The 922746-nt window shown below is 70.9% G+C and carries 780 protein-coding genes, 7 tRNA genes, 3 rRNA genes, 12 pseudogenes and 3 riboswitches (2 of these 805 only partly in view); of the genes and pseudogenes, 311 read left to right on the top strand and 491 right to left on the bottom strand.

The window, feature by feature from the left end; genetic code table 11:
• The 3 genes and pseudogenes from STRVI_RS47680 to STRVI_RS10785 all read right to left on the bottom strand — a co-directional run.
• Window positions 1-198, bottom strand: a pseudogene (locus STRVI_RS47680) (tetratricopeptide repeat protein); its annotated part reaches 14 nt to the left of the window's first position; the annotation flags it as partial.
• A gap of 467 nt (window positions 199-665) precedes the next feature.
• Entirely contained in the window at window positions 666-1475 is an 810-nt protein-coding gene (locus STRVI_RS10790; protein WP_014055678.1) for a polysaccharide deacetylase family protein, read from the bottom strand.
• A gap of 82 nt (window positions 1476-1557) precedes the next feature.
• A complete protein-coding gene (locus STRVI_RS10785; RefSeq protein WP_014055677.1) occupies window positions 1558-3042 on the bottom strand; it encodes an MGDG synthase family glycosyltransferase in 1485 nt (494 codons plus the stop codon).
• Window positions 3043-3271: 229 nt separating this feature from the next.
• Between STRVI_RS10785 and STRVI_RS10780 the strand changes: the two genes are divergently transcribed.
• Both STRVI_RS10780 and STRVI_RS10775 read left to right on the top strand, forming a co-directional pair.
• Window positions 3272-3670 (top strand): BlaI/MecI/CopY family transcriptional regulator, encoded by a 399-nt coding sequence (locus STRVI_RS10780; protein ID WP_014055676.1) that lies wholly within the window; start codon window positions 3272-3274, stop codon window positions 3668-3670.
• A gap of 5 nt (window positions 3671-3675) precedes the next feature.
• Window positions 3676-4752, top strand: coding sequence for a M56 family metallopeptidase (locus STRVI_RS10775; RefSeq protein WP_014055675.1), 1077 nt, complete (start codon window positions 3676-3678; stop codon window positions 4750-4752).
• On the opposite strand, the gene STRVI_RS10770 is transcribed toward STRVI_RS10775, so the two are convergent.
• Window positions 4648-5364, bottom strand: a complete 717-nt coding sequence (locus tag STRVI_RS10770; RefSeq protein ID WP_014055674.1) for a phosphatase PAP2 family protein — start codon at window positions 5362-5364, stop codon at window positions 4648-4650. The two genes, STRVI_RS10775 and STRVI_RS10770, sit on opposite strands and share 105 nt — an antisense overlap.
• Window positions 5365-5597: 233 nt before the next feature.
• Here STRVI_RS10770 and STRVI_RS10765 point away from each other — a divergent pair, with 233 nt between their 5' ends.
• Window positions 5598-6290: a DedA family protein gene (locus STRVI_RS10765; RefSeq protein WP_014055673.1), complete on the top strand. Its 693-nt coding sequence runs from the start codon at window positions 5598-5600 to the stop codon at window positions 6288-6290.
• Window positions 6291-6633: 343 nt separating this feature from the next.
• On the opposite strand, the gene STRVI_RS10760 is transcribed toward STRVI_RS10765, so the two are convergent.
• The 12 genes from STRVI_RS10760 to STRVI_RS10705 all read right to left on the bottom strand — a co-directional run bounded on the left by STRVI_RS10760 (window position 6634) and on the right by STRVI_RS10705 (window position 17943).
• Window positions 6634-7119 carry a hypothetical protein gene (locus tag STRVI_RS10760; protein ID WP_208949131.1) on the bottom strand — a complete coding sequence of 162 codons (486 nt, stop codon included), beginning with the start codon at window positions 7117-7119 and terminating at the stop codon, window positions 6634-6636.
• 200 nt (window positions 7120-7319) lie between these two features.
• Window positions 7320-8474, bottom strand: coding sequence for an ROK family glucokinase (locus STRVI_RS10755; protein WP_014055671.1), 1155 nt, complete (start codon window positions 8472-8474; stop codon window positions 7320-7322).
• A gap of 226 nt (window positions 8475-8700) precedes the next feature.
• The gene (locus STRVI_RS10750) at window positions 8701-9540 is read right to left on the bottom strand and encodes an ATP-binding cassette domain-containing protein (protein ID WP_014055670.1); all 840 of its coding nucleotides are present in this window, start codon (window positions 9538-9540) and stop codon (window positions 8701-8703) included.
• A complete protein-coding gene (locus tag STRVI_RS10745) occupies window positions 9537-10586 on the bottom strand; it encodes an ABC transporter permease (protein WP_014055669.1) in 1050 nt (349 codons plus the stop codon). Before STRVI_RS10745 ends, STRVI_RS10750 begins: the two co-directional genes overlap by 4 nt.
• On the bottom strand, window positions 10583-11572 hold the full coding sequence (locus tag STRVI_RS10740; protein WP_014055668.1) for a sugar ABC transporter substrate-binding protein: 990 nt from the start codon (window positions 11570-11572) through the stop codon (window positions 10583-10585). The genes STRVI_RS10745 and STRVI_RS10740 overlap by 4 nt, the downstream gene beginning before the upstream one ends.
• A 285-nt stretch (window positions 11573-11857) precedes the next feature.
• On the bottom strand, window positions 11858-12625 hold the full coding sequence (locus tag STRVI_RS10735; RefSeq protein ID WP_014055667.1) for a GntR family transcriptional regulator: 768 nt from the start codon (window positions 12623-12625) through the stop codon (window positions 11858-11860).
• Window positions 12626-12753: 128 nt separating this feature from the next.
• On the bottom strand, window positions 12754-13383 hold the full coding sequence (locus STRVI_RS46235) for an HAAS signaling domain-containing protein (protein ID WP_014055666.1): 630 nt from the start codon (window positions 13381-13383) through the stop codon (window positions 12754-12756).
• A gap of 130 nt (window positions 13384-13513) precedes the next feature.
• A complete protein-coding gene (locus STRVI_RS46230) occupies window positions 13514-14203 on the bottom strand; it encodes a TetR/AcrR family transcriptional regulator (protein WP_014055665.1) in 690 nt (229 codons plus the stop codon).
• A gap of 131 nt (window positions 14204-14334) precedes the next feature.
• A complete protein-coding gene (locus STRVI_RS10720; RefSeq protein ID WP_014055664.1) occupies window positions 14335-15183 on the bottom strand; it encodes a transporter substrate-binding domain-containing protein in 849 nt (282 codons plus the stop codon).
• A 257-nt stretch (window positions 15184-15440) separates the two neighbouring features.
• Window positions 15441-16094, bottom strand: a complete 654-nt coding sequence (locus STRVI_RS10715) for a bifunctional 4-hydroxy-2-oxoglutarate aldolase/2-dehydro-3-deoxy-phosphogluconate aldolase (RefSeq protein ID WP_014055663.1) — start codon at window positions 16092-16094, stop codon at window positions 15441-15443.
• 209 nt (window positions 16095-16303) lie between these two features.
• On the bottom strand, window positions 16304-17272 hold the full coding sequence (locus STRVI_RS10710; RefSeq protein WP_043235726.1) for a sugar kinase: 969 nt from the start codon (window positions 17270-17272) through the stop codon (window positions 16304-16306).
• A gap of 242 nt (window positions 17273-17514) precedes the next feature.
• Window positions 17515-17943 (bottom strand): ribonuclease, encoded by a 429-nt coding sequence (locus STRVI_RS10705; protein WP_014055661.1) that lies wholly within the window; start codon window positions 17941-17943, stop codon window positions 17515-17517.
• 189 nt (window positions 17944-18132) lie between these two features.
• Here STRVI_RS10705 and STRVI_RS10700 point away from each other — a divergent pair, with 189 nt between their 5' ends.
• A complete protein-coding gene (locus STRVI_RS10700) occupies window positions 18133-18810 on the top strand; it encodes a helix-turn-helix domain-containing protein (protein ID WP_014055660.1) in 678 nt (225 codons plus the stop codon).
• A 17-nt stretch (window positions 18811-18827) separates the two neighbouring features.
• Entirely contained in the window at window positions 18828-19010 is a 183-nt protein-coding gene (locus STRVI_RS10695) for a DUF6126 family protein (protein ID WP_150112886.1), read from the top strand.
• Window positions 19011-19035: 25 nt separating this feature from the next.
• On the opposite strand, the gene STRVI_RS10690 is transcribed toward STRVI_RS10695, so the two are convergent.
• A complete protein-coding gene (locus tag STRVI_RS10690; RefSeq protein ID WP_014055658.1) occupies window positions 19036-19875 on the bottom strand; it encodes an AIM24 family protein in 840 nt (279 codons plus the stop codon).
• Window positions 19876-20088: 213 nt separating this feature from the next.
• Between STRVI_RS10690 and STRVI_RS56350 the strand changes: the two genes are divergently transcribed.
• Together STRVI_RS56350 and STRVI_RS55915 are read left to right on the top strand one after the other, a co-directional pair.
• Window positions 20089-20307 (top strand): helix-turn-helix domain-containing protein, encoded by a 219-nt coding sequence (locus STRVI_RS56350; protein ID WP_435532580.1) that lies wholly within the window; start codon window positions 20089-20091, stop codon window positions 20305-20307.
• Window positions 20204-20425: pseudogene (locus STRVI_RS55915) on the top strand (DUF4158 domain-containing protein); the annotation flags it as partial. The gene STRVI_RS56350 and the pseudogene STRVI_RS55915, both read left to right, overlap by 104 nt.
• 140 nt (window positions 20426-20565) lie before the next feature.
• Here STRVI_RS55915 and STRVI_RS10685 read toward each other — a convergent pair.
• Both STRVI_RS10685 and STRVI_RS10680 read right to left on the bottom strand, forming a co-directional pair.
• Window positions 20566-21189, bottom strand: a complete 624-nt coding sequence (locus tag STRVI_RS10685) for an NADPH-dependent F420 reductase (protein WP_014055657.1) — start codon at window positions 21187-21189, stop codon at window positions 20566-20568.
• A 32-nt stretch (window positions 21190-21221) separates the two neighbouring features.
• Window positions 21222-21956, bottom strand: a complete 735-nt coding sequence (locus STRVI_RS10680; protein ID WP_014055656.1) for an SDR family NAD(P)-dependent oxidoreductase — start codon at window positions 21954-21956, stop codon at window positions 21222-21224.
• A gap of 144 nt (window positions 21957-22100) precedes the next feature.
• On the opposite strand from STRVI_RS10680, the gene STRVI_RS10675 reads away from it, so the two are divergent.
• The 3 genes from STRVI_RS10675 to STRVI_RS56345 all read left to right on the top strand — a co-directional run bounded on the left by STRVI_RS10675 (window position 22101) and on the right by STRVI_RS56345 (window position 23392).
• Window positions 22101-22712, top strand: coding sequence for a TetR/AcrR family transcriptional regulator (locus STRVI_RS10675; protein ID WP_014055655.1), 612 nt, complete (start codon window positions 22101-22103; stop codon window positions 22710-22712).
• Window positions 22709-22954 carry a hypothetical protein gene (locus STRVI_RS52030; RefSeq protein WP_014055654.1) on the top strand — a complete coding sequence of 82 codons (246 nt, stop codon included), beginning with the start codon at window positions 22709-22711 and terminating at the stop codon, window positions 22952-22954. Before STRVI_RS10675 ends, STRVI_RS52030 begins: the two co-directional genes overlap by 4 nt.
• 84 nt (window positions 22955-23038) lie before the next feature.
• On the top strand, window positions 23039-23392 hold the full coding sequence (locus STRVI_RS56345; RefSeq protein WP_435532613.1) for a helix-turn-helix domain-containing protein: 354 nt from the start codon (window positions 23039-23041) through the stop codon (window positions 23390-23392).
• Window positions 23393-23793: 401 nt separating this feature from the next.
• Here STRVI_RS56345 and STRVI_RS10670 read toward each other — a convergent pair whose 3' ends face one another.
• The gene (locus STRVI_RS10670) at window positions 23794-24009 is read right to left on the bottom strand and encodes an EF-hand domain-containing protein (protein ID WP_435532612.1); all 216 of its coding nucleotides are present in this window, start codon (window positions 24007-24009) and stop codon (window positions 23794-23796) included.
• A gap of 45 nt (window positions 24010-24054) precedes the next feature.
• Window positions 24055-25347, bottom strand: coding sequence for a helix-turn-helix domain-containing protein (locus tag STRVI_RS10665; RefSeq protein ID WP_014055652.1), 1293 nt, complete (start codon window positions 25345-25347; stop codon window positions 24055-24057).
• A 157-nt stretch (window positions 25348-25504) separates the two neighbouring features.
• On the opposite strand from STRVI_RS10665, the gene STRVI_RS10660 reads away from it, so the two are divergent.
• From STRVI_RS10660 to STRVI_RS47665, 5 genes are all read left to right on the top strand, one after another.
• Window positions 25505-26293, top strand: a complete 789-nt coding sequence (locus STRVI_RS10660; RefSeq protein ID WP_014055651.1) for a GNAT family N-acetyltransferase — start codon at window positions 25505-25507, stop codon at window positions 26291-26293.
• 112 nt (window positions 26294-26405) lie between these two features.
• Complete coding sequence (locus tag STRVI_RS10655) at window positions 26406-27194, top strand: MerR family transcriptional regulator (protein ID WP_043238419.1); 789 nt, start codon at window positions 26406-26408, stop codon at window positions 27192-27194.
• Window positions 27195-27291: 97 nt separating this feature from the next.
• Window positions 27292-27915, top strand: coding sequence for a TetR/AcrR family transcriptional regulator (locus tag STRVI_RS10650; protein ID WP_043235723.1), 624 nt, complete (start codon window positions 27292-27294; stop codon window positions 27913-27915).
• 51 nt (window positions 27916-27966) lie between these two features.
• Entirely contained in the window at window positions 27967-28824 is an 858-nt protein-coding gene (locus STRVI_RS10645) for an SDR family oxidoreductase (protein ID WP_014055648.1), read from the top strand.
• 16 nt (window positions 28825-28840) lie between these two features.
• Window positions 28841-29772, top strand: a protein-coding gene (locus STRVI_RS47665) for an IS5 family transposase (RefSeq protein ID WP_435532579.1) whose coding sequence is annotated in 2 segments (ribosomal slippage) — window positions 28841-29206 and window positions 29209-29772 — 930 coding nt in all. Because the reading frame shifts where the segments join, the coding sequence is not laid out codon by codon here.
• A gap of 15 nt (window positions 29773-29787) precedes the next feature.
• Here STRVI_RS47665 and alc read toward each other — a convergent pair.
• Together alc and allB are read right to left on the bottom strand one after the other, a co-directional pair.
• A complete protein-coding gene (gene alc, locus STRVI_RS10635; protein ID WP_014055647.1) occupies window positions 29788-30933 on the bottom strand; it encodes an allantoicase in 1146 nt (381 codons plus the stop codon).
• On the bottom strand, window positions 30930-32291 hold the full coding sequence (allB, locus tag STRVI_RS10630; RefSeq protein WP_014055646.1) for an allantoinase AllB: 1362 nt from the start codon (window positions 32289-32291) through the stop codon (window positions 30930-30932). Before allB ends, alc begins: the two co-directional genes overlap by 4 nt.
• A 273-nt stretch (window positions 32292-32564) precedes the next feature.
• Here allB and STRVI_RS10625 point away from each other — a divergent pair, with 273 nt between their 5' ends.
• Entirely contained in the window at window positions 32565-33395 is an 831-nt protein-coding gene (locus tag STRVI_RS10625) for an IclR family transcriptional regulator (protein WP_014055645.1), read from the top strand.
• A gap of 240 nt (window positions 33396-33635) precedes the next feature.
• Here the strand turns inward: STRVI_RS10625 and STRVI_RS10620 are convergent, their stop codons facing one another.
• Complete coding sequence (locus tag STRVI_RS10620) at window positions 33636-33953, bottom strand: DUF5955 family protein (RefSeq protein ID WP_043235715.1); 318 nt, start codon at window positions 33951-33953, stop codon at window positions 33636-33638.
• 273 nt (window positions 33954-34226) lie between these two features.
• Between STRVI_RS10620 and STRVI_RS10615 the strand changes: the two genes are divergently transcribed.
• Together STRVI_RS10615 and aceB are read left to right on the top strand one after the other, a co-directional pair.
• The gene (locus STRVI_RS10615) at window positions 34227-34835 is read left to right on the top strand and encodes a nucleotidyltransferase family protein (protein ID WP_014055643.1); all 609 of its coding nucleotides are present in this window, start codon (window positions 34227-34229) and stop codon (window positions 34833-34835) included.
• Window positions 34836-34962: 127 nt separating this feature from the next.
• Window positions 34963-36582, top strand: coding sequence for a malate synthase A (gene aceB, locus STRVI_RS10610; protein ID WP_014055642.1), 1620 nt, complete (start codon window positions 34963-34965; stop codon window positions 36580-36582).
• A 63-nt stretch (window positions 36583-36645) separates the two neighbouring features.
• Here the strand turns inward: aceB and STRVI_RS10605 are convergent, their stop codons facing one another.
• The 7 genes from STRVI_RS10605 to STRVI_RS10575 form a co-directional block, all read right to left on the bottom strand.
• The gene (locus STRVI_RS10605) at window positions 36646-38496 is read right to left on the bottom strand and encodes an alpha-L-fucosidase (protein ID WP_014055641.1); all 1851 of its coding nucleotides are present in this window, start codon (window positions 38494-38496) and stop codon (window positions 36646-36648) included.
• Between the two features lie 170 nt (window positions 38497-38666).
• Complete coding sequence (locus STRVI_RS10600) at window positions 38667-40037, bottom strand: 8-oxoguanine deaminase (RefSeq protein ID WP_014055640.1); 1371 nt, start codon at window positions 40035-40037, stop codon at window positions 38667-38669.
• Between the two features lie 79 nt (window positions 40038-40116).
• Complete coding sequence (pucL, locus tag STRVI_RS10595) at window positions 40117-40998, bottom strand: factor-independent urate hydroxylase (RefSeq protein WP_014055639.1); 882 nt, start codon at window positions 40996-40998, stop codon at window positions 40117-40119.
• A 5-nt stretch (window positions 40999-41003) separates the two neighbouring features.
• Window positions 41004-41342 (bottom strand): hydroxyisourate hydrolase, encoded by a 339-nt coding sequence (gene uraH, locus STRVI_RS10590; protein ID WP_014055638.1) that lies wholly within the window; start codon window positions 41340-41342, stop codon window positions 41004-41006.
• The gene (gene uraD, locus STRVI_RS10585) at window positions 41342-41872 is read right to left on the bottom strand and encodes a 2-oxo-4-hydroxy-4-carboxy-5-ureidoimidazoline decarboxylase (RefSeq protein ID WP_014055637.1); all 531 of its coding nucleotides are present in this window, start codon (window positions 41870-41872) and stop codon (window positions 41342-41344) included. The genes uraH and uraD overlap by 1 nt, the downstream gene beginning before the upstream one ends.
• Window positions 41873-41945: 73 nt before the next feature.
• Complete coding sequence (locus STRVI_RS10580; protein WP_014055636.1) at window positions 41946-42317, bottom strand: helix-turn-helix domain-containing protein; 372 nt, start codon at window positions 42315-42317, stop codon at window positions 41946-41948.
• Window positions 42314-42565: a hypothetical protein gene (locus tag STRVI_RS10575; protein WP_014055635.1), complete on the bottom strand. Its 252-nt coding sequence runs from the start codon at window positions 42563-42565 to the stop codon at window positions 42314-42316. The genes STRVI_RS10580 and STRVI_RS10575 overlap by 4 nt, the downstream gene beginning before the upstream one ends.
• A 136-nt stretch (window positions 42566-42701) precedes the next feature.
• Between STRVI_RS10575 and STRVI_RS10570 the strand changes: the two genes are divergently transcribed.
• Window positions 42702-43292, top strand: coding sequence for a hypothetical protein (locus STRVI_RS10570; RefSeq protein ID WP_014055634.1), 591 nt, complete (start codon window positions 42702-42704; stop codon window positions 43290-43292).
• A gap of 104 nt (window positions 43293-43396) precedes the next feature.
• Window positions 43397-44158, top strand: a complete 762-nt coding sequence (locus STRVI_RS10565) for a neutral zinc metallopeptidase (protein ID WP_014055633.1) — start codon at window positions 43397-43399, stop codon at window positions 44156-44158.
• A 116-nt stretch (window positions 44159-44274) separates the two neighbouring features.
• On the opposite strand, the gene STRVI_RS10560 is transcribed toward STRVI_RS10565, so the two are convergent.
• Entirely contained in the window at window positions 44275-45999 is a 1725-nt protein-coding gene (locus STRVI_RS10560) for an AMP-binding protein (protein WP_014055632.1), read from the bottom strand.
• A 73-nt stretch (window positions 46000-46072) separates the two neighbouring features.
• Window positions 46073-47803, bottom strand: a complete 1731-nt coding sequence (locus STRVI_RS10555) for an AMP-binding protein (RefSeq protein ID WP_014055631.1) — start codon at window positions 47801-47803, stop codon at window positions 46073-46075.
• Between the two features lie 100 nt (window positions 47804-47903).
• On the opposite strand from STRVI_RS10555, the gene STRVI_RS10550 reads away from it, so the two are divergent.
• The 3 genes from STRVI_RS10550 (at window position 47904) to STRVI_RS10540 (ending at window position 51541) form a co-directional block, all read left to right on the top strand.
• Window positions 47904-48812, top strand: coding sequence for a helix-turn-helix transcriptional regulator (locus tag STRVI_RS10550; protein ID WP_014055630.1), 909 nt, complete (start codon window positions 47904-47906; stop codon window positions 48810-48812).
• A gap of 498 nt (window positions 48813-49310) precedes the next feature.
• Complete coding sequence (locus tag STRVI_RS10545; RefSeq protein ID WP_014055628.1) at window positions 49311-50498, top strand: magnesium and cobalt transport protein CorA; 1188 nt, start codon at window positions 49311-49313, stop codon at window positions 50496-50498.
• 149 nt (window positions 50499-50647) lie between these two features.
• Window positions 50648-51541: a phosphatidylinositol-specific phospholipase C gene (locus STRVI_RS10540; RefSeq protein ID WP_014055627.1), complete on the top strand. Its 894-nt coding sequence runs from the start codon at window positions 50648-50650 to the stop codon at window positions 51539-51541.
• A 10-nt stretch (window positions 51542-51551) separates the two neighbouring features.
• Here STRVI_RS10540 and STRVI_RS55910 read toward each other — a convergent pair whose 3' ends face one another.
• The 5 genes from STRVI_RS55910 to STRVI_RS10505 form a co-directional block, all read right to left on the bottom strand.
• On the bottom strand, window positions 51552-53216 hold the full coding sequence (locus tag STRVI_RS55910; RefSeq protein WP_014055626.1) for a glycoside hydrolase family 6 protein: 1665 nt from the start codon (window positions 53214-53216) through the stop codon (window positions 51552-51554).
• A gap of 174 nt (window positions 53217-53390) precedes the next feature.
• The gene (locus tag STRVI_RS10525) at window positions 53391-54542 is read right to left on the bottom strand and encodes an XdhC family protein (protein WP_014055625.1); all 1152 of its coding nucleotides are present in this window, start codon (window positions 54540-54542) and stop codon (window positions 53391-53393) included.
• A gap of 81 nt (window positions 54543-54623) precedes the next feature.
• The gene (gene pucD, locus STRVI_RS10520) at window positions 54624-57020 is read right to left on the bottom strand and encodes a xanthine dehydrogenase subunit D (RefSeq protein ID WP_014055624.1); all 2397 of its coding nucleotides are present in this window, start codon (window positions 57018-57020) and stop codon (window positions 54624-54626) included.
• A 2-nt stretch (window positions 57021-57022) separates the two neighbouring features.
• Window positions 57023-57844, bottom strand: coding sequence for a 2Fe-2S iron-sulfur cluster-binding protein (locus tag STRVI_RS56340; RefSeq protein WP_014055623.1), 822 nt, complete (start codon window positions 57842-57844; stop codon window positions 57023-57025).
• Entirely contained in the window at window positions 57835-58725 is an 891-nt protein-coding gene (locus tag STRVI_RS10505) for an FAD binding domain-containing protein (RefSeq protein ID WP_014055622.1), read from the bottom strand. The genes STRVI_RS56340 and STRVI_RS10505 overlap by 10 nt, the downstream gene beginning before the upstream one ends.
• Window positions 58726-58959: 234 nt before the next feature.
• Between STRVI_RS10505 and STRVI_RS10500 the strand changes: the two genes are divergently transcribed.
• Window positions 58960-60738, top strand: coding sequence for a PucR family transcriptional regulator ligand-binding domain-containing protein (locus STRVI_RS10500; protein WP_014055621.1), 1779 nt, complete (start codon window positions 58960-58962; stop codon window positions 60736-60738).
• Between the two features lie 120 nt (window positions 60739-60858).
• Complete coding sequence (locus STRVI_RS10495; RefSeq protein WP_014055620.1) at window positions 60859-61740, top strand: hypothetical protein; 882 nt, start codon at window positions 60859-60861, stop codon at window positions 61738-61740.
• 102 nt (window positions 61741-61842) lie between these two features.
• Here STRVI_RS10495 and STRVI_RS10490 read toward each other — a convergent pair whose 3' ends face one another.
• A complete protein-coding gene (locus STRVI_RS10490) occupies window positions 61843-62505 on the bottom strand; it encodes a GntR family transcriptional regulator (RefSeq protein ID WP_251982880.1) in 663 nt (220 codons plus the stop codon).
• Between the two features lie 372 nt (window positions 62506-62877).
• Here STRVI_RS10490 and STRVI_RS10485 point away from each other — a divergent pair, with 372 nt between their 5' ends.
• On the top strand, window positions 62878-64038 hold the full coding sequence (locus STRVI_RS10485) for a DUF2637 domain-containing protein (RefSeq protein ID WP_014055618.1): 1161 nt from the start codon (window positions 62878-62880) through the stop codon (window positions 64036-64038).
• 117 nt (window positions 64039-64155) lie between these two features.
• Here STRVI_RS10485 and STRVI_RS10480 read toward each other — a convergent pair whose 3' ends face one another.
• The gene (locus tag STRVI_RS10480; RefSeq protein WP_014055617.1) at window positions 64156-64572 is read right to left on the bottom strand and encodes an ATP-binding protein; all 417 of its coding nucleotides are present in this window, start codon (window positions 64570-64572) and stop codon (window positions 64156-64158) included.
• A 241-nt stretch (window positions 64573-64813) separates the two neighbouring features.
• Here STRVI_RS10480 and STRVI_RS10475 point away from each other — a divergent pair, with 241 nt between their 5' ends.
• Complete coding sequence (locus tag STRVI_RS10475) at window positions 64814-67975, top strand: alpha-mannosidase (protein ID WP_014055616.1); 3162 nt, start codon at window positions 64814-64816, stop codon at window positions 67973-67975.
• Window positions 67976-68074: 99 nt separating this feature from the next.
• Here the strand turns inward: STRVI_RS10475 and STRVI_RS10470 are convergent, their stop codons facing one another.
• The 3 genes from STRVI_RS10470 to STRVI_RS10460 form a co-directional block, all read right to left on the bottom strand.
• A complete protein-coding gene (locus STRVI_RS10470; RefSeq protein ID WP_014055615.1) occupies window positions 68075-69817 on the bottom strand; it encodes a pyruvate dehydrogenase in 1743 nt (580 codons plus the stop codon).
• A gap of 89 nt (window positions 69818-69906) precedes the next feature.
• The gene (locus tag STRVI_RS55905; RefSeq protein ID WP_050993648.1) at window positions 69907-70968 is read right to left on the bottom strand and encodes a protein phosphatase 2C domain-containing protein; all 1062 of its coding nucleotides are present in this window, start codon (window positions 70966-70968) and stop codon (window positions 69907-69909) included.
• A 1088-nt stretch (window positions 70969-72056) separates the two neighbouring features.
• The gene (locus STRVI_RS10460; protein ID WP_014055613.1) at window positions 72057-73508 is read right to left on the bottom strand and encodes a dihydrolipoyl dehydrogenase family protein; all 1452 of its coding nucleotides are present in this window, start codon (window positions 73506-73508) and stop codon (window positions 72057-72059) included.
• Between the two features lie 175 nt (window positions 73509-73683).
• On the opposite strand from STRVI_RS10460, the gene STRVI_RS10455 reads away from it, so the two are divergent.
• Window positions 73684-74082: a PPOX class F420-dependent oxidoreductase gene (locus tag STRVI_RS10455; RefSeq protein WP_014055612.1), complete on the top strand. Its 399-nt coding sequence runs from the start codon at window positions 73684-73686 to the stop codon at window positions 74080-74082.
• Window positions 74083-74094: 12 nt separating this feature from the next.
• On the opposite strand, the gene rsgA is transcribed toward STRVI_RS10455, so the two are convergent.
• The 4 genes from rsgA to STRVI_RS10435 all read right to left on the bottom strand — a co-directional run bounded on the left by rsgA (window position 74095) and on the right by STRVI_RS10435 (window position 78866).
• On the bottom strand, window positions 74095-75204 hold the full coding sequence (gene rsgA / locus STRVI_RS10450; protein ID WP_014055611.1) for a ribosome small subunit-dependent GTPase A: 1110 nt from the start codon (window positions 75202-75204) through the stop codon (window positions 74095-74097).
• Between the two features lie 226 nt (window positions 75205-75430).
• Complete coding sequence (locus tag STRVI_RS10445) at window positions 75431-76783, bottom strand: YihY/virulence factor BrkB family protein (RefSeq protein WP_014055610.1); 1353 nt, start codon at window positions 76781-76783, stop codon at window positions 75431-75433.
• Between the two features lie 171 nt (window positions 76784-76954).
• Window positions 76955-77509, bottom strand: coding sequence for a hypothetical protein (locus STRVI_RS10440; protein WP_043238389.1), 555 nt, complete (start codon window positions 77507-77509; stop codon window positions 76955-76957).
• Window positions 77510-77702: 193 nt separating this feature from the next.
• Complete coding sequence (locus STRVI_RS10435) at window positions 77703-78866, bottom strand: helix-turn-helix domain-containing protein (protein WP_014055608.1); 1164 nt, start codon at window positions 78864-78866, stop codon at window positions 77703-77705.
• A 72-nt stretch (window positions 78867-78938) separates the two neighbouring features.
• Here STRVI_RS10435 and STRVI_RS10430 point away from each other — a divergent pair, with 72 nt between their 5' ends.
• From STRVI_RS10430 to STRVI_RS10385, 12 genes are all read left to right on the top strand, one after another.
• Complete coding sequence (locus tag STRVI_RS10430; protein WP_014055607.1) at window positions 78939-79472, top strand: GNAT family N-acetyltransferase; 534 nt, start codon at window positions 78939-78941, stop codon at window positions 79470-79472.
• Between the two features lie 92 nt (window positions 79473-79564).
• Window positions 79565-79648 (top strand): putative leader peptide, encoded by an 84-nt coding sequence (locus STRVI_RS55900; protein WP_309471194.1) that lies wholly within the window; start codon window positions 79565-79567, stop codon window positions 79646-79648.
• Window positions 79649-79874: 226 nt separating this feature from the next.
• Window positions 79875-81569 carry a nitrite/sulfite reductase gene (locus STRVI_RS10425; RefSeq protein ID WP_014055606.1) on the top strand — a complete coding sequence of 565 codons (1695 nt, stop codon included), beginning with the start codon at window positions 79875-79877 and terminating at the stop codon, window positions 81567-81569.
• A gap of 117 nt (window positions 81570-81686) precedes the next feature.
• Window positions 81687-81872, top strand: coding sequence for a hypothetical protein (locus tag STRVI_RS47650; RefSeq protein ID WP_014055605.1), 186 nt, complete (start codon window positions 81687-81689; stop codon window positions 81870-81872).
• A complete protein-coding gene (locus tag STRVI_RS10420; RefSeq protein ID WP_014055604.1) occupies window positions 81869-82567 on the top strand; it encodes a phosphoadenylyl-sulfate reductase in 699 nt (232 codons plus the stop codon). Before STRVI_RS47650 ends, STRVI_RS10420 begins: the two co-directional genes overlap by 4 nt.
• Window positions 82549-83139, top strand: a complete 591-nt coding sequence (cysC, locus tag STRVI_RS10415; protein ID WP_208522971.1) for an adenylyl-sulfate kinase — start codon at window positions 82549-82551, stop codon at window positions 83137-83139. Before STRVI_RS10420 ends, cysC begins: the two co-directional genes overlap by 19 nt.
• 130 nt (window positions 83140-83269) lie before the next feature.
• Window positions 83270-84208 carry a sulfate adenylyltransferase subunit CysD gene (gene cysD, locus STRVI_RS10410; protein ID WP_014055602.1) on the top strand — a complete coding sequence of 313 codons (939 nt, stop codon included), beginning with the start codon at window positions 83270-83272 and terminating at the stop codon, window positions 84206-84208.
• A 1-nt stretch (window position 84209) separates the two neighbouring features.
• Window positions 84210-85589: a sulfate adenylyltransferase subunit 1 gene (locus tag STRVI_RS10405; RefSeq protein WP_014055601.1), complete on the top strand. Its 1380-nt coding sequence runs from the start codon at window positions 84210-84212 to the stop codon at window positions 85587-85589.
• Between the two features lie 281 nt (window positions 85590-85870).
• Window positions 85871-86932: an ABC transporter substrate-binding protein gene (locus tag STRVI_RS10400; protein WP_078505701.1), complete on the top strand. Its 1062-nt coding sequence runs from the start codon at window positions 85871-85873 to the stop codon at window positions 86930-86932.
• 67 nt (window positions 86933-86999) lie between these two features.
• On the top strand, window positions 87000-87824 hold the full coding sequence (locus tag STRVI_RS10395) for an ABC transporter ATP-binding protein (protein WP_014055599.1): 825 nt from the start codon (window positions 87000-87002) through the stop codon (window positions 87822-87824).
• 58 nt (window positions 87825-87882) lie between these two features.
• Complete coding sequence (locus tag STRVI_RS10390; RefSeq protein ID WP_043238374.1) at window positions 87883-88791, top strand: ABC transporter permease; 909 nt, start codon at window positions 87883-87885, stop codon at window positions 88789-88791.
• Between the two features lie 85 nt (window positions 88792-88876).
• Window positions 88877-89629: a sirohydrochlorin chelatase gene (locus STRVI_RS10385; RefSeq protein WP_014055597.1), complete on the top strand. Its 753-nt coding sequence runs from the start codon at window positions 88877-88879 to the stop codon at window positions 89627-89629.
• Between the two features lie 16 nt (window positions 89630-89645).
• Here the strand turns inward: STRVI_RS10385 and STRVI_RS10380 are convergent, their stop codons facing one another.
• Entirely contained in the window at window positions 89646-89972 is a 327-nt protein-coding gene (locus STRVI_RS10380; protein WP_014055596.1) for a hypothetical protein, read from the bottom strand.
• Window positions 89973-90203: 231 nt separating this feature from the next.
• Between STRVI_RS10380 and STRVI_RS10375 the strand changes: the two genes are divergently transcribed.
• Window positions 90204-91055 carry a helix-turn-helix domain-containing protein gene (locus STRVI_RS10375; protein ID WP_014055595.1) on the top strand — a complete coding sequence of 284 codons (852 nt, stop codon included), beginning with the start codon at window positions 90204-90206 and terminating at the stop codon, window positions 91053-91055.
• An 11-nt stretch (window positions 91056-91066) separates the two neighbouring features.
• Window positions 91067-91270, top strand: coding sequence for a DUF397 domain-containing protein (locus tag STRVI_RS47645; RefSeq protein ID WP_014055594.1), 204 nt, complete (start codon window positions 91067-91069; stop codon window positions 91268-91270).
• Window positions 91271-91291: 21 nt separating this feature from the next.
• Here the strand turns inward: STRVI_RS47645 and STRVI_RS10370 are convergent, their stop codons facing one another.
• Together STRVI_RS10370 and STRVI_RS10365 are read right to left on the bottom strand one after the other, a co-directional pair.
• The gene (locus tag STRVI_RS10370; RefSeq protein WP_014055593.1) at window positions 91292-92425 is read right to left on the bottom strand and encodes a wHTH domain-containing protein; all 1134 of its coding nucleotides are present in this window, start codon (window positions 92423-92425) and stop codon (window positions 91292-91294) included.
• A 62-nt stretch (window positions 92426-92487) separates the two neighbouring features.
• A complete protein-coding gene (locus STRVI_RS10365) occupies window positions 92488-93435 on the bottom strand; it encodes an STM4015 family protein (protein ID WP_251982879.1) in 948 nt (315 codons plus the stop codon).
• Window positions 93436-93634: 199 nt separating this feature from the next.
• On the opposite strand from STRVI_RS10365, the gene STRVI_RS10360 reads away from it, so the two are divergent.
• Together STRVI_RS10360 and STRVI_RS10355 are read left to right on the top strand one after the other, a co-directional pair.
• A complete protein-coding gene (locus tag STRVI_RS10360; protein WP_014055591.1) occupies window positions 93635-95188 on the top strand; it encodes a phosphodiester glycosidase family protein in 1554 nt (517 codons plus the stop codon).
• Between the two features lie 150 nt (window positions 95189-95338).
• Window positions 95339-95926, top strand: a complete 588-nt coding sequence (locus STRVI_RS10355) for a Uma2 family endonuclease (RefSeq protein ID WP_014055590.1) — start codon at window positions 95339-95341, stop codon at window positions 95924-95926.
• 155 nt (window positions 95927-96081) lie between these two features.
• Here the strand turns inward: STRVI_RS10355 and STRVI_RS10350 are convergent, their stop codons facing one another.
• A complete protein-coding gene (locus STRVI_RS10350; protein WP_014055589.1) occupies window positions 96082-97302 on the bottom strand; it encodes a S8 family peptidase in 1221 nt (406 codons plus the stop codon).
• A 373-nt stretch (window positions 97303-97675) separates the two neighbouring features.
• Between STRVI_RS10350 and STRVI_RS10345 the strand changes: the two genes are divergently transcribed.
• From STRVI_RS10345 to erm, 3 genes are all read left to right on the top strand, one after another.
• On the top strand, window positions 97676-99955 hold the full coding sequence (locus STRVI_RS10345; RefSeq protein ID WP_014055588.1) for an MMPL family transporter: 2280 nt from the start codon (window positions 97676-97678) through the stop codon (window positions 99953-99955).
• 208 nt (window positions 99956-100163) lie between these two features.
• Entirely contained in the window at window positions 100164-100325 is a 162-nt protein-coding gene (locus tag STRVI_RS52560) for a hypothetical protein (RefSeq protein WP_014055587.1), read from the top strand.
• A 194-nt stretch (window positions 100326-100519) separates the two neighbouring features.
• On the top strand, window positions 100520-101413 hold the full coding sequence (erm, locus tag STRVI_RS47040) for an ErmE/ErmH/ErmO/ErmR family 23S rRNA (adenine(2058)-N(6))-methyltransferase (protein ID WP_014055586.1): 894 nt from the start codon (window positions 100520-100522) through the stop codon (window positions 101411-101413).
• Here the strand turns inward: erm and STRVI_RS10335 are convergent.
• The 4 genes from STRVI_RS10335 to STRVI_RS10320 all read right to left on the bottom strand — a co-directional run bounded on the left by STRVI_RS10335 (window position 101317) and on the right by STRVI_RS10320 (window position 105708).
• Window positions 101317-102330 carry a CDP-alcohol phosphatidyltransferase family protein gene (locus STRVI_RS10335; RefSeq protein ID WP_014055585.1) on the bottom strand — a complete coding sequence of 338 codons (1014 nt, stop codon included), beginning with the start codon at window positions 102328-102330 and terminating at the stop codon, window positions 101317-101319. The genes erm and STRVI_RS10335 overlap by 97 nt on opposite strands.
• Before the next feature lie 281 nt (window positions 102331-102611).
• Window positions 102612-103916, bottom strand: coding sequence for an ABC transporter substrate-binding protein (locus STRVI_RS10330; protein WP_014055584.1), 1305 nt, complete (start codon window positions 103914-103916; stop codon window positions 102612-102614).
• Window positions 103916-104767, bottom strand: a complete 852-nt coding sequence (locus STRVI_RS10325) for a carbohydrate ABC transporter permease (RefSeq protein WP_014055583.1) — start codon at window positions 104765-104767, stop codon at window positions 103916-103918. Before STRVI_RS10325 ends, STRVI_RS10330 begins: the two co-directional genes overlap by 1 nt.
• Window positions 104764-105708, bottom strand: a complete 945-nt coding sequence (locus STRVI_RS10320) for a carbohydrate ABC transporter permease (RefSeq protein ID WP_014055582.1) — start codon at window positions 105706-105708, stop codon at window positions 104764-104766. Before STRVI_RS10320 ends, STRVI_RS10325 begins: the two co-directional genes overlap by 4 nt.
• 206 nt (window positions 105709-105914) lie before the next feature.
• Here STRVI_RS10320 and STRVI_RS10315 point away from each other — a divergent pair, with 206 nt between their 5' ends.
• Window positions 105915-106814 carry a phosphotransferase enzyme family protein gene (locus tag STRVI_RS10315; protein WP_043238370.1) on the top strand — a complete coding sequence of 300 codons (900 nt, stop codon included), beginning with the start codon at window positions 105915-105917 and terminating at the stop codon, window positions 106812-106814.
• 505 nt (window positions 106815-107319) lie between these two features.
• Here the strand turns inward: STRVI_RS10315 and STRVI_RS10310 are convergent.
• Window positions 107320-107922, bottom strand: coding sequence for a TIGR03086 family metal-binding protein (locus STRVI_RS10310; protein WP_014055580.1), 603 nt, complete (start codon window positions 107920-107922; stop codon window positions 107320-107322).
• Window positions 107923-108047: 125 nt separating this feature from the next.
• On the bottom strand, window positions 108048-108770 hold the full coding sequence (locus tag STRVI_RS10305; protein WP_014055579.1) for a 3'-5' exonuclease: 723 nt from the start codon (window positions 108768-108770) through the stop codon (window positions 108048-108050).
• Window positions 108771-108990: 220 nt separating this feature from the next.
• Here STRVI_RS10305 and STRVI_RS10300 point away from each other — a divergent pair, with 220 nt between their 5' ends.
• Window positions 108991-109704 (top strand): FadR/GntR family transcriptional regulator, encoded by a 714-nt coding sequence (locus STRVI_RS10300; RefSeq protein WP_014055578.1) that lies wholly within the window; start codon window positions 108991-108993, stop codon window positions 109702-109704.
• Window positions 109701-110531: an ABC transporter ATP-binding protein gene (locus STRVI_RS10295; RefSeq protein ID WP_014055577.1), complete on the top strand. Its 831-nt coding sequence runs from the start codon at window positions 109701-109703 to the stop codon at window positions 110529-110531. Before STRVI_RS10300 ends, STRVI_RS10295 begins: the two co-directional genes overlap by 4 nt.
• 36 nt (window positions 110532-110567) lie before the next feature.
• Here STRVI_RS10295 and STRVI_RS10290 read toward each other — a convergent pair whose 3' ends face one another.
• From STRVI_RS10290 to STRVI_RS10280, 3 genes are all read right to left on the bottom strand, one after another.
• Window positions 110568-111815 (bottom strand): SAV2148 family HEPN domain-containing protein, encoded by a 1248-nt coding sequence (locus tag STRVI_RS10290; RefSeq protein ID WP_014055576.1) that lies wholly within the window; start codon window positions 111813-111815, stop codon window positions 110568-110570.
• An 89-nt stretch (window positions 111816-111904) separates the two neighbouring features.
• Window positions 111905-113236, bottom strand: coding sequence for a copper amine oxidase (locus tag STRVI_RS10285; protein ID WP_014055575.1), 1332 nt, complete (start codon window positions 113234-113236; stop codon window positions 111905-111907).
• 65 nt (window positions 113237-113301) lie between these two features.
• Complete coding sequence (locus STRVI_RS10280) at window positions 113302-114096, bottom strand: hypothetical protein (RefSeq protein ID WP_014055574.1); 795 nt, start codon at window positions 114094-114096, stop codon at window positions 113302-113304.
• A 241-nt stretch (window positions 114097-114337) separates the two neighbouring features.
• On the opposite strand from STRVI_RS10280, the gene glgX (STRVI_RS10275) reads away from it, so the two are divergent.
• Window positions 114338-116482, top strand: a complete 2145-nt coding sequence (gene glgX / locus STRVI_RS10275) for a glycogen debranching protein GlgX (RefSeq protein ID WP_014055573.1) — start codon at window positions 114338-114340, stop codon at window positions 116480-116482.
• Between the two features lie 31 nt (window positions 116483-116513).
• On the opposite strand, the gene STRVI_RS10270 is transcribed toward glgX (STRVI_RS10275), so the two are convergent.
• Window positions 116514-116894 (bottom strand): winged helix-turn-helix transcriptional regulator, encoded by a 381-nt coding sequence (locus STRVI_RS10270; RefSeq protein ID WP_014055572.1) that lies wholly within the window; start codon window positions 116892-116894, stop codon window positions 116514-116516.
• A gap of 77 nt (window positions 116895-116971) precedes the next feature.
• On the opposite strand from STRVI_RS10270, the gene STRVI_RS10265 reads away from it, so the two are divergent.
• The 5 genes from STRVI_RS10265 (at window position 116972) to treZ (ending at window position 124891) form a co-directional block, all read left to right on the top strand.
• Window positions 116972-117904 carry an NADP-dependent oxidoreductase gene (locus tag STRVI_RS10265; RefSeq protein WP_014055571.1) on the top strand — a complete coding sequence of 311 codons (933 nt, stop codon included), beginning with the start codon at window positions 116972-116974 and terminating at the stop codon, window positions 117902-117904.
• A gap of 175 nt (window positions 117905-118079) precedes the next feature.
• Complete coding sequence (gene treY / locus STRVI_RS10260; protein WP_014055570.1) at window positions 118080-120539, top strand: malto-oligosyltrehalose synthase; 2460 nt, start codon at window positions 118080-118082, stop codon at window positions 120537-120539.
• A gap of 182 nt (window positions 120540-120721) precedes the next feature.
• On the top strand, window positions 120722-121831 hold the full coding sequence (locus STRVI_RS10255) for a lytic polysaccharide monooxygenase (protein ID WP_014055569.1): 1110 nt from the start codon (window positions 120722-120724) through the stop codon (window positions 121829-121831).
• Window positions 121832-122142: 311 nt separating this feature from the next.
• On the top strand, window positions 122143-123051 hold the full coding sequence (locus STRVI_RS10250; RefSeq protein ID WP_014055568.1) for a GNAT family N-acetyltransferase: 909 nt from the start codon (window positions 122143-122145) through the stop codon (window positions 123049-123051).
• Between the two features lie 79 nt (window positions 123052-123130).
• A complete protein-coding gene (gene treZ, locus STRVI_RS10245) occupies window positions 123131-124891 on the top strand; it encodes a malto-oligosyltrehalose trehalohydrolase (protein ID WP_014055567.1) in 1761 nt (586 codons plus the stop codon).
• A gap of 64 nt (window positions 124892-124955) precedes the next feature.
• On the opposite strand, the gene msrB is transcribed toward treZ, so the two are convergent.
• From msrB to STRVI_RS10225, 4 genes are all read right to left on the bottom strand, one after another.
• Window positions 124956-125363, bottom strand: a complete 408-nt coding sequence (gene msrB / locus STRVI_RS10240) for a peptide-methionine (R)-S-oxide reductase MsrB (RefSeq protein WP_014055566.1) — start codon at window positions 125361-125363, stop codon at window positions 124956-124958.
• A gap of 14 nt (window positions 125364-125377) precedes the next feature.
• A complete protein-coding gene (gene murC, locus STRVI_RS10235; protein ID WP_014055565.1) occupies window positions 125378-126802 on the bottom strand; it encodes a UDP-N-acetylmuramate--L-alanine ligase in 1425 nt (474 codons plus the stop codon).
• A 98-nt stretch (window positions 126803-126900) separates the two neighbouring features.
• Complete coding sequence (locus STRVI_RS10230; RefSeq protein ID WP_043235701.1) at window positions 126901-127377, bottom strand: hypothetical protein; 477 nt, start codon at window positions 127375-127377, stop codon at window positions 126901-126903.
• 75 nt (window positions 127378-127452) lie between these two features.
• The gene (locus STRVI_RS10225) at window positions 127453-128307 is read right to left on the bottom strand and encodes a pyrimidine reductase family protein (RefSeq protein WP_014055563.1); all 855 of its coding nucleotides are present in this window, start codon (window positions 128305-128307) and stop codon (window positions 127453-127455) included.
• A gap of 67 nt (window positions 128308-128374) precedes the next feature.
• Here STRVI_RS10225 and zapE point away from each other — a divergent pair, with 67 nt between their 5' ends.
• Window positions 128375-129484 carry a cell division protein ZapE gene (zapE, locus tag STRVI_RS10220; RefSeq protein ID WP_043235699.1) on the top strand — a complete coding sequence of 370 codons (1110 nt, stop codon included), beginning with the start codon at window positions 128375-128377 and terminating at the stop codon, window positions 129482-129484.
• 148 nt (window positions 129485-129632) lie between these two features.
• Here the strand turns inward: zapE and STRVI_RS10215 are convergent, their stop codons facing one another.
• From STRVI_RS10215 to STRVI_RS50505, 3 genes and pseudogenes are all read right to left on the bottom strand, one after another.
• Window positions 129633-129839 (bottom strand): hypothetical protein, encoded by a 207-nt coding sequence (locus STRVI_RS10215; protein WP_435532611.1) that lies wholly within the window; start codon window positions 129837-129839, stop codon window positions 129633-129635.
• 46 nt (window positions 129840-129885) lie between these two features.
• Entirely contained in the window at window positions 129886-130554 is a 669-nt protein-coding gene (locus STRVI_RS10210; RefSeq protein ID WP_014055559.1) for a hypothetical protein, read from the bottom strand.
• Window positions 130555-131416: 862 nt separating this feature from the next.
• Window positions 131417-131981, bottom strand: a pseudogene (locus tag STRVI_RS50505) (ABC transporter ATP-binding protein); the annotation flags it as partial.
• A 67-nt stretch (window positions 131982-132048) separates the two neighbouring features.
• Between STRVI_RS50505 and STRVI_RS10200 the strand changes: the two are divergent.
• Together STRVI_RS10200 and STRVI_RS10195 are read left to right on the top strand one after the other, a co-directional pair.
• Window positions 132049-132897 carry a peptidyl-tRNA hydrolase gene (locus STRVI_RS10200; protein WP_014055557.1) on the top strand — a complete coding sequence of 283 codons (849 nt, stop codon included), beginning with the start codon at window positions 132049-132051 and terminating at the stop codon, window positions 132895-132897.
• 295 nt (window positions 132898-133192) lie between these two features.
• Complete coding sequence (locus STRVI_RS10195; RefSeq protein WP_014055556.1) at window positions 133193-133741, top strand: MepB family protein; 549 nt, start codon at window positions 133193-133195, stop codon at window positions 133739-133741.
• A 73-nt stretch (window positions 133742-133814) separates the two neighbouring features.
• Here STRVI_RS10195 and STRVI_RS10190 read toward each other — a convergent pair whose 3' ends face one another.
• Window positions 133815-134729 (bottom strand): class I SAM-dependent methyltransferase, encoded by a 915-nt coding sequence (locus tag STRVI_RS10190; protein ID WP_014055555.1) that lies wholly within the window; start codon window positions 134727-134729, stop codon window positions 133815-133817.
• A gap of 264 nt (window positions 134730-134993) precedes the next feature.
• Between STRVI_RS10190 and STRVI_RS10185 the strand changes: the two genes are divergently transcribed.
• Complete coding sequence (locus tag STRVI_RS10185) at window positions 134994-136046, top strand: NAD-dependent epimerase/dehydratase family protein (RefSeq protein WP_043235694.1); 1053 nt, start codon at window positions 134994-134996, stop codon at window positions 136044-136046.
• Between the two features lie 542 nt (window positions 136047-136588).
• On the opposite strand, the gene STRVI_RS10180 is transcribed toward STRVI_RS10185, so the two are convergent.
• On the bottom strand, window positions 136589-137701 hold the full coding sequence (locus STRVI_RS10180; protein ID WP_014055553.1) for a sensor histidine kinase: 1113 nt from the start codon (window positions 137699-137701) through the stop codon (window positions 136589-136591).
• Window positions 137694-138518, bottom strand: a complete 825-nt coding sequence (locus STRVI_RS10175; protein ID WP_014055552.1) for a response regulator transcription factor — start codon at window positions 138516-138518, stop codon at window positions 137694-137696. Before STRVI_RS10175 ends, STRVI_RS10180 begins: the two co-directional genes overlap by 8 nt.
• Window positions 138519-138634: 116 nt before the next feature.
• Here STRVI_RS10175 and STRVI_RS10170 point away from each other — a divergent pair, with 116 nt between their 5' ends.
• The 4 genes and pseudogenes from STRVI_RS10170 to STRVI_RS56335 form a co-directional block, all read left to right on the top strand.
• Entirely contained in the window at window positions 138635-139357 is a 723-nt protein-coding gene (locus STRVI_RS10170; RefSeq protein ID WP_014055551.1) for a glycosyltransferase family 2 protein, read from the top strand.
• A 104-nt stretch (window positions 139358-139461) separates the two neighbouring features.
• The gene (locus STRVI_RS10165) at window positions 139462-140133 is read left to right on the top strand and encodes a TIGR04282 family arsenosugar biosynthesis glycosyltransferase (protein WP_251982877.1); all 672 of its coding nucleotides are present in this window, start codon (window positions 139462-139464) and stop codon (window positions 140131-140133) included.
• A complete protein-coding gene (locus tag STRVI_RS10160) occupies window positions 140130-140918 on the top strand; it encodes a class I SAM-dependent methyltransferase (RefSeq protein ID WP_014055549.1) in 789 nt (262 codons plus the stop codon). Before STRVI_RS10165 ends, STRVI_RS10160 begins: the two co-directional genes overlap by 4 nt.
• A 294-nt stretch (window positions 140919-141212) precedes the next feature.
• Window positions 141213-141998, top strand: a pseudogene (locus STRVI_RS56335) (glycosyltransferase 87 family protein); the annotation flags it as partial.
• Between the two features lie 649 nt (window positions 141999-142647).
• Here STRVI_RS56335 and STRVI_RS55895 read toward each other — a convergent pair.
• Window positions 142648-143214: a hypothetical protein gene (locus tag STRVI_RS55895; protein WP_014055547.1), complete on the bottom strand. Its 567-nt coding sequence runs from the start codon at window positions 143212-143214 to the stop codon at window positions 142648-142650.
• Between the two features lie 68 nt (window positions 143215-143282).
• Window positions 143283-144575 carry a molybdopterin-dependent oxidoreductase gene (locus STRVI_RS10145; RefSeq protein ID WP_014055546.1) on the bottom strand — a complete coding sequence of 431 codons (1293 nt, stop codon included), beginning with the start codon at window positions 144573-144575 and terminating at the stop codon, window positions 143283-143285.
• 153 nt (window positions 144576-144728) lie between these two features.
• On the opposite strand from STRVI_RS10145, the gene STRVI_RS10140 reads away from it, so the two are divergent.
• Together STRVI_RS10140 and STRVI_RS10135 are read left to right on the top strand one after the other, a co-directional pair.
• Window positions 144729-146126, top strand: coding sequence for a hypothetical protein (locus STRVI_RS10140; protein ID WP_014055545.1), 1398 nt, complete (start codon window positions 144729-144731; stop codon window positions 146124-146126).
• Window positions 146127-146256: 130 nt separating this feature from the next.
• Complete coding sequence (locus tag STRVI_RS10135; RefSeq protein ID WP_050993646.1) at window positions 146257-147546, top strand: hypothetical protein; 1290 nt, start codon at window positions 146257-146259, stop codon at window positions 147544-147546.
• Window positions 147547-147614: 68 nt separating this feature from the next.
• On the opposite strand, the gene STRVI_RS10130 is transcribed toward STRVI_RS10135, so the two are convergent.
• Complete coding sequence (locus STRVI_RS10130; RefSeq protein WP_251982580.1) at window positions 147615-149669, bottom strand: transglycosylase domain-containing protein; 2055 nt, start codon at window positions 149667-149669, stop codon at window positions 147615-147617.
• A gap of 350 nt (window positions 149670-150019) precedes the next feature.
• Here STRVI_RS10130 and STRVI_RS10125 point away from each other — a divergent pair, with 350 nt between their 5' ends.
• The 5 genes from STRVI_RS10125 to STRVI_RS10110 all read left to right on the top strand — a co-directional run bounded on the left by STRVI_RS10125 (window position 150020) and on the right by STRVI_RS10110 (window position 155642).
• Window positions 150020-151345 carry a DUF692 domain-containing protein gene (locus tag STRVI_RS10125; protein ID WP_014055542.1) on the top strand — a complete coding sequence of 442 codons (1326 nt, stop codon included), beginning with the start codon at window positions 150020-150022 and terminating at the stop codon, window positions 151343-151345.
• The gene (locus tag STRVI_RS10120) at window positions 151342-152322 is read left to right on the top strand and encodes a TIGR04222 domain-containing membrane protein (RefSeq protein ID WP_014055541.1); all 981 of its coding nucleotides are present in this window, start codon (window positions 151342-151344) and stop codon (window positions 152320-152322) included. The genes STRVI_RS10125 and STRVI_RS10120 overlap by 4 nt, the downstream gene beginning before the upstream one ends.
• A 282-nt stretch (window positions 152323-152604) precedes the next feature.
• Entirely contained in the window at window positions 152605-152841 is a 237-nt protein-coding gene (locus STRVI_RS47630) for a zinc ribbon domain-containing protein (RefSeq protein ID WP_435532610.1), read from the top strand.
• Window positions 152842-152905: 64 nt separating this feature from the next.
• On the top strand, window positions 152906-153712 hold the full coding sequence (locus STRVI_RS10115) for a TIGR04222 domain-containing membrane protein (protein WP_014055540.1): 807 nt from the start codon (window positions 152906-152908) through the stop codon (window positions 153710-153712).
• An 85-nt stretch (window positions 153713-153797) separates the two neighbouring features.
• Window positions 153798-155642, top strand: coding sequence for an alpha/beta hydrolase (locus STRVI_RS10110; protein WP_014055539.1), 1845 nt, complete (start codon window positions 153798-153800; stop codon window positions 155640-155642).
• 100 nt (window positions 155643-155742) lie between these two features.
• Here the strand turns inward: STRVI_RS10110 and hemQ are convergent, their stop codons facing one another.
• The 3 genes from hemQ to STRVI_RS10095 are packed head-to-tail and all read right to left on the bottom strand — an operon-like array spanning window position 155743 to window position 159888.
• Window positions 155743-156459, bottom strand: coding sequence for a hydrogen peroxide-dependent heme synthase (hemQ, locus tag STRVI_RS10105; RefSeq protein WP_014055538.1), 717 nt, complete (start codon window positions 156457-156459; stop codon window positions 155743-155745).
• A gap of 4 nt (window positions 156460-156463) precedes the next feature.
• A complete protein-coding gene (gene hemG, locus STRVI_RS10100; RefSeq protein ID WP_014055537.1) occupies window positions 156464-157963 on the bottom strand; it encodes a protoporphyrinogen oxidase in 1500 nt (499 codons plus the stop codon).
• Window positions 157960-159888, bottom strand: a complete 1929-nt coding sequence (locus STRVI_RS10095) for an IclR family transcriptional regulator domain-containing protein (protein ID WP_063644232.1) — start codon at window positions 159886-159888, stop codon at window positions 157960-157962. The genes hemG and STRVI_RS10095 overlap by 4 nt, the downstream gene beginning before the upstream one ends.
• An 80-nt stretch (window positions 159889-159968) precedes the next feature.
• On the opposite strand from STRVI_RS10095, the gene STRVI_RS10085 reads away from it, so the two are divergent.
• From STRVI_RS10085 to STRVI_RS10070, 4 genes are all read left to right on the top strand, one after another.
• Window positions 159969-161150, top strand: coding sequence for a 4-hydroxybenzoate 3-monooxygenase (locus STRVI_RS10085; RefSeq protein WP_014055535.1), 1182 nt, complete (start codon window positions 159969-159971; stop codon window positions 161148-161150).
• A gap of 23 nt (window positions 161151-161173) precedes the next feature.
• On the top strand, window positions 161174-161986 hold the full coding sequence (locus tag STRVI_RS10080) for an IclR family transcriptional regulator (protein ID WP_251982579.1): 813 nt from the start codon (window positions 161174-161176) through the stop codon (window positions 161984-161986).
• Between the two features lie 107 nt (window positions 161987-162093).
• Window positions 162094-163545, top strand: coding sequence for an MFS transporter (locus tag STRVI_RS10075; RefSeq protein WP_014055533.1), 1452 nt, complete (start codon window positions 162094-162096; stop codon window positions 163543-163545).
• Between the two features lie 43 nt (window positions 163546-163588).
• Window positions 163589-164986, top strand: coding sequence for an FAD-dependent oxidoreductase (locus STRVI_RS10070; RefSeq protein WP_014055532.1), 1398 nt, complete (start codon window positions 163589-163591; stop codon window positions 164984-164986).
• Between the two features lie 263 nt (window positions 164987-165249).
• On the opposite strand, the gene STRVI_RS10065 is transcribed toward STRVI_RS10070, so the two are convergent.
• Together STRVI_RS10065 and hemE (STRVI_RS10060) are read right to left on the bottom strand one after the other, a co-directional pair.
• Window positions 165250-166788, bottom strand: a complete 1539-nt coding sequence (locus STRVI_RS10065; RefSeq protein WP_106685642.1) for a hypothetical protein — start codon at window positions 166786-166788, stop codon at window positions 165250-165252.
• Between the two features lie 43 nt (window positions 166789-166831).
• Window positions 166832-167938 carry a uroporphyrinogen decarboxylase gene (gene hemE / locus STRVI_RS10060; RefSeq protein WP_014055530.1) on the bottom strand — a complete coding sequence of 369 codons (1107 nt, stop codon included), beginning with the start codon at window positions 167936-167938 and terminating at the stop codon, window positions 166832-166834.
• Between the two features lie 91 nt (window positions 167939-168029).
• Between hemE (STRVI_RS10060) and STRVI_RS10055 the strand changes: the two genes are divergently transcribed.
• From STRVI_RS10055 to STRVI_RS10035, 5 genes are all read left to right on the top strand, one after another.
• A complete protein-coding gene (locus tag STRVI_RS10055) occupies window positions 168030-168758 on the top strand; it encodes a DUF3000 domain-containing protein (RefSeq protein ID WP_014055529.1) in 729 nt (242 codons plus the stop codon).
• A 584-nt stretch (window positions 168759-169342) separates the two neighbouring features.
• A complete protein-coding gene (locus tag STRVI_RS10050) occupies window positions 169343-170002 on the top strand; it encodes a response regulator transcription factor (RefSeq protein WP_014055528.1) in 660 nt (219 codons plus the stop codon).
• Window positions 170003-170115: 113 nt separating this feature from the next.
• Window positions 170116-171393, top strand: a complete 1278-nt coding sequence (locus tag STRVI_RS10045; protein ID WP_014055527.1) for an HRDC domain-containing protein — start codon at window positions 170116-170118, stop codon at window positions 171391-171393.
• A 168-nt stretch (window positions 171394-171561) separates the two neighbouring features.
• A complete protein-coding gene (locus tag STRVI_RS10040) occupies window positions 171562-172779 on the top strand; it encodes a thiolase family protein (protein ID WP_014055526.1) in 1218 nt (405 codons plus the stop codon).
• Window positions 172776-174905 carry a 3-hydroxyacyl-CoA dehydrogenase NAD-binding domain-containing protein gene (locus STRVI_RS10035; protein ID WP_014055525.1) on the top strand — a complete coding sequence of 710 codons (2130 nt, stop codon included), beginning with the start codon at window positions 172776-172778 and terminating at the stop codon, window positions 174903-174905. The genes STRVI_RS10040 and STRVI_RS10035 overlap by 4 nt, the downstream gene beginning before the upstream one ends.
• 97 nt (window positions 174906-175002) lie before the next feature.
• Here the strand turns inward: STRVI_RS10035 and STRVI_RS10030 are convergent, their stop codons facing one another.
• Window positions 175003-176049: a hypothetical protein gene (locus STRVI_RS10030; RefSeq protein ID WP_014055524.1), complete on the bottom strand. Its 1047-nt coding sequence runs from the start codon at window positions 176047-176049 to the stop codon at window positions 175003-175005.
• 69 nt (window positions 176050-176118) lie between these two features.
• Here STRVI_RS10030 and STRVI_RS10025 point away from each other — a divergent pair, with 69 nt between their 5' ends.
• Window positions 176119-176526 (top strand): hypothetical protein, encoded by a 408-nt coding sequence (locus tag STRVI_RS10025; RefSeq protein WP_014055523.1) that lies wholly within the window; start codon window positions 176119-176121, stop codon window positions 176524-176526.
• A gap of 6 nt (window positions 176527-176532) precedes the next feature.
• Here the strand turns inward: STRVI_RS10025 and STRVI_RS10020 are convergent, their stop codons facing one another.
• From STRVI_RS10020 to ngcE, 9 genes are all read right to left on the bottom strand, one after another.
• Window positions 176533-178104 carry an amino acid permease gene (locus tag STRVI_RS10020; RefSeq protein ID WP_014055522.1) on the bottom strand — a complete coding sequence of 524 codons (1572 nt, stop codon included), beginning with the start codon at window positions 178102-178104 and terminating at the stop codon, window positions 176533-176535.
• A gap of 192 nt (window positions 178105-178296) precedes the next feature.
• Window positions 178297-180258, bottom strand: a complete 1962-nt coding sequence (gene dxs, locus STRVI_RS10015; RefSeq protein ID WP_014055521.1) for a 1-deoxy-D-xylulose-5-phosphate synthase — start codon at window positions 180256-180258, stop codon at window positions 178297-178299.
• 171 nt (window positions 180259-180429) lie between these two features.
• Window positions 180430-181746, bottom strand: a complete 1317-nt coding sequence (locus tag STRVI_RS10010; protein ID WP_014055520.1) for a sugar ABC transporter permease — start codon at window positions 181744-181746, stop codon at window positions 180430-180432.
• Complete coding sequence (locus STRVI_RS10005; protein WP_014055519.1) at window positions 181743-182522, bottom strand: ATP-binding cassette domain-containing protein; 780 nt, start codon at window positions 182520-182522, stop codon at window positions 181743-181745. Before STRVI_RS10005 ends, STRVI_RS10010 begins: the two co-directional genes overlap by 4 nt.
• A 130-nt stretch (window positions 182523-182652) precedes the next feature.
• Window positions 182653-183753, bottom strand: coding sequence for a substrate-binding domain-containing protein (locus STRVI_RS10000; RefSeq protein ID WP_014055518.1), 1101 nt, complete (start codon window positions 183751-183753; stop codon window positions 182653-182655).
• A gap of 216 nt (window positions 183754-183969) precedes the next feature.
• Entirely contained in the window at window positions 183970-185169 is a 1200-nt protein-coding gene (locus tag STRVI_RS09995; protein ID WP_043238350.1) for an ROK family transcriptional regulator, read from the bottom strand.
• Between the two features lie 245 nt (window positions 185170-185414).
• On the bottom strand, window positions 185415-186362 hold the full coding sequence (locus STRVI_RS09990; protein WP_014055516.1) for a carbohydrate ABC transporter permease: 948 nt from the start codon (window positions 186360-186362) through the stop codon (window positions 185415-185417).
• Window positions 186363-186423: 61 nt separating this feature from the next.
• Entirely contained in the window at window positions 186424-187341 is a 918-nt protein-coding gene (locus STRVI_RS09985; protein ID WP_014055515.1) for a carbohydrate ABC transporter permease, read from the bottom strand.
• A gap of 58 nt (window positions 187342-187399) precedes the next feature.
• On the bottom strand, window positions 187400-188836 hold the full coding sequence (ngcE, locus tag STRVI_RS09980) for an N-acetylglucosamine/diacetylchitobiose ABC transporter substrate-binding protein (protein WP_014055514.1): 1437 nt from the start codon (window positions 188834-188836) through the stop codon (window positions 187400-187402).
• A gap of 343 nt (window positions 188837-189179) precedes the next feature.
• Here ngcE and STRVI_RS09975 point away from each other — a divergent pair, with 343 nt between their 5' ends.
• From STRVI_RS09975 to STRVI_RS09960, 4 genes are all read left to right on the top strand, one after another.
• Entirely contained in the window at window positions 189180-189701 is a 522-nt protein-coding gene (locus STRVI_RS09975; protein WP_106685641.1) for a PT domain-containing protein, read from the top strand.
• Window positions 189702-189971: 270 nt separating this feature from the next.
• Window positions 189972-193832: a GH92 family glycosyl hydrolase gene (locus STRVI_RS09970; protein WP_043235679.1), complete on the top strand. Its 3861-nt coding sequence runs from the start codon at window positions 189972-189974 to the stop codon at window positions 193830-193832.
• Between the two features lie 546 nt (window positions 193833-194378).
• Window positions 194379-194675, top strand: coding sequence for a Scr1 family TA system antitoxin-like transcriptional regulator (locus tag STRVI_RS09965; RefSeq protein WP_208949129.1), 297 nt, complete (start codon window positions 194379-194381; stop codon window positions 194673-194675).
• Window positions 194676-194687: 12 nt separating this feature from the next.
• Window positions 194688-194951, top strand: a complete 264-nt coding sequence (locus STRVI_RS09960) for a DUF397 domain-containing protein (RefSeq protein ID WP_014055511.1) — start codon at window positions 194688-194690, stop codon at window positions 194949-194951.
• Here STRVI_RS09960 and STRVI_RS09955 read toward each other — a convergent pair.
• Window positions 194935-195312, bottom strand: a complete 378-nt coding sequence (locus STRVI_RS09955) for a winged helix-turn-helix transcriptional regulator (RefSeq protein ID WP_014055510.1) — start codon at window positions 195310-195312, stop codon at window positions 194935-194937. The two genes, STRVI_RS09960 and STRVI_RS09955, sit on opposite strands and share 17 nt — an antisense overlap.
• Window positions 195313-195410: 98 nt before the next feature.
• Between STRVI_RS09955 and STRVI_RS09950 the strand changes: the two genes are divergently transcribed.
• On the top strand, window positions 195411-196256 hold the full coding sequence (locus STRVI_RS09950) for an NAD(P)H-binding protein (protein WP_014055509.1): 846 nt from the start codon (window positions 195411-195413) through the stop codon (window positions 196254-196256).
• A gap of 23 nt (window positions 196257-196279) precedes the next feature.
• Window positions 196280-197050 (top strand): PIG-L deacetylase family protein, encoded by a 771-nt coding sequence (locus STRVI_RS09945; protein WP_014055508.1) that lies wholly within the window; start codon window positions 196280-196282, stop codon window positions 197048-197050.
• Here STRVI_RS09945 and STRVI_RS09940 read toward each other — a convergent pair.
• From STRVI_RS09940 to STRVI_RS09930, 3 genes are all read right to left on the bottom strand, one after another.
• Window positions 197047-197511 carry a hypothetical protein gene (locus tag STRVI_RS09940; protein WP_014055507.1) on the bottom strand — a complete coding sequence of 155 codons (465 nt, stop codon included), beginning with the start codon at window positions 197509-197511 and terminating at the stop codon, window positions 197047-197049. The two genes, STRVI_RS09945 and STRVI_RS09940, sit on opposite strands and share 4 nt — an antisense overlap.
• Window positions 197511-198368, bottom strand: a complete 858-nt coding sequence (locus tag STRVI_RS09935) for a hypothetical protein (protein WP_014055506.1) — start codon at window positions 198366-198368, stop codon at window positions 197511-197513. The genes STRVI_RS09940 and STRVI_RS09935 overlap by 1 nt, the downstream gene beginning before the upstream one ends.
• A 115-nt stretch (window positions 198369-198483) precedes the next feature.
• Window positions 198484-201765 carry a GH92 family glycosyl hydrolase gene (locus tag STRVI_RS09930; protein ID WP_014055505.1) on the bottom strand — a complete coding sequence of 1094 codons (3282 nt, stop codon included), beginning with the start codon at window positions 201763-201765 and terminating at the stop codon, window positions 198484-198486.
• A 231-nt stretch (window positions 201766-201996) separates the two neighbouring features.
• On the opposite strand from STRVI_RS09930, the gene STRVI_RS09925 reads away from it, so the two are divergent.
• Window positions 201997-202878 carry a GNAT family N-acetyltransferase gene (locus STRVI_RS09925; protein ID WP_014055504.1) on the top strand — a complete coding sequence of 294 codons (882 nt, stop codon included), beginning with the start codon at window positions 201997-201999 and terminating at the stop codon, window positions 202876-202878.
• Window positions 202879-202990: 112 nt separating this feature from the next.
• Here the strand turns inward: STRVI_RS09925 and acnA are convergent, their stop codons facing one another.
• The gene (gene acnA, locus STRVI_RS09920) at window positions 202991-205738 is read right to left on the bottom strand and encodes an aconitate hydratase AcnA (RefSeq protein WP_014055503.1); all 2748 of its coding nucleotides are present in this window, start codon (window positions 205736-205738) and stop codon (window positions 202991-202993) included.
• 400 nt (window positions 205739-206138) lie between these two features.
• Here acnA and STRVI_RS09915 point away from each other — a divergent pair, with 400 nt between their 5' ends.
• The 6 genes from STRVI_RS09915 to STRVI_RS09890 all read left to right on the top strand — a co-directional run bounded on the left by STRVI_RS09915 (window position 206139) and on the right by STRVI_RS09890 (window position 214015).
• Entirely contained in the window at window positions 206139-207014 is an 876-nt protein-coding gene (locus STRVI_RS09915) for an aminoglycoside phosphotransferase family protein (RefSeq protein WP_043238341.1), read from the top strand.
• A gap of 282 nt (window positions 207015-207296) precedes the next feature.
• Window positions 207297-208196 carry a LysR family transcriptional regulator gene (locus tag STRVI_RS09910; protein ID WP_014055501.1) on the top strand — a complete coding sequence of 300 codons (900 nt, stop codon included), beginning with the start codon at window positions 207297-207299 and terminating at the stop codon, window positions 208194-208196.
• A 178-nt stretch (window positions 208197-208374) separates the two neighbouring features.
• A complete protein-coding gene (locus STRVI_RS09905; RefSeq protein WP_014055500.1) occupies window positions 208375-209904 on the top strand; it encodes a helix-turn-helix domain-containing protein in 1530 nt (509 codons plus the stop codon).
• A 317-nt stretch (window positions 209905-210221) separates the two neighbouring features.
• The gene (locus STRVI_RS09900) at window positions 210222-211337 is read left to right on the top strand and encodes an EstA family serine hydrolase (protein WP_014055499.1); all 1116 of its coding nucleotides are present in this window, start codon (window positions 210222-210224) and stop codon (window positions 211335-211337) included.
• A gap of 458 nt (window positions 211338-211795) precedes the next feature.
• Complete coding sequence (locus STRVI_RS09895; protein ID WP_043235677.1) at window positions 211796-212302, top strand: hypothetical protein; 507 nt, start codon at window positions 211796-211798, stop codon at window positions 212300-212302.
• 93 nt (window positions 212303-212395) lie between these two features.
• Window positions 212396-214015: a multicopper oxidase family protein gene (locus STRVI_RS09890; protein ID WP_014055497.1), complete on the top strand. Its 1620-nt coding sequence runs from the start codon at window positions 212396-212398 to the stop codon at window positions 214013-214015.
• A gap of 95 nt (window positions 214016-214110) precedes the next feature.
• Here the strand turns inward: STRVI_RS09890 and STRVI_RS09885 are convergent, their stop codons facing one another.
• The 4 genes from STRVI_RS09885 to STRVI_RS09870 all read right to left on the bottom strand — a co-directional run bounded on the left by STRVI_RS09885 (window position 214111) and on the right by STRVI_RS09870 (window position 217481).
• Entirely contained in the window at window positions 214111-214737 is a 627-nt protein-coding gene (locus STRVI_RS09885; RefSeq protein WP_014055496.1) for a DUF305 domain-containing protein, read from the bottom strand.
• Window positions 214738-215032: 295 nt separating this feature from the next.
• Window positions 215033-215344, bottom strand: a complete 312-nt coding sequence (locus STRVI_RS09880; RefSeq protein WP_043235676.1) for a hypothetical protein — start codon at window positions 215342-215344, stop codon at window positions 215033-215035.
• An 86-nt stretch (window positions 215345-215430) separates the two neighbouring features.
• Window positions 215431-216636 (bottom strand): permease, encoded by a 1206-nt coding sequence (locus STRVI_RS09875; RefSeq protein WP_014055495.1) that lies wholly within the window; start codon window positions 216634-216636, stop codon window positions 215431-215433.
• Window positions 216637-216764: 128 nt separating this feature from the next.
• A complete protein-coding gene (locus STRVI_RS09870; protein WP_014055494.1) occupies window positions 216765-217481 on the bottom strand; it encodes a hypothetical protein in 717 nt (238 codons plus the stop codon).
• A gap of 808 nt (window positions 217482-218289) precedes the next feature.
• Here STRVI_RS09870 and STRVI_RS09860 point away from each other — a divergent pair.
• Both STRVI_RS09860 and STRVI_RS09855 read left to right on the top strand, forming a co-directional pair.
• Window positions 218290-219444, top strand: a complete 1155-nt coding sequence (locus tag STRVI_RS09860; protein WP_014055492.1) for a PLP-dependent cysteine synthase family protein — start codon at window positions 218290-218292, stop codon at window positions 219442-219444.
• Window positions 219441-220691, top strand: a complete 1251-nt coding sequence (locus tag STRVI_RS09855) for an MFS transporter (RefSeq protein WP_014055491.1) — start codon at window positions 219441-219443, stop codon at window positions 220689-220691. The genes STRVI_RS09860 and STRVI_RS09855 overlap by 4 nt, the downstream gene beginning before the upstream one ends.
• Window positions 220692-221154: 463 nt before the next feature.
• Here the strand turns inward: STRVI_RS09855 and STRVI_RS09850 are convergent, their stop codons facing one another.
• Entirely contained in the window at window positions 221155-222096 is a 942-nt protein-coding gene (locus tag STRVI_RS09850; RefSeq protein WP_014055490.1) for a LysR family transcriptional regulator, read from the bottom strand.
• Between the two features lie 183 nt (window positions 222097-222279).
• On the opposite strand from STRVI_RS09850, the gene STRVI_RS09845 reads away from it, so the two are divergent.
• A complete protein-coding gene (locus STRVI_RS09845; RefSeq protein ID WP_014055489.1) occupies window positions 222280-222903 on the top strand; it encodes an NADPH-dependent F420 reductase in 624 nt (207 codons plus the stop codon).
• Between the two features lie 119 nt (window positions 222904-223022).
• Here STRVI_RS09845 and STRVI_RS09840 read toward each other — a convergent pair whose 3' ends face one another.
• Entirely contained in the window at window positions 223023-223601 is a 579-nt protein-coding gene (locus tag STRVI_RS09840) for a TetR/AcrR family transcriptional regulator (protein ID WP_014055488.1), read from the bottom strand.
• An 86-nt stretch (window positions 223602-223687) separates the two neighbouring features.
• On the opposite strand from STRVI_RS09840, the gene STRVI_RS09835 reads away from it, so the two are divergent.
• The gene (locus STRVI_RS09835) at window positions 223688-224569 is read left to right on the top strand and encodes an SDR family oxidoreductase (RefSeq protein ID WP_014055487.1); all 882 of its coding nucleotides are present in this window, start codon (window positions 223688-223690) and stop codon (window positions 224567-224569) included.
• Window positions 224570-224658: 89 nt separating this feature from the next.
• Here the strand turns inward: STRVI_RS09835 and STRVI_RS09830 are convergent, their stop codons facing one another.
• Window positions 224659-225249: a TetR/AcrR family transcriptional regulator gene (locus STRVI_RS09830; protein ID WP_014055486.1), complete on the bottom strand. Its 591-nt coding sequence runs from the start codon at window positions 225247-225249 to the stop codon at window positions 224659-224661.
• Window positions 225250-225420: 171 nt separating this feature from the next.
• Here STRVI_RS09830 and STRVI_RS09825 point away from each other — a divergent pair, with 171 nt between their 5' ends.
• The 4 genes from STRVI_RS09825 (at window position 225421) to STRVI_RS09810 (ending at window position 229148) form a co-directional block, all read left to right on the top strand.
• Entirely contained in the window at window positions 225421-226365 is a 945-nt protein-coding gene (locus STRVI_RS09825) for an alpha/beta hydrolase family protein (RefSeq protein ID WP_043238333.1), read from the top strand.
• A 218-nt stretch (window positions 226366-226583) separates the two neighbouring features.
• Window positions 226584-227444 carry a helix-turn-helix domain-containing protein gene (locus STRVI_RS09820; protein ID WP_014055484.1) on the top strand — a complete coding sequence of 287 codons (861 nt, stop codon included), beginning with the start codon at window positions 226584-226586 and terminating at the stop codon, window positions 227442-227444.
• Window positions 227445-227543: 99 nt separating this feature from the next.
• Complete coding sequence (locus tag STRVI_RS09815) at window positions 227544-228380, top strand: oxidoreductase (RefSeq protein WP_014055483.1); 837 nt, start codon at window positions 227544-227546, stop codon at window positions 228378-228380.
• Window positions 228381-228509: 129 nt separating this feature from the next.
• The gene (locus STRVI_RS09810) at window positions 228510-229148 is read left to right on the top strand and encodes a hypothetical protein (protein WP_043235675.1); all 639 of its coding nucleotides are present in this window, start codon (window positions 228510-228512) and stop codon (window positions 229146-229148) included.
• 68 nt (window positions 229149-229216) lie between these two features.
• On the opposite strand, the gene STRVI_RS09805 is transcribed toward STRVI_RS09810, so the two are convergent.
• Entirely contained in the window at window positions 229217-230149 is a 933-nt protein-coding gene (locus tag STRVI_RS09805; RefSeq protein ID WP_014055481.1) for an NAD-dependent epimerase/dehydratase family protein, read from the bottom strand.
• Window positions 230150-230578: 429 nt separating this feature from the next.
• On the opposite strand from STRVI_RS09805, the gene STRVI_RS09800 reads away from it, so the two are divergent.
• The 13 genes and pseudogenes from STRVI_RS09800 to STRVI_RS54105 form a co-directional block, all read left to right on the top strand.
• Complete coding sequence (locus STRVI_RS09800; RefSeq protein WP_106685857.1) at window positions 230579-232606, top strand: glycoside hydrolase family 27 protein; 2028 nt, start codon at window positions 230579-230581, stop codon at window positions 232604-232606.
• A 117-nt stretch (window positions 232607-232723) separates the two neighbouring features.
• Window positions 232724-234013, top strand: coding sequence for an ABC transporter substrate-binding protein (locus STRVI_RS09795; protein ID WP_014055479.1), 1290 nt, complete (start codon window positions 232724-232726; stop codon window positions 234011-234013).
• Between the two features lies 1 nt (window position 234014).
• Entirely contained in the window at window positions 234015-234950 is a 936-nt protein-coding gene (locus STRVI_RS09790; RefSeq protein WP_014055478.1) for a carbohydrate ABC transporter permease, read from the top strand.
• Window positions 234950-235798 (top strand): carbohydrate ABC transporter permease, encoded by an 849-nt coding sequence (locus STRVI_RS09785; protein ID WP_014055477.1) that lies wholly within the window; start codon window positions 234950-234952, stop codon window positions 235796-235798. The genes STRVI_RS09790 and STRVI_RS09785 overlap by 1 nt, the downstream gene beginning before the upstream one ends.
• Window positions 235795-237885 (top strand): alpha-galactosidase, encoded by a 2091-nt coding sequence (locus tag STRVI_RS09780; protein WP_014055476.1) that lies wholly within the window; start codon window positions 235795-235797, stop codon window positions 237883-237885. The genes STRVI_RS09785 and STRVI_RS09780 overlap by 4 nt, the downstream gene beginning before the upstream one ends.
• Window positions 237886-237945: 60 nt before the next feature.
• Window positions 237946-238716, top strand: a complete 771-nt coding sequence (locus STRVI_RS09775; RefSeq protein ID WP_014055475.1) for an SDR family NAD(P)-dependent oxidoreductase — start codon at window positions 237946-237948, stop codon at window positions 238714-238716.
• 37 nt (window positions 238717-238753) lie between these two features.
• Window positions 238754-239494, top strand: coding sequence for a FadR/GntR family transcriptional regulator (locus tag STRVI_RS09770; protein WP_014055474.1), 741 nt, complete (start codon window positions 238754-238756; stop codon window positions 239492-239494).
• Window positions 239491-240636, top strand: coding sequence for a galactonate dehydratase (dgoD, locus tag STRVI_RS09765; protein WP_014055473.1), 1146 nt, complete (start codon window positions 239491-239493; stop codon window positions 240634-240636). Before STRVI_RS09770 ends, dgoD begins: the two co-directional genes overlap by 4 nt.
• Complete coding sequence (locus STRVI_RS09760; RefSeq protein ID WP_014055472.1) at window positions 240633-241451, top strand: hypothetical protein; 819 nt, start codon at window positions 240633-240635, stop codon at window positions 241449-241451. Before dgoD ends, STRVI_RS09760 begins: the two co-directional genes overlap by 4 nt.
• A gap of 30 nt (window positions 241452-241481) precedes the next feature.
• Window positions 241482-242114: a bifunctional 4-hydroxy-2-oxoglutarate aldolase/2-dehydro-3-deoxy-phosphogluconate aldolase gene (locus STRVI_RS09755; RefSeq protein ID WP_014055471.1), complete on the top strand. Its 633-nt coding sequence runs from the start codon at window positions 241482-241484 to the stop codon at window positions 242112-242114.
• Complete coding sequence (locus STRVI_RS09750; RefSeq protein WP_014055470.1) at window positions 242111-243010, top strand: SMP-30/gluconolactonase/LRE family protein; 900 nt, start codon at window positions 242111-242113, stop codon at window positions 243008-243010. The genes STRVI_RS09755 and STRVI_RS09750 overlap by 4 nt, the downstream gene beginning before the upstream one ends.
• Window positions 243007-244041 (top strand): sugar kinase, encoded by a 1035-nt coding sequence (locus tag STRVI_RS09745; RefSeq protein WP_014055469.1) that lies wholly within the window; start codon window positions 243007-243009, stop codon window positions 244039-244041. The genes STRVI_RS09750 and STRVI_RS09745 overlap by 4 nt, the downstream gene beginning before the upstream one ends.
• A gap of 245 nt (window positions 244042-244286) precedes the next feature.
• Window positions 244287-244796: pseudogene (locus tag STRVI_RS54105) on the top strand (ATP-binding protein); the annotation flags it as partial.
• A gap of 73 nt (window positions 244797-244869) precedes the next feature.
• On the opposite strand, the gene argF reads toward STRVI_RS54105, so the two are convergent.
• The 6 genes from argF to STRVI_RS09710 all read right to left on the bottom strand — a co-directional run bounded on the left by argF (window position 244870) and on the right by STRVI_RS09710 (window position 253029).
• Window positions 244870-245874 carry an ornithine carbamoyltransferase gene (argF, locus tag STRVI_RS09735; protein ID WP_014055467.1) on the bottom strand — a complete coding sequence of 335 codons (1005 nt, stop codon included), beginning with the start codon at window positions 245872-245874 and terminating at the stop codon, window positions 244870-244872.
• Between the two features lie 188 nt (window positions 245875-246062).
• Window positions 246063-247292 carry an arginine deiminase gene (locus STRVI_RS09730; RefSeq protein WP_014055466.1) on the bottom strand — a complete coding sequence of 410 codons (1230 nt, stop codon included), beginning with the start codon at window positions 247290-247292 and terminating at the stop codon, window positions 246063-246065.
• A 143-nt stretch (window positions 247293-247435) separates the two neighbouring features.
• Window positions 247436-248224 carry a hypothetical protein gene (locus STRVI_RS09725; protein ID WP_014055465.1) on the bottom strand — a complete coding sequence of 263 codons (789 nt, stop codon included), beginning with the start codon at window positions 248222-248224 and terminating at the stop codon, window positions 247436-247438.
• A 14-nt stretch (window positions 248225-248238) separates the two neighbouring features.
• A complete protein-coding gene (locus STRVI_RS09720; RefSeq protein WP_014055464.1) occupies window positions 248239-250437 on the bottom strand; it encodes a hypothetical protein in 2199 nt (732 codons plus the stop codon).
• Between the two features lie 263 nt (window positions 250438-250700).
• Window positions 250701-251444: a Crp/Fnr family transcriptional regulator gene (locus STRVI_RS09715; RefSeq protein WP_014055463.1), complete on the bottom strand. Its 744-nt coding sequence runs from the start codon at window positions 251442-251444 to the stop codon at window positions 250701-250703.
• An 85-nt stretch (window positions 251445-251529) separates the two neighbouring features.
• Window positions 251530-253029 (bottom strand): MFS transporter, encoded by a 1500-nt coding sequence (locus tag STRVI_RS09710; RefSeq protein ID WP_014055462.1) that lies wholly within the window; start codon window positions 253027-253029, stop codon window positions 251530-251532.
• Between the two features lie 54 nt (window positions 253030-253083).
• Between STRVI_RS09710 and STRVI_RS09705 the strand changes: the two genes are divergently transcribed.
• On the top strand, window positions 253084-254091 hold the full coding sequence (locus STRVI_RS09705; protein ID WP_014055461.1) for a GlxA family transcriptional regulator: 1008 nt from the start codon (window positions 253084-253086) through the stop codon (window positions 254089-254091).
• Between the two features lie 232 nt (window positions 254092-254323).
• On the opposite strand, the gene STRVI_RS09700 is transcribed toward STRVI_RS09705, so the two are convergent.
• The 7 genes from STRVI_RS09700 to STRVI_RS09670 all read right to left on the bottom strand — a co-directional run bounded on the left by STRVI_RS09700 (window position 254324) and on the right by STRVI_RS09670 (window position 262865).
• Entirely contained in the window at window positions 254324-256948 is a 2625-nt protein-coding gene (locus STRVI_RS09700) for a polynucleotide kinase-phosphatase (protein WP_014055460.1), read from the bottom strand.
• The gene (locus STRVI_RS09695; RefSeq protein WP_043235672.1) at window positions 256945-258534 is read right to left on the bottom strand and encodes a 3' terminal RNA ribose 2'-O-methyltransferase Hen1; all 1590 of its coding nucleotides are present in this window, start codon (window positions 258532-258534) and stop codon (window positions 256945-256947) included. Before STRVI_RS09695 ends, STRVI_RS09700 begins: the two co-directional genes overlap by 4 nt.
• A gap of 33 nt (window positions 258535-258567) precedes the next feature.
• Complete coding sequence (gene mmuM / locus STRVI_RS09690; RefSeq protein WP_014055458.1) at window positions 258568-259557, bottom strand: homocysteine S-methyltransferase; 990 nt, start codon at window positions 259555-259557, stop codon at window positions 258568-258570.
• Window positions 259558-259580: 23 nt separating this feature from the next.
• Window positions 259581-260504, bottom strand: coding sequence for an LLM class F420-dependent oxidoreductase (locus tag STRVI_RS09685; protein WP_014055457.1), 924 nt, complete (start codon window positions 260502-260504; stop codon window positions 259581-259583).
• A gap of 18 nt (window positions 260505-260522) precedes the next feature.
• Complete coding sequence (locus STRVI_RS09680; protein ID WP_014055456.1) at window positions 260523-261008, bottom strand: DUF6099 family protein; 486 nt, start codon at window positions 261006-261008, stop codon at window positions 260523-260525.
• A gap of 305 nt (window positions 261009-261313) precedes the next feature.
• Complete coding sequence (locus tag STRVI_RS09675; protein WP_043238325.1) at window positions 261314-261637, bottom strand: nucleotide pyrophosphohydrolase; 324 nt, start codon at window positions 261635-261637, stop codon at window positions 261314-261316.
• Window positions 261638-261707: 70 nt separating this feature from the next.
• A complete protein-coding gene (locus tag STRVI_RS09670; RefSeq protein ID WP_014055454.1) occupies window positions 261708-262865 on the bottom strand; it encodes a hypothetical protein in 1158 nt (385 codons plus the stop codon).
• Between the two features lie 147 nt (window positions 262866-263012).
• On the opposite strand from STRVI_RS09670, the gene STRVI_RS09665 reads away from it, so the two are divergent.
• From STRVI_RS09665 to STRVI_RS09655, 3 genes are all read left to right on the top strand, one after another.
• Complete coding sequence (locus tag STRVI_RS09665; protein WP_014055453.1) at window positions 263013-263546, top strand: hypothetical protein; 534 nt, start codon at window positions 263013-263015, stop codon at window positions 263544-263546.
• Between the two features lie 370 nt (window positions 263547-263916).
• Window positions 263917-266082, top strand: coding sequence for an MMPL family transporter (locus STRVI_RS09660; RefSeq protein WP_014055452.1), 2166 nt, complete (start codon window positions 263917-263919; stop codon window positions 266080-266082).
• A 141-nt stretch (window positions 266083-266223) separates the two neighbouring features.
• Entirely contained in the window at window positions 266224-267165 is a 942-nt protein-coding gene (locus STRVI_RS09655) for a hypothetical protein (protein ID WP_014055451.1), read from the top strand.
• Between the two features lie 317 nt (window positions 267166-267482).
• Here STRVI_RS09655 and STRVI_RS09650 read toward each other — a convergent pair whose 3' ends face one another.
• From STRVI_RS09650 to STRVI_RS09575, 16 genes and pseudogenes are all read right to left on the bottom strand, one after another.
• The gene (locus STRVI_RS09650) at window positions 267483-269096 is read right to left on the bottom strand and encodes a glycoside hydrolase family 13 protein (RefSeq protein WP_014055450.1); all 1614 of its coding nucleotides are present in this window, start codon (window positions 269094-269096) and stop codon (window positions 267483-267485) included.
• Complete coding sequence (locus STRVI_RS09645) at window positions 269093-270319, bottom strand: Gfo/Idh/MocA family protein (RefSeq protein ID WP_014055449.1); 1227 nt, start codon at window positions 270317-270319, stop codon at window positions 269093-269095. Before STRVI_RS09645 ends, STRVI_RS09650 begins: the two co-directional genes overlap by 4 nt.
• Window positions 270316-271392 carry a glycoside hydrolase family 130 protein gene (locus tag STRVI_RS09640; protein ID WP_014055448.1) on the bottom strand — a complete coding sequence of 359 codons (1077 nt, stop codon included), beginning with the start codon at window positions 271390-271392 and terminating at the stop codon, window positions 270316-270318. The genes STRVI_RS09645 and STRVI_RS09640 overlap by 4 nt, the downstream gene beginning before the upstream one ends.
• A gap of 8 nt (window positions 271393-271400) precedes the next feature.
• Complete coding sequence (locus tag STRVI_RS09635; RefSeq protein WP_014055447.1) at window positions 271401-272315, bottom strand: carbohydrate ABC transporter permease; 915 nt, start codon at window positions 272313-272315, stop codon at window positions 271401-271403.
• Between the two features lies 1 nt (window position 272316).
• Window positions 272317-273255, bottom strand: coding sequence for a carbohydrate ABC transporter permease (locus STRVI_RS09630; RefSeq protein WP_014055446.1), 939 nt, complete (start codon window positions 273253-273255; stop codon window positions 272317-272319).
• The gene (locus tag STRVI_RS09625) at window positions 273252-274550 is read right to left on the bottom strand and encodes an extracellular solute-binding protein (RefSeq protein WP_014055445.1); all 1299 of its coding nucleotides are present in this window, start codon (window positions 274548-274550) and stop codon (window positions 273252-273254) included. Before STRVI_RS09625 ends, STRVI_RS09630 begins: the two co-directional genes overlap by 4 nt.
• Before the next feature lie 83 nt (window positions 274551-274633).
• On the bottom strand, window positions 274634-275653 hold the full coding sequence (locus tag STRVI_RS09620) for a LacI family DNA-binding transcriptional regulator (RefSeq protein ID WP_014055444.1): 1020 nt from the start codon (window positions 275651-275653) through the stop codon (window positions 274634-274636).
• 542 nt (window positions 275654-276195) lie between these two features.
• Window positions 276196-276711 carry a hypothetical protein gene (locus STRVI_RS09615; protein ID WP_043235668.1) on the bottom strand — a complete coding sequence of 172 codons (516 nt, stop codon included), beginning with the start codon at window positions 276709-276711 and terminating at the stop codon, window positions 276196-276198.
• 118 nt (window positions 276712-276829) lie between these two features.
• Window positions 276830-278083 carry a COG4705 family protein gene (locus STRVI_RS09610; RefSeq protein ID WP_014055443.1) on the bottom strand — a complete coding sequence of 418 codons (1254 nt, stop codon included), beginning with the start codon at window positions 278081-278083 and terminating at the stop codon, window positions 276830-276832.
• An 818-nt stretch (window positions 278084-278901) separates the two neighbouring features.
• Window positions 278902-279225 (bottom strand): hypothetical protein, encoded by a 324-nt coding sequence (locus tag STRVI_RS52555; protein ID WP_043235666.1) that lies wholly within the window; start codon window positions 279223-279225, stop codon window positions 278902-278904.
• Window positions 279226-279531: 306 nt separating this feature from the next.
• The gene (locus STRVI_RS09600) at window positions 279532-280200 is read right to left on the bottom strand and encodes a response regulator (protein ID WP_014055442.1); all 669 of its coding nucleotides are present in this window, start codon (window positions 280198-280200) and stop codon (window positions 279532-279534) included.
• Window positions 280197-281495 (bottom strand): sensor histidine kinase, encoded by a 1299-nt coding sequence (locus STRVI_RS09595; RefSeq protein WP_014055441.1) that lies wholly within the window; start codon window positions 281493-281495, stop codon window positions 280197-280199. The genes STRVI_RS09600 and STRVI_RS09595 overlap by 4 nt, the downstream gene beginning before the upstream one ends.
• Before the next feature lie 28 nt (window positions 281496-281523).
• Window positions 281524-282363, bottom strand: a complete 840-nt coding sequence (locus tag STRVI_RS09590) for an ABC transporter permease (protein ID WP_014055440.1) — start codon at window positions 282361-282363, stop codon at window positions 281524-281526.
• Window positions 282360-283304, bottom strand: a complete 945-nt coding sequence (locus STRVI_RS09585) for an ABC transporter ATP-binding protein (RefSeq protein ID WP_014055439.1) — start codon at window positions 283302-283304, stop codon at window positions 282360-282362. Before STRVI_RS09585 ends, STRVI_RS09590 begins: the two co-directional genes overlap by 4 nt.
• Before the next feature lie 440 nt (window positions 283305-283744).
• Window positions 283745-284560, bottom strand: a pseudogene (locus STRVI_RS09580) (M48 family metalloprotease); the annotation flags it as partial.
• Window positions 284557-284929: pseudogene (locus tag STRVI_RS09575) on the bottom strand (BlaI/MecI/CopY family transcriptional regulator). The pseudogenes STRVI_RS09575 and STRVI_RS09580, both read right to left, overlap by 4 nt.
• A 185-nt stretch (window positions 284930-285114) precedes the next feature.
• On the opposite strand from STRVI_RS09575, the gene STRVI_RS09570 reads away from it, so the two are divergent.
• Complete coding sequence (locus tag STRVI_RS09570; protein ID WP_014055437.1) at window positions 285115-285777, top strand: response regulator transcription factor; 663 nt, start codon at window positions 285115-285117, stop codon at window positions 285775-285777.
• Window positions 285774-287153: a sensor histidine kinase gene (locus STRVI_RS09565; protein WP_014055436.1), complete on the top strand. Its 1380-nt coding sequence runs from the start codon at window positions 285774-285776 to the stop codon at window positions 287151-287153. The genes STRVI_RS09570 and STRVI_RS09565 overlap by 4 nt, the downstream gene beginning before the upstream one ends.
• Before the next feature lie 28 nt (window positions 287154-287181).
• On the opposite strand, the gene STRVI_RS47035 is transcribed toward STRVI_RS09565, so the two are convergent.
• From STRVI_RS47035 to STRVI_RS09520, 9 genes are all read right to left on the bottom strand, one after another.
• Complete coding sequence (locus STRVI_RS47035; RefSeq protein WP_050993645.1) at window positions 287182-287382, bottom strand: hypothetical protein; 201 nt, start codon at window positions 287380-287382, stop codon at window positions 287182-287184.
• 514 nt (window positions 287383-287896) lie between these two features.
• Window positions 287897-289240: a class I SAM-dependent RNA methyltransferase gene (locus tag STRVI_RS09555; protein WP_014055435.1), complete on the bottom strand. Its 1344-nt coding sequence runs from the start codon at window positions 289238-289240 to the stop codon at window positions 287897-287899.
• A gap of 125 nt (window positions 289241-289365) precedes the next feature.
• On the bottom strand, window positions 289366-291465 hold the full coding sequence (locus tag STRVI_RS09550) for an APC family permease (RefSeq protein ID WP_014055434.1): 2100 nt from the start codon (window positions 291463-291465) through the stop codon (window positions 289366-289368).
• Between the two features lie 88 nt (window positions 291466-291553).
• Entirely contained in the window at window positions 291554-292669 is a 1116-nt protein-coding gene (locus STRVI_RS09545; RefSeq protein ID WP_014055433.1) for a cytochrome P450 family protein, read from the bottom strand.
• Entirely contained in the window at window positions 292651-294123 is a 1473-nt protein-coding gene (locus STRVI_RS54100; protein WP_014055432.1) for a cytochrome P450, read from the bottom strand. Before STRVI_RS54100 ends, STRVI_RS09545 begins: the two co-directional genes overlap by 19 nt.
• The gene (locus tag STRVI_RS09535) at window positions 294120-294734 is read right to left on the bottom strand and encodes a GTP-binding protein (protein WP_014055431.1); all 615 of its coding nucleotides are present in this window, start codon (window positions 294732-294734) and stop codon (window positions 294120-294122) included. Before STRVI_RS09535 ends, STRVI_RS54100 begins: the two co-directional genes overlap by 4 nt.
• The gene (locus STRVI_RS09530; RefSeq protein WP_014055430.1) at window positions 294712-295068 is read right to left on the bottom strand and encodes a DUF742 domain-containing protein; all 357 of its coding nucleotides are present in this window, start codon (window positions 295066-295068) and stop codon (window positions 294712-294714) included. The genes STRVI_RS09535 and STRVI_RS09530 overlap by 23 nt, the downstream gene beginning before the upstream one ends.
• Window positions 295065-295493, bottom strand: coding sequence for a roadblock/LC7 domain-containing protein (locus STRVI_RS09525; protein WP_014055429.1), 429 nt, complete (start codon window positions 295491-295493; stop codon window positions 295065-295067). The genes STRVI_RS09530 and STRVI_RS09525 overlap by 4 nt, the downstream gene beginning before the upstream one ends.
• Window positions 295490-297001, bottom strand: coding sequence for an ATP-binding protein (locus tag STRVI_RS09520; protein ID WP_014055428.1), 1512 nt, complete (start codon window positions 296999-297001; stop codon window positions 295490-295492). The genes STRVI_RS09525 and STRVI_RS09520 overlap by 4 nt, the downstream gene beginning before the upstream one ends.
• A gap of 632 nt (window positions 297002-297633) precedes the next feature.
• On the opposite strand from STRVI_RS09520, the gene STRVI_RS09515 reads away from it, so the two are divergent.
• A complete protein-coding gene (locus STRVI_RS09515; protein WP_014055426.1) occupies window positions 297634-298302 on the top strand; it encodes a potassium channel family protein in 669 nt (222 codons plus the stop codon).
• Entirely contained in the window at window positions 298299-298976 is a 678-nt protein-coding gene (locus STRVI_RS09510; RefSeq protein WP_014055425.1) for a potassium channel family protein, read from the top strand. Before STRVI_RS09515 ends, STRVI_RS09510 begins: the two co-directional genes overlap by 4 nt.
• Window positions 298977-299094: 118 nt before the next feature.
• Here STRVI_RS09510 and STRVI_RS09505 read toward each other — a convergent pair whose 3' ends face one another.
• The 8 genes from STRVI_RS09505 to STRVI_RS09470 form a co-directional block, all read right to left on the bottom strand.
• Complete coding sequence (locus tag STRVI_RS09505) at window positions 299095-299907, bottom strand: DUF3159 domain-containing protein (RefSeq protein WP_014055424.1); 813 nt, start codon at window positions 299905-299907, stop codon at window positions 299095-299097.
• Between the two features lie 3 nt (window positions 299908-299910).
• Window positions 299911-300339, bottom strand: a complete 429-nt coding sequence (locus STRVI_RS09500; protein ID WP_014055423.1) for an OB-fold nucleic acid binding domain-containing protein — start codon at window positions 300337-300339, stop codon at window positions 299911-299913.
• 63 nt (window positions 300340-300402) lie between these two features.
• Window positions 300403-301086, bottom strand: coding sequence for a response regulator (locus STRVI_RS09495; protein ID WP_014055422.1), 684 nt, complete (start codon window positions 301084-301086; stop codon window positions 300403-300405).
• Window positions 301083-303695 (bottom strand): sensor histidine kinase, encoded by a 2613-nt coding sequence (locus tag STRVI_RS09490; RefSeq protein WP_014055421.1) that lies wholly within the window; start codon window positions 303693-303695, stop codon window positions 301083-301085. Before STRVI_RS09490 ends, STRVI_RS09495 begins: the two co-directional genes overlap by 4 nt.
• Before the next feature lie 622 nt (window positions 303696-304317).
• Window positions 304318-305202 (bottom strand): hypothetical protein, encoded by an 885-nt coding sequence (locus tag STRVI_RS09485; RefSeq protein WP_014055420.1) that lies wholly within the window; start codon window positions 305200-305202, stop codon window positions 304318-304320.
• A 227-nt stretch (window positions 305203-305429) separates the two neighbouring features.
• On the bottom strand, window positions 305430-306215 hold the full coding sequence (locus tag STRVI_RS09480) for a DUF3710 domain-containing protein (protein ID WP_014055419.1): 786 nt from the start codon (window positions 306213-306215) through the stop codon (window positions 305430-305432).
• A gap of 1 nt (window position 306216) precedes the next feature.
• On the bottom strand, window positions 306217-306732 hold the full coding sequence (gene dut / locus STRVI_RS09475; protein ID WP_014055418.1) for a dUTP diphosphatase: 516 nt from the start codon (window positions 306730-306732) through the stop codon (window positions 306217-306219).
• On the bottom strand, window positions 306729-307310 hold the full coding sequence (locus tag STRVI_RS09470) for a hotdog fold domain-containing protein (RefSeq protein ID WP_043235657.1): 582 nt from the start codon (window positions 307308-307310) through the stop codon (window positions 306729-306731). The genes dut and STRVI_RS09470 overlap by 4 nt, the downstream gene beginning before the upstream one ends.
• Window positions 307311-307369: 59 nt before the next feature.
• On the opposite strand from STRVI_RS09470, the gene STRVI_RS09465 reads away from it, so the two are divergent.
• The gene (locus STRVI_RS09465) at window positions 307370-307816 is read left to right on the top strand and encodes a DUF3093 domain-containing protein (RefSeq protein ID WP_014055416.1); all 447 of its coding nucleotides are present in this window, start codon (window positions 307370-307372) and stop codon (window positions 307814-307816) included.
• A gap of 18 nt (window positions 307817-307834) precedes the next feature.
• On the opposite strand, the gene STRVI_RS09460 is transcribed toward STRVI_RS09465, so the two are convergent.
• From STRVI_RS09460 to STRVI_RS09445, 4 genes are all read right to left on the bottom strand, one after another.
• Window positions 307835-308536 carry a hypothetical protein gene (locus STRVI_RS09460; RefSeq protein ID WP_014055415.1) on the bottom strand — a complete coding sequence of 234 codons (702 nt, stop codon included), beginning with the start codon at window positions 308534-308536 and terminating at the stop codon, window positions 307835-307837.
• Window positions 308537-308550: 14 nt separating this feature from the next.
• Window positions 308551-308853 (bottom strand): DUF4193 domain-containing protein, encoded by a 303-nt coding sequence (locus STRVI_RS09455; protein WP_009714537.1) that lies wholly within the window; start codon window positions 308851-308853, stop codon window positions 308551-308553.
• 406 nt (window positions 308854-309259) lie between these two features.
• The gene (locus STRVI_RS09450; protein WP_014055414.1) at window positions 309260-310507 is read right to left on the bottom strand and encodes a sensor histidine kinase; all 1248 of its coding nucleotides are present in this window, start codon (window positions 310505-310507) and stop codon (window positions 309260-309262) included.
• Between the two features lie 6 nt (window positions 310508-310513).
• Complete coding sequence (locus STRVI_RS09445; protein ID WP_014055413.1) at window positions 310514-311167, bottom strand: response regulator transcription factor; 654 nt, start codon at window positions 311165-311167, stop codon at window positions 310514-310516.
• Between the two features lie 359 nt (window positions 311168-311526).
• Between STRVI_RS09445 and STRVI_RS52550 the strand changes: the two genes are divergently transcribed.
• The gene (locus STRVI_RS52550) at window positions 311527-311700 is read left to right on the top strand and encodes a hypothetical protein (RefSeq protein WP_014055412.1); all 174 of its coding nucleotides are present in this window, start codon (window positions 311527-311529) and stop codon (window positions 311698-311700) included.
• A 192-nt stretch (window positions 311701-311892) separates the two neighbouring features.
• Here the strand turns inward: STRVI_RS52550 and STRVI_RS09440 are convergent, their stop codons facing one another.
• Both STRVI_RS09440 and STRVI_RS09435 read right to left on the bottom strand, forming a co-directional pair.
• Window positions 311893-312693, bottom strand: a complete 801-nt coding sequence (locus STRVI_RS09440; protein WP_014055411.1) for an inositol monophosphatase family protein — start codon at window positions 312691-312693, stop codon at window positions 311893-311895.
• A gap of 55 nt (window positions 312694-312748) precedes the next feature.
• The gene (locus STRVI_RS09435) at window positions 312749-313900 is read right to left on the bottom strand and encodes a ferrochelatase (RefSeq protein WP_014055410.1); all 1152 of its coding nucleotides are present in this window, start codon (window positions 313898-313900) and stop codon (window positions 312749-312751) included.
• Between the two features lie 118 nt (window positions 313901-314018).
• Between STRVI_RS09435 and STRVI_RS09430 the strand changes: the two genes are divergently transcribed.
• Both STRVI_RS09430 and STRVI_RS09425 read left to right on the top strand, forming a co-directional pair.
• Window positions 314019-315275: an MFS transporter gene (locus STRVI_RS09430; protein ID WP_014055409.1), complete on the top strand. Its 1257-nt coding sequence runs from the start codon at window positions 314019-314021 to the stop codon at window positions 315273-315275.
• A complete protein-coding gene (locus STRVI_RS09425; RefSeq protein WP_014055408.1) occupies window positions 315229-316554 on the top strand; it encodes a D-arabinono-1,4-lactone oxidase in 1326 nt (441 codons plus the stop codon). The genes STRVI_RS09430 and STRVI_RS09425 overlap by 47 nt, the downstream gene beginning before the upstream one ends.
• 4 nt (window positions 316555-316558) lie before the next feature.
• On the opposite strand, the gene STRVI_RS09420 is transcribed toward STRVI_RS09425, so the two are convergent.
• A complete protein-coding gene (locus tag STRVI_RS09420) occupies window positions 316559-317392 on the bottom strand; it encodes a hypothetical protein (RefSeq protein WP_014055407.1) in 834 nt (277 codons plus the stop codon).
• Between the two features lie 356 nt (window positions 317393-317748).
• On the opposite strand from STRVI_RS09420, the gene sepH reads away from it, so the two are divergent.
• The gene (gene sepH / locus STRVI_RS09415) at window positions 317749-318831 is read left to right on the top strand and encodes a septation protein SepH (protein WP_078505186.1); all 1083 of its coding nucleotides are present in this window, start codon (window positions 317749-317751) and stop codon (window positions 318829-318831) included.
• Window positions 318832-318921: 90 nt separating this feature from the next.
• Here sepH and STRVI_RS09410 read toward each other — a convergent pair whose 3' ends face one another.
• Window positions 318922-319758 carry a sulfurtransferase gene (locus STRVI_RS09410; RefSeq protein WP_014055405.1) on the bottom strand — a complete coding sequence of 279 codons (837 nt, stop codon included), beginning with the start codon at window positions 319756-319758 and terminating at the stop codon, window positions 318922-318924.
• Between the two features lie 287 nt (window positions 319759-320045).
• Between STRVI_RS09410 and STRVI_RS09405 the strand changes: the two genes are divergently transcribed.
• Window positions 320046-320819, top strand: coding sequence for a VOC family protein (locus STRVI_RS09405; RefSeq protein WP_014055404.1), 774 nt, complete (start codon window positions 320046-320048; stop codon window positions 320817-320819).
• Between the two features lie 55 nt (window positions 320820-320874).
• Here the strand turns inward: STRVI_RS09405 and STRVI_RS09400 are convergent, their stop codons facing one another.
• The 4 genes from STRVI_RS09400 to STRVI_RS09385 all read right to left on the bottom strand — a co-directional run bounded on the left by STRVI_RS09400 (window position 320875) and on the right by STRVI_RS09385 (window position 326351).
• Complete coding sequence (locus STRVI_RS09400; RefSeq protein ID WP_014055403.1) at window positions 320875-321519, bottom strand: thymidine kinase; 645 nt, start codon at window positions 321517-321519, stop codon at window positions 320875-320877.
• 43 nt (window positions 321520-321562) lie between these two features.
• Window positions 321563-322804 (bottom strand): alkaline phosphatase family protein, encoded by a 1242-nt coding sequence (locus tag STRVI_RS09395; RefSeq protein WP_014055402.1) that lies wholly within the window; start codon window positions 322802-322804, stop codon window positions 321563-321565.
• A complete protein-coding gene (locus STRVI_RS09390) occupies window positions 322804-323400 on the bottom strand; it encodes a DUF5998 family protein (protein ID WP_014055401.1) in 597 nt (198 codons plus the stop codon). Before STRVI_RS09390 ends, STRVI_RS09395 begins: the two co-directional genes overlap by 1 nt.
• 62 nt (window positions 323401-323462) lie before the next feature.
• Complete coding sequence (locus tag STRVI_RS09385) at window positions 323463-326351, bottom strand: bifunctional acetate--CoA ligase family protein/GNAT family N-acetyltransferase (RefSeq protein WP_050993913.1); 2889 nt, start codon at window positions 326349-326351, stop codon at window positions 323463-323465.
• Window positions 326352-326541: 190 nt separating this feature from the next.
• On the opposite strand from STRVI_RS09385, the gene STRVI_RS09380 reads away from it, so the two are divergent.
• On the top strand, window positions 326542-326823 hold the full coding sequence (locus STRVI_RS09380) for an HPr family phosphocarrier protein (RefSeq protein WP_014055399.1): 282 nt from the start codon (window positions 326542-326544) through the stop codon (window positions 326821-326823).
• Window positions 326824-327016: 193 nt separating this feature from the next.
• Here the strand turns inward: STRVI_RS09380 and STRVI_RS09375 are convergent, their stop codons facing one another.
• From STRVI_RS09375 to STRVI_RS09360, 4 genes are all read right to left on the bottom strand, one after another.
• Complete coding sequence (locus tag STRVI_RS09375) at window positions 327017-327772, bottom strand: GntR family transcriptional regulator (protein ID WP_050993644.1); 756 nt, start codon at window positions 327770-327772, stop codon at window positions 327017-327019.
• 247 nt (window positions 327773-328019) lie between these two features.
• Entirely contained in the window at window positions 328020-328814 is a 795-nt protein-coding gene (locus STRVI_RS09370; RefSeq protein WP_014055397.1) for a M23 family metallopeptidase, read from the bottom strand.
• A gap of 14 nt (window positions 328815-328828) precedes the next feature.
• Window positions 328829-328992: riboswitch (cyclic di-AMP (ydaO/yuaA leader) on the bottom strand.
• Between the two features lie 289 nt (window positions 328993-329281).
• The gene (locus STRVI_RS09365) at window positions 329282-330664 is read right to left on the bottom strand and encodes a M16 family metallopeptidase (protein ID WP_043238307.1); all 1383 of its coding nucleotides are present in this window, start codon (window positions 330662-330664) and stop codon (window positions 329282-329284) included.
• A gap of 20 nt (window positions 330665-330684) precedes the next feature.
• Window positions 330685-332055 (bottom strand): M16 family metallopeptidase, encoded by a 1371-nt coding sequence (locus STRVI_RS09360; RefSeq protein WP_014055395.1) that lies wholly within the window; start codon window positions 332053-332055, stop codon window positions 330685-330687.
• A 313-nt stretch (window positions 332056-332368) separates the two neighbouring features.
• On the opposite strand from STRVI_RS09360, the gene STRVI_RS09355 reads away from it, so the two are divergent.
• Complete coding sequence (locus tag STRVI_RS09355; protein WP_014055394.1) at window positions 332369-334822, top strand: DNA gyrase/topoisomerase IV subunit A; 2454 nt, start codon at window positions 332369-332371, stop codon at window positions 334820-334822.
• Window positions 334823-335054: 232 nt separating this feature from the next.
• Here the strand turns inward: STRVI_RS09355 and STRVI_RS09350 are convergent, their stop codons facing one another.
• Window positions 335055-335459 carry a sel1 repeat family protein gene (locus STRVI_RS09350; protein ID WP_014055393.1) on the bottom strand — a complete coding sequence of 135 codons (405 nt, stop codon included), beginning with the start codon at window positions 335457-335459 and terminating at the stop codon, window positions 335055-335057.
• A gap of 223 nt (window positions 335460-335682) precedes the next feature.
• Here STRVI_RS09350 and STRVI_RS09345 point away from each other — a divergent pair, with 223 nt between their 5' ends.
• The 3 genes from STRVI_RS09345 to STRVI_RS09335 all read left to right on the top strand — a co-directional run bounded on the left by STRVI_RS09345 (window position 335683) and on the right by STRVI_RS09335 (window position 339172).
• Window positions 335683-336657, top strand: coding sequence for a sucrase ferredoxin (locus STRVI_RS09345; protein ID WP_014055392.1), 975 nt, complete (start codon window positions 335683-335685; stop codon window positions 336655-336657).
• A gap of 146 nt (window positions 336658-336803) precedes the next feature.
• Window positions 336804-338474: an ATP-binding protein gene (locus tag STRVI_RS09340; RefSeq protein WP_078505184.1), complete on the top strand. Its 1671-nt coding sequence runs from the start codon at window positions 336804-336806 to the stop codon at window positions 338472-338474.
• A complete protein-coding gene (locus STRVI_RS09335; protein ID WP_014055390.1) occupies window positions 338471-339172 on the top strand; it encodes a response regulator in 702 nt (233 codons plus the stop codon). The genes STRVI_RS09340 and STRVI_RS09335 overlap by 4 nt, the downstream gene beginning before the upstream one ends.
• A gap of 22 nt (window positions 339173-339194) precedes the next feature.
• Here the strand turns inward: STRVI_RS09335 and STRVI_RS09330 are convergent, their stop codons facing one another.
• The 3 genes from STRVI_RS09330 to STRVI_RS09320 form a co-directional block, all read right to left on the bottom strand.
• Window positions 339195-340820 carry a solute symporter family protein gene (locus tag STRVI_RS09330; protein ID WP_014055389.1) on the bottom strand — a complete coding sequence of 542 codons (1626 nt, stop codon included), beginning with the start codon at window positions 340818-340820 and terminating at the stop codon, window positions 339195-339197.
• The gene (locus tag STRVI_RS09325; protein WP_014055388.1) at window positions 340817-341269 is read right to left on the bottom strand and encodes a DUF485 domain-containing protein; all 453 of its coding nucleotides are present in this window, start codon (window positions 341267-341269) and stop codon (window positions 340817-340819) included. Before STRVI_RS09325 ends, STRVI_RS09330 begins: the two co-directional genes overlap by 4 nt.
• 220 nt (window positions 341270-341489) lie before the next feature.
• Window positions 341490-343613 carry a DNA gyrase/topoisomerase IV subunit B gene (locus STRVI_RS09320; protein WP_014055387.1) on the bottom strand — a complete coding sequence of 708 codons (2124 nt, stop codon included), beginning with the start codon at window positions 343611-343613 and terminating at the stop codon, window positions 341490-341492.
• A gap of 441 nt (window positions 343614-344054) precedes the next feature.
• Between STRVI_RS09320 and STRVI_RS09315 the strand changes: the two genes are divergently transcribed.
• Window positions 344055-344285: a DUF7455 domain-containing protein gene (locus STRVI_RS09315; RefSeq protein WP_014055386.1), complete on the top strand. Its 231-nt coding sequence runs from the start codon at window positions 344055-344057 to the stop codon at window positions 344283-344285.
• A 164-nt stretch (window positions 344286-344449) separates the two neighbouring features.
• Here STRVI_RS09315 and STRVI_RS09310 read toward each other — a convergent pair whose 3' ends face one another.
• From STRVI_RS09310 to STRVI_RS09285, 6 genes are all read right to left on the bottom strand, one after another.
• The gene (locus STRVI_RS09310) at window positions 344450-345280 is read right to left on the bottom strand and encodes a S1 family peptidase (RefSeq protein WP_014055385.1); all 831 of its coding nucleotides are present in this window, start codon (window positions 345278-345280) and stop codon (window positions 344450-344452) included.
• Window positions 345281-345454: 174 nt separating this feature from the next.
• Complete coding sequence (locus tag STRVI_RS09305; RefSeq protein WP_208949127.1) at window positions 345455-347020, bottom strand: RNA polymerase sigma factor; 1566 nt, start codon at window positions 347018-347020, stop codon at window positions 345455-345457.
• 467 nt (window positions 347021-347487) lie between these two features.
• Window positions 347488-348441, bottom strand: a complete 954-nt coding sequence (locus tag STRVI_RS09300) for a FadR/GntR family transcriptional regulator (protein ID WP_014055383.1) — start codon at window positions 348439-348441, stop codon at window positions 347488-347490.
• A gap of 183 nt (window positions 348442-348624) precedes the next feature.
• Entirely contained in the window at window positions 348625-350832 is a 2208-nt protein-coding gene (locus STRVI_RS09295; RefSeq protein ID WP_014055382.1) for an ATP-binding cassette domain-containing protein, read from the bottom strand.
• A gap of 130 nt (window positions 350833-350962) precedes the next feature.
• Window positions 350963-351724, bottom strand: coding sequence for an NUDIX hydrolase (locus tag STRVI_RS09290; protein WP_014055381.1), 762 nt, complete (start codon window positions 351722-351724; stop codon window positions 350963-350965).
• Between the two features lie 257 nt (window positions 351725-351981).
• Window positions 351982-353514: a DUF4192 domain-containing protein gene (locus STRVI_RS09285; protein ID WP_014055380.1), complete on the bottom strand. Its 1533-nt coding sequence runs from the start codon at window positions 353512-353514 to the stop codon at window positions 351982-351984.
• A gap of 110 nt (window positions 353515-353624) precedes the next feature.
• On the opposite strand from STRVI_RS09285, the gene STRVI_RS09280 reads away from it, so the two are divergent.
• Both STRVI_RS09280 and STRVI_RS09275 read left to right on the top strand, forming a co-directional pair.
• Window positions 353625-355790, top strand: coding sequence for a RecQ family ATP-dependent DNA helicase (locus STRVI_RS09280; protein ID WP_014055379.1), 2166 nt, complete (start codon window positions 353625-353627; stop codon window positions 355788-355790).
• Window positions 355791-356028: 238 nt separating this feature from the next.
• Window positions 356029-356646 (top strand): hypothetical protein, encoded by a 618-nt coding sequence (locus STRVI_RS09275; protein ID WP_014055378.1) that lies wholly within the window; start codon window positions 356029-356031, stop codon window positions 356644-356646.
• Window positions 356647-356751: 105 nt separating this feature from the next.
• Here STRVI_RS09275 and STRVI_RS47030 read toward each other — a convergent pair whose 3' ends face one another.
• From STRVI_RS47030 to STRVI_RS09255, 4 genes are all read right to left on the bottom strand, one after another.
• Window positions 356752-357411 carry a hypothetical protein gene (locus tag STRVI_RS47030; RefSeq protein WP_063644228.1) on the bottom strand — a complete coding sequence of 220 codons (660 nt, stop codon included), beginning with the start codon at window positions 357409-357411 and terminating at the stop codon, window positions 356752-356754.
• A 68-nt stretch (window positions 357412-357479) separates the two neighbouring features.
• Window positions 357480-358181: a ribonuclease HII gene (locus STRVI_RS09265; protein ID WP_014055376.1), complete on the bottom strand. Its 702-nt coding sequence runs from the start codon at window positions 358179-358181 to the stop codon at window positions 357480-357482.
• Between the two features lie 190 nt (window positions 358182-358371).
• Entirely contained in the window at window positions 358372-359265 is an 894-nt protein-coding gene (locus STRVI_RS09260) for an ADP-ribosylglycohydrolase family protein (RefSeq protein WP_014055375.1), read from the bottom strand.
• Between the two features lie 11 nt (window positions 359266-359276).
• Window positions 359277-359936, bottom strand: coding sequence for a histidine phosphatase family protein (locus STRVI_RS09255; RefSeq protein WP_014055374.1), 660 nt, complete (start codon window positions 359934-359936; stop codon window positions 359277-359279).
• 71 nt (window positions 359937-360007) lie between these two features.
• Between STRVI_RS09255 and STRVI_RS09250 the strand changes: the two genes are divergently transcribed.
• The gene (locus STRVI_RS09250) at window positions 360008-360922 is read left to right on the top strand and encodes an IS982 family transposase (protein ID WP_014055373.1); all 915 of its coding nucleotides are present in this window, start codon (window positions 360008-360010) and stop codon (window positions 360920-360922) included.
• An 18-nt stretch (window positions 360923-360940) separates the two neighbouring features.
• On the opposite strand, the gene STRVI_RS09245 is transcribed toward STRVI_RS09250, so the two are convergent.
• A complete protein-coding gene (locus STRVI_RS09245; RefSeq protein WP_014055372.1) occupies window positions 360941-362587 on the bottom strand; it encodes an ABC-F family ATP-binding cassette domain-containing protein in 1647 nt (548 codons plus the stop codon).
• 121 nt (window positions 362588-362708) lie between these two features.
• Between STRVI_RS09245 and STRVI_RS09240 the strand changes: the two genes are divergently transcribed.
• A complete protein-coding gene (locus STRVI_RS09240) occupies window positions 362709-363335 on the top strand; it encodes a TetR/AcrR family transcriptional regulator (RefSeq protein WP_014055371.1) in 627 nt (208 codons plus the stop codon).
• 95 nt (window positions 363336-363430) lie between these two features.
• On the opposite strand, the gene STRVI_RS09235 is transcribed toward STRVI_RS09240, so the two are convergent.
• The 3 genes from STRVI_RS09235 to nrdR all read right to left on the bottom strand — a co-directional run bounded on the left by STRVI_RS09235 (window position 363431) and on the right by nrdR (window position 367693).
• On the bottom strand, window positions 363431-364039 hold the full coding sequence (locus STRVI_RS09235; RefSeq protein WP_014055370.1) for a YdbC family protein: 609 nt from the start codon (window positions 364037-364039) through the stop codon (window positions 363431-363433).
• A gap of 156 nt (window positions 364040-364195) precedes the next feature.
• Window positions 364196-367057, bottom strand: a complete 2862-nt coding sequence (locus STRVI_RS09230; RefSeq protein WP_014055369.1) for a vitamin B12-dependent ribonucleotide reductase — start codon at window positions 367055-367057, stop codon at window positions 364196-364198.
• A 114-nt stretch (window positions 367058-367171) separates the two neighbouring features.
• Window positions 367172-367693, bottom strand: coding sequence for a transcriptional regulator NrdR (nrdR, locus tag STRVI_RS09225; protein WP_014055368.1), 522 nt, complete (start codon window positions 367691-367693; stop codon window positions 367172-367174).
• A gap of 442 nt (window positions 367694-368135) precedes the next feature.
• On the opposite strand from nrdR, the gene lexA reads away from it, so the two are divergent.
• Window positions 368136-368939, top strand: a complete 804-nt coding sequence (gene lexA / locus STRVI_RS09220; protein WP_014055367.1) for a transcriptional repressor LexA — start codon at window positions 368136-368138, stop codon at window positions 368937-368939.
• A 182-nt stretch (window positions 368940-369121) separates the two neighbouring features.
• Here the strand turns inward: lexA and STRVI_RS09215 are convergent, their stop codons facing one another.
• From STRVI_RS09215 to STRVI_RS09200, 4 genes are all read right to left on the bottom strand, one after another.
• Window positions 369122-371122: an ATP-dependent DNA helicase gene (locus tag STRVI_RS09215; RefSeq protein ID WP_014055366.1), complete on the bottom strand. Its 2001-nt coding sequence runs from the start codon at window positions 371120-371122 to the stop codon at window positions 369122-369124.
• 238 nt (window positions 371123-371360) lie between these two features.
• A complete protein-coding gene (locus STRVI_RS09210) occupies window positions 371361-372059 on the bottom strand; it encodes a GNAT family N-acetyltransferase (RefSeq protein ID WP_014055365.1) in 699 nt (232 codons plus the stop codon).
• A 77-nt stretch (window positions 372060-372136) separates the two neighbouring features.
• Window positions 372137-374050, bottom strand: a complete 1914-nt coding sequence (locus tag STRVI_RS09205; RefSeq protein WP_014055364.1) for an IucA/IucC family protein — start codon at window positions 374048-374050, stop codon at window positions 372137-372139.
• 687 nt (window positions 374051-374737) lie between these two features.
• Window positions 374738-376399 carry a diaminobutyrate--2-oxoglutarate transaminase family protein gene (locus STRVI_RS09200; RefSeq protein ID WP_050993911.1) on the bottom strand — a complete coding sequence of 554 codons (1662 nt, stop codon included), beginning with the start codon at window positions 376397-376399 and terminating at the stop codon, window positions 374738-374740.
• Between the two features lie 260 nt (window positions 376400-376659).
• On the opposite strand from STRVI_RS09200, the gene STRVI_RS09195 reads away from it, so the two are divergent.
• Window positions 376660-377832 carry a trypsin-like serine peptidase gene (locus STRVI_RS09195; protein ID WP_014055362.1) on the top strand — a complete coding sequence of 391 codons (1173 nt, stop codon included), beginning with the start codon at window positions 376660-376662 and terminating at the stop codon, window positions 377830-377832.
• A gap of 134 nt (window positions 377833-377966) precedes the next feature.
• Here STRVI_RS09195 and hflX read toward each other — a convergent pair whose 3' ends face one another.
• The 6 genes from hflX to miaA all read right to left on the bottom strand — a co-directional run bounded on the left by hflX (window position 377967) and on the right by miaA (window position 386238).
• Entirely contained in the window at window positions 377967-379469 is a 1503-nt protein-coding gene (gene hflX, locus STRVI_RS09190; RefSeq protein ID WP_014055361.1) for a GTPase HflX, read from the bottom strand.
• Between the two features lie 120 nt (window positions 379470-379589).
• A complete protein-coding gene (locus STRVI_RS09185; protein ID WP_050993643.1) occupies window positions 379590-381170 on the bottom strand; it encodes a M1 family metallopeptidase in 1581 nt (526 codons plus the stop codon).
• 85 nt (window positions 381171-381255) lie between these two features.
• A complete protein-coding gene (locus STRVI_RS09180; RefSeq protein ID WP_014055359.1) occupies window positions 381256-383481 on the bottom strand; it encodes a RelA/SpoT family protein in 2226 nt (741 codons plus the stop codon).
• 137 nt (window positions 383482-383618) lie between these two features.
• Window positions 383619-384551 carry a diaminopimelate epimerase gene (gene dapF / locus STRVI_RS09175; protein WP_014055358.1) on the bottom strand — a complete coding sequence of 311 codons (933 nt, stop codon included), beginning with the start codon at window positions 384549-384551 and terminating at the stop codon, window positions 383619-383621.
• Between the two features lie 142 nt (window positions 384552-384693).
• Window positions 384694-385191 carry a hypothetical protein gene (locus tag STRVI_RS09170; RefSeq protein ID WP_014055357.1) on the bottom strand — a complete coding sequence of 166 codons (498 nt, stop codon included), beginning with the start codon at window positions 385189-385191 and terminating at the stop codon, window positions 384694-384696.
• Between the two features lie 108 nt (window positions 385192-385299).
• On the bottom strand, window positions 385300-386238 hold the full coding sequence (gene miaA / locus STRVI_RS09165) for a tRNA (adenosine(37)-N6)-dimethylallyltransferase MiaA (protein ID WP_014055356.1): 939 nt from the start codon (window positions 386236-386238) through the stop codon (window positions 385300-385302).
• Between the two features lie 219 nt (window positions 386239-386457).
• On the opposite strand from miaA, the gene STRVI_RS09160 reads away from it, so the two are divergent.
• A complete protein-coding gene (locus STRVI_RS09160) occupies window positions 386458-386682 on the top strand; it encodes a hypothetical protein (RefSeq protein ID WP_043238294.1) in 225 nt (74 codons plus the stop codon).
• Between the two features lie 24 nt (window positions 386683-386706).
• On the top strand, window positions 386707-386949 hold the full coding sequence (locus STRVI_RS09155; RefSeq protein WP_014055354.1) for an antitoxin: 243 nt from the start codon (window positions 386707-386709) through the stop codon (window positions 386947-386949).
• A gap of 112 nt (window positions 386950-387061) precedes the next feature.
• Here the strand turns inward: STRVI_RS09155 and STRVI_RS09150 are convergent, their stop codons facing one another.
• The gene (locus STRVI_RS09150; RefSeq protein WP_014055353.1) at window positions 387062-387826 is read right to left on the bottom strand and encodes a class III extradiol dioxygenase subunit B-like domain-containing protein; all 765 of its coding nucleotides are present in this window, start codon (window positions 387824-387826) and stop codon (window positions 387062-387064) included.
• A gap of 22 nt (window positions 387827-387848) precedes the next feature.
• Window positions 387849-389300: a tRNA (N6-isopentenyl adenosine(37)-C2)-methylthiotransferase MiaB gene (miaB, locus tag STRVI_RS09145; RefSeq protein WP_251982874.1), complete on the bottom strand. Its 1452-nt coding sequence runs from the start codon at window positions 389298-389300 to the stop codon at window positions 387849-387851.
• A gap of 182 nt (window positions 389301-389482) precedes the next feature.
• On the opposite strand from miaB, the gene STRVI_RS09140 reads away from it, so the two are divergent.
• From STRVI_RS09140 to STRVI_RS09130, 3 genes are all read left to right on the top strand, one after another.
• Window positions 389483-390205: an IclR family transcriptional regulator gene (locus STRVI_RS09140; RefSeq protein ID WP_043235638.1), complete on the top strand. Its 723-nt coding sequence runs from the start codon at window positions 389483-389485 to the stop codon at window positions 390203-390205.
• 68 nt (window positions 390206-390273) lie between these two features.
• Complete coding sequence (locus STRVI_RS09135; protein ID WP_014055350.1) at window positions 390274-391263, top strand: TAXI family TRAP transporter solute-binding subunit; 990 nt, start codon at window positions 390274-390276, stop codon at window positions 391261-391263.
• A gap of 66 nt (window positions 391264-391329) precedes the next feature.
• A complete protein-coding gene (locus tag STRVI_RS09130) occupies window positions 391330-391932 on the top strand; it encodes a class I SAM-dependent methyltransferase (RefSeq protein WP_014055349.1) in 603 nt (200 codons plus the stop codon).
• A 60-nt stretch (window positions 391933-391992) separates the two neighbouring features.
• Here STRVI_RS09130 and STRVI_RS09125 read toward each other — a convergent pair whose 3' ends face one another.
• Window positions 391993-393444: a sensor histidine kinase gene (locus STRVI_RS09125; protein WP_014055348.1), complete on the bottom strand. Its 1452-nt coding sequence runs from the start codon at window positions 393442-393444 to the stop codon at window positions 391993-391995.
• 18 nt (window positions 393445-393462) lie between these two features.
• Window positions 393463-394173, bottom strand: coding sequence for a response regulator transcription factor (locus STRVI_RS09120; RefSeq protein ID WP_014055347.1), 711 nt, complete (start codon window positions 394171-394173; stop codon window positions 393463-393465).
• Between the two features lie 306 nt (window positions 394174-394479).
• Between STRVI_RS09120 and STRVI_RS09115 the strand changes: the two genes are divergently transcribed.
• The 8 genes from STRVI_RS09115 to STRVI_RS09085 all read left to right on the top strand — a co-directional run bounded on the left by STRVI_RS09115 (window position 394480) and on the right by STRVI_RS09085 (window position 401142).
• Window positions 394480-395256: an amino acid ABC transporter ATP-binding protein gene (locus STRVI_RS09115; protein ID WP_014055346.1), complete on the top strand. Its 777-nt coding sequence runs from the start codon at window positions 394480-394482 to the stop codon at window positions 395254-395256.
• A gap of 89 nt (window positions 395257-395345) precedes the next feature.
• Window positions 395346-396257 (top strand): glutamate ABC transporter substrate-binding protein, encoded by a 912-nt coding sequence (locus tag STRVI_RS09110; protein ID WP_014055345.1) that lies wholly within the window; start codon window positions 395346-395348, stop codon window positions 396255-396257.
• A gap of 73 nt (window positions 396258-396330) precedes the next feature.
• Entirely contained in the window at window positions 396331-396978 is a 648-nt protein-coding gene (locus tag STRVI_RS09105) for an amino acid ABC transporter permease (protein WP_014055344.1), read from the top strand.
• Window positions 396975-397919 (top strand): amino acid ABC transporter permease, encoded by a 945-nt coding sequence (locus STRVI_RS09100; RefSeq protein ID WP_014055343.1) that lies wholly within the window; start codon window positions 396975-396977, stop codon window positions 397917-397919. Before STRVI_RS09105 ends, STRVI_RS09100 begins: the two co-directional genes overlap by 4 nt.
• A gap of 234 nt (window positions 397920-398153) precedes the next feature.
• The gene (locus STRVI_RS09095; RefSeq protein WP_014055342.1) at window positions 398154-399875 is read left to right on the top strand and encodes an FAD-dependent monooxygenase; all 1722 of its coding nucleotides are present in this window, start codon (window positions 398154-398156) and stop codon (window positions 399873-399875) included.
• A 147-nt stretch (window positions 399876-400022) separates the two neighbouring features.
• Complete coding sequence (locus tag STRVI_RS55885) at window positions 400023-400112, top strand: putative leader peptide (protein WP_309471148.1); 90 nt, start codon at window positions 400023-400025, stop codon at window positions 400110-400112.
• Window positions 400113-400207: 95 nt separating this feature from the next.
• Window positions 400208-400750: a cysteine dioxygenase gene (locus STRVI_RS09090; RefSeq protein ID WP_050993909.1), complete on the top strand. Its 543-nt coding sequence runs from the start codon at window positions 400208-400210 to the stop codon at window positions 400748-400750.
• Entirely contained in the window at window positions 400747-401142 is a 396-nt protein-coding gene (locus STRVI_RS09085; RefSeq protein ID WP_014055340.1) for a rhodanese-like domain-containing protein, read from the top strand. Before STRVI_RS09090 ends, STRVI_RS09085 begins: the two co-directional genes overlap by 4 nt.
• 154 nt (window positions 401143-401296) lie before the next feature.
• Here STRVI_RS09085 and recX read toward each other — a convergent pair whose 3' ends face one another.
• The 4 genes from recX to STRVI_RS09065 form a co-directional block, all read right to left on the bottom strand.
• A complete protein-coding gene (gene recX, locus STRVI_RS09080; RefSeq protein WP_014055339.1) occupies window positions 401297-401908 on the bottom strand; it encodes a recombination regulator RecX in 612 nt (203 codons plus the stop codon).
• A 3-nt stretch (window positions 401909-401911) separates the two neighbouring features.
• Window positions 401912-403051, bottom strand: a complete 1140-nt coding sequence (gene recA, locus STRVI_RS09075) for a recombinase RecA (protein WP_014055338.1) — start codon at window positions 403049-403051, stop codon at window positions 401912-401914.
• 136 nt (window positions 403052-403187) lie between these two features.
• Window positions 403188-404393, bottom strand: coding sequence for an AI-2E family transporter (locus STRVI_RS09070; RefSeq protein WP_014055337.1), 1206 nt, complete (start codon window positions 404391-404393; stop codon window positions 403188-403190).
• A gap of 80 nt (window positions 404394-404473) precedes the next feature.
• Window positions 404474-404668, bottom strand: a complete 195-nt coding sequence (locus STRVI_RS09065) for a DUF3046 domain-containing protein (protein WP_014055336.1) — start codon at window positions 404666-404668, stop codon at window positions 404474-404476.
• Window positions 404669-404747: 79 nt separating this feature from the next.
• Here STRVI_RS09065 and STRVI_RS09060 point away from each other — a divergent pair, with 79 nt between their 5' ends.
• Window positions 404748-405734 (top strand): hypothetical protein, encoded by a 987-nt coding sequence (locus STRVI_RS09060; RefSeq protein ID WP_014055335.1) that lies wholly within the window; start codon window positions 404748-404750, stop codon window positions 405732-405734.
• Window positions 405735-405798: 64 nt separating this feature from the next.
• Here the strand turns inward: STRVI_RS09060 and STRVI_RS09055 are convergent, their stop codons facing one another.
• From STRVI_RS09055 to STRVI_RS49935, 3 genes are read right to left on the bottom strand one after another with little or no spacing between them, the layout of a single operon-like run.
• Window positions 405799-406101: an AzlD domain-containing protein gene (locus tag STRVI_RS09055; protein ID WP_014055334.1), complete on the bottom strand. Its 303-nt coding sequence runs from the start codon at window positions 406099-406101 to the stop codon at window positions 405799-405801.
• Complete coding sequence (locus tag STRVI_RS49940; RefSeq protein WP_050993642.1) at window positions 406098-406811, bottom strand: AzlC family ABC transporter permease; 714 nt, start codon at window positions 406809-406811, stop codon at window positions 406098-406100. The genes STRVI_RS09055 and STRVI_RS49940 overlap by 4 nt, the downstream gene beginning before the upstream one ends.
• 28 nt (window positions 406812-406839) lie before the next feature.
• The gene (locus STRVI_RS49935) at window positions 406840-407691 is read right to left on the bottom strand and encodes an AraC family transcriptional regulator (protein WP_014055332.1); all 852 of its coding nucleotides are present in this window, start codon (window positions 407689-407691) and stop codon (window positions 406840-406842) included.
• Window positions 407692-407772: 81 nt separating this feature from the next.
• Here STRVI_RS49935 and STRVI_RS09040 point away from each other — a divergent pair, with 81 nt between their 5' ends.
• Window positions 407773-412437 carry an ATP-dependent helicase gene (locus STRVI_RS09040; protein ID WP_043235633.1) on the top strand — a complete coding sequence of 1555 codons (4665 nt, stop codon included), beginning with the start codon at window positions 407773-407775 and terminating at the stop codon, window positions 412435-412437.
• 122 nt (window positions 412438-412559) lie between these two features.
• A complete protein-coding gene (locus STRVI_RS09035; RefSeq protein WP_043238279.1) occupies window positions 412560-413366 on the top strand; it encodes an Fpg/Nei family DNA glycosylase in 807 nt (268 codons plus the stop codon).
• On the opposite strand, the gene STRVI_RS54095 is transcribed toward STRVI_RS09035, so the two are convergent.
• The 10 genes from STRVI_RS54095 to STRVI_RS08990 form a co-directional block, all read right to left on the bottom strand.
• On the bottom strand, window positions 413300-413599 hold the full coding sequence (locus STRVI_RS54095; RefSeq protein ID WP_014055329.1) for a hypothetical protein: 300 nt from the start codon (window positions 413597-413599) through the stop codon (window positions 413300-413302). The two genes, STRVI_RS09035 and STRVI_RS54095, sit on opposite strands and share 67 nt — an antisense overlap.
• A gap of 348 nt (window positions 413600-413947) precedes the next feature.
• A complete protein-coding gene (locus tag STRVI_RS09030) occupies window positions 413948-414430 on the bottom strand; it encodes a Dps family protein (RefSeq protein ID WP_014055328.1) in 483 nt (160 codons plus the stop codon).
• Window positions 414431-414569: 139 nt separating this feature from the next.
• Window positions 414570-414956, bottom strand: coding sequence for a helix-turn-helix domain-containing protein (locus tag STRVI_RS09025; protein WP_014055327.1), 387 nt, complete (start codon window positions 414954-414956; stop codon window positions 414570-414572).
• A 109-nt stretch (window positions 414957-415065) separates the two neighbouring features.
• Complete coding sequence (locus STRVI_RS09020) at window positions 415066-415584, bottom strand: CinA family protein (RefSeq protein ID WP_014055326.1); 519 nt, start codon at window positions 415582-415584, stop codon at window positions 415066-415068.
• On the bottom strand, window positions 415581-416213 hold the full coding sequence (gene pgsA / locus STRVI_RS09015) for a CDP-diacylglycerol--glycerol-3-phosphate 3-phosphatidyltransferase (RefSeq protein WP_014055325.1): 633 nt from the start codon (window positions 416211-416213) through the stop codon (window positions 415581-415583). Before pgsA ends, STRVI_RS09020 begins: the two co-directional genes overlap by 4 nt.
• Window positions 416210-417706 carry a 30S ribosomal protein S12 methylthiotransferase RimO gene (gene rimO, locus STRVI_RS09010; protein ID WP_014055324.1) on the bottom strand — a complete coding sequence of 499 codons (1497 nt, stop codon included), beginning with the start codon at window positions 417704-417706 and terminating at the stop codon, window positions 416210-416212. Before rimO ends, pgsA begins: the two co-directional genes overlap by 4 nt.
• Before the next feature lie 63 nt (window positions 417707-417769).
• Entirely contained in the window at window positions 417770-418600 is an 831-nt protein-coding gene (locus STRVI_RS09005) for a helix-turn-helix domain-containing protein (protein ID WP_014055323.1), read from the bottom strand.
• Window positions 418601-418789: 189 nt separating this feature from the next.
• Window positions 418790-421612, bottom strand: a complete 2823-nt coding sequence (locus STRVI_RS09000; protein WP_043238277.1) for a DNA translocase FtsK — start codon at window positions 421610-421612, stop codon at window positions 418790-418792.
• 176 nt (window positions 421613-421788) lie between these two features.
• Entirely contained in the window at window positions 421789-422466 is a 678-nt protein-coding gene (locus STRVI_RS08995) for a response regulator (RefSeq protein WP_014055321.1), read from the bottom strand.
• Between the two features lie 274 nt (window positions 422467-422740).
• Window positions 422741-428296, bottom strand: coding sequence for a HAMP domain-containing protein (locus STRVI_RS08990; RefSeq protein ID WP_014055320.1), 5556 nt, complete (start codon window positions 428294-428296; stop codon window positions 422741-422743).
• A 212-nt stretch (window positions 428297-428508) separates the two neighbouring features.
• Between STRVI_RS08990 and STRVI_RS08985 the strand changes: the two genes are divergently transcribed.
• Window positions 428509-431175: a SpoIIE family protein phosphatase gene (locus tag STRVI_RS08985; protein WP_014055319.1), complete on the top strand. Its 2667-nt coding sequence runs from the start codon at window positions 428509-428511 to the stop codon at window positions 431173-431175.
• Window positions 431176-431263: 88 nt separating this feature from the next.
• Here STRVI_RS08985 and STRVI_RS08980 read toward each other — a convergent pair.
• The 8 genes from STRVI_RS08980 to thyX form a co-directional block, all read right to left on the bottom strand.
• Window positions 431264-431336: transfer RNA gene (locus STRVI_RS08980), tRNA-Thr, on the bottom strand.
• Between the two features lie 61 nt (window positions 431337-431397).
• Window positions 431398-432105 carry a DegT/DnrJ/EryC1/StrS family aminotransferase gene (locus STRVI_RS08975; protein WP_014055318.1) on the bottom strand — a complete coding sequence of 236 codons (708 nt, stop codon included), beginning with the start codon at window positions 432103-432105 and terminating at the stop codon, window positions 431398-431400.
• A gap of 96 nt (window positions 432106-432201) precedes the next feature.
• A 5S ribosomal RNA gene (rrf, locus tag STRVI_RS08970) occupies window positions 432202-432318 on the bottom strand.
• A gap of 94 nt (window positions 432319-432412) precedes the next feature.
• A 23S ribosomal RNA gene (locus tag STRVI_RS08965) occupies window positions 432413-435531 on the bottom strand.
• A gap of 288 nt (window positions 435532-435819) precedes the next feature.
• Window positions 435820-437346 (bottom strand): 16S ribosomal RNA (locus STRVI_RS08960).
• The 16S, 23S and 5S rRNA genes sit together here, the layout of an rRNA operon.
• A 509-nt stretch (window positions 437347-437855) precedes the next feature.
• Window positions 437856-439541 carry a ribonuclease J gene (locus STRVI_RS08955; RefSeq protein WP_014055317.1) on the bottom strand — a complete coding sequence of 562 codons (1686 nt, stop codon included), beginning with the start codon at window positions 439539-439541 and terminating at the stop codon, window positions 437856-437858.
• 124 nt (window positions 439542-439665) lie between these two features.
• Complete coding sequence (dapA, locus tag STRVI_RS08950) at window positions 439666-440565, bottom strand: 4-hydroxy-tetrahydrodipicolinate synthase (RefSeq protein WP_014055316.1); 900 nt, start codon at window positions 440563-440565, stop codon at window positions 439666-439668.
• A 197-nt stretch (window positions 440566-440762) separates the two neighbouring features.
• Window positions 440763-441503, bottom strand: a complete 741-nt coding sequence (thyX, locus tag STRVI_RS08945; RefSeq protein WP_043235624.1) for an FAD-dependent thymidylate synthase — start codon at window positions 441501-441503, stop codon at window positions 440763-440765.
• A gap of 178 nt (window positions 441504-441681) precedes the next feature.
• Between thyX and STRVI_RS08940 the strand changes: the two genes are divergently transcribed.
• Both STRVI_RS08940 and STRVI_RS08935 read left to right on the top strand, forming a co-directional pair.
• Window positions 441682-441924, top strand: coding sequence for a hypothetical protein (locus tag STRVI_RS08940; RefSeq protein WP_014055314.1), 243 nt, complete (start codon window positions 441682-441684; stop codon window positions 441922-441924).
• Between the two features lie 65 nt (window positions 441925-441989).
• Window positions 441990-442541 carry a PH domain-containing protein gene (locus STRVI_RS08935; RefSeq protein ID WP_014055313.1) on the top strand — a complete coding sequence of 184 codons (552 nt, stop codon included), beginning with the start codon at window positions 441990-441992 and terminating at the stop codon, window positions 442539-442541.
• Window positions 442542-442568: 27 nt separating this feature from the next.
• Here STRVI_RS08935 and STRVI_RS08930 read toward each other — a convergent pair whose 3' ends face one another.
• The 10 genes from STRVI_RS08930 to eccD all read right to left on the bottom strand — a co-directional run bounded on the left by STRVI_RS08930 (window position 442569) and on the right by eccD (window position 458822).
• Window positions 442569-443030 carry a tetratricopeptide repeat protein gene (locus STRVI_RS08930; RefSeq protein WP_014055312.1) on the bottom strand — a complete coding sequence of 154 codons (462 nt, stop codon included), beginning with the start codon at window positions 443028-443030 and terminating at the stop codon, window positions 442569-442571.
• Between the two features lie 10 nt (window positions 443031-443040).
• Complete coding sequence (dapB, locus tag STRVI_RS08925; protein ID WP_014055311.1) at window positions 443041-443793, bottom strand: 4-hydroxy-tetrahydrodipicolinate reductase; 753 nt, start codon at window positions 443791-443793, stop codon at window positions 443041-443043.
• 39 nt (window positions 443794-443832) lie between these two features.
• Window positions 443833-445212: a M16 family metallopeptidase gene (locus STRVI_RS08920; RefSeq protein ID WP_014055310.1), complete on the bottom strand. Its 1380-nt coding sequence runs from the start codon at window positions 445210-445212 to the stop codon at window positions 443833-443835.
• On the bottom strand, window positions 445209-447467 hold the full coding sequence (locus STRVI_RS08915) for a polyribonucleotide nucleotidyltransferase (protein ID WP_014055309.1): 2259 nt from the start codon (window positions 447465-447467) through the stop codon (window positions 445209-445211). The genes STRVI_RS08920 and STRVI_RS08915 overlap by 4 nt, the downstream gene beginning before the upstream one ends.
• Window positions 447468-447860: 393 nt before the next feature.
• Window positions 447861-448148, bottom strand: a complete 288-nt coding sequence (gene rpsO / locus STRVI_RS08910; RefSeq protein WP_014055308.1) for a 30S ribosomal protein S15 — start codon at window positions 448146-448148, stop codon at window positions 447861-447863.
• Window positions 448149-448378: 230 nt separating this feature from the next.
• Window positions 448379-450436, bottom strand: a complete 2058-nt coding sequence (locus tag STRVI_RS08905) for a protein kinase domain-containing protein (protein ID WP_014055307.1) — start codon at window positions 450434-450436, stop codon at window positions 448379-448381.
• A 78-nt stretch (window positions 450437-450514) separates the two neighbouring features.
• Window positions 450515-452704, bottom strand: a complete 2190-nt coding sequence (locus tag STRVI_RS08900) for a protein kinase domain-containing protein (RefSeq protein ID WP_014055306.1) — start codon at window positions 452702-452704, stop codon at window positions 450515-450517.
• An 11-nt stretch (window positions 452705-452715) separates the two neighbouring features.
• Window positions 452716-454842, bottom strand: coding sequence for a PQQ-binding-like beta-propeller repeat protein (locus tag STRVI_RS08895; protein ID WP_014055305.1), 2127 nt, complete (start codon window positions 454840-454842; stop codon window positions 452716-452718).
• Window positions 454843-454865: 23 nt separating this feature from the next.
• On the bottom strand, window positions 454866-457298 hold the full coding sequence (locus STRVI_RS46200) for a PQQ-binding-like beta-propeller repeat protein (protein ID WP_014055304.1): 2433 nt from the start codon (window positions 457296-457298) through the stop codon (window positions 454866-454868).
• Between the two features lie 66 nt (window positions 457299-457364).
• Window positions 457365-458822, bottom strand: a complete 1458-nt coding sequence (gene eccD, locus STRVI_RS08885) for a type VII secretion integral membrane protein EccD (protein ID WP_014055303.1) — start codon at window positions 458820-458822, stop codon at window positions 457365-457367.
• A gap of 174 nt (window positions 458823-458996) precedes the next feature.
• Here eccD and STRVI_RS08880 point away from each other — a divergent pair, with 174 nt between their 5' ends.
• The 4 genes from STRVI_RS08880 (at window position 458997) to STRVI_RS52025 (ending at window position 466463) form a co-directional block, all read left to right on the top strand.
• Window positions 458997-462944, top strand: coding sequence for a type VII secretion protein EccC (locus STRVI_RS08880; protein ID WP_014055302.1), 3948 nt, complete (start codon window positions 458997-458999; stop codon window positions 462942-462944).
• A 94-nt stretch (window positions 462945-463038) separates the two neighbouring features.
• Window positions 463039-463512 (top strand): hypothetical protein, encoded by a 474-nt coding sequence (locus tag STRVI_RS08875; RefSeq protein WP_014055301.1) that lies wholly within the window; start codon window positions 463039-463041, stop codon window positions 463510-463512.
• Between the two features lie 12 nt (window positions 463513-463524).
• Window positions 463525-465744 carry a hypothetical protein gene (locus STRVI_RS08870; protein WP_014055300.1) on the top strand — a complete coding sequence of 740 codons (2220 nt, stop codon included), beginning with the start codon at window positions 463525-463527 and terminating at the stop codon, window positions 465742-465744.
• A gap of 32 nt (window positions 465745-465776) precedes the next feature.
• Window positions 465777-466463 carry a hypothetical protein gene (locus STRVI_RS52025; RefSeq protein WP_150112884.1) on the top strand — a complete coding sequence of 229 codons (687 nt, stop codon included), beginning with the start codon at window positions 465777-465779 and terminating at the stop codon, window positions 466461-466463.
• 1967 nt (window positions 466464-468430) lie between these two features.
• Here the strand turns inward: STRVI_RS52025 and STRVI_RS08865 are convergent.
• Entirely contained in the window at window positions 468431-469477 is a 1047-nt protein-coding gene (locus STRVI_RS08865; protein ID WP_167543197.1) for an IS630 family transposase, read from the bottom strand.
• 359 nt (window positions 469478-469836) lie between these two features.
• Between STRVI_RS08865 and STRVI_RS08860 the strand changes: the two genes are divergently transcribed.
• From STRVI_RS08860 to STRVI_RS52020, 3 genes are read left to right on the top strand one after another with little or no spacing between them, the layout of a single operon-like run.
• Window positions 469837-470259, top strand: a complete 423-nt coding sequence (locus tag STRVI_RS08860; protein ID WP_014055295.1) for a hypothetical protein — start codon at window positions 469837-469839, stop codon at window positions 470257-470259.
• A 15-nt stretch (window positions 470260-470274) separates the two neighbouring features.
• Entirely contained in the window at window positions 470275-472572 is a 2298-nt protein-coding gene (locus STRVI_RS08855; RefSeq protein ID WP_014055294.1) for a DUF6571 family protein, read from the top strand.
• Window positions 472573-472598: 26 nt separating this feature from the next.
• On the top strand, window positions 472599-473243 hold the full coding sequence (locus STRVI_RS52020) for a hypothetical protein (protein WP_014055293.1): 645 nt from the start codon (window positions 472599-472601) through the stop codon (window positions 473241-473243).
• A gap of 202 nt (window positions 473244-473445) precedes the next feature.
• On the opposite strand, the gene STRVI_RS08850 is transcribed toward STRVI_RS52020, so the two are convergent.
• The 9 genes from STRVI_RS08850 to eccB all read right to left on the bottom strand — a co-directional run bounded on the left by STRVI_RS08850 (window position 473446) and on the right by eccB (window position 484260).
• Window positions 473446-473757: a WXG100 family type VII secretion target gene (locus STRVI_RS08850; RefSeq protein WP_014055292.1), complete on the bottom strand. Its 312-nt coding sequence runs from the start codon at window positions 473755-473757 to the stop codon at window positions 473446-473448.
• 77 nt (window positions 473758-473834) lie between these two features.
• A complete protein-coding gene (locus STRVI_RS08845) occupies window positions 473835-474209 on the bottom strand; it encodes a WXG100 family type VII secretion target (protein WP_014055291.1) in 375 nt (124 codons plus the stop codon).
• Window positions 474210-474334: 125 nt separating this feature from the next.
• Window positions 474335-475591: a S8 family serine peptidase gene (locus STRVI_RS08840; protein ID WP_014055290.1), complete on the bottom strand. Its 1257-nt coding sequence runs from the start codon at window positions 475589-475591 to the stop codon at window positions 474335-474337.
• Between the two features lie 1618 nt (window positions 475592-477209).
• Window positions 477210-477671, bottom strand: coding sequence for a hypothetical protein (locus STRVI_RS08835; protein WP_014055288.1), 462 nt, complete (start codon window positions 477669-477671; stop codon window positions 477210-477212).
• Window positions 477672-478417: 746 nt separating this feature from the next.
• Window positions 478418-478903 carry a hypothetical protein gene (locus tag STRVI_RS08830; RefSeq protein ID WP_050993640.1) on the bottom strand — a complete coding sequence of 162 codons (486 nt, stop codon included), beginning with the start codon at window positions 478901-478903 and terminating at the stop codon, window positions 478418-478420.
• Between the two features lie 88 nt (window positions 478904-478991).
• Complete coding sequence (locus STRVI_RS08825) at window positions 478992-480839, bottom strand: alpha/beta hydrolase (protein WP_014055286.1); 1848 nt, start codon at window positions 480837-480839, stop codon at window positions 478992-478994.
• 7 nt (window positions 480840-480846) lie between these two features.
• Complete coding sequence (locus STRVI_RS08820; protein ID WP_014055285.1) at window positions 480847-481311, bottom strand: hypothetical protein; 465 nt, start codon at window positions 481309-481311, stop codon at window positions 480847-480849.
• An 81-nt stretch (window positions 481312-481392) separates the two neighbouring features.
• Entirely contained in the window at window positions 481393-482676 is a 1284-nt protein-coding gene (gene mycP / locus STRVI_RS08815; protein WP_014055284.1) for a type VII secretion-associated serine protease mycosin, read from the bottom strand.
• Between the two features lie 21 nt (window positions 482677-482697).
• Window positions 482698-484260 (bottom strand): type VII secretion protein EccB, encoded by a 1563-nt coding sequence (gene eccB / locus STRVI_RS08810; RefSeq protein ID WP_014055283.1) that lies wholly within the window; start codon window positions 484258-484260, stop codon window positions 482698-482700.
• Between the two features lie 90 nt (window positions 484261-484350).
• Here eccB and STRVI_RS52545 point away from each other — a divergent pair, with 90 nt between their 5' ends.
• The 4 genes from STRVI_RS52545 (at window position 484351) to STRVI_RS08795 (ending at window position 486920) form a co-directional block, all read left to right on the top strand.
• Window positions 484351-484530: a hypothetical protein gene (locus STRVI_RS52545; RefSeq protein ID WP_167543180.1), complete on the top strand. Its 180-nt coding sequence runs from the start codon at window positions 484351-484353 to the stop codon at window positions 484528-484530.
• A complete protein-coding gene (gene eccE / locus STRVI_RS08805; protein ID WP_078505181.1) occupies window positions 484445-485788 on the top strand; it encodes a type VII secretion protein EccE in 1344 nt (447 codons plus the stop codon). The genes STRVI_RS52545 and eccE overlap by 86 nt, the downstream gene beginning before the upstream one ends.
• Window positions 485788-486594 carry a hypothetical protein gene (locus tag STRVI_RS08800; RefSeq protein ID WP_014055281.1) on the top strand — a complete coding sequence of 269 codons (807 nt, stop codon included), beginning with the start codon at window positions 485788-485790 and terminating at the stop codon, window positions 486592-486594. Before eccE ends, STRVI_RS08800 begins: the two co-directional genes overlap by 1 nt.
• A gap of 95 nt (window positions 486595-486689) precedes the next feature.
• Window positions 486690-486920: a DUF397 domain-containing protein gene (locus STRVI_RS08795; protein WP_014055280.1), complete on the top strand. Its 231-nt coding sequence runs from the start codon at window positions 486690-486692 to the stop codon at window positions 486918-486920.
• A 70-nt stretch (window positions 486921-486990) separates the two neighbouring features.
• Here STRVI_RS08795 and STRVI_RS08790 read toward each other — a convergent pair whose 3' ends face one another.
• Entirely contained in the window at window positions 486991-488541 is a 1551-nt protein-coding gene (locus STRVI_RS08790) for a PQQ-binding-like beta-propeller repeat protein (RefSeq protein ID WP_123060278.1), read from the bottom strand.
• 662 nt (window positions 488542-489203) lie between these two features.
• Here STRVI_RS08790 and STRVI_RS08785 point away from each other — a divergent pair.
• Window positions 489204-492581 carry an SCO5717 family growth-regulating ATPase gene (locus STRVI_RS08785; RefSeq protein WP_014055278.1) on the top strand — a complete coding sequence of 1126 codons (3378 nt, stop codon included), beginning with the start codon at window positions 489204-489206 and terminating at the stop codon, window positions 492579-492581.
• Window positions 492582-492712: 131 nt separating this feature from the next.
• Here STRVI_RS08785 and STRVI_RS08780 read toward each other — a convergent pair whose 3' ends face one another.
• From STRVI_RS08780 to rimP, 8 genes are all read right to left on the bottom strand, one after another.
• Window positions 492713-493669 (bottom strand): bifunctional riboflavin kinase/FAD synthetase, encoded by a 957-nt coding sequence (locus STRVI_RS08780; protein ID WP_014055277.1) that lies wholly within the window; start codon window positions 493667-493669, stop codon window positions 492713-492715.
• A gap of 209 nt (window positions 493670-493878) precedes the next feature.
• Window positions 493879-494817, bottom strand: coding sequence for a tRNA pseudouridine(55) synthase TruB (gene truB / locus STRVI_RS08775; protein ID WP_014055276.1), 939 nt, complete (start codon window positions 494815-494817; stop codon window positions 493879-493881).
• Entirely contained in the window at window positions 494814-495329 is a 516-nt protein-coding gene (gene rbfA, locus STRVI_RS08770; RefSeq protein WP_014055275.1) for a 30S ribosome-binding factor RbfA, read from the bottom strand. The genes truB and rbfA overlap by 4 nt, the downstream gene beginning before the upstream one ends.
• Before the next feature lie 69 nt (window positions 495330-495398).
• A complete protein-coding gene (locus STRVI_RS08765) occupies window positions 495399-495695 on the bottom strand; it encodes a DUF503 domain-containing protein (protein ID WP_014055274.1) in 297 nt (98 codons plus the stop codon).
• Window positions 495696-495819: 124 nt separating this feature from the next.
• Window positions 495820-498981 carry a translation initiation factor IF-2 gene (gene infB, locus STRVI_RS47600; protein WP_014055273.1) on the bottom strand — a complete coding sequence of 1054 codons (3162 nt, stop codon included), beginning with the start codon at window positions 498979-498981 and terminating at the stop codon, window positions 495820-495822.
• A 158-nt stretch (window positions 498982-499139) separates the two neighbouring features.
• Window positions 499140-499427, bottom strand: coding sequence for a YlxR family protein (locus tag STRVI_RS47595; protein WP_014055272.1), 288 nt, complete (start codon window positions 499425-499427; stop codon window positions 499140-499142).
• Window positions 499428-499524: 97 nt separating this feature from the next.
• Window positions 499525-500517, bottom strand: a complete 993-nt coding sequence (gene nusA, locus STRVI_RS08750; RefSeq protein WP_014055271.1) for a transcription termination factor NusA — start codon at window positions 500515-500517, stop codon at window positions 499525-499527.
• 2 nt (window positions 500518-500519) lie between these two features.
• Entirely contained in the window at window positions 500520-501044 is a 525-nt protein-coding gene (gene rimP / locus STRVI_RS08745) for a ribosome maturation factor RimP (protein WP_014055270.1), read from the bottom strand.
• Between the two features lie 233 nt (window positions 501045-501277).
• Between rimP and STRVI_RS08740 the strand changes: the two genes are divergently transcribed.
• From STRVI_RS08740 to STRVI_RS08730, 3 genes are read left to right on the top strand one after another with little or no spacing between them, the layout of a single operon-like run.
• Complete coding sequence (locus STRVI_RS08740) at window positions 501278-501841, top strand: hypothetical protein (RefSeq protein ID WP_014055269.1); 564 nt, start codon at window positions 501278-501280, stop codon at window positions 501839-501841.
• Window positions 501842-501874: 33 nt separating this feature from the next.
• Complete coding sequence (locus STRVI_RS08735) at window positions 501875-502378, top strand: ferritin-like domain-containing protein (protein ID WP_014055268.1); 504 nt, start codon at window positions 501875-501877, stop codon at window positions 502376-502378.
• A gap of 49 nt (window positions 502379-502427) precedes the next feature.
• On the top strand, window positions 502428-503372 hold the full coding sequence (locus tag STRVI_RS08730; RefSeq protein WP_050993638.1) for an aminoglycoside phosphotransferase family protein: 945 nt from the start codon (window positions 502428-502430) through the stop codon (window positions 503370-503372).
• A gap of 522 nt (window positions 503373-503894) precedes the next feature.
• On the opposite strand, the gene STRVI_RS08725 is transcribed toward STRVI_RS08730, so the two are convergent.
• From STRVI_RS08725 to STRVI_RS08695, 7 genes are all read right to left on the bottom strand, one after another.
• Window positions 503895-505616 carry a proline--tRNA ligase gene (locus tag STRVI_RS08725; protein WP_014055266.1) on the bottom strand — a complete coding sequence of 574 codons (1722 nt, stop codon included), beginning with the start codon at window positions 505614-505616 and terminating at the stop codon, window positions 503895-503897.
• 305 nt (window positions 505617-505921) lie between these two features.
• The gene (locus tag STRVI_RS08720; protein WP_014055265.1) at window positions 505922-506488 is read right to left on the bottom strand and encodes a GNAT family N-acetyltransferase; all 567 of its coding nucleotides are present in this window, start codon (window positions 506486-506488) and stop codon (window positions 505922-505924) included.
• Window positions 506489-506513: 25 nt separating this feature from the next.
• Window positions 506514-507359 carry a GNAT family N-acetyltransferase gene (locus STRVI_RS08715; RefSeq protein ID WP_014055264.1) on the bottom strand — a complete coding sequence of 282 codons (846 nt, stop codon included), beginning with the start codon at window positions 507357-507359 and terminating at the stop codon, window positions 506514-506516.
• Window positions 507360-507607: 248 nt separating this feature from the next.
• Window positions 507608-508762 (bottom strand): flavodoxin-dependent (E)-4-hydroxy-3-methylbut-2-enyl-diphosphate synthase, encoded by a 1155-nt coding sequence (gene ispG / locus STRVI_RS08710; protein ID WP_014055263.1) that lies wholly within the window; start codon window positions 508760-508762, stop codon window positions 507608-507610.
• 141 nt (window positions 508763-508903) lie between these two features.
• Entirely contained in the window at window positions 508904-510205 is a 1302-nt protein-coding gene (locus tag STRVI_RS08705) for a M50 family metallopeptidase (protein ID WP_014055262.1), read from the bottom strand.
• The gene (dxr, locus tag STRVI_RS08700) at window positions 510202-511464 is read right to left on the bottom strand and encodes a 1-deoxy-D-xylulose-5-phosphate reductoisomerase (RefSeq protein ID WP_014055261.1); all 1263 of its coding nucleotides are present in this window, start codon (window positions 511462-511464) and stop codon (window positions 510202-510204) included. Before dxr ends, STRVI_RS08705 begins: the two co-directional genes overlap by 4 nt.
• A 132-nt stretch (window positions 511465-511596) precedes the next feature.
• Window positions 511597-513531, bottom strand: a complete 1935-nt coding sequence (locus STRVI_RS08695; RefSeq protein ID WP_014055260.1) for an acyl-CoA dehydrogenase family protein — start codon at window positions 513529-513531, stop codon at window positions 511597-511599.
• A gap of 322 nt (window positions 513532-513853) precedes the next feature.
• Between STRVI_RS08695 and STRVI_RS08690 the strand changes: the two genes are divergently transcribed.
• A complete protein-coding gene (locus STRVI_RS08690; RefSeq protein WP_014055259.1) occupies window positions 513854-514870 on the top strand; it encodes a LacI family DNA-binding transcriptional regulator in 1017 nt (338 codons plus the stop codon).
• A gap of 60 nt (window positions 514871-514930) precedes the next feature.
• Here STRVI_RS08690 and STRVI_RS08685 read toward each other — a convergent pair whose 3' ends face one another.
• The 5 genes from STRVI_RS08685 to STRVI_RS08665 are packed head-to-tail and all read right to left on the bottom strand — an operon-like array spanning window position 514931 to window position 521376.
• The gene (locus tag STRVI_RS08685; RefSeq protein ID WP_014055258.1) at window positions 514931-515632 is read right to left on the bottom strand and encodes a glycoside hydrolase family 12 protein; all 702 of its coding nucleotides are present in this window, start codon (window positions 515630-515632) and stop codon (window positions 514931-514933) included.
• Entirely contained in the window at window positions 515602-517662 is a 2061-nt protein-coding gene (locus tag STRVI_RS08680) for a beta-galactosidase (protein WP_014055257.1), read from the bottom strand. Before STRVI_RS08680 ends, STRVI_RS08685 begins: the two co-directional genes overlap by 31 nt.
• Window positions 517663-517706: 44 nt before the next feature.
• Window positions 517707-518669, bottom strand: coding sequence for a carbohydrate ABC transporter permease (locus tag STRVI_RS08675; RefSeq protein ID WP_014055256.1), 963 nt, complete (start codon window positions 518667-518669; stop codon window positions 517707-517709).
• Entirely contained in the window at window positions 518666-519694 is a 1029-nt protein-coding gene (locus STRVI_RS08670; RefSeq protein ID WP_014055255.1) for an ABC transporter permease, read from the bottom strand. Before STRVI_RS08670 ends, STRVI_RS08675 begins: the two co-directional genes overlap by 4 nt.
• Window positions 519694-521376 (bottom strand): extracellular solute-binding protein, encoded by a 1683-nt coding sequence (locus STRVI_RS08665; RefSeq protein WP_014055254.1) that lies wholly within the window; start codon window positions 521374-521376, stop codon window positions 519694-519696. Before STRVI_RS08665 ends, STRVI_RS08670 begins: the two co-directional genes overlap by 1 nt.
• 292 nt (window positions 521377-521668) lie before the next feature.
• On the opposite strand from STRVI_RS08665, the gene STRVI_RS08660 reads away from it, so the two are divergent.
• Window positions 521669-524617 (top strand): glycoside hydrolase family 3 C-terminal domain-containing protein, encoded by a 2949-nt coding sequence (locus tag STRVI_RS08660; RefSeq protein ID WP_014055253.1) that lies wholly within the window; start codon window positions 521669-521671, stop codon window positions 524615-524617.
• A 78-nt stretch (window positions 524618-524695) separates the two neighbouring features.
• Here the strand turns inward: STRVI_RS08660 and STRVI_RS08655 are convergent, their stop codons facing one another.
• The 3 genes from STRVI_RS08655 to STRVI_RS08645 form a co-directional block, all read right to left on the bottom strand.
• Window positions 524696-526156, bottom strand: a complete 1461-nt coding sequence (locus tag STRVI_RS08655) for an aldehyde dehydrogenase family protein (RefSeq protein WP_014055252.1) — start codon at window positions 526154-526156, stop codon at window positions 524696-524698.
• Between the two features lie 238 nt (window positions 526157-526394).
• Complete coding sequence (locus tag STRVI_RS08650; protein ID WP_014055251.1) at window positions 526395-528158, bottom strand: PucR family transcriptional regulator; 1764 nt, start codon at window positions 528156-528158, stop codon at window positions 526395-526397.
• A gap of 207 nt (window positions 528159-528365) precedes the next feature.
• Window positions 528366-530465, bottom strand: a complete 2100-nt coding sequence (locus STRVI_RS08645; RefSeq protein ID WP_014055250.1) for an ATP-binding protein — start codon at window positions 530463-530465, stop codon at window positions 528366-528368.
• 643 nt (window positions 530466-531108) lie between these two features.
• On the opposite strand from STRVI_RS08645, the gene gabT reads away from it, so the two are divergent.
• Entirely contained in the window at window positions 531109-532458 is a 1350-nt protein-coding gene (gabT, locus tag STRVI_RS08640) for a 4-aminobutyrate--2-oxoglutarate transaminase (RefSeq protein ID WP_043235606.1), read from the top strand.
• Window positions 532459-532716: 258 nt separating this feature from the next.
• Window positions 532717-533463, top strand: a complete 747-nt coding sequence (locus STRVI_RS08635; protein ID WP_014055248.1) for a phosphatase PAP2 family protein — start codon at window positions 532717-532719, stop codon at window positions 533461-533463.
• 68 nt (window positions 533464-533531) lie between these two features.
• Here the strand turns inward: STRVI_RS08635 and STRVI_RS08630 are convergent, their stop codons facing one another.
• The 8 genes from STRVI_RS08630 to STRVI_RS08595 all read right to left on the bottom strand — a co-directional run bounded on the left by STRVI_RS08630 (window position 533532) and on the right by STRVI_RS08595 (window position 542643).
• Window positions 533532-534980 (bottom strand): NAD(P)/FAD-dependent oxidoreductase, encoded by a 1449-nt coding sequence (locus tag STRVI_RS08630; protein ID WP_014055247.1) that lies wholly within the window; start codon window positions 534978-534980, stop codon window positions 533532-533534.
• A 5-nt stretch (window positions 534981-534985) separates the two neighbouring features.
• On the bottom strand, window positions 534986-535783 hold the full coding sequence (locus tag STRVI_RS08625) for an ABC transporter permease (RefSeq protein WP_014055246.1): 798 nt from the start codon (window positions 535781-535783) through the stop codon (window positions 534986-534988).
• A complete protein-coding gene (locus STRVI_RS08620) occupies window positions 535780-536850 on the bottom strand; it encodes an ABC transporter permease (protein WP_014055245.1) in 1071 nt (356 codons plus the stop codon). Before STRVI_RS08620 ends, STRVI_RS08625 begins: the two co-directional genes overlap by 4 nt.
• Complete coding sequence (locus tag STRVI_RS08615) at window positions 536847-538010, bottom strand: ABC transporter ATP-binding protein (RefSeq protein WP_014055244.1); 1164 nt, start codon at window positions 538008-538010, stop codon at window positions 536847-536849. The genes STRVI_RS08620 and STRVI_RS08615 overlap by 4 nt, the downstream gene beginning before the upstream one ends.
• A gap of 20 nt (window positions 538011-538030) precedes the next feature.
• Complete coding sequence (locus tag STRVI_RS08610; RefSeq protein WP_014055243.1) at window positions 538031-539281, bottom strand: polyamine ABC transporter substrate-binding protein; 1251 nt, start codon at window positions 539279-539281, stop codon at window positions 538031-538033.
• A gap of 80 nt (window positions 539282-539361) precedes the next feature.
• Window positions 539362-540882, bottom strand: a complete 1521-nt coding sequence (locus tag STRVI_RS08605) for a gamma-aminobutyraldehyde dehydrogenase (protein ID WP_014055242.1) — start codon at window positions 540880-540882, stop codon at window positions 539362-539364.
• A 267-nt stretch (window positions 540883-541149) separates the two neighbouring features.
• Window positions 541150-541572 (bottom strand): DUF4190 domain-containing protein, encoded by a 423-nt coding sequence (locus STRVI_RS08600; protein WP_014055241.1) that lies wholly within the window; start codon window positions 541570-541572, stop codon window positions 541150-541152.
• A 153-nt stretch (window positions 541573-541725) separates the two neighbouring features.
• Window positions 541726-542643 carry a DUF4190 domain-containing protein gene (locus STRVI_RS08595; protein WP_014055240.1) on the bottom strand — a complete coding sequence of 306 codons (918 nt, stop codon included), beginning with the start codon at window positions 542641-542643 and terminating at the stop codon, window positions 541726-541728.
• Between the two features lie 112 nt (window positions 542644-542755).
• On the opposite strand from STRVI_RS08595, the gene STRVI_RS08590 reads away from it, so the two are divergent.
• Both STRVI_RS08590 and STRVI_RS08585 read left to right on the top strand, forming a co-directional pair.
• Entirely contained in the window at window positions 542756-543778 is a 1023-nt protein-coding gene (locus tag STRVI_RS08590) for an adenosine deaminase (RefSeq protein ID WP_014055239.1), read from the top strand.
• On the top strand, window positions 543775-544464 hold the full coding sequence (locus STRVI_RS08585) for a glycerophosphodiester phosphodiesterase (RefSeq protein WP_014055238.1): 690 nt from the start codon (window positions 543775-543777) through the stop codon (window positions 544462-544464). The genes STRVI_RS08590 and STRVI_RS08585 overlap by 4 nt, the downstream gene beginning before the upstream one ends.
• A 46-nt stretch (window positions 544465-544510) precedes the next feature.
• On the opposite strand, the gene STRVI_RS52540 is transcribed toward STRVI_RS08585, so the two are convergent.
• Window positions 544511-545755, bottom strand: coding sequence for a hypothetical protein (locus STRVI_RS52540; RefSeq protein WP_014055237.1), 1245 nt, complete (start codon window positions 545753-545755; stop codon window positions 544511-544513).
• Window positions 545756-545853: 98 nt separating this feature from the next.
• Complete coding sequence (locus STRVI_RS08575) at window positions 545854-547305, bottom strand: gamma-aminobutyraldehyde dehydrogenase (RefSeq protein WP_014055236.1); 1452 nt, start codon at window positions 547303-547305, stop codon at window positions 545854-545856.
• A 178-nt stretch (window positions 547306-547483) separates the two neighbouring features.
• On the opposite strand from STRVI_RS08575, the gene STRVI_RS08570 reads away from it, so the two are divergent.
• Both STRVI_RS08570 and STRVI_RS08565 read left to right on the top strand, forming a co-directional pair.
• Window positions 547484-547954: an Lrp/AsnC family transcriptional regulator gene (locus STRVI_RS08570; protein WP_043235601.1), complete on the top strand. Its 471-nt coding sequence runs from the start codon at window positions 547484-547486 to the stop codon at window positions 547952-547954.
• 2 nt (window positions 547955-547956) lie between these two features.
• On the top strand, window positions 547957-549318 hold the full coding sequence (locus tag STRVI_RS08565; protein ID WP_014055234.1) for an aspartate aminotransferase family protein: 1362 nt from the start codon (window positions 547957-547959) through the stop codon (window positions 549316-549318).
• Between the two features lie 157 nt (window positions 549319-549475).
• On the opposite strand, the gene STRVI_RS08560 is transcribed toward STRVI_RS08565, so the two are convergent.
• A complete protein-coding gene (locus tag STRVI_RS08560; protein ID WP_014055233.1) occupies window positions 549476-551020 on the bottom strand; it encodes a PucR family transcriptional regulator in 1545 nt (514 codons plus the stop codon).
• A 268-nt stretch (window positions 551021-551288) separates the two neighbouring features.
• On the opposite strand from STRVI_RS08560, the gene STRVI_RS08555 reads away from it, so the two are divergent.
• The 5 genes from STRVI_RS08555 (at window position 551289) to STRVI_RS08535 (ending at window position 557860) form a co-directional block, all read left to right on the top strand.
• Window positions 551289-552761, top strand: a complete 1473-nt coding sequence (locus tag STRVI_RS08555) for a sodium:solute symporter (protein WP_014055232.1) — start codon at window positions 551289-551291, stop codon at window positions 552759-552761.
• 88 nt (window positions 552762-552849) lie between these two features.
• Window positions 552850-554526 (top strand): thiamine pyrophosphate-binding protein, encoded by a 1677-nt coding sequence (locus STRVI_RS08550; protein WP_014055231.1) that lies wholly within the window; start codon window positions 552850-552852, stop codon window positions 554524-554526.
• A gap of 170 nt (window positions 554527-554696) precedes the next feature.
• Window positions 554697-555422: an ABC transporter ATP-binding protein gene (locus STRVI_RS08545; protein ID WP_014055230.1), complete on the top strand. Its 726-nt coding sequence runs from the start codon at window positions 554697-554699 to the stop codon at window positions 555420-555422.
• Window positions 555404-556657: a hypothetical protein gene (locus tag STRVI_RS08540; protein ID WP_014055229.1), complete on the top strand. Its 1254-nt coding sequence runs from the start codon at window positions 555404-555406 to the stop codon at window positions 556655-556657. The genes STRVI_RS08545 and STRVI_RS08540 overlap by 19 nt, the downstream gene beginning before the upstream one ends.
• Before the next feature lie 105 nt (window positions 556658-556762).
• Complete coding sequence (locus tag STRVI_RS08535; protein WP_014055228.1) at window positions 556763-557860, top strand: LOG family protein; 1098 nt, start codon at window positions 556763-556765, stop codon at window positions 557858-557860.
• Between the two features lie 72 nt (window positions 557861-557932).
• On the opposite strand, the gene STRVI_RS08530 is transcribed toward STRVI_RS08535, so the two are convergent.
• The 6 genes from STRVI_RS08530 to STRVI_RS08505 form a co-directional block, all read right to left on the bottom strand.
• Window positions 557933-558970: an ABC transporter ATP-binding protein gene (locus STRVI_RS08530; RefSeq protein ID WP_014055227.1), complete on the bottom strand. Its 1038-nt coding sequence runs from the start codon at window positions 558968-558970 to the stop codon at window positions 557933-557935.
• Window positions 558971-560584, bottom strand: coding sequence for an ABC transporter permease (locus STRVI_RS08525; protein ID WP_043235598.1), 1614 nt, complete (start codon window positions 560582-560584; stop codon window positions 558971-558973).
• A 95-nt stretch (window positions 560585-560679) separates the two neighbouring features.
• Entirely contained in the window at window positions 560680-561753 is a 1074-nt protein-coding gene (locus tag STRVI_RS08520; protein WP_014055225.1) for a thiamine ABC transporter substrate-binding protein, read from the bottom strand.
• Window positions 561749-561853: riboswitch (TPP riboswitch) on the bottom strand. Its footprint overlaps the gene before it by 5 nt.
• Window positions 561854-561926: 73 nt before the next feature.
• Entirely contained in the window at window positions 561927-563033 is a 1107-nt protein-coding gene (gene rlmN, locus STRVI_RS08515; protein ID WP_014055224.1) for a 23S rRNA (adenine(2503)-C(2))-methyltransferase RlmN, read from the bottom strand.
• Between the two features lie 587 nt (window positions 563034-563620).
• The gene (locus tag STRVI_RS08510) at window positions 563621-564298 is read right to left on the bottom strand and encodes a YdcF family protein (protein ID WP_014055223.1); all 678 of its coding nucleotides are present in this window, start codon (window positions 564296-564298) and stop codon (window positions 563621-563623) included.
• 12 nt (window positions 564299-564310) lie between these two features.
• Window positions 564311-565120 carry a GntR family transcriptional regulator gene (locus STRVI_RS08505; protein ID WP_014055222.1) on the bottom strand — a complete coding sequence of 270 codons (810 nt, stop codon included), beginning with the start codon at window positions 565118-565120 and terminating at the stop codon, window positions 564311-564313.
• A 162-nt stretch (window positions 565121-565282) separates the two neighbouring features.
• On the opposite strand from STRVI_RS08505, the gene STRVI_RS08500 reads away from it, so the two are divergent.
• The 13 genes from STRVI_RS08500 to STRVI_RS08440 all read left to right on the top strand — a co-directional run bounded on the left by STRVI_RS08500 (window position 565283) and on the right by STRVI_RS08440 (window position 572245).
• Complete coding sequence (locus tag STRVI_RS08500; RefSeq protein ID WP_014055221.1) at window positions 565283-565612, top strand: SCO3933 family regulatory protein; 330 nt, start codon at window positions 565283-565285, stop codon at window positions 565610-565612.
• A gap of 3 nt (window positions 565613-565615) precedes the next feature.
• Window positions 565616-566998 carry an FtsK/SpoIIIE domain-containing protein gene (locus STRVI_RS08495; RefSeq protein ID WP_014055220.1) on the top strand — a complete coding sequence of 461 codons (1383 nt, stop codon included), beginning with the start codon at window positions 565616-565618 and terminating at the stop codon, window positions 566996-566998.
• An 82-nt stretch (window positions 566999-567080) separates the two neighbouring features.
• Window positions 567081-567275, top strand: a complete 195-nt coding sequence (locus tag STRVI_RS08490; protein ID WP_014055219.1) for a hypothetical protein — start codon at window positions 567081-567083, stop codon at window positions 567273-567275.
• 77 nt (window positions 567276-567352) lie between these two features.
• Entirely contained in the window at window positions 567353-568012 is a 660-nt protein-coding gene (locus STRVI_RS08485; RefSeq protein ID WP_014055218.1) for a DUF2637 domain-containing protein, read from the top strand.
• A 13-nt stretch (window positions 568013-568025) separates the two neighbouring features.
• Window positions 568026-568205: a hypothetical protein gene (locus tag STRVI_RS08480; protein WP_014055217.1), complete on the top strand. Its 180-nt coding sequence runs from the start codon at window positions 568026-568028 to the stop codon at window positions 568203-568205.
• A gap of 2 nt (window positions 568206-568207) precedes the next feature.
• On the top strand, window positions 568208-568390 hold the full coding sequence (locus STRVI_RS08475) for a mobile element transfer protein (protein ID WP_014055216.1): 183 nt from the start codon (window positions 568208-568210) through the stop codon (window positions 568388-568390).
• 20 nt (window positions 568391-568410) lie between these two features.
• Entirely contained in the window at window positions 568411-568683 is a 273-nt protein-coding gene (locus tag STRVI_RS08470) for a hypothetical protein (protein ID WP_014055215.1), read from the top strand.
• 3 nt (window positions 568684-568686) lie between these two features.
• Window positions 568687-568935 carry a hypothetical protein gene (locus STRVI_RS08465; protein WP_014055214.1) on the top strand — a complete coding sequence of 83 codons (249 nt, stop codon included), beginning with the start codon at window positions 568687-568689 and terminating at the stop codon, window positions 568933-568935.
• Between the two features lie 92 nt (window positions 568936-569027).
• Window positions 569028-569213 carry a hypothetical protein gene (locus tag STRVI_RS08460; protein ID WP_014055213.1) on the top strand — a complete coding sequence of 62 codons (186 nt, stop codon included), beginning with the start codon at window positions 569028-569030 and terminating at the stop codon, window positions 569211-569213.
• A gap of 5 nt (window positions 569214-569218) precedes the next feature.
• The gene (locus STRVI_RS08455; RefSeq protein ID WP_014055212.1) at window positions 569219-569419 is read left to right on the top strand and encodes a hypothetical protein; all 201 of its coding nucleotides are present in this window, start codon (window positions 569219-569221) and stop codon (window positions 569417-569419) included.
• Window positions 569416-570816 carry a replication initiator protein RepSA gene (gene repSA / locus STRVI_RS08450; RefSeq protein ID WP_014055211.1) on the top strand — a complete coding sequence of 467 codons (1401 nt, stop codon included), beginning with the start codon at window positions 569416-569418 and terminating at the stop codon, window positions 570814-570816. Before STRVI_RS08455 ends, repSA begins: the two co-directional genes overlap by 4 nt.
• Window positions 570813-571010 (top strand): helix-turn-helix transcriptional regulator, encoded by a 198-nt coding sequence (locus STRVI_RS08445; RefSeq protein WP_014055210.1) that lies wholly within the window; start codon window positions 570813-570815, stop codon window positions 571008-571010. The genes repSA and STRVI_RS08445 overlap by 4 nt, the downstream gene beginning before the upstream one ends.
• On the top strand, window positions 571010-572245 hold the full coding sequence (locus tag STRVI_RS08440; RefSeq protein ID WP_014055209.1) for a tyrosine-type recombinase/integrase: 1236 nt from the start codon (window positions 571010-571012) through the stop codon (window positions 572243-572245). Before STRVI_RS08445 ends, STRVI_RS08440 begins: the two co-directional genes overlap by 1 nt.
• Before the next feature lie 180 nt (window positions 572246-572425).
• On the opposite strand, the gene STRVI_RS08435 is transcribed toward STRVI_RS08440, so the two are convergent.
• The 5 genes from STRVI_RS08435 to rpsB all read right to left on the bottom strand — a co-directional run bounded on the left by STRVI_RS08435 (window position 572426) and on the right by rpsB (window position 577127).
• Window positions 572426-573604 carry a phosphatidate cytidylyltransferase gene (locus STRVI_RS08435; RefSeq protein WP_014055208.1) on the bottom strand — a complete coding sequence of 393 codons (1179 nt, stop codon included), beginning with the start codon at window positions 573602-573604 and terminating at the stop codon, window positions 572426-572428.
• Entirely contained in the window at window positions 573604-574161 is a 558-nt protein-coding gene (frr, locus tag STRVI_RS08430) for a ribosome recycling factor (protein WP_014055207.1), read from the bottom strand. Before frr ends, STRVI_RS08435 begins: the two co-directional genes overlap by 1 nt.
• Before the next feature lie 104 nt (window positions 574162-574265).
• Complete coding sequence (pyrH, locus tag STRVI_RS08425) at window positions 574266-575048, bottom strand: UMP kinase (protein WP_014055206.1); 783 nt, start codon at window positions 575046-575048, stop codon at window positions 574266-574268.
• A gap of 155 nt (window positions 575049-575203) precedes the next feature.
• Window positions 575204-576040: a translation elongation factor Ts gene (gene tsf / locus STRVI_RS08420; protein ID WP_014055205.1), complete on the bottom strand. Its 837-nt coding sequence runs from the start codon at window positions 576038-576040 to the stop codon at window positions 575204-575206.
• Between the two features lie 109 nt (window positions 576041-576149).
• On the bottom strand, window positions 576150-577127 hold the full coding sequence (rpsB, locus tag STRVI_RS08415; RefSeq protein ID WP_014055204.1) for a 30S ribosomal protein S2: 978 nt from the start codon (window positions 577125-577127) through the stop codon (window positions 576150-576152).
• Window positions 577128-577441: 314 nt separating this feature from the next.
• Between rpsB and STRVI_RS47585 the strand changes: the two are divergent.
• A pseudogene (locus STRVI_RS47585) lies at window positions 577442-578008 on the top strand (peptidoglycan DD-metalloendopeptidase family protein); the annotation flags it as partial.
• A 276-nt stretch (window positions 578009-578284) separates the two neighbouring features.
• Here STRVI_RS47585 and STRVI_RS08410 read toward each other — a convergent pair.
• From STRVI_RS08410 to proS, 18 genes and pseudogenes are all read right to left on the bottom strand, one after another.
• The gene (locus STRVI_RS08410; protein WP_014055203.1) at window positions 578285-578824 is read right to left on the bottom strand and encodes a TetR/AcrR family transcriptional regulator; all 540 of its coding nucleotides are present in this window, start codon (window positions 578822-578824) and stop codon (window positions 578285-578287) included.
• 93 nt (window positions 578825-578917) lie between these two features.
• On the bottom strand, window positions 578918-579751 hold the full coding sequence (whiG, locus tag STRVI_RS08405) for an RNA polymerase sigma factor WhiG (protein WP_014055202.1): 834 nt from the start codon (window positions 579749-579751) through the stop codon (window positions 578918-578920).
• A gap of 129 nt (window positions 579752-579880) precedes the next feature.
• Window positions 579881-581281, bottom strand: coding sequence for a DNA-processing protein DprA (gene dprA, locus STRVI_RS08400; protein ID WP_014055201.1), 1401 nt, complete (start codon window positions 581279-581281; stop codon window positions 579881-579883).
• Window positions 581281-582903: a YifB family Mg chelatase-like AAA ATPase gene (locus STRVI_RS08395; protein ID WP_014055200.1), complete on the bottom strand. Its 1623-nt coding sequence runs from the start codon at window positions 582901-582903 to the stop codon at window positions 581281-581283. Before STRVI_RS08395 ends, dprA begins: the two co-directional genes overlap by 1 nt.
• Window positions 582903-583262 (bottom strand): YraN family protein, encoded by a 360-nt coding sequence (locus tag STRVI_RS08390; protein ID WP_014055199.1) that lies wholly within the window; start codon window positions 583260-583262, stop codon window positions 582903-582905. Before STRVI_RS08390 ends, STRVI_RS08395 begins: the two co-directional genes overlap by 1 nt.
• A 93-nt stretch (window positions 583263-583355) precedes the next feature.
• The gene (locus tag STRVI_RS08385) at window positions 583356-583664 is read right to left on the bottom strand and encodes a DUF2469 domain-containing protein (protein WP_004944840.1); all 309 of its coding nucleotides are present in this window, start codon (window positions 583662-583664) and stop codon (window positions 583356-583358) included.
• 39 nt (window positions 583665-583703) lie between these two features.
• Window positions 583704-584234 (bottom strand): NUDIX hydrolase, encoded by a 531-nt coding sequence (locus STRVI_RS08380; RefSeq protein ID WP_014055198.1) that lies wholly within the window; start codon window positions 584232-584234, stop codon window positions 583704-583706.
• On the bottom strand, window positions 584227-584997 hold the full coding sequence (gene lepB, locus STRVI_RS08375; RefSeq protein ID WP_014055197.1) for a signal peptidase I: 771 nt from the start codon (window positions 584995-584997) through the stop codon (window positions 584227-584229). The genes STRVI_RS08380 and lepB (STRVI_RS08375) overlap by 8 nt, the downstream gene beginning before the upstream one ends.
• Window positions 584998-585093: 96 nt before the next feature.
• A complete protein-coding gene (gene lepB / locus STRVI_RS08370; protein WP_435532609.1) occupies window positions 585094-586182 on the bottom strand; it encodes a signal peptidase I in 1089 nt (362 codons plus the stop codon).
• Window positions 586100-587167 (bottom strand): annotated as a pseudogene (lepB, locus tag STRVI_RS08365) (signal peptidase I); the annotation flags it as partial. The gene lepB (STRVI_RS08370) and the pseudogene lepB (STRVI_RS08365), both read right to left, overlap by 83 nt.
• Window positions 587160-587996 (bottom strand): signal peptidase I, encoded by an 837-nt coding sequence (gene lepB / locus STRVI_RS08360; RefSeq protein WP_014055194.1) that lies wholly within the window; start codon window positions 587994-587996, stop codon window positions 587160-587162. The gene lepB (STRVI_RS08360) and the pseudogene lepB (STRVI_RS08365), both read right to left, overlap by 8 nt.
• Window positions 587997-588068: 72 nt before the next feature.
• Window positions 588069-588419: a 50S ribosomal protein L19 gene (gene rplS / locus STRVI_RS08355; protein ID WP_014055193.1), complete on the bottom strand. Its 351-nt coding sequence runs from the start codon at window positions 588417-588419 to the stop codon at window positions 588069-588071.
• Between the two features lie 132 nt (window positions 588420-588551).
• Window positions 588552-589382: a tRNA (guanosine(37)-N1)-methyltransferase TrmD gene (gene trmD, locus STRVI_RS08350; RefSeq protein ID WP_014055192.1), complete on the bottom strand. Its 831-nt coding sequence runs from the start codon at window positions 589380-589382 to the stop codon at window positions 588552-588554.
• Complete coding sequence (rimM, locus tag STRVI_RS08345) at window positions 589379-590026, bottom strand: ribosome maturation factor RimM (protein WP_014055191.1); 648 nt, start codon at window positions 590024-590026, stop codon at window positions 589379-589381. The genes trmD and rimM overlap by 4 nt, the downstream gene beginning before the upstream one ends.
• A gap of 81 nt (window positions 590027-590107) precedes the next feature.
• Window positions 590108-590347 (bottom strand): RNA-binding protein, encoded by a 240-nt coding sequence (locus STRVI_RS08340; RefSeq protein ID WP_003980229.1) that lies wholly within the window; start codon window positions 590345-590347, stop codon window positions 590108-590110.
• A gap of 2 nt (window positions 590348-590349) precedes the next feature.
• A complete protein-coding gene (rpsP, locus tag STRVI_RS08335; protein WP_014055190.1) occupies window positions 590350-590793 on the bottom strand; it encodes a 30S ribosomal protein S16 in 444 nt (147 codons plus the stop codon).
• A 155-nt stretch (window positions 590794-590948) separates the two neighbouring features.
• On the bottom strand, window positions 590949-591542 hold the full coding sequence (locus STRVI_RS08330) for a hypothetical protein (protein WP_014055189.1): 594 nt from the start codon (window positions 591540-591542) through the stop codon (window positions 590949-590951).
• Window positions 591543-591701: 159 nt separating this feature from the next.
• Window positions 591702-593117, bottom strand: coding sequence for a proline--tRNA ligase (gene proS, locus STRVI_RS08325; RefSeq protein ID WP_014055188.1), 1416 nt, complete (start codon window positions 593115-593117; stop codon window positions 591702-591704).
• Between the two features lie 307 nt (window positions 593118-593424).
• On the opposite strand from proS, the gene STRVI_RS08320 reads away from it, so the two are divergent.
• Window positions 593425-594321 (top strand): methyltransferase type 11, encoded by an 897-nt coding sequence (locus tag STRVI_RS08320; RefSeq protein ID WP_014055187.1) that lies wholly within the window; start codon window positions 593425-593427, stop codon window positions 594319-594321.
• 117 nt (window positions 594322-594438) lie between these two features.
• On the opposite strand, the gene ffh is transcribed toward STRVI_RS08320, so the two are convergent.
• The 5 genes from ffh to nsdA all read right to left on the bottom strand — a co-directional run bounded on the left by ffh (window position 594439) and on the right by nsdA (window position 602297).
• Window positions 594439-595983, bottom strand: a complete 1545-nt coding sequence (ffh, locus tag STRVI_RS08315; protein WP_014055186.1) for a signal recognition particle protein — start codon at window positions 595981-595983, stop codon at window positions 594439-594441.
• Between the two features lie 254 nt (window positions 595984-596237).
• A complete protein-coding gene (locus STRVI_RS08310) occupies window positions 596238-598853 on the bottom strand; it encodes a [protein-PII] uridylyltransferase (protein ID WP_014055185.1) in 2616 nt (871 codons plus the stop codon).
• Window positions 598854-598953: 100 nt separating this feature from the next.
• Window positions 598954-599292 carry a P-II family nitrogen regulator gene (locus STRVI_RS08305; protein WP_014055184.1) on the bottom strand — a complete coding sequence of 113 codons (339 nt, stop codon included), beginning with the start codon at window positions 599290-599292 and terminating at the stop codon, window positions 598954-598956.
• The gene (locus STRVI_RS08300; RefSeq protein ID WP_014055183.1) at window positions 599289-600575 is read right to left on the bottom strand and encodes an ammonium transporter; all 1287 of its coding nucleotides are present in this window, start codon (window positions 600573-600575) and stop codon (window positions 599289-599291) included. Before STRVI_RS08300 ends, STRVI_RS08305 begins: the two co-directional genes overlap by 4 nt.
• Before the next feature lie 207 nt (window positions 600576-600782).
• On the bottom strand, window positions 600783-602297 hold the full coding sequence (gene nsdA / locus STRVI_RS08295) for a transcriptional repressor NsdA (RefSeq protein WP_014055182.1): 1515 nt from the start codon (window positions 602295-602297) through the stop codon (window positions 600783-600785).
• A 451-nt stretch (window positions 602298-602748) separates the two neighbouring features.
• Between nsdA and STRVI_RS08290 the strand changes: the two genes are divergently transcribed.
• Window positions 602749-603420: a bifunctional DNA primase/polymerase gene (locus STRVI_RS08290; RefSeq protein ID WP_014055181.1), complete on the top strand. Its 672-nt coding sequence runs from the start codon at window positions 602749-602751 to the stop codon at window positions 603418-603420.
• Window positions 603421-603758: 338 nt separating this feature from the next.
• Here the strand turns inward: STRVI_RS08290 and ftsY are convergent, their stop codons facing one another.
• From ftsY to STRVI_RS08265, 5 genes are all read right to left on the bottom strand, one after another.
• Window positions 603759-604979, bottom strand: coding sequence for a signal recognition particle-docking protein FtsY (gene ftsY, locus STRVI_RS08285; RefSeq protein WP_043235588.1), 1221 nt, complete (start codon window positions 604977-604979; stop codon window positions 603759-603761).
• A 35-nt stretch (window positions 604980-605014) separates the two neighbouring features.
• Window positions 605015-605665 carry a response regulator gene (locus STRVI_RS08280; protein ID WP_014055179.1) on the bottom strand — a complete coding sequence of 217 codons (651 nt, stop codon included), beginning with the start codon at window positions 605663-605665 and terminating at the stop codon, window positions 605015-605017.
• Window positions 605666-606191: 526 nt separating this feature from the next.
• A complete protein-coding gene (locus STRVI_RS55510; RefSeq protein ID WP_106685638.1) occupies window positions 606192-608324 on the bottom strand; it encodes a sensor histidine kinase in 2133 nt (710 codons plus the stop codon).
• Between the two features lies 1 nt (window position 608325).
• Window positions 608326-608634, bottom strand: a complete 309-nt coding sequence (locus tag STRVI_RS08270; protein WP_014055177.1) for a hypothetical protein — start codon at window positions 608632-608634, stop codon at window positions 608326-608328.
• 136 nt (window positions 608635-608770) lie between these two features.
• Window positions 608771-609169: a hypothetical protein gene (locus STRVI_RS08265; RefSeq protein WP_014055176.1), complete on the bottom strand. Its 399-nt coding sequence runs from the start codon at window positions 609167-609169 to the stop codon at window positions 608771-608773.
• Between the two features lie 203 nt (window positions 609170-609372).
• Here STRVI_RS08265 and STRVI_RS08260 point away from each other — a divergent pair, with 203 nt between their 5' ends.
• Window positions 609373-610359 (top strand): LLM class flavin-dependent oxidoreductase, encoded by a 987-nt coding sequence (locus tag STRVI_RS08260; protein WP_014055175.1) that lies wholly within the window; start codon window positions 609373-609375, stop codon window positions 610357-610359.
• A gap of 42 nt (window positions 610360-610401) precedes the next feature.
• Here STRVI_RS08260 and STRVI_RS08255 read toward each other — a convergent pair whose 3' ends face one another.
• The 4 genes from STRVI_RS08255 to STRVI_RS08240 all read right to left on the bottom strand — a co-directional run bounded on the left by STRVI_RS08255 (window position 610402) and on the right by STRVI_RS08240 (window position 617669).
• The gene (locus STRVI_RS08255) at window positions 610402-611820 is read right to left on the bottom strand and encodes a sugar porter family MFS transporter (protein ID WP_014055174.1); all 1419 of its coding nucleotides are present in this window, start codon (window positions 611818-611820) and stop codon (window positions 610402-610404) included.
• 216 nt (window positions 611821-612036) lie between these two features.
• Window positions 612037-616554: an AAA family ATPase gene (locus tag STRVI_RS08250; protein WP_014055173.1), complete on the bottom strand. Its 4518-nt coding sequence runs from the start codon at window positions 616552-616554 to the stop codon at window positions 612037-612039.
• Window positions 616555-616805: 251 nt separating this feature from the next.
• Window positions 616806-617015, bottom strand: a complete 210-nt coding sequence (locus STRVI_RS08245) for a hypothetical protein (protein ID WP_014055172.1) — start codon at window positions 617013-617015, stop codon at window positions 616806-616808.
• A gap of 372 nt (window positions 617016-617387) precedes the next feature.
• A complete protein-coding gene (locus STRVI_RS08240; RefSeq protein ID WP_014055171.1) occupies window positions 617388-617669 on the bottom strand; it encodes an acylphosphatase in 282 nt (93 codons plus the stop codon).
• A gap of 191 nt (window positions 617670-617860) precedes the next feature.
• Between STRVI_RS08240 and STRVI_RS08235 the strand changes: the two genes are divergently transcribed.
• Together STRVI_RS08235 and STRVI_RS08230 are read left to right on the top strand one after the other, a co-directional pair.
• A complete protein-coding gene (locus STRVI_RS08235; RefSeq protein WP_014055170.1) occupies window positions 617861-618778 on the top strand; it encodes a CAP domain-containing protein in 918 nt (305 codons plus the stop codon).
• A gap of 146 nt (window positions 618779-618924) precedes the next feature.
• A complete protein-coding gene (locus STRVI_RS08230; RefSeq protein ID WP_014055169.1) occupies window positions 618925-619398 on the top strand; it encodes a winged helix-turn-helix transcriptional regulator in 474 nt (157 codons plus the stop codon).
• Here the strand turns inward: STRVI_RS08230 and mutM are convergent.
• From mutM to STRVI_RS08185, 9 genes are all read right to left on the bottom strand, one after another.
• Entirely contained in the window at window positions 619314-620246 is a 933-nt protein-coding gene (gene mutM, locus STRVI_RS08225) for a bifunctional DNA-formamidopyrimidine glycosylase/DNA-(apurinic or apyrimidinic site) lyase (RefSeq protein ID WP_014055168.1), read from the bottom strand. The genes STRVI_RS08230 and mutM overlap by 85 nt on opposite strands.
• Before the next feature lie 121 nt (window positions 620247-620367).
• A complete protein-coding gene (rnc, locus tag STRVI_RS08220; protein ID WP_014055167.1) occupies window positions 620368-621204 on the bottom strand; it encodes a ribonuclease III in 837 nt (278 codons plus the stop codon).
• A 19-nt stretch (window positions 621205-621223) separates the two neighbouring features.
• Window positions 621224-621397, bottom strand: coding sequence for a 50S ribosomal protein L32 (rpmF, locus tag STRVI_RS08215; RefSeq protein ID WP_009714764.1), 174 nt, complete (start codon window positions 621395-621397; stop codon window positions 621224-621226).
• A 2-nt stretch (window positions 621398-621399) separates the two neighbouring features.
• Entirely contained in the window at window positions 621400-622023 is a 624-nt protein-coding gene (locus STRVI_RS08210; protein WP_078505175.1) for a YceD family protein, read from the bottom strand.
• A 168-nt stretch (window positions 622024-622191) separates the two neighbouring features.
• Window positions 622192-623331, bottom strand: a complete 1140-nt coding sequence (locus STRVI_RS08205) for a hypothetical protein (RefSeq protein WP_014055165.1) — start codon at window positions 623329-623331, stop codon at window positions 622192-622194.
• 107 nt (window positions 623332-623438) lie between these two features.
• The gene (coaD, locus tag STRVI_RS08200; protein ID WP_014055164.1) at window positions 623439-623948 is read right to left on the bottom strand and encodes a pantetheine-phosphate adenylyltransferase; all 510 of its coding nucleotides are present in this window, start codon (window positions 623946-623948) and stop codon (window positions 623439-623441) included.
• Window positions 623945-624532: a 16S rRNA (guanine(966)-N(2))-methyltransferase RsmD gene (gene rsmD / locus STRVI_RS08195; protein ID WP_014055163.1), complete on the bottom strand. Its 588-nt coding sequence runs from the start codon at window positions 624530-624532 to the stop codon at window positions 623945-623947. Before rsmD ends, coaD begins: the two co-directional genes overlap by 4 nt.
• A 186-nt stretch (window positions 624533-624718) precedes the next feature.
• Window positions 624719-626878 (bottom strand): ATP-dependent DNA helicase RecG, encoded by a 2160-nt coding sequence (gene recG, locus STRVI_RS08190; protein ID WP_050993907.1) that lies wholly within the window; start codon window positions 626876-626878, stop codon window positions 624719-624721.
• A gap of 128 nt (window positions 626879-627006) precedes the next feature.
• Window positions 627007-628788, bottom strand: coding sequence for a DAK2 domain-containing protein (locus tag STRVI_RS08185; RefSeq protein WP_014055161.1), 1782 nt, complete (start codon window positions 628786-628788; stop codon window positions 627007-627009).
• 265 nt (window positions 628789-629053) lie between these two features.
• Here STRVI_RS08185 and rpmB point away from each other — a divergent pair.
• A pseudogene (gene rpmB / locus STRVI_RS56330) lies at window positions 629054-629164 on the top strand (50S ribosomal protein L28); the annotation flags it as partial.
• A gap of 184 nt (window positions 629165-629348) precedes the next feature.
• Here the strand turns inward: rpmB and thiD are convergent.
• Together thiD and STRVI_RS08170 are read right to left on the bottom strand one after the other, a co-directional pair.
• The gene (gene thiD, locus STRVI_RS08175; protein WP_014055160.1) at window positions 629349-630179 is read right to left on the bottom strand and encodes a bifunctional hydroxymethylpyrimidine kinase/phosphomethylpyrimidine kinase; all 831 of its coding nucleotides are present in this window, start codon (window positions 630177-630179) and stop codon (window positions 629349-629351) included.
• A gap of 161 nt (window positions 630180-630340) precedes the next feature.
• Entirely contained in the window at window positions 630341-631309 is a 969-nt protein-coding gene (locus tag STRVI_RS08170; RefSeq protein WP_014055159.1) for a thiamine-phosphate kinase, read from the bottom strand.
• 137 nt (window positions 631310-631446) lie between these two features.
• Between STRVI_RS08170 and STRVI_RS08165 the strand changes: the two genes are divergently transcribed.
• A complete protein-coding gene (locus STRVI_RS08165; RefSeq protein WP_014055158.1) occupies window positions 631447-631680 on the top strand; it encodes an Lrp/AsnC family transcriptional regulator in 234 nt (77 codons plus the stop codon).
• Between the two features lie 20 nt (window positions 631681-631700).
• A complete protein-coding gene (locus STRVI_RS08160) occupies window positions 631701-632198 on the top strand; it encodes a DUF3515 domain-containing protein (RefSeq protein WP_043235581.1) in 498 nt (165 codons plus the stop codon).
• 11 nt (window positions 632199-632209) lie between these two features.
• Here the strand turns inward: STRVI_RS08160 and STRVI_RS08155 are convergent, their stop codons facing one another.
• The 3 genes from STRVI_RS08155 to STRVI_RS08145 are packed head-to-tail and all read right to left on the bottom strand — an operon-like array spanning window position 632210 to window position 635173.
• Complete coding sequence (locus tag STRVI_RS08155) at window positions 632210-633382, bottom strand: D-alanine--D-alanine ligase family protein (RefSeq protein ID WP_014055156.1); 1173 nt, start codon at window positions 633380-633382, stop codon at window positions 632210-632212.
• A gap of 34 nt (window positions 633383-633416) precedes the next feature.
• Entirely contained in the window at window positions 633417-634418 is a 1002-nt protein-coding gene (locus STRVI_RS08150; protein WP_014055155.1) for an NAD(P)H-dependent glycerol-3-phosphate dehydrogenase, read from the bottom strand.
• Window positions 634415-635173, bottom strand: coding sequence for a lysophospholipid acyltransferase family protein (locus STRVI_RS08145; RefSeq protein WP_043235577.1), 759 nt, complete (start codon window positions 635171-635173; stop codon window positions 634415-634417). Before STRVI_RS08145 ends, STRVI_RS08150 begins: the two co-directional genes overlap by 4 nt.
• A 171-nt stretch (window positions 635174-635344) precedes the next feature.
• Here STRVI_RS08145 and cofC point away from each other — a divergent pair.
• Window positions 635345-635959, top strand: a pseudogene (cofC, locus tag STRVI_RS08140) (2-phospho-L-lactate guanylyltransferase); the annotation flags it as partial.
• Window positions 635960-636262: 303 nt separating this feature from the next.
• Here cofC and STRVI_RS08135 read toward each other — a convergent pair.
• The 4 genes from STRVI_RS08135 to leuC form a co-directional block, all read right to left on the bottom strand.
• Window positions 636263-636835, bottom strand: a complete 573-nt coding sequence (locus STRVI_RS08135) for an HU family DNA-binding protein (RefSeq protein WP_014055152.1) — start codon at window positions 636833-636835, stop codon at window positions 636263-636265.
• A 125-nt stretch (window positions 636836-636960) separates the two neighbouring features.
• Complete coding sequence (locus STRVI_RS08130; protein ID WP_014055151.1) at window positions 636961-637206, bottom strand: hypothetical protein; 246 nt, start codon at window positions 637204-637206, stop codon at window positions 636961-636963.
• Between the two features lie 124 nt (window positions 637207-637330).
• Window positions 637331-637924 carry a 3-isopropylmalate dehydratase small subunit gene (gene leuD / locus STRVI_RS08125; RefSeq protein ID WP_014055150.1) on the bottom strand — a complete coding sequence of 198 codons (594 nt, stop codon included), beginning with the start codon at window positions 637922-637924 and terminating at the stop codon, window positions 637331-637333.
• A gap of 6 nt (window positions 637925-637930) precedes the next feature.
• Complete coding sequence (gene leuC, locus STRVI_RS08120) at window positions 637931-639361, bottom strand: 3-isopropylmalate dehydratase large subunit (protein ID WP_014055149.1); 1431 nt, start codon at window positions 639359-639361, stop codon at window positions 637931-637933.
• A 142-nt stretch (window positions 639362-639503) separates the two neighbouring features.
• Between leuC and ndgR the strand changes: the two genes are divergently transcribed.
• The gene (gene ndgR / locus STRVI_RS08115; protein WP_014055148.1) at window positions 639504-640220 is read left to right on the top strand and encodes an IclR family transcriptional regulator NdgR; all 717 of its coding nucleotides are present in this window, start codon (window positions 639504-639506) and stop codon (window positions 640218-640220) included.
• Between the two features lie 21 nt (window positions 640221-640241).
• Here ndgR and STRVI_RS08110 read toward each other — a convergent pair whose 3' ends face one another.
• On the bottom strand, window positions 640242-640727 hold the full coding sequence (locus tag STRVI_RS08110; RefSeq protein ID WP_014055147.1) for a DUF4188 domain-containing protein: 486 nt from the start codon (window positions 640725-640727) through the stop codon (window positions 640242-640244).
• Window positions 640728-640797: 70 nt separating this feature from the next.
• Here STRVI_RS08110 and STRVI_RS08105 point away from each other — a divergent pair, with 70 nt between their 5' ends.
• Complete coding sequence (locus STRVI_RS08105) at window positions 640798-641439, top strand: MerR family transcriptional regulator (RefSeq protein WP_014055146.1); 642 nt, start codon at window positions 640798-640800, stop codon at window positions 641437-641439.
• Window positions 641440-641516: 77 nt separating this feature from the next.
• Here the strand turns inward: STRVI_RS08105 and STRVI_RS08100 are convergent.
• The 8 genes from STRVI_RS08100 to STRVI_RS08065 all read right to left on the bottom strand — a co-directional run bounded on the left by STRVI_RS08100 (window position 641517) and on the right by STRVI_RS08065 (window position 644789).
• Window positions 641517-641592: transfer RNA gene (locus STRVI_RS08100), tRNA-Glu, on the bottom strand.
• A 37-nt stretch (window positions 641593-641629) separates the two neighbouring features.
• Window positions 641630-641701, bottom strand: a tRNA-Gln gene (locus STRVI_RS08095).
• Window positions 641702-641714: 13 nt separating this feature from the next.
• Window positions 641715-641787, bottom strand: a tRNA-Glu gene (locus STRVI_RS08090).
• Window positions 641788-641818: 31 nt separating this feature from the next.
• Window positions 641819-641891, bottom strand: a tRNA-Glu gene (locus STRVI_RS08085).
• Window positions 641892-641941: 50 nt separating this feature from the next.
• Window positions 641942-642013 (bottom strand) — tRNA-Gln (locus tag STRVI_RS08080).
• A gap of 167 nt (window positions 642014-642180) precedes the next feature.
• Window positions 642181-643668 carry a glutamate--tRNA ligase gene (gltX, locus tag STRVI_RS08075; protein ID WP_014055145.1) on the bottom strand — a complete coding sequence of 496 codons (1488 nt, stop codon included), beginning with the start codon at window positions 643666-643668 and terminating at the stop codon, window positions 642181-642183.
• A complete protein-coding gene (locus STRVI_RS08070) occupies window positions 643661-644452 on the bottom strand; it encodes a fumarylacetoacetate hydrolase family protein (RefSeq protein ID WP_014055144.1) in 792 nt (263 codons plus the stop codon). The genes gltX and STRVI_RS08070 overlap by 8 nt, the downstream gene beginning before the upstream one ends.
• Before the next feature lie 121 nt (window positions 644453-644573).
• Window positions 644574-644789 (bottom strand): hypothetical protein, encoded by a 216-nt coding sequence (locus STRVI_RS08065; protein WP_014055143.1) that lies wholly within the window; start codon window positions 644787-644789, stop codon window positions 644574-644576.
• A gap of 590 nt (window positions 644790-645379) precedes the next feature.
• On the opposite strand from STRVI_RS08065, the gene STRVI_RS08060 reads away from it, so the two are divergent.
• From STRVI_RS08060 to STRVI_RS08025, 8 genes are all read left to right on the top strand, one after another.
• On the top strand, window positions 645380-649345 hold the full coding sequence (locus STRVI_RS08060) for a sensor histidine kinase (RefSeq protein WP_014055142.1): 3966 nt from the start codon (window positions 645380-645382) through the stop codon (window positions 649343-649345).
• A gap of 9 nt (window positions 649346-649354) precedes the next feature.
• Entirely contained in the window at window positions 649355-649768 is a 414-nt protein-coding gene (locus tag STRVI_RS08055; protein ID WP_043235574.1) for a roadblock/LC7 domain-containing protein, read from the top strand.
• A gap of 105 nt (window positions 649769-649873) precedes the next feature.
• Window positions 649874-650284 (top strand): DUF742 domain-containing protein, encoded by a 411-nt coding sequence (locus STRVI_RS08050; RefSeq protein WP_014055140.1) that lies wholly within the window; start codon window positions 649874-649876, stop codon window positions 650282-650284.
• On the top strand, window positions 650265-650849 hold the full coding sequence (locus STRVI_RS08045; RefSeq protein ID WP_014055139.1) for a GTP-binding protein: 585 nt from the start codon (window positions 650265-650267) through the stop codon (window positions 650847-650849). Before STRVI_RS08050 ends, STRVI_RS08045 begins: the two co-directional genes overlap by 20 nt.
• Window positions 650850-651182: 333 nt before the next feature.
• Window positions 651183-654215, top strand: coding sequence for a nitrate- and nitrite sensing domain-containing protein (locus STRVI_RS08040; RefSeq protein ID WP_078505171.1), 3033 nt, complete (start codon window positions 651183-651185; stop codon window positions 654213-654215).
• Between the two features lie 10 nt (window positions 654216-654225).
• Window positions 654226-654639, top strand: a complete 414-nt coding sequence (locus STRVI_RS08035; protein WP_020868201.1) for a roadblock/LC7 domain-containing protein — start codon at window positions 654226-654228, stop codon at window positions 654637-654639.
• Window positions 654640-654721: 82 nt separating this feature from the next.
• The gene (locus STRVI_RS47025) at window positions 654722-655384 is read left to right on the top strand and encodes a DUF742 domain-containing protein (protein WP_014055136.1); all 663 of its coding nucleotides are present in this window, start codon (window positions 654722-654724) and stop codon (window positions 655382-655384) included.
• Window positions 655365-655943, top strand: a complete 579-nt coding sequence (locus STRVI_RS08025) for a GTP-binding protein (protein WP_014055135.1) — start codon at window positions 655365-655367, stop codon at window positions 655941-655943. Before STRVI_RS47025 ends, STRVI_RS08025 begins: the two co-directional genes overlap by 20 nt.
• Window positions 655944-656106: 163 nt before the next feature.
• Here STRVI_RS08025 and STRVI_RS08020 read toward each other — a convergent pair whose 3' ends face one another.
• The 5 genes from STRVI_RS08020 to STRVI_RS08000 form a co-directional block, all read right to left on the bottom strand.
• Window positions 656107-656346 (bottom strand): acyl-CoA carboxylase subunit epsilon, encoded by a 240-nt coding sequence (locus tag STRVI_RS08020; RefSeq protein WP_014055134.1) that lies wholly within the window; start codon window positions 656344-656346, stop codon window positions 656107-656109.
• 56 nt (window positions 656347-656402) lie between these two features.
• Entirely contained in the window at window positions 656403-657986 is a 1584-nt protein-coding gene (locus tag STRVI_RS08015) for an acyl-CoA carboxylase subunit beta (protein WP_014055133.1), read from the bottom strand.
• A 332-nt stretch (window positions 657987-658318) separates the two neighbouring features.
• Window positions 658319-659917: a citramalate synthase gene (cimA, locus tag STRVI_RS08010; RefSeq protein ID WP_014055132.1), complete on the bottom strand. Its 1599-nt coding sequence runs from the start codon at window positions 659915-659917 to the stop codon at window positions 658319-658321.
• A gap of 346 nt (window positions 659918-660263) precedes the next feature.
• Window positions 660264-661349: a branched-chain amino acid aminotransferase gene (locus STRVI_RS08005; protein WP_014055131.1), complete on the bottom strand. Its 1086-nt coding sequence runs from the start codon at window positions 661347-661349 to the stop codon at window positions 660264-660266.
• Window positions 661350-661549: 200 nt separating this feature from the next.
• Window positions 661550-662593 carry a 3-isopropylmalate dehydrogenase gene (locus STRVI_RS08000; protein WP_014055130.1) on the bottom strand — a complete coding sequence of 348 codons (1044 nt, stop codon included), beginning with the start codon at window positions 662591-662593 and terminating at the stop codon, window positions 661550-661552.
• Between the two features lie 128 nt (window positions 662594-662721).
• Here STRVI_RS08000 and STRVI_RS07995 point away from each other — a divergent pair, with 128 nt between their 5' ends.
• On the top strand, window positions 662722-664305 hold the full coding sequence (locus STRVI_RS07995) for a purple acid phosphatase family protein (protein ID WP_014055129.1): 1584 nt from the start codon (window positions 662722-662724) through the stop codon (window positions 664303-664305).
• Here STRVI_RS07995 and STRVI_RS55505 read toward each other — a convergent pair.
• The 3 genes from STRVI_RS55505 to STRVI_RS07985 form a co-directional block, all read right to left on the bottom strand.
• The gene (locus STRVI_RS55505) at window positions 664299-664421 is read right to left on the bottom strand and encodes a hypothetical protein (protein ID WP_014055128.1); all 123 of its coding nucleotides are present in this window, start codon (window positions 664419-664421) and stop codon (window positions 664299-664301) included. The two genes, STRVI_RS07995 and STRVI_RS55505, sit on opposite strands and share 7 nt — an antisense overlap.
• Before the next feature lie 542 nt (window positions 664422-664963).
• The gene (gene pruA, locus STRVI_RS07990) at window positions 664964-666595 is read right to left on the bottom strand and encodes an L-glutamate gamma-semialdehyde dehydrogenase (protein WP_014055127.1); all 1632 of its coding nucleotides are present in this window, start codon (window positions 666593-666595) and stop codon (window positions 664964-664966) included.
• A gap of 56 nt (window positions 666596-666651) precedes the next feature.
• Window positions 666652-667578 carry a proline dehydrogenase family protein gene (locus STRVI_RS07985; protein ID WP_014055126.1) on the bottom strand — a complete coding sequence of 309 codons (927 nt, stop codon included), beginning with the start codon at window positions 667576-667578 and terminating at the stop codon, window positions 666652-666654.
• Between the two features lie 164 nt (window positions 667579-667742).
• On the opposite strand from STRVI_RS07985, the gene STRVI_RS07980 reads away from it, so the two are divergent.
• Window positions 667743-668984, top strand: coding sequence for a PucR family transcriptional regulator (locus STRVI_RS07980; protein ID WP_014055125.1), 1242 nt, complete (start codon window positions 667743-667745; stop codon window positions 668982-668984).
• Window positions 668985-669056: 72 nt separating this feature from the next.
• Here the strand turns inward: STRVI_RS07980 and STRVI_RS52535 are convergent, their stop codons facing one another.
• The gene (locus tag STRVI_RS52535; RefSeq protein WP_167543196.1) at window positions 669057-669221 is read right to left on the bottom strand and encodes a hypothetical protein; all 165 of its coding nucleotides are present in this window, start codon (window positions 669219-669221) and stop codon (window positions 669057-669059) included.
• 160 nt (window positions 669222-669381) lie between these two features.
• On the bottom strand, window positions 669382-669564 hold the full coding sequence (locus STRVI_RS07975; protein ID WP_086019619.1) for a hypothetical protein: 183 nt from the start codon (window positions 669562-669564) through the stop codon (window positions 669382-669384).
• Between STRVI_RS07975 and STRVI_RS47580 the strand changes: the two genes are divergently transcribed.
• Window positions 669557-669721, top strand: a complete 165-nt coding sequence (locus tag STRVI_RS47580) for an alpha-L-fucosidase C-terminal domain-containing protein (RefSeq protein WP_086019618.1) — start codon at window positions 669557-669559, stop codon at window positions 669719-669721. The genes STRVI_RS07975 and STRVI_RS47580 overlap by 8 nt on opposite strands.
• 128 nt (window positions 669722-669849) lie before the next feature.
• Here the strand turns inward: STRVI_RS47580 and STRVI_RS07970 are convergent, their stop codons facing one another.
• Window positions 669850-670539, bottom strand: coding sequence for a TetR/AcrR family transcriptional regulator (locus STRVI_RS07970; protein ID WP_106685637.1), 690 nt, complete (start codon window positions 670537-670539; stop codon window positions 669850-669852).
• Between the two features lie 96 nt (window positions 670540-670635).
• Between STRVI_RS07970 and STRVI_RS07965 the strand changes: the two genes are divergently transcribed.
• Both STRVI_RS07965 and STRVI_RS07960 read left to right on the top strand, forming a co-directional pair.
• The gene (locus STRVI_RS07965) at window positions 670636-672354 is read left to right on the top strand and encodes an MFS transporter (protein WP_014055121.1); all 1719 of its coding nucleotides are present in this window, start codon (window positions 670636-670638) and stop codon (window positions 672352-672354) included.
• Window positions 672355-672574: 220 nt separating this feature from the next.
• Entirely contained in the window at window positions 672575-673534 is a 960-nt protein-coding gene (locus STRVI_RS07960) for a glycoside hydrolase family 6 protein (RefSeq protein ID WP_014055120.1), read from the top strand.
• 16 nt (window positions 673535-673550) lie between these two features.
• Here STRVI_RS07960 and STRVI_RS07955 read toward each other — a convergent pair whose 3' ends face one another.
• The 3 genes from STRVI_RS07955 to STRVI_RS07940 all read right to left on the bottom strand — a co-directional run bounded on the left by STRVI_RS07955 (window position 673551) and on the right by STRVI_RS07940 (window position 675863).
• Window positions 673551-674135: a Uma2 family endonuclease gene (locus STRVI_RS07955; protein ID WP_014055119.1), complete on the bottom strand. Its 585-nt coding sequence runs from the start codon at window positions 674133-674135 to the stop codon at window positions 673551-673553.
• A gap of 129 nt (window positions 674136-674264) precedes the next feature.
• Window positions 674265-675196 (bottom strand): IS5 family transposase gene (locus STRVI_RS47575; RefSeq protein ID WP_435532578.1). Its coding sequence is split into 2 segments (ribosomal slippage): window positions 674265-674816 and window positions 674819-675196, totalling 930 coding nucleotides; the frame shifts between segments, so codons are not numbered across the junction.
• Between the two features lie 52 nt (window positions 675197-675248).
• Complete coding sequence (locus STRVI_RS07940) at window positions 675249-675863, bottom strand: TetR/AcrR family transcriptional regulator (RefSeq protein ID WP_014055118.1); 615 nt, start codon at window positions 675861-675863, stop codon at window positions 675249-675251.
• 71 nt (window positions 675864-675934) lie between these two features.
• Between STRVI_RS07940 and STRVI_RS07935 the strand changes: the two genes are divergently transcribed.
• Window positions 675935-676504 carry a peroxiredoxin-like family protein gene (locus STRVI_RS07935; protein ID WP_014055117.1) on the top strand — a complete coding sequence of 190 codons (570 nt, stop codon included), beginning with the start codon at window positions 675935-675937 and terminating at the stop codon, window positions 676502-676504.
• Between the two features lie 65 nt (window positions 676505-676569).
• Here the strand turns inward: STRVI_RS07935 and STRVI_RS07930 are convergent, their stop codons facing one another.
• The 8 genes from STRVI_RS07930 to STRVI_RS07895 form a co-directional block, all read right to left on the bottom strand.
• The gene (locus STRVI_RS07930) at window positions 676570-678060 is read right to left on the bottom strand and encodes an MFS transporter (RefSeq protein WP_014055116.1); all 1491 of its coding nucleotides are present in this window, start codon (window positions 678058-678060) and stop codon (window positions 676570-676572) included.
• 44 nt (window positions 678061-678104) lie between these two features.
• Window positions 678105-678839 (bottom strand): TetR/AcrR family transcriptional regulator, encoded by a 735-nt coding sequence (locus STRVI_RS07925; protein WP_014055115.1) that lies wholly within the window; start codon window positions 678837-678839, stop codon window positions 678105-678107.
• Between the two features lie 210 nt (window positions 678840-679049).
• A complete protein-coding gene (serA, locus tag STRVI_RS07920) occupies window positions 679050-680651 on the bottom strand; it encodes a phosphoglycerate dehydrogenase (RefSeq protein ID WP_014055114.1) in 1602 nt (533 codons plus the stop codon).
• Window positions 680652-680923: 272 nt separating this feature from the next.
• Window positions 680924-681922: a ketol-acid reductoisomerase gene (ilvC, locus tag STRVI_RS07915; protein WP_014055113.1), complete on the bottom strand. Its 999-nt coding sequence runs from the start codon at window positions 681920-681922 to the stop codon at window positions 680924-680926.
• 132 nt (window positions 681923-682054) lie between these two features.
• Window positions 682055-682579, bottom strand: coding sequence for an acetolactate synthase small subunit (ilvN, locus tag STRVI_RS07910; protein WP_014055112.1), 525 nt, complete (start codon window positions 682577-682579; stop codon window positions 682055-682057).
• A gap of 34 nt (window positions 682580-682613) precedes the next feature.
• Window positions 682614-684464, bottom strand: a complete 1851-nt coding sequence (locus STRVI_RS07905) for an acetolactate synthase large subunit (protein WP_043235556.1) — start codon at window positions 684462-684464, stop codon at window positions 682614-682616.
• Between the two features lie 229 nt (window positions 684465-684693).
• A complete protein-coding gene (locus STRVI_RS07900) occupies window positions 684694-687606 on the bottom strand; it encodes a putative bifunctional diguanylate cyclase/phosphodiesterase (protein ID WP_014055110.1) in 2913 nt (970 codons plus the stop codon).
• Between the two features lie 355 nt (window positions 687607-687961).
• Window positions 687962-688888 (bottom strand): 2-hydroxyacid dehydrogenase, encoded by a 927-nt coding sequence (locus STRVI_RS07895; RefSeq protein ID WP_050993636.1) that lies wholly within the window; start codon window positions 688886-688888, stop codon window positions 687962-687964.
• 148 nt (window positions 688889-689036) lie between these two features.
• Here STRVI_RS07895 and STRVI_RS07890 point away from each other — a divergent pair, with 148 nt between their 5' ends.
• From STRVI_RS07890 to STRVI_RS52530, 3 genes are all read left to right on the top strand, one after another.
• A complete protein-coding gene (locus STRVI_RS07890) occupies window positions 689037-690035 on the top strand; it encodes an aldo/keto reductase (protein WP_014055108.1) in 999 nt (332 codons plus the stop codon).
• A gap of 192 nt (window positions 690036-690227) precedes the next feature.
• Window positions 690228-691403: a PQQ-dependent sugar dehydrogenase gene (locus STRVI_RS07885; protein WP_014055107.1), complete on the top strand. Its 1176-nt coding sequence runs from the start codon at window positions 690228-690230 to the stop codon at window positions 691401-691403.
• Between the two features lie 144 nt (window positions 691404-691547).
• The gene (locus tag STRVI_RS52530) at window positions 691548-691715 is read left to right on the top strand and encodes a DUF6191 domain-containing protein (protein WP_014055106.1); all 168 of its coding nucleotides are present in this window, start codon (window positions 691548-691550) and stop codon (window positions 691713-691715) included.
• Window positions 691716-691928: 213 nt separating this feature from the next.
• Here the strand turns inward: STRVI_RS52530 and STRVI_RS07880 are convergent, their stop codons facing one another.
• From STRVI_RS07880 to STRVI_RS07870, 3 genes are all read right to left on the bottom strand, one after another.
• Window positions 691929-695075: a helix-turn-helix transcriptional regulator gene (locus tag STRVI_RS07880; protein WP_043235551.1), complete on the bottom strand. Its 3147-nt coding sequence runs from the start codon at window positions 695073-695075 to the stop codon at window positions 691929-691931.
• Between the two features lie 127 nt (window positions 695076-695202).
• Window positions 695203-695436, bottom strand: a complete 234-nt coding sequence (locus tag STRVI_RS07875; protein WP_043235549.1) for a hypothetical protein — start codon at window positions 695434-695436, stop codon at window positions 695203-695205.
• Window positions 695437-695583: 147 nt separating this feature from the next.
• Window positions 695584-697848 carry an MMPL family transporter gene (locus STRVI_RS07870; protein WP_014055104.1) on the bottom strand — a complete coding sequence of 755 codons (2265 nt, stop codon included), beginning with the start codon at window positions 697846-697848 and terminating at the stop codon, window positions 695584-695586.
• Between the two features lie 128 nt (window positions 697849-697976).
• Between STRVI_RS07870 and STRVI_RS07865 the strand changes: the two genes are divergently transcribed.
• Window positions 697977-699467, top strand: coding sequence for a M81 family metallopeptidase (locus STRVI_RS07865; RefSeq protein WP_014055103.1), 1491 nt, complete (start codon window positions 697977-697979; stop codon window positions 699465-699467).
• A gap of 220 nt (window positions 699468-699687) precedes the next feature.
• Here STRVI_RS07865 and gatB read toward each other — a convergent pair whose 3' ends face one another.
• The 9 genes from gatB to STRVI_RS07820 all read right to left on the bottom strand — a co-directional run bounded on the left by gatB (window position 699688) and on the right by STRVI_RS07820 (window position 710735).
• Window positions 699688-701193: an Asp-tRNA(Asn)/Glu-tRNA(Gln) amidotransferase subunit GatB gene (gene gatB, locus STRVI_RS07860; RefSeq protein ID WP_014055102.1), complete on the bottom strand. Its 1506-nt coding sequence runs from the start codon at window positions 701191-701193 to the stop codon at window positions 699688-699690.
• A 15-nt stretch (window positions 701194-701208) separates the two neighbouring features.
• The gene (locus STRVI_RS07855) at window positions 701209-701448 is read right to left on the bottom strand and encodes a hypothetical protein (RefSeq protein ID WP_014055101.1); all 240 of its coding nucleotides are present in this window, start codon (window positions 701446-701448) and stop codon (window positions 701209-701211) included.
• Window positions 701449-701536: 88 nt separating this feature from the next.
• Window positions 701537-703030, bottom strand: coding sequence for an Asp-tRNA(Asn)/Glu-tRNA(Gln) amidotransferase subunit GatA (gene gatA / locus STRVI_RS07850; protein ID WP_014055100.1), 1494 nt, complete (start codon window positions 703028-703030; stop codon window positions 701537-701539).
• A 5-nt stretch (window positions 703031-703035) separates the two neighbouring features.
• Entirely contained in the window at window positions 703036-703332 is a 297-nt protein-coding gene (gatC, locus tag STRVI_RS07845) for an Asp-tRNA(Asn)/Glu-tRNA(Gln) amidotransferase subunit GatC (protein WP_014055099.1), read from the bottom strand.
• Window positions 703333-703547: 215 nt separating this feature from the next.
• Window positions 703548-705656 (bottom strand): putative bifunctional diguanylate cyclase/phosphodiesterase, encoded by a 2109-nt coding sequence (locus STRVI_RS07840; protein WP_014055098.1) that lies wholly within the window; start codon window positions 705654-705656, stop codon window positions 703548-703550.
• A 291-nt stretch (window positions 705657-705947) separates the two neighbouring features.
• Window positions 705948-708146 (bottom strand): NAD-dependent DNA ligase LigA, encoded by a 2199-nt coding sequence (gene ligA, locus STRVI_RS07835; protein WP_014055097.1) that lies wholly within the window; start codon window positions 708144-708146, stop codon window positions 705948-705950.
• Window positions 708147-708161: 15 nt separating this feature from the next.
• The gene (locus STRVI_RS07830) at window positions 708162-709115 is read right to left on the bottom strand and encodes a methionine synthase (protein ID WP_086019675.1); all 954 of its coding nucleotides are present in this window, start codon (window positions 709113-709115) and stop codon (window positions 708162-708164) included.
• A 287-nt stretch (window positions 709116-709402) separates the two neighbouring features.
• Window positions 709403-710092, bottom strand: a complete 690-nt coding sequence (locus tag STRVI_RS07825) for an SDR family oxidoreductase (RefSeq protein ID WP_014055095.1) — start codon at window positions 710090-710092, stop codon at window positions 709403-709405.
• A gap of 166 nt (window positions 710093-710258) precedes the next feature.
• The gene (locus STRVI_RS07820) at window positions 710259-710735 is read right to left on the bottom strand and encodes an ATP-binding protein (RefSeq protein ID WP_014055094.1); all 477 of its coding nucleotides are present in this window, start codon (window positions 710733-710735) and stop codon (window positions 710259-710261) included.
• 223 nt (window positions 710736-710958) lie between these two features.
• Between STRVI_RS07820 and STRVI_RS07815 the strand changes: the two genes are divergently transcribed.
• Both STRVI_RS07815 and STRVI_RS07810 read left to right on the top strand, forming a co-directional pair.
• Window positions 710959-711813 (top strand): helix-turn-helix domain-containing protein, encoded by an 855-nt coding sequence (locus STRVI_RS07815; RefSeq protein ID WP_043235545.1) that lies wholly within the window; start codon window positions 710959-710961, stop codon window positions 711811-711813.
• A 12-nt stretch (window positions 711814-711825) separates the two neighbouring features.
• On the top strand, window positions 711826-712023 hold the full coding sequence (locus STRVI_RS07810; protein ID WP_014055092.1) for a DUF397 domain-containing protein: 198 nt from the start codon (window positions 711826-711828) through the stop codon (window positions 712021-712023).
• 27 nt (window positions 712024-712050) lie between these two features.
• Here STRVI_RS07810 and tgmC read toward each other — a convergent pair whose 3' ends face one another.
• From tgmC to STRVI_RS07785, 5 genes are all read right to left on the bottom strand, one after another.
• Complete coding sequence (gene tgmC, locus STRVI_RS07805; RefSeq protein WP_014055091.1) at window positions 712051-713187, bottom strand: ATP-grasp peptide maturase system methyltransferase; 1137 nt, start codon at window positions 713185-713187, stop codon at window positions 712051-712053.
• On the bottom strand, window positions 713177-714148 hold the full coding sequence (gene tgmB / locus STRVI_RS47565; protein ID WP_014055090.1) for an ATP-grasp ribosomal peptide maturase: 972 nt from the start codon (window positions 714146-714148) through the stop codon (window positions 713177-713179). The genes tgmC and tgmB overlap by 11 nt, the downstream gene beginning before the upstream one ends.
• Window positions 714145-714357 (bottom strand): putative ATP-grasp-modified RiPP, encoded by a 213-nt coding sequence (locus STRVI_RS07795; RefSeq protein WP_050993905.1) that lies wholly within the window; start codon window positions 714355-714357, stop codon window positions 714145-714147. Before STRVI_RS07795 ends, tgmB begins: the two co-directional genes overlap by 4 nt.
• 349 nt (window positions 714358-714706) lie before the next feature.
• Entirely contained in the window at window positions 714707-715234 is a 528-nt protein-coding gene (locus tag STRVI_RS07790) for a TIGR00730 family Rossman fold protein (protein ID WP_014055088.1), read from the bottom strand.
• A gap of 418 nt (window positions 715235-715652) precedes the next feature.
• Window positions 715653-716888: a glycosyltransferase gene (locus tag STRVI_RS07785; RefSeq protein ID WP_014055087.1), complete on the bottom strand. Its 1236-nt coding sequence runs from the start codon at window positions 716886-716888 to the stop codon at window positions 715653-715655.
• 98 nt (window positions 716889-716986) lie between these two features.
• On the opposite strand from STRVI_RS07785, the gene STRVI_RS07780 reads away from it, so the two are divergent.
• On the top strand, window positions 716987-718030 hold the full coding sequence (locus tag STRVI_RS07780) for a MerR family transcriptional regulator (protein ID WP_014055086.1): 1044 nt from the start codon (window positions 716987-716989) through the stop codon (window positions 718028-718030).
• An 86-nt stretch (window positions 718031-718116) separates the two neighbouring features.
• Here STRVI_RS07780 and STRVI_RS07775 read toward each other — a convergent pair whose 3' ends face one another.
• The 3 genes from STRVI_RS07775 to STRVI_RS07765 all read right to left on the bottom strand — a co-directional run bounded on the left by STRVI_RS07775 (window position 718117) and on the right by STRVI_RS07765 (window position 722137).
• Window positions 718117-719850 carry a glycine/sarcosine N-methyltransferase gene (locus STRVI_RS07775; RefSeq protein ID WP_106685635.1) on the bottom strand — a complete coding sequence of 578 codons (1734 nt, stop codon included), beginning with the start codon at window positions 719848-719850 and terminating at the stop codon, window positions 718117-718119.
• A 152-nt stretch (window positions 719851-720002) separates the two neighbouring features.
• Window positions 720003-721154, bottom strand: coding sequence for a tRNA 2-thiouridine(34) synthase MnmA (gene mnmA, locus STRVI_RS07770; RefSeq protein WP_014055084.1), 1152 nt, complete (start codon window positions 721152-721154; stop codon window positions 720003-720005).
• Window positions 721155-721225: 71 nt separating this feature from the next.
• A complete protein-coding gene (locus STRVI_RS07765; RefSeq protein WP_014055083.1) occupies window positions 721226-722137 on the bottom strand; it encodes a TIGR03619 family F420-dependent LLM class oxidoreductase in 912 nt (303 codons plus the stop codon).
• A gap of 218 nt (window positions 722138-722355) precedes the next feature.
• On the opposite strand from STRVI_RS07765, the gene STRVI_RS07760 reads away from it, so the two are divergent.
• Window positions 722356-723033 (top strand): N-acetylmuramoyl-L-alanine amidase, encoded by a 678-nt coding sequence (locus STRVI_RS07760; protein WP_043235542.1) that lies wholly within the window; start codon window positions 722356-722358, stop codon window positions 723031-723033.
• A 19-nt stretch (window positions 723034-723052) separates the two neighbouring features.
• On the opposite strand, the gene STRVI_RS07755 is transcribed toward STRVI_RS07760, so the two are convergent.
• Together STRVI_RS07755 and STRVI_RS07750 are read right to left on the bottom strand one after the other, a co-directional pair.
• A complete protein-coding gene (locus STRVI_RS07755) occupies window positions 723053-724405 on the bottom strand; it encodes a hypothetical protein (protein ID WP_014055081.1) in 1353 nt (450 codons plus the stop codon).
• 208 nt (window positions 724406-724613) lie between these two features.
• Window positions 724614-725783, bottom strand: a complete 1170-nt coding sequence (locus STRVI_RS07750) for a cysteine desulfurase family protein (protein ID WP_014055080.1) — start codon at window positions 725781-725783, stop codon at window positions 724614-724616.
• Window positions 725784-725928: 145 nt separating this feature from the next.
• On the opposite strand from STRVI_RS07750, the gene STRVI_RS07745 reads away from it, so the two are divergent.
• Window positions 725929-726789, top strand: a complete 861-nt coding sequence (locus STRVI_RS07745; RefSeq protein ID WP_014055079.1) for an alpha/beta fold hydrolase — start codon at window positions 725929-725931, stop codon at window positions 726787-726789.
• Between the two features lie 174 nt (window positions 726790-726963).
• Here the strand turns inward: STRVI_RS07745 and STRVI_RS07740 are convergent, their stop codons facing one another.
• The 11 genes from STRVI_RS07740 to STRVI_RS07690 form a co-directional block, all read right to left on the bottom strand.
• Entirely contained in the window at window positions 726964-727842 is an 879-nt protein-coding gene (locus tag STRVI_RS07740) for an SRPBCC family protein (RefSeq protein WP_014055078.1), read from the bottom strand.
• Complete coding sequence (locus tag STRVI_RS07735) at window positions 727839-728240, bottom strand: ArsR/SmtB family transcription factor (RefSeq protein WP_014055077.1); 402 nt, start codon at window positions 728238-728240, stop codon at window positions 727839-727841. The genes STRVI_RS07740 and STRVI_RS07735 overlap by 4 nt, the downstream gene beginning before the upstream one ends.
• Window positions 728241-728313: 73 nt before the next feature.
• Window positions 728314-728973 carry a trimeric intracellular cation channel family protein gene (locus tag STRVI_RS07730; protein ID WP_014055076.1) on the bottom strand — a complete coding sequence of 220 codons (660 nt, stop codon included), beginning with the start codon at window positions 728971-728973 and terminating at the stop codon, window positions 728314-728316.
• A gap of 52 nt (window positions 728974-729025) precedes the next feature.
• Complete coding sequence (locus tag STRVI_RS07725; RefSeq protein WP_014055075.1) at window positions 729026-730102, bottom strand: ABC transporter ATP-binding protein; 1077 nt, start codon at window positions 730100-730102, stop codon at window positions 729026-729028.
• 20 nt (window positions 730103-730122) lie between these two features.
• A complete protein-coding gene (locus STRVI_RS07720; RefSeq protein WP_014055074.1) occupies window positions 730123-731265 on the bottom strand; it encodes an ABC transporter ATP-binding protein in 1143 nt (380 codons plus the stop codon).
• A complete protein-coding gene (locus tag STRVI_RS07715; protein ID WP_043238179.1) occupies window positions 731262-732260 on the bottom strand; it encodes an ABC transporter permease in 999 nt (332 codons plus the stop codon). The genes STRVI_RS07720 and STRVI_RS07715 overlap by 4 nt, the downstream gene beginning before the upstream one ends.
• A gap of 135 nt (window positions 732261-732395) precedes the next feature.
• Window positions 732396-734156: an ABC transporter substrate-binding protein gene (locus tag STRVI_RS07710; protein ID WP_014055072.1), complete on the bottom strand. Its 1761-nt coding sequence runs from the start codon at window positions 734154-734156 to the stop codon at window positions 732396-732398.
• A 134-nt stretch (window positions 734157-734290) separates the two neighbouring features.
• Window positions 734291-735295 carry an ABC transporter permease gene (locus STRVI_RS07705; RefSeq protein ID WP_014055071.1) on the bottom strand — a complete coding sequence of 335 codons (1005 nt, stop codon included), beginning with the start codon at window positions 735293-735295 and terminating at the stop codon, window positions 734291-734293.
• Between the two features lie 459 nt (window positions 735296-735754).
• Window positions 735755-736549: an enhanced serine sensitivity protein SseB C-terminal domain-containing protein gene (locus STRVI_RS07700; protein ID WP_014055070.1), complete on the bottom strand. Its 795-nt coding sequence runs from the start codon at window positions 736547-736549 to the stop codon at window positions 735755-735757.
• A 113-nt stretch (window positions 736550-736662) separates the two neighbouring features.
• Complete coding sequence (locus STRVI_RS07695) at window positions 736663-737469, bottom strand: enhanced serine sensitivity protein SseB (protein WP_014055069.1); 807 nt, start codon at window positions 737467-737469, stop codon at window positions 736663-736665.
• A gap of 281 nt (window positions 737470-737750) precedes the next feature.
• Window positions 737751-738452: an AAA family ATPase gene (locus STRVI_RS07690; RefSeq protein WP_014055068.1), complete on the bottom strand. Its 702-nt coding sequence runs from the start codon at window positions 738450-738452 to the stop codon at window positions 737751-737753.
• Window positions 738453-738621: 169 nt separating this feature from the next.
• Window positions 738622-738732, top strand: a riboswitch (glycine riboswitch).
• A gap of 169 nt (window positions 738733-738901) precedes the next feature.
• On the opposite strand from STRVI_RS07690, the gene gcvT reads away from it, so the two are divergent.
• The 4 genes from gcvT to STRVI_RS07670 all read left to right on the top strand — a co-directional run bounded on the left by gcvT (window position 738902) and on the right by STRVI_RS07670 (window position 743503).
• The gene (gcvT, locus tag STRVI_RS07685) at window positions 738902-740029 is read left to right on the top strand and encodes a glycine cleavage system aminomethyltransferase GcvT (RefSeq protein WP_014055067.1); all 1128 of its coding nucleotides are present in this window, start codon (window positions 738902-738904) and stop codon (window positions 740027-740029) included.
• A 280-nt stretch (window positions 740030-740309) separates the two neighbouring features.
• Window positions 740310-740690, top strand: a complete 381-nt coding sequence (gcvH, locus tag STRVI_RS07680; RefSeq protein WP_014055066.1) for a glycine cleavage system protein GcvH — start codon at window positions 740310-740312, stop codon at window positions 740688-740690.
• A gap of 25 nt (window positions 740691-740715) precedes the next feature.
• Window positions 740716-741981 carry a serine hydroxymethyltransferase gene (gene glyA / locus STRVI_RS07675; protein ID WP_014055065.1) on the top strand — a complete coding sequence of 422 codons (1266 nt, stop codon included), beginning with the start codon at window positions 740716-740718 and terminating at the stop codon, window positions 741979-741981.
• A gap of 139 nt (window positions 741982-742120) precedes the next feature.
• Window positions 742121-743503: an L-serine ammonia-lyase gene (locus tag STRVI_RS07670; protein WP_014055064.1), complete on the top strand. Its 1383-nt coding sequence runs from the start codon at window positions 742121-742123 to the stop codon at window positions 743501-743503.
• 169 nt (window positions 743504-743672) lie between these two features.
• Here the strand turns inward: STRVI_RS07670 and STRVI_RS07665 are convergent, their stop codons facing one another.
• Window positions 743673-743867, bottom strand: a complete 195-nt coding sequence (locus STRVI_RS07665) for a DUF2795 domain-containing protein (protein ID WP_014055063.1) — start codon at window positions 743865-743867, stop codon at window positions 743673-743675.
• A 167-nt stretch (window positions 743868-744034) separates the two neighbouring features.
• Here STRVI_RS07665 and STRVI_RS07660 point away from each other — a divergent pair, with 167 nt between their 5' ends.
• Entirely contained in the window at window positions 744035-744616 is a 582-nt protein-coding gene (locus STRVI_RS07660; protein ID WP_014055062.1) for a hemerythrin domain-containing protein, read from the top strand.
• Window positions 744617-744802: 186 nt separating this feature from the next.
• Window positions 744803-745378: a DsbA family protein gene (locus tag STRVI_RS07655; RefSeq protein ID WP_014055061.1), complete on the top strand. Its 576-nt coding sequence runs from the start codon at window positions 744803-744805 to the stop codon at window positions 745376-745378.
• A gap of 221 nt (window positions 745379-745599) precedes the next feature.
• Here the strand turns inward: STRVI_RS07655 and STRVI_RS07650 are convergent, their stop codons facing one another.
• Together STRVI_RS07650 and STRVI_RS07645 are read right to left on the bottom strand one after the other, a co-directional pair.
• The gene (locus STRVI_RS07650; protein ID WP_014055060.1) at window positions 745600-747279 is read right to left on the bottom strand and encodes a DEAD/DEAH box helicase; all 1680 of its coding nucleotides are present in this window, start codon (window positions 747277-747279) and stop codon (window positions 745600-745602) included.
• Between the two features lie 14 nt (window positions 747280-747293).
• Complete coding sequence (locus STRVI_RS07645) at window positions 747294-747671, bottom strand: DUF2267 domain-containing protein (protein WP_014055059.1); 378 nt, start codon at window positions 747669-747671, stop codon at window positions 747294-747296.
• A gap of 177 nt (window positions 747672-747848) precedes the next feature.
• Here STRVI_RS07645 and STRVI_RS47560 point away from each other — a divergent pair.
• The 3 genes and pseudogenes from STRVI_RS47560 to STRVI_RS07635 all read left to right on the top strand — a co-directional run.
• Window positions 747849-748021 (top strand): annotated as a pseudogene (locus STRVI_RS47560) (L-serine ammonia-lyase, iron-sulfur-dependent, subunit alpha); the annotation flags it as partial.
• Between the two features lie 131 nt (window positions 748022-748152).
• The gene (locus tag STRVI_RS07640; RefSeq protein WP_014055058.1) at window positions 748153-748710 is read left to right on the top strand and encodes a carboxymuconolactone decarboxylase family protein; all 558 of its coding nucleotides are present in this window, start codon (window positions 748153-748155) and stop codon (window positions 748708-748710) included.
• Window positions 748707-749600 (top strand): RNA polymerase sigma-70 factor, encoded by an 894-nt coding sequence (locus tag STRVI_RS07635; protein ID WP_014055057.1) that lies wholly within the window; start codon window positions 748707-748709, stop codon window positions 749598-749600. Before STRVI_RS07640 ends, STRVI_RS07635 begins: the two co-directional genes overlap by 4 nt.
• Here STRVI_RS07635 and STRVI_RS07630 read toward each other — a convergent pair.
• On the bottom strand, window positions 749591-750157 hold the full coding sequence (locus STRVI_RS07630) for a Uma2 family endonuclease (RefSeq protein ID WP_014055056.1): 567 nt from the start codon (window positions 750155-750157) through the stop codon (window positions 749591-749593). The two genes, STRVI_RS07635 and STRVI_RS07630, sit on opposite strands and share 10 nt — an antisense overlap.
• Before the next feature lie 192 nt (window positions 750158-750349).
• On the opposite strand from STRVI_RS07630, the gene STRVI_RS07625 reads away from it, so the two are divergent.
• Entirely contained in the window at window positions 750350-755518 is a 5169-nt protein-coding gene (locus STRVI_RS07625; RefSeq protein ID WP_150112883.1) for a DUF6531 domain-containing protein, read from the top strand.
• Window positions 755487-755768, top strand: coding sequence for a DNA-binding protein (locus tag STRVI_RS07620; RefSeq protein ID WP_251982572.1), 282 nt, complete (start codon window positions 755487-755489; stop codon window positions 755766-755768). Before STRVI_RS07625 ends, STRVI_RS07620 begins: the two co-directional genes overlap by 32 nt.
• On the opposite strand, the gene STRVI_RS47555 is transcribed toward STRVI_RS07620, so the two are convergent.
• Window positions 755755-755994 carry a DUF397 domain-containing protein gene (locus tag STRVI_RS47555; protein ID WP_014055053.1) on the bottom strand — a complete coding sequence of 80 codons (240 nt, stop codon included), beginning with the start codon at window positions 755992-755994 and terminating at the stop codon, window positions 755755-755757. The two genes, STRVI_RS07620 and STRVI_RS47555, sit on opposite strands and share 14 nt — an antisense overlap.
• Complete coding sequence (locus STRVI_RS07615) at window positions 755991-756815, bottom strand: helix-turn-helix domain-containing protein (RefSeq protein WP_014055052.1); 825 nt, start codon at window positions 756813-756815, stop codon at window positions 755991-755993. The genes STRVI_RS47555 and STRVI_RS07615 overlap by 4 nt, the downstream gene beginning before the upstream one ends.
• A 133-nt stretch (window positions 756816-756948) precedes the next feature.
• Here STRVI_RS07615 and STRVI_RS52015 point away from each other — a divergent pair, with 133 nt between their 5' ends.
• The 8 genes from STRVI_RS52015 (at window position 756949) to STRVI_RS07590 (ending at window position 761887) form a co-directional block, all read left to right on the top strand.
• On the top strand, window positions 756949-757188 hold the full coding sequence (locus tag STRVI_RS52015) for a hypothetical protein (protein ID WP_014055051.1): 240 nt from the start codon (window positions 756949-756951) through the stop codon (window positions 757186-757188).
• Window positions 757189-757191: 3 nt separating this feature from the next.
• Window positions 757192-757353: a hypothetical protein gene (locus STRVI_RS52525; protein WP_014055050.1), complete on the top strand. Its 162-nt coding sequence runs from the start codon at window positions 757192-757194 to the stop codon at window positions 757351-757353.
• The gene (locus tag STRVI_RS07610) at window positions 757350-757613 is read left to right on the top strand and encodes a hypothetical protein (RefSeq protein ID WP_014055049.1); all 264 of its coding nucleotides are present in this window, start codon (window positions 757350-757352) and stop codon (window positions 757611-757613) included. Before STRVI_RS52525 ends, STRVI_RS07610 begins: the two co-directional genes overlap by 4 nt.
• A 40-nt stretch (window positions 757614-757653) precedes the next feature.
• A complete protein-coding gene (locus tag STRVI_RS52010; protein WP_150112882.1) occupies window positions 757654-758109 on the top strand; it encodes a hypothetical protein in 456 nt (151 codons plus the stop codon).
• 261 nt (window positions 758110-758370) lie between these two features.
• Window positions 758371-759771: a hypothetical protein gene (locus STRVI_RS07605; protein WP_014055048.1), complete on the top strand. Its 1401-nt coding sequence runs from the start codon at window positions 758371-758373 to the stop codon at window positions 759769-759771.
• A gap of 17 nt (window positions 759772-759788) precedes the next feature.
• Entirely contained in the window at window positions 759789-760625 is an 837-nt protein-coding gene (locus STRVI_RS07600; protein ID WP_014055047.1) for a YhjD/YihY/BrkB family envelope integrity protein, read from the top strand.
• A 238-nt stretch (window positions 760626-760863) separates the two neighbouring features.
• Window positions 760864-761532 (top strand): glycoside hydrolase family 25 protein, encoded by a 669-nt coding sequence (locus tag STRVI_RS07595; protein ID WP_014055046.1) that lies wholly within the window; start codon window positions 760864-760866, stop codon window positions 761530-761532.
• A 46-nt stretch (window positions 761533-761578) separates the two neighbouring features.
• Entirely contained in the window at window positions 761579-761887 is a 309-nt protein-coding gene (locus STRVI_RS07590; RefSeq protein ID WP_014055045.1) for a hypothetical protein, read from the top strand.
• Window positions 761888-761970: 83 nt separating this feature from the next.
• Here the strand turns inward: STRVI_RS07590 and STRVI_RS07585 are convergent, their stop codons facing one another.
• The 5 genes from STRVI_RS07585 to STRVI_RS07565 all read right to left on the bottom strand — a co-directional run bounded on the left by STRVI_RS07585 (window position 761971) and on the right by STRVI_RS07565 (window position 766325).
• Window positions 761971-762201, bottom strand: coding sequence for an EF-hand domain-containing protein (locus STRVI_RS07585; protein WP_014055044.1), 231 nt, complete (start codon window positions 762199-762201; stop codon window positions 761971-761973).
• Window positions 762202-762356: 155 nt separating this feature from the next.
• Window positions 762357-762983, bottom strand: coding sequence for an N-acetylmuramoyl-L-alanine amidase (locus tag STRVI_RS07580; RefSeq protein WP_014055043.1), 627 nt, complete (start codon window positions 762981-762983; stop codon window positions 762357-762359).
• A 440-nt stretch (window positions 762984-763423) separates the two neighbouring features.
• Window positions 763424-763927 (bottom strand): ATP-binding protein, encoded by a 504-nt coding sequence (locus STRVI_RS07575; RefSeq protein ID WP_043235534.1) that lies wholly within the window; start codon window positions 763925-763927, stop codon window positions 763424-763426.
• Between the two features lie 277 nt (window positions 763928-764204).
• Window positions 764205-764972, bottom strand: coding sequence for an enoyl-CoA hydratase/isomerase family protein (locus STRVI_RS07570; RefSeq protein WP_014055041.1), 768 nt, complete (start codon window positions 764970-764972; stop codon window positions 764205-764207).
• 135 nt (window positions 764973-765107) lie between these two features.
• Window positions 765108-766325 (bottom strand): L,D-transpeptidase, encoded by a 1218-nt coding sequence (locus tag STRVI_RS07565; protein WP_050993902.1) that lies wholly within the window; start codon window positions 766323-766325, stop codon window positions 765108-765110.
• Window positions 766326-766676: 351 nt separating this feature from the next.
• On the opposite strand from STRVI_RS07565, the gene glgX (STRVI_RS07560) reads away from it, so the two are divergent.
• Genes glgX (STRVI_RS07560) through STRVI_RS07550 form a run of 3 tightly spaced genes read left to right on the top strand, consistent with a single transcriptional unit; the run spans window position 766677 to window position 772805 of the window.
• Window positions 766677-769004 (top strand): glycogen debranching protein GlgX, encoded by a 2328-nt coding sequence (gene glgX / locus STRVI_RS07560; RefSeq protein WP_014055039.1) that lies wholly within the window; start codon window positions 766677-766679, stop codon window positions 769002-769004.
• Window positions 769005-769038: 34 nt separating this feature from the next.
• The gene (locus tag STRVI_RS07555) at window positions 769039-770937 is read left to right on the top strand and encodes an ABC transporter ATP-binding protein (RefSeq protein WP_014055038.1); all 1899 of its coding nucleotides are present in this window, start codon (window positions 769039-769041) and stop codon (window positions 770935-770937) included.
• The gene (locus tag STRVI_RS07550; RefSeq protein ID WP_014055037.1) at window positions 770934-772805 is read left to right on the top strand and encodes an ABC transporter ATP-binding protein; all 1872 of its coding nucleotides are present in this window, start codon (window positions 770934-770936) and stop codon (window positions 772803-772805) included. Before STRVI_RS07555 ends, STRVI_RS07550 begins: the two co-directional genes overlap by 4 nt.
• Before the next feature lie 247 nt (window positions 772806-773052).
• Here the strand turns inward: STRVI_RS07550 and hemE (STRVI_RS07545) are convergent, their stop codons facing one another.
• Window positions 773053-774207, bottom strand: a complete 1155-nt coding sequence (gene hemE, locus STRVI_RS07545) for a uroporphyrinogen decarboxylase (protein ID WP_014055036.1) — start codon at window positions 774205-774207, stop codon at window positions 773053-773055.
• A gap of 363 nt (window positions 774208-774570) precedes the next feature.
• Between hemE (STRVI_RS07545) and STRVI_RS07540 the strand changes: the two genes are divergently transcribed.
• Window positions 774571-774807, top strand: coding sequence for a hypothetical protein (locus STRVI_RS07540; RefSeq protein ID WP_014055035.1), 237 nt, complete (start codon window positions 774571-774573; stop codon window positions 774805-774807).
• A gap of 487 nt (window positions 774808-775294) precedes the next feature.
• On the opposite strand, the gene STRVI_RS07530 is transcribed toward STRVI_RS07540, so the two are convergent.
• Complete coding sequence (locus STRVI_RS07530; protein WP_014055034.1) at window positions 775295-775885, bottom strand: TetR/AcrR family transcriptional regulator; 591 nt, start codon at window positions 775883-775885, stop codon at window positions 775295-775297.
• 303 nt (window positions 775886-776188) lie between these two features.
• Here STRVI_RS07530 and STRVI_RS07525 point away from each other — a divergent pair, with 303 nt between their 5' ends.
• Window positions 776189-777127, top strand: coding sequence for an alpha/beta fold hydrolase (locus STRVI_RS07525; RefSeq protein ID WP_014055033.1), 939 nt, complete (start codon window positions 776189-776191; stop codon window positions 777125-777127).
• A gap of 575 nt (window positions 777128-777702) precedes the next feature.
• On the opposite strand, the gene STRVI_RS07520 is transcribed toward STRVI_RS07525, so the two are convergent.
• The 3 genes from STRVI_RS07520 to STRVI_RS07510 all read right to left on the bottom strand — a co-directional run bounded on the left by STRVI_RS07520 (window position 777703) and on the right by STRVI_RS07510 (window position 781235).
• Complete coding sequence (locus STRVI_RS07520) at window positions 777703-778482, bottom strand: AroM family protein (RefSeq protein ID WP_251982571.1); 780 nt, start codon at window positions 778480-778482, stop codon at window positions 777703-777705.
• Window positions 778483-778507: 25 nt separating this feature from the next.
• Window positions 778508-780211: a membrane protein gene (locus STRVI_RS07515; protein ID WP_014055031.1), complete on the bottom strand. Its 1704-nt coding sequence runs from the start codon at window positions 780209-780211 to the stop codon at window positions 778508-778510.
• Window positions 780212-780272: 61 nt separating this feature from the next.
• On the bottom strand, window positions 780273-781235 hold the full coding sequence (locus STRVI_RS07510) for a DUF1177 domain-containing protein (RefSeq protein ID WP_014055030.1): 963 nt from the start codon (window positions 781233-781235) through the stop codon (window positions 780273-780275).
• 360 nt (window positions 781236-781595) lie between these two features.
• On the opposite strand from STRVI_RS07510, the gene STRVI_RS07505 reads away from it, so the two are divergent.
• Together STRVI_RS07505 and pepE are read left to right on the top strand one after the other, a co-directional pair.
• Window positions 781596-782399, top strand: coding sequence for an IclR family transcriptional regulator (locus tag STRVI_RS07505; RefSeq protein ID WP_014055029.1), 804 nt, complete (start codon window positions 781596-781598; stop codon window positions 782397-782399).
• Between the two features lie 130 nt (window positions 782400-782529).
• The gene (pepE, locus tag STRVI_RS07500) at window positions 782530-783267 is read left to right on the top strand and encodes a dipeptidase PepE (protein ID WP_014055028.1); all 738 of its coding nucleotides are present in this window, start codon (window positions 782530-782532) and stop codon (window positions 783265-783267) included.
• A gap of 17 nt (window positions 783268-783284) precedes the next feature.
• On the opposite strand, the gene STRVI_RS07495 is transcribed toward pepE, so the two are convergent.
• Window positions 783285-783809 (bottom strand): DinB family protein, encoded by a 525-nt coding sequence (locus STRVI_RS07495; RefSeq protein ID WP_043238163.1) that lies wholly within the window; start codon window positions 783807-783809, stop codon window positions 783285-783287.
• Window positions 783810-784288: 479 nt separating this feature from the next.
• Between STRVI_RS07495 and STRVI_RS07490 the strand changes: the two genes are divergently transcribed.
• The 3 genes from STRVI_RS07490 to STRVI_RS07480 all read left to right on the top strand — a co-directional run bounded on the left by STRVI_RS07490 (window position 784289) and on the right by STRVI_RS07480 (window position 790341).
• The gene (locus STRVI_RS07490) at window positions 784289-786517 is read left to right on the top strand and encodes a M4 family metallopeptidase (RefSeq protein WP_043235528.1); all 2229 of its coding nucleotides are present in this window, start codon (window positions 784289-784291) and stop codon (window positions 786515-786517) included.
• A 336-nt stretch (window positions 786518-786853) separates the two neighbouring features.
• Window positions 786854-788485 carry a M4 family metallopeptidase gene (locus tag STRVI_RS07485; protein ID WP_043238161.1) on the top strand — a complete coding sequence of 544 codons (1632 nt, stop codon included), beginning with the start codon at window positions 786854-786856 and terminating at the stop codon, window positions 788483-788485.
• 146 nt (window positions 788486-788631) lie between these two features.
• Entirely contained in the window at window positions 788632-790341 is a 1710-nt protein-coding gene (locus STRVI_RS07480) for a M4 family metallopeptidase (RefSeq protein WP_014055024.1), read from the top strand.
• A gap of 85 nt (window positions 790342-790426) precedes the next feature.
• Here the strand turns inward: STRVI_RS07480 and STRVI_RS07475 are convergent, their stop codons facing one another.
• From STRVI_RS07475 to glgP, 11 genes are all read right to left on the bottom strand, one after another.
• Window positions 790427-791980 carry a phosphate ABC transporter substrate-binding protein gene (locus STRVI_RS07475; RefSeq protein WP_014055023.1) on the bottom strand — a complete coding sequence of 518 codons (1554 nt, stop codon included), beginning with the start codon at window positions 791978-791980 and terminating at the stop codon, window positions 790427-790429.
• A gap of 163 nt (window positions 791981-792143) precedes the next feature.
• The gene (locus STRVI_RS07470) at window positions 792144-792575 is read right to left on the bottom strand and encodes a nitroreductase/quinone reductase family protein (protein WP_014055022.1); all 432 of its coding nucleotides are present in this window, start codon (window positions 792573-792575) and stop codon (window positions 792144-792146) included.
• A 171-nt stretch (window positions 792576-792746) separates the two neighbouring features.
• The gene (locus STRVI_RS07465) at window positions 792747-794225 is read right to left on the bottom strand and encodes an aldehyde dehydrogenase family protein (RefSeq protein WP_014055021.1); all 1479 of its coding nucleotides are present in this window, start codon (window positions 794223-794225) and stop codon (window positions 792747-792749) included.
• A 464-nt stretch (window positions 794226-794689) separates the two neighbouring features.
• Window positions 794690-794887 carry a hypothetical protein gene (locus tag STRVI_RS07460; protein WP_078505686.1) on the bottom strand — a complete coding sequence of 66 codons (198 nt, stop codon included), beginning with the start codon at window positions 794885-794887 and terminating at the stop codon, window positions 794690-794692.
• Window positions 794888-794999: 112 nt separating this feature from the next.
• Window positions 795000-795416: a hypothetical protein gene (locus tag STRVI_RS07455; RefSeq protein WP_014055019.1), complete on the bottom strand. Its 417-nt coding sequence runs from the start codon at window positions 795414-795416 to the stop codon at window positions 795000-795002.
• A gap of 308 nt (window positions 795417-795724) precedes the next feature.
• Window positions 795725-795904, bottom strand: coding sequence for a hypothetical protein (locus STRVI_RS07450; protein ID WP_014055017.1), 180 nt, complete (start codon window positions 795902-795904; stop codon window positions 795725-795727).
• A 223-nt stretch (window positions 795905-796127) separates the two neighbouring features.
• The gene (locus STRVI_RS07445; protein ID WP_014055016.1) at window positions 796128-796976 is read right to left on the bottom strand and encodes a helix-turn-helix domain-containing protein; all 849 of its coding nucleotides are present in this window, start codon (window positions 796974-796976) and stop codon (window positions 796128-796130) included.
• Between the two features lie 15 nt (window positions 796977-796991).
• On the bottom strand, window positions 796992-797507 hold the full coding sequence (locus STRVI_RS07440; RefSeq protein ID WP_014055015.1) for a DUF6879 family protein: 516 nt from the start codon (window positions 797505-797507) through the stop codon (window positions 796992-796994).
• Window positions 797488-797754, bottom strand: a complete 267-nt coding sequence (locus tag STRVI_RS07435) for a hypothetical protein (RefSeq protein WP_014055014.1) — start codon at window positions 797752-797754, stop codon at window positions 797488-797490. Before STRVI_RS07435 ends, STRVI_RS07440 begins: the two co-directional genes overlap by 20 nt.
• 160 nt (window positions 797755-797914) lie before the next feature.
• Window positions 797915-798070 carry a hypothetical protein gene (locus STRVI_RS52520; RefSeq protein WP_014055013.1) on the bottom strand — a complete coding sequence of 52 codons (156 nt, stop codon included), beginning with the start codon at window positions 798068-798070 and terminating at the stop codon, window positions 797915-797917.
• Between the two features lie 267 nt (window positions 798071-798337).
• Window positions 798338-801016, bottom strand: coding sequence for an alpha-glucan family phosphorylase (glgP, locus tag STRVI_RS07430; RefSeq protein ID WP_014055012.1), 2679 nt, complete (start codon window positions 801014-801016; stop codon window positions 798338-798340).
• A gap of 234 nt (window positions 801017-801250) precedes the next feature.
• Here glgP and STRVI_RS07425 point away from each other — a divergent pair, with 234 nt between their 5' ends.
• The 7 genes from STRVI_RS07425 to glgB all read left to right on the top strand — a co-directional run bounded on the left by STRVI_RS07425 (window position 801251) and on the right by glgB (window position 814583).
• On the top strand, window positions 801251-803092 hold the full coding sequence (locus STRVI_RS07425) for a rhamnogalacturonan lyase (RefSeq protein WP_043238151.1): 1842 nt from the start codon (window positions 801251-801253) through the stop codon (window positions 803090-803092).
• Window positions 803093-803149: 57 nt separating this feature from the next.
• Window positions 803150-803944: a pectate lyase gene (locus STRVI_RS07420; protein WP_014055010.1), complete on the top strand. Its 795-nt coding sequence runs from the start codon at window positions 803150-803152 to the stop codon at window positions 803942-803944.
• A 310-nt stretch (window positions 803945-804254) separates the two neighbouring features.
• Entirely contained in the window at window positions 804255-805487 is a 1233-nt protein-coding gene (locus STRVI_RS07415; RefSeq protein WP_014055009.1) for a S8 family peptidase, read from the top strand.
• 280 nt (window positions 805488-805767) lie between these two features.
• Window positions 805768-807762 carry an alpha-1,4-glucan--maltose-1-phosphate maltosyltransferase gene (locus STRVI_RS07410; protein ID WP_014055008.1) on the top strand — a complete coding sequence of 665 codons (1995 nt, stop codon included), beginning with the start codon at window positions 805768-805770 and terminating at the stop codon, window positions 807760-807762.
• Window positions 807759-809495: a maltose alpha-D-glucosyltransferase gene (treS, locus tag STRVI_RS07405; RefSeq protein WP_014055007.1), complete on the top strand. Its 1737-nt coding sequence runs from the start codon at window positions 807759-807761 to the stop codon at window positions 809493-809495. The genes STRVI_RS07410 and treS overlap by 4 nt, the downstream gene beginning before the upstream one ends.
• A gap of 321 nt (window positions 809496-809816) precedes the next feature.
• Complete coding sequence (locus STRVI_RS07400; protein ID WP_014055006.1) at window positions 809817-811379, top strand: maltokinase N-terminal cap-like domain-containing protein; 1563 nt, start codon at window positions 809817-809819, stop codon at window positions 811377-811379.
• 159 nt (window positions 811380-811538) lie between these two features.
• Complete coding sequence (gene glgB / locus STRVI_RS07395; RefSeq protein ID WP_014055005.1) at window positions 811539-814583, top strand: 1,4-alpha-glucan branching enzyme; 3045 nt, start codon at window positions 811539-811541, stop codon at window positions 814581-814583.
• A gap of 61 nt (window positions 814584-814644) precedes the next feature.
• Here glgB and STRVI_RS55500 read toward each other — a convergent pair whose 3' ends face one another.
• Window positions 814645-817893 carry an AfsR/SARP family transcriptional regulator gene (locus tag STRVI_RS55500; RefSeq protein WP_106685632.1) on the bottom strand — a complete coding sequence of 1083 codons (3249 nt, stop codon included), beginning with the start codon at window positions 817891-817893 and terminating at the stop codon, window positions 814645-814647.
• Window positions 817894-818166: 273 nt separating this feature from the next.
• Here STRVI_RS55500 and STRVI_RS07385 point away from each other — a divergent pair, with 273 nt between their 5' ends.
• A complete protein-coding gene (locus STRVI_RS07385; protein ID WP_014055002.1) occupies window positions 818167-818361 on the top strand; it encodes a hypothetical protein in 195 nt (64 codons plus the stop codon).
• 324 nt (window positions 818362-818685) lie between these two features.
• On the opposite strand, the gene STRVI_RS07380 is transcribed toward STRVI_RS07385, so the two are convergent.
• Window positions 818686-820125: a C4-dicarboxylate transporter DctA gene (locus STRVI_RS07380; RefSeq protein ID WP_014055001.1), complete on the bottom strand. Its 1440-nt coding sequence runs from the start codon at window positions 820123-820125 to the stop codon at window positions 818686-818688.
• Window positions 820126-820288: 163 nt separating this feature from the next.
• Here STRVI_RS07380 and STRVI_RS07375 point away from each other — a divergent pair, with 163 nt between their 5' ends.
• Together STRVI_RS07375 and STRVI_RS07370 are read left to right on the top strand one after the other, a co-directional pair.
• Complete coding sequence (locus STRVI_RS07375) at window positions 820289-821911, top strand: sensor histidine kinase (protein ID WP_043238141.1); 1623 nt, start codon at window positions 820289-820291, stop codon at window positions 821909-821911.
• A 796-nt stretch (window positions 821912-822707) separates the two neighbouring features.
• Window positions 822708-823415, top strand: coding sequence for a response regulator (locus tag STRVI_RS07370; RefSeq protein ID WP_014054998.1), 708 nt, complete (start codon window positions 822708-822710; stop codon window positions 823413-823415).
• Here the strand turns inward: STRVI_RS07370 and STRVI_RS07365 are convergent.
• Window positions 823412-823918, bottom strand: coding sequence for a winged helix-turn-helix transcriptional regulator (locus STRVI_RS07365; protein ID WP_014054997.1), 507 nt, complete (start codon window positions 823916-823918; stop codon window positions 823412-823414). The genes STRVI_RS07370 and STRVI_RS07365 overlap by 4 nt on opposite strands.
• A gap of 98 nt (window positions 823919-824016) precedes the next feature.
• Here STRVI_RS07365 and STRVI_RS07360 point away from each other — a divergent pair, with 98 nt between their 5' ends.
• The 4 genes from STRVI_RS07360 to STRVI_RS07345 all read left to right on the top strand — a co-directional run bounded on the left by STRVI_RS07360 (window position 824017) and on the right by STRVI_RS07345 (window position 828376).
• Complete coding sequence (locus tag STRVI_RS07360; RefSeq protein ID WP_014054996.1) at window positions 824017-824661, top strand: dihydrofolate reductase family protein; 645 nt, start codon at window positions 824017-824019, stop codon at window positions 824659-824661.
• Window positions 824662-824887: 226 nt separating this feature from the next.
• Entirely contained in the window at window positions 824888-825886 is a 999-nt protein-coding gene (locus STRVI_RS07355) for a chitinase (protein ID WP_014054995.1), read from the top strand.
• Between the two features lie 183 nt (window positions 825887-826069).
• A complete protein-coding gene (locus STRVI_RS07350) occupies window positions 826070-827446 on the top strand; it encodes an extracellular solute-binding protein (RefSeq protein WP_014054994.1) in 1377 nt (458 codons plus the stop codon).
• 12 nt (window positions 827447-827458) lie between these two features.
• Window positions 827459-828376, top strand: a complete 918-nt coding sequence (locus tag STRVI_RS07345; RefSeq protein WP_014054993.1) for a carbohydrate ABC transporter permease — start codon at window positions 827459-827461, stop codon at window positions 828374-828376.
• Window positions 828377-828766: 390 nt separating this feature from the next.
• Here STRVI_RS07345 and STRVI_RS07340 read toward each other — a convergent pair whose 3' ends face one another.
• Entirely contained in the window at window positions 828767-829591 is an 825-nt protein-coding gene (locus STRVI_RS07340; RefSeq protein WP_014054992.1) for a TetR/AcrR family transcriptional regulator, read from the bottom strand.
• Between the two features lie 87 nt (window positions 829592-829678).
• Here STRVI_RS07340 and STRVI_RS07335 point away from each other — a divergent pair, with 87 nt between their 5' ends.
• Window positions 829679-830584, top strand: a complete 906-nt coding sequence (locus STRVI_RS07335; RefSeq protein ID WP_014054991.1) for an NmrA family NAD(P)-binding protein — start codon at window positions 829679-829681, stop codon at window positions 830582-830584.
• Between the two features lie 64 nt (window positions 830585-830648).
• On the opposite strand, the gene STRVI_RS07330 is transcribed toward STRVI_RS07335, so the two are convergent.
• From STRVI_RS07330 to STRVI_RS07300, 7 genes are all read right to left on the bottom strand, one after another.
• Window positions 830649-831026, bottom strand: coding sequence for a hypothetical protein (locus STRVI_RS07330; protein WP_251982570.1), 378 nt, complete (start codon window positions 831024-831026; stop codon window positions 830649-830651).
• A 221-nt stretch (window positions 831027-831247) separates the two neighbouring features.
• Window positions 831248-832333: a CU044_5270 family protein gene (locus tag STRVI_RS07325; RefSeq protein WP_014054989.1), complete on the bottom strand. Its 1086-nt coding sequence runs from the start codon at window positions 832331-832333 to the stop codon at window positions 831248-831250.
• A complete protein-coding gene (locus tag STRVI_RS07320) occupies window positions 832333-832974 on the bottom strand; it encodes an RNA polymerase sigma factor (RefSeq protein ID WP_043235522.1) in 642 nt (213 codons plus the stop codon). Before STRVI_RS07320 ends, STRVI_RS07325 begins: the two co-directional genes overlap by 1 nt.
• 46 nt (window positions 832975-833020) lie before the next feature.
• The gene (locus tag STRVI_RS07315; protein WP_014054987.1) at window positions 833021-833206 is read right to left on the bottom strand and encodes a DUF397 domain-containing protein; all 186 of its coding nucleotides are present in this window, start codon (window positions 833204-833206) and stop codon (window positions 833021-833023) included.
• Between the two features lie 3 nt (window positions 833207-833209).
• Window positions 833210-833392 carry a DUF397 domain-containing protein gene (locus STRVI_RS07310; RefSeq protein WP_014054986.1) on the bottom strand — a complete coding sequence of 61 codons (183 nt, stop codon included), beginning with the start codon at window positions 833390-833392 and terminating at the stop codon, window positions 833210-833212.
• A gap of 3 nt (window positions 833393-833395) precedes the next feature.
• Window positions 833396-833578, bottom strand: coding sequence for a DUF397 domain-containing protein (locus tag STRVI_RS07305; protein ID WP_014054985.1), 183 nt, complete (start codon window positions 833576-833578; stop codon window positions 833396-833398).
• A gap of 2 nt (window positions 833579-833580) precedes the next feature.
• Complete coding sequence (locus STRVI_RS07300) at window positions 833581-834444, bottom strand: helix-turn-helix domain-containing protein (protein WP_014054984.1); 864 nt, start codon at window positions 834442-834444, stop codon at window positions 833581-833583.
• A gap of 189 nt (window positions 834445-834633) precedes the next feature.
• On the opposite strand from STRVI_RS07300, the gene STRVI_RS07295 reads away from it, so the two are divergent.
• Genes STRVI_RS07295 through STRVI_RS07285 form a run of 3 tightly spaced genes read left to right on the top strand, consistent with a single transcriptional unit; the run spans window position 834634 to window position 837256 of the window.
• A complete protein-coding gene (locus STRVI_RS07295) occupies window positions 834634-835092 on the top strand; it encodes an ATP-binding protein (protein ID WP_014054983.1) in 459 nt (152 codons plus the stop codon).
• Window positions 835093-835150: 58 nt separating this feature from the next.
• Window positions 835151-835768: a TetR family transcriptional regulator gene (locus STRVI_RS07290; protein ID WP_014054982.1), complete on the top strand. Its 618-nt coding sequence runs from the start codon at window positions 835151-835153 to the stop codon at window positions 835766-835768.
• A 33-nt stretch (window positions 835769-835801) separates the two neighbouring features.
• Window positions 835802-837256: an FAD-dependent monooxygenase gene (locus tag STRVI_RS07285; RefSeq protein ID WP_014054981.1), complete on the top strand. Its 1455-nt coding sequence runs from the start codon at window positions 835802-835804 to the stop codon at window positions 837254-837256.
• An 18-nt stretch (window positions 837257-837274) separates the two neighbouring features.
• Here STRVI_RS07285 and STRVI_RS07280 read toward each other — a convergent pair whose 3' ends face one another.
• Entirely contained in the window at window positions 837275-838072 is a 798-nt protein-coding gene (locus STRVI_RS07280; RefSeq protein WP_014054980.1) for a methyltransferase domain-containing protein, read from the bottom strand.
• A gap of 143 nt (window positions 838073-838215) precedes the next feature.
• Between STRVI_RS07280 and STRVI_RS07275 the strand changes: the two genes are divergently transcribed.
• Complete coding sequence (locus tag STRVI_RS07275) at window positions 838216-840348, top strand: glycosyltransferase (protein WP_014054979.1); 2133 nt, start codon at window positions 838216-838218, stop codon at window positions 840346-840348.
• 144 nt (window positions 840349-840492) lie between these two features.
• Here STRVI_RS07275 and STRVI_RS07270 read toward each other — a convergent pair whose 3' ends face one another.
• On the bottom strand, window positions 840493-841701 hold the full coding sequence (locus tag STRVI_RS07270; protein ID WP_014054978.1) for an RNA-guided endonuclease InsQ/TnpB family protein: 1209 nt from the start codon (window positions 841699-841701) through the stop codon (window positions 840493-840495).
• Window positions 841702-841859: 158 nt separating this feature from the next.
• Here STRVI_RS07270 and STRVI_RS07265 point away from each other — a divergent pair, with 158 nt between their 5' ends.
• Window positions 841860-843137 (top strand): LCP family protein, encoded by a 1278-nt coding sequence (locus tag STRVI_RS07265; RefSeq protein WP_014054977.1) that lies wholly within the window; start codon window positions 841860-841862, stop codon window positions 843135-843137.
• A gap of 142 nt (window positions 843138-843279) precedes the next feature.
• On the top strand, window positions 843280-844173 hold the full coding sequence (locus STRVI_RS07260) for a carbohydrate ABC transporter permease (RefSeq protein ID WP_014054976.1): 894 nt from the start codon (window positions 843280-843282) through the stop codon (window positions 844171-844173).
• Between the two features lie 682 nt (window positions 844174-844855).
• Here STRVI_RS07260 and STRVI_RS07255 read toward each other — a convergent pair.
• The 3 genes from STRVI_RS07255 to STRVI_RS07245 all read right to left on the bottom strand — a co-directional run bounded on the left by STRVI_RS07255 (window position 844856) and on the right by STRVI_RS07245 (window position 848523).
• Window positions 844856-846007, bottom strand: a complete 1152-nt coding sequence (locus STRVI_RS07255; RefSeq protein ID WP_014054975.1) for a hypothetical protein — start codon at window positions 846005-846007, stop codon at window positions 844856-844858.
• The gene (locus tag STRVI_RS07250; protein WP_014054974.1) at window positions 845998-847344 is read right to left on the bottom strand and encodes a hypothetical protein; all 1347 of its coding nucleotides are present in this window, start codon (window positions 847342-847344) and stop codon (window positions 845998-846000) included. Before STRVI_RS07250 ends, STRVI_RS07255 begins: the two co-directional genes overlap by 10 nt.
• Window positions 847345-847497: 153 nt before the next feature.
• On the bottom strand, window positions 847498-848523 hold the full coding sequence (locus STRVI_RS07245) for an ATP-dependent 6-phosphofructokinase (protein ID WP_014054973.1): 1026 nt from the start codon (window positions 848521-848523) through the stop codon (window positions 847498-847500).
• Window positions 848524-848732: 209 nt separating this feature from the next.
• Here STRVI_RS07245 and pta point away from each other — a divergent pair, with 209 nt between their 5' ends.
• From pta to pyk, 3 genes are all read left to right on the top strand, one after another.
• Window positions 848733-850859: a phosphate acetyltransferase gene (pta, locus tag STRVI_RS07240; protein ID WP_014054972.1), complete on the top strand. Its 2127-nt coding sequence runs from the start codon at window positions 848733-848735 to the stop codon at window positions 850857-850859.
• Window positions 850856-852001, top strand: coding sequence for an acetate kinase (locus STRVI_RS07235; protein WP_014054971.1), 1146 nt, complete (start codon window positions 850856-850858; stop codon window positions 851999-852001). The genes pta and STRVI_RS07235 overlap by 4 nt, the downstream gene beginning before the upstream one ends.
• A gap of 72 nt (window positions 852002-852073) precedes the next feature.
• Window positions 852074-853501 (top strand): pyruvate kinase, encoded by a 1428-nt coding sequence (gene pyk, locus STRVI_RS07230; protein WP_014054970.1) that lies wholly within the window; start codon window positions 852074-852076, stop codon window positions 853499-853501.
• 111 nt (window positions 853502-853612) lie between these two features.
• Here the strand turns inward: pyk and STRVI_RS07225 are convergent, their stop codons facing one another.
• The 4 genes from STRVI_RS07225 to STRVI_RS07210 all read right to left on the bottom strand — a co-directional run bounded on the left by STRVI_RS07225 (window position 853613) and on the right by STRVI_RS07210 (window position 857782).
• On the bottom strand, window positions 853613-854986 hold the full coding sequence (locus STRVI_RS07225) for a hypothetical protein (RefSeq protein WP_014054969.1): 1374 nt from the start codon (window positions 854984-854986) through the stop codon (window positions 853613-853615).
• Window positions 854964-855494, bottom strand: a complete 531-nt coding sequence (locus STRVI_RS07220) for a DUF6114 domain-containing protein (RefSeq protein ID WP_014054968.1) — start codon at window positions 855492-855494, stop codon at window positions 854964-854966. The genes STRVI_RS07225 and STRVI_RS07220 overlap by 23 nt, the downstream gene beginning before the upstream one ends.
• Before the next feature lie 136 nt (window positions 855495-855630).
• Window positions 855631-856248, bottom strand: a complete 618-nt coding sequence (locus STRVI_RS07215) for a DUF6230 family protein (RefSeq protein ID WP_014054967.1) — start codon at window positions 856246-856248, stop codon at window positions 855631-855633.
• A gap of 562 nt (window positions 856249-856810) precedes the next feature.
• Complete coding sequence (locus tag STRVI_RS07210; RefSeq protein WP_014054966.1) at window positions 856811-857782, bottom strand: tetratricopeptide repeat protein; 972 nt, start codon at window positions 857780-857782, stop codon at window positions 856811-856813.
• A gap of 137 nt (window positions 857783-857919) precedes the next feature.
• Here STRVI_RS07210 and STRVI_RS07205 point away from each other — a divergent pair, with 137 nt between their 5' ends.
• Window positions 857920-858594 carry a TetR/AcrR family transcriptional regulator gene (locus tag STRVI_RS07205; protein ID WP_014054965.1) on the top strand — a complete coding sequence of 225 codons (675 nt, stop codon included), beginning with the start codon at window positions 857920-857922 and terminating at the stop codon, window positions 858592-858594.
• Here the strand turns inward: STRVI_RS07205 and STRVI_RS07200 are convergent.
• The 4 genes from STRVI_RS07200 to STRVI_RS07185 form a co-directional block, all read right to left on the bottom strand.
• Entirely contained in the window at window positions 858570-860306 is a 1737-nt protein-coding gene (locus STRVI_RS07200) for an acyl-CoA mutase large subunit family protein (protein WP_014054964.1), read from the bottom strand. The genes STRVI_RS07205 and STRVI_RS07200 overlap by 25 nt on opposite strands.
• Window positions 860307-860456: 150 nt before the next feature.
• On the bottom strand, window positions 860457-860789 hold the full coding sequence (locus tag STRVI_RS07195) for a DUF3817 domain-containing protein (protein WP_014054963.1): 333 nt from the start codon (window positions 860787-860789) through the stop codon (window positions 860457-860459).
• A gap of 54 nt (window positions 860790-860843) precedes the next feature.
• Window positions 860844-861353, bottom strand: coding sequence for a MarR family winged helix-turn-helix transcriptional regulator (locus STRVI_RS07190; RefSeq protein WP_014054962.1), 510 nt, complete (start codon window positions 861351-861353; stop codon window positions 860844-860846).
• 43 nt (window positions 861354-861396) lie between these two features.
• Window positions 861397-862725 carry an MFS transporter gene (locus STRVI_RS07185; protein ID WP_014054961.1) on the bottom strand — a complete coding sequence of 443 codons (1329 nt, stop codon included), beginning with the start codon at window positions 862723-862725 and terminating at the stop codon, window positions 861397-861399.
• An 80-nt stretch (window positions 862726-862805) separates the two neighbouring features.
• Here STRVI_RS07185 and STRVI_RS07180 point away from each other — a divergent pair, with 80 nt between their 5' ends.
• Entirely contained in the window at window positions 862806-863795 is a 990-nt protein-coding gene (locus STRVI_RS07180; RefSeq protein WP_014054960.1) for an ArsR/SmtB family transcription factor, read from the top strand.
• A 15-nt stretch (window positions 863796-863810) separates the two neighbouring features.
• Here the strand turns inward: STRVI_RS07180 and STRVI_RS07175 are convergent, their stop codons facing one another.
• On the bottom strand, window positions 863811-864104 hold the full coding sequence (locus STRVI_RS07175) for an MTH1187 family thiamine-binding protein (RefSeq protein WP_014054959.1): 294 nt from the start codon (window positions 864102-864104) through the stop codon (window positions 863811-863813).
• On the bottom strand, window positions 864101-864445 hold the full coding sequence (locus STRVI_RS07170) for a DUF3817 domain-containing protein (RefSeq protein WP_014054958.1): 345 nt from the start codon (window positions 864443-864445) through the stop codon (window positions 864101-864103). The genes STRVI_RS07175 and STRVI_RS07170 overlap by 4 nt, the downstream gene beginning before the upstream one ends.
• Window positions 864446-864616: 171 nt before the next feature.
• Here STRVI_RS07170 and STRVI_RS07165 point away from each other — a divergent pair, with 171 nt between their 5' ends.
• The 4 genes from STRVI_RS07165 to STRVI_RS07150 all read left to right on the top strand — a co-directional run bounded on the left by STRVI_RS07165 (window position 864617) and on the right by STRVI_RS07150 (window position 867153).
• The gene (locus tag STRVI_RS07165) at window positions 864617-865255 is read left to right on the top strand and encodes an AIM24 family protein (RefSeq protein ID WP_078505155.1); all 639 of its coding nucleotides are present in this window, start codon (window positions 864617-864619) and stop codon (window positions 865253-865255) included.
• Window positions 865255-865905, top strand: coding sequence for an AIM24 family protein (locus STRVI_RS07160; RefSeq protein WP_014054956.1), 651 nt, complete (start codon window positions 865255-865257; stop codon window positions 865903-865905). The genes STRVI_RS07165 and STRVI_RS07160 overlap by 1 nt, the downstream gene beginning before the upstream one ends.
• Entirely contained in the window at window positions 865902-866582 is a 681-nt protein-coding gene (locus STRVI_RS07155) for an AIM24 family protein (RefSeq protein WP_014054955.1), read from the top strand. The genes STRVI_RS07160 and STRVI_RS07155 overlap by 4 nt, the downstream gene beginning before the upstream one ends.
• A 94-nt stretch (window positions 866583-866676) precedes the next feature.
• Window positions 866677-867153, top strand: a complete 477-nt coding sequence (locus STRVI_RS07150) for a MarR family winged helix-turn-helix transcriptional regulator (RefSeq protein ID WP_014054954.1) — start codon at window positions 866677-866679, stop codon at window positions 867151-867153.
• Between the two features lie 555 nt (window positions 867154-867708).
• Here STRVI_RS07150 and meaB read toward each other — a convergent pair.
• Together meaB and STRVI_RS07140 are read right to left on the bottom strand one after the other, a co-directional pair.
• Window positions 867709-868668, bottom strand: a complete 960-nt coding sequence (gene meaB / locus STRVI_RS07145; protein WP_014054953.1) for a methylmalonyl Co-A mutase-associated GTPase MeaB — start codon at window positions 868666-868668, stop codon at window positions 867709-867711.
• Between the two features lie 159 nt (window positions 868669-868827).
• A complete protein-coding gene (locus STRVI_RS07140; RefSeq protein ID WP_043235512.1) occupies window positions 868828-870006 on the bottom strand; it encodes an acetyl-CoA C-acetyltransferase in 1179 nt (392 codons plus the stop codon).
• A gap of 157 nt (window positions 870007-870163) precedes the next feature.
• Here STRVI_RS07140 and mce point away from each other — a divergent pair, with 157 nt between their 5' ends.
• From mce to STRVI_RS07110, 6 genes are all read left to right on the top strand, one after another.
• Window positions 870164-870616: a methylmalonyl-CoA epimerase gene (gene mce, locus STRVI_RS07135; RefSeq protein ID WP_014054951.1), complete on the top strand. Its 453-nt coding sequence runs from the start codon at window positions 870164-870166 to the stop codon at window positions 870614-870616.
• A 248-nt stretch (window positions 870617-870864) separates the two neighbouring features.
• Window positions 870865-874893, top strand: coding sequence for a polarized growth protein Scy (gene scy / locus STRVI_RS07130; protein ID WP_014054950.1), 4029 nt, complete (start codon window positions 870865-870867; stop codon window positions 874891-874893).
• 240 nt (window positions 874894-875133) lie between these two features.
• Window positions 875134-876072, top strand: a complete 939-nt coding sequence (locus tag STRVI_RS07125; RefSeq protein WP_014054949.1) for a cellulose-binding protein — start codon at window positions 875134-875136, stop codon at window positions 876070-876072.
• 355 nt (window positions 876073-876427) lie between these two features.
• Window positions 876428-877393, top strand: a complete 966-nt coding sequence (locus STRVI_RS07120; protein ID WP_014054948.1) for a hypothetical protein — start codon at window positions 876428-876430, stop codon at window positions 877391-877393.
• Between the two features lie 82 nt (window positions 877394-877475).
• Window positions 877476-878729 (top strand): ABC transporter ATP-binding protein, encoded by a 1254-nt coding sequence (locus STRVI_RS07115; protein ID WP_014054947.1) that lies wholly within the window; start codon window positions 877476-877478, stop codon window positions 878727-878729.
• Complete coding sequence (locus STRVI_RS07110; RefSeq protein WP_014054946.1) at window positions 878726-879724, top strand: ABC transporter permease subunit; 999 nt, start codon at window positions 878726-878728, stop codon at window positions 879722-879724. The genes STRVI_RS07115 and STRVI_RS07110 overlap by 4 nt, the downstream gene beginning before the upstream one ends.
• A gap of 62 nt (window positions 879725-879786) precedes the next feature.
• Here the strand turns inward: STRVI_RS07110 and STRVI_RS07105 are convergent, their stop codons facing one another.
• Window positions 879787-880104, bottom strand: a complete 318-nt coding sequence (locus tag STRVI_RS07105) for a hypothetical protein (protein ID WP_014054945.1) — start codon at window positions 880102-880104, stop codon at window positions 879787-879789.
• A 208-nt stretch (window positions 880105-880312) separates the two neighbouring features.
• Between STRVI_RS07105 and STRVI_RS07100 the strand changes: the two genes are divergently transcribed.
• Window positions 880313-881353, top strand: a complete 1041-nt coding sequence (locus tag STRVI_RS07100) for an LLM class flavin-dependent oxidoreductase (RefSeq protein ID WP_014054944.1) — start codon at window positions 880313-880315, stop codon at window positions 881351-881353.
• A 37-nt stretch (window positions 881354-881390) separates the two neighbouring features.
• Here STRVI_RS07100 and STRVI_RS07095 read toward each other — a convergent pair whose 3' ends face one another.
• Window positions 881391-881783: an SCO5389 family protein gene (locus STRVI_RS07095; RefSeq protein WP_014054943.1), complete on the bottom strand. Its 393-nt coding sequence runs from the start codon at window positions 881781-881783 to the stop codon at window positions 881391-881393.
• A 211-nt stretch (window positions 881784-881994) separates the two neighbouring features.
• On the opposite strand from STRVI_RS07095, the gene nucS reads away from it, so the two are divergent.
• Window positions 881995-882657, top strand: a complete 663-nt coding sequence (gene nucS, locus STRVI_RS07090) for an endonuclease NucS (protein WP_014054942.1) — start codon at window positions 881995-881997, stop codon at window positions 882655-882657.
• 174 nt (window positions 882658-882831) lie between these two features.
• On the opposite strand, the gene STRVI_RS07085 is transcribed toward nucS, so the two are convergent.
• The 4 genes from STRVI_RS07085 to STRVI_RS07070 all read right to left on the bottom strand — a co-directional run bounded on the left by STRVI_RS07085 (window position 882832) and on the right by STRVI_RS07070 (window position 887741).
• Window positions 882832-885465: an ATP-binding protein gene (locus STRVI_RS07085; protein WP_014054941.1), complete on the bottom strand. Its 2634-nt coding sequence runs from the start codon at window positions 885463-885465 to the stop codon at window positions 882832-882834.
• 209 nt (window positions 885466-885674) lie between these two features.
• Entirely contained in the window at window positions 885675-885998 is a 324-nt protein-coding gene (locus STRVI_RS07080; protein WP_014054940.1) for an STAS domain-containing protein, read from the bottom strand.
• A 155-nt stretch (window positions 885999-886153) separates the two neighbouring features.
• Window positions 886154-887002, bottom strand: coding sequence for a 3-hydroxyacyl-CoA dehydrogenase family protein (locus STRVI_RS07075; protein WP_014054939.1), 849 nt, complete (start codon window positions 887000-887002; stop codon window positions 886154-886156).
• 97 nt (window positions 887003-887099) lie between these two features.
• Complete coding sequence (locus tag STRVI_RS07070) at window positions 887100-887741, bottom strand: TetR/AcrR family transcriptional regulator (RefSeq protein WP_014054938.1); 642 nt, start codon at window positions 887739-887741, stop codon at window positions 887100-887102.
• An 80-nt stretch (window positions 887742-887821) separates the two neighbouring features.
• On the opposite strand from STRVI_RS07070, the gene STRVI_RS07065 reads away from it, so the two are divergent.
• From STRVI_RS07065 to STRVI_RS07055, 3 genes are read left to right on the top strand one after another with little or no spacing between them, the layout of a single operon-like run.
• Window positions 887822-888604 carry an ABC transporter ATP-binding protein gene (locus STRVI_RS07065; protein WP_014054937.1) on the top strand — a complete coding sequence of 261 codons (783 nt, stop codon included), beginning with the start codon at window positions 887822-887824 and terminating at the stop codon, window positions 888602-888604.
• A 56-nt stretch (window positions 888605-888660) separates the two neighbouring features.
• Window positions 888661-889416, top strand: a complete 756-nt coding sequence (locus tag STRVI_RS07060) for an ABC transporter permease (RefSeq protein WP_014054936.1) — start codon at window positions 888661-888663, stop codon at window positions 889414-889416.
• Between the two features lie 23 nt (window positions 889417-889439).
• Window positions 889440-890012, top strand: coding sequence for a cob(I)yrinic acid a,c-diamide adenosyltransferase (locus tag STRVI_RS07055; protein WP_014054935.1), 573 nt, complete (start codon window positions 889440-889442; stop codon window positions 890010-890012).
• A gap of 96 nt (window positions 890013-890108) precedes the next feature.
• Here STRVI_RS07055 and STRVI_RS07050 read toward each other — a convergent pair whose 3' ends face one another.
• Complete coding sequence (locus tag STRVI_RS07050) at window positions 890109-890660, bottom strand: hypothetical protein (RefSeq protein WP_014054934.1); 552 nt, start codon at window positions 890658-890660, stop codon at window positions 890109-890111.
• Window positions 890661-890830: 170 nt separating this feature from the next.
• Between STRVI_RS07050 and STRVI_RS07045 the strand changes: the two genes are divergently transcribed.
• Window positions 890831-892045: a sensor histidine kinase gene (locus STRVI_RS07045; protein ID WP_043238118.1), complete on the top strand. Its 1215-nt coding sequence runs from the start codon at window positions 890831-890833 to the stop codon at window positions 892043-892045.
• Complete coding sequence (locus STRVI_RS07040) at window positions 892042-892749, top strand: response regulator transcription factor (protein WP_050993634.1); 708 nt, start codon at window positions 892042-892044, stop codon at window positions 892747-892749. The genes STRVI_RS07045 and STRVI_RS07040 overlap by 4 nt, the downstream gene beginning before the upstream one ends.
• Window positions 892750-892956: 207 nt before the next feature.
• Here STRVI_RS07040 and STRVI_RS07035 read toward each other — a convergent pair whose 3' ends face one another.
• The 25 genes from STRVI_RS07035 to STRVI_RS06915 all read right to left on the bottom strand — a co-directional run bounded on the left by STRVI_RS07035 (window position 892957) and on the right by STRVI_RS06915 (window position 919422).
• The gene (locus STRVI_RS07035) at window positions 892957-893406 is read right to left on the bottom strand and encodes a DUF2550 domain-containing protein (RefSeq protein ID WP_014054931.1); all 450 of its coding nucleotides are present in this window, start codon (window positions 893404-893406) and stop codon (window positions 892957-892959) included.
• Between the two features lie 118 nt (window positions 893407-893524).
• On the bottom strand, window positions 893525-893902 hold the full coding sequence (locus STRVI_RS07030) for a F0F1 ATP synthase subunit epsilon (RefSeq protein ID WP_014054930.1): 378 nt from the start codon (window positions 893900-893902) through the stop codon (window positions 893525-893527).
• A gap of 111 nt (window positions 893903-894013) precedes the next feature.
• Window positions 894014-895459, bottom strand: a complete 1446-nt coding sequence (gene atpD, locus STRVI_RS07025) for a F0F1 ATP synthase subunit beta (RefSeq protein ID WP_014054929.1) — start codon at window positions 895457-895459, stop codon at window positions 894014-894016.
• Window positions 895460-895463: 4 nt separating this feature from the next.
• Window positions 895464-896378, bottom strand: a complete 915-nt coding sequence (locus STRVI_RS07020; RefSeq protein ID WP_014054928.1) for a F0F1 ATP synthase subunit gamma — start codon at window positions 896376-896378, stop codon at window positions 895464-895466.
• 4 nt (window positions 896379-896382) lie between these two features.
• Entirely contained in the window at window positions 896383-897954 is a 1572-nt protein-coding gene (gene atpA, locus STRVI_RS07015) for a F0F1 ATP synthase subunit alpha (RefSeq protein WP_014054927.1), read from the bottom strand.
• Between the two features lie 111 nt (window positions 897955-898065).
• Window positions 898066-898881, bottom strand: a complete 816-nt coding sequence (locus tag STRVI_RS07010) for a F0F1 ATP synthase subunit delta (protein WP_014054926.1) — start codon at window positions 898879-898881, stop codon at window positions 898066-898068.
• A complete protein-coding gene (locus STRVI_RS07005; protein ID WP_014054925.1) occupies window positions 898878-899441 on the bottom strand; it encodes a F0F1 ATP synthase subunit B in 564 nt (187 codons plus the stop codon). The genes STRVI_RS07010 and STRVI_RS07005 overlap by 4 nt, the downstream gene beginning before the upstream one ends.
• A 38-nt stretch (window positions 899442-899479) precedes the next feature.
• On the bottom strand, window positions 899480-899722 hold the full coding sequence (gene atpE / locus STRVI_RS07000) for an ATP synthase F0 subunit C (RefSeq protein ID WP_014054924.1): 243 nt from the start codon (window positions 899720-899722) through the stop codon (window positions 899480-899482).
• 77 nt (window positions 899723-899799) lie between these two features.
• Entirely contained in the window at window positions 899800-900609 is an 810-nt protein-coding gene (gene atpB, locus STRVI_RS06995) for a F0F1 ATP synthase subunit A (RefSeq protein ID WP_014054923.1), read from the bottom strand.
• Window positions 900610-900873: 264 nt separating this feature from the next.
• Window positions 900874-901329, bottom strand: coding sequence for a hypothetical protein (locus STRVI_RS06990; protein WP_014054922.1), 456 nt, complete (start codon window positions 901327-901329; stop codon window positions 900874-900876).
• 291 nt (window positions 901330-901620) lie between these two features.
• Window positions 901621-903054 (bottom strand): MraY family glycosyltransferase, encoded by a 1434-nt coding sequence (locus tag STRVI_RS06985; RefSeq protein ID WP_078505151.1) that lies wholly within the window; start codon window positions 903052-903054, stop codon window positions 901621-901623.
• Between the two features lie 63 nt (window positions 903055-903117).
• Window positions 903118-904407, bottom strand: coding sequence for a serine hydroxymethyltransferase (gene glyA / locus STRVI_RS06980; RefSeq protein WP_014054920.1), 1290 nt, complete (start codon window positions 904405-904407; stop codon window positions 903118-903120).
• 136 nt (window positions 904408-904543) lie between these two features.
• Window positions 904544-905203 (bottom strand): low molecular weight phosphatase family protein, encoded by a 660-nt coding sequence (locus STRVI_RS06975; protein ID WP_014054919.1) that lies wholly within the window; start codon window positions 905201-905203, stop codon window positions 904544-904546.
• Window positions 905200-905847, bottom strand: a complete 648-nt coding sequence (locus STRVI_RS06970) for an L-threonylcarbamoyladenylate synthase (protein ID WP_014054918.1) — start codon at window positions 905845-905847, stop codon at window positions 905200-905202. The genes STRVI_RS06975 and STRVI_RS06970 overlap by 4 nt, the downstream gene beginning before the upstream one ends.
• Window positions 905848-905896: 49 nt before the next feature.
• Window positions 905897-906742, bottom strand: coding sequence for a peptide chain release factor N(5)-glutamine methyltransferase (gene prmC / locus STRVI_RS06965; RefSeq protein WP_014054917.1), 846 nt, complete (start codon window positions 906740-906742; stop codon window positions 905897-905899).
• Between the two features lie 54 nt (window positions 906743-906796).
• Window positions 906797-907876 carry a peptide chain release factor 1 gene (gene prfA, locus STRVI_RS06960; protein ID WP_014054916.1) on the bottom strand — a complete coding sequence of 360 codons (1080 nt, stop codon included), beginning with the start codon at window positions 907874-907876 and terminating at the stop codon, window positions 906797-906799.
• A 129-nt stretch (window positions 907877-908005) separates the two neighbouring features.
• Complete coding sequence (gene rpmE, locus STRVI_RS06955) at window positions 908006-908230, bottom strand: 50S ribosomal protein L31 (protein WP_014054915.1); 225 nt, start codon at window positions 908228-908230, stop codon at window positions 908006-908008.
• A gap of 146 nt (window positions 908231-908376) precedes the next feature.
• On the bottom strand, window positions 908377-909501 hold the full coding sequence (locus tag STRVI_RS06950; RefSeq protein ID WP_014054914.1) for an LCP family protein: 1125 nt from the start codon (window positions 909499-909501) through the stop codon (window positions 908377-908379).
• Window positions 909502-909890: 389 nt separating this feature from the next.
• A complete protein-coding gene (gene rho / locus STRVI_RS06945; RefSeq protein WP_014054913.1) occupies window positions 909891-912053 on the bottom strand; it encodes a transcription termination factor Rho in 2163 nt (720 codons plus the stop codon).
• Window positions 912054-912455: 402 nt separating this feature from the next.
• A complete protein-coding gene (gene thrB / locus STRVI_RS06940; RefSeq protein ID WP_014054912.1) occupies window positions 912456-913370 on the bottom strand; it encodes a homoserine kinase in 915 nt (304 codons plus the stop codon).
• Between the two features lie 401 nt (window positions 913371-913771).
• Window positions 913772-914860 (bottom strand): threonine synthase, encoded by a 1089-nt coding sequence (thrC, locus tag STRVI_RS06935; protein WP_043235503.1) that lies wholly within the window; start codon window positions 914858-914860, stop codon window positions 913772-913774.
• Between the two features lie 89 nt (window positions 914861-914949).
• Window positions 914950-916242 carry a homoserine dehydrogenase gene (locus tag STRVI_RS06930; RefSeq protein WP_043235501.1) on the bottom strand — a complete coding sequence of 431 codons (1293 nt, stop codon included), beginning with the start codon at window positions 916240-916242 and terminating at the stop codon, window positions 914950-914952.
• Between the two features lie 111 nt (window positions 916243-916353).
• Complete coding sequence (lysA, locus tag STRVI_RS06925) at window positions 916354-917745, bottom strand: diaminopimelate decarboxylase (protein WP_014054909.1); 1392 nt, start codon at window positions 917743-917745, stop codon at window positions 916354-916356.
• Between the two features lie 45 nt (window positions 917746-917790).
• On the bottom strand, window positions 917791-918816 hold the full coding sequence (gene nrtL / locus STRVI_RS06920) for an ArgS-related anticodon-binding protein NrtL (protein WP_014054908.1): 1026 nt from the start codon (window positions 918814-918816) through the stop codon (window positions 917791-917793).
• Between the two features lie 174 nt (window positions 918817-918990).
• Window positions 918991-919422: a response regulator gene (locus STRVI_RS06915; protein ID WP_251982569.1), complete on the bottom strand. Its 432-nt coding sequence runs from the start codon at window positions 919420-919422 to the stop codon at window positions 918991-918993.
• A gap of 213 nt (window positions 919423-919635) precedes the next feature.
• Between STRVI_RS06915 and STRVI_RS06910 the strand changes: the two genes are divergently transcribed.
• From STRVI_RS06910 to STRVI_RS06900, 3 genes are all read left to right on the top strand, one after another.
• A tRNA-Arg gene (locus STRVI_RS06910) sits at window positions 919636-919707 on the top strand.
• Between the two features lie 207 nt (window positions 919708-919914).
• Window positions 919915-920178 carry a hypothetical protein gene (locus STRVI_RS06905; RefSeq protein ID WP_014054906.1) on the top strand — a complete coding sequence of 88 codons (264 nt, stop codon included), beginning with the start codon at window positions 919915-919917 and terminating at the stop codon, window positions 920176-920178.
• Complete coding sequence (locus STRVI_RS06900; protein WP_014054905.1) at window positions 920175-920588, top strand: PIN domain-containing protein; 414 nt, start codon at window positions 920175-920177, stop codon at window positions 920586-920588. Before STRVI_RS06905 ends, STRVI_RS06900 begins: the two co-directional genes overlap by 4 nt.
• 322 nt (window positions 920589-920910) lie before the next feature.
• Here STRVI_RS06900 and STRVI_RS06895 read toward each other — a convergent pair whose 3' ends face one another.
• Window positions 920911-921963: a beta family protein gene (locus tag STRVI_RS06895; RefSeq protein ID WP_014054904.1), complete on the bottom strand. Its 1053-nt coding sequence runs from the start codon at window positions 921961-921963 to the stop codon at window positions 920911-920913.
• 382 nt (window positions 921964-922345) lie between these two features.
• A protein-coding gene (locus tag STRVI_RS06890) for an ATP-binding protein (RefSeq protein ID WP_014054903.1) crosses the window boundary here: on the bottom strand, window positions 922346-922746 show its 3' end. 1927 nt of this gene lie beyond the right edge of the window; the window shows 401 of its 2328 coding nt (coding positions 1928-2328); its start codon lies beyond the right edge, outside the window — the gene reads right to left on this strand; it ends in the stop codon at window positions 922346-922348.

The raw sequence follows: 922746 nt of genomic DNA, 5'->3' as shown, positions 1-922746 counted from the left end.
GTCCCTGTTGGACCTGGACGGCGCCGAGGTAGCCGAGGGTCACGCTGTGGGTGCGGGCGTATCGCTGGCGGCGGGTGGCGACGCTGCGCTGGAAGTGGATCTCCGCGTCCAGCGGCTACCCATGTCGCGCAGGGCGCGGGCGGTCTCGTGGGCCAGGGAGGCTTCCTGGAAGAAGCCCACGCGGCTGGGTGCGTCATCGTCGACCACGAGGCCCCGGACGGACGCCTTCGCCCTGCCCGGACTGCCCGGCCGTGTCGTCGTCTCCACCGGGATGCTCCACACCCTGGACTGGACGCCACCGAGCACGACATCCTGCTCGCCCACGAACGCGCCCACCTCGCGGCCCACCACCACGCCTTCGTCGCCCTGGCCCAACTGGGCGCTGCCGCCTACCCCCTGCTACGCCCGCTCGCCACCGCCGTCACCTGCGCCATCGAACGCGCGAATGGTGCTGCCGATCCCGTAGACGTCGTGGATCAGGAAGGAGATCTCCACTGGGCCGGCTCCTGCCTTTCCTTCGTCTACGAGACGTGTGCGCCGCGATGGGATGGCACGGCGGTGCGCACCGTGGGTCTGTCGGGGCGGGTGACGCCGGAGGTCGCAGGCTGGTCGACCGGGTGGCCGGGGCGCGGAACCGGTGGTGACGGACATGGTGTCCAGCCGGATCAGCGGCCCGCGCGGCGGGAAGCGGCCGGTCGGTGTACTGGCCGCAGGACCGGCCAGGGCGTCGTGGGGGAGGCTCGTATGCCGTGGTCGCTCAGCGGGCCGACGCGCAGGCCGTACTCCTCGCAGGTGTCCAGGAGGCGGGGCAGTGCGCCGAGGGTGTTGTGCCAGGAGCCGGGGGCGGAGGTGCAGTCGGAGTCGTGGAGGAGGATCGTGCCGCCGCCGTCGAGGTCGGCCGTGACGGTGCGGTGGACGGAGTCCGGGGTCGCCCGGGAGGTCCAGTCCTCGCCCCAGCAGGTCCACAGCATGGGGGTGAGGCCGAGGCGGCGGGCGGACAGGTGCGCGCCGGTGGTCATCACCCCGTACGGCGGCCGGAAGAGCAGCGGCGGCCGTCCGGTGATGTCGCCGACGCTGTCGCGGGCGCGAGCGAGATCGTCGTAGGTGGAGCGCGGGCCGCGCAGCAGCAGCGGCCGGTGCGCCCAGCCGTGGATGGCGATCTCGTGCCCGGCGGCGGCCATCTCCCTTACCAGGCCCGGCGTACGGGAGGCGGCGGAGCCCAGCAGGAAGAAGGTGGCGCGGATCCCGCGCTCCTCCAGCAGGCGCAGGAAGAACGGGGTGGACAGCGGGTCGGGACCGTCGTCGAAGGTCAGGGCGACGTGGTCGGCGCGGCCGCGTCCGGACAGGCGCGGCATGAGGCGGTTGCGCAGCGGCCCGAAGGTGTAGACGACCGGGGCGGCGTACGCGATAGCGAGCGCGGGCAGCGCGGCACAGGCGAGAGCACGGCTCGTACGGGCGAGGCGGGCTGTGGTCATCGGAGCAGGTCCTGCCCCGACAAGGCCGGGCAGACGGCGGTATGGGCTCTGCGGGCAAGACGGGGCGTATGGGGCGTGGTCATCAGAACAGGTCCTCCACCGACGAGGCCAGGGCGGCGAGGTCCGGGCGGTGGCCCCCGTGGTCAAGGCTGTGGCCGATGACCTGCCGGACGCTGCCGCCGCTGTGCGTGGCGGCGATGCCGGTGCCCACGGCGGTGCCCCACAGCGCGGTGGCCAGGGCGCCGGTGACGACGAGCCGTCGTGCGGCGCGGCGGCTGCGCCGGACGGACAGGCGGCGGGACGGCGGCGGAGTGTCGCCGGCATCTGGGGCGGCGGCGCCGCACGCCCGGAGGATGGCCGCCACCGGTCCGCTGTCCGGGGCGGTGGCGAACAGCGCGAGACCGGCGGCGCGCCGGCTCTCGCCGAGCGGGCCGTCCAGCAGCTCGGTCAAGACCGGCTTGAGGTCGGCGGGTTCGCGTACCCAGGTGGCGAGGCCCGCGTCGTGCAGGGCGGCGGCGTTGGTATGGCCGTGGCCGGGTATGCAGCCGTAGCTGGCCACCGGCAGACCGGCGGCGAACGCTTCCAGCGAGGTGAGCCCGCCCGCGTTCTGGACGAGGACGTCGGCGGCGTGCATGAGGCCGGGCATGTCCTTCACCCAGCCGTAGGCGTGCTCGATGCCGGCCGCCCGCAGCCGCCCGGCCAGGGTTTCGTTGCGACCGCAGACCACCACCGGCACCGCGGCGCCGGTGGCCCGGATCTCGCAGGCCACCTGCTGGATGGGGCCGACGCCCCAGGACCCGGCGACCAGCAGGGCCAGCGGCGCCGTCGGGGGCAGTCCGAAGCGGGCGCGTGCCTGCTGCCGCTCCCGGTCGGTGGCGGGCTTGAAGCGCGGGGCCACGACCGGCCCGGTCGCCAGGACGCGGGCGGCACCGCGGGCGCGGGCCTGCGCGGCGGGTATGTCGTGGGCGGCGAGGTGGAAGTCGACGCCCGCGGCGACCCAGAGGGGGTGCACGGAGAAGTCGGTGAGGTAGGTGATTGCCGGGACGGCGAGCCGGCCTCTGAGCCGCAGTGCTCCGAGGACCTGGCTGGCGCCGAAGTAGGTGGACACCACCGCTCGGGTGTCCGCGCGCAGCGCCTGAAGGGTCCGCCGCTCCGCGCTGCGCAGCAGGGCGCGCGCCCCCGGGCCGCTGCCCCCGGCGCGCTCGGTGGCGGCGTAGATCCGCTGGTAGGCGCCCGGCGCGTGGGTCAGTATCCGGTGGTAGCCGGCGCTGATCGCCCGGCCGAGGCGGGCCGGCAGCAGGTCGAGGAAGTCGAGCCGGTCCACTGCGTAGCCGGAGGCGCAGAGGCGGTCGGCGAGTTCGGCGGCGGCGCCGTCGTGCCCGGCCCCGACACTCGCGGAGATGATCACGATCCGCCCGCCCGGGCCCGCTCGCCGGGCACCCGGGACGACGCCGCCGGTCGCGCCGGGGTCCACCGGGCCACCGGGCGACGAAAGTCCCGGGAATTCCGAGAGGTCAGCCGGGCCGCCGAGGGACGACAGCTCCACCGAGCCGCTGTGGTACCACACGAGCGATCAGCCTCCAGGACGTCGACGAGCGCACCTCATGCGCTCGGACGGCGCGGGGCGGAAGCCAAACTCTACAACATGTAGTAGTTCGTGGAGTGGTCGATGCGGCCACTCTTCTACAAGGGGTAGTAGATTTGGTGGCCGCCGAGTGGCTACCGGAGCTACCGGAGCTACCGGAGCTACCGGAGCTACCGGCGGCGAATCGGAACTCGGCCGAGGAGTGTGACGGATGGGTGGCGAAGACCGCGGTGGAACCGACGGCCGCAGGCGGGCGCCCGGAGAGCTGGAGAGCGGCGTGCTCGCGGCGCTGTGGGCGGCGGACGGCCCGCTGACGGCGGCGCAGGTCAACGAGCGGCTGCCCGGCGACCTGGCGTACACCACGGTGCTGACGATCCTGTCCCGGCTGCTGGACAAGGGCCTGGTGACCCGGCACAAGGCGGCCCGCGGCTACGCCTTCGCGCCGGCCCGGGACGAGGCCACCCACACAGCCGGGCAGATGCGCTCGCTCCTGGAGCACGGCTCGGACCGCGAGGCGGTGCTGTCGCGGTTCGTCGACGAGCTGTCGGCGGACGACGAGCGGCTGCTGCAGCGGCTGCTGGGCGATCACGGCGAGCACAGGGAGCCGTGAAGCGGATGCGGTTCAGCGTCTACATCCCCTTCGTGGTCAGCGCGCTGCTCGCCGTGCTCGCCCCCTGGGCGGCGCGCCACCTGCCGCCCCGCCCGGCGGCCTGGGCCCTGACCTGCGCCGTGCTGGTCATGGCCGGGGGATGGGTGGGGGCGCTGGCGCTGCTCGCGTTCACCCGGGTCGGGCAGATACCGGAGGTCGCCGAGCAGGGACCCTGGTCCGTCACCGCGCTGCGGGCCGAGAACCCCGTACGGTCGGCCGTGGCCGTGGTCTGCGGCCTCGCCCTGACCGGGAGCGCCCTCTGCTTCGGCATCGCCGCCCGCAGACATCTGCGGGACCTGCTGATGGCGCGGCGGCACTGCAGGCGGCTGCCCGCCGGTGAGCTCGCCGTGATCGACGACCCGGTGCCGGAGGCGTACGCGCTGCCCGGGACCCCCGGCCGGATCGTGGTATCCAGCGGCATGCTGCGCGCCCTCGACGGCGCGGAGCGCCAGGCCCTGCTGGCCCACGAACGCGCCCATCTGCGCTACCGCCACCACGCCTTCCAGATCGCCTGGCGCCTCGCGGCGGCCGTGAACCCGCTACTGCGTCCCCTCGCCACGGCCGGCGCGTTCGTCCTGGAACGCTGGGCGGACGAGGAGGCCGCGGCCGCGACCGGTGACCGTGCGGTGGTCGCCCGCGCCGTCGCCCGCGCGGCGCTCGCCGCCAACGGCGACCGCCGCCACCGCGGGGTGCTGGCCGCCGACGGTGGTCCGGTCCCGCGCCGGGTCAAGGCCCTGCTCGCCCCGGCCCTCCGCCCCCGGCGCCTGCCGCTGATCGCGGGCGGCCTGCTGCTGGCACTGTGCTGCGGCAGCCTGGTGGAGGCCGCCGTGGAGACGGACGAGATGTTCGCGAGCGCGATGTACCCGCACTGCCCATCGGCTCACCACGGGCCGCACGAGCCGTTCACCGATCGCACAGTCGCCCGGACGGCCGCCCGGTCAGGCGACCGGCTCGACGTGTCGCTCGCCGCCCGCCACGACTGCCGGGCCGGGCACCGGGCCGAAGAGCGCGAGATACGGCACCAGGTGCAGGCGGGGCAGTAGCCAGGCGTGCCACAGGCCGGTGAGGCAGAGGATGGCCGCACCGCTGATGAGTACGGAGCCGAGCACGTCGGTGGGATAGTGCGCCCCGATGTAGAGGCGGGAGAAGGCAATGACCGCCACGATCACGACGGCCGCGACGCCGACGGGCCGCTGCCGGTGGGAACCGCGGGCCAGGAAGTACGCGGCGGTCACCGCCGAGACGGTGAAGGCGACATGGCCGCTGGGGAAGCTGTTCGAACCGATCTCGGGGTCCAGGGAGTAGACCGCCGGGGGCCGGTTGCGGGCGACGACCAGCTTGCCGATCTCCGAGGCGTTCCAGCCGACCGCGACCACCAGGAAGGTGGACACGGCGGAGACCGGGCGGTGCCGGACGAACAGAAGCCACCCGCACCACAGCGCCAGCATCACCAGGCCGCCGACCGGCGAGGCTACGTAGCTGACGCCCAGCATCACCGAGTTGAGCCACCCGGTGCGGGTGTCGGTCTGGATCGTGCGGTCCGCGGCCAGGTCGTGCGGCTGGATCAGCGAGGTGTGCGCGGCGACCAGGCCCAGGGCGATCGCGGCCAGGAACAGCAGGACGGACAGGCGCGGCCAGTGGCGCACATGAGGCATGAGGAGACGTCCCTTTCTCGGTCGGCATGGTGATGCCGTAAAGAGGCCACCGCACGACGAGCGGATGACGTACTCACGACGCCCGGGTGACGGAACGGCAACCTCCATCGAATCTACTACACCTTGTAGAGTTACGTGTGTCGCCGCTGTCCGCCGGCGGCCGGGACGAGAACCCGGCGCAGATCCAGGAGAGTGGACGGAGACGGAGACGGAGACGAAAGGGAGGTGGGCGGATGCACGCCATCACCGATTGGCTCGGCGGGCTGTCCGGACCGGTGATCTACGCGGTCGTGGCCGCCCTGGTCTTCGCCGAGGACGCCCTGTTCTTCGGCTTCGTCCTGCCCGGCGAGACCGCCGTGGTGATCGGTGGCGTCCTGGCCAGTCAGGGCAGGGCCGAGGTGTGGTGGCTCGCGCCGGCCGTCGTCCTCGCCGCGATCGTCGGCGACAGCGTCGGATACGAGGTCGGGCGCCACGCTGGTCCCCGCATCCTCGCCACCCGCCCACTGCGCCGCCACGCCGCGCGCGTCGGCAGGGCGCAGGAGCTGATCCGCCGCCGTGGCCCCGCGGCGGTCTTCTTCGGCCGTTTCATCGCGTTCTTCCGCGCGATGATGCCCGCGCTGGCCGGCGTCTCCCGTATGCCCTACCGCCGCTTCCTGCTCTTCAACGCCCTGGGTGGCCTGGTCTGGGGCGTCGGCTTCACCCTGCTCGGCTACTTCGCAGGCACCGCCTACAGCCGCGTCGAGGGCCTGGTTGGCAGGGGCGTCGCCGTGGCGCTGGCCGCAGCCGTCGTGGCCGCGCTGGCGGTGTGGCACGTGCGCCGACGCCGCAGTGTCGACGCTCCCGTGGACGGCCGGAGTGACGCCCCCGCGAGTGGCCGGACCGACGCTACCGCACGTGATCAGAGCGCCCCTGAGGACGACCGCTGACCGCGTCGGGAGCGCCGTATCTCCGCCGCCGGCGGCAGAAGCGAGACCGCGACGATCACGGCGACCAGGGACAGCAGGTACTGGTCGACGGGGGCGGTCGCCAGGCGCCGATGAGCTTCCGACTGAGACAGAGGTCATGCGCAACGGCGCCCCGGCGGGCGGCGGCGAGGGCGCCGGCTGCTGCCGGACGGCACCTACGCGGGATGGCTGGACGAGAGCATCGCGTGGCGCGGTGCGTGAGAGCGGCGCTGAGGGTATGCCAGGTGGTGCCCAGCGACGGCCCCGAGGACGAGCAGGGGGCCCGTCCTCGGGGCCGTCGTGATGCACCCAGGATGTGATGGACCTACGGGGTGACTGTGGAGACCACGTAAACCTTGGGATGCGCCGGATTGTCGAACTTGACCGTGATCCTCAACTTGGGTTGCGGATCCTTCTGCTTGAACTCCATTCCGGCCCAGTCGTGACCAGCCTCCCCGACCTGCCAGCCGACCTTCTTCGCCTGGGCGCCGGTGATGGTCACCTTGCCCTTGTCCAGGGCGGAGCGGCCGGTGCCGATCCGGTGCAGGAAGGAGTCGAGTCCGTCGCTGGACGTGACGAACTGCACGTACAGCGAGCTGACCTTCCAGGAGTTGGTCTCGTAGAAACCGACCTTCTTGGACTGCGGCGGCACCGGCACGTCGTATATGCGCCGCTGCACCCGGGTCGGATAGCCCGCGCTGAGGCCCTTGGCCGACGCCGCCTCCGCCTTCTCCTCACCGCCGTTGCGGCTCTGGATGGCGGAGATCACCAGATAGCCCGCCGGGATCGCGATCAGCAGGAAGACGATCACGGCCCTGAGCCAGCGACGGGACGGGCGGCCGCCACCGGGCGTGGACCCACCGGACATTGACCCGCCAGGCGCGGACCCACCGGACGTGGGCCCAGCAGGCGCGGACCCACCGGACGTGGGCCCACCGGACGTCGGCCCGTCGGGGTGCCTGCCGTCGGCGGCGGGGGGCGTCGGGGCGCCGGGGCGCTGCTCGGCGGCGGTCATTCGCGGCCTGCCTGACCCCGCGGCGCCAGCCGCAGCGGGGAGGAGGACCCGGCGCGCTCGTACCGCTCGACGCGGCGGCGGTTGGCGCGGCGGAAGCGGCGGGCCACCAGCCGGGCGAGGTCGGCGGCGCCGACCATCCCGGCCTCGGGGCCCAACTGCGCCTTGACGATCCGGGCTTCCGGCCGGTACCCGCGGCCGGTGAGGGTGCGCCGGAAGGCGTCCCGGGCGGGGCCGATCAGCAGGTCGTCGGCGGCGCTGACGCCTCCGCCGATGACGAAGCAGGAGGGGTCGAGGGCGGCGGCGAGATTGGCGATGCCGACGCCGAGCCACTGGCCGATGTCCTGGAGCAGTTCGACACACATGGCGTCGCCCTGCCGGGCCAGCTCGGTGATCAGCGGCCCGGTGATCTCCTGGATGTTGCCGCCGACCCGGTCGGTGATCCCGTAGGCGACCGGCGATTCGGCGGCGGCCAGTTCGCGGGCCTCGCGGACGAGGGCGTTGCCGGAGCTGTACTGCTCCCAGCAGCCGCGGTTGCCACAGGGGCAGCGGTGGCCGGCCGGGACGACCTGCATATGGCCGAACTCCCCCGCGACGCCGTACTTGCCGCGCTTGACCTGGCCGTCCTCCAGGATCGCGCCGCCGATTCCGGTGCCGAGGGTGATCATGACGAGATGGTCCTCGCCGCGTCCGGCGCCGAACCGCCACTCCGCCCACGCGGCCGCGTTGGCGTCGTTGTCGACCATGACCGGGACGTCGAGCCGCTCCGCGAGCCGGTCGCGCAGCGGTTCGTTGCGCCAGGACAGATGCGGGGCGAAGAGCACCCGGTTGCGGTCGGCGTCCACCCAGCCCGCGGCGCCGATGCCCACGGCGTGCACATCGTGCCGGTCGGAGAGGTCCAGCACCAGTTCGGTGATGGTGTCCTCGACGACCTTGGGGCTCTTGGACTTGTCCGGGGTCTCGGTGCGCAGCTTCTCGAGGATGATGCCGTCGGCGTCGACCACCCCTGCCATCACCTTGGTGCCGCCGATGTCGATGCCGACCGTGGGCACCCGGGGCGCGCTGAGATGCGAGCGGCGCTCACGGGTGCCGACGGTCCGCAATACGGTGGCCCGGGCCGAGCCCCGGTGCACTCGTTCGCGGTAGATGCTCATCGGCCGGCCCCCTCGCCGGTGTGGGGGGTGCGGTCGCTGCGGGTACGTGCTCGCAAGAGTTCGTCGTCCCTGCGGGGGTATCGGGAGGCCGCTCGGCCTCGGGTGCGTCGGTCGTGGCGGGTGGGGCCCGCCGTGCGATTGTGCCTCACCCGTGCCTCACGCCGCATGGTGAGCCTACGGCCCGCGGCCCGCGGAGGTGCCGGAACACGGCCGTCGGCCCGGCCGCTCAGCCCTTGGCGACCCCTTCCGAGAGATCGGGGGCGGGGGTGCGGGCCAGCTCATGGCTGAGCTGTTCCAGCTCGCTGCCACCCGCCATCTGCCGGGTGAGCTCCTCCAGCGCGATCTCGTCCTTGGCGTGGCTGCCCGCCATGGCGCCGCGCTTGAGCAGCACGAAACGGTCGCCGACGAGATAGGCGTGGTGCGGGTTGTGGGTGATGAGGACCACGCCGAGGCCCGCGTCCCGGGCGGCCGCGACGTACTTGAGCACGACCCCGGACTGCTTGACGCCCAGCGCCGCCGTCGGCTCGTCCAGGATCAGCACCTTCGCGCCGAAGTGGACGGCGCGGGCAATGGCCACGCACTGGCGCTGACCGCCGGAGAGGGTGCCGATGGGCTGGTCGACGTCGCGCAGATCGATGCCCATGCGCAGCAGTTCGCGGTGGGTCGTGGCGCGCATCGCCTCCACGTCCAGGCGCCGGAGCGGTCCGCGGCCCTTGTGGATCTCGGAGCCGAGGAAGAAGTTCCGCCACACCGGCATCATCGGGACCACGGCGAGGTCCTGGTAGACCGTGGCGATCCCGCGGTCGAGGGCCTCGCGCGGGGAGCCGAGCCGGGTCTCCTCCCCCTCGATGGCGAAGGTGCCGCCGTCGTGCTGGTGCAGCCCCGCGACGATCTTGATGAGGGTGGACTTGCCCGCGCCGTTGTCCCCGAGGACGCAGGTGATCTCCCCGGCGTGCACCTCCAGGGAGACGCCGTCCAGGGCCTGGACGTTGCCGTAGTACTTGCTGATGTCGCTGAGCGCGACCAGAGCCGTTCGGGACGCCCGAGATGTCTGGGACGTACTCATTTGCTCTCCTCCGCCCGCTTGCGGACCCACCAGTTGAGCAGCGTGGCGAGCAGCAGCATCGCCCCGAGGAAGAACTTGAACCAGTCGGCGCCCCACTGCGCGTAGACGATGCCCTTGTTGGTCATGCCGAAGATGAACGCGCCGACGGCCGCGCCGACCGCCGAACCGTAGCCGCCGGTCAGCAGGCAGCCGCCGATGACGGCGGCGATGATGTAGAGCAGCTCATTGCCCACGCCCTCGCCGGACTGGACGACGTCGTAGTTGAACAGCAGATGCTGGCCGGAGATCCAGGCGGCCAGCGCGACGCCCAGATAGAGGCCGATCTTGGTGCGCTCCACCGGTACGCCGACCGCGCGGGCCGCCTCCTTGGCGCCGCCCACCGCGAAGATCCAGTTCCCGGCGCGGGTGCGCAGCAGGATCCAGGTGGCGAGCGCGATCAGGGCGAACCACCACAGGACGGTGATCTGCACCTCGACGTCCCCGATGGTCAGATGCGAGGCGAAGACCTTATGGGCGGAGGGGAAGCCCTCCATGTCGGCGATGCTCTTGGTGGAGACGGTGTCGCTGATCAGCTTGGTGAAGCCGAGGTTGCAGCCCTGGAGGATCAGAAAGGTGCCGAGCGTGATGATGAAGCTCGGCAGATTGGTACGGACCAGCAGATAGCCGTTGAAGAAGCCGATCGCGAGGGTGGCCAGCAGGGACACCCCGGCGCCGACCCATACGTTCGCCGTCATCTGGTACGAGAACATCGACGAGATCAGCGCCGAGCTGGTCACCAGGACGCCGGTCGACAGATCGAACTCCCCGCCGATCATCAGCAGCGCGACCGGCACCGCCATGATCCCGATGGTCGAGGACGCGTACAGCACGGTGCTGAAGCTGGACCACTGGAGGAAGGCGTCGGCGACGACCGAGAAGAAGACGAAGACGGCGACGGCGCCGACGACCGCGCCCAGCTCCGGCCGCCCCGCGAGCCGGCGCGGCAGCGAGCCGCGCACCGGCGGCCGGCTCGCGAGCTCTTCGACGGGCGGTGCCTCCGCGCTCATCGGGTGCCCCGCTTCGTGTACGACGCGAGCTCGGCGGCGTCGTCCTTGGTGATGATCTGCGGTCCGGTCAGCACCGGCTTGCCGCCGCCGAGCACATCGGCGTTGTAGCGGTTGAGCCACAGCAGATCCACGGCCTCATAGCCCTGCAGATACGGCTGCTGGTCCACGGCGAAGCCGAGTGTGCCGTCCTGGAGCGCCGCGGCGACCTTGGCGTTGAGGTCGAAGGTGTCGATCTCGGCCTTGCTGCCCGCCTGGTCGGCGGCCTTGGCGGCGGTGTCCGCGAAGGGGGCGCCGAGGGTGAGCACGGTGTCGATGCCCTTGTCCGACTGGAGCTTGGCCTCGATCGAGGACTGCACATCGGGCATGTTGGTGCCCTCGACGTAGATCTTCTCCATCTTGCCGTCGAAGGTCTTGGCCGCGCCGTCGCAGCGCTGCTCATGGCCGACGTTGCCCTGCTCGTGGAGCACGCACAGGGCCTTCTTGCGGCCCCGCTTGTTGAGCTCGTCGCCGACCGCCTCGCCCGCGATGGTCTCGTCCTGGCCGACGTGGGTGAGCGCGCCGAACGCCTTGGACACCTCGGAGCCGGAGTTGACGGTGATCACCGGTATCCCGGCCTTCCGCGCCTTCTTCACCACGGCCTTCATGGCGTCGGGCTTGGCGAGGGTGACGATCAGACCGTCGACCTTCTGGTCGATGTAGGACTGGACGAGCTGGGACTGCTCCTTGCCCTCCTCGTTGTGGGCGTAGAGGAACCGGATGTTGTCCTTGACCGCGGCCTGCTTGGCGCCGCTCTGGACGATGTCCCAGAAGGTGTCGCCGTCGCCGGAGTGGGTGACCATCGCGAAGGTCCACTTCGGGGTGTTGACCGCCGCCCGCCCCCCGGCGGCCGCCTCCCTCGCGGCCCGCTCCTCGGCACGCTTGCCGCCCGTACTGCTGCAGCCCGCCAACGCCGTACCCAGCACCGCCGCCAGCACGGCGGCGGTCATCGCACGTGCCCCTCTCCGCACCTTCGCCACGAAGACCCGCCCTTCTCACTGTGTGTTCGTCCCGCTGTCACCTTCGCGGCCGGGTCCGGCATGATCGGGCCCGGCCGCCGCCAAGTATCCGTCACCGGCCCTCGCCGGGGCTTCCGGGGTGCTCGGCGGCGCCGCGTACGGTGAAACCCGTGGCGGGCCCGGTGCCCGTCCGGCTGGAGGACTTGTAGCGGCGGATACGGGACACGTCAAGAACAGCGGCCGGGTGCGACGGGCTTGTACGGCGGGAGGAAGGGCTCAGGGGCGCACGAGGAGCTGGAACTCGAAGGCGTAGCGCGAGGCCCGGTAGGTGTGCGAGCCGAACTCCACGGCCCGGCCGGTGTCGTCGTAGGTCGTCCGCTCCATCGTCAGCAGCGGCGCACCCTCCGGCTCCCCGAGCTGCTCCCCCTCCTCGGCGGTGGCCGCGCGGGCGCCGACCGCCTGGCGGGCGCTGTGCAGGGTGATCCCGGCCGCGCGCATCAGCCGGTAGAGCCCGGTGTCCTCCAGCTCGGCGCTGTCCAGCTTGAGCAGGCCCACGGGGAGGTGGTTGCGCAGATGGGCCATGGGCTCGCCGTGCGCCAGCCGCAGCCGCTCGATCAGCACCACCTCGGCACCCTCGGAGATGCCGAGCGCGGCGGCGACCTGGGCGGTCGCGAGCTCGGTCGTGTTCCGCAGCACCTGGGTGGCGGGGCGCTGACCGGCCGCCTCCAGGTCGTCGTAGAGGCTGCTCAGCTCCAGCGGGCGCTTGACCTGGCTGTGCACCACCTGCGTGCCCACGCCCCGGCGGCGCACCAGCAGCCCCTTGTCGACGAGCGACGAAATGGCCTGCCGGACGGTGGGGCGGGACAGCCCGAGCCGCCCGGCCAGCTCGATCTCATTGCCCAGCAGGCTGCCGGGCGCCAGCCGCCCCTGCTCGATCGCCGCCTCGAGCTGCTGGGAAAGCTGGAAATACAGCGGGACCGGACTGCTGCGGTCCACGCTGAGCTGGAGCGCCTCGGCCCCGCCCGAAGAGTCTTCTTCCTCCATAGCCACGGGGCGAGGGTATCCGGATGAGCACATGACGGGAAGTCGTGAAGTTCGATTGTCCGGACAAACTACGCACAGTCGACCCACCGGGGCCGACAACGCTGTCAGCTACGGGGCCGTCCTGCCTCCTACGGGGCCTGCTCGCGCAGCCGGGCGGCGGACCGGGCCAGCCGTATGGCGCCGGCCACCGGCAGGGCGAGCGCTATCAGGAGGGAGGCCACGAACGCGGGGGCGCTGATCCCGTCGAACGCCAGGGAGAGGGCGGCCGCCAGCACCGGCACCGACACCAGCGGCGACAGGACGAACAGGGTGGCCTGCCGCTTCTCGCGCCGCGCCCACGGCGCGGACCGCCACAGCCGGACGAGCGCGCCGAAGGCGGCGACCAGCCCCAGCGGTATCCCCACGCCCGGGACCAGGCACAGCGGCACGGGCAGCACGGCGAGGCCGAGCGTCAGCCAGGTGCCGCCGGGGTTCTCCGGCTCGGGGGGAATGCTGCCGGACTCCTCGGCCAGCGCGTCCGCCGCGATCTCCTCCGGGGTTCCGATCCAGTCGAGCGCCCGCCGAACGCGCTCATCGCTGATCGCCGGGCCGCCGTCCGCGGCGGGATCCTCGGTGCGGTCGTCCGCCAGCGCCGCCGCGATCTCCTCGCGCAGATCCTCGAGCAGTTCCTCCCGCCACGCGGCGGGAAGCGCCGCGGTACGCCGCTCGACCGAGGCCAGAAAGGTCCGCACGAGGGGGTGGCTGAGGGGACTGCTCATATCGTCTCTCCGGATGCGAGGAAACGTTCACCGGTCCGGGCCATTACAACCGGCATCCGTCAGCGTGTAGCACCCGCGCAAGGGCCGCGCCCGAATTCGCGCAAATGCGCATCCCGCTGCGGGCGACAGGCTAGTAGGCGGCCCTGTCACCCCCGCTGTGGGTCATGGCCCGGTCCAGTTCGGCACCGGTGAGCCCGGCGGGGAGCGGGGCGGTGTCGGAGCGGGCGCGCAGCCCGTCCAGGACGAGCGCGGCGATGCGGCGGGCGGCTCGATCCCAGGCGTCGGGCGGGAGTTGGGCACGGGCGAGCGTCGCCACGGTGACGACGAGGTCGGCGGCGGTGGCATCGGGCCGGATCGAGCCGTCGTCGATGCCCCGCTTCAGGACCGCGTCCAACGACCGGGAGATCCGCGGGCCGAGGGGGGCGGCCCCGTTCTGCGGATACGGGCCGAGGGGAGCGGCTCCGTTCTGCGGACGCGGGCCGGGGACGCTGAGCAACGGCAGGGCGAGATGGCTGCGTTCGGCGAGGAGCCGGTCCAGGAAACCGGCCAGCGCGTCCAGCGGTGGCGCCGCGCCGGCCTCGGCCTCCTGGGCGAGGTCGGCCACGAGCTGGTGGGCGCGGTGGACGACGGCCGCGTATAACTCGTCGCGGTCGGCGAAGTTCCGGTACAGCGTGGCGATGCCGACCCCGGCCTCGCGCGCCACCACGTCCAACGGCACGGCGGGCCCATCGCGGAGCAGGACCCGCTCGGCCGCGTCGAGGAGGGCGGCGCGGTTGGCAACGGCGTCCGAGCGGCGGCGCAAGGGCTGGGCGGGACTCATGGGGCCATCTTCCCGCTCCGGGCACCATGGGAGGGCGGCGGACGCAAGAGTCCTACGGCGATGCCCAGATTTTCAGCCGTCGGTCGTCCGCCGCCGCGTCACCGCCCTCACGCCTTCACCGCCTCACCGCCTCACCGCCTCAACCATTCGTCCTCGTACTTCTTGTACGTACCGTCGTGGGTGGCCAGATGGACCCACTGGTCGACGTACTCCGTGAACTGCGCATCGCCGCGCGGCAGGGCGTACGCCTTCTCGGAGAAGGAGAACGGCTCGTCGGGGTGGACCGCGCACAGCTCCGGGTGGATCGCGGACTGGTAGCGGGTCTCGCTGGCGTCCGTCATCATCACATCGGCGCGGCCCGCGATGATCTCGTCGAAGATCGTGGTGTTGTCCGGATGGACGGTGAGAGTGGCCCGTTTGACATGCGCCCGGGCGAACTCCTCATTGGTGCCACCCGGGTTGACCACCACCCGCACGCCCGGCCGGTCGATGTCCTCCAGCGTGCGGTACCTGGCCTTGTCCTCGCAGCGCACGATCGGCGTCTTGCCGTCGGTGAGATACGGCTCGCTGAAGGACGCCTTACGGGCGCGGGCCAGGGTCACCGACACCCCGCCCATGCCCACGTCGCAGCGTCCGGCGGCGAGGTCGTCCACCAGGGTGGCCCAGGTGGTGGGCACGAACGCCGGTTTGGCGTCCAGGCTCTTGGCGAGGTCCCCGGCCATCTTGATGTCGATGCCGGTGTAGGCGCCGGACTTGGGGTCGCGATGGCTGAAAGGCCGGTAGTCGCCCGTGGTGCACACCCGCAGCACCCCGCGCTCGGGCACCCGGTCGAGCAGGGTGCCGCGCTGCGGCCGGGCGCGGTCGGCGGCGGACGCCCGCGGCGACTCGGGCTTGGACGTGGAGCCGACGGCCAGCGCCGAACCGGCGGCGGTGGCGGCGAGCACGGCGGCGAGGGCGGACAGCGTGACGGTACGTCTCACGGCACCTCCTGGGCGCGAGCGGGCGGCCGGTACGAGCCGCATGATCACAGCGCGCTCAGGGTGGCAGAACTCCCGCCCCACGGGAAGCGGTTGACCGCCCGCTGGGATGCGCGGGCGTACGGGCCACGCACCGCCATTCGTACGGCCCGCGCACGGCGGTCAGTACGACCCGGGCGCTCCCGTCCGTACGGCCCGCGCACAGCGGTCAGTACAGCCCGCGCCCCGCCGTCCGTACAGCCCGCGCACAGCGGTTCAGTTCAGTACAGCTCTGGCGCCGAGTCCAGCGGTGGTGCCACATCCGCGAGACGGGCCAGCAGCTCGGCGGCGCGCTTGCCCACGGTGTCCCGGTCGCCCTCGGACAGCGCCGAGCCCATTCCGCAGGCGACGGCCCCGGCCGCGATCCAGTCCGGGGCCTCGGCCGGCGTCACCCCGCCGGTGGGGACGACGGCGGCCTGCGGCAGCGCGGCCCGTACGTCGCTGACCCATCGGGGCCCGTAGGCGGAGGCGGGGAAGAGCTTCAGGGCGTCCGCGCCCAGCTCCATCGCGTGCACCGCCTCGGTGGGCGTGGCCACGCCGGGGAAGACCGGCAGACCGTAGCGGTGGCCGGTGCGGATGACCTCGGGGTCCAGGCTCGGCGAGACGAGGAAGCGGGCCCCCGCGTCCACCGCCATCCGGGCCGAGGCGGCGTCGAGCACCGTGCCCGCGCCGATCACCGCGTCATCGCCGACCTCCCGGATCAGTGTGGTGACCGCCTCCAGGGCGAAGGGCGTGGTCAGCGAGATCTCCAGGCTGGTGATACCGGCGGAGAGCAGACTGTCCGCCGTGGCATGGGCGTGGTCGTAGCTGTCGCTACGGACGATGGCGAGAACGCGCTGCGCGAGCGCGGCCCGGGTGATCTCCCAGCGGTACACGGCGGTCGCCGCCTTCCTCTCCCAAGTGCTGCTGGCGATGCCGCCCCGGATTGCCTCCGGGATATGCGGCGATTTCAGTGTGCGGTGGACGATGTGCGGTGCTGTGATGCGCTTGGTGGATCGATATCTGGCTTGTCGGTGTTACCGGCGCTGTCCGCGCTGCCCCCGTTATCGGTGTTGCCTGTGTTGCCTGCGCTGTCCGGGTCGGCTCAGCGGTATACCGCGTCCCCGCCCTTGGGCAGCTCGGCGAGCGCCCGGTCCCGCGCGGCGGCGGTGGGCAGCCCGTCCGTATCGGTGGCGGCCTGGACGACGAGGGCGGCCACGCACACCGCCTCGGCGAGCGCCTGGTGCTCGTGCAGCCCGCGCAGGCGGGCCGACAGATAGCCGGCCGCGAAGCCGTCACCGGCCCCGATCGGGTCGACGACCGGCACCGCGTGGGGCGCCTGGTCCCAGCCGCCGTCCGCGGTGAGGACGGTCGAGGAGTGGTCGGCGCGCTTGATCACGACCTCGTCGGCGCCGCCGCGCAGCAGCTCCCGCGCGGCCTCGTCGGCGGGTTGGGCGGTCAGCAGCTCCAACTCGTCCTCGCCCGCGAGGACGATGTCGGCGTCGCGCAGCAACGGACCCGCCGTCTGGGCCCACTGCGCCGCGCCGCCCAGCTTGTGCCGTACGTTCGGATCGAAGGACACCTTGGCCCCGGCCGCACGGGCCAGCTCCACCAGCCGCCGGCTCGCGGCCGCCGCGGTCGGCGAGAGCATCGGTGTGATCCCGGACAGATGCAGCAGCCGGGTGCCTTCGAGGGCCTCGGGGCGTATCTGCTCGGGCGTCAGCCGGGAGGCGGCGGATCCCATGCGGTAGTACTGCACATCGATGGCGCGGTGCGCATGGCTGTCCCGCATCAGCAGCCCGGTGGGGGCATGGTCGTCCACGATCGCGTGGGCGACGTCCACACAGTCGGCGCGCAGCTCGCGCAGCACCGCCTCCCCCGCGGGGTCGGCGCCGACCCGGCCGAGCCAGCGCACGCCGTGGCCGAGCCGGGCGAGGCCCACGGCCACATTGGACTCGGCCCCCGCCACCGACCGGCGGAAATGCACGGCCCGGTCCAGCGGGACCCCGGGCTCGGCGAGCAGCAGGAGCATCGCCTCCCCGCACGTGACCACTTCCGGACCGTTCGCCACCATGCCTCCCCGCACGTCCGCTGCTAACCGAGACGGTATCGGGAAGCAACGACAATGACCCGCGCGGGGTTCCCGGGGCGGTGACCGTTATCGGGACTGCGGTGGCGCGGCGGCGGGGCGGAGGGCGGGTCTGAGGGCAGGGCCGAGGGCAGGGCTGAGGGCGGGCGCGGACAGCACTGCGGCCGCTGCCCTGGTGAGGGGCAGCGGCCGCGCTGCGGGGGGTGGCGGTCTTCGGTCGGGCCGCGTCAGCAGCCGCGGTCGACCAGGTCGAACGAGGCGTAGTGGTCCGAGGTGTAGTAGTCCTCGTCCGTCTGCTTACCGGCGACGATGCGCCGGGCGCCACGGTCGCCGGAGCCCGGGGTGATCACGGTGTACTCGTGGTAGTAACCGGAGGACTGGGACGGAAGGACGCCTTCACGGTTCTGGAAGACGTTGCCGTCCTGGGGGAACGGGTAGGGGCCACCCTGCTCGATCAGGTCCAGGGTGTCATGGGCCTGGGACGGCAGATCCGAGTAGCAGATGTCGCCGACGGCCGCGATGACCTGCGACGACACAACGGTGTGCGAGGCCGCCGGGGCCACAGCGGTGGCCGCCGTGGCCGTACCGCCGATGATCAGCGTCGAGACGAGGGCGCCGAGGGCACCGATGCGAGCGATCCGTGGGGGGATTGTCATAGACATAGCATGACGCGCGTAGACGCTGTCGTGTCAATGCCAAGTGACCGCCGTTCGCCGGGAGTTCACAAGAACTGCGCGAAGCGCCAGAGGAGGTAACGAAAGCGCAACCTCCCGCCCGCATCGCCAGCTTATTGCCTCTCAGGCAAATCTTTTGCCCGAGAGGTCAGGTCTGGTTATACCGGAGACATGCACCCGCTCCCCCACGGGCCCGACGAGGGGCCCACGGACGGACCGGCCGACGGTCACCCCGGCGGACCGTCCGCCGAGCTGCCCACCGTCGCTCCCCGCCTGCGCGACCTGCGGCGGCGCAGCGGTCTGACGCTCGAGGCCGCCGCCCATCGCGTCGGGCTCTCACCCGCGCATCTGTCACGGCTGGAGACGGGCCGCCGCCAGCCCTCGCTCCCGATGCTGCTGACCCTGGCCCGTACCTACGGAACCACGGTATCCGACCTGCTCGGCGAGGAGACCTCGGAACGGGACCCGGTCGTGCGGGCCGACCGCATGGAGGCGCAGGAGGCGGGCGGCTGGACCTACTGGCAGGCCGGCGGCTCCGGCCGGGCCATGCAGGCGCTGCGGCTGCATGTGCCGGAGCGCTCCGGCGCCCAGGAGGGCCTGGTGCGGGTCCACCCCGGCGAGGAGTGGCTCTACGTGCTGGGGGGCCGGCTGCGGCTGACCCTCGGCGAAACCGTACACACCCTCTCCCCGGGCGACGCGGCCCATTTCGACTCGCTCACCCCGCACCGCATCGCCGCCGCCTCGCCCGGCGGCGTGGATCTGCTCTTCGTCCACACGCTGCTGCAGAGCGGCGCGGCCGAGCTGTGCCTCGGCGACGCCGCTCACCGAGGAAGGCCCGGTACGCCATGAAGGAGGACGGGAACGACATGACCGCGAACCAGATGAGCGCGAGCGACACCCGGACGGACCCGCCGGCCCGTGCCCGGACCGGCCCCAACGAGGAGGACCGGGCGCCGATGAGCTTCACGGTCCGGGTCTTCATCTACCTCGTGGGCGTCCACTTCATCGCCGCTTTCCTCTTCTTCCTCTTCTACGTCGCGGGCGGGTAAGCGGGGGGCAAGGCCCAGGGGCGCGTCACCCCGCGTGGGTGGAGAACATCCCGCCCGTCGGCCCCTGCTTGTCGCCGCCCTGCGCCTTCTTCAGGGCGTTCGCCAGCCCCTCGATGGTGAGCGACTGCAGGATCACCCGCCCATTGCCCTCCAGCGTGGCCAGCGACAGCCCCTCGCCGCCGAAGACCGCGTTCATCAGCCCCTGGCGGTTGAGCCCGCCGATGCGCTCCACGCCGTAGCGGATGCCTTCCTCGAAGGCCACGATGCAGCCCGTGTCGACCTCGATCCGGCCGCCGAAATCGGCCGGATTCAGGTCGATGAAGTTGCCCGCACCACAGATGATCACGGTGCCGTGCCCGGTGAACTTCTCCAGGATGAATCCCTCGCCGCCGCTGCGCCCGGTCTTCCCGCCCTGGAAGGCGATCCCGAACTCCACGGTGGATTCGGCCGCCACGAAGGCGTCCTTCTCCGCGAACCACGCCCGTGCCCCGTCCAGCTCCAGCGCCCGCATTTCACCGGGCAGCACCCCCGCGAAGCCGACGGTGCCCTCGCCGCCGGTGGCGGTGAAGTACTGGAACGCCAGCGACTCCCCGGCCAGCGCCCGCTGCCCCACCTGCATGGCGGTGCCCATGGCCTGGCGCAGCATCCCGCCCATCCCGCCGCCCCCGGCACCCCCGGCGCTCCCGCCACTGCCCCCGGCGGCCTGACCGCCGCCCCCGCCGGGCCCGGACAGCCGGGTCTCCATCGTCACGTTCGCCGTCTTGAACAGGAACTTCCCGGCCTCGCAGTAGACGGTCTGCCCCGGCTGCAGGGTGCAGACCGCCATCTGCATGGCGTTGCCGACGATCTCTTGCCGCAGGGTCACAGCCGATCTCCTCGAAGGTCGTATCAGGCACGTCGGTTCGTGTCGGTCGCATCGCTCGCGTCCGTCCCGTCCGTCGCACCCGTTGATGCCAGATGGTGTCAGGTGATGTCGTAACCAGACATCCGGGTCAACGTCCGACCCGGATGTCCGGGTTCCGGGAGCTTGGCACAATGCCGGTCGTGGTCCGGCCCCGGGGGCGATGCTGAAGGGAGCATGGCAATGAACACCAGTGCTGCGACGACGGCCCGCACGATGTGGGCCCTCTTCGAGCCGATCCACGCGGTCGCGTACTTCGCACCGGAGGCCGAGGCCGCGTACGAGGGCGGCGGTGGACTATCTCGGATCGCTGGTGCAGGTCGATCCGGCCCTGTTCGCCGGCTATTCCTGGACTGGCCGGACTATCAAGTACCACCGTGCCCAGATCCGCAGTGAGTACGGGACCCGCGGCCCGACCGAGGCTGACGAAGAGCGGTGGGCGCAGTGGCCGGCCGAGGAAATATGCCCGACAGAAACGAACCGGGAACGGCTGGCCAGCGCCCTGCGCAGCCGCTGCCGGAGTGAGAAAGTCGAGCCGCCGGCCGCCGGGCAGGTAGACCGGATCGTGGCCTCAGGCTGCCGGCAGTTTGATGACGCTTTCACCGCGGTGACTCTGCATTGGCGAGTCCTTTCGGTGATCCGTCAACCGTTTGCTCAGACGGGAAGTTCGGTGATGCTGAGGGCGAAGTCCAAGTTCCCCACCCCGTGGTTGGCGAGGCCCACCGTGACCACGCCCGCTCCTTCCAGCCAGTGCGCCATTTTCAGGCCGCCGACGTCCAGCGGGCGCAGCCCGAGGCTCTCGATGAACGCCTCCACACTTGCCTTGGCCTGCGCATTATCGCCGGCGATGAAGACGTCGGGCCGACCCTTTTCCAGGACATGACGGAAGATGGTGTTGAACGCCTTCACCACGCTGGCGCCGGCCGGGGCCGCCTTGGCGACCTCCTGCGCGATCGAGGTCTCCTCGCGGTGGGCCAGCCCGTCGAACGTGGCATTGAAGGGATTGCTGATGTCGACGATGACCTTGCCCGCGAGAGCGTCTCCGTACTGGGCGACGACCGGCACGACACCGTCGTACAACAGGGCCACGATGACGATGTCCCCGGCCGGGGCGGTGCCCCATTCTCCCGTCGTGGCGCCGCCGCCGAGAGCCTTGGCCAGATCAGCCGCCTTGGACTGATCGCGGCCCATGACCTCGACGGTGTTGCCGCCCGCCACCGCCCGCGCGCCGATGGTGCGGGCCATGTTTCCGGTGCCGATGATGCTGATGTTGCTCATGAGATGTCCTGCCCTGGTTGTGGTTCTTCGGTTCAGATGGCGGTGGTGCCGCCGTCGGCGACGAGTTCCATGCCGTTGACGTAGCTGGAGTCGTCGGAGGCGAGGAAGAGGGCGGCGGTGGCGATTTCGTCGGGGCGGCCCATCTGGCCGCGGGGGATGAGGGACTCGAACTGGCGCTTGGTGGCCTCGTCGAAGAGTTCTTCCTGCTTGGCGGTGGCGACCTGGCCGGGGGTCAGGACGTTGACGCGGATGCGGCGGTCCTTGAGCTCGTTGAGCCAGACGCGGGCCCAGGCCTGCTGGACGGCCTTGCTGCCGGCGTAGACGCTCCAGCCGGGGAAGGCGCCGAGAGAGGCGTTGGAGCCGGTCATGAGGATGGAGCCGCCGTCGTTGAAGAGCGGGAGGGCCTTCTGGACGGTGAACAGGGTGCCGCGGGCGTTGAGGTAGAACGCGGCGTCGAAGTGGGCCTCGGTGATCTCGCCGAGCGGGGCGGGCTCGCCCCCGCCGGCGCTGGCCCACAGCACGTCGAGGCTTCCCTTCTCCCGCTTGACGGTGTCGTACAGACGGTCCAGGTCGTCCAGGTCGGCGGCGTCGCCCTGGACGCCGGTGACGTTGCGGCCGATCTGCCTCACGGCCTCGTCCAGGGCCTCCTGGCGGCGGCCGGTGATGAAGACGTGCGCTCCCTCGTCGACGAACAGCTTCGCGCCGGCCAGCGCCATGCCGGTGGTGCCGCCGGTGATGACCGCGACCTTGCCGTCAAGCTTTCCCATAGTCGTTCCCTTGGGTCGGTGGTGCCGTGTGTACCTGGGGTGACGGTGTTAAGTACACCGCTCTGTGTGCTTACGGTACTGGGCGGGCGGCCGGGGCGCAAACTATGTACACCGGTCGTTACCAAGCTGGGGTACCATGGACCCATGACGGAGTTGGAGAAGGGCCCCACGGGCCGCCGCCGCGGCCGGGGCGCCCGCGAGCGCATCGTCAGCGCGTCCCAGCAACTGTTCCGCGAGCAGGGCATCAACCGCACCGGCATGGACCAGCTTTGCGCGGCGGCCCAGGTGTCCAAGCGCACGGCCTACCAGCACTTCACCGGCAAGGACGAACTCGTCGCCGATTACCTGCGCCGGTTCGACCCCTCCGTTCTGTCCGGCGTGTTCGACCGCACCGACCTCACGCCCCGCGAACGGCTCCTCGCCGCCTTCGACGTCCCCCCCACCACCCCCCTGTGCCCCTACATCGCCGCCGCCGTCGAACTCCACGACCCCCAGCACCCCGCATCCCAGTACGCACGCGACTACAAGAAAGCCGTCGCCGCGCGGCTCGCCGACACCGCCCGCGAAGCCGGCGCCGCCGACCCTGAACAGCTCGGCGAGCAGCTCGCGCTGCTCATCGACGGCGCCGCGGCCCGCACCCGGGTCCTCAACGCCGACGCCTTCCCCACCGCCGCCGCCATCGCCGCCGTCCTCATCGACAACGCCATCCCCGCCACGGCCGGCGATGACCGGCGACGGGAGGAAGTGTCAAGTTGACTTGGCACTCCGCGGCCGGGCTGGACGCGCTGCCGGTCGCGCGGCTGCATCCGCTGGTACGCGACACCAGCCGCCCGGCACCTGGCCCGGACCCGCCGGCTTTTACGGAACTGGTCGCCCGCCCGCTGAAGGCCGCAGCAGAAGCCGCCGGGGAGACCAGCGAGCCCCGAGGACTTCAGGAGTTCGAGGCCGTCATCCCTGCCCAGGACGCAGACGCGCCGCCGGTTCGAACAGACGGCTGATCACATAAGTCCGTACGCGGTGGCGCATGAAGAACTCGTACGCAGCCGGGAGGTCCTGAAGATGCGGGCAGCCAACACGTCCGGCTGAAACCCGCCGTCGGGATCAGTCTCCTCCGGATCGGCCTCCGTTCCGCCGTCGACCTCCCCCGCACCGAACTCCAGCCCCACCGCGGCTGGACCGACCAGGAGTGGGACGCCGCCACACGGCGCCTGACCGACCGCGACCTGCTCACCCCGGACGGCACCGCGACGCAGGCCGGACGCGAGCTGATCCGCACGGCCGAGACCGCTACGGACCAAGCGGCGGAACGCCCCTGGCGCCCGCTGACCCCCGAGCAGGTGGCAACCCTGACCCGCCTCCTCACCCCCCTGAGCACCGCCTGCGCCGCAGCCCTGCGCTTCCCCAACCCGATCGGGTTCCCGAAGCCGACAGGGTGAGCGGTCACGCCAGGGGCGGCACCCCGCGCGTCCCGGGCAAGAATGCCGACGGGTACTGGCCGCTCCCTGGATCTCCGAGAGCCACGGAGGGGCCACGACGGGGGCGTCCGGGTGGCCGGAAGCTCATAGTCGGCGGTCAGCTTCTCCAGTGACGCGGCATCACCGTTCTCCGGGCCCACGCCCACGACCGCCCAACCGTCCAACCGCCCAACCGTCCAGGGTCAGGCCGATGTTCTGCCAACCGGACGGCGCGAACTACTCCTCACAGAACGGTATTTGGGCCTGTGCTGTTGCTCGCCACCTTGGTCACCAATACTGTCATCGCTTGGCCCTCAGGCCGCCAGGCTGGCGCCTCCGCCACCGCCCCGGCGCCGCGCGCGGGGTGACCGGAATGCCCGTGGTCAGTCCGCGCCGCCCTGCATCGGGGCCCAGAACTCCTCGAACGACATCGTGCCGTCGCCGTCCATGTCGAGTACGTCGATGAATTGTTGCGCCTGCTCGTCGGTGAGGTGCTCGCCGCGCAGCTCGGCGACGACCTGCTGGTATTCCTTGGCGGTTATCTGCCCGTCGGCATCGAGGTCGTATGCGTCAAAGGCCTTGCGCGCGGCCGCTTTCATGTCCACCACGTGGTTTCGCCCTTCCTTGTTGGATGTTGTGCGATGTTACTGCGCACTGATCGCCTGCAGCACGCCGAAGCGGGACGCGCGCCGGGCCGGCCAGATGGCTGCCAGGACAGACGACCAGGCGGTGGCCGACCGTCGAAACCGGGAACTCCCCCGATAGTTCAGAAGGGCACGCCCGCCCGCTTGGCCAGCTTGGGTAAGGCGCGGGTTGCTGCGGCGGTGCAGCGAGGTCAGCACGCGCATCAGCTCTTGGCTGGTCGGATGGACACGGGCCATCTCCGGCGCGACGTCCCAAGCCGCTGCGAGCGATTCGAGAGCCCCGTCACGGTCCCCCAGGGCGAGCTTTGACCTGCTGATGTTCATGTGCAGCGGGCCAACGCGCGTGGCCGGAAGCGTCACCCCACCCCGGATCAGGTCATCCGCCGTGTTGAGCGACTCGCGGTAGTCCTCCATGTCAGAGGCTGTCGAAATGACATGCACAGCGGTGTTCTCGGGCCCGAAGTGGATGCCATGGTCCTCGACGTCCTCAGGGAACTCCTCGGCCGCCTGCCAAGCTGCGGCTATGTGCCGTTCGGCGGTTGCCTTGTCCTTGATCCGACCGGCCAGCGTCAGCCCACGCAGGTGCAGGATACCCAGGCCATAGGCGCGGTCATGGCCTCGCAAGCTCGACTCGGCCTCGACAACGGCGCGGTCCACAATGGCCAACCCGCCTGCGAAGTCTCCGGAGTTCAGGAAGGCTCCGGCCTCGTCCCGGGCGGCCACCGTGGCCGCGATGGGGTGCGCACGCTCGGCGGCCAGCCGCTGTTTCATGACGGCCAGCTCGGCGAGGTGCATCCAGCGGTGTCGGGCGGCCAGCCAGTAGACCACCGAATACGTGTCGGCGACACGGGTCCAGGCGTCGGGCGACTGGGTGGCGTGCGCGTAGTTGGTCACGCCGGCCAGCACGCCCGGGAGCTTCCGCAACACCGCCGACAGCTCGGTCCGATAGCGATGCTCGTTCAGTGCGGCCAGCTCGCGCGGAAGGTCCTCAGGGTGTGACGGCGGCGTGTCGGGGATGTCGAACCGCCGAATGACGTAATTGAGGGTGGCAAGGCTCTTCTCGTCGGTGCGCTCGATGGGGGCCGTGCCCAGCAGCTCATCCAGCGTCAAACCCATGGCCTGAGCAAGAGCGGCGGCAATGCCCTGGGTCAGTGCGCGGTCGCCCACCTCGATCTTGCTGAGCAGCGAAACCGACACGCCCGCACGCCGGGCAAGAGCAACTTGGCTGAAGCCGCGCGCCTTACGGCAGACGGCCACATTCGCACCTGGTCCGGGAATCTTGGTCACGCTCATGGTGTGCGTCTTCCCCACTCGACTGGCGTTACCTCTGATCCATCTGGCTGGGCAAGCCCGGCCGAGCGCCTCTCACGTTCCACATGATCATTCACGTCGGCGGGGAACAGGAGAAACCCAGTGGTGCGATTGCCCTCCCCATGCTGGAGTGAGCGGAATGAACCATGAAGAAGTACTTGCCTTGTTCGACCGCCAGTTGAGGCGCGACGCGCACGCCGACGGCCGCGGAACCCGTGTCGAGCGTGACGGCGACGTCGTGCGGCAGGTCGGCGCGGATCACGACTGGAACGGCGTCCTCTGGTCCGACCTCGACCAGAGCACCGCGGATGCGGCGATCAGAGCCCAGATGCGGTACTTCGCCACGCTTGGGCGCGAGTTCGAATGGAAGGCATACGCCCACGACCGACCCGGTGACCTCGGGAGGCGGCTGAAGTCGGCCGGGTTCACGCCCGAGCCGCAGGAGGCAGTGATGGTCGCGCCGGTCCGGGACCTGCCCACCGACACCGCACTGCCCGAAGGTGTCCACCTACGTCCGGTGACCGACACCGCCGGGGTGGACCTCGTGGCGGCCGTCCACGAACAGGCCTTCGGCGTCAGCAGCGCCCGCCTGCGGCAGCGGCTGCTCACCCAGCTCGCCCAGAGCTCCGAAACCATCAGCATGGTCGTCGCGATGGCCGGCGACCTGCCCGTGTGCGCGGCGCGGATGGAACTGAACCCGGGCACCGACTTCGCCGGTCTGTGGGGCGGCGGCACCGTGACCGCCTGGCGAGGCCGGGGCATCTACCGTGCTCTGGTCGCCCACCGCGCTCGGACCGCCGCCGACCTCGGCTACCGCTACCTTCAAGTCGACGCCACCGACGAGAGCCGCCCCATCCTGCAACGACTCGGGTTCACCGTTCTGAGCACCACGACTCCATACATCTACGATCCCCACCGCGAGGCGTAACCCGAGGAGGCGGCTGCCGGAGGCACCCGGCGAACCTTCGTTGAATCCGCCGGAACGGGGTGGTGCCTGAGGGCTTGAACCTCTCGTTGCGGCCGGTTCTAGCGTGGGCGGCGTGATCGGAAAGGACGCCACCGGAGATCGGTGGAGCATCGGTGAGCTGGCGCGGGCGAGTGGAGTGACCGTGCGGGCGCTGCGGCATTACGACGAGGTGGGGCTGGTCCGGGCGAGTGGGCGGACCGGGGCCGGGCACCGTCGGTATGCGGCGGAGGATCTGCGGCGCCTGTACCGGGTGCGGGCGTTGCGCGGGTTGGGGCTGTCCCTGGAGGAGATCGGCGACGCGCTCGCGGCCTCCGCGGACGGTCCTGAGGCGCTGCGTGCGTCGCTCGCCGGGCAGTTGGACCGGCTCACCGCGCAGGCCGAGCGGATTCAGCAGCTCAGCGAGCGGATTCGCGGGATGCTGCGGCAGCTCGACGGGGCGTCGATACCCGATCCGGACCAGTTCATGACGGCCTTGGAGATGATGTCGATGCTGGACGGCTATTTCACCCAGGAACAACGCGATGAGCTCGCCCGGCGCAGGAGCACGCTTGGGCCCGAGGCGGTCGAGGCGGCCAAGAGCGAGTGGGCCGGGCTCGTGGAGGCGTTGCTGGAGCATATGGAGGCCGGGACTCCGGTGGATGACGCGGACGTACGGGAGCTTGTGCGGCGCTGGGACGCGGTGGGCGAGTCCTTCCACGGCGGCGGTGAGCGGGCCCGGGCGGAGACCAAGGCGGCGGCCCGGCGCATGTGGCAGGACCACCGCGAAGAGCTCAGCGGCCGACTGCCCTGGCCCGGCGAGCGGATGGCCGAGTTGGTCGGTTATGTGGAGCGGGTGCGGGAGGCCCGTCGGGCAGGGAGCTAGAGCCTGTCTCGTCGATCAAGCGAGCCCGAGTTGCCGGAGACCGTATTCCGAGCTACTTTCGATACGAAACCGTAGCGTATCGAAAGTAGGAGTAGGCGTGGCACGCGCATCGAGTGGCTCACGAAATGGCGGCACAGCGCGGCCACCCGTCATGGGTCGGCCGCGCGACACTAGCCGTGACCTGACCATTCTTGACGCGACGCTGTCGCTGCTGACCGAGGTGGGCTACGAGCAGCTGTCCATGGAGGCGGTCGCGAGTCGTTCCGGGGCGGCGAAGACGACGATCTACCGTCGCTATCGCGACAAGGCCGCGCTGGTCGCGGCGGCCGTCGAGCACCGCTCGCAGGCCACGCCTCCCGGGCCTGTGGCGGGTGATCTTCGAGGAGATCTCCTCGGGCTCGTCAGCTGGCTGGCTCGGCAGATCGCCGAGCAGGAGATCGGCCTGCTGGGGGCGCTGTTCGCCGGGATGCGCAGTGACGCGCGGCTCGCGGAGGAGATGCGTCGCATTCTGCGTCGGGATGAGGCGGCGATGACCGACGAGCCGCTGCGCAAGGCGATCCGGCACGGCGAACAGCTGTCTCCCCGGGCTGCCGAGCTCTTCGCCGAGGTGGCACCGGCCGTGATCGTCCACCGCATCGTGATCGCGGGTGAGCCGTGCGATGAACCGTTCATCGAGCACCTCGTGGACGACATCCTTCTGCCGCTCCTGCGCGGTCACTGACACCAGCCCCGCATGCGCCCGGCGCACTGCGGGAACGAAAGGAACACCTCCATGATCGTCGTCACCGGAGCGACGGGCGCGCTGAACGGCGCCACCGTCGAGCACCTTCTCAAGCGCGTGCCCGCGGAGCAGATCGGCGTCAGCGTCCGCGATGTCGCCAAGGCGCAGCACTTCGCCGACCGCGGCGTGCGGGTACGCCAGGGTTCCTACGAGGACCCGGCGGCGCTGCGGCACTCCTTCGAGGGCGCTGAGCAGGTTCTGCTCGTCTCCTCCAACGATCCGCATGCCGATGCGGTCGCGCTGCACCGCGTCGGCATCAAGGCCGCCGTCGCAGCCGGAGCCCAGCGCATCCTTTACACCAGCCACCAGGGCGCCAGCGCCGACAGTCCTTTCCACCCGGCGCGCGACCACGCCGCCACCGAGCAGCTTCTGGCCGACTCGGGTGTTGCGTGGACGGCGCTGCGCAACGGCTTCTACGCCCACAGCCTTGCCTGGCTGCTGGGCCCGTGGCAGCAGACCGGCACGATCACGGCCCCGGCCGACGGACCGGTCTCCTGGACCGACCGGGCAGATGTCGCCGAAGCGGCAGCGGTCATCCTGGCCGGTGACCGGGCCTTCGACGGCCCGGTCACGCTCACCGCCCGTCAGGCCGTGACGTTCGACGACGTCGCCGCCATGGCCTCGAAGACCGCCGGCCGTGAGATCAATCGCGTCACGATGGACGACGAGGCTTGGATCGCAGACAAGGTCGCCGCGGGTACTCCGGAGGCGATGGCGCGGATGACGCTCACCACCTTCCAGGCCGCCCGGCAAGGCCGCTTCGCGGGAGTCGATCCGCTGCTCGCCGAGCTGCTGGGCCGGGAACCCCGCACTGTCACCGACCAACTCGCGGACGCGAACGCCGCGTGAAAGAGAGGCCAGGGGCGTGCTCAACAGGGGGGATCTCACCGATGAGGAGTGGGCAGTGCTGGAGCCTTTGCTGCCCAGGAGCGACAACCGCTGCGGCCGGTGGCGGGACCACCGACAGGTGATCAACGGAATCATCCACCGCCTGAGCACCGGCTGTCAGTGGCGTCAGCTGCCCGCTCGCTTCGGCCCGTGGCAGACCATTCACAAACGCCACATGCTCTGGTCGGCCGACGGAACCTGGGAACGACTGCTCCAGCACGTCCAGGCCGTCGCCGACACAGTGGGGGAGATCGACTGGAACATCAACGTCGACTCCACCTCCATTCGAGCCCATCAGCACGCCGCCGGCGCCCCGACAGATCCGCCACCAGCACCTCCTGGCACCTCAAAGGGGGCCCCACAAAGATCAGTTCACATGCGCGTGCACATACGCCTGTGCCTGGCGGAGGCGGCGCCGCCGACGAAGCTCTCGGTCGTTCCCGCGGTGGGCTGACCACGAAGATCCACCTGAGCGCAGACGGCCGATGCCGTCCGCTCTCCCTGGTCCTCACGCCCGGGCAACGAGCGGACTGCACACAATTCGAGGCCGTCATGGACAAGATCCGCGTTCCCCGGCTCGGCGCGGGCCGACCGCGGCGACTGCCGGACAGTGTCGGCGCCGATAAGGCATACAGCAACAGCCTGATCCGCTCTTACCTACGACGACGCGGCATCCGACACGTGATCCCGGAGAAGAGCGACTCCAGAACCGCCCGCCGGCGCAGAGGTTCGGACGGCGGCCGACCACCGGGCTTCGACAAGACCCGGTACAAAGCCAGGAACACGGTCGAACGAGCGATCAACAAGATCAAGCAGTTCCGAGCCGTCGCCACCCGCTATGACAAGCGCCGATACGTCTACCTCGGCACTGTCACGGCCGCCGCCCTCCTGATCTGGCTCCGCTCGTGATCGACGAGACAGGCTCTAGCCGCTCAGCTCCGTATGGCGGGAGGCGAGCCGCTGCGCGCCGTGTTCGGTCGGCGTCCCGAGCAGCCGCAGCCGGGCGACGCCGCCGTCCGGGTAGATGTCGATGCGGACGTGGGTCACCGGCGGGGCCGCGTCGAGGACGAAGCGGTGGACCGTATCGGGCTGGAGGCGGGTGCGGGGCAGGAGTTCGGTCCAGGACGGGGAGGTGTGGTCGGCCGGGTCCGCGCCGGAGGTGGCGTCGAGGCCGTACAGCGCCGCCCAGCCCGGTGCGTTGCCCTTGTAGCAGCCGGTGTCGATCTCCACGGCGCGCAGCGACGCCTGGGCGGTGAGGCGGTAGCGGACCCAGTCGTGGCCCGTGTCGCGGCGGCGGCGAGTCTCCCAGCCCTCGTCCATCTTGTGGGAGCGGCCGGGCTGGATGGAGTTGGCGGGCGGGGAGTAGAAGCGGTCGGAGGCGTCCTCGGCCGCGCCGCCGTGTTCCAGCGCCACCACGTCGAAGGTGCCGAGGGCGGTGAGCCACGCCGGGTCGGGGGCGACCTCGCCGTGGACGCGGAGGCGGGCGATGCCGCCGTCGGGGTGCTGCCCCAGGCGGAGGTGGGTGAAGCGGCGGCCCACGGAGACCGGGAAGCCGTTGGCCGCGTGGCCGCCGATCCGCGTATGGGGGACGAGTTCCGTCCATACGACGTCGTCGGCGAGGAGTTCCTCGGGGGACGGGGTGCCCTCCACCGCCGTCGCCTCGACGCTCACCGCCCGCGGGTAGTTGCCGCGGAAGTGGGCGGTGTCGACGACGATGCCGTGGACGATCCCGGGCGCGCCGAGGCGGATCAGGGCCCAGTCGTGGTCGTCCTCGGCCGGATGCGGGGTGTCGGCGGAGGCTCCGCGCCGCCGCCGGGTCTCCCAGCCGTCCATGACCTTGCCCTTGTGGCCGAAGGCGGCGGGGTCGAAGTGCGGGGGTTCGGGCTTCAGCAGATTCTCGCGGTCGGCGAAGAACTCGTCGTTGGCCGCGACCACGCTTCCGCCGAGCCGCCGGTCGGCCAGGTCCACGAGGTGGGTGAAGGGGAGGTCGGCGGTCCGGTAGTCGGCGTACGGATCGCCACCGCCGTACGGGGCGGCGTCGCCGGTGAAGCGGGGGATCGGCGCGGTCATGTGCGGGGCTGCCTTTCCAGGAGTCGGCCGGTGGGTTCGCTCGTCGCGCCACGGTCGGCGATCGCGCCATGGTCGGCGATCTTCCGGCCGCGCAGCCAGGTGGACCGTACGACGCCGAAGAGTGTTCTGCCCGCGTAGGCGGTGACCTGGTTGCGGTGGTGGAGGGCGGCGGGGTCGACGGTGAAGGTCTCGTCGGGGGCGAGGACCGCGAAGTCGGCGTCGCGGCCGGCCTCGATGGCGCCCTTACGGTCGAGACCGACGAGCGCGGCGGGGCCGGTGGACATCCAGCGGGCCACGTCGTGGAGGGTGTGGCCGCGCCGCCGGGCCGCCGTCCAGACGGCGGGGAGGCCGAGCTGGAGCGAGGAGATGCCGCCCCAGGCCCGCCCGAAGTCGTCCACCTTGAGGTCGGCCGTACAGGGCGAGTGGTCGGAGACGACGCAGTCGATCTCCCCGGCCGCCAGGCCCGCCCACAGCGCGTCCTGGTTGGCGGCCTCCCTTATGGGCGGACAGCATTTGAACTCCGTGGCGCCGTCGGGGACTTCCTCGGCGGTGAGGGTCAGGAAGTGCGGGCAGGTCTCCACGGTGATCCGGACGCCCTTACGGCGGGCGTCGGCGATCAGCGGCAGCGCGTCGGCGGACGAGAGGTGCAGGACGTGGACGCGGGCGTCCAGCTCGTGGGCGAGAGCGATGAGGCCCGCGATGGCCTCGTTCTCGGCGGCGCGCGGGCGGGAGGCCAGGAAGTCGGCGTAGCGGGGGCCGGTGGGCGGTGGGGCGCCGTCGATGAGGCGGGCATCCTCGGCGTGGACGATCAGCAGTCCGCCGAAGCCCGCGATCTCGCGGAGGGCGGTCCGGAGCTGGCCGGGGGCGAGCGGCGGAAACTCGTCCACACCGGAGGGGAGCAGAAACGCCTTGAAGCCGAGGACGCCCGCGTCGTGCAGCGGCCGCAGCTCGGGGGCGTTCCCGGGCACGGCGCCGCCCCAGAACCCGATGTCGACATGGGCCGACCGCCGGGCGACGGCCCGTTTGACCTCCAGGGCCGGGACGGTGGTGGTCGGCGGGACGCTGTTGAGCGGCATGTCGACGAGGGTGGTGACGCCGCCGGCCGCGGCGGCGCGGGTGGCCGAGCCGAACCCCTCCCAGGCGGTGCGGCCGGGGTCGTTGACATGGACGTGGGTGTCGACGAGGCCGGGGAGCAGGACCTCGTCGCCGAGGTCCTCGACCCTCGCGCCGTCCGGGTCCGGGGTGTCGTACGGCCCGACGGCCACGATGCGGCCGTCGGCGACGGACACGGAAGCCGCACGCGGGCCGTCCGGTGTGACCACCCTGGCCGAGCGCAGCACCAGCTCCACGTCGGGCACCGATACCCTCCTCGCCTCCACCCTCGCCGATTCCGCTTCCGCTTCCGCTTCCGCGAAACGGAATCAACTTTTCGTTGAATGATTCACTCGGTGGACGGCCCGGTCAAGACCCCCTGGCCGGTGCTCCACACCCGCCTGACCAGCCCGGCACACCCACCTGGCCGGTCCGGCACACCCGCTGTGACCGGCGCGGACCGTCAGTGCAAGGCCGCTGTGAGGGTCGCCGGGGACCGGTAGGCTGCCCGTGGCCGGTCGGCAGCGGATCGTCACCGTATGCGGGCCGGTGCCGACCGCTGTGAAAGGAACACCGACGTGCCGTCCGCCGAGTCCAAGACCGCCGCCACCACCGCAGGATCCGGTGGCGTCCAGTCCCTGGAGCGCGCCTTCGACCTGCTGGAGCGGATGGCCGACGCCGGGGGCGAGGTCGGGCTGAGCGAGCTCTCCACCAGCAGCGGGCTGCCGCTGCCCACCATTCACCGGCTGATGCGCACGCTGGTGGCCTGCGGCTATGTCCGCCAGCAGCCCAACCGCCGCTATGCCCTCGGGCCCCGGCTGATCCGGCTCGGCGAGAGCTCGGCCCGGCTGCTGGGCACCTGGGCACGGCCGTATCTGGCGCGGCTGGTGGAGGAGACCGGCGAGACCGCGAACATGGCACTGCTGGACGGCGATGAGGTGGTGTACGTGGCGCAGGTGCCCTCACGCCACTCGATGCGGATGTTCACCGAGGTCGGGCGGCGGGTGCTGCCCCACACCACGGGCGTCGGCAAGGCGCTGCTGGCGAGCACGCCCCCCGAGGAGGTGCGCGCCCTGCTGGCCCGTACCGGCATGCCCGCGGTGACCGAGAAGACGATCACCTCGCCGGACGGGTTCCTCGACGCGCTGCGGCAGGTCCACGAGCTGGGCTACGCGGTGGACGACAACGAGCAGGAGATGGGCGTGCGCTGCCTCGCGGTCCCGGTGCCCGACTCCCCCGCACCGGCGGCCATCTCCATCTCGGGCCCGGCGGGCCGGGTGACGGACGAGGCCACACAGAGAATCGTGCCGATCCTCAAGGAGGTCGCGGTCGAGCTGTCGGGGGCGCTGGCCAGCACGGGTTCCGCCTGACGGCGGAGGGGACCGGCGGGTGGACCACCGGTCGGCTTGGCTCGATGAGGAATGGCCTGCACGGGCCGGGTACGGCCTTCGCGGGGCGCACGGGACGGAGTGCGGCGTCAGCCCGGCCAGAAGCACCGCCGACCGGCCGGGCGTCGCTCGACGCACGCGTCCCATCGCCCGGCGAAGGGCCACTGGAAGCGGGCCACCGAGGCGTGCGGCGCCACCGGGCGGGCCACGGGCTCCCCCGGCTCAGTCTCGCCCTCTGCCCGGCTGCGGCACGTTGTTGAACTGGTCGATCGCCGCGCGGACGCCCGTCAGGGCGGAGCCCAGCGCGCTGACCGAGCCCAGCGCGCCCGCGATGAGCAGCAGCGAGCGGCGCAGGCGGTGCAGCTCCGGTGCGCCGGTGCGGGCCATGGCATCGAGCGCGGCCAGCTCGTCGTCCGCGATCGCCCGGTCCGGTAGTTCCGCCGGGTGGGCGGCGAGATCACGCCTGAGCCGGGCCACGGCACGGCGCAGCTCGGCCGCCCTCGGATCGTCATCGGTGCCCGCCACTCGCCTGGCTTCCACGACTGCGGCGCCCTCCACTGACAAGGCACCGGGTTCACCCCAGAGCCTCGCGCCATCGTTGGCCAACACTGCCCTTCGCCCCCTCGCGCCCTCTCGCACAGCCTGCCCCCTTCCCGCATGGCCGCCCCAACCCTCCACCTCGCGTGGATTCGGACACAAGGGGCCGCGGATCAGTTAACGCCACTCAGTGCACGACGCGCTATACGGAGAGCGAAAATCAGACCGGCTGGGATGAAGCCCCCGCACGGCCCCCAGGTGCGGTAAGCAGGGCCCATGGATCGCACAACGGATGACTCCGCGCAGGTCGCCGGGATCGTGCTGGCGGCAGGGGGCGGCCGGCGGCTGGGCGGGCGCCCCAAAGCCCTTTTGACGCATCGGGGGCGGCCGCTGGTGGAGCACGCCGCGCGGGCGCTGCGCGAGGGCGGCTGCGCGCCCGTGCACATCGTGCTGGGCGCCGCGGCCGAGACCGTACGGGCACGGGCCCGGCTGCCCGGATACGTCCTGGTCGACAATCCCGACTGGGAGCAGGGCATGGGCTCCTCGCTGCGGGCCGGGCTCGGCTCACTGGCCGGTACGGGGGCGGGGGCGGCGCTGATCGCGCTGGTGGACCAGCCGGGGATCGGCGCCGAGGCCGTGGCGCGGGTGGTGGCCGCGTATCGCTCGCCGTCGACCCTGGTGGTGGCCGCGTACGGCGGGGAGCGGGGGCATCCGGTGCTGTTCGGCGCGGACCGGTGGGCGGATATCACGGCGAGTGCGGAGGGCGACCGGGGGGCACGCGCCTATCTGCGGGCGCATCAGTCCGCGATCACGCTCGTCGACTGCTCGGATATCGCCCGTACGGACGACATCGACACCCCCGAGGACTTGACGCTGCTGGAATGAGACATCGAGGGGGGCGACGGACGCGGCGTGCAACAGAAGATTGAACTTCCACCATGAGAAACTTATTATCCACAAGGCAAAATCACTGCGAGCGTCCCGCTGAGACTCGTCTAAGGAGTGACAGCCCATGTCCGCACCAGCGCCTTCCCCGCTGGCCATCGTCGACGCCGAACCGCTGGAGCGTCAGGGGGAGGTGCTGACCGACGCGGCCCTGACCTTCCTGGCCGAGCTCCACCACCGCTTCACCCCGCGCCGGGACGAGCTGCTCGCGCGCCGCGCGGAGCGCCGCGCCGAGATCGCCCGCACCAGCACCCTGGACTTCCTCCCGGAGACCGCCCACATCCGCGACGACCCCGACTGGCGCGTCGCCCCCGCCCCGCCCGCTCTCGAGGACCGGCGGGTGGAGATCACCGGGCCCACCGACCGCAAGATGACCATCAACGCCCTCAACTCGGGCGCCAAGGTCTGGCTCGCCGACTTCGAGGACGCCTCCGCCCCCACCTGGGCGAATGTGATCGGCGGCCAGCTCAATCTGATCGACGCCTATGAGCGCCGGATCGACTTCACCTCCCCCGAGGGCAAGAGCTACGCGCTGCGGCCCGACGATGTGCTGGCCACCGTCGTCACCCGGCCGCGCGGCTGGCATCTCGACGAGCGCCATCTGCGGGCCGCCGACGGCCGCCCCGTCCCCGGCGCTCTCGTCGACTTCGGGCTGTACTTCTTCCACAACGCCCGCCGGCTGCTCGCCCAGGGCAAGGGGCCGTACTTCTACCTCCCCAAGACCGAGTCGCATCTCGAGGCCCGCCTCTGGAACGACGTCTTCGTCTTCGCACAGGACCATCTCTCGCTTCCGCAAGGGACGATCCGCGCCACCGTTCTGATCGAGACGATCACGGCGGCGTACGAGATGGACGAGATCCTCTACGAGCTCCGCGACCACGCCTCCGGGCTCAACGCGGGCCGCTGGGACTATCTCTTCTCCATCGTCAAGAACTTCCGCGACGGCGGCCCCGGTTTCGTCCTGCCGGACCGCAACGCGATCACGATGACCGCCCCGTTCATGCGCGCCTACACCGAACTGCTCGTCCGCACCTGCCACAAGCGCGGCGCGCACGCGGTCGGCGGCATGGCGGCCTTCATCCCCTCGCGCCGCGACCCCGAGGTCAACACGGTCGCGTTCGACAAGGTCAAGGCCGACAAGGACCGTGAGGCAGGCGACGGTTTCGACGGCTCCTGGGTCGCCCATCCGGATCTGGTCCCGGTCGCCCGCGCCTCCTTCGACGCGGTCCTCGGCGACCGGCCGCACCAGAAGGACCGGCTGCGCGAGGACGTCCGGGTCACCGCGGCCGAACTGATCGACGTCGCGTCGCTCGACGCCAGGCCCACGCATGACGGCCTGCGCAACGCCGTGCAGGTCGGCACCCGCTATATCGAGGCTTGGCTGCGCGGCCTCGGCGCCGTCGCGATCTTCAACCTGATGGAGGACGCGGCCACCGCCGAGATCTCCCGCTCCCAGATCTGGCAGTGGGTCAACGCGGGGGTGGTCTTCGAGAACGGCGAGAAGGCCACCGCCGATCTTGTCCGTAAGGTCGCCGCCGAGGAGCTGGCGGCGATCCGCGAGGAGGTCGGCGAGGACGCCTTCGCCGCGGGCAGGTGGAGCCAGGCGCACGATCTGCTGCTGAGGGTCGCGCTGGACGCGGACTACACGGAGTTCCTGACGCTGCCCGCGTACGAACTGCTGGGCTGACCCGGTCCGTTCGGCCGCGAGGGCCCCGGACCGTACGGGTACGGTCCGGGGCCCCGGCTGCCGCTACGACGTGTAGAGCTGGGAGCGCGGCACGATCTGCTGGGGCACGCTGGGGCTGGACCACAGCAACTTCATATGGGCCTCACCGGTCTGCTCGGTGTACTCGATCTTGATGGCGTGCTTGGCTCCGGCGCGCAGCGCGACGGTCGCCTTGTCGACCTGTGGTTCATGCGGGGTGGTGTTGTCGATGACCAGACGGCCGTCGATCCACACCCGCGCGGTGTCGTCGGAAACGGTCGTGAGCGTGTACGTCTCGCTGTGGCGGGGCTGGAGGAAGCCGGTCCAGCGGACGCCGAAGTGGTCGGCGGGCACATCGGCGGCCGGGGAGCCGGCAAACCTCCAGATGTGGTTGACGGCCGGGTCGGTCCGGGTGACGGCCGGCGGCCCGGTGAAGGTCTCATTGGCGAAGACCTCCTCCCGCAGCCCCTCGCCCCGGCCCTGGGGCGCGGCCGGGGCCGGTTTCACCGTCAGCTCGATCACCGAGGCGGTGGGGTCGGCCGGTCCGCCGGAGGGGGTGAGATCGAAACCGTCGCCCGCCTTGGCCACCTCGACCCGCTGTCCGCTGCCCAGCACCCGGGCGCCGGTCACCGTGAACGGCGCCCTGGCGGTGAGGTGGAGGGGCTGCCCCGCGGCGGGCCAGGAGGTGACGGACGCGTACAGCCGGTCGCCCGACCGGCTCACCGCGCCCCAGGACGGCTCGTCGACCAGCCCGGTGGCCCCGGCCCCGTACACCGCGCGGCCCTGGCCGGAGGTCCGCAGCCAGGAGCCGATCTCGCGCAGCCGGTCGACGGAGGGCTGGGGAACGCGGCCCAGTTTGTCGGGGCCGACATTGAGGAGGTAATTGCCGCCGCGGCTCGCGATATCGAGGAGATTGCGGGTGAGGGTGGCGGGCGACTTCCAGTCCTGGTCGTATGTGGCGAATCCCCAGTGGCCGTTGAGGGTCATGCAGCTCTCCCACAACTGCCCGGCGACGGGCGCGTCCGGGATTTCCTGCTCGGGCGTTCCGTAGTCGCCGTCGACCACGCGGCGTTTGCCGACCCGGTTGTTGGTGATCAGATCGGGGTCGAGCCCGTGCAGATACGTCTGCAGCCGCTCGCCGTCCTGCGCCGACCAGGTGTTGGTGGGGTTGTCCGCGTCCCATTCCCCGTCGAACCAGAGCAGCGCCGGATGGTAGCTGTCGACCAGCTCCTTGAGCTGGGCGTACATCCGCTTCTCATAGCGGGGGAAAGTGGCGGGGTCGGCGAAGTCGGGGTCGTGCCAGTCCCAGATCGAGTAGTAGAAGCCGAGTTTGATCCCGGCGGCGTCCGCGGCGGACTTCAACTCGGCCAGAATGTCGCGCCGTTGATCGAAGGAGGAGTGGTCGCGCAGATTCCAGGTGTTCTGCTTGGTCGGCCACATCGCGTATCCGTCGTGGTGCTTGGAGGTGATGACGATATAGCGCTGCCCGGCGTCCTTGGCCGCCTTCACGACGGCCTTGGCGTCGAAGGACGCGGGGTTGAAGTCCTGCGCGGCGTCCTCGTACTCGCTCATCGGGATCTGGCAGTTTCGCTTGATCCACTCGGCGTCGCGGCAGACGGTTCCGTCCGCCCGCTGGTATTGGCCCTCGAGCTGGGAGTAGGCGCCGAAGTGGATGAACATTCCGAAGCGGTCCTGCCGCCACCAGCCGGTGCGGTCGGAGGTGAACGGATCGTCGGTCGCGTAGTCGGTGCCGGGTCCGGGCTCCCGCGCTGCCGTCGGCGCCGCCGGCGCCGCGGTGGCGGCGGAAGGGCCGCTGAGGATCGTCGCCAGCACCATGCCGAGCAGAAGGCTGAGCGCTCGGAGAGGGATGACGGCCCGTCGTCTGGACGTGCGCATGGCGGCTCCTGTGCTCATGGGTGGTCGGACAGGAGGGCTGGCCAGCCGCGTACGGCAACCTAGAACCGTAAAGATGGGATGTCAACGGGGCCCGGACGTACTGATGGGCCGCCGGTGGCCGTCAGAAGCGGCTCGTCACGGCGACCCATCCGATGAATCGGCGCGCGCGTTCAGTCGTCCGCCGCGATACGGGCCAGACGTCGCGCCTCGGCGCGCGCCTCCCGCGCGATCTCGTCCTCGTCCACGGTGAGCAGCCGCCCCGACTCCACCACCGCGGCGCCGTTCACCAGCGACAGGGTCACCGGGGCGGGGGCGCCGAGGACGAGGGCCGCGACCGGGTCGGCGATCGACGAATGGCCAAGGCCGTCCAGCTTCCACAGCACCAGGTCGGCCAGTTTGCCCGGCTCCAGCGAGCCGATCTCGTCCTGGCGGCCGAGCACCCGCGCACCGCCGTAGGTGCCGAGGCGCAGCGCCTGGCGGACGTTCAGCGCCTTCTCGCGGTGGCCGCCGAGCCGGTTGACCAGCAGCGCGTTGCGCAGTTCGGTGTGCAGCTCACCGGATTCGTTGGAGGCGGTGCCGTCCACGCCGAGGCCGACCGGTACGTCCGCGGCGAGCAGATCGGGGACGCGGGCGATCCCGGCGGCGAGCCGGGCGTTGGACGAGGGGCAGTGGGCCACCCCGGTGCCGGTCCGGGCGAACGTCTGGATGTCGGTGTCGCTCATGTGGACGCAGTGAGCCATCCACACGTCCTCGCCCAGCCAGCCGGTGGACTCGAAGTAGTCGGTCGGCCCCATCCCGAACCGCTCCTGGCAGAACTTCTCCTCCTCCACCGTCTCCGAGCCGTGGGTGTGCAGCCGTACGCCCTTGCGGCGGGCCAGCACCGCGGCCTCGCGGAGCAGTTCGGTGGAGACGGAGAACGGCGAGCAGGGCGCGACCGCGATCCGCAGCATGGCGTCGAACCCCGGGTCGTGGTGGGTGTCGATGGCCTTCTCGGTGGCGGCCAGCGCGTCCTCGGTGGACTCCACGGCGAAGTCCGGCGGCAGCCCGCCGTCGGAGGTGCCGAGGTCCATGGAGCCGCGGGCGGCGGTGAACCGCACGCCCAGCTCGCGCGCCGCGCGGATCTCGGCGTCCAGCAGATCGCCGGTGCCGCACGGAAAGACGTAGTGGTGGTCCATGGCGGTGGTGACCCCGCCGCGCACCATCATCGCGAGCGAACCGCGGGCCGCCGCGTGGACCATCGGCTCGTCTATCCGCGACCAGAGGGGATAGAGCGCGACCAGCCAGTCGAAGAGGTTGCTGTCCTGGGCCAGGCCGCGGGTGAGCCACTGGTAGAAGTGGTGATGGGTGTTGACCAGGCCCGGGGTGACCAGATGCCCCGTACCGTCGACCCGGCGGACGACGCCCTCCAGCCGCTGCGGCGCGCGCCCCTCGCCCACCGACTCGATGCGGTTGCCGGCGACGACGACATGGCCGGACGCGTACTCGGTGTCCTGTGCGTCCACGGTGGCGACGGCGCAGTTCTCGATGACGATGCGGTGCACGGAGCGTGGCCCTTCCGTCGGGTGGGTCGATGGGGATCCGGTCAGTCGGTGGGCAGCCGGTCAGTCGGTGGAGATCCGGTCAGTCGGTGGGGATCCGGGGCTCGGCGCCGTCCCGCAGCACGGTGGCCTCGATGAGCCCGTACGGCCGGTCGGCGGCGAAGTAGACCTCGTTGTCGTTGGTGAGGCCGAACGGTTCCAGATCGACCAGGAAGTGGTGCTTGTTGGGCAGCGAGAGCCGTATCTCCTCGACCTCGGGGCGGCGCTCGATGACCCGCGCGCCCATCTCGTAGAGCGTCTGCTGGAGCGAGAGGGAGTAGGTCTCGGCGAACGCGCTCAGAAGCTGGCCGCGCGCCTCCTCGTGGCCGTGGTCCCAGTCCGGCATCGGCTGGGTGTCAGCGCTCCAGCCGTAGCGCCAGCGGGCGTGCACATCGGTGGCCAGGACGCGGTCGCGGGTCTCCTCGAGGGTGGTGTACCGGTCCTTGACATAGCCCCAGAACTCGGAGTCCGTGGTGTTCAGGACGGTGAGGCCGGTGAGCCCGGAGACCACCTCCCAGCGCTCGCCGTCGTAGGCGATCTGGGCGGTACGGACCTCCTGGCCGCGGCGGACGAAGGAGTGCGCGGCGCCCCCGGCCGCCTGGATCCGCTCCCAGGCGTACTCCTCGACGCGGATGCGGGCGCGGTGGATGGTCTCCTGGCCGGTGACGAAGTGGCGGGCCAGCCGGATGCCGAACTCCTCGGCCGTGTCGATGCCGTGCTCCTTGGCGAAGGCGTACACGGTGTTCTTGGTGGCGTCGGTCGTCAGGACGTTGGCGTTGCTGCCGGAGAGGTGGACCGCGTCCATCTCTCCGGACAGCGCCACCGAGACATTGAGGTCCTTGAGGTGGTGCACGGCGCCGTCGCGCACCACCCGCACGACGCGGGTTTCGGCTTTGCCGTACTGGTTCGGGCCGAGCGTGGGCATGGGTGCTAGCTCCCTCGGTAGACGGAGTAGCCGAACGGGGTGAGCAGCAGCGGTACGTGGTAGTGCTCGCCCGGCTCGACGGCGAAGGCGACCACGACCTCCGGGAAGAAGGCGTGGGTCAGATACGGCCCGGTCTCGAAGCGCAGCCGTGCGTGGGTGGTGCCCTCGGGGAGGTCGGGCAGATCCTTGCAGCGCCCGTCGGCGTCGGTGAGGGAGTCGGCGTGCGCCGTCCACTGCGCTCCGGGCCCGGAGCGGACGGACAGCTCGACGACCACGCCCACCGCGGGGCGGCCGATGCTGGTGTCCAGGATGTGCGTGGACACGGAGGTGGTGCCGCCGGCCATCACCGCTCTCCTTCCGCCGGGGCCCGCGGGGCCCGAAGGGTTTCCGTCAGCCGGGTCAGCCGGATGCGGTTGATCTTTCCCAGTTCGGTGCGGACGATCTCGCGCTCGGTGTCGGCGTCATGGTGGATCCGCTCGCGCAGTGCCGCCAGCATCTCCTCGCCGGTGCGGCCGGTGGCACAGATCAGGAAGACATGGCCGTGCCGCTCCTGGTACGCGAGGTTCAGCTCCAGCAGCTCGGCGCGCTCCGCATCCCGTACCCCGCGCTGCTCGCGGGCCGAGGCGGCGTCGCCCGGTGCCGGCCGCCCGATGGGCGGATGCGCGGCCATCGCCTCGGCGAGGTCGGCGGCGGTCAGCCCGGCCATGGCCGCGTCGGCGGCGTCGAGCAGCTCCCCGACCGTGGCGTACGGCCGCCCGCCCGCGACCGCGGCGCCCCAGGCCCGGCCGGCGCACACCTCGTGCAGCAGCCCGGCGGCGTCGCGGTCGTCCACCGCGTTGAACCGGGCCAGCCCCGGCGGAGCACTGGAAGTCACTCTCGCAAGCTAGGAGGCGCCCTCGCCGGGCGTCAACACTTTGTTGAAAAATGCGCGGAATGGCGGGGTGCGGTCAGTCCCCGTTCTTCTCACGGTTGAGGTAGTTGTAGACGGTGAAGCGGCTCACGCCGAGGGCTCCGGCGACCGTTTCGACGCCGTGGCGCACCGAGAAGGCGCCGCGCTGTTCGAGGTGGCGGACGACGGACTGCTTGGTCTTGCGGTCGAGGGCCGAGAGCGGCACGCCATGGCGGCGCTGGAGGTCGGCGAGGATGTGGTCGAGCGAGTCCGAGATATGCGGCAGCCTTACGGCGACCACCGGGCGGCCCTCCCAGGAGAGCACCACATCGTCGCCCCGGGCCCGGTCCGGGGCGATCATCTCGCCGCCCATGGCGTCCACGAGCGGCCGCACCGCGGCGGCGAAGGGGTGGTCGGCGGGTACGCTCACGCCTCGCCCTCCCCGATCACGTTGACCTGGAGCGAAATCCGGGTGGCACCGGCTTCGAGGGAACTGCGCAGCAGCCGGTCGACGGCCGCCAGCACCGCCTCCGCCCCGCCTTCCGCGGTGTTGCCGAAGGGGCCGACGTCGACGGCGTCCAGCGGGGCGGCCTGGACGGTCTCGCGGGCCGCGACGGCGTGCGGTGGCACCTCGTCGAGGTCGAACGGTTCGGTGGTGAACTCAACCCTCAATCTCACGTCGCAAACCTACTGCGTCAGCCGTAACACGGCGCCCCGGTCGCGGGGGACAGAACGCCCAAGTACCTCGCCGCGGCCGCCCGCTTCGGGGAGCATGGACGCATACCGCATCCGCCCCCGTCCACGGAGCGCCCCGATGACAGACAACGTGCCGGTGCGTTGTCCCGCGTGCCGTCGCGAGCAGCCGTTCACGCCGCCCACCTTCCCCTGTTCATGCGGCGCGCCGGTCACCCTGCCGGTCCTCCGCGACGGCACCCCGGAGGAGGTCGGCCACCGCACCTGGGAGAACCTCTGGGTGGCGGTGAACTGCCCGTCCTGCGGCCACCGGGGCCACTGGCCGCAGCCGGAACTGGGCTGCGACTGCGGCGCGGTGGTCCGCGTCCCCGTCGCCGCCGCGCTGTATCTGAAGTGGCTCGGCTTCCACAGCCTGCGGCCCTCGGAGGACCGGGCCGCGTCCGGGGTGGACCTCTACGGGACGGGCGTCGTCGCCCAGGTCGATCCGACCACCCGCCCCACCGGGCTGCGGGACATCGAATGCCTGTGGCTGAACGGGCTCCAGAAGTCGGCCATGAGCGTCTTCTTCTCGCTCGCGGGCTATGCGCGGGAGGCGCGGGCGCGCGCCGACGCGCTCCATCTGCCGCTGTTCATCATGGACCTCACCGGCACCCCACAGCCCGTCAACGACCCGGCGGACGTACTGATCCGGATGGGTCCGCCGGACGGCTGACCCCGGTCGGCTCTTGCGCTCATGACCGGGGAACGCTTCCGATTGAGGCACCGCCCTCCACCGTTCTCCCGTCCCATCCGCTCGACCGGCCGGAGGCCGAAACGATGGCTCTTCCGTGGCACCCGAGATCATGGGCTCCGCTCGTCGCCGTCCTGACCCTGCTGCTGGTGACCGGCTGCGGGGGCGGCGATGTGCCGCCGCCCACGGTGGAGAGCTCCTCGGCCGCACCCGGGCCCCCGTCCGGCGCCACACCGGGCACGCCCACCCCGCTCACCAGCCCTGAGGTCACCGACGACGGAAAGGGTGTGGAGGAGGACATCGACGCGGCGGTCTCCGTCACCACCACCTACTGGCAGACCCACTGGCCCGAGCTGTTCACCGGCGGCTACCACCCGCCCACGATCCTGGGGACCTACGACGGCGACACCCCCGGTACGCCGGTGTGCGGCAGCGAGCCGCTCCCCGACGACAACGCCGTCTACTGCCCGGACGGCGACTACATAGCGTGGGACATGGACCTGATGCGCTGGGGCCATGCGCGGGGCGACGCCTGGGTCTATCTGGTGATCGCCCATGAGTGGGGCCACGCCGTCCAGAACCGTCTGGACGCGGGCCTGGTCGACCTCGCCCGTGAGCTGCAGGCCGACTGCCTGGCCGGGGCGGTCCTCTTCGGCGCCGCCCAGGACGGGACGCTGACCTTCGAGGAGGGTGATACCGAGGAGTTGGCGGACGCCCTGACCGCACTCGCCGACAGGACCCCGTGGACCGACGTCTCCGACCACGGCGACGCCTCCCAGCGGGTCTCCTACTTCAGCCGCGGCGCGCGATCCGGGGTGAAGTCGTGCCTGCCGAACGTCGTCCGGTGACGGGCGGGGTGTGGGCCCCTGCTGTAGCGGGGTGTGGGCCCCTGCTGTAGCGGGGTGTGGGCCCCTGCTGTGGCGGGGGTGTGGGCCCCTGCTGTAGTAGAGGGGCCCGCAACTCATCAGCTCGGCGCGGTCTGCGGCTCGGCCCGCTCGACCAGCGCTTCCGATCCGGCCGGACCGGCCTCGGAACGGGTCTCGGGCAGCAGCTCCCGGGCGGCCGCCTCACGCAGCTCGACCTTGCGGACCTTGCCGCTGACCGTCATCGGAAAGCCGTCCATGAGACGCAGATAGCGGGGGACCTTGTAGTGGGCGAGGCGGCCCCGGCAGAAGCGGGCGAGCTCGTCGCGGGTGAGGGTCTTGGCGCCCTCGCGCAGGATGACGCAGGCCAGGACCTCCTCGCCGTACTTCTCGTCCGGTACGCCGACGACCTGCACATCCGCCACCTTGGGGTGGGTGTGCAGAAACTCCTCGATCTCCCGCGGATAGACGTTCTCCCCACCGCGGACGATCATGTCCTTGATCCGGCCGACGATCTGGACGTATCCCTCGCCGTCCATCACCGCGAGGTCGCCGGTGTGCATCCAGCGCGCCGAGTCGATCGCCTCGGCGGTCCGCTCGGGCTCCTGCCAGTAGCCGAGCATCACCGAGTAGCCGCGGGTGCACAGCTCGCCGCGGGTGCCGCGGGGCACGGTCGCCCCGGTCACCGGGTCGACGATCTTGACCTCGATATGCGGCAGCACCCGGCCGACCGTCGAGGTGCGGCGGACGAGGTCGTCGTCGGGCCGGGTCTGGGCGGAGACCGGTGAGGTCTCGGTCATGCCGTAGCAGATGGACACCTCGGCCATGTGCATCTCGGCGACCACCCGCCGCATCACCTCCACCGGGCAGGGCGATCCGGCCATGATCCCGGTGCGCAGCGAGCTGAGGTCGAAGGTGGCGAAGTCCGGCAGGGCCAGCTCGGCGATGAACATGGTGGGGACGCCGTACAGCGAGGTGCAGCGCTCCCGTTCGACGGCGGCCAGGGTGGCGACGGGGTCGAAGGTGCCGGCGGGGATGACCACGCAGGCGCCGTGGCTGGTGGCCGCGAGGTTGCCCATCACCATGCCGAAGCAGTGGTAGAAGGGCACCGGCACGCAGATCCGGTCCTCGGCGGTGTAGCGGACCGTCTCCCCCACGAAGAAGCCGTTGTTGAGGATGTTGTGGTGGGAGAGGGTGGCGCCCTTGGGGAAGCCGGTGGTGCCGGAGGTGTACTGGATGTTGACCGCGTCGTCGCAGCTGATCAGGGCCTCACGCTCGGCGAGCCGCTCGGGTGCCACACCGGCCCCGGCGCGCACCAGCCCGTCCCAGGTCCGGTCGCCGATGTAGATGACATCGCGCAGCGAGGAGCAGGCCGATCGCACCTGCTCGACCATCCGCCGGTAGTCGCTGGTCTTGTGCTCGATGGAGGAGACCAGGACCGAGATTCCGGCCTGCTGGAGTACGTACCGCAACTCATGGACGCGGTATGCGGGGTTGATATTGACCATGATGGCGCCGATGCGGGCGGTGGCGTACTGCAACAGCACCCATTCGGGGCAGTTGATGGCCCAGATGCCGACCCGGTCGCCCTTGGCGACCCCCTTGGCCATCAGCCCGAGCGCGACCTCCTCGACCGACCTGCCGAACTCGGCGTAGGTCCAGCGGCGGCCGGAGGGGACGTCGACGAGCGCCTCGCGGTCGCCGTACAGCTCGACGGCCCGGGCCAGATTGGCGCCGATGGTGTCGCCGAGCAGCGGGAGGTCCCCGACTCCGCTGGTGTAGGAGAGCCCCGCTGGGCTTGGTGGGTCAGGCGTGAGGTCGGTCATGGGAGCTCCTTGGGTTCACGTTCACGTACGCCTTCACGTTCGTGCGGGTGGGTCATCATATGAGCGTCAGTCATCAGATCTCCTCATAAAACTCGATACCGCCACCCTGTGCCGTGCGTTCACGTAGCTCGATCCGGCGAATCTTTCCGGAAACCGTCTTGGGGAGGTCGGCGAACTCCAATCGGCGGATCCGCTTGTACGGTGCGAGCACCGCCCGGGAGTGCGCGAACAGCGCCTTCGCGGTGTCCGGGCCGGGCTCCCAGCCCTCCGCCAGCACGATGTACGCCTTCGGCACGGCCAGCCGCAGCGCGTCGGGGGCCGGGACGACGGCGGCCTCGGCGACCGCCTCGTGCTCCAGCAGCGCGCTCTCCAGCTCGAACGGCGAGATCTTGTAGTCGGACGCCTTGAAGACGTCGTCGGCGCGGCCGATGTAGGTGATGTAGCCGTCCGCGTCGCGCGATCCGATGTCCCCGGTGCGGTAGTAACCGCCCGCGGTGGCCTCGGCGGTGCGCTCCCCGTCGCCCTCGTAGCCGGTCATCAGGCCGACGGGACGGCCCTCGGGGCCGGTGAGGTCGAGGCAGATCTCGCCCTCCTCGCCAAGCCGGCCGGTCACCGGATCCAGCAGGACGACCCGGAACCCGGGGGTCGGCCGTCCCATCGAGCCGGGCTTGAGCGGCTGTCCGGGGGTGTTGGCCACCTGAACGGCGGTCTCGGTCTGGCCGAAGCCGTCCCGGATGGTCACCCCCCAGGCGCGCCGCACATGCTCGATGACCTCGGGGTTGAGGGGCTCGCCCGCGGCGAGGGCCTCCCGGGGCGGGGTGCGGAGCTGGGTGAGATCGGCCTGGATGAGCATCCGCCAGACGGTGGGCGGGGCGCAGAAGGTGGTGATGCCACAGCGGTCCATCTCGGCCATCAGGCGGGTGGCGTCGAAGCGCGTGTAGTTGTGGACGAAGACGGTGGCCTCGGCGTTCCAGGGGGCGAAGAGATTGGACCAGGCGTGCTTGGCCCATCCGGGCGAGGAGATGTTGAGGTGGACATCACCCGGCCTGACCCCGATCCAGTACATCGTCGCCAGATGCCCGATGGGATACGAGATGTGGGTGTGCTCGACCAGCTTGGGGCGGGCGGTGGTGCCGGAGGTGAAGTAGAGCATCAGGGGGTCGGTGGCCAGGGTCGGCCCGTCGGGGACGAAGGGCTCGTCGTCCTCCGCGCCGTCCCCGGTACCGCCCGCCGTGGGGTCCACCGTGATGCCCGCGGTCCCGGCGTCCTCGTAGGCGAGCCAGCCCTCGGGCGCGCCGCCGACCGCGATCCGGATGTAGTCGCCCGGCACCTCCGCGAACTTGCCGGTGTCCGGGCCCCGCACGACCACATACGCCGCCCGGCCGCGCTCGATGCGGTCAGCGAGGTCGAGCGGGCCGAGCAGCGGGGTGGCGGGGATGACGACGGCGCGCAGCTTCATCGCGGCCAGCGCGGTCTCCCACAGCTCGACCTGGTTGCCGAGCATGACCACGATGCGGTCACCGGCCCGGACGCCGCGCTCGCGCAGCCAGTTCGCGGCCCGGTTGGAGCGGCGGCGCAGCTCCTCGAAGGTCAGCCGGATCTCGCTGCCGTCCTCCTCGACGATGTGCAGGGCGGTGCGGTCGCCGCTGCGCCCGGCGATCCCGTCGAACCAGTCCAGGGCCCAGTTGAACCGCTCCGGGCGTGGCCAGCCGAACCCTTCGTACGCCGCCGCGTAGTCCTCCCGGTGGTCGAGCAGGAAGTCCCGTGCCTCGCGGAAGTCGTGAGCCGGATTCGTTGCTGTCACTTGTCCTCCTGAATGGCGTACCGCTCGCTAGCATCGTGCGACGGGTGATCTGAGTCTCACTACCCCCGGACGGGGGTGGCGCTGAAAACGGGAGGTGGCCGTGACGGGATCGGCCGGGGCCGTCGACGTTCAGAGCACGCTGCAGCGGATGCGCCGGCGCGGCGGGCTGCCCGTCGCGTTCGGCGGGCTGTTCTCGGGCGCACGGCAGTTCCGGATCTCGGAACTCACCGGCACCACGACCAACTCCCTGCGGGGTCTGGCCATCACACCCGGCAACGGCCTCGGCGGCAAGGTCCTCACCATGTCCCGGCCGATCTCGGTGGCTGACTACCCCACCTCACGGGCGATCAGCCATGAGTACGACGCGGCGGTGGGCGCGGAGGGGCTGCGCTCGATGCTCGCGGTGCCGGTGGTGGTGCGCGGGCGGGTGCGCGGGGTGCTGTACGGCGCGCTGCGCCAGCCGCTGGTGCTCGGCGACCGGGCGCTGACCGCGGCCGTGGAGTCGGCGCGCGAACTGGAACGCGTACTGGAGAGCGAACTGGCCCAGGAGCTGGCGGTGCGGGAGGAGGCGCAGCGGCTGCTGACGGAGGCGCGCCAGCGCCGGGGACAGCCGCCGGGACCGCAGTGGGAGCCGTCGGCGGAGGAGACCGAGGTGTGGGAGGAGGTGCGCGAGGCCCACGGCGATCTGCGGGCCCTGGCGCACCGGGTGCCCGACCGCGAGCTGCGCGAGGAGATACTCACCGCCTGCTCCCGGCTGGCCAGGGCCTCATCGGGGCGCGGCAGGCATCGGGAGCACCGGAACGGGGGTGGCGGGGTGGAGCTGTCGCCGCGCGAGGTGGACGTGCTGGCGTGTGTGGCCTCGGGGGCCACGAATTCGACGGCGGCGGAGCGGCTGGGGTTGCGGCCGGAGACGGTCAAGAGCTATCTGCGGTCGTCCATGCGGAAGTTGGGGGCCCACACCCGTCTCCACGCGGTGGTCGAGGCTCGCCGTGCGGGGCTTCTGCCGTAGGGCGGCCCCTCCGGGTCCCCCTGCGAAAAACGCTCTCCCTTCGCGCTGCCCCCGGCCGCCGCCGACCGGGCGCAGCCCGGCGCGCTGCCGCCGGAGCTCGGCCCGGCCGGGACCGCGACCACGTCAAGCTTGACCGTGGCGTCGGCCACGGCGGGGTCGAGGAGGCCGGGAGAGCCGGGGTAGTGGCCGGAGTAGGGGTCGGCCGGGGGATAGCCGGGGTAGTGGCCGGAGTAGGGGTCGGCCGGGCGGGCAGGAAGAGCACCGCGAAGCAACCTTTGCATCGCCCACCGCTCCCCCGGGACACACCACGGTCATATGGGGCGATATCCTGCACTGAGGTCAGTGCTCGCGACAGGAGGAGAGGTCCATGGACAGTGAGCCTCCCAGTCGTATGCCGCGAGGTGCCGCTCCGGCCCGGACGCGCTGAGCGCGCTGCCCGGCTCGGCCCGGAGGTGGCGCCCGTCCGAGCCCGAGCCCGCTATCCGTAAAGGACCCCCTATGTCCGAGCGCCGCCGCACCCCCCGCTCCACGAGGCGGTACCCCTGGCTGCGCCCCGGCGGGGCGAAGCGGGCCGACGCCGCCCCGCGCCCCGCCCCGGCGCCCCCGGGCCCGCCGCGCGACGAGCAGCGGACCGCCGCCGATGGGACGCCGCGTGAGCCGGACGAGCGCAGCGTGGTGGACGCCGCCGTGTACCGCGACGGCCGCCGCGTCGGCACCCCCGGCACCCTGGCCGCCACCTACCGGCGGCTGCGCGAGGAGACGGGCGCGATGGCGTGGATCGGGCTGTACCGGCCGAGCGAGGCGGAGCTGCTCTCGCTGGCCGAGGAGTTCGATCTGCACAAGCTGGCCATCGAGGACGCGCTGGAGGCCCATCAGCGGCCCAAGCTGGAGCGCTACGGCGAGACGCTCTTCGTGGTGCTGCGCGCCGCCCGCTATCTCGACGCGCCCGAGGAGGTCGACTTCGGCGAGCTGCATGTCTTCGTGGGCCCCGACTTCGTCATCACCGTCCGGCACGGCGCCGCCCCGGACCTTTCCGCGGTGCGCGGCCGGATGGAGTCCACCCCCGAACTGCTGGCGCTGGGCCCCGAGGCCGTGCTGTACGCGATCCTCGACGCGGCCGTGGACGGCTACGCCCCGGTGGTGGCGGGGGTGCAGAACGACATCGACGAGATCGAGACCGAGGTCTTCCGCGGCGACCCCGAGGTGTCGCGGCGCATCTATGAACTCTCCCGCGAGATGGTCGAGTTCCAGCGCGCCACCCGTCCCCTGGTCGGGATGTTGCACGGGCTGATGGCGGGTTTCGACAAATACGGCACCGACGAGGAGCTGCAGCGCTATCTGCGGGACGTCGCCGACCACGTCACCCACACCAGCGAGCGCGTGGACGGCTTCCGCTCGGCCCTCACCGACATCCTCGCCGTCAACGCCACTCTGGTGACCCAGCAGCAGAACGCCGAGATGCGGGCGCTGGCCGAGGCGGGCTTCGAGCAGAACGAGGAGGTCAAGAAGATCTCCGCATGGGCGGCGATTCTGTTCGCGCCCACGCTGGTCGGCACCATCTACGGAATGAACTTCACCCATATGCCCGAGCTGGACTGGGTGTGGGGATATCCGTTCGCGATCGTGCTGATGGCGGTGGTCTGCGTCAGCCTGTACGTCATCTTCAAGCGCCGCGGCTGGCTCTGACGGCGCCACAACTCTCCGGCTGGATCGGCGATTCAAGGGAATTCCTCGATTGAATCGTTGATTCAGCCGCTTTCCGTAGCCCCTCCCCCTCGTTTGTGCTTCGATGCCGTGCGGCACGGCACGGGCAGGCAAGCGACGGGAGTACGTGTATGGACCGGCGAGGGTTCCTCAGGGGCGCGGCCGCGCTGTCCACCGCGGGGCTGGTCACCGCCGTCGGCGGTACCGCGACGGCCACGGCGGAGGCGCCGCCCCGGCTGCTGGCCGCCCAGGACTGGCTGTCGGCCATCGCCGACGCCACTCCGGTCCAGCGGCTGACCCTGCCCGGCACCCACGACTCCGGCGCCCGCTTCGGCGGCCCGTGGACCGAGTGCCAGAACACCACCATCGCCGACCAGCTCAGCAGCGGCATCCGCTTCCTGGACGTCCGCTGCCGTGCCTTCGAGAACGCCTTCCCCATCCACCACGGCGCCTTCTACCAGAACCTCAACTTCGACGATGTGCTCGGCGCCTGCCGCTCCTTCCTCTCCGCGCATCCGTCGGAGACCGTGCTGATGCGGGTCAAGCAGGAGTACTCGGAGGAGAGCGCCGCGGAGTTCCGCCGGATCTTCGACATCTATCTGGACGACAAGGGCTGGCGCTCGCTGTTCCGCCTGGACAACACCCTCCCCACCCTGGGCCAGGCCCGGGGCAGGGTGGTGCTGCTCGCCGACTCGGACAACATGCCGGGGGTGCGGTACGGCGACGGGGGGCTCTTCGACATCCAGGACGACTACATGGCGGAGCCCTTCGGCAAGTACCCGAAGATCGAGGCGCAGTTCCGCAAGGCGGCGGCCCAGCCCGGCAAGCTCTTCATGAACTATGTCTCCACCGCCGCCCTGCTGCCGCCCCGCTCCAACGCGGACCAGCTGAACCCGCAGGTGAAGTCGTTCCTGGAGGGCGCCGAGGCCCAGGGCTGGACCGGGCTCGGGATCGTTCCGATGGACTTCCCGAACACCGCGTCCGGCCTGGTCGACGCCCTCGTCCGGCACAATCCGGCGGGCTGACCGCCGAGCGTCAGCGGCCGGGGGACCGGCGGAAGACCTTGACCGACGGTTCCGCGTAGCGGACCAGCTCCAGCGCCTGCTCGGGGAACCACTCCCCCGCGTCGGGGTTGACGGTCCCGCGCACCGGGTCAAAGGGCCCGTCGGTGCCGCGCAGGCACCGCCCGTCCGACTCGCCGGGCGTCTTCACCCACAGCGCGGCGTCCAGCAGTGCGTCGCCCGTGCGGGTGGTGGGGCGCCTGCCCAGGCCCCGCGCCGGCGGGTTGCACCACGACTGCGCGTCGGTGTGCGCCCCGGCCCTGGGGGCCCACGGGCCCTGGCCGTTGCGGCTGGTGTCGGTGACGAAGTGCTTCATACCGCCCGGGTCGTCCGGCACATGGGCGTGCAGCCAGCGGCGGGCGTGCCGCCGCGACCAGCTCTGGTCGGCGCAGTCCTCGGGGTCCCCGCCCTCGTCGGCGTAGGCGAGGCAGGAGGAGACCAGCCGGCCGTACCAGGCGCTGTCGGGGTCGGTCTGGTAGTGGGAGACGTTGAGGGCGAAGCCGGTGGCGCGGTCGATCCCGGCCTTGAGGAGACGGGGCACGATGCTGCTGACGGAGTGCCAGCCGGCGTGGCCCGCGTCCAGGTAGACCGAGGTGTTGCCGAGCGCGGTAAGGCTGTCGACCGCGTAGTTGATCTCGGAGTAGCGGGCGGCGGTCTCCTGGTCCTCGACCACCGGGGTGTCCAGGTCGCCCACGTCCTCGAGGTCGGGGGTCATGGGGTCGGGCCTGGGGAGCGGGGGCAGCTCGGGGAGGGTGCCGGGCTGCTCGGTGGAGGGCTCGGGGGCGGGGCTCTGGGACGCGGAGGGCTCGAGGCCGGCGGGCTCCTGGGCCTCGGCGGGCTTGGGCGCCGGGGTCTCGTAGGCGGGGAGTCGCGGGTCGGGGGACTGGGCGTCCGGGGACTGCGCGTCCGGAGACTGCGCGGCGTCCTGGCCGGTGCCCTGGGCGTCCGATGCGGCGGGCGGGGCCGTTGAGGCGCCGGGGTCGGGCAGCGGGGGCAGATCGGTGGACGGTGCCTCGGCGGCGGGCTGTTGCTCGACGGCCGTCTGCTGCTCGGCGGCGAGTTGCTCCTCGGCGGGCTGCTCCTCGACGGGCTGCTCCTCGACGGCGGTCTGATCGGCGTTGGATTCGTCGGCGCAGTCGGAGGGCAGCAGCGCCAGCGAATCGGGTTCGAGGACGATGAGCACCTTACGGCCGCCGATACCCTCGGCGACGGCGTCGATCCACGCCTCGTACGCGGCGAGGTCGTCCGCTCCCCCGCTCGAGTAGCTGCCGCAGTCACGGCCCGGGATGTTGTAGAGGGCGAGGACCGGCAGCTTCCCCTGCACGTCGGCGCTCCGCGTCGTCCTGCGGACCAGCCGCTCGATCCGCTCCGGGCTCTCGTCGCCGTACCAGACCGCCTGCGGCGTCCGCACCATGGCAAGGAGTCCGGCGGAGTCGCGGAAGTCGCCCCGCCAGGCGAGCCGGGCCACCTGGCGGTAGGAGTCCCGGTCGGGGGGAGGGGCGTAGAGGCGGGCGATGCGGGAGGAATCGTCGTCGTCCTCCCGCGCGGCCGCGCTCACCACGGGGCTGATCAGCAGGGGCAGGGTGGCCGCGGCCACGACGGCCGTCGACACGGTGAGAATCTTGCGTCTCTTACGCACGTGCGCACTCCAGGGGGCGGCAGGACCAAGGTCGTTTTCTGACTCTCACTCAGAAACCGGCGCCCGGCAAGAGAAGCCTCCGCCAGGTGGCGGAGGGTTTTTCCCGCTCAGGAGTGGCCTTATGTCAGACGATCCTTCTGTTATCTGATCCGATGTCAGGTGATATCGGTGACGTCAGGCGACCGAGCCGATCCGGTCCGAGGCCGCCCGGGTGTCGTGGTGGATCGGGGTCCGGGCACCCGTCAGCGGCGTTCCGCTGCCGCCCCGCCGGTTCGCGACGATCTCGCCCGCGATGGACAGCGCCGTCTCCTCGGGCGTACGTGCGCCGAGGTCGAGCCCGATCGGGGAGCGCAGCAGGGCCAGCTCCGGCTCGCCCACCCCGGCCTCGCGCAGCCGCCGCAGCCGGTCCCGGTGGGTGCGAGCCGAGCCCATGGCGCCGACGTACGCCACGGGCAGCCGCAGCGCCCGCTCCAGCAGCGGCACATCGAACTTCGGGTCGTGGGTGAGCACGCACAGCACCGTGCGGGCGTCCACCTCGGTCTTCTCCAGATAGCGGTGCGGCCAGTCGACGACCACCTCGTCGGCGTCCGGGAAGCGGAGCGCGGTCGCGAAGACCGGGCGGGCGTCGCAGACCGTGACGTGGTAATTCAGGAACTTCCCTATCCGCACGAGCGCGCTCGCGAAGTCCACCGCCCCGAAGACGATCATGCGCGGCGGCGGCACGCTGGCCTCGGCGAGCAGGGTGACGGGCCGCCCGCAGCGGCTTCCCTCGGCGCCGATGACCACGGTCGCGGTGCGCCCGGCGTCCAGCAGGGCGCGGGCCTCCGCGGCCGCCGTACGGTCCAGCTCGGGGTGGCCGCCCAGGGTGCCGTCCCAGCCGCCGTCCGGGCGGACGAGCAGGGCGCGGCCCAGCAGCTCGGGCGGGCCGTCCACGATCCGGGCCAGCGCCGCCGTCCGGCCCTCGGCGGCGGCGGACGCGGCGGCGGCGAGCACCGGGCGCACCCGGCGGTCGGCCGCCGGGGCCGGGGTGACCAGCACATCGATGACTCCGCCGCAGGTCAGGCCGACCGCGAAGGCGTCCTCGTCGGAGTAGCCGAAGGTCTCCCGTACGGTCTCGCCGGTGCGCAGCGCCTCCTGGCACAGCTCGTACACCGCGCCCTCGACACAGCCGCCGGACACGCTGCCGACCGCCGTGCCCTCGGCGTCCACGGCGAGCGCGGCCCCGGGCTGCCGGGGCGCGCTGCCGCCCACGGAGACCACGGTGGCCACCGCGAAGTCCCGGCCCTCCTCGCACCAGCGGTGCAGCTCGGCGGCGATGTCCAGCATGGTGATCAGCTCCTTGGGCGGCGCATCGGTACGCGGCACATCGATATCCGGAACAACGCACTCGGCTCCCGATATCTGCCCTCAGGTACCCGTCAGGTGCTCCGGGCGCACGGGCACGCGCTTCAGAGGCAGGCCCGTCGCCGCGCGGATGGCGGCGACGACGGCCGGGGTCGAGGAGAGCGTGGGCGCCTCGCCGACGCCGCGCAGCCCGTACGGGGCGTTGTCGTCGGCCAGCTCCAGCACGTCCACCGGCATGGCCGGGGTGTCCAGGATGGTGGGGATCAGATAGTCCGTGAAGGACGGATTGCGGACCCGCGCCCCGTCCGCCGAGACGACGATCTCCTCCATCACCGCGAGCCCGAGCCCCTGCGTGGAACCGCCCTGGATCTGCCCGACCACCGACAGCGGGTTGATCGCCTTGCCCACGTCCTGCGCGGCCGCCAGCTCGACCACCTTGACCAGCCCCAGCTCGGTGTCGACCTCGACGACCGCGCGATGGGCGCAGAAGGAGTACTGCACATGGCCGAAGCCCTGGCCGGTACGGAGATCGAACGGCTCGGTCGGCCGGTGCCGGAACTCCCGCTCCAGGTCGATCGCCTCGTCGCCGAGGATCCCGGCGAGGTCGCCGATCACCTCACCGCCGTCGGTGACCACCTTGCCGTCCGCCAGCCGCAGCCGGGCGGGCTCCGCCCAGGCGGGGTGGGAGGCGCCGAACCGCTCGCGGCCGCGCCGCAGCACCTCCTCCCGGGCCGCCTCGCAGGTGTGCTTGACGGCGCCGCCCGTCATATACGTCTGGCGGGAGGCGGAGGTGGAGCCGGCCGAGCCGACCCGGGTGTCGGCCGGGTGGATGGTGACCTGGTCGACGCCCAGCTCGGTGCGGGCGATCTGGGCGTGCACGGTGACTCCGCCCTGGCCGACCTCGGCCATCGCGGTGTGCACCAGGGCGACCGGCTCGCCACCGATCACTTCCAGCCGGATCCGGGCGGTGGAGTAGTCGTCGAAGCCCTCGGAGAAGCCGACGTTCTTGATGCCGACCGCATAGCCCACCCCGCGTACTACGGCCTCGCCGTGGGTGGTGTTGGACAGCCCGCCCGGCAGGGCCCGTACGTCCACGGGGCCGCCCGCCGCCTCCCACCCGCGCTCGGGCGGCATCGGCAGCGCCTTGACCCGGCGCAGCAGCTCGGCGACCGGGGCCGGGGAGTCGACGAGCTGTCCTGTGGGCATGGTGGCGCCCTGGGACATGGCGTTGCGCTGCCGGAACTCCACCGGATCCAGGCCGAGTTCGGCCGCCACCGCGTCCATCTGCGCCTCGTAGGCGAAGCACGCCTGGACGGCGCCGAAGCCGCGCATCGCCCCGCAGGGCGGGTTGTTGGAGTAGAGCGCGATGGCCTCGACGTCGACGTTCTCGACGACGTAGGGGCCGATCGACAGGGAGGCGGCGTTGCCGACGACCGCCGGGGAGGAGGAGGCGTACGCCCCGCCGTCCAGGACGATGCGGCACTGGACGTAGAGCAGCGTGCCGTCGCGGCTCGCGCCGTGTTCATAGGTGAGCGTGGCGGGGTGGCGGTGGACATGGCCGAAAAAGGATTCGTACCGGTTGTAGACGATCTTGACGGGCTTTCCGGTGCGCAGCGCCAGCAGACAGGCGTGCGCCTGCATCGACAGGTCCTCGCGCGCGCCGAACGCCCCGCCCACCCCCGACAGCGTCAGCCGCACCTTGTCGGCGGGCAGCCCGAGGACCGGGGCGAGCTGATCGCGGTCGACATGCAGCCACTGGGTGGCGATGTAGAGGTCCACACCGCCGTCCTCGGCGGGCACCGCGAGCCCCGACTCCGGGCCGAGGAACGCCTGGTCCTGCATGCCCACCTCGTAGTCCCGGCGGACCACCACATCGGCGCGGGCCCGGGCGGCGGCGACATCGCCGCGCAGGACGGGCTGGCGGTGCACGATGTTCGGGTGCGGGGCGTGGGCGGCGTAGTGGTCCCGGCGGCCGGGGTGGAGCAGCGGCGCGCCCGGCGCGGTGGCGGTGGCCTCGTCGACGACCAGCGGCAGCTCCTCGTACTCCACCGCGATCCGGGCGGCGGCGCGGCGGGCGGTCTCGGGGTGGTCGGCGGCGACGATGGCGACGGGCTCGCCGTGGTAGCGGACCCGGTCCTCCGCGAGCACGGGCTGGTCGTGGATCTCCAGGCCGTAGTGGGTCTCGGCGGGCAGATCGTCATGGGTCATGACGGCGTACACGCCGGGCAGGGCGAGCGCCTCGGCGGTGTCGATGGACCTGATCGCGGCGTGGGCGTACGGGCTGCGGAGGGTGAAGCCCCACAGCATGTCCTCGTGCCACAGATCCGAGGAGTACGCGAACTCGCCGGTCACCTTGAGGGTGCCGTCGGGGCGCAGGGTGGACTCGCCGATCGTCCCCCTGGTGGCGCCGGTGGCCTGGTTGAGGGCGGTAGGGGCACTGGCGGTGCGGTCGGCTGCCATGGTCAGACCGCCTTCCCGGTGCGGGCGGCCGCGAGCCGGACCGCGTCGAGGATCATCTCGTAGCCGGTGCAGCGGCAGAGGTTGCCGGAGAGCGCCTCGCGGATATCGGCGTCGGAGGGGTCGGGGGTGCGCTCCAGCAGCTCATCGGCGGCCACGAGCAGCCCGGGGGTGCAGAAGCCGCACTGGACGGCGCCGGCGTCGATGAACGCCTGCTGGACGGGGGCCAGCGGGGCGACCTGCCCGGGGCGGGATGGTTCGGGGCGGGATGGTTCGGGGCGGGATGGCTCGGGGCGGGATGGCTCGGGGCGGGATGGTTCGGGCGGCCGGGGACGGACGGCCTCGGGCCCTACGGGGTGGCCGACCTCGGGCTTCCCCGGGTGGGCTGCCTCGGGCTCTGCGGGGCGGCCCGGCCCAGGCTCCCCGGAGCGGACGGCCTCGGGCTCTACGGGGTGGCCCGGCCCGGGCTCCCCGGAGCGGACGGCATCCGGCTCCGCGGGACGGACCTCGGGCTCCCCGGAGCGGCCCGTCCGGGGCTCCCCAGGGCGAACGGCCCCAGCCGCATAGGCGGACCGCTGCCGGGCGTGGTCCGCGAGTCCCTCGACGGTGACCACTTCGCGGCCCTCGGCCTGCCCCGCCGCCACCAGACAGGCGCATACCGGCACCCCGTCGAGGCGGACCGTGCAGGAACCGCATTCGCCCTGCTCACAGGCGTTCTTCGAACCGGGAAGCCCCATCCGCTCGCGCAGCACGTACAGCAGGGACTCGCCCTCCCAGACGTCATCGGCCTCGTACGGCCGCCCGTTGACCGTGATGTTCACGCGCACTGTGCGGTCCTCCCGTCTCCCTCGCGATACGCCTCCCAGGTCCAGCCGAGCGTGCGGCGCGCCATGACCCCCACCGCGTGGCGGCGGTAGGCGGCACTGCCGCGTACGTCGTCGATCGGGCGGCACGCCCCGGCGCACAGCTCGGCGAACCGCCGGGCGGTCGACGGGTCGAGGGGCGCCCCGCTGTCCCAGAAGCCGCCCTCCTCGAGCGCCGCGCCCAGGAACTCCTCGGCCTCATGGGCCCGTACGGGCGTGGGCGCGGCCGATCCGATGCCGGTGCGCACGGTGCGGGTGCGCGGATGGAGCGCGACGGCGAAGGCGCAGACCGCGATCACCATGGCGTTCCGGGTGCCGACCTTGGAGAACTGCTGCGGACCGTCCGCCTTCTGGATGTGCACCGCCCGGATCAGCTCATCGGGCTCCAGGGCATGGCGCTTGACCCCGGTGAAGAACTCCTCGACGGGAATCCGCCGGGTGCCGCGCACCGACGCCGCCTCCACCTCGGCCCCGGCCGCCAGCAGCGCGGGATGCGCGTCCCCGGCGGGCGAGGCGGCGCCGAGGTTGCCGCCGACGGTGCCGCGGTTGCGGATCTGCGGTGAGCCGACGGTGTTCGCGGCGAGCGCCAGCCCCGGCAGCTCGGTCCGCAGCTCCTCGATGATCCGGGTGTACGGGACGCCCGCGCCCAGCCGGACCGTACGGTCGGTGGCCTCCCATTCGGCCAGTTCGGCGACGCGGGTCAGATCGAGCAGATACTCGGGCCGCCGGTGATCGAAGTTGATCTCGACCATCACATCGGTGCCGCCCGCGATGGGCACGGCGGTGGGGTGCTCGGCCTTCGCGGCGAGCGCCTCCTCCCAGCCGGCGGGGCGCAGGAAGTCCATGGGTCTCTCTTCTCGAATCGTCGGCGTCGCCGTCGGCAGGCGGGAGCCCCCTCCCAGAACTCTGCACGCGACTCAACGCCAGTAGACCGAGGTGTGGGCCACATGGTGCAGTCACCGAAGACATGAAGCAATTGGCTGGCCAGTGGGCGGGTCTTGTAGATTCGAACGAACGGCGGGGCCCCGAAACCTCGCGGTATTCGACCGGCAACACGGAACAAGATCGGCTGGCATCCCATGCGGCTGCGCGCACTGCTGGAGAACGACACCCTGGGCCTGCGCCTGCTCGGTGGCGCGAGCGAGCTGGACCGTACCGTACGCGGCGTCATGACCACCGATCTGCGCGACCCCAGCCGCTATCTCTCGGGCGGTGAACTCGTGCTGACCGGGCTCGCGTGGCGGCGCGAGCCGGAGGACTCCGAGCGGTTCGTCCGCATCCTCGCGGCGGCCGGGGTGGCGGGGCTGGCGGCGGGCGAGGCGGAGCTGGGCGCCGTGCCCGAGGATCTGGTGCTGGCCTGCGGACGGCATCGGCTGCCGCTGTTCTCCGTGGTCGAGGACGTCGCGTTCGCCACCATCACCGAGCATGTGGTGCGCCAGGTCTCCGGTGAGCGGGCCGGGGATCTGGCGGCGGTCGTCGACCGGCACCGGCGGCTGATGACGTCCGGGCCCGCGGGCGGCGGCCCCGAGGTGGCCCTGGACCTGCTCCGCTCGGACCTGGACCTGACCGCGTGGGTGCTCTCCCCCACCGGCCGCCGGATCGCCGGGCCCACCGCCGCCGGAGCGGCAGCGGAGCCGCCCGCGGCGGTCCGCGCCCAGCTTGCGGGCGAGCATCTGGCCGCCCAGCACGACGGGCGGCGCGGCCCGCACCGGATGACCGCCGCGGACGGCATGACGTACTCCCTCTTCCCCATCCACAGCGGGGAGACGGGCGACGAGGTCCGCGAGACCGTGCTGTCCGACTGGCTGCTGGTGGTCGGCGCGGACGCCGACGAATGGCCCGAGGAACGGCTGGATCTGCTCTATGGGGTCACCCAGCTCATCGCCGTCGAGCGCGACCGGCGGAACGCGTCGCGCACCGTGCGGCGCAGGCTCGCCCAGGAAGTGCTGGAGCTGGTCCAGACGGGCGCGCCGCCCGCCGAGATCGCGGCCCGGCTGCGGGTGGCCGCCCCGGTGCTGCTGCCAGGGCTCGGCACGGCGCCGCACTGGCAGGTGGTGGTGGCCCGGGTGGAGTGGGGCGTCACGGCGGAGGCGGAGCACGGCGCGGACGGCGGGGCGCGTGAGAGTGCGGTGCGGGACGGCGCCGCGAGAGAGGGCTTTACGCGGGACGGCGGGGCCGTCCTCGGCGCCCGGGCCGCCCAGTCGCTGCTGGAGGAGATCCTGGTCGACCCGGCCGCGCCCGGGCCGGAGCTCTCGGACCGCATCGCCGTGGCGCACACCGGCGAGGAGGCGGTGGCACTGGTCCCCCTCCCGGCGCTCACCGACGGCCCGTCGGAGGGCGGCGGCATGGACCACGCCGCGGAGGGGCTGTATGCCGACGCGCTGCTCACCGCCGTCCGGGAGCCGCTCTCCCGCGGTCTGGACGGCGACGGCCGGCTGACCCTCGGCGTCAGCGCCGCCGTCCACTCCGCCGACGGGCTGCGCGGCGCCCTGGAGGAGGCCCGGCACGCCCGGCGCGTCGCCGCCGCACGCCCCGGGCGGGTCTGCGCGGCCGGGCACCAGGAGCTGGCCTCGCACGTACTGCTGCTCCCCTTCGTCCCGGACGATGTGCGGCGTGCCTTCACCGCCCGGCTGCTGGACCCGCTGCGCGAGTACGACCGGCGCCACCGGGCCGAGCTGATCCCGACCCTGGAGGCGTTCCTGGACTGCGACGGCTCCTGGACGCGCTGTGCCTCCCGGCTGCATCTGCACGTCAACACGCTGCGCTACCGGATCGGCCGGATCGAGCAACTGACCGGGCGCGAGCTGTCCCGCCTGGAGGACAAGCTGGACTTCTTCCTCGCGCTGCGCATGAGCTGACGCCCGGCGGGGCGTGACCGCGGCCCGGGGACACGCCCGGGCGCGTGACAACGCGTCATCACTCTTGCCAGGGGTTTGTGAATTGATTCACACCAACCTCTTGGCCGGGCGCGCGCATTCATGCTGAGATTCGCCCACAGCTTCCGGCTCGATGGCGCGCTTGGGGAGGGCAATGTGGCGGACACCGCCATGTCACCACCTGGATCGTCCGATCCTCATTCCGAGGTACAGGCGGGGCGCGGGCTCGACCCGCTCGTGGACGACCCACTCGACACGGCGGTGTGGCGGCTGCGTTCGCGCGGCTGCTGGAAGGACGCCGCCGAACTGCTCACCCCGCATGCGGTGGACGACGCCGGCGCCGCGCTCAAGCGCAGCGCCGTCCTGATCGAACGGTGCATGTACACCTCGGCGGGCTGGGACGCGGCCGATGACGCCCTGCGGGCGGCGGAGGCGCTCGCGCTCACCGACACCGAGCGGGGCGCGACCGCGTGCGAACGCGGCTATCTGGCGTACGCGTCCACGCTGCTCGGGGTGCGGGACCGGGCGGACGAGGCGCGGACCGCGCTCGGCCGCGCCGCCGCGCTGCTCTCACCGGGCTCCCCGATCCGGCCGTTGCTGGACTTCCGGCGCGGGCTGATCTCCCAGCACCTCGCCCACAACCCGACCGGCGCCCTGGCCGCCTTCCAGCGCGCCCACGCGGGCGCGGCGGCCCACGGCGACACCCTGCTGCGCTCGTTCACCTGGCGGCATCTGGCCGCCATGGCGGAGGGGGACGGCGATCTGGCGGAAGCGCGCCACGGCTTCGCCGAGTCGCTGCGGATCCGTGAGGAGCTGGGCTATCTGGTCGGCATCGGCCCGGCCCTGGCCGCCCTGGCCGACATCGAACCCGACCCCGACGAGGCCACCCGCCTGCGCACCGAAGCGGCCCGCCTGGTCCGCCTGCTGGGCGGCGTCCCCGTCTGGCTCGCGGAACAGCTCACCCCGGCGGACACCGCCGACTGACCCGCACCGGCTCGCCCCGGGGCATGCGCCCTGGGGCGGGCGGCCCGGCGAAGGCAGTGGTGGGCACGGGCCGGGGCGCGGGGGCCTGCGCCCCCACAGCCCTCAGACCGTCGGGACGAAGTGGGCCCGGGTGAGGGATTCGACCGTGTCGAGGTCGCGGGCGGCCAAGGCGTCGAGGAGGGCCATGTGCTCCTCCGCGTCGGCGAGGAGGTCGGCGGTGCGGGTCGTCCGGCCGCAGGCCAGCGGCCACTGGGCACGGCGGTGCAGATCGTCGGCGACGATCACGAGCTGCTGGTTTCCGGCCAGTCCGAGCACGGTCTGGTGGAAGGTGCGGTCCGACTCCAGGTAGGCGGCCCGGTCGCCGGTCATGGCGGCAGCCGCCGTCGCCTCGGCGAAGGGCCGCAGCCCGGCCCAGCGCTCGGGCGCGATGGCCTCCGCCAGGCCGAGCATCACCGGGACCTCCAGCAGCGCCCGCACCTCGGCCAGCTCGGCCAGATCGCGCTCGCTGCGGCGGGAGACCCTGAAGCCCCGGTTCGGCACCACCTCGACGGCGCCCTCGCCCGCGAGCTGCTGCATGGCCTCCCGTACGGGGGTGGGAGAGACGCCGAAGCGCTCGGCGAGGACCGGGGCGGAGTACACCTCGCCCGGGATCAGCTCACCGCCGGCCAACGCCTCCCGCAGGGCGTCCAGGATCTGGCCGCGCACCGAGTGGCGGCGCGGAGACCTGCGTGCCGCGGGCGCGCCACAGGAGGGCGGCGGCTCCATCGCCACCTGTGCTTCGGACTGCTCCACTCCGGTCCTCCTGACATCCCATCGAACGATATGCGGAGGCCGCGCCCGGGCAAAGCCCGTAAACATCAATTAAGGTGGCGGTAACGTTACGCCTCGTACACGGACAGTACGCCGACGGCAAGCCGATCGGTCGGATTACCCGCGATCGGGTTCCGTGAATAGAATCAAGCCGCTTGCACAGCGCGAGTGTTCGGATCGCATCGCACCTATCCGCGTGTCCCCCCGCCTACTTGGCGGCCTCTTGTCCCAAAACCGCTCGAGGCCCGGCAGGATTCCGCCAGGATGTCGCGCGCGGTAGGCCGTACTGCGGCCGGAAGTTCATGGAAGCCAATCAAGGGGCACCGGATGAGACTGACCGACATATCGCTGGTTCTGCCAGTCGTCGTGGCGCTCGCCGGCGTCGTGGGGGCGGCGGTTGTCCTCGCGCGCGGCCGACGGAAGAAGGACGAGAGCGCCATCACCGACTCCTGGGAGCGCAGCGAAGAGCGTCGGCGCCGTAAGGAGGCCGTCTACGGGATGGCCGCCTATGTCCTGTTGTTCTGCTGCGCCGGGGTGGCCGCGGCGCTCTCCTTCCAGGGCCTGGTGGGCTTCGGGCGGGAGAACCTCGCGCTGACCAACGGCTGGGAGTACCTGGTGCCGTTCGGTCTCGACGGCGCGGCGATGTTCTGCTCGGTGCTGGCGGTGCGGGAGGCCAGCCACGGTGACGCGGCGCTCGGCTCGCGCATGCTGGTGTGGCTGTTCGCGGGTGCGGCGGCCTGGTTCAACTGGGTGCACGCGCCGCGCGGCATGGGCCACGCGGGCGCCCCGCAGTTCTTCGCGGGCATGTCGCTCTCGGCGGCGGTCCTCTTCGACCGGGCCCTGAAGCAGACCCGCCGGGCGGCGCTGCGCGAGCAGGGCCTGGTGCCGCGGCCGCTGCCGCAGATCCGCGTCGTCCGCTGGCTGCGCGCTCCGCGCGAGACCTTCGCCGCATGGTCGCTGATGCTGCTCGAGGGCGTGCGGACGCTGGACGAGGCGGTCGAGGAGGTCCGCGAGGACCGGCGCGAGAAGGAGCACAACCGCACCCGCCGGCGCGACCAGGAGAAGCTGGACCGGGCCCGGATCCGGGCGATCAACCGGCAGCACCGGATGTGGGGCCGTCGTGGCGGCCGTCAGGTGGAGGTCACCGCCGCCACCGCGCAGCCCGCGCAGCTCAGTTCGGAGCCCGCCATAGGCGAGAAGGTGCTGGAGACCGCCGGGGCCCCGGACCAGGGTCAGCTCTCCGCCGCCTCCGCCCGGCCCGCCCTGCGGTCCGCGGGTGGCGCCGAGGCCGGGCTCGGCGACCTGGACCGCGACCGGAACAGGGACCGCGACCGGGATTTCAGCTTCGGCTTCGGTGAGAAGGACAAGGACTCCGAGGCCGGCCGTCCCCACACCATCGACCTCACGGCCGAGGACGACACGCTCACGATCCCGCGGCTGGACTCCCTCGAGGAGAAGCTCGCGCAGATCGAGCGCGCCTTCGGCTGAGCGGGCGGCCGGGGCGGGGACGCGTGTCCCCGCCCGCCGCTCGGCGGCTCCGTAACCACACGCCCAACGCGCCGGCGTGTCCGGCACATCGCACGCCCGACGCGCCGCGGCGCGCGGCTACGGAACGCCTTCCGCTTCGAGTTCGAACCACAAGACCTTGCCCACCCCGTGCGCCCGCACGCCCCAGGCCTCCGCGAGCGTATGCACCAGCAGCAGTCCGCGCCCGGATGTGCTGTCCTCCGCGGGCCGGTCGCGCAGCGTCGGGTGCCGGGACACGAAATCCCGCACCTCCACCCGTAATCGTCCGGTGACGCGCGCGCCCGGCCCGTCCCCCAGCGAGGCCGCGATCTGTGCGCCACGGCCGGTGTGCACCAGTGCGTTGGTCACCAGCTCGCTCGTGAGCAGCTCGGCGAGGTCGGCCCGGCCGGGCCTGCCCCAGTGCCGCAGCAGCTCGCGCAGCTCCGCGCGGACCTGCGCCACCAACGCGAGATCGTCGTGCGCCAATCGTCTGGTCAGGACCGGGCCACGCTCCACCGGAACAGCCTCCGCGGCCTTCGGCCGCGCATCCGGCCGACCGTGCCCGGGCAGCCGGCCCGGCCGTACAGGCTGACGCTTCATCCTCCCCCGCCCCGGCCGCCCCGAGGCGGCGGCCAGCGTCGAATGTCGTCGAACACGCTCACGGAAATGCATGCCCGGGTGTTGCCATCCACACACCGAGGGAAATGCTGGGAGTGATCCGCTGAGTGATCCACCGAGCTCGAGCCGAGGAGCCGTGATGCACGACGACCGACCATTGGTGGAGGGCCGCCTGGAGCGCGCGCTGCGCCAGTTCATCAGGCCCGCCCAGTACACGGCCCGGGTGCCGCTGACCCTCTCCGCGTGGCGCACCCCCGGTGAGCCGGTGCCGGTCGCGGAGGCGCTGGCCGGCACCTACGAGTCGTTCACCACCGGCACGGACTGGGGCAGTCCGTGGTCTACCTGGTGGTTCCGGCTGGAGGGCAGCGTGCCCAAGGAGTGGGCGGGGCGGCGGGTGGAGGCCGTCATCGACCCGGGCTTCACCGACGACGCCCCGGGGTTCCAGGCCGAGGGGCTGGTGTACGACGCGGAGGGCGTGCCGATCAAGGGCATCCATCCGCGCAACCGCCATATCCCGGTCGCGGCCCCCGCGGCCGGCGGCGAGCCCGTACGGCTGCTGCTGGAGGCCGCCGCCAACCCGTCCGTGCTGCGCGACGGTTTCATCCCGACCCGGCTCGGCGATGTGCTGACCGCCGGGGAGGAGCCGCTGTACCGCTTCGCCTCGGCGGAGCTGGCCGTCCTCGACGAGACCGTCTGGCATCTCATCCTGGACATCGAGGTGTTGTCGGAGCTGATGGGCGAGCTGCCGGCGGACCGGCCGCGCCGCCATGAGATCCTGCGCGCCCTGGAGAACGCGCTGGACGCGCTCGATCTGCACGATGTCCCCGGCACCGCGGCCGCCGCCCGTGCCGAGCTGACCGACGCGCTCAGCCGTCCCGCGCACTCCAGCGCGCACCGGGTCTCGGCCGCCGGGCACGCCCATATCGACTCGGCGTGGCTGTGGCCGCTGCGCGAGACGGTGCGCAAGGCGTCCCGCACCTTCGCCAATGTCACCGCGCTCGCGGGCGAGTACCCGGAGCTGGTCTTCGCCTGCTCGCAGGCGCAGCAGTACGCCTGGGTCAAGGAGCACCAGCCGCATATCTGGGAGCGGATCAAGAAGGCGGTGGCGGACGGCACCTGGGCTCCGGTGGGCTCGATGTGGGTCGAGTCGGACGCCAATATGCCCGGCGGCGAGGCGCTGGCCCGGCAGATCGTGCACGGCAAGCGGTTCTTCCTGGAGGAGCTGGGGGTGGACACCGAGGAGATCTGGCTGCCGGACTCCTTCGGCTACACGGCCGCCTTCCCGCAGCTCGCCAAGTTGGCGGGGGTGAAGTGGTTCCTCACCCAGAAGCTGTCGTGGAACCAGGTCAACAAGATGCCGCACCACACCTTCTGGTGGGAGGGCATCGACGGCACCCGGGTCTTCACCCACTTCCCTCCGGTGGACACCTACAACGCCCGGTTCAGCGCCTCCGAACTCGCCCACGCCGAGCGGAACTTCGCCGACAAGGGACTGGCCACGCGCTCGCTGGTGCCCTTCGGCTTCGGCGACGGCGGTGGCGGCCCGACCCGCGAGATGATGGAGAAGGCGCGGCGGCTCGCCTCCCTGGAGGGCTCGCCGACCGTCGAGATCCAGCCACCTTCGGCGTTCTTCACGGAGGCCGAGCGGGAGTACGGGGCCAAGGCACCGGTGTGGTCGGGCGAGCTGTATCTGGAGCTGCACCGGGCCACGTACACCACCCAGGCCAAGACCAAGCAGGGCAACCGGCGCAGTGAGCATCTGCTGCGGGAGGCCGAGCTGTGGGCCACGGCCGCCGCGCTGCACTCGCCCGGCTACGCCTATCCGTACGACGACCTGGACCGGATCTGGAAGACGGTGCTGCTGCACCAGTTCCACGACATCCTGCCCGGCTCGTCGATCGCCTGGGTGCACCGCGAGGCGCGGGACAGTTATGAGCGGGCGCGCGCCGAGCTGGCGGGGATCGTCGCGGCGGCGGTGGCGGCGCTGGGAGGTGACGGGCCCGCCGTGCTCAACGCCTCGCCGTACGAGCGCGAGGAGATCGCCGTCCTGGACGCGGAGACGGCGGCCGCCCTGCCGTCCGGGGCCCCGGTCCAGCCGCTGGGCGACGGCCGTACGGCGGTCGCGGTGCGGGTCGCCGGGCTGGGCGCGGCACCGCTGGGCGCCGCCCCGCAGGCAGCGGCGGCCACCACCACCGGCGCACCCCATGGGGCACCGCCGGTGACCGCGCTGAGCGACGGTCGGTCCATCGTCCTCGACAACGACCGGCTGCGGGTGACCATCGACGCCGAGGGGCTGCTCACCTCGGTGCTGGACCTGGACGCGAGCCGTGAGGTGCTGGCCCCGGGCGCCCGCGGCAACCTCCTCCAGCTCCACCCCGACCACCCCAACCACTGGGACGCCTGGGACATCGACCGGCACTACCGCCGCAGCCACACCGATCTGACCGACGCCGAGTCCGTCGAGCTGATCGAGTCCGGTCCGCTGCGCGCCACGGTCCGGGTCATACGGTCCTTCGGCGCCTCGCGCATCACCCAGGAGCTGACGCTGGCCGCGGGCGACCGGCGCCTCGACATCGCCACGGAGGTGGACTGGCAGGAGTCGGAGAAGGTCCTCAAGGCGGCGTTCCCGCTGGACATCCACGCCCAGGTGTCCACCGCGGAGATCCAGTTCGGCCATGTGGACCGCGCCACCCACACCAACACCAGTTGGGACGCGGCCCGGTTCGAGATCTGCGCGCACCGCTGGCTGCGGGTCGCCGAGCCCGGCTACGGGGCGGCGGTGCTCAACGACTCGACGTACGGCCACGATGTGACCCGTACGGCGCACGACACGGACGACGGCGAGGTGCTGGGCACCACCGTGCGGCTCACCCTGCTGCGCGCCCCGCACAGCCCCGACCCGGAGACCGACCTGGGCGTCCACCACTTCCGCTACGCCCTGCTGCCGGGCGCGGGCGTCGCGGAGGCGGTCGCCGAGGGGCTCGCCCTCAACCTGCCGCTGCGCGCCCTGCCCGCCGGACCGGCCGAGCGGGCGCCGCTGGTGTCGGTGGACAACCCCGCGATCACGGTCGAGTCGGTCAAGCTCGCCGAGGACCGCAGCGGCGATGTGGTGGTGCGGCTGTACGAGTCCCACGGCGGCCGGGCGGCGGGCACGCTGGTCACCGGCTTCCCGGTGCTCGGGGCGGATGTGACGGATCTGCTGGAGCGTCCGTTGCACGAGGCGGCCACGGGACCGGGCGGGCTGACGCTGGCCCTGCGCCCGCACCAGATCCTCACGCTCCGGCTGCGGCCGGTGCGGTGAGGGGCTGACGCAGGGGCCGGGGCCGGGCGGCGGTCAGTGAACGGCTGACCGCCGCCCGGCCCACGGCCTGGAGCCCGGAGGCTGAACCCTGGAGCTGGATCAGGGGCGCGGCACGTTGCGGAGGTTCGAGCGGGCCATCTGGACCATCCTGCCGACGCCCCCGTCCAGCACCATCTTGCTGGCCGAGAGCGCGAAGCCGGTCACCATCTCCGCCTTGATCTTGGGCGGGATGGACAGCGCGTTGGGGTCCGTGACGATGTCCAGCAGCGCGGGCCCCTTGTGGCTCAGTGCGGCGCGCAGCGCGGACCGCAGGTGCTTGGGCTTCTCCACCCGCTCGCCGTACACCCCGGCGGCGCGGGCGATCTGGGCGAAGTCGGGGTTGTGGTAGCCGGTGCCGTGTGCGGGCAGGCCCGAGACCAGCATCTCCAACTCGACCATGCCCAGCGCGGAGTTGTTGAAGAGGATCACCTTCACCGGCAGGTCGTACTGGACGAGGGTGAGGAAGTCGCCCATCAGCATGGTGAATCCGCCGTCGCCGGACATCGAGACCACCTGGCGGCGGCGGTCCAGGAACTGGGCGCCGATCGCCTGCGGCAGCGCGTTGGCCATCGAGCCATGGGTGAAGGAGCCGATCACCCGGCGGCGGCCGTTGGGGGACAGATAGCGCGCGGCCCACACATTGCACATCCCGGTGTCGACGGTGAAGATCGCGTCGTCGGCGGCCTCCTCGTCCAGCACCGAGGCCACGTACTCCGGGTGGATCGGGATGTGCTTGTCCACCCTGCGGGTGTACGCCTTGACCACGCCCTCCAGCGCGTCGGCGTGCTTCTTCAGCATGCGGCCGAGGAAGCGGCGGTCGCTCTTCGGGCGCACCTTCGGCGTCAGACAGCTCAGCGTCTCGCGGACATCGCCCCAGACGGCCAGGTCCAGCTTGGAGCGGCGGCCCAGATGTTCGGCGCGGACGTCCACCTGCACGGTCCGCACATCGTCGGGCAGGAAGGCGCCGTACGGGAAGTCGGTGCCCAGCAGGATCAGCAGATCGCATTCGTGGGTGGCCTCGTAGGCCGCGCCGTAGCCGAGCAGACCGCTCATGCCGACGTCGTACGGGTTGTCGTACTGGATCCACTCCTTACCGCGCAGGGCGTGCCCCACCGGCGCCTTCACCAGCTCGGCGAAGGCCATCACCTCGTCATGCGCCCCGGCGCAGCCCCGGCCGCAGAAGAGCGTCACCCGCTCCGCCTCGTTGACCATGCGGGCCAGCCGGTCGATCTCCGCGTCGCCCGGGCGCACGGTGGGCCGGGAGGTCACCAGGGCGTGCTCCTCGGCGCGCTCGGGCGCCGGGCGGGCGGCGATGTCGCCGGGGAGGGCGACCACGCTGACCCCGCTGCGGCCGATCGCGTGCTGGACGGCGGTCTGCAGCACGCGCGGCATCTGCTGGGGGTTGGAGATCATCTCGCAGTAGTGGCTGCACTCCTGGAACAGCCGCTCGGGATGGGTCTCCTGGAAGTAGCTGGTGCCGATCTCGCTGCTGGGGATGTGCGAGGCGAGGGCGATGACCGGGGCCATGGAGCGGTGGGCGTCGTAGAGCCCGTTGAGCAGATGGACATGCCCGGGGCCGCAGGAGCCCGCGCAAGCGGCGAGGGACCCGGTGAGCTGCGCCTCGGCACCGGCGGCGAAAGCTGCGGTCTCCTCGTGCCGCACCTGGATCCACTCGATCGCGGCATTGCGGCGGATCGCGTCCACCACGGGGTTGAGGCTGTCGCCGACCACCCCGTACATCCGCCGCACGCCGGCGCGCACCAGGATGTCCACGTATTGCTCCGCCACGGTCTGCTTGGCCATCGCGCGCCCTCATCCCTTTCGTCCCGGGTCGGCGGGATCGGTGACGCTCGTCCGGTCACCATTCGTCCATCAACCCATGGACGGCGCGCTTACGCCTCCCAGACGGCGGCCGCCGTACGGTCGTCGGCGTATCCCTTCACCCCCGTCTGGGTGTCGGCGAGGAACGCGGCGAGGCCCGGCGCCTCCGCGGTGTCCCAGCGTTCGGCCAAGCGGTCGGCGAGGGCTGCCTCACCGCGCAGGGGTTCGGCGAGGCCCGCGCTGCACAGCAGAAGGGTGTCACCCGGTCGGGCGACGGAGGCGCGGAAACGGAAGGGGCCGTGGGCGGGGGCGGGATCTTGGTCGGGGCCGGGGTCGGGGCTGGGGCTGGGCTCGGCGGATGAGGGATCGGCCTGCGCGTAAGGCGGTTGGGGCGGGAGGGGTGGTTGGGGCGGTTGCTGGGCGGGTGGGCGGCCGCCGCCGTAGCCGAGGACGGGGCCGCCCACGGTGTCCCGCTCGCCCCCGGCCGGTTCCAGGTCCTGCCAGACGCCGTCCCGCAGCCGGAACAGCCCGCCGTCGCCGACGCCGAAGAACACCCGGGTACGGCAGGCCGGATGCGCCGGGAGCAGCAGACAGCGGACCGACGCGGTGTGGTCGGCGGGAGCGAGGCCGCGTACGGTCGCGCCGGCGCGCAGGCGCCCGTAGGCGCGGTCGGTGAGCCGGTGCAGCCCGGAGCTGAGCGCGCCGCGGTTGGCGGTGTGGATGTCCTCCGTCAGCCGGGCCTGATTGCGGCCGACCGCCGCGGCGATCCACTCGCACAGCTCGCGTGCCACCCGGTGCGCCCCCGGCACCGCGGGCTGCCCGCTCGCCATGGCCACCAGGACGAGGGCACTGTCCCCGATCCCGAACCGCACCGCGAGCAGCGCGTCCCGCCGCGACTCGCCCCGGTAACGGGCCGAGTCGCCGCGCAGCGAGGCCGCCCGGAGCGTCAGCGTGCCGTAGCGGGCGCCCTCCAGCACGGTGTCGGGGACCAGGTCCCGAAGCTCCTCGGAGTCGACGACGGGAAGTGTGGTCGGCTCGGCCTCGTACGTGGGCGGCTCGTCGCCGACATACGAGGCTGCCGCGGCCCGCCAGGGCCGCGAGGGGTCGGGGTGGAGGTCGGGCCGGCGCGGCACGGAAGCCCGGGCGCCACGTGGAGGCGGTGGAGGGACCGGAGCCCCAGGACGCCCGGGCGCGCTCCCCGGACCGGAGCGTCCGGGCGCGTCCCCTGAACCGGTACGGCCGGGTGCGCCTCCGGGGCCGGAGCGTCCAGGCGCGTCCCCCGAACCGGTACGTCCCGGTGCGCCCCCTGAACCCGCGTCACCCTGTGGGTCACCGGCTCCCGCGCGGCCCTGCGAGGGCAATGCGGCACCGGAACCCGCGCCGCCCCATGCGGCGCCCGGGCCCGTACGTCCCGGCGCGGCACCGGAACCCGCGTCGCCACCCTGTGTTGCGCCGGACCCTGTGCCGCTCTGGGAGGGCGGGGCCGCTCCTGAGCCCACATCGCCCCCTCGCCCGGCACCGGACCCCGCACCGCCCTGGGAAGGCGATACAGCGCCGGGACCCTCGTCGCCCTGCGCGGACCCCGAACCCGCACCGCCCCAAGCCGCACCCGAGCCCGTACGTCCCGGCGCGGCACCGGAACCCGCACCCTGCGTTGCGGCGCCGGAACCCGCACCGCCCCGAGAGGGCGGGGTCGCACCGGACCGCGCAGCGTCCCCTCGCGCGGGGCCAGGCCCCGCCTCTCCACGGAAAGGCGATGCGGCACCGGGCTCCTCGTCGGTGGGAGATCGCCACCCCTGCGGGCCACCTCCCGTGTCGGCGTCGGGGCCCGGGGCGGCGTCGCCCGGTTCCCCCGTCCGCGGGCCCCAGGGGGCGCCCGCGGCCGGTCTCTGGTTGCCGGCGTCCTCGGCGCCGGCGAGTGTGCGGGAGGCCGAATCGAACCGGTCGTCCACGGAGTCCGGGGCCGCAGCGGGCCCCGCGTCGGCACGCTGTGGGTCGTACAACTCGCCCCACCAGTCGTCCTCATGACGGCGTCGGTCGCCCTGCTGGCTCATCCCCACATTGTCCACAGGGAGGCTCCACGGGAACACCACGCGATGACCGGCACGAGGCCCGCCCAAGACCCCCTCAAGCCCTGCGGGACGCGCCGCCGGGGAGGCGGGGCGGAGCTCAAGAGCTCAAGGAAGGACGGATCCTCGGCTCCGGCCCCCGCCCCGCCCCCTCAACCCCGGTATGCCTCCAGGAGCCGCAGCCAGACCTCGCTGATCGTGGGGAACGACGGCACCGCATGCCACAGCCGCTCGATGGGGACCTCGCCAGCGATGGCGATCGTCGCCGAGTGGAGCAGTTCGCTGACCCCAAGCCCGACGAACGTGATGCCGATCGGATGGCCCCGGTCCAGGTCGACGACCATACGGGCCTGGCCGCGGTAGCCGTCCGCGTACAGCACCGCGCCCTCGACCTGGCCCATGTCGACGTCGACGACGCGGATGCGGCGGCCCTCGGCCTCGGCCTGCTCGGCGGTCAGTCCGACCGCGGCGACCTCCGGGTCGGTGAAGACGACCTGCGGTACGGCCGCCTCGTCCGCGGTGGTCGCGTACTCGCCCCAGCGGCCCGTGTCCAACTGCGCGACGCCCCGCGCGCGTGCCCCGATCGCCGCGCCCGCGATCCGAGCCTGGTATTTGCCCTGGTGGGTGAGGAGCGCCCGGTGGTTGACGTCTCCCACTCCGTACAGCCAGCCGTCCGGTACGTCCCGCACCCGGCAGGTCTCGTCGACCGTCAGCCAGCCGCCCGGTTCGAGGCCCACCGTCTCCAGGCCCAGGTCATCGGTGTGCGGGGTGCGCCCGGTGGCGAACAGCGCCTCGTCCGCCTCGAGCCGTTCCCCGCTCTCCAGGGTCACCGTGACCGGTCCGTCCGTCCCGCCCGACCGGGCGAGGCCCTTCACCGACGTACCGGTGCGGACCTCGGCCCCGGCCTCCCGCAGCGTCTCGGCCACCAGCTCGCCCGCGAACGGCTCGATCCGCTCCAGCAGCCCGGAGCCGCGCACCAGCACGGTGACGCGAGAGCCGAGGCCGTTCCAGGCCGTGGCCATCTCGCAGGCCACCACACCGCCGCCCACGATGATCAGCCGCTCCGGCACCGAGGAGGAGCTGGTGGCCTCCCGGCTGGTCCAGGGGTGGACGTCGGCGATCCCGGGCAGGTCGGGCAGCGAGGCCCGGGTTCCGGTGCAGACGGCCACGGCGTGCCGGGCGGTGAGGATCCGCTCCTCGCCGCCGGATCCGTCCGGCGGCGTCACCGCGACCCGCTTCGGCCCGACCAGCCGCCCGTGGCCGCGCACCAGGTCGATTCCGGCCGACTCCAGCCAGGGGAGCGCACCGTCGTCCTTCCAGTTGCCGACCTGCTTGTCGCGGTAGGCGAAGACATCGGCCGCCGCCAGCGCTCCGCCGACCGCCTGCCGCAACCCCGGCACCTTGCGCGCCTCGGCTCGCGCGAGCACCGGGCGCAGCAGCGCCTTACTGGGGACGCAGGCCCAGTACGAACACTCACCGCCGACCAGTTCACGCTCCACGATCGCCGTGGAGAGCCCGGCCGCGCGGGTCCGGTCGGCCACGTTCTCGCCGACCGGGCCCGCGCCCAGCACGATGACGTCGTACTCGTCCCTGGCCTGGTTCATCGCAACTCGCTCTCTCGTTCCGTATCACCGTCTCAGGGTCATCGTGGCGTCGAGTTACCGCGCACAGCCACCCGAACCGGTGTTTCGGTCGTGCGCTCTTGGCGCAGGTGGTGCCGGTCCCGCGGCTCATGCGCACCGGTCGCGGGCACGCGACAGTGCGCGCGACAGTGATCGCATGACTGTTTTCACGGAACCCGAGGCCGGCTACCTCAGATCGCAGCGGATCGGCCGGCTGGCCACCGTGGACGCGGACGGCCAGCCGCAGGCGAACCCGGTGGCGTTCTTCCTCAACGAGGACGGCACGGTCGACATCGGCGGCCTCGCCATGGGCAGGACGAAGAAGTGGCGCAACACCGGGACGCATCCGAAGGTGGCGCTGGTCGTCGACAGCCTGGTCAGCGAGCGGCCGTGGATGGTGTGCGGGGTGGAGATCCGCGGGGAGGCGGAGCGGCGCATCGGGCCGCATGACCTCGGCGCCCAGTTGAGCGACGAGGTCATCCGGATCCATCCGCGCTGGGTGTACAGCTGGGGCCTGGAGGACGTGCCCGGGGCCACGAGCCGGGCCGTGAGCTGACCCCACGGACCGCTACGGCTTGCGCATCGGTCCGCGCTTGCGCTCCATCATGTGGCGGCCGAGCGCCTGCCGCTGCTTCCAGTCGCGCCGCTTCTCGGCTCGCAGCCGCGCGTCCGTACGGGCCGCGAGCCGCTCGTTCTCCCGCAGCAGTTTGCGGTAGCTCTCCAGCCGCCGCTCCGGCAGCGAGCCGTCGTCGATCGCGGCGAGCACCGCGCACCCCGGCTCGACCTCGTGTGCGCAGTCGGGGAAGCGGCACCGCTCGGCGAGCTCCTCGATCTCGGCGAACGCCCGTGCGACACCGCCCTCGGCGTCCCACATCCCCACCCCGCGCAGCCCCGGGGTGTCGATCAGCACCCCGCCCGAGGGCAGGGGCAGCAGATCGCGGGTGGTCGTGGTGTGCCGGCCCTTGCCGTCGCTGTCACGGATCGCGTGTACGTCCTGGACGGCCGCGCCCACCAGCGCGTTCGCCAGCGTGGACTTGCCCGCGCCGGACTGGCCGAGCAGCACCGAGGTGCCGGGGGCGAGCAGGGCGCCGAGCTCCTCCAGCCCCTCCCCCGTGGCGGAGCTGACCGGCAGCACCCGCACACCGGGCGCCGCCGTCTCGGTGTCGGACACCAGATGGCCCAGGGTGTCCGGATCGGGCACCAGATCGGCCTTGGTGAGGACGAGCAGCGGCTGGGCGCCGCTCTCCCAGGCCAGTGCGGTGAACCGCTCCACCCGGCCCAGGTCGAGTTCGGCGGCGAGGGAGACGGCGATGACGGCGTAGTCGGCGTTGGCCGCCAGCACCTGGCCGTCCGAGCGCTTCGAGGAGGTGGACCGTACGAGGGCGGTACGGCGCGGCAGCAGCGTCCGGACGTGGCGCGGATCGCCCTCGGCGTCCACGGCGGCCCAGTCGCCGGTGCACACGATCCGCATCGGATCGCGCGGCGTCACCAGCTCGGTGTCCGCCCGTACGGTGCCCAGGGGCGTGACGAGATCGCACCGGCCACGGTCCACGCGGAGCACCCGCCCGGGCATCAGGTCCTGCGCGGCGTACGGGGCGAACGCGTCCGCCCAGCCGTCGTCCCAGCCATAGGCGGTGAGAGCCTGCGAAGACGCGGAGTCGGAGGAAGTGTTGAACACGGAGGAAACCCTTCGAAGAGCGGCCTCCGAAGAGGTGTCAGCCGGAGGCCGCAGGGGTGGGAATGAGGAACTCCTGAACGCGAGCAGCGCTCGCCACCGTGACCGTCATCAATGTCCTCACCTCCTGATTTCCTCAACGCGCAACAACACGGGCCAACACGGAACGGGGGAACCGTAGCCCAGCCCCGCGCGGGGGCGCCATCCATTTTCCGGCGGGGTGGGCGCGTCAGCGCACCGGGTGGTCGTCGTCCGCCGCGGTGCTGTCCGTGGCGCCGCCCGAGCCGTCCGCCGCGGACCGTACGTCCGGACGCCTCGGTGCTTGCCGGGGCGTCCGGGGCTCGCCGGACGCCTTCCCCGGGGGCTGCTCGGCGGGCTTCCCGGCCGACGTCTCCGAGGGCTTGCCCGGGGACTTCCCCGACGGCTTCCCGGCGGCCTTCTCCGCCGCCTCGCGCTTGGCGTGCAGCCGGGAGCGTATGTCCCCGTGCGGCAGGAACTGGGCCCAGCGCTCGGGGAACTCCGACGGCGGGGTGATCTCCGCCGCGCCGTCGTCCGCCGTGCGCTGGTCCTTCGCCCGCAGCCGGGCCGTCTCCTCCCGGGCGCGGGCGGCGCGCTCCGCACGCCCGGCGGCCGTGGCCACCGAGGGCCAGACCCGGTCGATCGCGGCGTTGACCGCCGCCCCGACCAGCACCGCGAAGGCGGACACCCCGATCCACAGCAGCACCGCGACGGGTGCGGCCAGCGAGCCGTAGATCGTCGGGCCCTCGACCGTATGGACCAGGTAGATCCGCAGCAGAAAGCTCCCCAGCACCCACATCGCGAGGGCCACCAGCGCCCCGGGGATGTCCTCCCGCCACGGCGAGCGCACCGGCACGGACACGTGGTAGAGCGTGGTGAGGAAGGCGATGGACAGCACCATCACCACGGGCCAGTACAGGATCCGTACGGGGTCCCCGCTGGACGGCAGCAGGCCCACCACCGCCTCAGGACCGATCACCATCAGCGGCAGCGCCACCGCCCCGACCAGGAGCGCCACCAGATAGAGCAGGAACGACAGCAGCCGGGTCTTGACGATCCCGCGCCGCCCCTCCAGCCCGTACATGATGGTGATGGTGTCCACGAACACGTTCACCGCGCGGGAGCCGGACCACAGGGCGATGGCGAAGCCGATCGAGATCACATCGGGGCGGCCGCCCTTGATGACATCGTCCAGCAGCGGCCGGGCGATCTCCTTGACGCCCCGGTCGGACAGCACGGTCGCGGAGGCGTCGAGGATGTTCTGCCGGATGGTGGCCACCGTGTCGGTGCTGGTCCACGCGTCGAAATAGCCGAGCAGCCCGATCAGACCGAGGAGCAGCGGCGGCAGCGACAGCAGGGTGAAGAAGGCCGCTTCGGCGGCGAGCCCGGTGACCCGGTACTCCATGCAGGAATCGACGGTGTCCTTCAGCAGCAGCCAGGCCATCCTGCGCTTGGACACATTGCGGTACAGGGCGCGGGCCTTGCGGAGCCGGCCGGACGGCTTCGGTGTTTCTTCTGCTGGCTGCACCTTCTCACCGTATCGGGCATGTTCACCGCCGCTCATCCGGTGAGCAGGCGGAACCTTCGGCAAAGGCGTCGGCGGAGGGGATGCCGCGCCGACTCGGCACCACCCTCCGCCCGCCGGGCCCACTGTCCGTGCCGGATACAGCCATGCGCAAAGGTTGCGCCGCGTTGCAGCCGTCCGGACGGCCGGTGAGAGCGTGGCGGCCGCGGGTCAGCAGCCTCCGCAGTTGTAGTAGGTCACGTCCCAGTGGTTGCTCTCGCGCGCGTAGATGTTGCCCGAGCCGGACTTGTACTGCTGGGCGCCGTCACCCGGGCGCGGGCCGATGTTGGTGAAGGTGCCGGTGATGTAGTTGCTGAGGCAGCTCGTGGGGCTGAAGTCCAGCTTGTAGCCGTTCCAGTGGCTGTACGTACCGGAGGCGTGCCCGGTCTCCGTGCCGCCGGTGATGGTCAGCGCGCAGCCGGTGGCCCCCTTCAGGGTGATGGCACCCTGCACGGTGGTCAGGTTGATCTGCTCGAACGAGGTGCAGGTGGAGTTGTTGCGGTCCGAGCAGCCCCCGCTGGAGGTCCAGGAGATCCCGGCGCCGCGCAGCCGGTTCGCCGCGTCGGATTGGCTGAGCTTGGTCACCGCGGCGGCGGAGGGGGCGTCGGCGGCCACGGGGGCGCTGGGGGCGGCCACCGCGCTCTGGGCGGTGAGAACGCCGGTGGCGGCGAGGACCGCGCCGCCGAGCAGGGCGCCGAGTCTGATCCGGGTGCTGGTCACAGCCATGGTCGTCTTCGTCTCCTTCATTTGCGGATCCGTGGGCCGTCTGGGACGGCGGCAGCACGATCCCAGCCCTCCCGGTCGGACGGGCGACCGACCGGGGAAATCGGGACAGCGGGATCGGAAACCGTCCGCGACCTGCGAAGACGGCGGGCGCTGGGATGGCCGTTGGGATGCCGGGCGGCGCGGCGGGCGGCGATCAGCGCCCCTTGGCGCCCTGGACCCCCTTCGATCCGGCGCGATAGGCGCGGTCGCAGGCTTTCCAGGCGCTGAAGTCATGGGTGAGCGCCCACAGCCGATGGGCCGCCCGGATGTTCCAGTCCGGGTCCAGCGCCTGCTCCCGGGTGCCGCCCAGCTTGCGCAGGGTGCCGTCGTAGAGCTGGAAGACGCCCCAGTTCCGGGTGGCGTTGGAGTTGGGCAGGGTGTAGAGGGGATCGAGGTACGAGGCGCAGTCCGCGATGCCGACCGCGCGCTCGGGGTCCTCGGTGAAGACCTCGCGGATGCGCCGGGTGACCCGCTCGGGCGTCCAGGTGTCGAGCGGCTTCCCCTCGTTCTCGTAGAGCGCCCGCTTCGTCCGCTCGTCCACTGATCCGTTCGCCGTCAGCCCGCTGCGGAGCTGGAACACCACGACCCGCATCTGGGTGGCCGGTCCGAAGGCCCCGTCGATGTCGAGCTCGCCGCCCGCGCGGGCGAGCAGCGACTGGAGCTCATGCACACACGCGTCCGCCTGCCCCATGCTCACCACGACCGGACAGCGGGAGGACAGCAGCAGCCGATCGTCCGAGGACCCGTCCGAGCCGTCCGAGGACGTCAGCGCCTTCCCTGCTAACAGCACCACGGCCGCCCCGGCGGTGAGCACGGCCAGGGCGAGCACGGCGATCAGTGGCCGACGGCGCCACGGCGGCGGGTCGGCCCCGGGTTCCGGGGCAGGGGCCGGGGCCGGGACAGAAGCCGATACCAGGGCCAACCTCTCCGGCTCCGGCTCCGCCCCCGCCCCCGTCTCGGCATCCAACGCCGCCCCCGTCTCGACCCGTGAGACGGCAGGGATGGCAGACCCGGCGGGCCCCGTCGGAGCAGCGGATACGGCGGCCGGGGCGCGGGAGACGTCCCGTTTGCGTTCGGCGTCGGCAAGCACCCAGCGCCGGTGCAGCTCCAGCAGCTCCTCGCCGCTGGCCCCGCACACCTTGCCGAAGCGCGCGATCAGCTCGTAGTCGCCGGGCACGCTCGTCCCCGAGCAGTAGCGGTGCAGCGCCGAGCCGCTCACCCCGCTGCGGGCCGCCAGCGCCGCGTAGCTGCGGTTCGTTCTGCCCTTGAGCTCGCGCAACAGCTCCGCGAACTCCTCCACGTCCCCGGTCCCGGACACCCCGTCCCCGCCCTCCCCGCTTGAGCGATACCCGTCAAGGCGAGTCAACGGCGTCCATGGTTATCTGTCCAGATGAGCATCACCGTGACCACCTGGCACCTGGAGCAGACCACGCCCTCGGATCTCAGCCCGGCGGAGGAGCCGCCCGCCACGGCGGGGGTGCGGATCGCCCGGGCCGAGGTGCCGAGCCCGGAGTTCGGCCACTTCCTCTTCACCTCGGTGGGCTCGGACGTGTCGTGGACCGACCGGCTGCTGTGGTCGCGCGAGGCGTGGGAGGAGCATCTGTACCGGCCCGGTGTGGAGACGTGGGTGGCGTACGAGCGCGGGACCCCGGCCGGGTACATCGAGCTGGAGGGCCAGGACGAGGGCGTGGTGGAGATCGTGTACTTCGGTCTGCTGCCCGCCTTCCGGGGCCGCCGGATCGGTGGGCATCTGCTGACCTGGGGGACCTCCCGCGCCTGGGACATGGCGGAGCGCTGGCCGGACCGGGTGCCGACCAAGCGGGTGTGGCTGCACACCTGCAGCAAGGACGGACCGTACGCGCTGGACAACTACCGGCGCCGGGGCTTTCGGGTCTTCGACGTCAAGACCGCGGACGAGGAGTGACCAACACCACAACGTCTTGCGATGCGAGACAGATTCGTCCGCATAGTGGATAAAGGTGGACTCGCCAGAGACCACCATGCGACGCTTCCATCATGTCTCGAGCTGGAATTGCCTTGGTGAGTCGACGCCACGTCGACCTCGGCCGCATGTCCAGCGCCATTTGTCCGGCGGGCTGACCCGCACCTCACAGGGCTCTGAAGCCCCGGGCAGCACCACCGCATCCCCCGCACCCCTCGCCGCCCCCGACGACGTGGGCGAGCACGCACGCCTCGACACCTCCCCGCCGCATCTCGCACCGGCCACCGCCGTACACCCTGCCCGCCTCCGCACGCGCAGGTCAGACGGTGCGCGCCGATGTACCACCCCGCCGCACCAGAGTCGCTCAGAAGGACACACACCGCCATGGCTGCCACCCCGGAACGCGCAAGCGCAACGCCCCGCCGCAAGGCCGGACGCCACCGCGGCGAAGGCCAGTGGGCCGCGGGGCACTTCACCCCCCTCAACGGCAATGAGCAGACCAAGAAGGACGACGACGGTCTCAATGTGCGGACACGCATTGAGACGATCTACGCCCATCAGGGATTCGACTCCATCGACGGCGCCGATCTGCGCGGCCGGATGCGCTGGTGGGGTCTGTACACCCAGCGCAAGCCCGGGATCGACGGCGGCAAGACCGCGATCCTGGAGCCGGAGGAGCTGGACGACGAGCACTTCATGATGCGCGTCCGGATCGACGGCGGCCGGCTGACCACCGAGCAGCTCCGGGTCGTCGGCGAGATCTCGGAGGAGTTCGCGCGCGGCACCGCGGACATCACCGACCGGCAGAACGTCCAGTACCACTGGATCCGGATCGAGGACGTGCCCGAGATCTGGAAGCGCCTGGAAGCCGTCGGGCTGTCCACCACCGAGGCGTGCGGCGACACCCCGCGCGTGATCGTCGGCTCGCCGGTCGCCGGGATCGCCGAGGACGAGATCATCGACGGCACCTCCGCCATCGACGAGATCCACCGTCGCTACATCGGCAGCAAGGAGTTCTCCAACCTGCCGCGCAAGTTCAAGACCGCGATCTCCGGGTCCCCGGTGCTCGATGTGGTGCACGAGATCAACGACGTCGCGTTCGTCGGGGTGCGCCACCCCGAGCACGGCCCCGGTTTCGACCTGTGGGTCGGCGGCGGCCTCTCCACCAACCCCAAGATCGGCGTCCGGCTCGGCGCCTGGGTGCCGCTGGAGGACGTCCCGGAGGTCTGGGCCGGGGTCGTCTCGATCTTCCGCGACTACGGCTACCGGCGGCTGCGCACCCGCGCCCGGCTGAAGTTCCTGGTCGCCGACTGGGGCCCCGAGAAGTTCCGCCAGGTGCTGGAGGACGAGTACCTGAAGCGCCCGCTGTCCGACGGACCGGCGCCCGAGGAGCCCGTCCAGCGGTGGCGCGACCACATCGGCGTCCACCGCCAGCGGGACGGCCGCTACTACGTGGGCTTCGCGCCGCGCGTCGGCCGGGTGGACGGGGCGACCCTCACCAAGATCGCCGACCTGGCCGAGGCGCATGGCTCCGGGCGGCTGACCACCACCGTCGAGCAGAAGATGATCGTGCTCGATGTGACCGAGGACCAGGTGGAGTCGCTGGTCGCGGGGCTGGAGGCGCTGGACCTCCAGGTCAAGCCGTCCCCGTTCCGGCGCGGCACGATGGCCTGCACCGGGATCGAGTTCTGCAAGCTGGCGATCGTCGAGACCAAGGGGCGTGGCTCCTCGCTCATCGATGAGCTGGAGCGCCGGCTGCCCGAGTTCGACGAGCCGATCACCATCAACCTCAACGGCTGCCCGAACGCCTGCGCCCGTATCCAGGTCGCGGACATCGGTCTCAAGGGCCAGTTGGTCATGGACGACAACGGCGAGCAGGTCGAGGGCTACCAGGTGCACCTGGGCGGCGCCCTGGGCCTGGAGCCGGGCTTCGGCCGCAAGGTGCGCGGGCTGAAGGTCACCGCCGCCGAGCTCCCGGACTATGTGGAGCGGCTGCTTCAGCGCTTCCAGGAGGAGCGCGAGGACGGCGAGCGCTTCGCCACCTGGGCGGCACGGGCCAGTGAGGAGGCTCTCAAATGAGCGTGTCCCGGCGCGCTGCGCAGGCTGGACCGAGGAGCCGCGCAGCGACGAAGGAGCGGGCAGTGACGAGGGAAGCCTGCGCATCGGAGCGCGCCGGGACTGAGCGGGAGGCACGCGGTGAGTGAGCGTGCCGCGCCGTTCTACTGCCCTTACTGCGGGGACGAGGATCTGCGTCCTTCGGAGGAGGGACATGGCGCGTGGGAATGCGCGTCCTGCAATCGAGCGTTCCGCCTGTCGTTCCTCGGGCTGCTGGCCAAGGGCCTGCGGCGCGACCCGATCGATGAAGGGGACACGGCGATATGACCCGGCTTGCGCACACCGACCTCGAGGGGCTCGCCGAGAAGGCGGGCCACGACCTCGAGGACGCCCCCGCGCTGGAGATCCTGCGCTGGGCGGCGGACACCTTCGGATCGCGTTTCTGCGTCACCTCCTCGATGGAGGACGCGGTGGTGGCACATCTCGCCTCCCGCGCCTTCCCCGGTGTCGATGTGGTCTTCCTCGACACCGGCTACCACTTCCCGGAGACCATCGGCACCCGTGACGCGGTGGCCGCGGTGATGGATGTCAACGTCATCACCCTGACCCCCCGTCAGACGGTCGCCGAGCAGGACGCCGAGTACGGTCCCCGGCTGCATGACCGCGACCCCGACCTGTGCTGCGCGCTGCGCAAGGTCCAGCCCCTCGAGGAGGGGTTGGAGGAGTATGACGCCTGGGCCACGGGATTGCGCCGGGACGAATCGCCAACCCGCGCCAACACCCCGGTCGTTGGCTGGGACGCGCGTCGCCGTAAGGTGAAGATCTCCCCGATCGCCCGCTGGACCCAAGCGGATGTCGACGCCTACATCGCCGAGCACGGTGTGCTGACCAACCCCCTGCTGATGGACGGCTATCCGTCGGTAGGCTGCGCGCCCTGCACCCGCCGGGTTCTGGAGGGCGAGGACATCCGGTCCGGCCGCTGGGCGGGGAGCAATAAAACCGAATGCGGGCTGCACGGCTGATGGCTGTCGACCAGGAGAACGAGATGAGCGCCCCCACGACCACCGGTGCCACGGTGTGGCTGACCGGTCTGCCGAGCGCGGGAAAGACCACGATCGCCTATGCGCTGGCCGAGCGGCTGCGTGGCGAGGGCCGCCGGGTGGAGGTGCTCGACGGTGACGAGATCCGCGAGTTCCTCTCCTCGGGGCTCGGTTTCTCCCGCGAGGACCGGCACACCAACGTCCAGCGCATCGGCTTCGTCGCCGAGCTGCTCGCCTCCCACGGCGTCACGGTGCTGGTGCCGGTCATCGCGCCGTACGTGGACAGCCGCGAGGCGGTGCGCAAGCGCCACCAGCGCGAGGGCACCCCGTATCTGGAGGTGCATGTCGCCACGTCGGTGGAGGTGTGCTCGGAGCGGGATGTGAAGGGGCTGTACGCGAAGCAGGCCGCGGGCGAGATCTCGGGACTGACCGGTGTGGACGACCCCTACGAGGCCCCTGCCGACCCGGATCTGCGCATCGAAACCCACAGGAACAGCGTGCAGGAGTCGGCGGCCGAGGTGCGGTTGCTGTTGAGTGAACGGGGACTGCTGTGAGCCACGCACGCGCGGCCATCGCATCGCGGGCCATGGCGCTCCCCGCACCCGGGGGCCCTGCCCACGGCGAGGAATCCGCCGATATGACGGGAAGCTACTACCGCAGCCGAGCGAACGAAAGGGGCGCGGCATGACGACCGTGACGGCGATCGACGCGGAAGAGGGCGCGGGCCTGTACGCGCTCGCGCACTTGGACGCGCTGGAGTCCGAGGCGGTGCACATCTTCCGTGAGGTGGCGGGTGAGTTCGAGCGGCCGGTGATCCTGTTCTCCGGTGGCAAGGACTCCATCGTCATGCTCCATCTCGCGCTCAAGGCGTTCGCCCCGGCGGCGGTGCCGTTCTCACTGCTGCACGTGGACACCGGCCACAACTTCCCCGAGGTCATCGAGTACCGGGACAACACGGTCGACCGGCACGGCCTGCGGCTGCATGTGGCCTCGGTCCAGGAGTTCATCGACGACGGCCGGCTGCGCGAGCGCCCGGACGGGACCCGTAATCCGCTGCAGACCGTCCCGCTGCTGGACACCATCGAGAAGAACCGCTTCGACGCGGTCTTCGGCGGTGGACGCCGGGACGAGGAGAAGGCCCGCGCCAAGGAGCGGGTGTTCTCCCTCCGGGACGAGTTCGGCGGCTGGGACCCGCGGCGGCAGCGCCCGGAGCTGTGGCAGCTCTACAACGGCCGCCACTCCCCCGGTGAGCATGTCCGGGTCTTCCCGCTCTCCAACTGGACCGAGCTGGACGTGTGGCAGTACATCGCCCGCGAGAAGATCGACCTGCCGCAGATCTACTACGCACATGAGCGCGAGGTCTTCCGGCGCGGTGGCATGTGGCTGGCGCCCGGTGAGTGGGGCGGTCCGAAGGACGACGAGACCGTGGAGCGGCGCATGGTGCGCTACCGCACCGTGGGCGACATGTCCTGCACCGGTGCCGTCGAATCGGACGCGGTGACCATTGAGCAGGTCATCGATGAGATAGCCGCCTCCCGGCTGACCGAGCGGGGTGCGACCCGCGCCGACGACAAGCTGTCGGAGGCCGCGATGGAGGACCGCAAGCGCGAGGGGTACTTCTAAGATGACGAGCAATCTGACGTCCGAGGAGCAGGCCGCCGCGGCCGCCGTGGAACGGTCCGCGGCCACCTCGCAACTGCGGTTCGCCACCGCGGGTTCGGTGGACGACGGCAAGTCCACCCTGGTCGGGCGGCTGCTGCACGACTCCAAGTCGGTACTGGCCGATCAGCTCGAGGCCGTGGCGCACGCCTCGCGCAGCCGTGGCCAGGAGGCGCCGGACCTGGCGCTGCTGACGGACGGGCTGCGCGCGGAGCGGGAGCAGGGCATCACCATCGATGTCGCCTACCGCTACTTCGCCACTCCCAAGCGGCGGTTCATCCTCGCCGACACCCCCGGCCATGTGCAGTACACCCGCAACATGGTCACCGGCGCCTCCACCGCCGAGCTCGCGGTCGTCCTGGTGGACGCGCGCAACGGCGTGGTGGAGCAGACCCGGCGGCATGCCGCGGTCGCCGCCCTGCTGCGGGTCCCGCATGTGGTCCTCGCCGTCAACAAGATGGACCTGGTGGACTACGCGGAGCCGGTCTTCGCGGCCATCGCCGCGGAGTTCACGACCTACGCGGCCTCGCTGGGCGTCCCGGAGATCACGGCCATCCCGATCTCGGCGCTCGCCGGGGACAATGTGGTGACCCCGTCGGCGAACATGGACTGGTACGGCGGCCCGACCGTGCTGGAGCACCTGGAGACCGTGCCGGTGGGCACCGATCCGTCCCAGGACCCGGCGCGTTTCCCGGTGCAGTACGTGATCCGTCCGCAGACCACCGAGCACCCCGACTACCGCGGCTACGCGGGCCAGATCGCCTCCGGTGTGCTGCGTGTCGGCGACGCCGTCACCGTGCTGCCGTCCGGCCGGACGAGCACCGTCACCGGGATCGACGCGCTGGGCGCGATGGTGGACGTGGCGTGGGCGCCGCAGTCGGTGACCGTCACGCTCGCCGACGACCTGGACATCTCGCGCGGGGATCTGATCGCGCCGAGCGACCACGCCCCGGAGACCACCCAGGACGTCGAGGCCACCGTCTGCCATCTGCACGACCGTCCGCTGCGGGTGGGCGACCGGGTGCTGCTCAAGCACACCACCCGCACGATGAAGGCGATCATCAAGGACATTCCGTCGCGGCTGACGCTGGCCGATCTGTCGCACCACCCGGCGCCGGGTGAGCTGGCCGCCAATGACATCGGCCGGGTCGTGCTCCGTACGTCCGAGCCGCTGGCGCTGGACGCGTACGAGGACTCGCGGCGGACCGGTTCCTTCCTGCTGATCGACCCGGCCGACGGCACCACGCTGACCGCCGGGATGGCGGGCGACTCCTTCGCGGCGTCGGCCGACGGCGCCGAGGCGGCGCGGGACGACGAGGGATGGGCGTCTGACGATGGCCGGTGAGGTGTTCTCGACGTTCGCCAAGGAGGGCGGCCGCGTAGGCAGCGGGGCGCTCGGCAGCGGTCAGGGCGGGGTCGGACGATGTGCGCGCTGACGCCGCAGTCCGCCCCTGTCCAGCACCGCCGCCGAAAACCGTCTGATCTGCCGGGCGTCCTCTGACGCAGCCCCGGCCCGTCGAGAGGAACACCTCCGTGTCGTCTGCCGAGCGCCTGCTCCCCCCGCGACCAGCCAAGCCCGCCCGCCACACCCGGATCCTGGCGGCGGCGGCCGTCCTTCCCCTGCTGATGGGCGCGCTGGGCGCCTGCGGCTACGGCTCGCAGAAGAAGACCGGCGACCAGGGCTCCTCGGCCCTTCCCGCGGCCGGCGGTGAGAAGATCGACGGTCTGGACAAGGTGAAGGTCGGCTACTTCGCCAACCTCACCCACGCCACCGCGCTGGTCGGCCTGCGCAAGGGCGGCCAGATCCAGCAGGAGCTGCACGGCACGAAGGTGTCGCCGTTCGTCTTCAACGCCGGTCCGTCCGAGATCGAGGCGCTCAACGCGGGCTCCATCGACATCGGCTGGATCGGCCCCTCGCCGGCCATCAACGGCTATGTGAAGTCGCACGGCTCCAACCTCAGGATCATCTCCGGGTCGGTCTCCGGCGGCGTCAAGCTGGTGGTCAACCCGAAGAAGATCAAGACGCTCGACGACGTCAAGGGCAAGAAGATCGCCACCCCGCAGCTCGGCAACACCCAGGACGTGGCCTTCCTCAACTGGGCCGCGAGCAAGGGCTGGAACGTCGACGCCCAGAGCGGCAAGGGCGATGTGTCGGTGGTCCGCTCCGACAACAAGGTCACCCCCGACGCGTACAAGTCCGGTGCCGTCGACGGCGCGTGGGTGCCCGAGCCGACCGCGTCCAAGCTGGTCGCCGACGGCGGCAAGGTGCTGCTGGACGAGTCCTCGCTGTGGCCGGACAAGAAGTTCGTGATCACGAATGTGATCGTCCGGCAGGAGTTCCTCAAGGAGCACCCGAAGGTCGTCGAGGCCGTGCTGCGCGGCTCGGTGAGGACCAACGCCTTCATCAAGGCCAACCCCGAGCAGGCGAAGAACGCGGCCAACGCGGCGCTCAAGGAAGAGACCGGCAAACCGCTGCCCGCCGAGGTGATCGACCCGGCGTGGAAGTCCATCCAGGCCATCGACGACCCCCTGGCCTCGACGCTGCACACCGAGGCGGACCACGCGGTCCAGGCGGGTCTTCTGGAGAAGCCCGACCTCAAGGGCATCTACGACCTGGCCCCCCTGAACAAGGTCCTCAAGGCCGAGGGCAAGCCGACCGTCTCCGACGCGGGTCTCGGCGTCAAGTAGCCGCCCGTCCGTCCCCGTACGCACGGTACGCACGTACGCATGCACCCATCCATCAGGAGGTGACCGGATGTCCCCGGCGCTGACCACCGAGAAGGACGACCGGGCGGGCACCGCGGCGGCGGGCTCACCCGGCCCCGCCGACACCGCCGGATCCGTATCGATCGCCCACGTCCACAAGTCCTTCGGCCGTCCCGGAGCGGCCCAGGCCGTACTCGAGGACATCAACCTTCAGGTGCGGCCCGGGGAGTTCGTCTGCATTCTGGGCGCTTCCGGCTGCGGTAAGTCGACCCTGCTCAATCTGATCGCCGGCTTGGACAAGACATCCGCGGGGGCCATCGAGGTCCTCGGCGGCCGGCCCGCCCTGATGTTCCAGGAGCACGCCCTGTTCCCGTGGCTGACCGCGGGGAAGAACATCGAGCTGGCGCTGCGGCTGCGCGGGGTGCCGCGCGCGGAGCGCAGGCCGCAGGCCGAGCGGCTGCTGGAGCTGGTGCGGCTCGGCGGCGCCTACGGCAAGCGGGTGCACGAGCTCTCCGGCGGTATGCGGCAGCGCGTGGCGCTGGCCCGTGCGCTGGCGCAGGACTCCAGCGTGCTGCTGATGGACGAGCCGTTCGCCGCGCTCGACGCCATCACCCGCGATGTGCTGCACGAGGAGCTGACCCGGATCTGGAGCGAGACCGGCGTCTCGGTGCTGTTCGTGACCCACAACGTCCGCGAGGCCGTGCGGCTGGCCGAGCGCGTGGTGCTGCTGTCCTCCCGGCCGGGGCGGGTCGTCCGCGAGTGGACGGTGGACATTCCGCAGCCGCGCCGCATCGAGGACGCATCCGTCGCCGACCTGTCCGTTGAGATCACCGAAGAACTGCGTGGGGAGATCCGCCGCCATGGCCAGAGTTAAGACCACCCGCGGCACCGCGGTCGACGAAGCCGACGGCGGCAGCGGCGGCGGGCAGTCCATGGAGAAGTCCGTGGCGAAGTCCACGGCGAAGACGAGTACGGGCAACGCCCAGGACCTGGCGGGCCTGGAGGCCGGTCTGGACGCCCTGGACGCCGTGCAGATCAAGCGCGTCTCACCGGTCGAGGTGCTGGTCCAGAAGGTGCTGCCGCCCATCGTGGCCGTGGCCGTCGTCCTGGCCCTGTGGAAGGTGCTCGTCGTCGCGAAGGTCACCGACGACTACAAGCTGCCCGACCCGGGACTGGTCTGGGACGCGCTGCGCCGGCTCTGGCTGCAGGGCGAGCTGTTCGACATCGTCTGGACCAGCGTCTCGCGCGGTCTGTTCGGCTTCCTCATCGCGCTGGTGATCGCGACCCCGCTGGGGCTGATCGTCGCCCGGGTGAAGTTCATCCGCGCCGCTCTCGGCCCGATCCTGTCCGGGCTGCAGTCGCTGCCCTCGGTCGCCTGGGTGCCGCCCGCGGTGATCTGGCTGGGCCTGAACGACCAGATGATGTACACCGTCATCCTGCTGGGCGCGGTCCCCTCCATCGCCAACGGGCTGGTGGCCGGCATCGACCAGGTGCCCCCGCTCTTCCTGCGGGCCGGACGCACCCTCGGCGCCCGCGGTCTGGTCAGCGCCCGGCACATCCTGCTGCCCGCCGCGCTGCCGGGCTACGTCGCCGGGCTCAAGCAGGGCTGGGCCTTCTCCTGGCGCTCGCTGATGGCCGCCGAGATCATCGCCAAGTCCCCGGACCTGGGCCTGGGGCTCGGCCAGTACCTGGAGAACCAGCGCAACAACTCCGATATGGCGGGGGTGCTCCTCGGCATCCTCATGATCCTCCTCGTCGGCATCGCCATCGAGCTGCTGATCTTCGCCCCGATCGAGCGCCGGGTGCTGCGCAGCCGCGGCCTGCTGGCGAGCGCCCGCTGACCAGAGAGCACCGACCGCGAAGCACTGACCGCGAAGCACTGACCGCAAAACCGCCGAACGGAAAGCCACGGAACGGAAAGCCACCATGTCTGCCCCGACCCTGCTGATCATCGCCCACGGCAGCCGCGACCCCCGCCATGCGGCGACCGTCGACGCGCTGCGCGCGCGGGTGCGGTCGCAGCGGCCGGGGCTGCGGGTGGAGGCGGCGTTCCTGGAGTTCAACGCCCCGCGCGTACCGCAGGTGCTGGCCCGGCTCGCCGCGGAGGACGCCACCGAGGTGATCGCCCTCCCGCTGCTGCTGACCCGCGCCTTCCACGCGAAGACCGACATCCCGGCGGTGCTGCGCGAGGCCACGGCCCGCCACCCCCGCCTGTCCGTCCGCCAGGCCGAGGTCCTGGGCCCGTCCCCGCTGCTCATGGACGCCCTGGAACGCCGTCTGCACGAGGCGGGACTGCGCTCCGCCGACCGCCCCTCGACCGGGATCGTCCTGGCCTCGGCGGGCTCCACCGACCCGGAGGCGATCGCGGTGATCGCTGAAATCGCGCGGGAGTGGCGGCACACCGGATGGTGCGCCGTGCGACCCGCGTTCGCCTCCGCCTCTCTTCCCCGCACCGAGGACGCCGTCCGCGCCCTGCGCGCGGACGGCGTCGCCCGGGTGGCCGTGGCCCCCTACGTCATCGCCCCCGGCCGCCTCCCCGACCGCATCGCCCACGGCGCGCAGGCGGCAGGCGCCGACCTCCTGGCCCCTGTCCTGGGCCCCGCCCCGGAACTGGCCCGCCTCCTGCTGTGCCGCTACGACGAGGCGCGCGGGGCGGGCCGGGTGCTGCTCAGCGCCTGAGATCTCCCTGAGGCGCTCAAGCGGCCTCGTCATGGTCGAGCACCGCGCTCCCGGCCCGGCTGAGCCACGCCAGCCTTGCCGTCACGCCGTCCTCACCAGCGCCGCGCATGAACCATCGAAGAGCGCGCTCCGGCGAGTTGAGGACCATCTGTCCGGTGCCGTCGGCCGTGATCACATGGACGGGACCCTCACCGAAGGCGATTCCCCACGCCACGACGCACCCATCTTTCAGGCCAGGCCGCACCTCGCACTCGTGGACGACGGCGAAGATTCTGGGCGCGATGGCGAGGACGAGGTCGCAGAGTTCCTTGTCGAAGAGTTCTGGGGAGTGTGGTGTCTGCATGTGGGCCTCCGGGAGGTGTCGGTACCGCCGTTCGACCACACCGTTCTTCGCCGCAGGCAGGGGCGTGGAGGGGCAGTAGGCTTCGGCTGCCGCTCATCGCTACGTGATAAGCGCGTCACGTAAAGTACGCCACAAAGTTGTGCCCGCCACAACTTTGTGGCGGGCATTGGGGGCCGATGGAGCTACAGGGCGAACGTCTGTCGGGTTATCGAGAAGTCGGAGGCAACGGGCATGGCAGTGAGGAGTCGGCCCACGGCACGCCAGGAGCGGCTGGGAACCGAACTGCGCAAGATGCGTGAAGCGGCGGGCTTGACCGCCCGAGAAGCGGCCGAACGGGTCGGAACAACCTCGGCCCAGATGAGCCATGTGGAGGCGGGACGGGCGGGCGTCAGCGAGGAACGGCTGCGCGGAATGGCGACGCATTACGCCTGTCTCGACGGCGCACTGATCGACGAGTTGGTCGCCATGGCCGCGGAACGCGGCAAGGGGTGGTGGGAGGAGTACCGGGGGACCCTCGCGCACGCAGCCCTGGATCTCGCCGAACTGGAGCATCGATGTCGCCGTTTGCGCACCTTCCAGGGTGTCTACATCCCTGGGCTTCTCCAGGTGGACAACTACACGCGTGCTCTTATGGCGTACGGGGTTCCCCAGCCGTCACCACGCCAGTTGGAGGCGCTGGTCGCCTTCCGTATGCGACGGCGGGAGGTGCTCGACAATGGATCGCCTCCCGCATATGAAGCAGTCATTCATGAAGCCGCCCTGCGGACACTCGTCGCCAACCGGGACGTCGCACGCCAACAACTCGCCTTCATACTGGAACAGGGCGAGCGCCCCGGCGTCAACGTCCGGGTGGTTCCGTTCGATGTCGACGGGTTCGGCGGCGCCGGGACCCCCGTGCTGTACGCATACGGCTCGGTGCCGAGGCTGGACACCGTACATATCGATGTGCCGCACGGCCCTATCCTGCTGGATGCGGAGTCACAGCTCGCGCGGTATCGCGCATTCCTCGACAAGGCCCTGACGTTCTCCCTGTCGGCGGAAAAGTCTCAGGACTTCATCCACACCATCATGCGGCAATTGTGAAGGGCAGGACCATGGAAAATCCGGCGCCATGGCGGAAGTCGTCGTTCTCCGGGCCTGGTGAGACCAACGACTGCGTTGAAGTCGCCGCGGCGGGCGGTGGGATACGGATTCGCGAAAGCGACACCCCCGCCGACATCCTCACCACCACACCGGGCCGACTCGGAACGTTCATACGCGCCATCAAGGCGGGGGCGCTCGACCACCTCGGGCGGTAGCCACGAGGTGGTGTCAGCACATCACCGGCGCAGCATGCCGCACACCTCCGGGTAGTCCACCTCATCGGGCAGCCGATAGCCCAGGGCGGCCAGGCGCGAGGCGACGTCCGCCGGGCTTCGTCCGGTCAGGCTCGCGCTGCGCAGCACGTGTTCCAGGTGGACGCCGTCCAGGAACGAACGGTCGACCGTCTCCAGGAGCCGGATGTCCGCCACGTCCGCGACGGCGGGCAGCTTCGCGTTCTCGTGCAGCCAATGCCCCAGTGCGTTCAGCCTCTTGGCGATGTCCGCGGGGCTGCGTCCCGTGGCGAGCGCCGCGCGCAGGATGTGCCACAGCCGCACCCCCACGACGTTGTTCCGCTCCAGCCAGGGGGCGCGGCCGTCGAGTTCCTCGCTGAGGATGCGCAGGTCATCCGGCTCCCGGGTGTCCGGCGCGTCGTTCGGGCGGGAGCGGCCCAGCTCCGCCAAGCGGGACACGATGTCCGCCGGGCGGCGGCCGGTCTCCTGCGCGAGGACGAGGAGCGGCTCACGGGGGTCCTGGAGGAGGCGCTCGTCCCCGGGCTCGGGGACGTACGGCAGCCGGATGCCGAGCGCGATGAGGCGCGTGGCGACGGTGTGCGGGTTGCACCGCAGTGTCCCGGCCACCTGGAGCACATGCCGGCTCGACGCCTCCGCGCCCCAGTCCAGCCAGTCGCCCTCGCCTCCGGGCTCGGTGCGGATCAGCACGATGTCCCGGGTGTCCGGGGTTTCGGGCAGCGGATGGTCGGCCGGGGCCGGGCAGCCAAAGGCGGTCAGCCGCCGTGCGGCCTCGGCGGGGCTCCGGCCCTGCCGCCCCGCCGAGGCGAGCAGATTCCGCAGCGACACGGGCTTGCCCACCTCGAGCCAGGAGAGGTTGGACGTATCCGCCTTGAGCAGCAGGGCGTCCCCCGGGTCCACCGTGAGGGGCAGCGGGGTGGCGGGAAGCTCGATGTCGTCATAGCCGAGTTCGGTCAGCCGCGAGACGATGGCGGCGGGGCTGCGCCCCAACGTGGCTGCGGCGTACAGGACATGCCCGTAGGGCACCCGCCGGTCGGGCTTGACGTAGGAGCCGTCACGTCCGACGCGCAGACGGGTGATCCGGCGGTCCTCCGGGTCCTGGGGTTCAGTGCTGTTCGCCATGGTGGGCCTTTCGGGAGCGGTGCGGACGGGAGGGCGGGTACGGCGAGGATCGGGCCGGTGGGTCATTCGGCCACCGCGATATAACGGCCGCTTCCCTCGTGCTCCTCGTCGGCGTCCCCCCAGCCGTCGTCCTCCTCCTCTTGCCTCCCGTACAGGTTCACCCGGACCCCCGCGGGCTCCAGCGCGGTCCATATCCGCAGCATCATGGCGTCGCTGAGGAAGTGGTGCGAGAGGTCGAGTTCATGGAGGTGGGTGAGCGGCTGCCCGTGCAGCAGCGCCTCCGCGCCCGCGTCGGAGAGCGTACCCATGGACAGGCTCAGCGAGGTGAGCCGCGGCACAACCGGTGCGGAAGCCAGCGCGGCGGCCATCTCGTCCTGGATGGGGCTGTTCTGCAGCCCCAGGTGGCGCAGAGCGGGTTTGCGCTCGCCCGCGAGGAGCGGAGCGAGCTGCTCGACGGTGGTGCCGCCCCCGTAATCCTCGTCTCCCAGCCACAGCTCCAGCCGCTCCAGCGAGGGCAGGTCGGCGGCGGCGATGTTCTCCGCCGCCTCGGGAGGCAGCCCACCGGACTCGATCCGCAGCGCCCGCAGCCCCGCGTGCCCCGTCACGGGGAAGTCCAGCCCCTCCCCTCCGCGGACGACCAGCTCGCGCAGACCGGGGAACGCTTCCAGGAGCGGTGCGAGATCGGGCTGGTAGATGCTGGAGATCATCTCCTGGTCGCCCTCGATGTCGCTGAGGAAGAGCGCCTCGAGACCGGTCAGCCGGGAGCTCAGGTCGATGAACGCCTGGTGCGGCAGGTAGTCCACGCCATGGCCGATGACCAGCGCCCGCACCTTCTCCAGCTCCACCGTGCCGGTGAAACGGTCCCAGTAGTCCTCAGGGTTCTCGTCGGTCGAGTACGGCCCGGTCTCGAGCCGCCAGGCGACGGAGGCGGCGTCGGGCAGCAGCGTGGCGGGGGTATACGGCGGAACGGTCAGCACCGGTAACCCGTGGAAATTCTGGGCGTGTTGCACATACGACAAGGGGAGGCTCCCGAGGCTCCGTGTCCGACAGTTGGTGCGCCATGTTCTATCAGCACCCTCCGACACGGCCGTCGCCGCCGCTTCCCCCCGACCGTTCGCCCGGCCGTTCCCCCCGCCGTTCACCGTACGTTCCGCGGGCCGCCCACCTTGTGTGTCGGCGCGGCCCACGGGCGGCGCTGGACTTCCGCTCATGCGCAACGAAGAGAGCACCGCCCGCCGTCGCCTCGGCCTCCGGATGGGGGCCGCACTGGGGGCCGCCGTCGTGGTCGCGGTCATCCAACCCCCGGCGCCGGCGGCGCCGGACGCCGGATCCTGGACGACGGAGACGGTGGCCCCGGGGGTGCGGGTGCGGGCCGGGGTTCTTCAGGACGCGGACGCCAAGCCGGTCTGGACGGTCACCGTGCAGGCGCCCGGCTCCGCGCCACTGGGCGACCGGTCCTGGGCGGACGCCACGGCGGGGCGGCTTCGCGACGCCGGGTTCGAGCCCCGGGTCGAGCGCGTGGTGTGGCCCGCCTACGCCGATACACCGCACGGCACCATGGGGTGGCGGGTGCGGGTGGGCTCGTACGCGGCCTCCGGCGAGGCGCAGGGCACGCGCGAGAAGGTCGCCGCGGCCGGGTTCACGGCGGGGGCGGAGTGGACCGGCTACGACGCGCAGCAGCCCGCCGACCAGGAGAGCGTCCATGTGGCGGTGATCGACCCGGCCCGGTTCACCGGCACCGTTGCGGCCACCCATGACAGCAGCGTGGCGGACCGCGAGACGACCTCGTCCGTCGCCGCGAAGCGCCACTCCCTGATCGCCGTCAACGGTGGCTTCTTCGTCACCTCCGACGCCGATGGCGTCCAGGGCACGATGGCCGGAATCTCCGCGTACGACGGGGAGCTGGAGTCGATGGCCGCCGGTTCGCGGGCCGCGCTGGTCCTCGCGGACGGCGGCCGGCACGCCCGTATCGCCAATCTGACCAGCACGGTCACCGCGCGGGCTGGGTCGTCCACGTATGCGGTGCAGGGCATCAACCGGGTGCCCGGCAAGGTGCGCAACTGCGGCCGCCCCGGGGCCACTCCGACCGAGCTGCCCCGGCAGGATCTGACCTGTTCCAAGGCCGACGACCTGGTGAAGTTCACCCCCGGGTTCCGCGCCGAACTGCCCACCGGGCCCGGCACCCAGGTCGTGCTCGACGCCGACGGCCGGGTGGTCTCCACCGGCCCGCGCGGCGGCACGGTCCCGGCCGGGGGCTCCGTGCTCCAGGGCATCGGCGCCGCGTCCGACTGGCTGACGGCCCACGCCCGGCGGGGCGAGCGGATCGCGCTGGAGGAGGTCGTCCGGGACACCTCCGGCCGCCGGGTCCGGCTCGACTCCGACGACAGCATCGTCAGCGCCGCCCCCACTCTGGTGAAGGACGGCCGTATCGCCGTCGACGCCGCCACCGAGGGCACCCTCGACCCGAAGAACCGCTCCTTCGGCTACGCCTGGTCGAATGTGCGGCAGCCCCGCACGATGGCCGGGCTCGACAAGAAGGGGCGGCTGATCCTGGCCACGGTGGACGGTCGGCAGCCTGGTGTGAGCGAGGGCTTCACCCTCGAGGAGGCCGCCCACTTCATGCACTCCCAGGGCGCCGTCCAGGCCCTCAACCTGGACGGCGGCGGCTCCACCGCCATGGCGGTGAACGGCAAGCTCGCCAACATCACCTCCGACGCGACGGGCGAACGCGCGGTGGGCGACACGGTCCAGGTACTGCCGTAGCGGGACCGGGCCGTCACCGGTCGGTGTTCGACTCACCCCTGTGGGTGATGCTCATGCTTTCGACCGCGAGCCCACGGTTCGGGCTGGAAGTCTCGGGGATCGGCCGTGCCGGATGGCACGCTGAGCCGAGAAAGACCGGGAGTCACAGCCATGAGCGTCACCAAGACGCGAATCGACGATCACGTGGGCCCCTGGACGGTCGAGGACGTCCTCGCGCTTCCGGCGCACCCAGCGCGGGCTCGTTACGAGCTTGTGGACGGTGTTCTCTTCATATCCCCCGCCCCCGGCTTGGCCCACCAAATCGTGTCTTCCGCGCTCCGCGGCCGGATCGACGCCGGCTCAACTCGCTCCGGCGCGCGCTTTCTGACCGCAGGGGCGGTGATGGTGGCAAACGATTCAAGGCTGTTCATCCCCGACATTGCCGTTGTCGACCGGGCTGTCGTCTCGCGCCACACGCTGGCTGCGCCGCTCGAGGCCATGCTGCTGTTCGGAGAGATCGTCTCGCCGTTCAGCCGAGCGGCCGACCGCATCCTCAAGCCCGCCCTCTACGCCCAGGCGAAGGTGCCCGCCTATTGGCGGGTCGAGATGGAACCGGATCTGTGCGTGGTGGTGCACGCACTGGACGGGGACACCTACCGCGAGGCTGCCACCATCACGGGCAAGGCTTCCGTCGACGTCGCCGGAGAGTTCACCGTCGAGCTGGATCTCGATGCCGTGCGCCGCGAGTTGGAAGGCTGACGCCGGGTCCTGACACACCGGTCACCTCGGCCACCTCGGTGGAAGCCAGACACGAACCGCGTCCAGCACGGCCCCAGGGGCGCAACCGGCTGCCCGGCTGCGCCCCTGGGGCTGATCACTTCACCTGCACGAGCCCTGCTGAGCCCTACTTGGGCTTACTCAACGACCTTCAGCAGCTTGTTCGGCGTGCCGTCGCCCGGGTTGGAGATCTTGTCGGCGGTCGCGCCGTCCGTCAGCGCCTTCGCCACGTCGGCCGGCTTGGCGTCCTGGTGGCCGCTGAGGTAGACGGCGGCGGCGCCCACGACGTGCGGGGTGGCCATCGACGTACCGGAGATGGTGTTGGTCGCGCCGTCGTCGGTGTTCCAGTCGGAGGTGATGTCCGAGCCGGGGGCGTAGATGTCGACGATCGAGCCGTAGTTGGAGAAGTCGGACTGCTCGTCCTGGTCGGTGCTGGAGGCGACCGTGATCGCGTCCTTCACCCGGGCGGGAGAGCTCTGGCTGGCGTCCGAGGACTCGTTGCCCGCCGCCACGGCGAAGGTGACACCGGAGTCGATGGCCTTCTGCACGGCGGCGTCGAGGGCCTCGTCGGGGGTGCCGCCCAGGCTCATGTTGGCGACGGACGGGCCCTGGTGGTGCTCGGTGACCCAGTCGATGCCCGCGACGACCTGCTCGGTGGTGCCCGAGCCCTGGTCGTCCAGGACGCGCACCGCGACGACCTTGGCCTTCTTGGCGACGCCGTGCTCGGCTCCGGCGATGGTGCCGGCCACGTGGGTGCCGTGGCCGTTGCCGTCGTCGGCGCTGTCGTCGTTGTCGACCGCGTCGAAGCCGGACGTGGCCCGGCCCCCGAAGTCCTTGTGGCTGGTGCGGACACCGGTGTCGATGACGTAGGCGGTGACGCCCTCACCCGCGCTGTCCGGGTAGTTGTACGCCTTGTCGCCCTGGGTGTCTTCCTGGTCGATCCGGTCCAGGCCCCACGACGGCGGGTTCTCCTGAGTGCCCTTGATCGTGTAGCGGTGGTTCTGGACCACCTTGGCGACCGACGGGTCGGCGGCCAGCCGCTTGGCCTCGGTGTCGCTCAGCCCGCTGGCCGAGAAGCCGTTGATGGCGGAGTCGTAGGTGCGGCTCAGCTTGCCGCCGTAACTCTCGGCGAGGTCCTTGCCCTCGGCGGCGGCCTTGACGGCCTTGCCGCCCTTGAGCATGACGATGTAGCTGCCGTCCACGGCGCTCTTCGACTGGGTGCCGTAGACGGTGCCCTCTGCGGGCTTCGCGGTGGCGGCCCCGGCCGGAACGGCCACGAAGACACCGGCGGTGACGGCGGTCGCGGCGGCTACGGCGAGGCCGAGTCGACGCGCGTTGCGCTGCTTGTGAACTGCCATGACGAGGGTTCCTCCTCGTGCGGTTGTGGGGGGTGATCCGCACCGGGATCGCGGTGTCGGATCCCGTAAGTGCGAAAGAGCCGGAGTGTGTTGGGGCCACTCCGGTTCTGACACGACCATGACCGATGAGTACGGGGCAATTCAAGATCCCCGGCGATGTGTGACATAGGCAACGTGCGCGCGTCAATCGCAACGTCAACGCCCTTTATGTGTGAGGGGCTTGGATCGGGAAGGTAGGGCTGTCCCCCCTTCCTCGGATGGAGGGAACCACCGGAGGGTTCACCGGTCAGCAGGATGGGTCGGCCCGCCGCCGCGGCCTAGCGTCGTCCACGAGTGGCGGGGACCGTCCGCCACCAGGGCATAAGGGGATGTCGTGGCGGACACAGGCCGCTTGGAGAGGCCGCGCGGGATAGCCGCCCGCGCGGGCAGTTGGAGCGCCCGTCACCGATGGGCGGCGGTCGGGGGCTGGGTGCTGCTGGTCATCCTCGCCCTGGCCGTCGGCTCGATGACGGGCCGGGTGGATGTGACGGACAGCGAGCAGGTTCCCGGCGAGTCCGGGCGCGTCTCGACGATTCTCGACGAGGCGGGCATTGACGCCGCAGCCGGGGAAACCGTCCTGATCCAGGCGAAGGGCGGCGGGCTCACCGCGAACGACCCGGCCTTCCACAAGGCGGTCGACGCGGTGGTCGCCGGCGTACGCGACACCGGCCAGGTGACCGCCCTCCGCTCCCCGTACGAGACGAAGACCATCTCCGCCGACCGGCGCTCCGCCCTGGTGCAGTTCGAGATGCGCGGCGACCCGGAGAAGGCGTCGGAGCACATCCAGCCGGTCCTGGACGCGGTGGGCGAGGCGCAGGACCGCCACCAGGACCTGCGGATCGAGGAGTTCGGCGACGCCAGCGGCCAGAAGGCGTTCGACGACGCGTTCGGCGACGACTTCACCCAGGCCGAGTTCTCCGCGCTGCCGGTGGCCCTGGGCATTCTGCTGATCGTCTTCGGTGCGCTGGTGGCCGCCCTGCTGCCGGTCGTGCTCGCCATGACGGCGTTCCTGGCCACCACCGGTCTGGTGGCGGTGGTCAGCCACTGGGTGCATATGAGCGACACCGCCAACTCCGTGATGCTGCTGGTGGGGCTGGCCGTCGGCGTCGACTACTGCCTGTTCTACCTGCGCCGGGAGCGTGAGGAGCGCGCCGCCGGACGGGACGCGCAGACCGCGCTGCGGATCGCGGCGGCCACCTCCGGCCGCGCCGTCCTGGTCTCCGGTGTCACGGTGATCGTGGCGATGGCGGGCATGCTCTTCACCGGGATCGCGGAGTTCAAGGCGATGGGGCTCGCCACCTTGATGGTGGTGGCGGTGGCGATGGTCGGCTCGGTGACGGTGCTGCCCGCGCTGCTCTCGCTGCTCGGTGAGCGGGTGGAGAAGGGCCGGTTGCCGTTCCTGGCCCGCGCCAAGCGGCGCGGTGGCAGCGAGAGCCGGGTCTGGCGCACCGTGCTCGGCCCGGTGCTGCGCCGCCCCAAGCTGTCGCTGGCCCTCGCCAGTGGCGCCCTGATCGTGCTGGCCGTCCCCGCCGTGGGGATGAACACCGCGAACCTCACCCTGGACCAGGAGTTCGGCGACCGGCTGCCGGTCGTGACCGCGTACAACCACATCGACGAGGCGTTCCCGGGCGGGTCCGACCCGGCCAAGGTCGTGGTGAAGGCGGACGACATCGACGCGGCGCCGGTACGCGACGCCCTCGCCCGGTTCCGTACCGAGGCCGTGGCGAAGGGCGCCTCCAAGGGCCCGGTCGAGGTGACCGTCCACCGGAAGCAGAACGTGGCCGTGGTGGAGGTCCCGCTGATCGGCGGCTCGGACGAGGGCAAGGCCGAGCGGAGCCTGAATGTGCTGCGGGACGAGGTGCGCCCGGCGACGCTCGGCGCGGTGGACGGGGTGGACGCCCCCATCGGCGGTTCGACCGCATCCTCCAAGGACTTCAACGACAAGCTCGGCTCGGCCGTCCCCCCGGTCTTCGCCTTCGTGGTGGTCTTCGCCTTCCTGCTGATGCTGATGTCCTTCCGGTCGCTCACCATCGCCGTGACCTCCATCGTGCTCAACCTGCTGTCGGTGGGCGCCGCGTACGGCATCCTCACCGCGGTCTTCCAGCACGGCTGGGGCGCGGGGCTGGTGGGCGCGGAGGGCGTGGGCGCGATCGTCTCGTGGCTGCCACTGTTCCTCTTCGTGATCCTTTTCGGGCTGAGCATGGACTACCACGTCTTCGTGGTCTCCCGGATCCGCGAGGCGCGCCTGGCCGGGCGTAACACCAAGGACGCGGTGGTGCACGGTGTGGTCACCACGGCGGGCGTGGTCACCAGCGCCGCCGTCATCATGGTCGCGGTCTTCTCCATCTTCGGCACGCTGTCGATGCAGTCCATGAAGCAGATGGGCGTGGGCCTGGCGGCCGCGGTCCTCATCGACGCCACCGTCATCCGGGGGGTGCTCCTCCCGGCCGCGATGCTGCTGCTCGGCGAGCGCAACTGGTACCTGCCGAAGTGGCTGCGGTGGCTCCCGGACCTCGCCCACGACGAGCCCGCCCCGGCCCAGCGGCCGACCTCCCTGGTGGGTGCCCCCGCGAGGCCGGACGCGGACGACCGGCCCCGGCACGCCAGGGTCTGACCGCTCCAGGCGCCCGCGCAACCGCGCAGTCGCGCACCCGCCAACCGGCCACATGGTCTTCGGACCGTGTGGCCGGTTCGGCGTCTTGAGGAGTCGAGGGTGGAAAAAGGCGTTGCGACTGGTCGTACCCGGTCCCTACGGTGCGGGGATACGGCGGAGATCCGCATACGCGACGTTTCGCGTACGCGCGCACGGAAGGAGCACACCGATGGGCGGCAGTCCCGGCATCGGCGTGTTCACCCGCGTCAACACCCGCGGCTGTGCCCGGGTGGCGTGTGCGCGCGTCTCGCCTTCGCTTACCCGCCGCCCGCGGCGCGGCCCCGGTGCCCTGGCCGGCCCGGACGCGCCCGGTGTCTCCATGAGTCTGTGAGCGGCCCGAGCCGCTGACTCGCCCGGTTTCCGATCGTCTCCCGCGGTGAGCCGATTTCTCGCTGTGAGCTGATCCCTTACCCCCACGCGCCCTCGGCCAGGGCCCCGCCAGTCCAGGAATCACTCGTTCCGGGACGGGCGGCAGGGCCCGTTCCGCGCTGCTGCCGCCCGCCCGGCTCCGAAAGGACCGTGGCCGTGGCCCGCAATCGACACCAACTCCCTACCCCACGCCGCACCGAACGCGACCGCGCGAGGCGCGCGTACGGGCAGAACTTCCTCGTCGACCCGGGCGCCGTCGCCCGCGTCGTACGCGCCGCCCGCCCCGGGCCCGGCGATCTCCTGGTGGAGGTCGGCGCGGGCAAGGGGGTGCTCACCGAGGCGCTGGCTCCGCGCTGCCGTGAGCTGATCAGCTATGAGATCGACCGGCATCTGATCCCGGGGCTGCGGGAGCGGCTCGCCCGGTATCCGCAGGTCCGGGTGGTGCACCAGGACTTCCTGGACGCGGCGCCGCCGCGCGAGCCGTTCGCCCTGGTCGGCAACGTGCCCTACGCCCGTACCGCCGAGATCGTGGCCTGGGCGCTGCGGGCGGCGCCCCGTCTGACCTCCGCGACGCTGCTCACGCAGGCGGAGTACGCCCGTAAGCGCACCGGGGACTACGGCCGTTGGTCCCTGCTGACCGTACGGTCCTGGCCGGAGGTCGAGTGGCGGCTGTGCGGGCGGGTGGCGCGTGCCGCGTTCCGGCCGGTGCCCGCGGTCGACGGCGGGATCCTGCGGCTGACCCGGCGGCCGCGCCCGCTGCTCACCGATCCGGTGGCCCGGTCCGCCTACGCGGACCTGGTCGAGCTGGGCTTCACCGGGCTCGGCGGCTCGCTCCACGCGTCACTGCGCCGGATCTGTCCCGCCCGCGCACTCGACCGGGCGTTCCGGGCGGCCGGGCTGGGGCGGGAGGTGGTGGTGGCGTATGTGTCGCCGGAGCAGTGGCTGGTCCTGGCTCAGGAGCTGACCGAGGTGGTGGCTCGAAGGGGTTCCGCCGTCTCGAAGGAGTTGATGGTGCGGGTGAAGTCCCGAGTGGACAGCAGCAATTTGTAGATGATGGCCAGCTCGAAGACGAGCAGCAGCGCACCCGATATGACGGTCGTCGCCACCACCGCGTCGACGGCCGGGCCGATGATGAACACGCCCATCTGGAACTCGATGCCGCTGATGAGATGAGCGCGGATGCGGTGGCGCAGCAGGAAGTTCCGGCACCGGACCCACCACGGGAAGCGGCGCCGGAACTCCTGGTGCAGATCAACGACGGCGGGGCGGCTACGCTGGGCCGCCGTGGCCTCCAGGGGCGCCGTGTCAGCCGCCGTGGTCTCCAGGGGCGCCACCGGCTCCAACGGAGCCACCGTGTCGCGGTCCGTCTCCAGATCGGCCTCGGGGTTCTCCCGCAGCAGGTCCTCCATGAAGGCCAACTCGGCCTGGTTCTCGGCCTTGCGGGCCGCCCGCATCCGGGCCTTGATCTGCTTGCGCATCCCATGCCGGATCTTGAAGATCTCCAGCGAGTCGATGTAGCGCAGCGAGTCCAGGGACGCGACGGCCAGCGCCAGCCACAGATACAGGACGTCGTCGGTGCGCGCGTACTGGCCGCCCATCAGGGCGACCGAGCAGACCAGCACCCGGATCCGGTCGAAGACGAAGTCCAGCCAGGCCCCGAAGACCGAGCCGGTGCCGGTCAGCCGGGCCAGCTTGCCGTCCATGCAGTCGAAGATGAAGCTCACGTGGTAGAGCACGGCCCCGAGCAGCAGCCATCTCCAGTCGCCCTGAGCGAAGCACGCGGCGGAGCCGAGGCCCACCAGGAAGGCACCCCAGGTGAGCTGGTTGGGGGTGGCCCGGGTGTGCCTGGCGGTCCAGCGGACCAGCGGTGTGGCCACCGGGTCCACGAGCATGACGGTCCACCACGCGTCTCGCTTCTTCTCGGTGATCCGGCGGACCTCGGCGAGCGGCGGTATGTCTCGGGGCATGGGAAATCTTCCTGGCGTTCGAAAGGAGTTCACCTGAAGATAAGAATCTGTTAAGAGAAGAGACAAGACCGGGCAAGGACAACCTTTGCCGAGGGGTAACGGTCTGCTGGGGGGACCGGGTCCATGGCACGGCCAGGTGCGCCGGACGGCGAGGCCGTCACGGCGACCGGCCGACGCCTGTCGGATCCCAACTCCGGGCAGGATTTTGCCCGTTGGGAGCAGGTCCTCTACTGGTGACGGGTCCTGCCACCGGGAGCAGGACCTACCGCCGGTGGCGGCTCCTATCGCTGGTAGCGGGCGAGCACCAGATTGCCGTCCTCGACCAGCCGCTTCCGTAGCTCCCCCATCCCGATCGCCCCGCTGTAGTACTCCTGCAGCGCCGGGGTGGCCACCTTGTCCTTCCACTCCGGATAGCCGCGCACGGACTGGGCGGGCGCCGGGCGCAGCCGTCCGGCCAGGGCTGCGCCGGTGGCCCAGCCGTGCCGGCGGGTGTGCAGGGCGGGGTCGCGGAGTGCGGTCAGGCCCGTGGGGAGCATCCAGTCGCCCCGGGCGAGCCGCACCATATGCGGTGGGCGCAGGAAGAAGTCGATGAAGCGGGCCGCCTCCCGCTGGTACGGGCTGTCGGCGGCGATGGACAGCGTCTGGGGGCTTACCCCCTGCCGCTGGTCGCCGCCGGGCCCGGCCGGGGACGGCAGTACGGTCCAGGCGAAGCCCTTGGGCGCCTGCTGCACGATCTGCTGGCGGTAGGAGAAACCTAGGGGCACCATCGCGTACTTCCCGCCGAAGAAGCCGGGGAGGGTGTCCGAGCCGCCCATGCCGAGGGTGGTCCGCGCGGCGCTGCGGTCGCCGCCCAACTGGTCGTGGATGACGCGGGGCACCCGCTGGTCGGCGGCGTCGAACCGGACGGTGACCTTGCCGTCCGCGCCCCGGTGGAAGACCTTGCCGCCGGTGGAGAGGGAGAGGTTGAGGGTCGCGGAGACGGGCTCCTTGAGCGGCCAGGCCACGCCGTACGTCCCGTCGCGGGTCAGCTCCTTGGCGGCGTCCTCGAACTCGGCCCAGCTCCAGGGCCGTTCGGGGGTGGGAATCCGCACCCGGGACCGCTCCAGCAGGCCGCGGTTGGCGATGAGCACGCGCGGTTCCTGGAGGAACGGCACACCGTGGATGCCACCGGCGAAGGTGGCGGTCTGCCAGGTCTGGGGCGGGATCTCGTCCTTGAGCCGCTGGGGCAGCAGGTCGGTGAGATCGGCGAGATAGCCGCCGTAGGCGAAGTCGGCGAGGTCGTCGGTGGCGTCGTGGATGATGTCGGGCGCCTCACCGCCCTCGAAGGAGGTGAGCAGTTGGTCGTGGACGCTGTCCCAACTGCCCTGGACGTAGTCGACCCTGATGTCGGGATGGGTCGCGTTCCACTCCGCCACCAACTGCTTGTTGGCCTCGATGGATTCCTGCTGCCAGGCCAGGGACTGGAAGCGGAGGGTGATCCGGCCGTCGGACGCCCGCCGCCGTCCCGGCGCGCAGGCGGAGAGCAGGGTCCCGGCGGCGGACAGTGTCCCGGCGGCGGACGCGGCCAGCAGCGTCCGGCGGCGCATCAGTGCTTCACCGCCCCGGCCAGGGTGCCGCTGGTGATCCGGCGCTGGATGACCGCGAACAGCACGAGCGAGGGCAGCGTCGCCAGCAGTGAGGCGGCGGCGAGCGGGCCGAGGTCGGCGACGCCTTCGGTGCCGATGAAGTGCGTGAGGATGACCGGCATCGTCTGTTTCTGCGGGGACTTGAGCAGGACGAGCGCGAAGAAGAACTCGTTCCAGGCGGTGATGAAGGCGAAGAGGGCGGTGGCCACGATGCCGGGGGCCAGCAGCGGCATGGTCACCGAGATCAGCGTCCGCAGTCTGCTCGCGCCGTCCACGGCCGCGGCCTCCTCCAGCTCGCGCGGTACGGCCCGGGCGTACCCGGCCAGCATCCACAGGGCGAACGGCAGGGACCACACCACGTACACCATGATCAGCCCGGAGAGGGAGTCGATCAGGCGGACCTCCTTGAGCACCAGGAACAGCGGGATGATCACCAGGACGAAGGGGAACGCCTGGCTGACCACGATCCAGCCGGTGGCCGCCCGGGACAGCGGGGAGCGGTGGTGCCGGGCCATCACATACGCCATCGGGGTGGCGATGACGACGGTGATGGCCGCGGCGGCGAGAGAGGCGATCAGGCTGTTCCCGGCGGACCGCAGCAGCGGCTGCTCGTCGAACGCCTGGCGGAAGTTGTCGAGGGTGGGGTGGTCGGGGATCCAGCCGGGGTGGAGGCTCGCCAGCTCGCGCGGCGGTTTGAACGCGGTGGAGACCAGCCACAGCAGCGGGAAGGCGAGGAAGATCAAATAGCCGAGGAGGGCGAGGTACTGGCCGGTGCGGGCCGCGCGGCGCCGGGCGGTGAGGCGAGTATTCATGCGTCGTCGTCTCCCTTCAACCGGGCCACGAGATGGACGGCCAGCAGGATGGAGACCACCGCCACCAGTACACAGCCCATCGCCGCCGCGTAGCCGAACTGGCCGTAGCGGAACGCTTCTTCATAGGCGAAGAGCATCGGCAGCCGGGTCCGGCCGCCGGGTCCGCCGCCCGTCAGGACGTAGACCAGCGCGAAGGAGTTGACGTTCCAGATGAAGCTGAGGGCGCTGATGGCGAGGGCGATGGGTCTGATGGCGGGCCAGGTGACGGTGCAAAAGCGGCGCCAGGCACCGGCGCCGTCCATGGCGGCGGCCTCGTGCAGTTCGCGCGGGACGTTGGAGAGACCGGCCAGCAGGGTGACCGTGACCTGCGGAAGGCGTGCCCAGATGCCGACCACGACGACTGCGGGCAGGGCGGTGGACAGGCTGCCGAGCCAGTCGCGGTGGGTACCGAGCGTCTCGTTGAGCAGCCCCGCGTCGGGGTGGTAGACCAGCCGCCACATGATGCCGACCACGACCTCCGGCATCGCCCAGGGAACGATCGCGAGCGCCCGCGACAGCCAGCGGAACCGCAGGTTCTGATTGAGCAGCAGCGCGAGTCCGAGCGCGAGCAGGAACTGCGGTACGGAGACGGCGACCGCCCACACCAGGCCGATCCGGAAGGACTCCCAGAAGAGGGTGTCGCGCAGCAGGTCCTGGAAGTTGAGCAGCCCGATCCACTGGGTGGGGTCGGTGCGGCCCGCCTGGGAGTCGGTGAAGGCGAGCACGATGCCGTAGAGCAGCGGGCCGACGCTGAGCAGGAGGATCGGGATCAGCGCGGGCAGCACCAGGAACCACGCCCGGTGGCCGCTCCCCGCACGGCCCGAACCCTTGCCGGGGGCGGCCGACGGGGGTGGGGCGGAGCCCTGGTCCGAGCGCGCCGAGGCGGCGGTCACGGGTATCACGGCAGGGCCTCCTTCGGACGCGGTGGGAGGGCGGTCCGGTGGGAGAGCCCACGTCATCGTGCGGAGGGCGGACGGTGCAGTCAAGCGGTGCACCTGCGGCAGCCGATGCGAGACTTGGGCGGGCGGACTGGGGGACTGGGGGACGACCGGGACGTGGGCGGGCTGGACGACGAGGAGTGAGGGGTGTGGCGGTGGCGGATCTCGCCCTGACGGAGGAACGGGCGCGGGCGGTGCTCTCGGCCGCGCTGCCGCCCTACCGGGCCGGTACGGCGGAGGCCCGGCTGCTGGCCCTCGGTGAGAACGCCGTCTTCGCCCTCGACAGCCTCTCCCTGGTGGTCCGGATCAGCCGCGATCTGGAGGTGTGGGACCGGGCCGCCCGGGAGCTGAGGATCGCCGACTGGCTCGCCCGGGAAGGGCTCCCCGCGGTCCGTCCCGACCGGCGCTTCGGCTCCGAGCAGCCGCTTCCGTTCGCCAACCATCTCGTCACGTACTGGCAGCGGCTTCCCGACCCCGTACGCCCCGCCGGGCCGCGCGACCTCGCGGAGCTGCTGCGGATGGTGCACGCGCTGCCCGACCCGCCCGCCGATCCGGCACCGCTCCCGCTGCCGCGCCGCGATCTGCTGGGCGGGATCGAGCGCTGGCTGCGGCTGGCCGGGGACGCGATCGATCCGGCGGACGCGGCCTATCTGCGCGCCCGCCGGGACGACTTCGCGACCGCCGTCGAGGAACTGACCCCGCGGCTCACCCCCGGCCCGATCCACGGCGACGCGCTGCCGCGCAATGTGCACATCGGCCCGGACGGCCCCGTGCTGGTGGACCTGGAGACCTTCTCGCACGATCTGCGCGAGCACGATCTGGTGGTGATGGCGCTGTCCCGGGACCGCTATGGGCTCGGGGCGGAGGCATACGACGCGTTCGTGGCGGAGTACGGCTGGGACGTCCGGGAGTGGCCCGGCTGCGCGGTGCTGCGCGGCGCGCGGGAGACGGCGAGCTGCGCCTGGGTCGCCCAGCACGCCCCGGGCAACCCGGCGGCCCGCGCCGAATTCACCCGCCGCATCGCCTCCCTACGGGAGGACGACCCGACGGTGCGCTGGCACACGTTCTGACCGACCGGCTCCAGCTCAGCGCCACCACGCGCGACACGGCGCGGGCCGACCCGGCGCGGGCCGACCTGGCGGGCGCCCCGCCGTGCGGGCCGGTACGAGCGGCTTTCCGGCCGTGCCCCGACCGACCACCGAAGACCCCCGCGCAGACCCGACCGACCACCGAGGCGACCCCCGCACAGGCCCGGACGAGCGGGCCAGGACAACCACCGAGCGACCCAACGCGCCCGCCCGGACGGGCGAGCCCGCACGCCACGCCGAGGCCGCCCCGCTCAGGCCCGGACGAGCGGCTCCGGACGGCCCGCTCGTCCGGGCCAACGCCCAGGCCCGGACGAGCGGGCCCTGGCAGGCCGGCCCGGCCGACCCGGCGTGCGGTTCTCGCTTGTCAGGCTCGCCACTTGGGGCGCCGGACGGCTCCGGACGGCCCGCCGTCCGGGCCAACGCCAGGTTCCCGACGAGCGGGCCCTGACAGGCCCGCCCCGCCGACGCGCCGTGCCGTTCTCCCCTGTCAGGCTTGCCACTTGGGGTCGCGGCCGCTGAGGGCGACCGCGCGGTCCAGTGGCGGGGCGTCGTCCGGGACGGAGACCATGGGGCCGAACGCGCCGTCCGGGCGCTGCTCGTCCGGGAACGCCGACAGCCATCCGATGATGGCCTCGGCGCTGCGGGGATCGCAGTCGTAGGGCTGGCCGGTGGCGCGGGCGAGATCCCAGCCGTGGATCAGCAGCTCGTCCAGCGCCACGACGCCCATCATCTGGGCGGGCATGGTGACGCCCCCGGCCTCCGTGGTGCCCTGCCAGGCGGACGGCTCGCGCCAGGCCGCGGTCAGCGCGTCGAGCCGGCGCGGCAGCTCCTGCCGCCACTCGGGGTCAAGGCGCTCCGCCGCCCCCTCCCCTGGGGCGGGGTCGTCCGGGCCCGCCGGGGCCGTGGTCTTCTCGGCGGCGTGGCGCATGCCGATGGCGAATCCCAAGAAGTGGTCGAGCAGATCTCCCACGGAGTAGCTGCCACACGGTGTGGGCGCGGTGAGCTGCTCGTCCGAGACGCCGCTGAACAGCGCCGTCACCCGGTTGACGGTGGGTGCGAAGTCGATCATGGTGGTCTGGTCGTCGGTCACGGTCGGTTTCTCCTCATCGAGTCCGTGGTGCCCTCAGTGCCCCTTACCCATACGGACCGGCCGGGGGCGGGAAACTCATCGGTGCGGCGCGCTCCGCTCTCCGCCGGGCGGGCGCCGCCACCCCACTACCCCATCACCGCGCCGGCCTCCCGCAGGGGCCAGCCGCCGTCCACGACCGCGTCCGGGGTGCCCTTGCGGCGCAGCCAGGACTGGAAGTCGGCCGCCCAGCCCGCGTACCACCCCACCTGCTTGCGGTGGAGGTCCCACAGCTCGAGCCCGGCCACCTCGCGGTGGCGCTCGGCGAGCGCGCAGGCGACCCGCACCGCCGCCAGCGCGTCCGCACCGGCGTCATGGGCTCGGTCGTGCACCACCCCGTACTCCCCGCAGACCGCCTCCAGCGTGCGCTTGCCCTTGCGATAGCGGTCGACCGCGCGATCTATCGTGTACGGATCCACCACGGGGCCGGTCTCCGCGCCCTCCAACCGCTCGCTCAGCGGGCGCAGCCCGTGCCGCCCCAACTCGGCGGCGAGCAGGCTGAGATCGAACGCCGCGTTGTACGCCACCACCGGGGCGCCGGCGCGCCAGTGGGCCACCAGCACCTCGGCGACCTCCTCGACCACCTCACGCGCGGACCGGCCCTCCGCCGCCGCCCGCTCATTGGTGATGCCGTGGACCGCCACGGCGCCGTCGGGGATGGGCACTTGGGGATCGGCCAGCCACTCGCGCCGCCCTATCGGCTCCCCGTCCCTCACCTCGACCACGGCTGCCGTCACGATCCGTGACGTCCGCGGATCGGTGCCCGTCGTCTCCAGATCGAATCCGATCAGCAGCCCCCGATGCCAGCCCATGACCGCCCCTCCCTTTGTCGTACTTCCCCCAGGTGTGCACCACCTTCCCACGCACCACTGACAACGACGGGTGAGCCGGACGCCCGGGGCTTCCAGGGCCTCCAGGGCTTCCGGCCCGGTGAGTCACGGCCCGGTCAGCCACGGCAAGTCCTCAGACGTCTGAGGACTCTGTGTTAGAGTCCCGCCGTCCTCGGAAGATCGTTCAGGAAGGCGCGGCGCGGTGGCGGAGACGGCACGGTTGCGGCACGGGCCCGTGGTGCCGCGGGTCGAGAGCGCCCTGCGCGCGATGCTCGCGGAGGGCCGCTGGCGGTCCGGTGAGCGGCTGCCCAACGAGGTGGCGCTCGCCGCCGAACTGGGCGTGGGCCGCTCCTCGGTGCGGGAGGCCGTACGGCTGCTGGCCCATGACGGGCTGGTGGAGGTGCGCCATGGCTCGGGCACCTACGCCGCCGAGCCCCCGGCCCCGGCCCCCGCCGCGGACGGCGACATGCGGCGGCTCCTGCGCCGGGCCCGGCTGCGGGAGGTGTACGAGGTGCGCCGCGCCCTCGAAGTCGAGGCCGCCCGGCTGGCCGCCGGGCGCCTGCGCCCCGAGGACATCGGACGGCTGCGGGACCAGCTCGCGCTGCGCGAGGAGCGGACCGGAGGCGATCCGGCCGCCTTCGTGGACGCCGATCTGGCCTTCCACCGGGCCGTGGTGGAGCTGTCCGGGAACCCCGTGCTGCTCGGCCTCTTCACCTCCGTCCTGCCGGTGCTGCGCACGGCGCTGGTGGAGATGGTCAGCTACGAGACGGCACTGCCCGATGTGTCGTGCGCCCACGCCGAGCTGCTGGACGGGCTGGCGCGCGGGGACGCCGACGCCGCGATCGCGGCCACGGTCTCCCATCTCGAGGCCGTCATGGAACTCTTCGACAGCGAAAAGGAGGTGGCGGCCCCGTGACCGCCCCGGCCGTCCCCGTACTCAGGCTCAGCGATGTGGATGTGGTGCGCGACGGCACCCCGCTGCTGCGCTCGATCTCGCTCACCGTCCACCAGGGCGAGCACTGGGCGCTGCTCGGCTCCAACGGCGCGGGCATGTCCACTCTGCTCAGCCTCGCGGGCGCGCTGGTGCATCCGACGCACGGCACGGTGGAGGTCCTCGGCCGCACGCTGGGGCGGGTGGATCTGCGGGAGCTGCGGTCGTTCGTGGGCCATGTCGACCCCCGGCATCCGCTGCGCTCCCCGCTGCGGGTGCGGGACGTGGTGCTCACCGGGCTGACCAACACCGTGGAGCCGGTCCCCCGCCGCCACACCACCCCCGAGCAGCGGGAGCGGGCCGACCGGCTGCTGACCACCCTCGGCATGGGCGGGAAGCTGGACGCGCGCTGGCCGACCCTGTCGCAGGGCCAGCGCGGCCGAGTCCTGATCGCCCGGGCGCTGATGCCCCTCCCCCGGCTGCTGCTGCTCGACGAACCGGCCACCGGCCTGGACCTGGCCGCCCGTGAGCAGTTGCTGGAGAGCCTGGACACCCTGCGCCGGGAACACCCCGGACTGGCCACCGTCCTGGTGACCCACCACCTGGAGGAGCTGCCCGCCAGTACCACCCACGCGATGCTGCTGCGGGAGGGCGAGTGCCTGAGCGCGGGGGAGGTCGACGCGGTCCTGACCACCGACGCCATCAGCAAGTGCTTCGACCACCCGGTGCACATCAGCCGCACCGACGGCCGCTGGGCCGCCCGGGCGCTGCGGCCGCCGTACCAGAGCACCACCGACCGGCCGGTTCGGTAACAACGGCCAGTCGGGTCAGGACACCGGGCCGTAGGCTCAGGACACCGGCCGGGAGTCCGCCCAGACGCTTTCGAACTCCTCGCGGTAGGTGCCGAAGAGCCCGCCCTCGCCCTCTTGGCCCGCGCCCTCGCGGACGACGTCGCTGCCCCGCCCGCCGCCGCGCAGCACCAGGACCGGGGCCTCCATGCCCCGGGCCTTGCGCAGATACGGCTGGACGACCGCGAGGCCGTCCGCGCCGTCGCCGTTGACCAGGTAGGCGGTGAAGCGGGGGGTCTCGTCGAAGACATGGATCTCGAACGCGTCCGGGTCCCGCAGCCGGGCGCGCACCCGCCGCATATGGAGGATGTTCATCTCCACCGAGCGGCTCATCTCGCCCTTCTTGAGGCCCAGTTCGCGCTCCCGGCGCCGTACCGCGCTGCTCGCCGGGTTGAGGAAGAGCAGCCGGGCCCGGCAGCCGGATTCGGCCAGCCGGACCAGCCGGCGGCCCGAGTAGTTCTGGACCAGGAGGTTGAGTCCGATGCCGACGGCGTCGAGGCGGCGGGCGTTGCCGAAGAGGTCCTCGGCGGGGAGCTGGCGCTGCAGCCGCACCCGGTCGGGGTGGACGCCCACGACATCGGCGTAGCGGTCGCCGACGAGGTCCTCGACGGCGTCGATGGGCAGCCGGTCGGCGGAGGGGGAGCCGGTGCCGCTGCCGAGGATCTCCAGCAGCCGGGCGGAGGCGCGTTCGGCCTGGGCGAGGACCGTCACGGACAGGGCGCGGTTGCGGGAGACCACATTGCGGGCGACCTCCAGCTCGTCCAGGGCCAGCTCCACCTCGCGGCGGTCGTCGAGGTACGGCTCGAAGCACGGCCAGTGCTGGACGAGGAGCTCCCGCAACTGCGGCAGGGTCAGAAAGCTGACGACATTGTCGTCGGCGGGGTCGAGCAGATAGCCCTTGCGCCGGCTCACCTCCCGGACCGCGACCGCCCGCTGCACCCACTCCTGCCCGGCGGGGCCGGCGGCGGCGATGACCCAGTCCTCGCCGTGGACCGGTGCGTAGATGGGCCGCAGTACGGCGTTGACGACCGCGCGCAGCCGCTGTTCCACGAGGTTGAGCCAGATATAGGCCCGCCCGGCCCGGCGTGCGCGTGTGCGCACCTCGCTCCAGGCGTCGGCGCCCCAGTCCAGTTCCGCTCCGATCTCCATCGGCCGCACCAGGGACACTGCGCCGGGAGGTGTGTCGGTGGAGCCGTCACCCCCGGGACCTCCGTCACCGGGGGGCAGCTCCAGCCCGCCCGAGCTCACCTGTGCACCGCCTTCCGCCCCCGTCCAACGATCACCGCAGACTACTGCGCTGGCGGGGGCGGTGCGACACTCAGGTGCTGCCTATCGGGTCAACGTTCCTCTTCTGTATGGCCGTTGTGTCCGGACAGTGCAGGAGGCGTGAGGGGATTCATAGCGGTGACGTCGCGCGGGGAGAGCTGGAAGCCCTGCCAGTGCAGCGGCATGGGTTCCTGGTCCTCATCCCGGGCGATGTGATGGAACCCGATGTTGACCCATACGATCGGGTGTTTGAGGGTCTGGCCATTGACCCACTTGTCGACGCTCTTGCCCGCCCCGGCGCCGCAGTTGCGCAGGTTGTTGCTGGCGAACTGCTCACACTTGTTGTACTCGGTGAAGTAGACGTCGTGTTTAGTGAAACTACGGCCCTGGTACTTGGTGGTGTGCCCGGGGACGATCTCGTAGCTGCGCGGATGGCCGTCCTTGTTCTTGCCCGCCGAGCTGACCACGCGCCACCACCGCGCCGGCGCCGCGTCGCCCGCCAGCTCCTTGGTGACCTTGGTGCGGGTGGTCTTGGTCTTCGGGATCCGCCCCGAGGTCGCGGTGGTCTTCGAGTCGTACTGCTCGACCTTGCTCTTGGACGAGCCGTCGAGCCCGAAGTTCAGCCGCCAGAAGACGTTGTGGGCGTGGCTGGTGGCGTAGTCCTTGGCGCCCTTGCCGATGGGCCAGCCGCGGCCGTCGCCCGCGTCGTAGTCCATCGGGGACATCGTGCCGGTGGCGCCGACCTGCATGGTCATGGTGCCGTCACCGGCGAACCGCCACTCGGTGATGTACTCGTACCAGCCCACCTGGTTGACGGTGTACACCAGCAGGTCCTTGCCCTGGAGCTGGTAGACCTTGTTGCCCTCGCCGCCTCCGAAGCCCCCCGTGCCCATGCGGTAGGCGTGGCCGCGGGCCCGGGTGGTGGCGCACAGGCCCTTCACATTCGGGTGCTCGGGGTCCCAGGCGTCGGGCACCCGCACGGTCTTGATGGTGCCGCCGGGGCATTCGGCCGGGTCGAGCTGCTGCAGCCCCTGCGCGAAGCCCTGCCCGGTGAGGTCGTCGTACTCATTGCTGCCGTCGTCGTACGGCACATGGATCTGGCCCAGCTTGGCCGAGGTCAGCACCTTGATCGGGGCGCTTTCGCCCTTGGGCTGGTACGAGACCTTGTCGAGCACCAGCCCGGCCTTGCTCTCGTAGTGCCAGCACATCCGCCAGGTGGTGCCGCCGTCCAGCTTCTGCTCGATTCTGTACGGGGTGCTGCAATCCGCCGCGGCCGGACTCTGCGGGGCCGCCTGGGCGGTGCCGACCGGCCCGGCGGCGACCGCCACGGTGCCGAGCAGCGCCGAGGCGCCGATGGCCGCCGCGACCCGGGCACGGGCGCGGCGGAGCCTGCTTTCAGGCATGGGGAGACTCCTGTGATGAAGGTGAGGCGTAGGGGTGTGCGCTGCGCCGGTGCCTGGCACGCAACTCAGCTCAGCTTGGCTACCTTGCGGGCGCTCAGGTCGATCACCATCTGCCGGGTGTCGATCCACGGGCCGTTCACCACCCGGGTGAACAGCCGTACGCAGCGGTGCGCGCCGCAGTCCCCGACCGAGGCCGGACCGGGGTTGCCCTCGCCCGCGCGGTAGACGAAGCCGGTGACGGTGAGCTGGTCCGGGCGGGTCAGCGCCTTGCCCGTGGCGTCCTTGAAGTCCTTCTTCAGCCCCTCGCCCAGCTTGTCGTCCATCAGCAGCCGCGCGGCCTCCATCACCTCGTCGCGGTTGGGCGGCGGCTGGACCCCGTGCTGGGTGTCGGTGCTGGTCACCTTGGAGCTGCCGAGGTCGACCGTCTTGGTGACGTAGGTGTCGTCCTTGTAGTCGTAGTACGTGACGTCGGCGCGGCGCGGCGCGTCGGCGGCGCCCACCTCGTCGGGGCCGAGCTCCGCGAGGTCGGTGGAGAGCCGCTCGGGGCCCTTGGCGCCCTTGACGTCCTCGCTGCTCAGCCGGAAACCGCCGCCGCCCGTGAGGGTCTGGGCACGCTTCATCTCATCGTCGGTCAGTGGATCGCGGCCGGTGCCGGTACGGCCCTGCTCGGGCGCGTCCTCCACCACACCGGGAAGCTGGCGGGCCGCCTGGCCCTGCTCCGCCGCCGAGCCCTGGGGTCCCCCACCCGAGCCCTCTTTGCCGGACGCGCTCCCCGGGAGCGTCACCCCGATCAGGACCGCCGTGGCAGTGGCCGCCACGGCCGCGCCGGCCACCACCTTGCCCAGGTGGCGGTGCATCATCTTGCGCACATCCTCCCCCAATCCCCCCTGTCATCACATCGGACCGCATAGCGGGATACGCGTACGCGGAGGTCACCCGGTAGGACGAACCGATATGGCCGTAGGTTGCCTCCCTTTTGAGGAAGTTCTGTTGAAAGAGCGGATGGGTCCGGCCAGTTGGGCAAGGATGCAGGGTCGGTCAGGTTCCGTCCGGTGCCTGGGGTGCTCGCGGCCCCCGGAGAAGAAGTGGAAGAGTCGACGTATGCAGGTCTGGCCGGGACAGGCTTACCCCCTTGGCGCCACGTACGACGGCGCCGGAACCAACTTCGCGGTGTTCTCCGAGGCCGCTGTCCGCATCGAGCTGTGCCTCCTGCACGACGACGGCTCGGAGACGGCGGTCGAGCTGCGGGAGTCCGACGCGTTCGTGCGCCACGCCTATCTGCCGGGGATCATGCCGGGGCAGCGCTACGGCTTCCGGGCCCACGGCCCGTACGAGCCGGAGTCCGGCCATCGCTGCAATTCCGCCAAGCTGCTGCTGGATCCGTACGCCAAGGCGATCAGCGGGCGTATCGGCTGGGGCGAGGAGGTCTACGGCTACCACTTCGGGCGGCCCGACAAGCGCAATGACCTCGACTCCGCCCCGCACACCATGGCGTCGGTCGTGGTCAATCCGTACTTCGACTGGGGCGACGACCGCCCGCCGCGCACCGACTACCACCGCACGGTCATCTACGAGGCGCATGTCAAGGGGCTGACCATGCGCCATCCCCGGCTGCCGGAGGAGCTGCGCGGGACGTACGCGGCGCTCGCCCATCCGGCGATCATCGAACATCTGACGGAGCTGGGCGTCACCACGCTGGAGCTGATGCCCGTGCACCAGTTCGTCCACGACCACCGGCTGGCCGACGAGGGCCTTGCCAACTACTGGGGCTACAACACCATCGGCTTCTTCGCCCCGCACAACGCCTACGCCTCCTGGGGCGACCGGGGCCAGCAGGTGCTGGAGTTCAAATCGGCCGTCCGGGCGCTGCACCAGGCGGGCATCGAGGTCATCCTGGACGTGGTCTACAACCACACGGCCGAGGGCAACCACCTGGGCCCCACGCTCTCCTTCCGGGGCCTGGACAACGCCTCGTACTACCGGCTGACCGAGGACCGCCGGTACTACATGGACACCACCGGCACCGGGAACTCCCTGCTGATGCGCTCCCCGCACGTACTCCAGCTCATCATGGACTCGCTGCGCTACTGGGTGACCGAGATGCATGTGGACGGCTTCCGCTTCGATCTGGCGGCGACGCTGGCCCGGCAGTTCCACGAGGTGGACCGGCTGTCGTCGTTCTTCGACCTGGTCCAGCAGGACCCGGTGGTGAGCCAGGTGAAGCTGATCGCCGAGCCCTGGGACGTCGGCGAGGGCGGCTATCAGGTCGGCAACTTCCCGCCCCTGTGGACCGAATGGAACGGCAAATTCCGGGACACCGTGCGGGACCTGTGGCGCGGTGAGCCGAGGACACTGGCCGAATTCGCCTCCCGGCTGACCGGCTCCTCCGACCTCTACCAGGGCGACGGGCGGCGCCCGCTGGCCTCGGTCAACTTCGTCACCTGCCATGATGGCTTCACCCTGCGCGATCTGGTGAGCTACGACGAGAAGCACAACGAGGCCAACGGCGAATCCAACCAGGACGGCGAGAGCTACAACCGGTCCTGGAACTGCGGGGTCGAGGGCGAGACCGACGATCCGGCGGTGCGGACATTGCGCGAGCGCCAGATGCGCAACTTCGTGGCGACCCTGATGCTCTCCCAGGGCGTGCCGATGCTCAGCCACGGTGACGAGTTCGGGCGCACCCAGGGCGGCAACAACAACGCGTACTGCCAGGACAACGAGGTGTCCTGGGTGCGGTGGCCGGACCATGTCAAGGGGCAGGACGGCGAGTGGGAGGACCGCTCGGCGCTGGAGCTGCTGCGCTTCACCCGCTCGCTGGTGTGGCTGCGCCGCGACCATCCGGTCTTCCGGCGCCGCCGCTTCTTCCACGGACGGCCGGTGGAGGGCACCCACGACGAGCTGTCGGACATCGCCTGGTTCACCCATGAGGGCGAGGAGATGATCCCGCGCGACTGGCAGGCGGCGCATGCCAAATCCCTCGCGGTCTTCCTCAACGGCAGCGCGATCTCCGAACCGGGGGTGCGCGGTGAGCGGATCACCGATGACTCGTTTCTGCTGCTGTTCAACGCGCACCATGAGCCGCTGGACTTCGTCGTGCCCATCGACCACGGCAAGCAGTGGCAGGTCATCGTGGACACGGCGGTGCCGGAGGGCGTGGAGCCGGGCAGCGGGGCGAAAGTGGCGGCGGGCGATGTGCTGACCCTGGTGGACCGCAGCCTGATGGTGCTGCAGCGGCCGGCCTGAGAAGGGGATACGCAGGGCCCTGGCGGGGGCCTCAGTCGCTGTGGGTGACCGGCTCGGGATCGGCGTCGAGCGCATCGAGCACCGCGTCGCCGTTCGCCCTCGCCCACTCGGTCAGCATGTGGATCGGATCGATCAGCGTCGCCCCGAGCGGGGTGAGCTCGTACTCGACGCGGGGCGGCACCTCGGCGTAGGCGTGGCGGCGGATGAGTCCGTGCGCCTCGAGCCGTCGGAGCGTCTGGGTGAGCATCTTGCGGGAGATGCCGCCGATCAGCTCGATCAGCTCGCCATGGCGCACCGGGCCCCTGCTGAGGCCGTAGAGCACGACCGCCGTCCACTTGTCGGCGATCAGCTCGACCGTCAGACGCGCCGGACAGTCGGCGAGAAAGGGATCACCGGGACCGAAACCGCTCATGGCGCCAAAGGTACCTGCTGGTTCCTATCGGAAACCTAGCCTGGGTTTTCTCCCCCCCTTTCCAAGCCAGGAGAGTCATGCGAGTCATCACCCAGCAGACGCTCGGCGGTCCCGAGGTGCTCACCATCGTGGACGCGCCCGAGCCCCAGCCCCTCCCGACCGAGGTTCTCGTCCGCGTCAAGGCGATCGGGCTGAACCCGCTGGAGGCGCTCCTGCGCGCCGGCGAGTTCCCCCCGCTGCTCGGCCGGCCGCCGTTCATCCTCGGCTGGGACATCAGCGGCGTGGTCGAGGAGGGGCCGCTGACGTATCGGTTCAGGCCTGGCGACGAGGTGTTCGGGATGCCGCTGTTCCCGCGGGCGGCGAGCGCGTACGCCGAGGTCGTGTCGGCGCCGGCGCTGCACCTGGCACCCAAGCCCGCGTCGCTCTCGCACATCGAGGCGTCGGCGCTGCCGGTCGTCGGGCTGACGGCGTGGCAGGGCCTCGTCGACCTCGGCGGCGTGACCGAGGGCGACCGCGTCCTGGTCCACGGCGGTGGTGGCGGGGTCGGCCACGTCGCGATCCAGATCGCGAAAGCGCTCGGCGCGCATGTGATCGCGACCGCCGGCGGGAGCAAGCGGAAGTTCGTCGAGGGGGTCGGCGCCGACGAGGTGATCGACTACACGGCGGTCGACTTCACCGAGGCGGTCCGCGACATCGACGTCGTGCTCGACACGATCGGCGGCGACACCGTCGAACGGTCCCTCGAAGTACTCCGCCCGGGCGGTCACCTGGTGACGGCGGTCGCCGAGGAGGATTCGGAGCTCGTCGCCAGGTACGAGGCGGCCGGCATGCGCTTCAGCGGCATCGCGGTCGACCCCGACCCGGTCGCCCTGCGAGGTCTCGTCGAACTCGTCGAACAGGGCAGGCTCCGGGTCCACGTACAGGAGACGTTCCCGTTCGAGCGCGTCGCCGACGCGCACCGGCTGCTCGACGGCGGTCACCTCCAGGGCAAGCTCGTCCTCACCATCTGATCCCGTCGTGGGGCCTCGCGTGCGCGAGGCCCCACTGATGTACGGCTGGTGAACCTCCCGCCTGTGGCGACCCGGCAAGCGTTGATGCCCGGGTCGCCCCCGCCCGGGGCCGGGGGCGCGTCCGTTCGGGTGCGCGGAGCTCTGATGGGGCGCGCCGGGTGGGTACGTACGTTCCATGACGGCTGACCCCGGCACACCCACCGCCACCTATCGCCTCCAGCTCCAGCCCGCCTTCCCGTTCGCGGCGGCGGAGCGAGCGGTGCCGTATCTGGCCTCGCTCGGCGTCTCCCATCTGCATCTGTCCCCCGTGCTGGAGGCGGTGCCCGGCTCCACCCACGGCTATGACGTGGTGGACCACTCCACCGTCCGGGCCGACCTGGGCGGCGAGGAGGGGCTGCGCGCACTCGCCCGTACGGCGCGGGCGCACGGCCTCGGGCTGATCGTCGACATCGTCCCGAACCATATGGCCGCCCCCGCCCCCGAGCGGCTCAACGGCCCGCTGTGGGAGGTGCTGCGGGACGGGCCGGAGTCGCCGTACGCGCGGTGGTTCGACATCGACTGGCCGGCCCAGGGCGGCAAGGTGCTGCTGCCGGTGCTCGGCGGTCCGCTCGGCGAGGAGTGGGAGCGGCTGCGGGTCGAGGACGGGGCGCTGCGCTACTACGACCACGCCTTCCCCCTGCGGCCCGGCACCGAGGGACTGCCGCTCGCCGAGCTGCTGGACGCCCAGTGGTACCGGCTCGGCTGGTGGCGGCTGGCCCGCACCGAGCTCAACTACCGGCGCTTCTTCACCATCTCCGAGCTGATCGCGGTGCGGGTGGAGGATCCCGAGGTCTTCGACGCCACCCACGCCACGCTGCTGGAGCTGATGCGGGACGGGGTCGTGGACGGGCTGCGGATCGACCATCCGGACGGGCTCGCCGATCCGGCGGGCTATCTGCGGCGGCTGGACCGGGCGGTGCGGGCGGCGACGGGCGAGACGAGGGACGGGGCCGGCGGGGGCGGCCGGTGGACCGCGTCGGAAGGCGGGGCCGGCCGGTGGACGGTGGTCGAGAAGATCCTCGCCCGGGACGAGCGGCTCCCCGAAACCTGGCCGGTCGCCGGGACCACCGGCTATGACGCGCTGCACCACATCGACGGGCTCTTCGTCGACCCGGACGGGCTGGCGAAGCTGACCGTCCTCTATCGCGCCTTCGCCGCTCCCCCGGCCGACCTGGGCGGCGACTGGCCCACGACGGTCCGCCGCGCCGCCCGCGAGGTGGTCACGCATGAGCTGGCCGCCGAGGTGGCACGGCTGACACGCACCGCCTCCCGTCTCTGCGCGGCCGACCCCCGGCTGCGCGACCACGCGCCCTGGGCGCTGCGCACCGCGATCCGCGAGCTGCTGGTGCGGCTGCCCGTCTACCGTCCGTACGCCTCCGTGGGCGGCCCGCCCGCGACGGACGCCGACGCGGTGATGCTGCGCTCGGCGGCGGCGGGCGCCCGGGAGGCGTTCACGGTGGAGCAGGAGGCCCGGGTGGTGCGGGTCGTCCGGGACGCGGCGCTGGGCAGGCTCGGGGACGGCCCGGACCATCGCGACTTCTGCGCCCGCTTCGCCCAGACGGCGGCCGCGCTGCGCGCCAAGTCGGTGGAGGACACCGCCTTCTACCGCTACGCCCCGCTGCTGTCGGCCGCCGAGGTGGGCGGCGATCCGGGGCGGCCGGCCGTGGCCCCCGAGGAGTTCCACGCCTTCGCCGCCGGGCGCCTGAGGGACTGGCCCGCCACCGGCACGGTGCTGTCCACGCATGACACCAAGCGCAGCGCGGACGCCCGGGCCCGGCTCGCGGCGCTCACCGAATGCCCGGGCTGGTGGGGGCGGATGGTGGCGGAGCTGACCCGCTCGGCCCCCGCCCCCGATCCGCAGCTCGCCTGGACGGCGTGGCAGACCGCGCTCGCGCTGGGCCACGGGGACGCCGCACGGCTGGTGCCGGCCGTGCTCAAGGGGGTGCGCGAGGCGAGGCTGCGGACGACCTGGACGGAGCAGAACGCGGCGTACGAGGAGGAGGTGACCGCCTTCCTGGAGGCCGGGCCGTGTGCGGCCGACCCGTCGGTGTGGACCGCGATCGGCGCCGAACTCGACGGACCGGCGCGGGCCAACGCGCTCGGCGCCGCCCTGCTGCAGCTCACCATGCCGGGCGTCCCGGACCTCTATATGGGCACCGAACACCTCTATACGGCCCTGGTCGACCCGGACAACCGCCGCCCGCCCGAGCTCGGCGGCGAGCCGGAGGCGCGGGGCCTCTCCGCCGAGAAGCTGCTGCTGACCAGGGCCGCGCTGCGGCTGCGCCGGGAGCGTCCGGAGTGGTTCGGCCCGGGGAGCGGCTATGCGCCGCTGACCGCCGAGGGGGCTTCGGCGGCGCACTGCGTGGCCTTCGTACGGGCGGACGCCGGGGCCGGGAACGAGGGCGGGGGCGGGGCGGTCACCGTCGTCACCCGGCTGTCGCGGCGGCTGGCGGAGGCGGGCGGCTGGGGCGCCACCCGGCTGCCGCTGCCACCGGGCCGCTGGCGGGACCTGCTGAGCGGGCGGACGGCCGAGGGGACCGAAGCGCTGGACGAGCTGCTGTCCGGGCTTCCGGTGGCGCTGCTGGTCCGTAGCTGACGGTCCCGGGGGCGCCGGGCGCAGCGGGCCGCCGTCCCTCCTGACGCCCCGCCAGAAACTCGCCGCGTTCACGTGCTGAAGCATTTACAGGTGGACGGGGGCGCGCTACGTTCACCAAGCAATTGGGAGCGCTCCCACACCGACGGTTCCTGACCCGTTCACGTCGAAGGGAAACATGCGCAATGCCTCGACGATTACTTGCTCTCGCCATGTCCGCACGCCCACCGGGCCCGTCCCGTGCGCGCAGGTCCGCAATTCTGGTCCTGCTCTCGGTCCTGCCCGCCCTGGGCCTCGTCTTCTTCTCCTCGGGCGGCGCTTCCGCGCACGGCGCGCCGATGGCGCCGGGCAGCCGCACCTATCTCTGCTGGAAGTACAGCCTGTCCTCGACCGGTGAGGTCAAGCCGACCAACCCGGCGTGCAAGGCCGCGTACGACAAGAGCGGTGCGACGCCCTTCTACAACTGGTTCGCGGTGCTCCGCTCGGACGGCGCGGGCCGCACCAAGGGGTTCATCCCGGACGGCAAGCTGTGCAGCGGCGCGGCCACCGTCTATGACTTCTCCGGGTTCGACGTGGGCAGCAAGGACTGGCCGGTGACCCATCTGACGGCCGGCAAGTCGATGCAGTTCTCGTACAACGCCTGGGCCGCGCACCCGGGGTCGTTCCGCAGCTATGTCACCAAGGCCCCGATCGACCCGACCAAGCCGCTCACCTGGAACGACCTGGAGGACCAGCCGTTCAACACGGTGACGGACCCGCCGCTGTCCGGTCAGGTCGGCACGGTCGACGGCAAGTACACCTGGACGGCCAATCTGCCCTCCGGCAAGAGCGGGCGCCACATCATCTACACCGTGTGGACGCGCTCGGACAGCCAGGAGACCTTCTATAGCTGCTCCGACGTGGTCTTCGACGGCGGCAACGGTGAGGTGACGGTCCCCGGCGCCGGCGGCGGGGGCAGCGACCCCACGGACCCGCCGGGCAACCCGCCGACGGCCTCCTGCTCCGCCGCCCAGAAGGTGACCAGCACCTGGAACGGCGGCTACCAGGCCGAGATGAGGGTCACCAACTCCGGTGCCACGCCCATCTCCTCGTGGATGGTCGACTGGACGGTGCCGTCCGGGCAGCGGATCGACAGCGTCTGGAACGGCAAGCTGTCCGCCACCGGTTCCTCGGCATCGGTCACCAACGCCGACTGGAACGGTTCACTGGCCGCCGGGGCGTCGACGACGTTCGGCTATACGGCCGGTGGCGGCTCTCCGGACACGGCGGCCGCGCCGATCTGCATGGTGCACTAGTCTGCCTCTCACACCAGTCCACGCAGGTGCTCCGACCCGCTCATTGATCTGTCAGGTGCACCTCATCCCATGCCGGTCTGCCGCCCCTTCCCCCTCGCGGGCGGCAGACCGGCCCCCGGAAAAATGGCGTGGACACAGCGGCATCGGCGGCCATAGAGTGCGGGCACGCCCTGAAACGAGGAAGGAGGCGAGAGCAATGGACATCACGACGTATCCGCGCTCCCGCCCCCTGTCCGCCGGGCGTATTCGCGTCTGATCCCCATCGATCAGGCGTCCGACCGGGAGCGCATCACTTTCCTGGAAGGAATCCCATGACCGATCTGGTCATCCGTCCTCTCATCGAGGACGACGCTCATCTGTTCCACACCCTGCGGGTCCCCCCGCTCGTCGGCCGGGGCTTCCTCGGCCACACCTACGCCACCGTCGGCCAGGGCGGCGAATACCGCCCCGAGTGGACCTGGGTGGCGCTGCGCGAGGAGCGGGTCGTGGCCCGCGCCGCGTGGTGGGCCGGGCCCGAGGACACCGCGCCGATCGCCCTGGACTGGTTCGACTTCGCCGACGGCGAGGCCGACGCCGCCGCCGAACTGCTGCGCACCGCACCGCTGCACACCGAGTACAGTCTGCTGGCCCCGCCCGGCTGGCGCGATCAGCCCGAGCTGCGGGCCGCCGCCCAGGCCCGTATCGACGCCGCCGTGGCGGGCGGGCTCGTCCCCCTGGTCGAGCGCTACCGCTATGAGTGGACCCCGGAGTGCGGACTGCCCGAGCGCCCGGGGCGGCTGGAGTTCCGGCCGGAGCCCGATGACGCGGCGATCGAGGACGCGCTGCGCCGCATCATGCCGGACACCCTCGACGCGCACGACCGGCGCGCCATCGCCCGGGGAGGTGTCGATGCCGCGGTGCGGGAGCTCATGGACATCCTCGCCTGGTTCCCGTCGCCGCGCGAGTGGTGGCGGCTGGCCTGGACGCCCGAAGGGGAGCTGGTCGGCATCCAGGTGCCCGCGCGCAATCCCCATGGGCCCTGCGTGGGCTACATAGGGGTGGTCGCCGAGCAGCGCGGCCACGGCTACGCGTACGACCTGCTCGTGGAGTGCACCCACGATCTGGTGGAGCAGGGCGCCACGAAGATCGCGGCGGCGACTGACCAGCCCAACCTCCCCATGGCCGCGCACTTCGCCAGGGCGGGGTATCCCGTCACACAGGAGCGCATCGACCTCATCTGACCGGTGTCGCCCTGCTGCGCCGCCGGCGCCGCGTCCCGCAGCATGGTCGGGGACCGTCGGTCGAGGTGAGGAGACGCCAGTGCTGTTCGAGGTGTGGGCGCCGCACGCCGGGCGGGTCGGGCTCCATGTGGACGGGCGTGACCGCCCCATGGAGCCCGACCCGGGCCGCGAGGGGTGGTGGCGGGCCGAGGCCGAGGCCGGACACGGGACGCGGTACGGCTTCGCGCTGGACGACGGCCCGCCGCTCCCCGATCCGCGCTCCCGCCGCCAGCCGGACGGCCCCGAGGGGCTGAGCGCGGTGGTCGACCACTCCCGTTTCCGCTGGGAGCGGGAGTGGTTCGGGCGGCCGCTGCCGGGCGCGGTCCTCTACGAGCTGCACCTCGGCACCTTCACCCATGAGGGCACCTTCGAGGCGGCGGCCGAACGGCTTCCGCATCTGGCCGAGTTGGGCGTCACGCATGTGGAGCTGATGCCCGTCTGCCCGTTCCCCGGGACCCATGGCTGGGGGTACGACGGCGTGGCGCCCTGGGCGGTGCACGAGCCGTACGGCGGGCCGGAGGGGCTGGCGCGGTTCGTGGACGCCGCGCACGGGCACGGCCTCGGGGTGGTCCTCGACGTGGTCCACAACCATCTGGGCCCCTCCGGCAACCACCTCCCGGCCTTCGGCCCGTACTTCACCGAAACCCACCACACCCCCTGGGGCGCGGCGGTCAACCTCGACGCGCCCGGCTCCGACGAGGTGCGCGCGTACTTCACCGGCAGCGCGCTCGCCTGGCTGCGCGACTTCCGCCTGGACGGGCTGCGGCTGGACGCGGTGCACGCGCTGCGCGACAACCGGGCCCGGCACTTCCTGGCCGAGCTGTCGGCCGCCGTGGACGCGCTGGCCGCCCGCACCGGCCGCCCGCTGTTCCTCATCGGCGAGTCGGATCTCAACGATCCGCGCACCACCACCCCGCGCGAGGCGGGCGGCCATGGGCTGCACGCGCAGTGGAACGACGACTTCCATCACGCCCTGCACACCTTTCTCACCGGTGAGCGGCAGGGCTACTACGCCGACTTCGCAGCCGAGGGGCCAGGAGCCCTGGTCAAGACGCTGATGGGCGGCTTCTTCCACGACGGCACCCATTCGACGTTCCGGGGCCGCCGCCACGGCACTCCGCTCACGCCCCACACCACCCCCGCGCACCGGCTGCTCGGCTACGCCCAGACGCATGACCAGGTCGGCAACCGGGCGGTCGGCGACCGGCTCGCCGCCCGGCTCTCCCCCGGGCTGCTGGCCTGCGCGGCGACCGTGGTGCTGTGCGCGCCCTTCACCCCCATGCTCTTCATGGGCGAGGAGTGGGGCGCCCGCACGCCCTGGCAGTACTTCACCGACCACCAGGATCCGGAGCTGGCCGAGGCGGTACGGTCCGGCCGCCGCAGGGAGTTCGCCGCCCACGGCTGGGCGGAGGGGGACATCCCCGACCCCCAGGACCCGGCCACCCGGCTGCGGTCCTGCCTCGACTGGCGGGAGGCGGAGCGGGAGCCGCACCGGGCGCTGCTCGACTGGTACCGCCGGCTGATCGCGCTGCGCCGCGCCGAACCGGCCCTGACCGACCCCACCTGGGCGTATACGGGTCTGTCCACCGGTTCGGACGGCTGCTTCAGCTTTCAGCGCGGCCCGCTGCGGGTCCTGCTCAACCCGGGCGACCGGCCGGTCGAGACCTGGTTGGGGCCCCGGACCGGCGAGGTCACCGAGGTGGTCGCCGCCTGGCGGCGGATCGAGCTCCCGGGCCCGGACGGCATGCTGAGGCTGCCGCCCGAGACCGCCGCCGTGCTGCGGCTCGGGCCGAGGCCGTGAGGCTTGGGCCGAGGCCCTGAGACTCGGGCCCGAGTGCCGGAGGCTCGGGCGGAGGCCCGGAGGCTCAGCCCTCCTCGGGGGTCAGCCGCAGCGAGATGGAGTTGATGCAGTAGCGCTGGTCGGTCGGGGTGGGGTAGCCCTCGCCCGCGAAGACATGGCCGAGGTGCGAACCGCAGCGGGTGCACCGCACCTCGGTGCGGGCCATGCCGTGCGAGCGGTCCTCCAGCAGCTCGACGGCCGAGCTCTCCGCCGGGTCGTAGAACGACGGCCAGCCGCAGTGGCTCTCGAATTTCGTCTCCGAGCGGAAGAGCTCGGCCCCGCACGCCCGGCAGGAGTAGACGCCGACCGTCTTGGAATCGGTGTACTCACCGGTGAAGGCACGCTCGGTACCGGCTTCCCGCAGCACGTGGTACTCCTGCGGCGTCAGCTCGGCGCGCCACTGCTCCTCCGGCTTGTCGATCTCGTACGCCATGGGGACGGACCTCCTCAGTTCTCCGGGCTCTGCAGACGGGCGAGAATCTCCGGACCGAGATCGGTCACATCGCCCGCGCCCATGGTGAGAACAAGGTCACCGGGCTTGGCCATTCCGGCGATCAGCTCGGGCACCGCATTCCGGTCGTGTTCGGCGGTCACATCCGCCCCGTGGCGGGCCGCGGCGTCGATGACCAGGCCGCTGGTGATACCCGGGACCGGGTCCTCGCGGGCGGGGTAGATGTCCAGGACCACGGAGGCGTCGGCGAGCGCGAGCGCCTCGCCCATCTCGGTGCCCAGCTCCTGGGTGCGGCTGAACAGATGCGGCTGGAAGACCACCAGCACCCGGCCCTCCCCGGCGCCGCCGCGGATCGCCTCGAGGTCCGCGGCGATCTCGGTGGGGTGGTGGGCGTAGGAGTCGATCACCTGCACCCCGGCCGCGGTGCCCTTGAGCTGCAGCCGCCGCTTGACGCCCGTGTACGAGGCGAGGGCGGGGGCCAGCTCGCCGGCCGGGACGCCGAGGGCGGCGCCCGCGGTGAGGGCGGCGACGGCGTTGAGCGCGTAGTGGCGGCCGGGGACGGAGACGGTGAAGGTGATCTCCGCGCCGCCCAGCGACTCCGCGAGCCGGACGGTGACCTCGCTGGTCAGCCCGTGCGGCTCGATGGCCAGGACCCGTACGTCGGCGCTCTCGTCCTCGCCGTAGGTGAGCACCCGCGGCGGCTCCTCGCCCCCGCTGACCCGGGCGGTCAGCTCACGGGCGCCGGACTGGTCGGCGGAGATCACCAGCGCGCCGCCGGACCGGATCCGGCCGACGAAGGTCTCGAACGACGCGTAGATCTCGTCCATCGAGGCGTAGTTGGCGTGGTGGTCGAGCTCCACATTGAGGATGATCGCCACCTCGGGCGCGTACTTGTGGAAGCTGCGGTCGCTCTCGTCGGCCTCGGCGACGAAGATCTCGCCGTCGCCGTGGCGGGCGCTGGAGCCGGGGGCGTCCAGATCGCCGCCGATGACGTACGACGGGTCCAGGCCCAGGGTGCGCAGCGAGACGGCCAGCATCGAGGTCGTGGTCGTCTTGCCGTGGGTGCCCGCGACCGCGATCGGCCGGGAGCCGTCCATCAGCGCGGCGAGCGCGTCGGAGCGGTGCACCACCGCGATGCCGCGCTCGTGCGCCGTGACCAGTTCGAGGTTGTCGGCGCGGATGGCGCTGGAGACGACGACGCCGGTGGCGTCGGCGGCGATGTTCCCGGCGGCGTGGCCGATGTGCACCGTCGCGCCGAGCTCGCGCAGCGCCCCGACGATCGGCGAGTCCTTGGTGTCGCTGCCCGAGACCCGTGCGCCGCGCATGGCGAGGACCTTCGCCACGCCCGACATCCCGGCGCCGCCGATGCCGATGAAGTGCGGTCGATCCAGCGCGTCGGAGGCGGTGCCGGCCGGTGCCATGTACGGGTCTCCCCTGGTTCTCGGTGTGTGCTGTCGGCCCGATTCTCGCACCCCCCGCGGCCCGCCCCGCCGATGGCCGCGGGGACCCGCGCCGCCGCTCAGCCGCCGGCCGTGGTCTCTTCCTCGTCCACCGCGTGCGAGAAGAGCTTCAGCACCGGGACCCCCACCTTGTGGCGCGCCCGCGAGGCCCAGTCCCGGTGGAAGAACTCCTCCACGAAGTGCGGGGCGGTGAGCACGATCACCTCATCGGCCCGGGTCTCCTCCACGACACCGCGCAGCACCTCCAGCGGACGGCGCTGGACGACCTGGCCCCGGGCCCGGTTCCCGGCCGCCTCGAGCGCCGCCACCGAGTGGGTCAGCGCCTGCTCGGCGGGCTCCAGCGCCTCCCTGCCCTCCGGCTCCTCCCCCTCCTGGCTGGCCTGCTCCAGCTCGCCGAGGGCGATGTCGTCGATCGCGCGCAGCAGCCGGTCCTTGCTGCCCCGGGGCTGCATCAGGACGACGAAGGAGACCGGGTCATCGCCGTGCAAGGTGGTGACGAATTCCACGTCGGCGGGGGTCAGGGGCTTCTCAATCATCAATACGCTCGTGAACACGGCGGATGCCCTTCTCCTTCGCGATCCTTTTCGCGGGTTTACGGATGCTTTTATCAGTTATTGGTAAATCCGACGGTAGCGGGTGAAAAGAAACCCGGCTTCCTCCAGGACGGAATCGAGAGTGAACTGTTCCGGTTCCCCCAGTTCGGCTCCGTCCATGATCCGCTTCGCGTCGCCCGCGGTGACCAGGGGGGCCACCGCCAGACACAGTTCGTCCAGCACCCCTGCCGCCGCGAACTGCGCCAGCAGCGTGGGGCCGCCCTCGGTGAGCAGCCGGGTGTGGCCGAGCTCCGCGAGCGCTGTCACGACCGCCGCCGCGTCGACCCGTCCGGACGGCCCCGCCCCGGCGAAGACCACCTCGGCGCCCGCGGCGCGGGCCCGCTCGATCCGCTCCGCCGCGGCCGCCGCGCCCGTGATCACGACCGTCGGGACCAGCGGCTCGGTGAACAGCGGCATCGAGAAGTCCAGGTCCAGGCTCGCACTCACGACGGCGATCGCGGGCGCGGGCGCCTGCCCGAGCGCCGCCCGCCGCTCGGCGAACGCCTCACGGGCGCGCGCCGGGCGGTAGCCCTCCAGGCGCACGGTCCCGGCGCCCACCACCACGGCGTCGGCGAGCCCGCGCAGCACCCCGAAGATCCGCATATCGGCGTCGGAGGACAGGGGCTTGGACCGCCCGTCGTGATGCGCCGCCCCGTCCAGCGAGGACACCATGTTGGCCCGCAGGAAGGCGCCCGAGGGGCCGTGCGGCGGCTCCGGATACGCATAGGCGTCGGCCAGTTCGTCGAGGCCCCATTCACGGTCTTCGGCTGCGCGCTCTCCCGCTGCGTGGTCTTCGGCTTCACGCTCTCCGGCGGTCGTTTCGGCTGGGCTGTCGGCAGACGTTCGGGCAGGCACGGGGAACAGGCGTCGCATAGGCCGCAGTGTGACATGCCTCCCCCTCGGACAGTGCTCGGGTGAAGAGCGACTACCCTCGATATCCGTGTCTGCACCAACCACCGCATCCGGCTCGGCAGGCCGCATAGCCGCCGAAGCCCCCGCCGCTCTCACCGCCCGTGCGCCGCAGGTTCCCGCGGAACGCCTGGTCGCCGAGATGGTGCCGCCTCCCCGCTTCGCCACCGTGAGCTTCGACAACTACATCACCGACCCCGGCCAGCCCAGCCAGGCCGAGGCGGTCGAGGCGCTGCGAGCCTTCGCCGGACGACTCGACGGCGGGGCGGGCGCGAAGGGCGGCCGCCGCAGGCACTGGTTCCGCCGGGAGACCAAGCCCGCGGCGAGCGGCGGCCCGCGCGGGATGTACCTCGACGGCGGCTACGGCGTCGGCAAGACCCATCTGCTGGCCTCCCTGTGGCACGCCACCCCGGCCGCCCCCGAGCTGAAGGCGTTCGGCACCTTCGTGGAGCTGACCAACCTGGTGGGCGCGCTCGGCTTCCAGCAGACCGTGCAGACCCTGAGCGGCCACCGGCTGCTGTGCATCGACGAGTTCGAGCTGGACGACCCGGGCGACACCGTCCTGGTCTCCACGCTGCTGGGCAAGCTGGTCGAGGCGGGCGTGGCGCTCGCCGCGACGTCCAACACGCTGCCCGGCAAGCTGGGCGAGGGCCGGTTCGCCGCGGCCGACTTCCTGCGCGAGATCCAGGGGCTGTCCGCCCACTTCCGTACGCTGCGCATCGACGGCGAGGACTACCGCCACCGCGGTCTGCCCGCGGCCCCGGCCCCGCACTCCGACGAGACGGTCACCCGGGCGGCGCGCCACATACCCGGCGCCTCCCTGGACGACTTCCCCGCCCTGCTGGACCATCTGTCCCGGGTGCATCCGAGCCGCTACGGCGCGATGTGCGACGGCGTCCAGGCCGTCTGCCTGACCGCGGTCGGCCCGATACCCGACCAGTCGACCGCGCTGCGGCTGGTGGTGCTGGCCGACCGGCTCTACGACCGCGAGGTGCCGGTGCTGGCCTCCGGGGTGCCGTTCGACCAGCTCTTCAGCGAGGAGATGCTGAACGGCGGCTACCGGAAGAAGTACTTCCGGGCGATATCCCGGCTCACGGCCCTCGCCCGGGACGCGAAGGGGCTGGCCGACGCCGCGTCGTAGGGACGAGGAGGGAAGCAGCCCGCCCGCGTTTGCCTCATTCCCAGGGACGCCGCCCCCTGGGCCCCGGGGTCCGGGGCGGAGCCCCGGTTGGGGAAGGGGCGGCGCGGGGAACAGCCGGCCGCCGGCTGCAAGATCCGCCGGACACCTCCTAGCCGGAGCAGGCGGTGCGCTGGGCCTCCTGCCACTCGCAGACGGGGCACAGCGTCGCTCCTGGGCGCGAGACGGGGTGCTCGGTGGGCTCACCGCACAGCACGCAGTCCGCGTACGGCGGGCCCTCGGGGAGGTCTTTACGGTCGTCATTGACCGGTCGATCGTTCACGGCCCGGCGGTCGTCCACGACTCGTCGATCATCCACGGCCCGGCGGCCGGCCCCGGCTCCTCGCTCGTCCATGACCCGAACCCTACGACCGGCGGGAGCTCAGCGCGCAGACCAGCGCGGTCGCCCCGGCGGCGACCGCGGCGGTCAGGGCCAAGGGCAGCAGGGGCATCGTCACGGTGCCGCTGTGCGAGCCGTCGACCAGCCCCGAGACGGCGGCGTTCGCGGGCGAGGCACCGGCCACCGACACCAGTAGCGCAGCGAGCATGGTGACCGGGATCGCCCAGCCGGGGCGGCGCAGCAGCGGCCGGTTGCACAGCGCGCCGACGGCCGTGCCGAGCAGGGCGCACGCGACCGCGGCGAGCAGCCCGGCGACGGTCGCCTCCGGCACGGGGACCTCATGCTGGTGGTCCGCGCTGTGCGGATCACTGACCGCCGCGACGAGCAGCGTCCCAGGGGTGCCGAGCAGCAGCGCCGCGCCCAGCGCGGTCAGCACAGCGGCGAGATGCACCCGGGCCGGTCCGACCGCCGCCGAGGCGCAGTCGCGCGCCGCGGCGGGCTCCTGGGTGACACACACCCGCACCAGCCAGGCGGCGATGGGCAACAGCGCGGCGGCGGCGTAGCCGAGCGAGTCGAGGATCGGCTGCCCGGACTGCACCCCGATCCCCAGGAACGCGCCGTAGAGCAGTAACGGCGGCAGCCAGCGGTGCGAGCGGGCCAGCAGGGCCGCCTGATAGCGCAGCAGCGCGGTCATGCCTTCTCCTTCGGCCCTTCGGCGGGCCCGTGAAGCGCTTCGGTGGACTCCTGGGGCGTCTTGTTGCGTTCCTTGGGTCCTTCGGTGCGCTCGTGAGGCGCTTCGGCGGGCTCGCGAGGAAACTCGGCGGGCTCGCGAGGCGCCTCGGTGAGGTCGTAAGGCTCCTCGGTGGGCTCGCTAGGCGCCCCGGCGGACCTGTGAGGCGCTTCGGCGGGTTCCTGCGGCGCTTCGACGAGCTCCTGGGGGTCGCCGACGGTCGTCACCGCGCGGATGTGCCACGGCGGGTCAGCGGTCAGGAGGGTACGGAGCAGGGCGTCGGAGTGGGCGGCGCCGACCGTCAGGCGTACGACCCGGCCCGCCGGACCGGCGGGCGCGCTCCCGCCCCCATACGCGGCGGCCCCGTACTCGCGCACAGCCCCGCCCGGGAGCCCGACGGGCAGCTCGATGCCGGGCGCTCCCTCGGCCTCCACCCGGATCGATGCTTCGGCCGGGGCCGTGGACTGCCCCGGCCGCCTCCCGGCGGAGGACGGCCGTTCACCACCCGAAGCCGACGGGCCGGGCACGGCCGGGCCGTACTCACACACCGCCCCGCCCGGGAGCCCGACGGGCAGCTCCGCCCCGGGCACTCCCTCGGCCTCCACCCCCACCCATGCGACGGCCGGGGCCGTGGACTGCCCCGGCCGCCTCCCGGCGGAGGACGGCCGTTCACCACCCGAAGCCAACGGGCCGGGCACGGCCGGGGTGTGCGCGCGTCCGCCCGGTGGCGCGGGTTCCCGGCCGGGTGGAACCGCTGTCCCCGGTGCCTCGCTGGTGTCCGTGTCCACCGGCACCAGCCGGGTCTCGGCGACGCGCAGGACCCGGCCCGGGGCCCCGGCGAGGCGGCGTGGGTCGTGGTCGACGAAGACGACCGCGCCGCCCTCGGCCACGCGCTCGGCGACCGCCGTGTCCAGCACCCCGCGCGCGGCCTGGTCGAGGCCGGTCCACGCCTCGTCCAGGACCAGCAGCCCGGGGGCGGCCAGCAGCGCCTGTGCCACGGCGATCTTCTGGCTGGTGCCCTTGGACAGCTCGGCGAGCGGGGTGCCGGCGTATCCGTCCGCACCGAACCGCTCCAGCCACTCCCCCGCCCCGCGCGCCGCCGCGGCGCGGGACAGCCCGTGGATCCGGCCCAGGTGGGTGAGGTAGCCGAGGGCGGAGAACGGCAGCTCGGCCGGGAATCGCTCGGGGACGTAGGCCGTGGCCGGGCGGCCGGTGATCCGGCCCGTGCTGGGGGCATCGATCCCGGCGAGCAGCCGCAGCAGCGTGGACTTACCGCTGCCGTTGCGCCCCTCGACTCGGGTCAGCGAACCCGGCGGCACCTCGAGATCGACACCGCGCAGCACCCAGGGCCCGCCCAGCCCGTAGCGGCGGCCGACTCCTCGCAGTCTCATGCTGGTTGAGCATAGGCGCGGTGGCCGGGCCCGGCGGCCGCCGCCGCGGTCCTGGCACACTTGGCGCGTGACCAGCACCGACGCCAGCGCCGAAGTCAACAGCGAGACCGGCACCGAGACCAGCACCGAGACCAGCCCCCGGGCAACCGCTCACCACGGCACCGGATCCGGCGCCGGCAGCAGCCCCTTCCGGCACTCCGGGACCGACCGGGACGCCGCGCCGCAGTTCGTCCTGCCTCTGGTGGTCCGGATCGAGAAGGCCGCGCCCCCGGCGCGCACGGACGCCCTGGAGACGGCGGCGCGCGCCGTGCTGGTGCTGCTGTCGGACGAGCGGGCGACGGCCGCGGACGGCGAGTGGGCCCAGGCCGTACGGGACTGGCAGGACGCCCGGATCCGCAAGGTCGTACGGCGAGCGCGCGGCGCGGAGTGGCGGCGCACGGGCGAGCTGCCGGGCATTACGGTCATGGGCCGGGCGCCCGCCGCGACCGCTGCCGAGGACGGGCCGCCGCCGGCCGCCGAGGTGCGGGTGTTCCCGCCGGTGCCGCTGGACGGCTGGCCCAAGGAGCTCGCCAAGCTCCAGGTCTCCGGCACCGACCTGGACGACCCCGGGCCGCCGCCCGCCCCCGACCTCACCGGTCCGGTGCTGTGGCTGAGCCCCCATGTGGAGATGTCCGCGGGCAAGGCGATGGCCCAGGCCGGGCACGGCGCGCAGTTGGCCTGGTGGGAGCTGGACGACGCGACGCGGGCGGCCTGGCGCGAGGCCGGGTTCCCGCTTGCGGTGCGTACGGCGTCGGCCGAGCGGTGGGACGAGCTCACCACGAGCGGGCTGCCGGTGGTGCGCGACGCGGGGTTCACGGAGATCGCACCGGGATCCTGCACGGTGGTGGCGGACCACCCGGCACTGCGGCGACCGTAAGGCCGTCGCGCGGAGCCGGGGTCGCTTGCGCGCGGAGCCGGGGTTCCTTGCGCGCGGGGGCAAATCCCTGCGGCGCCGGGGGCTAGCCTCCGCGGGACCGCGGAATCCCGTCTCACGTGCCGTCCCGCCCATGCGCCGTCCCGCGTGCCGTACGACGGCCGCTGGCGGCGCCTGCCCTGCGTCGCCTCCCTCCCCGAACCGCGTTGGCGGATCCCGCCACGCCGGACGTGGTGCATGCGTTTGAGCCACCACGGGCACCAGCGGCGTGCGCTGGACGTGATGGCAGGATGAGGCAATGGTGACGAATCAGCCGTGGGCAGAGCTCCACTGTGATCTCTTGGCGGCGCGGACATGGGTGTACGACCCGGGCGGTTTTGCCTGCTCACAGCCGGTTCCCGAGCCTGAGAGCGCCGAGTACGCGGCTCACGGGTTCACGCTCGACGGGCTCTCGGTCAGGTTCCGTGTGGCCAAGACCACCCCGACGAAGGTTGGCCAGTTCGTCACCGTCTGGCAGCGGTCCGCGGAGGGGCCGATCCGGCCCTTCGACGCCGACGACGGGGTAGACCTCATCGTCATCAGCAGCCGCGACAGCGGCCACTTCGGGCAGTTCGTGTTCCCGAGCGAGGTGCTGTGCGAGCGCGGGATCATGTCCCGGAACGGCTCCGCCGGGAAGCGAGGGTTCCGCGTCTACCCGCCGTGGGTGACCACGACCAATCGCCAGGCGCGCACCACTCAGGCGTGGCAGGTGAACTACTTCCTGCCCCTCGGCGAGGACGGCCTTGAGGACGGGCTTGAGGACGGGCTTGTCGACCTGACGCGCGCCCGCGCCCTCTACCACGCGTAGATCCGGGAACCACCCGGCGCCGCGGCGGCCGTAAGGCCGTCCGCCGCGCCGGGGCTCCTCCCGCTCCCAGCGGCTATCGCTTGCGGCGGCGAATCGCGCGGGTGACGACCGGCGGGAGCACATCGGCGGCGAGCCGCCGGACCGCCGTGGGGCGGCGGCTCGGCGCGGCGACGGACGCCGGTGCGGTGGGCGCGGAGCGCTGCTCGCGGGCGGGGTCGCGCGGCTCGTCGGCGTAGCGGGACGTGGGCGGCGTCGGGTTCGCGGGCTTCCCCGAGAACCGCAGCACCCTGCGGCCCGCGATCTCCTGCACGCTGGTGTGCATCCCCTTGCGCCACTCCTCGTCCGCGAGCAGCTCGTCCTGGATCGGCTCCGGGTCGCCCCAGGTGCCGTAGAGCTTCTGCGTGGTCAGGCAGATGGGCCGCAGGCCCCGGGTGAACACCGCCTCCCAGGTCGCAGCGGCCACCCCGGGGGTGTGCTCGGAGCGGAAGTCGTCGAGGACGACGAGACCGCCGGGCACCAGCGTGCTGTGCGCGGTGCCGATGTCGCCCGCCACATGCTCGTACAGGTGCGAGGCGTCCACGTGGATGAAGCGGCAGGTGTCCGCGCCGACGTGGTCGGGCACGACGGAGGTCGGGCCCTGGATGACGACCGGCAGCTCGTCCCAGAAGGCCAGGTAGTTCTGCTCGAATGCGGTGCGGGTCAACGTGGAGTACGACTTGCGTGCCTCCGCCGCGTTCTTCTCGTCCGGCGCGTCCGCGTCGAAGAGGTCACAGACCGTGAACCGCTCGTTCGCCCGCAGATACGCGGCGGTGAAGATGGCGCTCTTGCCCATGTAGGCGCCCATCTCCATCAGGTCCCCGTGCTGCCCGAGGCGCTCCTGGCGGGTCAGAAAGCGGTCGAACAGTACTTGGTCAAGGCTGGGGAACCAGCCCTTGACGTCATTGAGGCTGCGGGGACGCTGGGCCGCGGGGGCGGTGGTGACCGTCATGTGGCTCTCTGTTCGTCGATGGCGGCGGTCCGGAGAGACGTGTCCGGTAATCGTGTCCGGGAGCCCCTGGGGAAAGGATCGTCGGGGACGGGGTCGGGGTCCCGGGGGACGCGAGTGGCCGCCACGGTCGCAGTGAAAGGCAACGCGGGACCGTCTCTCTTGTGACCATTTTGTGACCACGCCTTCTCCGGAAGGTCTTACGGAGCGGTGACGGAACGGCGCGGGGGCGGCCCCCGGCGCCCGCTCGGGCCTAGCGTCGTCCCCATGCGTGTACTCGTCACCGGAGGTGCGGGCTTCATCGGCTCGCATATCGTCACCGCCCTCACCGAGCACGGCCATGAGCCGGTCGTCCTCGATGCCCTGCTCCCGGCCGCTCATCCGACGCCGCCCACGGTGGACGGGGAGTGGATCCACGCCGATGTGCGGGACCGGGAGGCGGTGGTCGCGGCGCTGCGCGGCGTGGACGCCGTATGCCACCAGGCGGCGATGGTCGGTCTCGGCAAGGACTTCGCGGACGCCCCGGCCTATGTGGGCTGCAACGACCTGGGCACCGCGGTGCTGCTGGCGGCGATGGCGGAGCGCGGGGTGCGCGAACTGGTGCTGGCCGGGTCGATGGTCGTCTACGGGGAGGGCCGCTACGACTGTCCCCGGCACGGCCGGGTCCGTCCCGGTCCGCGCGCCGAGGCGGATCTCGCGGCGGGCCGCTTCGACCCCCGCTGCCCCGAGTGCGGCACATCGCTGCGGCCCGGCAAAGTGGAGGAGGACGCACCGGTCGATCCACGCAATGTGTACGCGACGACGAAGCTGGCCCAGGAGCATCTGGCGGCGGCCTGGGCCCGGTCGGTGGGCGGCCGCGCGGTGTCGCTGCGCTACCACAATGTGTACGGGCCGGGGATGCCGCGCGACACCCCCTACGCGGGGGTCGCCTCCTTCTTCCGCTCCGCGCTGGCGCGCGGCGAGGCGCCCATGGTCTTCGAGGACGGCGGCCAGCGCCGGGACTTTGTCCATGTCCGGGACGTGGCCGCGGCCAATGTCGCCGCCCTGGAGGCGGCGCCGGAGGTGGTGGCCCCGTCCACGCTGACCGCGTACAACACCGGCAGCGACGACCCCCATACGGTGGGCGAGATGGCCGCGGCCCTGGCCACGGCGTTCGGCGGCCCGGCGCCCGTGGTGACGGGCGGGTACCGGCTGGGCGACGTACGGCATATCACCGCGTCGTCGCGGCGGATCCGCGAGGCCCTGGGCTGGCGCGCGGCGATCTCCTTCACGGAGGGCATGACCGCGTTCGCCCGCGCCCCACAGCGCGCGGGGGTCTGAGGGGCGGTGGGGGCCCTGACAGCGGCCTGGGGGCGGCGGCCTGAGGGCGGAGCCCTGACGGCGGGAGCCCTGACGGCGGGAGCCCTGACAGCGGCCTGAGAGCGGAGCCCTGACGGCGGCCAGAGGGGACGGGCGCCCAGGCCACGGCGCCCGAGAAGCGGGAGCCCTGACAGCGGCCTAAGGGCGGAGCTCTGACGGCGGCCTGAGGGCGGAGCCCTGACAGCGGCCCGAGGGGACGGGTGCCCAGGCCACGGCGCCCGAGAAGCGGGAGCCCTGACAGCGGCCTGAGGGCGGAGCCCTGGTGGCCTGAGGACGGCGGAGCCGCCCAGGCCACGGCAGCCTGAGAAGCGGGCGCCCTGACGGCGCCCTGAGGGGACGGGCGCCCAGCTCACGGCAGCCCGAGTGGCCGGGGCGCTGACGTGACGGCGGCCTTAGGGGAGGAGCCGCCTCGCGTGACGGCGATCCGAGGGGCCGAGTCGCTCAGGTGACTGCGGGCCCAGGGCCGAGTCGCTCAGGTCGCTGCGGCCCCAGGGCCGAGTCGCTCAGGTGACGGCGGCGGGGAGGCGGACCTCGAAGCGGCAGCCGCCGTCGACGTTGCGGACCGCCGCCTGGCCGTCGTGGGCCTCGACGATGCCACGGACGATGGCGAGGCCCAGACCGGCGCCCGCCGGGGGTGTGCGGGCGTTGCTGCCGCGCCAGCCGGTGTCGAAGACGCGCGGAAGGTCCTCCTCCGGGATCCCGCCGCAGCCGTCGGTGACCGACAGCACGACCGTGTCCGCCACCCGCTCGGCGGTCACCGCGACCGTGCCGTCCGCCGGGGTGCGGCGGACCGCGTTGACAAGCAGGTTTCCGAGCACACGGGTCATCTCCTTGCCGTCGACCTCCACCGGGACGGGGTCCACGCGGTCGCCGATCAACTGGACGCCCAGCTCGCGGGCGAGCGGATCGACCCCGGCGAGTGCGTCGCCGATCAGGTCGTAGACGGAGATCCGGGTGGGGCTGAGGGAGAGCGCCCCGGCGTGGATGCGGGAGAGCTCGAAGAGGTCGCCGACCATCGTGTTCAGCCGCTCCACCTCGGTGCGGATCCGGCGGAGGTAGCGGTCCGGGTCCGGGGCCACCCCGTCCTCCAGCGCTTCGGACATCGCGCGCAGCCCCGCCAGCGGGGTGCGCAGATCGTGGGATATCCAGGCGACCAGCTCCCGGCGGGAGGACTCCAGGGCGCGCTCACGCTCGCGGGAGGCGGCCAGCTTGGCGCTGGTGGCGGCCAGTTCGCGGCCGAGCGCGGCGAGTTCGGCGGTGGCCTGGCCGTCGGGGGCGGCGAAGCTCCCGCCGTCCCCGAAGGAGCGGGCGGCGAGGGCCAGCGCGTTGCTGCGCGCCACCACCCAGCGGCCCAGCAGCAGCGCGGTGACCAGGGACACCACGGCGGCCATGGCGCAGACGGTGGTGACCACCGTCAGGTCGTGCGGGGACAGGAACATCGCCCAGGCGACGGCCAGCGTCCCGGTGAGCATCGCCGTGACCGCGACGGCGGCGACCACGGCGAGGGACACCGCGACCGAACGGCCGCGCACCAGCCGCAGCGCCAGCGCGCCCAGCAGACCGGCCGCCGCCGCGCCGAGGAAGGCGAACGCCGCCATGAGGAACACATCACGCATCGGAACCCGCCCCCCGCCCGTCGCCGTCCCGTCGCCCCTCGTCCCGTCGCGCCTCGCCCCCTGGGCCGTCGTCCGGTGGCCCCTCGTCGTCGGCCTCGGGCGGGGCGTCGAAGCGGTAGCCGATGCCCCAGACGGTCTGGATGAGCCGGGGCGCGGCGGGATCGTCCTCGACCTTTCCGCGCAGCCGCCGCACATGGACGGTGACGGTGGACAGATCCCCGAAGTCCCAGCCCCAGACCTCGCGCATCAGCTCCTCGCGGGTGAAGGCCACCCCCGGGTGGCGCAGCAGAAAGGACAGCAGGTCGAACTCGCGCACCGTCAGGGCGAGTTCCCGGCCGTCCCGGGTGGCGCGCCGGGCCAGGGCATCGAGGGTGATCCCGGCGCGGTGCGCCACACCGCCCGGGGCGGGGGCGGACGAGCCGGGGACCTGCGGACCGGTCCGGCCGCGGCGCAGCACAGACTCCACGCGCAGCACCAGCTCCCGTGGGCTGAACGGCTTGGTGACGTAGTCGTCCGCGCCGATCTCCAGGCCGAGGATCCGGTCCTCCTCGTCGCCGCGCGCGGTGAGCATGATGACCGGCACCGGGCCCCTGCCCCGGAGCGCGCGGCACACCTCCAGCCCGTCCATACCGGGCAGCATCAGGTCGAGGACGACCAGGTCCGGCCAGCGGGCGGCGGCGCGGGCGAGCGCCCCGGGGCCGTCGGCTGCCTGGTCCACGGCGAATCCGGCCCGGCCGAGGTACCCGGCGACGACCTCGGCCACGGTCGGATCGTCGTCCACGACGAGCACGCGGGTGGGAGACGGGGTCTGCTGCATGCCCCACAGCGTGACACCAGGTCCGGCGCCAGGATGCGGCAGGGAGCCCGCGGACCGGGCGACGTCCGTGTTTCGTAAGAACCTGAAGCCCGAAATGTCGCTTTCTCCTTCGTAGTGTGGTGCAGGTGACAAACTCGACCACCCCCTGTGCGGACGTCGTCCTGCCCTGTCTGGACGAAGCCGCCGCCCTGCCCTGGGTGCTGGCCCGCATCCCGGCCGGCTGGCGCGCCATCGTCGTCGACAACGGCTCCACGGACGGCTCGGCCACGATCGCCCGCGCCCACGGCGCCACCGTCGTGCATGAACCGCGCCGTGGCTTCGGCGCCGCCTGCCATGCCGGGCTCCTCGCCGCCGAGGCCGACATCGTCTGCTTCTGCGACTGCGACGCCTCGCTCGACCCCGGCCTGCTCACCGCCTTCGTGCGGACCGTCGCGGAAGGCGGCGCCGACCTCGTGCTGGGCCGGCGACGTCCCCAGGAACGGGGGGCCTGGCCGATGCACGCCCGGCTCGGCAATATCGCGCTGACCCGCATGCTGCGCCGGCGCACCGGCCTCACGCTCGGCGACCTCGGCCCACTGCGGGCCGCGCGGCGCGAACCGCTGCTCGCCCTCGGCCTCACCGACCGCCGCAGCGGCTACCCGCTGCAGATGGTCGTGCGGGCCGCGGACGCGGGATGGCGGGTCGAGGAGCGGGAGGTGCCGTACCGGCCGCGCACCGGGAAGTCGAAGGTCACCGGCACCTGGCGGGGGACCTGGCACGCGGTGCGCGATATGCGCGCCGTGCTGCGCCAGCCGCCGGTGGCCCACGACCTGGCCGCCGCCACGAGGGCCGCACGGTGAGCGCCGCGCCACGCGAGGGTGCGAACGCGGCGGAGGCCCCCTCGGCTCCCGACCGCCCCGGCTCCGGACCCGATGCCGCCGATGGGCCCGTCCCCGGTGCGGATATCCATGCGGACACCGGCTCCCGGCCTGCCCACGAGGACGGGACGACGCTGCTCATCATCGCCAAGGAACCGGTGCCCGGGCGGGTGAAGACCAGGCTCACTCCCCCGTACACCCCCGCCGAGGCCGCCTCGCTCGCCGAGGCATGCCTCGCCGACACGCTGCACGCCGCGCTCGCCATGCCCGCCCGCCGCAGGGTCCTGGTGCTCGACGGGCACCCCGGGCCGTGGCTGCCACCGGGATTCGAGGTGGTGCCGCAGTGCGACGGCGGTCTGGACGAACGGCTCGCCGCGGCCTTCGCCACCTGCCGGGGCGCCGCCCTGCTGATCGGCATGGACACCCCGCAGGTGACCCCCGCTCTGCTCGCCCCCGCGCTGGGCCCGAACGGCTGGCACGACTGCGACGCCTGGTTCGGCCCGGCCGCCGACGGTGGCTTCTGGGCCTTGGGCCTCGCGCAACCGGACCCCGGGCTGCTGCGGGGCGTGCCGATGTCCACCGCCACCACCGGTGCCGCACAGCGGCGCCGGCTGACGGACGCGGGGCTGCGGGTGCGCGACCTGCCGATGCTGCGCGACGTGGATACGGCGGAGGATGCCGCACGCGTGGCGGCCGACGTCCCGGACGGGCGGTTCGCCCGGACCCTCGCCCGGCTGTCCCGGACCACCGCCCGATGAGCGCGGCGGAGACGGTGCGAGACGGATCCGTACACGACGGACTGGTGAAAGACCGGTCCGTACACGACGGATCGGTACGAGACGGGCCGGTACGTGAGCGGACTCCCGCTCGCCGTGCGGCGGCCGCCTGGCACGCCGACCCCTATGTCCGGGCGCTGCACGCGGGCCGAGGTCCGCTGTTCCTGCGCCGAACCGACGGCTGGATGCTGCCCTTGGACGTCGAACGCTGGTGTGCGGACGCCGACGCGGCCGACCGGACCGTGCTCCGGCGCTGCCAGGGCCCGGCCCTCGACATCGGCTGCGGACCCGGTCGGCTGGTGGCCGCACTGGCCCTGCGCGGCCGTCCCTGTCTGGGCATCGACGTCAGCCAGGCCGCGGTCGCCCGAACGGTCCGTGCGGGCGGGCCCGCGCTGTGCCGCTCGGTCTTCGAACCGCTGCCCGGCGAGGGACGCTGGGGCACGGCACTGCTGATCGACGGCAACATCGGCATCGGCGGCGATCCGCAGGCACTCCTCGCGCGCGTCGCTCAACTCATAGCCCCCGAAGGGCTGCTGCTCGTGGAGGCCGCGACCGTGGATGTGGACGAGCGGGTGCGGGTGCGCGTGGACGACGGCCGGGGCGACGTGGGAACGGCCTTCCCCTGGGCCCGGGTCGGCGTCCCGGCACTGCTGCACCACGCGCGCGCGGTGGGCTGGAACCCGGTCGAGCAGTGGACCGCGCGGGACCGGAGCTTTGTGTCGCTGCGCCGCACACCGCCCCCGCCCCGGTCCGCCACGGAGCGCTGAGCCGTGCCCGCATCGCTGCGCGGCCTGCTGCGGCCCGGCCGACTCGCCCGATGGACCGGCCGGGTGCCTGATCAGCGCTCCGGCCCGGGCCCCCGCCCAACGGCCCGCGACCGCCTCGCACCACCGCCTGACAGCACGGACGAGCCGCGCCCGACAGAGCGCCCCACCCGGGCCTCGCGGGCGCGGACCGCCCACCCGTGGATCACCCCGCTCGCGCTGGCCACGCTGCTCGGCTCGCTGGTCGCCGTCCTGGCCCTGACCTTCCGCAGGGACGACTTCCACACCGCGCCCGGCATGCTCTCCCGCTGGTACGCCCTCGCCTGGGTGCTGTTCGCCGCGGCGGCATGGACGGTCCGCCGCCTGGGCGCCCGCCACGCCGCCGTCTTCGTGCTCGTGGGGAGCGCCGCGGTCGCCGCCACGGGCCTGCTCGGGCCGCCGCGCACCAGCACCGACGCCTACCGCTACGCCTGGGACGGACGGGTGCAGGCCGCGGGCATATCCCCCTATGACCACGCGCCCGAGGACCCCGCGCTCGCTTCGCTGCGCGACCGCTGGCTCTTCCCGAAGGGCCCCGCCTGCCATGGCCCCGACCGCGCCCCCGTCCGCCCCGCGCCCGGCGCCCGCCCGAGCGCCAATCCGGCGCCCGACCACATGCGCGGCACCTCCGACCACACGCGCGGCGCCTCCGGCCCCGCCGAGCCGCAGTGCACCCGCCTCAATCGCCCCGCGGTCCATACGATCTATCCTCCCGTCGCAGAGGGCTATTTCCTGCTTGTACACCGCTCGGCGCCGTCAGGTTCCACTCTCCTCCCCCTGCAGACCGGCGGCGCGCTGCTGTCCGTCGCCACCACCGCCGTGCTGCTCGCCGCGGCACGCCGCCGCCCCGATCCCCGCCTCGCGACCGCCCGCGCGGCGCTGTGGGCCTGGTGCCCGGCCGTGCCGGTGGAGGCGGTGAACAACGCCCATGTCGACGCGCTGGGCGTGCTGTTGACCGTCGCGGGCCTGGTCGCCGTCCCCCGCCGCCGCGCCCTGGGCGGCGTGCTGCTCGGCGCGGCGATCGCGGCCAAGCTGCTGCCCGCCGTGACCCTGCCGGGTGCGCTCTCCGGCATCCTCACCACGAACCCCATGAACCCCAAGACCCCCAAAGCCCCCAAAGTCCCCAAGGCCCCTGAAAACGCCGGGAGTCCCCCCTCACCGACCGCCCGGATCCGCCGCGCGGCGGCAGCGGCGGTGCGCCCTGCCGCCGCGATCCTGCTTCCCGCCGCGGCCGTGGTCGCGCTCGGCTACCTCCCGTACATCCTGCTCTCGCGCTCCTCCGTGCTCGGCTATCTCACCGGCTATGTGGCCGAGGAGGGGTACGAGACGGGCTCCACCGCCTCGGACGACAAGAACCGCTACGCGCTGCTGCGTCTGCTCCACCCCGCCCCGGAGAGCTGGGCCCTGCCGGTGGTCGCCGCCGTCCTGCTCGTGGTCGTCGCCTGGGTGTTGCTGCGCGGCGATCCCGGCCGGCCCTGGCGCGGCGCGCTGGTGGTGACCGGGACCGCGTTCCTGCTGATGACGCCCGGCTATCCCTGGTACGCGCTGCTGGTGGTGGCACTGGTGGCCCTCGACGGGCGCTGGGAGTGGCTCGGCCTGCCGCTCGCGGGAGTTGCCCAGTATGTGACGGCCCGTGCGGTCGACGACGGCGCGTGGGTCGGAACGCTGGGGTACGCGGTCGCCGGTGCGGCAATCATGACCGGCTGGGCCGTGCGGGCCCTGCGGGCGGCTTCCGCTCCCCCGCCGCCGGGGCCCCACGCCGAGGCCCCGGGCGGCGGCGCCACACCCGGATCGCCACCCGGATCGCCAGCCATACGGCCGAGGCGCCGAAGAGTCCCGCGGTGATCAGCAGCCATCGCGGCCAGAAGACGTCGGCGCTCAGCCCGGTCGCGTGCTCGTAGCGGCGCGCCTGCCGGCCGAGGATCAGCGGGAACCACACCAGCATGAGCAGCCCGGAGAGGAAGACGGGCACCCGCACATGGTTGATCCACCGCGCCGCGGCCGGGAGCACGGCGCCCACGGCACGGTCGGCGAGCGCGTACAGCGGAAGCAGCACCAGGTCATGGAGGAGGGCGGCACCGACGATCCACAGCACGATCCCGAACCAGTCGCCGCTCAGCAGCCTGACCCCCGCGTAGCCGGTCAGCGCGAACGAGCACAGCAGCAGCACCAGCCGCAGCGGTGACTCCCTTTCCAGCCGCCGCAGCCCGAAGCGGTGGAGGACGGCCCGCGGCCCGAAGCGGCGCATCACGGCCTTCATACGGTCTCCTCGAAGCCCCTTCATACGGTCTCCCCGAGGCCCCCTCATGCGGCCTCGCCCAAGCCCCTTCACGCGGTCTCCTCGAAGTTCCCGAAGGTCAGCCGGCCGACCCACTTGGTGTTGTGCACACCCGGGGCCCCGGGCACGATCACCCGCGCCGGATAGCCGTGGTCCGGCGACAGATCCGCGCCGTTGACCTTCAGGGCCAGCAGCGAGCGGGGGTCGCGCACCTGGACGTCGCTCAGCACGACGCGGCGGAAGGAGCCGTGCCGCTGCACCGACTCCACCAGAACCCTCGGTGGCCGGTCGGCATGCCCCACCAGCGCGGCGAGGTCGGCCAGCCGCACCCCGTCCCACCGCTGGTCGGATGTGGACCACCCCTCCACGCAGGCGATGGGCAGCGCCGCGCCGTGTCGCGGCAGCCGCAGCAGTCGCTCCCGGGTGAGGACGGTCTCGCGGCCCGTCGCGCCCCGCACCACCAGCCGCCAGTCGGGCCCGATGTCGCGGGCGCGGACACCGACGGCCATGGCGGTCTTGTTGATCTGGAAGCCGTTGGGCCCCGACCCCGGGTTGCGGCCGTGCGGCGCGAGCACGGCGGTCTCGCGCAGCGGGCCGCCGATGCTCTGACCGGCCGTCACCACCAGCAGCGCGAACGAGCCGGTGCCGACCATGGCGAGCGCGCCCCGCCGTGACATGGTGGGCGCGGCCGGTTGCGGGCTGACCAGGCCGGTCTCGTCCGGCGGCTCCGGCTTGGTGTCCGAGGCACGGGTGCGCAGCTCGGCCCGTAGATCGCGGCTGCGCAGCGCCCGCACCATGACCGGTACCCGCAGCGCCACATGGACCACGAGGGCGGCCATGAAGATCCACGCCCCGTAGAAGTGCAGCGGGTAGAAGGACCCGGGGAAGATGTAGTCCAACTGGACGTTGAGCACCCCGGTCGCGAACTCGAACAGCCCGCCGCCGACCAGCGCCAGCAGCGAGAGCCGCTCCAGCCCGTGCCCCACCGACCGCACCGGCGGCCAGGTGAACAGCTTGGGGATGACCGACCACAGCTTGGCCAGCAGCACGGGGACGAGCACGATCCCGAGGGTGACGTGCACGCCCTGGTTGACGCGGTAGAGCCAGGAGGGGTTGGTCGGCCAGGTGAAGAGATAGAACCCGAGCAGCCCCTTGTCCGGGGTCTGGTCGTTGACCGGGGACAGATTCGGGTTGTAGGCGGCGTACGACAGCAGCCCGGTCACAAACAGCACGGGCAGGCCGAAGAGCAGGACCAGGCCGAGGACAGAGGTCAGCCAGGGGCCGCGCAGCGGGCTTCGCCACAGGGCGCGGCGGTCACGGTGGGTACGGGGAGGGTGGCTCATGGCATGACCGTAGGGCGGCCGCGCCGCGTTCCGGCGCCTTGAGCCCATGACGAAACGGTGACGTCACCCGCCCCGGCCACGAGGATCTGACGGTCCGGTGACGGCGCGCGGCGCGGCGGCCCGGACGCGCTCTCCGCGACGTAGCGTGACGTCGTGAAACTCCCTCTCCACAGCGGCATCGACACCCGGGCCATCGAGAACGAGAAGCGGACCGGCCGCCGCCGGGACGTGCTCGCCGCCGCTGCCGCCGCCGTGCTCTTCGCCGTCGCCGCCGTCGTCGGCACGCTGCTCCAGCGGGCCGATCACTCGCTGTACGTCGACTGGGCGCCGCTGTACGCCGACTGGCTGCCCCATGTGGGCCCCGGCACGCCCGCCGCCCTGGCCGTGGCCGCCGCGGTCGTCGTCCACGGCCCCCGGCTGGCGGTGCGGCTGCCGTGGCGCGGGCTGCTGGGGGCCGTCTGGGCGGCGTCCATGGCCTGGATCTGGTCACTGGCGCTGGTCGACGGATGGCAGCGGGGGGTGGCGGGGCGGCTGACCGCGCGCCACGAATATCTGCGCGGTGTCGACCGGTTCCACGACATCGGCGCGGCCCTGCGCGGCTTCACCGGCCACATCCTGCTCACCCAGCCCGACCACTGGCCCGCCCATATCGCGGGCCATCCGCCGGGCGCCGTGCTCACCTTCGTGGGCCTGGACCGGCTGGGCCTGGGCGGCGGCGGGTGGGCGGGGGCCTTCTGCATCACGGTGGGCGGCTCGGCGGCGGTCGCGATCCTGGTGACGCTGCGCGCCCTGGGGCAGGAGCGGGCGGCGCGCGCTGCCGCCCCGTTCCTGGTCCTGGCGCCCGGGGCGGTCTGGGTGGGCGCCTCCGCGGACGGCTATTTCGCGGCCGTCGCGGCCTGGGGGCTCGCGCTGCTGGCGCTCGCGGCGACGCGTACGGTCCGGGCGCCCGGGGCGGTCGCGTTCGGCTCCGGGCTGCTGCTGGGGCTGACGGCCTATCTCTCCTACGGGCTGACGTTGCTGGCGCTGCCCGCCGCCGCCGTGCTCCTGCTCGCCCGTACCGCCCGGCCGCTGCCCTTCGCGCTGATCGGGGCGGCGGTGGTGGCCGGTGCGTTCACGCTGGCCGGCTTCCAGTGGTGGGAGGGGTACTCGCTGCTGGTCGAGCGCTACTACCAGGGCGTGGCCTCGGACCGCCCGTACGCGTACTGGGTCTGGGCCAACCTGGCCGTCGCGACGGTGGTCGCCGGTCCGGCCTGTGTCGCGGGCGCGCGGCGCATGCTGTCGGCGGTGCCGGACACCGTAAGGCGGTTGCGCCCGGGCGGTCCGGGCGCCCCGGACGGGCTGGTGGTGCTGACCTTCGCCGTGCTGTTCGCGCTCGTCGTGGCCGATCTGTCCGGGATGAGCAAGGCCGAGACGGAGCGGATCTGGCTTCCCTTCCTGGTCTGGCTGCTGCCCACCGCCGCACTGCTGCCCGCCGTTGATCGTCGCCGCTGGCTCGCGGCCCAGGCGTGTCTCGGACTGATCGTCAACCACCTGCTTTTGACCGGTTGGTGAGGAGACCGATGTGAAGGGCACGTGATACTTCTGTGATACTGAGGGGGACGTACATCTGTACTGTTGCCAGGGGGCGGGACCCGTGAAGGCGCTGAAGATCGTGAAAGCGTTGAAGGCTTTAAACAAAGCGTTGAAGGCTTTAAACGCGAAGAACGCCTATGGCGTGGCCGCGCCCATAGGCGCGCTCACGGCCGTGGCCGTCGTGGTGGCGCTGCTGATAGCCCTGACCTCGCCGGGGGACGCGGGCGGCACACAGGGCGGGGACCTCCCCGCCGCCGCGGCGTCTCCCAAGTCGGACCGGGTCCCCAGGGAGCCCAAGAAGAAGGACAAGTACGCCCATTGGGACGGCAAGGTCAAGGTGCTCGGGGACGGCTCCACGTCCTACACCGGACCGCAGCCCCATCAGCTCAAGCCCCAGAAGCTCAAACCCGGCGAGAAGCCGCCGCAGTTCGTGGTCTTCTCCTGGGACGGCGCGCTGGAGAACGACGACCATCTCTTCTCCCGCTTCCGACAGGTGGCCAAGGAGAGCGACGCCACGATGACGTTCTTCCTGAGCGGCATGTATCTGCTGCCCAAGGCGAAGAGCGACCTCTACCGGCCGCCCCAGCACAAGCCTGGCTCGGCCGCCATATCCTTCCCCACCGACGAGCACATCAGGGAGACCCTGGAGCAGCTCAGCGGGGCCTGGCAGGACGGCAACGAGATCGGCTCCCACTTCAACGGCCACTTCTGCGGCGCCAAGGGCGGGCAGGACTGGTCCACCGAGGAGTGGAAAAGCGAAACGGAGCAGGCGTACTCCTTTGTGAAGCACTGGAAGACCAACACCGGCTTCACCGACATCAAGCCGCTGCCGTTCGACTACGACGTGGAGCTGGCGGGCGGGCGCGCGCCGTGCCTGGAGGGCCAGAAGACGCTGATCCCGGCCATCAAATCCCTCGGCTGGCGCTATGACGCGAGTTCCCCGGGCGACTTCCAGCTCTGGCCGTCCAAGATCGATGGGATCTGGAACTTCCCGCTGCAGCTCGTGCCGTACCCGGAGAGCGAGAAGCAGGTCCTCTCGATGGACTTCAACTTCCTCTTCAACCAGTCCGGTGACAGCACCGAGGGCGATCCGGCGAAGTATGCGGAGTGGGAGCGGCTGACCCGCGAGGGCTACCTGAACGGCTTCGAACGGGCCTACAACGGCAGCCGGGCGCCGCTGTTCATCGGCAACCACTTCGAGACCTGGAACGGTGGCATCTATATGCAGGCCATCGAGGACGTGATGCGGAGCGTCTGCCGCCGCGACGGGGTGCGGTGCGTGTCGTTCAAGCAGCTCGCCGACTGGCTGGACGCCCAGGACCCGAAGGTCCTGGCGAAGCTGCGGATGCTGGACCCGGCGGAATCGCCGGACTGGTCCACGTACACCAAGACCAAGTAGCGGCGGAAGCGGTCCTGTTGCCGGGCTTCCGCCAGGGCGTACTCCGCCGGGGCCTGTTCCGCCGGGGCTTATTCCGCCGCCCGGTCCGTCATATAGCTCTTCCAGATGTCCAGGGGGTAGGTGTCGCCCGAGGTGTCGGTGGCTTCCCCGCCCATCCCCTTGAGCGGCATCAGCTCCTGTGTCTTGGGGTCCACCCGGGACAGCGAGACCGCCGTCGACAGCTTCTTGGTGTAGCCGACGAACCAGGCGGAGTTGCCGTCCTGCGCCGTGCCCGCCTTACCGGCCACTTCACCACCGGCCGCGGCGGCTCCGCGCGCCGCGCCGTCCGGGCTCTGGACGGCGCCCCGCAGCGCCTCGTCCACCTGCGCCGCGACCGCCGGGCTGAAGGCCCGCTTGGCGCTGTCCTTGCGCAGTTCGAGCCGCTGCCCGCCGTGGGTGAGCCCGCTCACCGAGTACGGCGCGTAGTGGGTGCCCTCGGCGGCGAACGTCCCGTAGGCGCTGGCCATACGGATCGAGCTGGGCGTCGCGGTGCCGAGCGAGAACGCGGGCACCCGCGCGCCGAAGCTGCTGGGCAGCAGCCCCGCGTCGACGGACGCCTGCCGGACCCGGTCCAGGCCGACGTCCATGCCCAGTTGGATCATCGGGGTGTTGATGGACCGCACGATCGCCTGGCGCAGGGAGACCTGCCCATAGGAGGCGTCACCGTCGTTGCCGGCCCGCACGATCTTGCCGCCGCGGTCCCAGTACGGCCCCTCGGGCGTATGCACCGCGATCTTGTTGTCGCCGTCGTAGAGCGTCGAGGGGGTCACGGGCGTCCGCTCCCCGTTGCGCTTCAGCAGAACGCCGTCGCGCAGCGCGGCGGCGTAGACGAAGGGGGTGAAGGAGGTGCCGGCCGGGACGTTGGAGGCGTTCGCGTCGTTGAATCCCTGCTCGAGATAGCCGGGGCCGCCGTACAGCGCGCGTATCGCGCCGCCGGGGGCCACCGAGGCGGCGCCGATCCGCACATGGCGGTCCTCGGGGCGCTGCTCGGGATCGAGCGTGTCCCGGGTCTTCTTCACCGCCTTGGCGAGCGCCTGGACCTTCGGCTTCTCGAAGGTGGTGTGAATCTGATAGCCGCCCAGGTCGAAATCGGCGTCGGATATCTCGGTATGGGAGCTCACATACGCCTTGGCCGTCTCCACCAGATAGCCGACCTGACCGGTGAGCCCGGCCGGCTTGGGCGGCGCCTTCGGCTCGGGGAAGGACGTATAGCGCGCCCGCTCGGACCGGGAGAGCTTTCCGATGTCGACCATCCGGTCCAGCACCCACTTCCAGCGGTCGACGGCCCGCTTGTGGTTCTTGGAGCTGAGCGTCGGATCGAATGTCCCGGCGCCCTTGAGCAGCGAGGCGAGCAACGCGCCCTCGCTCGCGTTGAGTTCCGAGACGTCCTTGCCGTAGTACGCGTACGCCGCCCGTTGAATGCCGTAACTGCCGCGCCCGAACCAACTGGTGTTCAGATAACGCTGAAGGATCTCCCGCTTGGTCATCCGGTCGTCCAGCTTGATGGCCATGAACATCTCGGTGAGCTTGCGGGAAAATGTCTGGCGCTGATTCAGATAGGCATTCTTCACATACTGCTGGGTGATGGTGGATCCGCCCTGCGTCTCACCGCCCGTCACCATCCGCGTCACGGCCCGCATCAGCCCGCTCGGGGACACTCCGCTGTCGGAGTAGAAACTGGCGTTCTCGGCGGCGAGCACCGCCCACTGGACCTCCTGCGGCACCTTGCCCAGCGGCACCTCCTGCCGGTTGACCGGACCGGTGCGAGCCATCTCGGTGCCGTCGGCCCAGTAGTAGACGTTGTCCTGCTGGGTGGCGAAGTCGTTCAGGTTCTTGGGGATGTCGGTCTGCAGATACACATAGCTCAGCAGACCGGTCAGACTGCCGAGGAAGAACAGGAAGAGCAGGGTGATCTGACGCCACGTCGGCACCCATCGCCCCACACCACGCCGCCCCGCCCGGGGGTAGTCCAGCCGGACCCGCGCGGCCGCCCAACGGCGCAGCCGCATCCCCCGGCTCCCCGAGGACGGCTTTCGGCGGTGCTTGCGGTGCTTCCCCATGGCGTTGTCACTGCTGCCCAGCACGTGTTTCCCCCACGCTCGCTCCGCGCGCGGGCGCGGCACAAAGGTGTGATCTTCCATCCCCCCGGACCAGACCGATCCTATTTTCCCCTCCGAACATCTGTCGCCACAGAGCCCCAATTTTTTGTAACAGTGACCATATTCAGCGACACCACCCACCCGGTGACCTTTCGCACCGTCCGGACCACCCCTGGCCGACGCCCCCGCGTACGCCCCTCGGCGTGATGCTGCGAAGCTCAAATGAAGCTCTGAACCACGGGGCCGGGGGATTCGTCCTCCTTCTGCGGGGTTATGACCCCGGCACGCGAGAACAACACCGCGGGGGACGCGGTACGGAACGAGGAGGGGGAGCCATGGTGCGCCTCGGTACCGGAATCGGCTGGCGACCGGAGATCGCCGACGACATCGCGCGGCTGCCCGGCATCGACTGGGTGGAAGTGGTGGCGGAGAACATCTGCCCCGACCATGTGCCGGACGCGCTCCGGCGGCTGCGCGAGCACGGGACCACGGTGGTCCCGCACGGGGTGTCGCTCGGCCTCGGGGGAGCCGAGCGGCCCGACCCCGGCCGCCTCCGGGCACTGGCCGAGCGCGCCGAGGCGCTGGGCTCGCCGCTGGTCACCGAGCACATCGCGTTCGTCAGGGCCGGGGGGCCGCTGACCGCGTCACCGGCCATCGAGGCCGGGCATCTGCTACCGGTACCGCGGACCCGAGACGCGCTGGACGTGCTGTGCGAGAACGTGCGCATCGCACAGGACGCGCTGCCGGTGCCACTCGCGGTGGAGAACATCGCGGCGTTGATCTCCTGGCCCGGGGAGGAGATGACCGAGGGCCAGTTCCTGGCCGAGCTCGTCGAGCGCACGGGGGTCCGGCTGCTCATCGACGTGGCCAATCTGCACACCAACCACGTCAACCGGGGCGAGGACCCGGCCAAGGCGCTGGACGAGCTGCCCACGTCGGCGATCGCCTACGTCCATGTGGCGGGCGGGGTCGAGAAGGACGGGGTGTGGCACGACAGCCATGCCCATCCGGTGACCCAGCCGGTGCTCGACGTCCTCGCCGAACTGTGCGCGCGTACGGCACCGCCCGGCGTACTGCTGGAGCGCGACGAGGACTTTCCGGCGGCGGGGGAACTGGCGGGCGAGCTGGACGCGATCCGTGGGGTGACGGCGGCGGGGATCGCGGAAGAGGCTGCCGCGCAGCCGACGACCTCGGCCCCGGTAAGGCCCTCCGCCGTGTACGAGGCTCCCGCGCCGGACGCCGTCCGTGAGCGGCTGGCGCTCGCCCAGACCTCGCTGCTGTCCGCGCTGGTCGGGGGCACCCCGCCGCCCGAGGGCTTCGACCGGCGGCGGCTGCGGGTGCAGAGCGCGGCGCTGACGGCCAAGCGGGCGTCCGTGGTCGCCAAGGTGGCCCCGGAGCTGCCGGAGATCCTGGGCACCGGCTACCGCCCGGCGTTCGCGCGGTACGCCGACGGCCGCCCGATGACCGGCGGCTACCGCCGCGACGCGCTGGCGTTCGCCGAGCATCTGCTGGCGGACACCCGGCCCGACGACCCGGCCGCCCGGCGCCGTCTGACGCTGTGGTGGCAGGAACGGTCCGGGCCCGCGCCCCTGGCGTCCCATCCGGCGGCACGGCTGGCCCGCCGGGTCCGGCTCGCACTGAGCGGGCGGCGAGCGGCATGAGCGCGACGGTGATCCTGGTCTACGTGGCCGTCGCGCTGTCGTCGGTGGTGCTCATCACCGGCACGGTCCGGGCCCGGCGCCGGGAGGCCATGGGGCCGGTGGACGCCCGGGCGTACGACCTGCTGGAGGCCGCGTTCCTGGCGGGCGGGCCGGGTCGGATGGCGGACACGGTGATCAGCACGATGTACACGGACGGGCGGCTGGCGATCGGCGACCCCGGAGTGGTCTCGGTGCGGCAGCCGATCGCGCGCGGCCCGGTCGAGGAGGACCTGCTGCGGCTGTGCGCCCACTCCCCGCACGGCGCCCTGAAGTGGCTGCGCCGGGAGTTGATGCGCAGTGCGGCGGTGCAGGCGATCGGCGACCGGCTGGCGGGACGCGGGCTGATGGTGCGGCCGGACGCCCTCCGGTTCTGGCGGCGCGCGGCACGGGCGCAGAACACGCTCTGCGCGCTGGGCATCTTCCTGGGCATCATGATGAGCGTCGGCTCCATGGCCGACGACGGATTTCCGCTGATCTTCGCGATCGCCCCCGCGCTCTTCACCGGCTTCCTCATCGGCGGAATCTGCGCCGGTGCGGCCAAGCGCCGACTGACCGCCGCCGGGAAGCGGGCGCTGGCGGCGTACCGGAGGGAGTCGGGGATCGGCCTACGGCGGCACGCCCTGACCATCGGCCAACCGGCGACGGCCCCCGTCGCGGTCGTCGTCGCGCTGACCGGGGCGGCCACCCTGACGGAGGATCCACTGCTGCGGAAGCAACTGCTGGACGCGCAGAAGGTGCCGGGCGGTTCGGGGTCCTCGACCGACTCCGGGTCGTCGGGCACCTCGGACTCCGGCGGCGGATCGTGGTGCGGAGGGGGCGGCTCCGGCTGCGGAGGCTCCTCCTGCGGCGGCTCGTCCTGCGGCGGAGGCGGGGGGTCGTCGTGCGGCGGCTCCTCGGGGTCGAGCTGCGGCGGGGGCGGAGGCTGCGGAGGCGGCTGAGCCGCCACGCCAAGGACTGGGTTGCCGCCACGAGGACCGGCAGGCCGGCATGACCAGGGGGGTCCGGCTGGCGGATCGCGCGCGACCGGTCACGGTCCCTGATCAACGCGAGTCTCGCCCGAGCGAGCTGCGCGTCCGGGCGAGTCGTTCATCAGGTTCCTCCGTGGATACTCCGCCGTTCACGGCAGAAGAGAGGAAACGGACTCCTGCGGAGCAGGGTGAGGAGCGGGATTTCGCCGCCAGGGCGAAAGACCGGTCGACCGCTTCTTCCCCTCCTCCAGGCTGTGCTCCGCCTGCGGCGCCCTCGCCGGGGCGATGCCGCTGCACGTCCGCACCTGGACGTGTGGCTGCGGCGCCACCCACGACCGTGACGTGAACGCCGCGAAGAACCTTCTGGTTGCCGGACGGGCAGTGTCGGCCTGTGGAGCCGGTGTAAGACCTCAACGGAGAACTCCGGGCGGGCAGTCGGCGACGAAGCAGGAAATCCACGGGGCGACCCGTGGAATCTCCCGCCTTTAGGCAGGAGAGCGTCAAATCGTGAAAACCGTGGCGCGACGGTGGTCGGGTCCAGTAGAACTCGGCCATGTTGTGGGTCCTTTTCCTGCTCGTCGCGTGGGGCGCGGCAGTCGTCAGTTGCACGCGTCTGTGCCTTGCGGCGGTCGCCGCCGCTCAGCCGATGGATCCTGATCCGGCGGCGGATGCGAAGGGCCTGAGCCTGTACGAGGCGGCGTTTCTGTCCGGCGGTCCGCGGCGGGTGGGCGAGCTGGTCCTCGTCACGATGTACCGCGAGCGCCGGCTGCTGCTCGCCCACACCGGCTGGGTCACCGTCGTGGTCCCGGACGGGCGGGACGAGCTGGAGCGGTCCGTGATCACCGCGATAGGGCCGGAGGGCCAGTCCCCGGTGCGGCCGGTGCGGGCCGCGCTCGCCGCCGCCGCCCCGGTGCGGGCGCTGGGCGACCGGCTGGTGGCGGCGGGACTCGCGGTGCCCGCCTCGGCGCGTACGAATGTGGCGGTCGCGGTGCGGCATGTGCGGGCGGCCTGCGCGCTGGTCCTGGCGACGGCGGCCGCCGCGCTGCTGCTGGTGCCGCCCGCGGCCGGGCGCGGTCCGGTGGCCTCGTGGTTCATGCTGCCGCTGCTGCTGACGGTGAGCTGTCTGCTGATCGCCCGGGTCGAGGCGCATCCGTACTCGCGGTGGGCCTCCCCCGCCGGTCAGCGGCTGCTGGGCCGGATCGACGTGCCCCCGCGGCGGACCCTCGCCCAGCGCTCCGGCGGCGGTCCGGACGGCGATGACGACGCCGGCGAGGTGCTCACCGCGCTCGCGGTGCACGGCACCGTCGCCCTCCCCGACCGGGCGCTGCGCGCGGCACTGAAGGGGCATTGGGGTCATTGACCCCGACACCGCGGCCCGGTGCTTTACATGGTCATCCGCCGCGCCAAATATCCCTTTCATCGCGCGATGCACGAAGGGATGGCCAGTGAGAGCAGCAGCGCTGTACGGCATCCTCGGCCCGCTGTCCCTGTCGCTGGCCATGAGCGCGCTGCTCGCGACGCCCGCCACCGGCCGCCCGCTCGCCGCGTCCACCGCCCGCGCCGCCGCGACGGCCACCGCGTCCAACCGGTCCGCCACGGCCCCGGCCGGTGCGGCGGGCGCGCCCCTCACGACCCCGGCCTCCCCCACCGCCCGTTCGGCCTCCGCCGCGCCCGTCGCCACCGCCGCACCCGCCTGGAGCGCCTGGTCCGGCTCGCCCGCCACGGCCGCCGCCCCGCCCGGTGACGCGGCCGCGGCCCGCGGGGTGGCGCTCGCCGCCCGGCGCGCGGCCGAGCGGGGCATCGCCTTCCGCCGCTGCCCCCGCGCCGAGGCCCTGGCCGCCCCCATCACCTGCGGAAAGGTCTCCGTCCCGCTCGACTACGCCCGTCCCCGCGGCAAGCACATCGCCCTCACCGTCAGCCGGATCCGGGCCACCGGCCCCAAGGCACGGCGTCAGGGGGCGCTGGTCTACAACCCCGGCGGACCGGGCGCCTCCGGTATGGCGTTCCCCGAGTACGCGGCCGAGGCCGCCTTCCGCCGCCTGGCCGCCGCCTACGACTTCGTCGGCTACGCCCCACGGGGCGTGGGCCGTTCAGCCCCGCTGTCCTGCCAGCGGCCGGCGGCCTACGCCAAGGCGCCGACCAGCTCCCCGCCGCACCCCACCGCCGCCTTCAAACGGCGGCTGGTGGCGCGGGCCCGCGCCTACGTGCGGGGCTGTGTGCGCCGCGCGGGCCGCGCCCTCGCGCACTACACGACGCTGAACAACGCCCGCGATCTCGAGGTGCTGCGCGCGGCGCTGGGCCGGCGGCGGCTCACCTTCGTGGGCGCCTCGTACGGCACGTACTACGGGGCCGTCTACGCCACGCTCTTCCCGGGGCGGGTGCGCCGGATGGTCTTCGACAGCGTGGTCAACCCCGCCCCCTGGCGGATCTGGTACCGCGACAACCTCGACCAGTCGGTGGCCTTCGAGCGGCGCTGGCGGGACTGGCGCCGCTGGGTCGCCCGGCACCACACCGTCTACCATCTGGGCACCACCGCGGACCGGGTGTTCGCCTCGTACGAGAAGGCGCGGCGGCGGGTGGGGCACAAGCCGGCGGGCGGGGTCGTCGGCACCGCCCAGCTCCAGAGCGCGTTCCTGCGGACCGGTTACAACGACGCTTACTGGGATCCGGCCGCCCGGGCGCTGGCCGCCTATCTGCACGGTGACCCCGAGCCGCTGATCGCGCTCGCCGCGCCCGATCCGGCACAGGCGGCCGACGACGAGAACGGCAACGCCGTCTACACCGCCGTGGAGTGCAACGACGCGCCCTGGCCGCGCACCTGGGCCGCCTGGAACCGCGACAACACCGCCCTCGCCCGCCGCGCGCCCTTCGAGACGTGGGACAACGTGGCGATGAACCTGCCGTGCGCCTTCTGGCCGCTGAAGCCCGGCCGCCCGCTCGACGTGGGGAACTTGGAGGCGGTGGGCCCCCGGACGGGGCGGGTCGCGCTGCCGCCGGTGCTGCTGCTCTCAGCGGAGCGGGACGCGGCCACCCCGTACGCGGGGGCGAAGGAGCTGTGGCACCGGCTGCCCGGCTCTTCGCTGGTGACCGAGCGGAAGGCGGGCACCCACGGGGTGTGGGGCGGGCCGAACGACTGCGTCAACCGCCATGTGGACACGTATCTGCTGACCGGGAGGACGCCGGGCCGGTCCGCCTCGTGCGCCCCGCGCCCGGAGCCCGCACCGCTTCCGGCCCCGGCCCCGCTGCCCGAGTCGGGCAAGCAGCCGGCCGCGATCCCGGGCACGCCGTAAGAGGCCGCGACAGGTGAGCGGGGCGCGTACGGGACGACCGTAAGGCCGTCCCGACCGCCATAAGCGCCCTGAGCGCCCTAAGGGGACCGCCGTAAGAGCGTCAGGCGAGACCGGCGACGAGCTCGGAGACCGCCTTGCGCCGCCCGGTGTAGAACGGCACCTCCTCGCGCACATGGCGACGCGCCTCGGAGGCGCGCAGATGGCGCATCAGGTCGACGATCCGGTGCAGCTCGTCGGCCTCGAAGGCCAGGATCCACTCGTAGTCGCCGAGCGAGAAGGACGCGACCGTGTTGGCGCGCACATCGGGGTAGCCGCGCGCCATCTTGCCGTGGTCCGCGAGCATCCGGCGGCGGTCCTCGTCGGGCAGCAGGTACCAGTCGTAGGAGCGGACGAACGGGTACACGCTGACGTAGTCGCGCGCGTTCTCGTCCGCGAGGAACGCCGGGACGTGGGCCTTGTTGAACTCGGCCGGGCGGTGCAGCGCCATGTTGGACCACACCGGCTCCAGGGCGCGCCCCAGCCGGGTGCGGCGGAAGAGGTTGTACGCCTCCTGGAGGGCGTCGGAGGTCTCCGAGTGCCACCAGATCATGACGTCCGCGTCGGCGCGCAGCCCGGACACGTCGTAGGTGCCGCGCACGGTGACGTCCTTGGCGGCGAGCTGGGAGAAGAGCTCCTCGACCTCGTCGGCGTAGCCGGTGCGGTCCTCCGGCAGCACATCGCGCAGCCGGAACACCGACCACAGGGTGTAGCGGATGACCTCGTTGAGGTCCTTGGCCTTCTTACCGGCGTTGGGAGTCTTCTCAGGTGCAGCAGTCATGGCCCTATTCTCGCTCTCCGGCTCCGGAGCCCGGCTCCAGGGTGGCCGCCAGGGCGCCCAGCAGCTCGTCGGCCGCCTTACGGGCGCTGCCCACGCACGCCGGGATGCCCACCCCGTCGTAGAGCGCGCCGCACACCCCCAGCCCCGGCACCTTGGCGATCTCGGCGCGGATGCGGGCCACCCGGTCGAGATGGCCCACCGGGTACTGCGGAAGTCCGCCGTCCCAGCGGTCCACCCGGCTCGCGACAGGCTTGGCCGTCAGGCCGACGGCCTCGCCGAGATCGGCGAGCGACATCCTTACCAGGTCGGCGTCGTCCCGCTTCAGATCCACCTCGTCGTCAAACCGCCCGATCGAGGTACGCAGCACGAAGAGATCGGGCCCGGCGTCCCGCAGCCAGCCCCATTTGCGGCTGGAGAACGTCGCCGCCTTGATCGTCCGGCCGTCGACCGGCGGCACCAGGAAGCCGCTCCGTTCGGCGAGCGCGTCCACGCCGGTGAGCGCGTCCCGCCGGAAGGCCATGGTGACCAGCGCCATCGAGGCGTAGTCGACGGTGGCCAGCTCGGTGGAGGCGGCCGGGGCGGCGGCGGCCAGCAGCCGGGCGGCGGCGGGCGCGGGGACCGCCAGCACCACGGCGTCGGCCGTCACCACCGGCGGGCCGTCCGTGCCGTCCGTGCCGTCCGTTCCGGCCGTGCCGTCCACGGCGAGGGTCCAGCCGTCGGCGGTGCGCCGCAGCTCCCGTACGGCCGCCCGGGTGCGGATCTCGCCGCCCGCGGCCCGTACGGCGTCGGCGACCGCGAGCGGCAGCCGGCCGATCCCGCCGTCGATGCCCATGAACACCGGGCCGTCCTGCCGTCGCGCGGCGCGCTCGGCCAGCTCCCGGACGCCGTCGGTCAGCGGGCCGCCGGAGCGGGCCACCTCGAAGAGGGTGGGGACCGAGGCGCGCATCGAGGTGCGGTACACATCGCCCGCGTACACCCCGCCCAGCAACGGTTCGACCAGCCGGTCCACGACCTCGCGGCCGAGTCGCGCCGCGAGGTACTCGCCGAGCGCCACGTCCTCGCCGACCGGTGTCGGCGGCAGCTCCCGGTCGCGGGCGATCCGGGCCAGCCCGTCCTCCGAGATCACCCCGGACGCGGCCAGCGGCGCCAGATCACCGGGGACGCCCATCACATGCCCCTTGGGCATCGGGCGCAGCCCGCCGCGCGTCCAGAGGGAGGCGGTCGCGGTCGCGGGCGGCTGCAGCCGGTCGCCGAGGCCCACGGCGCGCGCCAGCTCGACGCCTTCCGGGCGGCGGGCGAGCATCGACTCGGCCCCGAGGTCGACCGGTACCCCCTCGATCTCCCCCGCGCGCAGCTTGCCGCCGAGCCGTCCCGACGCCTCCAGGAGCGTCACCCGCGCCCCGCCGTCCAGCAGCCGGTGAGCCGCCGCGAGGCCCGCGATTCCGCCGCCGATGACCACGACATGGCCGGTGCGTCCCGTCCCCGGGGTGTTCGCCGCTCTCATGCCCCCACTCTCTCACCCGCCCCCAGGGCGTGATGTGCCGAGGCCGTCGCCAGATCGGCCTCGATCCGGGCCGCGGTGGCGCGCAGCGCCGGGAGGAGTTCGCGGCGGGCGCCCTCGGCGGTGCCGCGGCCGGCGTGGGTCGCCACGTTGAGCGCGGCCACCACTCGTCCGCGCGCGTCCCTTACGGGCACGGCGAGCGACCGCAGCCCCTCCTCCAGCTCCTGGTCGACCAGGGCGTGCCCCTCCGCCGCCGCGCGCTCCACGACCTGCGCCAGCTCGGGCACGCCGGTCACGGTGTGCCGGGTCAGCGGCCGGGGCCGCACTCCGGCGAGATGGGCGGCACGGGCGTCGGCGTCCAGGCCCGCGAGCAGCACCCGGCCCATGGAGGTCGCGTAGGCGGGGAAGCGGGTGCCGATGGTGATGTTGACGCTCATGATGCGGACGGTGGGGACGCGCGCGATATAGCGGATGTCGCCGCCGTCCAGGACGGCCAGGGAGGCCGACTCATGGACGGTGCGGACCAGTTCGCGCATATGCGGCTTGGCGATGTCGGTGAAGCCGAGCTCGGCGAGGGGGGCGTAGCCGAGCTCCAGCACGCGCGGCAGCGGGCGGAAGGTCCGGCCGTCGGCCTCCACGTACCCCAGCTCGACGAGGGTCAGCAGCGAGCGCCGGGCGGTGGCCCGCGCCAGCCCGGTGGCCTCCGCGACGGCGCTGAGCGTCATTCCCCCGCCCCGGCCGCCGCCCTGCCCCGCGCCGCCGCCCTGCCCCGCGCCGACGACGCCGGGCCTCCTGGCCTCGGTGGCGCCGGACGCGCCTCGCGCCGCGTCCTCCACCGCGCGGGACTCACCCTGGCCCGCGCCCTCCGGTCCGCCCAGGGCCCGCAGCACGGCCAAGCCGCGCGCGAGCGACTGCAGAAAACCCGCTCCCAGCTCTCGCTTGGCCAGCCGCGCGGGGTCCTCGCCCACGGCGGCCGATGCCGCGTCCGCGAGGGCTTCGCCCGCCACGGGCGGCTCTCCCCCACGGTGCGGGCCCGGAGCCGAGCCGCATGTGCTGACCGCGCCCGCAACCGAAACAGCCGAGGCGCCCGAAGCACCGAGCCGACGCCGCGGCGCCGCCAAAGCCGCCTCCATCGCCGCGACTTCGGCACCGAGCGGCCCCAGCACCGCCGCCCGCAGCGAGTCCACGTCATGGCGGCTGGTGTGGCTGACCACGTTGACCGCGCAGGCGATCCGGCCCGAGGCGTCCCGTACCGGAACGGACACCGCCACCAGGCCCGGCTCGATGAGCTGGTCGTCGGTGGCCCAGCCGTCGCGGGCGGCCTCCTTGACGCGGGCCTCGAAGTCGCCGCCGGAGGCGGGCCGGTGGCGCGGCGGGACGGCGGGGAAGGAGGTGTCCAGGGGGTCCTCGGCGCGGCGGGCGCGCCAGGCGGCCCAGCCGGATCCGGTCCACTCGGCGGCGAAAAGCGCGCCGGGGGAGCAGCGCTCGGCGGGCAGCAGATCGCCGATACGGAAGGCGAGGGACATGGTGCGGCGGCGGGTCGTCTGGACGACGAAGCGCACCCCGTCGCCGTCGGGGACGGCGACCGAGACCGACTCGTCGAGCCCGTCCGCGAGCCGCTCGGCGAACGGGCCGAGGGCGGCGGGCAGTCCGCTCGCGGCCAGATACGCGTTGCCCAGCTCCATCAGCCGGACCGACAGGCCGATGTCGCGCCCGTCGAGCGTCACGTATCCGAGCTGTTCGAGGGTGCCCACCACGCGGTCGACCACGGACCGGGCGAGCCCCGTGCCGCGGACGAGATCGCCGGGGCGGACCGTCGTCCACCCCTCGTGCGCGGCCAGCCGGGTCAGCTCGCGCAGCACGGCGAGGCCGCGCTCGAGAGGCCCGACGGGGCCATTGACAGGTGGTGGCACCGGGCTGAGACTCATCACCAGCCAATTATGAACGAAGTTTCACTCAGCGAACAAGTAGCGAGCCGCATGGACCACCACAGCGAGGGGACGATGTGATGCGCACGACCGTCGGCATCATCGGCGGCGGGCCCGCCGGGCTGCTGCTCGCCCGTCTGCTGCACCGCGCCGGGATCGACTGCGTGGTGCTGGAGAGCCGCGACCGGGCGTACGCCGAGCGGCGCCAGCGGGCCGGGATCCTGGAGCAGGGCACCGTGGATGTGCTGCGGGAGTGCGGCGCCGGCGGGCGCCTGGACCGCGAGGGGCTGCCCCACCAGGGCATCGAGCTGCGCTTCGAGGGCCGCGGCCACCGCGTGGACTTCCCCTCCGCCACCGGCGGCAAGTCGGTGATGGTCTACGCCCAGACCGAGATCGTCAAGGATCTGATCGCGCTTCAGCTCGAGGAGCCGGGCGGTCCGCCGCTGCTGTTCGAGGCCGAGGCGCTGGCCATCGAGAAGCCGGACTCCGCCGCGCCCGTCATCCGCTTCCGCCACCAAGGCCGCGAGCAGACCCTGAGCTGCGACTACGTGGCGGGCTGCGACGGCTTCCACGGCATCGCCCGGCGTGCGCTCCCCGCCGACCGGGTCCGCGCCTTCGAGCACACCTACCCCTACTCCTGGCTCGGTGTGCTGGCCGATGTGGCGCCGTCCTGCGAGGAGTTGATCTACGCCCGCCATCAGCGCGGCTTCGCCCTGCACAGCATGCGCTCCCCCCAGGTCTCCCGGCTCTACCTCCAGGTGCCGAACGACACCGATCCGGGCGACTGGTCCCATGAGCGGATCTGGGACGAGCTGTCGGCCCGCTTCGCGCTCGACGGGGACTGGACCCTGGAGCGCGGCCCGATCACCGCCACCTCGCTCACCCCGATGCGCAGCTTCGTCCAGGAGCCGATGCGCCACGGGCGGCTCTTCCTGGCGGGCGACGCGGCGCATATCGTGCCGCCCACCGGCGCCAAGGGACTCAATCTGGCCGTCACCGACGTGATCACGCTGGCCCGTGCGCTGACCCACCACCAGGAGACCGGTTCGGCCGAGCTGCTGGACGGCTATTCGCAGACCTGTCTGCGCCGGGTGTGGCAGGCCGAGCGGTTCTCGTACTTCATGACGGACACGCTCCACCGCCGCCCGGACGAGAGCCCGTTCGAGGACCGGGTGCGGCTCGCGCGGCTGGAGCGGATCGCCTCCTCCCCCACCGCCTCCGCCGAACTCGCCGAGAACTACGTCGGCCTCCCGCTGTCATGACGGCCCCGGGCCCGCTCACCCCCATGAGCCCACCGGGCCCCCGCACCCCCGGCAGCCCGGACGCGGGCCGCTCGGTGGCGGGCCGGATGCTGGCGGTCCTCGACGCGTTCGACGCCTCGCACCGCTCGCTGTCCCTCACCGCCCTCGCCCGGCGCGCCGGGCTGCCGCTGGCCACCGCGCACCGGCTGGTCGCCTCGCTCACCCGCTGGGGCGCCCTGGAGCGCGACGCCACCGGGGCGTACCACATCGGGCTGCGGCTGGGGGAGGTGGCGACGCTCTCGCCGCGCGGGGTCGGGGTGCGCGAGGCGGCGCTGCCGTTCATGGAGGACCTGTACGAGGCCACCCACGAGAACGTCCAGCTCGCCGTGCGGGACGGCCTGGAGGTGGTCTATGTCGAGCTGATCTCGGGACACTCGGCGGTCCAGGTCCGCACCCGGGTCGGCAGCCGCTGGCCGCTGCACGCGACCGGCGTCGGTCTTGTGCTGCTCGCGTACGGGCCGCCACGGCTGTACGAGCGGCTGTGCGCCCGCCCGCTGCGCCGCTACACCGAAATGACCATCCAGGACCCGCACCGGCTGCGGGCCACCCTCGCCGAGGTGCGGCGCACCGGGATCGCGGTCAGCGACCGGCAGATCACCATGGACGGGCTGTCCATCGCCGCCCCGGTGCGCGGACCGCGCGGGGAGGTGGTGGCCTCGCTGTCGGTGGTGGTGCCGGCCGCGGAGGGGCGGGCCCCGGGGCTGATCCCGGCCGTACGGGTCGCCGCCCACGGCATCTCCCGTACCCTCGCCGCCGCCCTGGGGCAAGAGCCCGTCGCGGAGGCTTCCGGTCGGTGAAAGACCCACGAGCGCGCCTTGCCGAGGCCGATATCGGGCCACATTCTGTGTGGCACATACCGAGCCGCCGAGCCCGAACGCCCAGGCCCGAAGGGGGACATGGAGACATGCCCGAAGTGACCGCAGAGCCCACCGCGCAGGGGCGGGAGGCGCCCCGGGGCGGCTGGCAGCCGTACCACACCCTGTGGGCCATGCTGCTGGGCGGCTGGCTCTTCTCGTACGCCGACCGCACCATCACCGGCCCGGTCGTCACCTGGCTGATCGAGCACGACCACGCCATGCTGGGCTCCGCCAGCCATCCGCACGCGCTCGGCGGCCTGATCGGCAGCCTCTTCTTCGCGGGCTACATGCTGACCCAGTTCCCCGGCGGCTATCTCGGCGACCGCTTCGGGCACCGCACCATGCTCGCGGTCTCGCTGCTGTGGGCGGGGGTCGCGACCCTCGCCAGCGGCCTGATGACCGGGCTGATCGCCTTCGTCGTGCTAAGGGTGCTCACCGGCCTCGGCGAGGGCGTCTTCTACTCCAACGACCGCTCGCTGATCGCCCAGCGCACCCCGCCCGCCAAGGCAGGTCTGGGCATGGGCGTCGCCATCACCGGACTGGCCATCGGGCTGACGATCGCGACCATCAGCGCGCCGTATCTGATCGACTGGGGCGGGGAGGTGCTCGGCGAGGAGGACGCCTGGCGGATGCCGTTCCTGGTGCTGGGCGGTGCGACGCTCGCGTTCGGCTGGATCACGGCGGTGTATATGCGCCGGATCGGCGGTCCGCTCAAGGCCACCGGCTCCACTCTGCGGCTGCTGGGGACCTCGGCGGTGCTGTGCGCCGCGGTCATGGCGGTCTATCTGATCGCCGACGGGGCGGGGATGCCGAGCTGGGGCGTGGCCGTCCTGGAGTGCGTGCTGGCGTTCCTGCTCATCGGGGCGATCTTCGCCCGGCGGAGCAGCAAGCTGGGCTCGGTCTCCCGGAACCGCAATGTGCTGCTGCTCAGCTTCGCCTTCATCGCGGTCATGTGGAATCTGTGGTTCTTCAGCTTCTGGTCGGTGTCGATCGTCGCGGACGCCGCCCACAGCTCGTTCCAGAACGCCGCGCTGGTGGCCACCTTCAACGCGGGCGCGGGCATCCTCGGCTTCCCGGCCGGGGGCCGGCTCTCGGACCGGGCGAAGGCCCGGGGCTGGGGCCGGCGGCCGCTGCTGATCGCGTTCACCGTGGTCCAGGGCGTGCTGGTGCTGGTGTTCGCCGCCTATCTGCAGACCAATGAGAAGCCCTCCCTCTGGGTGATGTCCATCCTGCTCTTCGTGACCAGCCTGTTCTTCAACGCCCTCCAGCCGATGGCGCACGCGCTGCTCAACGATGTGGTCGACGCGGCCGAACGCGGCGCGGCCTTCGGCCTGTTCAACCTGGTCGGGGAGATCGGCGCGGTGGTCAGCCCGGCCCTCAGCGGCACCCTCTTCGACCACTACGGAAGCTGGACGCACGCGGTCTACATCGACGGCGCGCTGATGCTCGCCAGCGCGGGGCTGTATGTGCTGATCCGGGAGAACACCTCGCGCGCATAGGTTGGTCCTCTAAAGCCGGACATCCAGTGGCGGAGGGGCATACATGGCGGCGGCACGACGCATGGTGGTCATCGGAGGCGACGCGGCGGGCATGTCCGCCGCGTCGCAGGCGCGCAGGCTCAAGAGCCGGAGCGAGCTGGAGATCCTCGCCTTCGAGCGCGGCCAGTTCACCTCGTACTCGGCCTGCGGCATCCCGTACTGGGTCGGCGGGGTGGTGGACGGCCCCGACAAGCTGGTCGCCCGTACGCCCGAGACCCACCAGGGCCGCGGGATCGACGTACGGACGCACACCGAGGTCGTCGAGATCGACCTCGCCGGGCAGCGGGTCCTGGCGCGGGACGTCGACCCGCGAGGTGCGGGCGACGAGCGCTGGCACGGCTTCGACGACCTGGTCATCGCGACCGGCGCCCAGCCGCGCCGCCCCGACATGCCCGGGATAGACGCCCCCGGCGTCCACGGGGTGCAGACCCTGGACCACGGGCGGGCGCTGCTGGAGACCCTGGAGTCCACCCGGGTCGAGCGCGCGGTCGTGATCGGCGCCGGATACATCGGGGTGGAGATGGCCGAGGCGCTCATCCAGCGCGGCTGCCAGGTCACCGTCCTGGAGCGCGGTGAACAGCCGATGTCCACGCTCGACCCCGACATGGGGCGGCTGGTGCGCGACGCGATGACGGGGCTCGGCATCGACACCGTGACCGGCGCCGAGGTCACCGAGGTGATCACCGGCGAGGACGGCCGGGTGCGGGCCGTGGCCACCAAGGTCAGCGAATACCCCGCCGACCTCGTGATCCTGGGCCTCGGAGTGGCCCCCGAGACCGGGCTCGCCCAGCAGGCGGGGCTTCCGGTGGGCCCCTACGGCGGGCTGCTGACCGATCTGGCCATGCGGGTGCGCGGTCACGACAACATCTGGGCGGGCGGCGACTGCGTGGAGGTCCTCGACCTGGTCTCCGGCCGCACCCGGCACATTCCGCTGGGCACCCACGCCAATAAGCACGGCCAGGTCATCGGCGCCAATGTGGGCGGCGACTACGCGACCTTCCCCGGTGTCGTCGGCACGGCGGTCAGCAAGGTCTGCGATCTGGAGATCGCCCGCACCGGACTGCTGGAGGCCGAAGCCGCCGCCGTGGGGCTGAAGTTCGAGGCGGTCACCATCGAGTCGACCAGCCGGGCCGGGTACTACCCGGGCAGCCGGCCGATGACGGTGAAGATGCTCGCCGAGCAGCGCACAGGACGGCTGCTCGGCACCCAGATCGTCGGCCGAGAGGGCGCGGGCAAGCGGGTCGACATCGCGGCGGTCGCACTGACCGTCCGGATGACGGTGGAGCAGATGACGGCACTGGACCTGGGCTACGCCCCGCCGTTCTCCCCGGTGTGGGACCCGGTACTGGTGGCGGCACGCAAGGCGGCGGGGACCGTGAAAAGCAGCCTCTCCGGCGCTTGAGGAGCTGAAACCAGCCCGACCGGCGCCTGAGGAGCGAGGTCCGGGACGCCGGAGCCGAAACCAGCCCCACCGGCACTTGAAGAGCCAGGTCCCGGACACCGGAGCCGAAACCAGCCCCTCCGGCGTTTGAGGAGCGGGGTCCGGGGCGGAGCCCCGGTTGTGGGAAGGGGCGGGTAGGGGAAAGCCCGCCGCAGGCGCGCTCCCCGTACGCCTGCGTCAGGTCCGGCAACGAGTCGCGGGGCGCCGCGGCCCCGGGTCACCGATCAGTTCGCGCCGTCGATGACCCGGAGCGCGCCCCGCACCCGCTGGGCCACATGCCGAGGGCAGCTCCACGCCCCGGAGTCGAACGGCCGCTCGGGCGTGTCGTACTCCCCGGGCGCGTACAGATGGTTGAGATGAGCGCCGTAAGGGTCCTCGTGGAAGCCGAAGTGACGGCGCCCGACCAGCTCGGTCAGCACGTCCCAGGGATGCGCGTCCCCATGCGGGCAGGGCTCGGCCGCCGGGGCGGCCGCCGGGGCGGTCCGCACCGCGCCGAGGATCGCCCGCAGATCCCGGTGGACGGCCTCGGGCGGGGGCTCCTCGCCAGAGGTCACCGACCAGCAGGCGACCAGCAGCAGCACCAGCCGCTCGCGCGGATCGGCCGGGCCCGCCGCGAACCGCCGCGCCGCCCACAGCCCGGCGTCCTCCGCGGCCTGTCCGTCTCGGCAGTGGAAGCGCACGGCGTGGGTGAGCCGTTCGACGTCGAGCCGTCCGTCGGGACGCAGCAGCACCTCGTCCAGATGGGCGGTGTCCCGGAGGCCGAACAGCCGCTCCCGGCCGGTCCGCAGATGGTCCAGCGCCTCGCGGGCGATCGCGGCGAGGAAGGCCGGGCACAGCCACGCCTCCAGCGGCGCCGTCTCCAGCTCCTCCCGGTGCCAGTGGCGGTAGACGCCCCGGCCGCCGGGGCTGAGCAGATGGATGCCCACGGTGGCCTGCTCCGCGGTGTCCCGGCCGACCTCGGGGTGGTCGCCCTCGCCGTGCGCGCAGGACGCGTCGCCGAGGCCGGGCAGCACCGCCTCCAGGGCGTCCACCATGGTGTCCAGGACCCGCCGGTCGCGGATCCGGCCGCTGGCGGCGTACCAGCAGGCGGCGTGCAGGACGACCACGAGCCCGGCGCGGTGATAGCCCAGGGGGTTGGCGACCAGGTTCCTGGCGTAGGCGGACAGCTCCTGGCCGGGGTCGACGGCCGCGCTCGGGTAGTCCCAGACGATCGAGCGCAGATCCTCGGCGCGGCGCGCGTCGCGGGCCGGGAGCCGGGGCGGGATGCCGCCCACGCTGCCGGGGGCGATGATGTCCACGGCGACCCGCGCGTACCCGGCGATGTCGCGCGGGCACAGCCACTGCCCCTTGGTCGCGTCGTCCTCCCAGTCGGGGTCCTCGTCCTCGGTCAACCCGTTGGTGAGCAGCGGCAGATCGTCCACGAAATGGTCGATCCGGTCGTCCAGATCGCTCTCGTAAGGATGCGTCCGATGGGCGCAGGGCAGGTCACGCAGCCGCCGGTCGGTGGCGTGGAGAGCTTCCAGGGCCGCCGCCGCGACGTCCTTACGGGAGAACCGGCCGATGTACGCGGCCATCATGACCAGCCCGAGCGTCCAGGCGTACGCCTCCTCGCCCGCGGGGTCGGCCGCCAGCCGCCTGGCACAGTCCAGGACCGCCCGGTCCGCGTCGCCGCCATAGGTCTCGTGGAGTATGCCGTCCCAGTCGTCGACGAAATGGACACACTCTGGCGAATCTGACAGCGCGGTGGCGGGCATGTCGGTCATGCCCCTCACGACGCCACGGGAGGCACGCGGGTTCCCGCTTGGTTCAGACCTTCACAGAAGGTGCGCGCGATGCGCTCCTTGTGTGCACATACTCCACAAGGCGGGTCAGCGCGTCCGGGTCGGTGCTGGGCAGCACGCCATGGCCGAGGTTGAAGATGTGCCCCTCCAGCCCCCGGGCGGCCTCCAGCACCTCCTCCGCCTTGGCCTCCACAGCCGTACGCGGGGCGAAGAGCACGGCGGGGTCGAGATTGCCCTGGAGCGCCTTGCCGGGGCCGACCCGCCGGGCGGCCTCGTTCAACGGCACCCGCCAGTCGACGCCGACGACATCCGCGCCCGCCTCGCCGAGCAGTCCGAGCAACTCACCGGTGCCCACCCCGAAGTGGATGCGCGGCACCCCGTATCCGGCGACGGCGTCGAAGACCTTCTTGGAGGCGGGCAGCACGCTGCGGCGGTAGTCGGCGGGGGCGAGGGCGCCCACCCAGGAGTCGAAGAGCTGGACGGCCGAGGCGCCCGCCTCGATCTGGACCTTGAGGAAGGCGGCGGTGATGTCGGCGAGCCGGTCGAGCAGCGCGGCCCACAGCGCCGGGTCGCCGTACATGAGCGCCTTGGTGTGCTCGTGGTTGCGCGAGGGGCCACCCTCGATCAGATAGCTGGCGAGCGTGAAGGGGGCGCCCGCGAAGCCGATGAGCGGGGTCGCGCCGAGCTCGCCGACGAGCGCCCCGATGGCCTCGGTGACGTACTTCACATCGTCCGGATCGAGCGGACGCAGCCGCTCCAGATCGGCCCGGGTGCGGATCGGCCGCTCGACGACCGGCCCGACCCCGGGCTTGATGTCGAGGTCGATGCCGATGGCCTTGAGCGGCACGACGATGTCGCTGAAGTAGACGGCCGCGTCCACCCGGTGGCGGCGCACCGGCTGCAGCGTGATCTCGGTGACCAGGTCGGGCCGCATGCAGGACTCGAGCATCGCGGTGCCCTCGCGCAACTTGCGGTACTCCGGAAGCGAGCGCCCCGCCTGCCGCATGAACCACACCGGCGTATGAGACACCGGCTCCCGACGGCAGGCCCGCATGAAGGCCGAATCGGCTGTGGCACGAGCCGCGGCGCGGCCGGTCTGCTGCTGGCCCGAGGGCCGCTCATTGGCGCTCATGCCCCAAATCTTCGCACGGGCCGAACGAGTGACCCGCCAACCCGGGTGTTCCTCCCCGGTTAGGGCCCTCACTGCGCCTAGTCTTCCGGGCATGGCAGCGGTTCAAGGACACCTCTCGAACGGTGCTGACGGCCCTGACGGCACGGAAGCAGGCGGTGAGGACACCCCTCCCGCCTTCCGGCATGCCGTCGCCGCGCTGAGCGGTGTGCGGGTACGGCCCGAGGTGGAGCTCGATCCGACCCCACCCCCGCGTCGGCTCGCACCCTACTCGTACGCGCTGGAGGCGGTGGTCACCGGCGCGTCGGACGACGAGGAGCTGGCCGAGGGGCGGCTGATCCTTCTGCACGACCCGGCCGGGCACGACTCCTGGCGCGGCACCTTCCGCCTGGTCACCCTGGTCCACGCGGATCTGGAGCCGGAGATCGCGGCGGATCCGCTGCTGCCGGAGGTGTGCTGGTCCTGGCTCACCGGCGCACTGGAGGCCCGCGGTCTGCCGTACGGGCAGCCCAGCGGCACGGTCACCCGGGCGAGTTCGCACTACTTCGGCGCGATGGGCGAACGGGAGCCGTCGACCCGGATCGAGATCCGCGCCTCGTGGACCCCGGCCGCCCACCCGGCCCCCGAACCGGCCCGCGCCGGCCCACGGCGCCCGGAGTCCGTGGAAGAGGGCGCAGGCGAACCGCTGGGCGTGCCGGACACCGCGGGGCATCTGGCCGCGTGGTGCGACCTCCTGTGCCAGATCGCGGGCCTGCCCCCGGCAGGGGCCGCGGAGGCGGGGGTCGTCTCACTGCCCCAACGGCGGGGTCCCCAGGCCCGCTGACGTTCCGGATGCTGGGTCGTCCCGCCGGGGTGGCCCCCCTTGCGTCACCCCGGTAAGCCCAAGGACGCCGCAGCGCACAAGGCGGCTCGGGTCTTCCGACCCGGGCCACCTCCCTACGGCAACCCGGTAAGCCGATGGGCGCCGTAGAGCACCGGGTGGCTCGGGCCTTCCGGCCCGGCCCCCCCCTGCGACAACCCGGTAAGCCGAAGGGCGCCGCAACGTATCCGGGCGCATGGTCCGACCGGCCGGGGGCACCTCCCAGCGGTAGCCGGGGGCGAGCCGAAGGGGCGCGTCGCTGTCGAAAGGGAGAGCGCGCGCAGGGAGCGAGGGCTGCGATCGATGTGCGGCTCCGCCGCGTGAGCGACCGAGCACGGTCGACCGTCGACAGGGGGCACCTCCCAGCGGTAGCCGGCGGAGACGAGGCGCCCCGGAGGCGAACCGAGCCTCAAAAAGACCAGAGCTGGTCGATCAGTCGTCCTAATTGCCCGAATTGTTACTCACCAAATCGTGATCATTCCCTAAAGCCAGGCCGTATCGGTGCCGAAGGACGTGATGACCCGTCCCACAACTCCCCAGGAGGCCTGGTGTCTGTTCTCCTCGAGCAACCGTCCAGCCTGGTCGCCTACCGCCCGAACAAGCCGACGGCCATGGTCGTCGTCGCCGACCCCCGCGTACGTTCCACCGTCACCCGCCACCTCTGGGCCCTCGGAGTGCGCGACGTCATCGAGGCGTCGTCCATCGCCGAAGCCCGTCCCCGCATCGGAAATCCGCGCGACATCTGCGTCGCCGATGTCCACCTTCCCGACGGCTCCGGCCTCACCCTGCTCTCCGAGACCCGCGCCGCGGGCTGGCCCAATGGGCTGGCCCTGTCCGCCGCCGATGACATCGGCGCCGTAAGGAACGCGCTGGCCGGCGGCGTCAAGGGCTATGTCGTCACCGGCACCCGCACCAACCTCGGCATCCCGGGCCGTCCCGGCACCGCCCCGCTCGGCGCCGCCGCCCGGATGCACCGCCGCCCGCCGGGCGCCCCCGGCCACCCCGGCGGCTACCGGGAGCTGTCGGGCCGCGAGGTCGAGGTACTGAGGCTGGTTGCGGAGGGCCAGTCCAACAAGGCCATCGGCGTCTCGATGGGCCTGTCCGCCCTCACCGTCAAGAGTCACCTCGCCCGGATCGCCCGCAAGCTGGGCACCGGGGACCGGGCCGGCATGGTCGCGGTCGCACTGCGCACCGGGATCATCCACTGAGCCGTATCGCCCGCCCGGCCGTCGCGCCTCTCCCCACCATCCCCGCGCCCGTCGACGGAACGTTCCGTCGACGGGCGCCCTGCGTACTCTCCGCACACAGCTACCCTTGACAGGTGACCGACGCCCAAGAGACCGCAGCAGAGACGACACTGCGAACCACCGGGGGCGCTCCTCCGGACGACCTCCCCCCGGCGCCGGTCCCCTTGCTGGAGCCGCGCGAGGGCATCCCGCCCGTCACCGCGGACGCGGACGCGCTCGCCGAGGTCATCGCGACCTTCGCCGCGGGCCACGGCCCGGTGGCCGTCGACGCCGAGCGCGCCTCCGGCTACCGCTACGGACAGCGGGCCTATCTGGTCCAGCTGCGCCGGGCCGGAGCGGGGACCGCACTGATCGACCCCGTCGGCTGCCCCGACCTCTCCGGTCTGGGCGCCGCGATCGCCGACGCCGAATGGGTCCTGCACGCGGCGACCCAGGATCTGCCCTGTCTGCGGGACATAGGCATGATCCCCGCCCGGATCTTCGACACCGAACTCGCGGGCCGGCTGGCCGGATTCGCCCGGGTGGGGCTCGGCGCCATGGTCGAGAACATCCTCGGATACGCCCTGGAGAAGGGCCACTCCGCCGTCGACTGGTCGACCCGCCCGCTGCCCGAGCCCTGGCTGCACTACGCCGCGCTCGATGTCGAGCTGCTGGTCGACCTGCGCGACGCGCTGGAGGAGGAGCTGGAGCGGCAGAGCAAGCTGGAGTGGGCGCATCAGGAGTTCGCGGCCATCGCCGCGGCCCCGCCCGCCCCGCCGCGCAAGGACCCCTGGCGGCGGACGTCGGGGATGCACAAGGTCCGGCGGCGCCGGCAGATGGCCGTGGTGCGCGAGCTGTGGACGGCCCGGGACCGGATCGCCCAGCGCCGCGATGTCTCGCCGGGCAAGGTGCTGGGCGACGCGGCCATCGTCGAGGCCGCGCTGGCCCTGCCCGCGAACGCCCGGGCACTGGCCGCGCTGAACGGTTTCGGCCACCGGATGAACCGGCGCCAGCTGGAGCAGTGGCAGGCCGCGGTGGACCGGGCGCGGGAGCTGCCCGAGGCCGACCTCCCCCAGCCGGGCCAGCCGGTGACCGGTCCGCCCCCGCCGCGGGCGTGGGCCGACAAGGACCCGGCCGCGGCGGCGCGGCTCTCCGCGGCGCGCGCGGCCGTCACCCAACTGGCCGAAGGGCTGAATCTTCCGCAGGAGAACCTGATCGCCCCGGACACCGTCCGGCGGCTGTGCTGGGAGCCGCCCGCCGAGCCGACGACGGATGCGGTCGCCTCCGTTCTCGCAGGTCACGGCGCCCGTCCCTGGCAGATCGACCAGGTGACCCCAGTGCTCGCGGCCGCCTTGCTGGCGACCCCGGCATGATGTGACGCGCGTGGACCGGCGGCGGGCGCCGCCGGCCCGCGGCTGTGACCTTCAACCCTCCGGTCGTGGGGACTGGGCAGCTTGGTTACTCATAAGTAGCATGAGGCTGTGAGGCGCGCCCCGGGCGTGCCCGCAGCAGTGCCATCCCGCACCTGGAGGAGAGCCAACGTGCCTCGTACCGCTAGGGACGTCGTCTTCGTCGACGGCGTCCGGACCCCATTCGGCAAGGCGGGCCCGAAGGGCATCTACCATGAGACCCGCGCCGACGACATGGTCGTCAAGTGCATCCGGGAGCTGCTGCGCCGCAACCCGGATCTGCCGCCGGAGCGCATCGACGAGGTGGCCATCGCCGCGACGACGCAGATCGGCGACCAGGGCCTGACCATCGGCCGCACCGCGGGCATCCTGGCCGGGCTGCCCCAGTCGGTCCCCGGCTACGCCATCGACCGGATGTGTGCCGGTGCGATGACGGCCGTGACGACCACCGCGGGCTCCATCGCCTTCGGCGCCTATGACGCCGTCGTCGCGGGCGGCGTCGAGCACATGGGCCGTCACCCCATGGGCGAGGCGGTGGACCCCAACCCCCGCTTCGTCTCGGAGAAGCTGGTCGACGAGTCGGCCCTGTTCATGGGCATGACGGCGGAGAACCTCCACGACCGGCTGCCGCACATCACCAAGGCGCGCGCCGACGAGTTCGCGGTGCGCAGCCAGGAGAAGGCCGCCAAGGCGTACGCCAACGGGAAGATCCAGCAGGACCTGGTGCCGGTCTCGGTGCGCCGCACCTCCCCCGAGGGCGGCGAGGTGGGCTGGGGCCTGGCGACCGCGGATGAGCCGATGCGCCCGGGCACCACGCTGGAGGGCCTGGCCTCGCTGAAGACCCCGTTCCGCCCGCACGGCCGGATCACGGCCGGTAACTCCGCGGGGCTCAACGACGGCGCCACCGCCTCGCTGCTCGCCTCCGAGGACTTCGCCCAGGAGCTGGGCCTGCCGGTGCGGATGCGCCTGGTCTCCTTCGCCTTCGCGGGCGTCGAGCCCGAGGTGATGGGCTACGGCCCGGTCCCGGCGACCAAGAAGGCGCTCGCCAAGGCCGGTCTGTCGATCGAGGACATCGGCCTGTTCGAGATCAACGAGGCGTTCGCCGTCCAGGTCCTGTCGTTCCTGGACCACTACGGCATCGCCGACGACGATGCGCGCGTCAACCAGTACGGCGGCGCCATCGCCTTCGGCCATCCGCTGGCCTCCTCCGGTGTCCGGCTGATGACGCAGCTGGCGCGGCAGTTCGAGGAGCAGCCGGAGGTCCGCTACGGCATCACCACGATGTGCATCGGCTTCGGCATGGGTGGCACCGTGATCTGGGAGAACCCGCACTTCGAGGGGAACAAGTGACCAACACCGCAGAGCTTCTCAAGGGGGCGGCAGAGCTGTTCCCGGGCGAGGTCGTGACGCAGGCGCACGTCCGCCACCTCGATCTCCCCCAGGGCGCGGGCCGCTTCGCGCTCATCACGCTGGACAACGGCCTGGATCACACCAAGCCCACCACCTTCGGCCCGGCCTCGCTCGCCAACCTCGACACGGCGATCGACCAGGTCGAGAAGGAGGCGGCGGACGGCGAGATCACCGGTGTCGGCATCACCGGCAAGCCGTTCATCTTCGCCGTGGGCGCCGACCTCAAGGGCGTGGAGCTGCTGAAGCGCCATGAGGACGCGCTGGCCATCGGCAAGGGCGGCCATGACGTCTTCAAGCGGCTGTCCTCGCTCGCCGTGCCCACCTTCGCGTACTACAACGGCGCGGCGATGGGCGGCGGGGTCGAGGTCGGGCTGCACTGCGCCTACCGCACCGTCTCCGCGGCGCTGCCGGCCTTCTCGCTGCCCGAGGTGTTCCTGGGCCTCGTCCCCGGCTGGGGCGGCTGCACCCTGCTGCCGAACCTGATCGGCGCCGACCGCGCGGTCTCGGTCATCATCGAGAACTCCCTCAACCAGAACAAGCAGCTCAAGGGCGAGCAGGTCTATGAGCTCGGGATCGCGGACGCGATCTTCGAGGGCGCGGACTTCCTCGAGCAGTCGCTGATCTGGACCGCCTCCGTCCTCAAGGGCGAGATCGAGGTCGTACGGCCCGAGATCGACCGCGGCGACGCCTGGCACGAGGCCGTGGTGCGCGGCCGTGCCATCGCCGACGGCAAGGTGCACGGGGCGGCCCCGGCCGCCTACCGCGCGCTGGAGATCATCGACGCCGCGCGCAACGGCGACCTCGCCCGCGGCTACGAGGCCGAGGAGAACGCGCTCGCCGACCTGATCATGGGCAGTGAGCTGCGCAGCGGCATCTACGCCTTCAACCTGGTGCAGAAGCGCGGCAAGCGCCCGGCCGGCGCCCCGGACAAGTCGCTGGCGCGCCCGGTCTCCAAGGTGGGCGTCGTGGGCGCGGGTCTGATGGCCTCGCAGTTGGCCCTGCTGTTCGTGCGGCGTCTGGAGGTGCCGGTCGTCCTGACCGACATCGACCAGGAGCGGGTCGACAAGGGCGTGGGCTATGTCCACGGCGAGATCGACAAGCTGCTGCTCAAGGGCCGGATCAACCAGGACAAGGCCAATCGCCTCAAGGCCGCGGTGACCGGTTCGCTGGACAAGGCCGCCGCCTTCGGTGACGCCGACTTCGTCATCGAGGCCGTCTTCGAGGAGATGGGCGTCAAGCAGAAGGTGTTCGCCGAGGTCGAGGCGGTCGTGCCGGAGCACGCCATCCTCGCCACCAACACCTCCTCGCTGTCGGTGTCCGAGATGGCGTCCCAGCTCAAGCATCCCGAGCGGGTCGTGGGCTTCCACTTCTTCAACCCGGTCGCGATCCTGCCGCTGCTGGAGATCGTCCGCGGTGAGAAGACCGATGACGCGGCGCTGGCCACCGCCTTCGGCGTGGCCAAGAAGCTGAAGAAGACCGCCGTCCTGGTCAAGGACGCCCCGGCGTTCGTGGTCAACCGCATCCTGACCCGCTTCATGGGCGAGATCCAGAACGTCATCGACGAGGGCACCCCGGTCGACGCCGCCGAGCGCGCCATCGAGCCGCTGGGCCTGCCGATGTCCCCGCTGGTGCTGCTGGAGCTGGTCGGCCCGGCGATCGGCCTGCATGTCTCCGAGACGCTGCACGGCGCGTTCCCGGACCGCTTCACGGTCTCGGAGAACCTCCGGCGCGTGGTCGAGGCGGGCAAGCGCGGCTTCTACGTCCACGATTCCGGTAAGCCGGAGCTGGACCCGGAGGTCGCCGCGCTGCTCCAGCAGGGCGACACCGTCCTCACCGAGGAGCAGGTGCGCACCCGGGTGCTGGACGCCGTCGCGCAGGAGATCGGCCTGATGCTCCAGGAGGGCATCGTCGCCGAGGCGCAGGACATCGACCTGTGCCTGATCACCGGTGCGGGCTGGCCCTTCCACCTGGGCGGCATCACGCCGTACCTGGACCGCGAAGGCGTCTCGGAGCGAGTGAACGGGAAGGCGTTCCTGGCCCCGGGCGTGGCGAGCGTCCCGGCGTAACGCGACAGTGGTCCGGCCGAGCGCCGGGCGGGCCGAGGAATCGGTCCCGCCCGGCGCTCGTGCCGTTTCCGGCCCTTCAGCGGGGCCGGCGGGCCGCTCAGCCGCTTCCCACGCGGTTCCAGGCCCTCAGGGCCAGCCCGCCCTCGTCGGTCTTCTGACGGGCCACCAGGAGCCGTCCGTCCATTCCCAGGGCGGCCAGCACCACCCGGCCCTGCCCGTCCAGCGCCAGCGCCGGGTTGTGGGCGCCCTGCTCGCCCGAGGGCGTCCACCACACCCCCGCCGCCTCGTCCTCGCTGGGGTGGGCGGCGACCGCCAGCCGCCCGGCGTCCTGGTGGGCCAGGACGGTGCAGTCGTGACCGTCCACCACGGCGCGCACCGCGGCGACCGGGCCGGTGCCCGTCGACCCGCCCAGCGGCGCGGGGGCCGGGGCGCCCGGCCGCCAGGCCAGGAGCTCGCCGCTGTCGGCGTCGCGCCAGTAGTGAGTGAGGGTGCCGGGGCTGGTCTCCACCACGGCCGCCGAATCCGGCCGGGCGTCGGCGGGGACGTCCTCGCCCCGCTTCGGGGCGGCGCCGGGCTTGGGCTGGTACCAGCGCAGCGCGGCGCCCTTCCCGGCCGGTGCGAGCAGTTCGAGCCGGCCGTCGGCGGTCGCGGCCGCCGACAGTCCGCCCAGCACATCCGTGCCCTTCCAGTCGGTCCAGCGCTCCCAGGTCCCCTTGGGGTCCTGCCGCCGCGCGCTCACCCCGCCCCCGGCGTTGCGGACGAAGACGCGCAGGGCGCCGGAGGAGTCCACCGCCATGGCGGGCGCGCTGGTCCGCTCGGCCTTGCGGGGGTCCTTCGGATGCGGGGTGCCCAGCGAGTGCCACGCCGTCAGCGGGCGGCCGGTCTGGAACTGGATGGCGTGGACGATGTCGACGCGCGCCGGCTCGCCGGTGCCGCCCGGCCGGCGCCGAAGCCCCACCAGATGGGCGTACCCCTCCGTGCTCTGAGCGACGGTCAGACTGACCAGGCCGGGGGCCTCGATCAGCCAGGGGCCCGTCCACTCCGGCCCTGCGGGCCGGTCTTCCGTCCAGCGCGCCACACCGCCCGCCACCAGTGCATAGGCCGTGAGCCTGTCGTCCTTGCCGCGGAGCAACCGCAACGCCATGGCCCGCTGCCAACCTTCCCCGAGTTGGTCCACCTGATCGAACGACGTCCATAGTAATTTGCCTGGACTATGGATGGACTTGTGGTGGTCGATGCCGCCAACGTGATCGGTTCGGTCCCCGACGGCTGGTGGCGTGACCGCCGCGGCGCCGCCGAACGGCTCCGCGACCGGCTGGCCGTCCTCGCCAGGACCGGGCTCCCCGACCGCCCGGGTGTGCCCGGCTGGGCCACCCGCCCTCCGGTGGACATCGTGATGGTGGTCGAGGGCGCGGCGCGGGGCATCGAGCCGGTGGAGGGCGTACGGGTGGAGAACGCGCCGGGCAGCGGCGACGACCACATCGTGAAGGTGGTGGCGGCCCGTGACGAGGGCCGCCCGTGCCTGGTGGTGACGGCGGACCAGGAGCTGCGGGCGCGGGTCACCGCGCTGGGCGCGCAGGTGACGGGCCCCCGGACGGTCCGCCCCGACCGCTCGTCCTAGGCCGGGTCAGGCGGCTCCCCGCGGGCCCTGCTCCGTACGCGTCCCCACCTCGGTCACCCTGCTGTGGCGGCGCCCGTACAGGAAGTAGACGACGAGGCCGATGGCCATCCACACCGCGAACCGCAGCCAGGTCTCGGCGGGCAGATTGAGCATCAGCCACAGCGAGGCGGCCACCGACGCGATCGGCAGCACCGGCACCCATGGCGTACGGAAGGCGCGGGGCAGATCGGGCCGGGTGCGGCGGAGGATCAGAACGCCGAGCGCGACGACGACGAAGGCGAAGAGCGTGCCGATGTTCACCAGGGCCGCGAGCTGGGAGATGCTGGTGAACCCGGCGACGACGGCGATGAGCGTGCCGAGAAGGATCGTCGAGCGGTAGGGCGTGCGGAAGCGCGGGTGCACCCGGGAGAAGACCCTGGGCAGCAGCCCGTCCCGGCTCATCGCGAAGAACACCCGGCTCTGGCCGAGCAGCAGGATCATGCACACCGTGGTGAGCCCTACCGCGGCGCCGAAGCTGATGACGCCCGCGTAGAAGGGGTGTCCGGTGGCCTTGAAGGCGTCGGCGAGCGGGGCGTCCACCGTCAGCCGGGTGTACTTCTGCATCCCGGTGACCACGATCGACACGGCGACGTAGAGCACGGTGCAGATGAGGAGCGAGCCGAGGATGCCCCGGGGCATGTCCCGCTGGGGGTTCCTGGTCTCCTCCGCCGCGGTCGCCACCACGTCGAAGCCGATGAAGGCGAAGAAGACCACGGCGGCGGCGGTGAAGATGCCCTCGACGCCGAAGGTCGTCGGCTGGTAGCCGAACATCAGCTGGATCAGCGGCGCGGTGAGTCCCGAGCCCGAGAGCGTGCCCTTGGCCTCGGGGATGAAGGGGTGGTAGTTGGCCGGGTCGATGAAGAAGGAACCCGCGATGATGACCAGCAGCACCACGGTCACCTTCACCCCGACCACCACCGAGGTGACGCGCGCCGACAGCTTCATCCCGAGGACGAGGATCCCGGTGAGCGCCAGCACCAGCGCGGCGGCGAGCACGTCGAAGGAGAAGCCGTGCGCCGCGTCGGGCCCGGACAGGGCGGCGGGCAGCTCCCAGCCGACGTTGGCCAGCAGCGAGCGGACGTAGCCGGCCCAGCCGACCGCGACCACGGCCGTGCCGAGCGCGAACTCCAGCACCAGGTCCCAGCCGATGGTCCAGGCGGGCAGCTCGCCCAGCGAGGCGTACGAGAAGGTGTACGCGGACCCGGCCACCGGCAGGGTCGAGGCGAACTCGGCGTAGCAGAGGGCGGCCAGCGCGCAGACGATGCCCGCGACGACGAAGGCGAGGGCGGTCGCGGGGCCCGCCTGCTCTTTGGCGACGGCCCCGGTGAGGACGAAGATGCCGGTCCCGATGATCACACCGACGCCGAAGACCGTGAGGTCCAGGGCGGACAGGGACCGGGTGAGGGCGTGCTCGGGCTCCTCGGTGTCCTTGATGGACTGTTCGATCGACTTCGTCCGCAGATAGTCCGGCCGGTCCTTACGGCCGGTATCGCCACCAGTGCCGCCGCCGGAGCGGCCCTCGGGTTCCCGCTCGCTCACCGATGCCACCTCCACGCCTGCCCGTGCCCCGTGGGCGCCCATGGTTCTGGCAACCGGGCGGGAGGGAGGTGCGCACACCCGAAGCCCCGGCCGATTCACCCGATGGGGGCGGGCCCGGGGGACGCACGCTGGGCCGGTCGGAGCAGGAGGCTCCGGCCGGCCCGGGCGGAAAGGGGGCGGCGGCCCGGTGGCTCAGTCGCGCACCGGCTCGGCCGTCGCCGACCGGGTCACATCGGCGCCGGAGCCCGCGTCCGCGGACTCGCTCCCGTAGCGGCCGCCGATCCTGGAGACCAGCCCGGTGACCTGGCGGGCGATGTCCGGTGCGGTCAGCCCGATCTCCGCCATGACCTCCTTACGGGAGGCATGGTCGAGGAAGCGCGGCGGGATACCGAAGTCGCGCACCGGCATGTCGACGCCCGAGTCGCGCAGCGCCTGGGCCACGGCGGAGCCCACACCGCCGACCCGGCTGTTGTCCTCGACGGTGACGACGACGCGGTGGCGCTCGGCGAGGGCGGGCAGCTCCTCGTCGACCGGCTTGACCCAGCGAGGGTCGACCACCGTAGTGGAAATCCCCTGTTTGTCGAGAAGGCCGGCGATCTCCAGACACATCGGGGCCAGCGCGCCCACCGAGACCAGCAGCACATCGGGCCGCTCACAGTCGGCCGCCGCGGGCTCCCGCAGCACATCCATGCCACCGATGCTGCCGACGGCCGCGACCGCCGGGCCCACCGCGCCCTTGGAGTAGCGCACCACGGTCGGCGCGTCCGCCACCTCCACGGCCTCGCGCAACTGGGCGCGGACCTGGTCGGCGTCGCGCGGGGCGGCGATCCGCAGACCCGGGACGACCTGCAGGAGCGACATGTCCCACATGCCGTTGTGCGAGGCCCCGTCGGTGCCGGTGATACCGGCGCGGTCCAGCACGAAGGTCACCCCGCACTTGTGCAGGGCCACATCCATCAGGACCTGGTCGAAGGCGCGGTTGAGGAAGGTGGCGTAGACGGCGAAGACCGGGTGGAGTCCGCCGGTGGCGAGCCCGGCCGCCGAGACGGCCGCGTGCTGCTCGGCGATGCCCACGTCGTAGACCCGCTCCGGGAAGCGCTTGGCGAACTCGGTGAGCCCCACCGGGTGCAGCATGGCCGCCGTGATCGCGACGATGTCCTCGCGCTCCTCGCCGAGCTTGACCATCTCCTCGCCGAAGACCGAGGTCCAGTCGGCACCGGAGGCCGAGATCGGCAGCCCGGTGTCCGGGTGGATCTTGCCGACGGCGTGGAAGCGGTCCGCCTCGTCCTGCAGGGCGGGCTGGTAGCCGCGGCCCTTCTCGGTGAGACAGTGCACGATGACCGGGCCGCCGAAACGCTTCGCCCGCTGCAGCGCCGACTCCAGCGCCTCGATGTCATGGCCGTTGATCGGGCCGACGTACTTCAGCCCCAGGTCCTCGAACATGCCCTGTGGGGTGATGAAGTCCTTCAGCCCCTTCTTGGCCCCGTGCAGCGTCTCGTACAGCGGCCTGCCGACGACCGGGGTGCGCTCCAGCAGGTCCTTGCCGCGGGCCAGGAAGCGCTCATAGCCGTCGGTGGTCCGGAGGGTGGCGAGATGGTTGGCCAGGCCGCCGATGGTCGGGCCGTAGGAGCGCTCGTTGTCGTTGACGACGATGACCAGCGGGCGGTTCTTGGCGGCGGCGATGTTGTTGAGCGCCTCCCAGGCCATACCGCCGGTCAGCGCGCCGTCGCCGATCACGGCGACCACGTGGTCCTGCTTGCCTAGCAGCTCATTGGCCTTGGCGAGGCCCTCGGCCCAGCCGAGGACGGTCGAGGCGTGGCTGTTCTCGATGACGTCGTGCTCGGACTCGGACCGCGAGGGATAACCGGACAAACCACCCTTGCTCTTGAGCTTGGAGAAGTCCTGGCGGCCGGTGAGCAGCTTGTGGACGTACGACTGGTGCCCGGTGTCCAGCAGCACCTTGTCCCGGGGCGACTCGAAGACCCGGTGCAGGGCGATGGTCAGCTCCACCACGCCGAGATTGGGGCCGAGATGGCCACCGGTCTTGGAGACGGCGTCGACGAGGAAGGAGCGGATCTCCGCGGCCAGCTGGTCCAGCTCCTCCGGAGTGAGCCGGTCCAGATCGCGCGGTCCCGTGATGCGGGTCAGCAGCACCCGTGCCTCCTTGCTTCGAGCGTCTCCATGGAGCTTGCCAGTCCGCCCGAGTCTAATGTTCCGCCCTCCGGCGCAGACCTCCCCCCATGCGATGTCCGTCACGCGTGTTCTTTTCAGACAGCCGCCCGGCGCCTCCGTGGAGGCACCGGGCGGCCGGGTGAGACGTGCGGGTCAGCCGCGACCCGCGGACCGTTGTGTCCTGCGCGACACCGAGTCGATGACGACGGCGGCCAGCAGCACGCCACCGGTGATCATGTACTGGACGGAGTTCGCGACGCCCAGCAGGTTCATCCCCGACGAGATCGAGCCGATGACCAGCATGCCGAGCAGCGCCGACCAGACCGAGCCCCGGCCGCCGAAGAGGCTGGTGCCGCCGATGACCGCGGCCGCGATGGCCTCCATCAGCAGGTTGCCGGTGCCGGCCTGCTGGCTGGCGGAGCCGATCCGGGAGGCGATCATGATGCCGCCGAAGGCGGCCATCAGCCCGGCCAGCGAGTAGACCGAGATCCGGATCGCGACGACGTTGATGCCCGCGCGGCGGGCGGCCTCGACGCTGCCGCCCAGGGCGATCACCTTGCGCCCGTAGGCGGTGCGCCGGACCACGAAGTCGAGGATCACCAGGACCGCCACGAAGATCACCAGGGCGAGGGGCAGGCCCTTGTACTCGTTCAGCCGCCAGGCCGCGGTGAAGGCGATCACCGCGAGCACGCCGGTGCGGACCAGGATCTCGCTCAGCGGCCGCGAGGGCACGCCGACCGCCTTACGGCGCCTGCTGTCCAGGAACTGGGCGAGGAAGAAGCCCGCCGTCGCCAGCGCGGCCACCCCGTACGCGGCGATGAGCTGGCTGAAGTAGTGGGCGGTGAGATCCCGCACGAAGCTGTCGTCCGCGATGCTGATGGTGCCGGTGGTGCCGAGCACCTGGAGCATCAGACCGTTCCAGGCCAGCAGACCGGCCAAGGTCACCACGAAGGCCGGGACGCCTATCTTGGCGAAGAAGAAGCCGTGCAGCGCGCCGAGCACCGCGCCGCTGGCGAGCGCGGCGAGCACCGCGATCCCCTCGGGCACGCCCTCGTTGACGTTGAGCACCGCCAAAGTGGCCGCGGCCAGACCGCTGAGCGAGCCGACGGACAGATCGATCTCACCGAGCAGCAGCACGAAGACGATCCCGACCGAGATCATGCCGGTGCCGCCGAGCAGGATGGAGAGGTCGGAGAGGTTCTTGGGCGAGAGGAAGGCGCTGTCCTTCCACTGGAAGACCGCCCAGATGATGGCGATGCCGACGATGACCGGGACCGCGCCCAGATCGCCGCTGCGCATCTTCCGGCCGAACTCCGCCAGATAGCCCTTGAACCCCTCCTGACGGACCAGCAGCCGGGGGTCGACGACAGTGACCGCGTCCTTGGCGACGGGGTTGACGTCGGCCGGGCCGCTCGCCTTGTTGCCGCCGTTCGACGCGCCGCCGTTGCTCTTGTCGACGTTCGTGGTCACTTCGCGACCTCCCCGCTACGCGCCTTGCGACGGGTCACGGCGTTGTCCGTGGCGCCGGTGATGGCGGAAATGATCTCTTCCTGAGAGGTGGTCTTCACATCGAAGATGCCGTTGTTACGGCCCAGCCGCAGCACCGCGACGCGGTCCGCGACGGCCTTGACGTCGGCCATGTTGTGGCTGATGAGGATGACGGCGAGGCCGCGGTCGCGCAGCCGCTCGACCAGGTCGAGGACCTGCGCGGTCTGCTCGACACCGAGAGCGGCGGTCGGCTCGTCCAGGATCACCAGCTTGGGCTCGCCGAGCATCGAACGGGCGATGGCGACGGTCTGCCGCTGGCCACCCGAGAGCGAGGCGATCGGGATCCGCACACTGGGGATGCGGATCGACAGGGTCTGCAGCAGCTCACGGGAGCGCCGCTCCATCTCGACCTCGTCGAGCACCCCGGCGCGCAGGATCTCGCGGCCGAGGAAGAGGTTGCCGACGACGTCGATGTTGTCGCAGAGGGCGAGGTCCTGGTAGACGGTCGCGATGCCCAGCTCCTGGGCGTCGTGCGGCCGGGTGACCTGGACGGACTTGCCCTGCCACTCGATGACGCCTTCGTCGGCGGGGCCGACTCCGGCGATGGACTTGACGAGGGTCGACTTGCCGGCGCCGTTGTCGCCCACCAGGGCGACGACTTCACCGGCGTGGACCTCCAGATCGATGTCGGTGAGCGCCTGGACGGCGCCGAACCGCTTGGAGATCCCGCGCAACGCCAACACGGGTCCGTTCGGCACGATGGCCAGCTCCGTTCCGGGCAGGGAGATCCCTGCTGTGTGACGGAGGGGAGAGCGCGCTCTCCCCTCGGTTGGGGGGTGTGTCAGGGGGCGGGCGGGCCGTCCGCGGAGGACGGACGGCCCCGCGCCGCTACTTCAGACCGGCCGCGTCGCACGCCGCCTTGTACTTGGCGGTGCAGATCTGGGCGACCGTGTAGTTCCCGTCCTTGACGACGGTGTCCTTGATGTTCTTCTTGGTCAGCGAGATCGGGGTGATCAGCGTCGCCGGGATGTGCTTGGTGGTCGGGCTGTCGACCGTGTTGGACTCGTTGACCTTCTCGCCGCGGCCGAGCGCGATGGCCATCTCCGCGGCGGCGGCGGCCTCGTCCAGGTAGGACTTGTAGACGCTCATGTACTGCTCACCGGTGACGACCCGGCGCACACCCTCGAGTTCGGCGTCCTGGCCGGTGACCGGGGGCAGCGGGTTGAAGCCGCCGCTCTTGAGCGCGGTGATCGCGCCGCCCGCCATGCTGTCGTTGGCCGAGTAGACGCCGACGATGTTCTTCTTGCCGAGGGAGGAGATGGCGCCCGTCATGGCCTCGTTGGCTTTGTCCGCGAGCCAGCGGTCGATGTCGTACGACTTGCCGACGTTCACCTTGCCCTTGAGGACGGACATCGCGCCCTTCTTGAACAGGGCGGCGTTGGGGTCGGCCTCCCAGCCGTTGAGCATCACGACCTTGCCGCTCTTGGCCTTGTCGCCCAGCGCCTCGAGCAGCGCCTGGCCCTGGACCTTGCCGACCGTCTCGTTGTCGAACGAGGTGTACGCGGAGACCGGGCCCTCGGCCAGCCGGTCGTAGGCGACGACGGGGATCCCGTCCTCGTCGGCCTTCCTGACCGAGGAGGCTATGGACTTGGAGTCCACCGAGTCGAGGATGATCGCGTCGACCTTCTTGGTGATCATCGAGTCGACCTGCTGCTGCTGAACCGACGTATCCGACTTGGCGTTGACGTAAAGGATCTTGCACTCCGCGCAGAGCGCCTTGACCTTCTTGGTGAGGTATGGCCGGTCGAAGTTCTCGTATCTGGCCGTCTGGTCCTCGGGCAGCAAGAGCCCGATCGTGAGCGGACCGGTCTTCTTCTTCTCGTCCTTCTTGCCGCTGTCGGCCTCCTTCGCCGAACCACAGGCGGCGAGGGCTACGGTCATCGACACGACAGAAGCAGCGAGAGCGACGCGACGCATCGTTGCGTTCATTTGGGGGTGACCTCCCTGACGAGGCCGCGTCATTGCGGCCGAGGTGGCTGGAAGTCAACTCGGCCGCCCGCATGGCGTCAAGAAGTAAATCCTTAACGAGATGGCAACGGTGCCATTCGTTATCTGAGTGAACGCAGCCGGACAGGCCGGATAGACGGAGCGTGACCGGACAAAGCCGCTCAGGTGAGACCGGATCCAACGGCCGCGATCCGGCGGTCAGGTGAGGGCCGGAGCCCCCGCCGAGAGCGCACCGTCCAGCAGCGTCGAATCTCCCATCTCGCTGAGCACCAGCGCCAGCGCGCCCAGCACCTCGGCCCGGCCGCCGAGCGCCCCGGGCATCACCGAGAGCTGATGGGCCGCGCTGGGGATCGCGTACCGCGCGACCGACTCCCGGATCGGGCCCAGCACCAGCTCCCCCGCCTCGGCGAGCTGACCGCCCAGCACCATCCGGCTCGGATTGATCAGATTGCAGAGGTTGGCCACTCCGCTGCCGATGTGCCGGCCGACATCCCCGATCACCCGCCGGCAGCCGGGGTCGCCCTCGCGGGCCAACTGCACCATGCGCTCCACGGTGAGATCCGCGCCATGGCTGGATTGCAGCAGCGGCAGCACATAGCGGGCCGCGGTGAAGGTCTCCAGACAGCCGCGGTTGCCGCAGCGGCACACCGGGCCCGACTCGTCGAGGGTGATATGGCCGATCTCGCCCGCCGTACCGCCGGGGCCGCGGTAGATATTCCCGCTGATCACCAGCCCCGCGCCGACACCGTCGGCGACCTTGATGTACGCGAGGTCGGCGACCCCGCGGCCGGAGCCCCAGACCAGCTCGCCGAGCGCACCGAGGTTGGCGTCGTTGTCCACATGCACCGGCACCCCGAGCCGCTGCGCCAGGTCATCGCGCGGATTGGTGCCCGCCCAGCCCGGCAGGATCGCGGTCGAGCCCAGCGTGCCGGTCTCCACATCGATCGGGGCGGGCACCCCGAGGCCGACGCCGACCACCTTGTCCTGGCTGAGCCCGCTGGCCGTGATCAACCTGCTGACCAGTTGCTCCGCCCGGTCCAGCCCCTGTGCGGAGGAGGCGTCCACATCCAGCGGCTCGGCCTCCTCGGCCAGCACCTGATGGGCGAGGTTGCCGATGGCGACGCGCAGATGTGTATGGCCGAAATCCACCCCTACGACGATGCCCGCGTCGCCGCTGAGCGAGACGCTGCGCGCCCGGCGGCCGCCCGCCGAGGTGGGGGTGACCTCGACCGTTCCGCCGTCCTTGAGCTCACGCACGATGTTGGAGACGGTGGCGGCGGACAGCCCGGTGGACCGGGCGATCTCCGCCTGGGTCAGCGAGCCCGCAATCCGCACCGCACGGACCACCCGCTCGAGATTGGCCCGGTGCAGCGACGACTGCGATCCCGGAGTCTCCACGCCCATCCACTCCCGCCTTCGCGGACGGCACGACGGCCGCTCCGCCGGCCGGGCCGCAACAGTGAGGCCCAGCGGTGTCTCCAACATGTGAACTCTAAGCTGAGCCGCCACGGTTGTCCCACGTCAAGTCCCTGACCGCCGCGGGACGCCCGGCGGCACCTTCTGAGCAGCCCACAGCACACGGCCCCCGTCCTTTCCGTGCGGCGGAAAGGACGGGGGCCGTGAATAGCGTTCTCCGGCCGCCCCTATTTGAGCGCGCCGGCAGTCAGGCCCGCCTGGACCTGCCGCTGGAAGAGGATATAGACGCCGAGCACCGGAAGCATCGCCAGCACCAGACCGGCGAAAAGCGCGGACCAGTCGCCCTTGTACTGCTGGCTGGCCGCGAGCTGCACAAGACCCTGGGTGAGCACCCGCTTGTCCTCATCGGTGTTGAGCACCGTGGGCAGCATGTACTGGTTCCACTGGCCGAGGAAGTTGAAGATCCCGACGCTGATCAGGCCGGGCTTCGCCATCGGCAGCATGACCTGGAAGAACGTACGGGTATGGGACGCCCCGTCGATCAGAGCCGCCTCCGCGACCGAGGACGGCAGCGTCTTGAAGAACGAGGTGAGGAAGAAGACCGTGAACGGCAGCGAATAGGCGATATAGACCAGAATGAGCCCATGGAAGGTGTTGAGCAGGCTCATGTTCTTCATCACGAAGAACAGCGGCACCAGCGCCAGGATGATGGGAAAACTCATCCCGCCGACGAACATGAAATAGATGAATCGCTTTCCCGGGAATTCAAAGCGAGCCAGGATGTATGCCGCCATCGAGCCCAGCAGCATCGTCCCGATCAGGGAGCAGCCCACGACCAGGATCGTATTGAGGAAGAAGTCGCCGATGTTCGACTTGCTCCAGGCCCGGGTCCAGTTGTCGAAGTGCAGGGCGGAGGGCAGGCCCCAGGGCGAGGTGAAGATCTGCTTGTCGGTCTTGAGGGAGCTCATCACCGCCCACAGCAGCGGCAGGGTGACGAGCAGCCCCCAGACCACCAGAATGCCGTGCGAGAAGACGTTGAGGACCTTGCCCTCGCTGCCGACCCGGCCCTCGGGGGTGAAGCCCGGCGGCGGCTGCTTGCGGACGGGCCCGGCGGGCGGCGCCTCGTCCTCCTTGGTGACGCCCGGGAGTTCCGAGGGCTCTGCGTGCGAGGTCACTGTGGTACCCCCAGATCGGCGGTCGGGCGGCGGTGGCCGGGTGCGGTCGGTGTGATCGGCATCAGTACTCCAGCCGCTCGCGCCGGCCGAGCCTGGTCACGATGACCGCGAAGATCAGGGTGACGATGAGCATCGCGACGCCGATCGTGGTGGCCCGTCCGGCCTGCCCGTCGTGGAAGGTCTTGGTGTAGACGTAGTAGCCCATGACCTGCGTGGAGTCGGCGGGGCCGCCCGGCCCCACGGTCATGATCTGCACCACGGCGAACGCGTCGAGCGCGATGATGCCCATATAGATCCAGCCGGTCTGGACCGTGTCCCACAGCAGCGGCAGGGTGATCTTGAAGAAGGTCTTGATCCGGTTGGCCCCGTCGAGCAGCGCCGCCTCGTAGAAGTCCCTCGGGATGGAGCTCATCCCGGCGGAGAAGAGGACGACGTAGAAGCCGACGTTGCTCCAGACCATCACCGCCATCAGGCACCACAGCGCCAGCTTCGGATCGGACAGCCAGCCCTGCTGGAGCGAATCCAGGCCGATTCCGCCGAGGAAGGCGTTGATCGCCCCGTTGCGCGGGTTGTAGGTGAACTGGAACAGCAGGGCGACGATCGCGATCGACAGCACCTGCGGAAAGAAATAGATCACCTTGTACAGGCTCGACCCGCTCACCCCGGAGATCGCCGAGTTCTTCCTCCCTCGGCCGCCCACATTGAGCATGAAGGCGAAAAAGAGCCCGAGGCCGAGCGTCACCAGCGGCACCACCAGCAGCAGCACGACATTGTGTCCGACCGCTTTCCAGAAGAGGTCGTCATGCAGCAGCCAGTTGTAGTTCTTGAACCCGACCATCTTGTAGTCGGAGCTCAGCCCGGTCCAGTCCGTGAAGGAGTAGTAGATGGCCTGGACGAACGGCGAGATCACGAAGACCGCGTAAAGGATCACCGGCAGGGCCAGGAACCCCGCGATGAACCGGTACTTCCCATGCTGCATTTCTACCGACCTCGGTCTTCCCCTACGGATAATGCCGCCGGCGACGCGTGGAGCCGCATCAGACGTGCTTGTACTTCTTGACGGCGTCGTCCTTGGCCGTTTCATCGGCGAACTTCTGGCACTTCTTGATCGTCTCGGCGGGGGTCATCCGGCCCGCCATCATCTCGCCGAGCGCGCCGACGCCGATCTGCTGCTTCTGCAGCGTCACGTACCAGTCCTGGAGCCGCGGGTTGACCACGTTCTTGCCCGCCTTGGTCAGCGCCTCCTGCGCCGACGCCAGGCCCGGCGGCAGGCTGAGGCCCTCGGTGCCGCCGTTGAGGGAGGAGAGCGAGGAGACCTGCTTGACGAAGTTCTTGGTGGACTTCTCACCGAGCATGATCCGCAGCAGCTCCATGCCGCCCTGGGGGTTCTTGGCCGACTTCGGGACGATGAAGGGCTCACCGCCGGAGGCCCACAGGGTGCCGAACGGCAGCTTGTCGCTCTTGTCCAGGCTGGAGGGCGCGGCCACCGCCATCTGGAAGTCCTTCGGCGTGGTCTTCTTCGCCTCGTTCTCCACCCAGGAGCCGTTGGGGATGAACAGCGCCTTGCCCTGGTTCCACGCGGTCTGGGACTCGATGTGGCTGAGGCCGGGGGTGCCCTTGAGGATGTAGCCCTTCTTGTAGAGCTCGTAGTACGCCTCGAAGGCGGCCTTGACGGCCGGGTGCTTCCAGGCGTTCGGCTCCAGGTTGTCGATCGAGTCCAGGACGTCCCGGCCGCCGATCTTGGCGATGAAGGGGTAGAGGCTGAACGGCAGGTAGTAGGGGAACTTGCCGGGGTAGGTCCAGCCCGCGATCCCCTTCTTCTTCGCCGCCTCGCAGACCTTGAGCATGTCGTCCCAGGTCTCGGGGTACTCCATGTCGAGCTTGGCGAGATTGCTCTTGGAGTACCAGACGCCGTAGACGGTGTAGGCGTAGTAGAGGATCCACACCGGCTTGCCGTCGAACTGGCCCATCTCCACGACACCGGGGCGCAGGGTCTCGCGCACCGTCTTGTTCGGGTCGTCGAGGGAGGGCGCGTCCAGCAGCGGGGTGAGGTCGGTGAGCTGGTTCTTCCCGACCAGGGTGCCCATGTCCATCTGCTCGGCGCCGGAGTTGTCGACGAGGTCCGGCGGGGTGCCGCCGTTGAAGCGCGGCTGGAGCACGGTCTGGATCTTCTGGGTGGCCGCGTGCTTGACCTTGCCCTTGGTCTTCGGGAAGGCCGCGGCGTACTCCGCCTCGGCGTCCTTGGCGTACTGCTGCCCGAAGCCGCCGTCGAAGATGACGACGTCGAGCGCGGCGCCCTCATTGACGGCGAGCGGGTTCTTGGCGCTCTTCTTGCCCTTGTCGACCTTCTTGGCGGCGTCGTCACCGCCACTGGCACAGGCGGACAGCGCGCTCATCGCGGGCACGGAGATCAATCCGAGCGCCGCCGAGCGCTTGATCAGATCGCGACGGCCGACATCTGAGGTGGATCCCATGCTCAAGTCCTCGCCTTCGTCAGGACTCAGGCGGTGTAACGGTTTCCCGTACATACTCGCCTCCGGCGAGGGGCCCGACACCGCGGGTCAGTTGAAGCGTCAAGCGGAGTATTGCTGGGTGTGCGCCGGGGAGTGCGGAGGACCCGCCGAGGCCCCTCCGATATGGGCCGCGGTGCGGCCTTCCCCCCTGGGGCGACAGGTATAGTCCACTGGGCCTCATATGGGCAAGATCGAGAGGTCATCGGGTATCAGTCTTTCCCGAGTTGAGACCTGCCCGACATACCGTAGGTGGGGACAGTCCGTGCGGCACGCCGCCGTGCGCGCTCCCCGAAAGGCGGTTCCCGTGTCCCGGAAGCAGCTCACCCTCGCCACCAGCATTGTCGTGACCGCGACACTCGCGATCACCGCGGGGTGCGGCTCCGGCAAAGGGGGCTCGTCCGCCGGGGACAGCAAGGGCGGCGCGGCGATAGGCAAGGGCATGGCCCAACTGCCGGTGGAGCCCACCCAGGCGCCGACCGAGGAGCCCACCGACGACCCGTATGACGAGCCGTCGGACTCCCCCACCGGCGGCTCCGGCCTGATCACCCCGGACGCCAAGATGGGAACGTGCGGATGGGGTTCGGACGGCAAGCCCTACGCCAATGTGAAGATCAGCAACTCCGGCTCCAGCACGGCCTACTACTCGCTGCTGGTCGGCTTCGTCGACAGCTCCGGCAAGGCCGTGACCACCGGGGTGGAGTCCGACGCGGCCGTGGCGGGCGGCGCCGACAAGACCATCAAGGTCACCGGGCTCAAGGCGGACAGCTCCCACACCGCGAAGAAGTGCCGGCTCTCGCTCGCCACCAAGTCCGACAGCGCCGGCTGAGTCCGGCAGCGGCTAGTGAAGCCGACTGCGGCAGGTGAGTCCGACTACGGCGGCTGACGACGTACCAGAAGCAGCCCCATCGGGCGCGCCGAAACGCCCCCATGGATGCGGGCCGTACCACCGATGGTGGTACGGCCCGTGTCGTACCGTCCGCCGGGCGCAGCCGAATTGGCGGTTGTCCGCATCCTTGACACCACCCTCCCCCTGCCTCCCTACTTATCTCTGCCCGACCCAGAGGACAACGTTGTCAGACTCGTTGAGAGGCTGCGTATGCGACAGAGACGACCACAGAGACGATGGCGTGGGATCGGACGGACGGCCCCCCTGGTGGCGGCCGTCCTGCTGGCGGTGACGGCCCAGGGCGGTGCGGTCGCCGCACCCGCCGGCCCGGCCTCCGCGCACCACGCCGACCGCACCTTCGCCTCGTCCTTCGAGTCGGGCGACCCCCAGCCCGACTGGCGCAACACGGTCGAGACCGGACCCGACGGCAAGAAGAAGGCGTCCGGGGTGGACGGAGGCTACTCCTCCGGGATTCCCGGCAATGTCACCGACAAGGTCACCGAGGTCCGGGCGAGCGGGGAGAACACCGAAGGCGGGGAGATCAAGGAGAACCTCGTCGACGGCGAGCTCACCAGCAAGTGGCTGGCCTTCGACACCACCACCGCCTGGCTCGAGTTCGATCTGAGCGAGCCGGTGAAGGCCGTCCGCTACGCCCTCACCTCCGCCAATGACGCCCCCGGCCGGGACCCGAAGGACTGGACCCTCAAGGGCTCGGCCAACGGCTCCGACTGGACGACGCTGGACACCCGTAAGGACGAGACGTTCTCCTCGCGCCAGCAGACGCGGGAGTTCTCTTATGGCGGCGCCACGGCGTACCAGCACCTCCGGCTGGAGATCACCCGCAACGCCGGGGACGACCTCATCCAGCTCGCCGAGGTGCAGTTCGCGACCGGCGACACCACGCCGCCCGCGCCTTCCGACATGCGCACCCAGATCGACCGCGGCCCGACCGGCTCCCCCACCGCCAAGGCCAACGCGGGCTTCACCGGCACCCATGCCCTGCGCTACGCGGGCACCCACAAGCCGGACGGCCGGGCGTACTCGTACAACAAGGTCTTCGACGTCGACACGGCCGTCACCCGGGACACCCGGCTGTCCTACCGGATCTTCCCGTCGATGCCCGAGACCGATCTCAACTACCCGGCCACCCATGTCTCGGTCGATCTCGCCTTCACCGACGGCACTTATCTGAGCGATCTGCCCGGCGCGGTCGACCAGCACGGTGCCCGGATGAGCCCGCAGGGCCAGGCCGACTCCAAGACGCTCTACGTCAACCAGTGGAACAACAAGGAGTCGCGGATCGGCGCGGTCGCCGCGGGCAAGACGGTCGACCGGATACTCGTGGCGTACGACTCCCCCAAGGGCCCCGCGCAGTTCCGCGGCTGGGTGGACGACGTCTCGATCGCCCCCAAGGCGCCCGAGAAGCCGCTCGAGCATCTGTCGGACTATGCGCTGACCACCCGCGGCACCAACTCCAGCGGCAGCTTCTCGCGCGGCAACAACTTCCCGGCCGCCGCCGTCCCCAACGGCTTCAACTTCTGGACTCCGGTGACCAACGCGGGCTCCGCCGACTGGCTCTACCAGTACGCCCGCGCCAACAACGCCGACAACCTCCCCACCATCCAGGCGTTCAGCGCGAGCCATGAGCCCAGCCCCTGGATGGGCGACCGGCAGACCTTCCAGGTGATGCCGTCCGGTGCGACCGGCACCCCCGACGCCGGGCGCACCTCGCGCGCGCTCCCCTTCCGCCATGAGAAGGAGACCGCCCGGCCGTATTACTACGGGGTGACCTTCGAGAACGGCCTCAAGGCGGAGATGGCGCCCACCGATCACGCCGCGGCGATGCGCTTCACCTATCCGGGTGAGGACGCGAGCGTCCTCTTCGACAACGTCACGGGCGACGGCGGGCTGACCCTCGACGCCGAGCACGGCGTCGTCACCGGCTACTCCGACGTCAAGAGCGGACTGTCCACCGGCGCCACCCGGATGTTCGTCTACGGCGTCTTCGACACCCCGGTGAGCGCGAGCGGCAAGCTGGACGGAGGCGGCGGCAAGGATGTCACCGGCTACTTCCGCTTCAAGCCGGGGAAGGACCGGACCGTCACGCTCCGGCTCGCCACCTCGCTGATAGGCGTCGACCAGGCGAAGGCCAACCTCGACCGGGAGCTGCCCGCGTCGAGGTCGTTCGGGCAGGTCAAGCAGGCCGCACAGGCGGAATGGGACAACATCCTGGGGCGGATCGAGGTCGAGGGCGCGGACCGCGGCCAGCTCACCACGCTCTACTCCAGCCTCTACCGGCTGTACCTCTATCCCAATTCCGCTTTCGAGAACACGGGGACGGCGGCGAAGCCCCGTCCCCAGTACGCGAGCGCCTTCTCGCCGGGCACCGGGGAGAACACCCCGACCCACACCGGCGCGAAGATCGTCGACGGCAAGGTGTACGTCAACAACGGCTTCTGGGACACCTACCGCACCACCTGGCCCGCCTACTCGCTGCTCACCCCCAAGCGGGCGGGCACGATGGTCGACGGCTTCGTACAGCAGTACAAGGACGGCGGCTGGATCTCCCGCTGGTCCTCACCGGGCTACGCCGATCTGATGACCGGCACCAGCTCGGACGTGGCCTTCGCCGACGCGTATCTGAAGGGCGTGCGGTTCGACGCCGAGGCGGCGTACGAGGCGGCGCTGAAGAACGCCACCGCCGTGCCGCCCTCGTCGGGCGTCGGCCGTAAGGGCATGGCCAGCTCGCCCTTCCTCGGCTACACGAGCACCGAGACCCATGAGGGGCTGTCCTGGGCGCTGGAGGGCTATCTCAACGACTTCGGCCTCGCGAATATGGGCAAGGCGCTCTACGCGAAGACGAAGAAGGCCCGCTACAAGGAGGAGTCCGAGTACTTCCTGCACCGTGCGCAGGGCTATGTCTCGCTCTTCGACGACAAGGCCGGCTTCTTCCAGGGCAAGGACGCGGCGGGTAAGTGGCGCGTGCCCTCCGACAAGTACGACCCCCGGATCTGGGGCTACGACTACACCGAGACCAACGGCTGGGGCTACGCCTTCACCGCGCCCCAGGACAGCCGGGGCCTGGCCAACCTCTACGGCGGCCGGGCGGGCCTGGCCAAGAAGCTGGACACCTATTTCTCCACCCCGGAGACCGCCTCCCCCGAGTTCGCCGGTTCCTACGGCGGCGTCATCCATGAGATGACCGAGGCGCGGGACGTCCGCATGGGCAACTACGGCCACAGCAACCAGGTCGCCCACCATGTGACGTACATGTACGACGCGGCGGGCCAGCCGTGGAAGACCCAGGAGAAGGTGCGCGAGGTGCTCTCCCGCCTCTACACCGGCAGCGAGATCGGCCAGGGCTACCACGGCGACGAGGACAACGGCGAGCAGTCGGCCTGGTACATCTTCAGCTCGCTGGGCTTCTATCCGCTGGTGATGGGCGGCTCCGAGTACGCGGTCGGATCGCCGCAGTTCACCAAGGCCACGGTGCATCTGGAGAACGGCCGCGATCTGGTCATCAAGGCCCCGCGCAACAGCCGGGAGAACGTGTACGTCCAGGGCCTGAAGGTCAACGGCAAGGCGTGGAACTCCACCGCCCTGCCGCACGACATCCTCGCCCGCGGCGGCACGCTGGAGTTCGCGATGGGCGCCAAGCCGTCGGCCTGGGGCACGGGGAAGAACGCCGCGCCGTCCTCCATCACCAAGGACGACAAGGTGCCCACCCCGCGCCACGACCTGACGGTGCCGAGCGGCGGCACGGCCCTCCTGGACAACACCTCGGGCACCGAGGCCACCTTCGATTCGGTGAACCTCCCGGTCACGGCGGCGGGCCGCGCGGTCCAGTACACCCTGACCTCATCCGACCGGAGCAAGGCCCCGACCGGATGGGTGCTCCAGGGCTCGCACGACGGCGAGAAGTGGCGGGACCTGGACCGAAGGTCGGGAGAATCCTTCACCTGGGACAAGCAGACCCGCGTCTTCTCGGTGCGCACGCCCGGTACGTACGAGCACTACCGCCTGGTGCCGGACGACAAGTCGACACTGGCGGAGGTGGAACTGCTGAGCTGAGGTCAGCTGACCGGTTCGGCGAGAAACGCGGGCCGTGGCCGCCACTTCCGGCGGCCACGGCCCGCGTGCTGTGCGAGCGGGCGTGTGTTGTGCGGTGGGGGTCGGGCACGGCCCGTGTGCGGTGCGTGCGGGCACGGCCCGCCGTGCGGTGGGGTCGGGCACGTGTCGTTGGGCGTGCGGGCCGGGCGAGCGCGCACCGTCGGACGGTACGCGGCGCGGCTGTCTGCCCCACCGTCTCGCGCCTTCGGCGCCATTGAGCATGGGCAGCGGGGTGAGCGGCCCAGCGCCATCGCCGGCTGACGGCCGGTGGGAGGCGGGCACCGGTGGCGCATGAGGCCGGTGGGGGCGGTACCTTTCGCGCGGCCTCAGCGCGGGGAGGGCTGACCCTCCCGATACCCCTCTCAGAAGCGTTTGACAAATTGTTTGCGCTAGATCAAATATCTCGGAGCCCGAGGTCGCGGCCCGGCACTCAGGCCGCTTCGGCCCGCTCGAACCCGGGCGCGGCGAGGGCGGCGGACCATACGATCCGCGCGGTGAGGTTCCACGGTGGCCCGTGAACAGCTTCAGCACCTGATCGCGATGGGCGAGCGGGAGAACATCACCATCGTGGTAATTCCGTTCGGCGCTGGGCCTTTCCCCGGCTCCGGTCAGTCGGTCGACTACCTCGGGGGCTCAGTACCGCAGCTGGATACCGTCCAGCTCGACTCAGACCATGGCAACCAGTTGCTCGACGCAGAGGCGCATCTCGTCAACTTCCGGAGCGTGCTGGACCGTATGGAGAGCTACACCCTCGAGCCGAAGGCGTCCAGGGACCTCATCCACCGCATCGTGCAGAGCACCTGAGAGGAAACCAACGTGCCCGCCTGGCAGAAGTCCTCGTACAGCGCCCAAGGTTCCAACTGCATCTACGTCGCGAAGGTGCCCGCTGACTGGCAGAAGTCGTCCTACAGCCACGAGGGATCCAACTGCGTCTACATCGCCGCTCCCGCCCCCCGCGCCATCGCGCTCCGGGAGAGCGACGAGCCGGACGTCATCCTCACCACCTCCCCCGCCGCCCTCGGCACCTTCATACGCGCGGCGAAGGCCGGCGCGTTCGACCGCCTCATCGGGGACCGGTAGTGGCGGCTTCCGCGCCGTCGTAGTGCAGCCGGGCCCGCTCGACCCGGGGCAGATTCTCCACCGACCAGGTCGCGAGCGATGCGAACAGCGGCCCCAGGCCGCGGCCCAGCTCACTGATCTCGTACTCCACCCGGGGCGGAACCTCCGGGTGGTAGGTGCGCCGCACCAGCCCATCGCGCTCCAGTTGGCGGAGCCGCTGGGTCAGCACCTTCGGCGTGATCGTGCCGATCCGGCGTTGCAGCTCCACGAAGCGTTGACGGCCGTGCTCATGCAGCGTCCAGAGGATGGGTGTGGTCCATCGGCTGAAGACGATGTCCACCACAGGGGCGATCGGACATGGCTGTTCTGGTTCCTCGGACATAGTCACTTTCCTCTAGGTACCTACTATCCCCACGATGCTAGCTTCACCGTGCTGCGCGGCCAGGACAAGGTCCGTCACTGTGAGATGGGGAGCTGCACATGATCGTGGTAACCGGAGCGAACGGGAATGTGGGTCGGCCGCTGGTGGAGACGCTCGCCGCAGCCGGCGAGCGGGTGACGGCGGTTTCGCGACGGCCCACCGGCACGGAGTTGCCGGAGGGGGTACGTCACCATCGGGCCGATCTGGCCGACCCAGGGAGTCTGCGGCCCGCATTGGAGGGGGCCGACGCGCTGTTCCTGCTCTTCGCGGGCGAGTTGCTGGCCGGAACCGCACCGACCGGCGAACTTCTGGACACCGCCCGGTCTGCGGGCGTACGGCGTGTGGTCCTGCTCTCCTCCCAGGCCGCCGGGACGCGTCCGGACGCGGTGTCACACGCCCCCATGCGGGCGTTCGAGGACGCCGTGCGGCGGGCGGGTCTTGACCGGACGATCCTGCGGCCCGGGGGCTTCGCCTCGAACGCCTTCGCCTGGGCCGAACCCGTCCGTAAGGAGCGCGTGATCGCGGCGCCCTTCCCCGACGTCGCACTGCCGGTCGTGGACCCCGCGGACATCGCGGAGGTCGCGGCCGTGGCACTGCGGGAGCCGGGCCATGCGGGGCGTACGTACGAGCTCACCGGCCCCGCTCCGATCTCCCCACGCGGACAGGCGGACGCGATCGCCGACGCGCTGGGCGAGCCCGTACGGTTCACCGAGCTGAGCCGGGAGCAGGCGCGGGCGCAGATGCTGGGGTTCATGCCGGAGCCCGTCGCGGACGGCACCCTCGACATCCTGGGCGAGCCGACGGCCGACGAACAGCGGGTGAGCCCCGATGTCGAGCGGGTCCTTGGCCGTCCGCCGCGTCCCTTCGCCGATTGGGCAATCCGCACCATCGCGGCCTTCCGCTGATCCGGGAATGCCAGGATGGGCGGATGGCCACCGTCCTGGCATTCCACGCCCACCCCGACGACGAGGCGCTGCTGACCGGGGGCACACTCGCCCGGCTCGCCGATGAGGGCCACCGGGTGGTGCTCGTGGTCGCCACGGACGGCCACACGGACGCTGCCCCGCAGGACCGCGAGCCGCCTCGTATGCACGAACTGCGGAAGAGCGCGTGCGTGCTCGGCGTCGACCGCGTCGTCCACCTCGGCTACGCGGACAGCGGTCACGGCCCGCTCTTCTATGCAGACCCGCCGGACCGCTCCCGCTTCGCGCGGGCGGACACGGAGGAGGCGGCGGAACGGCTGGCGGCGATCCTGTACGAAGAGGACGCGGCGATGCTGCTCACGTACGACGCCAACGGCGGCTACGGCCACCGCGACCACATCAAGGTCCACGAGGTCGGCCGCCGCGCCGCCGAACTGGCCAAGACGCCGAGGGTGTTGGAGGCCACGCTGCCCCGCGACGCCGTCGAACGCCTGCTACGCCTCGTACGACTCCTGCGCATCCCCCTGCGCCATGACCCCGCCGAGCTGACCACCCGCTTCAGCGCCCGCTCGGCCATCACCCACCGCTACGACGTACACCGCTACGCCCGCCAGAAGCAGGCGGCCCTGGCCGCCCACCACTCCCAGGTGAACGACGCGGGCCGCATGAATCCCGTCGTGCGGAGGATGTTCCGGCTGCCTGCCCCGCTCTTCGGCCTGCTGCTGGGCCGGGAGTGGTACATCGACGCCTCCCCCTCCCGGTCCTCTCAGCGCTAATCTCCGACGAACAGCTCCTCCGCGGAGGAGGCGGTCACGGCACGGTCCAGCCAGGTGCCGAGGACATCCATGTCCTTGCACGACTCGATGCGCTTACGGGTCTCGGCAGTGACTTCAAGCCTCCGTTGGCCAAGGATCCGCAAGGTGTCCTCGGCCCGGCTCTCGATCCGAACGTCAGTGAAGGCTCGCTGGCCGATGTTGGAACAGTAGAAGAGATTGGGCTGCACGTCGATCAAGCGACACAGGTTCTCAGCGGAAGACACCGTCAGGGCTCCATCCAGCCAGTCCCCGAGCAGCTCCAGGTCGGTGCACAACTGAATGCGTTCGCGAGCCATGCCAACAACCTGAAAGCCCCGCTGATTGAGGACCCGCACAATATTTTCGGTGCGGCTCTCGGCCCGAACCTTGGCGAAGGCTCGCTGGGAGTGCTCGGAGCGGAAGAAGTTCAGTAACGCGGACATCAGTCGAACAAATCCTCCGCACGAGAGACGGTCGCGGCCCGGTCCAGCCAAGTACCGAGGACATTCATGTCCTTGCACGACTCGATGCGCTCACGCGTCTCAGCAGTGATCTCAAGCCCCCGAGCCTTGAAAAACCGCAGGAGAGCGTCTGCGCGCACCTCTGCGAAGGCGTGCTGGGCTTGCTGGGAACGGAAGTAGTTCATCAGCGCGGGCATCAGGTCTCTCCAGATCTCTCGTGCCGGGGTGTTTCCGAGACCGGCTTCAACGAGCTCGGCGTAGATGGTCCCCTGACCGGGGTCAAGGGTGCTGATTGTGGTCGCAAGCACCTTCAGTATGGCATCGATGTTTTCGCTTCTACTGTGCGTAATCGCGGAGAAGACAGCGATCGGAATATCCCGGGCCACCTCTTTCTCATCCGTGACAACGGGGACGTTGCCAGGACCGAGAACGAGGGGGCGGACCGTCATGGACGGGCAGTCGGGGATGCCGAGAGTGATCGGACGGGCGGCCCAGCGGGCCGTGGACTCGTCCGGGCAGAGTACGATCAGCACCGGTTGGTGACCGAACTTCGCGTGCATGTACGAGAGGTAGTAGGCCCAGGCCGCGGGCTTCTTCGGATCTCTTCTGCTCTGCGACTCGATGGCGAATAAATACGTGCCCTCGCCCTTGGTCTCGACCTGGAGCAGGGTGTCCACGCGTCTCTCGACGGGCGCGATCTCGGTGAGGTCGGGGCTGACGACGAACGTCTTGCTCGTGTCCGGGAACGGGACGCCGAGCAGTTGTCTGAGCGCCCGGACAATGGCCCCGGCGTCCTCCTGGAAAATCCGGTGGAGGGCTTCGTGTGAGGAACTGACCATGCGAAGGACATTAAGGAAGCTGGGGCAAATGCCTTGGGCAAATGCCTTGGGCAAATGCCCCAGCTTCACTCGATCGCATGGCGCGACCCTTGACATTGACGGCAGAATTTTCTGCTCAGCCGCGGGCGATCGTGAAGACGTGGAGATCGGCGTTGTCGGGCAAGGTGACGCTCTTGACCGTCTTGCCCTCGGGCGCCCGGAACGCCTTCGTGGCGAAGATGTACGCGTCCACCACGTCCTTGTCGCCGCCGCTGATGTTGCGGTAGTCGGTCTTGGCGAGGGTCACGTTGCCGTACTGGACCGTTCCGCCGCCGCCTCCCACCGTCCAGTCGGTGAAGGCCAGCTCGGTGGTGTCCGTGCTGCCGTCGGTGTAGGTGACCTTGGCGGTGGCCTGCTGGTTGCCGTTGACGGCGCTGCCGATGAAGGAGAGGCCGGTGGACGGGGGGAGGGTGATGGTCTGGCCGGTGGTGGAGGCGTTGTCGGGGCGGCCGGGTGGGGAGGCGGGCCAGGTGTACTCCAGGCCCTGGGTGGTTCCCTTGGCGCCCGGTGCGAGGCCGGCGGTGGCGAGGGCCTGGCGGGAGTAGCTCCAGCCGCCGCCGTCGTAGTCGCCCTCGTCGTGCTCGCCGTCGTCGTCGGTCGCGCCGGTGTTGTTGTACGCGGCGAGCAGGGTGCCGGGGGCGGCGACGGTCAGCGTGATCGGCTGGACGACCTTGGTGTTCTCGCTGGTCACCGTCACCTTCGCGTCGTAGAAGCCCTCGGCCGTGTCCTTCCCCGCGCGCAGGGAGATCTCCGCCGTGCCATCCGGGCCGACCGTCCCGGAGGCGGGCGAGGCGGTGAGGCCGTCGGGGGCGTCGGTGGTGAAGCGCACCTCGGGGCGGTCGCCCTCGCCGACCGGGACGGCGGCCACCTTCACGGTCAGGCTCTCGCCCGGGGCGAGCGTGCCCGTGGTCGGACCGACCCCGATCTGGTACGGCTGCTCGCCGTCGCGGAAGGAGGGCGGCGCGTCGGACGGGGACGCGCCCCAGGCGCGGTCGGGGGCGTCGGACAGGGTGTAGTCCAGCGTGCCGCCGTGCCGTACGAAGGACTCCGGCAGCCAGGGGCGGTCGCTCCCCCGCCCGTTCACCTTCAGCGACTGGACGTACGGGGCGTCGGGCGCGGCCTGCGGGGCGCGGATGGAGATGTCCCGGGCGCCGCGGTCGATCTCGATCCGCGGGAAGAGGGGCGAGGCCAGGACCAGTTCGGCGCGGGAGGGCACCTGCGGGTACATGCCGAGGGCGGAGAAGACGTACCACGAGGACATCTCGCCGAGGTCGTCGTTGCCGGGGATGCCGTCGGGCTTCGTGGTCCACAGCTGACGCATCGCGGCGCGCACGGTCTCCTGGGTCTTGTACGGCTGCCCGGCGTACGCGTAGAGATAGGGGACGTTGATCGACGGCTCGTTGTCCAGCTCGGACTTCTCGCCGCCCGCCCCGGTGAGCGCCCAGCCGCCGTCGGCGTCGTGGAAGAAGGCGTCCAGACGCTTGATCGCGGCGTCCTTACCGCCCATCGCGGCGAAGAGACCGGCGGGGTTGTGCGGGACCATCCAGGTGTACTGGGCGCTGGTGCCCTCGACGAAGCCGTTGCCGGTGGCCGGGGTGAAGCCGGTGACCCAACTGCCGTCGGCCTTACGGTTGGCGATATAGCCGCCGGTTTCCGGGTCGGCGGCGGCGTTGAAGTTGTTCTGCCACCACTGGGCGCGGTGCGCGAAGGTGTCGGCGGTGTCCTTACGGCCCGCGGCCCGCGCCAACTGAGAGAGGGCGAAGTCCGCGCCGGACATCTCCAGGGTCTCGGCCGCGCCGCCCCAGGCGTTGGAGACGGACGGCATGTAGTGCAGCTTGAGGTACTTGTCGAGGGAGGGCCGCTGGCCTGCCGACATGATGGGCTTGCCCGCCGGGCTGAGGTCCTTCTCCGTCGGCACGGTGGCCGCCTTGAGAAGCGAGTCGAGCGCGGCGTCGAGGTCGAAGTCGCCGCCGCCGAAGGCCCGGATCCCGGCGAGGGCGGCGGCCGACGGATCGCCGTTCATCACATGCGTCCCCGAGGCGCCCTGGAGCCAGCGGTCCCAGACGCCGCCGTTCTGCTGGGCCAGGTTCAGCAGGGACTGGGCGATGTCGGAGCCCGCCTCCGGCTCCAGCAGGGTGAGCAGTTGGAGCTGGGAGCGGTAGATGTCCCAGCCGGAGAAGGTGCCGTACTGGGCCCGGTGGCCCCGGCTCACCCGGTGCACCTCACCGTCGCTGCCCCGGTAGCGGCCGTCGGTGTCGCTGATGACGTTGGGGTGCAGCAGGGAGTGGTAGAGCGCGGTGTAGAAGGCGGTGCGGTCCGCGTCCGCTCCGCCGCCGACCCGGATGGCGGAGAGCTGCCGCCGCCAGGCGTCGTACGCCGCGGTGCGCACCTGGTCGAAGCCGCGCCGCGGCGGATTCTCGGCGGCGAGGTTGGCCCGGGCGCCCTTGTCGCCGACGTAGCTGATGCCGACCTTGACGCCCACCCGCCGGGTGCCCGGGGCGAATTGGAGATAGCCGCCGGAGCCCTTCCCCGCCACCGGGCGGCCGTCGGTGCCAAAGCCGCCGGAGCCGCCCTCGGCGCTGGTCGTGCCGGGCCGCAGCGTGCCGTCCTGCCAGGTGCCCTGGGCGGTGAACGCGGTGTCGAAGACCGCGGTGAAGTGCAGGGTGTAGTAGCTGCGCCGCCCCTCGGGGTCGAGATAGCCGCAGAAGTTGCCGCCGGTGACCGAGCCGGAGACGGTGCGGTGCGCCGGGTCGATGGTGAGATCGGCGTCGCTGCTGCCGACCTCGGAGGAGGAGGTGCGGATCAGCAGGGAGGCGGTCTTGTCCGCGGGGTAGCTGAAGCGGGCCGAGCCGGTACGGGCGGTGGCGGTCAGCTCCGCGCCGGCGCCGGAGGCGAGGGAGACCTTGTAGCGGCCGGGTTCGGCGGTCTCGTCGGAGTGGCTGAAGTCGGAGGCGTAGACCTGGTCCTTGGTGTCGGCGGCGGGTGAGGAGGTGACCTCGCCCACGTGGGGGAAGAAGGGGATGTCCCCCGCGCCGCCCGCACAGCCGGTACCGGACATATGGGTGAGGCTGAAGCCGCGCACGCGGGTGGCGTCGTAGTGGTAGCCGCCGGGCGCGGCGGTGCGGGTGGCGTCGCCGCGGGTGTTCTCCGGGCTCCACGACAGCATGCCGAAGGGGGCGACGGCGCCGGGGAAGGTGTTGCCGCCGGCCGAGCTGCCGATCAGCGGATCGACGTACGCCGCCGGGTCCTTGACCAGCGTCGGCGGCGGGGCGGCCGACGCGGGCGCGCCGGCCGCGGTGGCGAGGAGCCCCGCGGTCAGGGCCGCGGCCGCCAGGGCGGCCAGGGGTCTTGAGGGCATTGCGGTCCCACCTTGTCGGAAGGGCCGCGATCACCGGGTCGAACAAGCCGAGGGGACCGTACCGCACGGGGGCCGTCGGCCGTAAGAGTGCGCGAACGGTCTTGACAGGGACACCCGGTTGGCGGCGTACTGATCGTTAAAGCCATGCTGACAACGTTGTCGCGTTCGCCGGTCGAGCAAGCCGCTTCCGCGTACCGACAATCCCCTCACCGGACGCGCCATCATGGACTCATGATCCTCCGCCAGCTACGCGACACCGACGAGGACGCCGAGGCCGCCTGGGAGGTGGTGGCCGCCGCCTTCGGGGACGCCGCCGCCCTCGCGGGCAAGGACGGCCTGCCGCCGGGATACGTCGCCGAGATCCACGACCGGCACCGGCATCTCGCCCGTACCGACCCGGGCGGCTGCTGGATCGCCCTGGACGACGCCGGGATGCCGCTCGGCGTGGCGCTGTCCGCGCGGCGCGAGGGCACCTGGGGGCTCGCGCTGCTCGCGGTGCTGCCCCGGGCCCAACGGCAGGGCGTGGGCCGTGAGTTGCTGGCCGCCGCGCTGCTGTACGGACGGGGCTGCCTGCGCGGCATCATCTGCGGCTCCGAGGATCCGCGCGCGGCGAGCACCTACCGGCGTGCGGGATTCGCGCTGCATCCGGCGATGCGGCTGCACGGCACCGTCGGACCGGAGACCAAGGAGCGGCTGTCCCCGCCCGACGGCGCCGTCCACGAGGGCGTGGCCCGCCACCGGGACCTGCTGGACTCGGTGGACCGCCGCACCCGGGGCGGCGCGCACGGCGCCGACCACGAACTGCTGGTGCGCCAGCGGCGGCTGCTGGTCGTGGACGACCTGGCGGGCAGCGGCTACTGCTACGTCGCCGACGACGGCAAGGTCGAGCTGCTGGCCGCGACCTCGCGACGGCTGGCGAAGCGGCTGCTGACAGTGGCGCTGCTGTGCCTTCCGGAGGGCACCGACGCCCGGGTCGCGGCGCTGACGGCCGAGCAGCAGTGGGCGGTGGACGTGGGGCTCGAGGCCGGGCTCGAGCTGTCCACCAGCGGCTATGTATGTCTGCGGGGGATGCCGCCGCCGACGCCGTACATCCCCTCCGGGACGTTTCTCTGAACCACTGCTCCGACCGCGACATGCGAGCGGGCCGCACCCCACACCGGGGTGCGGCCCGTCGCCGCTGCCGTAAGGCCCGTAAGACGCTGCCGTAAGGCGCCGTAAGCCGTGCTTACTTGCGGATCAGCGAGCGCAGCACGTACTGCATGATGCCGCCGTTGCGGTAGTAGTCCGCCTCGCCGGGGGTGTCGATGCGCACCTTGGCGTCGAACGCAACTTCCCCTCCGCGGTCGTCCCTGGCCTTGACCTTGACCGTCTCCGGGATACCGCCCTCGTTGAGCGCGGTGACGCCGGTGATGTGATAAGTCTCCTCGCCGGTCAGGCCCAGCGACTCGGCCGTGGCGCCCTCGGGGAACTGGAGCGGCAGGACGCCCATGCCGATGAGGTTCGAGCGGTGGATGCGCTCGTACGACTCGGCGACGACGGCCTTGACGCCGAGCAGCGCGGTGCCCTTCGCGGCCCAGTCGCGGGACGAGCCGGAGCCGTACTCCTTGCCCGCCAGGATGACCAGCGGGGTCCCGGCGGCCTGGTAGTTCTGCGACGCGTCGTAGATGAAGGAGACCGGGGCTTCCCCGTCACCTTCGGCGGCCCGGGTGAAGTCGCGGGTGAAGCCGCCCTCGGTGCCGGGCGCGATCTGGTTGCGCAGCCGGATGTTGGCGAAGGTGCCGCGGATCATGACCTCGTGGTTGCCTCGGCGCGAGCCGTAGGAGTTGAAGTCACGACGCTCGACACCGTGCTCGGTGAGGTACTTGCCGGCCGGGGTGTCGGCCTTGATCGCACCGGCCGGGGAGATGTGGTCGGTGGTGACCGAGTCGCCCAGCTTGGCCAGCACCCGGGCGGCGGCGATGTCCTCGACCGGGGCCGGGTCCATCGTCAGACCCTCGAAGTACGGAGGCTTGCGGACGTAGGTGGACTCCGGGTCCCACTCGAAGGTGTTGCCGGTCGGCACCGGAAGCGCCTGCCACTGGGCGTCACCGGCGAAGACGTCGGCGTAGCTGGTGTTGAACATCTCCTGGCCGATCGAGGAGGCCACGACCTCCTCGACCTCCTTCTCGGAGGGCCAGATGTCCTTCAGGTGGACCGGGTTGCCGTCCTGGTCGATGCCCAGGGCGTCCTTGGTGATGTCCACCTTCATGGAGCCGGCGATGGCGTAGGCGACGACCAGCGGCGGGGACGCCAGGTAGTTCATCTTGACGTCGGGGTTGATCCGGCCCTCGAAGTTGCGGTTGCCGGAGAGCACCGAGGTGACGGCCAGGTCGGCCTCGTTGACCGCCTTGGAGACCTCCTCCGGCAGCGGGCCGGAGTTGCCGATGCAGGTGGTGCAGCCGTAGCCGACGAGGTTGAAGCCCAGCTTGTCGAGGTACGGGGTGAGCCCGGCGCGGTCGTAGTAGTCCATGACGACCTTGGACCCGGGGGCCAGGGTGGTCTTGACCCACGGCTTGCGGGTGAGGCCCTTCTCGACGGCCTTCTTGGCCACCAGGGCGGCCGCGACCATCACATACGGGTTGGAGGTGTTGGTGCACGAGGTGATCGCGGCGACGGTGACGGCGCCGTGGTCGATCTCGTACTGCGAGCCGTCGGGGGCGATCACCGCGGTCGGCTTGGTGGGCACGCCGTTGGAGACGGCCGGGGCGTCGGAGGCCGGGAAGGACTCGATACCCGCCTCGTCCAGGTCGGCCACCGGGGCGTAGGCGCGGACGTCCTGGGCGAACTTCTCGGCGGCCTCGGACAGGACGATGCGGTCCTGCGGGCGCTTGGGGCCGGCGATCGACGGGACGACCGTCGCCAGGTCCAGCTCCAGCTTCTCGGAGAACTCCGGCTCGGCGGCCGGGTCCAGCCACAGGCCCTGCTCCTTGGCGTACGCCTCGACGAGCGCGAGCTGCTGCTCGCTGCGGCCGGTGAGCTTCAGGTAGTTGATGGTCTCGCCGTCGATGGGGAAGATCGCGGCGGTGGAGCCGAACTCCGGCGACATGTTGCCGATGGTGGCGCGGTTGGCGAGCGGGATGGAGGAGACGCCCTCGCCGTAGAACTCGACGAACTTGCCGACGACGCCATGCTTGCGCAGCATCTCGGTGATGGTGAGCACGAGGTCGGTCGCGGTGGTGCCGGTCGGCAGCGAGCCGGTGAGCTTGAAGCCGACGACGCGCGGGATCAGCATCGAGACCGGCTGGCCCAGCATCGCGGCCTCGGCCTCGATGCCGCCGACGCCCCAGCCCAGCACACCGAGGCCGTTGACCATGGTGGTGTGGGAGTCGGTGCCGACCAGGGTGTCCGGGTACGCCTGGCCGCCCCGGACCATGACGGTGCGGGCCAGGTGCTCGATGTTGACCTGGTGGACGATGCCGGTGCCGGGCGGGACGACCTTGAACTCGTCGAAGGCGGTCTGGCCCCAGCGCAGGAACTGGTAGCGCTCCTTGTTGCGGCCGTACTCCAGCTCGACGTTCTGCGCGAACGCGTCGTTGGTGCCGAACTTGTCCGCGATGACGGAGTGGTCGATGACCAGCTCGGCCGGAGCCAGCGGGTTGATCTTCGCCGGGTCGCCGCCGAGCTCCTTGACGGCCTCACGCATGGTGGCGAGGTCCACCACACACGGCACACCGGTGAAGTCCTGCATGATCACGCGGGCCGGCGTGAACTGGATCTCCTGGCTGGGCTGGGCCTGCGAGTCCCAGTTGCTCAGGGCGCTGATGTGGTCGGCGGTGATGTTCGCGCCGTCCTCGGTGCGGAGCAGGTTCTCCAGCAGAACCTTCAGGCTGTATGGAAGCCGGGCCGACCCCTCGACCTTGTCCAGCCTGAAGATCTCGTACGATTCGTCGCCCACCTGCAGGGTGCTGCGGGCGTCGAAGCTGTTCGCCGACACGACAGTCTCCTTCATGCATGATTTCGCGCGTACCACCGCAATGCTGCCGTCACATGCCCGCGCCGATCCGCTAAGGTATGGCTAAGTTAGGTAAGCCTTACCGGCACGGGTGCGGCGATGCGTCTTCCAGCAGGTATCTCGATGTCGAGATAACTCTAATACATCGCCCCGGCGCGGTCATGCCCTGCCCGGGTGCGAGCGCGTCCCCGGGTCGGATCATGGGTGCTCACCGGCCGTCCCGACTCATCAAAGGTTGAGCTTTGTCATCGAAGATCGGTGACCGCGAGGTTCGTCTCATCGAAGGTTGCGTGCCGCTGAGGCGTGACTGGCTCGGGAGACATGGCTGACGGCCGAGGCCGGGAGCGGCAGACTGGCCCGGGTGAAGCGACTATCGGTGGATGTGGACAGCGTCACTACGCGGCTGGTTCATCGATTCGGTCCACAGGTTGCCGAATGGTGCGCTGACACGCCGAACCTGATTGCACGGTCGGCGTCCCGTTGGGACCTTTCCCTCGGTGCATCCCTCCCGGACGGTGCTTCGTCGGTCGCGTTGCGGTGCCAATGGCCTGACGGCACGCCCGCGGTGCTGAAGCTCAGTCCGGATCGGGCCCTTCTGGTCGAGCAGGGCGGAATGTTGGGGTGGTTCGCTGCCTCGGGCCGGGTGCCCGCTGTGCTGGCCGTCGACGAGGACGCCGGCGCAATGGTGTTGGAAGAGGTCGTGCCCGGAACGCCGGCGGAGGACATGCCTGCTGCTTCGCTTCCCGAGCAGTGGTCGGATCTGCTCGCCGCGTTGCACGGGGTCGCTCCGCCGCCGCGGCCGTCGCGTGTGCTGCGCGGCCGGTGCGAGGAGGCCTTCGCTCGTGTCGGTAGGCGGCTGTCCGAGCCTGCGATCAGCGCACGTATCGATGTCACCGCGTGGGACAGGGCCATCCAGCGGTGTGAGCGGCTGCTGGACACGGAAGCGACAACCGTGTTGCTCCACGGTGACCTGCACCTGGGCAACGTGCTCGACGGTGGCGCGGAGCGCGGCCTGATGGCCATCGATCCGAAGGCATGTGTGGGTGATCCGTGCTTCGACGCTGTGGACTACGTCGTGGCCGGCGCCGGGCTGGAGGGCGTCGAGACCCGCTGCGCGCGCGTGGCGGCGGCGTGCGGGCTCGATGGCGACCGGCTCCACGCCTGGAGCCAGGTGATCGCCCCGTTCGCGGCCATCGCCCACCTCGGTAACGGTGGTGAGGGGCCGGTGATCGATGAACTGCTCGCGTTGGCCCGGTGAGAACACCTGGACGAGACCGCTCAGCCTTCGACGAGACAGGACACCGACCGGATGCGAGCGCGTCCCCGGGTCGGATCATGGGTGCTCACCGGCGTTCACCGGTAAGGGTGACCGTCGGCCGTAAGGGCCCCGGATGGCGGCGTTCCGCGTTAGACCTGAGGCCATGAGCATGTGCGCGGACGCGACCGACGGCCCCGGAACGGACGACGGCCGGACCCGAACCGGCCCCGGTCACCTCCGAGTTCGGAACTGAGCCACCCCGGCCCCCGCGATACTGCTGCCATGGACCCGCACCTGCTCCGCACGTTCGTCTCCGTGGCCCGCTGCGGATCCTTCTCCGACGCAGCCCATGAGCTGGGCTTCACCCCGGCAGCCGTCTCCGAGCACATCGCGTCCCTCGAAGCGGATCTGCGCACCTCACTGCTGACCCGGCGGCCGGTCATGCTCACCAGCGCGGGCGCACGGCTGCTGGAACACGCCGGTCCGCTGCTGCTGCGGCTGGACGCGGCGCGGGCCGATGTCGAGCGGCTGTCGGGGTCCGGCGCCGCCCGGCTGGTGGTGGGGGCCTCGCCGCTGGCGATGACCCCGAGAATCGCCGCGGCCCTGGATCGGGTGCGCCAGGCGCATCCGGCCATCCGGGCCTCGCTGCGGATCCTCGGCCGCCGGGAGATCCCGGCGGCGGTGGCGTCCGGGGCGCTGGACCTGGGGCTGGTCGACGGCCCGACCACCCCCGCCGACGCCCTGCCGCTGCCCGAGGTGGGTCCGCTCACCGCCATCACCGTCGCGGAGGCCCCGCTGGTGGTGGCCCTGCCCACCGGCCACCCGCTGGCCCGCCGGCTCGGCCTGCGGCTGGCCGACCTCGCCGACGCCCAGTGGCTGGACGCCCCGGACGCCGCCATGCCCCTCGCCCAGTTGCGCGCGATGAGCCGGAGCGGCGGCTTCCGCGCCTCGCTGACGTACGAGGGCACCGATGTACGCGGCCTCGTCACCCTCACCGCCGCGGGCCACGGCCTGGCCCTCCTCCCCCACCCGGCCACCAAGGGCGCCCCCGGCATCGTCACGGCCCCCCTGATCGCCCCCCGCCTGGTCCACCGCACCGAACTCCTCCACGGCCCCGCGGTCGACGGCCCGGCCCGGACGCTGGCGGCGGTGGTGACGGGGGATCGTCACCGGTACGGGTGATCCGCGAGACGGATCCCCACCACGCCGGATATCGGCTGCGATCCTCGCATCCCGATACCCGAGGCGGGCGGCTGACCGGAATGGCACTCGCCATCGAGAGGAACCCACCCGAATGGCCGTCACTCCTTCCGCCTCCCTGGCCGCGTGCGCATCTCATATGTGAGATAGCTTCTTCTGCATGACTGACGACTACCTCTCACGTATCGGCAAGCTCATCCGTGACGCCCGCCAACACCGAGGCTGGACCCAGTCCCAGCTCGCGGAGGCGCTCGGCACCAGCCAGAGTGCGGTCAACCGCATTGAGCGGGGAAACCAGAACATCAGCCTTGAGATGATCGCCAGGATCGGCGAGGCCCTGGACAGTGAGATCGTCTCCCTCGGCTACGCGGGCCCGATGCATCTTCGGGTGGTCGGCGGTCGCCGTCTGTCCGGTGCCATCGACGTCAAGACGAGCAAGAACGCGTGTGTGGCGCTGCTGTGCGCCACGCTGCTCAACGCGGGCCGTACGACACTGCGGAGAGTCGCCAGGATCGAGGAGGTCTACCGGATCCTCGAGGTCCTGGGCAGCATCGGCGTACGCACCCGCTGGGTCAACGACGGCGCCGATCTGGAGATCGTGCCGCCCGCCGAGTTGGACCTCGAGGCCATGGACACCGAGGCCGCCCGCCGGACGCGCAGCGTCATCATGTTCCTCGGTCCGCTGCTGCACCGGATGAACCACTTCCGGATTCCCTACGCGGGCGGTTGTGACCTCGGCACCCGTACCGTTCAGCCACATATGACCGCCTTGCGGCACTTCGGCCTCGAAGTGACCGCCACCGACGGGATGTACCACTCCGCGGTCGATCGCTCGGTCGCCCCCACCCGCGCCATCGTGCTGACCGAACGGGGCGACACCGTCACCGAGAACGCGCTGCTGGCGGCGGCCCGGCACGACGGCGTCACGGTGATCCGCAACGCCTCGTCCAACTACATGGTCCAGGATCTCTGCTTCTTCCTGGAGGAGTTGGGCGTCAAGGTCGAGGGCGTGGGCACCACGACGCTGACCGTCCACGGCGTCGCTCACATCGACCGCGATGTGGACTACTCGCCCTCCGAGGACCCGGTCGAGGCGATGAGCCTGCTGGCCGCCGCCGTCATCACCGAGTCGGAGCTGACGATCCGTCGGGTGCCGGTGGAGTTCCTGGAGATCGAGCTGGCCGTCCTGGAGGAGATGGGGCTGGACCACGAGCGCGGCCGGGAGTACGCGGCGGACAACGGCCGCACCCGGCTGGTCGATCTGATCGTGCGGCCGTCCAAGCTGCAGGCCCCCATCGACAAGATCCACCCGATGCCGTTCCCCGGCGTCAACATCGACAACGTGCCCTTCTTCGCGGCGATCGCGGCCGTCGCCCAGGGCTCGACGCTGATCCACGACTGGGTCTACGACAACCGCGCGATCTACCTCACCGAGCTCAACCGGCTCGGCGCCCACGTCAAACTCCTCGACCCGCACCGCGTCCTGGTCGAGGGCCCGACCCGCTGGCGCTCCGCCGAGATGATGTGCCCACCCGCCCTGCGCCCCGCCGTGGTCGTCCTGCTGGCGATGATGGCCGCGCCGGGCACGTCGGTCCTGCGCAACGTGTACGTCATCAACCGGGGTTACGAGGACCTGGCCGAGCGGCTGAACTCGATCGGCGCCCAGATCGAGACGTTCCGCGACATTTGATAAGCGAATGCCGCCGCACCCCGACTGACCCGCGGTGTAGCGGAGCAGGAAGGGGTGCGGCGGCGTCTCTGGGACTTCTCAGGAACTTTGGGCCCGCAGCGGGCTACGGGCTACGCTCCACGAGCTCTGCCGACCGGCCCGAGCGAATCGACCCCTTGCGCCTCAACGACCAGGCGTTTCCTCTTGCCTCAACCTTGCTGGCTGGATACCCCCTAGGGGTATTCTTCTGCTGTTTCAGGAGCGCATCCCTGAGGGAACGGCAAGTTGTCCGAGCTACTCGGCTGACAGCTACCTGATCAGAGATAGAGGCGGACGCAATGAACGTTGAGGGTTTCGCTGAGGACGGGTATGACGCGGTGCGTCAGGTCTTCCAGCGGCTAGTGGACAGCGGCCTGGAAACAGGGGCAGGCGTATCGGTCTGGCGGGAGGGCCGCGAGGTCGTACGGCTGAACGCGGGGTGGGTTGATGCCGGACGGAGCCGTCCCTGGCGTGGCGACACGCTGGTCCAGCCATACTCGCTGTCCAAGTCGTTCGTCACGCTCGCCGCCCTGGTGGCGGTTCGCGACGGTGCGCTGGCACTGGACGAGCCGATCGCCAGGTACTGGAGCGAGTACGGGGTCCGGGGCAAGGAGCGGACCACCCTCCGTCATGTGCTCACACACCGGGCGGGTCAGCCGCGCTTCGGACCCGAAGCCGCAGGTCTTGAACTGCTGGATGACAGCGGGCTGCGGGTAAGCCTGGCACAGGCGGCGCCGGAGTACGTTCCCGGGGCATCACTCGGGGAACACGCGCTGACCTACGGCCACCTGGTCGACGGCATCCTGCGCGCGGGCGCCGGGGCAACGCTGGGAGAGATATTCAACGATACGGTGCGGCCCGCACTGAACCTCGACGCCTGGTTCGGCGTGCCGGATCACGCACTGAACCGCGTCGCCGACCTGGAGTACGCGGACCCGAACTGGCCGCAGCTACTCCACGCGGCACCGTGGCTTCAGATCCCCGCCGGAGCCCTGGACACGGAGCGGGTCAACTCCCGGGCCTGGCGGCAATCGGTCTTCGGAGCAGTCAACCTGCACACGACCGCGACGGCAATGGCTGCGTTCTTCTCCCATCTCACCAACGAGGACGGACCGGTACGAGAACTGCTCGGGCCTAGGCTGCACACCGAGCTCCTCGCCTCCCAAGTCACTGACTACGACGAGGTCTTCGGCACTGAGATCACCTGGACACTGGGCTTCGTACGCGACAAGGGCAAGATCGCCAAAGGTGGGATCGGCGGCTCCGTGGCCTGGTGGTCACTCCGGCATCACCACGCCTGCGCCTACCTGACGCGCCGATTGGACGATCACTCCCGGGCCGCCGAAATCGCCGCAGCCCTGGGCGACGACCTGACCGTGGTGGGCGAAGATTCGGCATTCGAGCCGCGCCCGTAGAGTCACTGCGCGGGGACGTGATGCGACGGTGAGGTCTTCGACCACGTGGCTTTGTCCACGAGAACCGGGGACTTCGGGAGGCACTGCGCCCGTGGCGGGAGAAGCTCCCTGACGTGCGAGTGGTGGACGAAACCATCTTCAACAGTGCTGCTCGCGCCGTGGTGTGCACGGCTCCGGGCTCCCGGTCGTCGGCCGTAGGCCACATCACCGCACCCCGGGGCCGGCCATTCGGACCCGTAGCTCATGCTGCCATTCACCATGCGGTGTGTCCGGTCGTTCTCGTCGCTCACGACTGATCCTGCGGCCCCATGGGTGGCGTCCTCGGGACACCGCCACATCCAGCTACTGCGGGGATGCTCCTACGCGGCGGGCTGCGCTCCCGCATCGGGTCGAAGGGAGGGGTGTGCGGTGACCTACCCCCCACGGGTATATTAGCGGTCCGCTGCCAGGGAGCCTAGGTGGAAGCGATGACCGTGTGGAAAGTCCGGCTGACCCGCACCCATAGTGGTGCCGTCCGCTGGGCTCGCGCTGCCGCCGTCGCCCTGTTCATGGTGATCGCCGTCCTGGTACACCACCAGGCGATCTCGGTGATGACCTCGACTTCGCCGGATGCTTCGCGTGCGATGGCCGCCATGGCCATGCCTATGGACGCCGCCGAGCACGAGGCCCACAGGGAGGCCGCGCCGGCCGCCACCGACGCTCCGGCGGGCCCTGCGGCTCCGCGGACGCAACTCCAGGCCAATCCGGTCATGTATGGGGACGGGAAGATGGCCTGCGGTGGTATGGGCGTCGAGCACTGTTCCGCCTCCAGTGTCGACACGCTCAAGCTCACGGCGCCGCCTGCGATGTCGTACGGCGAACGCGACGCCGCCTCGCACGCAGCCGTCTCCGAGCGCGGTGCCTCCGGCACGGCGGAGCGCGCACCGCCTGACGTTCTCTCTCTCCTTTCTCGTTTGCGCATTTAGGCCGCGCCCCGTGGCTTCCCCGTCCAGCAGTGGCGCGAGGAGCCATGTCCGCATGTGACCTGAATGGCATATCGAGACAAGGACACCACCTCTGTGAACAGCATCAATCGCCGATCCATCCTGCTGGCCGGCCTGGGGGCGGCCGGTACCGGTGCGCTCGCCGCCTGCAACAACGCCTCCGGCTCCGCCGGTACCCCCGGCCTGGTCAGTCCCTCTGGTTCAGCGGTCACTCGCGTGGAGAAGAAGCGCTCGTCCACTGGCAAGGTGATGAAGCGAAGCCTGACCGCCACACCCGTCAGGCTCGACCTGGGCGGCGGGGTCATGGCCAGGACCTGGGCCTTCGACGGGCAGGCCCCGGGTAAGGAGATCCGCCTTACGGCCGGGGATATCTTGGCCGCCGAGCTGAACAATCAGCTGCCGGGCAAGACCATCACATCCATTCACTGGCACGGCCTCGCCCTGCGCAACGACATGGACGGCGTCCCCCCGGCCACCCAACAGGCGGTCCGCGCCGGATCGGCCTTCGCCTACCGCTTCATCGCCGACGCACCCGGCACGTACTTCTTCCACCCCCACGTCGGCGTCCAACTCGACCGCGGCCTGCACGCCCCGCTGATCGTCGAGGACCCGAAGGAACCGTTGTCCTACGACGATGAGTGGGTCGTCGTCCTCGACGACTGGCTCGATGGCGTCACCGGCACCCCGGACGAGGCATTCGCGGAGCTCAAGCAGGGTATGGGCGGGATGGACCACGGCGGTATGGGCGGTATGGGCGGCAGCAGCCCCGGCCCTGAAAGCTCGGGTGGCCACGATATGGGCGGCATGGACATGAGCCCGTCGCCGTCTCCCTCGGACTCCACCGGCGGTATGTCGATGAAGTTCATGCTCATGGGCGCCGACAGTGAACTCCTCGGTGGCGACGCGGGGGATGTGAAGTACCCCTACCACCTGATCAACGGAAGGGTTCCGCAGGACCCGGACGTCTACACTGGCAAGCCGGGCAAGCGCGTACGGCTGCGGATCGTCAACGCGGGCTCGGACACCGCGTACCGGGTGGCGCTGGGCGGTCACAAGCTGACCGTCACCCACACGGACGGGTACCCCGTCGAGCGCCATCAGACTGACGCGCTGCTGATCGGCATGGGGGAGCGCTACGACGTCCTGGTCACCCTCGATGACGGTGTCTTCCCCCTGGTCGCGCTGGCCGAGGGCAAGAAGGCGAGCGCCATGGCGCTGATCCGCACTGGCTCGGGCAGCAAGCCGTCCCCGACCGTCCGGCCCAAGGAACTGGACGGCCTGATCACGAGCGCGTCCCAACTGCGCGCCGCCGATGATGTGCGGCTGTCGCCGAAGAAGACGGACCGGGTCCACCGCATCGACCTGACCGGCGGTATGGACAAGTACAACTGGGCCATCAACGGTAAGAGGTTCGACATGAACAACCCGGATGCGAGTCCGCTGCATGTCGAGGCGGGCCAGCGGGTGCGGCTGGACTTCGTCAACACCACCGACATGTGGCATCCCATGCATCTCCATGGCCACACCTACCAACTCGGCAGCACCGGGCCGCGCAAGGACACCACCATCGTGCTGCCCAAGAAGAAGGTGTCCGTCGTCTTCGACGCGGACAACCCCGGCCAATGGCTGTTGCACTGCCACAACGCCTACCACGGCGAGGCGGGGATGATGGCCCTGGTGGCCTACCAATCCTGACCGCGCCCGTCTGCCCGCAGGGACGGGTCCGCCGGAGGGCGGGCTCGTCCAGAGGCCACGCAGTGGGGGCGATCAGCGGCCCCGGCGGCTCGGGGTCAGCTCGTCCGGAGCATCTTCCGCATCTGGGCGATTTCAGCGGTCTGGGTGATGACGATGCGGTTGGCGAGTGCCTTGGCCGGACCGTAGGAACCGTGCTTTTTCTCGGCTTTGGCCATCTGGACCGCGCCTTCGTGGTGCTTGATCATCATGGTCAGGAACATGGTGTCGAAGGACTTGCCGGAGGCGCGGTTCAGTGCGTGCATCTCCTTCTTGTTCATCATGCCTGCCATGCCCGAGGGATGGCCGTGGCGCATGGCGTACCTGCCTCGTGGGACCTTTTCACCCCAGGCATTCAGCCAGCCGGCCATGGTCCGGATCTCTGGTGCCTGCTCCTTCTTGATCTTCACCGCGAGGGCCTTGACATCACTGGAGGAGGCGCGTGTCCGGGCCATTTCCGCCATCGCGATCGCCTGGCGGTGGTGCAGGATCATCGTCTGGGCGAACGTGACGTCGGCCTGATTGTGTTTGTCGGCGTGGGTTTCCACTTCGGCGGATGCAGTGGCGCCGAGAGTGGCAGTGGCCCCGGTGGTGTGGTAGCCGCCGAAGGCGGACACGAGAAGCGCGGCCGCCGCTGTAGCAGCCACCAGCGCGGCGCGAAGGGGGAGGGAACGGGCTGCCTTCATGATCGGAAACCTCCTGCTCTGGCTGACGGAAAGTGCAGGGACCGGGCGAGTACCCGTGCAGCCGGTTCAGCATCGTGCGCCACTGAATCCCGCAGGCCGAGTCGTCGCCACTCGCTCCGTCCCATAGGCGAAGAATCCCCAGGCCACGCCTGCCAGAGCGGATATCGGGGTCATCGTCTGGAGCACTATCGGGCTCCCGCTCATGGCATTCACCGAAAGGGGAAGTACGATGCCGCTCAGGGTTCACAGACGGAGGCGGCCGCGGTGCGAAGATGCGGCGAGCTGGAGCAGGCGATCATTCTCCCACCACCGTCGGCGCACCGGCTCCACCGAGCTGTCCGCCCTGCTGTACCGCGGCGACCACATCGCCCCGGCGCAGCAGCGGCTCACCGAACTGTTCACGGGCCTGCTGGCCGACGGGGAGGTGCGGGGCGGCCTCCCGCCCGACGAGCTGGCGGCGTACTGCCCGTACGCCCTCACCGCCACTGCCGACTTGCCCTCCACGACCGCTGCCCACCAACCAGCCCGGCTGCGCGATCGCGCCGGTCGACTCGGACGACCCGCTCGCGGTGAGTTCGCCGATGCGGTCCGCCCGCGGGGCCGGCACCGAGGAGAGCTCGGCGTGTCCGCGGTGTCTCGCGGATCGGCCCCGGGCGGATGCCTCCCCCGCGGGTGGAGGCCGCCTCTTCCTCTTCAGTGGTGGTGCCCGCCGTGGGCGTCACCCGTTTCGTGCGGGTGCTGCGTGTGGCCTGGGTGGTCGTGACCGGTGTCGGGTGAGCCACCCATCATGCGGAGCATGGACAGCCCGCCGGTCCGCACGAAGCGCACGAGGAGGGCTGCGGCCAGGGTGAGGAAGGCGATGTTGAGCCAGGTGGTGTAGTTCCAGCTGATGCCTTCCATGGGGATTTTCGCATCGGTCTGGTCCGGGATCAGGCCGAGGCCGTCGAAGGCGAACTCGACGATATATCCGGCGATGACCATCGCGAGGTAGAAGGTGCCGAGGAGGAAGGCGGCCGTCTTGGCGCCGTAGTACTTCCGGTAGATGTTGAGGATCGGCAGGATCAGCAGGTCGGCGAAGATGAACGCCACGACGCCGCCGAAGCTGATGCCTCCCTTCCACAGCACTACCGCGAGCGGCACGTTGCCGATGGAACAGACGAACGAGGCGATGGCCACCAGCGGGCCGACGAGCGGGCCCCACAGCTTGGACGCGAGTGGGTGGCTGTCGAAGAAGAAGGTGCGCCAGAACGAGTCGGGTACCCAGGCGGCGATGGCACCGGCGATGAGCAGGCCGACCACCAGGTCTCGCAGGATCGCCGCCCACTCCATGACGAAGACGTGCGCGGTCGAGGTCAAGCCTTCCCGGGAGAACAGGCGCCGGGTGAAGGAGCCTTCCCGGTGGACGGACATGTCCATCGTTGCGTGGCCCTCCATCGAGCCGGCCAGGCCCCGTTCTGCCTGCTCCCGTGCCTGGCGCACCAGTTTGTCGCGCAGGAACAGCCGGAACAGGACGGCCAGCATGATGATCATGATGGGGCCGCCGATAAACTCGGCGGCGGTGAACTGCCACCCCATCAGCAGGGCCAGGATCACGCCGAGTTCGACGACGAGGTTGGTGGAGGCGATCTCGAAGGCCATCGCGGCGGTGAAGTTCGCGCCCTTACGGAACAGCGAGCGGGCCAGCGCGACCGCCGCGTACGAGCAGGACGAGGAGGCGGCTCCCAGCCCCGCGGCGACGGCGAGGGTGCGGGGCCGGTCGTCACCGAGCAGGGCGACGATGGTGGATTTGCGGACCACGGCCTGGACGACGGCGGACAGGGCGAAGCCCAGGATCAGGGCCCAGGTGATCTCCCAGGTCATGGACCCGGCGATCGACAGTGCGTGCAGTACGGCGTGCATCTGTGCAGGCTTCCTGCCCAAGCGCGACGTAACCCGAGGGACGCGCCTTCTTTGGGGTGCGGGTTCGTCGGGCCGGGGTTAAGGTCGCCGCCTCTGGCCCAGGCGCCTGTATCCACCCTGGGGTGTACCTACCTGTCCACCTTGGGGCCGATTCGCTCTCCGCCGCGTATCCGCTGGAGTAACACCGTGGCTGCCACGCTGCCCCGCGTTTGTTCCAGCCCGGCCGAGAAACCGCTCCCGCCGACGGGAACGGCTGACGCCGTCGGCGCCTTCGCCGGCATGGAGCCCGAGCAGCCCGCCGCGCTCCTGGAGCTGAAGGCCGCGGCCCCGGGCGCCGAGCCGGTCGGCCCGGGCCCGACGGCGACCGAGAGCGCGGCGCCCAGTACGGCCACCTCCTCCCCCACCGCCGCGACGGGACCGGACGCCTCGGCGGCCGCCAAGGACACGGCAGCCGATGGGGAGACGGGGGCGACGGAGCGCGCCGCACCGGACATCCCGCCGTGCACCGATCCGCCCGCCCCGGTGTCGGCAGCCGTGCCGGCCACCGTGTGCGCCGGGGACACATAGGCGGACTGCCGCGGTCCGGGGGCGGAGGCGTCGCAGGACTGCGAGGCGTCCCCGTCGTGATGCTCGTCGGCACCCAGGCCGGTCGCTACGGCGGCCGGCGTCAGATCACACGTGTGCTCCCTCACGACGGCGGCACGCTGCCGGCAGCCGTCCGAGGGCGGCCAGGTGTGAGGGCCCTGGGCTGAGGTCGCGTGCAGCAGCGCGAAGAAGGCGAGCAGAACGACGGCGCCCAGGCTGCGGCACGCCGCGAGCCTGGCGGGGCTGGTCGTCTGCCGCATCTGATCTCCTCGCGCTTTCTGCCAGAAAACCCGCGCGGAAGGTCCCGCGCACTTCGAATGGACCCATCTACCGACCAATTCACCTGTTGCGGTGACCGGTGACATGCAGCGCCCCCGCTCCCCCTTGCTCGGCACGGCCACAGGTGAGCCTCGGCAGGCGCTGAGGCCCACCCGGCCGCAATCCGGACCCTTCACCTCACGAGCACTTTATGTGCATGATCGATTACTGTTTGTCATGATGAGGGTTTGGTCGGCACGCCATGAGCGCCGCCCCGTGCCATGGTCCGGGGCGGCGCTCATGGTGCTCCTGGCCGTACTCGTGCACGTGCTGGCCTGCGCCCACGGTCCCGCCCCTGCGGGCAGCGTCCGCGCGGATGCCATCGTCGCCGTCTCCAGTGCGTCCTGCGGACAGTCGGCGGCGTCGGACGGCGACTCGTCGACTGTCAGAGACCTGGACCCCACCCAGGGCGGCGGATCGCATTGCCGGAACCTGGACCAGCCAACAACCCAGCCGCCGCGTGACATCACGTTCACCACAGCGGCCCACCTTCTGCTTCCGGCCGAACGGGCCGACTCGCTGCCCGGTCCCGCGGGTGACCAACCATCGCGGTACGCGACTTCCCCACCCATCTCCGTCCAACAGGAGCGTGCGCGACTGGGCGTGTGGCGGACCTGATCGGCCCCCTGAGCCGCAGCCTCGGACGGCACCCGCATGCCCCGGGGCGTGACGGCTCCCGATCTGTCCACCTCCTTCCACCACTCAACGGCCGGCATCCCCTGACACCGCCGACCGCGGGAGAAGCACGCCATGAACCGGACAACCCCCACAGCAAGCCGCACCTCACCGGCCCAACTGCTGGCCGATACCAAGCGCCCCCTGCACACCCCGGCCGGACTGGTCGGCGACACCCCCATCCTGTGGATCGGAACCCCCTTCACCGCCGCCGGACGCGGCTTCTGGACCAAGCTCGAAGGCCACAACCCCGGTGGCATCAAGGACCGCACGGCCCTGCACATGGTCCGCGCGGCCCGCGAGCGCGGGCAACTGCTGCCCGACGCCCCCATCATCGAGTCCACCTCCGGCACTCTCGGCCTCGGCCTGACCCTGGCCGGCTCGACCTACGGCCACCCGGTCACCGTCGTCACCGACCCCGGCATGGAACCCCTGATGACCGGCCTGCTCACGGCGTACGGCGCCGAGGTGGACCTGGTCGACACACCGCATCCCACCGGGGGCTGGCAGGAATCCCGCCGCCAACGGGTCGAGGAGCTCCTCGCCGCGCACCCGGATGCCTGGTGCCCGGACCAGTACAACAACCCCGACAATGTGGCCGCCTACGCCCCGCTGGCCCACGAACTCGTCGCCCAGCTCGGACGCATCGACACCCTGGTCGTCTCCGTCGGCACCGGCGGCCACTCCGCAGGGATCGCCTCCGTCCTGCGTGGCTTCTTCCGCCGCCTGCGAGTGGTCGGCGTGGACACCACCGGCTCGACGATCTTCGGCCAGCCCCCGGCGAACCGCCTGATGCGCGGGCTGGGCAGCAGCATCTACCCCCGCAACGTCGCCTACGACCTCTTCGACGAGGTCCACTGGGTCGCCGCCCCCGAAGCGGTGTGGGCCTGCCGCCGCCTGGCCCGCGACCACTACGCCACCGGCGGCTGGAGCGTCGGCGCCGTCGCGCTCGTCGCCCGCTGGCTGGCCCGCACCCTGCCCGCCGAGGACCGCATCGTCGCGGTCTTCCCCGACGGCCCGCAGAGGTATGTCGGCACCGTCTTCGACGACACGTACTGCCGCGACCACGGCCTGCTGGGCCACCTGCCCCCCGACGACCCGGACGAAATCGCCCACTCCGGCGACAGGATCGTGACCCGCTGGACGCGCTGCACCCACGTCACCGACCCCCTCACCCCAGCCCACCGATCCGACACCGACACCGCTGGCCTGGCAGGAGCCGCAGGATGAAGGCCCTGTGGCGGCAGACCCGCTCCTTCCCGCGCACCGCGCAGCTGTTGATGGCCAACCAGTTCGCCATCAACCTCGCCTTCTACATGCTCATGCCCTACCTGGCCGCCCACCTCGCCGACGGACTCGGCCTGGCGGCCTGGGCGGTCGGGCTCGTCCTGGGCGTGCGCAACTTCTCCCAGCAGGGCATGTTCCTCATCGGGGGCACCATCGCCGATCGCTTCGGCTACAAGGCCCCGATCATGGCCGGATGCCTGCTGCGCACCGTGGGCTTCGGCCTGCTTGGCTGGATCGACAACCTCCCCGCACTGATCGCCGCCTCCGCGGCCACCGGTTTGGCGGGGGCCCTGTTCAACCCGGCCGTCCGCGCCTACCTCGCCTCCGAGGTCGGTGAGCGACGTGTGGACGCGTTCGCCACCTTCAACGTCTACTACCAGTCCGGCATGCTGCTCGGCCCGGTCGTCGGACTGGCCCTGCTGGCCGCCGACTTCCGCCTCGTGTGCACGGTCGCCGCCGCGATCTTCGCCGTCCTGACCGTCCTGCAGGCACGGTCACTGCCCGCCCGCGGCAGCGCCACCACCGACTCCGCGCCGGACAACGTGCTGGCCCAATGGCGCACTGTGGTGGCCAACCGGCCCTTCCTCCTCTTCGCCACCGCGATGATCGGTTCCTACGTTCTGACCTTCCAGGTCTACCTGGCCCTGCCTCTGGCCGCGAGCAACGCGCTGGGCACCAGAGGGACTTGGGTCACCAGCGGGCTGTTCGTCGTCTCGGCGGCAGTCGCCATCGTCGGACAGCTCAGGCTCACCGGCTGGGCGAAGAAGCGCTGGACCCCCGCCCAGGCACTGGTCCGCGGGCTGACCGCGATGGGGCTCGCCTTCCTGCCCCTGACCCTCTCATCATCTGGAGGCACCGTCGCAGTACTTACCTCCCTCGTGGCAGCGGTGGCGCTGCTCGCGGCCGGCAGTGCCGTGGTCTACCCCTTCGAGATGGACACCGTCGTCACGCTCTCCGGCAACCGCCTCGTCGCCACGCACTACGGCCTGTACAACACCGTCTCCGGCCTCGGGATCACCCTCGGCAACCTCGCTACCGGAGCCCTCTGGGATTTCGCCGAGGACCACGCCGCTCTCTGGGTGGTCTGGTGTGTTCTGACCGCCACGGGACTGACGTGCGCGGCATCCGTCACGGCGCTCGCCCGTAGCGGGCGACTGAGCGTCCGGGAACCGCAACTCGCCGCTGCCTGAGCCGGCCGGTCGGGAAGGCCGGCCCGACGGGTCGGCCTTCCGCGAAGCGGCCCGGCTCGCGCAAGGGAACGACGGCGCAGCCGCCCGGGCATGCACCAGCCCGCACCGCACCGGCACCCGCACCCGCACCCGCACCCGCACCCGCTACCAAGAGCCGAAAGAGTGTCTGTCGGCGCCGGGAGTTCCCTGGGACTCTTCTGGGACTTCCGGCTGCATCAACGGGTACCAGCGCGAAACAACTGAAAGACAATGTGCGCAGGTCAGCCACCTACAACGGTCCATCGCAGCAGGTCACCGCGCTCGCTGGTCTCCTCCGCGACATCTGAGGCCGCCTCTGCCGCCGCACCCTGCCTGACCTGCGAGGAAGCACGTCGGGAGGAGGTGCGGCGGCAGCCGTGGGACTTTCCTGTCGAAGATGAGCCGGAGATGAACTCGCCTGCTGGGGTTGGTCGCGCCGCGATGGTCAGGAAGACGGCCCTGGCGTCCTAGCCGGCGCGCCACCCTCCACGAGCTGAGTCCGCACGCCGCGAGGCACACGCACGCCGTGACTGCGCAGATTGCCGATGAATCGTGCGACGAGCGGATCCGGTTCTCCGGACGTCACCGCCACCAACTGCCTGACCCACCGCGGCGAGAACGGCCGCACGGCGCCCGGAAAGCCGTCGCTGACCGCGCTCACGGGGCATACGGCGATTCCCAGACCGGCGGCCGCGAGCTGTGGTGCGGCGGTGGTCACCGATGTCCTCATCACCGTCTCCAGGCGGACTCCGGCGCGGGCGAAGGACTGGTCGAGCCAGGCGCTGAGGCCGTTGTCCGGTGCGAAGTGAACGAGCGGCGCCCCTTCAAGATCCTCAAGGCGTACGGCCGGTTGCCGGGCCAGCGGGTGGCTGCTGGGCGTCGCCAGCACGATCTCTTCCTCGGCGACGGCAGTGATCGTGAAGCGGTCGGACGAGGGAGTGGGCAACAGGGCGACATCGGCTTCGTCGGAGTCGACGAGGCCGAGTGCCTCGTCCATCGACGTGGACTCGCGCAGGGTGATCGCCACGTCCGGGTAGCGGCGGTCCCACTGGCGAATGACCGGGGCGAGCAGCGCCACGCTGAGGCTCTGCGCGCTGACCAGCCGCAGCACTCCTCCGGCCGCCTGTCCCGCCGCACGTGCCGACCGCACCGCGGAGGTGGCCGCCTCGATCGCCCGTCTGGCATCCGCGACGGCGGCACGCCCCGCGGGAGTGAGCTTGACCCCCCGGGGTTCGCGTCGAAGCAGGATCGTTCCGGCCTCGCGTTCCAGGGAGGCGATCTGGTGAGAGACAGCGGGCTGCGACGAATGCAGCAGCAGGGCGGCCTGCGTGATCGATCCGGAGTCCGCGACCGCGACAAGGCACTCCAACGCCCGAAGGGTAGCCATATATCAATCTTATCGCAGGGGGCTAAAGCATGAATGACCTCGATGTAATCGCCCTCCTCCGGCATGAGAAAAATCTATGGCAACGCGCATTTTTATCGATGATCCGACGGGAAGGACCCGCACCGCCCTGGCTGTTGGAAGCGGCACAAGTACCCAACAGCAGCAAGGAAAAGAGCACTCACCATGAGCGACATCAGCATCATCGGCCTGGGCCACATGGCCCGCGTTCTCGGCGCCCGCGCGCTCGATGGCGGCAACGCCGTCGAGCTCATCGGCCGCGACGCGGTCAAGACCGCCGACGTGGTCGGCGCGCTCGGCCGCGGCGCCACCGCGGGGAAGATCGGCGCCGCCCCGGCCGGAGACATCGTGATCCTCGCCGTGCCCGCCACCAGCGCCGCGCCGGTCGTCAGCCGCTACGGGGGCGCACTGGCCGACAAGGTCATCGTCGACATCACCAACCCTTTCAACCCCACTGCCACCGGGCTGGTCACCCCCGACGGCACCTCCCTCGCGCAGCAGATCGCCGAGGCCGCCCCCGCGAGCGCCCAGGTCGTCAAGGCGTTCAACACCGTCTTCGGCCATGTCCTGGCCGAGGACCGCCCGCTGGACGTGTTCATGGCCGGCGACGACGCGCAGGCCAAGGCGAGCCTGGCAGCGTTCATCGAGAGCATCGGACTACGCCCCCTGGACACCGGCGACCTGAAGATGGCGCAGTGGCTGGAGGGAGCGGGCCTGCTGATGATGGGCCTGGGCCGCCATGGCGTGGGGAACTACGGCTTCTCGCTCGGCGTCAGCCTTCCCGGCTGAGTGCGCCTGCGCCCGCCGCTGCCGTACATCCGGCGCGTGACGCCATCCCGGCCTGCCAGGCTTCCGTCCACCAGGCCGGGATGGCGGGCAGGACAAACACCGTGAGGCTGTCCGTCCGGTCAGCCCAGCGACGCGCTCGCCGCACGCAGTTCGTCCAGGGCCGCCAGGGCGTACCCGGCGAGCTCGTCCTTGCCGTCACGGTCGCCCTCTGACCATTCGGCGTACCCCCGCTTGAAGGCGAGAAGGCCCAGCTCGCCCGCGAGAGCCGCGGTCGGATCGGGTACGCCGCGGGCGACCAGAGCGGTTGTCATCGCGGCCGCCAGGCTGACGCTTTTGAGGGCGTCACGCTCTTGAAGCTCGGTGCTGGAGGCGACAGCCGCCTTCAGACGAGGGGCGAAGTCCCGATTGGTGGGGCCCATCGCGGTCGAGGCGCGCTCGAGACCGGCACCGACCGCCTCCAGCGGGCTGGCGCCGTCGGGCGCCTCGGCGATCCCCTCGGCCAGCAGCCGACTCAGCGTCTCCTGTCCGGCCACCAGCAGCTCGCGCTTATCGGGGAAGTGCCGGAAGAACGTGCTTTTGGTGACCCCGGCGCGCTCGGCGATCTGCGCGACCGTCGTGGCGTCGTACCCCTGCTCGGTGAACAGGTCGACCGCGGCCACGACGAGGCGTTCGCGCGCCCCTGGTTCCCACCTGCCCATGGGCACATCATAGGCGATGGGACTCTTGTCCCATCACTCGGCTATAGTGATGGGACAAGAGTCCCATCACTCGCGGGAGAATTTCCATGCGCGTCTTTGTCACCGGCGGCACCGGCCTGATCGGGTCCGCCGTCGTCGCCGAGCTGCTCGGCAGCGGCCATACCGTCCTCGCGCTCGCCCGCTCCGACGCGTCCGCACTGGCCGCCGAGGCGGCCGGCGCCGAGCCGCTCCGAGGAGCTCTCGCCGACCTGGACATCCTTCGCACCGGCGCGGCGCAGGCCGACGGGGTGATCCACCTCGCCTTCGCCAACGACTTCAGCAGCCCCGACGCCCTGGCGCAGGCGGTCGCCGAGGAGAGTGCCGCCATCGCGGCCCTCGGCGAGGAGCTCGTCGGCAGCGACCGGCCCTTCGTCACCGTCTCGGGTACGCCCTATGTGCCGGGCCGCGTCTCCGCCGAGACCGACCCCCCGATGACCGATGGGCCGGTCGGTGGTCGCGGTCGCGCGGTCACGGCAGCCCTGGGCCTGGCCTCGCATGGGGTCCGGAGCACGGCCGTACGCCTGCCGCGCACGGTCCACAACCAGGGCACCGGCGGGTTCGCCGGTTTGCTGACCGACATCGCACGCCGGACCGGTGTATCCGGTTACCCAGGAGACGGCGCACAGCGTTGGCCGGCCGTGCACGCACTCGACACGGCGGTCCTCTTCCGGCTCGCCCTGGAGCGGGCGCCGGCCGGTAGCTCCTGGCACGCCGTGGCCGACGAGGGCGACTCGGTGCGTGATATCGCCGCGGTCATCGGCCGACGGCTGGACATGCCGGTCAAGTCGGTGTCATCGCAGACCTACGGCCCGCTCGGCCCGATCTTCGCGACCGACCAGCCCTCGTCCAGCACCCACACCCGACAGGAGCTCGGCTGGGAGCCGAAGCACCCGTCCCTTCTGGAGGACCTGGAGAACATCCAGCCCTGACCGGCGGCCGGGAAGACCGGCCGGACCCGCTGCCGGTGCTCGCGCCGGCAGCGGAAGACCCTCCCCTCCGGACCGCGGTGACCCGGCCGCTACCTCCGGCATCCGTCGAGCAGCAGCCGAATGGTGAGGCGCGCGTCGTACTTCGGATCGACCCTCTCTCCGCCCGCGCAGATGTCGCCGATCGCGCGGATCAACTGGTAGGGGGAGATGTCGGCCGTGACCTCGCCCGCGTCCCGGGCGGCGCTGAGGATGTCGGCGAGAGCCGGCACGAGGCGCTCGATGAACAGCGCGTGCAGGGCGGTGAAGCCCTCGGGGTCGTTGCGCATGGCGGCGGCGAGCCCGTGCTTGGTCGCCAGGAAATCCACGAAGAGCTCCACCCATTGGCGCAGCGCGGCGAACGGTGACGTCGCCGCCGCAAGCAGGGTGGGCCCGGCTTCGGCACAGGTGTCGACCTGGTGCCGATACACGGCCACGACGAGATCCGCGCGCGTGGGGAAGTGCCGGTAGATCGTGCCCATGCCGACGCCCGCCGCGGCGGCGATCCGGCGTACCGGCGCGTCCACTCCGTCCGTGACGAACACCGCCGCCGCGGCATCGAGCAGAGCCCTCTCGTTCCGCCGGGCGTCCGCGCGCTTGGCGGAGCTCGGGGTGGTCGACAACGGCTTGTCGCCTTCACTCACGGGGCGCTCCTGTCCTACGACCGCGCTTGCCAACCGGAACACCGCTCCGTATATTCGGAACGTCGCTCCGCTTAACCGCGTATCCGGTGGCTCATGTCGTCGGACCTGCGCCGGCGACGCATGTATTCCCCCATGGACACGGCGCTCATCGCAACCGAAAGGCAGCTCCACATGCCCGCACCCGACACGGCCGCCCCGCGCGCCGTTCCCGTATCGACCACTGCGATCATCAGCGTCAAGCCGGTCGTCCTGCCCGCACCAGAGCGCGGCGACGACCTGCGGGTGCGGGTGTCAGCTCCTGTCTCGGGCAGCGACCTGGCGGTCGTCGTCCTCGCCCATGGCTTCGGCCTGTCGATGTCCTCGTACGACCCGCTGGTCGACTTCTGGGCCGCCAACGGCTTCGTCGTGCTCCAGCCCACATTCCTCGATTCGCTGACCCTCGGCATCACTCCCGCCGACCCGCGGTACTCCGACATCTGGCGCATCCGGGTCCAGGACGTCGAGCGCGTACTCGACGAACTCGACCGCATCGTCGCCGCGGTCCCCGGCCTCGGTGACCGCGTCGACAGCGACCGCATCGCCGTCGCGGGACACTCCTGGGGCGGACAGACCGTCAGCATGCTGCTCGGCGCGCGCGTTGTCGGCGCGGACGGGCAGCCCGGTCCCGACAAGACCGATACTCGGGTGAAGGCGGGCGTGCTGCTCGCTACGACCGGCATCGGCGGCGACGCCTTGACGCCGTTCGCCGCCGAGAACTTCTCCTTCATGAGCCCTGACTTCGACCGCCTGACCACCCCGGCTCTCGTGATCGCGGGCGACCACGACCAGTCCCTCCTCTCGACTCGCGGCCCCGACTGGTTCACCGACGTGTACAGGTACAGCCCCGGGGCCCAGAGCCTGCTCACCCTGTTCGGGGCCGAGCACTCGCTCGGCGGGATCCAGGCTTACGGCGCCAAGGACACCACGGACGAGAGCCCCGAGCGCGTCGCTCTGATCCAGAAGGCTTCGTGGGCCTACCTCCGCAGCGCTCTCGGGATCGACGACAGGGATTGGAAGCAGGTGCAGACCGAGGTCGCGGAGGCCGCCGACCCGATCGGACGCATCGACGACAAGTAGACCCACCATCGACGACGGCCGCCGCACAGGATGACTTGTGCGGCGGCCGTACGTGTCGAGTGGGTGCCATCGACCCCGTAAGGGGGAGGCATAACAAATACGCAGGTCAAAGCCCGGGCGAGGGTGGGAGTGGCGGGGCCACCCAGACGATGAGTGCGCCGCCTAGCCTGGGGAGGGTCAGGGCATGACGGCGAGACCTCTTCGAAGGGGGTGACGTGATGGCGGAGCGCGGGATCGCTCCCCGGCTGGGGGAGTATCTGCGGGCTCGTCGGGCGCTGGTGCGGCCGGAGGACCACGGGATGCCGGCCGGGACGCGTCGTACCCCCGGCCTACGGCGTGAAGAGGTCGCCATGCTGGCAGGGGTCAGCACGGACTACTACGTCCGGTTGGAACAGGGACGGGACCGGCATCCGTCACTCCAGGTCATCGAGGCGTTGGCCGGTGCGTTGCGGTTGGAGGACGAGGCGGCGGCGTATCTGCGCCGGCTGGCCGCCCCGGGCACCTCGCGCCGCTCCCGGCGGGCCTGTCCGCAGGAGTACGCGTCTCCTGGCCTGGTCGGGCTGATGGATGCCTGGCCCGGTACGCCGGCGCTGGTCTACGGGCGCTATATGGATCTCCTCGCGGTCAACGCGCTCGGCGAGGCGCTGTTCTGCTGGCTGGAGGAGGAGACCAACCTGCTGCGTGCCATCTTCCTCAAGCCGCAGGCCCGTACCTTCTACCGGGACTGGGCGAGGATCGCCGAGGGATGTGTGGCGGCGCTGCGCGCGGCCGGCACCGATCCCGAGGACGCCCGGCTGGCCGAACTGGTGGAGGAACTGTCGGTCGCGAGCCCCGACTTCGCCCGGCTGTGGGGCCGCCACGAGGTCAGGGCCAAGAGGGCCCGGACCAAGCACTTCGACCACCCGGTCGTCGGTGAGCTGTCGCTGCGCTTCGAGAACCTGTCCGTCGCCGACGCCCCCGGGCAGCACCTGGTGGTCTATCACGCCGATCCGGACAGCCCCGCGGAACATGCCCTGGCGCTGCTGGGCAGCTATGCCGCCACATTCGCCGGCGATCCGGCAGTCCACCCGGACCGGTGACGCGGGCCCGCGAGGGCCGTCTTTGCAGGGTTGAGCGAGGCCGAACGAGGTCCGCTCCGAGAGAACCTCACCCGAGAATTCCACCTTTTGGGAGCATTCATGTCTGTTTGGTTTATCACCGGTGCCTCGCGTGGCTTCGGCCGGGAGCTGACCGCCGCCGCGCTCGCCCATGGGGACCAAGTGGTCGCGGCCGCCCGCGATCCGCAAGCGGTCGTCGAGGCCCTGCCCGGGGCAGCCGACTCGCTACTGGCCGTACCGCTCGACGTCACCGACCAGGAGCAGGCCGCCGCGGCCGCCGCCGCGGGCATCGAGCGTTTCGGCAGGATCGACGTGCTGGTCAACAACGCCGGTTACGGGCTGTTCGGCGCCGTCGAGGAGATCTCCGACGCCGAGGCGCGGGGGCTGTTCGACACCAACGTTTTCGGCCTGCTCAACGTCACACGCGCCGTGCTGCCGACACTGCGCGCGCAGTCGGCCGGCCGTATCGTCAACATCGGTTCGAGCGCCGGGTTCGCCGCCGGTCTGGGCCGGGGCCTGTACGGTGCCTCCAAGTTCGCCGTCGAGGCGATCAGCGAGGCGCTGCGCGACGAGCTGGCCCCCTGGGGCATCCACACGACCGTCGTCGAACCCGGGGCGTTTCGTACCGAGTTCCGCTCTGCGCGCAGCATGCGCCGGGCAAGCGGCCCCCTTCCGGCCTACGCCGATGCGGTCGGCACGTTCCTGACCGCGGTGGACGCCGGCGACGGCAACCAGCCCGGGGATCCCGCCAAGGCCGCCGCCGCCATCCTGCGACTGGCCACCGAGCCGGAACCCCCGCTCCGACTGCAGTTGGGCAGCGACTGCGTGTCTCTGGTCGAGGGCAAGCTCGGCTTCGTCGCCAAGGAACTGGACCAGTGGCGCGAGTGGGCCCTGTCCACCGACTTCCGCTCCGCGTAGCAGGGGCCTACAGGGGCCTACTCCCCCAGCGACGCGGCGGCGCCGGCCAGCAGCCAGTCGAGGCCGAGCTCGAAGCTCGCCTCGGGGGTCGTCGTTGTACAGCAACTCGCTGAAACCCGTGTCGGCGAGGTGGGGCAGCTCGCCGGCGTCGATCTGGGTCTGGACGAACGCAGTGGTGGCGTCGCGGCGGGCGGTGTTCACCGCGGCCGTGGCGCGGCGCCGAATCCCGCCGGACAACTCGGCCATGACATGGCCGAACGTGAACGTACCGACCGCAAGGATGAGCGCGCGCCGAACGGCACTGTCGGCGTTGAGCTCGCGAACCGCGGCAGCGGACTCTGGCGAGCAGTTGCCTCCGGGGCAGTCGCCGGTGCCGACACCGGACGCGCCACGGCTGCCGCGATCGCCGCGTCCTGTGCAGCGAACGGGGACGCGGCAAGCTGGACAGCCGCCGCAGCAGCGGCCGCGTACGCTGCCCACGTTGCCGCGGATGCCATCAAGGCGGCCGGCGCCCTTACGGCCGCGTACGCGACGGTGCACGATGTCGCGGCAGGCATCGCCGCCGCGCACACAGCCGCCGCCGCAGGAGCCGTCGCGTACGCCGCGGCCGTGGCCGCGGCGCGCGGCGCCTACGCGGCGGATACCGTTTCCGACCCCTCCTTTGTGGCCTTCTCGGCGTTTGCCGAGCACCCCGCCGATCACCACTATCAAGCCCAAAACGCGGTATTGCTCGAGTTGATCGGCGAGTCGACAGGAACGCGTACCTGACCGTCGATGCGTATGGGGCCGGCCTTCACCCATTCGATGGGTGAAGGCGCCGCCCTACGCCCGCAGTTTCACGCGCCGTCGGCGGCCACCGAGTTCTCGACGGCGTCCAGACCGGTGGCATGGGAAACCAGGGGCTGGTAATCGAGTTCGGCCACGGCCTTGTCCGTCCGCAGAGTGCACGACTGTCCGAGGAACCACCGGGCGGGAACGGGGACCTCGTGGGCGGCGGTCTCGGCGTCCAGGTCGGGGATCGGCGTATCGACGCCATAGATCCCGAACAGCGTCTCCATGAACTCGCGCAGGATGACACGGTGCTGATCGGTGACGAAGTACGCCTGGCCCGGCCGGCCGCGCTGCCATCCGAGGATGAGTCCGTCGACGGCGTTGTCGACAAAGGTGACGTCGGTCGTGTGCCGGCCTCCGTCGATCCAGGCGAACTGTCCCGCCCTCGCCGCGGCCACCAGGCCCTCGATGAGGATGCTGCCGGGCCCCCAGACGAACCGGGGGCGGATCGACACCGTGGCGAAGCCGGGGGCGTTCGCGTCGAGCACGATCTTCTCGGCGGCGGCCTTTGTCGCGCAGTAGGCGGCTTGTGAGTCCGGTCGCAGCGGCGCGGTTTCATCCACGTCAACGAGCGGGTCGCCGGCCAGGAGGGCCGCCTCGCTCCCGCAGTGGACGAACCGAGGAACCCGCGCGAAGCGGGCCGCCTCGACGGCCGCCTGGGTGCCGCGGACCGACACAAGTTCATGACGCGCACGGTCAGCGGTGATATCCGTCTCGGCAGCGAGGTGGAACACCACGTCGCTGCCCGTCACCTGGTTCCGCCACGTGGCCGGGGCGGTCAACTCGCCGTGCACAGGCTCCGCGCCGAGCGCGGACACCTTCGCGGCCGACGCCTCGCTTCTGACCAGAACACGAACCGTATGCCCCTCGTCGAGGAGCCGGCGTACCAGCACCTGGCCGATGAACCCCGAACCGCCCGTGATGAACGCCTGTGCCATGAGCCTCTCCTTCGCCTCGTGTGAGCCTCCTCGCTCGCCTTGGGCGAGAAGGTGTCGTGGGTTGCAGCGATCAGGGCCCTCAAGGTCTTCCCTCAACAGCATTTATGTTTCGAAGGTCTGCGATAGAAGCTGTGGATGGCTTCACTTCGGGTACGGCAGCGGCTCCCAGAAGGCCGATGCTCACCGGAGGGCTGTTTGAATAAATTAGGAATAATTCTTGACAGGGTTTCGGCCGCGGGCCACAGTCTTCGCCGTGACGCCGTCGACGCCCGTCCCAGGGCGGCCGCGTCATGTCTCCTCCTGCTTCCCAACCCTTCGGAGAGGCACGTGTCTTCACACCCGCCCGCGCACAGACCCCGCCACCGAACGCTCACCCGCGGCGCCGTCGCGACCGCGATCGCCCTGGTCCTGGCCACGACCGCGGCTCCCATGGCCTTGGCCGCCCCCGCCGTGGACCAGGGGGCGCCCGACTACTACGACAGCGGGCTTGCCCCGACGCCCCATATGGGGTGGAACACCTACTACGGGCTGGGGGCGCCCACCGAGAAAGAGGTGCGCGCGGTCGCCGACCGGCTGGTCAGCAGCGGCCTGCGCGACAGCGGATACGACATCGTGTGGCTGGACGGCGGCTGGCAGGCCGATGACCCCCGGGACGCGCGGGGACGGTTGGCGGCCCACCCGGAGCGGTTCCCCTCCGGTATCCCGGCCCTCGTCTCCTACCTGCATCAACGCGGTCTGCGGGCCGGGATCTACACCGACGCGGGCACCTACGACGGTGGCAAGAGCTGCGGCCTCGGCAGCCGTGGCCACTACACCGAGGACGCACGGCAGTTCGCCCACTGGAAGATCGACGCGATCAAGGTCGACTTCCTGTGCGGCATCGGCGAGAAGCTCGACCCGGGCCCGGCGTTCAAGGAGTTCAGCGACGCGGTCGCGACGTCCGGACGCCGGATGCTGCTGAACCTGTGCAACCCGCTCACCGACGACTGGGGCCTGCCGCACACCCCCGAGCAGGACGCGCACAACACCTACGCCTACGCCCCGACGACCGGGGACTCCTGGCGCACCGGCACCGATATCGCCTGGGGCACTCCGAGCCCCGGCCAGTGGCCCAATGTGCTGCGCAACATGGACGCCAACGCCTGGCACCCCGAGGCCCAGGGGCCCGGCCACTACAACGACCCGGACTATCTGATCCCGATGCGCCGCATGACCGACGGGTCGTACGAGCTGACGGAGGAGGAGTCCACCACGCAGTTCGTGATGTGGGCGGAGATGGGTTCGCCGCTCGTGCTGGGCTCCGACCCGCGCACCCTTTCCGACTCGATGCTCCGGACGCTGCGCAACCCGGAGATCATCGCCGTCGACCAGGACCCGCTGGCCGTCCAGGGCGTGCGGGTGGCCACCGACTCCGTCGGCGATGTCTACAGCAAGGTCCTCTCGGGTCACGGCCGGCGTGCGGTCGTCCTGCTCAACCGCTCGGACCGGCCCGTCGAGCGCACCGTGAACTTCTCCGATGTGGCGCTGGGCGGCGCGGTCGCGGTCCGTGACCTGCGGACGCGTGCCGACCGCGGGACGCACACCGGGTCGTACACCGTCGAGGTACCGGCGCATGGCACCGCGTTCCTCAGGCTCACCGGTGAGGACGCCCTTCCCGGCGCCGACCTGGGCGCGAAGGCCACGGCGAGCCCGGCCGTGGTACGTGACGGCGACGCGCTGACCACGTTCTTCCGGGGGCCCGGCGGCTCGCTCGTCCAGCAGTCGGATGGCAGGACGCGCGACCTCGGCGGCCCGGCGCACGGGAAGATCCTCGGCCAGCCCGCCGCGTACGCCTCGGCGGGCGGGCGGATCGACGTCTTCGTGCGGGGTGCCGACTCCCGGGCGTACCGGCGGGTGTTCTCGGAGGGACGCTGGGGCGCCTGGCAGGACCTCGGCGGGAAGCTGACCGACGCGCCCTCCGTCGCCTTCGCCGATCCCGACCACTGGACGCTGTTCGCGCGCGGCGCCGACGGGCGGATCGGGCAGCGGGGGCCGTCGGCCGGCTGGTCGTCGCTCGGGGCGCCGGGCGATCGGCCGACGTACGGCAGGCCGTCGGCCGTCGTGGATGCGCAGGGCCGCCTTCATCTGGCCGTGCGCACCGCTGCCGACGAGGTGTGGACGCGGTCGCGGGATGCCTCCGGGCAGTGGTCGGCGTGGAGTTCGCTCGGCGGGACCGTCAGCGGCAGTCCGACGCTGGTCGCCGTCGGCGACGCGGTGGTGCTGTTCGCGCGGGGCGGCGACTACACGCTCTGGCAGCAGCGGTACGAGAACGGCGGCTGGCAGGGGTGGAGCAAGCGGCAGGAGTTCCCCGGCGCCGCGTTCGACGGTGCGCTCGGGGCGGTCGCGGGCCGCGACGGTGTGATCGACGCCGTGTACCGCGGGGTCGACGGTTCGGTGCACCGAACCCAATTCAAATAAATTAGGTATTAATCTTGACGTGGTGCGAGCGCCACGCGAACCTGGATCCGCCGCGAGCGGGGGCCCGGCGGGCAGCAAGCAGCCGGGCCCGCCGGGTGGGTCCACAAGGAGCACTCCATGACGAACCAACACCCCGGCCGACGACTGCTTCTCGCCGGCCTCGGCGCCGCCGGGACCACAGCGCTGCTCAGCGGCTGTGTCACCGCCGGCTCCTCCGGCAAGGGTTCCTCCGGGGGCGGCGCGGTGACCCTCCAGTCCAACCTGTCCGCCCCGCAGGCGAAGGCGGCCATGGAGGACCTCGCCGCCGCCTACGCCAAGCAGGGCTCAGGGCGGGCGAGCCTCAACACGGTCGCCGCGGAGACCTTCCGCACCCAGCTTCCGACGTATCTGACCTCGGCCAATCCGCCGGACGTCCTCACCTGGTACCCCGGCTCGGTGGCGGAGGCCTACGCCAAGAAGAAGCTGCTGCTCGACCTCAGCGACGTATGGGCCTCGCCCGATCTCAAGCGCTACTCCTCGGCGCTGAACAAGCTGTGCACCGCGGCCTCCGGCAAGAAGGTCTTCGTCCCCACCACCTACTACTGGTGGGGCATGTTCTACCGGAAGTCCAACTTCGCCAAGTGGGGCGTGCGCGAGCCGAAGAGCTGGGACGACTTCCTGGATCTGTGCGACAAGCTCAAGGCCAAGGGCGTCGCCCCGATCGGCCTGGGCGCGGGCGGCAACACCACCTGGGTGGCGTCCGCCTGGTTCGACTACCTGAACATACGGATCAACGGCGCCCCCTACCACCGCGAACTCCTCGCCGGGAAGCACCGCTTCGACGACCCCGAGGTGCACAAGGTCTTCGACCGCTGGCGGGAGGTGCTGCCGTACTTCGACCCCAACGGCACCGCCGTGGCCTTCCAGGACGCCACGACCGCTCTGCTCAACGGCCGCAGCGGCATGATGCTCATCGGCACCTTCTTCGCCGACGCGGTGCCGAAGAACGCCCTCGACGACATCGACTTCTTCCGCTTCCCGGTCATCGACCCCAAGGTCCCGCTCGCCGAGGAGGCGCCCACCGACGGGTACTTCGCCAGCGCCCGCACCGGACGCCGGGACGAGGTCCTGGACCTGCTGCGCTACCTCGCCACGGCCGAGGCGCAGGAGATCTACATCAAGGGCTCCTCGGGCACCGCCCTGCCCTGCCACCCCGATGCCAAGGACGCCGGGACGCCGCTGGTGAAGAAGGGCCGTAAGCACATCGAGGAGGCCGCCGAGATCACCCAGTTCTTCAACCGCGACTCCAGCGACGCGCTGCAGCCCGCGACGGATACCGCGCTGACCAAGTTCATCGCCAAGCCGAAGAGCGTCGGGTCGATCCTCACCGACTGGCAGCGTGACGCCGAGAAGATCTGGCGGGCCTGACGTGGCCGTCCTCACCGCCCCCGAACGCACCTCCCCGGCCCCGCCGCCGCCCCGCGGCAGGCGGGCCCGGGGCCCTGGGCGCACACCCCCGCTGGTGCTCGCCTTCCTGCTCGTCCCGCTGCTCGCCGAGGCCGTCTGGGTCTTCTGGCCCGCGCTCCAGGGCTTCTACCTCGCCCTGACCAACTGGGACGGCGTCTCGGCGCCCGAGTTCGTGGGCCTCGGCAACTTCCGCGAGATGGCCCACGACGAGGTCTTCCGCACCGCCGCCGTCGACACCGTGCTGTGGCTGGTGCTGTTCGGCGGACTGTCCGCGCTCCTCGGCCTCGGGGCGGCCCTCCTCCTCCAGCAGGAGCGCCGCGGCGTCGGTTTCTACCGCGCCGCCCTGTTCCTGCCGGTCGTGTTCTCCCTGGTCGCCACCGCCCTCGTCTGGCAGGCCATCTACCAGCCCGACGGCGTCCTGAACCAGCTCCTGGAGTCGGTCGGCCTCGACAGCCTGCGCCACGCCTGGCTCGCCGATCAGGACACCGCCCTGTACGCGGTGATCGTGCCCGCGCTGTGGCGCCAGGTCGGCTATGTGATGGTGCTGTACCTCGCCGGGCTCAAGGGCATCGACCCGGCCCTGTACGAGGCGGCCAAGGTCGACGGCGCCGGGCCCTGGCAGCGCTTCCGCTATGTGACGCTGCCTCAGTTGCGCGGCGTCAACGCCGTCGTCCTGTCCGTGATCATCATCGACTCGCTGCGCTCCTTCGACGTCGTGTGGTCGCTGACCCGGGGCGGTCCCTACCACTCGTCCGAACTGCTGAGCACCTACATGTACTCCACCGCTTTCCAGTCCCTGCGGCTGGGATACGGCTCCGCGCTGGCGGTCGTCATCTTCGTCCTGGCCTTCGGCGTCATCGCCTCCTACCTCGTGCGCGCCTTCCGGGAGGCCGACTGATGTCCGCCACCTCCACCGCAGTGCGCCGCAAGCGCGCCGCGACCGCCGGATTCCACCTGGGCGCCGGTGCGCTGGCCGTCCTGTGGCTGCTGCCCATCGCCCTGGTCCTGGTGACCAGCCTGCGCTCCTTCGACGACATCGCCGTCCATGGCCTGGGCAGTTGGCCCCGCTCCTTCACCCTCGGCAACTTCCGTCAGGCCTGGGTCGACGGCGGCCAGCAGCGGGCCCTGATCAACAGCCTGGTCGTCACCGTTCCGTGCGTGCTGGTGACGCTGACCCTGGCCGCCATGGCCGCGTTCGCGCTCAGCCGCTACGAGGTGCCCTTCCGCCGTTCCCTGTTGCTGCTCATGCTCGGTGGCAACCTGCTCCCGCCGCAGATCCTGCTCATTCCCGTCTCCAAGCTGAGCGAGCTGATGGGCGTCTACGACACGCTCCCCGCGCTCATCGGGGTGCAGATCGGCTTCGGCATCGGCTTCTACGTCTTCGTCCTGCACGGGTTCATGCGGGCGATCCCGGTCGAGATCCAGCAGGCCGCCGTCATCGACGGCGCCGGTCCCTGGCAGCTCTTCTGGCGGATCATCCTGCCGCTCACCCGCCCGGCGCTGGCCGCGCTCAGCGCGCTGTCCTTCACCTGGATCTTCAACGATCTGCTGTGGGCGATCACCGTGCTGCGCAGCGACAGCAAGATGCCCATCACCGGCGCCCTGATCGGGCTGCAGGGCCAGTTCGTGTCGATGTGGAACGTGATCGCGGCCGGGTCCGTCATCGCCGCGGCGCCCACCGTGGCCGTCTTCCTCCGGTTCCAGCGCCACTTCGTGGCCGGGCTCAACCTCGGGGCGGTGAAATGACGTCGTACCAGCGCTGGACCCTGCGCACCGAGCAGACCTGCTACACCGTCCGCCTCTCCCCCGACGGCCCGTGGGCCGAACTCGACGCGTGGGGGCCGCCCGGCGTCGAGACCGGCCCGTCCGCGCTGGACTGGTCGAGGCGCACCCACTTCATCACGCCCGCCGATGCCGCGCCCGCCGAGTATCTGCCGTACGGGCTGCGGCCGTTCACCGGGGCCGACCTGGTGGCGGGGCGCCCGGGTGCGGAGCGGGGAGTGTGGTGGGAGTTCGAGGGCGCCGAGGAGGGGCCGGGGACCCTGCGGCTCACCTTCACCGACGGCCTGCTCGGCCTGCGTACGGTCCTGTGCTACGCCACGGTGCCCGGCACCGACGTGATCCACCGCTGGACCGAGCTCACCTGCACGGGCGAGGCGGAGCTGCGGCTGGAGCGGTTCGACTCGGCCGCCGTGAACGTCCCCGTCACCGCCGGTGCCCGGCTGACGTACCTCACCGGCCAGTGGTCGCAGGAATTCCAGCGCACCCAACTCACCCTGACCAGAGGCGCGTTCACCATGGGCAGCAGCCAGGGCGTGCCCGGACACGCCTACGCGCCCTGGCTCGCGGTCCAGGACGCCGCGGAACCCGGGGACCCTCCCGCCTATGGCGTGGCCCTGGAGTGGCCCGGCAACTGGCACCTCACCGCGGAGGCCGAACCGGGCGGCGCCGTGCGCGTACGCGCCGGCCGCGTACCGCACGAGGGGCTGGTGCGCCTGACACCCGGCGACACCCTCACCACGCCGCGCCTCGCCTGCGCCTTCAGCGCCGAAGGGCTCGACGGGCTGTCCCGCGTCTGGCACCGCTACGAACGTCATCTGACCGGCGAGCGGCTGCACCGCCCCCGCAAGGTCCTCTACAACTCCTGGGAGGCCACCACCTTCGACGTCGACGCGGCGGCGCAGCTCGAACTGGCGAAGACGGCGGCGGACATCGGGGCCGAGCTGTTCGTCGTGGACGACGGATGGTTCACCGGCCGTGCCGACGACACCGGTGGGCTGGGCGACTGGTATCCGGACCCGGCGGCCTTCCCGTCCGGCTTCGACCGGTTCGTGGCCGACGTACGCGCGCTGGGCCTGGACTTCGGCCTGTGGATCGAGCCGGAGGCCGTCAGCCCCGGCAGCAGGCTGTACGCCGACCACCCCGACTGGGTGTACCGGATCGACGGCCGTCCCGCCCGCCTGGTGCGCCACCAGCTCCTGCTCGACCTGGGCCGGACCGACGTCCAGGACTTCGTCATCGCCACCCTCGACCGGCTGCTGACCGGCCATGACATCAGCTACCTCAAGTGGGACATGAACCGGCCGCCGACCGAGCGCGGCCGCCCCGGCGCCGGTCCCGCCGACCGTCTCGACCTGGACGCCCAGCACGTCGCCGGCTATCTGCGCGTCCTGGACCATCTGCGCACCGCCCACCCCCGGGTCACCGTCGAGGGGTGCGCGGGCGGCGGCGGGCGCATCGACCACGCGACCCTCGCCCGCACCGACGTGGTCTGGCCCAGCGACAACACCGCGCCCCTGGACCGGCTGGCCGTCCAGTACGGCTTCCTGCACGCCCATGCCCCGCATCTGATGAGCTCATGGGTCACCGACGCCCCCGGCGTCTTCGACCCCCGTCCGCGCAGCCTCGCCTTCCGCTTCGTGGGCGCCATGTGCGGCGTCCTCGGCATCGGCGCCGACCTGCGCCGGTGGGACGCCGGGCAGCGGGCGGAGGCCGCCTGTTGGATCGCCCGCTACAAGGAGGTGCGCGATGTCGTCCACCTCGGCGAGGCCCGGCTCCTGGGCAGCCCGCTGGACGCCACCTGCGGCGTCCAGTACGACGGCCCGGACGCGCGTACCGTCGTCGCCGCGCTCGGCACCGGCCGCCTGGACGGATCCCCGCTCGTCCCGGGGCGCCCGGCCCGGCTCCGGCTGCGCGGCCTCGACCCGGCCGCCCGCTACCGGGACGCCGCGTCGGCGACCACGTACAGCGGCGCCCATCTGCTCCACTACGGGCTGCCGTTCACGTGGAGCGCCGACCACGACGCGGAACTGGTGGTGCTGACACGGCAGTAGACCGCCGACCGTCCTATGCCCGCCCCCGCCCGCAGTACAGCGAAGGAGCCCGAACCCCCGATGGAACAGTCCCGCCGGTACGGTGACCGCTTCACCGCCCGCACGGCCGTGGTCACCGGAGCCGCCTCCGGCATCGGTGCCGCCACCGCCGAACGCCTCGCCCAGGAGGGCGCCGCCGTCGTGCTCGCCGACATCTCCGAGGAGCGCGGCGCGGCGGTCGCCGAGCGGATCGGCGAGGACGGCGGCCGCGCCCGCTTCGTGGCCGCCGACGTCTCCGCGGAGGAGGACTGGGCGCGGATCGCGGCCGCCGCGCGCGGCTTCGGCCCCGTCGACCTGCTCGTCAGCAATGCCTACACGGTCGACGTCACCCCCGCCCATGAAACGTCGCTGGACTCCTGGCAGCGGCAGCTCTCCGTCAACCTCACCGGCGCCTTCCTGGGATTCAAGGCCGTCCTGGACGATCTGCGCGCCCGCCGCGGAGCCGTCGTCCTGACCTCGTCCGTCCACGCCCACAAGGGCATCCCCGGCCACCCCGCCTACGCGGCCTCCAAGGGGGCGCTGCTGTCGCTGTGCGGGCAGCTCGCCGTCGAGTACGGGCCCGAGGTGCGGGTCAACGCCGTTCTGCCCGGCCCGATCCTGACGGCGGCCTGGGACCGGGTGTCCCCCGAGGACCGCGCGCGCAGCGTCGCCGAAACCGCGGCGGGCCGTTTCGGCACCCCGGAGGAGGTGGCCGCGGCCATCGCCTTCCTGGGCTCCCATGAGGCCGCCTACATCACCGGTGCGAGTCTTGTCGTGGACGGCGGCTGGAGCGTCGTCAAGTCCTCCGCATGACCACCGCGATCAGCTCGCAGCAGAAAGGCACTACGACATGACGCCCTACGCCCGTCGCGGCGTGCACGGCCAGACCGTGGAGGCCCTCGCCCGCCGCATCCTGGGCGGCGAGATCCCCGAAGGAGCCACCCTGGACCTGGTCGCCCTGCAGAGCGAACTGGACGTCAGCCTCACCGCCCTGCGCGAGTCGCTGAAGGTACTGGCCGCCAAGGGGATGGTCGACGCCCGTCAGAAGCGCGGCACCTTCGTACGGAACCGCTCGGACTGGAATCTGCTCGACGCCGACGTGCTGCGCTGGCAGTTCCACAGCGACCGCACCACCGACGCCGACCGCGCGCTGCTGCGCAACCTCGCCGAGGTGCGCTCCATCATCGAACCGGCGGCCGTACGCCTGGCCGCCGAGCGGCGCACCGACGCCGACCTCGCCGCCCTGGACGCCGCCGTGGACGCGATGGGGGCGGGCGGCTCCGACGCGGCCCACGCGGTGGAGGCCGACCTCGCCTTCCACCGGGCCCTGCTCGTCGCCACCCACAACGAACTCCTCGAACGCATGGAGATGGTGATCGAGTCGGGCCTCGCCCACCGCGACCGCATCGTGCACAGCTCCCCCCACAGCCAGGACCCCGTACCCGCCCACCGCGCCGTCCTGGACGCCGTGCGCGCCCAGGACCCGCACGCCGCCGAGGCCGCCATGCGGGCTCTGCTCGACCAGGCAGGCCGCGACCTGGACCGGGTCGGCGGCTCCGACAACGACATGGAAAGGCCCTCTGGCCAGTGAAGATCACCCGTATCGAGACCTTCGCCGTGCCGCCACGCTGGCTGTTCTGCCGTGTCGAGACCGACGACGGCGTGGTCGGCTGGGGCGAGCCCGTCGTCGAGGGGCGCGCCGAGGTGGTACGCGCCGCCGTCGGCGTCCTCGCCGAGTACCTGATCGGCAAGGATCCGCTGCGTATCCAGGACCACTGGCAGGTGCTCACCAAGGGCGGCTTCTACCGCGGCGGACCCGTGCTGTCCAGCGCCGTCGCCGGACTCGACCAGGCCCTGTGGGACATCGCCGGCAAGACCTACGGCGCCCCGGTGCACGCCCTGCTGGGCGGCCCCGTGCGCGACCGGGTCCGGGTGTACGCCTGGGTCGGCGGCGACGAGCCCGCCGAGCTGTCCGAGCAGATCACCGCGCAGGTCGAGGCGGGCTTCACGGCGGTGAAGATGAACGGCGCCGGGGCGACCTCTCCGGTGGCCACCGCGGCCGAGACCGCCGCGGTCGTCGACCGCGTGGCCGCCGCCCGCGAGGTCCTCGGCCCGGACCGCGACGTGGCCGTCGACTTCCACGGACGCTTCACCGCCGCCAGCTCCCGCCGCGTCCTGGCCGAACTGGGCCCCCTCCACCCGCTGTTCGTGGAGGAACCCGTCGTCCCCGAGCACAGCCATCTGCTCCCCGGCCTGGTCGCCGCGACCCCGGTGCCCCTGGCCACCGGTGAACGGCTCTACGGACGCACGGAGTTCCTGCCCGTCCTCGCCGCCGGTATCGCCGTCGCGCAGCCCGATCTGTCCCATGCGGGCGGCATCTCCGAGGTGCACCGCATCGCCTCGCTCGCCGAGACCTACGGCGCCCAGCTCGCCCCGCACTGCCCGCTCGGCCCCATCGCGCTGGCGGCCAGCCTCCAGGTCGCGTTCGCGACACCGAACTTCCTGATACAGGAGCAGAGCCGCGGCATCCACTACAACAAGGACGCCGATCTGCTGTCCTACCTCGTCGACACCGAGCCGTTCCGCTTCGTGAACGGCCATGCGCCCCGCGGCGACGCCCCGGGCCTGGGCATCACCATCGACGAGGCGGCCGTACGCGAGGCCGACCGCACCGGTCACACCTGGCGCAACCCGGTCTGGCGGCACCCCGACGGCTCCTTCGCGGAGTGGTGACGACGGTGCTGGAGATCGTCACCGACCCCGCGCACGGCGGCCGCTGGACCTCGCTGCGCGCCGGGGACCGCGAATGGCTGTGGCAGGGCACGGCGGCCGGACGGGACCAGGTGTCCCCCGGGGACGCCTTCGTGGACGCGGGCGGCCTGGAGGAGTGCGTCCCCACCGTCCGCGGCGCCCCCGACCACGGCGACGCCTGGTCACGTCCCTGGAAGCGCGACGGGGACACGGACACCGTCCACTGCGACCGGTTCGCGCTGCGGCGCACGATCCGCGGGACGGCCGACGGTGCGGAGGCCGACTACGTCCTGCACGCCGACCCGGGCTTTCCCTTCGTCTGGGCCGCCCACGCGCTGCTCGATCTGTCTCCCCGGGCGTCCCTGCGCCTGCGCGACGGGGCGCCCGCCCGGCTCTTCCCGGAGGCCGCACCGCTGCTGGACCGGCCCTGGCCGAACGGGGCGCCGTGGGTGGAGGGTGACTGGCCCACGCCCCTCGGCCTGCCCCTGGACCGGTTCGGACCGGACGACGGCACCGCGGTCGGCGCGGTCGTGGATGCCTCTCGCGCCTGCGTCCACGACGGCACGGGCCGCCTGGCCTTCGCGCTCGAGGCCGACGGGCAGCCGCTGTCCATCGCCGTATGGCGCAACCTCGGCGGTTTCCCCGCCGAACACCCCTATCGCAGCACCGGAGTCGAGCCGATGCTCGGCCGTGTCTTCGACCTCGCCGACGCGGGTCCCGGCGATGCCGCGCGCGTGCCCGCGTCGGGCGAGGTGCGCTGGCGGCTCACGCTCGGCGCGGCCTGCCGCTGCCCCTGAATCCGCCCGTTTCTACGAGGAGTTCCCCCTGTGGACCTGCGAGCCGCCCTGGCCGCCCACCGACTGGTCGCCGTCGTGCGCGGCGACGACCCCGAGGCCGCGCTGCGCACCGTACTGGCCCTGGCCGACGAGGGCATCGAGCTGATCGAGGTGTCGCTGTCCGGCACGGACGCCCTGACCGTCATCGAGCGGGCCCGCGAGGCCCTCGGCCCCGACCGCCCCCTCGGCGCGGGCACCGTGCTCACCGCCGAGGAGGCCCACGCCGTCCACCGGGCGGGCGCCGACTTCGCCGTCACTCCCGGCCTGGGCGAAGGGATGTCCGCCGCACGCGAGCTGGGCCTGCCGGTCCTGGCGGGGGTCATGACACCGAGCGAAGTCATCGCCGCACGGGCGCTCGGCGCCGAGGCGCTGAAGATCTTCCCGGCCGCCCAGGCGGGCGGCCCCGGCTATCTCAAGGCCCTGCGGGGTCCGTTTCCGCACGAGCCGTTCGTACCGGTCGGCGGCGTGGACGAAGCCGCGGCCCGCGCCTACCTGGCCGCCGGGGCGACCGCGGTCGGCATCGGCTCGCCGCTCGTCGGCGACGCCGCCGACGGCGGCAGCACGGCCGCCCTGCGCGAACGCGCCCGCGCCTTCCGGACGGCCGTCCAGGAGGCCACAGCGTGACCGAGGATCCGCGCCCGACCCGCCCCGACCGCCTGGACCTCGGCGAGGGCATCCGCTGGACCGGCGTAGCCCTCGTCCTCGTCGACATCCTTGAGGGCCGCCTGCTGACGGCCCCTCAGGACCCCACCGCGCCCCTGCGGACGCTGGCCGAGCTGCCCGTCCCCCTGGGCGCGGTGGCGCCCGTGGCGGACCGGCCCGGCACCTGGATCGCCGCCGCGGGCACCGGGATCTGCCTGCTCGGCCCCGACTCCGCCACCACCTGGTTGGCGCAGCCCGAGGCGGCTGCCCGCCCCGCCCGGCGCATGAACGACGGCACCGCCGACCCGTCCGGCAGGTTCTGGGCGGGCAGCATGGCCTACGACGCCGACGAGGACGCGGGCTCCCTCCACCGGGTGGACCACGACGGCACGGTCACCCGGGTCCTCGACGGCATCACGGTGCCGAACGGGCCCGCGTTCACGGCCGACGGACGCGCCATGTATCTGGCCGACAGCGCCCGGGGCGTCGTCCGGCGCTACCCCGTCGACCCGGCGACGGGCGGCCTCGGCACACCGACGACGTTCGTCACGGTGGACGGCGGCAGCCCCGACGGAATGGTCGTCGACGACGAGGGTGGCGTGTGGATCGCCGTCTGGGGCACCGGGACGGTGCGCCGGTACCGGCCGGACGGCGCACTCGACCGCACGCTGCGGCTGCCCGCCGCCCAGCCCGCCGGAGTCTGCCTCCAGGGCGATGTCCTGCACATCACCACGGCCCGGGTCGGCCTCACCCGGCCGGGCCCCGACGACGGCGCCCTGTTCGCGGTCCGGGTCGAGGTGCCGGGCCCTCCGGCGGCCGTCTATCGCCCGCACCCGGGTGCCGGGCCCGAGCCGGCACCGATACAGGCGCGCGCATGACGGCCCCATGGCGCCCGGCGGCCGGACCGGTGGTCTGCGTCGGCGAGACGATGGCCGCGCTGGCCCCCGAACCGCCCGACTCCGTGGAAACCGGCGAGAGCCTGCGGCTGTCGGTGGCGGGCGCGGAGTCCAACGTGGCGATGTACCTCGCGGACCTGGGCCGTGCCGCCGTATGGCTCTCGGCCCTCGGCGACGACCCGTTCGGCCGGCGGGTGCGTACCGCCGTGGCCGCGGCGGGCGTCGATGTCTCGGGCGTACGGTCCGATCCGAACCGGCCGACGGGCCTGCTCGTGAAGGACCCGGGGCCCACGGGCACCCGCGTCCACTACTACCGGCGCGGTTCGGCGGCCTCGGCGCTGGGGCCCGGCATCCTGGACGATCCGCGACTCGGGTCGGCGGCGCTCCTCCACCTCACGGGCGTGACCCCCGCGCTCTCCCCGTCCTGCGCCGCCCTGGTGGAACGGGCGCTCGCCGCCCCCGCGCCCGACCGCCCGTACGCCATCAGCTTCGACGTCAACCACCGCCCGGCGCTGTGGCCGGACGGCACGGCCGCCACGGTCCTCCGCGACCTGGCCGACCGCGCCGACATCGTCTTCGTCGGCCTCGACGAGGCGCAGCACCTGTGGGGCGCGGACCTCGACGCGGGCGGCGTCCGCACGCTGCTGCCGCGTCCACGCCTGCTCGTCGTCAAGGACGGCGGACGGTCGGCGACCGCCTTCGGCGACGGGTCACAGGTCACGGTGGCGGCCCTGCGCACGGAGGTGGTGGAGCCCGTCGGCGCGGGGGACGCCTTCGCCGCCGGTTTCCTGGCGGGGCTGCTGCGCGACGGGGACCTGACCTCGGCGCTGCGACTCGGCCACATCACGGCCGCGTCCGCGCTCAGGGTGATCGGGGATCACGGCCCGCTGCCGGACTCCGCCACGGTCGAGCGGCTGCTCGGGCTCACCGAACGGGCCTGGGTGGAGCGGAACATCCCCGAGCGCGCGGGGCATACGCCTCCGGCACGGCGAGGGTCGATTCATCCATCCTGATCTCTTCCCGTCACGGCGTGGGTGCGCAGGGCGCTCCATGGTTCACCCCGGCCCGTGGGGCCCCTCCCGAGGAGATCAGCGCGGGAGGCTCATGAGGCCGGGACGCCGACGCTCCCGGGCAGAAAGCAGGGCGGCGAGATCGGGTGTTTTCTGCGGAAACAACCGATATGGAGCAAACGCCCCCACCAGGCCCTAGGTCCCGCCAAGAGTGGTCCACGGCCCCTTCCGGCACTATCGTCCGCTTCATACCGTCAAGGGCCGCGGTACTCCGTTTCACGCCGACCGACTGGACCCCTTCCGTGCCCGATCCCTCCCACGCCGCCACCTGGCGCTTCGCCCTGCCGCACACGACGGCCGCCGTACCGCTGGCGCGCGCGCTGATCCGGAACACCCTGGCCGACATCGGGGCACCCGTGGACGGCGACACGGCGGAGCTGCTGACGGCCGAGCTGGTGGCCAACGCGGTGCGGCACACGGAGGGCGACGAGCCGATAGAGCTGGTGGTGGAGCTGGTGCCGACCGGCGGCTGGCAGGTCGAGGTGCACGACCAGGACCCGAATCCGCCCGGCGGGCTGGACTCGCTGGGGCGCCACGAAGGACCCAAGAGACCCGACAGCCTTGCCGAGGGCGGGCGCGGGCTGCTGCTGATCCGGACCCTCAGCGCGGACGCGGGCTACCGGCCGACCCCCTACGGCAAGGCCGTCTGGTTCATCCTTCCGCCCACGGGAGGCCCGGCGGAAGGCCCCACGGAGGGCCCGGCGGAGCGCGCCGCGGAAGGCCCGGCGGAGCGCGCCACGGAAGGCCCTACGGAGCGCGCCGCGGAAGGCCCTACGGAGCGCTGAGGGTCGCGACCAGCACCGCCTTGATCGTGTGCATCCGGTTCTCCGCCTCGTCGAAGACCACGGAGTGCTCGGACTCGAAGACCTCGTCGGTGACCTCCAGCTCGGTCAGCCCGTGCCGCTCGTGGATCTCCCGGCCGACGTCGGTGCCCAGGTCATGGAAGGCCGGCAGGCAGTGCAGGAACTTCACGGCGTCGTTGCCCGTCGCGCGCAGCACGTCCATCGTCACCGCGTACGGCCCGAGCAGCGCTATCCGCTCGTCCCACACCTCCTTGGGCTCACCCATGGACACCCACACATCGGTGGCGACGAAGTCCGCGCCGCGCACGCCCTCCTCGACGTTCTCGGTGAGCGAGATCCGGGCGCCGGTGGACGTGGCGAGCTGGCGCGCCAGCTCCACGATGGTGTTGTCGGGCCACAGCAGGCTGGGCGCGACGATACGGACGTCCATGCCCAGCAGGGCGCCGGTGACGAGGTAGGAGTTGCCCATGTTGTACCGGGCGTCGCCGAGGTAGGCGTAGGTGATCTGTTCCAGTGGCTTGTCGCTGTGCTCGCTCATGGTCAGCACGTCGGCGAGCATCTGGGTGGGGTGCCACTCGTCGGTGAGGCCGTTGTAGACGGGCACCCCGGCGTGCGCGGCGAGCTCCTCGACGACGCCCTGGCCGTGGCCCCGGTACTCGATCGCGTCGTACATCCGGCCGAGCACCCGCGCCGTGTCCTTGACCGACTCCTTGTGACCGATCTGCGAGCCGACCGGATCGAGATAGGTCGTGGAGGCGCCCTGGTCGGCGGCCGCGACCTCGAAGGCGCAGCGGGTACGGGTGGAGGTCTTCTCGAAGACCAGGGCGATGTTCTTGCCCCTCAGCCGCCACTCCTCGGTGCCCGCGCGCTTGGCCGCCTTCAGCTCGGCGGCGAGCTCGATCAGACGGCGGAACTCGTCGGCGGTGAAGTCCAGCTCCTTGAGGAAGTGGCGGCCGGTGAGGTCAATCGCCATAAGAGTGGCTCCTAGGTCACGGCGAACACGGCGGATCAGGGGCTACGGCGATGGCGCCGCGGCCAGGAACCATGGAAGCATATACGATCCTCTGCATATATACGGAGACCGGGGGGTGAACCCCGGCATTACGGTTCGCCAGCTCGCGTTACGGGTCCGCGGGCTCGCCTACGGGTCCGCGGGCTCGTCTACGGCTCGACGGGGTCCCGCTCGACCGGACAGCTCATGCACCGCGGCCCGCCCCGGCCCCGGCCCAGCTCGCTGCCCGGAATGTCGATGACCTCGATCCCACACTTGCGCAGATAGGTGTTGGTCGTCGCGTTCCGCTCGTAGGCGACCACCACGCCCGGCTCGACCGCGAGCACATTGCAACCGTCGTCCCACTGCTCACGCTCCGCCGCGTGGACGTCCTGGGTCGCCGTGAGCACGCGGATGGAGTCCAGGCCGAGGGCCGCGGCTATCGCGCGGTGCATATGCTCCGGCGGATGGTCGGTGACCTTGAGGTCCTTGCTGCCCGCGCCCGGCTCGATGGTGTACGAGCGGAGCATCCCCAGCCCCGCGTACTGCGTGAAGGTGTCCCCGTCCACCATGGTCATCACGGTGTCCAGATGCATGAACGCCCGACCCTTGGGCATGTCGAGCGCCACGATCGTCCGGGCCGAACCGGCCTCGAAGAGCCGGTGCGCGATCATCTCCACCGCCTGCGGAGTGGTCCGCTCGCTCATCCCGATCAGCACCGCGCCCTTGCCGAGCACCAGCACATCACCGCCCTCGATGGTCGAGGGATACGCGGCCTGCCCCTCCGACCAGACGTGGAAGTCCTCCTTGGCGAAGAGGGGGTGATGGCGGTAGACGGCCTCGTAGTGCACCGTCTCGTGCCAGCGGGCGGGCCAGCGCATCGCGTTGATCGACACCCCGTCGTACACCCACGCGGAGGCGTCCCGGGTGAAGAGATGGTTCGGCAGCGGGTTGACCAGGAAGTCATCGGGCTCCATGGCGTGGAACCGGACGGAGACCGGCTCCGGGTACCGCCCCAGATACTCCCGCTTGGTCATGCCGCCGATCAGCGCCTCGGTCAGCTCGGGGGCGCTCAGCTCGTCGAAGGCGGCGCGCAGATGGTCGGTGGCCAGGGGACCGTACTCCTTCTCGTCGAAGACGCGGTCCAGCACCAGCGCCCGCGCCTCCGGCAGGCCCAGGCTCTCGGTGAGCAGATCCCCGAAGAGATGGACCTCGACCCCGCGGTCGCGCAGGACGTCGGCGAAGCCGTCGTGCTCCTGGCGGGCGCGGCGCACCCACAGGACGTCGTCGAAGAGGAGGGCGTCCTTGTTGGTGGGTGTGAGCCGCTTGAGCTCCAGGTCGGGGCGGTGCAGTATGACGCGGCGCAGCCGCCCGGCCTCGGAGTCGACATGGAATCCCATGTCCCCATCTTCGCCGCTCGCGGCCCGTTCCGAACGCCCGGCGACACGGATCACTCGCACTGATCGCGACGGCCACCGCGGTTCCGCCACGGTTCCGCCACGGTTCCGCCACGCGGGGCGGGCCCGCCGTCGGCGGCGGGCGGCTATCCGGCCGCGATCACCACGATCAGCACCAGGGCGACCGCGATGAACCCCAGCAGCGCGGAGACCCAGAGCTGGCCGGGCTTCAGATCGAGCCCGCCGCCGTCGTCGGTGCCCCCGCGCCGCCACCGTCGCCGTGCCTCGCGCCGGGTGGCACGGGCCGCCGTCTCCTCGCGCTCCAGGCACTCCTCGGCCACGCCGCCGAACAGCGCCTTCCAGCCCTTCTCGCCGAACCCCGTCATCTGCCGGGTGCCGACGATCCGGCGCACCACCTCACGGCCCGCGCCGTCGGCGGCCGCCCACAGGCCGGGCAGGACGCATGCCATCAGCTCCGGCACCGCGCCGCGCTGCGCGTACGGGCGGACCAGCCCCTCGTACAGCATCAGCGCGTTGCGCACCCGCAGCCGGCGGCCGGGGTCCGCGGCCGGTCCGTCCGCACCGCCCTGGGCGCGGGGCGGCGGGTCGAGATAGAGCTGGGCGAGCAGCACCTTCTCGCAGACCGCGTCCGCCAGCTCCGGTCCGCGCTCGGGCGCGCGGCGCACCAGCTCGACCACGACGCGAGTGGCCCGCTCGGCGGGCAGCCCCTCGTCCAGCGCGCTCAGCAGCAGGCCGTCATCGGCCCCCCGCAGGGCCGCGGGCAGGTCGTCCCCGCCATGGCGCAGCGCCTCGCGCAGCATCCGCGCCCCGGTGACCGAGACTCGGCGAACCCCCGCGCCCGCCGTCCTCGCCCGCTCCGCCGTGGTGTCGTCCGTGGTCTCCGTGTTTGTCGGGTCCTCTGTCTCTTTCACCATCGATGTCTCTCTCCTCACAGCGCCTCCAGCACCTCCCGTATCCGCGTGGCCGCCGCGGCGTCGAGCGGCTCGTCGCCGTCCTGCGCCAGCCTCGGCAGAAAGCCGCACAACACCGTCAGTTGCCGCTCATCGCCGGCCGCCCGCCGGATCCAGCCGACCAGCGCGTCCTCGGCCGCCCCGGCCGATCTGGCCCAGGTCAGCGCGGCCCGCAGCAGCTCGGCCAGCCGCGGCGCGCACCCCGGATGGGCCGCCAGCACCGCCGTGGCCAGCGGCCAGGCGGCGTACGGCTCCAGCTCCGGCACCTCGCACAGGCCCCACAGATGCGAGGTGCGGGTGGTGACCGCGCGCAACACCGTGAGCAGCGCCAGGTCCCGGCGGGGCCGCCGGGTGTCGCGCAGCCAGCGGGTGAGCGCGGTCAGTACGGTCTCCGGTTCGGTCCCGGCCAGCAGCCGCAGCACGCTGCAGGAGGTGGTGCGGCCGTCGTCGGCGCAGGCGATCCGGCCGAGTTCCTCCAGGGACGCCACGATGGAGCCGGCCGCCAGGCCGTAGCCGTGGGCGAGCGCGGCGGTCTCGCGCTCCCGCTCGTCGTCGCCGCGCGCCCAGTCCCGCAGCAGCCCGTTCACGGCGGGACGCACCTCCGGGGCGCGGGACGCCTCGGCGAGTGCGGTGGCCGCCGCCATCCGCTGCACCGGGCTGTCGGTACGGGCCAGTGGCAGCGCCAGCTCGACCAGGCCGTAGAGGTAGTCGCGGGCACACAGCACCCCCGCGGCGACCGCCGCGCGCACCCACACCTGGGGGCGCGGATCGTCGCACAGCCCGCGCAGCCAACGGGCCATCGGGCCGCGGAGGTTGTGGTGGGCGTCCCAGGACTCGTGGAGCACGGCGAGCGCCAGCCGCCGCCCCTCGAACCACACCGCGCGCACGGGCACCGACGCGTCCCCGAGGTCCTCCACCCCGTCGCCGTGGACCGCGCGCGCCGTGGCGAGCGAGGCCCCGGGGCGGGCGGCGAACAGCGGGCGCCCTGGCGCGTACTGCGGATCGAGTGTGACGGCCAGTTCCCAGGCCAGCAGTTCGGCGGCCTCCGCCATGAGGCTGTGCGCCGAGCCGTTGAAGACGGCGAGCGCGATCCGCAGCGCGGCGGCGCGCAGCGCGGGCAGCGCGGCGGGCAGGATGCCGGAGCGCCCGGCGTCCACGAACCACGCACGGGCCTGGTCCGGGGCGAACGACCGGCAGTGCTCCAGCAGCCGCTCCTCGGACAGCCTGCCCTCGGCGTGCGCGGCCAGCAGGCCCGCGAGCCGGGCGGCCTCGCCGGGCCGCGGCCCGTCCAGGCCGAGCGCCTCGGCCAGTTCGGGGCGCCGGGCGGTGGCGCGGGCCGTCTCCAGCAACCCCGTGGGGCGGTCGGCGAGCAGCTCGCTGAGGTGGCGGTCGAGAACGTCGGCGGCGGCCGGGGGCTCGTACGGCACGGCGTGGCGGCGGGCGCGCAGCAGCCGGTCGGCGGCCGGGCCGCCCGCGACCAGGACGACGCAGAACGCCTCATGCCCGGCGAAGTGGGCGCGCAGCCGGTCCAGCAGGGGCTCGACCGCGAAGTCCGGCTGATCGGCGGGGAGTTCGAGGAGATAGCCGTGGCCCCGCTCGGTCTTCTCCACGCCGAATGCCCCGTGGGGGATGCCGGAACCGTGTGGAATGCCGGGCCCGAACGGGAGGCCGGACTCATGCGGGGCGCCGGACCCGTGTGGGATACCGGGCCCGTACGGAATACCGGGCCCGAGCGGGAGGCCGGACAAGTGTGGGAGGCCGAGCCCGTGCGGAATGCCGGATCCCAGCCGGGAGACCCCGCCGCCGGCCAGCTCGGACAATTCGGCGAGGAGGGCGAGCCCGGTCCACGCGCGGCCGGTGCCGGGTTCGCCGCACAGCGCCAGCAGGCCCGTGCGCCGCAGATGGCCGCGCATCGCGGCATAGCCGGGGGCGGTCCGGTAGAGCCGCCGCAGCCGGTCCAACTCCTCGCGGGGCACCGGGCCTTCGGGGAGGGGGTACGGAGCCGGTTCGGCGCACAGCCGGGCCGGGCCGACGGCGATACGCAGATGGGCGCGCGCCTCGCGCGCCGTGCGGGCGCCGCCCGGCTGGCCCGCCCCGTCCAGCGGGCCGCTCTTGGGGATGTCCAGCCGTCGTACCCGCGACTCCGCCGGGGCGTCGACGTCTTCCGATGCGCTCATCGCCCGCCGTCCTTCATGCCGTGGCCCCCGATTCCCGCTGTGGTGATGGTGGTGGGATGCCGGTGAATGCCCGAAGCGGGCGGCGGGGTTTCTCCCCCTGCCCGCCCCGCCGCCCTTCTCCGGTGCGGGGCACTGGGCCGTGCGCACCCCCGTCGCTCACGGTCCCGCGCCCTTTGTGCCACTCCAGGGTCGCCGGGGAACGGCGGGGCGGCTGTAGCCGTTTACACAGTCGCGGAGAACGCGTGGGAAGTGCGCGCCCGCGCTCAGTCGCGGGGGCAGTCGCGGGGGTCGGTAGCGGGGCGCGCCGGGATGTGCTCCCCCGCCGCGCGTCCCTCGGCCAGCAGCCGCAGCAGTGCGATGTCCATCACCACGAAGCGGCGCGAGGCGGTCCGGACGACGCCCTGGCCGCGCAGCAGCCGCAGCGCCTTGGCGACCGCCTCCCGGGTCGAGCCCACCGCGGCCGCGATGTCGTGCTGGGGCAGCGGCAGATCGACGGTGATCGCCCCGTCGGCGGCGGGGTGGCCGGTGCGCTCGGCGAGTTCGACGAGCCGGGCCGCCAGCCGCTGCAGCACCTTCTCCGAGGCGAGTGAGCGCCGCTCCCCGTCGGAGCTGCGCAGCCGGGAGCTGAACTGACGCATGATCAGCACAGTCGCGACGGGACGTGCGGCCAGATAGGCCCGGAACCGGTCGCCGGAGACCACCACCGCCTCCATCCGGCCGAGCGCGGTGACGGTGGCGCTGCGCGAGCCGTGGTCCACCGCGGCCTGATCGCCCACGACCTCGCCCGCCCCGCGCAGCGCCAGGATCAGCCGCACCCCGCGCTCGGTCTCCACCGAGATGGTGGCCCAGCCGGAGGTGATCGCCACGACGAAGGTCGTACGGTCGTGCTCGCGCAGCACGACCTCGCCGGGGGCGTAGGCCCGGGGTGTGCCAAGGGCGAGCAGTGCGCGCCGGTCGTCGGCCGGAAGGGCGTGCAGGAAGGGCCGTCCGTCCTCGAAAAGGCTCATCCGCCCTCCCCGCTCAGCTCGTCGTCGTCAGGCCTGCGGAGAACCCAGGGACCGGTCAGCACGCTAGGCAGCCGGCACGGGCACGTCAATGGTGCCGTAGCGGGTCCGTGCCGGATCCGCCGCTCTCCCCGGGATCGGCCCGAACTCCCGTACGCAAAGCGGCGCCCGCGACGGCAGCGAGCGCGGCGGTCACCGCCGTGAAAACCCACCCGGCACGCAACGCGTCCAGCCCCGGCCGTGCGGCGCCACCGGTGATCACGACCAGCGCCGCGACGCCCAGGGCCGAACCGCCCTGCCTGGACATCATGAGCACCCCGGAGCCGAGGGAGAGCTGACGGGCCGGAAGCAGTCCGGCGGCCGAGAACATCACCGGCTGGTAGAGCCCCGCGCCGATCCCGGTGAGCACCAGCCCGGGCATGAACTCCACGGCGTAGTGGGCACCGTCGCCGCCCGCGAGGAGCAGCCACCACACCGGCCCCGCGGCGAAGCACAGCCCGCCCACGACGGCCGTGGTCCGCTCCCCCAGCGCCCGGACGATCCGCCCCGACAGCATCGACACCACCAGGACGGCGAGCGGCCAGGGCGTGACGGCAAGGCCCGCCCGGGCCGAGGACCACCCCCACGCCCCGGTGAACAGCAGGGTCGCGGCGAGGATCGAGGCGGCGTAGGCGAGGAAGTAGCTGAGCAGCCCGAGCGTGGCGGCGGTGAAGGCACGGGTCCGGAACAGCGCGGGGTCCACCACCGGATCCGGATGGCGGCGTACGTGCGCCACGGCCAGGGCGCCCGTGATCAGGCCGACGGCGAGGAAGCCGAGGGTGGCCGGGGCGCCGTAGCCCCAGTCCGCGGCCTCGACGCAGGCGGTGGTGAGGGCCCCGGTGCCGAGCAGGACGAGCAGCGTGCCCAGCGGATCGAGGCGGCGGCGCTCACCGGGGACGGGGCCGGTACGGACGGGGCCGGTACGCGGCAGCAGCCGCAGCCCGGCCACCCATGCCAGCAGCACCACGGGCGGATTGACGAGGAAGATCCAGCGCCAGTCGAAGGCGGCCAGCAGACCGCCCGCCACCGGCCCCGCACTCGCCGCGACCGCGCTCACCGCCGTCCAGACGCCGACGGCCGTGGCCCGTTCGCGCGGCGGGAAGGCGGGCAGGGCGAGCGAGAGGGAGGTGGGCACCAGGACGGCCGCCGCCACGCCCTGCACCACGCGCGCCGCGATCAGCGTGCCGAGCCCGGGGGCGGCTCCACAGGCGACCGAGGCGAGGCCGAACAGCGCGATGCCGGTCAGGAACGAGCGGCGCCCGCCGATCGCGTCGGCCAGCCGACCGGCCGGGACCAGCAGCGCCGCGAGCACGATGGTGTAGGCGTTGAGCACCCAGGACAGCTCGGCGGTGGTCGCGGAGCGGAAGTCCGCGCCGATCGCGGGGAAGGCGATGTTGACCGCGATCATGTCGAGCACGGCGAGGAACTGGGCCGCCGATGCGACGGCGAGGATCAGCCAGCGCCGACGGCCGGGGGTGGGGGCGGGGGCCGGATCGGGGGTGGCCGCGGGCACACCGCTCCCCTGGGCCTTCGAGGAAGGGATCGTCATGCCCGTCCAGCATCGGCCCCGGGGCAGGACGGGACGAGTGGCAGGAGTGACAGCATGCGCTACATTTCTGCCATGCGGTCCATAGCCCTCGCCGTCACCCCGGGCATGCCGATCTTCGACCTGGCGGTGCCCTGCCATGTCTTCGGCACCGATCGCCCCGGGCTCCCCGTCCCCTGGTACGAGCTGCGGGTCTGTGCGATCGGACCGGGCGGTACGGAGGCCGGTGACCCGGTCGCCACCCGTTCGTGGTTCGCCGCCCACACCCCGTACGGCACCGAGGAGCTGATCACCGCGGACACGGTGATCGTCCCGGCCTCGGCCGATGTGCGCGGCGATCCGCCCGACGAGCTGATCGCCGCGCTGCGCGAGGCTCATCGGCGCGGTGCCCGCATCGTGTCGCTGTGCTCGGGCGCGTTCACCCTCGCCGCGACCGGACTTCTCGACGGCCGTACGGCGGCCACCCACTGGATGTACGCGGCGCTGTTCGCCGAGCGCTATCCGGCCGTACGGCTCGATCCGTCCGTGCTCTATGTCGACCACGGCGATGTGCTGACCGGGGCGGGGTCCACGGCCTGTATCGACGTCTGTCTCCATCTGGTGCGCGAGGACTACGGCACCGAGGCGGCCAACACCCTGGCCCGGCAGCTCGTCGCACCCGCCCACCGGCCCGGCGGCCAGGCCCAGTACATCGAGGCGCCGCTGCCGGAGCGCACCGACGACTCGCTCGCCCCGCTGCTGCACTGGGCCGCCGAGCGGCTGCATGAGCCGCTGGCCGTCGCCGACCTCGCCCGCCGCGCCCACACCAGCCCGCGCACCCTGGCCCGCCGCTTCCACGCCGCCACGGGCACGACGCCGCTGCGCTGGCTGCAGGGCCAGCGGATCGCGCGCGCCCGGGAGCTGCTGGAGGGCGGCGATCTGCCGGTGGACCGGATCGCGGAGCTGTGCGGGCTGGGGACGGCGGCCAATCTGCGCCGCCACTTCACCCGTGCGGTGGGGGTGCCGCCGCACGACTACCGCCGTGCGTTCCGGGCCCGGGAGGCCCGGGCACCCTCGGCCGTCTGAGCCCCGGCGGCCGGGCCCCGGAGCCTGGGCCGCCAGGCCCCACGGGATGTGCGGCGGACCATGCGGGGCTTCGCCCCTGGACCCCGGGGTCTGGGGCGAAGTCCCGCCTTCCAGCCCCTCCGGCGTTTGAGGAGCGGGGTCTGGGGCGGAGCCCCAGTTGAGGGAAGGGGCGGGGAGGGGAGTAGCCCGCCGCAGGCGTCAAGATCCGCCGGACACCCCTGGACCGTCGTCACTACAACCGTGGGTCCACCGGTTCCGACTCCAGCGCGAGCACCGCGAACACCGCCTCGTGGACGCGCCACAGGGGCTCGCCCTCCGCCAGCCGGTCCAGCGCCTCCAGCCCGAGCGCGTACTCCCGCAGGGCGAGCGAGCGCTTGTGGCCGAGATGGCGCACCCGCAGCCGGTCCAGGTTCTCCGGGCGGGTGTACTCCGGGCCGTAGATGATCCGCAGATACTCGCGGCCCCGGCACTTCACGCCCGGCTGGACCAGCCGGCCGTCGCCCTTGCGGACAAAGCCCTGGAGGGGCTTGACCACCATGCCCTCGCCGCCCGCCGCCGTCAGGTCCAGCCACCACCGCACGCCCTCGGCGACCGACGCCTCGTCCTCGGTGTCGACGATCAGCCGCCGGGTGGGGGCCAGCAGCCGGGCGCCGTGGCCGTCGGCGGCCGGCTTCTCGGCGTCGATCATCCGGTCGACCAGGGCGAGCTGCTGATCATGGGGCAGCGCGGTGGCGAGGTTACGGCCCTGGACGGCCAGGATCTGGAACGGCGCCATCCGGATACCGTCCGGCCCGTCGACCGGCCAGCAGTAGCGCCGGTAGGCGTCGGTGAACGCGGCCGCGTCCGACGCCCGTTCACGCTGCTTGCCAAGGAGGGCGGACACCTCCACACCGCGCGCCTCCGCCCCCTCCAGCGCCGCGAGAACGCCGGGGAAGACGGCACGGGAGGCGGCGCCCACCGCCGCGTACTGGTTGCGCAGCAGCCCCTCGGCCTTGAGCGACCACGGCATCAACTCGGCGTCCAGCAGCAGCCAGTCGGTGTCCAGCTCCTGCCACAGCCCGGAGTCCTCGAGGGAGCGGCTCAGCACGCGCAGCACGGTCTCGGTGAGCTGGACGTCGTCGAAGAACGGGCGTCCGGTACGGGTGTGGATCGTGCCCGAGGCGCCGTCCGGCGCGCCGAAGCGCTCCCGTGCGAGGTCCGCGTCACGGCAGACCAGCGCCACCGCGCGGGAGCCCATGTGCTTCTCCTCGCAGATCACCTGGCGCACCCCGTCCGCGCGGTAGGCGGCGAACGCCTCCGCCGGGTGTTCGAGGAAGCCTCCGTCGGCGGCTCCGCCGCCGGTCCCCTCCTTGGAGGTGGCGGTCGGCGCCATGGTGGGCGGGAGGTAGCCGAGCAGCCGGGGGTCGACCGCGAAACGGCTCATGACCTCCAGCGCCGCCGCCGCGTTCTCCTCCTTGACCGCGATCCGGCCCATATGGCGGGTCTCGACGATACGGCGGCCCCGCACATCGGCCAGGTCGAGCGGGCGGCCGTCGGCGCCTCCGGGGGCCTCGGTGGTCAGCGGTTTGACCGGTTCGTACCAGACCCGCTCGGCCGAGACGTCCACCAACTCGCGCTCCGGCCAGCGCAGCGCGGTCATCCGGCCGCCGAAGACACAGCCGGTGTCGAGGCAGATGGTGTTGTTGAGCCAGGAGGCGCGAGGGGTGGGGGTGTGGCCGTAGACGACGGCGGCCCGGCCACGGTAGTCCTCGGCCCACGGATAGCGCACCGGCAGCCCGAACTCATCGGTCTCCCCGGTCGTCTCCCCGTACAGGGCGTGCGAACGGACCCGGCCGGAGGTGCGGCCGTGGTACTTCTCGGGCAGCCCGGCGTGACACACCACCAGCGCCCCGCCATCCAGTACGTAGTGGCTGACCAGCGACTCGATGAACTCCCGCACCCGCTCGACGAAGTCCGGGTCCGCCGTGTGCTCCCGGTCCAACTGCTCCACGGTCTCGGCGAGGCCGTGGGTGACCCGCACCTTACGACCCTTGAGATAGCGGCCGAGCTTGTTCTCATGGTTGCCGGGCACGCACAGGGCCGCGCCGGAGGCGACCATGCCCATCACCAGGCGCAGCACCCCGGGGCTGTCGGGGCCGCGATCGACGAGGTCGCCGACGAAGACCGCCGTACGGCCCTCGGGGTGGGCGGCGTCGACCGGGCGGCCGGACTCGTCGCGGCGCAGGGCGTAGCCCAGCTTGCCCAGCAGGGTCTCCAGCTCGGAGCGGCAGCCGTGGATGTCGCCGATGATGTCGAACGGGCCGGTGAGATGGCGCAGATCGTTGTAGCGGCGCTCGGTGACGACCTCCGCGGCCTCGACCTCCTCGACGCCACGCAGGATATGCACCTTGCGGAACCCCTCGCGCTCCAGGGACTTCAGGGAGCGGCGCAGCTCACGGCGCTGGCGGGGGATGACATGGTCGGGCATCCCGGCGCGGTCGGGGCGCTGGGCGTTGCGCCGGGCGCACTCGCCCTCGGGGATGTCGAGGACGATCGCCACGGGCAGGACGTCATGCTCGCGGGCGAGCCCGATCAGGCTGCGGCGGGACTCGCTGCGGACGTTGGTGGCGTCGACGACGGTCAGCCGGCCGGCGGCCAGCCGCTTGTCCACGATGTAGTGCAGCACGTCGAAGGCGTCGGGAGTGGCGCTCTGGTCGTTCTCGTCGTCGGCGACCAGCCCCCGGCAGACGTCGGAGGAGACGATCTGGGTGGGCCGGAAGTGGTGCCGGGCGAAGGTGGACTTGCCGGAGCCGGTGGTGCCGACGAACACCACCAGGGACAGGTCGGGCACGCCGATCGGGCGCTTCTCCTCGGTCATGCTGCTGCCTCCTTCGTCGTGATCGCGGTGCGGTCGCCGCTCCGGCTGTCCGTGCCGTCGCCGCCGCCCTCGGCGGCCAGGCGGAAGAGCGCGAGCTGGGTGGGCGGGCCGACCTCGGGGTCCTCGGGGCCGACGGGGCGGAACTCCACCGCGTAGCCATGCCGCTCGGCGACCTGCTCCGCCCAGGCCCGGAACTCCTCGCGCGTCCACTCGAAGCGGTGGTCGCCATGGCGCATCCGCCCGGCGGGCAGGGTCTCCCAGCGCACGTTGTACTCCACGTTGGGCGTGGTCACCACGACGGCCTTGGGCCGTGCGGCGCCGAACACCGCATGCTCCAGGGCGGGCAGCCGAGGCGGATCCACATGCTCGATCACCTCGCTGAGCACCGCCGCGTCATATCCGGCGAGCCGGGAGTCGGTGTAGGTGAGGGCGCCCTGGGTCAGCTTCAGCCGGGCCGACGACTGCCGCTCGACCGTGCCGGTGTCCAGCCCCGGACGGTCCGGCCCCGGGCGGTCCAGCCGCAGCCTCCGTGCCGCCTCGTTGAGCGCGCGCATCGACACATCGACGCCCACGATCTCGGTGAACCGCGCCTCCTTCAGCAGCGCGCCCAGCAACTGCCCCTGGCCGCAGCCCAGATCGAGCACCCTGGCCGCCCCGGCCCCGCGCAGGGCGTCGAGTATCGCCTCCCGCCGCCGTACCGCCAGCGGCACCGGCCGCTGCTCGGAACCCGCTTCGTCGTCCTCCTCCAGCGACTCGGCCGCCGGTTCGCCGATGGCGTTGTCGACGGCGTTGTCGATCTCCTCCGCCTCGGTGTCGTCGGCCTCGGCGAGCCGTGCCAGCTCCAGCCGCTCCAGCGCGCTGCGCGTCAGCGACCAGCGCCGGGCCAGATAGCGGTTGGTGATCAGCCGCTGCTCGGGGTGGCGCTCCAGCCAGCCCTCGCCGGAGCGCAGCAGCTTGTCCACCTCGTCCGGGGCGACCCAGTAGTGCTTGGCGTCGTCGAGCACGGGCAGCAGCACATACAGATGGCGCAGGGCGTCCGCCAGCCGCAGCTCGCCCTCCAGCACCAGCCGTACGTACCGCGATTCGCCCCAGCGCGGGAACCCCTCGTCCAGCGCCACCGGCTCGGCCGTCACCGCCCAGCCCAGCGGTGCGAAGAGCCGCTCGACCAGGGCGGCGCCGCCGCGGGCGGGCAGCGCGGGCACCTCGATCCGCAGCGGCAGCGCCTGCTCCGGCAGCTCGGGCCGGGCCTTGCACTGGCCCCTGAGCGCACTGGAGAAGACCGCGCTCAGCGCGACCGCCAGCAGTGAGGAGGCGGCGTACGGGCGGTCGTTGACGTACTGCGCGAGCGCGGAGTCGGGAGCGCCGCCCCGGCCCTTGCCGCGGCCCCGCCGCACCAGCGCCACGGGATCCACTTCCAACAGCAGCGCCGCGGTGCAGCGTTCGGCGGTCGCCTCGGGATAGAGGACATGCGCGGTGCCGTAGGAGGTCGAGAACCGCTGCGCCTTGTCGGGGTGCTTGTGCAGCAGAAACCCGAGGTCGGTCGCGGGGCGCTCGGCGGTGCCGGTGGTGGTTATCGTCAAGAACACCCGTCCGAGTATCGCCCGGTGCCCCTCCCTCACCTAATGGTTTCTCACCACGGCGGCCAGCTCCGCGATCCGCTCCGGCCCCACCCGGCAGCAGCCACCGATGAGCCGCGCCCCCGCGTCCCGCCATGCCTTCACCCGCCCCGGGTCGAAGGTCGCCCGGCCGCGCCAGCTCCGTGCCGTGGCATCCCACTCCTCTCCGCTGTTCGGATAGACCACCACCGGCTTGCCGGTGATGTCGGCCGCGATCTCCACTGCCCGGTCGGCGTCGCCCGGCTCGCAGCAGTTGACGCCCACGGCGATCACCTGGTCGACCCCCGCGGCCAGGGCGAACGCCTCCCTCAGGGGCTGCCCGGCCCGGGTGGTCTCCCCCGCGATGCTGTAGGAGAGCCATACCGGCACCCCGCATCCCTCGACGGCGCTCAGCAGTGCCGCGGCCTCATCGGCGTCCGGCACCGTCTCCAGCGCCAGCACATCGGGCCCGGCCGCGGCCAGCGCCTCGATCCTCGGCCGGTGGAACCGCACCAGCTCGGCCACGCTCAGTCCGTACCGCCCGCGGTACTCGCTGCCGTCCGCCAGCATCGCCCCGTAGGGCCCGACGGAGGCGGCGACCCACACCGGCTCCGCGGCCCGGTCGTCCGCGGCCCGGTCGCCGCCCACGGCCCGGTCGCCCGCGGCCTGGTCACGGGCCGTCGCGCGCTCGGTGGCCGCCCGCTCGGCCCCCGTGCGCGCCAGCTCGACACTGCGCCTCAGCAGCGCGGTGGCCTGCTCGTGGCCCACGCCCCGGTGGGCGAAACCCTCGTAGGTGGCCTGATAGCTGCTGGTGATGAGCACCCGTGCGCCCGCCCGTGCGTAGGCGGTGTGGGCCGCCTCGATCTGCCCCGGGTCATCGGCCAGCAGCCGGGCCGACCACAGCTCGTCGGAGAGATCGCAGCCCTGTGCCTCCAGTTGGTTGGACAACCCGCCGTCGAGGACGAGCGGTCCGCGCTCCAACGCGGTGGCCAAGGGCGTGCGGGTTACGGACATCACGGGTGCTCCTGGTGGTTCGCTCAGCCCAACTGGGCCTGGACCTGCGAGGAAATCAGCTCCAGGTGGTCGAGGTCCTCAAGGTCCAGCATCTGGAGGTACATCCGGGAGGCGCCCGCCTCCGCGTAGCGGCCGATCTTGTCGACGACCTCGGCCGGGGAGCCCGCCAGCCCGTTCTCCTTCAGCTCCTCGACCTCCCGGCCGATCGCCGCGGCCCGCCGGGCGACCTCGGCGTCGTCCTTGCCCACGCAGGCCACGAGCGCGCTGGAGTACACCAGGTCGTCGCCCTTGCGGCCGGCGGCCTCGGCCGCCTTCCGCACCCGGCCGAACTGGCGCTCACTGTCCTCGACCGAGGCGAACGGCATATTGAACTCGTCCGCGTACTGGGCGGCCAGCCGCGGCGTACGCGTCGCCCCCTGGCCGCCGATCAGCACCGGCACCTTGCTCTGCGCGGGCTTGGGCAGCGCCGGGGAGTCCACCAGTTGGTAGTGGGCACCGTCATAGCCGAAGGTCTCGCCGACCGGGGTCTGCCACAGCCCGGTGACGATGGCCAACTGCTCCTCCAGCCGGGCGAACTTCTCCTTGGGGAAGGGGATCCCATAGGCCCGGTGCTCCTCCTCGAACCAGCCCGCGCCCAGGCCCAGCTCGACTCGTCCACCCGACATCTGGTCGACCTGAGCGACCTGGATCGCCAGCACACCGGGCAGCCGGAAGGTGGCGGCGGTCATCAGCGTGCCCAGCCGGATCCGCCGGGTCTCGCGGGCCAGCCCGGCCAGGGTGATCCAGGCGTCGGAGGGGCCCGGGAGGCCGTCGACGCTCCCCATGCGCAGATAGTGGTCGGACCGGAAAAAGGCGTCGAATCCGAGGTCCTCGGTGGCCTTGGCGACGGTGAGCAGAGTGTCGTAGGTCGCCCCCTGCTGGGGCTCGGTGAAGATGCGAAGATCCATGACCCCCATCCTGCCTCTTCACGCGGCACCACCCCACTCCCCGCCCCACTCGCGGAATGTGAGATGCCGGAGCATCCCGTGCACCCGGTCCCGGGCCTCGTCCGCCGCGTCGATCGCCTCCACGCACTGCCAGTACAGCGCCTCCTCCTCCGTATTGGCGGCGACCCCGACCAGCGCGAACCCCGCCTCCGCGAGCAGATCTCCGAGCGCCAGCAGCACCTCTCTCGGATCGCGCACCTCCGAGAGCTGTGCGGCCCGTAAACCGCCGCCGCGCAGCGCGGGGTGGTGCAGCGCCGGGTGGAACAGGGCGCCGCGCGCCCGCCCGCCCGCCTCGCACAGACCGCGCGCCTCCGCTCGCGCGGCCGCCGGGCCGCTCACCACGAAATAACCGCCGACCGCCTCGGCCAGCGCTTGAACCTGCCAGGCTTCGGCCACGATGTCGTGCACGCCCCCGGCCTTCGCCAGGGCGTGCCGGGTGACACCGATCAGCCGCATAGCGTCCATTCCCCGCACCCCTCTCAACGGACTTCCGAGCCCGTCACTCCTCCACTACCCAGAGTGATAACTAACAGGCCGAAAAGCTAGGGGAATTCAGGAATCTGTTGACAACAGTTGCGGTGTGGATAACTTTCTCACCACGGAGAGTGACGAAGCGGAGGGTTAGGGGGCCTGTGGGCCATCCGAGATCACGGTTCACCACCAGAGCGCCCGTTCACCGTCATAGTCCCCCGTTCACCGCCAGACCCCCCATTCACCGCCAAAGCCCGCGTTCGCGGTCAGCGCCCGTCCGCGGTCAGCCCCGCGCGCGGTCAGCGCCCTCCGCTCACCGGAAACCGCCCCTCGTTCCGGTCGATCTTCGCCGAGAGCGCCGCGAGCGCGTCGATCCCCAGCACCTCGCAGAACTGGAGCAGATACGCCAGCACATCGGCGACCTCGTCCTCGACCCGGGCGGCCTTGCCCTCGTCCTCCATCACCCGCGCCGACTGCTCCGGCGTCAGCCACTGGAAGATCTCCACCAGCTCCGACGCCTCGACGCTCAGCGCCGCCGCGAGGTTCTTGGGGGTGTGGTACTGCTGCCAGTCGCGCGCCGCCGCGAAGGCGGCCAGCCTGCGCTGCAGCGCCGCCACATCCAGGCCGTCGGTTCGTCCGTCGGTTCGTCCGTCGGTTCGTCCGTCGGTTCGTCCGTCGGTTCGTCGCTCGCTCTCATAGGACTCGCTCACGCCCCAGGTCTACCATCGTGACGGGCGCGTCCCCGACCGCCCCCGTCACGTCCCCCACCGTCCCGACGAGCCGGATGTGCCCCCGTGCGCACATCCGGGCCGCCACCCCCAGGAGCTCCCGCGCCTGCCGCCGGTCCAGACACCGGTCGAAACCGTCGGCCAGCACGGTCAGCACCTGCCGCGCGGGGAGCACATCGGCCGCCGGGTCCACGGCCAGCACACCGGGCCCGGTCAGCAGCACGAGGGCGAGCGCGAGATACCGCAACTCGCCGTCGCCCAGCCGCTCCACGGGCATCGCGCCGAGCTCCCCCTGCTCGACCAGGGCCCGCACCACCCCGTCCGCATGCCCCTCGGTGACCAGGCCCTCCACCGGCCCGACGCACCCCGCCCGGACCGCCGCGACCAGCGCCGCATGGCGCGTACCGCACTCCCGGCTGGTCCGCCGCAGCACCGCCGCCAGGTTCTCGCAGCAGCCGCGCAGCCGCCCGTCCCTCGGCACCGCCGGCGCCCGCATCCGCTCCGGCCGCGGATCGCAGGGGAAGACCGAGCGCAGCGCGATGACCACCTGCTCGGCGGCGGCCAGTGCGAGCCGCTGCCCCTCCGTCGTGCCCGCGACCCGCAGCGGCAGCAGCGAGGTCGCCAGCCGGTCGTCGGGCAGCGGGGCGCGGGTCACCGCGACCGCGCCCGCCGTATGCCAGGCGGCCTGGACACAGCGCCGCCCCGGGTCGCGCAGCGCCGTCTCCAGCAGCGTCTCCCCCGCCCCCGTCATCCGCTCGCCCACGATGCGCAGTTCGGGCTCGGCCTGTACGGCGACGTCGAGCCGCACGGGCCCGACCGGGCCGTCCACGGTGCAGCCGATACGGAACCCGCGCCGCCCCTGCCGGTCCGGCCGTGCCCGGCGCGGGATGTACGCGGCCGGGTCGCGGAACACCTCCGCGAGCCGGGCGCCGCCCGCGAGCCGGGCGAGCGCCGCATACGCCTCCAGCACCCCGGACTTACCGCTGCCGCTCGGACCGGAGATCAGGGTCAGCGGGCCCAGCGAGAAGGCGGCGCGGCGGTGGGTCTTGAAGGCCGACAGCCTCAACTCGGAGACGATGGGCCGCAGTTCGGTCCTGGCGGGCAGGAGCCCGGATGCGCTCATGCTCCGGAACATATCTCTGGCACATACCGCTGAACCGTTACGCCTTCCGTATCTTCCTACCATCGGGGGATACCCGCGGTGGCCCATGATGACCAAGGGGCGGCGGATGGCCAGAGATCGGGGAGTTGAGGACGGGATGGGGGGGCCATGACTGACAGCACGTTCTGGATCGCGGCCCTCACCGGCGGCACCGCCGTCCTGGCCAGTTGGGTCACCAGCCGCGGCAACACCCGGGCCGCCCGGATCCAGGCGGACACCGCGGTGCTCGCCCAGCGCGCGGAGCGGCTGCGCGACAGCAGGCGCGGCGCGTATCTCGATCTGATCGAACAGACCCACAGCATCGGCGAGTTGTACTGGGAGATCGCCGCCGTCCAGCGAGCCGCCGAGGCGGGGCGCCGCCCCGCCCTCGTGGACGAGTTGGACGAATTGGCCGAGCGCGAACGCGACGAGTACGGCAAGCTGCGCCGCTGTGTGCGCGTGGTCGAGCTGGAGGGCCCGGCCGCCGCGGCCACCGCCGCGAACGCGCTGCAGAAGGCCACCGGCCCGTTCCACCGCGCCCTGGGCGCGATGCGCTCCGGCGAGCCGGAGGGGCCGCAGCGCTTCCACGACGCCTTCCGCCCGTTCTGGCAGGCCCTTACGGACTTCGTCGAGGCCGCGAAGACGGCCCTCCACGAGCCGTAGCGGGGCGCCTCGACGAGCCGTAGCAGGGTGCCTCGGCGAGGCGCGGCGGGTGGCTTGTCAGGAAGCGGACGGCGCGGGAGGCGGGGTGCCCGCGGCGGGCCGCCACACACCCCAATTTTGTCAGCAACATGTCAGTCCGCACCACTTCACGGCTCGACCGCACACCGACACCGGAGACTCGTACGGTGGCCGTCAGCCCGGGGCTCGAGAGGTGCCATCAGCACGGATGCTGATACTCGGGCCGCTCCCCTAAACCCTTTGGCGGAGCCGCCCTCAGCCCCCAGGTCGATTTCCACGGGGACCCATGGTGCGGCCGGAACAGCTGTCCTAGCGTGCCCTTTACTGGAACCTTAAATCCCTAAGGAGCGTCATGTTCGGGCGAATAGGACGGTTTTCCGTCCACCGTCCATGGCTGGTCGTCGCGTTGTGGGTCATCGCGGCGGTCGGCCTGGCCATCCTGGCCCCACCGCTGAAGTCCAGCACCGACCAGGCCGATTTCCTGCCGTCGCACTACGAATCGGTGCGGGTGACCAAGCTCCAGGAGCAGGCGTTCCCGCAGCACGAGAGCGCCGCCGCCATCCTGGTCTACCAGCGGTCGGACGGCGGAAAGCTCTCCGATGCCGACAAGGCCGCCGTCACCAAGGCGACCGCGGGGTTCCAGGACGAGAAGTACAAGACCTTCAAGTCCGTGGTGACCACACCCGAGGCCGTCTCCAAGGACGGCAAGCTGGCGCTGGCCAACGTGTACTTGACCAAGAAGGACATCTACAACGAGGACACCCAGCAGTCGATCAAGGACCTGCGCGCGGACCGCGACAAGCTGCTGAAGGGCACCTCGCTCAAGGTCGACGTCACCGGTCCGGCGGCTTCCGCCCTCGATGCCACCCAGTCCTCGGGTGACACCGACGCCATGATCATGATGGCCACCCTGGTCCTGATCATCGTGCTGCTCGGCGCCATCTTCCGCAGTCCGCTCATCGCGCTGATGCCCGTGTTGATGATCCTGGTGATGTTCATCATGGCCCAGGGTCTGATCGCCACCGCCAGCGACTGGTTCGGGCTCGAGGCCGACAGCAGCGTGTCCGCGATCCTGATCGTGGTGCTGTTCGGCGTCGGCACGGACTACATGCTGTTCCTGCTGTTCCGCTACCGCGAACACCTCCGCCAGGGCCAGCAGCCCAAGGAGGCCCTGGTCGACGCGGTCACCCGGGTCGGCGAAACCATCGCCTCGGCGGCCGGTGCGGTCATCGTGGCCTTCCTCGCCCTGGTGCTGTCGACGATGGGCAGCATGCGCGCCATGGGGCCCTCGCTGGCGATCTCCGTCGCGGTGACGCTGGTCGCGGCCCTCACTCTGGTGCCGGCGGTGTTCTCGCTGCTGGGAACGAAGGCGTTCTGGCCGTCCAAGGCGTGGAAGAAGGCTCCCCGCAACCGGCTCGCCAACGGCGTCGGCTCCCTGGTGTCGCGCCGTCCCGGGCTGATCGCCGCGGTGTCCGCCGGTGTGCTGGCGGCCCTCGCGGTGGGCGCGCTCGGCTTCAAGGCCGAGTTCGACACCGAGAGTTCGCTCCCCAAGGACCTGGAGTCCGTCCAGGCCATGGCGGAGCTGCAGAAGAGCTTCTCGGCCGGCGAGTCCGACCCGAGCCTGGTGTACGTCCAGTCGAACGGCGACAAGCTGGACCCCGCGGCGCTGACCGGGTTCCGGCAGAAGCTGACGGCGGTCGAGGGCGTCGGCGAGGTCTCCCCCGCCGTGCTCAACCCCAAGGGCGACGTGGCCCAGTTCAGCGTGGTGCTCAAGTACCGGCCCGCCTCCGAGAAGGCCATCGAGCTGGTCGCCGGGGAGCTGCGGGACACCGCGCACGGCTCCACGCCCGAGGGCACCAAGGCCCTGGTGGGCGGGTCCACCGCGGTGCTGGCCGACATCGAGGACGCGGTCAACCACGACTACCGGCTGGTGTTCCCGGTCGCGGGCCTGGCCATCATGCTGATCCTCGGCCTGCTGCTGCGCAGCGTGGTGGCGCCGCTGTATCTGATGCTCGCCGTCGGCCTCGGCTTCGCCGCGACCCTGGGTTCCACGGTCTGGCTGTTCCAGAACGTCCGGGGCGAGAACGGCCTGCTCTTCATGCTGCCGATCATCGTCTATCTGTTCGTGGTGGCGATCGGCACGGACTACAACATCCTCATGGTGGCCCGGCTGCGGGAAGAGGTCAGAAAGGGCAAGACGCCGGCCGAGGCGGCCCGGCTCGCGGTGGCCCAGTCGGCGCCGACGATCGGTTCGGCCGCCATCATCCTGGCGGGCACCTTCGGTGTGCTGATGCTGGCCAGCAACAGCATGCTCCAGCAGATGGGCTTCGCCGTGGCCTTCGGCATCCTGCTCACCGCGTTCATCATGGCGCTGCTGCTGGTGCCGACGGTGACCGCGATGCTCGGCTCCAAGGCGTGGTGGCCCAACCACCGCCACGACTCCCCCGACACGTCCGGCGCCGTTGGCCCCGGGCGGGCCGAGGAGCCCGATGCGGCGGGCGAGACCGTACGGGTGTGATCTGACGCTCCCTCGGACACCCGAACGGCGCGGTGGCCCTTCGCGACATCGTCGCGGAGGGCCACCGGTGCGAGAGGCGGTCCCCGACGCCGAGCGCGACGCACCGAAGAAGCTGATCGCAGCGCGCAGAAGGGCAGCTCGATGGACCGGTGGGACCGGGTAGGGCGGCTGGCCGCGTACGGGGGCGCCGCCGCCATGGCCCCGTATACCGTGATCAAGGTGTCGTGGGTGGTCGGCTCGCTGCTCGGACTGGCGCCGGTCGGGGCCGGGTTCGGGCTCGCCGAGTGGGTGGTGCTCAACACCGTGACGGTCGGCATGGCGGCCGTCGGGATCGCTCTCGGGCTGGCGCTGGCCCGGCCGTGGGGGATGCGGCTGCCCGGGGTGCCGGTGGTGCTCTGCGCCTGGGTCGGCGCGGGGTTCCTGGTGTCGATGCTGCCGTACGCGCTGGTCGACTCGCTGCTGTCGGAGCCGGACACCTCCGGGGGCGACAGCGACCCGAAGATGCCCGGCTGGGAGGCGGCGCTGATCCAGTTCGGCTTCATCGGCATGGGCCTGGGCCTCACCCTCGCGCTCCCCGCCTATCTGCGCAGGCGCTGGCCGGAGGCGTTCACCGGCCGGGGCGGCGGGCCCTCACCGCTCGGCCGGGCGGCCGCGGCCCTCGGTGCCGCCGTCGGGCTGATGTGGCTGTACTGGGCGGCGGGTGGCACCGCCGGGCTCGCCCACCCCGACGAGGGCCGCGCCACCTGGCACCTGCTGTGCGGCATCTGCGGCACATGGGCGCTGGTCGCCGCGTTCGCGGTGGCACGACCGGGCCGCGAAGGACCCGGACGGCTCCCCCGCTGGCTGCCGTCGGTCCTCGGCTGGCTCGGCTCGGGCTCGCTGTTCGCGTGGAGCGGCTGGAAGCTGCCCCTCACGCTGTACGTCGCGCTCGCGGCGCCCCCGGACGTCGTGCTCCCCGAGCGGCTGGGCCTCGCGATCGCCCTGCACCTGTGCGCCGTCGTGGCGGGCGGCGCCATGATGTGGACGCTCACCCGGGGCCCGTCCCGGACCGGCCCGGAAGTGGCCGCCGCCCCGCTCGGCTGATGCCGCGCGGGCGCGCCGAGGCCGGGGCCTCCCGCCTCAGCGCCCCTCGCGCGTGGGCTCCAGCACCGCCACGCACTCCACGCGGTGCGTCACCGAAAACCCGCCGCATGCAGCACGAGTGGAAGAAACAGCAGGTCAGATGGTATCTCTTGGCCCTTCGGGCCAGCTGTCCGGACCTCGGAGCGTCGCACGAGCGTCCCGACCGAGGGGTGAGCCGGCCTCCGGCGACGAGACCCGGCCGACGGTGGGCGTGTGAACGGTGCCGCGCACCCCGTAGGGCCGTCACGAGTGCGGACAGGGCGGTGCGCGACGCGGGGTCAGCGGGCACGGCCATCTTCGTGGTGCCGTGGAACGGCGGTGTCGAGGAGCCACAGGGCGGTGTCGGGCGGGAGCGCGTGGCCGTCGAGGGGGCCGCTGGCCAGTACGGGACGGCCCGGTACGCCGAGCGCGGCCCAGGACAGCGATCGGTTCCCGAGGTTGACGACGCAGGCGAGTGCGCCACGCCGGAAGGCGAGGTGCGGATCGCCGACTGCCGAGTACCAGTGGGGCGGGGCCGTCGGCTCGGGCGCGGGGTGGGCGCGGCGCAGCCGGAGGGCGGTGCGGTACAGGGCGAGCGTCGAGGCGGGGTCCTGTTCCTGGGCGGCCACGGTGTACCGTGCCCAGTCGTCCGGCTGCGGCAACCAGGTGTGTTCGGCGCCGGCGGTGGTGAAGCCGTACGGGGCTCGGTCGCCGGACCAGGGCAGCGGTACGCGGGAGCCGTCGCGGCCCCGCTCGGTGTGTCCGGAGCGTTCCCACAGCGGGTCGCGGATGCGGTCGTCGGGGACGACGGCCTGCGGCAGGCCGAGTTCCTCGCCCTGGTAGAGGTAGGCGGAGCCGGGCAGCGCGAGCATGAGCAGGGCCGCCGCGCGGGCGCGGCCCAGGGAGCCGAGGCGGGTCACCGGTCGAACCGCGTCGTGGCTGGAGAGCAGCCAGGTGACCGATCCGCCGCCGGGGGCGGACAGCGAGGCGTCGATGACGCGGCGCAGCTCCGCCGGATCCCAGGCGGCTTCCAGGAAGGCGAAGTTGAAAGCCTGGTGCATCTCGCCGGGCCGGATGTAGCGGGCCAGCCTGTCGGGATCGAACACGGCGGACTCGGCGACCATCACCCTGTCGTGCGGCGGTACCGCGCCGGGCGGCGCCGGGTGGGTGTCCAGCAGGGCACGCCACTCGCGGTACAGGGGGTGCAGTTCGTCCTGGTCGTAGTACGGCATGAGATGGTTGCGCAGCGGGTCCCGGTGCTGTCCGGGTCCGGCGTCGGGCAGGCCCTCGGCCTTGAACAAGGCGTGCGCCACGTCGACGCGGAAGCCGTCCACGCCTCGGTCCAGCCAGTACCGCAGAATGTCGGTGAAGGCGGAACGAACCCCTGGGTCACGCCAGTTGAGGTCGGGCTGTTGGGGAGCGTGCAGGTGGCAGTACCACTCGCCGTCGCCCACCCGGGTCCAGGCGGGTCCGCCGAAGGCCGACTGCCAGTCATTGGGCGGGAGCGCACCGGACCGGCCGCGTCCGGCGCGGAACAGGTAGCGTCCGCGCGCGGCGGAGCCGGGTCCTGCCGCCAGCGCCTCCTGGAACCAGGGGTGCTGGTCGGAGGTGTGGTTCGGCACGAGGTCGACAATGAGCTTCAGACCCAGTTCGTGGGCGCGGTCGGTGAGCCGGTCGAAGTCCTCGGGGGTACCGAGGTCCGCGGCGACGCCGGTGTGGTCGGCGATGTCGTATCCGCCGTCGACGAGCGGTGACGGGTAGAACGGCGTGATCCACACGGCGTCCGCGCCCAGTTCCGCGATATGGCCGAGCCGCGCGGCCGCCCCGGCGAGGTCGCCGGTCCCGTCGTCGTCCGAGTCGGCGAAGGCGCGCGGGTACAACTCGTAGCAGACGGTGTCCTGCCACCAGCTCATGAGGGCTCCCGGACATGCAGTCCGGCGCCGGGGCCGGGTACGGGCTGTTCGGTGCCGGTGTCGGCGGCCAGCGTGGCGGCCTCGGCGACGGCGACGGCGCTGAGACCGGCGAGCGCGTCGGCGACGGGTGTGCCGCCGTCGCGGGCGACGCGGACCAGGTCGGCGACGGCGGCGCGGACGCTTTCGCGGTAGACGTACGGCTTGCGTGCCTCGCCGCCGAGGTCGAGCACGGCGCGGACATGGTGCGGTACGACGCGTTGCTCTCCGCGCCCGCGCACCGGACCGGAGGCGCCCGCATCGCGTTCGACGACGACCGAGACGCGCTCGCCACCGTGCGGGCGGAACCCTGCCACGTGCAGCAACGCGGCGGCCCGCGCGGGCAGTCGCTCCCAGACCTCGGCACCGTCCTCGTCGGTCCACGCCGAGATCTCGGCGCGCACCGGGATCCAGCCGTCGATCCTGGTTTCGGCGAACCCGTGGTCCAGGCGCATGAGCTGGCGTTCGCAGCGGTGTGCGTGAGTGAAGGAGTGGAGGTGGGAGGCGAGGACGCCGCCCGGGTGGAGGACATCGGCGCTGACCATGTCGACCGGTCCGCCGGGCCTTCGGACGGCGGTCGCGCGCACGCTGAGCGGGTCGGAGCCCAGCAGGGCACGGGCCGCGTCGAAGAAGTGCACGCCGTGCTCGACGAAGATGCCGCCGCTGTGTGCACGGTCCCAGAACCAGTGATCGGGGCCGAGGTCCTGGTCGGAGGCGTCGTTCTCGAACAGGAACCGGCGCGGGGGCGCGAGCAGTCCTTGGGCGGTGAGCCGTTCGACGGCCCGCAGCAGCGGGTTGTAGCGCAGCACGTGGTCGACGACGAGGGCCCGGCCCGCGCGCTCGGCCTCGCGGACCACGGCATCGGCGTCCCGCGCCGTGGTGGCGAGTGGTTTCTCGCAGAGCACGTGACGGCCGGCGCGCAGCGCGGCCGTGGCCATGGCGGCGTGCGCGGCCGGCGGTGTGGCGATGGCGACAGCCGCCACGTCCTCGCGCTCCAGCAGTTCCTCCAGGGAGCCGAGCGCGGGGACGCCGTGCCGTTCGCCGAGCGCCCTCGCCCGTACCGGGTCGGGGTCGGCGACGGCGGCCGGGCGTAGCCCGGGCAGGTCGGCCACGGCGTCCAGGACATACGCCCCGAAGCCGCCGCACCCGACCAGACCGAGGCCGAGCGAGGCCGGCGCGGAGGTCATGCCGTGCGCTCCAGGAGGGCGACGCCGATCTGCGCGTCGGCCATGCCGTAGAACACGTACCGCTGCCCGTCGATCTCCTCGATGGCGGTCGGGAAGACGACGTTGGGGACGGTGCCGGTGCGCTCCTCCTCGGTCTCGGGTGCCATGAGCGGCTCCTCGGAGCGGGCGAGGACCTTCGCGGGGTCGGCCGGGTCGAGGATCATGGCGCCGGCCGCGTAGGACACCTTCTGGTTCTGGGCGAAGGGGTCTTCGATATGGCCGGAGACGCCGTGGTGGATGAGCAGCCAGCCCTCGGGCACGCGGATCGGGGCGGGGCCGGCGCCGATCTTGAGTTCCTCCCAGGGGTGCGCGGACAGTGCGACGAGGCGGTGGGCGCGCGGGCGGGCCAGGGCGCGGATGTCGGTCTCGACCTCGGCGACGGGCACGTACGAGATCCAGATGCCGGGCCGTTCGTCGGTGATCCCGGCGGGCAGGTGGACGCCCTCGCCGGGCCGGAACCAGCCGAGGTCCCACATGGGACGGTGCAGCATCGCGTAGGCGGGTTCGCCATCGGGCCCGGGCACGGGCTCCGGGAAGTGGACGACGTCCTTGTTCGGGAAGAGGTTCAGGTCGGTGTCGAGGTCGGGCTGGTAGGCGAAGTGGATCGGGCCGAGCCGGGTCCACTCGGTCAGATCCTCGGACACGGCGAGCGCCGGCTTCGGGCCGAGCGGTCCGTAGGCGACGTAGGACATGACGTGCTTGCCGAGCGAGGGAATCCAGGTGACGCGCGGATCCTCGACACCGGCGTTGCGCTTTCCGCGCTCCCAGCCCTCGTCGGGGGCGAGGACGACGCCGCGCCGCTCGACGCCGCTGGGAACGCCGTCGGTGAAGGTGACCTCGGCGAGGCCGACGCGAGAGACGTTGCCCTTAGCGACGAGTCGCGGCAGCAGGTGCAGGCGCCCGTTGGGAGTGCGCCCCGACGCCGGGTTGAGGACTCCTTCGGCCTCGTTGGCCTCGCCGGGCAGCGGAGACATGATCATGCCTTTGCGTACCAGGCGATAGGGGATGCGCGAGGCGGCGCTGGTGGTGCTCATGGGGGGAATCAGCCCTTTACTCCGGAGTCGATGTCGGTCGAGGTGAAGTGGCGCTGGAAGAGGAGGAACAGGGCCACTGCCGGGGCGGCCAGCACACAGGCGCCGGCCAGCAGGGCTCCGGTCGGGTTGGCGACCGTGCCCTGAAGGTTGGACAGGAAGCTGGCCAGGGAGACGGCCAGCGGCTGCTTGTCGGCGTCCTTCGTGACGAGGAACGGCCAGAGGAACTCGTTCCACGGGCCGATGAAGGTGAGCAGCGTCGCGGTGAGTACGGCGGGCCGGGCCATCGGCAGCGCGACCTTCCACAGAATGCGCAGTTCCCCCGCACCATCGAGGCGGGCGGCCTCGAAGAGGGACTGCGGCATCTGGAGGAAGAACTGCCGGAACAGGAATACGGCCGTCGAGTTGATCGCGAACGGCAGGATCATCCCGATGTAGTTGTCCCCGAGCCCGTAGTCGCGGACCACGAGAACGTAGAGCGGAAGGGTCAGGAGCTGGAAGGGCACCATCTGCACGAGCAGCAGCGAGGCGAACACGGTGCCGCGGCCGCGGAAGTGCAGCTGGGCGAGCGCGTATCCGGCGAGCACTCCGAAGACCAGGGTGCACAGCAGGACGCCGACGGTCATGATCCCGGAGCTGAGCAGCGAACGGCCCAGCGAGATCGCCCCGTTGACCGCCGTGTAGTTGCTGCCGGTGAGCCCGCCGGGCACGGCGGAGGACAGGTCTCCGGTCGTCGTCTTCCGCAGGGAGCCAACGATCATGTAATAGAAGGGGAAGAGGAAGACGACCGCACCGAGTGCGAGCAGGATGTACGTGCCGGCCGTTCCCCAGGAACCGCGCGCGCCGGCGGGCTGGGGGTGGTCCGCGGCGCCCGTGGTCGCGCTGTCCGTTATCGCGCGGTCCGTGGTCGGGGTGGAGGCGATCATGTCAGTTGCCCCTCTCGGTGAACTTGCGGGCGGCCAGCGAGACGGCGAGGACGAAGCCCACCAGCACCACGCCGAGCGCGGCAGCGAAGTCCGGATGGCCCTGCTCGATGCCCTTCTGGTACATGAGCAGGACGGGCGAGGTGGAGGCGTGGTCGGGCCCGCCGCCGCCGGTCAGCAGGTAGGGCTCGCTGAACAGGTTGGCGCCCGTGATGATCGCGTAGATGACGACGAGGGTCGTCGCGGGCCGCACCCCGGGCACCGTGACCGAGAAGAACCGCCGTACCCGGCCGGCTCCGTCGACGGAGGCTGCCTCGTACAGGTCCTTGCCGACGTTCTGGAGCGCGGCGAGGTACAGCATCACGAAGAAGCCGAGCTGCTTCCAGGTGACGAACAGGGCGATCATCGGCATCGCGAGGTGCGAGTTGACCAGCCACGAGGGGTCCGGAGCGTACGAGCCGAGAAGGTGGTTGACGAACCCGTCCGTACCGAACAGGAATTGCCACACGGCGACCAGTGCGACGCTCGCCGTGATGTACGGCAGGTAGTAGGCGGCGCGGAAGAAAATGCGGAAACGTATCTTCGCGTTGAGCGCGGAGGCCAGGACGAGCGCCAGGAACACCGTCAGCGGCACGTTGATCACGAGAAAGACGACGATGTTCAGGAAGGCGCGGCCCACCACCGGATCGGTGAACACATCCCGGTAGTTGGCCAGTCCCACCCACGGTGAGTCGATATGTGTGCCGGGAGCGGTGAAGTAGAAGCGGTGGACGGAGATCCACAGTGTGTACCCCAGCGGGACCGCGAACACGACGACGAGGAACAGCACGTACGGGGTCACGAACAGAGCGCCGGTCGCGGAGCGGAATCGTCCGTGGCGCGCGGCCGCACCCTCGCGAGGCGTGTGGTTCCCGCTGGTGGCGGTGAGGGCGGAGTCGGTCATGACGGGTCTCCGTACTCGTCGAGCAGCTTGGTGATCTTGTCGGAGGCCCTGCGCAGCGCGGCATCCGTGGAGCCGTCACCGAAGACGACGGACTTGGTCCACTCGGCGCGGAACGCCTGCCAGATATCGATGGAGCCCGGTACGTTCGGGACCTCGACGACATGCTCGGCCTGCCCGGCGAACGCCTTGTACAGGGGCTTCTTCGCGAACAAGGCCGGGTAGCGCGCGGTCAGGTCCTCGCGCATCGGCATCTGCCCGGTGGCGTCGAGGAACGACCCGTCCTGCTTGGCGGAGGTGGCGAACTTCAGCAGGTCCCAGGCGGTGGCCCGGTTGCGGCAGGCGCTGAACATCGCGGCGGACTTCTCGTCGCTGAAGGAGTACGTGTCCTTTGGCGACTTTCCGGCGGCGGTCGGTACCGGGGCCACCCCGATGTCGACACTGTCCTTGTAGGCGGAGACGGCCCATGGGCCGACGGTGGCCATGGCGGCCTTTCCGTCGTTCACGGCGTCACCGGGGTAGAGCTCCTGCGGGGCGAGCTTCTCGGCGTACAGCGTGCGCCAGAACGCGGCGGCCCGACGGCCGGCCGTCGAGTCGAACTGCGCTTCGCCGTCCTCGATGAGCCGTTTGCCGCCGCTCTCCGCGGCGAACGCGGGGTAGAAGTCGAGCCAGGACTGGAAGAACTCGCTGCTGGGCGCCGGCCAGATCGCGGCTTTCGCGGCGCCGCTGCGCACGAGGGTGCGGGAGGTCTCCAGAAACTGGCCGTAGGTCGCCAGTCGCGGGTGCTCGGGGTCGAGCCCGGCCTTCTTGAAGATCTTCTTGTTGTAGAGGATCATCACTGGGTTGCTCTTCCACGGCAGTTGATAGAACTCGCCGTCCTGCGACCTGTACTGCTCGGTGAGGGCGCCGCCGCGCTTGTGGATGTAGGCGTCACCGTCCGGGAAGTCACTGAGCGACACGAGGCCGTTCTGCTTCTCGAAGGTCGGCACCGAGGCAGGCGCGGTGTTGAAGACCAGACAGGCGCTGGTCCCCGCGATGATCGAGGCGCTGATGGCCTCTTCGGAGGTCTTGCCCGCCGGGATCTGCTGGGCCGTGACGTGCTGGCCCGGATGACTCTTGTTCCAGGCCTCGACCATGCTCTTCCCCCAGGCCACTTCCTGGGCGTTGTTCGACAGCCAGATCGTGATGGGACCGCGGGCCTTCGCGGCGGTCTCCGGGTCGACGGGCGACCGGCCACAGGCGGTGGCGGCACCCGCCAGAGCGAGCACCAGCAGCGAGTACGCTGTTCTCCTCAGCATGAAGACTCTCCGAACTGTTCACGCCCGGCCTCGTCGCCGGACGGGAATTCCTTGCCGCGCCTCGACGGCCCCGCGCCCCGTTGTCAGGGACGGGGCGCCGGCCCGATCGAGGCGCGGGGGATGAATTCGGCGGGCGGCAGCACGACGTGTGCCACCTCCTCACCTGCGAGCACCCGGTCCAATGTCCGGGCCGCCGCCTCTCCCCAGCCCCGCGCGTCGGCGCGGGCGGAGGACAGCGGGGGGTGGGTGTAGCGGGTGAGCGGGTTGTCGTCGTAGCCGACCACCGAGAGACGTTCCGGTACCGGAACGCCGAGTTCTTGGGCCACCGACAGCCCGGCCGTCGCGGCCAGGTCGTTTCCGTAGACGATCGCGGTGGGCGGCTCGGCCAGCAACAGCAGTTCGCGGGTGGCCCGCGCGCCGCCCTCCGCCGTGAAGCCGCCGGGCAGCACGGGGCCTCCGGGCAGTCCGAGGTCGCGCAGCGTCTCCTCCCAGGCCGACCGGCGCCGGTGCGCGTGGCGGAACTCCTGGGGGCCCTCGACGTGCGCGATACGGCGGTGGCCGAGCTCGGCGAGGCAACGTACCGCGTCGACGTAAGCGGGCCGGTCGTCGAGGCTCACCGAGGTCAGCCCGTCGCTCCACTCGCTCTGTCCGACCACGACGGCCGGCAGGCCGAGCCGGTGGGTCAGAGCGGGACGCGGGTCGTCGTGCCGCAGGTCGGTGAGGAGCACGCCGTCCACCCGGCGGTCGGCAGCGAGCCGTTCGTACACGGACTGCTCACGCTCCGGAGTGGTGAGGTGCACCATCAGCCCGTCGCCTCGCTCGCCCAGGGCCACTTCGACGCCCGCGATGAACGCAGGGAAGAACAGGTCGGCGCCGATCAGGTCGGGTTCGCGGGCGAGCACCAGTCCGAAGGCACCGGCCTTGCCGAGGGACAGGGCCCGGGCCGGGCGGCTCGGCGTCCAGCCGAGTTCCGCCGCGGCGGTCAGGATGCGCTCCTTGGTCTCCTCGGCGATCCCGGGCCGGTCGTTCAGCGCGAACGAGACGGAGGTGCGTGAGACACCGGCACGTCGTGCGACGTCGGCGATGGTGGGCCTGCGAGCCATGGCACCTTCCGTTCTCCGCGTTCCCTGGGGCCGACGAACCAGCTGTTCAAACCGGTTTAGTGGCCGACTGGCGTTCACTAAACCGGTTTGTGACGCGAGCGTCAATGGGTCGGAGTGCGTATTCCGGATCACTTCCGCCAGGAGGTGGTCGTCCGGTCGTGTGCGCGGGCGGCCCGGCGCAGGCACCTGCCGCCCACCGCGATCCCTCGCGGCATCCTCCCGTCGGCCCGCAGGCGTCGGGCGGGCTGTCGGCCGCTCGGTCCGGCACATCGCGTCGGCCTGAGTCGGAACCCGGCGGACCGGTGGCATCGCACGGGGCCTGGTGGCGGCCCGTGAAGGAGTCGCGGCGCGCGCCGAGCCTGGACCGGCTGCGGAGCGTCGGCCACCCACTTTCTGATCGCCAGCGGCGAGGTGGTACCGGTCCGCACCTCGTCTGAAGAGCACGGATCGGGCCAACGGCGGCGCGAGAACGACCGGCGTCCTGACACATCGTCCAACGCAGCGTCGGTCGAGCGTCAGCAGTCCGCCCCGTCCCGGCCGAGTCAGGGCACCGCCTCCGCCGTTCCTCGGGTCGCCCCACAAGAACACAGGTCAGACGCGTGATCGGGGCTCGGACCAGGTTTCACGTCATGCGGTCCTGGAAACAGGTCGACCCCACTCGCCGGAAACCTGAAGAACGAGAAAAGCCGCAGGTCACATGGACTTACGGGAAGGCTTGAGCGCAGGAGCCCCGCTTTCAGGGCCCCGGCCTCCACGTTGTCGTAGCCGAGGTACTCGCCGAGCTGGACGTAGGGGGTTTTGACCGACTGCTCCATCGCCTTGCGCAGGGTGATGTAACCCCGCTTCGTGGACACGTCGTTGCGCTGGTGCAGGAGCTCCGTGGGGTCGTTCGAGTCCAACAGCTCCCCGCCCTGCTGGTTCTTGATGGTGATGCCGTCGTCGCCGTTGAACTTCGAGGCCGGGGTGATCGGTGAGGCCGACTGCCCTGGGGAGAGGACTGCGCCGTGATCGAGGGCGGCGGCCAGGTCGACGGGTGTGAAGGTGGAGCCGACCGGCACACCCGTCGCATCCGCGTTGAGTAAGTCGCACTCGCAAAGCTCAGGCAACCGCCCCAACCAGGAATGTCGGCTGCCCCGGCGCCGGGGACGCGTCGGGGCAATCCGTCATGGTGGTTGGCTAACCGAGTGAGGTGAGGAGGGTGTTGAGCGCCTTGGCCTCGGTGGCCTTGTCGGGGCTCGGTGCCCGTAGCGCCGTCAGGACCTGGTCGATTTCGCTGTCGAGGAAGTGCCAGGACTGCCCGCTCTTGGGCTCAAGGGCGGACTGGTCGTCGTCCCAGGCAGTCTCGAGGTCGGTCACGCGGGTGGTCGCGGCCGACTGGTTGCCCGCCTTGAGCTTTGCCAGGGTGTCAGCCGCGATCGTGCGGAACTTCGCGATCTCGGCCGGCGGGAACGGCGACGTCGCCTGCTTCGGGGTGAGGTGGGCGGTTACAGGTGCGGGGGCGTCATCCTCACTGGCCGCGGCCGCGTGGGGCTGGTGGTGTGCCCAGACGAGAAGCGCCGCAGTCGCGACCGCTACGACGGCGTAGTAACCGAGCATGATCCGCTCACGCGCCGGGTCCGCCGCTCGTGGGGTCTGAGTGCGTTCGTCGGTCTCGATGACATCGCTGCGGCTGATCGTGAGGTACACGACCGTAGCGAGGATCGCACCCAGGAAGATCACGCTGGTGATCGCAGTGCCGAGACCAAGGCCGCCGTCGCCCCTGGGCGAGCCGAGCCAGTCGCCGAGGTTGGCACCGAGCGGACGGGTGAGGATGTAGGCCAGCCAGAAGGAGAGCACCGCGTTGGCGCCGAGGCGCCAACCGAGAATGATCGCGACGATCAACCCGAGAGGCAGGAACACGGAGACACCGGCGGTCCAGCCGGTCAGCTCCAGGGTCCAGTCGCCGGTCGCGGTGCCGAGGGCGAAAGTGACCAGGACCGCGAGCCAGTAGAAGAGTTCACGGGGACGGGTGATGATGGTGTGGACCGACAGGGTCCGCTCGCGGGCGTACCAGATCCCGAAGACAACGGCCAGGAGGCCGGCGAACACGCTACTGCTCAGCGCGAGGGGAACGCCCTGGCTGTCGGTGAGGATGTCCGTGTAGAGGGTGCCGGTCACACTCACCACCACGACGGTGAGCCAGTACACGAACGGGACGTAGCGCTTGGTGGTGAGTTGCCAGCCCATGACGCCTGCCAGAACTGCTGTGAAGATCAATGCCGTGTTGATCAGGCCGACACCGAGGTTCATGTTGATCCAGTCGGCGAAGCTCTCACCGACCGTGGTGCACAGGATCTTGATGATCCAGAACCAGATCGTGACCTCGGGAACCTTGTTCAGCATCTGCTTGGCAGGCGTCCGAAGGTTCTCGGACGTCGTCTCAGTTGTCATGTAATCCTCGCATGGAACGGCAGCACGAAGGGGCGTCCCTCGCGTCCGCGTAACGGTAATTGTCTGGAAATGCATGGCCAAGCGCCGTCCGGAATTCGCAGGACTTCGGCATGACTTCGATTGCTCGTCAATCCTGTTCAGGCAGCGCCGCCAAGGGCGTTTTCCGGGAGAGGATTCACCCTGCTGGAATGACCTCCTATTTCGCTTCGAGCCCCGGCCAGCAAGATCAGCCAGAATTCCGTGAACTTCGTCCCGGAATTCAACCTGCGCAGCGCTTGAATTTGCGTCGCCCGATCCCTCCGTGCGACTTCCCGTCCTGGCCGCACAGCGGCTCTCTCGGCACTTCCCCTTCGAGAGCCGGAGAAGTGGTGCGAGCCCGGCAGGGCCGGTTGTTCGCCGGCTCGCTCCTGGTCTCGCTGGTGGGTGCGCGCCTCCGGAACCACCGGACTGCCAGACGTTTCGTCGGTCATAGTGCCCGACGGTGCCAGCTGGAACCTGAACACATCCTGACTGTCACCGTGTGTATCACTCGCCCCACTCGTACATCACGAGCAGCACGGCTCCATGTACACACGCACCCTTTCTCCATGACGGTCGTCCGTTCCTCTCGCCGCCCCCGCGACGGAAGAAGACCGCCTTGCACGCAACGACCCCTACCCGAGCGCCGTCCGAACGCGTGACCGCCGGCTTCGGCGCCGACTGGCCAGGCTCCCGATCCGAGCCCTCGCCAATGCCGTCACTCGCAGGTGTTGCGTCGTCAAACTCGGCTGTGAGCGCGGCCGGAGCTGATGGGAGGAACCACGGGCCTGGCTGGTGGCTCAGGCCATGGGTCCCGACGCGTGCTCCGGTTCGGCAGCATCCCTGCGGGTGCGGAGAGGTAGATGACCAGTCCGAGGATGACCGCCAGGAACAGAGCGCTGGTCACGACGGCGCCCAGGCCCCACCCAGGTGCCCACCGCGGCGAGGCAGGCGAGCACCAGCCACTCCCCGTCCGCGGCGGCCAGCCGGTCGGTGCCGCTGTCCAGCGTGGCCCGGTGCGCGACGACCATCCCTCCGGCGGCGGCGAGCGCCACCAGGGTGATTCCCAGCCGGACGTACAGGCGCCGACCCACGGTGATCGGCAAGCTCTCGGCCGCGGTCACAACAGTCACCTTCCCTGTGACCGCTGACCTGGCTGACGTAGACGGTCTCGTCCCAGCCGAGACCGAGATCCGGCCGTACGAGAACGAGCTGCGCGAGCGTGAAGGCTGCCGCGACCGCCCCGAGCCGGAACTCGCCCGGAGGGCGCCGAGGCCGGACGGCCCGCTTCGGGAGGTCGGTGCGAAGAACACCGGTCGTGGTGGCGTTCGATCCGCCGGCCATCTTGCACCTCTTGCCGTCGCACACCACGGAATCGACTCCTGGGCTAGAGGCGGGTGAGAAGACGTCTTGGCGGTGCTGCCTTCCGTTCAGCCGGCACCGGGGCGGGCAAGTCCCCGGTCGTAGGCGAAGATCACCGCCTGGATGCGGTCGCGGGCGCCGATCTTGGCAAGGACCCGGCCGACGTGTGTCTTCACGGTGGACTCAGCCACTACGAAGCGGGCGGCGATCTCGCCGTTGGTCCAGCCCTTGCCGATGGCGACGAGGATCTCGCGCTCGCGTTCGGTGAGAGAGGCCACTCGCGGGTCCTCGCCCGGGTCACCCCTTCTGGCCGGCACGTGCCTGGCGTACTCGTCCAGGATGCGGCGGGTGAGGGCCGGCGCGATCACCGCGTCGCCCCCGGCAACCGCGTGGATCCCGGCGAGGAGTTCCTCCGGGCGCGCGTCCTTGAGCAGGAAGCCGCTGGCTCCGGCCCGCAGGGCGGCATGCACATACTCGTCGACGTCGAAGGTGGTCAGCACGAGGACACTGGAACGCCCCCCGGTCTCGGCGATCCGGCGCGTCGCCTCGATGCCGTCCATGCCGGGCATCCGTACGTCCATCAGCACGACGTCGGGGCGCAGTTCGGCGGTCTTGCGGACGGCCTCGGCGCCGCTCCCGGCCTCGCCGACCACCTCCGTCTCGGGGATGGAGTCGAGCAGCACCCGAAAGCCGTAGCGTTGCAGCTGCTGGTCATCTACGACGAGCACCGTGGTCACCGGGTGCCTCCCTGAGGTGTCAGGTCGAGGGCGGCCTCCACGACCCATCCTCCGTCGGCCGCAGGTCCGGCGCTCACGGTCCCTCCGTACAGTGCCGCTCGTTCGCGCATGCCCACCAGTCCGTGTCCTTCCTCGTTCCATGGTCCGGTGTGTCCGGCCGGGCCGTTGTCCCGGATCCGGATGACGAGCCGTTCGTCCCTGACGACCGACAGGGTCACCCGGGTGCCGGCACCGGCGTGTTTCAGGGTGTTGGTCAGGGCTTCCTGGACGATGCGGTAGACCGCCAGCTGTACCCCCCGGTCCAGGGCGTCCACCTCGCCGACGGTCCGGTAGACGATCTCCAGGCCGGCGGTGCGTACGCCGTCGCACAGCGTCTCGATGTCCGCGAGGCCGGGCTGGGGGCTGAGTTCAGGTGTCCGGCGGGCACCGTCCGATGCCTCGCGCAGGACGCCGAGCACGCGGCGCAGCTCGCCCAGGGCCGTCCTGCCGGTGTCGCCGATGAGCTGGAGGGCCTCCTTGCCGCGTTCGGGAGCCGTGTCCGTGGCGTAGGAACCGGCGTCGGCGAGGGTGATGATGACGGCCAGGTTGTGGCCGACGATGTCGTGCATCTCGCGGGCCACCCGGGCACGTTCCGTGGCGGTCGCGAGTCTGATGCGCTGGTCGCGTTCCGTCTCCAGCCGGGCCGCCCGCTCCCGCAGCCCGGCGAGCTGCGCCCGCCGGGTCCGGACCATCAGACCGACTGCCAGGGCCGCGGTCGCCGTGCTCAGCAGGAAGAACAGGGCGTCCCAGACCGACACGGCCGGCGAGACGCGCACCGCGACCAGCACCATCCCCGACGCCATGACCGCGCAGGCCCACGGCAGTCGGCGCAGTTGCCCGTGCAAGGCCAGGCTGTACAGGGCGATGAACAGGGCGACGTCCGCGCGCAGCGCGGCACCCATCGACCACTGCAGGACGAACACGACGGCGATGGCGACGAAGGCCGCCATGGGCCGACGCCGCCGCCACAGCAGCGGCAGCACCAGACCGGCCTGCAGGGCCAGCATGGCCGCCAGGGGGAGCTGGACGAAGGCGAAGTGGAACCTGTGCGGGCCGTCGCCGTCCCCCTCCCCCGCGTCGCCGTGGTCCAGCAGGTCCGGCAGACAGAACATGAGGAAGACCAGCGCCGTCACGGCAGTGTCCAGCATCCACGGATGGGCGCGGTCCGCCTGCCGCAGCCGCTGGCCGGCCCGGGCGAGCCGGGCGGCCAGCGGTCCGGTTCCGCCGACGTCCGCGGCGGAGGTGGTCGTCGTCAAGGTGGTCACCTGCTCATGGTGCGGGTCGTCAGACGTCGCTGCGCACCAGCCGGTACGCCGCTCCCACCAGCGCGAGCGCCGTCCAGCCGAGGAAGACCAGCAGTCCGGCACCCGGCGACAGGGTCGTGGAGTCGTGCGTGAGGGCGAACACCGACTCGCCCGCGTTCGACGGCAGGTAGGGGCTGACGCCGTCCTGCCAGGAGCTGGGCAGCAGGGAGATCAGTCCCGGGATCAGCATGAGGGTGGCGACCAGTACCGAGATGCCGCCGGCCACTGACCGCAGCAGGGCACCGAGGGCGGTGCCGATGACGCCGACCAGGCCGAGGTAGAGCCCGGCGCCCAGCAGGCTCCGTACGACTCCGGTGTGCGTCAGGCTCATCGCGGCGGGTGTGCCGGAGACGATCGAGCCGCCGAACCCGAAGGCGATGAACGCGCCGAGGGTGCCGACGATCAGCGCGACCAGCCCGAACACGGCCGCCTTGGACCACAGCACGGGCAGTCGGCGCGGCACGGCCGCGAGCGTGGAGCGGATCATGCCGGTGGAGTACTCCCCCGCCGTGACCAGCACACCGAGCACGCCGAGGGCGAGCTGGGCGAAGTTGGTGCCGAAGAGGGACAGGCTCACGGCCGTCGCGGTGGCGAAGTCACGGTCCTGGTGCGCGGAGCCGATGCCGGACTTGTAGTGGTTCGCGGCGATCAGACCGAAGGCGATGAGGAAGAGCAGGCCGAGGCCCAGGGTGATCCAGGTCGATCGGAGTGACCACAGCTTGGCCCACTCCGAGGCCACCACGCGCCGTCCGGTCACCCGGTAGGCGGGACGGGCGGGAGCTGCCGGGGGCGTCTCGACAGTCGTGGTGAAGGTACTCATGCGTTGCTCCCGACGGGCTCAGGGGTCTCGACGGTCGTGGAGCCGTGGTACTCCACGGCATCCCTGGTCAGGTTCATGAACGCCTCCTCCAACGACACCGTCCGCGCCGTCAGTTCGAACAGCGCGATCCCGTGCTCGGCCGCCTTCAGACCGATCTCACGGGCACTCAGCCCGGTCACCTGAAGCTCCTCGGAGCCGGACCGGCCCGTGATCTCGACGCCGGGACCGGCCAGTACCTCCCGCAGCCGTGCCGCCTCCTGGGTAGCAATCTGCACCGTGTCGCCGCCGGCCTCCCGGACGAGGTCTCCCACGGTGGTATCGGCCAGCAGCCGCCCGCGCCCCGCGATGATCAGGTGATCCGCGACCAGGGCCATCTCGCTCATCAGATGTGACGACACGAACACGGTCCGGCCCTCTTCGGCGAGGGCCTTCAGCAGGTTGCGGATCCAGAGCACCCCCTCCGGGTCCAGCCCGTTGACCGGCTCGTCCAGCATGACCGTCTGCGGATCGCCCAGGAGCGCCGCCGCGATCCCCAGCCGCTGGCCCATCCCGAGGGAGAAGGCGCCGGCCCGCTTCTTGGCCACACTGCCCAGTCCCGCCAGCTCGATGACCTCGTGGACCCGGCGGCGCGGAATGCCGTGGGTCAGCGCGAGTGCCAGCAGGTGGTTGTAGGCGGAGCGGCCCGGGTGGATCGACTTCGCCTCCAGAAGCGCTCCTACCTCCTGCAGCGGCGCCTGGTGGCGGGCGTAACGGCGGCCGTTCACGGTGACGGAGCCGCTGGTCGGGGCGTCGAGCCCGACGATCATGCGCATGGTTGTGGACTTCCCCGCGCCGTTGGGGCCCAGGAAGCCGGTCACCGTGCCCGGCTTCACGTCGAAGTCCAGCCCGTCGACGGCCGTCTTCTCGCCGTACCGCTTGGTCAGCTGCTGCGCCTCGATCATCCGTGTTCTCCCTGTGGGGCTCGGGCGTCCGTCGCTTCCGACGCCTCACCGGCCACGCTAAGAGCCGCGCCAGCCGATCCCGTGGTACCAGGAGCCTGAACCACGCCGTCCGCGTGGTACCGCGGTACTACGCGGCTACCTGCGGTGCCTTGCGTGGTCGCCGGCTCCGCGGTCGTCGCAGCAGGCGTCGTCGGGCCGCTGCGGACGGTGCCCCGCCCATGCCGCGCCCGGTGCTCCGGCGTCCGCCGGGCACTGGGCCCGCTCCGCGCTGTCGACCAGGTTCTCGCTGTCGGAGGCGGCGCTGGCGGCCGGCGCAGCACAGGGTGAGCAGGAGGGCGCCCGCCACGAAGGGCAGGGTGCGGCGCGGGGGAGGCGGGGCCGGCAGGGCCCGCACCCGCTGGGGCACGGCTCCGCCGGTCGCGGCCAGGGCTGCCGGCCGCGCTTGGTCGAGGGCGTCTCACGGCGGGGCCGAGGAGGGCGGCGACGCGTTGCGGAACCGGGCCCGTCGTCGCTGCGGGTGCGAAGTCCGGGCGAGTGGTCGGGGAGGCGTGGCCGGCCAGGGCGGCGCGTGCGATGGCGGTGGCGATCAGACGCCGGTCCCCGACGGCGGTGGCGGCGGCCTCGTCGGCGTCCCGCTCGGCGGCGAGCCGGATGATCTCGCGCACTCGGCGCAGGGCCGGGTGGCAGTGAGCGGCGAGTTCCGCGGCGGCCAGGAAGTAGTGGTGGCCAGCCCCCCGGTTGTGGGCCCGTTCATGGGCGAAAAGGGCCTCGCGTTCGGCAGGTCCCAGGCTGCGCAGCATCGCGGTGGTGACGACGATGCGGTGGGGCCGTCCGGGCAGGGCATAGGCGTCCGGGTGGGGCGAGTCGACGACGCAGAGGTCACCGGCGTCCGGGCGGCGGCCGGCCTGCGTCCGGGCGGCGCGGTAAGCGCGGGTCTGCCGGAAGGCCGAGCGTACGAGGGTCATGACGCCGAGGGCGAGCACTCCCGTGGCCGCCGACGCCGCGGGAACGACGACGAAGTCGGAGGGCGTGCGCAAGGGGTGGATGAGTTCACCGAGGGCGGCGAAGGCGGGGAGCTTGAGCAGTCCGGTCAGGACCAGCGCTCTGAGGGCGGCGACGCAGGTTCCCGCCAGTGCCAGTGCCGAGGCGGCCAGGATCCACAGCGCGGTGGCGGGGGCGAGACGGTCGAGAGTCCGGCGGGCCGGCGCCGGCGCGAGGAAGGGCAGGATCAGCGGTACGAACAGGACGGCGGTCATCGCTCGTCACCATCCAGGAGCCGGCGCAGGACCTCCTCGTCGCCCGGGCCGAGCTGGGCGACGAAGCGGGCCAGGACCATCCGCCGGTCGGCATCCAGGTCTGGTTCGGTGTGCATTCGCCGGGCGGTCAGGCCGGGAGCGTCCTGCACCGGGAAGTAGGCGAAGCCGCGCCCCAGCCGCTCACGGCCGACGATGCCCCTCTCGTGCAGACGGGTCAGGATCGTCGCCACGGTCGTGCGTGCCAGGCCGCTGCCGAGTTCGGCCTGCACCCGCCCGGGCGTGAGCGGGGCCCCCGGCGGCCCACAGTGCGGCCATGACGGCCGCTTCGAGGTCGCCGGCCGGCCGCCTCTCGTCCCTCGAGTCGGTCATGGGAACCCTCACTCCACGATCGTCTACAGTCGAGTAGACCGTCTACTGCATTGTAGTCACCGGCCGAATGTCTCCGCCGCGGTGCATCCGGCGGCCCACGCGGACGGACACAGCGCGCGGAGGGAAATAGCCGTCGGATGCGGCGGGCAGCCGGACGGACACGACACGCGAACCGAGGGAGGACCATGCGGCAGACGATCCTGGTCGTCGAGGACGATCACGCCCTGCGTGACGTGCTGGTGCGCGGGCTGCGCGACGAGGACTTCGACACCGTCCCGGCGCCGGACGGCGCCACCGCCCTGCGGCCGGCCACCGCCGGCATCTCCGCCGCCGTGCTCGACATCGGGCTCCCCGACGCGGACGGACGGGACGTGTGCCAGGCGATGCGCGCGAACGGCTTCCTCTCTCCCGTCATCTTCCCGACCGCCCATCACCGGCTCACCGACCGGCTGTCCGGGTTCTCGGCCGGAGGCGACGACTATCTGCCCAAGCCGTTCCATCTCGCCGAACTCGCGGCCCGCCTGCGGGCAGCTCTGAAGCGGGCCGCGCCGCCGCCGGTCGCCACGGCGGGAGACCTGGTACTGGACGCCGTCCGGCACACGGTCGCTGTCCGGGGCACCCGGGTCGATCCGACGCCGACCGAGTTCCGTCTGCTGGCCGCGCTCATGACCACTCCCGGCGCCGTCGTGCGCCGCCGCGAACTGGTCCGGGCGGCCTGGCCCGAAGGGGCCCAGGTCAGCGACAACACCCTCGACCAGTACTTGATCAGGCTGCGCCGCAAACTCCGCGAGGCGGGCAGCGACCGGACGATCGGCACGGCGCGCGGCATCGGCCACCGCCTGTCATGAGCGAGGTCCGCCACCGGCCGCGCCCCGCCGCGACCGCCCTCCTTCACCGTCTGGCGCCCAGCACGCTGCGCGGCCGGCTCTCACTCGTGGCGCTCGTCACGGCCACGCTGCTGATGCTGGTCCTCACCGTCGCCTTCAACACCGTGGCCCAGCACCGCCTCCAGCACCAGGCGGACGACGAACTCCGCACCCGCGCCGCCGCCGTCGCGACGACCGTCGACACCAGCGGGACGACCGTACGCGTCCTGGAGACCTCGCACGACGACCTCCTCGACGCCAACGTGTGGATCTACTCCGGCCGACGCCTGCTCGAAGCTCCGCCGGCCGCCGGGGCCCTGACCCGCTTCGCCCACACACTCGCCGGGCACGGCGGCCGGCGGTGCGCCACCGTCGACGTGCGGGGCCCCCTCCGGTTGTGTTCCCAGCCGGTCCCCGGTGAGAAGAACGAGGCCACGGTGGTCACCGCGCTGGACCTCTCGCCCTACCGGAGCTCGGCCGACACCCTGCTCCTGGGATCGCTCGTCCTGGACGCCGTCATGCTCGCCTGCACCTACGCCCTGACCCGGCTCGCGGTCGGCCGCGCGCTGCGCCCCGTCCGTACGATGACCGACCAGGCCACCCAGTGGAGCGCCGTGGCCTCCGAGGAACGCTTCGGGAGTATGCGCCACCCTGACGAACTCGCCCGCCTCGGTACGTCGTTGGACGCCATCCTGGACCGTATCCGCACCCTGCTGCGCCACGAGCGGCAGCTCACCGGAGAACTCTCGCACGAGCTGCGCACACCGTTGAGCCGGATCATCGCCGAACTCGACTGGTGGCGGACCCGCCCCCGCACAGCCGACCAGACCCACGCCACCCACCAGGTCATCGCGGATGCCGCCGAGTCCATGCGCACGATCTGCGACACGCTCCTGGAGGACGCCCGCAACGGCACACTCACCGCTCCCGGCACCGTGGAGGTCCTGCCCACGCTGCGCCGCCTCACCGAAGCCCTCGACGTGCCGGACCACGTGACGCTCACCACCGGCGGCCCTCCCCTTGTGGCCGGAGTCCCGCCCGCCCTCCTCGAACGCATCGTCAGCCCGCTCCTCGCCAACGCCTGCCGCTACGCACACACCAGCGTCGCCGTCCGTGCCTACTCCGCCCCCGACGGCGTCCGCGTCGACGTCATCGACGACGGACCCGGCGTACCACCCTCGTTCGCCGGACAGCTCTTCGAGCCCGGTCGACGTGCGGATCCCGGCGACGGGCACGCCGGAGCGGGCCTGGGGCTGCCGCTGGCGCGACGTCTCGCCCGCTCCGCCGGCGGCGAGGTGGCCAACGACCCCGGGCACACGCCCGGGGCACGCTTCGTGGTCAGCCTGCCTGCCGGGTGACGACAGACCCGCTCGGCGCTCTGCCGTGTCACGGCATGGGGTCGTGCTGGACGTCCTTGCGGGAGACGGCCAGATAGCCTACGAAGCCGAAAATGGCCACCGTCCAGGACAGCGTGACCGGCCCCAGGCCGAGAGCGAGCCCGCCCCGTCCCCGGCCGACCGCCATCCAGTCGGCGACGGAGGCGCCGAGCGGGCGGGTGATGACGTGGGCGGCCCAGAAGGCGGCCACCGCGTTCAGGCTGCCCCAGAGTGAGCGATCGCGGGACCGGCGATCGCGACGCCGTACACAACGGCGGACCCCAGGTAGCCGAGGCCGATCGTGGCGGGCGCAGCGTCTCCCGGCTGATCCCCAGATCCTTGCCGATGCCCTCGAAGGTGTCGCTCGGGTCCGACAGGGCGGTGTCGGCGAGCCCGGCCCCGGGCCCGCCGTGCCGCGTGGCAACAGGCGAAAGGTCATTCGCTCGGGTCAGCGACCATCAGCCAGTCATCGCGGCAGGTCACCGCGCTCGCTGGTCTCTTCCGCGACATCTGACCAACAGGACTCGGTAGGTCTGCGCTCAGCGTCGCCTACCCTCGGCATCCCATCGATTTACGCCCCCCTGACAAGGTCTGACCTACCCGAACAGGTTGCCTGACAGACCATCAGAACGAGCGTCAAATGAGCGTCACGAGCGTCATTCCAGCGTCAGGATATCGCCCGTAACGCCCACACCGCACATCATGCACACGCGCAAAACCGCAGGTCAGGAGCCCTTAGCGGCCGGTTCAAGCACCGCCACGCACTCCACATGGTGGGTGACCGGGAAGAGGTCGAAGGCACGCGTGCGACGCGGAGAGTAGCCCTCCTCGCGGAAGTACTTCAGGTCGCGGGCGAGTGCCGCCGGGTCGCAGGCGACGTAGGCGATGCGGCGGGCGCCCAGGGCCGCGAGGCGGGTCACCGTCTCCTTGCCCGCGCCCGCGCGGGGCGGGTCCAGGACGATGAGGTCGGCCTCGGTGATCCCGGTGCGGGGCAGCACCTGCTCGACCTTGCCGTGCTCGATGCGGACGCGCTCCAGGTCCTGGAGGTTGTGCCGGGCGTCCTCGACCGAGCGCTTGCTGGATTCGATGCCCAGCACCGCGCCGCGCTCCCCCACCCGCTCGGCGATCGCGCCCGCGAAGAGGCCGACTCCGCAGTACAGATCGAGGGCCGTTTCGCCCTGGCGGGGCATCAGGCCCTGCATGACGGCCTCGACCAGGACGTCCGCCGCCTTGGGGTGGACCTGCCAGAAACCGGCCTCGCCGACCCGCCACGTGCGGCCCGCCGCGCGCTCGCGGACGAAGGGGCGGCCGTGGACGCGGTGCACCAGACGGGTCCGGTCACGGCCGCGGGACTCGCTGACCCGCAGCACCGAGACCGGCCGGTCCAGCTCGACGATGGGCAGCCGGCCGCCGGGGCGCGGGGTGAGGACGACCTGACGGTCGGAGGAGCCGGTGGCGGCGATGGCCTCCACGCTGGCGATCTGGGGCCATTCGCGCTTCTCGACGCCGAGTTCGGTGACGCCGGGGGCGGCGATCAGGCAGTGGTCGACCGGCTCGACCTCGTGCGAGCGGTGGCGGCGCAGTCCGGGCCGGCCCTGCTCGTCCACCGCGTACTGCACCCGGGTGCGCCAGGCCGGGACCTCGCCGCGGGCCACCTTGTCGCCGGGCGCGGGCTCGACCGTGCCGTCCCAGCCCGCCTCCTCGGGGGTGAGCCCCGCCAGCCGGGCGAGCTGCTCGGTGATCACCTCGGCCTTCAGCCTGCGCTGGGCGCCGGGGGCCGCGTGCTGCCAGTCGCAGCCGCCGCATTTGCCGGGGCCGGCGAACGGGCACGGCGCCTCGACCCGGTCCTTGGAGGCGTCCAGCACCCGCACCGCGTCGGCGCGCAGGAAGCGCGCGCCCTCCTCGCCCTCGGTCACCCGGGCGATGACCCGCTCACCGGGCAGCGCGTGCCGGACGAAGAGCACCTGGCCCTCGCCGGTCCGGGCGATGCAGTGGCCGCCGTGCGCCACCGGGCCGACCTCGACCTCGTACTCCTCGCCGACCAGCGATGCCTTGGGTTCACTTTGCATGGCGGGTTCAGGCTCCAGAGGGGGTGAGGGGGCGCGGTGGGACAACAGCCCACCAGTCTACGTCGCGCTCGCCCTCGCCCCGTCACGCCCTGATGCCCCGGGCCCGCGGGCCTGCGGGCCCACCGTCAGGGAACCTGCGAGGTGACGCCCGGCTTCTCGCCCTTGGGCCCCTTCTCGCCCTTCTCGCCCTTCTCCCGCTTGGCCGGGATCACCGGGCCGCGCCGCACCGCCCCCGGGGCGTTCCACTCGGCCCGCTTGCGCGCCCGCTTCCGGGCCAGCTCGGAGGAGTCCAACTGCCACGGCACGGAGGTGACCATGACGCCCGGGGTGAACAGCAGCCGCCCCTTGAGCCGCAGCGCGCTCTGGTTGTGCAGCAGATGCTCGTACCAGTGGCCGACCACGTACTCGGGGATGAAGACGGAGACCACATCGCGCGGGCTCTCCCGGCGCAGGCCCTTGACGTAGTCGATGACCGGCCGGGTGATCTCGCGGTAGGGCGAGTCGAGGATCTTCAGCGGCACATCGATGCCGCGCTCCTGCCACACCCGCTGCAGCGCCTTCGTCTCGGCGGGGTCCACGTTGATACTCAGCGCCTCCAGCCGGTGCGAGCGCATCAGCTTGGCGTAGGCCAGGGCGCGCAGCGTCGGCTTGTGGACCTTGGAGACCAGTACCAGGGAGTGCACCCGGGAGGGGCGCACCTCCTCCTCGTCGAGCTGTTCGGTGGCCGCCGCGAGCTCCTCGGAGACGCCGTCGTAGTGGCGCCTGATGGCCGTCATGGTGACGTAGAAGATGACCATGCCGAGCAGGGCGACCCAGGCGCCGTGGGTGAACTTCGTCAGCAGCACCACGACCAGCACCAGGCCGGTGAAGAAGGCCCCGAAGGTGTTGATCGCGCGGGCGCGGACCATCCGGCGGCGGGCGTTCGGGTCCCGCTCGGTCGCCAGGTGGCGGTTCCAGTGCCGCACCATGCCGGTCTGGCTGAGGGTGAAGGAGACGAAGACGCCGACGATGTAGAGCTGGATCAGCCGGGTGGAGTCGGCCCCGTAGAGGTAGACCAGGACCGCGGCGGCCGAGGCGAGCAGCACGATGCCGTTGGAGAAGGCGAGCCGGTCGCCGCGGGTGTGGAGCTGGCGGGGCAGATAGCGGTCCTGGGCCAGGATCGAGCCGAGCAGCGGGAAGCCGTTGTACGCGGTGTTGGCGGCCAGGAACAGCACCAGCGCGGTGGCCGCGGCCAGCACCACGAAGAAGAACGAGCCGTCGCCGAAGACCGCGGCCGCGACCTGCGAGATCACCGGGTTCTGGGTGTAGTCGGCGCCGAGCGGGGTGCCGTTCTTCAGCAGGTCCTGCGCGGGGTTCTCGGCCATCTTGACGTTGGTCACCAGGGCCAGCGTGATGATGCCGACGAACATGGTCACGGCGAGGCCGCCCATCAGCGCCAGCGTCGTCGCCGCGTTACGGCTCTTGGGCTTGCGGAAGGCGGGCACGCCGTTGCTGATCGCCTCGACGCCGGTCAGGGCGGCGCAGCCGTCGGAGAACGCGCGCAGCAGCAGGAAGATCAGCGCGAAGCCGGCCAGCCCGGTCTGCTCGGCGTGGACCTCGAAGCCCGCGGTGGGGGCCTTCATGTCGTCACCCAGGACCAGCCCGCGGTAGGCGCCCCAAAGGATCATCACGAAGACGCCGCCGACGAAGACATAGGTGGGGATCGCGAAGAGCTTGCCCGACTCCCGTACGCCCCGCAGGTTCATGAGCGTCAGCAGCAGGATGATCCCGACCGCGCACAGCGTCTTGTGCTCGACGACGAAGGGGACGGCCGAACCGAGGTTCTCCACACCGGAGGAGATCGACACCGCCACCGTGAGGACGTAGTCGACCAGCAGGGCGCTGGCAACGGTCAGACCCGCCTTGGGGCCGAGGTTGGTGGTGGCGACCTCGTAGTCACCACCCCCGCTGGGGTACGCGTGCACGTTCTGGCGGTACGAGGCGACCACCGTGAACATCAGCACGACGATGGCGATCGTGATCCACGGGCTGTAGTGGTAGGCCGACGCACCCGCCACGGACAGAACGATCATCACCTGCCCCGGCGCATACGCGACGGAGGACAGGGGGTCGGAGGCGAAGACGGGGAGCGCGATGCGCTTGGGGAGGAGAGTCTCCCCCAGCTTGTCGCTGCGCAGGGCCCGCCCGATCAGGACCCGTTTCGGGAGGTCGGTCAGTTTGGACACGCAGAGGATCGTAAGGGGTAGCCCGGGCCCCCGCCCACCCGCCCACCCCCGGGAAAAGGGGCGGGCGGGAGCAGGGCGCCGGAGGCGATCAGGCCAGGCGCGCGGGCAGCGTGCGGTGGCCGTTGGAGATGAACGACTCCACCGGCTCCAGCGGCTCCTTTTCGGACGCGAGCGTGAGCCCGGGGAAGCGGTCGAAGAGCGCCGGGAGCGCGATCGCGGCCTCCAGCCGGCCCAGCGGGGCGCCGACGCACAGATGGACGCCGTGGCCGAACGCCAGATGGCTCTTGAGCCGCCGGGTGACGTCGAAGCGGTCCGCGTCCGCGCCGTGCACCTCCGGGTCGCGTCCGGCGGCCGCGTAGGCGGCCAGGATCGCGTCGCCCTTGTGCAGCACCACGCCGCCGTCCAGCTCGATGTCCTCCACGGCGTAGCGCAGCGGCAGGTTGGCGACCGGGGCGGAGTGGCGCAGCGTCTCCTCGATCACGTCCTCCCAGGTGGCCCGCCCGGCCCGGACGTGCTCGAGCTGCTCGGGCCGGGTGAGCAGCGCGTGGATGGCGTTGTCCAGCAGGTTGACGGTGGTCTCGTGACCGGCCGAGAGGAACAGGGCGAGGGTGTCGGTCAGCTCCTTCTCGCTGAGCTTGGAGCCGCTCTCCTCGTCCCGCACCGCGATCAGCCCGCTGGTCAGGTCGTCGCCGGGCCGCTCGCGCTTGGTAGCCACCAGCTCGCCGAGGACGGCGTACATCTCGTTGAAGGTGGCGGTGACCTCCTCCGGGGAGGCGGAGGTGTGGAAGATGCTGTCCACGACCCGGCGCATCCGCTCGCGCAGGTTCTCGTCGTCGAGCCCGAACAGCTCGGAGATCACCTGGATCGGCAGCGGGTACGCGTACGCCTCGCGCAGGTCGACCACCTCGCCCGGCGCGGCGGCCAGGTCGTCCAGGAGCGTGGTGCAGATCTCCTCGACGCGCGGCCGCAGGGCGGCGGTGCGCCGGGCGGTGAACGCCTTGGAGACCAGGGTGCGCAGCCGCCGGTGGTCACCGCCGTAGGCCGTGAACATGTTCTCGACGGCGACCCAGGTGATCAGCGGCCACTCGGGCGTGATCTCACCGTTGATCCACGCGGGCCAGTGCTGCCGGGGGTCCTTGGAGACCCGGGGGTCGGTCAGCAGCTCCTTCAGGGTCCGCTGGCGGGTTATTGCCCACGCCACCACGCCGTCAGGAAGCTCAACAAGCGTCGCCTCGCCGCCTGCGGCGACTCGGGCTGCCTCTCCGGCGATGTCGCGGCCGGCGGGGTCGAGGACGATGGGACGGGGTTCCATTGGCTGACTCCAGAGGTCTCGTCGAATCGGACCGGCTCGGACACGGACGCCGCGAACGGCTCGTTCACGGCCACCGCTTGGGCGGGGAAGCGCACCGGCAGGGCGGCCAGGGCGCGGGCGAAGGGCCCGGTCCGCCAGGTCAGCCGCTCGACGGGAACCGCCAGCTCCATGTCCGGGAGGCGGTCCAGGAGCCGCTCGATGGCCACGGAGGCGATCACCCGGGCGGGCCGCTCGGCGGGGCAGCGGTGGGCGCCCGCGCTCCAGGCCAGGTGGGCCCGGTTGCCGGACCGGCGCTCGGAGGCCATGGCCGCCTCGTGGTTGGCCGCGGCGTAGCTGATGAGCACCGGTTCGCCCTTGCGCAGCCGTACGCCCGCCACGTCGCAGTCGTACCGGGGGAACCGGGTGCCGTAGTTGGCCATCGGCGGGTCGTTCCACAGGACCTCGTCCAGGGCGTCCTCGACGGGCATGCTGCCGCCGGACAGCTCACCGGCGAAGCGGTCGTCCGACAGCAGCAGGCGCAGCGCGTTGGCGATCAGGTTCTGCTGGGGGTCGGTACCGGCCGCCATCAGCAGGATCATCTGCTGCATCAGCTCGTCGTCGGTGAGCTGCGAGGGATGCGCGATCAGCCAGGAGGTGACGTCGGCGGAGAGCTTCCGGCGCTTGTCCGCCAGCAGGCCGGAGATCCAGTGGAGCAGCTCGTCGTTGGCCGCCGCCGCCTCCTCGCCGCTGTCGAAGAGCTTCATCATCGTCTCGACCAGCTTCGGCCCGTCCGCGGGGCGTGCGCCGAAGAGCTGGTTGAAGACCAGCAGCGGGAGCACCGACGCGTACTCGGTGATCAGGTCGGCCTCGCCCCGGGAGGCGAAGGCGTCGATCAGCGTCTCGGCGCTGCGCTCGACGTACTCGCTGAGAGCGTGCGGATCCACCCGGTCCAGGCTGTCGGTGATCGCCCCGCGCAGCCGGGCGTGTGCCTCCCCGTCGCTGAACAGCGCGTTCGGCCGGTACATCATCATCGGGGCGACCGGGTTGTCCGGCCCCACGGTCCCGTCCTGCATCGCTTGCCAGCCGCGCGGGTCCTTGGCGAACCGCTCGGTGTCGCGCAGGATCTCCAGGCCGAGCGGGTAGCTGGTGACCAGCGAGGCGTACACCCCCGGCGTCAGCTCGACCGGTGCGATCGGCCCATGGGTGGCGCGCATCCGCGCGTAGGTGCCGTGCGGGTCGGCGGCGAACTCGGGGCTGTACATCGGTACGGCCGCGCTGTGCCCGGTGCCGCCCGCGGCCTCGGCGGGGCCCGCGTGCGCGGGGCAGCCCGGTGGGGGAACGGGGCCGGCGGCTGGACGGTTGGTCACACAATCTCCTGAGAACTACCGGTCTGGCGGGCCTGTAGATATTGGACGAGGGCGATCAGCGCGTGGGTGGAGGAGATCCGGTCCCGGGCGTCGCAGGTCACCAGGGGGGTTTCCGGAAGCAGATCGAGGGCCTCCCTGACCTCCGGCTCCGCGAAGCGGGGAGAGCCCTCGAACTGGTTGACGGCGACGGCGTACGGCAGTCCGTGCTCCTCCAGGACGGCCATCACCGGGAAGGACTGCTCCAGCCGCCGGGTGTCGGCCAGGACGAGCGCGCCCAGCGCCCCGTTCGTCATGTCCCGCCACAGCCGGGTGAAGCGCTGCTGTCCCGGCGCGCCGAACAGATAGAGCACCAGGGAGTCGCTGAGGGTGAGCCGGCCGAAGTCCATGGCGACGGTGGTGGTCGTCTTGTCCTCGGTACCCCGAAGGTCGTCGATGAGCGCACCGGCCTGGGTCATCGTCTCCTCGGTGCGCAGCGGCCGGATCTCTGACAGCGAGCCCACATAGGTCGTCTTGCCGACGGCGAAGTGTCCGACGACCAGGATCTTCGCCGCCACCCGCACCGTGTTGGGCAGGTAGACCGCCTTGTCGTCAGAGGCGAGCGCGGAGTCCATCGAGCACCTCCTGCAGAAGCTGGGTGTCGGGAACATCGGCGGCGGGGATCGGGGACCGGGTGGAGACGTGGCCGCTGTCCACGAGGTCGCCGAGCAGGACCTTGGTGACGCTGACGGGCAGCTCCAGGTACCCGGAGACCTCGGCCACTGAGAGCGCGCCGCCCAGGCACAGCTCCATGACCCGCCGCTTCTCGGGGCCGAGCCCGGTGAGCGGCCGGTCGGGGTGGGCCATGACCAAGGTCACCAGGTCGAAGGTGTTGCGAGTCGGGTAGGCACGGCCGTCGGTGACCACATACGGCCGCACCAACCCTCGTTCGCGCCGCCCCGGACTCATGCGTGGCTGCCGATCCCCTGCCGCGGGAGGCCCTGCCGCGGCGGGCTGGTGAGCTCCTTGCCGAGCCGGTCGACCAGCTTCTGCATCCGGTAGCTGACCGCCTCCATGTCCACGGCCTCGGTGGCCGAGACCGCCAGATACGCGCCGGGTCCGGCGGCGATCAGGAAGACGTACCCGCCGACGAACTCGACCAGCGTCTGCTGCCAGGGCGTCTCGTGCGGATCACAGAACTCGGAGGTGGAACGGCTGATCGACTGCAGCCCGGAGAGTGCGGCGGCCTGGCGCTCGGCCTCGTCGCGGGCGATGCCCTCGGAGTACGCCCGCAGCATCCCGTCCGCGGAGAGCAGGATCGCGTGCCGTGCCTCCGGCATCTTGACGACCTCGTCGAGCATCCAGCCGAGCTCGTTGTTGAGATGCTCGTTCATGCCTGGCGATTCCCTTCGTCATGGTGAGGGGCGGAGTCCTGGGTGTCGGCACGGCCGGAGCGGGTGCCGCGCGCGAACGCGCCCAACCGCGAGGCGGTTTCCTCCGCCGAACGCGCGCGGTGCGCGCCGGTGTCGTCGGATTCGTCGGCGCCGGTCCGCCCGGCCCCCATGGACCAGTCGGCGGTCGGCGGGGTGGCGGCGGCCTGCCGGCGGCGGCGCTTGGGCAGTCCGCCCTGCGTGGTGCCGTACACGCGGGTGGCCTCGTCGTCGCCCAGGGACGGCTGGGGCGCCGGAGCGGGCGCCGGTGCCGGGGCGGGCGCCGGTGCCGGGGCGGGCGCCGGAGGCTGGGCCTGGGGCGGGATCTGGGCCCGGGGCGGGGTCTGGGCCTCGGCCGGAGCGGCATGCGCCTGCCGCGCTCTTCCGGGACCGCGGGTGCGGCGGGAGGGCAGGGTGTGCAGCGGCTCGGCGCCCTCGGGGTCGTGCGCCGCGGTGCCCGGCCGTCCGTCGGGGTCGATATGGGTGAGCAGCTCACTCGGGAGGAACAGCACGGCGCGCACACCGCCGTACGGGGACCGGGTGTCCACCGAGACGCTGAAGCCGTACCGCACGGCCAGCAGGCCCACCACGGCGAAGCCGAACTGCGGCGGGTCGCCGAGCCGGGAGACGTCCACGGCGCGCTGGCCGGAGAGCAGGGCGGCGGCTCGCTGGACCTCCAGGCCGTCCATGCCCACACCGGCGTCGTCGATCACGATGCAGGCCCCGTTGTGCACCGGCTGGAGGCTGACCTCCACGGAGGTGTTGGGCTGCGAGTGGCGGGCGGCGTTGTCCAGTAGCTCGGCGACCGCGAGCACGACGGGCTCCACGGCCCGGCTCACCACGGCGACGTCGATCAGGGCGTGCACCTGCACCCGCTGGTAGTCGCGGATGCGCGACTTGGAGCCGCGGACGACATCGGTCAGCGAGGAGGCCAGCCGCTGACGGCCGGGCCAGGAACCGCAGAGCACGGCGATGGCCTGGGCGCGCCGGCCGAACTGGGCGTTGGCGTGGTCGATCTCCAGCAGGTCCCGCAGCACATCGGGGTTGTCGTGCCGCTCCTGCATCTCGGAGATGGACACCTGCTGCTCGTTGGCGAGTCCCTGGACGGCTCGCATGGACGCCTTGAGCGCCGCCTTGGCGGAGGCGTCGGCGCGCGTCTGTGCCTTGTCCACCGCGCGGGTGAACTGTTCCATGACGGCGTGCAGGCTCTGGGCGAAGGCCGTACCGGCCAGTTTCTCGTCCCGCAGGCCCGGCAGCGGGCCGGGCTGGCTCAGCGCATCGGCGATCGAGGGGAGCCGTACGTCGACGAGGTGCTGCACCTCCTCGTCACGGGACCGCAGGCTGTCCTCGAGAGTGGCGTTGCGCCTGCGGACTCCGGCGGTGATCTGCCGCTGGCGGATCAGAAGCACCAGGACGACGAGAAGCGCGGCGGCCAGACACCAGCTCACCGCCTCCGTTATGTGATCAGTCATCAGGAACCTCGTGCAGAAGAACGCGGGCGCGGAAGGAACGATTCAGAGCCCTGATGTCCCGTCCGGAAACGGAATACGCGATCATCTTAGCCATGTCGTGACCTAGTATCCGACGCCCGTGACAAAGTTCGAACCAGCGGCATCCGCTCGGCATTTGTCATGTGGTTTCGGTGAAGGTCCGGGATCTCAGGCAAAGATGAAGGGTCGCGACCACCGATGAAGCGCCGTAACCCGGGCCCACCGTAGTGGTCGAGGCTGATCACCAACAGCCTTTTCACTCCGCGTCCGCAACCGGAAATGATCGTTGCCCTTCCCTGTCCTTTCCCTACCCCTTCCCTCCCGGCACGTCTGCGATCACCTCCGACCGCCTCTCCGCATCGCCGATCATCGCGGGAACTTTCCCGCTATGTCGTACGTCACCACGTTCATCTCCCGGCCGTCGCGCGCGGACGGGGGAGCGGGCCGCCGGTACGGATACGGTGGGGACAGGTGCCACGGCGGCCGACTCCCGTCGTCCCCGGGCACCGGCATCGGGGTCCCGCCCCGCTGTCGCCCCGTAGGTCCTGGAAGGAAGATGTGAGCAGGGTGTTTGCGCAGGTCGGCACGGTCATCTGGAGTGCGGGGTAAGACGCATGCATATCGTGATCATGGGCTGTGGCCGGGTGGGCGCGGCCCTCGCCCAGACCCTGGAGCAACAGGGGCACACGGTCGCGGTCGTCGACCAGGACCCCACCGCCTTCCGCCGCCTGGGTGCGGGCTTCGGCGGGCGCCGGGTGACCGGCGTCGGCTTCGACCAGGACACCCTGCGCGAGGCGGGCATCGAGGAGGCCGGGGCCTTCGCCGCGGTGAGCAGCGGCGACAACTCCAACATCATCGCGGCCCGGGTGGCCCGCGAGATGTTCGGAGTGGAGAACGTGGCGGCCCGTATCTACGACCCCCGCCGCGCCGAGGTCTACCAGCGCCTCGGCATCCCGACCGTGGCCACGGTGCGCTGGACCGCCGACCAGATGCTGCGGCGGCTGCTGCCGTCCGGCGCGGAGCCGCATTGGCGGGACCCCAGCGGCGGGGTGCAGCTCGCCGAGGTGCACATCTCCCCCTCATGGGTGGGCCACAAGGTCAGCGTGCTCGAGGAGGAGACCGGAGTGCGGGTCGCGTTCCTCACCCGGCTCGGCGAGGCGATGCTGCCGACCTCCGGGACGGTGCTGCAGGAGGGCGACCTGGTGCATGTGATGATGCGCACCGACGAGGTGGAGAAGGTCGAGGCAGCCTTCGAAAAGGGGCCTGAGGAGGCGAATCGATGAGGGTTGCCATTGCGGGTGCGGGCGCCGTGGGGCGTTCCATCGCGAGCGAGCTGCTGGAGAACGGGCACGAGGTGCTCCTCATCGACAAGGCGCCGACCGCCATCTCGGTGGAGCGGGTGCCGCAGGCCGAGTGGCTGCTGGCCGACGCGTGCGAGATCACCTCTCTGGACGAGGCGGCGCTGCAGCGCTGCAACGTGGTCATCGCGGCCACCGGTGACGACAAGGTCAACCTGGTCGTCTCGCTGCTCGCCAAGACCGAGTACGGGGTGCCCCGGGTGGTCGCCCGGGTCAACAACCCCAAGAACGAGTGGCTGTTCAACGAGGCATGGGGCGTCGATGTCGCCGTCTCCACCCCGCGTCTGATGTCGGCGCTGGTCGAGGAGGCGGTGAGCGTCGGCGATCTGGTGCGGCTGCTCCGCTTCAGCCACGGCGACGCCAATCTGGTGGAGCTGACGCTGCCGCCGGAGGCGGCGCTGGTGGGCACCCGGGTCGGCGATGTGGAGTGGCCGGAGGACACCACGCTGGTCACCATCATCCGCGGCACCCGCGTGCTGACCCCGAACAAGGACGATGTGCTGGAGGCCGGTGACGAGCTGCTGTTCGTCGCGGCACAGGCACGCGAGGAGCAGCTCGAGCAGTTGCTGTCCGTCCAGCGCCAGGGCGCCACGGGCTAGGACGCCACGGCTAGGACACCACGGGCTAGGACGCCACCACGGGCAAAGACCGCGGCCCGGGCTCTCCATACGGGGAGCCCGGGCCGCGGTCTCAGTGGCCTGGGTGGCCTGGGTGGCCTCAGTGCCGGGGCGGCTGCCGGTCGGCCGAATCGGTACGGGCCTCGGACACGATCTGGTCGGTCCACTCCGAGAGCACCGGATCGGCGGCCTTGCCGACCTGGGACTTCCGCTCCCGCTCGGCCTTCTCCTCCGCCTCCATCTCCGCGATCACGTCGATCGGCGGCGGGGCCTTGGCGAGGAAGATCCAGGTCAGATAGACACAGAGCAGGAACGGCGGAATGCCGAGCGCGACCTTGACCCAGCCGAGCTGGGTGGCGTCCCCCCACCAGTAGAGCGGGAACAGCACCGCCGACTTGGCCAGCAGGATCAGCCCCCACGCCCAGGTGGACCGGGTGTAGGCGCGGAACCGGCCGGGGTTACGGGTACGCCAGGAGAGGTTCTCCTTCAGCATCGGCCCGAGCAGCACCCCGATCAGCGGAAAACGGAAGATCGCCGAGAGAATGTAGGCGATCGCCAGGCCCAGGGTGTAGAGCATGCCCGGCAGATAGAAGTTCTTCGCGTCGCCGGACATCATCGCGAAGATCGCGCCGAACGCGACCCCGAACACCCCGCTGAAGGCGTGCTTCAGCGTCTCCTTCCGCACCAGCCGGGTGACCGCGAGCAGCACGGTGAGACCGAGCGCGGCGATCGCGGCGAGATGGATGTCGCGGTTGATCGTGTACAGCAGGACGAAGACCAGACCGGGGACGGTGGTGTCCACCATGCCCCGCACCCCGCCGAACGCCTCCAGGAGCGCGGTGTCCGCCGCCGCCCTGCTGTCGGCGGCGGCGCTTCGGTGCCCGGTCGGGGTCGTCTTGTCGTCTGGCGTCACCGGCTACTCCTGTCCGAGCGGTCGGAGTTCGTACTTCGGATTGAACAGCACCCGGCGCCCATGGCTCATGGAGATCCGGCCCGAGGCGATCAGCTTGCGCCCCGGTTCTATCCCGATGATGGAGCGACGGCCCAGCCACACCACGTCCAGCGCGGCGGTGCCGTCGAAGAGCTCCGCCTCCAGAGCGGGAACTCCGGCCCGCGGTCTGAGCGTCACCGTACGCAGCGTGCCCGTCACCTTGACGATCTGACGGTCGCCGCAGTCGCCGATCTTGGTGCAGCCCGCGGCCTCCGCGTCCTGCTGCAGCTCGGCGGAGTGCAGTTCCTCCTGGGAGCTCGACAGCCGGTCCAGCATCCGCCGGAACCGGCCGACCGGTTTGTCGGACCTGACTCCCCTGTCGGCCCCGTCGGAGGGGTGGGGTACGGAACTCATACGGCCAGCGTACCGGTGCACAGGCGCCGAAACGCCGTCCCCGCACTCATCGCCCGACCCCGCTCATCGCTCGAACCGGTAGCCCATCCCCGGCTCGGTGACGAAGTGGCGCGGATGCGAGGGGTCGGCCTCCAGCTTGCGGCGCAACTGCGCCATATAGACCCGCAGGTAGTTGCTCTCGGTGCCGTACGAGGGGCCCCAGACCTCCTGCAATAGCTGCTTCTGGCTGACCAGGCGGCCGGCGTTGCGCACCAGGACCTCCAGCAGATGCCATTCGGTGGGAGTCAGCCGCACATCACGGCCATCGCGATGGGCCTTCTTGGCGGCCAGGTCGACGGTGAACGTGTCGGTCTCCACCACCACCGAGTCGTCCGGCTGCCCGGCGGGCTCGGCGCGGCGGACGGCCGCGCGCAGCCGGGCGAGGAGCTCGTCCATGCCGAACGGCTTGGTGACGTAGTCGTCCGCCCCCGCGTCGAGGGCCTCGACCTTCTCGTCCGAGGTCTGACGGGCGGAGAGCACCAGGATCGGCACCCGGGTCCAGCCCCGGAGCCCCTTGATCACCTCCACCCCGTCCATATCGGGCAGGCCGAGGTCGAGCACGATCACATCGGGATGGCGGGCGGCGGCGAGCCGGAGCGCGGTGGCGCCGTCCCCGGCGGCGTCGACCTCGTACTTGCGCGCCTTCAGGTTGATCACGAGGGCGCGTACGATCTGCGGCTCGTCGTCGACCACGAGCACCCGGTTCATGTGGCGGGCCTGCCTTTCCGTGTCGTTGTGCCTGACGTGGAGCCGACCTGGACCGGGAGGCCGGGGTCGGCCGGCGGGCGGCCGGCGGCGACGCGCAGCGTGAGCACCATGGTCATTCCGCCGCCGGGGGTGTCCTCCGCGGTCAGCCGGCCGTCCATGGCCTCGGCGAAGCCGCGGGCGACGGCGAGCCCGAGGCCCACCCCGGCGCCGCGCGGGGCGTCCCCGTACCGCTGGAAGGGCTCGAAGATGCGGTCCTTCTCGCTGTCCGGCACGCCCGGGCCGCCGTCGGCCACGCGCAGCTCCACACGGTCGCCGAGGGCGCTCGCGGAGACCAGCACGGGGTGGTCCGGCGGGCTGTACTTCACCGCGTTCTCGACGATGTTGGCGACGCCGCGCTCCAGCAGCCCGGGGTCGACCGCGACCATCGGCAGTTCCTCGGGGATGTCGAGGGTGACCTTGGCCATGGGGACGCCGACGAGCGCCATCGGCACCACCTCGTCCAGGTCGATCTCCCGGATGAGCGGGGTGACGGTGCCGGTCTGCAGCCGGGACATGTCCAGGAGGTTGCCCACCAGATGGTCCAGCCGGTCGGCGCCGTCCTCGATGCCCTCCAGCAGCTCGGCCTCGTCCTCCTCCGACCAGGCGACGTCATCGGAGCGCAGGGAGCTCACGGCCGCCTTGATGGCCGCGAGCGGGGTGCGCAGATCGTGGCTGACGGCGGCGAGCAGCGCGGTGCGGATGCGGTTCCCCTCGGCCAGCTCACGGGCCTGCCCGGCCTGCTGCGCCAGCCGCTGCCGGTCGAGGACGACGGCGGCCTGGGCGGCGAAGGCGGCGAGCACCCGGCGGTCCTCGGCGGGCAGGACCCGGCCGGAGAGCGCGAGCGCCATATGGTCGCCGACCGGCATGTCCACCTCCGCGTCCTCGGGCCGTTCGGGCGCCGGGGTGCCGTCGTGGCTGCCGACGCTGCCCGCACAGGTCCACGGGGCGACATCGCTCTCCCGCTCCAGCAGCGCCACCGAGTCCATGGCGAACGTCTCGCGGACCCGCTCCAGCAGCGCCTCCAGGCTGGTCTCGCCGCGCAGCACGCTGCCCGCGAGGAACGACAGTATCTCGGACTCGGCTCGCAGCCGGGCGGCCTGGTGGGTGCGGCGGGCGGCGAGGTCGACCACGGAGGCCACACAGACGGCGACCGCCACGAAGATCGCTATGGCGACGATGTTCTCGGGGTCGGCGATGGTCAGGGTGTGGGTGGGCGGGGTGAAGTAGTAGTTGAGCAGCAGCGATCCGACGGCCGCCGAGGCGAGGGCGGGCACCATGCCGCCCAGCAGGGCGGCCAGCACATTGAGGAACAGGAAGAGCAGCACCTGGTTGGCGAAGCCGGGCCCGGCCTCGGAGGCGAGGGTGGCGCCGGTGCCGGTGAGCAGCAGCGTGAGCAGGGCCGGTCCGGCCACCCCGACCACCCAGCCCGCGATCAGCCGGGAACGGCCGAGCCGGGCGCCGCGCGCGACCGGCAGCCCGCGGCCCTTGGCGACCTCGTCATGGGTGACGATGTGGACGTCCAGGTCGGGCCCGGAGTCACGGGCGACCATGGTGCCCACCCCGGGTCCGAAGACGTACTGCCAGGTCTTGCGGCGGCTGGAGCCGAGCACGATCTGGGTCGCGTTGACACCGCGGGCGAACTCCAGCAGCGCCCCCGGGATGTCCTCCCCAATGACGTGGTGGAAGGTGCCGCCCAGGTCCTCCACGAGGGTGCGCTGGACCGCCAGCTCCTTGGGGGAGGCCGAGGTCAGGCCGTCGCTGCGGGCGATGTAGACGGCGAGGATCTCGCTGCCGGAGCCCTTGGCGGCCATCCGGGCGGCGCGACGGATCAGCGTCCGCCCCTCCGGGCCGCCGGTCAGCCCGACGACGATGCGCTCACGCGCCTGCCAGGTGGAGCGGATGGAGTGCTCGTCGCGGTACTGCTGGAGGTATTCGTCGACCCGGTCGGCGGTCCACAGCAGGGCCAGCTCGCGCAGTGCGGTCAGGTTCCCGGGCCGGAAGTAGTTCGACAGCGCGGCGTCGACCTTGTCGGGCGCGTAGATGTTGCCGTGGGCCATGCGGCGGCGCAGCGCCTGGGGCGACATGTCGATCAGTTCGATCTGGTCGGCCCGGCGCACCACCTCGTCCGGGAGGGTCTCCCGCTGGCGCACCCCCGTGATCGACTCCACCACGTCGCCCAGCGACTCCAGGTGCTGGATGTTGACGGTGGAGACGACGTCGATGCCCGCGCGCAGCAGCTCCTCGACGTCCTGCCAGCGCTTTTCGTTGCGGGAGCCGGGCACGTTGGTGTGGGCCAGCTCGTCGACGAGCGCGATGGCGGGGCGGCGCGCCAGCACCGCGTCCACCTCCATCTCGGTGAAGGTGCTCCCCCGGTACTCCAGCTCCCGGCGGGGCACCTCCTCGAGCCCGTGCATCATCACCTGGGTACGGCGACGGCCGTGGTGCTCCACGAAGCCGACCACGAGGTCCGCGCCCCGCTCGACCCGGCGATGCCCCTCGGACAGCATCGCGTACGTCTTGCCCACGCCCGGTGCCGCACCGAGGTAGATCCGCAACTTTCCGCGTCCCATACCCCTATTTTCCCTGTTGGACGGCGCCTGAGCTCATGGCGGGCTGCCAGCGGGCGATGCTTGTAGAGCAAACCCCGTCCCCGGCCGGACCGGCCGTTCCTTGACGGCTCCCTTACGGTCGTCGGCGCCGTCTTGACGCGCCTTTGACGCCCGGCCGTCCAACCGTTCCTGGGCAGTGAGCGGGAGTGAGTCCGCTCACTGGCACGCCCCGAACGGTCTTGGGCGCACTGGTCGTCCGCTTTCGCGTCCCGGGCGGCGACACGGATCGCGTCCGTGGTCCGAGCCGGGCGGGCGGAGTCCCTCACGACCTGGCCATGTGGATACGGCCAGAAGCGACGGGGAGGCCCTGAACCATCTCTCCGGTGGAGCAGGGGCCCCGCACACTGGCACCGCACCCGGCGTCCCAGATCGCACAGCCACGCCAACCCGACCCCACCGTGGCGCCACAAGGCCAGAAGCCGACCATCACACGATCGAGCTGAACGGGCCTTACGCACGCTCCCGGACGAGCACTTGCCAACCCCCGGCGAACCCATGCGAAAAGCCGGTGGGCCGTACTCCGCAGAGAAGAGTACGGCCCACCGGCAGACGCTCACCTCGGGCCGGGCCGTGCGCCGTCGGCTCAGCCGGATGTGAGCGAGCAGCCCGCCAGGGCGTCGAGACCGGAGGGGGCGGTCGAGCCCTGGCGGGAGAAGGAGAGTTCGATGCGGTCGATCGTGGAGGCCCGCTTGTCCTTCAGCGGGCCGAGGATGGCGTTCTGCACGAAGTTGGGGCCGCCTTCGCCCTGGCTCGTGCCGAGCCGCTTGCCGGCCTCGTCGAGCTGCGTCTGGAGCAGCGCGAGATTGCGGTCCACCTCGGCCTGGGCGGCGGCCGGTACGCCGCTGATCTTCGAGGCGACGTCCGGGCAGTTGATCGTCTGGCCGGAGCCCGCGTCGGCTCCGCCGCCCTGCTCGGCTCCGGAGCCCTGCTCGGCTCCTCCGCCCGCGGGCTCGGACGCCGCGGCGGTCGGGGTCGCCCCGCTGTCCGCCTCGCCGCCCGCGCCGGTGCCGGAGCCCGCTCCCGCCTCACCGCCCGAGAGGGTGCACTCGGCGAGGGCGTCCAGCCCGGCCGGCTTCTCGGCGCGCCGTCCGATGGAGATCGCGATGCGGTCCAGGGTGGACTTCCGCTTGTCCGCCAGGGGGCCGAGGATGGCGTTCTGCACGAAGTTGGGGCCGCCCTCGCCCTGGCTCGTGCCGAGCCGCTTGTCGGCCTCCGCCAGCTGCGTGTCCAGCAGGGCGAGGTTGCGGTCCACCTCGGCCTTGGCCTCCGCCGGGATCTCCGGGAGGGAACCGGCGACCGCGGGGCAGCTGATGGTCTGGGCGGCCTTGGTCGACGCATCGGCGTCGCCGCTGCCGTCGTCCTGATCGGCCATGGCGGCTCCCACCACGACGGCCGCACAGGTGATACCGCCGATCGCACCGGAGACGAGGATTCTCCGGCGGTGCAGTAACGGAAGGCCACGCGACATCTGATCACTCACCTCGTTGAGGTCGGACAGGGGGTGTGTCTCGCGACGCGCCCTCTCCCCCTCGGAGCGTCACAAGGTCTCGCGCCCATGAGTACGGCCGGTGCGGCGAGTGTGTTCACCGTGTCGCGCGAAATCCCCGAAGCGACCTTCCGAAAAACGCCGAAGGGACCCGGGGGCCCTGCCCCGGGCCCCTTCGGGCCTTGTCTGCTGCCGTGCGCGACGGCGGCTCAGCGAACCTCGGAAATCTCCGGGCCGCGCTGGAGCCGGTCGGCGCCGCCCGCGAACCGCGAGCCCTGCGCCTCGTCCTGCTGCACCCCGTCGGGCACCATCTGCGCGTCGTCCGGCAGCTTGAGGACGATCGGGTCGCGCGGGGCCATCGGGCCCTCGCCGCGCACCACGACCGTGTCCCGGAAGATCGCCTCCAGGAGACTGCCGGTCTCGGGCTGCACCGCTCCCTGCCCGGAGATCACACCGCGCAGGAACCAGCGGGGCCCGTCCACGCCGACGAAGCGGACCACCTGCACGCCGTTCTTGCCGTCCGGGAGCTGCACCGGGACCTGGGCGCGCAGCTCCCAGCCGAGCGGGCCCTCGACCTCGTCGACGACCCCGCCCTGCTGGGTGATGCCGGTGGCGATCTCGTCGCGCACCTCGCCCCAGATGCCTTCCTTCTTGGGCGCTGCGAAGCCCTGGAGCTGCACGGCGCTGTCCCGCAGCACCACGGTCGCGGCGACGATCGCGTCCCCCGCGACCTCCACCCGCAGCTCCATGCCCTCGACGCCGGGTACGAACAGACCACCGAGGTCCACCCGGCCCTCGCCGGGCTCGCGCACCTCGGATGCGTCCCAGGGGCCCTCGGGGCGCGGGGCCGGCGGCAGGCTCACCCGGCCGGCCTCCACGGGTGCGGCGGTGTCCTCAGCGCCGTCCGCCTCCTCCGCGTCCTCGGCCAACTCGTCGGAGGTGACGTCGAGCGACTCGACGTCCTCCTTGCTGCGCTTGCGGCGACGTCCGAACACGTCATCGTCCTTCCCGGTCGGAACCGACCGAAGCGAATCCATTCCCACCCGTTGTGCCGTCCACGGCGGCATGACCGCCGGTGGACCCGAAGCCCCCTTCGGCCCGCGCCGACCCGGGAAGCTCCGCCACCTCCTGGAAGCGCACCTTCTCGACCTGCTGGACGACCAATTGGGCGATCCGGTCGAAGCGCTCGAACCGCACGCTCTCGCGCGGGTCCAGATTGACCACGATCACCTTGATCTCTCCACGGTACCCGGCATCGATGGTCCCCGGGGCATTCACCATGGCTACGCCGCAGCGCGCGGCAAGTCCGGACCGTGGATGCACGAAGGCGGCATACCCCTCCGGGAGCGCGATAGACACTCCGGTGGGCAGAACCGCGCGCTCCCCCGGAGCCAGCTCGGCCGCCTCGGTGGTGACCAGATCGGCCCCCGCGTCGCCGGGGTGGGCGTACCCGGGGAGCGGCACCTCGGGGTCCATCCTGCGGATCAGCACGTCGACGGGCAGCGGACTCATGGGTTCACCTCGAAAGCGCGCGCGACCTTCACCTGATCCGGATCGGCGAGCGCCGCGTCGATCTCCTCCGCCCGGCCGTTCTCGATGAAGTGCTCGACCCGCACCTCTATGAAGAGGGCCTGCGCCCGCACCGCGACGGGGCCGTCCGGAGCGCCGAGCCGGCCCGTGGCCGAGCAGTAGACCTTCCGGCCGTGCACGGCGGTCACCCGTGCCTCCAGATGCAGCTCGGTGCCGACCGGCACGGGCCGTACGAAGTCTGTCTCCAGCCGCCCGGTCACCGTGATCGCCCGCTGCAGCCAGTTGAGCGCCCCGAGCGTCTCGTCCAGCGCCGCGGCCAGCGCCCCGCCGTGGGCCAGACCCGGCGCGCCCTGGTGGCCGCTGCGCACCGTGAACTCGGCGGTGACGCTCACGCCCTCGCCCGCCCGCGCGATCAGCCCCAGGCCCCCCGGCTGATCGCCGCAGCCGAAGCACTGGTCGTAGTGCACGCCGAGGGGCTTCCCGGGCGCGGGCGCGTCGGGATGGCGCACGGGTGCCGTGGCGCCCTCCGGCGGCGTCAGCCCTGTCGTTCGTCCAGTCACAACGGCTGACCTTACCCGCGAGAACAGTCCGGTTCGGCGGCCATGCCAAGCTGATACGCATGCAGCCTTACGAAGAACGCCTCAGCGCGCCCCGTTCCTGGTGGTTCATCGCCGTTCTGATCGGGGTCTCGGTGGGGTTGATCATGCTGCCGTTCGGCACTCTGCCGATGCTCGGCGGTCTGATCGGCGGTGCGGCGCTGGCCTGCGTCGCGGTGAGTTCGTACGGGTCGGCCCGGGTGCGCGTGGTGGCGGACTCACTGGTGGCCGGCGAGGCGCGGATCCCGGTGTCGGCCCTGGGGACCCCGCAGGTGCTGGACGCCGCCGAGACGGCGGCCTGGCGGACCTACAAGGCCGATCCGCGGGCGTTCATGCTGCTGCGCAGCTACATCCCGACCGCGCTGCGGGTGGAAGTCACCGATCCGGAGGACCCGACACCGTATGTGTATGTGTCCACACGGAATCCGGAGGCGCTGGCCGCCGCGCTCACGGCCGTGCAACCCGCCTGAGCGGGGCGCGCGAAGGGCCTATCTCTCCAGGGCCAGTGGGAGGTCCCAGGGGATCTGCTGGGCCCGCAGATCCTTGCGGACCTTGCGCGCGAGCTTCTTGGTGTCGCGCCGGTTCATCGCGGCTCCCACGGCCGCGCCGACCATGAAGGGCGTCAGGACCGGCATGTTCCGGAAGCTGCGTCTGAGGACCTGCTGCCGTAGCTCGCGCTTCATCTGGACGCCCAGGGCCGCGTTGACGCTCACCGGCTGGGCGACGTCGATGCCGCGCTCCTCGGCCCAGCAGCCGACATACGCGATGGCGCGCTGACGCACCGTGCCGGGCGCCCGCACTCCGTAGACCTCGTGCAGCTCGGCGATCAGCTTGAACTCTATGGAGGCCACGCCGACGATCTCGGCGGCCAGCTCGGTGGGCATGGCGGGCGGGGCCGGCAGCATCGCCGCTGCACCGACGCCCGCGCCCACTGTGGCGGTGCCGCCCGCGGCACCGGCCACCAGCTTGTCCGCGAGCTCTTCGGGGCCGAGCCCCGGGAACTGCTCGCGCAGGGTCGCGAGATCGCGGACCGGGATGCGTGGAGCATTCGCCATGATCCGGTCGGCGACCGCGTAGACCCCCGCTCTCGCGCGCTCACCGCCTCTTCGCACTCCGCGCCCGAGGTTGGTCGCGAGCGAGGCCATCCGACCTCGCTCGGCCTCGTCCACGTCGTCGTGCTCCGCCTCCACGCCGACCCCGCGGCTCAGGCCGCGCAGTCGCGGCAGATCGGCTGGCCGTTCTTGGTCTCGGCGGCCAGCTGGCTGCGGTGGTGCACGAGGAAGCAGCTCATGCACGTGAACTCGTCCGCCTGGCGAGGCAGCACCCGGACGGACAGCTCCTCATTGGAGAGGTCCGCACCGGGCAGCTCGAGTCCCTCGGCCTGCTCGAACTCGTCGACGTCGACGGTGGACGCCGACTTGTCATTTCGCCGGGCCTTCAGTTCCTCGATGCTGTCCTCGTTGACGTCATCGTCGGTCTTGCGTGGGGTGTCGTAGTCCGTTGCCATGTCGCTCTCCCCCTCTGGGTGTCTGTGGTGTCTCAGCGCACGTAACGCGTGAGAGGCCGGACTTGTGCCCGACCCGAGGCGGAGATTTTGCCTCACATCAAGGTCTGTTACTCAATCGACACCCAACCGCACCCCTGACGAGGTGATCGGGTTGGATGGCCATCGGGACCGTACACGGTCCGAAGGTCGCACTCGCACGCGCCATGACGTGTACTTCCCGTGATGACGGTCCCCGAAAACCCGGATTTTCCCGGCTTTCCGTCAACCGCGACGATCACGCAGAGTATATGGCCGGAAAATCGCCCATGTGATCGATCACACAGCCTACCCCGGGTGGGCGGATCACGAAAATTCCGCCCAAAGCGAACACCTCCCGGGCAGGCCCCCGGCCTCGGGATTCCCGACGTCAGACCGGGAGCACCACCCGCATCACCAGGCCACCTCCCTCACGCGGCTCCGCCGCGATCCTGCCGCCGTGGGCGCGCGCCACAGACCGCGCGATCGACAGCCCGAGGCCGACGCCCTTGTCGCTGCCGGTGCGCTCGGTACGGAGCCTGCGGAAGGGTTCGAAAATATTGTCCATCTCGTAGGCCGGGACGACCGGACCTGTGTTCGCCACCACCAGCACGGCCTGACCCGGCCGGCTCTCGGTGGTGACCTCCACCCAGCCATCCTCCGTGATGTTGTACCGCACCGCGTTCTGGACGAGGTTCAGCGCGATCCGCTCGAGCAGCACTCCGTTGCCCTGGACCACCGCCGGAGCGCGCTGTCCGCGCAGCTCCACGCCCTTGCCCTCGGCCTCAGCCCGGACCTGCTCCATCGCCTGGGAGGCCACCTCGGCGAGATCCACCGGCTTACGGTCGACGATCTCGTTGTCGCTGCGGGCCAGCAGCAGCAGGCCCTCCACGAGCTGCTCGCTGCGCTCGTTGGTGGCCAGCAGGGTCTTGCCGAGCTGGACCAGCTCCGGGGACGCCTGCGGGTCCGAGAGCTGCACCTCCAGCAGGGTGCGGTTGATCGCCAGCGGGGTGCGCAGCTCGTGCGAGGCGTTGGCGACGAACCGCTGCTGGGCGGTGAACGCCCGGTCCAGGCGCTCCAGCATCTCGTCGAAGGTGTCGGCGAGCTCCTTGAGCTCATCGTCCGGGCCGTCCAGCTCGATCCGGCGGGACAGGTCCGAGCCCGCCACCTGGCGCGCGGTGCGGGTGATCCGGCCGAGCGGCGAGAGCACCCGCCCGGCCATCGCGTAGCCGAAGGCGAAGGCGATCACGGACAGGCCCAGGAGGGCTATCAGGGAGCGGCGCAGCAGCCCGTCCAGGGCGAGCTGGCGCTGCTCCTTCATGCAGGTGTTCAGGACCGCGTTGAACTGGTCCGGGCTGCTCTGGCCGATGATCTCGGGGCAGGTGTTGTTGGTCGGCTGGACACTGCCGCCGACCAGTTTGAACGGCAGCTCGTTGCCGACGTGCAGGGCCTGGGCGGCCAGCAGGTAGATGATCGTCAGCAGCACCACCCCGGCGATCAGGAACATCCCGCCGTACAGCAGGGTGAGCCGTATCCGGATCGTCGGGCGCAGCCAGGGGTTGGGGCGCGAGGCGCCCTGGGGGTCCCAGCTCGGCTTGGGCGGTGCCGTCGGCGGCAGCGGGGTCGGAGTCGTCGCCATGCCGGATCAGATCCGGTAACCCGAGCCGGGGACGGTGACGATCACCGCGGGCTCGCCCAGCTTGCGGCGCAGGGTCATCACGGTCACCCGCACCACGTTGGTGAACGGGTCGGTGTTCTCGTCCCAGGCCTTCTCCAGCAGCTGCTCCGCGGAGACCACGGCGCCCTCACTGCGCATGAGCACCTCCAGGACCGCGAACTCCTTCGGCGCCAGCTGGATCTCTTTGCCGTCCCGGAACACCTCGCGGCGGTTGGGGTCCAGCTTGATCCCGGCGCGCTCCAGGACGGGCGGCAGGGCCACGGTCGTCCGGCGGCCGAGCGCCCGCACACGCGCGATCAGTTCGCTGAAGGCGAAGGGCTTGGGCAGATAGTCGTCCGCGCCGATCTCCAGGCCCTCCACGCGGTCGCTGACGTCGCCGGAGGCGGTGAGCATCAGGACCCGGGTGGGGATGCCGAGTTCGACGATCTTGCGGCAGACGTCATCGCCGTGCACGAGGGGCAGGTCCCGGTCGAGGACGACGACGTCGTAGTCGTTGACGGCGATGCGCTCCAAGGCGGCGGCTCCGTCATACACGACGTCGACGGCCATGGCCTCCCGGCGTAGTCCGGTGGCCACCGCATCGGCGAGCAGCTGCTCGTCCTCGACGACGAGTACGCGCACGTCGTTAGTCCTTCCTTGATTGCCGCACTGGGCATGATCTCGCCAAACTCGATGAGTGTTCGGCGCCTCCATCCTGCCTCGAAGTCTCATAAACCGGCGGTAAGAGGGATCGCCTCGGGATCCCTCAGCCCGATCATGGACGCGGTGGTGTGGGCGGCAGCGGCCGGAACGCCGAATTCAGATTCTTTCGGGGCCCCGAGGTTTCCGCTCAGGACGGGGTGGGGAGGACGACTGCACACCCGCGATCACGCCTTGTCTCCGGCATCCCTCACTGTCATTGCCGTCGGCAAGGGCCACGCACGTGATCGTCCCGCCGTCGGCACACCCCCGTGCCACCGACCCACGACGAGGGGGCGCACATGGACGCGTTCACCGCAGGCATTCTGCAGCGCATAGAGAACACCAAGACCGATCTCATTCGCGCCCGTGAGACGGGCGACGACTTTCTTGTGGACGTGGAGCAGTCGGAGCTGGAAGACCTCCGTCGCCTCGCCGCCGAGCACGGTGTCGAAGTAAGCGCCTCGTTTGCTTGATCCCTTGTGGATTCCGGACCCGATCCAGATCCGGATTCCCTCCAGGTAGCCGATTCTTATTTACCTCCGGATGGTGATCCAGAAAACCTCCGGTAACCACGCCGAAGCGCCCCGGTGTCCTCGTGACTCCGGGGCGTTTCCGTGTGTCTGGGCGGGGGTGTGGACCGGGGGCGTGTGGCCCCGGGGGCGGGATCAGTCGTGCCAGGCGCCCAGGTCGTCCAGAAGCCCCCGCAGCGGCTCGAAAAGGCCGGGGGCGGCGGCAATGGTCAGCTCCGTGGAGGCAGGGACGCCAGGCCGCCCTCCGGTGAGCGCGCCCGCCTCGCGCGCTATGAGCGCACCGGCCCCGAAGTCCCAGGGGTTGAGCCCGCGCTCGTAGTAGCCGTTGAGCCGGCCGCAGGCCACATCGCACAGGTCGATGGCGGCCGATCCGCCGCGCCGGATGTCCCGCACCCGCGGCAACACATCGTTGAGCACCCTGGCCTGCCCGATGCGGCGCTCGCGCACATACCCGAAGCCGGTGCCGATCAGCGACTCCTCCAGCGGAGCCGCGGGGCGGCAGTACACCGGCTCCCCGTTCAGCCGGGCGCCCCGGCCCAGGACCGCCTGAAAGGTCTCGCCGCGCATCGGGGCGGTCACCACCCCGACGACCGTCTCGCCGTCCTGCTCGGCGGCGATGCTGACCGCCCACGACGGCAGGCCGTAGAGGTAGTTCACCGTGCCGTCGAGCGGGTCGATCACCCAGCGCACCCCGCTGGTGCCCTCGGTGTCGGCGCCCTCCTCCCCGAGTACGCCGTCCTGCGGGCGGCGGCGCGCGAGGAGGTCGGTGATCAGCTTCTCGGCGGCGATGTCCATCTCGGTGACGACGTCGATCGGGCTGGTCTTGGTGGCCGCCACCCCGAGGTCGGCCGGGCGGCCGTCGCGCAGCAGGTCCCCCGCGCCACGGGCGGCCTCCAGTGCCGTCTCGAGGAGTTTGGTCAAGAGCGGGTCGGTCATGGTGCTCCTTAGCGGATTGCCCGGATGGGCAGCGGCGGTGGCGGGGCGGGCACGCTCAGTCCGAGCCCGCGGCGGCGGGGCGCGGCGCGCGGGCCGGACAGCAGCCCACCGGGCACATGTCATGGCTCGGGCCGAGGGCGCCCAGGGCGCAGCGCTCCGGGGCGGCCGCGGCCCGGTCCTCGGCGAAGCGCTCGGTGGCCGCGCGCTCCAGCACCAGATCGCGCACGCCCGCGGCGAACCGCGGATCGGCGCCGACGGTCGAGGCGCGGGAGACCGGCAGACCGAGCTCGGCGGCCTTGGCCGTGGCCTCGGTGTCGAGGTCGTACTTGACCTCCATATGGTCCGAGACGAAGCCGATCGGGACCATGGCGACGGCGGGCACGCCCTCGCCGTGCAGCTCCTCCAGGTGATCGCAGATGTCCGGCTCCAGCCAGGGGATGTGCGGCGCACCGCTGCGCGACTGGTAGACCAGCCGCCAGGGGTGCTCGACGCCGGTCTCCTCGCGCACCGCGTCGGCGATCAGCCGGGCCACATCGAGGTGCTGGGCGACATACGCGCCCCCCTCCCCGTCCTCCGTGTGCGCCTCCACCGGGCCCGAGGTGTCGGCGGCGGCGGTCGGGATGGAGTGCGTGGTGAAGGCGAGATGGGCCCCGGCGCGACGCTCCTCGGGCAGCTCGGCGAGGGCGGCCAGCGTGGCGTCCACCATGGGCCGCACGAAGCCGGGGTGGTTGAAGTAGTGCCGCAGCCTGTCGACGCGCGGCAGCGGAAGCCCCTCGCCCTCCAGGGCGGCCAGCGCGTCCGCGAGGTTCTCGCGGTACTGGCGGCAGCCGGAGTACGAGGCGTAGGCGCTGGTGGCCAGCACCAGGATGCGGCGGTGGCCGTCGGCGGCCATCTCGCGCAGGGTGTCGGTCAGATACGGCGCCCAGTTGCGATTGCCCCAGTAGACCGGCAGGTCCAGGCCGTGCTCGGCGAAGTCCTTGCGCAGCGCGTGCAGCAACTCGCGGTTCTGCGCGTTGATCGGGCTGACCCCGCCGAAGAGGAAGTAATGCCGGCCGACCTCCTTCAGCCGCTCGCGCGGGATGCCCCGCCCGCGCGTGACGTTCTCCAGGAACGGCACGACGTCCTCGGGGCCTTCCGGCCCGCCGAAGGAGAGCAACAGCAGTGCGTCATAGGGGGCGGGGGAAGGCTGTACTGACTGATCCGGCATGCTTCCGATCCTGCCACCAGCCGCTGACAGGCGGGAAACGGCCCTGCGCGCACCAGGGACATGCCCGTAATCTGTATCAGCTCGTACGATCCTTACCCTGCTCACGGCGGAGCCTGCCTTGCCCAGTACCAGCCCCTATCGTGCGATCTTCGCCGCCCCCGGAACCAAGGGGTTCTCCGCGGCCGGCTTCCTCGGGCGGATGACGCTGTCCATGGCGGGCATCGGCGTGGTCACCATGGTCTCCGAACTCACCGGCCGGTACGGGCTGGCGGGCGCCCTGTCGGCCATGCTGGCGCTCTCCGCCGCCTCCATCGGCCCGCAGATATCCCGGCTGGTCGACCGGCACGGACAGCGCCGGGTGCTGCGCCCGGCGACCCTCGTGGCGCTCACCGCCGTCTGCGGACTGCTGCTGAGCGCGCACCGGGGCTGGCCGGACTGGACGCTGTTCGTCTTCGCCGCCGGGGCCGGCTGTGTGCCCAGTGTGGGCTCCATGGTGCGGGCCCGCTGGGCGGCGATCTACGGGGACTCCCCGCGCGAGCTGCACGCCGCGTACGCCTGGGAGTCGATCGTCGACGAGGTCTGCTTCATCCTCGGGCCGGTCATCTCGATCGGACTGTCCACCACCTGGTTCCCGGAGGCGGGCCCGCTGCTTGCCGCCTGCTTCCTGGCGGCCGGGGTCTTCTCGCTGACCGCGCAGCGGGCCACCGAGCCCGTACCGCATCCGCGCGGGCAGCACACCGGCCGTTCGGCGCTGCGCTCGCGCGGGCTCCAGGTGCTGGTGGTCACCTTCGTGGCGACCGGCGCCATCTTCGGGGCGATCGACGTGGTGACGGTGGCCTTCGCCGAGGACGAGGGCCACAAGGGCGCGGCGAGCCTGGTCCTGGCGGTGTACGCGCTGGGCTCCTGTCTCGCGGGCGCGGTCTTCGGGCTGCTGCGGCTGAGCGGATCGGCATCCCGTCGTTGGTTGTGGGGTATTTGTGCGATCGCCGTGAGTATGATCCCGCTCCAACTGGTCGGGAACCTGCCGTTCCTGGCCGTGGCGCTCTTCGTCGCGGGCCTGGCCATCGCACCCACGATGGTCACCACCATGGCCCTCGTCGAACGCCACGTACCACGCGCGCATCTGACCGAGGGGATGACCTGGGTGAGCACCGGGCTCGCGGTCGGGGTGGCGCTCGGCTCGTCGGCCGCCGGATGGGTGGTGGACGCGGCCGGCGCCCGGGCGGGGTACGCGGTGCCGGCCGTGGCCGGGGTGTTCGCGGCGGCGGTGGCGTTCCTCGGGTACCGCCGGCTCCGGCCGGCGCCACAGCGGGAGGGGTCGGGTGCGGATGGCCGTCAAGACCATGAAGACCGTACGGAGCAGCGTGTGGCGTAACTGGGCGGGGAATGTGACGGCCCGCCCGGTGCGGAGCGTCGCGCCGTCGTCCACTCAGGAGCTCGCCGAGGTGGTCCGCCGGGCGGCGGCGGAGGGGCTGAAGGTGAAGGCGGTGGGCTCCGGGCACTCCTTCACCACCACGGCCGCCACCGACGGGCTGCTGATACGCCCCGACCGCATGGCGGGCGTGCGCGGGCTGGACCGCGAGGCGGGGACCGTGACCGTCGCGGCCGGCACCCCGCTTTGGCAGCTCAACGAGACGCTGTCGGCCCATGGGCTGTCGCTGGCCAATATGGGCGACATCATGGAGCAGACCGTGGCCGGGGCGACCGCCACCGGCACTCACGGCACCGGCCGGGACAGCGCCTCGATCGCCGCCCAGATCAAGGGCCTGGAGCTGGTGACGGCGGACGGTTCGGTGCTGCGCTGCTCGGCGGAGGAGAACCCGGAGATCTTCGCGGCCGCCCGGATCGGGCTCGGCGCGCTCGGCGTGGTCAGCGCGATCACCTTCGCCGTGGAACCGGAGTTCCTGCTCACCGCGCGCGAGGAACCGATGCCCTTCGACCGCGTCATGGCCGATTTCGAAAGGCTCGTGACCGAGAACGAGCACTTCGAGTTCTACTGGTTCCCGCACACCGGCAACTGCAACACCAAGCGCAACAACCGCAGCACCGGCCCTGCCGCCCCGGTGGGCCGGGTCAGCGGCTGGGTGGACGACGAGCTGCTGTCCAACGGCATCTTCCAGGTGGCCTGTTCGGTGGGCCGGGCGGTCCCCGCCACCATCCCCGGAATCGCCAAAATCTCCAGCCGCGCCCTCTCTGCCCGGACCTACACGGACATCCCTTACAAAGTCTTCACCTCTCCGCGCCGAGTGCGCTTCCTGGAGATGGAGTACGCCGTGCCGCGCGAGGCCGCGGTCACCGTGCTGCGCGAGCTCAAATCGACCGTCGACCGGTCCGGACTGCGGGTCAGCTTCCCGGTGGAGGTGCGCACCGCGCCCGCCGACGACATCACGCTGTCCACCGCCTCCGGGCGCGAGACCGCGTACATCGCCGTCCATCTGTACCGGGGCACCCCGCACCGGGCGTACTTCACGGCGGCCGAGCAGATCATGATCGCCCACGGCGGCCGTCCGCACTGGGGCAAGCTGCACAGCCGCGACGCCGGCTACCTGTCCGGGGTCTATCCGCGGTTCGGGGAGTTCACGGCGGTACGCGACCGGCTGGACCCGGACCGGCTGTTCTCCAACGACTATCTGCGGCGGGTGCTGGGCGACTGACGCGTCACGGCCCGTCGGTGGCGCCGGGCGTGGGCGTGGCATCACCGGAACCATCCGTTCCGCTCTCCGTGGCACCGCCGGACGGGGTCCGGGACGGGCCGGGGGTGGCGGGCGCGGAGGTGCCGGGCGCGGCCGTGCCACCGGTGCCGCCCTCGGGGCCGGAGCCCTTGCCGGACCCGGACGTTCCGGACGAACCGGGCGTCGGTGCGGTCGACGCGTCGGCCGCGCCGTCCCCGCGGGAGGTGCGCGGGGACGGTGTCGGATCGCCGCCACCCCAGGAGGCGCCGGGGTTCCGGGACGGGGCGGCCGGGCCGCGGCGCGAGGGGCCGGGGGTGGACTGCGACCCGGAGGAGCCGCTCACGCCGTCGCTGACGGTGGTTCCGCTCCGGCTCTCCCCCCAGACGTTGGACACCGGGCCTCCGGAGTACATCTCGATCCCCGTGATGACGCTCATGGCGGTGACGAAGACCGCCAGCGCCCCGAGGACGTGGCGCCGCCTCCCGCGCAGCCGGGTGCCGTGCGTGGTCGGCTCGCCGTACTCGTCGGCCGCCCCCTTCCGCCGGAGCGTGACGGGCCCGGCGGGCCGCCGGGGCACCGTCTGGACCCGCACCTCCTTGATCTGCTCACCGGTGCGGTGGAACAGGTGCTGGAAGACGGTGCCGCCCGCGGTCGCCACCACGCTCATCACACCGGCGCCCAGGATCGTCCCGTAGACGCCCAGTTTGGAGGCGAGGACCGCGGCGGCGATGGCCGCCAGCGCGCTGCCGGCCACATGGGCCACGCTCAGCTCGATCCGTCCGCTTTTGTGTTGTCGGTCGCCGTCGGCGTTGCCGTGCATCTACCGCCTCGCTTGGACATTCGTTCCAGCCTGCAGGGAGAAGTGACCGATAAACGAAGCAGATCGTTCCGATTCTGTCGTTTCTGTGAAACTTGCCACCCAAATTGGGCCTTACTTCGAAGGATTCAGGCTCCGGTCCCCCTTCCGGCCATGAACTCGGCTGGCGTGCCGCTCCACCCGAGCGGCCCGAATGGAGTACTGTGGCGAGCCCTGGCCCCGCTTTCCCGTCCGGCCGCCCGGACCCAGCGGGAGGGGTCAGAAGGCGGCAACCAACCGGCCCGGGCAACTCGGCAAAGTTGTGGCAGGCTGCACCCGGGCAGGCCACACTCGTCTAGCGGGAGAGCAGCGACGCAACCGTGACGTCGGCAGGCACCACCCGGGAGGTTCCCATGCCCGAACTGCGTGTCGTGGCCGTCAGCAACGACGGCACACGGCTGGTGCTCAAGGCTGCGGACAGCACGGAGTACACGCTTCCCATCGACGAGCGACTGCGCGCCGCGGTGCGCAATGACCGCGCTCGGCTCGGCCAGATCGAGATCGAGGTCGAGAGCCATCTGCGGCCCCGTGACATCCAGGCCCGTATACGTGCCGGCGCCACCGCCGAAGAGGTCGCGCAGATGGCGGGCATCCCTGTCGATCGCGTGCGGCGCTTCGAGGGCCCGGTGCTCGCGGAGCGCGCCTTCATGGCCGAGCGCGCCCGTAAGACTCCCGTGCGCCGCCCCGGCGAGAACACCGGACCGCAGCTCGGCGAGGCCGTAGCGGAGCGGCTGCTGCTGCGCGGCGCCGAGAAGGACACCACGCAGTGGGACTCCTGGCGGCGCGACGACGGCACCTGGGAGGTGCTGCTGGTCTACCGGGTCGCCGGTGAGCCGCACTCGGCGAGCTGGACCTACGACCCGCCCCGGCGGCTGGTCCAGGCGGTGGACGACGAGGCGCGGGCGCTGATCGGCGAGGCCGACGACACGCCCGAGCCCAGCTTCCCGTTCGTGCCGCGGATCGCCCGGCTGCCGCGGGACCGGGATCGGGACCGCGACCGGCCGTCGTCCGAGCGCTTCGACGACGACTCCCCGGCGGCCACGCCCGCGTCCGCCTCGCTGGACGACGGTCTCGGTGAGCGGGACTCGCTCACCAGCCTGCTGGAGGCCGTGCCCAACTTCCGGGGCGACATGGTCGTGCCGGAGGCGCCGGTCGCGTCGGCCGCTCCGCCGGAGGAGCCCGACGAGGAGCCGGAGGCCGTCGAGCCGCCCGCCTCCGCGGCGAGCGCGGGTTCGGCGTACGCGGATGTGCTGATGCCGCGTTCGGTGGCGGGCCACCGCGACCGGCTGACCGGTACGACGGACCGGCAGGCGGAGGCGGACGGCGTCCGCCCGGGCCGCCGGGCCGCGGTGCCGAGCTGGGACGAGATCGTCTTCGGCACCCGCCGCAAGAAGCAGGAGTAGCAGCGGAGGAAGCCGCCGGCCGCACCACGGCCGGCGGCGGCCGATCCGGGCCCTGCCACCGCACGCCGGCGGCAGGGCCCGGCGGCGTGTTCAGCCCCGCTCGGGGCCGGTGGCCACCGGACGGCCGCCGTCCGAGGACCATTCGCTCCAGGAACCGACGTACAGGGCCGCCGGAACGCCCGCGACGGCCAGCGCCAGGACCTGGTGCGCGGCCGAGACCCCGGAGCCGCAGTACACCCCGACCTCGGCGTCCTCGGTGGCGCCCAGGGCCGCGAACCGCTCGGCCAGCCGGTCGGCGGGCAGGAAGTGACCGTCGGCGGTGACGTTCTCCACCGTGGGGGCGGAGACCGCGCCCGGGATATGGCCGCCGACGGGGTCGATGGGCTCGACCTCGCCCCGGTAGCGCTCGCCCGCGCGCGCGTCCAGCAGCACCCCGCGCCGCGCGAGCGACGCCGCATCGTCCGCCTCCAGCAGTGGCATGGCCCCTGGCCGCGGGACGAAGTCGCCCTCGGTCGCGTCCGGTTCATCGGTGGACAGGGCGCCGCCGACCGCCGTCCAGGCGGGCAGACCTCCGTCGAGCACCCTGACGGACGGATGCCCCGCCCAGCGCAGCAGCCACCACGCGCGCGCCGCGGCCCACCCCTGTCCGCCGTCGTACGCCACTACGCGCCGGTCCTGGCTCACTCCGGCCCGGCGCATCGCGACCGCGAACGCGGAAAGATCGGGCAGGGGGTGGCGGCCGGTCTTTCCGGGCGGGGCCGCGAGTTCGGTGTCGAGATCGACGTAGACGGCACCGGGCAGATGCCCCGCCTCGTATGCGGGGCGGCCAGGCGGCCCGCCGAGTTGCCAGCGCACATCGAGCAGGAGCGGAGGCTGCTCCTCCGCCAGCTCACTCATGAGATCGGATGCGGTGATGATGGCATGCATAGGAACCATCCTTGCGTAGATATCTCTGCGTCGATTGGACCACCCGGTCACCCGGTGTATGGCTGGGTGACACCAGACCGCAATGAAGCCGAAACGGACATGCGGTAGTAATTCAGACATTCTGCTGCGGGGCACGGCGAATTGCGGTTCCGCCAGGGCGCCATGTGCGACAGGTGGTGAAAACATCGGTCGGGCCCCCCGCATCAGCACCTCCGCACGACCGCCCCGCGCCGCCGACCGGCCCGGGGCCGCATGTCCACCACGATGGTCCGAGGAGAGATTGACGTATGACCGAGGCAGCGACTCGGCGCACACCGGGCACGCCCTGCTGGACGAGTCTGATGGTGCACAGCCTTGCCGCGACACAGGACTTCTACCACTCCCTGTTCGGCTGGGAGTTCACACCGGGCCCACAGCAGCTCGGCGCGTACGTCCGCGCGGTCCAGGGCGGCCGGCCGGTCGCCGGGTTGAGCGAGCTGCCTCCGGAACGCCATTTGCCCGTGGCCTGGACGACCTATCTGGCGTCCGACGACGCCGATGAGACCGCCGAGATGATCCGCGCCTGTGGCGGCACCGTGGCGGTGGGCCCGCTGGACGCCGACGAGGCCGGCCGGACGCTGATCGCCGCCGACCCCGAGGGCGCGGTGTTCGGGGTGTGGCAGGAGTCCACGTACACGGCGGAGGAGACCGGGGCGCCGGGCACCCCGGTCTGGCACGAGCTGCTGACCCGCGAGGGCACCGGGGTCCACAAGTTCTACCGGATGGTCTTCGGCTACCAGGCGGAGACGACGGCCGGGGAGGAGCCCGGCTGCCGCACCCTGCATCTGGACGGCCGGCCGGTCTGCGCGATCCAGAGCGTGGGCGACGCCCTGCCGCGCGACCGGGGCCCGTACTGGATGACGCACTTCGCGGTGGAGGATGTGGACGACACGGTGCGCCGGGTGACCGAGCTGGGCGGTCAGTTGGTGCGGCCGCCGTCGCGGGGAGCGACCGGCCACCGGGCCACGGTGCGGGACCCGGAAGGCGCCGCCTTCACCGTCGTACGGCGCGCCGAGGGATAGCCGGGAGCGCCGGCCGGAGGGCCAGGTGCTGAGGGGCTGATCAGCAGGGCACCCCTCAGTCGACGGGCAGCACATCCGGCGACAGGGCGGCGGCGCGCGCTCCGGCGGCCGTCACCCGGCGCCGGTGGTGACGTCGGCACAGCACCTCGTAACCGACCTCGCTCTCCGGCCGGTTGACGTCGCCCACGACGACCTGGGCGCCCTCGACGACCATCTGGCCGCCGACGGTACGGGCGTTGTGCGTCGCCCGGGCGCCGCACCAGCACAGCGCCTCCACCTGCAGCACCTCCACCCGGTCGGCGAGCTCCACCAGGCGCTGGGAGCCGGGGAAGAGCTTGCTGCGGAAGTCGGTGGTGATGCCGAAGGCGAAGACGTCCAGCTCCAGGTCGTCGACCACCCGGGCGAGTTGGTCGATCTGCGGCGGAATCAGGAACTGCGCCTCGTCCACGATGACGTAGTCGACCCGGCCCCCGGCGGTCAGCGCCTGGACCACATGGTCGTAGAAGTCCAGGTCGTCGGCGACCTCGACCGCCTCGGTGGCAAGACCCAGCCGGGAGGAGAGCTTGCCCTCGCCCGCCCGGTCGTCCCGGGTGTAGATCATGCCCTGGAGCCCTCGCGCCGAGCGGTTGTGCTGGATCTGCAGAGCGAGGGTGCTCTTTCCGCAGTCCATCGTTCCGGAAAAGAACACCAGCTCGGGCATGGGGAAGCGGAGCCTTTCGTAGGGCGGGGGTGAACGGGGGTGCTCAGGAGCGTACTTCGAGGAGCGGCACCAACTGCTCCACGGGGGTCATCGAACCGTGCAGCCCGACCATGGCGGACTCCTTCGGCTCGGTGTGCGAGGCGACGATCGCGACGTCGTCGCATGCGGCGGCCACGATATCGCCGATCCGCCGGTAGACCCGGTCGTCGACGCCCTTACCGCCGCCATCGGCACCGCCGGGCCCGCCGAACCAGCCCGCCTCGATGGCCTCGTCACGGCCGGCCACCCACATCCGCTCCCCCAGCACCTCACGCCAGACGGCCAGCACATCGCCCGCGGCGCCGGGGACGGCGTACACATGGCGGGCGCGGCCCTCGCCGCCCAGCAGCGAGACGCCCGCGCGCAGCTCCCAGTCCTCGTCGAAGTCGATGCGCGACTCCGGGTCGAAGGGGATGTCGATCATGCCGTGGTCGGCGGTGACATAGAGCGCCGAGCGGGGCGGGAGCTGTTCGGCGAGCCGCTGGGCGAGCCCGTCGACATAGCGGAGCTGACCACGCCACTCGGGCGAGTCCACGCCGAAGCGGTGCCCCTTGCCGTCCACCTCGCTGTAGTACGTGTAGACGAGCGAGCGGCCCGCGGCGCCGAGTTGCTCGGCCGCGAGGTCCATCCGCTCCTCACCGGTGAGCCGCCCGTGGAAGGTGCCGCCGCTCAGCGCGATCTTGGTGAGCGGGGTCTCGGCGAACGTCGGCGCGGAGACCTGGCAGGTGTGCACGCCCGCGGCGTCCGCGAGCTGGAAGACGGTCGGATACGGCTGCCAGGCGTGCGGATCCGTCCAGGGCTGCCAGCGCAACTGGTTCATCAGTTTGCCGGTGCCGGGGTCCCGCACCGTATAGCCGGGCAGGCCGTGGGCGCCGGGAGGCAGGCCGGTGCCCACCGAGGCGAGCGAGGTCGCGGTGGTGGACGGGAAGCCCGCGGTGAGCGGCTGCCCGGCACCGCCCAGCGAACTGGGCAGCAGCGAGGTCAGGAAGGGCGCCTCGCCGGGGTGGGCGCGCAGCAGCTCCCAGCCGAGGCCGTCGACCAGGAAGACGCAGACGCGGTCGGCGGGTGCGAGCGCCAGACCGGAGGAGAGCCCGGGGACCTCCTGGCCCGCGGCGACGGCGGGCAGCAGATCGGCGAGCGAGCCGGTGCCGTACTTCGGCAGGGGGGCGGAGCGGGGGTCGAGCGGGGTGGGCTCTGGCCAGAAGGAGGCGGCGGAGGGCAGCGGGCCGGTGGCGGAGCCGGACATCAGCGGCCGGTGTCCGGCGTGGCCGTGGTGGCCTCGGAGAGCGCCTGGGCGAAGGCCAGGGTCTGGCGGACGGTGTCGGGGCCGTCCCCCGCCTCGCTGACGCGCAGGCTGAGGTCGTCGGCGGTGGACGAGCCCGTGTAGCCGTGGTCGGCCTCGCAGTTGGGGTCGCCGCAGGCGGCGGGCTCCAGGTCGAGACGGCTGACGGCCCCCCAGCCGATGGTCAGCACCACCTCGCGGGGCAGCGTGCCCGGCGTGTACGACTCGGGGTTGGCCACGACCCGGCTGAGCACGACCGAGGAGATCCGCTGGAGCTTCACGGACTCGGTGGAGGTGGTGGCGTACGGCGACGGGGAGGTGCCGTCCGCGGCCTGCTCGTCGGTGTGGCTGACGATGAAGCGGTTCCCGGTGAGGACCAGGACCGTGACATGGCGGCGGACCTCGTTGGCGTCGAAGGTGGTCTCCTGATGGACCAGGTACGACACGATGGGCTCACCACCCACGGCGGCCTCCACCGCTTCGGCCACGAGTGCCGGGTAATAGCCGCTGCGCTCGATCGCCGCGCGCAGCCCCTGGGTCGTCGTACCGGTCTTCGCCATGTGCACCATCCTACGGGGCCGCGCCGACACCGGCGCCGGTGCCCGCCAAGGCGCCGGACGACTCAGTAGGCGGGCATGTGGCGGGGGCCCAGGTCGGTGCGCGGGGGCGGCGGGGCGAGCCGCGCCGAGGCGCCGAGCACGGAGAGGCCCTGCTGGGCGACGACGACGGGTTCGAGGTCGACGGCGACCATCTCGGGTTGGTCGTCCACCAGGCGGGACACCCGCAGCAGCAGTTCCTCCAGGGCCGCGGTGTCCACGGGCTTGGAGCCGCGCCAGCCGAACAGCAGCGGCGCGGTCCGGATGGACCGGATCAGCTCGGCGGCGTCCCGGCCGGTGACGGGGACGAGGCCGTGGGCGGTGTCGCCGAGCAGTTCGGAGGGGGCGCCGGCGAGCCCGAAGGAGAGCACGGCCCCGGCGGCGGGGTCGATGGCGGCCCGTACGACGGTGTCCACGCCGCGTGGCGCCATTCGCTGCACGACCAGCCCCAGTTCCTCGGGCCGGCCCAGGTAGTCGGTCAACTCGGCGTAGGCCCGGCGCAGTTCCGTCTCGCTGCCCAGCTCCAGCCGGACCCCGCCCAGGTCGGCGCGGTGGCGCAGATGGGCGGCGGTGGGCTTGAGCGCGACCGGGAAGCCGAGCCGCTCGGCGGCCCGCACGGCGGCGTCGGGGCCGGGCGCGGGGAGGGCGGGCAGCACGCTGACGCCGTAGCGGGCCAGGAGGCGCTGGGTGTCGGCGGCGGACAGCTCGACACCGAGGCCCGCGTCGTCGCCGGTTCCGCTGCCCGTGGCTTCGCCGGTCCCGCCGCCCTCACCGTCGCCGGGCCCGCCGCCCGCGCCGTCGCCCCCGGTGCCGTCGGCCGGGGCGAGCAGCACCTGGATGTCCGCGGCCGCACCCGCCTCGTCGATGTCGTCGTACTCGGGGACCCGCCCGGGCTCGGCGGCCTCCTGCCGCCAGTGCGCGTACCGCACGGCCTCGGCGAGCGCGCGCACGGCCCGCTCGGCGGCGGGGTAGGCGGGGATCCGGCGGGTGCCCGGGGCGGGCTCGCCGCCGGTGCCGGCCAGGGCCTCCGCGAGCTCCTGGATCTCCAGGTGGACCACCGCCACCGGCTTGGCCGGACCGGGCCCGGAAGCCTGGGCCGCCTCTCTTACGGCCGTCGCGAGGGCCTCCGCGCTGCCCTCGCCATCCCCGGGGCCGGCATTCCCGTCGCCGACCGAGGGGATGGCGGTGACGACGACGGCGTCGCAGGCGTCGTCGATAAGGGCCTCGGTCAGGGCGCGCCGGAAGTCGTCCGGGGCGGCGGCCGTGGTCAGGTCGCGGGGCGGCAGCGGGCGGAGCCCCTCGGTCAGGCAGGCGTCGTAGGTGATCAGGCCGAGCGACTCGGAGTTGCCGAGGATGGCGACGCGCGGACCGGCGGGCAGCGGCTGGGAGGCGAGCAGCACCCCGGTGTCGGCGAGTTCGGTGACGGTGTCGACCCGGATGACGCCCGCCTGCCGCAGCAGATCGGAGACGGTGGCGTCCGGGATCTGTGTGGTGGGCACGGCATGGCCGGTGGGGGCACTGCCGGTGTGGCGGGCGCCCTTGACGACGACCACCGGTTTGACGGCGGCGGTGCGCCGGGCGAGCCGGGTGAACTTGCGGGGATTGCCGATCGACTCCAGGTACATCAGGACGACGTCGGTGCGCGGATCGTCGTACCAGTACTGGAGGAGGTCGTTGCCCGAGACGTCGGCGCGGTTCCCCGCGGATACGAAGGTCGATATCCCCGCGATTCCGGCGAGGCTCGCCAGCCCGGCGCCGCGCCGGTGCAGCCCGGACAGCAGCGCGATGCCGATCGCCCCGGACTGGGTGAACAGGCCCAGCCGGCCGGGGTTGGGCAGTTGCGGGGACAGCGAGGCGTTCAGCCGGACGCCCTCGGCGGTGTTGCTGACGCCGAAGGCGTTGGGGCCGATGACGCGCATGCCGTACGACCGGGCCTGGCGGACGAGGTCGCGCTGCCGGTCGCGGCCCTCGCTCCCGCTCTCGGCGTATCCGGCGGAGAGCACGACGAGGCCCTGGACGCCGTGCTCGCCGCATTCGGCCACGACGGCGGGCACCCGCTCGGCGGGGACGGCGACGACGGCCAGGTCCACGGGCTCCTCTATGGCGCGCAGCGAGCGGTGGGCCGGGACGCCCTCGGGCTCCAGGTGCGCCATGTCGTCGGGGAAGGCGTGGTTGACGGCGTGGACGCGTCCCGTGAAGCCACCGTCCAGGAGGTTGCGCAGCACGGTGCGGCCGACGCCGCCGGGCGTGCGGCTGGTGCCGATGACGGCGACGGAGCCGGGCGCGAGCAGCCGCTGGACGGAGCGGGCCTCGGCCCGCTGCTCGCGGGCGCGCATGACGGCCAGGGAGCGGTCGGTGGGTTCGAGGTCGAATTCGAGGCGGACGACGCCGTCCTCGAAGCTGCGCTTCTGGGTATAGCCCGCGTCCGTGAACACCTTGATCATCTTGGTGTTGGCGGGCAGCACCTCGGCGGCGAACCGGCGGATGTCCCGCTCGCGCGCGACGGCGGCGATGTGTTCGAGGAGCGCGGAGGCCACCCCGCGGCCCTGGTGGGCGTCCTGGACGAGGAAGGCGACCTCGGCCTCGTCGGCGGGGGCCGCGGCCGGCATCCCCCGTCCGTCGATGCGGTCGTACCGCACGGTGGCGATGAACTCATCCCCCACGATGGCCGCCAGACCCACCCGGTCGACGTAGTCGTGGTGGGTGAAGCGGTGGACGTCGCGGTCGGAGAGGCGGGGGTAGGGCGCGAAGAAGCGGTAGTACTTCGACTCGTCCGAGACCCGCTCGTAGAAGCTGACCAGCCGTTGGGCGTCATCTGGGGTGATGGGACGGATCTGTGCCGTGCCGCCGTCCCGGAGCACCACATCGGCTTCCCAGTGGGTCGGGTAGGCGTGACGGTCCGACGGGCTCCGCATGGGGCCCAGGGTACGGGCCGGCCCGGTCCGGATGGTGGACACCCTTGCGTCGGGCCCAAGTGTCGAGGGAAGGTCCGTATCGGGCCAGTCCGGGCATGCCCGGGCCCACTCGGACATCGGCCGGGTGAATCCGGACACCGTATGATTTTGGTCTAGACAACAGCACCCGTCACACCTGAAGGGCAACACCATGGCTGAGCGCCGCGTCACCATCGGCTGGGCCGAGGGCCTGCACGCCCGCCCTGCGTCGATCTTCGTCCGGGCGGCCACCGCCGCAGGCGTCCCCATCACGATCGCCAAGGGCGACGGCACCCCGGTCAACGCCGCCTCCATGCTGGCCGTGCTGGGCCTCGGCGCCCAGGGCGGCGAGGAGGTCGTCCTCGCCTCCGACACGGACGATGCCGAGGTCGCGCTCGACCGGCTGGCGAAGCTCGTGGCGGAGGGCCTCGAGGAGCTTCCCGAGACCGTCTGATCCCCCTCTGATCCACCTGTGATTCCCGTGTGATTCCCGCGTGAATCAAGGATTCGGCACGGCGGGGCCGCGGTGACCATTACGGCCACCGCGGCCCCGCTGTTTTTCCGTTTCCACCCCGATCCGGAAGAGCGAGAACCGGGCGCCGCGAAAGCACGCAGAGAATTCCCGAGAGTTGTATACGGGATCGCTGTTAATTCCGGCCGCTCGCCGTGTTTACGGAATGTTTCGAAGCCCTCACCGGGATCGGGCGGCGCAGCCGGTATTCCGCCAGCGCGCGCTCGGTGTGCGCCGCGGCGAGCGCCCGCGCCCGGTCGGCGTCGCCGCGCGCCACCGCGTTCACCAGCGCACCGTGCTCCGCCCAGGACTCCACGGCCCGCGCGGCCGGGTCGGGGCGCCGGGCGCTCCCGGGCGGTACGGGCTGCGGCGCGGGAGCGGGCGCGTACACCCACGCGGTCTTGCGGCGCAGTTGGACGAGCATGGCGGCCAGGCTCGGGCTGCCGGACGCCTGGGCGAGCGTCTCGTGGAACCAGTCGCCCAGCGGCGGCAGCTCGCCGAGACGGCCGTGCTGGGCCCGCTCCCGGCCGAGCCGGACCAGCCCGCGCAACACCTTCAGATGGGCCTCGGTACGGCGCTGTGCGGCCCGTGCGGCGCCCAACGGCTCCAGCAGCGCCCGGATGTCCAGCAGATCGGCCGCCTCGCGCTCGGAGGGCTGGGCGACGCAGGCCCCCGCATGCCGCCGGGTCGTCACGAAGCCCTCGGACTCCAGGGTGCGCAGGGCCTCGCGGACCGGCACCCGCGAGACACCGTAGCGCCGGGCGAGAAGTTCCTCGGTGAGCCTGCTGCCGGGCTGATATGTGCCGGAGACGATGTCGTCGCGAATCGCCGTGCACACCGCATGCGCCGAAATCCGGCGACCGCCCTGGACCGCGGTCGTATCCCCGCTCATTTCCGGTCCCACATTGTCGAACCTCCGCCTTAACGCCCGCGAAACGCATCCATGGAACGCGCGTTGAACGACTCTATTCCAATCGGACGTCATTTCCGATGGCGGAGTGCATTTCATGGATATTTTTTGGTCAGCGGGCGGCGGCACGCCGAAGGCCCCGTCCGGTGGACGGGGCCTTCTCGGATTCTCGCGGGACCGCGGCGTGCGCGGCGTCTCGCGGGGTCGGACGTCCGCGGAGTCCGCGAGGTCAGACGTTGACGCCGTGCGAGCGCAGATACGCCAGGGGGTCGATGTCCGAGCCGTAGTCCGGGCTGGTGCGGGCCTCGAAGTGCAGATGCGGTCCGGTGACGTTGCCGGTGGCGCCCGACAGGCCGATCTGCTGGCCGGGGGTGACCTTCTGGCCGACCGAGACGCTGATGGACGACAGGTGGCCGTACTGGGTGTAGGTGCCGTCGTTCATCTTGATGACGACGTTGTTGCCGTAGGAGCCGCCCCAGCCCGCCTCGACGATCTCGCCCATGCCCACGGAGTGCACGGAGGTGCCGGAGGAGGCGTGGAAGTCGATGCCGGTGTGGCTGCCGGAGGACCACAGTCCGCTGGCCGCCTGGTAGCCGGTGGAGACGTAGGAGCCGGTGATCGGCGTCTCGAAGGTGTTGAGGCGCTTGCGCTCGGCCTCGCGCGCCGCGCGCTCCTTGGCCTCGCGCTCGGCTTTGGCCCTCTTCGCCGTGGCCTCCGCCTTTCTGGCGGCCTCCTGGCGGGCGATCGCCTCCGCCTTGGCCTTGGCGGCGGCCTGCTCGGCGGCGGTCTCCTGGGACTGCGCCTGGGCCTCGATCTGGTCCGCGATCCCGTCGCCGATCACGATCGCCTGGGTCAGACCGGCCTGCTGGGGGCTGGGGCCCGTGTCGGCCGCGAACGCCTGTCCGGTGATCCCGGCGACGACGCCCGAGGCGACGGTGGTGATGCCCACGACGTTCGCGCCGGTGCGGACGTTGACCTTGGTGGTGCGGCGGTGTTTCCCGGTGGCAGTGCGGGTGGACGCCATGCTGAGGCGCACTCCTTTCCTTCCTTCTCGCCTACCGGGTTAGCTGACGGGTTCGGAGCAGGAAGGTCTCCTACGGACTCCTCCCCCGGCCGGGGAAGGCGCCCGATTCACCCCTGGGGACGTGTGGGTCCCCGGCTCCCCTGGCTCGCGCCGTACGGGGACTCGGCGATGACTGTCCGTGCCGCGGGTGCGGCGGGTTGCTGGCGAACAGCCGGACTGACGCTAAACGGGCCCGCTTTCGATCACCAAACGGTTCCGGTTTTTTGTTGCTCTCCCCACAAACCAAACAAGCTGTCACTCCCGCAAATCGGGCATGAAGGAAGGACCCCGGCACCCTTATGGGGCCAGGGTCCTTCCGCTGTGAGCTCGTTGAGCGGACCGGCTGCCGGATCGTCAGCGGACCCGGATCGTCAGTGAGCCGGCCGGATCACCGGTTCTTGGTCCGGATCCGGCCAACTCCGGGCGGCTCAGCCCGAGATGACGCTCACCTCGCCGATGCCCAGCGCCCGGACCGGCTCCTCGATCGCCGAGGCGTCCCCGACCAGCACCGTGACCAGCCGGTCCGCCGGGAAGGCGGACACCACCGCGGCGGTCGCCTCCACCGTGCCGGTCTCCGCGAGGCGGGCGTACAACTGCGCCTGGAAATCGTCCGGAAGGTGCTGCTCGACCTGGTCGGCGAGAGTGCCCGCGACGGACGCCGCCGTCTCGTACTTCAGCGGGGCGACGCCCACCAGGTTCTGCACCGCGACATCGCGCTCCTCGTCGGTGAGCCCCTCCTCCTTCAGCGTGCGCAGCACCTTCCAGAGGTCCTCCAGCGCGGGCCCGGTGACCTCGGTGGCCACCGAGCCGCTGATCGCGAGCATCGCGGCGCCCGCGGAGCCGCCCGAGGGCGCCGGGGGCGCGGAGCGCAGCACCTGGCCGAAGGCGCGCACCCCGTAGGTGTAGCCCTTCTCCTCGCGCAGCACACGGTCGAGGCGGGAGGTGAGGGTGCCGCCGAGGCAGTACGTGCCGAGCACCTGCGCGGGCCAGATCCGGTCGTGGCGGTCGGCGCCGACGCGCCCGATGAGCAACTGGGTCTGCACCGCACCCGGCCGGTCGACGATCACCACACGGCCGAGGTCGTCCGCGACGATCGGGGGAACCGTGCGCGGCGCGCCCGCCCCGCCCGTCCAGGCGCCCAGGGTGTCGGCGAGGGCCCCGTCGAGGTCGACCCCGGTGAGGTCGCCCACGATGACGGCGGTGGCGGTGGAGGGGCGGACATGCGCCTCGTAGAAGGCCCGCACGGCCGCGGCGTCGATGCCCTCGATGGTCTCCTGGGTGCCCTGGCGCGGCCGGGACATCCGCGACTCGGCCGGGAAGAGGGCCGCGGAGAGGGCCATCGAGGCGCGGCGGGCCGGGTTGGCCAGCTCATGGGGGATCTCGTCCAGCCGGTTGCGCACCAGCCGCTCGACCTCGCCGTCCGGGAAGGCGGGGGCACGCAGGGCGTCGGCCAGCAGCCCGAGCGCCTTGGGCAGCCGGGAGACCGGGACCTCCAGGGAGACGCGGAGGCCGGGGTGGTCGGCATGCGCGTCCAGCGTGGCGCCGCAGCGCTCGAGCTCGGCGGCGAACTCCTCGGCGTCGTGCTTGTCGGTGCCCTCCGACAGGGCGCGCGCCATGATCGTGGCGACGCCTTCGATCCCGGCCGGCTCGGCGTCCAGCGGCGCCTCCAGATTGATCTCGACGGCGACGACCTGCTGGCCGGGGCGGTGGCAGCGCAGCACCGTAAGGCCGTTGGGCAGCTCACCGCGCTCGGGGGCCGGGAACGCCCACAGCTTGGGCGCGCCGCCCTTGGGCTGCGGGTGGAAGGTCATGGTCGCGGTGACGGCGTCGCTCACTGGGCCGCCTCCCCTTCTGCGTCGGTCTCGGCGGCTTCGGCGGTGTCGGCTGCGTCCTCGGCGCCCTGGACGGGCTCGTAGACCAGCACGGCGCGGTTGTCGGGGCGCAGCCGCGCCGCGGCCACGGCCCGCACCTCCTCGGCGGTGATGTCGAGCACCCGCTCCACGGCGGTCAGCGCCAACTGCGGGTCGCCGAAGAGCACGGCGTACCGGCAGAGCTCGTCGGCCCGGCCGCCGACCGTGGCCAGCCGGTCCAGCCACTCGCGCTCGATCTGCGCCTGCGCCCGCTCCATCTCCTGCGGGGTCGGCCCCTCCTCGGCGAAGCGGGCCAGCTCCTCGTCGACGGCGGTCTCGATGGCCGGCACCTCGACACCGCCGGAGGTCTTCACGTCCAGCCAGCCCAGCGAGGGGGCGCCGGACAGCCGCAGCAGGCCGAATCCGGCGGCCACGGCGGTGCGGTCGCGGCGCACCAGGCGGTTGTGGAGCCGGGAGGACTCCCCGCCGCCGAGGACGGTCAGCGCCAGATCGGCGGCGTCCGCCTCACGGGTGCCGTCGTGCGGCAGCCGGTAGGCGGCCATCAGGGCGCGGGCCGGGACCTCCTCCTCCACGACCTCGCGAAGCTGGTCGCCGATCACCTCCGGGAGCGTGCCGTCGCGGGGCGGCCGCTTGCCGTCGTGCGAGGGGATGGAGCCGAAGTACTTCTCGATCCAGGCGAGCGTCTGCTCGGGGTCGATGTCGCCCACGATCGACAGCACGGCGTTGTTCGGGGCGTAGTAGGTGCGGAAGAACTCCCGCGCGTCCTCCAGGGAAGCCGCGTCCAGGTCGGCCATGGAGCCGATCGGGGTGTGGTGGTACGGGTGGCCCTCGGGGTACGCCATGGAGACGAGCTTCTCGAAGGCGGTGCCGTACGGGACGTTGTCGTACCGCTGGCGGCGCTCGTTCTTGACGACGTCGCGCTGGTTCTCCAGGCTCTCCTCGTCCAGCGCGGTCAGGAGGGACCCCATCCGGTCGGCCTCCAGCCACAGGGCGAGCTCGACCTGGTGGGCGGGCATGGTCTCGAAGTAATTGGTGCGCTCGAAGCTGGTCGTGCCGTTGAGCGAGCCGCCGGCCCCCTGCACCAGCTCGAAGTGGCCGTTGCCGGTCACCTGCGCCGAGCCCTGGAACATCAGGTGCTCGAAGAGGTGAGCCAGGCCGGTGCGCCCCTTGACCTCATGGCGCGAGCCGACGTCGTACCACAGACAGACCGCGGCGACCGGGGTCAGATGGTCCTCGGAGAGCACCACGCGCAGGCCATTGGCCAGGCGGTGCTCGGTCGCTTTCAGGCCGCCGGAGCCGGCCTGCTGCGTGGCCGTGTGACCCATGGGCATGTACGTCCCTTCGATCGCGTGATGGAGCGCGTGCCAGCCGCATGCGCAGCGCTTCTGTCACTGTATGCAAGGGGACGGACATCTGGCGAAGTTCCGGTCCGTTCCCGTCCTCCCAAGCTGCCGCGAACCGTTTCCGCAGCCCCTCGGGCGCCGCACATCGCCCTTCGAGGGGCCGTCACACGGGGTTGCCGGACCCGGTTTCGGGACCCGCTCCGGGCCTTGCGACCCCGGGCCGTTCCACACTTGTCGGCGGCCCGGGCCACAATGGTCCGCGTCAGATCCCGCATCGGCAGTTGAAGGAGCCGCAAGCGCGATGGCCCGCCGCAGCACGAAGACCCCGCCGCCGGACGACTTCGAGGAGCGCATCCTCGACATCGACGTCGTCGACGAGATGCAGGGCTCCTACCTCGAGTACGCCTACTCGGTCATCTACTCGCGCGCGCTGCCCGACGCCCGTGACGGGCTGAAGCCCGTGCACCGCCGCATCCTCTACCAGATGAACGAGATGGGGCTGCGCCCCGAGCGCGGCTTCGTCAAGTGCGCCCGCGTCGTCGGCGAGGTGATGGGAAAGCTCCATCCGCACGGCGACGCGTCGATCTATGACGCGCTGGTGCGCATGGCGCAGCCGTTCTCCATGCGCCTGCCGATGGTCGACGGCCACGGGAACTTCGGCTCCCTGGGCAACGACGACCCGCCCGCCGCGATGCGGTACACCGAGTGCCGCATGGCGTCGGCGAGCTCGCTGATGACGGAGTCGATCGACGAGGAAACGGTCGACTTCTCCCCGAATTACGACGGCAGTGAGCAGGAGCCGGTCACCCTCCCCGCCGCCTATCCGAACCTGCTGGTCAACGGCACGTCCGGGATCGCGGTCGGCATGGCGACCAATATGCCGCCGCACAACCTTGGCGAGGTCATCGCCGCCGCCCGCCATCTCATCAGGCACCCGGGCGCGGACCTCGACACCCTGATGCGCCATGTGCCGGGCCCCGACCTGCCCACCGGCGGCCGGATCGTCGGCATGAGCGGCGTCCGGGACGCGTACGAGACCGGGCGCGGCACCTTCAAGATCCGCGCCACGGTGGCCGTGGAGGACGTGACGGCCCGCCGTAAGGGCCTCGTCGTCACTGAGCTGCCCTTCGCCGTGGGACCCGAGAAGGTCATCTCCAAGATCAAGGACCTGGTCGGCGCGAAGAAGCTGCAGGGCATCGCGGACGTCAAGGACCTCACCGACCGCGAGCACGGGCTGCGGCTGGTCATCGAGATCAAGAACGGCTTCAACCCCGAGGCCGTGCTGGAGCAGCTCTACAAGCTCACGCCGATGGAGGAGTCCTTCGGCATCAACAACGTGGCGCTGGTGGACGGCCAGCCGCTCACGCTGGGGCTGAAGGAGCTGCTGGAGGTCTATCTCGACCACCGCTTCAACGTGGTCCGGCGGCGCAGCGAGTTCCGCCGCACCAAGCGGCGCAACCGGCTGCACCTGGTCGAGGGCCTGCTGGTGGCCCTCCTCGACATCGACGAGGTCATCCGCCTCATCCGGCAGAGCGACAACGCGGCGGAGGCCAAGCGGTCCCTCATCCAGCGCTTCGGCCTCTCCGAGGTCCAGACGCAGTACATCCTGGACACTCCGCTGCGCAGGCTGACCAAGTTCGACCGGCTGGAGCTGGAATCGGAGCGCGACCGGCTCAACACCGAGATCGAGGAGCTGACCCGGATCCTCGACTCCGACGCCGAGCTGCGCAAGCTGGTCTCCGGCGAACTGGCCGCGGTGGCCAAGAAGTTCGGCACCCCGCGCCGCACGGTGCTGCTGGAGTCGTCGAACGCACCGGTGACCGCGGTGCCGCTGGAGGTCGCGGACGACCCCTGCCGGGTGCTGCTGTCCTCCACCGGGCTGCTGGCCCGTACCGCCGACGGCGAGCCGTTCCCGGTCGAGGGGAAGGCCAAGCGCGCCAAGCACGATGTGATCCTCTCGGCGGTCCCGGCGACGGCCCGGGGATCCGTGGGGGCGGTGACCTCGACCGGGCGGCTGCTGCGGCTCACGGTGATCGACCTCCCGATGCTCCCGGAGTCGGCCGGGCCGCCCAATCTGGCGGGCGGAGCGCCCATCGCCGAGTTCCTCTCCCTGGAGGAGGGCGAGGAGCTGATCTGCCTCACCACCCTGGACGAGTCCTCACCGGGGCTCGCGATCGGCACGGAGCAGGGCGTCGTCAAGCGCGTGGTTCCCGACTACCCAGCCAACAAGGACGAGTTGGAGGTCATCGGCCTCAAGGAGGGCGACCGGATCGTGGGCGCGGTGGAGCTGCGCACCGGCGAGGAGGATCTGGTCTTCATCACCGACGACGCCCAGTTGCTGCGCTACGCGGCGAGCCAGGTGCGGCCGCAGGGCCGCGCCGCGGGCGGCATGGCGGGCGTCAAGCTCGCCTCCGGCGCCAAGGTGATCTCGTTCACGGCCGTCGACCCGGCGAGCGACGCGGTGGTCTTCACGATCGCGGGCTCGAGCGGCACGCTCGATGACTCGGTGCAGCAGTCGGCAAAGCTCACCCCCTTCGACCAGTACCCGCGCAAGGGCCGGGCCACGGGCGGGGTGCGCTGTCATCGGTTCCTGAAGGGCGAGGACATCCTGGTCCTGGCCTGGGCGGGTGCGACCCCGGCCCGCGCGGCGGGGGCGAACGGCACCCCGGCGGCGCTGCCGGAGATCGACCCGCGCCGGGACGGCTCGGGTGAGCCGCTCGCCAAGCCGGTGACGGTGGTGGCCGGGCCGGTGTAGCCCGGCACGAGCAGGACGAGCGCGCAGCAGGGGCGCGGCACCGCGAGGGTGCCGCGCCCCTTGCCGTTCACCGGCCCCTGCGGCCTTCGCGGGCACCCTCACCGTTCACAGGCCCCCGCGGCGTTCACGGGCCACCGCGCCGTTCACTCCCCCGGCCCCGGCGCCCTGGGACGGCGGAAGGCTTGCGGAAGGCCCCGACCCTCGCGGACGGCGGAAGGCCGCGGCACACCTTTCAGTGGCCGCTGCCGTTGCGCCGGGCACGCAACTGCCGGAGGGCGAGGCGCGCACCGGCGTGGCCACGGTCCGCCGCCCGCCGGAAGTGCCGCTCCGCCTCGCCCAGTTCACCATGGTCCAGATGGACGGTGCCGAGCACCACCATGGCCGAGAGGTCACCCGTCGCGGCGGCCTTGCCGAGCCAGTGGACCGCCTCGGCGTACGCGCCCCGCTCGCCCAGCCCGATGCCGTAGACGGTCATCCCCCGCGGATCACCGGCCTCGGCCGCCTTACGGGCGAGCGATTCGGGAATCGGCCGCCCCTCGTCGTAGGCCGCCCGCACCATCGCCCTCAGCCCGGGGTCCAGCGAGCGCGCCCCGCGTCTCCCCCGGCGCCTGCGCCACCGCGCCCATAAACCGCCCATATCCGCCCCCTCCGCCCCCGAAGCGCCATTGTCGCGCCCGGCTCCCACTCCATGGAACGGCAGGCACGCGGCGGGATGCGGACTGCCGCCCTCCGCCGCATGCGGACCGTAAGGCGCCCATGCGGCTCCCGCCGCTCGTTCTTCCGGGGGCTCCGGTACGCACACGGCGCGCGCTCACGGCTCCGGTGCGCACGATCGATCAAGAGAGGTTAGGCTTACCTTCGTGAGCACGTGCGCGACCGCTTCCCGCGACCTGTCCGAGCCGCTCGCCGGGACGGCGGCCACCGCCCCCACCTGGCTGCTGGTGGAACAGCCCGGGCCCTGGGGCACCGAGGCCCTCACCGCCAGCAGGCTCGACAGGGCCCTCGGACGCGCGCTGGAGCGCGCCGCCGAGGGCACCGGTGTACGGGTCGCGCTGATCCGCCGCCCCGGCCGTCACGCCGATCTGCACACCGGCGCCCGGCACCGGGTGTTCGTGGCCCACACCCGGCCCGGCCGTTCCTGGATCCGTACCACCGCCCTGGACGACCCCGCAGGGCTGCTCGGCCTGGACTTCACCGCGCTGGGCGCGGGCGACCCCGACGGGCTCACCCTGAGCCCCCACGACCCCGCGGCCTGGGAGGAGTACACCGGCGATCCGCTGGTGCTGGTGTGCACCAACGGCAAGCGCGACCGCTGCTGCGCCCTCCTCGGCCGCCCGCTGGCCGGTGAGCTGGCCGCCTCCGGTGTCCACGGCACCTGGGAGATCACCCATATCGGCGGCCATCGCTTCTCCCCCACTCTCGTCGTGCTGCCGCACGGCTACACCTACGGCCGTGCCACCGCGCAAGGCGTCAAGGACGTCATCGAGGCACTGCGGCAGGGCCGGGTGGTCACCGAGGGCTGCCGTGGCCGCTCCGCCTGGGAGCGCCCCGGCCAGGCGGCGGAGCTGGCCGTCCGCGAGCTGACCGGCGAGGACGGGGCGGACGCGCTGACCGTCGCAGGGACCGAGGGCGAGGCCCCGGTCTGGTCCGTGACCGTCGCGCACCGCGACGGCCGGGCCTGGCGGGTGAGCGTCGCCCAGGTCGCCGCGGCGCCGCCGCGGCCGGAGAGCTGCGGCTTGCCCCTGGGCTCCCCGGCCCGGATGGAGGTCGTCGGGATCCGGGCCGCCCGGCAGCCCGCGCATGGCGTCCGGGCGATGGCCGCCGGCCGTCTCTGAGCCCACGCCCCGCCCCCGTCGCACACTCCGAGATCGCCGCCCCTCTCTCGGAAAACCCATGCCACCCCGGGATCGCCGCTCCCCGGCCCCCTTCACCGGGTCCTGACGCGACTCCTCCGGCCCGCCCTTGGTTACCCTTCGTTGCCATGAGCGCCGCGATACCGCCGGGGCCGGCAGCCACGGCCACAAGGTGGCGCATCGGCTGGCCCCGACGCGTCTTCTCCCAGGTCCTGCTGATGCAGCTGGCCATCGCCACGGGTGTCACCGTGCTCGCGACCGGCCTCTTCCTCGCGCCGCTCAGCGACCACCTCGACGACCAGGCCATGCACCGCGCCCTCGCCATAGCCCAGACCACGGCCGCCGAGCCCCGGCTGGCCGAGGCGCTCCAGCACACCCGGCCCACCGCCGACGGCCCCGTGCAGACCGAGGCGGAGCGCATCCGCCGGGCGACCGGCGCCGAATACGTCGTGATCATGGATCGGCGTGGGGTGCGCTGGTCACATACCTCCCCGGGCGAGATCGGGAAGCATGTCTCCACCGACCCCACCGACGCCATAGAGGGCCGGGAGATCATGGAGATCGACGAGGGCACCCTCGGCCGCTCGGCCCGCGGCAAGGTGCCGCTGCGCGCCGAGGCAGGCCAAATCGTGGGCGCCGTCTCGGTGGGCATCGCCTACGAGAGCGTGCGCGCCCGGCTCGTCGCCTCGGTCCCGGAGATGCTCGCCTACGCGGGCGGCGCGCTCGCCGTCGGCGCCCTGGCGGCGTATGTGGTCGCCCGCCGGCTCCAGCGACGCACCCATGACCTGGCCTTCTCCGATATCTCCGCGCTGCTCGCCGAGCGCGAGGCGATGCTGCACGGCATCCGGGAAGGCGTCGTCGCCCTCGACGCCCACGGCCGCATCCGGCTGATCAACGACGAGGCGCAGCGGCTGCTGGACCTGTGTCCCGAGGACACCGGTCAGTCCCTGGAGGCGGTGCTCGCCCCGGGCCGTACGACCGATGTGCTGTCCGGCCGGGTCACCGGCGCCGATCTGCTGACCGTCAGCGGCGGCCGGGTGCTGGTCGCCAACCGGATGCCGACGGACGACGGCGGTGCGGTGGTCACTCTCCGCGACCGCACCGAACTGGAGCGGCTGGGCCGCGAGCTGGACGGCACCCGGGGGCTGATCGACGCCCTGCGGGCGCAGGACCATGAGCACGCCAACCGGATGCACACCCTCCTGGGCCTGCTCGAACTCGAACTGCACGACGAGGCGATGGAGTTCATCACCGAGGCGATCGGGGTGCACCGGGCCACCGCCGAGCAGGTCACCGAGCGGGTGCACGATCCGCTGCTGGCCTCCCTGCTGGTCGGCAAGGCCACGGTCGCCACCGAACGCGGGGTCTCGCTGTCCGTCGCCGAGGACAGCCTGCTGCCCAACCGGCTGGTGGACCCGCCGGGGCTGGTGACGATCGTCGGCAATCTCATCGACAACGCCCTGGACGCGGCGGTCGGTTCACGGGAGCCGCACGTCGAGGTGGAGCTGTGCGCGGACGACCGTACGGTGCTGCTGCGGGTCTCCGACACCGGCCCCGGGATCCCCGCCGACCGGCGCGATGTGGTCTTCACCGAGGGCTGGTCGACCAAGGAGCCGCCCGCGCACGGCAAGCGCGGCATAGGGCTCGCGCTGGTCCGCCGTCTGGCCGGACGCCAGGGTGGCAGCGTCCGCGTGTCCGACCGTGAGGGCGGGGGCGCGGAGTTCACCGTCGTCCTCCCCGAGGCGCTGACCGAACAGCCGGCCGGGGCGCCGCTGACCGCGACAGGAGAGCCGCGATGACCCTTGGATCCGGACCGGGCGGGCTTCTGGAGGTGCTGGTCGTGGACGACGACATCCGGGTGGCCCGGGTCAACGCCGCGTACGTCGCGAAGATGGCCGGTTTCCGCGTCGCGGGGCAGTCGCACTCCGCCGCCGAGGCGCTGGCCGTCCTGGAGACCACCCCCGTCGACCTGGTGCTGCTCGACCACTATCTGCCGGATGAGACGGGGCTGTCCCTGGTGCGGCGGCTGCGGCAGCTCGGCCACCACACCGACATCATCATGGTGACCGCGGCCCGCGATATCGCGACCGTCCAGGCGGCGATGCGCCATGGTGCGCTGCAGTACCTGGTCAAGCCCTTCACCTTCGCGGGGCTGCGCGCCAAGTTGGAGGGGTACGCGGCGCTGCGCCGCGCGCTGGAGGGCGACGGCGAGGCCGGGCAGGACCAGGTGGACCGGATCTTCGGCGCCCTCGGCGGCGCCTCGGCCGGCCCCGCGGAGCTGCCCAAGGGCCACTCGGTGCTCACCGCAGATCTCGTACGGGAGGTGCTGCGGGGCGCCGAGGGCCCGCTGTCGGCGCAGGAGGTGGCCGAGCGCTCCTCGCTCAGCCGACAGACCGCACAGCGCTATCTGAAGCTGCTGGAGCGCACGGGGCGGGTGCGGCTCAGCCTGAAATACGGCGAGACCGGCCGCCCCGAGCACCGGTATGTGTGGGTCTGAACCCTGCCCTCACCCCTGCCCGTCAGGCCGCACCCGCCCCGGTGAGGGCCCGCACCTCCGTCTCGGCGTGCTTGGCGGCATGGCCGGGAACGTCCGCGGGCGCGGGCGAGGTGACCGTCCCGAGCCAGCCCGCGAGGAACCCGAGGGGCACCGAGACCAGGCCCGGGTTCTGCAGCGGGAAGAGGTGGAAGTCCACCCCCGAGAAGATCGCGTCCGGGCCACCGGAGACCACCGGGGAGAGCACCACCAGGACCACCGCCGGAAGCAGCCCCCCGTAGACGGACCACACCGCGCCACGCGCGGTGAACCGCCGCCAGAACAGCGAGTACAGCAGCACCGGGAGGTTCGCCGACGCGGCGGCGGCGAACGCGAGCCCCACCAGGAACGCCACATTGAGGTCGTCGGCGAGCAGCCCGAGCCCGATCGCGACCGCCCCGATGCCCACCGCGGCGATCCGCGCCACCACCACCTCGCCGCGCGGTGTGCGGCCCGCCCGTCGGCTCAGCGAGCCATACAGGTCATGGGCGACGGAGGCCGAGGAGGCGAGGGTGATCCCGGCGACGACGGCGAGGATGGTGGCGAAGGCGATGGCGGCGACGACCGCGAACAGCACCGTGCCCCCGGTCGATCCGGCGCCGCCGCCGAGGTCGAGCGCGAGCAGCGGAACGGCCGTGTTCCCGGCCGCGTTGGAGGCCCGTACGGCGTCGGTGCCCAGCACGGCGGCCGCGCCGAAGCCGAGCACGATCGTCATCAGGTAGAAGCCGCCGATCAGCCCGATGGACCAGATCACCGAGCGGCGGGCGGCGCGGGCGGTGGGCACGGTGCAGAAGCGCGAGAGGATGTGCGGCAGCCCGGCGGTGCCCAGCACCAGGGCCAGGCCGAGGCTCATGAAGTCCAGCCGGGCGGTCCAGCCACCGCCGTAGGTCCAGCCACCGCCGTAGGCGAGCCCGGGGGCGAGGAAGTCCACGCCGTGCCCGCTGTTGTGCGCCGCGGTGCTGAGCAGGGCGTCGAGATCGCCGCGGAAGCGGATGAGGACCAAGGCGGTCAGCGCGATCGCCCCGCCCATCAGCAGCACGGCCTTCACGATCTGGATCCAGGTCGTGGCCCGCATCCCGCCCAGCGCCACGAAGACCACCATCAGGGTGCCCACGCCGATCACCGTCCAGGCGCGGGCCCGGCCGCCCGTCTCCCCGATCAGCAGGGCGACCAGACTGCCCGCGCCGACCATCTGGGCCACGAGATAGAGCACACAGACCGTGACCGACGAGACGCCCGCGGCGATCCGGACCGGGCGCTCCCGCATCCGGGCGGCCAGCACATCGGCCAGAGTGAACCGGCCGCAGTTGCGGACGAGTTCGGCCACCAGCAGCAGGACCACCAGCCAGGCCACGAAGAAGCCCACGCAGTAGAGCACCCCGTCGTAGCCGAAGAGCGCGATGAGTCCGGAGATGCCGAGGAAGGACGCGGCGGACATGTAGTCACCCGCGATGGCGAAGCCGTTCTCCATCGGGGAGAACAGCCGCCCGCCCGTGTAGAACTCCTCCGGCGAGCCGTGCCGTCGGCGCCCCGCCCAGGTGGTGATCCCCAAGGTGGCCGCCACGAAAACGCCGAAGAGCAGCAGCGCCAGGCTCTGCTGATCGCCGGTCACCGGCCGCGCCCCCGCATCATCTCCTGCGTCACCCAGCGGAGTTCGAGCGCGACCCGGTCCCGGCGCAGCCGGGCGTGCCGGGCGTACGCCCAGGTCAGCAGGAAGGTGGTGGCGAACTGCCCGAGCCCCGCGACCATCGCCACATTGAGCGTGCCCACGACCGGGCGGGCCATCAGACCGGGGGCGGTGGTCGCCGCGACGACATACGCGAGGTACCAGAGGAGGAACGCGGCGACCGCCGGGAACACGAACCGGCGGTAGCGCCGGCGCACCTCCTGGAAGGCGGCGCTGCCGTGCACCTCCGTGTAGACCTCCCGGGCGGCGGGCGGACGCGCGCGCCGAGCTCCGCTGTCCGTGTCGTCCGGCTCGCCCCAGCCGGACGTGAGCGTGTCGTACCACGGATCTTCCACCCGCGCCGCTCCCGTATCGCGAGCGTTGTGCATGTCCACCCCGAACACTCCTTGTTCACTGCCGCATTCGCCGCGTGACCAAGGATGGGCAGATCAGAAAGATCCAGGACCCTTCAATACCGGACGTTCACCCCATCAGGTGACTCAGGTGATGAACAGCCCGGAATCGGCACTCCAGGAGCGGGCCGGGCGGGAAAACGCCGACGGGGCCTCCCGGGTGGGAGACCCCGCCGAACCGGCCGTGGCGACGGGCCGGGCGTCAGACGTCGATGCGCGACCGGTCCAGGGTCGCCGCCGAGTTGGTGATGAACTCCTTACGGGGCGCGACCTCATTGCCCATGAGCAGGTCGAAGGCGCGCTCGGCGGCCTCCAGGTCGCTGATGTTGATACGCCGCAGGGTGCGGTGGCGCGGGTCCATGGTGGTCTCCGCGAGCTGGTCGGCGTCCATCTCGCCCAGACCCTTGTAGCGCTGGATGCCGTCCTTGTAGCGGACCTCGCGGCGCTGGAGGTCCAGCAGCGTCTCCTGGAGCTCCTGGTCGGAGTAGGTGTAGATGTACTTGCTCTGCCCCCGCTTGGGGTTCACCAGCTCCACCCGGTGCAGCGGCGGCACCGCCGAGAAGACCCGTCCCTGTTCGACCATCGGCCGCATATAGCGCTGGAAGAGGGTCAGCAGCAGACAGCGGATGTGCGCGCCGTCGACATCGGCGTCGGCGAGGAAGATCACCTTGCCGTAGCGCGCCTGGTCGATGTCGAAGGTCCGGCCCGATCCGGCCCCTATCACCTGGATGATCGCGCCGCACTCGACGTTCTTGAGCATGTCCGAGATCGACGACTTCTGCACATTCAGGATCTTGCCGCGGATCGGCAGCAGCGCCTGGAACTCGGAGTTCCGGGCCAGCTTGGCCGTACCCAGCGCCGAGTCCCCCTCGACGATGAACAGCTCGCTGCGGCCCACGTCGTCGCTGCGGCAGTCGGCCAGCTTCGCGGGCAGCGAGGAGGACTCCAGCGCGGTCTTACGGCGCTGTGCCTCCTTGTGCTGGCGGGCCGCGATGCGCGTACGGGCCGCGGCCACGACCTTCTCCAGGACGGCCCGGGCCTGCTGCTTGGCATCCCGCTTGGGGGAGGTCAGGAACTCCTTGAGCTCCTTGGAGACCACATTGGCCACGATCCGGGATGCCGCCGAGGTGCCCAGCACCTCCTTGGTCTGGCCCTCGAACTGCGGCTCGGCCAGCCGGACGGTCACCACCGCCGTCAGGCCCTCCATGGCGTCGTCCTTGACGACGTCGTCCTCGGCGACGCGCAGCAGCTTGGCGGAGCGCAGGGCCTCGTTGACGGTCCTGGCGATCGCGCGCTCGAAGCCGGCGACATGGGTGCCGCCCTTGGGGGTCGCGATGATGTTGACGAACGACTTCACGGTCGCGTCGTATCCGGTGCCCCACCGCAGCGCGATGTCGACGCCCAGGTCGCGGGTGACCTCGGTCGGCGTCATATGGCCGCGCTCGTCGAGGACCGGCACGGTCTCCTTGAAGGTGCCGTGGCCGGACAGCCGCAGCACATCGCAGACAGCCTTGTCCTGGGCGAGGTACTCGCAGAACTCGCTGATCCCCCCGTCGTAGCGGAAGGTCTCCTCGACCGGCCCCTCCCGCCCCTCCAGGGCCCGCTCGTCCCGGACGACCAGGGTCAGCCCCGGCACCAGGAACGCGGTCTGCCGGGCGCGGGCGTACAGCGTCTCCAGGGAGAGCTTGGCGTCCTTGAGGAAGATCTGGCGATCCGCCCAGTAGCGGATGCGGGTGCCGGTGCGGGTCTTGGGGACCCTCTTGCCCTTGAGGAGGCCGCTGGACGGGTCGAACGGGGCGTCCGGCCCGGATTCGGTGAAGATCCCGGGGACGCCGCGGCGGAAGCTGATCGCGTGGGTCTTGGCGTCCCGGTCCACCTCCACGTCGAGACGGGCGGACAGCGCGTTCACCACGGAGGCGCCGACGCCGTGCAGACCGCCGGAGGCGGCGTACGAGCCGCCGCCGAACTTTCCGCCGGCGTGCAGCTTGGTCATCACGACCTCGACGCCGGACAGCCCCGTCTTGGGCTCGACGTCCACCGGGATCCCCCGGCCGTTGTCGCGCACCTCCACAGAGCCGTCGTCGTGGAGGATCACCTCGATGTGATCGCAGAAGCCGCCCAGGGCCTCGTCCACCGAGTTGTCGATGATCTCCCAGAGGCAGTGGCTGAGTCCACGGCTGTCGGTCGAGCCGATGTACATGCCAGGGCGCTTGCGCACTGCCTCGAGCCCCTCGAGGACGAGAAGGTGCCGCGCGGTGTAGTTGGAGCCGCCCCGGTCTGCTCCGGTCAGCAGCGCAGTGGACGGCACGGACGTATCGGCGGTCACGCGGTTCGCTCCTCGCTGAATTTCTGGTTGGCCCAGCTGTGGGCACGATGGTGGCATGGTCGCCCGTCAGAGCGTACCGAGGCCTGATAGAGCCTTTGTGCCGCCACCCGTTGAAACGTCCATGCTAGTCGCACCGGCCACTGTTTCGCTCGTACGTTCGATACCTGGCGGGGGTGACGCGCACATCACGTTCCCTTTCAGGCATGAACCATTTAGGCTCCGGGCACGTCATCATTCACAACCGGCAACCCAGCCGGGAGCGTGAACCAGACAAACGACTCGATACACCAAAGCTAGGCAATACGGCTCATTCGCCGCCAAACGTCACCATCCGGCCTACTCAGAAGCAATTTTTGGGAAAAAGCCACGAGCGGGAACGATTTCAGGCTGGTTGGATGTTGACCCTGGTACGACAGCTCGTCGAGCTAGAGAAGAGGCGACGTGACTACTGTTCTGACCCCCGCGAGCCCGTTGACGGCCGCTGACCGCTGCGACCGCTGCGGCGCCCAGGCGTACCTGCGCGTGGTGCTGATCAGCGGTGGTGAACTGCTCTTCTGTGCCCATCACGGGCGCAAGTTCGAGCCGGAACTCAAGAAGATCGCCGCGGAAATACAGGACGAGACCGAGCGGCTCACCGCAGATCCGGCGTCCGCGTCCGACGACGAACACTGAGGCCTCACACCCACGACGACGAGCGACGCCGGCCCAGGGCCGGATCCCGGGCGGTCTGCCCCCGAGTGGGGCGGCCGCCCACGCTCGTTTCGTGGGTCCGTCCGCACAACCCCACGGGCCCTCCGGGGCTCCCTCCGCATTCATCGCCACCACGGGACTCCAGCTCAGCCATGGGCCGCCACCAGATCGGCCACCGCCGAGATCCTCGTATAGACCCCGGGCCGCCCCGCCACCGCGCATCCGCTGCCCCAGGACACCAGGCCCACCAGCCGCCCCCGGGCGACCAGCGGCCCCCCGCTGTCCCCCTGACAGGCGTCCCGGCCCCCGTCCGGCAGCCCCGCGCAGACCATGGACCGCGGGTCGTAGTCCCCCTCCGCGTTGCCCGGATAGGCGCGCTCACAGACCGTGTCGGCCAGCACCTGCACGGACGCCGTGCGCAGCGCCGACGCATAGCTGCCATCGCCCTGCGTATCCCCCCAGCCGTACACCGCGGCCTTTTCCCCCGGCCGGTACGCCCGGTCGCCGCTGCCCGCCATGGGGATGGTGTAGGCCGCCGGCACCGCGACCCCCAGGGTGAGCACCGCGATGTCCCCGGCCCTGTTGTCGCCCTCGTACTCCGGATTGACCCACACCCGCGCCGTCGGGTACTCCACCCCGTCGCTCTTCCGCAGGTCATTGCGGCCGACGATCACCCTGAGGTCCTTGACCTGCCGCCAGTCCATGCCGAGCACCCCACGGCTCAGACAGTGGGCCGCCGTGACGACCGTCGTGGGCCCCACCACCGCCCCGCCGCAGAACTGGCCCGACCTCTTCTCCCCGAAGAGCGCACGGCTGGCCAGGGCCACCGTCCAGGGCGCCTCGACCATACGGGCCGGATGCCCGCCGATCACTACACGGTCGGCCGTCGCCGGAGCGGGCGCGGTGAGCACCATCGCGAGCGCGGCGGCCAGCGGCACCACCAGGACGACGAGGAGCGGGCGGAGCGACGTACGCATGCAGCCTCCTGACCATACGGAGCGTCTCGCACACTCAGAGTTACCCCCTGTGTCGCAAACCGCATCCCGAGTGGGCCAAGCGGGGAACATGGCGCCGCGCAGCGCGAAGGCCGGGCCCCTCGATGGGCCCGGCCTTCGCGCCGTACCGCTTCGGTTATGAGGCGGCGGTCCGCATCAGTCCAGGTAGTCGCGGAGGACCTGGGAGCGGGACGGGTGGCGCAGCTTCGACATCGTCTTGGACTCGATCTGACGGATGCGCTCACGCGTCACGCCGTAGACCTTGCCGATCTCGTCGAGGGTCTTCGGCTGGCCGTCGGTGAGGCCGAAGCGCATCGAGACCACGCCCGCCTCACGCTCGCTGAGCGTGTCGAGCACGGAGTGCAGCTGCTCCTGCAGCAGGGTGAAGCTGACCGCGTCGGCCGGGACGACCGCCTCGGAGTCCTCGATGAGGTCACCGAACTCGCTGTCGCCGTCCTCGCCAAGGGGGGTGTGCAGCGAGATCGGCTCACGGCCGTACTTCTGGACCTCGATGACCTTCTCGGGGGTCATGTCGAGCTCCTTGGCCAGCTCCTCCGGGGTGGGCTCACGGCCCAGGTCCTGGAGCATCTGGCGCTGGACGCGCGCCAGCTTGTTGATGACCTCGACCATATGCACCGGGATACGGATGGTGCGGGCCTGGTCGGCCATGGCGCGGGTGATCGCCTGACGGATCCACCAGGTGGCATACGTGGAGAACTTGTAGCCCTTGGTGTAGTCGAACTTCTCGACGGCGCGGATCAGACCGAGGTTGCCCTCCTGGATGAGGTCCAGGAAGAGCATGCCACGGCCCGTGTAGCGCTTGGCCAGGGAGACCACCAGACGGAGGTTGGCCTCCAGGAGGTGGTTCTTCGCGCGGCGGCCGTCCTCGGCGATGATCTCCAGCTCGCGCTTGAGCTTGGGGGCCAGCTTGTCCGAGTTGGCGAGCTTGTCCTCGGCGAACAGGCCGGCCTCGATGCGCTTGGCGAGCTCGACCTCCTGCTCGGCGTTGAGCAGCGGGACCTTGCCGATCTGCTTGAGGTAGTCCTTGACCGGGTCGGCCGTGGCACCGGCCGCGGCGACCTGCTGGGCAGGGGCGTCGTCCTCGTCGTCGTCGGAGAGCACGAAGCCCGCGTTCTCGGGCTCGGCCTCGGCGCCCTCGGGACCGGGCTTGCCCGGTGCGGCCTCCTCGATGACCTCGTCGGTCTCGAGAAGCTCGTCGGTGACGTCCTTCTTGCCGGTGGTCTTCTTCGCGACCGTCTTCTTGGCGGCGGCGGTGGTCTTCTTGGCGACCGTCTTCTTGGCCGTGGCCTTCTTGGCGGCGGCCTTCTTCGCGGGGGACGCGGCCTCATCGGCCGGGATATCGCCGGCGTCCGCCGATGGGATGGCCGGGGCTGCGGGGGCCTTCTTGGCGGTGACCGTCTTGGCCGCGACAGCCTTGGTGGCGGTGCGCTTTGCCGGGCTCTTCGCTGCGACGCTCTTACGGGTGCGCTTGGGCGCTTCTGCGGCACTGACCATCAGCGTCACACCCTCCTCGTCGAGGATCTGGTTGAGGCTGCGCAGTACGTTCTTCCACTGGGTTGGCGGAATCTGGTCAGCCTCGAAGGCCCGGCGCACATCGTCGCCTGCGATCTGCCCCTCAGCCTTTCCCCGCTCGATGAGCGCCATGACAGACTCCGACTCGGCGATCTCCGGCGGGAGCGTACGGGATGTGCTGGCCGACACGAACAACCTCTCGGAACGTTGGAAACGGCTTCCGGCTCAGTCCGGTGGGGACCGGAGCCGACGACCGCCGGCAGGGATGAACCGACGGCGCGGGCGGAGTGCGGAGGAGTACAGCGGTACGAGCGACATCCGTATTCCCTCCGCGGCTGCCACCTCTTTAATCATCGCGCTACCCCAAAGAGCGTTACGCCCAATACTCGTGGCCCGAGTCACACCCCATAACGGTCTTAATGCCCATCCAACGGGACAGAAAACTCCCGGTCGCGCACCGATGGGAGTCATACGGTGCCGACCGATCGGCCGCGCCGCGCCGCCGAACCCGCGGCGCGGGATCCGGCGACGCCCTCTCGTACGCCGTACGGCATCCATCGGGCCGGCACTCGCCGCCTACCGACACCGCCTTGCCGTACGTCGTACGCGGCACGCTCCGGACGCCCGGGGATCCGGGCACCGGACGCGCCGACGGATCAGTGCTCGCGCGGCGCGGGCACCCCGACCTCGGCATGATCGAGATCCGGGTGGACGGTCAGCAGCTGGCGCATCGCCGCCTCGGACGCCGCGGCGTCGCCCTCGCCGATCGCCTCGACGATCCGGCGGTGGTGGGTGACTCCCGCCTCGGTGAGACGGTCGCAGGCGGAGACGGGCGCCCCGGAGACGTGGAGCGAGGCGGCGACGATGCCCGCCAGGTGCTCCAGCATCCGGTTGCCCCCGACCTGCAGCAGCAGCCCGTGGAACTCGGCGTCGGCGCGGGAGAAGGTGAGGGTGTCACCCTGTGTCAGCGCATGGGTCATGATCTCGACCATGTCGGCCAGCCGCTGCTGCACCTCCTCGCGGCCGTGCCCGGCGGCGAGCCGGGCGGCCAGCGGCTCGATGGTCCAGCGCAGCTCGCACAGCTCGCGGCGCTGGTCGTCGCGCTGTGGGCCGAACGCGCGCCACTCGATGATGTCCGGATCCAGCAGATTCCAGTCGCTGACCGGGCGGACCCGGGTGCCCACATTGGGGCGGGCGCTGACCAGGCCCTTGGCCTCGAGGACGCGCAGCGACTCCCGTACGACGGTGCGGGAGACCTCGAAGCGCTGTCCGATCTCCTCGGGGACGAGCGGACGGTCCGCACCCAGGTCGCCGGAGACGATCATCTGGCCCAGCTGCTGTACGAGTTGGCCGTGCAGCCCGCGGCCCCGGTTGCCGGCCGCGCGTCGGCCCACCCGGCCGATCTCTGCCTCGGCGCCGTCCCAGGAGGAGGGGACGCTGCCGCGGCCGGAGCCGGGGGCGTCGGCGTAGGAGTAGCGGTCAAGCTCGCCCGAACCGGCCAGGCCGGAGTCGGCGGGGCGAGCCGCGGTCATCGTGGTGTGCGCAAGGGTACTCACGCATCCTTTGTCGGCGACGCCTCGGAAGCCCTTGAGGTCTTTGGTGAAAAGCACACGAAAGGGTGATCGCCCATTACCTCATAATTGACGCTCAATCGGACAGAAAGAAGCATGCTGCGGGGAGTTGCGAGCAGTTCGCGCTATGGGTGTGCGAATCCACTTCGGGCCTGGTCCACTGGATCCGCACGGGCCTGGCGACCGGCGGGCCGGGCCTGGCCGCCCGGCCCGGGGTTGGTTCTACTGGCGGGTGCTCCTGCCGCGCAGGCCGGTGAGGGCGTAGGCACACAGCAGGACGGCGACCGACAACATCAGGGCCTGTCCGACCGGTTGGGAGGCGAGCCGCAGCGCGACCGCCAGCCCTCGGTCGATCATGGACGGCGGCCGGTCCAGCGTCGCCGCGCGCAGCCGGTGCGGCAGCATGACCAGCGATCGCAGCGACGGATCCTCCGCCGCACGCTGGACGACGGGCACCGCGAGGATCGGCACGGCGAGCAGGGTGGCCAGCCCGAGGGCGGTGGACCGGAAGACTCCGGCGGCGAGCAGCCCGGCCCACGACGAGCCGATGGTCAGCCCGAAGACGCCGACCACCAACTCCGGCCAGTCGCCCGGCAGCGGTACCGCGTTGCCGCCGACGAGCAGCAGGAGCGCCGCGCTGTCGAGCACGATGACGCCGAGCGACAGCAGGAGGGCACCGGCCGCGCAGACCGCGAATTTGGCGGCCAGCAGCCCCAGCCGTCGGGGCACGGCGTCCCGGGTCGCGGCCAGTGCCGGAAAGCGGAACTCGTCCCCGAAGGCGAGGGCTCCCAGCAGGCCGGCCGCGATGGCGACGGGAGGCAGCGGCAGGTCGGCGGGCCAGCCGGTGAGCCGGTGCAGCTCGCCGACGCCACCCGCCCGGGCGAGCAGCACGGAGGCGAGGAGGGAGGCGATGATGGCGGCGACGCCGATCAGCCAGCCGGTCCGTACGCCGGTGGTGCGGCGCAGCTCGTAGCGCATCGGCCAGGCGGGGCCGGGGAAGCGGAGCTTGGGGAGCAGGCGCAGCGGGGGCGCCTCGGAGTCGCGGGCGCGGGCGCCCGCGGAGGTGCCCGGGCCCAGATCTGCGGTCTCCTCGACCAGCCGGTGGACCACGATGCCGTGGCGGTAGGCGGTCTCCCCGACGGAGGCGGGGGACAGGCCGTAGACGGAGATGTGGGTCTCGTCGTCCCGCACCACGGAGAACGGGTCGGCGGGCGCGGCGACCGGCACCTCCTCGGCCTTGATCCCGGCCACGGCCCCGGTCCGCGCGGCGGCCGCATCGGCGTCGGCAGCGGGGGCGGGCACAGAGGCGGCGGGGACAGGGGCGGGGGCAGGGACGGGGGCAGCCTTCTTCGCCTTGCCCGACTTGGCTGCCTTGCCATCCGACTTGGCCGCCTTGTGGTCCGGCTTGGGCGCCTTGCCCTCCGGCTGGACCGCCCTGCCGTCGGCCGCGGCCTCCGCGGTGGCCTTCTTCGCCTCGGCCCCGACAGCGGCGCCCCGGGCAGCGGGCTGGGCCTTCCTGACCTTGCGCCAGATCGCCCTCTTCCTGACCTTGGGGCCGGCACCCTCGCCCTTGGCGGCGTCGACCCCTTCGGCGACGTCGGACGGGGCGGCGTCTGCCTTTGCCGCCTCGGCCTTGGCCGCGAGCCCGGCCGCGGCCCGGGCCTCCTCCTCCGCCTTGGCCTCGGCCAGCTGACGGGCGGCCTGGACCTCCTCCTCCAGGACGGCGGCGAGCCGGCCGACGAGCGGGGAGTGGACCACGACACGGGGGCGCAGCCGGGTCTGGGCGAACTCGTCCACCGGCTGATCGGCCACCAGCCGGCCCGACTCCAGGGTGAGCACCTGGTCCGCGACGCGGATGGCATCCTCGGCGTCCTCGGTGGCGACGAGGACGGCGCCACCCTGGGCGGCGAATTGGCGCAGCAGCCCGTAGAGCCAGGCGGTCTCCCGGGCCGACAGGCCCCGTGCGGGCTCGTCGAGCACCAGGGTGTGCGGATCCCCGAGAAGAGCGATGGCGATCCCGAGACGACGCTCCGCCCCGGTCGACAGATCACCGAGACGCTCGTCCGCCAGATCGGTGAGGCCGACCACGTCGAGCACCACGTCGGCGCGTGCGGCGGGCACCCCGGCCGCGGCACCGAGCATCCTCAGATGCCCCCGCACGGTGCGGCCTGGGTGACCGGGGACGTCCTCGAGGAGAACGCCGATCTCATGAGCCGGGCGCCGGATGCGGTGCAGGGGGCGGCCCCGGAAGAAGGCGGAGCCATGGCCCCGGTCGAGCTGCAGCAGAAGCCGCAGCGCGGTGGTCTTGCCCGCGCCTGGGCCGCCGAGCAGTGCGGTGACCCGGCCCGCCGGGGCCTCGAAGGTGAGGTCGTCGACAACGGGCGGCTGGTTGCGGCGGGGGGTGCTGGTCAGTCCGGTGGCCTGGATCATGGCTTCTCCCGCGGGGCATGGAACCGCTCGATGGCACGTGGGGACTGGTGGCGTACCGGAGCACGTTAACCCGCTATGTCCTATTTCTTCGGGACATAGCTCTCCCGTGGATTCGTCGTGTCATGGCTCGTCACACCTCGGGACGGAGCATGGGCGGATTGAGCAGCGTCGCTCCTCCGGCCCGGAACAGCTGGGCGGGACGGCCGCCCTGACGGGTCGTCGTACCGCCCGTGGGCACCAGGAAGCCCGGGGTGCCGGTGACCTTGCGGTGGAAGTTGCGCGGGTCCAGGGCCACGCCCCATACCGCCTCGTACACCCGGCGCAGCTCGCCGACCGTGAACTCCTGCGGGCAGAAGGCAGTGGCCAGCGAGGAGTACTCGATCTTGGAGCGGGCGCGCTCGACCCCGTCCGCGAGGATGCGGGCATGGTCGAAGGCGAGCGGGGCGGCCAGATCGCCGTCGCGACCGAAGGCCCCGTCCTGGTCGAGCAGCGATCCGACCGGGGCCCAGCGCACGCTGTGCGCGTCGCCTCCGGCCCGGGGCGCGGGCAGATCGGGTGCCAGCGCGAGGTGCGCCACGCTGACCACGCGCATGCGGGGGTCCCGCTTCGGATCGCCGTATGTGGCGAGCTGCTCGAGATGGGCGGCGTTCGGAGGGACCGGAAGCGTGGGGTCATGGGCGAGCAGCCCGGTCTCCTCGGCCAGCTCCCTGGCAGCGGCGGCGGCGAGATCCTCATCGGCCCGCACGAAACCGCCGGGTAGCGCCCATCGCCCCTTGAAGGGCGCCTCTCCGCGTCGGACGGCCAGCGCACACAGCGAATGCCGCCGCACGGTGAGCACGACCAGATCAACGGTGACGGCGAACGCCGGAAAGGCCGACGGGTCGTAGGGCATGACGCGATCATAGTCGTCTGCCTGACGATAATCAGGCCCTTGAGCATGATCACCAATGTTCGGGAAATCGCTCTCTCAAGCGCTCGCCTGCACGAATCCCGCACCTCCTTCCGAACGCCTCCGAGCCGCCCCACGCCCCGGACCACCACACCCCGGACCACCCCACCGGCCGTCCACCGGCCGTCCACCCCAGGCCCCGCTCCAGGGCTCCCCTCGTCGCGTCTGGCCCCCGCCCCACGGCTCCCCCGGGGCCCGGGTCAGCGGCGGCTGCGCGTCCCCCGCCCACCGGTCCGGCGCCGGGCGCGCGGCCGCCCTTCCGGACGACGCCTGCCACTCGGCGTGCCCGCCCCGGCCGGGCCGCTCTTCCCACCCGGGCCCACCGTCCCGCCCGGCCACTCCCGTGCAGACTCTCGCTCTTCCTTGGCTTCTGCTTCAGCCAGTTCCTCCGCCTCCGCCGACTCCTCCGCCTCCTCCGCCTCCGCCAGCTCCTCCATCTCTGCCGGCTCCTCTGCTTCCGCAAGGGTGGCCCGCTCGGCGGGCTCAGCCGAGTCGACCTGTCCGGCCGTCTCCAACGGCTCGGCGTCCGCCGGGTCGCCGAGCCTCTCCAACTCCGCGTGCACTGCCGCGTGCACAGCGCGGTCGGCACGCTCGGCGCGGTCGGCCCCGTCGGAGTCCTCCCGACGCAGGCACTGGCGCAGCAGCTTCGGATGGACCCCCTCATTGCACGCCTGGTGCAGCAGCCTGGCGAAGAGATAGTCGGGATCGACCCGCAGGGCACGACCGAGCGCCACTCGTGCCGTGAGCTCATCACCCGCCGACCAGGCGACCCACCCCGCCAGGGTGAGCGGCGCCGCCGCATGTTCCCCGTACGAGCCGACGCAGCGACGGGCCAGCGCGCGCCACAGCCGCAGCGCCGCGTCGGCGTCCACTTCCTCCATCCATCCGGCCGCCCGGTCCCGGGTCCGTCGGTCCTGCAGCCCGATGATCACCGCGGCCGCCTCCTGATCGTCGAGCAGCCGGTCATCGTGGAGATCGGCCGCACACGCGTCGGCGGCCGACGGCGCGGACTGGAAGCTGTCCAGCATGCGGCCCACCAGACCGAGGGTTTGCGTACACACCGTCGTGGACTCAGCACCGTCCAGAATCCTTGGCACGAGCTCGGCCCCGGCCGCGTCCAGCGCCCGCTCCTGCCCGTCGGCCCGGGGTGCGCCGAGCGGGGCGAGCCTGGCCTCCATCTCGCGCAGCGAGCCGCGCACCTGGACCCCCGCGAACGTCGCCGCCGCGGCCATGACCGAGGTGCCGGGCAGGGCGAGCGGAACGCCTTCCGGCGGGCAGCAGCGCCGGTCGGGACAGACATAGGACCAGAACCGGCCGCCGGAGATGCACAGCGCCTCGAACACCGGCACCTCCAACCCGCCGCACGCGGTGCGCAGCCGCTGCGCGAGTGGCCGCAGCCGCTCCATCGCCTCCTCCCTCGACTCGCCCTCGGCCGGCTCCTGGCACAGGAACAGCACGACCCCGTCCGGCCGCCCGCCACGCCGCTCGCTGCCGCTGATCAGGCATTCGGCGAGCTGGTCGCAGACTTCGGGCCACTCCTCCGGGATCCGGGGAATGCCGAGCCTCAGCCTCCCGCCGAACCGGCCGCGGGAGCCGTGCAGCGCGATCATCACGATGCTGTCGTCAGGCTGAAAACCCAGGACATAGGGCAGGGCGTCGGCGAGCTCGGCCGGGCTGCGGAGGGTGACCTGCTCTTCGCCGGGCAGGCCGGCCGCTTCGTTGTGTCGAGTCATGGCCCGACGGTCCCTCAGCCCCGTCGGCCCCGCCACCCCTGTGGATAACGTTATCCACAGGCTGCCGGGACCATTGGCGCGATGTCGGCGGGATCGGGTTGCATGGGGGCATGAGCGACGAAGATCTGCGTACCTCGGCCGACCGCGTCCTGGCCCGCCTCGTAGGGGATACCACCGGCTCCGCCCGGCTCCGGGAGGATCAATGGCGGGCGATCGAGGCGCTGGTCGCCGAGCGCCGCCGTGCGCTCGTCGTGCAGCGCACCGGCTGGGGCAAGTCGGCGGTGTATTTCGTCGCCACCGCGCTGCTGCGCGAGCGCGGCAGCGGTCCGACCGTGATCGTCTCCCCGCTGCTCGCGCTGATGCGCAACCAGGTCGAGGCCGCCGCGCGCGCCGGTATCCAGGCCCGCACCATCAATTCCGCCAACACCGAGGAGTGGGACACCATCCAGGCGGAGGTGGCCGAGGGCGGGGTGGATGTGCTGCTGGTGAGCCCTGAGCGGCTCAACAACCCCGATTTCCGCGACCAGGTGCTGCCACAGCTGGCCGCCGCCACCGGCCTGCTGGTCGTCGACGAGGCGCACTGCATCTCCGACTGGGGCCATGACTTCCGGCCCGACTACCGCAGGCTGCGCACCATGCTCGCCGATCTGCCCCAGGGCGTGCCCGTGCTCGCCACGACCGCGACCGCGAACGCACGGGTCACGGCCGATGTGGCCGAGCAGTTGGGCACCGGTGAAGGGACCGGGCGGGCGCTGGTGCTGCGCGGGCCGCTGGACCGGGAGAGCCTGCGGCTGGGCGTGCTGCCGCTGCCGGACGCCGCGCATCGGCTCGCCTGGCTCGCCGAGCACCTCGATGAGCTGCCGGGCTCCGGGATCATCTACACCCTCACCGTCGCCGCGGCCGAGGAAGTGACCGCGTTCCTGCGCCAGCGCGGCCACACCGTCGCCTCCTACACCGGCAAGACGGAGAACGCGGATCGCCAGCAGGCCGAGGAGGACCTGCTGGCCAACCGGGTCAAGGCGCTGGTCGCCACCTCCGCGCTGGGCATGGGCTTCGACAAGCCGGACCTCGGCTTCGTGGTGCATCTCGGTTCGCCGTCCTCCCCCATCGCCTACTACCAGCAGGTCGGGCGCGCCGGGCGCGGTGTGGAGCACGCCGAGGTGCTGCTCCTGCCCGGCCGCGAGGACGAGGCGATCTGGCGGTATTTCGCTTCGCTCGCCTTCCCGCCCGAGGAGCAGGTGCGCCGCACCCTCGAGGTGCTGGCGGCGTCGGACCGGCCGGTGTCCCTGCCCGCGCTCGAGCCCCGGGTCGAGCTGCGGCGGTCGCGTCTGGAGATCATGCTCAAGGTGCTCGATGTGGACGGCGCGGTGCGGCGTGTGCGTGGCGGCTGGACCGCGACCGGGCAGCCCTGGGCGTATGACGCGGAGCGGTATGCGTGGGTGGCGCGCCAGCGGGAGGCCGAGCAGCAGGCCATGCGGGAGTACGCCTCGACGGGCGACTGCCGGATGGAGTTCCTGCGGCGGCAGTTGGACGATGATAAGGCGGCGCCCTGTGGCCGCTGTGACAACTGCGCGGGGGCCCGGTTCACCACCGAGGTGTCCGACGCCTCGCTGGACGCGGCGCGCGGCGAGCTGGGGCGGCCCGGTGTCGAGGTGGAGCCGCGCCGGATGTGGCCGACCGGGCTGCCCACGGTGGGCGTCGATCTCAAGGGCCGCATTCCGGCGGATGAGCAGGCCGCCCCGGGCCGGGCCCTGGGCCGTCTCTCCGATATCGGCTGGGGAAACCGGCTCCGGCCACTGCTGGGCCCGCAGAGCCCGGACGCCCCGGTGCCCGACGATGTGGCCGGTGCGGTGGTGACGGTGCTCGCCGACTGGGCCAAGGGCCCCGGCGGCTGGGCCTCGGGCGCGCCGGACGCCGCGGACCGCCCGGTGGGCGTGGTCACCGTCGCCTCGCGCACCCGCCCACAGCTGATCCGGACACTCGGCGAACGGATCGCCACCGTCGGCCGGTTGCCGCTGCTCGGGAGCGTCGCGTACCACGACGGCGAATTCGACACCCGGGTGCCGCGCACCAACAGCGCCCAGCGGCTGCGAGCGCTGCACGGCGCGCTGACCGTGCCTCCCCCGCTGGCCGCGGCCCTTGCCGAGGCGGGTGGGCCGGTGCTGCTGGTGGACGACATGGCGGACACCGGCTGGACCTTGGCCGTCGCCTCCCGGCTGCTCCGCCGGGCCGGAGCGGCCGGAGTGTTTCCGCTGGTCCTGGCCGTGCAGGGGTAGGGGCGGCCGGGGCCGCGGCGGGGCCGCGGCGGGGCATGAACCGGTCAGGAATATAGAACGCACATCCAGGTAAAACGGTCAGTGGGGCCAACTGCTCATTGCCGCACGCGGGCGCGACCGCGAGAATTGTCCGCAGCTCCCCGCCCCCGGTCCGTCCGTGGTCCGACGGGGCTGTGTCGTGGCCCGCGCCCGTGCCCGACCCTTCGCACGGACCGTGGGCGCAGACGAAGGGAGGACCGTGACCTTCGGCTTCGCTCCGCCACCGTCCGCCGATTCCGTTTCCCGGGTCGGCCGGATGCTCCAGCCCGCCGAGTGGGCGGCAGCGGGGATCCCGCTGCTGCGCAATCCACGCGAGGTGGTCACCGGACTGCACAGCCGCCACCTGCCGACCCCTTCGACCGTCGTCGTCGCGGTCCTCGATCCGGACGAACGGCTCACGGCGAGCGCCTCGTTCGTCCGCCGCACCGCCGCCGTCGACGGCTGGGACTTCCGGAACGCGCTGCTGGCGCAGTTGCGCCGGGTGATCCCACACGATCTGCGGCGCCGCACACCGATCCGCACCGCCGTGCTGCTCTACTGCCGCGAGGGCGAGAGCCGGTGGACGGACGAGGACGGCGCCTGGATGTGGGGGTTGCGCGACGCCTGCACTCTGCACGGCCTGCGCTGCGGCGCCTACATCACGCTGACGCGTGACGGATGGCGGGTCCTCGGCGAGGGGCGGGGCGGCCGTCGGCCGCACTCCGCTTCGCTGCCCACCGAGTTGGACGTGGCCATCGAGGGCGACGGCGACCCGAAGGCGCTGCCGCGGCCCCACCTCGGAGCGCGCACGGCGCTGAGCCACTCCGCCGCCGTCTGACCGGTCGCGGGACGCCCGTGGCCACCACCGTCCGTCCGGACGCCGGACAGCTCCGCCACGGGGGACAGAGCCTGCCGGACACCGGGCGTTCGGGGACGTGCGGCCTCAGGCGCCCGGACCGATGAGGGCGTTGATGCGCTTCGGGTCGCCGCAGACGATCAGCAGCATCCCGGCACGGCCCATCGCCTCGGGCAGCGCACGGGCCACGGCGTCGTTCGCACCGCCGTTGACGGCGACGACCACGACCGGGCGGCCCTTGACGCGGTCGGCATCCGCACCGGCGTAGAAGACATCGTCTCCGGCATCGTGCTGCGCCCAGTACGACGCCTCGCCGAAGGACAACTCATGCGCCGCCCACGGATGCTCCTCCCCGGTGGTCAGCACCAGGATGTCAGCGGGGGCCCGGCCGGAATCCAGCAGCAGATCGACCGCCTCGTCCGCCGCGTCCAGCGCGCCGTCCACCGTGGCGGGGATCAGCTGGAGCTGGGGACCGGCCTTCGCGGCGGCGGGTGCGGCCTTGGCAGCCGAAGCCGCCGGGGCGGTCGGCAGGGGCTTCGTCGCATCACTCGTGGTGCGCTGCGACTGAGCCGACGAGGTTCCGGCGGAGCCACGGTTGGGACCGGGGCTTCCGGGCCGCCGCGGTGCGGGCCGGGGGCCGGGACCAGGGACAGGACGAGGGGTCGGCGCGGTGCGGCCTGCGGCCGGTGTCGCGCGGGGACCCGGGACACTCTCGTGAATCTGAGGCTCCTCGGGGATGAGAGGCATGGGCTGATGTCTATCAAACGTCGGTGCGAGTCGCATCGGCGGGTGGCGGTTTTGACCGCTTGGTCTGCTCAGAAGTCGAAGCCGAGTTGGCCTTCGTCCTCCAGCCCGACCGGTTCGGGGGTGCTGCGGACCCGCTTCAGGTGCCGCCAGCGAGGCAGCCCGTCCATATAGGCCCAGGACAGCCGGTGGTGGGGCGTGGGCCCCAGTTCCCGCAGGGCGGCGCGGTGCACGGGGGACGGATATCCGGCGTTGTCCTCGAAGCAGAAGTCCATGTGCTCGGCTCCCAGTTCGGCCATCATCGCATCCCGGCGCACCTTGGCGATCACCGAGGCGGCGGCGACGGACACACAGGACTGATCGCCCTTGATGACCGTACGGACCGCCCAGGGAGTGCCGAGGTAGTCGTGCTTCCCGTCCAGGATCACCGCGTCCGGCCGGACCGGCAGCGCGTCCAGCGCACGCGTGGCGGCGAGCCGGAGGGCGGCCGTCATCCCCAGGCCGTCGATCTCCTCGGGAGAGGAGTGCCCCAGGGCGTGCGCGGTGACCCACGAGTGCAACTCCTGGGCCAGGGTCGTGCGCTTCTTGGGGCTCAGCAGCTTGGAGTCGGTGAGCCCGGTCGGCGGACGGCGCAGACCGGTGACCGCCGCGCAGACCGTCACCGGACCGGCCCATGCCCCGCGCCCGACCTCGTCGATACCGACGACGATCTTGGCTCCCGTCGTGGCGCGAAGCGAGCGCTCGACACTGTGGGTGGGCGGTTCATATGCCATGGCGAGGACAACCTTACGCCGCTCTTACCTGCGTTCGGAACCCGGATCCTCGGCAGCGGTCCCCGGCTCCTCCGGGCGGCCCCGTCCCCGATGAATCGGGTGGCCGATTCGCCTCAACACGGCGCGGCGGAGGGCCGGTTCGCCGGTGGGGCAAACCGGGCGACACACCGCATCACGCCCGTGGGAGGGGTCAGTCGGCCCGCACCGGGACCCACTCCGGCAGCGCCTCGGTGCGGTCCTGCCAGTCGGCGGGCGGCGCACCGGCGGCAGCGGCCGCGACCACTCCCCCGACGATGGCGCAGGTGGTGTCCACGTCCCCGCCGGCCGAGGCCGTCCGCCAGAACGCCTCCTCGAAGGAGCCCAGGTGGCGGGCGGCCGCCCACAGGGCGAACGGCACGGTGTCATGGGCGCTGGTGCGCCGGCCGCAGCCGAGCACCGCGGCGACGGTCCCGGCGTCCGCGTAGTCGAGCATGTCGCGGGCGCGGCGCAGCCCCGCCTGGACCGCGCTGCGCGGCACCACCTCGACCACCCGGTCCAGCAGCTCCTCCGGCCCGCCGTGGCCCGCCGGATCCGCCACCATCGCCGCGGCCGCGGCCACCGCCATGGCTCCCGCCACGGCCTCACGGTGCTGATGCGTGGTGTACGCAGAGATCTCCGCCTGATGCGTCGCCTGCTCCACATCGCCCGCGTACCAGGCGCCCAGCGGGGCGATCCGCATGGCGGCGCCGTTCCCCCACGACCCCTGCCCCTCGAACAGCCCGGCGGCCAGGTCACGCCAGTCGCCGCCCTCCCTGATCAAGCGGAGCATCCGGTTCACGGCGGGGCCGTAGCCCCGGTCGAAATCATGGTGGTCGGCGAAGGACCGGGCGAGATGGTCCTGGTCGATCCGGCCGTGGTTCACCAGGACGGCCAGGATCGAACAGGCCATCTCGGTGTCGTCGGTCCACTGCCAGGGCTCGGGCGGCAGCTCGCGGCGCTTGAGGAACGGATAGTTGGCGGGGACGAAGAACTGGGAACCAAGGGCGTCGCCCACGGCCAGCCCGCGCAGACTCCGAAGAGCCCGATGGAAACGGTCAGCGGTCATCGCTGCGCACTCTAACCGGTGCGGCCGTAGGGCTTGGGGGTGCACCAGCGTTCAAAGGGCCGGTCCAGGTGGTAGCGCCCGTCGGAGCTGAGCAGCAGGGCCCGTGATTCGCCGTTGCCGGGGTTCGACAGCGACTCGAATTCGGCGACGTTCCAGTGCAGCCACCGCATGCAGAACAGCCTCATGGTCAGCCCATGGGTCACCAGCAGGACGTTCGGCGGATGTGCCGGGTCCTGGAAGCTGCGCCACAGGCTCTCCAGGAACGCGTCCACCCGGTCGTAGACGTCGGCGCCCGACTCACCCTGCGCGAACCGGTAGAAGAAGTGTCCGTAGGCGTCGCGGTACGCCATCTGTTTGCGCACGTCCTCGCGGTCCTGCCAGTTTCCCCAGTCCTGCTCCCGCAGCCGCGGCTCCTCCCTGACCCGGGTGCGCGTGGGGTCGAGATCGAGCAGCCTCAGGGTCTGGTGGGTGCGGCGGTACGGCGACACATAGATCGACACGCGCTCGTCGCCGAAAGCGGCGCGCAGCCGCTCGCCCGCCTCCGTCGCCTGCCGACGCCCGGTCTCGGTCAGCTTCAGGGCATGGTCGGGCACCCTTTCGTACACCGAGTCATCAACATTCCCCTCTGATTCTCCGTGCCGCAGGAGGACGATGCGCCGGGGTCGTGCCATGGCGCCACCCTAGATGATCGATTCCAAGGGGTGCCTGCGGAGACGAGAGCGAGGGCATCCAAGATCGTTTTGTGACGAACAACCTGGACACCCTCGCGACAGCACTCTATGCGACGACCGACGATCTGCTGAAGGAGCGTCCGGACTTGGCGCCGTGGCGGCCGGCCGTGGGGATCGCGCCGCAGCTGACCGACGCCGAGCTGGTCACACTTGCGATGATGCAGGCCATGCTCGGTTTCACCTCCGAGGCCAGGTGGCTCCGGCATGCCCGGGCCCACCTGCGCCACCTCTTCCCGTATCTGCCGCAGCAACCCGGCTACAACAAGCGGCTGCGCAAAGCCGCCGACCTGCTCCGCCGGATCACCCGGATGCTGGCCACCAGCACCTCAGTGTGGAACGACGACGTATGGACCGTGGACTCCACACCCGTGGAATGCGGCCGCTCGCGGGAGACCGTCAAACGCTCCGACCTGGCCGGATGGGCCCAGTACGGCTACTGCGCCAGCCACAGCCGCTTCTTCTGGGGCCTGCGCCTCCACCTGGTGTGCACCCTCCAGGGCCTGCCCGTCGCCTTCGCCCTGACCGGAGCCAAAGCCGACGGACGCGAAACACTGCTGGACCTGCTCGCGGCCGAACCGGACCTCCTCGCCGCCCGGCCCGGCCAGACACTGATCGGCGACAAGCACTACTTCGGCCGCACCTTCGAACAGGAACTCGCCCGGCAGGGCATCCAGTTGCTACGGCCGACCCGCAAGGGCGAACGGCAGCGGCCCGGCGGAACCCTGTTCAAGCCGTTGCGGCAGGTCATCGAGTCGGTCAACGAGACCTTCAAGGGGCAACTCGACCTCGAACAGCACCGAGGGCGCACGCCTGGAGGTGTCATCGCCCGCGTCATGCAGCGAATACTCGCGCTGACCGCCGTGATCTGGCACAACGATCACACCGGACGAGCCACCCTCCGTTCGCTCACCTCGTACGATCACTGACCCCTTGGAATCGATCATCTAGATCGAGGCCGCGGCCGGTGCCGCATCCCCCTCCTCGGCCATGAACCGGCCTCCTCGTATTTCGCACCGGCGCCCGGTGAAGCGGCTGCGCAGCAGCCGGTCGTGCGACACCACCACCAGCGCCCCGGTCCACTGGGCCAGCGCCTCCTCCAGCTCCTCCACCAGGCCGAGGGCGAGATGGTTGGTCGGCTCGTCGAGCAGCAGCAGATCGGCGGGGCGGGCCAGCAGCCGGGCGAGCGCGAGCCGGCGGCGCTGGCCCGCAGAGAGCGATCCCACCGGGACGTGGAGATCATCCGTGCGGAACAGTCCGTACGACAGCAGAAGGACGCCCTGCTCCTCCGGTGTCCCCGGCAGCCCACGGCCGAAGGCCGACAGCAGCCGCTCCCGGGGCCTGGCAACCGGTATCTCCTGGGCGAGATAGCCGATCCCGCCCCGGCGGATCGCCCGGCCCGCATCGGGTGTCTCCCATCCCGCCATGACCCGCAGCAGCGTGGATTTGCCCGCGCCGTTGGCACCGTGGACGAGCAGTCTCTCCCCGGCCGCCACAGTGAGCCGGTCGACCGCCAGCCGCTCCCCCACGCGGATGTCGTGGAGGTCGATGAGCACACCGTCCGCCGTACCCGCGGCGGGGAGCGCAGAGAACCGCAGCGGCTCCGGCGGGCGCGGCACCGGGTCCTCCTGGAGTCTGCGCAGCCTCTCCCTGGCGTTGCGCACCCTGCTGGACACCGAGGACTGCACACGCCCCTTGTCCCGGTCGTAGGCCAGCTTGTTGCCGTCCTTCATGCCGCGGCCCGGGGCGACCCGCCGTGCGACGGTGGTGGCGGCCGCCGCCAGCGCGGCCGTCTCCGCGCACCACTCCTCGTACGCCTGCTCCCACCGGCGGCGCGCGGCGGTCTGCTCGGCGACGAATCCGCCGTACCCCCCGCCGTACCGCACCAGGGTGCGCCGGTCGGCGTCCACCTCGACGATCGCGGTCGCCACCCGCTCCAGGAAGACCCGGTCGTGGGAGACCGCGAGGACGGTGCCCGAATGCCCCCGCAGCGCCTCCTCCAGCCAGCTGAGCGCGGCACCGTCGAGGTGGTTCGTCGGCTCGTCCAGCAACATCACCTCGGGAGCGGCGGCGATCAGGCAGGCGAGCCCGAGCCGGGCCTGCTCACCGCCCGACAGACTGCCCAGCCGCCGCTCGTACCCGATGCCACCGAGCCCCAGGCCGTGCAGTGCCTTCTCCACCCGGGCGTCCGCCTCATAGCCGCCACGGGCCTCGAAGGCGGTCAGCAGATCGCCGTACGCTGCGAGCGCGTCGGGGGCGCCGCCGCCGAGATCCGCCTCCAGCTCGCGCAGCCCGCGCTCCATGGCGCGCACCTCGGCAAGGGCGGCGTCCACCGCGTCGCGCACCGTGTGGTCCGGGGGCAGCTCGGGCGTCTGGCCGAGGTGACCGATGCCGCCGTCGGCCACCGTCGCCACAGCACCATCGTCCGGTGACTCGCTCCCGGCCAGCAACCACAGGAGGGTGGACTTGCCCGCTCCGTTCTCCCCCACGATGCCGATCCGCTCCCCGGGCCGGACCGCGAAGGACACGTCGTCGAGCAGCAGCCGGTCGCCCCGGGACAGCGTGACGCCGCGGAGTGAGATCTGCGTGGGCACAGGGGCGTACCTCCAAGCACGCGAGCACGTGGGCCATCCGGGCCGCACGCTCCAAACACAACTACAGTTGCGTTACCCTCACTCTGGCACAGGAAACCCGCTAACACAACTGGAGTTGCACTTGTCGGCAGAGAGCGCCGCCCCGACACCGGGCACCGTCCGCCCCGGCGGGCGCACCGCGCGCACCCGCTCGGCGGTGCGCGACGCTGTGCTCACCGGCCTCGCCGAGCACGGCTATCCCGGTCTGACCGTGGAGTACGTGGCCGAGCGCTCCGGCATCCACAAGACGACCGTCTACCGGCGCTGGGGCAGCGTCGAGGGGCTTGTGGCGGACGCGCTCGACCTCGCGGGCGAGGACGCCTGGACACCACCCGACACCGGAAACCTGGAGGGCGATCTGCGCGCCCTCGCCCGCGAGGTGACCGAGACCTTCGGCAGCGCGCCGGCCGCCGCCGCGCCGACCGCCTTCATCGCGGCCGCGTTCCAGTCCGAGCGCGCGGCCGAGGCGCTGCGCGACTTCTACACCGAGCGTTTCACCCGCTGCGAATCCGTGGTGCGGCGGGCCGTCGACCGTGGTGAGGCCCCGTCCGGCACCGACGCCGCGGCGATCGTACGCGCCGTCTCCGCACCCCTGTTCTTCCGGGCGCTCATCACCCGTGAGCCCATCGATACGCCGCTCGCCGACCAGACGGCGGCCGCTGTCGCCGCCGCGGTCCGGGCCGGGGCGTATTCCCCCGCCCGCCGGTGATCAGGGCCGCCTCCTGAGCGAAGGCCTGCCTCCTGAGCCCATAGCCGCCCTTGAGCGGAGGACGGCCGCTCCCCGGCCGAGGGCTCGTCCCGCCCTCACACCACCGTCCAGGCGGGCTCGACCCGTACGACATCGCCGGCGATCGCCGCCACATCCGCTTCCGTCTGCGCGCGCAGGCCGAGCCGCTCGACCCGCTCCACGCGGTACTTCCCGTGCTCGGCCGCCGAGTCCCACATCGACAGCACCAGGAACTCGTTCCCCGGCGCCTCGCCGAACACCCCGCGCAGCATCCCGGGCGACCCCGCCATGGCCGGATTCCACACCTTCTCCTGCACCAGCGTGAAGTGATCCACCCGGTCGGGGCGCACACGGCAGTGCGCGACGCGCACCACGTCCGCGTCGGAGAACCGCGGCTCGAAGCCGACCTTCACATCGAATCGGTGCTCGAACAGCCGGACTTGCATATCCCGGTACGTGCCCGACTGCGCGGCCGCCAGCCGGTCGTGCGAACGCGCCATAAAGGAGTCGTAGAACGCCCGGCTCTCCCAGAACGCGAAGACATGCGCCACATCCGGACGCCCCCGGCTCCAGCCACCGCCCTGCCCCCGGAATCCCGGTTCGCCGGGCAACCCCGCCCACTTCCGCTGCCCCCGCTCGAAACCCGGGCGGTCCACCACGGTGCAGCGAATCCACTTGACCAGCACCGCGCCATCCTACGGCCGCGCGGTGGCCCCCATCACATACCGGAGAGTCCGCCCCCGGTTCGGCATCGCACCGCACGACGCCCGGAGACGACGGCGGCGGGGCGCGAGCCCGAAGGCCCGCGCCCCGCCGCGGATGTCATCCGTAAGGATCTGCGATCAGCTGCAGCCGCTCGTCGAACCGCAGCCCTCGCACAGGTAGCAGCTGCCCGCGCGGCGCATCTTGGTGCCGCAGGAGAAGCAGAGCGGCGCGTCCGCGTTCATCCCCAGCTGGATCTCGACCAGTTCCGTCGAGCTGTGGGCCTCCCTCGCCGACTCGGTCGTGGTCCGCGGCTGGGACGTGCTGCTCTTCTGAGCCTCCACATGGCGCGGCGCCGACTGGGCCAGGCCCTCGACGTCCATCTCGTCGTCGTTGGGCTCATAGGACCCCGTCTCCAAGTGGCGCTGGCGCTCCTCGGCGGAGTGGATGCCGAGCGCCGAACGGGTCTCGAAGGGCAGGAAGTCCAGCGCCAGCCGACGGAAGATGTAGTCGACGATCGACTGCGCCATCCGCAGGTCCGGGTCGTCCGTCATACCGGCCGGCTCGAAGCGCATGTTGGTGAACTTCGAGACGTAGGTCTCCAGCGGCACGCCGTACTGCAGACCGACCGACACGGCGATCGAGAAGGCGTCCATCATGCCCGCCAGGGTCGAGCCCTGCTTGGACATCTTCAGGAAGACCTCACCGAGACCGTCGTCCGGGTAGGAGTTGGCGGTCATGTAGCCCTCGGCGCCGCCCACTGTGAAGGAGGTGGTGATGCCGGGACGGCCCTTGGGGAGCCGCTTGCGGACCGGGCGGTACTCGACGACCTTCTCGACCTCGGGCTCGGCCTGTGCCTTCTCCTCCTTCTTCTTGGCGGAGAGCGGCTGGCCGACCTTGCAGTTGTCGCGGTAGATCGCCAGCGCCTTGATGCCGAGCTTCCAGCCCTCGAAGTAGATCTCCTCGATCTCCTCGACGGTGGCCGACTCCGGCATGTTGACCGTCTTGGAGATCGCGCCGGACAGGAACGGCTGGGCGGCCGCCATCATCCGCACATGCCCCATCGGCGAGATGGATCGCTCGCCCATCGCGCAGTCGAAGACCTCGTAGTGCTCGGGCTTCAGCCCCGGCGCGTCGATCACATTGCCGTGGTCGGCGATGTGGGCGACGATCGCCTCGACCTGCTCCTCCTGGTAGCCGAGCCGCTTGAGCGCCTTGGGGACCGTGTTGTTCACGATCTGCATGGAGCCGCCGCCGACCAGCTTCTTGAACTTGACCAGGGCCAGGTCCGGTTCGACGCCCGTGGTGTCGCAGTCCATCATCAGGCCGATGGTGCCGGTCGGCGCGAGCACCGACGCCTGGGCGTTGCGGAAGCCGCTCTTCTCGCCGAGGCGCAGCACGTCCTGCCATGCCTCGGTGGCCGCGGCCCAGACCGGGGCGTCCAGGTCGTCCATGCGCTTGGCGATGGCGTTGGCGTCCGAGTGCTGCTTCATGACGCGCTTGTGGGCGTCCGCGTTACGGGCGTAGCCGTCGTACGGGCCGACCACGGCGGCGAGCTCCGCGGAGCGCTTGTACGAGGTGCCGGTCATCAGGGAGGTGATGGCTCCGGCCAGGGCCCGGCCGCCGTCGCTGTCGTAGGCGTGGCCGGTGGCCATCAGCAGGGCGCCCAGGTTGGCGTAGCCGATGCCCAGCTGGCGGAAGGCGCGGGTGGTCTCGCCGATCTTCTCGGTCGGGAAGTCCGCGAAGCAGATGGAGATGTCCATCGCGGTGATGACCAGCTCGACGACCTTGGCGAAGCGCTCGGCGTCGAAGCGCTGGTTGCCCGCGTCGTCGTCCTGAAGGAACTTCATCAGGTTGAGCGAGGCGAGGTTGCACGAGGAGTTGTCCAGGTGCATGTACTCGCTGCACGGGTTGGAGGCGGTGATCCGGCCCGACTCCGGCGAGGTGTGCCAGTGGTTGATGGTGTCGTCGTACTGGATGCCCGGGTCGGCGCAGGCCCAGGCCGCCTCGGCCATCTTGCGGAAGAGGGACTTGGCGTCGACCTCTTCGATGGGCTCACCGGTCAGCCGGCTGCGCAGCCCGAACGAGGAGCCGGACTCCACCGCCTTCATGAACGTGTCGTTCACGCGGACGGAGTTGTTGGCGTTCTGGTACTGGACGGACGTGATGTCGTCGCCGCCCAGGTCCATGTCGAAGCCCGCGTCGCGCAGGGCGCGGATCTTCTCCTCCTCCTTGACCTTCGTCTCGATGAACGCCTCGACATCCGGGTGATCGACGTCGAGCACGACCATCTTGGCGGCCCGGCGGGTGGCGCCGCCCGACTTGATCGTTCCGGCGGAGGCATCGGCGCCGCGCATGAAGGAGACGGGGCCGGAGGCGTTGCCGCCCGAGGACAGGAGCTCCTTGGAGGAGCGGATACGCGAGAGGTTCAGGCCGGCGCCGGAGCCGCCCTTAAAGATCATCCCCTCTTCCTTGTACCAGTCCAGGATCGACTCCATCGAGTCGTCCACGGAAAGGATGAAGCAGGCGCTGACCTGCTGCGGCTGCTTGGTTCCGACGTTGAACCAGACAGGCGAGTTGAAGCTGAAGACCTGGTGCAGCAGCGCGTAGGTGAGCTCGTGGTCGAAGATCTCGGCGTCCGCGGGCGAGGCGAAGTAGCCATTGTCCTCACCGGCCTTGCGGTAGCTGCGCACCACGCGGTCGATGAGCTGCTTAAGGCTCGCCTCGCGCTCGGGGGAACCCACCGCGCCACGGAAGTACTTGCTCGTGACGATGTTGACCGCGTTCACCGACCAGAAGTCGGGGAACTCCACGCCGCGCTGCTCGAAGTTGACCGAACCGTCGCGCCAGTTGGTCATGACGACGTCACGACGCTCCCAGACCACCTCGTCGTACGGATGCACGCCGGGGTTGGTGTGGATGCGCTCGATGCGCAGACCCTTGTTCGCCTTGCTTCCCTTGGAGCGGGAGCCTCGTGCCGGGCCGCTCGTCGTCTCTGTCATTCCGCCTCCCTGGTACGGGCGAAAACGCCCTGATGTGCCCATTTCTTCCCCAGGCACGTATCTGTCTTTCACCCGGATGCGGCAAGCGCCCCGGGTAGGTGTGTGGGTCGCCGGTCAGTCGGCGGCGACGGCCGGCGCGGGGGCCTCCGCGGCCCCGTCGGCGCCGGACCCGCGGTCGTGCGCGGGAGGCCGTTGCTGGTCACGCAGCTCCGCCACGGCCGCCTCGAAGTCCTCGAGGGAGTCGAAGGCGCGGTAGACGGAGGCGAAGCGGAGGTAGGCGACGAGGTCGAGCTTCTGGAGCGGGCCGAGTATGGCGAGCCCGACGTCATGGGTGGACAGCTCGGCGCTGCCGGTGGCCCGGACCGCCTCCTCCACCTGCTGACCGAGCTTGGCGAGGGCGTCCTCGGTGACCGGACGACCCTGGCACGCCTTGCGCACCCCGGAGATGACCTTGTCGCGGCTGAAGGGCTCGGTGACCCCGCTGCGCTTGATCACCATCAGCGACGCGGTCTCCACGGTCGTGAAGCGACGCGAGCAGTCGGGGCACTGGCGGCGCCTGCGGATCGAGCAGCCGTCGTCGGTGGTGCGGCTGTCGACGACACGGCTGTCGGGGTGCCTGCAGAAGGGGCAGTGCATGACTCCGAACCCTCCCTCACCCTCAAGAACGGCGCATGCCTGAACATGCCTGACTAGCCCCGACCGGGCCGGGAGGCCTGCCGGGACGGCCACAAGCATAGGCGAAAACCTTGGCAGCGAATCCACCAGGGACCACAACTTGTGGGTGGCTTGCATCCATCAAACCACTAGATCTGGTGGCTGGCACTCAACCGAGCCGGATGGCGTGTCCTGGCTGGGGAGCAGGCACGAGACTACGCGAGCCCCACGCGTCCCGGATTCACGGGGGTCGGGATGCAAGACTGGGGCCGCCCCCACGGCGGCCGGATCAAACGGCCCATACACCTATCCCTGTGATCACGTCAGCCCATCTGCGAAATTTCACTCGAACGTGTGTTTGGCGCAACCTTTCGAAAGCAACTACCGTTGTCCAACTAGGGAGAACATCTCGAGAGGGGCCGTCGTGACCACCACCGCAGAGAGCGCCACCGTTACCGCCCAGGAGCGCTCCCAGAGCCGACTCGAACAGACACACGCGATGAACCAGACCCACCCGATGAACGACGACGCCACGAATCCGGAAGGACAGAAGCCCCCGCGCTCACTACCAGGGCGACCTCCAGGCATCCGGGCGGACAGCTCAGGGCTGACCGACCGGCAGCGGCGCGTCATCGAGGTCATTCGCGACTCTGTGCAGCGGCGCGGTTACCCGCCGTCCATGCGGGAGATCGGCCAGGCGGTGGGCCTCTCCAGCACCTCGTCCGTCGCCCATCAGCTGATGGCCCTGGAGCGGAAGGGCTTTCTGCGGCGCGACCCCCATCGGCCCCGGGCCTATGAAGTCCGCGGCTCCGACCAGCCCAGCGCCCAGCCCACGGACACCGCAGGCAAGCCCGCCGCCTCCTATGTGCCGCTGGTCGGCCGGATCGCGGCCGGTGGGCCGATCCTCGCCGAGGAGTCGGTCGAGGATGTCTTCCCGCTCCCCCGACAGTTGGTCGGCGACGGTGAGCTCTTCGTGCTGAAGGTGGTCGGCGATTCCATGATCGAAGCCGCCATCTGCGACGGGGACTGGGTGACGGTGCGCCGTCAGCCCGTCGCCGAGAACGGTGACATCGTCGCCGCGATGCTCGACGGCGAGGCCACGGTGAAGCGCTTCAAGCGTGAGGACGGCCATGTGTGGCTGCTCCCGCACAACGCCGCCTACCAGCCGATTCCCGGCGACGAGGCCACCATTCTGGGCAAGGTGGTCGCGGTGCTGCGGCGCGTCTGAGCGCACCGGATCGAGGCGCGCCCTGAGCGTGCCCCACGACCGGGCCCCGGGACCACTGCGCCGGTTCCGGGGCCCTGCTGTATGTGGCGACGATCGGGGCTCCGTCGGGGCCCCCGTCGCATGTGGCGACCGTGGCGGCCTTGGGGCGCGACGCCCCGCCAGGCCGCCTGGTCCTGGGCCCGCTAGGACCCCTGGGCCTTGGCCGCCGCGTCGATGGCGGCCAGCGAGCGGCGCACCTGGTTGCGGTCGGTCGTGTACCAGAAGTCCGGCATGGACTTGCGGAGGAACGAGCCGTAGCGGGCCCGCTCGACCCGCGGATCCAGGACGGCGACGATGCCCCGGTCGTCCGAAGCCCGCACGAGCCGGCCCGCGCCCTGGGCCATCAGCAGCGCGGCATGGGTCGCGGCGACGGCCATGAAGCCATTGCCCCCGGCCTCCTCCACCGCCTTCTGGCGGGCACTCATCAGAGGGTCGTCGGGGCGGGGGAAGGGCACCCGGTCCATCACCACCAACTGACAGCTGGGCCCCGGCACATCGACGCCCTGCCAGAGGGACAGCGTCCCGAACAGGCAGGTCCGGGCGTCGGCGGCGAAGGCACGGATCAGCTCGCCCAGCGTCTCCTCGCCCTGGAGGAGGATGGGCGCATCGAGACGCCCGCGCAGCTCCTCCGCGGCCGCCTGGGCGGCGCGCATGGACGAGAACAGCCCGAGCGTGCGCCCGCCCGCGGCCTCGACCAGCTCGGCGAGCTCATCGAGCATATCGTCGCGGCTGCCGTCGCGGCCGGGCTGGGCGAGATGCTTGGCGACGTAGAGGATCCCCTGCTTCGAGTAGTCGAAGGGCGAGCCGACGTCGAGGCCCTGCCAGCGCGGCGCGGTCTCCTCGCCGCCCTCCGGATCCTGCGGGCTCTCGGGGGCGAGACCGAGTGAGGCCGCCACCCCGTTGAAATCCCCGCCCAGCTTGAGCGTGGCGGAGGTGAGGACGACGGACCGGTCCTCGAACAGCTTCTCGCGCAGCAGCCCCGACACGGAGAGCGGGGCGACCCGCAGCGAGGCACCGAAGCGGTCGTGCCGCTCGTACCAGACCACGTCGTACTCGGAGCCCTCGACGATCCGCTCGGCCACCTGGTGGATGTTCTCCACGGAGCCCAGGGCCTGCTTGCGGATCGCGTCCTCGTCCTTGACCGAGGCGTCCCGCGTGGCGCCGAGCGCCGAGATCACCGTGCGGGCCGCGTCGCGCAGCGCCATCAGCGCATAGCCGAGGTCCTCGGGGATCTTCTCGAGGCGGCCGGGCAGCGCGAGCTCCATCAGCCGCTCGAAGCCCTCCGAGGCAGTCTGGAGGGCGTCCGCCGCCTGTTCGTTGACCAGCTTCGCGGCGCGCCGCACAGCGCGGTTGACCTGACCGGGGGTGAGCTCCCCGCTGGCGACGCCGGTCACCCGGGAGACCAGCTCATGGGCCTCGTCGACGATCAGCACCTCATGGCTGGGCAGCACGGGGGCGCCCTCGATGGCGTCGATGGCGAGCAGCGCGTGATTGGTGACGACGACATCGGCGAGCTTGGCCCGCTCACGGGCGGCCTCGGCGAAGCACTCCGCGCCATAGGCGCATTTGGACGCGCCGAGGCACTCCCGGGAGGTGACCGACACCTGGGACCAGGCGCGGTCCGAGACACCGGGGCTCAGATCGTCCCGATCGCCCGTCTCCGTCTCGTCCGACCAGTCGCGCAACCGCAGCAGGTCCTTGCCGAGCTTGCTGGTGGGCGTGGCGGCCTCGAACGGGTCGAAGAGGCCGGCTTCATCGGCGTCCTCCTGCGGGACGCCCTCGTGGAGCCGGTGCAGGCACAGATAGTTGGAGCGGCCCTTGAGCATGGCGAACTCGGGGCGGCGGCGCAGCAGCGGGTGCAGGGCCTCCACGGTGCGGGGCAGGTCTCGCTCGACGAGCTGCCGCTGCAGGGCGAGGGTCGCCGTGGCGACGACGACACGCTCGCCGTGGGCGAGGGCGGGCACCAGATAGCCGAGGGACTTGCCGGTGCCGGTCCCGGCCTGAACCAGCAGGTGGGAGCTGTCGTCGATCGCCTCCGCCACGGCTTGGGCCATGGCGGTCTGACCAGGGCGCTCGGTGCCGCCGACGGTGGTTACGGCGGCGTGCAGCAGATCGGCGAGTGGAGGCGAGGACGATTCAGTCATAGGGCTGCCAGCCTACGGGGCGGCACCGACATCACTCCCGTCGGTGTGGTCGGTGACGGACGGTTTCGGCGAGCGCGGGGCTGGGGCGAATCCTCTTTTCCTGGGACGGACGGCCCCCGCTTTCGTGGGACGGCCGTCCTCGCTTCGTGGGAACCGGGACCGGGCGAGCGGTGTATCAACAGTGAAGGCTCGCATCGAAGCAGGCACATCACCGGGGGGCACGGATGGTCGCGGAGGTTCACAGGACGTGTCGCAGGGCACGGTCGCGCAGCATCAGCGCGGCGCGTTTACCGGGGAGTTCGACTTCCGCGGAGAAGCGGAATCCGGCGCCGAGGAAGGCGGCGACGGAGGGGGTGTTGCGAAGATCCGGTTCGGCCACGACGCGGGTGCAGGACGGACGGTGTTCGAGGACGAGGTCGGCGGCGGCGCGGAGCAGGATCGTCCCCAGGCCACGGCCACGATCGCCGACCCGGCCGATGAGCAGGTGGATACCCGTGTCGTGCGGCCGGGCCGGGTAGTACCGCGCGAGCGGGTCCAGATCGGCGCGGTACACCTCCCAATAGCTCATCGGGGCGCCGTCCAGGACGCCCAGACAGGGCACGCTGCGGCCATCGCCGTCGAGCTGATCCCCGAGGTGGCTCGCGGTGGTCTCATCAGGGCCGTCAAGCTCCCAGAAGGCGGCGACGGAGGGGTCGTTCATCCATTGGGCGATGAGCCGCAGATCGCGCCCGATGCGGACCGGGATGAGCTGGAAAGTACCCAACGGGGTGCTGGTGGGCCGCCATTCGACGATGCGGTCGAGCAGATCCGCCCGACCGTCGGCCTCCCGTCCGGTGGAGTCCAGGTCGATGAGTCGCGCGATGTCCTCTTCCTGGCGCAGCCGCATGTCGATGGTGTCGTCGGTGCTGGAGCTTGTACTGGAGTCGGTGTGCGGCACGGCGACGCTCTCCTCTCAAGGGGCTCGGCACGTCGTGCGGGACGTGAGGGTGAGGGGCGTGATCGCGGGTCGCGGAGTCAAGCCATGGGGGTGACAGCCGGGATGCCGAAAGGAGAGACGGAAGTGACGAGGGGGTTGGCGATGGTCACATAGACGGACTGGGTGTCCACCGGTCCCACGAGCTCGTCCAGGCCGCGCAGCCGCGTGAGCAGATTTGCCTTGCAGCGCAGGGTGGGCGTCTCCAGGAGCCGGGCGGGAAGCGGTGAGCGGGTCCTGCCGGGGCCGGACGCGGCCTCAGTGAGAAAGCGGCGGAACGCGGCCAGCAGGACGCGCTCGTCGACGAGTCGCTGGGCCCCGAAGGCGCCGATCATTCCGAGGACGTTGTTGACACCCAGGTAGTAGGCGAACCGCTCGTCGGTGACCTCGTCGGGGACGAAGGTGTCGCTGCGGCCGCCGATGCCGGGCAGCCGGCGCTGGAGTTCGGCGTGCCGGGACGCGCGGAAGTAGTAGCCCTGGTTGTCCCGGTAGCGGCCGCCGATCGGCCAGCCGTCGGGGTCCAGCAGCACCAGGGTGTTCTGCTGGTGCGCCTCGAGCGCGATACCGGCTTCTCCGTCCAGCCAGAGCATGGGGCGTACGACCGTGTGCAGATAGCGAAGGAACCACTCCGCGCCGACGGCCGCGGTGGAACGGCCGGTGCGAGCGGCGAGCCGGGCGACGAGGTGGGCGAGCCGGGAGCGCATCACCGGCTGTCCGCGCCAGGGGCGCAGCGCGAGGAGTCCGGCGACGCAGACTGCGTCGTCGCCGGGGCCGAACGGGTTGTGCCGGATGACGACGTCGAGGCCGGTGACGGGTTCGCCATCCGGTCCGTCGACGGCGAGCCAGGCCGGGTCCCGGACGATGTCGAAGCCCGGGAATCCGGGGAAGGCCGCCCGCCACTGCTCGGCAAGTCCGCTGCGGAGCAGCCGGTGCACCTCTACACCGCGGCGGAGTTCCTTACGGAGGTTCTCACGACGGGAGTTGGTGATCCGCAGAGCGAGGGAGAGTTTCAGCATGGCAGGAGCACCGGGCCGGTAGACGGTGCGGACCGAAGAGGTGGGGTGCCAGTGTCCGCCGGACGGCCCGAGGTCGTGCAACAGGCCGGAGTCGAAGAGCGCGGCGGCGTCCGGGCGGTGCCGGATCTCGCGAGCCTGCCAGGGGTGCAGCGGCAAGGGGACGGTTCCGTCGGGCAGTTGGAGGCCGCTGCCCGCCAGGGAGAGGGCGAGCCGCTCGGCAGGCACGGTCCGGCCGCGCTCCGTCCAAGCCGACTCGCAGGCCAGCACGGACCGGGCGACCGCGATCCAGTGAAGGGGGAAGGAGCCACGCGATTCCGGTGAGCAGACGGTGGATTCGCTGTCGGAGAGACCCTCGCGGCTCTTCGGCGTGGGATGCAGAGGGTGACCGAAGAGGAGGGACTGTTCCGCGTTGAGAAACGGGGTGCTCGTGCCGGGATCGGCGGGCGCCGCACGGCGGTGGGCGAGGAACATGGCGGTGCGTCGTACGGAGTCCGCGACACGGCCGACAAGTTCGGTGGCGTCCGCGTCGGGGTCGTCCCGCCGTGCGCCGTACGCCGCCTCGCGGGTGAGCAGGGCCGCGAGGGTCACCGCCCCGACGGCGGGCGCGTCGTGGGGGCCGTGCTCCAGCAGCGGCGGGCCGAAGCGGTGCCAGCCGGTGGGCGACCAATAGCGCACGGGGACGAGGAGGACGGTTCCGCTGGCGGCGAGGGGGATACGCAGGGTGTCCCCGTCGGGGCGCGCGAGGCCGCTCTCGCGTACCCAGCAGCGCAGCAGGTTCTCGACGGCCGCACCGTCCGCCGCGATCTGCGGGTCGGGGTCGTCGAGCGGATCCACGCCGACCACACGGGCACGGTCGGCGGGCGCTTCATGGCTGTCGCGGTCCTGCCGGGGAAGGGCCATCGCGGGGAGGGGCGGCCCCTGGGCGGGCAGTTGCGGCACGGACGGCTCCTCCGCCGATGGCTCTGGGACGAAGGGCTGAGGTGCTCTCGCTCCCGCACTCGCTCCCGCACTCCCTTCCGCCGCGCTGACGAAGGGCGCCGTGGCGGGCGGCACCGTCAGGGGCAGTGGCTCCGCCGCAGGGGGTGGTGGCACCGCCGCCGGGAATGGTGGCACCGACGCCGGGGGAAGTGGCCCTGTCGCCGCGCGTGATGGCACCGCCGACGTAGGTGGCGCCGACGGGGGTGGAACCGCCGCCGAGGGTGCCGACACTGCCGCCAGGGGTGGTGGCACCGCGGCGGGGGTTGGTGGCGGTGCTGGGGGCTCCGTCTGGTCTCCGGCGGACGTCATGGCGTTGGACGGTGCCCTGACCGTCGGGACCGCTGCGGGCGGGGCAGGAGGGGCGGGCGGTCTGGTCGTCCCGGCCGGGGGAGGCGCTGTGTGGGGCGGGTGCGGGAGGGGCGGCGGCGGGGGGCCGGGGTGGGCGGAGTCGCCGGAGTCGATCAGGGCGCCGGGCACGGGCTGCGGTCGGGGAGACAACGGGGCTCCCTCGGGGGTGTGCGGCATGGTGGGTGTGGCGCGGGCATCACGGCGTTCACGTCCTGGGCCCGGCGCCTGCCTCCTTCGGTGGTGCGATGGCGGTGCGGTCGTACGGTGCGGGTCACGTGCGGTCGTACGGTGCGGGGCACGTCAGCGGCGGTTTCCGGCGGTCGGTGGGGCGAACGGGGCAGTGGCGGGTGGGAGTTCACCGGAGGGGGTTCCGGAGGTGCGGATCGCCGCGTCCAGGGCGTCGGCGAGCCGGTCCAGAACAGCCTCTGTCTGCTCGTCGGTGATGGTGAGTGGAGGGAGGAGGCGGATCACCGCGTTGTGGCGTCCGCCGAGTTCGACGATGAGCCCACGCCGCAGGCACTCCTGCTGGACCGCCGCCGCGAGCGCGGGAGCGGCGGGCAGAGCCGCCGTACGCGCGACACCGGCGTACGACGCTCCCCCACCCAGGGCTCCGCACGCATCCCCGCCGTCGGCACCCGTCAGCCAGGCTCCTTCGCACGGGGTCACTTCGCCCGGGGCCGCCTCACTCTGGGATGTCCCGTACGGGGTTGCGCCGCCCGGGATCCCCTCCCAGTCGGCGTGCGCGACGGGCCCGACCCTCGCTGCGAACCCGGCATGCCCGGCCTCGGCGTTGGCCCCCGCCTCCGCGGTGGGCTCCGCTTCCGCGATGGGCAGGGCCTCGGGGGCGACCAGTTCCAGGCCGATCATGAGGCCGCGGCCGCGTACCTCCCCGATCTGCGGGCGCCCGGCGGCGAATCGGCGCAGCCGCTGCAGCATCCGTCCGCCGACGACCGCCGCCCGCTGGGCGAGGTGGTTCTCCCGGACGTACGCGAGGGTCGCCGTGCCCGCGGCCATCGCAAGCTGGTTGCCGCGGAAGGTGCCCGCGTGGGCTCCGGGGGGCCAGACGTCGAGCTCCTCCCGGTAGACCACGACGGCCAACGGCAGGCCCCCGCCGATGGCCTTCGACAGCACCATCACATCGGGCACCACCCCGCTGTGGTCGACCGCCCAGAAGGCCCCGGTGCGCCCGACGCCGGTCTGCACCTCGTCCGCGATGAGCGGGATGGAGCGGGCCGCGGTGATCTCGCGCATCCGTCGCAGCCAGCCGTCCGGTGCCGGGATCACCCCGCCCTCGCCCTGCACGGGTTCGAGGATCATCCCGGCCGGGTCGGGCGCACCGCCCTTCGGGTCGTCGAGCAGCTTCTCGGCCCAGCGCGCGGAGAGTTCGGCACCGCGCTCCCCGCCGACCCCGAACGGGCAGCGGTAGTCATACGGAAAGGGCAGCCGGGTCACACCGGCCGCCGGGGCCCCACTTGAGGCGGCCAGCGCACCGGCCGTCATCCCGTGGTGGGCCCCGGAGAAGGCGAGCAGGCCATCGCGCCCCGTGGCGGTCCGCACCAGCTTGAGCGCGGCCTCGACCGCGTCCGTGCCCGCCGGTCCGCAGAACTGCACCCGCGCGCGGGCGGCGAGTCCGGGCGGAAGAGTCGCGAACAGTTCATCCGTGAAGGCGTCCTTGACCGGTGTGGCCAAATCCAGGACCTGCAGGGGCGCTTCCGAGTCCAGAACGGCCCGGATCGCGTCGAGCACCACCGGGTGGTTGTGCCCCAGGGCCAGCGCCCCGGCCCCGGAGAGGCAGTCGAGATAGCGGCGGCCGTCGGCCCCTTCGACCGTCATTCCCCGGGCGCGCACCGGAACGATGGGCAGCGCCCGGGCATAGGTGCGGGCGGCCGACTCACGCAGCGCCTGGCGCCGCAGAATTCCCTGGGTGGCGCCACCGTCGTCGGAGACGGCGGACAAGGCCATCGGCGGGAGCTGGGTCACGGCCACGAGTCTCGGTCCTCCTGCTGCTGAACACCCTCCGGCTGTCCCCCGTACGTACCAACGACGCGTGACGCTCTGGATCACGGGCTGAGCGAAGATCCTTGCGGCCGGGAACCAAGGACCCGCTCGCAGCCGTCGTAGGCGGCACCGGCATAGTGGGATACCACCCCATTGCCGGGGCGGTGCATGACAATTCCACATAGGCCGTAGAGCAGATCAGTACCTCAGGGGGAGTTCCGCCCATGCCATCCTCACGCCGACCCGCACTCGCCGTGGCCGCCATAGCCTCGGTTCTGGCGCTCACCGCCACCGCGTGCGATTCCTCGGACGACAACACCGACGCCAGGCCGACTGCGTCGTCGGAGCAGGGCGTGGACGACATCAAGCTGCCCGACAACCTCAACGACAAGTTGAAGAACCTCGGCATCGATCTGGACCAGTGGAAGAACGGTGCCTGGAACAAGTGGGACCGGGGTGACTGGCTGCGCGAGGCCGGTGACTTCATCAACCCGATCATCAAGGGTCTGTGGAAGCCGGACCGGATGCGTGACGCGCAGGAACCCGACAAGCCGGTCGACGACAGCGACATCGCGGACGACCAGGGTGTGACCGACCCCGATCCGCAGCCTGTCCCGGCCAAGGAGGTCACCAGCCCCTACAGCTCCAAGGTCCCCTACGCGGGCAAGGTCTTCTTCGACGGCCCCGAGGGTTCGATGGTCTGCTCCGCGACCGTGGTCGAGGACCCGGCGCACCCCGGCAAGTCCAACCTGGTGTGGACGGCGGGCCACTGCGTCCACGCGGGCAAGGGCGGCGGCTGGTACAAGAACCTGATGTTCGTCCCCTCCTACAACGACGCGGGCAAGTCGCAGGCGGAGCTGGAGAACGCCACCAAGGAGGAGCTGGCTCCCAAGGGCGTCTGGTGGGCCGACTGGGCGCAGACCTCCTCGCAGTGGATCGACAGGGGCGCGGCCGTGGGCGGCAAGGGCGCTCCGTACGACTTCGCGGTGATGCATGTGAAGCCGGAGGTCAGCGGCGGCAAGTCGCTCGAGGAGATGGTGGGCGGCGCGCTGCCGGTCGACTTCAACGCCCCGGCGGTCAAGTCCATCGACGAGATCACGGCCACCGGCTACCCGGCCGCCCCGCCGTTCGACGGCCAGAAGATGAACCAGTGCGCGGACAAGCCGGGCCGGCTCTCCCTGGACGCCAAGCAGCCCACGATGTACCGCATCGGCTGCACCATGACCGCGGGTTCCTCCGGCGGTGGCTGGGTCGCCGAGGGCGCGGACGGCAAGCCCGCGCTGGTGTCCAACACCTCGATCGGCCCGTCCAACGCGACCTGGCTGGCGGGCCCGCACCTGGGCCCCGAGGCAAAGGGCGTCTACAACGCGGTCAGCAAGAAGTTCGCGAGCCAGTGACCGGCTGAGCCGGTAGCCGTCAGGCACCACAACGGCGAGGGCCCGCCCCCGGAAGTCCGGGGGCGGGCCCTCGCCTTATGCCTGTCGTGCCCTCGCCGTGTGACCGTCGTGCCTTCGCCGTGTGCCGGTCGTGGCTAGTGCTGTCCGGCGGCCGCGGCCGGGACGAAACGCCGCAGCTCCGCCGCGAGCTCCTCGTGCACCCGCGCCTTGAGCAGGGTGCCCTCGGGGGTGTGCTCCTCGGAGAGCACCTCACCCTCGACGTGGGTGCGCGCGACCAGCTTGCCGTGGGTGTACGGCAGCAGGACCTCGATCTCGACCTGGGGCCGGGGCAGCTCCTCGTCGATCACCGCGAGCAGCTCGTCGATGCCCAGTCCGCTGCGGGCCGACACCGCCATGGCGCGCCGCTCCATGCGCAGCAGCCGCTGCACGACCAGCGGATCGGCCAGATCCGCCTTGTTGATCACGACGATCTCGGGCACATCGACCGCGCCCACATCGCGGATCACCTCGCGCACGGCAGCCAGCTGCTCCTCCGGCGCCGGATGCGAGCCGTCCACCACATGGACGATCAGATCGGCATCGCCGACCTCCTCCATCGTGGAGCGGAACGCCTCCACCAGGTGGTGCGGCAGGTGCCGGACGAACCCGACGGTGTCCGCCAGTGTGTACAGCCGCCCGCTGGGGGTCTCGGCCCGGCGCACGGTCGGGTCCAGGGTGGCGAACAGTGCGTTCTCCACCAGGACGCCCGCACCGGTGAGCCGGTTGAGCAGCGATGACTTGCCCGCGTTGGTGTATCCGGCGATGGCGACGGAGGGGACCTTGTGGCGCCGACGCTCCTGCCGCTTGATGTCACGGCCGGTCTTCATCTCGGCGATCTCGCGGCGCATCTTCGCCATCTTCTCGCGGATGCGGCGCCGGTCCGTCTCGATCTTGGTCTCACCGGGACCACGGGTGGCCATACCGCCGCCCGAGGATCCGGAGCCACCGCCACCCATCTGCCGGGACAGCGACTGACCCCAGCCTCGCAGCCGCGGCAGCATGTACTGCATCTGGGCGAGCGAGACCTGCGCCTTGCCCTCTCGGGACTTGGCGTGCTGGGCGAAGATGTCGAGGATCAGGGCGGTCCGGTCGACCACCTTGACCTTGACGACGTCCTCGAGATGGATCAGCTGGCCGGGGCTCAGCTCACCGTCGCAGACCACGGTGTCGGCACCGGACTCGACCACGATGTCGCGCAGTTCCTCGGCCTTGCCGGAGCCGATGTAGGTGGCGGGATCCGGCTTGTTGCGCCGCTGGATCACGCCGTCGAGCACCAGGGCACCGGCGGTCTCGGCGAGCGCGGCCAGCTCCGCCAGGGAGTTCTCCGCGTCCTGCGCCGTGCCGGAGGTCCATACACCGACCAGGACCACGCGCTCCAGGCGCAGCTGCCGGTATTCGACCTCGGTGATGTCCTCGAGCTCGGTGGACAGCCCCACCACACGCCGCAGCGCGGCACGGTCGGAGCGGTCGTACTGGTCGCCGTCACGCTCCTCGTCGATCTCGTGACTCCAGGCGACGTCCTCTTCCATCAGGGCGTCGGCCCGAAGGCTCTCGGCGGGTCGCTGCCGGTCCTGCGGAAGGGAAGAGGAGTGGGTCAAAGGAATCCTTACGTCGTGGAATACCGTCACCTTCGACAACGCGTGGCGGGCCCGCGGGATTCCCCGCCGGGGCCGGCCGCGACGCCGACTCCTCGATGGTCGCACGCGGCGGCCGGGCCGTCACCCTGGTTTCACGGCCCATGGCACCGCGTAACGCACCGCATGCCGCCCCGCCCGGGCGCCCGGCAGCGCGGCACCCTTCGTGCTCTCTTTCGCCGTCGGCCGCCAGTCGGGGTGTCCCGGCATCGGCGGCGTCTTCTTGCCGTACAGCCAGGGGTGGAGGAATCCGCTCAGATCGCGCCCCGCCACCTGGGAGGCCAACCGGATGAAATCGGCGGTCGAGGCCACTCCGTCGCGGTGGCGGAGCACCCATTCCCGCTCCAGCCGGTCGAAGGCGGTCCGGCCGATCCGCTGCCGCAGCGCGTACAGCACCAGCGCGCTGCCGTCGTAGACGACCGGGCGGAAGATGCCGATCTGCTGGTCGGAGTCGGCGGGCTTGGGGGCCGCGGGCGGCCCTCCCTCGGCCCGCCAGGCGTCGGACTGCTCGTACGCCTTGCGCATCCGCCGCTTCAGGCTCGCCTTACCGCGCTCATCGGCGTACAGCGCCTCGTACCAGGTGGCGTGGCCCTCGTTGAGCCATAGATCGGACCAGCGGCGCGGGCTGACGCTGTCGCCGAACCACTGGTGCGCCAGCTCATGCACCATGATCGATTCGATGTACCACCGGGGTAGCTGCTCGCTGGTGAACAGATCGCGCTCGAAGAGGGAGAGCGTCTGTGTCTCCAGTTCGAAGCCGGTGGTGGCGTGGGCGATCAGGACGCCGTAGTTCTCGAAGGGGTAGCGCCCGGCCTTCTTCTCCATCCAGGCAAGCTGTCCGGGAGTGCGCGCGAGCCACTTCTCCAGCCGTGCGCGGTCCGCCGCGGGTACGACGTCGCGCACCGGCAGCCCGTGCGGCCCGGTGCGGCGCGGCACGGCGGAGCGGCCGATGGAGATCTGCGCCAGTTCGGTGGCCATGGGATGGGCGAGGCGGTACGTCCAGGTGGTCCGCGATCCCTTGCGGACGCGCTGTCCGGGAAGTCCGCCCGCGACGACCGTAAGGCTCTTCGGTGCGGTGATCCGGAAGGTGAAGCGGGCCTTGTCGGCGGGGTGGTCGTTGCAGGGGAAGACCCGGTGGGCGGCGTTGGCCTGGTTGGCCATGACCAGCCCGTCGCCGGTACGGACCCAGCCGCCGTTGGCGCCGCCCCGCGGATCGCTGGTGTGGTGGACGGTGACCCGGAAGGCGGCGCCCTTACGGAGCGGGGTGGGCGGCGTGACCACCAGGTCCTCACCGGCCGTCACGAACCGGGCCCGCGCTCCGTCGACCCGCACCGAGTCCACGACGCCCTGGGCGAAGTCGAGGTTGACGGTGCGCAGGGGGGCGGTGGCGCGGGCGTCGATCGTGGTGACGGCGTCGAGCGGCCGGTCCTGACGGCGGTAGTCGAACGCGATGTCGTACGCCGTGACGTCGTACCCGGGGTTGCCGAGCTCCGGGAAGAGCGGGTCGCCGATGCCCAGGGGCCCAGGGTGCGTGGACGATACCGGCCCCGCGGCGGAGGAGGGGCCGACCGCGAGGAAGACCGCGGCCATGGCCGCGGCCACCAGCGCGGTCCTGCGGCGCCCGGTGCGCGGCGGCCAGGGGCGGCGCCCCGAAGAAAACGTCATGCCCTACGGCTACCAGCGCCCCGGCGCCGGCGCAGTCGCTCCCGGCTTTGATCCACCCAAAGGAGTTCAGGCGGCCCGGCTGCGTTCAGGAGCGCGCCGCGGCCATGCTGCGGCCCTCGCGTGTCACGTCGTAGACCCCGGGGACGTTGCGCATGGCCCGCATCAGCGTCGGCAGCCGGCCCGCGTCGGGCAACTGGAGCGTGTAGGTGTGCCGGACCCGCTGCTCACGGGGCGGTTCGACGGCGGCCGCGACCACCTCCGCGCCCTCGGCTGCGATGGCCTCGGTGAGATCCGCGAGCAGATGCGGCCTGCTGAACGCCTCCGCGAAGAGGGTCACGCGATAGTCGCCGCCCCCGTCCCCGTCGTCCTCGTCAGCCCAGCGCACCGCGACGGCCGTGCGCCCGGCCGCGGTCATCCGCGCCACCCCGGGGCAGCGCTCGCGGTGCACGGTGACGGCTCCGCCGCGGACCGCGAAGCCGGTGACCGCGTCGGGCGGCACGGGGGTGCAGCAGCGGGCCAGCCGTACGGTCGCGCCGGGTCGGTCGACGACGATGCCCGCCTCGGGGCGGACCGCCCCGGCCGCGGGGCCGGCGGTTTCGCCGCCCTGCGAAGCCTGCGAGCCCTGCGCGTCCTGTCCGTCCTGGCCGTCCTGGCCGGAGAGGGTGGAGGCGGACTCCGCCCCCGGCTCCTGGACCGCGTCCCGGGACTCGTGCTGGGCGGGCTGCGGCGCCGGGTGGGCGGCCAGCCAGCGGTTGATGGCGATGCGGGCGGCCGGGGTGCGGGCGTGGTCGAGCCACTCCGGCGAGGGGCCGTGCGAGGCGGCGTCCCGGGTGTCGCCGGCCATCAGGAGCTGCAGGGTGTCGCCGTCGCGCAGCACCGTGCTCAGGGTCGCGATCCGGCCGTTGACCCGGGCGCCGATACAGGAGTGCGCGTCCTCGCCGTACAGGGCGTACGCGGCGTCCACACAGCTCGCGCCCGCGGGCAGGCCGAGCGTCCCGCCGTCGGAGCGGAAGACCGTGATCTCCCGGTCCTGGGCGAGGTCGTCGCGGAGCGAGGTCCAGAAGAGGTCGGGGTCGGGGGTGGCGCTCTGCCAGTCGAGCAGCCGGGACAGCCAGCCGGGACGGGTCGGGTCGGCCCGCTCGCCCTCGGGGGCGTCGGCGCCCTCCGTCGGGGTGTACGGATTGCCGAGGGCGATCACTCCGGCCTCCGCGACCCGGTGCATCTGATGGGTGCGGATGAGGACCTCGGTGACCTCGCCGTCCCGCCCGGCCATGGCCGTGTGCAGCGACTGGTAGAGGTTGAACTTGGGGACCGCGATGAAGTCCTTGAACTCCGAGATCACCGGGGTGAAGCAGGTGTGCAGCTCGCCCAGGACCGCGTAGCAGTCCGCGTCGTCGGAGACGAGGACGAGGAGGCGGCCGAGGTCGGCGCCGGTCAGCTCGCCGCGCTTGAGCCCGACCCGGTGGACGGAGACGAAGTGCCGCGGCCGGACCAGGACTTCGGCGGTGATGCCGGCCTCGTGCAGCACGCCCCGAACGTCCTCGGCGGCGCGGGCCAGCGGGTCGGGGCGCCCGGCGTGGGCCTGGAGGAGCTCGCGGGTCCGCGCGTACTCCTCGGGATGGAGGATGGCGAAGACCAGGTCCTCCAGCTCGGTCTTGAGCGCCTGCACCCCGAGCCGCTCGGCGAGCGGGATCAGCACATCGCGGGTGACCTTGGCGATGCGGACCTGTTTCTCGGGGCGCATCACGCCGAGGGTGCGCATGTTGTGCAGCCGGTCGGCGAGTTTGATCGACATCACCCGGACGTCGTTGCCCGTGGCGACGAGCATCTTGCGGAAGGTCTCGGGCTCGGCCGCCGCGCCGTAGTCGACCTTCTCCAACTTGGTGACGCCGTCGACGAGATAGCGGACCTCCTCGCCGAACTCCTCCCCCACCTGATCGAGGGTCACCTCGGTGTCCTCGACGGTGTCGTGGAGCAGCGAGGCCGTCAATGTCGTGGTCTCGGCGCCCAGTTCGGCGAGGATCAGCGTGACGGCCAGCGGATGGGTGATGTACGGCTCACCGCTCTTGCGCATCTGGCCGCGGTGGGAGGACTCAGCCAGGACATACGCCTTGCGGAGCACATCCAGATCGGCTCCGGGATGGTGTGCGCGGTGGACCTTGGCCACATGCTCGATCGCGTCCGGCAGCCGGCCGCGGGAGGCCGGCCCCAGCAAGGCTGCCCGGCTGAACCTGCGGAGATTGCGCAGGTCGATGCGGGGGAGACCGCGCCTGCGGCCGAACGGGGCCTGGTCGGTGGCCTCTGCGCTCATGGGCAACCTCCGGCGGCGTCGAGCGTCAACCGGCGTGGGTACTCCCCCGGGGCCGGTGCTTGATGCTATCGAGCCCATCACGCACGGCCGACCGGCTCTCGCCCAGAGTGAAACGGATCACCCATTCGAGGGAAGTGTCAGCCGAGGTCCGTGCGCAGCCAAGCGGGATCCAGTTCCCCCTCGGCCACGATCACGGCAGGGCCGGTCATCTCCACCGTACCGTCCGGCCGTTCACTGATCACAAGGCGCCCTCCCGGGACGTCCACCGTGTAGGTGACGGGGTGGCCGGTGACCGCCGGGTCGGCCCCGTCACGGCGCGCGGCGGCCACCATCACGGCGCAGGCGCCGGTGCCGCAGGAGCGGGTCTCACCGGAGCCGCGCTCATGCACGCGCATCGCGACATGGCGCGGTCCGCGGTCGACGACGAACTCGACATTGGTGCCGTGGGGGTACGCGGAGGCGGGGCGCACGGCGGGGGCCGCGAGCAGATCACCGGCCTGGGCAAGATCGTCGACGAAGGCGACCGCGTGCGGGTTGCCCATGTTCACGTTGCGCGCGGGCCAGCTCTGCTCACCCACCGTGACCGTCATCTCCGCCTCGGGGCCGGGCCCGGGCAGCGTGGCCTCGCCCATCACCACGGTGATCGGGCCGTCGGGCCCCGCCGTGGCCTCGCCCGGCTGTGCGGCGTCACCGACGTCCTTGGCGATGTGGACCCGGCGTACTCCGGCCCGGGTGGCGACCGCGAGATCGCCCGCTTCGGCGAGACCGGCCCGCTGCAGATACCGGGCGAAGACGCGGACTCCGTTGCCGCACATCTCGGCGATGCTGCCGTCGCTGTTGCGGTAGTCCATGAACCACTCGGCCTGGTCGGCCATGGCCCGCGCCTCGGGGTGTGCCGAGGACCGCACGACGCGGATCAGCCCGTCACCGCCGATACCGGCACGGCGGTCGCAGATCCGGGCGACGGCGGCCGCGGACAGCTCCAGGCTGCCGTCCAGGTCGGGGACGATGACGAAGTCGTTCTCGGTGCCGTGACCCTTGAGGAAGGACAGCCGTGGTGCGGTGCTCATCCCTCGATCCTACGGGGCACCGCGTGCGCCGTCCCTCCGTGCCCGGGCCGTCGGCGCCGGGCGGGCCGCACGGCCGCCACGAACGCACCGCCGCGAGGCGCGTGCCGGGCGCCGTAAGGCCGCGAGGATCCGCCGCAGGGGCCTAGCGGAGGCGGGCCACTCGCCAGAAGGTGAGGGCGGCCAGCAGGGCCACGATCACCACGTAGAGGACGACGAAGCGCCAGTCCGGGCGGCGTCCGGAGCCTCTGGGGGGAAGGCCCGGCCAGGTGTAGCCCACCCGGCGGGCGGCCATCAGGCCCCAGCCCGCCGCGCAGCAGCTCAGCAGCAGACCGAGCATGGCCACGACCGCCCCTCCGTCGCCGAACTCGAAGGCGAGCGGGAAGGCGAACATCAGCGAGCCGAGGATGGCGAGGCCGACGATCGGCGCGATCTGCCAGATCCGGAGCCGGCGCGGCGGGCGCAGCTCCCGGAAGGACTCCCCGGAGATGGATCCCGCGGCGTGCGGGTCCGCGGAGCCGTCATCGAGGACCGGTGCGCCGGTCTCGTGGAGCGCTCCGGTCTCATCGGGGCCGTCGGGGGTCAGCGGCCCCGCGTCTCCGTGCGGCGATTGCTGCGATGCGTCGCGAGGGCCGGCCTCCATCGCCACACGCCCTCCCAACTCCAGACACCACGGCACGATCGGAGCTTGATGATGGCATGCCCGCCGGGGCCCGAATGACGAGCTGAGCGTCCCGATGCCATGACGTGATCAGGCTGTGACCGCCCGTTCAACCAAGGCGAGCGCGCTCGCCAGGAGTTCCCCTCTGCGGTCGGCGGCTCCGCTCAGCCAGTGGACCCGGGGATCACGGCGGAACCAGGAATCCTGGCGGCGCGCGAACCGCTTGGTGGCGCGCACGGTTTCGGCCCTCGCCTCTCCCTCGGTGCACTCCTCCGCGAGCGCGGCGAGCACTTGCTGATAGCCGAGGGCGCGGGAGGCGGTACGGCCGGAGCGCAGCCCGGCGGCCTCCAGCAGGCGGACCTCCTCGACCAGCCCCGCGTCCCACATCCGGTCCACCCGCAGGGCGATCCGCTCGTCCAGCTCGGGCCGCTCGACGTCGACGCCGATCTGGAGCGTGTCGTAGACCGCCTCATGCCCGGGCAGATTGGCGGTGAAGGGGCGGCCCGTGATCTCGATGACCTCCAGCGCCCGGACCACCCTGCGGCCGTTGCTGGGCAGGATCGCACGGGCCGCCTCGGGGTCGGCGGCGCCGAGCCGGGCGTGCAGGGCCCCGGAGCCGCGCTCCTCCAGCTCGGCCTCGAGCCGGGCCCGGACGGCGGGGTCGGTGCCCGGGAACTCGAGCGCGTCGATGGCCCCGCGGATGTAGAGGCCGGATCCGCCGACCAGGACGGGGGTGCGGCCCTCGTCGAGCAGGCGGTCCATCTCGGCGCGGGCCAGCCGCTGGTACTCGGCGACGCTCGCGGTCTGGGTGACGTCCCAGATGTCCAGCAGCCGGTGTGGCACCCCCTGCCGCTCGTCCTCCGTCAGCTTGGCGGTGCCGATGTCCATGCCCCGGTAGAGCTGCATGGAGTCGGCGTTGACGACCTCGCCGTCGAGATGTCTGGCGAGCGCGACGCCCAGATCGGACTTTCCGGCCGCGGTGGGGCCGACGACGGCGATGACTCGCGGCGGGTGGCCTGCAGTATTCACCCGGCCAGTCTCGCAAACGCCGGGGGCCTCCTCGAATGAGCGACGTGACGAGGCACTGCCGGGTTCGTTGCCCGCTTGCGAGGTTCCGGAGGCCGGTTCACGGAATCGGCCTCCGCGCGCGGCGCAAGGGAACGCTCCGAGCGGCACGGGATTTCGCCCGCACGAGTAAGGTATGGAGTAGATATGGGCGTGTTTTCCAGGTTTCGTCGCGATCGTCATGTGCCGAAAGAGGCGAGCCGCTCGTCCGAGAAGGCACCGTCCACACAGGACGCCCAGGTCACGGCCGACGCCATGACGGCTGAGGCCGCGTCCGGGACAGGCGACGGGGCTGAGATCGCGCGGAGCGGGAAGGAGAACCCGGCGGGTGAAGGCGCCGGGATCCCCAGGCAGCAGTCCGCCGCCGAGGCGGCCGACAGTGAGACCGGTGAGAGCGCCCGCACATAGGCAGCCGACGAGGGTAGGTGGCACATGGGCCTGATGGACAATCTCAAGGCCAAGGCCGGTGAGATGAAGGGCAAGGCCGGCAGCCTTGCGCAGCAGCACGAGGCCAGGATCGAGCGGGGCCTGGAGAAGGCGGCCAAGACGGTCGACACCAGGACCAAGGGCAAGTACAGCGCCAAGATCGAGACTGGCAGGGGCAAGGCGAAGGGCGCTCTCAACCGCCTCTCGCACATGGACGAGGACAAGCCCAAGCGCAAGCGCAACGAATAAGGCCGGCCAGGCCAGGACGGCGCCCAGGACGGGGGCGGGCGACGCCGGGCCCCGACCGGCCGGCCCCGCCGGTACGCGGCCGTGGAGCGGACGTTCCACGGCCGCGAGCGGTCTATGAAGACCAGCTCGCCACGAAATACCCCACCCCGTACGGCGCTTCGTCATACCGCAACTCCCCCTTCAGGGGCGCCCCCTCGGCCGACCCCGCGAGCACCTGCAGCGGCGCGCGGCCCGCCGCCTTGAGCTCGTACGCCAACTCCTCGTCGAGCGCGGCCAGCGCCCCGGTGTCGGCGGCCGCCAGCGCCCGCGCCACCTCGGCGTCGAACGGGGCCGCCCGCTCGTCGAGATAGCCCGGCGCCTTCAGCGTGCGGCATGCGGTGCCGTCGCCCATCACCAGCAACGCGATCCGCTCCGCCCGCCCGGCGAGCTCCCTTCCAACTTCAATACACCGCTCGGCCGCGAGAGGTTCCCCCACACCCAGCCCCTCGACGGGCACCGCCGGGTCCCACCCCGCGTGCTCCAGCAGCCAGGCGGCGACCGCCAGCGACAGTGGCAGCGAGGACGCAAGCGGGGGCGAGGGGCTCCGCCCCGCGGCATCGTCGCCGACGGACACCCCGTCCGGCGGCGACGCGGCCAGCCGCACATCCAGCTCCACGCCGAAGCCGCGGAACGATCCGGCCGCGCCCTGCGCATGCGGTCCGCGCCCGGCACGCTCGGCCGGCCCCACCACGATCAGGCGCTCCGGACGCGCCGCCGCGACGGCGCGGACGGCCTCGGCGCATGCCGCACGCAGTCCGTCCAGCTCGGGAGCGGCTCCGGCGGCGACCTCGGGCACCAGCAGCGGCGGACACGGGCAGACGGCGGCGGCGATCAGCATGATCGTCAGCCTAGCCGTGCGCTCAGTCGCAGCCGCAGCCCGCGGTGGGCGTGGCCGGCAGCGGCGGCGGGGCGCCCACCGTCGGCAGGCCCAGCATCACACCCGCGGGCTTCTTCTCCCCGGCTGCGTTCCGCCGTTCCCAGGCGTCTCCGGCGCGGGTGCGCCGCACACCCCGGGCCGGGCTCTCGGCCAGCAGATGGTGTGGGGCGGCGTAGGTGATGTCGACGGTGACGACGTCGCCGGGGCGCACCGGCTCCTCGGGGCGCGCGAAGTGCACCAGGCGGTTGTCGGCGGCGCGGCCGGACAGCCGCCGCGTGGCGTCGTCCTTACGGCCTTCACCCTCGGCGACCAGCACCTCCAGCGTGCGTCCGATCTGCTTCTTGTTCTCCTCCCAGGAGATCTCCTCCTGGAGGGCGACCAGCCGCTCGTAGCGCTCCTGGACAACCGCCTTGGGCACCTGCCCGTCCATCTCGGCGGCGGGCGTCCCGGGCCGCTTGGAGTACTGGAAGGTGAACGCCTGGGCGAAGCGCGCCTCGCGCACCACGTGCAGCGTCTGCTCGAAGTCCTCCTCCGTCTCACCGGGGAAGCCGACGATGATGTCGGTCGAGATGGCGGCGTCCGGCATCGCGGCGCGCACCTTCTCGATGATGCCGAGGTAGCGCTCCTGCCGGTACGAGCGGCGCATCGCCTTGAGCACGGTGTCCGAGCCGGACTGCAGCGGCATGTGCAGCTGCGGCATCACGTTCTCCGTCTCCGCCATGGCGGAGATCACGTCGTCGGTGAAGTCGCGCGGATGCGGCGAGGTGAACCGGACCCGCTCCAGGCCCTCGACCTTCCCGCAGGCGCGCAGCAGCTTGCTGAACGCCTCGCGGTCGCCGATGTCGGAGCCGTACGCGTTCACGTTCTGGCCGAGCAGGGTGATCTCGGTGACGCCCTCGGCCACCAGGGTCTCCACTTCGGCGAGGATGTCGCCGGGGCGGCGGTCCTTCTCCTTGCCGCGCAGCGCCGGGACGATGCAGAAGGTGCAGGTGTTGTTGCAGCCGACCGAGATGGAGACCCACGCGGCGTACGCGGACTCGCGCCGCGTCGGAAGGGTGGAGGGGAAGGCTTCCAGGGACTCGGCGATCTCGACCTGGGCTTCCTCCTGGACGCGGGCGCGCTCCAGCAGCACCGGCAGACTGCCGATGTTGTGGGTGCCGAAGACCACGTCGACCCAGGGGGCCTTCTTGACGATGGTGTCGCGGTCCTTCTGGGCCAGACAGCCGCCGACGGCGATCTGCATGCCCGGCCGCCGCGCCTTGATCGGTGCGAGCCGGCCGAGGTTGCCGTAGAGGCGGTTGTCGGCGTTCTCCCGCACCGCGCAGGTGTTGAAGACGACGATGTCGGCCTCGCCCTCACCGGTGCCCTCCGTTGCGCGGACAAAGCCCGCCTCTTCCAGTAGGCCCGAGAGCCGCTCGGAGTCGTGGACATTCATCTGGCACCCGTAGGTGCGGATCTCGTAGCTCTTGGTTGCTTGAACGTCCACTGCCAGGCTCCGGTCGCTGCTGATGGTCACGCATCAAGGGTAGGCGCTCACAGAAGCCCCCCTGCCTGGCGGTGGGCCGGGCACTCCTCGGCACACTGTGTTCCATGACACGGAACAGCTCCCAGGGCAACATGCTCGACAAGGCAGTGGCGGTTCTCGACTGCTTCCGGCCCGACGGCGGCGCGTTCCGTCTCACAGAACTCTCCGCGCGTACGGGGCTGGCCAAGACCACCGTGTTCCGGCTCTGCGCCGATCTGGTCCGGCTCGGCCTGCTCGAACGCGCCGCCGAGACCTATCGGCTCGGCGGCGCTCTGTTCGAGCTGGGCTCGCTCGTCCCGCGCCGACGTGACCTGCGGGAGGCCGCGCTGCCGTTCCTGCAGGACCTCTTCGAGGCCACCCACGAGACCGTGCACCTCGGGGTCCGCGAAGGCCACGAGGTGGTCTATGTCGAGCGCATCCACGGCCACGACGCCCTTCGGTTGCCGTCCCGCATCGGCGGCCGCCTCCCCCTGACCTGCACCGGCGTCGGTAAGGCGCTTCTGGCGTTCTCGGGCTCCGAGCTGGTCGAGGACGTCCTGGCCGCGTCCCTGCCCCGCCTCACCCCCCACTCGATCATCCATCCGGACCGGCTGCGCACGGCCATCGAGCAGGCCCAGGTCGCGGGTCTGGCCTATGAGGAGGAAGAGGCGGCTCCGGGGGTCAGCTGCATCGCGGCTCCCGTCTTCGACGGACCGACGGCGGTGGCGGCGCTGTCGGTGGCCGTACCCCGCAGCCGCTTCCGGCCCGCGCAGCTGGCCCCGGCCGTCCGGACCGCGGCCCTGGGTCTGTCGAGGGCCCTGCGGTCCGGCACGTGACCGAGCGCCCGGCGGGATCCGCGGCTCGCCCCTCCCCTCCCGGGAGCGGGGCTGGCAGGATCCTCGCCATGGCCGTCACCTTTCCGCGCCTGGACCGGCGCCGTGCCCTGCAGTCCGCCGCCGCGGGCCTCGTCGCCCTGGGGCTGCTGCTGTGGTGGCTGCTGGCGATGGGCGGCGGCCCCTCGCCGAGCGGCCGGGCGACCTTCGCGACCGGGGTCTCCACCGGGGTCTACGACACCTATGGCCGGATGCTCGAGCGGGACCTCGCCCGGGACCTCCCCGATGTCGATGTGCGGCTGGAACAGACCAGAGGGTCCCCGGACAACGTCCAACGGCTGGCCCGGGGCAAGGCCACCTTCGCCATCGCCGCCACCGACGCCGTCGCCGCCTACCAGGGGGAGGGAGCCGGGCGGCTGCGGGCCTGCGCCCGGCTGTACGACGACTACATGCAGCTCGTCGTGCCGAGGGGCTCGGCCGTGCGATCAGCCCGCGACCTGAAGCATCTGCGGGTGGGCGTGGGCGACGACGGCTCGGGCGTGCAGCTCATCACCCGGGCACTGATCAAGGCCGCCGGGCTCGACTTCAATCGGGACATCCGCGCGGAGCGGGTCGGCATCGACGCCATGCCGAGGCTGCTGCGGCAGGGCAAGCTCGACGCCTTCTTCTGGTCGGGCGGGCTGCCGACCACCGCGGTGCGCACCTTGGCCCACGCCTACCCGATCCGGCTCGTCCAGCTCGGCGACCTCACCGGCCCGCTGCACCGGCAGGGCGGGGTGACGCGCTACTACCGGGCGGCCACCGTGCCCGCCGACGCGTACGAGGAGATACGCAGGCCGGAGCCGGTCAAGACGATCGCCGTACCGAACCTCCTGGTCACCACGGACCGGGTGGACCCTGATCTGGCGGAGGGCGTCACCCGCACGGTGATAGAGAACCGGGACCGCATCGGGGCGAAGGTGCACGCCGCCCAGAAGGTGGACCTGCGGACCGCCGTCTTCACCGATCCGCTCGCCCTCCACACGGGCGCGGCGCGCTATTACCGCTCGGTCAAGCCGTAGCCGGGCTACGTCCGAGGTCGGCCGAAACGGCCGAGGCCCCGCTGGAGGGTCCGGCAGGATCCTCATATGACAGTGAAGAACGGCAGGCGGTGGAACAACACCATCCACTACCACCCCCGCATCCTCGGCGCGGTCCCCGACGGCGCCCAGCGCGCCCTGGACGTCGGCTGCGGCGAGGGCATGCTCGCCCGCGAACTCCGGCAGGCCGTACCGCACGTCACCGGCATCGACCTCGACGCGGCCGGCATCGATCTGGGACGCGCGTACCGGGACGATGTCGACTACATCCTCGGCGACTTCGTGAGCCATCCCTTCGAGCCCGCCTCGTTCGACGTCATCGCGTCGGTGGCCGCCCTGCACCACATGGACGGCGCCACCGGGCTGGCCCGTATGCGCGACCTGCTGCGGCCCGGCGGGGTCCTGGCCGTCGTCGGCCTCGCCCGTAACACCCTGCCCAAAGACCTGCCGCACATCCTCGCCGGTGTGGCCGTCGGTGCCGTCCACCGCGCCGTGAAAGGGCTGTGGCACCACCCGTCGCCCATCGTGTGGCCGCCGCCGGTGACGTACCCGGAGATGCGGGCGATGGCCGCCGAGATCCTGCCCGGCTCGCAGCACCGCCGTCATCTCCTGTGGCGTTACAGCATCATCTGGCGCAAGCCGCAGGGTTGAGCGGCCTTGTGGTCGGCTCCGCCGCACGTCCTTACGGTCTTCCTCGCGTCCTTACGGTCTTCACGTTCTCGTTCTCACTGGGCCCGGTCCCTTCACGTGCTCACTCGGCCCGGTGCGCGGAACGGTGATGGTCACGCGCAGCCCGCGGGGCTCGTTGGGGGCGTAGTCGATCGTGCCCCCGCCCGCCGCGAGCAGGGCGCGGGTGATGGACAGGCCCAGGCCCGAACCCGAGATGTTCTGGTGGCGGCTGCTGCGCCAGAAGCGGTCGCCGACCCGGGCGAGTTCGTCCTCGGTGAGGCCCGGGCCGCCGTCGGCGACGACGATCGCGACGGTGTCGCCGTCCGCGCGCGCCGAGACCTCCACATGCGCCCCCTCGGGCGTGAACTTCAGCGCGTTGTCGACGACGGCGTCCAGTGCGCTGGACAGGGCCACCGGGTCGGCCCAGCCGGTGATGGCCGCGGGGCCGGTGTAGGCGAGCCCGACCTCCTCCCGAGCGGCCACCAGAAGCCAGGCGTCCACCCGGTCGGCCGCCAGCTCCGCGATGTCGGTGAGCCGCAGATCGGCGGCGGAGTGCTCGGCCAGGGCGAGGTCGAGCAGATCGTCCAGGACGCTGGCCAGGCGCTTGCCCTCCGCGCGCACCGAGCCGATCTCCTCATGGCCGTCCGGCAGGTCGAGCGCCAGCAGCTCGATGCGCAGCAACAGCGCGGAGAGGGGATTGCGGAGCTGGTGGGAGGCGTCGGCGACGAACGCCCGCTGCTGCTCCAGGACTTGTTCGACGTTGTCGGCCATCTCGTTGAACGAGCGGGCGAGCCGCCGCAGTTCCGGGGGCCCCGAGGCGGCCGCGACACGCGACTGCATCCGCCCGGTCGCGATGTCGTGGGTCGCGGTGTCCAGGACGCGCACGGGCCGCAGCACCCATCCGGTCAGCCGGACGGCGGCCCCCACGGCCAGCAGCATCGCGGCGCCTTCGCCCGCGCCGATGACCAGCCAGCCGTGCAGGGTCCGTGACCGCATCTGGCCGGTGGGCGAGTCGGTGACGACGACGGCCACCACGTCCCCGTCGCGGACGACGGGGGAGGCGACGGTGAGCCTGCCCCGCTGCCAGGGCCACACCTGGGGCGGATCGTGGCTGCGGCGCCCGGCGAGGGCCTCGTCGAAGGCCCGGGCGCTCTCGCCCGTGTCCGGCAGCCGCCAGCTACCGGGCGCCTCGGCCATGGGCCGCGCGTCCCGGTCCCGGTAGAAGACTCCGGCCCGGATGCCGTACAGGTCGTGGTAGCGCTTGAGCTCGGCGCGCAGGGTGTCCAGCCGCTCGTCCCCCTCGGCGCCGACCGCCCCCGTCGGCCCGGCGGTGACGAACTGGGCGAGCGCGGCGAAGCGCGCGGTGTCGTCGATCCGGTCGACGACCACCCGCTGCTGCTCCCGGGCGGCCACGCTCCCGGCGAGCGGGAAGCCGAGCGCGAGCAGCACGCCCGCCATAAGGACGATGAGAAGCGGGAGGAGTCGGGTGCGCACCTAGGGAATCCCGGTCGCTCAGCGGGACGGGGCGACGAGGCGGTAGCCCACCCCGCGCACCGTCTCGATCAGGGCGGGCATCCGCAGCTTGGAACGCAGGGAGGCGACATGCACCTCCAGGGTGCGCCCCGTCCCCTCCCAACTGGTGCGCCAGACCTCGCTGATGATCTGCTCCCGGCGGAAGACGACACCGGGGCGCTGCGCGAGCAGTGCCAGCAGATCGAACTCCTTACGGGTGAGCGAGACGGTCGTGCCGTTGACCGAGACCTGGCGGGTGGGCAGCTCGATGGTCACCGGGCCGAGCCGCAGCGGCGGATGGGGGCCGTCCGGGCCCTCGTCGGCGCCATGGCCCGTGTCCTGGGGGGCCGTGCGGCGGCTGACGGCGTGGATGCGGGCGAGCAGCTCCATGGTGTCGTACGGCTTGACCACATAGTCGTCGGCGCCGAGGTTGAGCCCGTGTATGCGCGAGCGCACATCGGCGCGCGCGGTCACCATGATCACGGGGGTGGCGGTGCGCTTGCGGATCTTGCCGCACACCTCGAAACCGTCCTGGTCGGGCAGGCCGAGGTCGAGGAGTACGACGCCGAAGGGGGCGCCGGAGTCGGGCAGCAGTGCCTGTAGCGCCTCCTCGCCGCTGCGGGCATGGGTGACCTCGAAACCGTGCCGGGAGAGGATGGCCGACAGGGCCGCGGCGACGTGGTTGTCGTCCTCGACGAGCAGCAGTCTCACCAGCCCCTCCGCCACCTTCCCGTACCAGCGGAGACGCGCGCCGTACGCGCCCCCGTCACCATGGCTTCGAATACGGCCACGAACATGGCCACAGGGCATCCACCCCGATCGAGGGGCACCCGTCAAGACGCATTCGGTCACACACCGGTTTCCGTTATGCAGCCGGTACAGCCCGCGTCGTCTCGTTCACGCAGCGTGTCACGCCGCAGCCATATCGTTATCCTCAATTTCAGCTCAGATGTAATGACGCTGGTCGCGGCCGGTCATTACTGTCCTCCCAACCGAGGAGGACGGAGCGAGACGCCGATGAGCGAAGTATCGGTGACCAAGGACGCCGCACCGGTGGCGGACGCGTTGGTTGCGCTGTCAGGGGTCAACAAGCACTTCGGCGCGCTGCATGTGCTCCAGGACATCGACCTGACCATCACCCGGGGCGAAGTGGTCGTCGTCATCGGGCCGTCCGGGTCCGGGAAGTCGACGCTGTGCCGCACGGTCAACCGGCTGGAGACGATCGACGCCGGGTCCATCACGATCGACGGCAAGCCGCTGCCCCAGGAGGGCAAGGAGCTCGCCCGGCTGCGCGCCGACGTCGGCATGGTCTTCCAGTCCTTCAACCTCTTCGCGCACAAGACGGTGCTCGAGAACGTGATGCTGGGCCAGGTCAAGGTCCGTAAGACGGACAAGAAGGCCGCCGAGGAGAAGGCCCGTACGCTGCTCGACCGGGTGGGCGTCGGTGCCCAGGCGGACAAGTACCCCGCCCAGCTCTCCGGCGGCCAGCAGCAGCGCGTGGCGATCGCGCGCGCCCTGGCCATGGACCCGAAGGTGATGCTCTTCGACGAGCCGACCTCGGCGCTGGACCCGGAGATGATCAACGAGGTGCTGGAGGTCATGCAGCAGCTCGCCAGGGACGGCATGACGATGGTCGTCGTCACGCACGAGATGGGCTTCGCCCGCTCCGCCGCGAACCGGGTGGTCTTCATGGCCGACGGCCGGATCGTCGAAGAGGCCGAGCCGGAGCAGTTCTTCAGCAACCCCCGCAGCGACCGGGCCAAGGACTTCCTGTCGAAGATCCTTCACCACTGAGTCCACACCGGCCCGGCAGACCGCCGGCACGTTCGCCACTGCGTATCTGGACCACTGGACCACGTACTGAACACAGAGGGATGGGCACCATGAGGATTCGTAAGACGGCCGCGGCGGCCACGGTGGTTCTCGCGCTGGCCGCGACGGCGACCGCCTGTGGCGGCGAGAAGGGCACCGCCGGGGACAAGCCGAAGGGCGGCGAGGTCTACAGCGGCGACTACACGGTCGCGAAGGACGTGAAGATCGACTCGTCGACCCTGAAGGCGGCGCAGAAGCGCGGCAAGATCGTCATCGGCGCCAAGGCGGACCAGCCCTTCCTCGGGTTCCAGGACACCGAGGGCAAGCGCTCCGGCTTCGACATCGAGATCGCCAAGATGGTCGCCGCCGACCTCGGCTTCTCCGCGGACAAGATCACCTTCAAGACGGTGGACTCCAACGTCCGCGAGACCTCGATCTCCAAGGGCCAGGTCGACTACTACGTCGGCACCTACACCATCAACGACGAGCGCAAGAAGCAGGTCGGCTTCGCGGGCCCGTACTACCAGGCCGGTGCCGACCTCCTGGTCCGCATGGAGGACAAGGGCAAGATCACCGGCCCGGACAGCATCAAGGGCAAGAAGGTCTGCTCGATCGTCGGCTCCACCCCGCTCCAGGAGATCAAGAAGCCGAAGTACGGCGCCAAGACCACCGAGCTGAGCAAGTACTCGCTCTGCGTCAAGCAGCTCCTCGACGGCCAGGTCGACGCGGTCACCACCGACGACGCGATCCTCAAGGGTTACGCCGCCCAGCGCTCCACCAAGCTGCACGTGGTCGGCAAGCCGTTCACCGAGGAGCCGTACGGCATCGGCATGAACAAGAACGACAAGGCGCTCCGCGACGCGATCAGCGACTCGCTCGAGGAGCACATCAAGAACGGCGACTACAAGAAGGCGTACGAAGGCACGCTCGGCAAGTCCGGCTCCTCCTACGTCGCCCCGAAGACCCCCCTGCCCCGCTACTGAGCAGGATTCCCCGTTCGCCTGGAAGCCGGTGCGCTCCGCACGCCGCTGACCTGACCGCTACCGCGGAGAATCGATGAACGTACTCCTCGATCATTTGCCCCAGTTCCGTGAGGGGTTCCTGGGAACCCTCTCCATCACGGCGGCCAGTGCGGCGCTGGCTCTCGTCCTGGGCATTGTCATAGCCGGCTTCCGGGTGTCGCCCATACCGCCGCTGCGGGCCTTCGGGACGGCCTGGGTCACCCTGCTGCGCAACACCCCGCTGACCCTGCTCTTCCTGATCGCGTTCTTCGTGATCCCGCAGATCTTCTTCCCGGGAACGAGCCCGTTCGTTCTCGCCATGGGGGCGCTGGGCTGCTACACGTCGTCCTTCGTCTGCGAGGCCGTACGGTCCGGTATCAACGCCGTGCCGCTCGGCCAGGCGGAGGCCGCCCGCAGCCTGGGGATGACCTTCTTCCAGACCCTCCGGCTGATCGTGTTCCCCCAGGCCACCCGGTCCGTGATTCCCCCCATGAGCAGCATCTTCATCGCGCTCACCAAGAACTCGGCCATCGCCGGGGCGTTCAGCAACACCGAGCTGTTCAATGTCTCGAAGCTGCTGAGCGACAAGGGCTTCGCGATCGGCTGGATCTTCCTGTGGATCGCGCTGTGCTACCTGGTCATCACCTTCGCCATCAGTGGTCTCTTCCGACTGCTGGAGAGCCGCCTGGAGGTGGCCCGATGAGCTCGAGCGTCCTGTACGACGCCCCCGGCCCCAAGGCCCGCGTCCGGAACCGCATCTACTCCGTCGTCGGCGGGCTGGCCGTCCTCGGGCTGATCGTCTTCGCCGTGGTGCGGCTGAACGACAAGGGTCAGTTCGCGCCCGGGATGTGGAACATCTTCAACTACGCGGGCGTGCGGACCAGCATCCGCGACGGTGTGGTCACCACCTTGAAGGTGTTCGCGGTCGCGGCGGTCCTCTCGCTGGCCCTCGGCGTCCTGCTCGCCGTCGGCCGGCTCTCGGACCACAAGGCCGTCCGCTGGTTCGCGACCGGTTTCATCGAGCTGTTCCGGGCCGTCCCGCTGCTGATCACCATCTACGTGCTGTGGGTGCTCTTCCTGACCTACCGGTCGGACCTGGGCCTCAGCGGTGACAACACCGGCTTCTGGGCGCTGGTCATCGGACTGACCGTCTACAACGGCTCGGTCCAGGCCGAGGTGCTGCGGGCGGGCATCAACTCGGTGCCCAGGGGCCAGCGCGAGGCCGCCTACGCCCTGGGCATGCGCAAGACCCAGGTCATGATGACGGTCCTGGTGCCGCAGGCCGTACGGGCGATGCTGCCGACCATCATCAGCCAGCTGGTGGTGACGCTGAAGGACACCTCCCTCGGCTATGTCATCACCTACCAGGAGCTGCTGTTCCAGCTTCAGCAGCTGGCCGGGAACATCGTCGTCAACGACGACAACCCCTACGTTCCGGTGATCATCGTCGGCGGCGCCATCTACATCGCGATGTGTCTGGCCCTCTCTGCCCTCGCCACCTGGATCGAGCGGCGCGGCCGGCGCGCCAAGACCGGCATCCGGGTCGCGGACGCGGGCCAGCCGCTGGCGGCCGCCGACGCGCTCGACGTCGTCGACCACTCCACGGTCTCCGCCCCGGACGCGCCCACCGGCAAGACGAACTGAGGGACCGTCCGGGGGCCGGGAGGACGAGCGACCGGGCGACCGGGCGGAGGTCCGTCCGGGGGGCCGGGCGGACGAGTGAAACCCTTACCAGGGCGGTGGCGCACGCGCCACCGCCCTTCGTCGCTTGACGCGGGCAGCGGCAGTGGGTTGCATGCTTTCTGTGATCGCTCACCGGGTTTCAACTGCCAATTTCCGTACGTCGCGTACGACCCGCAGGGCCACAGGAACCGCACCGTGGACCCGGTGATCGTCGCCGGGGCGGGCCCGGTCGGCCTCACCCTGGCCCTCGCCCTGGCGCGCCTCGAGGTGCCCGTCATCCTGCTGGACGAGTCCACGGGCGGCGAGGAGAGCCGACTGGCCCGCACCGTCGTGCTGCGCCCGGACGCCGCCGCCCTGCTGGAGCGGCTGGGCTGCCGGGTCACCGCCCGGACGCGGCCGTGGACCGGATGGCGCACGATGCGGCGGCGGCAGTTGGTACGGCAGGTGGCCCTCACGCCCGGCAGCCTCTTCGGCGGCGAGCGTGGCGCCGGCGGCTGGGACGGCGTCCTTACGGAGGCCATGGACTCCCCCGGCGCTGACGGGCCGGAGGACGAGGCGGCACCGGCGCCGACGGCCTCACCGGTGCATCTGCCCCAGCATGAGCTCACCCGGGCGCTGCGGGGCTCGCTGGCCGCCATCGGCGACGAGGACCTCGTCCGCATCGTCTCCGGAAGCCGGATCGACAGCCTGGAGCAGGACGACCACGGGGTCGGGGTGCGCACCCGGGGCGCCCAGGCCACCTGGTGGCGGGGCAGCTATCTGGTGGGCTGCGACGGACCGCGGTCCACCGTCCGCAAGCTCCTGGGCGTGCGCTTCCCGGGCCGTACGGCGGTGGAGCGGCACGCCGTCGCGGCGCTGCGCGCCGAACTCCCCTGGCCCGGCGAGGCCGTGCTGCACCGCTCCCCGCCCTGGCGCAGCATCGACGCGGAGGTGACCGCCCGGCCGCTGCCGCACAGCCTGTGGCGGGTCGACTGGCTGCTGCCGCCCGGCCGCGATCTCGTCACCCCCGATGCCCTGCTGGTGCGGGTGCGCGACACCCTCACGGGGTGGTGCGGGGATTCCGAGCCCCCCTATGAGCTGCTGGACACCGGCGTGCACACCCTGCACCACCGGCTCGCGCTGCGCTGGCGCGTGGGGCGCGCCTTCCTGGCCGGGGACGCCGCCCATCTGCTGGGCGCGCTCGGCACCCAGGGCCTCGAAGAGGGGCTGCGGGACGTCGACAACCTCGCCTGGAAGCTGTCCCTGGCCTGGCACCACGGGGCCTCGGAGGCTCTGCTGGACAGCTATCAGGCGGAGCGGCGCGGAGCCGTGGGGGCCCGGCTGCGCGCGGCGGACCAGGCGCTGCCGCTGGTACGGGCGGCCGGCGGCTGGCACGCGGTGCGGCGCACCGTGCGGCCCGGCGGGGCGCGCGGGCACGACGCGCTGCTCACCGACGGTCACCTCGGACAGGGTCCGCTGGGCGCGCCGCCGGTCTACGACCGTTCGCCACTGGCCCCGGCGGCGCTGCCGGACGGCTCGATCACGGTGGGCACGCCGCCCGGGGCGCCGGTCACCGATGTGCCGGTGACCGCGCCGGACGGCTCGGTCGTTCGGCTGCGGGAGCGGCTCGGCCGGGAGCTGCTGGTGGTGCTGGTCGCCCCCGGCACCGGGGTGTGGGACCGCCGTCACTGGATGCGCGCCGGGCTGATGCCGAGGCTGGCGGCTGCCGTCGCGGCGCTGCCCATGCGCACCGAGCTGCTGGTCGCCGAGGCGTATCCGGGAGCCCCGGCGCACACGGTGCTGCTGGTGCGGCCGGACGGCCATCTCGCCGCGGCGCTGTCCGGGGTGCGGCCGAGCGCGCTGTACGCGTGCGCGGACGCGGTCAGGGGCGGGAACGCAGCCAGGGGCGTACCGGCGGAGGCGAGCGCGCGGCGCTAGTGCGGGATCGATCAACGAGGCCGCGCCGGGGTCGCGCTCGGGCGTGCGGCTTGCGTCCAGGCGTGCGGTCCGTGTCAGGGCGTGCGTGGTCCGGGCGCGAGCCGGTGAGGTTGACCTTCCTTTCCGGCACATGATTCACTGCGCAGCGTGACTGACACCTGCTTGCCTCGCTTCTGGCGGAGGGTCCATCTGGACCTGGTCCGCTACGCGGGCTGTGTCTGTCGTCCGTCCTGTTGATCCGCTTCTTTCCCGCGCGGTGCGGCCGCGCCTCTATTCGCGATCACTCAGGACGGTCCTCTGTGCCCGACGTACGCACTTCCACCCCCGGTCCCGTGCGCCCTTCCACGGACGTCATCACGGACTCGGCATCCGGCCCGGCCGCTCCGCCCAGCGCCGCGGAGCTGCTCGACTTCGCCCGCCGGACCGCCGCCGACGCCGAGCTCGTCGACTCGCTTCCGCTCGATCCGGAGGGCCGCACCTGGCTGCGCCTCGACGGGCCGGGCGGCAGCGAAGCCTGGCTGATCGGCTGGCCCCCGGGCACCGGCACCGGCTGGCACGACCACGGCGGCTCCCATGGCGCCTTCGTCGCGGCGGCGGGTGAGCTCAACGAGCAGTCACTCGCCGCGCGTCTGCCCACCGAGGGCTGGAAGACCCTTGAGCTGGCCGACGATGTGGACCGCGAGCGGCGGCTGCCCGCCGGACAGGGCCGGGCCTTCGGACCGCATCATGTGCATGAGGTGATCAATCCGTCCGGCACCGAGCATGCGGTGTCGGTGCACGCCTACTATCCGCCGCTGCCGCTCATGCGGCGCTACAGCCGCACCGGTCATACGCTGCGGCTGGAGCAGGTCGAGCGGCCCGAGGAGTGGGGATGAACACGATGGGCACGACCAAGCGGAGCGTGGACGAGCTGCTGGCCGAGGCCCGCGAGGAACTCGACCGGCTGGAGCCCCTGGATGCCGCGGCGGCGCAGGTTCAGGGCGCGCTGCTGGTGGACATACGGTACGCGGCGCTGCGGGAGCGCGACGGCACCATCCCGGGGGCGCTGATCGTCGAGCGGAACGAGCTGGAATGGCGGCTCGACCCGCAGTGCGACCACCGGCTGCCCGAGGCCACCCATCACGATCTGCGGGTCGTGGTGGTGTGCAACGAGGGCTACGCGTCCAGCTTCGCCGCGGTCTCGCTGCGCCAACTGGGCCTGGAGCGGGCGACCGATCTCATCGGCGGCTTCCAGGCATGGCGCGCGGCGGGCCTCCCGGTGCACTAGCGCCACCGGGACTTGGAGCTCGCACGACTCCGGGTGACGCCCGACTCAAGGGTCGCGCGACTGCCGCACGACCGGACAGAGCTCTATCCCGGTAACCGGCTTCAGCGGATTGCCCCGAGCCCTGTCACGGCCCCGCGACAAGGGCCGCTGGGGCTCAGAGGTCAGGGAGGTGGTGCTCCAGGAGGTCCGGATCCTCTCCCTCCTCCTCCAGTGCGCGCCGCACCACCCGCAGCGCCAGCCCCTCGGAGTAGCCCTTGCGGGCCAGCATCCCGGCGAGACGGCGGATCCGCTTCTCCCGGTCGAGGCCGCGGGTGGCCCTCAGCTTGCGCTCGACCAGCTCCTGCGCCGTCCGCTCCTCCTGATCGGCGTCGAGCTGTCCCACGGCGTCGTCGATCAGGGCGGAATCGACACCCTTGGTGCGCAGCTCACGGGCGAGCGCCCGCCGGGCGAGCCCCCGGCTGTGGTGCCGGGACTCCACCCATGCCTCGGCGAACGCCGCGTCGTCGATCAGGCCGACGCCCTCGAACCGGGACAACACCTCCTCCGCCGCGTCATCGGGGATGCCCCGGGTGCGCAGCGCGTCCGCGAGCTGCTTACGGGTGCGTGGGGTCCCGGTGAGCAGGCGCAGGCAGATCGCCCGCGCCTGCTCCTCCGGGCCAGGCGGCGGCCCCTGCTCGGCCCTCGACAAGGAGGGGGCGCCGCTGTCCGGACGGTCCGGGCGCTCCGGACGGCCCGAGCCGTCCGGCCATTCGGTCCGCCGTGTCATGGATCAGCTCTTGGCCGCGGCGGCCTTGGCCGCCTTCGCCCCGGTCTTGGCCGCCGGGGCGGCCACGGCCTTCGCCGGCGCCGCGTCGGTCACGCCCGCGGCACCAGCCGCGTCCGCGGTGGGCTCCGCGGCCGCCGGGTCCTGGGGCCTGACCCCGATACCGAGCTTTTCCTTGATCTTCCTCTCGATCTCATTGGCGAGATCGGGGTTGTCCTTCAGGAAGTTACGGGCGTTCTCCTTGCCCTGGCCGAGCTGGTCGCCCTCGTAGGTGTACCAGGCACCGGACTTGCGGACGAAGCCGTGCTCGACGCCCATGTCGATCAGACCGCCCTCGCGGCTGATGCCCTGGCCGTAGAGGATGTCGAACTCGGCCTGCTTGAAGGGCGGCGCGACCTTGTTCTTGACGACCTTGACGCGGGTACGGTTGCCGACCGCGTCGGTGCCGTCCTTGAGGGTCTCGATGCGGCGGATGTCGATGCGCACCGACGCGTAGAACTTCAGCGCCCGGCCACCGGTCGTGGTCTCCGGCGAGCCGAACATCACGCCGATCTTCTCGCGGAGCTGGTTGATGAAGATCGCGGTGGTCTTGGACTGGTTGAGCGCGCTGGTGATCTTACGGAGCGCCTGGCTCATCAGCCGGGCCTGGAGGCCGACGTGGGAGTCGCCCATCTCGCCCTCGATCTCCGCGCGCGGCACCAGGGCGGCGACGGAGTCGATGACGATGAGGTCGAGGGCGCCGGAGCGGACCAGCATGTCCACGATCTCAAGCGCCTGCTCGCCGTTGTCCGGCTGGGAGAGGATCAGGGAGTCGGTGTCCACGCCCAGCTTCTGCGCGTAGTCCGGGTCGAGGGCGTGCTCGGCGTCCACGAAGGCGACGGTGCCGCCGGCCCGCTGGGCATTGGCCACCGCGTGCAGGGTCAGGGTCGTCTTACCGGAGGACTCGGGGCCGTAGACCTCGACCACCCGGCCGCGCGGCAGACCGCCGACGCCGAGGGCGACGTCGAGAGCGGTCGACCCGGTGGGGATGACCTCGATCGGCTCGTTTGGCCGATCGCCCATGCGCATCACGGCGCCCTTGCCGAATTGCCGTTCAATCTGTGCGAGCGCGGCGTCGAGCGCCTTCTCGCGGTCGGTTCCTGCCATGGGTCCCACCCGGTTTGCTTGAGTCGATCGCTTCACGTCCATGACGCTAGCGCCTGCCACTGACAAGCGGCCCTGACGTCCTCGGCCTGTGGATAACCTGTCGGGCTTCCATCAGAATGGATGTTCGATTTTTATGTCAACTACGCCGCGCCAACGCGGCGCGCATCCGCGCGAGGGCCGACATGCCGCGCCGCCGCGTGCGCCCGTGCACCCGCAGATCGTCGGTCACGTCATAGCGCTTGATGTACGCGCCGAGGAACGCCTGCAGCGTCGCGGTCGCCGGAATCGCGATCAGCGCGCCCACCGCGCCCAGCAGCGCGGTGCCCGCTATCACCGATCCGAAGGAGACAGCCGGGTGGATGTCCACCGTCCTGGCGGTGATCCTCGGCTGCAGCAGATAGTTCTCGAACTGCTGGTAGATCACGACGAAGACCAGGACCCACAGCGCGTACCAGGGGTCGATGGTGAACGCGATCAGCATCGGCAGGGCCCCGGCCAAATAGGTGCCGATGGTCGGGATGAACTGCGAGATCAGCCCCACCCAGACGGCGAGCGCCGGGGCGTAGGGCACGCCCAGGGCCTCCAGCAGGATGTAGTGGGCGACACCGGAGATCAGTGCCATCAACCCGCGGGAGTAGATGTAGCCGCCGGTCTTGGCGACCGCGATCTCCCAGGCGCGCAAGACCTCGACCTGCCGGGTCGGCGGCAGCACCGAGCACAGCGCGCGGCGCAGCCGGGGCCCGTCGGCGGCGAAGTAGAAGGCGAACAGGGTCACCGTCAGCACCTTGAACAACCCGCCGAGCACCTGTGCGGAGACGTCCAGCACATTGTCGGCGCTGTTCTTGACGTAGCTCTGCAGCCAGTCGGAGTGCACCAGGCTGTCCTGGATCTCCAGCCGCGACAGATGCGTGTGGAACGTGTCGTTGATCCACCTGACCACATTGTCGAGGTACTGCGGGAAGTCCTGGACCATGGTGATGATCTGATCGGCGAGCATCGAGCCGAGCAGGGTGAAGAAGCCCGCGGTGCCGATGAGGATGGCGAGAAAGACCAGCCCCGTCGCCAGCCCCCGGCGCATGCCGCGGGCGGCCATCCGGTCCACGGCCGGTTCGATCGCGAGCGCCAGGAAGAACGCGATCAGGATGTTCAGCAGAAGCCCGGTCAGCCGATCGAAGGCCCAGGTCGCAAGGCGGTAACAGGCCACCAGCGCGAGTGCGAGCACCATGGCGCGCGGCAGCCAGCGCGGCATGCGCGCGGCGGGTTGTGGGGAGTCCGAGGAGGCCCGAGCGGCGCTCGGGGTGTCGTCGGCGTCGGAGGGGAGGGTCTCTTCGGTCGGGGCCACGGAGCAAGTGTGGCGTACACCGGACGAAGAAATCCGGCCACCCCGGGAAGCTGGTGCACCCGGAGCGGCCGGAGGGCCGCTCAGCGCCTGCTCTCGGGGATCTCCATCGCGGCGCAGACTGCGCGCCAGACGTCCTTGGCCTCCCAGCCGTCCGTCAGCGCCTCGTGCACCGTCCGGCCGCCGAGTTGCGACATCACATGATCGCGCGCGAAGGAGTCGGCGTACGCCTCGCCGAAGTGGTCCGCCATTCGCTGCCAGAAGTCCGTCAACCGCATGTGACCAGTATCGCGCTCCCGGGGGTGCACCCAGGCGTGAGCCCCCTACCGACCGTGTCTCGCGGCCTACGGTCTGTCCATGGATCGATCCGCAAGCCTCCCCTCCTCGCCCTCCCTTCCCACGCCCGGGTCCGCCGAGCCGGCACAGCCGGCCGAGTCCTCCGCGCTCTCCCGCGCCGAGCGGTTCGTCTGGCTGACCGCCCGCGTGCTGGAGCAGCGCAGATTCGCTTATCACTTCCTGGGCGGCGGCGCCGAGGCCGTCGAGACCGCGCTGGCCGCGTATCTGGGGACCGACGGGGGCTACGGCCATGCGCTGGAGCCGGATCTGCGCGGCCCGGTGAGCCAGCCGCTGCATGCCGTGCACGCCTTACGGGTGCTCGACGGGATCGGGCGCTGCGGCGGGCAGCGGGTGGAGCGCCTGTGCCGCTATCTGACGTCCGTGTCCACCCCGGACGGCGCGCTGCCCGCCTGCCACCCCTCGCTGCGCGGCTATCCGGCGGCCCCCTGGGTCCCGTCGGCGGACGATCCGCGCAGTGATCTGCTGACCACCGGGCCGGTGGTGGGGCTGCTGCACCGTAACGAGGTGTGGCATGCGTGGCTCTTCCGGGCCACGGACTTCTGCTGGGCGGCGGTCGCCGCCCTGGGGGAGGACGGCGCGACGACGCGTCCGTACGAGGTCGCGGCGGCCGTCGCCTTCCTCGACGGGGCGCCGGACCGGGCACGCGCCGAGGCGGCGGCCGAGCGGCTCGGCCGCCGGGTGCGGGAGGAGCGGCTGATCGTGCCGCCGACGGCCCCCGAGCGCACCGAGGACCGCCCCCTGCCGCCGGTGCAGGGCGGTGAGTCCCTCCAGGTGCACGACATCGCCCGTACGCCCGGCTCGCTGGCCCGCCGGTGGTTCACCGACGCCGAGGTGGAGCGGTCCCTGGACGTGCTCGTGGCCGCGCAGCAGGAGGACGGCGGCTGGCCGCACCGGCGCTCTTGGACGCCTGGGGCCACGCTGGAGTGGCGGTCGGTGGCGACCGTCGAGGCGCTGCTGACACTGCGGGCCTACGGACGGCGGACCTGAGCTCGGGCGTCGGCGGCGGTCACAGGGCCCGGACGGCGGACCTGAGCACGGGCGTCCGCGGCGGTCACAGGGCCCGGACACCGGCCGTGACGACGACGGCCACGGCGACCACCACCAGGAAGGGGGCGCGGAGCATCAGCGCGAGCGCCGCCGCCCCCACCCCGGCCGCCCTCGCGTCCAGGCGGAGATGCTGGCCGTCGCTGAAGGTCTGCTGGGCGGTGAGGGCGGCGAGCAGGGCCACGGGCAGCAGCGCGGCCAGACGCCTGACGAGCGGGCGTTCCAGGACTCCGGCGGGCACCGAGAGGCCCAGCAGCTTGACGAGATAGCAGCCCGCCACGGTGACGCCGATGGCGATCCAGATGGTCATCGGCGCTCACCGGGCTCCGTGCCGCGCGTCATGCGCCCGTGCACCGTAAGGACGACGGGGGCAGCGAGCGCCGCCACCAGGACCGGGACCCCGGCGGGCAGCACCGGCTGGCACAGGAGCACCAGCAGGACGCCGAGACCGGCCACGGCCCGCTCGACGGTGCCGCTGAGCATGGGGGCCAGCAGGGCGAGGAAGACGGCGGGCCCAGCGGCGTCCAGGCCCCAGGCGTCGGTGTCGCCGAGCGCGGACGCCCCCAGGGCGCCGATCAGCGTGGTGAGGTTCCACAGGACGTACAGCGTCAGCCCGGTGATGGTGAACCCGAGACGCGCGGTGCGCCGGTCGGGCTGGGCGAGCGCGACGGCGGAGGTCTCGTCGATGACCCAGTGGGCGGCCAGGGGACGCACCGCGCGCGGCAGCCCGAGGAGTCCGGACAGCCGAAGCCCGTAGAAGGCGTTGCGCACTCCGAGGAAGAACGCCCCGGCGGCGGCGGTGAACGGATTGCCACCCGCCGCCAGCGCGCCCACGAGGGCGAACTGCGACGCCCCGGTGAAGACGAGCAGGCTGAGCGCGCAGGTCTGCAGCAGGCCGAGCCCGGCGCCCGCCGACGTCACCCCGAAGGCGAAGCCGGAGAGCCCCACGGCGACACCGACGCCCAGGGCGTCGCGGACAACGGCCGAGTCCGCCGGAGGCGCGGCGGGATCGGTTCGCATCTCTATCTGTTCTGACACACCGCGCACATTAGGAGAGCTCTTCGGATCCGGTCTTGTACGTTCTTGCGCGCTCCCGCCGGTAGGCGCCCGGTGGTACCCCCACGATGCGGGTGAAGTGGCGGTTCAGATGGGACTGGTCGGTGAAGCCGACGGTGACCGCCGCCTCGGCGGGCGCGGTCCCGGCGTCCAGCAGCCACCGGGCCCGGCGGACCCGGGCGTCGGTGAGCCAGGTGTGCGGCGGCATCCCGTAGACGGCGCGGAAGGCGCGCAGCAGGGCGAAGGGACCGGTCTCCAGCTCGGCCGCCAGCCGTTCCAGGGACGGCGGGTCGGCCATGCGCTCCTGGAGGATGGCACGGGCGCGCGCCGCCCCTCGCGCTCCCGCGGTGGGCGCCGTGCGCTCGGGGAGCGGGCCGCCATGGTCGCGCAGCAGCCGAGTGAGGGCGATGCGCAGCAGGCTGTCGGCGGCCAGCGCGTTGCCCTCCTCGGCGGCCCGGTGCACCGCGGTGACCAGCCGCGCGCCCTGGGGGTCGTCGACGGAGGGGATCCGGAATCCGGCCGTGCCGCGGAGCGTGGTCGTCTCGGCGGCGACACCGGCGACCAGGTCCGCGGCCGGATACAGCACGCTGTACGCCCATCCCTCGGGCGCCCCCGCCCGTCCGGTGTGCGGTACCTCCGGGTTGATGAGCGCGAGCCCGCCGGGCCCGGTGCGCTCGACGGCGCCACGGTGGTGGAACTCCTCGACGCCCTCGGTGATCGCGGCGATCACGAAGGACTCGTGGGTGTGCCACACAAAGGTCTTGTGGATGTAGCGGGCCCGCAGCAGATCGACGCCCGGAAGCTGGGGGTACCGCCAGTGCCGCGCGCTCTCCCCGTTTCCCATGGCACCATTGTGCGCCCCGCCTGAGCCCCCGCTGACCTGCGACTCCGTCCATTGTCAGTGGTCCGGTGCACGATGGAGGGCATGGCAGGCTCGGCGCTCGACGCATTCTCCCCGGCCACCCGCGGGTGGTTCACGGGCGCCTTCACCGCGCCCACGCCCGCGCAGGAGGGCGCGTGGCGGGCGATCGGCGAGGGCTCGGACGTCCTGGTGGTCGCCCCCACCGGCTCGGGCAAGACCCTGGCCGCCTTCCTGGCGTCGCTGGACAGGCTGGCCGGTGAGCCGCCGCCCGCCGAGGCGAAGAAGCGCTGCCGGGTGCTGTACGTCTCCCCGCTGAAGGCCCTGGCGGTGGATGTCGAGCGCAATCTCCGCAGCCCGCTGACCGGTATCCGCCAGGAGGCGGTGCGGCTTGGCAGGCCCGAGCCGGAGATCCGGGTGGGCACCCGCTCGGGCGACACCCCGGCCGCCGAGCGCCGCGCTCTGGCCACCCGCCCGCCGGACATCCTCATCACCACCCCCGAGTCGCTGTTCCTGATGCTCACCTCCGCCACCCGGGAGGCGCTGCGCGGCGTGGAGACCGTGATCCTGGACGAGGTCCACGCCGTCGCGGGGACGAAGCGGGGCGCCCATCTCGCGCTGTCCCTGGAGCGCCTCGACGAGCTGCTCGATCGCCCCGCCCGGCGCATCGGCCTGTCGGCGACCGTGCGGCCGGTGGACGAGGTGGCGCGGTTCCTGTCGCCGCGGCGCAAGGTGGAGATCGTCCAGCCGCCGTCGGGCAAGGAGTTCGACCTGTCGGTGGTCGTGCCCGTGGAGGATCTGGGCGAGTTGGGCGGCTCCCCCGCCCAGGAGGGCGAGGCGGGCGAGCGGCCGTCGATCTGGCCCCATGTGGAGGAGCGGATCACCGATCTCGTCCAGGCCCATCGCTCCACCATCGTCTTTGCCAACTCCCGCCGGCTGGCCGAGCGGCTGTGCAACCGGCTGAACGAGATCGCCTACGAGCGGGCCACCGGTGAGGCCCTGCCCGAGGACCACTCCCCCGCCGAGCTGATGGCCGAGGCCGGTGCCGCCCGGGGCGCGCCCCCGCTGCTGGCCCGCGCGCACCACGGCTCGGTGTCCAAGGAGCAGCGGGCGCTGGTCGAGGAGGACCTCAAGGCCGGCCGGCTGCCCGCGGTCGTCGCCACCTCCAGCCTCGAGCTCGGTATCGACATGGGCGCGGTCGACCTGGTCGTCCAGGTCGAGTCGCCGCCCTCGGTGGCCTCCGGTCTGCAGCGGGTGGGCCGGGCCGGCCACCAGGTGGGCGCGGTCTCCACCGGCGTCGTCTTCCCGAAGTACCGCGGGGATCTGGTGCAGGCCGCGGTGGTCACCGAGCGGATGCGCGAGGGGGCCATCGAATCGCTGCGGGTGCCCGCCAACCCGCTGGACGTGCTCGCCCAGCAGATCATCGCCATCACCGCCATGGACACCTGGGACGTGGACGAGCTCCTGGCCCTGATCCGCCGCGCCGCGCCGTTCGCCTCGCTCCCGGAGTCGGCGTACACCTCGGTCCTGGACATGCTCGCGGGCCGCTACCCCTCCGACGCCTTCGCGGAGTTGCGGCCGCGCCTGGTGTGGGACCGCGTCGCCCATACGGTCACGGGCCGCCCCGGGGCGCAGCGGCTCGCGGTGACCTCCGGCGGCACCATCCCCGACCGCGGGCTCTTCGGCGTCTTCCTGGCGGGCGCCGACCCCAAGAAGGGCGGCGGCAGGGTCGGCGAGCTCGACGAGGAGATGGTCTACGAGTCGCGGGTGGGCGATGTGTTCACCCTGGGCACCACCTCCTGGCGGATCGAGGACATCACCCGCGACCGGGTCCTGGTCTCCCCCGCCCCCGGCGTCCCCGGCCGGCTCCCCTTCTGGAAGGGCGACCAGCTCGGCCGCCCCCTGGAGCTGGGCCGCGCCCTGGGGGCGTTCCTGCGCGAGGTCGGCGCGCTGCGGCCTGAGGACGCCCGTCTGCGGCTGCTGGCCGCCGGTCTGGACGCCTGGGCCGCCGAGAACGTCATCGGGTATCTGGACGAGCAGCGCCGTGCCTGCGGGCATGTGCCGGACGACCGCACGATCGTGGTGGAGCGGTTCCGCGACGAGCTGGGCGACTGGCGGGTGGTGGTCCACTCCCCCTTCGGCGCGCAGGTCCACGCCCCCTGGGCACTCGCCCTGGGCTCCCGCCTCTCCGAGCGGTACGGCATCGACGCCCAGGTCATGCACGCCGACGACGGCATCGTGCTGCGGCTGCCCGACGCCGACCTGATGGGTCTCGACCTCCTCGACGCCGACCCGATGCGCCAGGGCGTGGAGTACGACACCGACCAGTCCCCGGTGGGCGCGGCCGATGTCGCGTTCGACAAGGGCGAGATCAACCAGATCGTCACCGACCAGGTCGGCGGCTCGGCGCTGTTCGCCTCCCGGTTCCGCGAATGCGCCGCCCGCGCACTGCTGCTGCCCCGCCGCGACCCCGGCAAGCGCACCCCGCTGTGGCAGCAGCGCCAGCGCGCCGCGCAGCTCCTCCAGGTGGCAAGCGAGTTCGGCTCCTTCCCGATCGTCCTCGAAGCCGTCCGCGAATGCCTCCAGGACGTCTTCGACGTCCCCGGCCTCACCGAGCTGATGGGCGACATCGAGGCCCGCAGGGTCCGGCTGGTGGAAGTGACCACCCCCGAGCCGTCCCCCTTCGCCCGTTCACTGCTCTTCGGCTATGTGGCGCAGTTCCTCTACGAGGGCGACTCCCCGCTCGCCGAGCGCCGCGCCGCCGCCCTCTCCCTCGACGCGCGGCTGCTGGCCGAGCTCCTGGGCCAGGCCGAGCTGCGCGAGCTGCTCGACGCCGACGTCCTGGCCGAGCTGGAGCACGAGCTGCAATGGCTCACCGAGGACCGCCGGATCAAGGACGCCGAGGGCGTCGCCGACGTCCTGCGGCTGCTCGGCCCGCTCACCGCCGCCGAGCTGACCGAGCGCGGTGCCGAGCCCGGGTGGGCCGAGGACCTGGCCGGGGCCCGGCGCGCCATCCGGGTCCGGATCGCGGGCGAGGACCACTGGACCGCGGTGGAGGACGCGGGGCGGCTGCGGGACGCGCTCGGTACGGCGCTGCCGGTCGGCGTCCCCGAGGCGTTCACCGAACCGGTCAAGGACCCCCTGGGCGATCTGCTGGCCCGCTATGCCCGCACCCACGGCCCGTTCACCTCGGCGCAGGCCGCCGCCCGCTTCGGCCTCGGCGTGGCCGTCACAGAGGGCGCCCTGCACCGCCTGGCCGCCGACGGCCGCGTCGTCCAGGGCGAATTCCATCCCTCGGGCATCGGGCAGGAATGGTGCGACGCCACCGTGCTGCGCCGGCTGCGGCGTCGCTCCCTGGCCGCGCTGCGCCATGAGCTGGAGCCCGTGCCGCCCTCGGCGCTCGCCGCCTTCCTCCCGCAGTGGCAGCATCTGGGCACCCACAGCCTGCGCGGTATCGACGGGCTGGTGCGGGCGATCGAGCAGCTCCAGGGCGCGCCCGTGCCCGCCTCCGCCCTGGAGAAGCTGGTTCTCCCGTCCCGGGTGAGCGATTACGCGCCCACGATGCTCGACGAGCTCGCCGCCTCAGGGGAGGTCGTCTGGGCCGGGGCGGGAGCGCTGCCGGGGAAGGACGGCTGGGTCACCCTGCACCTCGCCGACACCGCCCCGCTGCTGCTGCACACCCCGCACCCCCTTGAGGCGGGCCCCCTCCACCAGGCCGTCCTCGACTCCCTGGCCGGGGGGTACGGGCTGTTCTTCCGCCAGATCGCGGAGCAGGCCCGCGCCGCCGGGCACGAGTTCCAGGACCCCCAGCTCGCCGAGGCCCTGTGGGACCTGGTCTGGTCCGGCCGGGTCACCGGTGACACCCTCGCCCCGCTGCGCTCCCTGCTGGGCTCGGGCCGTACGGCGGGCTCCACCGCCCACCGCGCCAAGCGCACGGTCCCCCGGGGGCGCTACGGCGGCCTTACGGGGCGCACCGGCCGGCCCACGGCATCCCGCAACGGCCCGCCCACCGTCGCCGGGCGCTGGTCCCTGCTGCCGGAGCGCGAGCCCGAGCCCACCCACCGCGCCCACGCCCTGGCCCGCACCCTGCTCGACCGGCACGGCGTGGTCACCCGCGGGGCGGTCGCCGCCGAGGGGGTCGAGGGTGGCTTCTCCGCCGCCTATCGGGTGCTGTCCGCGTTCGAGGAGACCGGCCAGGCGCGCCGTGGCTATGTGGTCGAGGGTCTCGGCGCCGCCCAGTTCGCGATGGACGGCGCGGTGGACCGGCTGCGCGCGGTCAGCACGGCGCGCGACCGCACGGCGGTCCCCGCCTTCGACGGACAGCGGGGGCAGTCCCGGCGCGCCTTCGTGCTCGCCTCGGCCGACCCTGCCAATGCCTACGGCGCCGCGCTTCCCTGGCCCGATCCGCCCGCGGACGCGGGCCACCGGCCGGGCCGTAAGGCGGGAGCGATGGTGGTGCTCGTCGACGGAGAGCTGGCGCTCTACATGGAGCGGGGCGGCAAGACCCTGCTCGCCTGGCCCTCGGGCGAGGCCGAGGCCGCCTCCCCCGAGGACGACGCCCGGCTGTGGACGGCGGTGGAGTCGCTGGCCGAGTCCGCCCGCGCGGGTGCGCTCGGCTCCGTCACCGTCGAGCGCGTCAACGGCGTCCAGGCGCTCTCGTCCCCGATCGGCAAGCTCCTGGAATCGGCGGGCTTCCACCCGACCCCGCGGGGCTTCCGGCTGCGCCCCTGACCAGCAGGCACCCCCGGCACCATGGAGCGCCCCTCGTGGCGCCCTTGATCCAACGGGGGGCTCCGCACCGGACGGAGACGGAGCGCTCCCACCTGCCCGCGCCCACCGGCATCATGGATGCCATGCCCGAAGGAGACACCGTCTGGCAGACCGCACAGCGCCTTCACCAGGCCCTCGCCGGTCCTCCGCTCACCCGCAGTGACCTGCGCGTCCCCCGCCTGGCGACCGCCGACCTCACCGGCCGCCGGGTCCTGGAGGTCGTCCCGCGCGGCAAACATCTGCTGACCCGTGTCGAGGGCGGTCTGACCCTCCATTCCCATCTGCGGATGGACGGATCCTGGCAGGTGTACGGGCCGGGCGAGCGATGGCGCGGCGGCCCGCACCACCAGATCCGGGCCATCCTCGCCACCGCCGCCCACACCGCCGTCGGCTACCGCCTCCCCGTCCTCGAACTGCTCCGCACCGGCGACGAGGACAAGGTCGTCGGGCATCTCGGCCCCGATCTCCTCGGCCCCGACTGGGATCCGGACGAGGCGCTGCGCCGACTGCTCGCCGACCCGTCCCGGCCCCTGGGCGAAGCGCTGCTGGACCAGCGGAACCTCGCCGGGATCGGCAATGTCTACAAGTCCGAGCTGTGCTTCGTGCTGCGTGTCTCGCCCTGGCTGCCGATCGGCGAGGTGTCCTCCCCCGAGCGCCTGGTGGCCCACGCCAAGAAGCTGCTGGAGGCCAACAGGAACCGGCGGGCCCGGGTCACCACGGCCGAGCCGCGCCCCGACCGGCGGCTGTGGGTGTACGGGCGCCCGGGGCGGCCCTGTCTGCGCTGCGGTACGCCGGTGCGCGCCGCCGACCAGGGCCGTGCGGGTCAGGAGCGCTCGACCTTCTGGTGCCCGAGCTGCCAGGCGGGACCGCAGGGGCCCGCCCCGTCCTGACGCGGTGGGCCTCCTCTGCGGGCGCCGCCCCTTCTGGGCGAGGGACCGCAGTGCACCGGCAGCAGGCTCAGCCCCCAGCCGCCGACCGCTAACGCCCCCTCCACCGGCCCGGCCTCTCCCGGCTGTATCGCCAGCCGCAGCACGGACCACCACCAGACACCGCCCAGAGCGAGCGCGAGCACCCAGCGGACCGGCCTGAGGCCCTGGGCGTCGGCCCCTCCGACGGCTGCCATGACTGCCTCCTTCGGCGACGCTAGACGCCTGTTCGCATACGGCGGGAGGGCGCACAGGAAGCACGTCGGCGCGTGTCGGACACTCGCGATCCCCCCAGTGTGCCCAGCCGGGCCGAACTGCGCACCCAGAGCGGGCCGCCGAGCCGAAACACCAGGTCGAAGGGGGCGGAAAAGAAAATCGCCCGGCGTCGGGGCGGGCCGACCACCACGGTCGCCCGCCCCGAAGCCAGGCTGCCACCCGCCCCGGCGCCCGGTCGCGCCCGGTCGGCCTCAGCACGGCCGAGCCCCGGCTCAGCGCATCAGAGCCTCAACCGGCGCCTCAGGCCCGCCCGGGCCCGGCTCAGCGCCTCAGGCTCGATGGCCACCGTTCTCGGCCTGGAACATCCAGTGGTGCTTCTCCAGGTCACGGGTGAGCTCGATGAGAATGTCCTGGGTCACCGGGTCCGGTTCGTCGGTCGCGCGGATCCGCTCCCGCATCCGCGCGATCACCGCTCCGAGAGCGTCCACGAGCGTCCGGATGGCCTGGGTGTCCTCGGTCCAGCCGTCCTTGACCGTGTCGACACCGCTGGTCGCGGCGACCGTCTGAGCCCGTCCGTCCGGCGCCACTCCGAGCGCCGAGGCCCGCTCCGCCACCGTGTCGGCATGATCCCTGGTCGTCGCCACGACCTCGTCGAGCTGCAAATGGATCGTGCGGAATCGCGGGCCCACGACCGTCCAGTGAATCTGCTTGCCCACCAAGTGGAGGTCGACGAGATCGACGAGGGCGCCTTGCAGCGCGTCAGCGACGACCTTGAGGTGTTCCTCCGGCAGCGGGCTCCTGACCACAGACATCCGGTTCCTCCTGTTCGACCGTTTGGCCCCTCTTGATTACCTCTCTTCATGTGGGGTGACCCGAATCCGGCCGGACAAACATCGAGGCCCCGGCCGGTATGGCTACCGGCCGGGGCCTCGAAGAGCTCTGGTCAGGCCCTCAGGCCGCCACCACGTCCACGGCTTCCTTGGGGGACTTGATGGTCACCCGCTCCTCCGGAACGCCCGTCACGGACGTCACAGAGACGGGATTGAGCACGGGCCGCATGGGCGCCGGGACCTTCTCAGTGGTGGACGCGGCCGACTCGGCCAGTTCGGCGAGCGACAGCTCGTCGCTGACCTCACGCATGACCTGCGACATCCGCACCTCGAGGGCGTCGCAGATCGCCGACAGCAGCTCGGACGAGGCTTCCTTCTGACCGCGCTCGACCTCTGACAGATAGCCGAGCGACACCCGGGCGGAGGAGGAAACCTCGCGCAGAGTACGGCCCTGGCGCTGGCGCTGCCGGCGCAGCACGTCACCCAGCAGGCGACGGAGCAGAATCATCGCTGGCTCCCTCCTCGGACCTCGGATCCGGATCCTTCACGCCCCACCGTACCGCCTCGGGCTGCGCCCGTGCGGGGAGCGATGTCGTGTTCACTCAGGGCTGCAAACATCAAAACTCGTCGTGTTGTTCCGTATCCTTTGCCCCTGCTGTCGCGATCAATTCGCTGAACAGCAGCTTGACTGCGGCGCGGACGGTCTGCCCGCGAATTCCGGCACGGTCTCCTTCGAGCCTCAGCGCTGCCGCGGCCACCGCCTCCGAGGGCCCCGCGACCGCCACATGAACGGTGCCCACGGGTTGGCCGTCCTGCGGTGTGGGACCGGCCACACCGGTGGTGGCCACGCCCCAGTCCGCGCCCAGCGCACGCCGTACGCCGCGGGCCATCTGCCGGGCCACCTCGGCGTCGACCGCGCCGCGCTCGGCCAGCAGGGCCCCGTCCACGCCCAGCAGCTCGTGCTTGAGATCGGTGGCGTACGCCGTCACCGAGCCGCGGAAGGAACGGGAGGCGCCGTCCACAGCGGTCAGCTCGGCCGCCACCAGACCGCCGGTGAGCGATTCGGCGACGGCCAGGGTCTGCCCGCGCCGCTCCAGCAGCGCCAGCACCTCGGCCGCCGTCCCGTCGCCGCTCACCCCGTGGCCTCCTCCGCCGCCCGGCCCGCCCGGCGCAGCACGATCGCCTGCCGGACGTAGTCGAGGCCGGTGACCACGGTAAGGATCACGGCCACGGCCATCATCCAGAACCGCAGCGTGGCCAGCGGCCCGGTGAGCGCCAGGATGTACATCCCGACGGCGGTGCCCTGCGCGAGCGTCTTCAGCTTTCCGCCCCGGCTGGCCGGAATGACCCCGATCCGGATCACCCAGAACCGCATGAGTGTGATTCCGATCTCACGGAAGAGAATCACCCCCGTCACCCACCAGGGAAGGTCGGACAGAGCCGACAGACAGATCAGCGCCGCGCCCATGATCGCCTTGTCCGCGATCGGATCGGCGATCTTCCCGAAGTCGGTGACCAGGTTGTACCGGCGGGCCAGATGACCGTCGAAGAGATCGGTGATCATGGCGATGGCGAACGCCGCCCAGGCCACGGAGCGCCACGCCGGGTCGTACCCGCCGTTGTGCAGCATCAACAACACGAACCCGGGCACCAGGAGCAGCCGCACCATGGTGAGGATATTGGCGATGTTCCACAAACCGGCGGGCCTGACAGCGGCCGCCGGGCGGCGGTGACCTCCCGCGGCGGAGGCCGGGACACCCGTCATCTGTCCGCCTTCCCGGTGGGCTCGCCGCCACCCTGCCGCTCCAGCGGCTCAAGCGGCTCCGCGACGAGGTCCACTCCCTCCGTCGCGATCACCTTCGCTTCGACCATACGGCCCACCTCCGGCTCCCCGCCGGTGCTGAGCAGCGTCTGGCCATCGGTCTCCGGCGCCTGGTGGGCGCCTCGGCCCAGGACTGCCCCGGTGTCGTCGATCTCCTCCACCAGCACCTCGACGACCTCGCCGAGCCGCTCCTCCGCCCGCTGGGCGGTCAGCTCCTCCGCGAGGCGCGAGACGCGCTCCAGGCGCTCGGCGACCACCTCGGGGTCGACCTTGTTCTCGTAACCGGCGGCCTCGGTGCCGTCCTCGTCCGAGTACCCGAAGACGCCGATCGCGTCCAGCCGCGCCTCGCTGAGGAAGCGCTCCAGCTCCGCCAGGTCGTCCTCGGTCTCGCCGGGGAAGCCGACGATGAAGTTCGACCGGGCGCCGGCCTGCGGCGCCTTGCCTCTGATCGTCTCGAGCAGCTCCAGGAACCGGTCGGTGTCGCCGAAGCGGCGCATGGCGCGCAGCACCCCGGGCGCCGAGTGCTGGAAGGACAGATCGAAGTACGGCGCGACCTTCTCGGTCGAGGTGAGCACGTCGATCAGTCCGGGACGCATCTCGGCGGGCTGCAGATAGCTGACCCGGATCCGCTCGATGCCATCCACCGCGGCCAGCTCCGGCAGCAGCGTCTCCAGCAGCCGGATGTCCCCCAGGTCCTTGCCGTACGAGGTGTTGTTCTCGGAGACCAGCATGATCTCCTTCACCCCCTGCTCGGCCAGCCAGCGGGTCTCGCCCAGCACATCGGAGGGGCGGCGCGAGATGAAGGAGCCGCGGAAGGACGGGATGGCGCAGAACGAGCAGCGCCGGTCGCAGCCGGAGGCCAGCTTCACCGAGGCGACCGGGCTGCTGTCCAGTCTGCGGCGCAGCGGGGCCCGCGGCCCGGAGGCCGGGGCCACCCCCTCGGGCAGGTCCTCGGGCGCGGTGTCCTGGGCGTGGCCGGGCAGCGCCACCGAGGCGGCGTCCTGCCGCTCGGCCGGGCTGATCGGCAGCAGCTTGCGGCGGTCGCGAGGGGTGTGGGAGGCGTGGACGCCACCGGCGAGGATGGTCCGCAGACGGTCGGAGATATCGGCGTAGTCGTCGAAGCCGAGCACCCCGTCGGCCTCGGGCAGCGCCTCCGCGAGCTCCTTGCCGTACCGCTCGGCCATGCAGCCGACGGCCACCACGGCCTGGGTGCGGCCGTGGTCCTTCAGGTCGTTCGCCTCCAGCAGGGCGTCGACCGAGTCCTTTTTGGCGGCCTCCACGAAGCCACAGGTGTTGACGACGGCGACGTCCGCCTCGGTGGCTTCCTCGACGAGCTCCCAGCCGTCCGCCGCCAAGCGGCCTGCGAGCTCCTCCGAGTCCACCTCGTTACGGGCGCAGCCAAGGGTGACAAGGGCGACGGTGCGGCGTTCGGGCATGAGGTCAGACTACTTCGTCCCCACGACAGCCCCCGCTGGCAGGGCTCCCGATCTTGACGCGGCTCAGCCCGCTTCGGGGTCTCCCTTGGTGTAGCTCAGCCGCTGGACGGCCCCGCTGGTGCCCACGTTCTTCACTTCCTTGCCGTTCACGAACAGCTTGATCGCCCCGGCGTTGCCCAGCACCAGGTCGATGCGCCTGCTGTCGCTCAAGGTCTTGGAGTCGCCCTCGCGCAGCACGCCCTCCTCGATCAGCCGGCCGTTGTGATCCTGGGCGGAGATCCAGCTCTGGCCGCCCTCGGCGGTCAGCTTGACGGTGACCTTGTCCGCCGGGACGCCCGCGATGGCACTGTCGGACGGGTCGGGCTTGTTCGGGGCGGCGGGCTTGGAGGGGGCGGCGCTGTTGGTGGGCGCGGAGGCGCTGGGCTTGGGGGAGCCGGTGTCCTCGGCGACCGTCGAGCCGTCGCCGTTGCCGCCCCTGAAAAGAGTGAAGCCCACGAACCCGACGACGGCGACGATGGCCGCGACCATCGCGGCCGTCCAGTTGGGGCGCCGGGGATCGGCGCGGATCCGCTCGGCCTCGAACAGCGGCGCCGGCGCGGTCGGCGTGGGCCGGCCGCCGTGTTCGTCGTCGAACTGTGCGATCAGGGGCTCCGGATCGCAGCCCACGGCGCGCGCGAGCACACGGATGTGTCCGCGGGCGTAGACATCGCCGCCACAGCGCGAGAAATCGTCCTGCTCGATGCCCCGCACGATGGGGGTGCGCACCCGGGTGGAGGAACTGACCTCGTCGACGGTCAGCCCCGCGGAGATACGGGCCTGCTGGAGGGCGCGACCGATGGAAACCCGGTCGTCTTCGGGGGAGTTGCCGTCTTCGGGAAGGTTGCCGATGGACACGGGGGCGCCTTTCGAGCGTGAGCCACCTGCTGGGGGTTCAGTCTAGGGGTGGGGCGAAAGGGTCGGGCAAGCGGGAGGACGGAGTTTGTCCGCCATCGGGATTGCCGTTCGATCACGATTCTGGGGTCTCACTCCGCCACCTCCCTCAACTTGACGTTTCGGTAGGGGAAACGGTTGCCCGCCAAACCCTTATGAGTGAGCCTTACCGCGGATCACGTCGAGCACGCCATCCAATTCATCCGGCTTGACGAGCACATCGCGCGCCTTGGATCCCTCGCTCGGGCCGACGACGCCCCGCGACTCCATGAGATCCATCAGCCGCCCCGCCTTGGCGAAACCCACCCGCAGCTTGCGCTGCAGCATCGACGTCGAGCCGAACTGAGTGGAAACGACCAGCTCAGCGGCCTGGCAGAGCAGATCGAGATCATCGCCGATCTCCTCGTCGATCTCCTTCTTCTTCGCCGACCCGACCGTCACGTCCTCGCGGAAGACCGGTGCCATCTGCGCCTTGCAGTGCGCGACGACCGCCTCGACCTCGGCCTCGGTGACATAGGCGCCCTGCATCCGGGTGGGTTTGTTCGCGCCCATCGGCAGAAAGAGACCGTCGCCCTTGCCGATCAGCTTCTCGGCACCGGCCTGGTCCAGGATGACGCGGCTGTCGGCCAGCGAGGAGGTGGCGAAGGCGAGCCGTGAGGGCACATTGGCCTTGATCAGACCCGTGACGACGTCCACGGAGGGCCGCTGGGTGGCCAGCACCAGGTGGATACCGGCCGCACGCGCCAGCTGTGTGATCCGCACGATCGAGTCCTCGACATCGCGCGGTGCGACCATCATCAAGTCGGCCAGCTCGTCGACGATCACCAGCAGATACGGATAGGGCTTGAGCTCCCGCTCGCTCCCCGCGGGCGCCTTCACCTTCCCCTTGCGGACCGCCGCGTTGAAGTCGTCGATATGGCGGAAGCCGTACGCCGCCAGGTCGTCATAGCGAAGATCCATCTCGCGGACGACCCACTGGAGCGCCTCGGCGGCGCGCTTGGGGTTGGTGATGATCGGCGTGATCAGGTGCGGAATGCCCTCGTAGGCGGTCAGCTCCACGCGCTTGGGGTCGACCAGCACCATCCGCACATCGTCCGGAGTGGCACGGGCCATGACCGACGTGATCAGGCAGTTGATGCAGGACGACTTGCCGGAACCGGTCGCGCCCGCCACCAGCACATGCGGCATGGTGGCCAGATTGGCCGCCACATAGCCGCCCTCGACGTCCTTGCCCAGCCCGACGAGCATCGGATGGTCGTCGCCGACGGAGTCCGCCGAGCGCAGCACATCGCCCAGGTTGACCATCTCGCGGTCGCTGTTGGGGATTTCGATGCCGACGGCCGACTTGCCGGGGATGGGGCTGATGATCCGCACATCGGGGCTGGCGACCGCGTAGGCGATGTTCTTGGTCAGCGCGGTGATCCGCTCGACCTTGACGGCCGGGCCCAGTTCCACCACGTAGCGGGTGACCGTCGGGCCGCGGGTGAAGCCGGTGACGGCGGCGTCCACCTTGAACTCCGTGAACACCTTCGTCAGCGAGTCCACGACCGCGTCGTTGGCCGCGCTGCGCGTCTTGCCGGGACCGCCGCGCTCCAGCAGCTCGAGCGAGGGCAGGGAGTAGGTGATGTCGCCGGAGAGCTGCAGCTGCTCGGCGCGCGGCGGCAGCGGCTCGCTCGTCGCGGTCACGGGCCGGGTGAGGTCGGGGACCTGGGACGGGTCCGCCTCGCCGGCTCCGTCCTTACGGCCCTTCCCACCCGCCGCCTTACCCCTGGCGCCGCTCTGCCCGGACTCGTTGTCGGCGTCGCGCGCGACCGGCACCCCGCCGCTCGCGGCCCCGTCCTCGCGCTCGCCCGAAATCCCGCTGCTGAGCCCGGCGACGAGCGGCGAGGGCTGCACACCGTGCAGCACGGCCCCGTCCAGCGAGGCGGCGGCCGCGGCCGCCACGTCCACGGCGTCCATGGGCCGGTCGAGCGGCGGCCCCGCGGACGACGAGCGGCGCGAGCGCCGGCGCTTGCGCAGCGCCTCCTCCGCGGCCCGCTCCGGGCCTCCCGCACCGTCCGGGTCCTCTTTGGCGAGCGAGGTCCTGCGAGCCCTTCTGGAGGGCGTCTCGCGCCATTCGTCGGCGTACTCCCCCGTGTCGTACCCGGCCTCCGAGGCGTACGCGTCCTCGTCGTCCCGCACCAGGCCGAGCCGGACGCCCAGCTGCCGCAGCCGCTGCGGAATGGCGGCGACCGGCGTCGCGGTGACCACCAGCAGCCCGAAGACGGTGAGCAGCACCAGCAGCGGTACGGCCAGCACGTCGCCCATCAGGTAGATCAGCGGCCGGGAAACGGCCCAGCCGATCAGGCCGCCCGCGTCCTGTATCGCCTCGGTGCCCTGGCCGCGCCCCGGGGCGCCGCAGGCGATGTGGACCTGTCCCAGGACGCCGATGACGAGCGCCGAGAGCCCGATGACGATCCGCCCGTTGGCCTCCGGGCGCTCCGGGTGGAGGATCAGCCGGGCGGCGATCGTGCCCAGCAGTATCGGCACCACCAGGTCGAGACGGCCGAAGGCGCCGGTGACCAGCATCTCGACCAGACTGCCGACCGGCCCGTCCAGATTGGACCAGGTGCCCGCCGCGACGATCAGGGCGAGGGCGAGCAGCAGCAGGGCGCTGCCGTCCTTACGGTGGGCGGGGTCGAGTCCCTTGGCGCCGCGTCCTATGCCGCGGAACATCGCCGCGACGGCGCGCGCCGTGCCCATCCACACGGCGCGCACGGCGCGGTACACGCCGCTGGTGGGATTCGGTGCGGGAGGGGGCGCCGCCTTCTTCGCCGCGGCCCTCTTCGCGGGCGCGGCGGACTTCTTGGCGGGTGCCTTCTTCGCGGGCGCCTTCTTGGCGGCCGTCTTCTTCGCAGCGCCTCCGGACTGCCCGGCGCGCTTCTTCGAGGTGCCCGCCGTGCTCTGGGAACCCTTGCCGGACGTACGAGAGGCCATGGAGGCGAGATTACCCGCGTCCGCCGTACGGAGCACGCATGGCGGGGGTATCAGGGACCACGGACGTCACACCGGTGCCGCTGCACCGTCGAGACGGTGAGGCAGCCGTGACGGCACGTCAAAGTGCGGGTGACCGGTCGGCGATGACCGACCGACGGTGACGGTGGGGTGACCGCTCAGTTCTGCGAGGGGACGTGGCCGGCCCCGCTGCCCGCACCCGGCTCCAGCGCGTCCAGCGCCCGCCGCAGACCGGTCAGCTTGCGCTCCAGATGGGCCGCGGTGGCCACGGCGGCGGCATCCGCCGACTCGTCAAGCTGCTTGGAGAGCGCCTCGGCCTGCTCCTCGACGGCGGCGAGCCGCGCGGACAGCTCCGCGAGCAGCCCCGCCGACTCCTTGGGCTCACCGGCGGCGGGCTGACCGCCCTCCAACTGCAGCCGCAGCAGCGACGCCTGCTCCCGCAGCTGGCAGTTCTTCATGTACAGATCCACGAAGACCGAGACCTTGGCTCTGAGCACCCAGGGGTCGAACGGTTTGGAGATGTAGTCCACCGCGCCGGCCGCATAGCCCCGGAAGGTGTGGTGGGGGCCGTGGTTGATCGCCGTGAGGAAAATGATCGGGATGTCGCGGGTCCGCTCCCGGCGCTTGATGTGCGCCGCGGTCTCGAACCCGTCCATGCCCGGCATCTGGACGTCCAGCAGAATCACCGCGAAGTCGTCCGTCAACAGCGCCTTGAGCGCTTCCTCCCCTGACGATGCCCGCACCAGGGTCTGATCGAGCGCGGAGAGAATGGCCTCCAGCGCCAGCAGATTCTCCGGCCGGTCATCGACCAGGAGGATCTTGGCCTTCTGCACCATGCCCCGTCCTCCTCGTCCCGGCTTGGGGTCTCCCCAGCTCGCAGAGCTGGGGGAAGCACCGGGCGCCGCCCCAGGGGACGACGCCCTTGCGCCGCCCGTCCTTGTGCCGGTCATGGTAGCCGCACCCCGCTGTTCGCCACACCCTGTCACCGCGATGTCACTGTGCACGTAGCAGAAACGCGGTGGGAGACCAGAAGGTTCCCCGAATACCGCGTTCCCACACGTGTTCGGCGACACTCAGTCAACACCACAGCCGCCCCGGGCGTGCCGCGGGTCACTCAGGCGACATCCAGTGCTCCATCACTGTAAGGAGATGATCGGTGTCGACCGGCTTGGTGACGTAGTCCGACGCGCCCGCTTCGATGCTCTTCTCCCGGTCGCCCTTCATCGCCTTCGCGGTGAGGGCGATGATCGGCAGCCCGGCGAACTGGGGCATCCTGCGGATCGCGGCCGTCGTGGCGTAGCCGTCCATCTCCGGCATCATGATGTCCATCAGGACGAGCACGACATCGTCGTGCTGCTCCAGGACCTCGATGCCCTCCCGGCCGTTCTCCGCGTACAGGACCTGCAGTCCGTGCTGCTCCAGCACGCTGGTCAGCGCGAAGACATTACGGATGTCGTCGTCGACGATCAGTACCTTCTCGCCGTGGAAGCCGCCCACCGGCTCCGGCACCACCAGGTCCTGGCCGCCCAGCAGCCAGGGCTCGGGGGCCTGCGACTGCCGTCCCGGGCGGCGGGCGGACGACCGCGCGCTCAGCTCCGCCTGCGGCGGCGACTGCTCCTCGTCGGCCCGCGAAGCCTCCTGCTCGGCCCGCTGACGCCGCCGGAACAGCCCGGAGCCGCCGTGGCCGCGCGCCGCCGAAGAAACGCCGGAGGCGTCCCGTGCGCCCTCCTGCTCCGCCCCGGCTCCGTCGTCCACGGTCTCCTGCACGCCGCTGGGGAGCGCCGCGAGCGCCAGCGGGCCCGGCCTCGAGCTGCTCGGGGCGAGCTGCGGGTAGCCCTGCGGCGGCAGCTCGCTGGGGTGCAGCGGCAGATAGAGCGTGAAGGTCGAGCCGCGGCCCGGCTCGCTGGCCGCGTGGATCTCGCCGCCGAGCAGCCGGGCGATCTCCCGGCTGATGGACAGGCCGAGCCCGGTGCCGCCGTACTTCCGGCTGGTGGTGCCGTCGGCCTGCTTGAACGCCTCGAAGATCACCCGCATCTTGCTGGCCGCGATGCCGATACCGGTGTCGGTGACCGAGAAGGCGATCATGTCGGCGTCCGCGTCGCGCAGGGCACCGTGCTCCAGCAACTGCTCCCGGATGGCGTGCGGCACATCCGCGCCCGCCGGCCGGATGACCAGCTCCACGGCGCCGCTGTCGGTGAACTTCACCGCGTTGGACAGCAGGTTGCGCAGCACCTGCAGCAGCCGCTGCTCGTCGGTGTGCAGCGTCGCCGGCAGCTCCGGCGACACCCTTACGGAGAAGTCGAGGCCCTTCTCCGCGGTCAGCGGCCGGAAGGTGGCCTCCACATAGTCGACGAGCTGGACCAGGGCGATACGGGTCGGGCTGACGTCCATCTTGCCCGCCTCGACCTTCGACAGGTCCAGGATGTCGTTGATCAACTGCAGCAGGTCCGAGCCCGCGCCGTGGATGGTCTCGGCGAACTCCACCTGCTTCGGCGAGAGATTGCCGTCGGCGTTGTCGGCGAGCAGCTTGGCCAGGATCAGCAGCGAGTTGAGCGGTGTGCGCAGCTCATGCGACATGTTCGCCAGGAACTCGCTCTTGTAGCGCATCGAGACCGCGAGCTGCTCGGCGCGCTCCTCGAGCACCTGCCGGGCTTCCTCGATCTCGGTGTTCTTGACCTCGATGTCGCGGTTCTGGCGGGCCAGCCGCTCGGACTTCTCCTCCAGCTCCGCGTTGGACGCCTGGAGGGCCTTCTGCCGGTTCTCCAGCTCGGCGGACCGCTCGCGCAGCTGCTCGGTCAGCTCCTGCGACTGCTTCAGCAGCACCTCGGTCTTGGTGTTGACGCTGATGGTGTTGACACTGGTGCCGATCATCTCGGCGATCTGGTTGAGGAAGTCCTTCTGGATCTGGGCGAAGGGCTGGAACGAGGCCAGCTCGATCACGCCCAGCAGTTGCCCCTCGAAGAGCACCGGCAACACGATCACATGGGCCGGAGCCGCCTCACCGAGCCCCGAGGCGATCTTGAGATAGCCCGGTGGCACGTTCTCCACCAGGATCGGGCGCTTCTCCTCGGCGACCGTGCCGATCAGCGTCTCACCGGCCTTGAAGCGCGTGGGCATCGAGCCGAGGGTGTAGCTGTAGGAACCGACCAGCAGCAGTTCGTAGCCGTCGTCGGAGGTGCTGTCCGCGACCACCTCGGTGCCCTCGCCCGGCGGTACGGCCAGGAAGAACGCGCCGTGCTGGGCGGAGACCACCGGGGTCAGCTCGCTCATGATCAGCCGGGCGACGTCCTCCAGGTCGCGCCGTCCCTGCATCAGACCGGAGATCCGGGCGAGGTTGCCCTTGAGCCAGTCCTGCTCCTTGTTGGCGAGCGTCGTCTCGCGCAGGTTGGCGATCATGGTGTTGATGTGGTCCTGGAGGACCTGGATCTCGCCCGAGGCGTCCACATCGATCTTGAGGTTGAGATCACCGCGGGTCACCGCGGTGGCGACCTCGGCGATGGCGCGCACCTGACGGGTCAGGTTGCCGGCCATCTCGTTCACCGACTCGGTCAGGTCCTTCCAGGTGCCGGCCACGTCCCGCACCCGCGCCTGGCCGCCCAGCTGGCCCTCGGTGCCCACCTCGCGGGCCACTCGGGTCACCTGGTCGGCGAACGACGAGAGCTGGTCGACCATCGTGTTGATGGTCGTCTTCAGCTCGAGGATCTCGCCACGCGCCTCGATGTCGATCTTCTTGGTCAGATCACCCTGGGCGATGGCCGTGGTGACCATCGCGATGTTGCGGACCTGTCCGGTCAGGTTGGACGCCATCGAGTTCACGGACTCGGTGAGGTCCTTCCACGTCCCCGAGACGCCGGGCACCCGGGCCTGGCCGCCCAGGATGCCGTCCGTGCCCACCTCGCGGGCCACGCGGGTGACCTCGTCGGCGAACGAGGACAGCGTCGTCACCATCGTGTTGACGGTGTCGGCCAGCGCCGCGACCTCCCCGCGCGCCTCGACCGTCACCTTCTTCGTCAGATCGCCGTTGGCGACCGCGGCCGAGACCTGCGAGATGTTCCGCACCTGGATGGTCAGGTTGTTGGCCATCAGGTTGACGTTGTTGCTCAGGTCCTTCCAGATACCGGTCACGCCCGGAACCCGCGCCTGACCGCCCAACTGTCCCTCGGTGCCCACCTCACGGGCCACCCGGGTCACCTGCTCGGCGAACGACGAGAGCTGGTCGACCATCGTGTTCACGGTGGTGACCAGTTCCAGGATCTCGCCCTTCGCATCGACGGTGATCTTCTTCGACAGATCGCCCTTGGCGACCGCCGTCGTCACCTCCGCGATCGAACGCACCTGGGACGTCAGGTTGTTGGCCATGCTGTTGACGGACTGGGTGAGGTCCTTCCACGTCCCGGAGACGCCCTGCACCTCGGCCTGGCCGCCCAACTGGCCCTCGGTGCCCACCTCGCGAGCGACCCTGGTGACCTCCTCCGCGAAGGAGGACAACTGGTCGACCATCGTGTTCAGGGTGTTCTTGAGCTCCAGGATCTCGCCGCGCGCATCGACGTCGATCTTCTGGGAGAGGTCACCGCGCGCGACCGCCGTGGCGACCTGCGCGATATTGCGCACCTGGGCGGTCAGATTGCCCGCCATGCCGTTCACCGAGTCGGTCAGATCGCGCCATACGCCCGCCACACCGGGCACCTGCGCCTGACCGCCCAGCCGGCCGTCCGTACCCACCTCACGGGCGACGCGGGTCACCTGCTCGGCGAAGGCGGAGAGCTGGTCGACCATCGTGTTGATGGTGTTCTTCAGCTCGAGGATCTCGCCGCGCGCGTCCACCTCGATCTTCTGCGACAGATCGCCGCGCGCGACCGCCGTCGTCACCTGGGCGATACCGCGCACCTGCGCGGTCAGGTTCCCGGCCATGGAGTTGACGGAGTCGGTCAGGTCCTTCCAGACGCCGCTGACCCCGTCCACCCGGGCCTGACCACCCAGCCGGCCCTCGGTGCCCACGTCCCGCGCCATCCTGGTGACCTGGTCGGCGAACGAGGAGAGCTGGTCCACCATGGTGTTCACGGTGTTCTTCAGCTTGAGCATCTCGCCGGAGACATCGACGGTGACCTTCTGCGACAGATCGCCGTTCGCCACCGCCGTCGTCACCTGCGCGATGTTGCGCACCTGTCCGGTGAGGTTCCGGAAGGCCGTGTTCACCGAATCGGTGAGGTCCTTCCACGTTCCCGCCGCACCCGGCACCTGCGCCTGGCCACCCAGCTCGCCCTCGACGCCGATCTCCCGGGCGACCCGCGTCACCTCGGCGCCGAAGGACTGCAGCTGGTCGACCATCGTGTTGGTGGTGTTCTTCAGCTCCAGCATCTCGCCGGCCACATCGACGGTGACCTTCTGCGACAGATCGCCGTTCGCCACCGCCGTCGTCACCTGCGCGATGTCCCGCACCTGCGCGGTGAGGTTCCGGAACGCGGTGTTCACCGAATCGGTGAGGTCCTTCCACGTCCCCGCCGCACCCGGCACCTGCGCCTGACCGCCCAGCAGCCCCTCGGCACCGACCTCGCTGGCCACCCGCGTGACCTCGTCCGCGAAGGTGCGCAGCGTCTCGGTCATGGTGTTGATCGTGTCGGCCAACTGCGCGACCTCGCCGCGTGCGCTGACCGTCACCTTCTGCGACAGATCACCGTTGGCGACCGCCGTGGTGACCTGCGCGATCCCACGCACCTGCGCGGTCAGATTCCCCGCCATGAGGTTGACGGAGTCGGTCAGGTCCTTCCAGACGCCCGCGACGCCCGGAACCTTCGCCTGGCCGCCCAGCTCGCCCTCGGTGCCCACCTCACGGGCGACCCGGGTCACCTCGGAGGCGAACGAGGAGAGCTGGTCCACCATCGTGTTGACGGTTTCCTTCAGCTCGAGCATCTCCCCGGACACATGAACCGTGACCTTCCGGGACAGATCACCCTTGGCCACCGCCGTCGTCACGAGAGCAATATCACGCACCTGGGCGGTGAGCCGGGAGGCCATCGTGTTGACGGACTCCGTGAGATCCTTCCACGAACCCGACATTCCGCGCACTCGGGCCTGGCCACCCAGCTTGCCCTCGGTGCCGACCTCACTCGCGACCCGCGTCACCTCGTCGGTGAACGCGGAGAGCTGGTCCACCAGGCCGTTGACCGTGCGCCCCACCTTCAGGAACTCGCCCCGCAGGGGATGCGCCGATCCATCGGCGCCCTGCGCTCGCAGGTCCATGCGCTGCTCGAGATCGCCCTCGGCGACCGCCGACAGCACCCGGCCCACCTCGGACACCGGCCGCACAAGATCGTCCACCAGGGCGTTGGACGCGTCAATGGCCGCCGCCCACTGGCCCTCACAGGCACCGGTCTCCAGCCGCTCGGTGAGCTTGCCCTCGCGGCCGACCACCCGCCGCACCCGGGTCAGCTCACCGGTGAGCTGCAGATTGCGATCCGCGACCTCGTTGAAGACCGCGGCGATCTCGGCCATCACACCCTCGCCCGAGACCGTGAGCCGCTTGCGGAAGTTCCCGTCCCGCATCGCCGTCATCGCGGTCAGCAGCCGGTTCAGGGCCGCCGTATCCACTTCAGTCGTCCCATTGCTCCGGGACCGTCCGCCTTTCGCGCGCGTGTTCGTGCCCCGCGCCGCTGCGCCAGACTCCACCGTGTCCCTCCCGCAGGGTTGACCATCCTCGTCGGGTTCTTCTTCCAGCTTCCCCAGTGTTTCACCATGGCCCAACCAGGCCATAACAGTTCGGCAGCATCCCACACCCCCGAACGCCCACTCTGGGGGGAATCGAGGCCGACCGGCATTCGCGCGGGCGTCGGTGGTAAGTAACCTGGCAACCGGCCAGGGCATCGGAGGGGCGCTGCGACATGGGTGAGCAGTTCGCCGAGACACATATGAGGAGACCTGTGATCACCGCGCGGGCAGCCGCCACCTTCGAGCCGGTGGGACGCTCGGTCGCCGCCGCCCGCACTTTTGTCCGGGACACCCTCCAGGGGTGGGGCCTCACCGACATCGTGGACGACGCCGTCGTCCTGACCAGCGAACTTGTCACCAACGCGGTAGTGCACGCCGGTACCACCGCCGATGTTGTCTGCATCCGCGCCGACACCGGCGTACGCGTCGAGGTCGCCGACCGCTACCCTGAGCGCGAGGTCCCGCTGCAGAGCAACGGCGGCCACCACTTCGGAAACCCCGACCGCGAGGGCGGCCGAGGTCTCCTGCTGTGCGCGGCCCTCGCCGGCCGCTGGGGCGTCGAGTACACCGCGACCCACAAGCAGGTCTGGTTCCAGCTCGATTTCCCCGACCGCCCGGCCGGGACCCGAGCGGCCGGGCCCGCCCTGCCCTCCAGCGCCCTGCCCATCGCCGACGCCCGGGTCCGGGTCGGGGTCGTCCAGGTCGACAGCGGCGGTCTGATCAGCGCCTGGAACGACGACGCTCAGGAGCTGTTCGGCTACCCACCGGAGCAGGTCATCGGCAAGCCGCTGACCGACCTCGCGGCGTGGCCGCACACCCCAGGCACCGGCACCGGCGTCGCCGAGGCCCTCCTGCTCTCGCGCTGGGAGGGCTCCTACGGCATCCGCGGCGCCGACGGCCGGGTCGCCCCCGTCTACGCCTCCCATCTGCGCATCCGCGACGCCGAGGGCGAGCCGTCCACCGTCTGTCTGCTGGTGGGCGAACGCGAGCGCGCCGTCCTGCAGAGCCCGATGCGCGGTGCGAATGTCGACACCGCCGACACCTCCGACCGGGGCCAGGCCACCGACGCCTTCGAGGTCTTCATCGGCTCTCCGGCCCCCGACGACCTCGACGGTCTGCTCCAGCGCACCGTCGAGCGGGCCCGTGACATGCTCGACGGCGACGCCGCCTATCTGCTGCTCGCCACCGACGACGAGACCGAGTTGGAGGTCCGCGCCTCCACCGGGCTGCCCTCCGCCCGCCAGCGCTTCGCCCGCGTCCCCGTCGAAGCGGGCACCGGGCGCTACGGCTCGGCCCGGATGCCCGCGGTCCACGAGGATCTGTCCGCGGTGCCCGGCGCCGTTCCACTGCTGGTGAACACGGGCATGCGTTCCGTCGTCACCGTCCCGCTGAAGGTCGAGGGCCGGCTCACCGGCTCGCTCGGCGTCGCCGCCGAATCCCCCGCCCGCTACAGCAACGAAGAGGCCCTGCGGCTGCAGTTCGCCGCCGACCGCATCGCCCTCGCCGTCGAGCGCGCCCGTCTCACCGAGCTGGAGCGGCTGCGCCGCGGCTCGCTGTCCTTCCTTGTCGAGGCGTCCGACCTCCTCGCGGGCACCCTGGACCGCGATCAGACGCTGGCGCTGATGGCCCAGATGACGGTGCCCACGCTGGCCAGTTGGTGCGCCGTCTATACGGTCGCCGACCAGGCGTCCGAGCCCGAGCTGTCGTACGTCCTGCACGAGGACGAGGACCGCATCGACGGGCTCAAGGCCCTGCTGATGAAGATCGACCCACCGGAGCAGGTCCCCACCGGCGGCGCCCGGAGCTGGTCCGGCCCCTATGACGCGGCCCACGCCGCCGCCCTGCGCACCTCCCTGCGCAGCCTCAGCCTCGGCGACTCCGCCCGCCCCTCCTCCGGCCCCGGCGCCTCGCTCGCGACCGCCTCCGCGGTCGGCGGGGAGACCGTCGTACTGCCCCTGGTGGCCCGTAACCGCGTCATCGGCATGCTCATCCTCGGCAAGCCCACCGACGAGCACTTCCGCCAGGAGAACCTGGAGCTCGCCGAGGACCTCTCCCGCCGGGCCGCGCTCGCGCTGGACAACGCGCGGCTCTACTCGGAGCGCACCGCCATCAGCCAGTCCCTGCAGCGCAGTCTGCTGCCGCCCGAGCAGCCCGAGGTCCCCGGAGTCGAGGTCGAGGTCATCTACCGCGCGGCGGGCGAGGGCAATGAGGTCGGCGGCGACTTCTACGACCTCTTCCCGATCCGCGACGGGGCGTACGGCTTCGCCATCGGCGATGTCTGCGGCACCGGACCGGAGGCCGCCGCGGTCACCGGACTCGCCCGGCACGCCCTGCGGCTGCTCGCCCGCGAGGGTTTCGGGGGCCCGGCGGTCCTGGAGCGGCTCAACGCGGCCATCCTCGACGAGGGCGCCCGCAGCCGCTTCCTGACCCTCCTCTACGGGGAGTTGTGGCCCCAGCACGACGGCAGCGCGATGCTCAAGGTCGTCTGCGCCGGACACCCCCTGCCGCTCCGGCTGCGCCAGGACGGCAGCGTGGAGGCGGCGGCCGAGCCCCAGCCGCTGCTCGGCGTCATGGAGGACCTCGAGCTGTACGAGCAGACGGTGACGCTCGACCCGGGCGATGTGCTGCTGTGCGTCACCGACGGGGTGACGGAGCGGCGCGAGGGCACCAGGATGCTCGGCGACGACGGCCTTATCGACGTCCTCACGACCTCTACCGGCCTTACGGCGGGCGCGGTGGCCGCCCGGGTGCTCCGGGCCGTGGAGCGCTTCGCGGCGGAGCCGCCGTCGGACGACATGGCGATCCTGGTGATGCGCGTCCCCGAGCACGCCGATTCCTGAGGCGGGCGGCCGGGGGCGCTTGGCGCCCCCGCGCAATGCCCGAACATGACGAAGGCCCCCGCCACGTGGCGGGGGCCTTTCGCAGGAGAGCCCCAATACGGAATCGAACCGTAGACCTTCTCCTTACCATGGAGACGCTCTGCCGACTGAGCTATTGGGGCGCGTCGACGGGATAGATCATACCCGAACTCGGGTGCGCTCCCGACCACTCGCCCCCGTGCCTCAGGCGGCTGACTGCAGCAGCCCGCCCAGCGCATTGCAGGCCGAGACCACGCGCTGCAACTCCCGCCGCGACATGGTCGGATCGACGGGCAGCGCCAGGCATTCATCGGCCGCCCGCTCGGTCTCCGCAAGCCACAGATCGCGCCGGAAGCGCGCGGTGCGGTGCGCGGGTGTCTGTACGGGCACATGGCAAACGACGCCGCGAGAACGCAGCGTGCGGGCGAAGGCATCCCGGTCCGGCCGGCCGTTGCCGGGAACCCGAACGACGTACTGCTGATAGGTGTGTTCCACGCCGGGCGCGACCGGCGGCGTGAGAACTCCGCGCAACTTTCCGTCCAGATAGGCCGCGTTGGCCTGCCGCCGCAGAATCTCCCCGGCGGGCTCACCGACCGACCCGTATCCGATCACCAGCACGCCGTGCCGCTGGCCCAGGTCGGTGAGGGCCGCCATGTCGGCGGGATGTCCGAAGGTGTGAATGGCTACGATGGCCGCGGTCCGGGGCGTCAGCGCCTCGGCCACCGCGGCCGGGTCTATGCAGTAGGTATGGGCGTCGATGTCCACGAACACCGGCCGGGCACCGGCCAGCAGCACCGCTTCAGCGGCCTCAGGAGTGCCGTAGGACGGCACGATTACCTCGTCGCCCGGCCGCACACGCGCCCGGGTCAACTCATGCAGCAGCTCATCCGTAGGTGTCCCCATGAGCGGCATGTTGCCCAGGCAACATGAACACCGAGTAGCCCACAACACAACAGCAGAAGAGCCCTGTCGGTGACCGAAGTCCCGACAGGGCTCTTTGCAATATTTGTTCGGCGGTGTCCTACTCTCCCACAGGGTCCCCCCTGCAGTACCATCGGCGCTGAAAGGCTTAGCTTCCGGGTTCGAAATGTAACCGGGCGTTTCCCTAACGCTATGACCACCGAAACACTATAAAGCTGAACCGGAACCACACCCCAAACAAGAGGGGGGTTCAATACGGTTCATTGCTTCAGAACCAACACAGTGGACGCGAGCACCTGAGGACAAGCCCTCGGCCTATTAGTACCAGTCAACTCCACCGGTTACCCGGCTTCCATATCTGGCCTATCAACCCAGTCGTCTACTGGGAGCCTTAACCCATCAAGTGGGTGGGAGTCCTCATCTCGAAGCAGGCTTCCCGCTTAGATGCTTTCAGCGGTTATCCCTCCCGAACGTAGCCAACCAGCCATGCCCTTGGCAGGACAACTGGCACACCAGAGGTTCGTCCGTCCCGGTCCTCTCGTACTAGGGACAGCCCTTCTCAAGACTCCTACGCGCACAGCGGATAGGGACCGAACTGTCTCACGACGTTCTAAACCCAGCTCGCGTACCGCTTTAATGGGCGAACAGCCCAACCCTTGGGACCGACTCCAGCCCCAGGATGCGACGAGCCGACATCGAGGTGCCAAACCATCCCGTCGATATGGACTCTTGGGGAAGATCAGCCTGTTATCCCCGGGGTACCTTTTATCCGTTGAGCGACGGCGCTTCCACAAGCCACCGCCGGATCACTAGTCCCGACTTTCGTCCCTGCTCGACCCGTCGGTCTCACAGTCAAGCTCCCTTGTGCACTTACACTCAACACCTGATTGCCAACCAGGCTGAGGGAACCTTTGGGCGCCTCCGTTACCCTTTAGGAGGCAACCGCCCCAGTTAAACTACCCACCAGACACTGTCCCTGATCCGGATCACGGACCCAGGTTAGACATCCAGCACGACCAGAGTGGTATTTCAACAATGACTCCCCCTGAACTGGCGTCCAGAGTTCACAGTCTCCCACCTATCCTACACAAGCCGAACCGAACACCAATATCAAGCTATAGTAAAGGTCCCGGGGTCTTTCCGTCCTGCTGCGCGAAACGAGCATCTTTACTCGTAGTGCAATTTCACCGGGCCTATGGTTGAGACAGTCGAGAAGTCGTTACGCCATTCGTGCAGGTCGGAACTTACCCGACAAGGAATTTCGCTACCTTAGGATGGTTATAGTTACCACCGCCGTTTACTGGCGCTTAAGTTCTCAGCTTCGCCACACCGAAATGTGACTAACCGGTCCCCTTAACGTTCCAGCACCGGGCAGGCGTCAGTCCGTATACATCGCCTTACGGCTTCGCACGGACCTGTGTTTTTAGTAAACAGTCGCTTCTCGCTGGTCTCTGCGGCCACCACCGGCTCACACCGCAAGGGTGATCACCAACAATGGCCCCCCTTCTCCCGAAGTTACGGGGGCATTTTGCCGAGTTCCTTAACCATAGTTCACCCGAACGCCTCGGTATTCTCTACCTGACCACCTGAGTCGGTTTAGGGTACGGGCCGCCATGAAACTCGCTAGAGGCTTTTCTCGACAGCATAGGATCATCCACTTCACCACAATCGGCTCGGCATCAGGTCTCACCCACATGAGGGACGGATTTACCTACCCCTCGGGCTACACCCTTACCCCGGGACAACCACCGCCCGGGCTGGACTACCTTCCTGCGTCACCCCATCACTCACCTACTACAGGTCTGGACCGTCGGCTCCACCACTCCCCTTTGCCCGAAGGCTCCAGGGCGGCTTCACGGACTTAGCATCGCCTGGTTCGACGTTGACGCTTCAAAGCGGGTACCGGAATATCAACCGGTTGTCCATCGACTACGCCTGTCGGCCTCGCCTTAGGTCCCGACTTACCCTGGGCAGATCAGCTTGACCCAGGAACCCTTAGTCAATCGGCGCACACGTTTCCCACGTGTGTATCGCTACTCATGCCTGCATTCTCACTCGTGAACCATCCACAACTCGCTTACACGGCTGCTTCACCCGGCACACGACGCTCCCCTACTCATCACAGCCCCCGTTGGGGGTAATGCTGCAATGACACGACTTCGGCGGTACGCTTGAGCCCCGCTACATTGTCGGCGCGGAATCACTTGACCAGTGAGCTATTACGCACTCTTTCAAGGATGGCTGCTTCTAAGCCAACCTCCTGGTTGTCTCTGCGACTCCACATCCTTTCCCACTTAGCGTACGCTTAGGGGCCTTAGTCGATGCTCTGGGCTGTTTCCCTCTCGACCATGGAGCTTATCCCCCACAGTCTCACTGCCGCGCTCTCACTTACCGGCATTCGGAGTTTGGCTAAGGTCAGTAACCCGGTAGGGCCCATCGCCTATCCAGTGCTCTACCTCCGGCAAGAAACACACGACGCTGCACCTAAATGCATTTCGGGGAGAACCAGCTATCACGGAGTTTGATTGGCCTTTCACCCCTAACCACAGGTCATCCCCCAGGTTTTCAACCCTGGTGGGTTCGGTCCTCCACGAAGTCTTACCTCCGCTTCAACCTGCCCATGGCTAGATCACTCCGCTTCGGGTCTTGAGCGCGCTACTATACCGCCCTATTCGGACTCGCTTTCGCTACGGCTTCCCCACACGGGTTAACCTCGCAACACACCGCAAACTCGCAGGCTCATTCTTCAAAAGGCACGCAGTCACGACCGTGCTCCGAAGAACACGGCGACGCTCCCACGGCTTGTAGGCACACGGTTTCAGGTACTATTTCACTCCGCTCCCGCGGTACTTTTCACCATTCCCTCACGGTACTATCCGCTATCGGTCACCAGGGAATATTTAGGCTTAGCGGGTGGTCCCGCCAGATTCACACGGGATTTCTCGGGCCCCGTGCTACTTGGGAGATGAGCAAGCAAGCCATCACGATTTCAGCTACGGGGGTCTTACCCTCTAAGCCGGACCTTTCGCATGTCCTTCGCCTATCGCAATGGTTTCTAACTCGCCCAGTCGCCGGCAGACGACTGAAGCTCATTCCCACAACCCCGCATGCGCAACCCCTGCCGGGTATCACACACATACGGTTTAGCCTCATCCGGCTTCGCTCGCCACTACTCCCGGAATCACGGTTGTTTTCTCTTCCTGCGGGTACTGAGATGTTTCACTTCCCCGCGTTCCCTCCACATACCCTATGTGTTCAGGTATGGGTGACAGCCCATGACGACTGCCGGGTTTCCCCATTCGGACACCCCCGGATCAAAGCTCGGTTGACAGCTCCCCGGGGCCTATCGCGGCCTCCCACGTCCTTCATCGGTTCCTGGTACCAAGGCATCCACCGTGCGCCCTTAAAAACTTGGCCACAGATGCTCGCGTCCACTGTGCAGTTCTCAAACAACGACCCGTACCCCGTCACCCACACCCATTGATGTGGTTCACCGGGACCGGCCGAAGGAACAAGCAAAAATTTGCCCGTACCCTCAGACACCCAACAGCGTGCCCGGCACCGTCCTCTGATCCGATCCGCGTTCCACGCCCCGGAGGGCAGTACTAGCGGTCTTCACATGAAGGACCGTGCCGAATAGTCAACGTTCCACCCATGAGCAAACCGTGCGAGACATGCGCTCGCAGTCGGCCATGTGCTCCTTAGAAAGGAGGTGATCCAGCCGCACCTTCCGGTACGGCTACCTTGTTACGACTTCGTCCCAATCGCCAGTCCCACCTTCGACGGCTCCCCCCACAAGGGTTGGGCCACCGGCTTCGGGTGTTACCGACTTTCGTGACGTGACGGGCGGTGTGTACAAGGCCCGGGAACGTATTCACCGCAGCAATGCTGATCTGCGATTACTAGCGACTCCGACTTCATGGGGTCGAGTTGCAGACCCCAATCCGAACTGAGACCGGCTTTTTGAGATTCGCTCCACCTCACGGCTTCGCAGCTCATTGTACCGGCCATTGTAGCACGTGTGCAGCCCAAGACATAAGGGGCATGATGACTTGACGTCGTCCCCACCTTCCTCCGAGTTGACCCCGGCAGTCTCCTGTGAGTCCCCATCACCCCGAAAGGCATGCTGGCAACACAGAACAAGGGTTGCGCTCGTTGCGGGACTTAACCCAACATCTCACGACACGAGCTGACGACAGCCATGCACCACCTGTACACCGACCACAAGGGGGCCCCTGTCTCTGGATGTTTCCGGTGTATGTCAAGCCTTGGTAAGGTTCTTCGCGTTGCGTCGAATTAAGCCACATGCTCCGCCGCTTGTGCGGGCCCCCGTCAATTCCTTTGAGTTTTAGCCTTGCGGCCGTACTCCCCAGGCGGGGAACTTAATGCGTTAGCTGCGGCGCGGACGACGTGGAATGTCGCCCACACCTAGTTCCCAACGTTTACGGCGTGGACTACCAGGGTATCTAATCCTGTTCGCTCCCCACGCTTTCGCTCCTCAGCGTCAGTATCGGCCCAGAGATCCGCCTTCGCCACCGGTGTTCCTCCTGATATCTGCGCATTTCACCGCTACACCAGGAATTCCGATCTCCCCTACCGAACTCTAGCCTGCCCGTATCGAATGCAGACCCGGAGTTAAGCCCCGGGCTTTCACATCCGACGTGACAAGCCGCCTACGAGCTCTTTACGCCCAATAATTCCGGACAACGCTTGCGCCCTACGTATTACCGCGGCTGCTGGCACGTAGTTAGCCGGCGCTTCTTCTGCAGGTACCGTCACTCTCGCTTCTTCCCTGCTGAAAGAGGTTTACAACCCGAAGGCCGTCATCCCTCACGCGGCGTCGCTGCATCAGGCTTTCGCCCATTGTGCAATATTCCCCACTGCTGCCTCCCGTAGGAGTCTGGGCCGTGTCTCAGTCCCAGTGTGGCCGGTCGCCCTCTCAGGCCGGCTACCCGTCGTCGCCTTGGTAGGCCATCACCCCACCAACAAGCTGATAGGCCGCGGGCTCATCCTGCACCGCCGGAGCTTTCCACACGCATCCCATGCGGGAGCGTGTCATATCCGGTATTAGACCCCGTTTCCAGGGCTTGTCCCAGAGTGCAGGGCAGATTGCCCACGTGTTACTCACCCGTTCGCCACTAATCCCCGGCCGAAACCGGTTCATCGTTCGACTTGCATGTGTTAAGCACGCCGCCAGCGTTCGTCCTGAGCCAGGATCAAACTCTCCGTGAATGCTTCCGGGATATCCCGGTCACACAGTCACGAGAGCGGAGCAGACCAGAGGAATAATCCAGTCCGCCCACAGCGTCCTCGCTGTGTATTTTTCCAAAGGAACCTCGTCCGAGATGGACGGGGTATCAACATATCTGGCGTTGACTTTTGGCACGCTGTTGAGTTCTCAAGGAACGGACGCTTCCTTTGAAACCGTTTCACCGGTCTCTCCGGGCGCTTCCCTTCGGTGTTTCCAACCTTACCAGATCCGTTTTCCGTTCCGTTTCCGGTCCGAATTCCGTTTCCGGTGGCCGTTGGAGGGCCTTCCCTTTCGGTGTCCCCGACTTTATCAGAATTTCTCTGAGTCGATTTCCACCCCGCCGGTGGGCTCCTCCGGAGACCGTTGAGTCCTCCGGGTTCCCCTCTGGCGGAGCCGTAAACGTACTGGAGCGGGGCTCCTCGATGCAAATCGAGGAGCCCCGCCGGGTGTTCAGCGCCGGTGTGGTGCTGAGGAGGTGTCAGACCAGACGTCAGACCTCGACGACCACCGGAAGGATCATCGGGCGCCGTCGGTAGCTGTCGGAGACCCACTTACCGACCGCGCGCCGCGCCAACTGCTGGAGCTGATGCGCGTCCACGACCCCGTCGGAGGCCGACTTCACCATGGCATCCTCGATCTTCGGGATGACCGCGGTGAAGGCCGAGTCCTCGATCCCGGAGCCCCTTGCGTGGATATGCGGACCACCCACGACCTTGCCGGTCGAACTGTCGACGACCACGAAGATCGAGATGATGCCCTCCTCGCCGAGGATGCGGCGGTCCTTGAGCGAGGTCTCCGTGACATCGCCGACCGAGAGGCCGTCCACGTACACGTATCCCGCCTGCACCTTGCCGACGATCTTGGCGATGCCGTCGACGAGGTCGACCACGACCCCGTCCTCGGCGATGACGCAACGGTTCTTCGGAACCCCGGTCAACGCGCCCAGTTCGGCGTTGGCCCGTAGATGGCGCCATTCGCCGTGCACCGGCATCAGGTTCTTGGGCTTGCAGATGTTGTAGAAGTACAGCAGCTCGCCGGCCGAGGCGTGGCCGGAGACATGGACCTTGGCATTGCCCTTGTGGACGACCGTGGCGCCCCATCGCGTCAGTCCGTTGATGACCCGGTACACCGCGTTCTCATTGCCGGGGATCAGCGACGAGGCCAGGATCACCGTGTCGCCCTGGACGATCCGGATCTGGTGATCGCGGTTGGCCATCCGGGACAGCGCGGCCATCGGCTCGCCCTGGGAGCCCGTGCAGACGAGCACCACCTCCTCGTCCGGTAGGTCGTCGAGGGTCTTCACATCCACCACGAGACCGGCCGGCACCCGCAGATAGCCGAGGTCACGTGCGATGCCCATGTTGCGGACCATCGAGCGGCCGACGAAGGCGACCCTGCGTCCGTGCTCATGGGCCGCGTCGAGGATTTGCTGGATGCGGTGCACATGGCTGGCGAAGCTGGCGACGATGATGCGCTTCTGCGCGTTGCTGAAGACCTGGCGCAGTACGCCGGAGATATCGCGCTCGGGCGGTACGAACCCGGGGACCTCTGCGTTGGTGGAGTCCACCAGGAGCAGATCGATGCCCTCCTCGCCGAGCTTGGCGAACGCGGGCAGATCCGTGAGGCGGCCGTCCAGCGGCAACTGGTCCATCTTGAAGTCGCCGGTGTGCACGGCCATGCCGGCCGGGGTGCGGATGGCGACCGCGAGGGCGTCCGGGATGGAGTGGTTGACCGCGATGAACTCGCACTCGAAGGGGCCGATCCGCTCGCGGTGCCCCTCCTCGACCTCGAGGGTGTACGGGCGGATCCGGTGCTCCTGCAGCTTCGCCTCGATCAGGGCGAGGGTCAGCTTGGAGCCGATCAGCGGGATGTCGGCCTTCTCGCGCAGCAGGAAGGGGACGCCGCCGATATGGTCCTCGTGCCCGTGGGTCAGGACGATGCCGTCGATGTCGTCGAGGCGGTCCCGGATGGACGTGAAGTCCGGCAGGATCAGGTCGACTCCGGGCTGCTCCTCCTCGGGGAAGAGCACCCCGCAGTCGACGATCAGCAGCCGGCCACCGTACTCGAAGACCGTCATGTTCCGGCCGATCTCACCGAGGCCGCCGAGTGGGGTGACACGCAGGCCGCCCTCGGGGAGCTTCGGCGGAGGGCCAAGCTCAGGATGCGGATGACTCAAAAGACTCTCCTCACCACACGCGCCACATGCCCCCTGGGCACATGGCGCGCGTGACATTCGTACACTTGCTGATGTGTCTGTATGCAGTTGTGAAGTATGAAGGTGCGACCAATCGCCTCTTTGCTTAGAGCTGTACCCCGCCCGCGGCGAGATCGCGCTTCAGCTGTTCCGTTTCCTCGGCGGTCAGCTCGACCAACGGCAGGCGCAGCGGCCCCGCGGGCTGCCCCTGAAGGGCGAGCGCGGCCTTGGCCGTGATCACTCCCTGGGTGCGGAACATGCCGGTGAAGACCGGCAGCAGCTTCTGGTGGATCTCCGTTGCCTTCGCGACGTCGCCCGCGAGATGGGCCTCCAGCATCGCCCGCAGCTCGGGGCTGACCAGGTGGCCGACCACGGAGACGAAGCCGACCGCGCCGACCGACAGCAGCGGCAGGTTCAGCATGTCGTCGCCGGAGTACCAGGCGAGACGCGAGCGGGCGATGGCCCAGCTGGCGCGTCCGAGGTCGCCCTTGGCGTCCTTGTTGGCGACGATGCGCGGGTGCTCGGCGAGCCGGACGATGGTCTCGGTGCCGATCGGGACACCGCTGCGGCCCGGGATGTCGTAAAGCATGACCGGCAGGCCGGTGGCGTCGGCGATGGCGGTGAAGTGCCGGAGGAGACCTTCCTGCGGAGGCTTGCTGTAGTACGGCGTAACCGCCAGCAGCCCGTGGGCACCGGCCTGCTCGGCCGCGCGGGCGAGCTCGACGCTGTGCCGGGTGTCATTGGTACCGGCTCCGGCCACGACGTGGGCGCGGTCCCCGACCGCCTCCACCACGGCGCGTACGAGCTGGGCTTTCTCCGCATCGCTGGTGGTGGGGGACTCACCGGTGGTGCCATTGAGGATCAGGCCGTCATTACCGGCGTCCACCAGATGAACGGCGAGTCGCTGGGCGCCGTCGAGATCGAGCGCGCCGGCAGTGGTGAATGGCGTGACCATGGCGGTCAGCACCCGCCCGAAAGGGGTCTGCGATGTGGATGTCGGTGCCATGGGGCCCACGCTACTCGTAGCGCGCCCCACGGCGCTCGCTCGGGGCGGCGGACGGAGCGAAGAGATGGGACCCGGCACTGCCTGCTCGGGGGTTCAAGCAGTGCCGGGCCCGTTTGTTCAGCCTAGATGAACTTCTCGAAACGCCGCAATACGGACACTTCACCCGGTGATCCGTCCGGGGAGCGGCCCGGCCCGGGCTACGGGGCCACTCGGCCGTTGGCGTTGAAGGCCGCGTGGGTGAGCGGCATCAGCCGCGACCAGGCCGCCTCCATCTTCTCCCCCACCATCTCGATCTCCCGCTGCGGGAACGAGGGCACCGCGGCCTGCTCGTGCTGGGTGCGCAGGCCGAGGAAGTGCATCAGCGAGCGGGCGTTGCAGGTCGCGTACATCGAGGAGAACAGGCCGACCGGGAGCACCGAACGGGCCACCTCGCGGGCCACTCCCGCGGCCAGCATCTCCTGGTACGCCTCGTACGCATGGCGGTACGCGTCCTCCATCACCCGGCCGGTCAGCTCGTGCTGCGCCGCGGTGCCCTCGACGAACTCGTACTTCCCCGGGCGGCCCTGCTGGACCAGCTTGCGCGCCTCCCCCGGCACGTAGAACACCGGCTCCAGGCGGCGGTAGCGACCGGACTCCTCGTTGTACGACCAGCCCACGCGGTGCCGCATGAACTCGCGGAAGACGAAGATCGGGGCGCTGATGAAGAAGGTCATCGAGTTGTGCTCGAACGGGCTGCCGTGGCGGTCCCGCATCAGGAAGTTGATCAGCCCCTTGGAGCGCTCCGGGTCCTTGGTGATCTCCTCGAGGGACTGCTCGCCCGCGGTCGACACCCGCGCGGCCCACAGCACATCGGAGTCGGCGGCGCTGTGCTTGACCAGCTCGACGGTCACATCGCTGCGGAAGCCGGCCTTCTCGGTCTCGGCGGGGATCTCGGTCACGCGCGGGTCCTTCCGTGGTGCATCGCTCGGGGCGGCGCCCAGCTTACGGGCCACCACCGACAGTCCCGCTCCGCCAAACTTTCTGACAAAAAGTGGACGGATCAGGGCACCCAATCGCTCATTCACACGTCCTACACATTGAAGTACTCACGTTCGAGGTTCCAAGGAGAGCCCGCAGATGTTCCGTCGGCGAGAGCCCGTGCCGTTCGCCTTCGTCGCCGAAGCCGATCGTTTCCGCAGCAATGTCACCCCACCGCCCCGCCCCCGCGCCACACCGTCCCAGATAGCCGGGCGGACTCTGATCGGGCTCACGATCATCGCGGGGTTCATCGGCTCGCTGATGTTCGGGATGCCCGCCCTCGACAGCCAGTCGCACCCCACCCAACAGATCCAGCGGCCCGAGGCGTCCAACGGACGCTGACCGGCGCTGGGATAGCCTCACCCAGCACAGGCCCATCCGGACATGTGTGTGAGTGAGGACCTTCCGTGCCCCTGCCCTTCCTGACCGCCGACCGCGCCCACGATGATGACGCGGCGGCCGGAGCGGACCCGCTCGGCTACGAAGACCGGGACCGCTGGCGCCGTCCTTACCGACCGGGGCCCTGGAGGGTCGGGGGCGCCGCTCTTCTGCTCCTGCTCGCCTCGTACGTCCTCTTCTCCACCATGATCATCGCGGTGGCGGGATCGCTGCCCGCGGCGGGCATCTGCGCCGCCGTCGCGGCGCTGATGATCGTGACAGCCGTAAGGCTGGTGCGCATCGGCGTCGAGGTGAGCGCCCAGGGGCTGCGCCGGATCGGCCTCGTCCGCAGCACCACCGTGCGGTGGCAGGACATCGCCGCGATACGCACGGTCCAGCAGCCGGTCCGGTGGCTGGGCCTGCCGCGGACCGTCCAGGGCCAGGCAGTGCTGCTCGAACCGGTGCGCGGCGGAGCGCCGGAGACCATGTTCACCACCCATGGCGCCGACTTCCTGGGCCATGCGGAGAGCTTCGAGCGGGCCGCCGACGCGATCGAGGGCTGGGCCGCCGCCCACCGCTGAGCCGTACCGCCGCGGGCGGCCCCGGGGTCAGCCGCCGGCCGCCCGCACCGGCTTGCCGTCGTGCAGGGCGATGGCGCGCTGCATGGCCTTACGGGCGCGCGGGGTGTCCCGGGCGTCGTGGTACGCCACGGCGAGCCGGAACCAGGACCGCCAGTCGTCCGGCGACTGCTCCGTCTCGGCCCGGCGCTTGGCGAAGACGGCGTCCGCCGAGTCCCGGTCGATCCGCCCGCCGGGCGTCCGTACCAGCTCGTCGACCGGGAGGCCGCCCTCCGCTTCCAGCTCCCGGGCGAGCTGGTCCGCGCTCCGCGCGAACTGCGTGGTCTGCCATAGGAACCAGACGCCGATGAGGGGCATCACCAGCACCGCCAGGCCGAAGGCGATCGTGACCGGGGTGCCCTCCCGGATCAGCAGCACCCCGCGGTCGCCGACCAGCACGAAGTAGACGACCAGCACGGCCGCGAGAACGAAATATGTGATCTTTGCGCGCACCGCTGTGCCCTCAGTCCAGATCCAGGAAGTGTTCCAGGCCGAAGGTCAGGCCGGGGGTGGTCACCACGCGGCGGACGCCGAGCAGGATGCCGGGCATGAAGCTGCTGTGGTGGGTGGAGTCATGGCGGATGGTGAGCGTCTCGCCCTCGCCGCCCAGCAGGACCTCCTGATGGGCGAGGAGCCCGCGCAGCCGCACCGAGTGCACCGGCACCCCGTCCACGTCGGCGCCTCGCGCGCCGTCGAGCGCCGTGGTGGTGGCGTCCGGCTGCGGGGCGCAGCCGGCCTCCCGCCGGGCCTCGGCGATGAGCTGGGCGGTGCGCGCGGCCGTGCCGGAGGGAGCGTCCACCTTCTTGGGGTGGTGCAGCTCGATGACCTCGACCGATTCGAAGAACCGGGCGGCCTGGCGGGCGAACCGCATGGTCAGCACGGCACCGATGGAGAAGTTGGGCGCGATGAGCACGCCGGTGGTCGGCGAGGCGTCGAGCCAGCCGCCCAGCCGCGCCAGGCGCTCGTCCGTCCAGCCGGTGGTGCCGACGACGCCGTGGATGCCGTGGCGGACGCAGAACTCGAGGTTCTCCATCACCGAGGCCGGTTCGGTCAGCTCGACCGCCACCTCGGCGCCCGCCTCGACCAGGGTCTCGAGCCCGTCGCCCCGCCCCAGCGCGGCGACCAGCTCCAGGTCCTCGGCGGCCTCCACGGCTCGTACGGCCTCGGCGCCGATCCGGCCCCTGGCACCGAGAACGGCCACACGCAGCTTGCTCATCGATCCTGATTCCTTCGATCCGGGAGGCTTCGGCACGGGCTAGGCGACGGCCTCGTCCAGACGGGCCGCCTGCTTGTCCTTCAGCGGGCCGATGACGGACAGCGAAGGACGCTGTCCCAGTACATCGCGCGCCACCTCGCGCACCTCGTCCGGGGTGACCGCCGCGATCCGCTCGAGCATGTCGTCCACCGACATCTGCTCGCCCCAGCACAGCTCGCTCTTGCCGATCCGGTTCATGAGCGCGCCGGTGTCCTCCAGGCCCAGCACGGTGGAGCCGGCGAGCTGGCCGACGGCGCGCCGCAACTCCTCGTCGCTGAGGCCGTTCTCCGCGACCTGGGTGAGTTCGTCGCGGCAGATCTTGAGGACGTCGTGCACCTGGTTCGGGCGGCAGCCGGCGTAGACGCCGAAGAGTCCGCAGTCGGCGAAGCTGGAGGTGTAGGAGTAGACGCTGTAGGCGAGCCCGCGCTTCTCCCGGACCTCCTGGAAGAGCCGGGAGCTCATACCGCCGCCGAGGGCGGTGTTGAGCACCCCGAGCGCCCAGCGGCGGTCGTCGGTGCGCGGGATGCCCGGCATGCCGAGGACGACATGGGCCTGCTCGGTCTTGCGGTTCAGCAGCCCGACCTTGCCCGCCGTACGGATCGCCCGGATGCCGGAGCGCGGGGCGACCGGGAGCGCGTCGGTACGGGACAGGGCGCCCGCCCCGTCGAACGCCGCGTGCACCTGGCGCACCACGTCGTCGTGGTCCACATTGCCCGCGGCGGCGACGACCAGATGCGTCGGGTCGTAGTGCTTCCGGTAGAAGCGGGCGATCTGGTCGCGGCCCAGGGCGTTGACGGTGTCGACGGTGCCCAGGACCGGGCGGCCGAGCGGGGTGTCACCGAGCATGGTGTGGGCGAACAGGTCGTGCACACAGTCGCCCGGGTCGTCCTCGGTCATCGCGATCTCTTCGAGGACGACACCGCGCTCCGCGTCCACGTCCGCCGCGCCGATCACCGAGCCGGTCAGCATGTCGCAGACGACGTCGATGGCCAGCGGCAGATCGGTGTCGAGCACCCGCGCGTAGTAGCAGGTGTACTCCTTGGCGGTGAACGCGTTCATCTCGCCGCCGACCTCGTCGATGGCGGCGGAGATGTCCAGCGCGCTGCGCCGCCGGGTGCCCTTGAAGAGCAGGTGTTCCAGATAGTGGGTGGCCCCGCCGAGCGTCGGGGTCTCGTCGCGCGAGCCGACGTGCGCCCAGATGCCGAAGGTCGCCGAGCGCACGGACGGGAGGGTCTCGGTGACGACGCGCAAGCCCCCGGGGAGGGTCGTCCTGCGGACCGTTCCGATGCCGTTCTCGCCCTCGAGAAGCGTTTGGGTACGGGCGACGGCCCGCGCCTCCGAGGAGGTGCGGGCCGTCGTCTCGTCGTCGCGGGACGTCACTTGGCGGCTTCGTCCTTCGACTGGGGCTGCGCTTCGTCGCTCGCCTCGTCCGCATCCGCGTCCGAGCCGCCCTCTCCGTCCTCGAGGACCGGGATGAGGGAGAGCTTGCCGCGCTGGTCGATCTCGGCAATCTCGACCTGGACTTTGGCGCCGACCTTCAGCACGTCCTCGACGTTCTCCACGCGCTTGCCACCGGCCAGCTTGCGGATCTGCGAGATGTGCAGCAGGCCGTCCTTGCCCGGGAGCAGGGAGACGAAGGCACCGAAGGTGGTGGTCTTCACGACCGTGCCCAGGTAGCGCTCGCCGACCTCCGGCATGGTCGGGTTGGCGATGCCGTTGATGGTCGCGCGGGCGGCCTCGGCGGCCGGGCCGTCGACGGCACCGATGTAGATGGTGCCGTCGTCCTCGATGGTGATGTCGGCGCCGGTGTCCTCCTGGATCTGGTTGATCATCTTGCCCTTGGGGCCGATGACCTCACCGATCTTGTCCACCGGGATCTTGACGGTGATGATCCGCGGCGCGTTGGGGGACATCTCGTCCGGGACGTCGATGGCCTCGTTCATCACATCGAGGATGTGCAGCCGGGCGTCGCGGGCCTGCTTGAGGGCCGCGGCCAGCACGGACGCCGGAATGCCGTCCAGCTTGGTGTCCAGCTGCAGCGCGGTGACGAACTGCTTGGTGCCGGCGACCTTGAAGTCCATGTCGCCGAACGCGTCCTCCGCACCGAGGATGTCGGTGAGGGTGACGTAGTGGGTCTCGCCGTCGATCTCCTGGGAGATCAGGCCCATGGCGATGCCCGCGACCGGCGCCTTCAGCGGCACACCGGCGTTGAGCAGCGACATCGTCGAAGCGCAGACCGACCCCATGGAGGTCGAGCCGTTGGAGCTGAGCGCCTCGGAGACCTGGCGGATGGCGTACGGGAACTCCTCGCGCGTCGGCAGCACGGGCAGCAGCGCCCGCTCGGCCAGGGCGCCGTGGCCGATCTCGCGGCGCTTGGGCGAGCCGACGCGGCCGGTCTCACCGGTGGAGTACGGCGGGAAGTTGTAGTTGTGCATGTAGCGCTTGCGCGTCTCGGGCGCGAGCGTGTCCAGCTGCTGCTCCATGCGGAGCATGTTCAGCGTGGTGACGCCCAGGATCTGGGTCTCGCCGCGCTCGAACAGCGCCGAGCCGTGGACCCGCGGAATCGCCTCGACCTCGGCGGCGAGCGTACGGATGTCCGTGACGCCGCGGCCGTCGATGCGCTTCTTCTCCTTGATGACGCGCTCGCGCACCAGGGTCTTGGTCAGCGCGCGGTACGCGGCGGAGATCTCCTTCTCGCGTCCCTCGAACTGCGGCAGCAGCTTCTCGGCGGCCAGGCCCTTGACCCGGTCCAGCTCGGCCTCGCGCTCCTGCTTGCCCGCGATGGTCAGCGCCTGGGCCAGCTCGTCGCGGACGGCGGCGGTCAGCGCCTCCAGGATGTCGTCCTGGAAGTCGAGGAAGATCGGGAACTCGGCGGTCGGCTTGGCGGCCTTGGCGGCGAGGTCCGCCTGCGCCTTGCACAGGACCTTGATGAAGGGCTTCGACGCCTCCAGGCCGGCGGCGACGATCTCCTCGGTGGGGGCCTCGGCGCCATCCTTGACCAGCTGGATGGTCTGCTGGGTGGCCTCGGCCTCGACCATCATGATCGCGACGTCGCCGTCCTCCAGGACGCGACCGGCGACGACCATGTCGAAGACGGCCTCCTCCAGCTCGGAGTGGGTCGGGAAGGCCACCCACTGGCCCTTGATCAGGGCGACGCGGGTACCGCCGATCGGACCGGAGAAGGGCAGCCCGGCCAGTTGCGTGGAGCAGGAGGCGGCGTTGATCGCGACCACGTCGTAGAGGTGGTCGGGGTTGAGCGCCATGATCGTCTCGACGACCTGGATCTCGTTGCGCAGGCCCTTCTTGAAGGACGGGCGCAGCGGGCGGTCGATCAGACGGCAGGTGAGGATCGCGTCCTCGGAGGGGCGGCCCTCACGGCGGAAGAACGAGCCGGGGATGCGCCCCGCCGCGTACATCCGCTCCTCGACATCGACCGTGAGCGGGAAGAAGTCGAGCTGGTCCTTGGGGTTCTTGGAAACGGTGGTGGCCGACAGCACCATGGTGTCGTCGTCCAGGTAGGCCACGGCCGAACCGGCGGCCTGACGGGCCAGGCGGCCCGTCTCGAAACGGATGGTGCGGGTGCCGAAGGTGCCGTTGTCGATGACTGCTTCGGCGTAGTGGGTCTCGTTCTCCACCAGGGAAATCTCCTCTTCTGCGTCCCTCGTCCGTGTGACGGTGGACGGTGGTGGAGCAGCGCCCCTGGCCTTGCGGGCCGGCGGCCGGGCCGGTCTTCGATCGAAGCCACCGGAATTGCCAGTTCCGGGAGCCACTACCGAGGACCGGCTCCTGTGGCGCCGGTGCGGCGGGAATGAGGCGCTCCTCCTCGTTCGTTATGGCGTTGTTGGGACCAGACTACAAAGCTTCGGCCGTCATCACGACGGCTGTGCTCTCCGGCCCCTACGGTACGTAGCGAGCACGCTACGCACCGGCGCGAAGGCCGTACGGTTCACCTTTGGCTGAAACCGTACGGCGCCGTGTATGGCAAAGGGAGCGGCCCCCGTAGCGGGAACCGCTCCCTCCATGGCGTCCTACTTGGCGCCCGCCGCACCCCGGCGGATACCCAGGCGCTCCACCAGCGCACGGAAGCGCGTGATGTCCTTCTTCGCCAGGTACTGCAGCAGCCGGCGGCGCTGGCCGACCAGCAGCAGCAGACCACGGCGGGAGTGGTGGTCGTGCTTGTGGGTCTTGAGGTGCTCGGTGAGGTCGGAGATGCGGCGCGTCAGCAGCGCGACCTGGACCTCGGGGGAGCCGGTGTCGCCTTCCTTGGTGGCGAACTCGGTCATGATCTGCTTCTTGGTAACGGCGTCGAGCGACACTCGGTACTCCTTGCTCTCGTATCAGCCGCCGAGTGCCCCTGGTCGATGTCTCAGGGGATCTTCCGTGACTCGGGAGGCGGGGTCCGCTGGGCGCTGTCTCCCGAGACTCGAGACCTCCGGGGACGCGTACGCATACGGCCAGCACACAGAGTACCAGCGTCTTGGCGGGGGGTGGGCGGGGGCTGCTCTTGGCGGGGGGCGGCGGGGGCGGGGGCGCCGGTGGGGTGGGGCTAGAAGACGGGCATGGCGGTCAGGGTGCCGGACTGCAGTGCGAACACGCGGTTCCCGGCTGTCGCGAGCCGCCAGCCTCCCTCGGCCCCCGGGGCGTACGGCCAAGCGATGCTTCCGCTGCGGACATCGACCGCCACCACGCCCTGGTCCCCGCGCATGTCGACGGCCGCCCACACACTGCCGCCCTCGGCGACGGGTGCGTCAAGGGGACGGTCGTCGGCCGCGAACGGCAGCGTCCACATCTCCGCCCCGTCATCCGCCCGCCGCGCCGAGAGGTCGCTTCCGTCCACGGCGTACACAACGCCCTTCCGAACGGCCGGCGCGCTCCAGCCGCTCGCGTCCTGCCCGGCGCGGGCCCACTTCTCCTCACCACTCGCCAGGGCGAGTGCCCTCAGGCTCTTCCCCCCGAGGTGGACGACGCCGTCCGCGACGGCGGGGGCGAGGGCGGTGGTGGACCCCTGCTCGTGCGGGCCCCAGGCGGTCCTGCCCGTACGGGTGTCGAGGGCGGCCACGCTGCCGTCGGATCCGTGGATCACCAGGCGGCCGTCGGCGACCGCCGCTTCGGCCGGTGCCCTGGCGGATGTCCTCACGGGCGCCGGGACCGTCCACAGAGTGCTGTGCGAGGTGAGGTCCACGGCGCGTATCCCACCGCCGCGTGTGGCGAGGTACGCCGCGCTCTCGTCGGCGCCGAGCAGCACCGCCGCGTCGGCACCCGGCGCCGACCACCGCTTCCTGCCGTCCTTGGTGCTCAGCGCGAGCAGCGCCCCCTTGGTATCGGCCGTAAGGATGACGTCGTCGGACGCGGCGAGCACGCGGGCGGTGGCGGCGGCAGTGCGTTCGGAGGTCCACCGCCGCTCCCCCCGCCGCACGTCGTACGCGCGCAGAGCACCGCTCGGGATCGCGACGACGACGAGGTCGTGGACGGGCAACGGAGCGGGCAGATCGGTGCCGGACGTCTCTGCGACGCGGACCGGACCCCACAGCGGCTGTGGGGCTGTGCCTTCGTCATAGCGCGCCAGCGGCTCGGCCTCCCAGGGCCGCCCGCCGGCCTCCGCCTCGTCGCCGCGCAGCAGCCACCACGCGATGCCTCCGCCACCCGCCGCGAGCACGGTGCCGCCGGCGGCGAGCGTGCCGATGAGCCGCCGCCGGGAGGGGCCCGTCCGGTCGCCGGGCAGCGCGGCCATGCGCCGGGCATCCGCCTCGCGCCGGGCGATGTCCTGCGCGAGCGGTCCGCTCTTCCAGGCCCGGTCCGCGCCCCGGGGCGGCGCCAGCGCCTGGCCGATCCAGTCGAGACCGGGGCGGCCCCCGGGATCCTTGGACAGACAGGGCTCGATCAGCGGCCGCAGCGCGCCGGGCACCGAGCCCAACTCCGGCTCACCGTGCACCACCTGGTACTGCACGGCGGCCACATGGCCGCCCTCGTAGACCGGCCGGCCGCCCGCCGCGTAGGCGAGGACCACTCCGAGGGAGAACACATCGCCCGCGGGGCCGGTCCGCTGCCCCAGGACCTGCTCGGGCGCGGCGTAGCCGGGGGTGGCGACGGTCTGTCCCGTGGTGGTCAGGGTCAGCCCGTGCTCGGGCCGGGCGATCCCGAAGTCGATGATCCTCGGGCCGCGGGAGGTCAGCACGATGTTGGACGGTTTGAGGTCGCGGTGGACCAGCCCGGCACCGTGGATGTCGTGGAGCGTGCGGACGAGCGCGGCTCCCAACGCCCTTACGGCGGGCTCCTCCAGGGCGCCGTAGCGCTCGACGGCCTGGTCGAGCGTGGGCCCGGCGAGGAACTCCGTGGCGATCCACGGCCGTCCGCCCTCGGTCTGCGCCGCGAGCACCCGCGCCACGCCGTCGCCCCGCACGGCCTGGGCCGCGTGCGCCTCGCGCACGAAACGCTGGGCCATGTGGGGGTCGTGAGCCACTTCGGGCCGCAGTACCTTCACGGCGGCCGTCCGGCCCTGCCCGTCCCGCCCGAGGTAGACCTGGCCCATGCCACCCGCGCCCAGAACGCCGATGAGGCGGTACGGGCCCAGGCGCAGCGGATCGCCGGTGCCGAGGGGTTTCATGACGAAAGGTCTCCTGGTCGATGGGGGCTGGTCGGGATCAACGGGGCCGCGGGACGGCCGGGCGGACCGCGTGCCAGGTCATTCCAGCGGGATGGCGCATACGGTCTTGCCGCTGGTGATGACGACCAGGCCCGCGCGGCGGTGTACCTGCATCACGGAGGCGGATACGCCGTCCTTGTCACCGGAAGGGCCCTGGAAGGTCCACGCCGTGCGATGGGTGCGGAGGTCGACAGCCCTGGCCCATCGGTCCTTCTCCGGCGAGGCGTAGAAGTACTTCTCGCCGACGACCGGGGTGGACTCATAGGCTTCGGAAGCGGTCGCCTGGTCGGCTGCCGCCCTCTCCTGCCACAGCAGCCGCCCGCTCTTCGCGTCCAGGGCGATGAGGCCGCCTCTCCGCTCGACGCTGTAGACCACACCGTCCTTGACGACCGGCGGGCCGTAGTGCTCCATGCTCGGGTCGTAGCTCTCCCCGGATGTCCGTTCGGCGCCGAACCGCCACGCGGTCGCGCCGTCGGTGGTGCGCACTGCGAGAAGCTCCCGCCCACCGGTGAACAGGTGATCATCGGTGACGGCGAAGCACCGGTCCAGGGCGGTCACCGCGTCCGATCCGAGCGGAATCCGCTTCGACCAGCGCTGGTCCCCGCCGCGTGGGTCGATGGAGCTGGCCTGCTCCCCCGAGAAGCGCAGGAGTGAGGCACCGGCGGGTACCGCGGCGATGGGGTCGCTGGTAGCCGCGGCGATGGCTCGGCTCCACCGTCGTTTCCCGGTACGCAGACTGATGGCCTGCCGCTTCTCGCCGCCTTTCGCGTATCCCTCGGCGAACAAGGTGCCGTCCATCACGGCGAGAAGCTTCGGTTCGAGGCCCAAGGAGCCGGTATGAGCGATCGGGGTTTGGAGATTGCCCGTCTCGAGGTTGACGGGAGCGACCGTGGTGGCGCCGCTCCGGTCGTCCGCCTCGCAGGCGAGGAGCCGGTCCCCGTCGACGACGACGGGGACGGTCCGATCGCTCTCGCCCCGTTTTTCGCCCGTCTTCGCGTCCACGCAAAGGAACCCGTTGTCGTGGACGATCACGACATGGTCGCCGACGATCAGGGACTGGACGTCCGTGGTCACCCCGGAGACCGACATCTTCCACACCAGACGTGGCCCCGCACCGGCAGGACGCCGGGTGGAGCGGGGCGTCGCGGCCGTACCGCCGTCGGATCCGTCCGGCCCGAACCAGGCCCAAGCCCCGGCCGCCCCGCCGGCCACGAGCGCACCGCCGCCCACCGCCGCGATCAGCTTCCGCCGGGAGAGTGCGGCTCCCACCCGCCGCGGCCCGGCGGTTTCGGTACGGGGCTCTGCTTGGGGAGCCGGGAGCCTGCCGGGCTGGTCCTCCCATACGGCCGTGCAGCGCCGGGCGATCTCCGCGAGGACCGGGTCCGGCAGGTGGTCCGCGAACCGCCGCAGGTCACCGGCGTGGTCGGTGCCCGCGCGGAGCCGCTCTCCCAGCTCCAGCGTGCCGGGCCGCGCTCCGGGATTCTTGGCGAGACACATCGCCAGCGTCGCCCTCAGCCCCTCCGGCGTCCCGGACAGGTCGGGCTCGGCGTACCGCACCCGGTAGAGCAGATCGGCGGGCTGTCCGCTGCCGAAGGGCGGGCGGCCGGTGGCCGCGAAGACGAGCACTCCGGCGAGGGCGAACACATCGCCCGCGGCGGCGTGTTCACCACCGGCCACTTGTTCGGGCGACATATAGGCGGGCGTTCCGGCCGCCGCGCCCGTACGGGTCAGCCGGTCGTCGCCCGCCGCACGGGCGATGCCGAAGTCGATGACCTTGGGGCCGAGGGCGGTCAGCAGGATGTTGGAGGGCTTGAGGTCGCGGTGGACCACATCGGACCGGTGGAGCTGGGCGAGCGCGTCGCACAGGGCGGCTCCCAGCGCCCGTACGGCCTGTTCGGGCAGCGCGCCGCAGAGCGCGACCGCGTCGTCCAGCGGCGGGCCGAGGACGTATTCGGTGGCGAGCCAGGGCGTCGGGGCAAGGGGATCGGCGTCGATGACCTGTGCGCCGTACTGTCCGCCGATGACGCGTGCCGCGTCGGTCTCCAGTTGGAACCGGGCCCGGAATTCGGCCTGCCCGGCGTACTGGGTGTGCACGGTCTTGAGGGCGACCATCCGTCCCCTGGGCGAGCGGCCGAGATAGACGGTGCCCATTCCGCCGCCGCCGAGCCGGGCGAGAAGGGTGTACGAACCGAGGGCTCGCGGATCGTCGTGGGTGAGAGGAGAGACCATCGGTATCCGTATCAGTCCACTGGCAGTGCGTAGAGGATGGTGCCGTTCAGGACGAGGACGATTCCGGGTGCGACGCCCACGACCTGGCCCGGGACCGCGGCTTGTCGGCCCCTTCCGGCGAGCGCCGACCGCCACCGCAACGAACCGTCCGCCGCGTCCAGGGCCTCGATCTCCGAATCGGTCACCTGGAGGACCGTGGCGCCCGAGTGGCTCACCGCGGTGTCGCCCCTCGTCCACGAGGACTCCAGGGGAGCGGCACTTCCGCGCCGCCAACGTGGCCTGCCGCTGCGCGCATCGACGGCATAGGTGATGGCGCGGGAATCGGTGGCGTAAACCGACCGCCCCTGAGCGGCCGGAGTGCCGGACACTCTTCCCTTGGTCGCGATCCGCCAGCGTTCTTCGCCGCCGGAGATGTGGTACGCCCTGAGCACATGGTCGTCGCAGGAGACCAGGAGATCTCCCGGAGCCACCAGACGCTGCTTGGCGCTCTCGTCCTTCATCCCACGGAACTTTCGGGTCCACAGCTTCCGGCCGCTACGGCGGTCGAGTGCCAGGTACGAGGAGGCGTCCTCGCCGGCGTCGTCCCCTTGGCTCGGCAGCAGCAGCATGGTGCTGGGCCACAGCGCGGTGGTCGTGCCGTCTCCCCGATAGGGAGCGGGAAGCGGGGTGCGCCAGATCTCCTTGCGCCGCACGGAGTCGTAGCAGACCACCGCATGGTCCCCGCTCTCCGCTCCCCCACCGCCATACCTTCTGGTCAGGAACCAGCAGATGTCCTTGACGGCCCCGAGGAATTGGTAGATCGCCGGGCCGTCCACTCCGTCGTACCGCCGCTCCACCCCCTTGATACGGCCCGTGGCGAGCGAGACAACGGAAAAGGCCGAGGTGTCCGGGGAGACGAATGTCCCGTTACCGAGCAGCGTGAGGGCGGACATGGGATAGAGATCTTCGCGCGACCAGATCTTCTTGCCGGTCCGGAGATTCAGCGCGGTCACGGCGTCGGTGGTCGAGACAAGGGCGGTCCTGCCGCGCCAGAGCAGCGGTGTCTGCTGTGGCTCGCTCCCGATGTCGTGGCGCCACAGCGGAGCGGGCGCGATGCCTCGCCGGTCGGATGTCCCGCGCGATCCCGCATCCTCGCCGGCCGCCCGCCAGCCGGCCACTCCGCCCGCCCCGAGCGCGAGGCCGACCGCTCCGGAGAGGCCACCGACGACCAGGGCACGCCGGGAGCGACCCGGCGGCTCGGTGGCAGCCGCCTCCTTGACGGGCGCGGGGGCCCTCACGGGGACCTCCGCCGGATACGCCGCGGCCTGCCTGGCAAGCGCCGTCGCCACGGCGTCGGGCAGACGGCGAGCCGTTTCGGGGGCCGATGCCGCCCGGAGCTCCCGGGTCAGCGCGTCCGGCCGGGGCCGCTGCCCGGGCTCTTGGGCGAGACAGGCCGCGAGCAGTTCCCTCAGCGCTTCCGGCAGTGCCGCGCGCATCTGCTCGGCCACGTCCGGGCGGCCGGTCGCGGCGTAGCAGAGCACGGCGCCCAGTGCGTAGACGTCCCCGGCCGGGCTGGGCCGTTCACCCGCTCGCTGTTCCGGCGGCAGGCTGAAGGCGTCGCCCCCGAGCGGCGTGCCGCGGTCCGGGCCGTGCGGCGTCGCCGCTCGCACCAGTCCGTACCCGGTCAGCCGGGGCCCGTCGGCCATGAGGAGCGTGGCCTGCGGCGATATCCCGGCGTGTACGAGGCCGCTCGCATGCCAGTGCGCGAGGGCGTGAGCGAGGACCGCGCCGAGCGCGCGCACCGTGGGTTCGGGAAGGGGGCCGTCGCAGGCGGCAAGCGCGGCGGGAAGCGGCAGGGCGGGGAAGCAGGCATACGCGACCCAGGGGAGATCCGCGTCGGGCCCGGCGACATCGATCACGGGGGCCGCCCAAGGCCCGGTCAGACGACGGGAGTTCTCGGCCTCCGACCGGAACCGCACCCGGTATCCGGAGTCGTCGGCGAGGGTTTTGTGCGGCAGCATCAGCACCGCCGTGCGGCCGGTGCGCTCGTCCCGGACGATGCGGCGGCGCGCGTCGTCGGCGTGCCCACCGGCGTCCAGCGTGCCGATGACGCGGTACGGGCCGAGCCGGGTCGGTTCGGCCTCTCGCTGCGGTTCCATTCACTCCTCCCTGGCGCCCTGGCTCAGCTCAACGGCAAGGCGTAGACGCTTCTCCCGCTGACCACGACGGCCAGGTCGTCCGTCACGGCCACCCTGCGCCGAGCCACGACGGACCCCTTGTCCGCCGCGGCGCCGAGGTCCATGAAGCGCCACCGCAGGGCACCGTCCTCCGCGTCGAAAGCGTCGACTTCCACGTCGTTCGCCGTGAGCACCGTGCGCCCGGACGGATCCACGGCAGTGTCGGGTGTGCGGGCCCCGGACAGCGTCTTCATCGCGAAGGCGTAGGTGCGCTGCCATCGCACCTCTCCAGTGGCCGTGGAGAGCGCGTGGACCGCGTAGCCTCCGTCCGAGGCGTACACGACGTCGTCGTGCACGACCGGAGCACCGAAGTCGGCGGTATGCCCGGATCCGGCCTCGCCCTTGGCCCGCACGCTCCACTCGGGCCCGCCACCACCGTGCGCCAGGCCGTATCCGCGCAGGGTGGTGCTGACAGCGGCGATGAGGGTGCTGCGGCCATCCGTGGTCACCGGCCGTCCGCCGGTCACGCCCTCATAGGACCGCTTCCACCGCCGCGTCCCCCGCCCCCGGTCGAATGCCAGGAACGTGTCGCCCCGCACGACGAGGGCGTCCTGCGTCAGATACCCCTCGTCGAAGCCGCCGGGCAGGGGGCCACGCCAGAGTTCGTTCCGCCCGGTCAGGTTGTAGGCGATCACGACACGATCGCCGGCTGAGCCGCTCCCCTGGCCGCCCGCCGCGAGCCAGACGGTCCCGCCTTCGGCCGCCAGCAGGGCGGCGTACGGAGTGCGGCCACCCCGCCGGAAGCTCTTCGGCCACCACTGGATGTCGCCGGTGCCGGCGGACAGCGCGGCGAGTCCGTCGCCCGGGACCAGGATCGAATCCTTGCCGACGGACAGAAGCCGTCCCTTGGGCCGGAGTTGGTCCTGTGCCCAGAGTCGCTTGCCCGTATGGAGGTCGACTCCGATGACGGTCGTATCGTTCGCGACGACGGCTACCTTGTCCGCCCAGATGAGCGGGGGGTGGGTCGGTGGCCCGCCGGTCAGGTCATGGCGCCACAGCGGTGTGGGCGGGGCGCCGGCGAGCCGACGGCGGGAGTGGGTGGCCGCTGCCAGTCGCTCAGCCGTGGTGGGCGGCGGCGGGTCCTCGTCAGTCGCCATCCACGTCGCACCGCCGCCGAGCGCGATACCGGCCGTGCCACCGGCCGCCCCGATGAGCAGGGTTCGCCTGGACGGGCGTGCGGCGTCCTGCCCAGACGGACTCCTGGCAGCGGTCACGCCGCCGGACAGGCGGGTCGGCGCGTGCGGGGCGCCGGGCGTGTCCCCCCGGCCCGCGGCGATGAGTTCGGGCGCGCCGGGCGCCTCTCCCGGGCCCGGCGCCCCCTCCTCGAGCGGCGCGTCCGCCGTCGACTCCGCTTCCGCCGGCTCGACCTCCGCCGCCAGCGTCGCCGAGGACTGCTCGGCCAGTGCGACGACCACCGGCGCCGACAGCCAGCCGGGGCTCAGTAACGCCGCCGCCCCGCGGGTGCCCCCGTCCAGCGCGGTCGAACCGGGCCCGCCGGAGGGCACCGGCGCGGGCGGACGCGCGGGCCCTCCGTCGAGGACCGTCGGCGCGGGTCCTGAGGGGCCCACCGTCACGCCCGCCGGCGGCGGGAGCCGCACCCCCCGGGTCAGCCCGTCCGCCAACGCCGCCGCCGTCGGCCGGTCCGCCGGGTCCGGAGCGAGACACGGGAGCACGATGCTCCTCAGCTCCTGCGGCAGATCGCCCGCGTCGGGCAGCCGCCGCCCGGTCACCGCGTACGCCAGGACCGCGCCCAGCGCGTAGACGTCCCCCAGCGGCCGCGGGCGCCCGCCCACCGCCTGCTCCGGAGGCAGGTCGTCCGCGGCCGGCCCGGAAAGCCCCATCCGCGTCTGCCCGTCCGGCCCCGCTGTCCGTACCGCGCCGAAGCCTCCCAGCCACGGCCCGCCACCCGCGACGAACACGGTCCCCGGCGTGATCCCCGCGTGGGTGAGGCCTGCCTCGTGGATCTCTGCCAGCGTCTCGGCCAGAGCCGCCCCCAGCGCACGTACTGTCCGGACCGGAAGCGGCCCTCCGCACACCTGCAACACACTCGGCAGGGGCAGCATCGGACGGTACGGAAACGCGCTCCAGGGGAGGTCCGACGCGCTGCCCGAGATCTCTACGGGGGTGAGACAGGCAAGCGGCCGAGCGCCGCCGAGCCGCCGTGCGTTCTCCGCCTCCGTCAGAAAACGGCCCCGATACGCCGCGTCGTCGGCGAGCTCGGCAGACGGCGTACTGATCAGCACCGTGCGGACGCCACCGGCACTGCGGGCGAGGAAGAGGCGGGCGGCCGCCCGGGGGCCGTCATCACCAGGAGCCAGCCTGGCGATGAGGTGATAAGGCCCAAGCCGCCGCGGATCGTCCTCGCTCAGCGGCTCCACCCACGCCTCCCGAACTCCTCGGTCAGCCGTACGGTGGACGGCCCTCCCGGATGAGCGGCGAGGCCCTCAGCCACTGGTCAGGCTCCGTGCCGAGCTGTAGACGTCCAGCACGGCGAGACACAGGGGTACCAGAGAGAGCAGGAAGGCGCTCTCGGCCAGGTCGGACAGACGTCCCCAGAAGGGTGACAGGCCCTTCTTCGGAATGACCAGAGCGACGCCGATGATCAAGCCTGCGCCCACGGTCACGGACACGGCGAGCCAGATCGTCCGGATGTCCAGCGGCCCACGGTCGTTCTCGGTCAGGAGCTTGAGGACCGCGTCGGCCGGCGGGTTGAGCGACAGCCCCAGTACGAGCAGGGCCAGGGCGAGCAGCCCCGCGCCGAAGACGGCGGCGACCTGGGCGGTGTAACGGAAGAGGCGGGCACGCAGCAGCATCGCCAGACCGGCCGCGAGCGCGAGAAGCTGCGCCCACACGCCCTCGGAGAAACCCAGCACCGCGGCGGCACCCACGACGACGGCCGAGCAGCCGCCGACCATGCCCAACAGCATCTCGTGACCGCGCCGGGTCTGGGCGGCGATGCGGTGGATGTCGAGGGGCTCGGCGTCGGGGCCGGCGTCGAGGTCATCGGCCGACGAGCGGGGCGCGTCGTAGCCGATGGGCAGACGGGCGACGCGAGCCGACAGCCCCGGCAGGAAGGCGATCACTCCGATCGCGACGACGGCGCACACGGCGGCCGTCTCGGTGGCGCCGGCGTCGGTGAGGATCTCGCAGAAGGTGGCGAGGGTCCCGACACTCGCCGCGAACACGGCGGCGACGAAAGGAGCGTCGCCACTGGGCATGACGATGACCAGGACGGCCGAGCCGACGAGCACGGTGACGCAGCCGAGCAGGAACTGGAGTCGTCCGACGCCGTCTCCCGCGTCCAGGGCCATGATCCCCGACCCGGCGATCATGAGATGGGGAAGGGCGGCCATGCCGAGGGCGATGGCGGAGGCGCGGTCCTCGTACACCCGCGCCCGCACGCCGGCGAGGGCGGTCAACAGCACGCCGACGGCGGCGGCGATGATGCCCGGGAGGCCGTGCATGTCGTGCTTGACGGGATCGGCGAACCAGAGCACGAAGCCCATGAGGATGAGGAGCAGCGCCCCTCCGAGCAGCCCCGCGGCTCGGAGGAACCGGTCGTTCCACAGCGTGCGGTCGCGCGTGACCGCGGAGGCGATCGCATCGGACACATCGTCATAGACGGCGGGCGGCAGCGACTCGGCGAAGGGCCGCAGAGCCAGCAGTTCCCCGTCCAGGATCTGCTGGGCCAGGAGAGAGCGGCTGCTGTCCAGGACGTTGCCGTCGCGTCGCACCAGGTGATACCCGGTGGGAGCGCCGGGCGGCTGCGTCTGCCCCGTCAGGCGCAGGATCTCCGGGTAAACGTCGGCGACAGGGATGTCCTCCGGGAGAGCGACATCGATCCGGCTGTCGGGCGCGACGACGGTCACCCTGCAGAAACCGGTTGTTGCGGACGTACTCACGTGTAAGGCCCCCTGGTTCGGTCTGCGACATCGCCGGTGTCATGCGCGCGGCGGCCACCCTACCGGGGCTCTGGAGCTGATACGTCGATAGGATCGCTGACTCGCGGAGGGAGGCCGTCGCCACGGGGGTGCCGGACGAGAACTGTCCCTCCGTGTGGAGGGATGAGGGATCCGGTGAGCCAGGTCGTCGTCAAGCGCCAGCCAAGGGCTCTGCCGCCCGAGGTGCCGACCGAGGAACTCCACCTCGAGCCACCCCCGGAACTGCCGCGCGGGCAGCAAGAAGGCATGCTCATGCAGCTGCTGCCGACGCTCGGCATGGGTTCGTCGATGGTCTACTTCTTCATGCCGGGTGCCGCCCCGATGATGAAGATCATGGGCGTCATGATGATGTTCTCCACGCTCGGCATGACCATCGCCATGATCACGCGGCATCGGCAGGGCTCTCAGGGCCAGCGGGCGGACATGCGCCGCGACTACCTCAAGTACCTCGCGCAGACGCGCCGGACCGTACGGCGCACGGCCCAGCGGCAGCGCGACGCCCAGTTCTATCTGCACCCCGCCCCGGAGCAGCTCTGGTCGATCGTCGCCGAGGGCGGCCGGGTGTGGGAACGGCGGCTGACCGACCACGACTTCGTGCAGGTGCGGCTCGGGCTCGGAACCCAGCAGCTCTCCACACCCCTGATAGCCCCCGAGACCGCCACCGTGGACGGGCTGGAGCCGCTGACGGCAGGCGCGATGCAGCGTTTCCTCGCGACCCAGGGGTCACTGGACAACCTGCCCATGGCGGTGTCGCTGCGCGCCTTCTACCACATGACCGTGTCCGGAGCTCCGGAGCAGGTGCACGGCATCGCCAGGGCACTGATCGCCCAACTGGCCACCCTGCACTCGCCGGAGGACCTCGTCATCGCGACGGTCGCCTCGCGCGGCGCGGCGGAGCAGTGGGAGTGGACGAAGTGGCTCCCCCATGCGCAGGTGCCGGGGTCCTTCGACGGCGCGGGCTCGCGGCGGCTGTTCGGCGACTCCCTGGCCGAGGTGGAGGAGCTGCTGAGGGGGCGGCTGGAAGGCCGTACCCGCTTCAGCAGGGACGGGCAGCCGCTCCTCGACCAGCCGCAGCTGGTGCTCGTGCTCGACGGCGCGATGGTGCCGCCGGACTCGGCGTTCGCGGCGGCCGAGGGGCTGCAGGGCGTCACCGTCATCGAGGTCGTGGCGGGCGAACTCGACGAGCCGCGCGGCGGTCTGTCGATCGTCGTACGGCCGGGCAGGCTGCAGCTGGAGTCGCAGGTCGCCGGGTACGACGGCACACCCGACTCGCTGTCCGTGGAGGCGGCGGAGGCGCTCGCGCGGCAGCTCGCGCCGCTGCGCATGGGCGGGGACGACGACGATGAGCCGCTGCTGGCCAACCTGGACTTCACCGAGCTGCTGGGGCTGGGCGACGCCGGTTCGGTGGACGTCTCCCGTACCTGGCGGCCCCGCTCGCTCGCCGAGCGGCTGCGGGTGCCGATCGGGGTCTCGGAGGACGGCTCCCCGGTCATGCTGGACCTGAAGGAGGCGGCGCAGGAGGGTATGGGCCCGCACGGTCTGTGCGTCGGCGCGACGGGCTCGGGCAAGTCGGAGCTGCTGCGGACACTGGTGCTGGGGCTGGCGGTCACGCATTCGTCCGAGACCCTCAACTTCGTCCTCGCGGACTTCAAGGGCGGCGCCACCTTCGCGGGCATGTCGGAGCTGCCGCACGTGGCCGCGGTCATCACCAACCTCGCCGACGACCTGACGCTGGTCGACCGCATGCGCGACTCGATCACCGGTGAGCTGCAGCGTCGTCAGGAGCTGCTGCGTTCGGCGGGCAATTACGCGAACATGCACGACTACGAAAAGGCGCGGGCGGCCGGAGCCCCGCTGGAGCCCCTGGCATCACTCGTTCTGGTGATCGACGAGTTCAGCGAGCTGTTGACGGCGAAGCCGGACTTCATCGAGATGTTCATCCAGATCGGCCGAATCGGCCGATCGCTGGGTGTGCATCTGCTGCTCGCCTCGCAGCGGCTGGAGGAGGGCCGCCTGCGCGGCCTGGAGACGTACCTCTCCTATCGCATCGGTCTGCGCACCTTCTCCGCCGCCGAGTCCCGTACGGCCCTGGGCGTGCCGGACGCCTACCACCTTCCCCCCGTGCCCGGCTCCGGCTATCTGAAGTTCGGTACCGATGAGATGACCCGCTTCAAGGCGGCGTACGTCTCCGGCACGTACCGCACGGCCCCCGCGCAATTCGACAGCGCGTCCCTGCCCGTCGAACGCCGGCCGGTGCTGTTCACGGCCGCCCCGGTCCCGGTGACCTACGCCGCCCCGGATCCGGCGAGGCTGAACGCCCCGGCTCAGCCCGAGGACGCACTGGCCGAGACGGTCCTGGACGTCATCGTGAGCCGTCTGGAAGGCCAGGGGCAGCCCGCCCACCAGGTCTGGCTCCCCCCCCTGGACGAGGCGCCGTCCATGGACGAGCTGCTGCCGCCGCTGGCCCCCACCCGGGAGCGGGGTCTGCAGTCGGCGGACTACGCCAGGCCGGGCGGTCTTGTCGTCCCTCTGGGCCTCATCGACAAGCCGTTCGAGCAGCGGCGCGACATCCTCTACCGCGACTTCTCCGGCGCCGCGGGCCACATGCTGGTGGTGGGCGGCCCGCAGTCCGGCAAGTCCACTCTGATGCGCGCCTTGGTCACGGGCTTCGCTCTCACCCACACCCCTGCCGAGGTGCAGTTCTACGCACTCGACTTCGGTGGCGGCGGTATGAATGCCATCGCGGATCTGCCGCATGTGGGCGGGGTCGCCTCCCGCCTGGACCCGGAAAAGGTACGGCGGACCGTCGCGGAGGTCTCCGGGGTTCTCGCCCGGCGTGAGGAGTACTTCCGCGCCAAGAACATCGACTCCATCGGCACCTACCGGCGCCAGCGGGCGGCAGGACAACACGCCGACCAGGGCTGGGGCGATGTCTTTCTCATCGTCGACGGCTGGGGCAACTTCAAGGCCGAGTACGAAATGCTGGAAGGCATCGTCACCGACATCGCCGGCCGAGGACTCGGCTACGGCGTCCATGTCGTCATCACCGCCTCCCGCAACATGGAGGTCCGCGCGTCGCTGAAGGACCAGCTGCTCAACCGGCTGGAACTGCGTCTCGGTGACACGATGGACTCGGAGTTCGACCGCAAGGTCGCCGCGAACGTCCCGGCCGGCGTCCCCGGCCGAGGTCAACTCCCTGAAAAGCTGCACTTCATGGGCGCTCAGCCGCGAATCGACAAGGGCCACGACCCCAATGGCATGACGGACGCCACGGCCGAACTCGTCCGTGCGGTCAGCGCCGCCTGGTCCGGCCCGCCCGCCCCGCGCGTGCGGTTGCTCCCGCGCAAGCTCCGCGCGGACGAGCTCCCCAAGGGCTTCGAATACCCGCAGCACGGCATCGCGATCGGCATCGACGAGACAAACCTGGAGCCGGTATTCATCGATTTCGAGACCGACCCGTTCTTCGTCATCTTTGGTGAAAGTGAGTCGGGCAAGACATCGCTGATCCGTCTGATCGCCAAGCAGATCATCGAGCGGTACGGTCCGGATGAAGCGAAGATCGTGGTCGGCGACTACCGCCGTTCCCTGCTCGGGGTCATCCCCGACAGTCATCTCCTCGAGTACGCTCCGATCGCGTCCGCACTCGAACTCCATGCCAGTGCGCTGAACGGCCTGATGGAGCGACGCGCTCCCAAGCCGGACATCACCCCGCAGCAGCTCCGCGACCGCAGTTGGTGGAGCGGCCCCCAGTTCTTCGTCATCATCGACGACTACGAGCTGGTCTCCACCAGCAGCGGCAACCCGCTGGCAGTCCTGACCGAGAACCTGCCCTTCGCCCGCGACGTCGGCATGCGCTTCATCATCGCCCGCAATTCCGCAGGCTCCTCCCGTTCGATGTTCGAGTCCTTTATGCAGCGCGTAAAGGAGCTCGGCGCCCAGGGCATGGTGCTGTCCGGCGACCCCGGCGAGGGCGACGTCTTCGGCGGAGTCCGCCCACGGCCCATGCCGCCGGGTCGTGGCTTCTTCGTCTCGCGTAAGCGTGGGGTGCCGCTGACCCAGGTGGGGTGGCTGCCGGAGCAGTAGCACTGAACGTGGTGGGCGAGACCCCACCCAGTTGCTAGCTTTTGAGGCACAACTGCCGTGCAGACCACGCGGCTTCATACATTTTGGGGGAAGTATGACGTTCGACGACGAGTGGTCCCAGCTTCGGGCCGCAGCCGCGGACAAACAGTCGACACGTATGCGCCTCAACCACGCGGACAGCGGAGGCGCGGCCAGTACGTCCTCTCGAGGCGATCTGGTCGTGAACCAGGACGACCTGGGCCGGGTGGGCCATGAGGCGTACATGCTGCACGGCCGTCTCAAGAAAGCCGGCGACATTACCCGCGGCGCCAAGGACGACGGGTCAACCACCAAGGCGGCGACCGTCCTCTCCTCACACCACTTCACCATCGGCGATGCTCTGACGACGACAGCGATGGTGTGGAACGATCAGCTCAAGACGCTCCTCCAGGCGTGCGCTCATATCTCGAACCACCTCGACTACACAAAAAAGTCGCATACCAATGAGGATGCGAAGATCGCTGCGTCCATGGCACGGAGGGACGGCAGCGCCATGCCGGTCTCCGAAATCTCCAAGTACTACAAATAAGGGGGACTTGTCATGGCACGCCTGACCTTCGACGACATCTATCACGTCTCCCTAAGCAGTCTCGGAGCCGCGGCCGACGACTGGAAGGAAATGGTGGACCAGCTCGATACGCTGGCCACCGACGCCGTTGACGGCATGGTGAAGCAGGCCGATGCCGCCCGCTGGGCAGGCGCCAATTCCGACGTCACCAAACCGTTCGTACGCAAGACGGCCAAGGAGTTCGGCGACGCCCACACCCAAGCCAAGGGCATCTGGAGCATGCTCCGGGACGCGCACTCGGACCTCGTCAAGGTCCAGTCGGACATCAAGAAACTCGTAGACGTCGAGGCCAAGACCAAGAACGTCCGGGTCACCGGCTTGGACGACGGCACGGTGTACTGCGTTTATCTCCATCAGCGCGGAGACAGCGACCAGCGCACACAGAAGCAACTCGACTACCTGGACGACCTGGCGAGCCGGATCAACAACCTCATCGCCAAGGCAGACGAGATCGACAACTCCGCGGCCGGCGCCCTGAAGAAGATCCACGGCAGCGACAGCCACAACTTCGGCCACGCGAAGTACGACTCGCTGGATGACGTCCAGGCCGAGCGAGCGGTTCAGCTGGCCAAGAAGAGCCTCGCCAAGTACAAGCAGGGCGAGGAGCTCAGCACCAAGGAGCTCGCAGAGCTCAAACAACTGCTGTCGGACAACGCCAAGGATCGTGAGTTCTCGGTCGACTTCTACAAGGCTCTGGGGCCCAAGGACGCGCTCCGTTTCGAGGCACAAGTCGCCATCGACGCCTCGGCGGAGGGAGACAAGACCCAGCTCAAGCTGGCACACAGCATTCAAACAAGCATGGGTGTGGCCCTGGCGACCGCTACCGACCCGCCCACGGGCAAGGACAACCCCGACACCGCGTTCCGCGAGAACAAGGACTACCTCGGTAAGGCGTGGCAGTCAGAGCTCAAACGGGTCGGCCGAAACAAACTTGAGCTGGGCATAGGTTTCGACCACGCCGAGCCCGTCGGCTATCAGGCCCTCTCGTCCTTGCTGCGACACGGAAACTACGACAAGAGCTTCCTCGTCCCCGTTGCCGAGGACATGGTCACCATCGAACGAAAAGGTGGCGGCTGGCCCATTCCCGACCAGTTCAACGGCGAGAATCACTTCGGCCTCAACCTCGACAAAAAGGGCGGCCCCGGCTGGGATCCGATGACCGGTGCCCTCGAGGCCCTCGGCCACAGCCCCGAGGCGTCGACCGCGTTTTTCAACGGTTCCACGGGCGAAGGCGCGGACGACGACCTCAAGAAGCTGAGCAACCTTGATTACTTCCTGGGCGACAAGGACGGGAAGAACGGCCGCGAATGGCCGGCGGACAAGACAAGCGGCTACATCCTGCCGGACGAAAAGAGTAAGACGTTCGGGAAAGATGCACTAGGACACGCTCTCGAGTCCGCCACGACCGGCCGGGCGTATGACAGCGACGGCCCTTCCGTGAAGCACGGCCAGGAACAGGCGGATCTCTTCCACACAGTAGTGGAAAAAATAGGATCAAACCCAGATCTCGTCAAGGCGGATGGCAGTCTCGCACCGATCGCCGACAGCCTCGGAAATATGTCGGCTGAATACATGCACGACATTCAGAGGACGATCGCTGGCGGCGATCAGAGTGGCTACATCGGGCACTTCGGCGCTGATGCATATCTTGATGACTTGAACGAAGAAGGCAACGAGCTCAAACAATTCCTGCAGGCGACCGCGGAAGACCCCGACGCCTATGCATCCATCACGCACGCTCAGCAGGCTGTGACCACCGAAATTATCCGGGATGCCATGGCGAACCCTGGTGACGAGACGCTCTCCGCCGCCGCCACACGCGCTGCTGCTCCTGGAGGGGAGATTTCTGGTCTTACTTCCGCAGGCCGGGCGGACGCAATAGCTGCAGCTGACGATAGCGTGGAAAAGATCAATGAATACAACCAGAAGCTAGAAACAGGGAATAAATGGGTATCGCGCGTCGTGGAGATGGGCGTAGGCAAGATACCCGTGGGTGGCGATGTCGTCGGCTGGGCAGTTGAAGACATCCAGGAAGCTACTCTCAATCATTACACCAAGGACCCTCAGGAAGCTGCTGACCAGATAGTGGAAAGAAAACCGAGAGAACTATCTGAACGGCGAGCGCGAAGCGGCCGCCCAGGCCGCAAAACAAGCGGTTCTCGACGCAGCACAACAGGCAGGACTCTCCACTGATCCTGGCAGTCCAGCTGCCGGTGCGGCCGACGATGTATATCAGGAGACCAACTACGCCCATTCGGACGGCCGGTCCCGATGAACGAGATCTCCTTCTCACCGAAAGGCTCAAGGTGCTGAGCTCAACACGCAGTCGAATCATTGCAGCCGCAGCGGCACTGCTTCTCATCGGCGCGGGTACCTGGTGGGCCATAGATGCATCACAGCGCGATGAATCCATCAAAATCCCGGAAAAGGTCTGCGACGAGCGAGTATCTGGCAAGACCGCCACAAACCTCCTCCCCAAGAAAGGGGACAAATTCAAGGAAGAGACGTATCAATTGGACGTGCGGAGGTACTCCGGATACTGCAAGCTCCAGGCTGGCGGAGAAGAAGTGTTTTTCTCCTACATCCATCGGCTAGTCGGAAAACGCAAAAGCATCCAGGGGATCCCGGTAAGTCTGGGTAAGACATATGGCTACACCAGGAACCGCACTGGAGCCATTTCGCTGTACATACCGTGCGGCACCAACCCGGAGAAAGAACTGCTCATAACTGTTAGCGCCAGCCTGGTCGAACAGGCCGTGGAATCGCACCAGATGAACGAGTCGACCAAAGAAATACATCCGCTCGCTACATTTGCTGCACAGGTGGCACGTGATATGTCTCGAGGATGGTTCAAGTGCCCGGGCTCCGAGAGCCTTCCAGACGGTCCCGTAGTCATTCATTGGAATGACTAGTATCTCCTGACCCGGTTGGCATTATTTTGCGTTGTGATCGACCAGCTTCTTGACGTTGGTCTGTACAGGCCGGACTTTAGCAAAGGCCTCGTCGGCAATCGCGGTCCAAATGAACGGCTTGGCCTGCTCGTTCCAGGGGCCGATCTATTTGCGGATCTGCGCGATCAGGACGTTGGCGCTGGAGAACGTGCCGCGACGGATCGACTGGCGAGTGAGGGTGCCGAACCAGGTATCGATCTGGCTGATCCAGGAAGACCCGGCAGGGCGAAGTGGAAGTGCACATGCGAGTTATCAGCCAGCCAAGATTTCCCCCCGGGTGTCGTACGAATCAGCACACACCAAAGATGCTGAAGGTATGCACTTCTTTACGGAGATGATGCGCAGACCCGCTTCTGAGTCATGGGAGTGGCTCAGCCGTGTCGAATAGGTGTTACACCTTCGCATTACATGGCGTACGCGAGGACACCGGGCAGTCCATGAAGCTGCGCGCCGCGGCTCAACAAGCCGGACTCCCCGCGGACAAGATCAGCGGCGTGGTTGATGACGTATACGGTGCATCTAACGCGGCGTTCTCCGATGGAAAGGCAAGGTGAACGAAATGCCTCCCGCTTCGATATCGCCCGAGGTATTGAGGTCGAGAACGGGAATAGTCATCATCGCTGCGCTAACCATGGCCCTCATCGGCGCCGGGGCATGGTGGATGACAGCCGGTCCACGTTCGGACGACAACGCGATAGAGATCCCATCCAGGGTCTGCTTCGAACGTATCCCGGGCAAAACCGTGGCACCCCTGCTTCCCACCAAGGGATCGAGCCTTGAGGAAGACACATCGGGCTTCTCGAAGCCAACTCCTGGGTATAGCGGGGAATGCATCTTGACGGCCGGTGGCCAGGATGTGGGAATCGGGTTCACTCGAATTCCTGGCAATAAATACACACGCAGCCGCGTCCAGAACCGAGGGACTCCTGTCTCTCTCGGTGACGCATACGGCACCATGACCGACAAGAACAGAATCAGGCTCTGCGTGCCCTGCCCGTCCACGCGATACCCCGAAGATCGATTGATCATTGCGACAAACGCCGATGCCGCAGAGCAGACAGACAGCTTCAGTAGAACAAGTCATAAGTTGAGGACAGCAGACAGCTCGTACCTCGAATTCACCGCACAGGTAGCTCGCACCTTGTCCCAAGAATGGTTCAAGTGTCCAGGTGCAGCGAAGCTGCAGGACGGACCCGTAACAGTCCACTGGAAGGACCCTCGATCCGCTGGGTCTCATTGACAGGAACCTCCTCCCTTTGATGCCATTCGAACCTCTTCGCTCAAGGCACGTCAAATCGTTCGTGGTCCCACTGACGTCCCTACTTATCGTCGGCGCGGGGACCTTGTGGGCTTTGGTCGCATCACAGTCAACTGATGAAGCCCTCGAAATCCCGGAAAAGGTCCGCGGCAGGCGAGTATCCGGCAAGACCATCACAAATCTCCTCCCCAAGAAGGGAGATAAGTTCGAGGAAGAGACGTATCAATTCGACGCACGGAGGAACTACGGAGACTGCAAGCTCCAGGCTGGAGGAGAAGATGTGGGGTTCTCCTACATCTACCGGTCAGGCGGAAAGTACCCACGCAAAAGCATCCAGAGCCAGGGGATCCCGGTAAGTCTGGGTGAAGCATATGGCTACATTAGCAAGCGTAATAGAGCCATTTTGCTGTACATACCGTGCGGCACCAACTCGGAGAAAGACACGGGAAGCAGACTGCTCATCACTGCTGGTGCCAGCATGGTCGAACAGGCCAAGGAATCGCAGCAGCTGAACGAGTCGGCCAAAGAAATCCGTTCGCTCGCGGAATTTACCGCTCAGGCGGCACGGGATATGTCTCGAGGGTGGTCCAAGTGCCCGGACTCCGAGAGCCTTCCAGACGGCCCCGTAGTCATTCATTGGAACGACTATTTGATCAGAAACTCATGGGGTTCACTCGTCGATGATGTAGCGGACGTGCGGGGCTTTGAAGTAGCCGGTGATGACATGGGGCTGGCGTTGTCGGCGGTGGAAGAACCTGCGGGTTTCGCTGGCGAGTTCGGTCTGGTTCCTGGCCCGGTGGCTGTGGGGAAGGCTGCGCTTGAGGTCGGCGTTGACCAGCTCGTCCGGGTTCAGCTCGGGTGAGTACGAGGGCAGGAAGTGCAGCTCGATCTTCTCCTCGTGGTCGGCGAGCCAGGCCCGGACGGCCTTCGAACGGTGGGCCGAGTGCCGGTCGACGATCAGGTGGACCTTCCGGCCGAAGTGCCCGACGAGCCTGGCGAGGAAGCGGCACATGACCGTCGCGTCGAACGACTCGGTGAAGACCATGAAGTGCATCCGGCCCTTGGTGCTGATCGCGGACATCGCGTTCACGGAGAACCGGTTCCCGGTTCGGCGGACCACCGGAGTCTGCCCCTTGACGCCCCAGGTACGGCCGGTGACCTGGTCCGAGCGGATCCCGACCTGGTCAGCGAACAGGATCTCGCCCCTCTCGGCCTTCGCCCGGGCCCGGATCGCCGGCCAGGTCTCCTCCTGCCAGGTCCGGACCCCTTCCGCATCCTGCTCGATGGCTCGCTTGTCCGGTCGCTGGAAGGTCAGCCCCCAGCGCTTGAGGTACTTGCCCACCCCGGGCTCGGTGAAGCGGACCCCGTACAGTTTGAAGATCAGTCGGCCTATCTGGCCCCGCGTCCACAGCTGACCGGAAAGCCCCAGGCCGGAGGGAGTGTGATCGAGGACAGCCTGCCGCACGGCGGCCTGCTCGGCCTCGGACAGGACCTGATGCTCACCCGCACAACGGCCTCGAGGACGCGACAGCAGCGCGTCCCGTCCGCCGGCCCGCCACCTCGCCCACCAGTTGTCCACCGCCCTGACCGACACCTTGAACAAGGCGGCAACCTCTACCCGGTCCCGGCCCTCCACCAGCGCGGATACCGCCAGCAACCGCACGGCCTCTTGCGCGTCCGGCGACCAGGTCCGCGCGTCCCCCACCAGATCACTCACACACCGTCAACGAGCCCGAACCCAAAGCGTTTCGGATCAATAGTATCTCGTGACCCGGTTAGCACTATTTTGCGTGGTGATCGACCGGTTTCTTGACGTGAGTCTGTACAGGGCGGACTTTGGCGAATGCCTCGTCGGCGGTCGCGGTCCAAATGAACGGCTTGGCCTGCACGTTCCAGCCACGGCCCATGCCACCCGGCCGCGGTTTCTTCGTCTCGCGTAAGCGCGGAGTGCCGCTGGCCCAGCTTGGGGTGGCTGCCGGAGCGATAGAGGCCAATGGGGCTGTCATCCGCGCATGAGTTCGCTAACCTCAAGAAGAACGCTCGGAAGTATTCTAACCTCACATAACAGGGGGAATTATGTCATTCGACGAGGAATGGGCCCAAATTCGAGCGGAAGCCGTACAACGTCAGAGCACGCACACACAGTTGAACCAACTCCCCGCATCCGGTAGCGGCGGTAATGCCTCCCCCGGCAAGGCGCTCCATGTCACGCCGCACATCCTCAAGGAGCGTGCAGGCAAGGTCGCTGCGGTCCGCGGGAACTTCGCCAAGGCCGACGACACCGCCATGAAGGAGACCGGGCAAGTAAAGGCCAGCCTCAAGGGCTTCAAGTCGGCAGATGCCTTCAGCGTCTTCCAGAAACGTTGGCGAGCTCAGATGTCATATATGCACACCCAATTGGAAAAGGGCGTCGCCGGGGCATTGCGCGAGGCAGCGACCAAGCTCACTGAGGAAGATAAAGAGCAGGCCAACAAGTACCACACCCACAAGAAGAACTGAAGGGCCTGGAGTCAGATGACATTGGACTACGCCACCATCAGGGATGTGGACCTCACGGCGCTCTCCGAAGCCGTCTCCAAGTGGCGGAATCTGCCGGGGAACTTCGACACCGTCGCCACCTCCTTCCGGACGGACGTGACCAAAGGGCTACGCGACTCCGACTGGCATGGGGAGTCCGCGGACGCCGCCTTCGCAAAGTTCGACATCGTCGAAAAACAGTTCCAGGCGGCCTCGGACGAAGCAAAGGACGTCTACCTCCTTCTCCATGACGCTCACGAAAAATTCAGTTCGGCACAGAAACGTCTGCACAGTATCGCGAAGGAAATCACCGAGTACACCGCCCAGGACAAGAACGGAAAGAGTCACCAGCTCCTTAAAATTGGGGTGGACGGAACTGTATACGTCGACCCCCCAGAAGATTTCGACGGCAATGCCGCTGCGCTGCAAAAGGGTTACCTCGAAACCACCAGAGCGTATAACCAACGGGTCAAGTCCGCCATTATGGACGCCTCTGATGCCGATGACACCTTGCATTGGGCACTCACACAGGACCACAACGGCCGAAAGCCAGGTTTCGACTCCGACACCTTCCACAGCGTCAAGGACGCCGAAAAGGGGCGCGAGCAGGCCAAGGAGGACGCCGACAAGGCGCTGCACCTCGCCGACCTTGGTGGCGCCAATCTCTCCCTCGAGCAGCTGGCTCAGCTTAATGACTTTCTCGCTAAGCACGAAGGGGACCCATACTTCACCGAGAAGTTTGCCACTGGACTCGGCCCGAAGGGGACCTTGAAGTTCTGGGCGGGCGTCTACAACGCCCACCAGGGGAATATCCCCAAAGGGGATGCCGAAGAGCTCCGAAAGCTCCAGACAACGCTGGGTCTCACCCTTGCCTCAGCCACCCACTCCAATAGCGATGCGATGAAGGCGTGGAAGGACGACGTCATCGCGGAAGGGCGGCATCAGTTCATTACGGACCCCACGAAGACATCAGTTGGTCCGTACGGATACCAGATCATGAGCAGCCTGTTGCGGCACGGGAAGTACGACTCGACTTTCCTCAACAGATACGGGGACAGCCTCGTCGACTTCGAGCGTCACACTTCCGCCCCGAACCTTTGGGCGAGCGGTGGGCAGCTTTACGAAGACTTGAATTTCGATCTCCGGAAGAATGACGACGGCAAGGATCCCATGACGGGTTTCCTGGAAGCGCTCGGGCACAATCACGATGCATCTACCCAGTTCTTCAAGTCAGAAGATCACTTCGACTACCTCACAGGCTCGGGCGACAACCCTCGCATCTGGCCGCAGGACAACGCCGAGTACGTTCCGAACCCCGATCAGAAGCAGAAACTACCGGGATTCGATTCACTGGGAAAGGCCCTGGAAGCCGCAGCGACCGGGCATGACGCGGGCACCCCGCCGACGGCTGCCCATGCGGTCCATTCCAGGGATGAGGCCAAGATAATGCACCAGATCGTGACAAAGATGTCCGAAAACACTGATCTAGTGCGCCCCGGTATGGCCGACAGCCTCGGCAGGATTTCGGCAGAGTACATGCCGGACATTCATCGCGCGATCGACCCCAACACGGGCGGCAACGAGACTCTGTTCCCAATCAAGGGAGCAGAAGCCAAGCTCTCGGAACGCGACGTCACTCGCTTCCTGCACACTGTCGGCCAGGATCCAGACGGCTATGCGGCCGTCAACCTCGGCCAGCACAACTACACGGCCAACCTGATCGAATACCAGGCCAGCCATCCTGACGCTTACATCAATGGCCTCTCCGACGATCGGCAAGAGGCCACGCAAAGAATGATTCAGAGCGTCTCGCGGGATGCCGGCGAGATTGAGGGAATCATCGGAGCCGGCAGGGACTATGCGCTCGAACACAAGATCGTCGAGAGCGACGACAGCTACAATACCGCCCTCGGAAAGGCTGGCACTTGGGGAGGTTCTCTGGTCGGCGTAGGCATCGGCTTGGGCACTTCCCAATTCACGGGACCAGGGGGTGCGTTCGCAGGCGCAATACTGGGGACCGCGTCGACAGAAATCATTAATGGCATCGTAGCGCCCCAGGACTCAGAGGCCCTGGAGAAAGCCGTGTACCGTAATGGTGCCGACTACGAAACCCTAAAGAATGACACCGTCACAACGACCAGGTATGCTATCGGCGCCACGCAAGGGCTCGATCACCGTGATGTCGGACTGTTCCAGTCAGCCGCCGCAGACTCGGTCGAATCAGGATTCGGAGATGCTCGGGACGGCGTCAAAAAGTACTTCCAGGGAGAGACCTCGCGCCTACCCAAGGATTAGACCGGGGAAGACTGAAGGTAATCGCCATGAAAAAGTTCACCAAGAATCAATTTGTTATCTCAATCGCGGTGTCGCTCACATTGCTCGTGGGCATCGGCGTAGGTTACTGGGCCGGCAGTGAGTCCACCGACGAAAGCACGGGTACTGCCGGTCTCGATAATCCATGCTCCGACGTCCTCACCTCGTCCGACGCGAGAAGCGCAATGAATGGCGTTCTTCGCGCGATTGACAGTCCTTCGTACAGATTTATCGAGAAGGGAAATTCGGGAGACTTTTCCTCAGAATGCACTGTGGTATCGGGCGAAAAGGATGCGCTGAGCATTACGGCGCACCTCGCGATGAGTGGCGATGTAGCCCAATGGACCAAGACCCTCAGCGATAACCAGGATATCGGCGATTCCAGCAGCCGAAAGACGTTCTCGGTCGGGGAAGCCGGCATCTCATCGCCTGCGGCGGCGGCCATCTACCTCTCATGCGAGCCCTACCAGTCACCTATAAAGAAGAAGCAGAACCTCAGCATTCTCGTAAGCTCGCTGAACGGGAGTTCTCACCATTCTGCGCTCCGTACCGAACTCGCCGACCTGGCAGTATCAATGGCGAAGCACGCACAGACTGCCGCCAAATGTAAGGATCCGGCTCAAATACCCGAGAAGGCCCCGGAATTTTCCTGATCCCCAGAAACACCGTCTGGCGGAATACCGCTTCTACGGCGTACGCCGGGGCTCTGTGCTTCCCCTCGTACCGTGGAGACGCAGGGTGCGGTAAAGCGGTGCTTGGCCCCGGTCGTGCCTGCCCGCAAGCCGCACAACCTGAACATGGGGGTGGGCAACCGCTTCAGCGGTTGCCCACCCCCATGTGCTTGCGACCGGACCCTCAGAAGCCGATGTCCTGGAACAACTGGGCCGACTTCTTGTCGGTCGCGTGGTAGTCCATGCTGCCGGTCCTGACCTTGGTCGCCACCTCTTTGAGCGTGCTCTCGATGTGGTTGGCGCGCGTCTTGAACTGCCTCTCGGCGGCCAGCATCATCTGGTGAGCCTCGCCCTCCCAACCGTCGGTCACGGCCTTGACCGAGGCGATGATGGCCTCGATCTGCTGGCTCACCACCCTGGCGCCGCGCTCGAGGTCACCGGCAGTGTCCTCGAGCGAGTTGTATGTGACCTTGATGTCCATCCCGTCACCGGACACTTATGCTCCACCCCTCGTGGTGTCTTGATGGTTGTCGATCATTTCTGTCCCAGGGCCTTGATGGCGCCCCTGGGCGACTAGAACTGATCGACCTTGCTGTGGGCCAGGCCATCCGCACCACTGCCGAGGTGCCCGCCGGCCGCGCTGCCATTGACGTCAACGCTGCGGAGCTGGGATGCGATCTCAGTGTCGTTGGCACCGCCGGAACGGTGCGTGAGCTGCACCGCCTCGTGGATGTTGACGATGAGCTGACGCAGAGCCTCGTGGTCCTCGTTGAGGCTCATCTGCGCCTTCCTGAACGCGCTTCCGCCCTGACCGGTCCACGCCGCCTCCACCGTGTCGATGGCGTTGATCAGCGTGCGCAGGTTCTGCGAAAGGTCCTCGCTGACGCGGCCGAGGTCGCCCTCGAACTTCCTGAAATGTGCGTCGCTAATCCGCTGCGAGCCCGACATCTTTCCACCTTCCCCCATGATGTGTTGGTGAGCCGAGCTGGGGATTCTTCGTCAGCTCACCACTCTGTGGAGTTTCCTACCTGACATGGCAGGAAGCGTCTAGCTGTAGTTGGTATTGGTGCTGCTTACGGCCTGGCCATCGTTCCACCACGACGTCGTACGACGGTGAAGGCGACCGCGGCCCCGGCGACCACGACGACGCCCGCACCCAAGGCGACCCAGAGCGTCGTATTACCGCCGTCGTCGCTCGCCTTGGCCTCCGCCGCGGGCTTCTCAGCGGCTTGCTCATCCGATGCGGGGGGCTGCGAGGCACCCCCTGCGGCCTTAGACGCCGATTCGGAGGGCTTTGGTTTCGTAGCTCCCTCACGAGCGAGCAACGGATTGGTATTGGCCGGCCCCGGATCCCCTTCGCCATCGAGAAGCACCTTGCGAGGACGGACCGAGCCATACCCGATGTAACTGCTCGGGACGTCACCGGTCTTGGGCTTCGCGGCGGTCTGCATCATGACGCGCAGGACCTGGTTGCCTGTCCACTTGGGGTGCTTGGACCAGATCAGGGCGGCGGAGGCGGAGGTGATGGCGGTGGCTTGGCTGGTCCCGCCGCTGACGCAGGTCTGATCGAGATTCTTCTCGCAGCGCTCGGCGATCCTGTCGCCGAGCGCCACGAGCCCCACGCTGTCTCCGTGAGTCGAAAACTTTGCCACCTCCCCTTCCTGGTTGATCGCCCCCACACCAACTACACCGGGGAGGGAAGCGGGATATCCGGGCAGGTTATTCTTGTCCCCGTTGTTTCCTACAGCGGCAAATACGAGAGCGCCCTTCTTAAGGGCATAATTGACAGCACTCTGAGATTTGACGAAATTTTCACGCTGCCCGGTGATGGTTCCGAATGAGACATTCAGGATTCTCGATCCGTGATCAACCGCGTACCTGATTGCCCTGCCCATTAGAGGGTCAGGAGCATCCGTCTTCGGGTCTCCGACTACCTTCACCGGCAGGATTTTTGCTTGAGGCGCCAATCCCTGGATTCCTCCACCGGCTCCACTCCCGGCAATAAGAGCAGCCATGTTCGTGCCATGGCCTGTCGCATCTTGATGCGGGTCTGTCGGTGTATTGGATGCATCCTTGCCCGCAAGCACATTACCGCGAAGTTCAGGCAATGAAGCATCAACGCCCGTGTCGATAACGGCGACGGTTACCCCCTCGCCCTTACTCACCGCCCACATGTCGTCAGCTTGCATGTCCTTCAGGTACCACTGTTGAGAGCTGATGTCCTGTGCAGCCGCGGCGGGCGCGGTACCACCCACCGCCAAGAGCGCGGTTCCGAGCATCGCCAGAGCCGACAGGGCGCGACGCCGCGCTCCGTACTTCTTAAATGGCATAGGTGAGTGCTCTCCTCGGCATTGCACAGGGATATGTCGTTCTAGTCGATGACCGGCGGGACCGTGTCACGCCGTCCACCCGACCAGCTCTCTTCGTCTTCCTGAAGGTAATCAGGCCTGGCGCTGGAGACTTCCGAGGCGTTCGGGCCTCCCCGGCCGGAGCTTGGCATCAGCTCTGGCGTCTCATTGCCCCGCACAAGCCCGGACCCCCCTGGGGTGAAGTCCGGCTGCCCTCCGCGCACAGAACGCATACCACTGACGGGGCCTCCCGATTCCGATGAAAGCCGCCGCCCCTGGCCGCCATTGTTCCCAGGCGCGTGCGTACCGCCCTCGGCGGACGGACCGCCCGCGCCCAGAGGACCGCGCCTTGGAGGGATACCGTGTTCGTCTCCGACGACCGTCCCCCGGGGCAAACGTTGCCCATTCAAGTTGTTCGGCCCTCGTGGGCTGTCCACGGTCCCACCCGGCTCCGAGGCGAGCCGTCGGCCTGGCCCGCCGTTCGCCGACGGAGGCGTTCCTCTGCCGAAACCATGCGTGGCGGGTCCCATCGGCCCGCGCCTCATCAGCCCTTGCTCTTCTCCAATGACCCTGCCCCGGGGAATCCGCGGGGCGTTGGTTTGCCCAGGTGGGCGAGCCTGGGTCCCCCCGTGAATGCCGTCAGGCAAGCCGGTCCGAGGAATGCCAGTCGGCCTGGGCTGCTTCACGGCGCCTTGGTAAGGGCCAAGCAGCTCTCTCGTAGGGTTGCCACCTCCCCGCATAGGCGGCGGGGCACTTGGCAGGAATGGGGCCTTCGACCCCTTGATGCCTCCTGGACCCACCGGGCCCGGTTGCTGGTCCGACGTATCAGGCGGCAAAGCAGGCTGCCTGGCCTTGTCGACGATGTCTGGTGAAGTCACTGTCTCTGTGGAGTCGATGACCGTACGCGTGTCCGGTTCAAGGTCCACACCACTGCCTACGTGACCCTCACGCCCGATCCCCGGAGGCAAGGCGCCCTTAGGGACACCGTGGGAGTCAGTAGCGACCGACAACGGCGTGACATATTCGGCCCCTTGCGTTCCCCCTGCCGAGGAAGACGTTCCAGTGGACGTTCCAGAGCTGTGGTCAGTCCAGCCCGATCCGAGGTCGGGCAGAAGGGGGAAGTTCGGCTCCTCCAGGCCCTTGATCTCCGTGTAAGCCGTCTCATAGTACGAGTCCAGCTTGTCCATCTGCTGGAGCGCTTCCAGGTGGTGCTTGTCCGCGACCGCCTTTTCCGCGTCGCTCTTGTGCTTCTTGTCGTCCGCCACCGTCGGGGCCGGCATCGCTGCCTTGACCTCGGTCAGGCCCTGGCCCGCAGTGGACATGTGTACGCCGACGAGCAAGGTGTAGTCGGCCATCTTGTGGGTCTGCTTGGCCACCTCGCGACCCCAGGTCCGGAACGCGTCGGCACCCTCGCCCTCCCAGTGCACCCGCTCGGCGTGGGCCTTCAGCTCGTCCGCGATAGCGTTGATGTCGTCGAAGGCAGCCATCAGCGCGGCGCCGACGTCGGTCAGCTGACCCGGCTGCGCGGTCGCGACCATGTTGTAAAGCTCGTCGTGCGACCGACTCTCGAACTTCCCTCCGGCCATCTACCTTCTCCCCCTCACAGCGCGTCGCCCCCGACCTCTTTGCTGCCGTGGTTCTCAGTCTGACCAGCGTGCTTCTCGGTGGGCTCGCGGTAGTACTTCTGCGTGTGTGCCTGAATCTCCCGCATGCGACGGGCCTGCTCCGCGTCCATGCCGTCGTAGCCACGCTCGGCGACGATCGCCATGAGGCCCATGGCCTCAATCTGGTCGCCGAAGGACTTGCACAGGGTCTCCAGCCGCGCATGGACCTTCTCGTAGAGGTTCGCCAGGTCGTCAGAAGAGGTGAACCCGGAGCCCGAACCGTACGCGTCCCGCGTGATGGACTGCTGCGAGATCGTCTTGCGCGATGCCGGCGACTCCTCAAGGTCGGTCAGGACCTTGTCCAGGCGCGTCTTGAACTTGGCAAGCGTCTCGGCTTCCTTGACCAGCTTCTTGCCGAACGGCGTCTGTGGCTCAGACCCCGGCTCTATGGGCCTCACGCTGTCCCTCCCCGTATGACACCAACGATGTCCTAAGCCACTCTATCCGTCAGGCTTGGACGCCCCAACTGCCCCGTAGCTGTGGGACGTCGACGGTTCAGTAACGGTCCCCTCCCCCAAACGGCGCATACAAGGCACACGACACATCTGGTGACACTATCGACTTCACCACAGACCCACATGAGTACGCATACCTATTTCCCGGGACGACAGCGTCGGCGTCCGCTTCGCTCGCGACAAGAGGAGGCTCAGCACGCATCGGCACCGGGTGTGGACCTGGCACGGCCAGCCCCTGAACGCGCCTGCCACAGCGCGGCGACGGGGCACAGTATGGCTGTGCACGGCGGGAGGTGGGCCGGCCCACCGAGATCAACGTCTGCCCCCACCCCGTGCAGGTGAATCGGAGTCGAGGGTCCGGCCGCCCGTCCCCGCGTGTCCGGGCCCCGGACAGGCGCACCTCCGTCTACTGGTCGTTGGGCTTGTAGGCCTTATCGACGTAGCAGGGCGACGCCAGTGAGATCGAGATACTGTCGCGCATCTTCTTCTCCCAGTTCACACGGTAGCCGTGATCAACGTCCTTGCAGGGGCTGGCGCGGAGCAGCCAGGGAAACGTCGCCTCGCAGTTCAGAGAGGTCGAGGATCTTGCTGGATTGGCGCCTGACCAAGTCCCCTCACCGTCGAGGGGCTGGGTTTAGGTGAGGTTCTGCACTTGGGTTGCCCACTGTGACATACCCGGTCTGAGTCGGTCAGTACTCATCCACGGTCTGGCCATCAGGGACCTGGAAGCAGGCCGAAGTCATAAGCACATAGATCAAGGACTTGGGCGCCTTGGACCCGGTCTTATCGCTCTCGTCGTAGAGATGGATACTGACCGAGAACTGCTTCTTGATGGAATCAGCGATAAGTTCAGGGCTTTTACTCGGGCTCTTATCGGGCCCGTATTTGACGATCTTCCAGCCCCTCTGCGGGAGGTCTTCCTTGAGCCTCGCCATTGCCTGCTTCATATCCTTGACCGGCACGCCCCACAGTGACCAAGCATGGTTGACCTTGTAGAACTTCTCCTCATCCTGGCCGCTGCATCGGGCAACCGAAGGCCCCGGTTTGCTCGTCTTTCCGTGCAGGTCAATGACATCGAAGATTTCACTGGAAAGACCAGCCGCTTCTTCCTCCACGTCAGCAACCGTCCGCGTCTTCGGCGTGTAGCCCAGCTCGTCCTTCTTCTTCTCGATCATTCCCGAGCACCCCGCCAATGCAAATACCGAAACCAGAGACATGACAATGCCGAGGAACGAAAGAATGCCCTTTCGGTTACGCGCGGAGCTAGTCACTGATTTGCACCTTGTCATGTCGCCCCACCACCACGTTGGCTTGGTTTAGTAGACTTTGCGAGCTGTCTTCATGATCCAAGTCGTAATCCCAGTAGCCACTGTGCCCCTCAGTGTCGGTCGTCATCTGATGGGCCCCGAATTCGGCATCAGCGGGGATGATGGGCATGTCCGCGTCTTGCCAGAAGCGGCTGCTCTTGTCACCGCCATGGAATGCGCGGCCCAGTTCGGGAACAGGGTCATCATCAGCGTACTCGTTCCAGACATGCCCCCTGGGTACGTCCAGGGCCTCGGCGCTTCCCACCTGGACACCCGGACTTCCCGCGAAGATGACATCGTCCGCGTTCAGGGTGCCCTGGCGCGCCGCGGAACCGATGAGGGTGGAGCCGTAGGAATGGCCTATCGCGGTTACGTGACTGTCCGTCCCCGACTCGTTCGACGCGTTCAGACCATCGACAAACTGATTGAACGCGGGCGCACCAGTATTCGCGTATCCGGGACGGGTGGCGTCCGTGACAATGTTTTGCGGCGCGTCGTAGCCGAGCCAGGTGACGGTCGAGACGTTTTGCCCCGGCGCCAGTGGTTCGGATGCATGCCACAAGTTCGTCATGCGATTGATGTCCCCGTGAATCTTGCTGAGGTTCGAAGTTGTGCCAGGGACATAGACGGCAGTGTGGTCGGCCGTATCCGGATTTCCGTTGGCGACAATCGCCCGCCCTCGACCTTCAGGGCTGAAACCGAGCAGGTATGCCTCCGGCAAGCCTTTTCGACCAGTCTGATCGAATCGATTTTGAATGGCGTTCATGCCCTTCAGAGTACCTTCCAGGCGCCCCTTCTCACCTTCATACTTGTGGTGCCAGTCGAGCCATTCCTGGGTGTAGGCTGTGACGTTGGGGCCGACATCTTTGAACTTGATAGGTTCCTTTGGTATCGCATTGAGCCGGATTTGGTAGTCGGCTCGTTTTTCCGCCAGCTCAATGCGGTTCGCCTCGTCACGGACATCCGCGGGGATGCCATCCAGTTTGCCTAGGCCGGCAGGGTACATGGCTGCATAGTCGACCTTCTCCTGATCGGAAAGGCCCTTCCACCATTTCGCATTATCCGTAGGACTACCGTCCTTGGGCGGATGCTTGATGTCGTCGAGGTAGTCTTTCGCTCCGCTACGGACACCGCTCGTGTCGCTCTGAGTGTCGGCCCAGTCGTAACGGGAAACGTGCAGGTCGTCATCGGCCTTCAGGCTGCGCAGCTTGGGGGCCCACTTCTTGTCGGCCTGCGTGGCGTCATAGACGGCTTGCGCGATGCGATTGGCGATCGCCACCGCACGGCCGAAGTTCGGGTTGGGGTGGATGTTCGCCGCCTGGCGCTCCAGGGCGTCGGCTGTGTCGTTCGCGTCGCCGGTCGGGTCGATCGGCTGGTTCGTCGGCTTGCCCTTCGCGCTGCCCTGGACCGTGCCGCCCTCCGGCACTTTCCCGTCGACCTTGTCACCGGCCGCCGGGTAGCTCACCGAGCCGTCGGAGCCCACCGTGAACTTTTCCGCCTCGGCGTCCTCCACAGCGGCGTCGAGCTTGTCCTTGGCTGCTCGTAGTTCGTAGGCCAGAGAGTTGAGGGCAGTGGTGATGAGAGCGCACTCGACCTGGGTGTAATGGAAGTTGGTCGCCAGCTTCCGGAGCTGCACCACGGCGGCGTCAACGGCCTCGCCTTCGAGAGTTTTCCGCATGCCTGCGGCTATCTGCTGCTCGAGGTCGTCCTTGACCTGACTGGCCATGTCCCCGACGGTCCGATAGCCGCCCGCGGCATCCTCGAACTCCGAGGGCTTGAGGGACTTGAGTGTCGCGTAATCCACCGCCGCTTCACCGGCCCCGGCTGTCGCCGCCGACGGGCTTCGTGTCCTTGTACAGGACGTCCAGCCCGTCGAACGCGCACTTGGTGGCCTCGTCGTTCTTGTACTGGTGATCCCCGGCCCTTTCAAGCCGGTCCTGGATCGCGCCGCACTTCGCGCTTACGCCCTTCAGATAGCGCTTCCAGGAGCGGTAGAGCTCCCGCTGGGCCGCCGCGCTCTGGATTCCGCCGCCGGAGTCGCTGCCCGCGCCCAGGCCGGTCTGCTCCTCCTCCAGCTTTGTCAGCGCCGTTGTGATGTCCCCCCGGAGCTTGCCGACTGCCCTGCTCGCTGTCGTCCAAGCGTTCTTGTTGGACTTCAGGTTGCCGGAGCCGCTCTGCGCCCAGGCCGGCTTGTCGTCGGCGCTCGCGAGACTCATCCCGGTGTCACCGGACGCCTCGCGCTTCATCTGCGCCCATTCCGCCTCGAACGTCGGCATACGCTCCCCCGCCTTGCATGATTCACAGTGACGTCAAATAGCTCAGTGTAGGAGGATGATCAGGCGCCTCCCTGAGTACTCCTACTCAGCTGCTCCGGAGCGACGGCGCCTCCGTTCGTTGAGGACCGCTGCCAGGCCCGCTATGCCCGCCACCACGACGGCCGCGGCTCCCACGGAGTAGGTCGCGAGGCGTTCCCTTCGCTCCTCAGGGGTCTCGCCCAAGGGCATGGGGGCGGGATCGGGAGCGGAGACATCGTGGGCGGCGCCCTTGTCCAGGGTGACGTGGTCGATGCGGGTTTCGTCCTCGGTGAGGGCGCGGACGGGGTCGACGACGCCCCAGCCGATGAAGCGGTCGTGCTCGTTGACGGCTCGCTCGGCGGTCTGCTCGATCTGGGCGACCACCTCGTCCTGCTTCCAGTCCGGGTGCTTGGCACGGATCAGGGCGGCGACGCCGGCGACGTAGGGCGCGGAGAAGCTGGTGCCGTTGTCCACGCATTGGCCGCCCTTGGGGACGGTGGAGACCATTTCGACCCCGGGAGCGGCGACATCGACGAAGTCACCGGACTGGGAGAAGGGGGCGCGCTCGTTGTTGCGGTCCGAGGCGCCGACGGCGAGGACGCCGTCGTAAGCGGCCGGGTAGGTCTTCTTGACCTTGCCGTCGAGACCGTCGTTGCCGGCGGAGGCGACCACGACGACGTCCGCTTGCAGCGCGTTCTCAACGGCCTGCTGCAGATTGCTGTTTGCCTGGAGCGGCTTGACGGTGTCCTGGGAGATATTGATGACGCGGGCCCCCGCGTGGACCGCCCAGTCGATGGCCGTGGCCATGGTGTCGGTGGTACCGGAGCCCTTTTCGTCGTTCTGCCGGATCGGGATGATCTCGGCTTTCGGTGCGATGCCGACGAACCCCGTGCCCGTGTGCGGGCGGGCGGCGATAATGCCGGCGACCTTGGTGCCGTGGCCGACCGAGTCGTCCGTCCCGTCGCCTTTTTTCCCCTTGGACAGGCCCTTCTTGCCGGCCCTGCGGACTTCCTTGCCGCTCTTGGCGTCGACGGCGTCCTTGAGCTGGGGATTGGTGTTGTCGACACCGGTGTCGATGACGGCGACCTTGACCGGACGGCCCTTCGGGTCCAGCCCCTTGGTGTCGTTCCACAGCTGGTCGAGCATGACGCGCTGAAGGGACCAGGGCGTGCCCTTGATCTGTTTGGCGGGATAACTGCATTCGCCGCTGCCCGCGAGGGACAGATTCGGCGCCGCGGAGGGCGATGTAGGTCCGGCTGCCGCGGAAGGCGAGGGTCCGGCTGCCGCGGTCAGCGCCGTGAGGGCCGTCGCCGCCGACAGGGCGAAAGGTTTGATGATGCGCCGCATGTGTTTCGGCTTCCTCATGTCCTATGAACCCTGGGGCTGCTTGGCGCTGTTGGCATCGAGGCGTGGACCGGTGGGCAGGAATTCGGACCAGTCCGCGGGCACCGGGGTCGGGTTGACGTCCTGGTATCCGAGGCTGCGCTGGGCCTTGTTGACGTCCTGCTGCGTCTCAGTGGCCTTGTCCTTGCCGGAGCCGTCGTCGCCGATTTTCGATGTGCCGGAATCGCTGTCGTTGTTGGACTGGACCGAGTAGCGAAGGCCGGTGTCGGTCACCAGGAAGACCGGTCCGTTCTTGATCTGGCGACCGCTCACCTGGCGGTAGAGCACTCCCGAGCCCGGGGTCACATAGGCGCTGGTGGCACCGTCCGGGATGGTGGCCGGGAAATCCCTGCCGGCCCAAGTGGCGACCTTGGCACCGCCCTTGGCGGTCACACCGCCCATGACGCTGCAGCTGGTGTCCCGGGCTCCGCTGCCCAGTGCGGGATCGACGGAGTTGGCCTGGTCCGGGATTTCGCTGGGCCAGTGGTACTTGCCGTAGAACTCGTTCTCGGTGTCCGGGGTGAACGACGGGGCCGCCACTCGCTTGGCCGTACTCGCCTCATTGCTGGAGGTCTTGCTCCTGAGCAGGAGCTTGGCGACGAACTCCGAGACGCGCTGGACCTTTCCCTGCAGCACCACGTACTTCTGGGTGCCGGCTCCGGTGGGCGCTTCGAGCACCATGCCGACCCGGTTCGCCTCGCCGAGACTCGGCACCCCGGCGTCATCGCCGATCTGGCCGGGAACCTGCGGAAAGTCGATCGGTGCCCCGTCCCTGAAGGTGGCCAGCCAGTCCCTGGTGACATGCTGCGGCTGAGCCCCGTCGTGAAAGATCGAACGCAGCAGGAGATTGCTGTCCTCGGCGGACTTCGCCTTCCAGTCCGGGCCGCCGATCAAATACTTGACGCCCCGCGGGTCTACGAGATAGCGGGCGCCGTCCTGGCCCTGCACATAGAGGGCCTGGCCACCGTGGAGCGCCTGGGAGCCCCGCATCTTCTGCAGCTTCGGGTCCCGTTCGGAAAAGAGGAAGACGGCCTTCTGGGTGGTTTTCCCATTACCGCCCGGCTGTTCGCAGACCGCCCACGTCATACGCTTCTTCGCCTCGTCCGCACTGGGGATGCGGTCCGGCGCGTACGGAATGCCGATCGTGGGGCCACGCGGGATGTGGCCGTTGTCGAGCTCCGACTCCTTCACCTTGATGATGCTGGACTTCTCGGGGTCGAGGAGGAGCTTGGCGGAGGCGAGGTTCAGCACGGGGTGGAGCTGGGGCTTGCCACCGGTCTTCAGGATGACGTACCGAGTGGTGGAGTCACTGCCGACGATCACATGCGATTCCGGCGTGTCCCACCCCTTGGGGGCGACGGGCTTGAACATGCCCCAGGCGCCGAAACCGGCGAGAATCAGGGCCCCGACGACGACTCCGGGAAGGACCGCGCGCAGCGGACGCGGCGCGCCCTCCTCCGTACCACTCGGCGTGGGCTGCAAGAACGCGGCGACTGTCCGCTTCTTCGCATAGATATAGGCGTTGAGTTCATCCCGCCGTGATGCCATTTTTAGCCGCTTCTCCCCGCTTTTCGGCCTCGGTAGTCAGGTAGCCTGCCGTCGGTCCTGGTGTCGTACCGACCCTCTACTATGCCGGTAGTGAACTGGCTCATGCCGCCCGGGGACACTGACCGGCGGGCGGTCGACGACCGGGCCGTTCGGGCCGGTTTCGGATATGAGGGGGCTGACGGGGATGGCTGGCGCAACGCGCGCACGTACGGCGAGGAGCGCGTCCGGCCGAGGAGCACCGAGCGGACCGCGTCCGCCCGCGCCCGCTGACGCTCCCCCGACAACGGCCCCCATCGCTTCCGCCAGCCCACGCACGACGTCCCGGCCCGGCAGCATCGGCCCCCTGCGGCTGCAGCAATTCGTGCTGGTCGAGGTGGCCGCGGCGATCGTGCTGGCCGCAGGGGTCGTCAACAGGCTCTTGCTGGTGCCCGCCGGAGTCGTGGGCGTCGTCCTGGTTCTGCTGGCCGTGGTCACGCGTCATCAGCAGCCGATTCCGGAATGGCTGGGCACCGCGCTCGCGCTGCGCAGGCGCCAGCGGCAAGCGGCCAAGCCGATCGACGCGGGCGCGGACCACGTGTTCACGCCGGCCCTGGAGTGCGAACCGGCCTTGCGCACCTATACGTTCACCGATCGTGAGCGGCGGATGGTCGGCCTGGTGGGGGACGGCACCTTCCTGACCGCCATCCTGCAGGTGGACGCGACGGACTCGCCGCTGCGCCCTCACCGTATGCAGCGTCCACTCCCGCTTTCGCTGCTGCGTGACGCCATGGACGTCGACGGCATCGTCCTGGAGTCCGTCCAGGTGGTGCAGCATGCGCTGGCGGCGCCCGCACCCCATCTGTCGGCGCAGACGGTGCCCGTGCGCAACTACGGGCCGCTTCAGGAGCAGACGGGCGCCCCTGCGGTCCGTCTGACGTGGGTGGCGTTGAAGTTCAACCCGGAGCTCTGCCCGGAGGCCGTCGCGGCCAGGGGCGGGGGCCTCGAGGGTGCGCAGCGGTGTGTGCTGCGGGCCGCGGATCAGCTGTCGAGCAGACTGCAGGGGGCGGGTTTCGGCGTGACGCTCCTGACGGAGGAAGGCGTGACGGCGGCGATCGCCACCGCCGCGAGCGTCAACCCGCGAGCGACAGCGCAGGCCCGGCAGACCAACACGCTCAGCCGGCGCACGGTGGAGAGCACCCGTGCCTGGCGCTGCGACGACCGCTGGCACACCACCTACTGGGTGAGCCGGTGGCCGCAGTTGGGTCCGGGCACCACGCCCCTTCCCCAGCTGGCCGCGCTGCTGACCTCACTGCCCGCCCTCGCGACCACGTTCAGCCTCACCTTGCGACGGGGCGGGACGCAGGGGGGCCGGCCCGCCCCCACGGTGAGCGGGCATCTCCGGATCACCGGTCATAGCGCGGACGACCTGGTCGGGATGAGGCGGGAGCTCCAGCGCACCGCCCGTGGGGTACGGGTGGGGCTCGCACGGCTGGACCGCGAGCAGGTACCCGGCGTACTCGCCACTCTGCCCCTGGGAGGGACCCGCTGATGGCCATGCCCACGACCGTCTCAGGCGGCCCTTCTTACTCCCCGGCCTCCACACCTGGCCCCATGCCTGGTCAGACGGATGAGCCGGGAACTCCCGCCCCCCGCAGGCCGCGACGGGGTTTCGGGCTGATCGGACCGCGGCGCCAAGGGCACGAACTCCCACCGGAGCAGTTCGACGCACTGGCGCTGCCGATCGGCGACGACGGGGTGATGATCGGCGTCGGCGCGCGGGATCAACCCGCCGTACTGGGCCTGCACCGTCCTACGCCCTTCAATGTCGTCCTGGTCGGCGGTCTGTGGACAGCGCAGGTGATCGGGTTGCGAGCGGTCGCCACGGGCGCGCGGGTCACCGTGGAGACCGGCCGTCAGCAGATGTGGGCGTCATTGGCGCAGGCCGCGAACGGCGGGTACCAGAGCATGACGCTCCACGACGTGGGACGTGTGCCGCCACAAGGGCCGTCGATCGGCAGCCCCGTGCTGGTGATCCGTGACGCGGGCATGCGGCCGCCGCGCGGGCGGGTCTCCTCGGCGCCATGGCAGTCCGTGCTGACGCTCCTGCCCTATATGAGCCCGGTCGCGCCCCGGCTCATGGAGAACGCGGACCTGGTGGGCGTCCAGCGGGTGTCTCCCGAGGAGGCCGTCCAGGTCGGGCGGATCATGGGTCTGCCGTCCATGGATGTCGAGTCACTGTCCACGCTTCCGGACGGGGTCACTCTTTGGTGTGATCGCCAGACCCGGCTCTATGTGGCGACACATCCGACGGACGTCGAGTCGGGCCTGTTGGGCGGGGCTCGCCGCATGGACTGACGGTGTTCGATTGCCGCCGCGCACACCGTGGATGAGACTGTCAGCCAAGCACCAGGCGGGCTAGTTTCCGCGGTACCCGAAGGGATTCTCCACCGATGGCCGACGCCAAAGAGAAGGAAGAGCTGTACGCCCTCGACATCTCCGATGTCGAGTGGCTGAGCGCACCTGGCAGCAGCTCCGAGGACCGGGTGGAGATCGCCTACCTGCCGAATGGGGCAGTGGCCATGCGGAATTCCACCGACCCCGAGACCGTGCTGCGCTACACGGAGGCCGAATGGCGTGCCTTCGTCCTGGGCGCGAGGGACGGCGAATTCGATCTGACCTGAGAAGCGCGGGCGCGGGGGCGGACACCGGCCGGTGTCCGCCCCCGCGGTCGTTTTGCCGCTCGCCCGCCGCTCAGGGCCCGAAGGCCAGGAGGAGTTTTTCGGGGGTGGTGTCGTTGCCGGTGACGCGGTTGGTGGCGATGTAGAAGTTGCCGTTGCGGTAGGTGTGGGTGGCGGAGTAGAAGTCGCGCTCGGATCTTTGGGTGGCCTGGGGCAGGCGTAGCAGGGTTTTCGGCTTGCCGCCGTCGGGGGCGATACGAACGATCTGGCCGGGTGCGGTGTACGAGGGCTTTTCGTAGGCGATGAGGGTCTTGCCGTCCATGTTCAGCGGGAGCAGGAGCCGTTCGGCCACCTTGACGGCCCATTTGCGCTTGCCGGTGTCGAGGTCGAAGGCATGGATCTCGCTCGTCGAGCCGCCCGTGCCCTGGTCCTGGGTCATCTCGGTCGGCAGGTAGAAAGTGTCGGCGGAGACGGCGACGCCCTCGCAGTTGCCCATGTTCGTGCCGAAGATGTCCGTGCCGCACTCGGGCTGGTAGGAGCGCTTGCCCAGGGCGAGGGTCGAGCGTTCCTTGCCGGTGTCCGAGACGGCCAGAATGCCGCCGGACTGTCGGTTCTGGTCGGTGAGGGCCACCACGGCGGGGCTGCTGGAGAAGATGTTGTTGACCTTGTAGCCCTTACGGACGTTGTAGGTCCACTTGATCGAGCCGCTGGGGGTGAGTTGCTGCAGCCTCGCGGTGCCATTGGTGCAGGAGTAGGCGCGCAGCAGGACCTTGCCGCCCGCGTAACCGTCAATGGAGCAGCCCGCACTCGGCTTTTCGGATGAGACTTCCTTACCGTCGCTGACCTTGATGACGGCGGAGCCGCCGAACCAGGCCATGCCGACGAGGTCGCCGCTCTGTGCCATGCCCACGCTGGTGTAGCCGCTGCCCAGGGAGCCGGCCTCGGGGGCGTGGTGGTCCCAGAGCTTGACGCCCTTGTTCAGGTCGATCAGGGCGAGTTGGCTGCACGAGTCCTTTCCACGGCCCTCATAGGCGACCACGACCTTGCCATCGGTCGTGGAGTGGGGAGCGGCGCAGACCGCCTTGGGGAGGGAGAGGGTCCACTTGCTGCCCCCCTCGTCCTGGTACGCGACGATCTTGTTCTCGACCGCCTTGACGACATAGCCCTTCATCGCCCAGAAGCCGGGCACTTCGAGGTTCTTCTTGCTGAGCTCAGGTGCGGGCGTCTGGTAGAGGACCTTCGCCTCGCCCGCCCGGCGCTGGTCGTTGGGGTCGCTTTCGCCGCTGCCGCGGCCGCCGGTGTTGTCGCCGTCGCCGGTCGGCCCGGGCGTCGGGTCCTGTGTCCGCGGTCGGTCCGGGGTGGTCGTCGTGGGGCCGGCGGTGGGCTTCTTACCGTCGTCATCGCCTCCCACCGCGGCGTACACCCCGCCACCCGCCGCGAGCAGTACCGCCACCACCGCGCCGATGACGAGGGCTTTGCGCTGACGGGCCGGGCCGCCGCCGGGCGGCTGCGCGCCGTACGGCCGGCCGGGCGGTGAGGAGTGCGGGCCGCCGTACCCCGGCTGACTCGCGTACGGGCTATGGGCGTACGGGTGCGCGGGGTCCGGGCCGGGGGGACCGGGCACCTCGGGCGGCGGTGGAGGCGGGCTCGACGGCAGGACGCCGGTGTCCCATATCTGGGGCGGGGTGTGGCCCGTCGACGGAGCCGATGGGGGTCTCGGGGGTGCGGCGGGCGGCACGGGTGGCACCGGAGGTCTCCGCGGCGAGCCGAAGCCCCCCTGGCCGGGCTCCTGGGGCGCCTGAGGCTTCTTGGGCTCCTCGGGCTCCGGGGGCGGGCCGAAGCCGCCGGAGGGCGGCTGGTTGGGGGGCTGGGGCGGCTGCGACATCTGCGCCTACCTCTCACGCGAGTCCACCGACCGGTCGGCCTCCTCCCCGCGATCCGGTCGGCGGCACCGGCCGGAAAGGAGCGACGTGGTCGCAGGTCCCGCTGTGCAACGGCATTCGAGCGGGGATTCTTTGTACCACCGGACGCTTGGACTTCCCCCCGTGGTTGCCGGGTACGTACCGCCGTAAGGCACGGTGAGGTCTCGGACTGCCTTGAGTGCGCGGACGGGCCTGCCCTCGTGGCGCTCAGGGTGATTAGTCTTGGGGTACCCGGTGGAGAACCTGTTCAGGGATCCCCGGCGACACAAAAGGGGAAAGCCGAACGGTCGGACGACAGTAGCGATCGGCAACAGATCGGCCTCGCCAAGATTTTCAAGGGTGCTCGACCACACCAGGAGGCATTGTGAGCAGCGATCGGGACGAGATCCGCGCGGGCGGAAACACACCCGGCGATGATCGGTCCGACGCGGAGACCGAGCACACGGGCGAGTTCACCATCGACTACACCCCGCCCGCCTGGTACACGCAGAACGCTTCGTCGTCGTCCTCGCCGGCCTCCACGGCCCCCGCGTCGACCGGCGGCTCCGGAGGAATCGGGACGGGCACCGGTGCGGGAGCGCCGAGTCCGCCGCCTCCGCCGCCCACGGGTAATCCTGTGTCCGTGCCGGGGGCGCCGGAGCCGAGCGGCTTTCCAGGTGCTTGGCCGTCGCCGACCGTGCCGCCCTCCGCCGATGCCGCTCCGGACGCCTCCGAGGTGGAGGAGTTCCCTGCGCGGAGGGGTGACGAGGCACGGTCTGAAGCGGAGGCGGAAGGGTCGGACGCGGGCATCCGCATGCCGCCTTTGCCCGACTCCGCGCCGGATTGGGGCAGTGCGCCCGCGGCTGACGCCGTGACGGGTGGTGCCGCGTCGGACAAACCCGAGTCCGAACCCGCGCCCCGAGAATCTTCCGTCGGGTCCTCCGATGTCGAGGCGGAGGCCTCTGCGGCGGCTCCCGCTCCGGCTCCCTTCACCGCTTCCGCTCCCGTCGATGACGACTTCAACCTGGCGCCCGCCGCGGCGCCACGGGACGACGCCCCCGAGTCCGCGCCCGAGCCCGAGTCCGAGTCCGGCTCCGAGGAGAGCGACAACGGCGATGTGGTCAGCCACTCCACCGTGCGGTTCTCCACGGCCGCGCTGCGGCGCGAGGTGGCCGAGAGGCGGAGTGAGGACTCCGAGGCTGCCGAGGGTGATTCCGGTTCCGGCTCCGGTTCTTCCTCCGGTTCTGGTTTTTCTTCCGGTTCTGGTTTTTCTTCCGGTTCTGATTCTGGTTCTGCGTCCGACTCCGGTGACGATTCGGACTTCGCGGACACGGACGACCGTACCGGCGACAATGTGCGCAGCGAGGGCACGCTGCGCTTCTCCACGGCCGAGCTGCGGCGTGAGATGGAGGAGCTGAGGCAGGCGACCGCCGAGCCTCAGGACGCGATCCCCGAGGACGCCGTGCCGCCGAGCACGCCTTCCTCGGAGCAGCCCGCCGCCACCTGGGCTCCGCCGCCCGTTCCGCAGTCGGGGCTGCCGCCCCTGCCGCCGGACTTCCAGCCCGCCGCGCCCGACGGCGCCACACCGGCTCCGGGTCCCGCTCCGGTTCCGGAGCAGCGGACGGACGGGCCTGCCACCCCTGGCGTCGGCGTGCCGCACCCGCCCCAGGACACCTCCTGGGCGCCTCCCCCGCCCCAGACGCAGGGTCAGCAGGGTCAGCCTGCCGCCGCGGCGCCTGGGCCCGGGCCGCAGGGCGGGTACGGCTATCCGCGGCCCGGTGAGGGCGCTCCGGGTGCGATCCCCGGCCAGCCCGGTCCGGTCCCACTGCCGGATCAGGCCCAGGGGGCACAGCCCCCGGCGGCCAATGTGCCTGGTCCGCAGGGCGGTTATCAGCAGCCCGGCCCGGCCGTGCCGGGACCCGGTCCGCAGGGCCCCCCGGCTCCGCAGGGCCCCCACTACGGCTATCCGCAAGCCGGGGGCCAGCCCGCGCCCGGCCCGGTCGGTCAGGGACAGGGCCAGGGGCCGATGCCCGTCCCGGGCGGCTACGGCTTCCCGCAGCCGCCCGCGCCGGACCAGCAGGGCCAGTACCACCAGCAGCCCCACCCTCAGCCCTATCCCACGCCCCAGTCGGGTCAGGCCGAGCACCCCGCACAGCCGGGACAGCCGGGACAGCCGATGTACCCGGGCCAGCCCGGCCAGCCCGCACCGTACGCGCCGACCGACCCCGCCCAGGGCCAGCAGCCCCCCGGCCAGCAGTTCCCGGGGCAGCAAGGTCCGGGCGTACCGGGCGCGCAGGGCGGCTACGGCTTCCCGCGTCCCGGCGACGGCGTTCCCGGGCCCGGGCCGCAGGGGCAGGCGCACGACGGCTACGGCTATCCGCGCCCCGACGCCCACGCCGCCCCGGCAGCCCCGGCCACCCCGGCGGCCCCGGCGGCCCCGGCCGATCCCCGTACCGGCGGCTGGCCGACGGTCACGCCCGACCAGCGGCGCCAGGGCGGAAGCGCGGGGGCGCCGCTCGGGTACACCGCCGCGGTCGAGCTCTCCTCGGACCGGCTGATCAAGGGCAAGCAGAAGCCGAAGAAGAACACTCCCGGCCCCTCGCGCTTCAAGATCGGCGGTAAGAAGGAGGAGGCGGAACGGCAGCGCAAGCTGGAGCTGATCCGCACGCCGGTGCTCTCCTGCTACCGCATCGCGGTGATCAGCCTCAAGGGCGGTGTCGGCAAGACCACGACGACCACCGCCCTCGGCTCGACCCTGGCCATCGAGCGCCAGGACAAGGTCATCGCGATCGACGCCAACCCGGACGCGGGCACCCTCGGCCGGCGCGTGCGGCGGGAGACCGGTGCGACCATTCGCGACCTCGTCACCGCGATCCCGTATCTCAACAGCTACATGGACATCCGGCGGTTCACCTCACAGGCGCCGTCGGGGCTGGAGATCCTCGCCAACGACGTGGACCCGGCGGTCTCGACGACGTTCAACGACGACGACTACCGCAGCGTCATCGACGTCCTGGGCAAGCAGTACCCGATCATCCTCACCGACTCGGGCACGGGTCTGCTCTACAGCGCCATGCGCGGCGTCCTCGACCTCGCCGACCAGTTGATCATCATCTCCACGCCCTCCGTGGACGGTGCGAGCAGCGCCAGCACCACCCTCGACTGGCTGTCCGCGCACGGCTACGCGGATCTGGTCTCGCGGAGCATCACCGTGATCTCCGGGGTCCGGGAGACCGGAAAGATGATCAAGGTCGAGGACATCGTGTCCCACTTCGAGACCCGCTGCCGCGGGGTGATCGTCGTGCCGTTCGACGAGCATCTGTCGGCGGGCGCCGAGGTGGACCTGGACATGATGCGGCCCAAGACCCGTGAGGCGTACTTCAACCTCTCGGCCATGGTCGCGGAGGACTTCACCCGCGCCCAGCAGCAGCAGGGGCTGTGGACGGGCGACGGCCGGGCTGCTCAGCCGCCGCAGGTGGCCCCGCCGATGCCCGGACAGGCCCAGCAGCCCTACCCCGGCCAGCAGCCCTATCCGGGCTCCTACGCGCCTCAGCAGGGCCAGCAGCCGCAGTACCCCGGATACCCGCAGCAGGGCGGTCAGCAGGGCGGTCAGCAAGGCTGGCAGCAGTCCTACGGGCAGGGGCAGCAGCCGCAGCCCGGCCAGCCGTGGCAGCCAGTCCAACCGGGTCAGCCCGGGCAACCGGAGCAGACCTGGCAACCGGAGCAGACCTGGCAGCAGCAGCCCCCTGGGCCGCAGCAGTAGCAAGGGGCTACAGCAGTAGCAAGCGGAAGCGATGCGCCCCGTGGGCCCGGATCTCCGGGCCCACGGGGCGCATCCACGTTCACCGCCCGGGGTACCTCACGAGCGCACCGCACGGCTCACCTCACGCCGCCTCAGCGCTTGCCGCCGTGCTCCTCGACGAGTTCACGGGCCCGCTTCACATCGGCCGCCATGCGCTCCAGCAGCGCCTCGATCGAGTCGAACTTCTCCTGGCCCCGCAGATAGGCCAGGAAGTCGACCTCGACATGGAGTCCGTACAGATCCAGCCCGACCCGGTCGATCGCATACGCCTCGACCGTCCGCTCGGTCCCGTCGAACTGCGGATTGGTGCCGACCGAGATCGCCGCGGGCATCGCCTCGCCCCGCGCCGTCAGCCAGCCCGCGTAGACGCCGTCGGCCGGAATCGCGGTGTGCGGCGGGGTCTCCAGGTTGGCCGTCGGAAAGCCCAGTTCACGGCCGCGCTGCGCACCGCGCACCACCACGCCCTCAACCCGGTGCGGCCGGCCGAGGACCTCCATCGCGCCCGCGACATCGCCCTCGGCGACCAGCCGGCGCACCAGCGTGGAGGAGAACGGCTCGCCGCCGCCCGCCTCACCGCGCTCGTACAGGTCGATGACCTCGACCTCGTAGTCGTAGGTGGTGCCGAGCTCGCGCAGGAACGCGACGTTCCCGGCGGCCTTGTGGCCGAAGCGGAAGTTGGGGCCCTCCACCACGACCCGTGCGTGCAACTTGTCGACCAGCACCTTCGCGACGAAGTCGGCGGGGGTGAGCCGGGAGAACTCCGTCGTGAACGGCAGCACCAGCACCGCGTCCACGCCCAGCCCGGCCATCAGCTCCGCGCGCCGCTGATGCGGGGCCAGCAGCGGCGGATGGCTGCCGGGCCGCACGACCTCGCTCGGATGGGGGTCGAAGGTGACCACGACCGCCGGTACGCCCAGCTCACGCGCCCGTGCCACGGCACGGCCGATGATCAGCTGGTGCCCTCGGTGCACCCCGTCGTAGGAACCGATGGTGACGACGCTGCGCCCCCAGTCCTCAGGGATGTCCTCCAAGCCACGCCAGCGCTGCACTTTGCCCGCTCCTCGCCCGAACCTTTGTCTGTCGACTTCGCAGGTCTAAGACTGCCATGCCCCGGTCGCCCGCCTCGCATCGGTGGTCTCCACGAGCGCCCGGACCGGCCGGAAAGCCACCGTAGGCGGCCGGTCCGGGCGCTCGCAACGCAGCACGGAATCAGTCACGACACACCGCGGCGCCCTGGCCCCGACGCGGCCCGATGGCCTCATACGAAGACGGCCAGGCTCTTCGCCTTGCCCTTCGACTCCTCCACGAGGGCCAGAAAACGCCCCTCCGGCCCGAAGACCGCGACCGGCCCCGAACCCGATGCCGAAGGAGCCGGCGCCGCCTCCCCCGAGGGCATGTCGATCCGCACGCCGTTGCCCAGCAGCCGGGCCTGGTGGTCGTCCACGTCCCAGCGCGGGAAGGCGGCGGCCGCCGCCTCGGCGATGGGCATGATCTCCAGCGACTCCTCCAGGCTCTCCAGCGTCCTGGCCGCCTCCAGCCCGTACGGACCGACCCGGGTCCGGCGCAGAGCCGTCAGATGGCCGCCGGCGCCGAGTCCGGCGCCCAGGTCGCGCGCCAGCGCCCGGATGTAGGTGCCGGAGGAGCACACCACGGTGACGTCCAGGTCGAGGACGGTGGTGCCGTCCTCCGCCTTGGCCTCGCGGCGGTCGTGGAGGACGAAGGAGGAGACGGTCACCGGCCGTGCCGGGATCGCGAACTCCTCGCCCTCCCGCGCCCGTGCGTAGGAGCGCTTGCCGTCGATCTTGATGGCGCTGACCTTCGAGGGGACCTGCTGGATGTCCCCGGTCAGCTCCTCGATCCTGGCCTCGACGGCCCCCGGCTCGACCCCGACGGCGCCGTCCGATGCGGTGATCTCGCCCTCCGCGTCATCGGTGACCGTGGTCTGGCCGAGCCGGATGGTGGCCCGGTACTCCTTCTCGGTCAGCGCCAGATGGCCCAGCAGCCGGGTCGCCTTCTCCACGCCGACCACGAGCACGCCGGTGGCCATCGGGTCCAGCGTTCCGGCGTGGCCGACCCGCCGGGTGTCGGCGAAGCGGCGCATCTTGGCGACGACGTCGTGCGAGGTGAAACCGGCCGGCTTGTCGACGATCACCAGGCCGTCCGGTGCCCCGGAGGCGGCCCTGCCCTTGCGCGTCATGCGTCCGATGAACCCTTGCCGTCCGTGCCGGGCGCCTTACCGTCCGCGCCGGGCTGGTTGCCGTCCGCGCCGGACTCCTCGTCGTCCTCGTCCTCGCCCGGCTTGCGGTACGGATCGGCTTCGCCGGCGTAGCTGGCGCCCGAGGACACCTCGCGCACCTGGGCGTCCGCCTCCCTGGCCTTGGCGAGCAGGTCGTCGATGGTGCGGGCGTTCTCCGGCAGTGCGTCCGGGACGAACGTCAGGGTCGGGGTGAAGCGCACCCCCGTCTGGCGTCCGACCTCCGACCGCAGCACACCCTTGGCGCTCTCCAGGGCCGCGGCGGAGGCCGCCCGCTCCTCGTCGTCGCCGAAGACCGTGTAGAAGACGGTCGCCTCCCGCAGATCACCGGTGATCCGGGTGTCGGTGATGGTCACATAGCCCAGCCGCGGGTCCTTGATCCGCCGCTGCAGAGTCTCCGCGACCACGACCCGGATGCGGTCCGCCAGCTTGCGTGCCCGCGCGGTGTCGCTCATGCGTCTTCTTCTCTCTTCTTCGCGTCAGTCATCGATGGCCGGGGCGGTCTGCCACCGCCGATCCGGCCCTCATTCATCATCGCCCCCGTGGAACCGCCGTCGCACCGACAACAGCTCCACCTCCGGCCGCGCCGCCACCAGCCGCTCGCAGCGGTCGAGCACATCCGTGAGATGGCCCGCGTCCCCGGAGACCATCGCCAGGGCGATCTGGGCCCTGCGGTAGAGGTCCTGGTCCCCGACCTCCGCCACGCTCACCGCGAATTTGCGGTGCAGCTCGGCGACGATCGGGCGGACGACGGAGCGCTTCTCCTTCAACGACCGTACGTCGCCGAGAAGCAGATCAAAGGACAACGTCCCTACATACATGCGGTCCGGGTCAAGCCACCCGTGGGGCCTTTGTGAATACGGACTTCTCGCACCGTACACGCAAGGGCCGGGGCCGATCGACGGAAATTTCTCCGCCGACCGGCCCCGGTGGGACAGCCGCTTGTCAGCCGCGCGGCTTCTCGCGCATCTCGTACGTCGCGATGACGTCGTCGATCTTGATGTCGTTGTAGCTGCCGAGGTTGATACCGCCCTCGAAGCCTTCGCGAATCTCGGTGACGTCGTCCTTGAAGCGGCGCAGACCCTCGATGTTGAGGTTCTCCGCGATGACCTTGCCGTCGCGGACGAGGCGGGCCTTGGTGTTCCGCTTGACCTCGCCGGAGCGGATGAGCACACCGGCGATGTTGCCCAGCTTGGACGAGCGGAAGATCTCGCGGATCTCCGCCGTACCGAGCTCGACCTCTTCGTACTCCGGCTTGAGCATGCCCTTCAGGGCCGCCTCGATCTCCTCGATCACCTGGTAGATGACCGAGTAGTACCGGACGTCCACGCCCTCGCGCTCGGCCATCTGCGTGGCACGCCCATCGGCGCGCACGTTGAAGCCGATGACGATGGCGTCGGAGCCGGTCGCCAGGTCGATGTCGGTCTCGGTGACCGCACCCACACCGCGGTGCAGGACGCGCAGGTCGACCTCTTCGCCGACGTCGAGCTGGAGCAGCGAGGACTCGAGAGCCTCCACCGAACCGGACGCGTCGCCCTTGATGATGAGGTTGAGCTGCTGGACCTGACCGGCCTTGAGCACCTTGTCCAGGTCCTCCAGGGAGACCCGGCGGGTGCGCTTGGCGAACGCCGCGTTCCGCTCGCGGGCGGCACGCTTCTCGGCGATCTGGCGGGCGGTGCGGTCCTCGTCGACGACGAGGAAGTTGTCGCCCGCACCGGGCACGTTGGTCAGACCGAGGACCAGGACCGGGGTCGCCGGGCCGGCCTCCTCCAGCGCGTTCCCGTTGTCGTCGAGCATGGCCCGGACGCGGCCGTAGGCGTCGCCCGCGACCATCGTGTCGCCGACCCGCAGGGTGCCGCGCTGGACCAGCACGGTGGCCACGGCGCCGCGGCCGCGGTCGAGGTGCGCCTCGATCGCGATGCCTTGCGCGTCCTGCTCCGCGTTGGCGCGCAGGTCGAGCGAGGCGTCCGCGGTCAGGACGACGGCCTCGAGCAGGTCGTCGATGTGCAGCCCCTGCTTGGCGGAGATGTCGACGAACATGGTGTCGCCGCCGTACTCCTCGGCCACCAGGCCGTACTCGGTCAGCTGACCGCGCACCTTGGTCGGGTCCGCGCCCTCGACGTCGATCTTGTTGACCGCGACCACGATCGGCACATCGGCCGCCTTGGCGTGGTTCAGCGCCTCGATCGTCTGCGGCATCACACCGTCGTTGGCCGCCACCACGAGGATCGCGATGTCGGTCGACTTGGCACCACGGGCACGCATGGCGGTGAACGCCTCGTGACCCGGGGTGTCGATGAAGGTGATCCTGCGCTCTTCCTCATTGACCTCGGTCGAGACCTGGTAGGCACCGATGTGCTGGGTGATGCCGCCGGCCTCGCCCGCGATGACGTTCGTCTTGCGGATCGCGTCCAGCAGTCGCGTCTTACCGTGGTCGACGTGACCCATGACGGTCACCACCGGCGGACGCGCGACGAGCATCTCCTCGCCGCCCTCGTTCTCGCCGAACTCGATGTCGAAGGACTCGAGAAGCTCGCGGTCCTCCTCCTCCGGGCTGACGATCTCGACGTTGTAGTTCATCTCGTCGGCGAGGAGCTGCAGCGTCTCGTCGGAGACGGACTGCGTCGCGGTGACCATCTCGCCGAGGTTGAGCATCACGGCGACCAGCGACGCCGGGTTGGCGTTGATCTTCTCCGCGAAGTCGGTGAGCGAGGCACCCCGCGACAGCCGGACCGTCTGGCCGTTGCCGCGCGGCAGCATCACACCGCCGACGGACGGGGCCTGCATGGCCTCGTACTCCTGGCGCCTCTGCCGCTTCGACTTACGGCCACGACGCGCCGGACCGCCGGGACGGCCGAACGCACCCTGCGTGCCACCACGGCCACCGGGACCACCCGGACGACCGCCGAAGCCGGGACGGCCACCGCCGCCACCGAAGCCGCCGCCACCACCGGGACCGCCCGGACGACCGGCGAAACCGCCGCCGCCACCGGGACGACCGCCACCGGCACCGGGACCGCCCGGACGACCGGCGAAACCGCCGCCGCCACCGGGACGACCGCCACCGGCACCGCCGGGACGACCGCCACCGCCGGGACCGCGACCGCCGCCGCCACCGGGGCCCGGACGCGGGCCGGCAGCCGGACGCTGCGGCATCATGCCCGGGTTCGGGCGCGCGCCGCCGGGGCCCGGACGCGGGCCGCCACCCTGGGCGCCCTGCGGACGGGGCATCTGGCCCGGAGTGGGACGGGGACCGCCGGGACCGCCCTGGCCACGGCCCGGACCGCCCTGGCCGCCGCCCTGCGGACGCGGGCCGCCGCCGGGCTGACCGCCGGGACGCGGGGCGCCGCCGGGACGGGGCGCCTGCGGGCGCGCCATACCGGTGGAGCCACCGGAGGTGAAGGGGTTGTTACCGGGACGGGGACCGGCCGGACGGGGACCACCCGGACGCGGACGCTCCTGGCCACCCTGGCGCGGGCCGCCACGGCCACCCTGACCGCCCTGGCCCTGGCCGCCCTGGCCCTGACCCGATGCACCCGGACGGCCGCCGGGGCGCGGACCGGGCGTGGCACCCGGCTTGGCGGGCGCGCCCGGCTTGGCCGCTGCGGGCTTGGGGCTGGGAGGGCTGGGGGCCGCCGGCGGCGCGGTGAACTCGGGCTGCGCCGGAGCCGCCGGAGCCGCCGGAGCCGCCGGCGCGGGGCCCGGCTTGGGGCCGGAGGCCGCCGGACGGGCAGCGGGCGCGGGACGCGGGCCCGGAGTGGGCGCCGCACCCGGAGTGGGCGCCGCATCGGGGGTGCCGCGCTGGCCCTCGGCAGCCGGCTTGGGGCCGGGCGCCGTCGGGGGCTTGGGGGCGGCCGGACGGGCCGCAGCCGCCGGACCGGGGGTCGGCGGCTTGGGCGTCGCCTTGCGCGGCGCCGAAGGCTTACCGGCGGCACGGCCGGAGCCGTTGCCACCCTGGAATGCGTCAGTCAACTTGCGCACAACCGGCGCCTCGATCGTCGAGGACGCCGAACGTACAAATTCACCGAGTTCTTGGAGCTTGGCCATGACGACCTTGCTCTCAACTCCGAACTCCTTGGCGAGTTCGTATACCCGGACCTTAGCCACTTCGCTCCTTTTAGGTCCGGGTTGTCGCCGGACCGTCGCTACTTCATGGGCGTACTCATCGCGTACTCATCGAGTGCTCATCGCAATCTCGACCTACTTCCGACTCGCGAGGTACCTGACCGCACGGTGTCCCGTGCCGTTCTCTTCCAACTACTTACTCAGGGTGTCGCCTGCTCACCCTTCTCGACAAACCGGCGGAGCGCCGTGGTGTCGAGCGCCCCCGGCCCCCTGAAGGCCCGGGAAAAGGCCCGGCGGCGAACCGCCAGGTCAAGGCAGACCCGTGTGGGGTGCACATAAGCACCCCGACCGGGGAGCGTACCGCGCCGGTCGGGGACACAAACACCCTCGACCACCACGATGCGCAGCAGATCGTTCTTGGCCGCCCGATCCCGGCATCCCACACAGGTTCGCTCAGGGCAGGCACCAGCTCGCGTGCGGCCAGACACTGCTTGAGTCTACCTCCCCGTACCGACCCCACCCCTTGGGGGGAGTGATCGAATGGTCACTCGATTTCAGGCCGGACCCCGCGGGATCCGGCCTGAATCAGCCTTGATCCCCCGGCTGCTCGGTGTCCGGCCGGATGTCGATCCGCCAGCCGGTCAGCCGGGCCGCCAGCCGGGCGTTCTGCCCCTCCTTGCCGATGGCGAGGGAAAGCTGGTAGTCGGGCACGGTGACCCGGGCCGAGCGGGCCGCCAGATCGACCACCTCGACCTTGCTCACCCGCGCGGGTGACAGCGCGTTCGCCACCAGGTCAGCGGGGTCGTCCGACCAGTCGACGATGTCGATCTTCTCGCCGTGCAGCTCGGCCATCACGCTGCGCACCCGGCCGCCCATCGGACCGATGCACGCGCCCTTGGCGTTCAGCCCCGAACGGGTGGACCGGACCGCGATCTTGGTGCGGTGGCCCGCCTCGCGGGCGATCGCCGCGATCTCCACCGAACCGTCCGCGATCTCCGGCACCTCGAGCGCGAAGAGCTTCTTGACCAGATTGGGATGCGTACGCGAAAGAGTCACCGACGGGCCGCGCACGCCCTTGACGACTCGTACGACGTACGTACGCAGCCGGGTGCCGTGCGCGTAGTCCTCGCCCGGGACCTGCTCCTGCACCGGCAGGATCGCCTCGAGACGGCCGATGTCCACCAGCACGTTCTTCGGGTCCTTGCCCTGCTGGACGACGCCGGCGACGACATCGCCCTCCCGCCCCGCGTACTCGCCGAAGGTGATCTCTTCCTCGGCGTCCCGCAGCCGCTGCAGGATGACCTGCTTCGCCGTCGTCGCGGCGATCCGGCCGAAGCCGGAGGGAGTGTCGTCGAACTCGCGGGGCTCCTGCCCCTCCTCCAGATCCTCGGCGTCCTCGCGGGCCCATACGGTCACATGGCCGGTGTCGCGGTTCAGCTCCACCCGGGCGCGGCGACGGCTTCCATCGGTGCGGTGGTAGGCGATGAGGAGCGCCGATTCGATCGCCTCGACCAGCAGGTCGAAGGAGATCTCCTTCTCTCGCACCAGACCCCGCAGGGCACTCATGTCGATGTCCACGGCTACGCCTCCTCTTTGCTCTCGTCGTCCTCGCCCGCGGTCTTCTCCTCGGGCTTGCGGTTGAACTCGATCTCCACCCGGGCCTTGGAGATCTCCTCGAAGGCAAGCCGTCTGGCGGTGGGCTTGCGCCCCTTCACACCGGGGACCTCCAGATCGAGCCCCTCGTCGTCCACCGAGACGATCCGGGCGACCAGCTCGGCGTCGTCGGTGAGCCGCGCTCGCATGAGGCGGCCGGTGGCACGGCGGTAGTGGCGCGGCTCGGTCAGGGGACGCTCGGCGCCGGGAGAGGTGACCTCGAGGACGTAGGCGACCTGACCCATCGCGTCCGTGTCGTCGAGGGTCTGGGAGATGTCCCGGCTCAGCTCCGCACACGTGTCCAACTGGACACCGTCGTCGGAATCCACGACCACTCTCAGCACACGCCGCCGCCCAGCCGGTGTCACCTCGACCTCTTCCAGATCCAGGTCTCGCGCGCTGACGAGCGGTTCCAGCAGTCCGCGCAGCCTCTCGCTCTGGGTCGTGCTCATCCGGGTGACTCCTCGGCCGCGTGTGCTGTTGTGGGAAGGTCGCGTGTCAGGTCAAAGCCTATCTGTTCCGGCGGCGGGCTGACGATTCGGTGGACGCTGCCGGGCAGACGGGCTCGGCGCGGGTACGCTCGCCTGCTGTGATCACTACCGGCGGCCGGGAGCGGCCGCAGCCCGGAAAGAGGAACGTGTCGATCACGACTCTCCCACCTCCTCCCACACCCGCATCCGACGCGATGTCTTCGGCCTCCCCGGCGTTCGCCGAGTCCTCGGCGCGCGCCGCCGCGGTGCCCCGGCGGCGGAGTCTGCTGCTGGGCGGCGGAGCGCTGGGGGCGGTCGCGCTGCTGAGCGGCTGTTCCGACGATGCCGAGCCCCGGCGCGACGCGGGCGGCGAGGCGGCCGTCGCCCTGCTGCGGGCGCGGGGCGCGCGGGACTCCACCGCACTCCTGGCGCGCTACGACGCGACCGTGGACGCGCATCCCGACCTCGCGGAGCGGCTGGCGCCGCTGCGGGAGGAGACGGCCCGGCATGCCGCGGTCTTCACCACCAAGGACCGGTCCGCTTCCCCCTCCGCGACCGCGTCGCGCTCGCCCTCGGCGGGCGGGCAGCGGGTGCCGAAGGTGCCTGAGGACGAGAAACAGGCCCTCTCCGCCCTCGCCCAGGCCGAGCGCCAGGCCGCCGACACCCGCACCGCCGCGCTCGCCACCGCGCCGCCCGAGCTGGCCCGGCTGCTCGCCTCCGTCGCGGCCTGCGGCGCCGCCCACGTGTATCTCCTCACGCAGCGCGACACGGATTCGTGATCACGCTCGGGACCACCGGGAAGGGGTACTGACATGGCCTCTCGAGCAGGCCGATCGGCCGTCGGCGAACGGGCCGCGGCGCTCAGGGCCGCACAGGCGGCGCTCGCCGCCGAGCACGCCGCGGTGTACGGATACGGCGTCGTCGGCGGGCGGATCGGCGACGACCGGCTCGCGGAGGCGCGCGAAGGCTACGCCGCGCACCGCGCGCGCCGGGACGACCTCGCCCGCACCGTGCGCGACCTCGGCGGCAGCCCCGAGGCCGCGGCGCCCGCCTACGCCCTGCCCTTCGCGGTGCCGGACGCGCCCGCCGCGGTGCGGCTCGCGGCCGAGCTGGAGAACCGGGTCGCCGCCGTCTACGCCGACCTCGTCCGGGCCTCGACCGCGTCCCTGCGCCGCCAGGCGGCGGGGGCGCTGCGGGAGGCGGCGGTCCGGGCGGTGCGCTGGCGGGGCGGCGGCGTAGCCTTCCCTGGACTCACCGAACGCGCCGCATCGGCCACTCCGTCGGCATCGCCCGGCGGTGGGGCGGACGGGGTGTGAGACCGATGGGGTCTGTGAAGTCATTGATGGTGGAGGGGACAGCTCAGGAATGGCATCGGCACCACAGCCCGGCGGCCGCGATATGGCCCGCGTCCAGGTGCCGAAGCGGCTCCTGGACGCGCTGAGCGACACCCCGGCGAGTGCCGTACGGAGCTGGCTCGACGCCCTGCCCGAGACGGTCGAGCGGCAGCTCGCGGCGTGGGAGCTGACCCTGGAGCGGGTGTCGGCGCCCGGGGGACGCCGCGGACTCGTCGCGCTCGTACGGCAGGCGGACGACACCCCGGCGGCGCTGAAGTTCCCGGTCCCCGGGCCGGACGCCGACCATGAGCGCGCCGCCCTGGCGCACTGGGACGGCTGGGGCGCGGCCCGGCTGCTGCGCGCCGACCCGGACACCGGTGCGCTGCTGATCGAGCGGCTGCGCAGCACGGTGTCGCTGCGCTCGCTGCCCGAGGCGAAGGCGGTGCTGGAGGCGGCGGGCACGGTGCGGCGGCTGTGGGTGGCGCCGCCCGAGGGACATCCGTTCGCGTCGGTCACCGGGCGTACGGAGGAGGAGCGCGAGACCCTGCGGACGCTCGGCGCCGGGGGCTGGGCGGCGGATGCCCGCCCGCTGGCCGACGAGGCGCTGGAGCTGCGGGAGGCGCTGCCCGCCGAGCCGCCCGAGGAGGTGCTGCTGCACGGCGACTTCCGGCAGGGGAAGGTGCTGGCCGGGGAGCGCGGACCCTGGCTCGCGGTGGGCCCGGCGCCGGTTGTGGGCGAGCGCGCGTACGACCTGGCGCGGCTGGTGCTCGACCGCTGCGAGGACCTGGCCGCCGGCCCCGGCCCCGCCGCGGCCGCGCGCCGTCGGGTCGGCAAGCTGGCGGACGCCCTGGAGGTCGACCGCGACCGGCTGCGGGGCTGGTCCTTCTACCGTGCCGTCGAGACGGGCCTGCGGCACGCCGCCGCGGGCGACCGCCGCCGCGCGGAGCTGCTGCTGGAGTTCGCGGGCTGGCTGTAACACACCATCGCCCCCAACTCCCTTGCCGGGCGGGAGCGTTCGGCTCGATCGGGTGCGGCTTTCGGCTCGCGCCTGCGGCGCGATTGAGCAGCGGAGCAGGGGGTGCCGAGCCGGGTCGCGTTGCCAGCCGGGCGTTGGTGTGGGCGCCGGTGGCGGCGCCCCTGGCCGGGGGCCAGGGCCGATACCGGAGAGCAGGGGGTGGGGTACCCCTTTTGCAATTGCTTGATGTATTAGTTGCGCCAGATCAAGCATTTTTCAGAGGGGTACCCGGACCCCCGGCTGCCCCTCCGGAGAGGACCTCGGCCACCGAGCACGGAAGCCGCCACCGGCGTCCACACCAACGGGCCCGGTGGCCGGAGGCGGCGCCGCGCCCCGGCGCCCCCCTGCCCCGCTGCTCAAAATGCGCCGAAGGCGCGAGACGAAGCCCGCACCCGCCCACGCCGCGCAACACCACAACCCCCAGCCCCAGGCGCCGGAGCGCGGGGCCGGGGTTCCCGGGATCGGCCGGTGCGGGTCCGTCCGTCAGGCGGTGGCGGTGGCGGTGAGGCGGGAGATCGCCTCGTCGATCGGGAGCTCCTCGCGCTCACCCGTACGGCGGTCCTTCAGCTCGACGACGCCGTCCTTGGCGCCGCGGCCCACGACCAGGATGGTCGGGACGCCGATCAGCTCGGCGTCGGTGAACTTCACGCCCGGGGAGACGCCTGCGCGATCGTCGACCATGACGCGCACGCCCGCCGTGCCCAGCTTCTCGGCGATGTCGAGGGCCAGCTCGGTCTGGAGGGCCTTGCCCGCCGCGACGATGTGGACGTCGGCCGGGGCCACCTCGCGGGGCCAGCAGAGGCCCGACTCGTCGTGGGTCTGCTCGGCGAGCGCGGCGACGGCACGGGAGACGCCGACGCCGTACGAGCCCATCGTGACCCGCGCCGGCTTGCCGTTCTGGCCGAGCACATCGAGCTGGAAGGCGTCGGCGTACTTGCGGCCGAGCTGGAAGATGTGGCCGATCTCGATCGCCCGGTCCAGCTCGATGCCCGTACCGCAGCGGGGGCAGGGGTCGCCCGGCTGGACCACGACGACGTCGAGGTAGTCGTCGACCTCGAAGTCACGGCCGCAGACCACGTTGCGCGCGTGGGTGTCCGGCTTGTTGGCGCCGGTCACCCAGGCGGTGCCGGGGGCGATGCGCGGGTCGGCGATGTAGCGCAGGGACTTGCCCGCCAGGCCCTGCGGGCCGACGTAGCCGCGCACCAGCTCGGGGCGGCCCTCGAAGTCCTCGGCCGTGACGAGCTCGACGACGGCGGGGGCGAGGTGCTCGCCCAGCTTGCCCAGGTCAACCTCGCGGTCGCCGGGGACGCCCACCGCGGTGATCTCGCCGTCGATCTTGACCAGGAGGTTCTTCAGGGTGGCGGAGGCCGGGACGCCGAGGTAGTCGGCGAGGGTCTCGATGGTCGGGGTGTCGGGGGTGTCCAGCTCCTCCAGGGGCCCGTGCTCGGCGCCCTCGACCGGCGAGACGGCCACCGTGACCGCCTCGGTGTTCGCGGCGTAGTCGCAGTTCGGGCAGTCGACGAAGGTGTCCTCGCCGGCCGCCGCCGGGGCCAGGAACTCCTCGGAGGCCGAGCCGCCCATCGCGCCGGAGACCGCGGAGACGATGCGGTAGTCCAGGCCGAGACGCTGGAAGATCCGCTGGTACGCCTCGCGGTGCAGCCGGTAGGACTCGGCGAGGCCCTCGTCGGTGGTGTCGAAGGAGTACGAGTCCTTCATCAGGAACTCGCGCCCGCGCAGCACACCCGAGCGGGGGCGGGCCTCGTCCCGGTACTTGGTCTGGATCTGGTAGAGCATGACCGGCAGGTCCTTGTAGGACGTGCACTGGTCCTTGACCGTCAGGGTGAAGATCTCCTCGTGGGTGGGGCCGAGGAGGTAGTCGGCGCCCTTACGGTCCTTGATCCGGAAGAGCAGATCGCCGTACTCGTCCCAGCGGCCGCTCACCTCGTACGGCTCACGGGGCAGCAGCGCGGGCAGGAGGACCTCCTGGGCGCCGATGGCGTCCATCTCCTCGCGGACGATCCGCGCGACGTTCTCCAGGACCTTCTTGCCGATCGGCAGCCAGGTCCAGATGCCCGCGGCGGCGCGGCGGACGTAACCGGCGCGGACGAGCAGCTTATGGCTGGCGGTCTCGGCGTCCGCCGGGTCTTCGCGCAGCGTCTTCAGCATTGTCGTGGACAAGCGCTGGACGTTGACGGCGTGGGCCATGGGGTCTCTCCTGCGTGCGATGGGATGTTCAGGAGGTTAGCCGCACCGGTCGGTTTCCCGGAAATGCGTAAGCGCCTAGGAGGCGCCGTCCAGGCCCTGTCCCCTGGCTCTCCTCGCGGATGAGCCCGCGGCGTCTGGTGCGGGGGCGGCGCCCAGCGGTGGCTGGGGAGCACCGCACCAGGGAGGGTCGTCCCCGTACCGGGTCGTCCCCGTACGATCCCGGCAACGCAGCCGGAGCACCTCCCAGCGGCAGCTGGGGGCGCCGTGCCAGGCAGCGCGGGCCCGCGACCGATCCGCAGACAGGGTTAGCGGCGCAGCGGCAGCGGGGCTCCCATCACGGCGTACGGGCTCGGGGCGCTCGGGAAGAGCACGGGGCGGGCGAGGTCGCGGTAGCCCAGTGAGTGGTAGAGCGCGCGGGCCGGGCTCTCGGCGTCGATGGCGGAGAGGATCGAGCGCGGCTGGTCGGCGCCGTCCGTGATGGTCGTGATCAGCTCCCGGCCGATGCCGCGGTCCTGGAAATCGGGGTGGACGTGCAGCTCGGTGATGACGAACGAGTCGTCCAGCCAGTCGTCCTGCCCGGCCGCGCGCAGATACGGCTGGACGACCGTGGACCACCAGTGGGTGCGGTTGTTGGGCATGCCGTAGACGAAGCCGACGAGCCGGCCGGAGGGGGTCGTCGCGCCGAGCGCGCGGGCGCCGGGGCTCTTGAGATGGCGCAGCACGATGTGGCGTCGTACGCCGATCTCCTCGCCCGTCAGCCCGAAGGCGACGGCCTGAACGGCGAGCGCTTCGTCCACGCGCGCGGCGAGGTCGAGCGACCCGACGACGACGTCTTCGGGTTCCGGGGTCCGCCCCCCGGCAAGATGCAGCATGGGCGGCACCCTACTTGGCCGTCGATCAGAACAGCACACTCATGAACGCGCCGACTTCCCGGAAGCCGACCCGGCGGTACGCGGCGCGGGCCGCGGTGTTGAAGTCGTTGACGTACAGGCTCACCACGGGGGCGACCTCGCCCAGCGCATAGCGCAGCACGGCCGCCATCCCGGTCTCGGAGAGGCCGCGGCCGCGGTACTCGGGGGCCACCCATACGCCCTGGATCTGGCAGGCGTGCGGGGTGGCCGCGCCGATCTCGGCCTTGAACACCACCCGGCCGTTCTCGATCCGGGCGAAGGAGCGCCCGGCGGTGACGAGCTCGGCGACCCGCGCCTGGTAGAGCAGCCCGCCGTCGCCCGCGAGCGGCGAGACGCCGACCTCCTCGGTGAACATCGCCACGCACGCCGGCATGATCACGCCCATCTCGTCCTTACAGACACGGCGCACCAGCGGATCGGGCGGGACGTCGGCGGGCATCGCGTTGGTGACCATCAGCGGCTGCCGGGCGCGTACCTCACGAGCCGGGCCCCAGCTCGGCTCGAGCAGGGACCACAGCCCGGCGGTGGTCTCGGCGGGGCCGACGATCGAGGAGCAGCGGCGGCCGGCCCGGCGGGCGCGCTCGGCGAAGCCGCGCACGGCCTCGGGGGTGGCGCAGATGGGCACCAGGTTGGCTCCGGCGTAGCAGAGCGACTCCAGCCGTCCGCCGGAGTACCAGCCCCACATCTCGCCGCCGAGCCGCCACGGATCCAGTCCGGCGACCTGGACGCGGGCGGCCACGAAGGCGTTCGAGACGGGGTCGCGGTTCAGCACCGCGAGGGCCGCCTCGAGCTCATGGGGCTCGAGGACCCTGGTGGTGGACGTGGTCAGCACGTGTCGGTCTGCCTCACGTGGTGCGGGCCTGCGGGCCGGGGACGTCAATTCTCCAGACTCTATCGCGCAGGTCCAGAAGGGGGTTTTTCGAGGGCTCGGTTGCGCCTCCGGGGCGCCCAACGGCAACTGGATGCGCCGAAGGGCGCCGTGGAGCACCGGGGGCCTGGGTCTTCCGGCCGGGGGCACCTCCCAGCGGTAGCTGGGGGAGACCGAAGCGCCCCGGAGGCGGACCGAGCCTCAAAAAAGGGTCAGCTGATGGAGACCTGGGGCTCGCCGGAGGCGATGCCGTCCTTCTCCATCTGCTCGGCGATCTTCATGGCCTCGTCGATCAGGGTCTCCACGATCTTCGACTCCGGCACGGTCTTGATGACCTCGCCCTTGACGAAGATCTGCCCCTTGCCATTGCCCGAAGCCACACCCAGATCCGCCTCACGCGCCTCACCGGGGCCGTTCACCACACACCCCATGACCGCGACCCGCAGCGGAACCTCCATGCCCTCCAGACCGGCCGTCACCTCGTCCGCCAACTTGTACACATCCACCTGCGCCCGCCCACACGACGGACACGAAACGATCTCCAGCCGCCGCTGCCGCAGATTCAACGACTCCAGAATCTGGATCCCGACCTTGACCTCCTCCGCCGGAGGCGCCGACAGCGAGACCCGGATCGTGTCCCCGATCCCCTCACTCAGCAGCGCACCGAACGCCACCGCCGACTTGATCGTCCCCTGGAACGCCGGACCCGCCTCCGTCACCCCCAGATGCAGCGGATAGTCACACTGCGCCGCGAGCTGACGGTAGGCGTTGACCATCACCACCGGATCGTTGTGCTTCACCGAGATCTTGATATCCCGGAAACCGTGCTCCTCGAACAGCGAGCACTCCCACAACGCCGACTCCACCAACGCCTCCGGCGTGGCCTTCCCGTACTTCTCCAGCAGCCGCTTGTCCAGCGACCCCGCGTTCACCCCGATACGGATCGGCACACCCGCGTCCGACGCCGCCCTCGCGATCTCCCTGACCTTGTCGTCGAACTGCCGGATGTTCCCCGGATTCACCCGCACCGCCGCACACCCGGCATCGATCGCCGCGAACACATACTTCGGCTGGAAATGAATGTCGGCGATCACCGGAATCTGCGACTTCTTCGCGATCACCGGCAACGCGTCCGCGTCATCCTGCGACGGACACGCCACCCGCACGATCTGACAGCCCGACGCCGTCAGCTCCGCGATCTGCTGCAGCGTCGCCCCGATATCCGCCGTCACCGTCGTCGTCATCGACTGAACCGAGATCGGAGCGTCGCCACCCACGGCCACCTGGCCGACCTGGATCTTCCGGCTGACCCTGCGCTCGGCGAGCTTGGCCGGTACGGACGGCATTCCTAGCGAAATCGCAGTCATCTGGTTCGTAACCCCAAGAAGGTGTGTGCATGGCCGGAGATCAGCAGACTCCGATCTCCGAGATTACGGCAACGGTGATGGCGTCAGCACACCGTGCTCCTGAAGTCCACCCAAAGGTGAACTTCAGGACATCTCGCGTCATCAAGAGATTTTCACGGGGTTCACGACGTCCGCCACCAGGACCAGGAGGGTGAAGCAGATGAAGACTCCGGCGATCACATAGGCGACCGGCATCATCTTCGCCACATCGAACGGCCCGGGGTCGGGCCGCCGGACCAGCCGGGCGGTGTGGCGCCGGATGGCCTCCCACAGCGCGCCCGCGATATGGCCGCCGTCCAGCGGCAGCAGCGGGAGCATGTTGAAGAGGAACAGCGAGAGGTTGAATCCGGCCACCAGGAAGAGCATGGTCGCGATCCGCTGGGAGGGCGGGATGTCGAGGCTGGCGACCTCGCCGCCGACCCGGGCCGCGCCCACGACGCCCATCGGGGAGTCGGCCTTGCGCTCGCCGTCCCCGAAGGCCGCGTTCCACAGGTCCGGGACCTTGGAGGGCAACGCGATCATGGAGTCGATGCCGTCGTGGACCATGTTGCCCATGCGGTCCACGGACTGCCCGAAGGACTGCTGGACCACGCCGTTGGCCGGGGTGAAGCCGAGGAAGCCGGCGGTGACGTACTCACCCTCGACATAGCCGCCGTTCCCGTCGGACTTGGCGACCTGGTTCTTTATGAGGTTGGCGTGCAGGGTCTTGCGGACGCCGTCCCGCTCGATGGTGATCGTGGCGGGGCCGGTGGTCTCACGGATGTCCTTCTGGAGCGCGCCCCAGTCCGGGGTGCGGTGCCCGTCGAAGGCGATGATCTTGTCCCGCGGCTGCAGACCGGCGGCCCTGGCCGGGGAGTCCTTGGCGCTCTTGGGGCACTTGTCGGTGGCGGACGAGGCCGCGACCACGCACTGGGAGACCGTGCCCACGCTGGTGGTCTGGGTGTTGACGCCGAAGCTCATCATCACCCCGAGGAAGATCACCACTGCGAGGATCAGGTTCATGAAGGGCCCGGCGAACATGACGATCACGCGCTTCCACGGCTTGCGCGTGTAGAAGAGGCGCTTCTCGTCGCCGGGCTGCAGCTCCTCGAAGGCGGCCGACCGGGCGTCCTCGATCATGCCGCGCCAGGGTGAGGTGGAGCGGGCGGTGAGCTTGCCGTCGTCGCCCGGCGGGAACATCCCGATCATGCGGATGTAGCCGCCGAACGGGACCGCCTTGATGCCGTACTCGGTGTCTCCCTTCTTACGGGAGAAGATCGTCGGCCCGAAGCCGACCATGTACTGCGGGACCCGGATGCCGAAGAGCTTGGCCGTGGAGAGATGGCCGAGCTCATGCCAGGCGATCGAGATCAGCAGGCCGACGGCGAACACCACTATGCCGAGGACCGTCATCAGTGTCGTCATGCGCGAGCCTCCGGGGTCGCCTTCGCCGCTCTGGCGGCCAGTTCCGTTGCGCGGGCGCGGGCCCATGTCTCAGCCTCGAGGACGTCCGCGACGGTGAGCCGGGTTCCCACGGCGGGGGTGCCGTGCTCGGCCACCACCTCGGCGACCGTATCGACGATTCCGTTGAAAGGCAGCTTTCCGTCAAGGAACGCGTCCACGCACTCCTCGTTCGCCGCGTTGAAGACGGCCGGGGCGGTGCCGCCGAGGTCGCCGACATGGCGGGCGAGGCCGACAGAGGGGAACGCTTCGGTGTCCAGGGGAAAGAACTCCCAGGTGTGGGCCTTGGTCCAGTCACAGCCGGGCGCGGCGTCCGGCACCCGCTCGGGCCAGCCGAGGCCGAGCGCGATGGGCATCCGCATATCCGGCGGGCTCGCCTGGGCGAGCGTCGAGCCATCGGTGAATTCAACCATCGAGTGGATATACGACTGAGGGTGGACCACCACCTCAATCCGCTCGAAGGGAATGTCGTACAGCAGATGGGCCTCGATGACTTCGAGGCCCTTGTTGACGAGGGTCGCGGAGTTGATCGTGACCACCGGGCCCATGTCCCAGGTGGGGTGGGCCAGCGCCTGCTCCGGGGTGACCGAGGCCAGCTCCCGCTTGGTCCGGCCGCGGAACGGGCCGCCGGAGGCGGTGACGACCAGCTTGCGGACCTCCTCGCGGGCGCCGCCGAGCAGTGCCTGGAAGAGCGCGGAGTGCTCGGAGTCGACGGGGACGATCTGGCCGGGCTTGGCGACGGCCTTGACCAGGGAGCCGCCGACGATGAGCGATTCCTTGTTGGCCAGCGCCAGCACCCGGCCCGCCTCCAGGGCGGCCAGGGTCGGCGCCAGGCCGATGGAGCCGGTGATGCCGTTGAGCACGGTGTGGCACTGGGAGCGGGCGAGCTCGGTGGCCGCGTCGGGCCCCGCCAGGATCTCGGGGAGCGGCTCACCGGCTCCGTAGAGCGCGCTCAGCGCCTCGCGTACCTCGGGCACCGCCTCCGGACGGGCGACCGCCACCCTGTCCACCCGCAGCAGGTGAGCCTGCTCGGCGAGGAGCCCGGCCCGTCCCCCGGCGGCGGACAGGCCGGTCACGCGGAAGCGGTCGGGGTTGCGCACCACCACGTCGATGGCCTGGGTGCCGATCGAACCGGTGGAGCCCAGGATCACGATGTCGCGCACGCTCTCCGCGGCGGTGGCCGCCGGAAAGCGCAGATGCGGGTCAGCCAGGGATTCCGTCATCCCCCCATTGTGGCGGCAAGGGATGACGGCTCGGGGACATGCCCCGGGTTACGGCGATCACGGGCTCCAGCGGCTCCTGAAGTGACTCCTCCGTCCCCTTCAGTGATTCCTCGGTGACTCCTCGGCCGCTCCTCAGTGGATGGGGCGGTGGACGTTCTGCATGGCGGTCGGGCCGGGGGTGGCGTCGGCGATCCAGGGGCCGTCGCCGCTGGGGTCGAGAACGCCCTGCTCGAGCCACTCGTACGCCCCGGAGAGCACCCCGGAGACCACCTTGCGGTCGAGTTCGTCGGTGTTGGTCCACAGCCGCCCGAAGAGCTCGTCGGCGCGGATCCTGGCCTGCCGGCAGAACGCGTCGGCGAGCTGGTAGGCCGCGACGCCATGGTCACCGCGCGAGCGCAGCATCTCGGCACGTACGCAGGCCGCGCTCATCGCGAACAGCTCCGCGCCGATGTCCACGATCCGGGCGAGGAAGCCCTGTTTGGTCTCCATCCGGCCCTGCCAGCGGGACATGGCATAGAACGTCGAGCGGGCCAGCTTGCGTGCCGAGCGCTCCACATAGCGCAGATGCGGTGAGAGGTCCGGATGCCCGGCCGGGTGGAATTCGGGGTAGGCGCGGGGCAGTTGGCCGGGCCCGGCGAGCAGGCCGGGCAGCCAGCGGGCGTAGAAGCCGCCGGCCTTGGCGGCCGCCTTGCCCTTGTCCTGCAGGGACTTGTCGGGGTCGATGAGATCGCCCGCCACCGACAGATGGGCGTCCACGGCCTCGCGGGCGATGAGGAGATGCATGATCTCGGTCGAGCCCTCGAAGATCCGGTTGATGCGCAGATCGCGGAGCATCTGCTCGGCGGGGACGGCCCGCTCTCCGCGGGCGGCCAGCGAGGCCGCGGTCTCATAGCCACGGCCGCCGCGGATCTGGACCAGTTCGTCGGCCATCAGCCAGGCCATCTCGCTGCCGTAGAGCTTGGCGAGCGCCGCCTCGATGCGGATGTCGTTGCGGTCCTCGTCGGCCATCTGGGAGGCGAGGTCGATGACGGCCTCCAGGGCGAAGGTGGTCGCCGCGATGAAGGAGATCTTGGCGCCGACGGCCTCGTGCTTGGCGATGGGCTTGCCCCACTGCTCACGGGCGGCGGACCATTCGCGGGCGATCTTCAGGCACCACTTCCCGGCGCCCGCGCACATCGCGGGCAGCGACAGCCGTCCGGTGTTGAGCGTGGTCAGCGCGATCTTGAGGCCCGCGCCCTCGGGGCCGATCCGGTTGGCGGCCGGGACGCGGACCTGGTGGAAACGGGTGACACCGTTCTCCAGGCCGCGCAGCCCCATGAAGGCGTTGCGCCTCTCGACGGTGACGCCTTCGGAGGCGGTCTCGACGACGAAGGCGGTGATGCCGCCCTTACGGCCCTCGGAGCGCGGCACCCGGGCCATCACCACCAGGAGGTCGGCGACCACGCCGTTGGTGGTCCACAGCTTGACGCCGTCGAGGAGGTAGCCGTCGCCGTCGGGCACGGCGGTGGTGGCGAGGCGGGCCGGGTCGGAGCCCACGTCCGGCTCGGTGAGCAGGAAGGCCGAGATGTCGGTGCGGGCACAGCGCGGCAGGAAGCGGTCCTTCTGCTCCTGGGTGCCGAAGAGCTTCAGCGGCTGCGGTACGCCGATGGACTGGTGGGCGGAGAGCAGGGCGCCGATCGCCGGGCTTGCGGAGCCGGCCAGAGCGAGGGCCTTGTTGTAGTAGAGCTGCGTGAGACCGAGGCCCCCGTACTTGGTGTCGATCTTCATGCCGAGCGCGCCGAGCTCCTTGAGCCCCTGGATGGTCTCGTCGGGGATCTGGGCCTCGCGCTCGATGCGGGCGGCGTCGACCTGCGTCTCGCAGAACTCGCCGAGCTTGGCGAGGAAGGTCTCGCCACGGCGCACATCATCCGGGGCGGGGGCGGGGTGCGGATGGATCAGATCGAGTCGGAAGCGGCCGAGGAAAAGCTCCTTGGCGAAGCTGGGCTTGTGCCATACCTGTTCGCGTGCGGCCTCGGCGACCTGGCGCGCTTCATGCTCGGACACCGGCCTGACGGAGGATGCGGTCATCGGTGCTCCCTTGCCGCGAATGACGATCTCGTGACATTACCGGCACGTACCGCTGCCAGTGTGCCTCCGGTCCGACCGGTCGGCAAAGCGGGAGGACGCCGCAATCGGGGGATGGAGCGGGATTGCCGCGGCCGTGGGCTCAGGGGGCGCGCGAGGGGCGCCTAAGCGGCGTCGAAGCGCTTCGACGACTATGGACAGCTCTGCGCCACAGGTCTACTGTCAATCAGCATAACCAGCGGGAAGATGCTCGGCCATGCGTCGAAGCGCTTCGCCACATCGTGTCGCAAACCTCTCGCAATCCCATCGGATGGAGTCGCCACGCATGGTCACCCTCGCCGAGGTCGCCCGCCACGCCGGAGTCTCCGCCAGCACGGTGAGCTATGTCCTCAGCGGCAAGCGGTCGATCTCCGCCCCCACGCGCGAGCGCGTCGAGCACAGCATCAAGGAGCTGGGCTACCACCCGAACGCCGGGGCCCGCGCCCTGGCCAGCAGCCGCTCCAACATCCTCGCGCTCATGGTGCCACTGCGGACGGACATGTACGTGCCGGTCATGATGGAGATCGCCATCGCGGTCGCCACCACCGCCCGCTCCCACGGCTATGACGTGCTGCTACTCACCGGCGAGGAGGGCCCGGCGGCGGTGCGCCGGGTGACCGGCAGCGGGCTCGCCGACGCCATGATCGTGATGGATGTGGAACTGGAGGACGAGCGGCTGCCGCTGCTGCACGCGGCCCGCCAGCCCACCGTACTGATCGGACTGCCCGCCGACACCGTCGGCCTGACCTGCGTCGATCTGGACTTCACCGCCACCGGCGCGCTGTGCGCCGAGCATCTGGCGGAGCTCGGCCACCGGGAGATCGCCGTCGTGGGCGAGGCCGCGGCCGTCTATGAGCGCCACACCGGCTTCGCCGAGCGGACCCTGGGGGGGCTGCGCCGCCGCGCCGGTGAGCTGGGGGTGCGGCTGCTGCACCGCCCGTGCGAGGGCAGCTACGAGTCCATGGACGGCACGCTGTCCCGGATCTTCGACGAGCGGCCCGGCACCACCGGTTTCGTGGTGCAGAACGAGGCGGCCATCGATCCGCTGCTCAGCCTGTTGCGGCGGCAGGGGCGCGCGGTTCCCGAGGACGTCTCGGTGGTCGCCGTCTGTCCCGAGCAGGTGGCCACCCAGGCGTCGGTGCGGCTGACCTCGGTGGCCATCCCGGCGCAGGAGATGGGGCGGCGCGCGGTGGAGCTGGCGGTGGCGAAGCTGGAGGGGCAGCCCCTCGAGGAGCAGGTGACCCTGCTGGCCCCGGAGCTGACCGTACGGGCCAGCTCGGGCCGGGCGCCCGGCGCCTCCTGACGCCGCGTTCCCGGAGGCGTACCGCCGCCGCGCGGCATGGCGGCGGCGGTACGGGGGACGTCAGCTCGCGCTCACTCCGAAGCCGTTGGTCCGGAAGTCCAGACCGCCGGCCGAGGAGGTGATCTCATACCCGAACTGGACGTCGCCGATGGTCACATCGCCGAACCAGCCCTTGGTGTTCTTGATCCAGTTCACGATGGGCTTGATGTCCACGGAGCCGGAGGTGGAGTTCGAGGTGCGGATGAACGAGAAGACCTCGTTGGCCCCGTTGCTGCCCTTGTAGACGCTCCAGGTGTGGCCACCGAGGGAGACATCGCCCTGGGCGGTGCCGAGCGGGCCGACCGGGCCGGTCTTGTTGACCCAGAGCATGATCTCGTAGTCGTAGTTGCTGTCCCAGATGTCGTACGAGGTGTTGTACGCGCCCGAGGACGGCACGGTGACGTTGTAGGTGCTGGTCAGGCTGGAGATGGCGCTGATCTTCTTGCCGACGACCTTCTTGGCGTTGGGGTAGGACTTGATGCCGCCGGTGTTCGGGTGGTCGGCCCACACTCCCCAGTCGCTGAAGGAGTTGGCCCAGATGGTCTGGGCTCCGGCGCCGGAGCCCCAGATGTTGTTGTAGAGGGTGTAGCCGCCGTTGGACCAGGTGCCCCACTGGTCCGAGGAGGACCAGGTGGCGGCCTGGGCGGGCGCGGCGGCGAAGCCGATCAGCGCGAGTAACGCGATCAGCGGGGTCAGGAAGAGCGTTCGGGCGGTTCGTCGCACGGGGCTTGTCCCTTCGGGTGGGGGATCGGACGGGGGGATTCGGGCGGAGCCAGGACCATGACCGCGAAGCGGTCGAGCCGGACGCCGGTGTGGTGCGCGCGTCCGGTGAGCAGATCCGTCCGTGGGGACGACAGGGGGACGACCGCCGGGGTACGGCCGTGGTTGAGGAGGAAGAGACACGGGCCGCGCTCCACCGCCTCGACGCCCTCGGGGAGACCGGGCAGCGCCGGTGCCAGCCCCGCCTCCTCGGCGGCGCGGGCGAGCAGCGCGCGCAGCGCGGCGGGTTCGGGGAGGGTGGAGACGTACCAGGCGGTCCCGGCGCCGTAGGCGTGGCGGGTCACGGCGGGGCGGCCGTCGAGCTCACCGCCCTTGATCCGGGCGACCGGTTCGGCGGTGGACGGCTCCAGCTCCTCCGACCAGCCGGTGCCGTGGAACGGGCCGAGCCAGGCGCCCTCGGCGTCGAGCGTCTCGCCCTCGTCCAGCGGCCACCATTCGTGGACCGTACGGATGCCGAGGAGTTCGCGCAGCCGCCGGTCCACGCCGCCGGGGCGCACCCGGTCGTCCTCGTCGGCGACGCCCGTGAAGAAGCCGCAGACGAGGGTACCGCCGCCGCGCACATACGCCGCGAGGTTCTCCAGCGCCTCGTCGGTCAGCAGATATAGCTGAGGGACGGCGACGAGGGCGTAGTCGGTGAGGTCGGCGTGCGGATGGGCGAAGTCGGTGGTGAGGTTCCGCTCCCACAGGGCCCGGTGCCAGGCGCGCAGCAGCCCTTCGTAAGGGACCCGGGAGGAGGGGCGGCCGTCCTGGACGGTGGCCCACCAGGAGTGCCAGTCGTGCAGGATCGCGGCCCGCGCGGGGACGTCCGAGCCGGTGACCGGGGCCAGTTCGCGCAGCTCGGCGCCGAGTTCGCGCACCCGCGCGAAGGTGCGGCTGTGCTCACCGGCGTGCGGGACCATCCCGGAGTGGAACTTCTCGCTGCCCTGCCGGGACTGCCGCCACTGGAAGAAGCAGATCCCGTCGGCGCCGCGCGCGACGGCTTGCAGCGACCACAGCCGCATCAGCCCTTCCGGCTTGGGGTGGTTGACGCCGCGCCAGTTGACCGGCCCGGCGGCCTGCTCCATGAGGACCCAGGGGCCGCCCGCCTGGGAGCGGGTCAGATCCTGGACCATCGCCCCGTAGGCCGCCGCGTGCGGGTCCTTGGGGTCGGGGTAGAGGTCGACGGAGACCACGTCCTCCTCCGCCGCCCAGGCCCAGCCGTCCTGGCCGATGAACAGCGGCATGAAGTTGGTGGTCACGGGGATGTGCGGGGTGCGTGCGGCCAGCGCGTCGCGTTCGGCGGTGAAGCACTCCAGCAGGGCGTCACTGGTGAAGCGGCGGAAGTCCAGCCCCTGACCGGGGTTGATCATGTACTGGGCGCGGCGCGGCGGGATGATCTCCTCCCAGGAGTCATAGCGCTGGCTCCAGAAGGCCGTCCCCCACGCCTCGTTGAGGGCGTCCAGGCCGCCGTATCGCGCGCGCAGCCAGCGGCGGAAGTGCCGGGCGGTCTCATCGCACCAGCAGTGGGTGCCGTACTCGTTGCCGACATGCCACATCCGCAGGGCCGGATGTCCGCCGTAGCGGTCGGCCAGGTCCTCGGTGATGCGCAGGGCGTAGTCGCGGTAGACGGGGGACGAGGCGCAGAACTGGTTCCGTGAGCCGTACCAGACGACCGAGCCGGTCTCGTCGCGCGGCAGGGTCTCGGGGTGGCGGGAGCCCATCCAGGGCGGCGGGGAGGCGGTCGGGGTGGCCAGGCACACCTCGATCCCGCCGTCGTGGAGCAGGTCCATGACCCGGTCCAGCCAGCCGAAGTCCCGTGCGCCGGGGCGGGGTTCGAGCCGGGCCCAGGAGAAGACGCCGAGGGTGACGGTGGTGACGCCGGCCCGGCGCATCAGCCGGATGTCGTCGTGCCAGACGCTCTCGGGCCACTGTTCGGGGTTGTAGTCGCCGCCGTAGAGGATGCGGCCGCGGGTGGCGTCGGTCAGATCGGGCATACCGGCTCCCGTCTCGGGTCGGCTGGGAACGGGGGCAGCCGGCGTCAGCCCTTGACGGCGCCGGTGAGCATGCCCTTGGTGAAGTGCTTCTGGACGAAGGGGTAGAGCACCGCGACGGGGATCAGCGCGAGCACCATGACGGCCATCTGCACGGCCAGGCCGGGGATCTGCTGGGTGGAGATCATCTGGGACATGCCCTGCGGCGCCTGCTGCTTGATCACCAACTGGCGCAGGATCATCTGCAGCGGCCATTTGTCCTGGTCGTTGAGGTAGAGCATGGCGTTGAACCACTGACTCCAGTAGCCCACCGCGTAGAACAGCGAGACCACCGCGATCACGGCCTTCGACAGCGGCAGCACGATGCGCAGCAGGATCCGCCACTCCCCCGCGCCGTCGATCCGGGCACTGTCGATCAGCTCCGGCGCGATGTTCTGGAAGAACGCCCGCAGCACCAGGACGTTGAAGACCGAGACGGCTCCGGGAAGGATCATCGACCAGTAGCTGCCCTCCAGGCCGACGCCGGTGACCAGCAGATAGGTGGGGATGAGGCCGGCGTTGAAGAACATGGTGATGAGCAGCACCATCAGGATCGGCCGGTGCAGGAAGGACCCCGAGCGGGACAGTCCGTAGGCGCACAGGACCGAGACCACGGTGCTGATCACGGTGCCCACGGCGGTGAGCGCGAGGCTGACGAGGGTCGCTCGGGTGACCGTGCCGCCGCTGAGCAGCTCGGTGTAGGCCCGGAAGGTGATCGTCTTGGGGACGATCACCAGTCCCCCGGCGTCGGTGATGGTCCGCTGGTCGGAGAGGCTGGTGACGATCACCACCCACAGCGGGCCGAGGATCACCAGACACACCCCGGTCAGGGTGACCCCCTTGAGCCCCTGGCCGACCTTGCCGGGCTCCTCCTCCCACACCGGGCGCTTCTCGCTGCCGCGGCGCCGCGGGGGCGGGGCGGTGGGTGTGGACGGGGGGTGCGGGGCCGGGGTCCGCTCGGTCACGGTCATTTCCGGTAAACCCCCTGCTCGCCGAGCATATGGGCGACTTTGTTCGCGATCAGCACCAGCACCAGGCTGAAGACGCCCTTGATCAGCCCGCCGGCGGCGGCGATCCCGTAGTCGGTGTTGGCGATGCCGACCCACCACACATAGGTGTCGAAGACCTCCGAGGCACCGGGCCCCACCGCGTCGCGCTGGAGCAGGATCTGCTCGAAGCCGACGGTCAGCGAATCGCCGACGCGCAGCACCAGCAGCAGGGCCACCACGGGGCGCAGCGCGGGCAGGGTGACGTGCCACATCCGGCGCCGGCGGTTCGCGCCGTCGACCGCCGCGGCCTCGTAGAGGTCCTGGTTGACGGCGGAGAGGGCGGCCAGGAAGACGATCACGCCCCAGCCCGCGTCCTTCCACACCAACTGGGCGGTGATCAGGAACTTGAACACCGCCGGGTCGGTCATCAGGTCGAAGCCCTCATGCCCATGGGCGCGCAACTGCTGGGCGAGCAGCCCGGCGCCGCCGAGCATCTGCTGGAAGATCGTGATGACCAGCACCCAGGAGAAGAAGTGCGGCAGATACAGGATCGACTGCACCAGGCCGCGGACTCTGTCGCTGAGCACGCTGTTGAGCAGCAGCGCCAGCGCGATGGGCACCGGGAAGAACAGCACCAGTTGGATGAAGGTGATGGAGAGGGTGTTGGCGAAGGCGTCCCAGAAGCGGCTGTCCTCGAAGAGGAGGGTGAAGTTGTCGAGGCCCACCCAGGGGCTGGTCCACAGCCCCTGGGTGAACGGGTCGTAGTCCTTGAAGGCGACGGTGGTCCAGATCAGCGGGACGTAGGTGAACAGCAGCAGCAGACCGACGGCGGGCGCGGTCATCAGCAGCAGGGCGCGGTCCCGGCGCAGCCGGTGCCACCATCCGCCACGGCCCGTCGGGACCCCGCGACCCGACGGGGCGCCACGGGCCTTCGCGCGGCCGGGGCCCTTGGCCGGGCTGCCTCTCCTCTGTCGGCTCGTGGCCCGGCCGCGGATGTCCAGCGTCATCAGGCGCCGCTGCCGTTCTTGTCGAGGAGCTTCGCGTACCAGTCGCGCAGCCGGTCGCCGCCACCGCCGCGCCAGTCGCTGATGGCCTGCTGGGCGTCCTTGATGGACTTACGGCCGCGGGTGACGTCCTTGGCGAGGTCCTCGAAGGGCGTGTAGAGCGAGGCGTACCGGTTGGGCTCCTGGATCTGCATCCCGTAGAAGAGCGGCTTCCTGGCGAACTTGCCCATCCGCTGCATCCAGCCGCAGTAGTCCTCAACCATCTGCGGAAAGTCCGGATAGGCGACGCTCGCCTGTGGGGAGGCGATGAAGCGGTAGGTGTCCTGGACGTCCCGGACGCCCGTGGCGTTCTTGACCGGCACCCCCTTCTTCATATCGTGGTGCACGCCTTCGACGCCGTAGTCGATGAGGCGCTGTTCCTTGGTGCCGAAGGGCGCGGCGATGAAGTTCGCGAGGGCGAGGATTTCCTCGATCTCGTCCTTGGAGAGGTTCTTGTTCAGGAAGGACCAGATCTGGGCGGGCGGGTCGAGATAGATGACCGGTTCGCCGCCGCCGGGGCCGAACCAGTCCATTCCCTGGATCTTGAATTCGGGGTTCGGCCCGGCCTGTTCGAAGGTGGCGCCGTACCACTTGGCGTCGCCGTCGTTGTAGAGGAGCGTCTGGCCGGAGGTGAAGCGGGTCAGCGCGTCATTGCCCTTGCCCGCGACCGCGTCGGGGTGCACATAGCCCTTGGCGAAGAGCTTGCGGCACCATTCCAGGGCCTCGAGATAGTTCTCCGTCTCGACCTTGTGGACCAGCTTGCCGTCCTTCTCGACCCAGTAGTAGGGCTTCTCCCCCGGGCAGCCGAAGAACCGCTGCGCCGACCACCACATGTCGTCGCAGGCCCATACCTTGCTCTTGGGCCGGGTGATCTCCTTGGCCAGAGCGAGGAATTCCGCCGGGCTCTTCGGGACCTGGTAGCCCTCCTTGGCGAAGATGTCCTCGCGGTAGTACGGAATGACGCCGGCCAGCGGGCGGGAGGGCATCGGCAGCCCGCGGAGCTTGCCGCCGAAGACGGACATCTGCCAGGCGGCGGTGGGAATGGCGGCGAGGTTCGGATATTTCTTGGCCTTGTCGCCGGAGAGATACGGGCCCAGATCGGCGAATTTGGCGCTGACCGCACCATGGATCCGCCCGCCCATCTCCCACAGCGGGATCATCACGATATCGGCGATATCGCCGGAGGCGAGGACGGCGCCGAGCTTCTCGCCATAGGTGTTGCCGTCCTGCGGCTGCAGGCTGATCTTGGCGCCGAGCGCGTCGTCGACCGCCTTGTAGTAGGCGTTGTTCTTGGGCGGCGGGGTGCCCCACAGCGGTTCGAACATCGTGTAGCTGCCGCCGTGGCCGGGCTTGCCCTTCACGGAGGCGACCAGAGCGGCGGCGGGCGGGGCCTTGGTGTAGCCGGGGCTGGAGCCGTTGACGCTGGGGATGTCCGGGTCCGCCACCGTCGAGGCCACATAGGTCGGCAGCAGGTTCTTCAGCTCCTTGCCGGAGGTGGTGCCGCCCTTGCCGGAGCCCTCCTCGGTGGAGCACCCGGACAGCAGCGGTATCCCTCCCGTTACGGCCGCCGCGGCAACCGCCGTGGAGGCCAGGAAGGTTCTTCGGCTGGGAGCGGAAGTGGAGGCCGAAGCCTGGGAGTTCGACATGTGCGTCAACCCTTCGTGGCGTGCCCGCCGTACGACCGATGGTCGAAGCGCTTCGATATTGCGCTGAGGTTAAGTCGGGGGGTGAGGTCGCGCAAGAGCGGTGTCGAAATGAGCCGTTGGGCATCTGGCGATCGAGGATCTGGGCAACCGTGGTGGCGCTTGCGGGCCGTTGACCCGTTGAGCCTTGACAGGGCCGGTGTGGCACCTCCAGCATCGAAGCGCTTCGAATTGATGATGCATCACGTTGTGCGGCACGTCTCCGACGAACTGGGGAAGGGGATCGGTATCCGTGATGAGTGATGACGGTGGCCTGATCACACGTCCGCCGTTTCGCGATACGCGGCTGCCGGTGCGTACGCGCGTGGCGGATCTGCTGGCCCGGCTCACGCTCGATGAGCGGATCGCGATGCTGCACCAGTTCGCGCCCGGAGTGGAGCGGCTCGGCCTCGCGCCCTTCCGGACCGGGCAGGAGGCGCTGCACGGTGTCGCCTGGATGGGTCCGGCGACCGTCTTTCCCCAGGCCGTCGGGCTCGGCGCGACCTGGAACCCGGAGCTGGTACGGCGCGTCGGCGAGGCGGTCGGCCGCGAGGCGCGGGCCATGCGCGCACGCGATCCGCGGGTGGGCCTCAATGTGTGGTCGCCGACGGTGAATCTGCTGCGCGATCCGCGCTGGGGCCGCAACGAGGAGGGATACGCCGAGGATCCCTGTCTCACCTCGGCCCTGGCCACGGCCTACACCCGCGGGCTGCGCGGCGACCACCCGGAACGCTGGCGCACCGCGCCCGTCCTCAAGCACTGGCTGGCGCACAACAACGAGACCGACCGGGACACCACCTCCTCCTCGGTGCGGCCACGGGTGCTGCACGAATACGATCTGGCGGCCTTCCGCGGGGCGGTGCGGGCGGGCGCGGTGGCCGGGGTGATGCCCGCGTACAACCTGGTCAACGGGCGGCCCAACCACGTCTCCCCGTATCTGCGCGAGCAGTTGCGCACCTGGACCGACCAGGAATTGGTGGTCTGCTCCGACGCGGGCGCGCCGTCCAATCTGGTCGACTCCGAGCACTACTTCGACACCCATGAGGAGGCCGTCGCCGCCGCTCTGCTGGCGGGGGTGGACAGCTTCACCGACCACGACCAGGACGCGTCGAAGACGATCGCGCGGGTCCGGGGCGCCCTGGAGCGCGGGCTGATCGACGCGTCCACGGTGGACACGGCGGTGGGGCGGCTGCTGGCGATGCGGTGTGCGCTGGGCGAGCTCGACGAGCTCGACGAGTTCGAGGGAGCGGCGGGCGGAATCGACGGGGCCTTCGACACACCCGCTCATCGCGCGCTCGCCCTGGAGGCCGCCGAACAGGCCGTCGTCCTGCTTGCCAACGACGGTCTGCTGCCGCTCTCCGAGAGCGGCGTCCGCACCCTCGCGGTCGTCGGTCCGCTCGCGGACGAGTGCAAGCTGGACTGGTACAGCGGCAGCCTGATCCGGCGCAGTACGCCGCGCGAGGCGCTGGCCGAGCGGCTCGGCGCGGACCGGGTGGTATTCGCGGACGGCCTGGACACCGTACGGCTGCGCACCGCGGCCGGTTGGGTGCGGGTGCCGGACGCGGCGGCGGAGGGCGAGGGTCCGGCGGAGGAGGGGCCGACGGACGAAGGGCCCACGGACGAGGTCCCGGCAGACGAAGGCTCGCTCGACCCTGCCCAGACGGCGGGCCGTACCGATCTGCCCCCGCTGACCGTCGGCGACACCCCCACCGATCTGTCCCTGGCCGACTGGGGCGGCGGTGTACTCACCCTGCGCGCGCCCTCCGGCCGCTATCTGACGGTGGCCGACGACGGCTTCGTGCGCGCGGCGGCCGAGCGGCCCGGGGGCTGGGTGGTCCAGGAGACGTTCACGCTCGAAGCGCACCGCGACGGACACCTCCTCCGGCACCTGGGGACGGGCGGCTACGTCTGTGTCGCCGCGGGCGGGCTGAAGGTTGCCGAGCGTGACGGCAGTAAGGAGGAGACCGTCTTCCGGCTGGAGGTCGTCGAGCGCGGCGAGGACGCGGTGGCCCGCGCCGCCGCGCGGGCGGACGCCGTGGTGGTCGTGGCGGGCAACGACCCGCAGATCGGCGGCCGGGAGACCGAGGACCGCACCACCCTCGCCCTGCCCGCCCAGCAGGAGCGGCTGTGGCGCGCGGCCCACGCCGCCAATCCGCGGACCGCGCTGGTGCTGACGTCCAGCTACCCCTACGCCGTCGGGGATGCGGCCGACGCACTGCCCGCGCTGCTGTGGACGGCACACGGCGGCCAGGCGGCGGGCACGGCGCTGGCCCGGGTGCTGTTCGGGGACGTCTCACCGGCGGGGCGGCTGCCGCAGACCTGGTACGCCTCCCACGACGAGCTGCCGGACCTGCTCGACTACGACATCATCGCCTCGCGCGCCACCTATCTGTACTTCGACGGCGCCCCGCTCTTCCCCTTCGGACACGGCCTGTCGTACACCGACTTCAGCTACGGCGAGCTGTCGGTGCGGCGGGAGGCGGGCCTCACCGTGGAGTGCGAGGTCACCAACTCCGGTCCGTACGACGGCGACGAGGTCGTGCAGATCTACGCGAGCGCGCCGGGGTCGCGGGTCCCGCTGCCGCACCGCCGGCTGATCGCCCACCGTCGGGTGCGGCTGCGCCGGGGCGAGCGGGTGCGGCTGTTCTTCACCGTGCCGATCGAGGACGCGCTGGGCTTCTGGGACGTGGCGCACGGCCGCTGGACCGTCGACCCGGGTACGTACGAGATCCACGCGGGCGCGTCCAGCGCGGACCTGCGCGCCACCGCCACCGTCACCGTCGAGGGGCCGCCGCCCGCGCCGCGCCCGGTGCTGCGGCGCGGTCTGGAGGCCGCGGACTACGACGTGGCGGACGGGATCGTGCTGGTGGACCGCACCAAGGTCCGCGGGGACGCGGTGGCCTGCCGTGATGACGCGGTCGGCCGACTGCTCTTCCGCGCCTGCGACTTCGGCGCGGGCGCCACGTCGATGAACGTCGAGGCGGCGCGGGATGCGGCCGGGGCCGGGGCGGGGGATGACGCGACGGTCGAGGTGCATCTCGCCGACGGCACCACCTTGGCCACCGTCTCCGTCCCGCCCACCGGCGGCCGCTACGCGTACACCGCGGTCCACGCCGCCCTGCCCACGCCGCCGACCGGCGTCCAGGACCTGCACATCACGCTGCGCGGCGGTCTGAGACTGGCCCGTCTCGGCTTCTCCGACTGAGGGTTGGGTCCGGAGCGGCCGGGGCGAGCCTTCCCCCTACGCCGTGCCCCGCCGTGGGGCGGGGCCCGGCGGGGTGGATCAGAGGTCGAGGCCGGTGAGGACCATGACCCGCTCGTAGGTGTAGTCCTCCATCGCGTACCGCACGCCCTCGCGGCCGACGCCGGACTTCTTGGCGCCGCCGTACGGCATCTGATCGGCGCGGTACGAGGGCACATCGCCGATGATCACGCCGCCGACCTCCAGCGCGCGGTGGGCGCGGAAGGCGGTGCGCACCTCGCGGGTGAAGACGCCCGCCTGGAGGCCGTACTTGGAGTCGTTGACGGCCGCGAACGCCTCGTCCTCGTCCGTCACCTTGTGCAGGGTGAGCACCGGTCCGAAGATCTCCTCGCAGGAGAGGGTGGCATCCGCGGGGACGTCCGCGAGCACGGTCGGGGCGTAGTTCGAGCCCTCACGCTTGCCGCCGGTCAGCAGCTTCGCACCGGCCCGGACGGCCTCGTCGACCCAGGACTCGACGCGCTTGGCGGCGTCCTCGCTGATCAGCGGGCCGACATCGGTGGCGTCGTCGGTCGGGTCGCCGGTGACCTGCCCCTCGACGGCCGCGACGATCTTCGGCACGAGCTCCTCGTAGACGGACGCGTCCGCGATCACCCGCTGCACGGAGATGCAGGACTGTCCGCCCTGGTAGTTGGAGAAGGTGCCGATGCGGGTGGCCGCCCAGTCGAGGTCGGCGTCGGAGGCGTAGTCCGACAGGACGACCGCGGCGCCGTTGCCACCGAGCTCCAGGGTGCAGTGCTTGAGCGGCACCGACTCCTTGATCGCGTAGCCGACCTTCTCCGAACCGGTGAAGGAGATGACCGGCAGCCGCTCGTCCTGGACCAGCGCGGGCATCCGGTCGTTGGGCACCGTAAGGACGCTCCAGGAGCCCGCCGGGAGCTCGGTCTCGGCCAGCAGCTCGCCGAGGATCAGCGCGGACAGCGGGGTGGCGGGCGCCGGCTTGAGGATGATCGGCGTGCCGACCGCGATCGCCGGGGCGACCTTGTGGGCGCTGAGGTTCAGCGGGAAGTTGAACGGCGCGATGCCGAGCACGGTGCCGCGCGGGAAGCGGCGGGTCAGCGCGAGCCGCCCGGTGCCACCGGCGTCGGTGTCCAGCCGCTGGGCCTCCCCGCTGTTGAACCGGCGGGCCTCCTCGGCCGCGAACCGGAAGACGGACACGGCGCGGCCCACCTCGCCGCGCGCCCACTTGATCGGCTTGCCGTTCTCGTCCGAGATCAGCCGGGCGATCTCCTCACTGCGCTCGGCGAAACGGCGCGACACATGGTCCAGCGCGGCGGCCCGGACATGCGCGGGGGTCGCGGCGAACTCCTCGCGCACCGCGTCGGCCGCGGCGACGGCCTCCTCGATCTGCGCATCGGTGGGAACGCTCACCACGCCGACGCGGCGGCCGTCCCAGGGCGAGGTGACCTCGAGCGTGCTCTCGCCCGTCGCCTTGCGGCCGGCGAGCCAGAACGCGTGGGTGACAGCTTCGTTTGTGTCTGGCACAGCGGATCCCGACCCTTCTGAAGTGGTGTCTCTCCTCCCACCGTAGGCGCGCCCGGCCCGCTCGGCGTTTGTCCGGGGCGTAGCAGTCGGGGCCGTCGGCGCTCCGCTATGGCGTGCCCGACTCGGGGGACATCGGGAGGAGGATGACCGGAATGAAATGAGCTGACCGAAGCGGACGCGGTCGGCTCGTAGCGGTCGGCTCGTAGCGCAGATGCGCGCTTCAGGCCGAGGTACCGCCTCAGGCCGAGGTACCGGCGGCCGTGGCCTTGAGGGCGAGCCAGAGCTCCATGCGGACGTCCGGGTCGTCCAGGGAGCGGCCCAGGATCTCCTCGACGCGGCGCATCCGGTAGCGCAGGGTGTGCCGGTGGACGCCGAGGTCGGCGGCGGCCGCGTCCCACTGGCCGTGCCGGGAGAGCCAGGCGCGCAGCGAGGCGACCAGATCGCCCCGGCCGGTGGCGTCGTGCTCGTGCAGGGCACGCAGCATGCCGTCCGCGAACGCCCTTACGGCGTCGTCGGCGAGCAGGGGCAGCACGGAACCCGCCGCGACCTGCTCATGCTCGACCAGCATCCGGCCACGGCGGCGCGCCACCGACAGCGCCTGCTCGGCCTGGCGGTAGGCGGCAGCGGCGGCGATGGGGCCCGCGGGGGCGGACAGCCCGATGACGAGCTCGTCGCCATGGGGCGCGGTGGCGGCCGTACGGTCGCGGGGGCGGGCCTTGGTGCCGCGACGGCTCTCGACGGCCCGGGCGTGCTCGGCGCATGCCGCGACCGCCGCGCCGCCGTCGGGGGCCAGCACGATGAGCCGTTCGCCGTCGGGCACCACCAGCACCGACTCGCCGATGCGGGCCGCTGCCGCCTCCATGGTGTCGGTGAGCGTGGCGAGGGGGTCGGCCGCCTCGGCTTCACCCGCGGCCGCGCCCGTGGCCGTCGTGGTGGCTTCGGCGAAGGGCTCCGGAGGGGCCTCGTCCGCTCCGGGCGTGGCCGCGCGGGGCCGCTGGGCCGCGCCGCCGGACGGCACCTCGGCGACCAGCATCCGGAACGGCGCGTCGAGCAGCCCGCCGTACAGCCGCCCGGCGACCGCCCGCGCATGGTCGGGCTCGCCCGCGAGCAGCATCCGCAGCACGGCGGCGCCGAGCCGCTGCTCGGCCTCCCGCAGGGCGCGGGAACGCTCGGTGGTCAGGGTCAGCAGCGCCACCGCGGAGTGCACGGCATAGCGCTCGGCGGTGCCCAGCGGCGCGCCCGTGCCGACCGCGAGTACGCCACGGGTGGTACGGCGCCCGGTGCCCAGGGACTGGAGCTCCACCCGGTCGGCGGCGGCCGTGTCCTCGGCCGGTTCCGCACCCGTGGCCCCGGCCTCGCCGCCCCCGCCGACCACGATGCTCGCGGGGCCGGGGCGGGAGCGCAGCCGCTCGACGTCGGCGGTGAGCCGGGCGGCACGGCGGGCGGCCCAGTCGGGGGCGGCGGCGACCACGGAGCCGGAGACGTCGTAGAGCGCGGCCCAGCCGTCGACATGGGCGGCGAGCCGGGCGAGCAGCGCGGTGGGCCCCTCGGCGCCGATGGCGGCGCGGGTCAGCTCGCGCTGCGCCTCGAACCCGGCGGTCACGGCCCGGTACTGGTCGGCGGCTATCGCCGCGGAGACGGCCTTGCTGATCGCGATGAAGGGGGTGGGGCGGGGCACGCCGATCAGCGGCAGCCCCTCCTCCTTGGCCGCCGCGGCGAGCGCGGCCGGCACCTCGGCGTACTTGACGCCGAGCGCGAAGCCGAGCCCGACCACCCCCGCTCCCACCAGCCGCCGCACATAGCGGCTCATCTCATCCGGGTCCTCGGCCTCGATCTGCATCGCGGTGACCAGGAGCAGCTCGCCGCCCTCCAGATAGGGCACGGGGTCGGCGAGCTCGCTGACATGTGCCCAGCGCACGGGCGTCTCCAGCCGGTCCTCGCCCGCGAGCACGGACAGCTTGAGACCGGGGTGGCGGACGAGTGAGGCGAGCGTGGGAGGCATGGCACCTTCGATGCGAACGCGACGACTTCACCGCCCCGTATGAACGGCTACTGCCGATTCTGCCTCAATGGAGGAATACGGGGAATTGACGGCCTGATTTGGCCACCGGTCTGGCCGTGACGCTGCGGTTGCCCCGTCACGTTGAGCGGGGCAACCGCGGCAGAACAGCTGACTGCGGCAATGAGGAACACCTGGGGCACCGGTCGGTCACCCGCGGAGATCCACCAGCACCGGCGGCCCGCCCTCGCCCCTTACGGAGGTCACGGACAGCACCGCATGCCCGGCGGGAACCGCGTGGGCCAGCTCGGACGCGGACCAGCGCTCGCGCTCCACCGTCCGTACGGTCACCGACTGCGTGGTCACCGCCTTGCCGGTGACGACCTTACGGATGAAGTGCAGCACCTTGGTGAGCGGTTCCTCGGCGATGATCTGCCGGTCGGTGATGTCCCGCGTCTCGACCCACTCCGTCCCCCACACCTCCGCGAACCGCGCCCCGTCCCAGGTCGTCACCCCGGCGCAGGCCATCCGGCAGCCGACCGCGCCGAGCAGGGCGCTGCGCAGCGCCTCGGGGACGTCGTCGAGGGTGCGGAGGGTGAGCACGGCGCCCGCGTGGGCGGAACGGAGCCGCTGGATACCGCGCAGGGCCTCGGGGGTGATGGTGTGCGAGGCGTCGTCGAGAACCAGACAGGCGAACAGCGAACGGTCGGCGCGGCCCACGGCGCACTCGGTGAACTGCGCCAGGACCAGCCGCGCCAGCATCCGCGACGCCTCCGCATGGCCGCGCTCGGGCAGATCGATACGGACCCGGAGGGGGTGTTCGAGGGCGCGGAGGGAGAACGGGCGGCGGTCGCCGGTGGTGTCGAAGAAATCGGCGAACGCGGGCCGGTCCAGCAGCGCGATCCGGTCCGCGAGCAGCGTGCCCACGTCCCCGGGCGCACCCGACTGCCGGACCCGCGCCTCCAGCTCACGGGCCTGCGCCCGCTCCCCGGCCTCGTCCAGCGCCGCGCGCAGCGCGTTGACGGCCGACTTGGAACCGTCCAGCAGCTCCCGCAGATCCGGGACGGACGGGAAGCGGCCGTGGGCGGCACGGTAGGGGCCGAGCAACTGGGCCAGCGCGGTGGCGGCGCGCCGGCTGTCCCCGCCGGGCAGCGAGGCGGCCATGTCGCCGATCAGGGCCTCGGCGAGGATGCCCGCGGCCTCGTCGGGGTCGGTGGTGCCGCCGTAGAGGTCGAAGTCGTAGCCGGAGTCGGGCCGGCCGATCTTCACGACGACGTCGAACGCCTCATCCGCCCCGAGCCCGGCCCCCGCCGCCCCGACCGCCACGACGGCGACCTGCCCGGCGAGCGCCTGCAGACACAGCGACTCCACGACGGGCCGCACCATCCGCCCCGTCTTCCCCGAACCGGGCGGCCCGACGGCAAGCAGCGAGGTGGCGAGCACATCGGGCTCGAGGGCCAGCCCGACGCCGCGGTGCTGGTAAGGGTTGCGGGGGTCGTCGGCGGCGGTGCCGAGGCGGACCTGATGGGCGAGGAGATCGTGCCGCGCCGTCCTGGCGGGCAGATCCCGGGCCCCGGACGGGTGACCGTACGAGGCGGCACCGTGGCGCAGCACGGTGTCGGTGAACGAGCCGAGGGAGTTCCTCCCGGCCCGCACGGACTGCCAGGCGCGCTCGATCCGGGCATGGTCGACGTCATTCATGGCCCCCGCCCGTGCGTCCGCCGCCAACCGATCAGCCGCACTGTGCGCCCCGGCGGCCCGCAAGTGCGGCCACTCCAGCGGATCCCCCTCGGGCCGCCCCGCGGCGGCCGCCTCCGGGGCGGGCTCATCCCAGGCCCGCCGGAAGAGGGGCGCGACATAACGGCGCCAGACTTCGGACCAGTGGCCGACGCGGCCGAAGATCACGGCAAGGCAGGCGAGAGCAATGCCGATATAGATCCGCTGGGCCCACCAGCCCGCCTGTGTGTTGCCCCCGCGCTCGTACCACGAGTCCGGAGTCAGCAGATACATGGGCCACAGCCAATAGCCGCCCAGGTACCCGTTCCAGAGCAGCGACCAGACCAGCCAGCCGCAGAGCAGGGAGATCAGTGCCCCGCTGAGCAGCCGCCGCCCTGGGATGCGATCCGGCTCCTCCGGCGCCTTCGGCTTGTGCTCGTACGTCCACACCCCCGGCGCCGCCTCGGACCGCGGAGCGCGCAGCCAGGCGACGAAGGACGGGCGGGCCGCGGGCCCGGGGACCGAGGCCGCGCCGGGGGCCTGAGCGGGGACCGGGGCCGCGCCGGGGGCCGCCGGGGGCGCGGTCCGCGGCATCGGCGGCGGCCCGGCCGGGGGGCTCGCGGCTGTCCCGGGAGCGGCGACGGGCGGCCAGGCTGCTGGTGACGGGCCGGTCTCCGGAGGAGGCGTGTCCCTGCCGTTTGGGTGCCACGGTCCACCTGAGCCCTGTGATGGAGCGTCCGCCGCGAGCCGCGGCGTGGAGGGCTGTTCCGCTGACGCGCGCGGGTGCTCCGGCTCGCGCGGCGGCTGCGGCCGGACTTCTGAGGTTGCCGAGGGCGGGGATTGCGGGGGCGGGGGTGGGAGCGGGTTGTGGCGTGTGCTGCGTGGGTCGAACGTGCCCTCGGTGTCCATGTGCTGCCCCTTGCCCCCTGACCGGCTGTTCCTCGGCTTTCGCGCCATCGCTCAATCTAGTGTTCCCGCGCGGGGAGTTCAGCGACCCGGGCGGTGCCGTCTCACTCGCGGGGTCCCTAAAGCGGTCACTGGATCCGTAAAGCGGTCACCGGATCCGTAAACGGTCACCGGGTCCGTAAAGTCGCCGCCGGATCCGTAAGGCGGCCGCCGGGCTATGGCCGTCGCGGACAAGGCAACACGCGCAGTGCTCCCGAACGGAACATGCCTCATCCGCCGCCGCGCCCCTAGCCTGCGACTAAAACCGCTGTTCTTTCCCCTGGAGCCCCTCATGACCGAACTGTCCGGAGGCCCGTCCCTCCCCCAGGAGCGTCGCGTCGTCACCGCCATTCCCGGCCCGAAGTCGCAGGAGCTGCTCGCCCGTAAGAACGCTGCGGTCGCCGGCGGGGTGGGGAGTGTGCTGCCGGTCTTCACCGTGCGTGCGGGCGGCGGTGTGATCGAGGACGTGGACGGCAACTCGCTGATCGACTTCGGTTCCGGTATCGCCGTGACCTCCGTCGGCTCCTCCGCGGAGGCCGTCGTGCGCCGGGCGTCCGCGCAGCTGGCGGACTTCACGCACACCTGTTTCATGGTCACGCCGTACGAGGGCTATGTGGAGGTCTGCGAGGAGCTGGCCCGGCTCACGCCCGGCGACCACGCCAAGAAGTCGGCGCTGTTCAACTCGGGCGCCGAGGCGGTGGAGAACGCGGTGAAGATCGCCCGTTCGTACACCAAGCGCCAGGCGGTCGTCGTTTTCGACCACGGCTACCACGGCCGGACCAACCTCACCATGGCGCTCACCGCCAAGAACATGCCGTACAAGCAGGGCTTCGGCCCCTTCGCGCCCGAGATCCACCGTGTTCCGCTCGCCTACCCCTACCGCTGGCCGACCGGCCCGGAGAACTGCGCCGAGGAGGCCGCGGCCCAGGCCATCGACATGATCAGCAAGCAGATCGGGGCGGAGAACGTGGCCGCGATCATCATCGAGCCGGTCCTCGGCGAGGGCGGCTTCATCGAGCCCGCCAAGGGCTTCCTGCCCAGGATCGCGGAGTTCGCCAAGGCCAACGGCATCGTCTTCGTCGCGGACGAGATCCAGTCCGGCTTCTGCCGCACCGGCCAGTGGTTTGCCTGTGAGGACGAGGGCATCGTCCCGGACCTGATCACCACCGCCAAGGGCATCGCGGGCGGTCTGCCGCTCGCCGCCGTCACCGGCCGCGCGGAGATCATGGACGCGGCGCACTCCGGCGGCCTCGGCGGCACCTACGGCGGAAACCCGGTGGCGTGCGCGGCGGCGCTCGGCGCGATCGAGACGATGCGCGAGCTGGATCTCAACGCCAAGGCCAAGCGCATCGAGGAGGTCATGAAGGGCCGCCTCGCCGCGATGCAGGAGAAGTACGACATCATCGGCGACCTCCGCGGCCGCGGCGCCATGATCGCCATCGAACTGGTGAAGTCCGGCACCAAGGACCCCGCCCCCGAGGCCACGGCCGCCGTCGCCAAGGCGTGCCACTCGGCCGGGCTGCTGGTGCTGACCTGCGGAACCTACGGCAATGTGCTGCGTTTCCTGCCGCCGCTGGTGATCGGCGAGGACCTTCTGAACGAGGGTCTCGACGTCCTCGAGAGCGCCTTCGCCGAGCTGTGACTGTGGGTAATCGATGGGTGGAGTGAAGAAGATGTGCGGGGCCGATGACAGGTGGGTGATCGGCCTGTCGGGCGGGGCTTCGCTGCCGTACGGTCATTCCAGATGAGAGAAACACCCCGCTCGCAGGGGACTGCGGGCGATGCCGAGCCGGTGCTTCCCCAGCCCCGACCCGGCTGTGCCCTCGCGCACACCACTGGAGCCTCCGGCTCCGGATCTCCTCACCGATCGGACGGCCGCCCGCCCCAAACCCCCCGGGGCGTGCGGCACACCGGTCGCCACGGCAGCCCCGGAACTACCCCCCCTGTTCCGGGGCTGCCGACTGTTCACTCCCCTTCCGCGCCCCGGGCGCCGTTCTTCGCGCCCCGCACGCTCCTCACACCCCTCGCACTGATCGCACTGCTCGCGCTGTGCACCTGGCAGATCGCCGCCCATGGCCCCCTGCGGACCTACGACGAACGGCTCGGCCGCGCGATCGCCGGCTCGGCGTTCCCCTCCCCCGTCGCCGAGTTCCTCGCCGACCTCGGCAATACGGCGGTGGCGGTTCCCGTTCTCGCCGTCGCCCTAGGCTGGACGGCGTGGTGCGCCCGGCGCGCGGGAGAGCCGCGCTGGTGGCTGCCGCCGCTGGCCGCCGCGGTGGCGATGGCGGCGGTTCCGGCGCTGGTGGTTCCGTTCAAGGCGCTGATCGACCGCCCCGGCCCGCCGGGTCCGCTGGCGGGCGAGACCGGATTCTTCCCCTCCGGCCATGCCGCGACGGCCGCCGTCGCCTATGGCGCGGCGGCGCTGCTCCTCCACCCTCTCCTGCGCCCGCGGCTCCGGCGGCCCCTTCTGGTGGCCGTCGCCGTACTGAACCTCGCCGTGGCCGTCGGGCTGGTCCGGCGCGGCTACCACTGGCCGCTGGACACGGTCGCGAGCTGGTGTCTGTCCGGTCTGCTGCTGTGGGCGATGCTCCGGCTCAGCCGGAGCAGCCAGGGTGACGGTTTGAGCCGGTCGAGCCCCGGCCGCTAGCTGAAAGCGCGCCGCGGTTGCCCCAGGCCACGCGGAACGGGCCCAGGGCAACGGCAGCCCGGCTCAGCTCAGCTGTCGAACCCCAGCCCCACCTTGTCCATGGCCTTCAGCCACAGATTGCGGCGCCCGCCGTTCTCGTCGGCCCGGGTCATGGACCACTGGGTGATGCCGATGCCCGCCCAGCGCACCGGCTCCGGCGGGAAGGGCAGGGGCTTGCTGCGGACCATCTCCAGGCGGGTGCGTTCGGTGCGCTCACCGGCGAGCAGATCGAGCATCACCTCGGCGCCGAAGCGGGTCGCCCCGACCCCCAGGCCCGTATAGCCGAGCGCGTACGCCACCCTCCCCCCGTGCGCGCTGCCGAAGAACGCGGAGAAGCGCGAGCAGGTGTCGATGGCGCCGCCCCAGGCATGGCTGAAGCGCACGCCCTCCAGTTGCGGGAAGCACTGGAAGAAGTGCTGGGCGAGGGTGCGGTAGGTGGCGGGGTGGTGATCGTATTCGGCGCGCACCCGTCCGCCGTAGCGGTAGACGATGTCGTAGCCGCCCCACAGGATGCGCCGGTCGGCGGTGAGCCGGAAGTAGTGGAAGTGGTTGGCGGTGTCGCTGAGTCCCTGCCTGCGCTGCCAGCCGATCGCCTCGAGCTGCTCCTCGGTGAGCGGTTCGGTCATCAGCGCATGGTCGTAGACCGGGGCGATGAACGGGCGGACGCGGCGCACCAGGGCGGGGAAGGCGTTGGTAGCGAGCGCCACCTGGCGGGCGCGGACCCGCCCGTAGGGGGTGCGGACGGCCATCGCCGCCCCGCTGCTCGCCAGCCGTTCGGCCGGGGTGTGCTCGTAGATCCGTACGCCCAGCTCGGCGCAGGCCCGTGCCAGGCCCCAGGCGAGCCGGGCGGGGTGGACCATGGCCACGCCCCGGCGGTCCCACAGCCCGGCCAGAAAGGTGGGCGAGTCGACCTCGGCGCGCACCGCGTCGCGGTCGAGGAACTCCGGCGGCTCGAGGCCGAGGGCACCGGCCTGTTCGACGGTTTCGCGCAACTCCTCGACCTGGTGGGGCGCGGTGGCCACATCGATCTCGCCGGTGCGTTCGAAGTCGCAGTCGATGCCGTAGCGCTCGACGGCGGATTCGATGGCGTCGAGGTTGCGGTGGCCGAGCCGCTCGAGTTCGGCCAGCTCATCGGGCCAGCGGGCCGCGCCGTTGCCGAGGCCGTGGGTGAGGGAGGCGGCGCAGAAGCCGCCGTTGCGTCCGGACGCGGCCCAGCCGATCTCCTGGCCCTCGACCAAGACCACCTCGCGGTCGGGGTCGCGCTCCTTGGCGATCAGGGCGGTCCACAGTCCGCTGTAGCCGCCGCCGACGACGAGCAGATCGCAGCGCTCCTCCCCGACCAGGGCGGGGCGGGGGCGGGGCCTGCCGGGGTCGTCCAGCCAGTACGGCCGGTACGCGGCGTCGGCCAGGGCTTTGAGGGCGGACGGGCCGGGCGCGCTGTCGCCCCCGGGTGAGCGGGTCATGGCGTCCGTGGCCATGGTTTTCAGCTCCTCTTGCGGCGGGCGCCGGCCAGTTGGCCGGCGAGAACGCACAGCACCGCGACGGCGAACATCGCCGTTCCGATCACATTGATCTGCACGGGCGTGCCGCGCTGTGCGGATCCCCAGACGAACATGGGGAAGGTCACGGTCGAACCGGCGTTGAAGTTGGTGATGATGAAGTCGTCGAAGGAGAGCGCGAAGGACAGCAGCGCGCCGGCGGCTATACCGGGCGCGGCGATCGGCAGGGTGACGCGCACAAAGGTCTGCGCCGGGGAGGCGTAGAGGTCCTGGGCGGCCTGTTCCAGCCGGGGGTCCATGGACATCACCCGCGCCTTGACGGCCGTCACGACAAAGCTCAGGCAGAACATGATGTGGGCGATGAGGATCGTCCAGAAGCCGAAGTCCACGCCCATGTTGAGGAAGAGGGTGGCCAGCGAGGCGGCCATGACGACCTCGGGCATGGCCATCGGCAGGAAGATCAGGCTGTTGACCGCGGAGCGGGCCCGGAAGCGGTAGCGGGCCAGTGCGAAGGCGATCAGCGTGCCGAGGAGGGTCGCGCCGATCGTCGCCCATACCGCGAGCTTCAGGCTGAGCGAGAGCGAGCCGCACATGTCGGCGACGCCGCACGGATCGGTCCAGGCCTCGGTGGAGAACCGCTGCCATTCGTAGTTGAAGCGCCCGTTGGGCTTGTTGAAGGAGAAGACCAGGACGACGACGTTGGGCAGGATCAGATACGCGAGGGTGCCGAGCCCCGCGATGACCACCAGGTTCCGCCGTATCCAGCGCGTCAGGGCCGTCACACCAGGTCCTCCGTCCCGGACTTGCGGATGTAGATGGTGACCATCGTCAGGATGGCCGCCATGAGGATGAAGGACAGCGCCGCCGCCGTCGGATAGTCCAGGACCCGCAGGAACTGCGACTGGATGACGTTGCCGACCATCTTCTGGTCGGCGGAGCCGAGCAGTTCGGCGTTGATGTAGTCGCCCGTGGCGGGGATGAAGGTGAGCAGCGTGCCCGCGACGACCCCCGGCATGGACAGGGGGAAGGTCACCTTCCGGAAGGTGGTGACGGGCCGGGCGTAGAGGTCGCCCGCGGCCTCGTGGAGCTGGGGGTCGATGCGCTCCAGGGAGGTGTAGAGCGGGAGGATCATGAAGGGCAGGAAGTTGTACGTCAGCCCGCAGACCACCGCGAGCGGGGTGGCCAGCACCCGCTGTCCCTCGGTGATCCCCAGATAGCTGGTGACGTCCAGGATGTGCAGCGAGTTGAGCGCGCCCACCACCGGGCCGCCGTCGGACAGGATCGTCTTCCAGGCGAGGGTGCGGATCAGGAAGCTGGTGAAGAACGGCGCGATGACCAGGATCATCACCAGATTGCGCCAGCGGCCCGCCCGGAAGGCGATGAGATACGCGAGCGGATAGCCGAGCACCAGGCACATCACGGTGGCGGTGGCGGAGTAGAGCACCGAGCGCAGGAACTGCGGGTAGTACTCGCTCAGCGCGTCCCAGTAGGTCTGGAAGTGCCAGGTGACCTTGAAGCCCTCGTCGAGGGAGCCGGTCTGGACGGAGGTCGACGCCTGGTAGATCAGCGGCGCGGCGAAGAAGATCAGCAGCCAGAGGATGCCGGGGAGCAGCAGCCAGTAGGGCACCAGCCGCTTGCGGACGGCGGGCTTGAGGAGGGGCGGCTTCTGTACGGGCTCGGGTACGGGCCCGGCGGCGTCCGGCGGGGCGTCGGGAGTCGCCGTCGCGCTCCCCTCTCCCCGCTCAGTCCCGGCGCGCTCCAACGCGCGGGCTTCCCTCGTCACTGCTCGCTCCTTCGTCGCTGCGCGGCTCCTCAGTCCAGCCCGCGCAGCGCGCCGGGACACGCTCATGGGGCCTCCTCGTCCAGCTCCGTACCGGCGTCGATGTCCTGGGTCGCGTCGAGGCCGAAGGTGTGGGCGGGGTTCCAGTGCAGGACGACCTCGGCGCCGGGGACGAGCCGGGCGTCGCGCTCGATGTTCTGCTCGTAGACGGTGATCTCGGGGCAGTCCGGGGTGGTGATGAGGTACTGGGTGGAGACGCCGATGAAGCTGGAGTCGGCGATCCGCCCGGTGATCCGGTTGCGCCCGTCGGGGATGGTCCCGGCGTCCTCGGCGTGGGTCAGGGTGATCTTCTCGGGACGGACCCCTACCAGCAGCTTCCCTCCCGTGCGGACGGGAGCGCTACATCGGTCGGCGGGCAGTGAGAGCTTGCCGCCGGCGGCGGCGAGGACGAGGTCGCCGCCGCTCTTGTCGGTGATCTCGGCCTCGATGAGGTTGGAGGTGCCGAGGAAGTTGGCGACGAAGGTGGTGCCGGGGTTCTCGTAGAGGTCGGCGGGGGCGCCGCGCTGTTCGACCCGGCCGCCGTTCATCACCGCGACCGTGTCGGCCATGGTCATGGCCTCCTCCTGGTCGTGGGTGACATGGATGAAGGTGATGCCGACCTCGGTCTGGATGCGCTTGAGCTCAAGCTGCATCTGACGGCGCAGCTTGAGGTCGAGCGCGCCCAGCGGTTCGTCGAGCAGCAGCACCCGCGGGTGGTTGATCAGGGCACGGGCGACGGCGACGCGCTGCTGCTGGCCGCCGGAGAGCTGCTGCGGCCTGCGGCGGGCGAAGTCGCCGAGCTGGACCAGCTCCAGCATCTCCTCGACCTGCTTCTTCACCGACTTGACGCCGCGCCGGCGCAGTCCGAAGGCGACGTTCTCGAATATGTCCAGGTGCGGGAAGAGGGCATAGCTCTGGAAGACCGTGTTGACGGGCCGCTTGTGGGGCGGGAGGGCGGTGATGTCCTCATCGGCGAGCCGGACGATGCCGCTGGTGGGCTCCTCCAGTCCCGCGATCATGCGCAACGTGGTGGTCTTGCCGCAGCCGGAGGCGCCGAGCAGGGCGAAAAAGGAACCGGCGGGCACGTACAGATCGAGCGGCTGGACGGCGGTGAAGGACCCGTAGGTCTTGCTGATCCCGGTGAGACGGACGTCGCCGCCGGAGGCCGGGGTGGCACTGGGGTCGGTCATGGGGTGGCTTCCCTCGTCTATCAGGCGCCGGTGAGCTTGGTGAACTTTTCCTCGAAGGCTGTCTCTTCCTCGCTCGACAGCGAGCGGAAGGCATGAGACTTGGCGGTCATCTCCTCGTCGGGGATGATCAGCGGGTTCTCCGCCAGGTCCTTGTCGATCTTCGCCAGCTCATCGCGGACCCCGTCGACCGGACATTGGTAGTTGATGAAGGCGGCGACCTTCGCGGCGTTCTTGGGCTCGTAGTAGTAGTCGATGAGCCGCTCCGCGTTCTTCTTGTGGCGCGCCTTGTTCGGAACCAGCAGATTGTCGGTGGAGGTCATAAAGCCCGCGTCCGGGACGGCGAACTCCACCTGGGGCTTGTCCAGTTGGAGCTGGACGAGGTCGCCCGCCCAGGCCACGCACGCCGCCAGGTCGCCCTGGCCGAGGTCGCCGGTGTACTCACCCCCGGTGAACCGGCGGATCTGCCCGCGGTCGACGGCCTTCTGAATGCGGGCGAGGGCGGCGTCATAGTCGTCGGCGGTGACGTCCTCCGGCCGCTTGCCCATGTCGAGCAGGGTCAGCCCGACGGTGTCGCGCATCTCGGTCAGCATGCCGACCCGGCCCTTGAGCTTCGGGTCCTCCAGGAGCTGCGTGATGGAGGTGACCTTACGGCCGCCGGTGGCCTTCTTGTTGTACGCGATGACGGCGGGGATGCCGGTCCAGGGGTAGGAGTAGGAGCGGCCCGGGTCCCAGTCGGGGGTGCGGAAGCCCTCGGCCAGGTTGGCGTAGGCATGCGGCAGGTTGGCCGAGTCCAGCTTCTGCATCCAGCCGAGCCTGATCATGCGGGCGGCCAGCCAGTCGGTGACGCAGATGAGGTCACGGCCGATGCTCTGGCCCGCGGCGAGCTGCGGCTTGATCTTCCCGAAGAACTCGACGTTGTCGTTGATGTCCTCGGTGTACTTCACCGCGATACCGGTACGCCGCTGGAACTCGTCCAGGGTGGGGTGGCGCTTCTTGTCCTCGCTGATGTCCATGTACTCCGACCAGTTGGAGAAGTTGACCTTCTTCTCCTCGTCGGAGTGGTCATCGGAGGCGTTGTTCGCGTCGGTGCGCCCCGCGGGCGGGATACCGCAGCCGCCGAGCGCCCCGAGCCCGCCGACGGCGATGGCCCCGGCGCCTCCCGCACGCAGCAGGGAGCGGCGGGTGAGCGCCATCCGGCCGCTGGTCATGGAGCGCCGTATCGCGGCGATCTGCGGTGGGGAGAGGCTCTCGGACTCGTGCCGTGCTTCCATAAGCTGTGCCTTTCGAGGGTGTCGGCCGGTGGCGGCCGGCCGAGGCCACGCGGAGGTGGCCGCACATTCAGGTCTGTCGGTCAGGTCTGTCGATCTCCGAAGACCGTGCGGTGCCAGTCCTTGCGGACCACTGCGGTGTTGTCGAACATCACGTGCTTGACCTGCGTGTACTCCTCGAAGGAGTACGCCGACATGTCCTTGCCGAAGCCGGACGCCCGCACACCGCCGTGTGGCATCTCGCTGATGATCGGGATGTGGTCGTTGATCCAGACGCAACCCGCCCGGAGCTCGCGGGAGGCGCGGCCCGTCCGATAGACATCGCGGCTCCAGGCGGAGGCGGCGAGACCGTAAGGGGTGTCGTTGGCGAATGCGATCCCCTCGTCGTCGCCGTCGAAGGGGAGGACCGCCAGGACCGGGCCGAAGATCTCGGACTGGACGATCTCGCTGTCCTGGGGCGCGCCGGTGATGAGCGTGGGCCGGTAGTAGGCGCCCTTGGCGAGGTCGCCGCCCGGGGCGTCGCCGCCGGTGACGACGGTGGCGTAGCCGCGGGCCCGGTCCACGAAGCCCGCCACGCGGTCGCGCTGGGCGTGGGAGACCAGCGGGCCGAGGTCGGTGTGCGGATCGAAGGGGTCGCCGAGCCGTACGGACGCCATGAGATCGGCGACGGCGGCGACGAACGCGTCGTACAGCGGGCGCTGGACATACGCGCGGGTGGCCGCGGTGCAGTCCTGTCCGCTGTTGATCAGGGCGCCCGCGACGGCGCCGTGCGCGGCGGCCTCCAGGTCCGCGTCGTCGAAGACGACGAAGGGCGCCTTACCGCCGAGTTCGAGATGGATCCGCTTGACGGTGGAGGTGGCGAGTTCGGCGACGCGCTTGCCGACCGCCGTCGATCCGGTGAAGGAGGTCATCGCCACCGCGGGGTGGGAGACCAGCCACTCGCCCGCCTCCGGGCCGGTGCCGCTCACCACGTTGACGACGCCGTCCGGGAGGCCCGCCTCCGTGGCCGCCTGCGCGAACATCAGCGAGGTCAGGGGCGTCAGTTCGGCGGGCTTCAGCACGATGGTGTTGCCCGCGGCGATGGCCGGGAGGACCTTCCAGGCCGCCATCTGGAGGGGGTAGTTCCAGGGGGCGATGGAGCCGATGACCCCAATGGGCTCGCGGCGGATGTACGAGGTGTGGTCGCCGCTGTACTCGCCGGCGGCCTTGCCCTCCAACTGGCGGGCGGCGCCCGCGAAGAAGGAGGTGTTGTCGATGGAGCCGGGCACATCGAACTCGGTGCTGAGCTTGATGGGCTTGCCGCACTGCAGCGACTCGGCACAGGCGAGGTCGTCCGCCCGCTCGGTGAGCACCGCGGCGAAGCGGTGCAGCGCGTCGGACCGCTCGCCGGGGGTGGCGCCCGCCCATTCGGGGAAGGCGGCCTCGGCCGCGGCCACGGCGGCGTCGACATCGGCCGCACCGGCGAGCCGGTAGCTGAACACCTGCTCGCCGGTGGCCGGGTCGACGACCTGATGCGTGCTCTCGGAGCCGCCCTGGCGCAGGCGGCCCGCGATGTACTGGGCACCGTCGGCGAACCGCTCCGTCACGTCGAACCGCTGATCCATCGCGCTCTCCTCCGCCGGTCCGCCCCAACGAGGCGCGGCGTAGCTCCAACCGGAATTGAAGGCTGATCCTGACAGAGAGCCTTCGCTTCAACAAGGGATTCCGTTGTTGCTTTTTGATTTCGCGACGGATTCAGTGATCAGAGCGGCCCCGGCGTCACCGTTTCCGCGCCGGATCCCGGTCCGGACCGACGGTTTGGACAGCCGGGCCGGATGCCCGGCTGATGTCGGTGTGGATGCCGGTCCGGATGATTGGTCCGGAGCGCCGGTCTAGAAGATGGAGTCGATGGCGGCGTCCACCGCCGCGACGTAGATCATCGGGAGCACCATGCCGATGATTCCGCAGACCAGACCGGCGGTGGCCGAGCCTCCGTTGTTCGCCTGACCTCGGCCGACCTTCCCCTTGCCTATGGCGCCGAAGATGATCGCCAGGATGCCGAGGATGACCGCGAAGACCCACAGGAAGTAGGTGATTCCGCAGACCAGGCCGACGATGCCGCACACCAGCGCGGCCGTGCCCATGCCGTTGTTCAGCCGCATCGGCATCCCGGCCGCCCCCGGGTGGACGGGCGGCGCGGCGGGGTAGCCGGCTCCGGGGTACTGCGGTGGCTGGGCCGGTGGCGGGGGCGTGGCGTAGGGATTGGCCTGGGGGTCGTACGGATCCTGCGGCGGGCCGGGCATGGCGCTGGACATCGGTGGTCTCCCCTCCTGGTAAACGTCCGGCAATGTTATGGGCATGCCGCATTCCGGGACAGGTCGATTGCCCAGGTCGGCGCCGCTGTCGGCGGTGCCTGTCGGTGAGGGGTGGGAGCGTCCCCGGAGGCCGGTCGCGTTGCGGGAGGCGCGTCAGCTACCGATATCGGCGGGCGGGAGCACCGCCGCGTTCGAGACATCGGCATAGCCCGGATCGTCACCGCTGTCCGAGCCGTCGTCCTCGGTGGCGATGTAGACAAAGATCATGACGACGCTCGCCACCACGGCGACCACCCCGAGGATCACCCCGGCGAGCGCGGAACCGCCGTTGGTCGCCTCGCCGCTTGCCGCCCTGGCGCGGCCGAGCGCCCCGAAGACGATCGCGAGCACACCGAGGATGATGCCGAACACGATGCTCGGGGAGAGGACCAGGCCGATGATGCCGAGCACCAGGGCGGCCGTGCCATGGCCGTTGTTGGGCACAGACGTCCTGCCCGGCCAGCCCTGGCCGTACGTCCCCCCGGGATAGGCGGTGCCGGGGTAGGCGGCGGGGTTGGCGGTGCCCGGATATCCGGAGCCGGAGTATCCCGTGCCGGGGTGGGCGGTGCCCGGGTAGCCGTAGCCGGGATAGCCCGGCACCCCGCCGTACGGGGACTGCTTGGGGGGCGCCTGCTGCCCGTAGCCGGTGTGGCCGTATCCCGGCTGGGCGTATCCGGTCGGCCCGTAGCCCGCCGGGCCGTACGGCCCGGCGGCCGGATAGGCACTGGGCGTGCCCGGGCCGGTCGGCGCGGGCGGCGGCGGGGGCACCGCGCCCGGCGCGGCCACGGGGCCCGGCGGGGGCGTCGGGCCCGGCATGGCGGTATAGGAGGTGAGGGTCGGCTGCTCGGCCACCGGGCGGCGGGGAGCCGGTTTCCCTTGTTCGGCCGCCGCCTGGTCCATCGGGCTTTTGTCCATCGCGACCCGCTGCGCCGGAGGAGCCCAGGGATCGCGCTCGCGTGGTTCGGGCTGCCTCGGCTGCCCGGGCCGCCCTGGCTCATCCTGCGGCTCGGACGGGTCGTGCTGGTCGGCCATGAAGCTCCCCCACAAAGACGTCCGCCCATGCTACGGCCTGTGGCGAGCCCGTCGGCGACACACCATACGATGACCGGAACCCGCCGTCGGCGGGCGTCTCCCGGAGGTTTCGTTGACCGATCTGACCACCTTCATCGCCGGGCTGCCCAAGGCGGAGCTCCATGTGCACCACGTGGGGTCGGCGTCCCCGCGCATCGTGGCCGAGCTGGCCGCCCGGCACCCCGACTCCAAGGTGCCCACCGACCCCGAGGCCCTCGCCGAGTACTTCGTCTTCCGGGACTTCGCGCACTTCATCGAGATCTATCTCTCCGTGGTGGACCTGATCCGCGACGCCGAGGACGTCCGGCTGCTGACCTACGAGATCGCCCGCGACATGGCCCGGCAGAACATCCGCTACGCCGAGCTGACCGTCACCCCCTACAGCTCGACCCGTCGCGGCATCCCGGACACCGCCTTCGTGGAGGCGATCGAGGACGCCCGTAAGGCGGCCGAGTCGGAGTTCGGCACGGTGCTGCGCTGGTGCTTCGACATTCCCGGCGAGGCCGGTCTCGAGGCCGCCGAGGAGACCGCCCGGATCGCCTGTGAGCTGCGCCCCGAGGGGCTGGTCGGCTTCGGCCTCGGCGGCCCCGAGATAGGGGTGCCGCGCCCCCAGTTCAAGCCGTACTTCGACCGCGCCATCGCCGCCGGGCTGCGCAGCGTGCCGCATGCGGGCGAGACCACCGGACCGCAGACGATCTGGGACGCCCTCATCGAGCTGCGGGCCGAGCGCATCGGCCATGGCACCAGCGCCGTCCAGGACCCGAAGCTGCTCGCCCATCTCGCGGAGCATCGCGTTCCGTTGGAGGTCTGCCCGACCTCCAACCTCGCCACGCGCGCCGTCGCCACGCTCGATGAGCACCCCCTGAAGCAGATGGTCGATGCCGGGGTGATCGTCACGATCAACAGCGACGACCCGCCGATGTTCGGCACCGACCTCAACACCGAGTACCAGGTCGCGGCCCGGCTGCTGGAGCTGGACGCGGCGGGCGTCGCGGCGCTCGCGAAGAACGCCGTCGAGGCGTCCTTCCTGGACGCCGAGGGCAAGGCGCGGCTCGCCGCGGAGATCGACGCCTACACGGCGGTCGCGGGCCGATGAGGGCGGCGGGGGCGCGATGCGTCCCGGTCGGCCACCGCGGCGACCCGTATGTGTGCCGTGAGAACACCCTGCCCTCGATCCGCTCCGCGGTGCGCGCGGGGGCGGGCGCGGTCGAGATCGACGTACGGCTGACCCGGGACGGTGTGCCGGTGCTGCTCCACGACGCCACGCTGAAGCGGCTGTGGGGCCAGGACCGGCCGCTGTCCGGGCTGACCGCCGACGAGGTGCGGGAGCTGACCGGCGGGGGCGTCCCGACCCTGCGCGAGGCCCTCGCGTGCGCCGGCTCCACCCGGCTGCTGATCGATCTGCCGGACGCGTCGGCCGCGCCCGCCGCCGTCGCCCAGGTGCGGGAGAGCGGGGCGGGCGACCGGGTGTACTACTGCGGCGCCCTGCCGGCCCTGCACGCCGTGCGCCGCGCGGAGCCGCACGCCGAGATAGCGCTGACCTGGACCACGCTCGCCCCGCCCGGTGCGGCGCTGCTGGCGGCGCTGCGCCCCCGGTGGCTCAACTACCGCTTCGGGCTGGTCTCCCGGGAGCTGGTCGCCCGCCATCACGCCGACGGGCTGCTGGTCTCCGCCTGGACCGCCGACACCCGGCGGTCGATGTCCCGGCTGCTGCGGGCGGGCGTCGACGGGATCACCACCAACCGGGTCGGAGCCCTGGCGGCCCTTCTGCTCGGCAACTGATCAGCGGCTGACCGCGCGGTGGGCGGAGGCGCCGCCCACCCACAGGTCATTGCTGCCCGCGATGACGACCTTCCCGTCGGCGCGGGTGGTGATGGCCGAGGGCAGCGAATCGCCGCAGCCGAGCTCGGCCCGTTCGGCGTCCTGGCCGAAGCCGCCGGTCCCACACCATGCCGCAGAAGATGTGCTCCCCGCTGCGGAGCCCGAGGAGCACCAGCGAACCCGAGCCGTCGACGCTCGCGCCCCGTATCCGCCCCTCGCCCAGCGCCGAAGTGTCCTCGACCGTCCAGTACAGGCCGTCCGCGCTGGTCAGCACGGACGGCCGGTCGGGCTTGCCGTAGTCCTCGCGGCCGCCGTAGGACCGGGCGCCGTAGGCGATCCACCGGCCGTCGTGCCACAGCACGCCGCTCACCGGGGCGTAGCCGTGCAGCCGGGGGGTGAGCGCGGCCCGCCAGGTGCGTCCGCCGTCCGTGGACGTCCATACCGGCAGCCGCGGCCGCCCCTGGCCCTGGGCGTTGCCGCCGATGGCCACGATCCGGCGGCCCTCGGCGGCCATGGCCAGGACGCCCGTCCTGGTGAGGGAGGCGTCCGAAGCGGCGGGCAGTTCGGGGAGCCGTTGGCGCCGGACGGTCCTCCCCTGGTCCGCGGAGATCCACACCGTCGGTACGAGCCGCCGCTGCTCGGTCACCGAACCGCCGAGGACCAGCCGCTGCCCGCTGCGCACCATGACGGCCGCGCCGCCCGGATCCCGGGCGCCCGGTTCGGCATCCGGATCCGGCTCCACGGGCGGGACCTTGAGGTCGGCCAGCCGGTGGACGCGCCCCGAACGCTCGAGGCGCGAGAGGGACGTACCGGCCGCGTACACCGAGCCGTCCTCGCCGGGCAGCAGCGCCCTCCCGGCGAGCCCGCCGCCGCCCCAGCCCTCGGCGCCGTTTCCCGGAGCCATGTCCCCGGGCACCTCGCCGGGGGTTGCCCCGGTCTCCGGCGCCGGATCGAGCGAGAGCTTCGTACAGGCCGCGTCGCCGGTCCAGTTGACGCCCACGTCGCGGTGGCCGTTGCTGTACGTGCCGACGCCGAGGACGCAGTCGCCGTACGGCACGAGCGCGCCGAGCCCGTGCTCACCGCCGCCGTCCTTGGCGATCGCCGGGTACTGCACCGCCCCGGCGTAATGCCGGAACCCCAGCTCGGACGCGGCCGGGCCGCCCGGCTTCTTCTCGCCGCAGCCCGCGATGGCCGCCAGGATCGCGGCGGCCGCCACGATCCGCAGACGTCCGGATTTCCCCCACTTGGCCATGACAGGGGATCCTGCCATGACCAAGTGACAAGCCCGGCGCGGCAATCGGCCGGGATCGGCTCGGAATCAGCCGGGGGCGGCCCGGAATCGGCCCGGGGTCAGCCCAGCGACGTCATGACGTGCTTGATGCGGGTGTAGTCCTCGAAGCCGTAGGCGGAGAGGTCCTTGCCGTAGCCGGACTTCTTGAAGCCGCCGTGCGGCATCTCGGCGACCAGCGGGATATGGGTGTTGATCCAGACACAGCCGAAGTCCAGTGCCTTGGACATCCGCATCGCACGGGCGTGGTCCTTGGTCCACACCGACGAAGCGAGGGCGTACTCCACGCCGTTGGCGTACGAGATCGCCTGTGCCTCTTCCGAGAAGGTCTGCACGGTGATGACCGGGCCGAAGACCTCGTTCTGGATGATCTCGTCGTCCTGCTTGAGCCCGGAGACCACGGTGGGCGCGTAGAAGAAGCCCTTGTCGCCGACCCGGTGGCCGCCCGCCTCGACCTTGGCGTGGGCGGGGAGCCGGTCGATGAAGCCGGAGACCTGGGCCAACTGGTTGGCGTTGTTCAACGGCCCGTACAGCGCGTCCTCGTCGTCGGGCGCGCCGGTCTTGGTCTCGGCGGCGGCCTTGGCGAGCGCGCTCACGAACTCGTCGTGGATCGACTCATGTACCAGCACCCGGGTGGCGGCCGTGCAGTCCTGGCCCGCGTTGAAGAAGCCCGCGACCGAGATGTCCTCGACCGCCTTGGGGATGTCGGTGTCCTCGAAGACGACCACGGGGGCCTTGCCGCCGAGCTCCAGATGCACCCGCTTGACGTCCTTCGAGGCGCTCTCGGCGACCTGTTTGCCGGCCCGCACCGAGCCGGTGATGGACGCCATGGCGGGCACGGAGTGCTCGACCATGAGCCGGCCGGTCTCGCGGTCGCCGCAGATCACGTTGAAGACGCCCTGCGGATGGCCCAGTTCCGCCAGCACTCCGCCGATGATCTCGGCGATCAGCACGGTGGAGGCGGGGGTGGTGTCCGAGGGCTTGATGACGACCGTATTGCCCGCGGCGAGGGCCGGGGCGAACTTCCATACGGCCATCATCATCGGGTAGTTCCACGGTGCGACCTGGGCGCAGACCCCGACCGGCTCACGCCGGATGATCGAGGTGAGCCCCTCCATGTACTCACCGGCCGAGCGGCCCTCCAGCATCCGGGCCGCGCCCGCGAAGAAGCGGATCTGGTCGATCATCGGCGGGATTTCCTCGTCCCGCGTGAGACCGATCGGCTTGCCGGTGTTCTCGGACTCGGCGGCGATCAGCTCCTCCGCCCGTGCCTCGAAGGCGTCGGCGATCTTGAGCAATGCCTTCTGGCGCTCGCCGGGCACCAGGTCGCGCCAGGCCGGGAAGGCGGCCTCGGCGGCGGCCATCGCCGCGTCCACGTCCGCGGCGCCCGACAGCGGCGCGGTGGCGTAGGGCTCGCCCGTGGCCGGGTTGACCACCTCCGTGGTCCGCCCGTCCGCGGCGTCCCGGAACGCTCCGTCGATGTAGTTGCGCAGACGACGCAGTTCGGTGGTCACGTGCCACCCCTCCTGTCAGCTGTCCGATGGGTGAGACACCCACAGTAGTCGCCGGGGCTGCGCTTTCAACATACCCGCCACACCAGAACAACGGAATCAGTGTTTTCAGGGCCCCTCAACGACGAAATTCATCGATGAAGGGTTGCGACACGGGCGAGGCTCGTGCACAGTGAGGGTCGTGGCCACACCTGACAAGAACGGCACGACCCTCGACTCCGTATCCCTGGCGATCATCGAGCAGCTCCAGGAAGACGGCCGCCGGCCGTACGCCGCCATCGGAAAGGCCGTGGGGCTCTCCGAGGCCGCCGTGCGGCAGCGCGTGCAGAAGCTGCTCGACCAGGGCGTGATGCAGATCGTCGCCGTCACCGATCCTCTCACCGTGGGGTTCCGGCGGCAGGCGATGGTCGGCATCAACGTCGAGGGCGATCTCGACCCGGTCGCGGACGCGCTGACCGCCATGGACGAGGTCGAGTACGTGGTCGTCACCGCGGGTTCCTTCGATCTCCTGATCGAGATCGTCTGCGAGGACGACGACCATCTCCTGGAAATGATCAACAAGCGGATCCGCACGCTGCCCGGTGTGCGCTCCACCGAGAGCTTCGTCTACCTCAAGCTCCGGAAGCAGACCTATACCTGGGGAACGAGATAGCAATGAGCGCCGACCTCTCCAAGACGGCGTACGACCACCTGTGGATGCACTTCACCCGCATGTCGTCGTACGAGAACTCCCCCGTGCCGACGATCGTGCGCGGTGAGGGCACGTACATCTACGACGACAAGGGCAAGCGGTACATCGACGGTCTGGCCGGCCTGTTCGTGGTCAACGCGGGCCACGGCCGGGTCGAGCTGGCGGAGACGGCCTACAAGCAGGCCCAGGAGCTCGCCTTCTTCCCGGTGTGGAGCTATGCCCACCCCAAGGCCGTGGAGCTCGCCGAGCGGCTCGCGGGCTACGCGCCCGGCGACCTGAACAAGGTCTTCTTCACCACGGGCGGCGGCGAGGCCGTCGAGACCGCGTGGAAGCTGGCCAAGCAGTACTTCAAGCTCACCGGCAAGCCCACCAAGTACAAGGTCATATCCCGGGCGGTCGCCTATCACGGCACCCCGCAGGGAGCCCTGTCGATCACCGGGCTGCCGGGGCTCAAGGCCCCCTTCGAACCGCTGGTCCCCGGTGCCCACAAGGTCCCCAACACCAACATCTACCGCGCCCCGCTCTTCGGCGACGACCCCGTGGCGTTCGGCCGCTGGGCCGCCGACCAGATCGAGCAGCAGATCCTCTTCGAGGGCCCGGACACCGTGGCCGCGGTCTTCCTGGAGCCGGTGCAGAACGCGGGCGGCTGCTTCCCCCCGCCGCCCGGGTACTTCCAGCGGGTCCGCGAGATCTGCGACAAGTACGACGTGCTGCTGGTCTCGGACGAGGTCATCTGCGCCTTCGGACGGCTGGGCACGATCTTCGCCTGTGACAAGTTCGGCTACGTCCCGGACATGATCACCTGCGCCAAGGGCATGACCTCGGGCTACTCCCCGATCGGCGCGTGCATCATCTCCGACCGGCTCGCCGAGCCGTTCTACAAGGGCGACAACACCTTCCTCCACGGATACACCTTCGGTGGCCACCCGGTCTCGGCCGCGGTCGGCGTCGCCAACCTCGACATCTTCGAGCGCGAGGGCCTCAACCAGCATGTGCTGGACAACGAGGGCGCGTTCCGGTCCACGCTGGAGCGGCTGCACGATCTGCCGATCGTCGGCGATGTCCGGGGGGATGGTTTCTTCTACGGCATCGAGCTGGTGAAGGACAAGGCCACCAAGGAGTCCTTCGACGAGGAGGAGACCGAGCGGATCCTCTACGGCTTCCTCTCCAAGGCGCTGTACGAGAACGGGCTGTACTGCCGGGCCGACGACCGCGGCGACCCGGTCGTGCAGTTGGCACCGCCGCTGATCGCCGACCAGGCGCTCTTCGACGAGATCGAGCAGATCCTGCGGACGGTGCTGACAGAGGCGTGGACCAAGCTCTGAGGGTCGTCGGTCGCTTCGGCAGCCCAAGGCCGTGTGATTCAGGCCCAGTTGAGGCTCAGGTCCACGTGAGGCTCACGTCCACGTGAGGCTCAGGCCCACGTGAGGCTCAGGCCCACGTGAGGCTCAGGCCCACGTGAGGCTCAGGCCCACGTGAGGCTCAGGCCCACTTGAGGGCGAACCACAGCTCCATCCGGACGTCCGCGTCGCCCAGGTCCACATCCAGCAGGGCCTCGGCGCGGGCGATCCGCTGACGGACCGTATTGCGGTGCACCTCCAGTGCCACCGCCGTACGGTCCCAGCTACCGTGCAGCCCCAGCCACACCCGCACCGTCTCCAGCAGCGCCGGTGCGCGGTCGAGCGGCGCGAGCAGGGCCCGGCCGTGCGCCCCCGCCTCGACCGGGTCCACCAGCGAGCCGACGCCGCCCGCGCGGGACGGGCCGTGTCGCACCAGCGGTACCCGCTCTGCGACGGCCCGCCGCAGCGCACGGGCGGCGTCGGCGCCGCCGCGCGGCAGCTCCGCGGCCGCTACGGGCGCCCCGATGCCCAGGGTCCAGCCGGGCTGCGCCCGTACCTCCCCCTCGCCCGGCACGAGGGCGCACAGCGCGTCTCCGTCGAGGTCGACCAGCGGCGTCCCGAGCCCGGCCGCGAGCGCCGCCGTGGCCAGCAGCCCGTCGTCCCGGCCGCGGCCGCGCCGCCGCCCGGACACCACGGTCCACAGCCCGCCGCCCTCCGGGGGCCCGGATCGCACATCGGGGGGTGTCCCCGCCTGCCCCGGCGAGCGGCTCAGCAGCCCCGCCACCCGTGCCGGTTCGGCGCCGAGCATCAGCCGTACCAGCGCCGACGTGCGCTCGGCCTCGGCCCCGACCACCCGCCGCGCCGTCAGCAGCGACAGCAGCACCACGGCCACCCCCACGATCGCCCCCTCCGCGCCGTCCCGCCGGGGAGCGCAGACGCCGAGTGCGAGCCGGTCCTCCGGCCCGGCCGGGCCGCCCAGCCCGTACGCGGTCAGCTGCAGCTCCTCACCGGCCGCGCCGGCCGTCCTGCCCGCCGCCGAGGACGGGCCCGAGCGCAGCCGCGCCGCGAGCGCGCCGAGCGCCGTACGGGCCTCCCGCGGCGGCCGCGGCCCCGCGGCCGCCAGCTCCGCGCCGTCCGGGCCGTAGAGCACCGTCCACGCCCCGAGGTGCTGGCCGAGCTGCCGCAGCACGGCCGGTACGGGGTGCGGGCGCGCCGCGGCCGTCGCCAGCGATTGCTGTGCCTCGGTGACGCTCCGCAGCTCATGGTGGCGGCGCTCGGCCATCGCGTCCCAGACGGCGCTCGCGACGGCCGTGAAGGTCGTCTGCCGCGGCACCTCGACCAGCGGCAGCCCATGCCGGTCGCACGCCTCGACCAGCGCGCGGGGCACCGTGTCGTGCACCGGCGCGATGCCGAAGCCGAGCGCCGCCGCGCCCGCCTGGACCGTACGGGCCACATAGCGGTCCCAGTAGGTGCCGGCGCCCGCCGCCTCCGGGCAGTGCACCCCCGCGCTGAGCAGCAGCTCGCCGCCCAGCAGATACGGGACGGGGTCCTCCATCTCGCTGGTGTGGACGAAGTACACGGGCGTGTCCGCCTCGCGCGCCCCCGCGACCTGCCGCAGCCCGAGGGCGGGGTGGCCGAGGAGGGTGGCGAGGGGGACGGGGGCCGTCGGGGGTACGCGGTCGTTCATCACGGCGGGCCTCGCGTGGGGACGGTTCGTACATCCCGGGGATCGGGAGTGGAGGAAACGTACACTTCCCGGACGCTCCGGCGACACCTAGGGTCTCCGTCACTCCCCACATTCCCCGCACGCCCCGTACTCCCCCGCACTTCCCCCACTCCCCGAACTCCCACAACCCGATCCCCGCGGATCGCCGGGACCTCCCCGATCCCATGCGGCTCCGCTTTCCCGACCTCCCGACCGCTACCCGACCCCCGCCGGACCGAGGAGCACCGCCATGACCGCTGTCGACTACACCGTGATCGTCGTCTATCTCGCGGGCATGCTCGCGCTCGGCTGGTGGGGGATGCGCCGCACCACGTCCACCAGCGATTTCCTGGTCGCGGGCCGACGGCTGGGACCGTTCATGTACTCCGGGACGATGGCCGCGATCGTGCTCGGCGGCGCGTCCACCATCGGCGGCGTCGGGCTCGGCTACCAGTACGGGCTCTCCGGCGCCTGGATGGTCATCGCCATCGGCCTGGGGCTGCTGGCGCTGTCGGTCTTCTTCTCGGCGCGCATCGCCCGCCTCAAGGTCTACACGGTCAGCCAGATGCTGGATCTGCGCTACGGCGGCTCCTCCGGGCTGATCTCGGGCATCGTGATGTGGGGCTACACCCTGATGCTCGCGGTCACCTCGACCATCGCCTACGCCACCATCTTCGACGTGATCTTCGGCCTGGACCGGGTCATCGCCATCGTGCTCGGCGGGGCGATCGTGGTCTGTTACTCGACGCTCGGCGGCATGTGGTCGATCACCCTCACCGACATGGTGCAGTTCGTGGTCAAGACGGTGGGCGTGCTGCTCCTGCTGCTGCCGATCGCCGTGGTGAAGGCGGGCGGCTTCGGCGCGATGAAGTCCGAACTCCCCCACGGCTACTTCTCCCCCATGGGCATCGGCGGCCAGACCGTCTTCACCTATGTGCTCATCTACTCCTTCGGCATGCTGATCGGCCAGGACATCTGGCAGCGGGTCTTCACCGCCCGCGATGACAAGGTGGCCCGCCGTGGCGGCACCGCGGCCGGTACGTACTGCCTGGCCTACGCGGTCGCGGGCGCGGTCATCGGCACGGCGGCGAGGGTGCTGTACCCCAAGCTGGACGCCCCGGACGACGCGTTCGCGACCATCGTCAAGGACTCCCTCCCGGTGGGCGTGAAGGGGCTGGTGCTGGCCGCCGCGCTGTCCGCGGTGATGTCCACCTCCTCGGGCGCGCTCATCGCCTGCGCGACCGTGGCCAACAACGACATCTGGGCCCGGCTGCGCGGCCGTACGCTCCGTACCTCCGGTGGCTCCCACGACGAGGTCGGCGGCAACCGCGTCTTCATCCTCGTCATGGGCATCGCCGTGGTCGGCATCTCGGTCGCGCTCAACAATGTCGTCGAGGCGCTGACCGTCGCCTACAACGTGCTGGTCGGCGGGTTGCTGATGCCGATCCTGGGCGGGCTGCTGTGGAAGCGCGGCACGGGCGCGGGCGCCCTGGCCTCGGTCGGTGTCGGCGGCCTTACGGTCATCGCGCTGATGGGGTGGAAGGGCATCCTCGCCAACGAACCCATCTACTTCGGGCTGCTGGCCTCGCTGGTGGCGTATGTGGCGGTCAGCCTCGCCACCAAGCCGACCGACGCGGCGATCCTCGACGCCTGGCGGCGCCGACTCGCCGGTGAACCGGCCGCCCCCGCCTCCGAGACCACCCCGGCCACAGCGGGCGCCTGACACGGCCTCGCGCCCCCACAGCGGCACCGCCATACGTACCCCTCCCTCTTCCGCGCCTCCATACGCCCCGTCAGAAAGGCACCAATCCATGCCCACCGCACAGCGCGCGCGTCACGGCGGCGATCTCGTCGTGGAGTCCCTCACCGCGCTCGGGGCGAGCACCGTGTTCGGGCTTCCCGGACAGCACGCTCTCGGGGCGTTCGACGCGCTGCGGCGGTCCGGGCTCACCTATGTGGGGCTGCGGGTGGAGAACAACGCCGGGTTCGCCGCCGACGCCTTCGCGCGTGTCACCGGCACGGTCGCGCCGCTGCTGGTGTCCACCGGGCCGGGGGCGCTCATGACGCTCGCCGCGCTGCAGGAGTCGGCGGCGGCTTCCGCGCCCGTCCTGGCCATCGGCAGCCAGGTGCCGACCGCGGGGCTCGGCGGCGGGCGCAAGGGCTATCTCCATGAACTCGTCGACCAGAAGGCGTCGTTCCGCGACGTCGTCAAGTCCGTCCACACGGTCCGTACCGCCTCCCAGATCCCCTCCGCGGTCGCCGCCGCCTGGGCGTCCGCGCTGGAGGCCCCCGCCGGGCCGGTGTGGCTGGAGATCCCGCAGGACGTGCTGCTCGCGCCGGTCTCCGTGCCGCCGGTGACCTCCCTGCGCGCCGAGCCCCGGCCGCTGCCGCCCCGGCCCGAGTTGACGGCTGAGGCCGCGAGGCTGCTGGACGCCGCCGAGCGTCCGGTGATCCTGGCCGGGGGCGGAGTGGTGCGCGCCGGGGCGCGGCAGGAGCTGCGGGCGCTGGCCGAGGCGCTGGACGCGCCCGTGGCGACGACCTTCGGCGGCAAGGGCGCGTTCCCGTGGGATCATCCGCTCTCGCTCCAGTCCTGGCTGGAGGACGCGCACACCACCGAGTTCCTGGAGGACGCCGATGTCCTGCTGGTCGTCGGCTCCGGACTGGGCGAACTCTCCTCCAACTACCACACGTTCCGCCCGCGCGGCCGGCTGGTCCAGATCGAGGCCGACCTCGGCAAGCTGGAGTCCAACCACCCGGCGCTCGGCATCCACGCCGACGCCCGCGAGGCGCTGGCCGCCCTCACCGAGGCCGTCACGCCCCGACCGCCGGGCACGGCGGCCAAGGCCGCGGCCGGGCTGCTCACCCGGGTGCGGGAGCGGATCGACGGGCAGGGTCTGGAGTTGGAGCAGCGGGTGCTGGGCGCGGTGCGGGACGCGCTGCCCGATGACTCCGCCAGCTTCTGGGACATGACGATCCTCTCCTACTGGGCCTGGTCGGCCTTCGATTGCCGTGCGGGCGCCCTGCACTCGGCGCAGGGCGCGGGCGGTCTCGGCTACGGCTTCCCGGCCGCCCTCGGGGCCGCCGCCGCTGATCCCGCACGGCCGGTGCTGGCCGTGTCGGGCGACGGCGGGGCGATGTACTCGATCGCCGAACTCGCCACGGCCCACCAGTACCGGCTCCCCGTCACCTGGCTGATCGTGGACGACGGCGGCTACGGCATCCTGCGCGAGTACATGACGGACACGTTCGGCGAGGCGACCGCCACCGAGCTGTCCCGTCCGGACTTCGTCACGCTGGCCGAGTCCTTCGGCGTCCCGGCGGTCCGTACCACACCCGAGCGGCTGCGCGCGGACCTCGCCGGCGCCCTCGCGGCCCCCGGGCCGTCGGTCGTGGTGCTGCCCGCGCTGCTGCGGATGTTCGCGCCCACCCACCTCGACCGGCTCGCCGACGGCGGCCCCGATGACAGCCCCGGACCCGATCAGGGCTGATCGGAGCCCGACCCCGATCAGGGCTGATCGGAGGAAATGGGGGGCCACCCGCGCCGAGCCTGGGCGCGGGCCCCCACCCGAGTCCTTACCGTGCCAGTGACCCATTGGCTTCGCGCTCGTTCACCCAACCGGGGGAATGAGACGATCGCAGGTAAGGCGAGGTGCTCGGGATGGTGGCTCCGCCGGACGACGAGATGCTCGCGGCACGCACCGTATCGTATGCCTACGGCGGCTCACCCGCCCTCCTCGGTGTCTCCCTCAGCGCCCGAGAGGGCGAGATCCTCGCCGTCACCGGCCCGCGGGGCTGCGGCAAGACCACTCTTCTCACCTGCCTGGCGGGCCAACTCGTCCCGGACGGCGGGGAGGTGTGGTTCAAGCGCGTCCCCGTGCACAGCCTCCCTCCACTCGGTCTCGAACGGCTGCGGCGCGACCACTTCGGCTGGATCGGCACCGAGCCCCATCTCGTCCCCGAGCTCACCGCCTGGGAGAACGCCGCGCTCGCCCTGATGCTGCGCGGCACCGGGCGGCGCGCCGCGAAGAGCGCCGCGTGCGAGTGGCTGGACCGGCTCGACGTCGGCGAATGCGCCCGGGTGCGGCCCGCCGCGCTGCTGCAGTCGCAGCGCCAGCGGGTCGCCATCGCCCGTGCTCTGGCCGCCGGGCCCAGCGTGCTCTTCGCCGATGAGCCCACCGCCCCGCTGCACCAGGCCGACCGCGCCCAGGTGCTGCGCACCCTCACCTCGGCGGCCCGCTCCCACGGCATCACCGTCGTCCTCGCGACTCATGACCAAGAGGTGGCCACCCTCGCCGACCGCACCGTCGCCCTGCTCGACGGGCGCCGGGTGGGCTCGGACCCCTCCGAGGCGGAAGGCAGGGCCGCGTGCTCAGCCTCCGTCTGACCCGCGGTGCCCGCCCATCGGTGCTGCTGCGGCGGTCGCTGGTCACCGTCGCGGCGGCGGGCGCGAGCTTTCTGCTGCTGAGCGCCCTCGGGTTCGCCTCGGGCCATCCGGCCGACTCGCAGGGCGCGGTGGGGCGGCTGCTGTGGTGCCTCGTGCCACTGGCCGCGACCGTCCATCTGGCCGTCGCCGTGGGCCGCGCCGACCCCAGCACCGGGCCGGGCCCCGGATTCGCCGCGGTCGGGCTCGGCCCCGCCCGCGCGGCACTGCTCGCGGCGGTCTCGATGGCGGCCGCCTGTGCGCTCGGCGGTGTGCTGGCGCTGCTGGTCTTCCTGCATCTGCGTGGCGACCTCGGCTCCTGGCTGGGCTGGGCCGGAAGCGGGGCGGACGGCCGGCAGCTCGGCGGCGGTCGGCCGCTGCCCCTGGCCGGCACCGTGACGCTGCTCGCCGTCGTCCCCGTGCTGGTGGGCGCGGCGTGTGCGGCCGGGCTGTGGCCCCGGCAGCCGCGGGCCGGGCACCAGCCGCCCCGCGAACCGCGGGGCGCCCGCCGCCCGGCGGCCCCGGCCCCGCCCACCGTCGTGACGGGGCCGGTCGCACCCTGGCCCCACCGGGCCACCTCCGGCCTTCCGTGGGGCATCGCCCTGACCGCGGCCGGACTCGCCCTGCAGGCATACGCGAGCGGCGACGCGCCCCCGCACCCCGACGCCCTGCTCGCCGTGCCGGGCCGGCTCGGCGGCAACCCGCCCGGTGTGGTGGGCGGCTGGGCGCTGGCGGCGCTCGGGCTGGTGCTGGCCGGGCCCGGCCTCACCCATCTGTGCGGCAGGCTGCTGGCCGTCGGGCGGCCCGGCGTGCTGCGGCTGCTGGCCGGGCGCATGCTGCAGCAGGAGGCCGGTCTTATCGGACGACCGGTTGGCGCGCTGTGCGCCCTGGCCTCCGCCGGATACACCGTCCTGGAGCTGTACGGAAGGGCCTCCGGGCCGTCCGGCGCCCATGCCTTCGGCCCGCTCACCGGTCTGGGCGCGGCACTGGTCACGCTGTGCGCCGCGGCCACGACCCTGACCGCGGCCGTGGAGGCGAGGAGCGCGCGCGAGCGCACGACGGCCGCGCTGCTGCGACTCGGCGCCCCGGCCCGGCTGCTCCGCGCGGCGGCCGCGCTGCGCGCGACGACCCTGCTGGCGCTGCTGGTCCCGCTGGCGTGGGTGGTGGCGCATCTCACGGCGATGCCCTTCCGCCGCTGAAAATCTCGGGTGTTGGTGTCCATGCCTGGATTGTGCGACCGAGCGGCCCGGTCACGTTTGCCGCAATCCACAGCTCCCCACCTCCGGTGTGATTAGCATGTCGGCGTGCAGGAACCAGACCGGGAAATAGAGTCCATCGAGGAGTTCGACCAGGTCGTCGCCCGCGGCACCCTGGCCGGGTTCCGGGTCCAGTCCGTGGACCTGACGAGCCGTACGGCCGCGCTCCTCTCCACCGACACCAGCGAGGCGGTCTTCCTCGGCTGCCCGATGGAGTCCGAGGCGGCCGCGAAGGTCCGGGCCGGGAGTGCGCTGGTGTTCCCGCCGGTGCCGGATCTGCCGTTCGATCCGTACCGCGGCACCCTCTACTCGCCCGCGCAGCTCTTCGAGGGCCTCACGGAGCACGGTTACGCGCGGACGCCGGACGCGCTCGCCTACGCCTGGTTCCAGCGGACCAAGACGGACGGCGACATCTTCGCCTCGATGCTGCGCTCCATCCACGACGACGCGATCTCCGACGCGCTCGACGAATTCCTCGCCGGGACGCGGGTGGTGGGCGTCATGGGCGGCCACGCGCTGGAGCGCGGCTCCGACGGGTTCGCGGGCGCCGCGCGCCTCGGACGGGCCCTGGCGCGGACCGGGCTCACGGTCGCGACGGGCGGCGGTCCGGGCGCGATGGAGGCCGCGAACCTGGGCGCCTACGCGGCCCCGCACGAGGACGCGATGCTGGACGAGGCGCTCGAACTGCTCGGCAGGACGCCCTCGTTCCGGCCGTCCATCGGGGCGTGGGCCGAGGCCGCCTTCGCGGTGTGCGAACGCTGGCCGGACGGCGGGGCGTCGGTCGGCATCCCCACCTGGTTCTACGGACACGAGCCGCCGAGCGCGTTCGCCTCGCACATCGCGAAGTACTTCGCCAACGCCACCCGGGAGGACGGGCTGTTGGCGCGCTCGACCGCGGGCGTGGTCTTCCTGCCGGGCGCCGCCGGGACCGTGCAGGAGATCTTCGACAACGCGACGCCGAACTACTACGAGTCGCGCGGTGAGCCCACCCCGATGGTGCTGGTGGACCGGGACCACTGGATGCGACGGCTGCCCACCTGGCCGCTGCTCGAAGCGCTCGCCGAGGGACGGTCCATGAAGGCCCGTATCGCACTGGTGGACTCGGTGGACGAGGCACCCGAGGCGCTGCTGTCCCTGCTGGGCTGACCCGAGGTCAAGGAGGCCCCGGCGTGGGAGAGCCCCCGCGCCGGAGGCCCGGCGCGTGCCGGAGCACCGGCGTCAGACCGCGGCGTCCAACAGCACCACATCGGCCGGGTCGAAGGCCGCCCCCACCCGGGCCCCCGCCTCCGGAGCGTCCCGCAGGGCGCAGGACGCCTCCAGGGGCGGCGCGGCCGGGTCCGGCAGCCGCAGGATGAGCGCCACATGGTCGCCGCGGAAGGTGCGCGTCTCCACGGTGCACGCCAGCCCCTCCTCGGGGTCCGTCAGCCGCACCCCGGCCGGGCGGACCAGCAGCCTGGTGGGGCCCGGCCGGGAGCCGGGCGGAACGGGCAGCTTGCCCCACCGGGTGTCGGCGACCTCGCCCTCCACGATCGCGTCGACCACATTGTCGAAGCCGAGGAAGCGGGCGACGAACTCGGTGGCGGGCCGCTGCCACACCTCCAGCGGGGTGCCGGTCTGGGCGATCCGGCCGTTGTCCATCACCACCACCCGGTCCGCGAGCGCGAACGCCTCCCCTTGGTCGTGAGTGACCGCGAGCACGGTGGTTCCCAACCGTGCGAAGAGCTCGCGGAGTTCCACCACCAGCCGCTCCCGCAGCCCCCGGTCGAGCTGGCCCAGCGGCTCGTCCAGCATCAGCAGCTTGGGCCGCGGGGCCAGCGCGCGGGCGAGCGCCACCCGCTGCTGCTCGCCGCCGGAGAGCGAGTCGACGGGGCGGCGCTGGGCACCCGGCAGCCCCACCAGCTCCAGCAGTTCGGCGACCCGGCGATCCGCCTCCGCGCGCCCCACCTTGCGCATCCGCAGCCCGAAGGCGACGTTGCCGCCCACGTCCCGCTGCGGGAAAAGCTGGTGGTCCTGGAACATCAGCCCCACCCCGCGCCGGTGCGTGGGCACCCCGTTCTGGTCCTGCCCGGCGAGCCACACCCGGCCGTGGTCGGCGGGCTGCAGTCCGGCCACCACGCGCAGCATGGTGGACTTGCCGCTTCCGCTCGGGCCCAGCACACAGACCGTCTCGTGCTCGGCGACCTCCAGGTCCACGGCGTCCAGCGCGTCGCGCCGGCCGAACCTTACGGTCACCTCGTCCAGTCGCAGCAGCGTCATTCAGAACTCTCCGGAACGGTCGGTGCGGATGCGCTCGAGCGCCAGCAGCGATCCGGCGCAGACCAGCATCAGGATCGTGCTCAGGGCCATCGCCTGCCCATAGGTGAGCTGTCCGGCCCGGCCCAGGAAGCGTGCGATGGCCACCGGCAGGGTCGGCCGGTCGGGGCGCGCGATGAAGACGGTCGCCCCGAACTCGCCCAGGGAGACGGCGAACGCGAAGCCCGCCGCGACCGCCACGGCCCGTCCCACCAGCGGCAGGTCCACCTCCCGCCAGACCCGCCACGGGGACGCCCCGAGCACGGCCGCCGCCTCCCGGAGCCGGTGGTCCACCGCCCGCAGCACGGGCAGCATCGTCCGTACGACGAAGGGCACGCCCACCAGGGCCTGGGCGAGCGGCACCAGGACCCAGGAGGCACGCAGATCCAGCGGGGGCTCGTCGAGGGCGATCAGGAACCCGAATCCCACGGTGACGGCCGAGGTGCCCAGGGGCAGCATCAGCAGCGCGTCGAAGCCCCGTACCAGCCTGCCCGCCTTACGGGTGAGCGCGGCGGCGGCGAGGCCGCCCACGGCGAGGGCGAAGACGGTGGCGAACGCCGCGTATCGCAGGGAGTTCCCGATGGCCTCCATGGGTGCCACGAAGAAGGTGCCTCCGCTGTCGGCGGCCGACTTGAGCGCCTCGTAGTAGGTGAAGCCATAGCCGTCCGGTCCGTTCAGCGAGCGTTCCACCAGCACCGCGAGCGGTGTCACGATCAGCAGCGCGACCACCGCCAGCACGCCCCACAACAGCGCCCACTGGGCGGGGCCGTTCGGTCGGCGCGCCGTGCGGCCGGGGTCGACGAGCCGCAGGGCGCTCTCCCGGCGCCTTACGGTCCACGCGTGCAGGGCCAACACGGCCGCGACCGCGGCGAACTGGACGAGGGTGAGCACCGCCGCCGTGGGCAGGTCGAGCAGTTGCGCGGTCTCCCGGTAGATCGCCACCTCCAGGGTGGCGTAGCGGGGGCCGCCGAGGATCTGGATCACGCCGAAGGAGGTGAAGGTGAACAGGAACACCATCAGCGCGGCGGCGGCGACTGCTGGGGCCAGCGCGGGCAGCGTCACCCGGCGCCAGGCCGAGAGCCGGCTCGCGCCGAGCACCCGCGCGGCCTCCTCCTGGCGCGGGTCGAGCTGGGCCCACAGCCCGCCGACAGTCCTGACGACGACCGCGTAGTTGAAGAAGACATGGGCCAGGAGGATCGCCCAGACGGAGGTGTCGAGCCGCACCCCCCACAACTCGTCCAGCAGCCCGCCCCGGCCGAGCAGGGCCAGGAAGGCGGATCCGGCGACGACGGTCGGCAGGACGAACGGCACGGTCACCACGGCCCGCAGCAGCCCCTTGCCGGGGAAGTCGAAGCGGGCGAAGACATAGGCGCCGGGCAGCGCGACCGCGAGGGTGAGGGCGGTCGACGCGACCGCCTGCCAGCAGGTGAACCACAGGACGTCCAGCGTCGCCGGGTCGGTCAGCACCTCGGCGATCCGGCCGAACCGCCACTGCCCGCCGACGCGCAGCCCCCGGGTGACGATGGCGGCCACGGGATAGGCGAAGAAGACCGCGAAGAAGGCGAGCGGCACCGCCATCAGGGCGAGTCGGAGGGCGAGCGCGCGACGGCCGCCGCCGTCTGCCCTGTCGGCCTTACGGTGGCCGTCGGCCGTCTTACGGTTCTCGCCGGGCTCTACAGGACGAGCGAGGACCATGTCTTGACCCACGGCTCACGGTTCTTGGCGATCTTCTGCGGCGCCAGGGTGGCCGAGTCGGCGATCCTGACCCCGTACCGGGTGAACAGCTCCGGCAGCTTGGCGTCCTCGCGCGCCGGGTTGACGTACATGTTCAGCGGGACGTCCTCCTGGAACCGCTTGCTCAGCAGGAAGTCCAGGAGCGCCTTGCCGCCCTTGGTGTTGCCCGCGCCGTTCAGCAGCCCGGCGAACTCCACCTGCCGGAAGCAGGTGCCCGTCGCCACCCCGGTGGGGGCCTTGGCGGGCTTGGTCTTGGCGTCGGCCACCTCGGCCGGCGGGCTCGAGGCGTAGGAGACGACGAGCGGCCGGTCGCCCTTGCCGCCACCGGCCGAGCCGGAGAACCGGTCGTAATAAGCCTGTTCCCAGCCGTCGACGACCTCGACGCCGTTGGCCCGCAGCTTCTTCCAGTAGCCCTTCCAGCCGTCGTCGCCGTACTTGGCGGCCGTGGCGAGGAGGAAGCCGAGACCGGGGGACGAGGTGGCCGCGTTCTCGGTGACGAGGAGGTTCTTGTAGGCGGGCTTGGTCAGGTCGTCCAGCGTCCGGGGCGGCGCCAACTTCTTGTCGGCGAAGTACTTACGGTCGTAGTTGACGCAGATGTCGCCGAAGTCGACGGGGGTGACACGGTGCTCGGCCCGGTCGAGCTGAAGGGCCGCCGGGACCTTGTCGAGACCCTTCGCCGTGTAGGGGGTGAACAGGTCGTTGTCGAGCGCCCGGGAGAGCAGGGTGTTGTCGACGCCGAAGAACACATCGCCCTGGGGGTGACCCTTGGAAAGGATCGCCTGGTTGACGGCGGCTCCGGCGTCGCCCCCGGCCTGCACCCGCACCTTGTAGCCGGTCTCCTTGGTGAACTCCTTGAGGACCGCCTTGGAGGCCGCGAACGAGTCGTGCGTGACCAGGGTGACCGTCTTGGAGTCCGCGCCGCTCTTGGAATCCTCGCCGCAGCCGACGAGCGCGCCCAACGCCAGTGAGCCGAAAAGGGCGGCTGAGATGGCACGCCGAAGCTGGCTGTTCATGGTGATGCTGACTCCCTACGCCGGTATGACCCGGATCAGGTCCGAGGGTCTGCGGCCGTGCCGCACTCTCAGCGCTCTGAGCGCTCCCCTGTCGGAATGTTCACTTGTACGGATATTCAGTTTTACGACCATCGCATGATGCAACGATGCCCAGGCACCGTATCAGCCGGTCCTCAGCGCTCCGAAGCCGCCAGCTGCCCGCAGGCCCCGTCGATCTCCTGGCCACGGGTGTCCCGGACGGTCACCGGCACCCCGTGGGCCTCCAGGGCCGCCACGAACGCCTTCTCGTCCTCGGGCCGGGACGCCGTCCACTTGGAGCCGGGCGTCGGGTTGAGCGGAATGAGGTTCACATGCACCCGGCGGCCCTTGAGCAGCCGGCCGAGCAGATCGGCGCGCCACGCCTGGTCGTTGATGTCCTTGATCAGCGCGTACTCGATGGAGACCCGGCGGCCGGACTTCTCCGCGTACTCCCACGCGGCGTCCAGGACTTCGCGCACCTTCCAGCGGGTGTTGACCGGCACGAGGGTGTCACGCAGCTCGTCGTCGGGCGCGTGCAGCGACACCGCGAGCCGGCACTTGAACCCCTCGTCGGCGAACCGCAGCATCGCCGGCACGAGGCCGACGGTCGAGACGGTGATCCCGCGCTGCGACACCCCGAGGCCGTCGGGCTCGGGGTCGGTGAGCCGGCGGATGGCGCCGACGACGCGGTTGTAGTTGGCCAGCGGCTCGCCCATGCCCATGAAGACGATGTTGGACAGCCGGGCCGGCCCGCCAGGGATCTCACCGTCGCGGAGGGCCCGCATCCCGTCGACGATCTGGTGCACGATCTCGGCGGTGGACAGATTGCGGTCCAGCCCCGCCTGGCCGGTGGCGCAGAACGGGCAGTTCATCCCACAGCCCGCCTGTGAGCTGATGCACATGGTGACCCGGTCCGGGTAGCGCATCAGAACGGACTCCACGAGCGTGCCGTCGAAGAGCCGCCACAGGGTCTTGCGTGTGGTGTCGTCGTCGCAGCTGATGTGCCGCACCACGCTCATCAGCTCCGGCAGCAGCCCGGCGGCCAGCTTCTCGCGCGCGGCGGCCGGTATGTCGCTCCACTGTGCGGGGTCGTCGACGTAGCGCGCGAAGTAGTGACGCGACACCTGACTGGCCCGGAAGGGCTTCTCCCCGAGGGCGGCGACGGCCTCCCGGCGCTCGGCGGGTGTGAGGTCGGCAAGATGCCGCGGGGGCTTCTTGGCCCCACGCGGCGCGGCGAAGGTGAGTTCTCCGGGCTTAGGCATGGTTCACCCAGTGTCGCAGATCAATTCGCGTGACCTGCGGCGGACGGTCGGGATACCCGTCGTCATTGGTCGCCATCTGTCATCGCTGATCCCCCTCGGACGGCCCAGAGACGGCCCGAGCCTTCCCCACTTCCTCAACCCACCACCCTCCCCAGCTCCCATCCCGTCGCCGTCGTCCCACACACCGTGGAGCGGGCGTGGTTCAGGGGCGTCAAGGTGGAGCGCGCCACTGTACGAACGACCTTGACGCCCCTGGGCCGCGTCTGCTCGGCTCTGCCTGGGACGACGGTGACGGGATGGGAGCTCCCGCGCACGCCACGATGGACCTGCGGGCGCAGACGGAGCCCCCGCCATCCCGGAGCCTAAGCGCCCCCGCCGGAGGCACGCTCTCTGGCCTGAGGCTGGCCGATCAGGTCTCAACACTCGGCCCCCGGCCTCCTCGCCTGTGGGCGCGCGTCGGCGGACGGTGCGCGGCGCGGGCCGGAGGCAGGAGCAGAGCGCGACCGGGAGCCGGGAGCGCGCCCGGCGAAGCGGAGCGCAGCCGGGGGCCTTGATGAGGTAGAGAAACCTGTAACAACCCGCCGCCGCTACAGGCTGGCCTGGGCCTCTCCCGTGTCGACGGGCAAGAGGCGACTCGTGAACCCTTCGTGGCACAGCCGCTCGTACGCCTCAGCCACGTCGGCCGGTGTCGGCTGGCTGATCATGAATCCCTGGTCCGGGTAGACCAGCAACCGCTGGAGCGCGCCGACAAGCATGTCGATGACTAGGCGGGGGTCCTGGATGGAATCGACGTACTCACTGAGCGTCATCGGGGTGGACGCACTGACGATCTCGACTTCCGGCCAGAGCTTGCGCGCTGTGGCGTACGACCGTCGTTCCTCGTACGGCTTGCTGATCAGCAGTACGGAAGAGACATCGATACCGGATTCTTCAAGCAGCGCCTTTGAGAAGCGGATGTTCTCGCCGGTATTCCTCGCGTGAGGCTCCAGAAGTACGGCCGAGCTAGGGACCCCAAGCTCCAGCGCCCGCTCCCGGTAGTGGACTGCCTCCCCCCGGGGCATGCGCTCCCGGGTTGTCGGACTGGTGGCCCCCGTGAACACGAGGAGCGGAGCCATACCGCGTTCGTACAGGTCCACGGCTGTATCGGCTACGCCTAGGTCATGGCTGCCTAGGCCGATCGCGACCGAACAGGGCTTCGGGGCGTGATGCATCTGGTGGTACTCCCAGACGCGCCGCGCGTCTTCCCACGCCTGGGCCGAGATCACTTGCCGTTTCCTTCACTTGGCATCGGGGGCTCCTTCATCGGTCTTCTGGGCTGCGGAGTCAGGCACCTTGAAGTCGTACTCCCAGGCGAACCGCGACGCGGAATGCACGCCAATGGCGAATTCGACCACGGTACCGTCGGCCGTACGGGTCGTCCGATGCAGCTCGACAACGGGCTCTCCCGGCGGCAACTGGAGCAGCTTCACCTCATCCGGCGTGGGGACGCGGGCAAAGATCTCTTCCTTCATGTGGTCGATCTCATACCCCGCGTCATACAGCACCCGGAAGCCGCCGCCCCGTCCGGCCGGGCCTGGGGTCGGGTCCACCAATCGGGTGCCCTCGACGTGCTCTGGCCGGTAATAGCTGGTCAGTGTGTGCGTCGGCTGCTCGCCTTCCTTCACGAGCCGTGCCCGCGCGTATACCGGCGCCCCTACGGGCAAGCCGTGCGCGGCCGCGACCTTTGGCGGTGCTTCGACACGGCTGACGGTTTGGGTCTGCTCGTCACGGCGGTGCGCGCGCCCAGAGGCCACGCGATCCGCGATGAATGCCACCTCATCGCCGTCGCGCCACTTGGCCTTGTCGTATCGAGCGATGCCGAGTCGCTTGAGCGGGGTTTGCTGGCGCACGACGGTGCCATGACCTCGCGATGAGGTGACCAAGCCTTCGGCCTCAAGGGCCTTGTAGGCCGCGTGGACCGTGGACTTGGAGCCTTCGCCCGCCTCAACGAGGTCCCTGATGTGCGGGAGCTGCTGGCCCGGTGCGTACTTGCCGCTCTTGATCCGTTCGGCCAGCCTGTCCGCCAGATCTCGCCATTTGGGTGCCATTGAGAACTCCTTTCGACAGCCTCAGTCAAACATAGTCCTGGGACTGTTGACAGTCCTGGGACTGCGTGCCATCGTCTTACTTGTCCGGCCGCAGTCCTAGGACAGCGGCTAGTTGAAGGCCCTTCTTTGGGCTGCTCCGATGCTGCAAGACAGGGAGTATCAATGCCGTCGTTCAAGATCGACACTTCGACTGCTGTGGTGTTCGTCGCGACCGCGCCGACGCCGAAGCTCGTCAACAAGCAGACCAAGGAACAGGCCGTGGACCGGGAGACCGGCGCGTTCCTGTCCACGGTGGGTCTGCTGATCTCCGATGAGGGTGAGGGGAACCTCTACCAGGTGACCGTTCCCGAGACGGGCATCCCCGAGGGACTGGCGCCGGGCACGCCGGTGTCGGTGGTCGGGCTCAAGGCTCGGGACTGGGAGAACACGTTCAACGGCCAGGCGCGTCACGGGATCTCCTTCCGTGCGGCTGCGATCGTGGCGGGGGCCTGAGCCGTGTCGGACCTGGTGACACTGCTGGAGATCGGCACCCCGCTGGTCGGGACTGCCGGGGGCCTCGGGTACGCCCGCGCCAAGGCCCCGGCGGTCTACTGGTCGCTGGTGGGCATGCCGGTCACCCGCACACGGTTCGCCTTCACCTACCGCACCACGATGGACGTGTGCGGCCTCACCGTCGCCCCGTCCCGGCTCCGCGCCTTCCTCTCCCGCACCGTCACCCGCAGCCGTGAGGCACAGCCGGTGCCGCCGAAGGTCCGCCGGGTCCGGCCCACCTCGACCGGGCTGCGGGTGACGCTGCGACTGCCCGCCGGGATGGAACCGGCCGACATCGCCGCCGCCTCCAACCGGCTGCGCCACGCCTGGGGCGTCCAGGCCGTGCACGTGGTGGAGGGCAAGCCCGGCACGGTGGAGATGCGCATGACCGGCTACGACGTGCTGCGTCGGGTGAAGATGCCGCGTCGGACACCGCGTCGTCCGATGGTGATCCCGGTGGCGCGCCGGGAGGACGGGACCGCCTTCGTCCGGGACTACCGCGCGATACCGCACGCCCTGACCCTCGGGGCCAACCAGTCCGGCAAGTCCATGTACCAGCGCAACCTGATCAAGGGACTCGCCGAACGACCGATCGCGCTGGTGGGCGTCGACTGCAAACGCGGTGTCGAACAGGCCCCGTTCTCCCCCCGCCTGTCGGCCCTGGCCACCAACCCGGATGAGGCATCCGGCCTGGTGGACGCGATCGTCGGTGAGATGGAAGACCGCTTCGACCTGCTCAAGGAACACCAGGGCATCACCGCCGGTACCCCGGACGCGGAGATCACCTCCGACATCTGGGGACTCCCGGCGGACAAGCGGCCAGTCCCGATCGTGGTCCTGATCGATGAGGTGGCCGAGCTGTTCATGGTCGCCACCAGGAAGGACGAAGAGCGCCGGGACCGCATGGTCACCCAGTTGATCCGCATCGCTCAGCTCTCCCGTGCGGTCGGCATCTACCTGGAGATCTGCGGACAGCGCTTCGGCTCCGAGCTGGGCAGGGGCGCCACCATGCTCCGCGCGCAGCTCACCGGCCGTGTGGTGCACCGCGTCAACGACAAGCAGACAGCCGAGATGGGCCTGGGCGACATCGCACCGGAAGCGGTGTCGGTCGCCACCACGATCCCGCCGGACCGCCCCGGTGTGGCTGTGGCCGGTGACACCTCCGGCGGCTGGTCCCGCATCCGCACCCCCGAGATCAGCATCAGTGAAGTGGCCACGGTCTGCCGTCAGTTCGCGCACCTGACCCCGGACATCCCGGCCCTCGCCACCTGGCGCCCCATCGCCCCGGCAGTCTCCGGCCCGGCCGAGGGCCCGTCGCTGGTCAAGCCCAAGCCGGTCACCGAGTAACACCCCCTCGCACCACGGTCGGCGCGACCGCTTCGCGCCAGGTCCCTACCACCGCCATGCCTGAGATACGGGAGTGATCGTCATGGCCGCACGGAAGACCACCACCCGCCGCACCACCGAGAAGACCACCTCCGCCCCGGCCAAGTGCCCCGGCTGCGACGGCACCGGCGCGACCGCCACCCGGGTCCGCGTCGGTCGTGGCCGCCGGAGGACCAATCACCAGCAGACCGTGCTCTGCCTCTCTTGCCTCGGCACCGGTCTGGCCCGCTCGTTCTGACTCCTCGCCCGGCGCTGGGCGGTCGGCCATCGCGTCCCGCCCGGCTCCGGCCCGACACCTCAAAGGAGGTGACCACCATGACCCGCTCGCTCCGCCTCGACCCGGTACTGATTCAAGCCCTCATCGCGGGCGCGCTGTCCTTCGCCCACCTGCATGACCTGGCCGAGGCAGCCGGACAACACGGCTGGAAAGCCTGGGCCTACCCCGTATCGGTTGACCTGCTGCTCGTCGCGGCATGGCGCCGGATGCGCACCCTGCGGGCCGCCTCGGCACCGGCCCGCGCCGCCTGGGTCTGGTTCATCATCGCGCTCGCCGCATCCCTGGGCGCCAACATCGCCACCGCCGGACTGCTCGACATGAACCACATCCCGGCCGTGCTCCGCATCATCGTCGCCGGATGGCCCGCGCTGGCCTTCCTCGGCGGCACCCTCCTGGCTCACACCCCGGCACCCGCCGGAGCCCCGGAGCCTGCACCCGCTCCCACGGCGGTGTCGTCCGATCCGGAACCGGCTGCTGACATCACGGTGGACCGTGCTCCGGAGCCTGCCCCCGAGCTGCCCGCACCCGCCCCGAAGGCGCCCGCCATGCAGGTGCCCCCGGCCCTGGTCGAGCACGCCCGCAAGGTCGCCGACACCCACCGCGCCACCACCGGCGCCCCGATCGACACCGACACCCTGCGCGCCCGCCTCGGTGTCCCGCCCCAGATGGCCGACGCCATCGCCGCCCAACTCACCTGAAAGGAGCACCGCCATGTTCCGACGCGCCTTCGACGGCCCCGCCGATTACCTCGACGCGGCCCGCGAGATGGCCGAGTCCGGACGCCCGGCCCTGGCCCGACTGCTCGTCGAAGAGGCAGCGGCCCGCACCAGTGACCCGGTCGAGGCCGAACGCATCCTCAGTGACTGGCTCGGCCCGAACAGGGAGAGCTGACCATGCGCCCGCACCGCTTCCGCGACGTGATCCGCGTCGGCCCCGTCCGGGTCGGCACCCACAACGACCAGCGTGGTCGGGAGAAGCACACCGCCGTTTGCACCGCCCCCGGCTGCGGTTTCTCCGCCGACTACCCCGACCGCACTGGCGCCGAACTCGCCGCCAAAACCCACCGCTGCACCTGACCTGAGAGGAGGTGACCCTGATGCGCTACCCGGACGCCCAGCTCCGCGCCGGACACCGCCCCGTGGACCTGATCCCGCCCGGCGCCGACCCCCGCAACGTGGTCGTCGTCCAGGCCCCGCCCCGCTCCTACGCCGGGCCGATCCTGCTCACCATCACGATCACCGGCGGCATCGTCCTGATCATCATCGTCGCCGCCATCACCTTCCAGATGGCCATGGCCGCCGCTGCCGCTGCCGTCCCCACCGTGGGCGGCGCGGGCGTAACGATCCGACTCGCCAAGAAGGGCCGATAAGCCATGGGACTCCGCGATCTGTTCTCCAGCAAGAAGGAAGAGGCCCCGGCCAACCCCGCCATGGCCGAGCTGGGCCGGGAGTACGCCAACGCCAAACGGCACCGTGACCGCAGGGCCATGAACCGGATCGCCCGGCAGTTCGCCGAGCAGTCCAACGGCGACACCGACGCCGCGTCCTTCGAGCAGGGCAAAAGCGGCTACGAGGCGATCCCGCCGGGCTACTCCAAGCCCCGTCGCGGACGCCGCCGCTAACGGCTCCCGGGGCGGCTCTCTCGCCAAAGACCGCCGCCCCGGGCGCCTCAACCCACTTCCAGATCCAACGGACCCGAAAGGGAACCACCATCATGCCTCAGCACACCCATGCCCACACGCGCCGCTGCCCGGCCTGCGACGGCTTCCCCACCGTCGCCATCACGACCGGTGCCCGGCACCGCGACGGCTCCCGCGTCACCATCCGCGTCACCTGCCCGGCCTGCAAGGGCACCGGCCACACCACCCACGTCCCCACCCTCGTCCGGGCCGGGAAGTGATCGCCGTGGCCGACCTGACCCCCACCCCGAGCAACCCGGGCCTGCACGTCAGCAAGCCCTCCCCGTCCGCCCCCGCCCAGGGATCCGCCATCTGTCACTGCGGCGCCACCGCCACCGCGACCGGTGACGCCCAGGTGGCCGCCTTGGTGCAGGGCTACACCGATAACCACGGACCCGCTCACAACAAGGAGCAGGGCCGCCGATGACTGACACCGCCACCATGGCGGGCCTGGACCCGACCACCCTGGAAGACCTCCTCCGGGTGGCCGGGTCCCCGGGCCTTGACCGCTGGATGGACCAGACCCGCCGCAACGGCGGCTGCGCCGACCCGATCCACCTCACCGGCTCCACCAAGACCCTGGACCCCACCACCGGCACGGTTCTGCACCACTACAGCACCGACCAAGAGCCCGGCGGACGACTCCGCGTCGCATGCGGCAACCGCCGGGCCTCCCGCTGCCCGGCCTGCGCCTGGACCTACGCCGGAGACACCTACCACCTCATCCGCGCCGGACTCGTCGGCGACACCGCCAAAGGCACCCCCGACACCGTGCGCGACCACCCCCGCGTCTTCGCCACCCTCACCGCCCCGAGCTTCGGCCCCGTCCACAACCGCCCCACCTCCGGACGCTGCCGCTGCCGCACCACACACCCCGAAGGGGACCCCGAACTGGGCACCCCGCTCAACCCCCAGGAGTACGACTACGCCTCGGCGGTCCTGTGGAACAACCACGCATCCGACCTGTGGCGCTACTTCACCATCTACCTGCGCCGCGAGATCGCCAAGCGGGCAGGGCTCACCCAGAAAGCAGCCCGTGAGCAGTCCCGGCTGTCCTTCGGCAAGGTCGCCGAATACCAGAAACGCGGCGCCGTGCACTTCCACGCGGTGATCCGCTTCGACGGACCCGAGGGACCGGGCACCCCGCCCCCGCACTGGGCCAGCGTCGCCCTGCTCACCGACGCCATCCACGCAGCCGCCGCCCGCGTCGCCGTCGACGTGCCCCCTGCTGGAGACCAACCGGTCCGCACCCTGCGATGGGGCACGCAACTCGACGTGCAGCCGATCGGCGCCTTCGGCAACGGCGAAGAGGTCACCGAACAGGCCGTGGCCTCCTACGTCGCCAAGTACGCCACCAAAGCAGCCGAGACCACCGGCACCGTGGACCACCGCGTAGGCAACAAGGAAGCCCTCGTCCTGCTCGGCGTCCCGGAGCACCCGCGTCGGCTGATCGAAGCCTGCCTTGACCTGCACCCGCTCTACCCGGACCGCAAGCTCCTCGACTGGGCCCACATGCTCGGCTTCCGGGGCCACTTCTCCACCAAGTCCCGCCGCTACTCCACCACCCTTGGCGCACTCCGACAGGTCCGTGCCGACTTCCGCGCCGCCCAAGAGCGACGGGAACGCGGCCTGCCCGACCCCGACGACCACCCCGAGGCCACCACCCTCGTCGTCGCCCATTGGACCTACGCCGGGCACGGCCACACCCCCGGCGAATCCTGGCTCGCCGCCAACATCGCCCGAGACATCGCCGACGCACGCGAAACCGCCCGCCAAGCCCTAGCCGATCTGCCCGACCCGGACGACGGGGAGGTAGGCGCGTGAAGATACCCCTTCCCGATCAGTACCTGACCCCTGAAGATCTGGTGATCCTGTTCCGCCTGCCGAGCGTTGAGACCGTCTATCAGTGGCGTCGTAAGGGCGTCGGGCCCCGGAGCTTCCGAGTGGGCCGATACGTCCGCTTCGACCCCGAGGTCGTACGGGTGTGGGTTGAGTCCCAGATGGAAGAGGCCGCCTGATGGCCGGACACATCCAAGACCGCTGGTACAAGACCGAGGCCGGGCCAGACGGCAAGTCCGTCAAGGTCAAGACAGAGCGCTACGGCACGGGCATGCGCTACCGCGCTCGCTACGTCGGTCCCGATGGCGCCGAGAAGTCCAAGAGCTTCCCGGACCGCCAGAAGCGTCGGGCGGAGGAGTGGCTGACCGAGACAGCGGCTGACATGTCGCGTGGCCAGTACGTGGATCCCAAAGCGGCCCGCATCACCTTTCAGCAGTACGCGGAACGCTGGATCGCGGCGCAGACGACCGACCCGGCCACGCGCATCCTCGTGGAGACCCATCTCCGACTGCACGCCTTCCCGCGGATCGGGTCGCGGCCGCTCGGGTCCTTCCGCCCGGTCCATATCCGAGAGTTCGTGCGGGACCTAGAGCACGCCCCCATGGCCGCCGCGTACGCCCGCAACATCTATGCCGACGTCCGCGCAGTCCTGTCGGCCGCTGTGGATGATGGGCACCTGGCGCGCAACCCGTGCAGCGCGGCATCCGTCCGCCCGCCGGCCGTTTCAGCCCGCCGAGTCGTGCCGTGGCTTCCCTCTCAGGTGCGGGCGGTCAGAAACGCTCTGGCTGAGCGCTACCGGGCCATGGTCGATGTCGGCAGCGGTTGTGGTCTTCGGCAAGGCGAGATCCTGGGCCTGGCCGATGATGCCGTCCAACTCGACGGCGACACGTTGCGCGTGACCACTCAGGTCAAGCTGATCCGGGGCGTTGCCGTCTTCGCGCCGCCCAAGGGGAACAAGGACCGTGATGTGCCCTTGCCGTCCTCGGTCGCATCTGCCCTGCGACGGCACATGGAGAATCACCCACCCGTGGGAATCAAGCTGCCGTGGAGGAAGCCGGACGGGCCTCTTGTCGAGCGACGGCTGATCTTTACCAACAGGGCCAACGGGATCGTGTGGCGGAGCAACTTCAACATCCAGGAATGGAAGCCCGCTCTTGCCGCCTCAGGACTCATCCCGACGCCTGCGCCGGGCAAGCCGCACGCCTCCGCCCGGGAGCACGGTATGCACGCCCTGCGCCACTTCTACGCCTCGGTCCTCCTGGACGCGGGCGAGAGCATCAAGGCCGTGAGCGAGTACCTGGGGCACTCCGACCCCGCGATGACGCTGCGGGTGTACGCGCACCTGATGCCCAGCAGCAAGGAGCGTGCCCGCCGGGCCCTCGATGGCGTCTTCGGCACGGCCCCGCCGTCCTGACGGCCCAGCGACGGCCCACCGGGTACGAGACGGCCCCCTACTGGCGACGAAATCGCTGGTAGGGGGCTTCTTCGCGCCCTGGGAACAAGAGTTCTCCGGGCTTAGGCATGGTTCACCCAGTGTCGCAGACGTACGAAGGGCCCCGCGCCATGCGTGGCGCGGGGCCCGTGGGCGGCCTCGTCAGCCGCCGCCCACAAAGATCACCAACAGCAGCCACGCGACCGGCGCGGTGGGCAGCAGCGAGTCGAGCCGGTCCATGATCCCGCCATGGCCGGGCAGCAGCTTGCCCATGTCCTTGATGCCGAGGTCCCGCTTGATCATGGACTCGCCGAGGTCGCCCAGGGTCGCGCTGACCGCGACGGCGAAGCCGAGCAGCAGGCCCTGCCACCAGACGCCGTCGTCGATGAGGTATTGCATGCACAGCGCGCCCGCGACCATCGCGAAGGTCACCGCGCCCAGCAGCCCCTCGCGCGTCTTGCCGGGGCTGATCCGCGGCGCCAGCGGATGCTTGCCGAAGCGCCAGCCCACCGCGTACGCCCCCGTGTCGCTGACCACGGTCAGCAGCAGGAAGGTGAGGACGCGCCACGGGCCGTCCCCGGTGTCGAGCATGAGCGCCACGAAGGTGGCCAGGAACGGCACGTAGAAGGCGGCGAAGACGCCTGCGGTGACATCCCTGAGGTAGTTGTCGGGCGGTTCGGTCATCCGCCAGACCAGCACCGCGAGCGCCGTGAGCGCCACCGCCACCACCGCGCCCTGGGCACCGCGCACATAGCCGGCGACGATCATGGCGACCCCGCCGACCGCTAGCGGCACCAGCGGGACCCGGATGTCCTTGCGCTCGGTCAGCCGCGAGGTCAGCTCCCAGAGCCCGACCACCACCGCGACCGCTACCACGCCGACGAACACGGGCTTGTAGATGAAGAGCGAGGCCATGATGATCACGCCGAGGCCGATGCCCACCCCTATCGCGGCGCGCAGATTACGGCCCGCACTCTTCTTCCCCTGCCCGGCACCGGCGCCGCGCGCACCGCCGTCGGCGGAGACCGGGTCGGGCGCGGGGTCGGGGGGCGTCGGCGGGCGGCCGGCGGGCGGCCGGGGTCCGGGCTGCGGCTCCCGCTCGTCGCGGAAGAGGGGGCCGCTCAGCCGAGCGGCCCCCCGGTCACGGTCGGCGGCCTCGCCGGAGTCGCCGCCTGCGTGGGGCACGGTGGGCATGGGGCGAGTCTGCGCCGCTTCGCCCACCTCGTGCGCGGGACCCGCCGAAGAAGGCGCCGCCACCCAGCCGTAGCCGGGGGAGGTGCCCTGACCGCCCGGTGCCCGGAATCCGGCGCTTGGTGGGGCCCCCCAGGAAGAGTCGTTCATCAGACCTCGAGCAGCTCGGCTTCCTTGTGCTTGAGCAGCTCATCCACCTGCGCGACATACTTCGCCGTGGTGTCGTCGAGCTCCTTCTCGGCGCGGCGCCCCTCGTCCTCGCCGACGTCGCCGTCCTTGATCAGCTTGTCGATGGACTCCTTGGCCTTGCGCCGGACGCTACGGATCGAGATCTTCGCGTCCTCGCCCTTGGCCTTGGCGACCTTGATGAACTCCTTACGGCGCTGCTCGGTGAGCTCGGGGAACACCACCCGGATGATGTTGCCGTCATTGCTCGGGTTGACACCCAGATCCGAGTCCCGGATCGCCTGCTCGATGTTGCGGAGCGCGGTCTTGTCGAACGGCGTGACCACGGCCATGCGCGGCTCCGGCACCGAGAACGACGCGAGCTGATTGATCGGCGTCAGCGCACCGTAGTAGTCCGCCACGATCTTGTTGAACATCGCCGGGTGCGCACGCCCGGTGCGGATCGCGGCGAAGTCCTCCTTGGCGACCACAACGGCTTTCTCCATCTTCTCCTCGGCCTCGAGGAGGGTCTCTTCGATCACCACTTGCTCCTGGTGTTATCAGTAAGCAGAGCCTCGCCCCTGCGTGCGTCTTCTCCTGCACGGTGTCCGACCGGCAGGCCGTTGTCCATCCCCCGTTCGAGCCGTCAGGCCCGGGAGCCCTGGTCGCTCACCAGCGTGCCGATCTTCTCACCCTTCACCGCGCGCGCGATGTTTCCTTCGGCCAGGAGCTCGAAGACGAGGATGGGCAGCTTGTTGTCCCGGCAGAGGGTGATCGCGGTGGCGTCGGCGACCTTCAGGTCCCTGGTGATCACCTCGCCGTACTCCAGGGCGTCGAACTTCACCGCGTCGGGGTTGCGGGCGGGGTCGGAGTCATAGACCCCGTCCACGCCGTTCTTCCCCATGAGCAGGGCCTGCGCGTCGATCTCCAGTGCCCGCTGGGCCGCGGTGGTGTCCGTGGAGAAGTACGGCATGCCCATACCCGCGCCGAAGATGACCACGCGCCCCTTCTCCAGGTGGCGCACCGCACGCAGCGGAATGTACGGCTCCGCGACCTGGCCCATGGTGATGGCGGTCTGGACGCGGGAGTCGATGCCCTCCTTTTCCAGGAAGTCCTGGAGGGCGAGGCAGTTCATGACGGTTCCGAGCATGCCCATGTAGTCCGAGCGGGCCCGGTCCATACCGCGCTGCTGCAGCTCCGCGCCGCGGAAGAAGTTACCGCCACCGATGACGATGGCGATCTCGGCGCCGTCCCTGACCACGGCGGCGACCTCGCGGGCGATGGCGTGCACGACATCGGGGTCGACACCGAGCCCCCCGCCTCCGGCGAACGCCTCGCCGGACAGCTTCAGCATGAAGCGACCATGCTTGGCCGCACCGTGCGCGTTCTTGTCATCGGCGGCCTGTTTGGCGTCCGCGCCGTGATTCATTGGAGATCTCCTCGTGCACATACGAAGAAGGCCACTGCCGGACGGGTCCTGTTACGACCTCTGCGGCAATGGCCTCCTCGTCACATCTGCGGCCGACCGGTTGACGGTTGGCTGACTACGACCCTATCGGGGTCGACGGTCATTCGCTGCTCGGCTCAGACACCGACGCGGAAACGGGCGAAGCGCTTGAGCGAGACACCGGCCTCGTCCAGGACCTTCTGGACGGACTTCTTGTTGTCCTTGGCGAACGGCTGGTCCACCAGGACGTTCTCCTTGAAGAAGCCGGTGACGCGACCCTCGACGATCTTCGGCAGGGCGCCCTCGGGCTTGCCCTCCTCGCGGGCCGTGGCCTCGGCGACCCGGCGCTCGTTCTCGACCGTCTCGGCCGAGATCTCGTCGCGGGTGAGGAACTTCGGGGCGAAGGCGGCGATGTGCTGCGCGACGTCCTTGGCGACCGTGGCGTCTTCCTTGTCCAGCTCGACCAGGACGCCGACCTGCGGCGGCAGGTCCGGGCTGGTGCGGTGCATGTACGCCGCGACGTAACCGCCGGAGAACTGCGCGAAGCGGTCCAGGACGATCTTCTCGCCGAGGGTCGCGTTGGCCTCGTCGACGAACGCCTGAACGGTCTTGCCCGCCTCGATCTCGGAGGAGAGCAGGGCGTCCAGGTCGGCCGGGGAGGTCTTGGCGACGTGGGCGGCGATGGCGTCGGCGACGGCCACGAACTTGTCACCCTTGGCGACGAAGTCCGTCTCGCACTTCAGCTCGACCAGCACGCCGGAGGTCTTGTCGTCCGCGATGAGGGAGACGACAGCGCCGTTCTCGGCGTTGCGGCTCTCCCGCTTGGCCACACCCTTCTGGCCCTTGACGCGCAGGATCTCGACGGCCTTGTCGACGTTGCCCTCGGCCTCGTCCAGCGCCTTCTTGCAGTCCATCATGCCGGCGCCGGTCAGCTCACGGAGCTTCTTGACGTCAGCGGCGGTGAAGTTCGCCATGATCTGTGAATCTCTTCTCGAAAGTCGAAAGCTCTACGGGTGAACGGCGGGGGCGGCGCCGTGGCACCGTCCCCCGCCGTCATACACCGTCTGAGTGACGTCTGAGTGGTCAGCCCTGCTCGGTGGCCGCGGCGGGGGCCTCGGCAGGGGTGACGTCCTCGGCGGGCTTGGCGTCCTCAGCGGGCTTGTCCGCGGCGGCCTCGGCGGGCTTCTCCGCAGCGTCCTCGGCAGGCTTGGCGTCCTCGGCAGGCTTGGCGTCCTCGGCGGGCTTGGCGTCCTCGGCGGGCTTCGCCTCGGCGTCCTCGGCCTTCTTCTCACCCTCGAGCAGGTCGCGCTCCCACTCGGCGAGCGGCTCGCCCGCGGCCTTGTCGGCCTTCTCGTCACCGGTGGCGACGCCGGAACGGGAGATGAGGCCCTCGGCGACGGCGTCGGCGATCACCCGGGTGAGCAGGGTGACGGAGCGGATCGCGTCGTCGTTGCCCGGGATCTTGTAGTCGACCTCGTCCGGGTCGCAGTTGGTGTCGAGGATCGCGACGACCGGGATCCGGAGCTTGCGCGCCTCACCGACGGCGATGTGCTCCTTCTTGGTGTCGACGATCCAGACGGCGCTCGGCACCTTCTGCATCTCACGGATACCGCCGAGGGTCTTCTCCAGCTTGGCCTTCTCGCGGGAGAGGACCAGGAGCTCCTTCTTGGTGAGGCCGGAGGCGGCCACATCCTCGAAGTCGATCTGCTCGAGCTCCTTCAGGCGCTGCAGGCGCTTGTAGACGGTCGAGAAGTTGGTGAGCATGCCGCCCAGCCAGCGCTGGTTGACGTACGGCATGCCGACGCGGGTCGCCTGCTCGGCGATGGCCTCCTGCGCCTGCTTCTTCGTGCCGACGAACATGATGGAGCCGCCGTGGGCGACGGTCTCCTTGACGAACTCGTAGGCGCGGTCGATGTACGACAGCGACTGGAGCAGGTCAATGATGTAGATGCCGTTGCGCTCGGTGAAGATGAAGCGCTTCATCTTCGGGTTCCAGCGGCGGGTCTGGTGCCCGAAGTGGACGCCGCTCTCCAGCAGCTCCCGCATCGTGACGACGGCCATGGCCGTACTCCTTGAGGTACTCGGTTCCACGGCGGCCGGGCGGCCGCCGCTCCTGACGCCCCGACGCGCCTGCCACGGACGAGGCCCTTTCGGGGGTCGTCCAAGGACCGAGGGGCGCGGCCACCGAGCTGACCGATGCGCGATCGGAGCGTCGGTGGCGGGGCGTGCGAAGTCGATCCGGTGACCCGGATCGCCATAAGAAGTGTACGGGACGGGTACGGTGCCGGGTGACGGCGTTATCCACAACCCGTGAGTAGTCCCCCGATTCCGTCCATGATCCACCCGTTTCGGGTCGCCGGGCCATCGTGGAGGACATGCGAAGGCTTGTGGTGAGGCGGGCTCTTGCCCTGGTGATTCTGGCGCTGCCGGTGCTGTCAGTGCTGCCGATGCCGGCGGCGCCTCTTCCGGCGATACCTCTTTCGGTGGCGCGGGCCGCGGCGGTGGACCCGGGCGCGGCGTCCGGTCCGGGCCGGGTGCCGGATCCCGGCGGGGAATCGGCGACGGCCATGGCGTCCGGTCCGACTGAGGGGCGCGCGCCGAGGACGAGGCCGGGCGGGGAGCGGTCGTGGCCGGTCGACGGTGTGCCGGGCGCGGTGCGGCCGGCCGTGCTGAGGGGTTGGCAACCGCCTCCGGCGCCCTGGGCGGCGGGGCATCGCGGGGTCGATCTCGCGGCGCGCCCGGGCGAGCGGGTCAGGGCGGCGGGCGCGGGGCGGGTGAGCTTCGTGGGCCCGGTCGCGGGCCGTGGTGTGCTGGTGATCGAGGTGTCCGGGACCGGCTCCCCTCCGCTGCGGACCACCTATGAACCGGTGCACGCCACCGTGGCCAAGGGTGAGCGGGTGGCCGCAGGGCAGGTGGTCGGCGTGGTGGCGCCGGGCCCCTTCCACTGCCGGTCCGGCTGTCTGCACTGGGGGCTGCGGCGCGCGGACCGCTATCTCGATCCCCTGTCGCTGCTGCCGCCGTCGATGCTGCGGGGCGGGCCCTCCCGGCTGCTTCCGGTGTTCGGAGTGCGCGACGCGCCCACGGTCTCCGCCCTCGCCTCCCCCGCCGGGGACACCCGGCTGCCGGCGGCCGCGGCGCTGGTGGCGGCATCCCTGTGGGCCCGGATCCGTCTGGGCCGCGCACCGCGCGCCCGGTGGAATGGAAGGGACCGGCGGAGGTCAGCCCCGGACGCCGCGCAGGGCCATGGCGACGGCAGCCTCGGTGATCCGCTCGGGGTCCTCGGCCGCGCCGAGCTCGATGCGCCGGACCGCGGCGTCCACCACACCCTGGAGCAGCACGGCCGAGAGCCGCGGCTGCTCATGTCCGAGGGTCGCGAGGGCCTCGACCACCATGGCGATCAGTCCGCCATGGGCGGCGCGGATCTTCTCCCGCGCGCCCGGGTCCAGCTCACCGGCGGAGATCGCCACCACCGCGCGGTGCCGGCGGTCGCCGACGAGCGCAAGCTGCCGACGCACATACGCCTCGATCTTCGCCTCGGGCCCGTCGGCCCGCTCCATGGCGGCCTCGACCTCCGCGGCCCAGACCGGGAAGTCGACGGCGCACAGCTCCTCGACCACGGCGGCGCGGGAGCGGAAGTACTCATAGACGGAGGACCGTGCGAGTCCCGTGCGCTCGGCGAGGGCGGGGAAGGTCAGCGCCTCCGTGCCGCCCTCGGACAGCAGGGTGCGGGCGGCGTCCAGCAGGGCCGCGCGCTGCATCGTTCGGTGCTCGGCCACTGAGGCCGCTCGAATCCTGGGCACCCGACCACTCTACGGAAGAGGCCACCGGGAGGGCGATGCCGGAGGGACGATTCAGCGGCCGACGTCGGCGAGTTTCGCCCGCAGCTGGAGCACCGATTTGGTGTGGATCTGGCTGACCCTGCTCTCGGTGACGCCGAGCACCTGGCCGATCTCGGCGAGTGTGAGCCCCTCGTAGTAGTAGAGCGTGACCACGGTCTTCTCCCGCTCCGGGAGGGTGTTGATCGCTCGGGCGAGCAGCCTGCGCAGCTCCCGGTCCTCGGCCACCTCGACCGGGTTGTCCGCGGCGGTGTCCTCGAGGGTGTCCATGAGGCTGAGCCGGTCGCCGCCCTCGCCGCCGACATGCAGCAGCTCCTCCAGGGCGACCACATTGGCGAGCGACAACTGGCTGAAAACGCCGTGCAGTTCCTCGATGCTGATGTCCATCTCGGCCGCCACCTCTGCCTCCGAGGGGGTGCGGCGCAGTTGGGCCTCCAGCGTGGCGTATGCACGCTCCACGGCCCGGGCCTTCTGACGGACCGACCGCGGGATCCAGTCCAGTGCCCGCAATTCGTCGATCATCGCGCCGCGGATCCGGGTGATCGCGTAGGTCTCGAACTTGATGGCGCGCTCGGGGTCGAACTTCTCGATGGCGTCGATGAGTCCGAAGACCCCGGAGGAGACGAAGTCCGCCTGCTCGACGTTGGAGGGCAACCCGACGCTGACCCGGCCGGCCACATATTTCACCAGCGGTGAGTAGTGCAGGATCAGCTGCTCCCGCAGCCGGCCGTCGCCCGTGGTCTTGTACGACCGCCACAGCTCGTCGAGCGATGAGGGCGCGGCAGGGCGCACCGCGCCGCGAGCCGCGGGCGGCGCCGCGCTATCAGACCCGGAGATGTGCTGGGGCATTCGTCGCCTTGAGCCGTTCTGCCATGACATGGGTGAGGACGTACGCTTCCGCCGGAAACCTTGTGAGCGTAGCGTGACTACGGCGTCGCGGTATGCGAAGGGCTTCGGCTCGGCGGTGTGCGGATACGGTCATCGCCTCAACCCTTTCACCCGATTGCCCCGATTCGGGGGATCGCCTCGCCGTGCGCCGTCGCTCGGGCTCACGGGACGGACCAACTCCCATCGATCGCCATGACGTTCGACAAAGCCCAGCGCGAGCAGTTCATGGAGTCGGCCCAGGGCCTCGTCGCAGCCGGTCCCGGATTCCCGGGCCACCTCCCGCAGGTCGTTGCCGCCTCGTGCCGACAACGCTTCCAGCACCCGTGCCGTCACGGGATCGAGCAGGTCCCGCTCGACCAGCGGGCCCCGCCGCTCCGGGGCGAGGTCTCCGATGCCGCCGATGAGCTCGGCCACTTCGGCGGCGTCGGTGACCAGGACCGCCTCACCGCGCAGCAGTTCATGCACCCCGGCGGACAGCCCGCTGGTGACCGGCCCCGGCACCCCCATGGTGGACCGCCCGAGCTGTTGTGCCCGGCGCGCGGTGACCAGCGATCCGCTGCGGAACTGGGCCTCGACCACGACCGTGCCCCGGGTGAGCGCGGCGATGACCCGGTTACGGAGCACGAATCTGGGGCGCGTCGGATGCGTACCGGGCGGCAACTCGGCCAGTACCAGGCCCTGTTCCGCGATGCGCTCGATCAACTCGGCATGCCCTCGCGGGTAGGGGATGTCCACACCGGAGGCGAGCACCGCGATGGTGGCCCCACCCGCGGCGAGCGCCCCTCGGTGAGCCGCGCCGTCCACACCGTGGGCCGCACCGGAGACGACCACCCAGCCCCGCTCGGCCAGCCCGGCGCCGAGCGTCGCCGCGACATACGCGCCGTAGTCGCTGCAGGCCCGCGCGCCCACCACGGCGACCGAGCGCAGCGCCCACATCCGCAAGCCGGCCGGGCCGCGCACCCATAACCCGACCGGGCGAGTGTCCCCGAGATCGTCGAGCTGACCGGGCCAGTCCAGATCCCCGGGGCAGATGAACCGCCCTCCGCGCCGGGCGATCAGCGCGAGGTCGGCGGCCGGGTCCAGCCCGGCGGCCCGCAGGGCGCAGCCGGCCAGCCGGTCCCCGGTCGCCCCGGGCGGGGGCTTGCCCTTCCCGGTGAGCGCCCGCCACAGCGCCACCGGCCCCATGCGACGCAGCCAGCGCCCCACGGCCTGGTCCCCGGGCTCCACGAGCCGGGTGAGCGCCGCCCGCGCCAGCCGCTCCTCGTCCGGGACGCCGTGCCGCTCGGGAAGCCCCTGCCCCGCGTCCAGGGCTCCGTGTTCCTCGTCCGGGGCGCCATGCCCCTCGTACAGGGCGCCATGCGACTCGTCCGGGGCGCCATGCCCCTCGTACAGGGCTCTCTGCGCCTCCTCCGGGGTGCCCTGCCCCTGCCAGGGCTCGGAGAACAGGGCGGGGACGGCGGCGCCGCGGCCGCCCGCGGAAGGAGCCGACATCAGCACTCCCCCGCCGTGACCGGCACCCCGCGGCTGACCCCGGTGCGCAACTGCAGCGCCTGGGCGATGTCCGGCGCCGCGGGCCGGTCGTGCCCGGCCAGGTCGGCGACGGTCCAGGCGACCCTCAGCACCCGGTCGAGCCCTCGGGCGGTGAGCAGCCCGCGCTCCATATCGCGCTCGGCCTCGCGCAGCGCACCGGGGAACGGCTGCCAGCGGGTGCGCAGCTCATGGCCCGGCACCTCGCTGTTCAGCCGCCAGGGGGTGTCCTGGAGACGAGCGGCGGCCCGCTCCCGGGCGTCCCGGACCCGGGCCGCGACGGACGCGCTGTCCTCCGCCCCGGCACGCGCCCCGGTGAGCTCGGCCCGGCTCACCGCTTCGACATGGACACGCAGGTCCACCCGGTCCAGCAGCGGCCCCGACAGCCTCGCCTGGTAGCGGCGGACCGTGGTGGGCGAGCACTCGCAGACGTCGCCCACCAGCCCATAGCGCCCACAGGGGCAGGGGTTGGCCGCCAGCATCAGCAGGAAGCGCGCCGGCATCCGCATCATCCCGGCGGACCGGGCCACCACCACATGCCCCGACTCCAGGGGCTGCCGCAGGGCATCCAGCGCCTTCCCGCTGAACTCGGGAGCCTCGTCCAGGAAGAGCACTCCGCGGTGAGCGAGCGAGACCGCGCCGGGTCTGGGCAGACCGTTTCCGCCGCCGACGAGCGCGGCCATGGTGGCCGAGTGATGCGGCGCGCAGTACGGCGGGCTCAGCACCAGCGGCTGCCCCGGCGGAAGGACCCCGGCGACCGAATGGACCGCGGTGACCTCCAGGGCCTCCTGCTGGGTGAGCGGCGGCAGCAGCCCCGGCAGCCGCTCGGCCAGCATGGTCTTCCCGGCGCCCGGAGGCCCGCTGAGGAAGAGGTGGTGCCCGCCCGCGGCCGCGACCGCCAGGGCGGTGCGCGCGGCCCGCTGCCCGGCGACCTCGGCCATATCGGGGCGCCCCGCCCCGCTTCCGGGCACGGCGGCGACACCGGTGCCCATTCCGGCGCCGGGCACGGTGAGCCCGGCCAGCATGGGATCGGGGCGGCCCAGCTCCTGGGTCTCCTCCTCCTCGGGCACCGGCTCGTCCGTCAGCACCGCGATCAGCTGGCGCAGGCTCCGCACGCCCAGCACCGAGACTCCCGGCACCAGGGCCGCCTCCGCCGCCGTCTGCTCGGGGACCACGACCTGGCGGTACCCCGCCTCGGAGGCGGCGAGCACGGCGGGCAGCACCCCGCGGACCGGCCGGACCCGGCCGTCCAGGCCCAGCTCCCCGATCATCATCAGATCGGCGATCTCACGCGGGTCCACGCGCTCGGCCGCGCCGAGCACCGCACAGGCCACCGCCAGGTCGAAGCCGCTGCCGCCTTTGGGGACGGATGCCGGGCTGAGCCCCACCGTGAGCTTCTTCTGCGGCCATTCGCCGCCGGAATTGACGACGGCCGCGCGGACCCGGTCCCGGCTCTCCACCAGGCTCTTGTCGGGCAGCCCGACGAGGGTGAAGGCGGCCACTCCCGGCTCCAGATCGGCCTGGACCTCGACCACGACGCCCTCCACCCCGACCAGCGCCACCGAGCAGGTGCGGGCGAACCCCATCAGGCCACCCCTCGCACATGCTCGACCACGGGCGCGCCCCGGCGGGGCAGCACCACCGCCACCACGTCGATCCGCACTCCGCCCGGCGGCGGGCCGCCGTGCCGCTCCAGCCAGCACTCCGCCAGCCGCCGCAGCCGCTCGGTCTTATCCGGTCCGACCGCCGCCATCGGATGCTCGTAGCCACCCTCGCGGCGCGTCTTGACCTCGCACACCACCAGCGCACCGGCGTCGAGCGCAACGATGTCGATCTCGCCGTCCCGGCACCGCCAATTGCGCTCCAGGACGGTCATCCCGGCTTCCGTCAGCCTGCGGACCGCCACATCCTCGCCGTAGCGGCCCAGCGCTCCTCGGGCGTTCATTCGGCACCACCTCCGGCACCGACTGTGACGCCCCCGCGCCCCGCTCAGGGATCTTGGAGAATGCCTGTGGACGGACGCCCGGCTGTGGACAACTCAGCCACTCGGAAGGTCGAGGTCGCTCTTGTTCAGCTCCTCGATATTCACGTCCTTGAACGTGAGAACCCGTACCTGCTTCACGAAACGGGCCGGGCGGTACATGTCCCAGACCCAGGCGTCGGCCATCGACACCTCGAAAAAAACCTCACCCTGGACCGAGTGCACCTGCATCTCGTAGTCGTTGGTGAGATAGAAGCGGCGTTCGGTCTCGATCACATATTTGAACAGACCGACGACATCGCGGTACTCCCGGTAGAGCTTCAGCTCCATCTCGGTCTCGTACTTCTCGAGGTCCTCGGCGCTCATGGCATGTTCCCCTTCAGCCGTGCGTCCCCCCATTGTGCGTCAGACGCGCTCAGTCTCCAGGATCACCGGTGCACCCGGGGGTCCCTCGACGAGCAGCGTACGCAACAGCTCCGCCAGCCGTGTCGGATACACCGGCTCGGTGGCCGTGGCCAGCTCATCCGCCGTCCACCACCGCAGCCCGGCCACACTGCGCCGCTCCAGCTCCGTCAGCCCACCGCCGGCCCGTGCCGTGGTCTGTTGGGTACGACACAGGTAGTACCACTCGTCCTGGTCCCAGCGCCGCCCGGCGAACGGGAAGGAGCAGATCCGCCGCCACAGCAGCGGGCCGAGCCGCACATCGGTGATCCCGGTCTCCTCCGCGAGCTCCCTGAGCGCCGCCTGCTCCCGGCTCTCCTCGCCCTCCAGGCCACCTCCCGGGGTGAACCACCACGTCGACGAGGGATCGTCCGGTTCGAAGCCGTGCAGCAGCAGGATGCGGTCCTGCGGATCCAGCAGCACCACCCGTGCGACCTTCCGCAGCCGCCGCTCGTCCGCGCCGGTCGGCCCGGCTCCGCCGGCCCCCTCAGCCACGCGCGGCCACCTTTCCCTTCGCCGCCTGGTCCCGCCGTGCGCCGCCGCCCGCCCTGCGCCGGACGACGGGCCCGTAGGCCGCGCCCGCCAGGATCAGCACGGCGCCGGTGACGACCGCGATCAGGATCGGCCCCAGCGGTCCCGGCTGCGAGATCCCGCCCGGCAGCGCCTTGAAGGCATCGGGCCGCCCCACGGTCCCCCAGGACCCCAGCGGCCAGGCGGTGGCGTCCACCCGGGCGTCCACCGCGCCCCGCTCCACGGCGCCGCCCGCCTCGTCGGTGAGATGCACCCGTGAGTCGAGGGAGTCGCTGCGATGGTCGCCCATCAGGAACAGCCGGTCCTTGGGCACGGTGGTGGAGAAGACCGTCGAGGACGCCTGCTCCCCCGAGCGCAGATACGGTTCCTCGAAGACCTTGCCGTTGACCCGCAGCCGGCCCTGCTTGTCACAGCACTCGATCCGGTCGCCGCCGACCCCGATGACCCGCTTCACCATGGGCAGATCGCCCCACACCTGGTCGCGGAAGACCACCACATCGCCGCGGCGCACCTCGCCGCCGTCGACCCGCTGAGCCAGCACCCGGGCGCCCTTGGCGATCGTCGGCGCCATGGAGTCGGTCGGGACGGTGTACGGCTTGTAGAGCACCGCGCCCCAGACGAAACCTCCGAGGAACAGCACACACCCGAGGGCCACCGCCACGCCGGACAGCACGCTGCCCGGCGTGCGCCGCGGTGTGCCGCCCCCGACCCCTTGGGCTCCGCTCATTCCAGTGCTCCCGCCGTACGCAACAGACGTAGAAGATCAGGTTCCGTGTGCCCTGGGGCACACGGGACCGCACCTTACCCGGCGGTACGAGCCCCGTCAGCAGTCGGCGGTCAGCCGATCCGGCCGGACCTCGGCCTCGGCCCGGACCTTGGCGATCAGCCTGCGGCGGCGCCACAGCACGATCGGCACCGCACCGGCGAGCCCCACGGCCGAAGGGGCCATCGCGGCGGCCGCGCCCAGACCCGGCTGATCGAAGGTGCTCGGCACCGGCAGGGAGGACCAGCGGTCGATCGGCCAGGCGACGACGAACGCGCGCCCGACGACATCGTCCACCGAGACCGTGCCGTTGTTCAGGTTCTGGTGGTAGCGGGAGTCCAGCGAGTCCTGGCGGTGGTCGCCCATCACCCAGATCCGGCCCTCGGGCACCTTGATCGGGCCGAACGGCTTCTCGTCACAGGGGGTGTTCCCGGGGAAGATGTAGGGCTCGTCCAGCGGCTTGCCGTTGACCACGACCTTGCCGCCGCGCTTGCAGGAGACGGTGTCCCCGCCGACCGCGATGACCCGCTTGATCAGGTCCTTCTCCTCCGCCGAAGGCATCAGCCCGATAAAGCTGAGCGCCTTCTGGATGCCGTCGGCGACCGGGCCGGAGTTACTCGTCTGCGTCTCGCCGAGCCAGCCGCCCGGGTCGTGGAAGACGACCACCTCGCCGCGCTCCGGCTCGGAGCCGAACCACGGGGTGAGCTTGTCCACCAGCACCCGGTCGCCCCGCTGCAGGGTGTTCTGCATGGAGTCGGACGGGATGGAGAACGCCTGCACCAGGAAGGTCTTGATCAGCAGCGCCAGAGCCAGCGCGATGATGACCAGGATCGGCAGCTCCTTCCAGAAGGAGCGCACCTTCTTCGGCTTCCCGAGCTTCCCGGGCCCACCGGGCATCCCGGGGCCCGGCTTCGCCGGTGCCCCGTCCTCGGACCCGGACGAGTCAGTGGCGCCGGGTCCGTCCGGGGGGCCGGCGGGATCCTGCCCGCCATCGGCTCCGTGTGGGTCGGACGCCCTGGGGCGGCCAGCCGCCTTGTCCGTGGGTGCACCGGCTTCGGGCGCCTCGTCCGTCCCGTCCGTGGGGTGCTCTCCCGTCGCCCCGGGCTGCCTCTCGGGCTCTTCGTGACCGGATCGTGCGCCGACCGCCAAATCCCCCACATCCACTCCTCACGCCTGACTGCCGCCTGCCCCACGAACGGCGCAGGATCACCACTCCCATAACGAGCGGGAGTTCCGCAGGGGTCGGGAGCTGGACCATTCCTTGCTGATCCATGGGGGACAGCCTATGCGCCGCGCCCTCGGCCTGTGTCGCCCCACTCGGCGCGTCCTTGACGGAAGCGTAGGTGTCCGGCTCCTCGAGCCGCCGCATATGCCCGAACGGCCATGCGATCACCACTGCGCGGCCGACCACCATGTTGTCCGGGACCGTGCCCTGGTAGGGCTCGTCGAGATGGACACGGGAGTCCGCCGAGTTGGACCGGTGATCGCCCATGACGAACATCCGCCCCTGAGGGACGGTCACCTTGAACTGCCGCTGCGACGGCGGGTTCCCGGGGTGCAGATACGGCTCGTTCAGCGGGGTCCCGTTGACGGTGACCTTACCGTTCGTATCGCAGCACGCCACCGTGTCGCCGCCCACCGCGACCACCCGCTTGATCAGGTCCTGCTCGTCGGAGGACGGCAGCAGGCCGATGAAGGTCAGGAACTCCTTGCCCTGCTTGATGACCGGCGGGTCGTCCTTGGGGGGCTTGCGCTCGTCCTCCAGCCAGCCCCCGGGGTCCTTGAACACCACCACATCGCCGCGCTCCGGCTTCGAGCCGAACCACGGGGTGAACTTGTCCACCAGCACCCGGTCGCCGATCCGGATGGTCTGCTCCATCGAACCGGACGGAATGACGAACGCCTGCACCAGGAAGGTCTTCAGGACGAGCGCGATCACCAGCGCCACGCCCACCAGGATCGGTATCTCCTTGACGGCCGAACGGCGCCGCCTGCGCTTGATACGGCGCTGGATCCTGCGCCGCTCCGCGCGCCCGCCCACCCGGCGCTCGCCCGGCGGACGGGTGGTGTCCACATCGGCGGGCGGACCCGTCACCCGGCGCGCCTTGGCACGAGGCCGCCCGCGGCTACCCATGGGCACCACCGGGGGCGTCGGAGGGTAGGGCGCCGGGCGCCGCGGGCACGCCCGCGAAGGCGTCCGTACGGGGCACACCGGACCAGCGGCCGAACGGCCAGGCGATCCATGCGGCGCGGCCGATCACCTTGTCGACGGGGACCGTGCCCCCGCCCGGCGCGCCCAGGTAGTCGCGTGAGTCCCGGGAGGCGTCGCGGTGGTCGCCCATGACCCACAGCCGCCCCTCGGGCACGACGATGTCGAAGGGCACCCGCGAGGGGCTGTCCCCGGGGTGCAGATAGTGCTCGTCCACCGGCCGGCCGTTCACCTCGATCCTCCCCCGCTTGTCGCAGCAGGTGACCCGGTCACCACCGATGCCCACCACGCGCTTGACGTAGTCGGACTCGGCCGGTTCGGCCAGCCCGACCGCCGCGGCAGCCTTGCGCAGCAGACCGGTCACCGGGTTTCCGGACGGCTCCTCCTCACCGAAGGAACCGGCTCCGTCGAACACGACAACGTCGCCGCGGCGCGGATCGTCCCCGAAACGGTAGGCGAGCTTGTTCACCAGCACCCGGTCCCCGGGACGGAGGGTGCTCTCCATCGAACCGCTGGGGATCAGGAACGGCTGCAGCACAAAGCCGCTCACCAGCAGCACGAGCGCGGCGCAGGTCGCCGCGAGGAGCGCCCCTCGCCGCCATCGCCCGCCGCCGGTCAGCCATTGCGGCAGCCGCCCGGCGGACGAGGGCTCCGCGGCCCGCGCCGGAGCACGCGAAGAGCGCGACCGCTCCTCGCGCTCCTTCTCGGAGCCCCGGGAGCCGTCGCGCTCCGCGAGCTGTCCTTCGGTGTTCATCGGGCCAGAGCCTATCCGGCCCGGCCGGATGATCCGGCGGTAGCTCAGTAGTCGCGCAAAATCGCCGCGATCTCAGTTGTCGCGCTTCTCCTTGATCTTGGCGGCCTTGCCGCGGAGGTCGCGCAGGTAGTACAGCTTCGCCCGGCGCACATCACCGCGGGTGACGACCTCGATCTTCTCGACGATCGGGGTGTGCACCGGGAAGGTGCGCTCCACGCCGACGCTGAAGCTCACCTTGCGGACGGTGAAGGTCTCGCGGACACCGGAGCCCTGGCGGCGGATGACGACGCCCTTGAACTGCTGGACACGGGAGCGGTTGCCCTCGATGACGCGGACGTGGACGTTGACCGTGTCGCCGGGGCGGAAGGTCGGGATGTCGCTGCGCAGCGACGCGGAGTCGACGGTGTCGAGCAGGTGAGACATGATCGTCTGCTTTCCTCGCTGATGCCACAGGTCATCAGCGGCATATCGGATGATGATTTGGAGTGCCGCCCTCATCAGGTGGGCGTCGGTCCCCCTGTGGCAGGGGCGCACACCCGGACGTACGGCAGCGGCCTATTCTTCCACGGCGCGGTCCGGCCGCCCAAATCGGGCCCCACCGGTCCCGGGCAGCTCCTCCCAGCCCAGCTCGGCCAGGAGCGCGCGGTCGTGCTTGTCGAGCGTCGCCGGGTCGCAGCGCTCGATCAGATCGGGGCGGTTCTCGCTGGTGCGGCGGAACGCCTCGTCCCGGCGCCAGCGGCCGACCTTGCCATGGTGGCCGCTGATCAGCACCTCCGGGATGGAGCGGCCGCGCCACTCGGGGGGCTTGGTGTAGACGGGCCCCTCCAGGAGGTCGGCCATCGCGCCGGGGGCGAAGGAGTCGTCGCGATGCGACTCGGCGTTGCCCAGCACACCCGGCAGCAGCCGGGCCACCGCCTCGGTGATCACCAGCACCGCGGCCTCGCCGCCGGCCAGCACGTAATCGCCGATCGAGACCTCGTGGACCTCGAGCCGCTCGCCGTACTCCTCGATCACCCGACGGTCGATGCCCTCGTAGCGGGCGGGCGTGAAGACCAGCCAGGGGCGCTCGGCGAGCTCTACGGCCAGGGCCTGGGTGAACGGACGGCCGCTCGGGGTCGGCACGATCAGCGTGGGCTTGACCAGCCCGTCCGCCTCGCCCGACGCCATGATCGAGTCAAGCGCCTCGCCCCAGGGCTCGGGCTTCATGACCATGCCGGGGCCGCCGCCGTACGGGGTGTCGTCGACCGTGTTGTGCCGGTCGTACGTCCAGCCGCGCAGATCGTGGACCCGCACATCGAGTTGGCCGCGGGCGCGTGCCTTGCCGACCAGCGAGACGTTCAGCGGCTCCAGGTACTCGGGGAAGATCGTGACGACGTCGAGCCTCATGACGACTCGTCCTCACGGCCGCTCGCGGTGTCGCCCTTACGGCTGCCGCCGGTCTCGCCCGTACCACTGCCGGCCGCCTCGTCCTTACGGCCACCCGCGGTCTCGTCCTTACGGCTGCCCGCGATCTCCGCCTCGGCCTCGTCGAGCAGGCCCGGCGGCGGGTCGATCACGGCGCGCTGCGCCTCCAGATCGATCTCCGGCACGAACTCGGAGACGAACGGGATCATCACCTCACCCCCGTCGGGGCGCTTCACGATCAGCAGGTCCTGGTAGGGCAGATGGGAGATCTCGGAGATCCGCCCGACCTCGGTGCCGTCCACGGTGACCACATCGATGTCGATCAACTGGTGGTCGTAGAACTCCTCGGGGTCCTCGGGGAGTTCCTCGGGGTCGACCTCCGCGATCAGCAGGATGTTGCGCAGCGCCTCCGCGGCGCTGCGGTCGCGTACGCCCTCGAAGCGCAGCAGCAGCCGGCCGCTGTGCACCCGGCCGGACTCGATGGTCAGCGGCCCGGCCGAGGCGGGCTCGGTGGTCAGCACGGCGCCCGGGCCGAGCCGCAGCTCCGGCTCGTCCGTCCGCACCTCGACGGTGACCTCGCCCTTGATGCCATGGGCACGGCCGATCCGCGCGACAACCAACTGCACGATGCGATGTCCCTTCACACACACGGGCCGGGGACGGCCCAAAGCCCTCCCCGGCCCGTGCCGGTGCTCTTCTTGATCGCCTCAGCGGACCTGATCGACGTCGACGAGGTCGACGCGGATCCCGCGGCCGCCGATGGCGCCCACGACGGTGCGCAGGGCGCGTGCGGTGCGGCCGTTGCGGCCGATCACCTTGCCGAGGTCATCGGGGTGCACCCGGACCTCCAGCACACGCCCACGCCGCAGGGTGCGCGAGGCCACCTGCACGTCGTCGGGGTTGTCGACGATGCCCTTCACCAGGTGCTCGAGGGCTTCCTCGAGCATCCTCAGGCCTCAGTCGACGCGGTGGACTCAGCGGAGTCAGCCGCCTCGTCCGACTTCTTCTCGGCCTTCTTCGCCTTCTGGGTGATCGCCTCACCCTTCGGCTCGTCTCCGGCGTCCTTGGCGGCCGCCTCGAACAGGACGCGCTTGTCGGCCTTCGGCTCGGCGACCTTCATCGGAGCCGGGGCGGGCAGACCCTTGAACTGCTGCCAGTCGCCGGTGACCTTCAGGATGGCCAGCACGGGCTCGGTCGGCTGCGCGCCGACCTTCAGCCAGTGCTGCACGCGCTCCGAGTCGACCTCGATGCGCGACGGGTTCTGCACCGGGTGGTACAGACCGATCTCCTCGATCGCCCGGCCGTCACGGCGGGTGCGGGAGTCGGCGACGACGATGCGGTAGTGAGGCGAACGGATCTTGCCCAGACGCTTCAGCTTGATCTTGACTGCCACGGAAGTGGTGTCTCCTGGTCTTGACGTGGTTGAGCACTGCGACGTGCCGCGTGGGGTTGCGGTACCCGAGTGCCCGATGGACGCGTCAGCCGGAGGAGAGAGGGGTCCTGGTCGACTGTCGAGTACAGCAGACCATTCTGCCACACCGGGACAGGTCAGCCGACCGCGGCCACCGCCTCCGGAATGCGGAAGGGCTTACCGCATCCACCGCACATGATCGGCGCCTGGGCCAGCACCGACGGGACGACCCGGACATTGCGCCCGCAGTCGCACACCGCCTTGACCCGGACCCCGCCACCGGACGAGCCATGGCGCGCGGCGGGCCCGCGGAAGGTGCGGGAGGTCTCGGCGGTGGTCGCCACGGTGTGGGCCTTCAGCGCGCGCTGAAGGCGGTCGATCGTGGTCCGGTACCGCTTTCTCGCCTCGGGGCTGAGGGTGACCAGCGAGAAGCCGCTGCTTGGATGCGGCTCCTCGGGGTGGTCGAGCCCCAGCTCCTCGGCAATCGCCAGGAACCGGCGGTTGTGGTAGCGGCCGGCGCGTGAGGTGTCACGGACACCGCGGGCGGCGGCGATCCCATGGACTGCCTCATGCAGCAGCCGTTCGAAGGAGAGCTCGGCGCCACATGCGGACGACGACTCTCCGATCAGCGATTCGGGCGCGGCGAGATCTGGCAGCTCGGAGTGGTGCCGTTGAATGTCGGCCCACGCCTGCGCCAGCTCTGCGGCGAGAACAGGTGGTGTCGTGCTCACGTCGTGCTAACGAGCAGGACCGGTCCGGTGTTCCGATTCCGGGGCATCCCAAATAATTTGCACGTACCAGTCAGTTCACGCTGATGTACGACGACGAGGGGCGGGTGCGTAAATGTGTGGATGAGCCACGCACCGTGCATCAAGCCGGTACGTACCGCCTCAGTAGGCCCTCGCGACGATTGCGACGTTACCGGGAGCGTCATCGGCGTCCGGCACCGCCCCGTCCTCGGTGACCAGACACCGGACGGACACGGACCGCTCGGCGAGCGCCGCCTCGCCCTCCGGCCCCAGGTCCGCCCACCGGATGCGGGCCCAGCCGCCCGCCACCGCGGCCTCGGCGGCCTCCTCCATGGTCGCCACCTCCGTGGTGCGCGCCTTACGGCGCTCACGGGCCTGCCGCAGCAGCAGCGCCTGGTCCTCCTCCAGAACCTTGGGCAGCAGTTCCGGCAGCAGCTCGGCGCGCACCGGCTCCTTGCCGCCGGGGATCCGCCGGGCCACCATCGCGGTGCCGCTCTCCAGGTCGCGCGGGCCGACCTCGACCCGGACCGGCACGCCCTTGAGTTCCCAGTCGACCGCGCGGCGGCCGAAGGGGGTGTCCGTACGGTCGTCGACGTGGACCCGCACGCCAGCCGCGGAGAGCAGCTCGCCGATCTCGCGGACCTTGGCGAGCACCGCGTCGTCGCCCTTGATCGCCAGCACCACGACCTGGATCGAGGCCAGCCTCGGCGGAATCCGCAGGCCGTTGTCGTCGCCGTGCATCATCACCAGCGCGCCGACCATCCGGGTCGTGCTGCCCCAGGAGGTCTGCCAGACCAGCTCCTGCTCGCCGTCCTTGGACAGATAGCTGGTGTGGAAGGCCCGGGCGAAGTTCTGGCCGAGCTCATGGCTGGTGCCGAGCTGCAGCGCCTTGCCGTCGCCCATCATCCCTTCGAGGGTGAGGGTGTTGAGGGCGCCGGCGAACCGCTCCCGGGCGGTCTTGCGGCCCAGGACCACGTCCATCGCCAGGACGTCCTCCATGAACCGGGCGTAGACCTCGCGGTGGATCCGGGCGGCGAAGTCCCTGGCGTCCTCGTACGACGCGTGCGCCGTGTGCCCCTCCTGCCACAGGAACTCGGTCGTCCGCAGGAACAGCCGCGGCCGCAGCTCCCAACGCACCACATTGGCCCACTGGTTGATCAGCAGCGGCAGATCGCGGTAGCTCTGCACCCACTTGGAGAAGTACTCGTTGACGATCGTCTCGGAGGTGGGCCGGACGACGACCGGCTCCTCGAGCTCCTTACCGCCGCCATGGGTGACGACCGCGAGCTCCGGCGCGAACCCCTCGACGTGATCGGCTTCCTTGGCCAGATACGACTGCGGGATGAAGAGCGGGAAGTACGCGTTCTGGACACCGACCGCCTTGATGCGGGCGTCCATGTCCTGCTGCATCCGCTCCCACAGCCCGTACCCGTACGGTCGGATCACCATGGTGCCGCGCACCGGGCCGTTGTCCGCCAGCTCGGCCTTGTTGATCACATCCTGGTACCAGCGGGGGAAGTCCTCCGCCCGCGGGGTGAGCACGGGAGTCTTGGCCATGGCGCCGATCGTACGGCGGTGCGGTACCGAACCGTGAATCAAGGAAAAGCGAGCCGATCAGTGCCGGCCACGCCGGACACCGACCACGAGCGGGGCAGAGGCCGGGGGGCGGTTCGGGGAGCGAGACGTACGCACAGGTGTGCGGGGGCGCACAAAGGGGGCACGCAAGCACGGCCGTGAAACCTCTGGACGCGGGGACGGATGCGGAGTTCCCTGGCATTTGGGGGTGGGACGTCACACCGCACAACGGCGGATGTGACACCGAATCTGACGACGGCACTGCTCTTCGCTGATTGGGGCCCTTTCGATGACATTTACGCTCGTACAGCGGCACCGCCCGCACCCCTCCTCGTCGCCGACGACGGACGCCCACGCTCGCATCCGCGACTGGGCGGAGATCCAGGAGCGGATGCTGGTCCCGCTGTACGAGGCCGTGTACGAACGGCTGGACATCGGCGCCGGGACCCGGCTGCTGGGCCTGGGCTGCGGCTCCGGGCTCGCCCTCCTCATGGCGGCCGCGCGCGGTGCCACGGTCTGCGGGGCGGACCCGGACGAGCGACGCCTGGACCTCGCGCGCGAGCGGCTGACGGCCGTGGGCGCGCCGGGCGGCCCGGCACTGCCCGCCCGGCTGGGCCTCGGCGGCCCGGAGAGCCCCTGCATAGGGGAGGCCGCGGCGGAGTCGGCCTTCACGGTGGTGACCGCCTTCGAGCCGCTGTCGGCCCTGGGCGGGATAAGCCCCGGGGCGGCGGCGTCCACCCTCGCGGCCGCCACGGCGCGCACCGAGCGCGGCGGGGCCGTTGTGCTCGCCGGATGGGGCCCGCCGGAGCGCTGCGCCACCTCCGGGGTGCTGCGCGTGGGCGCCCGGCTCGCCGATCCGATGGGCTCCCCCGGCCACCGCCGGGAGGCTGAGCCGCCCCCTGCGGCGCGCTGGTGGCCGTGCGGCCGCGACGACCTGGAGGAACTGGCCGCGCTGGCCGGGCTGCGGCCCGACGGATCGGGCCGGGTGGCCTGCCCGTTCGGCTACGCCGACATGGACAGCGCGGTGCGCGGGCTGCTGTCGACGGGGCTGTTCGACGCGGCGGAGCGGGTCACGGATCCCATCCAGGTCCGCAAGGAGATCACCGAGGCGCTCCATCCGCATCAGCGCGCGGACGGCACGGTGTGGATGCCGAACGTCTTCCGCTATCTGATCTGCCGCATCTGAACGGGACCGTCACGTAAAGCCCCTAGAAAGCGCCGCGCCGTGTGCGCAGGGGCCTTACGGTTCGTTCGTAGGGGACGCCTCGGACGGGGCCGGGACGTCTCGGGGGCGCCGGGCGGCTCAGCCCATGAACTTCTTGAACTCGTCGGGGAGTTCGAAGTTCTGTCCGTCCTGTCCGCCACTGGGCAGCCCGAACGCGCCGCCCTGCTCGCGGCGCGCCGCGGCTTCCTGCTCCTGCTGAGCGCGCTTCAGCGGATTTCCGCTGCGCTGCTTGCCCTTGACCTTCTTCTGCTGCTTTCCCTTGCGCTTGCCGCCGCCCACGCCCGGCATACCCGGCATCCCGGGCATCCCCGGCATGCCGCCCTGGGCCATCTTCGACATCATCTTGCGCGCGTCGAAGAACCGCTCCACCAGGTTCTTGACCGAGCTCACCTCGACGCCGGAACCACGGGCGATACGGGCGCGGCGCGAGCCATTGATGATCGTGGGGTCCTGGCGCTCACCCGGGGTCATCGACTTGATGATGGCCGCGGTGCGGTCCACTTCCCGCTCGTCCAGGTTGTTGATCTGGTCCTTCATCTGGCCCATGCCCGGCAGCATGCCGAGCAGCTTGGAGATGGAGCCCATCTTGCGGACCTGCTCCATCTGCGCCAGGAAGTCGTCGAGCGTGAACTCCTTGGGGCCCTTCGCCAGCTTGGCCGCCATCTTCTCGGCCTCTTGCTGGCTGAAGGTCTGCTCGGCCTTCTCGATCAGGCTGAGCATGTCGCCCATGCCGAGGATGCGGGACGCCATGCGGTCCGGGTAGAACGCGTCGAAGTCGTCCAGCTTCTCGCCGTTGGAGGCGAACATGATCTGGCGGCCGGTGACATGCGCGATGGACAGCGCGGCACCGCCGCGCGCGTCGCCGTCCAGCTTGGAGAGCACCACACCGTCGAAGCCGACGCCGTCGCGGAACGCCTCCGCGGTGTTCACCGCGTCCTGGCCGATCATCGCGTCGACGACGAAGAGGACCTCGTCCGGGCGGACCGCGTCGCGGATGTCGGCGGCCTGCCGCATCAGCTCCTCGTCGATACCGAGGCGGCCCGCGGTGTCGACGATCACGACGTCGTGCTGCTTGGTCCGGGCGAACTCGATCGAGTCCTGCGCCACCTTGACCGGGTCGCCGACGCCGTTGCCCGGCTCGGGGGCGAAGACGGCCACACCGGCCCGCTCCGCGACCACCGAGAGCTGGTTGACGGCGTTGGGGCGCTGGAGGTCACAGGCGACGAGCAGGGGGGCGTGGCCCTGGCCCTTCAGCCAGCGGCCCAGCTTTCCGGCGAGCGTCGTCTTACCGGCACCCTGCAGACCCGCGAGCATGATCACGGTCGGCGGCTGCTTGGCGAAGCGGAGGCGGCGCGCCTCGCCGCCGAGGATGCCGACCAGCTCCTCGTTGACGATCTTGATGACCTGCTGCGCGGGGTTGAGCGCCTGGGAGACCTCGGCCCCGAGGCTCCGCTCCTTGACCTGCTTGATGAACGACCGGACGACGGGCAGCGCCACGTCGGCCTCGAGCAGGGCGATCCGGATCTCGCGTGCCGTGGCGTCGATGTCCGCCTCGCTGAGGCGTCCCTTGCCCCGGAGGTTCTTGAAAGTCGCTGCGAGGCGATCGGAGAGGGTATCGAACACGGTGGTCGCGAATCCTTCGGTCGGATGTCGGGTCGGTGGTCGGCCTCCAAGGGTATCCGCCCGTCGCGGGAACGGTCTGCCCCCGGGGCGTGCGACGCCCGGACGGGGCGTCCTTTTCCCTCCCCGCCCCTTCCCGAACCGGGGCTGCGCCGCGGGCCCCGTTCCGGGGGCTCCGCCCCCGCGCCCCCGCCGGGGCTCCGCCCCGGACCCCGCTTCTCAAACGCCGCAAGGGCTGGGAAGTGGCACCTCGCTCCTCAAGCGTCGGACGGGCTGGTCAGCGCTCGCTCGACCTTTTGGGCCACCTCGGCCGCGTGCATGGGCTTCAGGGGGGCGCCGGAGCTGTCCGTGACATAGAACGCATCCACCGCGTTGGCGCCGAGGGTGGAGGCATGGGCGCTGCGCACCGCGACCCCGGTGTGCTCCAGGGCACGGCCGATCCGGTGCAGCAGACCGGGGGCGTCCTGGGCGCGGACCTCGATCACCGTGGCGAGCTGGGAGCTGCCGGGTGCGACCGTCACCCGTGGTGGCGGGGCGTGCACCCCGCGGCGGCGTGGGTACTTGCGGTAGGCGGCCTCGCGCTCGGCGAGGCGGGCGACGATGTCGAGCGAGCCGTCCAGGGCGCGCACCAGGTCGTTCCGGAGTCGGGCGGCCTGCGGCAGGGAACCGTACTCGGCCGCGACCCGCCAGCTCAGCAGCAGCACCCCGGCCGCCGCGCCCGCCGCGTCCAGCGCCGACGGCAGCTCGAGGGCGCGCAGGTCCGCCGCGCGCACCGTAAGGCGGTGCAGGGCCAGGACGCCGGCCGCCGTGGGCAGGACGCCGGGCTGGTCGGGGACGGCGATGAGCAGTTCCACGCCGATCGGCTCGGGGCCGGTGGTCCCTTCTTCCGGCGGCCCTTCGGCGGCGGCCGTAAGGAGTCCGTCTGCAGGGAGGCCACCCGTAAGGAGGCCCGCCTCGGCCGGTGCCATCGCCTCGGAGCGTGCGTGCAGGGCCAGCACCGGGCCGCCGGTGCGCCATGCCTCGATCGCCAGGCGTTCCTGTTCGGCCGTCGTCTGCTGCGGGGTGGACCAGTCGTCGGCGGGTTCGCCCGCGAGCACCGCCGAGACCCGCTTGACCAGGTCGGCCACGAGAGAGCCGCGCCAGGCGCTCCAGGCCGCGGGGCCGGTGGCGAGTGCGTCGGCCTCGGTGAGGGCGTGCAGCAGTTCCAGGGTGGTGGCGCCGCCGACCGCCTCGGCGACCGAGCGCACCGTGGCCGGGTCGTCCAGGTCGCGCCGGGTGGCGGTCTCGACGAGCAGCAGATGGTGGCGTACGAGGGCGGCGAGGACCGCGACGTCCGCGCGGTCGAAGCCGATGCGGGCGGCGACGTCGCGGGCGATGGTCTCCCCGGCCACCGAGTGGTCGCCGGGCCAGCCCTTGCCGATGTCGTGCAGCAGCGCGGCGACCAGCAGCAGATCGGGGCGGCCGACCCGGCGGCTGAACGCGCTGGCCCGGACCGCGGTCTCGACCAGATGCCGGTCCACGGTCCAGCGGTGGACGGCGTTGCGCTGCGGACGGCAGCGCACCCGCTCCCAGTCCGGCAGCAGCCGGGTGATCAGCCCCTCGGCCTCCAGGGCCTCCCACACGCCGACGGTGGACTCGCCCGCGCCCAGCAGCGTGATCAGCTGCTCCCTGGCCTCGGGCGGCCACGGCACGGGCAACGGCCGGGCGGCGGTGGACAGCCGCCTTACGGCGTGCGGCGACAGCGGAAGTCCGGCCTGGGCGGCGGCCGCGGCGGCCCGCAGAGTGAGCACGGGGTCACGGTCGGGGCGTGCGGTGCGGGCCAGCACCACCTCGCCGTCCTGTTCCACGACGCCCTCGGCGAGCGGGCTGCGCTCCCCCGTGTCCGCGCCGCCTCCGGCGCCCGCACGGCCGCCAGAGCGCCCGCCGAGGCCGCCGAGCAGTCCGCGCAACCGGGGCCGGGCGGCCGAGCGGGCGCGCAGCACCCGCTCGACCTCGCGCCAGGTGACATCGCTCGCGTAGGAGATGATCCGGGCGGATTCGTAGATCTGGCGCAGCAGGGCGTCGGCGTCCAGCAGCCCGAGGGCGTCCGCGACCTGGTCCTGTTCCTGGAGCGCGAGGCGGTCGGCGGCGCGGCCAGTGGACAGATGGAGCGCGTCGCGGGCGTCCAGCAGCCGCCGCCGTGCGTCGTCGAGGCCCTCGCGGGGGGCGTCGGCGAGCCAGGAGGCGGCGATGGCGCGCAGCGCGGTGGCGTCGCGGAGCCCGCCGCGGGCCTCCTTCAGATCGGGTTCGAGCAGGAACTGCAGCTCACCGTGGCGCTCGGCGCGCTCCTGGCACAGCGCGTGGAGCTCGGGCAGCCGCCGCGGGGCCTGGGCGCGCCAGTCGGCGAGGACGGTGGTGCGCAGATCGGCGGTGAGCGCCTGGTCGCCCGCGATGTGGCGGGCGTCGAGCAGGCCGAGCTGGACCTTCAGCTCCTCGGCGGCGGTCGCGCGGGCCTCGTCGGGAGTGCGCACCGAGTGGTCGAGGGCGAGGCCCATGTCCCAGACCGGGTACCAGACGTGGTCGGCGAGCGCGGCGAGGGCCGAGCGGTCGGCGGAGCCGTCGTGCAGCAGCAGCACATCGAGGTCGCTGCGCGGGGAGAGTTCGCCGCGTCCGTAGCCGCCGACCGCCACCAGGGCGACGCCCCGGCCGATCCCGGCGGTCTGCGCCCCGCCGGTGAGCAGCGCGGCCAGCCACTGGTCGGTGAGTTCGGCCAGGGCGGAACGGCGCGGCGGCCCGGGCCGCGACCCCTCCTGGAGGAGTCGCAGCCGGGCCGCCGCGTAGCCGCCGGGCCCCGAGTCGGTGGTGTCGGTCGTGGTCTCGAGGCTTTCCGTCAACTCGGCTCCCTGTCAGCGTGCGACTGGTTGTCCGGCTCGTGCCGGGCCCTCGGAGGGCGTCCCGGGCCGCGGCCCTCGGAGGGCGTCCCGGCCCCGGCCCTCAGAGGGCGTCCGGGCCGCGCTCTCCGGTCCGGACCCGGACGGCGGTCTCGACGGGGACGCTCCAGACCTTGCCGTCCCCGATCTTTCCGGTGCGCGCGGCCTTGACCACCACATCGACGAGGTCGTCGGCGTCCTCGTCCTCGACCAGCACCTCTATGCGCACCTTGGGCACCAGGTCGACGGTGTACTCCGCGCCCCGGTAGACCTCGGTGTGGCCCCGCTGACGGCCGTAGCCGCTGGCCTCGGTGACGGTCAGGCCCTGGACGCCGAACGCCTGCAGCGCTTCCTTGATCTCGTCGAGCCGGTGCGGCTTCACGACTGCGGTGATGAGCTTCACGCGTCCACCTTCTTGTTGTGCGGCTTCTGCGGCGCGGACGCGCCGGTCGCGGCGGGCACCGTACTACGGGCGGATCCGCCCACCGCGCTGAAGTCATAGGCGGTCTCGGCGTGGAACGCCTGGTCGATGCCGCCGAGCTCCTCGTCCTCACTGGCCCGGAAGCCGATGGTGACGTCGATGAGCTTGGCGAGGATCCAGGAGACGACGAAGGAGTAGAGCAGCACCGTGAAGGCGCCGAGCGCCTGCTTGCCGAGCTGGGCCGCGCCGCCGACACCGTCGGTGGCCAGGACGCCGACCAGGAGGGTGCCGATGAGACCGCCGACCAGGTGCACCCCGACCACGTCGAGCGAGTCGTCGTAGCCCAGCTTGTACTTGAGGCTGACGGCCCAGGAGCAGACGACACCGGCGACCAGGCCGATCACGATGGCGCCCCAGGCGTTCACCGCCGCACCCGAGGGGGTGATGGCGACCAGGCCCGCGACCGCGCCGGAGGCGGCGCCCAGCGTGGTGAACGCGCCGTGCCGGATGCGCTCGTAGGCGAGCCAGCCGAGCATCGCGACACCGGTGGCGACCTGGGTGTTGAAGGCCATGTTGGCGGCGGTCCCATTGGCGGCGAGGGCGGAGCCGGCGTTGAAGCCGAACCAGCCGAACCACAGCAGACCGGAGCCGAGCATCACCAGCGGCAGGTTGTGCGGGCGCATCGGGTCCTTCTTGAAGCCGATGCGCTTGCCGAGCACGAGGGCCACGGCCAGGCCCGCGGCGCCCGCGTTGATGTGGACCGCCGTGCCGCCCGCGAAGTCGATGACCTCCTTCTTGAACAGCCAGCCGTCGGCCTGCCAGACCCAGTGGGCCACCGGGAAGTAGACGACCGTGGTCCACACGGTGATGAACAGGGCCCAGGCGCCGAACTTGACGCGGTCGGCGACGGCTCCGCTGATCAGCGCGGGGGTGATCACCGCGAACATGAGCTGGAAGAGCGCGAAGGCCAGGACCGGGATCGCGTCGGGCTTCTCGCCCCACAGCGACGTCGGCTCGATGCCCTTGAAGCCGATGTGGTCGAGATTGCCCAGCAGCCCGCCGCCGATGTCATCGCCGAAGGTGAGCGAGTAGCCGAACAGCACCCACAGCAGCGAGACGACGCCGAGCGAGATGAAGGACATCATCAGCATGTTCAGGGCGCTCTTCACCCGCACCATGCCGCCGTAGAAGAAGGCCAGGCCAGGGGTCATCAGCATCACGAGCGCGGCGCTGATCAATACGAACGCGGTATTTGCGCCATTCAATGTGGACGTCTCCTCGAAACGACGGCCCGTGCGGGCAGGACATCGGGGGGCCGGTATTCGCCTCGAGGTTGGCGCAGCACCGTTTCAGCCGATGCCGCCCGATGTTTCACCGCAGTGACGAAGGCCGCGGGAGTGTTACGCGCCGATGAACCGCGGCTGTCGGGGCGGAGCCCTCCGTTACCGTGTCGCAACCACCGCCGGGACCGCTCAGACGGCCTGGCCGGGCCCCGCGGCTCCCGGCGTGTCGGGCATGAGGGTGGCCAGCCGCACGCCGAGATCGGCGACCTGAGGCACGTCGCCGAACTGGCGCACCGCCGTGTCCACGGTCTTGCGCAGCCGGTTGTTGACCCGCTCCGAGCGGACCCGCTTGGCGAGCGGCAGCGCCAGGCGGGCGACCCCGGCGGCCTGCTCCGGCTCCCTCTGGAGGAGATGGACGGTGGCCATGCCGATCAGATTGAGCGCATACGAACGCTGGGGGCCCGCATCGTTCTCCGCCTCCTGGCCGAAGAGCTTCACGGCCTGGCGCATCACGGGGTCGGCCATCTTGGCGTAGGTGGGGCTGCGGCCGGCGACATAGGCGAGATCGCGGTAGGAGTGGGCGTTCTCCGCGTTGAGCTCGGCCTCGGAGAAGAAGCGGATCCAGTCGGGGTCGCCGTCGCCCTTGGCGCAGTCGGCGAAGGTGTCCTCGGCCATCTTCACCGCGCGGTGGCATTTGCTGGGCTGGCCCATGTTGGCGTAGGCACGGGCCTCCATCGCATACAGCATGGCCTGGGTACGCGGGGTGGCGTTCTCCCGGCTGCCGTACTGCGCGAGGTGGATCAGCTCCAGCGCGTCGTCGGGCCGGCCGACGTGGATCATCTGGCGGCTCATACCGGAGAGGATGTACGAGCCGAGGGGGCGGTCCCCGGACTCCTTGGCGGCGTGGAGGGCGAGCACGAAGTACTTCTGCGCGGTGGGCTGGAGCCCGACGTCATAGCTCATCCACCCGGCCAGCTGGGCAAGCTCGCCCGCGACCTTGAACAGCCGCCGGGAGACCGCCTCCGGGTGCGGCTCCTGCAGCAGATCGGTCACCTCGTGCAGCTGGCCGACCACCGCCTTGCGGCGCAGCCCGCCGCCGCACTGGGCGTCCCAGGCGCGGAACATCACGATGGTGGACTCCAGCAGCTCCAGCTCGGGCTCGGAGAGCCGGGAGAGCCGGCGCGTGCGCCCGCCGTCCGCCGCCCTGGCGCCGCCGGGCTGTCCGCTCGTGGAGGGCACCAGCCAGCGCTGCATCGGCTCGATGAGGGCGGGGCCCGCGGACAGCGCGAGCGAGGTGCCGAGGAAGCCGCGGCGGGCGAGCATCAGATCGCTGCGGGAGAACTCGCCGATCAGCGCGACCGTTTCGGGCCCGGCCCAGGGAAGATCCACACCGGACACGGACGGTGACCGGTGGACGGCGCGCAGCCCGAGATCCTCGATGCCGACCACACAGCCGAAGCGCTCGGAGAACAGCTCGGAGAGAATCTGCGGAATCGGCTCCCGGGGCTGCTCGCCATCCAGCCAGCGGCGCACCCGCGAGGTGTCCGTGCTGATGTGGTGGGCACCTAACTGCCGCGCTCTGCGGTTGACTTGGCGCGCCAGCTCCCCCTTCGACCAGCCGCTGCGCACGAACCATGACTGCAATTGCGCATTGGGGCGCTTCCCAGCACCGCCGCCGCCGTCACCCACCCGGAACGCCCCCATCCCACGAATCTTCCCGAACCGCCACCAGAATGCCTTCTGTCACGGTCAGTTGTCCCCGGGATGCGACGTATCAACCGTCCCGACAGGGAACCGCCTCATGCCAGGGGCATGTACCGATCCGTACTCCGCCCGTCGTCAGCTCGCGTTCGAGCGAGCACCACATCCAGGGACTGTGCACTGAAAGTAATCCTACGATCACGCCCCCGGCGAGGCGGTTCCCGAAAACGCCACCATTCGCCACCCCTTCGAATGAACCCGGTTACCGGTTCGCACGATTCACTTGACACCGGGGCGACGGGAAACAGGTGAAGGGGTGCAGGCGGGGGCGCACGGGTCGCGCCTCACCACCTCCGTCACATCGGAGCGCACTCTGCCGCGCCTCATCGGCGACGGAGCGTCATCGCGACGTTCCGGCTCGTAACCATCCAGAGCGGGACCCGTTGGAGGGGGCATGGGCTTCACGATCGGCGGCAACCGGGACATGCGGTCCGGCTCACGGCGCCGCGGCCGTACGTCCGAGTCCACGACGGTGGCGGAGTACACCGGTCTGTGGGGCTGGGACGTGGTGCCGGGCGCGCGGGCGGCACGGAGCTCGGGGGGCGGCAGAAACGAATGTTCATGCGGTGACCACGGCTGTCCCTCCCCCGGCGCGCATCCGCTCTCCTTCGCCCCCGGCGTCCCGGCGGGCGCCACGATGGACGCCGCCGCGGCCGCGTGGGAGCAGGTCCCCGGGGCGGCCGTGCTGCTGCCCCTGGGCCGCTCGTTCGACGTCCTGGAGGTCGCGGAGTACGCGGGCGGACACGCGCTGGTCCGGCTGGAGCGGATGGGGCTGCCCCTCGGCCCGGTGGCCGTCACCCCGCACGGGCGCGCCCAGTTCTTCGTCGCCCCCGGCGCCGCCGCCGAACTCCCCGAGCTGCTGTACCGCATGGGCTGGGACGACGCCGACCTCGATCTGCGCTGTCTGGGCCCGGGCGACCACATCACCGCCCCGCCCTCGGACCTCGGCGGCCTCGGACCGGTCCGCTGGCTGCGCCCGCCGACCCTCGACACCGCGGGCCGCCCGCCGCACGCCCGGCTGGTCCTGGGCACCCTCGCCTACCTGAGCCACCGGGCCGGGGCCTGAGGCAGCTCCCCTCTTACGCAAGCGCCCCCCGTACCCGGGCGCTGTGCCCGTACGCGGGGCGCTGTGCCCGTACGCGGGCGCTGTGCCCGTACGCGGGCGCTGTGCCCGTACGCGGGCGCTGTGCCCGTACCCGGGCGCTGTGCCCGTACCCGGGCGCTGTGCCCGTACCCGGGCGCTGTGCCCGTACCCGGGCGCTGTGCCCGTACCCGGGCGCTGTGCCCGTACCCGGGCGCTGTGCCCGTACCCGGGCGCTGTGAAAGCCGTACACGAACGCCGGACGGGCCGGGAGTCAACCCCGGCCCGTCCGGCGCGCTACGGGTGATCCCCCCACCACGGCCTCAGCCGCCGATCAGCGCGTCGACGAACGCCTCCGGCTCGAACGGCGCGAGATCATCCGCGCCCTCGCCCAGCCCCACCAACTTGACCGGGACCTTCAGCTCACGCTGGACCGCGACGACGATGCCGCCCTTGGCGGTGCCGTCCAGCTTGGTCAGCACGATGCCGGTGATGTCCACGACCTCCGCGAACACCCGCGCCTGCACCAGGCCGTTCTGCCCGGTCGTGGCGTCGAGGACGAGCAGCACCTCGTCCACCGCGCCGTGCTTCTCCACGACCCGCTTGACCTTGCCCAGCTCGTCCATCAGACCGGTCTTGGTGTGCAGCCGCCCAGCGGTATCGATCAGGACGACGTCCGCGCTCTCCGCGATGCCCTCCTTCACCGCGTCGAAGGCGACCGACGCCGGGTCGCCGGCCTCCGGCCCCCGGACCGTACGGGCTCCGACCCGCTCGCCCCAGGTCTGCAGCTGATCGGCGGCGGCGGCGCGGAAGGTGTCGGCCGCGCCGAGCACCACGGACTTGCCGTCCGCGACGAGCACCCGGGCCAGCTTGCCGGTCGTGGTGGTCTTACCGGTGCCATTGACGCCGACGACCATGACGACGCCCGGCTTCTCCTCACCGTTCGCACCCACACCGCTCTCGGTGTGCACCGAACGGTCGGCCTCGGTCCCGATGAGGCGCAGCAGCTCCTCACGCAGCAGACCGCGCAGCTCGTCGGGGCTACGGGTGCCGAGCACCTTGACGCGCTCCCGCAGCCGCTCGACCAGCTCCTCGGTCGGCGCCACACCGACGTCGGCGGTCAGCAGCGTGTCCTCGATCTCCTCCCAGGTGTCGTCGTCGAGATGCTCCCGGGACAGCAGCGTCAGCAGCCCCTTGCCCAAAGTGGTCTGGGAGCGGGACAGCCGGGCGCGCAGCCGGACCAGCCGGCCGGCGGTCGGCTCCGGGACCTCGATCGGCGGGACCTCGGGCGGGGCGGCTGCGGGTGCCTCCGCGGCCGGGGCCTCGGTCCCCGGAAGGTCCACCTCCTCGATGGTTCTGCGTGGTTCCTCACGCGGGGTTTCGGCCTCCTCGCCGACGTGCGGTTCGGCGGGCGGCGCGGTGACGGTGGGGCTGCTGGGCGGGGGCGGGGGCAGCCGCTTCTTCTTGCGGCCGCTGATCACGAGCCCGCTGATCGCGGCGACCGCGACCACAGCGATGACTACGGCAAGGATGAGGTATTCCATAACGCCCCCCAGTATCAGCCACGAGGGGGAGCGAGTCATTCGCCTCCCAGCCCTGCCTGCCGGGCGCGCACGATCGCCTGGGCGCGGTCGCGCACTTGGAGCTTGGCGAAGATCGAGCCGACGTGATTGCGCACCGTCTTGTCGGTGACCACCAGCCGCTGGGCGATCTGACGGTAGCCGAGACCCGCCGCGAGCAGGTCCAGCACCTCCCGCTCCCGGGCCGTCAGGGTCGGGAACGCCTCCTTGGCGGACGCCGAACCCGAGGCGCCGACCAGCGCGCCGAGCCGCTCCGCCATCCGCGGGCTGAAGACCGCGCCGCCCCGCGCCACGGTGTGCAGCGCCCGCAGGATCTCGTCCCGGCCCGCGCCCTTGAGCAGATAGCCGCGGGCCCCCGCGCGCACGGCGGCCAACAGACTGTCGTCGTCCTCGGACATCGTCATGACCAGCACCCGGATCTCGGGGTGATCACACAAGATCCGCCGCGTCGCCTCCAGACCGGACCGGCCCGGCAGCCCGAGATCCATCACCACCAGATCCGGACCGGTGCGTACGGCCTCGGCTATCGCCCCGTCCGCGCAGGCCGCCTGACCGACCACGGCGAAGGCGTCATCGAGATTCACGGCGGCGGCCAGACCCTCACGGAAGAGGGGATGATCGTCCACCAGCAGTACCCGCCACTGCGGCACGCTGCCTCCTTCTTGTTTTGAGGCTCGGTTCGCCTCCGGGGCGCAAAAGTCGCCCCCAGCTACCGCTGGGAGGTACCCCCTGTCGACGGTCGACGTGCTCGGTCGCCCACGCGGCGGAGCCGCATATCGATCGGAGCCCTCGCTCCCTGTGCGCGTCTCCCTTTCGACAGCGACGCGCCCCTTCGGTTCACTCGCCGGAAGACCCAAGCGCCCGATGCGCTAGGGCACCCTTCGGCTCGCCTTGGTTGCTGCTGGGAGGTGCCCCGGCCGGTCAGGCCAAGCATCCGGAAGCTCTACGGCGCCCTTCTGCTCAGCCAATCGCCCCGGGATGGCGGGGCCCGGCCGGAAGGCCCCAGCGCCCGGACGCCCTACCGCACCCTGCGGCTCGCCTCGGTTGCCACTGGCAGGCGCCCCGGCCGGTCAGGCCAAGCACCCGGAGGCTCTACGCTCCCCTTCCGCTCAACCAATCGCCCCAAGACGGCGGGCTCAGCCGGAAGTCCCCAGCACCCGGAGGCTCCATGCCGCCCTAAGGCGCCCGGCTCATCGGTCTACTTGTCTTGAGCAGCGCCCGGCACGCCTCGTGCCCCGTGGGCTTCCGGTGCTCCTCGGGGTTCCCGTGTTCGCCCGGTCCGGCGAGCGGCAGCACCGCGTGCACCACCGTGCCGGTCGCCGATCCGGTCACCGAGCAGGAGCCGCCGATCTCCTCGGCCCGTTCGGTGACCGACGCGAGGCCGACACCGGGCACCGCGGTCTCGCGCAGTCCGCTGCCGTCGTCGGTGACCTTGACCTCCAGGGTGTCCGGGCCCGCGGTCAGCTCGACGCTCACTTGGCGCGCCCTGGCGTGTCGTACGGCGTTGGTCAGCGACTCCGCCGCGATCCGGTACGCCGCCGTCTCGACGCCGGGCGACAGCGGAGGCAGGGCGGCGGGGTGGCTGGCCACGCCGACCCGTAGCCCGGCGACGCCCAGCCGGTGTGCAAGGTCCCGGACCGCACCGGTCAGTCCGCGCTCGGCCAGCGCGGCAGGCGCCAGGCCCGCGGTGATCCGCCGCACCTCGACCAGCGCCTCGGCGAGCGTCTCGGCGGCCTCGCACAGTTGCGGGGTGGCGGGGTGGCCGGGCGGACAGGAGGTCTGCGCGATGTCCAGGCGCAGCCTTACGGCGGCCAGTTGGGGGCCGAGTCCGTCGTGGATCTCCCGGCGCAGCCGGCGGCGCTCCTCTTCGCGGGCGAGCACCAGCCGTTCCCGGGCGGCCTGGGCCTCCTCGGCCAGGCGCAGCGCGGCGAGCGCGGGGGCGGCCTGGTCGGCGAGGAGGGAGAGCAGCCCGCTGTCGCGTTCCGCCGGGGTGCCGGAGCCGTCGCGGGAGACCTCCAGGCGGCCGACGGTGCGGCCGTGGTGGCGCAGCACGAACGTCTGGACCGGGCCGGTCAGCGGGGCCCCCTCGGAGGCCAGCCGCCGGGGCCCGGCGCGGGTGTCGACGCTGACGGCGGCGCCCGAGACGCCGAGGTCCTCCACGGCGCTGCGGCAGATCTGCTGGGGCACTTCGCCGGGGTGCGGGGCCTGCTGCAGCCTTACGGCGAGCGCGCTCACGGCTTCATGCGGGCGGGCCCGGGGCCCGTAGAAGGCGCGCTCGACGCAGAGGGTGAGCCAGCGGGCGCTGGGCCGCAGCCCCCAGCCCAGCACCAGGGCGCACCCGGCGGTGACAGTGGTGGCCCCGCTCCGTACGGAGGGGAGTCCGGCCTGGACGGCGACGACCGCGCAGACCACCACGGCCGCCAGTGAGGTGAGCACGAAGGCGCGGGCGAGGCGGTGGCTGGTGGAGCGGTCCAGCCGCCATATGCCGGTGCGGGCGACGCCGAGGCAGATCGCGGCGGCCCATACGGCGCTGCCGACAGTGCGGGCCACGATGGTGGGTACGCCCTCGCCCCACTGGGACAGGAGGAGCGAGACACAGGCGGGATAGGCGGCGGCCAGCAGCGCCCAGTCGCGCCGCTCGGCGCCGCGCGAGAGGGCGGCGCGGCAGCACAGGGCGGCGGTCACGGCCGCCGCGACGCTGCGCAGCACCCAGGGTTCGGCCTCGGCGTAGGTGTCGAGGTGGTCGAAGGCCCACTGGCCGCCCGCGGTGGCGAACGCCGGGTTCAGCACGGAGCCCACCCGGGGCTCGCTGATCAGCCACAGCCCCGAGTACCCCAGCCAGTAGCCGGACGCGCCCAGGCTGATCACCCACCACTGCCACCGCCGGCGCCCGCCCCGGGGGAACAGCCACAGCGGCAGCAGCAGCACGGTCAGCGGGCGGCAGGCCATCTTGGCGGCGGCGAGCAGCAGGGACAGTACGGCGCCGGTGGTGCCCAGGTCGGCCAGGCCCAGCAGACCGGCCGCGGCCGAGGGCAGCAGCCACAGGCCGCCGGCCACCAGCAGGGCGCCGCCGTAGCGCCGGGCCTCGCGCTCGGCCAGCAGCAGCACTCCGACGCCCAGCACCGGGACGCCCACGGCGACCCGGGTCAGCACGGTGGCGCCCCTGGGATGGGGACAGGCGAGCGCGAGCCACTGGTCGTTGACCCTCAGCATCCCGGCCACCCATCCGGCCAGGACCACCACGATCAGTGCCGATACCCCGCCCGCGGCGCGCACGGCGCGGTCCTTCGGCAGTGCGGCATGTCGCATCTCAGCCGGCGGCCGGCCCGGCGGTCAGGGCGCGCGCCGCGCCGGAGCCGCCTCTGGCCCACAGCGTGACGTAGTTGTCGTTGCGGCCGGGGCGGCACTTGTACTCGTCCCACTTGTGCCGCTCGATGCCCGCCTTGCCCGCGCGCTTGCAGGCCGCGGTGGTGTCGTAGTGCCCCGCCTCCCGCCAGGCGGTGTCCTCGGACGTGGCGGCCGGGGAGGAGGCGGTGGCGGGTGAGGCGGCCGCGGTCCACACGACGGCCCCGGCGCTCAGGCCGAGTGCGATCGCCGTGCGGATTCGGGTAGGGCGCATGGTCGTTCTCCTTGGTCTCGCCCGTGCCCTACCCGCCACCGCGGCCGTGAAGTGCGCGGATGCCGCGCCCCACCCGAACCGGTGACCCCCTAGCACCCCCGTTCCGTATCCCGTCGGCGGCGCCGGGGCCGGATGCTCACCAGACGAGCACCAGTACGGCGACGGCGATCGTCTCGGCCTCTTCGTAAGGCAGTCCGAAGCGCATCAGGACGAGCATGATGGGCTGCGCCGCCCAGACCTCCAGCGTGTCCAGGAAGTTGGCGAGCCGGTGTGCGTACCGGCGCACCATCGCGGTTTCGCGGGCGCTCAGCCGGCTGAGCAGCTTGGCCAGCAGCGCGCCCCCGTGGTGCAGGGCGGTCACCAGCAGCCGCTGCCGGATGAGCCGCGCGGCCTCGGGGTCCGGGGCGGCGCCGGAGAAGAGCGCGGCCTTGGCGGATTCCAGGTCCCCGGGGTCGCCCGCGGTCAGCCGGACCCGGTTGATGAGGTCGTCGATGTCGGCCGCGGTGATGAGTGATTCCCCCGTGCTGATTGTCACGCACCCCTCCTCAGTTGGCGTTGTGGGCTGCGGCCCATGGGGCGGGCCGACCCTTACGATCGGCCGCCCCGCGTCCCAGGCACATGAGTCATCCGTCCCGGCCGTGCCCGGGCGGTGGGCCGAACGGCCCATGCGGGTGGCGATTTGACGGTCCGTCAGTTACGGTCCGGCTGCCACAGCCGCGACGAAGGAGGACATCCGCCATGCCGGTCACGGTCGTACGCCTCAACCTCGTCGATCCCGACGCGACCCCGCGCAGCCTGTCCGAGCGGTACCGCGCCGCCCTGGAGATGGCGGCCTTCGCCGATGAGCGGGGCATCTCCACCCTCCAGACCGAGGAGCACCACGGCTCCTCCGACAACTGGCTGCCCGCCCCGCTGCCCTTCGCGGGCACGCTGCTGGGCGCCACCCGCCGGATCACCGTCACCCTCTCGGCGCTGATCGCGCCGCTGTACGACCCGCTGCGGCTCGCCGAGGACCTCGCCGTGCTGGATCTGGCCAGTGGCGGGCGGCTGATCACGGTGGCGGGGATCGGCTACCGGCCGGAGGAGTACGCGGCCCAGGACAAGGACTGGAAGCGGCGCGGGGCGCTGCAGGACGAGGCGCTGGAGACGCTGCTCGCGGCCTGGACGGGCGAGCCCTTCGACCACCGGGGCCGCACCGTCCGGATCACCCCGCGCCCGTACACCCGGCCCCATCCACCGCTGCTGGTCGGCGGCAGTTCGCAGGCGGCGGCGCGCCGCGCGGCCCGTCTCGGCCTGCCGTTCTTCCCGAGCGCCCATCTGCCGGAACTGGAGGCGTACTACCACGCGCGGCGGGCGGAGTACGGCACCGAGGGCTGGTGCCTGATGCCCCCGGCGGCCACCCCGCTGCTGCATCTGTCCGAGGACCCGGACCGGGCCTGGGCGCGGTACGGCACCCATCTGCTGTACGAGGCGCGCAGGTATGCCTCCTGGCAGCAGGGCACGGTGCGCTCGGCGGTGCGCTCACGGGCCGAGGACGTGGAGGCGCTGCGCCGCGAGGGCGTCTACCGCATCGTCACCCCCGAGGAGTGCGTCGCGTACGCGGCGGAGGGCGGCGAGCCGGCGAGCCTGGTCCTCCATCCGCTGTGCGGGGGGATGCCGGTCGAGGAGGGCTGGCGGTCCCTGCGGCTGTTCGCGGAACGAGTGCTGCCCCGCCTCAAGGACTGAGGCGGGGCAGTTCTCCTGTGCGAGGAGTGGGCGGCGGGGGGGTTAGCCCATCTCCTCCAACGCCTTGCCCTTGGTCTCCGGCACCCACTTGAGGATGAAGGGGATCGAGAGCAGGGCGAAGGCTGTGTACATGACGTACGTGGCCGACAGGTTCCACTCCGACAGGCTCGGGAAGCTGGCGGTGATGGCCCAGTTGGCGATCCACTGGGCGGAGGCGGCGACACCGAGGGCCGCGGCGCGGATCTTGTTCGGGAACATCTCGCCGAGCAGGACCCAGACCACCACGCCCCACGAGAGGGCGAAGAAGAGCACGAAGGCGTGGGCCGCGATCAGCGCGAGGACGCCCTGGGCGTGCGGCAGCTTGCCGTCCACCAGGTGGGCCGAGAAGGCCCAGGCCACCAGACCGAGGGAGACGGCCATGCCCACGGAGCCGATGAGCGCGAGCGGCCTGCGGCCGACCCGGTCGACGAAGATCATCGCGATCACGGTGCCGAGGATGTTGATGATCGACGTGGTGAAGGAGTAGAAGAACGAGCTGCTCGGGTCGACGCCGACGGACTGCCACAGCGTCGAGGAGTAGTAGAACGCCACGTTGATGCCGACGAGCTGCTGGAAGACCGAGAGCCCGATGCCGATCCAGACGATGGGCAGCAGACCGAACCGGCCGCCGAGGAGGTCCTTGAAGGTGGACTTCTCCTCACTGCGCATGGCCCGGTCGATCTCGGCGACCCGCACATCGAGGTCCACGGTCTTGCCCTCGACCTCTTCGAGGACCTGCTTGGCCTGCTCGGTCCGGCCGGCGGAGATCAGGAAGCGGGGCGACTCGGGGATGGCGAAGGACAGCAGCCCGTAGAGGACGGCGGGGATGACCATGACGCCGAGCATCCACTGCCAGGCCTCCAGGCCGGCGACCTTTCCGCGCTGGTCGCCGTCGGCGAAGTTGAGGATGCCCCAGTTGACGAGCTGGGAGATGGCGATGCCGACGACGATCGCGGCCTGCTGGAACGAGGCGAGCCGGCCACGGTAGGCGGGCGGGGCGACCTCGGCGATGTAGGCCGGGCCGATCACCGAGGCCATGCCGATGCCGATACCGCCGAGCACCCGCCACATCGCCAGGTCCCACAGCGAGAAGGGCAGCGCCGAGCCGACCGCGCTGATCGTGAAGAGGGCGGCGGCGATCTGCATGACGCGGATCCGGCCGATCCGGTCGGCTATCCGGCCCGCGGTGGCGGCCCCGATGGCCGAGCCGATCAGGGCGATGGCCACGACCTGGGCGAGGGCCGCGGAGCCGATGTCGTACTTGCCCCGGATGGCTTCGACCGCTCCGTTGATCACCGAGCTGTCGTAGCCGAAGAGAAAGCCACCCATCGCGGCGGCGGCGGTGATGAAGATGACATGGCCGAGGTGATCCGGCTGGGCCTTGCGGCCCTCGGCTCCCTCTGCCTGCACGGTGGTGGACAACGTGAACTCCTGACGCCCGTCCGGCAACGCTGCCGGACGTGGGGGGACGGCTGGCCCTTCCAGCGGAGGCTGCTGAAGCGTCGACCACCACTTGAAGGTAAAAGCAACGTTGCAGAGACTATTCCTTCAAGTTTCGAAGTCAATAGAGTGTGACGAAGAAATCGTTGCAGCATGCCGACACGCAGGGGCATGTCTTGACTTCAAGTATTGAATCGGTCACCGCAAGCGCTGGCTGATGACCTTTGAGACGCCGTCACCCTGCATGGAGACGCCGTACAGCGCGTCGGCGACCTCCATCGTCCGCTTCTGATGAGTGATCACGATGAGCTGGGAAGCCTCCTGCAGCTCCTGCATGATCCGGATCAGCCGCTGCAGATTGGTGTCGTCGAGCGCCGCCTCGACCTCATCCATCACATAGAACGGGCTCGGCCGCGCCTTGAAGATCGACACCAGCAGGGCCACGGCGGTCAGCGAGCGCTCACCGCCCGACAGCAGCGACAGCCGCTTGACCTTCTTGCCCGGCGGCCGGGCCTCCACGTCCACCCCCGTGGTCAGCATGTTCTCGGGGTCGGTCAGCACCAGCCGCCCCTCCCCGCCCGGGAACAGCCGTGAGAAGACGCCCTCGAACTGACGCGCCGTGTCCAGGTACGCCTCCGTGAAGACCTGCTCGACCCGCTCGTCGACCTCCTTGACCACCTGCAGGAGATCGGCCCGGGTCTTCTTGAGGTCCTCCAGCTGCTCGCTCAGGAACTGATGCCGCTCCTCCAGCGCCGCGAACTCCTCCAGCGCCAGCGGATTGACCTTGCCGAGCTGCTGGTACGCGCGCTCCGCGGCCTTCAGCCGCTTCTCCTGCTGCGCCCTCACGTATCGCACCGGCTGGTTGCGCGGATGCTCGGGATCTTCCGGGAGCACCTCGCCCTCGGCGGGCGGGGAGGGCGGGACGAGCTGGTCGGGGCCGTATTCGGCGATCAGCCCGGCCGGTTCGACGCCCAGCTCCTCCAGTGCCTTGCTCTCCAACTGCTCGATCCGCATCCGCTTCTCCGCACCCAGCACCTCGCCCCGGTGCACCGAGTCGGTCAGCTTGTCCAACTCGCCCTTGAGGTCGCGCCCCCGGCCGCGGGCGGTGTCCAGCTCCCGCTCGCGCTCGGCCTTGGCGCGCTCCGCGGCGTCCCGCTCCTGCCCGGCCCGTACCAGCGACACCTCGACATGGGCGAGCAACTGGCGGGCGCCGGAGGCCACGGCGGAAGCCACCTGGGCCTCATGGCGCAGCCGGGCGCGCAACTGCTCGGCGCGGGCCCGGGCCTCGCGCTCGGCGCGCGCGCCCCGGTCGAGCGCGTCGGCCCGCCCCGCGAGCCCCTTGACGCGCTCCTCATGCGTACGGACCTGGAGCCGCGCCTCCATCTCAGTCTGCCGGGCATTGGCGCCGTCGGCCGCGAGCCGGTCCCGTACGGAGGTGTCGGGCTCCTCCGCATCCCCATCACCCGCGGCGGCTTCCTCCGCCACCGCCAGCCGCTCGGCCAGCTCCTCCGCCTCCTCGGTCGCCCGCTCCAGCGCCTCCTCGGCCCTGGCGACGGCCGAGGCCGACCGCTCGGCCTCCCCGGCGGCCCCGCGCGCCTGCCCGGCCAACCGGCCCAGCGACTGCGCGACCCGCGACTTCTCCCGGTCCGCCGCGCTCCGGCGGCCCGCCAGCTCCTCGACGAACGCCAGGCACTCGGCCCGCCGCTCCTTTGCCGCGCGCTGGGCCCCGGCCAGCTCCTCGCACCGTACTGCGAGCCGCTCGAGCTCCGCCGCCGCCTCGTCGACGGACGCCTGCACCTCCAGCAGCGAGGGTGCCCCGGCCGACCCGCCCTGCGCGAAGTGCGCCCCGAGCAGATCGCCCTCGGTGGTCACGGCCGTCAACTCCGGCCGCCGCGTGAGCAGTTCCTCGGCCTCCTCCAGGCTCCCGACCACCACCATGCCGTCGAGCAACCGCCTTACGGCGGGCAGCAGCGCCGCGGGCCCGGCCACCAAATCCGCCGCCCACGGGGATTCTTCGGCCGTCGCGGCCTTACCGGGCTCATCACGGGTGACGGCCCCCTCGGGTACGGCACCCGGCACGGTCGCCTCTGCCCCGGCAGGATGCGGCACCCGCGCGGAAACGGCCGATCTGGACGACCCATCGACGGCGGCGACGGTGGCACCCGGGTGCGAAGCGGCGGGGGCGCCGTCAGACGCCGTGTGGGGATCGCGGCCCTCGTCCCCGGACGCCTCCGGCCGCGTACCCGGGACGACGGGCCGGTCGGCGCCGGGCCCTGAGGACGCGCTCGCGGCACCCGTGTCACCCCGGCCGGCGGAATCGGCGACGGCCTGCGGCGTGCCCGGGCCGCCGGGCACCGACGTGGCGCCCCAGGAGTCCGCCCCACCCGGCCGAGAGCCGTCATCGGAGCCGGAGGACCCGGCTACCGGACCATCCGGGGACCGCGTGCCCGGTACGGCGGCGGCCCCGCCACCCGTGTGGGCGGCCCCACCCGCCCAGGCGTCCGGCGGGGGCGCGGCAGCCGCGGAACCCGCCCCGGCCGTGGGCGCTTCGGCATCCCCGCCCAACGCTCCACCCGCTTCCGAACCACCGCCGGGCTCCGGCCCGAAGGCGGGAACAGGGGAACTGGGCGCCGCCGGGGCAGCATCCTCGGCCGCCGGGGCGGCGGCCGATCGCGGCGGGGTCACCTGGCCCGGCTCGCCGGGCACCGCCCCCTCGGCGCGCGTCCCCGGCACGAGGGCGCCGCCGCCCGGCGCGGGCTCACCGGAGGGGGCACGCGGGGCGGGCTCACCGGAGGCAGCGCCCGGCGCCGATTCACCGGAGGCGGCACGCGGCACGGGCTCACCGAAGGCGGCGTGCAGTACGGGCTCACCGGAGGCGGCGCCCGGCGCCGGTTCACCGGAGGGGGCACGCGGCACGGGCTCACCGGAGGCCGCGCGCGGGGCTCCGGGACCGCCCGGCTCCGAGGCGGCGGCCGGGGGCTCCGCGTGGTCGGGGGCGCCCGTGGTCAGGAGGAGGGCGGCGCGGCCGGCGTCGTCGGTGCGCAGGAGGCGGATCGCCTCGGCCGCCGCGCGGGGGCCCGTGACGGCGATCGCGTCGGCGGCGGCGCCCAGGGCCGCGGCGACGGGGACCTCGAAGCCCGGGGTGACGGTGAGGAGTTCGGCGGCGGGGCCCAGGAGTCCGCCGAGGCGGTCGGCGGCGGCCAGCAGGGCGCCCGTGCCGTCCTTACGGCGCAGGCCGAGGGCGAGCGCGTCATGGCGGGCGGAGGTCGCGGCGCGCTCCCGCTCGGCGGCCGTCGCGGCTTCGCGCGCCGCGCTCAGCGCGGTCTCCGCCTCGGCCATCTCGCGCTTGGCGGCCTCGTGGCGCTCCGCCAGTTCCGCGTCGTCCGCGTCGAGTCCGTCGACCTCCGCCTTGTGCTGCTCGTACTCCTCCTGCGCGGCGACCGCCCGGGTCTGGGCCTCGTCGCGGGACGCGGCCAGCCGCTCGATCTCGGCGCGCGCCGAACCGGCCCGGCTACGGGCCGCGTTCACCTGGCCCTGGAGCCGGGCGAGCCCTTCGCGGCGGTCGGCGATGGCGCGCGCCACGTCCTTCAGGCGGCGCTCCTCCTCGGCCAGGCTGCGTTCGAGCTCGGCCCGGTGCGCCACGGTGTCCTCCAGCGCCCGGCTCGCCGCCTCCAGGGCGGCCTCCAGCTCGGCCTCCTGCTCCCGGATCCGGGCCGCCTCGCGCTCCATGTCCTCCGGGTCGCGGCCGCGCCGCTCCTCCGCGGGGGCGGAGGTGGCGCTCTTGACCCGGGCGTCCGCCAGGCTGATCGTGCCGCGCACCCGCTCGGCGAGCTGCGAGAGCTCGTACCAGGTCTGCTGGGCGTCCCGGAGCCGGGGCGCGAGCTGCCGCACCTGCTCCTCCAGCGCCGCCTCGCGCCGCTGTGCGGTCCGCAGCTCGGCCTCGGCGGCCTCCTTACGGCGCTTGAGCTCGGCCTCGTCGGCGATCTCGGCGCGCAGCGCCTCGCGCAGGGTCACCAGGTCGTCGGCGAGCAGGCGCAGCCGGGCGTCGCGCAGATCGGCCTGGATGACGGCGGCCCGCCGGGCCACCGCGGCCTGCCGGCCGAGCGGCTTGAGCTGGCGGCGCAGCTCGTCGGTGAGGTCCTGGACGCGTGCGAGGTTGGCCTGCATGGCGTCCAGCTTCCGCAGCGCCTTCTCCTTGCGCTTGCGGTGCTTGAGGACGCCCGCGGCCTCCTCGATGAAGGCGCGGCGGCCGGTCGGGTCGGCGTGCAGTACCCCGTCGAGCTGGCCCTGCCCGACGATGACGTGCATCTCACGGCCGATGCCGGAGTCGGAGAGCAGCTCCTGGATGTCCAGCAGCCGGCAGGTGTCCCCATTGAGCTGGTACTCGCTGCCGCCGTTGCGGAACATGATCCGCGTGATGGTGACTTCGGCGTAGTCGATGGGCAGCGCGCCATCCGCGTTGTCGATGGTGAGCGAGACCTCGGCGCGGCCGAGCGGGGGACGGCCGGTGGTCCCGGCGAAGATGACGTCCTCCATCTTCCCGCCGCGCAGGGACTTGGCACCCTGTTCGCCCATGACCCAGGAAAGGGCGTCCACGACATTGGACTTGCCCGAGCCGTTGGGGCCGACGACGCAGGTGATACCCGGCTCGAACCGGAGCGTCGTGGCGGAGGCGAAGGATTTGAACCCTCGCAGGGTCAGGCTCTTGAGATGCACGCCTTTGGACTCTACCCGCCACCCCTCTTCCGGCCCCGTCCCGTGATGGTGGTGCCGCGCTCCCGTCCCGGCTTTTTCTCGGTTTCAGCAATGATCGGTTTCACCGCTGGGAGAGAGGGGCACATCAGTCGGTAAGGGTGGCTCGGAGACCACTTGGGGATATGACTGGGGATACGACGAAGGGACGCCGAGGCGTCCCTTGAAGATTCTCAAGCGGCTGACGATGCAGCCCGACCGGCCCTTGGGCTGGGTCAGGCGAGCGCAGGCTCCGCCTGGGATACGTCGATGCTTTCGAGCAGCGAGTCGCCGTGGTAGTGAGCGGCGGCGGACAGTGCGTCGTTCTCGGCCTGAATCCGGACGAGCTCGGATTCGAGATCCTGGACGCGCTGCTGAAGCCGTCGCATCTCGGCGAGGACTCGGGGGTCGGAACCGCCGACGTAACCGAGAAGCGCCTTTGCCATGATGGATGGTCCTCCACACTGAGTGACCGACCGAAGCGGTCTGGGTCGTGAGAGATTTGCACCCGCGTTGCCTGCCGAATTACTACCGTGCTGCGCGGCAAACAGTTAAGGTGCGCGGGGCTTCCAGCGTCTCACCAATTGGTTTGAGGGTCAACACGATCACATGCCGACGGGGCCGCAGGGGTCGAGAGCACACGGGCGGCGGACTGTGCCCACCCCTCTCCAGAGGACCCATGGCGGTCGGGGATCTTCCGTGACACCGCAGCCTTCCACGGCGCGGCGCCATTGGCAACCATCAGCCGATTTCTACTCACCGTGCGCAGGGAAGGCATGGTCAGCGGGGTACCGCGGAGGGATCCTCCGGTGAGTTGATCAACGGATTTCGAAGGTGCCGTAACCACCGCGCGGTGTGTCCCAGATCTCGGTGATTCCCTCGACTTTCCCGGGCGTGTCGCCATCCTGCAGCCATTCGAGTAGCTGTTCGCATTCCGCACGCGGGCCCTCCGCGACCACCTGCACCCGCCCGTCGGCGAGGTTGGAGGCAAAGCCGACGAGGCCCCCGATGCGCAGTGCGTTGGCCCGGGTGTACCAGCGGAAGCCGACGCCTTGGACATGGCCGCGGACCCACACGGTGAGGCGGACTCTCTCGTTCATACGCGCACGCTAACCCCACGCGCGAGCAGGCGCTAAACCATCCAATTAGCCACTGTGCACGCGCGTTGGGGCCCGAATGGCGTACAGTCCCGGCTCAACGAGACTCACCCACACGAGTGATACATGGCTCGCGCACACGAGTGACACATTTCGAGCGACTTTTGACGCCGAGAACACAAGGAAGGCAGGAGATGGGCCGCCATCGACGATCTGCCCCCGGAGCCGTGGCGCACGACGCCATCGCAGGCCGCCACCGGGGACCGCACCGGAGCCCCCTCGCTCCGGTCCGGACCGGACTGTTGGGCGTGTCCGCCGCCGTCGCGGTTGGCGCGGTGGCGATGGCCTCCGGACTCGTTCCGGGAGACGGCTACAAACTGGGCGGGGGCAATGACTCCGCCGGACAGGTCCAGGCGGGCGGTCCCACGGACTCGGGGCTGGAGACACAGGGCTCGCAGTCCGCGGCCCCCACCGACCGCAGCTCGATACCGCCCAGCCGCGGCGACGATCGCCCTCACGCACCCTCCACAACTCCCTCAAAGACCCCCTCCAAGCCCTCCAGCACCCCTTCCACCACACCGCCGGAGCAGCCGGGGCCCTCCGCGCCCTCCGGGAACGGTGGAGACGGCGGAAACGGCAAGGGCGGCTCGAAGGGCGGCGGGCACGGGAAGCCGTCCCGTACGCCCACGACGGAGCCGACCGCACCCGCGCCCCCGGCGGAGTCGGCCGGTCCCGAGACCGCCTCGGAGACCGAGGTCCTCACTCTCGTCAACGAAGAGCGCGAGAAGGCCGGCTGCGCCCCCGTGACGGCCGACCCCAAACTCGCCCAGTTGGCCGAGGACTTCAGCGCGGACATGTCCCTGCGCCAGTTCTTCGACCACATCAGCCCGGACGGCGACAGCCCCTGGGACCGCGCCGAGAGCGCGGGCATCCTGGACCTGGGCGGGGAGAACATCGCCCGCGGCCAGTCGGACGCGCAGGCCGTGATGGACTCCTGGATGAACAGCTCCGGCCACCGCGCCAACATCCTCAACTGCTCGTTCAAGCGACTGGGCGTCGGCACGCACCTCGGCACCGGCGGCCCCTGGTGGACCCAGGACTTCGGCTACTGAGCCGCTGAGCGGGCAGCAGCCGCAGGTCACCCGCCAAGCCCGGGGCGTACGCACGCGCCCCGGGCTTCGCATACGCCCGTAGCTGCATACTCACCATCCGAAAGCGCAGCCCGGGAGTCAGCGCTGAGTGCGCGTATGGTGTGTGCATGGACTGTGAACGCACTGGCGCGGCGTCCTCCACGGCGGACGCGGAGAACCTGGCCTTCGACGTGTTCGCCCGCGCCTGCCCCTCGCGCGGCACGCTGGAGCATGTCACCGGAAAATGGGGCGCCCTCATCCTGGGCGCGCTCCACGAGGGCACCTTCCGCTTCAACGAGCTGCGGCGGCGGGTCGACGGGGTCAGCGAGAAGATGCTGTCCCAGACGCTGCACGCGCTGGAGCGCGACGGTCTGGTGCACCGCGAGGCCCAGCCGACCAACCCGCCCCGCGTGGACTACCGGCTGACCCCGCTGGGCAGCGGTGTCGCCGAGCGGCTGCTGGCACTGATCAATCTGGTCGAGGACCGGATGCCCGAGGTGCTGACGGCGCGGGAGCGCTACGACACGGCGCGCGCCGAGAGCGGCGAGGCGGCCAGGCGGGATGCCGGCCGGGCCACGATGGCCGGGCGCGGCGGGCGCTGACAGCGCGGGCAGAAGTAGCTGGAGCGGTTCATCCAGGGGCGGCGGCGCATCGCGGTGCCGCAGCGGCGGCACGGCTCGTTCTCCCGGCCGTACGCGTCCAGCGAGCGCTCGAAGTAGCCGGACTCGCCGTTCACATTGACGTAGAGGCTGTCGAAGCTGGTGCCGCCGACGGCCAGCGCCGCGGTCATCACCTCGCGCACATGGCCGAGGAGTTCGGCGGCGCGCGGGCGGGCGAGGGTCGCGGTCGGCCGGTCGTAGTGCAGCCGGGCGCGCCACAGCGCCTCGTCGGCGTAGATGTTGCCGACCCCGCTGATCAGCGACTGGTCCAGCAGGGCGCGCTTGATGGTGGTGCGGCGGCGGCGCAGCGCGGTGTGGAAGGCCGCCTCGTCGAAGGCGGGGTCCAGCGGGTCGCGGGCGATGTGCGCGATGGCGTCCGGCAGCCCCTCCAGGTCGCCGGGGACGGTGTCGTGCAGCGAGAGCCCGCCGAAGGTGCGCTGGTCGACGAAGCGCAGCTCGGTGCCCGCGGCATCGGCGAAGCGGACCCGGATGCGCAGATGCTTCTCGTCGGGGGCCTCGGCCGGCTGGACCAGGAGCTGCCCGCTCATCCCGAGATGGGCCAGAACCGCCTCGGCGGCGGCGTCATCGTCGAACGGCAGCCACAGGTACTTGCCGCGGCGGCGGACGATCCCGGTGCGGCGGCCCCTGAGCCGGGCCGCGAAGTCCTCCGGGCCGCCGAGGTGGCGACGGACCGCGCGCGGATGCAGCACCTGGACCTCGGCGACCGTACGGCCGCTGACCCAGCGCTCCAGTCCGCGGCGGACCACCTCGACCTCGGGCAGCTCGGGCAACGGGGGCCTCCTTGGCCTTGAGCCCTCACCGCCCCCGGGCGGAACGGCCGGGCGGGCCGTCCGCCGCGGGGGCGGTGAGAGGTGTTACGGACGTGACGGACAGTACGGCGGGGAAGGGCGATCAGCGTGCCGAGGAGGCCGTGTCGGCGGCGGCACCGCCGTCCGCCGCCGTGATGGCGGTTCCGGCGTCGGCCGCCTTGGCCTTCGCCTGAGCCTCGTCGGCAGCCGCGCGAATCGCGCGCCAAGCGGCCTCGGCCGCCTGCTGCTCGGCTTCCTTCTTGCTGCGGCCGGTGCCGGTGCCGTACGCGACACCACCGACGCGGGCAGCAGCCGTGAAGGTCTTCTCGTGGTCGGGACCGGTCTCGGAGACCAGGTACTCGGGGACCCCGAGCCCCTCGGTGGCGGTCAGCTCCTGGAGGCTGGTCTTCCAGTCCAGGCCGGCGCCGAGGTTCGAGGACTTCTCGATCAGCGGGTCGAAGAGCCGGTGCACCAGCTCAGCGGCAGCGTCGAGCCCCTGGTCGAGATAGACCGCGCCGATCACCGCTTCAAGGGTGTCGGCGAGGATGGAAGCCTTGTCTCTGCCCCCGGTGCCCTCTTCGCCCCGGCCGAGCCGGATGAAGGCGCCGAGGTCCAGACCGCGGCCCACTTCAGCGAGCGCGCGCGAGTTCACCACCGCGGCCCGCAGCTTGGCCAGCTGGCCCTCGGGCAGGTCGGGGTGGATGCGGTACAGCGTGTCGGTGACCACCAGGCCGAGCACGGAATCCCCGAGGAATTCCAGCCGCTCGTTGGTGGGCAGCCCGCCGTTCTCGTACGCGAAGGAGCGGTGGGTCAGCGCACGCACCAGAAGGGCGGACTCGAGCTGGTACCCGAGCCGCCCTTCCAGGATCGTGTGAGACGAGGCCGTGTCCGCCTGGGACGCTTCACCGCGCTTACGCGGGGGCGTAGTGGCGTCTGACATAGAGCCTGTCACCCGCCGATCAGACCTCGAGGACCTGGCGGCGGTTGTAGGTGCCGCAGCTCGGGCACGCGATGTGCTGCTGCTTCGGCTCGTGGCAGCGCTCGCACGCCACCAGGGTGGGGACCGCAGCCTTCCACTGCGACCGGCGGTGGCGCGTGTTGCTGCGCGACATCTTCCGCTTCGGAACAGCCACGGCTACTTCTCCTGTGGGTCATCCCCGCGCTCGCGGGGTGCGTTGTCCTTCTCGCCGTCCCTGATGGTCTCGGCGAGTCCCTGCAGTGCCGCCCAACGGATGTCGGCGGCATCGTGGTGGTGGTCGGGGTCGTCCGTGAGGCGGGCGCCGCATTCGGCACACAGCCCCGGGCAGTCCTCCCGGCACACCGGCTGCAGCGGCAGTGCGAGCACCACCGCGTCACGCAGCACGGGCTCGAGGTCGAACAAGTCGGCCTCGAGGAAGAGCCTGTCCTCCTCCTCGGCGTCGTCGCCGGTATCCGCGTCGCGGCTCCGGTCGTCGGCGTCGGGGTAGGAGTACATCTCCTGGAAATCCGCTTCGAACTCTCGCTCCAGCGGCTCCAGACACCTTACGCACTCCCCCGTCAGCGGTGCACGGGCGGTGCCTGTGACAAGCACCCCTTCCATGACCGACTCCAGGCGGAGGTCCAGCTCGACGGTCGCGCCTTCCGGCACCCCGATGACCTCGATACCGAGGTCCTTCGGCGCCGCCACGGAACGGGAGATCCTTTTCAGCGCACCAGGACGACGGCTCAGCTCGCGCGTGTCGAACACGAGAGGGGCACGGTGGTCGAGGCGGGCGTTCAGGGCTTCCTGCTTTCTACGCTGCGGCGGGCCACCCGATCATTCACTACGAAACGGGCAGCCGGGATCGCGGACGTACACGCGACCGAAGAGCCAGGATACTGGACAGGCCGCCATAGACCCAATCCGCCCGGTGGGGGCGGAATTCTCGCGGCCTGGGGAGGACGGGACCTAGCGGCCCTGCTCGTACTGGCGGAGCTGATCGAGGTCGATCATGCTCGTGTCGAACAGGCTGGTCTCGTCGAGCGCGGCGCCCGACTGCTGCTGATGATGGTGCTGCGGCGGCTGCTGGGGCTGCTGGGGCACGTAGCCCGCGTTCGGGTCGTAGCCCTGGGCCTGGGCCTGCTGCTGCCAGGCATAGGCGTCCTGCTGATAGCCGCCCTGCATGGCGTACGGGTCCTGCTGCTGCGGTACGTACGCCTGCTGCTCCTGCTGCGATACGTACGCCTGCTGCTCCTGCTGCGGTACGTACGCCTGCTGCTGATAGCCGTACGCGTCCTGCTGCTGATAGCCCGCCGTGGCGGCGTAGTACGCGGCGTCGGCGGCCGCCTGATCGGGCTGCGCCACGGGCTGCGCGACGGCCGCCTGGGACTGGGCGAGGTCCGCCAGAAAGTCGTCGTCGGTGGTCCGCAGGGCCATGCCGGCCTCGTCCTGGGCCGCCATATGGGCGCCGAGCTCATCGGCGGGCCGCGCCCCGAGCAGCTTCTGGCGGCCCCGGCCGACCGCCTCCAGGGTCTTGGAGAGGACCGCCGAGACGGCCCCCAGCTTGGTGTCCACGTATTCGTCGGCGCGCTGCCGCAGGGTCGCCGGGTCGGCGCTGCGCTCCGGGCCCTCGTCGGGCTGTTCGAAGCCGTCCTCGGCGCCGGGGACGCGGCCGAGCAGCTTCTCCCGGCCGCGGCCCACCGAGCCGATGGTCTTGGTGAGCACGACCTCGAAGTTGGCCAGCTTGCTGTCCACGTAGTCGTCGGCCTCGGCCCGGATCTCCTCGGCCTCCCGGCGGGCCTCGGTGAGGATCCGGTCGGCCTCCTCCTGGGACTTGCGCACCATCTCCGTGTCCGAGATCAACGAGGCGCCCTGGGCGTGCGCGGACTCGATGATCCGCCCGGCCTCCTGGCGGGCCTCCGCCACCATCTGGTCCCGGCCGCCGATCAGCTCCTGGGCGTGGGCCAGGGAGTCCGGGAGTGCCGCACGCACCTCTTCGAGCATGGCGAGCAGCTCGGCACGGTTGATCACGCACGAGGCCGACATGGGCATGGACCGGGCGCCGCCGACGGTATCGACGATCTCGTCGAGCTTCTTCTGCACGTCCACTGTGGGTGCTCGCAGACTGTCTGGATGCGGATGGGAACGGAGAACGAACGGCACGACTGTACGGCGAGCGGACCGCTCCCGGACAGCCGCTGACGTCCCGTCAGCCGCTACTTCCGGCCGAGCCGCTCGGAGAGCGATTCCAGCACCACCGGGGGCACCAGGTGGGAGACGTCGCCGCCCCAGGCCGCGACCTCCTTGACCAGGCTGGAGGAGAGGAAGCTGTAGGTGGGGTTGGTGGGCACGAACAGCGTCTCCACGCCGGAGAGGCCGTTGTTCATCTGGGCCATCTGCAGCTCGTAGTCGAAGTCGCTGACGGCTCGCAGCCCCTTGACGATCGCGGGGATGTCCCGCTGCTTGCAGAAGTCGACCAGAAGTCCATGGAACGCCTCTACCTTGACGTTCCCGTACTCCTCGGTGGTCTGGCGGAGGAAATCGATCCGCTCGTCCACCGTGTACAGGCCCTGCTTCGACTTGTTGATCATCACGGCGACGTACACGACGTCATAGAGCTTGGAGGCACGGCCGATGATGTCGAGGTGTCCATTGGTGACGGGGTCGAACGACCCCGGACAGACTGCGCGGCGCAACGGAAGTTCCTCGCTCTCGGGTCCGGTCATGACGCGTTCTCGCACGTCGAGGCGGCGCGACCGTACCAAAGCGTGCCCTCGCCGTACCGACGGGCCCGAAGCCCCTCGAATCCGGCAGGCCACACGAACTCCCCACCTCGTGTGCTGCGCTCAACGGTGACCAGCGCGTCGGCCACTAGCCAGCCATTCCCCAGGAGTGTGAGGAGGATCTCCCGGAGTTCGGCGTCGGTGACGGCGTAGGGCGGGTCCAGGAAAACGACGTCGTACGGGCCGGTGACGGGGGCCTGTCCGGTGATGGTCTGTTCGGCCCTGCCGGTGCGCAGCTCCGCGCCGGGCAGACCGAGCGCCCGGACGTTCTGACGGATCGTGCGGGCCGCCCGCGGGTCGGACTCGACCAGCAGCACATGGCCGGCGCCGCGGGACAGCGCCTCCAGGCCGACCGCGCCGGAGCCGCCGTACAGGTCGAGGACGCGGGCTCCGTCCAGCGAGCCGAGCAGCGACTCCCAGGTGGAGAACAGGCCCTCGCGCGCCCGGTCCGAAGTGGGTCGGGTGCCGTTTCCCGGCGGCACGGCCAGGCGGCGTCCGCCGGCCGCTCCGGCGATCACGCGGGTCATGGGTGTTGGCAGTCCTTCGCGGTGGTCGGGGCTGCGGCGCACCGCGCCCGTCCGGGCGGGGCCGCCGCACCTCCACGATATGGCGTACGGCGGCGGGCGGTGGCCGCGCGCTCCGATCGCGGGGCCCCGGCCCCGCCCTCGGCGCCCGTCCCGGCCCTCGTCTCAGCCCCTGTCCCGGCCCTTGTCTCAACCCTTGTCGAGGTACTCCTCGCGCTCCTTGTCCAGCAGGGCGTCCAGCGCGGTGCGCAGCTCCGGGTATCCGGTCAGCTCCGGGTCGTCGGCGACGATCGCGGCCGCCTCCTCCCGGGCCGCCGCGATGACCTCCTCGTCGTCGATGACGGCGAGCACCCGCAGCGAGGAGCGGACCCCGGACTGGGCCTGGCCGAGCACATCGCCCTCCCGGCGCTGCTCCAGGTCGATCCGGGACAGCTCGAAGCCGTCGAGCGTGGCCGCGACCGCGCCCAGCCGCGCCCGGGGGGGGCTGCCCTCGGGCATGTCGCTCACCAGCAGACACAGCCCGGCGGCCGAGCCACGGCCGACGCGGCCACGCAACTGATGTAGCTGGGAGACGCCGAACCGGTCGGCGTCCATGATCACCATGGCGGTGGCGTTGGGGACGTTCACACCGACCTCGATGACGGTCGTGGCGACCAGGACGTCCACCTCGCCCGCGGCGAAGCGGCGCATCACGTCGTCCTTGGCCTCGGGCTGCATCCGCCCGTGCAGCACCTCCACCCGCAGACCACTCAGCGGCCCCTTGGTGAGCTGCTCGGCGACCTCCACGACGGCCAGGGGCGGGCGCTTCTCGGCCTCGTCCTCGGGGGACGGGCTCGCGGCGCCCTTGGGCGTCTCCCCCTCATCGCCGATGTCGTCCCCGATCCGCGGGCACACCACATACCCCTGGTGCCCGGCGGCCACCTCCTCGCGCACCCGCTCCCAGGCGCGGGTCAGGAAGTGCGGCTTGTCCTTGGCCGGCACCACATGGGAGGCGATCGGGGAGCGGCCCGAGGGCAACTGGTCCAGGACGGAGGTCTCCAGGTCGCCGAAGACGGTCATGGCGACGGTGCGCGGGATCGGGGTGGCCGTCATCACCAGCAGATGCGGGGGCTGCTTGCCCTTGGAGCGCAGGGCGTCGCGCTGCTCGACCCCGAAGCGGTGCTGCTCGTCGACGACCACCAGCCCCAGGTCGTTGAACTGGACCTTGTCCTCGATCAGGGCATGGGTGCCGATCACGATCCCGGCCTCGCCGGTGACCAGGTCCAGCAGCGCCTGACGGCGGGCCGCGGCGCCCATGGAACCGGTGAGCAGCACCACTTTGGTGCCCTGCTCCGCGCCGCCGAGCATCCCTCCCTCGGCCAGCTCCCCCATCATCTCGGTGATCGAGCGGTGGTGCTGCTGGGCGAGCACTTCGGTGGGCGCGAGCATCGCCGCCTGTCCCCCGGCATCGACGACGCCGAGCATCGCGCGCAGCGCGACCATGGTCTTGCCCGAGCCGACCTCGCCCTGGAGCAGCCGGTGCATGGGGTGGTCGGTGGCGAGGTCGGCGAAGATCTCCTCGCTGACCCGGCGCTGGCCATCGGTGAGGGTGAAGGGCAGCCGGGCGTCGAAGGCGGTCAGCAGCCCGTCCGGGACGGGCTTGCGGGGCGCCGCGGGCAGTTGGGCGTCGGCCCGCCGCCGCCGGGCGAGCGCCACCTGCAGGACGAACGCCTCGTCCCACTTCAGGCGCTCCCGGGCCATCGCGATATCGGTCTTGGTGGCCGGCCGGTGGATCTTGCGCAGCGCCTCGGGGAGCGTGGCCAGCCCCCGGCCCTCGCGGAGGCTGTCGGGCAGCGGGTCGACGAGCCCGGCCAGCGCGGTCTCCTCGTGGCCGGCCGGGCCCAGCACGGTGTCGATGGCCTGCTGGATCTGCCAGGACTCCATCTGCTTGCACGCCGGGTAGAGCGGCAGCAACTGATGGGCGAACGCCTCCACGGCCTCCGCGCCGCTCTCCGCGCCCAGCGCCTTGAACTCCGGGTGGGCCAGCTGCCGCTTGCGGTTGAAGACCGAGACCTTCCCGGCGAACATCGCGCGGGTGCCGGGCTGCAGCTCCGTCCGCGGCTTGTGCACACCCTTGCCGAAGAAGACGAGCTGGAGACGGCCGCTGCCGTCGGTGATGGTGACCTCCAGCCGGCGGCCCCGGCCGCCGTTGAACGTGTGCACCCGGGCGTCGGCGACCTGCGCCACCACGGTCACATGCTCGTCCAGGGGCAGATCGGACAGCCGGGTCAGCTCACCGCGCTCCGCGTACCGCCGCGGGTAGTGGTGCAGCAGATCGCCGACGGTGTGCAGGTCGAGATGGTCGGCCATCACCTTCGCGGTGTTGCCGCCCAGGACCTTCTTCAGTGGTTCATCCAGCACGGGCACTCGTCCATTGCACACCACGGGAGTGACAAAGCGGGTGACGAGCGGGGTGATTCAGCAGCCGGCCGCCGGTCTCATTCGATGCCTATGATCAGCGGCGCGGTGGGCTGACCGCCGTGGTAGACGACCGTGTCGACGGCGAAGTGCCCTTCTCGCACATGCCGCTCCAGCCGTTCGGCGACCTCGTCCGGCAGGCCCGCGCCGAGCACCAGGGTGACCATCTCGCCGCCCGAGGCCAGCATCCGGTCCAGCACCGTCTCGGCGGTCGCGGCCAGCTCCGAGCCGATCACCGCCACATCCCCGTCGATCATGCCCAGGACGTCCCCGGCCTGGCACACCCCGGCCATGGTCCAGGACTGGCGCTCGGCGACGGCCAGTTCGGCGTAGCGGGTGGCGCCCGCGGCCGAGGTCATGGCGACCACGTCCTCGTCGAAGCTGCGGCCGGGCTCGTGGACGGCGAGCGCGGCGATGCCCTGGACGGCGGAGCGGGTGGGGATCACCGCGACCCGTACGCCCTCGGCGCGGGCCTGGGCCGAGGCCGCGGCCGCCGCATGGCGCAGCTCGGTGTCGTTGGGCAGCAGCACGACCTCCCGAGCACCGGCCCGGCGGACCGCGTCGACCAGTTCACCGCTGCCGGGCGGCTCCCCGGGGCGGGTGGCGACCGCGGTCGCGCCCGCCTCGGCGCACAGCGCGGCCAGCCCGTCCCCGGGGACGACGGCGACCACGGCACGGCCCGTGCGCTCGGCGCGCAGGCCGCCCGTGGGGCCCTTGGCGCCGTGCTGATCCGGCAGGACGACGGCCGGGCCCGGCCGGTCCGGGCCGTCGGCGAGCGCCTTACGGGCGGCAGCGCCGTCGAAGTGGGTGATCCGGATGCGGTACGGGCGCCCGGCCTGGATGCCCGCCTCCACGGCCGCCCCCGCGTCGTCCACATGGACGTGCACATTCCACAGGCCGTCGCCGCCGACGATCACCAAGGAGTCGCCCAGGGCGTCCAGGCGCTTCCTCAGGGCGGCCACGGCCATGTCGCCGGCCTCCAGGAGGTAGATCACCTCGAAGGCGGGCCCGCCGTCCGCGGCGCTGTCGGCGGGACAGCCCACGGGGTCCTGCCCGTGCGTCCCGGCGGGCGCCAGGGTGTCATGCGTCGGGGCCTCACGGGTCAGGCCGTCACCGCCGGAGCGGGCGGGCGCGAGCGCCGCGGGAGCCTCGCCCGACAGGGCCTCGGCGAGACCGCCGAGGACCGTCACCAGGCCGTAGCCGCCCGCGTCGACCACCCCCGCGCGGGCGAGGACGTCGAGCTGGCCGGGGGTGGCCTGGAGCGCCGTCCGGGCGCCCTCGTAGGCGGCGCGGGCCACCGTGGCGGCGTCGCCCGTGGCGCGCTCCGCGCCCTCCGCGGCGGCCACGGCGACCGTAAGGACGGTGCCTTCGACGGGGTGGGCGACGGCCAGGTAGGCGAGGTCGGCCGCGCGCCGCAGCGCCAGCCGCAGCCCGTCCGCCTCGTCTGCGCCCGGGCGCCCCTGCGCCGGGCCGTCGGCCAGGACGTCCGCCATGCCGCGCAGCAGTTGCGCCAGGATCGTGCCGGAGTTGCCCTGCGCGCCGATCAGGGCGCCATGAGCCATGGCGCGCACCACATCGGCGAGGGTGGGACGGGAGGCGGCGGGCGAGGCGGCGTGGCCGTCGAAGGCCGCGTCGACGGCCCGGGCGGCGGACTCGACGGTCAGATACAGATTGGTGCCGGTGTCCCCGTCCGCGACCGGATAGACGTTGATCGCGTCGATGTCCGCGCGGGCCCGGCCCAGCGCGTCCAGCGCGAGCCCGCACCAGGTCCGTACCGCATCGGCGTCGAGCGTGTGCGGCACGTAACGTCCTCCTCGGAGGGTGCTGGGGCGGGGGCGGGCATCGCGTCACCGCAGGGTAGTCGCCGCCCTCGGCGGGTGCCGGGCCAGCCATGATAGTTTCGTTGTACGGGAGTGGCCGTTGTATGCTGCTCCGGTTGCCCGATGCGAATCGGGCCATTCCCCCCAGGCGCCGCCGATCTTCCACGATCCAGGCAACGTCCGGGGCATCCGTTCAGTGTCCTGTCTCCTCGCGAGAAGCGAGGGTGACCCGTCTTTGGAGTAACCCGTGGCTGCCAACTGCGACGTCTGCGGCAAGGGGCCGGGCTTCGGCAACAACATCTCGCACTCGCACCGCCGCACCCGCCGTCGTTGGAACCCCAACATCCAGACGGTGCGCGCTGTGGTCGGTCGTACCCCGAAGCGGCTCAATGTCTGCACCTCGTGCATCAAGGCCGGCAAGGTTTCGCGCTAGTCGTCTAGTCGCAGGGCCTCCCCGCGCAAGCGGGATCCGGTACGCCGAGGCCGGTCCACCAGGATGTGGACCGGCCTTTTCGCGTGCCCTTACGCACGCGCTGCGTCCGTCATCCCCGCAACCACCCGTGGTCGACCGGGCCGATGCCCGCGCCCAGCGGGAAGCCCGCCGCGATGGCGCCCGTGACGTACTCCTTGGCCGCCGTGACGGCCTGAGGGACCTCGTATCCGCCCGCCAGATACGTGGCGATCGCCGCGGCGAGGGTGCATCCCGTGCCGTGCGTATGGCGGTTGTCGTGGCGGGGCGCCCGCAGCCAGTGCTCCTCGGTGCCGTCCGTGAGCAGATCCACCGCCTCACCGCCGGGCAGATGGCCGCCCTTGATCAGCGCCCAGCGCGGGCCGTGCCCCAGCACCGCCCCGGCCGCCCGCCGCTGATCGTCCTCCGACTCCACCCGGACGCCGGTGAGCTGAGCCACCTCGTCCAGGTTGGGCGTGGCGACGGTCGCGGTCGGCAGCAGCTTCGTACGGACCGCGTCGAGCGCCTCGGTGGCCAGCAGCGGGTCACCGTGCTTGGAGACCCCGACCGGATCGACGACCACCGGCGCGGGCAAGTCCGCGAGCAGCGCGGCGACGGTCTCGACCAGTTCGGCGGTCGCCAGCATGCCGGTCTTGACCGCCTGGACGCCGATGTCGTCGGCCACACTGCGGAACTGGGCCCGTACGGCCTCGGCTGGCAGCTCCCAGGCGCCCTGGACGCCCAGGGAGTTCTGCGCCGTCACCGCGGTGATCACGCTCATGCCGTGGGCGCCGAGGGCCAGCATGGTCTTCAGATCGGCCTGGATACCCGCACCGCCGCCGGAGTCCGATCCGGCGACGGTGAGGACGCGCACGGGCGCCGAGCCGTCATGGGAGGGGCGGGGGATACGAGGAGGCAGGACCATGGGGCGAATCTACTCGCCGCCCCCGCGCCCCCGATGTCCCCCCTCGGCGCCCTTAACCGCCGACGCGGCTCCCTGCCAACGACTCGACGCCCTTACGGCGGACTCGACGCTCTTACCGCCGGCTCGGCGCCCCTATCTCCGACTCGGCATTGCCCTTGCCGTCACTCGGCACCCTCACCGTCGCCGAAGTGGTCCCAGCCCCCATGGGCCCAGGGGGCTCCGTCCACCGTCACCTGGGGCAGCGCCGAGGGGTTCAGCACCTCGCCGATCACCTTCCAGCGGGCCGGCAGCTTGGCGTCGGGCGGGAAAGTGGCCACGATCGCGTGGTCCTCTCCCCCGCTGAGCACCCACTGCAGCGGATCGACGCCCACCGCCTGACCGATGTCCGACATCTGCGAGGGGATGTCGATGTCCCCCGAGCGCAGATCGATACGGACCTTGCTGGCCTCCGCGATATGCCCGAGGTCGGCCACCAGCCCGTCGCTCACATCGGTCATGGCGGTCGCGCCGAGCCCGGCGGCGGCGGGACCGGCGTGGTACGGCGGTTCCGGCCGGCGGTGCGCCTCGACGAAGGCCCGCGGCGAGCGGAAGCCGCGTGAGAGCACCGCGTGTCCGGCCGCCGACCAGCCCAGCCATCCGGTGACGGCGACAACGTCGCCGGGCTGGGCACCGGATCGGGTGACCGGCTCATGGTTGCGCAGATCGCCCAGGGCGGTGATGGCCACGGTGATGGTGTCCCCGCGCACCACATCGCCGCCGACCACGGCCGCGCCCGCGACCTGGCATTCGTCGCGGATGCCGTCCATCAGCTCGGCCGGCCAGGTCACCGGCAGATCGGCGGGGACCACCAGGCCGAGCAGCAGCGCGGTCGGCACCGCGCCCATGGCCGCGATGTCCGCCAGGTTCTGGGCCGCGGCCTTACGGCCGACGTCATAGGCGGTGGACCAGTCCCTGCGGAAGTGCCTGCCCTCCAGCAGGACATCCGTACTGGCCACGACCCTCCGGTCGGGCGCGGCCACAACCGCGGCATCGTCACCGGGCCCCAACCTCACCGCCGGGGTGGTGGTGAGCCGGGAGGTGAGCTCTCTGATGAGCCCGAACTCCCCCAACTCGCCCACGGTGCCCTTCATCCCATCGCCCCTTCGTGCTCGTGGCCGCTTGCCCACCACACCGCGCTCCCCGCGCGGGTCTCCCCGCGCCGCATGGCGACGCGGTACCGTGGCGTCCCTTCTCTCCACATGATCCTCGTAGCCGCCCTGGAGGTTCCGTGGTACAGGCGTACATCCTGATCCAAACCGAGGTCGGCAAGGCCTCGACCGTGGCCGACGTCATCGCCAAGCTCCCCGGGGTGATACAGGCGGAGGACGTCACGGGCCCTTACGACGTGATCGTCCGCGCCCAGGCCGACACGGTCGATGAACTCGGCCGCATGGTGGTCGCGAAAGTCCAGCAAGTCGAAGGCATCACTCGTACTCTCACCTGCCCGGTCGTCCATCTCTAGCTCCCCCGTATGCTCGGCCGATGGAATGCGCACACCGTAGTCTCACCCGAAGGCTCGTTCCGCTCTCCGCCACCATGGCGCTGGCCCTGGTGCCGGTGGCCGGTTGCTCCTTCATCGGGGATTCCGACGACAGCGTGGCGCTCACGGTTCCCTCGCCGTCCGCGCAGGCGGCGGCGGTGTGCCGAGCACTCCACAAGGAACTGCCCACCACCGTGAACGGGCTGAAGCGGGGCACCACCGATCCCGCCTCGGACTACACAGCCGTGTGGGGGGACCCCGCCGTGCAACTGCGCTGCGGGGTCCCCCGGCCGGCGGCCATGGGCTCCACGACCGAGTCGGCCGAGGTGAACGGCGTCGAGTGGCTGCCGGAGAAGCAAAAGGACGGCTACCGCTTCACCACCGTACTTCGCCGGGCGTATGTCGAGGTGACCGTGCCCAGGAAGTACGCCCCCGAGATCAACGCCCTGATCGACCTCGCCAAGGCCGTCAAGAAGACGGTGCCCAAGGGCGTGGCCTAGGGGCCTGGGCCCTAGCGCAGCCCCGTCGAGCGGCGCAGCGCGGCCTGCAGCAGCCGGTCCACCAGCTCGGGGTAGCTCACACCGCTCTCCTGCCACATGCGCGGGTACATCGAGATCGGGGTGAAGCCGGGCATGGTGTTGATCTCGTTGATCACGAACTCGCCACTGTCCAGCAGGAAGAAGTCGGCCCGGACCAGCCCCTCGCAGGACGCCGCGTCGAAGGCGGCCACCGCGAGCTCCTGGACCCGCCGGGTCTGCTCCTCGGTGAGCGGCGCGGGCACGATGCCGGCCGCCGAGTCGATGTACTTCGCCTCGAAGTCGTAGAAGGCGTGGGAGGAGACCGGCGGGATCTCGGCGGGCAGGCTCGCGCGCGGCCCGTCCTCGTACTCCAGCACCCCGCATTCGATCTCGCGGCCGCGCAGCAGCGCCTCCACGATGACCTTCGGGTCGTGGCGCCGGGCCTCCTCGATGGCCTCGTCCAGGTCCGCCGGGTCCTCGACCTTGGTGATGCCGATGGACGAGCCGGCCCGCGCGGGCTTCACGAAGAGCGGCCAGCCGTGCTCCGCGGCGAACTCCACGATCCGGCGGCGGGCGGCGGAAGGTTCCTGCTGCCACTCCCGGGGGCGGATCACCTCGTACGGGCCGACGGGCAGCCCGAAGGAGACGAACACCCGCTTCATGTACTCCTTGTCCATGCCCACGGCGGAGGCGAGCACCCCGGCGCCCACATACGGCACCCCGGACAGCTCCAGCAGCCCCTGAAGGGTGCCGTCCTCGCCGTACGGGCCGTGCAGCATGGGGAAGACGACGTCGACGTCGCCCAGCGCCTTGGGCACCGACCCCGGCTCGCTGTAGACGACCTCACGGTTCCCCGGGTCGACCGGGAGGACGACCGAACCTTCGCCGGACTCGGCGAGCCGTTCCACGCTGGGCAGCTCGCGGCCCGCGATGCCCATCCGCTCGGGCTCGTCGGCGGTCAGCGCCCAACGGCCGTCAGCGGTGATGCCGATCGGCAGCACGTCGTACTTCTCGCGGTCGATGGCGCGCAGCACGGCGCCCGCGGTGACCACCGAGATGGCGTGCTCGGAGCTGCGGCCGCCGAAGACGACCGCGACGCGCGGCTTGTGCCGCTCGCCTCCGGAAGAAGCCGGGACAGGGCCTGGGGAAGGGGTCTGGCTGCTCATATCGCGTCGAGGTTACCTTGCGGTCCGCGTGGCGTCAGTGCCGCTCGGCCTTGGCGCTGCGGGACATCAGCTCTTTGAGTGCGACAAGCGGCTGTTTGCCGTCGTGCACGATCTCGACGACGGTCTCGGTGATGGGCATGTCGACATCGAAGCGCCGGGCGAGATCCAGCACGGACTCGCACGACTTGACGCCCTCCGCGGTCTGCTTGGTGACCGCGATGGTCTCCTCCAGCGTCATCCCGCGCCCCAGGTTGGTGCCGAAGGTGTGGTTGCGGGAGAGCGGGGAGGAGCAGGTGGCGACGAGGTCGCCCATGCCCGCCAGGCCCGCGAAGGTGTGCGCGTCGGCGCCCATCGCCAGGCCCAGCCTGGTCGTTTCGGCGAGGCCGCGGGTGATGAGCGACGCCTTGGTGTTGTCGCCGAGCCCCATGCCGTCGGCGATGCCCACGGCCAGCGCGATGACGTTCTTCACCGCGCCGCCCAGCTCGCAGCCGACCACGTCGGTGTTGGTGTACGGGCGGAAGTACGCGGTGTGGCAGGCGGTCTGGAGGCGGCGGGCCACGCTCTCGTCCGGGCAGGCCACCACGGAGGCGGCGGGCTGCCGGGCGGCGATCTCCTTGGCGAGGTTGGGCCCGGTGAGCACCGCGACGCGCTCCGCGGGCGCCTTGGCGACCTCCTGCACGACCTCGCTCATCCGCTTGGCCGTGCCGAGTTCGACGCCCTTCATCAGGGAGACCAGCACGGTGTCGGCGGCCAGCAGCGGGGCCCATTCGGAGAGGTTGCCGCGCAGCGTCTGGGAGGGCACGGAGAAGACGGTGAACTCCGCGCCGGCCGCGGCCTCGGCCGGGTCGGTGGTGGCCCGCACGCCGTCGGGGAGCCGCACCCCGGGGAAGTAGTCGGGATTGGTGCGGCCGGTGTTGATGGCCTCGACGACACCGGGCCGGCGGCCCCACAGCGTCACCTCGCAGCCGGCGTCGGCGAGCACCATCGCGAAGGCGGTGCCCCAGGAGCCGGTGCCGAAGACGGCGCAGCGCGTCACTTGCTCTCCTCATCGGCCAGCGGGAGCGGCGGGCCGTCGGTGCTGGTGCTGATGGCCCGGCCGGGCCGGTGAACGGGCGCCGGCTCTCCGCGCACCTCGGAGAGGAGGTCGGTGATGGCGTCCATGATGACGTCGGTGGCCGCCCGGAGGACCTCCGCGGTGGGCTCCTGGCCGTAGAACCCGGACAGGTCCACCGGCGGGCCGGCGAGCACCTTGAGCGTCTTGCGCGGGAAGAGGCGGACCCGCTTCTCCTTGGCGTACGGCGGCACGGCCTCGTTGGCGCCCCACTGGGCGACGGGGATGACGGGGGCCTTGGTGAGCAGCGCGACCCGCGCCGCACCGGTCTTTCCGCGCATGGGCCACATGTCGGGGTCGCGGGTGAGGGTGCCCTCGGGGTAGAAGGCCACGCACTCGCCCTTGTTGATGGCGTCCACGGCGGCCCGGAAGGCGTTGGCGGCATCGGTGGACTCGCGGTAGACGGGGATCTGGCCGGTGCCGCGGAGCATGGTGCCCATGAAGCCGCCCCTGAAGAGGGCGGCCTTGGCGAGGAAGCGCGGCACCCTGCCGGTGTTGTACTGGAAGTGCGCGTAGGAGAGGGGGTCGAGATACGAGTTGTGATTTATCGCGGTGATAAATCCACCGTCGGCCGGAATGTGCTCCATTCCGTGCCAGTCCCGCTTGAACAGAACCACCAGCGGCGGTTTGCACAAGACCGCTGCCGTGCGGTACCAGAAGCCGATTCTGCGGCCGGACACTCGGAACATCCTCTCTTGGACCCTGCTGACCTGCTGGCTTGCTGTCGTCCCCTGCAGCCGCACAAGTGTCGCTCCAGGCACCCTGTCTGTCGAGAACACCGTAACCCCGCACGTCTTCGGCGAGCCGGGCAGCAGGTCAGAATGAGGCCCGTGGGAAGAAACGGAGCCCCTGTGACCTGGACCCTCGTGGTGCCGCTGAAGCCCTTGTCACGGGCGAAGACCAGGCTCTCCGACGCCGCGGGGGACGGCCTCCGGGCCTCGCTCGCGCTGTCGTTCGCTCAGGACACGGTGGACGCGGCGCTGGCGAGCCGCTGGGTGCGGGGGGTGACCGTCGTCACCGACGACCCGCTCGCCGGACGTGAGCTCTCCGCCCTCGGCGCCCGGATCCTGCCCGACTCCCCGGGGCGCGGGCTGAACGCGGCGCTGGCGCACGGCGCCCTCGCCGTCCGCGGGGAGCGGCCGGGGGCCGCCGTGGCGGCGATGAACGCCGATCTCCCGGCGCTGCGGCCCGCGGAGCTCGACCTGGTGCTCGAGGCCGCCTCCGGCTTCCCACGCGCCTTTCTGGCGGACACCGCGGGGGTGGGCACGACCCTCCTCTCGGCGGCGCCCGGTGCCGATCTGGCGCCCGCCTTCGGGGGCGCCTCACGGGCCCGGCACCGGGCGTCGGGGGCGCGGGAGATCGAGCTGGCGGGGGTGGACTCGGTGCGGCGCGACGTGGACACGGCCGTGGATCTGCGCGCGGCGGTGGCCCTGGGCGTGGGCGCCCACACCAGGGCTAGGCTGGCGGACATGCAGGGAACCGCCTATACGTACGACCCCGAGACCCGCGCCGGCAGCGTGCTGCTCGACGACGGCACCCCGCTGCCGTTCGACACCGCGGCCTTCGACGCCGGGGGGCTGCGGATGCTGCGCCCGGGCCAGCGGGTGCGGATCGAGGTGGAGGGCGAGGGCGAGCAGCGCCGGGTCGTCTTCGTCACGCTGCAGACGTTCTGAACGCCACGGACAGCACCGCAGACAGCACCGCGGGCCGGGCTCCCTCGGGGAGCCCGGCCCGGCGCGTGAACAGTGCGGCGCCTGTGCGCCGCCGGCTTAGCGCTTCCTGGCGGTGGTCTTCTTCGTGGTGGTCTTACGGGCGCTCGTCTTGCGCGCCGGGGCCTTCTTGGCGGCGGCCTTGGCGGGCGCCGTCTTGGCCGTCGCCTTCTTGGCGGGGGCCTTCTTGGCGGCGGCCTTGGCCGGGGCCGTTTTGGCCGTCGCCTTCTTGGCCGTCGTCTTCTTCGCAGGAGCCTTCTTGGCGGTCGCCTTCTTGGCCGCGGCCTTCTTCGCGGCGACCTGGAGGCTGCCCTTGGGGGCCTTCTTCACGGCGACCTCACCGCCGCGCGGGAGCTTCTTGGAGCCGCTCACCAGGTCCTTGAACCCCTGACCGGCACGGAAGCGGGGCACCGAGGTCTTCTTGACCCTCACGCGCTCCCCGGTCTGCGGGTTACGGGCGTACCGGGCGGGCCGTTCCACCTTCTCGAACGAACCAAATCCAGTGACTGAAACTCGCTCCCCGGCGACGACCGCCCGGACGATGGCGTCCAGAACTGCGTCGACGGCTTCGGCGGCCTGCTGACGGCCGCCAACCTTGTCGGCAATCGCTTCTACGAGCTGCGCCTTGTTCACGTCTTCCCCTTCGGAGACATTGCCGGAATCAATGTGTTCAAGCCTTTTCGCACGTTAGGCAGATATATACCGCAAATCAAACACGAAACGGGCTAATCACCCTTGTGCCGCAACGCACTCGATCGTCACGGACTTCCGTCGGTGTCGGGATCTTGGGGGAAACGGCCCTCGTCGAGGTCGTTCATCAACCGCTCCAGACGCTTTGCCGCATCTGCGAGATCGTGTTTCGCCGCTGAGGTGATGACCAGCAGCTTCCGGGACAGCGCCATCCGTACGCCCTCCGGGACTTGCAGTGCGCGCACCCTTGCGTGCGCTTCCTTGAGCCGGTCGGCGACGATGCCGTAGAGCTCGAGTTGGCCGTCGCGTTCCATGCACTGATTGTGCCATCTGAGGCGAGTTGTCGCTTCACGGGGCCTCAACATGCCGATGCGCCGCCGGTCCGAGGACCGGCGGCGCATCTTGCCAAACCCGCTCTGTACAGGGAGAACCGGGGGGTCAGACCACCACCGTGCTCGGCTTGAAGGAGGGACGACGCGCCTCGTACGCGGCGATGGATTCGTCCTCCCTGAGGGTGAGACTGATGTCGTCCAGCCCCTCCAGGAGTCGCCACCGGGCATTCTCGTCAAGCTCAAAATCAGCCGTGATGCCCTCGGCTCGAACCTGGCGGTCGACGAGGTCCACGGTGACCTCCGCGGTGGGGTCCGCCTCGACCAGCTTCCACAGCCGGTCCACGGTCTCCTGCGGCAGGACGACGGTCAGCAGCCCGTTCTTGAGGGAGTTGCCGCGGAAGATGTCGGCGAAGCGGGACGAGATGACGGCCTTGAAGCCGTAGTTCTGCAGCGCCCATACCGCGTGCTCGCGCGAGGAGCCGGTGCCGAAGTCGGGACCGGCCACCAGCACCGTTCCGCCCTTGTACGCGGCCGTGTTGAGCACGAACTCCGGGTCCTTGCGCCAGGCCTCGAAGAGTCCGTCCTCGAAGCCGTCGCGGGTGACCTTCTTGAGCCAGTGCGCCGGGATGATCTGGTCCGTGTCCACGTTGCTGCGGCGCAGCGGAACGGCCCGGCCGGTGTGTGTGGTGAATGCTTCCATGTCTGCTCAGGCCCCCACGGGAGTCGATACGGCCGCGTCGGACAGATCGGCGGGCGAGGCCAGATGGCCCAGTACCGCGGTGGCGGCGGCGACCTGCGGCGAGACCAGATGGGTCCGGCCGCCCTTGCCCTGCCGGCCCTCGAAGTTGCGGTTGGACGTGGACGCCGAGCGCTCACCGGGCGCGAGCTGGTCGGGGTTCATGCCCAGGCACATCGAGCAGCCCGCGTGCCGCCACTCGGCGCCGGCGGCGGTGAACACCTTGTCCAGCCCCTCCTCGACGGCCTGCAGGGCGACCCGTACCGAGCCGGGGACCACCAACATCCGTACGCCGTCGGCCACCGAGCGGCCGGACAGCACCGAGGCGGCGGAGCGCAGGTCCTCGATGCGGCCGTTGGTGCAGGAACCGACGAAGACCGTGTCCACCGCGATGTGGCGCAGCGGCTGACCTGCCGTCAGACCCATGTACTCCAGGGCCTTCTCGGCGGCGAACTGCTCGCTGGCGTCCTCGAACGAGGCCGGGTCCGGGACCGACTCCGACAGCGGAGCGCCCTGGCCGGGGTTGGTGCCCCAGGTGACGAACGGGGCGAGTTCGGAGGCGTCGATGACGACCTCACGGTCGAAGACCGCGTCGTCGTCGCTGCGCAGGGTGCGCCAGTACGCGACGGCCGCGTCCCAGTCGTCGCCCTGGGGAGCGTGCGGGCGACCATCCAGATAGGCGAAGGTCGTCTCGTCCGGAGCGATCATGCCCGCGCGGGCGCCCGCCTCGATGGACATGTTGCACACGGTCATCCGGGCCTCCATCGAGAGCTTCTCGATGGCGGAGCCGCGGTACTCGAGCACATAGCCCTGGCCGCCGCCGGTGCCGATCTTCGCGATGATCGCCAGGATCAGGTCCTTGGCGGTGACGCTCTCGGGCAGCTCGCCCTCGACGGTGATCGCCATGGTCTTGAACGGCGCGAGCGGCAGCGTCTGGGTCGCCAGCACATGCTCGACCTGGCTGGTGCCGATGCCGAACGCGAGCGCGCCGAAGGCGCCGTGGGTCGAGGTGTGGCTGTCACCGCAGACCACGGTCGTACCGGGCTGGGTCAGTCCAAGCTGCGGTCCCACCACGTGGACGACGCCCTGCTCGACATCGCCGAGCGGGTGCAGCCGGACACCGAACTCCGCGCAGTTCTTGCGCAGCGTCTCCAACTGGGCGCGGGAGACGGGGTCCGCGATCGGCTTGTCGATGTCGAGGGTGGGGGTGTTGTGGTCCTCGGTCGCGAGGGTGAGATCGGTACGACGGACCGTGCGGCCGGCCTTGCGCAGGCCGTCGAACGCCTGCGGGCTGGTCACCTCGTGCAGCAGGTGCAGATCGATGAAGAGCAGGTCAGGCTCGCCTTCGGCGTGCCGGACGACATGGTCGTCCCAGACCTTCTCCGCGAGTGTCCGTCCCATCGCATTCCCTCCGGCCGGCGCCAGTGCCGGCCCAGCTTGTCTCGACTGCGTGCCCTGGTCTGCGGGCCCGCCATTTACAGAGTGGCGGGTCTCCCCGGAAATTGAACTTGCGTTTCACACTGTGAGACGCGAGTATCGTTTCATGGACAACACTAGCGGCGTCGGCGTTCTCGACAAGGCGGCTCTGGTCCTGAGCGCCCTGGAGTCCGGCCCGGCCACCCTCGCCGGACTGGTCGGGGCGACCGGTCTCGCCCGCCCCACGGCACACCGGCTCGCGGTAGCACTCGAGCACCACCGGATGGTGGCACGTGACATGCAGGGACGCTTCATTCTGGGCCCCCGCCTGGCCGAACTGGCAGCGGCGGCGGGCGAGGACCGGCTGCTCGCCACGGCCGGTCCCGTGCTCACCCATCTCCGGGATGTGACCGGCGAGAGCGCGCAGCTCTACCGGCGCCAGGGAGACATGCGCATCTGTGTCGCCGCGGCCGAGCGGCTGTCCGGACTGCGGGACACCGTGCCGGTCGGCTCCACCCTGCCCATGAAGGCCGGCTCGGCCGCACAGGTCCTGATGGCCTGGGAGGAGCCGGAGCGGCTGCACCGCGGACTGCAGGGGGCCCGGTTCACCGCCACGGCCCTGTCGGGCGTACGACGGCGGGGCTGGGCCCAGTCGATCGGCGAGCGGGAGCCCGGCGTGGCGTCCGTCTCCGCGCCCGTGCGCGGCCCGTCCAACCGCGTGGTCGCCTCCGTCTCCGTCTCCGGACCGATCGAGCGGCTGACCCGCCACCCGGGCCGGATGCACGCCCAGGCCGTCATCGACGCGGCGGCCCGCCTGACGGACGCCCTGCGTCGCGGCAACTGATCACGCCCCGTTACGCCCTCTTCAGTTCAGGCTCAGCCGGTCGGCCGCGCGGTCACCGCGGCGGCCGACCGGGACGACCCCGGTGGCCTGGCCCAGGCCGAACGCCGGCATGTTGAGGTAGATCGCCTCGTGCGCCCCGGCCGGTACGACATAGGTCTCGTGCCAGAAGCCGACCTTGTCCCGGCCCTCCCGCATCCGGCGGTTGAACGCCGCCCAGGCGGGGCGGTGCTCCTTGCCCTGGGCCGACGCGTACTCCAGCAGCTTCTCGTGCGAGTCCCAGTACTGGACGACGTAGAGCACCCGGGGCGCGCCGAACAGGAGCTGATAGCTCAGCATCCCGCTCTCCTTGTCCCGCGACAGCTCGCGGAGCATCCGCGGCATCGCCCTGAAGACCGGCAGCCAGCTCCGCAGCGCGCGGAAGCGGTTGATGCGCATGCCGATCAGGAAGACGGTGACCTCCCCCTCGGCCTCGGCGGTCATACGGCCGGCGAACAGCTCGGCACCCATGGTGATCCCCTTGTCCCCACGTCGGGATAGTCTTGGATAGTGCCACTCTCCAACGGAAGGTGCAACAGGGATGCGACTGGCGGAGCTCAGCGAGCGCAGCGGAGTGTCCACCGCGACGATCAAGTACTATCTGCGCGAGCGGCTGCTGCCGCCGGGAGAGCGGATCACCGCCACCAAGTCCGAGTACGGCGAGGAGCATCTGCGCCGACTGCGGCTGGTGCGCTCGCTGATCCAGGTCGGCCGGATGCCGGTGGCCACGGCGCGCGAGGTGCTGGAGGCCGCCGAGGACGAGTCGCTCAGCCAGAACGCCCGGATGGGAGCCGCGGTCTGGGCGCTGCCGCACGGCGCCGAGCCCGACGAGGACGATCCGCACGCGGCGCGGGCCCGGGAGCAGGTGGACACCGTACTGCGGCGGATGGACTGGTCCTACGGCCAGGAGCTGGGCGACACCTCCCCCGCCTACCGGATGCTGGTCGCGGCCATCGCCTCGCTGGACCGCCTGGGATATCCCCATGACACCGAGCATCTGCTGGTGCACGCCCGGCTGGCGGGCGAACTGGCCGTCGCCGACCTGGACCTGGTGGAGACCTTCGACACCCCGCCCGAGCGGATCGAGGCGGTGGTGGCACTGACGGTGCTCTACGAGCCGGTGCTGCTCAGCCTGCGGCGGCTCGCGCAAACCGAGGAATCCGGGCGCCGCTTCGCGGAGTGAGCCGTGACCAGGGGGTGAATTCACGGAGTGGCCAGGGCACGAAAAAGCCCCCCGCGCTGTCGCGGAGGGCTTTTCGCTGGTACCCCCGACCGGATTCGAACCGGCGCTACCGCCTTGAGAGGGCGGCGTGCTAGGCCGCTACACAACGGGGGCCTGAGTCAGCACATGCTACTGGACATCATGTACCGCGCTGGGCTACCAGGACTCGAACCTAGACTAAATGAACCAGAATCACTCGTGCTGCCAATTACACCATAGCCCATGGTATAGACCAGTACCCCCGACCGGATTCGAACCGGCGCTACCGCCTTGAGAGGGCGGCGTGCTAGGCCGCTACACAACGGGGGCCCTAGCGATCTCCGTCTTGCGAAGAGATCCGTACCCCCGACCGGATTCGAACCGGCGCTACTGCCTTGAGAGGGCAGCGTGCTAGGCCGCTACACAACGGGGGCTTGGTCCTGCTTTGATCAAGAGATCCATCAGTTATCCGAAGGACCTCTTGCTGGGGTACCAGGACTCGAACCTAGACTAAGTGAACCAGAATCACTCGTGCTGCCAATTACACCATACCCCACCAAAACGCCACCCCCGTAAGGGGTTTTGTCTGGCTTGCGCCTCGGCCCGGCCTCTCGGCCCGCCCGTCCGGCGCAGGAAGAACATTACCCGATGGTGGACGGGCCACCAAAACGAGTATCACCGCGAGTGGCGCCGCCTCACAGGCCCAGGCAGCGCCCCGCGCCCCTATCCGGCCAGCTTCGCCAGCGCCGCGTCCACACGGGCCAGCGTGCGCTCGCGGCCAAGGACCTCCAGGGACTCGAACAGCGGCAGCCCGACCGTGCGGCCGGTGACCGCGACGCGCAGCGGGGCCTGGGCCTTGCCCAGTTTGAGGCCGTGCTCCTCGCCGGCCGCGAGGACCGCGGCCTTCAGGGTCTCGGCGTCCCAGTCCGCCTCGGCGAGCCGGGTACGGACCGAGGCCAGCAGCGCGTCCGCGCCCGGCTTCATCGCCTTGGTCCAGGACGCCTCGTCCTGGGCGGGCTCGTCGAGGAAGAGGAAGTCCACGTTCGCGGTGATGTCGGACAGAACCGTCAGCCGGGTCTGGGCCAGCGGGGCCAGCGCCGCGAAGGCGGCCGCGTCGAAGGCGTCCGGGGACCACGGCGCGTGCGGGGCCTTCAGCCAGGGCTCGCACGCCTCGATGAACGCCTTCACATCCAGCAGCCGGATGTGGTCCGCGTTGATCGCCTCGGCCTTCTTGAGGTCGAAACGCGCCGGGTTGGCGTTCACCGCCGAGATGTCGAACGCCTCGACCATCTCCGCCGGCGAGAAGACGTCCCGGTCGGACGAGAGCGACCAGCCCAGCAGGGAGAGGTAGTTGAGCAGTCCCTCGGGGAGGAAGCCGCGCTCCCGGTAGAGGTTCAGCGAGGACTGCGGATCGCGCTTGGAGAGCTTCTTGTTGCCCTCGCCCATGACATACGGGAGGTGGCCGAACGCGGGCACCGCGCCGGAGCCCACACCGATCTCGGCGAGCGCCCGGTAGAGCCCGATCTGCCGCGGGGTGGAGGAGAGCAGGTCCTCGCCGCGCAGCACATGCGTGATCTCCATCAGCGCGTCGTCCACGGGGTTGACGAGCGTGTAGAGGGGCGCGCCGTTGGCCCGCACGATGCCGTAGTCCGAGACGTTCTCGGGGGTGAAGGTCAGCTCACCGCGCACCAGGTCGGTGAAGGTGATCGGCTCGTCCGGCATCCGGAAGCGCACGATCGAGACGCGCCCTTCGGCCTCGTACGCGGCGATCTGCTCGGCGGTCAGGGTGCGGCAGGTGCCGTCGTAGCCGGAGGGCCGGCCGGCCTTGCGGGCCGCCTCGCGGCGCTCCTCCAGCTCCTCGGCGGTGCAGTAGCAGCGGTAGGCGTGGCCCGCCTCCAGCAGCTTGTCCGCGACCTCGCGGTAGAGGTCCATCCGCTGCGACTGGCGGTAGGGCGCGTGCGGTCCGCCGACCTCGGGGCCCTCGTCCCAGTCCAGGCCCAGCCAGCGCATGGCGTCCAGGAGCTGTGTGTAGGACTCCTCGGAGTCGCGCGCGGCGTCGGTGTCCTCGATGCGGAACACCAGGGTGCCACCGTGGTGACGGGCGAAGGCCCAGTTGAACAGGGCCGTGCGGACCATGCCGACATGGGGGTTGCCGGTCGGCGAGGGACAGAAACGAACTCGCACGGGGGCGGAGGGGGATGCGCTAGCCACGCTTGATCACCTTGTTGGTGAGAGTGCCGATGCCTTCGATGGTGACGGCGACCTCGTCGCCGACGGAGAGCGGGCCGACGCCCGCCGGAGTGCCGGTGAGCACGACGTCGCCGGGGAGCAGCGTCATCGCCTCGGTGATGTGCACGATCAGATCCTCGATCGGGCGCACCATCTCGCTCGTCCGGCCGAGCTGACGCTGCTCGCCGTTGACGGTGCACATGATGCCGAGATCGGCGGCGCGCGTCAGGTCGATATCGGTCTCCACCCAGGGGCCCAGCGGACACGAGGTGTCGAAGCCCTTGGCCCGCGCCCACTGCTTCTCACGCCGCTGGGCGTCGCGGGCCGTGATGTCGTTGCCGCAGGTGTAGCCGAGGATGACGTCCTTGACGCGCTCACGCGGAACCTCACGGCACATCCGTCCGATCACCACGGCCAGCTCGGCCTCGTAGTGCACCTCGGAGGAGAAGGAGGGATACGTGACGGGGTCGCCGGGGCCGATCACGGAGGTGGACGGCTTGAAGAAGACGACCGGGACGTCGGGGACCTCATTGCCCAGCTCCGCCGCGTGCTCGGCGTAGTTGCGCCCGATTCCGACGACCTTGTTCGGCAGGACGGGCGGCAGCAGCCGGACCTTGCTCAGCGGGACCTTCTGGCCCGAGCGCTCGAATTCGGCGAAGGGGTGGCCCTTGATGATGTCGATGACGGGGCCGTCCTGATCGGACGGCTCACCCTCCACCACGCCGAAGGCGACGTTGCCGTCGATGGAGAATCTGGCGATGCGCACGGGAAGCCTTGGCTCCTTGACTGAACTCGCTGGAGACTGACGCTCCAGGCTATCGCTCCGCGTCCCGCGCGCCGCCGTCCCACCTGCCGGGAGTGGTGGCGTCCGCCACAGCCCCGGGGAATCAGTGGCCCGGAGCCTCGGTCAGCACGGTGCGCTTGGGGTTCGCGGTCCGGTTCGGCAGGTCGACGCGGTGCTCCGACTGCTCCTCGGGCGCGGCCGACAGGTCGTCGGCGTCCTTGATCTCCTGGGCGTCTCCCAGCTCTTGGACGTCCTCGAGATGGGCCAGGGTGGTGCGCCGCGGGTTGGCTATGGAGTGGAACATCATGGTCGTCTTCACTTGGTTTACGCCTCGATCTTGTCGTCCGTACCGGCTGTGTAAAGCGTCAGGCTAGAGGCGGCCTTGCCCATGGATTCGCAGGAAAAGTCACCGCCAGCATGTGATATTGCTCACGAATGATCAGGCAAAAGCCACATAGGAGACAGTTGCGCAATCGCCCTAAACGGACATCGCATACCTGAACCTGACGTTCCGCTCTTGATCATCGCTAGCCGGACACTCGATTACGACCTTCGATTCGTACACGAAAGTCCGTTATCGCCGACATGACTTTCTACGTCCGGTAATAAAGTCCACACTGAGCGTCACACGGATCACAGCCTTATCCATTGCCCTTGTTGCAGCATCCGGCACTGTGCTGCAATTCCCGGGACCGCCGCGGGAATCACCGGCGCGCACGGGGGCGCAGCACAGAGGCGCCGAGCGGCGGGGGCGCCTCTTGTCGACATGAAAGGAAGCGCGCCGGTCACTCACGACCGACAGGGGGGATCGCGGTCCCCCACGACTCGACACCGCTCCGCCGGTCCTCCGGGGGAGCGCCTGGTCCAGAGGTTGCGACGCTAGTGCAGGGACGTATCAAGAGGGATGGTATGGGGGCTCCCCAGGCCCGCCAGGGCCGAGGGGATGCTTCGGCGGACCCGGAGCCGCGTGGCGGGACCGACCGCGGCTCCTCGCCCCAGCGCGCCCAGGGGAGCAGCGGCAGGACTCTGGGCGATCAGAGCCCCGAGGCCGGTACGCAGAGCGCTACCCGGATCAGTGCGCCCAGTGGCGGCGGAGACGCGGAGCAGCCTGCCAAGCCGAAGACCTCCGGCCCCAGCGGGCCCGGCAGTCGCATGGCCCTGCGCAACTGGCGCATCAGCACCCGACTGGTCTCTCTGCTCACGCTCCCGGTGGTCGCGGCGACCACCCTGGGGGCGCTGCGCATCGAGGGCTCGCTGGACAACATCCAGCAGCTCGACCAGATGAAGCTGCTCACCAAGATGACGCAGCAGGCCACCCAGCTCGCCAGCGCGCTCCAGGAGGAGCGCGACAAGTCGGCCGGCCCGCTGGCGGGCAAGGGCAACGACAAGGACGACCGGGTCGTCTCCACGCGTGAGGACACCAACCGCGCCATCACGGCCTTCCGCGAGGCCACGCACCAGATCGACCCCGGCGACCAGTCGCTGGCCGGTGTGCAGTCCACGCTCGTCAACATCGACCGTCAACTCGGCAAGATCAACGAGGTCCGTGACACGGCCTACGACAACAGCCAGTACTACTCGCTGACGGTCCAGAACTACAACGAGCTGATCAACTCGCTGCTGCTGCTCTCCCAGGACATGGCGCAGGCGACCAGCAACCGCGCGATGATCAACAACACCCGCGCGCTCGCCACCTTCTCCTCCGCCAAGGAGTACGCCTCCATCCAGCGCGCACTCATCAGCGCCGCGCTCGCCGACCCCAAGGGCGCCGACTTCTCCGCCAACGACCGCCGCTTCGCCAGGACCGCGGTGGACAAGGAGAACGAGGCGCTCGGCCGCTTCAAGCAGATCCGCCAGGGCAACTCCGAGGATCTGCTCGACCCCCTGGACAGCCGCCCCGACATCAAGGCGGCGACCATGTACGCCGACCGCGCGGTGCGCGACCCCGAGGGGCTGAAGGCGGAGAAGCGCACCGATCTGGACTGGTACGACCAGGACAGTATCAAGATCGAAGAGATGGGCAAGATCGAGGAGACGCTGCTCAGCGAGATGCAGCAGAAGGCTCGTGAGCTCCGCGACTCCGCCCAGCAGGACGCGATCCTCAACGGTGCGCTGATCCTGCTGGTCCTCGGCGTCTCCCTGGTCGGCGCCTTCGTCGTCGCCCGCTCCATGGTCCGCTCGCTGCGCCGCCTCCAGGACACCGCGCAGGATGTCTCCCAGAAGCGGCTGCCCGAACTGGTCAAGCAGCTCTCCGAGTCCGATCCGCAGGATGTGGACACCTCCGTCGAGTCCGTCGGTGTGCACAGCCGGGACGAGATCGGAAAGGTGGCCGCGGCCTTCGACGACGTGCACCGCGAGGCGGTCCGGCTCGCCGCCGAGCAGGCGCTGCTGCGGGGCAACGTCAACGCGATGTTCACCAACCTCTCGCGCCGCAGCCAGGGCCTCATCCAGCGCCAGCTCTCGCTCATCTCCGAGCTGGAGAGCCGCGAGGCCGACCCGGACCAGCTCTCCTCGCTCTTCAAGCTGGACCACCTCGCCACCCGTATGCGGCGTAACGGCGAGAACCTCCTGGTCCTCGCGGGCGAGGAGCCCGGCCGCCGGTGGACCCGGCCGGTGCCGCTGGTGGACGTGCTCCGCGCGGCCGCCTCCGAGGTGGAGCAGTACGAGCGCATCGAGCTCAGCTCGGTCCCGGCGACCGAGGTCGCCGGCCGGGTCGTCAACGACCTCGTCCACCTGCTCGCCGAGCTGCTGGAGAACGCCACTTCCTTCTCCTCGCCGCAGACCAAGGTCAAGGTCACCGGTCATGCGCTGCCCGACGGGCGGGTGCTGGTCGAGATCCACGACACCGGTATCGGGCTCTCGCCCGAGGACCTGGCAGCGATCAACGAGCGGCTGGCCTCCCCGCCCACGGTCGATGTGTCGGTGTCCCGGCGCATGGGTCTGTTCGTGGTCGGCCGGCTGTCGCTGCGCCACGGCATCCGCATCCAGCTCCGGCCGTCCGACTCGGGCGGTACGACGGCGCTGGTCATGCTGCCGGTCGATGTCGCCCAGGGCGGCCGGAAGCCGGCGCCGCAGGCCGCCGGCGGCAAGTCGGGCCAGGGTGCCCCGGCCGTCGGTGGCGGTCAGGGCAACAGTTCGGCGGGGCTGCTCGGCTCGGCGCCCTCGCGGCGCCAGGTCCCGGGCTCGGGTTCACGCACCGCGCTGCCCGGCAACAGCGGCAGCGGACTGCCGACCCGGCCGGTCGGCGCCGGTGCGGGCCCCGCGGGCGGCGCCCCGGCCGACGGCACCAACTTCTTCGAGGGCGGGCGGCCTCCAGGCCCCCGGAGCAACGCCCCCGCGGGCCCCGGCGGTCCCGGTGGTCCCGGTGGTCAGGGTGTCCCCGGCGGTCAGGGCGGTCCCGGTGGTCAGGGTGGTCCCGGTGGTCAGGGTGGCCCCGGCGCCCCCTCCGGCCGTCCCCCGCTTCCGCAGCGCAGCGACGGCCCGACCGTCGCTCCGCCGACCGGCGCCCCGGCCCGTGCCGACGGGGGCGACCAGGGCGGCCGTCCGCAGCTCCCCACCCGCGGCCCCGCGCCCGAGCTTCCGGCCCCGTCCCAGCCGGGCACCAGTTGGGGCGCGCGCGCCGCGGCCGGCGAGGACGACTGGCCGGGCACGCCGCGCGACGCGGTGGACACCCCGCGCGGGCATGAGGAGTACGACTCCACGGGCCAGTTCGCCGGTCCGGACCTCGGCGGCTCCGGGCACCGGCGCGACCCGTTCGGCAACCGCGGCCCCGGCGACACCGGTGAGCTGCCGCAGTTGAGCGACAGCCCCAACCTGTTCGAGCCGCGCCGCGGGGCCAATGGCCCGCAGGGCGGCCAGGGACCGACCGACACCGGCCAGTTCAACCGGCCCGACTACGGCCGCGGCCCCGGCGACACCGGCGAGTTCGCCCGTCCGGAGCTCGGCCGGGGCCCGGGTGACACCGGTGAGTACGCCCGTCCGGAGCTCGGCCAGGGCCCGGGTGACACCGGTGAGTACGCCCAGCCCCGGTTCGAGGACGCCGCCCCGCGCGGTGGACGCGGCCCCGGGGACACGGGCGAATTCCCGCGGCCGAACATGGGCGGCCCGGGCGACACCGGCGAGTACCCCCGCCCGAACATGGGCGACACCGGCGAGTACCCCCGCCCCGACATGGGTGGCACCGGTGAGTACCCGCTGCCCCAGGGTCCCCAGGGCCGGCCCGGTGGGCGCCCGAACGATCCGCTGCCGCCCGCCGGACCCGGCGACGGCCGTACCCCGATCTTCGACACCATCGAGTCGTCCTGGCATTTCAACCAGGCTGAGAACCCGGGCATATCGGGCCCCCAGGACGGTGGCCGGTCGTACCCGTCCGCGCCTTCCGCCCCCGAGCCCACCCCCGGTCGGCCCGCCTCCGCCGTACCGCCGCGCTCGGCCCATGAGCCGCTGCCGGCGGCCCAGGGCATGGGCGACTTCGCCGGCGCCCAGGGCATGGGCGACTTCGCCGGATCGGGCGCCGCGGCGGGCCCCGGCACCAACGGGGCCGGTCCGGGCGGCCGGAGCACGGGTTCCCACTGGCGTACGTCGCCCCACAACGACGAGCGCTGGCGGCGCGCCGAGCAGGTCCGCGAACCGGCGGCCGGCGGTATCACGTCGTCCGGGTTGCCACGGCGGGTGCCGCGCGCAAACCTCGTGGAGGGTGCCGCACACCAGCCGCAGCCCGACCAGGCTGGGCCGCAGGTGTCCCGCGCGCCCGATGATGTACGCGGCAGGCTGACCAACCTCCGCCGTGGAATTCAGCAGGGTCGCCGGGCCGGTACCGGAGTCGGCGACAACCATGATCGCGGCATTGGCCCGACTTACCAGCAGGAGCGTTAGTTGAGCCCGATGAGCCAGGCGGCGCAGAATCTGAACTGGTTGATCACGAACTTCGTGGACAACACCCCCGGGGTGTCCCACACGGTCGTGGTCTCCGCCGACGGACTCCTTCTGGCGATGTCCGAAGGCTTCCCCCGTGACCGAGCCGATCAATTGGCGGCGGTGGCTTCCGGCCTGACCTCGCTCACCGCCGGGGCCTCCCGCATCTTCGAAGGCGGCATGGTCAACCAGACCGTCGTCGAAATGGAACGAGGCTTTCTCTTCATCATGTCCGTCTCCGACGGCTCCTCCCTCGCCGTGCTCGCGCACCCCGAGTGCGACATCGGCCTCGTCGGCTACGAGATGGCTCTGCTGGTCGACCGCGCGGGCAATGTCCTCACCCCCGACCTGCGTGCCGAGCTGCAGGGCAGCCTGTTGAACTGATCCATCGACCATCCGACGCCTGTCCCCCCGGCCGCACGGCCGGCGGGCCCCCACCGGCACCGACCGACGGCACGCCCGTCACCTTGTTGTCCGACCGGAGGATCCATGACCCCGCCCCCCGCCTCGCCCGGCCCGTACGGCGGCCATCACCAATCGCCGTACGGGGGTGAAGGCGACCAGCCTTTGGTGCGTCCGTATGCCATGACCGGTGGCCGGACCCGGCCGCGCTACCAGCTCGCCATCGAGGCGCTGGTCAGCACCACGGCCGACCCCGTGCATCTGCAGGGGCTGCTCCCCGAGCACCAGCGGATCTGCCATCTGTGCCAGGAGGTCAAGTCGGTCGCCGAGGTCTCGGCGCTGCTGAACATACCCCTGGGTGTGGCGCGGATCCTGGTGGCGGACCTGGCAGAGGCCGGCATGGTGGCGATCCACCAGCCCGGGGGCGGTTCGGAAGCGGGCGGTACCCCGGATGTGACACTGCTCGAAAGGGTGCTCAGTGGACTTCGCAAGCTCTAGCGGCGCTTCCCCCGCCCGCGCGACCACCTCGGCGAAGATCGTGGTGGCGGGCGGCTTCGGCGTGGGCAAGACCACGTTCGTCGGCGCGGTCTCGGAGATCAACCCGCTGCGCACCGAAGCCGTGATGACCTCCGCCTCGGCGGGGATCGACGATCTGAGCCATGTCCAGGACAAGACCACGACGACCGTGGCGATGGACTTCGGCCGCATCACGCTCGACGACGATCTCATCCTGTACCTGTTCGGCACGCCGGGTCAGGACCGCTTCTGGTTCATGTGGGACGACCTGGTGCGCGGCGCGATCGGCGCCGTGGTGCTGGTCGACACCCGCCGGCTCGCCGACTGCTTCCCCGCCGTCGACTACTTCGAGAACTCCGGGCTGCCCTTCGTCATCGCCCTCAACGGCTTCGAGGGTCAGCAGCCCTACAACCCCGAAGAGGTCCGCGAGGCTCTGCAGATCGGCCCGGACACCCCCATCATCACCACGGACGCGCGCCACCGCGGCGAGGCCAAGAGCGCTCTCATCACCCTGGTCGAGCATGCGCTGATGGCCCGGCTCAAGTAGGGAACGCCGTCCGGAAGTTGCCGGATACCGGACGGAGGACGGGCCGTGTCGAACGATACGGCCCGCTCGCCGTTCATAACGTTTCGACAGAGATATGACGCGGCCCCCGATACGGAGCGCGATCGCGTCGCTGCGTTGCGCACTGAAATAGTTCGGTATTCGACATATCTCAGCCATAACGCCCCTTTTTTCTCTGGTCCAGACAACGTACTGAGCGCTTTGCGCACTGTTTGGAAAGCACCTGCGGGGCGTGCTGGAATTCGCTGAACTGGGCAGTCAGGGCTCAGCTGGGAACGGCACAAATGGTGCCGATGCCGAGAGGTTGTTGGTCGAGTGAGGCGAAGCAAGCCGGACCCCGCGCAAGACGCGCGAGGGAACTTCACCCCGCCGCCGCGTTCAGGCACAGCGGCGTCGCCCGCCGAGGCACCGGATCCACCCCGTGGTGGCCGGATCTCCCCTCGGAACTGGCGGGTGCGCGGCCGGCTGTACGCGATCCTGCTCATCCCCGTGCTCGTCGCCCTGGTCTTCGGTGGTTTCCAGGTCGCCTCCTCGGTCTCCACCTGGAACGAGGCGCGGGACGCCGAGCGCACCGCCCAGGTCGTCCGGGCCGCCACCACCTACGCCCACGCCCTCGTCAACGAGCGCGACCTGAGCGCGGGCCCGCTGCTCAGCGGCACCAACGAGGCCACGGTGACCAAGGCGCGGGCCACCAGCGATTCGGCGAAGAAGGACTTCGACAAGGCCGTCGCCGATATGCCGCGGACGCCGACCATGAAGCGCCGCCTCAAAGCCTTCAGAGCCGCCGAACCGCAGCTCGCCTCCCTGCGCCGCAACGCGTACACCGACCGCCTGAACGGTGTGAAGACCGAAGAGGGCTATGTCGCCGTCGAGCACGGGCTGATCGAGTTCGCCAATGAACTGGGCCTGGGCACCGGCAATATCACGTCGTACGGCCGTACCGTCTACGCGGTATCCCTGGCCAAGGGCGCGGAGTCGCTGCAGCGCTCCATCGGCACCCATCTGCTGGTCAAGCCCGGTCCGTCCGCGACCGACCGCAAGACCCAGCTCACCTCCTACACCTCGTACGTCTACCTCGAGGGGATCGCGCTCGGGGAGTTCGAGGCGGCCGGCACACCGCAGGACGTGACCCGGCTCGAGGACACCCTCACGGCCGCCGAGAAGCGTGCGCAGGAGCAAATCGCCGAGGCGAAGCGGAAGGCCGAGGCGGACGGCAAGAAGTTCGTCGCGCCGCCCGGTATGGACCAGATGCTCAAGGCCATCGGCAGCGGCGCCTCGCCCACCGCACTGGCCGGCCAGGGGATCACCCCGGACGCCTGGTTCAACGCCTCCACGATCAAGTTCAACGCCTACCGGAACGTCGAGCAGACCCTGGTGAACAGAGCCGTGAACGAGGCGGCTCAGATCTCCTCGGACGCCCGCCGCGATGCGATCGTGAACGGCGCGATCGTGGTGCTCGCACTGCTCGCCGCCTTCTTCGTGGCCGGCCGGATGGCCCGCTCGATGAGCCATTCGATGCGGCAACTGCGCAACGCCGCCTTCGACGTCGCCGAGAACAAGCTGCCCGCGGTGGTCGGCCAGCTCTCCCGCACCGACCCGGGACGGGTGGACACCCGGGTCAGCGCGATACCGATCAACACCAAGGACGAGATCGGCGAGGTGGCCCGCGCCTTCGACCAGGTGCACCGTGAGGCGATCCGGCTCGCGGCCGAGCAGGCGATGCTGCGCGGCGGCGTCAACGCGATCTTCACCAACCTTTCCAGTCGCAACCAGGGACTGATCGAGCGGCAGCTCACCCTGATCTCCGAACTGGAGAGCCGGGAGGCCGATCCGGACCAGCTCGAGCACCTCTTCCGGCTGGACCACCTGGCCACCCGTATGCGGCGCAACGGCGAGAACCTCCTGATCCTCGCGGGCGAGGAGCCCGGCCGGCGCTGGAACCAGCCGGTGCCGCTGATCGATGTGCTGCGCGCCGCCTCCTCGGAGGTGGAGTCCTACGAGCGCATCGAGCTGGCCGGCATCTCCGAGAGCGAGATCCACGGCACCGCCGTGACCGACCTGGTGCACCTCCTGGCCGAGCTACTGGAGAACGCCACCACCTTCTCCTCCCCGCACACCAAGGTGCGGGTCACCTCGACCCGGCTGCCCGACGGCCGGGTGGTGGTGGAGATCCACGACAAGGGCATCGGCCTGACCGCCGAGGACTTCGCCGACATCAACCACAAGCTGGCCAATCCGCCGACGGTGGACGCCACGGTCTCCCAGCGCATGGGGCTCTTCGTGGTCGGCCGCCTCGCCGACCGGCACGGCATCCGGGTCCAGCTCCGCCCCTCCGGGGAGCAGGCGGGCACCACGTCGCTGGTGATGCTGCCCGAGGCGATCACCCACGGCGGTGGCGGCGAGGAGCTGCCCCAGGACGACTTCACGGTCTCCCGGATCGTCCCCGAGCCGCGGCCCGCCCCGGCCTTCGAGGACGTGAGCGAGCTGTCCTCGCGGACCGCCGCCGAGCTGGGTTTCGACGACTCCGCCTACGACCGGGACCAGGGACATCACCAGTTTCAGGGCCAGTACAGCGGAATGGGGGCCACCCCTCCCGAGCGGGATCCGCGGCCCGGACAGGCGCCTGCCGATCCGCTGACCCCGTCGTCCTACCAGAATTCCGGCTATTCGCAACCGGAAGCGGATTACACAACTCAAACGGAACCCGAACAGCAGCCGTACATCGGCTACAACTCCCCCTCTCAACAGGGAGAGTGGGGCGATTCCGGATCTTTCGAGATGCCCTACGCGTCGCAGTTCGGGACCGAAGCGGAATCAGGACCCAGCGCTCCCGAAGTTTCTCGGGACCGCGTAGAGTTCCACCGTCCGGGCCCTTCCCCGAGCGGAATCCACTCGATGACCGACGCCGGGCTTCCGCGTCGCGACAGGCAGTGGCAGCCGTCCGAGGAAACAGGGACACAGGGGATGGTCGGGGACCCGGCGGCGCCCACGGCGCCGGAGCGACCCCGGCAGACACCCCAGCAGCAGGAGGACAGTGCCCCGTGGCAGTCGGAGAACGACCAGCGCTGGCACCGTGCCGAGCGGCTGCGCGACCCGAAGGCCGGTGGGGTCACAACATCCGGCCTGCCCCGCCGGGTGCCCAAGGCCAATCTGGTCGAGGGCTCCGCGGAGCCGACCGGACAGGGCGGCCCCCAGGTCTCCCGTGCCCCGGAGGACATCCGCGGCAGGCTGAGCAACCTGCGCCGCGGCGTCCAGCGGGGGCGCAGCGCGGGATCCGGGACCCCCGGGCGTGACCAGCATGACCAACAGGGCTTCGGCCCCGGCAGCACCTACGATCAGGAGCGTTAGTGTGAGCCCGATGAGCCAGGCGGCGCAGAACCTGAACTGGTTGATCACCAACTTCGTGGACAACACCCCCGGGGTGTCCCACACCGTGGTGGTCTCCGCCGACGGACTCCTTCTGGCGATGTCCGAAGGCTTCCCCCGTGACCGAGCCGATCAACTGGCGGCGGTGGCCTCCGGCCTGACCTCGCTCACATCCGGAGCCTCGCGCATCTTCGAAGGCGGCGTGGTCAACCAGACCGTCGTCGAAATGGAACGAGGCTTCCTCTTCATCATGTCGATCTCCGACGGATCCTCCCTCGCCGTGCTCGCTCACCCCGAGTGCGACATCGGCCTCGTCGGCTACGAGATGGCCCTGCTGGTCGATCGCGCGGGCAATGTCCTCACCCCGGATCTCCGCGCGGAATTGCAGGGCAGTCTTCTCAACTAGCAAACATGGAGTGCGTTTCGCGCCACCGCGCCATAGGGTGCGGTGGCGCGACCGGCAAGACAGGCGAGTTGGAGGAGGACACGTGGCAACGCCCCCTAGCGGATATCCGTACGCCCACGGGCAGCCGTCCGAGCCGCGCGGAGAGGCCCCGAAGAAGCGCTACAACTTCCCCTCCGCGCCCAGCCGTCAGGCCCGCTCTCCACAGCAGCCGGAGCCACAGCAGGAGCAGCAGCCCCCGCGGCGGCAGCCGCAGCGGCCTCAGCAACAGCCGTACACGCCCTCCTACGCGCCTCCGGCGCCGCAGGGGGGGTCTTGGTACGACGCGCCCTCCGCGCCGCGTATCGAGCCCGTACAGCCGCCTGAGCGCCCCGCTCCGGAACCTTCCTCCCCCGCGGGCGGCACTCATAACCCTCTGGTGCGCCCGTACGCCATGACTGGGGGCCGGACCCGGCCCCGGTACCAGCTCGCCATCGAGGCGCTGGTGCACACCACGGCCGATCCCGCTCAGCTCCAGGGCCAACTGCCCGAGCACCAGCGGATCTGCCATCTGTGCCGCGAGATCAAGTCGGTCGCCGAGATCTCCGCACTGCTCGCCATTCCCCTCGGCGTGTCCCGGATCCTCGTAGCCGACCTGGCCGAGGCGGGGCTCGTCGCCATTCATCAGCCGGGCGGCGACGAGTCCGCCGGCGGTCAGCCTGACGTGACACTGCTCGAAAGGGTGCTCAGTGGACTTCGCAAGCTCTAGCGGTGCAGCCCGCTCCACCACCTCCGCGAAAATCGTGGTGGCGGGCGGCTTCGGCGTGGGCAAGACCACGTTCGTCGGCGCGGTCTCGGAGATCAACCCGCTGCGCACCGAAGCCGTGATGACCTCCGCCTCGGCGGGGATCGACGACTTGACCCACGCACCGGACAAGACCACCACCACGGTGGCGATGGACTTCGGCCGCATCACGCTGGACCAGGACCTGATCCTGTACCTGTTCGGCACGCCCGGCCAGGACCGCTTCTGGTTCATGTGGGACGACCTGGTCCGCGGCGCCATCGGCGCGGTCGTCCTGGTGGACACCCGCCGCCTCGCCGACTGCTTCCCCGCGGTCGACTACTTCGAGAACTCCGGCCTGCCCTTCGTCATCGCCCTCAACGGCTTCGACGGACACCAGCCGTACGCCCCCGAAGAGGTCCGCGAGGCCCTGCAGATCGGCCCCGACGCGCCGATCATCATCACCGACGCCCGCCACCGCGGCGAGGCCAAGAGCGCGCTCATCACGCTGGTCGAGCACGCGTTGATGGCCCGGCTGCGGTAGCCGAGACCGGCGACAGAAGCCAAAATCCCCTGCTCTCCGAGGAGAACAGGGGATTTGTGCGTTCCCGGTGGGTCCAGGGCGTCCGGCGCGTTCAGAACGCTCGGCGCGGGGCCGGCGGCCTCCGGGCGGTGTGCGGCCGTCCGGAGGCGGCGGGGCCGCTCGCTCAGCCCTGCCAGCTGTGCGGCGCGCTGAACGCCGGGCGGCGCTCCAGACGGCGCCAGCGGGCGGCGCTGCGGCCCGGGCGGGTGGAGTCGGCGCCGCGGTGGGTGCCGGCGGCCGCGCGGGCGAGCAGCACCGCGGTGACCGCGGCGAGCTCCTCGGCGTCGGCGTGGCCCTTCTCGACCCGGACCAGGGTGGCCGCCGCCGCGGCGGCGGGATCGGCGATATCGCTCGGTGTGCTCACGGTTTGTCTCTTCTCCCTTGTCGCGCGGGTTTCGCGCGAGGACACGAACTCAGAGGCTACTGCGGCGGGTTGCCGTGCTTACGGGACGGCAGGTCGGCGTGCTTGTCGCGCAGCATCGCCAGCGACCGGATCAGGACCTCACGGGTTTCGGACGGGTCGATGACGTCGTCCACCAGGCCCCGCTCGGCCGCGTAGTACGGGTGCATCAGCTCGGACTTGTACTCCTTGACCATGCGGGCGCGCATGGCCTCGGGGTCGTCGGCGTCGGCGATCTGACGGCGGAAGATCACGTTGGCGGCGCCCTCGGCGCCCATCACCGCGATCTCGTTGGTGGGCCAGGCGTAGGTCAGGTCGGCACCGATGGACTGGGAGTCCATGACGATGTACGCACCGCCGTACGCCTTGCGCAGGATGACGGAGATCCGCGGCACGGTGGCGTTGCAGTACGCGTACAGCATCTTGGCGCCGTGCCGGATGATCCCGCCGTGCTCCTGGTCCACACCGGGCAGGAAGCCGGGCACGTCGAGGAAGGTGACCAGCGGGATGTTGAAGGCGTCGCACATCTGGATGAAGCGCGCGGACTTCTCCGACGCCTCGATGTCCAGCACGCCGGCCAGCGACTGCGGCTGGTTGGCGATGATGCCGACCACCTGGCCGTCGAGCCGGGTCATCGCACAGATGATGTTGGTCGCCCAGCGCTCGTGGACCTCGAGGTACTCGCCGTCGTCGACGATCTCCTCGATGACCTTGCGCATGTCGTACGGCCGGTTGCCGTCGGCCGGGACGAGGTCCAGCAGCGAGTCGCCGCGCCGGGAGGCCGGGTCGTCGGACTCGACGGTCGGCGGGTTCTCCCGGTTGTTCTGCGGCAGCAGCGACAGGAGGTAGCGCACCTCCTCCAGGCACGTCTCCTCGTCGTCGTAGGCGAAGTGGCACACACCCGAGGTCTCGGCGTGCACATCCGCGCCGCCCAGTCCGTTCTGGCTGACCTTCTCGCCGGTCACCGCCTGGACCACATCGGGTCCGGTGATGAACATCTGAGAGGTCTCCCGGACCATGAAGACGAAGTCCGTCAGCGCCGGGGAGTACGCCGCCCCGCCCGCGCACGGGCCGAGCATCACGCTGATCTGGGGGATGACGCCGGACGCCTTGGTGTTCCGCTGGAAGATGCCGCCGTATCCGGCGAGCGCCGAGACGCCCTCCTGGATACGGGCACCGGCGCCGTCGTTGAGGGACACCAGCGGCGCCCCGGCCGAGATGGCCATGTCCATGATTTTGTGGATCTTGGTCGCGTGGGCCTCCCCCAGCGCCCCGCCGAAGATCCGGAAGTCGTGTGCGTAGACGAACACCGTCCGTCCGTGGACGGTCCCCCAGCCGGTGACGACCCCGTCGGTGTAAGGCTTCTTCGCCTCCAGGCCGAACCCGGTCGCACGATGCCGCCGCAGCGGCTCCACTTCGTTGAAGGACCCCTCGTCAAGCAGCAGATCGATCCGCTCGCGAGCCGTCAGCTTCCCCTTGGCCTTCTGGGCCTCGGTCGCCCGCTCGCTCGGGCCGCGCCGAGCCTGCTCGCGAATCGCGTGCAGCTCGGCGACGCGCCCGCGAACGTCACTCGCCTCAGCAGGCGCACCTTCGAGATTGGTCATGCACTGACGGTACGTTCCCGGACCCCCGGAAACGCATGTCAATTCCCTACAACGTCAGGGGCGTTTTGGTGGGCAGGCGGAACAGAACTGGACAGCGGCTTTCCCACTACCTGGTGTCCTAAAGGACTATCGACCCTGTCGGCATCCGACAAACCTCCAGGCGGCGACCGTGCGAGGGGCGGGCTCGACCACCCGGATGGGCGGCGACCGCCGGAGCGGCGCTGCGGCCGGATCGGGGAACGGAGCACGTCGGCCGCGCTCCGCTCCCCGTACCTTACTCCGGCGGCGGCCGGCGCCACGCGCACCGGGCCCACGCGGCCATGAGGCCCAGGTCACTCCTGCGGGTCCACCCCGGCCCGCAGCAGCCCGTAGGCGTAGGCGTCGTCCAGGGCCTGCCAGGACGCGGCGATCACGTTCTCCCCGACGCCGACCGTCGACCACTCGCCCTGGCCGTCCGCGGTGGAGACCAGCACCCGGGTCGTGGACTCGGTGCCGTGCTTGCCTTCCAGGATGCGGACCTTGTAGTCCACCAGCTCCATGGTCGCCAACTGCGGGTAGATCCGCTCCAGCCCCACCCGCAGCGCCCGGTCCAGGGCGTTGACCGGGCCGTTTCCCTCCGCCGTGGCGACGATGCGCTCGCCCTTGGCCCACAGCTTCACGGTGGCCTCGTTGGCGTGGGTGCCGTCCGGGCGGTCCTCGACGATCGCCCGCCAGGACTCGACCCGGAAGTAGCGGCGGGGACGGCCGTCGACCTCCTGGCGCAGCAGCAGCTCGAAGGAGGCGTCGGCGGCCTCGTAGGTGTAGCCCGCGAGCTCGCGCTCCTTGACCCGCTCGACGATCCGGCCCACCAGGGCGCGGTCGTCACCGAGGTCGATGCCCAGCTCCTTCCCCTTGAGCTCGATCGACGCCCGGCCGGCCATGTCGGAGACGAGCATCCGCATGGTGTTGCCGACCCGCTCGGGGTCGATGTGCTGGTACAGATCCGGGTCGACCTTGATCGCGGAGGCGTGCAGTCCGGCCTTGTGGGCGAAGGCGGATACGCCCACATAGGGCTGGTGAGTGGACGGCGTCAGATTGACGACCTCGGCGATCGCGTGCGAGATCCGGGTCATCTCCTCCAGGGCGCCCTCCGGCAGCACCCGGCGGCCGTACTTGAGCTCCAGGGCCGCGACGACCGGGAAGAGGTTGGCGTTGCCCACCCGCTCGCCGTAGCCGTTGGCCGTGCACTGGACGTGGGTGGCGCCCGCGTCCACGGCGGCGAGGGTGTTGGCGACCGCGCAGCCGGTGTCGTCCTGGGCGTGGATGCCCAGCCGGGCGCCGGTGTCGGCCAGTACGGTGCGGACCACCGCGTCGATCTGGCCGGGGAGCATGCCGCCGTTGGTGTCGCAGAGGATCACCACCTCGGCGCCCGCCTCGTGGGCGGCGGAGACGACCTGCTTGGCGTAGTCCGCGTTGGCGCGGTAGCCGTCGAAGAAGTGCTCGCAGTCGAGGAAGACCCGGCGGCCCTGGGACCGCAGGTAGGCGACGGTCTCGCGGACCATCGCGAGGTTCTCCTCGAGCGTGGTGCGCAGGGCCAGCTCCACATGGCGGTCGTGGGACTTCGCCACCAGGGTGATCACCGGCGCCCCGGAGTCCAGCAGCGCCTTGACCTGGCGATCGTCCTCGGCGCGTGCCCCCGCCTTGCGGGTGGCGCCGAACGCCACGAGCTGGGCGTGCCGGAAGTCGATCTCGGCGCGGGCCCGGGCGAAGAACTCCGTGTCGCGCGGGTTGGCGCCGGGCCAGCCGCCCTCGATGAAGCCCACGCCGAAGTCGTCCAGGTGACGGGCGATGGTCAGCTTGTCCGCGACCGTCAGGTTGATGCCCTCGCGCTGCGCTCCGTCGCGCAGGGTGGTGTCGAAGACATGGAAGCCGTCGTCGGGCAGATCCTTCATGGTTGGTCTGGCTCCTGTCGGATGGATCTCGGTCTACCGGAATATCCGGTTCCGCGCCCTCCTATGGTCCCTCACGCTTCGCGTCCGGCGGGATGGTCCGGAAAACGAAAAGACCCCTCGCGGGTGCGAGAGGTCTGCGCGCGGGTCTGGGGCACGGTGGCCGCGCCGTACCGGGTCGTACGGGCGGTCACTGCGGACCGGCGCGCCTGCTGTCAATAATCATGACGAACGAGAGCACGGAGGCAGTCTGGCACATTCCGCCCCTGCGCTCTCATCCGTCTCATCATGCGAACCATCGGTGTCAACGGGGTGACACGCGCGATCAGCCCAGAGGTGACACCCGTGATCAGCCCAGGGGGTGCATCCAGCCATGCGGGTCCGGGGCGACACCGGTCTGGATGTCCAGCAGCGCCTTGCGCAGCCGCATCGTCACCTCGCCCGGCTCACCGTCGGCCACCGTCCAGTTCGCCCGGGCGGACTTGACCGAGCCGACCGGGGTGATCACGGCCGCCGTACCGCAGGCGAAGACCTCGGTGAGGGTCCCGTCGGCGTTGCCCTGGCGCCAGTCGTCGACCGAGATCCGGCCCTCGGAGACCTCGTAGCCGAGGTCGGCGGCGATCCGCAGCAGCGAGGCGCGGGTGATCCCCGGCAGCAGCGAACCGGACAGCTCGGGGGTCACGATGCGGTCCCCGTACACGAAGTACAGGTTCATCCCGCCCATCTCCTCGATCCAGCGGCGCTCGATCGCGTCCAGCCAGACCACCTGGTCACAGCCCTGCTCGGCGGCCTGGGCCTGGGCGACGAGGGAGGCCGCGTAGTTGCCGCCCGCCTTGGCCGCGCCGGTGCCGCCGGGCGCGGCGCGGACGTACTCCTCCGAGAGCCAGACCGAGACCGGCTGCACCCCGCCGGGGAAGTAGGCCCCGGCCGGGGAGGCGATCACCACGAAGAGGTACTCGTTCGAGGGCCGGACACCCAGCCCGACCTCGGTGGCGAACATGAAGGGCCGCAGGTAGAGGGACTGCTCTCCGTGGCCCGGCACCCACTCCTTGTCCTGGGTGACCAGCGCGTCACACGCCTCGATGAAGGTCTGGACGGGGAGCTCGGGCATGGCGATGCGGCGCGCGGACGCCTGGAACCGCTCGGCGTTCTGCTCGGGGCGGAACGTGGCCACGGACCCGTCGGGGCGGCGGTACGCCTTGAGCCCCTCGAAGATGGTCTGGGCGTAGTGCAGCGTCATGTTCGCCGGATCGATCGAGAGCGGGGCGTACGGCACGAGCTGGGCCTCGTGCCAGCCGCGGCCCTCGGTCCACTTGATGGTCACCATGTGATCGGTGAAGTGGCGGCCGAATCCGGGGTTGGCCAGGATCTTCTCCCGCTCGGCGGCGGGGAGGGGGTGGGACGAGGGCTTGAGCTCGATCGTGGGCGTCGTCATGGCAGGTAGTCCTTCACCTTCGGTTGTGGCGGACCGCGCTCACACCATCCTGCCCGTGATCGGTACTAGGACGTCCAAGCTCTTCTTCACACAGCGGCCCCACCGGGGATTATCTCCTAGGTGGGGCCGTGGAAGGAGCGTTGTGCACGCGCGGCCCAGGTCGATGGTCGCACCCAGCCGCGCGGTGGCACAGGCTGGGGTCAGCCGGATACTCGGGCGGCGAGCGCGTCGCCGATCTCGTCGGTGGTGCGCGGCGCGGCCGCGTCCCGCCCGGCGAGGTCCTCGGCGACGGCGGCCTCGATACGGGCCGCCTCGTCCCCGTAGCCGAGGTGCGACAGGAGCAGGGCCACCGACAGGACGGTCGCCGTCGGGTCGGCCTTGCCGGTGCCCGCGATGTCCGGCGCGGAGCCGTGGACCGGCTCGAACATCGACGGGAAGGCGCCGGAGGGGTTGATGTTGCCGCTCGCGGCGAGCCCGATGCCGCCGGTGACGGCGGCGGCGAGGTCGGTGAGGATGTCACCGAAAAGGTTGTCCGTGACGATCACGTCGAACCGCTCCGGCTGGGTGACGAAAAAGATCGTCGCGGCGTCGACGTGCAGATAGTCGGTGGTGACCTCGGGGTACTCCTGGCCGACCCGGTCGAAGATGTTCTTCCACAGGTGGCCGGCGTGCACCAGGACGTTGTTCTTGTGCACGAGGGTCAGCTTCTTGCGCGGCCGGGCGTCGGCCCGCTCGTAGGCGTCCCGGACCACGCGCTCGACGCCGTAGGCGGTGTTGAGGCTGACCTCGGTGGCGACCTCGGCCGGGGTGCCGGTGCGCAGCGAGCCGCCGTTGCCCACGTACGGGCCCTCGGTGCCCTCGCGGACGACCACGAAGTCGATGTCGGGGCGGCCGGCCAGCGGGGTCGGGGTGTTCGGGAAGAGCTTCGACGGACGCAGGTTGACGTAGTGGTCGAAGGCGAAGCGCAGCTTGAGCAGCAGCCCGCGCTCCAGCACGCCCGAGGGCACCGACGGGTCGCCGATGGCGCCGAGCAGGATCGCGTCGTGGTTCTTCAGCGACTCCAGGTCCGCGTCCGGCAGGGTCTCGCCGGTGGCGTGCCAGTGCTGGGCGCCGAGGTCGTAACTCCGGGTCTCCAGCTTCACGTCCTGGGGAAGGGCGGCGGAGAGGACCTTCAGGCCCTGGGCCACGACTTCCTGGCCGATACCGTCACCGGGGATCACTGCGAGGCGAATGCTGCGAGACATACCGGGACCCTACCGCTCGTCCCATGGATTGACATAGCCGTTCCGCCATGCGGACATCCGCCCAGCGGCAATCACCCGTTCACCTCCTGTATGGTGCGCCGTTGACCGCCCGGGGGACATTCCGGTCCATGGACACACCACGGTTCGGCGTACCGGAGCGGCTCGCCCAGCGGATGACCATGGCGGAGCAGCATGAGTATCTGCGGGCCCGGCTCTCCCGGCGCCGGGTGCTGCGCGGAGGCGCCGCCACCGCGGGGACGGTCGCGGGGGCGGGGCTGCTGGGCGGGGCGGCGTGCGCCGCCGACGCCAAGCCTGCGCCGGCCGCGAGCCCGAAGCCGGGGGCCGCCACGGTGGACGGCGCGCTGGTCGCCCCGTTCGGCCGTCATCTGGCCTTCGGCGCCGATCCGCGGACGCAGATGCGGATCTCCTGGCAGGTGCCGTTCGCCGTGCGGAAGCCGTATGTGCGGATCGGCACGAGCCCGCTGGAGCTCACACGCAAGGTCGAGGCCGAGGTCCGCTCCCTGCACACCCCGTCGCTGAGCGACAAGCTGCCCGCGGTCGAGCAGTTCTATCTGCACGCCGCGGTGGACGATCTGCGCCCCGGGACCACCTATTACTACGGCGTCGGTCACGCGGACCGCGACCCGGCCGAGCCGCGGCACTTCTCGTCCGTGGGCACCTTCCGCACCGCGCCGGAGAAGCCCGGGAAGTTCGTCTTCACCGCCTTCGGCGACCAGGGGGTGAGCTATGACGCACTCGCCAACGACCAACTGATCCTTGGCCAGAACCCGTCGTTCCATCTGCACGCCGGGGACCTGTGCTACGCGGACACCACCGGCCACGGGAAGAAGACCGACCTGTACGACGCCCGGGTCTGGGACTCCTTCCTCGCCCAGACCGACTCGGTCGCGGCGAGCGTGCCGTGGATGGTGACGACCGGCAACCACGACATGGAGGCGTGGTACTCCCCCGACGGCTACGGCGGCCAGCTCGCCCGCTGGTCCCTGCCGGACAACGGCCCGGACCCGCGCAAGGCGCCCGGCGTCTACTCGTTCGTCTACGGGAACGTGGGCGTGGTCGCGCTGGACGCCAATGACGTCTCCTACGAGATCACCGCCAACAAGGGGTACACCGACGGCGCGCAGACCCGCTGGCTGGACCGGCGCCTGGGGCAGTTGCGCAAGCGGCCCGGCATCGACTTCCTGGTGGTCTTCTTCCACCACTGCGCCTACTCCACCACCAGCGCCCACGCCTCGGACGGCGGGGTACGCGACACCTGGGTGCCGCTGCTCGAGAAGCACCAGGTGGACCTGGTCATCAACGGCCACAACCACGTCTACGAGCGGACCGACGCGATCCGGGGCGGCAAGGTCGCCCGCCGGGTCCCCATCGGGGGAAGCGCCGACGCGGTGCGCGACGGGATCGTCTATGTGACGGCGGGCGGGGCGGGCGCGAAGCTCTACGAGTTCCCGGTGCCCGACAGCTACGAGCGGCACATCAAGGACCTCGACGAGGTGAAGACCTACCACTGGACGAAGGACGGGGAGAAGAACCGGGACAGCGCGGACTGGTCCCGGATCCGCTACACCGGCTTCTCCTTCCTCGCCGTGGAGGTGGAGCCGGGCCCCCGCCCCCGCCTCACGGTCACGGCCCTGGCGGAGTCGGGCGAGCGGGTGGATCGCTTCGAGGTCACCCGGCCCCGGCGTCAGTGACCGGTGGAACCGCCGTTGTCGCGGCGGTCGAGGGCGCGCTGCAGTGCGGCGGCCGCCTTCTTGCGGTCGGTGTCGTCGGTCTTGCGGCGGATCCTGCGGACAGTCGTCGCGGCCATGATCACATCTCCTCTGCTGAACCCCGGTGGACCGGGAGGAAGGAAAGCTCCCCGAGAAGGTGGCTGCCGGAAGGGGCGGGGGCCTGAGTGCGGCAGGGGTCACCTGCGCCTGTGCACCGGCCGCGGCCGCCATCGCTGGATGCAGCGAGACGTTCGGCTTCCACAAAAGTAAGGCAGCGGAGCGTCAGTGTCTGCACAATTAGTCGGACGTCCTACTATCTGAGACGCGAACAGGGTGACATCGGCCACTGACCCAGGGTGATCACAAAGCGGCACCGCGCCGATAGTCGAGGCCGACCCCCGTCCGACCTCGACCACGGCGGCCGATCGCAGGTCGTCGTGGGCGGTCCCGCGCCTGGTTACCCACGTAAACTGCGGTAAATAGTGCCTACTTGACTGCTTGACGCTAGCACCGCCGCGCGTCGGGCGTCCACAGATTTCCCCCTACGTGCCCCCGGAGCGCACGCCGCCCCCGGACCGCACTGAAGCGGTCCGGGGGCGGGGTCGCGGGGCGGACGGGCCCGGCCCGTCCGCGGGGGCGGTCAGCCCATGTGCGGGTAGCGGTAGTCGGTCGGCGGGACCAGGGTCTCCTTGATGGAGCGGGTGGAGGTCCAGCGCATCAGGTTCTGCTTGGCGCCCGCCTTGTCGTTGGTGCCGGACGCCCGGCCGCCGCCGAAGGGCTGCTGGCCGACGACGGCACCGGTCGGCTTGTCGTTGATGTAGAAGTTGCCGGCCGCGAAGCGCAGCGCCTCGCAGGTGGCGGCGGCGGCCGCGCGGTCCTGGGCGATGACGGCGCCGGTCAGCCCGTAGGGGGCGGCCGACTCCATCTGCTGGAGCATCGCGTCGTACTGCTCGTCCTCGTAGACGTACACCCCGAGGATGGGGCCGAAGTACTCGTCCTTGAAGATCTCGTTCTCCGGGTCGGTGGAGGCCAGCACGGTCGGGCGGACGAACCAGCCCTCGCCGTCGTCGTAGGTGCCGCCCGCGACGACCTCGACCGTCGGGTCGGACTTCGCCCGGTCGATCGCGGCCTTGTTCTTGGCGAAGGCGCGCTCGTCGATGACCGCGGACATGAAGTTGCCGAGGTCGGCCACATCGCCCATGGCCAGCCCGTTGACCTCGGTGGCGAACTCTTCCTTGAGGCCGTTCTCCCACAGGGAGCGCGGCACATAGGCGCGGGAGGCCGCGGAGCACTTCTGGCCCTGGAACTCGAAGGCGCCACGGGTCATCGCCGTCTTGAGCACCGCCGGGTCGGCGGACGGGTGGGCGACGATGAAGTCCTTGCCGCCGGTCTCACCGACCAGCCGCGGATAGGTCTTGTAGTTCTCGATGTTGTTGCCGACCGTCTTCCACAGGTACTGGAAGGTCCGGGTGGAACCGGTGAAGTGGATGCCCGCGAGGTCCGGGTGGGCCAGGGCCACCTCGGAGACGTCCTTGCCGTCGCCCGTGACCAGGTTGATCACGCCCTTGGGCAGCCCGGCCTCCTCCAGTACCTCCATCAGCAGCACGGCGGCGTGCGTCTGGGTCGGGGACGGCTTCCAGACCACCACATTGCCCATCAGGGCGGGGGCGGTGGGGAGGTTGCCCGCGATGGCGGTGAAGTTGAAGGGGGTGATCGCGTAGACGAACCCCTCCAGCGGCCGGTGGTCGCTGCGGTTCCAGACCCCGGGCGAATTGGCCACCGGCTGCTCGGCCAGGATCTGGCGCGCGAAGTGGACGTTGAAGCGCCAGAAGTCGATCAGCTCACAAGGGGTGTCGATCTCTGCCTGCTGCGCGGTCTTCGACTGGCCCAGCATGGTGGAGGCCGCAAGGGTCTCCCGCCAGGGGCCGGAGAGCAGATCGGCGGCCTTGAGGATGACCGCGGCACGGTCGTCGAAGCTGAGCGCGCGCCACGCGGGGGCCGCGGCCAGGGCGGCGTCGATCGCGTCCTGCGCGTCCGCTTGAGTGGCGTTGGCGTAGGTACCAAGGCGGGCGGAGTGCTTATGCGGCTGGACGACGTCAAAGCGCTCCCCCGCTCCCATCCGCTTCTCGCCGCCGATGGTCATCGGCAGGTCGATGGGGTTCTCGCCGAGCTCCTTGAGCTTGGTCTCGAGGCGGGCACGCTCCGGGGTGCCGGGCGCGTAGGTGTGCACCGGCTCGTTCACCGGCACGGGGACCTGGGTGACGGCGTCCATAGTGGCCGTTGTCTCCTTCGATCGTCGGGTTGCGAGGTCTGCGATGCCGAGAGCGGTCAGCGACGGCCGACCAGCGAGCGCAGGAAGAATGTGAGGTTGGCGGGGCGCTCCGCGAGGCGGCGCATGAAGTACCCATACCAGTCTGTGCCATACGGGACGTAAACCCGCATACGGTGGCCTTCCGCCACCAGCCGCTCCTGCTCGGCCACGCGGATCCCGTACAGCATCTGGAATTCGTACTCGTCCAGCTTGCGCCCGAGCCGGTGCGCCAGATCCTGGGCGATGGCGACCATCCGCGGATCGTGCGAGCCGATCATGGGATAGCCCTCACCGGCCATCAGGATCTTCAGACAGCGCACATAGGCGCGGTCCACCTCGCGCTTGTCCTGGTGGGCGACGCTCGCCGGCTCGTCGTACGCGCCCTTCACCAGCCGCACCCGGGAGCCTTCCCCGGCCAGCGCCCGGCAGTCGTCCTCGGTCCGGAAGAGATAGGACTGGACGACGGCGCCGGTCTGCGGGAAGCGGGTGCGCAGCTCGCCGAGGATGGCGAGGGTGGAGTCCACCGTGGTGTGGTCCTCCATGTCGAGCGTGACCGTCGTGCCCGCCGCGGCGGCGGCCTCCACGACCGGGGTCACATTGGCCAGCGCCAGATCGTGGCCCCCGGGCAGGGCCTGTCCGAAGGCGGAGAGCTTCACGGACATCTCCGCGCGCCCGGCGAGCCCCTCGGCGGCCAGCGCCTCGGTCAGCGCCAGATAGGCGTCGCGGCTGCGCAGCGCCTCGACCCGGTCGGTCACGTCCTCGCCCAGATGGTCCAGGGTGACGTCCAGGCCGCGGGCGGTCAGGGACCGCACCGAGCCCAGGGACTCGGTAAGCCGCTCCCCGGCGACGAAACGGTCCACCATCGGGCGGGTGACCGGCGCGGCCGAGACGAGACGGCGGATGGCGGCACTGCGCGAAGCGGCGAGCAGCACGGGTCCCAGCACGGGGCACCTCCACGATGACGGCCGACGAACGGCATCAACAACTCACCGTGAAACTTAAGGATGGCTCGGATCCCGGACCATCGACAGCTGTCACGCATCCGTGGCCGGGATCTCAGACATCTGTATGAGAATGTGAGGGGTGAAACCGGGAAGAGGCGGGCCCCATGCGCGACGACTACCAGCAACTGGTGGACGAGATCACGGCGGTGCTCCGGGCACCCGCGACCCTGGAGAACCGCGACTTCGCACTGATCGCCTTCGGCGCCCAGAACAGCGAAGACATCGATGACACGGAGGAGCCCGCGCTGGACCCGGTCCGCACCCGCTCGATCCTCCAGCGCCGCTCGACGGCGGCGGTGCGGGCCTGGTTCGAGGCGTTCGGAATCGCACGGGCGCAGGCGCCGCTGCGGATTCCGCCCGACCCGGCGGCCGGGGTGTTCATGGGCCGTATCTGCCTGCCCGTCCGGCACCGCGGGGTGGTGCACGGCTATGTCTGGCTGCTGGACGACGGCCACCTCTCCGACCTGGAGCTGGGCGGCCCCACCGGCACGCCGGACCCCCGGCTGGCCCGCGCGATGGAGACCGCGGACCGCATCGGGGCACTGCTGGCGGCCGAGGCGCGGGCCGGGGAGGAGCTCGGCGAGCTGCTGCGCGATGTGCTGACCGGACCGCCGGCCGGCGGGGACGCCGCCCGCGCCGGGCTGCGGACCGCGCTGCGCGGAGCGGGCGACGGGCCGCTGGCGCTGGTGGCGGTGGTGCCGTGGACACCGGGGACCGCCGAGGACGCGGACCACCCCGGACTCCCCCACCTCCCGGGCATCGTGGCCGCATGCGCGCTGCCCGGGACCGCGGCGACCGGGGCGGGGCTGGCGACGCTGGTCCGGCTGCGCGCGGCCACCGCCCTGGACCCGGCCCGTACGACGGCCGAACAGCTCCTGCGCTCCCCCCGGGCCACCACGGGCTCCCCGAACGCGGTACCGGCCGGGGCGGCCGCGGGGGTCAGCGCTCCCCGGCGCGGGCTGGAGGAGCTGCCCGCCGCCTGGCAGGAGGCCCTGGCCGCCGCGCGGGCGGCCCACGCCGATATGCGCCTGGGGCCGGTCGCGGAGTGGTCCGCCATCGGCCCGTACCGTCTGCTGGCCGCGCTGCCCGCACTGCGGCCCGACGCCGCCGTACGCCCGCTGCTGGAGCCCGCCCACGCCGAACTCGCCCGCACCGCCGAGACCTTCCTCGACTGCGCGGGCCAGGCCGGGCGCACCGCCGCGCGGCTGGGCATCCACCGGCAGACGCTCTACTACCGCCTGTCCCGGGTGCGGCAGCTCACCGGTCTCGACCTGGACGCGGGCGAGGACCGGCTGCTGCTGCACATGACCCTCAAGGCCGCCCGTCTCGGGACGCCGCGGCGCTGAGTCCCTCCAGGATCCGCGACCTGACCGACGGCCACCGTCCAGGTCGCCCCGCGCGAGCGGCCGCTCGCCCCGTCAGGAGGCATCACGGGTGAGCAGGCGGAGGTCGACGGTGTCGGCCATGGCCTGCAGACCGGCGTCCGTGGGGTGCACGCCGTCACCGGCGTCGTAGGCGGGCAGCAGGTGATGCGGGTCGCGGGGTCGCGCAACGCGTGGTCGAAGTCGATCACGCTGTCGCATACAGGCGTGCTGCGCAGCCAGGTGTTGACCTGTTCGCGGATCTTCTCGCCGATGTCGCCGAGCTTGCCGTTGGGCGTGATGGTGCCGCAGTGGAAGCGCGGCCCGGCGGCGTGGGCCCGGGCGGCGAGGGCGGAGATCCCGGCGGTGAGGTGCGCGACGGTCAACTGCTCGCCCGGATGGGGTACTTGATGGAGAACAGCAGATTGTCGTGGACCGGCACCTGGTCGGTGACGCCGCGGTAGTAGTCGGGGTCGGCGGAGAGTTTGTCGTCGCCGGTGGACCAGGTGCGGTAGAACACGCGCTTGCCGGCGCGTTCGCAGACCTCGTCGCGCAGTATGCCCACGGTACCGATACGGGCCGGGGACAAGGTGACGATGCTGGGGTACCGGCGCCCGCTGACCTGGCGCACATCCGGGGACGCGCTGGTGATCGACGTCCCCGAGGCGGCACGCAAGGCGGGCGAGCACGCGTGGGTGTTCAAGGTGGAGTGGACCCGCTGAACAGCCGTGCACGCGCGGCAGGCTGTGCCCGGCCCTGCCCGGCCCTGCGCATGGGCCGGCACAGCGGTGGCCGGGAAATCGGTCAGCGAATCTTCGCGGACCCTACAGCGGCGCGGCGCTGAGTCCCTTCAGCCGGCGGCGGGGGACGCGGGAGCGTCGGGGGCGTCAGGGGCCGGGAGTGCGTCAGGCGCCGGGAGTGCGTCGGGGGCCGGGAGTGTGTCGGGGGCCGCGGGGGCGTCGCCGATGATCCGCCGCATCGCCTCGACGAGGTCGTGGGCGCTGGGCATGAGGTCGGGGTCGATGGCCATCTGGACGACCATCCCGCTCACCAGCGTCATATAGAACGAGCCCATGACCCGCGAGGTCTCCTCGTCGACGTCGCGCTCGTCGATGCCGTGGATCAGCCCTACCAGCCCCTGGCGCCCCTCCGGTTGGGCCCGGCCGAAGGCCGCCCGCAGCTCGGGGTCATGCCGAACCTGGAGGATGGCCTCCAACTGGGACTGCCACATCGCCTGGTGCTTGCCGAACAGTTCGAGCACCCGGGTCCACCGGGTCTCGAACCGCTCCCGCAGCTCGGTGTCCTGATCGTCGCCCGCCGGGGCGTCCGCCTCCAGGGACCGCTGGACGTCATCGGCCCAGTCGCCCATCGCCGCGAAGAGCGCCTCCCGCATCAGGGCGTCCTTGGAGCCGTAGTGGTAGCCGATGGAGGCCAGGTTGGCACCCGAGGCGGCCACGATGTCCCGCGCCGTCGTACGGGACCAGCCCTTCTCCTCGATGCAGCGCTTGGCCCCGACCAGCAGATCCTCTCGATGTCCCATGGCGCCAGGGTATCCCGATCCCATACGGCCGTCCTAGACATCCGTTTTACACAGCCGTACTAGACACTTGTTTAAGACGCTCGTATATTCACCGCCATGACCTCGACCTCGACCTCGACCTCGACCTCGATCTCGACCTCCACCGGCCCGCGCGCCGGGCGCAAGGAATGGACCGCCTTCGTGGTCCTGATGCTTCCGCTCCTCCTGGTCTCCATGGATGTGTCGGTGCTGTACTTCGCGGTGCCGGCCATCAGCCGGGAGCTGCACCCCAGTTCCACCCAGCAGCTATGGATCTTCGACATCTACGCCTTCGCCCTCGCCGGGCTGCTCATCACCATGGGAGCGCTGGGCGATCGCTTCGGACGGCGGAAGCTGCTGCTGTTCGGGGCCGCGGCCTTCGGCGCCGCGTCCGTCGCGGCGGCGTACGCCCAGAGCGCCGAGATGCTCATCGCCGCACGGGCGGTGCTCGGAATCGGCGGCGCGACGCTGATGCCGTCGACGATGGCGCTGATCCGCAATCTCTTCCTCGACGAGAAGCAGCGGGCCAAGGCGATCGCGATCTGGTCGTCGGCCATGGCGGGCGGTATCGCGCTGGGCTCGGTGCTGAGCGGGGTGATGATCGAGCACTTCTGGTGGGGCTCGGTCTTCCTGATCAACGTTCCGGCGATGGTGCTGCTGCTGGCGCTGGTGCCGCTCCTGGTACCGGAGTTCAAGGACCCGAAGCCCGGGGCGTTCGATCTGCCGAGCGTGCCGCTGTCGTTGGCCGCCGTGCTTCCGGTGATCTACGGACTGAAGAAGACGGCCGCCGACAACGGCGTCAGCCCGATCCCGTTGCTGTCCGTCGTGGCCGGTCTCGCCATCGGCGCCGCCTTCATACGGCGTCAGCGCACCCGCCGCGACGCCATGATCAGCCCGGAGCTGTTCCACCACCGCGGCTTCGGCCCGTCGATCGCGCTCAACGCGCTGGCCACCTTCGCCATGATGGGCTCGGCCTACTTCACCACCCAGTATCTGCAGTCGGTGCTCGGCAAAAGCCCGTTGGAGGCGGCGCTGTGGAGCCTGGCCCCGTCCGTCTGCGTCGGCATCGCCGGACCGGCGGCCGCTGTGGCGGTCCAGCGCGGCGCCGACCGGGCCCAGGTGATCGGCGCCGGCTTCGTGACCGGGGCCATCGGCTACGGGATTCTGGCCCTGGCCGGCACGGACGCGCTGTGGACCGTGCTGATCGGCGCCGCCGTCCTGGCCAGCGGGATCGTCATGGTGATGTCGCTGGTCACCGACCTGGCGATCGGCACCGTCCCGCCGAAGCGGGCCGGTTCGGCGGCCGCGCTGCTGGAGACGGGCCAGGAGTTCGGCGGGGCGATGGGCATGGCGGTGCTCGGCAGCGTCGGCACCGCCGTCTACCGGAGCGACGTCAAGGACTCGCTGGGCGGCGGACTGCCCAGCGGCGCGCTCGACCAGGTGCACGAGACGCTGGGCGCCGCCGTCGCGGTTGCGGGAAAGCTGAAGGGGCGGACCGGGGAGCAGATGCTGGACGCGGCACGCGAGGCGTTCACCCACGGGATGCGGATCGCGTGCGGCGCCGGGGCGGTGGTCCTGGTGGCGGCCGCGGTGCTGGCCCTGGTGACGCTGCGTCGGGTGGGGGCTGCGGAGGGCGCGGCCGGTTGTGCGGACACAGCCGGGGGCGCGGCCACGGCCAGGGATGCGGACACGGCGGGGGATGTGCCCTCGACCGGCGCGGGTGTGCCCTCGACCGGCACGGACGGGACCGCCGTCCGCGGCGAGACGGTGAGCGAGGCGGCGGTGCCGGGTCGCTGAGCCGTGGCACACCGGAGGGGACCTCACCGACGTGGGGTCCCCTCCGGCGTTACGCACGGCGCGAGTTGGCCGTTACGCGCGTCACCTCACCGCCGGACGCGTCGAATCCGCATCGAACACGACGGCAACCATCTCCCGCCCGGCGGCAACCAGAGGACGGCGGCCGGACGACACCGCCGCCCGAGGGCTGAGCAGCCCCACGCGAGAGGAGTGACGCACCGTGCGCATCACCACCAGAGCGTTAGCGGCAGCCGGGCTCGCCGTCGCCTTCCTGATCGGCGCGGCCCACACACCCCGGGCCGTCGCAGGCGAACTGCCGGGCGCCACCCGGTTCTTCAACGACCCCGACTCGCTCGTCAACAAGTGGGTCGCCGCCAATCCGGGCGACTCCCGGCAGCCGCGCATCGCCTCGCGGATCGCCAATCAACCCCAGGCCCTGTGGTTCTCCCGGTACTCCCCCGCCACCGTCACCCAGGACGTCCGCAAGGTCACCTCCGCCGCCTCCGCCAAGGGCCAGACGCCTGTCCTGGTGTCGTATCAGATCCCCAACCGCGACTGCGGCGGGGCCTCGGCGGGCGGCGCGCCCGACCTCGCGAGCTATGACGCATGGGTGCGCGCCTTCGCCGCCGGGCTGGGCAGCGGGCCCGCGATCGTCATCCTCGAACCCGACTCGATCGCGCTCATCAGTTGCCTCTCGTCCGCCGAACTGAGTGGCCGCTATGCCTCACTGGCCCGCGCCGCCACCGCCATCCACGGCGCGAACCCCAACGCCCGGGTGTACTTCGACGCCGGGCACTCGGCCTGGAGCAGCGCCGCCGTCCAGGCGTCGCGGCTTCGCTCGGCCGGGGTGCTGACCAGCGGCGACGGCATCTACAGCAATGTCTCCAACTTCCGCCGCAGCGCCGACGAGGTGACCTTCACCAAGAGCGTGCTCGCCCAGCTCGGCACCTCCTCGGGGCTCACCGCCGTCATCGACACCAGCCGCAACGGCAACGGCCCCGCCCCCGACAACACCTGGTGCGATCCCCACGGCCGCAAGGTCGGCGAGAACCCGACGGCGAACACCGGCGACCCCGCCATCGACGCCTACTTGTGGATCAAGCCACCGGGCGAACTGGACGGCTGCGCGGGCGCGGCGGGCACCTTCTCGCCGGACTACGCATACGAGTTGGCGGGGTGAGCGCACCCGACCCCGGTCACAGGTGGTCGATCTCGGTGAGGTCGATGTCGATGGTGAACGGGACCGAGACCTTCAGCCGGTCATGGTGGATGCTGGTGGGCACGTAGGTGCGGGTCACCGGGTCCAGCTCGAAGACATGGACCACCGGACGGCGCCCCTCGCCCTTCTCGACCAGCCAGAAGTGCCGAATCCCCGCCTCGGCGTAGAGCTGCGGCTTGCGCTTGCGGTCACGGTCCTCGGACTCCGGCGACACGACCTCCACCGCGAGCACGGCATCGGCCGCGTCATAGCCCGTCTCGTCCGCCTCCGCCGATACGGCCTCCGCGCGCAGGATGGAGATGTCGGGCTCGGGCCGGTTGCGCTTGTCGAGGGCGATGGTCATCTCGCGACAGACCCGGAGCGGCTCGGGCACAGATGCCCGGAGCCCCTTCTCCAGCAAGTACATGGCCAGCGAATGAAAATGCCTCTGCGGGCTCACGAAGACGAGGCTCCCGTCGATCAGCTCAGTGTGCGGCGGGAGCTCCGGCATGCGGTCAAGATCGTCTGCGGTGAATCCGCCCGGGGGCGGAAAAGCCCAGGCCGGAAGCGGTTCAGCAGTCATGGTTCCTCCCATGGACGGGATTCTGGCCGCGTGACCAAGAGTAGCGGGCAGGAACACCGGAGAGGCCACCCACACGAGTGGGGGCGGCGCTCACCGTTGACCCCGGCCGACTAGGACTTGTCCGGGCGATCATGTGCGAAGCCAAATGACCAGCGCGGCTGTGGTGGCTGTGCCGAGGAAGACGTAGCCGCGTTTGTCGTAGCGAGTGGCCACGGCCCGGGACTGCTTCAACCTGTTGATCGCCCGCTCGACCGTGTTGCGCTTCTTGTACCGTTCCTCGTCGAAGCCGGGTGGCCGTCCGCCGCGTGAGCCTTTACGCAGGCGGGCGGCCTGACTGTCGGACTTCTCCGGGATGATGTGCCGGATGCCCCGTCGTCGCAGGTAGTCGCGGCAGGGCCCGTTGCTGTAGGCCTTGTCAGCGGCGAGGCTGTCGGGCTTTGTGCGCGGTCTGCCCGGCCCCGGCCGTGGAACGCGGATCTTCTCCAGCACCGGCTGGAACTGGGTGCAGTCCGCCCGCTGTCCACCGGTGACAATCAGGGACAGCGGGCGGCAGCGGCCGTCGGCGCTCAGGTGGAGCTTGCTCGTGAGTCCGCCGCGCGAGCGGCCCAGTCCCTCACCTCCTGCACCACCTCCACCAGCCGGGCGAGCAGGCTCTGCCACGGAGGCTCGTCCTGGTGTTCTGCTGTTTCGGCCCCCTTTGACGCGGCTGCCGGCGGCGGATCTGTGCGAGCACCGGCCGCGTGCTGATGAGCGCGCACGATGGTCGAGTCGACCGCCAGGTCCCAGTCGATGTCGCCCGCGGCGTCGGCCGCGGCTTGGACCTGCTGCAGCAGGCGTTCCCAGGTGCCGTCGGCCGACCATAGCCGGTGGCGTTCATAGACGGTCTTCCACGGTCCGAACCGTTCGGGCAGATCACGCCACTGCACCCCGGTGCGCACGCGGTGCAGGATCCCGTCGATCACCTGTCGATGATCCCGCCACCTGCCACAACGTCCATTGCTGACCGGCAGGAACGGCCGCAGTCGTTCCCACTCCGCATCCGTCAGATCACCCCGCCCCATGCCACATCAACGATTCAGACACGAGGCAGTCACATGATCGGCCGGACAAGTCCTAGCCGCCCAGCCCGCGCAGGAACACCTCGAGGCCCCCGAAGAACTCCCGTTCCACCCCCACGCTCCGCGCCTGGCGCGCCGTTTCGGCCATGTACGGGAACGCGTCGGACGGCAGCTCGGCGATGGCGACCGTGCCCGCGCCGGACAGCGGCCCGAGGTGTTCGAGCTGGATCGCCCCGATCACATAGCCGAGCAGGGCGCGCAGCGCGAGGACCCGCCGTTCGCCGTCCAGGCCCGCCTCGGTGAGGATCGCCAGCGCCGTCTCCGACCAGCGCAGTCCGCTGGGGGAACGGTGCCGGTGGGTGAGGGTCAGCGGGAGGACCGCGGGGTGGGCGATGATCGTGTCGCGCAGCCGCCCGACCATGATCCGGAGCCGTTCGTCCCAGGGGACCCCGGGCTCCGGCGGCGTGGTGTCGACGGCACTGAGGACGCGCTCGACCACCAGCCCTTCGAGCTCCTCGCGATCGTCGACATAGCGATAGAGCGCCATCGTGCTCATCCTGAGTTCCTTGGCGACGGCACGCATCGAGAGCCCGGCGAGCCCCTCGCGGTCGAGAACGGCGAGGGCGGCCGAGGCGAGCTGATCGGGGGTGAGGGAGCGGGGACGTGGCATGGCGGTTGACAGCGTACGACATACGCTTACGCTGGTGAGCGTATGCTGTACGCCTACGAAAGGGGGCTCCCATGGAGCCCGGTTCCGTCGTCGCCGCCCGCACCCTCACCCCCGTGACCGGCCCGGACGTCGCCGTCCCCGACCCCGGCCGGCTGATCCACCTTCAGTTCCGGCGCTTCGCCGGATGCCCCGTCTGCAATCTCCATCTGCGGTCGATCGTGCGGCGCCATCAGGAGCTCGAGGCGGCCGGAGTCCGGGAGGTGGTGGTCTTCCACTCTCCCGCCGAGGAGTTGCGGAAGCATACGGACGAGCTGCCGTTCGCCGTCGTCGCCGATCCCGGAAAGCGGCTCTACCGGGAGTTCGGGGTGGAGCAGGCGCCGAGGGCCCTGCTCAGCCCGCGCGCCTGGGGGCCGATCGCGCGGGCGCTGCTGACCGGCGCATGGGCGGTCGTCCGTGGCCGGGAGAAGCTGCCCGCGCCCAGCCAGCCCGGGGGCAGGCTGGGGCTGCCCGCGGACTTCTTGATCGGCGGGGACGGCCGCGTCATCGCCGCCAAGCACGGCGAACACGCCTATGACCAGTGGTCGGTGGACGAGCTGCTGGCGCTGGCCGCCCGCGCCCCGCGCCCCGACCCGACGCCCTAATCCACCAGCGCCGAAGGCCCTCCGCTCCGGCGGTGGAGCGAAGGGCCCAGGGAGGCGAGGCGCCGTCAGCCCATATGCGCGGGCAGCGGGGTGGCGCCCTCGGCACTCGGCTCCTGTACGGGGCGCGGGGTGTTCATCAGCAGCGCGATGACCACCGCGGCGCCCACGAGAATCGAGGAGGAGACGACGAAGGCGTGCGAGAAGCCCTCCACCAGACCCGCCTTGGCGGTCCGCGGTGTCATCCGCCCGGCGTGCGAGGCCATGTAGTCGGAGGTCGCGCTGGTGGCGATGGTGTTGAGCATCGCCGTGCCGATCGAACCGCCGATCTGCTGGGCGGTGTTGACGGTGGCGGAGGCGACCCCCGCGTCCCCCTCCCCCACCCCATGGGTCGCGTAGTTCATCGAGGGCGCCATCACCAGCCCCATGCCGAAGCCGACCAGGAGCTCGGCGGGGAGCACCCCCGCCGCGTACGAGCTGTCGACGTCCAGGGGCACCAGCAGTGCGACACCGGTGGCGGCGATCAGCAGACCGGGCGCCACCAGCAGGCGCGGCGGCACCCTGGGGATGAGGCGGGAGGCCACGCCGCCCGCGCCGACCAGCACCGCCCCGGTCATCGGCAGGAACGCCACACCGGTGAGCAGCGCCGAGTACCCCTTGACGAGCTGCATGTAGTACGTGAGGAAGAGGAACATCGCGAACATGCCGACCACCGAGAGGCCGACCGCCAGATAGGCGCTGCCACGGCTGCGGTCCGCCACCACGCGCGGCGGCAGCAGCGGCCGCGCCACGCTCCGCTCCACCAGGACGAAGGCGATGAGCAGCACCGCGCCCAGGATGAGCAGCCCGGTCACCAGCCGGGAGTCCCAGCCCTCGGACTCGGCCTCGCTGCATCCGTAGACCACGGCCACCAGCCCGCACACCGCCAGCAGCACACCAGGGATGTCGAAGCGGGCCCGGCCCTCGGCGCGGGCGTCGGTGGGCAGCACGGACCAGCTCACGGCGGCGATAACGGCGATCGGCACATTGACGTACAGGCACCAGCGCCAGTCGAGGTACTCGGTCAGCAGTCCGCCGACGACCAGCCCGATCGCACCGCCGCCCGCCGCGATCGCGCCGAAGATGCCGAACGCCTTGGCGCGCTCACGGGGCTCGGTGAAGTTCACCGCGAGCAGCGACAGCGCCGAGGGGGCGAGCAGTGCGGCGAACGCGCCCTGCAGGGCGCGGGCCGCGAGCAGCATCTCGAACCCGGAGGCGGCGCCGCCGAGCGCGGAGGCCCCGGCGAACCCCAGCAGGCCGATGAGGAAGGTGCGCTTACGGCCGGTGTAGTCCGCGATCCGGCCGCCGAGCAGCAGCAGACTGCCGAACGCCAGGGTGTAGGCGGTGATGACCCACTGCCGGTCGCCGTCGGAGATGCCGAGGTCCTTCTGGGCCGACGGCAGGGCGATGTTCACGATGGTGATGTCGAGGACGATCATCAGTTGGGCCAGGCCGATGAAGACGAGTGCGAGCCAGCGCCGGGGGTTCGCCTCGGGCGGCGTCTTTGAGGGCTGGGACATGACCATGCCTTTCTGGTCTTGCGGAAGGCGAGCGGAGCGGGAGATCAGTCGGAGTCGTCGGTGTCCTCGGCACGGGCTTCGGAGCGGGCGGCGCGGGCGTCGTCGATCACTTGCTGCCGGAGGCGTTTGAACGCCGCGGCGTCGACGGCCGGGCCGCCGAGCGGGGTGGTGGGCCGCGGGGAGCCGGCGGGGCGCAACCCGTCGATATAGATGTCCAGTTGGCGATGGGCGAGGGCGTCATCGGCGGCGAACCGGCCACCGCCGGGCAGCGGCCGCGACAGCCGCATGATCATCATCGTGATGTCGCCGAAGACGACATCGAGCCGGATCAGCCCCTGGGCCTGGGCGCTCAGAAGCAGCGCGTCGACCGGGTCGACGACATCGCCGGGGACGCCGTCGAGGATCTCGTCGACGGTGAAGCGGCCCAGCAGCGCGGGCATCACCGAGCCGATCTTGAGATCGAGGGCGGCGTGCATAAAGCGGCGCAGCGCGAGCCGGGCGTCGTCCTCCTCGGCGGCGGCCCGGCTACCGGCCTCGACCAGCGCGCTCAGCACCTCGATGGCGACCCCTCGGTGCAGATCGTCGCGGTGCGGAAACCGGCGGTAGAGGGTCGCGATGCCGACCCCGGCGCGCCGGGCTATCTCATCCAGCGGGGCATCGGGCCCCTGATCGGCGAAGACCTCGCGGGCGGCGCGCAGGATCTGCTCCCGGTTGCGCCGCGCGTCGGCGCGCATGGGCGGGACGTCGGCAAGGGCGTCGGCGTCGGTGTCTGCGGACACGGGGCTCTCCTGACAGCGCATACGAAAGCTATGTGGAGAAATTTTCTCCACATAGCGATGAGCGTAGCGAGCCGACCCGCATTATTCAACACATGATGAAAAAGGTCCGGGCCCCCTCCGCACGCCCTGCCGCCAGGGGCGCACAACGAATCCGGGCCCGGCCCCCGCCGAAGCGGGGGCCGGGCCCAGATGGGTGACTGCCTACGCGGCTCAGACCAGATTGACCGAGCGGGCCGAGGAGGCGCCGATCTCCTCGGCGATCTCGGTGAGCACGGGCTGCGGAATGGTGTCGTCCACCGTGAGCGCCACCAGCGCGGCACCGCCCGCCGCCGCCCGCGAGACCTGCATCCCGGCGATGTTGATACCCGCCTCGCCCAGGATGCGGCCGAGCGTGCCGACCACACCCGGGCGGTCGGTGTAGCGGAGGAAGGCCATGTGGTCGGCGAGCGCCAGATCCACGTCGTACTCCCCGACCGCGACGATCTTCTGCTGATGCTTGTGACCGGCCAGCGTGCCGGAGATCGAGACCTCCTCGCCATCCGACAGGGTGCCGCGCACGGTCACCACATTGCGGTGCTCGCTCGACTCCGAGCTGGTGGTCAGCCGCACCTCGACACCGCGCTCCTGCGCGAACAGCGGGGCGTTCACATACGACACGGTCTCGTCGACGATGTCCTCGAAGACACCCTTGAGCGCCGACAGCTCCAGCACCTTGACGTCGTGCTGGGTGATCTCGCCGTACACCTCGACATCGAGGCGGACCGCGACCTCGCCCGCGAGCGCGGTGAAGATCCGCCCCAGCTTCTCGGCCAGCGGCAGCCCGGGGCGCACATCCTCGGCGATGACGCCACCCTGGACGTTCACCGCGTCCGGGACCAGCTCGCCGGCCAGCGCCAGCCGCACCGAGCGGGCGACCGCGATGCCCGCCTTCTCCTGGGCCTCACCGGTGGAGGCGCCCAGATGGGGGGTGACCACCACATTGTCGAACTCGAACAGCGGGGACTCGGTGCACGGCTCCTGGGAGAAGACGTCCAGCCCGGCCCCGGCCACCCGGCCCTCCTTGAGGGCGGCGGCCAGCGCCACCTCGTCCACGATCCCGCCGCGCGCGGCGTTGACGATCCGGAGCTCCGGCTTGACCTTGTGCAGCGCCTCGTCGCCGATCAGGCCGACCGTCTCGGGGGTCTTGGGGAGGTGGACGGAGATGAAGTCGGAGACCTCGAGCAGCTCGTCCAGCGAGAGCAGCTTCACGCCCATCTGCGCGGCCCGCGCGGGCTGCACATACGGGTCGTACGCGACGACCTTCATGCCGAATGCGGACATCCGCTGGGCCACCAGGACGCCGATGCGGCCGAGGCCGACGACGCCGAGGGTCTTCTCGCTCAGCTCCACACCGGTGTACTTGCTGCGCTTCCACTCACCGTTCTTCAACGCGGCACTGGCCTGCGGGATGTTGCGGGCCGTGGCCACCAGCAGACCGCAGGCGAGCTCGGCGGCGGTGACGATGTTGGACGTCGGCGCGTTGACGACCATGACGCCGGCCTTGGTGGCGGTCGAGACGTCCACATTGTCCAGGCCGACGCCCGCGCGAGCGACCACCTTCAGCTTCTTCGCCAGGGCGATGGCCTCGGCGTCGACCTTGGTCGCGCTGCGGACGAGGATCGCGTCCACACCGGCGATGGCGGGAAGGAGCTCGGCTCGGTCCGCCCCGTTGCAGTGCCGGATCTCGAAGTCCGGGCCCAGGGCCTCGACCGTCGCCGGAGAGAGCTCTTCGGCGATGAGTACGACAGGTTTACCAGTGGAAGCAGTGCTCACGTGGTCTTCAGTCCTCACTAGTCCTCAGCGGACGGCCGTCCCGACGGCCGCTGGCGGTGAAGGGGTCAGCCGCGTGGAAGACGCACGACGCTGTGAGCCTGACGCGCTTGCTGCTGTTGAGTGTAGTGGCGGTCGGGCCTACGTCATGTGCCGTTGCGGCAGGATCACCCGCACGTGGTGGTGCGCGGTGGACAAAGCGCGAACCGGGTGCGGCGGGGGTTCAGCGAACCCCCGCCGCACCCGGGGCACGGCCGCCGCGCCACCAGGCGCGGTTACGCCTCCTCGTCCACCCAGCTCATGAGCTTGCGCAGCTCCTTGCCGGTGGTCTCCAGCAGGTGGTTCTCGTCGGCCTTCTTCAGCTCGTTGTACTTCGGCAGACCGGCGTTGTACTCCGCCATCCAGTTCTTGGCGAAGGTGCCGTCCTGGATCTCGCCGAGGAGCTTCTTCATCTCGGCCTTGGTGGAGTCGTTGATGATCCGCGGACCGGAGACGTAGTCACCCCACTCGGCGGTCTCGGAGATCGACCAGCGCATCTTCTCCAGGCCGCCCTCGTACATGAGGTCCACGATCAGCTTGAGCTCGTGGAGGCACTCGAAGTACGCGATCTCCGGCTGGTAGCCGGCCTCGACCAGGGTCTCGAACCCGGCCTTGACCAGCGCCGAGGTGCCGCCGCACAGGACCGCCTGCTCACCGAAGAGGTCGGTCTCGGTCTCCTCGGTGAAGGTGGTCTTGATGACACCGGCGCGGGTGCCGCCGATGCCCTTGGCGTACGACAGGGCCAGTTCGAAGCCGTTTCCGGTGGCGTCCTGCTCGACGGCCGCGATACACGGCACGCCGCGGCCCTCCTCGTACTGGCGGCGGACCAGGTGGCCCGGGCCCTTGGGGGCGACCATGCAGACGTCCACATGGGCCGGGGGCTTGATGAAGTCGAAGCGGATGTTGAGACCGTGCCCGAAGAACAGCGCGTCGCCGTCCTTCAGGTTGTCCTTCACGGACTCCTCGTAGACCTTCGCCTGGATCGGGTCCGGGACCAGGATCATGATCACGTCGGCCTCGGCAGACGCCTCGGCGGGGGTGACCACGCGCAGGCCCTGCTCCTCGGCCTTCGCCTTGGACTTGGAGCCCTCGTGCAGACCGACCCGGACATCGACGCCCGAGTCGCGCAGCGACAGCGCGTGGGCGTGGCCCTGGCTGCCGTAGCCGAGGATTGCGACCTTACGGCCCTGGATGATGGACAGGTCGGCGTCGTCGTCGTAGAACAGCTCGGCCACTTCGGGAATCTCCTAGCGTGTGGGTTGTGCTTCCCACCGTATGACGGGCGGGCGGCTGAAGGTTTCGGGGTCTCGCCATACGGTCCGGCGCTCAGGGCAGCACCGGACCATCGTCCCCGCTGGTGGGGCGGGTCAGGCGGACCGGTCGAGCGCGCGCAGGCTCCGGTCGGTGATGGAGCGGGCGCCACGCCCTATGGCGATGGTGCCGGACTGGACCAACTCCTTGATGCCGTACGGTTCCAGCATCTTGAGCATGGCCTCGAGCTTGTCGCTGCCGCCGGTGGCCTCGATGGTGACGGCCTCCGGGGAGACGTCCACGGTCTTGGCGCGGAAGAGCTGGACGATCTCGACGATCTGGGAACGGGTCTCGTTGTCGGCGCGGACCTTCACCAGGACGAGCTCCCGCTGAATCGCCTGGCCGTCCTCCAGCTCGACGATCTTCAGCACATTGACCAGCTTGTTGAGCTGCTTGGTGACCTGCTCCAGCGGCAGCTCCTCGACATTGACCACGATGGTGATCCGGGAGATGTCGGGGTGCTCGGTGACGCCGACGGCCAGCGAGTCGATGTTGAAGCCGCGGCGGGAGAACAGGGCGGCGATCCGGGCGAGGATGCCGGGGGTGTTCTCCACCAGGACGGAGAGCGTGTGCTTGGACATGGGCTCGGTCTCTCTTCTTCTCTCGGTCCTGGTCTCAGTCGTCCGCGCCGTCGCCGAAGTCCGGGCGGGTGTCGCGCGCCGCCAGGATCTCGTCATTGGAGGTGCCGGCCGCGACCATCGGCCAGACCATGGCGTCCTCGTGGACGATGAAGTCCACGACCACCGGGCGGTCGTTGATCGCGTTGGCCTTCTCGATCACGGCGTCGAGGTCGGCCGGGTCCTCGCAGCGCAGCCCGACGCAGCCCATGGCCTCGGAGAGCTTCACGAAGTCGGGGACACGGGTGCCCGCGTTCTGCTGGGCGGGGGTGTCGGGGCCCGAGTGCAGGACCGTGTTGGAGTAGCGCTGGTTGTAGAAGAGGGTCTGCCACTGGCGGACCATGCCCAGCGCACCGTTGTTGATGATCGCGACCTTGATCGGGATGTTGTTCAGCGCGCAGGTGACCAGCTCCTGGTTGGTCATCTGGAAGCAGCCGTCACCGTCGATCGCCCAGACCGTACGGCCCTCGGCACCGGCCTTGGCGCCCATGGCGGCCGGGACGGCGTAGCCCATGGTCCCGGCGCCGCCCGAGTTCAGCCAGGTGGCGGGGATGTCGTAGTCGATGAAGTGGGCGGCCCACATCTGGTGCTGGCCGACGCCCGCGGCGAAGATCGTGCCCTCCGGAGCGAGCTGTCCGATCCGCTGGATGACCTGCTGCGGGGAGAGGCTGCCGTCGGCGGGCTGGTCGTAGCCGAGCGGGTAGGTCTCCCGCCACCGGTTCAGGTCCTCCCACCAGCCGGAGTAGTCACCGGCGCGGCCCGCGTCGTGCTCGGCCTGGACGGCGACGACCAGGTCCGCGGTGACCTCGCGGGCGTCCCCGACGATGGGCACGTCGGCGACGCGGTTCTTACCGATCTCGGCCGGATCGATGTCCGCGTGGACGATCTTGGCGTAGGGGGCGAAGGAGTCCAGCTTGCCGGTGACGCGGTCGTCGAAGCGGGCGCCGAGCGCCACGATCAGATCGGCCTTCTGCAGGGCGGTCACCGCGGCGACGGTGCCGTGCATGCCCGGCATGCCCAGGTGGAGGTGGTGGCTGTCGGGGAAGGAGCCGAGCGCCATCAGGGTGGTGGTGACCGGCGCGCCGGTCAGCTCGGCCAGCACCTTCAGCTCGGCGGTGGCCCCGGCCTTGATCACGCCGCCGCCGACGTACAGCACCGGGCGCTCGGCCTGGGTGATCAGGCGGGCGGCCTCGCGGATCTGCTTGGCGTGCGGCTTGGTGACCGGGCGGTAGCCGGGCAGATCGATCTGCGGCGGCCAGGAGAAGGTGGTCTGCGTCTGGAGGACGTCCTTGGGGATGTCGACCAGGACCGGGCCGGGGCGGCCGGTGGAGGCGATGTGGAACGCCTCGGCGATCGTGCGCGGGATGTCCTCGGCCTTGGTGACCAGGAAGTTGTGCTTGGTGATCGGCATGGTGATGCCGCAGATGTCCGCCTCCTGGAAGGCGTCCGTGCCGATGGCCTTGGAGGCCACCTGGCCGGTGATCGCGACGATCGGGACCGAGTCCATATGCGCGTCGCCGATGGGGGTGACCAGGTTGGTGGCGCCGGGGCCCGAGGTGGCCATGCAGACGCCGACCTTGCCGGTGGCCTGGGCGTAGCCGGTGGCGGCGTGGCCCGCGCCCTGCTCGTGCCGGACGAGCACGTGCCGCACCTTCGAGGAGTCCATCATCGGGTCGTAGGCGGGGAGGATGGTGCCGCCGGGGATGCCGAAGACGGTGTCGGCACCCACTTCCTCGAGGGAACGGATGAGGGACTGCGCGCCCGTGACGTGCTCGACGGGGGCGGACTGCGGTCCGCCGCTACGGGGCCGAGGCTGGGGGTGATGGGACCCGGGGGCCTGCTCGGTCATCGGCATTCTCTTCTCGAAGATGAGGTTCGGTGCGGGAGGGAAGGGGCGGGGCGGTGCACCGGGCCCTGCCGGTGCAACAAAAAACCCCTCGTGCCGTAAAGGCAAGCGAGGGGAGCGCGCCGGTGAGGGTCCGCAGGGCTTCGATGAGCCCTGCTCAGCCGACGCGCTGTCCAAGTACGAGAATTCGGGTGCGCATGGCTCCGACCCTCCCCCCCGCGCATATCGGGTGTCAAGTGGGTGGGACGGGCGTCTCAGTATTTGAGCGGGTCGGCGGGTGGGTGTGCGGCTCCGTACGGCGCGGACCGTGGGAGCCACCATGCCCGGTGTGACCGCCGTACCGGATCGGCAGGGCGCCGCCGACGAGCAGCGGCGGCTCCGAACGCGGGACGGGATAGCCGCCGCGCAGCAGGGCCCGGCGCAGCCGGTGCTCGTCCAGCGGTCCACTGAAGGCCGCCCCTTGGGCGTGGGTGCATCCCATACCGCGCAGGGTGACGATCTGCTCGGGCAACTCCACCCCCTCTGCGATGGACTGCATTCCGAGGTCTCCGGCGATCCTCAGCAGCCCAGCGGTGATCTTGTGGAGCCGTGAGGACTCCACCACTCCCTCGACCAGCCCGGGGTCCAGTTTCAGCACATCGATGGGGAGCCTGCGCAGTGCCCTGATGGCGGCATAGCCGCTGCCGAAGCCGTCGAGGGCGATCCGCACCCCCAGACGGCGCAGCGCGCCGAGGCGGTGCTCCAGCTCGTCGAGCGGCACCCGTGGATCGCTGTCGGTCAGCTCCAGGATCAGCGCGCCGGACGGCAGCCCATGGCGGGCCAGCAGGGTCTCCACGGCCTTGGGCGGCAACGACTTGTCCACCAGCCGGCTCGCGGGGAGCCGTACGCAGACCGGGACCGGATGGCCGTCGCGGCGCCGCTGGGCGGCCTGCTCGACGGCCGCCTCCAGCATCCAGCGGGACAGCTCGGCGGTGCGGGCCGTGTCCTCACCGCCCCCACGGCCGTTGTCGGCGACCCGGAGGAACTCGGCGGGGGTGAACAGGATCCCCTGGGCCGAGCGCCAGCGGGCCTGCGCCGCGACGGCGGTGATCCGGCCGCTGGTCAGCTCGACGACGGGTTGGTGCAGCAGCACGAACTCCCCGTCGTGCAGGGCGGCACGGAGTCTGGTGGCGACCTCGGCGCGGCGCGCCACCTCGGCCTGCATCTGCGGTGCGTACAGCTCGACGCGGTTCTTGCCCGCGGCCTTGGCGCGGTACATCGCCAGGTCGGCGTTGCGCATCAGGGCGCCGGGGCTGGTGCCGGGCTCGGCGAAGGCGACGCCGATGCTGGCGGCCACGCGGACCTCGGTGCCGCCCTCGACCCGGTAGGGCTGGGAGAGCCGGACCCGCAGCCGGTCGGCGATCTCCATGATGCGCTGCTCGCGGGCGCCCGCGTCCCCCGCGCCGTCGCCGTCGCCGATGATCAGGGTGGCGAACTCGTCGCCCCCGAGCCGGGCCGCGCAGTCGCCGGACCCGGACCGCACGGACTCCTGGAGCCGGCGGGCGGCCTGGACGAGCAGCTCGTCACCGGCGTGGTGGCCGACGGTGTCGTTGACCGCCTTGAAGCCGTCGAGGTCGATGAAGAACACGGCGGTGCCGGCGTCCGTACGGCGGCGGCCTCCGACGGCGTGCCGGACCCGGCGGGTGAACAGGGCGCGGTTGGGCAGATCGGTGAGCGGGTCGTGCTCGGCGTTGTGCTGGAGCTGGGCCTGGAGCCGGACCCGCTCGGTGACATCGCGGCTGTTGAAGATCAGCCCGCCGTGGTGGCGGTTGATCGTGGACTCCACGTTGAGCCAGTCGCCGGAGCCGGAGCGGAAGCGGCACTCGATGCGCGTCGTGGGCTCCTCGCCCGGTGCGGCGGCCAGGAACCGGCGGACCTCGTGGACCACGGATCCGAGGTCCTCGGGGTGGATGAGGGAGGCCAGCTCGGAGCCGACCATCTCGTCCGCGTCGCGGCCGTAGACCCCGGTGGCGGCCGGGCTGACGTAGCGCAGGACTCCGGTGGGTGCGGCGATCATGATCACATCGCTGGAGCTCTGCACCAGGGAGCGGAAGTGATTCTCCTTCTCGGCGAGCTCCTGGGTGAGCCTGATGTTGTCCATCAGCATGATCGCTTGTCGGACGACGAGCGCCAGCACGACCGCGCAGGCGGTGGAGAGCACCACCCCGTCGATCGGCCGGCCGTCCATCACGTTGAACAGGACCCCCAGGGTGCAGACGGCGGCGGCGAGATACGGCGCGAGTGCGGCGAGCGAGCCCGCGATGGGGACGCTCTGCTGCGGGGTGCGGCGCGCCGACGGCGGGTCCTGGGCGGCCTCGCGGCGGGCCACCCACGGGGCGTAGGCCAGCAGCGCGGAGCCGGCGAACCACCCGGCGTCGAGTATCTGCCCGGAGCGGTAGTGCTCACGCAGCAGTGGTGAGGTGAACAGCGCGTCGCACAGCACGGTGAGCGCGAAGGCGGCGATCGCGGTGTTGACCGCGGATCGGTTGCCCGTCGAGCGCCGGAAGTGGAGCACGATCACCATGCTGACGAGCACGATGTCCAGCAGCGGATAGGCGAGTGCAAGGGCCCCGCGGGCCACGGAGGCGCCGTCCCCGCCGAACTGCCCGGTGTGGGCGAGCGCGAGGCTCCAGGAGAGGGTCACCAGCGATCCGGCGATCAGCCAGGCGTCCAGCCCCAGGCAGATCCACCGGGCCCGGCTCGTGGGGCGCTTGGCGAGCACCAGCATCCCGACGATGGCGGGCGGGGCGAAGAGCAGAAAGCAGAAGTCGGCGGCCGAGGGGGTCGGCACGGGATGGCCGAGCACCACCTCGTACCAGCCCCAAACGCCGTTGCCCAGCGCGGCCATGGCCGAGGAGGCGGCGAACAGCAGCCAGGCCGGGCGCAGTCGCCCGGCGTGCCGGCGGCCGTGCCACAGACAGGACACCGCGGCGGCGAGCGCTGCCGCGCTGAGTCCGAAGTCACCCATGACGAGCGCGAGTTGGGACGATCCCCAGCCGAGGACCGCACCCGCCGCATAACCGCCACAGACCAGGGCGAGGACCACTTGCGGTAACAGCCCGGCACCGCCGCCGGAGACCGACGGCCGGGCGAGCACCGCTCCCATGGCGCTCACTGGACTGCCATCCACTGTGTGGCGGACCACTGGCGCCGCGGGGACCCCGGGAGTGGTATCCCCGCGGGCCTCGTCGAGTTGGAGATCCGCGCGGCTGCGCGGAAGTGTCGCGGTCGACGCCTGAGCTGCGTCGGGTTGTCGGTCCATCGGCCATACATCGCCCGTCGCCCCCCTCGAGTTCCGGTCCATCGCTGACGCCGTCAGGTCAGTGGCGCAGCCCCCGCTCGGGACGATACACCAGACTGGTCACTCAGGGACATAGGCCATCTACGGTCCGTAACCGACTACGGCGTTGTATATACGCAGTGGAGTCAATCGGTGCCTGTATGTGGTGCCAGAGGCATGTCTACCCCGTCGTGGCGACGAGATGTGCCAGCGACTCGCCGCGTGCGAAGCGGTTGAGCTGATCCCTCAACAGCCGCTTGGCGCGCGGGAGGAAGGCCGACGTGGGGCCGCCCACATGCGGGGAGATGAGCACCCCTGGAGCGTGCCACAGCGGATGCCCGGCGGGCAGTGGTTCGGGGTCGGTCACATCGAGCGCGGCCCGCAGCCGGCCCGACTCCACCTCGGTGAGCAGGGCCTTGGTGTCCACGACCCCACCACGGGAGACGTTCACCAGCAGCGCCCCGTCCTTCATCCGCGAGAGGAACTCCGACCCGGCCAGGCCGCGGGTGGCCTCGGTGAGCGGGGTCACCAGCACCACCACATCGGCCTCCGGAAGCAATTGGGGCAGTTGGTCGATCGGATGCACCGGGCCGCGCTCGGTCGTGCGCGGGGAGCGCGCGACGCGCGCCACCCGCTCGCACTCAAAGGGCACAAGCCGGTCCTCGATCGCGCTGCCGATGGCCCCGTAGCCGACGATCAGTACGGACTTGTCGGCGAGCGCGGGGCGGAAGCCGGAGCGCCACTCCTCGGCGTCCTGGCCCCGGACGAAGTCGGGGATACCGCGCAGCGAGGCCAGGATCAGGGTGAGGGCGAGCTCGGCGGTGCTCGCGTCGTGCACCCCGCGTGCGTTGCACAGCCGTACCCCGGGGGCGAGGTCCGCCAGCGCGGGCTTGATGTGGTCTATTCCGGCGGTGAGGGTCTGCACTACCCGCAGGTTGGTCATGGCCGACAGCGGGCGGGTGCACACCTGCGGCGGCTTCATGTACGGGACGCAGTAGAACGCGCAGCGCGCCGGGTCGGTGGGGAAGTCGGGGCCGCCGTCCCAGTGGGCGTATTCGAGGGTGTCGGGCAGGCCGTCGATCTCCTCGGGCGGGATGGGCAGCCACACCAGGTCGCGCGCTTCGGATGAACCCTGAGTCGCATCGTGCTGGCGGAACGTATCGCTGTGATCTGCACTCATGCCAGGAGGCTATGCGATCACCGGCGGCCTGCAGAGGTTAGTTTGGGGTCCGAGGGAACGGGAGGGGTCAGGCGAGGTGAAGCGCAGGAGAATCGGAGCGGCGGCGCTCGAAGTGGGTGCGATCGGCCTGGGATGCATGCCGATGAGCTGGGCGTACACCGCTTCGCAGCGCAGTGGCGAGACTTCGGTGCGCGCCGTGCACACCGCGCTCGACTCGGGCACGAGCCTGCTGGACACCGCCGACATGTACGGCCCCTTCACCAATGAGCTGCTGATGGGGCGGGTGCTCAAGGAGCGGCGGGCGGACGCCTTCGTGTCCACCAAATGCGGACTGCTGGTGGGCGAGCAGCACATCGTGGCCAACGGGCGGCCCGGCTATGTGAAACGGGCCTGCGACGCCTCGCTGCGCCGGCTGCAGACCGATGTGATCGACCTCTACCAACTGCACCGGGCCGACCCGGAGGTGCCCATAGAGGAGACCTGGGGCGCGATGGCGGAGCTGGTCGCGGCCGGGAAGGTGCGGGCGCTGGGACTGTGCGCCGTGGGTGCGCGGGCGCAGCGGAGGGCGGGCGCGCGGATGCACGACGCCACGGTGCGCCAACTGGAGCGGGTCCAGCAGGTCTTTCCGGTGAGCTGTGTACAGGCGGAGCTGTCGGTGTGGTCGCCCGACGCCCTGGAGGCGCTGGTGCCGTGGTGCGCCTCGCGCGGGGTGGGCTTCCTGGCGGCGATGCCGCTCGGCAACGGCTTCCTGAGCGGGACGCTGACTCCGGGGCAGGGCTTCGAGCCGGACGACATGCGGGCCCGGCATCCGCGGTTCACGGCGGAGATGATGGCCGCGAACCAGCCGATCGTGGCCGGTCTGCGACGGGTCGCCCAGCGGCACGGGGACGAGGTGACCCCGGCGCAGGTGGCCCTGGCCTGGCTGCTGGCGCAGGGGCCGCATGTGGTGCCGGTGCCGGGGACGAAACGGGAGCGGTGGGCGGCGGAGAACTGCGCGGCGGCCGATGTGCCGCTCTCGCACGAGGACCTCGCGGAGATCGCGGAGCTGCCGCCGGCGCGCGGGTCGTGGGACTGAGGCGCCGCGTGCGGGCTCTGGTCCGGGCCTGGCTCTGTGGTCTGGGTCTGGCTCTGTGGTCCGGGCCAGGCTCTGGTCCGGGCTTGGCTCTGGTCCGGGTCCGGTTCGGGGATGGGAACCCGGCGCAGGGCAGCGGTGTATAAGAATCAGTGCCGTGCCGCGGCACACGTGCCCATGGAGAGGAATCCGACCATGCGACGCCCTCGCGTGACCTCTGTACTCGCCGCCGCTGCCGCCGTGTTGCTCGTGGCGGGCTGCTCGTCCGACGGCGACAGCATCATCAGTCCGGGCGGCCGCTCGTCCGCGCCCTCGAAGCCGGGCGGCGGGGGCTCCTCCTCTGGCGAGCCCTCGCCGACGGAGTCCGCGGCGCCCGCGAAGGGCTCGGTGAAGGTGGTGCGCACACTCACCACGAAGCTGGACTCCCCCTGGGGGCTGGCGCCGCTGCCCGGCGGGGATCTGCTGGTCTCCTCGCGGGACACCGGGAAGATCTTCAAGGTCTCGGCGGACACCGGGAAGAAGACCGAGGTGGGGTCCGTCCCGGGCGTCTCCGCCGCCGGTGAGGGCGGGCTGCTGGGGCTGGCGGTCTCCTCCGACTTCGGCGCGGACCATATGGTCTACGCGTACTTCACCACCGACTCGGACAACCGCATCGTCCGCATGGTGTACGACGACAAGCGCCCCGCGGGCGATCAACTGGGCGCCCCGGACACGATCTTCAAGGGCATCCCCAAGGGCACGATTCACAACGGCGGCCGCATCGCTTTCGGCCCGGACAAGATGCTCTACGCGGGCACGGGAGAGAGCGGTGACCGCGGGCTCGCCCAGGACATGGACTCCTTCGGCGGCAAGATCCTGCGGATGACCCCGGACGGCGAGCCCGCGCCCCGCAATCCGGACGCCCAATCGGTTGTCTACACCTGGGGTCACCGCAATGTGCAGGGCCTGGCCTGGGATGCGGACAAGCGGCTGTGGGCCTCCGAGTTCGGCCAGGACACCTGGGACGAGCTCAATCCGATCGAGCCGGGCAAGAACTACGGCTGGCCGGAGGTCGAGGGCAAGGCCGGTAAGAAGGGCTTTGTCGATCCGATCGAGCAGTGGAAGCCCAAGGACGCCTCGCCGAGCGGAATCGCCTTCGCCAAGGGCTCGATCTGGATGGCGGGGCTGCGCGGTGAGCGGCTGTGGCGCATTCCGCTGAAGGGCGACAAGCCGGTGGCGAAGCCGCAGTCGTTCCTGGACGGGAAGTACGGACGGCTGCGCAGCGTGGTGGCGGCGGACGACGGGGGGCTGTGGCTGACGACGAGCAATACAGATGGGCGTGGCAAGCCGGGCAAGCAGGACGACCGGATCCTGCGGTTGGAGGTCCGCTGAGCGGAGAGGGAGTCCGCTGAGGGGCGCTGAGGGGAGGGTGAACCGGTCGATCATGACACCGAGTTCGGCGGACATGTCGCGGCGTGCCCGTTCTGTGAGCGGTCTGCCTACACTGGCAGCAGCCGCACGCCTACGGGGGTCGTCATGTTCAACCTCATCGAGGAGCTCTTCGCACCCGGCCGCAAGCACACCGAGGAAGAGCGCAACCGGCTGGAGGTCACGCTCGACGAGACGGGCAGCAGTGACCCGGGAAAGGGCCCTGTGGACCTCGACTCCGGCCGGGTGGTGATCCGGCCCCGCGAAGAGGGCTGACCCGGCGGACAGTCAGCGCACAGCGCGGGCTGTGAGCGCCGCGCGTCCGGTCAGCGCGCGCGTCCGGTCAGCACCCCGCGCGCCCCGTCAGCGCGCGCGTCCCGTCAGCGCCTCCGTGCGTCCGGTCAGCGCCCCGCCAACCCCGTCAGGGCGCGTCCGCGGCCCGCCGGCCCGCGCGTCGCGTCACAGCACCCCGCGCGTCCCGTCACGTGCTCAGCGCGCCGCCGCGCCGTCGGTCAGGCCGTCCACCAGCCGCAGCCGATGGGCCACGGCGGCCGCCTCGCCCCGGCCCGAGACGCCCAGCTTGGCGAGGATGTTGGAGACATGGACGCTCGCCGTCTTGGGCGAGATGAAGAGCTCCTCGGCGATCTGGCGATTGCTGCGCCCCGCGGCGACCAGCCGCAGCACATCCCGCTCCCGGGGTGTCAGCCCCAGCTCCTCGGCCGGATCGGCGGGCTCGGCCGCAGGGACCGGAGAGCCCGGGGCCTGGGAGCCCGAAGTCTGGGAGCCCGGGGCCGGGGGCAACGCGGGGGTGCGGGGCAGGGGCGCGTCGAGCGCGGGGCGGGTCGCGGCGGACGCCAGGGGCAGCCGGGCGCGCCGGGCCAGCAGCTCGATCTCCTCGCGCAGCGGGCGGGCGCCCAGCCACTCGGCCACGGCATGCGCCTGGACGAGCAGTTCGGCGGCGTGCTCGCGATCGGCCTGGGCCGGGGCGCCCTGGCCGGGGGTGAGCAGCGCCTCCGCCCAGCGGTGGCGGGCGCGGGCCAGCGGATACGGGCGGTCCAGCGCGGCGAAGGCGTCCGTGGCCTCGCCCCAGAGGTCGGGCCGGTCCCGGCCCTCGGCGCGCTCCCGTTCGGCCTGGAGCATCGCCGCGTAGGCCCGCCATACCGGCACGGGCTGGGCCACCCGCTTCGCGGCGGCCCGGAGCCGGGCCAGCGCCTCGCCCCGGCCCGGCTCGGCCGTGGGCAGTCCGCGCGCGGCCGACTCGGCCGCGGCGGCCGTGTACAGCAGCGGCCAGGCGTAGCGCTGCAGCCCGGGCGGGAAACCGGCCTCCACGACCTGGTCCAGCACGGCCCGGACCTCCAGGATCCGGCCGCGTGCCGCCGCGAGTTCGATGACCCGGCCCGCGACCTGGAGGGTGTACTGCGGTTCGGTGTTGTGGGCGCCGTAGTGCTCCCGGGCGGCGGCCAGCTCGCGCTCCGCCGTGTCCCACTCGCCGCGCGCCAGCGCCAGTTCAGCGAGCCGGTTGGCGGCGGTGCCATGCGGCTTGGTGCCGAGGGCGAGCCGCCGGGTCTTCCGGGCCGCCGCCTCCGCCTCGTCCCAGCGGCCCAGGGAGAACAGCGACTCGGCCAGATTCCCGTACAGCCAGGCCCGGGAGTCCACCAGGCCGACGCGGTCCAGGATCCGGGCGCCCTCCTCGGCGGTCTCCACCGCCTCGACCGACCGGCCGACCCCCTCCAGCGCCGAGGCGAGATTGACATAGCACCGCCCCAGGACGCTGACGTCGCCGAGGGCCACGGCCTGTCTGCAGACCTCGCGCATCTCGGCCAGCCCGCGCTCGATGTCGCCGGAGTCACCGGTGAAGTAGCCCAGCGTCAGCCGGGCGTTCAGCTCCGTGCTCTCGGCGCCGACCATCCGGGCCAGCTCCACCGCCCGTTCGGCGGCCGCCAGGCCCTCCGGCCCGGGCCGGTGGGTCATCGTCCAGCCCGCCACGTGCGCCATGACGTCGGCGTGCACGGGGGACGGCGGCAGCCCGCGCACCAGCTCCTGGGCACGGCTCAGCTCCGCCCAGCCGTCCCCGCGTGCCAGGCCCTCCATCAGCTTGGACTGCTGGGTCCAGAACCAGGCGGCCCGCAAAGGGTCGTCACCGCTTCCGTCCAGCGCCCGCAGTGCCCGCTTGGCGACGGCCAGCGCCCGCTCCCGCTGCCCGGACATATGCGCGGCCACCACCACCTCGGCGAGCAGATCGAGCTGGCGCAGCGCCTGGTCCTCACAGCCGCAGGCGGGGTACACCTCGGCGTAGTCCACGGGCCGCTGCGCCTCCCGTATCTCCTCGGGGGCGTCCTCCCACAGCTCCATGGCCCGCTCCAGCAGCCGCAACTGCTCCGCGTGGGCGTACCGCCGCCGGGCCTCGACGGACGCCTGGAGCACGGCGGGCAGGGCCTTGGCGGGGTCGTGGGCGTAGTACCAGTAGCTGGCCAGCCGGGCGGCCCGCTCATCGGCCCGCACCAGCGCGGGCTCGGCCTCCAGGGCCTGTGCGAAGCGCCGGTTGAGGCGGGAGCGCTCCCCGGGCAGCAGATCGTCGACGACGGCCTCGCGCATCAGCGCATGCCGGAAGCGGTAGCCGCTGTCGTCGGACGTGGGGCGCAGGATGTTCGCCCCGACCGCGGCCCGCAACGCGTCGATCAGCTCGTCCTCGCCCAGCCGGGCGACCGCGCGCAGCAGTTCGTACTCCACGGAGGAGCCGCCCTCGGCGAGGATCCGCACCACGCCCTGCGCCTCCTCGGGCAGCGCCTCGACCCGCACCAGCAGCAGATCGCGCAGGGATTCGCTGAGCCCGGTGCTGCAGCCCTCGTTGAGGGAGCGGGCGATCTCCTCCACGAAGAAGGCGTTGCCGTCGCTGCGCTTGAAGATCCGGTCGACCAGGTCGCGCTCCGGCTCGGCCCCGTTGATCCCGGTGAGCTGGGCGTGCACCTCGCCCCGGGTGAAGCGGGACACCTCGATGCGCCGCACCTCGCGCATCCGGTCCACCTCGGCCAGGAAGGGGCGCAGCGGATGGCGGCGGTGGATGTCGTCGGAGCGGTAGGTGGCCACGACCAGCAGCCGGGCGCTGAGCAGCGAGCGGAAGAGATAGCCGAGCAGTTCGCGGGTGGAGCGGTCGGCCCAGTGCAGATCCTCGATGGCGACGACGAGGGTGCGCTCCGCGGCCAGCCGCTCCAGCAGCCGTACGGTGAGCTCGAAGAGCCGGGCCCGGCCGTCCCCGTCGTGGGACGCGCGGGCGGTCTCGCCCAACTCGGGCAGCAGCCGGGCCAGTTCGCCCTCCTGTCCGGCGGCGGCCCCGTCCAGCTCGGTGCCCAGTTTGCGGCGCAGTGAGCGCAGCACGGTGGACACAGGCGCGAACGGCAGCCCGTCGGCGCCGATTTCCACACAGCCGCCGACCGCCGCGACCGCCCCCGCGGCCACGGCCGAGGCCAGGAACTCGTCGATGAGCCGGGTCTTGCCGACCCCCGCCTCCCCACCGATCAGCAGCACCTGCGGCTCGCCCGCGGTGGCGCGGGCGAGCGCGTCCTCGAGGGCGGCCAACTCCTGGGCGCGGCCCACGAACACCGGGCTGACAGACGTGGTGTGCACGTCTTCGAGCATCGCATAGGGCACTGACACCGCGGCACCGGCTTTTCCGGCACCCGCCGCCCAGGCTCCCGCTGCCTCGGCTCCCACTGCTTGGGCTCCCGCCCCGGCCCCCATGACGAGCCGCACGGCCCGGCCTCCCTCAGGCCGCCGTGCGGTACGACCGCGGTGAGCGATGGCCGCGCCACCGCCGGACCGGCCTCACCCGCCCTCCGGACTCACGCCCGGCCGACCGGCCGCCGGACGCCTCCACCGCCTCCCGGACCAACCGGTGAGCGGCGGCCTCCCGCAGCAACTCGGCCTCGCGGATCCGATGCAACTCGTGGTGCAGCATGGTGTTCTCCCTGGTGACGAGGGTCTCGTGGAATGCGTCCACTCTCGTCGCCCAGGAGGGTCCGGCACATCGGGAAGCTGCCTGATCTTCGCTCGGCCCAGGGCCTTAGGCCCCCTGCCCGCACGGCTGAGGAAGCCTGAGGAAGGTCCTCAGGGCGGAGGAGGGTCCTTAGGGGGTAGGGAGGGCTCCTTAGGGAACCGGCGACCGCGCCGTACCGGCCCGCGCCGCCCCGCTCCCCGACTGTCCCGGCAGCGACACCGGCCCCGGCACCGATCCAGCGGCCCGACCCTCTCCCTCGCCCTCCGCCTCGATGCTGATCTTCGGCAGCAGCCGCTCCAGCCGGCCCGGCAGCCACCAGTTGGCGCCCCCGAGCAGATGCATCAGGGCGGGCACCAGGAGCGTACGGAGGACGAAGGCGTCCAGGGCGACCGCGGCCGCCAGCCCGATGCCGAACATGGCGATGATCCGGTCGCCGCTCAGCACGAACGCCGAGAAGACCGCGATCATGATGACGGCCGCGGAGTTGATGACCCGGCTGGTCTCGGCGAGCCCCACCCGGACCGCCGTGCGGTTGTCGCGGGTGCGCCGCCACTCCTCGTACATCCGGCTGACCAGGAAGACCTGGTAGTCCATGGAGAGCCCGAAGAGCACCGACACCATGATCACCGGCAGGAAGGGCTCGATCGGGCCCGCCCTGCCCAGCCCCAGCAGTTCGCTCCCCCAGCCCCATTGGAAGATCGCGACCACCACGCCGAAGGACGACGCGACGGCGGCCACATTCATGACCGCCGCCTTGATCGGGATGCCGATGCTGCGGAACGCGAGCAGCAGCAGCACACATCCCAACGCCACCACCACCCCCACGAACAGCGGCAGCTTGCTGACGATCACCGCGGCGAAGTCGTCGTAGCCCGCGGTCAGCCCGCCGACGTACACCCGCAGCGAGCTGCCCTCCTCGGCCTGGGGCAGCACCTCGGCGCGCAGCCGTCCGACGAGGTCGGAGGTGGCCCGCGACTGCGGTGCCGTCTTGGGGACGACCGTGATGACGCCGGTGTCGCCGCCCCCGTCCAGGTCCGCGGCGCTCACCGAGGCGACCCCGTCGATGGTGCGCAGGACCTTGGGCAGTTGGGTGAAGGCCATACGGTCGTCGGCCCCGTCGATGCTGCCCATCAGCGTCAACGGCCCGTTGAAACCTGGCCCGAACCCATCGGCCAGCAGGTCGTACGCACGCCTCGTGGTCGAGGCCGAGGGGCCGTTGCCCTGATCAGAGGTGCCCAGGTGGAGGGAGAAGGTGGGGAGCGCGAGCAGCGCGATGAGGGCGGCCGCGGCGGCCCCCAGCAGCTTGGGGCGGCGTTCGACGCAGACCGCCCAGCGGGCGCACAGGCCCTTGGCCGCCGTGGCTTCCGGCCCCCGCTCGGCCAGCCGGCTGCGCTCCCGCCGGCTGAGGGCCCGCATGCCGATCAGCCCGAGCAGCGCGGGCAGCAGGGTGAGCGAGGCGGCGACCGTAAGGGCGACGGTGAGCGCCGCCGCGACCGCCACCCCGTTGAGGAAGGACAGCCGCAGGACCAGCATGCCGAGGAGCGCGAGACAGACGGTCGCCCCCGCGAACACCACCGCGCGCCCCGAGGTGACCACCGCGCGCTGTGCGGCCTGTTCGACCGACAGCCCCCGCCGCAGCCCCCTGCGGTGCCGGGTGACGATGAACAGCGCGTAATCGATCCCCACGCCGAGGCCGATCAGCATGCCGAGCATGGGCGCGAAGTCGGCGATGGTCAGGGCGTGGCCGAGCAGCCCGATGGCCGCGTACGCGGTGCCGACGCCGATGAGCGCGGTGGCGATCGGCAGCAGCGTCGCCGCGAGCGAGCCGAAGGCGAGGAAGAGGACGACGGCGGCCACGCCGACCCCGATGGCCTCGCTCAGATGGGCGGGTCCGGTCCGCTCGGTGAGCCCGGCGCCCACGCCGCCCATCTCGACCTCCAGGCCCCGAACCCCGGAGGCGGCGGAGCGCACCGTGTCCAGCACCCGGCGCACTTCGGCCTCGCCCAGGTCGGCGGCGGGTTTGCGGAAGGCCACGGTGGCGTATGCGGTGTGCTGGTCGGCGCTGATCCGGCTGGTGTCATCGGTGCCGTAGGGGCCGGTCACGGAAGCGACGCCGGGCAGGTCCGGGACCTGCCGCAGCGCCGCCGTCATCCGCCGCTCGACCCCCGGCGCGCGTACGGTGCCCGCGCCGTCCTTGGTGTGCCAGACGATGGTGTCGCTGTCCCCCGCCCGGTCGGGCAGCCGCCGTTCCAGCAGGGCGGTGGCCTTGGAGGAGTCGGTGCCGGGGATGTCGTAGTCGTTCGAGTACGCGGACCCGGTCACGGCCGCCGCCGCGGCGACCCCCGCGAAGGCGGCCAGCCACAGCGCGATGACGATGGCGCGGCGCCTGAGACACCAGCGGGCGAGTGCGGCCATGGCTGCCTTCCGGTTCGGGCGCCAGGGGCGACGTGATGTGGTTGTGACCTGAGCACTCTGTCAGGCAGATAAGATCCTTTGTCCCCTTTGTGGGCTTCACCACATGAATGAGCGGGAAGTCGGAGAGCATGACTCCTGCCGCGTCCCGAGGCCGCCGCCCGCGTATCGGCATCGGCGGTATGCACATCGAGTCCAGCACCTTCAGCCCGCACCGCACCGCCTACGATGACTTCCGCGTCATCCGCGACACGGAGCTGCTGGACCGCTATGCCTGGACCCGGCCGGACGGCGATCTGGCCGGCCGCGCCGAGTGGGTGCCCCTGCTCCACGCCGTCGCGCTCCCCGGCGGCCCGGTCGAGCGCGAGACCTACGACCGGATCAAGGGCGAGCTGATCGAGCGGCTGCGCCGGGCCGGTCCGCTCGACGGGCTGGTCTACGACATCCACGGCGCGATGAGCGTGGTGGGCCTGGAGGACGCCGAGGGCGATCTCACCGAGGCCGTACGGGAAGCGATCGGGCCCGGCGCGCTGATCTCCGCCGCCATGGATCCGCACGGCAATGTCTCCCGCCGCTTCGCCGGCCGGCTCGATCTGGTCACCGCCCACCGCCTCGCCCCCCACGAGGACGCCTGGGAGACCCGCGAGCGCGCCGCCCGCAAGCTGGTGGAGCGCCTCGACTGCGGCCGGGGCCGCCCGCATCTCGCCTGGGTGCAGATCCCGGTGCTGCTGCCCGGTGAGCGCACCAGCACCCGTCTGGAGCCCGCCAAATCGCTGTACGGGCGGCTGGCCGCCGTGGAATCGATGGACGGTGTCGTGGACGCGGCGATCTGGGTGGGCTACGCCTGGGCGGACGAGCCGCGCTGCCGGGCGGCCGTGGTGGTGACCGGCGACGACCCCGTGCTCGCGGTCGAGCAGACCCGCTCGCTGGCCCGCGAGTACTGGGATATGCGCCGCGACTTCGCCTTCGTCGGCCCCACCGGCGGCGCCGACGCGTGCATCGCCGAGGCCGTCGCCTCCTCCGCCCGCCCCTTCCTGATCAGCGACTCCGGCGACAATCCCACGGCCGGAGGCGCCGGGGACCTCGCCTATATGCTCGGCCGGTTGCTGGCCAGCGAGGATCTGGCCACCGGCCGCGCCACCGCCCTGCACCCCGGGATCACCGATCCGGCGGCGGTCGCGGAGTGCTTCGCCGCCGGGCCGGGCGCGACGGTCCGGCTCCGCGTCGGCGGCGGGATCAGCCAGGGGACGGCGGACCACGCCGAGCCCTGCGAGCTGACCGGCGAGGTGGTGGCCCTGCGCCGGGACGACCCCGTCGGCGGGGATCTCGCGGCGGTGCGGCACGGGGGCGTCACGGTGGTCCTGGTCAGCCGCCGCAAACCGTTCCACACGCTGGCCGACTTCGGCGAGCTGGACCCGCGCGACCATGACCTCGTCGTCGTCAAGATCGGCTATCTGGAGCCCGAGCTGCACGACCTGGCGGCGGACTGGCGGCTCGCGCTCACCCCCGGCGGCGTCGACCAGGATCTTGCGCGCCTGGGCCATCGGCGCCTCGCGCGGCCGCTGTACCCGTTCGACGACGAGGGGTTCGAGGTCCCGCATCTGGAGCCGCTACTGCTCTGAGCTCCGCTGGACGTGCCTCGAGATGCCGTCGATCGTCTGCGGCGCCGTCGTGGTCGGCCACGCCCACGCGGCGGAGCCGCACATCGACACAGCCCCGCGCCCCTTCAGGGCGCCTTTCGAACCGCAGCCGACGTCCACCGATCCGCTGAGGGGCACATACGACGGCGGCGGGGTGCGCCCTCGCGCACCCCGCCGCCGTCATGGACACAACGGACGAACGTCAGCCCTCGACGCCCAGCTTCTCCAGGATCAGCTCACGCACCCGCGCCGCGTCCGCCTGGCCGCGCGTGGCCTTCATGACCGCGCCGACCAGCGCACCCGCCGCCGCGACCTTGCCGCCGCGGATCTTGTCGGCGATGGCCGCGTTGGCCGCGATCGCCTCGTCCACGGCGGTGCCGAGCGCACCCTCGTCCGAGACGACCTTCAGCCCGCGCTCGGTGACGACCTCGTCCGGGCCGCCCTCGCCCGCGAGGACGCCCTCGATCGTCTGGCGGGCCAGCTTGTCGTTGAGCGAACCCTCCTTGACCAGCGCGCACACCCGGGCGACCTGCGACGGAGTGATCGGCAGCGCCGCGAGCTCCACCCCGTCCTCGTTGGCGCGGCGGGCCAGCTCGCCCATCCACCACTTACGGGCCTGGTCGGCCGGGGCGCCCTCGTCGATGGTGGCGGTGATCAGGTCGATCGCGCCCGCGTTGAGCACCGACTGCATCTCGTGCCGGGACAGGCCCCACTCCTCGCGCAGCCGGTTGCGGTACACCCGCGGCAGCTCGGGAAGCCCGCCGCGCAGCTCCTCCACCCAGGCACGGGTGGGGGCGACCGGCACCAGGTCGGGCTCGGGGAAGTAGCGGTAGTCCTCGGCCTCCTCCTTGACCCGGCCGGAGGTGGTGGAGCCGTCCTCCTCGTGGAAGTGACGGGTCTCCTGGATGATCGTGCCACCGTCGTCCAGCACCGCGGCATGGCGCTGGACCTCGAAGCGCACGGCCCGCTCGACCGATCGCAGCGAGTTGACGTTCTTGGTCTCGGAGCGGGTGCCGAACTTCTCGACGCCCCGCGGGCGCAGCGACAGGTTCACATCGCAGCGCATCTGGCCCATTTCCATCCGCGCCTCGGAGACCCCGAGCGACTTGATGAGTTCGCGCAGCTCGGTCACATACGCCTTGGCGATCTCCGGGGCCTTCTCCCCGGCGCCGACGATCGGCTTGGTGACGATCTCGATCAGCGGGATACCGGCCCGGTTGTAGTCGAGCAGGGAGTGCTGGGCGCCTTGGATACGGCCGGTCGCGCCACCCACATGGGTGGACTTGCCGGTGTCCTCTTCCATATGGGCGCGCTCGATCTCGACGCGGAAGACCTCCCCGTCGACGTCGACGTCCAGATAGCCGTTGTAGGCGATCGGCTCGTCGTACTGCGACGTCTGGAAGTTCTTCGGCATGTCCGGATAGAAGTAGTTCTTCCGGGCGAAGCGGCACCATTCGGCGATCTCGCAGTTGAGTGCGAGCCCGATCTTGATGGCGGACTCGACACCGGTCGCGTTGACCACCGGGAGCGAGCCGGGCATGCCGAGGCAGGTGGGGCAGGTCTGCGTGTTGGGCTCGGCGCCCAGCGCCGTGGAGCACCCGCAGAACATCTTGGTCTTGGTGCCGAGCTCGACATGCACCTCGAGCCCCATCACGGGGTCGTAGGCGGCCAGGGCGTCCTCGTACGACACCAGTTCAGTGACGGTCACGGAAAAACTAACCTCTCAGTCCGCGAGGACGTCGTCGTCGCCCATGCGCTTGAGCTCGCGGACGAGCAGGGCGACGCCGGTGACGATGGCGGCGGCCGAGACCACCGCGTCGGCCAGCTGCAGCTTGTCGTTCTCGAAGCGGGCCTTCTTGACCTGCTTCGCCACGCTGACCGCTCCGAACAGCGAGCCCGCGATGGACAGGTAGGTGCCGGGCCGGGACTTCTTGAAGCCCTTGGCCTTCTTGATCGCACTCATAGTGTCTCTCCGTTCGCTTCTCCGCCCACGCGGCGCAGAGGTGCGGCTGTCAACGTCATCCGCGGCCCGGCGGCCGCGCGTGCGTCGCTCACAGGGACGGTGCCTCCTCGAGCAGCGGGTGGCCCCACTTGTCGGCGAGCGCGGCCTCGACCGCGGCGCCGACCTTGTAGAGCCGGTCGTCGGCCATGGCGGGGGCGATGATCTGCAGTCCGACCGGCAGACCGTCCTCCGGCGCCAGACCGCAGGGCAGTGACATGGCCGCGTTCCCCGCGAGGTTGGTGGGAATCGTGCAGAGGTCGGCCAGATACATCGCCATCGGGTCGTCGGCGCGCTCGCCGATCGGGAAGGCGGTGGTCGGGGTGGTCGGCGAGATCAGCACGTCGACCCGCTCGAACGCCTTCTCGAAGTCACGCTTGATCAGCGTACGGACCTTCTGCGCGGAGCCGTAGTACGCGTCGTAGTAGCCGGAGCTGAGCGCGTAGGTGCCGAGCATGACCCGCCGCTTGACCTCCGCGCCGAAGCCCTCCGCGCGGGTGAGCGCGGTGACCTCCTCCGCGGACTTCGTGCCGTCGTCGCCCACCCGCAGGCCGTAGCGCATGGCGTCGAAGCGGGCCAGGTTGGACGAGCACTCGGACGGCGCGATCAGGTAGTACGCGGCCAGCGCCTTGTCGAAGGACGGGCAGGAGATCTCCTCGATCTCGGCGCCCAGCTCCCGCAGCAGCTCCACGGACTCGTTGAAGCGCTGCATGACGCCGGCCTGGTAGCCCTCGCCCGCGAACTCCTTGACGACGCCGATGCGCATCCCCCGCACGCTGCCGTTGCGCGCGGCCTCGACGACGGCCGGGACCGGCTCGTCGATGGAGGTCGAGTCCATCGGGTCGTGCCCGGCGATGACCTCGTGCAGCAGCGCCGCGTCCAGCACGGTGCGGGCGCAGGGGCCGCCCTGGTCGAGCGAGGAGGAGAAGGCCACCATGCCGTAGCGGGAGACCCCGCCGTACGTCGGCTTGACCCCCACGGTGCCGGTGACGGCGGCCGGCTGGCGGATCGAGCCGCCGGTGTCGGTGCCGATGGCGAGCGGGGCCTGGAAGGAGGCCAGCGAGGCGGAGGAGCCGCCGCCGGAGCCGCCGGGGATACGGGTGAGGTCCCAGGGGTTGCCGGTGGGACCGAACGCGCTGTTCTCGGTCGAGGACCCCATGGCGAACTCGTCCATGTTGGTCTTGCCGAGGATGATCACGTCCGCGTCCCGCAGCCGCTGGGTCACCGTCGCGTCGTACGGCGGGATCCACCCTTCGAGGATCTTGGAACCGACCGTGGTCGGGATCCCCTTGGTGGTGAAGATGTCCTTGAGCGCGAGCGGAACACCGGCCAGCGGGCCCAGCTCCTCGCCGCGCTCCCGCTTCTCGTCGACGGCGCGCGCCTGGGCGAGCGCCCCCTCACGGTCCACGTGCAGGAAGGCGTGCACCTTCTCGTCCACGGCCTCGATACGGGCCAGATGCGCCTCGGTCACCTCGACGGCGGTGACCTCGCCGGAGGCGATCCTGGCGGCGATCTCGGCCGCGGTGAGCCTGGTCAGGTCGGTCACAGTGGTCACTCCTCCCCCAGGATCTGCGGCACCTTGAAACGCTGCTGCTCCTGGGCCGGGGCGCAGGCCAGGGCCTGCTGCGGGGTCAGGGACGGACGGACCTCGTCCGCGCGCATGACGTTGGTCAGCGGCAGCGGGTGAGAGGTCGGCGGTACGTCTTGGTCGGCGACCTCGGAGACGCGGGCGACCGCGCCGATGATGTCGTCGAGCTGTCCGGCGAAGTGGTCGAGCTCTTCGGCCTTCAGCTCCAGACGCGCCAGCCGGGCGAGGTGGGCGACCTCCTCGCGCGTGATGCCAGGCATGCAGCGATCCTCAAAGTGAGTGTGGAGTGTTTCGGCCCCAATCCTATGGCTCTCCACACACGGCGCGCGAAAGGCTTTGGTGCACCCGCGTCATGGCTCCCTCCGCGAGGGGGCACCTCCCAGCGGTGGCTGGGGGAGGAACGGGTGGGCACAACGCACCCACCGGCCCGCGGCCGACGACGAAAAAACGCCCAGGGGCGCCGGGGGCGGCGCCCTCACGTCACGGGCTGATCCGCGTCCTCCTCCGCGGGAGCCTGTGCCTGGTCCGACGGCTCCGCCGGCTCGCGGTGCCAGCCACCCTCGCCCCGCGCCCGCAGCCACGCCGTCGCCTCCTCCGGCGGCATCGCGGCGGCCACCAGCCAGCCCTGCACCGCGTCGCAGCCCAGATCCCGCAGCCGCTCCCAGGTCTCGTCGTCCTCGACGCCCTCGGCCACCACGAGCAGGCCCAGCGAGTGGGCGAGGTCGACCGTACAGCGGACGATCTCGGCGTCCTCGTTGTCGACGGCCAGCCGGGCCACGAAGGAACGGTCGATCTTGAGCTCGCTCACCGGCAGCCGCCGCAGATGGACCAGCGAGGAATAGCCCGTCCCGAAGTCGTCGAGCGACATCTTCACGCCATGGCCGGTGAGCCCGGCCAGTGTGTCGGCGGCCCGCTGCGGGTCCTCCAGCAGCACATGCTCGGTTATCTCCAACTGAAGGGCGCCCGCCGGGACGCCGTGCCGGGCCAGCCGCCCAGCGACCGCGCCGGCGAAGCCGGGGGTGTGGACATCGCGCGGCGAGACGTTGACCGCGACCGGCACCTCGAGGCCGTCGGCGCGCCAGCGCGCGACCTGGCCCAGCGCCGTCTCCAGGACGTACTCGGTCAGCCGGGGCATCAGCCCGGAGCTTTCGGCCATGGAGATGAACTCGTCCGGCGGCACCCTGCCCCGGTCCGGGTGGACCCAGCGCACCAGCGCCTCCAGGCCCGCCACATGCCCGTCGAAGCCGACCTTGGGCTGATAGTGCAGGTCGACGTCGCCCGCGTCCAGGGCGCGCCGCAGATCGCCGAGCAGACCGAGCCGGTCGGGGGTGTTGCCGTCGCGGCGGGCCTCGTACAGCTCGACTCCGCTGCGGTCCCGCTTGGCCTGGTACATCGCGACGTCGGCGCGGCGCAGCAGCCCCTCGGCGTCCAGTGCGTGGTCGGGGTAGACGGCGACCCCGGCGCTGGCCTCCAGCACCAGGGTCAGTCCGTCCAGGTCGAGGGGGGAGCCGAGATCGCCGACCAGGACGCGGGCGCTGCGCTGGGCGCTGGTGAGCGAGTCGGTGGTGGGCAGCAGCACCGCGAACTCGTCGCCGCCGAGCCGGGCCACCTCCGCCCCGCGGGGCAGGGCGAGCCGCAGCCGCTCGGCGATCTGCAGCAGCAGCCGGTCACCGGCCAGATGGCCCAGGGTGTCGTTGACCGAACGGAAGCGGTCGAGGTCCAGCAGGACCAGCGCGGTGCGGGTGCCGGCCCGCTCGGACTCGTCCAGCGCGGTCCAGGTGCGCTCCAGCAGCCACTGGCGGTTGGGCAGCCCGGTGAGCGGGTCGCGCAACTGCTCCTCGGCGCGGACCCGGGCGATCCACAGCGTGGAGTCCAGGGCGACCAGCGGCACCGCGAACAGCGGGAGCAGCAGCGGGGTGTCCCCGGCGACGACCACGATGAGGGGGGCGATGCCGAGCAGCGCGATGCCGACGAGGGCCTGCCGGAAAAGGGCGGTGCGGGCGACGGTGGGCAGTCCGGCGCCGGGCGGGGCGAGGGAGCACCACAGCAGGGCGCGGGTCAGGGCGAGATAGACGAAGGCGGCCAGGGCCGTCTGGGGGATGGCGGAGACGTCCCAGGTGTCGGTGCGCCAGGGATGTTCGACCGAGGGGGTGGTGCCGAAGGCGGCGAGGGTGAGGGCGGCCGCGCCGACCCCGAGAATGTCGACCGCGCCGTGCAGGGCTGCCTGCCGCCATCGGTGCCGGCGGGCGGCGCCGACCAGGACGACCACGGCGAGGCTGACCAGCACGGCCGGAATCCAGCCGTAGAGCAGCAGCGCGGCCAGGGTTAACGCGGCCCCGGAGCCGGTGCCGCCCCACCAGCGGTCGCGCCCGAGGGCGACCAGATGGCCGACGATGATTCCGGTGAGCACGGCGAGCGACCAGCCCACGGTGCCGTCGGGAAAGAGCGCATTGCCCGCGTCGAGCACTCGGAATACCCCGATGCCGAGTGCGAAAGCCGCCATGGCGACCGCCGCGGCCGGCAGCGCGGGCAGCACGGCCCGGCGCAGCCGCGACGCCGGGGCGGCGCTTTCGGTCGGTTTCATACCCGTCCCTCTCACAGCCGGCGGTGCCAGCGCCACGGCGGGCGCACACCTCAACAGTAGGCGGCAGAAGGGGAAGACGGGTGGCGATCGGCGACGGTTCCCCGAATGCCGCCCGACGATCCATGACCTTCTGCTATGCGCTCTAAGGGTGATGCCCGCCGGCTGTACCCGGGAAGTGCTCCCAGTCGTAATCCGGCCAGCTTTGCACCCTCCGGGCGGACAAGATGGCCGGACCACTGCGCCGGATGGGTGGAGCGGCTACTCCAACCGCCCCTGCACGGGCCGTCCGTGCTACTCCGCGGACTCTTCCGGAGGCGTCATCGCGACCTCTCTCGCCGCGTCCGGTCCCTGTTCGAGGAGGACGCCAAATCCGTCCTCATCGAGCACGGGAACCTTCACCTGCATGGCTTTGTCGTACTTCGAGCCCGGATTGTCGCCGACTACCACGAAATCGGTCTTTTTCGAAACCGATCCGGTGACTTTGGCACCACGGCTCTGCAGCGCCTCTTTGGCCCCATCTCGCGTGTACGACTGGAGCGTTCCGGTGACGACGACGGTGAGGCTCTCCAGCGGACGGGGGCCCTCGTCCTCGCCGCCCTCCTCCTCCAGCCGCACCCCGGCCCGCCGCCATTTCTCGAGGATCTCGCGGTGCCAGTCGACCGCGAACCACTCCTTGACCGAGGCGGCGATGGTCGACCCGACCCCCTCCACGGCCGCCAGCTCCTCCTCGTCCGCCTCGGCGATCCGGTCCAGCGAGCGGAATTCACGGGCCAGTGCGGTGGCGGCGACGGGGCCGACATGACGGATCGAAAGGCCGGTGATGATCCGGGCCAGCGGGCGCTCCTTGGCGGCCTCGATATTGGCCAGCATCGCCAGGGCGTTCTTCTTCGCCTCGCCCTTCTGGGTGGCGAAGAAGGTGACGACCTTCGCCTCGCCGGTCTCCGGATCGCGCTTGGGCAGTCCGCTGTCCGGGTCCAGTACATACGACCGAATGGGCAGCAATTGTTCGATCTTCAGATCGAACAGATCACCCTCGTCCTTCACCGGCGGCTCGGTCGGTTCCAGCGGCTGAGTGAGGGCGGCGGCGGCGACATAGCCGAGGTTCTCGATGTCCAGGGATTTCCGCCCGGCGAGATAGAAAATGCGCTCGCGGAGCTGCGCCGGGCAGGACCGGCTGTTGGGACACCGCAGATCGACATCGCCCTCCTTGGCGGGCTGCAGCGGCGTATCGCACTCGGGGCAGGTGGCCGGCATCACGAATTCCCGCTCGCTGCCGTCCCGCAGATCGACGACCGGGCCCAGGATTTCCGGAATGACGTCGCCCGCTTTGCGCAGCACCACGGTGTCACCGATCAGCACACCTTTCGCCTTGACGACATCCTGGTTGTGCAGCGTCGCGAATTCGACCTCCGAACCCGCGACCGTGATCGGCTCGACCACCGCATAAGGCGTCACCCGCCCGGTGCGCCCCACGCCCACCCGGATGTCGACCAGCTTGGTGTTGACCTCCTCGGGCGGGAACTTCCAGGCGATCGCCCAGCGCGGCGCCCGCGAGGTGGAGCCCAGCCGCCCCTGGAGCGGGATCTCGTCCAGCTTGACGACCGCGCCGTCGATCTCGTGCTCCACCGAGTGCCGGTGCTCGCTGTCCCCGTAATACGCGATGTACTCGCGCACGGCCTCGATCGTGTCCACCACTTTGAAGTGGGCGGCGGTGGGCAGCCCCCACTCGTGCAGCAGCTCGTACGCCTGCGACAGCCGGTCGATGTCGAAGCCGTCGCGCGCACCGATGCCGTGCACCACCATGTCCAGCGGCCGAGAGGCGGTGACCTTCGGGTCCTTCTGGCGCAGCGAACCCGCCGCCGCGTTCCGGGGGTTGGCGAACGGCGGCTTGCCCGCCTCCACCAGCCCGGCGTTCAGCTCCTCGAACCGCTCACGGGCCAGGAAGACCTCGCCGCGCACCTCCACCAGCGCCGGGACGCGGTCGCCCGTCAGCCGGTTGGGGATCTTGGCGATCGTGCGCACATTGGGGGTGATGTCCTCGCCGGTGCGGCCGTCGCCACGGGTCGCGGCGCGGGTCAGCCGCCCGTTCTCATAGGTGAGGTTGACCGCGAGGCCGTCCACCTTCAGCTCGCACAGGAAGTGGTACGCGCCGCTGCCCAGCTCCTTGGCGATGCGGTCCGCCCAGGTCGACAGCTCCTCGTCGTCGAACGCGTTGTCCAGGCTGAGCATCCGCTCGCGATGCTCGACCTCGGTGAAATCCGTTTCGTACGCCCCCGCGACCTTCTGGGTCGGCGAGTCGGGCGTACGGAGCGCGGGGGTCTCCTCCTCCAGCGCCTCCAGCTCGCGCATGAGCTTGTCGAACTCCGCGTCGCTGACGACGGGCGCGTCCTTCACGTAGTACCGGAAGCGGTGCTCCTCGATCTGCTCAGCGAGCCTGGCGTGCCTCTCCCGCACCTCGGCGGGGATCTTCGACTGCTGTTCGCCGGCCACCGTGTCGTCCTCCCGTTACTCAGGGTTGTCCGCGAGCGATCTCGCCGCCTGGACGCAATGGGCCAGCGCGGCGCGGGCGTACCCGGGCGAGGCGCCCGCGAGCCCGCACGACGGGGTGATCACCACGGATTCCGCGAGAGTCTCCGGTGACAGCCCCAGCCTGCGCCACAACGTCCTGACACCACTGACGCTACCGGCAGGGTCCGACAATGGACTGTCGGTGCCGGGTACCGCGCCGATGAGCAGCGCCGTACCGCCTTCCACGGCCTCCCCGATCGCCTCCTCCTCACTCTCCGTGAGCAGCGACAGGGGAAAGGAGATCCCCTCGACTCCCGCGCGCCGCAGCAGCCCGAACGGCACGGCGGGCGCGCACGAGTGCACCACCACCGGCCCGCCGGCCGCCTCCACCAGAGTCCGCAGCGCACCCTCGACCACGCCCCGGTCCACGGCGGCGTGGGTGCGGTAGCCGCTGGCGCTGCGGACGCTCCCGCGCAGCACCGACGTCAGCGACGGCTCGTCGAGCTGCAGCACCACCTCGGCGCCCGGCACCCGACGGCGCACCTCCGCCAGATGGGCGCGGCACCCTTCGGCGAGCGAGGCCGTCAGATCGCGGCAGGCGCCCGGGTCGCTCAGCGCGACCTCACCGCCGCGCAGTTCGAGGGAGGCGGCCAGGGTCCAGGGCCCCACGGCCGACACCTTGAGCGCCCCCTGGTACCCCTGGGTGAACTCCTCCAGCGCGTCGAGGTCCTCGCCCATCCAGGCGCGGGCCCGCCGGGTCTCCCGGCCGGGCCGGTCGCTGATCCGCCAGCCGCTCGGCTCCACATGCGCGTACAGCTCGACCAGCATCCCGGCGGTGCGCCCGATCATGTCCGCGCCGGGCCCCCGCGCGGGCAGCTCCGGAAGATACGGCAGGGCCTCCAGCGACCCGGTGACGGTCTTCACTGCCTCCCGCGCGTCGTCGCCCGGCATCGACCCGACGCCGCTCGCGGCCCCCGGGCCCCAGTAGTGCGTGTTGGTGCTCTTGTCGCTCACCCGCGAAGCCTAAGCGCTCCGCTGGGTGTGCCCTTCGCTGGACGTGCCCTGAGCTGCCGTCGTTCGTCTGCGGCGCCGTCGTGGCTGGTCGCGCAGTTCCCCGCGCCCCTTCGGGGCGCCTCCGCACCGCAGCCGACTTCCCCCTAACCGCATGGGCCGTGCACGGCCGGGCAGGCGGCGGGCAGAGCGGCAGGGGCAGGTGACCGCCCCGCGCCGAGGGCGGCTCAGCCGCGGGGGCGGATCTGGAGGTCGGTGATCTCGGCGTCGCGCGGCAGATCGAGCGCGGTCAGGATGGTCGTCGCCACCGTCCCGGGCTCCATCCAGCGCTCCGCGTCGTACTCCTTGCCCTCCTGCTGGTGCACCTTCACCTGCATCGGAGTGGCCGTGCGCCCCGGGTAGACCGTGGTCACCCGGAGGCCGTTGCCGCTCTCCTCCCAGCGCAGCGCGTCGGCCAGCGCCTTGAGCCCGTGCTTGCTGGCGGCGTACGCGCCCCACTGGGCGTTGGCGCGCAGCCCGGCGCCGGAGTTGACGAAGATGACATGCCCCTGGGCCAGCCGCAGTTGCGGGAGCAGCAGGCGGGTCAGCTCGGCGGGCGCGACGAGGTTGGCGGCGAGCTGGCGGGTCCATGCCTTCGGGGTCAGCTCCCCGACCTCGCCCAGGTCGACCACCCCGGCGATGTGCTGCAGCGAGTCGAGCCGGTCGGGCAGCGTCTGGTGGCCCAGCGCCCAGGAGAGCCGGTCCGGGTCCGCCAGGTCGCCGACGATCGTCCGGACCCCCGGGAACCGCTCCGCCAGCTCCTTCGCCCGCCCGGCGTCCCGCGCCAGCAGCCACAGCTCCTCGCCGCGCTCGGCCAGCCGCTCGGTGACCGCCGCGCCGATGCCCGAGCCTGCCCCAGTGATCAGATGCGTTCCCATGCTCCCCAGCTTGCCTCACCGATGGACGCGCCCAGACGACGGTCCCGGCTTGGCGCGATCCCATGCCCGAAACCCGGGCGGACTTCCCGCCGAGCGCTGCCATCCTGTAACGGGTCCGGTTACGGGACCATGGCTCCGGCGGGCGGGAGTCCGGCGCTCTCCAGGATCAGGCGGCGAGGGCCGGAACCGGTGTCGGCGGCGGCCCTCCCCAGGACAACTCGAACCACAGCGTCTTGCCACCGAGCCCGAACGGCTCTTCTCCGATGGCACAGCCGCCCCAGCGGTCGGCGAGGACGTCGAGGATGAACAGGCCACGCCCCTTCTCCAACTCGGTCGACACCGACTCTGCCAGTGGCTTCAGTGGCTCGGGCAGTTCGGGGTTGGTGTCCGTGACGCTGATCCGGAGGACGGGGTGCGACCAGAGCAGGCGCACAGAGGCGTAGTTGTCGGAGTAGCGGACGGAGTTGGTGGTCAGCTCGGACGTCAACAGCGCGGCTCGCTCGACGAGTTCGCGTAGGCCGTGTCCGGTCAGCACGGCGCGCAGGGTGGCCCGGACGATCCCCGGGCCGCGCGGATCGCGAGGGAAGCGGAGTTCGTACTCCCAGGGCTCGGTGAACAGCAGGGGTGGCGGAAACGGGGTCACGCGGCGCCTCCGGTGCGGGGTTTTCGATCGCGGTACGAGGGTGTGTTCGTGGTCGCCGCCTCCCGCTCGTTGGAGCGAGAGACGAGTGGCTTGCCTCACAAACGTAGAGCATCGTGAGTAACTTATGAGTCACCAAACACGAATGAGTGAATCTTCACTTGACTCACTAGACCTCCCCTTGGCGCCCCTGCCAGACTGACCCCGCGTAACAGAAAGAGGACCCATGTCACCAAGAAGCGCTCCGACTTGCGGTCAGCGCCGCCTCGCGACTGAACTCCGACGCATGCGGGAGCAGGCAGGGATCTCCATCCAACAAGCCGCCGCCATGCTCGGCGCCGACCGGACAATGATCTCCAACGTGGAGGCGGCGCGGACGAGACTGAGCGAAGAACGGGTCCGCCAACTGGCCTGCAACTACGGATGCGCGGATGAAGCACTTGTCGAGGCATTGGCCTCTATGACAGGCAGCCGCCGGAACGACCACTGGTGGCAGGAATACAAGGGAAAGCTACCGGACGGCTTCCTGGACATCTCTGAGATCGAGCACTACGCCACACGTATCCGTACGGCACAGACGGTGCACCTTCCGGGACTGTTGCAGACCGAAGATCATGCACGGGCACTCTTCGATCTCGTGGTCCCCAAACTGCCGCGTCTGGAGATCGAGCTACGCGTCGCGCACCGTCTTGCCCGTCAAGGCATCTTCGACCGAGAGCATCCCACCCCGTACGTTGGCATCATCCACGAGGCGGCGCTACGCATGCAGTTCGGCGGGCCAGAAGTGGCTCGGTCGCAGCTTGAGTACCTGGCCGACTCCGCCAGCCGCGACAACATCACACTGCTGGTCATTCCGTTCAGCGCGGGCAGCTTTCACGGCGCCGGGCAGTCCGTCCTCTACGCAGAGGGGGCCGTCCCTCAGCTCGACACGGTTCAACTGGACTCGGCGTACGGCCCCCACTTCGTTGACTCCCCCACTCCAATCGCCAACTATCGTGCACTGCTGGACCTGATGGAGGGGTCCGCGCTTCCCGCCGACGAGTCGCAGAAGCTCATCCGCTCCATCGCCCGTGAGATGTGAGAGGAGCTATCAGTGCACGAGTACACCTGGCAGCGGTCGTCCTTCTGTGGCGGCGGCGGCAACAACTGCATAGAGCTGGCCGCTGACGGCAGTGGCATAGCCATCCGGGAGAGTGTGGAACCCAGCGCCGTTCTCCATACCGACAGGGTCGCGCTACGCACATTCATCTTCGGCGTCAAACACGGGCACTTTGACCGGTTGCCGAACTGACACGTTGCTGTCGGAGTGTGCGACGGTTCAGACGGGGAGCTGCCAATTCGGCCCCTTCGGCGAGCCGATCCATACGGTCTGCTCGAAGGGGGTGGCGGTCATCCCGAACTCCGTCAGGTCCGGCGCTCCCGCGTCCCGCCACAGGAGAAGAGCCTGTTCCACTTGGTCCCAGAGGTGGAGTGGCCCGTGCTGGTGCACGGTCCACCCCTCGCCCTCGGGTTCCGTCCACGCCTGTGAGCCGGTCGCTACGTCACGGAGGATGACGCCGGAGCCGGTGGTCATCAGCTCGGCAGAAGGTGCCGCGAGTTGGGCGACGAACCGTCCTGCCCAGTCCTCGAGGAGCCCGGGGTCCAGGCGTGTACGACGGCTGTCGCCGTCCAGCCGGAAGAAGGACGGGGACGGGGGCCGCTCGTGGGGGCGGGCCAACATATAGGTGATCGTGTCGCTGGTGAACCGACCATGGGCGGTTCCCTCGTCGTCGAGGGCGAGACGGATCATTCCGGCGGCGAGCATCCAGCCGGAAATGGTGGTGGTGATTGTTCCGCCGTCGTTGAGTTGCCAGAACCACGAGTGCGGGATGGACCGTACGGAGCAGGTGGCGACGATCGCGTCATAGTCGGCGTGTTCCTTGCACCCTTTGAGGCCGTCTCCGACCGCGAGCGTCGGCGTATATCCGGCCTCGCCCAGGTGCGCGGCGGCCCTTGCGGCCAGGACGGAGTCGTACTCGATGCTGACGACATTCCCGGCCCCGAGCCGGTGGCACAGGACCGCGGTGGAGTAGCCGGTGCCGGTGCCCACTTCGAGAACCTTCTGACCGGAGCGGAGTTCCGCCACCTGGGCAGTGCGTACCACCAGAGAAGGGAGCGTTGCCGAGGACGTGGGGCTGCCGGAGACGGGACCCGTGGCATCGGCGGCGTCCTTCTCCTGGACCTGGGTGACCCACGTCTGGTCGGAGTAGATCATCCGCAGCCACTCGTCCTCCCCGGCCTCGGCCCGGTGTACGGGTTCCCATCCGGTGCCGGTGGGACGGAAGGCCGCGGTGCCGAGGAACAGCTCGCGGGGGACAGCCGCGACGGCGTCGCTCCAACCGGAGTCAAGGGTCGGATTGGCGGCGCTGATCCCCTCGGCCAGGGCAAGGCGGAGCGCGGCAGGGTCAGCGGGCACGGTGTTCTCCTGCGTACTGGAGCTGGTCGGCGACGGCAGTGATGATCTTGCTGCTGATCGGTTCAGGGAACCACGCATATTGACCATTTGGGTTGCACTCGTACAGCCAGATTCGGCCATCCCGGCCCACGCCGAAATCGAAGGCCCCGAAGACGAGCCCGAAAACGTCCAGATACTGGCGCACGCTCTTGGCCACTTCCGGCGGCGTATCGACGAGCGAATACGACAGAGTGTCGTAGTGGCGTCGCCAGTCCAGGCCGGGCGAACCCTCGATCCGGACCGTGAAGACCTTTTCGCCCACGGCGGTCACCCGTAGATCAGCGACGGATTGCACACGTTTTTGGAACAGGTGCATGGTCTGGCCGACGCCGGCGTTCAGGTCGTCGGGATCGACTTCCTCGACCCATACCGTCAGTGCCCGGCCGTCGGCATCCTGGTAGTTCGTGCTGCGCAGTGGCTTGTAGATGACTGAGCCGTGCTCGCGGGCGAACTCCCTGACGGCGGTCTCGACATTCGTCAGGAGAGTCGGCGGGATATCAAAGCCGCAACGCGCCGCAGTGGCGAGCTGGGCGGGCTTGTGCTCCGCGTCCCGGTTCCGCCATGGGTGGTTCACGTAGTACGCGCCAGGGAGGGAAGCGAGGATGCCCCCGAGACCGTAGCGAGCCTCTTCCCGGCACCAGCGGGCGTCCTGGTCTACCAGCCCGGGCGGACCTACGTAGGGGCGCGGTCGGCGCCAGTACACGGATCGAACCCGGCCGAGGTCGGTGACCCGGGTTCGCGTCCGTGCGTTCCCGCGCAACCCGTCATTGTCCAGACGGGCCGCGACGCAGAGGTCCGTGGGGAAGCCGCCCGGGTCCAGGCGTACGACCGGGACATGGCGCCGGTTCAGTTCCTCGATGACGGAATCGGCGGTTGCATCATCCACCTGTGAGACAACGAGGATGGGGGCGGCCAGGGTCAATCCGTGTCGCCTTCCTGGTCACTGCCTTGATCCGGGTTGCCGTCCAGACTTGTCTTGGTCTGGGTTTCCTTGCTCGTCTCGGACCTCTTGTGCTTGCCCGTAAGGGGCATGCCCAGACCGTCCGAGCCGACCCATCGACCGGTCTGCGTCTCCGGGTCGAGGACGACCTCCGCAGCAGGAAGGACCACTGCTTGGGGGTAGGGCCTCATACGCGTCAGGCCCCACGGCACCGCTGCCACGCTCACATCTGCCTCCGGACACCACTGATCTCCGGCGCCCAGTGTGTCGCCTTGCTCGCGCGCTTCGGTAGAGGGCATTCCGTCGGTCCATAGTGTCGGCTGGGAGGACCACCTCACCCCAGGGGTGGCGTGGCTACGACGCCCCATTCGCCAGACTTCGAGTCGGCGGTCGGTCGCCGCAGGTGCTGACCAGATGCGCAGATGGGCGGCCGACTGTAGCGGCGGCCTACGCGCCGGACATCCCTGGTACCCCCAGATACCCGCAGGCAGCACCCGGGCGTCGCGCGGTGAGTGCGATGCCGCGGATGCATGTGCCGCGTCAGACGGACTCCAGATACGACATGACCTCGGCCCCGCTCTCCGCGAAGAAGACGAGCTCGCTGAGCGGAATCGGCAGGAACCCCTCCTCCTCCATCCGCTGGAACTGCTGCTTCAGCCCGTCGTAGAACCCCGCCGCGTTGAGCAGCACCACCGGCTTGATGTGCAGCCCGTGCTTCTTCAGCTCCAGGATCTCGGTCGCCTCGTCCAGCGTCCCGGTGCCACCGACCATGACCACGACCGCGTCGGCGCGGGCCAGCAACTGCGCCTTGCGCTCGGCGAGGTCCTTGGCGATCACCATCTCGTCGGCGCCCTCCCGGGCCTTGGCGGCGAGGAACTCGACCGAGATCCCGACCAGCCGTCCCCCGTGCTCCTGCACCCCGTCCGCCATCACCTTCATCAGCCCGACATCGGACCCGCCCCAGACCAGCGTGTGCCCTCCCTTGCCGATCAGCTCGGCGAACTCGCGGGCGGGGGCGGTGTAGCGGTCGTCGAGGTCGGCGGCGGAGCAGAAGACGCAGATGTTCATGCCCGCCACTCTACGAGCCGGGCGGACACCCCCACCGCCCCGCGCGGAGCACGCGTAGCGCGTCGTGCGGGGCCCTAGGGTCGGTCGCCATCGGCTGGGTGCGGGCGGCACGCCCACGCCGGTGGCCAATCCGCACAGGGTCGATCCGGTCGGCCGCTCATTGCTTTCTCCTCCCCGTCCCTTCCCGTAACCAGGGGCTCCGCCCCTGGACCCCGGGCCCAGGGGCGGAGGCCCGCCACGCGGCGAGCCGCATGGCGATGCTGTGGGAAGGAGCGGGGCGGGGAGCAGCCGCCGCCCGCGGCACCATCCGTCGGACGCCCCTGGTGCGGTGGCGACAGCGCAGTCGCGCCGGGTCGTGGTGCGGGCCCAGGAGGGGCCGGGGCCGCCGAGGATAGATGCCCTGTCTCCGCGCCCGGCCTTACCCCCTGCCCACCGCGCCGATATGGGCGAGCACCGCCGCCGCGCCGTCCTCCGCGCCGATCGCGTCGGCGAGGTTGGCCGCCCGGCGGCCGAGGGCGGGGTCGGTCAGGCAGGTCGTGATCGCCGCGCCGAGGGATTCGGCGGTCAGGGCGTCGAGCGGCAGCGGCCGGGGGGCGACTCCGAGCCGGTGCAGCCGCGCCGCCCAGAACGGCTGGTCGGCCATGGCGGGCACCGGCACCGCGGGCACCCCGGCACGTAGTGCGGCCGCGGAGGTGCCCGCTCCGGCGTGGTGGACGACGGCGGCCATGTGCGGGAACAGCCAGTCATGCGGGAGGTCGCCGACCGTAAGGATGTCGTCGCCGACCGTAAGGACGTCATCGCCGGCCGCGGTCAGCCCGGCCCACCCCGCCTGCACCACCGCGCGCACCCCCGCCCGGGCCACCGCCGTCGTCACCAGCTCGCCCAGCCGTTCCCCCTCGCCCGGCGCCATGCTGCCGAACCCGATGAACACCGGCGGCGGACCGGCCTGCAGGAAGTCGACGAGCTCGGCCGGGGGCCGCCAGTCGCGGGGCCGGGCGGGCCACCAGTAGCCGGCCACCTCGACCTGGGGCGGCCAGTCCGCCGGGCGCGGTACGACCAGCGGGCTGAAGCCGTGGAAGACCGGCCGGATGTCCGCTCCCGTCTGCTGCGAGGCGGCGGTCGGCAGCCCGAGGCGGTTGCGCAGGCCCGCCACGGCCCCCGCCTGGAGCGCTCCGGCATCGGCCAGCAGCCTCCGGCCCGCCGCCAGGTTGCCGTCCGGGCCCAGGTCGTCGCCGCCCGTCGGGCCGGCCAGCGGGAACTCCCGCGTGGCACAGGCCGGTGCGAGATAGGTGCCGATGACGGGGATGCCGTACGCGTCACCGGCCGCCCGGCTGAGCGCCGCCGGGCCGAACGCGGTGAGCACCAGGTCGGCCCCGTCCGCCGCCGCCACCACCCCGTCGGCGAGCCGGTCCAGGAACGCCGCCATCGCCGCCCGTGTCTCCTCCCACGACGCGGCCCGGGCCCTGGTGCGGATCAACTCCCGCGGATCGCCCGGCAACGGCCGGTGGTCCAGGCCGCATCCGCCGATGAGCCCGGCGAAGGGCGGATGGGCCGCCACGGCCACCTCGTGACCGGCCGCCAGCAGACGCCGCCCCAGGCCCGTGTACGGGGCGACGTCCCCTCGCGAACCGGCGGTCACGATCAGAATCCGCATGGATGATCCTCCTCGGCGAGTGCCGCCCGGCGCATACTCGGTCGACGGCGTTCGCGACGGACGCTAAGGGCTCCTGCGCGGGGGAGGTTCAAGCGGCGGTGACGCGCGGCACGCAGGGCGAGAACACGGGCAGCACCCAGAGCGGGGACTCGGGCGGCACACAGGGCGGGAACACCGGCAGCACACAGGGCGGGGACACGGGCAGCACACAGGGCGGGGGCACCGTAGGCATCGGCGAGTTGGCCGCGCGCACCGGACTGCCGGTGAAGACCATCCGCTACTACTCGGACATCGGGCTGCTGCCCGAGAGCGGGCGCACCCCGGGCGGCCACCGCAGATACGCCGCTGACGCGCTGCCCAGGCTCCGGCTGATCCAGCGCCTCCGTGCGCTCGGCACCCCCATCGCCGCGATCGGCGCGGTCATGGCGGGGGAACGCTCGCTGGGCGAACTCGTCAGCCGCGAACTGGACGCGGTCCAGGAACAGTTGCGTGAGGCGACGTGGCGTCGGGAGGTGCTCCGCGGGCTGGACGACTGCCCCGCGCCGGAACGGCCGCGCCGCCTCACCCTGCTCGCCGGGGTGGGCAGCCCGGACGACGCCCACGATCATCTGGTGCGGTACTGGCATTGGGCGCTGCCGGCCGGTCTGCCGCGCCGCCTGGCCCAGGCCGTCATCGACGGAGCGGTGCCCGCGCCACCGGCCGCCCCGACCGCCGCGACCGTCCTGGCCTACGCCGAACTCCACGCCCTGGCCACCGCGGACGACCGGCGCCGGCAACCGCAGCCCCACCAGGTGGGCGACGTCGCGTCGTTCTACGCCGGTCTCCTGGACGCCTGCGCGCTGGCCGGTGAGGCCCTGGTCTCCGGGTGTCCGGAGCGGCGCGCCGAAGCGCTCGGCCACTTCGTGCGCGCCTACGCCCGCGTCGACGGCCACGACGACACACCGGCGTTCCGCGCGCATCTGCGCGCCCTGTTCCGCCGCGGGAGGCGCGCCGGTTCGTTCTCGCTGCGCTACTGGCGACAGGCCCTCGCCGTCACCGGCGAGACCCCGCCACCGTCCGCGGCCTCCGGCCAGGGACACCTCGCGGCACCGCTCGCCGCCCTGCACGAGCAGGTCGCGGGCCTCTCCCTGACCGCGAAGTGACCGCGAAGTGACCGCGAACGCCGGGTGAGCGCCCGGGGGTGGCCGGTGGCGGGACGGGGCCCGCCACACCGGCCACCCGGCGGGGATCAGCGGGTGAAGTGGAAGATGCCCCAGGTCACATGGCGGTTTGTGCCGCCGTCGACCCAGTTGCTGAGGCCCTTCTTCATATGGGTGAGGTAGTCGGCGCTGACGTGTTCCGTCAGGCCGTCGGCCTCCTGGCGGCGGGTTTCTTCCAGCACCCGGGCGTAGTGGGTGATCAGTTGCTCGCGGTGCTCCTGGAAGCCGCCGCCGACCGCGGTGAAGCCGAGCCTCGCCAGTTCATGGCGGTAGAACCCGGGCGACCCCATGGTCTCCAGATGGATGCGGTCCAGGATGGGGCGGAGGGTTTCAGCGGGGCAGCCGTCGGCGGCCATGGGGTCGGTGAAGATGAGGTGACCGCCGGGGCGCAGGACGCGGGCCGCCTCCTCCAGGGGGCGGGCGCGGTTGCCGCTGTGCAGGAACGCGTCCTGGGACCAGACGACGTCGACGCTGTTGTCCGGCAGCGGGATCCGCTCGAAGGAGCCGTCCAGCACCTCGATGGCCTCGGTCAGCCCCCGCTCGGCGTTGAGCGCGCGATGGCGCTCGTTCTCCACCTCGCTGAGGTTGAGCGCGACGACACGGCAGCCGTACGTCTCCGCCAGATAGCGTGCGGAGCCGCCGAAGCCCGACCCGAGGTCGAGGACGACGGATGACTCGGTGAGGTCGAGCTTCCCGGCCATCCGGGCCACGGTGCGCCTGCTGGCCTCGGCGATCGGCTCGTCGGGCCGGTCGTAGATGCCGATGTGGATGTCCTCGCCGCCCCAGACATGCCAGTAGAAGGCGTCGGCGTCCGAGGAGTTGTAGTAGTCGCGGGCGGTGCCGACGGCTCCCGCGTACTCCCCGTCGCCGGTGGCCGGAGCGGCCGGTCCGGTCTGCTCGTCCGCCGCGATGTATTCCTTCTCCGCGACGTGGATGAAGAAGTCGGGGCGCTCCGTCCGGTAGGTGTGCTGGAAGTCGCCGTACGTCTCGATCCGCTGGAAGCCGACCTCCTGCATCAGCCTGCGCGTGTAGTCCTTGCGCAGCGGAAACATGTTGAGGTGGTAGACGGATTCGTCGGGGAAGCTGTAGCGCATGCGCACCAGCCCCTCGTCCACGTACTCCGGTTCGACGGCGACGTCTTCCCCGCAGTAGTAGTAGACGTGCTTGCTGCTGTACCCGCGATCGAGGATCGCGTCGTAGTTGCGCTGGTCCAGGACCAGGATTCCGTCGTGCTTGAGCATGGCGTAGAACTCGGCGAGTGCCTTGCGCCGGTCGCGCTCGGAGAACAGATGTGTGAAGGAGTTCCCGAGGCAGACGATGGCGTCGTACTCGCCGTGGGCGTCGCGGTTGAGCCAGCGCCAGTCGGCCTGGACGACGCGGAGAATGTGGTCACCGTGCTTGAGCCCGTTGGCGAACGCCTGGGCGAGCATCTCGCCGCTGCCGTCGGCGCTCACGGTCTCGAATCCGGCCTCGAGCAGCCGGACGGAATGAAAGCCGGTCCCCGTGGCCACGTCGAGGACCTTCTTGACGCCGCGCTCGCGCAGCATGTCGATGAAGAACGTACCCTCGCTCTCCGACCTTCGGTCCCAGTCGATCAGCGAGTCCCATTTTTCGACGAAGCTGGGTACGTACTCCTCTGTGTAGTGATCGGTGTCCCTGACATCAACTGGATTGTTGCCAAATTTCTGTACAGGTTGCGCAGAAATAACGGAACCTCCGGTGCTGAGACAGCGGACCACGGCACCCGTGTCCGCGTGGCGCATTCCCAGATTCAGGTGACGCATGCCACCGGAATGGCCGGACGCACGTTAATTTAAAAAAAACTGAACCTGCCAAACGGAGATAATCCGCCCCATCCTGACTTTCGGCTTCTTTCTTGCCAAAAGCGGATATCCCCCGGAGCCCGGCGGCCCGTCTAGGAGGCGACCACCTGGGCGCGCTCGGTCGTTGCGATGGTGGCGGAGCCCACGACCCGGGTGTCGTCGTAGAGCACGATCGCCTGCCCCGGGGCCACGCCCCGCACCGGCTCGGCGAAGGTCACCCGCAGCCCGGATACCCCGATCGGCTCGGCCGTCACCTCGGTCTCGCCGCCATGGGCGCGCAACTGGGCGGTGTAGCTGCCGGGGCCCACCGGAGGGGCTCCGCACCAGCGCGGCTTGATGGCGGTCAGGGCGGCCACGTCCAGGGCCTCGACCGGGCCGACCGTGACCGTGTTGTCCACCGGGGAGATGTCCAGGACATAGCGCGGCTTGCCGTCGGGAGCCGGATGGCCGATGCGCAGCCCCCGGCGCTGGCCGATGGTGAAGCCGTACGCGCCCTCGTGGGTGCCCAGCTTGCGCCCGTCCTCGTCGACGATGTCGCCCTCGGCCGTACCGAGATGCCCGGCCAGGAAGCCCTGGGTGTCGCCGTCGGCGATGAAGCAGATGTCATGGCTGTCGGGCTTCTTGGCGACGGCCAGGCCCCGCCGCTCGGCCTCCGCGCGGATCTCGCCCTTGGTCGTCAGGGTGTCGCCGAGGGGGAACATCGCGTGGGCGAGCTGGCGCTCGTCGAGCACGCCGAGCACATAGGACTGGTCCTTGGCCATGTCGCTGGCGCGGTGCAGCTCGCGCGAGCCGTCCGCGCGCTCCACGATCGTGGCGTAGTGACCGGTGCAGACGGCGTCGAAGCCGAGGGCGAGCGCCTTGTCCAGCAGCGCGGCGAACTTGATCTTCTCGTTGCAGCGCAGACACGGATTGGGGGTGCGGCCCGCCTCGTACTCGGCGATGAAGTCCTCGACCACGTCCTCACGGAAGCGCTCGGCGAGGTCCCACACATAGAACGGGATGCCGATCACATCGGCGGCGCGCCGGGCGTCCCGCGAGTCCTCGATGGTGCAACAGCCACGGGCGCCGGTGCGGAACGACTGCGGGTTGGCGGAGAGCGCGAGATGGACGCCGGTCACATCGTGGCCCGCCTCGGCCGCCCGCGCGGCGGCGACCGCGGAGTCCACACCACCGGACATGGCGGCGAGGACGCGCAGCCGACGGCCGTCGCGGGGACCTGTGGGCGCACCGGGGAAGTCAGTCATAACCCGACCAGCATAGGTCGCTCCAGATGCAACGACTAAATGGGTGAGTGGCGACCGGCCACCGCCCCCGCTCAGCTCGCGCGGGCCCGCTCCAGCACCCGCTGGACGAGGTCCAGGGCCTGGTCGGTGTCCTTCACGACGTAGAGCAGATCGACGAAGGCGTGCTGGATGCCCGCCTCCCGCCCGGCCCGGACCAGGGTCGTCGCGATGTCGTCCACGGAGGCGCCGGCGCTGGGGTTGACGCGCAGGATCGCGTCGAACGCCGCCGGGTCCCGGCCCTCCCGCTCGACCGCTTCCCGCACCCCGCCCAGCCCCTCGGCGAGGGTGGCGATGGGGTCGGGGGCGCCGGGCGCGGCCGGGACGACCACGATGGGCAGCCAGCCGTCGGCACGCCGGGCCACCCGGCGCATGGCCGCGGGCGCGAAGGCGGCGAGGTAGACGGGCGGATGGGGGCGGGAGGCCGGTTTGAGGTCGACGTAGGAGGCGGGCACGGTCCAGTGGTCCCCGCGGTATTCGACCGGGTTCCGGGTCCACCAGGCGTCCAGGGCGTCGAGGCATTCGTCGAGGCGCCGGCCGCGCTCGGCCATGGGGATGTCGACCGCCTCGTACTCCTCGGGGGACCAGCCGGTGCCCAGCCCGACCAGCAGCCGGCCCGCGCTCAGCACATCGATGGTGGTCAGGGTGCGGCCGAGCACCGCGGGCGGGTACCAGGGGGCGTTGATGACATCGGTGCCGAGCTGGACCCGCTCGGTGGCCGCGGCGGCGGTGGCCAGCACGGTGAAGGGATCCAGCGCGGCGCGGAATTCCGGCGGGATCACATCGGTGCCCGCGTAGCCGACGATCGGGTCCACCGGGGCGAGCAGGCGGTCCCCGACCCACAGGCTGTCAGCGCCGAGCTCCTCGGCCCGGCGCGCGAACCGCGCGATGTCCTCGGGCTGGTGGGCCAGCGGGCCGAACTGGGGAAGGGCGAATCCGATGCGCATACCGTCAGCTCCTCGTCGAGCGGATGGACACATTCCGGTGGATACGTTCCGGTGGATACATTCCGAGGTACGGAGCCCCGGACACAGCGACAGCGACTCAGAGACAGTTCAACCTTCATCTACCCGGACGGCCAGAGGGCCGTCGCCCGGAACGAAGGCTTCTGGCCATGATCCCATCGGCCGGAACCGGATGCCCGCCCCCGCGCGTTGAGCGTTCCGTGAGCGAGACCACGACCGGCGGTGGACGCCGCGTCAGCAGGCGCACCCTCCTGATCGGAGGCTCGGCGGCCGGGCTCGGCGCGGCCGGGGTCGCGGGCTATGCCGCGCGGGACGAGCTGTCCCGGATGTGGTGGCGGCTGCCCGGGATCGAAAAGCCGCGCAAGGCGGGCGCGGTCGACCAGCCGGGCGCGGAGTGGATCGCGGCCTCGGGGGCGAACTGGCGCTGGGCCGACCGGCCGGACGACTACACCATCGACCGGGTGGTGATCCATGTCGTCCAGGGCAGCTACGACGACGCGGTACGGGTCTTCCGGGACCCCGGACACCGCGCCGCGGCGCACTATGTGGTGCGCCGCGACGGGCATATCGCCCAGATGGTGCGGGAGCTGGATGTGGCGTTCCACGCGGGCAACCGCCCGTACAACGAGCGCAGCATCGGCATCGAGCACGAGGGGTTCGTGAGCAAGCCGAGCTCCTTCACGGACCCGATGTACCGCGCCTCCGCACGGCTGACCGCGTCGATCTGCGAGCGGTACGGCATACCGCGGGACCGTGAGCACATCGTCGGCCATGTGGAGGTGCCGGGCACCGATCACACCGATCCAGGCCGCCACTGGGACTGGGATCGCTATATACGGCTGGTGCGAGCGGTGCGCGTGGCGCGGAAGCCGACCTGAGAGGCCCGCGAAGGGCGGCTCAGGCGCCGAAGACGACGGCGAGCGGACGGCCCGCACCGTCGCCGCTGGTGGGCCTGCTCGCCTGGTTGTCGCCGATGTAGAGCTTCTTGCCGGTGTAGATCATGGTGCAGTCCCCGTAGGTGTCCATGCCGGACTCCACGTCCTTCATGTCGTCCGGATGGGTCTGCAGCGTCTCCATCTCGAAGGTCTTGGGGTCGACGCGCACGACCCCGCCGGCCTCGCTGTACATGCTGCCCTGGTAAGCGAGCAGCGAGCCGTCCTTCTCGGTGCTGATGGGAATCAGCGACCTGCTCTCGGCCATCTTCGTCCGGCCGGTCTCCTTGCCGGTCTCGAAGTTCACGCCGGTGATCTTCTCGCCGGGGCCGCCGTCGTCCACGTCCACCTCGGAGGAGAGGTAGACGGTGCTGCTCTTCTTGTCGAGGGCCAGGTCCTTGCAGCCCTCCACGTTGACGGCAGGGCAGTCGGGCTTGAACCCCTTGGCCAGGACGTCGATCGAGTTGACCAGCTTGCCCTGCTTGCCGCTGTCGTCGATGGTCAGGATGTCGGTGACCCCCGAGCCGCCGTCGGAGTCGCCGGTGTCGGCGGCCACGACGAGGGGCGCGGTGGACAGGACGTGTGCGCGCTCGAATTCTCCGTCGAGCTTGTAGGACGACAGCACCTTCCGCGTGGTCGGATCCACGGTCTGGATCTCCAGCTTCTCGGTGCTGGAGTCCGCGCCGCTGCACCCGTGCAGTGCGATGAGCTTGCCGTCGCCGCCCGCGTAGCCGTCGTCGTCACAGTCCGCGACGTACTCCGGCTTCCACAGGGGCTGGCCGTCGAGCGACCAGGCACCGCCGCCGCTGGTGCCTCCGGCGGCGATGGTGTTCCCGCTGATCGTGACCTCGTCGAAGTCGACGCCGTCGTTGCCCTCGGTGTCGGTCCCCTCCTTCTGCCAGACCAGTTGACCCTTGTTCAGGTCGACCAGACCGACCTGGGTGCATTGCGCGTCGCTGCCCTTGCCGTCCTTGAAGAGCACCGCGGTGCGGCCGTCCTCGGTGGTGTGCGGCGACGCCCAGCAGATTTCCCCGTCGAGTTCTATCGTCCACTGGGTTTTGGCACCGTCCGGGGAATATCCGACGATCTTGTCGATATCACCCTTCGCGAAATTCTTGCCGGTCACCCACATACCCATGGCATTGGTGTCCTTGGTGACTTTCGGCATGCTGACCTTGCCCAGCGTCTTCGCCTGGGCGCCCTGGGAGGACGATCCGCCGTCCTTCCCCCCGTCCCCACTGTCCCCACATGCGGAAAGCAGCACGAGACCGCCCGCCACCAGGGCCGCCATGGCCAATCGGCCCGAACGCTGCGACATCGATGTCTCCCGTTTTCCCCGTTTAGGAGCCCGCGCATTTCTACGTGCATGCCGGGCCCGTTGACGGGGTAAATCCTTGCCGAACGCTCTTCGCGATTTCAAGCCGAGCTTGATGTTCCGTGGGTTATTTGAAATGGCCGGGAGAACACCGAGAATTCTTCGGATACTATTCAGTCGGCTGAGCCCGTGAGTCAGCCGAATCCACTGGTCAGCTAAGCCCCGCCCCGCGCGCCCGCTCCACCGCCGGGCCGATCGCCTCCGCGACGGCCTCGACATCGGCCTTGGTCGAGGTGTGGCCGAGCGAGAAGCGCAGGGTGCCGCGGGCCAGGTCGGAGTCGCTGCCGGTGGCCAGGACCACATGGCTGGGCTGGGCGACACCGGCCGTGCAGGCCGAGCCCGTCGAGCATTCGATGCCCTGCGCGTCCAGCAGCAGAAGCAGCGAATCGCCCTCGCAGCCGGGAAAGGAGAAGTGGGCATTGGCGGGGAGCCGGCCCGCCGGATCGGGGTCGCCGCCGAGAACCGCGTCGGGCACGGCCGTACGAACGGCGGTGATCAGCGTGTCGCGCAGCGCGCCGATCTCGCGGGCGAACTCCTCGCGGTGCTCGGTGGCATACGCACCGGCGACGGCGAAGGCGGCGATGGCCGGGGTGTCGAGGGTCCCGGAACGCACCTGGCGCTCCTGGCCGCCGCCGTGCAGCACCGGCACGGGCGTGTGCTCGCGACCGAGCAGCAGCGCGCCGATGCCGTAGGGGCCGCCTATCTTGTGGCCGCTGACGGTCATCGCGGCCAGCCCCGAGGCGGCGAAGTCGACCTCGATCTGGCCGAACGCCTGGACCGCGTCGGCATGCAGCGGAACATCGAATTCGGCGGCGATGTCGGCGAGTTCGCGGACCGGCTGGATGGTGCCGATCTCGTTGTTGGCCCACATGACGGTGGCGAGGGCGACGTCCGAGGGGTCACGGGCGATCGCCTCGCGCAGCGCGTCGGGGTGGACCCGCCCGAGGGAGTCGACCGGCAGCCATTCGACCCGGGCGCCCTCGTGGTCCGCGAGCCAGTCCACCGCGTCGAGCACGGCGTGGTGCTCCACGGGGCTGGCGAGCACTCGGACGCGGGCCGGATCGGCGTCCCTGCGGGACCAGTAGAGCCCCTTGACCGCGAGGTTGTCGGCCTCGGTGCCTCCGGCGGTGAAGACGACTTCGCTCGGGCGCGCGCCCAGCGAGGCGGCCAGGGATTCACGCGACTCCTCGACGGTACGACGGGCACGCCGGCCGGCGGCGTGCAGCGAGGAGGCGTTGCCCGTGACGGCGAGCTGGGCGGTCATCGCCTGCACCGCCTCCGGGAGCATCGGGGTGGTGGCGGCGTGGTCGAGATAAGCCATGGTGGCCTCGATTCTACGAGGCGTTGTGGGGTGCGTAGCGGGTGCGCGTACGCACGGTCTTCCCGCCGCCCCTTTCGCACAGCATCGCACGGGCCCTCGGCGGGGTCCTCGACAGCGGCCGTAAGGAGCGTCTAGGTTTTTACTCATGACAACCCATGAGTGCAAGACCGACTGGAAGCTGGACCGCACCTACCGCAGCTCCTCCGGCGAGGTCCGCTGGACCGCGCTCGGCGCACCGGACGCGCCGCCGGTCGTGCTGCTGCACGGCACGCCGTTCTCGTCGTACGTCTGGCGGGGCGTCGCCCGTGCGCTGGCGAACCAGCACCGGGTGTTCGTCTGGGACATGCCGGGCTACGGGGCCTCCGAGAAGCGGGCGGACCAGGACGTCTCGCTGGCCGCCCAGGGCCGGGTCTTCGGCGAGCTGCTCGACGCGTGGGGGCTGACCGGGCCCGGGGCGGAACCGGCCGTCGTCGCCCATGACTTCGGCGGGTGTGTCGCCCTGCGTGCGCATCTGCTGCACGGGGCGCGTTACCGCCGGCTGGCCCTGGTCAACGCCCTCGCCCTGTCTCCGTGGGGCTCCCCCACCTACCGCCTGCTCGGCGCCCACCACGAGGTCTTCGCGCAACTGCCGCCGGAGGTGCACCGGGGCCTGGTGCGCGAGTACGTCCGCTCGGGAAGCGCCTCAGGACTTCATCCACAGGTGCTGGAGCGGATCGTGGACGGCTGGTGCGGCCCGGAGGACCAGCCGGCCTTCTACCGGCAGATCGCGCAGAACGACCGGCGCTTCACCGACGAGATCGAGGGCCGCTACGGGGAGATCCGCCTGCCCGTCACGGTCTGCTGGGGCGCGGACGACGCCTGGATCCCGGTGGAGCGGGGGCGGGAGCTTGCCTCTCGTATTCCGGGGGCCCGGCTTCGGCTGATCGAAGGTGCGGGGCACCTGGTGCAGGAGGATGCGCCTGCCGAGCTGGCCGCTGTGTTGAGCGGCTTTCTCGGCGAGGGCTGAGGTAGCGCCTACGGTGATTGCTCCCCCACCCCGCCCCTTCCCGACACCTGACGATATGCGGCTCCCCCGCGTGTGGGGCTCCCCCGCGTGTGCGGCTCCGCCCCAGGCCCCGGTCCTCGAACGCCGGACGGGCTGGATTCGCCTGGGCACGTCAAACGCCGGACAGGCTGGTTTTCAGCTACTCACCCGGAGAAGCTTGGCGGCCAGCAGGCCGATGTGGTGGCGCCAGGCCTGCTGGGCTTCGGTGCGTTCCGTTTCCGCGTCCGCCGGGCCCGTCTGGGTCAGGATGAGGCGGGCGCCGTGGCCGGTGCCCTGGGTGAGCTCCCAGCGGACCGTTCCGGCGGGGCGGCCGTCGCGCTCCCAGGCGTAGGCGAGCACGCGGGGCGGTTGCGCCTCGGTGATCGGGCCCGCCGGGACCGCGTCCGTACGGAAGCCGAAGGGAACCGGCGCCCCGGCGGCCGGTTCGGGGGTGTCGGCGGCCGGGCCGGTCAGCGCCCGCCAGGCCGTCTCGGCGGGGCGGACGAGCTGGCGCTCGAAGCGCAGCCGCCAGCCGCCGTCCTCGGTGGTCTCCACCGCCCCCTCCGCCAGGCCGAACGCCTCGACGTACTTCTCGTGCAGCTCGGCCATGTCGCCGTGGGCGATCTCCTCGCCGCCGAGCAGGGCCGCAAGACCGGTGATGCAGGCGTGCCAGCCGGAGGCGAAGCTGGCCGCGCCGAAGCGGTCGCCGAAGGTGTGGGTGAGGGTCAGCACACAGCCTTCGTCCGCCGGGCGCAGCTCCCAGCGGAGCTCGTCCTCGCCCCAGGTGAAGGCGAAGACATGGGGCGGGTCGAGCTCGGTGACGACGCCGTCCATGTCCGGGGCCTCGCGCCCGGGGAAGACGAAGCCCATCCGGCCCCCGAGCTTGAGCTCGACCTGGACCGCGGAGGGGAACCAGTGGACGAGCTGGGCGGGGTCGGTCAGGGCTCGCCAGACCTTCTCCGGGGGATGGGCGAGCCGGCGCTCCAGGCGCAGGGCCGAGCGGCCGCCGCCGGTCTGGGCAAGGGTGTCTTTCATGGCGCTTCTCCGTCGCGTGCGTCGGGCACTTCGGGTATTTCGAGTACTCCGGGTCCTTCGGGTACGTCGGGTTCGCCGGTCGCGTCGAGGGACTCCGGCATCGTGTCCAGGTGTCGTTCGAGCGCGTCGAGACGGTCGGTCCACAGCCGACGGTACGGCGCGAGCCAGGCGTCCACCTCGGCGAGCGGCTCCGGGCAGAGCTCGTACCAGCGGCGCTGGGCGTCCCGGCGGACCCGCACCAGACCGGCCTCGCGCAGCACCCGGAGGTGCTTGGAGGTGCCCGGCTGGGTGAGCCCCAGATGCTCGGTCAGCTCACCGACCAGGCGGGGCCGCTCCAGCAGGAGGTCCAGGATCTGCCGACGACTCGGCTCCGCGAGCACATCGAACGGTATGGCCATGCCCTCAACATAACGACGCGGCTATATAACCGCAAGGGCATTCAAGCTGCGTGCAGCCCACGCCCCGAGCGCCTCAGGTCTCCTCCGTCGCCGTACTGCGCCGGTTCCACGCCCGCGGCGCCCGCCAGCCGTACCGCATCGCCAGCAGCCGCACCACAAACGTCACGGCGGCCGCGAGCGCGCTCGTGGCCGCCGTAAGGGCGTGGAAGTGGAGCAGCAGCGCCGCTATCGAGGAGCCGAGGATGGCCGGGACGGCATAGAGGTCCCGGTCCCAGCGCAGCAGTGAGGGCACCTCATGGGCGAGCAGGTCGCGGATCACACCGCCGCCGACCGCCGTGGCCATGCCGAGGGTGACCGACGCGGTGACGCCGAGCCCGAAGTCATGCGCCTTCATCGTGCCCTCGACGCAGAACAGCCCGAGGCCCGCCGCGTCGAAGACCCCCACCGCCGCCGTGATCCGCTCGACCTCGGGGTGGAGGAAGAAGACGATGCCGGTGGCCACGAGCGGGGTGAGGAAATAGCCGAGGTCGGTGAAGGCGATGGGCGGAACCGCGCCGATCACCAGGTCGCGGAAGATACCGCCGCCCAGCGCGGTGGCCTCGGCGAGCACCGCCATGCCGAAGACATCGAAGTTCTTCCGCACGGCGAGCAGCGCGCCGGACATCGCGAAGACGAAGATCCCGGCGACTTCGAGCGCGTGCTGGACGGACGGGGTGAACAGTTCGATGAGCACCCGACATTGTTATCCGCGGCTGCCGCCGGTCCCGTCCGGACCCCGTCCCGTCTCAGCTTTCGGTCTTCTTCGTCACCTTCTGTGCCGCCTCGGCCCTGGGCTTCTCCTGCGGCTCCTGGTCGGAAGCGTTCTCCGGGTGGTGGCAGGCCACCTGGTGGCCGGTGGCCAGCGTCACCAGCGGCGGCTCCTGGCTCTTGCACACCTCGGTCGCCTTCCAGCACCGGGTGTGGAAGCGGCAGCCGGACGGCGGGGAGATCGGCGAGGGCACATCGCCCTTGAGCAGGATCCGCTCCCGCTTGGCGCGCCGCTTGGGGTCCGGCACCGGCACCGCGGACAGCAGGGCCTTGGTGTACGGGTGCATGGGACGCTCGTAGAGGTCCTGGCGGTCCGCCAGCTCGACGATCTTCCCGAGGTACATCACCGCGATCCGGTCCGAGACATGGCGGATGACCGACAGGTCGTGCGCGATGATCACATACGTCAGGCCCAGCTCGTCCTGGAGGTCGTCCAGCAGGTTGACCACCTGCGCCTGGATCGACACGTCCAGCGCCGAGACCGGTTCGTCGGCGACGACCAGCTTGGGCTTGAGGGCCAGCGCCCGGGCGATGCCGATGCGCTGCCGCTGACCGCCGGAGAACTCGTGCGGATAGCGGTTGTAGTGCTCGGGGTTGAGCCCGACCAGCTCCAGCAGCCGCTGGACCTCCGCCTTGACGCCGCCCTCCGGGGTGACGCCCTGGAGCCGGAAGGGCGCGCTGACGATCGCGCCGACGGTGTGCCGGGGGTTCAGCGAGGAGTACGGGTCCTGGAAGATCATCTGGACGTCACGGCGCATCGGCCGCATCTGAGCGGTGTTCAGATGCGTGATGTCCTTGCCCTCGAACTCGATCGTGCCCGAGGTGGGTTCGAGCAGCCGGGTGACCAGCCGCCCCATGGTGGACTTGCCGCAGCCCGACTCGCCCACCACGCCCAGGGTCTCCCCCGGCCGGACGTCGAAGTCGAGCCCGTCGACCGCCTGCACCGCACCGGCCTGCCGCTGCAGCAGCCCCTTCTTGATGGGGAAGTGCTTGACCAGACCCGACACCTTGAGCAGGGGCTCGGGCGACGTCGTCGCCTTTTCCGGGACCGTCATCTTCGGATCCTTCGTGTCGGTCACAGCTTCGGCGCAATCTCTTCGGTCCAGATCCGGGTGCGCTCCTCCTGCGTCATATGGCACGCGGAGAAGTGCCCGCCGCCCCCGGCTTCGCTGAGCTCCGGCCGCTTCGTGCGCGTGATGTTGTCCTTCGGCACATCGGCGTACGGGCAGCGCGGGTGGAAGGCACAGCCGGACGGCACATTGATGAGGCTGGGCGGGGAGCCCTTGACCGGGATGAGCCGCTCGGTCTGGTCGCGGTCGATACGGGGCATCGAGCCCAACAGCCCCCAGGTGTACGGGTGCTGGGGCTCGTAGAAGACCTTCTCGGCCGGGCCGCGCTCGACACAGCGGCCGCCGTACATCACCAGCAGATCGTCGGCGAGCTCGGCGACCACGCCCAGGTCATGGGTGATGACGATGACCGCGGAGCCGAACTCCTTCTGCAGATCCCGGATGAGGTCGAGGATCTGCGCCTGGACGGTGACGTCCAGGGCGGTGGTCGGCTCATCCGCGATCAGGAGCTCGGGGTTGTTGACCAGCGCCATCGCGATCATGGCGCGCTGGCGCATACCGCCGGAGAACTCGTGCGGATAGCTGTCCGCGCGCTTGTCCGGCTGCGGGATGCCGACGCGGTCCAGCAGCTCGATCGCGCGCTTGCGGGCCACGTCCTTGGTGACCTCGTGGTGCACCCGGTACGCCTCGATGATCTGGCGGCCGATGGTGTAGTACGGGTGCAGCGCGGACAGCGGATCCTGGAAGATCATCGACATCTCGCGGCCGCGCAGCTTGCGCACCTGGTCCGGGTCGGCGCCCAGCAGCTCCTGGCCGTTCAGCCAGATCTCGCCGGAGATCCGCGCCTTGCGGCGGCCGTACTGCCCGGCGGTGTGCAGCCCCATGATGCCGAGCGAGGTGACGGACTTGCCGGAGCCGGACTCGCCGACGATGCCGAGGGTCTTGCCCTTCTCCAGCCGGAAGCTGAGCCCGTCCACGGACTTCACCAGACCGTCGTCGGTCGGGAAGTGGACGTGCAGATCACGCACCTCGAGGAAGGCGGTGGGGGCGGGCGAGCCCGCCGCGGCCACCTCGCCCACGGCGGCGGTGCCGGTGGCCGGCAGCTCGCCGTTCCCGGGCTGTCCGGAGGACTTGGTCAGGTCGGTCATCCGAGCCTCACTCGCGGGTCGATGACGGCGTACAGAAGGTCCACGACGAGGTTGGCGATCACGATGAAGATGGCCGCGATCAGGGTGACGCCGAGGATGACCGGCAGGTCCTTGTCGGTGATCGCGTTCACCGCGAGCCGCCCGAGGCCGGGCAGGTTGTAGGTGGTCTCGGTGAGGACCGCGCCGCCCAGCAGCGCGCCCAGGTCGAGGCCGAGCAGGGTGAGGACCGGGGTCCAGGTCGAGCGCATCGCGTGCCGGCCGATGACCACCCGTTCTCGCAGGCCCTTGGCGCGGGCGGTGCGGATGTAGTCCTCGCCCATGATCTCCAGCATGGTGGCCCGGGTCAGCCGGGCGTACATCGCCGCATAGAGGAAGGCGAGCGTGATCCACGGGAGGATCAGGCTCTCGAACCACATCGCCGGATCGTCACCGAGCCCCTTGTAATCCACGTTGACCCACTTCAGCGAGTAGCTGAAGATCGCCAGCGAGAGCAGACCGGTGAAGTAGATCGGCAGCGAGACACCGGCCAGCGCGATCGTCATCGCGGAGCGGTCCCACAGGGTGCCCCGCCGCAGCGCGGAGACGACACCGGTGGTGATGCCGCCGACCAGCCACAGCAGACAGGCGCCGGCGGCGAGCGAGAGGGTGACCGGCATGGCGTCGGTGAGCTGCGGCCACACCGCCTGCTCGGTGCGGAAGGAGTAGCCGAAGCAGGGCGCCGGGCAGTGGGTGACGTCCGTGCCGTTGGCGTAGTCACGGCCCACGAAGAGACCCTGGACGAAGTGCCAGAACTGCACCAGGACCGGATCACCGAGGCTGAGCTTCTCCCGGATGCCTTCGATGGCCGCGGGGTCGGCCTGCTTGCCGACGAACAGCAGAGCCGGGTCGGTACCGGCCCACTTCGGGATCACGAAGAAGATGGCGAAGGTCGTGAGGGTGACGACCAACAGCATCACGACGACGGCGAACAAGCGCCGGATGAGATAAGCAAGCACTGTGCGCGGCCCGGGCGGTGGGCCGTGACCCCGGTTGAAGGGGATCACGAGCCACCGCCCGCGGCCATCACCTGCCCTTCGGGCCTATCGGGTGCGGCGATGGTTAAGGTGTGCGACGGGTCGGGTGACCTGTCGTCACTTGACGACGCCCAGTTGGGAGTAGTCGTAGCGGCCGTTGTAGGCCGCCGACGAGAAGGCGTTCGTCAGCCGCGAGCTGCGCCAGGTGATGTTCTTCTCGTAGATGAACGGCATCTGCACGGCGAGGTCGCTGACCTTGTGGTTCATCTTCTGGTAGATGCCGCCGGCCTTGTTGGGGTCGGTCTCCTTGAGGGCATCGTCGAAGTACTTGTTGATCGCCGGGTCGTTGGTCTCGGAGACGTTGTAGTTACCCGTCTGCTCGATGAAACGGCCGTCGATCAGCGGCTGGGAGAAGCCCTGGCCGGTGGGGAAGTCCGGGCCCCAGCCGGTCATGGCCAGGCCGTAGCCGCGCTTCTTCATCACCGACGGCGAACCGGTGATGCTGGGGGAGGACTGACCCTGGATCGGCTCCACGTTGAGGGAGATGCCGACCTTCTTCAGCGACGCCTGCAGCGCCTCCGCGGCGTCGACCTCGGCGGGCTGGTCGTTGCGGGCCACGATGGTGGTGGAGAAGCCGTTCGGCTTACCGCACTGCTTGAGCTCGTCCTTGGCCTTGGCCGGGTCGGCCTTGCCGCCGCGCTTGAGGATGCCGTACGGGTCGTAGTCGTCCGCGCCCTTGACGCTCTTGGGGAGCATGTTGGTGGCGAGGTCACCACCGGCCTGCGGGCCGCCGCGAGTGGTCTGGATCGACTTGTAGTCGGCGCCGTAGATGAGCGCCTTGCGGCAGTGGATGTTGTTGAACGGCGCGACCTTGGTGGCGACGTCGACATACCGCACGAAGCTGGTGGTGATGTTGTCGACGTTGCCCTTGTGCTGCTTGAGGGCGTCGTTACGACCCGAGGGGGTCATACCGGTGGCGCTGAGGAAGACGTCGTAGTCGCCCTTGATCAGCAGCCGGTCTATCGCCTCGAGGTTGGAGTTGAAGGTGACCGCGATCTTGTCCGGCAGGGCCGGGCGGATCGGGTCGGACGCCTTCTTCCAGTTGCTGTTGCGGACCAGGGACAGGCTCTTGCCCTGGCTGTACGACTGGACCTTGTACGGACCGGAGGAGAACGGATGGTTGGTGTACTTGGCGCCGGTGTCCTTGGACGCCTTCACCGGAGAGCCGGTCGGCATCGCGAGCATCTGCTCGAAGTCACCGTTGGGCTTGGCGAGGTTGAAGACGACGGTCTTCGCGTCCGGCGTCTGGATCCCCTTCAGGCCCAGCTTGTCCTTGGACTTGTCCTTGTACGGGCCCTTGTACTGGCCCTTGGGGTCCAGGGCCTGGCGCAGATAGCCGGGGCCGCCGGAGACCACGTCCTTGGCCCAGATGCGCTCGATGCCGTACTTCACGTCCTGGGACGTGATCGGCGAGCCGTCCTCCCAGGTGACCCCGTCGCGCAGGGTGTAGGTGTAGGTCTTCCCGCCGTTGGTGATCTTGGCGGTGGAGGTGGCGAGGTCCGGGACCAGCTCGTTGGCCGCGTTGCCCGGCTTGGGCGCGTAGGAGATCAGTTGGCGCGCGTAGAAGCGGGAGAAGTCCCAGGCGAACCCGTAGTACTGGCGCTGCGGGTCGAGGGAGTCGAACTCCTGCTTGTTGATGAACTTGAGGGTGCCGCCCTTCTTGACGGACTTGGCTGCGACACCCTTCACCGCGGCGTTGAACCCGGCGCCCGAGCCCTCGTCGTCGGTACCGCCGCCACCGCAGCCGGCGGTGGCCAGGAGGGCGCCGACGACAGCCGCCGCTCCGGCGATCCGCCTGCTTCTCGAGAGCTGTTTCATAGCTGTTGCAACCTCCGGGGTAGCGGTCCTAGGCATGGCGCCGCGGAATTCTTCGGGGAGCCGACTGCCGGATACGGCAGGGGCTGATGCGTTCGGGTACGACCGGTCCGCAGGGCGTGTCGTGCGCCGCGCCGTCATCGGGTGCCCTTCGGATCGAGCGCGTCGCGGACGCCGTCGCCGAAGAGGTTGAAGGCCAGCACCGTGATGAAGATCGCCACACCCGGAATGATCATGAACATCGGGTCGTCCTCATAGGTGCCGACCGCCTTGGAGAGCATCTGCCCCCAGGAGGCGGTGGGCGGCTTCACGCCCGCGCCGAGGAAGCTGAGCGCGGCCTCGGTGAGGATGTTGGTGGGGATCATCAGCGTCGCGTAGACGGTGATCGGCGCCACCAGGTTGGGCAGCAGCTCGCGGAAGAGGATGTAGCGCCGGCCGGCGCCCAGGCTCCGCGCGGCCTCGATGTACTCCTTCTCGCGCAGCGACAGCGTCTGGCCGCGCACGATGCGGCCGACGTACGGCCAGCCGAAGAAGCCGATGACCGAGACCAGGATGGCGATGCGCACCCCGCTGCCGGTCAGTCCCAGCAGGTCGTTGGGGAGCACCGAGACCAGGGAGATGATGAAGAGAAGCTGCGGGAAGGCCAGCAGCATGTCCATCACCCGGCTGATCACCGAGTCGACCCAGCCGCCGAAGTACCCGGCGATGATGCCGAAAATGGTGCCGAGGACCACCGCGACCACCGCCGCGAGGAAGGCCACCAGCAGCGAGATCCGGGCGCCGTAGACGACGCGGCTGAAGACGTCGCGGCCGTTGGACGGCTCCACGCCGAAGAGGAAGTCCGAGCTGATACCGCCCATGGACCCCTTCGGGGTGCCGAACAGCGGGTCGATCTTCTCCTGGTGGAACTCATTGGGCGGATGCCCGAGCAGGCTCACGATCAGTGGAGCGAAGATCGCCACCAGGACCAGGAAGACGACAACGATGCCACCCGCCAGCGCGAGCTTGTCCCGCTTCAGGCGTGTCCAGGCGATCTGCCGCAGCGATCTGCCTTCGACGGACGCTTTGACCACATCCGCCGCTACATCGGCAGTCGCCACCGGATCGCTGTCCGTGCTCGTGCCGTGCAATGGTGCCGTCATCGTGGTGGAGACCCCTCTCGGCCGGTGGTGACCGGCCCACGACTCGCCGCTGTGGCGGCTTTGTTCACAACCCGGGTGAAAGTCGCGTTCTGGTACGGAACCTTTCAGGAAGGGGTCGTACGCAGGAACCGCACCCCTTGGAGCGGGAGTCTTCAATGCGTTTGTGATCACCCGCCAGTACTCCCGGACAATGGATGCCTAACCGTGATGTGGGGAGTACCGCTCCGCTATACGGACGGTCGCGACACGAGAACGCAGCAGTAACCTCGCGCCCGCTATGGGACGTTCGGCCCCATAGGCCCGGAAGGCCGGGTGGGCAATCCCGTCAATCGGTGCGCGGACCAGCGGGTCGGCGGCGGATCAGCGGGTCAGCGGGCTGACGGATCGCCGGGTCGGCGGATCGCCGGTGCGGCGGGGCAGCGAGTCGGCGGAGCAGCACCGGCTCAACGCGGCTGCGGATCAGTAGGCGGGACGCGGCGGCGGGTAGCCGTAGCCGTAGGACGGCGCGGCGGGGGCGGTGCCGTAGGCGTCGCGGTCGAAGAAGGGCCGGGCGTTGGCCCGCATCCACAGGGCGACGGGGTCGTACTCGTCGGAGAGCGCGACCGTGGAGACCGGCAGCCCGTCCGGCACTGCGGTGATCGATTGCTCCATCATCACCCGCACCGACTGCACCGCCGGTGCGCTGCTGTCGTAGAGATCCAGCCCGATGGCCAGATACGGGGCGCCCAGCGCGGGCTGTACCCAGACGCGCCGCAGCGACCGCACCGCGGTGGTGCGATGCGCGTTCTGCCCCAACAGGGCGTAGAACTGCGGGATGTCGATGGCGGGTTCGCTCAGCCGCAGCGGCCCGGCGGGCAGCCGGTCCAGACCGCCCGCGATCCGGCGCAGATCCGGCCATGGAATGCCCACTCCGCCGCCGCGGGCGTGGGGGTTGAGCCAGAGGCCGTAGCGGTCGCGGTAGAGCGAGTCGGCGATGAGGCGTCCGTCGACCACCTCATGCGCACGGTTCCAGCCACTTGCGACCAGTTCCTGTGCGGAGGTCACGCACGGGGCGTAACCGAGGCCGACCACATCCATGTTCCCGTACTGGGCCTCGGGCGTGCCGGGCGCACCGTGCCACAGCAGCATCCAGACCTGGCCCTCGCCGATGGCCTGCAGCAGCGCCTCATAGGCGTCGTACCGGCCGGGAGCGACCTGCTGCAACGCTCGCTCAACCTGGCCGGCCGCCGCCCCCCAATCCGCGCCCGCGCTCACCTGGGACCGCCCCTTCTCTCGCCCTTTGTCCGCACCTCACCGGGGAGCGTGCTCGCACCCCTCCTGGTCATCAAACCAGCTTACGGGCCCCCGTAGCGGACCCCTGGGGCGAGTCAGAGGTCACGGTCGTAGAACGGCCGTACGCGCCCCATCATCCAGTCGACCACCGGATCCCCCTGCGCCACATCCAGCAGCACGAGCTGGACCTTCCACCGCACGGGCACCGCGCCGAGGGCGCGGCCCAGCGCGTCCACCGCGCGCGCCTGGCCCTCGGGGCCGGGGGCATCGAGCTGCACGCCGACGAAGAGCGCCGGCTCGTCGCCCTCGACGCTGGCCAGCGCGCGCCGGGCGGTCCGCACCCCACTGCCCTTGGCGAACTCGATCCCGGCGGCGGCCAGGAAGTCCACCGGCTCGTCCTGCCAGTCCGGTTCGAAGAGCCGCACCCTGCCCCCGGTGGCCAGGCCGTCGAGCTCGCTGCGCCCGGCACGGCACAGCTCCCGGACGGCGGGCGGAGGCAGCGGTACGACCACCGCACCACCGGGGTTCACCGCGATGCCGAGCTGGGGCGGCAGCCCGCGGGCGAACTCCACGGCCGGGGCGATGGTGAAGGACATATGGGAGCCGACGAGCTGCAGGAACTGCTGCTCGGAGCTGAACACCGGGACATACGCGGCGCCTTCGATCTCCATCGTGGGCAGATCGAGGCTCGGGCTGCCCGGGCCACCGCCGCCTGGCAGCGGAACCCAGATATGGCTGCGGGAGAGCGTCTCGACGATGCGCGCTCCGGCCCCGGGGACGTCGATCGAGGCGGCCATCACCTCTTCGAGCTCATTGCCGGGAAACGCCGGATACGCGGTCTGCGCGCCGTCGGGGAATCCTCCGTGAGCCGGGGCCATGCCGTACTGCTCCGGGAAGCTCATCTTCGTCCAACCGCCATCTCGTCCTACCTGCCCAAAGCACCCTAGCGGCTGGGCGGCCCGGGGCCGGCGGGGGCGGCGTCATCTCCACAGCACTTCCCCACCTCGCCCGGCCCCCACGCCACCGTCACACTGGGTGATGCCTCGGTGGCCGATTTTCGGCCAAGGTCACCCGGCGTTTCCCTTCCTCCCCGCGGAACGGGGATGCCCCGTTCCCTCCCGTGCATGGCTCACTTCTGGTGCGGGGCTCACTTCTGGTGCGGGGCTCACTTCTGGTGCGGGGCTCACTCGAAGGAAATGCAGCGCAGCTCCCTCGCGGTCGAGCGGTCCAGCAGCACCGCCGAGGCGCACCCCGCCGGCGGCCGCCCCTCCTCCATCCCCGCGATCAGCCGCCGCATCGCGCGCCGATGCCGGCCGAAGGCATAGCCAGAGACCCCGCGGCCACGGGCGGCCTGGCCCTCAAGGGCCATGGTGGCGTCCACGTCCAGCAGCACCATGTGGAGACTGCGGCCCCGGCGCCGCGCGTCCCGGGCCAGCCAGCGGCGGACCCATGGCAGCGCGCCGCAGTCGTGCACCACGACGCTCACGTTCGAGCGCAGCGCCCGGCGCAGCCCGGCGTAGTGGGCGTACCGGACCAGCGGGCGGTAGAGCGCGTACGGCAGCCAGCCGGGCATCCGGCGCTCCCACGCCTCCCGGGTGTTCTGCGAGTCCACCCGGATGACGACCGTGCCCGTCCCGTCCAGGAGAGGCACCGTCCGGTTGATCAGCGTGCTCTTGCCGGCGCCCGGCAGCCCGGAGGCGACCAGCACGTCCCCCACCGGAAAGCGCAGCTCACGCGGGTCCGCGCCGCCGCCGCCCCGCACCTGGCCGCGCAGGTCGTGCACCGCGATGCGCCGGCCGGGGATGGCCGTCGACCCGGAGGGGACGCGGCCACGCCGTGCCGGCAGGAGCCTTTGCGAGCTCTCGTATGTTCCCTGCCCATGCACCGTGATCGTCCTCCCAGGTCGGTCAACGCTGCTCGTACCCGCAGAGTGTCAAGAAAAGGTAATGTCCATCAAGGCTGCCTCTGCCCGATCGGGCCGGAGCCGCCCCGATCGGGGCTTCCTTTCTGGGCCACACATGCGATGATGTGCGCGCAACTCCATACCGGCCGCTTGAATCCGCGCGGGAGAGTCCTTGGTCACCGGCAGTCGTGCCGGGTGCCCAGGGCGCCGAAGGAGCAAGTCCTCCCTTGAATCTCTCAGGCCCCGATACCGCGTGGACGAGGCAGATCTGAAAAGCGAGCCGCGGGCGCGGCTCCACCCAAGGTGCAACCCGGGCCCCTTACGGGCGTCACGGCGAACCTCTCAGGTTCCGATGACAGATGGGGAGGACGCACGCGTCCTTGTCGTACGTCCTCGCCGTCGCGCGACCCCGATCTCCTGGAGCCTGAATCGTGACCGACGCCCCGCCCACCCCACGCCGTACCGCCCTGGACGCACGGCACCGTGCGCTCGGCGCCACCATGACCGACTTCGCCGGCTGGGACATGCCGCTGCGCTACGGCAGCGAGCGCGACGAGCACACCGCGGTGCGCACTCACGCCGGGCTTTTCGATCTCTCCCATATGGGTGAGATCTCTCTCATCGGTTCGCAGGCCGGAGAGGCCCTGGATCACGCACTGGTCGGCCGGCTGTCCGCGCTCGCCGTGGGCCGCGCCCGCTACACCATGGTCTGCGACGACGAGGGCGGCATCCTGGACGACCTGATCGTCTACCGCCTCGGGGACGAGGAGTTCCTGGTCGTGGCCAACGCCTCCAACGCCCAGGTGGTGCTGGACGCGCTGACCGAGCGGGCCGGCGGTTTCGAGGCGACCGTAAGGGACGACCGCGACGCCTATGCGCTGATCGCCGTCCAGGGGCCCGAGTCCCCCGGGATCCTGGGCAGCCTGACCGACGCCGACCTCGAGGGGCTCAAGTACTACGCCGGGCTGCCGGGCACCGTCGCGGGCGTCCCCGCCATGATCGCCCGCACCGGCTACACGGGCGAGGACGGCTTCGAGCTGTTCCTGGCGCCGGACGACGCCGAGCGGGTCTGGGACGCGCTGACCGAGGCGGGGGCCCCGGTGGGCCTGGTGCCCTGCGGTCTGTCCTGCCGGGACACCCTGCGTCTCGAGGCGGGCATGCCGCTGTACGGGAACGAGCTGACCACCGACACCACCCCCTTCGACGCGGGGCTCGGCCGGGTGGTGAAGTTCGACAAGCCGGGCGACTTCGTCGGCCGCCAGGCCCTGGAGGCCGCCTCCCGCGAGGCGGACACCGTCAGCCCGCGCACCCTGGTCGGCCTGGTCGCCGAGGGCCGCCGGGTGCCGCGCGCCGGATACGCCGTGGTGGCCGCCGACGGCTCACAGATCGGCCAGGTCACCTCCGGCGCGCCCTCCCCGACGCTGGGCAGGCCGATCGCGATGGCGTACGTGGACCCGGAGTACGCGAAGCCCGGCACCGAGGGAGTCTCGGTGGACATCAGGGGCACCCGGGAGCCTTACGAGGTCGTGGCGCTCCCCTTCTACCGGCGCGAGCGCTGAGCGGTCCCGCCGCAACGCGTCGCGCCCCACCGTCGTCCTCATATGGACCGGCACGGCGTCCACCGTCGCCGCTTCCGCCGGCGTCACATGGCGCCGGCACCGCACCCACCGGCGTCACACCCGCTGGCACCGCACCCACCGGCGTCACACCCGCTGGCACCGCACCCACCGGCGTCACACCCGCTGGCACCGCTCCCACGGCACCGCACCCACCGGCGTCGCGTCCCACCAGCTAAGACCCGTTTCCCAAGCACTCCCCCGTATCCAGGAGAATCGGACCATGAGCAACCCCCAGCAGCTTCGCTACAGCAAGGAGCACGAGTGGCTGTCGGCCGCCGACGAGGACGGCGTGTCGACGATCGGCATCACCGAATTCGCGGCCAACGCGCTCGGCGATGTCGTCTATGTCCAGCTCCCGGACGTCGGCTCCGCCGTCACCGCCGGTGAAACCTGCGGTGAGCTGGAGTCCACGAAGTCGGTCAGCGACCTGTACTCGCCGGTCTCCGGTGAGGTCACCGAGATCAACGAGGACGTGGTGAACGATCCGGCGCTGGTGAATTCCGCCCCCTTCGAGGGCGGCTGGCTGTTCAAGGTGCGGGTGACGGGCGAGCCGGAGGAACTGCTCTCCGCCGACGCGTACACCGCCTTCGCCGAAAACTGACCCTCCTCTTCCGATCGGGACCCTGATGTCGCTTCTCAACAGCTCCCTGCACGAGCTCGACCCGGATGTCGCCGCCGCCGTCGACGCCGAACTCCACCGCCAGCAGTCCACCCTGGAGATGATCGCCTCGGAGAACTTCGCTCCGGCGGCGGTCATGGAGGCCCAGGGCTCGGTCCTGACCAACAAGTACGCCGAGGGCTACCCCGGCCGCCGCTACTACGGCGGCTGTGAGCACGTCGATGTGGTCGAGCAGATCGCCATCGACCGGGTGAAGGAGCTCTTCGGCGCCGAGGCGGCGAACGTCCAGCCGCATTCGGGCGCCCAGGCCAACGCGGCCGCGATGTTCGCCCTGCTCTCCCCCGGCGACACCATCCTGGGGCTGAACCTGGCGCACGGCGGCCATCTGACCCACGGCATGAAGATCAACTTCTCCGGCAAGCTCTACAACGTGGTGCCCTACCACGTGGACGCCGAGACCGGTCTGGTCGACATGGACGAGGTCGAGCGGCTGGCCAAGGAGCACCGCCCCAAGATGGTGATCGCGGGCTGGTCGGCCTACCCCCGCCAGCTCGACTTCGCGGCCTTCCGCCGGATCGCGGACGAGGTCGGCGCGTACCTGATGGTCGACATGGCCCACTTCGCGGGTCTGGTGGCGGCCGGGCTGCACCCCTCGCCCGTACCGCACGCCCATGTGGTGACCACCACCACCCACAAGACCCTGGGCGGTCCGCGCGGTGGCGTGATCCTCTCCACCGCCGATCTGGCCAAGAAGATCAACTCGGCGGTCTTCCCGGGTCAGCAGGGCGGCCCGCTGGAGCATGTCATCGCGGCCAAGGCGGTCTCCTTCAAGGTCGCCGCGGGCTCGGCCTTCAAGGAGCGCCAGGAGCGCACGCTGGAGGGCGCCCGGATCCTCGCCGAGCGCCTGACCCAGCCCGATGTGCGGGAGGCGGGCGTCGCCGTCCTGTCCGGTGGCACCGACGTCCATCTGGTCCTGGTCGATCTGCGCGACTCGGAGCTGGACGGACGGCAGGCCGAGGACCGGCTCCACGAGGTCGGCATCACGGTCAACCGCAACGCGATCCCGAACGACCCGCGGCCCCCGATGGTCACCTCCGGTCTGCGGATCGGCACCCCGGCGCTGGCCACGCGCGGCTTCACCGCGGAGGACTTCCGCGAGGTCGCCGACGTCATCGCGCAGACGCTCAAGCCGTCCTACGACGCGGAGGCGCTGAGGGCCCGGGTCCCCGCCCTGGCCGACAAGCACCCGCTGTACGCCCATCTGTCCAAGTAACCCTGGACACGGGGGCGCGCCCGCCCTGGCGCGCCCCCGCCGCATCACCCCCGCACGGCCCGCACCACCCCCGCACGGCCCGCACCACCCCCGCACGGCCCGCACGCCTCCCCCCGCGTGCAGACGAAGGAGTCCCCCGGTGGCCATCTCCGTATTCGACCTCTTCTCGATCGGCATCGGCCCGTCCAGCTCGCACACCGTCGGCCCGATGCGGGCCGCGCGAATGTTCGTCCGCCGGCTGAAGAACGAGGGCCTGTTGGCCCACACCGCCTCCGTGCGCGCCGAGCTCTTCGGCTCGCTGGGCGCCACCGGTCATGGCCATGGAACTCCGAAGGCCGTGCTGCTGGGCCTGGAGGGCCACTCCCCGCGCTCCGTCGACGTCGAGGCGGCCGACGCTGAAGTGGAGCGCATCCGGACCACCAAGCGGCTGCGGCTGCTCGGCACCGAGATCGGCCCCGGCCAGGAGATCGACTTCGACGCGTCGACTCAGCTCATCCTGCACCGCCGCCGCTCCCTGCCGTACCACGCCAACGGCATGACGCTGCTCGCGTACGACGCCGAGGGCCATCCGCTGCTGGAGAAGACGTACTACTCGGTCGGCGGCGGCTTCGTGGTGGACGAGGACGCGGTCGGCGAGGAGCGCATCAAGCTCGACGACACCGTCCTCACCCACCCCTTCCGCACCGGCGACGAGCTGCTGCGGCTCTCCCACGAGACGGGCCTGTCCATCTCGGCCCTGATGCTGGAGAACGAGAAGGCGTGGCGCACGGAGAAGGAGATCCGGGACGGCCTCCTGGAGATCTGGCGCGTCATGGAGGCGTGCGTGGCCCGCGGCATGTCCCAGGAGGGCATCCTCCCCGGCGGCCTCAAGGTCCGCCGCCGCGCCGCCACCGCCGCCCGCGCGCTGCGCTCCGAGGGCGAGCCGACCGCCCGCGCCATGGAGTGGATCACCCTCTACGCGATGGCGGTCAACGAGGAGAACGCGGCGGGCGGACGCGTGGTCACCGCCCCCACCAACGGCGCGGCGGGCATCATCCCCGCCGTCCTGCACTACTACACGCGCTTCGTGCCGGGCGCCGACGAGGACGGCGTCATCCGCTTCCTCCTCGCCGCGGGCGCCATCGGCATGCTCTTCAAGGAGAACGCCTCGATCTCCGGCGCCGAGGTCGGCTGCCAGGGCGAGGTCGGCTCCGCCTGCTCCATGGCCGCCGGCGGCCTCGCCGAGGTCCTCGGCGGCTCCCCGGAACAGGTGGAGAACGCCGCCGAGATCGGCATGGAACACAACCTCGGCCTCACCTGCGACCCCGTGGGCGGCCTGGTCCAGATCCCCTGCATCGAGCGCAACGGCATGGCCTCGGTCAAGGCGGTCACCGCCGCGCGGATGGCCCTGCGCGGCGACGGCCGCCACCATGTCTCGCTCGACAAGGTCATCAAGACGATGAAGGAGACGGGCGCCGATATGAAGGTCAAGTACAAGGAGACGGCGCGGGGCGGGCTCGCGGTGAACGTCATCGAGTGCTGAGGAAACAGGCCCTGACCAGCGCGTTCGCAGCTTTCGGCGCTGTCAGGGCCTGCCCTGCTTACACGGCGGAAAGTCCCTCGGAAGTCCTCGGACAGGCGTGAAAGCCCGCGAAAAGTCCCTGAAAACTCTCTGGGATGTCCGGGTGGGTGCGGTGTCGTTACGGCGACGTTCACTTCCCCTTGAACACGGCTTTCTGGACCTCGTCAGGGCCTTCGAAGCTGCCCTTCTTGAGGTGGGACAGCTGGTCGACCAGCTCACGGTCCGCCCCGTTGTCCTTGGCGCGTTCCACCAGGGACTCCTTGTCGGCCGGGTAGCTCGCGTTCTTGAGTGCCTTCTGCAGGTCGGTGGGGTTGGGCTTCGCCATGGCCGATCCTTCCCTTCACAGGCTCGAGTGGCACGGTGCTCGGTTCCGCCGTGCCTCGCCTGAGGTGCCCGTAGCCCAGGGACCCAATCAGGTGGCACACCGGTTTCCGCCGCCCGATTCTGGTCACCCTATGAGCTGACATCCATCGAAATGCGGAGGACAGCGTCATGAGCACTGCGCAGACCGAACGTGCGGAGGCAGCGAAGCTGCCGAAGGGTGATGTGGTGGCCATTCTGCTCGACCAGCACGCACGCATCCGCGACCTTTTCTCGGATGTGAAGGGCGCCGAGGGCAAGCACAAGCAGCAGGCTTTTGACGAGTTGCGGGCCCTCCTCGCGGTGCATGAGACCGGCGAGGAGATGATTCTGCGCCCGGTCGCGAAGGAAACAGCCGGTGAGCAGGAGGCCAGCGCCCGCAACAAGGAGGAGAAGGAAGCGAACAAGGTTCTCGTCGAGCTCGAGAAGATGGACGTCTCAACTGCCGAATTCGACAGAAGGCTGGCCGGATTCGAGAAGGCGGTCATCGACCACGCCGAGCACGAGGAGCGGGAGGAGTTCCCCGCGATCCTGCGGGATTGCTCCGAGGACAAGCGCCGGAGCATGGGAACGAAGCTGCAGATGACGGAGAAGATCGCCCCGACGCACCCGCACCCGGGCGTGGCCGGGTCCCCCGCGGCTCAGTGGGCGGTGGGGCCGTTCGCCTCACTCGTCGACCGGACGAAGGACCTCCTGAAGAGCGCCGCCGGCTGACCGTGGGCGGCGGACCGCGAGGTCGGCCGCATACCGGGCCGAGGGGCGGGTCGCCCGTCGCGGCCCGCCCCGTCGTGCACCCTCGGCGTCCGTTGCGCGTTATGTACTGGAATGCGGCTACTCCGAGGACGCAGAAGAGCGGGACATCCAGCCCCCACCGCCGTTTCCAGCCGCGAGGAGAACCACATGCAACCGCAGACGCCACTCCCGGCTCGGGTGCCGGCTCACGCGCCTCAGGAAGGCGATGGCGTCGTCGTCGGCAACGGCCCAGTGATCATCGATGCCTATATCGACTTCCAGTGCCCCTTCTGCCGGATGTTCGAGGAGACATCGGGGCCGCTGCTCGATGCCATGGTCACCGAGGGTCAGGTGACGTTGGTCTATCACCCGATGGCCTTCCTGGACGCCATGTCGACCAGCCGGTACTCCACCCGCGCCTCGGCCGCCTCGGGCTGCGCCTCCGACGGCGGGGCATTCATGGAGTACCTCTACACACTCTTCGCCAACCAGCCGCCGGAGGGCGGCCCCGGGCTCAGTGACGAGGAGCTGATCGCGCTCGGCCTGCGGGTCGGGCTGAACGACGCCTTCGCCGCGTGCGTGCGCGACGGTGTCCATCTGGACTGGCCTCCGTACGTCACCGCCAAGGCGGCCGAACGCGGGGTGAGCGCCACGCCGACCGTACTCGTCGAGGGTGTCCCCGTAAGGCCCCACCCGGTCCTGATCAGGACCGCGGTGGCGGCCGCCCTCCACCACCCGGCGTGACCGGCGGACAGCGCGTGGTGAGAGATGGTTACGCACGACGGTGAAGCTGAACGCCGCTGACGACGACCGGCGGAGTCCTCGCGTGGTCCGTGGTGTATGTCACTCGCCCTGGGGGCACGCTGTCCCCCTCTGGTGCCGCGGTGGTCCTGAACCGCGAACAGACCGTATTTCACCAGCGCTTGAGCCCGGCCGAAGGTAACTCCCGGGTGCGGCGCCGCGGGTCAGCCCGCCCGGTCGCGCTCCCGCCGGACGATCGGCTTCCGGCCCTTGAGGGTGGTGCCGCGCAACGCGCGGATCACCTCGTCGACCGCGGAGGCGGGGACTTCCACCAGGGAGAAGCGGTCGGCGATCTCGATCGAGCCGATGTCCCGCCCGCTCAGCCGGGACTCCCCGGCGATGGCGCCCACCAGATCCTGTGGCCTGATGCCCGCGCTGCGCCCGGCACCGATGAACAAGCGCGTCATGCCCTCCGCGGGGGCCCTGGTCCCCCGCGGGCCGCGGCCCGGTGCGCCGCGCCCCTCACGGTCCCCGCGCCCGCCGCGGGGAGCGACTTCGGGAATCTCCTCCTCGTCGACCGCCGCGCCCCCTGCCTCATGCGCCAGCTTGACCGCGGCCAGCGCCACATCCATCACGTCGAACTCGTCCGTGAGGGTCTCCACCACCACCCGGAAGCGGTCGAGATCGTCCTCGACGATGGATTCCTGCAGTGCCGCTCGGGTCAGTTCCAGCCGACGGGCGCGCAGATCGGCGACGGTCGGCACCTTCTCCACGCGGATCTGCCGCCGGGTCGTCCGCTCGATCGCCTTGAGCATCCGATGTTCCCGGGGCTCGGCCAGCGTGATGGCGACACCCTCCCGCCCGGCCCGCCCGACCCGGCCGATCCGGTGGACATAGGACTCCGGCGCGGAGGGCACGTCGTAATTGACCACATGGGTGAGCTGCTCGATGTCCAGCCCGCGGGCGGCCACATCGGTAGCGACCAGCAGGTCCGCGGTGCCGCCGCGCACCCGACCCATGACCCGGTCCCGCTGTTCCTGGCCCATTCCGCCGTGCAGTGCCTCGGCGCGGTATCCCCGTCCGTTGAGCGTTTCGGTGAGCTGGTCGACCTGGTCCCGCGTCCGGCAGAAGACGATGGTGGCCTCCGGCGACTCCACGTCCAGCACCCGACCGAGCGCGGCGGGTTTCTGCGCCCGTGCCACGACGTATGCGGACTGCCGCACCTTGGGCGTCTCACCGGGGGCCGGTTTCTCCCGCTCGATCTGGATGCGTACCGGGCCGCGCAGATGGCGCCGGGCCATGGCGTCGATGCGCGCCGGCATCGTCGCGGAGAAGAGCACGGTCTGGCGATCCGCCGGTGTGCCCTCGAGTATCGCGTCGATGTCCTCGGCGAAGCCCATGTCGAGCATTTCGTCGGCCTCGTCCAGCACCAGTGTCTCCAGGCTGTCGAGCCGCAGCGTCCCGCGCCCGATATGGTCGAGCGCCCGGCCCGGTGTCGCCACCACCACGTCGACGCCGCGCTCCAGGGCGCGCAACTGCCGCCCGATCGGCTGCCCGCCGTAGACGGGCAGGACCCGGGTGCCCAGGTCGCGCCCGTAGCGGTGGATGGCCTCCGACGCCTGCATGGCCAGCTCACGGGTGGGCACCAGGACCAGGGCCGACGGCTCCGCCCCACCACCGTCCTGGCTGATGCGCTGAAGCACCGGCAGGGCGAATGCGGCGGTTTTCCCGGTTCCCGTGGCGGCCTGGCCCAGCAGATCGCGGCCGTCCAGCAGCGGAGGGATGGCCTCGCGCTGGATCGGGGTCGGCTCCTCGTAGCCCAGCCCCGCGAGTGCCCGCAGTAGCTCAGGCCGCAGTCGCAGGTCGGCGAAGCCGATCTGTTCGGCGGGCGCGTCTGTTGTCATGGCCGCACGGCAGGTCAGGCCGGAGTGTGGACGAGTTCCTCGAACTCGTTCGGCAACTGCGACATGACATGACGGAACTCACCCCCGCTGACCGCCTCCCGGACGGTGCTCAGCACCGCTGCCGCGCCTTCCCGGGCGACTTCCGGACTGGTCCGGGCCCGCGTGCTCACCCTGTTGACGAACTCGTCGAGCCCGAAGCCCTCGGCCTCCGGGGTCGGAGACACGAGCGACTCCTTGAGCCCCTTGGGCAGCTCCGAGGCAAGGTCGTCCGCCTCGCCCCTGGTGATCCGTTCGGCCAGGGTCGCCAGGGTGGCGTGGGTGAAGGCCTCCGCCTGCTCGCGCGGGAGGCCGGAGCGCTGGGAGACGGTGCTGATGAACGTCTCGTAATCCATGAGAGCTGCCTCTCTTCGGCATTTCGACTTTCCGGGATCTCTGGTGTCTGCCACCGAGGCTCTCCAGCATGGCGACCCCGGCGGCCCGCCGCGTGCGCACACCAGGTCCAAATGCGCGCCCTGACTCGACCCGCCATGCCCAAGCGGTCGGCGACAACGGCGCCTTGCCAAAGGGAGATGGCCTCGGTCAAGGCGGTCACCGCCGCGCGGATGGCCCTGCGCGGCGACGGCCGCCACCATGTCTCGCTCGACAAGGTCATCAAGACGATGAAGCAGACGGGCGCCGATATGAAGGTCAGTACAAGCAGACGGCGCGGGGCGGGCTCGCGGTGAACGTCATCGAGTGCTGAGGGCGGGCGGCTCCGGCCGGATCCGTCCGCTTCGGATGAGTGCCCGCCGGATGTCACACTCCGGCGGCCTGTTCTGTCGCACCTGCGGAAGGTCTTTCGACCCCGGCCGCGACAGGATGGAGAAACCCGCCATGGCCCGTATCTCGCTCACTCCGCCCAGCACGCTGCTCAACCGCATCGGCGCCTGGTACTCCCGGCGCACCTACGGCAAGGTGCTCGACCCTGGCCTGGCCATCGGCCACAACGGGCGGGTGCTCCTCTCCTACGTCCGGCAGGAGCGCGGCGCCGCCAAGTGGAACCGCCTCGACCGGGGCCTCAAGCACCTCGCCGTCATGGCCGCGGCGGCCAGGATCAACTGCTCGTGGTGCATGGACTTCGGCCACTGGGAGGCCGACGCCCTCGGACTCCCGATGGACAAGATCTCCAAGGTCCCGCGGTGGCGCGACCACCAGGACGCCTTCACTGGGCTGGAACTGCTCGTCCTGGACTACGCCGAAGCGATGACCGAAACCGAACCCCGCGTCACCGACGAACTCGCGGCCACCCTGATCGAGCGGCTGGGCGAGGCCGCCTTCGTCGAACTCACCGCCATGGTCGCCCTGGAGAACTACCGCTCGCGCATCAACAGCGCCTTCGGCCTGACCAGCCAGGGCTTCTCGGACACCTGCGCGGTACCGTCACGGACGTGATCGACGCGACCACCTTCGAGCGCCACCGGCGCATGCTGTTCGGCATCGCCTACCGCATGCTCGGCAGCGTCGCCGACGCCGAGGACATGGTGCAGGACGCCTGGCTGCGCTGCAGTCAGGTGACCACCCGGGTGGACAACCCGGTGGGCTATCTGGCCCGTACGGTCACCAACCTCTCGCTCAACCGGCTCACTTCCGCCGCCGCCACCCGCGAGCAGTACGTCGGCCCCTGGCTGCCCGAGCCGCTGGTCACCCAGCCCGACGCGGGCGAGGAGGTGGAGCTGGCCGAGTCGGTCTCGCTCGCCCTGCTCGTCGTCCTCGAAACGCTCTCCCCGCTGGAGCGAGCGGTCTTCGTACTCAAGGAGGTCTTCGGCTTCTCGTTCAGGGAGATCGCCGGAATGCTGGACCGCGGCGAGGCGTCCGTACGGCAGGTGGGCCACCGGGCCAGATCACACGTCCAGGCCCGCCGACCGCGCTACGACACACCGGCCGAGGTGCGGCGTCAGGTCACCGATGAGTTCCTGGCCGCCTGCCTCGGCGGCGACCTCAACCGGATGATGGAGCTGCTCGCCCCCGACGTCACGGCGTGGAGCGACGGCGGCGGCAAGGTCAAGGCCGCCCTCCGCCCGCAGCATGGCGCCGAAAAGGTCGCCCGCTTCCTCGCCGCCGTCCTCACTCAGCCGATGGACGACCCCCGGGTGCACGCGGTGGACGTCAACGGCAGCCCGGGATTGCTGCTCACGGTCGCGGGCCGCCCGGACACCGTCGCCTGCGCCGAGGTCGAGAACGCCCGCATCACCCAGATCCGCATCATCCGCAACCCGGACAAACTGCGCCATGTGCCGCCGACCAGCCGTCCGGACGCTCGAGGTCCGAGCAATCAGAGCTGACCGAGGTCGACCTGCACCGGGAACGGCGCCGCAACCTTCACCACACCGGTGAACACGTCTCCCTCCCGGTAGGTCTTCGTCGCGGGGTCGAGGACGTAGGTGTAGACGAGTGGGACGCCGGTGGCCGCCTGCTCGATCCGCCAGTAGAAGGCGATTCCGGCCTTGGCGTACTGGTCCACCTTCACGATGCGGTCGGTGGTCTCCGAACCGGGCGACACGACCTCCGCCACCAGCAGTACATGCTCGGGGCGGGTGGGCGTGATGTCGATCGTTTCCGCGCGATACACGACCACGTCCGGACGACGATTGGTGAGCGGCACGTCCTGGAACCGGACGTCGAAGTCGGTATCGGCGTTCCAGTCGGGGCCTGCCGCGTCTTCCAGGGCGTTGGCAAGGATCCGAGCCAGGCGGTTGGGCCGCTTCGACGCGCTGGGGCTCACCACGACCATCCCGTCCACGACCTCAATGCCCGCGCACTGCTCCTCGGACCAGGAGTCGTACTGCTCAGCCGTGATCTGCTCGTGCATCCACGCGGGAGCGACCATCTCGGCGGTCATGACTCACCTCCCTGAACCTGTGCGACGGGGCTGGTGGCGCTGGCCTCAGCGTACCGGGGTGGGCGCCTCGTATTCGGGACGCACTGATCCTCGCCTCAGGCCGCTTGGCCCCCCCTTGTATGTCACTGCTGTTCGACTTAGCGTGACGGATCACTGACAACGTCGGAGGGGGCTGCGGGCGTGGCGTTCTGGATGGCTGCTGCGTCCGTATGGGCTGTGTTGCAGCTCTTGTTGCTGTCCTGGCCGGTGCGGACGGTGCGGTGGCCGACGGTGCTGCTCGCCTTCGGGGTGGGTGCGTACGGCTGCGGTGTCCTCTCGATGGCCCTGGAACTCGTGGTGGCACGTCAGTTGGCGACCGCGCGGGAGAAATCGCTGTCGGGCGTCATGGATGTGGTGTCGTGGACGACGGCTCCGGTGGTGGAGGAGCTGATCAAGATCGCACCGCTCCTGGTCGCGGGGTGGGCACTGCGCAGGCGGATGCAGTGGGGTCTGGCGGACTTCGTGGTGCTGGGCGGCGCTGCCGGGGCGGGGTTCGGTCTGCTGGAAAAGCTTCTGATGTACGCCGAGTCCGCGGGTAAGGCCGTTCCCACGGATGAGGGTGGCTGGCAGATCGCGGGGGGACTGTTCGACCCCCCGTACGTTCCCGGCCTCGGACAGATCCTCGGCAGTTGGTTTCCCTCATCGACCGGCACCGTCGACGTCGGGGGTCCGACACTCCCCTACGAGGTGCACATCTTCGCCAGCGCGCTCGGCGGGCTGGCGGTGGGCTTGCTGTGGTGTGGTGCCCGCGTCCTGACCCGGGTCGCGGCCCTGGTGCCGCTGGCCGGGGCGGTGGCGATCCACTGGGTGACCAATTACGCCGCGGCCTTCCCTAGCGACCACACCGCGATGGAGTGGCGGGAGAGGCTGGCCGGGGAGTGGGGCCTGTGGATCATCCTGGGGTGCCTTGCCGTCGCGTGGATCTGGGATGTGCGCCGGTCCCGCCTGGGCCGGCGGCACCAGCCTGATGTTGTGCTGGCTGCCGAACGCCAGGGCCGGACCGCCCCCGAAGCTCTCTTCGGGTACGCCCTGTTGCGCCTCCCGGCCACCTGGATCATCGCTCTGGGCTACGCCCGGCAGCGCCGGGCGCTGCTGTACGCCACGGCCCACCCCCGTACCCGCGCGGAGAAGCTGGAGCCGCTGCGCGAGTCGGTCGTCCAGCAGACCCACCGTATGGACGCGACCCACCGTCAGGAGGCATGGCGTGGCGTGACCTTCCGGCAGTTGTGGCGCCGGGCCCGGGAGCAGCGCCCCCGCTGGCCGCGCCACGAGAAGGTTCTTCTGGTGCTCAGCCTGCTGCTGGCCGTCCCCTCCCTGCTGTATCTGGCGGTGGGCTCCTTCCCGTCCACGAAGGATCTGCAGGAGTACTTCACCGGGGGCACCGGGCTGCGCATCCTGGTCGGTGTCGGCCTGGCCGGGCTGGTCCTGACCCTGTGGCGCCTGATCTCCGCCGTACGCGGCTACCGGACCGCGGGGGCGTCCCCTCTGGGCGAGGCGCTCGCCCTGGTCCAGTTCCGGATCGCCGTCTGCGCGGGCTCCCTGGTCGTCGGCGTCCTGCTGCTGTCCCGCTGGTCGGCGATCGCCGACGGCGAGGCCCCCCTCGCCGGCTACGACATCCTCGGCACCGACCGCTTCCTCCTGGAAAAGCTCCTCGAGATCGGCCTTCCCCTCCTCCTGACCCTCGCCATGTTCGCCATGCCCTACGCGCTGCCGCTGGAACTCGCCATGGGCGGCGGACTGGCGGAGACCCTGCTGATGGGCCTCGCCCCGCGCGCGCTGGCCCCGATCGCCTCACGCGTCGGGGCCAGGCTGGCGGCGCGTGAGGCGACGCAATGGGCGCGCGGCGCACTCCGCAGCCGTGGCCGGGGCGTGTTCTCCCGTACCTGGGACCGGGTGCGGCATGGTCGTACCGATCCAGTGGATGTGGCGACGGGGCGGATGTTCCTGCCGCAGACGGATGTGGAGCTGCCGGGTGTGCTGCCGCTGGTGTTCTCCCGCCGGGTGGACTCCGGGTACCGCGCCGGGCGGTGGTTCGGCCCGACCTGGGCCTCAACGGCCGACCAGCGGCTGGAGTTCGACGAGCAGGGCGTGGTCTTCTTCACCGAGGACGGTCTGCTGCTGGCCTATCCGCATCCGGAGCCGGGCGGCACCGCGGTCCTGCCCGCGGAGGGACCGCGGTGGCCACTGGCACGGACGGCGGACGGCGGTACGTACACCGTCACGGACCCGGATGCCGGGCTCGTCCGTACCTTCGCCCCGTACCGCGACGAGGCGCTTGCGCTTCTGCGGGAGATCACCGACCGCAACGGCAACCGCATCACCTTCGCCTACGACGCGTCCGGCACACCCCTCGAAATCCTCCACAGCGGTGGCTACCGGCTGCGGCTGACGTCGGAGAACGAGCGGATCACCGGCCTGTACGTGGGGGACGTACGGGTGATGGGCTACGGCTACACCGACGGCCATCTCACCGAAGTGACGGGCTCCTCGGGGTTGCCGCTGCGTTTCGTCTACGACCGGGCCGGGCGGGTCACGTCCTGGATCGACACCAACAACCGCTGGTACTCCTACGCCTACGACGAGCAGGACCGGGTCGTCGCCGAGGGCGGCGAGGGCGGCCACTACACCCTCCGGATCGGCTACGACGGGGTGGACCCGGACTTCCCCGGACTGAAGGTCACGACTCTGACCTCACCGGACGGTGCGGTCACCCGCTATCTGATCGACGAGGCACACCAGGTCGTCGGGGAGATCGACGCGGGCGGCGCGGTCAGCCGCATGGTGTACGACCAGGCCGGCCGTACGGTCGCCGAGACCGACCCGCTGGGCCGCACCACCGGCTTCCGTTACGACGAGCACGGGCATCTGACGGCCGTGATCCGGCCGGACGGCAGCGAGATCAGCGCAGTGCCCGACGCACAGGGCAACCCGGTGCAGATCACCGATCCGGGCGGCGCGGTATGGCGGCAGACCTTCGACACGGCGGGCAACCGCACCACCCTCACCGACCCCCTCGCCGCCACCACCCGCTACCTCTACGACGCACGCGGAGGTCTGCTCGCCGTCACCGACCCGCTGGGCGCGACGACCCGGGTGCGCTGCGACGAGGCCGGGCTCCCAGCCGAGATCACCGACCCGCTGGGAGCCACGAGCTTCTACCAGCGGGACGCGTTCGGCCGCGTCGTGGCCGAGACCGACCCGCTGGGCGCGGTGACCCGCTACGACTGGAGCCCGGAGGGCAAACTCCTGCGCCGCACCGGCCCGGACGGCTCGGCGGAGTCCTGGACGTACGACGGCGAGGGCAACCGCACCACGCACACCGACCCCGTCGGCGGCACGACCGTGTACGAGTACACCCACTTCGACCTGCTGGCCGCCCGCACCGGCCCGGACGGCGTCCGCTACGAGTTCGAGCATGACGCGGCGCTGCGGCTGACGAGGGTCACCAATCCTCAGGGCCTGAGGTGGAGTTACGAGTACGACCTGGCGGGCCGCCTGGTTACGGAGACGGACTTCGACGACCGCAATGTGCGGTACGCCTACGACGCAGCGGGCCAGCTCACCGCCCGGACCGATCCACTGGGCCGGATCATCACGTACGAGTACGACATCGTCGGCCGCCTGATACGCAAAGCGTCCGACGACCGCACCACAACCTTCACCTACGACCCCGCAGGGCTCCTTACCTCGGCCGCCGATCCGGACGCGGAGGTCGTCTACCAGCGCGACCGCCTGGGCCAGGTGACGTCCGAAATGGTGAACGGCCGCGTCCTGACGCACACCTACGACCCCCTGGGCCGCCACACCCGCCGCACCACGCCCACGGGTGCGATCACGACCTACGCCTATGACGCGGCGGGCAACCGCACCACCCTGACCGCCGGGAACCACATCCTCGCCTCGGCACACGACGCGGCGGGCCGCGAGACCACGCGCCATATCGGCGACGCCCTCACCCTCACCAACGCCTGGGACCCGCTCGGCCGCCTGACCACGCAATCGCTGACCGGCGCATCCAGCAATGTCCACCACCGGACGTACGACTATCGAGCCGACGACCACCTCATCGCGGTGGACGACAACCTGTCGGGCCGACGTACCTTCGAGCTCGACGTTGTGGGCCGGGTCACCGCCGTCCACGCCCCCGGCTGGACCGAGACCTACGCCTACGACGAGGCGGGCAACCAAACGCACGCGGCCTGGCCGAGCACACAACCCGCCCAGGAGGCGACGGGCCCCCGCACTTACACCGGCACGCGCATCACCGGTGCGGGCTCGGTCCGCTACGAACACGACGAGGCGGGCCGCCTCACCCTCCGCCAAAAGACCCGCCTGTCCCGCAAACCCGACACCTGGCGCTACACCTGGGACGCCGAAGACCGCCTCGTCTCCGTCACCACCCCGGACGGCACGGTCTGGCGCTACCTCTACGACCCCTTCGGCCGCCGCACCGCCAAACAACGCCTGGCGGCCGACGGCGAAAGCGTCCTGGAGCAAACGGATTTCACCTGGGACGGCCCCACCCTCATAGAACAAACCACCACCACCCCGGGCCTCCCCCATCCCGTCACCCTCACCTGGGACCACGAGGGCCTTCACCCCATAGCCCAGACCGAGCGCGTCACCGAAGCCACCACCCAACGCGAGATCGACGCCCGCTTCTTCGCAATCGTCACCGACCTGGTCGGCACCCCCACCGAACTCGTCGACGATTCGGGCACCATCGCCTGGCGCACCCGCTCCACCCTCTGGGGCACCACCACCTGGGCCTCCGACAGCACGGCCTATACGCCTCTCCGCTTCCCCGGCCAATACTTCGACCCCGAAACCGGGCTCCACTACAATTTCCACCGCTACTACGACCCTGATTCCGCCCGCTATCTCTCTCCCGACCCTCTAGGTCTGTCCCCCGCCCCCAATCCAGCGACCTACAGCCACAACCCCAACACCTGGTTCGATCCCCTAGGACTATCCCCCTGTCCAGGCGGCAACCATAATTGGGCCGGCAACCCCGCTGAACACGCTCGACTCAAGCGCTTCTATGAACAAGCCCAAAAATACGGGAAGGCCGGTTACAGGGAACTAGAAAGCGGAAGATTCCGCTTCTACGGAAAGATAACACCCGCAACGAAGGAGGGCGAAATAATGGGACGCCGACTCGTCCGAGAGTGGGATCCCGCAACTGACTCCACTCGCATTTGGCACGAATCACTGGATCACAGCGGAAGGGTGCGCATTACAAGGCCCGATGTAAAATTCACGGGCGGGAAAAAGGTGCATTATCTGTTCGATGGCACCGGAAATCTCACAGGAACGTTTTAAGGATCCCATGAACTTGAGGAATGAAATCATCGAAAGACTCACGGCACTTACCGAAGGCGCCACCTCCCCGGAGGACGTCTCCGAGTGGGCGACTTCCACAATGCAGGGCGACGCCCCGGACCTACTGGACGCCGATATCTGGCAAGCGCTTGACCGCCTGAGCGGGGCAGACCTCAAGTCTGACCCGACAACCTACCTGCACAGCACAGAAGACTACTTGGAGTGGCTGCGCGAGTTCAGGGAACAATAAGAGAGAAGCGTGGGAATCCTCCGGTTCGCAGAGCGGTCGTGAACGTGTCCCACGCCTCCACCGGGAATACGAGGGCCGGGCCTGCCGGGTGTTTGCTGTCCCGGACGGGGACGACACCGGCAGTGGCGGCTATGGAGGGCGCGAATTCCACGCACTGACCTTCGTCGCCGCTGCTGTAGCTGGACTTGACCCATTCAGCACCGGACAGGTCGAGGGCGGTGTTCATCGTGTGTAGTCCTCCATCAGTCTGCGGATCACGGCCAGCGAATCGTCCGGCGACAAAGCCGAAGCCCTGATTCGATCGTACCTGGCAGTCGCGAGCTCCACTTCTGCCGGTGAATCGATCGTCTGGCCTGCCATGGCTGTATCTGCGTACACAATGCTCGGTCCATCGTCGAACGTCAGAAGGGTGAAGCTTCCCGGCACCGGAGGTGCTCCGGCCGAAAGCGGCAGCACCTGAAGTGTGATGTGCGGAGACTCTGCTTCAGCTAGGAAGTGGGCTAGTTGGGCGCGCATCACTTCCCTTCCTCCCACCTCAATGCGTAGACACGCCTCACTCAGGACGCACCACAGCAACGGGGGCGCATCCCGCTCCATCACCTCTCGTCGCTGCAATCGTCTGGTCACCCTTGCGTCGATCTGGTCGGCGGTATCCCGAGGATGTGCGGACCGGAACACCGCTCGCGCGTACTCGGGCGTTTGCAGCATGCCCATGATGAGCGTCGCCGAGTAGTCCAGGATGCCCGTCGCCTGCCGCTCCAACTGCACGTAAGGCACGAACCAGTCCGGATAGCCATGCTGACCGGCCCGCTTCCGCAGGCGCGCGAACATGCCCGGCGTGCCGAAGACCCGATCGCACGCGTCGGCGAACTCGGGGCTGGCCAAGCGCTCCCCCGCCTCCACCTTGGCCACATACTGCTGCCCGTAGTTGGCCTTCAAGCCCAACTCCCGTTGGCTCAGCTCCGCCTGCATCCGCCAGGTCCGTACCTCGGCTCCTAAAAACGCCGCTCCGCTGGACGGTTCCTGGCCTTCCTTGGCCTCACTCACCTGTGGTTCTCCCCTCACCCCAAGCCTCTTGGTGTGCCCCGATCCCTGTTGCGCACTGCCCCGCAGGGCAACGCTGGGAGTACACAGAGTGATTAAAGCTCGCAAGACACATCCAGGTCAGGAAGAACCCCCCATGGTGTTTCCCTCCGAACACATCACCGAATCCACCCGACATCGCGTCGCGGACCGGGTCACCCGCGAGATGCGGGAAGTGGCGCGGCGACGTGGCTGGAGTTCGGCGGGCCCGGCCGTGCCGTCGCTGGGAGGGACTCCGGACGTCCTCTTCTGCGGGGCGCTCCCCGAAGACCTCGCACGGCGCCACCAGCCGCCCTGCCTCTCACCCACACCCACACCCGCGCCCACCGGAGAGTGACCGTTGAACGACGTCTGCCCCACCTGCCGCCACTACGCGGCACTGCACGAACAGGCCAAACGAGCCGGGGACTACAGCAAGGCCACCGACTACGAGGTACTGCGCCGACGCCACCCCGCCCACACCGTCCACATCCCCCGGCAGCCCGAAGGACGAGCCACATGAACCACCAGTTCCATCAGCCACAGCCCAACCGTCCAGTGCCCACCCCCGGCCAGGTGGCGTACGACCCGGCCAGTGGCCGTACCGGCGTGGTGCAGGCGGTGCACGGCGTCGCCGAATTGTGCTTCGACCACCGGATGTCCAGCGATCGCGTCGCGTTCCTCCGGCCGGAGCGAGGCGGGGTCGAGTGGACGGCCGACGCCGGGGCCCTCCGTTTACCGGCGGACGGGGAGGGCGGCGCGCAACACCTGCACGCGCGATGACCATGATCAGCGCGGTCCGCGCCCCGCCGCCGTCCTGACGGTGGTCAGCGCCAGTCGCCGCACCCTGCGCCAGTCCATGGCCGGTCTGCCGATCGGTACCCCCGGGCGGTGCGACCCGGCGTTCCCTCGGGTGCCGGGGCCCGGTCTCTCCCGCCAGCGCGAACCGCCCCGAGGCGACCGCCAGCGCCCAGAGCGCGAGGGAGACCAGCACCACCCACAGCAGTCCGGCCAGCGCGTAGAGGACCAGGACGGCGACCGGTGCCGCCACCGCCAGCACGGCGGCCAGCGCCCTGACCGGCCCTCTGTGGACGAGCATCCACCACACGCCCGCCAGCGTGACCGCCGTCCCGGCCACCCCCACCGCGACCAGCACCACACTCCGCGCCCCGGCGAACAGGAGAAGGATCACCACCGCCATGACGCCCGCGACCAGGGCGAGGCGTGCCGTCCAGGGTGCCGCCGACGTCATGTGACCTCCCGGGGGCAGGGGGTGTGAGCGCCGGTAGGTGCGATCCCACGGGTACCCCGCGGCGGGCTCGCCACCACGCCACCGCACCACCGCTCCTCCCCACCCCCACGTCGGCTTCCGGCTCCCGGCCGTGAATCGAAACAGCCCGTCGCCGCGTTTCCAGAACCTCGGACCGCGGATCGAGGAGATGCGCCGCCCGCCGGGGTGATCAGCGCCGTGACCACGCCACTCTCCGGTGGCGCCTGCGTCCGGCGGCACTTCCCTCACGTCCCGCGCGAGGGAGGACCCATGGATCCGTCCGCCGATGCCTCCGGCCCCGCCGGGCCCCACCCGCTGAGCGGGAGCGAACGACGGGAGTACGAGCGGCTGCGCGGGGCCGCGGCCGTACGCCACCGGCGGCTTCGCCACGCGGGCGCGGGTGTGCTGCTCGTGCTGGCGGTCCTGCTCTCCCCGCTCGCCGTCGTCGCCACCTGGCTGCACGAGGAGATCACCGACCCCCACCGGTATGTCCAGACCGTCGCCCCGATCGCCAGGAACCCCGGCGTCCAGTCCACCGTCACCAACCGGCTCACCCGACGCGTGGTCGACCGGGTCGACGTGCCCGCCATCACCGCCCAGCTCGCCAGGAACCTGGACAAGACCGGAGCCCCGTCCGTCGTCGTGGACGGCACCAAAATGCTCGGTGGGCCGCTGGAGAGCGCCCTCACCGACGCCGTGCACCGCGTGGTCCACAAGGCGATCGCCAGCGATCAGTTCCCGTTGGTGTGGGACGCCGCCAACCGCCGCGCCCACGCCGCCGTCGTCAAGGTCCTCACCGGTGAGGGCACCAGCGCGGTCCAGGCCCGCGGGAACGCGATCGTCCTGGACATCGGCACCCTTGTCGACAACGTCAAACAGCGCCTCGTCCGGGCGGGCTACGAGAAGGCCGCCAAGATCCCTTACATCGACCGGCAGTTCACGCTGGTGCGGACGGACAAGCTGGACGAGGCGCAAGGCGCGATGCGCCTCCTCGACATCGTCGGCACCTGGCTGCCCGCCGTGACGATCGTGCTCGCCGCGCTCGCCGTGTGGCTCTCCCCCGCGCATCGGCTCACGCTGCTGGCCGCCGGGATCGGCACGGCGGTGATGATGGTCGCGCTACTGGTGGGCCTGGCCGTGGTGCGCGGCGTCTACCTGGACTCCGTCCCGCCCGCGACCCTGCCCCGGGGCCCGGCGGCCTTCATCTTCGACACCCTCGTCCGCTTCCTGCGCGAAAGCACCCGCACGCTTCTCGTCGTCGCGGTCGTCACCGCGCTCGCCGCGTATCTGTACGGCCCCGGGCGCGGGGCCCGCGCCGTCCGCTCGGCGGCGGCGCGCGGCACCGGCGCCATCGGCCGGGGCCTGGCCCGCGTCGGAGCCCGCACCGGGGGCTTCGGCCGCTGGCTGGACACCCACCGGGCCTGGATCACCGGCGTGGCGATCACGGGCGGCGCGCTGGCCCTGGTGCTGTGGAACCACCCCACTCCGGCGTCCGTGGGGCTCGTCCTCGGCATCGTCGTGGGGGTCCTGGCGCTGCTCGGTGTCATCGCCGGAGCGTCCGGCCCCACGGCTGGTGGCCCCACGGCGAACGGCCCCACGGTGTCCGGCCCCACGGCGAACGGCCCCACGGCCGACGGTCCCGCGGCGGGTGGCCGTCACGGAAGTCCCTGACGGCCGGGTGGTATGCCGTGCGGGCGCTGCGGACACTGTGGGAGCGGGTCACGACCGCGATCGGCGGCGGCCCGGCCGCCCGGTTCCTGGAGCGCCTGGTGGCGGTGAACGTGCTGGAAGCCGCCACCCGGCTGGCGGCCCAGGCGTTCCTCACCGCTCTGCCCCTGCTGATGGCGGTGGCGGCCTTCGTCCCCGACACGCTGCAGAACCTCCTGGCCGACTCCCTGCGCTCGGTGGTGGGCGTGCGCGGTGACGTCCTGGACGAGGTGCGCCGTACGTTCACCGGCCCGGGAACGGCCAAGAGCCCTTCGGGGGCCGTCGGACTGCTGGTCACCCTGGTGTCCGCGACGGCGTTCAGCAGGGCGCTCCAGGCGGTCTGCGAACGGTGCTGGGGACTGCCCAGGGCGGCGGTGCGGGTGGCGGCGTGGCGCTGGCTGCTGTGGCTGCTCGTCTGGCTCACGGTGCTCCTCGTCCAGGCTCCGCTGCGCAGAGGGTTCGGCACGGGCATCGTCTCCGGACTGGTGCTGTCCCTGCTGTCGGCCGTCCTGCTGTGGTGGTGGACCCAGCATCTCCTGCTGAGCGGCCGCGTCACCTGGACATACCTGCTGCCGGGCGCCGTGCTCGCCGGTGCGGGGACCGTCCTGCTGGGTTACCTCTCCCGGCTGCTCATGCCCGTGGCCATGGCCCGCAGCCTGGCCGACTTCGGCCCGCTCGGCCCCGTTTTCACGCTTCTGACCTGGCTGATCGTCGTCTTTCTCATCGCCGTGGCCGGTCTCGCGGTCGGACCGGCGGTGGCCTCGTCGGCCTGGTACGCACGGACAATCCGCCCGCTCCGGGACCGGGAGCGCCACTGAAGGCCGCCTCGAACTGGACGCCGCCGAGTCGTGGTCGCTCGACCGTCGACGGACAGCCGGAAGACCGAGGCCGTGCGGACCCACCCGTTCCTCCGGCGCGCCCGTTCCCTCGGCGTGCACGCTCCCCCGGCGTGGACCCGAACGCCTGCGGACCGCGATCTCGTCCCAGTAGGGTCCTCCGTACGAGAGGGGGAATAACACCCGTGTATCCACTCGTTCTTGACCCGAGGTAGGCACCATGCTGCACGGCATCGACGTGAGTTCGCACCAGTCCACCTTCGACACGGATGGGCTGGCCTTCGTCTTCATCAAGGCCACCGAAGGACGGTCGTACATCAACCCGAAGCAGACCTCGCAGGCGTCCCGGGCACGGAAGGCCGGATGCGTCGTCGGCTTCTACCACTTCCTGTGGCCGGGCAACATCACGGCGCAGGCGCAGTACTTCGTCGAGAAGTGCGCGTCCCAGAAGCACGATCTGCTCGCCGTGGACTGGGAGACCACCGGTTCCGGCACCCGCGCCAGCAACGCCGAGAAGGACCGGTTCATCCGCGAGGTCAAGAAGCTGCGTCCCACGCACCGCGTGATGCTCTACTGCAACCGGAGCTTCTGGCTCAACTACGACACCACGTCCTACGCCGGGGACGGCCTGTGGATAGCGGACTATGTGACGGTGGGCAAGCCGCGCATCAAGGCCAAGTGGCGGATCCACCAGTACACCGACAGCCCGCTGGACAAGGACGTGGCGAACTTCTCCAGCAAGGCCGCGCTGCAGGCATGGGCCGATCCCAGCCGGGCGGCGCTCACCGCGGAGGAGACGGAGGACGCCGAGGACGTCCACATCGCGGAGGGTGTGGACGACGCGGGCGCGGCGGAGAGTGGCGAGGAGGCGCGGGAGGGCGGGTCCTGACCGGGGCCTCGGGGCGTTGTCGGTGGGTGCGCCTACGCTGCCCGGTATGAGTTACGCAGACCTGCGCGAACTCCGCAGCGCGCTCACCACCGCGTCGGACATCGCCTTCTCGCTGGATGCCGCGCCCTCCGGGCCGGAGACCGAGCTGCTCACCGATGCCCTGCGCCGGGCGCTCGCCGCCGCGGGGTCGCTGACCGCCGAGCGCGGTGCCACGGGCTGTGCCGAGCATCCCCGCGGGGCCGTCGATCCGCTGTACGGGGATCCGGAGGACCCGCTGCCGCCCGGGTACGGCCGCTGTCTGCTGTGCAACGACCGCAGACGGCGGGCGAGCGCACAGCGGCGCGGCTGGCGCTGACGCGCCGGCCGTGCCGCCATGCGGCCCGTTGCTGCCACGCGGCCCGTTGCCGCCATGCGGCTGGGAGCCGCCGTGCGGCCCGTTCAGCCGGTCTTGCTGCCGTCCTTGTTCTGGGCCGCCCAGAACTCGTCGAAGGTGAGCAGCCCGTCACCGTTGGCGTCGTGGGCGTTGATGACGGCCTGGGCGACGGGCTCCGTGACATACGGGTCCCCCAGCTGCGCCATCACGCTCTTGTACTCGGCCGCGGTGATCTGGCCGTCACCGTTGAGGTCATACCGCTCGAACGCCTTGCGCGCCGCCTCGATATCCGCCACCTGTTCCGCCCCTTCCGTGCGTGTGCTTGACCCGCACAGATTAGCGGTCGGCGGCGGCCGGCCCGTCGGCCGCGTCGCGATGTACACGACATAAGCGGCGCACGCGGCGTTCGCCAGGTTCGCCTACGTTCGCCAGGTTCGCTTAGGTTCGCGGCTCAGGCTTTGTTGACCAGGGACATATAGCGGTCCCAGTCCCACAGGGGGCCGGGGTCGGTGTGATCGGTTCCGGGGACCTCCACATGGCCGATGATGTGGCCGCGGGTCTTGGGGATGCCGAAGCGGTCGCAGACGGCCGCGGTCAGGGCGGCGGACGAGGCGTACATCTCGTCCGTGAACCACTTGGGGTCGTCCACCCAGCCCTCGTGCTCGATGCCGATGCTGCGGTTGTTGTAGTCCTTGTTGCCGGCGTGCCAGGCGACGTCCTTCTCCCGGACGAACTGCCCGATATAGCCGTCGGCCGAGGCGACCATGTAGTGCGCGGAGACCTGCTTGGCCGGGTCCTGGAAGATCTTCATCGCGTCCGGGAAGGTCTCCTGCGTCACATGGATGACGACGAAGTCGATCGGATACGAGGTCGGGCGGCTGGAGACGCGGTAGTTGGAGGTGGAGGCCGGGATCCAGTGGGTGGGGGGATAGGCGGCCGCGCGGCGGCGGCGTCTGTCGTCGGCGTGGGCGGTGGTGGCGGTAGCTGCGGCGGCGGTGAGTCCGGTGGCGGCGGTGGCGAGATAGGCGCCCGAGCGGAGCAGGGCGCGCCGGGTGGAGGTGCGGCCGTGCGCTTCCATGGGGGGTCTCCCGAGTGGCGTAGCCGGGACAAAGGGGGATACGTGGGGGGTGTGACGCGCGTAGCGCTGTTCCATGGTGAGTGCTAGGCAGGGCCATGCCAAGAACCGACGGGCAAAGAAAGATTTCGTGTCACGGTCTGGACCACTGGAGATTCACCAGAAAGAGGTCGACAACAAAGGAAAATTGCCCCTCTACCCACCATTAGCAAGGCAAGTGTTACAGCTCACCTTGGATTGGCTTGGAAGTGATCTACCGTCTCTGCGATAGTCGGGGCCGCGACCCCATTGACCCGAGCGAGGTCGCTTCCCCCGAATGCCATGACGAACACCCCTTTCGTGCCATGGCCGGGGACGAAAAGAGGTCCCCGTGTCGTCGGCACACGACGACACGGGGACCCTTTTCACGCTCCGCGCCGAGGTCCGCACCGGCGCCCGCGCGATCAGTTTTCGGCCACGCGCATCTCGAACCAGGTCGTCTTGCCGCACGGCAGCAGATCGACCCCCCACCGCTGGGAGAGCTGGTCGACCAGCGTCAGCCCGCGCCCGCTGGTGTCGAGCTCCCCCACCGGCAGCAGACACGGCAGCCCCCGGGAGGGGTCACGGACCTCGATCCGGATCCAGCCACGCCGCCGCAGCATCCGCAGCCCGAAGGTGCGGGCGCCGGTGTGCCGTACGGCGTTGCCCACCAGCTCGGAGACGAGCAGCACGGTGTGCTCGGCGAGCTGAAGGCCCAGCCCCCAGTCGCGCGCCACCACGTATTCGGCCAGTCGGCGGGCGGTCGCCGCGGACTCGGGACGGGAGGGCAGCCGCACCTCCTCGGCCGCGGGGTTTCCAAAGAGGTCAAGCGCCCTGCGGGCCCGCTCGTCCTCGACGGGCGGCACCCCCCGCACCGCAGCCGTACCAGTGCGCTGCTGCGGCTGCTCCATTCCCTCCAAGCCCGCCATGCCCCCCATCATGGCCGCCCAAAAGGCCATCCGGGGCGGAACCGTGGGATCCCGAACACCGGAGCCCCAGGCTCCACAAACCCGATCCGACATATGCCAAAGGCAGTTGGGGCGCCACAACACCCCGGCTGACCAGCGATGTCACCACGCATACGCGTGATCACCCAGCGTACCGGACCAGGTCATCCAAGGGCCGACCGTTGGCGAAGAAAATTCGCTCGCACGGGGCATACCCGGCTCCGTGACCCGGGCCGAGACGATCGGAACCGATCAGGTATCAGCGGAACGTGGCCTTACCCGGCCCGTCCTCGACAAAGCTGCGCATCCCGATCTCCCGGTCCTCGGTGGCGAACAGCCCGGCGAACCAGGTGCGTTCGAGGGCGAGACCGCTGTCGAGGTCCGTCTCCAGCCCCCGGTCCACCGACTCCTTGGCCGCGCGCAGCGCGATCGCCGGGCCCCGGGCCAGCCGCGCCGCCCAGGCGTGAGCCTGCTCGTAGACCTCCTCGGCCGGTACGACCCGGTCCACCAGGCCGATGGTCAGCGCCTCGTCGGCCTTGACCTGACGGCCCGTGAAGATGAGGTCCTTGGCCTTGGCCGGGCCGACCAGCCGGGCCAGCCGCTGGGTGCCGCCCGCGCCCGGGATCAGGCCGAGCAGGATCTCGGGCTGGCCCAACTTCGCGTTCTCCGCGGCGATCCGGAAGTCGGCGCACAGCGCCAGCTCGCAGCCGCCGCCGAGGGCGTAGCCGGTGACGGCGGCTACCACGGGCTTGGGGATCCGGGCCACGGCGGTGAAGGAATCCTGCAGATCACCGGAGCGGGCCACCATCGCGGCGTGGTCCATCTCCCGCATCTCCTTGATGTCCGCGCCGGCCGCGAACACCTTCTCGCCGCCCCAGATGACCACGGCGCGCACATCGTCGCGGCGGGTCACCTCGGCGGCGAGCTCCCGCAGCCGGTCCTGGGTGGCGGTGTCGAGCGCGTTCATCGGGGGGCGGTCAAGGCGGAAGGTGGCAACGCCGTCGGCAACCTCGAGATTCACAGTCATGAGCGCAGGTTAGCGCCCGCTAACACGGGAGCCGTGGGCCGGGGGCGGCGCCATAACCCGGGGACGTCGGGGACGACGCCGGGGACGAAGGGGGCTGGGAGCGAGGCAGCAGGGCGCCCCGGCTCCGGCGCGGGGTCATGCCTTCCACTTCTCCCAGGACATGTTCCAGCCGTTGAGCCCGTTGTCCGGCTGGACGGTCTCGTCATGCGAGTTCTTCACGATGACCACATCGCCGATGATCGATTTGCGGAAGAACCAGGACGCCGGGGTGGCGGAGTCCCCGCCGCCGCGCTGGTCGAACAGGCCCACACAGCCGTGGCTGACATTGGACGAACCGAACGTGGCCTGGCCCGCCCAGTAGTTGCCGTGGATGAAGGTGCCGGAGGTCGACAGGCGCATCGCATGCGGCACGTCCTTGATGTCGTACTCCCCGTCGAAGCCGACCGTGGCGCCGTCCATCCGCGTCACCGGATGCTTCTCGCTGATCACCATTTTGCCGTTGTAGGTTTCATGGCCGGGCGCGCCCGAGGTGATGGGGATGGTCTTGATGGTCTTGCCGTCCCGCTTGACCGTCATCTTCTTGGACTTGGCGTCGACGACCGAGATCTGGCTGCGGCCGATGGTGAACGTCACCGACTTCCGCTGCTCGCCGTACACCCCCGGCCTGCCCTCGATCCCGTCCAGATCCAGACTGAGCGTCACCTTGGTGCCGGGCTTCCAGTACTCCTCGGGCCGGAAGTCCAGCCGGTCGTTGCCGAACCAGTGGCTCGCGAGCGGCACCGACGGCGAGGCGCTGACCTTTATCCCCTTCTCCACGGCTTCCGGGTGGGTGATACCGCGGTTGAAGTGGAGCGAGACGGGCATGCCGACGCCGACCGTCGAGCCGTCCTCCGGGGTGTAGATGCCCACGAAGGTCTTCTTGGGACGCAGCGTGGTGAAGGTCGCGTGCCTGGTGGTGGTCAGGCCGTCGGTGTCCTTGGCGACCGCGTCCACGGTGTAGGTGGTGTCCGAGCGGAGATGGGCGGCGGGCAGCCAGCTCTTTCCGTCCTCGCCGGCCTTCCCCTCGACCGCGGCGCCCTTGGCGTCCTTGACCTTGACCGAGGACAGGGTGCCCTTCGCCGAGGTGACCTTGAGCGCACCGCTGGTGTCCACGCCCTTCGCACCGTCCTTGGGCGCGATCGTCACCACGGCCCGCGAGGTCTTGGGCCGGCCGTCGCCCTTGCCGTCCTTGCCCTTCTCGTCGTCGGAGCCACCGCCTCCGCCGCACGCGGCCACTGCCATGAGCAACGCCCCGAGCAGCAGCGCGAGAAGCCCCTTGCGGCCGCCGCCCGCCGCCCTCGGTATCCACCGCATCGTCACAACAGCTCTCCCTCCCCCGGAGCCGCGCCCCCGCGGCAAGCCCGATCACGCGCAGGGCGCGCCTGGCGATAGGTAATCACACGCCACCGACAGTGGACTTCCCCTCGTTGGTCACGGTTCAGTCGCAGGCGGGAGCGGGTCACGGGACGATCGGCCCATGCCGGGCGGCGGCGGGGCGGCGGGAAACGTGCGAGTCGGCGGGATTGCGGGCAGAACAGGTGGGAGAGCCTGGGCCAGGGTCCGTGCGGTACGGGACACCGCGGGGCCCGCCGGCCCGCCATGAGGTGCTGCCCGCCTTCCCTCCGTCGGGGCGGAGGCGGTTGGCCGCGAGCCGCGGAGGCCGATGTGTCCAGTGCAGCCGGGCAGGAGACACGCGACGGCGTCCCCGGACGCCCCTCGGCGACGGCGGTGGGCCGTCTCATCGGCCACCGCCCCACGGCGCTCGCCCCGCGGCGCGACCGGAGCACCGCCCCGGCGGCGGGCCCCGCCGTCCGGCCGGGCAGCCCGGAGCCGCTCGGCGCCCGCCCCTGCCGGGGGCCGGACGGGGTGTGGGGCACCAACTTCGCGCTGTGGGCGGGCGGTGCGGAGGCCGTGGAGCTGTGTCTGTTCGACGACGACGGCCACGAGCTGCGCTGTCCGCTCACCGAGCTCACCCATGAGGTGTGGCACGGCTTCGTCCCCGGTGTGCTGCCCGGCCGGCGGTACGGCTACCGCGTGCACGGCCGCTGGGACCCCTGGACCGGCGCCCGCTGGAATCCGGCGAAGCTGCTGCTGGATCCGTACGCCCGCGCCGTGGACGGGGACTTCGCGCTGCCCGCCGAGGTCTACGGACATATGCGGGACTGGCCGCAGCAGCATGTGGCGGACACCGTCCGGGACGACCGCGACTCCGCCCCGTACGTCCCCAAGGGCGTGGTGGTCGGCGACGACACGGCGGACGGCGCGCCCGACGAGTGGACGGCGGACCGGCGGCCCAAGACGCCCTGGGCCGAGTCGGTGATCTACGAGCTCCATGTGCGCGGCTTCACCATGCGCCACCCAGGGGTGCCGCCCGAGCTGCGCGGCACCTACGCGGGGCTGGCGCATCCGGCGGCGATCGAGCACCTGACCCGGCTCGGGGTCACGGCGGTCGAGCTGCTGCCGGTGCATCAGTTCGCCCATGAGGACCATCTGCTGCGGCGGGGCTTACGCAACTACTGGGGCTACAACTCCATCGGCTACTTCGCGCCGCACGCCGGATACGCGGCCGGCGGCACCCGGGGCCAGCAGGTCGGGGAGTTCCGGCGGATGGTGCGCGCCCTGCACACCGCCGGGATCGAGGTGATCCTCGACGTCGTCTACAACCACACCGCCGAGGCCAATGAGCTGGGCCCCACCCTCTCGCTGCGCGGTGTCGACAACCGCGGCTACTACCGCCTCCAGCAGGACCCCCGCCGCTACGCCGACTTCACCGGCTGCGGCAACACCCTGCACGTCCTGCAGCCACAGGTGCTGCGGCTGGTCACCGACTCGCTGCGCTACTGGGTCACCGAGATGGGAGTGGACGGCTTCCGCTTCGACCTGGCCAGCGCGCTCGCCCGCGCCGCGCACGGCGTCGACATGCTCTCGCCCTTCCTGGCCGTGATCGCGCAGGATCCCGTACTGCGCCGGGTGAAGCTGATCGCGGAGCCGTGGGACGTGGGCTCCGGCGGCTATCAGGTGGGCGCCTTCCCGCCGCTGTGGGCGGAGTGGAACGACCGCTACCGGGATGCGGTGCGGGACTTCTGGCGCGGGGCGCTGCCCGACGCCCGCGATCTGGGCTACCGGCTCTCGGGCTCCAGCGATCTGTACGCGTGGAGCGGCCGCCGCCCGTACGCCTCGGTCAACTTCATCACCGCGCACGACGGTTCCACCCTGCGCGACCTGGTCTCCTACGAGCGCAAGCACAACGAGGCCAACGGGGAGGGCAATCGCGACGGCACCCCCGACAACCGCGCCTGGAACTGCGGCGCCGAGGGCGAGACCGACGACCCGGAGATCCGCGCGCTGCGCCGCCGCCAGTTGCGCAATCTGCTGGCCACCCTGCTGCTGTCCACCGGGGTGCCGATGCTGGTCGCGGGCGATGAGCTGGGCCGCACCCAGGGCGGCAACAACAACGCGTACTGCCAGGACAACGAGACCGGCTGGCTCGACTGGTCGCTGCTGGACGACCCCGGCTGGCGCGCCCTTACCGAGCTCACCGCCCGGCTGATACGGCTGCGCCGGGCCCATCCGGTGCTGCGCCGCCCGGCCTTCTTCTCCGGCCTGGCCCGGCCCCCGGAGGGGCTGCGCGATCTGGCGTGGTTCACCCCACGCGGCACCGAGATGACCGAATCCGACTGGTACGCGCCGACGACCGCCCTCGGGGCCTATCTGTCGGGCCGCGATCTGCCCCAGCGCGATCCGCACGGCGCCCCGGTCACGGACGACAGCTTCCTGGCGCTGCTGCACGCGGGCCCGCTGCCGCTCTCCTTCACCCTGCCCGGACCGCCCTGGGCCCGGGGGTACGAGCTCCTCCTGGACACGGCCCGTGAGGACCAGGAGGCGGCCCCCGGCACACGGCTCGCGGCGGGCGCCCCCATCGAGCTTCCAGCGCGCTCGGTCCTGCTGCTGCGCGCCCTCGACGCCACGGACCTACGCCAAAAAACCGAGTGAGCGCTGTCGGTGGCGGACCGTAGTCTCCCCACTGATGGCTGTGACGAGTGAACCCCGCGCCCAAGAAAGCGGTGCCGCCCCGCGGCACCGCTCCGCCACGCGTTCACTCCTGCGGCTGTGGCCATACGTGCGCCCGGTGCGGGTGCGGCTGTTCGGCGCGGCCGGGGCGGCGGTCGTCGCCTCCTGTATGGGGCTGGTCATCCCGCTGGTCCTCAAGTGGATGGTGGACGGGCCGGTGGCCCACCGGGACCCGGGCGGGGTCTGGCTGGGCGGTGCGCTGCTGCTCGCCCTGGGCACGGCCGAGGCCGGGCTCTTCGGGCTGCGGCGCTGGCTGGTGGGGCGGCCCCTGGCCTCCGTCGAGGCCGCGATGCGTGCCGATCTCTACCGCCATCTGCAGCGGCTGCCGGTCTCATTCCACGACCGCTGGGCCTCCGGCCAGCTACTGTCGCGGGCCACGACCGACCTGATGCTGCTGCGGATGTTCCTGGCCTTCCCGCTCACCTTCCTGGTGGTCAACGGGGTCACCATCCTGGCCGGATTCGCCATCTTGCTGTCGCAGGAGTGGACGCTGGGCCTGGTCCTGGTGGTCCCGGCGGTGCCGCTGGTGATCCTCTGCTCGCTGTTCGAGAAGCGGTACGCGACGGTGGCCCGCGCCGTGCAGGACCAGACCGGCGATCTGACGACGGTCGTCGAGGAGGGCGTGCTGGGCGTCCGGATCGTCAAGGGCTTCGGCCGCCACCGCAGCCAGGCCCGCGCCTTCCGCGCCCTGTCCCAGCAGGTTCGCTCCACCGAGCTCCACAAGGCGCGGCTGCTGGCCACGCTCTGGGCGCTGATCATGACGCTGCCGGAGCTGGCGATCGGCGCGGCGCTGGTGCTCGGCACCATGCGGGTCGCGGACGGGGATCTCTCGGCCGGCACGCTGGTCGCCTTCCTCTCCACCGCCCTGACGCTGCGCTGGCCCGTGGAGTCCCTGGGCTTTCTCCTCGCGATGAGCCAGGACGCGGCGACGGCCACCGACCGCTATTTCGACGTCATGGACGCGGAGCCGGCCACCGCGGCCGACCGGCCCCGGCCCGCGCGGCCGCTGCGACGCGGCGAGGACGGCGAGGACGGCGAGGCAGGCGAAGGCGGCGAGGCGGGCGAAGGCGGCGAGGACGGCGGGGGCGGCCGGGACCGCGAGGGCGGGCTCCGGTTCAGGGGGGTGGAGTTCGCCTACGCGGACGCGCCGCCGGAGGAGCCGCCCGTGCTGCGCGGGGTCGATCTCCACATCCGGCCCGGCGAGACCATGGCGCTGGTCGGGGCGACGGGCTCCGGAAAGACCACCCTTACCGCTCTCGTCCCCCGGCTCCAGGAGATCACCCGCGGGCGGATCACCCTCGACGGCCGGGACATCACCGCCCTCCCCCGGGAGGAGCTGCGCGCCCTGGTGGCCGTCGCGTTCGAGGAGCCCACGCTGTTCTCGGCAACCGCCGGTGAGAACGTCCTCATGGGCGCCACCGACGCGGGCCGGGAGGAGCTGCTGCGGGCCCTGAAGGTGGCGCAGGCCGATTTCGTGCACGCCCTGCCGGAGGGCACCGACACCGAGGTCGGCGAGCAGGGGCTCAGCCTGTCCGGTGGTCAGCGGCAGCGGCTCGCGCTGGCGCGGGCCGTCGTGGGCGGCCCGCGGTTCCTGGTGCTCGACGATCCGCTGTCCGCCCTCGATGTGCACACCGAGGCGCTGGTGGAGGCGGCGCTGCGGCAGGTGCTGGCGGCCACGACCGCGCTGGTCGTCGCGCACCGGCCGTCCACCGTGCTGCTCGCCGACCGGGTCGCGCTGCTGTCGGAGGGCCGGATCACCGCCGTCGGCACCCATCAGCGGCTGCTGCGGGAGAGCGCGGAATACCGGGCGCTGATGTCCGGGCAGGAACGCGAGGAGGGGGAGAGCAGACCATGACGACGGTCGAGGAGGAGCGGGAGAGCACCGACGACGGAGGCAGGGGCGAGGACAGGGACGAGGGCCGGGCGCTGTCGTCCGACCCGTTCGACCGCGATGTCCTGCCGGTGCCCGAGGGCGCGTCCCTGACTCTGCTGCGTTCGCTGCTCTCGCCGCGCCGGCGACGGGTCTGGCTGGCGGCCGTCCTGCTGCTGCTCCAGCAGGCCGCCGTCCAGGCGGGTCCGCTGCTCGTCGCATACGCCATCGACCATGCCGTGCCCGCCCTCCGCGACGGCGCCCACGGCCCGCTGATCGCCGTCGGCGCGATCTATCTGGGCTGTGCGCTCGCCTCCGGGTCGCTGCAGTACGTATTCATCCGCTGCTCCGCCCGGATCGGCCAGGACGTGCTGCTGGATCTGCGCGGCCGGATCTTCCGCCATGCCCAGGCGCTGAGCGTGGACTTCCACGAGCGCTACACCTCCGGCCGGCTGATCTCCCGGGCCACGACGGACGTCGAGTCGCTGCGCGAGCTGCTCAGCGAGGGCCTGGAGGAGCTGCTCGGGGTCGCGCTGTCGGTCGTCTACATCTCCATCACGCTGCTGTATCTCGACTGGGGGCTGGGCGGGGCGGCGGTGCTCTCCTTCTGGCCGCTGTATCTGCTGATCCGCTCCTTCCAGCGGCGCTCCATGCGGGTGTACCGCAAGCGGTCGACGGCCATCGCGGCGGTGATCGTGACGTTCACCGAGACCATGAACGGCATCCGCCCCGTGCAGGCGTTCCGCCGCGAGCGCGCCAACGACGCGCGCTTCCGCGAGCTGAACCACCGCCATGAGCGCGCCAACGGGGACGCGATCCTGGAGATGGCCCGCTATGTGGTCAGCTCCCGGCTGGTCGCCAACGCGGTGGTGGCCGCCATCGTGCTCTGGGGCGCCTACCGGGTGGCCTCCGGTTCGCTCGCGCTCGGGGTGCTCGCCGCGGCCGCGCTGTATCTGCGCAGGCTGTACGACCCGATCGACCGGCTGGGGATGTTCCTCAACTCCTACCAGTCGGCGGCCGCCTCGCTGGAGAAGATCGCGGGCCTGCTGGCCCAGCGCCCCTCCGTCCCCGAGCCCGCCGACCCCAAGCCGCTGCCGCCGCGCCCGACGAAGGCCCCCGGCCGGGAGGTGGTCTTCGACGGGGTGCGCTTCGCCTATCGCACCGGCGGCGAGGTGCTGCCCCGCTTCGACCTCACGCTGCCCGCCGGGCAGACGCTCGCGGTGGTCGGGGCGACCGGCGCGGGCAAATCCACCCTCGCCAAGCTGCTGGCCCGCTTCTACGACCCCAGCGACGGCCGGGTGCTGCTCGACGGGGTGGATCTGCGCGAGCTGGCCATGCCCGAACTGCGGCGCGGTGTGGTCATGGTGACGCAGGAGGCGTTTCTGTTCTCCGGCACGATCGCCGAGAACATCGCCATCGGCCGCCCCGACGCCACCCGGGCCGAGATCGAGCAGGCGGCCAAGGCGATCGGCGCACATGACTTCGTCGCCGCCCTGCCCGACGGCTACGACACGGATGTACGCAAGCGCGGCGGCCGGATCTCCGCAGGTCAGCGCCAACTGGTCGCGTTCGCCCGCGCCCTGCTCGCCGACCCGTCGGTCCTCATCCTCGACGAGGCCACCTCCTCCCTCGACATCCCGGGCGAGCGGGCGGTGCAGCGCGCCATGGACACGGTGCTGCGCGGCCGTACGGCGGTCGTCATCGCCCACCGGCTGTCGACCGTCGAGACGGCCGACCGGGTGCTGGTGATGGCCGACGGCCGGATCGTCGAGGACGGCCCGCCGGACCAACTGATCGCGGGCGAGGGCCGCTTCGCGGCGCTGCATCAGGCGTGGCGGGACAGTCTGGTGTGACGCGCCGGGTTTGTAGGTTCCGCGTTTTGATGGGCAATGCCCCCGCGAGATGGACAACAGATGGGCAATTTCACGGTTCCGTGGGCACTGGCTGCGCTCAGTAACCCACTGACCGTGTAGGTTCCACGTTTCGGTGCGCACTGTAGCTACGCATTGCGCAATGGATGCGCAATTCCGAGGTTCAGTGGCACCGACACCTGACGGTCACCTCGTCCCCTCATGGCGCCAAGGACGAGGTAGGTGCCGCCTATGGCTGACGCGACCTACTCCGTACCGTAGGCCGCCCACCGTCCGAGGGTGAAGAGGACCAGGACCGTACCTGCTGGGCGAGAGCGGCCACATGCTCGGGGGGTGTGGTCTTGACGATTCCGTGTCCGAGGTTGAACACGAACGGGCCACCACTAAGCGCGTTCAGGATGCGGTCTGTTTCCGCGTGGAGTGCAGGCCCGCCCGCGACAAGGAGCTGGGGGTCGAGGTTGCCCTGCACGCACCGGCCGAGCTCGTGCTGCACCTTCTGCGCGGCCCACTCCACAGGTACTGTCGAGTCGAGCCCGACGCAGTCCACGCCGGTCGCCTCGGCGAAGCCCTTGTAGGCAAGCCCCGCGCCGCGCGGAAAGGCGATGATGGGAACACTCGGATGCTTCGCCTTCAGCGCCGCGACGATGGCGGCAACCGGCGTGACGCACCAACGCTGGAATAGCGGGTCGGGGAGTATGCCGGCCCAGCTCTCGAAGAGTTGGATCGCTTCGGCACCCGCCTGAATCTGACGGTCCAAGAACTCGATGGTGGCCGCCGTGAGCAGGTCGATCAGGGGTTGGAACCCCTCCGGATCGCTCAGTGCCCACTGCTTGACGATGGAGTGCTCTGGGCCGCCGCCGCGCCCTTCGACCATGTAAGTCGCAACCGTCCACGGCGCACCGGCATAGCCGATCAACGTGACCTCGTCAGGCAATGCGCGAGTGAGTTGTCTGACGGTCTCATAGATCGGGGCCAGTTCTTCGTGCAAGCGGGACGCGCTCAAGAACTCGGTGATGTCCGAAGTCGAACGGATCGGAGGCGTGAGGACGGGGCCGTCACCGACCCGGTACTCCAAGGTCTGTCCCAACGCCGCCGCGATCTGGGGAAGATCCGCGAACAGGATCGCGGCGTCGAGCGTGAAGCGGCGGAGCGGTTGCAAGGTGACCTCGACCGCATGCTCGGGCGAATTGCACAGCCCCACCATCCCGCCCGCAGCCTCGCGGACGTCGTGGTACTCCGGCAGATAGCGTCCGGCCTGCCGCATGAGCCAGATCGGTGGTCGCTCGGTGCGCTCGCCCGCAAGCGCACGCAACAGCAGCTTCTTCGGCCGCGCCTCACCCGCCACGTGGTCCACGTCCGACTCTTCCCGCATATCGACGCCCACGCTCTTCCGTCCTGCCCAGATGGCGAGCCTCAACCAGCCCGCTCAGCACACGCACCCCTACAAGTGAAGATGCGCTACCAGCGTACCTACGCCCACCGCCTCGAGAACGGCCGGGCACGGTCGACAGTCCGGTGATCGACAACACAGCGACTCGACGCACACTGCCACCGTCACCCTGCATGGAGCGTTGGCCGCAGCAACGCCCGCCCGTCTGGCCCAAGCCGCCCACCTCTGGTCGAAGACTGATGAAATGCGGCAATACGGCATCACTTCGGACTTTGCACTTGAAGTGCTCATATTGCTATCAGTGCTGGCCGGCCGAGCACGTTCGACGAACCTGCCTCTGTACTGCCGGTGGGCCTTGTGACTGCCGAGACCCTGGCTGAAGACCTGGAACTCGACAACCTCGTGGAACGGATCACCCTCTACGGCACCGTCGTGATCCGATTGACCCAGGTCGAGCATCGCGTCAACGGGATCAAGTTCACCGGACGGACCGAGGCGGGAACCCAGTACTGCTTTGGATTGAAGTACGGAGAACCGGCGACCCGTGTCGACGAGCGGCCCATAGTGGGGGCAGAATCCATGCCGAACCAATGATCAGCTGGCGGACCACCTGTCACGGATTGTGACCGGAACGCCGACCTGCATGGCACCGATTGCGCACCCTACTCCGACACAGATCGTGTTCATCTCGCGCGGAACTCGACGTTTCCGCAGGAGCCAATGCGCATGAGAGCGTGGAACCTACAGGGTTGTAGGTTCCGCGCTTCGATGGACAACACCGACTGGAGCTTGCCCGGCTGCTCTTGGCCGACGTGGATCCTGCGGTACGCGGAATCCATGCTCAGCCATGCCGTCTGGGCCACGGCGAGCACGCGGGCGAATGGCCCGTCTCCGTGGACCACGCCGACATCAGGAAGATCTACTTTCAGGATCCGCAGAAGCCTCGCCTGTGGCACAGCCCGGCCTGGGAGCACGCCCCGGCCCTGAACGGGCCGGCCAGCCTGGAAGCGTTGAAGTACGCACGCCGGATCGCGGCCAGGACAGAGGTTCGTCGAGTCCAGGACGGAACCGGTCCGCAGCGCTACTTGCGCGTGCGCGACGCCTGTGAGAGCGCGTCGACGGTTACCCCCACGATGGCCAGGAGCTGCGCCGGGCTCGCCCCAGCTCTGCTCATGACGGCGAGAGACTGGTTCACGGCGGCCACGTGTTCAGCGAAGGCATCGGCGTCCTGGTCGGTCAATCGGCCTGCCTTCAGTGCGGCGCGCACACGCAAGCGCTGGAAGCCCAGTGCCTCCTTCGCGCGAGCCGCGACGCTCTGGCTCAGCGCCGGAATTGCCATGGCCGACTGGGCGACCAGGCATCCGTCCGGCAGTTCGGGATCGGCGATGCGCGCGAGGGTGACGTCGAAGAACGCACGAACGGCTGTAAGAGGCTCCGAGGCCGCACACGACAGGGCGGCGTCGTACTTGTCGCCATAGCGCGCGGCATAGCGATCCAAGCAGCGCAGGAAGAGCGTGTCCTTGTCGCCGAGCGAGGAGTAGATGGAGCTGCGGTTCAGGCCGGTCGCCCGGGACAGATCGTCCACTGAGGTGTCGGCGTAGCCCGCGCGCCAGAACTGGATCATCGCGGCGTCAAGTGCCGTGTCCATGTCGAATTGCTTCTTGCCTGCCACGTGGCACTTCCTTGCCGGTGTGTCGATGTTCCGTGTCGCGCCGCACCATTCTATCTTGAACCAGACGGTTCAAGATGTGCTAGCGTCCAAGCATGGTCAAGGCCGGGCGTCCCCCACAGCGCGACATTGTTCGTCCAGCCCGGGCTCGTCGCCCCTGTCCTGCTACTGGGCCTCACCGATCAGACCGTCGGGCCCCGGACGTCGGCAGCACGCCGGCCGCTCCCGGCATCTGCACTGCGCTCGTGGGCCCAACCCTCGGGCGAAGCTCCGAACCAGGACACCTGACACCGACGGAGGATCCCCGTGACTGACCCTGCGACCAGCGCTCGGCACGTCCGCGAAAGTAACCCTGTCCCCGATCTGCCCCTGCACGACCTGGCGGGATTCACCCACTGCTGGGTTGACGCCGACGGCGTCCGCCTTCATGCCGTCGAAGGCGGCCGGCCGGCCGGCCCGGCCATTGTCCTGCTCGCCGGATTCCCGCAAACCTGGTGGGCATGGCGAAAGGTTATGCCCAGCCTCGCCGGCCGGTTCCACGTCATCGCGATCGACCTGCCGGGTCAGGGCCACTCCGAGCGTTTGGAGCGCAGCTACGACACGCACACGGTCGCCGCGCACGTCCACGCCGCCGTGAAGGCTCTCGGAGTGTCGACTTACTGGCTGGTCGCCCACGACATCGGCGCCTGGGTCGCTTTCTCCCTCGCACTCCAATTCGAGAGCCAACTGCGCGGGGTCGCTCTGCTCGACGCCGGAATTCCCGGCATCACCCTCCCCGAAGCGATTCCCACCGACCCGGATCGGGCGTGGAAAACCTGGCATTTCGCGTTCCACCTTGTGCCCGACCTGCCCGAGACGCTGCTAGCCGGCCGCGAACGGGACTACGTCGGCTGGTTCCTGAAAGTGAAGGCCCTCTCTCCCGACACATTCGAGGACGCCGAGCTCGACCACTACGCAGCGGCCGTCGCCGCCGACGGTGGCCTCCGCGCTTCCCTCGCCTACTACCGGGACGCCGCCGAGTCGGCGCGCAAGAACCACGAGGCGCTCAAGCGGCAGCACCTGACTGTGCCCATCCTCGGAATCTCCAGCAGCCACGGCTCCATCCCGGACATGGCGGCCTCCATCAGCCCATGGGCCGACGACGCCACCGGAGTCGTCGTGCCCGACGCCGGACACTTCATCCCCGATGAGCAGCCCCAAGCCGTCGCTGCCGCTGTAGCCGATTTCATCCTCGACGGCGACTGAGCCCGGTCAAACCTGTCCGACTGCGCACCGCCCCAGTCCGCGCGAAGTCACGAGCGCACCTCTGGCCAGGTCCTCTGCGGATGTGTTGCCGGCAGCACGCACTCGCAGTGACCGCTGAGGAGACCCGCGCGTGGCGACCGAGCGGCCGGATGAGATCAGCGCGCCAACTGAGCAGCCGTAAGGGCTCCGCGCGGTGGCCGATCGGGCCGTAAGGGCTCCGCGCGCCGACCGAGCGGCCGTAAGGCATTCACCCGGCGGCCGAGCGCCCGTAAGGGATCCCTCGCCGGGCCGGGCTTCGCCGGGCCGGGCCCGGCGGTGTAGGTTTCGCGATTTCGTTGGCACTGGTTCCTGCGGAAACGCCGGAATCCGAGCGTGATGAGCACTGCCGGCGTTGGCTGATCATGAGCAGAACTTACGGGTGCTCAGTCGCCGTACGCGTAGGAGGCCAGGAGTCCGGCGGCGAGCACCGGGTCCACGGGGCCGCAGGTGCCCGGAGGCGTTACGGGGCGGCAGGGTGCGGGCAGATGCGCGGAGACGCCGCGGGGTGCCGGGGGCGCCGCGGCGCCGCGCCATCGTCACGCCGAGGCCGCCACCACCTCTGCCGCCATGCGGACGGCGATGGCGCGGGCCAGCAGCACGGGGCGGCCCGCGGCCCGCAGGGCGGCGGTGCGCATCTGTTCCGTGTAGCCGATGCAGTCCAGGACGAGCCAGGAGCTGCCGCGGTCGGCGAGGGTGCGCGCGGCGGCGGCGATGTCTTCCAGGACAAGCTCGGCGGGGCCGTACGGATCGGCGGTCGCGGCCTGGACCCGGCCGGGCAGCAGCTCCGCCCAGCGCTGCGAGACGTCCTCGGCCTGGTCGGGGTGCGGGCAGACGATGCCCACGGGGTCGGTGCCCACGGTCGCGGCGACGGCCTGCTGCACCAGCGGTTCGGCGAACAGCAGGGGCCGCCGGGCCCGCCCCGCCGGGAAGCGGCCGGTGCACAGCAGCAGGGTCGCGGCGGCACCGTCCCGCTCCGCGCGGGCGACCGCGTCCGTGATGCGCGGGACGATCGCCCCGTGCCCGAGCAGTACCGAACGGCCGTCGCGCAGCCGGGAGACCAGCGGTGCCTCGCCGACCTCGGGGGCCAGCAGCCGGCGGGTCGCCGCCTCGGCGTCGCCGTCGAACCGTTCGGCGTCGAGCGCGCCGTGCTCGACCAGGCGCACCCCGGGCAGCAGCGGTTCGGCGTCCGGGCGGAGGTCGGCGCGCGGGGCCTGGCCGATGGTGACGAGGCCGAGGGCCGGGGCGCCCGCCGGGTGTTCGGTCTCCGTGGTCTCCGTGGTCTCCGTGGTGTCCACAGCGTGCACGTCCTTTCTCACGGGGCCTTCCCTCACAGAACCTGCCTCACAGGGCCTTGGTGAGCTGGCCTACGTCGTTGAGCGAGCTTCCGGCGACGAGCCCGGCGCCGACCAGCGACAGGTCGTTCTCGGCCTGCTCGTCGGACTCCTTGCGCGCCTCCGCGTCGGTGATCCCGCGCCGCCGCCACAGGGTGTAGAGCTGACGGACGACCAAGGCGCCGAGGACCATCCATCCGGCCTGGGGGGTGGCCACCAGAAGTCCGGTGGCCAGCAGGACGCCCATCTGCCGGGAGGGTCCGCCGAGGAGTTGGACGAGCGCGCCGGGGATCGCCCACAGCAGCATGGTGGTCATGGTGCCGGGTTCGAGGCCGGTCTTGATGGTGGTGACGTAGACCTCGGCGACCGGCGGCACCTTGCCGTCGGAGAAGAAGGTCTTCCAGGCGACGGCGACGACGACCAGCGCGACACCGAAACCGACGAGCTGGGCGAGGTACTGCTGGCGCCGCCCCTCGATCTCGAAGGGTCGCCAGGGCGCTGCGTCGCGGCGCAGCAGCCAGCCCGCCTTGAAGTCGTAGCCGAGGTCGGCGAAGGCGGGGCCGGTGGAGGCCGTGTAGCCGACCAGCAGGGCGAGCGGCACGGTCGGAATGTGCAGCACCAGACCGATGATCAAGAAGATCAGCGTGACGGCGAAGGCCGGGAACCAGCCGGAGTGCATCGCCGCCAGCCCCACGATGAGCTGGTGGACGATGGCGGCGACACCGGCCAGCAGCACCCACCCGACCAGGGCGGGCAGGGCGAGCTTCCCGACCACACCGCCCGCGATGGCGACCACGATCGCGCCGCAGACGAAGAGGCCCATGCCCTCCAGCAGTCCCCTGCGAAGCTGGGGGGCCTGGACCGTAAGACCGCCGTCGACATCAGGACCGTCGGCGGCCGGACCCTCCACAGCAGGACCGTCGAGGGCCCCCTTCGCACCGGCCCCGCCCTTCCGCGTCCGCATCAGCAGCAGCGCCTGGGTCAGGGCGACGAGCCCCGCGCCGATCATCAGCCCGTGCGGCACATGGCGGGCGCCCAGGTCGAACCCGAACTCGGGGGCGTACTGCCCCACGGTCAGCCCGACGCCGAACATGGCGAGCGCCCAGATGTTGCCCAGGAACCCCACACCCGCGGCGCTGGTCGGCAGCTTGAACAGCGCGCCGACGAAGCCGATCACCGCGCCCGCGCCCAGGATCGCGGCCTTGCGCCCGCCGGTGTCCCCGGCCTTGATCGTCTCGGCCGCCGCGATCCCGGCCGGCCAGGAGCCGGTGGCGGGCAGCAGCTTGGAGTCGAACACCCGGTACAGCACCCAACTGTCGACGGCCAAGCCGATGACGGCCCCGCCGAGCATGGGCCACACCAGGTCGTTACGGCCCAGGGCGAACGGCACCGCGATCGGGGTGAGCAGCGAGTTGGCCGCGGCGAAGGTGGAGCCGGAGATCGCCGACTGCACCAGGTTCTGCCGGTGCTTGGAGCGCATCCGGGTCAGCACGCCGACCGGAATACGGCCGATGAGCATCGCCACCAGGGCGCCGATCACGGCCGTGTTGGGCGACACCCCGAGCGAGGTGATCAGCACGATGCCGATCAGGGCGCCGAGGACCGACAGCACGATGGTGAGGACGAGGGTGACCGGCTCGAAGGCTCTGGGGTGCGACCGCGGTGGGGCGTCCGCGGCCGCGGCGTCGGCACCGGCCTGGGGGTTCGGGTTCATGGGGACTCCTGCGGGGTCCGGTGGGGACGGGTCGGTCACCCGTCCGCTGGGGACGGGTCGGTCACCCCGCCGGGGTGAGGGCCTGGAGGTGGGTCATGGGTCCGTACAGCTCGACCAGGCGCGCGAACTCCTCGGGGTCCAGGAAGCGGGCGACGCCGCGTCCGAACTCCTTCGCGGTCTCGACCGCGAACCGGGCCGCGACCGCGATGTCTGTCTCGTGGCTGGCGCCGGTGGCGCATCCGGCCACCGCAGAGGTCGCCGTGATCGCGAGGCCGACGACGGGGGCGGTGGTGGCGACGGCGGGCTGGAGGATGGAGTTGAGGTGGTGCACTCCGTTGCCGTACGGGGTGATGTCCTGCGTGGTGATCGGCAGGATGCGCGCCGACTCGCCGGTCACGCTCTCCAGGACGGCCACCAGGTCCTCGCTGACCCGCAGGATCCAGCCCTGGCAGACGGTCGGCGACAGGGCGACGCCGCGGTGGTTGAGCAGCCGGTTGCCCTTGGTGGTGTCGATGGAGACGACCGCGTCCATCGCGGGCGAGATCTCCTCGCGGTTGCACACCAGCGTGTCCACCGGGGAGTCCATGAAGGGCACGGGGTCGTGCGGCTGGGTGGGGGCCCAGCCGGAGACGTGGGTGGAGAGCGTGACATCGCCGTCCAGGACGTCGCCGCGGGCGTGCATGTCCAGCAGCTTGGCCGCGGCGGACAGCGCCGCCACCGCCCCGTCGGCGTCCGAGACCAGTCCGATCCGCTCCGGGCGGGCCCCGACTCCGCCGAGCCGGCCGAGGATGCCCAGGGTCGGGGCGTCGCCGCCGCCCAGCTTGCCGCGGCGGCCGGGGACGGTGACGGAGACGAAGTCCGTGCTGCCCTTGTCGCCCTCGACGGTGCGTACCTCGACCTCGGGCGCCGTCTGCGGGTCGGCTCCGGCCGCGGCCTGCACCGCGCGCAGATGGTCGGCGAGGAGGGCGCCGCTGGTCTGCGGACGGTCGAGGAGTTCGATGATGTCAAGGACGTGTTTGAGCACGGCTGGCCTCTCACGGCGGGGTGATGCGGTTGGTGATGTGGTGGGAGATGCGGTCGGTAAGGCGGTCAGGGACGCCGTCGGCGATGTGATCGGCGGATGCGATCGGTAAGGCCGTCGGCGATGGCGTCGGTGAGGCGATCGGTCATGCCTCGGTGAGGCGATCGGTCATGCCTCGGTGAGGCGATCGGTGACGCCGATGGCCCGACCGGACGAGCGGGGGAAGCGGCGCGCGGGGCGGGCACTGCCACCGGGCACCGGCCTGGCCGGGGATCCGCCCGGCCGTCGGCTCCGCCAGGGTCCGCCCGGCGTCGCGCTGTGCGCAATATTTTCTCGATATCCGAGAATGTTTACTCTTTCGTCATGCCTGAACAGAAGCCCGTAACCGGCGCCCCGCCCCTCCAGACCGCGGACCGCGTGCTGAACGTGCTGCTCGCCTTCGACCGCGAGCGCCCGGAGTGGGGCGTTACCGAGATCGCCGAGGAGTTCGGGCTGGACAAGTCGGTGGCCCAGCGGCTGCTGGCCGCGCTGGCCTACAGGGGCTTCCTGGTCTCCGACAAGCGCTCACGCCGCTATCGGCTGGGCCCGGCGGTGTGGCATCTGTCCTGGGTGTGGGAGCGGGGCGGCGGCATGGCCAGCCTGGCCCGGCCGATCCTGGAGGCGCTGGCCGAGACGGTCGGGGTGAACACGCTGTTCGCGGTCCCGGACGGGGTGCACATGCGCTGCGTCGCGGCGGTGGACGGGGCCACCGGCCCGCTGCGCTACTACGTGCTGGCGGGCGAGCTGTACCCGGCGCACGCCGGCGCCACCTCCCGCGCCTACTTCGGTATGCTCCCGCCCGGTGACCGGGCCGTGCTGCTGTACGGCCGCCCGATGGCGCGCTTCAGCGAGCACACACCGACCGATCCGGTGCGGCTCGAGGAGCGCTTCTCCGAGGTGCGGCGCGACGGCTACGCCTACTCCGAGGGCGAGTACGATCCGGACAGCGCGGCGCTCGCGGCGCCGGTTCTGGTGGGCAGACGTCCGGTGGGCACCCTGACTCTGGCCGCCGCCCCCGAGGTGCTGCGCCCCCGCCGGGAGCAACTGATCGCGCCGCTGCTGCAGGGCGCCGCCGATCTGGGCAGGCTGCTGACGCCGACCCGGCCGCGGCGCGCCCCGCGTCGCTAGCGGCGCTGAGCGGCGCCAATCCGCGTGGCGTACCACCCACCCCGACAATTCACCCAAATCCCCCCCATTCCCCCTCACCGGCCTAGTCCTCCGTTCCACCGTTCCACCGTTCCGCCAGAAAGGCCCCCTCATGCAGTTGCTGCTGCTGTCGAACTCCGCCGCGCCCGGTCGCGGCTATCTGGACCACGCACGCGAGGAGATCGCCTCGGTGCTGGACGGCGCGCGCCGGCTCGTCTTCGTGCCGTACGCGCTGGCCGACCACGACGGCTACACCGCCAAGGTGGCCACGGCCCTGGAGCCGCTGGGCGTGGAGGTCACCGGTGCGCACACCGCCGACGACCCGGCCGAGCTGGTGCGCGGGGCGCAGGCGGTGTTCGTCGGCGGTGGCAACAGCTTCCGGCTGCTCAAGGCGTTGCACGAGCACGATCTGGTCCGGGCGATACGGGAACGGGTGGCCGCGGGCGCGGTCTACATGGGCTCCAGCGCGGGCACCAACATGGCCTGCCCGACCCTGCGCACCTCCAACGACATGCCCATCGTCCAGCCGCCCACTTTCGAGGCGCTGGGGCTGCTGCCGTTCCAGATCAACCCGCACTACCTCGACGCCGATCCGGACACCGCCCATATGGGCGAGAGCCGGGCCCTGCGGCTCGAGCAGTTCCTGGAGGAGAACGACGTCCCCGTGGTCGGGCTGCGCGAGGGCACCTGGCTGCGCCGGGACGCGGACCGGCTGACACTGGGCGGCATCGACGCCGGGGCGATCCTCTTCCGCAGGGGCGAGGACCCGGCGGAGCTGCGCCCCGGCGCCGATCTGAGCGCGCTGCTGCGGGAGGAGTCGCGCTTCGACTCCGCCGCGCACTCGTCCTGACCGCGGGGCCGGGCGCCTTACTCACCGACCGAGCCGTCGGCCAACTCCCGTACGACATCGAGCTGTCCGGCGTGGCGGGCGTACTCCTGGAGCAGGTGGAAGAGGATCCAGCCGAGCGTCGGGGCCTCGGCCTCGGTGGCGAACCGCCCACCGATGGCCGCCCGCCGCTCCAGCGGTACGCCCGCCACGGTCGCCCGCGACCAGGCGCACTGCTCCTCGTACCGCGCCCGCACCTCGCCGGACGTCATGCCCTCGGGGACCCGCCATCGGTCGTCGGGGCCGCGGTCGCCCCAGGGCTCGTCCACGGCCTCGCCCAGGAATCCCCAGCGCAGCCAGCGCCGTTCGACATGGGTCAGATGGTGGAGCAGCTCCAACGGGGTCCACCCGGACGGCAGTCGGCTGGTGCGCAGCTCGTGCTCCGAGAGGCCGTCGAGCTTGTTGGGCACGACGGAGCGGAAGTAGTCGAGATAGGCACCGAGCATGTGGTGAGGCTCGGTCAGCGAATGCGGAGGCTCGTCGATCGGATTCACGAGGTCGGACATGGGGGCGATGCTACGGAACGCCACCGACATCGGGCATTGCCGAATTTGACCGTAAATCACCGTCATGCGAACACGGCATAGCTGTCAACGGACGCTTTCCGGACAAGTTCTTGTCGCGATCCTGACAGGTCAAGTCCAGTGATGCCACTCTTCCCTCGGCCGAGACGCCCGCACTCCCACGGTGTGCAGGCCCAAGGCCATACCCTCACACCCCCGGTCGCACCGCGGCCGCGCCCCGTCGTTCGTCTGCGGCAGGGCGCACCCGGGAACGCCAGGGGACGGTAACCCGCTCTGCCCTGCCCTGCCCGGACGGCGACCCAGCCGCCCGGTCGTCCCGGCCGTGCCACCGTGCGGCCAGCGCAGAAGGAGTCAGCGTGAGATCCCTCCCCCAACGGCACCTCAGACCCAGCGCCCGCAGATCCGGTCGCACCCCAGGTCATCGAGCCGTCGCGGCCGGTGCGCTGGTCGTCGCGGCGGCGATGATCGGCGTCGGCTTCCAGAGCGGCACCGCCGCCGCCCGCCAGGACGGCGCCGCGGACCGCCCCGCCGCCCGCACGATATCCGGCGCCCCCGACCCCGGCGCCCTCCCCGCCAAGCTCTCCCCCGCCCAGCGCGCCGAGCTGATCCGGAAGGCCGACGCCGCCAAGGGCGAGGCCGCCAGGGGCCTCGGGCTCGGCGCCAAGGAGAAGCTGGTCGTCAAGGACGTCATGAAGGACGCCGACGGCACCACCCACACCCGTTACGAGCGCACCTACGCGGGGCTCCCCGTCCTCGGCGGCGATCTGGTCGTCGACCGGGCGAAGAGCGGTGCGCAGTTGACCGTCGCCAAGGCGACCAAGGCCCGGCTGACGGTGCCGACCACCACCGCCGCCGTCGCGCCCGCCACCGCCGAGAAGGCCGCCGTGAAGGCGGCGAACGCGCAGGGTTCGCGGAAGACCGAGGCCGAGCGGGCGCCCCGCAAGGTGATCTGGGCCGCGAAGGGCACCCCGGCCCTCGCCTTTGAGACGGTCGTCGGCGGCCTCCAGGAGGACGGCGCCCCGAACGAGCTGCACGTCATCACCGACGCGGCCACCGGCGCGAAGCTGTTCGAGTTCCAGGGTGTCAAGAAGGGCACCGGGAACAGCCAGTACAGCGGCCAGGTGGCCCTCGGCACCTCGGGCAGCGCGGGCTCGTACAACCTCACCGACTCCGGCCGCGGCAACCACAAGACGTACGACCTCAACCGCGGCACCTCGGGCACCGGCACGCTCTTCACCGACGCCGACGACGTCTGGGGCAGCGGCACCACCTCCGACGCCGCGACCGCCGGTGTGGACGCGCACTACGGCGCCGCCGAGACCTGGGACTACTACAAAAACATCCACGGCCGCGAGGGCATCAGGGGCGACGGCGTCGGGGCGTACTCCCGGGTCCACTACAGCAGCGGCTATGTCAACGCCTTCTGGCAGGACGCCTGCTTCTGCATGACCTACGGCGACGGCTCGGGCAATGCCAAGCCGCTGACCTCCATCGATGTCGCCGCCCACGAGATGAGCCACGGGGTCACCGCGGCCACCGCCAACCTCACCTACAGCGGTGAGTCCGGCGGGCTCAACGAGGGCACCTCCGACATCTTCGCCGCCGCGGTCGAGTTCTACGCGAACAACGCGAGCGACCCCGGGGACTACCTTATCGGCGAGAAGATCGACATCAATGGCAACGGCACCCCGCTGCGCTACATGGACAAGCCCAGCAAGGACGGGGCCTCCAAGGACAGTTGGTACTCCGGTGTCGGCAATGTGGACGTCCACTACTCGTCCGGCATCGCCAACCACTTCTTCTACCTGCTCTCCGAGGGCAGCGGCGCCAAGGTCATCAACGGCGTCAGCTACGACAGCCCGACCTACGACAACCTCCCGGTCACCGGCATCGGACGGGGCAACGCGGAGAAGATCTGGTTCAAGGCGCTGAGCCAGCGGATGACCTCCAACACCAACTACGCGGGCGCCCGTGACGCCACGCTGTGGGCGGCGGGCGAGCTCTTCGGCCAGGGCAGCGCGCAGTACAACGCGGTGGCGAACGCCTGGGCCGGGGTCAACGTCGGCACCCGGATCGCCGACGGGGTCACCGTCACCCCGCCCGGCGCCCAGACCAGCATCGTCAACCAGGCCACCAGCCTGCAGATCGCCGCGACCAGCTCCAACCCGGGCGCGCTCGGCTACGCGGCCGACGGGCTGCCCGCGGGCCTGTCGATCAACTCCTCGACCGGCCTGATCTCCGGAGCCCCGACCACCGTCGGGTCGAGCCAGGTGACGGTCACGGTGACCGACTCGGCCGGCAAGACCGGCACGGCGTCCTTCGCCTGGACCGTGAACACCAGTGGCGGCAATGTCTTCGAGAACACCGCGGACATCGCCATCCCGGACGCGGGTGAGCCGATCACCTCGCCGATCGCGGTGAGCCGGGCCGGGAACGCGCCGAGCAACCTCCAGGTGAGCGTGGACATCGTGCACAGCTACCGCGGCGACCTGGTGATCGACCTGATCGCCCCGGACGGTACGGCCTACCCGCTCAAGAGCGCGAGCCTCTTCGACTCGGCGGACGACGTGCGGACCACGTACACCGTGGACGCGTCCTCCAAGACCGCGGTCGGCACCTGGAAGCTGCGGGTCCAGGACATGTACGCGCAGGACACCGGCTACATCAACAGTTGGAAGCTGACCTTCTGACGGAGCCGTGAGGCTCACTCAGGACAGGCGCCGCCAGGGGTCGACCCGACTCCCCCTGGCGGCGCCTCTTCATGCCCTGACCCTGGTCCTGGCCCAGCGCTCCCCTAGCCGCTGACTGTTACGCCGAGCTGTCCGGAATTCGAAGGTTGATCAGCATTCAACGAACATTTTCCCTTCGACCTGTCATGAAACCCGTGACACGTCTTGGACTTGTATGACAGTCTGCCCAACGCATTACGCATCAGTACCTCTTGTTCAGCACCGGGCCGCACTTCCCCGCAGTCCGGCGCTGACCCCCCACAGCAACGAGGAGATCGCGTGCGCAAGACCTTCAGCATGCCCATATCCGGTGCCGGAAAGCGGCGTTCGGTGATCGCGGCCGGTACCGTGGTCGCCGCGGCGGCCCTGCTCGCCTCGGGAATGACCACCGGCACCGCGGGTGCCGCCCCGGCCAAGTCCGGCGGCCAGGCCACGGTGCTCACCGCCTCGGCCCGCGCCGAGCTGCTCCGCGAGGCCAACGCGACCAAGGCGGACACCGCCTCGTCGCTCGGCCTCGGCGCCAAGGAGAAGCTGGTCGTCAAGGACGTCGTCAAGGACGCCGACGGCACCACCCACACCCGTTACGACCGCACCTACGACGGTCTGCCCGTCCTGGGCGGCGACCTGATCGTCCACCAGGCCAAGGGCGGTGACGTCAAGAGCGTCACCAAGGCCACCAAGGCCACCGTCAAGGTCGCCTCCACCACGGCCGGGATCGCCCCGACCACCGCGGCCAAGGCCGCCGTGAAGCTGGCCAAGGCCGACGACACCACCAAGGCGGCGGCCGACCAGGCCCCGCGCAAGGTGATCTGGGCCGCCACCGGCAAGCCCGTGCTGGCCTACGAGACCGTCGTCGGCGGGGTGCAGAAGGACGGCACCCCGAACCAGCTCCACGTCATCACCGACGCCGCCACCGGCAAGAAGCTCTACGAGTACCAGGGCATCGAGACCGGCAAGGGCGAGAGCGAGTACAGCGGCTCGGTCGAGCTCGGCACCAGCAAGGAAGGCAGCGGTTTCACCCTGACCGACGCCGACCGCGGCGGCCACAAGACCACCAACCTGGAGAACAAGGAGGACGGCGAGGGCAAGGCGTTCACCGACGACGACGACAACTGGGGCACCGGCAAGCCGGACGACCCCCAGACCGCCGCCGTCGACGCCCACTACGGCGCCGCCGCCACCTGGGACTACTACAAGAACGTGCACGGCCGCGAGGGCATCGGGGGCGACGGCAAGGCCGCGTACTCCCGCGTGCACTACGGCGACAGCTACGTCAACGCCTTCTGGGACGACAGCTGCTTCTGCATGACCTACGGCGACGGCCAGGGCAACAAGGCCCCGTTGACCGCGCTCGACGTGGCGGGCCACGAGATGAGCCACGGCGTCACCTCCAAGACCGCAGGCCTGGAGTACAGCGGCGAGTCGGGCGGCCTCAACGAGGCCACCTCCGACATCTTCGGCACCGCCGTGGAGTTCAGCACCAAGAACACCACCGACGTCGGTGACTACCTCATCGGCGAGGCGATCGACATCAACGGCGACGGCACGCCGCTGCGCTACATGGACAAGCCCAGCAAGGACGGGCAGTCCGCGGACGCGTGGTCCGACGGCGTGGGCGACACGGATGTGCACTACTCCTCCGGTGTCGCCAACCACTTCTTCTACCTGCTGTCCGAGGGCAGCGGCGCGAAGGAGATCAACGGTGTGAAGTACGACAGCCCCACCTCCGACGGCTCCAAGGTCGAGGGCATCGGGCGGGACAAGGCCGAGAAGGTCTGGTACAAGGCCCTGACCACGTACATGACCTCCAACACCGACTACCACGCCGCCCGTGAGGCCACGCTGAAGGCCGCCACGGACCTCTTCGGCGCCGACAGCGCCGAGTACAAGGGCGTGGACGCCGCCTGGGCCGGAGTCAACGTCAAGTAACGAAAGTCCAGTCGGACGCACGACACACTGCCGGTGCCCGGGGCCTCAGGCCCCGGGCACCGGTATGTTTTATCCACGGCAAAGCGGCATCTTTGTCGCGTTGGGCGGAACCTTCGCCCAACTCCCCATCACAACTGGAGATACGCGTGGATTCACGTTCGACGTCAGCGATATCCGGCATATCACGTCTCAGACGTTCGCGTACCGCCCTCGCCGCCGGAGCGGCGACCCTGGCCGCCTCCCTGCTCGCCGCCGGCGCCACCGCCGGCTCCGCGAACGCGGCCGCACCTTCGGCCTCTTCGGCCTCTTCGACCCCCGCTACCTCTTCGGCCTCCCGAGCCGACGCCTCCACCGTCTCGCTCTCCCCCTCCGTCCGCGCCGAGCTGCTGCGCGAGGCGGGGGCGACCGCGGTTTCCGCCGCGAAGTCGCTGGGGCTCGGGGCCAAGGAGAAGCTGGTCGTCAAGGACGTCATCAAGGACGCCGACGGCACCACCCACACCCGCTACGAGCGCACCTACGCCGGACTTCCCGTCCTCGGCGGCGATCTGATCGCCCATCAGTCCGCGAGCGGCGCCTCCCAGGGTGTCGACAAGGCGACCGGCGCCGACATCAAGGTCGCCGACACCAGCGCCGCCGTCGCCCCCTCCGGCGCCGAGCGGTCCGCCCTGAGCGCCGCGCAGGCCGCGGGCGACAAGGAGACCGGCGCCAAGGCCGCCCCGCGCAAGGTGATCTGGGCCGCCACCGGCAAGCCGACGCTCGCCTACGAGACGGTCGTCACCGGGGTCCAGAAGGACAGGACGCCCAGCAAGCTGCACGTCATCACAGACGCCGACACCGGCAAGAAGCTGTACGAGTTCCAGGCCGTCGAGAACGGCACCGGCACCGGTCAGCACAACGGCAAGGTCACCGTCGGCAGCGTCCGGAGCGGCAGCCAGTGGCTGCTGAAGGACGCCGCGCGCGGCGGCCATATGACGTACAACCTCAAGCACGCGTGGGAAGAAACCAAGAAGGGGTCGGCGTTCTACGACGCCGACAACGTCTGGGGCAACGGCAAGCCCACCATCGCGCAGACCGCCGCCGTGGACGTCCACTACGGCGCCGCCATGACCTGGGACTACTACAAGAAGGTCCTCGGCCGTAACGGCATCAAGGGCAACGGCAAGGCCGCGTACTCCCGCGTCCACTACGGCGACGCGTACGAGAACGCCTTCTGGGACGACGACTGCTTCTGCATGACCTACGGCGACGGCGCGGGCAACAAGAAGCCCCTCACCGCGCTCGACGTCGCGGGCCACGAGATGAGCCACGGGCTCACCTCGGCCACCGCCAACCTGGAGTACAGCGGCGAATCCGGCGGGCTCAACGAGGCCACCTCCGACATCTTCGGTACCGCCGTGGAGTTCTACGCCAAGAACGCCAAGGACCCCGGTGACTACCTCATCGGCGAGAAGATCGACATCAACGGCGACGGCACGCCGCTGCGCTACATGGACAAGCCCAGCAAGGACGGTCTGTCCTACGACTACTGGAAGAGCGGTGTGGGCAACGACGACCCGCACTTCACCTCCGGTATCGCCAACCACTTCTTCTACCTGCTGGCCGAGGGCAGCGGCCGTAAGGTCATCGGCGGGGTGACCTACGACAGCCCGACCAAGGACGGCCGCACCGTCAAGGGCATCGGCCGCGCCAAGGCCGAGAAGATCTGGTACAAGGCCCTGTCCTCGTACATGACCTCGACCACCAACTACGCCAAGGCCCGCACCGCGACCCTCAAGGCCGCGAAGGCCCTGTACGGCGCGAGCAGCGCCGAGTACAAGGCGGTCGACAACGCCTGGGGTGGCGTGAACGTGAAGTAAGCCTCTCCGGTCGGCCGGGCGGGCGGGCGGCTCCGTGCCCGCCCGGCCGACCGGTGGCACCGCCCGGCCGACCGTTTGGCCGCCCCTACCGCCCGCCGACCGCGAGCTGACACGCCCGCTGGTTCTCCGCCGCGGAGCAGGGCAGATGACCGTGCTTCTCGACGAGGTTCCGCCCCGTGTCGCCCGCCAGATAGTCGAGGAATTTCGAGGTCAGGGAGTTCGGGGGCGGCACGGTGAAGGTGTAGGCGTACTCCGGCTCCCAGAAGGAGTACGTCCGCTCCCGCACCGCGTCGACGGAGGGCTTGCGTCCCTCCAGGGACACCAGGTGGAGTGCCCCCTTGCGGGCGCTCTCCTCGGCGGAATGCAGCTCGGCGTATCCGATCGCGCCGGGTGTGCGCGCCACCGTCTTCAACACCTCACCCGTGCTGTCGAGTTCACAGCGGATGACATGGTCCCTGGCGAATTTCGGGGTCCGGCAGTTGTCCGACGTCCGGGAGATCTCGTTGCCGCCCAGCACCCGGTTCTCGAAGACCCCGCGCGTTCCGGATTTCGCGTCCCGGCTCACCAGTCGCACCGGCAGATCGGGCCCGCCGTGTAGCTGATTCCAGTTGGTGATCCGGCCGGAGTAGAGCCCGCGGAGATCCTCGAGGGAGAGATCGGTTACCCGGACGTCCTTGTTCACCACCACGCTGAAGACGGACAGCGCCACCAGATGCTCCTTGAACTGGGGGTTCCCGTCTCCGTCCGGGCCATCGGAGAAGGCCAGATACGCCGGGAACCCGTCCTTCGCCGCCTCCCCGGCATCGATCAGCGTCTTCGTACCGCGCCCGCTGCCCTGCGCCTCCACGGTGACCTGCGCACCACGGCAGTCGCCCTGATACGCCGCGCCCACATCCTGCGTGACCGGCTTGAACGCGGTCGAGCCGACGATCGTCAGGTTTCCCTCGGCACATCCGCGCGGCAGCGGATCGTCCCGCAACAACTGCGTGCCGAAGGGCTGGAGGATCAGCAGTGCCAGCAGACTGCCGATGAGCCCGAGCACCCGGTTGCTGGGCCGCCGGAACTTCTCGTTGTTACGGATCCTGCCTTCCTTGATCCGCCCGCCCACATGCGGCGGCTTGTCCGTCCCGGCGCCCGTCAGCAGCACCAACAGCTTGAAGTGATCCCCCTTGTTCAGCGGCACTCGGGGCAGGGAGATCTCATTGCCCTCACAGACCAGCCCCGGGTTCTCAGGCGTCCCGTGCTGCGGAAGGTGGCGCAGCAGATCCGGATGGCTGGGCTCGGTGACCGCCACGTCCCGCACGATCCGATTGGGAAAGGTCGCGGTGAGCCCGCGGTGGTTCGTCGCCGGTGCGGTGATGTAGTCGTCGGTGTCAAGGCTGCGGAATCCGTCGTTCTCGATCCGCAGCAGGACGAGTGAGGCACCAGCCAGATCCGGGGTATTCTCCAGCATCCGCAGCCGCTGATGAACCGGCCCGTCCTGAGTGCTGTCGTCTATCAACGTGTCCATCTGCACGCGATAGCCGATACGCTTCCGCCCGGGGATCAGCCGCTCGTACGAGAGCCCCCCGAGCGTGACGATCACACCGAGAAGCGCCAGCAGATTCTCGGGCGCCGTCAACTGTTCCAGCCACTTCACGATTTCCCCCCGTGCATGCCATGGCTTCAGGGGGGCGAATGTACGCTCCAAGAACGCTTACGGGGCCGATGTGGCCCACCTCTCATGCGATGTTCCTCCCGTGTTCAACCACCCCACCAGGACGTCGCTGATGGCGTCGGTGATGGCGTCGGGGTGGCGGGCGTCAGGCGCCGTCCGGCGCGACCTGGTGGCCGAAGACGATTCCGACCAGGGGGCTTCCGTTCACCCAGTCCTCGAGCTGGGTCGGCTGGACGATACGCGCGGGATTGTGGGGCTGGTTGAGGTCGTCGACGATGTCACGGAGGACGCGTCGGCGTTCGGCGGGATCGGTGACGGGCCGGGCGGTGGCCGGAAGGTCGGCGCGGATGCCGTTCTTGAGGTGGAAAGTGAAGGCGGGGTGGGCTTGCAGGTTCGCGTACCAGCTTCGCTTTCCGGGCAGACCGCTGAGGTAGTTGGTCTCGCCGACGCGGTAGAACCAGATCTCGATGCGGCGGGGCCTGCCGGTGCGGCGGCCGGTGGTGGTGATGTCGGCGGTCCGTGCCCGTGCGGTGGAGGCACGGGTGAGGGCCAGCGCCTGGCAGATCGCATCCTGCATCGTCGTCTCCTGAATCGTCCGGCGGCCGGGATCGTCCGGCGGCCGGGATCGTCCGGTGACCGGGACGTCCGGTGACCGGGCGGCGGTCCGGCCACCGGACGGGTGGGTCATGCGCTCCGGGCGCGGGTCATGCTCTGCGGGCGGCGGAACGGGAAGGTGCCGGCGGCGAGGTCAGAGGTGGACCATGACGGTCTTGGTCTCGGTGTAGGCGTCCAGGACCTCGATGCCGTGCTCGCGGCCGATGCCGGACTGCTTGAAACCGCCGAAGGGCACGGTGCCCGCGCTCATATCGGCGTAGGCGTTGATCCACACGGTTCCGGCCCGCAGGCCGCTCGCGGTGCGGTGGGCGCGTTCCAGGTTCGTGGTCCATACCGAGGCGGACAGGCCGTAAATGGTGTCGTTGCCCTGCGCGATGGCGTCGTCGGCGTCGGTGAAGGTCATCAGGGCGGCGACGGGGCCGAAGATCTCCTCGCCTACTACCCGGGCGTCGGCTCCGACGTTCTCGATGAGGGTGGGCGGCATGTACAGGCCCTCGCTCCCGCCGGCGGTCTCCAGCGTGCCGCCCTCCTCGCGGGCGATGTCCAGGTAGGAGGAGACCCGCTGGAAGTGCTGGGGTGAGGCCAGCGGTCCCATCCGGGTCTCGGGGTGGAAGGGGTCGCCGAGGGTGTACGCCTTCATCTCCCGCAGCAGCAGCTCGCGGAACCGCTCCCGCACCGACTCCTGGACGAAGATCCGGCTCCCGGCGACGCAGCCCTCGCCGCTGCCCTGGGCGAATCCGGCGACCGCCCCCTTGGCCGCCGCCTCCAGGTCGGCGTCGTCGAAGACGATCGTCGGGGACTTGCCGCCCAGTTCCAGCGTGACCCGCTTGAGGTCCTTGCTGGAGACCTCCAGGATGCGCTTGCCCACGGCCAGCGACCCGGTGAAGGAGATCTTGTCGACCTCCCGGTGGCCGGTCAGGGCCTCCCCGGTGGTGGCGCCGCCGGTGACGATGTTGACCACACCGTGCGGCAGGTCGGTTTCCAGCAGCAGTTCCCCGATCCGCAGGGCCGACAGCGGCGACCACTCGGCCGGCTTGGCGACCACGGTATTGCCGGTGGCCAGCGCGGGGCCCAGCTTCCAGGCGAGCTGCAGTACGGGGCCGTTCCACGCGGTGATGGCGCCGACCACGCCCAGCGGCTGGCGCAGGGTGTAGTGGAACGCCGAAGGGTCGGACGGGGCGGTCTGGCCGTAGATCTTCGTCGGCCAGCCCGCGTAGTGGCGCAGAACCTCCACCGAGTGGTCCACCAGCCAGCGCGTCATCCACAGCGGGCCGCCCATGTCGAGCGAGTCCAGCACGGCCAGTTCCTCGGCGTGGGCTTCGAGGACGTCGGCGATCTGCAGCAGGACGCGGCTGCGCCGGTAAGGGGTGATTGCGGCCCAGGACGGCGCTTCGAAGGCGCGCCGGGCCGCGGCCACGGCGCGGTCGACGTCCTCGGCCCCGGCCGAGGCGACCGAGGTGAGGGCCTTGCCCGTGGCCGGGTCGAAGGTCTCGAACGTCTCGCCGGAGCGCGCGGAGGTCCACGCACCGTCGATCAGCAGCTTCTTGGCCGGGCCGGTCAGGAAGGCAGGCGCGGGACGCGCCGCGGGATCCACCGTGAGGGGGGTGCTCACTGAAACTCTCCTCGCAAACGAACTGGTTCGTTCTTCTCACTGGACCGTAGCCCGCATCCGGGCGCAGCGCAAACGAACCAGTTCGTTTCCCTTGAGCCCGGCGCTCTCGTATGTTCGCGGGACGCCTGGCCGCACCCTGCCCGTGGCGGTGTTCGTTGGTTGGCTGGAGCTGATCAGCGAGGAGCCGCAGCCGACGGGACGGATCTCTGAGGAGGCATCGTGAACCAAGAGGACATGGTCGCGCTGTGGGAGCAGCACACGGCGTACGAGTTCGTCATCAAGGACGCCGACCTGGCACCACGTCCCGACCACACAGGAGGACGTGTGGCGAGGGTGGTGACTGACAGCGGGACAGACGGTCACGGCGCTCGTCGCCACATGTCGCTTCGGCGTACTGGAGCAGCAAAACGGCGGCGCCGTGCAGCCGAACCGCCTGCCACACGGCGCCGCCGCCTCATGCAGGGTCAGTCAGGCAAGGGCATGCGGATGACGGGGTCGAAAGGGCGCTTCTGGAAACCGGTCCGCAGGTTGCGGCAGTCCGGCGCCTTGCACATGAAGAACTCCTCGACCGTCTTCCGGCCTGTCCGGTTCTTGAGCCAGGCCTTCTCGTCGGCAGTGAGGCGACGGTGCAGCTCGTCGGATCCACAGGTGTAGCAATACATCTTCTGGTCTCGCACGACACCTCCTGAAGCGGGCGGACAGCCAACCATGAGCCTATGAGGCATGTCGGACATCGGTCAGCACGGAACAGGACAACTCGGAACGCGCCTCGGCTCAGGTGGTGGCACCGACAGGACAGGCAATCTCCGGACGCATACGGTGCGGACTGCACGCGACCAGACACACGGACAGGAACCGCTGCCCCGTGAGGTACCAGCCGCCGACCACGTCCTCGCCACTCGCCACCCGCTCGGTCATGCGGCCGATCGCGTCGGCGAGCCGGGCGGTGTCGCGGTCGTAATCCGAGGCGAACGCCCTTACGGAAGCCCGCACTTGCTGGCCGAACCATTCGGCCGCCTGCCGAGGATCGCCCCATGTCCCCTGGACGAAGGAGACCGGCTTGAGCAACCAGTGCGCGCATTCCAGGGGAACGGCCTTGCTGGATCTGAACTCCGGATGCAGGGGACGTCGGGGGCCGTCTTTAAGTAATTCCTGGGCGGACCCGAGCCAGGTGTAGCCGTGATGGTGCATGTGCTCGCTCTCTCGGTGAGAACGGCCCCCACGCGGAGTGAGGGCCGCCCGTCCAGCTCACGTACCTACTGCCGGCCGCAGCCGTCACCATCGCCACATCCGCCCTGCTGGCCGCCCTCGGTCGGCCCGTCGTCCTCCGGGTCCTGCCGGATGATGGCCTTGAATCCGCGTAAGCGCATCGAGATGATTCCCTTCGGTGCTGCCGACGCGGGGGCTCTCCTCGCGCCGTCGTGCACATGCACCCGTTCCGCGCTGGGCTCGACCTGCCAGGGCTCCGGTCCAGCCGGGACGGGGGTTTCAGAGACCGCTCACCGAGTGGTGGCCTTCTTGGTGTGCTCCTCCAGCGCGGCACGCATGAGGATGTCCGCGAGCCGGTTCGCACTGTCGAGCGGAATACGCCCCAGGGCGACCATCGGATGACCCGAGACGGTCACCTCACCCCGCAGGACCGGCCAGAACAGGGCCTCGTCCTTTTCGCCATGGGGCATGGATACTCCGGAGTGAAGCCGAGACGGCCCAGTGCGTCCCGCAACAGTTCGGCGACCGCCCTTGCTTCGGCTCTGGCCGACTGGTGACGTGCGGAGCGCATGGCGTCGATGTGTTCTTCGGTGATTTTCATGGCAGGCAGCTCCCCGTACGTGTGAGTGACGGAGACGCTACGGAGTGAATCAATGCCTGCTCAACGAGGTTGCTCGAAGTTGCTCGGGGATCTCAGCCGAGCGAGCTGGCCGCTGCGGAGATCAGCGCTCGTGCCGCCGCACCGTAGACCGCATGTTCGGTCAGCTCACCGAAAGTCTGGGCATACATCGCGATCTCGCCTGGCTGGGTGATCGTCAAGAAACCTGAAACCAGCTCGACATTGACCTCGGCCGCGTCAAAGATCCAGAAGCTCTCGACGGGCCAGCGAACCCGATCCGGCCGCATAGGGACCACGCCCACGCTGACGTTGGCCAGCGAACTGATGGTCAGGAGATGCGCGAGTTGGTCTGCCATCGTCTGCGAGCCTCCGATACCGGAGCGCAATACGGATTCCTCGACGAGGAAGGCGAAACGACGCTCGCCGGTATGCAACAAACGTTGACGTTGCATACGGGTGGCCACGGCAGCCTCGACGTCATCCACAAGCCCCCTGCGCTCGCGGATGGCACACAGTGCCGCCGTCGTATACGCGCGGGTCTGGATCAGTCCAGGTATCAGCCAGGACGAATAGACCCGAAAGCGGGTGGTGCGCTCGTACAGCGGCAGACGCTCCTCTTGGGCGCGGCGGAGACCTGCCCGCTCCATACGGCGCCACTCAACCCACATACCTTGCGCTGTGCGGAGCGACACGATCAGATCTGCCGTCTGTTCCGGTACGCCGCAATGTTCTGCCCAGGACCGAACGTCGTTCGGCGAAGGGGATGTCCTGGCGTGCTCGATCTTGCTGACTTTGGACGGGTGCCAACCGCAGAGAGTGGCGAGCGCCCGTCCGGTCAGCCCCGCGTCATCGCGGATCTCACCGAGGCGAGCGCCAAGGGCTTGCCGTGCCTGGTGCGCACTGGAAGAAGGTGAGGCGGACATGGGCAACGGTTTCGCTCAAAGTGGCCGGTACTCCGCATGCGGTACGGCCCGCTCCCAGACGGCCTCGAACGCCGATCCACACAGCTTTGCCACTGCGGGTTCGGTCCGTACATCCATACCCGTCGCAGGGTCCCAATTGCCGTCGCCGTCGAAGTGATTGAAGATCACGACCTCATCATCGATGACCCAGCAGTCCGCGCCCGGCAGGGCCAGATCTGCCGCCTCCCTTCGGGGCAGCCATCGGACCTTCTCGCCGGCCGCGATGTTGTGGCGCTCAGTCACGTCGTACTCAAACTTGATGTATTCGCTGACGGGTTCGGAGACGATACGAGCCCGCCTCATTCGAACGCCTCTGGCCGTGGTCGCCACCACCACGTCGAACCAGCTTCGCCACCGCTCAGCGGGGTCAAAGTGCACACCGGCGCGCCAGTCGGCGAAATCAGGGTCGTCTGGCGTGTAGATGTCGCGCAACTCCAAATGGACTGCCGAACGCCGCGCGGAAGCCAGAGCCTCACGTACCGCCGTTGCCATTTTTGACCTCGCTATCAGGCTGAGGGATGAACTGGCGCATGTTCGCCGGGAGCCGGATCACCGTCTCGTGGTCGGGCACATCGGTTGTGTGGCCAGGAACCGACCCCACCTCCTGGCACTGCCTGAGTGTTGCGTCGTCCGCCTTCCACGACTGGATGATCAGATCACCGGAGTCTTCGTCCAGCCAAATGGTGGGCGAGCCGTCGTTCGGAGTATTCGGATAGATCCCCAAGAACTTTAGTGCCACGGCCGCCTCCTGTGCCGAGTCGCTCACCGACAGCGCACGACTCTCCACTCGTAGGGAAACCCGGTCAAGGGCGCATAGGCGCCAAAGCGGGAGTGCGAGCACGCGCGATCAGGGCTCGGCAGGGGCGGCCCATGACCTCGCTCGGCCCCGATGTGGCCGCCTAGCCATCCTGGCCCCCGCGCCATGTGGCGCGGACCCGGCGCCATGCCTCGATGACGGCCGGGATCTTGGACAGGAGCTCTGCTGACAGGGTCAGTATCAGTCCGGCGAGGCCGAAGGCCGCGAGGACGAGGAGGGTGACGGTGTCCCAGTCCACCAGTTCTCAACCCTTCGATCGGGTGGTCGAACCGATGGCCCGGCAGGCAGCTCAGCCCGACCACCTCTTGTGGTGGTCAGCTGAGGTCCTGCCGACGTCCAAGATCTCAATACGTACGGACGGAGGGCATCGCTCTCCGGGACCGTCGGCAATTCCGGTCACCGCATGGGCGGCGGCCGGCTTTTTTCGTGCACCCCGAGACGTCGGGCATGGGGTGGCACTTTCCCCCGTGCCGGACGGTCCGTGGGCAGTTTAGCCGCCGAAGGCTCAGCGCATCAGGACTCCCGCCGCCTCGGTCATGGAATCGCCGGGCAGCGCGGTGAGGCCCAACTCGGGGGCGGTGGCCAGGAGGTGGTGGGTGGGGAGGATGCGGACCGTGTAGCCGAAGGGGCCGGTGCGGTCGAGGGCCAGGGGGCCTTCGTAGAGGCGGCGGCCTTCGGCGTCGGGGCCCGTGGTGGGTTTGAGGGGGACGTGGGTGGCGTCGGTGATGCGGTCGGTGTCGTCGACCCGGCCCGCCACCGCCTGGACCTCCACGTCCGCCGGGGCCAGTCCGGCGAGGCGCACCCGGACCCGCAGGGAGAGCGTCGAGCCGAGTTCGGCGGCGCCGCCGGGGGCGGGTGGGGTGAGCTGGGCCTCGACGTGGTCGACGGTGACGCCCGGCCAGGCGTCGCGGATCCGGGATTTCCAGGTGGCCAGTTCGGCGGCCGACACCGGGTCCAGCGCGCGGTGGGAGCGGGCGGCCGGGGCGTAGAGCCGCTCGACGTATTCGCGCACCATGCGGCCCGCGAGGACCTTGGGGCCGAGGGTGGTGAGGGTGCGGCGGACCATGTCGATCCAGCGGCCGGGGAGACCGTCCGGGCCGCGGTCGTAGAAGCGCGGGGCGATCCGCCGTTCCAGCAGGTCGTAGAGGGCGGTGGCCTCCAGGTCGTCGCGGCGGGTCTCGTCGACGGCGTCGCCGTCGGCGGTGGGGATGGCCCAGCCGAAGTCCGGCTCGTACCACTCGTCCCACCAGCCGTCGAGGACGGAGAGGTTGAGACAGCCGTTCAGGGCGGCCTTCATGCCGCTGGTGCCGCATGCCTCCAGTGGGCGCAGCGGGTTGTTGAGCCAGACGTCGCAGCCGGGGTAGAGCTGCTGGGCCATGCCCATGCCGTAGTCGGGCAGGAAGACCAGGCGGTGGCGCACCCGGGGGTCGTCGGCGAAGCGGACGAGTTCCTGGACCAGGCGCTTGCCGCCGTCGTCCGCCGGATGGGCCTTGCCCGCGACGACGATCTGGATCGGCCGCTCGGGGTGGAGCAGCAGCTCCATCAGCCGGTCCGGGTCGCGGAGCATCAGGGTGAGCCGCTTGTAGGAGGGGACGCGGCGGGCGAAGCCGATGGTGAGGACGTCGGGGTCGAGCACCCCGTCGATCCAGCCGAGCTCGGCGGTGCCCGCGCCGCGCTGCCGCCACGAGTCGTACAGCCGCTGCCTGACCTCGGCGACCAGCCGCTTGCGCAGGGTGCGGCGCAGCTCCCACAGCTCGGCGTCGGGCAGGTGGCCGAACTGGCGGGCGCCGAGCCGGGTGACCTCGGGGGCCGTCCAGGTGGGTGCGTGCACCCCGTTGGTGATGGAGGTGATGGGCACCTCCTCGGGGTCGAAACCGGGCCAGAGCCCGGCGAACATCTCCCGGCTGACGCGGCCGTGCAGCGTGGACACCCCGTTGGCGCGCTGGGCCAGGCGCAGCCCCATCACCGCCATGTTGAAGAGGTTGGGCTCACCGCCGGGGTAGGTCTCCATGCCGAGCGCGAGGACCCGCTCGACCTCGATTCCCGGCAGCTCGGCGTCGTCACCGAAGTGGCGGGCGACCAGCTCGCGGTCGAAGCGGTCGATTCCGGCGGGGACGGGGGTGTGGGTGGTGAAGACGGTCCCGGCCCGCACCGCCTCATGGGCGGTGCCGAAGTCGGCCCCGTCGGCGATCAGTTCGCGGATGCGCTCCAGGCCCTGGAATCCGGCGTGGCCCTCGTTGGTGTGGAAGACCTCGGGGCCGGGATGGCCGGTGAGCCTGCAGTACGCGCGCAGGGCGCGGACGCCGCCGATGCCCAGCAGCATCTCCTGCAGCAGCCGGTGCTCGCTGCCGCCGCCGTAGAGCCGGTCGGTCACATCGCGCTCGCCGTGGCCGTTCTCCTCCACGTCGGAGTCGAGCAGCAGCAGCGGCACCCTGCCCACCTGGGCGTGCCAGACGCGGGCGTGGAGGGGACGGCCGCCGGGCAGGGTGAGCGGGATCCGGACGGGCCGGCCGTCCGCCTCGCTGAGCTGCGTGAGCGGCAGCTCGTTGGGGTCCAGGACCGGATAGTGCTCCTGCTGCCAGCCCTCGCGGGAGAGCGACTGCCGGAAGTAGCCGTGGCGGTAGAGCAGTCCGACGCCCATCAGGGGCACGCCGAGGTCGCTGGCGGCCTTGAGGTGGTCACCGGCGAGGATGCCCAGGCCGCCGGAGTACTGGGGCAGGGCGGCGGTGATCCCGAACTCCGGCGAGAAGTAGGCCATCGCGGCGGGCAGTCCGGAGGGTACGGATGCGCCTGGGGGTACGGACGGTACGGACGCGCTTGAGGGCGCGGGCCCATCGGAAGGCACGGCCCGGCCGGGCCCCGGACCCGCGCGGTCCTCCGCCGCGGTCCGCCCCTGGTACCAGCGCGGGCCGGTCAGATAGTCGTGCAGATCGTCCGCGGCCGCCGTAAGACGGCGCAGGAAGGAGCGGTCCTCGGCGAGGTCCGCGAGCCGGGAGACGGGCACGGCGCCCAGCAGCCGCACCGGGTCCCCGCCCGACTCCCGCCATCCCTCGGGGTCCACGGACTCGAAGAGCTCGCGGGTCTGGGGATGCCAGGACCAGCGCAGATTGCGCGCCAGCCGGTGGAGCGGTCGCAGGGGCTCCGGAAGCACGGGACGCACGCTGAATCGTCGAATGGCCTTCACCCTCCGACGGTAGCGGCCGACGAGTCCCCGTTTCGGCTGTTTCGCCCCGCTCCCGAGAAGTCGGCCCGAAGGCGGCAACCTTTCCGGCCAAGGGGGCGACTAGGGGGCACACCTTCCCCCCATGCCTTGGAGGACCACGTGCGCTCTCGGGACAGTTCGCACACTCCGCCCCCCGCCCGTCCGCCCGGATCCGCCCCGCCGACGAGCCGGAAGGGGCCGGCCCGCGGCCGGATGATGGCCGCCGCCTGCGTGGCGGGGGCGCTGACCGTCACCACCCTGACGGGCGTCTCGGGGGCCGCCGAGACCGCGGGAGCCCCGAAGGCCGGGGCCGGGACCAAGGCCGCGGCCCAGTTGGAGAAGCTGGACCGGGGGCTGGTGAGCGTGCACACCGGCAATGACAACCTGGTGAGCTGGCGCTGGCTGGCCACCGACCCGAACGAGGTGACGTTCAACCTCTACCGCGGCGCCGTCAAGGTCAACTCCTCCCCCATCACCACCACCAACTACCTGCACAAGGACGCCCCCAACAGCGCGGACTACACCGTGCGGGCCATCGTGGGCGGGGTCGAGCAGCCCGCCTCGCCGAGCGCGACGCAGTTCCGCCCGGGGTACTACGACGTGCCGATCTCGCCGCCGGCGGGCGGTTCGGACTACATCTACGAGGCCAATGACGCCTCGGTCGGCGACCTCGACGGCGACGGCGATCTGGACTTCGTCCTCAAGTGGCAGCCGACCAACGCCAAGGACAACTCGCAGTCGGGCGTCACCGGCAACACCGTCGTGGACGGCTACACCCTGCAGGGGCAGCGGCTGTGGCGGATCGACCTGGGCCGCAACATCCGCTCCGGCGCCCACTACACCCAGTTCCAGGTGTACGACTACGACGGCGACGGCCAGGCCGAGGTCGCGATGAAGACCGCGGACGGCACGGTCGACGGCGCCGGGAAGACCATCGGCAGCGCCTCCGCCGACTACCGCAACTCCAGCGGCTATGTGCTCAGCGGGCCCGAATATCTGACGATGTTCAACGGGCGCACGGGCGCCGCGATGAGCACGGTGGATTACGTCCCGCCGCGCGGCACCGTCTCCTCGTGGGGCGATTCCTACGGCAACCGCGTGGACCGCTTCCTGGCCGGGACGGCGTATCTCAACGGCTCCACCCCCTCACTGATCGAGGCGCGCGGTTACTACACCCGCACGGTGATCTCCGCCTGGAGGTTCAGCGGAGGGCAGCTCACCCGTCAGTGGACGTTCGACACCAACAGCTCCACCAACACCGGCAAGGGCTACGACGGCCAGGGCAACCACGCGCTGGCGACCGGTGACGTGGACGGCGACGGCAGGGACGAGATCATCTACGGCTCGATGGCCGTGGACGACAACGGCTCGGCGCTGTGGACCAACAAGAACGGCCACGGCGACGCCGCCCACCTCGGCGACCTCGACCCCGCACGCCCTGGCCTCGAGTACTTCAAGGTGGACGAGGACTCGTCCAAGCCGGGCTCGTACCTCGCCGACGCCCGCACCGGCCAGGTGCTGTGGTCGACCGCGTCGGGCGGCGACAACGGGCGCGGCGCGGCCGGCGACATCTGGGCGGGCAACGACGGCGCCGAGATGTGGTCCGCGCGGGACGACCAGATCCGCGACGAGGGCGGCGGCGCCAAGGGCCGCAAGCCCTCCTCGATCAACTTCCTGGCCTGGTGGGACGGCGATCCCGTGCGCGAGCTGCTGGACGGCACGCATATCGACAAGTACGGCACCTCCGGTGACACCCGGCTGCTCACCGGCTCCGGGGTGCACTCCAACAACGGCACCAAGGCCACCCCGTCGCTCTCCGGCGACATCCTCGGCGACTGGCGCGAGGAGGTGGTCTGGCCGACCAGCGACAACAAGGCGCTGCGGATCTACTCCACGCCGTACGAGACCGACCGGAAGATCACCACGCTGCTCCACGACCGGCAGTACCGCGAGGCGCTGGCCTGGCAGAACACCGCCTACAACCAGCCCCCGCACCCCAGCTTCTTCCTCGGCAACAAGATGGCGACCCCGCCGCGTCCGGCCATCACCACCCCGTGAACCCCCTGAACCCCCTGAACCCCTTTTCCCCCGCACACCCCGACAAGGAGATCCGACATGGCTGAACAACGCACCAGGCACCGCGCGATAGCCGGCGTCCTCGGCGCCGTCGCCCTCACCGCGGGCGCGATCACCACCGGGCTGACCCTGCCCGCGGCCTCCGCGGCCACCTGGCCCACGCCCAGCGGCACCCCGCAGGCGGTCTCCAAGACCATCGGCGTCAGCGGGACCACCGACGGCGGCATGAAGCGCTACTACGGCTCCGGCGACCTCGGCGGCGACGGCCAGGAGGAGGACCAGGGCCCGCTGTTCGAGCTGAAGGACGGCGCCACCCTGAAGAACGTCATCCTCGGCGCCCCGGCCGCCGACGGCGTCCACTGCGAGGGTAGCTGCACCCTGCAGAACGTCTGGTGGGAGGACGTCGGCGAGGACGCCGCCACCTTCCGCGGCACCGGCAAGACGTTCAACGTGATCGGTGGCGGCGCCCGCAAGGCCGCGGACAAGATCTTCCAGTTCAACGGCGGCGGCACGCTCAACATCTCGAACTTCGCCGGCCAGGACTTCTCCACCTTCGTCCGCTCCTGTGGCAACTGCTCCTCGCAGTACAAGCGCACCATCAATGTGAGCAACTCCGAGATCACCGCCCCGGGCAAGGTCATCGGTGGGATCAACACCAACTACGGCGACTCGCTGACCCTGCGCGGCATCACCATCGTCGGGGACAGCAGCAAGAAGATCGTCCCGTGCCAGAAGTACATCGGGAACAACACCGGCGCCGAGCCGAGCAAGAACGGCAGCGGCCCCGACGGCACCTACTGCAAGTACAGCTCCTCCGACATCACCTACAGGTGATCGCCGGATAGGCCGGACCGCACGGACCGCCGCGCGCCGTGCCTGACCCTCACCGGGACAGGCACGGCGCGTGCCCGTCCCACCCAGTCTTTCCATCACCCCCTGGTCGGGGCGCTGGAGCGAACTGGAGCTGTGAGTTCGCATAACTCACAAGCCGGCACGTCAATGTGAAGCCGGGCTCGTCGTCGGAGGCGGCGCTGCGGCTGCCGGCGCGGGAGGCCGTCACGTTTTACGCCCCCTGATGCGCCCTTGTCGGGATCTTTCCTCTCACGCGAGGCTTGCGCCGTCGAGTTGGGGAGGGGATCGCTCCATGGCATGCGCATCTTCGGGCCGCCGGCGCAGGGTGGGGGCGCCGGCCGCCGTCGTCGCGGTGGTCCTGGTGGCTCTGTCACCCACCCAGACCGTTCCCGCGCAGGGGGTCCAGGCCACGGGCGGGGCGGGGACCCACGGCTATATCGTCGCCCTGAAGCGGGGCGCGGGAGCGCCCGCGGCAGCGTCCGGGGCGGGCCGGGCGCTGGTCGAGCGGTACGGGGCACGGGTGCGCCGGGTCTACAGCAGCGCGCTCAACGGCTATGCGGTACGGGCGAACGCGGCGCAGGCCGGGCGGCTGGCGGCCGATCGGCGCATCGCCTCGGTGACCCGGGACGAGCCGGTGTCCCTGCGCTGGACCCGGGTGCGGCGGATGGCCCCGCCCCGCGCCCAGGCGCGGCCGCCGTGGGGCCTGGACCGGATCGACCAGCCGGAGGGGCCGCTGGACGGGGCGTACACCGCTCCCGGCGGCGGCGGGCGCGGGACCACGATCTATGTCATCGACTCCGGGGTCCGCGCCTCCCATGCGGACTTCGGCGGCCGGGCCCGCTCCGGCTGGGACTTCGTGGACGACGATCCGGTGGCCGAGGACGGCAACGGCCATGGCACCCATGTGGCCGCCACGGCGGCGGGTACCCGCTATGGCGTGGCGAAGAAGGCCGCGATCGTGGCCGTCCGGGTGCTGGACGACCGGGGCGAGGGCACTGTCGCCCAGGTACTGGCCGGAATGGACTGGGTGCTGCGACACGCCAGGCGGCCCGCCGTGGTCAATCTGAGCCTGGGCTCGGCGGCGGCCACCCCGCTGCCCGAATGGGACGCGGCGGTGCGGACGGGGATCGCCGCCGGTCTGGTCTTCACCGTGGCGGCGGGCAATCAGGACCGGCCCGCCGCCGCGTTCTCGCCGGGCCGGGTGGCGCCGGCGCTCACGGTGGGCTCGACCGACCGCGCCGACCGGCGCTCGGGCTTCTCCAACTGGGGCCCCGGCATCGACCTGTTCGCGCCCGGCGACCGGATCGTCTCGGCGTCGAATACGAGCGATACGGCGACCAGGACGCTGTCGGGCACCTCGATGGCGGCCCCGCATGTCGCGGGCGCCGCCGCGCTGTATCTGGCCGGCCACCGCTACGCCACCCCGGCCCAGGTCGGCGCGGCGCTGATAGCCGAGGCGAGCAGGGGCCGGGTGCGCGGCGCGGGGGCGGGCTCACCGAACCGTCTGCTGCGGGTGGCCAACTGACGTAGCGACAGAACGCATCGCGTGGATCGGCCCCGCCTACGGGCGGGGTCGATTCATGCACCCGGCGTTACGGACCGGTAGTTCACGGGAACCCGGATTGTCTCCCCGTTCCACAGGGGAAGGCTTTCCACGCGCGCCCCCCATGGCCGACCTCATCCGCCCACCAGAGTGAACGCGGACAGGAGCTGTCATGCCCGCAACCCATCGCCCGGCGGCAAAACCGATACAAAGGACAAAAGCCGCCCTAGCGTCTCCATCCGCAACGCCGTCAGGTGATCCTATGATCGGTCGCATTCCCATTCTGGATATCCGCCCGCTGATCGACTGCGGCCGCCGCCCCGCCAAGGCGGTGGTGGACGAGACCTTCGAGGTCAGCGCCACCGTGTTCCGGGAGGGCCATGACGCGGTCAACGCCAATGTGGTCCTCCGCGATCCGTCCGGCCGCTCGGGCCCCTGGACCCCGATGCGCGAACTCGCCCCCGGCTCCGACCGCTGGGGCGCCGAGGTCACACCCGGCGCGCCCGGCCGCTGGACTTACACGGTCGAGGCATGGAGCGATCCGATCGCCACCTGGCGCCACCATGCCCGGATCAAGATCCCGGCCGGGATCGACACCGATCTGGTCCTGGAGGAGGGGGCCCGGCTGCATGAGCGGGCCGCCACCGGAGTGCCCAAGAACGACGGCCGGGAGGCGGTCCTGGCGGCGGTCGACGGGCTGCGCGACGAGCGCCGCCCGGTGGCCGACCGGCTCGCCGCCGCGCTCGCGCCCGATGTGACCGAGGCCCTCGACCGCCACCCGCTGCGGGAGTTGGTCACCTCCTCGCGCCCCATGCCGCTCCAGGTGGACCGGGAGCGTGCGCTGTTCGGCTCCTGGTACGAGCTCTTCCCGCGTTCCGAGGGCGCCAGGGTGACGGAGGGGCGGCGGCCGGTCAGCGGCACCCTGCGCACCGCCGCCGAACGGCTGCCCGCCCTCGCCGCCGCGGGCTTCGACGTCGTCTATCTGCCGCCGATCCACCCCATCGGCACCGCCTACCGCAAGGGCCCGGGCAACACGCTCTCCGCCGGCCCCTTCGACGTGGGCTCCCCCTGGGCCATCGGCTCGGCCGAAGGCGGCCATGACGCGATCCACCCGGACCTCGGCACCCTGGAGGACTTCGACCACTTCGTGGCGCGCGCCCGTGAGCTGCGCATGGAGGTCGCGCTGGACTTCGCGCTCCAGTGCTCCCCCGACCACCCGTGGGTCACCGAGCACCCCGAGTGGTTCCATCGGCGCGCCGACGGCACTGTCGCGTACGCCGAGAACCCGCCCAAGAAGTACCAGGACATCTATCCCGTAGCGTTCGACCGGGACTTCCACGGCCTGGTCCGGGAGACCGAGCGGGTGCTGCGCTTCTGGATGGAGCACGGGGTGCGGATCTTCCGGGTGGACAATCCGCACACCAAACCGGTGGTCTTCTGGGAGAAGGTGCTCGGCGACATCCACCGCACCCACCCCGATGTCCTCTTCCTCGCCGAGGCGTTCACCCGCCCGGCGATGATGAACACCCTCGGCGCGGTCGGCTTCCACCAGTCGTACACCTACTTCACCTGGCGGAACACCAAACAGGAGCTGACCGACTACCTCACCGAGCTGGCCGGGGACGCGGCCGCCTGGATGCGGCCCAACTTCTTCGTCAACACCCCCGACATCCTCCACGCCCACCTCCAGGAGGGCGGCCGCCCCGCCTTCGAGGCGCGGGCCGTGCTCGCCGCCACCCTCTCCCCCACCTGGGGCGTCTACGCGGGCTACGAGCTGTGCGAGAACACCCCGGTGCGCGCGGGGAGCGAGGAGTACCTGGACTCGGAGAAGTACCAGCTACGGCCGCGCGACTGGGCGGCGGCCGAGCGCGAGGGCAGAACGATCACCCCGCTGCTCACCCGGCTGAACCGGCTGCGCCGCCGCCATCCCGCCCTGCGGCGGCTGCGCAACCTCAGATTCCACCACGCCGACAACGATTCCGTCATCGTCTACTCCAAGCGCGCGGGCGACTCGTGTGTGATCACGGTCGTCAACCTGGACCCTCACCACACCCAGGAGGCGACGGTCTCGTTGAACATGCCGGAACTCGGCCTCGAGTGGCATGAGTCCGTCCCGGTGCGCGACGAGCTCACCGGCGAGACCTATCACTGGGGCAGGGACAACTACGTGCGCCTGGAGCCGGGGCGTGAGGTGGCTCCGGCGCATGTGCTGTCCCTGCGACCGTCCTCACCGATCGGAGGGTCACCCACAACATGATCGTCAACGAGCCCGTACCGGACACATTCGAGGACACACCCGCGAAGGACCGTGATCCCGACTGGTTCAAGCGCGCCGTCTTCTACGAGGTCCTGGTGCGCTCCTTCCAGGACAGCAACGGGGACGGCGTCGGCGACCTCAAGGGCCTGACGGCCAAGCTGGACTATCTGCAGTGGCTGGGCGTGGACTGCCTGTGGCTGCCGCCGTTCTTCGCCTCACCGCTGCGCGACGGCGGCTATGACGTCTCGGACTACACCGCCGTACTGCCGGAGTTCGGGGACCTCGCGGACTTCGTGGAGTTCGTCGACGCCGCGCATCAGCGCGGGATGCGCGTGATCATCGACTTTGTCATGAACCACACGAGCGACCAGCATCCGTGGTTCCAGGAGTCCCGCAGCGACCCGGACGGACCGTACGGCGAGTACTACGTATGGGCCGACGACGACAAGCAGTACCAGGACGCGCGGATCATCTTCGTCGACACCGAGGCGTCCAACTGGACCTTTGATCCGGTACGCAAGCAGTACTACTGGCACCGCTTCTTCTCGCACCAGCCGGATCTCAACTTCGAGAACCCGGCCGTCCAGGAGGAAGTACTGGCCGCTCTGCGCTTCTGGCTGGACCTGGGCATCGACGGATTCCGGCTCGACGCCGTCCCATATCTGTATGCCGAGGAGGGCACCAACTGCGAGAACCTCCCGCGCACCCATGAGCTGCTCAAGCGCGTCCGGGCCGAGATCGACGCCCACTACCCCGACACCGTGGTGCTGGCCGAGGCCAACCAGTGGCCGGAGGACGTCGTCGACTACTTCGGCGACTTCGCGGCGGGCGGCGACGAATGCCATATGGCCTTCCACTTCCCGGTGATGCCGCGCATCTTCATGGCGGTGCGGCGCGAGTCCCGCTATCCGGTCTCGGAGGTCCTCGCCAAGACCCCGGCCATCCCTTCCGGCTGCCAGTGGGGCATCTTCCTGCGCAACCACGACGAGCTGACGCTGGAAATGGTCACCGACGAAGAGCGCGACTACATGTACGCGGAGTACGCCAAGGACCCCAGGATGCGGGCCAACATCGGCATCCGCAGACGACTGGCCCCCCTGCTGGACAACGACCGCAATCAGATCGAGCTGTTCACCGCGCTGCTGCTGTCCCTGCCCGGCTCCCCGATCCTCTACTACGGCGACGAGATCGGCATGGGCGACAACATCTGGCTCGGCGACCGCGACGCCGTGCGCACCCCCATGCAGTGGACCCCCGACCGCAACGCGGGCTTCTCCTCCTGCGATCCGGGGCGGCTGTTCCTGCCGACCATCATGGACCCGGTCTACGGCTATCAGGTCACCAATGTCGAGGCGGCCATGAGCAGCCCGTCCTCGCTGCTGCACTGGACCCGCCGGATGATCGAGATCCGGAAGCAGAACCACGCCTTCGGGCTCGGCTCCTTCACCGAGCTGCCGTCCTCCAACCCGGCCGTCCTCGCCTTCCTGCGCGAGGCCCCCTCCACCCGGGACGGCGAGGATGACCTGGTGCTGTGCGTGAACAACTTCTCGCGCTTCGCCCAGCCCACCGAGCTGGATCTGCAGTCCTTCGCCGGCCGCCATCCGGTCGAGCTGATCGGCGGGGTCCGCTTCCCGGCCATCGGGGAGCTGCCGTATCTGCTGACCATGGCCGGCCACGGCTTCTACTGGTTCCGGCTGCGGCGCAACGAAGCGATGGGGCACTGGACCGACTGAGCCGGTGCCGGGCCGGGCCGGACGTCCGCGGGCCGGGCCGGACGTCCGCGGGCCGGGCCACCCGGTTTCGGCCTGGGCGCGGCCCTCGCTCCGGCTCTCGCTCGTCCGTACGCGTCCATCTCGGGCGCGTACGGGCGTTTTCGACCCCCCGTCATGGGCACTCTGTACTCACATGCGCCACCGGCGGACCCGATCGCGTACACCGAGCTCGCCGTACGGACGATCCTCGCCCGACACGTCCCGCACCGTCGCACAGTCAATGCCGCAATCCGGGACACTTTGCCCTGATCTGTCGTGTGCCCGGGGAAAGGACGCGACGCCATGCCGGAAGCTCCGCTCTCCCGGGGGGCACAACACCCGCCGACCGCCGTGCCGCGGGACCAGCCCCCGACGTCCGCCACCCGCACCGCCGCGGCCGCGGGCCCGTCCGGGCTGCTCGCCTCGCTCTCGCCGCTGCTCGCCGAGTGGCTGCCCCGTCAGCGCTGGTTCGCGGGCAAGGGCCGTCCCGTCACCGGGTTCGCGCTGGTCTCCGCGACCGAGCTGCTGCCGTGGCGGGCGGGCGGCGGTATGCCCGGGCTGCTCCATCTGCTGATCCGCGCCCAGCAGTCGGAGCCACCCGGCCACCGGCACGGCTTCGGCTGCGGCCACCGGCGCGGGGCGGCGGCCAGCGACTGCTACCAGCTCCTGCTCGGGGCGCGCCCCACCCTTCCGCCGCCGCTCGCCCCCGCGCTCATCGGCCGGCCCAGCGGCGGGCCGCTGGACGGACAGACGGTGTACGAGGCGCTGTTCGACCCCCGGCTCACCACGCTGCTGCTGGAGCGGCTGCGGATGCCCGGGCGGCTCGGCCCGCTGCGCTTCGTACGGGAGCCGTCCAGCGCGATCCCCTCCGCGCTGCCGCCCCGGGTGATGACCGCCGAGCAGTCCAACTCCTCGGTGATCTATGGCGATACGTTTATTCTCAAACTTTTCCGCCGGGTCAGCCCCGGCACCAACCCCGACCTCGAACTCCCCCTCGCCCTCGCCCACACCGGCTGCACCCGGGTGCCCGCGCCCGCCGCCTGGTTCGAGGCCGAGCCACCGGCCGAGGGCGCCGGGCCACCGGCGGAGCCCGTCACCCTGGGGGTGCTGCAGCCCTTCCTGACCGGCTCCCGGGACGGCTGGCAGCTCGCGCTCGACGCCCTGGCCGCCGGGGGCGACTTCACCGACGCCGCCCGCGCGCTGGGGCACGCGACCGCCGAGGTCCATCTGGCGATGGCCCGCGCCCTGCCCACCTCCGTGCTGCGCCGCCCGCAGATCGAGCATCTCGCCGCCGCCATGAGCGAGCGCCTCGACTCGGCCGCCGCCGCGGTGCCCGCCCTCCAGCCGTACCGCGCGGAGCTGCACGGCGCGTACGAGGACCTGGCCGCGCTGGGGCGCGCGGGCCGCACCTGGGCGGCCCAGCGCATCCACGGCGATCTGCATCTGGGCCAGGCGCTGCTGACCGAGGACTGCGGTGGAGGAGGCGGAGGCGGAGGCGTTGGCGGTGGCGGGGGCGGGCGGTGGTCGCTGATCGACTTCGAGGGCGAGCCGTCCCGTCCGCTGGCCGAGCGCCGCCGCCCGCAGCCGCCGGTGCGCGATATCGCGGGCATGCTGCGGTCCTTCGACTACGCGGCGGCCGTGGGACGCCATGAACGCCCGCAGGCGTGGGCCGGACGCGCCCGCGCCGCATACTGCGCGGGCTATGCGGAGGCATCCGGCACCGATCCGCGCGACGAGCCGGAGCTGCTGCGCGCCCATGAGACCGACAAGGCCGTCTACGAAGTGCTCTACGAGGCGCGGCACCGCCCCGACTGGCTGTCCGTCCCGATGACCGCGATCCGCCGTCTCGCCACCGCCCGCGCCTGACCCATGGGGCCACGAGCGACACCGCCCCCGGCCCCGGCCCCGGGCATCGGCCCTGGCCCGGCCCCGGGCTCCGGCTCCCACGGACCGCCGCCTCACGGTCCCCGTCCGTTCCCCCGCTTCCGACCGTCCGACGCCCGACACCTCCGGGAGGACCACCCCGTGACCGCACGACCGCCGTCCGGCCAGCACCCGTCCGACGAGGGACCGGGCCACCCACCCGCAGCCACCGGCGCCACAACCGGTCCGGCGGTCCCGGGAGTCCCCTCGACGTTCCTCCCCGGCCACACCGGCCCCCGTCCGCAGCCCGAGCAACACGCCGCGCACCCGGCCCCCGAGACCCCGGCACGCCACGAACCGGAGCCGCGCGGGAGCGCGGAGCGCCCGGCGCCAACCACCTCCCCCGGCCCGGATGCCTCCGAGACGCACCCCGCCCCCGCACGGAAGGCCACCACGCACCCGGCCCCCGAGACCCCGGCACCCCACAAGCCGGAGCCGGACCGGAGCCCGAGCCGCCCGGCACCAACCACCTCCCCCCGCCCCGACGCCTCCGAGACGCACCCCGCCCCGCACGGGAGACCGCCCCGGCAGCCGGGCCCCGGGAAACGGCCACACCGGCCGGGCCCCGGGGACGCGACCTCGGCGGCCGGGCCCCGGGAGGCGACCTCGGCCGCCGGGCAGCCACGCCCCGACCGGCGCCCCGGCCCCGAGGAGGCCCCGGACCGGGCCCCGGCCTCCCGCGAGGACCCCGTGTCCGCCGAGTCGGCGGGCATCAACCCCGCGCCCGACCGGGAATCCCTCGGCTCGGCCGCCCCGGAGGCGCCACTCACCGACAGCAGCCACCCCGGACGCGAGGCGCGCGTGTCCTACGGCGCCGAGCCCGTGCCCCGCGCGCCGCGGGCGGACCAGGCGCGGCGCGACGAGACCGACGGCGCGGCCGAGCCGTCGCGTGTCGCCGGGCGGCCCGTGGCCGGGGGCGGCGGGCAGGCCGACGTGGCGTACAATGAGCACGGTGTGCGGCCCGCGCCCGCGCTCGGGGACGAGGAGCGGCGGCGGCTGCTGTCCGGGGCACATCACGCACCGCATGACCTGCTCGGCGCCCACCCCGTGCGCGGCGGTGTGCTCTTCCGCTGCCTGCGCCCGTACGCTCGCTCGGTGACCGTCGCCGCCGCCGGGCTGCGCGCCCGGCTGCGGGCCGAGGGGGACGGGCTGTTCTCCGGGGTGCTGCCGCTGCGGGAGATCCCGGACTACCGGCTGCTGGTGACGTACGAGGACGCCGAGCTGGAGCTGCACGACCCGTACCGCTTCCTGCCCACCCTCGGCGAACTCGATCTGCACCTCATCGGTGAGGGCCGCCACGAGGAGCTGTGGCGGGCGCTCGGTGCGCATCCGATGACCCACCAGGGCGTGTCCGGCACCCGCTTCACCGTATGGGCGCCCAATGCCCTCGGGGTGCGGCTGACCGGCGACTTCACCTACTGGGACGGCACCGCGCTGCCGATGCGCTCGCTCGGCGGCAGCGGCGTGTGGGAGCTGTTCCTGCCCGGTGTGGGCGAGGGCGCGCTGTACAAGTTCGAGATCGCCCGGCCCGACGGCGGCCGCTCCCTGCGCGCCGACCCGATGGCGCGGCGCACCGAGTGCCCGCCCGCCACCGCCTCCGTCGTCCATGCCTCGCACCACCGCTGGGGGGACGAGGCGTGGCTGGCGCGCCGGGAGGGCGGGCGCGTTCATGAGCTGCCGTTCTCCGTCTACGAGGTGCATCTGCCGTCCTGGCGGCCGGGGCTGACGTACCGGCAGCTCGCGCAGCAGCTCCCGGCGTACGTCAAGGACCTCGGCTTCACCCATGTCGAGCTGATGCCGGTGGCCGAGCACCCCTTCGGCGGCTCCTGGGGCTATCAGGTCACCGGTTTCTACGCGCCCACGGCCCGGCTGGGCACCCCCGACGACTTCAAGCACCTGGTGGACGCGCTGCACCAGGCGGGCATCGGGGTGCTGGTGGACTGGGTGCCCGCGCATTTCCCGAAAGACGCCTGGGCGCTGGCAGAGTTCGACGGCCGTCCGCTGTACGAGCCCGCCGATCCGCTGCGGGCGGCGCATCCCGACTGGGGCACGCTGGAGTTCGACTACGGGCGCACGGAGGTCCGCAACTTCCTGGTGGCGAACGCCGTCTACTGGTGCGAGGAGTTCCATATCGACGGTCTGCGGGTGGACGCCGTCGCCTCCATGCTCTACCTCGACTACTCCCGCGAGCCCGGCCAGTGGACGCCCAACGCGCAGGGCGGCCGGGAGAACCTGGACGCGGTCGCCTTCCTGCAGGAGATGAACGCGACCGTCTACCGCCGCTGCCCGGGTGTGATCACCATCGCCGAGGAGTCGACCGCGTGGGACGGGGTCACCCGCGCCACCCACCATGTGGGCCCCAGCGGCTTCGGCGGGCTCGGCTTCGGGCTGAAGTGGAACATGGGGTGGATGCACGACTCGCTGGCGTATCTCGCGCATGAGCCGGTGCACCGCGCCTACCACCACCATGAGATGACGTTCTCGATGGTGTACGCGTACAGCGAGAACTATGTGCTGCCGATCTCGCACGACGAGGTGGTGCACGGCAAACGGGCCCTGGTGTCCAAGATGCCCGGCGACTGGTGGCAGCAGCGCGCCGACCACCGCGCGTACCTCGGCTTCATGTGGGCCCATCCGGGCAAGCAACTGCTGTTCATGGGGCAGGAGTTCGCCCAGGGCGCCGAGTGGTCGGAGGCGCATGGGCCCGACTGGTGGCTGCTGGATCCGTCGTACTCCGCGGAGCCCGACCACCGGGGCGTCCGCGATCTGGTCCGCGACCTGAACCACGTGTACGCGGCCACGCCCGCGCTGTGGCAGCGGGACACCGACCCCGAGGGCTTCTCCTGGATCGAGGGCGACGCCCGCGAGGACAATGTCTTCGCCTTCCTCCGCTTCGACGGCGACGGCTCCCCGCTGCTGGCCATCAGCAACTTCTCCCCGGTGGTCCGCCAGGAGTACCGCATCGGGACACCGGAGGCGGTGCCCGTGTGGCGCGAGGTGCTGAACACCGATGACGGGCGGTACGGCGGCAGCGGTGTGGCCAACGCCGAGCCGCTGAAGGCCGAGCCCACGGGGTGGCACGGGCGTCCGGCCTCCATCCTGCCGGTGCTGCCGCCGCTGGCCACGATCTGGCTGCGGCCCGCCTGAGCCGCAGGCCGCCCGAGCCGCCCCGCCCGATCCCCATGTCCCGCCCGATCCCCATGTCCCGTCAGCCGTCTGGCCCGCCCAGCCGGGTGAGCCCGTCCCGGAGCCGCTGGGCGTCGGGGTGGCCGAGGGCGTCGAAGCGGGTCAGGGCCCGCTGCCAACTGTGGCGGGCCCCGGCCCGGTCCCCGGCGGCGAGCTGGGCGCTGCCGAGCCGGTGCAGGGACTCGGCCTCCCGGACCCGCTCGCCCCGGCCGTGCCGCAGCTCCACGGCGTGCCGGTAGCAGGTGATGGCCTGCTGGTGGTCGCCGATGTGCTGATACGCGTAGCCGAGGCTGTCCCAGGCCGCGGACTCCCCGCGCCGGTCCCCCGCCTCCCGCATCATGTTCAGCGCCTTCTCGCAGTGGACTAGGGTCTGCTGGAAGTCGCCCAGCATGGCGTAGGCCCAGCCGACGTTGTTCATGGCGTACGCCTCGCCGCTGCGCCGGCCCGCCGCCCGGTGCAGCTTCAGGGCGCGCAGCGCGTGGTGCAGCCCCTCGTCGTGGCGGCCCTCCCGCTCGCAGGCGAAGTTGAGCGCGCCATGGGCCAGGGCCTGGCCGACGGCGTTGCCGGTCTCGCGGTGCAGGTTCAGGGCGCGCACCAGATGGCCGCGGGCCCGGTCGTAGCGGCCCATCCGCAGATCGGCGAGGCCCAGGCCGTAGCAGGCGTGGGCCTGTCCGGTGAGATCGCGGATGCGGTGGGCCGAGCCCAGGGCGGTCCGGTGGACGATGCGCTGATCGTGCCAGTGGCCGCGCTGGTCCAGGAACTCCATCAGCGACCAGGCCAGTTGCCAGGCGTGGGTCTCGAATCCGGTCTCGGCGGCCTGCTGCAGCGCCGCGATCAGCGCCGGATAGGTGAGGCCGAACCAGAGCAGCGCCTGTGCGTGCCCCGTGAACTCCCCGACGCTGACCCCGGGCCGGACCGGCTCGACCGCGATCGGCTCCCGGTGCGGGGTGAAGGCCGCCCCGGCGGCCACGGCGGTGTGCAGATAGTGGTCGAGCAGCCGGTGCAGCGCGGTGTGGCGCTCGTCCTGCCCGTCGTACGCCCGGGTGAGCTCCACGGCGTAGGCGCGCAGCAGATCGTGGAAGTCGTACTGGCCGGGGGCGCGCTCGGTGATCAGATGCGCCCGGGTGAGCTGGATCAGCAGCCGGCGGGCCTGCGGGACCGGGACCCCCACCAGGCTGGCGGCGGCCGGGGCCGCGATGTCGGGGCCCGGGTGGACGCCCAGCAGCCGGAACAGCCGAGCGGCGTCGGGGCCCAGGGTGTGGTACGACCAGGAGAAGACGGCCCGGACATCGGTGGTGGCGTCCCCGCCCTCGAACGCGTCGAGGCTGCCGCGGGCGTCGCGCAGCTCCGCGGCCAGCGCCTCCAGGCCGAAGCGGGGGTGGGCGGCGGCGCGGGCGGCCACGATGGCGAGCGCGAGCGGCAGCCCGGCGCACACCGTGATCACCTCGGCCACGGCATCGGGTTCGGCGGCCACCCGCTCGGCGCCCACCCGGCTGATCAGCAGATCGCGCGCTTCGGCGCGGTCGAGCAGATCCAGCGGCAGCGGCTGGGCCTGCTCGGCGACGACCAGGCTGGTGAGCTCGTTACGGCTGGTCAGCACCACCAGACAGCCGGGGGAACCGGGCAGCAGGGGCCGCACCTGCTCGGCGTCCCGGGCGTTGTCGAGCAGGATCAGCATCCGGCGGTCGGCCACCAGGCTCCGGTACAGGGCGGTCTGCGCCTCGACGGTCGCGGGGATCCGGTGGGCCGGCACCTGGAAGGCGTCCAAGAGGCTCCGTACGGCCTCGGCGACGGTCATGGCCGAGTCGGTGGGGCCGAAACCGCGCAGGTTCAGATAGAGCTGACCGTCGGGGAACCGGTCGCGGACGCGGTGGGCCCAGTGCACCGCGAGGGTCGTCTTGCCGAGCCCGCCGCTGCCCGCGATCACGGTGATCATCGCGGCCGTGGGCGCCCGTCCGCCGCCCTCGCCGGAACCCGCGCGCAGCAGGGCGTCCAGCCCGTCCAGTTCGGGCTCACGGCCAGTGAAGTGGGCGACGTCGGAGGGGAGTTGCTGCGGTACGGCGGTGGTTACGGAGATTGGTTCGGGGGTGGTGACGGGCGGACTGGCGGTGGGCGAACCGGCGGCGGTGGCGGGTGCGGCGGCGGGCTCGTCGCCAGCCCCGGTGCCGGCCCCGGTGCCGGGCTCGGTGCCGGGCTCGGTGCCGGGCTCGGTGCCGGCCCCGGTGCCGGGCTCGGGCGCCTCGTCGGCGGCCGGGACGCCTTCCACGGCGGGGGCCGGGGCGGGCCTCGCGTCGGACGGCGCCGCCGCCGCGGGAGCGCTCCCGTACGGTCCGGGCGGCCCCGACGCCTCCCCGGACCGGCCGTCACGGCCATCCCGGCTGTCCCGGCTGTCCCGGCTGTCCCGGCTGTCCCGGCTGTCCCGGCTGTCCCGGCTGTCCCGGCTGTCCCGGCTGTCCCGGCTGTCCCGGCTGTCCTCAAGTGCCTCCCGGTGGAGGCGCTGCAGCTCGTCGCCGGGTTCGATGCCCAGCTCCTCCACGTACCTCCGGCGGGTGGAGCGGAACAGCGCGAGGGCGTCGGCCCGCCTGCCGCCGCGCCGTAGCGCCTCCATCAGCAGCGCCACCGAGCGCTCCCGCAAAGGGTGTTCGGCCACCAGGGCGGACAGCTCCGTGGCGGCCTCGTGGTGCCGTCCGGAGCGCAGATCGATCGCGGCGAGCTCCTCGACCGCCGTACGCCGCTCCTCCTCCAGCCCGGCGCCCAGGGTGTCGGGGAGCCAGCCGCCCGCGACATCCGCCAGCGCGGGCCCGCGCCACAACTGCAGCGCGGCGCGTAGCAGTTCCCCGGCGCGGTCTGCCGCACCCTCGGCGAACCCGGCAGCCCCGGTGGCCGATCCGGCGGCTCCGGTGGCCGATCCGCTGGCCCCGGCAGCCCCGCCGGCCCCGCTGTCCTTGGGTGCCTCCCGCGCGGCCCGCACCAGATCGCGGAACCGGTGCAGATCGACCTGCTCACGCGCGACGGTCAGGGAATAGCCCTTCGCCGATGTCGTCAACTCGGTCCCGGGCAAGGCGGAAAAGATCCGCCGCAGCTTGGAAATCTGCACCTGTACGGCGTTTCGCGCGGACCCTGGCGGGTCCTCGCCCCATACTGCCAACACCAGCCTGTCGACGGACACCATGCGGCCGGTGGCCATCAGCAGCATCGCCAGAACGGACCGCTGCTGCGCGGCGGTCGGCCCCAGGAGACGCTCGCCCTGCCATATTCCGACCGGTCCCAACAGGCGAAACTCGGTCCCATCCACACACTGCCCCCGTTGGTACCAGAGATTTCACTGTGACCATGTGGAAGCCTACCCACGGGTTCGGGTCAGCGAGGCATCAGCGGGATATCAGCGGCTCGTAGCACCCTACGGTCATCGAGGGCCCCATGGGCACCAAAGCCCACACGGTCACCGCGGCGGCGGCGACCGAACCGGAAGTGTCCGGTCCGGGGCCCTCATCCACCAATGAACGGGGGACGGCATGGCAGTGAGGTGCCGAGGAGGCGGCTCATGACCACGGCTGGAGGAACACGAAGCACACCTCGGATCGGCGAGCTCGTCTACGACCTCGAACGCGAGGCCATGGGCCGCGTCGCCTACGTCGACACCGGCGGCAACATCGCCTGGGTCAAACCCCTGCACGAGGGCCCCGAATGGACGGCCCTCCCGGAACAGCTACGCCGCGCGCCGGACGGCGAGCGCTGAGGCGCCTTCGGCGCCGAAAGGGCCGCCAAAGGGCAGTGGCGGCGTAGCCAATGGCGGCGTCTCGCGTCTTCCAACGGGGGGAAGACGCGGGGCGCCATTCGCCGTGTGCGAGACGTTTGCGCCGTGCGCCGTGCGCCGTGCGCCGTGCGCCGTGCGCCGTGCGTCGTGCGCCGTGCGTCGTGCGCCGTGCGCGACGCGCACCGGACGCCACGCGTCGCGCGCGAGAAGCCCCGCCGCGTCTGTGACGCCCTGCGTCATGTGCCCGTGAAACGCCCGCGGCCCTGCCCCGATTCAGGAGGGCAGGGCCGCGGCGCGCGCAAGGTGTCAGGCGGGCACGTGCTCCTTCGCCGTGTCACCGTCACGCCGCTCGGGGAGGGACTTGCCCTCGGCCCCGTCGGAGTCGTCGGCGGCCGGGCCGTGGCCGCCGCCGTGGCGCGCGAAGCCCTCGGCGTCGAACGGCAGCCGTCCGCCCAGGACTTCGTTCATCCGCTCCTTGTCGATCTCCTTGGTCCAGGTGCCGACCAGGACGGTCGCCACCGCGTTGCCCGCGAAGTTGGTGAGGGCGCGGGCCTCGCTCATGAAGCGGTCGATGCCGACGATGAGGCCGACGCCGTCGACCAGTTCGGGCCGGTGCGACTGCAGACCGCCCGCCAGCGTCGCCATGCCCGCGCCGGTCACACCGGCGGCGCCCTTCGACGCGACGATCATGAAGACGAGGAGGGATATCTGCTGGCCTATGGAGAGCGGGTCGCCCATGGCCTGGGCGATGAACAGCGAGGCCATCGTCAGGTAGATGGCGGTGCCGTCCAGGTTGAAGGAGTAGCCGGTGGGGACCGTGATACCGGCCACCGGCTTGCTGACGCCCGCGTGCTCCATCTTCGCGATGAGCAGCGGCAGCGCCGACTCGGAGGACGACGTCGACAGGATCAGCAGGAACTCCCGCGCCAGGTACTTCAGCAGCAGGAAGATGTTCACGCCCGCGACCAGCCGCAGGATCGTCCCGAGGACGAGGAACACGAACAGTGCGCAGGTCACATAGAAGCCGATCATGATGACCGCGAGCGCCTTGAGCGCGTCCAGACCGGTCTCGCCGACCACGGCGGCCATCGCGCCGAAGGCGCCCACCGGAGCGGCCCACATGACCATCGACAGCAGCTTGAAGACGAGCTGCTGTATGTGGCCTATGCCGCGCAGCACCGGCTCGCCCGCCTTGCCCAGCGCCTGCAGGGCGAAGCCCGCGAGGAGGGCCACGAACAGGGTCTGCAGCACCTCGCCCTCGGTGAAGGCGGAGACCAGCGTCTTCGGGATGATCCCGAGCAGGAAGTCCGCCGTCGACTCGGAGGCGCCCTCGGCCTGGCTCTGCCCGGCCTGGGCCGCGTCATGGCTCATGTGCAGGCCGCTGCCCGGCTCCAGGAAGTTGCCGACGACCAGGCCGATGGCGAGGGCCACGGTCGACATCAGCATGAAGTAGCCGAGCGCGAGACCACCGACCGCGCCGACCTTGGCGGCCTTGCGCACCGATCCGACCCCGAGCACGATCGTGCAGAAGATGATCGGCGAGATCAGCATCTTGATCAGGTTGACGAAGCCTTCGCCGATGGGCTTGAGCTCCACCGCCGTATCGGGGGCCGCGAAGCCCACGAGGATGCCGAGCGCCACCGCGCCGATGACGGCGAGGTAGAGGTAGTGAATCCTTTCTTTCTTCGGCTTCGTCCCGTCCGGCTCCGTACGTCCGGATGCGGGCGGCGTGGTGTCCGCAGCCACGGTGCTGCCTCCTTCTACTCTGCCGTCCAACTGTCCCGGCGCTGTACTGTGTGCGGCTCGCACACCGCCTTGAACGGTCCCGGCGACTATGCCCCACGCTGTGATGGGGGTCACCCTTCCGTTCATTTCGTTCATACAAAGATCCGTGTGCAGACTGATGGCCATGCGCATCCCCCACCCACGGAGCCTGGCCGGCCAGCTCTTCGCGATGCAGGTCGTGCTGGTCGCCGCCCTGGTGGCCGGATGCGCCGTCTTCGCCTACGTCACCGACCGCGAGCAGGCGGTGGTGGCCGCGCGGCAGCGCGCGACGGCCGCCGCGGTGGCCGTCGCCGACTCCCCGTCGGTCGCCGAGGCCGCACGGTCCAAGGACCCCACCGCCCGGCTCCAGCCGTATGCGGAGAAGGTGCGCCGGGACACCGACGTCACCTTCGTCACGATCATGGATACCCACGGTGTGCGCTGGGCGCACCCCGATCCGAGCCAGATCGGCGCCACCTACCTCGGCCACATCAAGCCCGCGCTGCGTGGCCGGATCTTCGCCGAGACCTATACGGGCACGCTCGGCTCCTCCGTGCGCGTGGTCGCCCCGGTGCGCGACGACCGCGCCGGCGGCCGGATCACCGCGCTGGTCAGCGCGGGTATCACCGTGGACACCATCAGCGCCCAGGTGCGCCGCCAGTTGCTCGCGCTGCTCGGTGTGGCCGCCGCCGCGCTCGCGCTCGGCGGCCTGTGCGCGTATGTCATCAACGCCCGGCTGCGCCGCCATACGCACGGCATGAACGCGGACGAGCTGAGCCGGATGCACGACTACCACCAGGCCGCGCTGCACGGCGTGCGCGAGGGGCTGCTGATGCTCGACGGCGGGCGGCGGATCGCGCTGATCAACGACGGCGGGCGGGAGCTGCTCGGCCTGCCCGAGGACTCCGTCGGCCGCTACGTCTCCGACCTGGGCCTGCCGCCCGCGCTGACCGGCGCCCTGCTGGCCACCGAGACGCGCGTGGACGAACTGCATCTGACCGCGGAACGGGTCGTGGTCGTCAACACCTCCCCGGTGAGCAGCGGCGAACAGCGCGGCACGGTCGTCACCCTGCGCGACCACACCGAGCTCCAGGCGCTCTCCGGCGAGCTGGACTCGGTACGCGGCTTCGCGGAGGCGCTGCGCTCCCAGGCCCATGAGGCCGCGAATCGGCTGCATGCCGTCGTCTCGTTGATCGAGCTGGGCCGGGAGGACGAGGCGGTCGACTTCGCCACCGCCGAGCTGGAGCTGGCCCAGGCGCTGACCGACCAGGTGGTGGGCGCGGTCGCCGAACCGGTGCTGGCCGCGCTGCTGCTGGGCAAGGCGGCGCAGGCCAACGAACGCGGCGTCGAACTCGTCCTCGCCCCCGACAGCCGGATCGACGACGGCGTCCTCCCACCCGGCCTGCCCGCCCGCGACCTGGTGACCATCCTCGGCAACCTCATCGACAACGCCACGGACGCGGCCGCCGAGGGCGTCGGCCACGGCGGTGCCCCCCGCAGCGCCCGCGTCACGGTCACCGCCCGCGCGGACGGCGGCGAGCTGACGCTGCGCGTGGCGGACACCGGCGCGGGGCTGGACCCGGCGGCGGCCGAGGAGGTCTTCCGCCGCGGCTGGAGCACGAAGTCCCCGGGCCGCGGCCTGGGCCTGGCCCTGGTCCGCCAGGCCGCTCGCCGCAACGCGGGCACAGTGGAGGTATCGGCCGCCCCGGACGGCGGCGCCGAATTCACGATCCGCCTGCCGTTGGCGACTCCGGCCGCCACGTCGTGACCCGGCCCCACGCAACCCACCGGCCGACCGGCCTGCACCCGGGGCCGAGGCGCCCCCGCACGGCGCACGGGACGAGCCCGGCCGGCCGGCCCACCCGCCCAACCACCGCACGTCAGCACGGCGCGCCGCCGCCCACCGAACGCCCGCCCAGCATGGGCGCGCCACCGGGGCGGGCCGCGGCTCGCCCGGGGCGGGCCCTGCCGAACGGCCACCCACCCAACCCCGGCATGGCAGCACGCCGCGCCACACCCGGCCGAGATGCCCCCGCACAGCATCAGCACGCCACCGGGGCAGGGGGCGCGGCCGCCCCGACGGGGCGCCCCCGCCATCCCGGCCGCCGGGCGGCCTTATCCAGCCGCGCGCGGGCGGGACGTGGGGCGGTCGGAGCCCCGGCCCGACGAGCCCGCCCGGCCCGAGCGCCGCACGGCGCACCACCCAGCCCGGTGCCGGGAGCGGCCGCCCGGCCCTCCCGTGCGAACCGCCGCCACATCCCGCCACGGCGCGTCGACACCTACCGGAGGGCCGGGGCACGGCTCGGCCGCGAGCGCGGCGCCGCCCGCTGCCCCGCCCGCGGCCGGGGGGCCATATTCAGCCGCGTGCGGGCAGGGGACCCGGTCGGCGAACGCCTCAGTACGGGCGGTAGGGGAATCATCACCGTAGGGATCTGGCCACTCGCGGTTACCCTCCGTAAATTGGAGCCCTAAGCCTTCCGCGCACCGCACCGCACCGCGCCGCACCGCACTGCACCGCGCCGCACTGCGCCGCACACCGCACCTCATCCGAAAGGAATCCGTTCATGAGCCCGCCGCAGGCGAAACCGGGGGATCCGGCGCCGATCCGGGTTCTCGTCGTAGAAGACGACCCCGTCGCGGCGGACGCGCACCGGATGTACGTCGACCGCGTCCCCGGCTTCGCCGTCATCGGGACCGCGCGGAGCGGCGGGGACGCCCAGCGGCTGCTGGAGCGGACGCCCGCCGATCTGCTGCTGCTGGACCTCTACCTCCCCGACGGGCACGGCCTCCAGCTCGTACGGGCGCTGCGCGCGGCCGGGAACGGGGCGGATGTGATCGCGGTCACCTCGGCCCGGGACCTGGCGATGGTCCGCGACGGGGTCTCCCTCGGGGTCGTGCAGTACGTGCTGAAACCGTTCACCTTCTCCACCCTCCGGGACCGCCTCCTCCGGTACGCCGAGTTCCGGGCGACCGCGGGCGAGGCCAGCGGGCAGGACGAGGTGGACCGCGCGCTGGCCGCACTGCGGGCGCCGCAGCCCGCCGCGATGCCCAAGGGGCTGACCCAGGCGACCCTGCACGCGGTCACCGAGGCACTGCGCGGCGCGGAGGAGGGAATCTCGGCCGCGGCCACCGCCGAGACGGTGGGAATCTCCCGGATCACGGCCCGCCGCTATCTGGAACACCTGGTGGAGGCGGGACGGGCGGCCCGCGCCCCGCACTACGGACAGATCGGCCGTCCCGAGCTGCTGTACCGCTGGCTCAGCGAGCACTAAGGGCGGCCGTCTCCGGTCGCGATCGCGGCTTCGTACGCCTGCTGCAACCGCTCCGAAGCAGTGGGGCTCTTCGGGCTTTCACGAGTGACGCCGAGGTGGATCTCGCGCAGTTCGTCCATGAGCTCATCGACGAGGTGCGGGGAGCCTTCCGCGAGGATGCGGGCACGCACCGCGAGCTCCGGGGTCGTGGGTCGGTGCCGCAACCCCCACGCGCCGAGGGCGACCATCACCGGGAGAGTCTGGATGCCGGCTTCGGTGAGGGTGTAGGTCGCTTTCTGGCCACGCGTGGCACCGTCGCGGCTGAGCAGCCCTCCCTCGACGAGCTTGCGCAGACGGCCGGCGAGGATGTTGGACGCGATGCCCTCCTCGCTCCGGGTCAGCAGATCGCGGAAGTGACGACGTCCACCGAAGATCACGTCGCGCAGCACGATCAGCGTCCACGGGTCCCCCAAGACCTCCACCGCGGCGTTGATCGCACAACCCGAACGCGGCTCCTCACGCATCGCGCACGCACCTCCCGACTGATTGCAACCCGCAACTCCTCCATCGTAGAGTTTCAGCAACCAGTTGCAGTTCGCAATCACTCACCGGAGGTGGCCGCATGGCCAAGGTCCGAGTGCACAACTTGTTCGTCTCCCTCGACGGCTACAGCGCGGGCGAGACGATCACGATCGACCAGCCCATCGGGGGCGCCGAGAGGCTGTTCGGGCGCTTCGACGGGCGGTTCATCCACGGCGTGAACGTCGCGGATGAACCGATCACCCTCGATCGCGCTCTCACCAGCACCTGGGGTCAGGGCATCGGGGTCGAGATCATGGGCCGGGGCAAGTTCGGCCCGCAGACCGGCGAATGGGCCGACGACGACTGGCGAGGCTGGTGGGGCGACGAACCCCCCTTCCGCACGCCCGTGGTGGTGCTCACCCACCACCGACGCGACCCCATCCACTTCGACAACGGAACCAGCTTCCACTTTCTCGACGCCACCCCCGAGGACGCACTCGCCTACGCCCAGGATCTCGCCGACGGCCGGGACGTGCGCATCGGCGGCGGCCCTTCCACCGTCCGACAGTTCCTGACGGCCGACCTCATCGACTTCATGCACCTGGTCACCGTGCCCATCACCCTCGGCGCCGGGGTCTCGCTGTGGGACGGACAGGCCGAAGTCCAGGATCGCTTCACCATCGAGTCGGCGACCTCGGCCAGCGGCCTCACCCACCACTTCTGGAATCGAACCAACACCAAGTAGACCCCTCCGGCACCGCCCGGGCCGCCGCGAGGAGCCACGCACCCGGCAGCACCACGCCACACCTCGGCGGCGGCCCGGGCACCGCGGATCACCCACCATCCGCCCCCGATAGGAAAGTTTCCTATCCGACATCTTGTCGCGGCCATGCCGCCTCGCTAGGTTCAGGCTCGCCAGATCGCGCCTCGCTCGACCCCCTCCCACCCCCCACCAGGAGGCTCCGTCAGCCATGCCTCGAACCCGGCATCACCGCAGACTCGCCCTCGCCGCCGCCGTCGGCATGCTCGCCGCGGGCGTCACCACGGCGGCCACCGCGCAAGCGGCGCCGCACACCGCAGCCGCCCCCAGCGGGCTCAACGGGCCCTACCTCTACCTGGGTTGGGGCTCTCCGCCCAAGGCCACGGACGTCATGTCGGCGACCGGCACCACGCAGTTCACGATGGCGTTCATGCTCTCCGACGGTGGCTGCAACCCCAAGTGGGACGGCTCCCGCGGGCTCACCGGCGGCAACGACCAGTCGACGATCAACTCCATCCGCTCGGCGGGCGGCGATGTCACCGTCTCCTTCGGCGGCTGGAGCGGTAACAAACTGGGCGAGAAGTGTTCCTCCGCCTCCGCACTCGCCGGCGCGTATCAGAAGGTCATCGACGCCTACAAGCTCAAGTCGATCGACATCGACATCGAAGCGAGCGAGTTCGAGAACGCGACGGTCCGCCAGCGGGTGGTCGACGCGCTCAAGACCGTCAAGCAGAAGAACAGCGGCATCAAGGTGTACGTCACCTTCGGCACCACCACGTCCGGCCCCGACTCCAACGGCAAGGACCTGGTCAAGCGCGGCGCCACGGCCGGGCTCGACGTGGACGGCTGGGCAGTCATGCCGTTCGACTTCGGCCAGGGCTCCATCGATATGGCGGGGGCCACCAAGTCGGCGGTGGACGGTCTGAAGAACACCGTGGCCGGCGCGTACGGCCTCTCCTCCGACGCCGCCTACCGCAAGGTCGGCTTCTCCTCGATGAACGGCAAGACCGACGTCGCGGGCGAGACCATATCCCTGAACAACTTCAAGGACATGGTGTCCTACGCCAAGAGCCACCACCTGGCCCGCGTCAGCTTCTGGTCGCTCAACCGCGACCGCAAGTGCGGCTCCGGCACGGACGGCGACGCCTGCAGCGGGATCGACCAGGGCACGTACGACTTCACCAAGGTGCTCGCGGGGTACAACGGCTGAGTCCGGCTGCCACCTGCTGAGCCACGCCCCCGTACGCCCGGGGCGTACGAGGGCGTACGGGGGGCGTACACCTGCGGCGGCGTTCGATCAAGTGACGATCCAGGTCACGGGGATTGACCTTCCGTTGAAGCCGACCTTACGGTCAGCGCGCAGCCCACAGAGGCCAGCAAGGAGGTCGTGCCCGTGCGCCCCACCGCCCCACTGATCCTCGCCGCCACCCTCGCCGCCACCGCAGGACTCACATCCTGCGGTGGCGGTTCGGGCAGCGACCCGGACACCGTCAAGGTCGTCTACAACCGCTCCACGGACAACAAGATCCGCTTCAAGGACAACCATCTGGCCGAGGTGAAGAAGCAGTTCGAGAAGGCCAACCCCGGCAAGAAGGTCAAGCTGGTCCCGATCCAGGCGCAGGACAACGACTACGCCACCAAGGTCCAGCAGATGATGCGGTCCCCCAAGACCGCCCCCGACCTGGTCTACGAGGACACCTTCCGGATCAACTCGGACATCAAGGCGGGCTATCTGCGCCCCCTCGACGACTATCTGGCCAAGTGGAAGAGCTGGGACCAGTTCGTCGACACCGCGAAGGCGGCGGCCAAGGCCGAGGACGGCAAGACGTACGGCGTCCCGGACGGCACCGACACCCGTGGCCTCTGGTTCAACAAGAAGATCTTCGCCAAGGCCGGGCTGCCGGCCGACTGGTCGCCCAAGAACTGGGACGACATCCTCAAGGCGGCGCGCACGATCAAGAAGAAGGTCCCCGGCGTCACCCCGCTCAACACCTACACCGGCAAGGCCCCGGGCGAGACCTCCGTCATGCAGAGCTTCGAGATGCTGCTGTACGGCACGGGCGAGGCGGGCGGGAACCCCCTCTACGACCCCGGCGCCAAGAAGTGGGTCACCGGCGGCAAGGGCTTCCAGGACGCGCTGGGCTTCCTGAGGACCGTCTACTCCGAGAAGCTCGGCCCGGACATCTCCGACGCCCTCGATCCCAACGTCGGCACGACCGTCTTCAGCGAATGGCTCCCCGGGGGCAAGCTGGCCATCGCCCTCGACGGCTCCTGGCTGGGCCAGAACTGGCTGAAGACCGGCGGCAAGCCGTGGCCCGAGTGGTCCAAGACCCTCGGCCAGGCCCCGATGCCCACCCAGAACGGGCAGGCGCCCGGCCAGGTCAGCATGTCCGGCGGCTGGACGTGGGCGATCACCGCGAAGTCCAAGAACCCCGATCTGGCCTGGAAGTTCGTCCAGCAGCTCCAGACCAAGGACAACGCGGTCACCTGGGACGTCGTCGACGCCCAGATCGCGGTCCGCAAGGACGTCGCGCAGGACCCGAAGTACACCTCCTCCATGCCCGGGATCACCTTCTTCACGGGCCTGGTGAAGTACACCCACTACCGCCCCACCACCCCCGTCTATCCCCAGGTGTCCACGGCGATCGGCGAGGCCATGGAGGCGGCGACGGCCGGCGGCTCCTCACCGGAGAAGGCCGCGAAGTCCTACGACGACCAGCTCACATCCATCGCCGACGGCGCCACGGTGGCGGCGAGCGGCCAGGGCTGAGGGCCGCCCCCGATGGCAACCGCGACCAAAGTGTCGGCGGCCCCGACGGACACCCCGGCCCGGCCGGGCCGCCGTCGCGGCCGCCCCCTGCGCTGGCTTCCGCTCGCCCCCGCCACCGTCATGCTGCTGCTCTTCCTCGGTGGCCCCATCGCGTACTGCGTCTATATCGCCTTCACCAATATGCAGCTCACGGGCGCGTCCTCCACGGACTTCGTGGGGCTGGACAACTTCCAGCGCGCCTTCGGGGACGACGACTTCCGCAACGCCGTCGTCCTCACCCTCGTCTTCACCCTGCTCTCCTCCCTCGTCGGCCAGAACACCCTGGGCCTGGCCCTCGCCGCCCTGATGCAGCGCGCCTCCCGCCCGGTGCGGACGGTGACCGGCGCGATCGTCATCGCGGCCTGGGTCGTCCCCGAGATCGTGGCGGGCTTCCTGCTGTACGCGTTCTTCCGCCGCGAGGGCACGCTCAACGCACTGCTGGACTGGCTGGGCCTGCCGTCCCAGAACTGGCTCTACACCCTGCCCATCCTCGCCGTGTCCTTCGCCAACGTCTGGCGCGGCACGGCCTTCTCGATGCTCGTCTACTCCGCCGCCCTGTCCGAGATCCCCAAGGAGATCACCGAGGCGGCGGAGGTCGACGGCGCGGGTGGGCTCGGCCGCTTCTGGCACATCACCCTGCCGATGATCCGCCGCTCCATCGGCACCAATCTGATGCTGAACACCTTGCAGACGCTGTCGGTGTTCGGCCTCATCTGGGCGATGACCCGAGGCGGCCCGGGAAACCGCAGCCAGACGCTCCCGGTCTTCATGTACGACCAGGCGTTCAACAAGTCCCTCATCGGCTACGGCACGGCGGTGGCGCTGCTGTTGCTGCTGGTCGGGGCTCTGTTCTCGGTGGTGTATCTGCGGCTGATGCGCGAGGAGGTCTGAACCTCACCCCTCTGAACTCCGCTCCGCACTCCGTCCCGAACCCCGCCGGGGTGATGGCCCCGGCCGGGCCCCTGGTGGCGGCTCCCACGCCGGTGGCGGTTTCCCCGCCGGTGGGGGCTCCCGCGCCCGTGGCGGATCCCACGCCGGTGGCTACGCCTTCCGTCCGCACGCCGAGGCCGGACCCGGGGGCCGCGAGCGCGGCCCCCGTCAGCACCGCCGCGACCAGCAAGGCACACACCGCCGCCGTGGCGCTCGTCGACGGTCCGGTGCCCGACGCCGGGCTGATGTCCCTGTCTGCGATCACACCCTCAACTGTCCGCGCGGACGGCCGCGTTCCCATGACGTACGTCACCCAGCCGCCTCCGCGTCCGTTCGGTCACGGGCAGGCGGTCAGCCACTGGCGCGCGTGCGCCGCCGGTGGGCCTTCTGCCTGCACGCCGCCCCGCAGAACCGCGCGGGGCGGCCCGCGCGGCCGGTGCGGTCGCCGGGCAGTGGGTCACCGCACATCTCGCACCGACCGATTTCGTCACGCGGACCGGCGGCTCCGCCGCCACCCTCCTCCATTCCGTTACGGAATTTCGTTACGGCTTGCTCCGCCCGCAATCCGTCGCACATCACCGCCGTCAGCACCCCGGTCCCGGGGCCGCGCCCCTGCTCCATGGCCGCGCACCCCGCCACCAGCGCCTGCACATCCGCCGCCGCGACATCCGCCCTCACCACTCCGGCCTCCTGGGCGCGCCGGAGCAGCACACTCAGCACCTCACCGAACTCGCGCCTGGCACCGGCCGCGGCCGCCTCGGGCGCACGGCCGGGTGCCTCCCGGACGAATGCCTCGCACAGCGCACGGTTGAGCGACGCCTCCCTGACCACGCGCTCCAGGAAACCGAAGAACGCCGCCCCCGGGTCCTCGGCCACGGCCAACGCCCGCCCCTCAGCGACGAACCCGTCCACGCTGTCGGCGATCACCGCCTCGAAAAGGTCCTCCTTGGAGGGGAAGTGGCGGTACACCGTCCCGGCACCCACCCCGGCCCGCTCGGCGATGGCGCCGAGCGGCGCCATGCCGCCCTCCGCCGCGAACGAGGCCCTGGCGGCGGCCAGTACCCGCGCCCTGTTCCGCCGCGCGTCGGCCCGCGAGGGCAGCCTTTCCGGGGGCAGCCCTCCCGGGGGCAGCCCTTCGCCCTCTGCCGCGCCGTGCGACGCTTCCCTCGCCGCCATCTCCGTCCCCCTGATTGACAAGCGGGTCGTCCGTTCCGGTACGTTAACCGGGTTACTCGTTCCGATTCTACTCGGGAGCCTTCCGCCATGACCCCCATGACGTCGAAACACATCATCCTGGTGACCGGCGCGACCGGTCAGCAGGGCGGAGCCACCGCGAGGCGACTGCTCGCGGACGGCCACCACGTACGCGCGCTCACCCGGGACACCACCAGCCCCGCGGCAGTCGCCCTCGCCTCGGCGGGCGCCGAATTGGTCGCGGGCGATCTGGACGACCGCGCCTCGCTCGACGCCGCGGCCCGCGGAGCCCACGGTGTCTTCAGCGTCCAGCCCACCCCCGGTATGCCGGGCCTGCCCGCGGAATACGGACCGGACGACGAGGTACGGCGGGGCAGGAACGTGGCGGACGCCGCGCAGGCCGCCGGGGCCCAACTCCTCGTCTACGCCTCGGCGTTCGGCGCCGACAATGACAGCGGGCTGTCGACGCTGGAGAGCAAGCGGCGCATCGAGGAGCACATCGGCGCGATCGGCATGCCCGCGACCGTCCTGCGCCCCACGTCCTTCATGGAAAACCTCCTCCACCCCGTATGGGGTCTGCGGGGCGGCGCCCTGGCCACTCCGTACAACCCGGACACCCGCCAGCAGTTCATCGCGCTGTCCGACATCGCGGCCTTCGCCGCCCTCGCCTTCGACGACCCCGACCGCTTCCGCTCCCGCGCCTTCGACCTGGCGGGCGACACCCTCACCCCGCCGGAGACCGCCGCCGCCATCAGCCGGGCCACGGGCCACGAGGTCCCGTACGTCCACATCCCTCTCGACGCCGTACGCGCCCAGAGCGAGGAGGCGGCCCGCGGCATCCAGTCCCTCAACGACGGCATCTACCCCTTGGTCGACATCGAGCCCCTACGCGCCCTCCACCCCGGCCTGCTCACCTTCAAGGACTGGCTGACCCACCACGGCGCGGCCCGCTTCAAGGCCCTGCTCAACACATAGCCGAGCGGCGGCGGAAGAGGCCGCGTCCCGTGGTCGGTGGCGCTGTCCGGCCCGGCGCCGGTGATCATCTGCGGGCTTTGAGGCTGCTGTCGGTGATCCCTCGGAACAGCTCGCGAGCCCGCTCGCAGAACTGCTCGACATCCGTGACGTCCGGCTCGTCACCGTCCGCCAGCATCCGGGCCTGGAGCTGCTCGGAACGCAGCCCGCCGTAGCGGGCCCGCACCTCCGTAGTCACCGGCTGAACCGCGATGTGCAGGTGCTTGCGCGCGTCGCGGCCGTGTGACCACATGCAGACGTAGGTCTGCTCAGGCCGGCACAACGTCTCCACGACACGAGCGGTATCGCGCAGCAAGGGGCCGAGTTCCGCCGCTGCCGTGTCGTCGAGTTCCGCGACGGCCACGACATGCTCCCGCGGACCGACGATCAAGGTGCCGAGATTCATCGGTCCGACGACGTGGTTCACCACCCAAGCAGCGGTTTCGTGCAGGACGCCCCCGGGCAACTCCCGGCGCCCGGTCAGGAGGTCACACCCAAGGCACCCCGTCACATCCACGCGCACCAGCCTATACAGAGCCCGCAGCCATGGTGTCGACAGCCAACTCGAAGGCCGCCCATGCTGCGGTGTATCTGCGGCTGATGCGCCGGGAGGTCTGACGCGGCGGGTCAGCCCGCCTGGGAGTCGGAGGGCAGCCGCTTGTTGCCGTCGACGACCGCGCGCTCGGTGATCGCGCTGGTGAAGAGCACGGTGCCGCGCTTGATCGGGCCGTCCTTGGGGGGCTGGGCCTGGACCATGCGCTCACCGAGGAAGGCCAGGCTCTTCTTGTCGAAGATCCACTCCTCGCGCTGGCCATCGGCCTCGTTCAGCCGCGCCACCGCGATGCCATGACGGCCCATGGCGTCGACCGCGTCGTCCACCGCGGCCACACCCGGGATCTTGGCGGCGGCCTTGTAGAGGGCGGGGGCGAGCTTGGCGGGCGGGTAGCTCTCGGTCAGCAGATCGCCGATGGCGACGAAGGCCGCCTGGTCGCGGGGAACCTCCTTGTCCCGGTTCTTGTCGACGTCCTGGTAGATCTTCTTCAGCAGCGCGTCGGGGTCCGTGGGCAGCTTCACCAGGGCGTTGTACGCCGCGCTGATCGGGTGCTCACCGGCCAGGGTGATGCCCTTGTCGCCGGTCTGACCCGGCTCGATCAGCCAGCCGTCCTTCCCCTCAGGGGACTGCCAGACCTGGCGGGGGTGCAACTCCTCGCTGACCACCGTGGTCTTGTCGTCCACGGTCTTGGGGTAGGTGCTGGCCACCTTGGAGGCGATGTAGATGAACTGGCCATCGCCCACCGTGGGCCCGGAGGTGTCGGCCGAGGCCAGGGAGATGCGGTTGAGCAGCTCGGGGGCGGCCTTGGCGTCGGCGGTGCCGACCTGGGTGGTCAGCGCGGGGCCGGTGGCGAGGGGGGTCTTACCGTCGCCGTCGCCGCCATCGCCTCCGGCGAGGGCGAAGCCGCCCACGACCGCCGCGGCCACGGCGCAGGCCATGGCGGGCAGCAGCACGTTCCGGCGCAGGAACGGGTTGCGCTGACGCGCGGGGGCGGCCGGGGCGCCGTTGGTGGTGCGGAGGTCGTCGTGGATCTGGGCCATCAGTTGCTCCTTGTGAAACTCGTGGCGGCCCGCCGGCAGACCCCGCTCCTCGGCGCCCAGGAGTTCCTGGGTCTCCGGCCACTCAGCCGGGTGCGGCTGGGAGGGGCTGGCGTGGTTCATCAGATTCCTTCCTCTGCGGACCGGATCGCGTGGTTGCGATCGCCCTTTACCTGCCGGGTGAGCGGAGTGAGTTCCCGTTTTTTGCGGCCCAGTTCGGCGTCGGCGAGTTTGCGCAGCTTGGTACGGGCTCGGGACAGCCTGGAGCGGACGGTTCCGATGGCGATGTGGAGGGTGCGGGCGACGTCGGCGTACTCCATGCCCTCCCAGAGGCAGAGGACGAGGACCTCGCGTTCGGCGCGCTTCAGCGAAGCGAGGGCGGTGAGCGTGGCGTTGATGCGTCTCCGGTCGTCCACGCGTCCGGCCGTCTCCTCGGCGTGGTCGGGGATCCGCAACGAGTCGGGCCCCGCCTCGGCGGCAGCGGCGGCGGCAGCCCGGTATCGGCGGTTGCTACGGCAGTGGGTACGGGCGACGTTGGTGCCGATGCCCAGGAGCCAGGGCCGCAGGGATCCCCCTTCGGCATCGACCGCCGTACGGCGCCGCCACGCCTCCATGAACGTCGCCGACATGACGTCCTCGGCCACCGACCAGTCGGCGGTCAGGCGGAAGGCGTGGTGGTAGACGGCCTGCGCGTAGGCGTCGAACAGCTCCGCGAACGCATCTGGATCCCCGGCCCGCACCCGGGTTCGCATATCTGTGGTCACGTGTGTTGGCTGACCGGCGCGGTGGGGTGAGTTCCGGTGATGTGGGTCACATGGCGTTCTGGGCGAGAGCACGCCGGAAGTCCGCCCAGGCGGCGGGGGTGAACCGGAGTATCGGGCCGCCGGGGTTCTTGGAGTCGCGTACCGCTACGGTGCCGGGCACGTTCGTGGCCACCTCTACGCACTCGTCAAAGGCGTTGCTCTGGCTCGACTTATGGAAGACCAATTCGGCCACCGCTCATCCCTCCTCTGCTAGCACGACCTGGAAGGCCACCCAGGCGGCGGGCGTGAACCGAAGCATCGGACCGGCGGGGTTCTTGGAGTCACGTATCGCCACGGCATCGGGAACGTTCGTGGCCACCTCGACGCACTCTTCCTCTCCGCGGCTGTAGCTCGACTTACGGAGGGCTAGATCGGCCACCGTTCACCCCTCCTCTGCAAGCACTGCTTGAAAGGCCCCCCAGGCGGCGGGCGTGAACCTGAGTATTCGACCGTCCGGGTCCTTGGAGTCCCGTATCGCCACGATGCCGGGCACGTTCGTGGACACCTCGACGCACTCCCGATCGCCAGTACTGAAGCTGGACTTCCGGAACTCAAGAGCCGCCATGCTCACATCTCTCCTCGGAGCGCTTCGATGAATGACCTGCTCTCCGACTCGGCGAGGGCGTGGCGGGCGATCTTCTCGAACAGCTCCTGGTGCTGAGCGGCTTCGTCACCTCCCTCAACCCATAGCTGGCCGAAGGCAGTTTCTGTATACACCACGTCCATGGCTCCCGGCTCCGCGAACGAGATGATGTTGAATGCCCCGCCCATGCCCAGATGTGCTCCGGCCTCGAACGGCAAGATCTGGACGGTGATGTTCGACTGCTGGGCCGCCTCCTCCAGGCGCTTCAACTGCTCACGCATCACCGTCGAACCGCCAACACGATGCCGGAGTGCGCCTTCGTGGACCACCGCCCACAGGCCGAGAGTCGGCTCCTCGGAAAGCCGCCGCTGTCGCGCGATTCTGCTGGCAACCAACGTCTCACCTCTGTCGGGGTGGCCCTTCGTCGAATTGCCCATCGCCAACGCACGTGCGTAGTCAGGGGTTTGGAGCAGGCCAGGCACCAGACAGAGCTGCCAAGTCCTGATGCTCGTTGCCGCGTTCTCCAACGCGACGTATTCCTGCATGTCCCCGAGGTTCGGGAACTCGTTCCACCACCCCTTCGCCTTGCGGCGTTCGCGGTCGATGCGGGCCAGCTCCAACAACCCACCCACCGCCGCAGGGTCGCTCAGGCCGTACAGCTCGCACAGGGCGCGGATGTCCGGGTCCCGCATCGGTACCCAGCCGCCCTCCATCTTGGCGACCTTGGTCGTGGACCCGGTGAGCACCTTGGCGGCATGCGTCTGCGTCAGGCCCGCTGCGGTGCGGAGCTTGGTCAGCTCACCACCGAGCCTGCGTCCCAGAACGGTCGAGGTGCTATTGCCCTGCATCGGCTGACTTGTCGTCACGCGCACAGTCTGGCCGCCCGGCGAGGCCGCCGCAAACCAGATCGGGGGAAATCCTCCAAGAGGAACTTGTGCGAGGTGAGGCGACGGGACTACCTTCCGTGATGAACCGCTCGCACAGGGACGTCAGTTGGCGGACGTGCTCCGCCCTGCCCTGCCCACTGGAGGTACGCGATGGCATTCGCGCCCCAAGACCCCCGGATCCCGGACCCCAGCGACCCCATCGTCGACGAGGGCCGCGTCGACTACGTCCCGACACCGATAAGCGTGACCAGGGCCCGCCAGCACGCCACGCGACTCGTCGCCGAGTGGGGGCATCCCGCGCTCGCCGACGACGCCGCGCTCATCGTGTCCGAGCTGGCCACCAACGCCGTCCGGCACGCCCGCATCCCCGGGCGGCTCTTCCGGGTTCAGCTCACCCTCACGAAAACCCGCTTACGTATCGCCGTATCCGACCCCCGGGGCGAACGACTCCCCCGCCCCCGCCACCCGTCACCCCGCGACAGGCACGGCCGTGGCCTGCTCATCGTCCGCGCTCTCGCCGCCCGTTGGGGCGTGCGCGAGCGGACCGTGGGCAAGGAGATCTGGGCCGAGCTGGACCTGACCAGCTCACCGACCCAAGCCGAGCCCTAACAAAAAGTGCGGGCCCCGCAGATTTGCGGGGCACGCACAAATTGCTACTCTCGGTCGCATGGGACTGCGAGAGCGCAAGAAGGCCCAGACGCACGCGGCGCTGAGCTGGGCCGCGATCCGGCTGACCGTGGAGCGCGGGTTCGACAAGGTCAAGGTGGAGGACATCGCCGAGGAGGCCAGTGTCTCGCCGCGTACGTTCAACAACTACTTCTCGAGCAAGGCCGAGGCGATCGCGTTCCGCCACCTCGACCGCTTCCTGCGCATCGCGGAGGCGCTGCGCGAGCGGCCGGACGAGCCGCTGTGGGACGCGATCACCGACTCCGTACTGCTGCAATTCGCGGCGGACGCGGAGTCGATGGCCCATCCCCCCGCCACCGACGTGGCGCAGTGGACGGCGGGCGTGCGCGTGATGGTCGCCGAACCGGCGCTGCGGGGCGAGATGCTGCGCGCCGGGGCGACCGCCGAGGCCGAGATCGCCGCCGCGATCACCGAACGCACCGGCGGCGACCTCGATCAGGACCTGTACCCGCACCTCGTCGCGTCGGCGGTGGTGGCCGCCGTACACACCGCCATCGCTCACCATCTCCGCACCGATCCACCCGTGCCGGTGCGCCCCCTGCTCACCGACGCCCTCGCCCGGTTCGCGGTAGGGCTGTCCACGCCGTCCACCCCGTAAGCCCCCCAACTCGCCTGCCCCGAAGGGGAATTCATGATCGAGGTCGTCATCGCAGGCGCGGGGCCCAACGGCCTGATGCTCGCCTGCGAACTCGCCCTGGCCGGTGTGCGTCCGGTCGTCCTGGAACGTCTCACCGAACCGACCGACACGCAGCGCGCGAACGGCCTCGTCGGCCAGGTCATCCGCATGCTCGACCGGCGCGGGCTGTACGAGCGGCTGGCCACGCCCGGCACCACGCCCAGACCGGCGCCCCGGTTCACGTTCGGCGCGTTCCCGCTCGACCTGAGCGAGCTGCCGGACAACCCGCTGTACACGCTGTTGGTGCCGCAGCTCCGGATCGAGCGGATGCTCATCGAGCGCGCGGCGGAGCTGGGTGTGGACATCCGGCGCGGGCACGAGGTCATCGGGCTGACGCAGGGCGAGAAGTCAGTGACGGTCGAGCTGCGCGAGCGGGCGCCGATCGAGGCGGAGTTCCTGGTCGGCGCGGACGGCGGGCGCAGCACGGTCCGTAAGCTCACCGGAATCGACTTCCCCGGCGTGACGAGCGACGACTCGGTGTCGCGCACCGGACATGTGAGCGTGCCCGCACACCTGATCGGCCCGGACGGCAGCCTCACCGTGCCCGGTTTCGGCGCCATCCCGCCGTTCCAGCATCTGCGGACCGAGCACGGGCTGATCGCCTGGGCACCGTCCCCGGACGGCGACCCGAAGCTGACCACCGTGGAATGGGGGCAGCCCCCCGAGGGCGAGGCATCGCTGGACGAACTGCGGGCCAGCGCCCGCCGGGTGCTCGGCACGGACGTACCCCTGGGCCCGCCGACCGGGCCGGGACCGCATCTGATGCGGCGGCTGTACGGCGGCAACACCCGGATCGCCGAGCGCTACCGCGCGGGCCGTGTCGTGCTGCTCGGCGACGCCGCGCACGTGCACTCGGCGATCGGCGGCCCGGGGCTCAACCTGGGCCTCCAGGACGCGGTGAACCTCGGGTGGAAGCTGGCGGCGGAGGTCCGCGGCCACGCGGCGGAGGGGCTGCTCGACACATACGAGTCGGAACGACACCCCGCGGCGCGGCGGGTCGCCATGCACACGCAGGCCCAGTCGCTGCTGATCCAGCCGGGCGGCGAGGTGACGGCGCTGCGCGAACTCTTCGGCGAGCTGCTCGACCAGCCCGCGACCCGGCGGCACATCGCGCGGCTGCTCGCCGGCGCGGACATCGCCTACGACATGGGTCCGGCGACCGGCCCGCTCGTCGGCCACTGGGCCCCGGACCTGCCGGGCCTGCGCGACCTGACCCGCACCGCCCGCCCCCTCCTCCTGGACCCCACCGCCGCCCTCGACCCGGGCCCCTGGTCACCCCACGTGGACACCGTGCCCGCCCCCGGCCTCGACACCGCCCTCCTGCTCCGCCCCGACTGCTACATCGCCTGGCAGGGCACCACGAACGACGGTCTGCACGAGGCCCTGGCCACCTGGTTCCGGGCCGCCTGAGGCCGCGGCACGACCGGCCTACGCCTCCGCCACCACCACGTACAGCGTCGCCGAGGCGAAGAACGGGCGGTGGGCGAGGTGGTGCAGCCAGACGGCCGCCTGGTACTCGCTGAGGTAACCGGCCTCGATGGCACGGCGGGTGGTGCGCTCGAATCCGAAGACCCGGTCCGCCGCGCGGACATCGCGGAAGACCTGGGTGACCGGAATGACCTCCGGCACGCGGAACCCGGCGTCGGTGGCGAGTCGGGCGAGCTGGCGGCCGATGGCGGCGTTGCGGATCACCTGCTCGGTGATATGGCGGGTGTAGGCGCGGGAGAGCGACGGGTGGGGGTGGTCGACGGCGAGGGTGTCCCAGTCGGGCTCGCCCATCACCAGCCGCCCGCCAGGCCGCAGGACCCGGCGGAACTCGGCGAGGGCCCGCGCCGGGTCGTCCACCCACTGCAGCACCCGGTCGGTGCGGGCGCGGTCCACCGCGGCGTCGTCCAGGGGAAGGGCGTGGATATCGCCCGGCCTCAGCTCGACGCACGGATGCGCGGCGGTGCGCGCCGCCGCCGCGTCCAGCATCTCCTGGTCGCGGTCGACCCCGATGACCGTACCGCCGGGGGCGACCGCCTCCGCGAGGGCGGGAAGATCGGCGCCGGGGCCGCAGCCCGCGTCCAGAACGGTCAGCCCGGCCCGGAGATCGAGCGCGTCCAGCATCCGCTCTTTGTAGCCGCGCCCGGCGTCGCTCGCGGCGAACCGGATGAGGTAGTCGGCGGACGCGGGCCTGGTGGTCTCGAAGATGGACGCATCGGCAGAGGTCATGGCGTCAGTCAAGCAGAGCCACCTCGCGGAGGCGGCCGCTTCCGCGTGCGCACTACGTGATGCGGCGGCGCGGCGGGGGCGACCCCGGAATTCTTATCCATTCGCGCTGCATCGCCGGACCCGCTCCGGGCCCCGCAACTACCGTGCGACCAACCATGTTTGAGGGCAACCGGTCGAAAAAACGCCAGGAAACCAGCCACTTGTCCCGAGGGGGCCGGCACAAGCGGTCCCGTGACCCGCGCGCGCACTGGCTGCTTCTGCTCCTCGTCCTTCCCGTCATGTTCGGCCTGCTGATGTTCCAGGGCTGGACCACCCATGAGGTCGACGCGGCGAAGGCGCGGCGGCCCTGCACCAGCCCGGTGCCCCGGGCCCTGGCCGACGGGGGGCCGGTGGTGCAGATCAACGGCGATCAGGTGCGGACCGTGGGCATGCCCGCCGGAACGGTCGCGCTCACCTACGACGGCGGGCCCGACCCCGTCCAGACCCCGCGCCTGCTGGACCTGCTGCGCCGGTACGACGCGCGGGCCACGTTCTTCGTCTCCGGCGCCAAGGCGGCGCAGTACCCCGACCTCGTACGCCGGATCCGCGCCGAGGGGCATGAGATCGGGTCGAACACCTACACCGGCGCCGACATGGGCACCGCCTCCCCCAGCCGCTCCCGGATGGAGCTGTCCCTCACCGAGTCGGCGCTGGCGGGCTCCGTGGGGGTCCAGCCGAGGCTGCTGCGGCTGCCGCTGACCACCGATGTGGACACGCTGTGCGGCGACGAGTGGCAGGCGGCGCGGCGGGTCGCCGAGGAGGGGTACGCGCTGGTGGCCGCCGACCGGTCGGCCAAGAAGCCCGCGCAGGGCGTGGTCCGGCAGTTCAGCCAGACGGACACCGCGTATCAGGAGACCGAGAAGCTGCTGAAGGACCCGCGGGCGAAGAAGTTCACCACCGTGACCGGCGGGCTCGGCGTACCCCCGGTCGACGTGCCGGTCTCCAACCTGGAGCGCTGGGAGGGCAAGGCGCTGATCTGGGTCGCGGCCATCGGCCGCGGCTTCGTGTCCACCATGACCTGGGTGCTGGGGATCGCGGGGGCGCTGGGGGTGCTGCGGCTGCTGATGCTCGTGCTGTTCGCCCGTACCCATGTCCGGCGGCTCACCCGCTTCCGGCCCGGCGCGCCCTGGCCGCGCGAGGTGAACGAGCCGGTGACGGTGCTCATCCCCGCGTACAACGAGGAGGCGGGCATCGAGGCCACCATCCGGTCGCTGCTCGCCTCCACCCATCAGCGCCTTCAACTCGTCGTGATCGACGACGGGTCGACGGACCGTACGGCCGATATCGCCGTGAGCGTCGACGACCCCCGGGTACTGGTGGTCCGCCAGCCCAACGCGGGCAAGGCCGCCGCCCTCAACACCGGGCTGGCCCACACCCGGCACGACATCGTCGTGATGGTCGACGCCGACACCGTCTTCGAACCGGACGCCATCCACCAGCTCATCCAGCCCCTCGCCCACCCGGCCGTCGGCGCGGTGAGCGGCAACACCAAGGTCGGCAACCGGCGCAGCCTGCTGGGCCGGTGGCAGCACCTGGAGTACGTCTTCGGCTTCAACCTCGACCGGCGGATGTTCGAGGTGCTGGAGTGCATGCCGACCGTGCCCGGCGCCATCGGGGCCTTCCGGCGGGACGCGCTCATGGGCGTCGGCGGAGTCAGCGAGGACACCCTCGCCGAGGACACCGACCTGACCATGGCGCTGTGGCGGGCGGGCTGGCGGGTCGTCTACGAGGAGACCGCCGTCGCCTGGACCGAGGTACCCACCTCCCTGCGCCAGTTGTGGCGCCAGCGCTACCGCTGGGGGTACGGCACCCTCCAGGCCATGTGGAAGCACCGCCGCGCGGTGGTCTCCCTGGGCTCGGTGGGACGGTTCGGCCGCCGGGGGCTCAGCTATCTCACGCTCTTCCAGGTGCTGCTGCCGCTGCTGGCGCCCGTGATCGACCTGTTCGCCCTGTACGGGGCGCTCTTCCTCGACCCGGGGGAGGCGGCCGGGGTGTGGCTCGGCTATCTCGCGATCCAGATGGTCTGCGCCGGATACGCGCTGCGGCTGGACGGCGAGCGGATGCGGGCACTGTGGTCCCTGCCGTTCCAGCTCTTCGTCTACCGGCAGCTCATGTATCTGGTGGTCATCCAGTCCGTGGTCGCCCTCCTGCTCGGGACGCGGCTGCGATGGCACCGCATCCAGCGCTCGGGGACGGCCGCCCAGGCGCTGGGCGAGGCACCCGCGTACCGGAGCTTGACCTCTAAGTGACGGCATCGACGTGACGGCATCGACGGCCTGACGGATGGGGACCACCCCCGCGTTCAACGCCGCACCGAAGTTGTCATAGCTCTATGAAGCGACGGCGGCCCCTCCGGCCGCTGGGCAGACTGCGCCCTTGACTTCCTCCCCCGCTTAAGGGCGGGGGATTCCAGCGGTCGCCCGCTGGGGTTCCTGCTTCACCGACGACCGCCCCGTCCGGGAGGACTCCCGTTGAGGTCTTACACCGTCTCCACAGGCAGAGGCCGCCAGCCCGGCGGCCAGGATGTTGCGTGCCGCGTTCACGTCGCGGTCATGCACAGCGCCGCACTCACACGTCCACTCACGGACGTTCAGCGGCAGCTTCCCGCGGACCGTGCCGCAGGCCCCGCACAGCTTCGAGCTGGGGAACCAGCGGTCGACCGTCACGAGTTCACGCCCGTACCAGGCGCACTTGTACTCCAGCATCATGCGCAGATCCGTCCACGCCGCATCCGAGATGGCGCGCGCAAGCTTGCCGTTCTTCAGCAGGTTACGGACGGTGAGGTCCTCGATCACGACCGTTTGGTTCTCACGGACGAGACGAGTGGTCAGCTTGTGCAGGAAGTCCCGGCGCCGGTCAGCGATCCGCGCGTGCACACGGGCGACCTTCCGGCGTGCCTTCTCCCGGTTCGCCGAGCCCTTCGCCTTACGGGACAGCTCCCGCTGCGCCTTCCCGAGCCGCTTACGGTCGCGGCGCTCATGCCGGGGGTTGGCGATCTTCTCCCCGGTGGACAGGGTCACCAGGGAGGTGACCCCGGCGTCGATACCCACCGCCGCACTGGTGGCGGGGGCCGGGGTGATGGTGTCCTCGACGAGCAGGGAGACGAACCAGCGCCCGGCGGCGTCGCGGGACACCGTCGCAGTCGTGGGCTCGGCACCCTCCGGGAGGGGACGGGACCAGCGGATGTCCAGCGGCCCGGCCGTCTTCGCCAGCGTCAGGCGCCCCTCGCGCCACGTGAAGGCACTGCGGGTGTACTCGGCCGACGCCCGGGACGTCTTCCGCGACTTGTAGCGCGGGTACTTGGCCCGCCTGGCGAAGAAGTTCCCGAACGCCGTCTGGAGATGGCGCAGCGCCTGCTGGAGCGGGACCGAGGACACCTCCGCCAGGAAGGCCAGTTCCTCGTTCTTCTTCCACTCCGTCAGCGCGGCGGAGGACTGCACGTAGGAGATGCGGCGCTGCTCGCCGTACCAGGCCCGCGTGCGCTCCTCCAGCGCCTTGTTGTACACGAGGCGGACGCAGCCGAACGTGCGGGACAGCTCGGCTGCCTGCTCGTCCGTGGGGTAAAAGCGGTACTTGAACGCCCGCTTGACCTGCTGCGCCATGCCTCACACTCTATCAGCTCCCGTGTGAGGGGCAGGTGTCGGCCGGTGACCGCAGACACCGAATCGCCCTGGCGGCGATTCGCCCTTCCCTGCCCTGCTCCGCAGGAGCTTCGTTTCCTCCCCCGGCTGAAGCCGGGGGTATCCACGAAGGAGTCCCGATGAGCGATCGGTTGGACGGGTGGGCCGCCGCGAACCGGCCGTCGGGGCGGGCCTGGGACATCTCCACGGCGGAGACGCAGAGCATCCCCGTGCAGGGGACCCCCATGCAGGGGACCCAGGGCATGCCCGCGCAGGGAACGCCAGGCGTCCCGACGAAACCCGCCCCGTACCGCAGGGGCGAGGAGACCCTGGCCACCCCCACACTCACCCCCACCCCCACCCTCACCCCCACACCCGAACCGGACCCCACCCCCACCGTCCGGCGCCGCGCCCCCAAGGAGCCCCTCAGCCGGCGCCGCCGGATCATCCGGCTGGCCATCGTGACCGTCTCCGCGCTGCTCCTCGCCTCCGGCAGCGCCTACGTCTGGGCCGACACCCAGCTCAACCGCGAGGTCGACCTCGGCAAATCACCGGACCGCCCACCGCCCGGCAAGGGCACCAACTACCTCATCGTGGGCTCCGACAGCCGGGAGGGCCTCTCCGAGCAGGCCAGGAAGAACCTGCGCACCGGCTCGGCCGAGGGCCGCCGCACCGACTCGATGATGGTGCTGCACACCGGGTCCAACGGCACCACGATGATGAGCCTGCCGCGCGACTCCTGGGTGACCATCCCGGGGTTCCTCCGCCCCGACACCGGCAAGACCTTCGCCCCGTCCCAGAACAAGCTGAACGCCGCGTACTCGATGGGCGGCCCCGACCTCCTCGTCTCGACCATCGAGCGCAACACGGGGCTGCGCATCGACCACTACGCGGAGATCGGCTTCTCCGGCTTCGTGGACGTCGTGGACGCGGTCGGCGGCGTACGGATGTGCGTGGACCGCGACATCAAGGACCCCAAGTCCGGACTGGACCTGCAAAAGGGCTGCCACACCCTCGACGGCGCGAAGGCGCTCGCCTTCGTCCGCCAGCGCAAGCAGGAGGCCAAGGGCGACCTGGGCCGCACCCAGAACCAGCAGAAGTTCCTGGCCGCCCTCGCCGACAAGGCCGCCACACCGGGCGTCCTGGCCAACCCGTTCGCGGCCTTCCCGACCGTACGCGCGGGCCTGGACACGCTCATCGTCGACAAGGACATGGGCCTGCGGAACCTGATGTCCCTGTTCGAGGCGATGAAGGGCGTCACCTCGGGCAACGGCAGGCAGCTCAACGTCCCGGTGGCCAACCCCAACCTCCGGACCTCCAAGGGCAGCGCCGTGCAGTGGAACGTGACGCAGGCGAGGCGCCTCTTCGACCAGTTGCGGAACGACCAGCCGGTGGACATCGCCCCGCCGACGCCGTAAGGCGACACGGTAAGCCCACGCCGTAGGGCGACACCGCAAGGAGAGCGAACCGCGCACGCGTCTTCCCCAACGCGAGTGGCAACAGGTTTCATGGACGACACGCTGATCGACTGCGCTCGCAAGCGCGCGAGGAGGTCCGAGGTTGTCCACGCTCTCCGCCCGCCCCGCCCGCCCATGGTCCGGCTCCGCCGCATCCCGCCCGCGCCCCCGCTGGTCCCCGAGCCGACGCCGTCGACTGGCCGCCGACGCCGCGCTGCTGCTCATCGCGGCCGCGTTTCTGCTCCCGCTCGCCTGGCTGGTCCTGGCCTCCATCGACAGCGACGCCACCCTGCGGGTCTCGGCGCCCGGCTCGCCCACACTGGACAACTTCTCGGCGGTGTGGACGGACGAGATCACCTTCACGCCGATGCTCAACAGCCTGCTCCTGTGCGGCGGCGCCACCATCCTGACCGTCGCCTGCGCCGCGCTGGCCGCCTATCCCCTCTCCCGCTTCCGCTCCCGCGTCGTACGCCCGTATCTGCTGACGGTGCTCTTCACCACCTGTCTGCCGATCACCGCGATCATGGTTCCGGTCTACGGACTCTTCGTTCAGGTGGACCTCATCGACACCATGTCCGGCACGGCGCTCTTCCTCGCCGCCTCCCAACTCCCCTTCGCCATCTGGCTGATGAAGAACTTCATGGACGGCGTGCCGGTGATCCTGGAAGAGGCCGCCTGGACCGACGGCGCCTCCTGGCTGCAGAGCCTGACCCGGGTCATCCTGCCGCTGATGGGCCCGGGCATCACGGTGGTGATGATCTACAGCTTCATCATGATGTGGGGCAACTTCTTCGTCCCCTTCATGCTGCTGCTCTCCCCCGAACAGCTCCCCGCGTCCGTCTCGATCTTCACCTTCTTCGGCAACTACGGCCAGGTCGTCTACGGCCAGTTGGCCGCCTTCTCGATCCTCTACTCGACGCCTGTGCTGCTGCTCTACATCCTGATCTCCCGCCGCCTGGGCGGCGGCTTCGCCCTGGGCGGCGCCGTCAAGGGATGACGGCGGCGCCGCTGCTACGGGGTGCCCGGCGGTTCTGTCTTCCCCTACCCGCCCCTTCCCGATACCAGAGGCTCCGCCCCTGGACCCCGGGGGCGGAGCCCGCCACGCGGCGGAGCCGCCGTACCGATGCCCCGGCAACGGGCGGGAAGGCGAGACGCCCGCCCATTCCCGCCACCGGGGGCCGGGCAGAGCCCCAATAACGGCAAGGGGCCAGGAGAGGACCCCAGAAGCGGAGCCCCACCACGCGGCCCAGCCGCCATGCCCCGGCACCGGGCGGGGAGACGAGATGCCCACCCGCCCGTTCCCGCCACCGGGGGCTGGGGCAGAGCCCCAGTTACGGCAAGGCGCGGGGAGGGGAACCCCAGGGGCAGAGCCCCACCACGCGGCCCAGCCGCCATGCCCCGGCAACGGGCGGGAAGGCGAGACGCCCGCCCGTTCCCGCCACCGGGGGCCGGGCAGAGCCCCAATAACGGCAAGGGGCCAGGAGAGGACCCCAGAAGCGGAGCCCCGCCACGCGGCCCAGCCGCCATGCCCCGGCACCGGGCGGGGAGACGAGATGCCCACCCGCCCGTTCCCGTCACCGGGGGCTGGGGCAGAGCCCCAGTTACGGCAAGGCGCGGGGAGGGGAACAGCCCGCTGCAGGCGGCACAGTCTGCCGGACATCCCGGGTTCGGCCGGTGGTTCAGCCCTTGGGCAGGCTCGGCGCCGCGCAGCCGTGGTGTTCGGCCGAGGCGGCGGCGAAAGCCGCCAGCGCGGCGCGTTCGTAGGCGAGGTCGGGGCGACGGCGGGTTTCGCCGTCGGCGTCGGCGGCGCGGATGAGGTAGAGGGCGGAGTCGGCGCCGCGCGGGCAGGTGGCACCGGCCCAGTAGGCGCTCTGGCCGAGCCGTCCGGCGGGCTTCTCGGCGGGGGTCACGTTCTCGTAGTCGTAGTCCCGGGTGTACTGGGAACGGGCGTCCTCCGCGTACGGGCCGTAGTACGCCTCAAGGCGGTAGAGCGGTGAGCCGTCCCGCGTGCCGAGGACGCAGCTCTCGCGCGGCGCGCGGTCGCGGGCGGTCTCGCGGGCGGTGGAGACGGCGGAGCGGGAGGCGGTGGGGACGGCCGCACAGGTGCCCTTGGCGCCGAGCAGCGGTTCGTACTCGTCCTCGTTCACCGGCAGGCCCACCGTACGGACGGATGTGCCCAGGCGGGCGCCGCAGCCCCAGTGGTCGTTGGCCGCCTCGGCGGTGGCGGTGGCGGTGCGGACGAAGTCGGGGCGGACGGCGGGGTCGTCGAGGGTGAGGGCGCCGCGCAGCGCGGTCTCGACGGTGATCAGCAGGCTGTCGCCGCGCCGGGCGCAGTCGAGCAGCACGGCGGTGGTGGCCTTGCCGTCCTCGGCGTCGTCCAGCCGTGCGGTCTCGGTGGCGAAGAGGCCGGACCAGCCGTTGCCGAGGGGGACGGGAAGCGTGTGGCTCGCGGGTACGGCGGCGTAGAGCTCGCCGTTTCCGTACTCGGCGCGGGGGCGGGGCGAGCCCGCGATGGTGACGGCGATGTGGCCGGTGCCCTCGGCGGCGATCCGGCAGCGGACGGACAGGCTGTTGGCCCGCTTGCCGCCGCTTGTGGCGGCCTTGTCGCCGAAGGCGCCCTCGGTGCGGTTGGTCACGTCCAGTTCGGCGTCCTCGCCGAGCACCGCGCGGACGTCGCCGACCGGAAGCACCCCGTCGCAGGCCCCGTCCAGCGCCCGGTCCTCGCTGCCCGCGAACCAGACGATCGCTCCGGTGAGGGCGGCCAGCGCCATCGCGACGGCCACCAGGGCCCGGACCCGGCGCCGGGTGAGTGGGGGTCGGGTCAGTGCCACTGCTCCACCTCCCCGAGCACCTTGGTGTCGCGGCAGTCCGCCGACGCGGGCCAGCCGTCCTCGGCGTCGAGATAGCGGTCGAGAACCGTACGGGCGGTGGTGGAGAGCCTGGCGCGGTCCTTGCCGCTGATGACGGCGGTCTCGCCGTCCTCGAGCCGGATCTCGGGGAGGACGGCGACCCGGTGGTAGGTGGTGCGGCCGCCGCACACCGACTGGGCCCACAGGGCGAGTTGGGGCCGTCCGGCGTAGGAGGAGACGCGGTCCTCCTGCCGTACACCACGACCGGCGTCCGCCTCAGAGTCCGCCTCGGAACCGGCCTCTGAGGGGCTCGCGTCCTCCTGCGCTCCCCACCCGGGCACATGACCCTCGCGTTCGTAGGAGTCGTAGGCGGACCGGCCGAGGACCCCCGACCAACTGGCCGCCTCGACCTCGGTGACCTGCCACTCCTTCGGGCGCGGGCGCTTCCCGGCGTTCTTCGCCGCGTCCCACTCCCCGGCGCAGGCGCTCAGGGCGGTGGACTCCTGCAGATCGCCGAGGGTGGTCCAGGAGCCGGAGGCGATGCCGGGGAGTGAAGAGCCGTCGATCCACTCGCATTTGCGCAACGCCCGGCCGGGCGCGCCATGGGTCTCGTCCGTGTCCACCACGGTTTTCGGCATCGCGAGCGGGCCGGAGCCGCAGTGCTGGGCCTTGGTGAGGACGTTGGCGACCTGTACGGCGGTACGGAAGCCGAGGAGCGCGGTGACGCGGTCCGGCTTGCCGTTCCCCGACGTCGCCTCGTCGGCGTCGTCCGCCCCGTCGGCCCCGTCGGCGTCGTCCGCCCCGTCCGTGACCCGGGCCGTCACATACAGATCGGTCGTGGGCCGGACCCGGCCGCCGAGCCCGCCCAGGCAGTCGGTCACCAGCCAGGCTCCCCGCTTGCCGTACTGGCCGGTGGTGCCCGGCGCCACGAAGGTGCCGTGGCCACCGGCCGGTTCCAGCAGGTCCCGGGTCTCGACGGGCTGGGGGACATCGGACACCAGCGCCTCGGCATGGACCGTGACCCCGTAGCCGTCTCCCCAGGACAGCGAGCAGTCCAGTAACGAACGGCTCTCCTGGCCGGGGGCGAGCATCGTGCCGTGCTGTCCGAGCTTGCCCGGCCGCTCGTCACGCACCAGCCGTTCGAGGTCCCCGTACGGCAGGGTGCTGTCGCACGCCTTCCTCAACTGGGCCTGGTTGGCGGCGAGATGGCCGCCACCGCTGTCCCTGGTGGCGAGGACGGCTCCCGCGATCCCCACCACCGCCATCAGTACGACGAGGGGCTTGCGGCGCTGCCGCGCACGGCCCCATAAACCACGCATCCCGCCCTTGACTCCTCACATCTCCTGATCAGTTCCCCCTTGATCAGGCGGGGACAGTATCAGAGGGGCGGAAGACCCGCCGAAGGCCGCCCACAGCCGACGAGAGAGGCGAGAGCGCCCCCAACGACCAAGCGAGCGCGGCGGCCTGACGGATCAGAAGACCGACTCGGCCTCGTCCATCCGGTCGACCGGAACGGTCTTGAGCTCGGTGACCGCCTCGGCGATCGGCACCATCGTGATGTCCGTGCCGCGCAGCGCGGTCATCATGCCGAAGTCGCCGCGGTGCGCCGCCTCGACGGCGTGCCAGCCGAAGCGGGTGGCCAGCACGCGGTCGTACGCGGTGGGCGTGCCGCCGCGCTGCACATGGCCCAGGATGACCGGGCGGGCCTCCTTGCCCAGGCGCCGCTCCAGCTCGGCCGCGAGGCGGTTGCCGATACCGGTGAACCGCTCATGGCCGTACTGGTCGATCGCGCCCTTCTGGTACTCCATGGAGCCCTCGGCCGGGTGCGCGCCCTCGGCGACGCAGATGACGGCGAACTTCTTGCCGCGGGCGAACCGCTCCTCGACCATCTTCACCAGCCCGTCGACCTCGAAGGGCCGCTCGGGCAGGCAGATGCCGTGGGCGCCGCCGGCCATCCCGGACTCCAGCGCGATCCAGCCCGCGTGGCGCCCCATGACCTCGACGACCATGACCCGCTGATGCGATTCGGCGGTGGTCTTCAGCCGGTCCATCGCCTCGGTGGCGACGCCGACGGCGGTGTCGAAGCCGAAGGTGCGGTCGGTGGAGGAGATGTCGTTGTCGATCGTCTTCGGGACGCCGACGATCGGCAGCCCGGCGTCGGAGAGCATCCGCGCGGCGGTGAGGGTGCCCTCGCCGCCGATCGGGATCAGCACATCTATCCCGTAGTCACGCGCGTGGTCCTTCGAGGTCTCGCACGCCTCGCGCAGCCGGGCGCGCTCCAGCCGGGAGGATCCGAGGATGGTGCCGCCGCGGGCCAGGATGCCGCTGACGGCGTCGAGGTCGAGCTTGTGGCGACGGCCGTCGAGGAGGCCCTTGAAGCCGTCCTCGAACCCGATCACCTCGTCGCCATGGCCGGCGACCGCGCGGTGCACCACCGACCGGATCACAGCGTTGAGGCCGGGGCAGTCGCCGCCTGCGGTGAGAACTCCGATGCGCATCGTGCTGTGTCTCCTGCTCCCTACGGGTAGATGTGAGCCAGTCCGATTGTTTCATGGGCGGGGTAGTGCTGTATCCCCCAAGCGGCCAGCGCCTTAATCACGGTCGCAGGTATTGTCAAGAGGACCGGGCCGTTCAATGTGGCCAATTTGTGTCCCCCGGGCGCACAAACGGAAAACACCCGAGAACGCCAGAGGAACGGAGAGTGCGCGTGACACGCAGCGTGTACGTGACCGGAGTCGAGCGTGGCGACGGACGCCAGGTCGTGGAGCTGGGGGTGATGGAGCTCCTGACCCGTCATGTGGACCGGGTCGGCGTCTTCCGCCCCCTGGTGCACGACGACCCCGATCGCCTCTTCGACCTGCTGCGGGCGCGCTACCGGCTCGGCCAGTCGCCGGAGTCGGTCTTCGGCATGACGTATCACGAGGCGGCCACGCTCCAGGCCGAGCGGGGCGCCGACGAACTGGTCTCGCAGCTCGTCGGCCGCTTCCACGAGGTCGCCGACGCGTATGACTACGTCCTGGTGCTGGGCAGCGACTACGCGGCCACCAGCCTCCCCGACGAACTGGGGCTGAACGCACGGCTCGCCAATGAGTTCGGCGCCTCGGTGATCACGGTCGTCGGCGGGCAGCGGCAGACCGCCGAATCGGCCGGCGCCGAGGCCCACAACGCCTACCGCGCGTACGAGGCGCAAGGCTGCGATGTGGTCGCGGTGGTCGTCAACCGGGTGGTGCCCGGGGACCGCGAGGCCCTCGCCGAGCGGCTGGCCGCCAAGCTGCCGGTCCCCAGCTATGTGCTGCCCGAGGACCCGTCGCTGTCGGCGCCCACCGTCTCCCAGATCGTCCGCACCCTGGGCGCGGAGGTGCTGCTCGGCGATGACACCGGGCTCTCCCGGGATGTGCGGGACTTCGTCTTCGGCGGCGCGATGCTGCCGAGCTTCCTGCCCGCGCTGACCGAGGGCTGTCTGGTGGTGACGCCCGGGGACCGCGCGGACCTGATCGTGGGCGCGCTCGCCGCGCACAGCGCCGGCGCCCCGCCGATCGCCGGGGTGCTGCTCACCCTGGACGAGCGGCCGGGCCCGGACATCCTGGCGCTGGCCTCGCGGCTGGCCCCGGGGACCCCGGTGGTGTCGGTGGCGGGCGGGTCCTTCCCGACGGCGGCCGAGCTGTTCGCCATCGAGGGCAAGCTCACGGCGAGCGCGCCGCGCAAGGCGGAGACCGCGCTCGGCCTCTTCGAGCGGCATGTGGACACCGCCGCGCTGACCGAGCGCATCTCGGTGGGCCGCTCCGGCCGGGTCACCCCGATGATGTTCGAGCGCGAGCTGATCGAGCGGTCCCGATCCCGTCGCCGCCGGGTGGTGCTGCCCGAGGGCGCGGAGGAGCGGGTGCTGCGCGCCGCCGACGTACTGCTCCGCCGCGATGTGTGCGATCTCACACTGCTGGGCGAGGAGGGCGCGATCCGCAAGCGCGCCGCCGAGCTCGGCATCCAGCTCGCCGAGGCGCGGATCGTCGATCCGCAGACCTCCCCGCTGCGCGAGCGCTTCGCCGAGGGGTACGCGAAGCTGCGCGCCCACAAGGGCGTCTCCTACGAGCTGGCGTACGACGTGGTGGCCGACGTCTCCTACTTCGGCACCCTGATGGTCCAGGAGGGCCTGGCCGACGGCATGGTCTCGGGCGCCGTGCACTCCACCGCCGCCACCATCCGGCCCGCCTTCGAGATCATCAAGACCGCGCCGGGCGCCGAGATCGTCTCCTCGGTCTTCTTCATGTGCCTGGCCGACCGGGTGCTGGTGTACGGCGACTGCGCGGTCAACCCCGACCCGGACGCCGAGCAGCTCGCGGACATCGCCATCCAGTCGGCGACGACGGCCGCCCGGTTCGGGGTGGAGCCGAGGATCGCGATGCTGTCGTACTCCACCGGCACCTCGGGCTCCGGCGCGGATGTGGACAAGGTCCGCAAGGCGACCGCGCTGGTCCGCGAACGCCGCCCCGATCTGCTGGTCGAGGGTCCGATCCAGTACGACGCGGCGGTGGACGCCGCGGTCGCGGCGACCAAGCTGCCCGACTCCGAGGTGGCGGGCAACGCCACTGTGCTGATCTTCCCGGACCTGAACACCGGCAACAACACCTACAAGGCCGTGCAGCGCTCGGCGGGCGCCGTCGCGGTCGGCCCGGTGCTGCAGGGTCTGCGCAAGCCGGTGAACGACCTGTCCCGCGGGGCACTCGTCCAGGACATCGTCAACACCGTCTCGATCACCGCCATCCAGGCCCAGTCCCCGGCGTCCCCCGCGTCGCCGACCTCCCCGGCGTCCCCCACAGAGAAGGCGCAGTCCGCGTGAACGGCTCCCGAGTCCTCGTCCTCAACTCCGGCTCCTCGTCCGTGAAGTACCAGCTTCTGGACATGGCCGACGGCTCCCGGCCGGCCTTCGGCATCGTGGAGCGGATCGGTGAGGGGCCCGTGGCCGACCACGCGGCGGCCCTCAAGCAGGTGGCCGACGAACTGGCCGCCCAGGGCCTGGGGCTCGACTCGCCCGAGCTGGCGGCGGTCGGCCACCGGGTGGTGCACGGCGGCACCCGGTTCACCGAGCCGGCCCTGATCACCGATGAGGTGGTCGAGGAGATCGAGAAGCTGATCCCGCTGGCACCGCTGCACAACCCGGCCAACGTCACCGGGATCAAGGTGGCCCGCGCGCTGCGCCCGGACCTGCCGCAGGTCGCGGTCTTCGACACGGCGTTCCACTCGACCATCCCGGAGGCGGCGGCGCGCTACGCGATCGACGTGGCGACCGCCGACCGCTGGGGGGTGCGGCGCTACGGCTTCCACGGCACCTCGCACGCGTATGTCTCCCGGGCCACCGCCGCCCTGCTGGGCAAGGACCCGGCGGAGGTCAACACGATCGTGCTGCACCTGGGCAACGGGGCCAGCACCTCGGCGGTGCGCGGCGGCGTCTGCGTGGAGACCTCGATGGGGCTGACCCCGTTGGAGGGCCTGGTGATGGGTACCCGCTCGGGGGACATCGACCCGGCGGCGATCTTCCATCTGTCCCGGGTGGGCGGTATGTCGACCGAGGAGATCGACACGCTGCTCAACAAGCGCAGTGGGCTGGCCGGTCTGTGCGGGGACAACGACATGCGCGAGATCGGCCGCCGGATGGGCGAGGGCGATCAGGCCGCCCAGCTCGCCTTCGACATCTACATCCACCGACTGCGGAAGTATGTGGGCGCGTACACCGCGGTACTCGGGCGGGTGGACGCCATCGCGTTCACCGCCGGTGTGGGGGAGAACTCCGCGGCGGTACGGGAGGCGGCGATGCGCGACCTCACCGCGTTCGGCATCGAGGTGGACGGCGTCCGCAACGCGCTGCGCTCCGCCACGACGCGGCTGATCTCCACGGAGTCCAGCCGGGTCGCGGTGGCCGTGGTGCCCACCGATGAGGAGCTGGAGATCGCCGGCCGGACGTTCGACCTGGTCAGCGCCTAGCCTCCGGTTCCGGCTCCGCTATGCCCAAGACTCAAAAATTCCGCTCCGAAACAAACCGATAGGATCAGCCTCATGCGCCGTTCCAAAATCGTCTGCACTCTGGGCCCCGCTGTCGACTCCTACGATCAGCTCAAGTCCCTCATCGAGGCCGGGATGAACGTGGCCCGGTTCAACATGAGCCACGGAACCCACCCGGAGCATGAGGAGCGGTACCACCGCGTCCGCAAGGCATCCGAGGAGACCGGGCACGCGGTCGGCGTCCTCGCCGACCTCCAGGGCCCCAAGATCCGTCTGGAGACCTTCAAGGACGGGCCGGTGGAGCTGGTCCGCGGGGATGAGTTCATCATCACCACCGAGGACGTGGAGGGTGACCGCACCATCTGCGGCACCACCTACAAGGGGCTGCCGGCCGATGTCTCCAAGGGCGACCAGGTCCTGATCAACGACGGCAATGTCGAGCTGCGGGTCACCGCGGTCGAGGGCTCCCGGGTCCGGACCATCGTCATCGAGGGCGGGGTGATCTCCGACCACAAGGGGATCAACCTGCCGGGTGCGGCGGTCAATGTGCCCGCGCTGTCCGATAAGGACGTCGAGGACCTGAAGTTCGCCCTGCGGATGGGGTGCGACATGGTCGCCCTGTCCTTCGTCCGGGACGCGTCCGACGTCCGGGACGTCCACCGCGTCATGGACGAGGTGGGCCGCCGGGTGCCGGTGATCGCCAAGGTGGAGAAGCCGCAGGCGGTCGCCAATATGACCGAGGTCGTCGCGGCCTTCGACGGGGTCATGGTGGCCCGTGGTGACCTCGCGGTGGAGTATCCGCTGGAGAGGGTCCCGATGGTGCAGAAGCGGCTGATCGAGCTCTGCCGCCGCAACGCCAAGCCGGTGATCGTCGCGACCCAGATGATGGAGTCGATGATCACCAACTCCCGGCCGACCCGCGCCGAGGCCTCCGACGTCGCCAACGCGATCCTGGACGGCACCGACGCGGTGATGCTCTCCGCCGAGTCCTCGGTCGGCTCGTACCCGATCGAGACGGTCAAGACGATGTCCCGGATCGTCCAGGCCGCCGAGCAGGAGCTGCTCTCGCGCGGTCTGCAGCCGCTGGTGCCCGGCAAGAAGCCGCGCACCCAGGGCGGTTCGGTGGCCCGCGCGGCCGCCGAGATCGCCGACTTCCTCGGCGCCAAGTCGCTGGTGGCCTTCACCCAGTCCGGCGACACCGCCCGCCGGCTCTCCCGCTACCGCGCCCAGCAGCCGATCCTGGCCTTCACCACCGATGTGGCCACCCGCAACCAGCTCACCCTGAGCTGGGGCGTGGAGTCCTTCGTGGTGCCCTATGTCGAGCACACCGACGCGATGGTCGACCTGGTCGACGCCGAGCTGCTGAAGCTGGGCCGCTACGCCGAGGGCGACACCATGATCATCACCGCCGGTTCGCCTCCCGGCGTCCCCGGCACCACCAACATGGTCCGGGTGCACCACCTGGGCGGCGCGAGCCAGTAGCCCGCCGAACGCGCCCGTGGGCACCGTCTCCGAGTGGAGGCGGTGCCCACGGTCGTTTCCCTCCCGGAGGAGGGGTGTGCGGCTCCCGAACGGGTCGGTGATCTCGCGGAGTCACTCCCCGGTCTTGGACAGATGCATACCCGGGATGGTCAGGTCACCACCGAACTGGCCGGCCTGCGTGACCGTGACATCGGTGAAGAACACCTCGGGGATGTTGACCGGCGGCGGGGTCTTGGGGCTGAAGGTGATCGGGATGAGCCCCAGCAGGTTCCCCTTCAGCTCCTCGGTGTACATGGTCACCGTGCCGTTGCGAATGGTCGAGGTGGACCCTTCGCGCCCCTGCACATGGGTCGTGGTCCCGGCCGGGCCCACCACCAACTGGTGCAGATCCTTGATGTCCACACCCGAGGCGGTGAACTTCAGGACCTTCTTGATCTGGCCGCCCTGCGTCTTGACCTCCACGATGCCCTTGTAGTCCAGGCCGTGCAGGCTCAGCAGGGTGCTCTTGAGGGTCCAGGGGTCCTCGGGCAGCAGGCTCGAGGTCGGCTCGGTCTCGGCGTTGTCGTACGCGTCGGCGTCGAACTCGGGGCAGGGGAACGCCTCCTTGCCGTTCGCGTCCTTCGAGGCGGACGAGGAGGGCTTCGGAAGCGCCTTGTCCGCCTTGTCCTTGGCGTCCTCGACGGTCTTCCCCACCCCGTCCACGGTGTCCTTGAGGCCCTTGCCGACCTTGTCCACCGTGTCCTTGACCGGATCGGTGGGCTTGCCGGAGCTCTTGGACTTCGACGCGGACGGAGACGGCGACGAGGTGGGCTCGGCGCTCGACGAGGGGCTCGGCGAGGCGCTCGGCCCGGCCGACTCCTTGGCCTTCTCATCGGGCGTCAGGATGTCGTGGAGCGCGTCCCCGAGACCCAGCGGGTCCAGGGGGTTCTTGGACTTCGACGGGCTCGGCGAGGCCGACGGCTCCTCGTCCCCGGCACCGGACGACGGCGCGGAGGAGGAACGGGACGGAGACGGCGTGGAGGTGGCCTTGTCGTCGTTCGAGCCCGCCTTGCCGTCCGAGGACTTCTCGGACCCCTTGGAGCCGTCCTGGGAGCCCTTCTCGGGCGAACCCTTCGAGTCCTCGGCGTCCTTGCCCTTGGCGTCCTTGGAGTCCTTGTCAGCCTTCTCGTCGCTCTGCGAGTCCGAGGCGTCCTTGCCGCCCTTGGAGTCGTCCTTGTCCGCCTCGTCCGGCTGGGACACACACGGCCCGGCCTTGTACCGGTCCTCGGGCCGGGGGTTGGCCGAGGCGAGCTGCGGAGTGAGCCCCATGCCCATCAGCACGGCCGTCGGCATCGCGGCCAGCGCGATGGCCCTGCCGGCGGGCACCTGAAGGCGGGTGAGTACCGACTTCTTCGGTGCCGCGTGCCGCGGGCCCGTTCTGACCCGGCGCGGACTCACTCCCTCCGGCTGCTCGGGTCGGTCTTCACCCCGCACGGTGCCTCCCATTCCTGGCTTCCTGGTCCGGTGCGGACCCGGCCCCGGCCGGTTCCGGCACGTTGTCACCGTTCCCGTCGTCCTGCGGCGCCGCTCCCGGCCCCTCGGCCGGCTGCGCGGAGGGAGCCTCACCCGGTGCCCAGGAGATGCTCATGCCGCCGCCGAACAGAGCGAGCAGGAATCCCATCAGGAAGCCGCCGAAGTTCGATACGGGGATCGACACCAGACCGAGCAGGATCGTGGCGACTCCGGCGAACACCCGCACCATGGGCTGGAACCACATGGTCAGGCCCAGGACCACCAACAGCACCCCGATGATCAGCGAGGCCGATCCGGCGGTGGTGGACATGTTGATGGTGAATCCGCCCGCGTTGACGTCGTTGTACGGGAAGTACATGATCGGCAACCCCGCCAGCAGGCTCAACAGCCCTGCCCAGAACGGGCGCTGCCAGCGCCACGCCCTGAAGGACTCCCGCCAACGGCTGATGCGGTCACTCGCCCCCGGCGACTCGGCACTCATCGAAAACAGCTCCCTGGGGCTGGCGATCGGTGTGATCGCGGTTGTTCTACAGCAGTACTAGCGTGGCGCATACGCGCTGCTGGTCGATGCCCGGGTGAGGGGCAGCGCCGCGGCCCCTCACCCTCAGCTCAACGGATCAGAAGCACTCGTTCTTGCCCTTGCTGACCTTCATCGAAAGGCCGGAGAGCTTGAACGTGCCCGCACTGGTCGCCCAGGCGGTCTGCTTCACACCGACCAGCGTCGCCGAATCGGACTGCTGGCCGAACGACCCGGGATCGGCCACATCGCCCTTGTTGATGCCGGGACCCTTGTGGGAGTCCCCCGCCGCCACACCGATGTCGATCCCACGGAACGTGGCGTCCGCGTTGAGCTGATCGAGATCGATGAAGAGGTTCTTGGCCTCGACCTGCTTGCTGCCGTTGCCTGCCGTCAGCTTCAGCGACACATCGCCGAAGACGGGAACCGGGATCACGACGGACTGGCACAGGCCCTTGAGCTTCGCGCTCTTGAACGCCGACACCGCGACGGGGATCTTCTTGCCCCCGTGCTGGGTGTCCAGCGCGCCGTACTGCGCGAACCCGGTGCCGTCGAGCCGGTCGACCGAGACCTTGAACTGCTGACCGGACACGTTGAACGAGGCCGCGAGCGCACCCTGGGACAGGGCGACGCCGATCGCGGCCGTGGCAGCAACGCTCGGCACCATGACAACGGCGAACCGCTTCCATCTGGTGCCGCCACGAGCCACGGACTCCATGACTTTCCTCCTTCTCGGACGTACATCTCCGGCCGGGGCGAACCCCGGACCTGGGATGGGAGAAGTGCTACGTCCTCGGGAAGGAGAGCGCCCACGTCTGACAGGCGCACACCGCACCCGCAACACCGGCGATCACCCCCGAGCGACAACCACTGGCCACGCAATCTCGCGCAACCTCCTGGACAGGCCCTGCCTTTTGGGCAGAGACCCCCCTGTCCACGGCCGACGCCACTGCCGCCGGCCTGCCCGGTGGGGACCCAACCACACCGACGCGCCGACCGGATGCCGAGCTACGGGGGGGATGGACCGAGCTTGGCCGATCGTGGTCCATTCCCGGCCCAGGCACAAGGGGTTCGTTACTAGCGAGTAACGGACGGATAACCGATCTGCGGCAGGACGGTCGAGATCAGGCACGCAGGGTTGCCGGACAGTGACCGGAAAGAGAGGGAGATTTACTCCAAGACCGGACAAAGCCGGGGCTCACATTTACTGGCAGTAACAGCGACCGCGTTTACCAAGTTTTGGTAAAGAGCGGCCGCTGTGTTGTTTGAGGAGCCCGAGGTCAGAACAGCACGCGCGCCAACGCGCTGCGCGCCGCCACCACTCGGGGGTCCTCACCGCCGATCACCTCGAACAGGCTCAGGAGATGAACGCGGGCCGCGTCCCGATCGTCCCCGGCCGTACGACGCACCGTGTCCACCAACCGCCCGAAGGCGTCTTCCACATGACCGCCCACCACGTCCAGGTCGGCCGCCGTGATCTGGGCCTTGGCATCCGCGGGGCTCTCCGCGGCCGCCTTGCGCGCCTGCGTGGCGTCCACTCCCTGGACGCGCTCCAGCAACTGGGCCTGGGCCAGACCCAGCTTCGCCTCGTCGTTGGCCGGGTCGTCGGCGAGCACGCTCTGGTACGCCCGCACCGCACCGCCCAGGTCCCCGGCGTCCAGCGCCTGATGGGCCGCGCCGAGCGCGGTCTCCTGCGGCGACTCGGGGACCTCCGGGGCGGCCTCCTCGACGGCCTCGTCCTGGGCACCGGGTTCAACAGGCGTACCCACGATGCCGAACTGCTGCTCGGCCGCCTGGATGAGCTGGTCCAGCACCTGGCGGATCTGCGCCTCGGGTGCGGCACCCTGGAAGAGCGGCACCGGCTGGCCCGCGATCACCGCGAAGACCGCGGGGATGCCCTGGACGCCGAACTGCTGGAAGAGCATCTGGTTGGCGTCGACGTCGATCTTCGCGAGGACGAACTGCCCGGCGTACTCCGTGGCCAGCCGCTCCAGGATGGGGCCGAGCTGCTTGCACGGCTCGCACCACTCGGCCCAGAAGTCGATGACGACCGGCACTTCGGTGGAGCGCTGCAGGACGTCCTGCTGAAAACCCGCTTCGTCGACATTGAAGATCAGACGGGCGGGCGCGGCGGCGCCCCCGGAGCGGGCCGCCTGGGCCCGCGCCGTCTCCGCCTTCTGCTTCGCTTCTCCGGCCGCCTTCACCGCGGCGAGGTCGACCACTCCACTCATGGACATGTTCCGTGGCTGCATGGTCCTATCCTCCCCTCTTCCCGCGGTGAAGGGAAAAGCGCCTCGGCCGATGGCCCGTCCGTGGCACACCCTTACGCTACGAGCCGTAGCGTAACTCACCCGGGACGTATGCGGTACTGGCGGGTAGGGTGCCGCGCATGAGCCCGTCCGCACGCCGCACCGGGCGCCCGCGCAGCGCCGAGGCCGACCGAGCCATCCTGGGCGCCACCCGTGCCGCCCTGGTGGAACTGGGCTGGGCGAAGCTGACGCTGGGCGATGTGGCGGCCCGCGCCGGGGTCGCCAAGACGACGCTCTACCGCCGCTGGGCCAGCAAGTGCGAGCTGGTGGTGGACGCCATCGCGGCGGCCTTCGACGAACACCTGGAAGCGACCGACCGCGGCAGTCTGCACGCCGATGTGGAGGCCGTGGTGATCCGGCTGGGGGCGCTGCTGGAGCGGCCCGAGACGGGCACCGCGCTGATGGCCGTCATCGCGGAGGCCATGCACGACGAGGCGCTGCGGTGCCGGGTGCGCTCGGAGATCGTGGACCGGCAGAAGCGGCTGGTCACGGTCGGCCGGGAGCGCGCCCGGCTCCGCGGTGAGCTGCCGCGCGAGGAGGACCCGGAGGAGTCGGCCCGCAACGCGGACCTGATCTTCGACACGGTCGCCGGGGCGGTGCTCCACCGGCTGATGATCAGCGCGGAACCGGTGGACCCGCGATGGGCGCGGGACTTCACGGACCTGCTGCTGTACGGACTGACCGGGGCGGATTCCGGCGGCGCCGCGGCCGGACCCGCCCCGGACGGGGCTCAGAAGCCGGCCGGCTCCGTATAGACGCCCCACTCGTCGCGCAGGGCGTCGCAGATCTCGCCGAGGCTCGCCTCGGCGCGCACCGCCTTCAGCATCGGCTCGATCATGTTGGAGCCCTCGCGGGCGGCGGCGACCAGCGCCCCCAGCCCCTCGGCGATCTCGGCCTCGTCCCGGCCGGCCTTACGGGCGCCCAGCACCCGCACCTGCTCGCGCTCGACCTCGTGGCCGACCCGCAGGATCTCCAGATCACCGGTGACCGAGCCCTCGTGGCAGTTGACGCCGACGACCTTCTTGTCCCCCTTCTCCAGGGACCGCTGGTACCGGAAGGCGGATTCGGCGATCTCGCCGGTGAACCAGCCGTCCTCGATGCCCTGGAGGATGCCGGCGGTGATCGGCCACTCGGGCTGCCGGCCGTCCGGCACCGTGCGGCGGCCGCGCTCCTTGATCTGCTCGAAGATCTTCTCGGCGTCGGCCTCGATCCGGTCGGTCAGCGCCTCGATGTACCAGGAACCGCCCAGCGGATCGGCCACATTGAGGACCCCGGTCTCCTCCATCAGCACCTGCTGGGTGCGCAGGGCGATCTCGGCGGCCTGCTCGCTGGGCAGCGCCAGGGTCTCGTCCAGGGCGTTGGTGTGCAGCGAGTTGGTGCCGCCGAGGACCGCGGCGAGGGCCTCCACGGCGGTCCGTACGACGTTGTTGTACGGCTGCTGGGCGGTGAGCGAGACCCCGGCTGTCTGGGTGTGGAACCGCAGCCACTGCGCCTTCTCGGTTTTCGCCCCGTAGACATCGCGCATCCAGCGGGCCCAGATCCGGCGGGCGGCGCGGAACTTGGCGATCTCCTCGAAGAAGTCGACATGCGCGTCGAAGAAGAAGGACAGCCCGGGTGCGAAGGCGTCGACGTCCAGCCCGCGGGAGAGGCCGAGCTCCACATAGCCGAAGCCGTCGGCGAGGGTGTACGCGAGCTCCTGCGCGGCCGTCGCCCCGGCCTCGCGGATGTGGTACCCGGAGACCGACAGCGGCTTGTACGCCGGGATCCCCTCGGAGCAGTACTCCATCAGGTCGCCGATCAGCTTCAGATGCGGCTCGGGCGGGAAGAGCCACTCCTTCTGCGCGATGTACTCCTTGAAGATGTCCGTCTGGAGGGTGCCGTTGAGCCGCGAGATGTCCACGCCCTGGCGCTCGGCGGCGACCAGGTACATGCAGAAGACGGGGACGGCCGGACCGCTGATGGTCATCGAGGTGGTGACATCTCCGAGCGGGATGTCCTTGAAGAGGATCTCCATGTCGGCGGCGGAGTCGATGGCGACACCGCAGTGGCCGACCTCGCCGAGCGCGTGGGAATCGTCGGAGTCGCGGCCCATCAGGGTCGGCATGTCGAAGGCGACCGAGAGCCCGCCGCCGCCCGCCTTCAGGATCATCTTGTAGCGCTCGTTGGTCTGCTCGGCATTGCCGAACCCCGCGAACTGGCGGATGGTCCAGGCCCGGCCCCGGTAACCGGTGGCGTAGAGGCCACGGGTGTACGGGAACTCGCCGGGCCAGCCGATCCGCTCGAACCCCTCCACGGTGTCGCCCGGGGCGGGTCCGTAGACCGGCTCGACGGGATCCCCCGACAGCGTCGTGCGCGTCCAATCCCTTGGGGGCTTCGCCCCCAAACCCCCGGCCGCGTCGCGCCTGTGTGCCGCGTCGTACCGGGCCTGCCACCGTCGGCGGCCCGCCTCAATGCCTTCGGCGTCCATGCTTCAAAAGTACTAGGACGTCCTACTAATTGTCGACGCGAAACTCGCCACACTGGGCCGAACGGGGATATTCCGCTCCCCGGCCGCGCGCCTCGTCCAGCCCCGGACGGACGCGCGGAAGGGACGCGCGGAAGGGCTGCAAACCGCCGGTCAGACCTGCGCGGGCGCGGGCTCGGCGCCGCTGACCAGCGGCTCCACCTCGCGGGTGACCTTGCGCTCGACGAAGAACGCGGCCGTCGGGATGGTGCCCGCGACCAGCACCCACAGCAGCTTGCCGAACGGCCACCTGGCCTTGGAGCCGAGGTCGAAGGCGAAGACCAGGTAGATGATGTAGAGCACGCCGTGGATCTGGGAGACCACGAGCGTGAGGTCCTCGCCCGTGTCGAAGCCGTACTTGAACACCATGCAGGTGCAGAGCACGAGCAGCATCACTGCGGTGACGTAAGCCATGACCCGGTAGCGGGTCAGCACGCTGCGTTTCATGCCCTGAGCGTAACCGCCCGTTCCGGGGCGATCTTCGCCGCCCCCGGATGTTCGTCAGCTCTCCTCGAAGTCCTCCGCGGCGACCCTCAGCGGGCGCAGCATCTCGAAGATCCTGCCGCAGTCCTCGGCGTCGTAGACTCCGAGCCCGAATTCCATCGCCATCAGATCGCGGGTGGCCGATTCGACCACCTCACGGCCCCGGTCGGTGATCGAGGCCAGGGTGCCGCGGCCGTCGTTGGGGTTCGGCCGCTTGTCGACCAGACCCGATTTGACCAGGCGGTCCACCGTATTGGTGACCGAGGTCGGGTGGACCATCAGCCGCTCGCCGATCTTCGACATCGGCAGCTCACCGGACTTGGAGAAGGTGAGCAGCACCAGCGCCTCATAGCGCGCGAAGGTCAGTCCGTACGGTCTGACGACCGCGTCGACCTGGCTGAGCAGAATCTGGTGGGCCCGCATGATCGAGGTGATCGCGCCCATGGAGGGCACGGACCCCCACCGCTGCTTCCAGAGCTCATCGGCACGGGCGATGGGGTCGAACGACAGGCTGAGCGGCTTCGGCACACCACCGACCCTACCGGCCGGTCATATCGTGGTCAGCCCTATCTCACACTTCGGGCCGGGCGGGCCCGGAGACGGTGCGCCGCACCTCCAGCGCCACCAGCAGCGAGCACAGCGCCCCGCAGCCACCCGCCGTCGCGGCCACCACATGGACCGGTACGAACTCGGCGACCGCGCCGGAGACCGCCATGCCAAGACCCTGCGCGGTCATCAGCCCGGCCGTCAGCACCGTCATCGCCCGGCCGCGCAGCTCGTCCGGTACGGCGGCGAGAAACCACTGGTCGAGGCCGAGGCTGTAGGCGATACCGCAGCCGGTCAGCATCTGCAGGGCCAGCGCCCAGCCGAACGAGGGACGGACGGCGTACCCCAGGGCGGGCAGCATCGCCAGGACGCCGACCGGCAGCGTCAGCCGGGCCCGGGCCCGCGGCCCCAGCAGCGAGCCCACCAGCACCTCGCTGGCGATCGCGCCGACCGGCATCCCGCACATCAGCAGCCCGAGCCCCACCGAGCCGAGCCGCAGCCCATCGGAGTACGGCGTCAGCAGGGCCTCCGGCATCACCACGAACATCGGCGGCACCCACGACAGCAGCATCAGCGCCCGGATCCGGCGGTCCGCGAACAGCCGCCGCATCCCGCTCAGCGAGTCCCCGAGCAGCGCCCCGCCCCCGGCCACCTGCCGCGCCGGGCGGCGGCGGGTGCCGAAGCGGAGCACCAGCGCCGAGCCGGCGAGCGCCGCCGCCGTGAGCGCCAGCGCGGCCCGCGGCGAGACGGCGGCCAGCAGCAGGCCGCCGACCCCGAACCCGGCGAGCTGCGCGGTCTGGGCGGTGATCCGGATGACCGAGCGGCCCAGGACGAAGGCGTCGCCCTCGCCGAGGATGTCGCCGAGCGTCGCCGAGCGGGTCCCGCTGAACACCGGCGAGATCGCGGCGGGCACACAGCGCAGCGCGAGCAGCGCGGCCACCGGCATCCCCGGCACCACCATGGCGGCCACGCATCCGGCGTGCACCAGATCGCAGACCACCAGCACCCGGCGGGCCGGGAAGCGGTCGGCGACGGAGGACAGCAGGGCGCCGCCGATCACATACGGCAGCATCGAGGTGGCGAATGTCAGGGCGCTGAGCAGCGGCGATCCGGTGAGCCGATAGACCAGCACGGACAGCGCGAGCTGGCCGACCACCTCGCCGAGCATGGACACCAGGTGCGCGGCGAAGACGGCCCGGAACTCCCGGACCGCGAACACCGCGCCGTAGCCAACGCCCCCCGGACCCCGCGACGGCCCCAGGTCGTCACCGGGCACGAGCTCGGGTCGGGAGGCGTGCGCGTCGGGGCGCGACTCGGCAGGGCCCGTCGTACCGGGCCCGGAGGGCGTTGCCATGCCGGAAGCGTGCCCGTACGGGCGGTGCGGGCTCTAGTGTTTCGGCCTGAGCCGAATCTTCGCGATCGGGGGGCGACGCCATGCCACTGCAGATGAATTTCGGCGCCGACGATCTGCTGCGCTGCCGGTTCGCCATCTCGCCCCTGTGCCAGACGCATGAGGCGGTGCGCACGCTGCGCCGGCCCGAGCGGCACGGCTACCACCTGCCCTGGCTGCGGCGGGTGCGGGAGGCGGTGACCGGGCTCGATCTGTCGGAGCTGTGGCTGCTGCTGCCCAGGCGGGGCGGCTACACCCCGGACTTCCTGGGGCCGCCGCCGGAGGTGCCGTACGCGCCGTTCGAGGACGAGCTGGCGCGGATGCGGGCCACGGACCCCGCCGCCGCCCACCGTGAGCTGGTCCTGTCACTGGCGTGCACCCCGGGGGCCGCCGAGTCCCCGCGGGGCCGGGCGATGCTGGCCGATCCGGCGCGGGCCGTCCAGCGGCTGGCCGATGTGACCGAACGGGCCTGGCGGGCCCTGGTCGCACCGGACTGGCCCCGGCTGCGGGCCCTGCTGGAGGCCGATATCGGCTATCGCTCACGGCAGTTGGCCGACGGCGGCCTGGAGCGGCTGTTCGCCGATCTGCGGCCCGCGCTGCGCTGGACCGACGGCACGCTCACCATCCGTACCTCCGCGCTCCCCGCCCGGACGCAGGACCTGGGCGGCCGCGGGGTGCTGCTGATGCCCAGCGTCTTCGTCTGGCCGGACGTGGTGAGCGGCTTCGCCCCGCCGTGGCAGCCCACGGTGATCTATCCGGCGCGCGGGGTCGGCGGGCTGTGGCGGGAGCCGGACGCGGAGGGCAGGGACGCGCTCGTACGCCTCCTGGGCGCCGGCCGCGCGGCGGTCCTCGCCGGTCTGGAGGAACCCGCCTCCACCTCGGCCCTGGCCGCCCGCCTCGGCCTCGCGCCCTCGTCGGTCTCGGCCCATCTCGCGGTGCTGCGCGCCGCCGGACTGCTCAGCTCACGGCGCCAGGGCCATCAGGTGCTGTACGAGCGCACACCGCTCGGCATGGCCCTGGTGGGCGGGGGCTGAGCGGCCTCGGGGCGGTCAGTCGGACAGCTGACGCTCGACCGTATCGACCTTGGAGGTCAGACCGTCCGTGACACCCGGACGGATATCGGCCTTGAGGACCACCGAGACCCGGGGCGCCCGCGCCTCCACCACGGCGACGGCGCGCTTGACGACGTCCATGACCTCGTCCCACTCGCCCTCGATCGAGGTGAACATCGCGTCCGTACGGTTCGGCAGCCCCGACTCACGGACCACCCGCACCGCGTCGGCGACGTACTCCCCCACGTCCTCGCCGACGCCCAGCGGCGTCACCGAAAAGGCGACGATCATACGTTGACCACGCCCTCCTTACGGGCGCGGGCCGCGATCACACCGGCCTCGGTCTCCCGCTTGAGCTTGCGCTCGGCGAAGAAGCCGCCGGTGGGCAGGACGGAGAGGACGAAGTACAGGGCCGCGGTCTGCCACTTCCACTTGGTGCGGTTCCAGGCGTCCGCCCAGAAGACCACGTAGAGGATGAAGAGCACACCGTGCACCATGCCCATCACCGGCACCGCGTTGAAGTCCGAGGTGCGCTTGAGCACCGAGCAGATGAGCAGCAGCAGGAACGACACGGCCTCGGGCGCGGAGACCAGGCGGAGCCGGCGCAGCGCGGTGGCGGTCTTGAAGTCCACGAGAGCACCTTCGTGTGAAGAGGGGTACGGCAGAACACAGACCGGCTTGTGAATGAATGCACAAGCCTGCGCCCATTGTCGCAGCTTCGCGGGCGATCATGGCCCGGGGGGGCACCCCCAGTCCCCGGCGCTCCCTGTCCGCCGACGTCAGAGCCCGCTACCGTCGGCTCCGTGGCTCAGTTTCGGCTCCAGGGAAGCAGGGTGCTCGCGGTCGACCTGACCGGCGACTCCGTGAAGGCCAAGAACGGCGCGATGGTCGCCTACGAGGGGGAGATGACCTTCAAGAAGAAGACCGGCGGCGGCGAGGGGCTGCGCGGGATGGTGACCCGGCGGCTCACCGGGGAGCAGATGGCGGTCATGGAGGTGAAGGGGCACGGCACGTGCTACTTCGCCGACCGGGCGAGCGAGATCAACCTGGTGTCGCTGCACGGCGAGAAGCTCTATGTGGAATCCAGCAATCTGCTGTGCACGGACTCCGCGCTGCGCACCGGCGCCTCCTTCACCGGGCTGCGCGGCTCCTCCCAGGGCAACGGCCTGTTCACCACGACCGTCGAGGGCACCGGCCAGGCCGCCCTCGTCTCGGCCGGCACGGCGATCGTGCTGCGCGTCACCCCGCAGACCCCACTGCAGGTCGACCCGGGCGCGTACCTCGCCCACACCGGCGGTCTCAAGCAGCACTTCCAGGCGGGGGTGAACTTCCGGGCACTGATAGGCGAGAGCGGCGGGGAGTCCTTCCAGATCCGCTTCGAGGGCGACGGGCTGGTCTACGTCCAGCCCAGTGAGCGCAACACGATCGGGGGTGAGCTGTGATGCCGTTCACCTTGCTCACCTCACGCATGGTCGAGGCCCAGGTGCTGCCGGGGCAGACCCTGTTCAGCCAGCGCGGCGCGATGCTCGCCTACCGCGGGGACGTACGGTTCACCCCCAGCATCACCGGCGGACAGCGCGGGGTGCGGGGGATGATCGGGCGGCGGATAGCCGACGAGGACACCCCGCTGATGACCGTCGAGGGCCAGGGCACGGTGATGTTCGGGCACGGCGGCCACCACGTCCAGGTGATCGACCTGGTCGGCGACACCCTCTATGTGGAGTCGGACCGGCTGCTGGCCTTCGACGGCTCGCTGCGCCAGGGCACGATGTTCATGGGCTCGCAGGGCGGCGTGATGGGCATGGTGCGCGGCCAGGTCACCGGGCAGGGGCTGTTCACCACCACCCTGGAGGGGCACGGCTCCGCGGCGGTCATGGCGCACGGCGGGGTGCTGGAGCTGCCGATCGGCCCGGGACGTCCGGTGCATGTCGATCCGCAAGCCTATGTCGCCCACCGGGGTGATGTTCGCAATAAGCTCTCGACGGCGATCGGCTGGCGCGAAATGGTGGGCCGCGGCTCGGGGGAGGCGTTCCAACTGGAGCTGTCCGGCACCGGCATGGTCTATGTCCAGGCATCGGAGGAGAAGCTGTGAACGGCCCCGTCATCCACGACGCCTGGACGCTGCCCGTCGACGACAACATCAATCCGTACGCCTTCAGCGTGGACCTGAACGGCCAGTGGTTCCTGCAGAAGGGGAAGATGGTCGCCTACTACGGGCAGATCGACTTCCATGGCGTGGGGCTCGGCCACCTCGACCACCTCATCGCGTACAGCTTCCACTCCCCGCTGCACGCGGCGGACTGGGTGGTGGCCGAGGGCCAGGGAAAGATGGTGCTCGCGGACCGCGCCTTCGACGTCAACTCCTATGACCTGGACGACGGGAACCTGTCCATCCGGTCCGGCAATCTGCTGGCCTTCCAGCCCTCGCTGTCGCTGAAGCAGTCCATCGTTCCGGGCTTTCTCACCCTCATCGGCACCGGGAAGTTCGTGGCCGCATCCAATGGGCCCGTGGTCTTCATGGAGCCGCCGATCCGGGTGGATCCGCAGGCGCTGGTGGGCTGGGCGGACTGCCCGACACCGTGCCACCACTACGACCACCAGTATCTGCGCGGCTTCCTCGGGGCCATCAGGTCGCGCACGGGGATCGGGGGCGCCTCGGGCGAGGAGCACCAGTTCGAGTTCGTGGGCGCGGGGACCGTACTGCTGCAGTCCACGGAGCAAGTCGTCGCCGAGATATCGGTCGGCGAGACAGGGGGTACCGGTTCGTGAGCGCGAGCGTGCGGAGTGTAACGTCGAACAGGTGACCTCTAGCCCGATACATCCATTGGTTCGGAATTCAACTTCTATAGGTAGAATACATCCCATGGAGACCGAGAACGGCACGCGCTGGCTCAGCGATGAGGAACAGCGCGCGTGGCGCACCCACCTGGATGTCAGCCGGCTGCTGACCTACCAGCTCGAAAAAGACCTGCAGCCGTTCGGCCTGACCATGAACGACTACGAGATCCTGGTCAACCTCTCGGAGTCGGAGGACCGCCGGATGCGGATGAGCGATCTCGCCTCCGCGACCCTGCAGTCCAAGAGCCGGCTGTCCCATCAGATCACCCGGATGGAGAACGCCGGCCTGGTCCGCCGCGAGAACTGCGAGTCCGACCGACGGGGGCTGTACGCCGTGCTGACCGAGCACGGCTGGGAAACCATGCGCAAGGTCGCACCCCACCATGTGGCGTCCGTGCGCAACCACTTCATCGATCTGCTCGCGCCGGAGGACCTCAAGGCGCTGTACGGATCGCTGGTGCCCGTCGCGGAGCATCTGCGCGCCCAGCGGGGCCGGGTCTAGGAGCCCGCCGCAGCTCGAACAGGGCACCGCCGCCGTGGCGCACCGCCACGTCCCCGCGACGATGGCGAGGCCGAGCCCGGCCCCGCCATCGTCGCGGCTGCGGGCGTCGTCGACCAGATTGCCCAGCACCCGGGCCGGCTGCCCGCACGAGTCCGGCACCGCGACCGTACGCACCGGCACCCGGTCCCCCAGCCGCTGGGTGCGGAGCGAGGCCACCGGGGGAGCACAGCTCATAGCCGTGGCGGGCACCCACGCGTCCTTCAAGGTCACCCAGGCCCCGTCCGACGGCGAGGGAGAGCCGCCGACGAGGCAGGAGGGGACGGGGTCGCAGGGGTGGTGTCCTGGACGCTTACGTGTATTTGTGGCGCCAATCCCCGACCAACTCAACGCCCCCGGCCAATGGCGCCGTAAATATACGGTCCAGGGCGCCGCACCGGAGGCCCCGGCCCCGCACCCACAACGCACCCCGGGCGCACCCACAACGCACCCTCAGCGCACCCACAACGCGGCACCCGGGCGCGCCCACAACCGCCCGGGCACCCCAATGCACACCCGTCACCCCCGCTCGGTGACCCCCGCCACCAGCTCATCCGCCGCCGTATACGGATCCAGCCCACCGGCCACGACCCGCTCCGCGAGCGCCCCCAACCGCCGATCCCCGTGCAGATCGCCGATCCGCTCCCGCAGCGCCGTCACCGCGATCGTCTCGACCTCGCCCGCCGCCCGCCGCATCCGGCGCTCCGCGAGCACCCCGTGCTCCTCCATCCACGCACGGTGCTTCTCCAGCGCCTCGACGACCTCCTCGATCCCCTCGCCACGCGCCGCCACGGTCTTCACGATCGGCGGCCGCCAGTCCCCCGGCGCCCGCCCCTCCCCCAGGCCCAGCATGTGGTTGAGCTCGCGGGCCGTGGCATCGGCCCCTTCCCGGTCGGCCTTGTTGACCACGTACACATCGCCGATCTCCAGGATCCCGGCCTTGGCCGCCTGGATCCCGTCCCCCATCCCCGGCGCGAGCAGCAGCACACTGGTGTCGGCCTGGGCGGCGATCTCGACCTCGGACTGACCGACGCCCACGGTCTCCACCAGCACCACATCGCACCCGGCCGCGTCCAGCACCCGGATGGCCTGCGGGGCCGCCCAGGCGAGCCCGCCGAGGTGGCCCCGCGTGGCCATGGAGCGGATGTAGACGCCGGGGTCGGAGGCGTGCTCCGACATCCGTACGCGGTCGCCCAGGAGCGCCCCGCCGGAGAACGGCGAGGAGGGGTCGACGGCGAGGACGCCCACCCGCTTGCCCATCCGCCGGTAGGCGGAGACGAGCGCGGAGGTGGACGTGGACTTGCCGACGCCCGGCGAACCGGTCACCCCGACCACATACGCGCCCCCGGCCAGCGGAGCGAGCGCGGCCATCACCTCGCGCAACTGCGGCGAGGCGCCCTCGACCAGCGAGATGAGCCGGGCGACCGCACGCGGCCGCCCTTGCCGCGCCTGCTCCACCAGCGTGGGCACATCAGCCATGGGTGCCGTACTCCTTACCGCTCCATCATCGCTACATCACAACGGAAACCGACGCCCCGCAAGGAAAACCACCTACAGGCAGCCGCCCACAGGCAGCCGCCCACAGGCAGCCGCCTACAGGCAAACCCCCACAGGCAGCCACCCACAGACGACAACCGCCTACTCCCCCGCCGGCACCCGCAGGATCAGCGCATCCCCCTGCCCACCCCCACCGCACAACGCCGCCGCCCCGGTCCCGCCCCCACGCCGCCGCAGCTCCAGCGCAAGATGCAGCGCGATCCGCGCACCGGACATCCCGATGGGGTGGCCGAGGGCAATCGCACCCCCATTCACATTCACCCTTTCGGGGGAAACACCTAGATCCTTCATCGACTGCACGGCGACCGCGGCGAACGCCTCGTTGATCTCGATGAGGTCGAGATCGTCGACCGTCAGCCCCTCCTTGCCCAGGGCGTGCGCGATCGCGTTGGACGGCTGGGACTGGAGGGAGTTGTCGGGTCCCGCCACATTCCCGTGGGCGCCGATCTCGGCGATCCACTCCAGCCCCAGCTCCTCGGCCTTCGCCTTGCTCATCACGACGACCGCGGCGGCCCCGTCCGAGATCTGCGACGCCGTGCCCGCGGTGATCGTCCCGTCCTTGGCGAACGCGGGCCGCAGCCTGCCCAGCAGCTCGGTGGTGGTCTCGCCGCGGATGCCCTCGTCCTTGTCGAAGACCACCGGCTCGCCCTTGCGCTGCGGGATCTCCACGGGGGTGATCTCGGCGTCGAAGAGGCCGTTCTTCTGGGCGGCGGCGGCGCGCTGGTGGGACTGGGCGGCGAACTCGTCCTGCTCGGGGCGCTGGATGCCCAGCCGGGTGTTGTGCTTCTCGGTGGACTCGCCCATGGCGATGGACTCGAAGGCGTCGGTCAGCCCGTCGTGCGCCATAGCGTCGAGCATCTCGACCGCGCCGTACTTGTAGCCCTCGCGGGACTTGGGCAGCAGATGGGGGGCGTTGGTCATGGACTCCTGCCCGCCCGCGACCACGATGTCGAACTCGCCCGCCCGAATGAGCTGGTCGGCCAGGGCGATCGCGTCCAGCCCGGAGAGGCAGACCTTGTTGATCGTGAGGGCGGGCACGCTCATCGGGATGCCGGCCTTGACCGCCGCCTGCCGGGCCGGAATCTGCCCGGCGCCCGCCTGGAGCACCTGCCCCATGATCACGTACTGCACCTGCTCGGCGCCGACCCCGGCCCGCTCCAGCGCGGCCTTGATCGCGATTCCGCCCAGGTCCGCGCCGGAGAACGAACGCAGGCCGCCGAGCAGCCGTCCCATGGGCGTCCGGGCGCCCGCCACCATCACAGAGGTCGTACGAGTCATTGGTGCATCCCCTTCACGAGGAGAAGGAAGTTAACGAGGGTTATCGTCAATGTACTGACGAGTACCCGCGCGGTCACCGGCGCATCGGTGTGATCGCGCGCACGTTGCGTAACCGGCTGTGCGGCGGTGCACTGTTCCCATGCTGACGAGAATCGACCACATCGGGATCGCCTGCTTCGACCTCGACAAGACCGTTGAGTTCTACCGTGCCACGTACGGCTTCGAGGTGTTCCACTCCGAGATCAACGAGGAGCAGGGCGTCCGCGAGGCCATGCTCAAGATCAATGAGACCTCCGACGGCGGGGCCTCGTACCTGCAGCTCCTGGAGCCGATCCGGGAGGACTCCGCGGTCGGCAAGTGGATGGCCAAGAACGGTCAGGGCGTCCACCACATCGCCTTCGGCACCGCCGATGTCGACACCGACTCCGAGGCCATCCGCGACAAGGGCGTCCGGGTCCTCTACGAACAGCCCCGCCGTGGCTCGATGGACTCCCGGATCACCTTCCTCCACCCCAAGGACTGTCACGGTGTGCTGACCGAGCTCGTCACCGCCGCGGACCCCGCCGCCCACAAGGGCGAAGAGGATCACTGAAGCGGACCACTGACCTACCCCTTCCCCGGCCGGTAGAGTGCAGCATCGGCCGGGGTACGGAATCGGAAAGGGATCGGGGTCCGGCCCGGGCTTCGCCGATGATCTGACACCATTTCTTCGGAAGGGCCAGCTCCGGTCCGACCCGGCACGCACTTCGCCTGGTCGGTACCGCAAGGGAACCGTCGAGGAACCCCTGGGCACCGCAAGGGACCACGGGGGGACCACGAGGGTGACGGAGCCGGCCGCCAATGCGACCAGGGGACGGATGGGACCGCGCAGTGCGGGGCTACGACCGCTACGAGCCTGACGACCAGCTCTCCAAGTTCGAGGCCGAGATGGAGCGGCTGAAGACCGAGCGTGAGAAGGCCGTCCAGCACGCCGACGACCTCGGCTACCAAGTCGAGGTGCTGCGCGCCAAGCTGCATGAGGCGCGCCGTAACCTGGCGGCCCGCCCCGCCTACGACAGCGCCAACGTCGGCTACCAGGCAGAGCAGTTGCTGCGGGACGCCCAGCTCCAGGCGGACCAGCTACGCACCAACGCCGAGCGGGAGCTGCGCGAAACCCGGGCGCAGACCCAGCGGCTGCTCCAGGAGCAGGCCGAGCGGCAGGCCCGGCTGGAGGCCGAGCTGCACGCCGAGGCCGTGGCCCGGCGCCAGCGGCTGGACCAGGAGCTGGCCGAGCGCCGCGCCACCGTCGAGTCGCATGTCAACGAGAACGTGGCCTGGGCCGAGCAGTTGCGGGCCCGTACCGAGGCGCAGGCCCGCCGGCTCATGGACGAGTCCCGGACGGAGGCCGAGCAGGCCCTGGCCGAGGCGCGCGCCGAAGCGCAGCGCATGACCGAGCAGGCCCGTCAGCGGCTGGGCTCCGAGGCGGAGGCCAGCCGTGCCGAGGCCGAGGCGATTCTGCGCCGGGCCCGCAACGACGCCGAGCGGCTGCTGACCAACGCGGGCACCCAGGCCCAGGACGCCACCGACCACGCGGAGCAGCTCCGCACCACCACCGCCACCGAGGCGGACCAGGCCCGTCGTAACGCCGCCGAGCAGACCCGCGCCGCCGAGCAGCGGATGCAGGAGGCCGAGCAGGCGCTGCGCGAGGCGCGCAGCGAGGCCGAGAAGGTCGTCACCGAGGCCAAGGACGCGGCGGCCAAGCGGCTCACGGCCGCCGAGTCGGACAACGAGCAGCGCACCCGTACCGCCAAGGCGGAGGTCGCCCGGCTGGTCGGCGAGGCCACCAAGGAGGCCGAGCGGCTACGGGCCGAGGCCGAGCAGTTGCGGGACGACGCCCGCGCCGAGGCCGAGCGGATGGTCGCCGAGGCGGGCGACAACGCCCGGGCCAGGGCCGCCGAGGACTCGGCCGCCCAGCTCGCCAAGGCGGCCCGGAGCGCCGAGGAGGTGCTGACCCGCGCCTCGGAGCAGGCGCAGGCCACCACCAAGGCGGCCATCGACGAGGCCGAGCGGATCCGGGGCGAGGCCGAGGAAGAGGCGGACCGGCTGCGGGCCGAGGCGCACGACACGGCCGAGCAGCTCAAGGGCACGGCGAAGGACGACACCAAGGAGTACCGCGCCAAGACCGTCGAGCTGCAGGAGGAGGCCCGCCGGCTGCGCGGCGAGGCCGAGCAGCTCCGGTCGGAGGCGGTCGCCGAGGGCGAGCGGGTCCGCACCGAGGCACGCCGGGAGGCGGTCCAGCAGATCGAGGAGGCGGCCAGCACCGCCGAGGACCTGCTGACCAAGGCGAAGGCCGACGCGGAGGAGACCCGCTCGGGTGCCACCGCCGAGAGCGAGCGGGTGCGCACCGAGGCCATCGAGCGGGCGAACGCACTGCGCCGGCAGGCCGATGAGCTGCTGAAGCGGGCCCGCGGCGAGGCCGAGGAACTGGTGACCTCGGCCGAGGAGCAGGCCGAGCGGGTCAAGTCGGAGGCGTCCACCGCGGCCGAGGAGCTGCGCGAGGAGGCCGAGCAGGCCGCCGAGGACCGCCGCTCCGAGGCCGAGGGCGAGCTGAACCGGCTGCACCAGGAGGCCGAGCAGCGGCTCTCCTCCGCCGACGAGGCGCTGCGGGACGCCCGCACCGAGGCGGAGCGGCTGCGCAAGGAGACCGCCGAGGAGATCGAGCGGCAGCGCGCGGAGTCCGCCGAGCGGCTGAACGCGCTGCGCCAGCAGGCGGAGGACGAGGCTGTACGGCTGCGCGACGAGGCCGCCGCGGACGCGTCGAACGCGCGCGCCGAGGGCGAGTCGGTGGCCGTACGGCTGCGCAGCGAGGCCGCCGCGGAGGCCGAGCGGCTGCGCACCGAGGCCCAGGAGACGGCCGACCGGGTGCGGGCGGAAGCGGCGAGCGCCGCCGAGCGGATCGGTACCGAGGCCGCGGAGGCCCTGGCCGCCGCCCAGGAGGAGGCGGCCCGCCGCCGCCGCGAGGCCGAGGAGCTGCTCGCCGACGCCCGCGAGGAGGCACAGGCCGAGCGGACCGCGGCGCGGGAGCAGAGCGAGGAGCTGCTGGCCGCCGCCCGGAACCGGGTCTCCGAGGCGCAGACCGAGGCGCAGCGGCTGGTCGAGGAGGCCGAGCGGCGCTCGGCCGATCTGGTGGCCGCCGCCGAGCAGACCGCCCAGCAGGTGCGGGACTCGGTCGCGGGGCTGCACGAGCAGGCCGAGCAGGACATCACGGCGCTGCGTGCGGCCGCGGAGCACGCCGCGGAGCGGATGCGCGGCGAGGCGCAGGGCGAGGCCGACCGGGTCCGCGCGGACGCCCAGGACGAGCGGGAGCGCGCCTCGCAGGACGCCACGCGGGTGCGGCAGGAGGCCCGGGAGGAGTCCGAGGCCGCCAAGTCGCTCGCGGAGCGCACGGTCGCCGAGGCGATCGCCGAGTCGGAGCGGCTGACCGAACAGGCCCGCGCGGAGGCCGGCAGGCGCCGCGCGGAGGCCGCCGAGCAGGCGGACCGGCTGGTCACCGAGGCCACCCACGAGGCCGAGCGGCTGCGCGCGGAGGCCAACGAAACGCTCGACGAGGCGCGCCGTTCGGCCCACAAGAGCCGTGCGGAGGCGGCCGAGCAGGCCGACCGGCTGGTCGGCGGCGCGACCGAGGAGGCGCAGCGGCTGGTCTCGGAGGCCACCACGCGGGCGCAGGCGCTGCGTACGGAGGCGTCCGACGCACGGGCGACGGCGGAGCAGGACGCGGCCCGCACCCGGGCCCAGGCCCGCGGCGATGCCAACAACATCCGCTCGGAGGCGGCCGAGCAGGCCGACCGGCTGGTCGCCGAGGCCCGGAACGAGGCCGAGCGGCTGCACGCGGAGGCCAGCGGCGAGGCGGAGCGGCTGCGCAGCGAGGCCGCGGAGACCGTGGGTTCGGCGCAGCAGCACGCGGCGCGCACCCGCGCCGAGGCCGAGCGGATCGAGACCGAGGCGGCCGCCGAGGCGGAGCGGATCCGTAACGAGGCGCAGGCCGAGGCCGACCGGCTGGTCGACAGGGCGCGCGAGGACGCCAACAAGCGGCGTTCCGACGCCGCCGAGCAGGCCGACCGGCTGGTCACCGAGTCCTCGGCGGAGGCCGAGCGGCTCACCTCCGAGGCGCGGGAGGCCGCGCTGCGCACGGCGACCGCGGCCGAGGAGCAGGCCGACACCATGGTGGGCGTGGCCCGCCAGGAGGCGGACCGGGTGCTCTCCGAGTCCACGGCCGAGGCCAACGGCATGGTGGAGAAGGCCCGTACGGACTCCGACACCATGCTCAGCGAGGCCCGGGGCGACGCCACGGCCATCCGGGAGCGCGCCGAGGAGCTGCGCACCCGTACCGAGGCCGAGGTCGAGGAGTTGCACGAGCGGGCCCGCCGGGAGTCCGCGGAGCAGATGAAGTCCACCGGCGAGCGGGTCGACAAGCTGGTCGCGGCCGCCACCGCGCAGCTCATGAAGGCGGAGGAGAAGGCCAAGTCGCTGGTCACGGAGGCGGAGAGCGAAGCGAGCCGGGTGCGGATCGCGGCGGTGAAGAAGGCCGAGGGTCTGCTCAAGGAGGCCGAGCAGAAGAAGTCCGAGGCCGAGCGGGAGGCGGAGCGGCTCCGGAACCAGGCCACGGACGAGGCGCAGCAGATCGTGGACGAGGGCAAGCGCGAACTCGAGTTGCTCAAGCGACGCCGCGAGGACATCAACGCGGAGATCTCCCGTGTCCAGGACGTGCTAGAAGCGTTGGAATCCTTCGAGACCCCCGCGTCAGGTGGCGCGGGTGGCAAGGAGAACAACGGAGTCAAGACGGCGGCGGGCGCGGGTGCGACGAGGAGTGGAAAGCGGTCCGAGGGGTAACCGTATGCGGGGGACGAGGGTCGGCTGTGCCCGTCCGCGTCAATTTCGCGTAACTCTCGCGTCGGTCTGCGTCCATCACGGCATGTCCGTATCATCCCGACGAGTGACGAGGTCTCCGTCTTACTGCCACTCAAAAGGCTGGACATTCTGCAGATCAAACAGACGTTGACTCGATGACACGCCGCTCGGACCCCTAGGATTCCCTCTATCACCTCACCGGTCTCTTTCGACAGGAACCCCATGAGCGACACTTCCTCCCCCTTCGGCTTCGAGCTCGTGCGGCGTGGGTACGACCGCGGTCAGGTGGACGACCGCATTTCCAAGCTCGTCGCCGACCGTGACAGTGCACTGGCCCGTATCACCTCTCTGGAAAAGCGCATCGAGGAGCTGCACCTCGAAACGCAGAACGCTCAGGCCCAGATCAACGATTCGGAGCCGTCCTACGCGGGGCTCGGCGCCCGGGTCGAGAAGATCCTTCGTCTCGCCGAGGAAGAGGCGAAGGATCTGCGCGAGGAGGCTCGGCGCGCCGCCGAACAGCACCGTGAGCTGGCCGACTCGGCCGCCCAGCAGGTCCGCAACGACGCCGAGTCGTTCGCCGCCGAGCGCAAGGCGAAGGCCGAGGACGAGGGCGCGCGGATCGTCGAGAAGGCGAAGGGCGAGGCGACCACGCTGCGCCAGGAGGCGCAGAAGGACGCCCAGTCCAAGCGCGAGGAGGCGGACTCCCTCTTCGAGGAGACCCGCGCCAAGGCCGCGCAGGCCGCCGCCGACTTCGAGACCAACCTCGCCAAGCGCCGCGAGCAGTCCGAGCGCGACCTGGCCTCGCGTCAGGCCAAGGCCGAGAAGCGGCTCGCGGAGATCGAGCACCGCGCCGAGCAGCTCCGCCTCGAGGCCGAGAAGCTGCGCACCGACGCCGAGCGCCGCGCCCGCCAGACGGTGGAGACCGCGCAGCGCCAGGCCGAGGACATCGTGGCCGACGCCAACGCCAAGGCCGACCGGATCCGCAGCGAATCCGAGCGCGAGCTCGCGGCCCTCACCAACCGCCGCGACAGCATCAACGCCCAGCTCACCAACGTCCGCGAGATGCTGGCCACGCTGACCGGCGCGGCCGTGGCCGCGGCCGGTGCCCCGGGCGAGGACGAGGCGGCCACCCGCGGCGTCCCGGCCCAGCAGTCCCGGTGACCCTCGGTCCCAACGGAGCGTACGATGCCCCGCGCCGCCACGAGCGGCGCGGGGCACGCGCATGTCTGGGGCAGGCAGCCTGAGTTCCGGGCCAGGACCCGGCTGACGCCGTGCGGACAAACCAGCCCCTCCGGCACGTGGGGAAATCCAGCCCCTCCGGCACGTGGGGAAATCCAGCCCCTCCGGCGATTGAGGAGCGGGGGTCCGGGGGCGGAGCCCCCCCGCAGGGCCAGGGCGGAGCCCGGCCACCCAGCCCCTCCGGCGATTGAGGAGCGGGGCCCAGGGGCGGAGCCCCGGCCGGGGCCGGGCAGGGGCCCGGTTTCGGGAAGGGGCGGGGTGGGGGAGACACCCCTCCGTGACCGACCGCACCCTCCCCACCCTCGGCTTCGCCGACATCCCCGCCAAGCACCCCCTCACCTACCCCGGCCGCCCCATCACCCGCCCCACCCTCCTCACCGCAGGCGAACTGTGGGAGCTCACCCCCACACCAGGCGGCCGCCTCGGCACCTGGACAGTCGACACAAGCGTCGGCGAAGGCCCGATGGAAAGCCCGAGGGAGCCGCTCGACGCCCTCCTCACCACCCTCGGCCACCCCTCGACCCCCCACCGCCACCCCATCATCGCGGTCGGCTCCAACGCCTCCCCCGCCCAGCTCCACCACAAGCTGTCCCGCCCCGGCCACCCGGCCACCGTCCCCATGGTCCCGGTCGACGTGCACGGCATCGCGGTCGGCTGCTCGGCCCACATCGGCCGGTACGGTTACGTGGCCTCCGCCCCGTACACCGCGCCGGGAGCCCGTACCCCCCTCGTCATCAGCTGGCTGGACGCCGAGCAGCTCGCGGCCGTGGACGCGACCGAGTACCCCAACTACCGTCGCGTCCTGCTGCCCGGCACGGAGTACCCGATGGTGATGCCGTCCGGCGAGCGACTCGGCGGCGCGTATCTCTACGTCGGCGAGCGCGGAGTGCTGATGTCCCCGGACGGCACCGAACGCCCCCTCCCCGGCGGCGGCGACCAGAGCGCCCTGCTCACCCGCCTGCTCGCCGGTTCGCCGCGGCTGCGCGAACTCCTCGGGCCCGACCCCGGCGCCTGGGTCGCCCGCGCGGGCGCCGACCCCGTCGTACGGAAGTCCGGCACCCGGATCTTCCAGGAGGAGGGCTGGACACTCCCACAGCCCGACCTCCTCCGCTGCCCGGAGGACGACCACGATGGCCACGACGGCCCCGCAGACCCCGGGGACCTCGGGGACCTCGGGGACCTCGGAGGCCCCCGAAACCCCCGAGGTCCCAAGAGTTACGGTGCGCTCACATCTCCCGAATAGCGGGAACCGTCAACACCCCGGCTATCCTCCTAACCCTCACCGGGGGCGAGCACGCCCGACCCATGCTCATGAGGGGCGGAGAATGATCGAGGCAGTCGGTCTGACGAAGCGCTACGGCGCCAAGACGGCCGTGTACAACCTGTCCTTCCAGGTGCGGCCCGGCGCCGTCACCGGCTTCCTCGGGCCCAACGGGTCGGGCAAGTCCACCACGATGCGGATGATCCTGGGCCTCGACGAGCCCACCGCCGGCCATGTCACGGTCGGCGGCTACCCGTTCCGCAAGCTGCCCAACGCCCCGCGTCAGGTGGGCGCGCTCCTCGACGCCAAGGCGGTGCACGGCGGCCGCAGCGCACGTCACCATCTGCTCTGCCTGGCCCAACTGTCCGGGATCCCGGCCCGCCGGGTCGACGAAGTGCTGGGCGTGGTCGGCCTGCAGAACGTGGCGCGCAAGCGCTCCAAGGGCTTCTCGCTCGGCATGGGGCAGCGTCTGGGCATCGCGGCCGCCCTCCTCGGCGACCCGCAGGTGCTGCTCTTCGACGAGCCGGTCAACGGCCTGGACCCCGAAGGCATCCTCTGGGTCCGTAACTTCATGAAGCAGCTCGCCTCCGAGGGCCGCACCGTCTTCGTCTCCAGCCATCTGATGAGCGAGATGGCGCTCACCGCCGACCATCTGATCGTGATCGGGCGCGGTCAGCTACTCGCGGATATGAACGTCAAGGACTTCATCTCCTACAACTCGGCGGACTTCGCACGCGTCCGCACCCCCGAGAGCGACCCGGGGCAGCGCGAGAAGCTGACCGCCGCGCTGAGCGAGGCGGGCGGCCAGGTGCTCCCCGAGCAGGACGGCGCACTGCGGGTGACCGGGCTGCCGCTGCCGCGCATCAGCGATCTGGCGCATGGGGCGGACGTCCGGCTGTGGGAGCTCTCCCCGCACCAGGCGTCGCTGGAAGAGGCGTACATGCGGATGACGCAGGGCGCGGTGGACTACCGCTCGACCGTCGACGAGCGCGCCGGCCTCCAGCAGCAGGTGCCCGCCGCGGTGCCGCAGGGCGCGCCGTACGGCTATGCGCCGGGCGCACCGGGCGCACCGATGGGCTTTCCGCAGGCGACCGTACTGCCGGGGTACGCCGAACCGCCGGCCCCGCCACAGCCGCAGCCGCAGCCACAGCCACACGCTCCGGGCATGGCCATGCCCGGAGCCCCTGCCGCACCTCCCGCTCCGGCCGCCCCCGCGACGCCGCCCCCGGCTCCCCCCGCTCCCCCGGCTCAGCCGCCCGCGGCGCCCCCCGCCCCCGCCGATCTGAACAAGAGCGACAACGAGGACGACGCCCGATGACGACCCCGTACCAGCACCAGTCCCAGGCGCCCGTCCCCCCGCAGGGTCCTCCCCGGACCGCCCCGCAGATGCCGCCGCAGGCCCCGCACCAGGCAGCCCCACACCAAGCGGCCCCGCACCAGATGGCCCCGCACCACCCCGCGCCCCAGGCGTACCAGCAGCCGGTGCCGCCCGGGCCCCCGTCGCAGCCGTACGCGGGTATGGGGCCGTACACCTCGCCGATCCCGGTCCAGCGCACCCACCTCGGCAACGCCCTCGCCTCCGAGTGGACCAAGATCAAGTCGGTGCGCTCCACGATCTGGACGCTGGGCATCATGGTCGCGCTGGTGATCGGGATCGGACTGCTGGTGGCGGTGACCACCAGCAGCTCCGACTACCTCGACGTTCCCACCACCCTCCCCGGATTCTTCGGCACCCTGCTCGGCCAGCTGTGCGTCGTCACTCTCGGGGTGCTCGTGATCACCTCCGAGTACGGCACCGGGATGATCCGGACCACCCTCACCGCCTCCCCGCAGCGCTCACGGGTGCTCACCGCCAAGGCGCTGGTCTTCTTCACCCTCTCGTTCACCACCACGACCGTCTCGCTCGCGCTGGTGGCCTACGCGAGCATGGGGATGCACAGCGGGTCGGGTGTGCCGGAGCCGACGGGTGACGAGATCCTGGGCGCGACGGTCGGCGCCGGGCTCTATGTGTCGCTGCTGGGGCTGCTCTCGCTGGCCGTCGGAGCCATCCTGCGGCACTCCGCGGGGGCGATCACCACGATGCTCGGTGTGGTGCTGCTGCCGGCCATCCTCCCCGCGTTCCTGATGATGTCGGACAGCCTGCGCGGCCTGGGAACGAAGATGCTGGAGTACTCCTCGCCCCAGTCGCTGGCCTCCCTCTTCCGCCTCGACGAGAGCCTGAACAGCGGCTGGCCACAGCTCTCGGCGCTGGCCGTGGTCACGGCAGCGGCGATGATCGCCGCGTATGCGCTGCTGGAGAAGCGGGATGTGTAGCGCTCCGTAGCCCCTACGGAGGTCAGGGCCCGAGTACCAGGACCTGGGTGCCAGGGCCCGAGTCAGTATCGCGGTGCGTTACGGGACCGCTGGAGCTTGGCGCTCCGGCGGTCCCGTGCGCTCCAGCACGCCTTGTGCCAGTGGCGCCGGTCGTCCGCGCCCACATGCTGCTGCCAGGCGACCACATGCGCCACCCCCGGCGGAATCTCCTGGTCACAGCCCGGGCAGCGGTAGTGCTTGGCGGCGGCCCCGCCGCCGACCTGGCGGACCACCCACTCCTCGTCCTGCCAGGTCTCCATGCGATCGAGACCGTAGCGATTCGCACTCTCGTGGCCGACGGGCTGCTCGCCGCCTCGCGGGCGGTTTCGGCGTGGAGACACAGGGCACCTCGACAGAACTGTGACTAACGGGCTGTGACCAGCGTACGCGCTACGGTCACCGCCCTGGAAAGTCGTTGTCCACACTCACCCTCTGATCATCATGAAAACTTCATGCACGGCCGTGCCCTTGGCACGTGTCAGGCGTTATTGCCTACAAGGGGGGATGCCCGCGCCGGCACATCAGCCGCGACAAGGAGGCAGGATCACGATGGATGTGGGGGCTTTCATCCTGGCCGCTCAATTCCCAGGCCAGGGGCAGGAGGAGGCGCTGCACCGGGCGGTGCGGTCGGCCGAGATCTCCGAGGAGGCGGGGCTGGACGCGGTCTGGGTCGCCGAGCACCACTTCGTTCCGTACGGCGTCTGCCCGTCCGCGGTCACCCTCGCCGCGCTGCTGCTGGGACGTACCCGCCGGATCGGCGTCGGTACGGCGGTGAGCGTACTGCCGACCGCGCATCCCGTCGCACTGGGTGAGCAGGCGGCACTGCTCCATCTCCTCTCCGGTGGCCGGTTCACGCTAGGGGTCGGCCGTGGCGGCCCCTGGGTGGACCTCGAGGTCTTCGGCTCGGGGCTGCGGGCGTACGAGCGGGGCTTCCCCGAATCACTCGATCTGCTGCTGCGCTGGCTGCGCGAGCCACGGGTGGGGGCGGACGGTGAGCGGTTCGCCTTCCGCGAGGTGGCGGTGGTGCCGCGCTCCGACGACGCCCTCGCCGGGCCGGCGGCGGATGCCCCGCCGGTGGTCGTCGCCTGCACCTCGCCCGCCAGTGTGCGGCTGGCCGCCGGGCGCGGGCTGCCCATGCTGCTCGGCATGCACTACGGGGACGAGGAGAAGGCCGAGGTGGTCGGCCTGTGGCGGAAGTCCGCGCTGGAGGCGGGCCGTTCACCGGAGGATGTCGAGGCGGTGGCGGCGCGCCATGTCTCGGCCGGGGTGGCGCAGATCGCGGACGACCGCCCCGCGGCGGCCGAGACCCTCACCAAGGCGATGCCCGGCTGGTTACGGCAGGGTCTTGAGGCGCATGTGACGGTCGACGGCCGGGAGCGCCGGATGCGCGACCCCGTGGCCTATGCGGAGCTGCTGTGCGAGCTGCATCCGGTGGGACCGCCGCGGCTGTGCGCCGACCGGCTGGCGGCGACCGCGGAGCGCACCGGGATCCGCCGGTTCGCGCTGCTGGTCGAGGGCTCGGGCGACCTGGTCGCCACGGAGGAGAACGTACGACGGCTCGGTGGTGAGGTGCTGCCGCTCCTGCGCTGATGCACCTCCCCCTGGTGGAGCGGCAGCGGACATCGCGTCAGCAGTCGCGGAGTTCGGGTGACTGATTGAGCAACTGCCCCCGGACCGAGGTGAAGCGGGAGAGGCGTTCGTCGACGGACGCGTCCATCGGGAAGACGGCCACCCGGTGACAGTTCTGGAAGGCCAGCCGCACCCCGAAATGGCGCTGCAGCGCGCCGCGTATCGCGTCACTGGCGAGTGCGCGAAGCAGTTGACCGCGTGCCTGCTCATCGGGCGGCGGCGTCTGGTTGTCGGCGAACTCCCCGCCTTCCACCTTCAGTTGGGCCACCAGCGAGCTGATCATCTCCCATGCGTAGGGTAGGGAGTTCCGGACGCAGTCGACGAAGGCCGCTTCGTCGACTTCGCCTCGCTCGGCCTGTTCGAGCAGGGCCGGTGAGACGTCGAGCGACATGGGTTCTCCTCTCGCGACCCCGCGAGCGGGGTCTCAGGGATGGGAAGGGCGGACGGCGACGCAGCGTACCCGTCCGACGACCGCCCGCTTCAACGGTAATTCGGCCACTCCACCCGCACCAGGAGAATGGGCACACAACCAGCCATTCCCGAAGGGGTCCATCGACGGACGAATCGCGTCGGGCGGCGGTGGTCGAGTAGCGTTGCCGACCATGCGTCTCGTCATCGCCCGGTGCTCCGTGGACTACGCCGGCCGCCTCACCGCCCACCTCCCCTCGGCACCCCGCTTGATCCTCGTCAAGGCCGACGGAAGTGTGTCCATCCACGCGGACGACAGGGCCTACAAACCCCTCAACTGGATGTCTCCGCCGTGCACGCTGAAGGAAGGCGACGACGATGTGTGGACGGTCGTGAACAAAGCGGGCGAGAAGCTCATCATCACCATGGAGGAGGTCCTCCATGACTCCTCGCATGAGCTCGGCGTCGACCCTGGCCTGATCAAGGACGGTGTGGAGGCCCATCTGCAGGAGCTGCTCGCCGATCGTATCGAGACACTCGGCGATGGCTGGACGCTTATTCGGCGTGAATACCCCACTGCCATCGGTCCCGTGGACATTCTCTGCCGCGACGCGGACGGGACGACGGTCGCCGTGGAGATCAAACGCCGTGGTGAGATCGACGGTGTCGAGCAGCTCACCCGCTATCTCGAACTCCTCAACCGGGACCCGCATCTCGCCCCGGTGAAGGGCATCTTCGCCGCCCAGGAGATCAAGCCCCAGGCCCGCGTTCTCGCCACGGATCGGAGCATCGGCTGCGTGGTGCTGGACTACAACGCGCTCCGGGGCATCGAGGACGACAAGCTCCGCCTGTTCTGACACGGGGCTGACGCCGGGCCGACACGGGGGCGCCGGGGCCGTCGGGCCCCGGCGCCCTTCCGTCGTACGGGCGCCATGGGGCGACGAGATCACGCCACGGAGGCCGGGCGCCGTCTGGCGTGATCCGGCGCCCAGGGCCCGCGCCGCCGTGCTCTCCCGTGCGGCGTTCCCCGGCTACGCGACCGGAGAGGCGGTGCCCGACGCCGTGTGGGTCGTGGGCGCGCTCGCCGTATTGGACGTGTCGCCCGTGGAGGTCGGCGTCGGGGCGGAGGTCGTGGGCGTCGGCTTGGTGGGCTCGCCGGTCGGCGTCGGCGGCTTGGTCGTCGGCGGCTTGGTCGTCGGCCGCGGACCGCCGGTCGTGGGGTCCGACGACGGCGGCGAGGGCGGCTGCTCGGTGTCGGAGGGCGAGCCGCTCGTGGACGACGGGTCGCCGGACGCCGTGCTGTCGCTGGGCGAGCCGCTGCTGCTCGGGGCGGTCGGGGAGGTGGACGCCTTGGGTGTTCCGCTGAGGCCGGGCTGGGGGCCCTGGCCGGTGCCGCGCGTGGGCTCGTCGGCGGTCAGGCCCTTGTCGTCGTCCTGCTGGGAGGCCGACCGGTCCGGCTTGACCTTGTCGGAGGGGCTGTCGGAGTCGTCGCCCGAGGTGGCGCCCAGGGTCACGACGGTGCCGAGCGCGGCCACCAGCAACACGCCCGCGGACGCCGCGACCACATTGCGCCGGGCACCCCGCACCGCCATCCGGCGCAGACCGCGCGGCTCGCCGTCCGAGGGCCCGGCGGCGGCGGAGGCGGAAGCGAGGGCCGAGGGAGTGGCGGGGGCGGCCACCGTGGTCCGGGAGACGGCCGGGACCACCGCCGTCACCGCCCTTGTCGGGGCGGGGGTACCCGTGGCGGGCAGCGGCGTCGTCGTGGCCGCCTTCGGGGTGACGATCGTGGTCTCGGTGCCGTCCGGTGCGGCGCCCGCCGCCGGGGGCGTCACGTCCTCGCCCTTACGGCTTCCGCCGCTCGCCCCGAACGCCCCGGCCATCGCCGAACCGGGCGAGCGGTCGGCGACCAGCGCCAGCGCGCGCCGGCCCGCGACCGTGCCCCGCTTGTCCGCGAGGACGCCCCGCAGCCCGATGGACGCCTCCAGCTCGGCGCGGGCCCGTTCCGGATGGCCCGTGCACAGCGCGAGGACGCCCAGCTCGTGGTGGAAGTACGCCTCGTCCGCGACCAGTCCCGCCAGCCGCGCGGCCTCCTGGCCGTGCCGCACCGCGCGCTCCCAGGCGCCCCAGTGCAGCGCCGCGGCGAAGGCGGGCGCGGCGGCGCGGGCGAGGAGCACGGCGGCGTCCGCGTGGCCCGCCTCGCGGCTGCCGATGAGCGCGGTCATCGCCGCGAGGATCGCGTCGGCCTCGGCGGCGACGCGCTCGGGGGCCACCGAGGGGTGCCCGGCCCACCAGGCGTAGTGCCCGGCGACGGCGTGGGCGCGCCCGGCATCCGCGTCGGCGTAACCCTCCTCCGCGAGCTGGGCGGTGACGCGCGCCGCCAGCCGGTGGTGCGCCCCGGCCGCGGTGACGAGGCCGCAGCCGAGCAGCTCGCCGAGGGCCGCGTCCGCGTGGGTGTCCGCGGACAGGGCGCGCAGATGCACCTGGTGCGGGCATTCGCCGCCGAGCGCGACCGCGAACCGCAGGGCGTCGTGGGCCGCCTCGCTCAGCCGTCCGGTCAGCAGCGCGGCGGGGGACGCCGCCTCGGCGATCGAGGGCAGCGGGACGTCATGGCCCGCGCCCGCCTCCCGCGCGGAGGGGTCGTCGCGCAGGGCGTCGCGCTGCCGCAGCAGCGCGCCCGCCTGGACGAAACGCAGCGGCAGCCCCTCGGACTCGAACCACAGGTCCGCCGCCCAGCTCGCCTCGTCCCCCTCCAGGGGCCGTCGTGCGGCCCGCGCCAGCAGCTCCAGACCGGCCGTACGGCTGAGCCCGGAGAGGAAGACCTCTTCGAGGTGGGAATCGGGGGACGGTGCCGGGACCTCGGGGGTGGCGGAGATCAGGAACGCGCATTCGGGGGTCGCGTCGAGGAACTCGTCCAGCGCGGCGCCGCCGAACTCGACGTCGTCGAGGACGACGACCGCGCCGACCCCCTGGACCGCCTCCATCAGCTCCGCGCGCTCGGGCCGGTACAGCGGGGCGCTGAAGACGGCGGCGTAGAGGTCGTGGAGGAGGTCGGCGGGGGTGCGGTGGTAGCCGGAGAGGCGTACGACACCGTCGGGCGCGAGCCGCTCGCAGTCGGCGGCGACGGCCTCCAGCAGGGTGCTGCGGCCCGCGCCGGAGGGCCCGGTGACCCGCACCGAGCGGCCGCGGGCGAGCAGCCGGGCGAGCCGCTCCCGCTCCTCGTCGCGCTCCAGCATCGGCAGGTCGGGCAGGACGGTGCCGGAGGGACGCGGCGCGGCGGCGGCGTGGCGCAGCTCGGCCCGCTCGTCGGGGCCGCGGCGCTCGGGCCGGGCGGGGCGCTCTCCGGGCGGGCAGGGTTCTATCTCGCTGCCGTCGACGGGGTTGACCGTGAGCAGGTAGTCGCCGGTGACGATGCGTGCGGTGCGGGCGGGAGGCCCAACAGGATCTGAAGCGACGGAAGATGCGGAGGAGGCCGACGAGGCGGAGGAGCCGGGCGCCGGGCTGCCCAGAGGCGGCGTCGGTACGTCCCTCGGCAGCCCCGGCGGCGCGGGCGGGCGCGAGGGCGAGCCGGCGCCGGGAGTCTCCGCCGCATGCGGCGCACCGGACGCCGCACCCGGCCCGGACTCGTCCCAGCCGTGCTCCTGCGATCCGCGGTTCTTCGGGTCCATGGTCCTTGCCCCCCAGATGCGTGGCGTGCTGTAAGGCTCCCCGGCCTGCCTTCGCTTCTGGTCCGGTGCCGCCGTAGGGAATGTGTCCGGCATCCACCGAACCCCGGGCCGTATCACCCGGCCTGGACCTGCTCACAGTATCCACCGCGCGGGAGGGGGCCCACGCCACCCCGGGTAACCCACCACCCCCGGATATCCGGCCGCGCGGCTCACACTCGCGGCAGTGACTCCGCCTCCAGCCCGCCCTCGATCGCCAGGATGCGGTGCAGCCGGGTGGCCACCAGCAGCCGCTGCATCTGGGGCGGCACCCCGCGCAGCACCAGCCGTCTGCCCACCCGGCCCGCGCGGCGGTGCGCGCCCATGATCACCCCGAGCCCGGTGGCGTCCCAGGAGTCCAGTTCGGTCAGGTCGAGAACGAGATCCCCGCCGCCGGCGTCGACGGCGGTGTGCAGGGCCGTACGGGCGTCCGCCGCGCTCCGGACGTCCAGTCGGCCCCCGACGACCAGCTCGGCGTGGTCGCCCCTGATGTGCATATGCGCTCCCCTATACGGTGCGTCGTGTCGTCAATGCGCCATTTCTGTCTACAGAACTGACTGCCTCTCACACGCGGAAGTTGCCGTCTGTAAGCGAACCGATACCGAATTCACCCGGGAGGGTGAGTTCCGGGCCTGGCGCCACACCAGGGCCCTCAGTAGCGGTAGAAGCCCTCGCCGCTCTTACGGCCGATGTCCCCCGCGTCGACCATCCGGCGCATGATCTCCGGCGGTGCGAACTTCTCGTCCTGCGACTCGGTGTAGATGTTGTCGGTGGCGTGCAGCAGAATGTCCACGCCGGTCAGGTCGGCGGTCGCGAGAGGTCCCATCGCATGGCCGAAGCCCAGCTTGCAGGCCGTGTCGATGTCCTCGGCCGTGGCGACCCCCGACTCGTACAGCTTCGCCGCTTCCACGACGAGTGCGGAGATCAGCCGGGTGGTGACGAAGCCCGCGACATCGCGGTTGACGACGATACAGGTCTTGCCGACGCCCTCCGCGAACTCCCGTGCGGCGGCCAGGGTTTCGTCACTCGTCTTGTGACCGCGGACCAGCTCGCACAAACCCATCATCGGGACGGGCGAGAAGAAGTGGGTGCCGACGACCCGCTCCGGGTTCCGGGTGGCGGCGGCGATCTTGGTGATCGGAATGGCGGAGGTGTTCGAGGCCAGGATCGTGTCGTCCTTGACCAGTTCATCGAGGGTCCGGAAGATCTCCCTCTTGACCTCGACCTTCTCGAAGACCGCCTCCACCACGACATCCGCGTCGGCGGCGGCGTCGAGGTCGGTCGTGGTGGTGATCCGGCCCAGCGCCCGCTCGGCCTCCTCCGCCGACAGCTTGCCCTTGGAGACGAACTTCTCGTACGAGGCCCTGATGCCGTCGGTGCCGCGGCGCAGCGCCTCATCGGTCACATCGCGCAGCACCACGTCCCAGCCGGCCTGGGCCGAGACCTGCGCGATACCGGACCCCATGAGTCCGGCTCCGATGACCGCGAGCTTCTTGGCCACGACACACACCCCTCTGTTCCATCTGATCCGGTCAACAGTCCGATGTGCCGGACCTTAACGCCCGTTCACCCCCGCGGGCAGCCCCTCGTAACGCGCGTCACGGTGTGTTCTTCACCGCATAGTTGAGCACCGTGTCACTGAGAAGCGACTCCATGACATCGACATCGCGGAGGGCGTCCTCGGCGACCTCGGCCACGCCGCCGCCCTCCGCGAGCCCGCGGATGATGGAGCGCAGGACGGCGTTCTGCAACCCGATGAGCTGATGCGCGATGAACTCGGGCGTCGGGTCCCGCGGGTCGGCGGCGGCCTCCTCGCGCAGCGTGGCACCGAGCTGGTGGACCGTCTTGCCCTGGATGGCGAAGAGTCTGGCCATCAGCGTCGGGGACTCCACGATGACCTGACGGAACCGCTCATAGCCCTCGGTCAGCCCGACGTAGGGGTGCCGTTCGCGGATGTCCTGGCGCAGCCGGTCCATCAGCGCCTGCGCCGCCGAGCGTCCGGCCGCGCGCTCGCGTACGAGCCGGGAGGGGCGGTCGACGACCTCCTCCTCGCGGTCCACGAAGAGGTCCTCCTTGGCCGGGAAGTAGTTGTAGACCGTGTTGACGGAGACCTCGGCCGCCTCGGCGATCTCCGCGATCGTGACCGCGTCGAAGCCGCGCTCCATGAACAGCCCGGTCGCGACGTCCGAGATGTGCTGCCTGGTCTGCCGCTTCTTCCGCTCCCTGAGTCCTTCCGCCATGGCCTCATCCTAGCTTCGCTGGGGCTGTTTGATTTTTGGAGTCGTTGCAAAATTAGTGAGTCTCTGTTTTTCTGAACCGCATGGCAGTCATCACGACGAACGGCCTCACCCACACCTTCCGGACCAAGCGCGGCCCCGTGACCGCCGTGCGCGGTATCGACCTGACCGTCGAGCGCGGTGAGATCCTGGGCTTCCTCGGGCCCAACGGAGCGGGCAAGACCACCACGCTGCGCATGCTCACCACGCTGCTCCCGCCCACCGGCGGCAGCGCCACCGTCGCCGGGCGCGACCTCGCCCGCGATCCGGCGGGGGTGCGCCGGCGGATCGGATACGTGGCGCAGGCCGGCGGGGTCGATCCGGCCGTCTCCGTACGGGAGGAACTGGTCACCCAGGGGCGGCTCTACCGGATGGCCAAGGCCGAGGCGACCGCCCGCGCCGGGGAGCTGGCCCGGGACCTGGGCCTGACCGAGCTGCTGGACCGCCCCTGCGCCGCGCTCTCCGGCGGACAGCGGCGGCGGCTGGACATCGCCCTCGGCCTGGTCCACCGGCCCGAGATCCTCTTCCTGGACGAGCCGACCACCGGCCTCGACCCCGGCAGCCGCGCCGATCTGTGGGAACTGATCCGCAAGCTGCGCTCCGAGCACGGCATGACGGTCTTCCTGACCACCCACTACCTGGACGAGGCGGAGGCGCTGGCCGACCGTCTGGTCATCGTCGACCAGGGCCTGGTGGCCGCCGAAGGGACGGCGGAGCGGCTCAAGGCCGAGCACGGCGGCTCACCGGACGCCACCCTCCAGGACGCCTTCATCGCCATCACCGGGCGCGGCACCGCCCCGCGGAACCCCGCCCCGCTCGCCGTCTGACGCGCGGTCACCGATGCACCCCAGCACCGAAGCAGTCCGCCCCCAAGGAAGGCCCCATGCCCCCACTCATCGCCGACACGGCCCTGATATTCGGCCGCTACGCCCGCCAGACGCTGCGCTCCAAGCCCGCCCTGATCTTCGGGATGGTCCAGCCGCTGCTCTTCCTCGTCCTCTTCGGCCCGCTGCTCACCGATCTGCCGCTGGGCGGCCGGGCCGGCTCCTGGCAGACCATCGTCCCCGGAATCCTCGTCCAACTCGGGCTGTTCAGTGCCTCGTTCACCGGGATCGGGCTGATCCTCGAGCGGCGCACGGGCGTCATCGAGCGGATGCGGGTCACCCCGGTCAGCCGACTGGCACTGCTCATGGGCCGGGTGCTCAAGGACGTCGCCCTGCTGCTGGTGCAGTCCCTGCTGCTGGTGTGCGTCGCCGTGGTGCTCGGGTTGCGCGCCCCGGTGCTGGGCGTGGCGATCGGCTTCGTCTTCGTCGGCGTGCTGACCGTCTCGCTCGCCTCGCTCTCCTACGCGCTGGCGATGCGGGTGGCGTCCCCGCAGGGGTTCGCGCCGGTCATCAACTCCGTCACCATGCCCGCGATGCTGCTGTCCGGGATTCTGCTGCCGATGTCGCTCGGGCCCCGCTGGCTCGACGTCGCCTCGCACTTCGTGCCGTTCCGCTATCTCGTGGACGGGGTGCGGGCCGCCTTCGCCGGCGAGTACGGGGACGGGAAGATCGCGCTGGCCGCGCTGGTGGCCGCCGCGCTCGCGGTCGTGGCCGTCACCCTCGGGGCACGGCTCTTCCGGCAGGCCGGGGCGTAGGGCCGCCGCGTAGGCTCGGCCCCATGGTCAATCTCACCCGCATCTATACGCGTACCGGGGACACGGGCACCACCGCCCTCGGCGATATGAGCCGCACCGTCAAGACCGATTCGCGGATCGCCGCGTACGCCGACGCGAACGAGGCGAACGCCGCGATCGGGGTGGCCATCGCGCTGGGCCAGTTGCCCGCCGAGATCGTCAAGGTGCTGGTCCGCGTCCAGAACGACCTGTTCGACGTGGGCGCGGATCTGTGCACCCCCGTGGTGGAGAACCCGGAACACCCTCCGCTCCGCGTCGAGCAGAGCTACATCGACAAGCTGGAGGCGGACTGCGACGGCTTCCTGGAGAGCCTGGAGAAGCTGCGCAGCTTCATCCTCCCGGGCGGCACCCCGGGGGCCGCGCTCCTGCACCAGGCGTGCACGGTGGCGCGCCGCGCCGAGCGCTCCACCTGGGCGGCGCTCGCCGAGCACGGGGAGTCGATGAACGCGCTCACCGCCACCTATCTCAACCGGCTCTCGGACCTGCTGTTCATCCTGGCCCGCGCGGCCAACAAGGAGGTCGGCGACATCCTGTGGGTCCCGGGCGAGAACCGCTGAAAAACCACGGGCCCCGCCGGCCCAGCCGCGCGTGGCAGCGCGTCGCCGGGGCCGACGGGGCGGGGGCGGGGCTCGGTGACCTGTCCGCTACGGGGGTTAGCGGGCAGAGGAAGCCGAGCGCTCCCGCTTCGGGAAGAGTGTGTAGCTGAGCGCGATGGCCACGTTGATGCCGATCAGGAACAGCATCTTCAGCTGCCAGTCGCGCAACGAGCCGATCTCGCCGTCGTCGCCGACGTACCAAATCGCGCCCTGGAGCAGAGCGATGGCGATGACCGCCGCCAGCACCCAGCGGCCGGCCGTCTTCCACTCGTGCAGCGTCTTCGCCGCACCGAACTTCGCCGGCTTGACCGGCGGCGGGCCACCGAAGTAGCGGTGGGCCACCCGGACGTCGACCCATTTGATCGTCGAATGGCCGAGCGCGGCCGAGTATCCGATGTAGACCGCCGCGAGGCCGTGCTTCCAGTCCGGTTCGGCGCCGTTCCGCAGGTCGATCACGGTCGTCACGAACAGCACCAGCTCCAGCAGCGGCTCGCACAGCAGCACCACGGTGCTGGCCTTCGGCATCTTCGCCACGTACCGCAGCAGAATCCCGATGGCCAGCAGCACCCAGAAGCCGACCTCACAGGCGATGATCAACGCGACAACCACGATGTTTCCTCTCTGCTCTGCCCTTGGTCCCACCCTCCCCCGGCGATCAGGGCGCCCGCGTCGTCGGCGGCGATGAAACCCGACTGCATCCTTCGATGTACGCCGCCGGGCGTCGGGCCCGGACCCAGGGGGGAGGCCCACCCGGCGCGCCACATGGTGTGATGGGTGCCATGCCGTCCAGTCCCCACCTCCCACGCCCACACCGGCATGACGTCCTGATCGGTCTTGGCGGACTGCTCGGCGGGATCCTGATGTGGGCGCTGGGGGTGCACAACACTCCGTCGTACTACGGCACGCCCCGATGGCTGGGGCTGGTCGCGCTGTTCGCGATCTCCGCGGCCGAACTGTTGCGGCGCTCCAGGCCCCTCATCGGCCTGGGCGTGGGGACCGCCGCGCTCGGCGTCGACGTCCTCAGCGGCGGGCTGGCCACGACCATGCTGATGTACACCGACCTGATCTACGCGGCCGTCATGTACTCCGGGCCCGTCGCCGCCCGGCGCATCCCCCGGATCTGCTGGCTGCTCTCCGGGCTGGCGACCGTGGTGCCGCTGGCCATCTACAACGACCCCCTGGCACTGCTGTCCGGAGCGTTCGTCGCACTCCTCACCGTCACCCCGGCGTGGACCGGGTCGGTGGTCCGCAACCACCGTGACGAGGCCGCGGCGGCCCGTCTGGAGGTGGAACGCGTCGCCCTGCTGGCCGAGTTGGACCGGCGGGAGGCGGTCGCCTCCGAGCGCTCCCGGATGGCGCGCGAACTCCACGACATGGTGGCGAACCACCTGTCGGCCATCGCCATCCACTCCAGCGCCGCGCTCTCCCTCAAGGACCCCGCCGCGACCGACGAGGCGCTCGGCGTCATCAGGGAGAACAGCGTGCGGGGCCTGGCCGAGATGCGCCGGCTGATCGGGCTGCTGCGGGACCCGGGGGACACGGCGGAACCGGCCGCCATCTCCACGCTCGACGCGCTCGACACCCTGCTGGAGCAGGCCCGCACCAACGCCCGCCCCGGCGGCCAGGACATCGTCCTGTGCGACGAGCGGCCGGCCGGCGCCGCCCCGCTGCCCGCTCCGGTCGAGCTCGCCGCGTACCGCATCGTCCAGGAGTCGCTCACCAACGCCCTCAAGCACGCCGCACCCGGCCGGGTGGACGTGACGCTGGCGCACCGCGCGGACGGGCCGCTCGAAGTCAGCGTCATCAGCCCGTACGGCGACCGCGAGGGCCCCCGGGCGCCCGGCTCCGGCACCGGGCTGATCGGGATGCGCGAGCGGGTGAGCCTGCTCGGCGGCACTCTCGACGCCGGACCCGTCACCGGGTCCGGGGGCACCGTATGGCAGGTGCGGGCCGCGCTGCCCCGGGGCGACGAGAGCGCTCAGAGTGTGCCATGACCCTTCGACGACCAGGAGCCACCGTGACCCCGCCCGCAGGTACCGCGTCCGAGCCGATCCGGGTTCTGGTCGCCGAGGACCAGAGCGCGGTCCGTTCCGGGCTGGTGTTGATCCTGCGGTCCGCCCCCGATGTCGAGGTGGTCGGCGAGGCGGTCGACGGCCTCCAGGCGGTGGAGATGGCCCGGGCGCTGCGCCCCGATGTGGTGCTGATGGACGTCCAGATGCCACGGCTGGACGGGGTGTCGGCCACCCGCCAGGTGGTCGCCGAACAGCTTGCCGATGTGCTGGTGCTCACCACGTTCGACCTCGACGAGTACGTCTTCGGGGCGCTGCGCGCGGGCGCCTCCGGGTTTCTGCTCAAGGACAGCGAGGCGGCCGATCTGATCGAGGCGGTCCGTACGGTGGGGCGCGGCGAGGGGATGATCGCCACGGCGGTGACCCGCCGCCTGATCGCGGAGTTCGCCCGGCCCCAGACCGCCCCCTCCCTCAACACGCCCAGCCCCGCGGCGCTCGCGTCGCTCACTCCGCGGGAGCGGGAGGTGCTGGCCTGTCTCGGCCAGGGGCTGTCGAACGCGCAGATCGCGGCGCGGCTCAGCATGGCGGAGGCGACGGTGAAGACGCATGTCAGCCGGCTGCTCAGCAAGCTGGAGCTGCGCAGCCGGGTCCAGGCCGCGGTACTGGCCCAGGAACTGGGCGTGCGCTGAGCGCTCCGCGGGCAGTGCCGCGAGGTGCGGTCGTTCATCTGCGGCTGTGTCGTGGCTGGTCCCACGCGGCGGAGCCGCATATCGACACGGCCGCGGCGGAGCCGCACATCGACACAGCCCCGCGCCCCTTCGGGGCGCACCCGAACCGCACCGGACTTACTTCATCGAGGCCGCTCAGCGCAGGGGATGACGTGGGTGATGAGGTGGCTAGGCCACGTTGACGCGCTGGCCGGGGGGCGCCGCCTCCAGCCAGGCCAGGAAGCCGGTCAGGGCGTCCTCGCTCATGGCCAGCTCCAGCCGGATACCGCCGTGCCGGCAGGCGAGCACCACCGCGTCGGAGAGCAGCGCCAGCTCCTCCTCGCCCTTGGGAGTGCGCCGCTCCAGCACCTCGATCGAGGCGCGCTCCAGCACCCGCCGGGGCCTCGGCGCGTAGGAGAAGACCCGGAACCACTCGATGCGGTCACCGTTGTAGCGGGCCACCCCGTACACCCAGCCCTTGCCGCTGGTCTCGGATTCGCTTGCGGGTGGGTCCCAGCGCAGGGAACAGTCGAAGGTTCCGCCGGACCGCTGGATCAGCCGCCGCCGGAGACCGAAGACGAAGAGTCCCACCACCACCAGCGCGACGACCACGCCGCCCACAAGCAGAGCGAGGACCATCTTCACCGACCTCCTCGCGTCATCCGGATAAACCGCACCTGCATCGCCTCAGCCGCGGACCGCTGAAAGGGCTCCAGCGAGGTCCGCGGCTGAGGTTTTCCGACCGTATGTGACAGGCTCAGTGCGCTCCCGCCACCGCACGCAGCCGGACGTCGGCGCGCCGCTCGGCGGCGGCGTCCGCCGCCGACTTGGCACGCTCCAGCGCCCGCTCCGCGCGCTTGACATCGATCTCGTCGGACAGCTCCGCGACCTCGGCCAGCAGTGAGAGCTTGTCGTCCGCGAACGAGATGAACCCACCGTGCACCGCGGTCACGACCGTCCCGCCGTCGACCGAACGGATGGTCACCGGGCCGGACTCCAGCACACCGAGCAGCGGCTGGTGGCCGGGCATGACGCCGATGTCACCCGATGTGGTGCGCGCGATGACCAAGGTGGCCGCGCCGGACCAGACACTACGGTCCGCCGCGACCAGCTCGACATGCAGCTCAGCAGCCAACGTGGCTCCTCGGGTCTCTCCCTGCCGGGTCGGGCAGGGCTTTCGTCAAAGAATAACGGGCGTACGGAGAGGGGTGGGACCGGGCCCACCCCTCCCGCGGAGCTACGGGGCTCAGGAGACGCCCAGCTCCTTGGCCTTGGCCTTGAGGTCTTCCAGGCCACCGCACATGAAGAACGCCTGCTCGGGGAAGTGGTCGAACTCACCATCGGCGATCGCGTTGAACGCGGCGATGGACTCGTCCAGCGGCACATCCGATCCGTCGAGGCCGGTGAACTGCTTCGCCGCGTGGGTGTTCTGCGACAGGAAGCGCTCGATGCGGCGGGCGCGGAAGACGGTGAGCTTGTCCTCCTCGCCGAGCTCGTCGATGCCCAGGATGTTGATGATGTCCTGGAGATCCTTGTACTTCTGCAGGATCGACTTCACGCGCGAGGCGCAGTCGTAGTGCTCCTGCGAGATGTAGCGCGGGTCCAGGATCCGGGACGTCGAGTCCAGCGGGTCCACCGCCGGGTAGATGCCCTTCTCCGAGATCGGCCGGGACAGCGTCGTCGTCGCATCGAGGTGCGCGAAGACGTTCGCCGGGGCCGGGTCGGTCAGGTCGTCCGCGGGGACGTAGATCGCCTGCATCGAGGTGATGGAGTGACCGCGGGTCGAGGTGATGCGCTCCTGGAGAAGGCCCATCTCGTCGGCCAGGTTCGGCTGGTAGCCCACCGCGGAGGGCATCCGGCCGAGCAGGGTCGAGACCTCGGAACCGGCCTGGGTGAAGCGGAAGATGTTGTCGATGAAGAACAGCACGTCCTGCTTCTGCACATCGCGGAAGTACTCCGCCATGGTCAGACCGGCCAGGGCGACGCGCAGACGGGTGCCCGGGGGCTCGTCCATCTGGCCGAAGACCAGCGCGGTCTGCGGGAGCACGCCGGACTCGGCCATCTCCTCGATCAGGTCGTTGCCCTCACGGGTGCGCTCGCCGACACCGGCGAACACGGAAACGCCCTCGTGCAGCTTGGCCACACGCATGATCATTTCCTGGATGAGCACGGTCTTGCCGACGCCCGCGCCGCCGAACAGACCGATCTTGCCGCCCTTGACGTACGGGGTCAGCAGGTCGACGACCTTCAGGCCGGTCTCGAACATCTCGGTCTTGGACTCGAGCTGGTCGAAGGCCGGGGCCTTGCGGTGGATGGGCCAGCGCTCGGTGACCTCGGACTCGGCCTCGGGGTCGTTGAGGATCTTGCCGAGGGTGTTGAACACCCGGCCCTTGGTGACATCGCCGACCGGCACCGTGATGCCGTCGCCGGTGTTGGTCACCGAGGCCTGGCGGACCAGACCGTCGGTGGGCTCCATGGAGATGGCGCGGACCAGGCCCTCGCCGAGGTGCTGGGCGACCTCGAGGGTCAGGATCTTCTTCGCACCGTCCTGCGCGGGGTCCGCGACCTCGACAGTCAGCGCGTTGTAGATCTCCGGCATCGCGTCGACGGGGAACTCCACGTCGACGACCGGGCCGATGACCCGCGCGACGCGGCCCGCGGCCACAGCGGTTGGCTCAACAGTGGTGGTCATAGTGTCAGTCACTCCCCGCGGAGGCGTCGGCCAGAGCGCTCGCGCCACCGACGATCTCGCTGATTTCCTGGGTGATGTCGGCCTGGCGGGCCGCGTTGGCAAGCCGCGTGAGCGACTTGATGAGCTCTTCGGCATTGTCGGTCGCCGACTTCATCGCCCGCCGGGTGGCCGCGTGCTTGGAGGCGGCGGCCTGGAGCAGGGCGTTGTAGATACGGGCCTCGACGTACCGGGGCAGTAGGGCGTCCAGGACGTCCTCGGAGGACGGCTCGAAGTCGAAGAGCGGGAGGATCTCGCCCTTCTTCTCCTGCTCCTCCGCCTTTTCCTCGAGGCTGAGGGGCAGCAGCCGGTCCTGGACCGGGGTCTGCGTCAGCATCGAGACGAACTCGGTGAAGACGATGTGCAGCTCGTCCACGCCGCCCTCGGCCGTCTCCTTGAGGACGGCCTCGATCAGCGGGCCCGCGACCTTCTTGGCGTCCGCGTAGGTGGGGCTGTCGGTGAAGCCGCCCCACGACTCCGTGACCTTGCGCTCACGGAAGCTGTAGTAGGCCACGCCCTTGCGGCCGACGATGTAGGCGTCGACCTCCTTGCCCTCACCGGTGAGCCGCTCGGTGAGCTGCTCGGCCGCCTTGATCACGTTGGAGGAGTAGCCGCCCGCGAGACCTCGGTCGCTCGTGATGAGCAGGACCGCGGCACGGGTCGGGTTGTCGCTCTCCGTGGTCAGCGCGTGCTGGGTGGTGGAGCCCTTGGCGACCGCGCCCACCGCCCGGGTGAGCTCGGTGGCGTACGGAGTCGACGCGGCCACCTTGCGCTGTGCCTTGACGACGCGCGAGGCGGCGATCATCTCCATCGCCCTGGTGATCTTCTTGGTCGCGGAGACGGACTTGATCCGCCTCTTGTAGACCCTGAGCTGGGCACCCATGGGCTCAGTCCTCGCCCAGCAGCTTGCCGTCCGAGGTCTCGAACTGCCGCTTGAAGCTGTCGACCGCCTCGCTGAGCGCGGCGATCGTGTCGTCGGACATCTTGCCGCCCTCGACGATGCTGGTCAGCAGCGACTTGTGCTCACGGTGGAGGTAGTCCAGCAGCTCCCGCTCGAAGCGGCGGATGTCCTCGACCGGGACGTCGTCCATCTTGCCCGTGGTACCGGCCCAGATGGAGACGATCTCGTCCTCGGTGGAGAACGGGGCGTACTGCCCCTGCTTCAGCAGCTCGACCATGCGCGCACCGCGCTCCAGCGACGCCTTGGAGGCCGCGTCCAGGTCCGAGCCGAAGGCGGCGAACGCCTCCAGCTCACGGAACTGGGCGAGGTCCACCCGGAGGCGGCCGGACACCTGGCGCATGGCCCGGTGCTGAGCGGAACCACCGACCCGGGAGACCGAGATACCGACGTTCAGGGCCGGGCGCTGTCCGGCGTTGAACAGGTCGGACTCGAGGAAGCACTGACCGTCGGTGATGGAGATGACGTTGGTCGGAATGAACGCCGACACGTCGTTCGCCTTGGTCTCGACGATCGGCAGACCGGTCATCGAACCGGCACCCATCTCGTCGGAGAGCTTGGCGCAGCGCTCCAGCAGCCGGGAGTGCAGGTAGAAGACGTCGCCCGGGTAGGCCTCACGGCCCGGCGGGCGGCGCAGCAGCAGGGACACCGCGCGGTAGGCGTCGGCCTGCTTGGACAGGTCGTCGAAGACGATCAGGACGTGCTTGCCCTGGTACATCCAGTGCTGACCGATGGCCGAGCCCGTGTAGGGGGCGAGGTACTTGAAGCCCGCCGGGTCGGACGCCGGAGCGGCGACGATCGTGGTGTACTCCAGGGCACCGGCCTCCTCCAGCGCACCGCGCACGGAAGCGATGGTGGAGCCCTTCTGGCCGATGGCGACGTAGATGCAGCGGACCTGCTTCTTGGGGTCGCCGGAGCGCCAGTTGTCGCGCTGGTTGATGATCGTGTCGACGCACAGCGCGGTCTTGCCGGTCTGCCGGTCGCCGATGATCAGCTGGCGCTGGCCGCGGCCGATCGGGGTCATGGCGTCGACGGCCTTGTAGCCGGTCTCCATCGGCTCGTGCACCGACTTACGGTCCATGACCGTGGGGGCCTGCAGCTCAAGGGCGCGGCGGCCCTCGGTCTCGATCTCGCCGAGGCCGTCGATCGGGGCACCCAGCGGGTCGACCACGCGGCCGAGGTAGCCCTCGCCGACGGCGACCGAGAGAACCTCGCCGGTGCGGTGCACCTGCTGGCCCTCTTCGATGCCGCTGAACTCACCGAGGACGACCGCACCGATCTCGCGCTCCTCGAGGTTGAGGGCGAGGCCGAGGGTGCCGTCCTCGAACTTCAGCAGTTCGTTCGCCATGGCCGAGGGAAGACCCTCGACCTTCGCGATGCCGTCGCCGGCAACGCTGACCGTCCCGACCTCCTCGCGCGAGGCCGCGTCCGGCTTGTACGCCTGGACAAAGTTCTCCAGCGCGTCCCGGATCTCCTCCGGCCGGATCGTGAGCTCCGCCATCTGGGTTCCCTGCTCTCCTTGTTGGGCCCGAAGTGTCTGACCACGGCCCAACCCGGGCCGCTTGCATGCTTGTTGAGTTGGTGACTGAGTCAGCTTGAGTTGGTGGCCGAGTCAGCCGGCCATCCGACGGGTCGCCTCGTCGAGGCGGTCCGCGATGGTCCCGTTGATGATCTCGTCGCCGATGCGCACCGAGATCCCGCCGAGGACCTCCGGGTCCACGTCGAGGTTGAGGTGCATCTTCCGTCCGTACAGCTTCCCCAGTGCCTCGCCGAGCCGCTGCTTCTGCCGGTCGCTGAGCGGCACCGCGGAGGTGACGACGGCGACCGTACGGTCCCGGCGCTCCGCCGCCAGCTTGGACAGCTCGTCGAGACCCGCCTCCAGGCTACGACCCCGCGGGTGGGTCACCAGACGGATCACCAGCCGCTCGGTCACCTGGTCGGCCCGGCCGCCGAGCAGCTCACGGACCAGCCCGGCCTTGGCCGAGACGGTCGCGCGCCGATCGGTGAGCGCGCCCCGCAGCTCGGGCGAGGAGGAGACGATCCGGCCGAACCGGAACAGCTCGTCCTCGACGTTGTCGAGGGCACCCGTCCGCTCGGCCGCCACCAGGTCGGCGGCGGCGGCGAGCTGCTCCAGCGCGTCCACCAGGTCGCGCGAGCGCGACCAGCGGGACCGGACCAGGCCGGAGACCAGGTCGATGGCCTCGCCGCCGACCTGTCCGCCCAGCACCCGCGCGGCCAGCTCGGCCTTGGCCTCGCCGGGCTGCGCCGGGTCGGTGAGGACCCGGCGCAGCGAGACCTCGCGGTCGAGCAGCGCGGTGATGGCGGCCAGCTCCTCGGCGAGCTTCGACGCGTCGACGGCGGTGTTGTCCGTCAGGGCGTCGAAGCGCTCGCGCGCGGCTGCCAGTGCCTCCCGGCTCGCTCCGTTCATCGGCCGGCCTCGGCCTTCGAGCCGTCGTTCGTCTTCGCCTCGAGCTCGTCGAGGAACCGGTCGATGGTGCGGCTCTGCCGGGCCACGTCCTCGAGCGACTCGCCGACGATCCGGCCGGCCAGGTCGGTGGCGAGCCTGCCCACGTCCTGGCGCAGGGTCTGAGCGGCCTGCTTCCGATCGGCCTCGATCTGCGCGTGACCGGCAGCGATGACCTCTTCACGCTGCCGCTGGCCCTCCGCGCGCATCTCGGCGATGAGCGCGGCGCCCTGCTCCTGCGCCTCCTGGCGCAGTCGCGCGGCCTCGTGGCGGGCGTCAGCGAGCTGGGCTCGGTAGTCCTCGAGGACCTGCTGGGCTTCGGCCTGAGTGGCCTCGGCCTTCTCCATGCCGCCTTCGATCGCCTCGCGGCGCTCCTCCAGAACCCGGTTGATGTTCGGGAGGAGCTTCTTGGCGAGGAAGAAGAAGACGATGGCAAAGGCGATCAGGCCGATGACCAGCTCCGGGATCGGCGGGATGAGGGGGTTCTCACTCTCCTCGGCCGCCACCTGTACCAGGGCGTTCACATCAGTGCCTTCCGTCTGTCGTGGTTAAAGCGGTCCGTTCAGGACTTGAAAAGGAAGCCCATGACGATACCGATCAGCGCGAGCGCCTCACAGAAGGCGAAGCCCATGATCTGGTTGGCGCGGATCAGGCCGGCGGCCTCGGGCTGGCGGGCCAGGGCCTGGGTGCCGTTACCGAAGATGATGCCGACGCCGACGCCGGGGCCGATGGCGGCGAGACCGTAACCGATCGAACCGAGGTTGCCGGTGATGCCGGTGGCGGCGAGGGTCTGGAGAGCGGACATGCCGGTTCTTCCTTTGCGTTTCATGGGCCGGTGGGGGTTGGCCACCGGACGTCTGATGGTCTGGGAGCCAGGTCTGCTCAGTGGTGCTCGGCGAGCGCGCCCTGGACGTAGTTGCAGGCCAAGAGCACGAAGACGTACGCCTGGACAGCCTGGATGAAGAGCTCGAAGGCGGTCAGCAGAATCGTCATCACGAACGACGCGCCCGCGTAGACGATGCCGATGCCGTTCAGCAGGTACCAGGTGCCGATGGTGAACATCAGAAGCAGCAGATGGCCCGCGAACATGTTGGCGAAGAGCCGGACCGCGTGAGTGAAGGGCCGGATGATGACGTTCGAGAAGAACTCGATCACGACGATCATCGGCAGGATCCCGCCGAGCTCCTTGTCGTAGCCGGTGATGTTCTTCCAGCCGCCGACGAAGCCGTGCTTCTTGAAGGTCAGGTACATCCAGAGGATGTAGACGATCGCGGCCAGACCGGCCGGGAAGGCGATGATCGACGTCACCGGGAACTGGGCGACCGGAATGATCGACCAGAGGTTCATGATCCAGACAAAGAAGAAGATCGAGACCATGAGAGGGACGTACTTCTCGCCCTCCTTCTTGCCGAGGGCCTCATAGACCAGGCCGCGGCGCACGAAGTCGTAGCCCGCCTCGCCGATCATCTGCAGCTTGCCCGGCACGACCTTGGCCCGGGCGAAAGCGGCCCAGAAGAACCAGACGATGACGACCGTACCCAGCAGGGCCAGCAGCATCGGCTTGTTGAAGTCAAAGCCGCCGACGGAGAAGAGCGGCTCGAACTTGAAGGAATGGAGTCCGGGTGCCGGGAAGCCGCACCCGTCGAAGATGTGGCAGTTCGTCTCGAAGGCGAGCGTCTGGTCAGAACTCACCGCGAGCTCCTTCAGCGTGGCGCATGGGTACGGCAACCTCGTTGTGTCGGCGCGGCACGCGGCCACGGAACGGCACTGGACTGGTCTTACGGATGTGGGGGCGGCTGATCGGCGCGTGGCCGAGTGGTATGTCGGGCATCAGCTGCATGGGCCGCCGATTCCGTCCCGTGGAAACCGGGGGTTCAGCTACCTGCGCCCGCTGTGCCTCAGATGGCACCGGACGATAGCAGGTGAGCGCACATGCTCTTATCCCGGCCCTACTTCTCACGATGTGGACCCGGCGGGAGCGGACTTCTTCGCCCCCTCGGGCTTACGTTCGTCCTCGGCTTCGGGCTCCACATAGAGGATCTTCGCCTTCATATGCGCACGGGTCTGTGCGCCGACCCACACCAGGGTCGCGGCGAGCAGCGCGAGGGCGAACGCCTTGACGTTGAACATCGTGGTGTCCTGGAACACCGCGAGCACGACCGCCACCAGCAGGAACTCGGTCATGAAAAGCACCATGCCCATGGCCTGGAACAGATGCGGGAGATGCTTCGCGGTGCGCTCCAGCACGATCAGCCCCGAAGCCATCACCACCATGGCGACGAAGGTGCCGAAGCCCGCGCCGATCGCTCCCTTGCCACCTGCGAACGCGGCACCGACAGCGACGGCGACCACGCCGGCGACGGCGGTGGGCACGGCGCAACTCAGGAGCGTTCTGGCGTCGTTGGACTGCATGAAGGGTTTCTCCGGCAAGTGTCGGAAGCAACGATTCGTCGTGGACGAGCGTATCCCCGGGAACAGAGGAGACCTCACGACGAAGAGCCGTCGCCCTACGGCCCCTCGGGTCTAAGCACCGGGTTTAGTGAACGGTATCACAAACTATTTGATGAGGTCTTTACCCTTCGGATGTGCTGCACGTCACACGGGAGAGTTACCGGCTGTGTACCGTGCTGACGCCGTCCTGTGATCTTCGGCGCTCTCTCCGGCCGTTCCCTCCGGCACTTACTGGGGGAATTACCAGGGCGGTTACTGGGGTGTTCCGATCCTGCGGCGATGGGTGAAGCGGGACCGGTCGCCGATCGCGGTGGCGCCGTTCACACCGCCGTTCGTCCCGCCGCTCGCGCCGCCGTTCATCCCGCTGTTCGACCCGCCGTTCATCCCGGAGCCCACCGGCTCGGGCGCGGCCGTCTCCGGATCCGCCGGTACGGACCCTCCGCCGGCCACGGCCGCCACCGGCTCCGCGGGCGCCTCGGCGCCCTGCTCGGCCCGCGCGATCCGGTTGGCCCGGCGATAGCGCGGCGGAACGAACGCCTCGGCCCAGCGCGGAACGCTCGGGGTGAACCGCGGCAGCAGCAACAGCACCAGCCCGACCCCGCTCAGCGCGACGATCGCGAGGACGAACCACACACCGGCCGAGTTCACCGAGTACGCCACGGCGCCGAAGGCGATCAGCGCCGACCAGAAGTACATGATCAGGACGGCCCGGCTGTGCGAGTGGCCGATCTCCAGCAGCCGGTGGTGCAGATGGCCGCGGTCCGCGGCGAACGGCGACTGGCCCTTCCAGGTGCGCCGGACGATGGCCAGCACCAGGTCCGCGAAGGGCACCGCGATGACGGTCAGCGGCAGCAGCAGCGGGATGTAGACCGGGACGGTGGCGTGCACCGCGGCCTGCTCGGACCCCTCGAACAGCTTCATCGCGTCCGGATCGACCTGGCCGGTGATGGAGATGGCGCCGGCCGCCAGCACCAGCCCGATCAGCATCGAGCCCGAGTCGCCCATGAAGATCCGCGCGGGGTGCGCGTTGTGCGGCAGGAAGCCCAGGCACATCCCCATGAGGACGGCGGCGAACAGGGTGGCGGGCGCGGCCGCCTCCAGGCCGTAGCCGTACCAGATGCGGTAGGCGTACATGAAGAACGCGGCGGCGGCGATGCACACCATTCCCGACGCCAACCCATCAAGCCCGTCAACGAAGTTGACCGCGTTGATGGTGATGACGACCAGGGCGACGGTCAGCAGCGTGCCCTGCCAGGGCGTCAGCGAGACCGGTCCCACACCGGGCACCGGCAGCCACAGGATGGTCAGACCCTGGAGCACCATCACACCGGCGGCGATCATCTGGCCGCCGAGCTTGATGAGCGCGTCCACGCCCCACTTGTCGTCCAGCACGCCCAGCAGCCAGATCAGCCCGGCACCGGAGAGCAGCGCCCGTGGCTCGTTGGAGACCTCGAAGACGTCCTTGAGGTTGGTCAGATGGGCGGCGACCAGCAGCCCCGCGCACAGCCCGCCGAACATGGCGATGCCACCGAGCCGCGGCGTGGGCTCGCGATGCACATCACGGGCGCGGATCTCCGGCATCGCACCTGCCGCGATGGCGAATTTCCGCACCGGCCCGGTCAGCAGATAGGTGACCGCGGCCGTGACGCACAGAGTCAGCAGGTATTCACGCACAGGCTGCCCCAGGGGTATCGCTGGCCATCACAGCCTCACACCTTATGCGTGTCGGACGCCTTGCGGTGAACGTACTTACAGACGTCCTACACCTTCGGATGGTTGCATGATTCGGCCCTCGTCCGGATAGGGCGGAAATCTCCCGGCCAGTTCCGCCACCTTTTCCCGTACCACGCCTTCGTCCCGCAAGACGGTTCCCATCAGGGCCGCTATCCGCTCCATTTCCGGCGCTCCCATTCCCTGGGTGGTCACCGCGGCGGTGCCCAGCCGGATCCCCTTGACGCACCCCCGGGGCTCCGTGGCGGATGCCAGCGCGCAGGTGTCCAGGACGATCCCGGCGGCCGCGCAGCGGGCCTTGGCGGCCCGTCCGTCCAGGCCCAGCGGGGCCGTATCGGCGGCGATCATGTGGGTGTCGGTGCCGCCCGTGGCCACCGCGAGACCCTCCGCGACCAGGGCGTCCGCGAGCACCCGGGCATTGGCCACCACCCGCCGCGCATAGGCGGTGAAGGCGGGCGCCGCGGCCTCGCCGAACGCCACCGCCTTGGCCGCGACGGTGTGCATCTGGGCACCGCCCTGGGTGAACGGGAACACCGCCCGGTCGACCCGCTCGGCGAGCTCCGCACCGCACAGCAGCATTCCGCCGCGCGGCCCGCGCAGCACCTTGTGTGTCGTTGCGCACACCACATCCGCGTACGGCACCGGGGACGGCGCCACCTTCCCCGCGACCAGACCGATCGCATGGGCGGCGTCGGCGATGAGATACGCGCCCACCTCGTCGGCGACGGCACGGAAGGCGGCGTAGTCCAGATGGCGCGGATAGGAGATGGAACCGCAGACGATCGCCTTCGGCCGGTGGGTGTGGGCGAGCGCGCGGAGCTGTTCGTAGTCGATCAGGCCGGTCGCCGGATCGACGCCGTAGCCGATGAAGTCGAACCAGCGGCCGGAGAAATTGGCGGGTGAGCCGTGGGTGAGATGGCCGCCGTGCGGCAGCGCCATCGCCAGCACCGTGTCCCCGGGCCGCAGCAGCGCGGCGTAGGCGGCCAGCACCGCCGAGGACCCCGAATGCGGCTGCACATTGGCGTGCTCGGCGCCGAACAGGGCCTTCGCCCGGTCCTGGGCGACCCGCTCGGCGATGTCCACGATCTCGCAGCCGCCGTGGTGGCGGGCGCCGGGATAGCCCTCGGCGTACTTGTTGGCCAGCGGCGAGGCGAGCGCCGCCAGCACGGCCGGCGAGGTGAAGTTCTCGGCCGCGATGAGCTGGAGGCCGCCGCGGACGCGGTCGATCTCGCTCAGGATGATCCCCGCCAGCTCCGGGTCCTGGCGGGCGAGCGCTCCGAAATCGGGGCCCCGGGGGGTGACGGCCATGGCGTGCTCACAGCCTTGGGAGGGGACGGCGGATCGTCGAAGGTGGTCACCCCCAATGTAGGCCCCACGCGTCCTCGTGGCGCGCCGTGAGCCGCGGGAAACCCCCGCCCGCGCGGAACCGGGCCCCGCCGGGGGGCTACGCGGGGGTGGGGACCCCCGTCAGGGCCGTGACGACCGGGTCCAGGGCCTGGTTGATCTCGTCCCCGATGGAGCGGAAGAAGGTGATCGGCGCCCCGTACGGATCGTGCACCTCGTCCGCGTCCTCGGTGGGCGCCAGCAGCCAGCCGCGCAGCGCGGCCGCCGCCTGCACCAGGGCGCGGGCGCGCTCCACCACGCCGCCCGCCTCCGCCGGATCGGGCAGCGTCGCGGGGTCTATGGCCCGCACCAGCCGGGTGAACTCCTTGAGCGTGAAGGTGCGCAAGCCGGCCGAATGCCCCATCGAGATGACCTGCGCCCGGTGGTCGCGGGTGGCGGTCAGGACCAGGTCGGCGCGGATGACGTGCTCGTCGAGCAGCTCGCGGCCGAGGAAGCCCGCCGGGTCGGCGCCGAAGTCGGTCAGGACCGTCGCGGCGTGCGCCTCCATGGGCGCGCCCTCATGGCCCCAGGTGCCGGCGCTCTCCACGATCAGACCGCGGGTGCGGACGGTGCCGAGGCGGTGCGTGAGGGCATGCCGGGTCAGCCGCTCGGTGATCGGCGAGCGGCACACATTGCCGGTGCTGACGTGGAGGATGCGGAAGGTGGCCTCGGGCTTCTTCTCACGGTGTTCCGCTATGCCACGCCCCTCAGGGGCTGTCAATTCGCCACCTCGAGGTCGGGTACGACCTCGCGGAGCTGCTCGGCGGTGAGCGCTCCCGCCCGGAGCAGCACCGGCACCTTGCCGGTGACGTCGACGATCGAGGAGGGCACGGCGGCCGGGGTGGGCCCGCCGTCGAGGTACACCGAGACGGAGTCCCCCAGCATGTCCTGGGCGGCGTCGCAGTCCTGCGGAGAGGGGTGTCCGGTCAGATTGGCGCTGGAGACCGCCATCGGGCCGAAGTCCGTCAGCAGCTCGATCGCGACCGGGTGCAGCGGCATCCGCACCGCGACGGTGCCCCGGGTCTCCCCCAGGTCCCAGGTGAGGGACGGCTGGTGCCGGGCGACGAGGGTGAGCGCACCGGGCCAGAAGGCGTCGACCAGCTCCCAGGCCATCTCGGAGAAGTCGGTGACCAGTCCGTGCAGGGTGTTCGGGGAGCCGACCAGTACCGGCGTGGGCATGTTGCGGCCGCGGCCCTTGGCCTCGAGCAGATCGCCGACCGCCTCGGCGTTGAAGGCGTCCGCGCCGATCCCGTAGACGGTGTCGGTGGGCAGCACGACCAGTTCGCCGCGGCGGACGGCGGAGGCGGCCTCGCGCAGGCCGGTCTTGCGGTCGGTCGCGTCCCCGCAGTCGTATCGCCGTGCCATCTTTAACGGACCTCCTCGTACGTGGCCAATGTGTGGTGCGGTGCCGCCGTCACGGCATGGCCTTCCGCGCGGTGGCGAACCGGGGCCGGTTGTTCAGGTCGGGGTGGTCGGCGGCGTCCGCCCAGCCACGCTCCTCCGTGAAGATCCACGGCACCTGGCCGCCCTGGGTGTCTGCGTGCTCGATGACCACCACACCCCCGGGGCGCAGCAGCCGGTGGGCGGTGCGCTCCAGGCCACGGATCACGTCGAGGCCGTCCTCTCCGGAGAAGAGCGCGAGCTGGGGGTCGTGGTCGCGGGCCTCCGGCGCCACGTACTCCCACTCGGTCAGCGGGATGTACGGCGGGTTGCTGATGACGAGGTCCACCTGCCCGTCGAGCTCGGGCAGGGCCGTCAAGGCGTCCGCGTGATGGAGAACGACGCGGGACCCCTGGACGTTCTTGCGGGCCCAGCGCAGGGCGCCCTCGTCCAGCTCCACGGCGTGCACCCGGGAGCGCGGCACCTCCTGGGCGAGCGCCAGGGCGATGGCCCCGGAACCGGCGCACAGATCGACGATGAGCGGTTCGACGACATCCATCGCGCGGACCGCGTCTATCGCCCAGCCGACCACCGACTCGGTCTCCGGCCGGGGCACGAAGACCCCGGGTCCCACCTGGAGTTCCAGGTAGCGGAAGAAGGCGCGGCCGGTGATGTGCTGAAGGGGCTCGCGGGCCTCGCGCCGGGCGACCGCCTCCCAGTAGCGGGCGTCGAAGTCGGCGTCGGGCACGCCGTGCAGCTCTCCCCGCTTGACGCTGTGCACAAAGGCGGCGAGCTCCTCCGCGTCGAAGCGCGGTGAGGGCACGCCCGCGTCGGCCAGCCGCTGAGTGGCCTGCGCCACCTCGGCGAGCAGCACGTTCACTGAATTCCTCCAGCCGGTCCGGACAAGAGCACGAAGCCTACGATGGTGGGTGGCTCAGCCCGCGGCCGCCAGCTTGGCGGCCGCGTCGGCGTCGACGCACGCCTGGATGACCGGTTCGAGTTCACCGTCGAGCACCTGGTCCAAGTTGTACGCCTTGAAACCGACTCGATGGTCCGAGATCCGGTTTTCCGGGTAGTTGTACGTACGGATGCGCTCGGAGCGGTCGACGGTGCGGACCTGGCTGCGGCGCGCGTCCGACGCCTCCCGCTCGGCCTCCTCCTGGGCCGCGGCCAGCAGCCGCGAGCGCAGGATGCGCAGCGCCTGCTCCTTGTTCTGGAGCTGGCTCTTCTCGTTCTGGCAGGAGACGACGATGCCGGTGGGCAGGTGGGTGATGCGCACCGCGGAGTCGGTGGTGTTGACCGACTGGCCGCCGGGTCCCGAGGAGCGGTACACGTCGATCCGCAGGTCGTTGGGACCGATCTCGACCTCGACCTCCTCGGCCTCGGGCGTGACCAGCACACCGGCCGCGGAGGTGTGGATACGGCCCTGGGACTCGGTGGCGGGCACCCGCTGCACCCGGTGCACCCCGCCCTCGTACTTCAGCCGGGCCCAGACGCCCTGGCCGGGCTCGGTGGCGCCGTTCCCGCCCTTGGTCTTCACCGCGACCTGGACGTCCTTGTAGCCGCCGAGGTCGGACTCGTTGGCGTCGAGGATCTCGGTCTTCCAGCCGACGCGCTCGGCGTACCGCAGATACATCCGCAGCAGGTCGCCGGCGAACAGCGCGGACTCCTCGCCGCCCTCTCCGGCCTTGACCTCCAGGATGATGTCCTTGTCGTCGCTCGGGTCGCGGGGGACGAGCAGCAGCCGCAGCCGGTCGGTCAGCCCCTCGCGGGACTGCTCCAGCTCCTTGGCCTCTTCCACGAAGTCGGGGTCGTCCTGGGCCAGCTCCCGGGCGGTCTCGATGTCCTCCCCGGCCTGCTTCCAGGCGCGGTAGGCGGCGATCACCGGGGTCAGCTCGGCATAGCGCTTGTTGAGCCGACGCGCCTCCCGCTGGTCTGCGTGGACCGCGGGGTCGGCGAGCCGCTTTTCGAGGTCGGCGTGTTCGCCGATGAGTTCCTCGACCGCCTCGAACATCGGGGGGCTCCCTGGGTGGTCTGCGTGGTGGTGTTGCGGAGAAGAAGTGCCGGAAGAGCCGGTGACGACAAAACGCCGGTCCGGTCGCCCCAGGGAAGGGGCGACCGAAGACCGGCGCCGTGCGGGTCGCTACTTCTTGGCGGACCCGGCGTTCTTGCCGAAGCGGGCCTCGAACCGCGCCACGCGGCCACCGGTGTCGAGGATCTTCTGCTTGCCCGTGTAGAACGGGTGGCACTCGGAGCAGATGTCGGCACGGATGGTGCCGCCGTCCACGGTGCTGCGGGTGGTGAAGGAGGCGCCACAGGTGCAGCTCACCTGCGTCTCGACGTACTCCGGGTGGATGTCGCGCTTCAAGGGAATCTCCTAGGTTCGGGAGGGCACCGGGTCGACGGGCGGAATGCCCTGTCGTGAACCGGGACCGACGATCCAGTTTGCCAGTACTGGCCGCATCTCCCAAAACCGGGGGTCGGGCCGGGATATTCCCGACCCCTCCCGGGAGGCTATTGGACGACCTTGCCCGCGTCGGTGGCGTCGCCCGCGGAGCCCTTGGTGGCCGAGGCGGGGACCGGCTGGTCGTTGCGGAGCGCCGTCCATATGAGCTTGGCCTTGCGCTCCATGGGCAGCACCCGGGCCGGGTTCTGCGGGTCGTACTCGACGGGCAGCGTGGTCATCTTCATGTCGCCCGAGCCGATGCCCTTCATGGATTCGGCGAAGCCCTTCAGCTTGCTCACCGAGGCCAGCTCGGAGTCGGTGGTGAGCGCCTTGGTGGAGGTGTCCGCGAGGTCGTAGAGCTTCTTCGGGTTGCCGAACACGTCCACGTGCTTGACCTGGTCCAGCAGCGCCTTGACGAACGCCTGCTGGAGCTTGATCCGGCCGAGGTCGCTGCCGTCGCCCACGCCGTGCCGGGTGCGCACCAGGCCCAGGGACTGCTCCCCGTCCAGCGTGTGCGGGCCGGGCTCCAGGTCGAGGTGGCTCTTCGGGTCGTGAATCGGGGCGGTGGTGGTGAGGTTGACGCCGCCGAGGTCGTTTATGAGCTGCTTGAAGCCGGTGAAGTCGACCTCGAGGAAGTGGTCCATGCGGATGCCCGTCATGGACTCGATGGTCTTGATGGTGCAGGCCGGGCCGCCGGCCTCGTACGCGCTGTTGAACATCGCCGCCTGCACGGCGGGCGTCTGCTGCCCGCCCTTGGTGGTGCAGGACGGCCGCTGTATGAGGGTGTCGCGCGGGATGCTGATGACGCTGGCCTTCTTGTGGCCCTTGTAGACGTGGACGATCATCGCCGTGTCGGACCGCGATGTGCCTTCGTCCGTGCCGTACTTCGCGTTCTTGCCGGCCCGGGAGTCGGAGCCGAGCACGAGGATGTCCATCGAGCCGTCGTCGACGTTCTTGGGGCGGTTGGCACCGAGGGCGGCGTTGACGTCGACGCCGGTGAGGTTCCCGTTCAGCTTGTAATAGAGGTAGCCGAGTCCGGCACCGCCCAGCACCAGCACGGCGGCCAGCGTCCACACCGTGTAGACCACGGCCCTGCGGCGCGTGCTGGGCCGCTTGCGGCGGCGGCCCGGCGTTGCGGCGCGGGCGCGGTGGCGGCCCGGCGTTACCGGTGCGTTGTTGCTGTCCTCGGCCATGTGCTCCTCAGTCCTCTATGTGCTGCCCGAGTACCCCCTGCCGTCACGGTCAGGCGTGGTGTCGTGGTGTCGCGGTGTCGCGGTGTCGCGGTGTCGCGGTGTCGCGGTGGAGTCTGCCTGTGTTCCGGCCCCGTATTCCGACCTGACAGATGGAAGGCCGTGCGCCAGGGTTGCATACCTGCCATGGCCGGTTTTCGTCCGGGCCACCGGGCGCTCCGTTCGTCCCCTTCGTCCGCCTTACCGCCCTGACCTGCACTTTCGCGGGCGATAACATGATCAGGACCGGTCCGTGGCCCGGCTTGCCGCTGTGGCTCACCTCTCATCGAACGCAGCGAGGCCCCCCGCGGTGCGGGGGGCCTCGTCTACGGAGCGTTCCGGCGGATATCCGCTCAGTCGCCGTTGTTGCCCGGAGTGGGCGTGGTCTTGGCGATCTGCATCAGGAACTCGGCGTTGGACTTCGTCTGCTTCATCTTGTCCAGCAGCAGCTCGATCGCCTGCTGGGAGTCGAGCGCGTGCAGCACCCGGCGCAGCTTCCAGACGATGTTCAGCTCCTCCGGCGCCAGCAGGATCTCTTCCTTACGGGTGCTGGACGCGTCCACGTCCACCGCCGGGAAGATGCGCTTGTCCGAGAGCTTCCGGTCGAGCCGCAGCTCCATGTTGCCGGTGCCCTTGAACTCCTCGAAGATCACCTCGTCCATGCGCGAGCCGGTCTCGACCAGCGCGGTGGCCAGGATGGTCAGCGAGCCGCCGTCCTCGATGTTGCGCGCGGCGCCGAAGAACTTCTTCGGCGGGTAGAGCGCGGTCGAGTCGACACCACCGGACAGGATGCGGCCGGAGGCGGGCGCCGCCAGGTTGTAGGCGCGGCCCAGGCGGGTGATCGAGTCCAGCAGGACGACCACGTCATGGCCCAGCTCGACCAGGCGCTTGGCCCGCTCGATCGCCAGCTCCGCGACGGTGGTGTGGTCCTCGGCCGGACGGTCGAAGGTCGAGGAGATGACCTCGCCCTTGACCGACCGCTGCATGTCGGTGACCTCTTCCGGCCGCTCGTCGACGAGGACGACCATCAGATGGCACTCGGGGCTGTTGCGGGTGATCGCGTTGGCGATCGCCTGCATGATCATGGTCTTACCGGTCTTCGGCGGGGCCACGATCAGACCGCGCTGCCCCTTGCCGATCGGCGCGACCAGGTCGATGATCCGGGTCGTCAGCCCGCCGGCCTCGGTCTCCAGACGCAGCCGGTCCTGCGGGTAAAGCGGCGTCAGCTTGCCGAAGTCCGGCCGCCCGCGCCCGGTTTCGGGCGCCATGCCGTTGACGGAGTCCAGCCGCACCAGCGCGTTGAACTTCTCGCGGCGCTCGCCGTCGCGCGGCTGACGGACCGCGCCGGTGACGTGGTCGCCCTTGCGCAGACCGTTCTTGCGGACCTGGGCGAGCGAGACATAGACGTCGTTCGGGCCCGGGAGGTAGCCGGAGGTCCGGATGAACGCGTAGTTGTCGAGGATGTCGAGGATGCCCGCGACCGGGATCAGCACGTCGTCCTCGGACACCTGCGGCTCGTTGCCGAAGTCCTCGCGGCCACGGCGGCCACGGCGGTCCCGGTAGCGCCCGCGGCGGCCACGGCGCCCGCCGTCGAAGTCGTCATCGCTCTCGTCGGGGCGCTGCTGGGCCTGGCCGCGCCCGTCGCGCTGCTGACGGCCGCCGCTCTGCTGGCCGTCGTCGCTCTTGCCGCGGCGGTCACCGCGGTCGCCGCGCTCGCCGCGGTCCCCGCGGTCCCCGCGGTCGCGCTGACGCTCCCGGCGGTCGCCCTTCTGGCCGCGCTCCTGGCGGTCGGCGCCCCTGGCGCCCTTGCCCTCGGCGGTGTCGACGGCGGCCTCGGCCTTCCCGTCGCCCTTGGGCTCGGTCCTGGTCTCGGTCTTGGCGGAGGCGTCCGTACGAGTCTCCGTCTTGGTCTCGACAGCGGTGGCCGTGCCCCCGGCATCGGGGGTGGTGGCGGGCGCGGTGGCGCGGCGACGGCGGCGCTCACCGGCCGGCTGCTCATCGCCCGCGGGCTCACCGGGCTGGCCCGGGATCTCGATCTGCTGCTGGGCGACGGCCTTCTCCTCGGCTTCGGCCTTATCGGCCTTGTCGGCCTTCTCCGCCTTCCCGGCGGACTTCGAGGACTTGGCGCTGCCGGCCTTCTCCTCGGCTTCATCGCCCGTACGGGTCCGCGAGGTGGCTCGGCGCTTCGGCTTGGTCTCGCCTTCCGCGGCGGACGGGGTGCTCTCGGAGCCCTCGGCGGAGCCGGAGCCCCCGGCCTGCTTCTCCTTGATGACCTCGATCAACTGGCCTTTGCGCATCCGTGCGGTGCCCTTGATGCCAAGGCTCGAGGCGAGCTGCTGCAGCTCGGCCAGGACCATGGCGTCAAGGCCGGTGCCCGAGCGGCGTCGCCGCGGGGCAGCGCCAGTGGCAGCACCGGTGGCGGGCGCGGAAGCGTCCGTGGCGGGCGCGTTGTTGCCGACACCGCTGTCGGAGGTGCCGGAGGCGTTCACGCCCATCAGATCGGTGGTGTCGCTCACGAAGGGTCCTTCCCTGGAGCGGGCGTCGGCCTGTCTGGCTCGGCGACCGGTTGTGCTGTCCGGCTGTGGTCCTTCCGTAACGGACCGGGCCGGGGCGGTGGTCCGCCGGGGTACGGCGGAGAGATCAATTCATGGTTCCGACGCGGTGGAGGGTTCACTGAGATCCGCCACGCCGATTCCGGAGCGTGCTCGCTACTGCTCAGGCAGGCTGCTCAGGCAGTGGGGGAGGCTCCCGGAAGAAGGGTGGTCCCGGATGGGGACACTGGGCACCTCGCCTCTGAATAGATCCAAGAGGCATCAAGTGCTGACTTGAGGTTAACACTACCGGATCCAACAAACATTCCCCCTTTCCAAGACCGGCTATCGAGTTTTTCCGGGTCCGGGACGCCCCGGACCGCGGTGTCAGGTGAGCGGCAGGACGCTCGCCCCCCCGGCGTCGAGAGCCAGCCGGTTGGCCGCCCACCCCTCGCCCGCCAGTCGTGCGACCTTGTCGGCCGCACCGTCCTCGACCAGCGCGAGCACCGTGGGGCCCGCACCGGAGATGACCGCAGGGACGCCGTCCGTCCGCAGTCGGTTCACCAGGCTCACGCTCTCGGGCATCGCCGGAGCACGGTATTCCTGGTGCAGCCGGTCCTCCGTAGCCGCGAGCAGCAGCTCGGGACGCCTGGTCAGGGCCTCGACGAGCAGTGCGGCCCGGCCCGCGTTCACCGCCGCGTCCACATGCGGGACGGTGCGCGGCAGCAGCCCGCGGGCGGTCTCGGTGAGCACCGGCCGGCCAGGGACGAAGACCACCGGAACGATGGAATCCGCAGGGTCCATCCTGATCGCCCGGGCGGATCCCGCGTCCGTCCAGGCAAGGGTGAAGCCGCCGAGCAGACAGGCGGCGACATTGTCGGGGTGGCCCTCGATCTCGGTGGCCAGCTCCAGCACCGCCTCGTTGTCGAGCCGCTCGGCGCCGCCTATGGTCACCGCGCGCGCGGCGACGATCCCGGCGCAGATGGCGGCGGAGGAGGAGCCCAGGCCCCGGCCGTGCGGAATGCGGTTGGCGCAGACCACTTCGAGGCCGCGGGGCTGTCCGCCCAGCAGGTCGAAGGTGGTGCGCAAGGAGCGTACGAGCAGATGGCTCTCGTCGCGCGGCAGCGTCTCCGCGCCCTCGCCGGCGATGTCGACGTGCAGACCGGAGTCGGCCACCCGGACCACCACGTCGTCGTAGAGGCCCAGGGCCAGGCCGAGGGCGTCGAAGCCGGGACCGAGATTGGCGCTCGATGCGGGGACGCGCACTCGGACGGCGGCGGCGCGGAACGCTGGACCGGCCATCGCTCGATGACTCTCCTTGTGGTTACGTGCGATTGCTCGAAGAGGTACGGAACACCGCGGGGGCCGCGACACGTACGGCGACGCCGCGCAGAGGCGAGCACTCTGCGTCGGGGCGGATTCAGTACAGCCTATCGAAGGAAGGTTCTGTGGCGACATAGGGCGCACGGGAGGCGCACGATGCGTGTCGCGCCCCCTGCAACCATCCGCGACCACTCTACTGGGTCGCTCCGCGCGCCCTCGCGCTGCTCTGCCACCACTTGAGTGGATCTTTAGAGTACGGCCCGGAGGGGCCCCGGCGAGCCGCGGAGCGGCGCCCCGCCGAAACCCTCATCGCCCCAGGTCACGGCCCCATTGCGGGGCCGGGTCGGGGCACGCCGTATCGAGCCCCTCGCAGGGCCGGATCAGGCCAGCCCGAGCCGTACGGCCGCGGCGTCCGTGTCCACCGGGACCACGACCGGCTGCGGCGCGCCCGCCACCGCCCAGTCCGGGTCCTTGAGCCCGTTTCCGGTCACCGTGCAGACGATGCGCTGGCCGGGGTCGACCAGCCCCTGCTCGGCCGCCTTCAGCAGACCCGCCACACTCGCCGCGGAGGCCGGCTCCACGAAGACGCCCTCCTGCGCGGCGAGCAGCCGGTAGGCGGCGAGGATCTGACGGTCGGTCACCTCGTCGATGAAGCCGCCGGACTCGTCGCGTGCCTGCTCGGCGTAGGTCCACGAGGCCGGGTTGCCGATGCGGATGGCGGTGGCGATGGTGCTCGGCTCCTTGACCGGCTCACCGCGCACGATCGGCGCCGAGCCGGACGCCTGGAACCCCCACATCCGGGGCGTACGGGAGGCGCGCGGCTCGCTGTCGGCGAACGGCGCCGCGTACTCCTTGTAGCCCTTCCAGTAGGCGGTGATGTTGCCCGCGTTGCCGACCGGCAGCACATGGACGTCGGGCGCGTCCCCGAGCATGTCCACGATCTCGAAGGCGGCGGTCTTCTGCCCCTGGATCCGGGCCGGATTGACCGAATTGACCAGCGCCACCGGGTACTTCTCCGACAGTCCGCGCGCCAGCGTCAGACAGTCGTCGAAGTTGCCGTCGACCTGGAGGATCTTCGCGCCGTGGACGAGCGCCTGACCCATCTTGCCCAGCGCGATCTTGCCCTGCGGGACCAGCACCGCACAGACCATCCCGGCCCGTACGGCATACGCCGCCGCCGAGGCCGAGGTGTTGCCGGTGGAGGCGCAGATGACGGCCTTGGCGCCGGCCTCCTTGGCCTCGCTGATGGCCATCGTCATCCCGCGGTCCTTGAACGACCCGGTGGGGTTGGCGCCCTCGACCTTGAGGTGCACCTCGCAGCCGGTGCGCTCGGAGAGCACCTGCGCGGGGACCAGCGGCGTACCGCCCTCGCGCAGGGTGACGACGGGCGTCGTCTCGCTCACCGGGAGACGGTCGCGGTACTCCTCGATGATGCCCCGCCAGCCGTGCCACTGGCGGGTGCCGGACATTCGAGGCCCGGCGTCGGCGATTGCGTTCATGATTTCCCTTACTCTCCGCTCACCCTCTATTCGGCCTCAGCGCGGCCGCTACCCGGCCTCTACTCGCCCTCGACCCGCATGATGCTCGCGACACCGCGGACGGTGTCGAGCCGGCGCAGCGCCTCCACGGTCGACGACAGCGCGGCGTCGCTCGCGCGGTGGGTCACGACGACGAGGGACGCCTCGCCGTCCTTCCCCTGCTGGCGGACCGTATCGATGGACACGCCATGCTCGGCGAAGACTGTGGCGACCTGTGCGAGAACTCCCGGTTTGTCGGCGACGTCCAGGCTGATGTGGTAGCGAGTGATCACATCGCCCATCGGGCTCACCGGGAGCCTGCTGTACGCGGACTCCCCCGGTCCGGTGGCCTCCGCCAGCTTGTTGCGGCAGGCGGCGACGAGGTCACCGAGGACGGCCGAGGCGGTCGGCGAACCGCCCGCGCCCGGGCCGTAGAACATGAGCTGCCCCGCGGCGTCGGCTTCCACGAAGACCGCGTTGTACGCCTCGCGGACGGAGGCGAGGGGGTGGCTCAGCGGAATCATCGCCGGATGCACCCGCGCGGTGACCGAGCGGCCGTCGGCGGCCCGCTCGCAGATCGCGAGCAGCTTGACGGTGCAGGCCATGCGCTTGGCGGAGGCGATGTCGGCGGCGGTCACCTCGGTGATGCCCTCGCGGTGCACATCGTCGAGGGTGACCCGGGTGTGGAAGGCGATCCCGGCGAGGATCGCGGCCTTCGCGGCGGCGTCGAAACCCTCGACATCGGCGGTCGGGTCGGCCTCGGCGTAGCCCAGGGCCGTGGCCTCGTCCAGCGCCTCGCTGTACCCGGCGCCACTGCCGTCCATCCGGTCGAGGATGAAGTTGGTGGTGCCGTTGACGATGCCGAGGACGCGGTTGACCTTGTCGCCCGCCAGCGACTCGCGCAGCGGCCGCACCAGCGGGATCGCCCCCGCGACCGCGGCCTCGTAGTAGAGGTCCGCACGGCGCTGCTCGGCCGCGGCGTGCAGCGCCGCGCCGTCCTGGGCGACCAGCGCCTTGTTGGCGGACACCACGCTCGCGCCGTGGTCGAAGGCGGTGGTGATGAGGGTGCGGGCGGGCTCGATCCCGCCGATGACCTCGACCACCACATCGATGTCCCCGCGTTTGACCAGGGCCGTGGCATCGGTGGTCACCAGCTCCGCCGGCACCCCTTCCCGGACCCGGCCGGGGCGCCGCACGGCGATCCCGGCCAGCTCGACCGGGGCCCCGATGCGCGCCGCGAGATCGTCCGCCTGCGTCGTCATGATGCGCGCCACCTCTGAGCCGACCACTCCACAGCCCAGCAGCGCCACTTTCAGCGGACGCGTACGCATCATCCGACCTCGTTTCTCATCCATCGCGTTACTGCATCAGCGCGTTAGTGCACCAGTCTCATGCACTGGACGGGATTTCCTGTCCCAGGTCCAGTATCCGAGATCCATTTCTCGCTAGCCGACATCGAGCCGCAGGAGATCTTCCTCCGTCTCGCGCCGGACGATCTCGCGCGCCTGACCGTCCCGTACGGCGACGACGGGCGGACGGAGCGCGTGGTTGTAGTTGCTCGCCATCGAGCGGCAGTACGCGCCGGTGGCGGGGACGGCGATCAGGTCGCCGGGCGCCAGATCGGCCGGCAGGAAGGCGTCCCGTACGACGATGTCGCCGGACTCGCAGTGCTTGCCGACCACGCGGGAGAGCATCGGCTCGGCGGTGGAGGAGCGGGAGACCAGCGCCACGGAGTACTCCGCGTCGTAGAGCGCGGTACGGATGTTGTCGGACATCCCGCCGTCGACACTGACGTACGTCCGCAGCCCCGGCAGCTCCTTGACCGTGCCCACCTCGTACAGCGTGAACGCGGTCGGCCCGACGATCGCCCGCCCCGGCTCGACCGACAGCCGCGGCACCGCGAGCCCGGCCGCGTCGCACTCCCGGTGGACGATGTCGCGCAGCGCCTTGGCGATCTCGTGCGGCTCGCGGGGATCGTCCCCCGAGGTGTACGCGATGCCGAGGCCGCCGCCGAGGTCGATCTCGGGCAGCTCGACGCCGTGCTCGTCCCGGATCTCCCCCAGCAGCCCGACGACGCGGTGGGCGGCCACCTCGAAGCCCGAGGTGTCGAAGATCTGCGAGCCGATGTGCGAATGGATCCCGATGAGCTCCAGCCCGTCCAGCTTGAGCGCCCGCCGTACGGCCTCGGCGGCCAGCCCGCCCGCGAGCGGAATGCCGAACTTCTGGTCCTCGTGGGCGGTCGCGATGAACTCGTGGGTATGCGCCTCCACACCCACGGTGATCCGGATCTGCACCCGCTGGCGCTTGCCGAGCCGCTGGGCGATGTGCGCGACCCGCGCGATCTCCTGGAACGAGTCGAGCACGATCCGCCCGACACCCGCCTCGACGGCCCGCTCGATCTCGCCGGTGGACTTGTTGTTCCCGTGCAGCGCGATCCGCTCGGCGGGCATCCCGGCGGCGAGCGCGGTGACCAGCTCCCCGGCGGAGCACACGTCGAGGTTGAGCCCCTCCTCGGTCAGCCAGCGCACGACGGCGCGGGAGAGGAACGCCTTCCCGGCGTAGAACACGTCGGCGTCCTCCCCGAACGCCTCCCGCCAGGACCGGCAGCGAGCCCGGAAGTCGTCCTCGTCGAGGAAGTAGCCGGGGGTCCCGAACTCCTCCGCGAGCGTCTTGACGTCGATCCCGCCGACGGTGGCGACGCCGTCGGCGTTCCGGCCGACCGTACGGGACCACACGCGGGGGTCGAGCTGATTGAGATCGGCGGGCGGCGCGGCGTAGTGCCCCTCGGGAAGGACATCGGCGTGGCGGGGCCCGGCAGGGTGGGCGGAACGGCTCATGCTGTCTCTGCTGTCTCTCTCAAGGTCTTACAGAAGTTCAAGGTCTTACAGATGTTCGGGTGCACTGATGCCGAGCAGGTGCAGGCCGCCGGCGAGCACCGCCCCGGCGGCGTCGGCAAGGGCCAGCCGGGAACGGTGGACGGCCGAGGGTTTGCACTCGCCTGCGGGGAGGGCCGGGCAGGCGTCATGGAACCGGAAGAAGCCATCGGCGACGGCGACGAGCTGCCGCGCGAGCCGATCGGGCGCACGGTGCCGGGCGGCGGCCTCGATGGTGCGGGGGTGATCGGCGAGGAGCGCGAGAAGGGCGGCCTCGGCGGGGTGGCCGTACATGCCGGGCTCGGAATCAGAACCGGAATCGGACTGGGGCTCGGGGACGATGCCGAACTGGCTGGCGTTCCGCATCAGGGCCCGGGTGCGGGCGTGGGCGTACTGAACCCGGAAGAGAGCGTTGTCCTCGCGTTGGGAGAGCAGGTGGGCGGGGTCGAGATCGGGCAGATCATGCCCGGCGGGCCGAAGCAGCGCCCAACGGGCGGCGTCGGGCCCGAGACGGGTGAGCAGATCACGCCCGGAGACCGGAACGGCCCGCACGACGGGCCCGTCACCAGGAACAACGACTCCCCCGGTGACGCCGACAAGCCCCCGCACCACATGAGCGACGAGCGCGGCCCGCACCTCATCACTGGCCCCGAGCGGAACCGACACCCCGGCGAGCGCATCCCCATGCCCGTAGCGAAGCCCCTGGGACAGCACGGCCCGCACGAGCTGAGCATGGGAGGTGCCCTCGAGGGTGATGTTGAGGAACCCGGGGCCGGCGATATCGACGCGGGCGATCCCGGGGTCGAGAACAAGCCGCCGCCGCAGCACCTCGGCGATGCCCAGCGCATCACCATCACCACCATCACCACTGCCGCTGGCCAGCAGCAGGGCGACATTGGTGGCGTAATCCCCACACCCGGGCCGAGGAGGAATCCGCACCTTCACCCGCTCCGGCACGGCAACGCACAGCTCGTCGTCCTCAACGGCACGACGCACGGTGTGCAGCACAGTGCGGGAGAGCTGGGCGGGAGTCACGGGACCAGCGTATGGGAGGAGGGGGGTCCCGAAGCGAACCGGTTTCGCCCATCGGACGCGCAGGAAGGCGGGACCCCGAGCCGCAAGAGAAACGAGAAGGAGCCCCAGCCCCCACCAACGAACTCAAAACCAAGCCCCCGGACCGACCGCACGGAACGGCCCTGGGGCCCACCACTACCCGGTGGGCCCCACAACCGGCTCGGCATCACCAGGAGCCGCCGCACCGGCCGCCCCCTGCCGCATCAGCCTCCGCACGAGCTCGACAAGATCGACGGGCTCGAACGGTTTCGCGAGGAAGGCATCGACACCCAGCGCCTTCCCACTGTCCATCTCGTACTGCGTACACGCACTGATGATCGCGACGGGCACATGACACGTACGAGCATCAGCGCGCAACCTCGACGCCGTATGCAGCCCATCGAGTCTGGGCATCACGACATCGAGAGTGATCACATCGGGCCGCACCTGGTGAACGATCTCCAGGCACTCGACACCATCGGCCGCGGTCACGACCTCGAAGCCCTCCAGCTCGAGGTTGACCCTGATCAGCTGCCGGATGACCTTGTTGTCGTCGACGACAAGGACCCGGCCGGACAAGCCAGGCACACCCTGAAGAGTAGGCGCGCAGCCACGACCGCGTCCGGGTTTTCCCCACTTCCGCCCCGTGCGAGGGACCTTTCCCCGAGACCCCTGCACCCCCACCCCCACATGCGGTATACACCTCTCCGCTCCCCCTCCGACCAGCCCCCGATAACCGTTCATGACCACCCTGATCGAGCTGGTAAGGTTCTACCCGTCGCCGCAAAACAGCAGCGACAGGCCCCCGTAGCTCAGGGGATAGAGCAACGGCCTCCGGAGCCGTGTGCGCAGGTTCGAATCCTGCCGGGGGCACTCAAGCGAGTGCCCGATGGACCCCGTCACAGCGGAAGCGCTGAGAGCGGGGTCCTTTTTCGTGCGCAAGCCGACTTGCGCCCCGGCGCCAACAGGGTCCAAGCGCCCCGAAACTGCAACCCCCTCAGGCGCTCCCCTTGTTGCAGCATTCTCCCCGGCATCCTTGGATCGCCAGAGAGAGGGGGCATAGTTGGTAGGATCAGTGGCATGAGTGAGGCCACCAGCAAGTACTCGATCACCATGCCGCGCGACATCGCGGAAGCTGCCCGTGCCCGCAGCGGCCCCTCCGGCCTATCCGCATACGTGGCCGCTGCCGTTGCCCGCCAGATCGAGCGCGACAACCTCAACGAACTCATCCAAGTCGCCGAGGCCGAACACGGACCGATCACCGAGGAAGAGATCCAGTCCATGCGCGACCAGTTGCACCGAGCCCGCCAGCAGCAGACAAGCGGCGAGGCGGACGCTGCGTGACCCGCTCCCCCGCCGCTCCCGGTGGCACTCTGGTCCTCGACAGCGAGGGACTGGCCAAGGCCGTCCTACGCGACCGCACCGTCACCGCGTGGCTCGCTCTAGCTCGCGCCGACGACCTACGGGTGATCACGTCCGCGGCCACCTTGGTGGAAGTTGTCCATCCCCGAATCAACCGCCCGGCACTTGAGTGGACGCTGTCCCGCCTTGTCGTCGAGCCGGTCACCGAGCCCCTCGCCCGCCACGCCGCCGCTCTCCTCGCCGACGCCGGCTTGCACGGCCACAAGTACGCCATCGACGCCATGCTCAGCGCGACCGCCCTCGCCGCTCCCGGAGCCGTCACGATCCTCACGTCAGATCCTGAGGACCTCACTGCCCTTTGCGGGGGACGCGTCACCGTCATCAAGACCTGAACAGCTCCCAGCGCGGTAGAGACGCCTCATTCGCGAACCGCAAATCACGTTTGCCGTGACGAACGCCGCCCAGGGCGGGCACGGCATAGGCTGGGCTGCCATTGGCATAGTGGCCGCGTCTAGGGAGAAGGCAGGCTTCCCAGTCCGGCCCCCGTCACTCCGCCGGACGCCTGGGAGGAGCACGGGCAAGGTCTGGTCATCGTCGAGTCCCTCGCAGCGCGGTGCGGCTTCGAACCCAGGCACCCGGTAGGCAAGACCGTCTGGACCGAGATCCAGCTCAGCGCCGACTTCCCGTCCTGAACCGCACGGCCGTCTCACCGTCTCAACGAAGTGGCCCAGCGAGACAATTGACGACGAACGTCATGTGCTGGATGTTTCCCACTCGGTTCCATACGGAATGGTTGCCGGTGGCGACGGATCCCTGAGCGCAGTCGCGCAGCCAGCCCTCCCCTGTTCCGACCGACGGGCCACGGAAGTCCGCGAGGCGGGTGAGGCGCCGCGCGGCATCGCGGTTGACTGCATCGCGGTCATCGCCGCGCTGCAGCACCTTGGCCAGGAAATAAGAACGGGTGGTGGTGTAGCGGAGGATGCCCCACTTCGGTCCTCCGTTGCCCGAGAGCGGGGTCTGGGCGACGTACCCGGCGGGGAGGATGCCGTAGTCGCCGTAGTGCAGCAGCGGGAGGTAGGAGCGCCCGCTGTGGTGGATCTCGTGCCACGTGTCCCAGTCCGGTCGTGGGGCCTCATGCCAGGCGCTCTCCAGGAAGCCCTCGGGCGGCTCGGGGAAGCCGCCTGCCACAACGAATACCGTCCGCCAGGGGGCGAGCGGGACCAGCACGTCGAGAGCACGCAGAGCCTCTTTGGCGGCGCCCCTGCGGGAGGGCGGTACGGCGCCCAGATCGAGGAACAGGTCGACTGGGCCGATGGGACAAGCACGGTCGAGCAGTGCGCACAGACATGGGATATCCCGGTCGTGCCACTCACCCGGGACCCGCACACGTATACCCAGACCGCCGCCACGCCGCTGGGCTGCCGCGAGAGCCAGGGACTGCTGAGGGACGGGCCGACAAGGGCCGGTCACCGGATGCAGGTTCCGCTGGGCCCACCACTCGGGCGGCAGGGTTTCGGCCAGGACAGCGGCCTCATTCTCGTCGGTGAACGGCGCGTCCAGCCAGGCCGACTGGTAACGGTGCGCGGTGGAAACGCGGCCCGCATCCTTGCGAAGTTCCACGGCCAGGAGGTCCGGCAGCATGCCAGTGCGGGGCGGCAAGGTCCACAGCGGGGCGACCCTGGCCTGAATGTCGGGCCGCAGCCCCCGGTAAGCGGCCATGGCATGCGGCCGGGTAGGCAGCACGGAAACATACAGTGGCTCGGACATGGCAGCTCCCCCTCGGCGCAGACCGTGTCGTCTCCCGACCTCCAGGGTGAATGGGGTTCCGGAGTCCGGAAAGGACGCCAATCAGCCACGACGGCGTGTATGCGTCAGGGGCAAGGGGCCGAGGAGCCAAGGCCCGTGCCTCTCCGCTGATGTGCATAGTGCTCTCACAACGGCGTGGACCGCTCGGCAGCGGCTCACGCGGCGGGCTCAAGTAAGTGGGATGCGTCGAGCCGTATAGGAGCGGCCACGACGCCGTCGTCCAGCCGTACCCGGCCGGGAGCGCGGCCAGCACCCGCAGCTCGCCGTGCAGCAGGGAAACCGTTGTGGGGTCTTCGGCTGATCAGCGCCGCCGGGCACCGTCCGGAACGGCGCAGCCGCTACTTCAGCTTGTTTCTGTCAGCCGACTTTGGATTCTCTCCCGGACCACCACTGCGCGAGGATCTCCGAAGTCGGCGAGAAGCCGCAGCGCCAGTCTCCAGTGTCGGTGGGCTTCTTCGGGGCTTTCGCCGAGTACGGCCGAGGCCAGGCCGTCGAGGGCCAGGGCCTGGTGCCACGCATCGGCGAGATCGCGGTGCGTCGAGGCAGCCTGGCGGTGGAAGTCGGCCGCCTCCGCCTGACGTCCAAGGCGGCGGTAGACCTCGCCCACGCCCTGCCAGGCCAGCGCCTCTCGGCTGCGGTCGGCGAGGCGCCGGTGCAGTGTGGCGGACCGCTGGTAGGAGGTCAGGGCCTCGGCGTACTGGCCGTTCGCCTGCTGAGCATCGCCCAGGGTCAGCAGCCAGAAGC

The organism is Streptomyces violaceusniger Tu 4113 (genome assembly GCF_000147815.2).
GTDB classification, from domain to species: Bacteria; Actinomycetota; Actinomycetes; order Streptomycetales; family Streptomycetaceae; genus Streptomyces; species Streptomyces violaceusniger_A.
This window is presented reverse-complemented; position numbering and strand designations above follow the sequence as displayed.

Coding starts and splice junctions, on each gene's coding strand:
- STRVI_RS10790 (WP_014055678.1), bottom strand. CDS start 1,475: ATGACCACAGCCCGCCTCGCCCGTACGAGCCGTGCTCTCGCCTGTGCC.
- STRVI_RS10780 (WP_014055676.1), top strand. CDS start 3,272: ATGGGTGGCGAAGACCGCGGTGGAACCGACGGCCGCAGGCGGGCGCCC.
- STRVI_RS10775 (WP_014055675.1), top strand. CDS start 3,676: ATGCGGTTCAGCGTCTACATCCCCTTCGTGGTCAGCGCGCTGCTCGCC.
- STRVI_RS10770 (WP_014055674.1), bottom strand. CDS start 5,364: ATGCCTCATGTGCGCCACTGGCCGCGCCTGTCCGTCCTGCTGTTCCTG.
- STRVI_RS10765 (WP_014055673.1), top strand. CDS start 5,598: ATGCACGCCATCACCGATTGGCTCGGCGGGCTGTCCGGACCGGTGATC.
- STRVI_RS10755 (WP_014055671.1), bottom strand. CDS start 8,474: ATGAGCATCTACCGCGAACGAGTGCACCGGGGCTCGGCCCGGGCCACC.
- STRVI_RS10750 (WP_014055670.1), bottom strand. CDS start 9,540: ATGAGTACGTCCCAGACATCTCGGGCGTCCCGAACGGCTCTGGTCGCG.
- STRVI_RS10745 (WP_014055669.1), bottom strand. CDS start 10,586: ATGAGCGCGGAGGCACCGCCCGTCGAAGAGCTCGCGAGCCGGCCGCCG.
- STRVI_RS10740 (WP_014055668.1), bottom strand. CDS start 11,572: ATGACCGCCGCCGTGCTGGCGGCGGTGCTGGGTACGGCGTTGGCGGGC.
- STRVI_RS10735 (WP_014055667.1), bottom strand. CDS start 12,625: ATGGAGGAAGAAGACTCTTCGGGCGGGGCCGAGGCGCTCCAGCTCAGC.
- STRVI_RS46235 (WP_014055666.1), bottom strand. CDS start 13,383: ATGAGCAGTCCCCTCAGCCACCCCCTCGTGCGGACCTTTCTGGCCTCG.
- STRVI_RS46230 (WP_014055665.1), bottom strand. CDS start 14,203: ATGAGTCCCGCCCAGCCCTTGCGCCGCCGCTCGGACGCCGTTGCCAAC.
- STRVI_RS10710 (WP_043235726.1), bottom strand. CDS start 17,272: ATGGTGGCGAACGGTCCGGAAGTGGTCACGTGCGGGGAGGCGATGCTC.
- STRVI_RS10705 (WP_014055661.1), bottom strand. CDS start 17,943: ATGACAATCCCCCCACGGATCGCTCGCATCGGTGCCCTCGGCGCCCTC.
- STRVI_RS10700 (WP_014055660.1), top strand. CDS start 18,133: ATGCACCCGCTCCCCCACGGGCCCGACGAGGGGCCCACGGACGGACCG.
- STRVI_RS10695 (WP_150112886.1), top strand. CDS start 18,828: ATGACCGCGAACCAGATGAGCGCGAGCGACACCCGGACGGACCCGCCG.
- STRVI_RS56350 (WP_435532580.1), top strand. CDS start 20,089: ATGGCAATGAACACCAGTGCTGCGACGACGGCCCGCACGATGTGGGCC.
- STRVI_RS10685 (WP_014055657.1), bottom strand. CDS start 21,189: ATGAGCAACATCAGCATCATCGGCACCGGAAACATGGCCCGCACCATC.
- STRVI_RS10680 (WP_014055656.1), bottom strand. CDS start 21,956: ATGGGAAAGCTTGACGGCAAGGTCGCGGTCATCACCGGCGGCACCACC.
- STRVI_RS10675 (WP_014055655.1), top strand. CDS start 22,101: ATGACGGAGTTGGAGAAGGGCCCCACGGGCCGCCGCCGCGGCCGGGGC.
- STRVI_RS10670 (WP_435532612.1), bottom strand. CDS start 24,009: ATGAAAGCGGCCGCGCGCAAGGCCTTTGACGCATACGACCTCGATGCC.
- STRVI_RS10665 (WP_014055652.1), bottom strand. CDS start 25,347: ATGAGCGTGACCAAGATTCCCGGACCAGGTGCGAATGTGGCCGTCTGC.
- STRVI_RS10660 (WP_014055651.1), top strand. CDS start 25,505: ATGAACCATGAAGAAGTACTTGCCTTGTTCGACCGCCAGTTGAGGCGC.
- STRVI_RS10645 (WP_014055648.1), top strand. CDS start 27,967: ATGATCGTCGTCACCGGAGCGACGGGCGCGCTGAACGGCGCCACCGTC.
- alc (WP_014055647.1), bottom strand. CDS start 30,933: ATGACCGCGCCGATCCCCCGCTTCACCGGCGACGCCGCCCCGTACGGC.
- STRVI_RS10625 (WP_014055645.1), top strand. CDS start 32,565: ATGCGGGCCGGTGCCGACCGCTGTGAAAGGAACACCGACGTGCCGTCC.
- STRVI_RS10615 (WP_014055643.1), top strand. CDS start 34,227: ATGGATCGCACAACGGATGACTCCGCGCAGGTCGCCGGGATCGTGCTG.
- aceB (WP_014055642.1), top strand. CDS start 34,963: ATGTCCGCACCAGCGCCTTCCCCGCTGGCCATCGTCGACGCCGAACCG.
- STRVI_RS10605 (WP_014055641.1), bottom strand. CDS start 38,496: ATGCGCACGTCCAGACGACGGGCCGTCATCCCTCTCCGAGCGCTCAGC.
- pucL (WP_014055639.1), bottom strand. CDS start 40,998: ATGCCCACGCTCGGCCCGAACCAGTACGGCAAAGCCGAAACCCGCGTC.
- uraH (WP_014055638.1), bottom strand. CDS start 41,342: ATGGCCGGCGGCACCACCTCCGTGTCCACGCACATCCTGGACACCAGC.
- STRVI_RS10570 (WP_014055634.1), top strand. CDS start 42,702: ATGACAGACAACGTGCCGGTGCGTTGTCCCGCGTGCCGTCGCGAGCAG.
- STRVI_RS10565 (WP_014055633.1), top strand. CDS start 43,397: ATGGCTCTTCCGTGGCACCCGAGATCATGGGCTCCGCTCGTCGCCGTC.
- STRVI_RS10560 (WP_014055632.1), bottom strand. CDS start 45,999: ATGACCGACCTCACGCCTGACCCACCAAGCCCAGCGGGGCTCTCCTAC.
- STRVI_RS10545 (WP_014055628.1), top strand. CDS start 49,311: ATGTCCGAGCGCCGCCGCACCCCCCGCTCCACGAGGCGGTACCCCTGG.
- STRVI_RS10540 (WP_014055627.1), top strand. CDS start 50,648: ATGGACCGGCGAGGGTTCCTCAGGGGCGCGGCCGCGCTGTCCACCGCG.
- STRVI_RS10525 (WP_014055625.1), bottom strand. CDS start 54,542: ATGCTGGACATCGCCGCCGAGCTGCACCGCTGGTGCGAGGAGGGCCGG.
- pucD (WP_014055624.1), bottom strand. CDS start 57,020: ATGGCAGCCGACCGCACCGCCAGTGCCCCTACCGCCCTCAACCAGGCC.
- STRVI_RS10505 (WP_014055622.1), bottom strand. CDS start 58,725: ATGGACTTCCTGCGCCCCGCCGGCTGGGAGGAGGCGCTCGCCGCGAAG.
- STRVI_RS10500 (WP_014055621.1), top strand. CDS start 58,960: ATGCGGCTGCGCGCACTGCTGGAGAACGACACCCTGGGCCTGCGCCTG.
- STRVI_RS10495 (WP_014055620.1), top strand. CDS start 60,859: ATGCTGAGATTCGCCCACAGCTTCCGGCTCGATGGCGCGCTTGGGGAG.
- STRVI_RS10490 (WP_251982880.1), bottom strand. CDS start 62,505: ATGGAGCCGCCGCCCTCCTGTGGCGCGCCCGCGGCACGCAGGTCTCCG.
- STRVI_RS10485 (WP_014055618.1), top strand. CDS start 62,878: ATGAGACTGACCGACATATCGCTGGTTCTGCCAGTCGTCGTGGCGCTC.
- STRVI_RS10475 (WP_014055616.1), top strand. CDS start 64,814: ATGCACGACGACCGACCATTGGTGGAGGGCCGCCTGGAGCGCGCGCTG.
- STRVI_RS10470 (WP_014055615.1), bottom strand. CDS start 69,817: ATGGCCAAGCAGACCGTGGCGGAGCAATACGTGGACATCCTGGTGCGC.
- STRVI_RS10460 (WP_014055613.1), bottom strand. CDS start 73,508: ATGAACCAGGCCAGGGACGAGTACGACGTCATCGTGCTGGGCGCGGGC.
- STRVI_RS10455 (WP_014055612.1), top strand. CDS start 73,684: ATGACTGTTTTCACGGAACCCGAGGCCGGCTACCTCAGATCGCAGCGG.
- STRVI_RS10445 (WP_014055610.1), bottom strand. CDS start 76,783: ATGAGCGGCGGTGAACATGCCCGATACGGTGAGAAGGTGCAGCCAGCA.
- STRVI_RS10440 (WP_043238389.1), bottom strand. CDS start 77,509: ATGGCTGTGACCAGCACCCGGATCAGACTCGGCGCCCTGCTCGGCGGC.
- STRVI_RS10430 (WP_014055607.1), top strand. CDS start 78,939: ATGAGCATCACCGTGACCACCTGGCACCTGGAGCAGACCACGCCCTCG.
- STRVI_RS55900 (WP_309471194.1), top strand. CDS start 79,565: ATGTCTCGAGCTGGAATTGCCTTGGTGAGTCGACGCCACGTCGACCTC.
- STRVI_RS10425 (WP_014055606.1), top strand. CDS start 79,875: ATGGCTGCCACCCCGGAACGCGCAAGCGCAACGCCCCGCCGCAAGGCC.
- STRVI_RS10420 (WP_014055604.1), top strand. CDS start 81,869: ATGACCCGGCTTGCGCACACCGACCTCGAGGGGCTCGCCGAGAAGGCG.
- cysC (WP_208522971.1), top strand. CDS start 82,549: ATGCGGGCTGCACGGCTGATGGCTGTCGACCAGGAGAACGAGATGAGC.
- cysD (WP_014055602.1), top strand. CDS start 83,270: ATGACGACCGTGACGGCGATCGACGCGGAAGAGGGCGCGGGCCTGTAC.
- STRVI_RS10405 (WP_014055601.1), top strand. CDS start 84,210: ATGACGAGCAATCTGACGTCCGAGGAGCAGGCCGCCGCGGCCGCCGTG.
- STRVI_RS10400 (WP_078505701.1), top strand. CDS start 85,871: ATGGGCGCGCTGGGCGCCTGCGGCTACGGCTCGCAGAAGAAGACCGGC.
- STRVI_RS10395 (WP_014055599.1), top strand. CDS start 87,000: ATGTCCCCGGCGCTGACCACCGAGAAGGACGACCGGGCGGGCACCGCG.
- STRVI_RS10390 (WP_043238374.1), top strand. CDS start 87,883: ATGGAGAAGTCCGTGGCGAAGTCCACGGCGAAGACGAGTACGGGCAAC.
- STRVI_RS10385 (WP_014055597.1), top strand. CDS start 88,877: ATGTCTGCCCCGACCCTGCTGATCATCGCCCACGGCAGCCGCGACCCC.
- STRVI_RS10380 (WP_014055596.1), bottom strand. CDS start 89,972: ATGCAGACACCACACTCCCCAGAACTCTTCGACAAGGAACTCTGCGAC.
- STRVI_RS10375 (WP_014055595.1), top strand. CDS start 90,204: ATGGCAGTGAGGAGTCGGCCCACGGCACGCCAGGAGCGGCTGGGAACC.
- STRVI_RS47645 (WP_014055594.1), top strand. CDS start 91,067: ATGGAAAATCCGGCGCCATGGCGGAAGTCGTCGTTCTCCGGGCCTGGT.
- STRVI_RS10370 (WP_014055593.1), bottom strand. CDS start 92,425: ATGGCGAACAGCACTGAACCCCAGGACCCGGAGGACCGCCGGATCACC.
- STRVI_RS10360 (WP_014055591.1), top strand. CDS start 93,635: ATGCGCAACGAAGAGAGCACCGCCCGCCGTCGCCTCGGCCTCCGGATG.
- STRVI_RS10355 (WP_014055590.1), top strand. CDS start 95,339: ATGAGCGTCACCAAGACGCGAATCGACGATCACGTGGGCCCCTGGACG.
- STRVI_RS10350 (WP_014055589.1), bottom strand. CDS start 97,302: ATGGCAGTTCACAAGCAGCGCAACGCGCGTCGACTCGGCCTCGCCGTA.
- STRVI_RS52560 (WP_014055587.1), top strand. CDS start 100,164: ATGGGCGGCAGTCCCGGCATCGGCGTGTTCACCCGCGTCAACACCCGC.
- STRVI_RS10335 (WP_014055585.1), bottom strand. CDS start 102,330: ATGCCCCGAGACATACCGCCGCTCGCCGAGGTCCGCCGGATCACCGAG.
- STRVI_RS10330 (WP_014055584.1), bottom strand. CDS start 103,916: ATGCGCCGCCGGACGCTGCTGGCCGCGTCCGCCGCCGGGACACTGTCC.
- STRVI_RS10325 (WP_014055583.1), bottom strand. CDS start 104,767: ATGAATACTCGCCTCACCGCCCGGCGCCGCGCGGCCCGCACCGGCCAG.
- STRVI_RS10305 (WP_014055579.1), bottom strand. CDS start 108,770: ATGGGCTGGCATCGGGGGCTGCTGATCGGATTCGATCTGGAGACGACG.
- STRVI_RS10285 (WP_014055575.1), bottom strand. CDS start 113,236: ATGCCTGAAAGCAGGCTCCGCCGCGCCCGTGCCCGGGTCGCGGCGGCC.
- STRVI_RS10280 (WP_014055574.1), bottom strand. CDS start 114,096: ATGATGCACCGCCACCTGGGCAAGGTGGTGGCCGGCGCGGCCGTGGCG.
- glgX (WP_014055573.1), top strand. CDS start 114,338: ATGCAGGTCTGGCCGGGACAGGCTTACCCCCTTGGCGCCACGTACGAC.
- STRVI_RS10270 (WP_014055572.1), bottom strand. CDS start 116,894: ATGAGCGGTTTCGGTCCCGGTGATCCCTTTCTCGCCGACTGTCCGGCG.
- STRVI_RS10265 (WP_014055571.1), top strand. CDS start 116,972: ATGCGAGTCATCACCCAGCAGACGCTCGGCGGTCCCGAGGTGCTCACC.
- treY (WP_014055570.1), top strand. CDS start 118,080: ATGACGGCTGACCCCGGCACACCCACCGCCACCTATCGCCTCCAGCTC.
- STRVI_RS10255 (WP_014055569.1), top strand. CDS start 120,722: ATGCCTCGACGATTACTTGCTCTCGCCATGTCCGCACGCCCACCGGGC.
- STRVI_RS10250 (WP_014055568.1), top strand. CDS start 122,143: ATGACCGATCTGGTCATCCGTCCTCTCATCGAGGACGACGCTCATCTG.
- msrB (WP_014055566.1), bottom strand. CDS start 125,363: ATGGCGTACGAGATCGACAAGCCGGAGGAGCAGTGGCGCGCCGAGCTG.
- murC (WP_014055565.1), bottom strand. CDS start 126,802: ATGGCACCGGCCGGCACCGCCTCCGACGCGCTGGATCGACCGCACTTC.
- STRVI_RS10230 (WP_043235701.1), bottom strand. CDS start 127,377: ATGATTGAGAAGCCCCTGACCCCCGCCGACGTGGAATTCGTCACCACC.
- STRVI_RS10225 (WP_014055563.1), bottom strand. CDS start 128,307: ATGCGACGCCTGTTCCCCGTGCCTGCCCGAACGTCTGCCGACAGCCCA.
- STRVI_RS10210 (WP_014055559.1), bottom strand. CDS start 130,554: ATGACCGCGCTGCTGCGCTATCAGGCGGCCCTGCTGGCCCGCTCGCAC.
- STRVI_RS10195 (WP_014055556.1), top strand. CDS start 133,193: ATGGTGACGAATCAGCCGTGGGCAGAGCTCCACTGTGATCTCTTGGCG.
- STRVI_RS10190 (WP_014055555.1), bottom strand. CDS start 134,729: ATGACGGTCACCACCGCCCCCGCGGCCCAGCGTCCCCGCAGCCTCAAT.
- STRVI_RS10185 (WP_043235694.1), top strand. CDS start 134,994: ATGCGTGTACTCGTCACCGGAGGTGCGGGCTTCATCGGCTCGCATATC.
- STRVI_RS10180 (WP_014055553.1), bottom strand. CDS start 137,701: ATGCGTGATGTGTTCCTCATGGCGGCGTTCGCCTTCCTCGGCGCGGCG.
- STRVI_RS10175 (WP_014055552.1), bottom strand. CDS start 138,518: ATGCAGCAGACCCCGTCTCCCACCCGCGTGCTCGTCGTGGACGACGAT.
- STRVI_RS10160 (WP_014055549.1), top strand. CDS start 140,130: ATGAGCGCGGCGGAGACGGTGCGAGACGGATCCGTACACGACGGACTG.
- STRVI_RS55895 (WP_014055547.1), bottom strand. CDS start 143,214: ATGAAGGCCGTGATGCGCCGCTTCGGGCCGCGGGCCGTCCTCCACCGC.
- STRVI_RS10145 (WP_014055546.1), bottom strand. CDS start 144,575: ATGAGCCACCCTCCCCGTACCCACCGTGACCGCCGCGCCCTGTGGCGA.
- STRVI_RS10125 (WP_014055542.1), top strand. CDS start 150,020: ATGGTGCGCCTCGGTACCGGAATCGGCTGGCGACCGGAGATCGCCGAC.
- STRVI_RS10120 (WP_014055541.1), top strand. CDS start 151,342: ATGAGCGCGACGGTGATCCTGGTCTACGTGGCCGTCGCGCTGTCGTCG.
- STRVI_RS10115 (WP_014055540.1), top strand. CDS start 152,906: ATGTTGTGGGTCCTTTTCCTGCTCGTCGCGTGGGGCGCGGCAGTCGTC.
- hemQ (WP_014055538.1), bottom strand. CDS start 156,459: ATGACTGCTGCACCTGAGAAGACTCCCAACGCCGGTAAGAAGGCCAAG.
- hemG (WP_014055537.1), bottom strand. CDS start 157,963: ATGAGAGCGGCGAACACCCCGGGGACGGGACGCACCGGCCATGTCGTG.
- STRVI_RS10095 (WP_063644232.1), bottom strand. CDS start 159,888: ATGAGTCTCAGCCCGGTGCCACCACCTGTCAATGGCCCCGTCGGGCCT.
- STRVI_RS10085 (WP_014055535.1), top strand. CDS start 159,969: ATGCGCACGACCGTCGGCATCATCGGCGGCGGGCCCGCCGGGCTGCTG.
- STRVI_RS10080 (WP_251982579.1), top strand. CDS start 161,174: ATGAGCCCACCGGGCCCCCGCACCCCCGGCAGCCCGGACGCGGGCCGC.
- STRVI_RS10075 (WP_014055533.1), top strand. CDS start 162,094: ATGCCCGAAGTGACCGCAGAGCCCACCGCGCAGGGGCGGGAGGCGCCC.
- STRVI_RS10070 (WP_014055532.1), top strand. CDS start 163,589: ATGGCGGCGGCACGACGCATGGTGGTCATCGGAGGCGACGCGGCGGGC.
- STRVI_RS10065 (WP_106685642.1), bottom strand. CDS start 166,788: ATGACCGACATGCCCGCCACCGCGCTGTCAGATTCGCCAGAGTGTGTC.
- hemE (WP_014055530.1), bottom strand. CDS start 167,938: ATGAGCGCCAATGAGCGGCCCTCGGGCCAGCAGCAGACCGGCCGCGCC.
- STRVI_RS10055 (WP_014055529.1), top strand. CDS start 168,030: ATGGCAGCGGTTCAAGGACACCTCTCGAACGGTGCTGACGGCCCTGAC.
- STRVI_RS10030 (WP_014055524.1), bottom strand. CDS start 176,049: ATGGCGTTGCGGTTGCTCCGCGGCAAGGACGACAGGCTCACGGCCTAT.
- STRVI_RS10025 (WP_014055523.1), top strand. CDS start 176,119: ATGGATGGACTTGTGGTGGTCGATGCCGCCAACGTGATCGGTTCGGTC.
- STRVI_RS10000 (WP_014055518.1), bottom strand. CDS start 183,753: ATGAACGCAACGATGCGTCGCGTCGCTCTCGCTGCTTCTGTCGTGTCG.
- STRVI_RS09985 (WP_014055515.1), bottom strand. CDS start 187,341: ATGCAGCATGGGAAGTACCGGTTCATCGCGGGGTTCCTGGCCCTGCCG.
- ngcE (WP_014055514.1), bottom strand. CDS start 188,836: ATGGGATCCACCTCAGATGTCGGCCGTCGCGATCTGATCAAGCGCTCG.
- STRVI_RS09970 (WP_043235679.1), top strand. CDS start 189,972: ATGCGACAGAGACGACCACAGAGACGATGGCGTGGGATCGGACGGACG.
- STRVI_RS09955 (WP_014055510.1), bottom strand. CDS start 195,312: ATGTCCGAGGAACCAGAACAGCCATGTCCGATCGCCCCTGTGGTGGAC.
- STRVI_RS09950 (WP_014055509.1), top strand. CDS start 195,411: ATGATCGTGGTAACCGGAGCGAACGGGAATGTGGGTCGGCCGCTGGTG.
- STRVI_RS09945 (WP_014055508.1), top strand. CDS start 196,280: ATGGCCACCGTCCTGGCATTCCACGCCCACCCCGACGACGAGGCGCTG.
- STRVI_RS09940 (WP_014055507.1), bottom strand. CDS start 197,511: ATGTCCGCGTTACTGAACTTCTTCCGCTCCGAGCACTCCCAGCGAGCC.
- STRVI_RS09935 (WP_014055506.1), bottom strand. CDS start 198,368: ATGGTCAGTTCCTCACACGAAGCCCTCCACCGGATTTTCCAGGAGGAC.
- STRVI_RS09930 (WP_014055505.1), bottom strand. CDS start 201,765: ATGCCCTCAAGACCCCTGGCCGCCCTGGCGGCCGCGGCCCTGACCGCG.
- STRVI_RS09925 (WP_014055504.1), top strand. CDS start 201,997: ATGATCCTCCGCCAGCTACGCGACACCGACGAGGACGCCGAGGCCGCC.
- STRVI_RS09910 (WP_014055501.1), top strand. CDS start 207,297: ATGGACCCGCACCTGCTCCGCACGTTCGTCTCCGTGGCCCGCTGCGGA.
- STRVI_RS09905 (WP_014055500.1), top strand. CDS start 208,375: ATGACTGACGACTACCTCTCACGTATCGGCAAGCTCATCCGTGACGCC.
- STRVI_RS09900 (WP_014055499.1), top strand. CDS start 210,222: ATGAACGTTGAGGGTTTCGCTGAGGACGGGTATGACGCGGTGCGTCAG.
- STRVI_RS09885 (WP_014055496.1), bottom strand. CDS start 214,737: ATGAAGGCAGCCCGTTCCCTCCCCCTTCGCGCCGCGCTGGTGGCTGCT.
- STRVI_RS09875 (WP_014055495.1), bottom strand. CDS start 216,636: ATGCACGCCGTACTGCACGCACTGTCGATCGCCGGGTCCATGACCTGG.
- STRVI_RS09870 (WP_014055494.1), bottom strand. CDS start 217,481: ATGCGGCAGACGACCAGCCCCGCCAGGCTCGCGGCGTGCCGCAGCCTG.
- STRVI_RS09860 (WP_014055492.1), top strand. CDS start 218,290: ATGAACCGGACAACCCCCACAGCAAGCCGCACCTCACCGGCCCAACTG.
- STRVI_RS09855 (WP_014055491.1), top strand. CDS start 219,441: ATGAAGGCCCTGTGGCGGCAGACCCGCTCCTTCCCGCGCACCGCGCAG.
- STRVI_RS09850 (WP_014055490.1), bottom strand. CDS start 222,096: ATGGCTACCCTTCGGGCGTTGGAGTGCCTTGTCGCGGTCGCGGACTCC.
- STRVI_RS09845 (WP_014055489.1), top strand. CDS start 222,280: ATGAGCGACATCAGCATCATCGGCCTGGGCCACATGGCCCGCGTTCTC.
- STRVI_RS09840 (WP_014055488.1), bottom strand. CDS start 223,601: ATGGGCAGGTGGGAACCAGGGGCGCGCGAACGCCTCGTCGTGGCCGCG.
- STRVI_RS09835 (WP_014055487.1), top strand. CDS start 223,688: ATGCGCGTCTTTGTCACCGGCGGCACCGGCCTGATCGGGTCCGCCGTC.
- STRVI_RS09825 (WP_043238333.1), top strand. CDS start 225,421: ATGCCCGCACCCGACACGGCCGCCCCGCGCGCCGTTCCCGTATCGACC.
- STRVI_RS09820 (WP_014055484.1), top strand. CDS start 226,584: ATGGCGGAGCGCGGGATCGCTCCCCGGCTGGGGGAGTATCTGCGGGCT.
- STRVI_RS09815 (WP_014055483.1), top strand. CDS start 227,544: ATGTCTGTTTGGTTTATCACCGGTGCCTCGCGTGGCTTCGGCCGGGAG.
- STRVI_RS09805 (WP_014055481.1), bottom strand. CDS start 230,149: ATGGCACAGGCGTTCATCACGGGCGGTTCGGGGTTCATCGGCCAGGTG.
- STRVI_RS09800 (WP_106685857.1), top strand. CDS start 230,579: ATGGCCTTGGCCGCCCCCGCCGTGGACCAGGGGGCGCCCGACTACTAC.
- STRVI_RS09795 (WP_014055479.1), top strand. CDS start 232,724: ATGACGAACCAACACCCCGGCCGACGACTGCTTCTCGCCGGCCTCGGC.
- STRVI_RS09785 (WP_014055477.1), top strand. CDS start 234,950: ATGTCCGCCACCTCCACCGCAGTGCGCCGCAAGCGCGCCGCGACCGCC.
- STRVI_RS09780 (WP_014055476.1), top strand. CDS start 235,795: ATGACGTCGTACCAGCGCTGGACCCTGCGCACCGAGCAGACCTGCTAC.
- STRVI_RS09775 (WP_014055475.1), top strand. CDS start 237,946: ATGGAACAGTCCCGCCGGTACGGTGACCGCTTCACCGCCCGCACGGCC.
- STRVI_RS09770 (WP_014055474.1), top strand. CDS start 238,754: ATGACGCCCTACGCCCGTCGCGGCGTGCACGGCCAGACCGTGGAGGCC.
- STRVI_RS09745 (WP_014055469.1), top strand. CDS start 243,007: ATGACGGCCCCATGGCGCCCGGCGGCCGGACCGGTGGTCTGCGTCGGC.
- argF (WP_014055467.1), bottom strand. CDS start 245,874: ATGGCGATTGACCTCACCGGCCGCCACTTCCTCAAGGAGCTGGACTTC.
- STRVI_RS09730 (WP_014055466.1), bottom strand. CDS start 247,292: ATGGGATTCCATGTCGACTCCGAGGCCGGGCGGCTGCGCCGCGTCATA.
- STRVI_RS09725 (WP_014055465.1), bottom strand. CDS start 248,224: ATGGTGAAAGAGACAGAGGACCCGACAAACACGGAGACCACGGACGAC.
- STRVI_RS09720 (WP_014055464.1), bottom strand. CDS start 250,437: ATGAGCGCATCGGAAGACGTCGACGCCCCGGCGGAGTCGCGGGTACGA.
- STRVI_RS09715 (WP_014055463.1), bottom strand. CDS start 251,444: ATGAGCCTTTTCGAGGACGGACGGCCCTTCCTGCACGCCCTTCCGGCC.
- STRVI_RS09710 (WP_014055462.1), bottom strand. CDS start 253,029: ATGACGATCCCTTCCTCGAAGGCCCAGGGGAGCGGTGTGCCCGCGGCC.
- STRVI_RS09705 (WP_014055461.1), top strand. CDS start 253,084: ATGCGCTACATTTCTGCCATGCGGTCCATAGCCCTCGCCGTCACCCCG.
- STRVI_RS09700 (WP_014055460.1), bottom strand. CDS start 256,948: ATGACCGAGGAGAAGCGCCCGATCGGCGTGCCCGACCTGTCCCTGGTG.
- mmuM (WP_014055458.1), bottom strand. CDS start 259,557: ATGTCCGTAACCCGCACGCCCTTGGCCACCGCGTTGGAGCGCGGACCG.
- STRVI_RS09685 (WP_014055457.1), bottom strand. CDS start 260,504: ATGGATCTTCGCATCTTCACCGAGCCCCAGCAGGGGGCGACCTACGAC.
- STRVI_RS09680 (WP_014055456.1), bottom strand. CDS start 261,008: ATGGACGCTATGCGGCTGATCGGTGTCACCCGGCACGCCCTGGCGAAG.
- STRVI_RS09670 (WP_014055454.1), bottom strand. CDS start 262,865: ATGAGCGCATCCGGGCTCCTGCCCGCCAGGACCGAACTGCGGCCCATC.
- STRVI_RS09665 (WP_014055453.1), top strand. CDS start 263,013: ATGACTGACAGCACGTTCTGGATCGCGGCCCTCACCGGCGGCACCGCC.
- STRVI_RS09660 (WP_014055452.1), top strand. CDS start 263,917: ATGTTCGGGCGAATAGGACGGTTTTCCGTCCACCGTCCATGGCTGGTC.
- STRVI_RS09655 (WP_014055451.1), top strand. CDS start 266,224: ATGGACCGGTGGGACCGGGTAGGGCGGCTGGCCGCGTACGGGGGCGCC.
- STRVI_RS09650 (WP_014055450.1), bottom strand. CDS start 269,096: ATGAGCTGGTGGCAGGACACCGTCTGCTACGAGTTGTACCCGCGCGCC.
- STRVI_RS09645 (WP_014055449.1), bottom strand. CDS start 270,319: ATGACCTCCGCGCCGGCCTCGCTCGGCCTCGGTCTGGTCGGGTGCGGC.
- STRVI_RS09640 (WP_014055448.1), bottom strand. CDS start 271,392: ATGAGCACCACCAGCGCCGCCTCGCGCATCCCCTATCGCCTGGTACGC.
- STRVI_RS09635 (WP_014055447.1), bottom strand. CDS start 272,315: ATGATCGCCTCCACCCCGACCACGGACCGCGCGATAACGGACAGCGCG.
- STRVI_RS09630 (WP_014055446.1), bottom strand. CDS start 273,255: ATGACCGACTCCGCCCTCACCGCCACCAGCGGGAACCACACGCCTCGC.
- STRVI_RS09625 (WP_014055445.1), bottom strand. CDS start 274,550: ATGCTGAGGAGAACAGCGTACTCGCTGCTGGTGCTCGCTCTGGCGGGT.
- STRVI_RS09620 (WP_014055444.1), bottom strand. CDS start 275,653: ATGGCTCGCAGGCCCACCATCGCCGACGTCGCACGACGTGCCGGTGTC.
- STRVI_RS09610 (WP_014055443.1), bottom strand. CDS start 278,083: ATGACAACTGAGACGACGTCCGAGAACCTTCGGACGCCTGCCAAGCAG.
- STRVI_RS09590 (WP_014055440.1), bottom strand. CDS start 282,363: ATGAGTACCTTCACCACGACTGTCGAGACGCCCCCGGCAGCTCCCGCC.
- STRVI_RS09585 (WP_014055439.1), bottom strand. CDS start 283,304: ATGATCGAGGCGCAGCAGCTGACCAAGCGGTACGGCGAGAAGACGGCC.
- STRVI_RS09570 (WP_014055437.1), top strand. CDS start 285,115: ATGCGGCAGACGATCCTGGTCGTCGAGGACGATCACGCCCTGCGTGAC.
- STRVI_RS09565 (WP_014055436.1), top strand. CDS start 285,774: ATGAGCGAGGTCCGCCACCGGCCGCGCCCCGCCGCGACCGCCCTCCTT.
- STRVI_RS09555 (WP_014055435.1), bottom strand. CDS start 289,240: ATGCAAAGTGAACCCAAGGCATCGCTGGTCGGCGAGGAGTACGAGGTC.
- STRVI_RS09535 (WP_014055431.1), bottom strand. CDS start 294,734: ATGGACTCCGCGCTCGCCTCTGACGACAAGGCGGTCTACCTGCCCAAC.
- STRVI_RS09530 (WP_014055430.1), bottom strand. CDS start 295,068: ATGAGTCCGGGGCGGCGCGAACGAGGGTTGGTGCGGCCGTATGTGGTC.
- STRVI_RS09525 (WP_014055429.1), bottom strand. CDS start 295,493: ATGAACGAGCATCTCAACAACGAGCTCGGCTGGATGCTCGACGAGGTC.
- STRVI_RS09520 (WP_014055428.1), bottom strand. CDS start 297,001: ATGACTGATCACATAACGGAGGCGGTGAGCTGGTGTCTGGCCGCCGCG.
- STRVI_RS09515 (WP_014055426.1), top strand. CDS start 297,634: ATGCATATCGTGATCATGGGCTGTGGCCGGGTGGGCGCGGCCCTCGCC.
- STRVI_RS09510 (WP_014055425.1), top strand. CDS start 298,299: ATGAGGGTTGCCATTGCGGGTGCGGGCGCCGTGGGGCGTTCCATCGCG.
- STRVI_RS09500 (WP_014055423.1), bottom strand. CDS start 300,339: ATGAGTTCCGTACCCCACCCCTCCGACGGGGCCGACAGGGGAGTCAGG.
- STRVI_RS09495 (WP_014055422.1), bottom strand. CDS start 301,086: ATGAACCGGGTGCTCGTGGTCGACGACGAGCCGCAGATCGTACGCGCC.
- STRVI_RS09490 (WP_014055421.1), bottom strand. CDS start 303,695: ATGGGACGCGGAAAGTTGCGGATCTACCTCGGTGCGGCACCGGGCGTG.
- STRVI_RS09485 (WP_014055420.1), bottom strand. CDS start 305,202: ATGTCGCGTGGCCTTCCGTTACTGCACCGCCGGAGAATCCTCGTCTCC.
- dut (WP_014055418.1), bottom strand. CDS start 306,732: ATGAGTCCGCTGCCCGTCGACGTGCTGATCCGCAGGATGGACCCCGAG.
- STRVI_RS09465 (WP_014055416.1), top strand. CDS start 307,370: ATGCAGCCTTACGAAGAACGCCTCAGCGCGCCCCGTTCCTGGTGGTTC.
- STRVI_RS09455 (WP_009714537.1), bottom strand. CDS start 308,853: ATGGCAACGGACTACGACACCCCACGCAAGACCGACGATGACGTCAAC.
- STRVI_RS09450 (WP_014055414.1), bottom strand. CDS start 310,507: ATGGCGACGACTCCGACCCCGCTGCCGCCGACGGCACCGCCCAAGCCG.
- STRVI_RS52550 (WP_014055412.1), top strand. CDS start 311,527: ATGGACGCGTTCACCGCAGGCATTCTGCAGCGCATAGAGAACACCAAG.
- STRVI_RS09440 (WP_014055411.1), bottom strand. CDS start 312,693: ATGACCGACCCGCTCTTGACCAAACTCCTCGAGACGGCACTGGAGGCC.
- STRVI_RS09435 (WP_014055410.1), bottom strand. CDS start 313,900: ATGCCGGATCAGTCAGTACAGCCTTCCCCCGCCCCCTATGACGCACTG.
- STRVI_RS09425 (WP_014055408.1), top strand. CDS start 315,229: ATGGCCGTCAAGACCATGAAGACCGTACGGAGCAGCGTGTGGCGTAAC.
- STRVI_RS09420 (WP_014055407.1), bottom strand. CDS start 317,392: ATGCACGGCAACGCCGACGGCGACCGACAACACAAAAGCGGACGGATC.
- STRVI_RS09410 (WP_014055405.1), bottom strand. CDS start 319,758: ATGCATGCCATCATCACCGCATCCGATCTCATGAGTGAGCTGGCGGAG.
- STRVI_RS09405 (WP_014055404.1), top strand. CDS start 320,046: ATGACCGAGGCAGCGACTCGGCGCACACCGGGCACGCCCTGCTGGACG.
- STRVI_RS09400 (WP_014055403.1), bottom strand. CDS start 321,519: ATGCCCGAGCTGGTGTTCTTTTCCGGAACGATGGACTGCGGAAAGAGC.
- STRVI_RS09395 (WP_014055402.1), bottom strand. CDS start 322,804: ATGTCCGGCTCCGCCACCGGCCCGCTGCCCTCCGCCGCCTCCTTCTGG.
- STRVI_RS09390 (WP_014055401.1), bottom strand. CDS start 323,400: ATGGCGAAGACCGGTACGACGACCCAGGGGCTGCGCGCGGCGATCGAG.
- STRVI_RS09385 (WP_050993913.1), bottom strand. CDS start 326,351: ATGCGGAGCCCGTCGGACCGTCACGCCTACCCGACCCACTGGGAAGCC.
- STRVI_RS09380 (WP_014055399.1), top strand. CDS start 326,542: ATGGCTGAGCGCCGCGTCACCATCGGCTGGGCCGAGGGCCTGCACGCC.
- STRVI_RS09375 (WP_050993644.1), bottom strand. CDS start 327,772: ATGAGCGGGGATACGACCGCGGTCCAGGGCGGTCGCCGGATTTCGGCG.
- STRVI_RS09370 (WP_014055397.1), bottom strand. CDS start 328,814: ATGGCGTCCACCCGCACTGCCACCGGGAAACACCGCCGCACCACCAAG.
- STRVI_RS09365 (WP_043238307.1), bottom strand. CDS start 330,664: ATGACCTTCCACCCGCAGCCCAAGGGCGGCGCGCCCAAGCTGTGGGCG.
- STRVI_RS09360 (WP_014055395.1), bottom strand. CDS start 332,055: ATGCCCATGGGTCACACGGCCACGCAGCAGGCCGGCTCCGGCGGCCTG.
- STRVI_RS09355 (WP_014055394.1), top strand. CDS start 332,369: ATGGCCCGCCGCAGCACGAAGACCCCGCCGCCGGACGACTTCGAGGAG.
- STRVI_RS09350 (WP_014055393.1), bottom strand. CDS start 335,459: ATGGGCGGTTTATGGGCGCGGTGGCGCAGGCGCCGGGGGAGACGCGGG.
- STRVI_RS09340 (WP_078505184.1), top strand. CDS start 336,804: ATGAGCGCCGCGATACCGCCGGGGCCGGCAGCCACGGCCACAAGGTGG.
- STRVI_RS09335 (WP_014055390.1), top strand. CDS start 338,471: ATGACCCTTGGATCCGGACCGGGCGGGCTTCTGGAGGTGCTGGTCGTG.
- STRVI_RS09310 (WP_014055385.1), bottom strand. CDS start 345,280: ATGCGTACGTCGCTCCGCCCGCTCCTCGTCGTCCTGGTGGTGCCGCTG.
- STRVI_RS09295 (WP_014055382.1), bottom strand. CDS start 350,832: ATGATCCAGGCCACCGGACTGACCAGCACCCCCCGCCGCAACCAGCCG.
- STRVI_RS09290 (WP_014055381.1), bottom strand. CDS start 351,724: ATGCCCTACGACCCGTCGGCCTTTCCGGCGTTCGCCGTCACCGTTGAT.
- STRVI_RS09285 (WP_014055380.1), bottom strand. CDS start 353,514: ATGACTCGACACAACGAAGCGGCCGGCCTGCCCGGCGAAGAGCAGGTC.
- STRVI_RS09280 (WP_014055379.1), top strand. CDS start 353,625: ATGAGCGACGAAGATCTGCGTACCTCGGCCGACCGCGTCCTGGCCCGC.
- STRVI_RS47030 (WP_063644228.1), bottom strand. CDS start 357,411: ATGCCTCTCATCCCCGAGGAGCCTCAGATTCACGAGAGTGTCCCGGGT.
- STRVI_RS09265 (WP_014055376.1), bottom strand. CDS start 358,181: ATGGCATATGAACCGCCCACCCACAGTGTCGAGCGCTCGCTTCGCGCC.
- STRVI_RS09260 (WP_014055375.1), bottom strand. CDS start 359,265: ATGACCGCTGACCGTTTCCATCGGGCTCTTCGGAGTCTGCGCGGGCTG.
- STRVI_RS09255 (WP_014055374.1), bottom strand. CDS start 359,936: ATGGCACGACCCCGGCGCATCGTCCTCCTGCGGCACGGAGAATCAGAG.
- STRVI_RS09230 (WP_014055369.1), bottom strand. CDS start 367,057: ATGACAGAGACGACGAGCGGCCCGGCACGAGGCTCCCGCTCCAAGGGA.
- nrdR (WP_014055368.1), bottom strand. CDS start 367,693: ATGCACTGCCCCTTCTGCAGGCACCCCGACAGCCGTGTCGTCGACAGC.
- STRVI_RS09215 (WP_014055366.1), bottom strand. CDS start 371,122: ATGACTGAATCGTCCTCGCCTCCACTCGCCGATCTGCTGCACGCCGCC.
- STRVI_RS09200 (WP_050993911.1), bottom strand. CDS start 376,399: ATGGCCTTGTCCGCCGTCTCCGACGACGGTGGCGCCACCCAGGGAATT.
- STRVI_RS09195 (WP_014055362.1), top strand. CDS start 376,660: ATGCCATCCTCACGCCGACCCGCACTCGCCGTGGCCGCCATAGCCTCG.
- STRVI_RS09185 (WP_050993643.1), bottom strand. CDS start 381,170: ATGACGTTTTCTTCGGGGCGCCGCCCCTGGCCGCCGCGCACCGGGCGC.
- STRVI_RS09180 (WP_014055359.1), bottom strand. CDS start 383,481: ATGAGCGCAGAGGCCACCGACCAGGCCCCGTTCGGCCGCAGGCGCGGT.
- dapF (WP_014055358.1), bottom strand. CDS start 384,551: ATGAGCACCGCACCACGGCTGTCCTTCCTCAAGGGTCACGGCACCGAG.
- STRVI_RS09170 (WP_014055357.1), bottom strand. CDS start 385,191: ATGGAGGCCGGCCCTCGCGACGCATCGCAGCAATCGCCGCACGGAGAC.
- STRVI_RS09155 (WP_014055354.1), top strand. CDS start 386,707: ATGGGCCTGATGGACAATCTCAAGGCCAAGGCCGGTGAGATGAAGGGC.
- STRVI_RS09150 (WP_014055353.1), bottom strand. CDS start 387,826: ATGCTGATCGCCGCCGCCGTCTGCCCGTGTCCGCCGCTGCTGGTGCCC.
- miaB (WP_251982874.1), bottom strand. CDS start 389,300: ATGAATGTCCACGACTCCGAGCGGCTCTCGGGCCTACTGGAAGAGGCG.
- STRVI_RS09140 (WP_043235638.1), top strand. CDS start 389,483: ATGCTCGACAAGGCAGTGGCGGTTCTCGACTGCTTCCGGCCCGACGGC.
- STRVI_RS09135 (WP_014055350.1), top strand. CDS start 390,274: ATGGCCGTCACCTTTCCGCGCCTGGACCGGCGCCGTGCCCTGCAGTCC.
- STRVI_RS09130 (WP_014055349.1), top strand. CDS start 391,330: ATGACAGTGAAGAACGGCAGGCGGTGGAACAACACCATCCACTACCAC.
- STRVI_RS09115 (WP_014055346.1), top strand. CDS start 394,480: ATGAGCGAAGTATCGGTGACCAAGGACGCCGCACCGGTGGCGGACGCG.
- STRVI_RS09110 (WP_014055345.1), top strand. CDS start 395,346: ATGAGGATTCGTAAGACGGCCGCGGCGGCCACGGTGGTTCTCGCGCTG.
- STRVI_RS09105 (WP_014055344.1), top strand. CDS start 396,331: ATGAACGTACTCCTCGATCATTTGCCCCAGTTCCGTGAGGGGTTCCTG.
- STRVI_RS09100 (WP_014055343.1), top strand. CDS start 396,975: ATGAGCTCGAGCGTCCTGTACGACGCCCCCGGCCCCAAGGCCCGCGTC.
- STRVI_RS09085 (WP_014055340.1), top strand. CDS start 400,747: ATGAACACGATGGGCACGACCAAGCGGAGCGTGGACGAGCTGCTGGCC.
- recX (WP_014055339.1), bottom strand. CDS start 401,908: ATGACACGGCGGACCGAATGGCCGGACGGCTCGGGCCGTCCGGAGCGC.
- recA (WP_014055338.1), bottom strand. CDS start 403,051: ATGGCAGGAACCGACCGCGAGAAGGCGCTCGACGCCGCGCTCGCACAG.
- STRVI_RS09065 (WP_014055336.1), bottom strand. CDS start 404,668: ATGCGGTTGACGGACTTCTGGCAGCGAATGGCGGACCACTTCGGCGAG.
- STRVI_RS09060 (WP_014055335.1), top strand. CDS start 404,748: ATGGATCGATCCGCAAGCCTCCCCTCCTCGCCCTCCCTTCCCACGCCC.
- STRVI_RS09055 (WP_014055334.1), bottom strand. CDS start 406,101: ATGACCATCTGGATCGCCATCGGCGTCACCGTGGCGGGCTGCTATCTC.
- STRVI_RS49940 (WP_050993642.1), bottom strand. CDS start 406,811: ATGCGAACCGATCCCGCCGCGCCTCCGGCGGACTCGGCCGTTGTCCGC.
- STRVI_RS49935 (WP_014055332.1), bottom strand. CDS start 407,691: ATGGGAAACGGGGAGAGCGCGCGGCACTGGCGGTACCCCCAGCTTCCG.
- STRVI_RS09040 (WP_043235633.1), top strand. CDS start 407,773: ATGGCAGGCTCGGCGCTCGACGCATTCTCCCCGGCCACCCGCGGGTGG.
- STRVI_RS09035 (WP_043238279.1), top strand. CDS start 412,560: ATGCCCGAAGGAGACACCGTCTGGCAGACCGCACAGCGCCTTCACCAG.
- STRVI_RS54095 (WP_014055329.1), bottom strand. CDS start 413,599: ATGGCAGCCGTCGGAGGGGCCGACGCCCAGGGCCTCAGGCCGGTCCGC.
- STRVI_RS09030 (WP_014055328.1), bottom strand. CDS start 414,430: ATGTCTGTGGTCAGGAGCCCGCTGCCGGAGGAACACCTCAAGGTCGTC.
- STRVI_RS09025 (WP_014055327.1), bottom strand. CDS start 414,956: ATGATTCTGCTCCGTCGCCTGCTGGGTGACGTGCTGCGCCGGCAGCGC.
- pgsA (WP_014055325.1), bottom strand. CDS start 416,213: ATGACGGGTGTCCCGGCCTCCGCCGCGGGAGGTCACCGCCGCCCGGCG.
- rimO (WP_014055324.1), bottom strand. CDS start 417,706: ATGCCCGAACGCCGCACCGTCGCCCTTGTCACCCTTGGCTGCGCCCGT.
- STRVI_RS09000 (WP_043238277.1), bottom strand. CDS start 421,612: ATGGCCTCTCGTACGTCCGGCAAGGGTTCCCAGAGCACGGCGGGCACC.
- STRVI_RS08995 (WP_014055321.1), bottom strand. CDS start 422,466: ATGGTGCAGAAGGCCAAGATCCTCCTGGTCGATGACCGGCCGGAGAAT.
- STRVI_RS08985 (WP_014055319.1), top strand. CDS start 428,509: ATGGGTGAGCAGTTCGCCGAGACACATATGAGGAGACCTGTGATCACC.
- STRVI_RS08975 (WP_014055318.1), bottom strand. CDS start 432,105: ATGCCGCTCATGGGGACACCTACGGATGAGCTGCTGCATGAGTTGACC.
- dapA (WP_014055316.1), bottom strand. CDS start 440,565: ATGGCACCGACATCCACATCGCAGACCCCTTTCGGGCGGGTGCTGACC.
- STRVI_RS08940 (WP_014055314.1), top strand. CDS start 441,682: ATGTTCCGTCGGCGAGAGCCCGTGCCGTTCGCCTTCGTCGCCGAAGCC.
- dapB (WP_014055311.1), bottom strand. CDS start 443,793: ATGAGCAAGCTGCGTGTGGCCGTTCTCGGTGCCAGGGGCCGGATCGGC.
- STRVI_RS08905 (WP_014055307.1), bottom strand. CDS start 450,436: ATGAAACCCCTCGGCACCGGCGATCCGCTGCGCCTGGGCCCGTACCGC.
- STRVI_RS08900 (WP_014055306.1), bottom strand. CDS start 452,704: ATGGTCTCTCCTCTCACCCACGACGATCCGCGAGCCCTCGGTTCGTAC.
- STRVI_RS08895 (WP_014055305.1), bottom strand. CDS start 454,842: ATGGAACCGCAGCGAGAGGCCGAACCGACCCGGCTCGGCCCGTACCGC.
- STRVI_RS08875 (WP_014055301.1), top strand. CDS start 463,039: ATGACGTTCGACGACGAGTGGTCCCAGCTTCGGGCCGCAGCCGCGGAC.
- STRVI_RS08870 (WP_014055300.1), top strand. CDS start 463,525: ATGGCACGCCTGACCTTCGACGACATCTATCACGTCTCCCTAAGCAGT.
- STRVI_RS52025 (WP_150112884.1), top strand. CDS start 465,777: ATGTATATCAGGAGACCAACTACGCCCATTCGGACGGCCGGTCCCGAT.
- STRVI_RS08860 (WP_014055295.1), top strand. CDS start 469,837: ATGTCATTCGACGAGGAATGGGCCCAAATTCGAGCGGAAGCCGTACAA.
- STRVI_RS08855 (WP_014055294.1), top strand. CDS start 470,275: ATGACATTGGACTACGCCACCATCAGGGATGTGGACCTCACGGCGCTC.
- STRVI_RS52020 (WP_014055293.1), top strand. CDS start 472,599: ATGAAAAAGTTCACCAAGAATCAATTTGTTATCTCAATCGCGGTGTCG.
- STRVI_RS08845 (WP_014055291.1), bottom strand. CDS start 474,209: ATGTCGGGCTCGCAGCGGATTAGCGACGCACATTTCAGGAAGTTCGAG.
- STRVI_RS08840 (WP_014055290.1), bottom strand. CDS start 475,591: ATGCCATTTAAGAAGTACGGAGCGCGGCGTCGCGCCCTGTCGGCTCTG.
- STRVI_RS08830 (WP_050993640.1), bottom strand. CDS start 478,903: ATGATCGAGAAGAAGAAGGACGAGCTGGGCTACACGCCGAAGACGCGG.
- STRVI_RS08820 (WP_014055285.1), bottom strand. CDS start 481,311: ATGCCGACGTTCGAGGCGGAATGGGCGCAGATGAAGCGCGAGGCGTCC.
- mycP (WP_014055284.1), bottom strand. CDS start 482,676: ATGCGGCGCATCATCAAACCTTTCGCCCTGTCGGCGGCGACGGCCCTC.
- eccB (WP_014055283.1), bottom strand. CDS start 484,260: ATGGCATCACGGCGGGATGAACTCAACGCCTATATCTATGCGAAGAAG.
- eccE (WP_078505181.1), top strand. CDS start 484,445: ATGGCTGGCGCAACGCGCGCACGTACGGCGAGGAGCGCGTCCGGCCGA.
- STRVI_RS08800 (WP_014055281.1), top strand. CDS start 485,788: ATGGCCATGCCCACGACCGTCTCAGGCGGCCCTTCTTACTCCCCGGCC.
- STRVI_RS08795 (WP_014055280.1), top strand. CDS start 486,690: ATGGCCGACGCCAAAGAGAAGGAAGAGCTGTACGCCCTCGACATCTCC.
- truB (WP_014055276.1), bottom strand. CDS start 494,817: ATGACGCGCAAGGGCAGGGCCGCCTCCGGGGCACCGGACGGCCTGGTG.
- rbfA (WP_014055275.1), bottom strand. CDS start 495,329: ATGAGCGACACCGCGCGGGCACGCAAGCTGGCGGACCGCATCCGGGTC.
- STRVI_RS08765 (WP_014055274.1), bottom strand. CDS start 495,695: ATGTATGTAGGGACGTTGTCCTTTGATCTGCTTCTCGGCGACGTACGG.
- rimP (WP_014055270.1), bottom strand. CDS start 501,044: ATGAGCACGACCCAGAGCGAGAGGCTGCGCGGACTGCTGGAACCGCTC.
- STRVI_RS08740 (WP_014055269.1), top strand. CDS start 501,278: ATGTCTTCGGCCTCCCCGGCGTTCGCCGAGTCCTCGGCGCGCGCCGCC.
- STRVI_RS08735 (WP_014055268.1), top strand. CDS start 501,875: ATGGCCTCTCGAGCAGGCCGATCGGCCGTCGGCGAACGGGCCGCGGCG.
- STRVI_RS08730 (WP_050993638.1), top strand. CDS start 502,428: ATGGCATCGGCACCACAGCCCGGCGGCCGCGATATGGCCCGCGTCCAG.
- STRVI_RS08725 (WP_014055266.1), bottom strand. CDS start 505,616: ATGGCCCACGCCGTCAACGTCCAGCGCTTGTCCACGACAATGCTGAAG.
- STRVI_RS08720 (WP_014055265.1), bottom strand. CDS start 506,488: ATGCTGCATCTTGCCGGGGGGCGGACCCCGGAACCCGAAGACGTCGTC.
- ispG (WP_014055263.1), bottom strand. CDS start 508,762: ATGACTGCGATTTCGCTAGGAATGCCGTCCGTACCGGCCAAGCTCGCC.
- STRVI_RS08705 (WP_014055262.1), bottom strand. CDS start 510,205: ATGACGACACTGATGACGGTCCTCGGCATAGTGGTGTTCGCCGTCGGC.
- dxr (WP_014055261.1), bottom strand. CDS start 511,464: ATGACGGAATCCCTGGCTGACCCGCATCTGCGCTTTCCGGCGGCCACC.
- STRVI_RS08695 (WP_014055260.1), bottom strand. CDS start 513,531: ATGACCGCATCCTCCGTCAGGCCGGTGTCCGAGCATGAAGCGCGCCAG.
- STRVI_RS08690 (WP_014055259.1), top strand. CDS start 513,854: ATGGTCACCCTCGCCGAGGTCGCCCGCCACGCCGGAGTCTCCGCCAGC.
- STRVI_RS08680 (WP_014055257.1), bottom strand. CDS start 517,662: ATGCCCGATCTGACCGACGCCACCCGCGGCCGCATCCTCTACGGCGGC.
- STRVI_RS08675 (WP_014055256.1), bottom strand. CDS start 518,669: ATGACCGTGACCGAGCGGACCCCGGCCCCGCACCCCCCGTCCACACCC.
- STRVI_RS08670 (WP_014055255.1), bottom strand. CDS start 519,694: ATGACGCTGGACATCCGCGGCCGGGCCACGAGCCGACAGAGGAGAGGC.
- STRVI_RS08665 (WP_014055254.1), bottom strand. CDS start 521,376: ATGTCGAACTCCCAGGCTTCGGCCTCCACTTCCGCTCCCAGCCGAAGA.
- STRVI_RS08660 (WP_014055253.1), top strand. CDS start 521,669: ATGAGTGATGACGGTGGCCTGATCACACGTCCGCCGTTTCGCGATACG.
- STRVI_RS08650 (WP_014055251.1), bottom strand. CDS start 528,158: ATGCCTCCCACGCTCGCCTCACTCGTCCGCCACCCCGGTCTCAAGCTG.
- STRVI_RS08645 (WP_014055250.1), bottom strand. CDS start 530,465: ATGCCGCGGACCGCGCCCCCGGCGGCCCCCGGCGCGGCCCCGGTCCCC.
- gabT (WP_043235606.1), top strand. CDS start 531,109: ATGACCGAACTGTCCGGAGGCCCGTCCCTCCCCCAGGAGCGTCGCGTC.
- STRVI_RS08630 (WP_014055247.1), bottom strand. CDS start 534,980: ATGGCCACGGACGCCATGACCCGCTCACCCGGGGGCGACAGCGCGCCC.
- STRVI_RS08620 (WP_014055245.1), bottom strand. CDS start 536,850: ATGAGCGTGTCCCGGCGCGCTGCGCGGGCTGGACTGAGGAGCCGCGCA.
- STRVI_RS08615 (WP_014055244.1), bottom strand. CDS start 538,010: ATGACCGACCCCAGTGCCACCCCGGCCTCCGGCGGCGACGTCCGTCTC.
- STRVI_RS08610 (WP_014055243.1), bottom strand. CDS start 539,281: ATGGAAGCACGGCACGAGTCCGAGAGCCTCTCCCCACCGCAGATCGCC.
- STRVI_RS08605 (WP_014055242.1), bottom strand. CDS start 540,882: ATGGATCAGCGGTTCGACGTGACGGAGCGGTTCGCCGACGGTGCCCAG.
- STRVI_RS08600 (WP_014055241.1), bottom strand. CDS start 541,572: ATGTCCAGCGCCATGCCCGGCCCGCCGCAGGATCCGTACGACCCCCAG.
- STRVI_RS08595 (WP_014055240.1), bottom strand. CDS start 542,643: ATGGCCGACCAGCACGACCCGTCCGAGCCGCAGGATGAGCCAGGGCGG.
- STRVI_RS08585 (WP_014055238.1), top strand. CDS start 543,775: ATGAGGGCGGCGGGGGCGCGATGCGTCCCGGTCGGCCACCGCGGCGAC.
- STRVI_RS52540 (WP_014055237.1), bottom strand. CDS start 545,755: ATGGCCAAGTGGGGGAAATCCGGACGTCTGCGGATCGTGGCGGCCGCC.
- STRVI_RS08565 (WP_014055234.1), top strand. CDS start 547,957: ATGAGCGCCGACCTCTCCAAGACGGCGTACGACCACCTGTGGATGCAC.
- STRVI_RS08560 (WP_014055233.1), bottom strand. CDS start 551,020: ATGAACGACCGCGTACCCCCGACGGCCCCCGTCCCCCTCGCCACCCTC.
- STRVI_RS08555 (WP_014055232.1), top strand. CDS start 551,289: ATGACCGCTGTCGACTACACCGTGATCGTCGTCTATCTCGCGGGCATG.
- STRVI_RS08550 (WP_014055231.1), top strand. CDS start 552,850: ATGCCCACCGCACAGCGCGCGCGTCACGGCGGCGATCTCGTCGTGGAG.
- STRVI_RS08545 (WP_014055230.1), top strand. CDS start 554,697: ATGGTGGCTCCGCCGGACGACGAGATGCTCGCGGCACGCACCGTATCG.
- STRVI_RS08530 (WP_014055227.1), bottom strand. CDS start 558,970: ATGACGCTGCTGCGACTGGACGAGGTGACCGTAAGGTTCGGCCGGCGC.
- STRVI_RS08525 (WP_043235598.1), bottom strand. CDS start 560,584: ATGGCGGTGCCGCTCGCCTTCTTCGCGGTCTTCTTCGCCTATCCCGTG.
- STRVI_RS08520 (WP_014055225.1), bottom strand. CDS start 561,753: ATGAACAGCCAGCTTCGGCGTGCCATCTCAGCCGCCCTTTTCGGCTCA.
- rlmN (WP_014055224.1), bottom strand. CDS start 563,033: ATGCCTAAGCCCGGAGAACTCACCTTCGCCGCGCCGCGTGGGGCCAAG.
- STRVI_RS08505 (WP_014055222.1), bottom strand. CDS start 565,120: ATGGCACCCAAATGGCGAGATCTGGCGGACAGGCTGGCCGAACGGATC.
- STRVI_RS08500 (WP_014055221.1), top strand. CDS start 565,283: ATGCCGTCGTTCAAGATCGACACTTCGACTGCTGTGGTGTTCGTCGCG.
- STRVI_RS08490 (WP_014055219.1), top strand. CDS start 567,081: ATGGCCGCACGGAAGACCACCACCCGCCGCACCACCGAGAAGACCACC.
- STRVI_RS08485 (WP_014055218.1), top strand. CDS start 567,353: ATGACCCGCTCGCTCCGCCTCGACCCGGTACTGATTCAAGCCCTCATC.
- STRVI_RS08480 (WP_014055217.1), top strand. CDS start 568,026: ATGTTCCGACGCGCCTTCGACGGCCCCGCCGATTACCTCGACGCGGCC.
- STRVI_RS08475 (WP_014055216.1), top strand. CDS start 568,208: ATGCGCCCGCACCGCTTCCGCGACGTGATCCGCGTCGGCCCCGTCCGG.
- STRVI_RS08470 (WP_014055215.1), top strand. CDS start 568,411: ATGCGCTACCCGGACGCCCAGCTCCGCGCCGGACACCGCCCCGTGGAC.
- STRVI_RS08465 (WP_014055214.1), top strand. CDS start 568,687: ATGGGACTCCGCGATCTGTTCTCCAGCAAGAAGGAAGAGGCCCCGGCC.
- STRVI_RS08460 (WP_014055213.1), top strand. CDS start 569,028: ATGCCTCAGCACACCCATGCCCACACGCGCCGCTGCCCGGCCTGCGAC.
- repSA (WP_014055211.1), top strand. CDS start 569,416: ATGACTGACACCGCCACCATGGCGGGCCTGGACCCGACCACCCTGGAA.
- STRVI_RS08440 (WP_014055209.1), top strand. CDS start 571,010: ATGGCCGGACACATCCAAGACCGCTGGTACAAGACCGAGGCCGGGCCA.
- STRVI_RS08435 (WP_014055208.1), bottom strand. CDS start 573,604: ATGAACGACTCTTCCTGGGGGGCCCCACCAAGCGCCGGATTCCGGGCA.
- pyrH (WP_014055206.1), bottom strand. CDS start 575,048: ATGAATCACGGCGCGGACGCCAAACAGGCCGCCGATGACAAGAACGCG.
- tsf (WP_014055205.1), bottom strand. CDS start 576,040: ATGGCGAACTTCACCGCCGCTGACGTCAAGAAGCTCCGTGAGCTGACC.
- rpsB (WP_014055204.1), bottom strand. CDS start 577,127: ATGGCCGTCGTCACGATGCGGGAGCTGCTGGAGAGCGGCGTCCACTTC.
- STRVI_RS08410 (WP_014055203.1), bottom strand. CDS start 578,824: ATGCAGCGCGCGGCCCTGCTGGACGCCGCCCGCACCCTGCTGTCCGAG.
- whiG (WP_014055202.1), bottom strand. CDS start 579,751: ATGCCCCAGCACATCTCCGGGTCTGATAGCGCGGCGCCGCCCGCGGCT.
- dprA (WP_014055201.1), bottom strand. CDS start 581,281: ATGTCGGCTCCTTCCGCGGGCGGCCGCGGCGCCGCCGTCCCCGCCCTG.
- STRVI_RS08395 (WP_014055200.1), bottom strand. CDS start 582,903: ATGGGGTTCGCCCGCACCTGCTCGGTGGCGCTGGTCGGGGTGGAGGGC.
- STRVI_RS08390 (WP_014055199.1), bottom strand. CDS start 583,262: ATGAACGCCCGAGGAGCGCTGGGCCGCTACGGCGAGGATGTGGCGGTC.
- STRVI_RS08385 (WP_004944840.1), bottom strand. CDS start 583,664: ATGAGCGCCGAGGACCTCGAGAAGTACGAGACCGAGATGGAGCTGAAG.
- lepB (WP_014055197.1), bottom strand. CDS start 584,997: ATGAGCGGAGCCCAAGGGGTCGGGGGCGGCACACCGCGGCGCACGCCG.
- lepB (WP_014055194.1), bottom strand. CDS start 587,996: ATGAACACCGAAGGACAGCTCGCGGAGCGCGACGGCTCCCGGGGCTCC.
- rplS (WP_014055193.1), bottom strand. CDS start 588,419: ATGTCTCACCTGCTCGACACCGTCGACTCCGCGTCGCTGCGCAGCGAC.
- trmD (WP_014055192.1), bottom strand. CDS start 589,382: ATGAGGCTCGACGTCGTCACGATCTTCCCCGAGTACCTGGAGCCGCTG.
- STRVI_RS08340 (WP_003980229.1), bottom strand. CDS start 590,347: ATGCTCGAGGAAGCCCTCGAGCACCTGGTGAAGGGCATCGTCGACAAC.
- proS (WP_014055188.1), bottom strand. CDS start 593,117: ATGGCCAAGACTCCCGTGCTCACCCCGCGGGCGGAGGACTTCCCCCGC.
- STRVI_RS08320 (WP_014055187.1), top strand. CDS start 593,425: ATGACATTTACGCTCGTACAGCGGCACCGCCCGCACCCCTCCTCGTCG.
- nsdA (WP_014055182.1), bottom strand. CDS start 602,297: ATGGGGGCGTTCCGGGTGGGTGACGGCGGCGGCGGTGCTGGGAAGCGC.
- STRVI_RS08290 (WP_014055181.1), top strand. CDS start 602,749: ATGGGCTTCACGATCGGCGGCAACCGGGACATGCGGTCCGGCTCACGG.
- ftsY (WP_043235588.1), bottom strand. CDS start 604,979: ATGGAATACCTCATCCTTGCCGTAGTCATCGCTGTGGTCGCGGTCGCC.
- STRVI_RS55510 (WP_106685638.1), bottom strand. CDS start 608,324: ATGCGACATGCCGCACTGCCGAAGGACCGCGCCGTGCGCGCCGCGGGC.
- STRVI_RS08270 (WP_014055177.1), bottom strand. CDS start 608,634: ATGCGCCCTACCCGAATCCGCACGGCGATCGCACTCGGCCTGAGCGCC.
- STRVI_RS08260 (WP_014055175.1), top strand. CDS start 609,373: ATGCCGGTCACGGTCGTACGCCTCAACCTCGTCGATCCCGACGCGACC.
- STRVI_RS08245 (WP_014055172.1), bottom strand. CDS start 617,015: ATGGCAAAGGCGCTTCTCGGTTACGTCGGCGGTTCCGACCCCCGAGTC.
- STRVI_RS08240 (WP_014055171.1), bottom strand. CDS start 617,669: ATGAACGAGAGAGTCCGCCTCACCGTGTGGGTCCGCGGCCATGTCCAA.
- STRVI_RS08235 (WP_014055170.1), top strand. CDS start 617,861: ATGGGCCGCCATCGACGATCTGCCCCCGGAGCCGTGGCGCACGACGCC.
- STRVI_RS08230 (WP_014055169.1), top strand. CDS start 618,925: ATGGACTGTGAACGCACTGGCGCGGCGTCCTCCACGGCGGACGCGGAG.
- rnc (WP_014055167.1), bottom strand. CDS start 621,204: ATGTCAGACGCCACTACGCCCCCGCGTAAGCGCGGTGAAGCGTCCCAG.
- coaD (WP_014055164.1), bottom strand. CDS start 623,948: ATGACCGGACCCGAGAGCGAGGAACTTCCGTTGCGCCGCGCAGTCTGT.
- rsmD (WP_014055163.1), bottom strand. CDS start 624,532: ATGACCCGCGTGATCGCCGGAGCGGCCGGCGGACGCCGCCTGGCCGTG.
- recG (WP_050993907.1), bottom strand. CDS start 626,878: ATGGCCGACCATCTCGACCTGCACACCGTCGGCGATCTGCTGCACCAC.
- thiD (WP_014055160.1), bottom strand. CDS start 630,179: ATGGTCCTGCCTCCTCGTATCCCCCGCCCCTCCCATGACGGCTCGGCG.
- STRVI_RS08170 (WP_014055159.1), bottom strand. CDS start 631,309: ATGAAGGGCACCGTGGGCGAGTTGGGGGAGTTCGGGCTCATCAGAGAG.
- STRVI_RS08160 (WP_043235581.1), top strand. CDS start 631,701: ATGGAATGCGCACACCGTAGTCTCACCCGAAGGCTCGTTCCGCTCTCC.
- STRVI_RS08155 (WP_014055156.1), bottom strand. CDS start 633,382: ATGAGCAGCCAGACCCCTTCCCCAGGCCCTGTCCCGGCTTCTTCCGGA.
- STRVI_RS08130 (WP_014055151.1), bottom strand. CDS start 637,206: ATGGAACGCGACGGCCAACTCGAGCTCTACGGCATCGTCGCCGACCGG.
- leuD (WP_014055150.1), bottom strand. CDS start 637,924: ATGGAAGCATTCACCACACACACCGGCCGGGCCGTTCCGCTGCGCCGC.
- leuC (WP_014055149.1), bottom strand. CDS start 639,361: ATGGGACGGACACTCGCGGAGAAGGTCTGGGACGACCATGTCGTCCGG.
- ndgR (WP_014055148.1), top strand. CDS start 639,504: ATGGACAACACTAGCGGCGTCGGCGTTCTCGACAAGGCGGCTCTGGTC.
- STRVI_RS08110 (WP_014055147.1), bottom strand. CDS start 640,727: ATGGGTGCCGAGCTGTTCGCCGGCCGTATGACCGCCGAGGCCGAGGGG.
- STRVI_RS08105 (WP_014055146.1), top strand. CDS start 640,798: ATGCGACTGGCGGAGCTCAGCGAGCGCAGCGGAGTGTCCACCGCGACG.
- STRVI_RS08060 (WP_014055142.1), top strand. CDS start 645,380: ATGGGGGCTCCCCAGGCCCGCCAGGGCCGAGGGGATGCTTCGGCGGAC.
- STRVI_RS08055 (WP_043235574.1), top strand. CDS start 649,355: ATGAGCCAGGCGGCGCAGAATCTGAACTGGTTGATCACGAACTTCGTG.
- STRVI_RS08050 (WP_014055140.1), top strand. CDS start 649,874: ATGACCCCGCCCCCCGCCTCGCCCGGCCCGTACGGCGGCCATCACCAA.
- STRVI_RS08035 (WP_020868201.1), top strand. CDS start 654,226: ATGAGCCAGGCGGCGCAGAACCTGAACTGGTTGATCACCAACTTCGTG.
- STRVI_RS08015 (WP_014055133.1), bottom strand. CDS start 657,986: ATGACCAATCTCGAAGGTGCGCCTGCTGAGGCGAGTGACGTTCGCGGG.
- cimA (WP_014055132.1), bottom strand. CDS start 659,917: ATGAAGGATCTGCCCGACGACGGCTTCCATGTCTTCGACACCACCCTG.
- STRVI_RS08005 (WP_014055131.1), bottom strand. CDS start 661,349: ATGACGACGCCCACGATCGAGCTCAAGCCCTCGTCCCACCCCCTCCCC.
- STRVI_RS08000 (WP_014055130.1), bottom strand. CDS start 662,593: ATGTCTCGCAGCATTCGCCTCGCAGTGATCCCCGGTGACGGTATCGGC.
- STRVI_RS07995 (WP_014055129.1), top strand. CDS start 662,722: ATGGACACACCACGGTTCGGCGTACCGGAGCGGCTCGCCCAGCGGATG.
- STRVI_RS55505 (WP_014055128.1), bottom strand. CDS start 664,421: ATGGCCGCGACGACTGTCCGCAGGATCCGCCGCAAGACCGACGACACC.
- pruA (WP_014055127.1), bottom strand. CDS start 666,595: ATGGACGCCGTCACCCAGGTCCCCGTGCCGGTGAACGAGCCGGTGCAC.
- STRVI_RS07980 (WP_014055125.1), top strand. CDS start 667,743: ATGCGCGACGACTACCAGCAACTGGTGGACGAGATCACGGCGGTGCTC.
- STRVI_RS52535 (WP_167543196.1), bottom strand. CDS start 669,221: ATGCGACAGCGTGATCGACTTCGACCACGCGTTGCGCGACCCCGCGAC.
- STRVI_RS47580 (WP_086019618.1), top strand. CDS start 669,557: ATGCCCACGGTACCGATACGGGCCGGGGACAAGGTGACGATGCTGGGG.
- STRVI_RS07970 (WP_106685637.1), bottom strand. CDS start 670,539: ATGGGACATCGAGAGGATCTGCTGGTCGGGGCCAAGCGCTGCATCGAG.
- STRVI_RS07965 (WP_014055121.1), top strand. CDS start 670,636: ATGACCTCGACCTCGACCTCGACCTCGACCTCGATCTCGACCTCCACC.
- STRVI_RS07955 (WP_014055119.1), bottom strand. CDS start 674,135: ATGACTGCTGAACCGCTTCCGGCCTGGGCTTTTCCGCCCCCGGGCGGA.
- STRVI_RS07940 (WP_014055118.1), bottom strand. CDS start 675,863: ATGCCACGTCCCCGCTCCCTCACCCCCGATCAGCTCGCCTCGGCCGCC.
- STRVI_RS07935 (WP_014055117.1), top strand. CDS start 675,935: ATGGAGCCCGGTTCCGTCGTCGCCGCCCGCACCCTCACCCCCGTGACC.
- STRVI_RS07930 (WP_014055116.1), bottom strand. CDS start 678,060: ATGTCCCAGCCCTCAAAGACGCCGCCCGAGGCGAACCCCCGGCGCTGG.
- ilvN (WP_014055112.1), bottom strand. CDS start 682,579: ATGTCCAAGCACACGCTCTCCGTCCTGGTGGAGAACACCCCCGGCATC.
- STRVI_RS07905 (WP_043235556.1), bottom strand. CDS start 684,464: ATGACCGAGCAGGCCCCCGGGTCCCATCACCCCCAGCCTCGGCCCCGT.
- STRVI_RS07900 (WP_014055110.1), bottom strand. CDS start 687,606: ATGGGAGCGGTGCTCGCCCGGCCGTCGGTCTCCGGCGGCGGTGCCGGG.
- STRVI_RS07885 (WP_014055107.1), top strand. CDS start 690,228: ATGCGACGCCCTCGCGTGACCTCTGTACTCGCCGCCGCTGCCGCCGTG.
- STRVI_RS52530 (WP_014055106.1), top strand. CDS start 691,548: ATGTTCAACCTCATCGAGGAGCTCTTCGCACCCGGCCGCAAGCACACC.
- STRVI_RS07880 (WP_043235551.1), bottom strand. CDS start 695,075: ATGCTCGAAGACGTGCACACCACGTCTGTCAGCCCGGTGTTCGTGGGC.
- STRVI_RS07870 (WP_014055104.1), bottom strand. CDS start 697,848: ATGGCCGCACTCGCCCGCTGGTGTCTCAGGCGCCGCGCCATCGTCATC.
- STRVI_RS07865 (WP_014055103.1), top strand. CDS start 697,977: ATGACTCCTGCCGCGTCCCGAGGCCGCCGCCCGCGTATCGGCATCGGC.
- STRVI_RS07855 (WP_014055101.1), bottom strand. CDS start 701,448: ATGAGTGCGATCAAGAAGGCCAAGGGCTTCAAGAAGTCCCGGCCCGGC.
- gatC (WP_014055099.1), bottom strand. CDS start 703,332: ATGCCTGGCATCACGCGCGAGGAGGTCGCCCACCTCGCCCGGCTGGCG.
- STRVI_RS07840 (WP_014055098.1), bottom strand. CDS start 705,656: ATGAAACCGACCGAAAGCGCCGCCCCGGCGTCGCGGCTGCGCCGGGCC.
- STRVI_RS07830 (WP_086019675.1), bottom strand. CDS start 709,115: ATGCCGGGCGACGACGCGCGGGAGGCAGTGAAGACCGTCACCGGGTCG.
- STRVI_RS07825 (WP_014055095.1), bottom strand. CDS start 710,092: ATGGGAACGCATCTGATCACTGGGGCAGGCTCGGGCATCGGCGCGGCG.
- STRVI_RS07815 (WP_043235545.1), top strand. CDS start 710,959: ATGTCACCAAGAAGCGCTCCGACTTGCGGTCAGCGCCGCCTCGCGACT.
- STRVI_RS07795 (WP_050993905.1), bottom strand. CDS start 714,357: ATGAGGCCCTACCCCCAAGCAGTGGTCCTTCCTGCTGCGGAGGTCGTC.
- STRVI_RS07790 (WP_014055088.1), bottom strand. CDS start 715,234: ATGAACATCTGCGTCTTCTGCTCCGCCGCCGACCTCGACGACCGCTAC.
- STRVI_RS07785 (WP_014055087.1), bottom strand. CDS start 716,888: ATGCGGATTCTGATCGTGACCGCCGGTTCGCGAGGGGACGTCGCCCCG.
- STRVI_RS07775 (WP_106685635.1), bottom strand. CDS start 719,850: ATGCGCCACGCGGACACGGGTGCCGTGGTCCGCTGTCTCAGCACCGGA.
- mnmA (WP_014055084.1), bottom strand. CDS start 721,154: ATGACTGACTTCCCCGGTGCGCCCACAGGTCCCCGCGACGGCCGTCGG.
- STRVI_RS07765 (WP_014055083.1), bottom strand. CDS start 722,137: ATGCGCATCGGATTCGCCCTTCCCCAGTTCGGCCCGCTGGCCCACCAG.
- STRVI_RS07755 (WP_014055081.1), bottom strand. CDS start 724,405: ATGTCGCAGCGTTCGGGCCGATTGGCCATGGCGGCCCTGGTGGCGGGC.
- STRVI_RS07750 (WP_014055080.1), bottom strand. CDS start 725,783: ATGGCTTATCTCGACCACGCCGCCACCACCCCGATGCTCCCGGAGGCG.
- STRVI_RS07745 (WP_014055079.1), top strand. CDS start 725,929: ATGACAACCCATGAGTGCAAGACCGACTGGAAGCTGGACCGCACCTAC.
- STRVI_RS07740 (WP_014055078.1), bottom strand. CDS start 727,842: ATGAAAGACACCCTTGCCCAGACCGGCGGCGGCCGCTCGGCCCTGCGC.
- STRVI_RS07735 (WP_014055077.1), bottom strand. CDS start 728,240: ATGGCCATACCGTTCGATGTGCTCGCGGAGCCGAGTCGTCGGCAGATC.
- STRVI_RS07725 (WP_014055075.1), bottom strand. CDS start 730,102: ATGACGGTCCCGGAAAAGGCGACGACGTCGCCCGAGCCCCTGCTCAAG.
- STRVI_RS07720 (WP_014055074.1), bottom strand. CDS start 731,265: ATGACCGACCTGACCAAGTCCTCCGGACAGCCCGGGAACGGCGAGCTG.
- STRVI_RS07710 (WP_014055072.1), bottom strand. CDS start 734,156: ATGAAACAGCTCTCGAGAAGCAGGCGGATCGCCGGAGCGGCGGCTGTC.
- STRVI_RS07705 (WP_014055071.1), bottom strand. CDS start 735,295: ATGACGGCACCATTGCACGGCACGAGCACGGACAGCGATCCGGTGGCG.
- STRVI_RS07695 (WP_014055069.1), bottom strand. CDS start 737,469: ATGAGCTTCCCGGAGCAGTACGGCATGGCCCCGGCTCACGGAGGATTC.
- gcvH (WP_014055066.1), top strand. CDS start 740,310: ATGAGCAACCCCCAGCAGCTTCGCTACAGCAAGGAGCACGAGTGGCTG.
- glyA (WP_014055065.1), top strand. CDS start 740,716: ATGTCGCTTCTCAACAGCTCCCTGCACGAGCTCGACCCGGATGTCGCC.
- STRVI_RS07665 (WP_014055063.1), bottom strand. CDS start 743,867: ATGGCGAAGCCCAACCCCACCGACCTGCAGAAGGCACTCAAGAACGCG.
- STRVI_RS07660 (WP_014055062.1), top strand. CDS start 744,035: ATGAGCACTGCGCAGACCGAACGTGCGGAGGCAGCGAAGCTGCCGAAG.
- STRVI_RS07655 (WP_014055061.1), top strand. CDS start 744,803: ATGCAACCGCAGACGCCACTCCCGGCTCGGGTGCCGGCTCACGCGCCT.
- STRVI_RS07650 (WP_014055060.1), bottom strand. CDS start 747,279: ATGACAACAGACGCGCCCGCCGAACAGATCGGCTTCGCCGACCTGCGA.
- STRVI_RS07645 (WP_014055059.1), bottom strand. CDS start 747,671: ATGGATTACGAGACGTTCATCAGCACCGTCTCCCAGCGCTCCGGCCTC.
- STRVI_RS07640 (WP_014055058.1), top strand. CDS start 748,153: ATGGCCCGTATCTCGCTCACTCCGCCCAGCACGCTGCTCAACCGCATC.
- STRVI_RS07630 (WP_014055056.1), bottom strand. CDS start 750,157: ATGACCGCCGAGATGGTCGCTCCCGCGTGGATGCACGAGCAGATCACG.
- STRVI_RS07625 (WP_150112883.1), top strand. CDS start 750,350: ATGGCTGCTGCGTCCGTATGGGCTGTGTTGCAGCTCTTGTTGCTGTCC.
- STRVI_RS07620 (WP_251982572.1), top strand. CDS start 755,487: ATGGCACCGGAAATCTCACAGGAACGTTTTAAGGATCCCATGAACTTG.
- STRVI_RS47555 (WP_014055053.1), bottom strand. CDS start 755,994: ATGAACACCGCCCTCGACCTGTCCGGTGCTGAATGGGTCAAGTCCAGC.
- STRVI_RS52015 (WP_014055051.1), top strand. CDS start 756,949: ATGGTGTTTCCCTCCGAACACATCACCGAATCCACCCGACATCGCGTC.
- STRVI_RS07610 (WP_014055049.1), top strand. CDS start 757,350: ATGAACCACCAGTTCCATCAGCCACAGCCCAACCGTCCAGTGCCCACC.
- STRVI_RS07605 (WP_014055048.1), top strand. CDS start 758,371: ATGGATCCGTCCGCCGATGCCTCCGGCCCCGCCGGGCCCCACCCGCTG.
- STRVI_RS07595 (WP_014055046.1), top strand. CDS start 760,864: ATGCTGCACGGCATCGACGTGAGTTCGCACCAGTCCACCTTCGACACG.
- STRVI_RS07590 (WP_014055045.1), top strand. CDS start 761,579: ATGAGTTACGCAGACCTGCGCGAACTCCGCAGCGCGCTCACCACCGCG.
- STRVI_RS07580 (WP_014055043.1), bottom strand. CDS start 762,983: ATGGAAGCGCACGGCCGCACCTCCACCCGGCGCGCCCTGCTCCGCTCG.
- STRVI_RS07575 (WP_043235534.1), bottom strand. CDS start 763,927: ATGGCGGGCTTGGAGGGAATGGAGCAGCCGCAGCAGCGCACTGGTACG.
- STRVI_RS07570 (WP_014055041.1), bottom strand. CDS start 764,972: ATGACTGTGAATCTCGAGGTTGCCGACGGCGTTGCCACCTTCCGCCTT.
- STRVI_RS07565 (WP_050993902.1), bottom strand. CDS start 766,325: ATGCGGTGGATACCGAGGGCGGCGGGCGGCGGCCGCAAGGGGCTTCTC.
- STRVI_RS07555 (WP_014055038.1), top strand. CDS start 769,039: ATGGCTGTGACGAGTGAACCCCGCGCCCAAGAAAGCGGTGCCGCCCCG.
- STRVI_RS07550 (WP_014055037.1), top strand. CDS start 770,934: ATGACGACGGTCGAGGAGGAGCGGGAGAGCACCGACGACGGAGGCAGG.
- STRVI_RS07515 (WP_014055031.1), bottom strand. CDS start 780,211: ATGAACCCGAACCCCCAGGCCGGTGCCGACGCCGCGGCCGCGGACGCC.
- STRVI_RS07505 (WP_014055029.1), top strand. CDS start 781,596: ATGCCTGAACAGAAGCCCGTAACCGGCGCCCCGCCCCTCCAGACCGCG.
- pepE (WP_014055028.1), top strand. CDS start 782,530: ATGCAGTTGCTGCTGCTGTCGAACTCCGCCGCGCCCGGTCGCGGCTAT.
- STRVI_RS07495 (WP_043238163.1), bottom strand. CDS start 783,809: ATGTCCGACCTCGTGAATCCGATCGACGAGCCTCCGCATTCGCTGACC.
- STRVI_RS07490 (WP_043235528.1), top strand. CDS start 784,289: ATGATCGGCGTCGGCTTCCAGAGCGGCACCGCCGCCGCCCGCCAGGAC.
- STRVI_RS07485 (WP_043238161.1), top strand. CDS start 786,854: ATGCCCATATCCGGTGCCGGAAAGCGGCGTTCGGTGATCGCGGCCGGT.
- STRVI_RS07470 (WP_014055022.1), bottom strand. CDS start 792,575: ATGCAGGATGCGATCTGCCAGGCGCTGGCCCTCACCCGTGCCTCCACC.
- STRVI_RS07460 (WP_078505686.1), bottom strand. CDS start 794,887: ATGTATTGCTACACCTGTGGATCCGACGAGCTGCACCGTCGCCTCACT.
- STRVI_RS07455 (WP_014055019.1), bottom strand. CDS start 795,416: ATGCACCATCACGGCTACACCTGGCTCGGGTCCGCCCAGGAATTACTT.
- STRVI_RS07450 (WP_014055017.1), bottom strand. CDS start 795,904: ATGCCCCATGGCGAAAAGGACGAGGCCCTGTTCTGGCCGGTCCTGCGG.
- STRVI_RS07445 (WP_014055016.1), bottom strand. CDS start 796,976: ATGTCCGCCTCACCTTCTTCCAGTGCGCACCAGGCACGGCAAGCCCTT.
- STRVI_RS07440 (WP_014055015.1), bottom strand. CDS start 797,507: ATGGCAACGGCGGTACGTGAGGCTCTGGCTTCCGCGCGGCGTTCGGCA.
- STRVI_RS07425 (WP_043238151.1), top strand. CDS start 801,251: ATGGCCGCCGCCTGCGTGGCGGGGGCGCTGACCGTCACCACCCTGACG.
- STRVI_RS07420 (WP_014055010.1), top strand. CDS start 803,150: ATGGCTGAACAACGCACCAGGCACCGCGCGATAGCCGGCGTCCTCGGC.
- STRVI_RS07415 (WP_014055009.1), top strand. CDS start 804,255: ATGGCATGCGCATCTTCGGGCCGCCGGCGCAGGGTGGGGGCGCCGGCC.
- STRVI_RS07410 (WP_014055008.1), top strand. CDS start 805,768: ATGATCGGTCGCATTCCCATTCTGGATATCCGCCCGCTGATCGACTGC.
- treS (WP_014055007.1), top strand. CDS start 807,759: ATGATCGTCAACGAGCCCGTACCGGACACATTCGAGGACACACCCGCG.
- STRVI_RS07400 (WP_014055006.1), top strand. CDS start 809,817: ATGCCGGAAGCTCCGCTCTCCCGGGGGGCACAACACCCGCCGACCGCC.
- STRVI_RS07385 (WP_014055002.1), top strand. CDS start 818,167: ATGACCACGGCTGGAGGAACACGAAGCACACCTCGGATCGGCGAGCTC.
- STRVI_RS07375 (WP_043238141.1), top strand. CDS start 820,289: ATGCGCATCCCCCACCCACGGAGCCTGGCCGGCCAGCTCTTCGCGATG.
- STRVI_RS07370 (WP_014054998.1), top strand. CDS start 822,708: ATGAGCCCGCCGCAGGCGAAACCGGGGGATCCGGCGCCGATCCGGGTT.
- STRVI_RS07365 (WP_014054997.1), bottom strand. CDS start 823,918: ATGCGTGAGGAGCCGCGTTCGGGTTGTGCGATCAACGCCGCGGTGGAG.
- STRVI_RS07360 (WP_014054996.1), top strand. CDS start 824,017: ATGGCCAAGGTCCGAGTGCACAACTTGTTCGTCTCCCTCGACGGCTAC.
- STRVI_RS07355 (WP_014054995.1), top strand. CDS start 824,888: ATGCCTCGAACCCGGCATCACCGCAGACTCGCCCTCGCCGCCGCCGTC.
- STRVI_RS07345 (WP_014054993.1), top strand. CDS start 827,459: ATGGCAACCGCGACCAAAGTGTCGGCGGCCCCGACGGACACCCCGGCC.
- STRVI_RS07340 (WP_014054992.1), bottom strand. CDS start 829,591: ATGGCGGCGAGGGAAGCGTCGCACGGCGCGGCAGAGGGCGAAGGGCTG.
- STRVI_RS07335 (WP_014054991.1), top strand. CDS start 829,679: ATGACCCCCATGACGTCGAAACACATCATCCTGGTGACCGGCGCGACC.
- STRVI_RS07330 (WP_251982570.1), bottom strand. CDS start 831,026: ATGAATCTCGGCACCTTGATCGTCGGTCCGCGGGAGCATGTCGTGGCC.
- STRVI_RS07325 (WP_014054989.1), bottom strand. CDS start 832,333: ATGAACCACGCCAGCCCCTCCCAGCCGCACCCGGCTGAGTGGCCGGAG.
- STRVI_RS07305 (WP_014054985.1), bottom strand. CDS start 833,578: ATGGCGGCTCTTGAGTTCCGGAAGTCCAGCTTCAGTACTGGCGATCGG.
- STRVI_RS07300 (WP_014054984.1), bottom strand. CDS start 834,444: ATGCAGGGCAATAGCACCTCGACCGTTCTGGGACGCAGGCTCGGTGGT.
- STRVI_RS07295 (WP_014054983.1), top strand. CDS start 834,634: ATGGCATTCGCGCCCCAAGACCCCCGGATCCCGGACCCCAGCGACCCC.
- STRVI_RS07290 (WP_014054982.1), top strand. CDS start 835,151: ATGGGACTGCGAGAGCGCAAGAAGGCCCAGACGCACGCGGCGCTGAGC.
- STRVI_RS07285 (WP_014054981.1), top strand. CDS start 835,802: ATGATCGAGGTCGTCATCGCAGGCGCGGGGCCCAACGGCCTGATGCTC.
- STRVI_RS07275 (WP_014054979.1), top strand. CDS start 838,216: ATGTTTGAGGGCAACCGGTCGAAAAAACGCCAGGAAACCAGCCACTTG.
- STRVI_RS07270 (WP_014054978.1), bottom strand. CDS start 841,701: ATGGCGCAGCAGGTCAAGCGGGCGTTCAAGTACCGCTTTTACCCCACG.
- STRVI_RS07265 (WP_014054977.1), top strand. CDS start 841,860: ATGAGCGATCGGTTGGACGGGTGGGCCGCCGCGAACCGGCCGTCGGGG.
- STRVI_RS07250 (WP_014054974.1), bottom strand. CDS start 847,344: ATGCGTGGTTTATGGGGCCGTGCGCGGCAGCGCCGCAAGCCCCTCGTC.
- STRVI_RS07245 (WP_014054973.1), bottom strand. CDS start 848,523: ATGCGCATCGGAGTTCTCACCGCAGGCGGCGACTGCCCCGGCCTCAAC.
- pyk (WP_014054970.1), top strand. CDS start 852,074: ATGCGCCGTTCCAAAATCGTCTGCACTCTGGGCCCCGCTGTCGACTCC.
- STRVI_RS07225 (WP_014054969.1), bottom strand. CDS start 854,986: ATGGGAGGCACCGTGCGGGGTGAAGACCGACCCGAGCAGCCGGAGGGA.
- STRVI_RS07220 (WP_014054968.1), bottom strand. CDS start 855,494: ATGAGTGCCGAGTCGCCGGGGGCGAGTGACCGCATCAGCCGTTGGCGG.
- STRVI_RS07215 (WP_014054967.1), bottom strand. CDS start 856,248: ATGGAGTCCGTGGCTCGTGGCGGCACCAGATGGAAGCGGTTCGCCGTT.
- STRVI_RS07210 (WP_014054966.1), bottom strand. CDS start 857,782: ATGCAGCCACGGAACATGTCCATGAGTGGAGTGGTCGACCTCGCCGCG.
- STRVI_RS07205 (WP_014054965.1), top strand. CDS start 857,920: ATGAGCCCGTCCGCACGCCGCACCGGGCGCCCGCGCAGCGCCGAGGCC.
- STRVI_RS07200 (WP_014054964.1), bottom strand. CDS start 860,306: ATGGACGCCGAAGGCATTGAGGCGGGCCGCCGACGGTGGCAGGCCCGG.
- STRVI_RS07195 (WP_014054963.1), bottom strand. CDS start 860,789: ATGAAACGCAGCGTGCTGACCCGCTACCGGGTCATGGCTTACGTCACC.
- STRVI_RS07185 (WP_014054961.1), bottom strand. CDS start 862,725: ATGGCAACGCCCTCCGGGCCCGGTACGACGGGCCCTGCCGAGTCGCGC.
- STRVI_RS07180 (WP_014054960.1), top strand. CDS start 862,806: ATGCCACTGCAGATGAATTTCGGCGCCGACGATCTGCTGCGCTGCCGG.
- STRVI_RS07175 (WP_014054959.1), bottom strand. CDS start 864,104: ATGATCGTCGCCTTTTCGGTGACGCCGCTGGGCGTCGGCGAGGACGTG.
- STRVI_RS07160 (WP_014054956.1), top strand. CDS start 865,255: ATGCCGTTCACCTTGCTCACCTCACGCATGGTCGAGGCCCAGGTGCTG.
- STRVI_RS07150 (WP_014054954.1), top strand. CDS start 866,677: ATGGAGACCGAGAACGGCACGCGCTGGCTCAGCGATGAGGAACAGCGC.
- meaB (WP_014054953.1), bottom strand. CDS start 868,668: ATGGCTGATGTGCCCACGCTGGTGGAGCAGGCGCGGCAAGGGCGGCCG.
- mce (WP_014054951.1), top strand. CDS start 870,164: ATGCTGACGAGAATCGACCACATCGGGATCGCCTGCTTCGACCTCGAC.
- scy (WP_014054950.1), top strand. CDS start 870,865: ATGCGACCAGGGGACGGATGGGACCGCGCAGTGCGGGGCTACGACCGC.
- STRVI_RS07125 (WP_014054949.1), top strand. CDS start 875,134: ATGAGCGACACTTCCTCCCCCTTCGGCTTCGAGCTCGTGCGGCGTGGG.
- STRVI_RS07115 (WP_014054947.1), top strand. CDS start 877,476: ATGATCGAGGCAGTCGGTCTGACGAAGCGCTACGGCGCCAAGACGGCC.
- STRVI_RS07110 (WP_014054946.1), top strand. CDS start 878,726: ATGACGACCCCGTACCAGCACCAGTCCCAGGCGCCCGTCCCCCCGCAG.
- STRVI_RS07100 (WP_014054944.1), top strand. CDS start 880,313: ATGGATGTGGGGGCTTTCATCCTGGCCGCTCAATTCCCAGGCCAGGGG.
- STRVI_RS07095 (WP_014054943.1), bottom strand. CDS start 881,783: ATGTCGCTCGACGTCTCACCGGCCCTGCTCGAACAGGCCGAGCGAGGC.
- nucS (WP_014054942.1), top strand. CDS start 881,995: ATGCGTCTCGTCATCGCCCGGTGCTCCGTGGACTACGCCGGCCGCCTC.
- STRVI_RS07085 (WP_014054941.1), bottom strand. CDS start 885,465: ATGGACCCGAAGAACCGCGGATCGCAGGAGCACGGCTGGGACGAGTCC.
- STRVI_RS07080 (WP_014054940.1), bottom strand. CDS start 885,998: ATGCACATCAGGGGCGACCACGCCGAGCTGGTCGTCGGGGGCCGACTG.
- STRVI_RS07070 (WP_014054938.1), bottom strand. CDS start 887,741: ATGGCGGAAGGACTCAGGGAGCGGAAGAAGCGGCAGACCAGGCAGCAC.
- STRVI_RS07065 (WP_014054937.1), top strand. CDS start 887,822: ATGGCAGTCATCACGACGAACGGCCTCACCCACACCTTCCGGACCAAG.
- STRVI_RS07060 (WP_014054936.1), top strand. CDS start 888,661: ATGCCCCCACTCATCGCCGACACGGCCCTGATATTCGGCCGCTACGCC.
- STRVI_RS07055 (WP_014054935.1), top strand. CDS start 889,440: ATGGTCAATCTCACCCGCATCTATACGCGTACCGGGGACACGGGCACC.
- STRVI_RS07045 (WP_043238118.1), top strand. CDS start 890,831: ATGCCGTCCAGTCCCCACCTCCCACGCCCACACCGGCATGACGTCCTG.
- STRVI_RS07040 (WP_050993634.1), top strand. CDS start 892,042: ATGACCCTTCGACGACCAGGAGCCACCGTGACCCCGCCCGCAGGTACC.
- STRVI_RS07035 (WP_014054931.1), bottom strand. CDS start 893,406: ATGGTCCTCGCTCTGCTTGTGGGCGGCGTGGTCGTCGCGCTGGTGGTG.
- atpD (WP_014054929.1), bottom strand. CDS start 895,459: ATGACCACCACTGTTGAGCCAACCGCTGTGGCCGCGGGCCGCGTCGCG.
- STRVI_RS07020 (WP_014054928.1), bottom strand. CDS start 896,378: ATGGGTGCCCAGCTCAGGGTCTACAAGAGGCGGATCAAGTCCGTCTCC.
- atpA (WP_014054927.1), bottom strand. CDS start 897,954: ATGGCGGAGCTCACGATCCGGCCGGAGGAGATCCGGGACGCGCTGGAG.
- STRVI_RS07010 (WP_014054926.1), bottom strand. CDS start 898,881: ATGAACGGAGCGAGCCGGGAGGCACTGGCAGCCGCGCGCGAGCGCTTC.
- atpE (WP_014054924.1), bottom strand. CDS start 899,722: ATGTCCGCTCTCCAGACCCTCGCCGCCACCGGCATCACCGGCAACCTC.
- STRVI_RS06990 (WP_014054922.1), bottom strand. CDS start 901,329: ATGCAGTCCAACGACGCCAGAACGCTCCTGAGTTGCGCCGTGCCCACC.
- glyA (WP_014054920.1), bottom strand. CDS start 904,407: ATGGCCGTCACCCCCCGGGGCCCCGATTTCGGAGCGCTCGCCCGCCAG.
- STRVI_RS06970 (WP_014054918.1), bottom strand. CDS start 905,847: ATGGCACGGCGATACGACTGCGGGGACGCGACCGACCGCAAGACCGGC.
- prfA (WP_014054916.1), bottom strand. CDS start 907,876: ATGTTCGAGGCGGTCGAGGAACTCATCGGCGAACACGCCGACCTCGAA.
- STRVI_RS06950 (WP_014054914.1), bottom strand. CDS start 909,501: ATGGCCGAGGACAGCAACAACGCACCGGTAACGCCGGGCCGCCACCGC.
- thrB (WP_014054912.1), bottom strand. CDS start 913,370: ATGGCCGGTCCAGCGTTCCGCGCCGCCGCCGTCCGAGTGCGCGTCCCC.
- thrC (WP_043235503.1), bottom strand. CDS start 914,860: ATGTCCGGCACCCGCCAGTGGCACGGCTGGCGGGGCATCATCGAGGAG.
- STRVI_RS06930 (WP_043235501.1), bottom strand. CDS start 916,242: ATGATGCGTACGCGTCCGCTGAAAGTGGCGCTGCTGGGCTGTGGAGTG.
- lysA (WP_014054909.1), bottom strand. CDS start 917,745: ATGAGCCGTTCCGCCCACCCTGCCGGGCCCCGCCACGCCGATGTCCTT.
- STRVI_RS06905 (WP_014054906.1), top strand. CDS start 919,915: ATGAGTGAGGCCACCAGCAAGTACTCGATCACCATGCCGCGCGACATC.
- STRVI_RS06895 (WP_014054904.1), bottom strand. CDS start 921,963: ATGTCCGAGCCACTGTATGTTTCCGTGCTGCCTACCCGGCCGCATGCC.